This is a genomic window from Natrinema salinisoli (assembly GCF_020405205.1).
GTDB lineage: Archaea > Halobacteriota > Halobacteria > Halobacteriales > Natrialbaceae > Natrinema > Natrinema salinisoli.
Genome location: NZ_CP084469.1, coordinates 1,524,089 through 2,425,936, shown reverse-complemented (window position 1 = coordinate 2,425,936; position 901,848 = coordinate 1,524,089). Strand labels below are relative to the sequence as shown.

Genomic DNA, 901,848 nt, shown 5'->3' with positions numbered 1-901,848 from the left:
CAGGCGGGCCGCCAGCCGGACGTGGCACTCGTGGACGGCCGGACCAAACGCAGCGCCGTCGACGAGGAGATCCGCGAGGCGGTCACCGCCGGGGCGAGCATCGAGGTACGGAACCCGCCCGCGGAGCTATCCGCACCGGTTGTCCGTGCACTTCGGCGCGCGCTCGCGACCGACGAGCCGACGACGATCATGGTCGACGGCGAGGAAGATCTCGTCGCGCTGCCGGCGATCGTCGCCGCGCCCGAGGGCGCAAGCGTCGTCTACGGCCAGCCCGATGAAGGGATGGTTCACGTGAGAGTCACCGACGACCACCGAACGGAGATGCGAGCGTTGCTCGAGCGCTTCGAGGGCGACACCGAGCGGTTCTGGAATCTCTTGGAAGCGTAGGTGGCCGGCTTAGACTTCGTTACGGCCGGTCAGTCCGTTTTGACTGTCGTTTCGAGCACCCACGTACGGTCGGAGGCGGTCGTTGTGTCCACGATTGGGTTTGGATAGTCCGGCGCGGGTTTCTCTCGGGCGGTAGTTGTAGTAACCACTGACAGTCACTACACACCGGATCACATGACCGTTTGGGAGTCATGTGTAACTCGTTTCAGTGGCTACTATAGAAACGACGACGACGCACGTTCGGTCGAATACGACCCGACGACGGCCGGTTCGATGACTCGAGCCGATGCCGTTGCCAATCCTTATTTAAACTCTGAGCTATAGACGGAATAATACTTTTATGCACGGTCGATGAGTCAGTATCTGTGACAGAACAGACCGGACGGAGGCGAGTACGCTGGGACGCTCACGTCGAGTCGTAGCGTGGGATCGACACGGGCCAGTTCGTCTACGCGACTCGCAGCGAGTGTCGCTCTCGAGACCCGAGATACCCGTCGGCAGACGGACCAGTCGAGATTCATGATCGACGAAATGACACCGAATTCCAGTCAGAAACGTACTCCCGAGACAGTTCGGTGCAACACGAACGGTACTGCAGCGATAGTACTGATAGCTCCGGACCCGACTCCGAGACTCGACGAGAGGGAATGGTCGGGATCCCGAGACCGTAGTTGGGTCGAACGATGAGGTACGTCCGACTCGAGCTAACGCCACCGACCGGTGCCGTCCATCCCGCCGGGCAGCGACTGGCAGCCGAACCCGATCTCGAACGATCGGAAATCGTCTACGTCGATTCGTTCCCGGATGGGACCGGAATCTTGCTGTATCGACTCCGTGGAGGCAGTGAGGCCCTCGAATCGCAGATCGGGGATCATCCGCTCGTCCTCGATTGGGATCTCTTCGAGGGTGCGGGTGCCGACCTCTACTGTTATCTGTACGTCGACTCCGGCGAACCGGCCTCGAAACTCATGTCGCTCGTCGGTCAGGACGGGCTCATCGTCGAAACGCCGATTGAGTTCACTGACGACGGCTCGCTTCGACTCACCGTCGCGGGAACGGACGAGATGATCCAGGACGCGTATCGGGCGATCCCCGAGGGATTCGACTACGAGATCATCAAGACCGGAGAGTACGATCCGACGTCCAAGTGGTCGATCTTCGACCTGACGACGCGACAGCAGGAGGTGCTCCGAACGGCGGTGGAAATCGGCTACTACGACGTTCCGAAGCAGGCGACCCATCAAGATATCGCGAACGAACTCGACTGTGCGACGAGTACCGTCGACGAACACCTTCGAAAGGCCGAATCCGCGGTCTTTTTATCGCTCTTGGGATAGGGAGTCGACGACCCCGCGACAGCGCGACCGCAGTCTGCTCAGAACGGACTCGGTTTCCGGCGACGGATCGTCGGCCGCGGCGTCGTCGGGGACCCACGCGATACAGAGTGAGCCGCCCACCATCCCGAGAACCGTTCCGAGTCCGAACCCGCCGAGTGCGCCGAATATCGAGACGACTGCGAACAGGATGCCGACCGCGCCGAGATAGTCGGCACGATCCGGCCGGCGGAGCGAGAAGATGCCGGCCAACGACACGAACCCGGCGGACGATAGTCCGACGAGGACGTAAGGACTCGTTCCCATCCCGAACCGGAATGCGAGAGTTAGCGGAACGATGGCGATAACGATCCCGGCGACCGTCAGTATCGTTCCACCCCAGAACGGCCGATCGTCCCGCCACTCGCTGACTCGGACCAGACGTTCGTCGTTCATCGTCCGTTATCTGCGACGGAATTCCTCACGGACCTGTTATCTGCGGAAGTATTACCCACGGCACTGCTATTTGTGGCGCTATTTCCGTCAGAGCTGTCACTATCAGACTCGTTACCGTCGGAAGTGCTACCGTCAGATTCGTTACCGTCGGAACTGTTACCAGTAGACTCGTTACCACCGGAACTCCCCTCCGAGAGACACTCGATATCCGGTGCGTCGACGCCCGCATCGTCTGGATTCGTCTCCACGTCGACGTCCAGCTCGTCCAACGAAAGGTAGGTGATATACTGGTTCTCGGTCTGAATCGCACTGTCCTCGATGGTGATGTTCCGGGCCGAAATCCGCATTCGATCCCGATCGTCGTCGTATTCGACGACTTGCTCCCCGTCGAACGAGAGATTCCCTTCGAGATACGTAAAGCGCTGGGTGAGTCCCTCGAACTCCATGCTATCCGCTCGTATCGACACTCTGACCGTGTCGTTCGCGACGGGCATCTCGAGGTCCTTGAACAGGTGGAGCCCCTCGATCGTTCCGTTGTCGATGCGCGTCTCGCTGACGGGGTACTGCTCACAGACCCCGTTGTCCTCCATCGTCGAGTACTGCTCGAACCCGTTGCCCTCGAGTTCGTCGAACGCGACGGTGAACCCACCGGTATCGCTCATCGGGACGGCGACACTGGTCCCGGTGGACGCGAAGCCCCCGACGACGGTAATCAACAGGATGTTCGCGCCGAGGAAGGCGACGATGAATTTCTTGCGATCGGTTGGCACAGGTGCTCGGACGTTTCATACATGAATAATTATAATTTTGTACGTATATGGCCGGACGTATAAATAGCCGGATACCGCCACCTCGGCGTGCGATCGGTGCTGGCGGTGTGTCGGACGGTCGGATCGGCTACTGAACTTCGCCGGGAGATGGCTGTCCCGGCGCGGTCGGTAGCAATCGGTGACCGACAACCGTCCGCTATCGAGGTTGCACGATCGCCGCCCCCTCGGACGGCTCGCCCGCCAAGTCGGTCGGGTCGACGACCGACTCGGTCCCGGTCTCGTTCGCTCCGGTCGAATCCTCACCCTCTCCGCTGGTATCGTCCGTCGTATTTCCGCTTCCGCCGTCCGAATCAGTCGCGTTCTCCGTGGAATCGTCCGGATCGGTCACGTTCTCATTGTTCTCGCCCGAATCAGTCGTGTTCCCTCTGACGTCGTCCGAATCAGCCTCAGTTTCGGTAGAATCGTTTGATTGATTCGTCGGACCATCAGCTCCAGTCCCCTCCGCCGACGTTTCGGCGGTGCCGTTCGAAGACAGGTCGTACTCTTCTTCGAAGAATTCGATGAACCCCTCACTGACACCCATTTGCCGCAACACGTCCAGGAATTCGTTCCCCGGAAGCAAGATCGTGACCACGTCCGCCTCGCCCTGTCCGAACACGATATTGGTCCACGGGCCGCGGACCGAGGTGTTCTCGAATTGAACGCCCTTGAGCTGCAGCATCATCGTCTGCTTCTCCGTCGATACCCTGTCGAAACACGTCTGCTCGCCGTTGATGAACTCGGACTCGATCTCCACGAACCCCTCTCTGGCAGTGGTTCCGTTCCCGGTCGGCGACACGTTCGCCGACTGCGTCCGGAGGTTCGACGTATTCTGCTCGTAGGCGTTCATCGAGACGTTTTCGGCCGGTGCCGTATTGAGACACTGGTAGCGATAGGAATCGTCCTGTACGAGAGACGTTGGTGATTCCGGCCCCGAACTCGACAGGGTTGCGTACGCCCCGGCGGGAAGGCTCACGACGATAACGATACCCAGACAGACGGCCGCGAGGGCGGATCGACTGATCATATCCGAGTACGGTGTTCTCTAACGAAATGTCACTCACTCCGATATGTATTGCCGGGGCTATTTCCGGGCGTTTATCTGTGGCTTCGATCCGGCCAGCAGCGGACTCGAGGCCGGACTCGCCACCTCTCCGTGCGACGCTGAACCGTCAGGCGACGACCGTGTGTTCGAGGACGCCGATCCCCTTGACCTCGAGTGCGACGGTATCCCCGTCCTCGAGCCACTGCCCTAATTCGAGGCCACAGCCCTCGCCGACGGTGCCGCTCCCGATGACGTCGCCGGGGTGGAGCGTCTCGGACTGCGAGACGTGTTCGATGATCTCGGCGAACGAGTGGTACATCTCGTCGACGGTGCCCTCCGACCAGACCTCGCCGTCTATCCGGGCGGTCATCGGGGCCTCGAGCACGTCGATGTCGTCGCGGGGGACGACGTACGGCCCCAACCCGTTCGCGAAGTCCTTGCCTTTGGCCGGCCCGAGCCGCCCCTCCATTTCCTTGCCCTGGATGTCGCGAGCGCTGAAGTCGTTGAAGATCGTGTAGCCGGCGATGTGCTCGTCGGCTTCCTCGGCCGGAATGTCTCGACCGCGTTTCCCGATCACGGCCGCGATCTCGAGTTCGTAGTCCATGATCTCGGAGTAGTCGGGCCACTGAATCGTCTCCCCGGGCGCGACCACGCTGTCCGCGTTGCCCTTGTAGTAGACCGGCAGGTCGTACCAGACGTCCGCGATTTCGCCCTCCATGCTGTTCTGAACGTGCTCCTCGATCGCCATGCAGTCCCGCAGCGAGTTGGGCCGCGGAAGCGGCGCGAGCAGCCGGTACTCGCCGGGCTCGTATCGGATCTTCGCGCCGCCGGGGCCGCGATCGGCGTTCGTTTCCGCCGCGTATTCGAGCGCCTCTCTCGCGTCCGCGATCGCCCGATCGCCGCGCTCGAGGAAGGCGATCATCTCCGGCGGGACGTGGGTCCGGGCGAGGTCCGCGGGCGCGGGTTCGCCCTCGGTCGCGAGCGCCGCGCCGTAGGCCGCGGTGAGATCCACGAGCGTCGCTTCGCCGGCGGTAGTGTCGTCGGACGCGCTCGATTCGTCGACGGCGCCGATGCGTTCGACGGGGCCGACGGGGGTGTCGACCTCGAAGGTGGCGAGTTTCACGCGTCCTCACCTCCCGTTTCGTCGTCCTCGAGAAGGGCTACCGGACGGACCCACCCCGCGCTACCGTCTTCGATTTTGATGGGGAACGCGACGACCGGGATATCCGTCTTGCGTGGCAACCGGTCGAGGTTGGCCATCTTCTCGATCTGGCAGTACTCGACGTCTCGGCCCGCAAGGTGGGCCGGCCACAGTTCGCCGTCATCGCCCGACTCGACGTAGCGCTCGCCCATCGTCGCGAACGGTTTGTCGAAGCCGTAGGCGTCCGTCCCGATCACTTTCACGCCCTGCTCGACGAGGAACTTCGTTCCCTCGGCGCTCATGCCGGGGAACTCGGTCAGATACTCGGGCTGGCCCCACAGTTCGTCGGCGCCCGTCTGGATCAGGACGATCTCGCCCGGCGAGAGGTCGTGATCGAGGTCGGCCAGGGCGTCCTCGAGATCGGACGCGGAGATCTCGCTCCCCGGCTCCATCCACCGGAAATCGAGCACGACCGCATTTCCGCGACACCACTCGAGGGGGATCTCCTCGATCGTCTTCGCCGGCTCGCCGTCGACCTCGGGCCCGTAGTGCCACGGCGCGTCGAGGTGGGTTCCGGCGTGCGGGATGACCTCGAGGTCCTCCCAGGCCAGCCCCATCCCGTCGGGGAAGTCCCCGGCGTCGACGTCGTACCCCTGTTCCCGGAGGGTTTCGGCGAGCCGTTCCGCGCCCGCCTCGTGGTCGAACGCGTCGATGCTCGGCGGCGTCGGTTCGCTCGCGACGCCGTCCTCGAGGCCGATACTCAAGTCGATCAGCGTGGTTTCGTCGGCTGTCACCAGGCCGCACATAGCCGTCACGACTATCGGATCCCATATAGTTGTGCCTCCGGGACAGTCTCGAGAAACTATTTACCGAGCGGTGTGAACGTGACGACCATGTACGATTTCGTCGTCGTGGGCGTCGGGCCGCCGGGCGCTCGCTTCGCCCGTCGAGCCGCCGAAGAGGGGTACGACGTGCTCGCCCTCGAGAAGGGGCAGATCGGCGAGCCCCTGGCCTGTTCGGGCCACGTCAGTACCGACGTCTGGGAGTTCACGGGCGAGGGCGCTCGCGAGGAGCTGTTCCAGAACGAGATCTACGGCGCGCGGTTCCACGTCGGCGGGCCACACAGCGACGCGTACCCGTTCTACAAACGCGAGGTCGCCTCGAACGTCATCGATCGAGTGGGGCTGGATCGCCACCTTGCGGATCTCGCTCGTGATGCGGGAGCAGACGTTCGAGAGGAACACACGGTCACGGGCGTCACCGAACACCGCGACCGCGTCGAAATCGTCGCCAGCGGCCCCGAGGGAACCGTCGAGTTCGAGGCGAAGATGGTCGCGGGCTGCGACGGCCCGCGCTCGAGGGTTCGGGAGGAACTCGACCTTCCCGAGCCCGAGGAGTTTCTCCACGGCGTGCTCGCCTTCTCGGACGAAGCGGACCACGAGGATTTCGTCGACGTTCACCTCACGCCGCCGACGTTCTTCGCGTGGCGGATCCCGCGCGGCGAGGCCGGCGTCGAGTACGGGCTGGCGGCCCCGCCGGGCGTGCAGGTGACCAAACACTTCGAGGAACTGATCGACGGCTACGAGATCGACGTCGCCCACCGCTGTTCGGGTGCGATCCCGATCGGTCCGCCGGATCGGGTGACGACTCGCCGCGCGTTCCTCCTCGGCGACGCGGCCGCCCAGACCAAGCCGTTCACGGGGGGCGGCATCCTCTATAGCATGACCAGCGCCGATCACGCCGCCCGCGAGATCGACCCCGATCGGCCGACCACGCTCGCGGCGTACGAACGCGCGTGGCGCGACGACTTGGAGCGCGAGCAGCAACTCGGCCGCTGGATTCGACGGGCCTACTCCTTCCCCGAGCCAGTTCAGCGAATCGGGCTGGGCGCGCTGTCTGGCGAGATCGGCGTTCACATGGACCGGCCGACGTCGCTGGTCTCGATGGACCACCTCAAAGCGTTGCTCTCACGGGCGTGAGTCGTGTTACTCTATGGAACCTATGATGATCACTCCCAACCCGATACTACTGATTACGAACCCGGCTATCGATCCGAGGACGGGAACCGCACCGACGAGCGCCGAGACGACGATCGCGACGCCCAGTGCGAGGGGCCAACTGTCGCTCGCGAGTCGGCCGACGGCGAGATAGCCGTACTCTCCGGCGACCACTGCTACAAGAGCGAAGATCAGCAGCAACGGAATCGCGAGAACGATCCCGATTCCCGTGATCGCCAACACGAAAGCGATTCCGATCACGGCGATCAAACTGCCGACGCCGTAGACGAACGCGGCCCCGGGTTGCTCGAGCGCGCGATCGGTCTGTCGGCGCGTTCCGTCCGGAGCGATCGCGATTAGGAGTCCACCGATAACGAGCGTAATCAGTGCTGCAGTGATCGACTGGACGTACCACGGCGTGCTGGCTGCCGTTCCGGTACCGATACCCGCGGGGTCCCGCTGGGCGAGCACCGCCGACGATTCGGCAAGCAGGAATTCTACCGTTGCAAGTACCGTCGTCGGGAGGCGAAGCGAGGCGAGTGCTGACACGTTTTCAATCTGTATATTTCGTGTATAAATTTTGCTGATCGCTTCTCTCGGGACTGCTACGGTCTATCGAACGACAGATCGAAGGGGGTGGTCCCGAAACGAGCGGTCGATGACGAGTTGGCAGGCGGCTGCGATCGCGTTCGTCGCGGGACTCCTCGAGCGCTGCGGGATCGTCGACGCCGACCGGTTCCCACCGATCGCCGAGCTGGCGTGGCCCCGGATCGTCACCGGCTTCGCGATCATGTCCAAGCAGACGGCCGATCTCGCGATGGTCGGGATCGCCGTCGGGACGGCGGGCACTGCGGGGCTGGCGTTCGCGCTCGGCTACTGGCAGATCGTGACGCTGCTGGGACTCGGCCTCGCGGGCGGTACCGTCACGCTCGTCTCGCAGAATTACGGCGGCGAGGAAACCGGCCGCGCGTCGCTGGCCGTCACCCAGAGCGTCGTGCTCGCGACCGCGATTTCGCTTCCGGTCGCAGGGATCTTTCTCGCCGTCCCCGACCGTCTGATCGGGCTGCTCGGCGCGGATCCCGATGCCCTTCGTCACGGCAGCGTCTACCTCGTCTACGTCGCGCCGGCGGTCGTCTTCGAACTCCTCAATCTCATCGCCAGCCGGACGTACACCGGCGTCGGCGACACGTTCACCGAGATGGTGGCCCGGGCCGGCGGCGCGGTGCTCAACGTTCTCCTCAGCGGGCTGCTGATATTCGGGCTCGGTCTGGGTGCTGCCGGTGCCGCGATCGGGACGACCCTCGCGAGCGGGTTCGTGACGGTCGTCCTCGCGTGGGGCATGCTCGGCCGGTCGTACGGTCGCCTCGGCATGGAGCCCAGTCCCGTCCCGATCACGCGAGGCGGGCCGTGGATCGAGCCGACGCTGCTCCGCCAGTTGATCGAAATCTCGCTGCCGGAAGTCGGTCGGCGGCTCGCACAGGGTATCGTCGTCTTTCCCCTCCTCTGGATCGCCGCCTCGTTCGGGCCGGTCGTCGTCACGGCCCTCGAGGTCGGCCGCCGGGTACGAGCCCTGATCAACAGCGTCAACTGGGGCCTGTCGCTGGCCTCGAGTTCGCTCGTCGGACAGCACCTCGGTGCGAACGAAGAGGAAGTAGCCGTGGGCTACGGCGCGGATATCATCCGGCTCTCGACGGTGATTTACACCGGAATCGCGGTTCTCGTCGTGCTCTTCGCCCGGCCGATCGCGGGGGTGTTCGTCACCGGTCCGGCGGAGGCCGCGCAGGCCGCCGCGTTCGTCGTCGTCGGAGCGATCAGTTCGATCGGATACGGTATCGACGGCGCCGCTGCGGGGGCGCTGCTCGGTGCCGGCGACACTCGCTGGCCGTTCGTCGCCTCCCTGCTCGGTCGCTACGCCTTCGCCCTCCCGGCGGCCGCGCTGGGACTGGTCACGCCGCTCGGCGTCGGCGGACTCTACCTCGCGCTCTTCCTCGAGACGACCGTCCCGGGCGGGATCAACTACTGGCTGTTCCGAACCGGTCGGTGGAAGGCGGTGAGCCGTCGGTATCGGCCGTCGTCGGAGCCCAGCTAACTCGCGACAGCGGACGGGAAACGAGGCCGTCGAGCAAGCATACCCCCGGCCAAGGACTATGCACTTCGTCGGTGTCCGTTGGCGCGTATCATGAGCGAAACCGCCAAAGTCATCAAGCTGGTCGGTAACTCGACCGAATCCTGGGAAGACGCCGCACAGAGCGCGCTCGAGGACGCCGACGAGACGCTCGAGGAGATCACGGGAATCAAGATCGAATCCCAGACGGCGGACGTCGAGGACGGTCAGATCGAATCGTACACGACGACGATTCACGTCTCGTTCGGCCTCCAACGGTAGGGTCCTCGAGGCGAGACGACTCGCATCCGCTTGGTTCCTCCAATCGGCAGCTCGCAGCAGCTACTCTCGGCTACCCATGGTCGAACGCGAGAACGATCCGACTGCCCCGGGTGAGAACGACGTCGACGACTCTCCTATCGGCAGTGGCGTCGCCATCGGGATCTCAGTGGGCGTCCTCCTCGGCGTTGCAACGGAAAATCTCGCGCTGTGGCTCCCGATCGGCGTTGCGATCGGTGCCGGCCTCGAAGCGGCACTGCGCTAACGACCGGACCTCACGGCCCATTCGCGGATCGAACGGTCGCCTGCTGGTTTCCGTCGCTCCCTCGCTCTTGGGCGACGACGTACTGAACCTCGACGACGACTCCCTCGTCGGTGTGCGGGCTGATCTCCTCGTACAGTCGGTCGGCGAGTCCCGGTACCGGGCCGGGTTCGCGGCTTGAAACCGTGACGACGACCCGCTCGACCGACTGGATCGGGTACTCGCCGTCGAGTTCGACCGCTACTTCTTCGCTCTCGAGGCCCTCGTACTGCTGTCGGGCGAGCACCGCGTCGACCTCGTCCTCGGCCGCCGACTGGAGTTCGGTGGTGTGGAAGTCCAGCAGCGTAACGCCGGCGAGCGGCGCGGCGAGCACCAACAACCCGACTCCGAAGATCGCCGCGTAGGTGTACGTCGGCGTCCGGGTGGGCGACACCTCGAACAGTCCCTGCGGCCGGTAGCCGGCGATCCACAGCGTCGCCAGCGCGGCGAGGTTGATCGACAGGAGGTTCACGATCACGAGGACGGCGGCCCCGATCGCCGCACCGGACATCCCCCAGGCGACCGTGATCCCGACCGCGGCCGAGGGCGGGATGAGCGCCGCGGCGATCATGACGCCGACGATGGCCTCGGAAAACCCTCGCGTGAGGCTCAGGATGCCGGCGATTCCGGCACCGAGGGCGACCGCGAGCGAGAACAGGTTCGGCGCGACCCGCTCCTCGAGTTCGGTGGCGACGACGATGTCAACCCCCGCGGGCTCGAGGCCGGCCAGTCGAGCCAGCGTGGCGAGGGCGATGGAGGCGACGACGACTATCGCCACGCCGATGACCTGATAGGTGAAGCCGGTCCGCTTGAGTCGATTGTCTCCAGTTACGATACCGACGTTGGCCGCGAGCGCGGGGCCCAGAAGCGGCGCGATGACCATCGCCCCGATCACGACCGCCGGCGAGTCGGCCAGCAACCCGGCGGTGGCGACGACGGCGCTGATGAGCAACATGATCGCGTAGATCGTAAACGGAGGCGTGAGTTCGTCCGCTTTCGTCCGCAACACCTGTCGCGACGTGCGAGCACCCAGCTGGCCGCCGCGGCTGTAGCGGTCTCGAAGCCTCGTGAATCCCCCCGAAATGACAGTTTCGGCGTTGATCACGACGACGCTGGCTTCCTCACTGATTCCGGCCCGCTTCAGGCGGTCGAGGAGCGGTTCGACGGCCCGAGTCGGAACCGGGAACCGGACGACTGCGGCGTACCCCCTGCCGCTGGTTTCGTCGCTGACGACGTACTCAATCTCTTCCGACTCGAGGATATCGAGAACGGCCCGCCGCTTCCCCTCCGGCACCGTAATCTCCAGATAGCGCATACTGTGGCCACACTCGAGTCGCGGATAGTAGTCGGGTCGGCAGTGGACGGGTTTCAGTCCCGCTCAGTCGTCCGTCCCGACGATTCCGCAGGCGATCGCTTCGGGTTCGACCAGCTCCTCCCCCTCGACGGCGTCGGGATGCAACAGGAGGACCGTATCGTCGGGCATCTCGTTTTCGACCCGAACCCGCCGACCCAGGACCTCCTCGAGGTCGTCGACGTCGTCGATGTCGAACTCCCGCTCGACGAGGCGTTCGGCGTTGGCCCGCGAGAGGATGAAAACGAGTTCCCCCGGTTCGAGGTGTTCGCTCTCGGCGGCCTCGAGCAGGGTCGCGAGCGCGTCCGAGGAGACGCGCTCGAGCGATCGGATCGTCACCCGTTCCGTGTCCGACCCCGGCGCTTGCTGTGACTGCGTGCGGATGCGAGCGGTCAGTTCCTCGAAGTCGGTCTCGGCGTCGATACGCGAGTTCATACTGCGTGCTCGGTGAGTGTCGCCCTTGACGGTGTGGCCGGCCAGTTCCGGTCGTCGACCGGTCCGATCGACGGCTCGGCGCTCGAGCCCGGTGATCGGTATCACCGATCCCGACAGTCAGGTCCGTCGCAATAGCGGTTTTTACGCGTCGATGGTGTACGAAGCCCGATGTCGACGATAGCCGATCTCCGGCTTCCGGCGGCCGACTCCGTGCTGGCGTCCACGTTCGAGCGCGCGCCGGAGGCAACGTTCGAACTCGAGTCCTCGGTATCGAAGACGCGTCCCTCCCTGTGGGTTTCCGGCGTCGATTGCGAGACAGCCACTGCTGCCTTCGAGGCGGACCCCTCGGTCGAAGAGGCGGAACTCCTCGTCGAAACGGGATCGCGGCTGTTGTACGACGTCACCTTCACCGAGGGGACGGGCACGACCCGCCTCTGGGACGACCTGCTCGCGAACGGCGGCTCGCTACTCGAAGCGCGGGCGAGCGACGGCTGGTGGCAGGTGACGGTTCGCTACCGCGACCGCGATGCGTTGTGTGACGCGTACGATCGGCTGGTCGATCGGGGGATCAACGCCGACCTCCGGCGCGTGACCGACGTGACCGACGTCGACGACCACGAGACGCGCTTGACGCCCGAACAGCAGGAAGCCCTCGAGGCGGCCCTCGAGTACGGCTACTTCGAAATCCCCCGCGGCGTTTCGATGGAGGAACTGGCCGAGGAACTGGGGATCTCCCATCAGGCGCTCTCGGAGCGGTTTCGACGGGCCTACGAGACGTTGGTGGATGCCGAACTCCAGCCCGCGGGGGAGCGATCGCGACTCGAGTGACCGCGGATTGCCGTCCGAGCGATCACTGAGTGCCGTGATAGGACGGGAACGCGGCACAATGGTTATTTGATTGGATTGCGTTCGCCCCCACATGGCTGACCGACTTTCCGACGCGGAGATCGACGAACATCTCCCTGACAACTGGGAACAGGACGACGACGAGATCGTGCGAGTGTACGAGTTCGACGACTACCTTCGCGGCGTCAACTTCGCACAGATGGTCGGCGAAATCGCCGAGGCGCAGTTCCATCACCCCGAGATCATCATCCGATACTCCGGCGTCGAGATCCGGCTGACCTCCCACGAGGACGGCGGCGTCACCGACAAGGATATCGAAATGGCGGAACTGATCGAGTCCGAACGCAACGCCTGAGACCGAAATCGGTCGGTTCAAAGGCTTTCAACCGACGTCACGACCGACGATAGCGGCGTCTCCGGGCCGCCTCGAGTGGACGCTTTCGGTTGCCCGCGTCGATGGACTTCTGCGTATCGACCACACCGCGACCGAAGGGTGTGGATTGATAACACGCTCCCCTCCATATTTATATGCTCACCTGTGGCCGGCTTCTATGATGTTTACGAGCGACCAACGGCTATCCGTTCCGGACGAACTCGCAACCTCACAGGCGAAACTCGTGTATCCGTCCCTTCTCGCCGGCGGCGACGCGAGGGTGACCGATCTACAGCGGACGCTCGGACTATCCAAACTCACGCTCTTTGCCGTTCTCGAATCCCTCGCGGCGACGGACCTCGTCGAGCGCACGGAGGGAGGCTATGTCTGCACGTGAACCCGGCGTGTCGCTGCTCGTCGATTCCGATTCCCGGGGGCACGTTCACATCGACTGCTACGTGCGATCGGCTATCCCGACCGGCGTCTCCGAACAGATCACGACGCTCGTCGAACGCCTCCGAACGCTCCGGGAATGTGGCTGCGTCGACGAGGTGGACGTCTCCCGATGGCCATCGAAGCGTTCCATCGCGGCGGAGACGGAACCGACGTGCGACGAACTCGTCGCCGAGTTCGAACGGTGGGCCGACCGACACGGCTATTCGCTCGAGCCCGGGTTCCGTCGGCGGACGATCCCGCCGTCACCGCTCGGCGTCGACGCCGAGGCGCGCGAGCGGGTGCGAGTGCCGCTCGTGGCGCTGGCGCTCTACGAGGAGGACGCCGACGCCGAGATCCTTCGCGGCGTCGTTCCGTGTACGGAACTATCGTATACGGACGACGAGCATACGTATACCGTCGACGAGTGGCTCGCGACTGTCGAAACGCGGGCCCTCGACGAGCCCGTCCGTAGCTCTCAGATCGATCGGAAACCGCTGCTGGAGGGGCAGTGACGGAAACACCGATCCGAAGATACCGGTACGACGGCCGTTTTCCGGCGGATCGCACGTGAACGGTCGTTCGCGAGTCCAGCGGGCCGCCGGCTCAGCGCTCACCGGCTGCGTTCGCTCTATCTGGATCGTCGACACCGCTCGAGTCCGCCTCCTCGACGACGTCGTGCGCGAGCAGCGATCGCGTTCGGTCGCCCTCGGGGGCCTCGTAGGTGACGATCTCGAGGAGATTTCCGTCGGGATCGAGGACGTAGAACCCCTCGAACTCGCCCCAGTCGTAGGGCCCCTGGTTCGGAAACTGTCCCTCGAGGGCGTCGATCAGTGAGTCGTAGGTCTGGCGGTCGGTCTCGAACGCGAGATGGGCCTTGTCGAGGGGGTGGTCGAGCCCTCGCTCGTCCCAGTTCTCGGCGCGACCCGTTTCGGCCAGCGTCACGACGGTCTCGCCGGCTCGAAACATCGCGTGGTCCCCCTCGAAATCCGCGGGCGGTCTGACCAGATCGAGTTCGAGGGTCTCCCGGTAAAATTCGTAACACGGCTCGAGGCTGTCGACATCGACGTTGATGTGGTCGACGGCGTCCATACGTCTCGATACCACGCGGATGTTCAATATACTGATCGTGGCCCTCTCCGGCGGGCGGTGGTTCCCGCGGGGCTCTCACCCCTGATCGACCGCCGACGCCGTCCGTCGCCAGTCGGGCTCTTCTCGCGGCGGTGCGAGGACGCCGATGCCGACCGCGTCGTCAGTACTCCGGTTTTCCGCACCGTGTTGCTCGTTACTCGAGAACATGTAGGCGTCGCCGGCCGCGAGCGTGTACTCCTCGCCCTCGACGATCGCGACGAGTTCGCCGTCGGTGACGAAGCCGATCTGCTCGTTCGAATGGGAATGTGACGGCAACGTCGCCCCCGGTTCGATCCGCCAGTAGATCATCCCCGCCCGTTCCCCCGCTGGAAGGGGCGCGAGGTGGACCCCGTCGGCGACCTCCTCGAACTCCGCGCGGGCTGTCGATAGCTGTTCCATGGGAACGGGGGTCACTCTCAACGGAATCACAAATAAACGTATCGTGAAAACGTTTTAAGCATCTCAACGGTGTGGCGTGTCCTATGCTAGCAGACCGTGCTGTCAGGGTGTTTCACCTCCCGTTCTCGTTCGTGTTACCACAGAAGGTAGCGATCGAACGAGGCTACTTCCGCGAAGAGGGGCTCGCGGTCGACCTGGTCGAACGAGACAGACGGGACGTGTCCGTCAAGTACATTCCCGCGGAGGAGACGCTGACGGGCGAGTACGACGTGGATCTCTACCCCATCTGCAAGTGGGAGAGCATCCGCCGGACGTGGACTATGGGCGACGGCCGGGTCGTCGCGAACGGGACCTTCGCCAGCCTTCCCTACACGGTGTTCACGCGCCCCGACACCGACATCGAGACGCCGACCGACCTCGCCGACGTACCGGTCGGCGTCAACCGCCGGACCGGTCAGGAGTACACCGCGCGCAAAGCCCTCGAGGACTACGTCTCCCCGGCGGAGATCGACCTCGTCGGCTGCGGAATGCCGACGGACAGACTGCAGGCGCTCTCCGAGGGCCGCGTCGATGCGGTAACGCTCATCGATCCCCACAGCACCCTCGCCGACCACCTCGGCTTCCGGCGACTCCTCGAGTACGACAACCACATGGGAATCGTCGGCAGCGACGACGTCGATCGGGACGTACTCGAGGCGTTCCTCCGCGCCTACGGCCGCGCGGTCGACGAGATCAACGCCGAGCCCGACGCGTTCCGCGGCACGTATCTGGAACTGCTCGAAGCCGATGCGGCGGTCGCACCCGAGCTGTTCGACGACGTCGACGTCGACGCGGTCCGCCAGGAGCTCACCGTGCCGCGGTACGAGGTTCCCGACCCCGTCGACCGCGAGGAACTCGACGACCACCTCGACTGGATGCAGTCCCGCGGGTTGATCGACGAGAGCGCGGCGATCGACGACATCGTCGCGCCGCTGTAACTGCGTTTCGAGACGCCAGCACGCATCCCACCAGACTCCAGCCATGACAACCATCGACATCAGTTCCCAGCAGGCCGCGATCGACGAGTTCCAGGGCGACCCGGGCGATCGACCCGTCCTGCGTGCACGATTCGAACACAACGGCAGCCCGCGGTATATGCTGTACACGATCAAGCGGTTCGGCTACGACCACGACCACGGCTTCCACCTCGATCTGCAGCTCGTCTCCGACGAACTCGACGAGGGCCGCGAGACCGTCGAGGCGAAACTCCAGGAGGGCGACGCCGATCTGATCGACATCGATTACATCTCGACGGCCCGCGAGCGCGCGGCGGGCGCGCCGATCGTGGCCTTCCACCCCTGCGGCCAGACGGTCAGCGGGCTGGTCGCGCCGACCGACTCGCCGATCGAGGGACTCGAGGATCTCTCCAGGCACCGAATAGGCGTCGTCAGACGCCTCGACAAGAACTGGATCCTCGTCCGGGCGGCCTGTCGGGAGTTTCACGGCTTCGACCCCGACGAAACCGCCACGCCGGTCGAAGCCGGATCGAAGGTCGAACTCACCCGGCTGCTCGAGGACGGAGAGGTCGACGCGATCCTGCAGTTCTGGCAGATCGTCCCGGAGATCGTCGAGACCGGTCCCTACCGCGAGGTGCTGCGGATGTCGCGGCTCGTGGACCGCCTCGCCGACGCCGGGACCGAGGCCGACGCCGATCGGCCGATCCCCGTCTCGACGTTCCTGACGAGCGAGGCGTATCTCGACGCGCATCCGGATGCAGTCCGTGGGTTTCAAGGTGCCTATCGGGACGCCGTCGAACGGCTGCAGCGGGACGACGAGCTCTGGGATGAGATCGGCGAGCAACTCATGTACGAGAGCGACCCCGCGGTCGTCCGCGCCGTCCGCGACCGGTGGCGCGAGATGGTCGTTCCGGACTGGGACGAGACCACCGTCGAGGGGATGGAGCGCCTGTTCGACCACCTCGGATCCGTCGCGGGCGCGGACGCGCTCGGCATCGACGACCTCCCCGACGGACTGTTCCGGACCGACCTCGAGGTGGAGGCGTGACCGTTCCCGAACCGGTCTCGTTCCAGCTCAACTGGGAGCCGAACGGCTTCCAGTCGCCGTACTTCCTCGCCCGCGAGGAGGGGTTCTACCGCGAGGAGGGCCTCGAGATCCAGTTCGTCGAGGGCCACGGCTCGCCGTACGCGGCCGAACGCGCCGCCCGCGGCGACGCGGATATCGCCCTCGCCGGTGCGAGCGCCGTGCTGGCAAAACAGAGCGAGGGGTTCGCCCCGCTCGCGGTCGCCGCGGTGACCCAGAAGACGCCGGCGGCCGTCTACACCCTCCGGGACGTCTTCGGCGAACCGCTCTCCGAACCCGAGCAACTCGCCGGTCGGACCGTCGCGCCCTCCGCGACGAAAACGCGAATCCTCACCGCCCAGTTGCTCGAGAACGCGGGCATCCGGGACGAGGTCGACCTTCTCGACGTCGATCCGCATACGCACCACCGCGTCCAGCATAAGGTGATCGACGGGACGGTCGACGCCGCGGTCGGCGTGGTCACCAACGGGATCGAAATCGGCCGGGAACGCGATCGGACGCCCGACGAACTCCCGATCGGCGAGTATCTGGATATCTACGGGATGACGCTCGTCACCGGTCCCGAATTCGCGGCCGAACGATCGAAGACGGTTCGATCCTTCCTGCGGGCGACCGCCCGGGGCTGGGCCGCCGCGACTCGGGACCCGGAGCGTGCGATCGACGTGCTGGTCGACCGAAACGCGACGCTCGAGCGCAATAGGGACATCGAGCGCCTCAAGTTCGAAACCGCCGCACACCAGTTACAGTTCACGCTGCACGTCCGAACGCACGGGTGGGGCGCGCAGGATCCGGACCGCTGGTATCGACTCGGCGAGACGCTTTCCGAAACGGCCCTGCTCGACGGCGATATCGATCCGAATGCGGCGTGGACCGACTCGCTCCGGCCCGACGACCCGGTCGTGACCGAGTACGCCGATCGAGTTCGATCGACGACGGAGTAACGGCTCCGGGAATTGGTATACGGGCGAAATGGGTCAAGCGCCTCGGGGCCGTCCGAGAATCAACGATTCTCTGGATGACGTGAGATCGTCGGTTTCTCTAAGTACTTGGCCTTGAGGCGGTTCACCGGTCGTACGACGATGCGGCTTCCAACTCGTCGCTCTCGCGTCCGTCGTCCGTCTCGGCACACGGGTCGAGTGCGGCACACGTTTCGAGAAGGGGTTCGATGCGTGTCGGCGGACAGTCGAGACACAGATCGCCGCGTCGCTGATCGTAGGAAATAACGTCCGCATCCTCCAACATCGGGATGTCGACGTGGACGAGCGAGAGCTTGATGTCGTCGTATCTGACCTCATCACGATCGTCGGGGACCGTTCGTTCCAACCGGGTCGCGACGCGTTTCGCGAGCGTCTCTACGTCTCGATGGTCCGCGGCATCCAGACAGTAGAGAATACACCGGCGGCGGTGATGACTCAGTATCCGTAACAGTTCGTCGAGATCGGCCGCTCCGCCATCGCCCATCTTCGACCCGATGACGGTTTCATCCTCGAGGCCGCTGTGCCGGTGATCACCGCTGGAATCCGAATCCGTCTCGACCATGCCAGTAGGAGGGCGTACTATCCGGTTATATATTCGGGGTGGTATCCGATGGGTTATTTATACGAATTCGCTTCACCTCGATAGTACTCGGGACGGGGGTAGGTCCGGCTGAGCCGGTAGCCGATCCGTACACGGGGGCTGGCTCTCCACTTCGCCCGCTGAACGGCGATAAACATTTACTCGAGAACCGCATAGACTTTCCTCCGATGGACCTCGAGCGTGAGTACGACTTCTGGCTGCTCGACCTCGACGGGACGCTCGTCGACGTCGAGTGGTCCTACACTCGCGACGTGTTCGACCGGGTCGGCGACCGGCTCGGCCGCAAGTTCACCGACCGGGAGGCCGATATCCTCTGGAACGGCCTGACCGGCTCTCGGGACCGGCAACTCGAGGAGTGGGGCGTCGACCCCGGATCCTTCTGGGAGGCGTTCCACGACGAGGAGGATCCGCTGGTGCGAGCCGAACAGACCTATCTCCACGAGGACGCCGCGTTCGTCGCGGAGCTCGACGCTCCGGTCGGATTGGTCACGCACTGTCAGGAGTTCCTCTGCGAGCCGGTCCTCGACAACCTCGGAATCCGCGACTGGTTCGACGCGCGGCTGTGTTGCACCGAGGAGACGGGCTGGAAGCCCGATCCGGGACCCGTCCAGCGGGTGATGACCGACCTCGGTGTCGCTCACAACGGCCACCTGGGCGTCCTCGCCGGTGACGGGGCGAACGACGTCGGCGCGGCCTGGAACGCCGGCCTCGATGCGATCCACGTCGAACGGGTCGGTCACGAACGGCGGGGTCAGTGCGTGCTGGGCGACTACCGCGTCCGCTCGTTCGACGAACTGTATTGAACGGCTCACGGGCGGGTAATCAACGCGTTTTTCGAACGGCGTACTCGAGGAACGGGACGAAAGCAGCGGTTCTGCGACCGCGGCAACTGCGAATAGCCTCGCCTTTCCAGCCGATTTCTCCTCACGGGTGCGTTGCACCCGTCTGTTCACGGGCCGTGCGCGGCGTCCGCAGGCGTGGGTTCCACGTCTGCTGTGGGCGAGAATCGCTCTGCGATTTTCGACCGCTACGCGTCCCGAATTCGAGGCGGGCGCGAACCCTGCAGTTCCGCGCTCCCGCTCGGTCGCTCGCACCGGATCGATAGCGACGGCGGGACCGAAAGGGCTTCGGGAGCCCGGTGGGTGAGGAACGCACGATGAAGTACTGTCTCGACTGTGACTGGAGTACGTCCGCCGCCGACGAGCCGTCTCGGAGCGACCGCTCTCGTGCGGCCATCGCCCACCACGTGGACACGGGTCACACGATCGACTCGAGCGAGTCGATCCGCCCTCCGACGACGCCTGCCGTCCCGAGCGAGATCCTCCTCCGCGATCTGGTCCCGTCCCGCGACTGAGCGATCGCGTCGCGCGCTTCGAACCCGCGGAACCGACGCTCGCTACCCGTAGTGTTCCTCGAGGTAGTCGACGATTTCGTCGCTCTCGTAGAGGGATTCTTCGCGGTCGGTGTCGACGAGAAACGGAATCGCGTCTTCGCCGCCGAGGTCAATCATCGCCTCGTGGGTCCAGTCGTTGCGTACGTCGCCACCCTCGTTGCCGGGCCGTCGAGGGTTGTGAATTACGTACGAGACGCCGAGATCGGTCAGTTTTTGCCGGACGTCCGCGCTGTGAGGACAGCTCTCCGCCTGGTAGAGTTCGAGCATTCGATAGTCCCGACTACACTACCGATCCTAAACGTTGGCCCGGCAACTCCCGTTGTCGGCTAGTAGTAGCTCAGTCGCCATAGTCACGCTTTCTTACCGTTTTTTCGACAAGAAAGCTTATGCCGGGATGTTCGGCTTATCGAAGCATGGCACGCGACACATCGGTCGAGAACCGAACTGACGCGGCTGCAACGGATAGTACGCTTCCCAACCTCGTGACGATCGTCGGACGCGGCGTTCCATCGAACTACGAGATCGCTGTCGACGGCGACCTCGAGATGCTCGCCGACGATCCCGTCGCCGAGGGAACGGTCGTCGCCGGCGGCGTCGCCGAGGGTTCGATCGACGTTGGCGTTCAGCGATTCCGCTTCTCCGGCCAGATGGCGAACGTCCGCCTCGTCGACTGGAACGGGACCGAAGCACCCGACTCCTCGAGCGTCCCGACGGTCCACGTCGAGTACGGCGCACCGAATCGATAACGCGGCTTCGACGCGGCTGACTCTGCAGTGAGAGCGGCGGATCTGGGACGGTCTATTCTGCCGTGCGGAGTAACTGCAGAACCCGATACCGAACGGTACACTGACTATCGAGTCGAATCGTCCGAAAATCTATAGTAGTCGTTGAAACGAGTTACTCACCGCTCGAGCGTCGCGCTCCGATCAATCGTCGTCAGTCGCGCCGATCCCCGCCTCGCCGTTCGCGCCGGTGACGGCTGTGGGTGGTGCGAACGCGCCGTCGTCCGCGTCGAACTCCGGATTGAACAGCTGGAGCGCGGTATGGATCGTACTCCAGTCGTCCTCGGCGGCCGCCTCCCGTAGACTCTTCGTCGGCGGAGCGAGCAACTGGTTGACCAGCGAGTCGGCCATCGATTCGACGACCTCGCGCTGGTCCTCGGTAACCTCGCCGTCGAAGTGTGACAGCGCGGTGTCGACCTCCCGTTCCTTGATCCGCTCCGCCGATTCGTACATCGCCGCGATCGCCTCGTCGGCGCGGGCCCGCTTGTACTGCTCGCAGAGCAGGTCGAATTCGCGGTCGATAATCGCCTCAACCTCGCGAGCGGCGTCGGCTCGCTGCTCGCGGGTCTCGTCGGTGATCGACTCGAGGTCGTCCAGGTCGAAGACGCACACCGAGGGTAGCGCGGTCGCCGCCGGGGCGACGTCGCGGGGCTGCCCGAGGTCGACGACCACCTGCTCCGGTTCGGCCCCGGTCGCGTCGCCGTCCGCGAAATGGCGACGCTCGAGTACCGGTTCCTCGCTACCGGTTGCCGCCACGACGACGTCGGCACGGGTCGCGACGGTATCGAGTGCCTCGAGCGGTGCGGCCGTCGCCGTGACGTCGGTCTCGTCCGTAATGTCGTCGATGAGGTGTTCCGCGTGGGCGACCGTTCGGTTGGCGACGACGAGTTCGTCGACGCCGGCCGCGGCCAGACTGCGCGCGGCGAGCTGTCCCATCTCGCCGGCCCCGACGACCAGTGAGAACGCACCCTCGAGATCGATCTCCTTTGCAACGCGTCGCGTCGCGGCCGAACCCAGCGACACGACGCCTTCGTTGATTTCGGTCTCGGTACGGGCCCGTTCGCCGACGTGAATCGCCTTCGTGACGGCGGATTCGAGCATCGAGCCGATGCCGTCGGCGTCGCGGGCGTCCTCGTAGGCGGTCCGGACCTGGCCGATGATCTGATCCTCGCCGAGGATCACGGACTCGAGCCCGGCGGCCACCCGAAGCAGATGCCGGAGACTCTCGTCGTGGTCGGTCGTCACGATGGCCTCGTCGTCGATACCGGCGAAAAATTCCTCGAGGGCGGCGCGGCCGACGGCGTGGTCCGAGCCGACGACGTACGCCTCGACCCGATTGCACGTCGAGAGGACGTACGCCTCTTCGATGTCGGGAACGGTCAGGAGTGCCGCGACTGCGGCGTCCTGACTCTCGGGGCTGACGGCAGCCAGTTGGTCGACGTTTCCACTCCTGTGGGTTACCCGCCCGGCAGTCACGACCCCGGTCGACATCACGGCCGATCCCCCTCGGTTGCTAGCTCCTCGCCGAGCACGTCCTCGATCACTTGCGGACAGTTGGAAGTACCCGTACGTAAAGCTGTCCAAACATCCGGAGAATTGACGACATCCGTAACGATCTCCCGCCGTCGGTCGACGGCCACGTCGCGCGCCTTGAGCTCCTCGCGCAATCCCGCACAGACCCGTGCCATCTCGCCGGCTCCGTCGAGCGTCCCCTCGAGTTCCTGCCGGAGATACTTGCTCAGTGCGGGTGCCGTCCCGCCGGTCGCGACCGCGACGGTCACCGGATCCTCGCGTACGGTCGCGGGAACGACGACGCTGTCAACCTCGCGCTCTCCCGACCGATCCGCCCGGTTGACGAGCACGCCTCGCTCGCGGGCCGCATCGGCGACGGCCTCGTTGATCGCCTCGTCGTCCGTCGCGGCGACGACCAGCGCGGGCGTCGTTCGCTCGAGCCACGCCGGGATCTCGTCGGCGGTCGGTGCGGCACGAATCAGTTCGGCCTCGTCGAAGTCCCGATCCGCGAAGGCGGGGCTGACGACGACCACCTGCGCCTCGCGGGCGAACCGTCGCGCTTTCCGGGCCCCGACCGGACCGCCGCCGACGACGAGCACCGTCGCGTCCGTGAAATCGTGCAGTAGTGGTATCATTGTGGTCGATCGAGTCGAACTACCCGGCGTTACCGCTCCCTCGTGTTCGCATCGGCGCGCGCTGCCATCCGAATGCCGGTCTTCTTCAATATTTGCGTCGAAAACAGCGAATCCCAGTCCCCGTCGGCCACGTCCCAGTGCTCGCTCATGGTATCGCGAACCTGTTCGATGCGTCGCTGGCTCTCTTCTTCGCTGCGGCCGTGGGTCATCGCGAAGAAGTTGTACGGCCAGACCCCCTCGTGGCGCGGCCGCCGGTAACAGTGCGTCACGAACGGCAGCGAGGCGACGTCGGGGCCGACTTGGGGAACGACCTCGTCCGGGACGTTCCAGACCGTCATTCCGTTCTCCGTGTAGCCCAGCGCGTAGTGGTTCGGTACGACGCCGATCCGTCGGATCTTCCCCTCGCGATCGAATCGCGCGATCGTCTCGAGCACCCACTGGACGTCCTGGCCGATCGCCTCCGCTATGTCCGCGTACGGCGTTTCGGTCAGGGGGAAGCCGTCCTGGATCTCGAGGACGAGGTCCCGTTCGGCCGGTGAGAGCGCGGACTCGTCGGTCGGCGTGACATCCGGTCCGAGTTCGGTGCAGTCGATTCCGGCGGCGTCGACGTCCCCGTCGCCGTCGAACGGCCCGTCGACGTAGAACTTGGCCTCGACGCGGAACTCCTGCCGTTTGGGCAGGTTGTACGTTTCCTGTCCCGTTTCGGCTTCGATTTCGGCCAGCACCTCCTCGACGCGGTCCTCCTCGGCGACGCTCACGACGAACCAGACGTTCAGGTGCGGATGTTCGCGCTCGTAGTTGTGGGCCACCTCGCGGTGGTCGTTGACCTGATCGACGATCTCGTCGAACCGGTCGTCGGGGGCGTGCATGGCGACGAGGGTCGCCGCGCCGCCGATCTCCTGGGCGTTGACGAGCGACCCGAATCGGGAGAGGACGCCCCGCTCGTCGAGGTCGCGAACGATCTCGAGCAGTTCCGACGCGTCGATGTCGACCCCGCGGTCGCGCATGGCTGTCGCGGCCGGCTCGAAGGGCCGTTCCACGACGGGAAATCCGCCCTGAAAGGCGTTGACGACCGCCCGCTCGCGTTCCGTGAGGTCGACGTCCGTGCTCATACGGGGCTCTCGGGACTGCCACAGTATAAGCAGACCGGAGACGGTTCCCTTACGCCGTCTCGTGACCGCTCGATATCCCTCCGGCGGACTCGGTCGAAACCCGTCGACGATAGTCTACCCACCGATCCACGCAGTGACAGCGTTTCTCGTCCAGGCGGTACCGACGAGGCGAGGACGGAGCGACAGGCCTCGTCGCGTCCGAATTAGTCCTCCCCTTCGACGCCCGTCACGTCGAAGCCCAGTTCCCGAATGTCCTCGAGGATCGCCTCGTGGTCCGCGCTCGCTTCGTAGTAGATGACGATGTCGAAGCTGCCCTCACGGAGCAGTTGCTGGCACTCCCAGACGAATTCCTCGTCCTCGAGGGTCAGCCCCTGATGCTGGTTCGAGGAGAAATCGGGGTCGTCGTTGCCCGAGTAGACGTAGCAATCGGTCGGGTCGTGCCCGGAGTGTTCGGCGATAACGTCGCCGACGTCGATCGTCGCCTGCATCATCTTGACGTCTTCCTGCCCGTCGTAGTCGGTGTGGACGACCGCCCCGTTGAGGGCGATGTCGCCGGGCTCGAGCAGTGCCTTGGTGCGCTGGTAGAGATCTTCGTCGAGCGCGTCGGAGTTCGTGTCTGCCATTGTCAGATCCGAGCATCGCCGGACTCATAGCCGTCACGATTCCGGGATCCCGAATAACCCGTCGTTCGACGGGAACTGATGGGTTCACAGCACCGTGATCGGTACGAGCATCGCACGTTCTCGATGCCACCCCCTCACACACAAGACACATAGTCGCCGCTGACTTTAATTCGAGTAATGAAGCGGTGGCTCCGTCAGCGCGTCGACGCGGCATACGAGCGCCTGCTCTCCAGGGAGATCTCCGGCGCACCGACCCACGTCGCGGTGATTCAGGACGGTAACCGACGGTACGCCCGGAGACAGGGTGATGACGCCCACGACGGGCACCGTGCCGGTGCCCAGACGACCGAGCGCGTGCTCGAGTGGTGTCAGGACATCGGCGTCGAGGAACTGACGCTGTACGCGTTCTCGACGGAGAACTTCGAGCGCCCGGAGGAAGAAAACGAGGCCCTGTTCGATCTCCTCTGCGAGAAACTCCGCGAGTTCGCGGAGGCCGATCGCGTCCACGAGAACGAGGTCTGTATTCGCGCGATCGGCGAGACCGACATGCTCCCGGAGCGAGTCCAGGATGCGGTCGACTACGCTGAGCGGCAGACTCGAGGCTACGATCGATTCGTCCTGAACATCGCGCTCGCGTACGGCGGCCGGTCGCGGCTCCTCAACGCCACCCGCAGCGTCGCCGACGGGGTCGCTGACGGCGATCTCGAGCCCGACGACATCGGCGTCGAGGAGATCGAACGGCGACTGTACGACCAGCCGGTGCGGGACGTCGACCTGATCATCCGGACCGGTGGCGACGAACGGACCTCGAACTTCCTTCCCTGGCACGCGAACGGCAACGAAGCCGCCGTCTTCTTCTGTACGCCCTACTGGCCGGAGTTCTCCAAGGCGGACTTTCTCCGGGGGATCCGCACGTACGAATACCGCGAGGAATCCTGGCGTCGGACCCGCGCACGGCGCGCGCTGGCCCTGCTGGGCGCCATCAGCGAACCGGAGCTCGCCGAAGCCCGCTCGGTCGTCGACCGCTTTCGCGACTCGCTTCCCACGGCCGAACGACCCGACGCCGAAGAGCTCGAGACGGGCGACTCGAGCGGCCGGGCTGCGGACTAATTACAAACCGCTCACGACAACACTTTAATCGGTACGGTGCACTGTGCGAGACATGCGCCGCATTGCCTTCTGTACCCTGCTCGGAATACTATTGCTCTGCGGGGTCGCGACGGGGTCCGCCGTCGGCACGGCCAGCCATTCCGATTCTGACGACGGCAACGTGACAATGTACCGGGCACACGACAGCACCGACCTCGAGAGCGCAGCGGACGTGCGATCGGGAATCGAAAACGGGACGATCGAGAACGTCTCGGAATTGGTGGTGAACGAGACGCTGGTGGTCGAAATCGAGTCCGATCGATTGGCCGCCGAACTCGAGGCCGAAAACGCCTCTCCGACGGACGCCTTCTTCGGCTCGAGCGAGGTCGGTGCCACCGATCGAGACCTTACTCTCTCAGGAACTCCGAGTGCACCGGGAGCAGCAGGAATTGAGGTTCCACTCGGATCCGAGAATACGACCGTTCACCGAAACGGAAACGTGACCTACGTGCTCGTCGATAGCGGTTCTGTCACCTCAGAACATCGTTCTCTTTCCGACGACTTCTATTCCTATTCGTTACGAGTTGAGACTGAATCGGTGACCCGAAACGTGAACGAACCCGAGGTTCGGTTTCACCGATCAGAAGTCGAGGTGTCGTATTTGGACGACGGCGAACCGCTTCCGGCTGAACGAATTCGGCGACACCTCGACGTCAATATCGGCACGACCGACGACTTCGAGGTCCGTCTCGAACTCGAGGACGGCGAGACACGGACTCCCGCTATCGAACCGGACGAAGGGTATGGCGAGGAGGGCACGTTCTCGTTCGATCTCGCGGATGTCGACCACGGAACGGCCTACACGCTCGAGTTCCGTCGCGACGGCCGGCCTGTTCGGACGATGACGGGATCCGTGCTGGAACCGCACGCCAGACTCGAGGTGCAGGACGCGAACGCGACGGCGAACGGATCTCACAGAACCGTTTCGAAGGCCATCACGGTAGCGGTCGAACTCTCTCACGGCGGTGAGATCCGGGTGACGGATCCGTCCGGTGATTCTACCCTCGAGGTCGAACACGTCGATCCGGGTGAGAAACGAAACCTGACGCTTCCGTTGTACAACGTCTCGCCGTCCGCGAACGAATCGGTCCACGTTCGTCTCGAGCGCGAATCACCTGCAGTCGACGCGTCCTATCCGAACGGGTCGCCGGCGGCGGTCATCCACGAGAACGGATCGGTGACCCACCGCACGCCGGGCTTCGAAGCGTCGACTGCAGCTATCGTCGGCGATCCATCGGCGTCCGAGAGTTCGACGAGCGACGACGGCTCCGCCGACGAGCCGCCGGCAGAAGACGGGATCCCCGGCTTCACTGCACCCCTGGCCGTGATCGCCGTTCTCGTCTTCGTGCGCCGTCTCGGCCACCGTCCATGACTCGCTTCGGCACGAGATGTCCACCGACAAGTTCTCCGGTAATTCCACCGACTAGCGACCGTACCGTCGCGATCGATTGCAGTACTCCCGGACCGCCCGCAGGAAGTCCCGTTTGCGGAAGTCCCGCCAGTTCACGTCGGTGAAGTACAGTTCCGAGTAGACCGACTGCCAGATCATGAAATCCGAGAGGCGTTCCGCGCCGGTCTTGATCACCAGATCCGGCTCCGACGGGAAGACGAGGTGATCTTCGACGTGCTCGTCGTCGATCTCGTCCGGGTCGAGGTCGCCCGCATCGACGCGCTCGGCGAGGGTCCGGACCGCACTGGTGAACTCGTGTTTGCCGCCGAGGCCGATCCCGATCCGGATCGGTGCGTCGGCTCGTGCCTTGTCCTCCGGTCCGCGAACGGCGACCGGTCGCGGCGCGTCGATCGTCTCGAGTTCGCGCTGGAGGGGTGGCACCGCCGCTGCATCGAGCACGCTCACGTACACCGTGATCTGTGAGGCGTACTCGACGGCCCACCCGAAGAACCGGGTGAGCGTCTCGTAGGCGCCCTGTTCCAACAGGTCGCGCTCGGTAATCACGAGTGCGACGTGATCGGGCGGGTCGGCCTCGTGACGGCGGATTCGGAGGGCCAGATACCGTTCGTACAGTCCCACGCTCGTGACTTTCCCGGCCGACAGTATACCGGTTACGGGTCGAACCGCGCGATACTCTTGCGGACCATAAAACACCGCTTCACTCCCCTGACGGTAGTGAAAATCGGCGTCGAGGTTGGTTCACGAAGCTTCAAGTAAACGCCACAGAAAGGCATCGATAATCGTGACTGCACCCGTTCGGCGAGCCGGCGTGTTCGCGGTCCTCTGTACGCTCTCGCTCGCCGTTCCGCTCTTCGGTCCGCGGGTGGGTGCCGCGCTCGCCGGTGTCGTCCTGCTGGGAGCCTACGTCGTCACCGACGGCCCCGTCTTCGACCTCCTCGCGTACCCCGGCGATTACGAAGACTCGCGGCTATACGGCCTCATCACGTTCGTCCTCGCGGGGGTCGCGCTCGGTCTCATGGCGACCGCGGCCTCGATGCCGGTCGCCGTCTTCGTGGGGACGATACTGCTCGTCGGCTACGGCAACTTCGGTGAGCAGCTCCTCCGACTGCGAACGGACGATTCGGTCGTCCGCGTCGCCGGGTTCTGTCTCGCGGCGATGGCGGCCGCCGTCGTCGGACAGGTACTCACCCACTCGCTCGTCGGGAACGCTATCGCGTCGGTACTGCCGACGCTCGTCTTTCTGGCCGCCAGCGGTGCACTTCTCGCCGCACTCCTCCGCGACGTGCTGTTGCGGTCGGACGATCCGATCGTCGTGCTCTCGGTCGGCCTCCTGCTCTGGCTGCTCGCAGAACTCGAGCCGGCCACCGGTGCGGCCGAGGTCGGCCTCGCACTCGCGATCACGGTCGGGTTCGGGTACGCGTCGTACGCCCTCGAGACGGCCTCCGTCGCAGGGATGCTCACTGGGGTGTTGCTGGGGCTGCTGACCATCGTCCTCGGAGGCTACAGCTGGTTCGTCGTCCTGCTCTCGTTTTTCGCCATCGGCGGCCTCTCGACGAAGTTCCGCTACGACCGCAAGCAGGCCCTCGGCGTCGCGGAGGACAACAACGGCGCGCGCGGGAGCGGCAACGTCCTCGGGAACGCCGCCGTCGCGCTCGTTGCAGTACTCGGCTACGCCGCCAGCGATGCCGGACTGCTTCCCCGCGAGCCCGAACTGTTCCTCTTCGCCTTCGCCGGCTCGATCGCGACCGCGATGAGCGACACCCTCTCGAGCGAGATCGGGAGCGTGTTCGATCAACCCCGACTGATCACGACGCTCGAGCCGGTCGATCCCGGGACCGACGGCGGCGTCACCTGGCAGGGCGAACTCGTCGGCATCGCCGGTGCGAGCGTCGTCGCCGTCATCGCGTACGGGCTCTTTCCAGAGGTCGGCCTCGTCGGTGCGGCGATCATCGCCACCGCCGGCGTCGTCGGAATGACCGTCGATAGTCTCCTCGGCGCGACGCTCGAGGGCTCGCTCCTGGGGAATCAGGGTGTGAATTTCCTCGCCACGCTGTCGGGTGCGCTCGCCTGCGCGATACTGGTGCTGTCGGTTACCATGCTGGGCTGAGCAGCGAGTCCTCCGACACGCATCCCGAATCCACCCCGATTCTGCCGCCGTCGTCGCCACTTTCCGAACCAGAAAACGCCGACCCGGTTTTTATTCGGCCGACCGCGACGGAATCATATGGTATCGAGACGATCGATCGTTCGAACGATCACGGGAGCGGTCGCCGGAAGCATTGCGCTCGCCGGTCGGTCGCTCGCGGAGACTGTCACTCCAGCCGGCCAGAAACGAGCACGGCCCCCAAGGACCGTCTCTGCCCCGACGACACTCACCGTCAGGGCAAACCGGTCCGCGATCGGCGCCGCAGGGGTTCCCGGTAGGCTCGAACCCTCCGTCAGGCTGCTCGAGAAGCGACTCGGTGCCGTCTCGCTCGCTGATATCGGCGCCGTCTCGGGAACCGGCAGGATCGCCGGTGATCGGCTCGTCGGCGGGACGGTCGTTGCGATCGGTTCGTTGGATCCCGATGCGATCCGGTACGAACTGCGCCGGCGGTCGTTTACGGCCGCCGGTTCGCGTGCGAATTTCGAGCGGTTCGTCTCCAGAGACGGACGAATCGCGGTCGGACACCGAGGGTCGACTATCGTTCTCGGGTACGGCCCCGGAACCGCCCTGGATACCGTCGACGCCCGTCTCGGCGTTCGCGAGGCGACCGCGACGAGCCGCACCCACCGCCGCACTCCACCTGCTGGCATCCGACAGCTCGAGCGAGTGCTCGACGGCGACGCGATCACCGCGGTCGCCCTCGGTCCAACGAGCAGCGACGTCCTGTCGACGGTCCTCGCGGAGGAATCGAGTCCGTTCGCGTCCCTCGTCGGCGCCGTCGATGCGATCGGAGCTGGGGCGACGGTTCGTGAGGGGAGCGGCCGAACTGCCCTTCAATACGGTTTCGTCGGCGATCCGGATCGACTCTCCACCGATCGCGTCCGTGCCGCGCTCGACGACGCCGACACCAGCGTCGACACCGTCCGCACCGGTTCACTCGAACGCGACGGCCGGACGATCGTCGTCAACGCCGACTGTTCGACGGACCGGCTCGTCGACGCAAATCTGAACGCGTTACGGATCGATCCGTCGACGGTCGATCGACGCCGTCGGACCGACTGAGCGCGGTGTCGTCCGCTCAGTCGTCCGCGGCGGAGAAGGATCCCGTCGAGGAATCAGTGGTCGATTGGTCGTCCGATCGATCGCGTTGCGGTTCGGGGACGGCGATCTCGAGGTCGTCGTCGGCTCGCGACTGCGTGGCGGTAACCGTAGTCGTCGCCCAGAGGGTCAGCAGTGCCCAGCCACCGAGTAGCACGAGCGCAGCCGTTGGCGGTGGAGTCATTACGAATCGCTCAGCACCGAACGTATATCAACGACCCGGACCGGTACCAGCCGCTGGGAATCGGTCGGCGTTCAGCCCCCGTTCGGCGGTCGCTCGGCGATATCGTCGACCGCGTGGATCTGAACGCCGGTCGGCCGTTTGGTGAACTGCCCGAGTGACCGGGCGATGATCCGGTCGACGCCGCGATCGGCCGCCAGATCGAGCAGCCGCTGGCCGAGAATATCGTCCAGGACGACCGTCGTCGGGACCGTCTCCAGGGACTCGAGGGCGGCGTAGGCGTCGGACGCGACGCTTTCGTCGATCGGTTCCGTTTCGGCATCGAGGAACCGAACGCGGTCGGTACCGTCTCTGATAATGGCGTTTGCGTGACCGTAGACGGTTTCGGGACCACGATCGGCGTCTCCCGCGGAGTCGGACTGTCGCTTCGACGCGGTGTCGTCGGGTTCGGCCGAGTTCCCTTCGAACTCGTCGGCGGAGCGGGACGGCGACTGTGTGTCGGTCGCGTCCGCTCGTTCGGTCTTCGCTTTCGCCGTGTGTCCGCCGCCGGGCTCGGCTGCCGTGGCCGTACTACCCGATTCAGTCGCCGTCCGCTCCGTCCTCGAGTCGGCGGCCGATGCCTCCGCACCCGTCGAATCCGAGTCGGACTGTTCGGGTTCCTCGTCGATCGTCTTGGGGGAGGCGGCTCTGGGATCGGACGGTGGCGGTGCCGGCGTCGTACTGCCGTCCGTCGCGGCGACGGCCTCGCGCGGTTCGTTCAGCTCCGAGACGGTCTCGTAGGGGACCTTGTTGCGAAGCGCGGCGAACAGCTCGTGGTGGTCCAGATCCTCTACGGAGTTGTCGGCGGGGGCGAAGGCGACGTAATCGATATCGCCGACCTGGGCGAGCTCCTCGAGGATGAGGTCGCCGCCGCGGTCGCCGTCGAGGAAGGCGGTCACCGTCCGGTGACGGGTCAGTTCGGCGACCGCGTCGGGGACGTTCGTCCCTTCGACGGCGATCGCGTTCTTGATGCCGTACTTGAGCATGGTGAGGACGTCGGACCGGCCCTCGACGACGATGATGGCGTCGCTGTCCGTGACGCGGGGGCCGGCCGGCAGTCCCTCGTACTCGGTGATGTCCTCGACGCGGACGTGCTGGCGGACCTCCGCGAGGATTTCTTCGGAGGACATGATCGTGTCGTCGAACCCCGTTCGGAGCAGTTCCTTGGCGCGGTCGACGACTTCCTTTCGCTTCGCCGCCCGGACGTCCTCGATCTCGTCCACCTCGAGGTCGGCCCGACAGGGGCCGATCCGGGTGATCGTCTCGAGGGAGGCGGCGAGGGTGGCGGTTTCGACTTTGTCGAGGCTGGTCGCGATGGTGACCTGTCCGTGCGACTGGCCGCCGGTGCTTGCGATTTCGACGTCGATACGGCCGACTTTTCCGGACTGGCGGAGATCGCGGAGATCGAGGTCGTCGCCGAGCAGGCCTTCGGTCTGGCCGAAGATCGCGCCGACGACGTCGCTCCGCTCGACGACCCCGTCAGCCGTAACGGTTGCGTGAATGAGGTATTTCGAAGTGTCTTCCATGGGAGATCTGTCCCCGAGAGGGGGCGGTGACGCGGGAGCCGCGTACAGAGACCGGTTTATATACGATTTCGTTCGTGGGGGGCAAATAGCTGTTGACCGCCGCGGGTGTTGCTCGCGGTCCGAATCCGGGACCGTGAGCGCCTGTCTGCGTCGTAGATGTATTTGTTGTATACTGTCTGAATCGGCACGAATTTATCGCGTCGCATCGACCGCGTACTCGTGAACGAAGCGATTCCCTATCGGATCTCGTCCATCGTTTGCGGTGGTGTTCTCGCCTATCAGGGATTTCGATCCGCAGGACTGGGACTGCGGTTGGTTGTCGACGAGTTCGAGACGCTCGTCTGTCCCGTCGACGACGGCGCGTACTCCCAGATCACGTTCACTATATTGGTTGCAGCTGTTCGCTGGGTAGGCTACGCGGTCGGACTCGAACCCGCGCCACCCTCGTCATCGACGTCGAGTACGGCAGGCGTCGGGACGGAATGACGGCAGACAGCGAGACGATATTACTCGCCTCGAGTCCCATCCTTGATACGTGGACGGCGTCCGACTCGGCCTGGAACGAATTTTGGTCGAATGCCACACGTTCCGAAACCGCGAGATTACTCCCGTCCGTACGAGCGACGGTCGGCTAAAAGCCCTCGAACGGACTGACTGCATTACGAGTAGACCGGATTCTGGTTCCCACCCGTCCCGTTCTCGAACGCCAGCCTACAGAGCCGACGACAGCGGAGAACTGGTCTCGGTGCCCCCGAACGATTTATATTTAAATATAATGAAGTATAATCAAATAACGTAAAATTCGATAATTATATCTACTAATAGTTCAATCTTCTATAGTGTATGCCGTCGCAAAAACCCTCCAGGCGAAGCGTATTGAAGACGATTGGCGGCACCGCGGCCGTCGCAAGTGCTGCTGGGCTCGGTAGCGCGGAGACCAGACAGGCCACGACGGAGACACCCTCAGAGCCGCCGTACGACTTCGAGTACAGAACGGTGGGAGACGATGTCCGGGATGCTGTCGGCCACCTGTGGTGGTTGCTGTCCGTCGACCGCGACAGAATCGACGAGTTGTTGGAGAAATCGCCCGCGAGCACGAAAGCAACTCGGCGGAAACAGGAAGCAGTCGACGAGCTACGTTCGACCTACGAGGTGGAGATAGAACGGGACGAACGAAACGAGCGAGAACTCACGTACCACCTCGTTGACCCCACAGTCCGTCCACTACATGAGACGGAAACCGGACTGGACACGATGGCGATGGACGAATCAAACAGCGGAAAAGACGCCGCCGAAAGCGTTGCCGAAAGTGTGAGTGTTGGCTTGCAGCAGGAGGCTGAGCCGAGGATCCAACCGATGCACTCCGGGACGATCCACAGGAAAATGGCAGCCGCTGCGGTCCAGGGTACCGACCACGAGAGTGCGACTGACACCCTGAAAGACGAATCAGTACGACCCGACCAGTGGGATCAAAAATGTCAAGTCTGTTCCAGCGATTGGCTGTCTCTGGGCGACAGATTCGATTTGGTCAACGTCTCCCCCGATGCGGTTGAGGAGGAGGTCCGGAAAGCGATTCGAGACATTGACGATTCTGCGAGCCCCCATCACATGTACGTTCCGGGTGGTGAGGAGTTCCAAGTCGACGGACTCCTCTCCGTAGTCTTGCCGCCGGGTATCTCTCTACTTCAGGTAGAAGTCACGGGGGCGGCACCACAGGATGCTCAGGCGCACTGGGAAGATGCAACGTCCCAGTACTACACTGATTATTACGAGCTTGGGCGTGCCTTCCACTTCCTGCAGGATATGTCCCAACCTCTACACACCGGTGCGATCGGTCCGCAAGTGCTGAACACCCAGGGCACGATCCATCACGCGTACAAGCGGTTCATAGATGACAACTGGGAAAATGCGGACGATACGTCTATAGATCTCGTCGAAGAGTTCAACAGAGGAACAGAGAGCCCACAGTGGGAAGGTTCGATGGAAGAAACTTGCGAGACGTTAGCAGATTGGACGTCGGCTTATTCCGAACAGGTCTACGAGACGATCGTCGACAACGGACCCAACAACCGTAACGACTGGGACGACTATGTGAAAGACACGGCGTACGGTTGCATGTGGTACATTGGGTCCTTCTCTCGTGGAGCGATCAACCAACTGTAGCCACGACTGGAGTGTCCATAACTGATAGTGACTGCTCTCACTATGCACCGGTGATCGCTTTGACTTGTCAAAACGATCACTGATAGAAGCCGACAACAGTCACTATGAGGCCGCTACTACAGTCGTCCGTGCCTAGTACACCGGTCGTCGTTGATATAGAATCGGCGACGGTCGGAACGTCCCGGCGGACGACCCGATGCAGCGACGTTTTGGATCGCCTGACGATCACCATCTCGGACGAAAATTACAAAATCATTACTATGGTTCCAGATATGAACCGAAGGACGTTCCTGTCGACAGCGGTCATTGGCGCGAGTACACTCTCGGGTTGTCTATCGATGTTTTCGTCGTCACACTCGGATACGCCTCTGCCTGACGTTCCCACAGGAGCGTGGACACAGTACGGAGCAGACGAAGCGAACACGTTCGCAACGGACGTATCCGCTCCATCACGGGGGAACCTGGCGTGGACGTCGGAGGCCTACACATCCTGGCAGCCTGTGGTTTCCGACGGAACAGTGTACATGACGAATTTCGACCCCAGCAACGACGGGAGTGCGATCGCGCTCGACGCACAGGACGGCACTGAACAGTGGCGAACCACCCTCAACGCCAGCGGACAACACGGGACTGTCGTCGTCGACGATCGATTTATCGTGGCCTACGACACGGAACTCGTTGCGCTCGATCCCCAAACTGGCGAGCAGATCTGGACGAAAACGACGAACGGAGTCGGCTCTTCGGAACTGCTCGTCGCAGACGAAAGCACCGGGACCGTACTGGTTGCTTCCGGCGGCGGCATTGAAGCGTTCAGGGCAGCGAACGGGGAGAAACTGTGGGAAACCGACACGGTACGCCAACTTGCCCGTTCGCCTGCAGTGTACGACGGGCGCGTGTTCGCCGTAGGGAAGGTGGATGGAGCGCCGTCTCTCGTTGCCGTCTCGCTGGAGGACGGTACAGAGCGCTGGCAGAGCGAACTCACGTCCGCACCCGAGTCCGCCGCGCCCGTCGCGGTCCAGGACGGAGTGATCGTCTCCGACGACCGTACGCTCGTCGTCCACGACAGGGAAACCGGTGATCGGCGCCGCGAACTCTACTCGTTCGGCGAGCCCGAAGATGTAACTCCCCAGTCGGTTGCCGCCGACGACGGTACCGTGTTCGTTATCGGCTCGCCCGGCGCCGTCGCAGTCGACAGCGAAACCGGAACGGAACGATGGCGCCGCGACGCTCGAGTGCCCCACTCAGCGGAGATCTGTGTTGGAACCGAAACGGTCGTGTTTCCGATTGACGAGCCTGAATTCGCACCCGAAAAGAAGACGATCAGCGCGTTCGATCGCGAATCGGGAGAGATGCGCTGGCACTACGCGTTCGATCCGGGCTTTCATCACAGCGTGACATCACCACCGGTACTGGTCGACGGAGCCGTGTTCTTTACAGCTACCAATATCGACGGTCTCGGGGCTCTCGGTGACGTACCCGCACAGGATAGCTAGTTCCCAGCGCCGTCCGTCCGCTCCGTGCGAGAAAGTTAATTGGGAATATTTTCACTGAAATCTAGATTTGAGAAGCCCACGACCGCGATGTATTGGTGTCGTGGAGCTCCTGGCACTGCCCGTTCTCCAGGCCGATGGGACCGCTCCATGATCTCGATTACGGAGGGTATGCGACCCACTCGTTCATTTCGGTGGCGAGTGATCCCGTCGTCCGGCCGGTGACCATCGATGGGATACTCGCGCTCGTCGGTACGGGGCTGCAGCTGCTCGGATAGCGGCCGATTTCGATGGGCGAAGTCCGCTGGCGCTACGATTCGAACCGACCGCAGTGTCAGGCGTCCGCCCGATCAGCGGTACGCCGGCCGGTACCAGTACCAGTAGCAGATCACCGCGAGCAGGACGGCCAGCCCCCCGAGGAAGAACAGCAGTCCCGGCGGGACCGTCTCGAGCACCGCCTCCGCGGCCTCCGCGCCCCCGTCGCTGGCGTTCTGGACGCCCTCGTTGCCCCCGTCTCCGGCCTGATCGGTCGCGAGTGCATCCCCGCTGCCCCCATCGTCGTCGCTCGTCGTATCGTTTTCACCGACATCGGTGACCGTGTAGTCGTCTGCCTCCTCCGTCGTTTCGGTCGTCGACCCGTCGCTGGATCCGCTGCCGTCCCCGTCTCCCGCACCGTCGGGCTGTGCGCCGCCGTCCGTCGACAGCGACCCGTTCGAGCCGAGCCACCGCGTGAGGGTATACTGGACCAGCAGACTCCCGCCCGCCAGCGCGCCGATCCCCCCGATCAACCGCGAGAGCGCCTCCTTCAACCGCGTCGCCCGGGACTCGTCGCTCGTCACAATCAGCGGTCCGTCGGTCGTCGAATAGACGCTCATCTCGTTGCCCCGGGAGGAGTACCAGGTGTCGACGACCTCGACGAGCCCCGCGTCCTCGAGCTTCTCGAGGTGGTAGCGGACGTTCTGGATCGAGGAGTCGATCGCGTCGGCGACGTCGCTGGGGGTTCCGGGTTCGTCGTCGAGCCGCGAGTAGATCTGTCGGGCCGTCGTCGACGAGAGCGCGCCGAACACCGCGTCGGCGTCCTCGCCTTCGAGGTCGACGACGCGCGGCTGGCCCTCTTCGACGGCCGTCTCGGAGCGAAAGGGGAAGAGACGAGCCATAGTGGGTTCGATTCATATTCGCTGACAAACACATATACGCTTTTTCCTCGGTGAAAGAACGACTTTAGCTATCGAAACCGCTCCACGGAAGCGCGACGCCGTATCGATGAATATATCTCTTCGATATCGACTTTCGAATAGTAAGAATTACCCACCTCGGGACGAAGGATCGGACATGCGCCGGAACGAACTGGGGCTGTGGGCCGCGGTCGGAGTCGTCCTCGCCGGACTCGCGATCCCGTGGTTCCTGTGGGGGTCGGCAACCGTCGTCGCCGGACTACCGGTCTGGCTCTGGTGGCACATTGGCTGGATGGGGATCGTGTCGGTCGTGTTCTGGGTCTTCACGCAGCGCGCCTGGGGAATCGGCATCGAACGCGACGGAAACGGTGACGCATCCTCGAGTCCGGACGGCGCCGAGCCGACTCGAGGGACGCGACCGGAGGGTGATTCGCCGTGAGCGTCGCGCTCCAGCTGGGTATCATCGTCGGCTACCTCGTGATCGCGCTCGCGGTCGGACTGGTCGCCTATCGGCTGACCGACCGCACGGCCGAGGACTTCTACCTCGCGAGCCGAACGCTCGGAACGGTCGTCCTGCTCTTTACCACCTTCGCGACGCTGCTGTCAGCATTTACGTTCTTCGCCGGCCCGAACATCGCCTACGCGCAGGGTCCCGAGTGGATTCTCGTCATGGGCCTGATGGACGGCATCATCTTCGCCGTCCTCTGGTACGTCGTCGGATACAAGCAGTGGCTGCTCGGTCAGCAGTACGGCTACGTCACGCTCGGCGAGATGCTCGGCGACCGCTTCGGCTCCCGGTGGCTCCGCGGGATCGTCGCCGGCGTCAGTCTGCTGTGGCTGTTTCCCTACGTCATGCTCCAGCAGGTCGGGGCCGGCACCGCGCTCGAAGCGCTGACCGACGGCGCGGTTTCCTACGCTGCCGGGGCCGGGCTGATCACCGCGTTCATGATCCTCTACGTCGTCGTCGCGGGGATGCGCGGGATCGCCTGGACCGATACGCTTCAGGGCGCGTTCATGCTCGTGACCACCTGGGTCGCGCTCCTGTGGGTGCTCGCGGCCGTCGGCGGTCCCGGCGCTGCGACCGAGGCGCTAGCGTCGAACCCCGACACCGGCGGTTTCCTCTCGCTCGGAAGCGGCTACTACACGCCCCAGTGGATGCTTTCGACGGCGATCGTGATCGGCTTCGGCGTCGCGATGTTCCCGCAAGTCAACCAGCGCTTTTTCGCCGCAGGATCCGAAACCGTCCTCAAGCGTTCCTTCGTCCTCTGGCCGATCCTCTGTGTGCTCCTCTTCGTCCCCTCGTTCATGCTCGGCGCGTGGGCCGCCGGCCTCGAGGTCGCGGTTCCGGAGGGTGCGAACGTCCTGCCACTGGTCCTCGCGGAATTCACGCCGACCTGGTTCGCGGCGCTCGTCATCGCCGGCGCGATGGCCGCGATGATGTCGTCTTCGGACTCGATGCTGCTGTCGGGCTCGTCGTACTTCACACGGGACCTCTACCGGCCGTTCGTCGAGCGGGACCTCTCCGACCGGCGGGAAGACCTGCTGGCACGCGGCGGGGTCGTGATCTTCGCGAGCGCGGCGTTCGTCGCCAGCCTGCAGCGACCGGCGACGCTGTTCGAACTCGGCGACGCCGCCTTCAGCGGCTTCGCACAGCTCGCACTACCGGTCGTGCTCGCACTCTACTGGCGCAAGATTACGCGTGCCGGCATTACCACCGGGGTTCTCGTCAGTCAGCTGTTCTATATCTCGAGTCTCTTCGTCGCCACCGTTCCGGGCTCGTACCTCGGCTGGTCCGCCGGCCTCGTCGGCATGGGCCTCGGGCTCGTCGTCACCGTCGTCGTCTCACTGCTGACCTCGCCGGCTGCCGCCGAGCGCCGCGCGATCTACTTCGACCGGCTGGGTGCGGACTGACCGGTCGACGAACCGCCACGCTGAACGGCCCCGACCGCATACGCGCTGCCAATGGCTATCGAGCTGCCGCCCGCGCTCGCCGACGACTGGCATCGCCACGGCGGCCGAACGGACGAGCGCAGCCTCTCTCTGGCGACGATCACCGCCGAGACGACCGTCTTCGAACATCGACCGACTGCCGACGCGCTCGAGCGGCTCCGCGACGACGGCGAGATTCCGGCACGGTCGCTGTTCACCGTCGATCTGCAACTCGCCCCGCCGCTGTCCGTTATCGGGCTATCGGCGGCTGACGCACTCGAGATGGCGGCCCCGAACGCTCGCGAGGGGTTCGTCGAGACGCTCGAAGCGGACGGTATCGTAGTCGGCGACGAACGCGCGAGCGAATTCATCGATCGGCCGGACGGTTCTATCGGTCATCTCACCGTGTTCGAGGTCGCGTATCCGACTGATTCGGGGGTAGCGGCCGACGGCGGGACTGATACCGACACCGACCCCACGGCGATCGCCGCCGAGGCCCACGTCGCCGTCTGGCCCGCCGGCGACGCCTACGTGATGGCCGGTGGCGTGTTGCCGCTCGAGGCCCCCGACGGCGCGGAGGTGCTCGCGGCCGCACTCGACGTCGACCCGGCCCGCGACCGCGAGGCGATCGTCGACCTGTTCCGCGGACTCGAACTCGAGGCTCGGGACGGGCCCACGGAGCCGGAGTGATTTCGTACTGCGTCGTCCGGACTGACAGCGGATCGACCCGTTGGCCACCCGCTGCTGCCGTGCAGTCGACCGCAACCGGTCCAGTTCGTTCTCTCCACTAGATGTTCGAAATAACACATTACCGGTGTGTTTATACCGGGGTGATTGTTGGGTATGCCATGGGCAAGCACTGGCGTTGGAACGAACCCGATCCGATCACAGATGGGGGCGACGTGATCGGCGGGCCGGGGCCGAACTCGACGGCCGGCGGCGGAGCGTACGAACTCGATTCGCAGTATCGATTCGTCGCCGTCGACGACACAGTGACCGAGCTGACCGGCTACGAGCGAGACGCCTTGCTCGGCGAGTACGTTTCGATGGTGTTCGACGAGGACACCGCTGACAGCGTCGAGGAGGTAGTTCGAACGCTATCGTCGATCGGTCCCGAATCGACCGATACCGACTCCGAAACGGGAGAGCTGGCAGTGCCTCCGGCCGAGGCCGCCGTTACGCTCGAGGCCCCGCTCGCGACGTCCGGCGGCGAATCGCTCCCGTGTACGCACCAGTTTCGACGGCTCGAGGAGCCTGCGGAACCGGATCGGATCGCTGGAACCGTTCGAACGGCTGCCAGTTCCTCGACCGAATCGGCTCCCGCTCCTGGCTGCGAACCCGCCGACTGCGCCCCGACTGCCGATGCGGCGCCGGACCGATCGACCGACCAGTCGACGACTCTGACGCCTCCGGCACGCGAGCTACTGACGCGACACGCAGGCGGGTTCTACACCCTCGATACCGACTGCCAGTATACGTTCGTGAACGACCGCGCCGCCGAGTTGCTGGGCACCGACCGCGACCGGTCACATCCAGTCGAACCGACCGAATCCGAAGACGCTGAATCCGTGCCCTCGCTCGCGTCGCCGTTCGATGCAGCCCACGAACGTGCACTCTCGCTCCAGCGCCCGATCACCGTCGAGGAGTACCACGAACCGACGTCGTCCTGGCTCGAGGCGCGCCTGTTCCCCACCGAGACGGGACTTGCCGTCCACCTGTCCGACGTCTCCCACCGGAAGGCGTACGAACGGGACCTCGAGGCTGAGAATCGACGACTGAAACGGGAACTCGAGTGCCAGCGCGAACGACGGACCACCCTCGAAGGGATCACCGACGTCGTTCACGAGATCACCGCCGCCGTCGTCGAGGGATCGACCCGCGAGGAACTCGAACGGGTAACCTGCGAAACGCTCGCCGGGTTTTCGGAGTACGAGTTCGCGTTCGTGGCCGCAGTCGATGCGAAGACCGGCAATATTCGGAACCGCGTCGAAGCGGGTGTCGACGGATACGTCGAGGCGATTCCGCTCTCGACAGACCCGGACGACCCGGCGGGCCGGGGTCCGTTCGGTCGGGCGATCCGGACCCAGTCGATGCAGGTCTCGACCGACGTCTTCGCCGATCCGGACTTCGAGCCGTGGCGGGACGACGCCCGCGAACACGACTATCGGTCCGCCGCTGCGATTCCCATCACCCACGAGGGAACGCTGTACGGCGCTCTCGGGCTAACGAGTGCGAATCCGGCGGCCTTCGAGGGAGACACCCGCGACGTCATCGGCCAGGTCGGCGAGATCCTCGGCCACGCCATCGCCGCTCGCGACCGCAAGCGCGCGCTCGTCAGCGACGATCTGATCGAACTCGACTACGAGATTCGAAACGCGTTCGAGCTCTTCGACGCCGCGCCGACCGACGAACGAATTCGCTTCGATCGAGTCGTCCGAATCGACGAGGACCGGTTTCTCGAGTACGGAACGACGACGACCGCGGCGCTGCCGGCCTTCGAGCAGCTCGTCGAACGTGTGCCACACTGGGACGAGGTGACCGTCCTCGACGAGTCCGACGACACCGTCGCCTTCGAACTCGAGATCACGTCGCCGCCGATGTTCTCGGTCGTCGCCGACCACGGCGGGTACGTCGAACAGGCCGTCCTCGAGGACGGCGATTACACGATGACGGTTCACCTCCCGCGGCGGACGGACGTCCGCGCCGTGACCGCGGCGATCAAGCAGGTGTATCCCGGCGCCGAAAACGTCGCCCGGCGACAGATCACTCCCGCTACCGAGTCCATCGATCGGATTCAGGACCACCTCTCGCAGGCGCTGACCGATCGACAGCGAACGGTGCTCGAGACGGCCTACTACGCCGGCTTCTTCGAGTGGCCCAGAGTGAGCACCGGCGAGGAGATCGCCGACCGGCTGGAGATCTCTCCCGCGACGTTCCACGAACACCTCCGCGCTGCCCAGCGGAAACTCGTCGTGACGGTGGTCGACAGTCCGGGATCGATCCTGCGAGACACGGCAGACGAGTGAGCGCCGACTGGACCAGTTCGCCTCAGCCCTCGCCGCTCCGATCATCGGACCCGGCCGACGATTCGAGGGGTTTTGTAACGGCCCCGCCTAACTGTCCCCCATGCAAACCCACATCGTCCCGGTCGGCTTCGACTACGACCGGCTGATCGCGCCGCTGGTGCGCGATCAGATCGACGTCGACAGCGTCATTCTGCTCGAGGGAGCCGTCGGCAGCGAGGCCAACGTCGAGTACTCGCGTCATCTCTCGAAGAAACTCGAGACGGACTTCAAGAACCTGCTAGGTGCCCAGACGGAGCGGTTCGTCCTCGAGGACGTCTACGATTACGACGACGCCTTCGAGCAAGCCTACGACCTCATCACTGCAGAGCTCGACTCGGGCAACGAGGTCTGGGTCAACGTCGCCGCGATGCCCCGGACCGTGAGCTTCGCCTTCGCCAACGCCGCCCACTCGCTGATGGTCGAACGCCAGGAGGACCGCGAGGGGATTCACACCTACTACACCGCCCCCGAGAAGTACCTCGAGACGGAACTCGCCGAGGAACTGCGCGAACAGATCGCGCTGCTCGAGGACCTTCGCACGGGCGAGGCCGGACGCGAGGACGACCGGATCGAGAGTCGCCTCGAGAGCGCTCGCGACCTCCTGGACGAGTTCGACGAGCGAGGGACGACTATCGGTGCGAAGGAGATCGACGGCAAGCACATCGTCGAGCTGCCGGTCGCGTCGTTCTCGAACGTCAAGCCCTTCGAGGAACTCATCCTGTACAAACTCGGTGAGGACGGCGAGTTCGATTCCGTCTCGGAGCTCGCGGAGTCGCTGGCCCGGGAGCTGAACGAGGAGTACACCGACAGCTTCCGGTCGAAAGTCATCTACAACGTCGATCGGCTGGGTCCGGGGGGCAAGGGGTACATCGAGCGCGAGGAACACGGCAAGTCCTATCGGACCCGTCTCTCCCGGATCGGCGAACTGTGGGTGCGAGCCCACTCCGACGACACTGCGAACTGATTCGGAGACGGGTTTTCCGCTCGAGTCGCGCGGCTCTCTTCGTCAGGGTACCACTGTTCCATCGTCGGTGACCCCGATCTCGCAGTCGCCGCAGAGCCACCAGCCCATCAACGGATCGCGTTCGACCAGCATCGCGTCACACTCTGGGCACCGTTTCGGACTCTCGTCTCGATGCCCGGTCATGCGTTTTCGACCACATTCGGGAAGAGGAGTCCAGGTCCCCGAAGAAACTCGAGGAAAGCGGCTACGTGCGAGTCTCGAAGTCCCACATCTCTCGACGACTTCGAAAACTCGCGGAGCACGGGTTATTCACCCATCTCGGAAATGGAGTCTACGTGATCACAGAGCATGGAGAAGCGTATCTCGAGGGTGAACTGGATACGAGCGAAGACGCACTGGAATCTTCGACCGATAGTACAACCGGGAACGGAAACGGGAAACTGCGAACACAACTTCGGAATAAGTGCACACAATAATTGAAAAATTCAAGCGCAGGATATATCGTACTGATATCGAAACGGTGACTCGTCGCCCTATGAAAAACACGGAAATCTATCAGGCGCTGACACTCTGGTTCGTGGCTGCAATATTTTTGCAAACGAACGGCACTTCGGACAGCGGCCCGCTCGGAATACTGCTCGGAGTGAGTGCCGTCGCGATTTTGTATTTGATACCGGTCTATCTCTTCGGGAGCGTTCTCACGTCGACACTCGATGCGGAACGCTCGATCGAAAAATAACGGGTCGTGTACATCCACTCTCCCGGAGATCGCGTATCCGTACTTGATGCTGTGATTTATACGGTTTCCGGACGACGGTAGCTGTCGCTCGAGAGTATTAGAGAGACGGGGTAGGTCCGTCAACGGTAACACACGTGGAAACCACGTGAGCTGAAAGGTGTTGCCAGACCGTGCCGTCTACCAGTTACTCGCTGCTATCGCTACAAAAGGCCTCCGGTACGCAGGGACGCACGTATCGAATCGGTACGAGGGGGTACCGATCCCGAGCGGCGTGGTTCCGAAACGGCTGTCACTCACGGCCGGGCTCGAGCGTATAGTCCGAAAATCGCTCGGACGACGAAACGACGACGAAAGTGCTATCACGGACGCCGAGCCAAATGTCGGATATGCCAGTCTCCGTTGCAGCCGGGTTCGTCCGCTATGACGCCCCGTCTGGCACCGTTTTCGTAGGGGCGCTGTAGCCCCACATCTCCACCCCGTTTCGACGGATGTATTGACGCCGACCAGTATTCACCGAACAACGACCGCTCTATGGACGATACGCAACTCCACTTCCGGACGACGACGCACCGATCACGCCCGCGACGGGCGGTGACAGCATGAGCATGGACGCGCCCGAGCACGAAGAAGAGCCCAGCCTCGAGGGCGGCTACGACCCAGAAACGGTCGAATCCCGCTGGCAGCAGCGCTGGATCGACGCGGACGTCTACGCCTACGACGGCGACGAGAAACGGGACCCGAACACCGTCTACTCGATCGACACGCCGCCGCCGACGGTTTCGGGCAGCCTGCACATGGGTCACCTCTACGGCTCCACGCTGCAGGACTTCGCCGCGCGCTTCCAGCGGATGCACGACGGGGACGTACTCTTTCCCTTCGGCTACGACGACAACGGGATCGCGAGCGAGCGGTTGACCGAGTCCGAACTGGACATCCGCCATCAGGACTACGAGCGCCGGGAGTTCCAGGAACTCTGCCGCGAGGTCTGTGCGGAGTACGAGGCCGAGTTCACGGAGAAGATGCAGGATCTCGGCACCTCGATCGACTGGAACAATACTTACAAGACGATCGAACCCCGCGTCCAGCGGATCTCGCAGCTGTCCTTCCTCGACCTTCACGAGAAGGGGCGGGAGTACCGCAAGAAAGCGCCGGCGATCTGGTGTCCCGACTGCGAGACGGCCATCTCGCAGGTCGAGATGGAAGACGACGAGCGCGGCTCGCACTTCAACGACATCGCGTTCGAACTCGTCGGCGAGGATGCCCCTCGAGACGAGTTCGTCATCTCCACGACGCGACCGGAACTCATCCCGGCCTGCGTCTCCGTCTTCGTCCACCCCGACGACGAGGACAATCGGGATCTCGTCGGCGAGACCGCTCGCATCCCGCTTTTCGGCCACGAGGTGCCGATCATCGAGGACGAGCGCGTCGACATGGAGAAGGGCAGCGGCGTCGTGATGTGCTGTACCTTCGGCGACCAGAACGACATCGAGTGGTACCAGGCCCACGACCTGCCGCTGCGGGTGGCCATCGACGAATCCGCGACGATGACCGACCTCGCCGGCGACTACGAGGGCATGTCCACCGAGGAGGCCCGCGAGGCGATCGTCGAGGATCTCGACGACGAGGGCTCCCTGCGCGACCGCTGGGAGATCACCCACGCCGTGCAGGTCCACGAACGCTGCGACACCGCCGTCGAGTACCGCGTCTCCAAGCAGTGGTACGTCGAAATCCTGGATCACAAGGAGGAGTACCTCGAGGCCGGCCGGGAGATGGACTGGTACCCCGAGAAGATGTTCTCCCGCTACGAGCACTGGATCGAGGGCCTCGAGTGGGACTGGCTCATCTCGCGCCAGCGCGACTCGGGGATTCCGTTCCCGGTCTGGTACTGTGGGGACTGCGACGAGCCGATCATGGCCGAACGGGAGGAGTTACCGGTCGACCCCCTGAGCGACGAACCGCCGGTGGAGAGTTGTCCCGAGTGTGGCCACGACGAGTTCGAGGCCGAGGAGGACGTCTTCGACACGTGGGCGACTTCCTCGCTGACGCCGCTGATCAACGCCGGCTGGGACTGGGACGCGGACTCGGAGGCGTTCACGATGGACAACCCCGAGCTCTATCCTTTCGACCTGCGCCCGCAGGGCCACGACATCATCTCGTTCTGGCTGTTCCACACCATCGTCAAGTGCTACGAGCACACGGGCGAGGTGCCCTTCGACGCGACGATGATCAACGGCCACGTCTTAGACGAGAACCGCGAGAAGATGTCCAAGTCTCGCGGTAACGTCGTCGAACCCGATACGGTGCTGTCCGAGTATCCCGTCGACGCCGTCCGGTTCTGGGCCGCCAGCGCCGCCGTCGGCGACGACTTCCCCTACCAGGAGAAGGACCTGACTGCCGGCGAGAAACTCCTGCGCAAGCTCTGGAACGCCTCGAAGCTCGTCGACACGCTTGCACCCGCCCATCCCGACGAGCCCGACGATCTCGAGGCGATCGACCGCTGGCTCCTCGCGGAACTCGACGATGCCGTCGCGGACCTGACCGCACACCTCGAGGAGTACGAGTTCGCGAAGGCACGCGACCGCCTGCGGACGTTCTTCTGGAACACGTTCTGCGACGACTACCTCGAGATCGCCAAGACTCGCGAGGACAACCCCTCGACGCAGTACGCGCTGCGGACGGCTCACCGAACCTTCCTCGAACTCTGGGCACCGTTCCTGCCCCACGCGACGGAGGAGATTTGGCAAGCGGTCTACGTGGATGGTGACGACCTCGCAAACACCAGCATCCACGTCCGCGACTGGCCCGCCCCGCAGGGGTACGAGGCCGACCTCGAGGCCGGCGAGACCGCCATGGAGGTCATCTCGGCGCTGCGACGCTACAAGAGCGAGAACCAGTTGCCGCTGAACGCCGACCTCGAGTCGGTGGCCGTCTACGGCCCCATCGAGGGCTTCGAGGACGCCATCCAGAACGTGATGCACGTACAGGAGCTCAGGATACTCGAAGAACCGCCGGAGATCACGACCGAGATCGCCGAGATCGACCTCGATTACTCGACGCTCGGGCCCAAGTTCGGGTCGAAAGTCGGCGAGATCGACGCCGGCATCGAGAGCGGCGAGTACGAGATCGATGAAGACGAGGGCGTGCTTCGGGTCGCCGGCGAGGAACTCGAGGACGACCTCTTCGACGTCGAACTCGAGCGCACCTACTCGGGCGAGGGCGAGATGATCGAGACCGAGTCGGCGGTCGTCATCCTCGAGTAGGATACACACCCTCTTTCGAGGGTACGACTCGGTCCGTCGCGTTAGTTCGGTCGGATATCGCTGACTGTCGCGGGCTGTTGAAGAAATCCGCGGGGAGTAACTGAACGGTTATAACGGCCTCGTCCAATCGTGACCCGTACTCTGCTGAAGTCGATGAGAGCCGATGCGTCGGTCGCCGCCGTGTAAGCCGAGTACAGCGCACCATGACGACAGATATCTCGGACGCAAAATCAATGGAAACCGACGGGTTTCTTTCCTCGAACACGATCTTCGAGCTCTTGTGCGACGATCATCGCCGGTACGCGTTGTACTACCTCTCTCGGAGAGTGGGGGCGATCAGTCTCGAGGACCTCGTCGATCGGATTGCCGATCGAGAGGATGTCGATCGCGACGGAATCGACCGGATCGCCGTCGCGTTCCACCACAATCACCTGCGAAAGCTGATCGACTCGGAGGTCCTGCGCTACGACCCGGACGCCGGGACGGTCGAACGTCGGAGCGCAGCCCGCTCGCTGGACCCGTACCTCGAGCTCGCGTACGTCGACGACCTGTAGGACAGACGCGGCACTGCTTGAGCCGGCATCTACGGCCGGTTTCGGGCGGATTCGAATTTTTTGACTCGAGTCGCGAGCGCGAGAAACAGCGCCAGCAGGACGAAGCTGACTTCGCCCGCGGCGATCACGCCGAGCGCGTCGGCCTCGAGGAACATAGCTGTGTCCCGCGAAACGGGGATGATCGTGTGGTGTGGGTCCCCGACGACGGGGACGAAGTAGTCGACGATCAGGTTGCTCCAGTACCAGACCGCGGCCACGCCGACGGCCCACACCGGGAAGTCGCTGATTCGATGGAGGACGAAGGCCTGGACGACCATCGCGAGGTGGCTCCAGAAGAGGAAGTGGTACATCGCGGGGTGGAGGTACGCGTAGGAATCCGCGAACGCGAGCAGCGTGTACGGCGTCCAGAGGCCGAGCACGATGTTACCGAAAAAGGCCAGGGCGGTGAGCCACGGCTGTTCGCGCCCGAGTTTCCAGGCCCCGATCGCCAGCGCGACGAACAGCGTCGCGAGCGGGCTGTCCGGTACCCAGGGCCACAGCGCGGGTGCAGTTCGGGAGAACTGGGCCGAGTAGTACCAGAACCCGAAGGCCGTCCCAACGAGGTTGATCGCGACGACGAGCCACGCGAACCGCAACCCCAGGTCCTCGAGTGTCGTCGGTAACGGGGCGAGGTACGACGGGAGCGAGTCGTCAGCGGCCTGCTCGCGGTCTGCCATTTGAGACGACGCGGTCATTGTCCGGCGCGACGGACGGAATCCGCAAAACAGTAGCGGTTATCGATGCGAGCCACGTTTCCTCGGCCTACCGTTCGTCTTCGCCGCGCCAGCGATGACTGGTTCGGGGACTTCGCCGGACAAGTTCGACTCTCCCGGCCGAACCGTCCCCAAAGAACACGCGTAAGTGCGGCGACTCCTAAGCGCGCAGTATGGCCGACAATACCGATCTCGAGGAACTGCGACGCGGGACCGATCTCGTCAAGCGCGGGTTCGCCCGCATGCAGAAAGGCGGGGTCATCATGGACGTCGTCGACGAGGAACAGGCTCGCATCGCGGAGGAAGCGGGCGCGGTCGCGGTAATGGCGCTCGAGGCCGTCCCGGCGGACATCCGCAAGCGCGGCGGCGTCGCCCGGATGGCCGACCCCGCCGACGTCGAGGAAATCGTCGACTCGGTCTCGATCCCCGTCATGGGGAAATCCCGTATCGGCCACACGAAGGAGGCCCAGATCCTCGAGGCCGTCGGCGTCGACATGATCGACGAGAGCGAAGTGCTCACCCCCGCGGACGACGCCTACCACATCGACAAGCGCGAGTTCACCGCGCCGTTCGTCTGTGGCGCGCGCGACCTCGGCGAGGCGCTCCGTCGGATCGACGAGGGTGCGGCGATGATCCGAACGAAAGGCGAAGCCGGTACCGGCGACGTGAATCAGGCCGTCCACCACCAGCGGACGATCAAGGGCGCGATCCGCAAGTTGGAGGGCATGAGCCACGAGGAACGGGAGGCCTTCGCGCGCGAGATCGAAGCCCCCGCGGAGCTCGTCCACGAGACTGCCGAGATGGGCCGGCTCCCCGTCGTCAACTTCGCGGCGGGCGGCATCGCGACGCCCGCCGACGCCGCGCTCATGATGCACCACGAGTGCGACGGCATCTTCGTCGGCAGCGGCATCTTCGGCGCGGAAAACCCGCCCGAGATGGCCGACGCGATCGTGCAGGCGACGAACAACTGGGACGATCCCGAGACGCTCGCGGAGATCTCGAAGAACCTCGGCAAGGGGATGAAAGGCGACGCGAACGCCGACCTCCCCGAGGACGAGAAGATGCAAGGTCGCGGCGTCTGACTGCTGCCGTCTGAATCCGTTCACGCCTGCCGACGGTCCGGACCGACACCCGATCGGCAAGCGCGCCCGTTTTCTCCCTCTCCGACGTACTGACTACATGAGTCAGGCATATTCTCCGACCAGCGTCGAGCAACTCGCCGACCGAATCACGGCGGGAACCGAGCGACTGCTCCGGGAAACCGCAGCCGGCGGATTGCCGATCGAACGGTCATCGATAGCGACGCCGACGGACTGAAGGCGTAATTCGGATTTCCGGGCGAACCAGCGCACCGGTGGCTCCGAGTCAGTCGTCGAATTCGACGTCGGAGACCGCGATCGAAGCGTACGGAACGTGTGGCCCGGCTCCGGGAATCAGATCGAGGTTCGTGAGGCTGCCGTCGTGGCGAATCTCGACGGCGACGTCGTCGATCTCGATTTCGTCGCCGACGATGCTCCCGACGATCGTCGGCGTCCCACTGATCTCGACGGTCGAGTCCGGTGCGTAGACCAGCGCTCTGATCTCGGGAGTGCCGCGTACCGTCTGTACGGTGGACTCCGAGGAAAAAACGAGGCGCGTCTGCGAGGGATCGGATTCGTTTCCGATCTCGGTGTTCCCCTTGACCTCGAGGTCCGTGTCGGCGTAGATCGTGAGGTCGTTGTCACCCTCGACGTCTATGTCGCCGTTCCCGGACGACAGATCGAACGAGTCCCGGACCACGACGTCTATGTCACCGTTGGACGTGTCGAAGTCGTGCCCGCCGTCGATCTCGTCGACACAGTAAACCCCGGGCTCGGTGATGTCCTCGTCCAGCGTCTCGAACCCGTCGCACGCCTCGAGCGCATCGTCAATGCTCTCGTCAGCCGAGGGGTAGTCGTAGTTCTCGTCGGATACCGTTCCGTTGACCATCCACTCGTCGATGGTCCCAGCGTTCGCGTCCCCGTCGATCGGGCGCGCACCCGTGCTCTCATCGAAGCCGGCGGTGACTGTTTCGCCGATAACGGCGCTGTCGAGGGCTCTGTTGTTCCCGGTCGGGTCGATCAATCGGATCCGAACGCGTCGTGGCTTCCCCTCTTTACACCGCTCTGTCACGCTCCCCGTGACCGATTCCTCGAGTTCCCGCTCCCACGCATCGCAGTACTCGCTCTCGATGCCGATCCGAACCGCGACGCTCTCCCGATCTCGATTCCGTCGTTCGCCGAGATCGATCCGTTTCGGGGTGCCCCCCTGTCGGACGGTTCCGTCGACGGTATCCCCGCCGACTCGGTCACCGTCGAGGTGGACGATCGGGAACGTTAGCGTTCCTTCGCGGTACTCGATGCCGGGTGCGGAGACCATCGTCGACCCGGTGCCGTCAGTCCGCCAGACGCCGCCTCCTTGATAGGCGATCTCCGTGTCGTCGTTGGAGTATATCACCGATCCGAACGGCTCGTCGTACAGCACCTCCGTTTCTCCCGAATCGTCGATATACGTCACGTTCACACGACCGGTATCGTTCCGCATTTCTATGCGGCCGCGGTCGAACGGTCCGAGCGAAACGTCAGATGGACTGCGATCAGTGGTGACGGTCGTCGTACTGTGTGCGAACTCGAGCATCGATTGCTCGGCGTATTCGGTTTCGATGGTCGTCTGCTGCGTGTGGAGACCGGTCGAACCGAAAACGAGGATACCGACGCTCGCAGTGGTAACAGCCCCGATGAGGAGGATCAACCCGAGTACGTGTGCCTGTCCCCGGTCGCTGGTACTCCCCGTCGTCAGGTACGACCCGTCTTCCGCCGAGTCGTTGTCTCGTCTCTCACCTCTCCCGCCGCATCGAAACTGGTCCCCCATTTGTAAGCGGAGACCTGAAATTCATCAATAGTTATAGGTCGAATACGCTAGGTATCTGCTGTATAACGGTCTGGTAGATAGTGTCTACTCCGTTTGGCTCTCCGAAATTTCGGGGCGGTCACGGTCAGCTATCGAGTTCCAACCGCGCACTCGCAACGACCGCGAGGACGACGAGATACGCTCCCAGCGCACCGATCCCCGCCGAGAGGATACGTGACGGCAAGACGACAATTCCGACGCCGACGATTGCGAACGCGCCCGCGAGAGTGACTGCTTGAACGACCGGTCGCTCCCAGTACTGACGGACCGTCTCGCTGTGGCTGAACGCGACAGCTTCGAAGGCGAGGGTTCCGAGGCCGCCGACGGCGAGAAACGTGATCGATACCGGCGCGCCCGCGACGGCGAGACCACCGGTGAACGCTCCCAGCGCGATGACAGCGAGGATGCCGTCAGTCGTCAGACCCATGGACTCAGCGATACAGCGTCGCGCCCTGCCCGATAGCGGTCTGATACGCCCGACTCTCGACGCCGACCGCGTCGAATGCGTCGACCATGGCCGAGGCGATCGCTCGCCGGTCACGCCGGTGACAAACCGCGAGGATCCCCGGCCCGGCACCGCTGACCGTCACGCCCGTCGCGCCCGCCTCGAGGGCGGCCTCGCGAACGCCCTCGTAGCCGTCGATGAGCTTGGTTCGCTCGGGCGTGACGATCTCGTCGGTCATCCCTTTGCCGACGAGTTCGGGATCGTCTCGCGTCATGCCCACGGTTAGCGTTGCTGCGTTGCCAACCGTAGAGACGACTTCGTCCATGGTGGCCGAGTCGGGGACGATGCCGCGTGCGTCGCGCGTCGACACGGAGATCTCAGGGAGACAGGCGACGACGGGAACCGACGCGTCGACCTGCGTGACGTTGTCGTCGGTGACGACGGTGAAGCCGCCGAGGAGGGAAGGCGCGACGTTGTCCGCGTGTGCTTCTCCGGAGACGAGCGCCTCGCCCTCCGCGGCGACGGGGACGAGTTCCTCGCGGGAGCGGCCGCGGTCGTAGAGGGCGTTCAGTGCGACGGCGGCGGCGGCCGCGCTCGCGGCCGAGGATCCCAGTCCCGAGGACGGCCGCACGCCCTTGTCGATCCGGATGCGTGCCGGGGCGTCGAGCGCCTCCGCGACCGCGCCGACGGTGTTCTTCTTCGGGTCTTCCGGGATGTACTCGCTGCCAGCGCCGGTCACCGTAATCGTCGTCTCCGGGGCGCGTTCGACCCGGACGACGTCGGCGGGCGTTCCGAGAGCGAGGCCGAAGACGTCGAAGCCACTCCCGAGGTTCGCACTCGTCGCAGGTGCCCGCACGGTAAGCATGCCAAATCCTTCCCAGACGGCAGGCAAAAAGGTAGCGAACGACACCGACGATATCGCACAGGGAACGGCCGTCGCCGGTCCGACGCGATCAGAACCGACAGCGGGCAGTCTCCCTGGAATCGCCGGTCCAGCTACTCGTCGTTCGTCGTTCCGAACGTGAACACGTCGTCGCTGTCGGTCCCGTCGTCGCTGTCGGTCCCGTCGTCACTGGCGGTTCCGTCGTCGTCATCGCTGTCGGTTCCATCGTCATCCACGTCGGCTTCGTCCTCGTCGTCGACCGGTCCGAGCGGTTGAGCGGCCGGTTCGTCGTCCGCATCGTCAGTGCCGTCTTCGTCGCCATCGACCGGCCCGAGCGGCTCGGCGGCCGAGTCGTCGTCCGCGTCGGCTTCGTCCTCGTCGCCGACCGGCCCGAGCGGTTGAGCGGCCGGTTCGTCGTCCGTGTCGGCTTCGTTCCCGTCGTCGACCGGTCCGAGCGGTTGGGCCGCCGAGTCGTCGGTTTCCTCGGCCTCCGCGATCACGTCGGTCGTGTCGGTTTCGGCGTCCTCGATCGACGCTGCCGCACCGGAAGCGTCGTCCTCGCTTTCCTCGATGCCGAGGATCTCTTCCGCACCGATCTCGTCGTCCTGACTGTCGGTCACCGAATCACCGGCCGGTTGGCTTTCGACGGCGGTATCCGCGGCCGAACTATCCTCGCCTTCGAGCGCGTCATCGTCCGGTTCATCCTCGAACGTGAGCGTGTCCGCCGAGTCATCCTGATCGGTGTCGGCGTCCGCGTCGAAGGTGATTCCGCCATCCTGATCGGCCGCGTCGGCGTCCGAATCGATTTCGAACTGTGACCCGGTCGCCTCCACGTCCGCGTCGAACGTCTCCTCGAGCTGGATGTCCGCCTGGTCGATGTCGGTGTCGAACCGGTCGAGCGCCTCCGACAGCTGTGACGCCTGTTCGGAGAGGCTCGAGGCGGACTTCGTGACCTCGGTCAGCGCGGTGGTCTGCTCTTCGGCGGCGGCGGCGACGTTCTCGGCTTCCGAGGTCGTCTCCTCGGAGATCGTCGCCGCGTCGTCGACCATCGCGACGACCTCCTGCGTGGAGGCCGCCTGCTCTTCGGTCGCCGCGGAGATCTCCTGGACGCCCACGTTCGTCTCCTGGGCGAGTTCGGCGATCTGCTCGAGTGCGTTCACCGCGTCCTGGACCTGCTCGCTCGCGTTCTCGATGTCGGTACTCGTTCCCTCGACCTCGGCGGCGGACTGCTCGGTTCGTTCGCGGATCGCCTCGAGCCGGTCTTCGGCCTCGTCGGCTGCGTCGGCGACGTCCTCGGAGAGCGCCTTGACCTCCTTCGCGACGACGGAGAACCCTTCGTCCTCACTGCCGCCCGCGGAGCGGGAGGCCTCGATGTTGGCGTTCAGCGCCAGCATGTTGGTCTGGCGGGCGATCTCGGAAATCGTGTTGATCAGTTCGTCGATCTGCTGGACCTCCTCTTCGAGCCGGCGCATCTCGGTGACGGCGTCGCCGGCTTCGTCTTCGATCTCGTCCATCGCGGTGATCGCCGCCTGGGCTGCTTCCTGCCCTTCCTTCCCGGTATCGACGGTCCGTTCGGCGATGTCGGCAACCTCGTTCGAGGACGCGGCGATCTCTTCCGTCGTCGTCGAGAGCCCGCTCATCTCCTGGTTGACCGACTGGAGCGACTCGTTCTGTCGGTCCGCGCCGTCGGAAATCTCCTGAATCGACTCCGTGACCTGCTGCGAGGCAGATCGGACCTCCTCGCTCGAGGCGGTCACCTGCTCGGAGGCGGTCGCGACGTCGGTCGCGAACCGGTTGAGTTCGGCGATGGTCTGCTCGATCTCGTCGAGCATCTCGTTGAAGTCCTCGCCGATCTGTTGCATCTGCTCGTTGTCGCTCTCGACGTTCGCGCGGGCGGTGAGGTCGCCGTCCGCGGCGTCGCCCATGACCGCGCAGTACTCGGCGGCCTTCTCCTGGAGGTGATCGTTGATTTCCTGCACGCGCTCGCGTTCGCGTTCGGCCTCCTCGCGGGCGGCTTCGGCCTCTTCGATCTGTTCACGGAGTGCGACGCGCATCGAGTCGAACCCGTCGTAGAGCCGGCCGATGTTGTCGATCCGCTTGGTCTCGAGGTCGACGTCGAGGTTCCCCTCCTCCATCTGGCTGGCCTTGTCGGTGAGTCGGTCGATCGAGACGGCGGTGTTTCGACCGAGGACGGCACCGACCGCGCCGATCATGAGAATGCCGAGGATCGTCGCGTAAATCCCGTACTGCTGGATACCCTGGACGTACCCGAGCGCCTGGCTCGAGGGTTCGTGGCTGACGACGACCCAGTCGGTACCCAGGACGCGCGCCGAACTCGCGACGTAGTCGTCGTGCTCGCCGCTCTGGAAGTTGTACGGGTCGTCTCCGAACGCGAGCGACGAGGCCGAGACCTGTCGCGTGGTCGCGCCTTCGGTACGGGCGTCTTGCAGGAGCCCGTTAGTGTCTTCGTAGGCGAGGCCGAGCGTGGTGTGCTCGTGACCGTCACTCCCGTCCTGATGTCCGTCGCCGTGATGCCCCTCTCCGCCATAGCCGGCGTTGTCGAGCATGATCTCGTCGTCGCCGTCGACGACCATCGTCGTGACGCCCTCGTCGTCTTGCAGCTGGTTCGCGTACGCCTCGAGATTGGCCGTGTACACGATCGCTCGGTCCTCGTTTTCGGGCGAGAGCTGAACGTAGGTGATCACGGTCGTGTCCTGACCGAATTCGCCGTCCGCGAGGTACGCGTCCGAAACCCAGGGGACGTTCGTCGACGCGCCCGAGTAGGCGTCGGTCGGCACGTTCTCGAGGTCGCTGGTCGAGGCGTCGCGGAACTCCTCGTTCGTGCTCGCCGTCACGGTCTCGTTCTCGACGTCAACGTAGGAGATATCGAACGTGTCAGCGTCCAGGTGTTCCTTCCAGTCGAGGAAGCGGTTCTGGATCGCCGCCGGATCGTCGCTGGCGACGACGTCCGATCTGGCGATCGTCCCGATCGTGTGTTCGTTCTGTTCGTTCCACATCTGCAGACTCTGGGCTTCCTGGCCCGCTGCAGCCGCGTGATCGTTCTGAACGCGATCCTCCACCTGATTCGAGATTGCCCCCGTAGCACCGTATCCGATCAGGCCGACCGATAACCCGAGTATGAGCAACGCGATCCCGAACTTGACCGCGTACCTGCGTCGGATGGCTGTCGGCACCAATCGTCGAACGAAATCCATGGATAAGAGACGCGTGAGTTCGTTGCTACATAAATTGTCATCCTCGGTTATCGGGGCTGATAATCGGCTTCGAGTGCCGTATCTGAGCCCGGACAGCAATTTTCGCGAACAAGATCACGTAATCTGTGATTCTCAGGTAAATCTGACTGTATTATACTTGTCCCAGTGTAGATGAACAACTTTCGGACTCTGAAGAATACTCGTTACGAATGTTAACCCCGCCGTGATATTCTTCGCAACCGTTAAGAAAGTTAGATCGAAATCATTGCTCAATATGGACGATGCCGATCACGGATACGGCGGCAGCGAAACCCCTTCAACGGTCGATCGACGGGGGCTCGATCGACGCCAGATACTCAAAACCACCGCGGGTAGTGCCGCCGGTCTCTCGGTGGCGGGGTGTCTCGGAACCGCCGGATCGATCGTCGACGGCGACGACGTCGATCCGGTGACGATCGGCGTTCTCGCACCGAACCCGGACAGCAATTCGACCGGTCGCTCGATCGTGCGGGGTGCTCAACTCGCCGTCGACCAGCTCAACGAGAGGGACGGCCGCGTCCGGGGCCGGGACGTCGAACTGGTCGTCGGGGACACGAACGGGAGTCCCCTCGAGGCGCGACGCCAGTATCAGCGGCTCATCCTCGAGGAGGGTGCCGACGTCACCGTCGGCGTTTCCACGAGCGAGGCGCTCGTGGCGCTGATGGACGACATTGCCGAACAGGAGACGGTTCATCTCACGGTCGGCTCGGCGACGACGACGGCGAGTCAGATGGTCCAGGAGTCCTACGACGACTACAAGTATCATTTCCGGGCCGGTCCGGTCAACGGTGCGAACCTCGCGCAGGCACAGATCGACTTCCTGACCGAGAAGGGTGCGGATATCGGCTGGGACTCCATCGCCGTCCTCGCCGAGGACTACGCCTGGACCGACGGGCTGTGGCAGTTCTACCAGGCGAATCTTCCCGACACCGAGATCGACGTCGAGCTGTGGCAGCGGTATCCACCGGCGACCGACGACTTCTCCGATCTCTACACCGAGGTCGAGGACTCGAACGCCGACGCGGCGTTCATTTCGACCGCGCACACCGGAACCGCCGCGCTACAGGATTGGGGGCCGGCCGAGCGGAATTTCGAGTTCGGAGGCATTCACGTTCCGATGCAGCTCCCGTCGTATTACGGACTGACCGACGGTGCTTGCGAGTACGCCGTCGGCTACGCCAGCGCGACGCCGACCGCGGATCTGACGCCCAAAACGTCGGAGTTCGTCTCGACGTATCGCGAGGAGAACGGCGGATCCAGCCCGGTCTACACCGGGTACATCGCCTTCGACGCGGTCAACGTGTTCGCCGACGCGGTCGAGCGCGGGCAGACCCTCGACTCCGAGGACTTGATCGAGCCGCTCGAGGCGACCGAGTTCACCGGCACCACCGGGAACATCCAGTTCCATGATCGAGAGCACGACCACGCCCACGACGTCATCTACGGCGAGGACCACGTCCACCCGGTATACTTCCAGTGGCAGGAAAACGACGCGGGCGAAGGGGTCCAGGAAGTCATCTGGCCCGACAAACACGCAGCTGACGACGCCGAGTATCTGACTCCGGACTGGTTGTAGGCCGTTTTGCCGACGGCCCGGTTTCGACGGTCTCTTCCGACCGGAATCGCCCGCTCGTTGCGGTGAGATATCGACCGTCGATCGACGAACAGCTGCTGTTTCCCCTTCTGTTACCGCGTTGCGGTCTACCGACCGGAATCGCCTGCGATCCGATGTGGCCGCCCGGTAATTCCCACTGATTCTCCGTTGCGGTCCCGAATGCGACACTTGCATACCGGCCGGTGAGCGTTCGCGGCCGGTCGTACCCGGTCGGTGTTACCTTGGCGACACGGTCGGCTGGAGGTGTTCGGATCGTCATCCGGTCTTCTTGTAATTTTGTCTATGAATATGTCGTATTTCATCGACTATTGTTCCATGTTATCTGCCCACAACTGTTATGAAGTCTAGGCATAGAGTACGGTATAGAATGACTGAACGTGGGTCTCATAGCGGGAATCCGAATTCGGCGTCGGTTTCCGACGGACGACCGAATGCGGTGAATCGGCGCGCGATTCTCAAAACGGGGGTCGGGGGAGCGACCGCGATTTCGTTCGCGGGCTGTCTCGGGGCTTCCGGATCGATTGTTGGGTCCAACGACGGTGACCCGCCGATCACGGTCGGAGCGCTGGCTCCCGATCCCGCCAGCGACTTCATCGGCCGGTCGATGATACGCGGGGCGCAGGTCGCAGTCCAGGAACTCAATGAACAGGGCGGAATCGACGGCAGAGATGTCGAACTGGTCGTCGGGGACACGAACGGGAGTCCCCTCGAGGCCCGTCGCCAATACCAGCGGCTCATCCTCGAGGAAGGGGCCGACGTCACGGTGGGCGTCTTCGCCAGCGAGGCGCTCATGAACATCATGGACGACATCGCCGAACAGGAGACGATCCATCTCACGTCCGGCGCGGCGACGACGGCGGCGAGCCGACTGGTGAAAGAGCAGTACGAGGACTACAAGTACCACTTCCGTGCGGGGCCGAACAACGACTACGACCTCGGTCGGATGCAGGTGGACTTCGTGGACGATATGGCCGCCGACATGGGCTGGAACTCTATTGCCGTCCTCGCGGAGGACTACGAGTGGACCGAACAACCGTGGAACGTGTACCAGAGTCAGCTCGCTGATACGGGGATCGATATCGCCGTGGAACGGCGATATCCGCCGGCAACGGACGATTTTTCGACGATTTACGACGAAGTCGAGGAGCAGGGAGCGGATGCGGCCTTTATCACGACTGCCCACACCGGGACGGCCGCGCTGCTGGACTGGGTTACCCCCGAGCCGCGGCCGTTCGCCTTCGGCGGGATCCACGTCCCGATGCAGCTCCCGTCGTACTACGAGGCGACGAACGGCGCCTGCCGGTACGGAATCACTCAGAGCAGCGCGACGGCACAGAGTACGCGTACTGAGAAGACTCAACAGTTCGTGCAGAGATATCAAGACACCTTCAACGGATCGAATCCCGTCTACACGGGCTATCACTCGTACGATGCGGTCGCCATGTTCGCCGAGGCCGTCAGAACCACTGGCACGCTCGATTCCGAGGAACTCGTCGGGGCCCTCGAGGGCATGAGCTTCACCGGTAGTTCCGGAACAGTCGAGTTCTACGGCCGGGACCACGACTATCCCCATGACCTCGTGTACAACCGTGACGATCCCGACGTCGTCTACTTGCAGTGGCAGGAAAACGAAGACGGCGAGGGAGTACAGGAGATCATCTGGCCCGAATCGCAGGCGACGGCGGAGTACGCCAAACCGCCCTGGATCTGAGGAAATCGCCCGCGTTCCCACCGAGTCACCACGTATTGCTTCGGAGGATTCCGGGACCGACCGTCAGTCGTCGGCTACGGCCTCGAGCGCATCTTCCGCCGTGACGAACCGACCGCTGCCAGCGAGCAGTCCTTCTACGACGGCGACGTCGACGATCGCTCCCGCCCTCGTCAGTCGGAGTCGGCCGATTCGCGACCACCGACCACGAGCTCGCCGTCGTCCGTTTCGACGTAGACGTCGTCGGCGAAGCCGCCCTCCGCGTGGGGATGGTCGGGATCCTCGAGTTTTTCGGGAGTCGAGGGTGCCTCGGGAAGCCCTTCCGGCGGCGCGAACTGGCCGAGCGGGTCGGCGATCGTGACGTCCCAGCGGTCGAAGAACTCGCCGTAGCGGTCGTAGTGCTCCTCGAGTTCGTCCGCCGGGAACTCCATCATCTCGGTCCAGCCGTGGTTGTAGAAGTCGAAGTTGGCCTGAATGTGCGTGATCTCGCGGGCCTCGGCCTCGGAGTAGCCTTCCTGAAGCGCCCGCAGGTAGGCGTCCATCGTCGCGTCGAAGAGCCCGTCGAGATGGGCTTTGCGGTCGTCGGCGTGGGCCGGATCGGCCTTGCCGGTGAAGATCTTGGTGTGCAGTCGCACGAGTCCCGACTTGGCGACCGAGCGGATGCCCGGCGTCTCGAGGGACTTCCGATAGGCGAAGTGTTTCGCGTTCTGACGGAGTTTCATGTCTCCGCCTTGGGAGCAGACACTGAAGAACGGTTCGGACAACGATGGTAGTCAGCACGTCTTCCGGTCCCATATACCGTGAAATGGGGTTGGTACCCGCCCTCGAGACCCGGTGTCGGAGATGGAAGCAAACGTTGCTCTTTCGAGAAACGGTGCCGATATATCCGGATACAGTACACATCGATGAACATATTCGGTGTTTAGTTTACGATCGTTGTGCTGTAGCAGCCGGTCCGGCAAGATAGACGAGATAGCAACCCACTTTAACCCGCATTACGAACGATCCGGATATGACTCAGTACGTCATCATCGGTGACGGGATCTCGGGTAGTTCGGCAGCCGAGACCCTCCGGGAGGAAGACCCGGATGCGAAGATTACCGTCATCACCGATGAGGGGGAGCCACTGTATAATCGGATTCTCATCAAGGAACACGCGAAGGGAAAACTGCCCGAAGCACCGATATCGATCCACGACGAGGACTGGTACGCGGACCGAGATATCGAACTCTCGCTGAACACCTACGTAACGAGCGTCGACACCGACGGGAAGGTCGTACACACACACGAAAGCGGCGAAATACCCTACGACAAACTGCTCGTCGCGACCGGCGGGACGCCGACACAGTTGCCGGTCGACAACAGCGATGCTGACGGTATTCACCACTTCTGGACGTTCGAAGACGCCCGCGGAATTCGCGAGCACGCGGAACGCGCGGACAAGGGGGTCATCGTCGGTGCCGGTCTGCTCGGCATCGACTTCGCGGCCGTCTGTGGCGCACAGGGTATCGAAGCCGACTACCTGATGCGTGGCGACCGATGGTGGCGATACGCGCTCTCGAAGGACGGTGCGGAGATCATGCACGAGGGTATGCGGGAGGTCGGCGTCGAGCCCGTCTTCGACAGCGGCGTCGATCACTTCGAGGTCGACGACGATAATCACGTTACCGCCGCGGTCGATCCCAACGGCGATCGCTACGAGTGTGACTTCGTCGGAGCCGCCATCGGTCTCACCTTCAACACCGAGTTCCTCCGTGGAGCCGGTATCGAGCAGGACAACGGGATCGTCGTCGACGAGTACATGCAGACGAACGTCGAGGACGTCTACGCGGCGGGCGATCTCACCCAGTTCTACGACGTCCTGCTCGGCGAACAGGGCCAGAACGGCTCGTGGGGCTCGGCCAAGGAACAGGGCCGCGTCGCCGCAGTCAACATGGCGGCCGACGAGGAAGCCGAAGGGTTCCAGTGGGTCTCTTCCTACTCCATTACTCACTTCGACTTCCCTTTCCTCTCCTTCGGTCATCCGACCCTCGGCGACGAACACGCCGAGCGCCGCTACAGCGACACCGAGTGGCGACGCATCGCGTTCAAGGACGGCAAGATCGTCGGCGGCGTTCTCATCGGCGATCTCTCGCCCCAGAGCAAGTTCAAACAGCTGATGCGCGAACAGCGCGTCGTCGCCGATCAGGCCGACGTCCTGCTCGAACAGTCCGTCGACCTGGACGAACTCGCACCGCCCCAGGAACAGTAGTTCGGTAGCGCTCCTTCGTTCGAACGGTCCCGTTCTCTCCCGCTATGTCACTATCACCGCTGTCCCACAGCGGCCAGCACTGCGTATCCGTCTCGAGTCCCGTCGAGGCCGTGCTATCGTCCGAATCCGACGACTGATTCCCGATTGCGACCGGCCAGTCCCAACGGCGGAACTATTAAGACGGTGTGAGACATTCGGTAACAATGAACATGGCAGCGAGCGAACTCCGCCGCCGGTCGCTGGCGCTCGAGCGCGTCGATTCGATTCCGGCGAACACGACCGTTCGGCACGTCGACCAACTCGATTCGGAGACGTTTGGAGCGTTCTACGACGCCGTCACGGGCGATCACCGCATAGCGGATCCGACGCCCGATCTCGAACCGGGCGAAGTCATCGTCTTCACGGACTACTACCGCGTCGAACGGGAGTGAGACGGTCGGCTCCCGCTGCCTGCCGAGCGCTGCCCGTATCGAAGTCGTTTTCCCGCCTGCACGCGTTCGACGACGTATGAACGGCGACAGCGACATGACGCTGGCGTTCGAACTCGAGGCGCTCAAAGAGGTCGCCTCGCCCGAGCGCGTGTTCGAGGACGCCAGAGGCTGGACCGAGTACATCGGCGTCGTCTCCGAGAAACCGACCTACGTCGTGACGAACTTCACGCGGAAGAACCGCATCCGACAGGATTTCTTCTCCGGCCCGCGCGGAAAAGCGGAGAGCCTCGAAGGCGTCAAAGACCAGTTCGACACCGGCCGCTACGTCTACATCGGGGCCAGCGAGGAGGACGAACAACTGGCCGACGAGGTCGGGTGGGAGTATCTCGCCGTCGAGGACGCTGCCGAGGCGGCCGACTGGATCCTGGCGACCCACGCCGACGAGGACGAGGACGACGCGGAGCAGGTTCGCGACGACTGGCCGTAAGCCACAGCGGCTCGTTCTCTAGCCACGATTCTCGTCGTCCAGAAGCTTCCCCGTGTTGGAGACTGGGCTTCCTCTTCTCCCTTCGGTACCCATAGAATCGCTGATCGGGGCAGCGACGCGAATATCCATCGCGATAGATAACTACATAGCAACTTTTATTCGTACATTCTCATCTGTAAAGATATGTATAAAATACCGAAAGAAATGCTGTATCCAATCATCGGTATCCCCCTACTGGCGTTTGCAGCGCGGTTCCTTCTGGTGTCTGGCCTGGCTGGCGGGCTGGGCGGTCTCCTCGCGCTCGCGGGCCTCGTTCTCATCGGCCAGATGGCACTTTTCGGTGACGATACGACTTCACCCGTTCGGAGGAACTGTTCCGAGTGTGGTACGCGGAACGAACCCGATCGCGAACGTTGTAAGCACTGCAACGTGCCGATCGATGCCGATAGCGATACCTGACTCCCAATCGGCTGCCGAGCGGACGCATCACAGGTCGGTTTCCCCGAGTCGTCGCCCTTATGCCCGGCCCAATCGAATTACTGGCAATGGTAGAACCCACCGCCCCGGGTTCCGGCGACGGTGATCGACTCGAGCTTCCCTGTGGGGAGCCCGTCGATCCCCACGAGATCGATCTGGGGATGCGCGAGTATTCCTGTCCCTGCGGCGACACCCACGCGGTCGTGACGGACGTCCACCCGCCCTCGCGCTTTTTCCCGGAATCGCTCGTCGCCATCCTGCAGGAGACGATCGACACCGACGACGAGTTCGAACAGTTCGGGACGCCCCACCTGATGGGGGTCGTCCTCGAGGAGTTCCCCGAGGACGTCGTCGTCCACGACGCGAGCGACGACGGTGCGGTCGGCTACACGCTGTTGTGGATGACCGAGTTCGATGCCAGACGGCTCCACGAGATCGTCGTCGAACTCGTCGTCGAACTCATGGAGCACGCGATCAGTCACGCCGACGACGACACCGCCGTCTCGGAGTTCGAGTCGCAGATGCTCGAGTTCGACGTCGCGGAGTTCGTCGAGCAGTACCGACGAGAACGAGAGTTCGAGAGCGAGCACGACCAGCCGATCTAGCGGCTCGATTTGGTCTGCTCTCGATAGTGTGGCTGAGCGGATTTTTATGAGATCCCCGCCACCACCTGCTGGTCGCGTCATCGCTGAATCGCACGGAACTGCTTGAAAACCGGGCATTCCAGCGCTTCGCGGTCGAGGCGCTCCTGCTCATGCTCGTGGTGATCGCCTGATTCAGGGAGGTGATCGCGCCGCACCTGCAGTCGCTGTATCCCGCCGTCTTTCCGCAGGCGGTGGCCCGGACGACCGGCAAGGGGCTCCCGAAGACTCGGCTCGGATGGACCCGGCTCGCCACGCTGTTGGTCGTCTCCGGGCCGTTCATCTACTACCGGCTCTTCCATACCGAACTCGGCCGAACGCTCACCGCTCTCTTCGAGCCTGAGACGGGAGATCGTTGAGAAGAGCCACGGTACCGCTATCTTGCGTTACTGTCCGTCCTGAACTGGGGTCGTCGCGACGCTCGAGCCGTGCTCGTCCGCCGTCGAGATATCGAATCGGAGCCCGCCCGCGTCGCTCTCGCTGACGGTGATCGCCCAGCCGTGGGCGTCGACGACTTCGGAGACGATCGCGAGGCCGAAGCCGGTACCGTCGGGGGACGTGCTGTACCCCGACTTGAGGATCGCCTCCCGCTTGCTCGCCGGGACGCCCGGGCCGTCGTCGGCGATCGCGAACCCGTCGTCGGTCGCCTCGATCGTGATCGTGACGTCGGTCCCGACGTGCTCGAGGGCATTCCGGAACAGGTTCTCGAAGAGGACGAGCAGGCGGTCCTCGTCGGCCTCAACCGTCGGCAACGGGTCCGTCCGGACGAGATCGAGGGTCGGGTCGACGGTCCGGTGGGCGTGGTCGACGACGTCGTCGAGCTCGATCCGTGCCGTGTCGGTCAGCCGTTGCCCGCTCCGCGCGAGCGCGAGGACGTTCTCGATGAGGTCGTCCATCCGATCGAGCGCCCACCCGATCTCCTCGCGGTATCGCTCACCCTCGCCGTCGACGTGGGCCTCGAGGTTCTCGAGGTGACCCGCGGCGAGCGTAAGCGGGTTCCGGAGGTCGTGGGAGACGGTACTCGCGAAGGCGTCCAGTCGATCGTTCTGGCGCTCGAGTTCGGCGGTACGAGTGGCGAGTTCGTCCTCGCGGCGGGCGCGCTCGAGCGCGGCTTCGACGTTGGCCGCGAGGATCCGCGCGAGCGTGATCGTCTCCGGGTCGAAGTCGTTCGGCGTCGTCGAACTGACGATGAAGATCCCTTCCTCGCCGAGCGGGATGTGGGCCTCGCTGCGGATCGGCGTCTCGGGATTGCGGACGTTCCCCGCGCGGCGGACGTCGCCGTGAACGATCGTTTCGCCGGCTTCGAAGGCGTCCCAGGCGATGCTATTGCCGGGCTCGATCGTCGGGATCGTACCGAGCAGCGCCTCCGTTTCGTCAGTCATCGCGACCGGAGTGAGAACGCCGCGTTGCTGTGATGAGTCGTTGCTCGGATCGGTCGCGACGCTCTCCTCGCCCTCCGGGACGGGACGAGAGGCGGACTCTTCGTACAGGTGGATGCCGTTGATCTCGAGCGACAGCGCGTCGTGGGCGATCTCGGTCGCGACGCGGGCGACCTCTTCGGCGCTTTCCGCGGCCATGAGTCGTCTGGTCCCCTCGTGGAGACGTCGGATCCGTCGCTCGCGCTCCGTGCGGTCGCTGATATCGCGGATGGCACCGACGCTGCCGGTGAACGTGCCGTCCTCGAGCAGCGGTGCGACGTTGTTCTCGACGAGAAACGCGTCGCCGTCGAGCGGGTCGAACTCCATCTCGAAGGTTCCCCACGTCCGATCCTCGTCGGCGAGAATCCGGGACAGCGTTTCCTTCGCCCGTTGGACGTCCTCGGCCGACATGTAGTTCGAGGGCCGGGTGCCGACGAGATCGGTGCGAGTCGTCCCGAGGGCGTCCGCCATCGCGTCGTTGGCCATCTCGATCCGCCCGTCGTCGTCGAGGATGTACATCGGGTCGCCGACCGTATCCACGAGAGTTCGGTAGCGCTCGAGTTCGCGTTCCCGGCGTTTCTGCTCGCTGATGTCGGTGTAGATCACGTACTCGTAAATCTCGCCGTCGATCTCGATGGCGAACCCTCGCAGGAAGAAATCCCGTCGTCCGTCGGCGGTCAATCGCTCGACGGCGGCCGTCACAACCGTCTCGAGTCCGACGCTCTCGGTGATACACACCGGTTCGTCGTCGTCCGGGACGAGCAGGTCGTCGATCGATTCGCTGGCGATGTCCGTCCGATCGTACCCGAACGTCGCCTCGAATTCGGGGTTGACGTCGACGATCCGGTCGGTTTCGGCTGCCCTGACCAGGAGCGTCGGATCGGGGCTGTGTTCGAAGAGCGCGGCGTACTGGTCGCGTTCGGCCTGGAGCGCCCGTCGTTCTGCTGTCGGCCGTAATTGGTCGACGTCCGCTTCCCCCTCGGCCGCCCGCTCCGGATCGTCGGTTGCCATCCGAACCTGGGCGAGTAGCCGATCGATCGAGTCCTCGAGCCCCTTCGGAACGTATCCCGACAGACCGGCCGTGAGGGCGTCGCTGGCGAGTCGTTCGTCGCCGGTAGCAGTGTAGAGCAGGAACGGAAGGTTCGCGGTATCGTCGGTCCGAAGGCGTTCGTAGAGTGCGAGCGCGTCGGTCTGTGGAAACTGATATTCGATGACGACACATGCGCGTTCGTCCACGTCCGCGAGCGCGTCGCGGAGCTCGCCCGGCGTCGCAACTGGATCGACCGTGAGGCCGTCGGCGGCCGACTCGAGTCCGTCGACGGTTCGGCGGCGGTCTTCCGTGTCCGGGTCGGCGTAGATGACGGTAGTGGGCCGCTGGAAACGGATAGATCCGGACGCAGTCATCTAGGTTATCCGAAGAGACGGAACGAGCCGACATAAGATGTGTGGCCACGGACCGCGGTTATATCCGACCCCAACGTCGGATTCCTCCGTTCCCACGCCGTGGGTGCAATTCACAACCAACCGAAGGGAGCGGCGGCTATCCGGGGAATCGGAGTGATCCTGCGTATCCCCTGACGCGGAGAGTTCGAATTTCGAAAAGCCGTTTCGAGATTCGTACTGTATCGTGGGGCTTATTACGATGTGCGAACTCCGATTCGACAAGACAAATGAGCACGGACACTGCCACAGACGCCGAGACGGGCGACGGGCGCACGATCCTGTTGATCGGGAGCGGCCCGATCCAGATCGGACAGGCCGCCGAATTCGACTATTCGGGCGCGCAGGCCTGCCGAGCCCTTCAGGAGGAAGGCGCTCGCGTCGTCCTCGTGAACTCGAACCCGGCGACGATCATGACGGATCCGGAGATGGCCGACGAGGTCTACATCGAGCCGATCACGACCGATGCCATCGCCGAGATCATCCGCAAAGAAAACCCCGACGGGGTCATCGCCGGACTGGGCGGCCAGACCGGCCTGAACGTCACCGCCGAACTCGCCGAGGAGGGGGTCTTAGAGGAGTACGACGTCGACATCATGGGCACGCCGCTGGATACCATCTACGCGACCGAGGACCGCGACCTCTTCCGCCAGCGCATGGAGAAGATCGGGCAGCCGGTCCCCGCGTCGACCACCATCTCGCTCGAGGAGGGCGAGTCGGTCGCCGACATGACCGAAGAGGGCCTGAAAGAGCGCGTACAAGCCGCCGTCGACGAGGTCGGCGGGCTACCGGTCATCGCCCGGACGACCTACACGCTGGGCGGTTCCGGCTCCGGCGTCGTCCACGAGATGGACGAACTCCTCCGTCGCGTCCGCAAGGGACTGCGCCTCTCCCGCAACAGCGAGGTGCTCATCACCGAGTCGATCGCCGGCTGGGTCGAGTACGAGTACGAAGTGATGCGCGACGCCGACGACTCGTGTATCATCATCTGCAACATGGAGAATATCGACCCGATGGGGATCCACACGGGCGAGTCGACGGTCGTCACGCCCTCCCAGATCGTCCCCGACGAGGGGCACCAGGAGATGCGAACCGCCGCGCTCGACGTCATCCGCGAACTCGGTATCCAAGGTGGGTGTAACATCCAGTTCGCCTGGCGCGACGACGGCACCCCCGGCGGCGAGTACCGCGTCGTCGAGGTCAACCCGCGGGTTTCCCGCTCCTCCGCGCTGGCCTCCAAGGCGACGGGGTACCCGATCGCCCGCGTGACCGCGAAGGTCGCGCTCGGCAAGCGCCTCCACGAGATCACGAACGAAATCACGGGCGAGACGACCGCCGCCTTCGAGCCCGCAATCGACTACGTAGTGACGAAGGTGCCCCGCTGGCCCATCGACAAGTTCGACGACGTCGACTTCGAGCTGACGACGGCGATGAAATCGACCGGCGAAGCGATGGCCATCGGCCGCACCTTCGAGGAATCCCTCCTCAAGGCGCTTCGCTCGAGCGAGTACGAACCCGACGTCGACTGGGCCGAACTCAGCGACGCGGAACTCGAGGAGCACTATCTCGTGCGCCCGTCGCCCGACCGTCCCTACGCGATGTTCGAGGCCTTCGAGCGCGGCTACACCGTCGACGAGGTTCAGGAGCTAACCGGAATCTTCGAGTGGTACACCGAGCGGTACAAGCGCATCGCGGACTCGACGCTCGCCGCCCAGGAGGGCGACTTCACCGAGGCCGCGATCGCCGGCCACACCAACGCGACGATCGCGTCCGCCGCCGGCGCCGACGTCGACACCGTCGAGACGGACGTTCCCGGCCGCACCTACAAGCAGGTCGACACCTGTGCGGGCGAGTTCGAGGCCGAGACGCCGTACTACTACTCCTCGCGCAAGTCCGAGTTCGAGTCCGGCCCGCTGCTGGGCGACGCCGCCGCGGGCGAACTCGAGGTCGACCGCGACATCGAGAGCGTGATCGTCGTCGGCGGCGGCCCGATCCGCATCGGGCAGGGCGTCGAGTTCGACTACTGTTCGGTCCACGCGGTCCGCGCGCTGCGCGACCTCGGCATCGACGCCTACGTCGTGAACAACAACCCCGAGACTGTCTCGACGGACTACGACACCTCCGACGGACTCTTCTTCGAGCCCATCACCGCGGAGGAGGTCGCCGACGTCGCCGAGGCGACCGGTGCCGACGGCGTGATGGTCCAGTTCGGCGGCCAGACCTCCGTCAACATCGGCGAACCGCTCGAAGACGAACTCAAACGCCGCGGCCTCGACTGCGAGGTCATGGGCACGTCCGTCGAGGCGATGGACCTCGCCGAGGACCGTGACCGCTTCAACGCCCTTATGGACGAGCTGGGTATCGCCCAACCGGAGGGCGGCACCGCCTTCTCCGAGGAGGAAGCCCTCGAGCTCGCCCACGACATCGGCTACCCCGTCCTCGTCCGCCCCTCCTACGTGCTGGGCGGCCGCGCGATGGACGTCGTCTACAACGACGAGGAACTGCAGACCTACATCGAGGAAGCGGTCCGCGTCGCCCCAGACAAACCGATCCTCGTGGACGACTTCCTCGAGGACGCGGTCGAACTCGACGTCGACGCGGTCTCCGACGGCCGCACGGTGCTCATCGGCGGTATCATGGAACACGTCGAGAGCGCGGGCGTCCACTCCGGCGACTCGGCCTGCATGATCCCGCCGCGCTCGCTCGACGAGGACACGCTCGAGCGCGTCCGCGAGGTCACGGAAGACATCGCGTCGGCGCTGAAGACCAAGGGCCTGCTGAACGTCCAGCTGGCCGTTCGCGACGGCGAAGTGTACGTGCTCGAGGCGAACCCCCGCTCCTCGCGTACCGTCCCGTTCGTCTCCAAGGCGACGGGCGTTCCGATCGCCAAGCTCGCCGCGAAGGTCATGGCCGGCGAGACCCTCGCGAGCCTCGAGACCGACGAGCAGATCCCCGAACACACCTCGATCAAGGAGGTCGTCCTGCCGTTCGATCGCCTGCCGGGCTCGGACCCGCGCCTCGGCCCGGAGATGAAGTCCACGGGCGAGGTCATGGGCACGGCCAGCGAGTTCGGCACGGCCTACTGGAAGGCCCAGCAGGCCGCCGACAACGCCGTCAGCGAGGGCACCGCCGTGGTCGACCTCGACGTCGACGGCTTCGAGAACCACTTCGAGGTCGCCGAGTTCGACGACGTCCCGCAGGCGATCCGCGAGAACGAGGTCGACTTCGTCGTCAGCCGCGACCGCGACAGCCTCGAGATGGCCGTCGAGGAGGAGATTCCCTACCTGTCGACCGTCGCCAGCGCCGAGGCCTACGTCGAAGCCCTCGATAGCTTCGACGGGGAACTCGAGGTCCAATCGATCTCCTCTCGCCCGAAGCACGCCGCCGAGTGGGGCACGTCCGAGTAGATCGCGGCGTCGGATCGAGATCGATTTCCTCGATTGCGGATCGTCGGCTCTGTTGAAACCTTCACGCGTGGATATGTTTCGGACCCTGTGCTGAATAGAGTGCGCGAATGTGGTACAGACTGGGAACCGATATACGAAGGGTAGTGATCGCCCGGTACAGGTGAAGGATATACCGATACGGATTGTAACCTACTGAGTCCGTATCAAGAACGGCATGTGGAACACAGCAGGTGGATTCAGACGGTACTCAGATTTAATCAATAGCGATCATTTGATTTTCTCCTCTGAGATGACGGGAGTACCCGTATTTTTGATTGTTCGAAACTGTGTTGATCCACATTGACAGCCAGGCCTCCCGATCGGTTGAATTGTCCCGTCGCTCCATTTTCGAGCCGCATAAACGGAATCGCAGGTGTGACATGCAGCGATTGTTCGTTCACTCTCTCCGTTGGGCATAGTAGAATTGACGTCTCGAATACGGATTAACACTACAGATTTTCACACCACTCCGGTTTTTGATTAAGTGCGAGACAGCTTGTGGCAGCCGCTCAGTAAGCGGGTCTACTGAGCAGAAAGTACACCTAATTCGGCGCGAAATAAATGGAGTCGCTGTGCTAAACTCATCCTCTGTATTCAGCCGCACATTCCTCTCAGAATCTCGAATAATCGCCCGGAGGAGGCGTGACTTCGGAAGGGAATCCATCCTGTCTCGGACTATTCATCCGTTATATTTGCCAGCAAGAGTTTCAACAAGACCGGATCGCCCTATTTTTGAACCGCTTCCGCCGTTTCGCCGGTACACGCGAGTATCAACTGCGTCGCCTCCTCGGGAGCGTCCCAGTGTGGGTAGTGTCCGGCGTCCTCGAACCAGTACAATCTCGCATCGGGGAACCGTTCTACGGCGCGTTTCGCCTGCCGTGGGAGGGTAACTCGATCCTTGCGGCCCCAGCCGAGCACGACCGGCCCCGGAGTGGAATCCGTGCCCTCCTGACCGGGACCGAAGGCCAATCGACGCAGCAGTTCGTCGAACGACGGCGAGTCCGCGAAGGTTCGCATCTCCTCGAGCGCGACGTCAGCGGGCAGGTCCCAGGGACGCGCGGAGAGCTGGGCCAGGAGCAGCGTGCGACCGACGGCGCTACTCATGAGCCGCCCCATCACGGGCTGGAGCAGGCGAACGAGGCGGATCGACGGGGCGAGCGTCGCGTAGAAGAAGTACCGCTCCCACCCTTTCCAGAACCCGCCGGGATCGAGCGCCACGGTCGCACCGACGTCGCCCCGCCGTGCGAGCTCGAGCACGAGCCGCCCGCCCATCGAGTTCCCGACGACGTCGACCTCTTCGAGATCGTTCGCCGTCAGAAACGAGGCGACGTCGTCGGCCAGGCTGTCGACAGACGCCTCGCCGGATGACGGCGGCGTTCCACCGTGACCGGGCAGGTCCACGGCGATCACCTCTCGCTCGGCGGCCAGCGACTCGAGTACGGGTCGCCACGTCCGCCAGCTGCCGCCCAGTCCGTGAACGAGGAGTAACGGCTCTCCAGAACCTCGGCGCACGTGATTCAGTTCCATAGTCGATACACGGTAGCGGAGCGTGTAGACCCTCTGCATCGATGTTGACACGTTCGCTGTTCATCGAAAGACATCCTCAGCAGTGGACTGCTAGAAGGCGTACGAGACGGCTGAACTATCCAAATTAGACGCTATATCCGACTACAATATCTTATGGGCTTTTATTCGCTCGAGCGGTACCCCGGCTGTCGAGTACCCATGACTCAACGAACCCGACGCGACGTCCTTCGGCTCGCGACCGCATCGACTGCTGCCGGCGTCCTCACGGTCGGTTCGGCGGCGACTGCACAATCGAACGACACCGAGTGGCAACAGGTCGAGTCGCCGACCGGAAAGTCGCTCAACGACGCGGTCGACACCGCCGCCGGGCCGTTCGCGGCCGGTGCGAACGGCAACGTCGTCGCTCGAGTCGGGGGCGACTGGCAGAAAGTCGTCGACTACGGCCCGCAGGCCCGGAGTCGTCGCCTGACCGGAATCGATGCCACCGACGACGGCAGAGCGGTCTGGTTCGTCGGCGGGAGCGGCGTCATCGGCGAGTACGACGTCGAAACGCGAACGCTGACCAACTACTCCGCGCCGGGCGGCAAGACGAGCACCTGGGAGGACTGCGCGGTCCGCGGATCGGCCGGCGAGAACGAGCGCGTCTACTTCGTCAACGGTTCCGGCGAACTCCTCGCCGGGGTCCGCCAGGACAGCGGTGCGATGCAGTACAACGAGGTCGTCAAACCCGGCGGGGGGTCGACGATCCCCGGCATCGATTTCTACGATCGCGAGGCGGGGCACGTCTCCACGACGAGCCAGTTCGTCGGCGAGACGGCCGACGGCGGGGAGACGTGGGACCAGATCGGCATCGGCTTCGCCGGCGGCGCGTTCTTCGATCTCGCGAGCCAGGGCGAGCGAGACGTTAACGTCGCGGCCGGCTCCGGGATCATCTACCGCTACGACGGCTTTCGCTGGACGCCCCACGTCGTCGACGACAACCGACGGGCCATCCGCGCCGTCGACCGCGACGGCGAGGGCGGGCTGGCGGCCGGTGACGGCGGTGCGATCTACGAGCGGCAGTCGGCGGGCCAGTGGAAGTCCTACGAAACCGATCTCGAATCGAAACTGTCGGGCGTCGCGAGCGGATCGGCGTACGACGTCGCGGTCGGCGACGGGGGGACGATCCTCGAGCGAACGGTCGGGGCTCCCGACTCCGGCGATGGCGACGGCAACAGCACCGATACCGGCGACGGAAACCGCTCGAATTCGACGAACGCGACCACGACCGTTTCGATGGACGCGTTTTCGGTCGAATCGCTCTCGGCCGAGAACTACGCGAACGGGGAGTGGATCGCCCCTTCAGAACAGTAGGATCGTCGCGGGCAGTCGCGAAGCGCGATCGACTCACCTCAGATCGTCTCGAACGAACTGTGATCTACTCCCCGTCGTAGGTCAGCGCGTCCCGATCCGTGGTGGTATCGGACTCCCAGTCGATAGCGCTGCCGGCGGCCGGCGGCGTCTCGCTCTCGGCGACCGACTGGACGCCGCTCGCCGCGTCCAACTTCCGGAGGGTTTCCGGGCGGCCGATCGCAAACAGCTGCTCGCCCGCCTGGATGATCCGGTCGCGCTTCGGAATCGTGTCCACGTCGCCGCCGGACGATCGAATCGCGATGATCGTGGCGTCGAGGGCAGCGACGGAGACGCCGACGAGCACGCTCTCGGCGGAGACGTCGAATACGCTCATCGTCTCGTCCCCGCGGCGAAGCATCGCCGCGAACTCCCGATCGGCGTGTGAATCCGCCGCCAGCGTCATCAGGCGGTAATCGACGGCCGGATCGACTTTTTTCGCGACCGCCTCGTCGGTGGCGACCGTCGTCACGTCGTCGACGCTCGCCCGGAGCTCGGCAGTCCCGAGACGCGCTTGCGCCCCGTCGCTATCGGTCCGCCAGAGCTGGACGGTGTCGCCGGCCGTCGCACTGAACGGCGGATCCGCTCGAACGGCGACCGCCGCGGAGTTCGGCGGGAGCGTCGGCCCGATGCCGGCGGCGCGCTGTCCCACCGCGAGGAACTCGACGGTGCCGTCGGCAGCGAGGTCCACGTCGACGTAGCCGACGTCGTGGTCCTCCTTGAGTCGAGCCGTAAGCTGCGATTGCAGGTCCCCGACCGTCAGTCCTCGCGGAAACTCGAGCGTCTCTCCCGCGATCGCTCGCTTCGTCTCGTCCCGGACGGGATCGTAGCCGTCGATGTCGTCGATCTCCTCGGGGAGCGTCACGGTGATAAAGCGGCCGACGGCACGGACGATCGGGTTGAAATCCGGCTGGAACATCCCCCAGTTGAGCCGTTTCGACGTGCCGATGCTGTCGCCGGCGTACCGACCCCCGTATGATGCGATCCCGGCCGTGACGAACACGGAAATGTTGAGCAGCGCCTCGCTGACCGTCAGTGCGTCCCCGGTGTTGCCGATGAACTGGATGAAGATGAGCCGCGTGTTGAGGTAGATCGCGACGGCTCCCAGCCCGAGAATTAGCGTCGGTCCTTCCGGGAACTGCGTCCGCGCTCTGACGCGATAGACGAAGGCCGAAATCGCCGTCACGACGCCCGCGAGAAGCGCCAGCCCGCCGATGTGAACGACCGCTTCGACGACCGGATGCCCGAACAGCGACGCGGCGAGGCTCACGCCGCCACCTCCTCGAACGCCTCGAGTTGGGCGCGCTTCCCGACGACGATCAACGAGTCGCCGGCGTTCAGTTCGGTCACGCCGCGCGGCGCGACGATGCGCTCCGAGAGGCGTCGAATCGCCAGGACGGCGACGCCGTAGTTATCCCGGATCCGCGCCGCGCCGATTGTGTCGCCGACGAGCGAGCTCCCCTCACCGACCGTCACCTTTCGGAACCTGTTTCCGTCCTGTTTGAGCACGCCGATGGCTTCGTACTCCCGCTGTTTGCCCCGCGAGTGGACGGTGATCTTGGCGAATTCGGTCGCGATGACGCGCCGCGCCTCGTCGAAGGGTAACGCCACCGTCACCCGCCCCTCTCCGCCCGTCGTTGTGGGTGCTTTCAACGTCGGTGCTGGCGCGTCAACGTCGGCGGGTATCTCGTCGCCTTCCTCGTCTTCTGCCGGTTCGTTCGACTCTTCGACGCCGACCGTGTGCGCACCCACGACCGGGCCGGTAACGTCGCCGTCCGGCAGCTCGATCGTTACGATGTCCCCGCGTGCGATACCGGTCGGGAGGAGCGTCCGAATCGAGACGGCCCGTTTCCCGGCCGGAACGCGACGCGAGAGGCCGGCCGCACTCGGCGCGGCGGCGATCTGGGCTCGTCCCTTCCGATCGATCGTGACGGAGACGTCGGCTAGTTCGTAGTCGGTGATCAGCCGCTCCTCGAGGCGGGCTTCCAGCTCCGCGAGCGGGAGGTCGGCCGGGAACCGCCACGACCCGGTGTAGATCTCCTCGCGCAGGTCGTCCGGAAGGAGCGGGTAGCCCTCGATGTCGTGGACGTCCCCGACCGGGCGGATGCGGATCTGACCGTACGAATCCACCCGTTCGGCCAGGTCCGTCGAGAGTTTGCTCTCGCGGAGCGACTTGAGCGTGAGTTTCCGCGGCGTCGCCGTTCCGAGCTTGTCGCCCTGGCTGTGCGCCCAGAGACACGCCATCAGGACGACCAGCACGGCGACGATGCCGGTCCAACTCTCGGCCAACGCGGGATCCATCAACCCCATTAGCCCCCCGGAGATGCCGGCTAACCCGGCGCCGAGGACGACGACCCCGAGCCCGGGGACCGTGACGTTTGTAAAGTATTTGAACCCGAAGCCGATGGAGAACGCGATGAACGCCGGAAATATGCCCGCGAGGAGGCCGAGATACACCCCGACGAGGATCTCCGAGACGGGTATCGAAGTCATGACGAATAGTCTGTGATCCCGGCTGTATAGAAATACGGGTTTCGAGCGTCCCGCTGGGGTAGCCGCGGCTCTCGCGTCTGCATGTCTATCGCCGGTCGGAACGCGACTTCTGGGCGGTGGCGATGGTCACCTCCCTCGTCGACTCATTCGAGTGCGTACCAGTCGAACCGCTCGATGGCGTAGCGATAGGAGACGTACGGGGCACCGAGCCCGCCGATCAGGACGGTCCACGCGCCGACGGCGATCGCACGGGCGGAGACCGTCACCTCGGGTGCCGGCGTCCACGCCGAAACCGTCGCGATCAGTCCGGCGATCGCCTCTGGGGCCTCGAGGTACAGGACGGCTGCGGCGACTGCGGGGAGGAGGATCGCGAGCGAGTAGACGAGGAACGCGGTCTTGCTCGGCATCACCGCCTCGCGGTTGTTGGTCACGTTGACGCTGCCGAACCGCGGAAACAGCGAGCCGATCCCGGACGCGAGCGCCGGCGCGAGGATCGTTCCGACGAGGGTTCCGGCCACGAGGGCGGCGGTCCGCTCGAGGGAAAGCGGGCTGACGAGCCCCATGACGAGCGGGAGGACGAGTGCGAACGGGAGGCTGATCAGCGCGCCGGCGAGTAGTCGACCGCGAATCGCCTGTCGCCCGGTGATCGAGGACGTCACGACGGCGGGGAGGGCCGGTCCGAGATCGCCGAGCGGGTTGAGGGTGAACAATGCACCGGCCGCCCAGACGATGTACAGGGAGAACATCGCGGCCATGAACGGGGGTATCGTCCCTAACTCGATGATCTGCTGGACGAATCCGAGCGCGCCGAACAGCGGGTAGCCGACGTACGCGAGCCGAATCGGGGCGCGTTTGCTTCGGCGAATCGCCGTTACCGTTACCGTCCGGACCGGCCGCGAGACCGTCCCCGAGAGGAGTCCGCTGAGTCGATCGGACGAGGTCTCATCGTCGAGTTCCTCGTCATGGGTCCGTGCTGGGTCCGCGAACCAGTGGCGTCGTGCCGACGGGATTCCGACTGCCATCGCGAGCCCGGTGACGAGCGCCGAGCCGATGACCGCACCCGCGATTCCGGTCGGCGACGGATCGATACCGGGAACCCCGAGCAACAGCAGATAGCCGGGCCATCCGAGCGGGCTTGCCTGCAACGCGGTAAACAGCGTCCCCATGATCGCGTTGAGCCGTCCGGTCGCGATCGCACCGAAGTACGCGAGCCAGAACGCGGCGAACAGTACCGTTCGATACCGGGCGATCGGCTCGTAGACGGTGATCAGGTGGCGGATCCAGACGCCGACGGTGAATCCCACGGGGACGGCGGTAGACAGGACCAGCCCGATCAGCAGTGGTGCGACGATCACGGGGAGCACCGTCCCCGCACCGTACGCGAACGCAGCGGCGACGAGTACCGTCGGCACCGCGAGCCAGACGGCGAAGAACGCGATTTCCGCGACGACGACGCCCACGACGGTGTTCCGAACCGACGTGGACAACAGGATGAAGGCGGGTTCGTCCACGTTCGCGACCGCCGTTACCGTCCGCATGACTGCCATGAGGACGAGAAACAGCCAAAAGAGTGCGATACCGCCAGTGGCGACCTCCGTTACCGTCGCCGCCACGTCCGGAGCGAGCACGCCTGCGGCGGCCCGTTCACCCAGTTCCGGAACGAAGAGCAGACCGACCGCGGTGACCGGGCCGAGCATGAACAGCCCGGCTACCGTCATCAGGAGGAGCTTGGTTCGGTTACCGGCGACGGCTCGAGCCGTCCGTCGAACCTCCGTTCCGGCGATGCCGGCAGCGATTGGAACGCGTGTCACTACCGATCACCGCCGATCGGTTGCGAGATGTCGTGGAGGGCAGGGTTCATAATCGGATCCGCGGTACGCTGGCAGTAAACTGTTTGGATGTCTGTCATTCTTCCCGCTCCGCTCGGTGCTCCGATGGCGACCGGCACATCGGGGCGGACGGCGAACCGGGAGTCCGAAATGGCGTACTTTTACGTGTAATCTATCGAAGGTGAATACATGAGCCCTGTCGACGCCCCCGCCATCGAAACCGACGGACTGACCAAACGCTACGGCGAGACGACCGCCGTCTCGGACCTGACGATGGCCGTCGAGCGCGGCACGGTCTACGGGTTCCTCGGGCCGAACGGCGCGGGGAAGACGACCACGATGCGAATGTTGACGACGCTTACGAGGCCGACTGCCGGGACTGCCCGCGTCGCGGGTCACTCGATATCGGACCGCGAGTCGGTCACCCCTCACATCGGGTACCTGCCCGAGGACCCGCCGGTCTACGACGAGCTCTCCGGTCGGGAACAGCTCGAGTACGCCGCCGGTCTGCGGGACATGCCCGACGATGCGGCCGGCGAGCGCATCGACTCGTTGCTCGAGCGCTTCGACCTGCTCGAAGACGCGAACAAGCGCATCGAGGACTACTCGAAGGGCATGCGCCAGAAGGTCGGCGTCATTCAGGCGGTCCTGCACGAACCCGACGTGGCCTTCCTCGACGAACCCACGAGCGGACTCGATCCCCGCGCCGCCCGGACGATGCGCGACACCATCGCCGACCTCGCCGATCGGGAGATGACGATCTTCCTCTCGACGCACATCCTCCCCGTCGTCGACGAACTGGCCGACGAGATCGGCGTCCTCCACGACGGCGAACTCGTCGCCGAGGGCGACCCCGAGACGCTCAAATCCCGCGCCGAAACCGGCGACGCCCGCAGCTTAGAGGACGCCTTCCTCGAGATTACCGGCGAACCCGGCGAGGACGGGTTGGCGACGGAACGCACCGCGGAGTGAGAGCGCTCCGTCGAGTCCCACTGGTCGATCGAACCGGTTCCGAACGCCACGGACGAGATCGAGGACCACGAGGCCGTGTTCGATAAAACCGTCTGAAAATGCTCGAACGGAACGTAGCTCTCTTCTGTGGCGCTCGATTCCACTATATTTTAGTGGATCGCGATCATACGCACTTCCCGAGGTGAGAATCGATGATCCGGAGAGATATCACTGAAATCGAGACGGTTGCGCGAGTCGCCGATCGCCTGTCGACGATCGACCGATACGATCTCCTGCTCGGCCTGATTCCGGCGGCCTTCGCCGTCGCCTGGCTCGCCGGTTATTTCCTCGATCTCTCCGCCCAGACGACGCTTCTCGGCGGTGTCGCCATCGCAGCTATCGCCTTGTTCGACGGGCTGTACTTCCGGCCACCGAGCGGACTGCAGGGCGCGTGATATTCGTCGATTGCGTCCTCGAGTCCCCCAGAAACCGGTGTGGCCGTTTCGGATAGACGGCGTGTCGGTTTTGCAGTCTGTTAGCTATCGACGGGTGGTCACGTGCTGGACGGCGAGTGCCGATATTGTTCTCGAGGGCCGGACGACCGACGACACGGACGCGATCGATAGCCGACTCAGGGATCGAAGACGCCGCGCTCGAGCCCGTCCCGAACCGGTTCGTGTTCGGCGTCGGTCGGCGGCGGACTGGTCGTGAGCAGGGCCTCGAGTCGACTCTCTTCGTCGGCCCGAATCCCCCGGTCGACGCCGGCTTCGACGACGACGACGTCGTCGGGACCGACGACGTGTTCCGTCTCGCCCTCGCGAACGACGCCGGTGCCGGAACGGACGCAGATCGCGACGTCGCTGTCGGGTGCGTGGACCGGGATGAACTGGCCCGGCTCGAAGTAGCCGAGGACGACTTTCATCCGGTCGCTCCGAAAGACGGGCTGTGTGCTGAATCGATCCTCGTCGTATTCTCGGTCGGTGTCGAAATCGGTTGCTGGCATGGATAGTCTCCGCCAGGCGATTTAGGCCCGCCTAAAGGCGTAGTCGAACCGACGCGCTCCGACGTGGTCGGTGTTCTCCCGAACATATGGGGCACCGCCGACGTCCATCGGCGGTACACGACCGGGTCGAGCGAGGAAAACGGAACGGAATACTCTAAAACGATCGGCCACTCTGATTCCCATATGGAGTATCACGAGGCGGCGGACTTCCTTTTCGATCTGCGGCGGTTCCGCCCGAAGCCGGGCACCGAGGCGACGGCCCGGCTGCTGGCCCACCTCGAGGACCCTCACGAGGACGTCGATTTCGTCCAGATCGCCGGCTCCAACGGCAAGGGGAGCACGGCTCGAATGCTCGAGCGGACTCTGCGGGAGGCCGGCTACTCCGTCGGCCTCTACACCTCGCCGCATCTCGACGACCTCCGCGAGCGGATTCGCGTCGACGGCCGGAAGATTCCGCGATCGGCGGTCTGCGAGTACGTCGCGGCCGCTCGGGAGTACGTGACGGAGCGCGGTGCCGACGGGGAGTCGCCGACCTTTTTCGAGACGATGACCGGGATGGCGCTGTGGCAGTTCGGCCGCGAGGACGTCGACGTCGCCGTCCTCGAGGTCGGTATCGGCGGCAAGTACGACGCCACGAGCGTCGTCGATCCGGTCGCCAGCGCAGTGACGAGCGTGACCCTCGAGCACACGGGGATCCTCGGCGATACGGTCGAGGAAATCGCTCACGACAAGGCCCACGTCGCCCCCGCCGACGCACCGCTCGTGACGGGCGTCACCGGGAGCCCGCTCGAGGCGATCCGCGACGTCGCTGGTGACGTGGTGACCGTCGGAAAACGGACGGACCGGACGGACGCCGACGGTTCCCAGCCGGCGGTACGAGTCGCCTACGACGGGCGGACGAACCACACCGAGGCCGCCGTCTCGATCGAGGCCGACGGCTGGGACCTCGAGACGCGAATTCCGCTGCTGGGCGAACATCAGGCCGAAAACGCCGGCATCGCGGCCGTCCTCGCCCGGCAGGTCGGCGACGTCTCGGACGCGGACCTCGCACGCGGCTTGCGGAGCGCTCACTGGCCGGGCCGGTTCGAGGTGTTCGACACCGAGCCGCTGGTCGTGTTAGACGGCGCGCACAATCCGGGTGCCTGCGAGGGCCTCGCCGAGACGCTCGGCACGTACGAGTACGACGACCTCCACCTCGTCATCGGCGCGATGCACGACAAGGACCACCGCGAGATGGCGGCAATGTTGCCGACCCCTGACACCGTCGTCGCGACCGAACCGACCCTCGACCGCGCCGAGGATCGGGGCGTCCTCGCCGAGGTCTTTACCGACGCCGGTGCCGGAACGGTCCGCACCGAGGCCGCGGTACAGGACGCCCTCGCCACCGCCCTCGCAGACGCGGGGAGCGACGATTGCGTGCTCGTCACCGGATCGCTGTACGCGGTCGCAGAAGCCCGATCGCGGTGGACTCGCACTGACGTCCCGAAGCACATCCGCGACCTCTCGGACGCCCGCGACGCGCTCGAGGAAGCCAACGTCGCCGCGGACGACGTCGAGCGACTGGACGGCGACGCCGTCCATCGGGTCGTCAGGACGGCGCTTCGAGACCCGCAGGCGACCGTGGTGAAGGAGGAGCTGCTGCGCCTCGGCGGGGAGTGTGCTCTCTCCGGCCTCGAGCGCGACGAGGAGACGGTCGACGTCGTTCTGATGGGAACCCGGGCCCAGTTCGACGCGCTCGTCGAGGCTCTCGAGGACCGATCCCGACCCGACGGTCTCGCGGACGTCGCTCGGGCGTTGCGGGACACGCTCGCGCTCGATACCGACGACGGGGAAGCCGTCGGCGACGAAGCGACCGTCGACGGCGACGGAACGGACGTGACGACGGACGCGAACGATCGATCCGCCGGTCCGTCCGCAGCTCCCGGCTGGACGCCCGCCGACTCGAGCGGCCCGGACTACCCCTGGACCGACCGGACGGCCGTGATGGGGATTCTGAACGTCACCCCGGACAGCTTCCACGACGGCGGCGAGTACGACGCCCTCGAGGACGCGGTGGCCCGGGCGGAGGCGATGGTCGAGGCGGACGCGGACGTGATCGACGTCGGCGGGGAATCCACGCGGCCCGGGGCAGACCCCGTCTCGATCGACGAGGAACTGGACCGGGTCGTCCCCGTGATCGAACGGATCGCCGACCTCGACGCGCTGATTTCGGTCGACACGCGCAGAGCCGCCGTCGCCGACGCCGCGCTCGCGGCCGGGGCGGACATCGTCAACGACGTTTCGGGGCTCGAGGACCCCGAGATGCGGTTCGTCGCCGCCGAGCACGACGCCGGGCTGGTGGTGATGCACAGCATCGACGCGCCGGTCGTCCCGGACCGCGATATCGAGTACGACGACGTCGTCGCGGACGTGATCGACCAGCTCTCCGAACGCATCCTGCTGGCCGAGAAAGCCGGACTCGACCGGAGTCAGATCATCGTCGATCCCGGGATCGGCTTCGGCAAGTCCGCCAGCGAGAACTTCGAGCTCCTCGACCGGATCGACGAGCTCCACGCGCTGGGCTGTCCGGTCCTCTTCGGCCACTCCCACAAGTCCATGTTCGCACGGGTCGGCCGCGAGGGCGGCGACCGACTCGAGGCGACCGTCGCGGCGAGCGCCCTCGCGGTCGACCGCGGGGCGGATCTCGTCCGCGTCCACGACGTTCCCGAGAACGTCGCCGCGGTTCGGACGGCGCTGGCGGCGCGCGATCCGGACCGGTTCGAGTGGGAGTCGTAGGTCTCGTCCGAGTCTCGGTTTTGCACCCGTCTCGCTCGTTGTTCGTCACCTCCCGGTCTGACTCCGCCTGTAAACAGTAGAACGTCTCCTCTTCGTCTCCCCCGAGTTCGGATCTCCCTCAGTCGTCACCCGTCGCGTCGCCCTCGAGCGGGTAGTCTCCCGGTCCACACCCGAGCGATCGATGCGGACAGTACTCGCAGTGGTCGCCCGGCGTCGTTTCCGCGAACGACGGCTCGTCGACCGCCGCGAGCGTCTCGAGCACCGAGTCCCACGCCGGGAGCTCGTCCGGCTCGAGTAGGTCGACGCGAGGGCCGTCGACGTCGCCGACGTAGACGTAGCCGACGGCCGCGATCGGCTCCTCGAACCGGTCCTCGCAGGCTCGCAGATAGAGCGACAGCTGGACCGCATCCTGGGGGTCGATCCGCTCTGCGGTTGCCTTGTAGTCGAGGACCGCGAGCCCGCCGTCCGGGTGCCGCCTGATCGAGTCCACGTAGCCGACGACGTCTCCCGTCACGCCGGCCACGTCCGAGAGGGAGAACGGCAACTCCGCGGCGACGGCGTCCCACTCGGCGACCGGCCGGTCGACCCCGGGTGCGCTCGCCTCGAAGTAGCGGTCGATGCAGGCGAGGACGCCCTCGCTGTGTGCGAGCAAGTCGCGTGCGGTGAGCTGGCGCAGGGCGGCCTCGCGCCACGCCTCCCGGCTCCCGTACTCGCGGTGGAAGGCCTCCTCGGCGACGTCGTGGAAGACCGTGCCGACGATTCGCGAGGCCGATTCGTCGTCTGTCGACGCGCCCGTCCTGCCTGTCCCGCCCGTCCCGTCCGCCTCGATCGATTCGAGCGGATCGTCGATCGCTCGAACGACGTGATCGAGGTAGTGTTTCCGGGCGCAGGTGTCGTGGGTGTTCATCGCGGAGTAACTGTGGCGCATCGCGACGGGCAGTTCGGTCGCGGTCGCGAGCGTCTCGACGGGGAACCGGACCGTCTCGGTCGTCAGCGCGGTGGATCGACGGCCGCTGGGTATCCGTGTCGCTGCCCCCGCTCGACCGTCGGATCCATCTTCGGGAACCCCTGCGCTCGCGGCATCGGCGGCCGGCAACAGCGTGTCGCTCCGAAGCAGCCGGCCCAGACGATGGACCGTCTCGATCGCCTCGCGCGTCTCGAGCGGCTCGACGGGCCGATCCTCGTAGTCGGCGTAGTAGGTGATCGTGCCCGGACTCTCGCCGGCCGAGGCGGCGATCTCGTCCGTCCGATCGACCACCGTTTCGGGATACGTCTCCCTGACGTACTCGAAACTCTCTGTCAGCGACGACCAGAGGTCCATCCGCTGGCCGGTCACCGACCACTCGATGTCGCCCGCGAGGCAGGCCTCGGCCGTCGACGCCGCGAGTTCATCGTCCCCGTCGTACTCGTATTCCGATCCGAACAGGAACAGGTGGTTCTCGGCTCGCGTGAGCGCCACGTGGAGCACCCGCCACTCCTCGCCGACCCGTTCGGCGGCGAGGTCGGCGAGCAACGGCGACTCGATCTCGTCGTCGAGCGTCGCGGCCAGCAGCCGGTACCTGGCTCGTTCGACGTAATCGCCGTCGACGCACCACTCCTCGTCCGAGAGGTAGGGGACGAGAACCGTGTCGAACTCGAGGCCCTTCGCCTGGTGGACCGTCATGATATCGACGCTGTCCGCGGATCGGGTCCCCCGTGTCCGGTCGCTCCCCCCGCTCCGCAGGGTCTGTTCCAACGCCTCGACGAACTCGGCCGACAGCGACTGGACGACGCCATCGGAGTTGTACGCCTCGACGAACCGCTCGAGCCGGTCGAACTGGTCGCGCTCCTCGCTCGCGCAGAACCACTCGATCCGGGTGAGTTCCCTGAACCTGCGAATAAAGCCCGAGAGCGGGTAGACGTCGCGGACGCGTTCGAGTTCCGCGAGGTGATTCCGGACCGTCTCGACCCGACTGGGCTGTTCGAGCTCGAGCGCAGCCGGATCGGCGTCCATCACGGCGTCGTACAGCGACCCGTCGAGCCGCTGGAGCGTCGCGAGATCGCCCTCGGTGAGCCGGTAGCGATAGAGCAACACGCGTCGGAGGTGGGCGTCCGCGTCCGGGTCGACGAGTACTCGGAGATACGATAGTACCGTCCGAATTCCCGGTGAAATCTCGCCGCGAGGCGAGCCGGATATTTCGTAGGGGATCTGCAGGTCCCGCAGGTCCGCCGCGACCGCCTGTGCGTGGCGGTTGGTCCGGACGATGACCGCGATGTCGCCCAGCGATCGCTGGGGAACGTTCGCGGCCTCGCCGTTGAGCAGCCGCGAGACCGTCGTCGCGACCTGTTCGGACGTCGACTGAGGAACGTCCTCGCTCTCGACTTTGACGACGCGATCCGGCGGCTCGTCTTCGTCGTAGGTACCGGCCGTCCGGCCGTCCTCTCGCAACGTCTTCGACGACTGCGGCCCGTAGTCGCAGGCGTTGGTCAGGTCCAGAATCTCCTGTCGCGAGCGGAAGTTGAGATCGAGCTCGATCCCCTCGTGGTCGTCGTACGCGTCTGCCAGCCGGTCTAACCCCTCGCGATCGGTCCCGCGCCAGCCGTAGATCGCCTGATCCTTGTCGCCGATCGCGAGCAGGTCCGGGCGGTCGGGGCCGTCCGTGAGTTCGGTGAGCAGCGAAAACTGGGTCGCGTCGGTGTCCTGGAACTCGTCGCAGTAGACCTGCGTCCACTGATCGGTAATCTCTCCGGCGATCCCGTCGTCATCTAGTAGACTCGTCGCTGTCCGCACCAGCTCGTCGAAGTCCATCGTCCGCTCGGCCTCGAGGTGATCGTGATAGTCGGCGTAGACGTCGGCGTAGTGGCGAGCCAGTCGGAGGAACTCGACGTAGTGTTTCAGCCGACCGAACGGCGTCTGTTCGATCCGGCTCGTGGCGGTACCCCAGATTTCGTTGCCGAACAGCGCCCGCGGCAGGTGCTTCGTCGTGCGGTCGTCCAGCGAGAGCGCCTCGATCGTGTTCGTCACGCACCCCTGGAGCACCCGGAGGTAGCGATCGATATCCCGGACTAGATCGTCCTCGCGGAACGCGTCCGGTGCCTCCGCGATCTTCTCCCGGCAGTAGGAGACGAGCTTCCCGTAGTCGACCAGCGATTCCCGGGCCGTCTCGAGGTACGACTCCCGGTTGAAGTACCGCAGCGCCTCGTTGTCGAAGGACAGGTCCTCGCGGGCCGTGCGTTCGAGCCAGAGGACGAACTCGTTGCACAGCTCGAGGGTGCGAACCGGCGGCAGCCCCGACTGCAGGTCGTCGGGCGTAATGTCCTCCTGGCCCATCGCCTGAACGAACCGATCGACCGCGTCGACGAGATCGGTCGGCGAGCCGTCGTTTCGGGCCGACGCGGCCGCGAAGTCGTAGTCGTTCTCGGCGAGCAGGCGGCCGATGATCCGCCGTCGGTCCCGTTCGGTCACGACGTCGAACTCGGGCGAGTAGCCGAGGTAGTAGGCGTACTCGCGGACGAGCCGGTAACAGAAGGAGTGGTAGGTGTAGACGTCGATCGCCGCCGCCGCGTCGGGATCGAGCCGCTCTGCGACCGCCGTCCGGATGCTCGCGGCGGCTTCGTTCGCGAACGTCAACACGAGCACGTCCTCGGGATCGACCTCGCCCCGCTCGATGGCGCGCTCGATCCGGACGAGCATCGTCGTCGTCTTCCCGGTGCCGGCACCCGCGTCGACGGACGTACAGGCCGCGCGGCTGTCGATGACCGCCTTCTGGTTTCCTTTCGGCTCGATTTCGTCAGCCGACGCGAGACCGGCGGTCGCTGCCGTGTCGAACGCGTCCTCGTCCGGATCGGCTCCCGGCTCGAGATCCCGTCCGCCGTTGCCGTCCCGCCGCGGTTCGTCACCCATCGAACCGCACCTCCCCTGCGATGTAGTCCTGGCAGCAAACGGTATAGTCACAGGTCGGACAGGCGTGTTCCGCGATCCGGTCCCATCGGTCGGACGGGTCGAACGGTCCGGAGATCAGGCCCGAAGCGACCCGTGCGAGCCGGTCGTCGACGGTTTCGTTTCGGTGATCGTGTGTCATGCCGTAGGTGTGGTGATCGACGTAGACGTCGGTGAGATCGACGACCTCGAGGCTCGTCTCGACGGTGTCGCGGACCCAGTTCACCGACGTCCCCGACCGATCGGCCAGCGGAATCTGGACGTAGCGACAGGTCCGGTCGCCGAGCTCGAGGCGGTCCCGCAGGTCGCGGAGCCCGTCGAGGATGACGGCAGTTTCGAAGAGCGAGCCGATCGGATCCGGCTCGAACGTGTCCGAATCGCGGTCGAAGTGGTCTGTGAAGAGATCGGCGACGTCGCCTTCCCACTCCGATCGGTACCGTACGCGGCCGAGCGGCGCGAGCGTCGGGACGAACCGGACGCCGACGATCGACGAGCCGTCGCCGTAGACGTAGTCGACCGTCGCGTCGATCGTCACCGCCTCCGCCTCTGTCTCTGCCTCGAGTGCGGGCTCGGCTCCCTCGTTCCTCTCCGGGAGCTCGATCGTGCTCGAGACCGGTAGCTCCGGCCCGATCAGTTCGCCGCCGACCGCATCGGCGTCGAGTCGCTCGATCCCCGCGGCGTGGTCGGTGCCGACTCGATCGAGGTACGCGCCCAGCGTCGCCTCGAGGACGCGTCGCTCGTGGCGGCGCTGGGCGACGGAGTGGAACGGCTCGTCGTAGTCGTTCCACAGCGTCGCGAGTCGGTCACGCGCAGCGTCGCCGAGCGACTCGCGGTCCGTCTCGCCGCTCCGGAGCGCGTCGCAGATAGCGCTCCGCAGGAGGGCGACGCGGTCCTCGACGGCGCTGTCGTCGTCGCCTCCGTCGAGCCCGTGGACGTGGGCGAACTCGTACCGCCGCGGACAGTGGAGCGCCGTTCGAAGGACATCGACGGCGAGGCGTGCTGTCGCCGCGCCGTCACTCATCGCGAACCACCTCGCCCGCGGCGAGCTCGAACTGCGAGCGGACCGCGTCGGCGAGTTCGTCGTCGATATCGCCTTCTTCGAGCACGACCGCAATCTCCTCGAACAGGGCCTCGGTTTCGCCGAGGTCGGCCTCGCCGCCGGTGCTGGCCTCTCGAAGCACCCGCTCGAGTTCGCCGCGGGGCTGGGCCAGCAGCGCCTCGAGCGCGTTCGTCTCGCCGTGGATCGCCGCGCCGGCGGTGGCGTCGACGTCGTCGAGGCCTAATCCGGGCGTCGATTCGACGAGCTTCAGGTAGCGTGATTCGTCGTAGGTCCTGCGCAGGCCGCCTGAACCTCGTTCGTACGAACAACAGTAGAGGGCGCGCTCGGCCGCTCGAGCAGCGAGCGCGAGGCGTCGGCGGGACCGCTGGGCGTGATACGTCTCGAAGGGGTCACCGATGGCAGTCGCGTCGACCGTCTCGAACGTCTCCGTGATATCCGCAATCGACGGATCGGTGACCGCGGGATACGCCGCCATCTCGCGGAGCCACGCGCTCGGAAAGAGTTGCGTGAGGAACTGCTCGCCCGGGTAGGTCTCGTCGATCAGGTCCAGCAGGAAGACGGCGTTGCGGGAGTCGTACTTCAGGTCGTCGACGGCGCAGACGGTGACGCCGCCGGTCGGGGGCTGCGTTTCGACTGCGTGGACGTACGGCGCGTCGTACTGGACCGTCCGCCGAAGCATCCGGCGCAGGCCCTGCCAGTCCGGTCCCACGAGGTCCGTCTCCTCGACGAATCGCGCGATCTCGAGGACGCGCCGAACGCCCGCGTACTGTTCGCGAGCGTCGATCCAGTCCTCCTCGCCGGCGATTCGTCCCTTCAGGTTCGTCCGTCGGATCCAGCGCTCGAGCGAGCGCCGGACGCTCGGACCGTCGGTTTCGGCCAGCAGGTCGGGCGAGAAGTCCGGAACGCGGGCCCGAAGTCGGTTCAGCGAGACGTCTCGCGGATCGCTCGACGCTCGGTGGCCTCGAGTGGTATCGGCGGCGTCGATCCGCGTGAGGGCGTCGGCGTCGCGCTCGCGTTCGCACTGGATGGTCACGACAGCGTAGAGCTCGTTCACTGCCGGATCCTCCGCCAGCGAGGGGGTGCCGATCGTCGCCGTGGGGACGCCGGCGTCGCGGAGTCGTCGTCTGGTCTCGGGAACGCGTTCGATTCGCGGCACGGCGACGGCGAACTCGTCGTAGGACCAGTCGTGGCGGTCGGACAGCGACTGGATTTCGGTCGCGACCGCTCGGACCTGTTCGCGGGCGGTTTCGGCGCGAATGCGGCGGGCGGAGCCCGTCGGATCGGTGTTCGCTGCGTCGTCGGCGTCTCTGCGGTCGTCGGTCCGGTCCGGCGACTCGCCCGTGGCGAGGAATCGCGTGATCGCCCGGTGTGGCGGCGTTTCCGCGGTGTCGTCGCCGGATGCGGGATCGAGGGATTCGACTTCGAGACCCGCGTCAATCGCCACCTCCTCGACCGGACCCGGCTCGACGCGCGTCCGCTCGACGCTCGCGTGGCGTTCGCCGAGACAGACGAGGGCGGCGTCGTCCGTGAGCGCCGCGAGGTACCGACGGTCGAGTTCGCGGTACTCCTCGAACTCGACGGCGAGGACGGCGTCGAAGGAGGCGGTCACGCGGGTTCGAACGCCGTCCGCGTCCGCCTCGAGCAGGTCGACCGCTCGCGGGATCACGTCCGCCCGTTCGACGTAGCCGCGATCGTCGATTTCGTCGTGAAACCGGTCGTTCATCGCGTACAGGAAGGCCAGACAGTCGTGGATCTCGTCGGCCGCGAGGTCGTCGAGGCGAATCCGTTGTCGGGTCGCCTCGAGCAGCAGTTGGCCGACGTCCCGCGAGAAACTCTCGTGGTCGCCGGCGCGCTCGAGGTAGTCCGGTATCGACCGGCTCGCGCCGTCGATCACCAGCGAGATGAGCTCGATCCGTTCCTCGTACTCGAGGCGGTCCAGCGTCGGATCGAACTCCTCGATGGTCTTCGAGGCGTGTTCCGGAACCGACTCGATCCGGGGCGAGCTGGGGCCGCCGTCCGCCTGCTCGACGTCGGCGTCGGCCAGGGCCTCGGTCAGCGACTCGAGCCCCGCCGGATGCCGTTTCAGGACGAGCACGTTCCGCGGGCCGTGTTCCGCGGCGAGGGTGGCGTACTCGGCGGCGACGGTCGCGAAGACGTCGGTGCTGGGCGCGGGAGCGGAGAGGAGCTTGCAGCGTCCGTCGAGCGCGGGCGAGGGAGACGCCATCGGTTGTACGTCACCGAGTATGACGCAATTGCTATTTAAATGTGGGCACAGCGTGCGACCGATCCGTCACTTCGCTCGACACCGAGAACATGTAATCTTGATTACTTTTTGGGGCGCGTGCTATCAATCGTGTAACCGTCGCGTACGACCGCTATCGAAACCGCTTTTCGGACGGTGCCCGAACCATCCGTAAGTGAACTGGTCGTACAGGAATACGGTTCTCGTTCTCTGTACCTGCGCGTTCTTCGTGACGGTGACCGCCCGACTGGTGATCAGCCCGGTCGTTCCCGACATCGGCGAGACGTTTTCGGTCAGTACCGGTGCGATCGGGCTGGCGCTGACGGGTATGTGGGCCGCCTACGCGCTCTCGCAGTTTCCGAGCGGGCTGCTCGGCGATCGGTTCGGCGAACGGACGATCATCCTGACCGCGATCGGCGGGACGGCCGTCGCGAGCGCCTTACTCGCGGCGTCCCCCACCTACGTCGCGTTCTTGCTCTTCGCGATCGTCCTCGGCGGGGCGGCCGGGCTTCACTACAGCGTCGCGACGACACTGCTCACCCGCCTGTTCGACCAAACGGGACGTGCGATCGGGATTCACGTCTCCGGCGCGCCGATCGCCGGCCTCGTCGCGCCGATACTCGCGGCCCTCGCCGCGGACCGGTACGGCTGGCGCGCGGCTATCGCCGTCGGGACGGCGGTCGGGGTTCCGATCGTCGTCGTCTTTTTCCTCCGAACCCGACCGACGGAGCCCCGCTACCCCGACCGGCGGATGCGAGACCAGATCGAACCCTCCCTCCTCTCCCAACTGCTGACCCGTCCCAGCGTGACCTACACGACCGCGCTCTGTGCGATGGGTGCGTTCACCTGGCAGGCGACGGCGTCGTTTCTCCCGACCTTCCTCGAGGTCGGCTACGAACTCCCGGGAACGACGGCCGGGCTCCTGTTCTCGCTGTACTTCCTCGTCAACGGGGGCGTCCAGCCGCTGATCGGCGCGCTGTCCGACCGCTACTCGCGCGACGCCGCCGCCGCGATCACGATGTCGTCGGGAGTGATCGGCTTCGCGGTGCTGGTCGGCGGTGAGGAGCTCCCGGCCGCCGTCGCCGGCGTCGTCTGCGTCGGCATCGCGATGACCTGGGGTGCACCGCTGCAGTCGCGGTTCATGGACGTCCTCTCCGACTCCGAGCGCGGCCTCGGCTTCGGGCTCGTCCGAACCGTCTACATGACCCTCGGCGCGACCGGCAGCGTCGCCGTCGGCTCGGCCGCCGATCTCTTCGGCTGGGCCGTTGCCTTCGGGCTGCTCTCGGGGATCATGGCGCTCTCGCTTGTGATCATCGTCACGAACACCGTCCTCTCGCTGGGTTACTGACTGCTGCGTTGGAACCGAATCCACGCTATCAAACTGCTCTCGCGATGATCGGCTTCGACGCCCAGTTCCGACCGGCGTCGTTCGATCGGGGAGCCGTCGTGTTCGCGGGTCCGACGCCCCGGTTGGTATCTCGAACGGAGCAAGTTCGATAATCATTATAATGTCTCCCGAGTACGGTGATGTATGGAAGACATTTTCGTGGCTCGAGTCATGTCCACGTCGCTGCACACGGTGGCGCCGGACACGCTCGTCGAGACGGCAGGACAGGTAATGCTCGACAACGAGATCGGCTCGGTCGTCGTCACCGACGACGACAACCAGCTGCAGGGAATCCTGACGACGACGGACTTCGTCCGGATCGTCGCCGAACAGAAGCCGAAAGACCAGACGCCGGTTTCGAAGTACATGAGCGCCGACGTCGTGACGGCCTCGGCACAGGACAGCATTCGCGACGTCGCGGACCTGATGGTCGAGCGCGGCTTCCATCACGTTCCGGTCGTCGACGAGGACGAAGGCGTCATCGGGATGGTGACGACGTCCGATCTGGCGTCGTACCTCTCGAACGAGGAGACGCCGTCACCGGAGTAATTCTCGCGGATCGGACCTGATAGGCACCGTCGAAATCGAGTGGGTCGCGGTGCACTGTTTCCGTTGGACCAATCGACAGCGGTGACGCGCGTATTTCCGTGACCGTCTCCGATCGCCTCGTCGGACACTGCGCATCGATGACGAATACTCGGTTACTTTAGCTCGAGTCGCGGTCGGCGTCGGGGTCGAACTCCTCGTCTTCGGTCATCCACCGAACCGTCTCGTCGAGTTGATCTCGTAACGCTCGGACCTCCGTCGGCGTCAGCTCGACGTCCGCGTGGCCCGTCCCGTGGTCGCCCGCCATCGCGTCGATGCTCAGCACGAGCCGGTGGCCGTCCGCCGACTCGGGTCGAACGGAAACGTCGGCGCGATCGGGATAGTCCCGCGGCGGACCCAGCTCGATGCCGATTTCCCCGCGGCTGACGCCGATCCGGACGCGCTCGGCGTGCTCGAGGTCGAACGAGTCGGTCCGCGCCTCCTCGATCGGCGTCGGCTCCTCGGATCGACTGTCGTGTTCTCCCATACCACATAGTTACCCGGCGGTCCCCTTGGGTGTGTTCCCGGCTCGTTCTTCCGGTGCTCGATGACCGGGATGGCGCCAGTGAGGGCCGTCACTCGCTCGAGGCCCGCGGGACGAACGGGCCGAAATCCGCCGTTCGCGCGGCGATCGTCGCGATCCGGAGCGCGTAGCTCAGCAGAACCATGAACGGGAGGAAGACGAGCACGACGCCGGCGGCGGCGATCGCCAGGAGGAGCCAGTCGTTCGCGACCGCGGCGGCGATCCGTCCGTACGAGACGAGCAGCAGACCGCCGCCGACCAGCGTGGGGAACCCGACGTACAGGAGCATCCGCGAGAGAACGGCGAGTTCGTGCTGGACGTACAGCGTCTTGAACGTCTGCCGGGCGATCGCGAGGAAGCCGAGCAGTTCGATCAGTTCCTCGAGGGGCTCCGTCTCGTCGAAAGCGTCCGCCCGCTCGTCCCGGAACGTCCGCACCGCGTGATAGTAGTTGCCTTGATGGTGGCCCAGAACGGCCGACAGCGCCTCGAACGTGCCGAACTCGGCGTCCTCGAGCGCGGCCGAAACCGTCTCCCCGTCCGATTCGAAGCTCTCGATGAACCGCTCGAGTTCCGCCCGCGTCTCGGGGTCGGCGTCGTCCGCGAGCGCGTCGGGGAGTCGGCGAGCGCGGTCGACCGTCGCCGTGACGAGTAGGTTCAGGAACGCGGCCGGCGACGCCGGACTGACGCCCGACCCGGTCAGCGCTTCGACGTCCCGCTGGAAGTCGGTCATCCCCTCGAACCGGCTCCTGAGATCAGGCGTCCAGCCCAGTTCCTGCGAGAGCACGAGCTGGTTGATCGCCAGTACGATCGTGATGAACGGCAGCGTCCCGCCGACGAGCGAGCCGTAGAGCGTGACCACGGCTCCAGCGTCGGTCACGGGGAACAGCCCGGCGACGTACAGCGCGACGACGGCGGCGTACAGGAGGGCGGTCAGCAGTCCGGCGATCACCAGCCGGTGGCCGTCGAGCATCAGCCAGCGCCTGATCGGCGACTCGGTTATCGTCTGATAGGTCAACTGGCTCCCCTCGCCGTCCGCGGTCGTGGACAGGTCCCGATCGTGCGCGCTCATGTCCGTCCGGACGACGTCGACGCTGAAAAGGTCGGGCGCGACGCCGCTCCCGCTGAGAACGGGGACGACCGGTTCGGTGACGCCTCACTCCACGGCGAACATCTCCTCGTCCAACCAGCGACCGCCGGCCCAGCACTCGAGGGCGAACCACGCGACGTACCCGAGCCCGAAGAGCGTGACCGCGACGGCGAGCAGCCACGGGCCGCTCGCGGTCTCGAGAGTGCGGAGCTGCGAGACCCCGAATCCGGCCGCGCCGATCCCGAGCACGGCGATCCCGCCGGCGGCCACGCGGGGCCAGCCGACGGTCCGACCGGCGACGGTGACTCGCTCGCGGGTCCCCGCGAGAAGCAGTGCGAATCCGACGACCGCGAGCCACCCAGCGAGGATCGGCATCACCGGCTCCGTCGGATCGCCGGCGAAGACGAACAATCCCGCCAACAGGAGGGTAGCGATGCCGCCGCCGACGAACCCGTGACGGAGCACGGTCTTCAGTCCGCTCATCGTTCGAGCGGTTCGCCCGAATCGCAGTTAGTCGTTCTCATTCGTGGCGGAACACGGGTCGGTCGTTACCGTCACTCGAGCGAGACCGTCGCTCGGTCGAGCGAGTCCTGGCTGTTCTCGATCCCGCAGCAGAACCCGATCCACCACAGTCGTACGAACGAGCGGTGGAACACCTCGATCAGTCAGTTCCGACCGCTGACGGAGACCCGAACTGGACTGGTGACGTTGCGCTCCTCGGGATGGCACTCGAGCGAACGGACGCGATTGTCGTGACTGACGACAAACCGCTTCGGGACACCTGCAAAGCGCTCTCGATTCCGGTGTCGGGCTCGATCGCGATACTCGTCCGGGCGGTCGAACGCGATGCCGTCACTGTCGACGACGCGAACGACACGCTGCTCGCGATGGACGAAGTCGGTGCGCGACTGAGCGCGAGTTTGCTTCGGCGAGCCGAACGATTGCTCGAGGACGCCGCGTCCGAGTAGCGCCGCGGTTCCTCAGTCGTCGTCCATCGGTGCCGTCACGGGCTCGACCCGCTCGCCGCGTGGCCCCTCGAGGTCGATCTTCGGCAACAGATCCCGAAGGTAGCGTCCGGTGTGTGAGTCCTCGAGCCGGGCGACGTCTTCGGGGGTGCCCGTCGCGACGATTTCGCCGCCGTTCTCGCCGCCTTCGGGGCCGAGGTCGATGATGTGGTCGGCGTTCTTCACGAGGTCGAGCTCGTGTTCGATGACGGCGACGGTGTTGCCGTTGTCGGTCAGCCGGTGGAGGACGTCGATGAGCTTGCGCTCGTCTTCGCTGTGCAGGCCAGTCGTCGGTTCGTCGAGCAGGTACAGCGTCTCGCCGGAGTCTTTCTTGCCCAGTTCCTCGGCGAGCTTGACCCGCTGGGCCTCCCCGCCCGAGAGCGTCGTCGAGGGCTGGCCGAGCTTCATGTAGTCGAGGCCGACGTCTTTCAGCAACTCGAGTCGCCGGCGGATCTGGCTCGAGGACTCGAAGAAGTCGTAGGCCTCCTCGACGGACATCTCGAGGACGTCGGCGATGGTCTTGCCCTTGTAGGTAACGTCGAGCGTGGCGTCGTTGTAGCGCGCGCCGTCGCACTCCTCGCAGGGGACGTACACGTCGCTCAGGAAGTTCATCTCGATCTTGACGGTGCCCTGGCCGCCGCACTCCTCGCAGCGGCCGCCCTTGACGTTGAAGGAGAACCGCCCCTTCTCGTAGCCGCGCTGTTTCGCGAGCTTCGTCGACGCGAACAGCTCACGGATGTAGTCGAAGACGTTAGTGTACGTCGCGGGGTTCGACCGGGGCGTCCGGCCGATCGGCGACTGGTCGATCAGTCGAACGGTCTCGATCTGGTCGAGTCCCTCGAGGGCATCGTGGTCGCCCGGGATCACGCTCGTGTTGTCGTTCATCTGGCGAGCGAGGCCCTTGTAGAACACCTCGTGCATGAGGGTGGACTTCCCGGAGCCGGAGACGCCCGTGATGGCGGTGAAACAGCCGATCGGGATGTCGACGTCCAGATCTTTCAGGTTGTGCTGGCGCGCCCCGCGGATCGTCAGCGCGCCCTCTGGATCGCGCCGCTCGTCTGGTACCGGAATCTGGCGCTGGCCCGAGAGGTAGTCGCCGGTGACGGACCCCTCGGTGTCCATGACCTCCTCGACGGAGCCGTTGGCGACGACCTCGCCGCCGCGCTTGCCGGGACCTGGCCCCATGTCGATGACGTTGTCCGCGCGGCGCATCGTCTCCTCGTCGTGTTCGACGACGAGCAGCGTGTTGCCCAAATCGCGGAGTTCCTCTAAGGTGTCCAGCAGCCGGTCGTTGTCCCGCTGGTGGAGGCCGATCGAGGGCTCGTCGAGCACGTAGAGGACGCCGACGAGTCCGGAGCCGATCTGCGTGGCGAGTCGGATGCGCTGGCTCTCGCCCCCGGAGAGCGTCGAGGCCTCGCGGTCGAGCGTGATGTAGTCGAGGCCCACCTCGCACATGAAGCCGAGCCGGGCACGGATCTCCTTGAGGATCTCCTCGGCGATGACCTTCTCGCGCTCGGTGAGGTCGGCCTCCATCGATTCGAAGTGATCGCGGGCGTCGCCGATGCTCATCGCGTTGATCTCGGTGATCGAACTGTCGTCGACCAGTACCGCGCGACTGGCGGGTTTCAGGCGGGTCCCGTCACAGGCCGGACACTCCGTGACCGACATGTAGTCCTCGATGTGTTCGCGGGTCGAGTCGGAGTCGGTCTCGATGTAGCGGCGCTCGAGGTTCGGAATGACCCCCTCGAAGCGCTTCTGTTTCCGGCGAGTGCCGTTCTTGGTGCTTCGCTTGAACACCACTTCGCCGTCGGTGCCGTAGAGGAACGCCTGCTGGACGTCCTCGTCGAGCTCCTCGAAGGGGGTCGACAGCGAGACGCCGAAGTGTTCCGCGACGGCGTCCAGCCGGGTCTGGTAGTACGAGCGGTTGTAGCTCCAGGGTTCGAAGACGTGTTTGAGCGGCTTCGACTCGTCCTGCAGGACGAGGGCCTCGTCGACCTCCTTGGTCTCGCCCAGCCCCTCACACTCGGGACAGGCACCGTGGGGCGAGTTGAACGAAAAGGAGCGGGTCTCGATCTCGGGGATGTCGATTCCGCAGTGCGTGCAGGCGAGATCCTTCGAGAACTCGACGACGAACCGGTCGTTCTCCTCGGTCTCCTCGCCCAGCGCGCCGGTCCGGCGGGCTTCCTCGCCGAGGCCCGCGGCGACTTCCTCGGAGGCGTCCGGCAGGATGACCTTCAGGACGCCCTCGGCCTCGTCGAGCGCCGTCTCGACGCTGTCGATGATGCGGGGCCGGTCCTCCGCGCTGACCTTCACGCGGTCGACGATCACGTCGACGGTGTGGTCGAAGTTCTCGTCGAGGTCGGGATCGTCCATCGTGAGGTCGTACTCCTCGCCGTCGATCTCGACGCGAGCGTAGCCCTCCGAGACGAGTTCTTCGAAGAGGTCCTCGAAGGCACCCTTCTGGTCGCGGACCACGGGTGCCGCGAGTTTGGCCTTGGTTCCCTCCGGGAGCTCGAGGATCCGTTCGACCATGTTCTGTGCACTCTGCTCGCCGACTTCGCGGCCGCAGTCGGGACAGTGAGGTGTGCCGACGCGGGCGTAGAGAAGTCGCAGATAGTCGTGCAGTTCGGTGACCGTCCCGACGGTCGACCGCGGGTTGTTCGCGGCGTTCTTCTGGTCGATCGAGATCGCCGGCGAGAGTCCCTCGACGGTCTCGACCTGGGGCTTGTCCATCTGGCCCAGGAAGTTCCGTGCGTACGCGGAGAGGCTCTCGATGTAGCGGCGCTGGCCTTCGGCGTAGACCGTCTCGAACGCCAGGGAGGACTTCCCCGAGCCCGAGAGGCCGGTCACGACGGTAAACGCCTCTCGCGGGATCGTGACGTCGATGTCCTTGAGGTTGTGCTCCTCCGCACCGCGGACTTCGATGTAGTCCTTGCTCATCGTTCGATCGGGGATAGGGACTGTCTCTCCTGTCGATACGCTTTCGGATTCATTGTATCTGAGTCAGTGGCCGGAAGGACTTAACGAGTCTGAAAGGCCAATGGCGTGGTACCCGTTGACAACCTTCGTCGGACCGCGTCCGGGGAGTCGTCGATGGCTCGAGCGCGGGCTTCGCTCGAATCCGTACCGAATTACACATCCGGGAAACACTCACACAGCGTCGAATCACTGGCTGTTCCGTAGCTGTCTCCTATCGTTCGCGTGGCTCGGAGAAGCGATCAGCAGCCGACCGCACCACCGATGGGGTCGCTACCGTCGCCTGTTTTTATAGGTATCGGGTCAGAAGGGTGCGTATGGACGACATCGACCTCGAGGAACTCGTGGCATCGTTGACGCTCCGTGAGGAAAATCAGGCGATCAAGAGCTACCAGAACACGGTCGCAGTGTCCTGCCCGGCCTGTGACGCGCGGTTCGACGACCTCATCGTGTGCAAGGAGAACCCGACGAGTCTCAACCTCTCGAAACAACTGGACCTGTGCGTGGGGTCGGCGGACGGTCAAGCGGTTATCTTCACGCACAAGAAGTGACGCCCCGGCACCGTCGAGTCGCTTTCACTCGACTATCGGAACGGTGAACACGGCTATCCGATTCCCGTACGTGCCGAGCGATACGGGCGGTCCCTGTGCCGTCTACTCTCGAGACGAGGGGTCACTCCGTCTTCACGAACTTCGCGGTACCGTCTTGTTCGACCGTGATCCGATACGTTTCGTAGCTGAATTCGACCACCATCTGTGATTCCGGAGCAGGTGGGTTAGAAAAGAGTTCATCGAGCATGCCGTCCACGCAATCGTACATCGTCGGTAACTCGGTCGTGTCCGTATCCTCGATATCAGCGATAGCGTTTATCAGGGATATAATTGGATTTTCGGCGGCCGTGTCCAGTTCTCGATGAACGATTTTCCGCTCGGTGTGATCTGACACAGTATCACCCTATCACGAACCACCGGTATAGTGACTGGTGTACGAAATAGTGAATGACCGTCCGTAATATGGCGTCAGGCATAGACTCGAGCGCTGTATTCCACCGAATGGCTCCGCGGTATCGGATAGATCGACGGCTTCCTCGATACTTGCTTTCGCTGTACTGGGCGAGACGACCGTCGGATCGAGACCGCCTGCGCGACCCCGATCTCCGTAATCGGACCAAAGTGACTTCGGCCGGCAGTCCCAAGGACATCCATGAGCGAGGACGCCGCGGAAACACTCGCGGTCGACGACGTCGTCGAATACTGCCGCACGCAGGCGGGACTGCTCTCGGGGAGCGTCGAGACGATGGGCGAGGAGGCCGACGAACTCCTCGACGAGATCGACCAGGAGATGGCCGAGATCCGATCGCGCCTCGAGACGCTCCCGGAGGACGTCCCCGGGACCGAAACGCCGTCGACCGCGGACGTCCCCGACGCGAGCGAGATCGACGTCGCAGCGATCGAGGAACTGCAGGAGGAACTCGAGGAGAAACAGCTGCTCGTGGAGGCCAAACAGGCGCGGATGCAGGCTTTTCAGGACCTGGCGGCCGACTACACCGAGCTCGCCGAGGAGCTCGCGTCGGACGTGGCCGACGAAGCGGAGGCGCTGACCCGCGTCGTCGAGTTCGAGGCCGACGCCGACGCCCCGGCGTACTTCGACGACGAACGCCGGACGATGGTCGAGATGGCGGCCGAGTCGGCCGATTCCGGGGCGGAATAACGGAACCGATCGGACGGGAAACGGAGAGCTGTGGCCGACGGGTCGGTCGTCGCTCGCCTCGCTAGTGATACTCACCCGAACCTTCATTGTGGAGAGTGTTGTCGGGCTAACACATGGCGATCGACTACGGCAACCGCGAGAAGTCCTACGAGCTCTACCGAAAGGGCAAGCGAGAGGGAACGTGGGACCCGGACGACTACGACCTCGAGGGTGACCGGGAGGACTGGGCGCAGTTCTCCGAGGCCGAACAACAGCGGTTCCTCGTGACGTGTTCGGGGTTTTACGACGGTGAGGAAGACGTCACGCGAACGCTCGCACCGTACATGATGGCGCTGGACGCCCTGCCGAACGAGGAGATGCCGTTCGACACGGTCCAGGAGGAGATGTACCTGGCCCAGCAGGTCTACGAGGAGGCCAAGCACACCGACTTCTTCAGCCGGTACTTCGAGGAGGTCTTCGGTACCCAGGACACGGCCCCGTACCGCGAAGGTGGCTATCAGGAGCAGGGGTACAGCACGGACGACCTCTACGATACCGCGGACGACCTCATGGCCGCGATCGACGGCGGCGACCGGACCGAACTCGTCTACGCGCTGGGTGAGGCCTACCTCAACTACATGGGCATCGTCGAGGCCCAGCTCGCCCGCGGCGGCTACCTCAGCTTCGACCAGATGATCGAACTGAAAGCCGAGGAGATGGGACGGGACGTCGTTCTCGAGTCGTTCCAGGCGGCGATCGGCAACGTACGTCAGGACGAGACGCGCCACATCGAGAACGGCCGCTGGATCCTGCAGCAACTGGCCGAGGCCGAACCCGACATCGTCGCGGACGTCTACGAACCGCGCATCGAGGAGTACGTCGAGAACCGACTGCTGGCGGATCCGCCCTTCGACGACCAGCCGTTCGACGGCTACGAGCGGAAACCGATCGCCAAACAGATCACGCAGTACTTGCAGGACACCGTCGACTACATCGGTGCCGACCGGTTCGAACGGTACGGTGACGTCAGGGCGACCCTCGAGGAGCGGATGGCCGCCGACTGACGCGTCCGATCCGGCCGGAGTTCGCTTTCGAAGCCGCTACAGCGCCTCGAGCAGCGCGTCCACGTCGTGCCGGTCGTTGAACGCGTGGATCGACGCGCGGACCGCGTCCGGTGTCGGCAGCGGCCGAACGACGATCCCCTGCTCGGCGAGTCGCTCAACGGTCTCCTCGGGGTCGTCGGCGGCGATCGTCACCAGCCCGGACTCGTACCCCCGCGGACTCAACAGTCGCTCGTCCGAAATCCCGTCTTTGAGCCGGTCGGTGAGGGCCTCTATTCGCCGTCGAATCGCGTCGATCCCGATCTCTTCGAGCACGCCGATCGCCTCCGTCAGCCCTGCGTAGGGGGCGGGGCTCGCGGTAGCGACCTCGAACCGCCGCGCGCCGGCCGCGTAGCGGTAGTCGCTGGCGTTTTCGTCTTCCACGCTCCGGTAGCCGATCGCGGCGGGGACGAGGTCCGCTTCGACGCCGTCGCGGACGTACAGGAACCCGCTACCGAATGGGCCGAGCAGCCACTTGTGGCCCGCTCCGACGACGAAATCGGCACTCCACTCGTGGACGTCGACCGGCACCTGGCCGGGCGCTTGTACGGCGTCGACGAGCACTGCTGCCCCGGCATCGTGGGCGATCTCGACGACGTCCGCGATCGGCAGTCGCGTCCCGTGCGTCCAGGTGAGCGAACTCACGCAGAACAGGGTCGCAGCGTCTGCCGCGGCTTTCACGTCTGCGAGATCGAGCCGCCCGCCCTCGGTCTCGAGGACTCGCACCTCGACGCCGTGCTCGCGCTCGAGTCGCTGCCAGGGCAGGATGCCCGCGGAGTGCTCGAGGTCGGTCCGGAGGACGACGTCGTCCTCGTCCCAGTCGAACGCGCCCGCGACCCGGTTGATCCCGTCGGTCGTGCTCTGTGTCAGCGCGATCTCGCTCGGCGCGGCCCCGAGCAGGTCGGCGACGGCTTCCCGCGTCTCGTCGTAGACGTCGAACGCTGCGGGATACATCCCCTCCGCCGTGGGGGACTCGTACGCGTGGTGCTCGAGCGTCGATTCCGCCGCCTCGACGACCCGACGCGGACTCGGCCCGCCGGCGCCCCAGTTACAGTAGACGCCGGACTCGAGGGCCGGTATCGTCTCTCGGAGTTCGCTCGGTTCCATGCGCAGTCGTTCGTTCGGTCCCGTGTTCGTTCTGGCGGTTGCCCAATTATCGAGCGGTTGCTCTCGTATCGGGAACTCGAGAATTCGATATCAGTCGGCGCTTTCGCCCTCGCATCGATCCGTCTCAGAGCCGCTATTTCGGCCGAAAAAGTGCAGTATTCGACACAATATTTAAACACCCACGATATATGGGGAATGATCAGCTCGCTTACCACTATCCGGGAATCGTCGACACGCCTGAACGTATGTTCCCCGTACCACCGAGTGAGGAGAAGACCAATGACCCAATCCAACCTCACCCGACGACGGGCGATGCAGGCGATCGGGGCGACCGGCGCGCTGGCGGTGGCCGGTTGTCTCGGTGGCGACACGCAGGGGAACAGCGAGGAAGCCGACCAGTCGGCGGCTGAGGACGAGGGGCTGCCGGCGGCGAAAGACGTCGACGTCGATCGGATCGCGCGGGACCCGACCGATATTCCCGCGCCGGTCGACTGGGACGAGCCGCGCGAACACGACATCACGATCGAGACGGTTCGGCAGACGGCCGAGATCGAACCCGGGGTCACGTTCGAGTACATGACCTTCGAGGGGCAGGTTCCCGGCCCGATGGTCCGCGTGCGCCGCGGCGATCGGGTGAACCTCACGTTCGATGTCCCGGAAGATCTGAACGAGGCGGCGCACAACATGGACTTCCACGCGGTCTACGGGCCCGGCGGCGGGGCCGACGCGACCACGATCGCGCCCGGCGACGACCCGACCCAGATCAGCTTCACGGCCGACTACGCGGGGGTGTTCATCTACCACTGTGCGATCCCGAACATGGACCAGCACATCAGCAGCGGCATGTTCGGTTCGATCCTCGTCGAGCCCGAAGAGGGCCTCCCCGAGGTCGACCACGAGTACTACCTCGGCCAGCACGAGATCTACACCGACGGCGACGTCGGTGAAAAGGGCCACCACAGCTTCGACTTCGACGCCATGCTCGAGGAATCGCCGACCTACGTCGTGTTCAACGGCCAGGCCTACGGCTTCGCCCCCGACGGCGGCCAGCCGATGCAGGCCAACACCGGCGAAACTGCGCGGGTGTACTTCGCCAACGGCGGGCCGAACCTGCTGAGCTCGCTCCACCCCATCGGGAACGTCTGGAGCCGCTACTACCGCGACGGCGACCTCCTGAGCGAACCCGACCTGAACATCGAGACCGCGCCCGTCGCCCCCGGGACGACCACCGCGGCCGAAATGGAGTTCCCCGTCCCCGGCCCGGTCAAGATCGTCGACCACGCGCTGACGCGCGCCGCCCGCCGGGGCGCACTCGGCGTCGTCAACGTCGAGGGCGAACCGACCGAAGACCTCTACGACGAGGATCCGTGAGCGGGATCGGCCCGCCCCTGATTCGCCGTTTCCAGTTCTCACTCTTTCCCGTTCTCACTTCCGTCGAGCGACTCGAATCGACGCGTTTCGTCTCGCCACCGTACCCCCTCGAGACCGGCTGTTTCTGGGGACCGTCGTCTTCGCAAGCGAGCAACTCGCACCAACCGCCGGTATCGCTCGGCGGCGACCGAACGGCCTCGCTCGAGTCCTTCCCGACCGACAGTAACAGGGGTGTATATTTTTACCAGTTCGGCCGCCAGTGTCACCCGATGGTGTTCGCACCGATTTCGTCGATTACGTTCGATGCCAGTGATCCGGCCACGACGGTCGCGATCGGGCGGCTGTTCGCGTATCTCGCGATGGGCATCGCGGCGGTCGTGTTGCTCTACTACGCGCGGATCTACGTTCGCGAGGTGCTCGCCGTCGACGCGGGGACCGAGCAGTGGTATCTCCTGATCGGGATCGGTGCGGCTATCGTCTACGCCGTCGCCGGCGTCGGCTCGTTGCTGCTCGAGCCCGACTGGATCCGCCGGTTTGTCGACGGCGCGGTCCTCTTTTTCATTCTCTTCCTCGCGCTGGCGATTCGCGCGATGTACCACGATCAGCCGGCCGGGGGGAATCGGTCTCGGCTGTTGCCCGCGTGGGCCGACTACGTCGTCATCGCCGGCTTCGTCGCCGCCTGGTGGGGGACCTTCCTGGTCGAGACCTCCTCGACCAGGTTGGTAGTCGCGGTCGGCTGGGTCGTCACCTCCGCGTGGGCGGTGCTCTACGGCGTTCGCGCCGTCCGCGTCCACGAAGGGACGACGTTCGCCGCGCTGACCCGACACCTGCTACCGGCGATCGTCTGCGTCACCGCAGTCATCTTCGTCGATCTGGTGACGAGCTACGCGGCCGGCTACGGTGCGCTGGCCGACGCCGCCTGGCTCGTCGGAACGACGCTCGTGGCCGCCTTCCTGTTCAACACCGCCGTGGCGATCCGCCAGCAGGGCGGCGAACTCGAGCGGCTCTACGACTGGACGACCTGGCGAGAACAGTCGCTGGATTGAGTCGATTCAGAGCTCGCCCCGCAGGACGACCTCGGTGTCGACCCGCTCGAGCATGTCTTCGGTGACGACGTAGTCCTCCTCGTCTTCGCCCTCCCAGCCGACGGACGCGAGTACCTGTTCGGTCATACTGGGGTTCGGATCGACGTGGGCCGTTCTGCCGTCGACGTTCGCGACGATACCGAGTTCCTTCCCTGCGGCGTCGACGACCGTCTTGCCGACGTCGTCGTCGGTCAGTGGCGCTGTCATCGACGATCCCTACGACGACGGGCGGGGTAAGCGAACGGCCGTCTCGTGCCGGTCCCGTCGGATCGGGTCCCGTCGCTGCAACCCAGTTACCGATCGATCGTGGCTGCACACTCGTCCCGTGACTATTTGGCGCTGGCTCCCGACGATACAGCCGACGCGTACCGATCGCGCTCCGAGGTTCACCCATGACACAGACACTCGAAATCAGCGACGACCTGATGGACCGACTCGACAGCCACTGCGAGGAGGGCCAATCGCCCGAGGAACTCGTCGAGGAACTGGTCTCGATGTACGAAACCGAAGGGGCGTTCCTCCAGGAAGGCTACTCCGAGTGACTTCTCCCACGACTAAAGTCGTGGGCTTCCCTCACAGAGGGTTAGGCCCACGTCGTCTGGGGAGTTCGCAGATTCCATCTCACCGCTGGTTCCCTTGAGTACGACCTGCGTTTCGGGCTGAGCCACAGCAGCCCCCACCGTCGATAGCGGGCTCGTGATGTCCTTACCGATGGCTCGTTTACCGATGTTCGTCGCGCCATTCTTGTCGCCGTTGTCGTCCAGCCCACAGTCGTGACACTCGACACGCCCCTGCACCTCACGACTTATGTTCTGTGACCCGCACCGCCAGCACGTCCGCGAGGTGTCGTACTCCTTGACCGGAACGCACTCTCGCCCGTCGAGGTGGGCCTTGTACGTGAGGATGTTCGCCATCTTCGCATACGGCATCTTGTGGGTCTTGTCGTTCACGTATCGTCCCTTGTCGTTGTCGAAGCGCAACCCGGTCATATCACCGAACACGATGACTGCGTTGCGTTCTCGGGCGCGAGCGACGAGTTCATTCGCTACCTGATGCAACTCGTGTTCAACCGTCCGTGATTCCCTGTCACCGAGACGCTCGATGACCTGCGCTCCTGAACGAACCTTCGCCTTCCCGATACTCTTGCGGAGTTGCTTGTAGTGTTCGCGGACGCGCCGGACTTCTGCGCCGTGGAACTGTGTGTCTCGGTCGGAGAGGAACGTGCTGACGGCGATCCACTTCGCGCCCATATCGACGGCGAGAACATCATCGTACTCGTCTGCGACGGCCACAGACCGCTTGCAGACGAGGTGGACGTACCACTCGCCGTCCCGGTGAACGAGTTCTGAGTCGCGGATGCACTCGTCGGTGAGCAGGTGTGCGTCCTTCTCGGGGACGTGGACGGGTACCCAGATGCTATCTCCTCGGCCTCGTTCAGGATTGTAGAGTGGGAGTTTGAACCACCATGACGAGAGAACGGTATCCTCGTCGTGTTCGATGGTGATACAGTCGTTGCGGAGGACGACGGGTTGTTCGGTGTCCGCTCGCGGATTCTTGTTCGACCAGACTTTGCCCGCCTGTTGCTTGGTGGCGGAGTAGAGGTTTGCATCGTCGTCACCGTGAACGGCATCTTGGAACGCGCCGTACTCGCGTTCGATGAGGCGGGCTTTCCGCTCGGTGAGCGAGTGGAGTTTGACACGTACTGTGGTAGTGACTCCTCGACGCATTATTATTGTCCGGTCTGTGCTTCGATGTACTCCTCGATGGTCTGACTCGACACTTCGCCTGCTGAGGAGACGAAGTACGAGCGTGTCCACAGCGAGGGGAGGCCGAAGTCGAACTCCTCACGGAGGTTCCGCGAGGTGTAGCCCTTGACCTGTTGAACGATTTTGTTCGGGGCGAGTTTCGGGTTGCCCGTGATGAACAGGTGAACGTGGTCGGGCTGGATTGCCAGTCGGAGGATGTCGAGGCCGAGTTCGTCGGCTTTCTCCTCGATGAGTTGTTTGAGGCGGTCGGCAACCTCGTCCGTCAGCACCGGTTTACGGTACTTCGGACACCACACGAAGTGGTAGTGGAGGTTGTGAACCGACGTCCGCTCTTGACTATACCCCCGTGGCATACTGTTAGATAAAAGACAGTCTATATTAGGTGTATTGATTTCATCAACCCTCGGTCGGCTATCGAGGATGGGTTGTGTCGTGTGTGGTCGGATTCATCCCACGGCTGAAGTCGTGGGCTTTCTCCTCGATTCTGTGTAGCGCGGATGGGGCTCGCATCCCTTCTTTCCGGTCACTCTTGAGGCGTACGAGGGAACGAACGGCACCCGCGGGCTCGCGTCCGCGGAGGCGATTGAGCGGTTGCGAATACGAGAGTCGACACGGTCTCGGTCACCTCCCGGAAAGTGCGGCGTCGGTTACGGCCATGTTCACGGAAAACGAAAGGGCAACGTCCGTGATCGACTGTCGCGTGCGATCCCGAGACGACTGCAGTCGAAAACTGTGATAGAGGATGACACTCAAGTAGTAGCTCACCGTACCGGTCGGTATGCACTTGCTGGTCGCGCTCGACGACTCGGAGCCGGGGTGGGCGGCGTTCGAGTTCGCGTGTACAGAGCATCCCGACGACGAGGTCGCGGTCGTCCACGCCGTCGATCCGACCAACAGCAGCTACGGTGAGGTGGCACATCTCGGACCGGATGTGTTGCTCGAGCGCCAGCGGGAGACAGCCGAGGAACTGCTCGCGGCGGCCGAAGATCGCGGGGCGGCATACGGCTGTGAATTCGAGACGGAGACGATCGTCGGCCAGCCGTCCGATGCGATCGTCGACTACGCCGCGAGCAACGACGTCGATCGGATCGTCGTCGGGAGCCACGGTCGGACGGGGTTCTCGAGGGTGTTGCTCGGCAGCGTCGCGGAGCGGATCGCTCGGCACGCTCCCGTTCCGGTGACGATCGTTCGGTAGCGGCCGGTTCGAACCGCCTTCTCGATAGTCTCGAGTTTGCCGGGGCCGCCGAACACGGCGAGGGGACGGACGGGTACGTCCGTTCCGGTATTCCTGTCTCGAAGACGAATTTCAGGCAGTACCGACCGTCTGAATGCGATACGAAGTCTCGTCCGTTCCGGCCCGGAATTCAATACGCTCCGGCCCGTCCGCTCGAACGTAACTGGACAAACTAATTAAGGTCCACCACAGTCTCGATTACATGAACGACCGCTACGACGTAGTCATCGCCGGCGCCGGTCCCGCCGGCGCACAGTGTGCCCGCGATCTCGCCGCCAGGGGGTACGACGTCGTCGTCCTCGAGACCGAGGCCGAGGACGAGTTCCCACGGCAGAGTAACAAGTCCACTGCGGGGACGTTCCACTCCATGATGGCTGCCTTCGGCATCCCCGACGATGTCGTGATGCAGTACACCGACAGCGTCGTCCTCGAGTCGCCGACCGAACACTTCGTTCGCGACCAGACCGGCGCGGTCCTGGAGTTCGCGGACTTCAAACGCTATCTGGTGAAAGACGGCCGCGACGACGGTGCCGAGTACCGGTTCGACGCTCGCGTCACCGCGCCGATCATGGAGAGCGGCGAGATCATCGGCGTCACCTACAACGGCGACGAGGAGGTCTACGGCGACATCGTCATCGACGCGACGGGCCCGAGCGCACCCATCGCGAAGAAACTCGGCATCGTCGACCTCAAGCGCGAGAACCACGCCATCGGCATCGAGTACGAGTTCGAGGGGATCGACATCGATCGCCCCGGCTTCGCGGACCTGCGCGACGCCATGATGTTGCGACTGGACCACGAGATCGCTCCCGGCGGCTACTCTTGGATCTTCCACACGGGCGAGGACACCGCCAAGGTCGGCCTCTGTTACATCCAGAACGGCAGCCACGACCGGTACAGCCGCGACGATTTCACCATCGACGACTACCTCTCTCACTGGCTCGAGACGGACCCGCGGTTCCAGAACGCCGAACCGATCGAGGGCAAACAGCACCGCGGCTCGGCCCACATTCAGGAGCCGACCGACCTCCACACCGACCGGTTCATGGCCATCGGCGACACCGTGCCAACCCTCGACCCGCTCTGGGGCGAGGGGATCAACAAGTGCATGCAGTCCGGTCGCGCGGCTGCCGCTACCGCCGATAGCGTCCTCAAACACGACGGCATCGAGCCGACCGCCGAGAACCTCGCGGTCTACGACACCCTCTGGCACCGCGACGTCGCGCCAAACGCGAAAACGCGGCTGCTGATGACGCAGCTCCTCTATCTCGCGCCGAACGACCGCTACGACAGGCTTATGCGGGACCTCCAGCGGCTCGACGACGACACGCTGGCCGAGGCGAACAAGGGCAACGTCCGGGCCATCACGCAGCTGCTCGAGCTCGGAGACGCGCCGTTGGTCGCCCGGCTCGCGAAACAGCAGCTGGATCTCGATCTCGGCTCTCTGATATAATCCACTCGGTGAACGCGGCACCGAGTCCCTGGCCGGGAACTCTGCGCCGACGAATCGAACCCCGTGAGAAACGGGCACTGACGCCGCCTTCGCCGTCGATTTATACGCTCGGTCCTCACCTCCGATAGATGGCACTCCTCGAGAACCTCCTCTTAGTGTTCGTCGCCGGCCTGGTCACGGCGCTGGCGACGGGCATCGGCGCGCTCCCGTTTTTCTTCTTCGAAGGGATCAGCGACCGGCGAAACGTGATTCTCTGGGGCCTCTCCTCGGGAATCATGATTTCGGCGTCGACCTTCGGTCTCATCGACGAGGGGCTGGCCGAGGGGACGGCCCTCGAGATCGCGATCGGCATGGCGGCCGGCGTCGCGCTCGTCGTCGTCGCTCACGACGTGCTGATGGACACCGACATCGATCCACAACAGTACGAAGCAGCCGATTTCAAGAAGCTCGTCCTCATCCTCGGCATCCTGACCGTCCACAGCTTCCCCGAGGGCGTGGCGATCGGCGTCTCCTTCGCGGACCTCGGGCTCGAGGGCGGGACCCAGTTCCTCGGCTTTACCGTCCCGGTGCTGGCGATCTTCATGACGATCGCCATCTCGATCCACAACATTCCGGAGGGGACCGCGATCTCGATTCCCCTGCGCTCGATGGACGTCGCCAACTGGAAGCTGGTCTGGTGGGCCGTCTTCTCGAGCCTGCCCCAGCCGATCGGGGCCGTCCTCGCGTTCGGCTTCGTCCGCTACGCACGGGAGTTCCTGCCCTACGGCTTCGGCTTCGCCGCCGGCGCGATGATCTACCTCGTCCTCACGGAGTTCGTCCCCGAGGCGCTGGATATCGGTGAGCGCTTACCGAACGGTGGCAAGCCCGAGCTCGCGGGCGGTATCGTCGTCGGGATTCTCGTTATGGTGCCGTTGACGTTCGTCTAGGCGATCCTCAGGGTTTACTTCCCTGCTGCGCACGATCGAGAGGCTGCCCGCGACCGCGGTGATTCGCACCCCTACTCGAGCACCCGCCCGTGCTCGTCGATCTCTCCCTTCACGATCCGCGTCGAGGAGATTCGCTCGCCGTCGTCGGCGTAGACGTAGGGGGCGACGATCCCGGACAACGGTTCGAACCCCCGTTCGCGCCGCCGGTCGTTGACCGCCTCGAGTTCGGGGGCCGTCTCGGGGGAGACGACCAGCGCGTCGATCGACGGCTCGTCGGTCGCGATGCCGTACTCGGTCTCGAGGGTGCGGAGTTCGACGTCGCGATCCCACTCGTCGAGCTCCGTGATCGCGTCCGTCACGGCCTGCATCCGCTCCTCGAGCGACGGGATCGGGCGCGGCTCGTGTCGCGTCTCGACTGCCAGGTCGTCGGCCGTCAGCGCGACGACGACGCCGTCCTCGCCGAACCGAAGGGCGTGTTCGACCAGGGTGCGATGCCCGTCGTGGAGCGGCCCGAACGTGCCGGCGACTGCGATTCGCATACGCGACTCGAAGGGGAGAACCCTGTTAAGAGTGATGTGCGATTCCGTGCTCGGCACTCCGTTTCGTACGTGCCACGTACTACCAGTCGTCGGGAATCGAGCAAAAACTCGTAATCACGCCCAGTCGTGGTTCTCGAGGCCTTCGTAGTGCTTCAGGCGACTGCCGATCTCCCAACCCTCCCAGCCACAGTCGTAGTAGAGGACGTCGGCGAGTTTGTCGAAGTTGCTCTTGTCGAGTTCGATACCGCGGTTTCCGCGGTACGTGATATACGGCTCGCTGCGAAGGTCGGCGTAGACTTCACGCGCAGTGGGGTAGTCGCCGTTGATCGGTGAAAGATCGAGGAGCGCTTCCTCCGTGATCGGTGTGCCCCACTTGTGTTTCGCTACCATCGTCGCCAGAAGGGAACATTTCACCGACGGCTTCTCCATAATCGAAGGATGCATCTTACCGCATATAAATACTGTTAATGGTCGTTAACGGTAGTGGAAATACTTATACACGCACAGCTTGTTATTCTCCGTATGAGCAGCATAGACCACGCGGCTGACCGCGAGGAGAAGAAGGAACTCCGCAGGGAGCACCCCAGTGGATGGCTTTACCTCACGCAGCACGACGCCATCCCGATCCTCGTCGATGCGTTACTCGATCTTCCGCCGAACCGCGAGTTCAACAAAACTGAACTCGCAGAGCACGCCGGCGTCACACGCCAGACTGTCGGCAACTACACCGACCTTCTGCTCGAGGTCGAACTCATTGAGGAGGTTCCGAACACGTCTCCACGTCGGTACCGGGTCGCAGACAGTAACGTCGTTCGAGAACTCTTCGAGTTGAACAGCGCGCTCAACAACGTCGGCAACGAGTAGCAGTTGGCGGAGTCGATAGGGGAAATCTACGTCGCGCTGCGGCTTGAGAGCTCGTGGCCGCGGCCCGTTACATCCGCTCGGGCAACCAGCCGCCGTCGACCTCGATATTCTGCACCCACCTTTTTACTGCGTCGGGGCCCCTCGCGGTGCGTCGCGCACCGCTCGGGACCCGCTCCTTGCAAAAATCTGGACCAAAAACGTCCCGCGGCGCGTCGCGCCGCGGCCAGCAGACCGTAGCGGAGCCGCCTATACTCGCTCGGGCAACCAGCCGCCGTCGACCTCGATATTCTCGCCGCTGATGTACTCGCTGTCCGGGTCGACGAAGAAATACAGCGGCGCGATCAGGTCGTCGAAGCTCGCCGGCCGACCCCGGGGCAACTCCGCGGGGAACTCGTCGGAGTTCTCGACGACGTACGGCGAGATCGCGTTGACGGTAATCCCGTCGTCCTGCGTATCCGCCGCGAGCATGCGCGTGAACATCAACACGCCCGCCTTCGCGACGAAGTAGGGGAAGTTCTTCGGGCTCACGAGTCCCTGCTCGCTCGAGGCGTACCCGATATTCACGATCCGGCCGTATTCGGTTTCCCGCATCGCCGGCAGTGCCCGCTTCGAACAGAGGGCCGTCCCGTTGAGGTTGGTCTCGAGGACCCGATTCCAGGTGTCGAACTCGATATCGGTCCAGTGGGCGGGCGCGAAGTCGCCGACGTTGTTGACCAGGACGTCGACTGACCCGAGTTCGGCTTCGATGGCCGCGAAGAGGCCGTCGACGCTCTCGGGGTCGGTGACGTCACCCTGTACCGTCATCGTCGCTTCAGCACCGCGCTCGCGGGCGTCCTCGGCCACGTCGCGGGCGGCGTCGGCGCTCGTGTGGTAGTGAACCGCCGTCCGCGCGCCGCAGTCGGCCGTCGCCAGCAGGAGTTCGCGACCGACGCCCTTCGCACTCCCCGTGACGAGCACCGTCCGACCCGAGAGATCTGGTTCCTCCATGCGTCTCTTCTGGACGACTATGAGGAAAAAACACCTGAAACTGAAACACCGTTGTCTGTTTCGAAGACGTGGATTTACAGGATCCCGAGTCAATAGTTCCGCTATGACATTGAAAACTGTCCTGCTCGCCGTCGGACCGGGCGATGCCGATCGAAGCGAACAACTGGCCGAAGCGGTCCTCGAGGTAGCGAAACCCGCCGATGCGACCGTCGTTCTCGCACACGTCTTCACCGACGACGAGTACGACGAGGTGCTCGACCGACTCGAGTTCGACAGAACGGTCGACGAGATCGATCCGGACGCGGTCGCGGGCCGGCACTCGACGATTCAGGACCTGCAGGCGATCCTCGACGAGCACGACGTCGACTACGAGGTTCGTGGTGCCGTCGGCGAACACGGGTCGTCGATCGTCGATCTGGCGACGAGCACCGGCGCGGACCGGGTCGTCGTCGGTGGCCGCCGCCGGTCGCCGACCGGCAAGGCCGTCTTCGGCTCGACGGCCCAGGAAGTGCTGCTGTCTGCCCCCTGTCCGGTCACGTTCGTCCGCCACGACTGACTGACCGACTCGTCCGATACTGTTACCAGACGGACATTCGGGCAGCCCCTTCGCTGCGATGGCGGCCACACCGCGGCGACCGCCGGGCGTTTCCGCAATACTGCAACGACGAGAATACTTAAGCGGATGGCCCCACCACTGTGACGGTATGACAATCGATACGGTACTTCTCGCAGTCGGACCGATGGACTCAGTGCGCGCACCGGAACTCGCCGAGACCGTTCTCGAAATCGCCGACCCTCTCGGTGCCACCGTCGTGATCGGACACGCCTTCACCGAAGACGAGTACGAGGACGTCCACGACGACCTCGGCTTCGACGCGCGCGTCGACGACGTCGATCCCGACGAAGTCGCAGCCAAACGCGCACCAGTCCCGGAACTCGCCGAGCGCTTCGAGGAGGCCGGCGTCGAGTACGAGATCAAGGGCGCGCTCGGCGAGGTCAGCACCAAAGTCGTCGACATGGCCATCGACGTCGGCGCGGATCGCATGGTCGTCGGCGGCCGCCGGCGCTCGCCGGCGGAAAAAGCGGTCCTCGGCTCGGTCTCGCAGGAGATCATCCTGCAGGCCCCCTGTCCGGTCACGTACTTCCGCGACCTCGACGTGATGGAGTAGCGAAGGCCACCCGACGCGACCCTCTGCTCCCGCTTTTACCCCACTCTCTCTCCGTCTCCGATCGTCCCCCTTCAGGATTCGTCAGCGCGCCGCTTCCACTCCCGTTCCTGCCGTCGCTCGCGGACGTGGCGCTCGCCGTCGGCCAGTTCGCGTCGAACGCGTCGCTCGAGGGACCGCGTTTCGGCCAATAGGCCGCCCTGAAAGTTCTCGAGGACGTCGTAGGACCAGCGGTCCTCGTCGACGACCCCCTGGGGGAGGAGTTCGGTTCGAATCGCGTCCGCGAGGTCGTCGTGGCCGGTCGCCCTGAGCAGCTCTTCGGCGCGGTAGAGGTGGTCCATCCCGTGACCGGTCGCGTGGTGAAACTCGAGCAGGCTTCCCTGAGCCCGCTGGACCCACTCGAGGCCCAGTTCGACTTCGTGGAGCGCCTCGCACTCCGTGTCGGACAGCGCCGGCGCTGACTCCGACTCGCCGTCGGGATCGGGAGACGTGTCGTCGATGGCCATGCGTTGAACTATGCTATCGAGTGGCATACGTGTGTCGCCGAGTCCGCCGGTCGTCGCGCCCGTGATTTATCGATATTGCTACTCGGCTGCGAGTATAATCTGGGTAGTTAAGTACGACGACGGTCGTCCCTAGGATAGCAATGGCTTACTACGCGGGCGTCGATCTCGGCGCGACCAACGTTCGGGCCATCGTCGCCGAGGCCGACGGGACGGCGATCGGTGTGAGTCGCCGATCCACGCCGCGCGGGCCGACGGGTATCCACGTGACGGAAGGGGTGCTCCGAACGCTCCGCGAAGCGTGTGGCGACGCCGGAATCGATCCGAAGCGAATCACCGCCGCGGGAATCGGCTCGATCGGGCCGTTCGATCTCGCCGAAGGAACCGTGATCGATCCAGCGAATCTCCCCGACTCGATCGATCGGATCCCGCTGACCGGCCCCGTCTCGAAACTGATCGGCAGCGACGACGTCTACCTCCACAACGATACGATCGCCGGCGTGATCGGCGAGCGCTTTCACGCCGATCGGAACCCCGACGACATGGTCTACATCACCATCTCCTCGGGGATCGGTGCCGGCGTCTGCTGTGACGGCGAAATAATGCACGGCTGGGACGGCAACGCCGGCGAGGTCGGCCACTGCGTCGTCGATCCCCGCGGGCGGCTGACCTGCGGCTGCGGCCGCGAGGGCCACTGGGAGGCGTACTGCTCCGGCAACGCCATCCCCGACTACGTCCGACTGCTCGCCGAGGACGACCCGACGATCTCGACGGACCTCCCGCTCGAGGGGCCCGATTTCACGGCGAAAGACGTCTTCGACCTCGCGGGCGAGGACGAACTGGCGGATTACGCGATCGAACAGCTCGCTCACTGGAACGCGATCGGCGTGACCAACGTGATTCACTCGTTCGCACCGATCGTCGTCTCCTTCGGCGGCGCCGTCGCGCTTCACAACGAGGAGCTCGTCGTCGACCCCGTTCGCGAGCGGGTCGCGGAGATGGTGATGACGAACGTCCCCGAGATCCGCGTCACCGACCTCGGCGACGACGTCGTCGTCGAAGGCGCACTGGCGAGCGCCCTGACCGACGGGACCGGAGATCGACGGCGGCTGCGGAGCTGAGCCGCTCGCCAGTCCGGCATCGAACAGGGCGCTAATCGCCGGACAGGAACCTCGTGTCCGCGTTCCGATTCCGGTCGCGTGTCCCGAGGCGAGTGACTACCTCTATGTACCTGCACGACTCCTGCTGTATCTATGGAGCGGAGAGCGTTCCTTCGAGCGAGTGGTGCCGCTGGCCTCGCCCTGTCGCTGCCGGGTCCGACCGCGGCGTCCGGAGCTACTACCGCCGTCGCCCAGGGAACGTACGAACCGCTCGGGCAAGTCCCGATCACCGGTGCAGCGGAAGCCGTCGTCGGCGACGAGGGCCGGACCGCCTACGTCGCGGCGACCACCGGATTCGTGTCCGTCGACGTGAGCGACCCCACCGAGCCGACGCTGCTCGCCGAGGAACGCGACATCGAACTCGAGGACGACGTTCTCTCCGAGATCCTCGACGCGACCGTCGACGGGGACCGACTGGTCGTTGCGGGGCCGGCCAACCCCGGCGTCGGAGCGATGGGGTTTCACTGCTACGACGTCAGCGATCCCGCAGACCCCGTCTCGATCGGTGCGTACGAGACCGGCTACCACATCCACAACTGCTATCTCGACGGCGAGTCGCTGTACGTCGCCGCGAACTCGCCGGAAGAAAGCTCGCTCGTCATTTACGACGTCGGCGGCGACGAGATCACGCGGGTCGGCGACTGGTCGCTGCTCGAGTTCGAACCCGGCTGGGGCGATCTCGACATGCTCGTTCGCTACCTCCACGACGTCTACGTGCAAGACGACGTTGCGTACCTTCCTCACTGGAACGCCGGGACCTATCTGATCGACGTCAGCGACCCGACCGCCCCGGAATACGTCTCCCACGTCGCGGAAACCACGCTCGAGGAACAGCGCGGTATCGACGACTGGGAGGCGGCCGTCTACGGGTTGCCGGGTAACGATCACTACGCGGCGGTCGACGACACCGGCGACCTCATGGCGGTCGGACGGGAGGCCTGGGCGGTCGACGGGGAAGACCCCGACCGGCCGGGCGGGATCGACCTCTACGATGTGAGTGATCCCGAAGACCCGGTTCGACGGGGATCGATCGACCCGCCGCGGACGACCGACGAGACTCACGGCAGCGGGGCGTGGACGACGTCGCACAACTTCGAGCTTCGCGACGGGCGACTCTACTCGTCGTGGTACCGTGCGGGCGTGAAGATCCACGACGTCTCCGACCCTACCTCCCCCGAGCGGATCGCCTGGTGGCGCGATCCCGAAGAGACCGGATTCTGGACGGCACGGGTCGCCGAACCCGGCGAAACGTTCGTCGCGAGCAGCACCGAGGCGATTCCGAACACCTCGCTCGAGGGGGCGCTCTACACCTTCCCGATCGAAGCGGGCGAGCAGGCCGACCCGCCGTCGCTTCAGGACCCCGGTAGCTGGACGACGGACGGAAACGAGACCGACGGTGGCAACGAATCCACCGACGGCGACGAACCCGACGACGGCAACGACACCGGCGGAAACGAAACCGCAGGGGACGGATCCAGTAGCGACGAGGATTCGATCCCCGGATTCACCGGTCTCGCAGGGGTCGTCGGCGGCGGGGTCGCACTCGAGTGGCTGCGCCGACGCCGCGGAAACGTTCAGGATTAATTCGACGGTTTTCGGCCGTGCGACCGAACTTATTCACCGTTCGAGTTCCTAGCACGACCCATGACTGACTCCGAGGGCGAGCCGTCCCTGAAGGAACGCGTCGAGCAGTTCATGACACGCGAGATGCCAATCATCCAGATGCACGGCGGGACCAGCGCGGTACGGTCGGCCGATCCCGAGACCGGCGAGGTCATCATCGAACTCGGCGGCGGCTGCAAGGGCTGTTCGGTCAGCGACGTGACGACCGGCAACATCGAGGCCGAACTCATCACGTGGCCCGAGATCGACGAGGTCACCGTCCGCGTCCCAGACGCACGCGACAGCCTCGGCGGCCCCGATCAGCCCGAATCGATCATGGGCGTCGACCGAACCGAAGGCGGCCGCGGCGACTGGGGATCGTCGAATCCGGGGAAGGACCATCTCTAAGCTCGCGTGGCTGCCGCCGAGTCGGCCGGTCCGCGGAGTTTGGCCTTCGTTGACAGGGTCGGAGAGTTTTGGGAAGTCCTATATCCTTTTAGGCGCCCACTACGGACATCGCATATCATGACGACGAGTAGACGCCTGCAGGCAGGAGGTGCCGGCGATGGGTGACGCGCCCGACTCCGGCGACGAGGACGAGCCCGACGCCGAGACCGACGGCGGCCTCCGGGCCTACACCGTCCGACTCGAGCTCGTCGACGAACCCGGAGAGTTGCTACGCGCGCTCGCCCCGATCGCCGACAACGGCGGCAATCTGTTGAGTATCCACCACGAACGCGGGAACATTACGCCGCGCGGCCACATTCCCGTCGAGGTCGACCTGGAGTGTCCACCCGACCGGTTCGACGACGTCGTCGAGGGCCTCCGCGGTGCCGGCGTGAACGTCATTCAGGCCGGTGCGGAGCACTACGGCGAGGAGATCAACGTCGTTCTGATCGGTCACCTCGTCGATACCGACCTCTCGAACACCCTCTCGCGGATCGAGGACGAGGCCGACGCGGTCGTGCTGGACCTCTCGCTCGCCGCGCCCGAGGGGACCGGTGGGATCTCGAGCGCCCGCGCCCGACTCGCGATCGACTCCGGCCGGTCCGAGGAGGCGCTCGCCGCGATCCGCTCGATCGGAACGGACAAGGAACTGACCGTCGTCGAACCGCTGCTCGGAGGTGATGCCTGATGAAACTCGCAATTCTCGGCGCCGGTGACGTCGGCCGCTCGGTGGCCGACCTCGCCGCCGAATACGGCCACGACGTCGTCGCACTCGCCGACTCGACCGGCGCTTCGGTCGATTCGACCGGAATCGCCGTGGAATCGGTTCTCGAACGCAAGGCCGGCGGCGAAGCCGTCGGTTCCAGCGACCCCGAGGACGTCTTCGAGACAGAGTACGACGTTCTGGTCGAAGCGACGCCGACGACGCTCGGCGACGCCGAACCCGGCTTCACGCACGTGAAACGTGCGCTCGAGGCCGACCGCCACGTCGTGCTGGCGAACAAGGGACCGGTCGCCGAACGCTACGAGGAACTGCGCGCGCTCGAGGACGAGCACGCGGGCTCGATCCGATTCGAAGCGACGGTCGGCGGCGCGATCCCGGTGCTCTCGACGGTCGAGGACTGCACGCCACAGGCGGTCACCGCGGTGCGAGGCGTGCTCAACGGGACCGCGAACTTCATCCTCACCCGGATGGCCGCCGAAGGACTCGACTACGAGCACGTGCTCGCGGAGGCGCAGGACCTCGGCGTCGCCGAGGCCGATCCGACGTTCGACGTGGACGGCACGGACGCCGCGCTCAAGTTCGTCATCCTCGCGAACGTGCTGGCCGACGGCGGCTTCGCGCTCGAGGACGCGACGGTCGAGGGTATTCAGGACGTTCCGGGCAGCGCCCTCGATCTCGCTGCCGAAGACGGCCGCACGATCCGGCTCATCGGCGAGGCGACCCGCGACGGGGTCCGCGTCGGACCGCGGCTCGTCCCGGAGAACGGTGCCCTCGCCGTGACCGGGACCCGCAATATCGTCCAGATCGAGACGCGAAACGCCGGCTCGCTCCACTCGAGCGGCCGCGGTGCCGGCGGTCCGGAGACGGCGACGGCAGTCCTCTCCGACGTCGGTCGACTGCCACCACTGTAACCCGACTCGGCTCCGTCCGCTGGAGGCCGTTCGGCTCGTTTTGTGTCCTTGTCATCGTCTATTCGAGTACTGTCGAACGAGTGGACCGCCATCACCGATGCCATCTCGAATCGCGTGTCGCCCGAGAAATCGGCCGCTCGAGTTCGGATGAAACGTCTCTCAAGCCCCTTCCGAGCGCCTTCCCAGTACTGCCTCACCCGGTCGATCGAACGACCGTGCCGTGGTAATCCTAGCCAAACCGCAAGCAGGCGTCGGGATCGGCTGAATACGCTTTCGAAATGGTTTTAACCGCAACGAGCCAAAGGGACCGATATAAGCGCCTCAGCGCGTGAGCTACAACAATGAGCGACCAACACCAGAACCTGGCCATCATCGGTCACGTTGACCACGGCAAGAGTACGCTCGTGGGACGACTCCTCTACGAAACGGGGAGCGTACCCGAGCACGTCATCGAACAGCACCGCGAAGAAGCAGAAGAGAAGGGCAAGGGCGGCTTCGAGTTCGCCTACGTCATGGACAACCTCGCCGAAGAGCGAGAGCGCGGTGTCACCATCGACATCGCTCACCAGGAGTTCTCGACGGACGAGTACGACTTCACCATCGTCGACTGTCCCGGCCACCGAGACTTCGTGAAGAACATGATCACGGGCGCATCCCAGGCGGACAACGCCGTCCTCGTCGTCGCCGCCGACGACGGTGTCGCGCCCCAGACCCAGGAGCACGTTTTCCTGGCTCGAACCCTCGGTATCGACGAGCTCATCATCGGCATCAACAAGATGGACATCGTCGACTACAAGGAGTCGACGTACGACGAGGTCGTCGAGGAAGTCAACAAGCTGCTCCAGCAGGTCCAGTTCAACACCGACGACGCCTCGTTCATCCCGATCTCGGCGTTCGAAGGCGACAACATCGCCGAGGAGTCCGACAACACGCCGTGGTACGACGGCGAAATCCTGCTCGAGGCCCTCAACAACCTGCCCGAGCCGGAGCCACCGACGGACGCACCGCTCCGACTCCCGATTCAGGACGTCTACACCATCTCCGGTATCGGTACCGTCCCCGTCGGACGTATCGAAACCGGCCTCCTGAACACCGGCGACAACGTCTCCTTCCAGCCCAGCGACGTGGGCGGCGAGGTCAAGACGATCGAGATGCACCACGAAGAGGTGCCCAAAGCGGAGCCCGGTGACAACGTCGGATTCAACGTCCGCGGCATCGGCAAGGACGACATCCGACGCGGTGACGTCTGTGGCCCCGCCGACGACCCGCCGAGCGTCGCCGAGACGTTCCAGGCCCAGATCGTCGTCATGCAGCACCCCAGCGTGATCACGGCCGGTTACACGCCGGTCTTCCACGCCCACACCGCACAGGTCGCCTGTACGATCGAGTCCATCGACAAGAAGATGGACCCCTCGAGCGGCGAGGTCGCCGAGGAGAACCCCGACTTCATCCAGTCGGGCGACGCTGCCGTGGTCACCATCCGACCACAAAAGCCCCTCAGCATCGAGCCGTCGAGCGAGATCCCCGAACTCGGGAGCTTCGCCATCCGCGACATGGGTCAGACCATCGCCGCCGGAAAGGTCCTCGAAGTTCACGAGAAACAATAAATGCAGCAGGCACGCGTTCGACTCGCGGGCACGAGTCCAGACGACCTCGACGACATCTGCGACGACGTCCGCGAGATCGCGAACAACACCGGCGTCAACCTGAGCGGTCCGATCCCGCTGCCGACGAAGACCCTCGAGGTCCCGACCCGGAAGTCGCCTGACGGCGAGGGCACTGCGACGTGGGAGCACTGGGAGATGCGCGTCCACAAGCGCCTGATCGATCTGGACGCCGACGAACGCGCACTCCGCCAGCTCATGCGCATCCAGGTGCCAAACGACGTCTCGATCGAGATCGTCCTCGAAGACTAAGCGCTCATCGAGGCCGTCTCGACCGCGACCGGTATCCGAGCTACTGATCGTTTTTGCAGTCTTCGAGTCCCGTTCCCCAGCGATAGCCGTGGCGCTCGAGGCGCAACCGAGACTCCGGAGTCGCGTCTCCGATCCTCTACCAGTCTACTTTTCGGCAACTTCCCACCGGCTCCAGACGGTGCCGGGACTTTTGACCCTCGCCGTCCCAGATACCCGTATGTCACGGCGTTCGCGGTCGCAACCGGAAACCTACCTTCGATCCGATTCCGGGCGGGACGACGGGTCGGACCCCGGCTCGAGCAGTCCGATTCTCGAGCTGCTCGTCGTCTTCGCCGTCGTGTTCGTCGTGCAGGGACTGACGATGTTCGCGGGCGTGATGGGCACGTTATTCGTCCTCGCGCCACCGCTGACGAGCGACCCGTGGACGATCGTCACGAGCGTCTACGCCCACGACGGACTGGGGCACCTCGTCTCGAACACCCTCGCGCTGATCGTGTTCGGCTGGCCGGTCGCGCGAGCCACGACCCGGCTCCGGTTTCACGCCTTCTTCGCGCTCACCGGTGCGATCGCGGGGATCGCCCAGATCGTCCTCACCGGCGTGCTCGCGGCGATCCCGATGGTCCCCGTCGCGCCGACGCCGGGCGTCCTCGGTGCCAGCGGCGCCGTCTTCGCCCTGCTGGGCTATCTCGTCGCGTCGAATCGGCTCTCGAGCGGGCTCGCCTCGATCGTCGACGTCCCCGACTGGCTGTCGATCCTCCTCTTCGTCGGCCTCGCGATCGCGGTCACGTTCGCGACCGCCTCGCCCGGCGTCGCGCTGATCGCCCACTTCACCGGGTTCCTGGTCGGGACGGTTGCGGGGCGGGCTCGAGTGCTCGCCGTCCGTTCCGAATCGGACCCCAGCAGGTCTGCACGTTGAATCCGGTGTGGTGAGAGTGGTTCGGCTCGAGCCCACACCGTGGTGCGGTGTCCCGATCCGTCCCCGAAACACAAGCTACAAATAGAAACCGGGGTTAGGAACGTGCGAGGGCTCGTAGATCAGTGGTAGATCGCTTCCTTCGCAAGGAAGAGGCCCCGGGTTCAAATCCCGGCGAGTCCATTCGACTGTTGTCACGTTTCGAATTAACCGGTTAGTCACCAGCTTCGCGACTGATACCGAATTATACACTGATACTGAATCCGTACAAACCCCCTCAGAAAATCGAGGGACGAACGATGGCGAATTCGGGTCCGTGCAGCCCGGTGATTTCTGCGAAGGAAATCCGGGGTGGTCGGCGTGAGTACTACATTCTCGAGACAGGTAACTCATTCTACCTGTCTCCATTGTGGCACTCATGTGACGGACCGGTTCCGTCGGGTTTTCGGCGACGATGATGATCGGGCCCACCGCTGTGGCGATTGCGATACCTACGCGCGACTGAGCCGCGGTTCTGCAGCTGGCGTCGACGTGTCGGTTCCCGATCCAGAGACATCGCCCGGCCGGCACGGAGGTGGGGCCGATGTGTAGCGAGTTCGTCCGGGCGAGCGAACTGTACGATGTCGAGAGTCGAACGCCCATCGCTCATCCGGCCCATCAAGCGACCGATACCGACGTTCAGCGGGCGCTCGGGGATCGCGAAGTTCGGGCCGACGGCGGGCGATTCTCGACCGATAGTGCTCGTAAAAAGAACGATGAAATTTGGCCGGATCAGAGCGGGAGCGACCATTCGTGGTCGCAGGTTGTACAGACGAAGTTCGCGACGGCCTCTCCCTCGGAAACGTATTTTGCGACCCGCTCTCCCAGCCCATCATCACAGTTGGGGCAGCGAGCTATCATTCGGCAACTGGTCACTAGCCATCACGGGGAAATCAGTCTGCGGCCCCAATATATTGGATGGGGGAATGTTGACAGTTGCTTATTCTGCGTCGCCACGTTCCGAGAGAAGGGGAAGAATAGCTGTCAGAGGGTCACTTCGGTTAGAAAAAGGATAGCCGAATTAGTTGGAAACGGAGCGATTCACCTCAGCGCTCGGAAGTTGCTCGACCCACAGGAACAGGCCGCTGTCCCAATGGGTCGGATGCTTCCGTTCAGGAGTTCTTTCGCTGCGTATGCCGACTCGCAACGAACGCACACGGCCACAACTCGGTTGTGGTCGCGCAAGGCGATCACCCCATGCCGCTGTGAGCAGGGAGCCATATTCAATTCCTGTGAAAAATATCGCGTAATTTGTCACAGAGAGATATTCGCTCCCGCTTGTACGCACTCAACGAGAGCTAACTACGAGGACGGTGGTTCTCGATGAGCCGCGTCGTCGAGGCCGACAAGTGCAAACGCTGCGGTGACCGCGTCGACGCATTTCGCCGCCTCTGTCCAGACTGTACGCGCGCAGTTCGTAACGCGCGGGAGGGTCCGCTATGAGCGTCGACGCCGATCGGGACGATCGTGACCTTAAGGCTGAGCTGGCAAGCTCGGCGGCCGGTCGATTCGGCATTCCTGTCGACGCGGTCTGCGTGGGCTGTGGGCAGACTCGAGTCAAACGGGCGTGCCTCGAGGAGATGGACCAGCAGCCCGACGGCGACCTGACCACTCTTGAGGCGACGGACTGCACGTCGTTCAAGCACGTCTGTTACCAGTGTCAGGGTGCGACCTACTGGAATCCCGTCGCGGTACTCATCGGCTTGCTCGAGAGCGAGCGGGACCGGGGTGAGTAAGCGTGTCGCAGGTCCAGACGACGCCTCACGAGATCGAGGGTCGCTGGAAGTGGCCCGACTGGGGCCGTGGTCCGTACGACGCGCTGTCGTCGGTGATGCTCGGGCCACCCTTCGAGGGGTACCTCGAGATCACGACCGAGATCGACGGCGAGCCTTGGCTCCTCGAAGCGAGCTACAGTAAATCGGGATTCGCGCCGCGGCTGTCGGACGGGATCAACGCCGAGCGGCTCTACGAGTGGGATATCAAGGGTCGCGGGCGTGGTGAACGGAAGGCATCGTACAATATCGGCCCGCGGTTCCCGAACATGCGCCACTGGGAGAGCGGTGAGCGGTTGCAACTTCCGTGGGAGAATCAGGTCGGCGAGGTTGACGGCGTCGACGTCGAGTTCCACACGAGTAACATCGAACCCGAGCGCGGCCTCGAGCTGCTGCCGGAGTTCTTCGCGGCGATCTTCGATCATGCCAACGAGCGGGTTCATCCCGAGTACTTTCGAACCGAGCCGCACGAAGCGAGTCGAATGTGGGCATACGAGCGGTACGTCCGGATTCGTCGCGAGTGGGCGGAAAAGCTCTCGTCGGCCGGTGTACTGCAGAAGGTCGCGCACTATCTGTCCGACCTCGAGGGCGTGAAAGCCGAGCTCCACATCGACAATCAGGAGATCATCAACCATCAGAACCGGCTGTTTCTGAACCCCACGTCGGCCAGCGAACTCCTACCGGGTCACACGTACGGGCGGAAGTTCGAGATCTACCAGCTGAAGGACCCCAACGCGGTCTCGAAAGATCACCCGTCGTACCATCCGAAGGTGGAAGTCCTGGTAAACAAGTCGATGAACGATAACGAGGCATGGGCGTGGGCCGACCGCCACGAAGTGACCGAGCAGATAGAGGAGACGCTATTGAACGCTCTCCACTGGGAAGACATTCCGCTCGGTCCCGACGGAAATGGCGTCTACATAGCCGATGATCACTTCGACGCGGTTGCTCGAGACCAGCCGGTCGAACTCTACGAAGACCCGACGCCGCGCCTCGAGGCGAAGTCTGACCACCTGTTGATGACGACGCTTCGAGATATGGGCGAGACTGCCCGTGATGTATCCGAAACGGTTGCGACCGACGGCGGTGCGACCGTCGACGGTCTCGCCGACCAGCTGGGGAAGCATCCCGCGACGATCTACCGGGCGATCAACGACCTCGGTGAGATTCTTGAACTCGACCAAGGCGATGTCTCGTTCCGGGCTCGGAAGTACCGGGAGGAACTGCGAGCGCTCGTCGAGTCGGCAGAGTACGCGATCGAGAGCTACGCCGATCGGATGCAGCACCTCATGGGCTTGGCCGATCACGTCGCCGAGTCATCGCCCTTCCAGGAGTGGCTCGCGAAGAACGGCGCCGACCTCGAGTTCGACGAACACGGCGAACCTCGGCAGATGCGGATCGATACGATCCTCTCCCGCCTGAAGTCGGACAGTTTCGAGAACGTCGCGACGATCGCCAGCGAAGCCCTCGAGAAGTGGTCTCGATCAGGGAATGATCCGACCGAACTCCGTGGCGTCGAGTTCACCTGGAAGACTCCCGGCGGCGGTACTGAAACCGGATTCGTCGGCGCTGTTGCCGACCGCTGAACCGACCCGCATAGTGGCAACACTATCGAATTCCCCCTTTTCTACAAGTTCGCTTGAATGACAGCCTTGCTTAGACAAATCTGGTTGTAGCCAGCGCCTCGAGGACGGGGTCGGCACGGCGATCGCACCGCGACAGCTGCGGGGTCGTTTCGCGCTTCGCGCGAAAGCCCCCTTGGCGGGTGTCCCCAAGGGGACAGCGCCAAAAAATTACAGCGCCCTGCTCCGCCTCCGCACGCAGATCTCCAGTTGAAGCACATGAAACGGAGGTATGTGAGGACGTTCCTTTTTCGCTCACTAGAGATGCGAATGGTCTACCAGAGACGTGAGCTGTGAGAATTCCTTAGGTAAGGAACGGGATACCTTACAGCCGAGATAATGACTGAAGCTGAGTAGGATAACTACTGGATATTGAGTCCTAGTGATTGAAGTACCCTAACTACAATCTCAACTATAGAGACAGTCGTGGACGCGAACACGAAGGGGTATCGATGGTAGGCGATCCACTAGTAGCGCATCCTGAAGGGCGAAACCACAAGACTCTCCATATACCTGGGTATCGACAAGCCCAGGATGCGCCAGAATGCATTTGCTATTCTCTCTGGATGTGTATGCACTATGTCGCGAACGAATACCCTGACGACGAAATTCGCGCAAAAACAAACCCGCCAAAATTGGATACAATAAAGGAATATATCGAAATTGGTGCACTGGGATGGGAAAACCCTGGGCAGGAACCGTTAACACAACTCGCTTCTGAAGTCGCGACCCTTGACTTCAACCTTGAGTACCGATACAACGGTCTACCACAGGATATAGATGAATTCGCCGGTGATGGGTTAGATCAACTTCTACCAACAATCATCTGGATAGATCAAGTACTACTCAAAACCGGCGAACGAGGAGAAGGCCCGATGCATGCTGTTGTCGTTTGTGGGATTGGAAATTCACACATTACTATTGAAGACCCCTTGGTAGAAGGTACATCAACGCTAGAGATAGGAAAGCTAGAAGAAGCTTGGGACCCAGAATATAACACAGCAATAGAAGTAAGACTGAAGAACGGTCTGGAACCCACACGGAGGGAGGAACTATGAGTACCGAAGAAAATACGGCAGTGAGCATGGATGAAGCACGCCGTTTGGCAATGGAAGCGGTGCGCTTCGAGCTCGGTACATACCTCCGCCTGAAAACCGGTGATTTCGACGAAGAGGAGTTCCAATACACGTTCCCTATCGTTCTTCGGTCACCAAAACTCATCCTCGATGAAGACAGGGAGAATGCAGTCGATCTGCGGTTCTTGGACCCATTAGATGTTGGTGAAGTCACAGTAGACGCGAGTTCGAAGCAAGTCAGTCATCCAACGTCAAAGCAGGTCAAAGAGGAACTGGAAACCTACGAAAAGGAATTAAACCAAGCAGTCCAGAAGGCACTGGTCCGTGCATCAGGAGGCAATCTCTCACATCTCCCCTTCCCTGAGAACCAGTATGCACCTGTCCAGGATATCCTCTCTGAGGTAATTCTCAACAGTGAAATCAGACTCGATCAAATCGAGATGATGGACAGGTACGATAATTCTGAGAAGTACCAGAAGTATATCGACAGCCTGGTTGAGTTAGATCTCCTAAAACGTAAAGGATCGGTTCTCCGAAGTGGAGATGTTCTCAACACGATCCAAGACAAGGATCAGTTTGAGGGACATGAAGTGAAGACTCACCAGCAAGAATTGAATGCGGCTCTTGGCCGTTACTTCGAGCACAATGTGGGTGAGTTTGAGATGATCAAGCGGACACTCGGCCCATATCTCGCCTTAGCTGGATACTATTACCGACGTGCGCTTGAGCTGGATGAACTTCCCGTTATCAAGGAGGAAGACCTGGCAGATGGCATCAAGATAGAGTATGAGGGACGAAAGCAGCAAAAGAAGCTGTTCAAGATGTCTCGATACCTCGTTCAACTGGAAGATGTGGGTGTCCTGAAACCAGTATATCACAATGGGGAGCGATACTGGGTTGGTAATGACAACACGTTCTCCCGTTTGAAGGCAAGCACGGACCAGCTTGGACCGGTTACAGAGTTGTTCAGTCCATCGTTGACTGATCAGCAAACGCTTGGAAGCCTGTCTGACTAGTTGATGTTAGGGCTTCTGGCGTGGCTCGGGATAGGGATCTTCTCTGTAGCACTTGCGTACGATTTTTACACTGAATGGTTTGCGCCACGGTTACTATCTCAATCTTGGTTCCCTGGCGAGCCTGATTTACCGCCTGTCGCAGGAGATGTTGATGACCCTGGTCCCGAAGAATACAGGCGAGTAATATTAGCTGCTTATCTCACTGGTGCTGCGATTCTGTTTATTGGCCTACTTGATGCTGCTCCGGTTAGCCCAATGTGTTTGCCATACACTAACTTCATTAACGAATATATAGTTGGAATACTGGCGTTAGTAACTGGATTTATGTGGTATTCTGATGGGCAGGGTGTAGTAATCCCATATCATTCTGAAATCAGATATACGATTGGAGTTTTGACTGTGGTTGCACCATTGTATATGAGTGCGTGTGGATCAGGCATACTATAGAAGGTTTGATGCAACTTTCCCCCATCGGTTGCACGTCGACGAATCTGGTTTCCCGAATATGCACACGAGCTGCGAAACCTCGTGTGCATATTGAGTGACGATCGCCCTGATCGAGTCCACAACGAGTCGGATTGACTGACAAGACACCCCCATTTCGTGGGCTGTGGGCCGCTCGAGATAGACGAAAAAACTAGGATATAGGGGTTCGTGTGTACGAGTATGCGAATCCGAACCGACGATGACTACGCGTACCGGAACGACGCGATCGAACGTGCAGCTGATTTCTACGACTGCAACAAGACGAAAGCAGTGGTCAGTGCGTGCGACGACGTTCCGATGTTTGTCCAGGCTATCCGTCAGTTGCTCGAGCGGGACGATCTCACGCTCGAGCAGCGCCAGGAGATCGCCGAGACACTCTCCACTCGTGCAGTAACGTTCGAAGTCGACACAGAGATTGTCGTTACTACCGATTGAGTGGGTCATAGAGTAGTTTGAATACCACCCTGTGTTTGTCCGATGAACGGTAAGTAGTGTACAGGACAGGCCAGAACTGTACTACCTTATACAAAAAAGAAGGCTCGTTATGATCCCATATTTGCATATTCTTTATTAGGTTTCGTGTGTTAAAGCGCCCCATGGATTTCGCTGGGTGCTATCCGGATAAGGCGCCGATGATAGACCGACTTATGGATACGCTGGGTAATAGTGTCCGGCGAGAGACGATCCACTATTTCGAGAATCACAATAGCGGAAAGACCAGTACGGTCGATGAAGTGGTCACTCACATAGAGACGCGAGTTCCAGACAAAGATCACGAGGAACTCTCACTTTTGCTTCAACATAAGCATCTACCAAAACTGCAATCGAGAGAGTGGCTGGAATTCGAGAAGCGAAGTGACACCATCCGATATTACGGGAATGAATCAGCCCAGCAGTGGCTGGAAGATGTAGTAGAGGTATTTGACGAATAGAGTCAGTCTCTGGACTCCTCAGAGAGGATCACACGATTGTTTTGTTGGTTCCACCGTCGATACCTGATGTCTGATGTCTACGTCTCCTGTACTATCTACAGTTACCGTATAGCCTTTGTATTCGAATTCGACTTCAGGAGATCTCCTATCAGAGATAGTTGATTGATAGAGCGAGTCGAGTGCGTCCGTATCAATAACGGAGTGGAGCGGTGGTCGGAGTTCCTCCGGTGATACCTGTTCGCGTTTGGCGACTTTTTCAACAATCTTGAGGCTGACCGATTGAGTGTTGTTCACACCTATCGCTGCCTGATTCCTACATATAAAACCAGATGGTCCTCTAATGACGTGCGTCAGACAATCGGATATGAACGGTTTTCATGGGTACTCTGCCATTTAGAGAAATCTGATATTGAGGACGATGAGAACACTTATTCAGAAAACGGCATCAATCGGAATTTTCGCTTGCTCGGTTCCGCGGTGATCGCCGCCGCCGTGCCACCGGAGCAACGGGAGATCACCTGATCGGACCATCTTATCATGAAGGATCGTGCAGCCAGAGCGTCCATGCGGCCGGTAGACGACGAAACAGTACCACCCGTCGTGACTCCGCAGCTTGTCGTGGTAGGTTTTGTAGACCTTGAAATTCCCCGGCTGGCCGTCACTGTGCTCGAGCATGGTCGACTTGATTTCGACCGGCGTTCCGTTCCCGAATCTCGCATCGTGCCAGCTGGCGCGCTTGAGGGAGAACCGGCGTTTCTTCGCCATCCGTTTCTCACAAGCGGTCCCGAAGTGGTTCGCTCGGTTACTCCGATTCATGTCTCTCGGTTTCGATGGGCTGGGCCTCTGCCCCGATCGCGACAGAAGCCGTCATCTCTCGAATCTGTTCAACTGCGGTCGCAACGTCTGTTCCCGAGTAGTACAGGAGTTGCGACGACCACATGACGGCGATACAGTACCAGACCCACAGCGGGAACTCGAGTACACCGACCAGCGCGAGCGGAAGGGCGAACACGTTCAGTTTGAGCGCGAGCATGATCGCCGGTAGTTCTCCCAGCCCGGAGACGATCGCAAGCAAGAGCCCGATTACGACATCCGCCGAGTGTCGTGAGAGTCGTCGACGGAGGTCCATTATACCACCCTCCGGACGGTTCTCTCACGCGCTCGTCGCGCGCCGATATATATTATCTCCGCGACGTATCCGAACAGCCCATCGGTCGCTTCGCTCCCTCGGAGCGGAGCGCGTGATGGGCCTCCCCGTGTACTAAAGGGGAGTCGGTATCTGTATCCAGCTATCCAACCCCACGCAGTCATGCGATTACCTCGTTCACTTTGGATACGGTCTCTGCGTGCTTTCCTTCTTGTTTGTATTCGCGCCAGCGTGAACCGACCCATCCGTGGCTGTACGGCACGAAGTCAGCGGTTTCACGGTTCGTCATGCCTTCCTCTTTGCACCGAATGACGGTCCAAATCGCCGTCTGCCGAACCGCCTCGTCTGGCTCCATATCATCCGTTTCGTCGCCGTAGGACGACCACGACCAATCGCTTGCTTCCTTCGTATTGTATCGGAAGTCCGTCGGTGGGACTCCCTCAACCTCGCCCTCGATGTCTGCCAGTTGGGCGTTGCGAATCGAGTCGGCGATGATCGCTTTCTTCTGCGAGACCTTCTTGACGATCGTCCCGACGCGCCACAGCATCGGATGAATCGAGCGCTCGCCGTGGGCGATGTAGATGAGCGCGCCCCCGTACTTCCGGATCTTGTACACCAGCGGGGCCATCTTCTGCCGAGTTTCGTACCCCTGCTTCCCGCTCCCGCTCGCCGCGCTCGAGAACTCGTCACCGATGAAAAGCTTGTCGCGCTGGCTGTGCTCGAGCGGGTCGCCGTCCTGTTCGACCCACTCCATGAGCGTCCCGTAGTCGGGAATCCAGCCGTCTTGTACGTCGCCGTCGTCGTCGACCCAGCGATTCTTTTCCTCGAGCGACTGGATGTTGGTACCGAGTAGGGAGTTCTCCTGGTGGAGCGCTCGCCACCGCTGTGCGAGCAAGCAGGCGAAGTCGGTCTTGCCCGCGCCCATCTCACCAAGGACGACGATCACCGGGGCGGGCCCGTTGATCAGCCCGTCTATCTTGCCGATCGCCTTCAGCCCAGAGACGTCTGCCCGTTGGCTGGTGTCGCCAACCATGTGCTTGATAGTCGGCATATCACCGTTCTCCATCGCTTTCCGGAAGGTTTCAGTTCCCTCCATCATCCGGATTTGCTCGTGTTTCTCGAGGTCCTTCACCCGGCCGGGCATCTTGTCGGGCCGATCGGCCGCCGTTGGATCGTAGTGGATCGATCGGACGGCCAGCGCGCGAGAGACCTGCTCGTCGCGCACAATGCCACCGTGGTCGGCTATCTCCCGGTTCTCTCGATCACTGTACCCTTCTTGATGCTCGCGCGCTGCTGCGGTCGTGTAGAGTGCTTGCTGGTCGGCTTGTCCGTCGTCGCTCATTCGTTGATCCCTCCGTCGGTCGCGGCGGCCTGCTGGCCGCCCTGGTCGATCGTGATTCCCTGTTCGGCTGCGGCCGGATCGAAGTCGTGCTCGTAGTCTCCGAGGTCGCTGATCTCGTCGGTCGACCACTCCTCAGATTCGTCCTCGGCTGCCTCGAATCGCTCTTTGACGCTCGTCTTCGCGCCCATAAGCCCACGCTCGTCGGCCTCGGCCTGGAAGTTGATCGTGTCGCGTTCGATCTCGACGCCCATTCGCGAGATTCGAGCGCGGAGCTTGTTGTAGGCGATCGCCGTTTCGATCAGCTCACCGTGGATGTCCTCGAGCATGGCCTTCACGGTGATCAGCTTCGAGTCGGCCATCTGGCTGAAGTAGCAGCCGGTGACGATGAGCGTCCCGTTCTCTCCCTGGTCCGGGTGCCAGTCGAACTCCCGAACCTCGAACGATCCGTTGTCGTTGCAGCGGTACGGAGAGGGCCCCTCGACGGTCTTGTTCTCCCATACGCCAGGCTCGACGTAGAGCTTCCGGCGGGTGTCAGTGACGCCGTTGATGTGGTAGACTTCGACCATATTCCGGTTGCGGAGCTTCCGGGCCCCAGTGATGAACAGCCCCAGTAGCGGCGGCCCGAGTAGCATGAGCGCAGCAATCCATCCGTGAACGATCGGCGGGATGCCCGGCAGTTCGGGCCGGAACCACAGCAACAGGATGGCGATCGACATCGCAGCGCCGGCGACGAGCAGCTGGGCCTCGGCCAGCACGTAGGTCACACGGTCACGCCAGCTTCCGAAGGTGGTGCTCGTCTCGCTCATGCTTCGATCACTCCGGTATCTTCCGAGCGGACGACGTAGGCCGCTCCGAGCGCCGCCAGCGAGACCGACAGTGCGACGCCGGAGAACAGTCCGGTCTCTCCGCCGAAGTTGCTGAACGGGTTTTTCTGAACCTGACCGACTGAGACGAAGGCACCACTCCCTTGCTCGAGGCTGGCTCTGGTCGCGATCGCGACGCCGGCCCCCTGCCGATCGGTGACCGGCATCGTCACAGTATTCGTTCCCTCCTGGAGGCCAGCTTCCTTGTAGTTGAACGAGCCGGTGCCTGCCTCGAAGTCGCCAGCTTCCGTCATCGAAATTTTCGTCGCTGAATCGGCTTCGAACGTGATTGTGAACATTCCCGGCCGGTAGTCCCAATCGACGATTCGCGTCTCGTTGTCGATTTCTTGCTCGTAATCGTCATCCGGCGAAACCGCTTCTTCGCCGGCTTCCGTGGCGTTCTCTGCCGGGTTCTCCTGAGCGGCGACCGCGCCCATGCCCATAGCCAGAGCGAGCGCTACCACCGTTGCAAAAATGAAAATCCGTCTCATCGTTATTTACCTACCAGCGGAATCTTGTCGATCGCCGCGCTCACCATGCCCATGACGACGAGTGCGACGATAGCGAGGCCCGCGAGTGCGCCACCATTTTGATCTGAGAATATCCCGCCGAACAGCGGGTCATCACTGTCGCTGGTGCTGCTACTACTCTCCTCCTCGGCCTCGAGCATTTCGCGATACGACTCGAGGTTGTTCTTCATGTATTCGACGAACTGGGAGTTGTCAACAGTGTCGTACTGCTGGTTTTCGTAGTCAGGTTGGTCCGTCGAGATCTGGTCACGCTGATCGAGCGCGCCGTAGTTCTCGAGGATGTCGTCGACGTGCTTTCGGTACTTGATGTCGTCGACGCTATCGAACTGTCCCATTTCCGAAACGACAGTATCAATACTGTCGGGTGTGGCCTCCAGCGCCTCGATGTCAGCGATCGTTTGATCGGTGACATGGGTGAGCGAGACACCCTCGCGGTCAGTCATGTCGTCGATGGTGATCGTACCGTTTCGGAGGATCACCTCGCTCGAGGATTCATCGTCAGTCGTCATCGAGACGCCAGCAACGCCGCCAAATTCGATCCGAGGCATGACGAGCTTCATGAGGTCGTCGGGAGCACCCGAATAGAACTGGGTGCCGTTGCCGGACGAGTCGACCTGATAGATGGAGCCAGCACACCCGATAAACGCGTCGTCGAAGCCGGGTGCCGTTAGCGCGGAGTGTGCCGTATCCTCTGTGGGATTGAACTGGCCGTTTTCCGTGCCGTCAGTGATGTCGATGCAGTAGACGATCCCGCCGTAGCTGGGAGCGTAGACTGCAGAATCGTCGGCCGCAACATCCGGCGTGGTTGCGGTCGGGGTGTTGAACGACCACTTTTCGGACTGGTCGGCAGTGTTGACGGCGACGACATTCCCGCCAGACGAGCCGCAGGCAACGGTTTCTTCGTCCGGCGAAAGTGCGATACCCTCGAGCGTGAGACCGCTGGAGTAGGTCCAGTTTTCGGACCCATCGTTGGTCGGGTCTACCGAGGCGATCGTGCCGTTGGCGACGGCAACGAAAGCCTCGTCGTTACTGGATGAGTACATGCAGTCGTTGACGTATCCGCCAAACGAGTGAGACCATTTCTCAGTCCCATCGGACGGGTCCAGCCCGTACAGGCTGTTACCGTCCTGATCGCCTGCGATAACTGTCGAGCCGTCCGGTGAGATATCCACCGACGTGGCGTTGCCAGAGAGGCCAGAGAACGCCCATAGCTGTTCGCCAGTCGTCGTGTCGAAAGCGAGGACAGACGGGTCGCCAGTTGCGGCGTACAGCGTCGTCTGATCAGGCGAGACGGCGAGGTCTAAGCAACGGTTGTGGCCGGTGTTGTGTTGGAAATCGCCAGAAAACGGCTCGATCGCCTCAACACCCCCGCCGTTGGTCGAACCGTACAGTGTGGGTCCGACAGTGTACGTTTCGCCGGTTTGGAATCCGCCAGAAGGCGCTTGCTCGGAGAACACCATGCCGGTGTACTGGCTGCCGTCGACGAACTCATCCGGGTAGAGGTGCCGATCGCTGAGATTCGGGTCAGTGTCAACACGAGTTCCAGTCGCGCCAGACCAGCTGACCGTCATTTCCGCGACGCGGCTCATGTCCGGGCGCACCATGTCCAGTTGCTGGAACATAGCGAGCCTGAACTGTTGGTTCGCCTGATCTTCGGTTCCGCTCAGGAACCGGGCAACACCCTCCGGGGATCGGACCTCCGAGGGAGTGATGTTGCCAGCATCGAGATCGGCAAACAGGTCGTCGACGGTCGACTGATCGTAGCGAGACGTGACCGTATCCGACTTCGAGACGATCTGGTCGAAGCGGTGGAACGTTTCAGCTACATCCCATACCTTCTGAGATTCGGAGTCCCCAGTGCTGGAGACAACGAAATCAGATTCGAGCGTACAGGTCGTGCCGTCGACATCGTAGGTGAGCGTTTCGGCGTCGGGGTCCCACGAGTCGACGACGGACTGCTCGAGGACGGGCGTCGTCCCGAGGTCCGTCCCGTTGGTCGTGTCACGGACGTGCAGCATCGGCGTCTTAAGCGTGGTCGCGCCGTTCTCTCGCGCCACCTCGTCGGCCTCGTCAGGATCGACATTCGAGATCGACGTGCCGTCGTGTAACGTCAGGTCGATCTCTGTCGGATTGGCTCGGAATCGGAACTGTACCGTGTTCCCAGAGCCGTCCGTGCCAGTGGCGGCTACGAAGGCGTCGAGGCCGTTGTCAGTAGCCGCAGCGCCAGCGTAGCCGAACTGGAGCAGAGACTTGTTTACAGCGTGGTAGTCGTTGAACTCCAGCAGTTCGTAATACTGGCGGATTCGACCCATTGCGTTGGTGTAGCCGGTCGTGTTCGACTCGCCGTTCTCCCACGCGAGCATGGCACCGTGTCGCGCCTCGAGCGAGGCGATCGGCGCAGAGTCCGTGATGCGATTCAACATCAGGACCTCGTGGTTGTTCAGCGATTGGGCTTCGGAAACGGCCACGTTGTGTAGTATCGCCTCGTCAGCCGACAGTTCGGACTCAACGCCGCCGTATAGCGAATCAAGTGCGAGCGCGCCGAAGACAGCAGTCGCACCTACCGGGTTCCCGGCAGCGAGCAGCGTTGCGGCCTTTTCGGTAGTCGACGCTCCGGGAATCGCAGATACCACGCCGTCGACGAGGCCGTCCGCCGCTTGAGCCGAGTCGGTGCCGAAAGTTACCCCCGTAGCTGTGGCACCGGCCGCGACTCCGAACGATTGGAGCGCCCGTCGTCGAGTCAGTTTACACTCGGTCGCGATCTCTTGGGCCGTGGGCTGTGGGCTGCTTTCCGACATCTACGACCCTCCAGTCTTTCGGCGAGCGACCGCGCCGGCCGCCGCGATCGCCGCGATCGCGACGCCGACACCGAAGCCGGGCGTGCCGTCGGAACTCCCTCCGAACAGGCCGCCGATCGAGCCGTCGTCGACGGTGACGGAATCGGCTTCCGTGTCGTCGGCCGAGACGATCACTCGGTAGCTCGTCCCGTCGACGAGGCCGTCGGACTCGGTGTAGGTCGCGTTCGTTTCGTTGCCGGGATCGGCGGTGAACGAATCGCTCACCACGTCGTCGGCCATGACTGTGGCCGAGAGGATCGTGTCGTCGGCGGTGATCGAGTCGGACGTGTGCGCGGACAGGTCAACGGTGCCGTCGGTCTCGTTGATGTCCGAGGCCGGGACGGTCACCGTCGTCGCGCTCGAGTCGAGCTCGACATCGTAGCTGGTGCCGTCCGTCACGTTGGCTGTGTCGAACTCGGCGGTCGTTCCGCTCAGGGTCGTACTGTTCAGGTGCGAGTCGGTCACCGTGTCGTTGTCGATCTGGTAGGCCGACTCGTGCTGCACCGTCACGTCGGCGGTCGCGTCGGAGGCCGCCGACTCGTTCCAGTCGACGCCGACCGTCAGGTTCGACTCGTTGTCGAACTGCACTTGTTCGTTCGCCATGTCCGTCACCGCCGCCATCCCGATCGCCGCCATCGCCGCGAGAGAGACCGTCAGGAAGGCGATTCCGATAACCGTCTTGGTGTGATTTGAAAAACTCATGATGGAACTCCGTTAGTAGTAGCTGATGAGGTAGTAGCCAGCGCCGTTGACCATCAGCAGCAGGACGCCGACGTACCAGTACGTCGCCAGTGCCGCCGCGACGGCCGGCACGATCGCCGAGAACAGGTTCAGGAGAACCATCCCGGCGACGAGCGCAGCTTGCTCTTGCGAAAAGTCCGACCAGTCGCGCGCTTCGTTCGAGAACCACGCGACCAGGAGCGTAACCATCGTGAAGATGAATGCCCAGGTGATCTCCGTCCCGGCCGCGCTGTAAAGCACGTCACCGAGATAGAAGCTGATCGGGTTGTCGAGGCCGATGGTTCCGAGGCCGGACATTGAGAGCGTCGCGGCCACGAACAGCGGTGCGAGGATGGCGTCGATCAGGTCGACGCCCTCCTGATTCTTCATTCCGCTCAGGTAAGCAGTTGCCATAATACAACGCACACCCGTCGAACCCGCCCTCCCGAAAGGGTCCGGAATACCTCGGGAAAACAGATTGTAACCAAGTTTTATGAGAAGGGGGGTTGCCCGCCGAATATGGCACTGAACAAGATTCGCCAGTTAGATCGCGACTCGGTCGGAATCACGCTTCCGAAAGACGACATGCGCGTCGAGGGGCTGCTTGACGAGAACGGCGAACTCGAGGGAGATCACCACATCCACATTCGTCACGTTGGTGAGGGTGAATGGACGCTCGAGCTTGTTGAGGAAATTGACTAGGGGCTGGAGTAACCAAACTTGACCGAACGGAGAGCTAGATCAACCGAGAAAAATTGTTCCTTCGAATGACCAAATCGATTTGGTCAATTAAAACGAAGAAGGTTGAATATTATTCGTAGGTTGCGACAACGGTGTCTTCGCCTTGGTAGGTTGCAGTGACCGTTATTGAGGAGTCGTCACTCCAACTGGTCACATCACACGATTGCCCAACGCTGCTGATACCACTACAACTACTGGCGTCGGCATTCTGTGCGCTGATATCATACACATTGCCATCATCAACGCGATCTTCTGAAATCACGGTAAGTGTGACAGTGCTACCACTTTCATCGAATTGTACACCGGCTGAAGCACTTGCACTCTGACTTTGGCCAAGATCAAGCACGAACGCAGCGATCACAGCCGCGAGAATGACAGTGATCGCAACCATCAGGATCACTCCAATAACGGGTGACACTGCTCTGTCGTTAGAACTATCCGATTCGCGTTTTGCTGCAATTTTAGATTCCATTTTCATATATTCTAACCTTGATATTATCCGGAGTACTGAGCAACGACACCGGTTTCGCCTTGGTACGTTGCTGTGATGGTCACACTTTCACCAGAGGACCAGCTGCTGATTTCAGAGCTATCGCCAACGTCGGTAATGCCACTACTGAAACTATGGCCACTACTCGTGACCTGGTAGTTCGGACTGTCGTCAACCCGGTCCTCTGATATCAGTGTGACTGATAGCGTACCCGAATTTTCCTCGAACTGGAATCCAGCAGATGGACTCGCACTCTGGCTTTGTCCAAGATCGAGCACGAATGCGGCGATCACGGCCGCGAGAATGACAGTGATTGCAACCATCAGAATCACGCCAATAACTGGCGATACTGCTCGTTCGTCGTCGTTTCCAATCAGCTTCGATCTGTGTTGTTTCAAATCCATATTACCACAGCACCGTCTGAACGGTCGGAAAGGTTATACGAGGTGGTCTGGAACCACCGAATCGCGCGTAGGGGGGATTGGCTAATCCACAACCAACCCGACGCGCCTTCTCGCCGTTCTGCATGGTGCTTGTAGTCACGACGCAACTGCTACCATATATAGTTAAAGGATAGTGATGTTCTCATGAGTTGATAACGATTTCAGAGATGATAATCAGTGATCGCTATCCGAACTACAGCAAGGCCTTGAAGCGGTCTCTTCTTGCGGTTTTGTAGCTACATTATTGAGACGATACGGATTTACCCTTACACTATTACCTCTGTCTATGAACTGGGATGAACCAATAATCGACGAACGCGATGTTGCACGGACATATAACGGGGGTGCGTACGAAGACCCATGGACTGCCGTCTTAGACTACCAGACAGTAATGCGGTACGCAAGTGAGCACTCAAATAAGGGTTCGAGTGCGATCGCAAGCACGCTGGAGATTCCGCGCGGACGGATTCGACCATGGCTCGACAGCGGGAGCAAGCCGGACCCCGTACGTGGTATCGAACGTGCGCGTAATCTCGGGTGGCTCGATGCAGCGTACCTCGATCCGGAGTTTCAGGCACTGAACACGCTCGTTGCCAACATCTTTTCCGGCGGTTCTATCGCGCACCAGCATTTCCAGCCATCGTTCGCACTCAACCATCATGACGAGCGCTCGCACGTGATCGACGCGCTCGAGGCGGCAGGACTGGAATACGAGTTTCATCACGAAGACGATTCCGATCGTGCAACCGAAGTTCGACCGACGGACGACGCGACTATCTTGGGTCGGACGCTGGCCGTCCTCGGCGCGCCGATCGGGCCGAAAGTCGAAATCGACGATCTGACGCTGCCTTGGTATCTCGAGGATGCACCCTTCGAGACGCGGGAGCTATTCGTACTGTCCTATCTCGCGAACCGGGCGATTCACCATCGCGACAAGGATACGGTCCACATTCAGGAAGACCGTCCCCAGTCCTACCGTGACGAGCTGGCCGAATTCATCGAAGACATTGCGAAGGAACCGGTGACCTCAAGCGAGGGAATGGTGACGATCTCGGCGGACGCGGCTCGGTCTCTCGGACTTCAACCTCGGTATCGGATTCCGTCTGAAGAACCGGAATGATCTGTCGTTCCGAACCTATTCCTCTAAGTCCTCAGTGTCCAATTCTCCCTCGAGATACGCACGTCCTCGATCGGTGATCTGGTAAAGGCCTTCGTCGACGCGATCGACGAGGCCGGCATCGCGAAGCGTACCGAGCCGTGTACTCAGATAGTGTCGCGAATAGTCGATATTAGCCGAGAGGACACGCGGTGAGAGAATCAAATTGCTATCCGCGAGGGTCTCGAGGATGCGATCGTCGGCTTGTGTCATCCACGACACCCTCGGTCTTCGCATACAGTCACGTCCCGTACTGGCATTTTATCAATACTGATTGAATCCGTTGACAGCAACATATGGTTCACTACAGATTAACGAACGGTCGGTTAAGTATAAGTGGATGGGATGTTTCGATTGCTGCCAACGGAGGCCAGACGGACCCGCCGCTGCCCGGTCGGGTCCTCGAGAGAAACGCGGACCCGGTGTTGGGGCACCGGCCCGCCTGGCTTCCGTATCCAGACTACGGAAGCATGCAACCACACGACGCTACGGGGAATAAAGCCCCTGATAGACCGCATCGATCGACCCACGGCCCACAGCCCACGGCCGGCTCGAGTATCGGTTTCGGAACCGATTTCCGATCTTTCGGAAAGCCGACGAAACACGACTCGATACTGACGAGAGCGTGTCAATCACGAAATCCGACTCTTTTCGGAACTATCGGAAACCGCATTCCGACGACTAAGAGGGAGAGGGACAGAGGATATAATCAGCCGACGGACGGCAGCCGCGCGCGCCACCAGGTCCAACCAACGGCGCGCGCGGTTCGTCCGCGGTCCCACAACAGTGAGACCATGACCGAACTGGCACGCTACCACGGTAAGAGTACCGGATACTGTAACTACAGCGATATGCACGAGGTGGGTCGATGAGCGCCACCGAGCACGACGTTCCACCTTGCGACGGGTGCGGTCTGACGGTGGGCCGCGTTCGCGAGGTCGAAGTGGAGAATCCCGACGGACGGATCACCGTCTGTGACAGCTGCGAAGACGGGCTTCGATCAACGATCACGGAGGCCGTTCACATCTATGAGTGACGAGTTCCTCGCACTCGAGGCGCAACTGGAGGTTCTCGAACGCCAGGCCGACGCGGTCGAGCGACAGACCGAGGCGCTCGAGGCGATCGCGACGGAGATGCGATATCAGAACGCGGTCCTCGTCGAGATGGTCTCTTGTCTCGACGACCTCTCGGCTCGCGTCGACGAGCATCACTGTCCGGATTCTCCGCCGCATGATCGGTCCGGGCCCGCGCTGCAGACGTGGATTCAGGATCGGCTTTTCGAGCGTGACCAGCTCGAGGACGATCGCCCCGAATTCCGCTGGGGTAGCCCGGAGAATTGGAGCGGTGGTGATCGGGATGGACGATAGGTCCTCGAGCGGTACCGAACGCGACTTAGATTGTCTCGTGTTCGAGGACCCGTTCGAGTATTTCCAGTGGATCGGAGTCAGTGAACGTCTCGAGATCGTGTTTAATTTCATCAGGCAAGCGACCCTGGGAATCGAACTCCTCGAGAGCTACAACGGCCTGTTCAATATCTGCTTGGCGGTCTCCATCGCACATAATGATAACCAAGACCAATTGGCTATAAATCTATCGGGAAGTGCTAATAGAACGTCAAGAGCGGCGAACACTCTACTTGAAATGTCTATTAATACATTAAATCATAGTCGCAGGTTCACCTACGTCGATCCGGTGGAGGGATCGACATGAGTGACGGGCTGCAACCGTTGTCCCCGGAGAATGGGGTCGATCGGTTCCTCCGTCATCACCGACCCGGTGTCCGCGAGACATCGTTTCGGAACGCGAAACACCGCCTGTCGGTCTTCCTCGAGTGGTGTGACGAGCGTGATATCGAGAACCTGAACGACCTCGATGGGCGCGAGCTTGCCGATTTCGTCGACTGGCGACGAGCCGATGTCGCGCCGATCACCCTCCAGAAACAGCTGAGTAGCGTTCGGCAGGCGCTTCGGTGGTGGGCCGATATCGAGGCCGTCGAGGAAGGTCTCGCGGAGAAGCTCCACTCGCCGGACCTTCCCGACGGGGCACAGTCCAAGGACGTCTTTTTGGAACCCCAGCGAGCAAAGGCGGCGCTCGAGTACTTCGACCGGCATCACTACGGTTCGCGGGACCACGCGCTGATCGCACTGCTCTGGCGGACGGGGATGCGCCGAAGCGCTGCGCAGTCGATCGACGTGGACGACCTCGAGCCGGACGATCACGCTGTTCGTGTAGAACATCGGCCCGACACCGGGACGACGCTAAAGAATGGCGATGACGGGAACCGCTGGGTCTATCTCGGGCCGAAGTGGTTCGCCGTTCTCACCGCGTATCGAGATAATCCGGATCGGCCGAGAGTAACCGACGATCACGGTCGTCAGCCGCTGTTTACGAGCCAACAGGGGACGCGACCGACGAGCGATACCATCTACAAGTGGGTCGTCCGGGCGCTGCATCCCTGCACATACCAAGAGTGTCCGCACGACGAGACGCCGCGCTCGTGCGACGCTCGAGGGAGCGACGGGCACCCAGCACAGTGCCCGTCGGCGCGATCACCCCATGCTATCCGTCGGGGAGCGATCACACATCACCTCAATCAGGAGACGACGCCGGAGATCGTCAGCGAGCGCATGGACGTGTCGCTCGAGGTCCTGTACGAACACTACGACGCCCGAACCGAACGCGAGAAGATGGAAGTCCGACGCGAGAACCTGCCGTAACCTATCACAATCATGAGAGAGACAAGCAAAACCGCACGACTCGATCGGTATTCTACATCCCGGCGAGTCCATGATTCTACGCCGCGAGCAAATTCGCGAGCGGCGCAAATCGTCGTCGACGCCCGGATTTGAAGCCCTGTGAGTCGTGGTTCGGAAGACGCCTTTGGCGTCTTTCGTCATCACGAGAAAGCTTTGCTTTCTCGAACGACAGCGCCGAACGGAGTGGGGCGACCGTCTCACAATGAGTTCAAATCCCGGACTTCACTTCTCTCGCTTTGCTCGAGTCGTTCAGTGGACTCGCCGTAGTCACACTCGCTTCGCTCGCGTGACTCCCGAGATCGTCGTTGATACGGACTAGAAGTGTTCGTGTCTTTGAGCAAAAGTGTGGGCTGGCACGTAGGTGGTGGTGGTGGTGGTGGTTTATTGCCAGCTCCATTTTGATCTTCGTTCTTCTCTCCTATAAATCTCACACTTTTCGGTAGAATATGTGGAAGTTGTATTCCACCATGCGTACCGAGAAATCCGATATATCTGTGACCGACGCACTAGGAGATGGGAACTGCAGAGTTCGGTATACGATTCGATCTAAAGTGAGAGACTGATTTTCTCACTGTGAACACGTTGAGGTTGCTTTACGGTATTTACCCCACTATCGGTTAGTAAAGTGATCGTGGATGGAAGAAGCCACTCAAGAAGAAGTCGAAGAAGCGATTTCGAATCTCGAACAGAATCAAAACTCTGGCGAAATCGTTATCGTAGATCGATAACTACTCTACTGGCTAGCAACAGACCGATAGAAACGCCTCTAACGGGTTTGGCTTCTCGAGAACGCTGGCGGATGGCCAGCGTTAGACGTCCCATCCTCAGAGGTGGTATGTCACGAGGGTGGGTCTGAGACCAGAGTGGTCGGCAATATGGCGATTGACTTCACGCTGGAACGATCTCAGTTGTGGCGAGGATCTGAATGTCTCGGGTCGGATGGATCCTTTCAGTAGTGGCTGAATCCGTTCTCCCCCGCCACGTGTGCTTTCGAACCGTGATCAAATAAGCACACTACCTAACGGACCCTATACAAATAGTTAATATTATTTCTAGAAAATAACCAAAATTCCATATCGAAAAAGAGAGCCAGTTGGAATCGTTGCCTGTTTAGTCTCGCGGTGATCGTCACCGCCGTGCCAGCGCAGCAGCGGTATATCCGCGGCTTTGCACATTTTGTCTCCCACCGATGGCGAAGACATGGTTGAGCCCAGCGACAAGGCGTCGCCTACGTAGTCCCTCGCTTCTTTTGTTTCGTTGAATTTCTTACGGGCGTCCGATTCAGGACCCAAAACAGTCGTCTCTACACTCCTTACTCGTCGAGTATCTGATTCGCCCGTACGATACTGTATATCAGAACGATTCCAGAGCCGACTGCGATGATAAATTGACTCGCGAGCACGTACACAAAATCGAGCCCAACGGTCAACCCTAACAGATCGCCAAATACGGCCCGAAATAGGAGTGGGACCAGGGCAACCAGAACAATAGCTCCAATAAGTCTCGCAAGGGGGATCGCTTCTTTGATAATCTGACCCGTATCGAGCTCGCCGGAATCGGATTCGATGAACGGTCTGGAGGGCGACATCTTCTCAACGTGTCTACCTCTCAATACTGTATCTTGCGGATTCTTTGTCAGAATTCATAATGAAATTCACACACTATCTTATCAAGTGGTGTCCTGATGATCCTCGGATAGAACGAAGCAGAACGGTTACTCGAGTCAGCAGAGGGCAAGATCACCGATACGATGAGCCCACCGGTAACCATCTGTCGCCGTTTTCTTCGCGATGGCGTCGTCCCTCGTCAGTAATCCACCAGATCAAAACTTTGCTACCAGACTCGATCCGATCCTGCACGTACTCGAGAGACACGGCCTCCTAGAAAAAGAACCGCTCGTGGCCCAGCGCTACGAGTATCCGCTCACCGACGACGGCCGCGTGCTGCTGGTGTGACGTATCGGACTCGTCGCGGACGCCTGCGGACTCGCGGTCGCCGCGACCGAGCCCGCCGGGGCGAAAACGGACCACCCTCGAGGGGCCGACGCTGAGATCGAGACGAGGGGGCGAGGCCGTGTCCCGACTGCGACGCGATGCTGGTCGAACGCGACCCGCTGATGGGCTGGTGGCTCTGTGACGACTGCCAGCTCGCGGTCGGCCACGACGGGACGCGGATTACGTGACTCGGCGGTCCGGGACCGCCGGACGTCTCGCGCTCGAGCCGGTCGATACTCACTTCCCGCTGTCACGAATCATTCACCCCTGGCTTCCACGGCAAACAGCCGGTTAGATGCCGTTATCGACCCGGTACCGGGTCAGAATGGGCGGACTACCAAATAGGCCCCTGCTGTTATCCCTTGGCAATGGCACAAAAGACGGGCGGCTCCGGTCGCTCGAGCGTCCATCGGATCGGGTCGCTGTTCTCGAATCGGATCGGTCGATCCGTGAGAAACGGGGGGTCGAATCTCGAGGTGGACGTGGTCGATTCGATTCAGGACCTGCGGAAGGATCGATGGAACGGTATCGTCGAGCGCTCGAGTCGCGGTAGCGTGTTCCACCGCTACGAGTGGCTCGAGGCGATCGAGACGGGGCTCGGCTATACCCCGAAACACCTCGTGGTGACCAAGGACGGGAACGCGATCGGGGGGATGCCGAACTTCGTGGTGGAGATCGAGAAGACGCCGTTCGATCGCCTCTCGTCGCTCTATCCCGGTTTCGGGGGGCCGGTGCTTCCGACGGACACGACCGACGCGATCGAACGTGTTATTCGAGCCGTCCCGACGCTCTGCCGGGGGAGGACGATCGTCCACCAGATCCGCGGGCTGGATACCAGCTACCTCCGGTACAACGATTTCCTCCAGTCGCGCGGGTACGAGCCGTATCGGCGGGAGTGTCGGTTCCGCCTCGATCTCACTGCGGGCCACGATGAGATCCTGGCGAACATGAGCCGGACACGACGGCGCGGGATCGAACGCGGGCGGGACGGCGATTACGAAATCGTCGAGGAGGAGATCACCCGAGAGAACCTCAAGCGATTTCATCGAACCTACGAACGCGTCATGGACCGCGTTGGCGGGGAGGTGTATCCGTTCTCGTTCTTCGAGGCGCTGCAACCGATGGCGTCGCGGCTCCTCTTGCTGACGATTCGTATCGACGGCGAGTACGCGGGTGGGATGCTCGAGCTACTCGACGAGGAGCGCGATTCGGTCCACGGGTTCTTCGCAGCCATCCCGCAGGAGTACTTCGACGATCACGCGTCGGAGCTCCTCTACGACCACGTCTTCCAGTGGGGGATCGACCACGGCTACGAGACGTACGACTTCGGCAGTACGACCACGGACTTCGAGGACGGCGTCTACCGATTCAAGGAGGGGTTCGGCGGTCGGGCCGTGCCGGTCCTCGTCTGGGAACGGGGATGCAGTCCCCTCTGGCCGCTGGTAAAGGCCGGACGGGCAATGTACTGGCCCTACTACACATGATTCGGGTCGAACCGGGGCCGCCGAACTCGTCTCGGTTACTGCGGGTGCAGCGTCCGCGTTGCTAATGGCTGCTTCAAACAGCGGATACTAATACCCTCTTTGACATTTTCCCAGTGGTAGTGAATTAGAATAAAATCTTTCTATCGATTTCTAATTTCTCGAATTCAGTTAACGCTGTTATTTACTCTGCAATGAACAGTCACAACTGTTATCTTGCAAAAGCATGCAATTTAGGCGCATGCGATGTGTGACATATACTCTCACACCGACGCGGGGATACTTCGACCGGGGTGCAGAACGCCTCCGTGAGCGCGGCGTGACGTTCGAGTCGATCCTGGACATCGATCGGCTCGAGGACGGAACGATCATCACGCAAAAGGTCGTCCGCGGGGACCGATCGCCCGTTCGAGAGGCGCTCGAGGAGACGGGAGATGCGGTGGTCGACTACCAGCTCACTGACACCGACGGAACGACCATCCTCCAATTACATTATCGTCCGAGCGAGCTCGTCGACGAGTTGCTCGGGATCCACCATCGACACGCGGTATTGCTCGACTATCCGCTCGCGTATATCGGACCGGAAAACCGCAGCCTTCGCGTCGCAGAGATCGGCCGCGAGACGGCGTTACGCCGCGTTCTCGAGGAAACGCGGGCGCTCGTCGACGTCGAAATCGAGCGGCTCGGTAACTACGACCCGTCCGAAGAACGGGCCTTCGCGGATCTGACGGAACGCCAGCGCGAGGTGTTACGCGTCGCAGTCGAGGAAGGGTACTACGAGGAGCCACGACAGGTGACGTACGAGGACATCGCCAGTCAACTCGACTGTTCGACGGGGACCGTCGGTCAACACCTCCGTCGGATCGAGGCTCGGCTCATGTCGACGCTCGTCGCCGGCGACGAGCGGTGTTCGGAGACGGACCGCGATCGAGACCCGGCCCCCAGTCGATCGGTTCGATAACCGTCGGTTCTTCCAGTCTGAACTCCAGCTCGAGTCGACACGACTCACTGCGTCGGCACCGATGTGGGCTCCCTCTTCGTGTCCGTCACGTCCGGGAACGACAGCCGAACGGTCGTCCCGCCCCAGTCGGACTCGGGTCGCGGCGGTGTCGTCGCGGCCGTTCCCATCAGTGGCCACGTCGGTACCGGAACTCGACGCGTTCGCGGTGTTGTGCTCGATCGCGTTGTCGACGAGTTCGTCGAGGGCGTCGACCACGACGTCCTCGATGGACAGCATCGTCGACCCGCGTCCCGGGTTCTCGATCTGTGAGACGATACGAGCGTCCGGATACGCTGCACGCGCCCGATCCGTGACTCGCCGAACTGCCTCGCTGGCGTCGATCAACTCGGCGTCACCGTGTCGGTCGAGCGTTCGTTCGACGCCGCGGGCCTTGTCCGCCGTCGTGAGCAGATCGTCGATCTCCGCGCGGATCGGGGTGATGTGTCGCTGCTCGAGTTCGGGATTCCGGTCGCCGATCAGGTTCGCGTGGCCTCGGATGACGGTAAACGCGTTTCGAAGATTGTGTCGGAGTACCCGGTTGAGGACCTGAATACGTTGCTCACGATCCCGCTGATCGGTGACGTCGCGGACGACGACGACGTATCCGTCCGCGAGCGCGCTCACCGTCACGCTCTGGGGAAACGTGGTGCCATCGGTTCGCGTGCCGGTTAGCGTGCCCCGCCAGTAGCTTCGATCGGACAGTGCGGGGACGACCTCCCGTTCGATTCGTCGTCGCGATTCGTTCGTATACACCGTCCACCACTGCCGCCCTTCGAGCGTCGCCGCGTCCTGATGCCCGTACAGCGAGGCATACGCCTCGTTGACGTACACGTGGCGGCCGTCGACGACGACTGCGATTCCATCCATCGAGGCGTCGACGGCCCGCGAGAGCCGCTCGTTCTCTCGGGAGTGCGTCGAGAACTCGACGTACACGTGTCCGAGAACGGCTCCGAAGCCCAGCCCGACGCTCAACGCGTTTATCGCCGGCTGAGCGAGCCCGCCGGAAAACCCCATCCGTAGCGAGAGGAGATAGATACTACTCAGGCAGAAGAGCGCTCCCAGCGCCCCACAGCTACAGGACGTGACCGTGACGATCGTCGCGCGTTCGGTCCCCGACTCGTCGTCGTGGCTCCGAAGCCCGTACCAGACGAGCCCGACGCCGATCGTCGTCGGGACGACCGCCTCGAGTACCAACAGCAGGGAGGGACCGCCAAACGTCAACCCGTACGATCCGACGATGGCGAGCAGCCCGATCCCGACCAGTGAAACGGTCCGTGTTCGAGCACGGCCGACCGCTCGGCGAATGGAACCCCCCATCGAACTACTCGTTGATCTATCCACCTCTCACATTAATGAATTGGCACCGAAATTGACACGATCGGCCGCGAGTCGGAAACTGTCAGACGTGAGGATGGGGACAGACTGACTCGCACGGCGACGTCCGTCCCCGACCGATTCGGCGGTCGCAGTCGATGGATCGGATTCAGGTCGATCCGTCGCGGCCGACCATATATTTACTCGCCGCCCGAACGTCCCGTATGGCGACGGTGATCATCGCACTCGGCGACTGCCTGCTCGTCTGCACGGGCGACAGGCCCGTGTCCGACGGGTGGACGACTGCGACACGACTCGAGGAGACGGATCCCGTCTGCATCGCAGCAGCCCCAGACGCGCCGTCTCGGTACGTCGTCGGAACCGTCGACGACGGCCTGTTCCGGAGCACCGACGGCGGCGACACGTTCGTCCGACTCGAAGCTGAGTTCGCGGCCGAGGAACGGTCGACGACGCGAGACGACGGGACCGAAGACTCCGCTGAGCGCGATCGCGTGACGGCTGTCACGATCAGCCCGCACGATCCGTCGGTCGTCTACGCCGGCACCGAACCCAGCCGAATCTACCGCTCGCGCGACGGCGGCGACTCCTGGACCCAGCTCGAGGGACTGGTCGACGTACCCTCCGAAGACGAGTGGTACTTCCCGCCGCGTCCGGACACCCACCACGTTCGGTGGCTCGAAGTCGATCCGTTCGATCCCGAGCGGCTCTACGTCGGGATCGAGGCGGGCGCGTTCGTGTACACCTCCGACGGTGGCGAAACCTGGCGCGAGCGGCCGCCGGGATCGCGCCGGGACAACCACAGTCTGGCGACGCACTCGGAGCGAGCGGGTCGACTCTACGCCGCGGCCGGCGACGGCTACGCCGAGAGCGACGACGGCGGCGAATCGTGGCGGCGACCGCAGGACGGCCTCGAGCACGCGTACTGCTGGAGCGTCGTCGCAGATCCCGGCGACCCGGAGCGGGTGCTCGTCTCGAGTGCGAGCGGCGCATATACGGCTCACACCGCGAGCCGCGCGGCGTCGTACGTCTACCGCCGCGACGGGGCCGACTCGTGGGAACGGCTCGAGGATCGCGGGTTGCCGACCGGCGAGGGCGTCGTCAGAACGGTGTTCGCGACCACGGGGGAGCCGGGTGTCGTCTACGCGGTGAACAATCGCGGGTGCTTCGGAACCCGGGACTTCGGCGACTCGTGGGTGCGGGTGGGGATCGACTGGGGCGAGGGACTCGAGACGCGGACGCCGCGGGGACTGGTCGCGTCGTCCGCCGTTCTCGATGAGTAGTCCGTTCAGGTGGGCGGCTTCGAAATCCTTTTAGGCGCTACACGGGGATAGTAAGGTAACTGAGTGATATCATGGACGTCGACATCATCTCCGAAACGGAGAACCCCATGTTGCATCGAACTGACGTGACCTTCGAACTCGTCCACGAGGACGCCACGCCCTCCCGGCTGCAGGTTCGCGACAGCCTCGCGGCGAAGCTGAACAAGGACGCCGACGAGGTCGTCATCCGCAAACTCGACACCAAGTTCGGGATGCGCAAGACCGTCGGTCAGGCGAAGGTCTACGACACGGCCGACTCCGCTCGCGACGTCGAGCAAGACCACATGCTCGAGCGCAACAAGATCGGCGCGGACGAAGAGGCCGAGGCCGACGCGGAACCCGAAGCGGAGGAAGCATAAATGGCACGACACGAGCTCTACGGCGACGACGGCAGCACCGAAGGGGAACTCTGTCCCCGCTGCGGTGACGTCTTCCTCGCCGACCACGGCGACCGCAAGCACTGCGGGAAGTGCAGCTACACCGAGTGGGAGTAACTCCCGATCGATGGGCGACGTGCCGACCACGGACGTGGCACGTCGAACGCCGCTAACACCCGTTTTCAGCCGTGACTGATACCGTTCGCATCCTCGGAATCGAGGGCACCGCCTGGGCCGCCAGCGCAGCGGTCTTCGACGCCGAGCGCGACGACGTCTTCATCGAAAGCGACGCCTACCAACCCGAGAGCGGCGGCATTCACCCTCGCGAAGCCGCCGAACACATGCACGACGCGATCCCCCGCGTCGTCGAGCGGGCCCTCGAGCACGCCCGCGAGACCCACGACGGCCCGGCGACGGACCCCCCGATAGACGCGGTCGCGTTCTCCCGCGGCCCGGGGCTCGGCCCATGCCTACGCGTCGTGGGCACCGCCGCTCGAGCGCTGAGCCAGGCCCTCGACGTGCCGCTCGTCGGCGTGAATCACATGGTCGCCCACCTCGAAATCGGGCGGCACAGCTCCGGCTTCGACTCGCCGGTCTGTCTGAACGCCAGCGGAGCGAACGCGCACCTGCTGGCCTACCGCAACGGACGCTATCGGGTGCTCGGGGAGACGATGGACACCGGCGTCGGCAACGCGATCGACAAGTTCACCCGTCACGTCGGCTGGTCCCACCCCGGCGGGCCGAAAGTCGAGGCGGCCGCCGAGGACGGCGAGTACGTCGACCTTCCCTACGTCGTCAAGGGGATGGACTTCTCATTTTCGGGAATCATGAGCGCTGCGAAGCAGGCGTACGACGACGGTGTCCCGGTCGAGGACATCTGCTACTCCCTGCAGGAGAACGTCTTCGGCATGTTGACCGAAGTTTCGGAACGCGCCCTGTCGCTGACCGGCAGCGACGAACTCGTCCTCGGCGGCGGCGTCGGACAGAACGCCCGCCTGCGCGAAATGCTCGAGGAAATGTGCGCCCAGCGCGGGGCCGAGTTCCACGCCCCGGAGCCGCGTTTCTTGCGGGACAACGCGGGCATGATCGCCGTGCTCGGTGCGAAGATGTACGCGGCCGGCGACACCCTCGCGCTCGAGGACTCGCGCGTCGATCCCGACTTTCGACCCGACCAGGTTCCCGTCACGTGGCGATCCGATGAACCGGAACTCGCAGCCGGTCGCGGCCAGGGGACCGAGGCGGAGAGTCAGGTTCGCGGTGCCGAAGCGCTGGTCGACCTCGAGCCCGACGCCGGCCGCGTCACGAAGCGCCGCGAGTCGAAAACGTACCGCCATCCCGAACTCGACGACCGACTCCGCCGCGAGCGGACGACCCTCGAGGCCCGGCTGACAAGTCTGGCCCGCCGCGAGGGGGTTCCGACGCCCGTCCTCTCGGACGTCGATCCCCGCGAGGCGCGCCTGGAACTCGAGTACGTCGGCGACCGCGACCTGCGGGACGGGCTGTCGGTCGAGCGAGTCCGCGACGTCGGTCGTCACCTCGCGGCGCTCCACCGGGCCGGGTTCGTCCACGGCGATCCGACGACCCGAAACGTCCGAGTCGGGCGGCGCGACGCGCCGCCGAACGAGCGAGCGGCTGACGGCCGTGAGGGGGCCGGCGATCGAACCTATCTCATCGACTTCGGCCTCGGCTACCACACCGATCACGTCGAGGACTACGCGATGGACCTGCACGTCTTCGATCAGAGCCTCGTCGGCACCGCCGACGACCCCGCCCCGCTTCGCGAGGCGGTCCGGGAGGGATATCGCGAGGTCGGCGAGGAACGCGTCCTCGAGCGACTGCGGGACGTCGAAGGACGCGGCCGGTACCAGTCGTAACGCTCTCGAGTCCGTCGTTCCCACGACGGCAGTCGGCTGATTGCAGCCGTCGTCGTAGCACACAATTACTTTATCAGGGGAGGACGTATCACCTGCCATGGCAGACAAGCCGACTTCCGGTGAGATTCTCGGGGTACCGTACAACTTCGAACGGCCGAGCATCGGTCGCATGCTCTCGTCGTACTGGCAGCCCGGCGAGGGGATGCTCGTCGAGAAACCCTTCGGCGTCGGCTACACCCTGAACCTCGCCAACTGGCGGTCGTGGATCGTCGTCGCCGTCGCCGGTGCACTGCTGTGGCACCAGGAGCAGGGTGCGACGGAGGGGAGCGAGGACGCTGCGGACGAACCCGTCGAAGTCATCGTCGACGACGGGGAATCGGACGACTGAGCGGTTCCGATCGATCGCTTTCTCGCGGGCGTTGGGGGAACCGCCAGCCCGTCGATCAGCGGTCGACTTCGCCCATGATGCAGTCGAGACTGCCGATCGACGCGACGAGATCGGCCACGTATTCGCCGCGCGCGAGCTCGGGTAACGCGGAGAGATTCGAGAAACAGGGGCTGCGGATCTTGAACCGAGCCGGCGTCTCGGTCCCGTCCGCGCGGATGTAGATCCCGAGTTCGCCTTTCGCCCCCTCGACGGCGCGATACGTCTCCGCCCCGGCCTCGGGTTTGAGCGTCCGGGGCACGTTGCTCTGTATCTCGCGCTCGTCGTCCGGCCAGTCTTCGAGCAGATCGAGACACTGCTCGACGATCTTCGCGGACTCCTCGATCTCCCGCAGTCGGACGAGCAGCCGGGAGTAGTTGTCGCCGTCCGGTTCGGTCACGACGCTCCACTCGAGGTTCGGATAGTAGCCGTAGGGATCGTCCCGGCGGAGGTCGTAGTCGATGCCGGAACCGCGAGCGACCGGGCCGGTACAGCCGTACTGTTTGGCCACGTCGGGCTCGAGAACGCCCGTGTCGACGCACCGTCGCTGAAAAACCTCGTTGGTGATCAGCAGGTCGTGATACTCTTCGATCTTGGTGGGGAAGCTCTCGAGGACGTCACGGACGCCGGCGATGAACTCCTCGCGGGGCTCCGGCAGGTCCCAGGCGACCCCGCCCAGCCGGAAGTAGTTGAACATCATGCGCTGGCCGGTCAAGTCCTCGAGGACGTCGAGGACGAGTTCGCGGTCGCGGATGCCGTACTGGAAGGCGGCGCAGAACTCCCCGACGATGTCCAGCGCGTAGGTCGCGATCGCGATGAAGTGCGATGCCAGCCGCGAGAGTTCGGCCCCCATCGTTCGGACGACCTGGGCGTACTCGGGGACCTCGATATCCGCGAGGTCCTCGGCGGCGCGAGCGTAGGCCCACTCGTTCAACAGTCCTGACGAGACCCAGTCCCAGCGATCGGGATAGGGCATGATCTGGTGGCGGTACGTGCTCCGCTGGCACATTTGTTCTTCGCAACGGTGGATGTAGCCGATGTCGGGTTTGACGTCGACCACCGTCTCGCCGTCCAGCACTGCCTTCACGTGCAGGACGCCGTGGGTCGACGGGTGGTGTGGCCCGATGTTGAGGAACATCGTCTCCGACGCGGCGTCGTGCTCGTCGCCCGCGATGGGGTTTTCGTGTTCCGAGAGGGTGACGACTTGGGGCTGTTCCTGATCGTACCCTCGCGAGAGCGGATGTCCCTGCCACGTTTCGGGCAGGAGAATCCGCCGGAGGTCGGGATGGCCCTCGTACTCGATCCCGACGAGGTCGTAGGCCTCGCGCTCGTGCCAGTCCGCCGTCCGGAAGACGGGTTCGGCGCTCCCACTGACCGGGTCGTCGATCGGCGTCGGCACGACGACGCTCACCTTTCGAGTCGGATCGGCGTAGGACTTCAGGTGGTAGATCGTCTCGAATCGGTCAGGATACTGCTGGGCGGTCACGCACGAGCAGTGGTCGAACCCCGCGTCGTCGCGGAGGGTTTCGAGGACCGATTGCACGTCGTCCGGACGGATCACGACCGCCGGCGCGTTCTCGTGGTCGTCGCGATCGAGAACTGCGTCGCCGAGAAGCGCCTCGAGATCGCGCTGCCCGCTCGGATCGGCGTTCTCGCTCGGCCACGACTCGAGCGTCGAGTTCGGTGGCATACCCGATCGTTCGCACACGGGAGGCGAGTCGATTCTGCGACAGCCACTAGGCTATTTATATACTCGCAACCGAACGTCCGGCCGTGAAGACGGTTCGGCTCACGCTTCGATACGACGCGGAGACGATCCATCCGATGCACCGGTTCGTCGCCGACAGCGACGCCTTCGACGCCTACCGGATGGTCCACGGGAACTTCGCGGGAACCGACGACAACGCCTTCATCTTCCACGTCGTCGGTGATCCGGACGTCTACGAAGCCGCCCTCGAGGAGACCGGTCGGGTGAGCGACTACGAACTCACGCGGACCGACGACCGGACGTTCACCGTCTACGTCCGCGACGCGCCCGAGGAGGTCGACGAACGGCTCCTCGCTCTCTTTACGGAGGGGAGCCTCGTCGTGTTACCGCCGATCGAGTACCGGTCCGACTGGACGGTTCGATTCTCGGTCGTCGGCGAATCGGCCGATCTCCGGCGGGCGCTCGAGGGCGTCCCCGCGGGCATCGAGACGGCCGTCGACCGGGTCGGCCAATACGACGGGAGCGATGCCGCCGTCGGCGCGTTGACTGGACGACAGCGCGAGGCGCTCCGAGTCGCTCGCGAACTGGGCTACTTCGAGGTCCCCCGGTCGACGAGCGTCGAGGACGTCGCCGGGGAACTCGGCTGTGCGCCCGGAACGGCCGCCGAACACCTCCGGAAGGCGGAGGAAGCCGTGATGGACGCCCTCGAGCTGTAGGATCCGCATCCGTTCGACTCTCTATTCGGTCCTGTCCCCCTCGAACGGCGGCGCGAACGCGACGACGACGCGACACGGCTCGCGGACCGACAGCGGCCAACCGACGCCTATTTTCCGCCCGCGAACCCCGCCTCGTACATGGCCATTCGATTCGTCACCGGCAACGAGGGGAAGGTCCGCGAGGCGCGGGACTACCTCGACGGAGTCGAATCCGTCGAACAGATCGAGTACGACTACACCGAGATTCAGAGCGACTCCCTCGGGGAGATCGCGGCCCACGGCGCCCGCGAGGCCTTCGAGGAGTTAGGGAATGACGAGCCGGTGCTGGTCGACGACGCGGGGCTGTTCGTCGACGCGCTGGGTGGGTTTCCGGGCCCCTATTCGGCGTACGTCGAGGACACCGTGGGAGTCGAACGGCTCTGGCGGCTCGCGGAGGCCGAGGAGAACCGACGCGCGAAGTTTCGAACTGTACTCGCCTACGCCGATGAGACCGCTACCGAGACGTTCGCGGGCTCGGTGTCCGGCACCCTCGTCGCACCTCGCGGCGAGGGCGGGTTCGGCTACGACCCGATCTTCGAGTACAACGGGCAGACGATGGCCGAGATGAGCACGGAGGAGAAGAACGCGATTTCCCACCGCGGACGCGCGCTGGGGGAGTTCGCGGAGTGGCTCGCCGGACGCGACGAGTAGTCGGATCGGGCGACCGTCAGTCGTCGCTTTCGGCGGTCGTGCTCGCCGTTTCGTCGTCCGCCGCCAGCTGAGATTCGGTGACCGTCTTCGCTTCGGTGTCGACGCTGACACCCTCCCAGTCCTGATCCGCGTGGTACCCCTCCCGCTCCTTCGCGCTGGGTGCGACGCGAATGAATTCGGCCTTGTCGCGGGCGTCGGGGATCGTCCGCCCACCACAGTAGGAGAGGCCCGACTGAATGCCGGCGCAGAACTCCTCGACGACGTCGGCCACCGGCCCCTTGTACGGGGTCAGCGCCTCGACGCCCTCGTCGGCGCGGACGTCGGCATCCTTGTCATCGCGCTTTTTCGCGGACGTCGTCGTCGCCATTCCCCGCGAGCGCTTGTACCGTGCGCCATCGACTTCGACGACGGTCCCCGGCGCTTCCTCGGTTCCGGCGAAGAGGCTCCCGAGCATCACCGTGTCAGCCCCAGCCATCAGCGCCTTCACCGCGTCGCCGGAGGTACGAATACCGCCGTCGGCACAGATGGTGACGTCCAGCTCCTCGGCCGCGGTCGCACAGTCGTCGACCGCGGTCAGCTGCGGGACGCCCGCGCCGGCCACCTTTCGAGTGGTGCAGTGGGAACCGGGGCCGATACCGACTTTCACGCAGTCGGCTCCGGCGGCCGCGAGGTCCTCGACGCCGGCGGGCGTCGCGACGTTGCCGGCGACGAGGTCAGTTTCCGGGAACTCCGCCCGGAGGCGTTCGACGGCCTCGAGCGTTCGCTCGAGGTGGCCGTGAGCGACGTCAACGACGAGCACGTCGACGCCGGCCTCGACCAGTTTCCGACAGCGCCCGACGTAGTCTTCGTCGATCCCGACGGCAGCACCGACCCGTTCGTCGGCGGCGGTTACCTGTGCGACCTGTTCGGCCTGTTCGTCCGGCGTGAGGAACCGGTGCAGGACGCCGAACCCGCCGACCCGCGAGAGTTCGATCGCCAGTTCGGCCTCCGTGACGGTGTCCATCGCGGCGGAGACCAGCGGCGTGTCCAACTCGACGTCCGGCGTCAGACTCGTCGAGAGGTCGACGGTACTGCGGCTATCGACCGGTGATCGGTTCGGAACGAGGAGCACGTCCCCGTAGCTCAATCCGGTACGTAGATCGTTCATTTCCCGTACGATAGAGGACCCTCCGGCCCATAAGATTCACGCCTGACCACACGGACCACAAATAGACACAGTAAGGGCCTCGTATCGCTGTCACGGTCAGCGTTGGTCACGGGACCTCCCTTACGCTCGCGGATCCCGATCCGGCCCCGGATACTCGCCACCTTCGACGGCGTCGTACAGGCTCGCGGGATCGAACAGGCGAGCGAACGCGTCCGGCGGGCGGACGCTGACGGACACGCGGGGCTGGAGCGTGAGTCCGGCTCTGGCCGATCGAAGCCGCTCGTCGTAGGATAGCAGGTGTGCCGCTCCGCCCTGATAGGCCGACGCCAGCGCCGGATGATCGCCCTCAGGTTGGTCGACCGCGACGCACTCGGCCTCGAGTCGCTCGCGGTGGTCGGCGGCCAGCTCCGCGTCGGCCAGTCGCGCGACGAGTCGCTCCGTCTCCTCGAGCAGCGGGTCGCTCGCGATCAGGTCGACCCACGAGTGGCGTCGGACGTGATCCAGCGCCTCGCGCGCCTCGCCGCCGACGAGCAGGTCGGCCGCGAGCACGTCGGCGTCCGCGACGACGCGGGCGGGATCCGGATCGTCAGGCATCGTCCGTCCCCTCCGCGTCCTCCCGGATCGCCGCGAGTTCGCTTCGGACATGATCGAGATCGCCGTCGTACGCCGCCCCGCGGTCGAACAGGTCGGCCCAGCTCGTAGCCATCGGTGGCGGTTGGTACTACGGCATCAAAGGTCGTCCGACTCGAGTCCGCCGGCGAAGCGTCCGGCGTTCACGACCGCCGCGAGAGCAACCAGAACGCGATCGTTCCGAGTACGAACGCGACGCCGACGTTACCCACCAGTCCGAGGATCCCGACGCCGAGAACGACCGCCAGCGCCCGTCTGCCGGCGATCGGTTCGAACGCCGCTCGAGCCAATTCGAGCGCAACGACGACGAGCAAGACGCCGAGAACGGCCATCGGAAACGCGGCCAGCAGGGCACCGGTGGCGACCAGTGCGAGCGCGAGGTAGCCGATTCCAAGCAGTACGTTCGCCCCGCCGGTTCGCGCGCCGAAGGCGTACTTGCCGGCGAGACCGCCGCTCCCGTGGCACATCGGCACGCCACCGAGCGGGATCGCCGCGAGACAGGTCACGCCCATACTCGTCGAGAGGTCGTCTGCCGAGACGTCGCGATCGTAGAGATCGCCACAGAGCAGGGCCGTCGCGATCGCGGCGTTGCCCACCGTCATGCCGAGCTGGGCGACGGTCCCCTCGAGCGCAGCCGCGGTGATCGACGGCGAACCGGCCGGAAAGACCGCGAGCTCGGGGATCGCCGGCGTCGGAACGCCGGCCGTCGCGACGGCCGCGACCCCGCCGAGCCCGAGTACGACCAGGACGCTCGCCTGGCGGTAGCCGAGGAGTGCCAGCAGACCGACGACCGCTATGCCGCCCGCCGCAACGGGGATGTTCCCCAGCGAGAGGTCGACCGCCGCCTCGAGCAGGAGCAGCCCCACGGCGAGTTGTACGCCGCGGATGACCGGTTCGCCGACGACCCGCTGGAGCCGACCGACGAGTCCGAGCCGGCCGACTGTGAGGAGGATACCGCCGGCGACCAGTCCGGCAGCGGCGAGTTCGGCGTACGAGAGGGTGCCGACGATCGCCAGTCCGATCAGCGCCTTCATCGGTTCGACCGAGAGCGGCATCCCGTAGTACAGCCCCCAGACGATCTGAAAGACGCCGAACCCGATCAGGACGTGCGGGAGCGAGACGCTCGTCGTCGCCCCCAGCGCCACGACCAGCGGCAACACCGTAACCGAATCACCTAGCGCACCCGTGAGCTCGCTCGCGGAGAACTCGAGGTCGGTATCGGTCCGCGACTGGAACGAGTACGCCATCTATCTCCGATAACTCGGGGAAAAACTTGACTCTTGGCAGTAACTGCGGACGGTTTCTCCCGCCGCTATTCGATGCCACTTTCGGTTACGTCGACGGACTCGGATCCGTGTCACCCGTCGCCTCGAGCGCGTCCGCGAGTACCGACTCGATGTCTCCTCGAGCGGTCTCCGCGAGCGGCTGGAGCGGTCGCCGGAGCGAGCCGACCGGCTGTTCGCGCGTAGCCAGCGCAGCCTTGATACCCGGAACGCCGTAGCGCGTCGTCACGGCGCGGTTGAGTTCGACGAGATCGGCATTCAGGGCTCGCGCGGCGTCTCCCCGACCGGCGTCGTGCAGTCGGTAGATCTCCTTGGCCCGCTCGGGAACGACGTTCGCCAGTGCCAGCACGCCGCCGTCGGCACCCGCCGTGAGGCCCGCCGCATAGAAGCTCCCGCTGCCGACCAGCACCGCGAACTCCTCGTCTGCGGTGAGGCGGACGAGTCGCTGGAGGGCCTCGAGGCTCCCGCTCGAGTCCTTGATGCCGGCGACGTTCTCGTGGGCGGCCAGCGAGGCGACCGTTTCCGGTGCGAGCGCGTGATCGGTGAATTTCGGAACGCTATAGAGGTAGATCGGGATCGGCGAGTCGTCCGCGAGGTCGCGGTAGTAGGCGGCCAGCGCCTCGTCGTCCGAGCCGTAGTACGACGGCGTGACGACGAGCGCGGCGTCCGCATCGGCCGCGGCGGCGCGTTCGGTCGTCTCGAGGGTCGGTTCGAACCCTTCGTGACCGGTGCCCGCGAGCACCGGGAGGTCGGTCGCCTCGGCGACGGTTTCGACGACGCGAATCCGTTCGTCGGTCGTTAGCAGCGGGGCCTCGCCCGACGATCCGCAGGGAACGAGAAAGTCAACGTCGCGGTCCTCGAGCCATGCGACGAGTGCTCGAAGCCGGTCGCGGTCGACGGTGCCGGAATCGTCGAACGGTGTCACGAGCGGGACGCCAGTACCGTGCATGAACGGGCGATTGGCGGCACGGGTCAAAATACTGGGCGTTTACGAGACCGATCTCCCCGTAGTCGAGTCGACCGGGACGCCCCTACCGGGTTTCGCTCCCGCCGCTTCCGTCGCCGATCGTCTCCGGCGTCGACGTCGCGGTCGAGACCGCATCCGGATCCACGTCGTCGGCGGTTCGGGCCTCGGGGAGGTCGTAGCCGCCTTCGGTGACGTAGCGCTCGAGTTGCGCGTTCAACTCGCCGGCCTGTTCGGTGAGCACCGTCGCGCTCCGGGCGACGTGGGAGAGGGCGTCGGCCTGAGCGGATGCTCGGCGGGCGGCCCTCGCAGACGTCGTTGCCGTCTTCTCGCTGGTTTCGGCGGCGGATTCGACCAGCACGACGACTTCTTCGGTCGCCGAGGCCTGTTCCTCGGTCGCAGCGGAAATCTCCTGGACGCCGTCGTTCGTGTCGCCCGCGAGCTCGGCGATCCGCTCGAGGGCGTTCGCGGCCTCCTCGACGTCGGCGACGCTGTCCTCGATGCGACCGCGGCTGGTTCGCACCTCGTCGGCCGCCGACATCGCCCGGTCCCTGAGGCCCTCGAGGCGCTCCTCGACGGCCTGGACGGAGTCGTAGACCTGTTCGGAGAGGTTCTGGATCTCGTCGGCGACCGCGCCGAACCCTTCGCTGCCGCCGTCGTCGGTCCGGGTCGCCTCGATGTTCGCGTTGAGCGCGAGCATGTTCGTCTGCTCCGCGATGTCGCTGATCGACTCGACGAGGTCGTCGATCTGCTCGGCCTCCGCCTCGAGCCCTTCGATCTCCTCGAGCGTGCGTTCGGTCTCCGCGTCGATCACGTCCATCCCCTCGATCGCATTGCCGGCGGCCTCGCTCCCTTGCTGGCCGACTCTGGCGGTCCTGTCGGCGGTGTCGGCGACCTCGGAGGCCGTCGCGGCGATCTCTTCGATCGTCGTCGAGAACGATTCCATCTCGGTCGCGACGGTCTGGAGCTGGTCGTTCTGGTCCCTGTTGTCCGCGACGACCTCGGTGAGCGCCTCGCTCGTGCGCTCGCCTTCCGCCTGCACCGTCTCCATGCTCGTTTTGAGCTCGCGACTGTAGGTGACGGTCTCGCCGGAGAACGACTTCAGCGTCCCGAAGGTGCCCTCGATCTCCGCGAGCATCGCGTTGGAGTTGCCGGCCAACTCGTCGATCGCGTCGTGGGTCCCGCGTTGCTCGAACCGTCGGATGAGGTCGCCCGCGGCGACCGCTCGCGTCGTCTCGGCGTGTGCTTCGACCGTGCTCTCGAGTTCGTCCAGCGATCGGTCAGTCTGCTCGCCCGCCGCGAGTTGGTTCCGGATCCCGGCGAGCGCGTCCTCGAGCGCGCCGAACTCGTCGTCCCGACCCGTCGCGAATGAAACGTCGTACTCCTCGTTCTCGAGACGGGCGGTCCGGTCGGTCACGTCGGCGATTCTCTGGCGGAGCTCGTCGCGCTGACGCGGTGCGGATCGGGCGTCCGAGACGGCAGCGATCGCGGCTGCGCTCGCGCCCGTCGCGACGACGCCGGCGATTCCGACGCCGAGGGGTGTGGTCGTCAGTCCGCCGAGTGCGACTGCGGTACCGACGACGGCGAGCAGTCCCGCCAGCGCGACCGCGACGCCGAACCCGATCGGCGCGTCGGACTGAATCGCCGTCGGGAGCGCCGACGTATTGTCGGTGGCCGCCGTCGACTCAGTCATTCGTTCCCCCGCTGGGAGCGTCGGTCGGTGGTTCGGACTCGAACTCGAACCCCGTTTTCGATTCGGCTTCGGTATCCGACTGCGATTTTCGTTCGCTTTCGGCGTCCCTGGGCACGTTCCGCCGGATATCGAACTGGCACTCCTCGGCCCCCTCGTGCATACAGGTTCGCTCCTCCGCGATCAGTTCCTCGTCGAAGCGCTCGGCGACGCCCTGGATCGCGCCGCGAGCGACGTCACACAGCTTTCGGTCCGAGTCGTAGGTGATCCGAACCCGGTTCTCGTCGATCCGTTCCGATCGAATTCGGGGCGTCGTCAGCGTCGTCATGTCCCGCGTCCGCAGCGACGTGTGGAACTGCTGGATGTTCGCGATGAGTTCCAGGCCTTCCCACTCGTCGTCGATGTGGAGATCGTAGGTCTCGAGCAGCGCCGGGACGACCCACTCTCCGTACTGGGTCAGGATCGTCCGCGGACTCTGGTCGGTGAGTTCGCCGGCGGTCCGCGCGATCTCGTAGACGTCGCCGTCCGGATAGACGGTGACGGGCACGTAGACTTTCTCCTCGATGTCGGCCTCCTCTTGCACTGCGAGCCAGGCGTCCTCGCCGTAGGTATCGACGACGAACGCCTGCAGCGTCTTCAGAATTATACCGTGCATGGCGCCTCTCTGTCTCCCCTTTCTCCACCCGAAATCGGGGCGAATATATCAAATTTCACGACTGTCAAAATAATTAGTGACTATTGAAGGTTAGTCGCTGTCCCTGCATTGTTGGGTAGTAACCGATCATGTAAGGCAAACTCATGACGCCAGTGATGAGTTTATAATCATATATATCCGTTCAATTATGTATGTCGTGTCGTGATTCTACCGGCGAATCATTACGGATAAGGTACCCGACCGGGATCGATCGAACGTGAGCGATCTCGGAAAAATCGATCGGGCGTTCTTCGAACGCCACATCGCACCGAATCTGGGTGCCGACCGCGACGACGTCGCCCTCGGTCCCACCCACGGCGTCGACTTCGGCGTCCTCGATATCGGCGGGCGGGCGCTGGTCACCGCCACGGATCCGGTTTCGATCCTTCCCGCACTGGGCCTCGAGCGGGCGGCCCGCTTCGCGCTCGACCTCATCCTCGCGGACGTGGCCGTCAGCGGCGTGGCCCCGTCGCATCTCTCGATCTGTTTTACCCTCCCCGAAGGGCTGACCGACGACGAGTTTGCGACGATCTGGGAGACGATCCACGCCGAGTGTGCGGATCTCGGAGTCTCGATCGTCACGGGGCATACGGCCCGCTACGGGGACGTCTCTCACCCGTGGGTCGGCGCGGCCACCGCGATGGGGGTCGGCGACCACGACGAGATCGTCCGTCCCGACGGCGCCTGTCCCGGCGACCGACTCCTCCTGACGAACGGCCCCGCAGTCGAGTCCGTCGGCCTGCTGAGTACGCTCTACGGCGACCAACTCGAGTTGCCAAGCGACGTGCTCGCAGACGCACAGGAGCGCCTCGAGGAGGTCTTCGCCGTCCGCGACGCACTCACGGCGGCCGCCGCGGGGCCGGTGCGGGCGATGCACGACGTGACCGAAGGCGGTCTCGCCGGTGCATTGAACGAGATGGCCGACGGCGCGGGCGTCCGGTTCGAGATCGATCGCGACGCCGTTCCGATGCGCCCCGGCGTCCGCGAGGTCTGCGACGCCCTCGCGTACGACCCCTGGGCAGCGACCAGCTGTGGCTCGCTCGTGATCGCGGTCGATCCCGACGGCGTGGACGACGTACGCGGCGCGCTCGAGGACCGGAACACGCCGGTCGCCGAAATCGGCCGCGTCGAAGCGGCGGGAGACGAGGGCGGGGCGGTATTCGTTGATGGGGACCGGCTCGAGCACCCGGCCGTCGATCCGTCGTGGGCGGCGTACGCGGAACTGGCGACTAGGGCGGCCGACGACGCCGATTCGTAACTGATCGAATGAACCGGTGTCGACGGACTCGAGCTGTTTCAGTCCGTCCGGCCGGTATGCGATGGCGCGTGCGGAGTCGCGATGAGCGAACGCCGGAGGCGTGAGCGTTAGCGCGGGACCTTCGGTCCCGCGAACCATACGAACGGACGCTTCGCGTCCGTGAGTAGAAATCGGCTGGGGAGGGCGTGGCTCTCCGTGTTCCCAGCAGGAGTGGCGGGCCATAACCGGCCGTGGCTTTCCCACTGACGTGGCTTCAATGGGTACCACTCCCTCCCCAGCCGATTCGCTCGTTCACCGTGTTCACTCGCTCATCCCTCGCGTGGGTTTGAGCCGCAGTTCGTTATCCACTCACTGCGGCTCCGCACGCGCCACCGCAGGTAGCAAGCGTCGGACTCTCAGCGTCGCTGACCATCACCGCTTAGTATAACCCGAGAATACCCTTTCGTATGAGAACACCAGCACCCGACAGCCGGCCGGTCGCGCTGACGATCGCGGGCAGCGACTCCGGCGGCGGCGCAGGGATCCAGGCCGACCTCGCCACGATGGCCGCCCACGGCGTCTTCGGAACCTCGGCGATCACCGCCGTCACCGCCCAGAACACCCGCGGCGTCCAGTCCTCGCACGTCTTGCCCGTCGAAGAGATCGAAGCCCAACTCGAGGCCGTCACCGACGACTTCGCGGTCGGCGGGGCGAAGACCGGGATGCTCGCGACGACCGAGGTCATCGAAACCGTGGCAGACCGCGCCCGCGGGTTCGACTTCCCGCTCGTCGTGGACCCCGTCATGGTCGCGACCTCGGGCGACCGGTTGCTCGAACCCGAGGCCGAACGCGCCTACGAGGACCTGCTCGGCGAGGCGACGCTGGCGACGCCGAACGTCGACGAGGCCGAAGTACTGACCGACGTCGCGGTGACTGACGAGGAACGCGCCCGGGAGGCCGGCGAGGCGATCCTCGAGACGGGCGTCGATGCGGTTCTCGTGAAGGGAGGCCACGTCCCGGGAGAGACAGTCACAGACGTGCTCGTCACTGGCGACACCGTTCGGGCGTTCGAACACCCCCGCATCGGGACGGACGCGACCCACGGCTCCGGCTGTGCCCTCGCCGCCGCGATCACGGCCCGCCTCGCGACGGGCGAACCGCTCGAGACCGCGGTCGAGGGCGCGACCGACTTCCTCGCTCGCGCGGTGCGCTACTACTACGACGTCGGCGAGGGCCACGGCGCGGTCAACCACATGGTCACGCTGCGAAACGAGGCCGCTCGAGAGCCGACCGCCGAAGAAGTCCAGGCGGTCGTCGATCGGTTCGTCGACGCCGACGTCTCTGCGCTCGTTCCCGAGGTCGGGATGAACGTGGTCGGGGCGACTCCCTACGCCGAATCCGTCGCCGAAACCGCCGCCGTCGAAGGTCGGATCACGCGGACGCTCTCGGGCGTCCAGCCGAACCGCGGCGTTCGCTTCGGGGCCTCGAGCCACGTCGCCAGATTCCTCCTGTCGGCGCGGGAGTTCGTCCCCGACCTACGGTTCGCGGTCAACTGCCGGTTCGACGCGGACGTCGAGGCGGCGCTCGAGGCGCTCGAGTGGCCGGTCGCCGAGTACGACCGCAGCGAACAACCCGACGAGATCAGGGAAACCGAGGGGAGCACGATGGGCTGGGGAGCCCGGCAGGCCTTCGCCGACCGCGATGAGCCGCCGGTCGCAGTCGTCGATCGCGGCGAGGTCGGCAAGGAGTCGCTCGTGAAACTCGTCGCCGCCGATCCGGAGACGCTCGCGGATCGAACGCTGGCGCTGGAGACCGAGGTAGCGAAATGACTGTCACCGACCTCGACGTCGGAATCGTCCTCCCGCAGTACGGGACCGACGTCGAGACGGTTCGGGACACCGCACTCGAGGCCGAAGCGCTCGGTTACGACGCGGTCTGGCTCGAGGACCACTTCCAGTCGTGGATCGGTGATCCGCGTCGGGCGACACAGGAGTGCTGGACGACCCTGAGTGCGGTCGCCGAAGCGACCGACCGCGTGCGACTCGGCACGCTCGTCACCAGCCAGTCGTACCGCCATCCGGCGCTGCTCGCGAAGATGGCCGCGACGGTCGATCGGCTGAGCGACGGGCGGCTCGAGCTGGGACTCGGCGGCGGCTGGTACGCCGACGAGTACGACCGCTTCGGCTACGAGTTCCGGGAACCGCCGGCCGAACGGCTCCGCCGCCTCGCCGAGACGATCGAGATCGTACGGGGGCTCTGGACCGAGGAGACGTACAGCCACGAGGGCGAACACCTCGACGTCGACCTCGAGGAGGCGTTCTGTGAACCCCAGCCCGTCCAAGAGCCCCATCCGCCGATCTGGATCGGCGGCGGCGGCGAGGACTTCACTCTACGTTACACCGCCGAGCTCGCGGACGGCTGGAATTACGGGACGCTCGAGCCGGACGGGTTTGCGGAGAAACTCGACGTCCTCCGGGAACACTGCGAGAGCGAGGAGCGCTACGACGAGATCCGGAAGTCCGCCGAGCTGTTCGTCTTCGTCGGCGAGACGACCGCGGCGGCCGAGGAAAAGCGCGAGGCGTTCCGGTCCGAGTTCCTGCCTGACGGCCCTGCCGAACCGCGGGAGTTCTTCCTCTCGGGATACCTCGAGACGGCACCGACGGGAACGCCCGACGAAGTTCGCGACTGCCTCGCGGAGTACGTCGATGTCGGGATCGAGGAAGTAATGCTCGCGGTTCCGAACGCGGCCGACGACGAGGACGAGAGCCTGACGCTGCTGGCCGCGGACCGAATCGAATAGCTCGCTCGAGGCCGTTCGGCAGTTTCGGTATCGTCTCGATGACAATCAGTCGAACGTGAAGTAGTACTAACACGCTGGCCCGAGTCGTGGTATCGTATGGAAAGCGGGCCGTCGGCGGCGGCTGGCGCCAACATCGAGGGGGAGTCCCCGCAGGTCGAACCGACGGTCGAGACGGACGACGCGACGATCACCGACGGCGCCGAACTCGAGCGGACGCTCGGGCTTACCGGCGGGCTCGCCATCGGAATCGGAACGATGATCGGTGCGGGTATTTTCGTCTTCCCGGGGCTGGCGGCCGGTCGTGCCGGACCGGCCGCGGCGGCGTCGTTCGGCATCGGTGCGATCGTGGCGCTGTTGGTCGCGCTCCCGACCGCCGAACTCGCGACGGCGATGCCGAAAAGCGGCGGCGGCTATTATTTCATCTCTCGCGGCTTAGGCGCGCTCGCCGGCGCGGTCGTCGGGCTATCGCTGTGGTTCGGACTGGTGTTCGCGACGGCGTTTTATCTCGTCGGCTTCGGCTACTACGCCGTCGATACGCTCGCCGAAGTCGGGATCGCGGTCGGCAACGGTCTCGTCATTCCGCTGGCGCTGTTGTTCGGCGCCGGCTTTACCGTACTCAACGCGACGGGAACGGAAAACGCGGCGAAGCTCCAGAACGGGATCGTCGTCTTGTTGCTCTCGATCCTGATCTTCTTTCTCGGGTATGGCGGCCTCGATGCGGTGGGACTGATCGGCGACCCGGCGGCTCCCGAGCGGTTCGCACCGTTCGGCACGATGCCCATATTGACGACGGCGGCGCTCGTGTTCACGTCGTATCTCGGCTTCGCGCAGATCGCGACCGTCGCCGGGGAAATGAAAGATCCCGGTCGGAACCTGCCGCTGTCGATCGTCGGCTCGGTGCTCATCGTCGGCGTCCTCTACGTGGTGACCATCTTCGTCGCGACGAGCGCGTTCGGGAGCGACCAGCTCGCCGAGTTCGGCGAGACGGCGATGGTCGACGTCGGCCGCCACTACCTCGGCCCGATCGGCGCGTTCGCGATCGTCTTCGGCGGGCTGCTCGCGACGATGTCCAGCGCCAACGCGTCAGTTCTCAGCACGTCCCGCGCCATCTACGCCGTCTCTCGCGACGCCCTGTTACCGCGGTGGGCAAGCCGCATCAACCTCCGATACGGCACGCCACACGTCGCGCTTGGGCTGGCCGGCGGGCCGATCCTCGTCCTGGTCGCGACCGGCCGCGTGGAACTCCTCGCGGAGGTCGCCTCGTTCCTCCACCTCATCATGTACGGACTGATCTGCGTGGCGCTGCTCGCGCTGCGCCGAGACGAGCCGGAGTGGTACGAGCCCGATTTCCGGGTGCCGGGCTACCCGGCCGTTCCGGCGATCGGTGCGATCGCCAGTTTCGCCCTGATCGGGTTCATGCAGCCCGTCTCACAGCTCACCGGAATCGCGATCATGGTCGCGGCCGCCGGCTGGTACGCCTATTACGCTCGCGACGTGAAACTGAAGGGGGCACTCTGATGACGCGCGTCCTCGTTCCGCTGGCGATACTCGAGGGAGAATCGGTTGCGACCGGGCTGACGACGCTGCTCGCACCGATGGACGTGACCGTACTGGGGTACCACGTCCTCCCCGAGCAGACGCCGCCGGACCAGGCGCGACTCCAGTACGAGGAGCGGGCGACCGACGCCCTCGTCGACCTCACGGCGGAGTTCGAGACGGCCGGCGGACGCGCCGACCACCGTCTCGTGTTCACCCACGACCGAGAACAGTCGATCGATCGCGTCGCCGCGGAGACGGGGGCCGACGCCTACGCCATCACGGGCGTGACCGGGCCGGTTGATCGCCTCCTCGTGACGCTGACGGGTGACGTCGCCGTCGATCGGCTCTGCTCGTTCGCCGCCGAACTCGTCGCCGACCGCGATATCGGCGTCACGCTCTTTCTCGCGACCGACGACGAAGCCGAAGGTCGGGACGTACTCGAGGCGGCCGCCCGGACCCTCTCCGAGCGCGGTATCGACGTGGGCATCGAACTCGCGGGCGACGACCCCGCGTTCGAGTCGCTCGTCGAAGCCGCGGTCGACCACGACGCGATCGTCATGGGCGAACAGGCGCCGTCCCTCCGCTCGCTCGTCTTCGGAGAGGAAACCGAACGGGTCGCCGCGGAATCGGTCGGGCCGGTGCTCGTCGTTCGGAGGCTCGAGGAACCCGAGGATGCGGTCGAGCGTCGCGACTGATCGTCCGGCCGTTCGCTATTCGTCGCCCTCGCCGTCGACCGCTTCCTCGTGGCCGTCGTCCGACTCGAGGTACTCCCCGCGAACCACGAGCACCGGATCGACCGTCCGGCGGGCCAGCCGTTCGGCGCGATCGCGGAAGACGAAGCGACGGATCGACGGGCGGCTCTCGCCCGCGACGAGGAGGTCGTGGTCGGCCGCGGCCTCGAGAATGGCGTCCGTCGGCGAGTCGTCGACGACGACCGTGGTGTCGATTCGATCCGCATCGACGCCGGCAGCGACCAGTTCCGAGCGCGCCGTTTCGAGCAGTTCCGTCCCCGCATCGCGGCCCTCCTCGTCCGATGCGGCGTGGAGGAGGGTCAGCTCGAGGGCCGTCCCGGAGAGGATCGTGTGGAGCAGTCGAGCGATGTGCCGGACGTTGACGTCGCTTCGGATCGCGACGAGCACCGTCTCGAGGACGGGTGCCGGGTTGAGCAACAGGACGGCGTCGCACGATTCGTCGACGGCGACGCGTTCGAACGTCTTCAGGCGATCGTGGGTGAACGCGACTCGCGTCGTGACGTCACAGCCGGCGTCTTCGAACACCGCCCGGAGCTCGTCGACTTCGGCCCGCACGCGGTCGCCGTACTGCTCGCGCGCCTGATCGGTTCCGGTCTGATCCGGGAGTTCGCGATAGGCGAGCAGGACGACCGGGATCGAAGCGAACGCGTCGACGATGGTCGCCGGCACGGTCTGGCCCTCGAGGACGTCGACCGGGATCAGCACACGATGATCGCGAGGATCTGACATGGCTGGAGTCGGTGGCTCCTACCACGGCGCGCATCATATACCCCTGCCGGACCCGCCGACTCGGGAACCGACACCTAATTTTCGGTGCGGGAATATCGGGGCACATGGTCGAGAGTCCGTTCGACGTGGAGATCGAGGTCGGCGAAGTGATCGAGGCCGAATCGTTCCCGGAAGCGGAGAAGCCGAAGATGACCAAGCTGTGGATCGACCTCGGCGACGAGGAGATCCAGTCCGCCGGCCAGCTGGATCACCACTACGACGCCGCCGATCTCGTCGGTCGACAGGTACTCTGTGCGACGAACCTCGGATCGGTGCGGATCGCCGGCTTCAAATCCGAGGCGCTGACCATCGGCGTCCCGAGCGACGAGGGGTATCCCGTGCTCGTGTCGCCGGACGACGACGTGTCGGTGCCCCTCGGCGGAACGCTGTACTAGGTCCGGCGGCCGGCGACCGGTCGAACCCGGACGCGGTCGTCCACAGCGGTCGAGCGGCTGCTGTCGTTGCGCAACGACCAGTGCCGACGCGGTCGTCGGTGAGCGACCACCGCCGTAGCCACCGCTCGACTCTTCCGAGGTCGATCCTCGAGTCGGTCTCGTCGCTCCACCGCCCGACCCGATCGTCACCGACCACTTTCACCGCGGATCCCGCAGGGTTTTTGCGGTGGACGGACAGTCACCGAGTATGACCGAGGCGACCGGTATCGTCGGAGAGTTCTTCTCCCTGAAAGAGGGAACCGACGCCGACCTGTTGGCGATGCAGTGTGGCGATTTCTACGAGTTCTTCGGCGAGGACGCCGAACGGGTCAGCGACGAACTCGATCTCAAAGTCTCCCAGAAGTCCTCCCACGGCTCCTCCTACCCCATGGCCGGCGTGCCGCTCGACGACCTGACGCCCTACCTGAAGGCCCTCGTCGAACGGGGGTACCGCGTCGCCGTCGCCGACCAGTACGAGACGGAGTCCGGCCACGCTCGCGAGATCGTCCGCGTCGTGACGCCCGGGACCCTCCTCGAAACCAGCGACGCCGACGCCCAGTACCTCGCGGCGGTCGTCGACGGTGGCGGGAGCGCCGGCGGCTCGAGCGGGGACGGACCCGAGTACGGCCTCGCGTTCGCCGACGTGACGACCGGCCGGTTCCTCGTCGCGGACGCCGCCGACGCCGACGACGCGCTGACTGAACTGTACCGGTTCGATCCGGTCGAAGTGCTGCCGGGACCCGACGTGCGATCCGACGACGAACTGCTGACCAAGATCAGAGAGCGAGTCGACGCGACGCTCACGCTTCACGAGACGGAATCGTTCGCGCCGAAGCGAGCGGATCACGGGGTCCGAGACCACTTCGGCACCGAGACCGTCGACCGGCTGTCGGTCGGTGATCCCACCATCGCAGCGGCCGGTGCGATCCTCTCCTACGTCGAGGAAACCGGCGCTGGCGTACTCGCCTCGATGACCCGAATTCAGGCCCACCACGGCGACGATCACGTCACGCTGGACGCGACCACCCAGCGCAACCTCGAGCTCACCGAGACAATGCAAGGCGAGCGCGACGGGTCGCTGTTCGACACCATCGATCATACCGAAACCAGCGCCGGCGGCCGCCTGTTGAAAGAGTGGCTCCAGCGACCGCGGCGCTCGCTCGCAACTCTCGAGGAGCGCCAGGAGAGCGTCGCCGCGCTCTCGACGGCGGCGCTCGCCCGCGACGAGCTTCAGGACGCGCTCGACGAGGCGTACGATCTGGCGCGACTCGCGTCGAAGGCGACCCACGGCAGCGCGGACGCGCGGGATCTGCTCGCCGTGCAGGAGACGCTGGCGGTCCTGCCCGCCGTAGCCGATATCGTCGCGTCGAATCCGGAGCTCGCCGACTCGCCGCTCTCGGGGATCGTTGACCGGCCGGATCGAGATCTCGCACGGGAGTTGCGGGAGACGCTCGCGGCGGCCATCGCCGAGGAGCCGCCGTCGACGGTGACGCAGGGGGAACTCCTCCAGTACGGCTACGACGACGACCTCGACGAGGTGATCGATCGCCACGAGGAGATCAAATCGTGGCTCGATACGCTCGCCGAGCGGGAGAAATCACAGTACGGCCTGAGCCACGTGACCGTCGACCGGAACAAGACCGACGGCTACTACATCCAGGTCGGCAAGTCCGCCGCCGACGGCGTCCCGGACCACTACGAGGAGCTCAAGACGCTGAAGAACTCGAAGCGCTTCACGACCGACGAACTCGAGGAGAAAGAACGCGAGATCCTGCGCCTCGAGGAGCGACGCGGTGACCTCGAGTACGAACTCTTCGAGGAGCTTCGTGACGAGGTTGCTTCGCGGGCCGAGCTGCTGCAGAACGTCGGACGGGCGCTGGCGACGGTCGACGCGCTGGCGAGTCTGGCGACCCACGCGGCCGAGAACCGCTGGGTTCAGCCGGAACTGCATCGAGGCGACCAGCTCGAAATCGAACAGGGCCGGCACCCGGTCGTCGAACAGACGACGGAGTTCGTCCCGAACGATGTTCGTATGGACGAAGATCGCGGCTTCCTCGTCGTCACTGGACCCAACATGTCCGGGAAGTCCACCTATATGCGACAGGTCGCCTGTATCGTCCTGTTGGCCCAGATCGGGAGCTTCGTTCCGGCGAAAGAGGCCGAGATCGGGGTGGTCGACGGCATCTTCACCCGCGTCGGCGCGCTGGACGAACTCGCGCAGGGCCGCTCGACGTTCATGGTCGAGATGAGCGAACTCTCGAACATCCTCCACACCGCGACCGAGGAGTCGCTTGTCATCCTCGACGAAGTGGGACGTGGGACTGCGACCTACGACGGCATCTCGATCGCCTGGGCCGCGACGGAGTACCTCCACAACGAAGTGAAGGCGAAGACGCTCTTCGCGACGCACTACCACGAACTGACCGGGCTCGCGGAGAACCTCCCCCGCGTCGCCAACGTCCACGTCGCGGCGGACGAACGGGACGGAGAGGTGACCTTCCTCCGGACGGTCCGCGACGGTCCCACGGATCGGAGCTACGGCATCCACGTCGCCGATCTTGCCGGCGTTCCGGACCCCGTCGTCGACCGTTCGAGAGACGTCCTCGAGCGCCTGCGCGAGGAGAAGGCCATCGAGGCGAAGGGCGGTTCCTCGAGCGAGCCCGTCCAGGCGGTGTTCGATCTGGGGAGCGGGACGATGCAGACGCAGGCGCAGGCCGAGGGGCAGCCACAGGAGCAGGCGGCGTCGACCGACGGGGGGCCGATGGAACCCGACGCCGAGGGCGAATCGATCGATCCCGACGCCCAGGCAGTCCTCGCGGACCTCGAGTCGCTCGACGTCAACACGACGCCGCCGATCGAACTCGTCTCGAAAGTCCAGGAGCTCCAGGAGCGACTCGAGGAGTAGCGGCCGCCGAGACGGGACGTTCGATGACATCGACTCGAGGTCAGACCGGCCCGAAGGTTCTTTCCATCCGATACGAAACATGGGATGATTCGATGACAGTCGAGAACGAGGACGGCGACCGGCAGCGGGATCACCGCCACCACGAGGCGGTCCTCGACCTCATGCGAGACGAGACTGTCGTCGACGGGGACTTCGACGACGCGGTGCGTTCGATTACGGAAACGGCCGCCCGAACGGTCGGCTGCACGTTCGCCAGTATCTGGCTCTTCGACGACGACGGCGATCACGTCCGCTGCGTCGATCGGTACGACAGTCGGACGGACGACCACACTGCCGGGACGGAGCTCCACGCCGCCGAGTATCCGACGTATTTCGAGGCGCTCCGAACGCATCGATCGATCAGCGCCGTCGACGCGTGTTCGGATCCGCGAACGGAGGAACTGGAGTCCGACTACCTCGAGCCCGCGGGGATCGATTCGCTCCTGGACGCGACGCTCCGAGCCGACGGCGACGTGATCGGAATGGTCTGTCACGAACAGCTCGGAGAGTGCCGCGAGTGGACCGACGCCGAAATCCAGTTCGCCGGCGACGTCGCGGACGTCGTTCACCGGGCCTTGCGGAATCACCGCCGCGCCGAACGGCGGCGGGAACTCGAGTTCAGACAGTCGCTGCTCGAGGCCCAGCAGGAAGCGATGCCGGAGGGGGTCCTCGTCGTCGGCGACGACGGGGACGTGCTCTCGTGGAACTCGAAGTTCCGCGACCTGTGGGACCTCCCGCGAGACGCTCTCGAGGGGTCCTGTGACGGGGAGGTGTTCGAGCACATCCGCCCGCAGCTCTCGGAGCCGGAAACGGTGCTCACGCCGGACGGGAACCTGGTCGATCACGCCGCGGAAACCAGTCACGACGAGGTCGTCCTCGAGGACGGTCGGGTGTTCGAGGTGTATTCGACGCCGGTTCGGGGCGACGACGACGAACAGTACGGCCGGCTCTGGATCGTTCGCGACGTCACCGACCGAACGGAGCGTCAGGAGGAACTCGAGTTAAAGAACCGAGCGATCGACGAGGCCCCGATCGGGATCACCCTCAGTGCGCCCGACGACGACAATCCCCTCATCTACGCGAACGAACAGTTCGAACAGCTAACGGGCTATGCGCGCGAAGACGTCCTCGGTCGAAACTGTCGGTTTCTCCAGGGGGACCGAACCGAACCCGAACCGGTCGACGAGCTGCGTGCGGCGATCGAGGCCGAACGGCCGAGCACGGTCGAACTCCGCAACTACCGGAGTGACGGGAGCGAATTCTGGAATCGCGTCACGATCGCGCCGGTCGCGAACGACGACGGCGACGTGACGAATTTCGTCGGCTTCCAGCAGGACGTCACCGAACGAAAGGAAGCGACCCGGCAACTCCGGGTGTTACATCGGGTTCTGCGTCACAACCTGTCCAACCAGATGAGTATCATCCGGGGGACCGCCGAGCAACTCCTCGAGGAGCCGAGTGCCACCGAAGCTGCCGCGGAGACGATCATCGAGGAGGCGGACCAACTCCTCGGATTCACGGATAAACACCGAGCGATCGTTCGCCTGTTGAGCGAGCGTCCCTCCACCAAACCGATCGAGATCGAGCCGCTCTGCCGCCGATTGATTCGAACCGTCGGGACGGACTTCCCCGACGCCGAGGTCACGCTCGAGGGAGAGTCGAGGGCGACGGTTTCGGCGATTCCCGACATCGAAACGGCGATCCGGGAACTCGTCGAGAACGGACTCGCCTACAGCGATCGATCGCCGGCGACGGTCGCGGTTCGGGTGGACCGTGGGCCCGATACCGTCCGGATACGGATCATCGACGACGGCCCCGGCATCCCCGAGGAGGAGGCGCGGATTCTCACCGGCGATCAGTCCGTCGAGCCCCTCTATCACGGCCTCGGAATGGGACTCTGGCTCGTCTACTGGATCGTGACCCTCTCGCGGGGCACGGTCACCGTCGAGGAAACCGGGTCGGACGGAACTACGGTCCGCCTCGAGCTACCCCGAACCGACGACCGCGGGTGAGCGTGACCGTCGAACGGGTGTCGAGCGTCGATCTTTCGAGCGACGGCTACCGATCCGACGGGGTCCGTGATCGGCCGAGGGCGGACGTGTCGGATCGATACAACTATGGTTCGGTAGGCGACCAGTTAACACGATGCACGAACCGGACTTCGACGTTTCCGACAGGACCGCTATCGTAACGGGTGCGAGTCAGGGAATCGGCCAGGCGATCGCGGAGACGCTCGCGGCGAGCGGTGCGAACGTCGCGATCTGTTCCCGTTCGATGGACCGCGTGGGGCCGGTCGCCGACGGGATCAACGAGGACGACGACGCGGGCGAGGCGCTCGCCGTTGAGTGTAACGTCCGCGAGCGCGATCAGGTTCAGAACCTCGTCGACGAGACGGTCGACGAGTTCGGCGACGTCGACATCCTCGTGAACAACGCCGGCGGGGAGTTCGTCGCGCCGTTCGAGGACATCTCGGCCAACGGCTGGCAGACCATCGTCGACCTCAACCTCAACAGCACCGTCCACTGCACGCAACTCGCCGGCGAAGTCATGCGCGAGGGCGACGGCGGCGTCATCATCAACCTCTCGAGCGTCAACGGCCAGCACGCCGCGCCCGGCGAGAGCCACTACGGCGCGTCGAAGGCGGCGATCATCCGCCTCACCGAGACGCTCGCCGTCGAGTGGGCCGAGGACGGAATCCGCGTCAACTGTATCGCCCCGGGACTCATCCAGACGCCCGGCGTCGCGGAGACGCTCGGCATCGACAGCGAGGACATGCCGTCCCGCGAGGAGACCGACCGCCGGATCGGTCACGCCGCGGAGATCGCGGATCTCGCTCAGTTCCTCGCCAGTCCCGCCGCCTCCTTCATGAACGGCGAGACGGTGACCGCCAAGGGCGTCCCGCGGGCCGGCAACTCGATGTCGCAGGATCTCGGCCTCGAGGACTGAGCGATCGACTATCGCCCCATCGCTTTTGTGACGGTCGACGTCGCTATCCGGGACGTAAGACCTAACCAGCCGCCATCGCTACAGGGACGTAGCACATCAGGCGCGTCGGGGCGGGTTCTCGTGCCGACGCCATCCCACTATGAGTGACGAGAGTACCCCATCCCAGCACGACACCGACATCCACCAGTTAGACGAGGACACCGTCGCCCGCATCGCCGCCGGCGAGGTCGTCGAGCGACCCGCCAGCGCGGTGAAGGAACTCGTCGAGAACAGTCTCGACGCCGATGCCTCGAGCGTCGACGTCACCGTCGAGGCGGGCGGCACGGAGCTGATTCGCGTCGCCGACGACGGTGAGGGGATGTCCGAGGCCGACGTCCGAGCGGCCGTCCGCGAGCACACGACGAGCAAGATCGACGGGCTCGCGGACCTCGAGTCGGGCGTCGCGACGCTCGGATTCCGGGGCGAAGCGTTGCACACCATCGGCTCGGTGTCGAAACTGACGATTCGCTCGCGGCCCCGCGGGGCGGACGGTGCGGGGACGGAACTCGTCTACGAGGGCGGTGACGTCGTCTCCGTCGAGCCGACGGGCTGTCCGGAGGGGACGACCGTCGAGATCGAGGACCTCTTCTACAACACGCCGGCCCGCCGGAAGTTCCTCAAGACGACGGCGACGGAGTTCGCCCACGTCAACCGCGTCGTCACGCGCTACGCGCTCGCGAACCCCGACGTCGCGGTCACGCTGACCCACGACGGCCGCGAGGTCTTTTCGACGACGGGGCAAGGTGACCTCCAGGCCGCCGTCCTGTCAGTCTACGGCCGCGAGGTCGCAGCCGCCATGATATCCGTCGACGCGGACGGCGACGAACTCCCGCCGGGCCCCCTCGAGTCCGTCTCCGGACTCGTCTCCCATCCCGAGACCAACCGCTCGAGTCGGGACTACCTCGCAACGTACGTCAACGGCCGGGCCGTGACCGCCGACGCCGTCCGCGAGGGGATCATGGGCGCGTACGGGACCCAACTCGGCGGCGACCGCTACCCCTTCGTCACCCTCTTCCTCGAGGTCCCCGGCGACGCGGTCGACGTGAACGTCCACCCGCGCAAGCGGGAGGTGCGGTTCGACGACGACGACGCGGTCCGCCGGCAGGTCGACGCCGCGGTCGAGCACGCCTTACTCGAGCACGGCCTGCTCCGATCGCGAGCGCCTCGCGGTCGGTCGGCACCGGGCGAGGCTCGAGTGGATCCCGGCGATACTCGGGGAACCGAGCGGGAGTCCGATTCGGTCGACGTGGAATCGACTACGCTCGAGCGCAGTACCGAGTCCGCGTCACCGGCCGACGAATCGGCCGACGACGGGAGCACGGCTGTCGATTCGCAGCCGGACCGCGGGACCGACGACGCGCCGCCGACCGGCGATCCCGCGAGTGCGAGCGCGGAAGGCGGGGTCGATTCGAGCGGCCCTGACACCGCTGGGACCGACCGCACCTCGAGTGCGCAGTCGTCCTCGGGTAGCCCGGACGAGACGGCGACGAACGCGACGGAGAGGGGACCGGACTTGGGCCAGCGTGAGACGACTCGAACCGATTCAGGCCGGACCCGCGCCGCGAGTGCGGATCGTGACTCCGACCGCGACGCCACGCGGAAGTTCGACGCCGCGTCCGAACAGCGGACGCTGACCGGCGAGGCCGCCACGGGCGAGCAATCGGAGTTCGACTCGTTGCCCTCGCTCCGAGTACTCGGCCAGCTACACGACACCTATCTGGTCTGCGAGACGCCCGACGGGCTCGTCCTGATCGACCAGCACGCCGCCGACGAGCGGGTCAACTACGAGCGCCTGCAGGAGGCCTTCGCCGACGATCCGACCGCACAGGCGCTCGCGGAGCCCGTCGAACTCGAGCTGACCGCAGCCGAAGCCGAAGCCTTCGACCACTACAGCGAGGCGCTCTCGCGGCTGGGCTTCTACGCCGATCGGGTCGACGACCGCACCGTCTCCGTGACGACCGTCCCCGCGGTCCTCGAGGAAACTCTCGAGCCCGACCGGCTACGGGACGTCCTCGCGTCGTTCGTCGCCGGCGATCGCGAGGCGGGTGCCGAGACGGTCGACGCGATGGCGGACGAGTTCCTCGGGGATCTGGCCTGCTATCCGTCGATCACCGGGAACACGTCGCTGACCGAGGGATCGGTCGTCGACCTGCTCGAGGCGCTCGATGACTGCGAAAATCCCTACTCCTGCCCGCACGGGCGCCCGGTGATCGTCCGGTTCGACGAACGCGAGATCGAGGACCGGTTCGAGCGGGATTACCCCGGACACGGCGGGTAGAACCCCTCGAGAGCCCGTCGGGCTCGCGGACAGGTGGTCGGTGGCGGTCGTTACTCGCCGCTTACTCCGTCGAGACTCGCTCCGTCCGACTCCGTAGTCGCCGCGCCCTCGTGTCGATAGAGCCAGAGCGTACAGACGAACGCGATCACGCCGGCGACGGTGGCGAGCCCGAACGCGATCCGATACCCGGTCTCCGTGTACACCCGGACGCCGCCGACGAGGTCGCCGGTCCAGTAAGTGTCGAGGATCCAGCCCATCACCGTCGGGAAGATCGCTGCACCCAGGAAGGCCGCACCGTTGGCCGTCCCCGTCGAGATACCGCTCGCGCTACTCGGATGGCGTTCCTTGACGACCGAGTAACCCAGCACGAACGTTCCCAGCATCACGCCGGCGAGCAGGAACACGGCGCCGACGACCGGCAGTGGCGGGTTCCCGACGACCGCGATGATGCCGAGACAGACGGTGTAACACGCGCCGCCGGCGACCATCAACCCGACGCGGCTCTCGAGGCGGTCCGACAGCCAGCCGATCGCGGGCGGGCCGACCATCAGGCCGACGCCGCCCAGCAGGGTCAGCGTGGAGGCGGTGGTCACCGAGACGTCGTAGGTCTGGACGACGTAGGGCACGCCCCACAGTCCGAACAGGGTGAGGTTCACGCCGGTCGTACAGAACAGCATGACGCTGACGACCCAGATCCAGCGATCGCGGAGGACGTCCGCGAGGTGCCCCCTGAGCTGTGCGTTCGTGAGCGTTTCCTGTCCGGGGACGCCCTCGATGCGCTCGAATCCGGCGTCGACCGGCGAGTCGCGGACGAGCGCGAACACGAGGGCGGCCATCACGAGGCCGACGACGCCGATCCAGCCGACGGTCGCCCGCCAGCCGAACGCGTCGACACCGAGTGCGAGCGGCGTCGTCGCGAAGACGCCGCCGAAGCCGGCAACGGCGAACGTCGCGCCGCTCATCGTCGCGAACTCGTCGGCGCGATACCAGTTGGCACAGAAGCGGAGGATACAGACGAAGATCACGCTCCCGCCGAGCCCGACGAGCCCGCGAGCGAGCGTCGCCGTGAGGTAACTCTCCGCGAGCGCGAACCAGATGACGCCGAGGTTCATCACCACTGCGCCGGTCGCGGCGGTCACTCGAGGCCCGACCCGATCGGCGAGGACGCCCGTCGGAATCTGCATGACGGCGTACACCCAGAAGAAGACGGCGTGGAGCGTCCCGAGTTGCGCGCCGGTCGTCCCGAACGCCGCCATGAGGTTCTCGGAGAGGACGGCGGTGGAGAGTCGGTTGACGTTCACGAGCAGGAAGAGGGTCCCCATCGTCGCCCAGAGGAGCCATCGTCGCCGGAGCGGATCGCGCCAGAGTCGCATGTCCGTCGTACTCCCCAATCGAACACCGAAAAGGTTCACGAAGCGGAAACCGCGGTGCTCCGACCGGCAATCGAGACGGACGACTCGTGGCGGGTCTCGACGCCCTCGCGGACGTCGATCCGGGTCAAAACATCTGTCCGATGGACGGACGTGTCAGTCGTCGTCGGACGCGGAATCCGACAGGTGGGGGATGGTACTGGCGTGATCTACGACTTCCAGCAGCGGGAACGGCTTTTGCCGATCGAACGAGGCGAAGATACCCTCGTATCGGGAGGACGGAAACAGGAAGACGATCGTCTCGTCGTAGAGCAGCAGTTGGCACTCGAGGTCGCCGATCTCGACGGCTCGTTTGAAGTCGTCCGCCGAGACCTGATTCGCGACGAGGTCTCTGTACGCACGATCGAACTCCCCCCCGTCGTACATTCGTTCGATGTCGTCCCGTATGAATTCGATCTCGTAGTCCAGCGATCCGAGCGTGGCGACGACCCGCAACTCCGCGCCCTCTATCCCTTGAAATACTGTAACGAGATCTGCCATTGATTCCGTTGTTCGTCTTCGAATACACATAAAATGTGGGACGCGGATGATTTGCTCGCGGGCGAACCGGCGCTCGTTTCCAGGGAAACCCGACTCGACGCGATCCGTCGTCGGCACTGGTAGGTGACTCGAGGCGCTACCCCTCCCCATGACGACGCCTCGCGACCTCGACGGCTCGAGTGCCGGCGGCCAGTTCCTCCGAACCGCGCTCGCGCTGTCGGTCTTCGAAACCGAGCCCGTTCGCCTCACGAACGTCCGCGGCGATCGATCGACGCCCGGCGTACGCCATCAACATCTCGCAGTACTGGAAACCATGGCCGAACTGTGCGACGCCGAGGTCTCGGGGGCCGAACTCGGGTCGGAGACGATCGTGTTCGAACCGGGACTCGTCGACGACGGAACTGGTCGCGGGCAACTCGCGGGCGGCAGTTACGACATCGACATCGGGACCGCCGGCAGCGTGACGCTGCTGTGCAACGCCCTGTTGCCGCTGGCGTCGATTCTCGAGTCCCCGCTGTCGGTGACTGTCAGCGGCGGGACGGACGTCGCGTGGTCGCCGCCGCTGGACTACCTGCGGCACGTCACACTCCCGCTGATTCGTCGCTTCGGGATCCAGGCCGCCTGCGAGGTCGATCGCCGCGGGTTCTACCCCGACGGCGGCGGCACCGTGACGCTTCGGCTCGCCCCCTCGAGCCTCAAGCGGATCGACCTCCTCGAGCGGGGCTCGCTCGAGGGGCTCCGGCTCTACTCGACCGAATCGGAGTCGCTCGCTGATCGCGACGTCGCCTATCGGCAGGCTGAGGGGGCACTCGAGCGACTGGACGGGGATTCCGATTTCGAACTGACGGAGCGCTGCGAGTCGACTGCAAACAGTCCCTCGCCCGGTTCCGCACTGGTGCTCCGCGTCGACCACGGGACCGGGATCGCCGGCTTCAGCGCCCTCGGCGAGCGCGGGAAACCGGCCGAGCGCGTCGGCGAAGACGCCGCGGACGCCGCGAACCGGTTTCTCGAGGGGACTGCCCCGGTCGATCGGCACATGGGCGATCAGCTGCTCGCGTTCCTCGCGATTTCGGGCGGCCGGGTGCGCGTGCCGAGTGTGACGGATCACGTGAAAACGCGGTGTGAACTGCTCGAGGCCTTTGGGGTGGGGGTCGAGCTCGAGCGGGACGGCGAGACCGCGGTCGTCTCGGTCACGTCGCCGCTCGGTTGCGGGGAGTGACCCGGCGAGACGCCGACCTCGAGCGCGAACCGATTCCGCCTGACCGCTGGACGGAGCATCGACTCGTCGATTGCTGGGGTGCACTCGACGCAACGATCTCGAGGATCGAAAAGCGACAGGGTCGACGATGGGGAGGGGGAGCCCATCGTCGGAATCCACGGTAGGGCGCTGATAGGTGGGTGATTGGATCGCGGTCCGTCGCGCACAGCGGGTTGCGCGACAGCTAACACGTTCGGGACGATCACTATCAACCTCTACCCGATTCCCAGTCGTTCGAAATCGTCCCGTCGTACGAAGGGGTGTCTCCCTCGCGGCCGCGACGGCGGTAATCCGTCAGTCGTTTCTCCCGTTTCCGCGTCAGTCGAGACTCCATCGCTCGTTTATTCCTCAAAAATAGCAGTAGTTATAAGTACTAACGTATTGACAAGCAGAATGGAAGCCCGGCTCCAAACGCGCGAGCGGAGGGGGTGTGCCCGAAACGCCCCGGGTGGTGATGACACCCGAGACTGGCTTCCAAGCCGGAAGGCTTCGAAAGCCATGACCGCGTACATCCTACCGGGATATAAACGTCCCGAACGACGGTGGAATCAACTCCGACGACTAGCGACGGCTCCCGGTCGAGCCCGCACTCATGAGCCACGCGGAGGCCACGATGAGTGACGAACCGAGCAGTGACTCGAGCGGAGACGACCGGTCCGACCCCGGCGAGACGGGCGAGGCACCCGAGCCCTGGGTACTCTCCCTCCCCGATTGTCCCGTGTGTGACCAGCCCGTAACGAACGTGACCGTCACCGGCCCACGCAGCGGGACCGCCGAACCCTGTGGCTGTTCGGTGCTGCCGACCCTCGATCGGACCTCGCGTCACTGACGCGGCCTCGAGGGATCGGTTTCTCTCGCCTCCGCTCTCGAGTCGCGGCGGCCAGCCGGACAGTCGACAGCGATCGGTCGGGATCGCGATGCTCGAGATTGGATGGCTCGAGCGGACACACCACTCGCGACGATCACTCCGTCGGCAGCGCGCTGTCGGGAGTCCGGTCTGTAAACGCGACTCGAGGGGGCCGATACTGGCGAACGGCCAGCGAGTTCTCGAGATGAACCGACCAGATCAGGAAAGCGATTTGCTCACACTGGCAACACGGAGAGCCACGCCCTCCCCAACCGATTTCTCCTCACGGGTGCTTTGCACCCGTTCGGATGGTTCGCGGAACCTACGGTTCCGCGCTAACGCTCACTCCGCTCACGGTTCCCCATGGTCACCGTTCGCTTTTCGAGGCACTCACTCCGTTCGCGCCTCGCACCGCTCGCTCATCCCTCGCACGACTTCGTGCCGCGGTTCGCTATCAGCGAACCGCGGCCCAGCGCGCGCCACCGCAGGTTGTATTCCAATCGGGAGTACTACCACACACACAGTTTCTCCTCGCTCGTGCGTTCGCCGCGGATCAAAAACCGATTCTGTGACCGAATCGAGTTCTGTCGGCGGGATCGATCGACCGCGCCTGAGCATCGTCAACCGCCATAACTTATATTATCGCCGACCGTTGGCCCGCGTATGACCGACGGAGAGACTGCCGTTCGCTGTCGATCGATTCGGGGGGTCGAGCCGTGAGCGAAAGCGACATCGTCACGTTCGGTGAGACGATGCTTCGGCTGTCGCCGCCGAATCACGAGCGCCTCGAGAACGCCGACGAGTTCGAGGTGCGCGCCGCCGGCGCGGAGAGTAATGTCGCGATCGCCGCGAATCGGCTGGGCGCCTCCGCGACGTGGATCTCGAAGGTCCCCGAAACCGCGCTCGGACGGCGCGTCGTCGGCGAGCTTCGGGGCCACGGCATCGACGCCGACGTCGTCTGGAGCCACCGCGGTCGGCAGGGGACCTACTACCTCGAGCACGCGGGCAAGCCCCGGGGAACGAACGTGATCTACGACCGGGAGAACACGGCCATCGCGACGGCGGAAGCCCGCGAGTTCGACATCGACCGGATCCAGGACGCGAAGGTCTTCTTCACGACCGGGATCACGCCCGCGCTCTCCTCGACGTTGCGGGATACGACGCTCAATCTGCTTAAGGCGGCCCGGAAGGGCGGGACGACGACCGCGTTCGACTTCAACTATCGGCGCAAGCTCTGGTCGCCCGACGAGGCCAAGAAGACGCTCACCAAGCTGTTCCCGGGCATCGACGTACTCGTGATCGCCGCCCGCGACGCGCGGACCGTCCTCGGCTTCGAGGGCGATCCACGACAGCTCGCCCACAAACTCGGATCCCAGTACGACTTCACGACGGTCGTCGTCACCCGCGGCTCCGAGGGTGCGGTCGGCTGGCACGACAGCGTCGTCCACGACCACGACGCCTACGAAACCGACACCCTCGACCCGATCGGCACCGGCGACGCCTTCACCGGCGCGTTCATCGCCCGCCGGCTCGACGGCGACGACGTCCCGACCGCCCTCGAGTACGCCGCGGCGACGGCGTCGCTCAAGCGGACGATCCCCGGCGACGTCGCGCTCGTGACCGCCGACGAAGTCGAGGAAGTCGTCAAAGACCAGGGCGAAGACATCTCGCGGTAGTCCGTCGTTCTGTCGCGAAGAGCCGTTTCTCGAGTGCAACTCGGCAGTCGTTCAGCGGCGGCGGTGGGACGATCGTCTCCAGATGCCGTGTGTGGGACTCTCAGGGACGATTGGACGGATCTGCCAGAAGGACCTTTATGCATCACTGTCACCGAACGAGTGCAAATGAATCGAATCACAGCCGTTGCACTCGCCGTCCTCGTCGCGACGGCGGCCCTCCCGGCCGCCGCTGTCGGCGCGGGTGCGAGCGCAGCATCGCCCTCCCAACAGAGCGACGGTAGCGCCTACGCGGGTACGCACGTCGAATTCGACACCTCGAGCAACGCGGTCACCGATTACCGCGTCGACGGTGAGACGGTCTTCGAGAACGTGACCGTCGCATCGCAGAGCGACCACGACAGTCGAACCAGTCTCGACGCGAGCGTCGGGCTCGACGCCGTGGCGAACCTCTCCGGAATCGGACTCGATATCGCCGCACAGTCCAGCACGCGCGCCGAGATCGCGACCGAAGGGTCCGCCTCGATGGCGGCCCACGATAGCGAGCGCGGGATCCTGACCGTCGACGCCGGCGACGAGGCGCAGTACGTCGAAGCCGAACTCGGAGCCGACGCGACGGCCGAGGCCGAGAGCGACGACCGCGTCGTCGTCGACAGCGGCGAGCGCACCGGTGCGTTCGTCGTGGTCGGCGACGGTGAGGTGGCCGTCAACGAGAACGACGACGTGACGGCGGACCTGCAGAGCGATTCGAAGCTGGTCTTCCGCTCGTACGCGGACGGCGAACGCGACGAAAACGCGAAAGCACAGGAACGGATGATCGCCAACGGGACGGCGACCGCCGAAGTCTACGCCGAGGAACGCGACGGCGAGCGCGTCGCCGACGTCGCGACCTACGGCCAGGACATCGCGGTCGAGACGTCGAACGAGAGCCAGGATCGACTCGAGATGACCGTCGAACGCTCCCAGAGCGAGGGGACCGTCGTCATCACGAGCGTCTCCGAAGCCGCCATCGACGGCGTCGAAAGCGCCGAGGACCTCTCGGTGACCGTCGACGGTGAGGCCGCCGCGCAGGCGTCCTCGCGCAGCGACCTCGAGGGCGCGATCGGGAGCGACCAGTCCCGATACATGGTGACCCAGTCGAGCGACGCGTCGGCGAGCGCCGACGTGCTCGTGGCGGTCAACCACTTCTCGGAACGACAGCTGTCGATTCAGGACAGCGACGACGGTGGAGATAGCACCGACGACGGCGGAGACAGCACCAACGAGAGCACCGACGGGAGCGACAGTAGCGGCGACAGCATCCCCGGCTTCGGTGCCGGTGCGGCGCTGATCGCCCTGCTGAGCGGTGTCGCCGCTCGAATCCGCCAGTAAGGCACCCTGTCAGCCCTCTCGACCCCTGTCGAACGGCACGCTGACCGACCTTCGTTTTGCGCCGCTGACGAGCCCCCAGTAGACGCCGGTCACCGATCCGACCGATCACAGCGTCGGCTTCATCGCGAACCGAACGTAACGGATCGATAGCGGTCGGGCATCGCTTTTTACCGGCTGCTGTGATACCGTTTTACGTGACTCGAGTCGTCCGACGAGCGACGGTCGACGACGTCTGGGGCATCCACGAAATCGCCCGCGAGAGCTGGCACGCCGCCTACGACGACGTCCTCGGATGCGAGCGGGTCGACGAGGTAGTCGACGACTGGTACGCGCTCGGCGACCTCGAGTCGTCGATTACGGACACGAGCGGGCGCGACGACGCCGCGTTTCTCGTCGCGACGGACCCGGCGACGCCCGAGTCCGGGGACGAGACGGACTATTGCGGCTTCGCTCACGCAGTCCCCTGGCCCGAAGATTCGTCCGTGGCGTTCCTCGCACGCCTCTACGTCCAGCCCGACAGCTGGAACGACGGAATCGGCACTGCGCTGCTCGAGGCCCTCGAGACCGAACTCTCGGCGGGATTCGAGCGGCTCCGGCTGGCCGTCCTCGCCGCCAACGATATCGGGATCTCGTTCTACGAATCGCGCGGGTTCGACCACGTCGGGACGCGATCGTCCGATCTGGGCACGGGGTTCGAGGAGCACGTCTACGAAAAACCGCTCTCCGACGCGAACGGGTGAGCGGCCGCTCGAGCGACACCGCTACGACGGCGCGATGCTGCGTTTCAGAGGCCGGATGCGACCAAACAGTTACGTATCGATATCCGTATTGTCACTTCATGCCATCCGGAGCGACGTTCGATTCCGACGGCGTTCGGCTCGCCTACGACGATCTGCGCCCCGACGGCGACGACGGGACGGCCGCCCCGATCGTCCTCGTCCACGGCTTCGCCTCGAGTCGGCACGACAACTGGTACGACTGGGACTGGGACGAGGCCCTGCTCGGGGCCGGTCGTCGCGTGATCGCGCTAGATTGCCGAGGGCACGGCGAGAGCGAGAAGCCCCACGCGCCCGAGGCCTACGACACCGCCACTATGGCTGCCGACGTAATCCGCTTGCTCGACCACCTCGGGATCGATCAAGCTGATCTCTTGGGGTACTCGATGGGCGGTCGAATCGGGCTGGAAGCGCTGTACACCTACCCGGAGCGGTTCAACGCCGGTGTACTGGCCGGCATCGGATCTGCGACGCTCGAGGCGAGCGATGCCGGCGAACGGATCGCGGACGGTCTCCTGACCGACGACCCGGACGAACTCTCGGATCCGGTCGGGAAGCGATTTCGCACCTTCGCGGAAACGACGGACAACGACCTCGAGGCGCTCGCTGCGTGCGCTCGGTCGCGAACGCCGCCCGCGGATTGGGAGCAGCTGAGCGACGTCGAACGGCCGGTGCTGATCGTCGCTGGTGAAGACGACGACGTCGCGGGCGATCCCCGAGAACTCGCGGCTCGCTTTCCCGACGGCGAGGCCGTCGTCGTTTCCGATGCCGATCACCTGACGACCGTCCCCAACGAGCGCTTTACCGACGCCGCGGTGACGTTCCTCGAGGAAGTGGCTCTCCAGTAAGACCGAGTCCGCCTACAGCGTCTTCTCGGCTTCGCTCTCGTCGACGACTTCGATCCCGCGGTTGTTGACCGCGTCCGGATCGAGGCCGACCTCCTGGAGGAAGGTCTTGTACTCGCGTTCGCACTGCTCGGCGTCTTTCTGCTTGTCGCTGGCCCGGTCACAGAGTTCGATCAGGTTCTCCGGGACGTCGTTCTGGTAGACGATCCAGTGGTTGATCAGGTCCGAGAGCCGCCGGATGGGGCTCGTGAAGTGACCGTAGATCTCGAAGTTCAGCGCGTGGTGGCCGCCGAACGGGTCGTTCATGTACCGCGCCCGGGGCATGACCTTCATCACCGCCCACTGGATCTTGTCCAGCTGGCGGCCGGGTGCCTCCTCGAGCGTCGCGTTGACGGCCTTCCGCGGGTCGTCCCAGGTACTGCCGGGGATCGAGACGCCGTCGAGGTCCTGAATCTCCCGGAGGGCTTCCGACCACTCGTCGGGGCTGGGCTGCGGGTGGACCCGGTACATGGCCTCGACGCCGCGATTCCACATGAGTTCGTGCGTGACGCCCTTGTTGGCCTTCAGCATGCACTCCTCGATGATCGTGTGGGCGCGATCGCGGCTCGGGTTCAGGACGAGCGAGCCGTCCTCCTTGCGCTGTTCGTGCATCTGCTCGGCGAGGTCGTAGACCAGCGCGTTCTCCTCGTGGAGGGGTGCGTCGGGGTCCTCGAGGCGGTCTTCGGCCTGCGTGTAGGTGAGTCGCTCGTCGGACTCGATGACCGACTTGTAGATCTCGATGTTCTCGTAGGAGAGGTTCTCCTTGTCGAGGTGCATCTCGACGGTGTGGGCCAGCCGGTCCTCGTTGGGAACCAGGGAGCAGACCGTCTCGGCCAGCACCGGCGGCAGCATGTGGACGGTGTACCCGGGCAGATAGACCGTGTTCCCGCGCTCGACGGCCTCGTCCCACATCGCCGTATCGGGGTTGACGTAGTGGGTCACGTCGGCGATGTGGACCCAGAGGACGTACTCGTCGTCGCGCTCCTCGATCGAGATCGCGTCGTCGAAGTCCTGGGCGTCGACCGGGTCGGTCGTCCACGTCGTCAGATCGCGCAGATCCTTCCGCTCGTCGATTTCGTCCTGAATCTCTTCCGTCACGCCCTCCGTTCGGGCTTCGGCCTCTTCGAGAACCTCGGGCGGAAACTCGTCGCGGAGCTCGAACTTCTCGAACAGCTCCTCGCGCTTGTTCTCGAGATGGCGCGCGAGCTCCTCCGAGACTTCGACTGGGCCTTGGCCTTCTATCGTACCGGCGTCGGCCTGTGCGTCGTCACTCATGGCGTTGACTACGGACGTAAGGGTGAAAGTCGTGTCGGGATGCGAATCGAATCGGCTCGAGGCACTGGCGACCGGGTTCCGGCCGGACGGCCGGACCGTGTGACTTATATGTCGGTTTCGTATTGCGAAACGCAAGCCGGTTTCGGGCGTGTTGATGGCCGAAATCAGTATACGCTCGGGTCGGAATATCCAGATGACTCTCACCCTGACATGACCTGGCAGTACACCCCCGAAATCCTCCCGTACGTCGGTCTGCTCTTCCTGTCGATGCTCCTCGCGGGAGGGCTGGCCGTCTATACCGTCGTCGCGTGGACGGACGGCACGGAGGAGCCGACCGTCCGTGCGTTCGTCGGCCTGAACGTCGGCTGTGCGCTCTGGTCCGGTGCGTACGCCATGCAGTTGTTGAGCGCGGCCGTCCCGACCAAACTGTCGTGGCTGGCGGTGTCGTTCGTCGGCGCCGTGCTGGTGTCGCTCTCGTGTTTCTCGTTCGCCGTCGCCTACTCCGGCAACGAGGGATTGCTGTCTCGACGAACCCTTCTCTTGCTCGTGGTCGAGCCGGTGGTCGCCTTCGTCCTGTTCACGACGCAGTATGGGAACCTCTACACGCGGCGCATCGACACCGTCGTCGTTTCGGATCTCGTCATGATCGACCGGACGTTCGGCGTCATGGGGTACGTTCACATCCTGTACCTCTACGGCCTCCTCGCGCTCAGCGCCGGGTTTCTGCTCAGAACGATCTACCGGTCGAACCGCGTCTACAGGGTGCAGGCCGGCGCGGTGTTGCTCGGCATCTTCGTTCCGCTGGTGGCGAACGTCGTCTGGTTCCTCCGGCTGGGACCGATGGGGAACCTCGATTTCACCCCGGTCGCGTTCGTCGTCTCCGGACTCGTGTACGCCGTCGCGATCTCCCGCCACCACCTCCTGGATATCGTTCCGGTCGCCCGCACTGCGGTCGTCGAGAACATGCGCGACGGGTTCCTCGTCATCGACGAAACGGACCGCGTTCGAGACGTCAACGCCGCCGTTCGACGGCACGTCTCCGACGACGATCCCGAGTCGATCGTCGGCCGCGACATCGGAGCCGTGTTCCCCGAAGTCACGTCCGTCATCCGTGACGAATCGCGGCCCGCGCATACCGAAATCGCCGTCGATACCGACGACCAGCGCCGCCTGTTCGACGTTCAGGTCCAGCGGCTCTCGAACGACCACCGGTTTCGACTGCTCCTCCTTCGGGACGTGACGGACCAACACGCCGTCGAGCAGCGATACCAGGCGCTCATCGAGAACGCGTCCGACCTCATCACCGTTATCGACGACGAGAACGTCATTCGGTACCAGAGCCCGTCGATCGCGAACGTACTGGGGTACGACCCGTCGGCGCTCGAGGGCCGATCCTACGACGAGTTCGTCCATCCCGAGGACCGCGCTCGAATCGTGGACGCGTTTCACGACGACCTCGAGGAACCGGCCGCGACCGGCCGGACGGAGTACCGAATCAGGGACGCCGACGGCGAGTGGCGAGACGTGGAGACGGTCGGCCGCAACCTGCTCGACGATCCGTTCGTCGACGGCATCGTGCTGAACACCCGCGACGTCACCGAGCGCAAGAAGCGCGAGCGCGAAATCCGTCGAAAGAACGACCAGCTGGGGGAGTTCGCGGGCGTCGTCAGCCACGACCTCCGGAACCCGCTCACGGTCGCACAGGGGTATCTCGAGGCGGCCAGAGAAGACGTCGACTGCGAGTATCACGACGACATCGAACTCGCACACGACCGCATCGAAACGATCATCGAGGACGTGCTCCTCCTGGCCCGCGAGGGACAGGCGATCGGCGAGACGGATCGCGTCGACTTCGAGCGAGTCGTCGATCGGGCGTGGACGCACGTCGATACCGGCTCCGCGTCGCTGACGGTCGCGAGCGATCGGCCGATCGTCGCCGACGAGGATCGGATACTCCAGTTGCTCGAGAACCTCTTCCGAAACAGTGTCGAGCACGGCGGCGGGGACGTCCACGTGCGGGTCGGAACGGTCGCGGACGGGTTTTTCGTCGAAGACGACGGCCCCGGGATTCCCGTCGACGAGCGTCAGGACGTCCTCGAGTACGGCCATACCACGGCCGACAGCGGAACCGGGTTCGGTCTCGCGATCGTCAGTCGGATCGCCGAGGGCCACGGCTGGGCCGTTCGCGTCACCGAGGGGACTAACGGCGGTGCCCGGTTCGAATTTACGATGGACGACTCGCCAGTGACACCTACGCTCGACGGGAACGCGCCCGCCGACGGCTAGTCGCGGCGGACGCGAACGGGGATCGATTGCTCGTCCGACGCCGCCGATACCGCCGGTCGGTCCGCTCGAGACTCCGAGACGCGTGGCTCCGTTCAGGACTCTTCCTCGAGCGTCCCGTACCGCTCCTCGACCGTCGAGAGATAGCTCGCGAGGAACGCGTCCCGGTCCCGCCGGCCGGCCTCGAGGTCGACCAGCAGTTCCTCGAGTTCGCCCCGCGGGTGGTGACAGAGGTCGCTGTGACAGGACTTACAGAGGTGTTCGAAGGTCTTGTCGTCGCGATCCCAGCGGTCGCCGTGCTTGTCGTACTCGCGGGCCTCGTCGCGCGGGCGCTCGGTGCCACAGGCGAGACAGGTGACCGTTTCCGTTCGGGTCCGGGATGGCCACATACGCGGGCAGACGGCGTGGGGAAACTTAGCGATTGGCACACCCTCTCCCGACGCTGACGGTCAGGGCGACCGACTCGCTGAGATCGGTCGCCGGAACGGGCCTTTTATTTCCGGACCGCTCGTTCTCCCGGGCATGCAGGTCAAATCTCGCCATCATCTCCGTAGCGACGCGGTATCCGAGCTGGAGGATACCCTCGAGGAACAGCTCGGCGTCTCGCCGGAGGGCGACGCGTACGAACGCGTCGAGTTCGAGGAGACGGACTGGGAGGTCGTCCTCATCGACGGCGAACCGCAGGTCGCGTACTTCGACGAGGAACCGTTCCTGACGGTCCGCGGGGCCAACGCCTACGACCCCGAGAAGCGACTGGTCACGGTCGACGCGGGGGCCGTCTCGTTCGTCAGCGACGGCGCGGACGTGATGCGGCCCGGCATTACCGAGGCGACCGACGACATCTCGCCGGACGATCTGGTCGTCATCGCGGAGGAGTCCCACGGGAAGGTGCTCGCGGTCGGCCGCGCTCGCGTCGACGGCGCGGACATGGTCGGCAGTGAGGGGAAGGTCGTCGACTCGCTGCACCACGTCGGCGACGAACTCTACGAGTTCGCCGGGTAGGTTTCGAACCGACCGCGGAGGGACGACCGCAGTCAGCTACTCGCGATGCTCTCTCATTCGATCCGCTCGCCGTCGTCGGTGACCGCGAGCACACAGTCGTCACAGAGCCACCAGCCGATCAGCGGATCGCGGTGCGGGAGCACCGCGCCACAGTCGGGACAGCGCTTCGATCCCTCGGGTCGAGACCCGGTCATTCGGCCCCCGACCCCAGTCCGCGGTCCTCGTGGTCGGTCGTGAGCAGGACCGGATTCACCGCGCAGCCACAGGGGTGGGCGGTGCCCCGGTACAGCCTGCTCGAGGTCACGATGCTGACGGGGTCGCCGCAATTCGGACAGTCGGGCTGGGACGACGGGCGGTCCTCGAGGGGGTCGCTGTCGTCAGGCATGGGGATCGCGCCTCGAGGCGGGTTTCGCTGCCGAGCTTGGTCGTGTCTGGCGATTCGGCTGTCGTGCGGGACGTTTATATCCCGGTAGAATGTACGGAATCATGCTTCCGAAATCCCTTGGTCGGGATTGGAAGCCAGTCTCGGGTGTGCCAGCACCCGGGGCGTTTACGCAAGCCCTCTATTGGAGACGTGACCTCCGGGTTATTCGTCATCGCGTTGTTACTTATAACTATTGTTTTCGGTAGTGGATTTATTTCTCTGGCTCGATCGAGAGGCGGTACCGAACCCGTTCGACAGCTATCGGGAGGCGATGGTTCTCTCGAGACGGCGGAGATCGGAGGGATCGGGTGACTGGCTCCATTGAAATCGGAGTTCCGAAGCGTGATCGTGTGCGACGCGCGTTCACGACAGCTGTGCATCGACCGTCTGGTCCGGAGGGTGAGTTGAATAGATGGCTCTCGTCTTCGCTGGTCAGAGCGACCACGATTACAGCTCTACAGGCGATTCGAGATCAGGATCTGCGTCTATGATCGCCGAGATCTGTGGCTGCACCTGCTCGAACCGCTCGGTCGGCTCTACCAGCCCCCGCTCCTGATCGTGGTCGACGAGTCCAGCCGCGTCAATCTTCGGGAGGTGCACGTGGTGAAGCGAGAGTCGTATCTCCGAGAGGTTTCCCTCGGACATCTCCGTCACGGGTTCGTGGTGGTTGTATTTGACGATGGCCTTCGTGAGATCGTTCACCGTCAGGGAGCGCTGCTCGTTTGCGAGTGTTGCGAGAGCGATGCGACGGTGTTCATCTCCACATAGCTCGAGCACAGTGTCGAACGCGATGAGATTTCCGCCCATTACATCATCTTCAGACGATTTGCCCGAATAGCCTCTACTTTTTAGCATCCAAGACGCTTTTACGTCCTCTGTCGAGAGGAAGCCGATATGTCGGATACTGTCTCTCCAAGGATGTGCTTGATTCCGCGCCGGAGTCTGGATGCGACGGCCTGTTGCGTGATATCGAGTTCGTCGCCGATTTCTTCCATCGTCGTCTCGCGCGGGGATTCGAAGTAGCCGCGCTCGTAGGCCAGTACCAGCGCCTCTTGCTGGGTGTCGGTCAGCGCCGCCTCGGTACCCGTCTCGACCGGCGTGAGCGCGTGCAGTTCCGTGAGCGTGATCGAGATATTCAATTCCTGACAACGAGATTGGAAATCAGCAATATCGCTATGGGCGTCACCACGAATATCGAACGTCCACTGCTCGTCCGTCCCGACAGCTGAGATGAGCGCGACCTGCGTCTCCGTCAGCGTGGTTAGCACGTCGTCGTAATCCACCGCCCACTCGACGCGCAACAGATGCTCGTCTTCGACGGAGTCGACGAACTGAATTCGCTTCACGCCGGGATGCTCCGAGAACGCATCTTCGACGTCGTCGACTCTGGTTCCCCGAACCCAGAAGTAGGGAATCACCACGTCTTGAGCGGGGATGATCCGCTCCAGTTCGACCGACACATCCGGCAGTCGTTCGAACACTGTCCCCAGCGGGAACTCGTCCGATGGAACCGTAAAGGAAGCCTCCGTAGCCATTATCCGATCCGTTGTTCCCTGTGCGTAATACCTCTACGGGACCACTCAACTAAATCACGAACGAATCTCGCGGTTCGTGTTCGGCACCGACTCGATATGTTGGTATCCTGTACTAACGGAGACTGGCGTGCTAGTGATCCCGAGCAGGTCGGTAGCGACCTCACTGGCGACTGATCGTCAACTCTTCACCGTCGATCCGCACCCGATAGTCGTCGACCGGGAACGACAGGGTAACACCCCCTTCGCTATCGGCAAGCGCGTCCAGCGCTTCGGGCTCGACGAAATCGTACAGCGTAGCGCCGAAAACGTCGGAGAACTCCGTCGGATCGACCGCTTCGAGGGTTGCAAGGGCAGCGACTATAGCCGTACTCGCTGCCGTGGCTGACCAATCGTACGTTCGCCGGAATAGTACCTCGCGCGAGTTAGTGGATCGCCCGCCCCCGTCCCGATCTCGTTCCCCTCCCATACTCTTCGCATAGCGTCTACGGAGATAAGCATAGTGTGATTTCCCGGGTGAATATCTGGGTCGCCTTACGACGGCTGGTTCCCGTCGAGTCGCCAGGTGAAAATCGCCCGTAGGACGACGACGAGACTGTTTCGCTCGCCGGCACCCCAGATCGCCGTCTCCTCGATCCCTTCGGTAGTTGCGGTGTCGTCCACGAGCGCGCTCACGAGCGCCGTCTCTTCGTCCGTGATCAGGAGGCTTCCGGCGGGCGTCTCCTCCCACTCCCAGAGGGTCTCGAACAGTTCGGCTTCCGGTACCGATTCCTGAATACGTTCCTGGACGTCTTCGGAAATCCCCGCCAAGTGAATCTCGACACCACGCTCTGCGGCAGCCTGAAGCCCGTCGAGTTGTTCGTCAGTGAGCAAGTCGTCGATAGTCATGTAGACGATCTGCTCATCAGCGTCGGCGATGAACTCCTCGACGCGGGATGACACCGCGTCCCGTCCGGTGACCGTCCAGACGCCGAACTGTTCGCGTTGTGGCTGGGCGGGGCCGATCTCCTCCAGACACTCCGCGAGTTCGGTAATCGTGTTCTCGCGCTGGAGGTTGAGCAGTCGGATGATCGTCTCCTCGGAGATCACGGTGAACTTTCGCGGCGTCGTGTGCTGGATGTCGATTAATCCCAACTCGTGGAGTTGCTCCGCCGATTCGTACACCCGAGTCCGGGGCACACCGCCGATTTGCGTGACGTCCTGTGCGGTTCCCGTCCCGAGGCGGAGGAGATTGATGAGCGTTTGAGCTTCGTACGTGGACAGCCCGAGGTCCTGCAACCGGTCGAGCGCTTTGGCTTCGGCCTGCTCCTCCTCAAAACTCACCATGGTAACAATTGGCTTGCTGAGGACAAAAAGGCCTGCCCGTTTCGGACTCGCTATTCGAGCTCTTCGGTGACGAATCGGAGCACTCGCTCGAGGCGCTCGTCCGGGGTATACCGGATCGTTTTCGCACGCGGGTCGTACTCGATCACGTTGGCAGCCGCCAGTTTCGGGAGATGGATGTGATGGACGTCGATAAGAAGGGAAGTAGCGTGAGCTCCAGTGGCCTCCGGAGGGGGATTTTCGGGAGCGATGCGATCGACGAGGGTCTTCATCGGAACCACGACCTCCTCGCTGTCGATCAACTGGGAGAGAATCGATCGCCGACACGGATCTGCCACTACCCGTAATGCCGTTTCGGCCGAGACTGATTGGGTTTCCTCGGACATTGATGGACCTCGTAGCAAAAACAAGGGGCTCGCGATTAACCCCCTCGTTTACTCGAAAGATCACATTTGGAGAGGCAGGATCGAAGTACTGACGCCGAGACGAACGGATGAGACACCCGTCTCCGCTACTGACCGTTCGTCGACCGATTACCCGACAGCGACCGCGACCGATTCTCCGACGCTCCCGCCTCGAGCGGGCTACCGATCCGCGGATTCCGCCAGCGAGTCGGCTTCGTACGCGCCCTCGTACTGCGCGAGCGTGTCCCGATACCCCCGCGTCGCGAGCTCGTAGGTCTCCCGCAGATCAGCGATCGGCGTCTCGGTCGCGTCGATCCGCAGGTCGTTGTACGGCGGTTCCACGACGTGAGACTCCGTCGTCTCGACCACCACCGCCGCGCTCTGGACCGACAACTCCTCGCGTTTGTCCCCGCCCTCGAGGTCGCCGGCCGCCAGCGCGTCGATCAGGCGCTTCGCGAGCGGATCGGTGTCTGTGTCCTCCGTCACGGCCTTCGGTCCGGTCGACGGATCGACGGTGTCGTGGACGGCGTTCGCCGCGTAGGCGTCGTCGGTCGCCTCGAGCACGCCCTCACCGGTCAGCATGTTCCCCGCGACGGTGTAGTGGTCGCCCTCGCGGTGGCCGTACCACTCGACGCACTCGTCGCCGGAGAAGGCGAAGGTCGTCTCGCTATCGACCCCGTGGAGCTGCCGCTGAGGCGAGCCGTCGTCGGCGGTGAGCAGCGCCTCGAGGGCGTCGTCCACGGCCAGTCCGTCGTCGAGGTAGGCGATCCCGCGCTCGCCGAGGTCGACGTTGACGAGGCTCTGGGTCGCGACGGCACCGTGTTCGCTGACGAACGGACAGAGCGTCCCGACGCCCGGCAGCCGCGTCGTGACCGCGACGCCGAACCGACGGTGCTGGTCGCCGGCCTCGGTCTCGTAGTCTTCGCGAACACAGATGCTGAACGTCATCGCTCGCTCGTAGGTCTCACGAAATCAAAAGTCTACGGACGACGGGTGTGGCTCGGCGATCGACGACCCGCTGTCGCGCGTCCCGAGCGACCGGTTCGATCGCGGCCGCGACCCCTCGACGTTCCGGAGGGTATCGGGGACGGGACTGTGTCTGACGTAAGAACTATACTGGCGGCGGCGGTGGATACCGCCAATGGGACTCATGAGCAAAATTCTCGGCGGGAACCAGTCCAGATCGGTCGAGGATTACGCCGAACTGAACATCGATGACGTCTCGACGGCCTCCGCCGAGGCAGCGATGCAGGTACACATCGCGGAAGTCAGCGGTCAGGCCGACGCGATCGATATCAAAGACGCCGTCTACGACGGCGACATCGTCGTCGCGGACATCACGCGGTTGCGAACCGAGGACAGCACCGTCGAACACATCGTCGACGAACTCCGACAGGTCGCTCGAGAGGTCGACGGCGACATCGTCCGAAAGGGAGACGATCAGATCCTGATCGTCCCGACCGGCGTCCGTATCAGCCGCGAAAAACTCGGCCAGAAGCTCTAGATCGGCCCTCCGTCTCCGTCGTGGTCTACTTCCGAGCGCCGCGTGCCGCTTCGGCGGCCGGAGACCGCTCGTCGTCGAGCATCCGTCGAATTCTGCAAGACACTCACGGTAGCGGTGACTGACGAGACGAGTCGCTGTCGCTGGTGTGAGCGTACTGTGTCGATAAAAACTGTGAGTCGAGCGTCGCTAGAAGCGACGAACTGACGTCGAACTTACTGTCGGACGACGTTCGTTGCGCGCGGACCCTTGGGGGCCTGCTCGATGTCGAATTCGATGTCTGTGCCTTCTTCGAGGTCCGGACCGCCAACATCTTCCATGTGGAAGAAAACGTCGTCGTCCGCGTCGTCCGTCGAAATGAAACCGTAGCCGCCTGTGTCGTTGAAGAAATCAACGTTACCTTCTGCCATTACAAACAAACGTAAGGTCGATTCGGGGATAAGGCTTCCGAGGGTCGTGGTACCACGACCGTCGGCGTTGCTTCCGGTTCGCCGTTTCTCCGGAATTTGTTGCCGTATTCCCCGACGATCCCCGTCAGCAGCTGTTCTCCCGTCAGGACCTCCCAGCGGTTCGTTCCGTCTCGAGCGACGAATAAAGGCGGTCCATACGAAGGGTAAATAGATTGTCACCAACGCCGACGGCCGCCTGCCGTCGTTCGGGAGCTACGGTACTGCTTACCCGTACGCGTAGCTGAAAGGGGTCTCGGTCACTATCGCCAGCTACGATATGACCGAGACAGTATCGGATATCCGACAGAGTAGCGGGAGTCGGGTTCCGCTCGAGCCGCGATTGGACTGGGATACCGACCATCACGACGCGGGTGATCGCCCGTGAGTACCGAGCTCGACATCGTCTCGCCGTCGTGGCTCGAGGCCCACTGCGACGCGGAGTCCGTGGTCGTCGTCGACGTCCGCGAGGAACGCGACTACGAAGAACTGGGACACCTTCCGGGTGCGGTCAACGTCCCGGCCGATCGGTTTCGGGATCCGAGCAGCGTCGCCGACGGCAAACTTCCGACCGCCGACGACTTCGCGGCCCTCCTGTCCGCGGCCGGCATCGAGCGCGACGACACCGTGGTCGCCTACGGCGATGACGGCGGCGCGCTCGCGGCTCGGTTTCTGCTGACCGCCCTCGTCTACGGCCACGAGGGCCGCCTCTCGCTGCTCGATGGCGGCCTCGAGGCGTGGCGCGACGGCGAGGACGGATCGCTCAGCACGGACCGTCCGTCTCCCGATCCGACTCCCTATGAAGCGAAGCTACGAGCGGACGCCCCGATCGCCGACCGCGAGACGGTCGAAGCCGCCGTCGAGGGCGACGCCGTCGTGGTCGACACCCGTACCGCCGCCGAGTACGAGCAGTCGCGGGTTCCGGGTGCCGTCCACCTCGACTGGGAGGACCTGCTCGAGGAGGGCCGACTCAGAGACGAAGCGACGCTCGAGGAACTGCTCGCCGAGCGCGGGCTCACGCCCGACGAACGGATCGTCCTCTACTGCAACACGGCGCGACGGCTCAGTCACACGTTCGTCACCCTCCGACACCTGGGTTACGAGGACGTCTCGTTCTACGAGGGGAGCCTGACCGACTGGGTGCGCGCCGAAGCGCCCGAGTGGGACCCCGTCGAATTGCAGGCGCAGGTCCGCCACTACGCGGACAACGGCGGCTTCGAGGCGATGGTCGACGACCTGGGGGAGGACGTGCTCGGTCGGCTGAAGCTGATCGGGCTCTACCACCAGAAGCAGCGGGGATACTTCATGCTACGGACCCGCGCTCCCGGCGGTATCCTCACTGCCGAACAGGCTCGTACCATCGGCGAGGTGGCCGACGACTTCGCCCGCGCTCCGGAGGCGTACGGCGGACCCGACCAGAACCCCGTCTTCGGCGACGGCTACCTCGACGTGACGACGCGCCAGGACGTCCAGATGCACTGGATCGAAATCGAGGACATCGCCGAAATCTGGGACCGCTACGACGCGGTCGGGCTCTCGACGATGCAGGCCTGCGGGAACTCGGTGCGCAACGTGGTGGGCTGCCCGGCCGCCGGACTGGATCCCGACGAAACCGTCGATATCCAACCCGTCGTCGAACGGGTGAGTCAGCGATTCCTCGGCGATCGACACTACGCGAACCTCCCCCGGAAGTTCAAGGTCAGCGTGACGGGCTGTCACGAGGACTGCGCCCGCTCGGGCATCCAGGATCTCGGACTGACGCCCGCCCGGAAAGACGGCCGCGAGGGGTTCGTCGCGCGAGTCGGTGGCGGGCTCTCCGACGGTCCCCGCGTCGCGAGCGACATCGATCTGTTCGTCGAACCCGATCAGGTCGACGACCTCGTTGCCGCGATGGCCGACCTGTTCGTGGACCACGGCAGCTACCTCGACACCGCGGTCAACCGCCTGCGCTTCCTCGTCGCCGAGTTCGGCCCCGAGGGGTTCCGCGAGGAACTCGAGTCCTACGCCGACTTCGCGTTCGTCGAACCCGACGAGACCCTGACGATGGACTACCGGGGCGACCACGTCGGCGTCCACGAGCAAGCCGACGGCCGCTCGTACGTGGGTCTGAACGTCCCGACGGGCCGAATGGGCGGTGACGAGTTCGCCGCCCTCGCCGGCCTGAGCGACGACTTCGGCGACGGCGAACTGCGCCTGACGCCGAACCAGAACGTCCTCGTGCCGCATCTGACCGACGACGGCCTCGAAGCGATTCTCGAGGACCCGCTCCTCGAGCGGTACAGCCCCGATCCGGGGCCGTTCACGCGCGGGATCGTCACCTGCACGGGGCGGGAGTTCTGTAACTACGGGATCATCGAGACGAAGAACCGGGCGATCAGGTGGGCCCGCGAGTTGGACGACTGGGCCGAGGCGGCCGGGATCGCCGACGATCACGAGGCGATCCGGATCCACATGTCGGGCTGTTCGGCGTCCTGTGCGCAACCGCAGCTGGGCGATTTCGGCCTGCGGGGGGAGGTCTACCGCGACGATTACGACGCCGGGCGCGCGGCCGACCTCGGTCTGGGCGGCGACCTCGGGAACGACGAGTTCATCGACTGGCTCGTCGGGAAGATCCCGATCGACGACGTCCCTGGGGTCGTCAAAGCGACGATGCGCGCCTACGACGCCGACAGCGAGCCCGGCGAGTCGTTCACCGAGTGGACTCGCCGCACGTCGAACGCGGATCTCCGGGAGATCGTCACGGACCGGCCGGCGCGCGACCCGCCCGCGATCGGCACGGAGGTGAGCTGAATGAGCGGTACACACAAGCCGGGCGTCCCTCAGCAGGGCGTCAAGGGCGTCGGTAACGATCCGCGCGAGCAGGACCGCGACGTCGCCGAAGCCCCCGGCAAGATCTGGTTCCGCGATCTGGACGAGGCCGTCATCGAGGCCGACCGCTGTATCCAGTGTGCCTCCTGTGTCGCCGCCTGTCCCTCCGACTCGATCGGCATCGACGAGGACGAGGGGCGACCCACCCTCGTCAAGATGTGTACCGGTTGCTCGCGCTGCTGGGACTTCTGTCCCCGCAGCGGGCTTCGATACGAGCGTCACCTCGAGCTCGCGCGGGAGGAACGCGGGCTCGAGGAGCCGGCCACCTACGCCGCGCGGGCGGACGAGGAAGCCGCGGCTACCGGTCAGGACGGCGGCGTCGTGACCGCGCTTCTCGCGGAACTGATCGAGGCCGGCGAGCTGGACGGGGCGATCGTCGCCCGAGAGCGCGAGGACGAACCGCTCCGCGGCGAGGCGTTCCTGGCGACCTCCCGCGAGGACCTGCTCGCGGCCGGCGGCAGCATCTACAATCAGACGATGGGGCTGGGCCAGATCGAGACGCTGCTCGCGGAGGGCGATATCGAGTCCGACGATCCGGACCTCGCGCTGGTCGGTACTCCGTGTATGATCCAGGGAGCCACCGCGCTCGACCGCTACGACCACGAGCCGGCCGACCCCATCGCGCTCACGCTCGCCCTGATGTGTACCCGTAGCTTCGAGCACAGCCGCCTGCTCTCGCGCCTCGAGTCGTTCGACGTCGATCCCGCGGCCGTCGAGACGCTCGACATCAGCGAAGGACGGCTCCGTGCGGTCGACGACACCGGCGAGACGCTCCTCGAGGCGGACGTCGACACGTTCGACGCGGCGGGACTGCGCGGCTGCGACGAGTGCGCGGACTTCGTCGGCGACGCGGCCGACATCAGCGTCGGCAACGTCGGCAGCGAGGACGGGTATACGACCGCGATCGTCCGCACTGAGACCGGCGACGCCGCGTGGACGCAGGCCGCGACCGAGCTCGAGACGACGGCGATCGATCGCCCGGCGGCCCTCGAGAAGCTGGCTGACTGGAACCGCCGACACGCGGAATCGATCCTCCCGCGGAAGTTCGACCCCGAGGAGCCCGTTGGGATCTCGTACGAGGAGCACCGCGAGGCGTACGACGGGACGGATCGCGAGCCAGAACCGCTGAACCCGGCCCGCGTCCACCAGTACGAGGAGTGGTGTTGAGGGACCGGCGGAGGCCTGTCGTACCGCTCCCGTCGGCGGTCCGCTGATCGGTGCGCCACCCGTGTGAAGAATTTTCATCCGGCGGGAATTCTCGCCCCCTGTTATGCTGCGTGTCATCGTACGGACCGATATGACGGACTTTCGTGCAACGGTCGTCGTCGACGAACCGGGGGACTGTCCGGTGGCCGACGTCTCCGCGCGTGCCGACGAACCGGTCGACTCCGTCTCTCGGTCGTCGCAGACGACGGCGGACGGAACGGTCGTCGAGGAGTTCGGCGTCTCCGCCGACGCCTCGATCGAGGGGGAGTACGACGTCGAGTTGACGCCGGTCCAGTCCAACGACCGGGAGTCGATCTACCGATTCGAACGCGATGGCACGGCCGACTGCGCCTGCGAAATCATCGAGCGAACGGGAACCCCGCTCTCGTCGGTCCGTGCCCAGAACGGCTCGCTGCTCCTCTCCTTTCGCACGCTCGAGCTGGCCGAAATCGCCGAGATCGTCGACGAACTGCGCGCGTACTTCGACGGCGTCATCGTCGAGGAACTCTCACAGGATCACGAGGATAGCTCGGCCGATCCGGTCGTCGTCGACAGGGACGAACTCACGAGCAGACAACGGGAGATCCTCGAGACGGCCCACGAGATGGGCTACTTCGACTATCCCAAGGGTGCGAACGCGACGGACGTCGCCGACGAACTCGGCGTCGCCAGGTCGACGTTCACCGAACATCTGGCGGCCGCCCAGACGAAGCTGATGGACGCGATTCTCGAAGACGACCGACGCCAGTAGCGAGCCGCGCCGTCGCGACGACACCGGACCGAACGAGCCCCTTCGAATCGCACTCTCCTCGAGCCGTGCCAGTAGCCCTTTGACGGCCGGCGTTCTTTACAGGCCATGGACGTCATTCACACGGCCCTGTGGGTATCGGACCTCGAGCGGACGCGCGAGTTCTACATCGACGCGCTCGGACTGGACGAAAACTGGTCGTTCACCGCCGACGACGGCGTCGAAAACGTGTACATCGGCGGGGAACACGGCGAGTTCCAGTTCAAGTACGACCCCGAGGGCGGGCCGGAAATCGATTCGGGATCGATGGCTCACGTCGCGGTCGGCGTCGACAGTACCGACGAGACCTTCGAGCGGCTGGTCGAACGGGAGGATCCGGCGGTCCACACCGAGCCGACGACGATGGCCGACCTCGGGGTTCGCGTCGCGTTCGTCGAGGATCCGGACGGCTACGTCGTCGAACTGGTCGAAGAACTCGAGTAACGCACCGAAGACGCGGCGGGAGTTACCGCTGCGATCGTTACGTTTCGGTTTCGGCTGCGGCGGGGTCTGCGACGGTCGGCTGCGTCCGAACGACCTGGATCAGGAGGCCGGCCGCGATCGTCACGACGGCGGCCAGGAAGAGCCAGGAGCCGCGGTAGCCGACCGTATCGGCGAGGTAGCCGAACGTCGGCGGGGCGACGAGTGCGCCGCTGGTGAGCGCGAGCTGGCCGCCTGCGGTGGCACCGCCCATCTCGTCGGCCCGGACGAGCGTCGCCATGACGGAGTAGTAGACGCCGGTGTAGCCGAGGACGAAGAAGCCGAGGGCCGAGAACGCGATCGCGGCACCGAGTTCGGTGGTCGTCGAGGCGACGACGACGAACATGACGGCGCTGCCCAGCGACTGCGCGACGAGCAGTAACCCGATTCTGACGCGGGGTTCGCCGGGCAGGACGTCGCTCAGCCAGCCGGTCAGTACGCGGCCGACGCTGCCGAACAGTTGGACGAGCGCGAGGACGACGCCGGCGAACCCGACGGACGCCCCGATCGACTCCTCGACGTACAGCACGGTGTACCCGGTCGTCGTGAACAGGGCTGCGCCGAGAAAAAGTCCGGCGGTCGCCAACACGACGTACGGCCGGTTCGAGAGCAGCGCTCGGAAATCGGGGTAGTCGGCGGCGTCACCGTCGCTGTCGCTCGCATAGAGCAGGTAGAAGCCAATGGCGACGGTGATACCGACGCCGGCGGCGACGAGAAAACCGGCCTGCCAGAAGAGGAGCCCCGCGAGGCCGGTGACCAGGAGCGCGCTGATACCGCTTCCGCCGGTCACCCCGACCTGCTTGATCCCCATCGCGAAGTTCTGGCGGCCCGGGTCGATGGCATCGAAGACCGCCTTGTTCGTCCCGGGGATCGCAGTTCCGTACATGGACCCCAGGACGAACACTGCTGCGAGCAACAGCGCGTACGTCGGCGCTCCCGCGACGAGGAGCGTCCCCGTCGCGAGGCCGACGAGACCGAGCGTCAGCGTCAGTCGTTCGCCGAATCGGTCGGTCAACGCCCCGAACGGTAGCAGAAAGAGCGCGTAGCCGAGGGTGAGCGTGGTGACCACGAGTCCGACCGAAAACCGGGAGAGTCCGAACGCGTCGCGAAAGAACGGCGTCGCGGCGAAGACCGCGTAATAACAGATGCTCGCGGAGATCTGCCACGTCGTGACGAGCGACACCGTTCGCCAGTAGGACCGATCCATCACCCGGTCGCTCTTGGCGAAGTGGTTCAAAAAGAGTGGCGGCGGACGGCGCGAGTGCGGCCAGCACGGAGTCCGCCGCACCGTTTTCCTCGCCGGCGTTTTCTCGGGTTTCAATACGAGGCGCTCGCAGCGTCCGTTCGGTCTTCCAACCGGATACCGTATCCGAGTGAATCTCAACGAAAAACGATTACAGTAACTGGCCCGGGTATCGACTGACTATGTGTTCGTTTGAACGGCAAAATACCACCCGTACGTGTTCGAGATAGCGGCAAAACAAACACATCTAATGTGCCGACCGGCGGCACCGGCCAAACGATAATACTTTTCCATTGGCGTCCGAAATCCACGACTATGTCTGACGACCTCAAGAAAGGGCTCGAGGGCGTGTTGGTTGCCGAATCGGAGCTCAGCTCGATCGACGGTGACGCCGGTCGACTGATCTACCGCGGCTACACGATCGAGGATCTGGCTCGCGGGGCGAGCTACGAGGAAGTGCTGTACCTGCTCTGGCACGGTCACCTCCCGACCGAGGACGAGCTCGAGCCGTTTACCGACGCGCTCATGGACGAGCGCGAGGTCGACGCCGACGTGCTCGAGACGATGGAGAAACTCGCCGACGCCGACGAGCGGCCGATGGCTGCCCTCCGGACTGCCGTCTCGATGTTCTCGGCCTACGAACCCGAAGACGACGCCGATCCCGAGGATCTCGACGCGACGCTCCGGAAGGGGCGTCGCATCACGGCCAAGATCCCGACCGCGCTCGCGGCCTTCGAGCGCTACCGACTCGGCGAGGAGCCGGTCGATCCCAACCCCGATCTCGGTCTCGCTGCCAACTTCCTCTACATGCTGACCGGCGAGGAGCCCGACGACATCGCCGCCGAAACCTTCGATCAGGCCCTGATCCTGCACGCCGACCACGGGCTGAACGCGTCGACGTTCACCTCGATGGTCATCGGCTCGACGATGGCCGACATCTACAGCGCCGTGACCGGCGGCATCAGCGCCCTCTCGGGGCCGCTCCACGGCGGCGCGAATCAGGACGTCATGGAGGTCCTCATCGAGATCGACGAGAGCGGGCTGGACCACCGCGAGTGGGTCGAGCAGGCGACCGCCGAAGGCCGGCGCATCCCCGGCTTCGGCCACCGCGTCTACAACGTCAAAGACCCCCGCGCGGCGATCCTCCAGGAGCGCAGCAAGGAACTCGCCGAGAACGGCGAGGACAAGTGGTACAACTACACGACCACCATCGAACAGTTCCTCACCGAGGAGAAGGGCTTAGTCGAGAAGGGGATCGCCCCGAACGTCGACTTCTACTCCGGCTCGGTCTACTACCAGCTCGGCATCCCGATCGACATGTACACGCCCATCTTCGCCATGAGCCGCGTCGGCGGCTGGATCGCTCACGTCCTCGAGTACCAGGAGGACAACCGCCTGATCCGCCCGCGAGCCCGCTACACCGGCCCGCAGGATCAGGAGTTCGTCCCGCTGGAAGACCGGTAACTGCCCTCCATCCGCGTCCCTCGTCCGTTTTTTCGTCACTCGTCGGCAGAAGCCGTCCGCGACTCGAGCGACGGCGATCGAACCGCAGTGGGATGGAGCCTCGCGACGGTCAGTCGCCCTGGCCGCTCAGCTCTCGGACCAGCAGCGACACGCCGATCAGGGACGTCAGCAGGACCGCGAGGTTGAACGCGGCGCGGATGATCGGCTGGTACTTTGGATCGACCCAGAGGTCGATGGTCGCGCCGACGCTTCCGTAAAACTGGATCAGCGCGAAGACGGCCAGCAGCGAGCAGATACCGAGTCCGCCCCAGGCGAGATAGCGGCGAATCGTCTCGGAGCGGGGATCGATCCCAGCGGTGACGTTCGACCCGGTTGGTGTCGATGTCGTCTCCTCTTCCTCCTGCTGGTCCGGCTGGTCGGTCGTCCATCCGTCCTCGATGTCGGTCGTCGTCTCGGTCTCCGTCGGTGTCGATGTGGGTGTATCAGTCATTGGTACCTCCGTGCGAGCGCGAGTGTCGCGAGCAGTGCAGCGACGGCGACGCCGACGCCGAAGCCGGGTGTTCCGTCGGCGCTCGAGGCCCCGCTATCTTCGGAATCGTCACCTGCCGCGCCGTCGTCCGCCCGCCGATCCGAACCGCCCTCGAAGTCGCTCACCTCGAGTCCGCCGTCGCTGGCCGTTTCGTCGACGGACAGCGAACCCGGCCCGAGGTTGGCGACCGCGCGGTTCGTGCCGACGATGGTGCCGTCCCGCCAGAGCACCGCGTCCAGGTAGTAGTCGTACTCCTGGGGAACCTCGAGTTCGACCGTCGGCAACGCGGTCTTCCCGGGCTCGATCGCCGAGAGGTCGACGGTCGCGGTGTCGGCGACGACGTTCGAACCCGACTGGCGAGCGCTCACCTCGAGTTCGAGATCGGATTCGGTGTCGTCGCCCGTATTCGTGAGGTAGCTGTCGACCTCCAGCGTCGCCGTGTCGTCGGTCGTCGACGCGATGGAGTAGCCGATCGCCGGGACGTCGGCGAGACTCCCGCCGGCGCTGCCTCCGAAGCGGTGGAACTCGACGTCAGTATCGGCATAAGCGGGCGTCAGCGCATCGACGCCGTCGACGGAGCGGCTGGCCGACTCGGTCCGCGTTCCGTCCCGATAGACGAACGTCTCGATCTCGTAACTGCTCTCCCGGGGGATCGAGAGCCGATCCGAGACGACGACCTCGGCGTCGTCGTCCATCGTCTGGACCGCGCGTTTCGTGGTGTTCTCCACGAGGCCGGTCTTCGTGTCGGTCGCCCGGTGGACGACGGTCACGTTCTCGGCGGGGTCGCCGCGGTGCGCGAGGTGCGTATCGACGGCGAGTGTGGCGGTACCACCGGTAACCTCGTCGGCACTGATCGTGATCTCCGTCAGCGACACGTGACCGGTGGGCTCGACGTCGGCCGCCGTCTCGGAGTCGGCGGGGTCGGACACGGCCCCGGCGAGGGCGAGGGTCGTGACCGCACCGATCACGACCACGAGCGTCGCAACGGCCAGGAGGGACTCGCGGTTCATGAAAGATTCCTCTAATGTTCCCTATAAGTGCTTTGTGTAATTCGCGCGGAACGATCGGCCGACAGCGCGATCGAAGCACCACGAGCAAGGGGCCGGACGGAAAACGGGCTAGCGTGTTCGTCTTCGTCTACGGCACCCTGACTGAGCCGGAACGGGTCTCCTCCGTCCTCGAGACGACGCGATCGACCGCAGCGGACGCGTTCGTCGGTCCTGCGACGCTCGAGGGACTGCACCGGGTCGACGGTCGGTATCCGACGCTCGCGCCCGGCGGCAGCGTCGACGGGCGACTGCTCACGGTCGACGAGACGGCTCTCGCTCGACTCGATCGCTACGAGGGGGTCGATAGGGGGCTCTACGTCCGAATCGAGGTCCCGGCCGCGACCGAAATAACGGGTGAACCCTGCTGGATCTACGTCGGTGATCCGGACGAACTCGAGGTCGACGTGACGTGGCCGGGAGACGGTCAGCTTCGGGACCGCGTTCGGAGATTCGTTTCACAGGACGTTACTGTCGGACAAACGCTCGAATGACGCCCGTCTTCCCTCCGTCAGACACCGGCGTCACCCCGTCGCAGTCTTGCGGTTTCACTTCCGCCGCGGGTGCATGAGATTTATATAGTCCCGGTACCCTTCTCCAGTTGCACGTCACACGCCGTGCATTCCCTGTATTCCCTGTCGTGCTGTCCAGGTTTGACAGCACATCGCTGTCGGGGTCGGGTGGGGCCAGCCGATGGCCCTTCCCAGTCTCCGACAGTAATCCTTACACTGTCCGGTGAGTAGACGGCAATATGCTCGAACTCGCCGATATTCTCGAGGCGCGCGAGCGGGTCCGGGAGACGTCCCGACACACGCCGCTCGAGCACTCGCACACCTATTCGTCGATGACCGGTGCCGATATTCGCCTGAAACTGGAGAACTTCCAGCGGACGGGCGCGTTCAAGATCCGGGGCGCGACGAACAGGATCGCGACGCTCTCGGAGGCCCAGAAGGACGCGGGCGTCGTCACCGCGAGCGCGGGCAACCACGCCCAGGGCGTCGCGCTCGCGGCCACCCGGTCCGGCGTCGACTCGAAGATCGTCATGCCCGAACACGCGCCGATCTCGAAGGTCAAGGCGACCAAGAGCTACGGCGCGGAGGTCGTCCTCTCCGGGCGGGACTACAACGAGGCCGCCGAGCGCGCCCACGAGATCGAACGCGAGGAAGGCCGCACCTACGTCCACGCGTTCGACGACGAATATATTATGGCCGGACAGGGCACGATCGGCCTCGAGATCCTCGACGACTGTCCCGACGTGGAAACCGTCGTCGTCCCGATCGGCGGCGGCGGCCTCATCAGTGGCATCGCGACCGCTATCAAGGAGCAGAAACCCGAGGCGCGCGTCATCGGCGTCCAGGCCGAGGGAGCCTCGAGTGCCGCGGCGTCCCTCGAAAAGGGCGAACGGGTCTCCCTCGACGGCGTCGATACCATCGCGGACGGCATCGCGACCCGCAGCGTCGGCGAGCAGACCTTCCCCTACATTCAGGAGTACGTCGACGAAGTCGTCACCGTCTCCGACCCCGAAATCGCCGTCGCTCTGGTCTACCTGCTCGAGCGCTCGAAGACCCTCGTCGAGGGCGCGGGTGCAGTCGCGCTCGCCGCCGTCCTCTTCGAGCACTTCGACTACGAGGAGGACGAGGTCATCGTCCCGGCGCTCTGCGGCGGTAACATCGACCTCAACACGCTCACCAACGTCATCGTCCGCGGCCTCGTCGAGACCGGCCGGTACCTGAAGATCAGGACCGTGCTGAAGGATCGACCGGGCGCGCTCGAGGACCTGCTGGACATCTTCACCGCTCACCGCGCGAACATCTACGCGATTCACCACGACCGGACCTCCCGCGAGGTCGAGATGAGCGACACCGAAGTCGAGATCGAACTCGAGATGCGCGGCCCGGACCACGTCGACGCCTTCCTCTCGGATCTCCGCGAAGCGGGGTACGAGGTCGACGTGCTCGCCTGATCTCGGGTACGTCGGGAAGCGTGAGTAGGAGGTTACAGCCGGTTGCTCCGCGATGCGACCACGTCGAGGCCCGGACTGTAGTAGTACACCGGGTCCGCGTCCGGTCGGTCGAACCCGTGTGCCGACCACAGGGTGTTCGTCTCGATTTCCGCGGCGGCCGGATACAGTGTCCAGGGGTCGTGATCGACGTCCGTGTACCGAATCGATCCGTCCTGTGCCTCCGTGTAAAACCGATAGCGCTCGACGAGGAAGTTCCCGAACGGATCTTCGGGTGCCGAGAACGGCTCGCCGGTCGGCCAGTACGTCGCCTCGTAGTGAGCCGGCCGCGAACCCGGATGGCGACGGCGACTCCTGAACCTGACCCGTCCGTCCTCCCACGCCAGCGAGATGCGCGCGTAGTAGTAGGGCAGGTGGTGGAAAACCCGTGCGCCGAGCACGCTCGCGATACCCTGTGCGTCGAGGCTGAAGAAGTAGACGCTGGGGACCCCGTCGCGAGTGACGTACGTTCTGACGTTGAGCTCGGGGAGCCGGATACCGAGCGATTCGGGGAGTCTCTTCGGTCGAACGGCGACGTTGGTGAACGGAACGATCGAGAGCCACGCCGAGCCGTCGTACTCGTCGGGCTCCAGCCCCTCGGGAAGGTGGGCGTCCATCACGGCCGGATCAACCGGCCAGTTCTCGAACAACAGCTGCCGCCACCCCATCTCGAGCGGAAGGACCATACGAACACGTAGGATTGCGTCCGAATATCTGTTTGGACCCGGCCGCTTTTCGAATCGCGAATACGCAGAGGGGCAGAGCTGGCGTCGATCTCGTTCGGAACGCCGTGTGGCTGATCGGGACGCGATCGTCACTCGGTACGATCGCGTTCCGCAGGTAACGTAAACGAAAACGTCGCTCCGTCTTCGAGGTCGGATTCGACCCAGATCTCGCCGCCGTGGCGTTCGACGATGCGCTTACACAGCGCGAGACCGATCCCCGTCCCGGCGTGTTCCTCCTGGCTGTGGAGGCGCTGGAACATCTCGAATACCTGATCCGCGTCCGCCGGGTCGATCCCGATCCCCTCGTCGCTGACCGAGACGACCCACTCCTCCCCCTCGAGCGTCGCGGAAATCCGCACTCGAGGCGCCCCTTCGCCGCTGTACTCGATGGCGTTGTCCAGCAGGTTCTGAAAGACGTGCCGGAGTTGGCCGGCATCGCCCGTGACGGTCGGCAGCGATTCGCTGGTGATGTCGGCGTCGGCGGTCTCGATCCGCAAACCGAGATCCGTCAGGACGTCGTCCAGCACGGCTTCGAGATCGACCGCCTCGTCCGGGTCGTCCTGGGTTTCGATCCGCGAGTACTCGAGCAGGCCGTCGATCATCTCCCGCATCCGTTCGGCCCCGTCGACGGCGAACTCGACGAACTCCGCGGCGTCCTCGTCGAAGTCGTCGCCGTAGTTGTGCTCGAGCAGTTGCAGGTAGCTCGTGACCATGCGCAACGGCTCCTGCAGGTCGTGGGAAACCGCGTACGCGAACTGCTCGAGCCGCTCGTTGGACCGTTCCAGCCGACGCTGGTACTCGTGTCGGTCGGTGATATCGAAATGTGCGACGGCGACGTACCGTCGGTCGCCGGCGGTAAACGGTGCCGCTCGCATGAGGAACCACCGTCGCTCGTCGGGGGAGTGACACGGATATTCGAGCTCGAACAGGTCCCGTTCGCCCGCGATGATCTCGGACAACCCGACGGCGGCGGCCCGTCCGGGTTCGGTTTCTGCTTGCTCGGTGATCTCGAGGTAGTTGGTGCCGATGAAATCCGGTCGAGGTTCGACGGCGTTCGCTTCGCCGAACTGCTGCCACGCCTGGTTCGTGTGCAGGATCGTCCCCTCCTCGTCGAGGATCGCGAAGTTGATCGGGAGCGTATCGACCGCTGCGGGGACGAACGCCTCAGGATCCGGGGAGTCCATGACACCTCCATGCTGACGGGGGTGTTTTCGACGGGACGAATTCCAGCAGGCCGTCGGGACTCGTTCGGACGCGACGGTCGGACATGGTGGATATCATGGATTTGATTCTGTGATCGGCCGCTGACCGTCCCACGACACGTCTCTCCTTCCCTCGGCAGACGGGAGACAGACTGTGCAAAACCGCTCGGATACCGGTTCGGGCTGAACGCGTATAAGCAGTACATTCACCCAGATCGTTACACGAAAAGGCGCGAATGATGGTTATTCCGTGACTCGCTCGCCGTTCTCGTCGATTCCGAGTTCGCAATCGTCACAGAGCCACCAGCCGACGATCGGATCGCGGAGCGGGAGCACTGCACCGCAGTCGGGACAGCGCTTCGGTTCATCGGCTCGAGGACCGGTCATCAGTTCCCCGTCCCCAGCCCGCGGTCCTCGTGGTCGGTCGTGAGCAGTACCGGATCCACCGCACAGCCACAGGGGTAGGCGGTGCCCCTGTGCGGGCTGCTGGCGGTCACGATGCTGACGGGCTCGCCGCAGGTGGGACAGTCCGGCTGGGACGACGGGCGGTCCTCGAGCGGGTCGGACTCGTCAGCCATCGTGATCGCGCCTCAAGCCAGTGCTCGGCATCGGGATTAGTCGCGTCTGGCGATTCGGCTGTCGTGCGGGACGTTTATATCCCGGTAGAATGTACGGAATCATGCTTCCGGAAACCCGTGTGTTGGGTTTGGAAGCCAGTCTCGGGTGTCATCAGCACCCGGGGCGTTTACGCACGCCCCCTATCGGAGACGTGGCCTCCGGATTAATCGTCACCTCGTTATCACTTATAACTATTGTTTTCGGTGGTGGATTTATTCCGCTGGCTCCAGGGAAATCCGGTGCAGGTCCGTGTTTGAAATCTGCTCGATGGGCTTGGTGAACAGGAGAAGTCTGATGGATCGATCTGATTGAGACGAATATTCTGCTCACACTGGCTGCAAGGAATCGCCACGCCCTCCCCAACCGATTCGCTCACGCCTACCGGCGTTCGCTCATCCCTCGCGCAGGTTCGTTCTGCGGTTCGCCGTTGGCGAACCGCGACACAGCGCGCGCCACCGCACGCCGATTAATCGGTCTAGAAAGAGACGTAGTCCGTAAACCGTCGTCGAACCGTTCGGGGAGATCGAACGCGAACGGACGGCCTTCGAGGAGGCTGCGGATCTTGATACGACCGAAAGCTTCCGGAGGTGAAGATTCGGACAGGCAGTACTACTTCGTCAACTTTCGAGCCCGGAATCGGACCCGGTTTCGAGGTCGAACCCACCACCGATCCCACCGGCACCGGACTCGAGCACCACGGTCTCCCCAGCGGTCATCGAGTCGCCCGTTTCGACCGCGATATCCTCGAGATCCACAGCGGGCGGGAAGAGCAGGTCGACGCGGCTGCCGAAGGCGATGTGGCCGATGCGCTCGCCGCGCTCGAGGTCGTCGCCGCGTTCGGCGTAGGGGTGGATGCGGCGGGCGAACGCGCCGGCGATCAGCGTGACTTCGGCGTCGGAGTCCGGTTCGTCGGGGTGGGCGGTCGGGCCGTCCTCCGCGGTCAGCTCGTCGCGGTCCGCGGTTGGTTCGTCACCGTCCGCGATCGGTTCCTCGCTGTCGTCCGCACTCGTCACCGCCTCGTCGTCGGCGGACGGCAGGTTCGGCGACTCGGTCTCGAGGCGGACGTGGACGCGCTCGTTCCGATCGGACTCCTTCGAGAAGGCGGGGCGATTCGCGCCGGAGACGTGCTCGACGTCGGTGACGCGACCCTCGAAGGGCGCGCGGACGACGTGGACGTGCCAGACGTTCATGAAGACGCCCAGCCGGACGCGGTCGCCCTCCTCCCGGAGGACGGAGACGGTCCCGTCGGCCGGCGAGACGACGCCGGTCGGCGGCGGGGTGCGCTCGGGGTCGCGGAAGAAGGCGAGGGTTCCGACGCCGGCCGCGAGCGCGATGAGGCTCGCTGTGACGCTGATGATCAGTGCGAACGGGGCTGCGAGCAACGGAATGACGGCGTACTTCCAGGCCCCCGGCGCGAAGTTCATAGGGGCAGTAACGAGAGCGAATCGTATGGCCGTTACGGATCACTTGCGGTGAGCGAACGGCGTTCCGACAGTATGAGTCTCGGTGAGTAACAGAGGTCACCGTCCCCGTGGGGCGTCGTGAACCGCCTCGGGGTCAAGCCCCGAGGCACTCGGCCTGCTCCGCCTGTAGATCGGGATCGCTGTCCACGGCGGGCCCCAATGACCCCGGCTCCGCGCTGTGGACCTCGCTCATCGGGAATCGAGGAGACGACATCGGCCGCGCTATCGCGAACCAGCGGCCGGAATCGTGAACGTGAACGTCGTGCCCTCCCCGGGTTCGGAGTCGACCCGGATGCGGCCGCCGTGGCGCTCGACGATGCGCCGACAGATCGCGAGCCCGATTCCGGTCCCGTCGTACTCCTCGCGGCTGTGCAGTCGCTGAAACACCTGGAAAACGCGATCCTGATCGTCGGGGTCGATGCCGATGCCGTCGTCCGCGACCGAAATCTCCCACTCCCCGCCCGTCCGCTCGGCGGCGACGCGGACCCGCGGCGACCCGTCGCCGCTGTACTCGATCGCGTTGGAGAGCAGGTTCTGGAACAGCTGGCGCAGTTGGCTCGCGTCGCCCCGAATCTCGGGCAACGGATCCACCGCGATCTCGGCGTCAGATTGATCGATCATCATCTGAAGATCCGTCAGGACGTCCTCGAGGACGGCGTCGAGGTCCACGGGTTCGAAGGGATCGCCCTGCGAGTCGATCCGGGAGAACTCGAGCAGGCCGTCGATCATCTCGCGCATCCGCTGGGCTCCGTCGACGGCGTAGTCGATGAACTCGCGGCCGTCCGCGTCGAGGTCCTCGGCGTAGCGGTCCTCGATCAGTCGCAGGTAGCTCGAAACCATCCGCAGCGGCTCCTGGAGGTCGTGAGAGGCGGCGTAGGCGAACTGCTCGAGCCGTTCGTTCGAGGCCTCGAGCTCCGCGACCGTTTCGTTGAGCCGGCGCTCGTATCCCTGCCGTTCGATCGCCGTCGCGAGGATCGTCGCGACGCTCTCGAGGAAGTCGACGTCGTGGTCGGCGAACTCCCGCGTCCGGGTGTCGTAGACGTCGAGGACGCCCCACGGATCCGTCGCCGGTCCGATAGTGACGGTGATGCCGCTCCGGACGTCGCGATCGTCGGACAGCGACGGTCCGTCGAACCGCTCGTCGGATTCGAAATCCTCGATCACGACGGGGCCTTCGCCCGCCAGCGTAGCGGCGGCGATCGAGTCCGTCACGGACGCGGTCGCGCCGTCCGGGGTTTCGAATCCGGCACCGGCTCGAAGCCGGAGCGCCTCCCCGTCGGGAGCCGCCCCCTCGTGTTCGAAGACGGCCGCGTACTGCGCGTCGAGCGCGGCCGCGACGAGATCGGACGCCTTCCCCAGCAAGTCGTCGATGTCGGTGCTCTCGAGGGCGTGGCGGCCGAGGTAGGAGACCGATTCGAGCTGCACGACCTTCTCCGTGAGGGTGCGTTCGGCCTCCTTCCGCGGGGAGATGTCCCGGAAGAGGCCGACGAAATAGCGGTCGCCGTCGTACGTGAAATCGTTCAGCGAGACGCCGAGCGGAACCTCGTGCCCGTCGGTGTGCTGGCCCGGGAGTTCGACGTAGGTCCAGTTGATGTGTCGCTCGCCGGTCTCGAGGTACCGCTGGAGCGCCGAGAGGTGGGTCTGGCGCAGGCGCTCCGGAATGATCTTGACCTTGCTCGAACCGACGAGTTCGTCCGGGTCGTAGCCGAGGATGCGTTCGACGGCGGGGTTGGCGTACTGGACGTCGCTGTTCGTATCGAGGACGATGATGCCGTCCGGGAGCGCGTCGGCGAGCGCCTCGAACGTTCGGCCGTACGTGAGGTCCGACTCGGACCCCACCGCCGACCGGGCCGTGACGTCTCGACGGCGGACGATACCGGTGATCGACGGCTCACCGTCGGTGTCGTCCCGGGATCGTCGCTCGAGGTGGACCGTACAGGGGACCCTGTCCGTCTTCGTCCGGATCGAGACCGGTTCCGACGTCGGCGAGTCGCACTCGGCGTTCGCGAGGAGCGATTCGAGGGTCGCGTCGTCGAACAGCGCGTCGAGCGACCGCTCGCGGAGGTCAGTCGGCGTGTACCCCGTCAATCGGGTGAACGCGTCGTTGGCCGCGACGATCGACCCGGCCGCCGTCGCTCGGAACCACGCGACGTCGGCCGCCTCGAGCAGTCCTCGCGTCCGGCCGGGGACCGAACCGGAGGAGTCCCCGTCCTCGGTGGCGGACGGGTCGGTTGGCGGACCTCGTTCCATCGTCGTGGCTTCGGTGGTAGCGTAGATAAGGGCTGTGACTGCCCGAGAAGTCCGTTTTCTTTCAATTAGCGACTCGAAAGGGTTGGGATCGGGTCGGAGCATCGCCGCCGTTCGGCGACCGCCTCCCGTCGGTCAGTCCCAGAACGATTGCGTCCGCGCGTACTCGCGTTCTTTCGAGAGGATGTCCCGGTAGAACTCGTCTTCGTCCTCTCGGAGCTTGTTGATGATCTGTGCGGCGTTGTGCGGACCGACGCCGCGGGCGGCCATCGCGATCACGGCCTGCTTCCCGTGGCTCTGGACGAGGCTCGCGGCCCGGAAAGCGCGTTCGGTCATCTCCCGTTGCTCGTCGTCTTTCTCCTGAGCCCTGACGGCCCGGACGACCTCGTCGGCCCACGGGTTCAGCGACGCGATCCGAGTCGAGCCGCACTCCGGACACTCCGGCTGGTCGCGGACCCGCTTGACCTTCGTCTTCACCTTCCAGTCCGTGCAGTGGGTACAGAGCAGGATGACCCGATCGTTCTGAATCCGCTCCCGAACCGTCTTGATGACGCTCGCGTCGGCGTTCTCGGGCGCGAGCAGCTCCTTCCCGCCCGACGATCGCCCACCGAGCCCGATCGGCGTCCGCCCGCGGTGGGTCACCAACTCGAGCGCGCCCGACTGAATCCCCTCGAGCACCGAACTCGCGCGGTCGACGTCCAGATCCTCGTGGAACACCTCCCGGATCGCCTCCTCGTACATCGGCGTGTCCTCGAGCGCCGACAGCAACCGGTCGTTCGAGATGCGGCCCGATCCCTGGTTCTGCCACCGCTTGAGCGCGCCGAACTTCGCGGAGACCTGGGCGAGGCGGAACGCCAGGGCGTCGGAGCGCTTGAGCCCGAGTTCGACGATGGCCTCGACGTGGTCGGGATCGGTCTCCTCGAGCACCTCGACCACCTCGCTGGTCGCGATCGAGTTCGGCACCTCGAGTTCGATCCGGTAGGGATCGGTCTCGAGCCCGACCGACGACCCCGCGCGCTGACCCAGCAGTGCGGAGAGTATCCGACCGAGCGTCTCGTTCGCCGTGTGACCGAAGGGTGCGTTGAGCACGATCGTTCGCCCCTGTCGCTCGAGCACGAGTCGATCGGCCGTCGGCATCGGCGACTCGCTGTCGATCTGGTCCTCGAGTTGCGTGCAGGCTTCCGTGAGCGTGTACTCGTCGGACGGGTACCGGTGTGCGAGTTCCCGACCCACTGCAGCGGCGTCGGCTCCCGTCTCGAGTTGCGGTTCCGCAACGGCCCGGATCTCGCCGACCTCACCCGCGACCGCGGCGGGGACGGGGATCTCCTGGCCGATCCACGACGGCACCTCGCCGGCGGGGTCCTCGATCGGGCTGACTTTGACCCGGGCCTCCTCGTCGTCGATCTCGGCGATCCGCCACATCTCGCCGCGCTGGATGAACACTTCCCCGGGCTGGGCGAAATTCACGACGAACCGCTCGTCCAGCGTCCCGATCTGCCCCCCCGAGGCGATGTCGTGGACCTCGTAGGTCTCCTCGTCGGGGATCATCGAGAGGTTGGCGTAGACGTACTGCCAGGTACCGCCGGTGGTCTCGATGCGATCCTCGCTCTCGTCGAACCACAGGATCCGATTCCGATCCAGTTCGGAGATGATCTCGCGGATCGTTCCCTCCGGAACGTTGCGGAACGGGTACGACCGCGTCACGGTCTCGACGGCCTCTTCGACGTACGTGTCCCCGCGGCTCTGGACGATCGCCGGCAACTGATTCGCGACCACGTCCAGACTCCCCTCGTGGATCGCCGCCGGCTCGACCTCGCCGTCGCGGGCCCGACGAGCGATCGCCAGCGCCTCGAACGTATCGTCGGGACGGGTCGTCACGATCGTGCCGCTCGAAACCTCGTCCTGTCGGTGACCCGCGCGACCGATCCGCTGGAGCAGCCGAGTGACCTGCCGCGGGCTCTTGTACTGGATCACGTGATCGACCTGCCCCACGTCGATCCCGAGCTCCATCGAGGACGTACACAACAGACCGTCTATCTCGCCGGCCTTGAACCGGTCCTCGACGTCGATCCGGGCCTCCTTCGAGAGCGAGCCGTGGTGCACGCCGATCGGGAGGCCGAGTTCCTTGAACCGCGATCCCAGCGCCTCCGCCGTCTGCCGCGTATTGACGAAGATCAGCGTCGACTCGTGTTCTTCGACCAGATCTCGGATCTGCCGGACGTGGCTCGCCGTGTCGGCTTCGGTCATGAGCTCGCCCGCCAATCGCTCGTCTTCCGTCGTGATTTCAGGCTCGCGGACCGTCACGTCGACGTTGCTCCCCACGTCGATCTCCCGGATCTCGCAGGGCCGGCCGCCCGTGAGAAACTGCCCCACTTCTCCGGGATCGCCCACGGTTGCCGAGAGCCCGATCCGCTGGAACCGCCCGGCGAGGTCGTGGAGTCGCTCGAGGCCGATCGCCAGTTGCGCGCCTCGCTTCGACGCCGCGAGTTCGTGAACTTCGTCGATCACGACGTGGGAGACGTCTTCGAGCGCCTCGCGGAGCCGCTCGCCCGTGAGCATCGCCTGGAGGGTTTCGGGCGTCGTGACCAGCACGTCCGGGGGGTCCTCGGCCTGCTTCCCGCGCTGGTACTGGGTCGTGTCGCCGTGGCGGACGTCGACCTCGAGATCGAGATAGTCGCCCCACCACTCGAGGCGCTCGCGCATGTCGCGGTTGAGCGCTCGCAGCGGGGTGACGTAGAGCGCGCCGAAGCCCTCCGGGGGGCCGTCACCTGCCACGAGGTGATCGAAGACGGGCAACATCGCCGTCTCGGTCTTGCCGCTCCCGGTGGGCGCGATCACGAGCGTGTTTTCGCCTGCCGACAGCGGCGGAATCGCCAGTCGCTGCGGTGCCGTCGGCTGGGAGAACCCGCGTTCGGAGAGCGCGCCTCGAACCGTCGAGCCGAGGTGCGTAAACGCCGCGACGTCCCCGTCAGTCATCGGAACGCGCTAGGGACGAACGGCGGATAAGGGCCACGTTTCCGCTGTCTTCGGCGCGGGGGCTCGGCTCACTCCTCGGACTCGGTGTCGGTCTCGTCGTCGGATTCGTCCATCGTCTCGGTATCGGCGTCAGTGAGGTCCTCCGGGAGGTCTTCGTCGACCGTCATCTCCCCCGGTGCTGGCGGTTCCTCTCGAACGTCGGGCTCGGTGCGCTCTGCGATCTCGTGGTCCGATCGGTCGTCGGCGTAGTCGGCGTTGGGTGCCGCCTCGTCGAGTGCAGTACTCTCGCTTTCGTCGTTGCCCTCGATCGCGTCGGTGAGGTCCGTGATATCGGTCGGGACGGCACCACCGGTTCGATTCCGAATCGTATCGATCGATCGATCGTCGGGAACGGCGTCCGCAGCCAGCCTCTGAACGTCGTCGGGAACGATGTCTCCCATTTCGGCTCGAACCTCGTCGACGGACTGGATGGGGACGTCGTCCCGCGGACCGAGTACTCGCATAACGAGGTAGGTAACCACGAGAACCCCGACTGCTCCGAGGATGTGTCTGACGAGATGCCACCCGGACGAACCGTCGGCCGCGGATCCCGTTTCGGACGCCGAGCGCGCTCGATCGCCGGCCGGTGTTCGAACTCTCATTAGTAGCCGTACGCGTTCAGATGGGAAGTGGGTTCGGGGTGCTCAGGCCGGCACGAATCGACCGAAACGGTGCCGGAATACGACTCGGTCCGTCTCTCGAGCGACGGCGACGCCCGCCGGTCGCGCGCTAGATCTCGAGGTGCTCGATACGGGCGTAGCGGCCGGCTCGCCACCCGGCGACGAGCGCGACGGCGGTCCCGACGACGAGCGCGAGCGCGAATCCGCCGAGATAGACCGCTGGCGTCGTCCGGAGCAGCCGCTCGAAGCCGAGGACGGACGCCGCGAACCCGTTGAGGGCGAACACGATCGCGGGCGTCGCCGCGAGGCCGACGAGGCCGCCGAGCAGGCCGATGGCGAGGCCCTGCGACCCGATCGTCCCGGCGAGGAGCGGCCGAGAGAGGCCGATCGCCCGGAGTGCCGCGAGTTGCTCGCGCTGTTGGCGGGCCACGAGCGCGAACAGGTTCGCGGTCAGGACGACGCCGCCGACGACGGCGAGGCCGACCAGCGTGGCACCGCTGGCGAGGACGATCGTTCGCTCCTCGATCATCGACGAGACCTGTTCGTCGCTGGTTCTGACGTCGTATTCGGGATACTCCTCGCGCAACTCGCTCGCGACGACGGCTCGATCGACGTCGTCCGTCACGTCGGCGGTGATGAACGTCGCCCGGTCGGTGCCCGACGTGCCGGCGACGGCCTGTAGGTCCCCGAGAGGTACCGTCACCGTCGGCGACCCGAGATATTGCGAGTAGTAGCTGGAGATCCCGACGACGGTGAACTCGTGTGTCAGTGCCGTTTGCCTGCTGGTTCCGACGTGTATCGTGTCGCCGACCGAGACGTTCAGCGCGTCGGCGACTCGCGGATCGATTACGATTTCGCCCATCTCCGGCTCCTCTGGCGGTGGACTGGCGGCGGTCTCCGCGTCGACCTGGAATCCCCGTCCCTCCTGAAAGTCGAACCCGTCGTGGGTCTCCTGAACGCCGACTGCGGGCCTGCGTTCCAGCGCCGATCCGTTCGGGCCGACGTAAACGTCGTACATCGCGATCGGAGAGGCGCTCTGAATGTCGTCCCGGGCAGTAATCGCCGTGGACTTGCTGTGGGCACCCACGATGGGGTTTTCGGTTCCGCTCGCGGCCGGATCGACCGGGTCGCTCGAGATCCAGATGTCCCGGTCGGCACTGTCTAATCCCTGCTCTCCCTTCTCGACGACGCCGACGCCGAGACTCGCGAGCACCGTCACCGAGAGCACGGCCAGCGCGACCGCGAGGACGGTCAGCGCGGTTCGACCGGGCGACTGCCGGAGCTGTGCGACGGCGATTCCGACGACCGCCCGCGTTCGGATCGCCAGCCCGCGTCCCGTCATCGGTTCACCTCCTCGAGGACGGACGTTCGCGCGGCGACGGCAAGCGGGTACGGAACGGCGACCAGTCCCGAGAGGAGCGCGACGGCGATCGCGTACGGCACGAACAGCGGATGGAAGTGGGCGACCGCCCCCGGCGCGACGGTCCCGCCGGCGATCGTATTGATCCCGACGATTCCGATCATCCCGACACCGATTCCGACGATCGACCCTCCCAACGTCGTGATTCCCGTCGACACTGCGACGACGGCGAGGCGGCTGTAGGTCGGAAAGCCGACCGACTCGAGGACGGCGAGCATTTGCCGGTCCTCGTCGACGGTCATCCCCATGGTCGTCGCGACGAACGACGCACAGATCGTCACGCTGACCAGCAGGGCGATCACGCTCGTCGCGAACGCCAGCCCGTCGTCGAACAGCGACGACGGATCGGTTCCCCCAGCGACCTCGACTGCGGCGGCCGGATACGCGTCGGTAGCCGCCGACTGGGCCGCCCGGGGTTCGCCCCAGACGAGCACCCGATCGGCGAGTTGCCCGTCGTCGGCACCCGACACGGACTGGAGTTCGCTCAGGTGAACCAGTGCGATCGGCGCGTCGGATCCGCTCGCCCCCTCGTCCGCGACGGCCGTCACCCGCACCGAGGGAGCGGCACTACTCGTCCGCCCGCCCGGACCCGTCGAAACCGCGAGCTCGTCGCCCGGAGACGCATCGAGCCGCTCCGCCGCGGTCGAAGAGAGTACGATTTCACCGGTCCGTGGACCGCTGTACGACCCGTTCGCGTAGTGGGGATCACCCGACTCGAGATCGGCCGTCGACAGGCCGGCGATGGTCCGCGGCTCGTCGTCCGGAACGACACCGACCAGACGGACGGTTCGGGGGTCGCCGTCCGAGGACTCGAGCTGTCCCGTCTCGAGCAACACCGGCGATGCGTGCTCGACGCCGTCGTGTGACCGAATCGTCGCGGCCCGGTCGTTGGTCGCGCCGAGGCGCGGTCCTTCGACTCCGTCGACGGACGAGAGCGTACCGCCCTCTTCGGGCGTAATACGGACGTCGGCGTCGTCCTGGTTCGCTACGCCACCGTCGGCGAGCGCCAGTGCGATCCCCGTCACGACGACCAGCAGCGCGATCGTCAGCGCGACGGCGGCGATCGTCGATGCGATTCGGCTCACCGTCGTTCGCGTCGCTCGCTGCCACCATCTGGAGAGCGTCAATCCGACGATGCCCCGCCAGCGCGCCCGGCGGCCCGAACCGACGTCGTCGGGCAGTTCGTCGCCCTCATCTGACATCGTCCACCCGTCCGTCACACAGCGTGATCACGCGATCCGCGACGTCGAGCGTCGCCTCGTCGTGCGACGCGACCACCACCGCCCGATCGCGTCCGATGTCGGTCAACAACTCGAGGACCGCCGTTCCGGTCGCCGTGTCGAGCTCGCCCGTCGGCTCGTCGGCCACGATCACGTCCGGGTCCGTGGCCAGCGCTCGTGCGATCGCGACTCGCTGTCGTTCGCCGCCGCTGAGCTCGCCGGGACGGTGCGTAATGCGATCACCGAGACCGACGTCGTGCAGCAGGTTCGTCGCGCGCTCTCGCCGGTCCGATCGCGGGAGGCCGGACTGGACGAGGGGCAACGCGACGTTCGCGCGCGCGGACAGCGACGGCAGGAGGTGGAACCGCTGGAACACGATTCCGATGTGGTGTCGCCGCACTCGCGTCCGTTCCGCGTCCGACAGCGCCGCGATGTCGGTCCCCCGCAGTTCCACCCTGCCTGCCGTCGGGACGAGCAGCCCCGCGACCGCGTGTAACACCGTCGACTTCCCGCTTCCGCTCGGCCCCTCGAGCCCGATCGTCGTCCCCATCGGGACCTCGATCGAGACGTCGCGAAGCGCAGTCACCGTCCGCTCGTCACTCGAGCGGAGTCGGCCGCCGCTCGCTCCGTATTCGTGGGTTACCCCGTCGAGCCGAACGGCCGTCGTCGATTCGCGTTCACCCGCCCGATCCCGCACCGGCGATCGCGAACCGCGTACTGTGTAGTTGAACATCCCCAACGGTCTCACTCCGATCGAACGCCACACTGACTCATTGTTTCGACCCGGTTACCCCACTCAGACGACTGCTAACCGGTTTCCTGCGATCACGAGCGGATCACAGCCGACAGCGATAGTGTGGAGTCAGCGACTGTCCCTCCCGTCGAACCGCATTCGAGCGCTCGAGGGGGCACCGCTACGGTAGGGACGCGTTGCGTGCTGAACCGGCGCTGAAACGAGCGCGTACACGTTAGCGACCGATCACGTCGACTCGCCACCGTATCCGATTCGGCGAGACGGTTGCCGGCTCAGACTCGAGACGAAGACGCTGCTGGGGACCAGCAGTCCTGAAATGCAGCCGTTACTGACCCAAACGATTTCCACGGGCACGTCGAAGACGAGCAATGAGATGGTGGCACACACGACCTCGATCGAGCGGACCGAACGGAGGCCGATATCCCCGTCTCCAGAACCGGACCCGCCAGCGGCCGACGCCGCCCCGATTTCCCGTCCATGAATCCACGCTACGTCGACGCTGCCATCGACCTCGCGTACGGGGTGTTGATCTTCGTCTCTATCGTCCTGATCGTGTACGCCGGGACCGAGATCGGCCTCGCGTTCGGGTTCGGCGTCTTGGTCTCCTACGCGCTCCACGTCGTCTGGAAGATGGCTCGGTTCGATCCGGACTGGATGACGACGGCCGTCGAGGAAACGGTCGAAGAGACGGTCGAGCAGACGATCGAGGAAACCGTCAGAAAGCAGGTGGAACCGGTACAGGAGCACGTGGAAACGGTCGAACAACGGGTCGACCGACGGCCGCGCGAAGACGAGATCGAGGAACTCATCGAGGAAACCGCTGACAGCGACGCGCCCGGTCGGTCCGATACCTGAGCCGACGTCGCTAGGTCGTGCACGCGTCACGATCAACATTCGCACCGAACATCCGCTGTCGTATTTGCCCCGAAAGCCGCTACCGGTTCGTGGAAGCGCCACGAGCGGTTCTCACGACGATCCGGGAGGCACAATCTTATGGGCCTCACCATCGTACGTCAGCGAGTAGATAGTATGGTCACGGTGCTGCTTTTCGTCGGCGTCTTCGTCGCGATCTTCGTCGGGTACAACATCGGCGGCGCTACCACGGGACCGGCGTTCGGCCCGGCGGTCGGCGCCGACGCAATATCCAAGTCGGGCGCTGCGGCACTGATGACCGTCTTCTTCTTCGTCGGCGCGTGGACGATCGGCCGCCGCGTCGTCGACACGCTCGGGCGCGATCTGGTCACCGATCCCGGCATCTTCACGCTGGAAGCCAGTATCGGCGTCCTCTTTTTCATCGGGCTGGCGCTGTTCGTCGGCAACTTCTTCGGGGTCCCGGCCTCGACGTCGATGACGGCCGTCGGTGCGATCGCGGGGCTCGCGTTCGCGGGCGGGGAACTCAACCTTACCGTTATGGGCGAAATCGCCATCTGGTGGATCGTCGCCCCCTTCATCGGCTTCTGGGTCTCGCTGATCATCGGCCGGTACTTCTACGCGTTCCTCAACCGGCGGGTCGCGATGGTGCGGAGCGAGGGCCCCCTGCTCGAGCTCGATCGCTCCAGAATCGTCCCACTGCCCGTTCCGAGTCAGACCACGACCCGGCGCGAACTCGGCGGCGTGACGACCGTCATCGTGATCGGCTGTGTGATGGCGTTCAGTTCCGGCACCTCGAACATCGCGAACGCGATCGCCCCGCTGGTCGGCAGCGGTGCAATCGAGATGAACCCCGCAATCATCATCGGCTGTCTCGCCGTCGGTATCGGGACGTTCACCATCGCCCGACGCACCCTCGAGACGATGGGAAACGACCTCACCGAGCTCCCGCTGACGGCCGCCATCGTCGTCGCGACCGTGAGCGCCACGCTCGTCACGTTCCTGTCGTTTATCGGCATTCCTGCGAGCTTCGTCATCATCGCGACGATGTCCATCATCGGCCTCGGATGGGGTCGCGCGACCCGCCCGGTCACGGTTTCGGAAGCCGTGCGCGGCGAGGAACGGACACCGGTTTCGGTCGGCGCACTGACCGCCGACGAGGAGGGCGAGTCGATTCCGCCGATCGGCGAAGAGACCCCCGCCGACATCCCAAGCGCAGCGGATCTGTTCAATCCGGCGACGACCGCTCGAGTCGTCCTGATGCAGAACGTCGTCCCGGTGATCGCGACGGGGGGTGCGTACCTGACCTTCCGGTTCGTTCCCGTCTTCGGCATCTGACCACGAAGATGAGCGTTAGCAGTCTCTGCAACTATTCACTCACTGACCGCACAGTTGTCGTGCGATCGGGTGGGCATTGCCCTGCAGTGATTACCATACGACACACTGCTCGAGATCGGTGCGTGAATGCGACGATCCCACGTCCGCTGGACCCTCGTGCCCGCAAGATACTCGCGGTAAGTGCGTGTCCGAATGGCCGAGAATGGTGGTTGTAACTCGGATTTCGGAAGGGTTATCCCGCATCCGGATCTACATTCGTTTGTAATGGCACACGGTAAAGTTGATTTCTTCAACGACACAGGCGGCTACGGTTTCATTTCGACTGACGACGGCGATCTCGACGACGACGAGGACGTCTTCTTCCACATGGAGGACGTCGGCGGCGAGGATCTGACAGAAGGGACGGAGGTCGAGTTCGATATCGAGTCCTCACCCAAGGGACCCCGCGCGGCGAACGTCGTTCGCCAAGAGTAACACACCCGTCGCTCACAGCGACGACTACCGACTTCGGTTTTTTTAAACGACCACACCTCCAGCCGTGCTGTTCGTAGACCCTGCACTCGCTATTTCGACCCGAGAGTCTCCCTGCGAAGCTCCGAATCCGAACCGACGAGGTGATCGCCGCTCGAACGAGGTCGCCGGGGTCTATACAGTCACTCGCCCCTGCTACTACGGGGACCATTGCCCGCATGATCGACGAGAACGGGAATGCGAGGTGACCAAATACGGATATCGTAGCAAGTGCCCTTCGAGCGTCAGTCCCCATTCAATCCGGAGAAGAGCCATCACCCATTTCCTGACCGAGGACGTGCCCAAGAAGGTCGTCTCCGACTAGATAGATGTGGGGCAGGAGGTTCTCGATAAGCACTATGACTGACGGACAGAGGAGGTGAAGGTCGAGCAACGGCGAGGCTACCTCGACGGAATCTAAGCTGACTCTTCTCGCAGCTTTCAGCGTAAGAAATATGATGTTATAGTGAGGAGAAATAGCATATCACATGGAAATTACACTCACTCTCGATTACGGACCTCTCGACGCCGAATTCACGGGTGAGAACCGAGAAGAGCTTCAAGACGAATTAATCGAGTTCGTTGAGTTCATCGGAGAAGAGAAGGAAACTCTCTCGAATCTTCCGACGCCAGAAGCGAATACTGTATCCGAAGATGGAGGAACACAGGCACCTCTAAGCGGCTGGGAAGACTCAAAGCCGTCACCACCATCGCAGGAGTCTAAGGACGTCAGTACTGAATTTGCCTCTCTCTCTACCAAAACGGGTGTGATGAAGGAACACTCGAGCAGTTCTTTGAATTACCAGATGATGAAGAAGGCGTACCCAGTCTGAATATGTACCACTTCGAGGATGGGGTTCTTACCCTTGGTAGCGCCAGAAATCAGAGACAAGCGCAGGCATCATCCCTCCTTCTATACGTATGGGAGGAGTGCCTCGATGAGAAGAGAATTGACTACGAGAGGCTAAATCAGGCTCTTGTTTCTTCGGATGTTGAAACCGAAAGAAGGGATGCGATGGGTCAAGCTTTCTCAAATGATGCGAGTGATTGGTTCGAATCCGATGGTTCGAACATCTACTTAGTAGGGAAAGGTAAGAATCACGCTCGGGACCTCATTCAGGAGCTGGATGAAAAGCTGGACGGATAAGCAATGGACGTTGACTACCTTATCGACCATTTTGACGATGATGCCGGACAGAAGGAGGAAGTCGCCCTCCTCATCTACTATCTTGAGAACACAGAAGAGGGGACGACTGGAGGCGTAACCCAAGCAGAGGTGAAGGAGGTTATCCGGAACTCTCGCTCTGCCGTCAGTACGAGTGGTGTATCTTCCTATTTCTCGCGTCTCAAGGGAGATTGGATATCTGAATCAAACGGGAACAGTTATATCCTGACCCATGACGGTAAGGACGGCGTTGAGGAGTTATTAGAAGATGGCGCTCTCGACACTCCTCGGAACGAAGATGAGCGGTTCATCGACTCTAATATCTTTGAGGAGCATCGCTATGAGAAGTTGATCGAGGACATTAACGAATCATACCGCTATCACATCTACGACGGAGCGATGGTTCTCACTCGAAAATTCTTCGAGAATCTGGTCTTTGAGATCCTTAGAGGGGAATATTCGGGAGAAAACACCCAAATGTTCTTTGACCAAGAGAACCAGCGACACTACAGCTTTGATGAACTTCTTAACAATCTCAAAATCGGAGTTCCGGATCTTAAGCGATTCACTAAGGAGGGTTTGGACCGAGAGATGGTGGAGGACATCCGTGACCTGAAAGAGAAGGGGAACAAGGGAGCGCACTCTATTCGGGTCGATTTTGAGGAAGGAGAAGTAGAGGCGCTATCTGACGACGCTACTCACTTGGCCGAGGTCATCTACGAGGTCTGGAAAGGAGTCCAGAACTCGAATAACTCCTCAGATTGATCTATTGCCCTTCTCGCTCCTCCTCGCCACTTAGAGCCCATACTCTCCCGCTGGCAACAGGGAATCTTCGAATCTCCATGAGTACCGCTAAGGATGGCGCTGAGGAAGTATTAGAAGCACAACCTCTTTTTTGGATTCAATTACGGACGGTTTCCGTCGCCCTGAACCACTCTTCAGAGGTCTCCATTACCCCTCTGCATTTTTCTTCCAGTCATCTTACGAGTTCTCTGGTTCCTCATCAAGATAGTAGAGGTATCCACCAACGCCATCCGAGCTCTTTTTCACCAATCGAAGATGTCTTTCACTTCAAATTCCTCCTCAATCTGTTCTCGGTTATCTATCAAAACGTGGCCATCAATAAACTTATCAGATTCACTTCAATGAGTTACTGTATGGCTGCTAGGCGACAATCAGGACCAGAATCATTAGGAGAGTTATTTGAGGGTTTCTTCTTTGAGGTACCGGAATACCAGCGATACTACTCATGGGACAGAGAACAATTAGAAGACCTCTGGACTGATTTACAAACGCTTCCTCCTGAGAAGGACCACTATTTTGGTACTATTATCCTTCAAGAGACATCGGAAGCCGCAAATAAAACACCTGAACGGGTGATGGCGGAGGAACAGGAGAAGCATCACATAATCGACGGCCAGCAACGGATCACAACTATATCGATCCTTCTCCAAATCATGTTGGAAGAACTTGGCGTAGCCGTCGAATGTCTAGATGAACCTGAAGAGTGGAGGAAGTCAATAACGGAGATCGAGCAAAAGTGGCTCGTGGATGAGGGTTTGTACCGGCTTCATTTACAGAAAGGAGATGGGGGTTTCTTCCATGAATATGTAGTTGAGAAGAAGGAGTATATCGACCCAGATACCCCCTCTGAGAGGAAATTAGCCCAAGCCAAGGATTTCTTTCGGGAACAATTCAGGGTTCTCCGTGAAGAAACAACATCAGAGGGCTTTGTCGAGGAATGCCAGAAAATTCGAAAGCAGATATCTAGCTTGGAATTGATGATCCACTACGTGGGAGCGGAGGACAAGGAGAAGGCGACACGGATCTTCGAATCCGAAAACGACCGGGGAAAGAGCCTCTCTATGCTGGAGCGCACGAAGAGCTTCCTTATGTATATGACCTATCGCTCTGCTGAGGAAGATGACGGATCCTACAAGAGGACCATCAACCAGGTCCAGTCCTCCTTTGCTCGAATCTACCAGCATATGCAGTCTATTGAGGATGCTAAACGAGATAATCTATCGGAAGACGGGATACAACGGTATCACTACATTACCTATGCCGATTGGGGGACGCGAGACGAATACCAAGGCGAGTCTCTACTGGACAATTTGAAGAGTCAAATTCGGCAAACCCACCAGGAAGATAGGGATCAGTGCATAGCACTTATCAAGGATTACATCAACTCACTAGAACTTGCTTTCCAGAATTTAGATCGTCTTCTCAATCACACCGATGAAGATGTGGTTCATGATCGCCTACGGCGGATATACACACTTGGCAACGTAGCAAGATTCTATCCTCTCCTAATCCTAGCCTGGGAAGGCTACGAAGAAGAGCCGAATTCGATCAAAAGTCTACTTGAGATCATTGAAACCGCAATCATTCGCCTGTACGCAATTGGTGGCCATCCGAGTCATGCTAAACGCCCAAGATTCCATAGAATCGCTCGGGACACTACTTCAGAGGCCTCCATACAAACTTGGCGAGAGAAGATTTCGGAGGCAGTTGCTGATTTCGAAGATGATGACTCCTTCCGACGTGTTCTGAAGAGTCAAGACTTCTACAGCGACCAGCAGAGCAAGCAAATCCGGTATCTACTGTACTTCTACGAAAAACACCTATGCGAAGAAGATGGTGAGCCAGATGTTCCTGACTTTGGTGCAGTCATGGGGGATAACTACGAGGTTGAGCATATTTGGCCCCAAACGCCGGTGCGGTATCCAATTGATGAGGAGGATTACGACTCACTGATTCACCGCCTTGGGAACCTTACCTTTGTTAGCGACGAGTACAACAAAGAGGATCTACAGAACAAGCTGTTCGACGAAAAACAACCAGAGTTTGCGAACTCGAGTTATCGGCTAAATAGGGATAAAGTAGCTGATAGAGATGAATGGGGAGAAGAAGCCATTACACGGCGTGAGGACGGGGATTTAGTTCCATTTATCCTGGACAGGTGGTCTCTCGCATAGCTTGGGAATTGGATGCCTGGGGAGAGTATGAGTCTGATTCCGAATAAGGAACTATTCTAAGCGCGCTATTCGCCGCTAGGAAGCGATTCAATAGTAGAAAACATCGTCTACTCGATAGTTCTAAAATCGCCTGAAAGGAGTGAAGAGGAGCGAGAGAAATATCTAATTGACAAGTTGCTATTCTTGATTTGAAAAATTCTTCACACGCTCTTTATCGATTTCCTTGAGATGAATATCATCTCTTTTCTCCAAGATTTGACGACCAGACTCCCTAAAGTCAAAACCGACTACGTAGAGGTCCGCCTGAGGGTCAAATGAATCCTTTAGTATTTTTGTAATTTCTTCAGCAGTTCGTCGGTCAACTCGGGTTTTTGCCTCTACCCCGACTTGTGTCCCGTCTTTCTGAGTCACGATGAAATCAACTCCCCTACCACCAATCTCCTGAGATTCAACGACTCTATCAAAATCGGGGACTATCTCGTCAAAGTGATGGGATATCCAGTTTTCCAACGCCTCGCCTAAGACCATCTGGCGAAGTTTGCTCTGGTTCTCTTCTTTTTCCCCACCGAATGATGCACCTTCTAAAACGTGCTCAATCTGTCTCTCGTCCATCACTTTCCAGAAGTCATCTTGGGCTTCATCGGACTGCCACTTCGCATATCTGTATGACCGAAAAGTAGAGTGGATTCCCATGACCCAACCCATACAGACCGCGATTATTATCGCCACGAGAGAGTGTGCTAAAGCTGACGGGAAAATAGGGGTAAATGAAATCAGCAAGCCAACACCGATATAGATAGGAGCCAGAGCGATACAAGCCATACTGCTGGTAATCCAAAACCGGCCCTTTTCGAGTGGCTCTCGATTGATATCGCTCCACAGCGAATAGCCAGCGAGAAGTTCCTTTCTGGTTGCACTCTCTCCCTCATTCTCAAAGAGTCGACGGATATCTCGACCACTTGGTCCAAATCGAATGGGAGCCGCTGTATATGCCATAGCAGAGAAAATCGCGGCACCACCTATCGCGAAAAGGGCTCCGGTAAAATAGACAGCTGCTCCGTTGTCCGGGATTTGCGTTAATGACTGCTGGGAATTCTGAGTCCAGCGGATACCAATAGATAGAGCGGTGAGAATCACACCAACAGTAAGCATTGTGACTCGGAGAATCCGCCCGGCGCGGGATTCTATGGTCTCAGTTCTGGAGAGTTGCTTGTCGACTACCCCTTTGGCTTCCTCGTGGAGTAGACCAACATTATCTCCGTCTTCGTCACCCATATGTTAGTCTCTGATTCGGTCCTCTCTATCAGGAAACCTATTCCTTTGGGAAATCGCTGAGTCTCATGGAGTCAAGACTCATTCAACACGACTCATCTACTACGCTAAGGTCTAAGCGCGCTCCCCTCTTCGGCCACGATGAACTACCAGATGGCTACGACCGGACTTGATGACCAAGTGAACCCCGAGGCGTTTTCGGAGCAGTATAGCGCCGAATCGGGCGCTATCCTGTGAATCTGGATAGCAAGGGTAGGAAGTCCGCCCTCCCCGATTTGAACGGGGGGCAAGTCGATCTACAGTCGACTGCTCTACCAGTCTGAGCTAAGGGCGGGCACTCAAACGTAGCCGCCGTGGTGCACATAAGGGTTATTATTCGGGACGACACTGACGTGTCAAGAACTACGAACGGCAGAATGATTGATAAAGGAGGCGTGATAATACGGGGGTAACTCGCCTATGAGCAAGATCACGTTCCGTGCCGACGACGACCTCGTCGAGCAACTCGAGGAGCTCGAGATCTCCAAGAGCGAAGCGATGCGGGAGGCGCTTCGCTCCTATCTCGAGGACGGGGGTGCGGTCCAGAGCAGTGCGTCGGGGTCGGATACGGAGCGTGACGACGAGGGCGTGATCGACGAACTGGTTCGCGAACGGGTCGACGAGCGGATCGCGACCCGGCTTCGGGAGCTCGGACTCGACGGTGCGCGCTCGCGTGCGCACGATTCGGGCCCAGCGCGCGATCCACAGGACGTCAACGTCACGATCTCGCTCGAGGGGGCGACGACCCAATCGGAGGAACAGGTTCGGGTCGACAGCGGCCACGCGCGTGAGACGAGTGACGGACATCAGGGGTCGAGACAGTCGGACGGACCAGCGGACGCAGCGGGCGAGGGCGGCGTGCAGTGCAACCAGTGTGGCGATCACATGAACGGAAATCACGTCTACTGTCCCAACTGCGGTGAGAAGGCGTCGCGACGCCTGTTCTGTGACTGCGGCGACGAAATCCGCTCGGACTGGTCGTTCTGTCCAGGCTGTGGTCGTCGGACGCCCGCGGCGGATGTCCTCGAGTCGAACGGTACCCAGTACTGACCAGTGTAAGACGAAGAAAGTCACGTCCGACGAAAGCTTTATTATCTAGGGAGGACATCCCACTATTCGCGTAAGACGGATTGTCTTACACCCGTCGACGAGACGGAGAATCGCCCGATGTCGGGCGGTTTCGTCGTAAGACACGCCGCGTCTGACAGGGGCGCGCCACCGTCTTACCCAACGGGGAATACAAACCATGGAGCGTGTGACACTGCGAATCCCGAAACAGCAGATCGAAGAAGTAGAGCAACTGGTCGACTCGGGCGAGTTTCCGAACCGGAGCGAAGCGATCCGGTCGGCCGTCCGTGAGATGATCAACGAACAACAGGACGCGCCGAACGAGCAGTCCGGCAAACGCAACTGGGCCAAGGTGTAACAATGCAGGATATCGTTCAGGACGCCTTAGAGAACGCGGAGGAAGAGTCCCGAGACATGGGCGACGTCTCGATGGACGACGACGAGTTCGGCGAACCCCGAATCGTTATCGTCGGTTGCGGCGGTGCCGGAAACAACACGATCAATCGGTTGTACAACATCGGCGTCGACGGTGCTGACACCGTTGCGATCAACACGGACAAGCAGCACCTCAAGATGATCGAGGCCGACACGAAGATCCTCGTCGGCAAATCCCTCACCAACGGGCTCGGTGCCGGCGGCGACCCCTCGATGGGCGAGCGCGCGACCGAAATGGCCCAGGGAACGATCAAGGAGGTCCTCGGCGACGCGGACCTCGTCTTCGTGACCGCCGGGATGGGCGGTGGCACCGGCACGGGTGCCGCCCCCGTCGTCTCGGAGATCGCGAAAGAGCAGGGTGCGATCGTCGTCGGAATGGTCTCGACGCCGTTCAACGTCGAGCGCGCCCGCACGGTGAAAGCCGAGGAAGGGCTCGAGAAGCTGCGCGAGCAGGCCGACTCGATCATCGTGCTGGACAACAACCGACTGCTCGATTACGTCCCGAATCTGCCGATCGGGAAGGCGTTCTCGGTGATGGACCAGATCATCGCCGAGACCGTCAAGGGGATCTCGGAGACGATCACCCAGCCGTCGCTGATCAACCTGGACTACGCGGACATGTCCACGATCATGAATCAGGGCGGCGTCGCAGTGATGCTCGTCGGCGAAACGCAGGACACGAACAAGACCGACGAGGTCGTCAAGGACGCGATGAATCACCCGCTACTCGACGTCGACTACCGCGGTGCGTCGGGCGGACTCGTCCACATCACCGGCGGCCCCGACCTCACGCTCAAAGAGGCCGAGGGCATCGCCGACAACATCACCGAGCGCCTCGAGGCCTCGGCGAACGTCATCTGGGGCGCCCGAATCCAGGAGAGCTACAAGGGCAAGGTGCGGGTCATGGCGATCATGACCGGCGTCCAGAGCGCGCAGGTGCTCGGACCGACGACCCAGAAGCAGGCCGACAAGTCCCGCCAGAGCATTGAGGGAGTGAACGACGCGGAGTTCGACGCGAGCAAGAACGTCGAAAACGCGACCCCCGAGTACGGCGCACAGAGCGACGGTGGCCACAACGAAGTCGATAAACAGAACGGCGTCGACGTGATCCGGTAATCGGATCGCGGCGGCGATCGATCGTCGCACGGACACACCGCTGGCGTTTCGGTCGGTATCCGTCTGCCGGTCCCGCTTTTCATCGATTCGCGTCGCAACTACCGATAGCCGCCACGCTCTACTCGCGTCGGACCGCCGGAAACCGAGACGTCGAGACGCGCTGCGTCTCAGCGACGTTTACGACTGTATACGGCAGACAAACGGCCCAGAACAGCGTGATGAAGTGAGGGATTGGACAGCACCGAGTCAGACGAGCGACTCGAGCAGCGAGCACTTTCGACAGACCTCTCGAGTGGTCGTCGACCCGCACTCGACGCACTCCCGGAGGTCGGCGCCGTCGTCGCCGGCGTACTTCTCGGCCGCGATGTTTGCCAGTTCCTCGTACCCCGAGAGGATCGAGTGGCGAGTCCCGGGGTGGTTCTCCTCGAGGTCGTAGATGAGCTGCTGGATCTCGCCGCGGTAGGCTTCGCTCGCGTGGGGGCACTCGGTGATGTGTGCGGGGAGGTCGTCGATGTGTGCGTAGAGGGCCACCTCCTTCTCGGGAACGTCCCGTAACGGTTTCGCCCGGGGGACGAACTCGTCTTGCTCCTCGCGCTCGGAAATCGGGCCGAGGCTGGCGTCGAAGTGTTTCGCCATCTGCTCGACGTCGCCTTCGAGGATATTCATCAGCGCGGTCTGGGCCTCGTCGTCGAGGTTGTGGCCCGTCAGGAGGAGGTCCGCCTCGAGTTCCTCGGCGTACTTCGAGAGGAGATCGCGACGGAACACGCCGCAGTAGGCGCAGGCGGCCATGTTTTCGGGATCGTCTTCGACGACGTCGTCCATTCGGACACCGAATTCGTCCTCGTAGCTGACGAGTTCGTGGCGGATTCCGAGGTCCTCGGTCAGGTCGACGCAGGCCTCGACGGACTTGTCGCGGTAGCCCTCGATCCCCTCGTGAATCGTCAGTCCGACGAGTTCGATGCGGGGATCGTCGTCGAACGTGTCGTGGAGGATCTGCGTGAGGACGACGCTGTCCTTGCCGCCGGAGAGCCCGATCACCCAGGTCTGTGGGTTCTCGGGCGTCGCGTCGTGAGGGACGAGATCGTCCCGTCGGACTCGGCGGCGCACCCGCTTCTCGACCGACTCGCGGAAGTGATCGTCACAGAGGTGTGCCCCGGAGTAGGCGGCGTGCATGACCGCCTCCTCGTTGCACCGGTTACAGTCCATTAGCGGATGGATTGCCGTCGGACGCGTATGTCCGTTTCGTCTCCACGGCAGTTCCGCCCCCCGAGACCCCGGTACCCGACTCGAGTTCGATCGCTCGAGACTGAGAGGAACTCGTGTCAGTCGAAACGTCTTACGGCCGTCCGCGAGATGTCGACGCATGGTAATCTACGAGCGAACGTCGTCGACGGGTTACCGGCGCATCGACGAGTTCGACGGCGGGGTCGGCTGGCTCGCCCATCCCGACGAAGCCGGGCTACGGGCGAGTCACGCACTCCGCGGCGACGAGGGCGGCGTCTGGCTGTTCGATCCGCTCGAGGCGCCCGGAATCGACGACGAGATCGAATCCCTCGGCGAGGTCGCCGGCGTCGTCGTCTGTTCGGCCTACCACGCTCGCGACGCCGATCGGTTCGCTCGCCGGTTCGACGTTCCCGTCTTCGTTCCGGCGTGGCTCGAACGGGTGTCCGGGCGGATCGACGCACCGCTCGAGCGGTTCGAGGGCGGACTCGCGGACTCGGGGGTTCGGGTCCGCGAGGTGAGCCCGGTCCCGGGCTGGTCCGAGGCGATCGCGTACCGACGGTCCGATAGCACGCTGTACGTCCCCGATCTCCTCGGAACCGCGCCGCCGTATCTCGCCGGCGACGAACGGCTCGCCGTGTACCTGTTGCTTCGGCCGGTCGTGCCGACGGGCGTCTTCGAGGGAATCGCGCCCGAACGGATACTCCTCGGCCACGGAACCGGCGTCTTCACCGATGCCGCGACAGTCCTCGGCGAGGCGCTCGCGACAGCACGACCCGGGTTCCCGCGTGCTCTGCTCGAGGGCGGCTCCCAACTACGCGCGCTGGTCGACGCGCTCTGAACGGGTCGCCGTCGATGCGACGGCGAACGGAGTCAGGCGGGGATCGGTTTTCGCTCCTCGACGGCGTCGGACCCGTCCTCGAGTGCGGCGAGCAAAAGGTCGACGTAGCGGTCGCGTCCGGGAGCGGAGAACAGTTCGTGGCCGCCGTTGTAGAGGACGACGTGTTCGGCGGGGACTCGCTCGCCGATCGGCCGCAGGCTGACGACGGGATCGCGAAGCGAGCAGAAGACGACCGCGTCGTGGTCGATCGTCAGTAGTTCTGACTGGGCGCGGCGGGTTTCCCGGACGAACGCCGGCGAGATCCACGACGGCGTCGTCTCGATCTGGTGGTCGGTCGCCCGCTCGCCGAGGGCCTCGCGATCGAGGTCGCCGACCGGGAGACACGGGAACGTGGTCGGGAGTTTCGACACCGCCTCGAGAACCGGCTCCGGGAAGCCCTCGCCGTAGCCCCACCACGGACTCAGGTAGACGTGGTTGTCCGCACCGTCGAGGGCCTGGGCGACGAGCGACCCCGCGCTGTGGCCCAGCAGCTGGTATTCCTCGAGGTCGCGGACGTACTCGGCGACCGGCTCGAGCCAGTCGGCCTTGAAATCGTCGATGTTCGTGGGGAGTTCGAACGCGTGGACGCGGTAGCCGGCCTCGGTCAACTGCCCGATGAGCCAGCTCACGTTTTCGTGGGTCCAGCGGTTGCCCCAACCCATGACGAAGACGAGCTCCTCGTCACCGTCCTCGTTGAAGATCCGGTGTCGCATAGGATTCCGTTCACCGCGAACTACTAAAAAACCTGATCTCTAAACACGGCGATCGAGACGATCGGGGCTACGAGAGAGCGGGTCGCACATCCGGATCGGTCGCTCCACGCTGGGCTGCTGTCGGAACCGACACGCAATACAACTGAAAACGATTTGCACGTCGACGTCCAACGGCGACCAATGAGTGGATTTGACCGCAGTGACGCGGTCGACCGCCTCGAGGAGATCGTCGACACCGTCGCGAACAAGCGGATGCCGGTGCCCGTCCGCGAGGTCTGGGCCTTCGGCGACGTCGCGCTCGGACTCGACCCCGTCGAGCGACTGGACGTCTACGTGACGAAGGATATCCTCATGCGAGACGACAGCGAGCCCTCGTCCGCGAACACCGCTCCTGGCGAATCGGAACCAGTGGACCCCGAAACCGAATTCCGCGAGTCGCACGGGATCGAGGGCGTCGGGAAATCCGTTCGAGCGGATTGGGCCCGTGACCATCCCGACTACCTCCGGGCCAACGCGAACGGCCACGCCGCGCCCGAGCAGTGTCTCGCTGCCCACCTCCTCGCGGACGACGAACCGGTCCACCTCGAGGTCTGTAACGCGCCGTTCGAGGATAACGTCACCCAGCGGTTGCGCGGCGCACAACTGCGGGACGACTACACCCAGTTGCTCGATCCGCGCGGCGTCTGCCTCTGGGCCGAAGGCACCAGAAGCGACGAGGCGTTCCGGAAGCTCCGCGAGGGCGAACTGGCCCTGCCGACCCTGTCCGCCGCGCTCGAGATGCTCGGCATGGACGACGACGAGGCCGAGACGGCGGCCCGGGAACTCCACGCGTGGCGAGAACAGCAAGACGGTGCGACGGTTCGCGGGGACGTGGTCTGATCCGGTCGGTCCCTCACCGATCGACCTTCGCGTCTCGTAAGTCCGCGACCGCCGCACGAACCCGCTCGAGTCGCTCCGCGATCGTCGAGCGATCGACGCGAACGGTCCCGTTTCGACGATCGTACTCGACCATACCGGCCCCGTCCAGTTTCGGCAGGTGGACGTGGCGGAGCTTCGTCGCGGTCGTCTGCTTATCGAGGTCGTCCGCAGCCGTCTCCGGCGCTCGATCGACGACGTAGTCGACGAGTTCCTCGCACGCGACGGCGTCCGTTTCCGTCCGCATCGCGTACCGACAGAGCGAGCGACGATACGGATCGCTCAACACGTCGAACGACGTGTCAATCGGATCGGGTACCTCGCCGTCCGCTATGTGCCAGTCTCCCATTATCGGTTAATCGGCGGGTTCGTCGGATAGCTACGATGCGTAAGTATTCACGTCCTTTATGTAACAGAGTGGTCGTAGTACTTGCTCAAGCCGAAACGGGAAAACCCCATTGAGCCCTATCACCGACGAATCGTCACTATGCTCCTCACTACGTTCTGGGTCGATTACCCCGTTCTACGCGAGACGCTATCGCACGCCCCCGACATCGAGATCACGTGGAAACGGTCGGATCTGACGGAGGACGGCGACCACCGGATGCTCTTCTGGGTCAACGGCGACGAGATCGACGCGTTCGACGCCGGTCTCGAGACCGATCCGACCATCACCGCTTCCTCACGAGTGACCGACGTCGAGGGCCGCCGCCTCTACCATGTCGAACTGACGCCCGAAGGGCATCAAGCGAGCGTCTATCCGAACGTGATCGAAGAAGGAGGCATCCCACAGGAGGTGACCGCGACTCACGAGGGGTGGTACTTCCGCATCGCGTTCCCCAGCAACGAGGCGGTCGAGCGGTTTCATTCCTTCTTCGTGGAGAACGATCTGAACGTCGAGCTCCGACGGTTGTACGATAAATCCGGGACCGGCGGCTCGGGATCGAACACTCAGTACAGGGTGACCGACCGGCAGCTCGAGGCGCTCGTTACCGCCGTCGACGCCGGCTATCTCGACATTCCGCGGGCCTGTTCTCTGGCCGAACTCGGCGAGCGACTCGGCATCTCCCAGAACGCGGCGTCGGAGCGGTTCCGTCGCGGCGTCAGAACGCTCATCGAGAACACGGTATATCCGGACGATCGGTCGCTCTAGGTCCGGCAGCCCGTGAGCCGGCACGGTCGCCCGCCGCGCTCACTCCTCGGGTGCGGTGCCGGGAATCGAGATCGGCTCTGGGGGCTTGGTAACGAGCCACGCCGGGACGACTCGAGTGAGGACGACCATGCCGGTCAGTTCCACGAGGGTCTGCGTGACGACGACCGCCGGTGCGAGTTCGTAGCCCGCCGGCAGTGCGAGCGCCAGCGGGAGCACGACCAGCGAGTTCCGCGTAACGGACGTAAAGACGAGCGCGCGGCTTTCACCGACGTCCATCCGGAGGAGTCCGGCCGCAACGCGCCCGAGAAGCGGCATGACGACGAGAAACGCGACGTACACCGGGACGACCGCTGCGATCTGCCCGATCGAACCCTGGACGCGCGGGAACTGCGAGGCGATCACGACCAGCAGGGTCGCGGCCATCGTGGGGACCGGCAGCCACCCCATCGCCGACTGCCATCGGCGGGCGGTCCCCGACCGCGTCGCACCCAGTTCGGTGAGCCACGCGAGCGTCAGCGGCAGGACGATGAGGGTGAGGAACGCCTCGAGGAACGGCTCGGGGTCGACGACGGAAGCGATCTGACTCCCCATGAACAGCCAGAGGTAGACCGGCAGGAGGAGGAACTGCAGGATCAGGAGCGCCGGCGTCGCGGCAGTGATCTGCTCGGCGTCCCCGTCAGCGAGGTCGGTAAACGGGATCACGTAGTCGATACAGGGCGTCAGCAACACCATGAACGCGCCGACGAGAAGCACCGGCTCCCGCGGGAGGAAGCGGGTGAGTGCGTAGACGACGACCGGGACGACGAGGAAGTTCATCCCGAGTGCGCCGGCCATGAACCGACCGTTCGTGAACGCCTCGCGAAATCGGATGAACGGGATCTCGAGGAAGGTCACGTACAGCAGTACCGCCAGGACGGGAGTGATGAGTCGCTCGAAGAGCGGTGCCGTCGCCGGTTTCCCCCCGCCGATTCCGACGGCGAGGGCAACCGCGACCGCGTACATAGCGATCTGGTGGCGTTGTATCCACTCCGTCGAACGCATTATCCGAGTATCGGGACGTGATCGTAAATCAGCCGCGGTCCTACACGGATTCGAACGATGGCGCAGACGACGCGTGGCGGAGGGCCTCGGCCGACCGTTCGCTGCCGGAGTCGCGAGCGACGGTCCCGGGGACAGGGTCAACGGATCAGGAGATGTCGATCCGCCGAAACCAGAACTGGGCTGCGACGAGGAAGCCGACGGTCATGGCGAGGAGGATTCCCGCGCCGGCGAGGTCGTAGCTCCCGTCGATGAGGACCGCGTTGGGATCGTAGTAGCGCATCGGTGCGATCGCGCCGATCGCCTCGGCGTCGGTCCCGGTGAGCAACGATTCGGAGAGGAACAGTGCAAACGTGACGCCCAGCGCAACGCGCTGGGCGATCGCCGCCCGATCGAAAACCACCGACGCGAGCAGGCCGATCCCGGCGCAGGCGAACAGATAGGGGATCGAAAGCAGGTGGACCGCGAGCACGTCCGCGGCGGCGATGGGGTGGTCGATCAGGCGAGCGCCGACGTAGACGACGATCGGCGGCAGGAGGTTCGCCCCGACGATCGGGACCGCCATCGCGGCGAATCGCTCGCCGACCACTCGCGATCGGGAGATCGGCATCGCGAGCAGCACGTCCATCCGCCCGCGATCGACGTCGTCGGCGATCGTTCCCGCCGTGGCGTAGGCCAGATAGAGCCCGAGCAGGATGATCCAGCCGAACGTGTAGAGTTCGAACGAGAGGAATCCGCCGAGGCTCGCCATCGTCCGGACGCCCATCACCTGCAAGATTGGCTCCGGATAGGCCGCGAGCAACTGGTCGAGATCGACCTCCGCCTCGAACGAGGGATAGACCCAGATGACCATCGCGGCGAGCAGAGACAGGCCGATCGAGAGATAGACGCTGCCGCGAATCCGGCGGCTGCCGTCGTACCGAGTCAGTTCAAGCATCGCTCTCACCGCTCGCGTCGGTACCGGCGGCCCCGCGATCGGCCCCGACCGATCCATCGTCGCCCCCGTCGTCGACGTCATCACCGTCGTCGCCGTAAAACCGCATGAATACCTCCTCGAGCGGCGCTTCCTCGATCGAGAGATCCAGTAATCGATACTCTCGGAGCCGGTCGAGCAGGACGTTGACGTCGCCGGTGAACGTAAACGCGCGTTCGCTCCCCCGAGAGACGTCGTCCGTCTCCGGGTCCGCACCGGCGTCCGTCTCGAGGTCGTGAACGCCGTCGATCGCGAGGGCCGCCGGCGGGATCGGCTCCGCGGTGCGCAGGCGAACGAGCTTGCCGCTCCTGTCCAGCAGCGATTCGACGGGTTCGACCGTGACCAGCCGTCCGTTCCGGATGATGCCGACCCGATCGCAGAGTCGACGCACCTCGCTCAGGATGTGCGAGGAGAAAAACACCGTCAGCCCCCGCTCCCGTTCGGCCCGGACGAACTCGTTGAACCGCTGTTGCAACAGCGGATCGAGTCCGCTGGTCGGCTCGTCCAGGATCACCAGGTCGGGATCGTGCATAAACGTCGTCACGAGCCCCAGCTTCTGGACGTTTCCCCGCGAATACTCGCGGATCTCGCGATCCAGCGGCGGATCGAACAGCTCGAGCAACTCCGCGCTGCGTTCGTCGCCCTTGATCGACGCGTGCAGATCGAGGATCTCTCGTCCGGTTGCCGTCTCGTCGAACGCCGGGCTGTCGGGGAGGTAGCCGAGCCGGCGCTTGACCGAAAGGAGTTCCTCGCCGTCGGTGACGTCGTGGCCCAGCAGCCGCGCCGTTCCGGCAGTCGGCGAGAGCAATCCCAGCAGCGTTCGGATCGTCGTCGTCTTCCCCGCCCCGTTTGGCCCGAGATACCCGAAGATCTCCCCGCGCTCGACGTCGAACGTGACGTCATCGTTGGCAAGCACCTCGCCGTAATCCTTCGTCAGTCCCTCGAGTTCGATCGCGGCCATACCTCCCATTGGCGGCGTGACACCATTGCTGTGGTGGTCGCGAGCGGCCGCGACCGAACTCGATGGAGGGACGTCAGAGCGCGTCGAGACCGAGCAGTTCGTTCTGGATCCGTTCGCCGACCCGGATCTCGCTGTCCGCTCGCGGGTACGAACAACACAGCAGGACGTAGCCGTCAGCCGCCTGGTCGGCGGAGAGCGCCGTCCCCTCGCTGCCGTCGAGTTCACCGTCGAGCAACTCCCCGGCACACGACGTGCACATCCCGTTTCGACAGGAGTGCGGCAGGTCGAGACCGGCGCGCTCGGCGGCCTCGAGGACGTACTCGTCCGGATCGATGTCGACTGTTTCCGTCCCGCTCTCGAAATGAAATGTTACCTCGTACATCTACAGTCGCTGGCGGAGTTTGTACAGTTCCAGCGCCTCCAGACGCGGGTCGCCCGTACCGACCGCGTCGTGCTCGAGGCTGGCACCGCTGACGCTCTCGTTGAACGACGTACTGACGCCGTCGTCGTCGAACGTCGAGTCCATGATGTAGGCGACGTTCTCCCGGACCTCCTCGAAACTCTGCTCGAGTTCGTCGGCGGCGTCTTCGATCGCCTCGATCACCTCGTCCTCCGAGGCGGTAAACGCCGCACCCCGGGACAGTTCGTTCAGATCGGGATCGTCAGTCACGGTCCCCACCTCCGTCGGCGGCGACACCGCGTGTGCGCTCGTAGCGCTCCCGGTACTCCCGAAGCTCCGCGTCGATGTCCGTCTCGAGACACTCCCGATGGCGGTCGGCGACGATGCCGATGATCCTGTGGTGGTCGACGTCGAGGTCGAGCGCCTCGTTGAACTGTCCGTCGATGAGACGCCCGACCCGCATCAGGAGGTCGTCGAACTCGATCTCGAGGGGGTCGTCGACGGCGTCGGTGAACATATATCCGAAGTCCGCCACCGATCCCACGTTCTCGTAGAGGACGTCGACGATGGCCTGACTGACGCCCTGGAACTCCGGTTCGCCGGCGCGTTCCTTCGCGATCAGTTCGCTCAGCGCCTCGACGCCGTGCGTGATGTGACGTCCTTCGTCGGTGCTGATGAACTTGAAGCCGTGATTCAACAGCGGCAGCGGCGCGTTCCGCGACAGTTTGTTGATCGAGTAAAAGCCGCCCCGGGCGAGGAGCCCTTCCACGATCATGTGATACACCGTCAGCGCCTTCGCGATGTCGACGGGATCCTGCGAGTGGGCCGCCCTGGCGGTCAGCTGGCCCTGCCGATCGTACACCTCGCCTAATCCGGTCGCCTGCACGATCGGAATCCGGGCACCGCCGCGTTTCGGATTCTGTTCGGCGAACGTGTCCTGTTCGCCCATCACCTCGTGCATGTAGACGTCGAGGAACTGCGTGTGCTTGTGCTCGGTCAGCGTAAACATCGTCATGTACATCTCCATCTCCTCGTTGTCGTCGAAACACGGAGCTCCCATGATGCGCTGGAGATGATGACTCGCGTCCTCGCCGACCGCGAACTCCCCGTCGAGAAAGCCCGAGAGCAGATATCGGAGCTGTGTCCGTTCGCCGGGCTCGAGCGACGCCCAGATCTCGCGATCCTCCTCGAAGCCGACCTCCTCGAACAGCTTCTCGACGTTCCAGGTGCCGAGTTCGACCCCCTTCTGGAAGAGGTCGTACCACTTGCTCGTCGTGTCGATCCGTTCCGCCTGAAATCCGTCCGTCATGATACCTCGTGAGATACCAGTGGTTTGGGTGTGTTGACAATGAGCGTACCTTCTCGGATAACCGGCTCTTGAAGTCGACCGCTCACAGTCACGGTATGATTTGGCCGGTCAGGGTTTGGAGGCCTTCCATTTCGTGAGATCGTTGCAACCGACTCACCATCGGAGGAGCCCCTCATGAACACCCCCGTATAACCGGCGAAATCACAACAGTCGTTCACACAGACCAGTGTCGTATATCGGGTGCCGACGCCCGACCATCACACATGAGCACGCAACGACTGCGACCGATCGAACAGTACTTTCCGACACAGCCGTGGCTCGAGGCGTACCGGAATGCGATCAACGCGGACGACGAATACGCGGCGGAGTCCGCCGGATGGGGGATAGAGTTCGACGGCTCGTTCGTTTTCCAGATCGAGAACGTTCCGCTCGAGACCAATACCGTCGGCGATCTGCCGCCGGAGATCGTCGCAGCGGTCGAGGAGATGCTCGCCGAGCGCTCCGAGGCGGAAATCGAATCCCTCCTCGCGGACGCACCGACGGACGTCCGCGAGAGCGTCGACTCCCGCAACGGGTCGCTGGAAGAGCGGGTCACCGACGAGATTCTGGCGACGGCGATGGCGGACCTCCCGGATCGGCTGTGGCCGGAACTCCGGGCGGAACTGCCTGACCTCCTCGCAGCACTGATCGCGCAACTCGAGGAGAACGTCGCCGACGGCGACACGGTCTACGCGTATCTGGATCTCCACGACGGCGAGTGTCGGGGCGTCGAAACGGTCACGGAGAGAGACGAGCTGGAGTACGGATTCCGACTCGTCGGGGACTACGAGCGGTGGAAGACGCTCGTCCGCGGCGAGGGTGATGTCATCGACATGCTGATGGCCGGCGACTTCGAGATCGATGGCTACATGCAGAAGATCCTCCAGTACTCCGACGCGGCGGCCCGTCTCGGCGAGATCTCCGGGAACGTCGACTCGCGGTTTCTCTTCTGATTACCGCCGGCAACCGGGCTATCAGCCACCAGTCGTCGGTAGTGAGCCGGCGGGGATATCGCTCGAGATTGCGTTTCCGTGGGTCCGGGACCGTCCTCGACCACGAACAGCAACGGCAGTCTCGGATGGTCTCACTGGTCGAGAACGAGCCCGTACACCAGCCCGAGCGTGCCACCGTAAACCGTCCACGTGATGACTTCGACGAGTACCGCGGCCGGGTGGGTGGGAACGGCCGATGGGACACTCGTCGTGACCGCCAACCAGATCGGTAGCGCGAAGAGGGAAACGACCACACCCACCGCGGCCCCGTACACGTTGCCGAGCCCGACCATCGTCGTCGTAAACGCGGACCGTCGAAGCAACGGCACGAGGGGCTTCCGGAGAATTTCGTGACGACTCGAGAGGGTCAGCACCCTCGAGACGAACGCGTCGGTCGAGCTCGAGGCGAGGACGTGAAACGGCAGTGCGACCAGCGCACCGAGGGCGAACATCACGAGCCAGCCGCCGTCCAGAGTGGATGTGCCGACGGCCGCACCGACCCGCCTGATCGCGTCGGTGTCGTACAACTGGATCAGTAGCGCCGCCTGAAATCCCCCGGCGAGTCCGCCCGCGATGGCGGCTTCGAACCCTCGGCCGTCGATCGAGTCGATCGTCTCGAAGAGCGGCGCCAGCGCGACCCGATAGGGTGGTTCGTCGGGATCTCCGTCGGAACCGGCATCGGTGTCCGTGCTGGCGTCGGGATCTGGCATCTGATGCCGACGTGTTCTGTGGTGGCATGCCTCAATATTGTTCCGCGTATCCGAGGTGATTTATAAAGCGGACCGCCGACTGGCCGACTCCGAAGCCGGGAGATGCGGGTTTCCCACGGCTCGACTGCGATCCCGATCGAATCGACCGCTCAGTAGGCGCTCAACCCGGTCAGTTCCTTGCCAACGATGAGCTTCTGGATCTCGGTGGTGCCGTCCGGAATCGTCATCACGCGAGCGTCGCGATAGTAGCGCTCCATGCGGTTTTCGGGGTCGAGCCCCGCAGCGCCGAGGACCTGCAGCGCGTCGCCGGTCGCCTCGATCGAGCGCTCGCAGGCGTATCCCTTCGCGAGCGAGGAGAGCAATCGAGCGTCGGGATCCCCGTCGACCAGGGCTTCGGCGGCACTGCGAGCGAGACCGCGGGAGGCCTCGATCGCCGCCCGGACGTCGTAGAGTTTCTCCTGGACGAGCTGGTGTTTGCCGATCGGGTCCCCGAAAGTCTCCCGGTCCCGTGCGTACTCCAGCGCGTCCTCGAACGCCGCCCGCATGATCCCGACGGCCATGAACGCCATCCCCGTCCGCATGAACGAGAACGTGACGTTGAGCGGCGTGTGCTCGAGGAACAGCTGGCTGACGCCCTCGGGGAAGGGAACGATCTCGTGGACGTCGTACCCCTCGGCGATGGCCTCGCTGAAGATGGTCGAGAACCGGTTCTCGACCGGGATCCGGACGTCGTCGAGTATGACTCGACCGTTCGGGACGCCCTTCCACCCGAGCGTGTCCATCGCCTCGGTCTCGTACGTGGCGTTCTCGCGATCGACCAGGAACAGGTCTCGAGCGTCCGCGGATTCGTCGCGTGCGACGACGAGCGCGACGTCGGCGATCCCCGCGTTCCCCACCCAGACCTTCTCGCCGTCGAGGACGAACTCGTCGCCGTCCCGTCTCGCGACGGTGTTGGGACGGGCCGTATCGGAGCCGCCGTCGGGTTCGGTCACCGCGAGACAGCCGATACAGCGGTTGTTCTCGAGTTTCGGCAGCAGCGCCCGACGCGTCTCGTCGGCCGCAAACCGGACGAACAGCGAAGGAGAGGACATCTGGAGGGCGACGTTCAGGCTCGGCCACACGCGGCTGATCTCCTCCGAGGCGATCGCGAACCGCCGGACGTCGCCGAAGTACCGATCGACGGTGTCGGGCGCGAAGCCGATCCCGAGGGAAGCCAGATCGTCGAGATAGCCCTCCAGCTCGTCGCGCACCATCGGTCCGTTCCGATCCAGCTCGTCGACGACCGGGTCGATCTCGTCCTCGAGGTACGCCCGGAGGTCGTCGCGAAACGCCCGTTGATCGTCCGTCAGGCGCATCCTAGGACTCCGCGGGGACCTGCTCCGACAGCGAGGTCATGATCGGGGCGAGGCGGGTCCCCTTGTGAACCGGCCCGTCCATCTCGTAGCGCTGCTGGATGTAGCCCTGAATCGGATCGACGCTCCCGACGATGAGGCCGACGAGCGTCTCCGCCGGGCCTGTAATCTCGAGCATCGCGTCGTCCAGCCGACCCGCACCGCCGCGGATCGTCCGCTCGTCCGCGTCGACCTCGAGGTGACCCACCATCGGGCAGTCTTCGGCCTCGAAGGTGACGGTGATGTCGTCGTCGATTTCTTCCCGGACCTCGGGCGAGGTCTCGACGAGGACGTTCATGCCGGCCCAGAGCAACTCCTGAAACTGGTCGGCGGTGTCGGGATTCGCGGCGACGAACGACGCGATGTCCATCGTCTCCATTCGATCGGTCACCCGACCGAACGTCTCCGGATACACCCGGACGAGGTCATCGGTTCGGCCGGCCATTTCGTCGAGCAAGTCCGGCAGGTCGGCTTCGAGTTCCGCGTCGGGTTTCTCGAGCGATGCGTCGATCCGCCGTACGAGTTGGTCGTCGGTCATAGCTCTCGACTCGGGCTCACGATGGTGAGTCCCGTCGTGAGTGACGACGAGAAGCGCGTCGAACAGTTTGATCCGTGGAATGCGCGGAGGTTTATAATGTGTGCCGTGGCTGGCGGCGGATCGGTACCGTCTCGATACACGAGGAGCGTCGATCCCGAAAATTGCGAGTGTGATTTCGCTGCTACTTCAGCAGAAACTGACAGCCAACGGACTCGTGCTACTGTGGAGGTACTGATTACAACCGTAGAGTCCGAATAGCGTAGCTACCGTCGAGAAGACGACTGAACGCCCATCCGATGAGTAGACCGACAACGTGATATCCGTGCCCCAAACCGGGAAAGCTGAACTCGGTTACCTCTCGCCAGATATCGAATCCGACACCGAACAGACTCACCAACAGTAACACAACGAAGTACGTCGAGTTCCGTATACGAAGACGCCTGATACCGCGAATCGGAACCCGATACGATCGATACCGTTCCAGAATCATCCCCAGCAGAACGAACAGCCCCATGCTCGAGCCCATACCGGACGCGGAAACAGCAGTGAGGAACGGACTCCGAACCATACCCACGAAAACGGTTCCGAGGACGGCCGTCATCGCACCACCGAGTACAAAGCCTACGCCCGTCGTTTTGAATCCGAACGTTCGCTCGGACTCCGGAATAATATAGAGTGCGAGCAGACTGTTGACGAGGAGATGGACGACGTTCACGTGGCCGAACGGGGCTGTGAACCACGTCCAGACGTACTCCAGATTCGTGTACTGCACGACGAATACGGACGAGGCGACCCCGTGTCCAACCCGCGACTCCACGAGTAGCCGGATCCCGTACAGCGACCAGACGAGCGTGAGAAAGCCGATCGTCGCTGGAGACTCACGAAGCGGTTTGGTCATTCCGGTCGTCTCGTTCAACGGAGTGCCTCGAGTAATAGTTTTATATTGTTGTTATTAGTATATAGAAATCATATATGCAGTCGAATTAAAGGGTAATAAGATGCTACGTCACCGTTTTCCCCGGCCGACTGAAAGCGAGTGAATAGAGTGGCTTCCTTCACGCGTCTTTGGTCGCCATCACGCGCTTTCGCAACACCTCCTTGTCCGTCTTTTTCATATCAGTCAGAGGAATCGACTCCAGGAAGGTCACCTCGGCCGGCATCGCGTGCTCCGGGACCGCCCCCTCGAGGTGGTCGACGACGTCGGCGGCGGTAAGGTCGGCGTCGGGTTCCGGTTCGATGACGACGTGGACCCGTTCGCTCCCGGGCCGCTCCGGGTCTGGGACGCCGATCGTCGCGGGTCGTCTGACGCCCTCGAGACCGTACAGGACCTCGTCGACTGTCTCGGAATACACCTTCAATCCGGAGACGTTGATCATGTGCTTGACGCGGTCGACGACGTAGAACCGTCCTGACGAATCGACTTTCGCGACGTCGCCGGTGGCGACGTAGCCTTCTTCGTCGAACGGCTCCGAATCGGCGTCGAGATACCCCTTCATCCGCTGCGGACCGGTTACCAGCAGCTCGCCCTCGAGTTCTTTCGCTGCAGCCCGCTCGAGGGGGATCTCCGCACCCGAGTCCACGTCGCGGAGCTGGACGTCCGTGTCCGGAACGGGAACGCCGACGGACGGATGGTCGAGACCGCTCTCGTCCGACGAGCTCGTCAGAAGGCCGTAAACGCCGTGGACGTCGAAGTGAGTGAGCGGGGACATCTCGGAGAGGCCGTACCCCTGAGAGATGCCGCCGGCCTCGCGCTCGAAGGCTGATTTCGTTTCGTTCGCCAGAGGTGCGGAGCCGGCGATGCCGAACACGCCCGCCGGCAGCTCCTCGTCGACGAGGTCCGTGAACTGGGTCGGAACGCCGAACACGACCAGCGGCTCGTGGGTCTCGATCAGGTCGCCCATCAGCGCCGTATTCCGCGCGTCGGGGACGAGCAACACGTCGAGGGCGAGCTCGAGCAGACAGTTCGTGATCGAGTAGCCGTAGGCGTGATACATCGGCAGCGCCATCACCGCCGCCTCGCTGCCGCGGAGTATCTCCGCGAGCTGGGACTGCACGGCGACAGCCTGCAAGGCGTTGGCCACCAGGTTTCGGTGCGTCAGGAGACACCCTTTCGGCCGGCCGGTCGTGCCGCCGGTGAAGAGCAACGTGTGGACGTCGTTCTCGACGTCGAAATCGACGTCCGGGGGCGCTCGTTCGGTTCCCTCGAGGACCGACGGTAGCCACTCGGCTCCGTCGACGGTCTCGTGGTCGGCCGGCGGATCCGCCGAGTAATCAGCCAGCGACGTGAGGATGACGTCACCGATATCGAGGTCCTCCGCGAGCGAACAAACGAGTTCGCGGTGTTCGCCGCGGCTGATCAATACGTCTGGGTCGCTTCGCTCGAGCCGGTCGCGGAGGTCCGCTTCGGCGTCGAGGAAATCGTTCGGGACGTGGACGCCGCCGGCCCGCGAGACGGCGTTCGAGGCGACGACGAACTGGACGGACGTCGGCAGGATCGTCGCGACGCGACGCCCCTTCTCGACGCCGCGCTCGCGCAGTGCCGTCGCCAGTCGGTCGACGTCCGCCAGCACCTCGGGATAGCGGTACCGCTCGCCGAACTGGACGAGACCCTGCTCTGTGTATTCGCTCGCGGCGTCCTCGAGGAAGCAGTGGACCGGCTGGTCGGGATAGGGCTCGAGCGTCTCGGAAATCCCGAACCGGTCGTAGGTCTCCGACCAGAGTGGTTCGTCTCGAGACATTGGTTCTCGTACCCCCCGATCCCGGTAAAACGTACTCGCTGGCATACTGGGTCGTTGACAAACGGGATCACCGATTCGTCCGGTGTGGCGAGGTCCTTTTCGCGACGTTCGAGCCCCGTGCGGTGAGAACTGCCCCTCACGGAACGATCTGTGAGAGCAGCGTCGACTCGATTTTCCGCAGGTGGCCGCCGACCGTCCCCCCGGTACAGCCGAGTTCGTCACCGATATCGTCGTGCGTCACCGCCCGCGGCACGTCGTAGTAGCCCATATCGACGGCGGTCTGCAGAATCTCCTGTTGGCGGTCGGTGAGCTGAGAGAACAGTCGATCCGTATTCGGTTCGTAACTCCCGGTTTTGAGCAGTTTGAGTCGAATCCCATCAGGAACGTCGGGAATCGCCTTCTGAAAGCTTTGGACGTCGCCGATCACCGTGACACGTAATCCCCCGCGCCGCGTGAACTCCATCGGCGTATCGAATATGAACTCGAACTTCTTGAGCATGCTCAACAGGCTGACGAGCCTGTCGTCGGCCTCGACGTGCATGTAGGCGTGTATGGCGTCGTCTACTCCCGAGAGCTGGTACTTGTGTACCATCGGTGATTCCTCCAGGATCGACTCGAGGGCACCCCTGTCGCCCGAGAATTGGTAAATCGTGACGATCGATTCGTCGGCGAGGAGATTGACGTTGTGCAGAAGGTCACGGCTGATATCCGGGTGGTTCGCGATCCGCCGATCGACGGGATGGAGTCCCGCATCATCAGGAATAATGATGCACTTCGCGTATCTCATCGTACGACGACCTCCACAGTGTGAACGTGCTTTTTCGTATCGTCCATAATTAATGTTATAAATATACGATAGCATATTAAAATAGAGCCGGATACAGACGGCTAATTTCGATACGATTGCTGTTCGAAAGCGTGAGTAAGACTGTCGTCGGAACGGTCTATTCGGGAAGGTCGGCAGTAAAGTCGCCGTGGACGGCGATACCCCGTTCGATGATTTCGTACTGATAGTAGAGCGTGACGCCCTGCTCGACCGACGAGTCGTTCTTGAGACCGGTTGCGGACGCGATCCTGAGTAGGGGTGTCACGGCACGCGAGAGCCACCGCTGGCGTCGCGACGACGGAATGATTCGCTCGTAGTGATCCTCGAACGTCACGTTCGCGAATCCGAGGTCCTCGAGCATCGCCCGAAACTCGCTGACGTGCGCGAGATGGGGGACGATGTCGATGCCGTGAACCTCGGCGCCGTATTCGGCCGCGACGCGGGTCGGAAATCCGCCGCGTCCGGTCCCGATATCCAACACCGTCGCCGTCTCGTCGACCTCGAGTTTGTCGGCATACACGCTGTTGGAGTTCTCCATGGCTCTCTGATGGGACGTGGAGTCGTCGTCGTAGAACCCGTAGTGGAGATTCGAATCGCTCCAGAGGACGCGATATTCCCACGCGGTATCGTTGTAGAAGGCGACGATCTCGTCGGTATCGAACCGTCGTGTATGCATGATCCGACAGGTGCGGCATCCGCCAATAGTACTTTTCCCGCGTTTCCACGCGGCTTTATTGACGAACGGTTCGCTCGGTTTGCGATCAGGTCCGTTGAGAGACGCCGAGTCGGAACAGTATCCCTGAGACGATTATTGCGGTCAGCCTTCGTATAAATGCCCCCGCATACGAGGAGCTAAAATGATTGGAAACCGTGTTGGGTGTGTTTCTGTGACACGCATGATACGACACCGCTTGCGCCGATTCGAAACGAATACTGGGCAGCGTCCGGGGAAACGATCAGAGACCGGAGAACGACGCACTGAGAGAAAATAACAGATGTACGATACGAAACGGTTAGCGGGTGGGACCGGTGTGTCACTTTTCGTCGTCGCGTTAGTCGGGGCCGTTATTCTGTCGTCGGGAACGGCGTACGCCGCACCACTTGCAAGCGGCAACGGATTTACCGTCGAGGCCGACGAGATCAGATCCGACGAATTCCGCTTTTACCCGAGTGCCGGAGAGAACGATGCGGGCTCGACTCCAGTGATGGTCGCCGAACAGCGCGGCGTCGAGATCGACGGACTCCGATTAACGAGAGAACAGGCGGTACCGATGATGGAGGGCACGATGGAGATTTCGTTTACCGCCGACGAGACGGTCGAGGCTGATCAACAGTATATCAAACTCACCGGCCTGCACGCGGAGAACGCGAAGTTCAACGGCCAGGTCATTAACGCTCAACCACACGAGAATCCCGAACGACAGTTCGTCCAGACCGCCGGCGAGAACGCAGATCCCGAAGACGGCTATCTCACCGATATCGAAGGAGAGAGCCCCGGCATGGTGCAGGAAGACGTCGAGATCGAGATGGTCTATCTCGCTTCGAACGAGATCAGCCTCCCCGGTCTCAGCGTCGATCTGGACTACAACCCCGACGGGTGACTACCGATGGCCACACAAAACGGCCAGGACGACGCTGGAAATCAACCGACCCGATTCGAGAGCCAGTGGGATCAGCTCACCACCGGCTTCGGTACCCGATGGAACCGATTCAACGTCTGGCGCTCCCAGCGTCCGTTTCTGGGCGGCGTCTTGCTCTGTCTGGCCGGCATACTCATCGCCTGGGTACCGATGCAGATCCTCCCCGATCTCCTCTTTATCGGCGGAGGGATGACGGGCTTTCTCGTGATTGGAACAACCTTCGGCGTGTTCGTCTTCCTCTCCGGAGTATACGCGCTGTACAAGCCCGAACACTCCCGGGAAGCCGGCGTCGTCGGCGTGGTTCTGTCGATTCTCTCGCTGTTCGGGTCGCTCGGCGGGCTGTTGTTCGGCATGCTGTTCGGCATCATCGGCGGCAACCTCTGTTTCGCGTGGAAGCCGGCCGGCGACCGCGACGACGAAGACGACGCGTCGGAACCGGGCAAAGTGGAGACCGCCCGTAGCCGTCTGCTCGAGCAGTTGCGTGACGTCGCCGGGGCGGTCAGTAGCCGTCTTCGAACCAGCGTCGAGGCCATTACCGGAAGGGAATCCGACGAGTGACACCGAACCAACCGACCCCGAACGAACGGTCTAAGACATGATACGAGTCCGTCGGCTCGCTCGCACCGTCGATATCCGCGGTCGACGCACGTCGGACAGCGATGCGTCTCGTGTATCCGTGATCGAACGCCACTCCCTCGAGTGCGTTCTCGGGTCCGAACCCGGCGACGAACGCTGTGAACTGCCTCCCACCGGTGTTCGTCCAAAACCGTACGGAGAGGGACCGAGGCCACCCAGTAGTGGAGACCCCGGCCATCGACACGGGAGGTCGGTGACCGACCGAACACAGCCATGAGCGACTACGAGGTGATCGATGTCGACGCGGGGACGCTGTCGGCTGATGCGATCGACACGTGGATCGTTCTCGGAGCCACTGTCGCCGGGGTCCTCGTGAATCTCAACGCGCTGATGGTCCCGCTGCTCACTCGCATCGGCGGCGGCGTCGTCGCCGGGTTTATCGGCGCGTACGCCGCCAGACGGATCACGTCCGGCATCGTTCACGCCGTGATCGCGAGTGCGCTCGTCGGCGCGGTCGCAGGGACGATAACGGCCTTCCTCGGCGCCCTGCTCGGCCTGTACAACGAACCGCCGCTGCTGGTGTTTTCCTCCATCGGCCCGATCAGTCCGATGCTGTCGGGACTCGGATTGCCGAGTGTCCTCCTGATCGTACTTGCCTTCTCGCTGTTGACCGCCGTCGACGGCCTCGTCGGCGGAGTCGTCGGCAGCGTATTGCGTGCCCTCCGTCCGTGGTGACGGAGCGTCTCCGACCGTTCATCTCCGTCGAATCGACGGCGGATCAGTCGACTCGACCGACGGTAACGAAAAACGGGACCGCTTCCTCGCGGCGGTACTCCCGCGTTTCCATCTGGTCGACGACGGTCCGTCCCATCTCCCGCCACGAACTCCGGAGCTCGTCGTACTCCGTCTCGGTCAGCCCGCCCGAGAGCAGCGTCTCCCGATCGTCAGTCAGCCCCGCACCGGTCGCTTTGCGGCGGGCCGCGACCAGTGCGAGTTTGCCGTACGGCGGTTCGATCGTCCGAACGTGGTCGTACCGGCGGGTTTGGATCACTTCGAGCCCGGCGGTCTCGAAGGCGTCGCCGGCGTCGGCACCGAGCGCAACGTCGGTATTCACGCCGTCGAGGTAGGCCCGGCGCGCCCGACGCTCGAGGGCCCGTTCCGCGTCGACGCTCGAGTCGATCTCGACGGCGGCGTTGTTCGGTTCGACGGCCGCGACGAGGTCCCTCGAGACGCGAGCGAACTCGGTGAGCGCGGCCGCCGGCTCGGGCAGGTTGATCAGCAGCGCCTGACAGACGACGAGATCGAAGGTGTCGTCGGGGAAGGGGAGTTGAAAGGCATCTCCGGCGACGACCGGGACGTGTTCGCCGGCGGCTCCGAGCAGGTCGGTATCGGCGTCGCAGCCGATCACCTCGCCCGGCGACTCCGCCGCGAGGACGCGGCTCAGTTCGCCGGTCCCACAGCCCACGTCGAGAATTCGGTCGCGGGACTCGAGTGCCAGCGGCTCGAGCGCGTCGCGGGAGTCGGCCCACATCCCCTCGCGGGTCCGACTGAGGTAGGATTCGGAGAACTCGCGCACGGGGCTCAGTAGCGGCGTCTCGAGTAAAAACGGGTCGGTTTCTCGAGACGAGATCTCCGCACCGTTACTCGTCGTCTCGCAGTTCCCTGACTTTCTCGATGTTCCACGCGAAGCCGCGACCGTCCTCCGTGGGCGTCTCGAGGGCGAAGGGCAGGTCACGCAGATCGGGATGGTTGACGATCGCCTTCATGCCGTCCTCGCCGATGTAGCCCTCGCCGATGTGGGCGTGTTCGTCCTTGTGAGTGCCGACGTCGTGTTTCGAATCGTTGAGGTGGATGTACTCGAGGTACTCCAGCCCGACCTCGTCGTCGAAGCGGCCGACGGTCTCGTCGACCGCCTCGGGCGTCGTGAGATCGTTGCCGGCGACCAGCGTGTGGGCGGTGTCGATACAGATGCCGATGTCCGTATCCGTTCGGTCGATGATCCCCGCGAGGTGTTCGAACTCGCCGCCCAGTTTCGTCCCGCTGCCCGCGTCAGACTCGATGAGGATCCGCACGTCGTCGGGAACCTCGAGTTCGTCGACGAGGCTCGCGGCGTTGTCGAGGCCGCCGTCGACGCCGGCGCCGGTATGGGCGCCGAGGTGGACGTTTACGTACGGAATCCCGAGCCGGTCCGCGGCGTCGAGTTCCGCTTGCATGCTCTCTTTGGACTTCCGCCGGAGGTCGTCCTTGGGCGTACAGAGGTTCACGAGGTAGGAAGAGTGGATCACCCACGGCCCCTCGAGTCGCTCGTCGGTCTCTTCTCGAAAGCCCTCGGCCGCCTCGTCGCTGATCTCGGGCTGTGCCCAGACCTGCGGCGAGGTGGTAAACACCTGTCCGCAGTTCCCGCCGAACGCGAGCTGGCGGTGGACCGCGTTACGGATGTCGTCGTACGGCGGTGTTTCCTCGTCGGACGAGACGCGCGAACCGGAGATCGAAACGTGTGCGCCGACCTTCATGGCCACTCGTCAGTACCGGTTCGTGATAGGTATGTCGGAGCGACGTGCATCCGGCCGGTATCTCCATCGAATAGCCGTACAGTGGCGCGCGCTGTGCTGCGGTGAACGGCGAGTGAACCGCAGCGCGAATTCGTGCGAGGGGCGAGTGAGCGACCGCGGGGAGCGAGTCGGCTGGGGAGGAAGTGGCTACTCCCCGTTGCCAGCAAGAACGGAGCCGACCGTATCCGTCAAACCGTCAGCGAGACAATCGGGACATCTACTTTTGACAACGAGTAAAACCACGCCCTCCCCAACCGACTCGGTCGCTTCGCTCCCTCGTCCCTCGCGCGCGTTCGAGCGACGGTCCGTCGTCGACGAACCGTCACTCAGCACGCGCCACCGCAGCGGACACTCGAAGGGGTATGAGCCGGCGGGAATCGTTCGACCGAGTCACTGCTCGCCAGTCTCGAGCACCTCCCGATCCCGAACCCACGCGTCGGCGCCGAACTTCCGGTCGGCGAGCTCGCGAGCGGCCTCGAGTTCGTCGCCCTTCCAGCTCGATTCGTCCGCGTCACACCACTCCCGCAGCGCCCCCGCGATCGTCTCCACCGCGTCGGCGCGGTCGATCCCCGCTTCGTCGCGGATGCTCGTCACTCGATCGACGAACGTCGATTCGTCGATAGCCGCGTCGAAGACCCCGACGTGCGCCCGCGGCTCGAGGGCGTAACTGATCGAACCGTGCTGGATGACGACGTCGCGCTGGCGATACTGCGCGTTGCCGCTGATCTTCTCGGCTTCCCCGTCCGCATCCGACGGACCGACGATGTCGTGAGCCGGGTTGATGTCCCGCAGATAGCAGGAAGGCTGGTAGATAGCCTCCTGTTCGGCCGACGCGAAGGCGGCGTCGACGCCCAGCCGGTCGAACGCCTCGAGGATCGGTTCGCAGAACAGTTCGTAACAATCCATCAGGTTCCCCGGGACCTCGTCGGCCGGGGCGACGATGGTGTAGGAAATGTCGGCGTAGCGGTCGTGATAGATCCCGCCGCCGCCGGTCTGCCGCCGGGTAACGTCGATCCCCTCCCGTTCGCAAAACTCCCAGTCGACGGTATCGGCGTCCTGTCGATACCCCAGCGAGAGCGTGCTCGGCTCCCACGAGTACGTACGGACGGTTCGAACGTCGTCCTCGAGCACCGTTCGCGCGGCGACTTCCTCGAGTGCCATCTGCGTCGCTCCGTCGCGAGGCTCGTCCCGGATCAGCCGCCAGTCCCGGTCCGTCAGTGCTGTCATATGCGAGTCCATGCGGACGAGGCTGAAAGTGATTCCGTCGCTGTGCCGCGGACGGCCGTTCGGAGGGGTACCTGACTACACAGGATCGATCGTCTAGGCGGATAGCACTGACGGATCCGCTAAGATGTCATCGAGGCAGTTGTCAGGGACAAGTGCTCGCGGCGTGGGCCACTCCGATATCGGGGCTCGATTCTTCGATCGATACGCTCCCACAACCCATTCGGACGGCATCACCGATTACAGCCGTTGCTCTGCAGGGTCAGGGAGTGACTCGACGCGACGAAAAACGGACAATGCGAAGCTTACGAACAGATAGAGGAGAGCAGCAAGAAAGAGGGCCGCCGGTAACGGGTTAGAACCTTCTCCATAATATCCCGAGAAGTCCTGAAGCTGAAACAGTATCGACACGAGAACGATCACGAGAATCGCTGTACAACGCCGTATCGTTCGGCGAAGGGCTGAATGAGGCACGTTCATCCAAGGTTTCTACTGAACCAAAACCGATTCGAAATAAATGGCGGTCTGTTACTGTCTGCTCAGAGCTCCTGCAAATTTGCTGCGAGTCGTCCGTAGTGGGCGCGAGGGACTCCCCTTCGAAGAAGTGTGCTGCAACCCCACCTTCGATATAGTAGTATATGATTTATTAGTGCGTTTCGATCACGTTGGTCTGCCTCGAGTCGACAACAAAACGAGACAGGGGTCCCCCGGGAGGTCTATGAGTCGCGGCAACCTCCACAGCGCGGTTTCGCCGCCGCCCGTCACGCCGTTTTTACGTACTCACCGGCTACCCACGCCTATGGTGCGAAACGTCGCCGGGTTGCTCCCGGAACTCGACGAGGAAGACTTCTATCTCCTCTCGGGGGTCGAACAGGGAATGCGGTTCTCCGAATGGGTCCAGCGCGAGAAGCTCCCGAAGTTCGCCAACATGACTGCGGAGGAGGTCGACTATCGGCTCGAGCGCTGTCTCAAGCGCGGGTTAGTCGAGAAGAAGACGATCCAGTACGAGGGGTACACCCTCCAGTTCGAGGGGTACGACGTCCTAGCCCTACGAGCGCTCGTCGAACAGGACACGATCTCCGAGTTCGGCTCCCCGCTGGGCGTCGGCAAGGAAAGCGACGTCTACGAGGTCAAATCGTACAAACCGCTGGCACTGAAGTATCACCGCGAAGGGTATACGAACTTCCGGAAGGTCCACAAGGAACGGGATTACACCGCCGAGAACGATCACGTCTCCTGGATGTACACCGCGCGGAAGGCCGCCGAGCGCGAACACGACATTCTCGAGGAGCTCTACCCCGACGTCGCGGTGCCCCAGCCGATCGGCCAGAACCGCCACGCCATCGTCATGGAGAAGATGGACGGCGTCGAGCTCTCCCAGACCCGACTCGAGGACGAACAGGTGCTGGGCGTCCTCGAACTGCTGATCTCCGAGATGGCGCGCGCGTACGCGAAGGGGTACGTCCACGCGGACATGAGCGAGTACAACGTCTTCGTCAACGAGGAGGGAGTGAAGATCTTCGACTGGCCCCAGGCCGTGCCGACGGATCACGAGAACGCGAGCGAGTTCCTCCGGCGCGACCTGACGAACATCGTGGGCTACTTCCGTCGGAAGTACCCCCAGCACGTCCCCGACGAACTCGAGAGCGACGAGCTCGCTCGCGTTATCGAGGACGAATCGTTCGAATCGCTCGGGGCCCACGTTTGAGGTCTTTGTCTCGAGAGACCGCATAGGAGCACATCGATTCCGGCAGAATTGCATCGACAGCGGTCTTCTCTGTTTCGTTCGTTGAGCGATAGCGTCGACATTTCGAACTGTCTTGAAAAGGCCCCGTTTCGTGTCACCCGCTTTCACGTCCCCTAGCTGCTCCGTATGCGCAGAGATTCCAGTTCTACGACCACCTCGGTCACGGATCGAGCGTGTCGAGAGTCAGCAGTCGTATTCACTCGCTTCGGCGGGAACAGGCGACAATCGATATCATAAATTACATAACGATATACCAATTCGGGCGTTGTTCCGCGAAGAGCGGAGACTGCTCGAACGGATGGCAGATACGACGGTAGACCTATCGGCCCGCTCTACTCTCACTGAAAATTGCCAATGGTAGGACTGATGACAGTCGAAGTCGTACCCACCCATATGAGTGGTACTGACATGCATAGTCTCGACAGCGTCGGTGTCTGGGGAGGCGGCGTCACCGGTGGACTGGTCGCCGGAATCGCCATGGGACTCGTCCTTCACTTCGGCGGGAACCAGATCGAGCTGCTCGGCGGGCTCGCGACGGAACCCGGCACGGCGGTCGGCGTCGGCTGGACCATCCACCTCATGCTGAGTATCGGGTTCGGTCTGCTGTTCGCCGCCATCGCCTCGAGGAACGCGGTCCAACAGCTGATGGACGATTTCAGCGACTACGTCATCGCGGGGCTCGTTTTCGGTGCGATCCTCGGGCTCTTCGCCGGCGGCGTCCTGTTCCCGCTGGCGATGGAGCGGGCCGGCGTCGCGGCGTTACCGGTGCCGTTCCTGCCGATCGCGGGAACCACGGCGGAACTGTTCAGCGCGCTCCTGTTCGGCTTCGGGCACCTCGTCTACGGGCTGGTGCTGGGTGGCGTCTTCGCGACGGTGAACGGAATCACGCCGAGCGGCGTCCGCGAACGCGCACCGGTGCGATAGCGAGCCACGCGAGTCGGTCGGCCGATCACCCAAAGCGGACCTCTCGTATCGACACATCCCCGAAGTTCGAAGCCCTTATACTCGAGAGTTGGGAAGAGTGAGTAGACTCGCTGGTTCGCGGGCATCAGCGGGCACCTGTACGACAGCCGGTCACAGGTCGGGATGTGATCCGCGGGGCACGTGCCCCGGTCGGGATTGAACCAGCAAACGCCCGCGGGTGAATACAATGGCAAAAAGCTTCTATTCCCACATCAAGGACGCATGGAAGGACCCCGACGACGGCAAGCTCGGGGAGCTGCAGTGGCAGCGCAAGCAGGAGTGGCGCGACCAGGGTGCGATCGAACGGATCGATCGCCCGACGCGCCTCGACAAGGCACGCGAACTCGGCTACAAGGCCAAACAGGGCATCATCGTGACCCGGGTTTCGGTCCGGAAAGGGACCGCCCGGAAGCAGCGACACAAAGCCGGTCGGCGCTCGAAGCGCCAGGGTGTCAACCGCATCGGGCGCCGCAAGAACATCCAGCGCATCGGCGAAGAGCGCGTCTCCCGGAAGTACCCCAACATGCGCGTGCTCAACAGCTACTGGGTCGGGGAAGACGGCAGCCAGAAGTGGTTCGAAATGATCCTCGTCGATCCGAACCACCCCGCGATCGAGAACGACGACGACCTCAACTGGATCTGTAGCGACGATCACACGAACCGCGCGTTCCGTGGCCTCACTAACGCCGGCAAGGCGAACCGTGGGCTCAACACCCGCGGCAAGGGTGCGGAGAAGGTCCGACCGTCCAACAACGGCGGTCAGGGTCGCGCGAAGTAACGCGGGCAGTCGACGCAACGATTTCACGCCGATTTTTCTGTACCCGTTACGAGCCGAGAGCCGCCGTGCCGTGACCCGATAGCGGATCGACCGGCCGTCGCCGCCTCTGACCCGCGATAGCCGCGGGCGGCACTAAGTGTACGAGCGTGGTACCAGCCGTATGCCACGTTCCACGGTCGCTACCTTCTCGATCGACCGCGTCGAGATACTCGATCAGGACGGCCGCGTCGACGAATCGCTCGAGCCAGAGATCGCCGACGAGCGCCTGCTCGAATGGTATCGCACGATGAAGCGGTCGCGGCGACTCGACGGCCGAATAATCGCCCTCCAGCGACGGGGCGAACTCGGGACGTTCGCACCTGCCACGGGCCAGGAGGCGGCGCAGGTCGGGAGCACCGCCGCGCTGAGCGAAGACGACTGGACAGTGCCCGCCTTCCGCGAGCATCCGTCGGCGCTGGCCCGCGGCGGGTCCGCACGGGAGATCATCGAGTACGCGATGGGGCTCGAGGAGGGCGGCGAACCGCCCGACGACGTTCCGATGATGCCGCCCTCCATCGCCGTCGGGACGCAGCCGCTGCACGCCGCGGGGATCGGCTGGGCGGAAGCGATGAAGGAGACCGATTCGGTGGCGCTCACCTACTTCGGTGACGGTGCCACGAGCGAGGGCGAGGTCTACGAGGCGATGAACCTGGCCGGAGTATACGAGGCCCAGACGGTCTTCTTCTGCCAGAACAACCAGTACGCGATCTCGACGCCGCTATCGAAACAAACCCGGGCCGCGACCCTCGCACAGAAGGCCGTCGCTGCAGGCATCGAGCCGATTCAGGTCGACGGCAACGATATCCTTGCCGTCTATACCGTTACGAGGGACGCACTCGAGCGCGCCCGTCGCGGCGTGCCGACGCTGATCGAGGCGACGACGTACCGGCGGGAGATGCACACCACGGCGGACGACCCCTCCGTCTATCGAACCACCGAGGAAGAAGCGTCGTGGGAGCCGCTGGATCCGATCTTGCGGTTCGAACGGTACCTGCGTGAGCGCGGGATCCTCGACGACGAGACGGTCGACTCGATCGAAGCCGAGATCGAAACCGATCTCGAGGAGTCGTTGGAGGCGGCCAGAGAGACGAAAGCGAACGCCGATCAGGTGGATCTATTCGATTACGCGTACGAGGAGCGGCCGCCGTACCTCGAGCGCCAGCGCGACGCCTTCGTCGCGGACGAGGGCTATACCGTGGCTCGCGTCGAGGGAAGCCGCGGCGACGGCGGTTCGTCCGCAGTCGAGGGGAGTAGCGAGGACGCGGTCGATGGCGGCGAGGAGACCGCAGATCGATTGAACATGGTCGAGGCGATCCGGGGAACGCTCCGTGCCGAGCTGGAGCGGGACGACGACGTGCTCGTCTACGGGCAAGACGTCGGCGTCGACGGCGGCGTTTTCCGGGCGACGCAAGGACTCCTCGATTCGTTTCCCGACCGAGTTCACGACGCGCCGGTAGCCGAAGCCGGTATCGTCGGCCTCGGCGTCGGCCTCGCGGCGGCGGGCTATCGGCCGGTGGCCGAGATTCAGTTCGCTGGCTTTAGCTTCCAGGCGTTCGCTCAGATCCAGCAACACCTCTCGCGGATCCGTCATCGGTCCCGTGGAAAGATCACGTGTCCGATGGTCGTCCGGGCGCCGTACGGGCTCGGAGTGAAAGCCCTCGAGCACCATTCAGAGAGCTACGAGGCGGGGTACGCTCACATTCCCGGTCTGAAAGTCGCGATTCCGTCGACTGCACGGGACGCGGCCGGCCTGTTGCGGTCGGCGATCCGCAGTTCCGATCCGGTGCTCTTCTTCGAACCAATGCCGCTGTACCGGGCCGCTCGGCGGCCAGTCCCCGACGAGACGCTCGTGCCACTGGGTGAGGCGCGCACGGTCGAGCAGGGGACCGATGCGACGGTCATCGCGTGGGGCGCGATGGTCCAGGCGGTCGACGACGCCGTCGACGATCTCGACGCCGATATCGAGGTGATCGACCTGCGAACGATCAGTCCGATGGACACCGACACGGTGCTCGAGTCGGTTCGCAAGACCGGTCGCTGCGTCGTCGTCCACGAAGCCCCGCGGACGGGCGGGTTCGCCGGCGAAATCGCCGCACGGATCGCCGACGAGGCCGTTTGGCACCTCGAGGCACCGATCGAGCGGGTGACGGGCTACGACGTTCCCGTTCCCCTTCCGGCCCGCGAGGAATCCTATCGGCCCGGCCCGGACAGAATTCGAGCGGCGATCGAACGAGTGCTCGCCGCGTAAGCTCCCGTCCCGTCGGAACGGGAGGTGGACTTATTTCGGCGGCCGGCGTATCGGTACCCATGGCAAAACACGTTCTCGTCGCGGTCGACGATTCGACGCAGTCGACTGAAGCCCTCGAGTTCGCCTGCACGGAGTATCCGGAGGCGACGATCACCGCGCTCTACGTCCTCGATCCGGGGGACTTCTACGCGGTCAGCGGCATCGAGGGGACCGCGATGGCGAACTACGACGAGATACAGGGCCACCACGAGGACCGGGCCGAAGGGATTCTCGAGACGGCACGGGAGCAGGCTGCCGAACACGGCGTCGAGATCGAAACGGAACACGTCGTCGGTGGCGTCTCACGGTCGATCGTCGACTACGCCGCCGAACACGACGTCGACCACATCGTCGTCGGGAGCCACGGCCGGACGGGCGCGAGTCGGATTCTCCTCGGGAGCGTCGCGGAGACGGTCGCCCGCCGATCGCCGGTTCCGGTGACGATCGTTCGATAACCGGAGAGCCGACGCTGGCGGGCTGAACTCCCTCGGGGAGTACTGCCTTGAACAGCGATTTTACTGAGAAGAATCCTGCAGGGAGAGACGCGCTGCGAGAATAACGCCGAGCGGCGGCGCGAATCAGGCCGAAACGGTCTGGCCTTCCTGTTCGCTCTCGGTCGAGCGCATGTCCAGGTCGGCCTTCAGGGCCTCGATGGCATCCTCGGGATCGGTCTCGGAGTCGAAGACCCGATCGAATCCCAGCTTGCGGAAGAACGACCGCGTCTCCTCGAAATCGTCCTGCCCGACGGCGAGGTTGCCGCCGATGTAGGTCGTGACGTCGAGGTCGGCCTCGGCGATCCGCTGGTGGAAGCCCTCGCAGTCCTGTTTGGCGTGGCCGTAGAGCGACGAGACGAGTACAGCCTCGGCGTCGTTGGCGGACGCGGCGTCGACGAACTCTTCCTGCGAGCTCTGGACCCCCAGATTGATGACGTCGAATCCGGCTGCCTCCAGCGCCTGTTCCAGGATGGTAATCCCGACGACGTGAGCGTCGGACCCGATCACGCCGAGGATGACTGTCTTCGTCATGTGCGTACCACCACAAACTGGGGGGACCACCATAAACCTAATGATTAATAATGTGCTAATGATTCGCACGGTCCGCGTCGTGCGATTTTTCGGCACGTTTTGGCGGACGAACTGGTTGACGGGTCATTCGTCCACTCTCGAGAGAGATCCCTACTCGATCGTCCCGCAAACGATCGAGCCGCGAGTCGGTCGGTCAGACGCTGACGAGCGAGCCGATCGGTGCGTCGGTACGTTCGCGGGCCCGCTTGATCCCGTCCTCGCCGGCCGCGATGAGCGCGAAGACGCCGGCGACGTCGGCCTCGGCGGTGTGGACGATGTCCAACAGGAGTTCCTGCGTCTCGCCGGACCGGATGAGATCGTCGACGACGAGGACTGACTCGCCGGGATCGATGGCCGAGGCGGGCAAATAGTAGGTGAGTTCGATCCCGGACTGTAGCCGCTGGCGGGCCTCGATGAAATCCTCGACGGCGGTCTCCTTTCGCTTTTTCGCGTAGGCACAGCGAACCCCGTAGTAACTCGCGAGCGCGGCCGCGAGCGTGATGCCGTCGGTCGCGGCGGTGAGGATGACGTCCGGCCGATCGAAATCGAATCCGTTGGCCACGACCGGGGCGGCCAGGTCGAGGAACGGCTGGTCGAAGACGCTTGCGGAGTTGTCGACGTACCCCTCGTCGTCGACGCTGATACGGGCATCGAGTTCCTCCGCGAGCGCCTCGCGACCGAGTTCGTCGACAACTTCGCGCGCGCGGTCGGCTCCGGGAAGGACGTGCCCGTTGACGTATCGGTTGAGATCGCCCGCCGGAAGCCCCGTCGTCTCGGCGAGTTCGTCGTAGGTCCGCGTTTCCTTCAACATCCGCAACACGTCGACCGCTCGCAACTGGAGGGCTGCCTTCTCGGCTCTGTTCATAAGGGAATATCCACAGATACACAATTATGAATACATCGATGTTCCCTCTGCGTGAGATGGTCACATCCGTGAACTACACGATCGAAGGCAATTTATTACATTAAAATAAATATATGAATAAATTGCTGTCAGCCGCTTTCCCGGCGTTGAATTGCTCGATCTGCGGGACTCCAGCGGGAGTGCAGTGGTCGCCTTAGTCGCTGCCAACCTCGTTCCCCTAGCCGGTGTGGCGCTGCTGGGCTGGAACGCCGGTGCTCTCCTACTGCTGTACTGGCTCGAAAACGGTGTGATCGGCGCCTGGAACGCGCCCAAAATGCTCCTCGTTCAAGTCGAAGAGAAGCCCGAGAGCTTGCTACGGGAGTACGTGGGGCGCCTGGCGCTCATCCTGTTCTTCGCGGCCCACTACGGGATATTCTGGGCCGGTCACGGCGGATTCGTACTCTCGCTGTTCGTGACGCCGGATCCGGCGGCCATCGAGGCGGTCACCAGCCGGTGGTACCTCGTCGGCGCCGTCGGCCTCGTCGCCAGTCACGGCGTGTCGTTCGCGCAGAACTTCATCGGTCGCGGCGAGTACCGGACTGTCACGGTGGACGAACTTCTCTGGCAGCCGTATCGGCGTGTGCTCGCCCTTCACGTCACCCTCCTCTTCGGCGTTCTGATCGTCGAGGTGCTCGGATCGCCCGTGCTGGGACTCCTATTGCTGGTCATGTGCAAGACGGGAATCGACCTAAGGGCGCACCTGAAGGAACACCACCGCGTCAGCGAGGGCGAGTGATGTGATACGATCGGTGACCCGGGGCTCGCGAATCACGCGACGGACGGGCGGCCGACGTCGCCCGCGAGCGTCGCGTTGACGATGACGCCGGTCAGGAGCACAACTGCCGCGAGATAGAGACTCGTGAGGATGACGATAACCCCGCTGAGGGCGCCGTAGATGGCGTATCGGCCGGCGTTGAGGATATAGAACTGCACCGAATAGTGGATGATCGTCCACCCGGCACCGACGGTGACGGCGCCGGGAAGTGCCCCGATCGGCGAGTCCAGGACGCGCGAGGGGACGTATAGCAGCGGCAAGAACGCGCCGGTGAGCACGACAGGCAAGACCAGGAAGCCGAGAAGCGTCCCCACCCAGAACGGCAGCTGGGCGGACACCGCGCTGACGAGCACGATCGAACTGATCGCGAGCACGAGCGAGCCGAGGACGGCCACTGCATCGCGCATCTGGTCGCGGAGCGGTCGATCGGGAACGTCCTCGACCCGCTCGACGACGGTCAGGACCGTGACGACGACGTTCGCCCCGCTCCAGCCGATCACGCCGACGGCGAGCAGGGCCGCGCCGGTTCGGCCGGACGCTTCCGTCATCGCCTCGTAGACGAGTACCTGGGCTTCGAGCGTGAGAAAGCGCGGCGTCACGGCGTGGACGCGCCCGGCGAACCGTTCGCCGACGAGCGCGAACACGAGCAGTAACACGGGGATGAACGAGACGAACGCGTAGTAGGCGAGCGCGGCGGCCGGATACTTCACGTCGTTCTCGTCGACCACGCGGGCGACGGCGGTCGCGAGATCGAAGAGGTCGCCCAGGCGCCCCATAGAGGGCTTACGGGCGGAACGGACAAAGTGGCCAGGGCGGCCGACGCCGTCGGACGGCAATCGCGGCGCTGCGCGGTCGCGCGATCAGTTCGCGAGGAAGTCCGGCTCCGTCCGCTGTTCCTCGCGCTCGGCCTCGAGGTGACTACGGAATTCCTCGATCTCGACGTCGTACTCCTGGTCCTCGAAGCGGTCGCGAACCGAGATGTTGCCGTCTTCCTCCTCGTTGTCGCCGACGATGATCTGGTAGGGGACCCGATCGTCGTGGGCCGCACGGATCTTCCGTTCGAGCGTACTGTCGCGGCCGTCGACCTCGACGCGGAAGTCGTCGAACTCGTTCGCGACGCGGTGGGCGTAGCCGAGGTTGTCGTCGGAGATCGGCAGCACGCGGACCTGTTCGGGGGCGAGCCACAGCGGGAACCGACCCTCGTAGTGCTCGATGAGCATCATGAAGAACCGTTCGTAGCTGCCGTAGAGCGCCCGGTGGATCATGACCGGCCGGTGTTCCTCGTTGTCCTCGCCGACGTAGTTCAGGTCGAACCGCTCGGGCATGTTGAAGTCGAGTTGGACCGTCGGCCCGTCCCACGATCGACCGATGGCGTCCTCGAAGGCGAAGTCGATCTTCGGACCGTAGAAGGCGCCGTCACCCTCCTCGATTTCGTACTCGTGGCCGTGGGAGTCGAGGACGCTCTCGAGTTGCTCCTCCGCGCGGTCCCAGATCTCGTCGCTGCCGACGGACTTCTCGGGGCGCGTGGCGAGGGCCATCTCGTAGTCGAGATCGAACGTGTCGAGCACCTCGGTGATCATGTCCATGATCTCCTCGACCTCGCTCTTGATCTGCTCGGGGCGGACGAACAGGTGCCCGTCGTCGATCGTGAACGCCCAGACCCGCGAGAGCCCGGAGAGTTCCCCGCGCTGTTCCTTGCGATAGACCTTGCCGTTCTCCGCGTAGCGAATCGGCAGGTCGCGGTAGCTCCAGGAGTGATCCTGGAAGATGGCGGCGTGGCCGGGACAGTTCATCGGCTTCAGGCCGAACTCGTCGTCGCCCACGTCGAAGATGAACATGTCGTCCTGATAGTTCTCGTAGTGGCCCGACCGGTGCCAGAGGTCCGTCTTGAAGACGTGTGGCGTCTCGACGTAGTCGTAGCCCGCATCTTCGTTCAGCTCCTTGACGAACTCCTCGAGCTCCGAGAGGACGGTCTTTCCGGCGGGGTGATACAGCGGCAGCCCCGGCCCCGTCACGTCCTGAATCGAGAAGAGGTTCATCTCGTTGCCGATCCGGCGGTGATCGCGCTTCTCGGCTTCCTGTTTCCGCTCGAGGAAGTCCTCGAGATCGCTCTCGTCTTCGAAGGCGGTGCCGTAGATGCGCGTCTGCATCGTATTCTCTTCATCCCCGCGCCAGTAGGCGCCGGCGATCTCGAGGAGTTCGATCGCACCGATCTCTCCCGTCGAGTCGACGTGGGGACCGGCACAGAGGTCCTCCCACTCGCCCTGTTTGTAGAAGCTCACGGTGTCGTTCTCGTCGGCGAACTCCTCGAGCAGCTCGAGCTTGTAGGGTTCGTCGGCCAGCCGCTGCTCGGCCTCCTCGATCGAGACGTCTTCGCGCTCGATGTCGTAGTCCTCGGCGATGATCGCTTCCATCTCGGCCTCGAGGTTGTCGAGATCCTCCTCGTCGATATCGAGGTTATCGAAGTCGTAGTAGAAGCCCTCGTCCGTCGGCGGCCCGATGGCGAGGTCGACGTCGTCGTAGTGGCGCTCGACGGCCTGGGCGAGACAGTGAGATGCGGAGTGGCGCATGACCTCGAGGTACTCCTCGCTGCCGTCGGTGACGATCTCGAGTTCGGCGCCGTCGTAGACCGGCGCCTCCTTGGCGACGAGCTCGCCGTCGAGTTTGCCGGCGACCGTGTCGCTGCCGAGACCGGGGCCGATCTCGTAGGCGCAGTCCTCGACCGTCGCGTCGGCGTCGACCGCGAGTTCGGATCCGTCGGGCAGTACGACCGTTAGCTGCTCCTGTGAGTCTGATTCTGACATGGCTGTGGCTGTGGTGAAAATCCGGTGGCGTGTCCGCATCCGCGTTCCGCACACTGGCCGACTCGTGCCGACACAATACGCGGTAGGTGGGAATTAGAAACGGGCAAACGCCCCTGTAAAGCGGACACCTACCATCGTGGCTACGGCTACTCTCGAGTCGGATAAAAGCGTTGTGATGGGGGCCGATGGGCGGCGGAGTCACCGCCTCTCGAGCGATCGAACGCCGACGGATCCGACGACCGGTTTCGGAGACGCCTCCCGAGAGCGAATTCAGTGGCCGGAAGAGAGCCCCTCCGCAGCGGAGATCTGCCGTGGTGTGTCGTCCTCAGTACTCATCGAGGAGATATCTCGATCTCTTCGAGGTGCTGTTCGTTCTGCTGGCCCTCCAAGAATTCGAGAACGGGCCGTACGTCGTCGAACCGTGGCCCTCTCGTGACCACGTGCTCGTCTCGGTCCCACTCGACGAAGCCGTACTCGGCCAGCTTGGGGAGGTGAATCTGGTGTTTCAGGAGGAGTTCCTCGTCCGCCTGTGAAACGAGTCCCTCATTTGACAGGCATTTGCGAAGGAGTTCCTCGTCCGCTTCGGCGAGGTCCCGGGAAACGCCGGTTAATTTCGAAACGTACCGTCGATCACCGTCCAGTAATTCGATAAGCAACCGTCGTCGATGCCTGTCCGCCAACGCGTCGAATATATCGTCAATCGCGGTCCCGTCGTCGGGAACGATCGTGTTATTGCCACTGATCATAGTTAGCCCCTCGATTTCCGTTTACGACGCCAGACGTCTTAAAAACGTGATGTTTTCACGATCTCCTATTGTTTTGAATAACTGAGTGACAACGGGCGGGCTCGATAGCACGCACGTCGACCGGTCGATTCGGACGCGGTGTTGGATCGTAGACATATCGACGCGCCGCTTCGTCGCTTCCGCTCGAGTCCGATCCTACTGACTCTCGAGCAACTCGCTGGCAGTCACCAGCGACTCCATCTCGACGCCGGCGTCCTCGACGTTCTCGCGGCCGCCCTCCTCGCGGTCGACGACGACCAGTGCGCGCTCGACGGTCGCGCCCGCCTCCCGGAGCGCCTCGACGGCCTCGACGAGGCTCGTTCCAGTCGTGACGATGTCCTCGACGACGACGACCTCCTCTCCCTCCTCGAGTTGCCCTTCGATCAGGTTGCCGGTACCGTACTCCTTGCGCTGCTTGCGCGCGATGACGTAGGGAACGCCCGCCGCGACGCTGGTCGCAGCCGCCAGCGGGACGCCGCCCAGTGCGACGCCGCCGAGTTTGTCGTCCGTCGCGAGTCGCTCGGCGAAGGCCTCGGCGATCAACTCGAGGCAGCCGGGATCGGTTTCGAAGAGGTACTTGTCGACGTAGTACTCGCTCGTGCCACCGTGGGAGAGTTCGAACTCGCCGAACTGGACGGCGTCGGCCGCGCGAAGGGCGTCGATGAGGTCCTGATTCGTCATTGTTCGACAGCGCGCACCGAACCGAAATAAGCGGTGTGGAACGCGCTGCCGACTGGGAGTTACCGACTGCGGATCGGACAGGCAGTTGATCGGGTCTCCCACGTCGAGTGAGAACCGGACCGTACCGCCGGCTACGGTTCCCGTGCAGGTATCTTTTTGTCTTCACGGGCAAATGTACCGTCCGATGACACCAGACAGAGCGGACGAACCACACCCCGACGTGCAGGCGTTTCTCGAGCTCTACAACTCCCTCGACACCCCGTCGTTCGACGAGGTGTCGGCCCAGGAGGCTCGGCGGATGTTCGAGGAGATGCAGGTTACCGACGAGCCCGCCATCGAACTCGAGTCCGTCGAAGACCGGACCATCGACGGCCCGCACGGCGACCTGCCGATTCGGATCTACGATCCCGACACCGACGGCGAGGACCGGCCGCTGATTCTGTACATTCACGGCGGCGGCTGGGTCATCGGCAGTGTCGACACCCACGACGACACCTGCCGAAAGCTCGCCGCCGAATCGGGGTATCCCGTCGTCAGCGTCGACTACGGCCTCGCGCCCGAACACCCCTTCCCGGAAGGACTGCAGGACTGTTACGCCGCCCTCGAGTGGGTGGCCGACGCGACCGACGAGCTGAACGCGGATCCCGACCGGATCGTCGTGGCGGGGGACAGCGCCGGAGCCAACCTCACGGCGGGACTGAGTTTACTCGTCCGGGATCAGGGCGGCCCGGAGATCGCCTATCAGTTGCTGGTCTACCCCAGTACGGGCAAGGTGACGGAGACTGACGCCTACGAGGAGAACGGCGAGGGATACATGCTCACGAAAGACGACATGGAGTGGTTCCGCGACCACCGCTTCGAGCGCGAGATCGATCTGGGGAACATCTACGCGACGCCCCAACTGGCCCACGATCTCTCGGATCTGCCGCCGGCGACGGTCATTACGGCCGGCTTCGACCCGTTGCGCGACGACGGAGCGAGTCTGGTCGAGCGGCTCGAGGACGACGGCGTCCCCGTCGAGTACCACCACTACGACGACGTGATCCACGGCTTCTTCGGCATGATTTCCGAGCCGGTGGACCTGGATCGTGCCCACGAGGCCCACGACGACGCGGTGTCGGATCTCGAAGCGGCGCTCGAGTGAGGACTATTTGCGTCGCCGTGAACCGAAGATTCTCGCGAGACGATCGATCGGAGCGCTCGTTCGAAACGCACCTACCACGGCTCGTTCTTCAGTCCCAGTTTGTACGCGATCATGTTCGTCGTCACGTGGAGGATCGGCGTGAGCACCACGACGACGAGGAGGACCTCGAGCGTGAACCACTCGCGGAACCACTCGAGGTCCAGCAGCGCGACCAGCGGCAGCGAGACGACGACGAAATCCAGCTGGTCGAGGCCGGGGAACATCGCACCGCGCTGGCGGCCGGTTCGGCGTTTGAGAAAGGACGCGAGGATGTCGCCGAGCATCGCACCGCCGGCGAGTCCGAGCGCGGCGAGGGGCGTGAACGCGGGGACGGCGAAGCCGAGGGCGTCGCTGACACTCGGCTCGAGGACGGTGAGGACGGCCGCGAGCGCGAGCCCCGCAGCGACGCCCATCGCCGTGCCGCGCCAGGTCTTGCCGTCGCCCAGCACTCGCTTCTCCCCCCACGTCCGGCCGCCGTCGATCGGTCGCCCGCCGCCGGCCAGCACCGCGGCGTTGTTGGGAACGTAGGCGGGCAACATCGCCCAGAACGCGATCACGAAAGTCTCGAGGATTGCCATATCGCTCGGGACGAACCGACGTGTCTTAATCGCCGGTGGTTCGGGGGAGCAGATTCGTGGGACTGGAGTCGGCGCGCTCGCGGCTGCCGCCCGATACGCGCCGGTCGCTCTCGAGACGGTCGCGTATTGTAAACAATATCTGTATCTAGTATACACGAAAAACTTTTAGTACTCCTGCTGGACTCCCATGTAGAGGCCCTGTTATCATGCCACGAGAGCATATTTTCGACGAATCCGAGTACGAGCGGCGGGTCGCTCGAACGAAAGAGCGACTGCGCGAGGAGGAGCTCGACGCGATCGTCGTCGCCGATCCGGCGAACATGAACTACCTGACGGGGTACGACGGCTGGTCGTTCTACGTCCACCAGGCCGTCGTGGTCACGCCCGACCGCGCGGAACCCGTCTGGATCGGCCGCGACATGGACGGCGGCGGGGCACGCGCGACGACCCACCTCGCCGACGAGAGCATCCGCGCGTACAGCGACGACCACGTTCACTCGCCGTACGACCTCCACCCGATGGACTACGTCGCGGGCGTCCTCGAGGAACTGGGCGTCGACGACGGTCGGATCGGGCTCGAGATGGACGCCGCCTACTTCACCGCGAAGTCCTACACCCGATTGCAACAGAACCTCCCCGAGGCCGAGTTCGAGGACGCGACGCTGCTGGTCGGCTGGGTCCGGATCAAGAAATCGGAGCAGGAACTCGAGTACATGCGCGAGGCCGCCCGCATCTCGGAGAACGCGATGCAGGCGGGGCTCGACGTCATCGAGGAGGGCGTCCCGGAGTACGAGGCCGCGGCCGCGATCTACGAACAACTGATCACCGGGACCGAGGAGTACGGCGGAGACTACCCCTCGATCGTCCCGCTGATGCCCTCGGGCGACCACACCGGCACGCCGCATCTGACCTGGACCGACCGCGAGTTCGAGGACGGCGATCCGGTCATCATCGAACTCTCCGGCTGTCGCCACCGGTATCACTCCCCGCTGGCCCGCACGACGTTCGTCGGCGACCCGCCCGCCGAACTCGAGGAGACCGCCGAGATCGTCGTCGAGGGACTCGAGGCCGCGCTCGACGCCGCCGAACCCGGCGTCACCTGCGAATCGGTCGAGAAAGCGTGGCGCGACACCATCGCGAAGTACGGCCTCGAGAAGGAGGACCGCATCGGCTACTCGATGGGGCTGGGCTACCCGCCGGACTGGGGCGAGCACACCGCGAGCATCCGCCCCGGCGACGAGACGGTGCTCGAGGAGGACATGACGTTCCACATGATCCCCGGCATCTGGACCGACGAGATCGGCATGGAGATCAGCGAGACGTTCCACGTTACCAGCGACGGTGCGGAGACGCTGGCCGAGTTCCCGCGGCAACTGTTCACGACGTAGCGCAGTCCATACCGGCCATACAACCGCCGCAATACATCCGACTACGACACCACTACCACATCGATGACAACACCATCGCCCGAAACCGAGAGCAACTCCGGTGACGAACTCGATTCGGCGCTCGTCACCGCCCGCCGCCAGTTGGAACGAGCTGCGACGCACGTCGACGTTGATCCCGGCGTCGTCGAGCGCCTGAAACACCCGACGCGGGTCCAGCAGGTATCGGTGCCGCTCGAGCGCGATGACGGCTCCGTCGACGTTTTCACCGGCTACCGCGCCCAGCACGACGACGTCCGCGGTCCCTACAAAGGCGGGCTCCGATATCATCCCGAGGTCAGCGCCGAGGAGTGTACCGGCCTCTCGATGTGGATGACCTGGAAGTGTGCGGTGATGGACCTCCCATTCGGCGGCGGGAAGGGCGGCATCGCCGTCGATCCCAAGTCGCTGAGCGAAGACGAGACCGAGCGGCTCACCCGCCGGTTCGCAGAAGAGTTGCGCGACGCCGTCGGGCCGACGAAGGACGTCCCCGCGCCGGACATGGGCACCGACGCCCAGACGATGGCCTGGTTCATGGACGCCTACTCGATGCAACAGGGCGAGACGATCCCCGGCGTCGTTACGGGCAAACCACCCGTCATCGGAGGCTCGTACGGCCGCGAGGAGGCACCCGGCCGCTCGACAGCGATCGCCGCACGCGAAGCCATCCAGTACTACGACCGCGAGGTCTCCGGCACGACGGTCGCCGTCCAGGGGTTCGGCAGCGTCGGTGCCAACGCGGCCCGCCTGCTCGAGGACTGGGGCGCGACCGTCGTCGCCGTCAGCGACGTCAACGGCGCGATCTACGATCCCGACGGGTTCGACACGCACGCGATTCCGACCCACGAAGAAGCGCCCGGCGCGGTGCTCGAACAGGACGCCCCGGAGACGCTGGACAACGAGGACATCCTCGAACTCGACGTCGATGTGGTGATCCCGGCCGCCGTCGGCAACGTCATCACGGCGGACAACGCCGACGCGATCGAGGCCGACATCGTCGTCGAAGGCGCGAACGGCCCGACGACCTTCGCCGCCGACACCATCCTCGAGGAGCGCGGCGTCCCGGTGATCCCCGACATCCTCGCGAACGCGGGCGGCGTGACGGTCAGTTACTTCGAGTGGCTCCAGGACATCAACCGTCGCCAGTGGACCCTCGATCGGGTCAACGAGGAACTCGAGGAGCACATGCTCGAGGCCTGGGACGACGTCCGCGAGGAAGTCGACGCGGCGGGGCTGACGTGGCGCGACGCCGCCTACGTGGTCGCGCTCTCCCGAATCGCCGAGGCGAAGGAGACGCGCGGACTCTGGCCGTAGTCGGTCAGAGCCACGGACAGGACGAACCGGCGGTCGCTATCGGTTCCGCGAGCGGGCACGGAGAAGGGAAGGGCTCATGTCCCGCCGGTCACATGCTCCGATAATGGCGTCGTGGAAACGGGTATTCGCGAGCGGACTGATCCTTCTCGGACCGATACTCGTCACGCTGTACGTCGTCTACCGGGCCTACGTGCTCGCGCTCGGGTTCACGCCGGCGGTCCTGTTCGACCCGGACATGCTGAGCGGGGTCATCGGCAACGAGCTGACTCGCGTGTTCGTCATCCGCGTCCTCCAAATCAGCGTCTCGCTGACCTTCCTTTTCGTGATGGCAGTGGCGATCGGCGTCCTGACCCGGACGACGATCGGCGATATCTTCGCGCGGAGCATCGACGGCGTCGCGAACCGCGTTCCGGGGCTGCGGGTCCTCTACAACGCATCAAAAATCGCCGCCGAAACGACGATCGGGGAGGAACAGGCGCTGCAGGAACCGGTGAAGGTGCGGAGCTGGGACGGCACGCACATGCCGGCGTTCAAGACCGGACACACCACCAGCGACGGGCGAGTCGTGCTCTTCATTCCGACGGCACCGAACGTCTCCTCGGGATTCGTGGTCGAAGCCGAGGCCGATCGCGTCATCGAAACCGACGAATCCGTCGAGGAGGTGCTCGCACGGGTTCTGAGTGGGGGGTTCGGCGACTCCGAACGCCCGCAGGATCGAACGCGAACCGTCCCGTTCGATACGTCCGGCGATGGATCGACGGACAAGGAATGACGAAATAACGCGGACTACCGCGAGAGCGCCGCCGCGACTTTCTCCACCGGATGCGGCGGATCGTCACAGCCGTCGTATTCCGAGAGCTGGGTCCGGCAGGACGCACCCGGCGCGACGACCGCCTCGCCGTCGCTCCCGTCGATCTGATCGAAGAGGATCCGCCCGATCGACTGACTCAACGAGTAGTGCTCGGCCTCGTAGCCGAAGGAGCCGGCCATCCCGCAGCAGCCCGAATCCAGCGCGTCGACCTCGTAGCCGACCGCCCGCAGGACGGTCGCCGCGTGGCCGTCCTTCTTCGTCGCTTTCTGGTGGCAGTGGCCGTGGTAAGTCACCCGCTCGTCGGGGTCGGCGACCGGCAGCCCGTCCGCCAGTTCGAACCGATCGAGGTACTCCATGATTCCGTAGGTGTTCGCCGCGACCCGCTCGGCATCGCGTCCGTCGAGGAGGTCCAGATAGTCCGACTGGAGCATGACCGCGTCCGACGGCTCGACCAGCACGATCTCCCAGCCGTCCTCGATTCGGGGGGCCAGCGCCTCGACGTTCGTTCGGGCGCGCTCGCGCGAGACGTCCAGAAAGCCCTTCGAGTGGGCCGGCCGGCCGGTCGACGTGACGCGTTCGGGTACGGCCACGTGGACGCCCGCCGTCTCGAGCACCTGCACGGCAGCTTTCCCCGCCCGCGGATGGTTGTAATTGGTGTACGTGTCGGGGAAGAGGAGCACCTTTCGGGACGCTTCCTCGAGCGGGATTCGAGAACCGCCGCGCGCCTCGAACCAGTCTTCGAAACTCTCGCTGGCGAACGTCGGGAGATCGCGCTCGCGTGCAATGCCGACGGTCTTTTCGGCGATCGTATCGGCGCCGGGCAGCGACGCGGCCCAGTTCGAGACGGGCGCGAGCGCGGAGCCGACGGCGTTGAGCCGGTCGACATTGGCGAAGAGCCGATCGCGGAGGGTCGCACCGTTTTCCTGGTGGTTCGCGTGTTCGACCTCGGCCTTGAGCTTCGCCATGTCGACCTCGCTCGGACAGTCCCGCGCACAGCCCTTGCAGCCGACACAGAGGTCCATCACTTCGGCCAGGAACTCGGGATCGGTCGACTCCGCGTCGAGTTCGCCGTTCATCGCGCCGCGGAGCATGTTCGCGCGCCCGCGGGTGCTGAGACTCTCCTCCTCCGCCGCGCGATACGTCGGACACATCACGCCGCCGGTCGTCTCCTGCGAACCGCGACAGCCGGCACAGCCGTGACAGAGCTCGACCATCCCCTGCATGCCGTTGTCGACGTCCCACTCGAGGGCAGGCTCGAAGCCGGCGTCGAACTCGTAGTCGGGGGAGAACCGCAGGTGCTCGGTCATGTCGTGATCGCCGCAGACGTTTCCGGGATTGAGTAGCCAGTCCGGGTCGAACGCCGTTTTCAGGTCGCGGAAGAGTGACCAGACGTCGTCGCCGTAGAGTTTCCGGTTCCACTGGGTTCGGGCGCGGCCGTCGCCGTGTTCGCCCGAGACGGAGCCGCCGTACTCGACGACGAGGTCGGTCACGGCGTCCGAGATCGCCTCGAACTGGTTCAGCCCGGCCGGGCTCTTGGTGTCGACCAGCGGTCGCATGTGCATACAGCCCGGGCCGGCGTGGGCGTAGAAGCTCGCGAACGTGTCCCGTTCCTCGAGTACCTCCTGGAAGTCGGCCACGTAGTCCGCGAGGTTTTCGGTCGGGACGGCCGTGTCCTCGATGAAGGAGATGTGCTTGGCGTCGGAGGTCCGAGAGAGCAAGATCGGTGCCGCGCTCTTGCGGAGCTTCCAGAGTTCGGCCCGGTCGGCGGGCTCGTAGGCCTCGAGGGCGTCGAACGCGCGGACGGGGTCGCCACCGGTTTCCGGCTCCTGAGCGGTCGTTCCGCCGTTCGGTGTCGGGGCCTGCGAATCCGGCAGTCGATCGGACAGCATCTCGGCGACTTTTCCTCGCGCGTCGTCCTCGCTGTCGGCGTAGAACTCGACGAGCAGCGCCGTCTCTGTTCCTTCGGGGAGGTTCCCCGCGACGTCGGCGAACTCCTCGGTGTCGCGAGCGAGCTCGAGCAAGACGTCGTCGATCGCCTCGATCGCCGCCGGATCGAAGTTGCGGACGATGGTGTCGACGTCGGCCATCGCTTCGAGCAGGTCCGTGTACGTCAACAGGACGACGCCGGTCGTCTCGGGGACGGGCTCGAGCGAGACGGTCGCCTCCGTGACCACGCCGAGCGTTCCCTCGCTGCCGGCGAAGACGCGGGCCAGGTTGACCGTCGCGTCGGAGTCGGGTTCGCCGTCGATGTCGACCGTCTCGTCCGTGTTCTCGTCGAACGCCTCTGGGTCACCGTAGGCTTCCGCGACGAGCCGGTCGAGGTTGTAGCCGGAGACGTTCCGCTTGAGCTGTGGGAACACCTCGCTGATCGCCGCGGCTTCCTCGTCGACGACGCGGCGCAGCGCCTCGTAAATTCGCTCGAGGGAGTCGCCGTCCGGATCGGCGCGCTCGCGGAGTTGAGCGACCGTCACTTCGCCGAAGCGTTCGACGGAGCCGTCGGCGAGGACGACTTCCACGTCCTCGACGTAGGCGTCGGTCTTGCCGTACTGCAGGGAGTGTGCACCGGTGGAGTTGTTGCCGATCGCGCCGCCGATCGTGCTGCGGTTTCCGGCCGCCGGGTCGGGCGCGAACTTCAGCTCGTGGGGCTCGAGCGCCCTGTTCAGGTCCGCGAGGACGGTCCCCGCCTGCACCGTCGCTTGGCGATCGTCGGCCGACAGCTCGAGCAGGCCGTCCATGTGGGTCGTCAGATCGAGGACGACGGCCTCGTTGACCGCCTGTCCGGCGAGGCTGGTGCCGCCGCCGCGCGGGAGGACCGGAATCCCGTTGTCGGCGCAGTAGTCGACGACCGCGGCGACGTCCTCGGTCGTGCGCGGGAGGACGACGCCGACGGGCGTCACCTCGTAGGCGCTCGCGTCGGTCGCGTAGAGCCGCCGGCTGTACTCGTCGAACCGGATCTCGCCGTCGATCCGCTCGTCGAGCGCCGCGACGAGTTCGGGGCGGTCGATATCCCCGCCGACGTAGTCGTACTCGGCGCGCGGGTCCGCCGCGGGATCGCTCGCCTGCGAGCCCGCCGCCGGATCAGCGCTGCCGGTGTCGTCGGCTCGTGAAGAGTCGTGCGTCGCCATCGTTACTCTCGAGTCGCGTCCGGCCGATAGACGGCGTTTTCGAGCTCGCCGCCCGACTCGAGCGCGTCGACGTTGCCCGCGACGATGTCGGCCAGTCGGTCCCAGTGTTTGGGCGTGTGACCGCCGGTGTGGGGCGTGATGAGGCAGTTCTCGAGGTCCCAGAGCGGGTGGTCGGCGGGGAGCGGTTCGGGATCGGTGACGTCGAGGGCGGCCCCGCGGATTCCCTCGAACTGCAGCGCCGAGACGAGCGCGTCGGTGTCGACGATGCCGCCGCGGGCCGCGTTGACGACGACCGCGTTCGGCGGAAGGGTCGCCAGTTCGTCCTCGCCCACGAGCCCGCGGGTCAGGTCGTTGAGCGGGCACGCGAGGACGACGTAGTCGCTCCGGGAGAATGCCTCGTGGACGTCGTCCTCGTCGAACCCGAGCACTTCGTCGGTCGGGCCGCCCTTGGAGGGCGTATAGCGGATACCGATCGTCTCGACCTCGAATCCCTCGAGGCGTTGGACGACCGCCTGCCCGATCGAGCCGAGGCCGACAATCGTGACGGTGCTGTCGGTAAACTCGTGCGACTGGAAGTGACGCCACTCGCTGTTCTCCTTGCGCCGCCAGCCCTCGTGAAGTCGCCGCGCAAAGACGAGCATGTTGCCGATCGTCTGCTCGGCGATGCCGGGGGCGTGAATGCCGCCGGCGTTCGTCACGGCCACGCCGTGGTCGGCCAGCGCGTCCATCGGGACGTGATCGGTGCCGGCGAACGTACACGCGAACAGTTCGAGTCGGTCGGCGCGCTCGAGAAGGGACTCCTCGATCGTAATGCCGGTCACGACCCGCGCTTTCGGCACGAGCTCGCGCTCTTCCTTTGGCGTCCGCGCGAGTGCGACGGTGTGCTCGGGCAGTCGCTCGCGCAGGGTTTCGGCGTACGACTCCATCGACAGTCCTTCCGTTCCCTCTCGGAGAACGACGATATCTGGATCCGTGCTCATGGAAGCTTCTGCGTTGCCCTACGATTGTCACGGCCTCTCTTATCTTTTTGTGTATCCATCGTAAACACTGATTGTGTATAATTAAGTTGCTGGGTCGCGTCAGCAACTCGCATGACCGAGCCAGTACGGGACCGACTCGTCAGCCTCCGTCGCAGCTTCCACCGCCACCCCGAACCCGCGTGGCGCGAATTCCTCACGACGGCCAGACTCGTCGAAGAGATCCGAGACATCGGCGTCGACGAACTGGCCGTCGGCCCGGACGCCTACGACCCCGCCGATCGGATGGCCGTCACCGACGACGACCTCGAGCCGTGGGTCGAACGCGCTCGCGAGCGCGGCGCGGACGAGGCTGTCCTCGAGCGGATGACCGGCGGCAACACCGGGGCCGTCGCGGTCCTCGAGCGCGGCGAGGGGCCGGCGATCGGGCTGCGCGTCGACATCGACGGGCTGTTCATCGAGGAATCGAGGGACGAAGACCACGATCCCGTCGACGAAGGCTTCCGCTCGGAGATCGACGGGACGATGCACGCCTGCGGCCACGACGTCCACATGACCTGGGGGCTGGCCGTCCTCGAGACCATCGCGGAGAGCGACTTTTCCGGACGGTTAGTAGTTTTCTTCCAGCCCGCCGAGGAGACGGGCGGCGGCGGCTGCCCGATGGCGAAAAGCGAGTTCGCCGACGACCTGGATTACCTGCTGGCGGTCCACGTCGGCCTCGACCACCCCACGGGCGAGGTCGTCGCCGGGATCGAGAAGCCGCTGGCGATGTGTCACGTCGACGCGACGGTTACGGGAACCTCCGCGCACGCGGGTAAGGCACCCAACGAGGGGGCCAACGCGATGCACGCGATGGGGACGGCGATCGTGAACGCCTACGGCATCCCCCGGCACAGCGACGGGATGACGCGGGTGAACATCGGCAAGGCCGAGGCGGGGACCGCGAGCAACGTCATCGCCGAGCGCGCCGAGATGGAGGCCGAAGCGCGGGGCGAAACGACCGAACTGATGGAGTTCATGGAGCGGCGACTCGAGCGCACGATCAAGTCGGCGGCGAAGATGCACGGCTGCCGGGCGGACGTCGACGTCGTGAGCAAGTCGCCGCGGGCCGACAGCGATCCCGAACTGCAGGCGCTGGTGAGCGAGATCGCCGGTGGCGTCGAGGGGATCGAGCACGTCCTCCCGGCCGCCGACTTCGGCGCGAGCGAGGACGCGACGTTTCTGATGGAACGCGTCCAACAGGACGGCGGCCTGGCGACGTACATGATCGTCGGGACCGACCACCCGACGAGCCACCACACGCCGACGTTCGACGTCGACGAGGCGAGCCTGCAACACGGCGTCGACGTGCTGGTCGGGACGATTCGGGAACTCGAGCACCGCCATCCCGTTCCGCAGGTCGACGAGATGGAGGCCGTCGAACGCCCGGAGGCCGGGGAATGAGCAGGAGCCGCGTAACCCACGAGGAGATCGAGGCGGCTCGGGAGCGCATCGCCGACGTCGTCCACCGGACGCCGCTGGACACCTCGCGGACGTTCGCCGAGCTGAGCGGCGCGGCCTCGGTCGGACTCAAACTCGAGAACGTCCAGCGGACGGGCTCGTTCAAGATCCGCGGGGCGTACAACACGATGGCGCAGTTGTCCTCCGCGGAGCGCGAGGCCGGGGTCATCGCCTCGAGCGCGGGCAATCACGCGCAGGGCGTGGCGCTGGCCGGCGACCTCCTCGACATCGAGACGACGATCGTCGTCCCCGAGGTCACTCCCGCGGCGAAGATCGAAGCCACTCGCGGGTACGGTGCCGAGGTCGTCGTCGAGGGCGACATCTACGAGCGGTCCTACGAGTTCGCCCTCGAACGCGCCGAAGAGACTGGAGAGACGTTCGTCCATCCCTTCGACGACGAGGCCATCGTCGCGGGTCAGGGGACGATCGGGCTCGAGTTGCTCGAGCAGTACTCGGAGATCGACACCGTGCTGGTCGCCATCGGCGGCGGCGGGCTCATCTCCGGTATCGGGACCGTCCTGAAAGCCGCCGAGCGCGACGTGCGCGTCATCGGCGTGCAACCCGAGGGCGCGGCGCACGCGAAGCCGTCGCTCGAGGCCGGCGAGATCCGCCAGCTGTCGAACATCGACACCGTCGCGGAGGGGATCGCCGACACCCGAATGCTCGAGACGACGTTCGAGATCGCTCGCGAGGTCGTCGACGACGTGGTGAGCGTGAGCGACCGGGAGATCGCGGCTGCGGTCACCCTGCTCGCTGAGCGCGCGAAAACCGTGGCCGAGAGCGCCGGTGCCGCGCCGCTCGCTGCGGCCCTCTCGGACGAGGTAGATCTCGAGGGCGAACACGTCGGGATCGTGATCTCCGGCGGAAACGTGAACCTCACCGACCACGCCGAACTGACCCGAACCGGCCTGCACGAACTCGAGCGCTACGCGGACGCGAGGCTCGCGCTCGAGGGGTGGCCGACCGCAGTGAGCGACGTGGTCGAGACCGTCGCGGCCGAGGGTGCCGAACTGGACGTCCTCGAGCGCGCCCGTCGGACGTCGGTGGATCACCCGAACCGGACGCCAGTGACGATCGGCCTCGAGGGGAGTGGCCCCGAGCATCTCGAGGGGGTGCTCGAGTCGCTGTCGGAACTCGAGGGGGTTTCGGTCGTCGAACGGACAGCACCGAACGTCGATCGGGGCTGACCGTCGTTCGAGCGTATCGACAGTATATTTTTGCGTGATCGAGCCGTATTGGACGACGAACGATGGCCGAGCACGACACTCGACGGATCACTCACGAACGTTTGAGTGAACCGCATATCCGCGGCCGGCGTATCAGCGTTCGGCAGGTATATTCCCTCGTCGAAGAACGAGGGGAAGACCCCGAAGCAGTCGCCGACCGCTACGATCTCGACGTGGCCGACGTCTATCACGCACTGGCGTACTATCACGACCATCCGCGAGAAATGCGTGATGTAGAGCGTGAGCGAGCGGACGCCATGACGGACATTCGCGAAGCGATCGATCGGCCCGAGGGAATACATCCGGATACTGACGACCGATGAGCGGCTGGCGATTTCTCCTCGACGAGAATATCGACCCGAAGACGGCGACGTATCTCCGAAAAGAGGGCGTTCACGTCGAACACGTCCGTGATGCACTCTGGCAAGGAGCAGACGACGAAGACGACGTATTGCCGTACGCTCGAGAGTACGACCTCGTCGTCGTCACGAGCGACGTAACGGACTTCGGTGATCTCCCTCCGGACGCCCACGAGGGTATCGTGATACTCTATGACGATACGATGCCCGCGTATCGCGTTGCATCCGGTCTCTTGGAAATGATCGACGCCTACCCCAGCCGGGACGTCTTACCCGAGCGCGAAGAACTCGATCCGTGGGTGTGAGACGGGAGCCAGTCGACGGCGTCTCGGCCGTCAACACGGTCCGATCACGATTCGTTTATCGAACCGTCGACCGGCGATCGAGAAACGCCGCCGGCTCGAGTACAGAAACGAAAAATCGATGCCCGAAAACTCGGGACCGGATCAGGCCACTTTCGCGCTCGGGCCGACCGCCTCGATCGCCTCGAGGAAGATGCCGATCCCCAGTTCGATCTCGCGTTCGGTCGAGTCCAGCGGCGGGAGCAGTCGGATGGTCTTCTTCCCGCAACCGAGGGTCAGCAGGCCGCGCTCGAGGGCGGCCTGGACCACCGCCGACCGGCGCTCGGCCGTATCGAACTCGACGGCGAGCATCAGGCCCTTGCCGCGGACGTCCTCGACGTGGTCGGGTGCGTCGTCGCGGAGGAGTTCTTTCGCCTGCTCGCCCCGGCGGGTCGCGTTGTCCAACAGGTCGTGTTCCCGGATGGCCTCGAGGGTGAACGCGCCCATCATCGAGCCCAGGATGTCGCCGCCGCCGAAGGTGGAGCCTAAGCGATTCTTCTCGCTGGGGAAGACCTCAGAGCGGGAGATCGTCGCGCCGACGCGCAGCGCTTTCGCGCTGGCGATGACGTCGGGTTCGATGGGGTAGTGATCGGACGCCCAGATCTCGCCGGTGCGGCCGACGCCGGACTGGATCTCGTCGACGACCAACGGGATGTCGTACTCGTCCGTGACGGCCGCGACCTCCTCCATGAACGCCTCGCTGGGGAAGCGGTAGCCGCCGACCCCCTGGATCGGTTCGAGGGTGAGGAAGGCTATCTCGTCGGGGTTGACGTGGCCGCCTTCGGGCGCGAGCATGTTTCGGAGCTGCGAGCCGCCCGCGAAGAAGCCGCAGTCGCAACTGTCGGCGTCGCAACCGCGGTCGGCGCAGAAGGGGACGGTCTCGATCCCGCTGATCTCGGGGTAGTGACGCGTGTAGACCTCCTTGGACTTCGTCAGCGACAGGGTCCCGAGCGTGCGCCCGTGGAAGCTGCCGCCGAAGGCCACGCCGTACTTCGCGGGCGCTCGATAGTCGTGGGTGATCTTCATCGCGTTCTCCATCGCCTCGGCCCCGGAATTCGAGAGGAAGACCGTGTCCATGCCGTACTGACTCGAGACATCGGTCAGTTTCTGCATGAGATGACTCGAACCGGGGAAGTCGGCCTCATCGGGGCTCGGACCGGAACCGAAGTACATGTCCTGGCCCGCGATCTTCATCGGCTCGACGAGATCGAACTCGCGGAGCTTCCCGAGCACCTTCTCGTTGTTGTACCCCAGCGGAGCAGCGCCGATGTGACAGGTGAAATCGAGGAGAACGTTCCCGTCGACGTCCGTGACGAAGGGGCCGTCGGCGTCCCGCGTCACGTCCCAGACGAATTCGTGGGAGTACTCGCTCGGGGCGGAGTACTCCTGGTGGAAGTCGACCCATTGCTGCGCGTTCGGACCCGGAAGCGCGGCCGCGTCGGGTTCCGCCGTGTCCCTATCCATACACAGTTTATGTGTATCTCGTACATTAAAACTTGTTATAGATTGGCGAGGATGTTAGCGACGAACGGCTGCGGAGAGTCGCTCTCCGCGCGAGAAAACGGACAGCATGACGGCCGACGCGGTTCGTCGGCCACGAGGTGGAGGGCGTCGACGCGATCAGTCGTCGTCCGATTCGACCGGGCCGCCGGAACCGGGCGGCGACTCGGTTTCGGCTTTCCGACTCGAGCCGACGAGGACGGTTTCGTCCTGGAGTAACACCCGGCCGTAGCTCGAACCGAAGTCCTTGATCAGCGAGAGCATCGCGGCGAAGCAGACGAAGGCGAACGGCGCACCGGTGATGATGACCGCGTCCTGAAGCGCGCTCGTCCCGCCCTCGCCGCCGAGGATCATGAGGATCGCGGCGGTCAAACCGAGGACGACCCCCCAGAAGACTCGGTTAATAGTCGAGGGCCTCGCCTTCCCACCGGTCGTCATCATGGAGACGGCGAGCGTCGACGAGTCCGCCGACGTGATGAAGAACGTCGTGACGAGGATCATGAACGCGATCATGAACACCGTCCCGAGCGGGAAGGCGTCGAAGAGGATGAAGCCCGATATCTCCGGCGTGAAGTTGTTGATAACGGGACTGAAGTCCGCAACGCCGGTGTGGTGGTACTGCAGCGCGGTTCCGCCGACGACGGTGAACCACGGAATGGTCGCCGCCGAGGTCGCGCCGATACCCGTGAACGCGACTTCGCGGACGGTTCGGCCCTTGGAAATGCGGGCGATGAACAGTCCGGCGAACGGGGACCACGAGAGCGCCCACGCCCAGTAGAAGACCGTCCACGAGTTCATCCACCCCGTCCCGCCGTCGGAACCGGTGCCGGTGTAGAGGCTCATGGACGTGAAGTCGGCGATCATGCCGCCCATCGCCTGCGAACCCAGCAAGAGCAAGAACAGGGTCGGACCCAGGATGAACGTCGCCACCATGAGGATGACGAACAGGATCATGTTGAAGTTCGACAGTCGGCGAATTCCCCTGTCGACGCCGAGCACCATCGAGATGGTAAACAGAAGCGTCATCGTGGTCACCACGAGGAGGATCCCGACGTTCCCGAGGTCGATCCCCCACTGGTAATTGAGACCGGCGATGAACTGACTGCCGATGAAGCCAAGCGACGTCGCCACGCCGCCGATCGTCGCGAAGACGGCGAGGATGTCGACGACTTTCGCGGCTGGACCGTCGAGGTTCTCCTTCCCGAGGATCGGCGTCAGCGCCGACGAGACCCGGAGCGGGACGCCCTCGTAGTTGTACGCGAAGTAGGAGATCGCGAGCCCCATAATCGTGAACACCGCCAACTGGGGAAGCGCCCAGTGGAACAGCGTCTGCTGGATCGCGTACGGAACCGCCTCGCTCGTCCCGCCTTCGATCCCGAACAGCGGCGAGGGGTTATCGTAGTAGAACAGCGCCTCCGTCGGCCCCCAGAACACGACGCCCGCCGCGAATCCGGCGGAGTACAACATCGCGAAGTACGACAGGAAGCTGTACTCCGGGTCCGAGTCGCCCATCTTGATCTTCCCCCACGGACCGACGATCAGGAACAACAGGAAGAGGACGATCAGGAACACGATCACCAACAGCGCCCAGTTCAGGTACGTGACCACCCATTCGTAGAGGGTCCCGATCGTCTCCGTGACGAGCGCCTGATTGACGAAGAAGCCCACGATCACGCCGGCGGTCAGCAACGCGCCGAACGCGAAGACGATCGGATCGATCTCCTCGAGGAACTCCTCGACCATCCCCTGCTCCGCGTCACTCATTCGGCCTCACCCCCGAAACCGGGTGACGGCGCACTGATTGACCGCCTCTCCACCTACCGTTCGCCATGCTGCGTGATGGCATACCGCCATCATTGACAGCGTATACAATAAGTGTTTCTCACTCTGCGAGACTATCCACGGATTGCGTTTATTTGATGTTCGGTCGAGTATAACGCAGCTATCGCTAATATGAGCGCTATCTGTCCACAATAACCCATATAATCGAACAAAAGACAACAATCTACCACAACTCGTAGTAACTAACAACATCCGTGATCATTCGATATCCGCTTACAGCGGGCCGAAACGAGGCGGCTCATCGATCGGTCCGGTGGCGTGCCGGCTCCGGACGGGCGCGAGTCGTAATCGAAAATCGATAGGGCGGGTCAGTTCGTCAGTTCCTCGAGCGTCTGCTCCCGGGAATCGGCGCTCTCGGCTACCTGCTCGGAGAACTCGTCGACGCGGTCTTTGATTTCCTCGCGGGCCGCTTCCGGCGAGAAGCCCTCGGACATCGTCAGGAGTCGGACGAACGCGCGGAGTTCTTCGTCCGTGAGCTGGGCGAACTCCTCGTTCTCGAGCTTCGCGACGACCTCGTCGACGTCGATCTGTCCGACCGGTTCGACGTTGAACTCGACGTTGACCATCCGGTAGTTCGAGCCGGCGAGTCGTTGCTCGGCCTTGCCGACGCCCTCGGAGAGCATGTCCTTGAACGGCGTGTGATACCCCATCGTTCCGAGGTGGAGGAACGCGAGCATGTCGGTGATTCCCTGCGTGTAGGCGTCGCGGTCCTCGTCGTCGGGGTCGAAGACCGTTTCCCGATCGCGTTGTTCCATGTACTCGAAGAGAATGCTGAAATCGAGGATCGCGTTGCGAACCCGTCGTCGAATCCGGTTTCGCTTCTGTTTCTTCGAGTGGTCCGTGTAGTCGGTCTTCCGACCGAGCAGAAAGTCGCGGTCGGAGGGCGTGAGAATCCCGCGCGGCCGGTCCGAGTCCGCCGCCGCCCGTAGCGACTCCGGCACGTCGTCCTGGCTCATACGTCACACATACGGCGAGCGCGAATTAACGTTTCCGTTCTCCCGAACGTGATCGTTGTCGAATACCTTCGGTCCTCAGGCATCGAGTTTACGCCGAAACGGAACGCGTTCGGCGGGGTATAGTCACCCACATCGCCCCCTCTCAGACCGGCCGCTGAGAGAGTTCGATTGCCGTCTCGGAGAGCAGGGACGTCCCGATCTCGAGGCTCGATTCGTCGATATCGAACGTCGGCGTGTGGTGACTCGTCGGGTGGTCGGTGCCGACGAGGACGTACGAGGCGAAGCCGCCGTCGTCCTGGACGCGCTCCATCAGGTACGTCACGTCCTCGCTCACGCCGAACTCCTCGCTGGAAATTACTCGTTCGACGCCGTCGACGTCCCACGCGACGTTCCCGACGAGATCGCGGAGTGCGGGGTGGCTGTCGACGCTCGGTGACTCGCTGATCACTCGCGGCGTCACGTCGCAGTCGTGCATCTCGGCAGCGGCGTAGCAGACCCGCTCGAGTTCCGTTCGCGTGTACTCCATCAGCGCGGTCGTCTCGCCGCGTACTTCGGCCTCGATCGTGACCTCCTCGGCGATGACGTTGCTCGCGGTTCCGCCCTCGATCTGCCCGACGTTCACCCGCGTCAATCCGTCGCTGTGCCGGGGGATGCCGTAGGCGTTCTGGATCGCGGTCGCCGCCGCCTGCATGGCGTTGGCCCCCTCGTTGGGTGCCTTGCCCGCGTGGGCGCTCGCGCCTTCGAACGTCGCGGTGAGGTGGGCCATCGCCAGGGGCTTCTCGATCCCCGCGACGATCTCACCCGTCGGGTGATCGAGCCCGATGTGCAACGCGAGGAGGTGGTCGACGTCGTCGAGGTACCCGCTCTCGGCCATCGCCTTTCCGCCGCCGGAGATCTCCTCGGCGGGCTGGAAGAACACCTTCAGCGTCCCCTGGAACTCGCTGTCCGCGACCGTCTCGAGCGTGCCCAGCGCCATCGCAACGTGGGCGTCGTGGCCGCAGGCGTGCATGTAGCCGTCGTGCTCGGATCGAAACCCGTCCGCCGCCGGCCGGTGGTCGCTCTCCGACGACTCCCGCATCGAGATCGCGTCGAGATCGACGCGGATCCCGATACAGGGACCGGGTCCCCGTTCGAGGACCGCGATGACGCCCGTGTGGCCGCCGGCCGTGCGCTCGAGGATGTCCGAGCGCACCCCCGCCTCCCGCGCTCGCTCGAGCCACGGCTCGAGTTCCGACTCGGGGGGGACGGCCATGCGCTCGTCGGTCGCTAACGCGTCGCGACCGACGGCGATCTCGTCGACGCCGATCCGTTCGAGCTCCTCGACGACGCGCGCGGTCGTCCGGAACTCTCGCCACCCTGGTTCCGGATGGCGGTGAAACGCCCGCCGGAGATCGCTCAGTCGGGACCCCACGTCGTAGGACATTCTTGCCGGCTCTACGCCTGCGAGATACTTAACCGTAGTCAATATTCGTATACTGGTTAGTCGCGATCGATGTAATTCCGCGCTACCGGACGGGTCCCGATGTCTCGGAACGCTGCCGGGGACGCTTCGGACGGACGACCGTCGTCCCGCCGCAGACCGGGACGGCGCTGACCACCACCGCGTGCAATCCGTCCGACTCGATGCGAGACGGACGGCCGAGACTGGAGAGCCAGTACACAGCACGATAAGTGGCTTCGAACCGCTCGAGGACGGCTACCCGAGGTACGCGGTCGCGTCCAGTTCCACCCGGACGTCCTCGGGGAGCCGCGAGACCTCGACGCAGACTCGAGCCGGCGGGTCCGCGCCGAATCGCGCGCCGTAGGCCTCGTTGACGCGCTCGTAGTCCTCGAGGTCCGTCAGGTAGACGGTCACTTTGACGACGTCCGCGAGGCCGTCCCCGCCGGCTTCGTCGACGACGGCGGCGATGTTGTCGAGCACCTGGTCGGTCTGTGCTTCGATATCGCCGTCGACTGGCGCACCCGTCTCGGGATCGACGGGGCCGTACCCGGAGACGTAGAGCGTATCGCCGGCGCGAACGCCCTGCGAGTAGGGGTTGTCGGTGTTCGGTGCGTCGTCGGTCTCGATGGGATCGGTGTCGGACATGGGCCTCGTATCGCCGCAGTCTCAGGCGGTTCGTTTCGCTTCGGCGGTCACGTCCTCGATCGCTTCGACGACGACGTCGAGCGCCGTCTCGGCCAGCTCGTGGGTGAGCACGAGCGGCGGCAGGAACCGGAGCACGTTGCCGTGACGACCGGCGGTCCAGATCAGGACCCCACGCTCGAAGCAGTACTGCTGGATCGCGTCGACGATATCGCCGTCCGGGTTCCCGTCGGCGTCGACGAATTCCGCGCCGATGAACAGGCCCTTGCCGCGGATGTCGGCGAGGTGCTCGTTCCCGTCGCCGGCCTCGCGGAGGCGACCCTGGATGTACTCGCCCAGGTCGCGAGCGTGCGCGAGCAGGTCGTGGTCCTGCATGTACTCGATGGCGCGAGTCCCGGCTCGCATGCCGACGACGTGGCCGCGGTAGGTGCCGGCGTGGTCGCCCGAGCCCCACGTGTCGAGATCCTCGTGGTACATCGTCGCCGAGAGCGGGAATCCGACGCCGCCCAGCGCCTTCGCGCTCGTCATCGCGTCGGGGGTGACGCCCTCCCAGTCGCTGGCCCACCACTGACCGGTGCGGCCGAGACCGCTCTGAATCTCGTCGAAGACCAGCGTGACGTCGTTGTCGTCCGCGATGTCGCGAAGCCCCTGCAGGAAGCCCTCCGGGGGCGTGACGATGCCGCCCTCGCCCTGAATCGGTTCGACGATGATCCCGGCCGGGTTCGCCAGCCCGCCGTAGGGATCCTCGACCATGGCCTGGACCTCCTCGAGCGCGTGATCGACCGCTTCCTCCGGCGTCTTGTCCTGCCGGAACGGGTGCGGATAGGGCGCGTGGACGACGTCCGAGAGAAGCGGCGTGTAGTGTTCTTTGAACTTCTTGTTCGACGTGACGCTCATCGCGCCGGTCGTCGCGCCGTGGTAGCCGCCGCGGAACGCGATCAGCCCGTCGCCGCCGGTGTTGTACTTGGAGAGTTTGATCGAGGCTTCGATCGCGTCGCTCCCCGTCGGGCCGCCGAAGACGACCTTGTTCTGGCCCTGCAGGCCGTCAGGGGCGATCTCGTCGAGTTTCTCGATCAGCTCGAGGCGCGCTTCGGTCGGGAAGTCGACCGTGTGCACGAACTTGTCCGCCTGCTCGTGGACTGCCTCGAGCACGTAGGGATTCGAGTGCCCGACGTTGAGCACGCCGATCCCCGCGAAGAGGTCGATGTAGGTGTTGCCGTCTGCGTCCCGTACCGTCGCGCCCTTGCCCTCCTCGAACGCGATCGGGATGTCGTCGGGGTAGGCAACCGCGCTACTGTCGATCTCGCGCTGTTTCTCGAGCAGCGCTCGGGTGTTCGGGCCGGGAACGGAGTCGACGGTCGGTGCGTCCTCGAAGTGGAGTTCGTCTATCGGCGGTCCTGCCGTCATGCGTAGGAGCAGGTGGAACACTCATAAATAACTTGTCCACAGTATTCATGAGTACTGTATACAGTTACTGAATACAAACAGGGTGTCGAACCCGAATACGGGAGAGCGAAACTCACTCGTTTCGGTCCCGTTGGCGCCCGGAACGGCTCGCTCGAGGGTTCGAGAACGGCGAATCCGCAGGGAGGTCGTTCGCCGTCCCAGACAGTGATTCCGCCGGCCGTCCGACGGTGACTCAGGATCCGAACAATGGACGCCGCCTATTCTTTGCGATCGCCAATATAATTTCACGAAAATAATGATCCAGCAATTCAATCAGGGAGTTTATCACCGTCTCCGACTCAAATCAGAATCAATGAACGCCCGATATCGCGCCCGCGGTCCGCCACGGTCTTCGGTACCGAACGCGATTGACAGACAGGAACACCGAGCGAGGCGGCGCTACGGGGGCAAATTCTCGTTCTCACTCGGTTCCGTCGAGACGATATCAACTCCCCGCGTCGGCGACATCGGAGACGACGGAGGGACGGCCGCATGAGCGCCGACGAGGAACTCGCGAAGGACCTCGGACTGTTCTCCGCGATCGCGATCGGCATCGGCACGATGATCGGGGCCGGCATCTTCGTGTTACCGGGCACCGCGGTCGCCCGAGCGGGACCGCTAGCCGCGCTGACGTTCGTCATCGGCGGGGTCACCGCACTGTTCACGGCGCTGTCGGCCTCGGAACTGGGGACGGCGATGCCGAAATCGGGCGGTGCCTACTTCTACATCAATCGCGCGCTCGGCCCGCTGTTCGGGTCGATAAGCGGCTGGGCCAACTGGCTGGGGCTGGCCTTCGCGTCCGCGTTCTACATGTACGGGTTCGGCGAGTACGTCAATCAGCTCGTGGGCGCCCCCGCCCTCGGGCTCGGTCCGGTGACGATATCCGCGGCCCAGACGATCGGGCTCGCGGGCGCGGTGCTGTTCATCGCGATCAACTACATGGGTGCCAAGGAGACCGGCGGACTGCAGATCGGGATCGTGTTCACGCTGCTCGCCATCCTCGGGGCCTTCACTGTCGTCGGACTCCTGAACGCCGATATGGAGTCGCTGCGACCGTTCGCGCCGCCGGGAACGACCGGCGAGGTGCTCCCGGTGACCGCCATCGTCTTCGTCTCCTATCTCGGCTTCGTCCAGATCACATCGGTCGCCGAAGAGATCAAAGACCCCGGCCGTAACCTCCCGCTGGCGGTCATCGGCTCGGTCGTCATCGTCACCGTCGTCTACGCCCTGTTCCTCCTCGTCTTGCTGGCGGCGGTTCCCAACGAACTGGTGGCGAACAACGACACGGCGGTCGTCAAGGCCGCTCAATTACTCTTCGGCCAGTACAGCCTCTTCGAATTCAGTCTGGGCACGCTCGGCTGGGGACTGTTGCTGCTCGGCGGGCTCCTGGCGACGGCCTCGAGCGCGAACGCGTCGATCCTCTCGTCGTCGCGGATCAACTTCGCGATGGGCCGGGAGAAGATCATCTCGCCGTCGGTCAACGACATCCATCCCCGGTTCGGCACGCCCTACAAGTCGATTCTGATCACCGGTTCGCTCATCATCGCCTTCCTCCTCTTTGGCAACCTCGAGATCCTGTCGACGGCCGGGTCCGTGCTCCACTTGATCGTCTACGGCCTGTTGAACATCGCGCTGATCGTCATGCGGGAAGCCGAACCCGCCGAGTACGACCCCGACTTCGAGGTGCCACTGTATCCGTTCGTTCCGATCATCGGAACGGTCTCGTCGTTCGCGCTGATCGCGTACATCGAGCCGTTCGTCATCTTCCTCTCCGCGGGGCTCGTCGTCTTCGCGGCCGTCTGGTACCTGCTGTACGCCCGCCAGCGCGTCGAGAGCGCCGGGGTCTTCGCCGGCTGGATCCTCGACCGCTCCGACGAGATGCCCGACGCCGCAGTGGCCGCGGCGGACTCGGTCCGTCCCGATGCCGCCAAAACGCCCACTGCGGGGACGAACGGCGGCGACTTCCGCGTCATGGTGCCGCTGTCGAACCCCCGAACCGAGAAGGACCTCATTACGCTCGGCGGCGCCATCGCGAAGCAGCGCGGCGGCACGGTCCACGCCGTCCACATCGTGCAGGTGCCCGACCAGACGCCGCTCAAACGCGCCGAACAAAACGAACGGATCGACGCCGAATCCCAGAAGTTACTCGAGCAGGCCCGGACCGACGCCGAGACCTTCGGCGCACCCGTCGAGACGCACACGGTGCTCTCACACCGCTCGTTCGAGGAGGTCTTCGACGCCGCCCGGACCTTCGACGCCGATCAGGTCGTCATGGGCTGGGGGCCGACCTCCCATGGCCGCGCCGAGTCGCGAATCGACGAACTGACCCACGATCTCCCGTGTGACTTCCTGGTGCTGAAAGAGCGAGGGTTCGACCCGTCGCACATCCTGTTGCCGACCGCCGGCGGTCCCGACTCGGTACTGGGTGCGGACGTCGTCCGGCTGCTCCGCGAGGAGTTCGATTCCCGGGTCACGCTCTTGCACGCCCTCTCCGAGGACGAATCCGCCGACGAGGGCGAGCAGTTCCTCGAGGAATGGGCGGCCGAGCACGGACTGGCCGACGCCGAACTGATCGTCGACGACCGAGACGTCGAAACCGCGATCGAAGCTGCGGCCGCGAACGCCACGCTGGTCGTGATCGGTGCGACCGGGAAGGGCCTGCTCTCGCGGATCGTCCGCGGCTCGCTCGTCTTGGACGTCCTCGAGGACATCGACTGTTCGGTGCTGCTCGCGGAGACGGCCCGCAAGCGAACCGTCCGTGAACGCCTGTTCGGTCACAACGATGACTGACGTGCGCAACTAACCCCGTCGGACATCGGCTCGATACCGTTGCAATCGCCCTCACTCGTTTCCGTTGCAACCCCTCCCCACCCGTTTACCGACGGCGAGGCCCGTTCGAAAAACGGAGTAATATCCTTAGGGGGTGGCGACATATATTGCAACTATGATCTCGCCAATCGCAAACCAATTCGTCGCGGGGGAATCACCGGCGGTCGCGCTCGAGCACGTCCGCCAATTGAACGACCGCAACGTCGACGCGATCCTCAATTTGCTGGGCGAACACTACGACGAGCGCGGTCCCGTCGCCGACGATACCGCCGAATACCGACGGCTCGTCGCCGACATTTCGGGATCCGGCCTCGGGGCCTGTATCTCGGTGAAGCCCTCCCAGCTGGGACTCGACCTCGGCGAGGACGTCTTCCGGACGGAACTGGAGACGATCGTCGACACCGCCGACGAGCACGACGTGTTCGTCTGGATCGATATGGAAGACCACACGACCACCGACGCGACCCTGGACGCGTTCGAAGACCTCGCTCGGGCGCACGGGGGCGGCCTCGGGCTCTGCGTACAGGCGAACCTCAAACGGACGCAGGAGGACGTCGAACGCCTCGCCGACGTCCCCGGCAAGGTCCGGTTCGTCAAGGGCGCGTACGATCCGCCGGCTGATATCGGATACTCGGACGGGGCGCGGGTCGATCAGGAGTATCGGTCGCTGCTCGAGTACGCGTTCGAACACTACGACGGCGGGATCGGGGTCGGGAGCCACGATCCGGCGATGATCGACCACGCGAAAGCGCTCCACGAGCGCTACGGAACGGACTTCGAGATCCAGATGCTCATGGGCGTGCGCGAGGACGCCCAGTACGAGTTGGCCGAGGAGTACGACGTCTATCAGTACGTCCCCTACGGCGACCGCTGGAAGTCCTACTTCTACCGGCGGGTCATGGAACGGCGGGAGAACCTCCGGTTCGCGCTTCGTGCCGTGCTCAATCGGTGAGGAGGACTCTGTGGAAATCCGCAATCGGTGATAGCTTCAGGAGTCATGCTGAATACAAGACGCGTATGTGGCATGGACTGAGGAGCAGTCGACACGGAAGGTCGAACGCTTAGTACAGGCAGCGTGGACTGCTCTGTTCAAATAATAGTTTATCCACATTCCGAGAGAAACCATACACAGTGTATGCGAAGAATACACGCACCAGATACATTAGATTCCATAAATAAACAGTAATATATGTCGCTTCGTGCGATGATCAGAAAAGACGTTCGGGATTCCGTCCGCTCGGGAGTTCTACTCAGCATCACACTGCTGTTCGTCCTCGTCGCCGGGTTCTGGGCGGCGATTCAACACGTCCCCCCAATGTATGGCGAGAGCGACATCCCGACGAGTACGCTGGCATTGTTGAATAGCATGGGCCAACCGATGGCCTTCTTCGTGCCGCTGCTCGGATTGGGTATTTCGTACAACTCGGTCGTGGGTGAGCGCGAGAGTGGAAGCATCAAACTCGCACTCGGCTTGCCGAACTCACGACGTGACATCGTATTCGGGAAGTTCATCGGGAGGAGCGTCGTCTTGACCGTGGCGATACTCACTGCTTATCTAGTCGTCGCCGTCATCGCGTTGCTGACTTACGAATCGTTCGCGGCCATTGAGTTCATACTGTACACCGTGATGACGGTCTTTTACGGGGTGGTGTACGTCGCAATCGGCATTGGCTTCTCGTCAATAATGAACACCCGGTCTATGGCACTTGCCGGTGCGACGGGCCTCTACACCCTTTTTCAGTTGGGGTGGGACACCGTCACGGCTATTCTACAGATAGTGACGGTCGGATGGGTACCGCCAGAATCCGGACCCCCGGACTGGGTCGTGTTGGTCTATGTGCTCAACCCGACGGCAGCAAATGGATACGCGACACGGGCGATAATCCCTGAATTAAACGCAATCACGGCGCATCCGGTGTCGGACGCGTTCTACCTTCAGGAGTGGGTCGGGTTCCCGATCCTCGCAGCCTGGCTCCTCCTGTCGCTCGGATTCGGCTATCGACGTTTCGCACGAACGGAGATACGGTAAGGAGGAAACACCAGTTAACCGTACAGGAAGTGGGAGATCACGGAGAATCCGGGTCCCACGATAGACGAGCGACCGATGTCTTTCCAGTTCGAGAGTGGTGACGAACTGGCCGACCTCGAGACGTTGCGACCGCTAGATCGAGGGGTAAATCCTGACCAGACTTGGAGGGCGTCTGCCGCGATCCGGACGACCTGCATCAGGTATCGGTTCCGACCGGACGAGGGAAACGGACCGATCCCCGCACCTCGAATCGAGTGCCCGCTGCTCGAGATCAAAGGATAGTATAAAGGCGAACGGGTTCATCGTGAGGGACATGACGACGACGCTCGGAACGGCGAGCGCGGGGCCCGGGGAGATCGATACGGGCCGTCTCGAGGTCGGGGAGACCCGGGATGGGAGTCCCGTTGGACTGCCCGTTGCCGTGGTGAACGGCAGCGATTCGGGGAAGACCCTCTACATGCAGGCGGCCAGTGACGGCGACGAACTCAACGGCGTCGGTGTTATCCAGCGCGTCGTGCCGCAACTCGATCCGGCCGAGATCTCAGGAACGATCCTCATCGTGGGGATCGTCAACTACCACGCGTTTCAGGTCGCCGAACACCGCAATCCGATCGACGACACGAAGATGAATCGCGCGTATCCCGGCAACGAGAGCGGGACCTCGACCGAACGGATCGCGGCCGCGACCTTCGACGCCGCGACCCGTGCCGACCTGATCCTCGACCTCCATCAAGGGTCGACCAGCCGCATGTTAGACGAGGTCCGCGTCCGCTGTGGGAAGCGCCACCGGCTCCACGACCAGTGTCTCGAGCTGGCGAAGGCCTTCGGCTGTGGCTACGTACTCGATCAGAAGGGACCGGACGGGCAGCTCGCCCGGGCAGCCCCCGACGACGGCATCCCGACCGTCGATCCGGAACTCGGCGGCGCCGTCGGTTGGGACGAGGCGAGCATTCGGACGGGCGTCGAGGGCGTGTGGAACGTGCTCAGATACTACAACTTCCTCGAGGGCGACCAGCCGCTCGAGACCCAGACCCGCGCCAGAGGGTTCGAGCAGTACGGCGCACCCGGGGGCGGGCTCGTGACGCTACGGAAGGAGCTCGGCGACCGGGTACAACCCGGCGAGCCGCTGTTCGAGGTAACGACTCCCTTCGGCGAACGGAAGGCCGAGGTGACCGCCGACAGTGACGGGATCCTCTGGCGGGCACGCCGGCTTCCCCAGGTCGCGACGGGCGAATACGTCTGCTCGGTCGGGACCGACGTGGGTGAGTACTGAGATGGCGTCCGATCTCACCTGTCCCGACTGCGGGGCCGTCTACGACGCCGGGCCGGACGAACCGTGGTGCTGTGCCTGCGGCCACGCGCTGGAATTCACCGCACGCCCCCACCCGAACGGAGATCCGCTCCCGCTGCACAGTCTCGACACCAGCGAGGGTCTGTGGACGTTCTTCGAGTTCCTCCCGATCGAGCAGCACGTCACCTTCTACGAGGGTTTTACGCCGATGGTCGACGCGCCGGACTGGGACGCGGAGTTCAAACTCGAGTACGTCTTTCCGACGGGCTCGTTCAAGGACCGCGGGGCGACGACGACCCTCTCTCGAGCCGTCGAACTGGGCGTCGACAAGGTCATCGAAGACTCCTCTGGAAACGCGGGCGCGTCGATCGCGACCTACGCGGCCCGGGCGGGGATCGACGCGGACATCTACGTCCCCGCGGACGTCAAACAGTCCAAACTGATGGCGATCCAGCGGGCCGACGCCCGTCCCGTCCGCGTCGAGGGCACCCGAGGAGACGTCACGGCGGCCTGCCTCGAGGCCGTCGAAGGCCGCTCGAGCAGCGGTGACGGCGGACCCGACGCCGGCGAGGCACCGAGACAGACCGGCGACGGTTGGTACGCCAGCCACGCCTGGAACCCCGCGTTCTACGCCGGGACGATGACGTTCGCGTTCGAGGTCGCCGCCCAGCAGGGGTGGTCCGTCCCCGACGCCGTCGTGCTTCCGATCGGACACGGGACGCTGTTCCTCGGCGCGTACCGGGGCTTTTCCCTGCTCAACGAGGCCGGTATCGTCGACGGAATGCCCCGCCTACTCGGCGCACAGGCGGCCGGGTACGCGCCGATCGTCGGCGCACTCGGCGGCGACACCACCGACGAGGAGGGCGAAGGAACGTCGATCGCCGACGGGATCCGGATCACCGAACCCGCCCGCGGCACCGAGATCCTCGAGGCGATCGAGGAAACCGACGGCGACGCGATCGCGCTCGGATCGGACCCGATCGAAACCGCGCTCGATCGACTCCACCGCAACGGGTTCTACGTCGAACCGACCTGTGCGGTCGCCCCGGCGGCGCTCGAGCAGTACCGCGAGGACGGCGTGCTCGACGCCGACGACGACGTCGTGGTCCCGCTGACCGGAAGCGGATTCAAAACGCTTTGAACCCTCCACGACAGTGATCGAATAGATGGTCAGCCGACCGCCGACGTTCTGTCCCGATTGTGCCACCCGCCTCGAGTCGATCACGTTCGACGACCGCGAGCGCAGGCGCTGTCCGAACTGCGAGACGATCGTCTGGCACAACCCGGTCCCCTGTGCCGGCGTCGCGGTGGTCGACCGATCGGGACGGGACCCCGCCGTGCTCTGCGTCGAGCGCGGCGTCCCGCCGGGGGTCGGGGAGTGGACGATTCCCGGCGGCCACATGGAGATCGGCGAAGAGCCGGCGGCGGCGGCCGCACGCGAACTGGAAGAGGAGACCGGCGTCGCGGTCAACCCGGCGGACCTCGAGATCCTGAGCGCGTCGGCGATGCCGCCCCGAGAGGGGAAACACGTCGTGACGGTCCACTACGTCGCCGCTCGAGCGGACACCGCGGGCGAGCCGGTCGCCGACAGCGACGCCACGGACGCCCGGTTCTGGACGCCGGCCGAGTTCGACGCCTCGGCGGAGACGTTCCGACCCGTTCACGAGCGGCGGTTCCGGGAGGCCGCCGCGCTGTTCGAGTGAGCGCCGCGGCTCGCCGAAGGGGACGGGCCTGCGACGCGGGATCAGGGGATTCATTAGCGGCCCAATCCAGATTCGGACGATGAGCACACCGTCGTTCGCCATCGGGATCGCCGGCGGCACGGGAGCCGGGAAGACGACGGTCGCGCGCACGGTCGCGGACACCGTCGGCGAGGCCGTTACCCGAATCCCGCTCGACAACTACTACGAGGACCTCTCGCATCTGGCGTTCGAAGAGCGCGAGGAGATCAACTACGACCACCCCGACGCGTTCGAGTGGGACCTGCTCCGGGAGCAACTCGAGACCCTGCTCTCGGGACGTTCGATCGAGATGCCCCAGTACGACTTCGAGGTACACAACCGCACGGACGAGCGCGTCACCGTCGAGCCGTCCGACATCATCGTCCTCGAGGGGATCCTCGCCCTCCACGACGAGGCGATCCGCGAGCTGCTCGATCTCAGGGTGTACGTGATGACCGACGCCGACGTCCGCATTCTGCGCCGGATCGAACGGGACGTCATCGAGCGCGGGCGCGATCTCGAGGGGGTCATCGAGCAGTACCTCGAGACGGTCAAACCGATGCATGAGCGGTTCGTGGCCCCGACGAAGAAGCAGGCCGACGTGATCATTCCCGAGGGCGCGAATCGCATGGCGCTCGATCTGCTGATCGAGAAGGTCCAATCCGAGCTGCCGGACGACTCGCCCCGATCCGACGCCCCCGACCGGGAACTGTCCTTCACCGACCAGTCGTTGGACTGAGGGCCGTCGCGTCGGAGCGGCGGTCCCGACGGCGGCGAGACGAAACCCGACATTCCTTTACTCGAGCCCTGAATACGGGCGGGTATGTTCCTCTCCCTGCGCGCGGAGGTCGAGGACGCCCTCGAGGGGGCGCTCTCGACGCTGGACTTTCCGACGGACGATCTTGGAATCGAAGAACCGCCGGAGGACGTCGCGAGCGTCCTGGCCTCGAGCGTCGCCTTTCGCCTTGCGGGCGAGGCAGGCGCGCCCCCGCCGCAGGTCGCGGGACAGCTCGCCGACGAGATCGACGCCGACGAGCTGACCTACGTCTCCGCGGTACAAACGCAGGGCCCGTATCTGAACTTCCTGCCGAGCGATGCCTATCTCGCCGACACGCTCGCGAACGCGACCGACGGCAGCTACGGTAGCCTGCCGGACCGAGAGGAGTCGGTCGTGGTCGAACACACGAGCGCGAACCCGACGGGGCCGGTCCACGTCGGCCGCGCCCGAAACCCGATCATCGGCGACGCGGTCGCCAATCTGCTGGATTTTGCCGGGTACGACGTCGATCGGCACTACTACGTCAACGACGCCGGGCGACAGATGGCCGTCTTCACCTGGGCCTACGAGACGTTCGACGAGGACGACCTGGACGAGCCGCCCGAGCGCGACCGCATCGAGTACGATCTCGTGCGCTACTACCGCAAGGGCAACGCCTACCTCGAGAACGCGCCCGAAGCCGAGGTCGAGGCGGCCGAGGCCGAGATCGAATCGATCATGCAGGGGCTGGAGAAGGGCGACGACGAGGCCTACGAACGGGTCAGCGAGGTCGTCGACCAGGTTCTCGGCGGGATGACGGAGTGTCTCGCGCGCCTGCCAGCCGAGTTCGACGAGTTCGTCAAGGAAACCCGGTTCATGCGAAACGGCGCGACCGACGACCTCGTCGATCGCCTCACGGAACTCGACGAATCGGTCTACGAGGAAGACGCCTGGCAGCTCGAGCTCGAGGATCACGGCATCGACAAGAACCTCGTCTTCCTGCGCTCGGACGGCACGTCGCTGTACGCGACCCGCGACCTGGCCCACCACGAGTGGAAGTTCGACAACTACGACCGTGCGGTGACGGTGCTGGGCGAGGACCACAAGCTGCAGGCCAAGCAGGTCCGGACGACCCTCGAGCTGCTGGGCAACGAGACGGACCAGCTCCGACAGGTCCTCTACTCCTACGTCAACCTTCCGGAGGGGAAGATGAGCACCCGCCGGGGAACCGGCGTCGACCTCGACGATCTGCTCGACGAGGCGATCGACCGCGCCCGCGAGGAAGTCGAGGACCGGCTGGACGACCGCATCCGCGACGACGAACTGGACGACGCGGACATCGAACGCATCGCCCACCAGGTCGGAATCGGCGCGGTCCGCTACGACATCGTCTCGAAACAGCCGACGAAGGCGATCACCTTCGAGTGGGAGCGCGCACTGGACTTCGAGGCCCAGTCGGCTCCCTACGTCCAGTACGTCCACGCGCGCTGCTGTGGCATCCTCGAGGAAGCCGGGATCGATCCCGAAACGGGAATGGGCGACGTCGAGACCGCCGTCGACGCCGACCTCCTCGAGACCGAGGCCGAGCGGGATCTGCTCGAGACGATCGCGCGGTTCCCGGCGGTCGTCGACGAGGCCGCCGACGACCTCGAGCCCCATCAGATCGCGACGTACACGCGCGAGTTCGCCGATCGGTTCAACGGCTTCTACCGGGAGTGTCCGGTGCTGGCCGACGACGTCGACCCCGAGGTCCGCGAGGCGCGGCTGGCGCTGGTCGCGGCCTCGAAGCACGCGGTCGCGAACGCCCTCTCGATTCTGGGCGTCGCCCCGCCGCGATCGATGTAAGCCCGGCGACCCGGGGCTCTCCGTCACTCTGATCGAAAGAACAGGCCGTCTGTACTACCGCTGCGGTACTTACTCCTTCTCGTCGGCGGTATCGAGGACGGTTTCGATGAACTCGTCCTCGCTCATCTCGTCGTTGATGTACTTGAGCGCCCACTGGACGTCGACGTAGAACGACATCACCTGCGTGCCGTCCTGCTCGAGTACCCACGTGACACTGTTGATTTCGGCCTTGAACTTCTCGGCGTCGGTGATCGCCGCGGCGATGGTCTCCGCGAGCGAGTGCAGTTCCTTCTTCAGCGTGTCGGGGTCGGTCGTGGTCGTCGTCGCGACGACGTCGACCTCCTTGCCGTTCTTGTTGACGTCTTTGACCGACATCTTGTCGCTGTCCAGTTTCAGCTTGTCACGGTCGAGCCCCGGAACGTCCGTTTCGCCGTCAGTCTCGTTGGTATCGTCGTTGTTGTTGTCATCGTTGTTGTTGTCGTCGTTGAGCGATTCGTCGGAATCGTCGCCGTTCGGTCCCGACTCGTCGCCGGTCTCGTCACTGGAACAACCCGCGAGCACGGTTGCGAGCGCTGCACCACTGCCGAGGAGGATCTTTCGTCGCTCCATGGATCACCCATCGAGAACAGTCATGATTAGTAATCAGTTCGTTATCGTTTCTGTCCCCGAGATCGACCGTTTCGTACGACGAACGACGACAAAACCGGGTCGGAAGGGTTCGACAAACGGGTCGAAAACGGCCCCATTCCGAGACGAAACGGTCCCGAGACCGGACGGACGGTCAGCCCGTGCTGACAGTCTCTAACTGGCGGTAATCACCGCATTCGAAACGACGGAGTCGATCGGGGTGCGAACCGACGGGAGAAGGTACCACTTACCGTCACGTTTCGGGCCCGGTCGCGTCGACGCGGACCCGACTCAGGAATCCGACTCGGCTTCCGTGATCGCACTCGAAACGTCGTCGTGTGCCGCTTCTCGTTCGGTCGCGTCGTCGTTCCCGCCGGCCGGATCAGTCCCAGCGTCGGCGCCCGCCCCTGTCGAGCCGGCGGACGCAGTTCCGTCGTCCGCCGGGATCGACGTTTCGACGCCGGTCAAGTCCGCTGCGAGCCGACGGTACGCGGTCGCGGCGGGCCCCTCGGGCTCGAAGACGACCAGCGGCGTTCCGGCGTAGACGCTATCGCGGGCGGCGGGGTCTTCGGGAACCGTTCCGAGCAGGGGGACCTCGAGGCGGTCGGCGATCTCCTCGTGGGAGACGTCGCCGTCCGGACGAGTCCTGGTGAGGACGAGGCCGGCGACCTCGCCGCCGGATCGGTCCGTCAGCTCGATCGTCTTCTTGGTGTCGTGGACGGCAGCGGGTTCGGGCGTCGAGACGAGGACGACGGCGTCGGCGAGCCCCAGCGGGAGGACGGTCTCGTGACTGATGCCGGCGCCGACGTCGAGAAAGACGTAGTCGAACTGCGATCGCAGCTCCTCGACGACGTCGCGCAGTCCCTCCGGGGAGGTCTTGGCGTACTCGTCGAGGCTCGTGCCGCTCGGGACGGCGACGATGTTGTCCGCCAATCGATAGGTGGCGTCGTCGATCGATGCATCTCCGGCTAATACGTCGTATAGAGTAGTCGAGTCGGGGGAGAGGCTGACGAACCCGGCGAGGTTCGCCATGCCGAGGTCGGCGTCGACGATCGCGACGCGCTCCCCGGCCTCTGCGAGGGCCGTGCCGAGGTTTACCGTCGTCGTCGTCTTGCCGACGCCGCCCTTCCCGCTCGAAATAGCATAGACCGTCTCGTGGGACATACTCAGGTACTGTCCGAACAGTGGAACGGGAACACCTTAAATCGTCACCACACGGTCCGTGTCGACCGGACGACAGATGTCTGACCAGCGTCGAACGTGTTCCCGTCGGTATGCCGGCCTGGTCGACTCGGTCTCACGTCCACAGGTGTGTCAAAGGATTCTTACCCACAGCCCCGTTTTATACGGCTAATGAGCCAGGAGGGCGCGCAGGAGCAATCAGACCGGAAAAAGTACGAGTTCCGGAAGGTCATCGAAGACCTGAAGGACTACGACGGCTCCGGGACGCAGCTCGTGACGATCTACATTCCCGACGACAGACAGATCAGTGACGTCGTCCAGCACGTCACCCAGGAACACAGCGAAGCGGCCAACATCAAATCGAAGCAGACCCGAACGGCCGTCCAGGACGCGCTGACGAGTATCAAAGACCGGCTGCGATACTACGACACCTACCCGCCGGACAACGGCATCGTGCTCTTCTCCGGTGCCGTCGACTCCGGCGGCGGCCGCACCGACATGGTCACGAAGGTCCTCGAGAGCCCGCCCCAGCCCATCGAGTCCTTCCGCTATCACTGCGACTCCGACTTCTTGACCGAGCCCCTCGAGGAGATGCTCGCCGACAAGGGCCTCTACGGGCTGATCGTCCTCGACCGCCGCGAGGCCAACGTGGGTTGGCTGAAAGGGAAACGCATCGAGCCGGTCAAGTCCGCCTCCTCGCTGGTTCCCGGCAAGCAGCGCAAAGGGGGCCAGTCCGCCCAGCGATTCGCTCGGCTGCGACTCGAGGCCATCGACAACTTCTACCAGGAGGTCGCGGGGATGGCCAACGACCTGTTCGTCCCGCAGCGCCACGAGATAGACGGCATTCTCGTGGGCGGTCCGTCGCCGACAAAAGACGAGTTCCTGGACGGGGACTACCTCCACCACGAACTCCAAGACGAGGTGCTGGGCAAGTTCGACGTCGCCTACACCGACGAGTCCGGGCTGAAGGACCTCGTCGACAACGCGGAAGACGCGCTGGCCGACGCCGAGGTGATGAAGGACAAGAAGGTGATGGAGGAGTTCTTCGAGGAACTCAACGCCGGCGACCTCGCGACCTACGGGTTCGAGCAGACTCGCCGGAACCTGATGATGGGGTCGGTCGACCGCCTCCTCATCAGCGAGGACCTTCGGAAGGACGTCATTACCTACGAGTGTCCCGAGTGCGACACCACCGAGCGCGAGGTCGTCGACCGCCGCAAGTCGACGCCGACCCACACCTGTACCGAGTGCGGGACCGACGTCGAGGGGAGCGAAGAAGCTCGCGAGGACGCGATCGACCACCTCATCGACATCGCCGAACAGCGCGGCACCGAGACCAAGTTCATTTCGACGGACTTCGAGAAGGGCGAACAACTGCTGAACGCCTTCGGCGGGTTTGCAGGCCTCCTTCGGTACTCGACCGGCGTCTAACGACGAATACTCTATCTTCCAACCGCCATCCGGCGGGTTGCGTGGCGCTACTCGCTCAGGGCACCCATCTATGCATGACCAGAAACAATAGTTATAAGTAACAACGAGTGGAGTATTAAGGCGGAGGCTACGTCTCCAGCGGGGGCGTACGCAAACGCCCCGGGTGCTGAAGACACCCGAGACTAGCTTCCAAATCCCCTCCAGAGGGATTCCGGAAGCATGATTCCGTACATTCTACCGGGATATAAACATCCCGCACGACAGCCGAATCGCCAGCCGCAACCAGCTTCGACGCCGATACCGGCCACGAGGCGCGATCGCCATGTGTGACGACCGTGACGGGAGGTGTGACGGTCCTGACACCAGCGAGGACCCGGGCGCGACGGACGGCCGCGACTCGTCGCCACCCGAGTGTCCCACCTGCGGCGGCCCCGTACACGTCGTCACCGCCAGCAGCCCCTACTCAGGGACCGCCTACCCCTGTGGCTGCTCGGTCAATCCAGTTCTGGTCACGTGCGACCCCGCCGACCGGGGGCTGGGGACGGGCGAGTGATGAGCGGGCCTCGAGCTGATAACCCGAAGCGCTGCCCCGACTGCGGTGCAGTACTCCCGCTCCGCGATCCGATCGTGGGCTGGTGGCTCTGTGACGACTGCGAACTCGGGGTCGACGAGAACGGCGAACGCGTCACGGACCAGTAACCGCTAGCACGGGTACGGTTTGACCCACCCAGAACGGTATTCGACGACGCCAGACGAGGACACATTAATTACGCTGCCGCTCGAGTGTTTAGCTAGAATCCATGGCAACCGATCGCCACAATCCCCATGCCGATCACACTGAGGAGCTCGCGACCACGATCGGGCTCTACGTGCTCGGTGAAATCTCCCTCGGGAAGGCTGCAGAGCGGGCTGACGTCACCCGATGGGAGATGAAAGAGATTCTCACTGAGGCCGGTGTTGAGGTTCGCCTCGGCCCACAGACCATGGACGACCTTGAGGACGAGGTCGAGACAGCACTCGACATCGAATGAGCGAGTCGTTTTCGCCGCCGGTTGTTCTCGATGCAACAGTGTTGAGTAACTTCGCGAGCAGTGAGTCGGTAACGTGGCTCACGTCGGTACTCGAGAATCTAACGACTGCCCCTGCCGTTGAACGGGAACTCCAACGCGGTGCCGAGAACGGGTATACGTATCTCGAGAACGCACTCGAGGCCATCGAGACTGGACAAATTTCTCTTGATAAGAGTGCACCCGAGCAACTCGAGCAGGCGTATCCAACGATTCGAGACCGGCTCGACCCGGGTGAGGCAGAGGCATTCGTTGTTGCCGATCGAACTGGTGGCACACTCGTGACCGATGACGGTGCAGCCCGAGACCTTGCTTCTACATACGAGATCGACCTTACAGGTTCTATCGGAATACTCGTTCGTGGTGTTGTTCGAAAGAAGCTCAGTGTCGAAACAGCAGACAGTTGGCTCACAACCTGGGTCGATGAGTGCAGTTACTACGCACCAGTTGAGAGTGTCAGTGATGTTCTTTCTGACGAGTATACCCCGGACTAGTTTCTCTTGCTGTGGAGGATCAAGCGAATGCGAGCCAGAAACTGCTCGAGATATGTTACTCGGCGGATCGAGACGGAGACGATCGAGCACCCGTGGGAGTTTCTGAGGAATGGTTGAAGCGATCGAATCAGTCGGATTTGTCTTCACGGCGGATTGTCCGCGGTGTTGAGATGAGCCACCGATCCGGTCTCGTACGCCCGACGCCAGAGTTTTAGCACCGCCAGTGCTACCAGCCGCGGCTCTTCGACGGTGATACAGGAGGGCTCCGCAGCGTGGGATTTCGCGTCCGGAGGTGCGTGAAAGTGCTTTTCGGGCGAATGCGGATTGGGATGGCGATCGAAGCGCCAGTTAACGCCCGCCGAATCCGTGTAGTGAAACGAATACGCCCCGGACGCGTACCAGATGACGTCGATGCGGGCCCCGTCCGCGTCACCAATCCCGTCGTCCAACACCAATCCGACCTCGCGAGGACTCAGGACGGAATCGAACCCGGCCTCCGCCACGAGCGGTTCCTCCCGTAGAAAGACGTCGCGGACGACCTCCATGTCACCGACATCCGGCGCACCGACGTCGGCGGACAACTCCTCGTCACGAATTCCCCTCATTCAAACGGATGCGTCGAGCGTGCCATCGGCGAACGATCCGCGATCGGTCGAATCGCCGTCTCCCCCCGTTCCGGTCCCGGCGTCCGGATCGAAGTCGTACAGCGAGAGCGCAGCTTTCGCAACCTCGAGGTCGGTTTCCGCAGCCCGCCAGGCCGAGACGGCGTTCCATCCCTCGTCGGCGTCGGATTCGAGCTGGTACGCGAGGTCGTCGGGATCCGACGCATCGTACTCCTCCTGATACTCCCTGATTCGGGCACGGAGGTCCTTGATGCCCGCCGTCAGCTCCTCCCGAGAGAGCTCTCGGTGGATGTCGACGATCCGCTGCATCGCGACCGTCTGTCTGGACCGTTTGTACCGCTTCCCGCGACCAGTGGCGACGGTTTCCGCGAACCCCGCCGCCGCGAGCGTCTCGAGGTGTTTTCGGGCAGTCGGTTCGCTCACGCGGGCCCGCTCGGCGATCTCCTTCGCGTACTGCGGCGTCGTCGTGGAGAGTACCACCTCGCGGACGCGCTCGAACTTGGCGGTGGACTCGAGCCACTCCTCGAGGACTGCCTCGTTGACGTCACCGTCCCAATGGGCTGGATCGTCCTCGGTCATGACTCGATCGTTCGGACTCCAGCCATAAAATCGTTTCTTCGGAAAAACCATTCTTTGTTATCTGACGGCCTCACGAATCGACCTCGAGGAGCGAGTCGTTCCGCGATGTCCGGACCGGACGGGTCACTATGGCCGGCCCGAATCATACTCGAGTCGACGTCGCTGAACAAGTTCATCGGTAGGGTTCTTTCCGACCCACATTAAATGACGGCCCGATTCATTAGAATAGATTGCTGGCAGTCGGAGCCGGAAAACCGCCTGCGTCTGGATTGTAACCGGTTCTATCTGCATTCCACTGAAACTGGTAAGCGTGTGCGGCAGTCGGAATCGAGAAGGTCCGAACAACGAACCTGGCGAAACACAACAGGATTAACACCGCCCCAGTGAACCTTCGACCATGTCCATCTCGAGCCGACACGTACTCGTCACGGGCGGTGCCGGTTTCATCGGGTCGCACCTGACCGAACGCCTGCTCGCGGACGGCGCGGCCGTAACGATCGTCGACGACCTGTCAAACGGTGACCGCGACCGCGTACCCGAAGAAGCCGACTTCCTCGAGGCAGACCTCACCGACCCCGACGCCCTCGAGGGCCAGCTCGACGATATCGACCTCGTCTTCCACCTCGCGGCGTCGAAACACGTCGACACGGATCGACCGCACGGTCAGTTCGACGACAACACGCGGATGACGCGCAACATTCTCGAGGCGATGGCCGACGCCGGCGTGACCGAGATCGCCTACACGTCCTCCTCGACGGTCTACGGCGAGGCTCCGCGGCCGACGCCGGAGGATTACGCGCCGCTCGAGCCGATCAGCGCCTACGGGGCGAGCAAGCTGGCCGACGAAGGGTTGCTCTCCGCGCGAGCGCACAGCCACGATCTCACGGTCTGGAACTTCCGATTCGCGAACGTGGTCGGGCCGCGTCTCCGCGGGGCAGTGATCCCGGATTTCATCGAGAAGCTGCGGGACGACCCCGAGCACCTGACGATTCTCGGCGACGGCCGACAGGAGAAGTCCTACCTGCACCTCGAGGACTGTCTCGATGCAATATTGCACGTCGTCGAACACGCCGACGACGCGATGAACACCTACAACCTCGGCACGCGGACGACGACCTCGGTCGACCGGATCGCGGCCATCGTCGCCGACGAGTTGGGCGTCGACCCCGACCACGAGTACACCGGCGGCGACCGCGGCTGGACCGGCGACGTCCCGAAGATGCGCCTCTCGATCGAGAAGCTCTCGGCGCTGGGCTGGGAGCCCCGCCTCTCGAGCGACGAGGCGGTCCGCCGGTCGACCCGGGAGATCATCGACGAACTCCGCTGAGCGCGGACAGATCGTTTCTTTTCGCTGCGGAAATGCCCTCGAGAGCGACCATCGAGCCGGGTCCGGCGCGTTTTAGGTGGGCTTAAATATCTGGGATCGAGAGGATTCGAGCATGAACGACGGGGGCGAGGACTCGAGCTCGCAGGACGCCGACCGGGGGTCGGGATCGGGGAGCGACGGATCGGCGAGCGGCGGGCTCGCCGGCGCGGTCACTCGTCGCCGACTGACGATTGCGGGGACGGGACTCGTGGTGCTCGGACTGGTCGTCGCCCTTCGGGAGATCGATATCAGGACCGTCGGGGCCGAGATGGCGAACGCCGATCCACTGCTCCTCGGCGCTGCAGTCGTCGTCTACGCTCTCTCGTGGCCGCTCCGGGGACGTCGGTACGGCGACGTACTGGCCGCGATGGGACAGCGTGGCGGGATGGTCCTCCCGACGCTGGCCGTCTTCGTCAGCCAGACCGCGAACCTCGCGATTCCGGCGCGAGCGGGCGACGCGGTCCGCGCGTACGTGATGAACGACCGCCGAGGCGTTCCCTACACCACCGGCTTCGCGTCGCTGGCCGTCGAACGGGTGTTCGATCTGGCGACCATCGCCGCGCTCGCGGGCGTCGCGACGGTGTGGCTCACGCTGGGCGGGGCCGGCCCGCTCGAGATCGTCGCGGAAGCCGGCGGTGCCCGGACCGCGCTGGTCGCCGCCGCGGCCGTGAGCACGGCGACCGTCGGCGTCGGATTCGTCGTCGTCACCTCCGCTCGGGCTAATCACGGACTGGGTGGGCGACTTCGGGCGCGGGTCGCCGGCCGGCCGCGCCTCGAGTCGGCTCTCGAGGCTGCGCTTCGCTTCGCGGGTGACGTCCAGGTCGTCGCTCGCCAGCCGAAAGCGGTGGCGACCATCGGCGCGGGGAGTCTACTGATATGGGCGCTGGACGTGCTCACCGCGGTCCTCGTCCTCGCAGCGCTGGGCAGCGGGCTCGGCGTCGCCACGTTGTTGGCGGTGGGAACGCTGGCCGTCAGCGTCGGGAACCTCGCGAAGGTATTGCCGTTGTCCCAGGGCGGCGTGGGCCTCTACGAGGCCGCGTTCACCGCGCTCGTCGTCGGGCTGACGCCCCTCGGCGCGAGCACGGCGCTGGCCGCGGCGATCGTCGATCACGCGCTGAAAAACGGCGTCACGCTGGTCGGCGGAGCGGGTTCGGTCGCCTCGTTGGGGATTTCGCTTTCGGACGCGGCGGACTCGAGCCAAGACGCGACGCGGGAGACCGACACGTTTTTAGGTGAGCCTAAAAGATAGCGGAGCAATGAGTCAGGATATCTGTGTCGTCGTCCCGACGATCCGAGAGTACGAGTGCATGCGGTCGTACTTCGCGAACGCGCGCGATCACGGCTTCGACCTCTCGCGGCTGCACGTCGTGCTCGTCACCGAGGACTTCTGTGACACCGACGAGATGGAAGCGATGCTCGAGGACGAGGGCGTTTCGGGCGAGGTCTTCGACGGCAGCCGTCGCGAGGAGTGGTACGCGGACCACGACGTCGCCGAGTACGGCCACATCGTCCCGGCGGCGAGCCACGCCGAGACGAGCTTCGGCCTGCTCTACATGTGGGCCCACGACGAGTTCGACTACGGCTTCTTCATCGACGACGACACGCTTCCCCACGAGGATCAGGACTTCTTCGGGACGCACATGGAGAACATCGCCTTCGAGGGCGAGATCGAAGAGGTCTCCTCCGACGAGCAGTGGGTCAACGTCCTCTACCAGAACGCCGACGAACACGGCCTCTACCCGCGCGGCTACCCCTACTCGGCGATGAACGAATCCGTCGAAACCGGGACGACCGAGATCGCCGGGGGCGAGGTCGTCGCTTCGCAGGGCCTGTGGACCAACGTCCCCGACCTGGACGCCGTTCGCATCCTCATGGACGGCGACCTCGAGGGACAGGCCCAGACCCGAACCTCGAGCGACGACTTCGGCGACGACTTCGTCGCCGCGCGGCGCAACTACCTCACCGTCTGCTCGATGAACCTCGCCTTCCGGCGCGAGGTGATCCCGGCGTTCTACCAGCTCCCGATGGACGACAACGAGTGGGAGGTCGGCCGCTTCGACGACATCTGGTCGGGCGTCTTCCTCAAGCGCGCCTGCGACGTCCTCGGCAAACGCATCTACAACGGAGCGCCCCTCTGTGAGCACAACAAGGCCCCCCGGAGCACGTTCGACGACCTCAACAACGAGGTTCCGGGCCTCGAGCTGAACGAACACCTCTGGCGCATCGTCGACGAGGTCGGCTCGGACGCGGACGATTACGAGGAGGTCTTCGAAGACATGGCCGACGAACTCGCCGAGGGCGACTGGGAGGAGTACAACAACGGCGCGTTCTTCAACTACGTCGGCGAGCACATGCGCGACTGGCTCGAGTGTCTCTCGGCGCTCGAGCGCACCGCTCCGGTTGTGGAGAATCGACGCCTATAAGTATATTTAGGGTAGCCTAAAACACATGACGAAGCAATACGATTCCACGGGACGGCGAGCGTTTCTCGCCGGCTCGGCTGCGATCGGCACGGCCGGGCTGGCCGGCTGTACGGGTCTAATCGGAAGCGAGGAGGAGGACGAAGACGGCGGCAACGTCTTCAACCAGATCGGTTCCGGGCGGGCCGGTCGGGGCACGCCCGGCGGGACGCCGATGGCGGAGCTCCCCGACCTCGAGGGCGAACTGCACATCTACTCCGGTCGAAACGAGTTCCTCGTCGGAACGCTCATCAGCAGCCTCGTAGACGAGTACGACGATTTCGAGGTCGTCGGACCGCGCTACGGCGGCTCCGCCGATCTCGCGAACCAGATGGTCGAAGCGGGCTCGGGGACGGACGCGGACGTCTTCTTCACCGTCGACTCCGCCGCACTCGGCGAGGTCGCGAGCGAGGGACTCGCCCGGTCGCTGTCGGACGACGTCCTCGAGATGGTCCCCAGCGAGTTCCGGACCGATCAGTGGATCGGTACCTCCGGTCGCATTCGGACGATCCCGTATAATACGGAGGAATACTCCGAGAGCGACCTGCCGACGAGCATCGACGCTTACGCCGACTTCGAGGGCGACCTCGGCTGGGCCCCCTCCTACGGCTCCTGCCAGTCGTTCGTCACCGCGATGCGCATCCTCCAGGGCGAAGAGGAAACCCGCGAGTGGCTCCAGAGCGTCGTCGACAACGGAATCCAGTCCTATCCCGACGAACTGGCCGTCTGTCAGGCCGTCGCGGACGGCGAGATCGACGCCGGCTTCACGAACCACTACTACATCCAGCGGGTGCTCGAGGGATCGCCGGACGCGCCGATCGCCACGACGTTCACCGAGGGCGACGCGGGTGCGACCTTCGACGTCGCGGGCGCGACCGTGATCGACAGCACGGACGTCCCCGATCTGGCCGAGAACTTCATCCGCCACCTGCTCTCGGCGGAGGCCCAGGAGTTCTTCGCCGTGGAAACGTTCGAGTATCCGCTGATCCCCGAGGCCGAACCGGTCGGCGATCTGCCGTCGATCGACGAGCTGAACGTCCCGGAAGACATCGACCTGACCGAACTGTCCGACCTTCAGCCGACGATAGACCTGATGCGAAGCATCGACGGGATCAGCATCTAAGCAGTCCCCACTCTCCTCGTGATCCGCGATTCGCTTCGCTGGGTTCGGTCGTCGGAATACGGTCCCGACCGAGTCCGTCGCGTCCACCTCGCCGCACTCGCCGTCGTCTGTCTCGCCGGCCTCGCAGTGGCAATACTCGCGACCGAGCTCTTCCCCTATCACTCGAGCAACGACGACGAGGGCGTCTACCTCCTGCAGGCCGCGTTGCTACTCGAGGGGCAACTCGAGATGCACGCCGGCGAGCTCGCCGACGCGTTCCGGCCGTGGTTTTTCGTTCAGGACGGCGGCCGACTCTATTCGAAGTACTCGCCGGTCATCCCCGCGATGTACGCCGTCTCGATGGCGCTGTTCGGCGAGCCGCGGGTGACGCTCGTCGCCGTTGCGGTGGGCAACACTGCGCTCGTCTACCTCCTCGGGTCGATGGTGTTCGACCGATGGGTCGGCGTCGTCGCTGCGGCCGTCTTCGCTGCCGCCCCCATGACGCTACTCACGTCGTCGGTGTTTCTGCCGTACGCGCCGACCACGTTTCTGAATCTCCTCTTTGCGGTGTGGTACCTCCGCGGCGTCCGCACGGGGCGACTCCGCAATGCCGTCTCGGCGGGAGCCGCGATCGGGATCGCCTTCTTCGCGCGGCCGTACACCGCCGTCCTGTTCGCACTCCCCTTCATCTGTCACGCGGGCTGGTCGGTGCTGCGATCGGTTCGCGGCCGCTGGTGGCAGCGGGGATTCCGACCGCTTCCGGACCCCGTTCGACGGAACGTCGCGACCGCCGCGATCGGGCTGGCTCTCGTCGGATTGACGCTCGCGTACAACGCTCGCGTCACGGGGTCACCCCTCACCTTCCCGTACGCCGCGTTCGCCCCGCTCGATGGGCCCGGGTTCGGCCACCGCGAACTCCTCGATCACTCGCTCGAGTACACGCCGGCCGTCGCCCTGGAGGCGAACGGTGCTGCACTCTGGTACTTCGCCACCCGGTGGTTCACCGCGGGGCTGCTCGGAACGGGCACCGCGCTGCTGGGGACGGCAGTCGCGCTGTGGCGCTGGCTCCCAGGTCGCGACGCCGACGGCGAGCGCGAGCGTCAGAGCGATCGAACTGCGGGCCTGCTGGTGGCCGCGCTCTTCGGCTCCGTCACGCTCGGTAACGTCGCGTTCTGGGGCAACTACAACGTTCACGCCGGGATCGCCGATCCGACCACCGGGCTGCTCTCGAAATTCGGCCCGTTCTATCACTTCGACCTGCTCGTTCCTCTCTCGATCTTCGCCGGGTTCGCCGTCGCCGTCGGGTTCCGGCGGTGTCGCGACGCCGCGCTCCGGAGCCGGATCGCCGCCGTCGCGTCGCCCCGGACGGCCCGCGCCCTCGTCCTCTCCGCCCTGCTCGTGAGCGTCCTCGTCGCCGGCGCGGCCAACGCCGCCCTCCTCTCGGCCCCGGTCGAGCGCAACGCCGCCCACACCGAGCGGTTCGAGTCGGCCTACGAGCCGTTCGAGGACCGCGACCTCGAGAACGCGCTGGTCTTCCTGCCGGCGCCCTACGGCCAGTGGCAGAACCACCCGTTCCAGGCCCTTCGGAACGACGGCGGCCTCGACGGAGAGGTGGTCTACGCGCTCGAGGGCTCTCCGGAACGCGATTTCGCCGTCCTCGACGCCTATCCGAACCGCGACTATTACCGGTACACGTACCAGGGCGCATGGACGGCCACGCCCGACGACGAGATCGTCGCCCAGATCGAACCGCTCTCGGTCCGGTCGGGCGAGCGCCTCGAGGGGACCACCACCGTCGGAATCGCCAGTCGCGTCGATCGGGTCCGCGTTCGCCTCGAGAACGACGGCGAGGTCGCGGGCTACACCGTCGCCAACCCCGACAGCGAACTGTCAATCGGGTGGTCCCTCGAGCGCGACGCGGCGGGCGGCCGCAACGGCGGAAAGAACGCTACTGACGCCCGCGGCAGCGTCGCGCTGAACCGATCGCCGAACGAGACGGTATCGTTCGACGGGGCCGACGAGATCGTGCTGACGATCACCCAGGTTCAGCCGGGAGGGGCGACGTACACCTACCGACAGGAGGTGACCGTCCGGCCGACCGAGGACGGCGTCGAGGCGATCTGGCCGCCCGAGCGGACGGGCTGTCGGCTCGCTACCGACTGCGGCACCGAAGGAACCTATCTCCCCGACCGGCCGGAGACCCACAGCCAGTGGGAGACGTTCGAAACGCGACTCGAGGAGTGAGACCCGGTATCGGAGACGCATTCCGACCGTCGGCGACTCGGGAAGTGGCTGGCCGGGTCAATTCAGGCACCACCATTAGGGATCGACTGCTCGGCAGAAGGAGTATGACCGAACCGCGCTGCGGTCACGTCACGAGCACTAGCGGAGTCGATCGCGCAGGGGCGATCTGTTGCTGGCGGCCGACGTGGGAGGACACCGATCGGTGTATCTGGCACGCCGAGACTGCCGTTCCGATGGCGGCGTACGAACGGGAGTCGCCGGAGACGGGCGAGCGGCTCGACGGGGCGAACTTTCGGGGAGCGACGCTAAGCGGCACGTCGTTTCTCGCGGGTCGGTCCCTCGTCGGCGCGGACTTCACGGATGCGGTCCTCGACGGTGCCGACCTCTCGAAGACGGACCTCCGCCGGGCGACGTTTCGGGACGTCGATGCACACGGAACGTCGTTCCGGAAGGCGAACCTCCACGACGCGGTGTTCGTCTTCGTCGATCTCCGCGACGCGGACTTTCGAGACGCGAGGCTCTATCGTGCGGGCCTGACCGACGTTCGGATCAATCTCGAAACCGCGTTCGGCGAGCGGACGGTGTACGAGGACGGGATCGTTGAGGCGTCGGACAGCGTGCTCGCGGATCGAGTCGACTCCGCACAGTGGGTCTACCGGGAGCTCCAGCGGCTGTACGACGAGAACGCGTTTCCCGAACTGGTCCACACCTACTACCTGCGCGAGATGGACTTCCGCCGACGGCAGGCCTGGCGGGTCGGAAACTACCTCCAGGCGCTCAAGCTCGCCGGCTCGCGCTGGGTCATGCAGTACGGGACGAGCCCGTGGCGGGTCGTGGCGACGTCGCTGCTCTTGATACTCGTCTGCGCGGGGCTCTATCCGCTGACCGGCGGCATTCGAGAGGTCGGGACCGACAGTGCGGTCACGTATCAGATCGACGACCCCACCGATGCACCGAGGTGGCTCCTCGTTCGGGCGTTCCTCAAGAGCCTCTACTTCAGCGTCATTACCTTCGCGACGCTCGGCTACGGCGACATCCAGCCGGTCGGCGGGTGGGCTCGTGCCATCGCCGGTGTCGAAACCCTGCTCGGATCCCTCCTGATGGCACTGCTGGTCTTCGTCCTCACGCGAAGCGTCCACTACTAAACCGACCGGGATCGAAAAGCGTCCACCACTCGATCGACAGCGATCCCGTTCCGAATCGGTCCTCGAGGCCGCCGCTCGAGCGTCGAATCCGGATGCGATACGCGACTCGTCGACTTGCGGAATCGCTACTGCGACGGTCGATGTGGCAGCTCTCGGAGGCGCTCCTCGAGCGAGACTTTGACGATCGATCTGGCGATTTCCATACCGCCTTTCAGCGGATCGAGCTTTGTCTGGCCGGCGCGCTCGCGGTACTCGATGGGATGCTCGCGCACGTCGTAGCCGCGCATCAGCGGGCGTATCAGGAGTTCGGCCGAGAGCCCGGTGTTCTCGGTCCACTCGATCGATTCGACCACGTCGCGGCGGTAGGCCCGCATGCCGGTCGTCGTGTCGTGGACGCGGGTGCCCATCAGGACGCTCGCGACCGCCGCGAAGACCTGATTGCCGAAGCGGTTGAATCCGGGCATCGCGTCGGCACCGTGGTAGAGCCGATCGCCGCTGACGACGTCGTGGCCGTCGTTGATCAGCGCGAGGAATTCGGGCAGTTGCTCCATCGGGTAGGTGTCGTCGCAGTCGGTCGTGACGACGATCGGGCGATCGGGCTCGAGGATCGCCGCGCGCACGGCGACGCCGTACCCCTGTGGCTCCTGTTCGATGACTGTGGCACCGTGCTCGCGAGCGATCTCGGGCGTGCGGTCCGAGGAGCCGTCGACGCAGACGACCTCCGCCTTCCCGTCGGTGACGTCCTCGATGTCCGAGAGCACTTTCCCGATCGCTTCCTCCTCGTTGTAGGTTCCCATGACGACGCTGAGATCGTCGAAGGTGTACTCCTCCCCGTCGCGTTCGTCCGTCGTCTCGGTCTGCTCTCCGCTACTCATTGGCGGTACTCTCTGCCCGCCGTATTTATATTTTTAGGTTCGCCTAAATCAAAGGGGTTCGGTAGCTACGCCGACTCGAGCACGTGATCCGCGGCCTTCAGCGCGAGCGCCGCGATCGTCAGCGTCGGGTTCATCGCCCCGCCGGTCGGGAAGACGCTGCTCGAGGCGATCCAGCAGTTCTCGAGGTCGTGCGTTCGCAGGTCGGGGCCGACGACGCTCTCGGCGGGGTCGTTCCCCATGCGGGTCGTTCCCATATGGTGATTGGTCGGAATGGTGTTTTCGGGACCCTCCTGCCACTCGATCTCGGCACCCAGCTCCTCGAAGACGTCTCGCTGGATCTCGTTCGCCCGCTCCATCGTCCGGCGTGCTCGATCGCCGACGGTCCAGTGGACGTCGGGGACGGGGTTGCCGCGGTCGTCGGTCCGCTCGGGATCGAGCCCGACGTAGCTGTCCTCCTGGGGGAGCTGTTCGATCAGCGCTCCCATGGCGATGTGGGTGCCGTAGTCGCCGCGGATCCGCTCGAGCAGGTCGTCGCCCCAGTCGTCGCCGGTCAGCGCCATGCCGACCGGCGAGGGGCCGGCGAAGTTGAAGAACTCGAGTTTGAATGGCGCGTACTCTGCGTCGGCGTCGTCGTAGAACTGGTGGGACTCGCTGGTCAGGAAGCCGACGTGGTTCTGCCGGGTCGGCTCGTCGAGGACGCCGAACGTGCCCGCAAACGAGTGTTCCATGAAGTACCGACCGACGAGGCCGCTCGAGTTGGCCAGTCCGTCGGGGTAGTGACTCGACTCCGAGAGGAGCAGCAGGCGGGGCGTCTCGACGCCGCCGCAGGCCACGACGAAGGCGTCGGCCTCCTGCCGGTGGCGCTCGTCGTCGGGCGTGGCGTAGACGGCCGCCGAAATCGAGTCGGCGTCGTGTTCGAGGCGCTGGACCGGCGCGCGATCGATCACTGTCGCGCCCTTGCGCTCGGCGCGTTCGACGTGGACGCTCGCGTCGTATTTCGCACCGGAGGGACAGACCGGTCGACAGGTGCCGTAGCCGACGCAGGCGCTTCGGTCGTCGTAGCTCTCGGAGTTGCGCGCGTTCGGCACGGAGTGCATCGCGATCTCGAGTTCGTCACAGGCTTCGGCGAACAGCGAATCGCTATAGGAGGGCGGGAACGCCGGCATCGGATGTGGCTCCTCGCGGGGCGGCGCGAAGGGGTTGTCGGCGGCCCCGGCGACCCCCAGTTCCCGCTCGGCCCGGGCGTAGTACGGTCGGAGGTCCTCGTAGTCGATCGGCCAGTCCGCGCCGACCCCGCGGACGCTCCGAGAGTTGAAATCGGCCTCGTGAAGGCGCATGACCATCCCCTGCCAGTGAAGCGTCGAGCCGCCGACGCCCCTGGAACGGGTGCGGTTCAGTGGGTAGTGTCGGTCGCCCGACGCGGAGTACGCGTCGCGTTCGGGGTCGCCGTCCCAGACGTCCTGGCGATCGTACGACGGCCTGATCGCCCGTTCCTGTCTGGCGAGCCTGTCGGCCGGATCGAACCGCGGTCCGGCCTCCATGATCACGACCTCGCGACCCGCCTCGGCAAGTCGATCCGCGACGATTCCCCCCGCCGGACCCGCGCCGATCACGCAGACGTCGGCGTTCTCGACCGGCGTGCGATCGGCGTCCGCATCGGTGACAGGCCCCGCGGATTCGGCGGGCGGACGAGTCCCGCTCACGCGTCCGGCCCCCGCTGGTAGCTCTCGAGGCCGCCGGGATGGCCCTGCGGGTTCTCGAGGCCGACCAGCTCCCCGCCCGTCGGCGACGTGTACAGTGCCAGTAGGAGGTCGTTAACCACGTAGTATCGGATCCGTTCGCGAGTACTCCCGTCGGGGTTTTCCGCGGCGGTGTCCGCGCCGACTTCCCGCAGGAACCGATCACGATCGTCCGGAGCAAGCGTCGGGAATGGGCCGCCGTACCAGCTCTCACCGAGGTCGTTCAGTTCCGCGACCGTCTCGTCGAGGGCCACCGCGTGCGAGGGGTCCTCGAGTCGTCCCTCGAGGAACGTTTCGACGAACGACGTTGTCCCGGAGACTGCGCTTGGATAGACGACCTCGGCAGCCGCCACCATCGTTTCCTGGATCCGTTCGGTGTCGATATCGACCGCCGGATCACCGTCGTTCCCGGGGGCCGACCCAGGTGGGGCCACGCAGCCCGACAGGGTCCCACCGGTACCGAGTGCGGCCAGCGCGGCGATCGCGTCTCGCCTGGTCAGCTCCATGCGAGCGGATTAGGTAAACCTAAACCTTATACTCGTTGGAACGGGACGATTCGATATCGAGGCGTAGTACCGGTCGAACGCGAACGGGAGCCGTCCATCACGGCGAATCCGGACGCCCGGAGCAGAATCGCCAACTATTCCGTCGCGTCCGACCGACTGTCGAACACGCGCCACCGATTGCGCATCCGGCACCACTACCGCTGACTCACCTATGAGATCTCTCCGCTCACGACGACGCGAAACGACCGACGGACCGCCGCTCGGGCTGTTGCTCCTGTCCGGTGCCATCGCCGTGGGTATGTTGTTCCCGCTTACGTATCTCGTCTTCACGGCGACGACCGTCGAGACGGCCCGGCTCTGGGAGATGCTCATCCGCCCACAGACCGCGACAGTCATTACGAACAGTCTCCTGCTAATGGCCGGCGTCACGGTGTTCTCGGCCCTCATCGGTGTCCCGCTGGCGTGGCTCACCGTCCAGACTGACATCCCCTTCCGCCGGTTCTGGGCCGTCGTCGCCGCCCTCCCGCTGGTCGTCCCGAGCTATATCGGTGCGTTCACCTTCGTCTCCGCCTTCGGCCCGCAAGGCGAGTTCCAGTCCGTTCTCGAACCGCTCGGCATTCAGACGCTCCCGGAGATTTACGGCCTGCCCGGTGCGACGCTGGTCATCACGCTCTACACCTACCCGTACGTCTACCTGACGACGCGTGCAGCCCTGCTCTCGTTCGACACGACGCTCCTCGACGCCGCCCGAACCCTGAACCACGATACGTGGTCGGCCTTTCGCCGCGTGACGCTCCCGCAGGTCCGGCCAGCCGTCGTCGCCGGCAGCCTGCTCGCGGCGCTCTACGCCGTCTCGGACTTCGGCACGCCGGCGATCATGCGCCTGCCGGTCTTCACCCAGCAGATCTACGTCGAATACAACAGCTTCGGCGTGGACTACGCGGCCTTCCTCTCCCTCCAGTTACTCGCCATCGTCGTCGTCGTCCTCGTCCTCGAGTGGTACGTCCGACCGAACCGAACGGTTCAGGGCGACGGCTCCGAGGGCTCGAACGACCCGGTCGTCGAGCTCGGTCGGTGGCGGTGGCCGGCGATGCTGCTTCCCGCGAGCGTGACGGGAATCGCGCTGCTGGTCCCGCTGTGGATCCTCGGGCTCTGGCTCGTGACGGCCGATCCGGACGCGCGGCCCTCGCTGGCCTTCGAACTCGAGTACGCCCTCAACTCCGTGCTCGTCGCCGGTGGGGCGGCACTCGTCGCCGTGCTCGTCGCCGTGCCCGTCGCGTACGTGGCTGCCAGACACGAGTCGCCGCTGTCAACGATCTTCGAGCGGGCAACGTACGTCGGCTTCGCGGTGCCCGGCATCGTCCTCGGCCTCGCGCTCGTCTCGTTTGCGACGAGCTACGACGCCCTTCTCGATCAGTATAGCCTCACCATACTGCCGGAACTCCATCAGACGATTCCACTGTTAGTGTTCGCCTACGTCGTGCGATTCATGCCGCAGGCGGTCGGGTCGATTCGAACCACGACGCTGCAGGTCGACACGAAACTGGTCGAGGCCGCACAGACGCTCGGCGAGACGCCGCTTCGCACGTTCCGCAAGGTGACACTGCCGCTCATCGCGCCGGGCGTAACCGCCGGCGCGGCTCTCGTCTTCCTGACGACGATGAAGGAGCTCCCCGCGACCCTGCTCCTCCGGCCGACCGGGTTCGAAACCCTCGTGACGATCATCTGGAAGGCACAGGGCGAGGCGTTCTTCCAGTACGCGGTCATCCCCGCGTTGCTGTTGCTCGCCGTCTCCGGACTCTCGCTCCTCGTCCTCCTCTCCCAGGGCGGCAGGGAAGGGCTCTGAATCGCGTTCCAGCGGCCGATCTCCGTTCCGACAATCTACCTACGCACTCTCGAGCGGCTCGATCAGCGACGGATCGTCCGTCGCCGGATCGTTCACCGCCGTCGAGACGGGATACGCGCGCATCCCGTCGGCGGAATGGGGCTCGAGTAGCTCCCCCGGATCGTCGCCCGACAGCCACCGTCGCTCGGAATCCGGGTCGAGAATCACGGCCATCCGATGATGGAGATCCGACACGAGGTCGTTCGGTTCGGTCGTAACGATGGTAAACGTCTCGAGCGGCCCGCTCTCGGAATTGCCATCGACACCGCCACCGAAGGCGTCGAGGCCGGTCTGGGTCGTCGTCGGTTCCCAGCGCTCCCAGAGGCCGGCCATCGCGAACACGCTCTCGTCCTCGAAGCACACTCGATACGGCTGTTTCCCGTCCACAGTCTCGACCCACTCGTAGAACCCGTCCGCGGGAACGAGGCACCGCCGTCGCTCGTACGCCTCCCGAAAACTCGGTTTCTCGTCGACGGACTCCGCCCGCGCGTTGACCAGCCCGCCGCTGTCGTCGTCGGCCCACGACGGGACCAGCCCCCACTCGAGGTGCCGGAACGTCTCCGGCTCCTCGTTCGTGATTACCGGTAGCTCCTGTCCGGGAGCCACGTTGTAGCGAGGGGCGAACGCCGCGTCCCGAAACCGGGCGTCGAAGCGCGACTCGAGATCGTCCTGCTCGACGACGAGCGTATAGCGACCGCACATGGTTGTTCCACGCGCTGCCGGAGCAAAGGGTTATCCGATCGCGATCGGGCGCGACAGCGCAAAATACCAGTTCCGACCACCTCCGATTACAGTAGTATGATGTTTTTACGTCGATCCGAGCGATCGGTATGCGCCCCGTTACGATATCCGATCCCGGACGAGTCGATAGCGGGGTCATCATGAACGACCGATACGAAATGGTGGTGTGTCAAAGCGGCAGTCTCGAACTCAGAGATCCGGATGACCCCCGCTGCTGGATCTCGACTGACTCCCCGGTCGAACTCGAGCGCTGACACGCTCCTCCCCCTACCCTTCCCCTTCCCCGTTGACGTCACCTCCGGCCAGCGGCGGCATCGAGAGTCGTCTCTCCGGGACGCCCCGATCCGAAAAACGCGGACTGGAATTCGAACCGCTCGAAGACGGTCTCGCTCGCCTCGCTCGGCTATCCGGGCTGCGACTTCTCTCCTCCAAATCCTCTCGTTTACGTTTCGTCGAAATCGCGACTCGCTCAGCTACGCATCGCTCGTCGGTCGATATCGACAGAATATACCGTCAACTGTAACGGTTACACGCATTCGCCGCGCAATTGTGGCGAATGCGTTCACTGACTTACAGTGACGGTATACGCCAGAACAGGGATTTGAACAGATGCGAGACGGTCGGCCTCACTCCGTTCGGCCGCATGCGACTCGCGTGTTCACATCCTGTCTGTGTCGTTTCGTGATTTTGGATTACTCGCGCCGCTACGCGTCGCTCGTCGCAAGTAAAATCACGAAAACGCCAGGACAGGGATTTGAACCCTGAATCCCAAAGGGAACACGCTTTCCAGGCGTGCGCCTTACCGTTCGGCCATCCTGGCTCAGGTCATCCTAACCGCGTCCGTCGTTTAACTGTTACGAGATACGCCTATCTCTCCCCGCGATCGGCCGCCCGCGCAGCGAGTCGGGGCTCGAGCAGGTACGCGCCTGCTCCGGCACTCATGCCGACCAGCAGCGCGAGCGCTAGCGCCTGGGTGATCGTCACGAGCGGCTCGGCGAGCAGCGCGTAGCCCTGCACGAGCACCAGGAACGACAGGAGTCCGACGAGGCCCCACAGGAAGGCGGATTTGGCTCGCGGGTCGATCCCCATCCGCCCGGACGGGTAGCCGCTCACGCGTCCCTCACTCGTCCTGATCGACGCTCGCGATGGCTTCGATCTCGACGCCGACGCCCTTCGGGAGCGCGGCGACCTCGACGGCGCTGCGGGCCGGCGGCTGGTCGTCGAAGTAGTCCGCGTAGGCCTCGTTCATCGCGTCGAAGTCGTCGATGTCCTCCAGGAAGACGGTCACCTTGAGGACGTCCGCGTAGCTCGCGCCGGCCTCGTCGAGGACGGCGTCGAGGTTGTAGAGGGCCTGGTTCGTCTGGTTCTCGATCGGCTCGTCGTCGAGCAGGTCGCCGTCGGCCGTCATGGGGATCTGGCCGGCGGTGAACACGAGCGAGCCGTTGCTGGTCGCCTGACTGTAGGCACCGACCGCGGCGGGCGCGTCGTCCGTTTCGATGATTTTCTTCATACCCAACACCTCGCACCGAGGCGGCTTAAATGCGGGCGAAGTCGGGTTCGCAATGTGACGATTCAGGCCGTCCGATCCCGCCACACAGTCAGTAATGCCAATCCGAAGAACGCCATACAACAAATCCAGAGCAGAATCGCGGTTGACGACCCGATCAGGTAAGGAATGGAAACGAGCGTTCCGCTATACAGGCCGATGACGAGATCGAAGCCGAACCAGGAGAGAAACGCTGCGACGAAGTAATACCAACTCCTGTGCGGATCGAACCGCCATTTGATCACGAGAAACAGGACGAGACCGAACAGGGGAATCGAAATATCCAGCGCTCTCGTGCCACCCCCAATCCACTCTAGCATCGGTTCGAAATGATACCCACCTCTTCATTACTCTTGTTATCTCACTAACTAGTTAGTGGCCTCGTCGAGCGAGTGTGTGATAGTTTCCGTTCGCATACGGACCTGCTGCGAATGCCGTATTGAGAAACTTGCTCCTCGAGACAGCGAATCAGCGGTCTGTACGAGGGTTGCCGTATCGGCCAAGTCGCCGTACGGTGGCGCGCGCTGTGGCGCGGTTCGCCGTTGCCGAACCGCGAGACAAAATTGCGCGTGGTCTTCGTGAATAGCGAGGGACCAGCGGTCCCTCGGACCGTTCGCGCGGCAACGCCGCGCGAAGACGCAGTGAACGAAGTCGTTCGAGACGGCAACGCCGTCCCGCCAGACTTCGCGAGGTCCGCGAAACCGGAGGTTTCGCTTGATGCCAAAAATCGGGATTTTTGAGCAGCTTGTCAGAGCGTGCTCTGACAGTGGATGAACGAGTGAAACGAGCGTTAGCGCGGAACCTGCGATTCCGCGAACCATACGAACGGACGCTTCGCGTCCGTGAGTAGAAATCGGCTGGGGAGGGCGTGGTGATTCCGTGTTGCCAGTCTGAGCAGAACACTCATCGCCGTGGTCCCTCCGCCCGTTCACTCGTTCTATTCACCGGCGCACTTCCTGTGGGTGCTGTACCCATGAATCTCGTCCTCGAGTCCAGTTGGTCATCGGTACGTACAGACCAACTACTCAGCACAGGTCTGACAGCCGCAAAAGGTGAAAATCACGTCGGAATTGGTGGGAGCCGTGCCTGCTCAACCCAAAACGTCTCAAAACGATCTACAAGAGAAATGAACTCGGCAGGATCTGTTGGCTTGGTCAGATAGGCATTAGCACGGGCATCATAGCACCGCGCAACATCTTCGTCAGCCTCTGAGCTCGTGAGCATAAGCACAGGCAGCGGTTTGAGCCGGGGATCATCCCGAATAATTTCAAGGACCTCACATCCATCTCGACCGGGCAGTTCGTTGTCCGAAGACTCCTGTAAGAACCTCACAGCGTCATCACCATTAGTGACTGTCTGTAGTGTTATCTCTTGTTTGGACGACTTGAATGCCTCTCGAGTGAGCCGAATGTCACCGGGGTTATCTTCGACAAGCAAGATGTCGATCTTATCGTCGCTAGAGGACTGGTTAGCAGGAGTGTCGAGCATGTAGATGGCCGAGAATCAACTCTTGATGGGCCTGTGACCGGTATACTGCTTCTCGACGGCCACGTACCCGTCAGAGAACACGCTGATCTCGCAACCGTTATAGTTGAATATCACTTTTCCAACGGTCAGGGCATCGTCAAAAATTCGGTCCAAGGCCTCGGGATCAATGACGTCGTACAGTGGGGGCCTGAGTTCTACAGGGCGCACACCTTCTGCTTCAGCAACTGCTTCAATCACAGTCTGACTAACACCCCTCTCCTCGGGTATTTCGGTCTGGATTTTGTTCACACCCTCTGTAGACCAACGAGGTTCTTAAACCTATAGCTTGATTGATATTTTCCAGAGGGACTTAAACTAGTCTGGAAATTAGCCATCGGTCTTCTCGTCTGCGAACTCCTTCCCGAAGTGATTGTATGGATTGGCTCGTTCTTGTTTCATGATCTCCATCCGTTCGATGTGCACACCGAGCCTGTCCAGGTCTTCGAGGCTCTCCTCGAGTTCTTCTTGGGTGTGAGCGACCAACTCCAATGACAAGTTCTCCTTATTCGTTAACAACTCACGGATGCTTACGACTCCGGAGATTTCCATAATATCGTCTAACAGTTCCTCTCGTTCCGTAAGCGGGACCGTCGCACTCACGAGCAGGTGATGGCCTAGCCCGGCTTCTCTATACTTGACGATGGGATGGTAGCCGAGGATGACATCGCGTTCTTCGAGGCGATTGATTCGGTTAGCGACCGTACTGGAGGAAACACCGACTCTCTCGCCGATCTCGGTAACCGTGTTTCCGCGGGCATCCTGTTGGAGCAGGTAGAGGATTCCCTTATCGACGTTATCAATTTCTTTACCGACCACACTCAGCGTAACGGATGTACCAGTATGTGTGTTCTGCCGGAGCCAGCAGACACCGACTCAATGCATTGAGTTCACAGTTTGTATTATGTGTCAAACGGTATGATAAAATAGTTAGAACGGAACGAAACCGATTGTCCACTTCTTCGACGGAATGAATCTGAAGACGTAGTTACTTGTGGATGGAGACTCCATGAAAATAGGATAGTCGAACTCGAGTCAACAGGAAGTACAGACGATTAACAGAACATTTGTTTTTAAACGTTCTTATGAGTTGATTCATCTCACTGCTACACGTCTACGTCTTCGATAACAGTCCTGTCGTCGCTCATAATACGAAGTTCGGCATTTCTACATGAGCAAGCTGGCCCCCTTCTAGTCCACATTATCCGTATTTCGCCGTCAGGGTCGAAATGTACTGCAAGCGCAGTTCCACAGGTATCACACACTGCTACTGCCTTCTGTATTTCAGTAGTACTAGCCATCTCTACTGAAGCGTAGGAGACAACGGCTCTTATGTCCCTGACATTTTCACCAACTCACTGTGTTTTGATTAACTGGGAGAATCAATCCGCGTTTAGTTTGCACATTTAGTGAGTCGGTATTTCGTGGGCATCTGGCCCGATGACAAGTCCAACTGATCCCTTTCCTAACTACTTTAGATCCAGCATCTCGAGACGGTTCTCCCTCTTTGCGACCGCTACCGCTCGCCTCGGGATGCAGATCCGAATTGGATCCCGCTCGCGCCACGTCGATAAATCCATCACCGAAAACAATAGGTATAAGTAACAACACGGTGACGATTAGATCGGAGGCTGCGTCTCCAGAACGGGGGCAGCGTACAAATGCCCCGGGTGTAGCAGCACCCGAGACGCGGCTTCCAAACCCATCGAGGTTTCGGAAGCATGATTCCGTACATTCTACCGGGATATAAACGTCCCGCACGACAGCCGAATCGCCCGATACGAGTAGCGTCGACGCCAACCACGGCCGCGAGGCGCGATCGCCATGTGTGACGACACCGATGGCAGCGACGACCGCGATTCGTCGCCGCCCGAGTGTCCTACCTGCGGCGGACCCGTACACGTCGTCACCGCCAGCAGCCCGTACTCGGGGACCGTCTACCCCTGTGGCTGCTCGGTGAATTCAGTTCTGGTCACGACCGACCCCGCCGACCGCGGACTGGGGACGGGTAACTGATGGGCGAACCTCGAGTCGATGAACCGAAGCGCTGCCCCGACTGCGGCGCAGTGCTCCCGCTCCGCGATCCGATCGTCGGCTGGTGGCTCTGTGACGACTGCAAACTCGGGGTCGACGAGAACGGCGAGCGGATCGCGTAACTGAGCCGCTGCGGTTGCTATGGGTGGGGGACAGGCTCGAGCGCCTCCGTCAATCGGCGGCGCTCGGCGACTGCGGTCGGAATGGGTGGACCCGGAGCAGTCGCTCACGGTAGAAATGGGTGGGGTCGGGGGCTACTATCGTTGCCCGGTGTACTCCCGTATTTAATAGTACAGATCCGCGATCCGATCCGCCGTCCGGAGCGCGAGCGCCTGCCCGGAATTCGTCGGGTTCGGCCCGCCGACGCCGTTGGCCAGCGCGGAGTGATCGGCGACGAACAGCCGGTTGACGTTCTTCGCCTCCGCGTTGGCGTCGAGGACCTTGCCCATGCGCATCGAGGACTGCATGTGGAGCAAGAGGGGCGGCCACTCGCATCGGTGGACGTGTTCGGCACCCGCTTCTTTGTGGATCCGGGCCGCGATTCGAGACAGCTCGTCGCGCTTGGCGTCGTCGTCCGGGTGTGGCTCCCACTTGATTTCGGGAACGGCACCGTGCTCGTCGCTGAACGAATCGTTCAGGGAGACGCCGTTTTCCTTTCGCGGGAGGTCGTCGGTCAGGATCAGTAGCGCCTTCGTCTGCTTGTAGTTGGACATGCGGCGCTTCAGTTCCTTGCCGACGACGTAGCCGCGGGTGTCCCACGGCTCGTCGGGATCGACCGGCGTGTCGAAGCTGTACCCCGCCTCGGTGAACAGGTAATCCGCGTAGGAGACGAGACCCGGGGACATCCCGATGTCCTCCATCCCGCCGACGCCGGGCTTGTCGAAGCGCGCCGCGGAGTTCTGCCCGATGTACGGGTCCATGTGCTCCGCCTCGGGGTTGATCTCCGCGACCGTCTCGTCGTCGTAGACGCCGACGACCCAGTCGAACCAGTGAGTGGTGAGGCCCTTCCCCACCCAGCCGTCGTCCGGGAGATCGCTGTTGAGCCAGAGCCGGGGCGACTCGATGCAGCCCGCGGCGAGGACGACCGTGTCCGCCTCGATCGTCTCGGTGTCGCCCGACCAGGTGTCCCGAACGTCGACGCCGGTCGCCTCGATGGTGCCGATGCCGTCGTTGGTGTTGATATTCGTAACGAACGTGTTCGGTCGAAGCGCGACGTTCCCCATTTCGGGGTCCTTGGTGGCGTCTAGTGCGCGCGGAACCCACCCGACGTTACTGGATTTCCGCGCCTTGTCGCGGACCGGCGCGTCGACCGGAGTCGACGACCCCTGGAAGTGATCGCCGACGAGCGTGTCGCCGCGGAAGCCGTCGTCGTAACTGAACGAGCCCTCGTAGTCGGCGTCGAGCGGCTCGCCGTTCGACGTTTCGCGGCCGGGTTCTTCGATCGCGTTCGGCTGCGGCCGCCACCCCGTGTCGGTGACGTTCAACGAATCGAGTTTGTCGAATCCCGCGTTCTCCGCGCCCTCGATGAACACCTCTTCGGCCGCGGTCATCGGGGCCTGCTGGGTACTCGTCACCTCCTCGTTGAGCTGGTAGTACGGGACGAGGTCCTCGTAACTGATCTCGTCCGGCCAGTGCTCCTGTTCGTCGATGGCGTGCGGATAGGCTCGGGGATGGTTCCCGAAGTAGTGGGCGGTGGTTCCGCCGACGGCCGACACCTGCCAGATGAACGCGTTCTGGTGGAGGTTCCGGAACCACGGCGCTCGAGAGTGATCTGCCGGACCCACGCGGAGGTAGCCCCAGGTCGGATCGTTGGCGTCGGCCTCTCGGTGGGTATACTGCTCGTCCATCAGCTTGCCATCGAGATCGTCGGGATCCGTACTGACCGTCCCACCGGCGTCGGCGTGCGGTTTCGGCCACTTGGAGTTCCCGTGCCACGGGCCGGCCTCGAGCACGAGCACGTCCAGGCCGTGCTCGCGAGCGAGCCGGGCGGCGGTAACCGGACCGTCGGCACCGGCACCGATGACGACGACGTCGGGGTCCTCCATCACGCATCACCCCCGGCGACGACGTCGTCGCCAGTGAGGTCGTCGGAGAGCTCGAGTTCGTCCGCGTCCGGATCATCGAAGCCTCCCTCGATCGCGTGTCGCCAGTCGGCGGCGTAGCCGTCGGCGGGCCCGGGGTAGTTCGTCTGCTGGCGGCTCTGGACCTCGCCTTCGTCGACCTCGAGCTCGCGATCGTTCGGCGTGTCCGTCTTCGTGCTGCCGTAGCCGGACCACTCGGTGTAGTAACCGAAGCCGTGGAGTCCGTTGACGGCCATCACGACGAACTTCAGGATGCCGACGTCGGGAATCAGCGGCTCGATCAGGTCGTCGAGTCGATCGACGGCTCCTCCGTCGACGATGGTCCAGAGGCAGCGGAGCCGGTCTTCGCGCGAGAGTCGCGTGAACGTGCCGCCTCCCGGGAAGTCGTAATCACCCGGCTCGTCGTGGTTGTTCCCTTTCGCGAGGAATTCCGCGGCGACCAGGTCGAACACCAGCGGAAACGCCGGCGCGTACGGGTAGTTCCCGAGGACCCGCTGGTACTGCTCGTCGTCCGTCTCGACGGTGACTTCGAACTCGGCGGGACCCTCCGTGTCGGTGTCGAGGTCCTTGAAGACCGACTTGTACCGGTTGACGGGCCCGAAGGTGAGGCGCTCGGACAGCGCCCGCTCGTTGAGGTCGTCGTCGAGCACGTCGAGATCCGCGAGGTCCATCAGGGCGTCGAGCGCGTCGTCGAAGTCGTCCAGATCGAGCGTCACTTCGAACCTGTCTCTCGACATCCCGTCGTCGAGCAGATCGAGGCCGTCGGAGACCAACTCCGAGCGAATCTCTTGGAAGTGGTTGAAGTCCCAGATGAGGAACTTCTCGAGTTCGACGTCGAGTCCACCCGGCACGTGCTCCGGACCGAGTTCGTCCTCGAGCTCGGGCGTGCGGGGGATGATCGCGTCGACGATCGCGCGGTACGTATCGGCCGTATGCGGATCGCTCGAAAGGGGATCGTCTAGCGCCGCCTGTGCGTTTGCGAAGGTCGCGTTGGACATCGAGAGCGCGGCGAGGCCGCCGATGCCTTTGACGACTCCACGTCGCGTCGCGGATGGATTGTCATTCTCAGTCATGAGTGGTTCTGACTTGCACCAGATCGGGGGATGTTACCCGTTTACATAAAGTTGCTGTTAGTTATAGAATAGTATACACTTCGGAACTATGTAGGAAACCAAAGTAGTTGTTAGAAGCTCTGAAAAAGGCACTAATGCGCATTAATGCGTAGTGTACTTGTGAGATTATACACCAGTTGGTGGGAGGAAATAAACAGTGCTAAAACATTCTTGTCATATAATATATTTGTTATAATAGGTCTATTGACTACTACTCGTCGAGCGAATCGTCCGGCATTACCAAACGATTTGAACTCGAGGATGAATGGACACGCATGACGAGCTACCCAGTGAAAGCGATCAAGGTCTCACACGATGTCATCGAGACACTCGTCGATCGAGGGACGATCGGCGTGACCGAGGTCGCGACCGCCCTCGACATCCCGAAGAGTACGGCCTACGACCACCTTCGAACGCTCGAGCAGGTCGGATACGTCGTCAACGACGACGGAACGTACCGGCTGAGTACGCAGTTTCTCCACATCGGTGAGGTCGCGCGGAACAACCACGAGCTGTTCGTTCGAGGCCGTGACGAAGCGCTCGAACTGGTCGAGGCGACTGACGAAAGAGCGCACGTACAGCTGGTCACCGAAGAGAGCAGACGCTGTGCCGTGTTGATCGCAACGCGCTGGCAGCGGGCGAACCTTCAGCCGCAGGCGACACAGACCTATCCCACGCGCATACAGCTACACACGAATGCACCTGGGAAAGCAATTCTCGCCCACAAGGACGACGAGACGGTCGAACGCATCCTCCGCGAGGACGACCTTCAGGAACGGACGCCGAATACGATTACGGACGAAGCCGAGTTGTGTGCGGACCTCGATCGCATCCGTGAGGACGGATACGCGGTCGACGACGGGGAACTGATCGCGGGAATGGCCGGTATCGCCGCGCCGATCGTAACCGAGGACGAAGTCCGCGGATCTATCGCCATTTACTGTGCCAGCGACCGATTAGATACCGATCTTCGAGAGTCGGAGTTCGTGGATATGGTTCGAGAAACTGCGAGGGAGATACGAGCCAATTTCATCTTCACGTGACGTGTCTTCCGACAGAGAAGTGATCCAGAGGTAGCTCGCACACGGTGCGTGCGATATCACCGGACGGTTCTCCCCGTCGAATGTATGCGTAACGACAGTTCTGCCACCGCCCGAAACATTAGCTCAAAAACACATCAATAATTGGTTAGAAAGTGACTTGCCAGCACATATCAAAGCCGGTGACGATGAACTTCGCCAATCACGTCGACGTCGCGGCGCGGAACCAGCCGGCGGCCGTGGCGATCAGCGATTCGGATTCGTCGCTCACCTTCGAACGGCTGGCCGAACGGTCGAATCGCATCGCAGACGCGCTGGAGCGAGGCGGCGTCGGCGTCGGCGATCACGTGGCGATTCACATCCCGAACAGCGTGGCGTTCGTCTGTACCTACCTCGGTGCGATGAAACGCGGTGCCGTACCGGTCCCCATCAACACGCGCTTTACCGACCGGCAGATCCAGTATATACTGTCCGACAGTAACGCTATCGCCGTCGTCACGAGCAGCCATCACGAGACTCCCCCTGAGACGGACGACCGAGCGCTTCGACACTATACTGACCTGGTCGACTACGGCGAACCGAACTACGACGTGACGCCTCGTCGATCCAGTTCGATGGCCGAACTCCTGTATACCAGCGGGACGACAGGCGCCCCGAAGGGCGTCTATCACACCCACGGCAACCTCGAGGCGAACGCGAACGGCTTCGTCGCGTACAACGACTGGGCTCGAGACGACGTCGCACTGACGGTCTGTCAGTGCTTTCACGTAACCGGCCTCAACGTCACTACGACCCCGTTTCTCCATCTGGAGGCGCGAAATCACTTGTTAGCGGAGTGGGACGTCGATGCGGTACTCGCGGCGATCGAGCGCCACGACGTGACGTACACCTTCCTCATTCCGACGATGGTCGTCGAGCTGCTGGATCACGACGGTGTCGAGGACTACGACATTTCGACCCTCCAGGCGATCGGTGTCGGCGGTTCGCCGATGCCGAGAAAGCGTATCGACGAAGCCGAACGAACGCTCGGCTGTACCCTGCTCGAGGGGTACGGAATGACCGAGACGACGCCGCTGGCCACGCTCAATCTGCCGACCAGCGAGGGGCGCAAAGCGGGCAGCGTCGGCCGCCCGGCCGAGGAGGCCGTCGAGATTCGGATCGAAGACCTCCAAACTCGCGACCCGGTCGAACGCGGCGAACGCGGGGAGATCCTCTGGCGCGGAGATACAGTTACGCCTCGGTACAACAGGGCCCAACTCACCGAGAACAAGTTCGTCGAACGGCAGGGGAAACGGTGGCTCACGTCGGGCGATATCGGATGGCGGGACGGGGACGGCTTCCTGTTCGTCGTCGACCGGATCGAAGACATGTTTACGACCGGTTGTGGAGAGATCTATCCGCGCGAGATCGAGGAGGTAATCTACGAAATCGACCCGGTTCAGAAGGTCGCGATCATCGACACGAAAGACGACGTCCGCGGCGCGACGGTGACGGCGATCGTCGAACGGCGAAGCGAGGGAACGGTGTCGGCGGCGGACATCGAACGAACGTGTCACCGCGAACTGGAAAGTCACGAGGTCCCGGACCGGATCGAGTTCGTCGGCGACTTTCCCCGTACCGCGACCGGAAAGATCGATCGGGTTTCGCTTCGAGAGCAGTTCGAGTAGCGCACTACTGTGACGCGTTTTTCGTGATCGATACGTTACGGTCGACGCCCAAGTGATCGTTATCCCGTATAAATCGATCGTTCAATGGTTCTATTCCACTGAATTCGACGGAATCGGCCGAAACGGTCGGGCCGGTATTTGGACTACTCCGGCGAAGTACCGGACTCCCAGTGTGTGTTCGATGGCGAGGCCTCCCTCCCTCCCCGACCAGCGATCCGCCGACTCGAGCCCCTCGAGCGACCGCCCCGACGACGAGCACGGCGTCCTCGAGCGCACGGCACCGGGACTCGCGACTCCGATCCGTGCGGCGGGGTTCTGGACGGCGATTGCGCTCCCGATCCTGTACCCCCCGCTGCTCGCGACGGGGCTGTCCTCTTCGCTCGAGGCATCCGCGTTCGTCGTCCTGATCGTCGGCCACCTCCTCGCGTTGTACGTCGGGCACGGACACCGCCAGTGAGGCTCAGTCGCTCGAACTCCGCGACCGGACGTACCCGAACTCCCGTCGGATCGCCCGGCGCTTCACGAGGAGGAAGCCGACGGCGATGAGGGCGAAGCCCGCCAGCGTCGCCGTATCGACGGCTTCGCGGAGGTAGAGCCAGCCGACCACCGCGGTGACGATCGGTGCGACGTACGACACCATGTTGATCTCGACGGCCCCCAGCCGATCGAGCAGGTCGAAGTAGATGAGGAACCCGACGGCGCTCGCGCCGACCGACAGGTAGGCGAGCGCGCCGATCGCCTCGGGGGTAGTCCACGCGGCCGGCTCGAGCGGCTCGCCGAGCGCGATGCTCACGAGGTGCATCACGAGCGCGCCGCCGAGCATCGACCAGGCTTCCATCGTCTCGATCGGGAGCGAGGCATCGAGTCGGCGCGTGAGGACGCTCCCCAGCGCGAACGCTGCCGTCGCACAGAAGACGAATCCCTTCGCGACGGCGTCGGTAGTCAGCAGGTTCGAGGGGTCGGGTTGGACGATGACGGCGACGCCGAGGAGCCCGACGAGGACGCCGACGACGCCGACCGGCGAGAGCGCGTCGGAGGGGACCAGCAGCCGCGCGAACCCGCTGCTCAACACGGGCGAGAGGCTGACCAGAATCGCCGCTGCCGCCGCCGTCGTGTGTTGTTGTCCGACGAACAGGAAGGCGTGGTAGGCCGCGATTAAGAGCACGGCACCGACGGCGACCTGCGTCCATTCGGCCTGCCCGCGGGGCCGCCAGTGATCGACGGCGTAGACCGCGTAGCCGAGCATCAGGACGCCGGCAATATCGTAGCGCAGGGCTGCGAACAGAACCGGCGGGATGTGGGACAGTCCGGCGCTAATCGCGACGAACGCCGAGCCCCACAGCGTTGCGAGCGTCAGGAAGAGGGCGAGATTCCGATAGCGGGTCACAGTGGCTGTCCACCGAGGGATCCCGTATGAATTTCGATTCGAAACGGAGTCGCGCTCCGAGGGTCGGGTATCGGGTCGTCGATCCCGTCGGAGCGTCCGCAGTCGAAAAGTCGATCGCCAGGGGTCGGTTCCGATTTCGCTCGTCCGGACGTCTCAGAGAGGGGGTCGCTCGCGGATCTCGGGTTTTTCTTCGGTCTGTCTGAACTGCTCGAGGAGCGGTCTGATGTCCTCGAACCCGTCGGCGAGGACGATATCACCGCTGCGCAGGTCGTACTCGATGATGTCGTAATCGGCGAGCCGGGGCAAGTGGTTGTGGACCAGCGACACGTACACGCGCTGTCTGACCTCCTTGTCGATCGTCTCGGCACGGGTGTCGAGCTCCCAGGCTGCGACCTGGGCGATCAGGTCCTCGAGGTTCGCGGTCTGGTCGTCCGCGAGCTGGTAGAGCAGAAAGCGTCGTTCGGACTCGGCGAGAAGGGAACAGGCTGCTTCCATCCGACCGGCGTTCGTCTGGTTCATACTTTCTGCAAGCACCCGGTGGTATTACACCTGCTGCCAACACAGATTGGGTCCCGTTTCCCCTCGGTTCGAGAGCGATTTCGAGCACCTCGTCGACGGGGCCCGAGACAGCCCGATTCTGCCGATTTCGGCATTTATATGGCATTTCGAGACTGTTTCGGACATCGACATGCTGACGTCGTTGCCGCGAATCAGGGTGACCGTCCGCTCGCCTCACGGATCGCTCCGCTCCCCGTTTGGCTATCCGATTCGCGTCGCGCATCGCGCAGCTCGCCGTCGGAGTGACCGGCCACCGAGTGCCTTTTGCCGGCGGGTTCAGTTGCCCGTTCGCAGACGGTCTCGAGTAGCAAGCGAGAGTAGCTGCCGGAGTTCCAGAACCCTGAGAACCGTGGCTCACACCACGTGATTTCGCCCGTAAGTTTAAGTTCCTTTCATCACGTACTCCCTTCCATGGCCGCTCACGGCCGGCCCGCACTGCGGGATTTGTTCGACGAGTCGCCCACGCCGCACATCGCCCATCCCCCGCGGACCCATCATCGTGATTTCTACGTCGCTACCGACGGGTCCTTCCGGGGACCGGGCGGTGGCCTGGGCGCCGTCATCGAAACGCGCGACGGCACCCGCGTCGCACGCGTCGCGACCGCGGACACGCCGCCGGACAACAACGTCGCCGAGTATCGGGCACTCCACCTCGGACTGGACGTCCTCGCCGCGCGAGCGCCGCGAGACGCCTCGGTCGGCGTCCTCATCGACCACGACGCGCTCGCCAGCAACGTCAACAGTGCCATCCTCGCGACGCGCCATCCCGACGGGAAGTCGCCGCGCCCCGTCTCCATCCCGACCGCGACGCGGTATCACTGGCGCGGGATTCGGGCCCGTCTCAACGGGTTCGACGAGGTGCGGGCCGCCCGGATCGACAGCGATCAAAACCCCGCCCACCCGCTCGCGAACGCGCCGGACCAGTACCGCCACGTCAACCGCGAACCCGACCGCTGTGTCCTCCCCGAGACGCCGGAGCCCAGCGCCGCCGAGTTCCCACCGCCGTCCCGAGCCGATCGAAACGGCGACGGCGGCGGTCGCGCCTCCGACTGATCGCCGACCGGCCCGGGTTCCGTCCCGACAGCACCGTCCGGAACCGCCATCGTTTTTTCACCGCTCGAGGAAGTCGTCTCCGATGAGCCTTCGCGTCGCGGTCGCCGCCCCGTTCATCCAGAACGGGACCCGCCACCTCAAGGAAAACGAGTTCGTCGTCGCCCTCTCGCTCGACCGGGACTGGTTCTCCCCCGACCAGGCCAAACGGCTGATCGACATCGCCACGCAAGAGGGGCTCCTCGAGCGCGAGGACGACGGGCTCGCGGTCACGTTCGACCCCTCGGAGGTGACGGTGCCCGAGGAGTTCGTCCCCGACGAGGACCTCCTGCAGGAACGGTCCGCCTTCGAACGGGTCCTCGATTCGCTGGTCGCCGAGGGAATGGAGAAACACGAGGCCGTCGGCGCGATCAACACGCTCCAGCAGGAACTCGGCCTGACCATCGAGGCCGCTGCAGTGGTCTACGCCCGGCGGCGGGGAGTCGACGTCGACGACCTCGTTCCCATCGCCCGCTCGGCCGTGCTCGACACCGAAGACGGTTCTAGTAGTCGTTGAAACGATTTACGCACCGCTCGCACTCGAGCGGCCAGCACCGTTCGTGTTGGCCGCTGATTCGCGACCGGGAGTGCAATGACTTTCAACGACTACTATAGTCTCGCACCCCGACCACCGAGCATGGTCGAGGACCGGATCACCGATGGCCGCCGGATCGCCGAACTCCTCTCGAGCGAGATCGACGGCCGCGAGGACGGCGAACTCACGCATTTCGCCGTGACGAACGCCGATCGCGACGTCGAACCGACGGCCGACGGCGCTCGCGCCTACGACGTGACTCGCCACGACGAGCGGATCGCCCGCGTCTTCGTTCACGAAGAGCGGGCACACCTCGAGTTCGAGACGGGCCAGGACGCGGCGGCCGAGGCGGCATCGGACACGGATCTCCGAATGCGACCGAAGGCGACAGCGCCCCCGAAGACGCTCGTTTTCGTCGAAAGCGGCGCCGAGGTCAAGCAGGCGACGGACGTGGTACAGCAGGTGAGTCGGCGGCTCGAGGACGCTGACTCGTAAGCACGGACCGTCCTCGAAATAGCGATCCACGTGCGGTGGCGCGCGTTGTACCGCGGTTCGCCGACGGCGAACCGCGACACGAACCCGCGCGAGGCCTTCGTGAACGAAGTCGTTCGAGACGGCGCAGCCGTCTCGTGACTGAGCGAAGCTCCCGCGAGGTCAGCGGGACTCCGTCCCGCCAGACTTCGCGAGGTCCGCGAAACCTCCGGTTTCGCTTGATGCGAAAAATCTCCGATTTTTCAGGCGTGGAAGACGCGAAGCGTCTTCCTGTGGATGAGTGAGTGAGTGAGCGCAGCGAACGAGCGGTAGCGCGGAACCGCAGGGTCCGCGAACCGTGCGAACGGACGCTGCGCGCCCGTGAGCAGAAATCGGCTGGGGAGGGTGTGGTTCTCTTAGCAGCCAGTAGCAGTAGGACGGTCGTCTTCGCTTCGACCCTTCTCTCGACCGTCACCTCCATCGGACGGCTGTAGTACTCTCGAGATCATGCCGACGCGACGACGGTCACTCGAGGTCGCCCAGAATATCTGGAAGCACGGTCGCGATTTCCGTCTGCTCGACGTGGGCGACGGCCCGCGGATCCGGATCGGGGCCGTCCTCGAGCAGTACCTGAATCGCCCGCAGTCCGGTCTCCGTCGCACCGCGGACGTCGGCCTCGACTTCGTCACCAACGTAGACCGCATCGGCGGGATCGACGCCGAGTTCGCCGGTGATCGCCTCGAACGCGCGCGGGTCCGGTTTCCCGGCCTCGAGCTCGCCGGTCACCAGCGCGGCGTCGAAGGCGTCCTCCCAGCCCAGCGTCTCGAGTTTGTCCCGCTGGGCGCGAACGGGACCGTTGGTGAGCAGACCGACCCGATACTCCCCCCGCAGGTCCGCGAGCATGGCTTCGACCCCCGGGAGCGGCTCGAGCGCGTCCGAAATCGTCTCGCGGTAGGCCGTCGCGACGGCGGCCGGATCGGCGTCGCTCTCCGTTCCCTCGAGGAGGTCCGCGAAGATCGGCTCGCGCGTCTCGCTGGTCAGGTTCCGGCGGTGGGCCTCGAGATAGGCGTCGCGGGTGAGCGAGGGGGCATCCGTCGCGGCCGCGGCTTCCTCGAGAATCGTCGTCCGATCCCGTCGCGGAACGGCGAGCGTGTAATCGAGATCGAAGACGACCGCCCGTAGCATAGGCGTGACAGGGGGCTCGAGCGGGTTGAAGCTATCCCTTCGGGCCGAGACGGCGGCAGAAACGGACGCGGTGGTTCACACCCCACTTCACGGGGGTGATCGATACCGATCGAGCGGTGGTCGAATCGACGGCAGTCGAGGACTACTCCGCTAACCCTTCGATGAGGAACTCCGCGGAGGCGAGGTTCGTCGCGAGCGCCGTATCGTGAACGTCACAGATGCGCAACAGCGCCGAGATATCGGGCTCGTGGGGCTGGGCTCGGAGCGGATCCCGGAGGAAGACGACCCCGTCGAGTTTCCCCTCCGCGACCTCCGACCCGATCATCATGTCCCCGCCGAGCGGTCCCGATTCCTTTCGCTCGACCTCGAGGCCGATCTCGTCGATCAGCCGCTTTCCCGTCGTTCCGGTCGCGATCAGTTCGTACGCCCGTAGTTGGTCTTCGTGCGCTCGAGCGAAGTCGATGAGGTCCGGCTTCTTCTCGTCGTGGGCGATCAACGCGACGCGTGTCATATCGACGCATCGACGCCCTGGGGGAATAAGCCCTCGTTTGGCGACGAACGGCCTCGGCTCTGCTCGACGCGTTCCGAACGCACTGGAAGACTTCGGACGACGGTCAGAACTCCTCGACGTGAGGTCGAACGTCGAGTTCGAGGGTCCACGCGGATCGATCCTGCGTCACGAGGTGCCAGTAGGAGTCGGCGATGGCGTCCGGGTCGAGGAACTCCGCCTCGTCGCGGTCGGGCTGGGACTCGCGAACCCGCGGCGTCTCGATCTGGCCGTCGATCACCACGTGAGCGACGTGGATTCCCTCGGGACCGAGCTCTCGAGCCATGGATTCGGCCATTCCACGAACCCCGAACTTGGCCGCGCTGAAGCCGATTGCGCCGCCCCGCCCGCGAACAGCGGAGGTCGCGCCGGTGAAGATGATCGTCCCGCCGTCCGCGGCGAGCATATCTTCGACGGCTTCCTGCGAGCACAGGAGCGCGCCGTGGGCCGAGACCTCCCACGCCTGCTCGAACTCCGCCGGAGAGATGTCCCGGACGCCTTTCCAGGAGCCACCGCTCGCGTGATTGACGAGGATATCTACGGGACCGAAGGCGTCGCGAACCTCTCGAAAGCCCGCCTCGACCGCGTCCGGATCCGTGATGTCCGTCGGAACGGCGAGCGCGTCGTCGCCGAGGTCGGCCGCCAGGTCCTCGAGGTAGTCCGCCGACCGAGCGAACAGCCCGACTTGACAGCCCTCGTCGACGAATTTGCGGGCGAGCGATGCGCCGAGGCCGGGACCGACGCCGCCGATAACTGCGGTTCGTGCCATACCACGGGACACGGGGCCGTGTCACAAAACTGTGGCTCTGGGACCGTTTCAGTCGCTGTCGGGGCCGATGAGGAGTCGGGCGGAGCTATCTGTTTTTGTGTGTGGCCACCGACGACCGGTTATGGAGGATCCGACCGAGGGAAGCGATCGATCCGCGAGACACGTCTGGTCGGCCGGGCGGTATCCCGCGATGGCCCCGAACATGCTGCCCGCCATCGCGCGGCTGGTCAACGTCGCCGGCATCGATCCGGGCAATCGCGTCCTCGACGTCGGCTGCGGGACGGGCAACGCCGCGCTGACCGCTCGACGTGCGGGTGCGGCGGTCGTCGGCCTCGACCTGGCCCACGACATGCTCGAGCTCGCTCGGGAAAACGCGACGCTCGCCGGGTACGACGACATCGGCTGGCTCATCGGCGACGCCGAAACCCTCCCGGCTCCCGACGACGCGTTCGACGTCGTGCTCTCGAACTTCGGCCACGTGTTCGCCCCCGATTCGACCCGTGCCGGGGCGGAACTCCGCCGCGTGACGACGTCGGGCGGACGGGTCTGTTTCACCGCGTGGTCGCCCAACGGCGTCGTCGGCGACCTCACGACGGTCCTGACCGACCACGTGACGGAATCGCCGAGCGATCCCTGGTCGCACCTGCAGTGGGGCGACCCCGACTTCGTTCGGGACCAGTTCGCCGGCGTCGCCGACCTGTCCTTCCAGCGCCGCCTCCTCGAGTTCCGATACGCCACGCCGCAGCACTTCTGGCGGGAGTTCGCCGAAGAGTCGGGACCGCTTTCGCCCGTCCTCCGGCGGATGGACGACGACGAGGCGCGGGCCGGGCTGCGCCGAGACGCGGTGGCCGCGCTCGAGGACTGGTTCGGCGACAACGCGATCCGCGTCGAATATCTGCAGGTGCGGGCCGTGATCGAGTGACGCGAGTTCGAGCCAGTAAGACGTGTCGATCGGCTCCCGTTTCTCGACGTGATAGTCACGGGTCGATCACCGTTTCACTCGCTGTGACGGACGTTTTTGGCGCTTACTCCTGTGGGGTTACCCATGGGCGTTTTCGACAATTGGGACGGAAAGCGCGTCGCCTGGGTCGTGCTCGGACTTGTCCTCGCGGTCCTGATCGGGCTCGCCCTCTTCCGGTACATCGGTCCGTTCCTCTTCGCGATATTCCTGTACTATGCGACGCGCCCGCTCTACCGCCAGCTCGATCGGGTCGTCGACCACCCGAACGTGACGGCGACGGCCACGATCCTGTTCGTCATCCTCCCGATGCTCGCCGTCGTCGCCTACGCGGTCGTCGTCGCGCTCAGGGAGCTCGATCAGTTCCTCGCCGCGAGCGATCTCGAGGCGTATCGATCGCTCTTCCAGCCGTATCTGCGATTGGTCAGGGAGGGGAACATCGATAGGCTACGGGACGCGATCACGTCCGGGTCCGGCGGCTCGATCACGAGCGTGCTCCGTCAGCGGTTGTCGGGCGTCGTCGGGCGGCTCCAGGGGATCCTCGCGATTATCTTCTCGATTCTGGCCAAATTCTTTCTCATGATCACGTTCCTCTTCTACCTCCTGCGCGACGATTGGAAGTTGCGCCAGTGGTTCTACGAGAGCATCGATCACGAGGCCGATATCGTCTCGTACACCCAGGCGGTCGACGACGATCTCGAGACGATCTTCCTCAGCAATCTGGCAGTGATCGTGGTCGCAGCCGGCGCCGCCGCCGTCATCTACTACGGCCTCAACGCCCTCTCTTCGGGCGGCCCCGTCGTCTGGACGCCGGCGTTACTCTCCCTGCTCATCGGGATCGGGACGTTGATCCCCGCGGTCGGAATGAAAATCGTCTACGTTCCCTACGGGTTGCTCCTCCTCGGAGCCGCGCTGACGACTCCGAAACCCCTCTGGCACCCGATCGCCTTCTTCGCCCTCACGCTCGTCGTCGTCGACACCATCCCCGACTTCTTCGCCCGGTCGTTCCTCTCCGCGCGCAGCGGCGTTCACATGGGACTCGTCCTGCTCGGCTATTTCCTCGGCACGCTCGCCTTCGGCTGGTGGGGACTGTTCCTCGGCCCGATCGTCGTCGTCCTCGCCGTCCACTTCGGGGAGACGGTCCTCCCCGGTCTCGCGACCGATTTCCTCCGGGAGTGACCGGCTCACGGCGACGCTCCACTCCGCACGTGCTTCCACAGGTAGCCCACAGACATACCCCACTGTAGACCATCTTTCGTGTATGGGATTAGAAGGCGACCAAGCGCCAGACTTCACGCTTCCGAGCACCGCTGGCGGGGACGTATCGCTCTCGGACCGACTCGAGGAGGGACCGGCCATCGTCATCATCAACCGCGGCCACTGGTGTAGCTTCTGTGCGGAACAGCTCCAGACGTTCAGCGAGGTCTCCTACGACCTCTGGTTCAACGAAAACGTCGACGTCCTACCCGTAGTGACCGATCCTCTGTCGCGGGTCACGGAGATGCGCGACCGCTACGACCTCGAGATTCAGCTCCAGGCGGATCCGGACGGCGAGGTCGCCGACCAGTACAGCGGCACCGAGGAGACCAGTCACGGCCTCACCGGCATCTCGGGCGTGTACGTCATCGACGAAAACGGCACGATCCGCTTCGAGCAGGTCGCGGACCACCCCGCCGACCGTACCTACGGCAACTGGGTCCGGTACTTCATCCGCAACGACTACGAGGACCCGTTCGGCGAGTAGCCGTCGTTCGATCGATTCGGTCGTCCTCTTTTCACGAGCTACTGCGCTCTCGCCAGACTGGTATCTCGTTCCGTGCTTACATCTGCATTCCTTGATGATAGTCCGCGATTCCTCGAGACGATCGCCCGAGAACTATTGCGACTCGCCCTGTCGTTCCAGCCGAATGCCATTCGACCCCGACCGCGTCACGACGGTCACGTTCGACTCCTACAGCACCATCGTCGACGTCGATGCGGCCGCGCAGGCCCTCGCGGATCGCGTCGACGACCCCGAGCCGGTGTCGACGCTGTGGCGGCTCCGATCGCTCGAGTACACGCTCGTCGCGAATCACATCGACTCCTACCAGCCGTTCTACGAGATGAATCGGGACGCGCTCCAGTACGCGCTGGACGCCTTCGACGTCGACATCACCGCGGACGAGCGCGACGAAATTCTGGCGGTCTACCACGAACTCGAGGTCTTCGACGACGTCCGGGACGGGATCGAACGGCTCCGCGAGGGCGGCTACGACTGTTACGTCGTCTCGAACGGGGATCCCGACATGCTCTCCTCGATGATCGCCCACGCCGACGTCGGCGACCTCCTCGCGGATTCGATCAGCGCCGACGAGGTGGAGACGTTCAAACCCGCCGCCGAGCTGTACCGCCACGCGGCCGCCAGAACCGGAACGCCGATCGACGAAATCGTCCACGCCACCGCCGGCTGGTACGACGTCATGGGTGCCAAACACGCCGGCATGCAGGGCGCGTGGGTCGACCGGAAGGGGCGGCCGTGGGAGTCGATCGCCGGTCAGCCGGACCTGACCGTCGAGTCGATTCACGAGCTCGCGGACGCACTCGGCGTCTAGATACGCCGCTCAAAATGTCGAGACGACTACGGTTTTAAGCCGCGCTCGACCGCGGCTGTGCGGGACCCGTGCATTGCCGAGAGTCATTCAAGCCGATCCGTGGCGAGAGAATCGATACATGAGTGATCAGGTCGTTCTCACCGCGGATACAGCCCCGGACGCCGTCGACGACACGCCGCCGAGCGCCAAACTCGTGCTGACGGTCCTCGCACACGAGGGCAGGCTCACGCAGTCCCAGCTCGCGACGGAAACCATGCTTCCCACCCGAACGGTCCGCTACGCGCTGAAGCAACTCGAGGAACACGATCTCGTCGACTCGCAGATCTCGTTTTCGGACGCCAGACAGCACATCTATTCGCTCAACGACGAGCTGTTTGCGAGCGCGGAGACTCAGACGCGCGGTCGTGATCCTGCCGACGATTGACGGCGGAATTCCGACGTCGAACCGGCTCCGAATCCCGTCACGAGGTCCTTTGAGCGGCAGCGATCGGCTGCCGCGAACACGTCCGAGCACTGACGGACGCCAACCTCTATTGACATCGACGTGGCAGCGCGACACGGCATGGAGTACGAAACCTGGTCCGACGGTCAGGAGAAGACGACCGTTACCGTGGACGACCACGACCTCGAGGTAGCCTACTACGACGACGGCGACGGCGAGCCGGTGGTGTTCTGCCACGGCATTCCGACGTCGTCGTTCCTCTTTCGCGAGGTCGCACCGCCGCTTTCGGACGAGTACAGGGTCATCGCGCCGGACATGATCGGCTACGGGAACTCGGCAATGCACGACGGCTTCGACCGCTCGATCCGTGCCCAGGAGGCCATGATCGACGGCCTGCTCGAGGAACTGGGGCTCGAGACGATCACCTTCGTCGGACACGACCTCGGCGGTGGCGTGGCACTCCGGTACGCCGCTCACAATCCGGATGCGGTCGAGACGCTCGTGCTTTCGAACGGCGTCTGTTACGACTCGTGGCCGATCCAGACGATCGTCGACCTCGGACTGCCCTCGACGATCGAGGGGATGAGTCCCGACGATCTTCAGGAGATGCTCGAAGGGCTCTTCCGGGATACGCTGGCCGGCGAGGCCGACGACGCGTTCGTCGAGGGGATGCTCGCCCCCTGGGACTCCGAGGAAGCGGTCGTCTCGGTTTCGCGAAACGCAATCGGGACGAACACGAGTCACACGACCGAGATCGACCCGAGCGAGATTACGGCGCGGACGCTCCTGCTGTGGGGTGCCGACGACGAGTTCCAGCCGATCTCCTACGCCGAGCGGCTGGACGAGGACATCGCCGACACGAAACTCGTCGGGCTGGACGACGCGAACCACTGGGTCATGGCCGATCGACCGGACGCCTACGGCGACCACCTTCGCGAGTTCCTCGAGGGGGACTGACCCGCGTTCGAGTCGTCGGCTGCGGGTCCGGCCCCGGGATTATTCCGATCGAAATACGTACGTCCTCGTATGCCAGCAGCCATTCCCGGCATCCACCACGTGACCGCCATCGGCAGCGATCCCCGTCGCAACCTCGAGTTCTACACCGAGACGCTCGGCCTTCGGCTCGTAAAGCGAAGCGTCAATCAGGACGACGTCTCGGTCTATCACCTGTTCTACGGCGACCACGGCGGGAGCCCCGGAACCAGTATGACGTTCTTCCCCTACCCCGACGCCCGACAGGGGCAGGTCGGCACGGGACAGGCGAGCGCGGTCGCCTTCCTGATCCCGGAAGGCGCGGTCGAGTTCTGGACCGAGCGCCTAACGGACGCCGGCGTCGACGCCGAACGACACGAGCGGTTCGGAGACACCGTCGTTTCCTTCGAAGATCCCGACGGGCTTCCGCTCGAGCTCGTCGCCAGGGCCGATGCGCCCGCCGGCGATCCGCCCGAGGGGTCGGTTCCGGACGAGCACGCGATTCGAGGCTTCTTCGGCGTGACGCTGTCGCTGGCGACGGCTGGGCCGACCGAGGAAGTTTTGAGGGCGATGGGGTACAGCCGGACGGACGAGGGCGGCAGCCGCCGACGATACGAGAGCAGCGGCGACCTCGGATACGTCGTGGATATCCTCGAGGAACCGCAGGCACCCCGCGGTCAACCCGGTGCCGGGACCGTCCATCACGTGGCGTTCCAGACGACTGCGGACGAGCAGTCCGAGTGGCGCGACGTCCTCTCCGGACAGGGACTCCGACCGACCGAGATCATCGACCGAAAGTGGTTCGAGTCGGTGTACGTCCGCGAACACGGCGGCGTGCTCTTCGAGTTCGCGACCGAGGAGCCGGGGTACACGGTCGACGAGGAGCTCGAGGAACTCGGCGAGCGTCTCGTCCTCCCCGAGTGGTTGGAAGATCGACGCGGCGAGATCGAAGCGGGACTGCCGGACCTCTCGACTGAATTTAATAGTCGTTGAAAGTCATTGTACTCCCGCTCAGGGGCGAGTGGTGAGTAAATCGTTTCAACGACTACTATAGCTCGCGAACGAGGAGCGAACCGACCGCCGCTGAAATCGGTCCGATCGATCGCTATCGGCACCGAGTGCCGGGACATCGACGGGTCGAACCGGGTAGTCACTCTCGGCGTCTCACCGGCGAAAAATGGGCGAAGCGATCCGACGCGGCTACATTTCGTCTTCGTGTTCCTCCTCAGCGTGATCGTGCAGTTCTTCTTCGGTGTCGAACGACTGTCCGCAGAGGTCACATTCGTGTTCGTCTGCCATGAGTACGGGATACGCTGACACGGATCAGCGGTAAATAATCACAGCCGTCGATTACAGGCGAAACACCGACGCACAGCGACTCGCTGTCGTTGCACTGTAATCGAACGCGAACGTGATTGCCGGTCGCGGTAACCGACCGGCAGACGGAAGCGTTTTTCCCGCCCGCTCGTACCACCCGACAATGGCAGACCTCAGCGCACATCACGTCGGTATCACCGTCTCGGACCTCGAGGAGACGCTCGCGTTCTACCGAAACGTCCTCGACCTCCCCGTTAGTAATCGCTTCAGCGTCGGCGGCGAGGCCTTCGCCGAGGCCGTCGACGTCGAGGGTGCGAGCGCGGACTTCGCACACCTCGAGGCCGACGGAACCCGAATCGAACTCGTCGAGTACGAGCCCGAAGCGAGGGGATCTCCCGCGGCGGGACTCAACCAACCGGGCGCGACGCACGTCGGGCTCTCGGTCGCCGATCTCGAGGCGTTCTCCGAGTCCCTTCCCGAGGACGTCCCGACGATCAGCGAGCCGCGGACGACCGAGAGCGGGACGACGATCATGTTCCTCCGCGATCCCGAGGGGAACCTGATCGAGGTCCTCGAGTCGTCCGAGTAAGCAACCGTTTCGGAGACGGTTGTACCGACGGTCGGGAGTAGCGGGTTACCGGTCGTTACACGTCAGGGTCGACCGAACTTGGTCTACTTCAGTCTCACAGTGGGGGCAAACGTGCTTCTCGGTGGCGATATAGACGGCACTACACCGAGAGCAGTGAAAGAGGTTGCCGCTCGATTCGACCGTGGTACCCGAGTCGTCCTCGGGGTCCGTTCGGTCTTCCCGTCCGTCTCCGGAGTCCCTGACCGCCGACCGGACCTGTTCGCGGAGCCGACGCGAAAACGACACCGCGTCCTGTCGAATTCCCATGCGGTACCCGATTACGATACGAATGAAGTAGTTGCCGTCTAAAGAATTTGGAACGACCACTGTTCGCAACCCTCACGATCGATGATAGACGGGCGGACCGTCCCAGCGGCGAATCGTCTCGGCAGTCGGTATAGCAACCTTTTCGACCGTCGGGAAGCCACTCCCGCCATGAACTTCTTCGACCGCTTGCACGACCGTATCCGAACGGTCGACAGCGTCGTCTCGGTCGGCCTCGATCCCGACCCGTCGCGTCTCCCCGAGCACCTCCAGGAGTACGACCTCCCGCGGTGGGCATTCAACCGCCGGATCATCGACGCGACCCACGAACACGCCGCCGTTTTCAAGCCCAACGCGGCGTTCTACGAGGACCCCGACGGCTGGCGCGCTCTCGAAGAAACGATCGCCTACGCCCACGGCAAGGACGTACCGGTCCTCCTGGACGCCAAACGCGCCGACATTGGCAACACGACCCGGCAATACGCGCAGCTGCTCGAAAAAGTCGACGCGATCACGGTCAACCCCTACATGGGTCGGGACTCCCTGCAGCCGTTTCTGGCGGACGAGGAGTCCGGCGTCTTCGTTCTCTGTCGGACATCGAACCCGGGCGGGGCCGACATTCAGGACCTCGAACTCGAGACGGGGGAACCCGTCTACGAGCGAGTCGCGGCGCTGGCGGACCTCTGGAACGAGAACGACAACGTCGGGCTCGTCGTCGGGGCGACCCAGCCCGAGGAGCTCGAGGAACTCCGCGAACAGGTGCCCGATCTCCCCTTCCTCGTTCCCGGTATCGGAGCGCAGGGCGGTGACGCCGAGGCGGCCGTGGAGTATGGACTGGCCGACGGCGTCGGCCTGGTCAACTCCTCGCGCGGCATTATTTTTGCTGGTGAAGACGATGGCGAGGAGTTCGCGAGCGCGAGCGGACAGGCCGCGAAGCGACTCAAAAAGCGGCTCAATCGGTACCGACGCTAGCGGTCCGACGCGCTATCGTCGGAGTCCACCGCGCGAGTCGGATCGGTGTCGACCACTCGCCCCGCGATCCGGTCATCGACCACTCGGTCGATGATTTCGACCGTAACCGGCTCCGCCGGCGGTCGCTCCTCGAGTCGGTCCAGCCCCTCGACGACGACGATATCCATCGGACTGGTGTCGCTCGGATGGTCGGCGACGAGCCGCCCGTCTCGTTCCTCGAGTCGGAGTCGATACCTCTCGCCGACGCCGAGCGATTCGCCGAGCAGGTCGCGAATAGAGGTCACGGGTGCGGATGCGTTCGTCGGTCGTCGAACCGGGTCAGAACCGGTTGATCTCGACGTCGTCGTTCCCCGGCCCCGGCTGTGCCTGCGAGGCGCAATCGGCACAGAGATCCATGGTTTCCTCGAAGTGGACCTCACACGCGAACGTCCCGCAGTTCGAACACTGCTCCTGAGCCGGACGGGATTCACAGATCTGACAGAGGCCACTGACGCTCATACCTCGGGGTACGGACTCGAAGGGCTTGAAAGCGAGCCCGGCGCGCTCGGGTCGACGATTGGACCCGAACTCGAGACTGGCACGGGGGACCGTCACGACGAACCTCTTCACTCGCGATCACGAGAGAGCGGGCTACGGCGTAGTTTTCCGCGAAACGAGAGGCGAATCGTGACACGTGCTATCAATATACGGGAAGGCTTTTGCCATGCGCCCAACTACCAGCGCGTATGAGCCGTGACCGGGCTCTCCTCGAGCGAGCCCTGGACCGTGGCGAACAGGACGGTGGCAACGTCGAATTCAAAGAGCGATTGTCACGAGACGTCCACCTCGAGGGTGGACGGCGGGAGAGCCTGGCCGCGCAACTCCGACATCGACTCCTCTCGGGCGACGGCGAGGCGACGTACGTCGTCGGCGTCACCGACGACGGCGGTCTCGCCGGCGTCGATGCCGACACCTTCTCCGAGACGATGGACGTTCTCTCCTTGCTGGCAGAGGAGGCCGACGCACACATCGAAGACGTCCAGACGTGGGGAATCAACGAGGGAATCGTCGGCGTCGCGCAGGTCCGCGAGGGTGGCGTCCTCGAGACGGACGACGAACACGTCGTCGTCGGGACGGCGGGCCACGTCGACCACGGGAAGAGTACGCTCGTCGGGTCGCTCGTCACGGGCAAGCCCGACGACGGGGACGGTGCGACTCGCGCGTTCCTCGACGTCCAGCCCCACGAGGTCGAGCGGGGGCTCTCCGCCGATCTGTCCTACGCGGTCTACGGCTTCGACGACGAGGGGCCGGTCCGGGTCCGGAACCCGAATCGCAAGGCCGACCGCGCGGAAGTCGTGCAGGAAGCCGATCGGCTCGTCTCGTTCGTCGACACCGTCGGCCACGAGCCGTGGCTCCGGACGACGATCCGCGGGCTGGTCGGACAGAAACTCGACTACGGGCTGCTGGTCGTCGCCGCCGACGACGGGCCGACGCGAACGACGAGAGAACACCTCGGCGTCTTGCTCGCCACCGACCTCCCGACGATCGTCGCGATCACGAAGACCGATGCCGTCGACGAAGAGCGCGTCGAGGAGGTCGAACGCGAGGTCGAACGGCTCCTCCGCGACGTCGACAAATCGCCGCTGCGGGTCGCCCGACACGGCGTCGACGCCGCGATCGAGGAGGTCAGCGAGCGGGTGGTCCCCATCGTCGAAACCAGCGCGATTACGATGGACGGCCTCGAGACGCTGGACGAACTGTTCGATCGGCTGCCCAAGACCTCCCAGGACACCGGCGAGTTCCGGATGTACGTCGATCGGAGCTACTCGGTGACCGGCGTCGGCGCGGTCGCGTCGGGGACCGTGATGGCCGGTGAGGTCGAGGCCGGCGACGAACTCCTGATCGGCCCGATGTCCGACGGGCGCTTCCAGGAGGTCGAGGTCCGCTCGATCGAGATGCACTACCACCGGGTCGACACGGCCCAGGCGGGCCGGATCGTCGGCATCGCGTTGAAAGGGATTCAGGAGAGCGCGATCGAGCGCGGGATGGTCCTGCTCCCTCGCGACGCCGACCCCGAACCCGTCCGCGAGTTCGAGGCCGAAGTCATGGTGCTCAACCACCCGACCCGAATCGGAGAGGGATACGAGCCGGTCGTCCACCTCGAGACGATCGGCGAGGCCGCCGCGTTCTACCCCGAAGACGGTCGGCTGCTGCCGGGCGACACCGGCAAGACCACCGTCGAGTTCAAGTTCCGTCCGTACCTCGTCGAGGAAGGCCAGAAGTTCGTCTTCCGCGAGGGACGCAGCAAGGGCGTGGGGACGGTGACCGACGTCTCCCCGATGGAGTGACTGGTGACCGGGAACGCGATTCGTCTCGAGTCCCTCTCCCCGAGGCGGCCGCCGATTCGATAGCGGTCAACTCGAGCGCCCCGCGATCGGGGGACGGCTCGAACGCGATTCCGAACCGGCACGCCAACTCGACCAACCGTCCGTCGTTCGACGTCCTCATCGGTCATACATCCGTAGTTTGGCCCGTGACACCCATCCAGTAGACGAAAACACATAAACATTAGACGCGGCTAAACCTCGACGTGACCGGTGATATCGCTGTGCGACAGCATCCCTGCAGCACCTTTCACGGATGACTGGCTGGCTCGAGATCCTCGTCGCCGCGTTCGTCCTGCAGCTGTCGGTGCTCCCCGGCGAGAAGGTGCAGTTCATCATCGCGGGGCTGGCGACACGATACGATCCCCGGATCGTGGTCGCGGCCGCGGCGAGCGCCTTTGCCGGCTGGACGATCGTCGAGATCTTCTTCGGGGCGGCGATCCAGGGCGTGTTACCACCCGTTTACCTCGACGCGGTCACGGCGGGGTTGTTCCTCCTCTTTGCGGCGTTGCTCGTCAGGTCGGCCCCCGAGACGAGCGAGCGACCGGTGGCGACCAACGGCGGCGCGGCGACGGCCGACGCGATCGATATCTCGATCTTCGGCCGCGACGTACCGCCGTACCTCCGCGGGTTCGTCCCGATCTTCGCTCTGATGGCCGTCGGGGAGTTCGGTGACAAAACACAGCTCGTCACGATCGGGCTCGCAATGCAGTACGGAGCCCACCCCGCGATCTGGGCCGGCGAGATGCTCGCGATCGTTCCCGTGAGCGCGGCCAACGCCTACTTTTTCCACCGGTTCTCTCACCGTTTCGACGCCAGACTGGCCCACCTCGCCGGCGCGGGGCTCTTCCTCTTTTTCGGGCTCGATACCGTGTTGCAGATCCTGACGGGGATTTCGGTCTGGGAGACGATCGTCGAGGCGATCTCCTCGGTACTTCTCGGATTCCACTGAGTGTGACTGCGGGGATCGAAACCAAAGTTGGTATGTCTCCCTCGGTTCCTCACCCTAGACAAGATGGTACAGACGAGCGTTATCGGTTGTGGCAACATGGGGAGCGCCCTGATCAAGGGCCTCTGGCGGTCCGGGAACCATACGGTGATCGCGTGCGACCTCGATCCCGACGCACTCGAGGGTGTCGCCGACTACGTCGACCGCACGACGTCGGACGTATCGGACGCGTCCGACGCCGACGTGGTCATCGTCGCGGTGAAACCGGATATCGTCGGCGCAGTCCTCGAGGATCTCGATCTCTCGCCCGAGCAGACGCTGCTCACTATCGCTGCGGGCGTCTCTACCGACTACGTCGAGGCGCGGACCGACGCGAACGTCGTCCGGATCATGCCGAACCTCGCCGCCGAGACCGGCGACATGGCTGCGGCCGTGACTACGGACGGCATCACCGACGAGGTGCGAGCGCTGCTCGACGACGCCGGCGAGTTCGCCGAGATCGACGAGGAGAAGATGGACATCGCGACCGCGGTCAACGGGAGCGGTCCGGCCTTCGTCTTCTATCTCATTCAGGCCATGGCGGACGCGGGCGTCGAGGGCGGCCTCGAGCCCGACGACGCCGAAACGCTGGCCGCACAGACGTTCAAAGGGGCGGCCGAGACCGTCCTCCGATCGGACCGGAGCGTCGACGAGTTGATCGACGCCGTCTGCTCGCCCAACGGGACGACGATCGAAGGGATGGAGGTCCTCTGGGAGAGCGACGCCGACGCGGAGGTCAGAGAGGCAGTGAAGGCGGCCGAGGAACGATCGGCGGAACTCGCGGCAGAATTCAACGATGAGTAAGGGGCTCGAGGAGGCGGCCGTCACGGAGGCGAGGCGGCTCGCCGCCGACGCGGATCGCGTGATCGTCAAGGCCGGAACGAACTCCCTGACCGACGAGGAGTCGAACCTCGACGACGCGAAACTCGACAAGCTGGTCGACGACATCGAGGACCTCCTCTCGCGGGGCAAGGAGGTTATCCTCGTCTCGTCGGGCGCAGTCGGGGCCGGGATGGGGCGGATCGGGCAGGCCAACGAGACGCTCGAGGACTCCCAGGCGCTCTCGACCGTCGGCCAGAGCACCCTCATGCACCGGTACACCGAGAGCTTCGACCGGTACGACCGGGAAGTGGCCCAGCTCCTCCTCACCCAGCACGACCTCGAGAACCCCGAACGGTTCACGAACTTCCGGAACACCGTCGAGACGCTGCTGGACTGGGGCGTCGTCCCGATCATCAACGAAAACGACGCCGTTGCGACCGAGGAACTCCGGATCGGCGACAACGACATGCTCTCGGCGGCGGCGACGATGGGCGTCGACGCCGACCTGCTCGTCACGCTGACCGACGTCAGCGGCGTCTACACCGACAATCCGAAGGAGAACCCCGACGCCGAACGCATCGAAGCCGTCGGCCGCAACTACGACACGGTCCAGCAGATAACTTCCGAAAGCACGACCAACGGGTTCGGCGGCATCCAGACGAAAGTCGAAGGCGCACGCGACGTCAGCGAGCACGGGGTACCGGCCGTCATCGCGAAGTCGACCGAGCCCGACGTGCTCGCGAAAATCGCTACTGCCAAACCCGTGGGGACCATATTCGTCCCCATCAACGGTGTGAGCGATGACTGAGACCGATATCGAACGAGACGTCGACGAGGCACAGACCGCGGCCCTCGAGCTCGCGAAACTGTCCGACGAGGACCGGAGCGCGGCGCTTCACGAGATCGCCGACGCGATCGAAGTGCGGTCCGACGAGATCCTCGCGGAAAACGAGAAAGACGTCGCGGAGGGCGAACGGCTGCTCGAGGAGGGCGAGTACACGCAGGCGCTCGTCGATCGCCTGAAGCTCTCCGAATCGAAGATCGAGAGCATCGCCGAAATGGTCCGAAGCGTCGCCGGACAGGACGACCCGCTGGGGAAGACGCTCTCGGCGCGCGAGCTCGACGAGGACCTCGAGCTCTACAAGGTCGCCGTCCCGATCGGTGTGGTCGGAACCGTCTTCGAGTCCCGACCCGACGCGCTCGTCCAGATCGCCGCGCTCGGCTTGAAGTCGGGGAACGCGGTGATCCTCAAAGGCGGCAGCGAGGCGCTCCACTCCAACAGAATCCTCTTCGAGATCATCGAAGACGCCGCGGCCGATGCCGGCGTCCCCGACGGCTGGGCCCAGCACATCGAGGCCCGCGAGGACGTCGACGCCTTGCTCGAGATGGACGACGCCATCGACCTCCTCATGCCCCGGGGCAGCTCCGAGTTCGTGAGCTACATTCAGGACAACACGAGCATTCCCGTCCTCGGCCACACGGAGGGTATCTGCCACGTCTACGTCGACGACGAGGCCGACCTCTCGATGGCCGAAGACATCGCGTACGACGCCAAAGTCCAGTATCCCGCGGTCTGCAACGCCGTCGAAACCCTGCTGGTCCACGAGGACGTCGCCGCGGAGTTCCTGCCCGCGATCGCGGACCGCTACGAAACCGCCGATGTCGAGATCCGCGGCGACGAGGCCACCCGCGAGATCGTCGACGTCGACGCGGCGACCGACGCCGACTGGGACACCGAGTACGGCGATCTCATCGTCTCGATCCGGGTCGTCGACTCGCTCGAGACCGCGATCGATCACGTCACCACCCACGGCTCGAAACACACCGAGTCGATCGTGACCGAGGACGCCGACCGCGCGAGCACCTTCATGCGCAGCATCGACTCGGCGAGCGTCTTCCACAACGCCTCGACCCGGTTCGCCGACGGCTACCGGTTCGGTCTCGGTGCGGAAGTCGGCATCAGCACTGGAAAAATCCACGCCCGCGGCCCCGTCGGCCTCGAGGGGCTGACGACCTACAAGTACCACCTCGAGGGCGACGGCCAGCTCGTCGCCACCTACGCCGGCGAGGACGCCAAGCCGTTCACTCACGAGGCGTTCGACGGCGACTGGTCTCCCGGTCACCTGTCGAACGAGTAGCGCCGGTCGATTTTCAACTACTCGCGCGCGAGCGCGATTCTGTAACGGTCTTCGTCTCGTTCTCCGTTTCGTTCGGCCAGATCGAGCAGAACCGCCCATTCGAGGAGCCGTTCGACCCGTTCGCGCTGCGTTTCGGCCGAACGGGTCGGCCGTCGCTCGCGTGCGCCGGACCGTTGTCGTTCGCTACGGATCGCTTCTGCGACCTCGTCGGCAGTCAGTGGGCCGTCGGCTCGCTCGAGGACGCCGATTGCGGCGTCGGCTCCGTAGACGCGCGCTCGGAACGCCCGACGGAGCCGGTCGGAATCGAGTGCTGATTCGGACCCTGTATCGCGGCGGCGAAAGCCCGCCGGTTCTTCGGTCGCGAGCTCGAGCGCACGGAGAAAGGTGAGCCACGTCGCCGCCTCGTCTCGCGTTTCGAGGGCCGTTTCCTCGAGCAGCAGTCGGCAGCAGTCGTCGACGTCACCGGCGGTTGCGGGGAGTGCTCGCTGAATCGTTGCGAGAACGGAGAGTTCCACGGGCGGTTCGGGAACCGGTTTGAACTGCACGACTACAGGTCGAAGGAGTCGACGAGCAGTTCCTCGTCCGTCTCCCCGTGGACGTACGTCGGGCCGCCGATCACGTCGATCGTCACCGTTGCGGGGGCGAAGAGGTCCGAGGGAACCTCCGAGAAGTCCCAATCGAGATCGTCGAAGACGTCGCCGAACGGCCGGCCGTGATCTTCGGCCGCGGTCGACGGCACCGAGTCGAAGACATCGGCGTCCTCTCGCACGGTGAGATGCGCCCGCCCGCCGTACGCGATCGCGTCGTTCGTCCGCGCGATGGCCGTCCGTTCGTCGCCTGCGACGGGTGCGACCGGTGCGCGCCCCGTCGCGGAGACGATATCGAGCGGGTCGTAGCCGAGTTCGGAGAGTCGAAACGTCGCGAGTTCTGCGGCGCGCGCGGCGTTCGTAATGCTCCCCACGAGGCTCGCGGTCGGATAGGCCAGCAGGAAGACGCTGCTCGTCTCGACCTCCGCGCGCTCGGCGACGTGCTCGGCCACCGATTCGGTCGGATCCATCTCCGTTTCGATGGCCAGTGCCGTCAGGTCGAAGGCGTCGGTGTACCCGATGCGGCGGAACTCCTCCTCTTCGGCGACCAGCGCCCGGGCGGGACCGCTTCCCAGCCCTTCGAAGTCCTCGGTCAGTACCTCCCAGCCCGCTTTCTGAGAGCACAGCAGCGAGAGCGCCGGCTGATCCGTCGAGAGCTCGACGTAGGGAATCGACGCGTCGCCCAGCTCGCCCAGTTCGTAGTTCGGCGTCGCCATCCCGGCCGTCTGGATCTCGGTCAGCAACAGCGCGGCCTCGATACCGCCGTCGAACTCGAGCCCGAAGTCCAGTACCGTCGCTTCGTTCTCGAGGTCGTACCCGCCGATATTCAACTCCTCGGCGTAGTCGAGGGCCTCGTCGACCAGCTCGATCGCCATTCGGTTGAGACTTTCCATGCGACGGGATTCAGTCCCCGGGGTAAAACCGTTTGTCCGTTGGCGTCTGACCGACGTCTGACAGCTATGACCGTTACGACTCCCGATTCGTCGCCGGTCGACCGAGGTGCTCTTCGACGACGTCGACCTTCTCGGACGCGTCGACGTCTCGCGTCCGTTTGTCGTCGATTTTCAGAACCGTACTCACCCGATCGGCATCGACGGCGTCGTGGGCCGCCTGCGCGGCCGCGAAGAGTTCGTCGGTCGTCTCCGCTTCGATCACCGTTCCCATCGGGTTCGTCTCGTAGGTGACGTCGTACGCCTCGAGCGCATCGACAGCCTTCGCGACCTCGCCGGCCATACTGTCCTCGATCACCGGTGCGACGCTCAGTAGTGCGACTACCGTCATAGCGGCCCTGACGTTCGGCGGGAACCTAAATCCGTGCCATACGAACCCGTTGGGTGGAGCACTCCGGGCGACTCGAGTCGTCTCCGGCCGCGACGCTGGCGGCGTGGAGGTGTGCGCGGGAGAAAAACGATCAGTGAGTGACGACGGGAGACGGACTGCCCGCGCTCAGTTCGTGGCCGGCGCCCGGGGCGTCTCCGCGGGCGGGTAGATGATGACGTCGCCGTTCGCGTAGACGTACACCTCGTGTTCTAGGGCCGTAAAGGCGATGTGACCACCGGTTCGGTCGGAGCCGTCCGCCTTCTGGCCGAAGATACGGTCGAGCGCGTCCGGATCGACGCTATCGTACAGGGAGAACTCCCCCTGCGAGACGTCGGTGTCCGCGATCGACGCGAGGGCGTGGACGATCGTCGTGGTGATCGTCGCCGTTCCGTCGGCGTCGTGGTGGAACACGTAGCGGTCGTTTGGCTGGTCGTACTGGAGGTCGTTCGTGCCGTCTGCGGGTGAGAGTTCCGTCTGCATTGCTAGATCTGATCGTTCAATCGTGTATTAGCACGTAGTTACTCACGGTATAAAAGCCGCTCGCAACCACTAAGAGTACACGTACGTGAAATTCATCGCGGAGCTAGATACGTTTCTCAAATACTCGCTGCGCGGTCGCTTCCGGGTGCTCGTCCGCTCGTCGATCTCTCCACGTCGTGGACACTCACGACAACACGGACTTTGTGAAATCAATACTCGATTGTTAGCCGCTCCTCGCGTGTCCGCAGCAGCCCGGTATCTGCGAGCGTGATTGGAGCGGACTGTAGGCAACCGTCCGGACGCTTGCCACGGCCGCCCGCGGGCTTATCCACGCGCGTGACTATAGCAGAATCATGGCTACTGGCTCAGGAGACGATCTCAGTTCGGAACTCGAGGCCCTCGAGGACCTCCCTGCCGCCGTCGACGAAGCGGCGATCAAACGCATGCATACGGTCGCACACGCCCTCGACGAGGGGATTCGAGTCCCGGGGACGGATTTCAAAATGGGGCTCGATCCGATCGTCGGGATCCTTCCGGGGGCCGGCGACACCGCTGCGGCAGTCGTCTCGCTGTACCTCGTCGTCGAGTCCGCTCGACAGGGCGTTTCCCAGTCGACGCTGCTCCGCATGCTCGCGAACATCGGCGTCGACGCCGTCATCGGCTCCGTCCCCGTCCTCGGCGTGATCTTCGACGCCTTCTGGAAGGCCAACAAGTGGAACCTGCAGCTCGCGCTCGAGGACCTCGCCGACGAGGGCGGGCAGTCGGACAGTGAGCCGGAAGTCGTCACAATCGACTAACCTGATCGCTCGGCGGCTCTCGAGAAGCGATTCGCTCCGACCACGGGTCGATCGTTCGCTGGTCCGTGCCTCGTAGCGTCACCCTACCCTCTCGGTATCGAAAACGTGCTGGCTGGGATTTGAACACCGCGAAGACGGTCCTGTTCGCTCACTTCGTTCGCTCGAGGCTGCGACTTCTCTCGTTCAAATCCAGAACGATTCCTGTCGTTCACGGTTTTGTTCGCGACAGAAATGCGCTGGCTGGGATTTGAACCCAGGTTGTGACCATGGCAAGGTCACGTGATACCACTACACTACCAGCGCCCTGCTGCACTCATACCTACTGCCGGACGGATGTATAAGGGTTGCGAATCGGTCCGGCATCGGCATGCTGCAGCATGGCGATTTTCGAGTGCTCGAGGCGACACGTCACGCCGATTTTCACCCCTTCACGCCACTCGTTCTCGCGAGATCCTGTGACAAGTTACCGTGATTGAGTGTGTGTCTGTTCGGCACGAATTCGGGAGTGTGAGCCGTTGACAGCCGGGATCGAATCCGCTATTCTTTTAAGACCCTCTCCGCAATACATCGCTACAGTCTAGTGACGCGGCGCCGAAGCGTCTCGGCATGACTGTCAGCGTACTCGTGCCGTCGTCGATCAGTCGGGAAGCCGAAGACAAACGCGAGGCAACCCGCAAGCTCGGATACGTCGCCCGCGCGGCGACGATCTTCCGGGCGGATCGCCTGGTCGTCTATCCCGATCGGGAGGGCGAAACCGGGCAGTTCGACGGCGGGTTCGTCAGCACCGTGTTGCGGTACGCCGCAACGCCCCCGTACCTCCGCAACGAGGCGTGGGGGATGCGAGACGAACTGGAGTACGCGGGCATCCTGCCGCCGCTCCGCGCCATGTCACAGACCGGCTCCGAATCTACCGGTTCGGGGTCGTCAAGACAAGGAATCGTGACCGAGGTCGGACCTGAAGGGCGCGTCCGGGTCAATTGCGGACTGCAACACCCGATCTCCCTCAACGTACCGCCGAACATGGCGGTCGAGGAGGGAGAGCGCGTGACCGTCAGGATCTCTTCGCGACGACCGGTCCGGGCGAAGCTCGTCGACGAACCCCTTCCGGGGCTTTCGATCGAGCAGACGGACCTGCGGGCAGCACTCGGCCGTGAGGACGCCGGCGTTCGCATCGCGGCCTCCCGATTCGGTGAAGAACTCACCGTCGGGCGGCTCGAGACGCTGGCCGGACGCGTCCAGCGCGACGGGATGACCGTCGCCTTCGGCGCGCCCGAGAGAGGGCTGCCGGCTATCCTCGGAATCGAGGCATCGGCCGTCGAAGCGTCGTCCGATCGGGACGACGCAGCCGATGACGAAGTCGAACCCACTGCCGATCCGGGGTTCGACCTCTGGCTGAATACGGTTCCGGATCAGGGAAGCGAGGTCGTTCGAACGGAGGAGGCTCTGTTCGCGACCCTCGCTCCCCTCTCACTGAGAGAGTGATAGAATGCCACAAGCAAATACACCACGCAAAGGCTCACTCGGGTTCGGCCCACGAAAGCGTGCGACCAGCGAGGTCCCACGCTTCAACTCGTGGCCGGACGACGACGGACAGCCGACGCTTCAGGGCTTCGCGGGCTACAAGGCCGGCATGACCCACGTCGTCATGGTCGACGATAAAGCGGATTCGCCGACCGAGGGGATGGAAGAGACCGTCCCCGTGACGATCGTGGAGACGCCGCCGATGCGCGCCGTCGCGCTGCGAGCGTACGAAGACACGCCGTATGGTATGAAGCCGATAACCGAGGTCTGGACCGATGAGTTCGTTCCCGAACTCGATCGCGTTCTCGACCTTCCCGGTGACGGGTACGACACCGACGCCGCCACGGACGAGCTCCGTGGCCTCCACGAGGAGGGCCGCGTCGACGACGTCCGCGTCATCACCCACACGGTTCCGGGGGACGTTCCCTCGGTGCCCAAGAAGAAACCGGACGTGATGGAAACGCGCGTCGGCGGCGGCTCCGTCGACGACCGCGTCGACTTCGCCCTCGAGATCATCGAGGACGGCGGCGAACACGTCATGAACGACGTGTTCCGCGCCGGCGAGTACGTCGACGCGAGCGGCGTCACGAAAGGGAAAGGGACGCAGGGCCCCGTCAAGCGATGGGGCGTCCAGAAACGCAAGGGCAAACACGCCCGGCAGGGCTGGCGTCGCCGCATCGGCAACCTCGGCCCCTGGAACCCGTCCCGCGTCCGCTCGACTGTCCCGCAGCAGGGCCAGATGGGCTACCATCAGCGAACGGAACTGAACAAGCGCCTCGTCGACATCGGCGACGGCGCAGACGCGACGGTCGACGGCGGCTTCGTCAACTACGGCGAAGTCGACGGACCGCACGCGTTGATCAAGGGCTCGCTCCCCGGGCCACAACAGCGTCTCGTACGCTTCCGCCCGGCGATCCGACCCGGAGACCAGCCGCGCCTCGATCCCGAGGTGCGCTACGTCTCCACCGCATCCAACCAGGGATAACACATGGACGCAACAGTACGAAACCTGGACGGCTCGGACGCGGGCACGGTCGAGCTCCCGGCGGTCTTCGAGACCACCTACCGCCCGGACTTGATCGGCCGCGCCGTGCGCGCCGCGCAGGCAAACCGAAAACAGGACTACGGTGCCGACGAGTTCGCCGGCCTTCGAACGCCGGCCGAATCGTTCGGTAGCGGCCGCGGGATGGCCCACGTTCCACGACAGGAGGGTCGCGCTCGACGCGTTCCCCAGGCCGTCAAGGGACGCAAGGCACACCCGCCGAAAGCCGAGAAAGACCAGTCCGAATCGATCAACACGAAAGCAAAGAAACTGGCCGTCCGCAGCGCGATCGCTGCGACGACCGACGCCGAACTCGTCGCCGAGCGCGGCCACGAGTTCGACGAGGACGTCGAGACTCCCGTCGTCGTCGACGACGAGTTCGAGGACCTCCACAAGACGCAGGACGTCGTCGACTTCCTCGAGGCAGCCGGCCTCGCGGACGACATCGAACGCGCCGACGAGGGTCGCAGCGTCCGTTCCGGTCAGGGGAAAGCCCGTGGCCGCAAGTACAAGACGCCGACGTCGATCCTCTTCGTCACCTCCAGCGAGGCCGGCCCGTCCCGTGCGGCCCGGAACCTCGCCGGTGCCGACGTAACGACGGCAGCTGAGGTCAACGCGGAGGATCTCGCGCCCGGCGCACAGCCGGGACGGCTGACGGTCTGGACCGAAAGCGCACTCGAGGAGGTGGCCGACCGATGAGCTCGGCCATCGAACACCCGCTCGTCACGGAGAAGGCGATGAACGACATGGACTTCGAGAACAAGCTCCAGTTCGTCGTCAACCCGGACGCGACCAAGCCCGAAATTCGGGACGAGGTCGAGGAGCGGTTCGAGATCTCGGTCCAGAACATCAACACGCAGGTAACGATGAAGGGCAAAAAGAAAGCGATCGTCCGCCTCTCCGAGGAGGACGACGCACAGGAAGTCGCTTCGCGAATCGGGGTGTTCTGAGAATGGGACGACGCATTCAAGGACAACGACGCGGTCGCGGGACCTCCACGTTCCGCGCCCCGTCGCACCGGTACAAGGCGGACCTCGAGCACAAGAAAGAGCAAGACGACGAGACCATCAGCGGGACGGTCGTCGACATCGAACACGACCCGGCCCGATCCGCACCGATCGCGGCCGTCGAGTTCGAGGACGGCGATCAGCGTCTCATCCTCGTGCCCGAGGGCATCACCGTCGGCGAGGAGCTCCAAGTCGGCGTCTCCGCGGAGATCAAGCCGGGCAACACGCTCCCGCTCGCGGAGATTCCCGAAGGGGTTCCGGTCTGTAACGTCGAGGCGAATCAGGGCGACGGCGGTCGCTTCGCCCGCGCCTCGGGGACGAACGCCGACCTGATCACCCACGACCGCAACGCGGCGGTCATCGAGCTTCCGAGCGGCGAGGTCAAGCGCCTCGATCCCGAGTGTCGCGCCACGATCGGCGTCGTCGCCGGTGGCGGCCGCACCGAGAAGCCGATGGTCAAGGCCGGCAACAAGTATCACAAGATGAAGTCCCGGGGCACCAAGTGGCCTCGCGTCCGCGGTGTCGCGATGAACGCCGTCGACCACCCGTTCGGTGGCGGCGGCCGACAGCACCCCGGCAAACCCAAGTCCGTCTCGCGGGACGCCCCGCCGGGACGGAAGGTCGGTGACATCGCGTCCCGGAGCACCGGTCGAGGTGGCAACAAATGAGTCAGGAGTACCGAACCGGCCGCGAAGGTGAGTTCACCTACCGCGGCTACACGCTCGAGGAGCTGCAGGAGATGGAGCTCGACGAGGTTGTGGAACTGCTACCCGCACGACAGCGGCGAAGTATCGAACGCGGCCTCTCCGTCGAGAAGGAGAAGCTTCGCGAGGAGGCCAGCGAGAAGGGCGAGGAAGAAACGGCGAACGACCCGATTCGAACGCACCTGCGGGATATGCCGATCCTGCCGGAGTTCGTTGGCAAGACCTTCGAGGTCTACAACGGGCAGGCGTTCGAACGCGTTCGCGTCGAACCCGAAATGATCGGCCACTACCTCGGCGAGTTCCAGCTGACGCGGACCTCCGTCGAGCACGGACAGGCCGGTATCGGCGCGACTCGATCGTCGAAGTTCGTCCCACTGAAGTGATCCACGTATGGGAATCAACTACTCAGTCGACGTCGATCCCGACGCCACGGCGAAAGCCATGCTTCGGGAGCGTCATATGAGCAACAAGCACAGCAAGGAGGTCGCACGTCAACTCAAGGGCCAGACCGTCGGCGAGGCTCAGGCGTACCTCCAGGACGTCATCGACGAGAACCAATCCGTGCCGTTCAAGTCCCACAACGCCGGTGCCGGACACCGCTCCGACATCGACGGCTGGGACGCCGGCAAGTACCCGGAGAAGGTCTCCAAGGAGTTCCTCGATCTGCTCGAGAACGTCGAGGCCAACGCGGATCATCAGGGCTTCGACGGCGAATCCATGGAGATCGTCCACGTCGCCGCCCACAAGGTCGGCGAGTCCGTGGGCCGCAAGCCCCGCGCGATGGGGCGTGCGTCTTCCTGGAACACGCCGCAGGTCGACGTCGAGATCATCGTCGAAGAAGTCGACGAGGACGAAGCAGGTGATAGCTAATGGCTGACGAACACCAATTCATCGAGAACGGCCTGCAGCGGTCCCAGATCGACGAGTTCTTCCAGGAAGAGCTCGGCCGCGCGGGCTACGGTGGTATGGACGTCGCCAAGACGCCGATGGGAACCCAGATCGTCCTCAAGGCGGAGAAGCCCGGGATGGTCATCGGCAAAGGCGGCGAGAACATCCGGAAGGTCACGACGGCTCTCGAGGAGCGGTTCAACCTCGAGGACCCCCAGATCGACGTGCAGGAGGTCGAAGAACCCGACCTCAACGCACGGATCGTCGCGGACCGACTGGCCAACGCGCTCGAGCGTGGCTGGTACTTCCGGAAGGCCGGTCACACGACGATCGACCGGATCATGGAAGCGGGCGCGCTCGGCGCGGAGATCGTCCTGTCGGGGAAGGTCACCGGCGCGCGATCGCGCGTCGAGAAGTTCAACCGCGGCTACATCAAGCACAACGGCGAGCCCGCCGAAGAGGTCGTCGACCACGGCCAGGGCGTCGCGGTCATGAAACTCGGCACCATCGGTGTCGACGTGAAGATCATCCCGCCGGGTGCCGAACTGCCCGACGATTTCGAGGTCAACGAGGACATGGATCCGGAAGAAGTCGTTCCGGAGGCCGTCGAAGTCAACGAGGCCGAGGGCGTCGAGGAGCTCCTCGAGGGCGAACCCGAGGACACTGACGCCGACGCTGACGAGGCCGACGCCGACGCTGCGGCTGCGGAAGCCGCGGACGCCGACGCCGAGGCAGACCTCGACGAAGACGTCGTCGAGGAGGTCATCGAAGAAGAGGTCGAGGCCGACGCCGACGAGGAGTTCGAAGAAGTCGAAGTCCCCGGTGGCGACGACGACGTCGAGGAAGAGCTCGAAGAGCTCGAGGAAGACGTCGAAGCGGAAGCCGAAGACCTCGTCGAAGAGATGGAAGCGGAAGAGGAAGCCGACGCGGACGACGCAGACGAGGGAGGTGACGCCTGATGGCGATCCTCCACGTCGAAGAGATCCGCGACATGACTCCCGCCGAGCGAGAGGAAGAACTCGAGGAACTCGAGACGGAGCTGCTGAACCAGAAGTCCGTCCTCGCCGCCGGTGGCGCCCCGGAGAACCCGGGACGCATCGGCGAACTGGGTCGCACCGTCGCGCGGATCAAGACGATCCAGCGCGAAGAGGGTGACCTCGAAGACGACACTGACGACGAATAACACGACAATGGCACTGACACCCGAGACCCTGCCGCGACACGAACTCAACGGACTCCCCGTCCGAGTCGTCGAGAGCGACGACTCCTCGCGGGTGGGTCTGGAGGGGCGCGTCGTCATCGAGACGACGAAGACGCTCTCGGTAGAGGTTCGTACGGACGGCGAGTCTCGGGTCGTGATGGTGCCGAAGTCGGGCTCGACGTTCGAGTTCGCGATCACAGATGACGCCGCCGACCTCGCGAAGGGGTCGGGGACTGCGTCCAAACTGGCCGACACTCAACCTGCAGCGGGGGACGATTCGTCCGCCGCTACAGACCGAGCCGGCGGCGATGCCGCCGACTATCGTGGCGATGATCCCTCACGGGATCACCGCCACGCTGCTGGCGAGGATGTAGCCTACGTTACGGTCGATGGATCGCGGCTGCTCTCACGGCCCGCCCGACGCACGGAAACGAATGGTGACTCACCATGGCAATAGGACTAGACGTTGAAACCCCTCCGGAACCCGACAACCCGGAGGAATACGACTACGAGAAATGTCCGTTCTACGGCGAACTCTCCGTTCGAGGGCAGATCCTCGAAGGGACGGTCGTCTCGACGGACATGGACAAGACCGTAGTCGTCGAGCGAGAGTACGATGTGGCGGTCCCGAAGTACGACCGACACATGAAACGACGCTCGCGCATCCCGGCACACGTACCGGGCGTGCTCGAGCCGCTCTCGGTCGGTGACACGGTCAAGATCGCAGAGACCCGACCACTGTCGAAGACGAAATCGCACGTGGTCGTCGAAGTAACCCAAGAAGCGACTGCCGAGGACGTCGCCGAGCTCACGAGTCAGGCCGAGCCTGAGCCGGAGCTCTCCGACGAAGACCTCGCCGCGGCTGCAGACGAGGGTGATCAGTGATGGAGGCAATGAAAGCCGACGTCACGCAGGGCCTGAAGAAGGGCTCGCTGGTCACGTGTGCCGACAACACCGGCGCGCGTGAACTGAAGGTCATCAGCGTCGCGGGCTACCACGGCACCAAGAACCGCCAGCCGAAGGCGGGGATCGGTGACAAGGTGACCGTCTCGGTCACCAAGGGTACCCCGGAGATGCGCCGACAGGTCCTCGAGGCCGTCGTCGTCCGCCAGCGGAAGTCGATCCGCCGGCCCGACGGCACGCGGCTGAAGTTCGAGGACAACGCGGCGGTCATCATCGACGAGAACGAGGAGCCCCGCGGCACGGAGATCAAGGGGCCGATCGCCCGCGAAGTCGCAGAGCGCTTCGGAGCAATCGCCAGTACGGCGACGATGATCGTATAGATATGACTGAACAACCACACAAACAGCGAACGCAGACGCGAAACGCGCCGCTGCACGAGCGACAGAAGCAGCTGCACGCGACGCTGTCCGACGAGCTCCGCGAGGAGTACGACACCCGTCGAACCCGCGTCAACGCGGGCGACACGGTCGAGGTCATGCGCGGCGACCACGCCGGCGAGGAAGGCGAGGTCATGCGTGCGATCCTCGAGGATGGAACCATCCACGTCGAAGAGGTCACCGTCGAGACGGCCGACGGCGAGGAAGTGCCGCGGCCGCTCGACCCGTCGAACGTCCGCATCACGGACCTCGACCTCGAGGACGAGCGTCGCGAGGCGCGTCTCGAAGGTGATAGCGAATGACGAAACACCAGAAACGACTATCCGTACCGAAGTCCTGGCCGGTCGAGCGAAAGACCGAGACCTTCACGGTCAAGGCCGACGCCGGTCCCCACGGCGAAGACGGCGTGCCGCTCGTCGTCCTCCTGCGGGACGTGCTCGGCTACGTGGACTCGCGGAAGGAAGCACGGTACGCCCTGAGCGAGGACGCGATCCTCATCAACGGCGACGCGATCAACGACGAACAGCGCCCGATCGGCATGTTCGACATCGTCGCGTTCCCCGGCCGCGGGGAGTACTACCGCGTCTTCCCCGACGAGGGCGGTCGGCTCGCGCTGACCGAGATCGACGAGGAATCGGCCGAGAGCCGCCTCGGCAAGATCGTGAACAAACAGCAAGTGCCGGGTGGCGACACCCAGCTGACGCTGCACGACGGCACGAACGTCATCACCGATGGCGACTACGACCCGAAGGATTCGATCGTCGTCGACAACGACGACAAATCCATCGTCGCGCACTTCCCCTACGAGGAAGGTGCACTCGTGACGGCCGTCCGTGGCAACCACGGCGGCAAGGTCGGCGAGATCGACGCGATCGACGTCACGCCGGGCAGCGGTTCGAACAGCGTCGGCGTCTCGACGGACGACGACGGCTTCGAAACCGTCGAAGAGTACGTCGTCGTCATCGACGAGAACTTCACGGGTGATGACGATGAGTAGCGAAAGCGAATCCAGCGCCGACTTCCACGAGATGCGCGAACCGCGCGTCGAAAAGGTCGTCGTCCACATGGGCGTCGGCCAGGGTGGTCGCGAACTCGGCAAGGCCGAGGACATCATCGAGGAGATTACGGGTCAGGAGAGCGTCCGTACGCAGGCGAAACGGACCAAACCCGACTTCGGAATCCGTCAGGGCGACCCGATCGGCGCGAAGGTGACCCTTCGCGACGAGGACGCCTACGAGTTCCTCGAGACGGCCCTGCCGCTCGCGAACATCTCTCGACGGCAGTTCGACGACACGGGGAACGTCAGCTTCGGTGTCGCGGAACACACCGACTTCCCGAGCCAGGAGTACGACCCGAGCATCGGGATCTTCGGACTGGACGTCACCGTCAACCTGGTGCGTCCGGGCTACCGCATCGCCAAGCGCGACAAGGCCACCCGATCGATCCCGTCGACGCATCGACTGACTCCCGAGGACGCCATCGGCTTCCTCGAGGCGAACTTCGACGTGAGCGTGGAGGGCGCAGACGATGAGTGAAAGCGAAACAGACGAAAACGACCGTACGGGCGAGCACGCGGCGAAGCGAACGGGGCAGGTCGAGTCCTGCCAGCGCTGTGGCCGCGAGCAGGGACTTGTCGGAAAGTACGACATCAATCTCTGCCGGCAGTGCTTCCGCGAGATCGCCCGCGAAATGGGATTCAGGAAGTACCGATAACATGACCGGAAACGATCCACTCAGTAACGCGCTCTCGGGGCTCGACAACGCCGAGAGTGTGGGTCATCTCACCCACGAGGTAACGCCCGCCTCGAACGAAATCGGCAGCGTACTCGAGGTCTTCTACGACCGCGGGTACATCGACGGCTTCGAGTACGTCGACGACGGTAAAGCCGGTCAGTTCGAGGTCGAATTGAAAGGAGCGATCAACGAGTGCGGCCCCATCAAGCCCCGCTACGCCGTTGGCGCCGAAGACTTCGAGAAGTGGGAGAAGCGCTATCTCCCCGCTCGAGACTTCGGAGCCCTCGTCGTCACGACGAGCAGTGGCATCATGAGCCACTACGAGGCGCGCGACCAGGGTATTGGGGGCCAGGTGATCGCATACGTCTACTAATCATGCGAGTCGAACTGGAAATCCCCGAGAACGTATCCGTCGAGGTCGACCGTTTCGACGTCACCGTCGAGGGCCCGGAAGGCAGCGTTACGCGCCGCCTCTGGTACCCCGACGTGACCGTCGAGACCGACGACGACCAGGTGGTAATCGAGAGCGGTGCCGAGGACGCGAAGACGAATTCGACCGTCGGCACCTTCGAGAGCCACATCACCAACGCCATCCACGGCGTGACCGAGGGTTGGGAGTACGAGATGGAAGTCTTCTACTCTCACTTCCCGATGCAGGTCCGCGTGGAGGGCGACGAGGTCGTCATCGAGAACTTCCTCGGCGAAAAGGCACCGCGACGAACGACTATCCACGGTGAAACCGACGTGACCGTCGACGACGAGCAGCTCGTCCTGTCCGGCCCCAGCAAGGAGGACGTCGGACAGACGGCGGCCGACATCGAGCAGCTGACGAAGGTCAGCGGCAAGGACACCCGCGTCTTCCAGGACGGGGTCTACATCACCGCCAAACCCGCCAAAGGAGGTGCCTGATAGATGGCAGACGACCAATCCAACGACGAACCACAGGATCTCGAAGACATCAGCGGCGTCGGCGCGAGCAAGGCAGACGCGCTCCGTGACGCCGGCTTCGAGTCCATCCAGGACGTCAAGGAAGCCGATCAGGGCGACCTCGCCGAAGCCGAGGGCGTCGGGAACGCACTCGCCGCCCGTATCAAGGCCGACGTCGGTGACCTCGAGGTCACCGAGGAGACCGAGGCCGAGATCGAAGACGAAGGCGTCGAGGAGGAAGCAGAGCCCGACGAAGACGTCGAGACCGAACTGCAGCCCCGCGGGCTGACCGAGAAGACGCCCGACCTCTCCGACAAGGAGGAACGACTCCTCAACCGTCGGCGGAGCGAAGGGAAACCGCAGTTCAACCGACAGGACTACCACAAGAAAAAGCGGACGCCGGAATCCTGGCGTCGACCCCGCGGCCAGCTGTCCAAGCAGCGCCGCGGCGTCAAGGGCAAGGGCCCGAAAGTCCAGGCCGGCTACCGCACGCCGAAAGAAGTCCGGGGCAAACACCCGAGCGGCTTCGAAGAGGTCTACGTCGAGAACACGGACGACCTCGAGGGCGTCGACGGTGACACGGAGGCGGTTCGGATCGCCTCCGCCGTCGGTGCGCGCAAGCGAGAGCGTATCGAAGAGCTCGCAGAGGAGCAGGGCGTTCGCGTCCTGAATCCGACCTACGAGGAAGTCGAGGTGGAATCAAATGACTGATCTGAGCGCACAGAAGCGACTCGCCGCCGACGTCATGGACGTCGGAAAGAACCGCGTCTGGTTCGATCCGGAGGCTCAGGGGGACATCGCCGAAGCGATCACACGCGACGAGATCCGCGAACTCGTCGACGAGGGTCGCATTCAGGCCGACGACCCCTCGGGCAACTCCCGAGGCCGTGCTCGCGAGCGCAACGCGAAGCGCTCCTACGGCCACCAGAACGGGCAGGGCAAGCGCCGCGGCAAGAAGGGCGCACGCCAGAACGAGAAAGACGAATGGCAGAACAAGATTCGCGCACAGCGCCGGAAGCTCCGCGAACTCCGCGACAAGGGCGAGCTAACGCCCACGCAGTACCGCCAGCTCTACAAGAAGGCCGGCGGCGGGGAGTTCCGCAGCGTTCGGTACCTGCTGAACTACATCGACGAAACCTACGGTGACCAATAATGGCGACAGGACCACGATACAAAGTGCCGATGCGGCGTCGCCGTGAGGTCCGGACGGACTACCACCAGAGGTTGCGCCTGCTGAAGTCGGGTAAGCCCCGCCTCGTCGCTCGAAAGAGCAACAAGCACACCACGGCGCAGCTGGTTACTCCCGGACCTCAGGGAGACGAGACGCTCGCGAGCGCACACTCGAGCGATCTGGCGGAGTACGGCTGGGACGCACCCACGAGCAACATTTCCGCGGCGTACCTGACCGGCCTGCTGGCCGGCCAGCGAGCCGTCGAGGCGGGTCTCGAGGAAGCGGTCCTCGACATCGGTCTCAACACGGCCACGCCCGGCAACAAGGTGTTCGCGGTACAGGAGGGCGCGATCGACGCCGGCCTCGAGATCCCGCACAACGACAGCGTGCTGGCAGACTGGTCGCGAACTCGCGGCGAGCACATCGCCGAGTACGCCGAACAGCTCGAGGAGCCGCTCTACAGCGGTGACTTCGACGCGACTGACCTTCCCGAACACTTCGACGACGTACGAGAGGCGATTCTCGAATGAGCAACTACAACGATAGCGGATGGGAACCCGTTACCCGTCTCGGCCGGAAGGTCCAGGAGGGCGACATCGAGACGATGGAAGCTGCCCTCAACTCTGGCCTCCCGCTGAAGGAACCCGAACTCGTCGACCAGCTCCTCCCCGGACTGGAAGACGAAGTGCTGGACATCAATATGGTTCAGCGGATGACCGACTCCGGACGACGCGTGAAGTTCCGCTGTGTCGTCGCGGTCGGCAATCGCGACGGGTTCATCGGCTACGCGGAAGGCCGAGACGACCAGGTCGGCTCTGCCATCCAGAAGGCGATCGGTATCGCGAAGCTGAACATGATCCAGGTGCCCCGCGGCTCGGGCTCCTGGGAGGACCGCTCGGACCGGCCACACTCGCTGACCCGACGGACCACCGGCAAGGCCGGCTCCGTCGAGGTCGAGCTCATCCCCGCCCCCGAAGGGCTGGGGCTGGCCGCCAGCGACACCGTCCGTCACGTCCTCGAGCTGGCCGGCATCGAGAACGCCTGGACGAAGAGTCACGGCAACACTCGAACGACGGTCAACCTCGCGAAGGCGACGTACAACGCACTCGAGAACGCCTCCCAGTCGCGCCATCCGCGACGACGGCCAGACCGAGAGCGAGCTGAGGTGAGCGAGTGATGAAGGCGATCGTTCAAATTCGCGGCGAAGTGAATCGACAGGAAGACGTGCAGGACACCCTGTCGATGCTCAACATCCACAACGTCAACCACTGTACGCTCGTCCCCGAGACGGACGCGTACGAAGGGATGATCGCGAAGGTCAACGACTACGTTGCCGTCGGAGAGCCCGATGCCGACGTGCTCGAGACCCTGCTCGCGAAGCGAGCGGAGCCCCTCGAGGGCGACCAGTCGGACGTCGACGAGGAGTGGCTCGCGGACAACACGGAGTACGACGACTTCGGCGGGCTCGCCGAGGCGCTCCTGTCGGAGGAGACCACGCTTCGTGACGAGGGACTGTCACCGACGCTTCGACTCCACCCACCGCGGGGGGGTCACGACGGTATCAAAAAGCCGACCGTCGAGGGCGGCCAACTCGGAAAGCATACAACAGGGGAGATTAACGACCTCCTAGAATCGATGCGATAATCATGACGAGTAAAAAACGACGCCAGCGCGGATCGCGAACCCACAGCGGCGGTTCCCACAAGAACCGCCGCGGTGCGGGCCACCGTGGTGGCCGCGGCCGTGCGGGGCGCAGCAAACACGAGTTCCACAACTACGAACCGAAGGGCAAACACGGCTTCAAGCGACCCCACGACATCCGAGAGGATGTCGCGGAGATCGACGTCCAGAAGCTCGACGAGGACGCGATCCTCTACGTCGCTGAGGACCTCGCCGAGGAGACCGACGACGGCTACCGACTCGACGCACGCGACGTCGTCGAGGACGGACACGAAGTCGACGTCGTCAAAGTTCTCGGCTCCGGTCAGGTCCGGAACACGCTCGAGATCACGGCGGACGCCTTCTCGGATGCGGCCGAGGAGAAGCTCGAGGCTGCCGGCGGCGAGGCAGTCGTCTCGGAGCGAGGTCAGGAAGACGACGAGGCTGACGCCGAACCCGAACAGAACGAGGAATAACATATGGGATGGAAGGAAGCCGCTGAACCGGTCCTAACGCGGATGCCAGCAGTGCGCCGTCCGGAGGGGCACGTGCCCTTCAAGCGCAAGCTAATGTGGACGGCCGGTATCCTCATGTTGTATTTCTTCCTGACGAACATCAGTCTGTTCGGCGTCGAGGCCGGCCAGGCAAACGACCTCTTCGGTCAGTTCCGTGCGATCCTCGCCGGCTCTCAGGGGTCCATCTTGCAGGTCGGTATCGGACCGATCGTCACCGCGAGCATCGTCTTGCAACTGCTTGGCGGTGCGAACCTGCTCGGACTCGACACGGACGATCCGCGGGACCAGGTCCTCTATCAGGGCCTCCAGAAGCTGCTGGTCGTCCTGATGACGATACTGACCGGGCTCCCGATGGTGTTCGCCGGCGGCTTCCTGCCAGCCCAGCAGTCGCTACAGCTCGGGGGATTCACCCTCGGACAGACGCAGATCCAGAGCCTGATGTTCGTTCAGGTGTTCATCGGCGGAATCCTCATCCTCTACATGGACGAGGTCGTCAGCAAGTGGGGCGTCGGTAGCGGGATCGGCCTGTTCATCATCGCTGGCGTGAGCCAGCGACTGGTGACCGGGTTCATCCAGCCCGCTCAGGGCGGGTTCTTCTTCGACTGGTACCGCATCCTGACGGGACAGGTCGACGTCGGGTCGATCGCCTCGGGTGCCGGTCTCCAGACGCTCCTGATCGGTGAGGGTCACGTCATCGCCCTGCTGACGACGATCCTGATCTTCGGGATCGTCGTCTATGCGGAATCGGTCCGCGTGGAGATTCCGTTGAGCCACGCCAGGGTCAAGGGTGCTCGCGGTCGCTTCCCCGTGAAGCTCATCTACGCGAGCGTCCTGCCGATGATCCTCGTTCGCGCAGTGCAGGCGAACGTCCAGTTCCTGGGGCAGATCCTGAACAGCCAGTGGGCCAGCATGCCCGGCTGGCTCGGTACCTACACGAGTCAGGGCCAGCCCAGTAGCGGGTTCTTCTACTACGTGGCTCCGATTTACTCACCCCAGGATTGGATGTGGTGGACGGCGAGCGTGTCCCAGGAGTGGTGGCAGGTGTTGATCCGGATCAGTATCGACCTCACCTTCATGGTGATCGGCGGTGCGATCTTCGCCATCTTCTGGGTCGAGACGACGGACATGGGTCCGGAATCGACGGCGAAGCAGATCCAGAACTCCGGGATGCAGATTCCCGGCTTCCGACAGAACGTCGGCGTCATCGAGAAGGTCATGGAACGGTACATCCCGCAAGTGACCGTCATCGGCGGCGCGCTGGTCGGCCTGCTGGCCGTCTGGGCCAACATGCTCGGTACCATCGGCGGTGTGAGCGGAACCGGCCTGCTGCTGGCCGTCTCCATCACGTACAAGCTCTACGAGGAGATCGCCGAGGAGCAGATGATGGAGATGCATCCGATGATGCGCGATATGTTCGGCAAGGAATAGCGACGGTCGCTATCGCTTCCCGTTCTTCGACTCCATCGACCACTCCCGTTTCTTGCTGTTTTCCGACGGTGCGTACTCATCCGTCAGCGACGCGCCCGACCAATCGTCGACCAGCCGCGGTTCTCGGCGTCCTCGACCAGTCGTCGCGATGATTCGGTCCGGGAATTCGTTACTCCGATCGCAAGTCGTGCTGGCAACCACACGATCGCCACACTCGGACTGTCGGTTCTCCATCGATCCGCCGCTTCCGGATCGCGTCCCGCCGGTCCGTGCGTGTTCGTTTGGATACTCCCCTTTTCCAGTGACGGCTAGGTGTGTCCGCTCGTGACGCACCCCGAAACCGGTGGGAGAGATGACGGTCGAGGCCGGACCGATCGCTGTCAACGCTACTCTTCGACGCTCTCGAGGCTCACGGAAGGATCGGCAACGTGCTATGGCGGCACGGATCCACAGCATCGTACTGAACACCGAACGGCCACCGACAATCGTGTTCGAGGACGGACACAGGGAGTACGAACCCCACGGTGGGGGCTGCTCGAACTCCTATTGGCCTGCGGAACATCGAGGAAAACAGCGGAGAAACGGATCGACCTCCGTGCGAAATCGGAAAACGGCAGAACGGCTTACTGGATCGAGTATCCTGCTGCGAGGGTGAGCAGGAACACCATGAACGCCGCGGTGAGCATCAGGTAGGTGATCGACCGGGGCTCGTCTTTCAGGTGCTGGAAGTAGCCAGCGATCAGGGATACCTTGATCGCCGCGAGAATCATCGTCCCGCCGACTGCCAGCTGGTAGCTGAAAATTTCCGGGAAGTGGAAGAAGACGAACTTCCCCGTCGCTAGCACCATCAGTGCCACGTAAATGAGGGCGTAGGTCCGAATGCTCGCCATTAGTGGGGAATGTGGGTGACGGATACTTATACCTTCCTCATGCGATCGTTCCGCGACAGGGTGCCGTCGAAGCGACACGTAGATGGATCACGAGTCCGAATCTCCGGCAATGAGTGAACGGTCGGCTTTCGCTCGCCGGACCGGTATCGTAGTGGCCCTCGCAGTAGCGGTTCTCGGGGCGAGTGTGAGCATCGTCGCCGCGAGTAACGTCGCCGCCGGCCTCACCGGTGGCACCGACGTGAGCGTCCCGACGTGGCTCTATCTCGCGACGGGCGGCGGTGCCGTCGGAGCCTCGGCGCTGCTGACGATGCTGGTGACCGACCGGGACGTGATCGGCTCCTACCACGACCGCGCGCTCGAGACTCCCCTCGACCGATTGCTGTCCGCCGGCTCGCTCTTCCTCGGCGTAATGGGCGTTCTCGGGCTCGCGGTGCTCTTCATCGCTGGCGTTTTCGGACCCAACATCGGACTGGTCAGTGCGACGGTCCTGCTGACGTTCGTCGGCGGTCGGTCGTTGTTGACGATCGCGGCGTACACCGTCGGGAACCCGTGGCCGGCGCTCAACCCCTGGCGGCGGATCGCATCGGCGCTGCCGAACGGCTACGAACGCTACCCGCCGGCCTTCGGTTCCTGGCCCGCCGTTGTCGCGCTGTTGACGTTCGTCTGGCTCGAGGTCATCGCCCCCCTGACCTCGTCGCCGCGGGCGCTGGTGGCAGTGCTCGCGCTGTACTCGGTGTTCACGATCTCGAGCGCGGTCGTGTATTCGCCCGAGGTCTGGTTCCGTCGTGGTGATCCCCTTTCGCTGTGGTTCCGGCTCTACGGTGCCGTCGCACCGATTCAGCGGACCGAAGACGGGTTCGAGCTGCGGTTCCCGGGGTCGCGGTTGAGCGAGGCCGATCTCGTCACTGACAACTCCCTCGTGGCCTTCGTGCTCGCACTGGTCTGGGAGCTGACCTACAGCGGGTTCATCGTCACGCCGATCGGCGTCCGAACGATCGAAGCGCTGGTCGGAATCGGGGTGCCGCCAGCGCTCGTTTATCTGGGGCTGCTCGTCGGCGGCTTCGGCCTGTTCTGGAAGGTCTACTGGGTCGCCATCGATCGCACCCGCGAGCGAGCCGAGACCTACCTCTCGCGGCAGTACCTTGGGCTCAGACTCGCCGCACCGCTGCTCGCCATCGCGGCCGGCTACCACCTGGCACACTATCTCGGGTTCGGACTCTCGCTATGGCCGTCACTGATCGATAGCCTGGCGATGCCGCTGAACCCGCCGCCGAATCCGACTCGATACGCCTTGCCGGGCTGGTTCGGCTACGTCGAGATCGCCGCCATCCTGCTGGGCCACGTCCTCGCGGTGTGGGTCGCACACACCGTCTCCTTCGATCTGTTTCCCGGCAAGCTACAGGCGATCAGGAGTCAGTACCCGCTCATCGTCGTCATGATCTTTTTCACGATGGTGAGCCTCTATCTCGTCTCGCAAGGGACGATGAGTCCGCCGTACGTTCCGGGTTGAGACTTCAGTCGCCCAGTCCTCGTCAGTCCGACGGGTCCGGACGACCGATTTCCGCCCCGCCCGCGAGGTACTGAACCGGCAAACACTTCCTCGCGCCGCCACAACGACCGACCGAATGGCGACTGAACGAGCGCTCGAGCGAGAGTATCAGGTGCCCGCGGACGAAGCGCCCGGCGCGACCTGTCCGTACTGTGGCCGGCCGTTCCGAGCCGAGCGATACGCCACGTTTCACATCGGCGTCGACCACGCCGAGGAGTGTTCGGAGGCCGAACGAGACGCGTTCGAGGACGAACGCGACGACGAAGAGTACGACCTCTTCACGTTCCACTTCAAGGCGGCTATCTCGGTATTTCTGGTTTACTTCCTGTTTACGTTCATCTATGCGCTGGTCTGGGCGGGACAGTGAGCCGATCGGGACTGCTGACCGACGTCGGGTCTAGATTTATCGAACGTCTGCCTCGCTAGAGCCACGACTCGTCTCGGAGCAGCGGTACTCGATCGGTTCGCACTCCAGAATCTCTTTGTTCGGTGACTCCTCAGTACCGGTATCATGGGCACCGGTCGCTCCAGTACGGTACTCTTCTCCGTCTTCGCCGTCGTCGCCTGTCTGGTGGTCGCATCCGTTTTCAGTCCGGTCGCACTCGGAGCGACCGTCTCTACTGACGCTGCTCCCGAACCCGCTGACGATTCGATCGTCATCGACGACGATCTCCCCACCAACGGGACGACCGTCGAGGTCGTCGTTCGGCTCGCGGAAGCGACCGTCCCCGAGACGGCGAGCGAGGCCGCGACGGAGCGCCGACTCGAGGATCACGCCGACTCGACGCAGGACTCGCTGCTCGAGTACGTACGGGGGAGAGAGGGATTGCAGGCCGAGGAGACGTTCTGGTTGACCAACGCCGTCCTGATCGAAGTCGATACGGACGCCGTCGAGTACAATGTCTTCGAGCGGTTCGGCGCGGTCGAGGCCGTCCACGAGAACTTCGCAGTGTCCGTTCCCGAACCGCCGGCCCGCGTCAACGCGACGGCATCGGGGTCAGCCGCTCCGGCAGCAAACGCCCGCCGAACGACGAGGGGACTCGCCCAGGTGAACGCGCCCGCCGTCTGGGACGCCTACGATACGCAGGGTGAAGGCGTCCGCGTCGCAGTGCTCGACACTGGCGTCGACGCGAGCCATCCGGACATCGAGCTGGCGACCGACGATCCGTCGGACCCGACCTATCCCGGCGGCTGGGCGGAGTTCGATGCGACCGGCGGCCGCGTCGCGGGATCGACGCCTCACGATACGGGCTCTCACGGGACGCACGTCAGCGGGACGGTCGCGGGCGGGGCGACGACCGGCACCGCGATCGGAGTCGCGCCCGAAGCGGAGCTGCTCCACGGACTCGTCTTGAGCGATACGAGCGGATCGTTCGCCCAAGTCGTCGCCGGCATGGAGTGGGCTGTTCAGGAGGATGCCGACGTGATCAGCATGAGCCTCGGTGCACCCGGAACACTCGCACCGTTCATTGACCCGGTTCGAAACGCACAGCAGAGCGGCGCAATCGTCGTCGGGGCGATCGGTAACGAGGGTCCGGAAACCTCCGGTTCTCCCGGGAACGTCTACGAGACGATCAGCGTCGGCGCGGTCGACGAAAACGGGGCCGTTCCCTCGTTCTCCGGGGGACAGCGGCTCGACCAGCCGGAGTGGGTCGGGGCACCGGACGACTGGAACGCACCGCAATCGTACATCGTCCCCGACGTCGTCGCACCCGGTGTCGCAGTCGTCAGCGCCGTTCCGGGCGGGTACATGGCGATGCCGGGAACCTCGATGGCCACGCCGCACGTCTCTGGTACGGTCGCGCTTCTCCTGTCCATCGAACCCGATGCGACACCCGAGGAGATCGAGCTCGCGCTTACCGAGACGGCTCGTGTGCCGGAGGGCTACGTCCCCGACAGTAACACCACAGTCGACGAGACCGATGGTACGACGATCGATAGCCGGTACGGGCACGGTATCGTCGAAGCCAAAGCCACCGCCGACGCGCTCGTCGAGGCTCGCGGCGGCGTCGAGTCGACGATGGCCAACGACTCGAACACGACTACCGACCGGACCGACGGATCCGGGTTCCGTTTTCAACCCGTGTTCGCCGCCGTTGTCCTCGTCCTCAGCGTCTTCCTCACTGCCATTGTACGTCGTCGAACCGGCCGCCGGTGACGTCTCGAGACCGCTCCGCGAGGTCAACGCCGTCGATACGCATCGACGAACGGCCGACGACTACCCGATCATCGAAGGCTTACGGTGACTCGGGTGGTCCGTCGAGCACACGATCGGGTAGAGTCCCAGTCGTTACTCGCGCGACCGTCCGGGAGCCGACGACCACAGAGACTGTCAGTATCGTGTCCCCTCCCGTCGCAGTCGGACTGGGGTGCCAGCGACGGATCTTTTCTAGTAGTTACTGCAACTGTTCACACACTGATCCCACAGCTGTCGGTCGATCAGGTGTACATTGACTTGCAGTGACCACTATCGTCTCTCGGTTGGTATCGAGTCGAGAATCGAGAACGCGAATCGAACGCGGCCGTTAGACGCCGAAACCCGTGTAGCGGCGATCCGCTACATCAGGTAGAACAGCGGGAACAGGAAGACCCACACGATGTCGACGAAGTGCCAGTAGAGGCCGAAGTACTCCACCGGCATGTGGTCCTCGAGGTAGGCGTCGATGCTCACGACCCGGTAGATCATGAACAGGGCGACGAGCAGACCGAGGATGACGTGGAGCGCGTGCAGGCCGGTCGTCACGAAGTACAGCGAGTACTCGATCCCGCTGAACCAGTAGTCACCGTGGGAGAACTTGGTGTTGTACTCGAAGGCCTTGACGCCCATGAACACGAGTCCGAGCAGGACGGTCGTGCTGAGCATCGCGAGCAGTCCCTTCTTGTTCCCGCGTTCGGCCATCACGTGTGCGAGAATGACCGTGAAACTCGACGTGATCAGGACGTAGGTGTTGAACAGGCCGGCCTGGGTGATGGTATCGAGATGCCAGTCACCCCAGCCCATGTGGATCCGCATGAACACGTACGCGCCGATCGCGGCACCGAAGACGACGACGTCGGAGGCCAGGAACAGCCAGACCCCCATCTTCTCGTTGTTGACGCCGCCGAACGGCCACTGTTCGGCCACGAGCATCTCGGGTGCATCGAACTGTTCGCGGCCGAACTGGAACAGCGTGATCCCGAGGAGGCCGATCCCGACTGCCAACAGGATCGGATAGATGATACTCTGTTCGGGCGCCGAGTCCAGCGTGACGAAGGTCCCGACGTCGCTCGCGATGTTCGACTCGACGAACGAGAAGACGTACGGCGTGATGCCGCTCAGTCCGAGGAAGAACGTGAATGCCGCGACGCCGATGCCGAACGGCCAGATACTGGCGTGGTCGGCGTGTTCCTCCTCGTGACTCGCGGCCGCCGTGCCGGTGGCTTCCTGTGCGACGCCGCCGTCGGTCGCGGTCGCGGCGTCGTTGACGAACTCGAGTTTGCCGCTGGCGTAGCTCGGTCGGTCCGGCCAGTTCTCGAGCGGCGGCGGCGAGGGGATCGCCCACTCGGCCGTTCGCGAGTACGTCCACGGGTTGTCGGGTGCGTCGGGGCCCGAGAGTAGACTCTTCCCGAGCGTGAAGAACGTGATCAGGAAGGAGGCACCGAAGACGAATGCCCCGACCGTCGCTAGCTGGTGGTAGATCTGTGCGCTCTCGGCGAAGTGGAAGACGCGCCGCGGCGTCTCCCAGGCCATGAACATCGGGAAGTACAGCAGATTGAACCCGACGAAGTAGACCGCGAAGTTGAGCTTGCCGAGTCGTTCGGAGTACATCTTCCCGGTGATTTTCGGCCACCAGTAGTAGATGCCTCCGACCAGCGCGGTGACCCCCGAAACCATGACGTAGTGGAAGTGGGCGACGACCCAGTAGGTGCCACGGAACTCGTAGTCGAGGACGACCGCACCGAGGAAGACGCCGGTGATCCCGCCGATGATGAACAGCACCAGCGCACCGAGCGAGAACAGGAACGGCGTCGTAAACCGGACGCGGCCCTTGACCATCGTGTAGATCAGCGCGAATACCATCAGGTCGAAGGGCAACGAGATCCCGATCGTCGTCGCCATGAACAGCGTTTTGATCGGGAGGTTGATCGTCGACAGGAACATGTGGTGCATCCAGACGAGGAACGACTGGACTGCCACCAGGACCATCGCGATGATGACCCACTTCCGGCCGACGAGTCGCCGGCCACAGAAGGTCTGGAACGTCTCGAACATGATCCCCAGTGCAGGGAAGAAGACGATGTAGACCTCCGGATGGCCGAAGAACCAGAAGATGTGCGCCCACAGCAGGCTCGAGCCCTGGTCGGTTGCGAAGTACTGCGTGAGGAACAGTCGGTCGACCGCGAGCAGGAGGAGTGCTGCCAGCAGCGCCGCGAAGGCGAACAGCATCATCCAGACGGTCAGGAGCCACGACCAGGAGAACATCGGCAGGTTCCACAGGCCGAGTCCCTCCGCGCGGGAGCGGTGCATCGTCGTCAGGAAGTTTATCGTCCCGATCGTAATCGAGATGGTGAACAGGGTCAACGCGAGGATTGTCGCGTTACCACCTGTCGTCGCCTGCATCGCGGGCGTATACGTTGGAACATTCAGCGGGGCGTACATCGTCCAGCCGCCGGAGAACGATCCACCCTGGAAGAACGAGATTCCGAGCAGGATGCCCGAGAACAGGTAGAACCAGTAACTCAAGGCGTTTAGTCGGGGGAACGCGAGATCCTTCGCGCCGATCTGGAGCGGGACGAAGTAGTTCGCGAACCCGGTTGCGATCGGTGAGAGGAACCAGAACACCATTATCAGGCCGTGGGTACTGACGGACTGGTAGTACTGATCGTTCGTCAGCAGTCCCGTGCCGCCGGCTTCCCACAGGTGAGCGCGGAACAGCAGGGCGAGGACGCCGCCGAAGACCAGGAAGAACATCGCAGTCACCATGTAGAGAATGCCGACGTCCTTGTGGTTAGTCGTGACCAGCCAGCGCTTGACCGAATCCATCGGCGGGAGGTCACTCATCAGTTCCCACCTCCGTCGTTGGTTTCGCTTGCATTAGTATCGCTTTCCGCTGCATTCATTTCGAGCGTGTAGGTTTCGTCGACCGGACCGGTCATATCGATCTGCTCCTCGATCGGCTCGAACTGGCCGTCGGTCGGCTCGATCGTGACGTTGTAGACGCCGGCTTGCTCGATGTCGTTGATTTCGATCGTGCCGTTCTCGAAGTCGTCGGCCGTGTAGGTCCGGTCCTCGACGCTGTCGTTCTCCTGATGCTCGAGGGTCAGTTCGTAGCCCTCAGTGACGCGGGACTCGTTTTGGTCCTGCATCGTGAACGACATCGTCAGCTGCTCGTCCATCCACGTGTCGAACTCGTCGGGATCCATGATCTGAAGGGTACCGACCATCGAGGTGTGGTACTCGCCACAGAGTTCGAAGCACTGGATCTCCTGTTGTTCGCCGGCTTCGGACGCGTCAGTCTCGAACCACGTTTCGTCGTACTCGCCCGGAATCGCGTCGGCTTTCACCCGTTGTTCGGGTATGCCGAACGCGTGCCAGACGTCGCCCCCCGTCGCCTGTATCCAGACCCGCTCGCCGGCGGGGACACGGAGGGTCGCCGTCGATTCGATTCCGTTCTCGTACTCGTAGAACCAGGCGAAGTTCTCGCCGATCACGTCGACGTTGAGTGCGTCCTGTTGCTCGTCGTTGCCGTCGGCTGGGTCTTCGACGTACAGGAGCATCCCGTACGTCCAGATCACCAGCGAAATGACGATGACGGCGCTGATGCCGAACGAGAGGAACAGTTTCTTTCCGCCCTTTCCGCCTGTCGGTAACTCCCCGACGGATGGCAGATCTTCGTCATCCGCTGGCTCGCCGGTATCACGGTACTTGTACGCGTTGTACAAGACGTACGCGATCACGACGATACCGACGAGCGTACCCAGTCCGAGGAAGACCAGGAAGATCTGCTCGAACACGTCGACACGTGTTCCCTGCATCGGGGTTGTCAGTAGATTGATGATTGTGTTCACCTCTTTTGAACTCCAGTTATATGTCGGAGGATGATGGCTGGGGGCACTTATCTATTTGGAAACCGCCCGACTGATGCCGTCTACCGGTCACCAATACGTCGGCCAGTTGACCCGGTTTTCGGCCCGAATCGGTTCGTCCGTTACGATTCATCACTGTTCGGTTGGGCCCGACACCCTTTTTTCTGTCGCTGTTGCACGTCGCTCGAGTCTCCGCGTGAACACGTCGGCCCACTGTATCGGTTTTGTGACGAACGTGTTCGCCTTGAGTACCATCTATCGGGCGGGTGTCGTTCATCCGGTACGCGTTCGCGCTGCGAAGACGATATTTTCGGCGTGGGAACTGGCGCGCGCTGAACCGATTGACCGTTTCGGCGGAGAAACAGCGTAGTGTCACGAAAATACTCAGCAGCGGTCGGTGGTCTCGACGTCTATCGCGTGGTCGTCTCTGTCAGAGTAGTCACGGCCGATTGCCGGACTCGACCACCAGGAACGATTGTTCGTGCTCCCAGGGGACACGCGCCTCTGAAAAAGCCGAGCGTCCGTCGCGTACGGTTCCGATCGTGCGTTTGGACCGAGCGTTCCCCGACGGGTCACACCTCGACGGCCCAGACGCGAAACGCCGACGGGAGGTCGTACACCTCGAGAAAGACGTCGTCGACGAACTGGGCGATTCGATTCGGATCCGCCTTCGCGCTGATCCGGACGTTCACGCCGTCGACGTCTTCCGGCCGAATCAACTCGTCGATCTTGAACGCCGGGAACTCGCCGAGGAGCGTTTTCAGTGTATCAAGTTCGTCGTCCGTACAGTCGAGATTGATCGTTCCGTCACCGAACTGAACCCACGGGATCCCCAGTTCGGCGGCCGTCTCGTCCGATTCGTCGTCCGAACTGTCTCGGGATGCTACGTCTTCGCCGTCGTCCGGGTCGACGCCGAGGGCCGTTTCGTCGGCCTCGAGCGTAAGGAATCCGCTATCGCGGTTGCGATGGGCGGTGATCGCGTCGACGTACAGCTTTCGTCGCTCGACCGGGTCGGCGGCCTCGAAGCGAGTCATACCCGGATGCACGTGCCCGATTCTTTAAGCCTTTATGTGGTGCCCCTGAACGGTGGCGTATGGCACAGCCACGAATCCTGATCCTGGGTGCTCCCGGGGCGGGCAAGGGGACCCAAAGTGCAAAGATCACGGAGGAGTTCGACGTCGATCACATCACGACCGGCGACGCGCTCCGAAACAACAAGGAAATGGACATCTCCGACATGGACACGGAGTACGACACCCCGGGTGAGTACATGGACCGGGGCGAACTCGTTCCCGACGACGTCGTCAACGCTATCGTCGACGAAGCGCTCTCACAGGCGGACGGCTTCGTTCTCGACGGCTACCCTCGGAACCTGGAGCAGGCCGAGGAGCTCGAGGACATGACCGAACTCGACGTCGTGTTGTACCTCGACGTCAGCGAGGAGGAGCTCGTTCACCGACTCACGGGCCGGCGCATGGATCCCGAAACGGGCGATATCTACCACGTCGAGTACAACCCGCCGGAGGACCCCGAGGTCGAAGACCGACTCGTCCAGCGCGACGACGACACCGAAGAGACCGTCAAAGAACGACTCTCGGTCTTCCAGGAGAACACCCAACCGGTTATCGAGCACTACGAAGCGCAAGGGGATCTCGAGCGCGTTGACGGCGAGCAGGCACCCGACGAGGTCTGGGCGGACGTGAAATCGACGATCGAACAGATCGCATAGCGCCGTTGTTGGGGTTACCAATACCTATGCAATTATTATGGCCGTTGTTCAGGCACATCCGACGACTTGATTTCCTCGGTCAGCAATCGAACCCGCTAAACGGATAACTCGAAACCGGAGATGATTGGGGCGGTGATTATCCGTTTTTAACGTCTAGTTCGTGTACGGCGACGTTCAGATACGTGATTTGCGGCGGTAGTGAGTAATCCTCAGGGTATGGATCGATTTCGGCAGTTGAAAGATCATCATCGTAATCGAATTCGATAGCCCCTGATTGGGAGCAAACCGAGTATGCAACCATCGACCCATTGAAATCAGTCTGGCCCGCTTGCATATGGATTTGGTGTCTATCTCTGCAAGATCCACCACCATTATTGGAGCTTTCCCACCACTCGTCCGACTTTTCTTCGGATGACGCCACGTAGAGTATTCCTTCGAAGGTTCCTTTACTATTCGGCCCTATATCGACACCCATCGTCGAGGGACCGTAAAACTGGATGATTTCGGCTCTCTGTTCACACCCGCCACCAGTATCAACGCATATTCGGCCGTCTAAATCAAGCTTATTGCCTCCCGAATAGATCCGCAACACGTGATCATCGTCTCTCTCAACAACGGTGATCGACCCATCAATATTCACGTCATCCTCAACGATCAGCGTCGCATTGCCATCTGATAAATCGAATTCGTAGTCTTCGCCGTCATCAATTTCCTCGATAAAATATTTGCCATCATCTAGCGTGCCAGTAGGTGGGTTTTCGGAAAGGTTTCTGTCGACATCCCCGGCCTTTGCATCGGTAATCATTTCGTCAATGACTGAATCCATTTCTGGCAGCGGAGTCCCCGTCCTGTAATCATCGCCGATCTGATCTTGTTTATCACGGAAGTGCTCGTTCTGGTCCGATCCAACGGTCGCGCCCTCATCGAATGCCCCATCGAGCTCCGCGTATCCGAGTAACACGTGCACAGTCCGATTCTCGTGATAAACGTTCTGAACGGACGCGCCACTGGCCTCTTCTCGGAAGTATCGCTCCCACCCTCGGTAGTAATCGCTTTGAATCGTGATGGTGACGGAATCGTTTTCAACGAAACTCACGTTTCCAATCGGATCCGTCTTGTTGTGCTCGATCGAGACGTCTCCGGAATCCAGTGATTGACTTCCGCTGAGGGTCGTAATTGGGAACCACAGCGTTTCGTCCTCCGAATCGTAATCGATGTTCGGCGCGGAGAGCATCCGCGTCTTGTTCCCCGTTTCTCGCCAGACGCCACCCGACTGATAGGCGACGATCGTTCCGTCGTCACCCACGTACTCGACGGCACCGATCGATCGATTGATATCGACGTCTCCACCCTCGATGTGGATCCAGCCCGCTTTCGTCTTCGTTACTGCCCCTGAATCACCTGCCTCGAACGAAACCGTCCTCGAAGAGTCGTCGCTGACCGACACGGTCGACATCTCGTGACCGAGCTCGACGAATCCCTGTTCGACTCGCTGGTTTTGCGATTGTTGTTCGGCGCCGTTCATGACGTCGCCGGCGACGAGAAGAACCCCGACGCTGACCGTTGCAGCCATGCCGATCAGCAGGATGACCCCGATCAGTGCTGATTGCCCCCGCTCCGATAATAAAAACGATTCACTCCCTCGTCCCGAAATCATTGGTTTTGTGATAGTCAGTTCATTGTATAAGTCATTCGTCTGGTCAAACCTTTCAGAATAGTTTATAACGGCTCTAATTCTGTGTTAGTAACCCGATAACGTCATCTTCTGGCCTTCTTATCCGTGTTCTGTTCGTGCCGGAAAAACAATCATATTTCAAACTATAGGTTGGTGCAACTATTTATGTGTTTTTCAGATGCCACTATCTTTTGCAAACCGTTATTATACGTATTTTATTTATCGGGGTGGATCGGACACTCGTCTTCTCCCCACCGAAGAAAAACACTTGTATACCGGACGACGCCTAGCACAACCAGATGACGCGCACAGCCGAGAAGATCGACGCCCTCGTCCGTGAGGACTCCTCGATGGCAGACGCCCTCGAGGCCATCCGCGAGAAAGCCGACAGAAACGGCGGCGAGGTCCAGTGGGCCGACGTCAGCGACGAGTTGACGAGCGGCCAGTGGGGGCGGCTAATCGAGAAAGGAGTACTAATTGACGGCGACAAAGGGTTCGAGATCGCCGATCGCGAGGCCTTCGATCGGGCCCTCGACGGTGACGCCGATAGCACCGGTGGCGGTGCCAGCGCCGACGTCGATGTCGACGACGAAGACTCGAGCTGGTCGCAGTGGGACAAGCTCGCCGGCGTCGGGGCGCTCCTGTTGATGCCCGGCTACTGGTTCGATTCGATCCGGTCCGTCGTCGGCAGTACGATCGACGTCGTTCTCGGTCCGCTCGACGCGGCGTTACCGTTCTATGCGGTGATCCTGTCTGTCGCCCTGATTACCGGCCTCTACTCGTCACTGCTTCAGGCGAACCTGATGGACACCGAGGTCATGGGGAAGTACCAGGAGCAGATGAAGGCCGTCCAGGAAGAACAAAAAGAGATCCGTCAGGAGAAGAAAGAAGCGGAGGAACGCGGCGCGAGCGAGGAGGAAATCGAACGTCTCGAGGACGAACTGGAGCGCGCCCGCGAGGAGCAGATGGAGGCCATGGCGGACAACCTCGGAATGTTCAAAGAGCAGTTCCGTCCGATGGTCTGGATCATGCTGTTAACGATCCCGCTGTTCCTCTGGATGTACTGGAAGATCCAGACCGTTGGCATCGACGGCGCGGAAGCGACTGCCGTCATGCCGCTCGTCGGTACGGTCGAATGGAATTCGGGACTAGTGGGCCCGATGCCGGCGTGGATCGTCTGGTACTTCCTGTGTTCGATGGGCTTCTCCCAGCTGCTTCGGAAGTCGCTGAACATCGACATGTCTCCCTCGGGCGCCTGAGCCGACTCGGATCGCGGTCGCAGCTTCGCTGCTCCCTGCTCCAATTTCCCGCCTCACGTCACAGCGGTCGCTCCGCTCCCTCGTTCGTTGCGTCGTGAAAATGGGACCGCCGTCGACGCCGTTATGTAGTTCGTTTCCGACCGTGTTCGCAGAGACGACCATCGGTCGTGCTCGATGATTCAAAACCCATTTTACGTGCCCCCTCGCAGAGTGAGTATGTTACTTACCGTCTCCGGCCCGCCGGGAAGCGGGAAGAGCACGACCGCCGAGTTGCTGGCCGAGGCCTTCGATCTCGACCACGTCAGCGGCGGCGACATCTTCCGGGAACTGGCCGACGAACGCGGCTATACGCCCCTCGAGTTCAACAAGCTCGCCGAGGAAAACGACGAGATCGATCGCGACCTCGATCGACGACTGCGCGAAATCGCCGTCGAGGAAGACGATCTCGTTCTCGAGTCCAGACTCGCCGGCTGGCTCGCCGGCGAACAGGCGGATTTCCGCTTCTGGCTGGACGCGCCACCACGGGTTCGCGGCGAGCGGATCGCTGAGCGCGAGGACAAAGATCCCGCGCGTGCGACCGAGGAAACCCAGGCTCGCGAGGCCAGCGAGGCCCAGCGCTACGAGGAGTACTACGGCATCGACATACGAGATCTCACTATCTACGATCTGTCGGTCAACACGGCCCGCTGGGAACCCGACGCCGTCCTCGACATGCTCGTCACTGCCGTCGAACGCTACACCGCTGACGGTGACGAAGGGAAGGCACACGTGACCGGTATCGAGTACGACTTCTGATGACCCTTCGTGGCCCCCCAACCGAGCGGTCGCCCGCCGAGTTACTCACCTTCGGCGTCGTCAATCTCGACAAGCCGCCCGGCCCCTCTTCGCACCAGGTCAGCGGCTGGCTTCGGGACGCCGTCGTCGAGACGCTCGCCGAGCGCGGCGTCGAGTCGACGATCGATCGCGCCGCTCACGCCGGGACGCTCGATCCGAAAGTGACCGGCTGTCTCCCGGTCATGCTCGGCGATGCGACCCGGCTCGCACAGGTCTTTCTCGAAGGCGGCAAGGAATACGTCGCCGTCCTCGAGTGCCACGGACCGGTTCCCGCCGACGCGGCGTCCGTCGTCGCCGAGTTCGAGGGGCCGATCTACCAGAAACCGCCGCGCAAAAGCGCGGTCTCCCGTCGCCTCCGCGTGCGGGAACTCTACGATCTCGAGGTCCTCGAGGCCGAGGAGCGACGACTCCTCCTGCGGATTCGCTGTGAGAGCGGCACCTACGTTCGGAAACTGTGCCACGACCTGGGACTGGCGCTCGGCACCGGCGGCCACATGGGTCACCTGCGTCGCACCGCGACGGATCCGTTCGACGATCGCACCCTTCACAGCGCTCAAGACTTCCTCGACGCGCTGGGGTTCTGGATCGAAGACGACGATCCAGAGCCGCTGTACGACGTCGTCGACCCCGCCGAACGGATTCTCGAGGAGATCCCGACCGTCGTCATCGCGGAGAACGCGGCCCGCGAAGTGGCCGAGGGTGCACCCGTTTACGCACCGGGCGTCCTCGAGGTTGACGACGACATCGAGCAGGGAGCACTGGTCGCCTGTTACACGCCGAATGGCGCGGCCGTCTGTCTCGGGGAACTGGCCGGTGACGCGGAGACCGATGCGGGTGTCGTGGTCGACCTCGAGCGGGTACTCGTCTGAGTGGTATCGCCGTCGGTGGGCACGGAACCGAGTGACGTACCGGTCACGAAACGACACGCTTAAACGGCAGACACCCATCCGATCACGTGCGGGACCGTGGGGTAGTGGTATCCTCTGCGGATGGGGTCCGTAGGACCCGAGTTCAATTCTCGGCGGTCCCACTCGAAATTATCTAAGTGTTCAACTCTTAGCGGCTCATACCCTCGAGCCGGCCGAAAATCCAATTCTCGGTTTCGGTATATTACCACGTAGCCGACAGGCCGTCAGGAGGTGGTCAGCGTGACGGTCGCTCCCTGGCCGTCGGTTGACCACTCGACGTGCCAGCACTGCGGGGCCCACGTCACGGACCGGTTCCGTCGTGTCTTCGGCGACGACGAGGACCGGGCTCACCGCTGTGGTGACTGCGATACGTACGCGCGACTGAGCCGCGGTTCCGCTGCTGGTATCGACGTGGCGGTCCCTGATCCGGAAACCTCCGAGGGTCGCCACGGGGGTGAGGTCGATGCGTAGCGGGTTCGTCCGGGCGAGTGAACTATACGATGTCGACAGCCGGACGCCCATCGCCCATCCGATCCACCAAGCGACTGACGCCGACGTTCGCCGCGCGCTCGAGGACCGAGAGATCTGTACCGACGGCGGACAGCCCTCGAGCGGCACCGATCACTCGAGCGGTCGGAACCTCTTGCTTCCACAGGAACACTGGTCTCGTCCAATTGGACGAACTCGTCCCGACGAGAGTACTTTTGCAGCATATACTGATCCGCAGCACTCACAGATACCGACGACGCGCTTGTTCTGTGTCATACTGTTCACCCAGTTCGTCAATGCAATCTCGAATACCGGCAATACCATTATCGGTTTCTGTTTACGTAAGAGTGGCCTTGGTTACCTGTACCAGTCACTACACACGGGTACTGATCGCTCACCTTCAGATTCTGAGAACTCTACGCGAAACGGAGGGGCTGACCAATGAGCCGGCTCCTCGAGGCCGACGAGTGCGAACGCTGTGGTGATCGCGTCGATGCGCTTCGCCGGCTCTGTCCCGAATGTACGCGCGCGGTTCGGAACGCGCGGGAGGGTCCGCTATGAGTTCTCGAGCGTCGGAACTCGAGAGCCCGAAGGCCAGCGGTGACGCCCTGGAAGGTACGATCGTCCAGACTGTCGACGCTCTCGAGTACGTGAGCGATCACACCGCCACGTGGCACGACGCACGGACGACCGCGGTCCTGGAGGCGAGTCGATCGCTGCCGTTCTACGGGATCGTCCTCGTCGAGCCGAACGTTCCGGTCGAGATCAAAGGCTGTCAGATAGAGACGAGTAACGGCAGCCGATCGACCCGCGGTCGGTTCTACGTCAAGCGAGCGGCCCACGAGCAACTGCTCGAGGCGGCCGGGATGTATCTGCTCGTCGTCTACCTTCCGCGACCGGGACTGCCGCAGGTGGCCCGGGCGATCGTGCCGGCGACGCTCATCGACGAGTTGCTCGCTGGCCGGTGGTACGAGGTCGGCGGGTCGCGCTCTGAACAGGAGGTCGCGAAACTCGCGTGGTCGCACGTGATCGATCCGGCGGGCGTCGATCCGGCAGCAGCTGAGGAGGGATCACGATGAGCCGCGTAGACGACCTCGAGATCCGCAACGGGCGTGCCGTCATTCGTGATGTCAACGGCGACTACCAGCGCGCCGACCGGATTCGAGACTGCCGATTCTGTCGTGATCGGATGTATACGATCGCAGACGGTACTCGCCACGACTGTTTCAGTGGAGGGGATTCGACGTGAGCGTCGACGCCGATCGGGACGACCGTGACCTCGAGGCCGAGCTAGCGAGCCCGGCAGCCGGTCAGTTCGGGGTTCCCGTCGACGCCGTTTGCGTGGGCTGTGGGCGAACTCGCGTCAAGCGAGCGAGCCTTGAGGAGATGGACCAGCATCCACAGGTTGATCCAACGACTCTCGAGGCGAGCGACTGCACGTCGTTCAAGCACGTCTGCTATCCCTGTCAGGGTGCGATGTGGTGGAATCCCGTCGCGATCCTCACCGGTTTGCTCGAGAGTGAGCGAGACCGGGGTGAGTAAGCGTGTCGCAAGTCGAGACAACGCCTCACGAGGTCGAGAATCGCTGGAAGTGGCCCGACTGGGGCCGCGGTCCGTACGACGCGCTGTCGTCGGTGATGCTCGGGCCGCCCTTCGAGGGATACCTCGAGATCACCACCGAAATCGACGGCGAGCCCTGGCTCCTCGAAGTGAGCTACAGCAAATCGGGATTCGCGCCGCGGCTGTCGGACGGAATCAACGCCGAGCGGCTCTACGAGTGGGATATCGTGGGCCGTGGGCGAGGCGAGCGAAAGGCATCGTACAACATGGGCCCGCGGTTTCCGAACATGCGCCACTGGGAGAGCGGCGAGAAGTTGCAACTTCCGTGGGAGAATCAGGTCGGCGAGGTCGACGGCGTCGACGTCGAGTTCCACACGAGTAACATCGAACCCGAGCGCGGCCTCGAGCTGCTGCCGGAGTTTTTCGCGGCGATCTTCGATCATGCCAACGAGCGCGTTCATCCCGAGTACTTTCGAACTGAACCGCACGAAGCGAGTCGGATGTGGGCGTACGAGCGGTACGTTCGGATTCGTCGCGAGTGGGCTGAAAAGCTCTCGTCAGCCGGTGTTCTGCAGAAGGTCGCGCACTACCTGTCCGACCTGGAGGGCGTGAAAGCCGAGCTCCACATCGACAATCAGGAGATCATCAATCACCAGAATCGGCTGTTTCTGAACCCCACGTCAGCCAGTGAACTACTACCGGGCCATACCTACGGACGGAAATTCGAGATCTACCAGCTGAAAGATCCGGACGCGGTCTCGAAAGATCACCCGTCGTACCATCCGAAGGTGGAGGTCCTGGTCAACAAGTCGATGAACGACAACGAGGCATGGGCGTGGGCTGATCGCCACGAAGTGACCGAGCAGATAGAGGAGACGCTGTTGAACGCACTCCACTGGGAAGACATCCCACTCGGTCCAGACGGAAATGGCGTCTACATAGCCGACGATCACTTCGATGCGGTCGCTCGAGACCAGCCGGTCGAACTCTACGAAGACCCGACACCGCGTCTCGAGGCGAAATCTGACCACCTGTTGATGACGACGCTTCGAGACATGGGTGACACTGCCCGCGACGTATCTGAGACGGTCGCGACCGACGGCGGTGCGACCGTCGACGGTCTCGCCGATCAGCTGGGGAAGCATCCCGCGACGATCTACCGGGCGATCAACGACCTCGGCGAGATCCTCGAGCTTGACCAGGGCGATGTCTCGTTCCGTGCCCGAAAGTATCAGGAGGAACTTCGTGCGCTCGTCGAGTCAGCGGAGTACGCGATCGAGAGCTACGCCGATCGGATGCAGCATCTCATGGGCTTGGCTGATCACGTTGCCGAGTCATCGCCCTTCCAGGAGTGGCTCGCGAAGAACGGTGCCGACCTCGAGTTCGACGAACACGGCGAGCCCCGGCAGATGCGGATCGATACGATCCTCTCTCGGCTGAAGTCGGACAGCTTCGGGAACGTCGCGACGATCGCCAGCGAGGCTCTCAAGAAGTGGTCCCGATCGGGGAACGATCCGACGAAACTTCGTGGCGTCGAGTTCACCTGGAAGACTCCCGGCGGTGGTACTGAAACTGGATTCGTCGGCGCTGTCGCGGACCGCTGAACCGGTCTGGTTAGTGGCAACACTATCGTTACCGCTCTTTTCTACAAGTTTGCTTGAATAACAGCCCTGCTTAGACAAATCTGGTGGTAGTCTTCACCTCGAAGGCGGGGTCGGCGGGGCGATCGCACCGCGACAGCTGCGGGGTCGTTTCGCGCTTCGCGCGAAAGCCCCCTTGGCGGGTGTCCCCAAGGGGACAGCGCCAAAAAATTACAGCGCCCCCACCCCGCCTCCGTGCGCAGATCTCCAGTTGATGCACTCGAAACACCCCTTTGTGAGGTGTTTAACTCGATTGATTGATTTTAGCTGTCTCAGGATATGTCCCGAATGCTAATATTATTGGAAAAGAATTAATTCCGATATGAACTCAATTGATTCGTACCCTGATGAACTTGAGCACCTAATGTCGAGGATGGAGATACTTGCTGATGAGGCTTTCAAGATTCTCCGTTTTAACCTTGTCATAGCAGGCCTATTTGTCTCCGCAGTTGCTGGATTATCCAACTACCCGGGTCAGGAAGTTGGCGATATACTTTCTAGTATTTGGATATTGATTTCAATAGCAACTTGGCTAATGTCTATATCTATCGTACTGATTGTGTATAATGATGCTCGGCGACTTTCCGTAGCCACATTATATGAAAATAGAGACAAATTAGATGACATGGTGAATTATGAACAGATGAGTTTCAATACAAGATATTCTGTCGTCATGTCCACTTCTTCAGTTATATTCTTTGCTTTCGGAGTTTGGGACTCCTTCATCCCAGTGGATATTGAACTCGGATTCGTAGTGAATGTTCTACTCCTTATATTTTCTCTGTCTGTGATCCCGATAATTCTCTGGAAAGTTGGGTATCAGGCAATTCAATTCACGAAATCTTCGTTATCGAACTTGTCGAACACTATTCGATCTCTATATTCATAGTATATCCGTCTCAAGGGACTGCTCGACGAACCAATAATCAATAAGCATGTCCTGTTGTCAGCTTATTCGAAGTCGTCTATCTGAATGAAAGAGGAGAGAGATTGGGTGGTATAACCATCGCAATCCAAAACTAAAGAATCCGTAATATCACTGATGCGCTTGAGTCACGTTCGCAAATTCTTTTTCCTTCAATTGCTTACACCCTATTATCCGTGGGCCATTTCAACTTCGATTTTGACCCTGACGATTTCCGTATTGACCCTGATGTCTTCCGTTTCAACCCTGACGATTTCCGTATTGACCCTGACGTCTTCCGTTTCAACCCTGACGCATTCCGTATCGATCCTAGCGTCTTCCGTTTCGACCCCGACGATTTCCGTATTGACCCTGATGTCTTCCGTTTCGACCCCGACGATTTCCGTATTGACCCTGATGTCTTCCGTATCGATTCTGATGCCTTCTTTCTCAACTTTGATCCTACTAATTTTCAGTTTGAATTCGATTCTACTGAGTTTCTCCGTAGCTTTGATCCATCTAGGTCCATAATCATGTCTATAATACCAAATATCGGTGACATGTTGGAGAATGTAAAAATAGATCAAATCCAATCCAATCAATCGAGACACAATTTAGATAATTATTGGAGAAATAATTTTAATGAGGAACTATTTGATAAAACTGTAGACCCATATGGATGCGTGAGATATGATGCATATCGTGTTCGCTTTTTCTTTACAGCCAGGGTTTTTGCGTCGGTTCTAAATAGTGGTCCAATCTCCGAAGAGATGACGGAACTGGATAAAAAGCACATTCGTTTGGCCTTAGCATTAGCTATCGGGATAGCATTAAGCGTCCCAGCATCTTTGATCGCTGCTTGGCTTCTTGGTCAAACCGCTGGAGTAATATCAGGGCTATCGCTATGCTTCGGTGCATCTAATTTCATATCATCGCAGTTGGAAGACATCTATTCAATCAAGAAACGCCAAGACCCCTCCAAGTAAGCGTGTAACTGTTTCATTTATTTCGCTATCTTCTCAACCCTGGGGTTGTACGTCGACAGAATTCGATTCCCGAATATGCACACGAAACTCGAATTCTCGTGTGCATATCGTGAGCCAGACCCTGGTTTGAGATCGCTTCACCTCTGAATAGTCGACGATCTCACCAATTTTGGGCCGAAATAGGCCACTTAGTGAGTCGAAAAAAACTAGGATTTCGGGGGTCGTGTGTACGAGTATGCGGATCAGAACTGGCGACGACTACGCATACCGACGAGACGCTATCGAACGCGCAGCTGACTTCTATGACTGTAATATGACGAAAGCAGTGGTGAGTGTGTGCGACGACATTCCGAAGCTCGTTCAGGCTGTTCGCGAGGTCCTCGAGCGGGACGATCTCACGCTCGAGCAGCGACGGGAAATAGCTGAGACGTTGAGCACTCGAGCCGTCAGCTTTGATGTTGATACCTCGGTGACCGTCGAAAGGAAAGGCGACGAATAATTTATTTCATATCTTCCAAATTTACAACCATGGATCGACGACGGTATCTCGCTCTCAGTGCAGTGATATCTGGAACTACCGCTGGTTGTACGTCCGTCGGAGGCAAGACCTCACTCTCATCTAACACGGAAACCAACGATTCGCACGGGCTACTTCGGTTTCGAAAGGACAACGAGACTGGTGAAGAGATCGCTAGGGTCCAGATAGTGAAGTTATCTATAAACGATGAAGAACGCGATCACTATCCGTTCCGGATCTCTACGTGGCAACAAGAGGGTATTCGCCTGTCCTCGCTACGGTTAAAATTCCGTTCTCCACCTTATGAACCCGGCTTCTCGCCACCAGGTATCTACCTTCGAGAGGGTCATCATGCCGAAAAAGCAGATCTCTATCGAGATGAAGACGATTCTTCGACGACGGTCGTAGATCTACCTGACACTTCCGATATCGGCGATGGAAGTATCTCTCTTCAGTTTCTTCTCACCGGAGATCAGACACAAGATCCTCAACAACTATTCGTGGGTGCTGAGGCTTCTCTGTCAACTGACGACATCATCGAGACAGGCTATAGTGCTACTGGAGATATAACGATCGAGTTTCCCTAATCCAGCCACAGATTCCGATTTCTGTTCAGTAGGGAGCACGGTTCCACTCTCTCGATCTATTCATTACGCTGCCTTCCCCCGTTTCTCAAAAGATATCCGAAACCGCTATTTTCGACTGTTCGGTTCCGCGATGATCGCCACCGCCGTGCCAGCGGAGTAGTGGCAGGTCGCTCGAACGGACCATCTTGTCTCGAAGGACCGTACAGCCTGATCTCCCATGTGGCCGGTAGACGACGAAACAGTACCAGCCATTGTGCCGACAGAGTTCCTCGTGATACTCGCGGTAGATCTTCCAGTTACCGGGCTGGCCATCTGAATGCTCGTGCATCGTCGATTTGATCTCGACGGGTGTTCCGTTCCCGAACCGGGCGCCGTGCCAGCTGGCCCGATCGAGATCGAAGCGACGCTTTTGGCCATCCGTTTCTCGATAGCGGTCCCGAAGTGATTGGCGCGCTTCGAGCGGTTCACGCGGACCACGCGCGTCGCACGCTGTTATATATACACCTCCGCCGGGCCCGCACCGCGCGCCCATCGATCGCGTCGCTCCCGGGAGGGAGCGTGCGCGGTGGGCTGTGGGCTGCAGCTATCTTAAAGGGGGTTGGTGGAAGTTTGAACGTTGGAATCCCGATGTCGTCATGCGATCACCTGTTCGACGCTTTCAACCCACTTGCGCTTCTCACGGTCGCCGTCGTTGTAATCCTCCAACCAGTTGTAGACCGTCGTGTTGCTGAACGGGACGTATGTCGACGCCTGATTCGGCGTCATGCCCTCGTCGACGCAGGTTTTGATGGTCCACATCGCCACCTGCTTCACGTCGTCCTTCTCGAGGGCGTCCTCGTCAACATCTTCACCGTCGGGTGCAGTCCACGACCAGTCGCTCGCTTCCTCGGTAGCCATTGACCAGTCAGTCGGTGGGATACCCTCGAGCGGTCGGGGATCGACGTCGACGAGCTTGCCGCCGGAGACTCGATCGGCGACGACGGCCTTCTTTTTCGACTGCTTCTTGATGATCGTGCCGACGCGCCAGAGCATGGGGTGAATCGACGATTCGTCGTGACCGATGTAGATCAACGCGCCGCCGTACTTGCGGATCTTGAACACGAGCGGTCCCATCAGTTTCCGGACGAGGTGGCCGTTCTCACCTGTTCCACTGGCAGCACTCGAGAACTCGTCCCCAACGAAGAGCTTCGGACGCTGGGGATTCTCGACTGGATCACCGTCCTGAGCGACCCACTCCTCGAGGAGCGGGTAGCGCGGAATCCAGCCGTCTTCGACGGTACCGTCGTCGCGAACCCAATCGTCGTTTCGACCCAGCGTACGGATATTCGAGCCGACGAGGAGATCGCCGTCAACCCACCGCTCGCGGAGCTGCCCCAGGAGTCCAGCGAAGTCGGACTTCCCAGCCCCCATCTCGCCGAGGATGACGATCACGGGCGCGGGGCCGGCGACGATCTCCTGGAGGCGAGTGACGGCTTTGATCCCGGCCAGATCGGCCTGCTGGCTCGGATCCCCGATGTAGTGCTTGAGCGTGACCGTGTCGCCGTTCTTGAGAGCCTGCCGCGCTGTATGCCCGCCCTCGGTTTTGAGGATATCTCGATTCTTTTGGACCGAGAGGTAGTCTGCGGCGGGCTTGGAATCCCATCGGTCGGGATCGTGGTGGATCGCTCGCATGGCGAGCTGGCGATCGATCTGTTCGTCGCGAACGAACCCCGAGTGCGGGAACGTTTCGTCGGGATCGCGTTCGTGATTGCCGTCCTGGTACTCGCGGAAGCCGCCGACCGTGTAGTTGTCTTGCTCGTCGCTCATCGGTCAGTTCCTCCGTCAGTAGCTGCCTGATTTGCTGTCGATTCATCGACCTCGACGGGCGTCCTCGAGCCGTGGCGCTCGGTGTAGTCGTCGACGTATTGAGTGATGTCCTTGATCTCGTCGACGTCTCGAGCTTCGGCGTCATCTTTGGCTGCCTCGAACCGATCTTTGACGGTCGTCCGTGGGTTCATCAACCCGCGTTCGTCAGCCTCGGCTTCTTCGTTGACTACGTCACGCTGGATCTCGAGGCCCATCTTCGAGATTCTGCCTCGAAGCCGGTTGTACTCGAGGAAGGCGTCGACGAGATCGCCGTGAACGTCCTCGAGCATGGCTTTGATCGTAACGAGTTTGGAGTCGGCGAGCTGGCTGAAGTAGCAGCCGCGAACGACGAGTTGGCCGGTGTCCTCGTGGTAGGTAAACTCGCGGACTTCGAAGGCATTGCCGTCGTTGCACTTGTACGGTGACGGCCCCTCGACGGTCTTCTCCGCCCACACTTCGGGGGCGACGTAGAGCTTCCGGCGGGTATCGTCGACGCCGTTGATGTGGTAGACTGTCTCCATATTCCGGTTTCGGAGTTTGCGCGCACCACTAACGAACAGTCCGAGGAGCGGCGGTCCCAGGAGCAACAGCGCCGCGAAGATACCTTTCGCGACGGGTGGAACGCCGGGGACCGACGGTCGAAGCCAGAGCAAGAGGATGCCGAGCGAGACCGCGAACCCGGCGACGAGGAGCTGTGCCTCGGCGACGACGTAGGTCAGTCGATCGGCCCAGCCGCCGAAGGTGTTGCTCGTCTTCTCGCTCATGCTTCGATCACCCCGCTTTCCTCCGAGCGAACGACCCAGCCTGCACCGAGTGCGGCGAGCCTGACTGTCATGCCGACACCAGTAAATAGCCCGCTTTCACCGCCGAAGGTAGCGAACGGGTCGGCCTCGTCGCTGGACTCCTCCAGCTCGGTTGAGAGCCGTACAGTCGCACCGTCGACGGTCACGCCAACTGCCGAGCCACCGCGGACGGTCTCAACGGGGAAGGTGATCACGTGGACGCCGCGCTCGAGGTCTTGGGTCGTCTCGGGAACCTGTACGGCCCCCTCTTGGCCGACGCCAGCGAGCGCATCGGAGATCGTGACGGTGGCGCTGATGTTCGTCGCGACGGCTACCTGAACACGGTCGTCGTCGAACTCCCAGCCGACGATGCGGGTTGCATCGCTGTATCGGATCGTCTCGCTATTCTCGAGGGTGTCCGCGGCTGTGAGATCACCACCGAGTTCGTCGCTCTGTAGTGTTGCGTTGGTTTGGTTCTTCGTCTGTGATGCCGCGCCCATACTGCCCATAAGCCCAAGGCTTAGGACAACGATCGCCAGAATTGCGAAAACACGTGTCATGGATAGATTAGGGGCGGATGACGACAGCGACGATCACGATGAGACCAGCACCGATGATCACCAGGCCGACGATCGCACCACCGGCCTCGACATCTCCGAATAGGTCGTCCGGCAGGATGGAGATCCCCTCGCCGCGACCCTCGTCGTACTGCTCGAGAATTTCGTTTTGCTGGGCCGTGACGTTCTCGAGAGTGGCGATATACTCCGCACTGTCGTAGGTGGTGTAGTTGGGCTGGGACCAGTCGAATTGGTTCACTTGGTTGCCGTTCTGGTCGTACATCGACTTGACAGTCAGTTCTCCCTCATAGAGGTGAATCGTCTCGTTCTGGGCGACGATCTTCGCCCGGGGGGTATCGGTGTTGTTGCCATCGCCGATCGAGAACGTGTCTCCCTCGGAGATCGAGCCGGTCGGGAGATCCGCGAATAGCAGGCCCTCTGCCGTCGCGTTTTCGTAGTCTCCGTACTGGTGAACGACTTTGCCGGTCGTCTCGTTGACGCTCGTGTCACGAGTCGTCGCCGCGTTGTAGTCGATGACCATTGTGGCGTTGAGTGCCGGTCGGTTGAGTTCGAGAAGGCTGGTAGTGGCGAGGTAGAACCGTTGGCTCGTCACTTCGGAATCACCGCTCAGGTATCGTGCCATGCCCTCTGAACCACGGAACTCGTCGGGAGAGATCTCACCAGAGTCGAACGAGTCGTAGATATCAGCGGCGAATCCGGGCGGGTAGTTCCCCTGGGCAACCGCTCCCTGGGACTCGAGCTCGTCCCAGATGGTTCGCCATTCCTTGTACTGGAAGACGGCCCGATCAGACAGGTTTCCAACTTGGTATTCGCCCTGGAGGCGATAAGTGCCGCTCGTCAGGATATCTTCATCGTCGTTATATGAGTTCCCACTGCCATCGTAGGCTGTCACGTCCTCAGTCGGCACGAGAATACGTTCTGCGCCGTTCTTGTCCTGTTGATAGTCGGCATCGAGAGGCAGAGAGAAGTGAGCCTCAATATTGGTGTCAACCGAATCTTCGGCGTACTCTGTCGCGAGTACAGCCGCCGTATAGTTGTGAGTCGTTCCGTTCAGCAGTTCGATTTCGCGGGTTTCCGTCTTGCCAGTCAGCCACGTTCCGCTATGCCAGTTCGGATACTCAGCTGAATCGCTCGCATGAACGTGCGAGTAGGCCCAGTTTTTCGAGATATCGGGATGGTTCTGCGTGTAGTTTCCGATATGGGCCATCTGGGCTTGCTGTTTCGAGTAATACTCGAGGAAGTTGATCTGCTTTTGAGCGTAGTAGTCGTTGATCGCTTTGGTCGCGTTCGCGTCAGCCTGCGTCGGCGACACACCGTTTTCGTAGCTCGTTGCGATGGCATGTTTCGCCTCGAGGGAGGCGATGGTGGGCGTATCGGAGAGATAATTGTTGAACAGCGTGTGATAGGACTGCGCTGATTCATACTCGCTATCTCCCTCGACGATCAGCTGCGTTTTTGCACCAGCTTCCGTCAGCGTGGGATCGATTTCAGTGACATCACCCATCAACTCCTGGCAGCCGACACCAGCAACCCAGAACGGAGAACCGACACCGTTCCACGATTCTGCCGTCTCGCAGACCCTGTTGATGTCCTGGTCAGTCTCAGACTGCGCTGCCGCTGGTTGCGCTGCGAACGCCGGCGCGACGATCGAGCCGACGAGCAGCATCGCGAGCAGGACAGTGAACCCGCGATGGGCGATGGGCCGTGGGCTATGGGCCGCCATTCAGACCACCCCCGCGACGATCGCCGCGACCAGGACGACCGTCGCCGTCGACGCAGCGATGATGGTTCTCGTAATCAGAGTTCCGTACCACTCGGCCGTTTTGCCGTCGGAAACGTTGAAATTCATGTGAGCGACCCTCCGTTACTTGTAGGCGATCAGGTAGAACGCGTCGCCGTTGAGGAACACCGTGAACTAGCCGACATACCACAGCGACTCGAGGGCGACTGAGACAGCTGGCACGAGCGCGCCGAAGACGTTCAGCAGGACGGCAAGCAAGAGCACGACCGTCTCGATGTCGGTATAGTCCTCCGGCGTCGCCTCGTTGGTAAGCCAGCCGATCACCAGGACACCCATCGAGATCACGAACGCGTACGTGATCTCGGTCCCGTGGGCGCTGTAGAGCGCGTCGGTCAGGGCGAAATTCAGTGGCTCGCCGAACTCGAGGGAGCCGACCGCGCCGATCGAGAACGACGCGAGCACGAAGATCGGCGCGAGGATACTGTCTGTCAGGTCGATTCCGTTTTCCCGACGTACGGTGTCGGGAACGTACTTCTGGGGTAGGCTAAGCGCCATACGGTCGGTGGCATCCGCTCGCGCCGAAAAAGTCAGCAAAACCTAGGGTCACCAACCTTTATGCAACGGCGGGTTGCCCGCCGGATATGGCGCTGAACAAACTCAGACAATTGGATCAGAACTCTGCTGGTGTGACGCTTCCGAAAGACGACCTCCGTCTCGAAGGGCTGCTCAACGAGAACGGCGAGATCGACGGAGAGCATCACGTCCACATTCGGCACGTCGATGACGGGGAATGGACGCTCGAGCTTGTCGACGGGCTCGAGACGTAATTGAGCCGCTGACCGTTGAATTCCCAGAGAGCGAACGTGTACCTCCTGATGATAAGTACAAACGAAGGCATTACTGTCGCAACCTTCTTTCCTAAGTAGCGGTCAGACATAATAGTGAATGTAGAGGGTGTAGTCAGCCCGATGTCTGCAAATCTTCTACGCCAGAGTATGGATCACCTACGTAGTAAACCTGCGAGTCGACAACCTCGTTATTATCATCGTTAACATTGGGGGAATTTATATTCAATTAATTATAACGTGGAGGAAATGCGATCAAACAATAGGAGACCAGGCGTCACTGAAGAGAACGGAACCGGTGCGACTACCCCACCTTCATTTACAACGGAGCGATATACGACCCGTCGTTGCGTGCTGCTGTCCGTAGGTGCTGGCATCGCGTCGACTGCCGGCGTCCACTTGACGCAGGCAATACAGACCACCGGTGGCGACGAGCTGTGGCACTTCGAAACTAATTTCCGGATTTGGTCATCGCCGACAGTAGTTGACGGCACCGTTTTTGCCGGAAGTTGGAACTACCAGCTGTACGCATTGAATGCCAAAACGGGTGAGGGACAGTGGGTTTTCGGAACTAGGGACCGGATTCACTCGTCGCCGCAGGTAGTCGACGGGACTGTTTTCGTCGGGTGTAACGATGGGAGCCTGTACGCAGTGGACGGTGAGACGGGTGAGGAGCAGTGGCGCTTCAAGACTGGTATCCAAATCTGGTCATCGCCGACGGTAGCCGACGACACCGTCTTCGTCGGGAGTTCGGATGATAATTTGTACGCAGTAGACGCTGAGACGGGTAAGAAGCAGTGGCGTTTCAAAACTAATGGTTATGTCACATCGTCACCGACAGTAGTTGACGGTACCGTCTTCGTTGGGAGTCGGGACCATAACCTGTACGCAGTGGACGCTGAGACGGGCGAGGAGCAGTGGCGCTTCAAAACTGATGGCTATGTCGATTCGTCGCCGACGGTAGTCAACGGCACCGTGTTCGTTGGATGTGACTTCTCTGGGAGTAAACTGTACGCGGTGGATGCCAAAACGGGCGGCGAACAGTGGCACTTCGAAACCAGTGACGGAATTCGTTCGTCGCCAACGGTAGACGACGGGACTGTCTTCGTCGGGAGCGACGACGAGCGTCTGTACGCAGTGGACGCTGGGACGGGTGAGAAAGAGTGGAGCTTCAAAACCGATGGCTATGTCGATTCGTCGCCGACAGTGGCTGACGGGATCGTTTTCGTTGGGAGTTTTTATAATAACCTATACGCAGTCGACGCCGAGACGGGCGACAAAGTGTGGCGCTTCGAAACCAATGACCGGGTCCGCTCGTCGCCAACGGTAGTCGACGGCACCGTTTTCATCGGGAGTCATGATGGCCTTTATGCAGTAGATGCAGGAGTTGCTGGCTCGAGTACGGGCTCGCGCGTTCGCCTCGGAACGCTTGGGCATTACGACGCTGCGAGTTCTAACAATAGTTCTCCGAGTTCTGGCGACAGTGCTTCGAGCTCTGACAACAGTACTCCGAGTTCTGATGACAGTGCTTTGAGCCCTGATGATGAGCAACCGGGCTTCGGTGCTCCAGTCGCAATTACCGGCCTCGGCAGCGCAGCCTACTTGCTGAACCGGCGGCATACCAACGAATGAACGAACGCACGGTACTTTGAATCCATAGAGTGCAGCGACAAAGGAGACAGTCTGTCCCACACCTGTATAGAACAATACACCCTCTGAGTGGGCAACGATCCATACAGGCTGCCCGTGTACTAGCCGGTCTGGTCACGGAGAAGGATGCTATCCACCAATATTCCATGTCGACTGGTACTCGAGGGACATCTCGTCGACGTCGAGAACCTCCGCGATCTCCGCCGCGGTGAGTGATCCCTCCTGGTCGGCACGGCGGATCAGTTCGGGTACGCACCCCTTGGGCTGCGCAGTCGTGTCCCCGCGCATTTTGAGGTAGTAGTCTGTAGCCGCGTCGAGCGCGCCCGAAACCGTACTCTCACCGGTCGCTTCTTTCAGGTACTTCCACTTCCGCTCTCGAGCGTCGGTCTTCTGGATTCGCATTGCAATTTGCACAACCCCCTCGAAATCCTAGGATTTTCCGGTGACTGAAATCTCGAGCTTATATAAAGAGCGGCCGATCGGGACCGGTGGTCGGCGTGATCGTCGCGACGATCACCCTGGCTTACGGTCGATCTTGCACACCTCGGCTCGAGATCGATGTGCAAAATTGGGGATCGGATTTTGTCGACGTGCGACCCCCCGGTTTTGGGTTCTGGACTGATATGTGGATGGGAGTTTAGCCGTGGTTGTGAATTACACTGATCGATAACATTTGTCAATACATCAAAATTAGTTATAATATTTTAGAACTATTCCAAGGACGTAGTCTCCGAGCATACTTCGGCTTCTAATTAGATAACCCATGAAAATTAGGAGGAGAGCGGTACCGAACCAGAGATATTGTTGACGGCCGGTTATTCCAACCCCCTGTGCAATAAAGACAAGAGCAATTGGGATTACTATCTCATATGCTGACTTCGTTAGAACACCGACCGAATCCCGATATACGCGAACTGGTTGACAAGTTCCGTTACTGCCGTTCTTCCCTCTACCTCCCAAATCTAGATCTTTGCGGGTCTCTGAGTCAAGATATATTTCAGGAATGTCCACCTTTGGCTTCCGTAAACGCTCTAACTTTAATTCCTTCCAACAATCTATGTAGTGTTCAGACTGTTCTTCCTTCTGCATCTGCTTTTTCTCTTCAATATCGCTATCAATGGCAAAAGCCTTGACACCTCGAACGATATCGTCCGACGATTCGATGCAAATGTAGTCGCCCTCCTCAATACCAATGAGCTGCATCGTGTTTTCGGGGAGTCTGCAGACTTTATCTTCTAGGTCCGGTAGAACGCCCATTCGGACACGACAGACTTGCGGGCGGGCACCAATTATTTTATTTAGCTTTCGTCGAAGCCATATCTCTTCCCTATTCCTTACTGGTTCTAACTCTACTGTCTCAACGCGGTTCGCACTACTGCAATTTGTACCAGTTTCCGCTGAATCTCGATTGTCAGGATCAGTATTAGTTTCTCCAGAAGCACCAAGACCTGTATCGGCTTCCGCTGGAATACCAAGAGCATAACGGAGAGTGAAATCAAGGCCAATTTCATCGGTTCCAATATTGACCGACTGTATGTTTTCTTGGTCTATGTCCTGATACCGAACGTGGATCTCCGGATTGGCTGGTAAGTCAGTGTTACGGACAATGAGAAAGCCGCTGTCTTCAAAATCAACATTCGAATACAATTCGTCAATGAGCTCACGCCGCACTTGGACGATATATTCCCTTTTGTGACCTCTTTTCCGGGTGTGAACAACTCTCGTTTTAATCGGAAGGTCGTTATTTGATTTGGACTCGGCAGACTCGTTCTCAGGCTCAGACATCTGTGAAGAATGGATCGGAAGCTGAATAATCCGATATCATTGACGTATCGACCTGTATGTCTCCTTTATTTTGCCTGATATAGTCAATGAATGGGGATCCGTCTTCTAATCCTGTGGTGTGAATGAAGTCTTCCAGAAAGCTGTTGTCAGACTCAGTCTCAGCCGACATTTCGAGTTGTCGGGACCACCATTCCGCACCTTCGAGACACCTATTTACGTAACTGTGGAGTGGTTCAATATCAGATTCCACACGGTCACCAATTGGGATCTCAATCCAGTCGATATTGTTGAGAGCTGATTGATGAGCTGATATATACGGGTGCAACTGTTCTACAGCAACTTGCTCGAAATGGTACCCCTCTTCTCTCTCCTCATAATTCTCGGGCCGTGTTGCGTCCTGAAACACGATGAGAATAACGTTACACCACGCTTCCGGGTCCTTTTGAACATTTAAAACGGCTTTCTCTGGATCCCGCCATGATGATCTCTGGTTAAAAATACGCTTGTATCCCTCAAGTCGAAATGGGATTGATACGGGATTGAGGTCTTCAAACTCTGCAGTTATCTCTTCAGGATGTATGAGACTTCCATATCCAATTACAGATCCCTTTTCTCGCCTCTTCTCAAGCGAGTCAAGGTCGTCGGCGACAAGGGCCTCCATTATCTTAGTCGATGGATGCTCGTAGATATAGAACTTTTGGAGGGGTAAAACCCCACAGAAAACCGCATGAAAACTCTATGTTTGATGATTCATTGAATGCATCGGCGGTGAATATCTCTTCAAATCGATTGGTCTGAATTGCTCTTCCATTGTTTGAGATCCCGTCGGATCGCTGCCGAGGTTTCCCGATTGAATCTGTTCTCGTTTTCTGCTACCTTGTTTGCTACCGCTGTCTCGAGATCGATGTCAAACTCGGCTGCCATACTAAGGTTCTCGGTGAGCCGTCTTGTCGAGGGCGATCGATCGCGACTCACGCTGTGAACGGACACCCATCAGCGAGAATGCTTCCAGTTCTGACCATAGAATCGCATATCTCACGGGACGAGCCGGGAGAGACCTGCTCCATGCCGTCTTGCATTCAACAGGGTAAGTGCATGTCCTCAGCAAGTAGACGATCTCATATACTGATCTTCTGGAATAGAGTCCGTGACTGTATCGTTCTTGATTCGAAGAGTAACCCAAACGGTGTTATCGCCGTCGCACGTCTCGTCAACCGTGCCTTCTGCATTTGTCGTGGCTTGAAGCGTGTATTCTCCGTCAGGGAGATCGTCAATCACAAGATATTGACCGGGTAGAGATGCTGAATATACGTCCGCCCACCCAGCACTAATCCCTTGGTACTCACAATCGAAACGTGCATTGCTACTGGCATTTGGGCGGATCTGAACGTTATCTCGAAGACAAAATGCCTGTTTCTTCTTTACCACTACCTCTTCTCCTGACTCATTAAATAACGTATAATTATTAAACTCTCTCAGATGTGGGTGATCGTGGGAGTCCGAGTATTCGTAGACATCCGGGCGGCTCTCTGGTCGGCCCAATTCGGAATCTTCGTCCCCCAGATTATAAATGATCATATCAAATCGGAGGAGCTTATGCTCTCCTGGGGTTACAAATCCGTCTGCAACGTCAGGGCTGGACTCGTTGAACACCTCTGTTGAAATACTGAAGTTCCCGACACCCGGAACGAAGTTGGCCCCTGACCTGTCGTCAATTTGCTCGTCCGACGGTTCAGGGTTGGACTCAGTTGTCGTATTTGCCGTCGTCAAATTCTCCTCGTCTGCTGGGATGGCCCCCTCGTCCGCGGTGCCCTCGCTTCCGTCGGTCGTGGAACTGTCCGTGGTGTCGCTCTCTGTGAACGGGTTGTCTGCTGTGATGCCCCCGAGCACGATCACGCCTACACCTGCTACTACGATGAGAAGACCGATCAGTATCGTCGTGCCCTTGGTACCTTTTGTCCACTGTTTATCCATTATTATTATACATTCCAAACCTAATCGAGATGAGCCATAGTTATAAGTACACTAGTGGAACTGTAGATGGTAGGTGCCACCCTCAATAGGAAATTACCAACGGAACGTTCCCTCACACTTCTCTGTTATCTACATTCCTGGGGAAGCCATCTCTCTTTCCCAGCCCTGCTCAAACCGATCGCGCCTGCCTCGAGGAATTGTTGAACCGGGGTGACGATGTCTGCCACGCGCTCGAATATCGAACGATTCGGGCCGACAGGGTATCAGTCGGTCCGCGAGCGATAGTGATCAGTCGTTTTCACTGGTCCAACTGGTCTCATCGTAGTCGAGAGCGGCTTCCGAATCGATCTCCTCGAATACTGTTCCGCCACACGAACAGCCGGTACGACTACCGATGGGGAGTAGCGCTCCATCAGAATTCTCGCGGACGGCGTACGCTGCCCCGCAGTCAACACAGAGCCCTATTCCTCGCTTTTTCCGATCTTCGACGCTCATGTGTAGTGATTGGGTCGGTAGTAAGCATAAGCAACGTGTTGCTCGTCAGAGATTGTCACGAAATTGGTCACTACAGGCGACTGCTGATCAGTCCTCCGGAGACTCCGAGAACGCTGCGCGAAGCAGCGGGGTGGACGATGAGTCGAATTGACCGTGCTAACGAATGCAACCGATGTGGTGGGTGCGTCTCGTCGGTTGAGTAATCTGATCACGTCCATGCACAACGAGAGACGAGGTATTTTGGTCGCAAGTCGAACCGTTTCTGTGGTCGGTAATTTCCGATTACGGTTCGGTCTTTGTCCGATAGCCGCTCTCTCACGGTCTGTTATCGGGTCGCCGTTCGGCCGATCGATATCCGATTTATCGGGAACGCACACGTCAGAACCCGCTGTATGTGATAGTTATAACTATCTAATAAGACCCTTCTCTCAGCTCGTGGTTGCTACGATTCCACAGCAGACGGATCCGTCGATACGCACCCCCTCTTCTCCCCTAAACGGCGTTCTTACAGGCTGCTATCGACGTTTTGTGACGGTAGCACACTCCTTCTCAGCGATAAAGAGTTGATAACAAAGACTGTGTTTCGGATAATCAGATTCGCGTCGCAAAGATTCAGAAACGAAAGACCATCACGCTACAAATCACGCGATCAATGACAACCAATACGACGAGATGATCACAAGCTACGACACTCCTTATGGCCTGTATGGTTGCCCTGTCGATGCTGGCAGCCGGCGTTCCGGCAGCCACTGCAGGCGAAGAACCCGTCCAGAACGAAACCGTACACGCGCTCGAGAACGGCGAAGAGCTGTATCTGGTCTTCGGTGCCGACCTCGGCGAGCAGTCGCTCGAGGAATACGTCGACCAGCACGCGGGTGACACGGCCGACTCCGCGGCCGAAGTCATCCAGTACCAGGACGTCGATCAGGTCAACATCAACGAGCAAGGCTCCGCCGTGTCGATCGCGATCGACGGCGGAGAGGCGACCGCCGTTCAGGAGGCGAATCAGTACAACGACAACGAACAGCGCGGATCCGCCACCGCCGGGAGCCGCCTCCAGAGCGCGGAAACGCAGTTCGAGAACGTCGGTGAGGTCAACATCATTATCGGCAACGGCGGCGACCAGCAGTTCGACGGATGGGGGGTCAAAGACGAGAAGGGTGACGACGAGACGGTCACCCAGGAGGCCCTCGCATCCGTGAACCAGTCACAGGAGGTCGGGCAGGTCAACTACAACAACCAGAGTACCGCGTTCGCCCTCGCTGTCGACGACAGCGACGCGACCGCGGTCCAGCAATCCTACCAGCGCAACGAGAACCTGCAGGAGGGCGTCGCCAACGCGTCCAACGTCTACCTCGGTGACGGCGAATTCGGTCACTGGAAGGACAAAAGTGGTGACAGCGGTTCGAGCGTCGATCAAAGCGCCGACGCGCTAGTCACGCAGGAACAAGACGTGGATCAGGCGAATCTCAACGAACAGCGCGGCGCCGTCGCCATCGCTGTCGGCGATAACAGCACCGCGACGGCGATCCAGTTCACCGACCAGAGCAACCTCAACTCGCAGATCGGCAGCGCCGACGCCACGAACCTGCTGGCGTCGACGGCCGGGATGAACGTCGCGACCGCGGGCAACGTGAGCGACGACGTCCTCTCGACCCAGACCGAGACGCACAAGCCCGAAAAGAAAGACAGCGACGACGGTGCCGAGCAGACGGCGACCGCCGGCGTGGCTCAGGAGCAGGGCGTCCAACAGCAGAACATCAACCTGCAAAACAACGCGATGGCCATCGCTCAGAACGGGAGCGAGGCCGTCGCCATCCAACTGGCGTACCAGCAGAACTACAACGCCCAGATCGGCTACGCGGACGCGCTGAACGTCTACGCGAGCCCGGGCTACGTCACCGACGAAGTCGTCCGAACCTCGAGTACGACGGTCACCCTCGACGGCAATTCGGGTAGCTCCAACCCCGGTATGTCGTACGATTACGCCGGCAGCGCCTCGCAGACGAACGACGTCGACCAAACTGCGAGCGCGGCGATCGAACAGCACCAGTTCGTCGCCCAGGAGAACCTGAACGAGCAGCACACCTCCGTCGCGGTCGCGGAAGACGGTGGCAGTGCCGGCAGCTCACAGGTCACCATGCAGGAGAACGAGAACGTCCAGCTCACGTCCGTCGCTTCGACGAACGTCTGGGCCGGCGCACAATCGTAGTCCGTCACACGGTCGATTTTCGACCGCGGTGACTGACAGTTTCGTTTCTTTTCAGTCGACTCCTCGAGCGTGTCGCTACGGGCTCGAGAATTCGAGTTCGACGGCTACACGCGATTTTCCGGCGTCAACGACTGGGTTCGGTTCGCCGGTGCCAGTACCGCAGTATCGGGGTCGGAACGCGAACGCAGTTCGATACGAACCCGGCTACTGATCGTCCGAATCGTCTGCATCAGTCGACTCGGCCGCTGAGTCGCTTCCTTCTCCCCGATGCTCGGACAGCGCTTCGTCGACGGTCAACTCGCCCGCGGCGACCCGACGGGCGAGTACCTCGTCGATCGCCCGGTTGTGCTCGCTCCGTTCGCGCGAGCGGTCCTTGATGACCTGAATCTCGCCCTCGGTCGGCTCGATATCGCGGCCGTCGACGACCTCTCCCTCGAGCCGGGCGATATTGACCGCTGCGAGCACGTCGCCCATTCCGCGGGAGCCCGTGCCGAGATACGGGGTCGTCCCCGTCTCGTCGACCAGTTCGACCTGAACGGTATCGAGCTCGTTGACGAGCTTCGCGCTCTCGAGGCGGGAGCCGTCGCCGATTCGAACGACCGGTGACGGTGCCTCGGCGGCCTCGCGTTGAATGACGTCGACGGCGTCGCCGAGCGGTACCTGGAAGGCGGCGACGACCGTCTCACCGGTGAGAACGGCGATACCGGGTCGTCGGCCCGGATCGACGCCGATGATCGTCCGGCCGCCGTCGCCCCGAACTGCGGCCAGCGCCTGATCGACCGCGCGCCGAGGATCGTCCGGATCGGCGACGATCGTCGTCACGCCGGTGAAGGCGTCGGCCTGGTCGTCTCCGGTGACGACGACGGTGGCCCGATCCGGCAGCTCCTCGTCGGGCTCGATGGTCGTAAACACCGTGCCGCGGTCGCGAAGCTCGTTGACGACGCCGTGGTATACCTCGAAGTCTGCCGTGGCGACGACGATCACGGGCTGTCCTTCGCACCGACGGTGAATAAACGTACGCGAACTCCGCTTCGATCGCTGAGAGAGGATCGGTTCGTGTCTGCAACAGCCGGACAGCGATCCGGAAATCGATCGGTTCGGGTTCGACGGCGGTTCCGCTCACCGCTATTCGGTGACCCACTCGAGGACGTCCTCTCGACAGTCGAGTAACGTCCCGAGGTGGTCGCTTTCTTCCGTTATCAGTGTTCCGTGTGTCTCCTCGAGAATCGTCTCGACGGGAGAGAGCGGCGTGTTCTCGTCTTGGACCCCGTGCCACGCGCGGATCGGAACGTCGGATCGAACCGAATCGAACGAACTCTCGGCGAACATCCGAATCTCGCGCACGACCGCGTCTCCCCCCTGTCGGACCCCCTCGTGAAAATCGTCTGCGACGGCAGTTCGCACAGGTTCGGCCACCGACCGGTCGGTGTATTGCTGGACGACGGCGTCCGGGCCACGGACGCGAGCGACCGATTTGGAGAGGCGAAAGAGGAGACGCAGTGCGAACGGGACCCTCGAGAGCGCAGTGAGTGTGTTCTCGGCGGGTGGCACGACGGTACTGACCAGTCCGATTCGGCTCGTTCGGTCGGCCGTCGCTGCTGCGAGCGTGAATGGGCCCCCACCGGAGAAGCCGACGAACGGGGCCCGATCGATCGATTCGGTGTCGAGCAGTTCGTTCAGGTCGTTCTGCCAGTCGTCCCAGGTCCAGTCACGCGGTGGCGGGGTCGATTTCCCGTATCCGGGACGATCCGGGACGACGAGCCGGACCCCGTTTCGAGCAGCGGCGCGGGAACAGATTCCTGCGAATAACCGAGAGCCGGGAGTGCCGTGATGAACGATGATCGGCTTCCCCTGTGGGTCACCGCCGATAGCGTAGGTGAGCGTTCGCCCATCCGAGAGGGTACATTCAGCGGTCGACAGATCCGATTCCTCACTGGTACTCGGCATCGGTGATTGAAGATCACGTCTATATTGTAACTGTATTCCGATATAGACATACCCGACAAAGTCGACCGAGCCGCCATCTAGGACTGACCGATCGTGCGATGATCTCCACGGGCAGGTCGTCCCGGGGCGGCCGGGTGAACGAACGACTCGTCCGTTTCCGGATTCCGGTCCGCCGATCTAGCCGATCGCAAGCGGCCCGCTCGAGGAACCACCGCTCACCGGCACGTGCTCGATCGATGGCGACTCGAGCCGCTGTGTCGTCGACGCTGCGCCGTCCTCGCGGATCACGATGACAGCGATATCCCGCTGCGTGTGATCGGTGATACGGTCCCGAAGCGCTACCGCCGTGTCCTGTGAGCCGCCGATGATACGGACGGTGACCGCCGTGGGATGGCGGAGAAAGAGGTCGGTTCGATAGGCGAATTCGATCGAGAGGACGTGCGCGTCGCTCTCGCTCGCGATATCGGCAACGGTTCGCTCGAATTCGGCGTTCTCCGAGACGTTGATCGTCGTCACTGCGAGCGCCGACGAGAGGACGAGCACGGCGACGACGAGTAGCGCCGCCCGGCGGATGACGGCACGCCGGGCGCTCTGCTCGGCGAACCAGTGCTCGGGTCGGTATCCCTGCACCCAGAGCGTGCCGAGGCTCGCGACGTTAATCGAGAGGACGTTAATAAAGACGAGAATACCGGCGCTCACGGCGGCTGTAACGTCGCCGTAGGCGATCCCGAGTCCGACGGTCGCAGCCGGGGGAATGAGCGCCACGGCGATCGCAACGCCGACGAGTGCGACGCTCGTCGTCGACGTCAGCGACACCGTCCCGGCCACGCCGGCACCGAGCGCGACGACCAGGGCGAGCGCACCGGGGTTGATCCGCTCGCCGACCTGTTCGATGAGCTGGATCTGGAGATCCGGCAGGAACGTCAACCGGACGAGACCGGCGAAGACGGCAGCGCTCCCGATCGCAACGCCCAATCCGAGAAACTGTGCCTTGACGCTCGTGCGGAACAGTTCGTCGTCGTCGAGAATGCTGCCGACGCTGGCCGCGATGGCCGGCCCGATGAGGGGCGCGATCACCATCGATCCGACGACCACCGCCGCGCTGTTCATCAGCAGCCCGGCCGTCGCGATAACGGTGCTGACGACGGTGAATAGGACGTAGTTGGGGGTGGCCGGTGCGACTTCGGCGGCCCGAGCGCGGAGTTCTTCGCGCGCGATCCGGTGGCCCGTCTCCTCGTCGTCCGAATCGGGTGTCGGCTCGTCACGCTGTTGTCGCTCGAACCGATCGGACAGGACGGCCTCGAGCTTGCTGATCGTCACGTACCCCTCTTCTTGAACCCCGATCTCCCGGAGTTCGTCCACGAGGGCTTCGACGTCCTCGGGCCCGGTCGGAACGAACACGAGCGCACTGTACTCCCGCCGCGACGTTTCGTCGGTGAGAAAGTACTCGACGTCGGACGCCTCGAGCATCGTTTCGACGGCGTCTCGCTTGCCGACGGGGACGGCGATCTGCAACAGGCGCATCTGTCGGCGTCCTTGGAGCCACGTCACTAAACTGTTGACAACCAGCGGCGGGACCGTGGATCGCCGACGGACGAGTCCATCGTCGCCGACAGTCATTTTCCAGCAACGGAGTGGTCGCGTATGGACCACCGCGCTGCTGGACGCGAGTGATATTCGGGAGGCGATGGAACTGCACGCTCGAGACCCCGCTTCCGAGCCGACCGGTCGATGGGTGGTGTCGACGGACTCGGTGGTGTGGTGATCGCGACCGCAGGTGTCGACCGGCCGGCTGATCGTCGGGGTGCGAGCGCGAGCCCCGGTCAGTCGTCGCGCTCGAGCAGGCCGGGCGGCATCGAGCAGCCGCAGGGGTTAACGATCCCCGTGTGGGGTCCGGTGACGGTCAGGAACGAGACGGGGTCCCCGCAGGTGGGGCAGGTGGGGAGCAGCGACAATCGGTCGTCGCTATCGCCACCGGGGTCGGTATCGCTAGTCATCGCGATCATCACCCGGTGTCCGGATCGCAGTCGAGACTGTTTGCGTCGTGCGGTTCGACCGTCGTGCGGGACGTTTATATCCCGGTAGAATGTACGGAATCATGCTTCCGAAACCGTGCGTGGTTTGGAAGCCAGTCTCGGGTGTTCCAGCACCCGGGGCGTTTGCGTACGCCCCCGTTCTCGGAGACGTGGCCTCCGATTGAATCGTTGACTTGTTATAACTTATAACTACTGGTATATTGTGTGAATTTAGTGCGAGATTTCCCCCTCGACGTCGCTCGTACCCCTACCGCAACACAGTCCGCGCCACCGTCGATCGGACCCCCTCATCGCGAGTCAGATGAGGATCGGCCCCTCATGGCGTCGGAGAACGGAGAGCAACTCTTCGAGCGCGGCGCCGAACCCTCGAGCGTTCGATACCTCGGAACGATCGAGCGCGGGTCCGTTCCGGGGGCTTTTTGCGCTCACCCGGTAATCTCGAACCGTGACTGACGAGGCGATTCCAACCGGCTGTGGCCCGGTCGACGAGTTGCTCGGTGGTGGGTTCGAGCGCGGCACGGTGACGCAGTTGTACGGCCCGCCGGCCGCCGGAAAGACGAATCTCGCGCTGTCGGCCGCCGTCGAGACGGCCGTCGACGGCGGGACCGCGGTCTACATCGACACCGAGGGGGTTTCGGTCGACCGCTTCCAGCAACTGCTCGAGGCCGCCGTCGACGGCCAGCCGCCGGGAGACGGCGGCGGGGACGACGTCGAAGCCGTCGCTTCGCGGATCGTCATCGAGGACGCGCTGGACTTCGAGGAGCAGGCCGAGGCCGTCCGCGACGCCGAGGAGTTCGCCGAGCGCGCGGAGTTGATCGTCCTCGACAGCGCGACCGGGTTCTACCGGCTCGAGCGCACGGCAGACGGCGACGAGGGCGAGGCGCTCCGGAGCGTCACCAGACAGGTGACGCACCTGCTCTCGCTGGCCCGGAAGTACGATCTGGCGGTCGTCCTGACGAATCAGGTCTTCGCCGATCCCGACTCCGACCGGACCCGCGGGCTGGGCGGCAACACTCTGGAACACTGGACCGGAACCGTGCTCCGCCTCGAGCGATTCCGCGGCGGGAAGCGACGGGCGACGCTGGAGAAACACCGCTCGAAACCCGCCGGCGAGTCCGTCCAGTTCCGGATCACGGATACGGGACTCGAGGGCGGTGAAGCGTCCGCGCCGCGTTGATCCGGGACCCGACGACGACCCCAAACGCTTACTGACGGCCGTCCGGATCAGATCGTATGAACGATACTTCTCAGCGCGTCGACTTCCTCCTCGACGCGTTGACTCGCGAGGAGAAACTGCGCCTCGTTAGCGGGCGGACCGACCCCGACGGTACCGCGACGGGGTACCTGCCGGGCGTCGACCGGCTCGGGGTTCCGGAGTTCCGGCTGGTCGATGGCCCGCTCGGCGTTCGCGCGGAGGGAAAGCGCGCGACGGCGTTTCCGGCGTCGATCGCCGTCGCGGCCGCCTTCGGTCCCGAACTCGCTCGCGAGATGGGCGCGGCGATGGCCCGCGAGGCTCGCGCACTCGATCAGGACGCGTTGCTCGCCCCCGGGACGAACCTGATCCGGGTGCCCCACTGCGGGCGCAACTTCGAGTACTACTCCGAGGATCCCGTTCTCGCCTCCCGGACGACCGCCGGTGCCGTCGCGGGAATTCACGACGAGGACGTGATCGCGACGGTCAAACACTACGTCGCGAACAACCAGGAGACGGACCGGGTCCGCGTCAGTAGCGAGGTCGACGAGCGAACGCTTCGCGAACTGTACCTGCGCCCCTTCCGGGCGGCCGTCGAGGCGGACGTCGGCTCCGTAATGACCGCCTACAACCGGGTCAACGGAACCCATATGAGCGATCACGAGCGACTCGTCGGCGACGTGCTCAAAGGCGAGTGGGGATTCGACGGCTACGTCGTCTCCGACTGGTACGGTACCGAGAGCACCGTCGGTGCCGCGACCGCGGGACTGGACCTCGAGATGCCGGGCGTCCCGGTCGGCACTGAGGATACCGACCCCGAATCCGACTGGGAGTGGCCGGCCGGAGACGACCTCGAGGGCGAAGCCGCCGAAATCATGGGCGGACTTCCGGACGGAACGAAGGCGGGACTGTTCGGCGACCCGCTCGCGGCGGCCATCGACGCCGGCGAGGTCCCGGCCGATCGCCTCGACGACATGGTTCGACGGCTCCTCGGCCAACTGGATCGAATCGGCCGTCTCGAGGACGAGGGAGGAGAAAGCGGGAGCGGCGACGGTAGCAGCAAGTCGGACGGCGAGCTCGACACGCCCCGTCATCGTCGTCTCGCCGAAACAATCGCCGCGCGCGGGACCGTCCTGCTCGAGAACGACGACGCGCTGCCGCTGGGCGAGGAGACGGACATCGCCGTCATCGGACCGAACGTTCACGAGGCGAGACTCGGCGGGGGCGGCTCCTCGGAGACGACGCCATTCCGATCGACGAGTCCCGTCGCGGGGCTCCGAGCGCGGGCCGCCGGCGAGGTCGCGGTCGCTCGCGGCGTCGATTCGGTTCCCGACCTCTCGCTGTTCGACGTGTTGCCGTTCGTCGGCGAAGGCGAGGGCGAGCAGCTAGCCGACGAACCGACCACCGAATCGGTCGGCATCGATGCGTCCGATCCCAGCATCGACGCGGCGGTCGAGGCCGCTCGAGACGCGGCCGCGGCCGTCGTCTTCGTTCGCGACAGGACGACTGAGGCGAAAGACCGCGACTCGCTCCGATTGCCCGGCGAGCAGGACGAACTGGTCGCGGCCGTCGCCGGCGCGGCCGACGAAACGGTCGTCGTGGTCAACTCGAGCGGGCCCGTCGAACTCCCGTGGCGCGAGGACGTCGATGCGATCCTCGAGGCGTGGTATCCGGGACAGGCCGACGGGGCCGCGATCGCCGAAGTGCTGTACGGGGACCGCGATCCGGGGGGTCGGTTACCCGTGACCTTCGCACCCGAGGGAGCCTATCCCGCGAGCAACGAGCGCCGCTATCCGGGCGTCGACGGGAGGGCCCATTACGAAGAGGGGGTCTTCGTCGGCTACCGTCACTTCGACCGCGACGACGTCGAGGCGGAGCCGACCTATCCGTTCGGACACGGGCACTCCTACGCGGACCTCTCGTATCGAGCGGCGAGCGTCGTCGACGATCGCACGGTTCGCGTGACGATCGAGAACGCGGCCGACCGATCCGGTCGCGAGGTCGTCCAGGCGTATCTCCGGCCGCCGTACTCGTCGCCGGTCGACCGTCCCGTGCGCGAGCTCGCCGGGTTCGAATCGGTCGAACTCGCCGCCGGCGAGACCCGAACGCTAGAGCTCGAACTCGAGTCGCGTGCACTCGGTCGGTACGACGCCGAGGCTGGGTGGACGATCGACCCCGGCACGTACACCGTCGAACTCGCGCGCTCGGCGCGAGACGTCCGGGAGACGGTCAGCCTCGAGGTCGACTCGGAAAACGAGGTGTGAACGCGGACCGCGAGCGGCGCTAGATCTGGTTGAGCTTCCGCAGGAGCTGGCCGCGGTACTCCTCGTCGCTGGTGACGCCCTTGAGTTCTAAGACGTTGCGCTCGAGTTTGTCCAGCGCGACGCGGAACGAGTTCTCCGCGCCGTAGCCCTCGCCGGTGCCGGCGACCTGATCCTTGTTGGTCCGCAGGCGGATCTGGCACTGGACGAGCGGGGTGCCACGGAGCTTCTCGTTGTGCTCGTGAAAGCGCACGTGTGCGTGCATGACCTGCATGTCGGCGTACTTGTCGGCGACGTCCTCGATGCTCTGGACGATCGACTCCCGGGTGATGGTGTCGAGCATCGAGATGTTCGTGATCTGGACGTCCATGTGCTCTTCCTCGGTGAACGTCAGCGCGCGCAGGACGTCCGTCTTGGTGATGACGCCGTTGACGACCCGGTCGTCGTCCTTCGGCGTGACCATCAGCCCCGCGTAATCCTTCTCGAGCATCGTTTCGACGGCTTCCTTGGCCGTCGCGTCGAGCGTCGTCGTCTCGACGGGACTGTTCATGATGTCGTAGACGGGCACGTCGAGCAGGCGCTGGGTGTCGCCGACCCGGTCGCCGGTCGTCGTCGTGTGGTTCTCCCGGATGACGAAGTCGGCGATGTCGTGGGTCGTCACGACGCCGGCGAGGTAGCCGTTCTCGTTGAGGATCGGCAGCCGCGAGATGCCGTGCTCGCGCAGGAGGTTGATCGCCTTGCCGATGCCGTCGTCCTCGGTGAGCGTGACCGGGTCGTCGGTGTAGATGTCCGCGACGGTCAGCGCGTCGAGGTTGTCCAGGACGGCCTCGAGGATGGCGTCGTCGGTGATGACGCCCCAGAGTTCGCCGTTCTCGAAGACCGGCGCGACCTTGGCGTTGCTTTCGACGAGTACGCGCGCGGTTTCCCGGACGTCTTCCTGTCGGTCGACCTTGGGCGACGGCGTGCTCCGGCTCGGTTTGGTGAGCGCCGCGACCTTGGCGTCGTCCTCGACGTGAGATTGGAGGATCTCTCGCTCGCTGATGACGCCCTCGTACTCCCCGTCGTTGGTGACGATGATTCCCTTGGGATTGCCGTTCTCGAACATCGAACGGACCTTCCCCATTCGCGTCCCGACGTCGACTTCGATAAACTCCGTGGTGGCGATATCAGCGATATTCATCCTTCTACGTGGACGTAGAGCCGCCGGGGTATTTAAGATACTGCCCGTTTTGTCCGGGTGGCTCTCACCCGGAGGTTTTTACATCGGCCGTTGAATCGGCGGCCGATGATCGATATCAGCGTCTTCGGTCGCTACACCTACCTCGCGACCGAGCTCGTCTGGGGTATCGTCGCCGCCCTCCTGCTCCGCCGCGCGAACGCGCTCCGAAAGGCAGCAGTCACGATCCTCGCGCTGTACCCCATCGCCTACGTCTGGGACCGGTACACGCTCGCGGTCGGCGTCTTCGACATCAAACTCCGAACCGGGATCGATATCGCCGGCATTCCGCTCGAGGAACACCTCTTCATGGCGGTCGTGCCCGGACTCGTTATCGGGATCCACGAGACGATTTTCGGCGACGGTGGCGGAGCCGACGGGTCGGCGGTAGCGTCCTCGTCTCCCTCCGCGGAGTGAGAACGGTGTCTCACTGCGTGTGAGCGACCGCGACTGTCTTGTGCCGCCAGTCGAACAGTCGAGGTAATGGAGGGGTCGCGACTCGAGATGACTGACGCGGACGGGGGTCCGGACCGCGCGCTGCTCGGCGGACTGATACGGTTCCTCGTCGCCGTCCTCCTCGTCGTTTCGCTCGCGCTCGGGACCGCGCTGTTCGCGCCCCAGCTCCTCGAGGACGTCGGCATCGAGAACCGACCCGCGCCAAGTGCCGATCCGCCGCCGGCCGGCGAGCGAAATCCCGCGGTGACCGATCCCGACGATCCCGGGGTTTCGAGTTACGAGACCGACGTCGAGACGATCACCTCCCCGACGGTCGAGGACTTCGTCCACGCCGAGGTCAACGAGCGCCGGGCCGAGCACGGGCTCGAGCCCCTGGAGTGGGACGGGACGATCGCGTCCGTCTCGCGCGCCCACAGCGACGACATGGCACGGCGGGACTACTTCGCACACACGAACCCGGACGGAGAAGGACCGTACGATCGGTTCCAGGACGTCGACAGCTACTGTCAGGGCTACGGCGAGAACATCGCGAAGACGTGGGTCGACCGCCCCATCAGACGACCCGGCAACGGGGAGACCGTTCGCTACCGGACCGCCGAGGGGCTCGCGACCGGACTGGTAAATCAGTGGATGAACTCCACGCCGCATCGGCAGGCGATCCTCGAAACGGGCGAGACGCCGCCGTGGGATCGAGCGGGCGTCGGCGTCTACATCGCCGACGACGGCTCGGTCTACGCGGGCCAGAACTTCTGCCGGGAGTGGTGACGGGCGTCTCGAGCGATTCCCCTCGTGCAGTCGATCCGTCACGATCGTGCAGTCGACCCGTCACGGGGGAGACGGCTGCGACCGAAACGGGAGATCGAGACGGACACAGGAACTGCGAACGACTTACAGGTTATAGGGACCGACCGTCGTATAGACCGTATGGAGATTCAGGATACGCTCACCGAGATCTATCGAACGGCGAGCGACCGCGATTTGACCTTTCTCGCGGCCGGGTTCGCCTACTACGCGTTCGTCTCGCTGATTCCGCTCGTCTTACTCGCGATCGTGGTCGGGTCGTTGTTGGGCGGCGAGCAAGCGGCCCAGCGGTTGATTACCGCCGCCGGCGACTTCCTCCCGTCATCGGGCGAGCAACTGGTCACCGAGGCGTTGACGACCGAGTCCGGCCGCGCCGAAGCGACCGTGGTCGCACTCCTCGTCGCCGCCTGGGGTGGACTCAAGGTCTTCCGGGGGCTGAGTCTCGCGTTCGATAACGTCTACGACGAGGTCGCCGAGGATTCGCTGGTCGATCAAATACGGGACGGACTCACCGTGATCGTCGCCGGTGCGGGTGCGCTGGTCCTGATGATCGGGATCGGTGCCGCCCTCCGGATCGTCGCGGATACCGTCCCGTTCGCCGGCGTGTTGGGCTGGCTCGCACTCCTCCTCGGGCTCGTTCTCGTTTTTCTCCCGATCTACTACGTCCTTCCACCCGTTCCGGTCGGATTTCGCGAAATCCTTCCCGGCGCGATCTTCGCGGCCGTCGGCTGGACGGTCCTCCAGCTCGGCTTTCAGCTGTACGCGTCGAACGCCGGCCAGTACGAGGCCTACGGAGCCGTCGGTGCCGTCCTCCTGTTCGTCACGTGGCTCTACTTCGCCGGTATCATCATTCTTGTCGGTGCCGTCCTCAACGTCGTCAGAGCGCGGCCGGCCCTCGCCGCGTAACGGTCCCACGAGCGTCGTGTTCGTTTTCTGAATCGGCCTGGCAGGGGAAAGATTATGTCCCACGGACCGACAGATCATCACAATGAGCGACGAGCGATCTCCCCCCGCGGCGACCGACGAAGCGGACGCAGCCGACGATACCGAGTCGGCGGGCAATCCGGAGCCCGGCGGCGGTCCACAGCGCGTCGTCTCCGAGGAGAGCGTCGACGACATCCTCGAGTCGCTGGATTCGACGCCTGCAGGGCCGTCCGGAAGCGCGTCCGCGACGGGTGCTGAAATTCCCGACTCCGGTCCCGAAGCGACCGCCAACGACGGACCGGACGATACCGGGAGTAGTGACCCGTCAACCGGATCTGTCGAATCACTGGACTCCAGCGGTGCCGAATCGGCCGAGACGGCCGCCGACGAAGCGTCCGAAGAATCGGACTCGAGCGGTACGGCCGATTCCGACCCCGCTACGGTCGACTCGGCCGCGGCGTCGCTTCCAAACGACGCCTCGGACGCGTCACCCGAGGATCTCGCCGCCCGCGTCGAGCACGGTGACGTGACCGGCGCGGACGTCCGTGCGGCCGAAGCCGGCGAGGGACGCGAGTCAACCCCCGCAATCGACGCCGTCGAGCTCTCGCTGGACGATCTCGAGACGACACGGACTGGCGGGACGGATACTGAGGAGGACTGGCCCGACGATGCCGGCCCGCTCGCCGGATCGGTAGAGAGTGATACAGGAACCGAAACGAGCGACGGGGAAGACGGTTCTCCCGGGTTGCTCGGTCGGCTCAAGCGGTTCTTCTCGCGGTAGGTGTTGCTACCTAGCTGACCAGCGTTATCAGGACGAACATCGTCACGATGGAGACGAGCGTCGTCACGAAGACGTTCAGCGACGCGAATTCGCTGTCGCCGCCGAGCTCGTTCGCGAAGACGAACGTCGAGACGGCCGTCGGGGTACCGAGCATCACCACGCTGGCGGTGAACGTTGCCGAGTCGACGGCGAGTGCGGAGAAGACGATCCACGCGATGATAGGCATGAGGCCGATCTTGAGCGCGACGACGGCGGCGGTCGCGCCGACGTCGATCGACGGAAGATCGATCTGCAGCGACGCACCGACACAGAGCAGCGCGACCGGAAGTGCGATCGATCCGACCGCATCGAGGCCGTTCGCGACAGTCGACGGAATCGAAATCCCGATCGAGCCGACGGCGAGCCCGGCGAACAGGCTCAGCAACACGGGATTCGTCGCGAGGCCCCGAAGCTCGCGACGGATCGACGCGTCCGCGCCGTTGAGCGCCGATAGGACGATGAGCGTCAGCGGAAGCTGGGCCAACGTCACGACCCCGAGCACGACGCTCGCGATCGCCGTCACTGACGCGTCGAACGTTGCGGCGACCAGCGGCAGTCCGAGATAGCCGAGATTCGAGTGATAGGACTGCACGATCGCGACGCTCCGGCGCGCCCTCGAGTCGCGATGCCGGTGGGCGAGCCAGGCGAGCCCTGCGGTCGAGAACACCACGACGACGAGCCCACCGAGCAGTGCCGGCGTGAGGAGGTCACCGATCGAGCGGGTGTACGTCGAGACGAAGATCAGCGCCGGGAGCGCGACGTAGTAGGCGAGGGCGTTCAGCAGTTCGGTCCGGCGCGTATCGAGGATGCCGGTGGTCCGTAACCCGGTCCCGACCAGCAACACGACGAGCAGCGCCAGTAGCCGACCGACGACGTCCATATCGCCGCCGAATCGATTCGCGGGTTTGTACCGTTCGGTTCCGGGTAGCGGTGTGATGAGGTCGCATACCCGTCTCGTATCCGATCGATGACGACCAATCGACAGTGGCAAATATATCGTAACAGTAACAAAACCTGTCTGAATAGCAGGCGTAATGTCGTCGGAACTGCCATCTGAGCCGACGCGTGCATGGCTCGAGAGACGAAAAACACGAACGTGCTTCTCGGGACGAACACCGTCGTTCTCGCTGCCGGTTTTCTTTCCCTCGGTAACATCAGCTCGCGGGCGATACAGGCGGTGTCCGAGGTCCTCCTTGTTCTCGTCCTGTTGACTGCGATCGGTCTCGTCTCCGCGGGACTGTTCGTTCAGCAGTGAATCCGCATCAGTGCTAGGGGAAGTGAAAACGGCCCCGGATGTTACGAGAACCGAACGCTGTAATACAACGTGAATAGCTCGTTTCAGGAAGATTCATGACGGATCACACATACCGTTACTCATCATGAATATTACCCGTCGCAACGTACTGAAGTTCACTGGCGTCTCGGCCGCAACTGGCCTCGCCGGCTGTCTCGATTCGACTGGTGAGGGAGGGAACGGTGACGGTAGCGAACTCCCGTCGTACCACCGATGGCTCACCGCTGACGACAACGGAGAAGTCGGGTACGTCTACGTCGACTGGTCCGTTTTCGAGGAGACCGATACTGGAAACCAGACAACGAACGACGAATCCGACACGGATGCCGAAGGCGACCCGATGATCGGACTCCCGATCAGCGGCGCAGTAGCGGCGGCGTTCGTCGTCGGGTTCGGACTCAGTGCCTACGGACTCGGCGGGTTGATTACGTACGGACAGTCAGGAAACGAGACGGACGGATCCGAGGACCTGAACTCGAGCGTCGAGGCGATGCTGCTGACGAACCGGGCGGTCGTCATGACCGGCGACATCGACACCGATGCGGTAGACGAGGCGCTGACGGCCGAACCGGAGGGATTCTCGTTCGCCAAGCAGTACGAACAGACGGACGAAATCGGCGACTACGACGCGTACACGCCGGCCAACGAGGAGAGTCGCGATGCGATTGCGGTCGGTGACGGTGCCATCCTCTTCACCCTCGAGCAGGACGTCGACGATCCGATCGCAGCGATCCGAACCCCGATCGAGGCTGCGGCGGGCGACACGACGCGGGCGACCGACGAGATCAACGACTTCGGGTGGCTCGTTTCGAGTGCCGGCCGCGGAGACCTCGTGTTCGGCGGCTACGGCGGGGAGTTCGAGTCCGGTTCGGGAGCGCAAGAAACCGACCGCGGCGACAATTTCACTGACGGCGAAAGCGGGGGTGAAGAAGCGTTCGACATGGAACACACTGAACTCGATGGGCTGGAGGGCGGCGTGTCTTCGCTCAGCTTCGGCGAGAACAGGGAACGGGCAACTGGCAAATTCGCAGCGCTCCTCGGAGACGCGGATGCGGGCACGCTCGAGGCGTCGCTCGCGTCGTCCGCCACCGAGAGTACAGTCGAGATCAAGGATGGTCGCGTGACCGCTTCCGCGACCTGGGAGTCGCTCGAGTGACGTGCTGAACGGGATGGAAAATTGTCGGGACGCGTTCGTCCTGCTCCGTGTAATCCGTATCGGTCGAACCGTCTCGCATGACGATCTCGTTGCCCGTGGATTTCTTCGTAGCAGAAGCAGTGAGCGAGAACGGATTTGAACCAGGTCGAGACGTGCCCGCTACGCTTTGCGTGACTCGTCTGGTTCAAATCTGTTCAACATGACGATACTGTCGCTCGCAAGCCCGACTTGGTTCAGGAAGTAGACGAACTCCGTCCCTCGAATCAATTAATTCACCACCCCACTGGTTATCCAACAGCTATAGAAAATCGTAGCGTCCGATATATTCACGAATATGTGTCTTCGGAATACCAGCTTCTAACAGCCCTTCAATAATCATTCTCACATCTCCCTCGTCATCGGTTTCAGATACCTTGTCCTTAGCAGAAATCAGGGCCTCGAACCGGTCAGAATAGTCAGAGTCCTGCAATGGCTGTGAACTGAATACATCTGGATCGTACTCATCACGAAGCCATTCCAGCTCCCCATCATCTAATCTTACTCGGGCTTCGTATCTGTCCTGACTGGCCATGTGTGATTCGACTTCTCTTCTATACAGTACCTCATCCCGATCAAAATTGATTATCACGGAATCACTTGGATACGATCCCATTGACACAAAGGCCTGATCACGAACTTGGCATAGTCTGTCAGCATAATGGCCTGTGATCACGATCCTCGAATCAAGTTCAAACAACCAGATTCTTCGAGAGGATTCTGCATGTGCTAACACTATATCATAACTTCCCGAAAACTCCTCGCTCAGTTGCCTTGCCGTCCGAAGAGAGTGAGTAGAGGAATACGGCAGTCCCAACACCTTCAAGCCGTCAAACTCAGCGACCACGTGGGAGATTTCTTCCGCATATTCCAAACCTTCAATGTGTCTTTCTATTGTTTCGTAATCGGAGTATTCGTCATGGTTTCCCTGTATGGTGAAAGACATTGTTCCTAATTCCTCTAAATAGTCTAATAATTCGATGAACTCGTCTACATGCTCGTTTTCGTTTCCGCCGTCGTTAATCACGTCTCCGCCGAAAAGCACCAGAGAAGGAGAGGCTTCATCAATTTCGTTTTGGAGTCTGATGAGAGTCTTTTTGACTGCTGGTTCCCATTGGATGTCGCTGATACAGAGGACTTCCATAGAGGTAGTGAGTGACTGTCATTCAAATCACTAACCCTTCCGTGATGGACCGATTCTCTCACCCACATCCCCTCCACCATTTCAAGTGTTCAGACAGATACGTTCACAGTCTTCTCCCTTCCCTTCTTGCTCTCCGCTCTCTTTTCCCCTCGGTTCTGCTGATAGCCTTCTCGACCAACCGTTCTCTGTCACGTTTCCGCTTCCGTGCCGATAGCCGTGATGTGATAACCCTGCCAATAATTGCCGTCCCAATTGCCATCCACAAACGCCCAATATATGCAAGATAAATCGGGATCAACTGAACGAGAAACGCATCAAGCACTCCAATTATCTCTGAATCAACATCAGTGTACAGCCAATAAATTTGCTTAGGGATGCGTGATCTGATATGTCTGTTACCCCAGTTACGCACTTTCAACCGGCAACTTTGAATCCGTAACCGAATCTTCCAGAATGGTCCATCCATTATCCCAGTTATACTGGTATTCCGTCACGAGAACAAAAACAATACTATAATATACTAAACATGATGCTGACACCCACTCCACTATTTCAACTGTCGCTCCGTATTTCGCTGAGAGGATTCCACGACTGGTGCGACAACTACTCATCACGGTCCATGCGCCCGTCCCCCGCGCCAACGGCGCGGGATGACTATACTTATGGGATACAACAAGAGCGACTCATCAGGCAGGCCTAACTGAACCTATATATCGAAGACAAATGTTAAGCGATTGCCCGATCTCCTTAGCTGATAACCACGGACAGTGGCCTGACCGGACATGACCGTTGCCACTCCCAATGAAGTCAAAGCCGAGATCGACACGTTGCTACACGGAAAATCGCAAGAAGGAACCTGAATGTGGATTCCTTGATGCGGAAGCGGAGAAGTAGTGGGTTGGAGCAGATTTGAACTGCCGGCCTCCTCCATGTCAAGGAGGTGTCGTAACCAGACTAGACCACCAACCCTGGTTGCGCTTTCGTCCGTGGCTTCCGTCGCCACGTTGTCTGCAATCATTCGTTGCCCGCCACCACAATTGAAGGTTTCGAATCGACGTCCGTACGGGAGTCGCCCCCACGCATCCGTTCGATACGCTTAAGTCGATGTACTGATTTGGGCATTACAAGACAACTACGTACATTGGTGTTCACTATGCAGGAGTATATCAAACGAGTCACGGACGGGTCGGATCTCACGCAATCGGACGCTCGAGCGGCCTCGACGGCCGTCTTCGAGGGTGCGACGGAGGCACAGATCGGCGCACTGCTGGCGGCACTGCGTGCGAAAGGGGAGACGGAGGCCGAGATCGCGGGCTTCGCCGAAGGAATGCGCGACGCGGCCAGGACGATTTCGCCCGATCGGGAGCCGCTGGTCGACACCTGCGGCACGGGCGGGGACGACTACGACACGATCAACGTCTCGACGACGAGCGCCATCGTCGCCGCCGGAGCCGGCGTCCCGATCGCCAAGCACGGCAACTATTCGGTTTCGTCGTCGTCGGGCAGCGCGGACGTGCTCGAGGAAGTCGGCGTGAACGTCGAGGCCGAACCGCCGGCCGTCGAGGAAGCCATCGAGGACGACGGTATCGGCTTCATGCTCGCGCCGGTGTTCCACCCGGCGATGAAGGCCGTCATCGGGCCGCGGAAGGAACTCGAGATGCGGACGATCTTCAACGTGCTCGGACCGCTGACGAACCCCGCCGGAGCGGACGCGCAGGTCGTCGGCGTCTACGATCCCGACCTCGTGCCCGTGCTCGCGGACGCGCTGTCCCGGATGGACGTCGATCGCGCGCTGGTCGTCCACGGCGCGGGGACCGACGAGATCGCCATCCATGGGGAAACGGTCGTTGCCGAAGTCGACGGCGACTCGGTCGAGGAGTACACCCTCGAACCGGCCGATCTCGGCCTCACGGAACGCGACATCGAGGACATTTCCGGCGGCTCGCCCGAGGAGAACGCGGCCGACATGCGCGGTATCGTCGATGGCGACGTGACCGGTGCGAAGCGAGACGTCATCCTCGCGAACGCCGGCGCGGCGATCTACGTCGCTGGCGAGGCCGAGTCGCTCGAGGCGGGAGCCGACGTCGCGCGCGAAGCGATCGACTCCGGCGAGGCGGCGCGGAAACTCGGGCAGCTCTGCGCCACGACGGCCCGGCCGGAGGGACGATGACGCGCGTCAAGGTCTGTGGCCTGACGAACGAATCCGACCTCGAGGCCGCCGTCGACGCGGGGGCTGACGCGGTCGGCATCATCTGTGACGTGTCGGTCGACACGCCGCGAGAGGTGTCGATCGAGCGGGCCGCGACCCTCGCGGCGGCCACGCCGCCGTTCGTGACGAGCGTGCTCGTGACGATGCCCGCGAGTCCCGAGGAAGCCATCGAACTGATCGAGGCCGTGGAGCCGGACGCGATCCAGATCCACGGCGGCATCCGACCCGGCGATCTGGCGTACCTGCGCGCGAAGCTCGACGTGGAAGTGCTGCTGGCAGTCGACGCAGATGACCCCTCGGTCGCCGAAACCTACGACGACGTCGTCGACGCGCTCCTCGTCGACACACCGGGCGAGGACGGCGGCGGCGGAACCGGCGAAACGCACGACTGGGACCTGACGAGAACGGCCACCGCGGATCTCGAGTCGCCGCTGATCCTCGCGGGCGGGCTCACGCCCGAGAACGTCGGCGATGCGGTCCGCACCGTCGAACCGTTCGCCGTCGACGTGGCGAGCGGCGTCGAGGAACGCGGCGGCGTCAAGGACGTCGACGCGGTCCGATCGTTCGTCGATCGGGCGAAGAACGCCCGCCGACCGGCGGAATCGTAACGGAGCCCACTATGCACGACACCGAATCCGTCGCATCCGAACCGCCGACGTTCGACATCGATCGGGAGACGTTTCGCGAGTACGCAGGGTCGAGCGAGGATCGTCAGGAGCGACCGGCCGTCGTCCACACCGTCGCGACGCTCGAGTGCGAGACGACGCCGCTCGCCGCTTACACTGCGCTCACCGGTCGATCATCGGCGATCGATCGCGAGCGCTCGCCGTACGCGTTCCTGCTCGAGAGCGCGGAGAAAACCGCCTCGAGCGACCCCGACGGTGCGTTTCGCCCGAGTGGGGCAGACGCCGAACGCCACGCACGATACTCCTACGTCGGCTACGACCCCGAAGCCGTCGTGACGGTCGAGTCCGGCACGGCGACCGTCGAGGCGCTGTCCGACGACGCGCCGCTGGACGCGATTCGGACGGATGCGGCGGGCGATACCGTCGACGCGCTCCGGGCGGCGATGCCCGACGTCCGTCTCGAGAACGCCCCCGATCACGACCGCCAGCACCTCGAGGGCGGTCTGGTCGGCTTCCTCGCGTACGACGCCGTCTACGACCTCTGGCTCGAGGAGGTGGGTCTCGAGCGACCCGAGTCGCGGTTCCCGGACGCGCAGTTCCTGCTGACGACGAAGACGCTGGCGTTCGACGAGCGGGACGGGACGGTGTCGCTGGTCTTCACGCCCGTGCTCGAGGCCGACGACGATCCCGACGACGTCTACGATGCGCTTCGGACGGAAGCCGCAGAGGTCGCGGCGACGCTGCGTGAGGCCGAACGGCCCGAAACGGGTGGATTCGTTCGCGATGACGAGGTTGCAGGTCCCAAAGACGAGTACGAAGAGAGCGTTCGACGGGCGAAAGAACACGTTCTCGACGGCGACATTTACCAGGGCGTCATCTCCCGGACGCGAGAGCTGTACGGGGATGTCGACCCCATCGGCTTCTACGAGGCGATGCGCGAGGTCAACCCGTCGCCGTACATGTACCTGCTCGACCACGACGACCTGACCGTCGTCGGGGCCAGCCCCGAGACGCTCGTCTCGGTGCGCGGCCGCGAGGTCATGTCCAATCCGATCGCCGGCACCTGCGACCGTGGCTCGTCCCCCGTCGAGGACCGCCGCCTCGCAGGCGAGATGCTGGCCGATGGGAAAGAACGGGCCGAGCACACGATGCTGGTCGACCTCGCGCGGAACGACGTTCGCCGGGTTTCCGAGCCCGGCTCGGTCCGCGTCGACGAGTTCATGAACGTGCTGAAGTACAGCCACGTCCAGCACATCGAGTCGACGGTGACCGGAACGCTGGCCGCCGACTCGGACGGCTTCGACGCGACGCGAGCCTCGTTCCCCGCCGGAACCCTCTCGGGCGCGCCGAAGATCCGGGCGATGGAGATCATCGACGACCTCGAGTCCGAACCCCGCGGTCTCTACGGCGGCGGCGTCGGCTACTACTCCTGGTCGGGCGACGCGGACTTCGCGATCGTGATTCGGACGGCAACGGTAGAGGACGAGGGAGAACGTGATCGGATCACGGTTCAGGCCGGCGCGGGGCTAGTGGCCGACAGCGACCCCGCCGCAGAGTACGAGGAGACCGAACAGAAGATGGGTGGCGTCCTCGCGGCGCTCGAGGAAATCGAGCTTCCGGGCGACGAATCGGCACCGGACGACGAACCCGATGCGACGGCGGAGGTGAGCCGATGAGCGCGACGGCGACCGACGACGGCGGTCGAGCCGACGGTGACGCGGATCCCGTTACAGTCCTGTTCGTCGACAACTACGACTCTTTCACGTACAACCTCGTCGAGTACGTCAGCCAGCAGGACGGCACCGAGACCGAGGTCCTGAAGAACACCGCCTCGCTCGAGGACGTCCGCGCCGTCGATCCCGACGCGATCGTCATCAGCCCCGGCCCCGGTCATCCGAAGAACGACCGCGACGTCGGCGTCACGATGGACGTGCTTCGCGATCTTTCCCCCGAGATACCGACGCTCGGGGTCTGTCTCGGACTCGAGGCTGCCGTCTACGAATACGGCGGCACCGTCGGCCGCGCGCCGGAGCCGATCCACGGGAAGGCCTCCGCGGTCGACCACGACGGCGAGGGCGTTTTCGACGGCCTCGAGCAAGGTTTCCGAGCCGGTCGATATCATTCACTGATCGCGACGGACGTTCCCGATTGTTTCGAGGTTTCGGCGACCGCAGATCACGGAAGTGAAACGCTCGTCATGGGCGTCCGCCACCGCGAGTACCCCCTCGAATGCGTCCAGTTCCATCCCGAGAGCGTGCTCACGGCGATGGGTCACGACGTGATCGAGAACTTCCTCTCGAGCGTCTAGACCGGGCTACCGACTCGGTATCGAAAGTGAGAGGCGCGAAATCGAACGTCATTTTCAACGGACCGGTTCTCCAGTGGTGGGATTCGCCGTCGTCCGAGCACGTCCCCTCAGACGCCGGGGATCATGTCGAGCCGGCCGACCGCATAGAGGGCCGCGAGGACGACCGCGGCGACGATACCGACTCGAACGGCCAGTTTGATCGCAATTCGAAGCGCGATGACGGCGACCGCGAAGGCGGCGAGCCCGGCCAACACCAGCAGGATGGGTGGTGCCGACGTGAGTGCATCGATCATATCAAACGTCCCGCACCGGAAGGACGTAATCTTTCTGGATGAGTGACTGACCCGCAGCGAAGAGTGACTCGAGCGAGTGATTGTTCGAATCGAGTGGAAGTGTAGCGAAAGAGAAAACCGCCGGATAGCGACGGAATTTCGTCGGATACAGTCACTTTCAGTCCGGTCTGAAAATCGTTAAGACGGTTGGCAACGTAGGCATGAGTGACCGCACAGGCGGCCGTCTCGGCGGCCGCGGACGAACCCGACCCAACAGGTTACAGAGACATCTCTACAACTAAACTTGTAGTAATACAAGAAAAATAGGATCACAACACCACGTTTATGATGGATGCACGATTACCGAACCTTCGTCACGAATGATGAGAGACAGGACCCGGACCCACGCCAGAATCGACACGCGCCAGCGGGGTAGCGACGAGGTGGCCCACGCATGAGCGATGCCGAACTTTCCGCGGCGGATCTCACCCTTCCGATCAAGCGAACCGACGGGGATACCCTCGAGGAGCGTCTGACCGACAACGCCTATCACAACATTCTCCCGGCGCGGTATCTCCGGAAGGACGCCAACGGCGAGCTGATCGAGGAGCAGGAGGACCTCTTCGATCGCGTCAGCAAGAACATCGCGCTCGCGGAAGCCGTCTTCGAGTCCCGCAAACAGGACGCGGAGATCACGGTCACGCCCGAGCAGCTCAAGCCCGACCATCCGCGGCGAGACGAGCTCGCCGAAGAGGTGTTTGGAGCAGGTACGACCGCGGAAGACGACGCCGAGGCTACGCTGTCTATCTACAACGTCAACAAATTCGCCTACGATACCGTCGTCCCCGAGCTCCCCGACGAGATCCGCGACCACGTCGAGGACGTCGCCGACGAGTTCCAGGACATGATGGAGAACCTGGACTTCATGCCGAACTCGCCGACCCTGATGAACGCCGGCGACGAGCTCCAGCAGCTCTCGGCGTGTTTCGTCGACTCCCCCGAGGACGACATCGACGACATCCACCAGACCGCCAAGGAGGCCGCGCAGGTCTTCCAGAGCGGCGGCGGCATGGGCTATGCCTTCTGGCGCCTGCGCCCCTACGGCGACGCGGTCGGCTCGACCGGCGGCATCGCGTCGGGACCGATCACGTTCATGCGCACGTACGACCAGATGTGTGAGACGATCGCTCAGGGCGGCGCTCGCCGCGGCGCGCAGATGGGCGTCATGCGCGTCTCCCACCCCGACGTCATCCAGTTCCTTCACGCCAAAAACAAGGACGTCTCGCTTGCCGAGACGCTGCGCCTGAACGACCCCGACGACTTCACGCACAACTCCTTCCAGGAGGCCCTCGAGGAGTCCCGCGAACTCATCGACGACGAGGGCCGGGTCCCCGAACACCTCCGGAACGCCGTCGAGGGCCACCTCTCTAACTTCAACATCTCCGTGGGCATCACCGACGACTTCATGGAGGCCCTGAAGAACGGCGAGGAGTTCACCTTCACGAACCCGCGCACGGAAGAGCCCCACATCGCCACCGAGGAAACCAAGGAACTGTACGACATGTTCGACCTCGGCGAGTACGTCGACGTCGGCGAGGAGCTGTCGATCCCCGCAGAAGAACTCTGGGACGACATCGTCGAGGGCGCCCACGAGAACGGCGAACCCGGCGTCATCTACCTCGAGCGCGTCAACAAGCAACACTCCTTCGACGTCGAGGAACACCCCGACCACCGCATTCTCGCGACGAACCCCTGCGGAGAACAGCCGCTCGAGGAGTACGAGGCCTGTAACCTCGGGCACATCAACCTCTCGACGCTCGCGGATCTGGACGCTCCCGACTGGCGCGTCTGGAGCGACGAGCACGCCGACGAGTACGATTCCCAGGAAGCGGCCGTCGACGCCTTCCTCGAGGAGGCGATCGACTTCGAGGAGTTCGACCGCCGCATCGAGATGGGGACGCGGTTCCTCGAGAACGTCGTCACGATGTCGGACTTCCCGGTCGACAAGATCGAAGAAAAGGTCCGGGAGATGCGCAAGATCGGCTTGGGCATCATGGGGCTGGCGCAGCTGGACATCCAGCTGGGCATGGAGTACGGTAGCGATGCCTCCAACGAGGTCGCGCGCCAGCTGATGACCCACATCAACCATAACGCGAAGTGGACGTCCCACGAACTCGCCGAGGAACGCGGGAGCTTCGACGAGTGGGACAAGTCCAAGTACGCGAACCCGACCGAGTACCGGGAGTGGTTCGAAAAACAGACCGGTCTGAACGCCGACGACTGGGAAGACGGCTTCCCCATCCGCAACCACAACGTGACGACCATCGCACCGACCGGCACGACCTCGATGGTCGGCAACACGACCGGCGGCTGCGAACCGATCTACAACGTCGCCTACTACAAGAACGTCTCCGACGACGTCCAGGGCGACGAGATGCTCGTCGAGTTCGACGACTACTTCCTGCGCACGCTCGAGGCCAACGGCATCGACGTCGACGCGGTCAAGGAGGAGGCCCAAGAGCAGATGGCGACCAACCAGTTCAACGGCGTCGAGGGTCTCTCGACCGTGCCCGACGCCATCGGCGAGCTGTTCGTCACGACCGGCGCGCTCTCGGCGAAGGACCACGCCGGCGTGCAGGTCGCCTGTCAGGAGGGCGTCGACTCCGCGATCTCGAAGACGGTCAACGCGCCCAACGACTCCACGCTCGAGGACGCCAAGGACGTCTTCGAGTACATCTACGAGCACGGCGGCAAGGGCGTCACCTACTACCGCGACGGCACCCGAAGCAAGCAGGTGCTGACGACCCGCGCGAAGAACACCGACTTCGCCGACGAGACCGAAGCCGCACAGGCGCTCGTCGAACAGATCGACGAGATCTTCGGCGGTCTCGAGCAGTTCCTCGAGAGCGACGAAGTCCGAGACGTCCTCGAGGAGGACGTCGGCGGACTGCTCGGTGACGACGGCCAGCCCGTTCACGTGGACTTCACCGAGAAGCGCGAGCGACCCGACGCCCTGCAGGGCGTCAGCCAGCGCATCGACACCGGCTACGGGAAGATCTACGTGACGATCAACGAGGATCCCGAAACCGGTCAGCCGTTCGAGCTGTTCGCGAACATCGGCCACTCCGGCGGCTTCACGAACTCCTTTACCGAGGCGCTCGCCAAGGTCATCTCGACCTCGCTGCGCTCGGGCGTCGATCCCGAGGAGATCGTCGACGAACTCTGTGGCACCCGCTCGCCGAAGGTCGCCTGGGACAAGGGCGAACAGATCCAGTCCATCCCGGACGCCATCGGCACCGCGATGCGCCGGTATCTCGAGGACGAGATCGACAAGCCGTACCCGAAACAGCAGACGCTCGAGGAGTCGGCCGATGCGGAGCTCGACGCCGAGTACGACGGTCCCAAGACCGACGGCGGCGCGGCCGCCGCACAGGGCGGTGCGTCCGCGGACGCCGACGCCGACACGACCCAGGACCTCATCGACGCCGGCGAGTCGCCGGAGTGTCCCGACTGCGGCTCGATGTCGCTGTACTTCTCCGAAGGCTGCAAGACGTGCGAATCCTGTGGCTGGAGCGAGTGCTGAGGGTTGACTGAGGGCGTCTCAGCTCTATGTCGTCCGGTTTGCGTTATTTTCAGGACCGCCGCAAACACCACACTTAGCATCGACCAGTGAGAACACCGTCGTATGACCGCTGACGGTGTGGAGGAGTCGACGGGTGGTCCCAACGGAGATGGCGCGAGCGATCGAGCAGCGGGTGCGCCACGCTGTCCACACTGCGACGCAGCGATGTACAAGCGCCACTGCAAGTACGTCTGTCCCCAGCACGGGGTCATCATCGACTGTAGCGACCCGTTCCGCTGAGTGTCCGTTTTCGGCCCTGACGACCGACTCAACACCCGACTCGAGCGGTGAGTCGCCCGGTACCACTACAAGACGACGGGCTGTGGGTGCAGTCACTGATCTCTATGTCTGCGCAACCGACGATCCTCGTCGTCGACGACGAACGGGAACTCGCCGACCTCTACGCGATGTGGGTCGGCGAGGATTACGAGGTAGTGACCGCCTACGACGGGACCACCGCGCTCGAGCAAATGAGCGATGCGATCGACGTCGTGTTGCTCGACAGGCACATGCCCGATATTACCGGAGACCAAGTACTTCAGGAGATCCGGGCGTCGGACTACGACTGCTGGGTGATCATGGTGACCGCCGTCGATCCCGGACTCGATATCGTGGAACTGGACCTCGACGACTACGTCACGAAGCCCGTCACGCGAGCGCAGCTGACCCGCATCATCGAGAACCTGCGCGTCCAGTCGCGGTACGGCGACGACGACCGACGCGAACTCGAGTCCATCTCGAACAAGATGGAGACGCTGGAGGACGAACACTCCGTCGAGGAACTGACCGACACCGAGGCCTACCAGCAACTCGAGTCGGAGCTCAAGGAGATGAGCGATTCGCTGGTCGACGATCTCGACAAGTAACCTATTCTCCTCTCACTCGATGTCTACGGACCCGCGCGCCGTGAGAACGCGGTGTTCACATCGGTTTTTCGAACGGCCGACGAGGCTAGCTGTCGGTCGATCGGGCCGTGCTCTCCGTTTGTGGTCCGCTGCTCGTCCACACCGTCCGGTAGATCGGCCCGGCGAGCAACAAGATCGCAGCGATAGCACAGCCGATCGAAAACACCAGACCCAGTTCGCCGAACCCACTCGCGGTGACCGTCGCCGCCGAGGCCCCGACGACGACCGCGGCGACGGTCCACGGGAGCTCGCCGATCAGCGTTCCGAGAACCAGGTGGCGCAGTGAGACGCCGCTGATCGCGGCGGCACACGTCGCGACGTCCGACGGGATCGGTGCCAGCCGCGAGGCGGTGACGCCGCGGAGCGGGCCGGCAGTCTCGTAATAGCGTGCGACCGTGTCGCCGGCCCGCTTGAGAAAGCCCCTGTCGTCGCCGTCGCTCGCAGCGGCGGCTCGAGCGCCGCGGCTCCCCTCGGTGTCATTGGTGATGAGCAGGCGAGCGGCGACGAAGACGGGAAGGACGGTTACGACGACGCCGGCGAGTGCGATCGGGACGCCGACCGCGACGCCGAAGCCGTAGCCGACGACGACTGCGAGGGGCGTCGTCGGCCACGCGAGGAACGGCCGCACGAGATAGAGTCCGGCGACGACGAACCCGAACACGAGCGGGTCCGCGGCGAGCGAGTCGACGGTTCCGATCGCCGTCGATGGCGAGACGAGGACGCCCGCGACGACCATTCCGCTGGCCACGATGATTCCTGCGAGGACGCGCATCCGAGCCGTCGACACCGACATCGGTCGAACCTCTCGCTCGAGTATTGAAACCTTTGTGTCTGTCAGGGTTCGACGGACGATTCGCTGAGGAACAGGTATCGGACGACCGGAGGAGTTCGAACGCTGACAGTACCCGACTCCGTCCACCCGATCCCGCCGTCCACTGGTTCGCGGGGGCTAATCCCGTGGGACCCGGCCGCAGTCGCCGACCCAAAGGAAAGGGCTTTTATAATCACACTGGATACGATTGAGTGCAGACAAAGACCGCGAGCGTGGGTAGCCAAGCCAGGCCAACGGCGCAGCGTTGAGGGCGCTGTCCCGTAGGGGTCCGCCGGTTCAAATCCGGTCCCACGCATCGCACCGGTGGACGATGTCCACCACTACGATGCAGGTGATCTCCCTTCGAGGACATCACCCACGCATAATCCTTTCCGACGCTACATTGATGAGCGAAAGCCTCGTCGATTGGTACGCATTCGATTCTCTGCGATTTCTACCGCTAATCTGTCCTAAACGGACGGTTTACGAGTTGTCGACGGGTATCGTCAGCCGACGGCGATCCGTCTCGAAGCCTCGTTTCTCGTAGAAGGCGATGGCCCGATCGTTGTCGACGTCGACCTCGAGTGCGAGCTCCGTACACGTCGCCTCCTGCGCTCGCTTCGTGGCACGGTCGATCAAGTCATCGGCCAGACCGGTACCGCGGTAGGGTTCGCGAACGTAGATGTCGGTAACGACCAGTCGGTCCGGCCGGTCGAAGACAGGAGGCGACTCGTCGATCTCAGTCGCCACGAAGCCGGCGAGCTCGCCGTCGGCGAGCGGTCGACCGACCGAGTCCCCGTCACAGCTCTCGTCGACGGCGATCCACGTCCGATAGTCGTTCGTCTCGAGGCGCTCAAGTCGGAACTCGACTTCCGCGGCGAGGAGGGCCGCGGTATCGGTGTCCGCGAGCGCATGGCCGTCGACGATCGCCTCGAGTTCGCGGTGATACGGGAGCCAGAGTTCGTCGACGTAGCGACGGACGGCGGCCTCATCAGCCGGAAGGGAGTAAAATTCCATACGATCACGTCTGACGAAAAGTCCTTAGCAGTGGTGGTTATAGAGCGGGTTCGGCGGATCGGTATCGGCAGGCGGTCGGAGACGGTAACCCCTTTCCTACTGGGCTCGAACGAACAGCCATGGAATACGTCCCTCGAGAGCGCGTGCGCCTTCTCACCGGCATCTTGAGCGTCGTCTCGCTGGCGGTCGTCTTCGCGGCCGCAGGCGGCCGCATTCCCTCCTCGAGCGTGCCGGCGGCTCCGGCGTGGGTCATCGAGACGATCCCGCTCGTCAACGCCGTGATCAGCGCGGTCGCGATCGGGACGATCGCGGTCGGCTGGCGGGCGATCCGTCGCGGTCGGATCGAGCGACATCGCGTCGCGATGGTCGCCTCGTTCGGGCTGTTCGTCGCCTTTCTCGCGCTCTACCTCTACCGGCTGACGGTGACCGGCGGTCCGCAGCCGTTCCCCGGTCCCGACGCGATCTACCAGTTCGTCTACCTGCCGCTATTGGCGATTCACATCCTCCTCGCGATGGTCTGTATCCCGCTGCTCTACTACGTCCTCTTGCTCGCGCTCTCCCGTCCAATCGCGGAGCTCCCGCGGACGAGTCACGCTCGCGTGGGCCGAGTCGCGGCGACGCTGTGGCTCGTCTCGTTCTCGCTCGGGATCGTCGTCTTCACGCTGCTGCACGTCGTCTATTGATCGATCGCGACCGGAAACGGTCGCTCGTTCGGTACGGCCGGCCGTTCTCGAAAACGGGTCAGTCCAGAATGTCGCCGATGCGGCGGGGCTCGCCCTGCAGGTTCGGCTGTTCGGCGACGATCTGGAGGACTTCGTGGTCGGTCACGTCGTAGTAGGACTTCTCCGTGGCTTCCTCGATGAGCTCCTGCTCGAGGCGGAACTCGGTGCCTTCGTAGACGACGTCGACGCCCTTGTCGTCGAATGCGAGCGTAGTCATAGATTGTCGTATGCAGCGGGGGTGTAAAAGCGGGCCGACTGTGATCGACGCTCGAAGCCCGGCGAGGACTCGAGGAGACAGACGGACGTCAGACGGACGACAGACGACGCGCGAGGTTTATTAGGTGGTACCCCCTTTGGATGCGAGTGTGGCCTTCAGTAGGGATCCCCTCGACGAACTCGTCGTTCCCGACGGAACGGAAGCCCAGGAACGCGACCTCGTGACCGACGGGGACGTCCTCGTGGGCGGTCGATCGACCGTCGAGTTCGGGGTCCGCGGCCGAAACGTGCTGGCCGGGGAGTCGGCCGAGTTCGGCGGTGCGATCGAGGCGGACGGCGACTGTCGGCTCGACATGTGGTGTGACGTGGCCGAGAACGTGCTGGTCGGCGAGGACGCCTATATCGGCGAACGCGTCCACATCGGCGGCAGGCTGAAAGTCGCCGGCGATCTCGACATCGGCGACGACGTCGAGATCGAAGAGGGGTTCGAAGCCAACGGCTGGATCGTCATCCGGAACCCGATGCCAACGATCGTCTTCCTGTTCGTCTACCTCAAACACCTCCTCCTGGTCGGCGACGAAGACGCGGCGCAGCGATTGATCTCCGAACTCGTCGACGAAGAGGACAGTGAACCCGACGCGGAACCGCTCGTGATCCCCCGGAACGCGACCGTCGGCGACGACGCCTGGCGCGTCTCGACGCCCGCGACGATCGGCGACGACTGCCGGCTCCACGGCAACGTCCGCGCCGAGACGATCGACGTCGGCGCGGACTGCAACATCTTCGGCAGCCTCCGGGCCCGCGGCGACGTCACCGTCGGTGACGGGACTCGTATCCACGGCGACGTGACCACCCGCGAGGGCGACGTCGTCATCGAGGGCGACGCCCGCGTCCTCGGGGACGTCTCCTGTGGCGACCTCGATCTCGGGCCCGACGCCGAGGTCGACGGGACGATCCGAGCCGACGGCGAGATCACGATGCGGACGACCGAACGCGAGCGCGAGTAACGTCCGTTCGAGTCCGTTTTTGACCGTTCGAGTCGCTCGGCTTCTCTCTCGAGCGTGTCGACCCCGTTCCGTGAGCGCGTACCGATCCCTCCCCGCGATCGTCACGAGACGATCGGTTGTATCGAGTCTCTGCCCTCCGGTTTCAGCGCTCTTGTCACCGCTACCGACAGAATCTGTCGGTGATTTTGACCCCTATTCTTAACACTGATACCATGATACAGTGCCACCGTATGTCAAAAGTAGGCACACTACGTCGACGGAGGGATCCATGCGCTCGATCGTACTGACCAAAGGCGTCCCGGATTTCTCGGAGGGGGCCGTCTCGTTCGACGAGGACGGTCACCTCGAGCGGGGGAAGACGCCGACGGTGATGAACCCGAACGACGAGTTCGCACTGCAGGCGGCGCTTCAGACGAAGATTCGCCACGGCGGCCACGTCACCGGGATGAGCATGGGACCGCCGGGGTACGCCGACGTGTTGCAGGACGCGATGGCGTCGGTCTACACCGACGACAGCTACCTGCTGTCGGATCGCGAACTCGCCGCCTCCGACACGTGGGCGACGGCGATCACGCTCAGCGCGGGCCTCGAGAAGTACGACGAGGAGGTCGCGGACGTCGATATCGTGTTCGCGGGATTCAAAACCGCGGACGGAGAGACCGGGCAGACCGGGCCGCAGACGTGCTGGGCACTGGACTGGCCGATCGTCACCCACGTTATCGCACTCGACATCGATCCCGACGAGCGGATCCTGCGAGCGAAGCGACTCGTGGAGGGCGACGTCGACGAGGTCGAGACGGTCGAAGCGCCCTTGCCCTGTTTCGTCGTCACCGACCCGGAGTTCGAGCCGACCTATCGGACGGCCTCGCATCGGCTGACGCACAAAGAGTTGCGGGCGAAAACCGAGGAGCGGGCCGCCGAGCACGACGACCACCTGACGACGTGGGATCACACCGACCTGAACCTCGATCCCGACTACATCGGGCTCGACGGCTCGCCCACGATCGTCTCCTCGGTCGATCCGATCCCCAAGGCGTCCTCCGACCGGGAGGCGACGATGATCGATCCCGAGGACGGCATGGGCGACGTCCTCGAGGAAATACAACCGTACGCCGCGGAGGCGGGTGAGTGAAATGACGACGAACGACGATTCCGAAACCGACCCGGACGAGGCCGAATCGGACGACGGTGAAATGAACGAGACCGAACCGGACGACGGACTCTCCCATCCCACCCGCGACAAGAAGCACGTCCGGGCGCTCACGGACGGCGACTACGCGGACATGTGGGTCTTCTGTGAGACGCAGGGCGGTGAGTTGCTCGAGGTCTCGAAAGAGATGCTCGGCAAGGCCCGGGAGCTGATGGACGGGTTCGAAGACGACTACGGCGACGAGGAGGACGTCGTCGCCTTCCTGATGGGCGACGACTGCGAGGGCCTCGCCGAGGAGTGTATCGCCTACGGGGCCGACGTCGCCGTCTATCACGACGACGAGCGCCTCGAGCGGTTCCTGCACAAACCCTACACCGAGATCGCGGCCCACATAGCTCGCGGCGAGGGAACTGTCGAAAGCACCGACTGGCGAGAGTACGATAAACCGCGGTACATCCTGTTCCCGGCGACGAACAACGGCCGCGATCTCTCCGCGAAGGTGCAGGCCGAACTCGACTCCGGGCTGGCCTCGGACTGTTCCGACCTCTTCATCGAGGAAAACGAGGTGTCGAACCCCGTCAAGACCGGCGAACCCGGCGTCAAGAAGACCGTCGAGAAAGTCCTGCACATGAAGCGGCCCGACTTCTCGGGGTTCGAGTACTCGACGATCCTCTGTCTCGACAACCCGGACCGGGACTTCCACCCGCAGGGGGCGTCGGTCATTCCGGGGAGCTTCGAACCGCTGGAGCCGGATTACGACCGGGAGGGACTGGTCGTCGAACACGAGATGGATCTCCCCGACGACTGGTTCCGCGTCGAGATCAGCGACTACGACCGGCTCGAGGCAGGGATCGATCTCACCGGGCACGACGTGATCGTCTGTCTCGGTCGCGGGATCGCCGACGATCCGACCGCGGGCATGGAACTGGGCCTCGACCTCGTGGACGCGTTCGAGGACGCCGAACTCGGCATCACGCGCGGAATTGTCACTTCCTCCTACCAGTTCGAGGGTCACGTCGAGGCGTACTCGAAGGAGGAACGCCAGATCGGCGAGACCGGCCAGGTCGTCGCGCCCGATATCTACATCGCGGCCGGCGTCTCGGGTGCCGTCCAGCACAAGGTCGGGATGGACGAGTCTGACACGGTCGTCGCGATCAACACCGATACCGACGCCCGGATCAGGGACTTCAGCGACTATTTCATCGAGGGCGATCTCTTCGAGGTTCTGCCGCGTCTCACGACGGCCGTCGAAGCCGGTGAGACGTCCCTCGAGGCCGAGGCCGTCGCCGACGGGGGTGAGGACGATGACTGACGACTACGAACACTACGAGGCCGTCGTCGTCGGCTGTGGCCCCGGCGGAGCCGCGGCGGCGGCGCGGCTTGCCGATCACGGCGTCGAGACGCTGGTCCTCGAGCGCGGCACCGAAGCGGGCTCGAAGAACGTCTCCGGCGGGCTGCTCTACGCCGAGGACTCCGCCCCGTACACGCTCGAGGACCTCTTCGACGGCGTCCGCGAGGAAGCGACGGAGCGCCCCGTGACGGACTACTACATCCACAACGTGGCCGGAAATTCGGTCAAGACCTACGACCTGGGCGACCTCCACGAGCACGACACCGAGTGGTGTGACGCCGTGCTCCGCCGAGAGATGGACTCGTGGCTCGAGCGGCGAGTCCACGAGAAGACCAGCGAGACTGGCGGCGGGGTGCTGACGAACGTCCGAGTGAACGGCCTGCTCAGAGAGGACGGGGAGATCGTCGGCGTGACCTGCGACGAACTCGACCCTATCACGGCCGACCTGATCGTCGCGGCCGACGGCGTCAACTCCGAGCTCGCTCGCGACGCCGGACTGATGGACTGGGAAGAGCCCGACGAGTGGTTCCAGGGCGTCAAGGCCGTCGTGGACATGGATCCGGACGCGATCGACGACCGGTTCGACATCGACCCGGACGAGGGCGCTGCACACCTGTTCTCGGGCGATCTCTTCGAGGACGTCCGCGGCGGCGGCTTCCTGTATACCAACGAGGACTCGCTCTCGATCGGGACGGTCTTCCACCTCGACAGCCTCGTCGAGCAGGAGGCCGAACCGCACGAACTGCTCGACGCGCTGCTGACCCATCCGCTGCTCGCGGGCTGGTTCAAAAACGAGTACCGCGAGCGCGAGTACGCGGCGAAGCTCGTTCCCGACTCGAAGAAGGTCGCTCATCGCGAACCGTACCGAGACCGGCTCGTCCTCGTCGGCGACGCCGCCGGCCAGATGCAGGCACAGGGGCCGATCATCAAGGGGATGAACCACGCCGTCACCGCCGGCGCGCTCGCGGCCGACGCGTTCGCGGTGACCCGCGGCAACACCGATCCCGAGGCCGCCGGCCGCCGCTACACGAAGCTGCTCGAGGACTCCGGCACGATGGACAAACTCCGTCCTCGTCGATACGAACTCACCCGGACCGTCGGCGAGCACGACGCCGTGACGAACGCGGTCGAGCGGGTCCTCGATTCGCGGCTCGGATCGCTCGCGGTCGGCAACCCGATCGCGGACCGGCTGCTCCAGCGGGCGTACAACTCGCCGTTCCTGGTGTCGATGCTGCCCGACACGAAGACCGGCTACGTCTCCCTGCCGACGTTGATCGCCGAGGAGCACGGGAAGACCGTTTACTGGGAGAACGAGATCGAACCGCCGACCCTCGCGGAGCGCATCGGCGACCTCACGTACGACACCGACGTGGGGAATCCGCACATCGAACTCAGGGACGCGTCCGCCGCCGCGAGCGGGGCGGCCGTCAGTGCGTGCCCGGTCAGTGCGCGGGACTTCGGCGGTGGCTGCTACCGTTCGGAGGCGGTCAAGACCAACGGTACCGAAGAGACGCTCGTCAGCCTCGACACCCAGCCCTGCGTCGAGTGTGGGACCTGTGCGGTCGTCGCCGACACCGAGTGGGAACACCCTCGGGGCGGCAAGGGCGTCGAGTACCGCGAGGGGTGACATGAGCCGGTACAGCCCCCGAATCGCCGCCCTCGCTCGCCGCGCCGAGCGCGAGCGAGCCGCGCTCGAAACCGCCGGCCGGTCGGATGACGAGACGAATGTTCCCGCCACCCCCGACGAGGCGGACGCGTACCTCCGGGACGGGGCGGGCCAGGCCGTGGGGCTCTACGTCGACGCTCGGACCGGCGGTCGCTTGGTTCCGTTTACCGACGCCGAATTCGCCGCCCTCGAGAACGCGATGAATCACTGGCTCGAGTGTTACGCGGTCTGTCACGGCGTCGATATCGAGGCGGAATTCACCGTTCGCGAGGCGGCGGAGCTGTTACTCGAGACGCGAAACATCGTCGACACCGCCCAACTGCTGACGTGTGTCCCCGAGCGCGAATCGGCGACCGCGGCAGTGGACGAGTGACGGCTCGGGCTCCGAAGCTGCCCGGCGACGAGGATCCGGAACTGAATATCGGGATACACGCGACGCAGACCGACCCGTACTTGACTGCCACGCAGGTGACGGGTATGTGGCTATTCCTGTTGGGCACAAAGTCAACCTGATGGCACGAGACGATCGGTTATCCCGACGGAGAATGCTTCAGGTGACAGGTGCCGCGGCATCAACAGCGTTCATCGCAGGCTGCGGTGGTGGCGGTGGTAACGGTGGTAACGGCGGTAACGGCGGTAACGGTGGTAACGGAAACGAGAGCGGTAACGGCGGCGGCAACGGCGACGCTGGCAGTGGCGTCGAAATCGAACCCGGTACGACGATCGAGTTCAGCGGCCAGACCAGCCACTGGGAAGGCCTCGCGCCGTCCGATATCGAGGGGATGGAGAACCCGACGCTCATCCTGCAAGAGGGTGAGGACTACACGATCGGCTGGACGGAAGGCAACGGCCAGCCCCACAACATAGAGATCCGCAACGAGAACGACGAAGTAATCGACGACCTCCAGACTGAAGTGGTCTCCGAGCCCGACGACAGCCAGATGCTGGACATTACGGTGAGCAGCGAAATGGCCGAGTACGTCTGCCAGCCGCACGCGTCCCAGATGCGCGGCGAGTTCCAGGTCGAAGGCGGTAGCGGTGGCGGTGGCAACGAGACCGAGGGTAACGAGACCGGTAACGAAACCGGCAACGAAACTGGCAACGAAACCGGCAACGAGACAGGCAACGAAACCGAGAACGAGAGTGAAAACGAAACGACCGGGTAACTGTCTTTCGCGACTGCCGGTGCACAGCCTTCGAGACGGGACGTATCAGTAGATGAGCTCGTCGTCGTTCTCGACCATGTAGAGCGTCCGCGCAGCGATGTTGACCGTGTGATCGCCGACGCGCTCGAGGTCGCGGATCGTCAACAGGAGCCGCGAGACGTCCTGCAGGATCTGTTCGACCTCGTCGGCCGACTCGAGTTCGCGCTCGATGAGGTCCCGGACGACGATCTCGCTCGCCCGTTCGGCGAACTGGTCGAGTTCGTCGTCGCGGGCAGCTAATTCCCGACAGCTGTCGGTGTTCTCGGTGTCGTAGGCGATCATCGCGTCCTCGAGCATGTCCAGCGTCAGCTCCCCCATCTCCTGGACGTCGACGTCCGGGAACAGGTCGCGTTCGGCGTCGAGCGTGTACTCGCCGAGGTTGGTCGCGAGGTCGGCGATCCGCTCGAGGTCGGTGATGATCTTGAACGACGCCGCGATGAATCGCAGGTCGCTCGCGACCGGCTGCTGGAGGGCGAGCAGATCGATACAGTCCTGCTCGAGGTCGAGATACATTCGGTTGATCTCGCCGTCGCCCTCGATCACTTCGCGGGCGAGTTCGTCGTCTTTCTGCTCGAGTGCGTCGAGTCCCATCCGAAGCCGTTCCATGACGACCTCGCTCATGTAGAGAACGTCCTCACGGACTTCCGTGAGCTTGTCCTGATACGATTGTCTGGCCATACTGTTGAAAGCTCGCTCGTCCCTGATAAAGACTGCGTGCGAACCCCTCTCTCGCCGCCTACGGCGTGAGATGCACCGTCGCGAGTCGATCGACGAGGACGGTTACCGAAACCGCTCGAGTGCGGTTTTCGGAGACCGCGGGTATCCCCGCGGCCCGAAATCGTATTTCATACCGAACAGACCGCCCAGAAGGACGGTTACCGCGAAGATCGACGTCAGCATGTTCAAGAGTAACCAATCGATCGACAGCCCGTACAGGGTGGCGTCGAGAGGGGCGAACAGTCGAACACCACCGCTCAGGAGATCCATCAGGATGTGGGAACCGAACCCGACGGCGGCGGCTCGCCAGGGACCGAATACCGAGAGCAGACCGACCACGACGACGCCAGCCAAAAGCGAGTGTGTCAGCGCCCGGTGACTCCACAGGATGCCCGTTTCGTACCCGAAATCCGCCAGTAGCGGAAACAGTACGATATCGATATCGGGAAAAGCGGCCGCGAGCGCCGTGACGAGGTACGGCTCGGGCCGGTTCGACCGGAACAGTAGCAACACCAGTGCCAGACTGAAAAGAATGTGCACCCCGTCGGCGACCATCGTCTTTCAATACATGATGCGTCGAATAATGAATCATATGGTCGATAAATCATACTATAACACTTTCTGTACCGTCTCTCACGGCTACGCGGTTTAATAGTAGGAAGATATGTACGGCAACCGAACGCGACGGTATATCAATCCGACCGACCAGCAACGCGACGGGACGCGACGATTCGCATCACCCGAACTTGCCGGTAATGTAGTCCTCGACGCGGTCGTGCTCGGGATTCTCGAAGATCTTGTTGGTGTCGTCGAACTCGACGAGTTCCCCGCCGGTCAGGAAGACCGCGGTCTTGTCCGAGATCCGGGCCGCCTGCTGCATGTTGTGCGTGACGATGATGACCGTATACTCCTCGGCGAGGTCCTCGATGAGGTCCTCGATCTTCGAGGTCGCGACCGGGTCCAGCGCGGAGGCCGGCTCGTCCATCAAGATTACGTCCGGATCAGGCGCGATCGCTCGCGCGATACAGAGCCGCTGTTGTTGGCCGCCCGAGAGGTCCAGCCCGCTCGAGTCGAGTTGATCTTTGACTTCGTCCCAGAGCGCGGCTCGACGGAGCGCGTTTTCGACGATTTCGTCGTAATCGCCCTCGGTTCCCTGAACCTCCAGCCCGTAGGTGACGTTGTTGTAGATGCTCTTCGGGAACGGGTTCGGTGCCTGAAACACCATGCCGATCTTTCGTCGGAGGACGACCGGATCGACGTCGTCGTCGTAGACGTTCTTTCCTTCGAAGAGGAGTTCGCCTTCGACCCGCGCGGCGTCGACGAGATCGTTCATCCGATTGATACACCGCAGGAAGGTCGATTTCCCACAGCCGGACGGACCGATAATCGCCGTCACTTTCTCGGCCGGGATTTCGATGTCGATCGATTGTAGCGCCTGTTCGTCGTCGTAGAACACGTCGAGGTCTCGTGATTCGATCACTGCTCGAGTTGCGTCGCCGGACGAACTCGTACGACCGTCGACGTCGATCGACGAATCGACGAGCGGTTCGGTCGTTGGATCGGATCCCTCGAGGTCGTTACTTGCGAGGCTCTCGCGCCCCCCGTCGGTCGCTTGGGTGTCAGTACCGCTGTCCGAGTCGGTCATTGGATCTTGTGTCATGGGTCAGTCCCTGCGTTGATACTTGTTGCGGATGATGATGGCAGCGCCGTTCATCAGGAGGAGGACGACCAGTAACGTCATGACGCCGGCCGCGAGAACGCCGTGTTGGAACGCTGCGTCGATCTCGCTCGACCAGGTGTAGATTTGGCGGGGCATCGCGCTAAATTTGCTGGTGAACGAACTCGGGGCGATCCGAACGACCGCCGGTGCGCCGATGATGAGCAGCGGTGCCGTCTCACCGATCGCCCGTCCCATCGCGAGGATGTTGCCCGTCATGATCCCCGGGAGTGCCTCCGGCAGGACGACGTTGCGAGTCGTCTGCCACTTGGTCGCGCCCATTCCGTACGACGCCTGTCGCATCGAGTCGGGGACGGCGCGGATCGCTTCTTGCGAGGAGATGATGACGATCGGGAGGATAAGCAGTCCGACGGTAAATCCGCCGACGAGCGCGGTTCCGGACCCGAGTCCTCCTTGCCGAATGAACAGCGCGAGTCCGAGTACACCGTAGACGACCGACGGAACGCCGGCGAGATTTCCGATGTTAACTTCAATCAGGTCGACGATCCGGCCCAATCGTCCCCGATCAGGCGCGTACTCCTCGAGGTAGATAGCTGCACCGACGCCGACGGGGAACGCGGAGACGACGATGACCAGCAACATCATCACCGAGCCGACGAGCGGCGGATAGAAGCCTGCGTCTTCGGGCGTTCGCGACGGTGAGCTCGTGAGGAAACTCCAGTCGAGCCACAGATCGGGGCCGGCGAATCCGAACGCGTCTGTGAGGAAGATGCCGGCGGCGATTCCACCGGCGACGAGGACCGGGAACGCGAGTCCACTGGTGCCGGTCCCGCGGCGGACGACGCTCTCGACGTAGAGGGAGACGGGGACGACAGTGACGACGACCAGTAGCATCCAGACGAACGGACTGATGCCGACGACCGGGGCGACCCCCAGCCCGACCGCGGCAGTGAGCAGTGTCAGGGCCGCGGCGATCACTCCGGCACGTTCGTTCTCGCGCCGTCTCCAAACGAACCAACCGACGGCGAGCGCGACCGGCACGACGAACGAACCCAACAATGCGAGCGACTCGGTCGGCAGCATCGGAAATGAGAGGATGAGGTCGGGAATCAGATAGAGCGCGACGGCCGGAACCGCGACCAGAACGACGAGTCGCTCGAGGCTCGCCTCCGTTCGAACGCGGCTGTGAGCGTATACGACCGCGCCGGCGACGGTGAGCGCGACGATGATCGAAAGCCACTGATAGACGCTGACGATGTGTTCGAACGTGATGAATACGCCGCCGGTGAGCAGAAGCGAGACGACGGGTAGTCCGAGTGCGATAGCCGCGGTCTCACCGGCACGCGTATCGCGAGTATAGTAGTAGCTCGTTGCGCCGAGGATCGGAAGCAGGAGCGTCGCGGCGAAGGTGAGCAGCCAGCCGGTGTCGGCTGAGAGCGGTCTGAAAGCGTCGTTCGCGACGTACAGGAGGAGAACGAAGACGGAAAGCAAGGCAAGCAGGGTCGCCCCCAGACAGAGGGACTTGAACGCCTGACCGCGAAGGCGGCTAACCGCTTCGCCCGTTCCGTACCATTCGCTGGTGCGCTGGTCGGTCGCCATTATCGGTACACCTCCGTCGGTTCGTCAGTGGCGGTCATTGGTACTCCTCCTGATATCGTGCTGCGACGAAGTCGCTCGCGAGGTTCATGGCGAACGTGATCACGAACAGCGTCAGACCGAGTGCGAACATGCTCAGATACGTCGCTGAGCCGCCGGTCGCGTCGCTCGTCACGGCGTTTACCATTCCCGCCGTCATCGGCTGTCCCGAACTGAGCAGGTTGTTCAGCGGGTTCGAGAAGTCGAACATCCGCGGCCGTAGCCCGGCCGCCATGACGACGATCATAGTCTCGCCGATCGCCCGCGAGAGCGCGAGGATGAACGACGAGAAGATCCCTGAGACAGCCGCCGGAATCACGATCCCGGTCGACACCTCGTATTTCGTCGCACCCATGCCGTAGCCGGCCTGTCGGAGCGAATCGGGGACGGATGTCATCGCGTCCTCGGACAGCGACGACACCATCGGGATTATCATGATCCCGACCATAATCGACGCGCTCAACAGGTTGAACGTACCGACTGGGATCCCGATCGCCTGCAGTGCAGGGGTCAGATAGACAAGCGCGAGGTAACCGTAGACGACCGTCGGAATGCCCGCGAGAATTTCGAGAGACGGCTTCAGAACCGATCGCATGCGGTCGCTCGCGTACTCGCTGAGGTAGACGGCCGCTGCGACGCCGGTCGGAACGGCCACCATCGCCGAGACGACGGTGATTATCAGCGTTGCAGTCACGAGCGGCCAGACGCCGAAGTTCCCCCCGTCCCCGCGGACGAACCACTCAGTTTCGGTGAAGAACTCCGCAGGCGGGACCATACTGAAGAACGTGAGCGCGTCCCTCGCGAGCGTGTAAATGATCGCGACAGTCACGAAGACCGTCAGCGCGGCACAGGCGAACAGTAGCCACTTGTAAATGCGCTCTTTGACGACTTGACCCGACGATGACCGCGTCAGGTCGATATCTATCGATCGCTCACTCATTGACGGGGGGTAGTTGGGTGACCATCGTGAATGGTTCGGTTCGACCTGATCAGTTCGCCGCGTTCTCTAGCTTCTCGAGATTCTCCTCGACTTGCTCGTCGTTCGCCGGGACGTACCCAACGTCGGTGATGGTATCGGTCGACGACTGCTCGATGTAGAACTCGACGAAGTCGTAGACCGGCTCCCGGTCGAGGGACTCCTCACTGACGTATATGTACAGCGGCCGTGCCATCGGATACGTGCCATCGCTGGCCGCGTCCAGACTCGGCTCGGTACACTCGTCGTCTTCGCTTTCCTTGATCTCGAGCGCCTTCAGTTCGTCCTCGTTCTCTCGGTAGTACGCGTAGCCGAAGTAGCCGATCGCGTTCTCGCTCGAGGATATTCCCTGGACGAGTTCGTTGTCGTTTTCGGTCTTTTCGTACTGGGTGACGTGGCTCCCGCTGTCGCCGATCACGTTGTTCCTGAACCAGTCGAACGTGCCGGACGTCGAGGGTGGGCCGTAGCGTTCGATCTCCTCGTCGGGCCAGTCGGAGTTGACATCGGACCACGTTTCCGCGCCGTCTTCGGACCAGATCTGAGCGAGTTCGTCGTAGGTGACGCAATCGACCGGCGAATCGTTGTGGACGGCCATGGTGACTGCGTCGGCACCGATCTGGAACTCGATCGGTTCGACGCCGTTTTCGTTACAGGTATCAACTTCTTCGTCCTGGATCGGTCGCGATGCACCGTTGATGTCCGAATCGCCGGGACAGAAGTTGTTACTGAATCCGCCACCGGTTCCGGTCGAGTCGGTGGTGACGTTCACGCCGTCGTTCTCGTCCATGAACGCCTCGGCGAGCGTGTCGGAAACCGGGAACACAGTGCTGCTCCCCGTGACGATGACGCGCTCGTTGCCACCGCCGTTGCCACCAGTGTTTTCGGTACAACCGGCCAGCGAGAGAGCGCTCACTGTCCCCGTCGCTGCCAGGAACTTCCGTCGAGAAACTGAGCGAGCCGAGCGGTCCATCTGGGTATCAGTCATCACGTGAAAGTTCGTCCGTATATAGAAATACGATGCTATGTTAGCTATATAGATCTACATACTCGTGGTTGTGGATGTATTCTCATTCAACAATTCTCAAATGAGGTGTATTAGGTCCTATAGGCACTGAAAAGCGGATTTGTACGAAACGAACAGAATCGTCCACTCGGCGCATGGGTGACTGTAGTCGAATGGGACTATAGATTTCCCAGAACTATAGTGGTCTACTCTCGAATTCGAAAGTCGACGCCGGCAGTACAAAGACGTTCCGACATGGGTGCGACGGACCCGCCACACGCAGTCAGGTCGGTGCCGATACGTTCCGAACCCGCGGCAATTCGTGCAGCTTCGAGCGTGCACCACCGTCCAGAGTTCGTTGGGCTCGAGAGCGCGCTCGATCTCGCTCGGTCCGGAGACGACTCGTAACGCTCCGGAACCAGCGATAGACGGATCGTCTCCCGGACGGTAACGGGGAACGACCGAATCCGTACTCGAGCGAGACGATCACTCGCCGCTACCGAACTCGTCGAACAGCGCGACCACTCGCCGTTCGATCTCGTCGCGGATCTCGCGGACGCGCTCGGGGTCGCGACCGTCGGGGTCGTCGAGCCCCCAGTCGCGAACGTCGACGTCGCTCCCGACCTCGCCGACCTCGAGCGTCGAACAGCCCATCGTCGCGACGTAGTCGCACGACCGGAGGTCCTCGAGCGTGATCTCTCGCGGCGTTCGATCGGAGAGATCGAATCCGGCGTCGGCCATGGCGTCGATCACTTCCTCGTGGACGCTGTCGGCCGGATGCGTTCCGCCGGTCAGGAGTTCGACCTCGTCGGCGAGTCCCCGGCGTTCGCGTTCGCGCTCTGCGAACGCCGTAGACATCTGGGAGCGCCCCGCGTTCTGGACGCACATGAAGGCGATGCGAATCGGGTCGGTGGAATCGGTGTCTGTGGTGGACATGGGTTCGTGTATTGATCGATAGGTCGTGTGTGGATTAGTCGTTCGCGTTCGGTTCGCGGGCGGGCGCGCCGGCGTAATCGGTTTCGTCACCGTCCAGTCGTCCCACTAAAGTCAACGGAGCAACTCCTCGCTGCTCTCGAGAGCGTACAGCGTCCGGGCGGCCACGTTCACCGCGTGGTCGCCGACCCGCTCGAGGTCGCGCGCGATCACGAACGTTCGGGAGACGTCCGCGATTAGGTCCGCGACCGGCGGCTCCTCAGTTTTGCGCCGGACTCGCTGTTCTCCGGGCCTCCCGCCCCCGACGTGCAACTCGATAAGGGTCCGGACGACACGTTCCGCGACCTCGGCACAGCGGGCGTCGAGCTCGCCGTCGCGGTCGGCCACCGCGAAACAGGCCTCGGCGTCGTCCGTGACGAACGCCTCGAGCGCGCGCTCGATCTGTTCGAGCGCGAGCGCGGCGATCCGCTCGAAATCGACGTCGGGGAGCGGCGAGGCGGAGCCGGTCGAATCCAGCGTGTACTCGGCCAGGTTCGTCGCGAGATCTCCGATCCGCTCGAGGTCGGTGACGATCTTGAACGCGGCCACGACGAACCGGAGGTCGGCGGCGACCGGCTGGTGTAACGCGATCAGGTCGAGACACTCGCGTTCGATCTCGAGACAGCGGTCGTTGACCGTGACGTCGGTCTCGACGACGTCGCGTGCGAGCGTGCGATCGTCGGTAAAGAGGGCAGTAACGGCATCGTCGAGTTGCCCACAGATGCGATCGCCCATCGCGACGACCGTGTCACGAAGCCGCTCGAGGCGTTTCCGGTAGTCCTCGTGAGGCATTACCCGAACTTGCCGGTAATGTAGTCCTCGACCCGCTGGCTCCGCGGGTTCTCGAACACCTGATCGGTGTCGCCGTACTCGACGAGTTCGCCGCCGGTGAGGAAGACGGCAGTCTGGTCGGAGATACGGGCGGCCTGTTGCATATTGTGCGTGACGATGACCACCGTGTACTCCTCGGCGAGCTCCTCGATGAGGTCCTCGATCTTCGCGGTGGCGATCGGGTCGAGCGCCGAGGCCGGTTCGTCCATCAGAATGACCTCGGGGTCGACGGCGAGACAGCGCGCGATACAGAGCCGCTGTTGCTGGCCGCCCGAGAGCCCGAGCGCATTGTCCTCGAGACGGCCCTCGACCTCACTCCAGAGGGCCGCATCGCGCAAGCACCGCTCTACCAGTTCGTTCTCCTTTTCCGTCTCTTCCCGACCGAGTAGTCTCGGGACGAGGCCACGGTCGAGATCACCGTGCTTCCGCGGGGCGTAGGCGACGTTGTCGCGTATCGATTTCGGGAACGGATTCGGATGCTGGAATACCATGCCGATCCGTTTTCGAAGTTCGACGAGGTTCGTCCCGTCGGCGTAGATATCCTGTCCGTTGAACGCGACGGAGCCCTCGATACGGCAGCTCTTGATTCGGTCGTTCATCCGATTGAGACACCGGAGGAACGTGGATTTGCCACACCCCGAAGGCCCGATAAGCGCCGTGACGCTCTGTTCGGGAATGTCGATCGAGATGTCTTTCAACGCGTGATCGTCGTCGTACCAGACGTTCAGGTCATCGACCGAGAGTACAGGATCGCCGGCGAACGAGTAGTCTCGCCACGCTGCGTTCGTCCGTTCGTGGCTCTCTCCGGTAGTCGTTTCAGTACTCGACATCGCTCCGTCTGAATCGGTTCGGTCCGCTGTCGTGGTGTTCATACTGGATTCCGTCATTGGTGTAATTTCCTCCTGAAGTACCGCCGGCTGGCGATCCCCATCGCGAAGAACGCGAGGACGACCCCCAGCAGGACGAGCGTCGTGCCCCAGCCGAAGGATTCCTCAGCGCCGACACCGGCGGTAATGATCGCGTACAGCTGATAGGGAAGGGCGCTCGCCCGCTCGAGCAGTGCGGGGTTCGAGACCTGAACGAACGGTGGTCGCAGCCCGAAATCGACCGTGAAGCTCGAGAGAACGCCGGGTCCCGAATTCGGGAAGTTCGGTCCGTTGAGAACGAGCAGGAGGGGGGCCGTTTCGCCCGCGATTCGACCGACACCGAGGATAACCCCGGTAATAACGCCGGGCATCGCCGCGGGGATGACGACGCTGCGGATCGTATCCCACTTCGAAACGCCGAGCGCTGCGCTCGCGTCTCGGTAGTCGTCGGGGACGCTCTTCATCGCCTCCCGACTCGTGATGAGGACGAGCGGGAGCAACATGAACCCCAGAACCAACTGGGCCGCGAATATCGAGGGGCTGCCACCGAACCGCGGAACCAGGAAGGCGAGCCCGAAGAGTCCGAAGACGATGCTCGGCGTGCTCCAGAGTCCGTTGGTAGCGACGTCGACTGCCCGAGTGAACGCGCTGTCGTCGGCGTATTCGGTGAGATAGACGGCAGCACCGACGGCCAGGGGGACGGCGAACGCGACGGCACCGAGAACGATCCAGATCGTCCCGAGCATCGCCGGCATCACGCCCTTCTGGATGCCGAGGCCCTGGGACGGGTTCATCACGAACGGCCAGTCGATCGACCCGCTGGCGAGAATGTCGACTGGTCCGAGGACGACGGAATACCCCGTGATCGTGACGTGGAGACAGATACCGAGGAACGCCAACAGTGCGACGGTCACAGTCCGTGACAGCGGTGGCAGCCACGTCGGAACGGTGAGCGTGTCGGACAGGGAAGCGACCCGACTCATCAGGAGTACTCCCACCGCGATTACGCCCATCGAGATGGCGAGTGTCGGGACGATCGCAACGCCCGCGACGGCGAGCTCGGACCACATCGCTACCTCGAGGAACAGGGTTCCAGCCAGCAGTCCAGTGCCGAACCGGAGGCCCCGATTCACTCGTCGACCCGCTTCGGTGTCGGGAGCCCACGTCGCGTCCGACTGTCGGAGAACACCGACAAGGACGATACCGACGACTAGGCCCGGGATCGCACCGATGGAGGTGGTCGGCTCGATCGTGACCGCATAGCCCGAGATGGGCCGATTCACGCCGATCACGTAGGCGAGGGCGCTGCCGACGAGAGCGATGACGATCGCTCCGGCCAGATGGACGAACGCGACGATCTTGTCGGTACCATCCGACGTAGCCGGCCGGACGGTACCGAACCTGACGAGCAGGACGAGCGCCGTTCCGAGGAGCACTAGTGCCGTCCCGGCGTCGATGGTGAGGTTCTCGAGGACGACGGTGATGCCCCGCTCGAACACGAACACGAGGAGGAACACGAGAACTGAGAGGACGAGCAACACGATCAGCGAGATCAAGAGGAACGCACCGTTCTGCCTGCCGCGCGTGCCGAACCTCTCGGAGGCCGACGCGCCGGCCCACCCGGCGAGGAGGCTGCTGAGCATCGTCAGCAACGGGATCACGATCGTCCCGGGAACGCTGGCGTCGAACGCCTCGGGTTCCCAGGTCCATGCCGGCGTAATCAGTCCGACCGAGAGCACGGCACCGACGAGACAGATGAACGCGGCGGCGGGGAGTGTCGCACCGACGTCTTCTCGAGCGCTGATCGTGAGGTAGCCGATAAATGCCCCGACGGGAACGGCGACGAGCCAGCCAATCTCACCGAGCCCGAGCGTGTGACTGGCGAGTAACCCAGCGGTGACCAGCCAGAGTCCCGTCTGGACGACGCCGACCGCGAGTCCCGGCGAGCGGTCGGGCGTCGTCCGCACGCCGCCCCATCGGGAGAGAACGCCCAGCGTTCCGGTCCCAGCGCCCAGCGCGAGCACGCCGCCGGCAATGGCGTTCGCTACCGGTACGTTTCCGACGTGACCGCTGACCGAAATCCAGCCGAACAGCGTTCCCGCCGCGAGAACGAAGGCCGCGAACGCACCGGCGACGACGGTCATCGCGAACCGCTCGTAGGTGGTACCCCCGTCGCTGACGAGCTGTGAGTGATAGGCGCCGCTCATTGTCCCTCCCGTAGCTTGCGGTGCATCCGCTGCTCGATGAGCTGTGAGACGATGCCCAGGCCCGTGACGGTTACCAGCAGGAAGACGCCGGCGGCGAACAGCGCACTCCAGAACAGCTGTCCGGGCGTCACGTGCCCGTAACTGGCAGCGATAAGGGTCGTCAACGTCTCCGTGCTATCACCCACGTTGTACAGTTTTGGTTCGGGTAATCGACGGCTGTGCGAGATCATGACGGTCGCGGCCATGGTTTCGCCGATTGCTCGACCGACTCCGAGGAGGACGGCCGCCGAGATGCTCGAAAACGCCGTCGGAATGGAGACGCTTTTCATCGTCTGCCAGTCCGTCACGCCCATCGCCACCGAGCCGTCCTTCATCGACTCGGGAACGGCTGAGAGGGCGTCCTCGGCCACGGAAACGACCGTCGGCAGCGCCATGAACCCGATGACCAGTCCGATTGCGGCCAACGCACCGGGGCTGACCGAGAAGACGTCGTTGATGTAGGGATTGATGACCGTGAAGCCGATGAATCCGTACACGATCGAGGGGATACCGGCCAAGAGTTCGACTGCCGGCTTGACGATTTCTCGGACCCAATCGGGAGCGATGTCGCTGATGAAGAGCGCGCCCGCGACACCGAACGGCGCCGCCACGAGGATCGCAACCGCCGTCGTGAGGGCGGTGCCCCAGATCATCGGGACGAGTGAGAACTGACCCTGAGAGGTGCTCCATTCGGTCGAACCGAACGGCCAGACGAGCCCGAAACCAGCGTGACGAAATACCGGTATCGACTCCAGGATCAGAAACACGGCGATGAGACCGAGCGTCAACAGTGTCGTCGCCGTCATCAGGAACGTCACCACCTTCGCTGTCAGCGCCTGGCGGGCGACCCAGCCGATGCCCACGACCAGCAGGAAACCGTAGAGGAGTGTTACAGTCCAGTCCGACTGCAGCAGGAAGCCGGCAAACGCCCCAGTGATTAACAGTATCTGCGCCGTCACGATGAGGAGACTCGGCCGATCCAAGTCAGCCACTGTTCGGACCATCGCGGTCGTCCGGCGCCGCAACGACGGGATTGCTTGCTGGATTCTTGTGTGAATATTGAACATGATGGGTGTAGAATCCTCTCGAGCACCCGATTAGCCCGCAAGGCAATCGGATGCTGAGGACAACAGGTTCGAAATTAGGCCTGGTCGGCGAGCTTCGCTCGCTCCTCCTCGAGGCGCTCTTGGGGGAGTTTGAAGTAGTTGTTCGGCGCGACGAACTTCTCCTGGCCGAAATCAGAGAGGATCATGTTGAGGAAGGCACTCTCGCGCTCGTCGGTGTCCTCCCAGGTGTAACAGTGGAGGTCACGGTTGAGCGGGTACTCCTTCGCGCCGAGGTTCTTCCCGTACTCGTAGACCGTCCCGTCCATATTCAGGCGGATGGGCGGCGTAGCACCGTCAGGCTCGACGAATGCCAGGGCGATGTACGCGATGGCGTTGTCGTTCTGTTCGACGATGGTCGCCACCTGCTGGTTCTGTCCCTTGCGGGTGTCGGGTTCGATCGGTGCATCGGGGTCGCCGAAGAGGTTGGCGCGGAACGCGGTGTCCGTCCCGGAGTCCTCCGCACGGCCAACGGCGTAGATCTCCTTGTCCGGGCCGCCGAGCTCGCTCCAGTTGGTGATCTCTTTCATGTAGATATCGCGGAGTTCCTCACCAGTGACCTCCTCGACGCCCGCATCGTAGATCTCGCGGCTCACGACGATAGGCTGCCCGTCGACGCCGACGACGTGGTCGACGATGTTCTCGAGTTCCTCGGCGTCCTCACCGAGGATGGACTCCGCAGTGGAGCTGGCGTCGCCGATATCGACGCGCTCGTTGATGACCCCTTCGACGCCCGTACCGGAGTGGCTGAGCGCGATCTGCGTCTGAAACGGCGGGACGCTGCGCTCCTCGGTGGGTTCGAATCCGTAGAGGCCGGCCCAGTAGTCGGCGAGGTTCCGGTCCGTGTCGATATCGTACTGACCGGGGCCCCAGTACTCTTCGTCGTCCGCCGGCGGGTTCCCGTTCCACAGTGACGAAGCACGGTTCGTAATCGGGTACACCGTCGAGGAGCCGTCGGCAGTCAGCGAAGACGGCTCCGAGCCCCCACTATTGCCGCTCGAGCTCGTATTCGTGTCTTCCGACCCTTGACTCGAACAGCCAGCGAGCGCCGCTGCACCGCTCGCACCCGAAGCCATCATGAATTTCCGCCGTGATACCAGCCCGGACAGACGCTCTGAGTCGTGTGCCATCACCTGAATACCCACGATCGCATACTAAAGCGGTTTATAATAGGGGTACAATCGAGTATGTTGCATCCGTACTGCACGGATCAGTAAATGGTCGTATTGATACGGTGATATAACTATATAGTTCTATACTATACAACCCATATCGACACGTCTGTACCGTGAATGTGGGTCCGAAAACCGACTCAAATCGCATCAATCTGGAGCCCATTCGGAATTATTCGCACTACTCTATAGACGCATCCATATTTATATTCGAGTAGTCGAAACCGGATCACATGGAGACGCGCAAGGTGCAGGTGACGGGTGGGTCGACGTACACCGTCTCGCTGCCGAAGACGTGGGCGACCGAAAACGACGTCAGCGCCGGTACGACCGTCGAATTCTATCCCGAGGACGACACCCTCCTCCTGACGCCCCAGAGCGAGACGAAACGACAGGAGGGCACCCTCGACATCTCGAACCTCGAGGACGAACGGCTGACGCGAGCGGTGATGACGATGTACGTCAGCGGCTTCGACATCATCCGACTCGAGGCGGGCCGGATCACGACCGACCAGCGCCGGGCGATCCGCGACGCGACGCAGGGACTGGTCGGCGTCGAGGTGCTCGAGGAGACGACCGACAGCGTCGTCATTCAGGATCTCCTCGATTCCTCGGAGCTGTCGATCGTCAACGCCGTCACGCGTATGCGGTTGATCGCCCAGTCGATGCTCGAGGACGCCGTCCGGGCGCTGATCGAGGACGACGACGACATCGCTCGCGACGTGATCGAGCGGGACGACGACGTCGACCGGCTCTGGCTGGTCGTCTCCCGGATCTTCCGGGCGACGCTCCGATCGCCCCGCGCCGCCGAAGAGCTCGGCGTCCCTCGGGAGGACTGTTTCGATTTCCACTCGAGCGCCCGGCAACTCGAGCGCGTCGCCGACCACGCGACCAAGATCAGCAACATCGCGCTGAAACTCGAGAAAATTCCCGAGCCCGTCGCCGAGGCGCTCGAGGAACTCCAGGCCGATGCCGCCACCGTCCTCGAGAAGTCGATGGACGCGTTGTTCGCCGAGGAACCGGATAAAGCGAACCGGCTCGGGCACGACGCCCACGAAGCCGTCCTCGAGATCGACGAGCACACGCGCCAGATCGACGATATGCTTCGGGACCTCGAGCCGGTGCAGGCCCAGTCGCTGGGGCTGATCGTCGACTCGCTGTCGCGGAGCGCGGACTACGGCGGCAACATCGCGGAGACGGCGCTGCAGAAGGCCGCACCGCGGCCCTGACTACCGATAGTACTGCCTATTCGTCTTGTTGTGTGAGGCTGGTTCTACTGGGACTGTGTGGGGCTGGTTCTACTGGGACTGTGTGGGGCTGGTTCTACTGGGACTGTGTGGGGCTGGTTCTACTGGGACTGTGTGGGGCGGAGTATCCTGCTATCATGGCAACAGGGAATTTCCACACCCTCCCCAGCCGATTCGCTCGGTCGCTCCGCTCCCTCGCTCATCCCTCGCGCAGTATCGTCGGCTGGCCTCACTCTCGTTCGGCCAGCCGTCAGCGCGCGCCACCGCACGTCGCTTGATCGGTCGGGAGTAATACGGGGGCTCTGCTTCCTGAATTGTGTCTCAAGAGTGTTTGACACGAAAAATCGCGGAATCGTCGACTGTTGGTCCTTCGTCGAGCGGGAGGGTGTCGGCTCTCGACGACGACTCCCTCGATTCGTTCGACCTGTTCACTTCCACCTTCCTCCGGGAACGTTTTTTAAGCCCCACCTCGAAAGGCCGATGATGGAACTCGACGATCATGCCGAGGATCTCGCCTCCGACCTCGGTGTTGACAAAGAGGAGGTCAAATCCGACCTGCAGAATCTGGTGGAGTACAGCGTTCCGGTCGACGAGGCCAAGCAGAGCCTCCGACGGAAGTACGGCGACGACTCCGGGGGCGGTGGCGGCACGCCGTCCGCGAAGGACATCGCCGAGATCACGCCCGACGACGGCAACGTCACCGTGACGGGCGTCGTCCTGACGGCGGGCGAGCGCTCGATCCGGTATCAGGGCTCCGATCACGTCATCGTCGAAGGCCGACTGGCCGACGAAACCGGCGTCATCGACTACACCGCGTGGGAGGACTTCGGCCTCGAGCCCGGCGACGCGATCACCGCGGGCAACGCTGGCGTCCGCGAGTGGGACGGCGAACCCGAGCTCAACCTCGGCGAGAGCACCTCGCTTTCCTTTCAGGACGACTCGCTCGAGGTACCCTACGAAATCGGTGGCGAGGCGCAACTGGCCGACCTCCGGACCGGCGATCGCGCGGTCACCATCGAGGTCACCATCCTCGAGTGCGAGCGCAAGACGATCGACGGTCGCGACGGCGAGACGGACATCCTGAGCGGCGTGTTCGGCGACGAGAGCGGGCGTCTCCCGTTCACGAACTGGGACCCCGCGCCGGAGATCGAGGATGGCGGCACGGTTCGCATAGAGAACGCCTACGTCCAGGAGTTCCGCGGCGTCCCCGAAGTCAACGTCTCCGAGTTCTCGACGGTCACCGCACTCGATCGGGAGATCGACGTCGGGAGCGACACCTCGACGATGAACGTCGGCGAAGCCGTCGGCACCGGCGGGATCTACGACGTCGAGGTCGTGGGGAACCTGCTCGCGGTCCGTGACGGCTCCGGGCTCATCCAGCGCTGTCCCGAGTGTTACCGGGTCATTCAGAAGGGACAGTGCCGGACCCACGGCGACGTCGACGGGATCGACGACCTGCGCGTCAAGGCGATCCTCGACGACGGGACCGGCACCGTCACCGTCGTCCTCGACGACGAACTCACCGAACGGGTCTACGGCGGTACCCTGGACGATGCCCTGGAGCAGGCCCGCGAGGCCATGGACCAGGAGGTCGTCGCGGACCGGATCCGCGAGCGAATCGTCGGTCGTGAATACCGCATCCGCGGTCACCTCTCGGTCGACGAGTACGGCGCGAACCTCGACGCCGAGACCTTCGAAGAGAGCGACGACGATCCGGCCGCCCGTGCGTCGGCCTTCCTCGAGGAGGTGGACGCATGAGCGCGAACGGTACCGGCGACGGCGACGAGGAGGTGCCGGGACGAGAGATCGCCTATCGGCTCTTCGCCGCGGAGTACGACGACGCGACGCTCTCCTACGCCGAAAGCGACGAGGAACGCGCGCCGAACTACGTGATAACGCCGACCGGCGCACGCCTCAACCGCGTCTTCGCCGTCGGCACGCTGACCGAGGTCACGTCGGTCAACGACGAGATGGTCCGCGCCCGCGTCGTCGATCCGACCGGCGCATTCGTGGTCTACGCCGGCCAGTACCAGCCCGACGAACTGGCGTTCCTCGAGCAAACCGAACCACCCGCGTTCGTCGCGGTGACGGGCAAGGCCCGAACGTTCCAGCCCGACGATTCGGACCAGGTCTACACCTCGATTCGCCCGGAGAGCATCGCGACGGTCGACGCCGACACTCGAGACCGCTGGGTCGTCAGCGCGGCCGAACAGACGATCGACCGCATCGGCACCTACGCCGGTGCCGCCGAACTCGACGCGAGCGGCGAGGCGCTGACCGACGCGCTGCTCGAGGCCGGAATCGAGTCGGGACTGGCAGCGGGGATCCCGCTCGCGCAGGACCACTACGGGACCACCCCGTCGTATCTGGCGGCCCTGCGACACTGCGCGCTCGAGGCGTGCGAAGTCGTCGCAGGCGATCGCGATCAGGTGAGCGGGCTCGACGTCGCTCCCGACGGGACGAGCCCCGAGTTCGACGCGACCTTCGACTCGCTTGCCGACCTCGACGGCGTCGATATCGAGGCGCTCGAGGCCGGTGCCGAACCCGAGGCGGACGCACAGCAGGTGGACCCGGTCGCGGCGACGGCCGGCGGAAGCGACGCAGCGGTCGATCCCGAGGACGCGCATTCCGGCTCCGCGGCCGGAACGGCGACGAGTGACGGCTCGGAGTCGGTCGCGGCGACCGAGATCGACGGCGGACCCGAGGCGGAGACGGCTGCGGCCGACCCCGAGACCGACACAGCCGAAGCCGACCTCGACGCGGGCTCGAGCGACGACGAGTCCGAGCCCGAGGGTACCGATACTGACTCCGCTACCGCGGTCACAGCCGAGAACGACGACGCGACGGCTGGGGTCGACGACGAAACCGCCGACGTTTCGGCCGGTGATGAGGCCGACGAGTCCGGTGAGGACGACGAGGGTGACGACCCCGGCGACTTCGATGCCGGCGACGTCGACGACAGCATGTACGAGATGGACGAGGAGGAACGCGAAGAGCTCGAGGAGGAGTTCGGCGCGGAGTTCACCACCGGGAGCGAGGTCGACGACCCCGGCGAGGCCGACATCGACGTCCCCGAGGCCGACGATCTGGAGGCCGATCCGGGAGCGGGCGAGGACGAGGCGGCCGAATCCGCCCCCGCGGAGCCGGACGACGATCTCGGCGCCCCACCCGAATCCGGACTCGAGAGTGCGGATGCAGACGAGTCGGACGACTCACCCGAGGCGGAATCCACGGCGGCGGACGAACCGGAATCAGAGCCGGACGCTGACGAATCATCGACTGCGGACGAACCCGAAGGGGACGACTCCGAAAGTGACGACGAGCCGGCCGACGACGTCGATCTGGCGGACTACGTCGTCGAGACGATGGAGGAACTCGACGACGGCGACGGTGCCGCCCGGACCGACCTGATCGAGACGGTCGCCGCGGACACTGGTGCAGCCACCGACGAGGTGGAAGACGCGATCCAGGACGCCCTGATGGGCGGCCAGTGTTACGAGCCCGACGACGAAACGCTGAAAGCGATCTGATCGAGCGACGATGCGAGACGAGTCCCGCCCTGTTTCCACTTCCGAATCGACGCCCGCTCGCGTCGAACCCGTTCCAGGAGAACCGGCCGCAACTGCAACCATCGGGAGCGAACGCGCCCTGTTCGTCGCCGACTACCACGCCGGTTACGAGGCCGGGCTGCGATACGAGCGCGGCGTCGACGTTCCCAGCCGGGCGCCCGATCGCCGAGACCGATTATTGTCGCTGCTCGAGCGGACCCGTCCCGACAGACTGGTCGTCCTCGGCGACCTCATGCACTCGATCGGCGACCCGGGCGGGGCCGAACGCGGCGAGCTCGAAGTGTTGTTCGAATCGTTCGCGGCCGACCTCGCGGTCACCGTCGTCAAGGGGAACCACGACGGCCGAATCGAAACCTGGCTCGCGGACGGTGATGACATCGAGGCGGTCGTCGACGTTGTCCCCGGCGACGGCATCGCTCTCGGTGACGTCGGTGTCTGTCACGGGCACACGTGGCCCTCCGCGGCCGCCCTCGAAAGTGACGTGCTCTGTCTCGGTCACGAACATCCCTGCGTCCGACTCGAGGACGAAGTCGGCGGCAGCCGCGTCGAACGGGCGTGGCTCCGCGGGCGGCTCGATCCCGCCCCGTTCGGTGATCGGCCCGAATACGACGGAGTGTCGTGGCTCGAAGGGGACGCCGAGTCGCCGCGCGTGGTCGTCTTTCCGGCGTTCAACGACCTCGTCGGCGGGACGTGGATCAACGTGACCGGCCAGTCGTTTCTCTCGCCGTTTCTTCCGGCGGGGCTGGCCGAAGGTGAGGCCTATCTGCTAGACGGGACGCGACTCGGCTCGTACGAGTCGGTGTGATGAGGGTCGGACTCGTCTCTCAGCAGTGAGAGGTCGATGACTGTCGGTTCAGCGACCGGAGGAACGCCACTTGTTCAAGAGGGAACCATATATTTTCACACTTAAATAGTAGAATATTTCAGGCGTCTTTGGCGATATGATTGTATGTCACTTCGGCAACCTTCTGCGCTGTTCTTCGCCGTCGTCGCTGGCGGGTATGTCGGTCTCCTGGCCACGGTCGTGACTGGCCCCGTAATCGGGGTGGGATACCTCACATCGTGGCCCGTCGTGATCGGTGTCGGTGTTGGTTTCGCCATCGCAGTCCAGTGCTATACTCGGAGCGCACTCGCGTCAAAAATCGTTCGCAGCCGCCTGTATTTGCTCCCCCTTGCAGTGCCGCTCAGTCCGTTTTTCGCTGGCCCACTGTTCGCTCTCCTCGGTCGTCACGGCTACGAAACGGTGGTCACAGTCTGGATCTACGAACTGCTCGCCGTCGCGCTCGCAGGGGCCATCTTCTCCATGGTCACGGTAAACCGCCACGTCGTCGTCCTCCACGAACGGGAATCGGTGCTGGCCGAGTGGCGGGCACGCCCGGATTCCCGGTACCGATGGCTCGTTCGGCTCGGCGGATTCGGTGTCGGCTGTAGCTGTTTCGTCGGTGGATTTGTTTTCGCTCTCTTCGTCGATCTGACTCTCAATCCGTTTCCCGTGTTCGGTGGCGTGTTGATCGCACAGGCGCTTACCATCGGTCGATATCGCACGTACACGCTGTTCGAAAGCGGACTGTGCATACAGCAATCGAAGACGTTCAATTACCGGTTCGTGCCCCGAACGCAGCTACGATCGGTCGACCTCGCGGACGACCGGCTCACGATCCGTCGCGAATTTCCGTGGCCGCTTCCGATTCGGTGTGCCACGGCGACGATACTGCGGCCTCGACAGGTTACGGACGCGTTCGAACAGCTACTCGAGTCGAACCAGGCGGTAACGTGGCAGAGCTGATTTGTAGCTGCTGGCCAACAGATGGACCCCGAATCGTCTTTCCCTGTTCTATTTCCGCCTACCGGGCGGTCGAGACGGGCTGACGACGGGGAGTGGGATCTCGACTGATCTCGCTGGACGACTACCGCTCTACCGTTTCGGACCTGATTTCGTCCCCCTCACGCCACTGGTAGTAGTAGTACTCGACGCCGCCGATCTCCGTTACCGAGACGGTCGCGTGCTCGGGCACGCCGTCGGGATACGCGTCCGGGTCCGAATCGTCAGCTTCCGTGTCCTCCACACCCTCGTCTCGCTGTGCTTTCCACGCCGCCAGCGCCTCGAGATAGTCGCTCGCCGACCGGAGCGTCGCCGGCTCTCGGTCGGCGAGTTCGCGGACTGCTTCGCGGCTCGCGGGGTCCAGCTCCGGCGGCACGGTCGGTCGCTCGTCCGCAGTCATGTCTCCCGCTGGGAGCGGGGCGACCGTAAAACGTCGTCTTTTGGGTCGATATCGTCTCGTTCGCGACGGCCTGAGAGGCGTTGACGTCCACCGTATTGAGCCCTAATATCCATTAATATCGTCCGACGTATGGATTTATATACGGAAACGAGGTGGCTATTGCTGACAATGGCTTCACAGAAACACCGCTCAGCATCACGGATCGATCCGGTTCCAGACGACCTCGAGTCGGCGCAGGCGAAACTCGTTTATTTCTATCTCGACGTGGCCGAGGGCGCGACGGTCGACGAACTGGGCGAGATACTGGCGATGAAGAAGATCGATATCCTGAGCGTGCTGAACTCGCTTTCGAGCGCCGGCTACGTCGAACAGGCGGAGTCGGAGTACGTCGTCACGAACTGATCTCGAGACGGGAGAATCGCCGCTGATCCTTCGATCGTAGCCGTGGAAAACGAACGGTGAGCACAGCCAGCCGTGTCGCCGCGGGTGCTGACGGGGGGACCGTCGGGGCAGTTGCCGCGGTAGTCAGCCCGTCAGAACGTCTCGAGGTAGCGGTCGAGTTCCCAGTCGGAGACGTCGACGAGGTAGTCCTGGAACTCCTGGCGCTTGGCTTCGACGAACTTCGGGCCGACGTGGTCGCCGAGCGCGTTGTAGATGACCTCGTCCTCCTCGAGGGCGTCGACGGCTTCGCCGAGGTTCGTCGGGAGCGTATCGATGCCGTACTCCTCGCGCTTCTGTTCGTCGAACTCGTAGATGTTCTCCCGGACCGGGTCGGGGCACTCGAGGTCCTTCTCGATGCCGTCGAGACCCGCGTGGATCATGACGGCGAGGGCGAGGTAGGGATTACAGGACGGGTCCGGCGAGCGCAGTTCGACGCGCGAGGCAGCGGGGACGCGGGCGGCCGGCTTGCGGATCAGGGCCGAGCGGTTGCGGTCGGACCAGGCGACGTACACCGGCGCCTCGTAGCCGGGCACCAGCCGCTTGTAGCTGTTGACCGTCGGGTTCGCGATCGCCGTGATCGCCGGCGCGTGCTCGAGGATGCCGGCGATGAAGGAGTGGGCGGTTTCCGAGAGATCGAACTCGTCGTCCGCGTCGTGGAACGCGTTCTCGCCGTCTTCGAACAGCGAGAGGTGGGTGTGCATCCCGGAGCCGTTGATGCGCGGGATCGGTTTGGGCATGAACGTCGCGTGCTGATCGTGCTGGGCGGCGATCGCGCGCACGACGGTACGGAACGTGCCGACGTTGTCGGCCGTCGCGAGCGCGTCGTCGTACTCGAAGTTGATCTCGTGTTGGCCCTGCGCGACCTCGTGGTGGCTCGCTTCGATCTCGAAGCCCATGTCCTCAAGGCCGTAGATGATGTCGCGGCGGACGTCGCTGGCGAGGTCTTTCGGCGCGAGGTCGAAGTAGCCGCCGTGGTCGCCCGTCTCGGTCGTCGCGCGGCCGTCCTCGTCCTCCTCGAAGAGGAAGAACTCCGGTTCGGGTGCGGCGTTGACCGTGTATCCCAGGTCGTCGGCGCGCTCGAGGGCGTTCTTGAGGACGCGGCGTGGATCGCCCTCGAAGGGTTCGCCCGTCGAGGTATCGATGACGTCACAGATCATGCGGGCCGACGCGCCGTCCTCGCGCTTTTGCCACGGGAGAACCGCGAACGTGTCGGGATCGGGCTTGAGCCGCATGTCCGATTCCTGAATGCGCACGAAGCCTTCGATCGAGGAGCCGTCGAAGTAGATTCCCTCGGTGAACGCCTTCTCGGCCTGTCGTGCCGGCACGGAGACGTTCTTGACGGTTCCCAGGATGTCGGTGAACTGCAGCCGGAGGAAGTCGATGTCCTCGGCCTCGATTTCGTCCAGTACCTCCTCTTCCGCAGCGGTCAGATTTCCGTTCGTCATCTTCTACTCGACTACGACAATGGATTCTACTATTAAAGCTCTACTGTTGTGGGCGAATATACGCAAATCGCTCAGAAAACAAACGAACGTGGTTTATAATATGGCATATTCGAACTGTGGATTACATCGACCGAAAAAGTGCTAGTCGAACTGCATAATCGTGTAGTGGTAGCTCGGATCGCCGGTAGGGTTGACACTCGTTACCGTACGTTCCACACACCGAATCCGGCTCCGCGGATCGCCGATCTCCAGTTCCAGTGAGCTATCTCTCGGTCGTCGGTCGAGTGCCGGTCAGGAGAGCGAGACTCGAGAGGCCGAGCGCCACGCTGGCTCGCCAGATCGTCGCCGATCGACGCAGCGCTCGCGGCCACGCCGCCAGCGGCTTGCCCGTCACTCGAGCGGGCGACGGCTCGTTCCTCGGCCGTTTCGCGAGCGTGGTCTCGCAGATTGGGCAGTTATACGCGACGTATCGCTCCGCCCGCTGCACCGCCCAGTCACCGTCGATCGCACTCGAGTGGTCGCACTCCCAGCAGAACAGCGTCGCTTTCCGCTGCGTCGGCGAACCGTCGTCGCGGTCGAATCTGGGCAGGGTCATCGAGCCGTGGTACAGGCCCCAGCTATAAAATCGCACTCCGAAAACCGTTCGCACAATACCTCACGCTGGTGAATCGTCTCTCCGACAACGTCAGCCGGTCCGAGTATTGGGAGATCGTACCGTGATCCGGTCGGTCGAGTATGCGACCGAACACCGAACCCGACCATTGCGGCGTCACAGGTTTCCGCCGCGAACACCAACTCGTGAGTATGGCCACGACCAGCAAGCCGACCCGACTCGAGACGGGCGACGATCTCGACGACTTCGTGACGAGCCACGACGTGGCGCTCGTGGAGTTCTACACCAGCGGGTGTGCGCTGTGCCAGGCGATGGAACCGGTACTGGGGAACGTCGCTCGAGCGACGGCCGTCGCGATCGGCATGGTCAATCCCGGCGACGATATCGAACTCGTCGATCGGTTCGACATTCGGTCGGTTCCGACCCTGATCCTGTTCGAGGACGGGACCGAGACCGCGCGGCTCGCGGAAGGGTTCCAGGGCGGCGACGCCGTGACCGACTTCCTCGAGGAGCGCGTTCCGACGGCGGTCGATGCCGAACCGACGAGCTAACGCAGGTATCTTCGTCGACGTCGAGCCACCGCCGACGCCGAACCGACCGCGATCGGTCACGGTGAGGCGACGCGTCGCTCGAGCGGCCACGAACCCTTATCACTGCTCGCTCGTACACCCCACCAATGGCCGACGAGGACGGTGCCGAGCTGTTGGCACTCCGGTGTGACGCCGTGTCCGATCTGGGAGAGACGGCGCTACGAGACCTACTGGAGTACTTCGACCCGGACCTCGTCTACGTCGTTCGCGAATCGTCGGACGTCCGCGTCCTGAGCCGACTCCGTCGGTCGTTCGACGGGCCGGTCGTCGCCGCCAGCGGCCCTGCCGACGTTCGGACGGAGACGGTGGCGGGCGTCTCGTTCGTCTTCGCGGGTTCGGCGGCGCTGCTCGCGGACGCTCGGGACGACGCGCCGCCCGCCGACTTCGTCGTCTGCGACGATATCGAGCCGACGACCGACGCCGTCGCGCTGGAGGCGACCCTCGCCGGTAGCGAGTCCATCGCCAGCTACTACGCTCGAGCGAGCGGCTCACCGACCGTCCTCACCGGTGCGCTCGAGGCGAGCTACGATCACGTCTGGGACGTGACCGTCGACGGCCGGCCGGTTCGGCTGCCGGTACGCGGCGTTGCCCCGTTGCGGCGCTCCGGAGCGGCGGAACTCGCTTGCCTCACCTGCGACCGGCACGGCTCGGTCGCGGTCTCGTCCGTGCCAGCGGACCGGTTCGGACTGCGGGCGCTCGCCGGCGTCGGACCGACGACGGCAGCGCGGCTCCGGGAGAACGGATATAACACGCGCGCGGCCGTCGCCGAGGCCGCCGAGGCGGACCTGCGTTCGCTCCCCGGAATCGGTACGGCGACGGCTCGAGAACTGATCCAAAGCGCGGGTGCGCTCGCCGGCTCCGAGGTGATCCGCCGGACGGACGAGCCCGTTCCGCCGGCGTCCGAGACGGCGACGCCGCTGTTCGTCGACATCGAAACCGACGGGCTCCAGCCGACGATCATCTGGCTGGTCGGCGTCTACGATCCCGCTCGCGACGAGTACGTCGACTTCGTCGACACCGATCCGAGCCGCGACGAGCCGGGCGCTGCGACCCGCGAGTTCGTCTCGTGGCTGGCCGCCGAGTACGATGCGCCGTCGCTGGTCGCGTGGAACGGCCACTCGTTCGATTACGAACACCTCGAGCGGTTCGTCGCCAGTCACGTCCCCGAGTACCACGACTTCTGGCGCGAGCACGTCTCGACGTACGACCCCTACGACTGGGCCGTCCGACGGGAGAACGCCGTCCTGCCGGGCCGAACCAACCGACTCGAGGACGTAGCCGAGGCGCTGGGCTGTGACCGAACGGGAGCCGCGGCAGCGCTCGACGGGAAGACGCTGGCGGAGCGAATTCGGCGGTTGCTCGAGAGCTCGAGTTCGCGTCGATCCGACACGGACGATAGTACCGAACCCTCCTCGGAAATCGACTGGGAGGCCGCTCGACGCTACTGCGAAGCCGACGTTCGCGAACTGGCCGCAGTCTACGACGCGATCAGGGCGGCCCCGCCCGAAAGAGCGGAGACGGCAGCGGAGAACGGGGATGGATCGACGACCGATTCGACGACGCAGACCGGTCTCGCAGACTTTTGATCATGCCAACTGACGACACCGATACCGTGACCGACGGGTGGGACGACGCCGGATCGAACGACCTCGCGCTGACCGGGGACGAACTGGTCGAAACGTATCCGTCGAAGCGCTACCACGGACAGGCCCACGAGCGGTTCACCCTGCCCGCGGAGTCGGCCAGCCACGTCTCCGCTCGGGAGGTGCTGCCGGCGGACCTCGCGGCGAAACTCGACGTCGATCCGTGGAGTCACCAGGCCGAGGCCCTCGAGGCCCTCGATGGCGGGGAGAACGTCTGCGTCGCGACCTCGACGTCGTCGGGCAAGACCTACGTCTACGGGCTGGACATCGCGCGACGGTTCCAGGAAAACCCCGACGTGCGCGCGCTCCTCGTCTATCCGACGAAGGCGCTCAGCCGCGATCAGGAGCGCGAACTCAACGATCTCTACGAGGCGCTGGGGCTGGACGTAACTGTCGGCGTCTACGACGGCGACACGAAGCGACAGGAGAAGTCGCGCATCCGCGAGGAGGCGAACGTCGTCATCACGAATTTTGCAGGGTTGAATCAGTACCTCAACGGACACCACCGCTGGGCCGCGTTCCATTCGAACTGCGAACTGGTGGTGATCGACGAGGCCCACGCGTGGACCGGGATCAGCGGGATGCACGCCGCCTGGATCCTCCGGCGGATTCGACGGCTGATCGACTGGTACGGCGGCGACCCCCAGTACGTGCTGACGACCGCGACGATCGGCAACCCGGCCGAACACGCGCAGGCGCTGACCGGCGAGCCGGCAACGGTGATCGACGAGGACGGCTCGCCCAGCGGCCGTCGGCACCTCCTGTTCTGGGACCCGCCGGCGGACGATAGCGGATACGGCGACGGGTCGAATGGAGCCGATTCGGACGACTCCGACACCGGCTGGTCGCCGAGCAAACGCCCCGCGACCGTCGAGGCACCCGAGGTCTGGGCCCACTGCTGTTATCACGGCGTCCCGTCGCTGCTGTTCTGCGACTCGCGAAAGCAGACCGAACTGGTAGTCGGGCGGGCGCGAGAGCACCTCGAAAGCTCGAGCCTTCCCTACCGCGACGCGACCGAACTCGCCGCCTACAACGCGGGCCACGGGAAGAAATCCCGACGCGGAACGGAGAACCGACTCAAGAGCGGCGCGCTCGACGGCGTCGCGACGACGAGCGCGCTCGAGGTCGGGATCGACGTCGGCGGGATCGACGGCACCGTCCTGTTGGGCTATCCGGGCTCGAGACAGTCGTTCTGGCAACGGATCGGCCGCTCGGGGCGCGACGAGCGCGCGGCCCTCTCCGTGTTCGTTCCGAGCTACTCGACGCTCGATCAGTACATCCTCCGCCATCCCGAGTACGTCCTCGAAGAGGAGCCCGAGAGCGCGGTCGTCGACCTCGAGAACAATCCGGTCTATCTGCAGCACCTGCGCTGTGCGGCACAGGAACTGCCGCTGCGCCGCGACGACGCGGACCGATTCGGTGGAATGGACCGCCTCGAGCGGGCCGTCGAGTACGGCCGGCGGACGGGCGACTTCGAGGGGTCGCTCGAGGGCGGGGTGACCTACGCCCATCGAGATCGACCCCAGGACGGGATCGACCTCTACGCCTCCGGCGGGAATTCGTTCGAGGTCCGGCTGGCCAGCGACGAGTCGTTCGATCACGAGCCGATCGGGACGGCGCGCGCGTACAGAGACTACCACGAGGGAGCGACGGTGCTGTATCGAGGCGACCAGTACGAGGTGGTCGAACTCCGCGAGGATCGCCCGCAGCCGTACGTGTCGCTCGAGCGGTGCGACGTCGACTACTACACGCAATCCCAGCGCCAGACGACGATTTACGATACCGAGGTCGAGGAGTCCCGCGATGTCGGCCCGTTCCGCCTCAACTGGGGGTACGGAACCGTCACGGTCCACCACGGTACGTTCATGAAACGGGAGATCGGCTCGGGCGACGTTCGCGCCGTCGGCCTCGAGACCGGCGTTCCGCCGCTGGAGATGCGCACCCAGCTGTGCTGGGCCGAAGTACCGAACGACGTCGAACGCGCCGTGACGACCGCACACAGCGACTATCACAACGACGACTGCGAGGACCTGCCGCCGCGGCTCCACGGCTACCTCGGCGGGATTCACGCCGTCGAGCACGCGATGATCGCCGTCGCACCGCTCGAACTGACGGTCGACGCGGCGGACCTCGGAGGCCTCGCGACCAATCGACTGCCCGACACCCCCGAGAAGAGCGGCTGGTTCATCTACGACGGCGTCGAGGGCGGACTGGGCTTTTCGCGGCGGATTTACGAGGAGTACGAGGCGGTCGCCCGCAGGGCTCGCGATCTCATGGCGGACTGCGCCTGCGGGCGCGACGAAGGGTGTCCGGCCTGCCTCATGAGCGATCGCTGTGGTAACGACAACCGGCCGCTGTACGCACCCGCAGCGACGGACGCGATCGATGCGCTGCTCGGCACTGGCAGTATCACGGACCGAACGACGGCCCTCGAGACGGACGACGACGAACGAGACGAACGCCGACCGCCAGCGTCGATCTCGTGACGATCCTACTCGTCGGGCTCGAGTTCGCTCGGGTCGAGGTCGTCCGCGAGGTATCGCTCTCCCGCATCGGTGACCTCGTAGACGCCGGGCATGAGTCGATCCAGAAGGCCGTACTTGGTCAGCTCGCGACACCGGTAGGCTGCGTACTTCGCCGGACAGATCCCTTCCTCTTCGATCCCCGTCGGTTCGAAGACGTCCTCCGAGTGCATGAACTCGAGGAGTCGCCTGTCGACGGGCTCCATCCAGTCGGCATCGGTTTCCGCCTCGTCATCGGCGGCGGTGTAGACCGGCGTCCCGGCCACGGTGTCGATGACGGTTCCGGTCACTCCATCGTCGCCGGCTCCGACTTCTGTATCGACCTCGACGGCGGGGTGGACCGGCGTCTCGGCGTCACCCTCGCCACCGGTATCGCTGTCGGGATCGGAAGTAGGGTCGTCCATGCGTGGCAGTTCGGGCCCCGCCAAAGAGTATGTTTACTTCTCGATCGGGATCCGCTGACCGAGGTCGACGGGTCGCGGTGTGACTGGAGAACGGCGTCGGGTTACGGCTCGGGCTGTTCGGGCGCGTCGTAATCGACGTGGACGTTCGGGGTGCTCGCGGGATCCAGGCCCGTGATCGAACGGTCGACGAACGTCACGTCGGTCAGATCCCCGCGGAACCGGAACGTTACCGTCCCGTTCTCGACCGTCCCTTCGACCGTCGTTCCCGAGAGGACGGTCACGTCGGCCGCCCACGTCTCGTCGGCCAGCTCGATCTCGCCGTCGACCGTCAGTTCGAAACTCGAGGGGGTCCCCTGACCGATGATCGTCAGCGTGTTCGGGAGATCGGCGTCCGTGCGATCGGTAGCGGATCCCGTCCCGATCGCTGCGATCGTCGCCGTCGCGGTCGTTTCGGTGCCGATCGGAGACGCGTCCTCGATCTCACTATCGGCCACATATCGACTGGTATCGTCGTCAACTGTCGCTTTCTCGGGTGCCATATACTGGACAGAGCCGGGCATGGCAGCATAAACTTTCTCACTGATATAACGGTCGGAAAAACCGAAATACATCTTCTCGAGCGATATACGGCCGTAATCTTGAACAGCCAGGATCGGACTCGATGCCGGTCGCTCGGGACTACTCGATCATCGCTCTGCCAGTTTCAAGAGAGGGTCGCCGACCTCGAGGAGCGAGCGAACCGGGTGGAGCGGAACCCGACGGAGGGCGCTGTCGACACCGGACCGGATTGGTGGACCCGACCGTCCGCTCGCTCGTCGATTGCCGCGAGCCCGAACTGGGGTTTCGAGGGGACTCGGTCGGTCAGTCGGTGTCCTCGAGGAGCCCGAGTTCGGTGGCGACGAGATCCGCGATCCGATCGGCGATATCCGGATCGACCTCGGCGACGTCGTCGCCGTCGTGGAGCTGGTCGTTGTGTCGCTCGATGGCGTCGGCGACGTCCGAGAGCGGAACGCGGGAGGTCGTCTCGCAGTCCGGACAGACGACGGGGACGCGGGGCGTACCCTCGTCCGGCTCGCTTGTGTTCGTCATTTGTCGCGTATCTCGTGGCGACCGTCAAAACCTAATTGGTTCCGACGGCGGCCGGGTCCGGTCGGTATCGGCTGACTGTCGCGACGAGGCGGAGCGATCGAAATCGCAGCTAGGATGTGTAACGTTAACGCATATCACCTGCTCACGGGATTCTCCCGCCCGTTTTCGCCACGGAATTCAGTAGTCAGCCGGTAGTATTATCATGATCCGGTCGGATAACCCGGTAGACGGGGGTACGACAGTCTGCTGGTGGGTGACCCCACTCGATCCGTCCGCCCCGTCACGACGTGCGAGGAACTCCATGGTTCCCGGCTACATCCGTAGCCGTTCCCTGTCTTTCGATCCGACCCGTACATCGACCGGAGTGACGACGCTTTCGGAAACTCGCTCGGCCGGACTAGACGCGTAGAGCGCGGACTGGGAAATCGTCCTGGGGATCACTCAGTCCCGGTAGCGAGCGAGTGTGGCGACCGACAGCGCGAGGAGGGCGACGACGACGCCGAAGCCGGGCATTTCGTCGGTTTCGTCGGTTTCGTCGGGATCGCTCTCGTCAGTTTGCCGGTCAGTCGCGGTCGCCGAACTACTCCCGTTCTGCTCGGAATCCGAGGCGTTCGTACCGTCGGAAGCCACCCGCTCGTCGGCCGGCGCATCGAGCTGGAGGACGACCGTCACCTGGGCGTGGGTCGCGTTCTCGGCCGCGTCGTAGGTCCAGCCGCCACCGGCTTCTTCGTACGGTTCCGCAGCCGCGACCGGATCGATGTCCGTGTCCCAGCCCTCTCCCTCGGGGATCTGTTGGATGTAGCCGGCGACGTCGATCCGGTCGGCGTGCTCGCCGCTGAGCTGCGCTTGGCCGTACTCGACGGTCGCGTCTTCGGAGAAGCCGTGGAACTCGATGCAGTGGGAGTCCATGTAGCCGTCGCCCTGTGCGACGTCCGGGTCGGTCCCGAACTGATCGCCGTCGAGCGGGAACTGGTAGTGTTCGTTCATCGGGAACTCGACGGTCATCGGGTCCGCGTCCGGGTGCCAGCTCGTGGCGTCGTTCGTCGGGATCGTCACGGACGTGTTCGGCACGGATTCACCGATGACGGGCTCTCCGTTTTCGTTGACCAGCGTCACGCAGATTTTCCCGGAACCGTCTCCGAGATAGGGTGTCCGGTACTCGTCACGCGGATTCTCGTAACTGACCCAGCTTCCGTCGTCGGCCGCCGCCTCGAAGTAGGGATCGCCCGGTTCCGGGGCCGGCTCGAGGTACGCTTCCTCCGAAACGGTTCCGTTCGACTCGGGATCGACGGGAGCCGCGGACGCACCCGCAGCACCCGTCGCGACGAGACTCGCGATCACGGCCAGCCCGACCCCGAGCGCGAGAAGTGTCCGGCGCGTACTCGAGGCGGAATTTCGTCTCCCGGCCATGATCACTCACCGAAACCGGTATCGACGGCAACCGACTCGATCGGACGACTCTTTCGTGACGACGACAGTCGTGTGGTGGGACTGATCATCGAACCAAGGTATCGGAGTTACCGTTCTATATATGAGCAGCGTACTCGAGGAGTAGCGGGATGCTGTTCGCGGTAGGCCGTCGTTTGGGTAGCCCCATCCGCTCGAAGGCCGACCGAAACCGACGCTCAGGTTTCCTCTACCGGTCCCGCCCCAGCGGTCGTTTCGGGGGCATCGAAGCCGCACACCGACGCCGACTCCCAATCCAGTGACCAGTCCGGGCGATGCACTCGAGTACGGCGTCGAAGACCCGCTCGCACGACCCGCGCGGACGCCGGCCGGCCCCTTTTCCGATAGCTGGTGGTACGTCCGCTCATGAGCGACGACGAACGGAGCCACGATCGCGTCCAGGATCGTGCCGAGCAACGGAAATCCGCGGTCGCGGACCACACCGAATCGATCCTCGAGGACGTCGAACGCGACCTCGGCGAGCTGGAGTATCCGGTCACCAGCGAGGAGTTGGCGACGGAGTACGCCAATGAACCGATCGATATGCCCAACGAGACGGAATCGCTGGGGAGCGTCTTCGACCGGCTGGTCGACGAAGAGTACGATTCGCCCGAGGAGGTCCGGGAGGCCGCGTACGGTGAGATTACGGGGGAGGCCGGCAGCCCTAACGAGGCCAACGCCGAGCGCGATCTCGACGAACTGGACGACGAGAGGCAGGGGTCGCTCGGCGAGAGCGGGAGCGGGACGGACTGAGCCGGGAGATCGTCGACTGCCGGCGGATCGGCCGATCGCAACGCCCTCGGGGAGAACGTGATAGCAGAACGGATTTACGTTCCCGCCCCCTGTTTTCGCGTATGGATTACGAATCGAGTCTCGACCGAGCGATGGAGGACGTCCCCGACATCGGGGGCGACGAACAGCGACTGCAGATCCCCGATCCGCAACCCCAGAAGGACGGCGCGTTCACGCGAGTGACGAACCTCGACGAGATCGCCGACGTCCTCTCCCGGGACACCGAACATCTCCACCGGTTCATCCAGCGCGAGCTGGGGACCAGCGGCAAACTCGAGGACGGCCGCGGCCGGTACAACGGGACCTTCTCCCAGACGGATCTCGACGCGGCGATCGACGCCTACGTCGACGAGTACGTCCTCTGTTCGGAGTGTGGCCTGCCCGACACGCGACTCGTCCGCGAGGACCGGACGCCGATGCTGCGCTGTGACGCCTGCGGTGCCTTCCGGCCCGTCACCAAGCGCTCGACCAGCAGCCAGCAGCAACAACAGCAAGACGCCGTCGAGGAGGGCAACACCTACACGGTCGAGATCACCGGGACCGGTCGCAAGGGCGACGGTGTCGCGGAGAAGGGCAGCTACACCATCTTCGTCCCCGGCGCGGAGGAGGGCGACGTCGTGGACATCTATATCAAGAACATCTCGGGCAACCTGGCGTTCGCCCGGCTCGACTGAGAAGGCGGTTCGATTCGTTCGGTTTCTCCGGCACCGCGTCTCCGTGACCGACGGGATCCCGTCCCCTCACCGCACCGATTCGGGGAGGGCAGCCGGGAGACAGACGACCTTCTCGCGGCCGACACGGTAGCGTTTGATCGCGTCGCCGTCCTCGAGTTCCGACAGGAGCCGACTGAGAGTGGCGTCCGACCAGCCGTAGCGGTCGGCGAACCGTTGCTGTTTGATCCGGCCGCCGTGTTCGAGCAGGACCGCGCGGACGTACTCCTCGGGCGTGATGCCGTTTTCGAGAATGGCACGCCTGTTCGTGGGGCCGTCGTCGGGGTCGACGATTCCGATCGTAATCGGCCGGTCGTCGTCCGATCCGGAAATCAGCTCCGTCCCGGCGCTTTCGCTTCTCGATCGGTGAGCCGCTCCCGTCGGTCCCGAGTCGCTTCGAGAGCCGCCGCTCGCTTCATCGGCATGCGAATCGGCGCTGATCGCGTCTACGACGCCGATACAGGTGCGGATTGTCCGTTCGACGGCGGTTCCGAGTTCGATGGGGAACGGTGAGTGTCGTCGGTTCATCGTAGTTTCAGATGACAACTACGTAATAAAAGGCGTATGCACAAAACCGTCCAAACAACCGCCCGCCACCGGACCGCGAAGTTAAAGTGAGCTTGTCCTAGTCACACTCCTGTGGGAGTATCGTTCGACCTCTTTGGAACGCTTGTGACCGCCGATCGGCCCGACGACCCGGCTGCGGCCGTCGCAACCGAGTTAGCGAAACGGGACGTCGTCGTCCCCGACGACTGGGCAGAGGCCTATACCGAGGTGCACGTCGATGCACCCGACGGCGCGGAGGTCCCGCTGCCGGCCCACGTCTCGCGCGCGCTGGCGAGCCGCGACGTCGACTACGACCGGAACGCCCCCAGGCGGGCCGTCGTCGCGGCGTTCGATCCGGCCGTCGAGACCAGACCGGGAGCGCTCGAGGCCGTCGACGCCGCTCGAGAGCGAGGCCCGGTCGCGATCTGTTCGAACTGCAGCGTGCCCGAGCTGGTCGGCCGGACGCTCGTCAGGAGCGACTTCGAGCGCGACGACTTCGACGCGATCGTCACGAGCGTCGGCTGTGGCTGGCGCAAGCCCGCGACCGAGATCTTCGAACTGACCGCCGACGAACTCGGCGTCGCCGCGTCCGACCTCGTCCACGTCGGTGACGATCCGCGAACCGACGGCGGTATCGAAGCCGTCGGCGGGACGGCGATGTTGCTCGAGGATCGATCGCTCGAGGGGGTTCCGGAACGGCTGGCAGCGCTGACGGCCGACGAACACAGCAGTCATGACTGAGCGCCGCCGTTGTGTCGACAGCATGGAGGCGAGGACGGAGTGTTGACGACGCTCGCGGTCATCGGCCTGGCGTTCAGCCTCGATCTACTGATCGGCGAACCGCCGACCGCGGCCCATCCGGTCGCCTGGTTCGGCCGGCTCGTCGGAGCGGTCGATCGGCAGTGGAGCGCCGACGAACGCCGCCAGCGGCTGGTCGGCGTCGGAATCGCCGCCCTGACCCCGCTCGTTCCGGCTGTCGTCGCGGCTGGTGCCGTTCTCGCGGCGGCCACGCTGCATCCGATGGGCGGCGGCGTGGCCGCCGCACTCGTTCTCTTCTTGACGACCAGCCTGCGCTCGCTGCTCGAGCTCACCGAGGACGTCGTCGCGGCGACCGACGGCGATCTCGACCGGGCTCGCGAACGGGTCCGTGGGCTCGTCGGCCGAGACACGGCGACGCTCTCGGCCGACGAGCTTCGCAGTGCAGCGGTCGAGAGTGCGGGCGAGAACCTCGCGGACGGATTCGTCGCGACCCTGGTTCCGTTCGCGGTTCTCGCGCCGATCTCGCTGCCGGCCGCCGCGGCGGTCGCCGCGTGGATAAAAGGCGTCAACACGCTGGATTCGATGCTGGGGTACCCCTCGAAGCCGGTCGGTACCGCGAGCGCGCACTTGGACGACTTCGTCATGCACCTGCCGGCCAGACTCGCAGCCGCATCGATCGCCGTCGCTGCGGCCGATCCGTTCGCACTCGCTCGCGCCCGACAGTGGGCGCGGGCACCGCCGTCCCCCAACTCCGGCTGGCCGATGGCGACGCTCGCCTGCGCGCTCCCGGTCCGCCTCGAGAAGGCGGGTGTCTACGTCCTCAATCCCGATTCCGCGCTCCCGACCGTTGCGGACGGGGAGCGGGCCGTCACCCTCGTGGGACGGGCGGCCGTCGTCTCGATCGCCGCCGCTATCGTTTTGGCGGTGATCGTTTCCGGCTCGCCGGCCCTCGAGTCGGTCGGTCGACGAATCGCGGAGGTGGGCCACGGATGACTGTAATCGGCCGCTGGGTCGGTGCCGTCCGCGGCGGCCTCGGATTCCTGACGCGACTCCCGGTTCGACACCGCGAGGGCGATTGGGACGCGTTCCGCTCGACGCCGGCGGTGTTTCCCCTCGTCGGCCTCGTCGCGGGCATGTTGGCGGCGATACCGCTGCTCGCGATCGACCGACTCGGAGCGCCGACCGTCGCAGTAGGGTATCTGCTTTCGGTGTACGCCGTGACCGGTATTCACCACCTCGACGGGATCGGCGACCTGGGCGACGCGCTGGTGGTTCACGGCGACGCGGAGCGCCGTCGTGAGGTACTGAAGGACACGACGACCGGCGTCGGTGCGCTGCTGGCGGTATCGATCACCGTCGCCGCGCTGGCGCTGGGGGGCCTCGGACTGGCCGAACTTCCCCTCTTTGCGGCGGTCGGCGTCGCAATCGGGGCCGAAGTCGGAACGAAGCTCGGAATGGCCGGGATGGCCGCCTACGGGACCGCCGCGTCCGACGGGATGGGCGAGCAGTTCATCGACGGATCGACCCCGGGATCCTTCTTTTTCCCGCTGGTCGTCGCGCTCTCCGCAGCCACGTTCGCCTGGCCACACCCGGGTGCAGTCGCCCTCTGTGGAGCCCTCGCCGGCGGGGGGCTTCCCTGGCACTGGGCGAACCGGAATCTCGGCGGCATCAACGGCGATATCTTCGGTGCCGCCAACGAAGTCGGCCGCGTCGCCGGCGTCCATCTGGGGGTGATCGCGTGGACGCTGTTGTGATGTGCGGCGGAAAGGGAACCCGCCTCGAGAGCCGCCACGAGAAGCCGCTCCACCCGATCGAGGGGACGGCGATGGTCGATCGCGTACTGGCGGCCCTTCGAGAGAGCGAGATCGAGGCGATCTACGCCGCCGTCTCGCCGAACGCGCCGGACACCCGCGCCCATCTCGAGTCGGCCGAGGGTATTGCGACGATCGAAACGGCCGGCGACGGCTACGTCGCCGATCTGATGACTCTGCTCGAGCGGCCCGACCCGTCGCCGCCGCTTCTGACCGTCGCGGCGGATCTGCCGCTGCTCGAGGCCCCCGTCATCGACGGAATACTCGCGGCCCACGGCGAGGGCGACGCCTCGCGGACCGTCTGCGTTCCCGTTGCGCTCAAGCGACGCCTCGGGGTCAGTATCGACTCGCGACTCGAGGCCGACGACCACCTTGCGCCGACCGGGGTCAACGTGGTCGGCAGTACCGACGAATCGACGACTATGACAGACGTATACTACGATCCGCGACTCGCAGTGAACGTGAACCGACTCGAAGACGCCGCCATCGCGGCGGACCGGCTGCAGCGCCGGTCCGCGGAGGGCCGGTAGATGCGACTGCTCCTCCCCGCCGGAACGACCGAGACGGCACTGATCGACGGTATCAGCGCCGCCGGGGCGGCCCCGGAACTGATGGCGCACACGCCCTCGGCCGACGTCGAGATCCTCGAGTACGGCGAGCCGGTCGCGTCGCCGGTGACGCCGGTGAGCCCGAACGGCTGTCCGACGCCCGCCGCCGTGACCCGGGCCGTTCGGGAGGTCGTCGGCTTCGACGTGTCGGTGATCGATGCAGGGCTTAGCCAACCGACGGCCGCATCGACGGTCGATCTCGGCAGCGAGCCCGGATCCGACATTCGAAACGACATCGCCGTGCCGGACGCCCGCGCCGCCTTCGATCGCGCGTACGATTACGGCGCGAGTCTCCCGGACGAGCGGCTCATGATCGGCGAGACGGTCCCCGGCGGGACGACGACCGCACTCGGCGTCCTGACCGCGCTCGGGGAGCCGACGGGCGTCTCCTCGTCCCTGCCGACGAACCCGATCGAACGCAAGCGAGGGGTCGTCGAGGAGGCGCTGGCCGCGAGCGGCCTCGAGCCGAGTGACTGCGAGGGTGCGCCGCTCGAGGCGATCGAAGCGGTCGGTGATCCCGTCCAACCGGTGGTGGCAGGGATCGCCGCCGGCGCGCTAGAGTCCGGCACCGAGGTGACGCTGGCGGGCGGGACCCAGATGGTCGCCGTCGCCGCTGCGGTGCGCCACGCGGGAATCGACGCGCCGCTGTCGACCGCGACCACGTCGTTCGTGGCCGACGAGCAGGGCGACCGGCTTCGCGAAGCCTGCGACCGGTTCGATTGTGAACTCGCTGTCACCGACCCCGGCTTCGACGGACGCGACCACGTCGCGATGCGACGCTACTGCGCCGGCGAGGCCAAGGAGGGCGTCGGCATGGGCGGCGCGCTCTCGCTCGTCCCCGACGGCGAGATGGCGGCCGTCAGGGATCGACTCGAGACGGTCTGCGCTCGGCTCGGAATCGATGACGAGGAGGGTGCTGCCGAGACCGCACCGAGCACCGAACCCGACGCCACCGCGGAGGGAACTCGTGGACCCTGACTCGATCCGAGTCGGGGACCGAGTCCCCCACGGCGGGGAGCCCGACCGCGACCTGCTGGATTTCTCGGCCAACACCAACCCCCGAACGCCTGAGGGCGTCGGCGACGTCTACACCGCTGCACTCGAGGAGTCTCGCCGTTATCCGGACGACGACTACCCGGCGTTCCGGGCCGCGGCCGGCGAGTTCGTCGGCTGCGAGCCGGAGCGAGTGATTCCCACGGCCGGCGGGCTGGCGGCGATCCGGCTCGCGATGGAGTGCGTCCTCGAGCCGGGTGACGAGGCACTCGTTCCCTACCCCAGCTTCGGGGAGTACGCCCGCGAAGTCCAGCTACAGGGGGCGACACCGAGGTTCGTCCGGTACGACGACCTGTTCGAGATCGGATCGACCGTGCTCGATCCGTGTGCCCTCGCGGTGCTCTGTACGCCGAACAATCCGACCGGAGACGCGGTCGATCCGGACGCGCTCGAGTCGTTCGCCGCCCGGTGTGCGGACGCCGGTACGACGCTCCTCGTCGACGAGGCGTTCCTCGGGTTTACCGATCGGTCGTCGGCGGCCGAACTCGAGCGGGAGAACGTCGTCGTCGCTCGCTCGCTCACCAAACTGTTCGGCCTGCCCGGACTCCGCGCCGGCTTCGCCGTCGCAGCTGGCGAGCGACGCGACGCGCTCGCGACGGCTCGCCGCGCGTGGTCGCTCGGGACGCCGGCCGCCAGCGTCGGCGCACACTGCCTGCGACGGGACGAGTTCGTTCGCGACACGCGCGCTCGCGTCGCCGGCGAGCGCGAGCGGATGCGGGAGGCGCTCGAGGACGATTTCGACGTTTACGACTCGGACGCGCCGTTCCTCCTCATCGGCGTCGGCGACCGCGACGTCTCGACGGTGATCGACGATGCGCGAGCCGCCGGCGTCGCCGTTCGCGACGCGACGACGTTCCGCACCCTCGATTCGCACGTCCGGGTCGCGGTCAAGGGCCGAAGGGCAAACGATCGGCTGCTCGCCGCGCTGGGCGTTCGCAGTCACGACGACGTCGACCCCGAAACGGAGTCATGACCGAGCCGGACCTCGACTACGATTCGCTTCGGCGGGACGGCGTGCTTCAGGTCTCTCGATCGAACACTGAATGGCTCTCGACCGGCTGGAACGGCGGCCGCTGTACGGCGGACCGTGCGTACAACGTCTCCGTTCCCGACGGCTGGGACCGGACGGATCTCGAGCGCTACGTCGACGAGCGACTCGAGCGGGCGGGGTTCGGGACGCCCGACGGAGCTTCTGCCGGGCCGGTTCTGTTGACGGGCGTCGACATCGCGGACGCTCGCGGTGCTCGCCGCGGTCCGGTCACGGCCTATGCGACCGCGGGGATCTCGAACCCCGCCGCGTTACCGATGCGCCCGACTCCCGCAGAGGAGGTCGACGCTGTGGGGGAAGGGTCCGAGGAGTCAGCGCTCGAGCAGGGCCGGGGTACCGTCAACGTCATCGTCGGGACCACGCGGGCGCTCGCGCCGGGCGCGCTGGCAAACCTCGTTGCGGTCGCCGCGGAGGCGAAGGCGGCGACGTTGCTCGCCGAAACCGGCTTCCCCGGGACGACGACGGACGCGATCGTCGTCGGCCACGATCCGACGGGGTCGCCGGCCGAGTTTTCGGGAAGCGGAACTATCGTCGGCGCGGCGGCGCGCGCCTGCGTTCGGGACGCCGTTCGGGCATCGCTTCGTGCCCACTACGAAGCCGCCGACTTGAGCTGCCCAGAATCGGTCGAGGCTGCGGCATACGGCGTCTCGACGGACGGGCAGGCCACCGTGTTTCACCCCGCACTCGAGACATCCGAGAGCCGGACGACGAACGAGTGATTGGTGTCACGTGCCCGGGATCCCCGCACGCGAAGCGATGACAGCGGTTTCTCACGTCTCGAGCGGCCGGAGAGTCGTCTCCCGGGCTCCGTCGGCGGCTCCGGACCTGACAGTTAACCCGTCGCGACTCCAATCGTCGGCCGATGGTCGAGGACGACGACCCGTCAGCGATCCGTTCGATCGCACTGTCGCCGGAGGACGCCGTCGACGCCTACGTTTACAGCCGGGAGAACCCGGGGGACGCCGTCCTCCGGGTGACACCGCCGTTTCACGGCCGGATGCGGGCCCGCATCCACGTCTACCGCGTCGACGACACCGAACTGACCGGCGCGATTCACCTTTCGCCCGCCGACGTCATCGCGGACGACGTCGTCACCGACTACCCCGATCTCGAGTCCGCACTCGAGAACGCGGCCGCCGACGACGCCGACCATATCCGGGAGCGACACGCCGAGACCGTCGACGACTGGCGGGAACGGGCTCGCGAGGCGATTGCCGATTCTGTTACGCTCGAAACCGACGACGGATCCCATCGGATCGAGCTCAAACCGCTCGGATAACGAGTGACCGGGACCGGGACGCCGTCTCGCACTTTCACTTTCACTCCGGACGGGTCGGTTTGACGTACTATCTCTCCAATTGAGATGTATGCCACTGATCGTCGAGGAGACTGATACCCGAACCGAACACACCGAGGGCGGTACTCGACGCGAACACCAGTCGACCGACGACCGGGACGCCCGGTCGGCCGACCAGCGACGACGGATCGACGTCTCCGACGTTCATACGACAGAGATCCGGGAATACGTCCGCTCGAACGTCGAGACGGACGCCGTTTCGCTCGAGCACCGGGGCGGCCGAACGTACCTGCTGGTCGAGGAGTGAGGCACCGATCTCGAGACCGGGATGTGGGCGAACGTCCGCTTGCAGACCCTCGAGAGGAATTTTTTGGTGAGTCACTGGGCGTCCTTCGGTAATCGGTACTGTGGGGTCCTCCCTGCCGACTGACAGCGGACGCTCTCACGTCTCGATAAAAAGCTCGGTCGTCGCTCAGAGACGCTGGAGTCGGATTTCGTCGTCGGTTATCGACTCGACGTTGTCGTCGTCGAGCGGGTAAGTCTCCTCGTCGTGGTCTCCCCAGCCGAGTTTGGATTTGACCGTATCGGTCATGCCGGGATCGGGATCGATGTGGGCGGTTCCGCCGCTGACGTTTTTTACCATGCCGATTTCCTCTCCGTTCGCGTTGACGACGCGTTTCCCCTCGTCGTCGTCGGTGAAGCTAGCGCACATGCAGTTCCCGTTCCGTCGGGTGATCGGGTATAGACCGTCCCTGCATCTGCCCCGAGACCGCACCGCGAACTGAGTTACTGATCGGATCGACTCGCAGTCAAACCGGTACCACTAATCCGCCGGCCCAGAGACCGCCGATAATGAAACTCGCGCGGATCGCGACGGACGATGGACCGGTAGCCGGACGATACGAGGACGGCGTCGTTCACGCGGACGACGGCGTCTACGAGGTGGGGACGGACGGCGACTTCCTGCCGCCCTGTGAACCTTCGGCGCTGTACTGCGTCGGCCGGAACTTCGCGGCGACGCTCGATCAGATGGAGTACGAGCGGCCCGACGAACCCGACTTCTTCATCAAACCGCCGGCGTCGCTCGTCGGTCACGGGGACGCGATTCCCTACCCCGACTTCAGCGACGAGGTGACCTACGCCGGCGAACTCGCGGCCGTCATCGACGAACCCTGTCGAAACGTCCCGGAAGACGAGGTGTCCGACGTCGTCCGCGGCTACACGATTTTGAACGATATGGACGCGCTCGATCAGGGCGGCCGAACGGCCCGGAAGGCCTTCGACGCCTCGGGCCCGCTCGGGCCGTGGATCGAGACGGCCGTCGACCCCGGTGGGATCGACATGCACACCGACGTGGCCGGCGAGCGCCGTCAGGAAGCGAATACCGAACTGATGCTCTTCGACCCCGACGAGATCGTCTCGTACCTCTCCCGCCGGTTCACCTTCCGCCCCGGCGACGTGATCTCTTTCGGGAGTCCCGCCAACCCCGGCCTCGTCGAACCCGGCGACACCGTCGAGATCACCTACGAGGGCGTCGGCACGCTCCGCAACACGGTCGTCGACTCGAGCGAACGGGAGAAACTGCCGCTCGAGTCCGAGGGAGTTCGCTCGTAGGTCCGTCCTCGAGATCGATCGCGACGCGGCCGTGGAATGGACGGGTAGAAAGGCACTTGGGTCCGACCCACCTCTCCACGGTCGTGAGCGCTGACCACCGACGCGTCGAGGTGTATCCCGACCGCGAGGTCGTCGTCGAGTTCGATCCCGACCTCACCTTCGAGTGCGTCGACGACTGCACGTGGTGCTGTCACCACGGCGTGCTCCTCTACGACAGGGACCTCCTCGAGTTGGCCCAGCGGGCGAACCTCGCCGAGACGACGACGGAGTTTCGCGGCGAGAAGTTCGTCACCCGCGAGGCGAAAGACCGCGACGACCACGTCGGCGAGGACGGTTCGGCCTGTGCGTTCCTTCGGGAGGACGGACTGTGTTCGCTCCACCTCGAGGAGGACTGGAAACCGACCCGGTGTTCGGTCTTTCCGCTCGGCGTCTGGCTCGAGGACGGCGACCTCCACGTCGACATTCGGGAGTCGGCCCACGAACACTGCGAGGGACTGAACGTCAGCGAGCGCAGCGTTATCGACAACCTCGAGGCCTTCCTGCCGGAACTCCTGTGGGAACTCGAGAATCCGGACTCCGATCGGGAATTGTAGTGACTGGTGTGACAGCGGTTCGTTCGACGTACTGATGCAGTGATTCCTTCGACGAACGGTCACGTTCGTGGAGTCGTTCGCGGGTTACGGTGAACGTATTGACACTATGCTGGCGTACGATAGCACGACTCCCCAACCATTTAAACGTCTACCGCACGTAGTTAAACTGTGACAGAAGACTCCGGGCGACGGAACCTCCGTATGCCCAACAGCGATGAAGTATTCGCCGTCGTAACCGAACACCTCGGTGGCAACCACGTTCGCCTCCGCTGTGAGGACGGCGAGGAGCGACTCGGCCGCATTCCGGGCCGGATGAAATACCGGACCTGGATCGAGCAAGACGACATCGTCGTCGCCGAGCCCTGGGACTGGCAAGACGAGAAGGCCACCATCGAATGGCGCTACACTGGTCAGGACGCAGATCAACTGCGTCGCGAAGGCCACATCGATTGAACCTCGGTTTCGGTTCCGCTCACTACTAGACTTCTCCGCACGATAGTTCGTTCGTAGCGGTTGCGCTCGCTCGTATTCCGCCGCCAGCGAAGCCCAGAGTGCAGGCTCGAGGTCAGCACCCGGTTATCGGGTCGCTTGTTTCCACTCGCGCAATCCGACGATTTCCCCGTCTATCTCGTCCGGCTCCGCCTCGAGCGCCCCCCAGACGAACATCGGCGCGACGGCGTCGGGATCGCGGCCGTTCGCTCCCGAAAGATCCGTCGCGACGATGCCGGGGTCCAGACACCCGACGACGTACTCGGTGTCGGCCGCGAACCCGCGAGCCACCGCCTCCGCGGTCGCCTTGGAGATCGCGTAGGAGCCGTATCCCGAATTCCCGTCTCGAGCGACGGACCCAGTCGGCACGAGCACCCGCGCGCCGTCGTTCAGGTGCGGGAGCGACTCGCGGATCGTCGCGTAGACGCCGCGCCCGTTCGTCCGCCAGTGATCGTCGAACGTCGAATACGACTCGCCGTCCGTCGGCGTGTGTCCGGCCTCGCCGTGGTAGACGCCCGCTGCAGGGACGACGACGTCGATACCGGACGCCGCACCCGTTCGCGAGGCAGTCTCGGTAAGCCACTCCACGTCGTACTCGTCTCGAACGTCGGTCCTGAGGCCCGCTGCGGTCGCACCGGCGGCTTCGAGCGCGTCGACGGTCGTCTCGACGTCGTCGCCGTCTCGGGCGCCCACGACGACGGTGGCTCCCTCGGCCGCGAACGCCTCGGCGACGGCCCGTCCGATGCCACGAGTGCCGCCAGTGACGACGGCTGTCGTTCCGTCCATACTCACTCTACGGGCGCAACCCACAGGAACCCACCGGACGGGTCGGGGCGGACGCCGTCAGCCGGTTCGTCCCCGTCTCCGTACCCGTTCGAATCCCTACTTATGTATGACGCACGTTTAACTTCGATCCGTGAGTCACGTTCGGGTATGCAATCGCTGGCGGACGAGTCGGTGGTCGTGATCGGGAGCGGGATCGGTGGGCTCTCGACGGCCTGTTACCTCGCCGATGCGGGTGCCGACGTCCGCGTCATCGAGAAGAACGAACAGCTGGGTGGCCGAGCGAGCCGCCTCGAGAAGGACGGCTTCACATTCGACATGGGTCCCTCGTGGTATCTGATGCCCGACGTCTTCGAGCGGTTCTTCGCCGATTTCGATCGGACGCCGAGCGACTACTACGAGCTCTCGCATCTCGATCCCCACTACCGAATTTTCTTCAAAGACGGCGATCAGGTGGACATCACGCCGGACCTAGAGCGGACGAAGGACGTCTTCGAAGAGTACGAACCGGGCGCTGGCGACGCGCTCGAGCGGTACCTCGAGAAATCGAAGGAGAACTACGAGGTCGGGATGGAGCACTTCGTCTACGAGGATCGGACCAAGCTGCGGGACTACCTCGACCTCGACGTTGCCCGGCAGGCTCGGGGCCTCTCGCTGCTGGGCTCGATGCAGGGCCACGTCGAGGGCTACTTCGACCACCCAAAGCTCCAGCAGATCATGCAGTACACGCTGGTGTTTCTCGGTGGCTCGCCGACGAACACGCCGGCGCTGTACAACCTGATGAGTCACGTCGATTTCAACCTCGGCGTCTGGTATCCCGACGGCGGGATCGGCGCGGTCATCAACGGGATCGTCGACATGGGCGCGGAACTCGGGGTCGAGTACGACACCGATCGTCCGGCGACTGAGATCAAGGGCCGCACGGGCGGGTTCGAGGTCGAAACGCCGACGGGGCCGGTGCGTGCGGATCTGGTCATCAGCAACGCCGATTACGCCCACACCGAGCAGGAGTTACTCACGCCCGAACGGCGCGGCCACGACGACGACTACTGGGACGAGCGGACCTACGCACCCTCCGCGTTCCTGCTCTATCTGGGCATCGAGGGCGACGTCGACGAACTCGCCCACCACACGCTCGTCTTGCCGACGGAGTGGGAGGACCACTTCGACCAGATCTTCGAGGATCCCCAGTGGCCGGACGATCCCGCCTACTACCTGTGCGTGCCATCCAGAACCGACGACGACGTCGCGCCCGACGGCCACAGCGCCCTGTTCGTCCTCGTCCCGATCGCGCCCGGGCTCGAGGACGCCCCCGAGATTCGCGACCAGTATCGCGACGTCGTCCTCGACGATATCGCCGCGAACACCGGGACGGAGCTGCGGGATCGGATCGTCCTCGAGGAGCGGTTCTCGGTCGACGACTTCGCGAGTCGGTACAACAGCCGCGAGGGAACGGCACTGGGACTGGCCCACACTCTCCGGCAGACGGCCCTCTTCCGACCGCCCCACCGGTCGAGCGAAGTCGATGGACTCTACTTCGTGGGTGGCGATACCACACCCGGCATCGGCGTCCCGATGTGTCTCATCAGCGGCGACCTGACGGCCGAGGCGGTGCTCGAGGACCACGGCATCGAGACCCAGCCGTGATCGACTCGCGACGAACGTATCAGATCGTCCGACTGCCTCCGACGGCGATCCGTCCTGGACGGTGCTCGGAGGCGGTCGGAACAGCCCGCTCCGGGACGGCCGAGACTGCGCGCTCGAGACACCACCCATGAATCCGGAATCCGCGACCCCGAGCGAGGCCAGCGTCGGCGAACAGCTGTCGTACCTGCTGACCCTCTCGCGGCCCCGATTCTGGCTGTATCTGGCCGGCCCGGTCGTCGTCGGCGTCGCCTACGCCGCCGCGTCCGTCGACGACCTGTTTACCCCGACGACGATCGCGCTGTTCGCGTACTTCCTCCTGCCGGCGAACGTCTTCCTCTACGGAATCAACGACATCTACGACCGGGAGATCGACGCGGCGAACCCGAAGAAGGAGACGAAAGAGGCGCGCTATCGGGGACAGCAATACGTTCCCGCGGCCGTCGGGGTCTGTGCGGCCCTCCCGATTCTCTTCGTCCCGCTGGTCGGGACGGCCGCGGTGCCGTGGCTCGTCGCCTTTCTCGTCCTCGGCGCGGCCTACAGCGCCCCGCCGGCCAGGTTCAAGACGACGCCGTTCTTCGATTCGCTCTCGAACGGACTCTACATCGCGCCGGGCGCGGCCGCGTACGCCGCCGTCGCCGGGGGTCAGCCACCGCTGCTCGCGATCGCGGGCGGCTGGCTATGGGCGATGGGAATGCACACGTTTTCGGCGATTCCCGACATCGAACCCGATCGCGAAACCGGCATTCGAACCACCGCGACGGTTCTCGGTGAACGCCGGACCTACGCCTACTGCGGCGCGTGCTGGCTCGCGAGCGCCGCTGCCTTCGGCGCGCTCGACGTTCGGCTGGGCGCACTCATGCTGGTCTACCCGGCGCTCGTGGCCGCGATCGCCACCGCGAGCGTCGCCGTCGATCGCGCCTACTGGTGGTTCCCCGCAATCAACACGGTCGTCGGCGCGATCCTGACGATGGGGGGACTCTGGAGGGTACTCTATGGATAACGGGGGGTCGGACCACCCGCCTTCGCGTCCCGGTTCGGGAGCGGACGACCGGTCAAGTTCGCCGGAGGGGGTCGCCTCGAGTCCGGAGACGGACGTCGAGTCGGGTCCGTCCTCTCGGGAGCATGGCTGTGACGGGAGCGACGGCCATCGCGTCTCCGGTGCTGACACGACGCGAGCGGTCATCCAGCGTCGCCTCGAGGCCCTCGTCCGCGAGAACCGGTTTACCATCGCGGTGGTCTTTCCGGTTATCGGGGCGATAACGCTGGTCGGCAGCGCTATGGAGGTTCTCCCGGAACCGCTGGCGTACAATCCCCTGCTGATCCTGTTCGGCACGCTGGTGATGCGCTCGCCGCTGGTCGTCGCCCTGCTGCCGACGCTCGACCGACGGGCGGTCGGGTTTCTGGGGGTTCTAACGGCCTACACCTACGCGATCGAATTCATCGGCGTCAGAACGGACTGGCCCTACGGCGCGTTCGAGTACGGGATCCAGCTCGGGCCGATGCTGGGCGGCGAGGTGCCCCTCGCCCTACCGCTGTTTTTCGTGCCGCTCGTGCTGAACGCCTACCTGCTCACGCTCCTGGTGCTCCGCGAGCGGGCGGTGCGGGTCCTCCCCCGTCTCCTCGGCGCGATCGCCGCCGTCGTCGCGGTCGATCTGGTACTCGACCCCGCGGCCGTCGCCATCGGGTTCTGGGCGTACGTTCCGCCCGGAGGGTACTACGGCGTCCCCGCGTCGAACTACTGGGGATGGCTCCTCTCGGGGACCGTCGCCGTCGTTCTCGTGGACCTCGCGTTCGATCGGGACGTCTTGCTCGAGCGCGTTCGGACCTGCGAGTTCGCACTGGATGATCTGGTGAGCTTCGTCCTGCTCTGGGGGTCGATCAACGCACTCTACGGTAACTGGTTGGCTGCCGGAGTCGCCGGTCTGTTCTGTCTCGGTCTCCTCCGGACGGATCGCTACGGCCCGGAGATGGTGACCGGGGCGCTCCCCGATCGGCTTCGGGGACGATAGCGACCCCCGACACTCTTTCGGACGACGAGACGAGCGTGCCGGCAGACGGCTTTTGGTCGCGAGTACCCAGTCACCGGTATGGCAACCCGTGAGCCGATCGAGTGTCCGGTCTGTCGCGAGTCGCCGGCCCCCGGCCAGCAGCTCGAGGATCACCTCGTGGCCGAACACCCCAAACGGAAGCTGGCGAAGTTCATCGTGGCGGAAACGACGGCCCTGACTACCGACGATTTCTCCGAATGAGTCGGACGTAGCGACCGCCGTCGCTCGCTCAGACGAACAGGCTCGAGATGGCGTCCCCGAACACGAGCAACAGGACCACGGCGGCGATCGTCAGGGCGAGCCACACGCCGAGACCGATCGCCGTCGTTCGGGCCATCTGTCGTTCCTCGTTGACGATATCCGAGTTCGCTTTCGTGGACATACTCCCGTATTCGACCGCGGGACCTACGAAAGAAGAGCCACTATATTATGGGGTTTGATATGCCGAGGATCACGACCGGGTGGGAACGCCGTCCCCGTGTTCGGAACTCCGGCGCTCGTGTTCGGTCGTCGGCACCGCCGAGACCCGCTGGAACACCGCTTCGGGATCCCGGTTCCAGTGCCAGTGCCAGCGCGTCTTCGCGAGACACCACAGTTTCCGGGCCGTCGACAGCGACGGCTCCCTCGAGAGCACGTCGTAATCCTGCGCGCGAATAATGGTGTGGTGTTCCGCGTAGAGGACCGCAGCCAGCAAGACCGGGAGCTGGCAATCCTTCGGCAGGTACCGGATGCCGGCGACCCCTTCCCGATAGAGGTCCTCCGTGCGCTGGAGTTCGGCGGCCATCGCCGCCCCGAACGACTCGGAGTGCTCGAGGCGTTCGATCTGAGCGGGGTCGACGCCGTGGTCTCGAAGCGTCTCCTGTGGCACGTAGATCCGATCCCGCTCGACGATGTCCTCGCGGACGTCACGGAGGAAGTTCGTCATCTGGAACGCCTCGCCGAGCTTGACGGCATGGGGAATCGCGGCCTCCTCGGCGTCGGATTCCATGATCGCGGTCATCATCACCCCGACCGACGCGGCCGACCCTCGCATGTAGGATTCGAGGTCGCCGTAGGTCTCATACCGGCTGGTTTCGATGTCGGTGGCCATCGCGTCGATGAACGTCTCGACCTCCGCGTCCGCGATCCCGTATTCCGCTTTGAGTTCGACGAACGCCTCGAGGACCGGGTCGTCAGGAGGTTGATCGCCGAGTGCCTGGGCCCGAATGTCCTCGAGTTGAGCCCGCTGGACGTCCGGATCCACGTCGTCGGCGTCGTCGACGACCTCGTCTGCGATTCGGAAGAACGCGTAGAGAACGTGCGTGGCGTGACGCACTCGCTCGGGAAGAAACCGCGTCGCGAGATAGAACGTCTTCCCGGTCCGTTTCTGTATCGCCTTGCCTGCGTCGATGTGTTCCTGTTGCATTCTCTGTCTCGTTGACCTCACCGGGGGTGAACGGATATATACAATACGAGAGATACGTATAAAGTACCAGCCCCTCACTATGTTTAATCGACCCCCGCCGGTGGTCTCACTCGAGGACTTCGTCGAGAAGTTTTCGCTGGGCGGTCCGTAGATGCTGGTGGAACGTCGATCGGGAGATGTCCATCGATTCGGCTAATTCCTCGCCTGACACGTCGCGGGGCCACTCGAAGTAGTTCGCGTAGTAGGCCTTGCGTACCGCCATGAGCTGTCGGTCCGTCAACGAGGATTCGAGTCGCGACGTGACGTCCTGTCGCGTCTGGGCCGGTTCCTCGGTTTCGTGGTAGCTGACGAGTTCGACGCGGCCGTATCGGTCTTCGAGGAGGTCGTACGCCGATCGCGCGGACCGGCCATCCGGCAGTTCGACGGAGAGGTCCGCGACGGTATCAGTGACCGTCAGCTCCCGAATCACGCCACCGTGTTCGCTCAGTGCCGTCACCAGTCCGTCCTCGGCAGCGACCTCGAGGACGGCCCCGTCCTCGGTCTCGGAGAGGATCGTCACGTCGGAGCCGTCCAGAGAGGAGTCTTCGACGCTGTCGGAATCGATCTCGCGATCGGCGTGGAGGAACAGGAGTGGGGTACCGTCCGCGTCGTAGGTCAGTCCCCGATAGCTGATCGCGGCGTCGAGCGTCTCGGACAGCGCCGTGACGAACAGCGACGGGTCCTCGATCGCGACCTCGATCGAGACGACGGTTTCGGTCGTGAGCATCCGCCTGACCTCGAGTGCGTTCATCGCGGTCGCGATCGTTTCGCTCAGCGACTCGAGGACGAGCAATTCCCGCTCGTCGAACGCGTCGGTTTCGTCCGCGAAGACGATCAGCACGCCGTACATGAGGTCGCCGTACGTAAGGGGGAGCGCAGCGACGGAGTGGAAGTGCTCGCTCGCTCCCGTCGGCCACCATCGGTCGGCGTCCTCGAACGCGTCGAGGTCCCGAACCACCTGCGCTTCGCCGTCCGCGAACGCTCGAACGGCCGGATGTGTCTCGTCGGTCCCGATGACGAGTTCGTCGTCTTCCAGCGGGACCGTCTCCTGACTGGCCCACTCTCGCGGTGAGAGCCGCTGATTCGTCACGTCGGCTCGGCCGATCCACGCGAGGACGTACGGATCGGTCTCCGCGAGACACGTACAGACCTCGCGCTCGATCTCCTCCCGCGTCTCCGCACCGACGGCGGCGTCAGTGACGTTCCGAACGAGGCCGTCGACCCGCTCGAGGACGTGTTCGAGTGCCTCCCGTTCCTCGCGGACCTGCCTGGCGTTTTCCTCGGCCGCCAGTTCCGCCAGTTTCCGCTCGGTGATATCGAGGTGGACGAGCGAGACCAACCGGTCCCCGTCCTCGTGAAACGGACTGGCGCGCATCATGAACCACCGTTTTTGATCGGGCGAGTGACACGGATACTCCATCGTGAACGACTCTCGATCGCCGGAGAGGACGGCTTCAATTCCCGTCACCGCTCGGCGAGCGTGTTCGTCGTCCGCAGTCGCCGTAGTCGCGATGTAGTCGGCGCCGACGTGGTCGTCAGTCCCGGAGCCGAACTCGCGCCACGATCGGTTGGTCAGCAGGATTTCGCCCTCGTCGTCGAGGACGGCGACGGTGATCGGGAGCGTGTCAAGCGTCGCTGCAGTGAGTTCGTTCCGAGAGCCCATCACCCCGGGGTACGATCTGATCCGGCTTAATATGATTGGCACGCGTGATCACGATGCGTGTCGGATTCGGAGCGCGCGCCGTCGTGACTTCGCTCGCCGGGCTCGTCGGCGGTCTGCTCGTTCGACACGGCGTATGGCTATCCCGACCGTCTGTCGTACCGGTTCTTCCGACAATACGCCCGGGCAACGCTTTTATGATCGTTTGTGGATAACTCGCATGGAGATCAGGCCTGCCGGACGATCATCAGTTCGACGACGACTCGAGCACCGATGGGATCGATACGCAGGCAACTACGGGCGGTCCACGCGGCGCTCGACGGCGGTGGCGCTTCCGACGAGACGATCTCCGATCGAAACCAGCGGAACCGAATGGGTCGGTCACGGACGACTCGCGTGGCCGTGTCCGGCTCGAACGAATCGCAGTGTCCACGCACACCCTGTCCTGTGGCGTTCCGGCGACCGGTCGTCTCCCGGCGATCGGTCGCGGGACCCGTTGGAACCCGTGACGGTCTCGTCCGGGCGAACAAACGCCTATGTGAGTCTACAGCATAGTCCGAGATATGGGAAGCCAGGTCACGCACGAACTGTCACGGTGTCGGAACTGCGGGTTCGAAGCGCCGGGCGGTGACGACGAGTGGCGGCGGATCGAGGTTCCGAAACTCGGCCGGATGACCCAGTGTCCCGACTGTGAGAGCACGGACGTCATCACGAGTCGGTGACGTCGCTCGAACGAGCGATTCGATGCGGTCGATCCTCTTCGCTCGGCCAGTGATCGCGCTCGGACCGAGGACGCAGACAGACTCTTGAACGTCTCGCCCCAAGAGCGACCATGAGCAACGAGGCCGATCACGGTCCGACGACGGACGACGAGTGGCGCGACCGACTGAGCGAGGAAGAGTATCGAATCCTCCGTGAGGCAGGCACCGAAACCCCGTTCAGTGGAGAGTACGTCGATCACAAGGAGGACGGGTCGTACGCCTGTGCCGGCTGTGGTGCCGAACTGTTCGATTCGGAGACGAAGTTCGACTCCGGCTGCGGCTGGCCGAGCTTCTACGACGTCGACGACGACCGGGTCGAAACCCGAACCGACACGAGCCACGGCATGCGCCGCACCGAGGTCCTGTGTGCCGACTGCGGAGGCCACCTCGGCCACGTCTTCGAGGACGGCCCGGATCCGACGGGCAAGCGCTACTGCATCAATTCCGTCGCGCTCGAGTTCGACGACGAGTAACGCGAGTCGTTCGACCCGGATCGGACGCTTCGGGAGGGGAAGCGAATGCAGGCACCACGCTTTTCGAAATACCCGGCTCACCTCCCCCCATGTCTACCGACCGTCCGACCGCCGACGAGTTGCGACAGGGGATGACCGTGGAGATCGTGCAGGACGACGCGGATCCGCAGTCCGAGGATACGGAGCCGATCATCGGCGAGATCGGAACGATCCACGGCGACGAGCCGGACGGTGCGCACGTGAAATTGAAAAGCGGTGTCGTCGGCCACGTCCGGTCGGTCGTCCCCGACGAGTGACGATTTCCCGTTGCGAAGCCGCCGTTCGAGAATTTCGAATATAAGTTCTGAATGTAAACTAAATAGCCGAAGTTAGATCTATATCCAACTGTTATCTCGGGTTATTTCGGAACATTCATGGTGGTCGTGTGTGAATACCTGAACATGGCACCCGAAGCGACATCGGTCGGACGAGAGGCGGACGGGTCGAGCGACGTCGTCGCGGCGATCGACGAGATCGACGGTCGATCGCACCTCGTCATCGCCGACATCGCTCGAGACGACGCCTGGATCGCCGTATCCGAGCACGAGGCCGTCTCGGTGGACGAGATCCGATAGGGCGCTTCGGACGGTTTTTTCCAGCCGCGGTGCGACGGACTAGGTTAGTCGCGGCTCGCCTCGAGCAGGGATTCGACGGTCGGATACCGGTCGTACAACGTCGCCGCGAGCTCGGGAGCCGCACCGCCGTCGGATCTTCGACGTGTTTTCGACCGAGTCGGATCGCGAAGTCGACCGATCGTTCGTACGGACTCGAGCGGTGAACGGGTATCGGTCCCGGCGAGCGCGGACGGAACGATGCTTTCTATCCGAAGGGGCCCGTACGGGAGACGAATGCCTACCGTACGACCGCGCGATGAGGCCCGACTCCTCGTCGTCGCGCTCCCCGAGCGGGGACTCGATGCGCTCGATAGCACGCTCGAGGACCAGCCGCTGGACGTCACCACGGTGTCGACGGCAGCCGCCGCGCTCGACCACATCGAGACGAATCCCGTCGACTGTCTCCTGACCGCACAGTCCCTTCCGGACGTAGACTCGACCGGACTGGACCTCCTCGAGACGGTTCGCGAGCGCGATCCCGATCTCCCGGTCGTGCTCGCCCCGGACCACGGGAGCGAGTCGCTGGCCAGCGAGGCGATCGCCGCGGGCGTCACCGCGTACGTTTCATCCGGCGGTACCGGCGACCCGACCGAGGAGTATCGGGCGGCGATCGAACGAGCGCTCTCGACGGGCCGTGAACAACGTCGAAAGCGAACGCGTGCGCGCCGGTTCGACGCGATATTCGAGGACCCGGAGACCTATTCGTGGGTGCTCGAGCCGGACGGCACCGTTCGGCGGGCCAACGAGCCGGCGCTCGAGGCGATCGGCGCGGCCGCGAGCGACGTTCGGGGCCGGCCGTTTCAGGACCTCCCCTGGTGGCGGGATACCGCTGACGGTCGGACTGCGCTCCGTGACGCGGTCGAACGGGCGGCGAGCGGCGAGATCACACACCGGGAACTGACTCGAGTCCGCGCTGGCGGTGCCGGTAAGACCGAAAGGGACGACAATTCCGCGAGCGAACCCGCCGATCCGACCGATGCAGACACCTTCGAAGTGACGGTCCGGCCGGTCCGCGACGACTCCGGTACCGTCGTCTCGCTGCTCGCGCGGGCGACCGACGTCACCGAACGCGCCCGACTCGAGCGGGAACTCCGCGAGTCCGAGGAGCTCCACCGGGTGACGCTCAACAACATGACCGACACCGTCCTCATCACGGACGACGACGGCGCGTTCACCTACGTCTGTCCGAACGTCCACTTCATCTTCGGCTATTCGGACGAGGAGATCCACGAGATGGGGACGATCGACGAACTGCTCGGGGCCGGCCTCTTCGATCGCGACGAACTCGAGGCGGCGGGCGTGTTGACCAACATCGAGTGTACGGCGACCGACCGGGCAGGGCGCGAACACACGTTGCTGGTCAACGTCCGCGAGGTCTCGATCCAGGGCGGGACGACCCTCTACAGCTGCCGGGACGTGACGAAGCGAAAGCGCCGCGAGGAGGCGCTGACGGCGCTGCACCGGACCGCCCGGGAACTCCTGTACGCCGAAACCGACCGCGAGATCGCGGACATCGTCGTCTCGGACGCGACGGACGTCCTCGACCTCGAGGCGAGCGCCGCGTACCTGTTCGATACCGACGAGAACGTGTTGCGGGCGGCCGCGTCCGCACCGGGGACGGAGCGGTTACACGGTCCGGTCCGCGATCACCGGGCGACGGACGACAGCATTCCCGGTCGCGTCTTCGTCGACGGCGAGAGCCGATTCTTCGCGGACGTTCACGACTCCCCGTCACTCTCGAGCCCCGGGACCGACCTGCGAAGCGCCGCGTACGTCCCGCTGGGGGATCACGGCGTCTTCGTCGTCGGATCGACGGAGTCGGACGCGTTCGACGACGTCTCCCGCGAGCTGACCGACCTCCTCGCGGCGACCGCGGAAGCCGCGCTCGACCGGGTCGAGCGGGAGCGGACGCTGCGCGAACGGGACCGCGAACTCGAGGCCCGGAACCGACAGCTCACTCGCCTCAACGGAGTCAACGAGATCATCAGGGAGCTCGATCAGGCGCTGGTCAGGGCGGAAACCCGTGAGGAGATCGAACGCGCCGTCTGTGACCGGCTCACCGCCGCCGACCGGTTCTCGTTCGCCTGGATCGGTATCGCCGACGCCGCTCGCGAGCGCCTCGAGTCGCGCGCTCACGGCGGTGCGACGACCGGCCGGGAGTATCTCGATAGCGTGTCGCTCTCGCTGGCGGACGCGAGCGAGCCCGCAGTCAAAACGGCGGCCGATCGCGACGTCACCGTCGTGTCCAACGTCGCCGACGGACTGCGCGACGAACCGTGGCGGTCGACGGCGCTCGCCTGCGAGTTCCAGTCCGTCGTGAGCGTCCCGCTGTCCTACGACGAGTTCACGTACGGCGTCTTGACCGTCTACGCGGACCAGCCCGAGGCGGTCGACGATATGATCCGTGCCGTCCTCGCGGAACTCGGCGAGACGATCGCGTCCGCGATCGCCGCGGTCGAGCGAAAGCGCGCGCTGGTCTCCGGCGCGAGTACGCGACTCGAGTTCGAGGTGGGCGACGACTCGTTCATTTTCGGTCGTCTCGCCCGGCGGACCGACGCCGTGCTCTCGTTCGACGGGGGCGTTCGCCAGGACGAGGACGGGGCGTCGGTGTTCGCGACCGTCGACGGGGCGACGCCGGAGGCGGTCGCGACCGCGGCCGAGGAGCTCGTGAGCGTCGAGCGCGCACAGGTGATCGGTAGTACCGGACAGGGAAGCGGAGAGGCCGGGACTGAGGCGACCACTGGCGACACCGACGCCGACGCCGATGCCGGCGGTGCAGTCCTCCTGCACCTCTCGCGACCGGCGCTGGCCCTCCGACTTGCGGATCACGGGGTGGTGTTACGGGGCATCGAGGCGACCCCCTCGACCGCTCGCGTCGTGGTCGACGTCCCCCGATCCGTCGACGCGAGGGAGAGCGCCGACGTCGTCTCGGCGGCGTTCTCGGACGTCGAACTCCGATCGAAGCGGACCGTCGAGCGAGCGACGCTCCGCGACCTCGACGCGAAACTGCGCGACCGGCTCACGGATCGACAGCTCGAGGTCGTCCAGCTCGCGTACTACGGCGGGTACTTCGAATCGCCCCGCGAAAATTCGGGGGAAGACGTCGCCGATGCGCTCGACATTTCGCCGGCGGCGTTCTACCGGCACATCCGGACCGCCCAGCGGAAACTCTTCGACGTCGTCTTCGACGAGATCGGACTGCCGGCAAACAGTACGCACGGAGTTGAATAGTGAACCCCATTTGTCCGCCGACGCTAGCTATCTGACGGCTATACTGATCCTAATATACCTTGTATTCCTGAATGCGACGATCGTCCGAATCGGACACGCTCGTCGTTGCTATCATGACTTACAAAGACGCCGAACTCGACCCCGAGGCGGAATCGACCTACGAGTGCTTCGATTGCGGAACCGTCGTCCGGACGTCCGAGTCGAACACCTGTCCCGAGTGCGGTGCCGAGATGCGTAATCGACGGACACCGATCGAGTAAGTATGTCCTCTCAGGACCGTTCTTCACCACCGACCCGAGAAGCGACGGCCGGATCGACCGACCCCGAAACCGCCCTCGAGACCGCGCGCCGACAGCTCGAGCGCGTCGCCGCGCAGTTGGACGTCGACGACGCCGCCCTCGAGCGCCTCCAGCATCCCACGGCGGTCCACGAAGTGACGGTTCCGCTCGAGCGCGACGACGGGTCGGTCGAGGTCTTCACCGGCTACCGGGCCCACCACGACAGCGTCCGCGGGCCCTACAAGGGCGGACTGCGCTACCACCCCGACGTGACCCGCGACGAGTGCGTCGGCCTGTCGATGTGGATGACCTGGAAGTGTGCGGTGATGGATCTCCCCTTCGGCGGCGCGAAAGGCGGCATCGTCGTCGACCCCAAGTCGCTGAGCGACGACGAGAAAGAACGACTCACGCGTCGGTTCACGCAGGAGATCCGCGACGTAATCGGCCCGAACACGGACATTCCGGCGCCCGACATGGGCACCGACCCGCAAACGATGGCCTGGCTGATGGACGCCTACAGCATGCAGGAAGGCGAGACCATCCCCGGCGTCGTCACCGGCAAGCCGCCGGTCGTCGGCGGCAGCTACGGCCGCGAAGAAGCGCCCGGCCGGAGCGTCGCCATCGTCACCCGGGAGACCTGCGAGTACTACGAGTACCCGCTGTCCGAGACGACCGTCGCAGTCCAGGGCTTCGGTAGCGTCGGCGCGAACGCCGCCCGCTTGCTCGAGGCGTGGGGCGCGACGATCGTCGCTGTCAGCGACGTCAACGGGGCCGTCTACGACCCGAACGGAATCGACGTCGGGGCGATCCCTTCCCACGACGAGGAGCCGGAAGCCGTCACGCAGTTCGCGGCCACCCTCGATGGGGGACCCGACGGACCGCGCCGGATCTCGAACGAGGAACTTCTCGAGCTCGACGTCGACGTCCTCGTTCCGGCCGCCGTCGGCAACGTCATCACCGCGGACAACGCCGACACCGTGCGGGCCGACATCGTCGTCGAAGGCGCGAACGGGCCGACGACCTTCGCCGCCGACACCATCCTCGAGGAGCGCGGCATCCACGTGATCCCGGACATCCTCGCGAACGCCGGCGGCGTCACGGTCAGCTACTTCGAGTGGCTCCAGGACATCAACCGCCGCGCGTGGTCCCTCGAGCGGGTCAACGAGGAACTCGAGTCCGAAATGGTGACGGCCTGGACCGCGCTGAGAGACGAGGTCGAGCGGCGGGACGTGACGTGGCGCGACGCCGCGTACGCGGTCGCGCTCGATCGAATCGCTGAAGCACACGAGATGCGCGGGCTCTGGCCGTAAGCGAGTAGATGCGTCGAACCGTGATGGAGCACTGTTCCCGTCTCACGGTTACCCCGGCCCGATGAGGGCACCCGGACACGATGTGTCCTGCTACCGTGGCAACGGGGAACGGCCACGCCCTCCCCAGCCGAGTTCTCCTCACGGGCGCTGCGCGCCCGTTCGGATGGTTCGCGGAACCGAAGGTTCCGCGCTAACGCTCAGTCATTCTTCCCTCGCTCATCCCTCGCGCATGATCGACGGCCACCCTCGCTCTCGCTCGGCTGGCCGACAGCGCGTGCCACCGCACGTTGGGGGTTCCGGTTAGCGTGGATTCCCTCGTTCGTCCGGTTCGACTACTGATCCCGCTTCACGACTCTCGAGCGAGGTACTCGAGCGCTTCCTCGTCGCTCACCTGTCCGAACTGGTGGTAGAACTGCCCCACGGCGCGGAATTCGGCGGGCGTCCGAAGGGCGATCACCTCGTCGGCCTCGCGCTCGAGGTCCTCGACGGCTCGCGGCGAGCCGACGGGCACGGCCAGGCCGACCCACTCGGCCCCGGTGTCCCGTACCTGCCGGAGACAGGCGGTCGCCGTCGCACCGGTGGCGACGCCGTCGTCGACGACGAGGACCCGCTTTCCCTGCAGGTCGGGCAGTCCGTCCCCCTCGCGGTATCGATCCGCCTTCTCGCGTGCGTTGTCGGCCTCCTCGGCCCGGACGTCCGCGAGGTAGTCGTCGGAGACGTTCAGCCGGTCGATCAGGTCGTCGTTGTACCAGACGCTGCCGTCGCTGGCGACCGCGCCCAGGGCCACTTCGGGGTTCTGCGGCGCGCCCAGCTTGCGCGCGACGACGACGTCGAGGTGGGCATCGAGGGCGTCGGCAACCGGCCGCGCGACGGGTAGCGCCCCACGAGGGATTCCGAGGACGACGTCGACATCGAGGTCGCGGTCCTCGAGGGCCGCCGCGAGCCGTTCGCCGGCGTCGGTTCGGTCGTCGAACATGGTCTATGCGGGAGTACGACGGCCGCGTACTATGCGTTTACGTCGCACGCGACGGGGCGGCCGCGTCGTCCACACCGGGAGTGGGAATCGGACCGGAACTCGCCTGCCGAACGCCTACCCGACGCCGCTCGGGACGGTGTGTATGGCACGGCTCCAGCAGACGCTCTCCAACGTCTCGGAGGAGAGCGGGAACGAGAACGGCCGCGTCGGGATCGTCGGCGGGAGCGTCGCGTATCCGAACCAGCCGGCGCTCGTCGGCCGAGCGGCGCTTCGGACCGGCTCCGATCACGTCCGAGTGTTCGTCCCCGAACCGATCTACGAGATCGTCGCGAGCCATTCGCCGGACCTGCTCGTCGACCACCACGGAGACGAGGAGTTCGACGGCGGCGCGATCGAACCCACACTCGAGGTGGCCGACTGGGCCGACGCGTTCGTCATCGGTCCCGGCCTCGTCGACGCCGATCCGGACGCGGTCCGCGAGGCGGTCGACCGCATCGAGATTCCCGTCGTCATCGACGCGCTGGCGATAGAACCCGGCCTCGAGGCGGACCTCTCGAACGCCATCCTGACGCCCAGCGGCTCCGAGGACGACCCGATATACGAGGCCTACGGCTCGCTCGAGACGTTCTCCGAGGAGACGGGGGGAGTCATCACTCTGACCGGGGACGTCGACGAGATCGTCGCCGCGGGCGAACGGATCGAAAACGAGACCGGAACGTCGGCGCTGACCGTCGCCGGAACCGGAGATACGATGGCCGGTATCGTGGCGTCCCTGCTCGGGCAGGGAATGGATCGCCGCGAAGCCGCCGAACTCGGGGCGTGGATCCTCGGCAAGACCGGCGAACTCGCCACGGCCGAGTACGGACCCGGCGTCGTCGCGACAGACGTCATCGAACGGATTCCGAACACGATTCGATGACGGAACCCACGGGGCGAGCTACGGCTCGAGCGCCGCCGCAACCGACGTCGGACAGCCATCGGGAACGACGTCTTGCGGATCAGTACCGGTGTTCTTCCCGAAACTCACCGTCCCGCCGTGGTGGTCGGTCCAGCCGCCGTGGAAATCGTCGTCCCACTGCGTGTCGTCGACGTAAATGTCGCTCCCAGTGTCGTTCGCACCGGGGACGAAGGAGTAGTGTTCCCCGTTCATCGCGAACTGACAGTCCCGAACCAGGACCGGACCGGGCGGCCACGCCCAGACGCCCCGTCCCTGCCGGTATTGGCGGTCGTCGGTTACTGCCGCGACGCAGTTGTCGACGATCCCCCAGGCGAGCCGACAGTGGGAGATCCAGCAGTTCGCCGCGTAGCAGTTCCGCAGGGCGACCGTCCCCCCGCCGCCGGCACCCGGCGCCGAACAGTAGAAGGCGTTGTCGCCCATGTTCTGGACGTTCACGCGATCGATCTCGAGGTGGCCGTCGTGGTCCGGCCTGACCCAGATTCCGGTGCCGCCCTTCTCTTCGTAGACCGCCCCGTCGCCGAGCCAGACGTTTTCGATGCGGGAGGTGCCGCCGCCGGTGTCGGCCGCCCCGATCACCGTTTCGTCCCCCATGTCGACCTGGCCCCGAACCGCGACGTTTCGGATGGTCCAGTCCGTACCGTAGGCGACGATCGTCACCGCGGCACCGTCGGCCGTGACGTCGAACAGAACGCGTTCAAACGTCTCGCCGTCGTTCACCCGGACGATCTCGCGCTCGCCCGCGGGAACGGTGACCGTCTCGTACTCCTCGGTCGATGCCGCGACGGCTGGTTCGGGTGCACCGATCGTCCCTGCAACAGTCGTGGCAGCGAGCGCGAGGTACGACCGCCGATCGGTCCGTTGCCAGCGCCGAGTCCCTTTGCGATGCATGGACAGTATCTCGACAACCGACAGCGGATGTATAAGAAATACTGACTGTACTCAGCAGTTGAAAATTGACGGCGACTGGTTCGGTCCAGTCGAGTACCGACGATCGGTAGTCGGCCAGTACCCCCACGAACCCGGCTCTCGAACCAGTACGCGAGAGAACCGTTTCTACCGTCGCCCAGCCCCCTGCAGAACGGCAGGTCACCCGGTCCCGAAGAGAGCGGCCGCGCGCTGGCCGAGCGAAGCGCCTTCGGTCCGCCGTCTGAGCCGCCCGCGAACGATCGGCGTCGCGGGAAACACGCCGAACTCGATGCGTTCGATCTCGAGCGCGTCGAACGCGTCGTGTCCGACGAACCGCTCGACCGTCTCCCGGTTCAACTGGCACCCGCCGGCGGCGCGCTCCCACAACGGATCCAGACGATCCTGTGCCCGGGCCCGCCAGCCGTCCGCGCGAACGTGCTCGAGAAATCGCAGTTCGCCGCCCGGCTTGACTACCCGTGCGACCTCCTCGAGTGCCGCGTCGGGATCGTCGATGGTACAGAAGACCAGCCCCGAGAGCACGGTATCGAACGCATCGTCGACGTACGGCAGCGACTCCGCGCGGTCGCCACGGAGGTGAACCCGCAGGTCGGAGCGTTCGGCCGTGCTGGCCGCACGGCGTCGCATGTGCGGATCCGGTTCGATCGCGTGGTACTCGAGGCCGTCGGCGCCGAGGTCGGCCGCGTAGGGAATCATCGCGCCGTTCCCCGAACCGACGTCGAGGACGCGCCCGGAGAGGCCGTCCGCGAGGTACTCGCGGTGACGACCGATCAGGAACCGGTCCGGCATGCACCGATCGTACAGGGCCGCGAACGTTGGATGTTCGATTCGCCGCTCGCTCACACGACGCTGAGTCTTGCAATCGGTCATGCGCTCTCCAGTGCAACCGACGACGAACTGCGTGATACCGGTTTTCCCGTCGCTCGGAGCACAGTTCCGAGGGCGATCACGGACGTCGGGTCCGTCGATGAGCGACGAAAGGGACGCTCGGTGGCTCCCGTCGTCCGCCACGATTGCGGCATCCGACTGCGATCACTGTTTCGAACACAACCCTCATACCGGCAGTCACCTGAACAACGACAATGATCGATCGGAGCCGTCCCGTCTCCGTCGTCGGCGGACGACGCAGTATCATCGCCCTCGGGATGATCTTCGTCGTGCTCGCTGCAGTCCTGTCCCTCGCGCGAATCACGGCTGGAACACCGCTCGAGAGCGTCCTCATCGATCTGCTGCTCATCGCCGGTCCCGGCGTCGTCCTCATCTACTTCGCGTACCGGTTGCCCGCGTTCGATATCCACGACGGTTTCTACGGCGCTATCGCAACGTGGAGTCTCAGCGGGCTCGGCGTCATGCTCGCCGTCCTCGCATTGTACAGTCTCCAGCCCGGCGAGACCATCGAGGATCCCTCGGCGGTCGTCATTCTGACATCGCTCGCCAGCGTTGCGGGCCTCGCTGCCGGCATCCACAACGCAGCGGCCAAAACGCGAACGCGAGAACTCGAGCAACGCAACCGAGAACTCCAGGACACGCGGTCGGAACTGGAGACCATCGTCGGCCAACTGGAGGAGGCAAACGAGCAACTCGAGCGATCCAACGAGCGCCTCGAGCACTACCGCGCGTACACCGCACAGGTCTTGGACGCCATCCACGATGTCTTCTACGTCGTGGAGGAAGACGGCACGATACAGCGCTGGAACGAGAGCCTCTGTGAGGTGACGGGGTATTCTGACGCGGACGTCGCGTCGATGAGCGCCGCGGATTTCTTCGATCCCGACGAGTACGACCGGATCGCGGACGCGATCGCGGAGGGATTCGACACCGGGAGCGTGCAGCTCGAAGCAGACCTCCGAACGAGGGACGGCGAGCGGATTCCCTACGAATTCGCTGCCACGGCCCTCGAGAGCCCCGACGGCGAGCCCGTGCTTGCGGGCATCGGTCGTGATCTCTCCGAACGCAAAGAGCGAGAGCGGGAGCTCGAGCGGCGGGCACACCAGCAACAGGTCGTGGCGGATCTCGGTCAGCTCGCCCTCGAGACCGACGACCTCGACGAGCTCATGCACGAAGCGTCCAGGCAGGTGGCTACCGTCCTCGACAACGAGTACTGCAAGGTACTCGACCTCGACGAGGTGGCCGTTGAACTCCTGCTCCGGCAGGGCGTCGGCTGGCGCGACGGTCTCGTCGGTGAGGAAACGGTATCGGCCGACGAGTCGGACTCCCAGGCCGCGTACACGCTCGAAAGCGATCAGCCGATCGTGGTCGCCGACCTCGAGACGGAAACCCGTTTTAGCGGCCCCGCGTTGCTGACGAGCCACGACGTCCGCAGCGGTATCAGTACCATCATCGGCCCGGTCGACGACCCGTGGGGGATCCTCGGCACGCACGATACTGACACCGCACGGTTCACCGACGAGGACGTCAATTTCGTCCAGAGCGTCGCCAACGTCCTCGCCGAGGCGATCGAACGCCAGCAGTATCAGGCGGAACTCGAGGAATTGATCGCCGACCTCGAGGAATCGAACGAACGGCTCGAGGGGTTCGCCTACGCGGCGTCCCACGACCTGCAAGAACCGCTGCGAATGGTTTCCAGCTACCTGCAGTTGATCGAGCGCCGGTACGGCGACGAACTCGACGCGGACGGCGAGGAGTTCCTCGCGTTCGCCGTCGACGGGGCCGAGCGCATGCGCGACATGATCGACGGCCTGCTCCAGTATTCGCGAGTCGAGACCCGGGGGAACGAGTTCGAGCCAGTGTCGCTGCAGCGCGTTCTCGAGGACGCCAGCAAGAACCTCGAGGTGAAAATCGAGCGTACCGATGCCGAGATTACCGCGGAGTCGCTCCCGCGCGTGAGGGGTGACGAGCGGCAGTTGCGGCAGGTGTTCCAGAATCTGCTCGCCAACGCGATCGAGTACACCGGGCGGGAACCGCCACGGATACGCGTCTCGGCGGAACGGAACGGAACGAAATGGACGGTGTCCGTCGCCGACGACGGTATCGGCATCGACCCGTCCGATCAGGAGCGAATCTTCGAGGTGTTCCAACGGCTCCACAGTCGCGAGGAACACTCCGGGACGGGAATCGGTCTCGCGCTCTGTGAGCGGATCGTCGAACGACACGGCGGGGAGATCTGGGTCGACTCCGAGCCCGGCGACGGGTCGACGTTCTCGTTCACGCTGCCGACAGCCGACGAGGATAGTAGCCACTGAAACTCACTGCCTACCTAATCGCAGGAATGCGTTGTGATTCGTGTGGAAATCGTTTCAGTGGCTACAACCCGCTGCGTTCCATCGCCGAGGAGCACGATACCGCGGCCTTCGCGCCTCGAGCGATTTATGCACGAACACGCCGGTGGATTCCGTATGACCGACGATCGACTCCGCATGACCCCCGGTCCGACCGAGGTACCGCCGGCGGTCCGCGAACGGATGAGCGAGCCGACGTCGAACCCCGACGTCGAGCCCGAGTTCTTCGAGTTCTACCGGACGCTGACTGACAAACTCGAGGCGATTTACGGCGACGACGACATCGTGATCCTCGGCGGCGAAGGGATCCTCGGGCTCGAGGCGGCGATCGCGTCGCTGGTCGAGCCGGGCGATCGGGTCCTGTGCATCGCGAACGGGCTCTACGGGGAGGGCTTCGCCGACTTCGTCGAGATGTACGACGGCGAGGCGGAGGTCTGTACGACGTCGTGGCAGGACCCGATCGATGTCGAGGCGGTCGAGTCCCACCTCGAGGACGGCTCGTTCGACGTGGCCACGATGGTTCACTGCGAGACGCCGACGGGCGTCCTGAACGATATCGGACCAGTGCTGGACGTACTCGAGGATCACGGCGTCATCAGCGTCGTCGATGCCGTCTCCTCGCTCGGCGGCGTTCCGGTGCCGACCGATCGCATCGACGTCTGTCTGGGTGCCTCGCAAAAGTGTTTCAGCGCACCGCCGGGACTGACCGTCTGCTCGGTCAGCGACCGCGCCTGGGCGAAGATCGAGTCCTTCGAGACGGACGGCCTCTACACGGACCTCGAGCCGTGGCGCGACGCCGCCGCCGAGGAGTGGTTCCCCTACACGCACCTGTCGTCGAACCTGTACGGTCTCGAGACGGCCGTCGATCTCCTGCTCGAGGAGGGGCTGGAGAACGTCTTCGAACGCCACGAGGAGGCCGCGACGCGGTGTCGCCAGCGAGCGACCGATCTCGGGCTGTCGCTCTATCCGGACGACGGGCGGTCGTCGCCGACCGTGACCGCGCTCGCGGTCGACGGCGACGCCGGTCGGCTACAGGAGTCGATGGCGGACGAACACGATATCGTCCTCGCGACCGGGCTCGGTGACCTCGAGGACGACGTGCTTCGAGTCGGTCACATGGGTCACAACGCACGGATCGATCGGGTCGACCGGACGATGGACGCGCTGGAAGCCGTTCTCGACCAGTCCTCTCCCTGATCGATACTCGTCCGTGAGTGTGTTATACGATTTGAGACGCAGACCGGAACAGTGGACGTCTTATATGGATTCGATTCCGATTAGTCAGGAATACACGGATTTTGTTCGTCCCGTCCTCTCCCAGCGGTCGGTGATAGCGTGCACTCATTCGCCCGTCGGAACCCGCCGTCGGCCCGATCACTGTGGACGATTGATCAGTTTTTACGTATGAAAGAAAATCGTCAAAACAGGCGTTGAACACCGCTTCGGAACGGTTTGTCCCTCGATTTCGATGACGTAATTTACCATCCGTGTACGGGATGGGATTAAAAAATACACGCAAAACCACCAATAAAGACAAATAACAATTAAGGTCATTGGGCCCACTCTGTCTGCGTAGACGTAACATGACACAGGTAATCTGGATCATCGCGGCAGTACTGGTGACCTTCACCGTCGGCTACGTGGGGTACTCTCGATACCTCACGCAGTTCGTCGAACTCGACGAGGAGGCAGAAACACCGGCGCACAAATACGAGGACGGACAGGAGTACGTCCCCTCGAAAAAACCGGTTCTGTTGGGCCACCACTACTCGAGCATCGCGGGTGGGGCACCGATCGTGGGACCGATCACGGCCGGTGCTATCTGGGGATGGGTGCCCGCCTTGCTGTGGATCGCACTCGGGAACCCGCTGATGGGTGCCGTTCACGACTTCGTGTCGCTGTCGGGGAGTCTCCGTCACGAAGGGAAGTCGATCGGCTACATGATCGGCGAGTACGTCGGAAAGGGCGGCAAGAACATGCTCTTGTGGTTCGCGTTCCTGACGATCATGCTCGTGGTCGCAGTGTTCGCGCTGGTCGTGGGGATCGTCTTCAACGCGTATCCGCAGGTGGTGACGGCCTCGCTGCTCTACATCGGGCTGGCGCTGGCGTTCGGCGTCTACCTGTACCAGTTCAACGGGCCGTTCATCCCCGGTACGATCGTCTTCGTTGTCGGGGTCTTCGCAGCGGTCTGGGTGGGGCTTCAGTACCCGCTGGCGCTGTTCGCCGGCGACTACCCGGCCGGAACGATCGTCCTGCTCGGCGGTGCCGGTAACTGGGTGCCCGGTGCGGCCGCACTCGGCGGTAACACTGCGGGCTGGATTCCGGTCGTGATGGTCTACGCGGCGATCGCGAGCGCACTGCCCGTCTGGGTGTTGCTCCAACCGCGCGACTACCTGTCGTCGTTCCTGCTGTACACCGGCGTCGGCGGAGCGATCGTCGCGATCATCGTCGGGACGATACTCGGAACGTCGGCCCAGCCACTCGTTATCGACAGTTCCATCGGTGCGTTCGAAGGCTTCTGGGGCGTCGAGGCCGCCGGATTCGCGCCGCTGTTCCCGCTGCTGTTCATCACGATCGCCTGCGGGACGATCAGCGGCTTCCACTCGCTCGTTTCATCCGGGACGACCGCCAAACAGCTCGATAACGAGACCGACGCCCGTCTGATCGGGTACGGCGGAATGCTCGGCGAAGGCCTTCTCGCGGCAGTCGCGCTTTCGACGCTCGCAGTCGCAGGCTTCGCCGATCCCGCGGGCGGGATCGGTGCCGCGCTTCCGAACTTCGCAGAGGGTGGCGGTATCATCCTCACCAGCCTCGGCGTCTCAGAGTCCGTCGGTGCCGTGTTCATGGCGCTGGTCCTCTGTAGCTTCCTGCTGACGTCAACCGACACGGCCGTCCGTCTCGGTCGCTACATGATGGAAGAGATCGTCGGGACGCCGGCAGGGCGGACCGATACGGGACTGAACCTCGATCCGCGGTCGATCGCACGCGGCCGATACACGAACCCGATCGTGCAGATCGTCCCCGCGTACCTGCTCGTCATCTCCGGCCAGTGGGTCGTCCTCTGGCAGCTGTTCGGCGGTGCGAACCAGCTGCTCGCTGCGCTGGCGCTGCTTACCGCGACCGTCTGGCTCGCCAACTGGGACGACAACAAACAGCTCGTCTCCACCGGCGTCCCGATGGCGATCATGGTCACGATCACCGTTCTCGGGCTGTCGATCCTGGTGTTCTACGAGAACCTCTACCTGAACCTGATTCAGGGTGGCGCGGGGACCCTCGGTGCGCAGGCCTCCGCGGTCGTGCAGATGGTTCTCGGACTCGTTCTCATCGGTCTAGCACTCGCACTCGTCAGACTCGGATACAATAACATTCAGTCAGTCCGTCGCGGACCCGAGACCCCCGCAGCCGAACCGAGCGACGACTAACATCGATCGATCGCCGTTCGTTTTCTTTGCGCACCTGGCTGACAGACGGCAGTACCGAACAGCAACGGGAGGGAAATCGACCGCGTTCTGATGGCCGGTTCGAACGCTTCCGGTATGCCGTCGACGAGTTCCGCCTCGGTTCCTGGAAGGGGCCCCGCGATCTGGAGAACATAGCCGAGTTCGTCGCCGACATCCTCGTGAGTCGCTCTCCGCAGGCGGTCGGAGCAGCCCTACTGCCAGAACCGTTTCGCGAACCGCGACAGTATCCCTTCGTCGGGGGTGCTCACGTCCTCCCAGAGGGTAAACGCTTCCAGAACGTCGGCGGCCTCGCTGCCGACGTGGTCGTCGGATTTCGGGGCGACGACGACGAGATTGATCTCGTAGTGGCCGTGGTAGCCGAACTTCAGCAACGTGCGGTCGCGGAAGTCCGCGACGAACTCGCGGACGTCGTCGGCTATCTCGTCGGCGACGAGGACGAACGTGAAGTCCGTCCCGAAATGTTCCTCGTCGGCCACGACGTGCTCGTCGGCGAGGTCGTGGCCGAGCTCGACGAGTCGCTCGAGTTCCGCGACCGTCGGCCGCGACTCGCGCCGGGCGAAGAGGTACTCTTCGGCCTCGTGATCGCCGTAACTCAGCGACGGGTGGAAGAACTGCTTCTGGCTGAGTACGCGCATCTCTCCGTAGAGATCCCACCGCTCGCCGGCGACGCGACGGTCCTTCTCGAGGTCGTAGTTGTACATCAGCCGGTCGGAGACCCGGTCGAGATACTCGTCCTCCCAGTCGGGGACCGCCTCGCGGATCTCGGCCGGGAGTTCCGCCGGCGTCGCCTCGTCATTCATCGCGTGCTTGCGGCCGTGACGGCGTTCGTTCGGGGCTTAGCAGCCGTTCCGTTCGCTTCGATACCATGACCCAATCTCTCATACCACCGGTTACCGTCGGGGTATCAAATATTCGTCGGTGGGTCCGTTCCCGATACGGTCGGCCATTTGTCGTCCCCGTCGACCGGTCGGTAGATTTTAGCCGCCGGAGACGTATTCTCGTGCAAGGGATTCACATGGGAGGCAAAAAGACCGAAAGCTGCGGCCGGTGTTCGATGTCGACGGTCGTCGACGTCGCGTCGTCCGGCGAGGACGACGGCGATGGTGACGGCGAAGGAACCCGCGACCCGTTCGGCGAGTCCGCCATCGAGGTGGAGGACGACGAGCTTCGACGGATATCGCCGGGTGCCTGGGCCGGGCGCGTCAGCGAGCGACTCGACGACTTCGGTCGACGACTGATTTACGGGCGGTAGTCCGATTCCGGCCGACACCGCCTACGACATCGTCACGAGATACGTCATCGCGAACAGGAGTATCGCGGCCGTTGCGACGTTGATGAGCCCGAACTCGACGGCTCCGATGAACGACAGCCCCCAGACGATCGACCACGCGAATAGCGTGGAAAGCACGACGTTCATCGCGATCAGGACGCGGGGGTCACCCTGCGAAGACGACACGCCGGCCTCGAACCCGTCATCATCTCGCTCGGTGTCACCATCGCTCATACAGGGAGAGGTCGTCACCGCCACTTATACTGTTCGCTGTTCTCCCCGTCCGTTCCGTGAACCGGGGCGCTGAATTCGGGCGATCAAAACATGCTATAGCTCTTTGTCCTTCGGCGGACAACGACCAGTATGCACCTGCGAAACCGTCAGGGCTCTCACGTCGATCCCGTGCCCTTCTTCGTGGTTGTCGGGCTCGCCTTCATGGTCCTGCTGTCGTTCGGTCCGCTGTACGGTCAGGCGCTCGGTTTGTCACTCGAGATCGCGATCGGACTCTCCGCGGCGCTGTTCGCCGTCGTCGCGATCGGTGCCTTCTATCGACAGGTGTGGACGTTTTGTCCGGAGACGGCCGGTTGCGTGCCGTCGGCGGTCCGCGCCGAGCGACTGTTCTACCTGATTCCGATCCTCACGGTGATCCTGATCGCGCTCGCAGTGCCGCTCGTCGTTGGATGACCGACTCCGTCACGGCGAACCGATTCCGAACTGGTTGCAAGTACGCGGTCGTGTGTCTCTGACACACAGTAGCACAACGTTATTTCCGCCACAGGTGAACCGTCGACTATGGGACTCATCGAATCGATGAAATCGGCGCTCGCGTCGCCCTCGCCGAAGGGCCGCCCCGACGACGGCTCCGAAGGCGCCTACTGGTGTGACGACTGCGCCGTTCGGATCAGGGACGTCGACCTCGAGGGCGATCCGGTCTGTCCGGATTGCGGAGACGAGATGCGCTTCGAACGCTCGAGCGGTCGCGACTGCGCCTGCTGATCGGTCTCCGTTTTCTCCCCCTCATCCCCAGAAATCGAGCTCCCCGCCTGTCGCTCGAACTCGACCCGTCGTTACGGCTCTCGAACGACCGTTTCCTCGCCCTGTTCGTCCGGGAACGGCCCGTCGAAATCCGTCTCCCACTCGTCGTCAGTGACGAGCGCGTCCTCGAGCGCCGTCCGAAGCGCTCCTTCGTCGTAGTCGGTCCCGATGAAGACGAGTTCGGTCCGGCGGTCGCCGTGCTCGTCGTGCCACTCGAGGTTCGGTCGGTTCGATCGATACATGTCGCGTTCGACCTCGGGGAGGCTGGCGATCCAGGGTCCCTGCGCGGTCGCTCTGATCGACGGGCCGGCCTGGGCGATCGTCACGCGCATCTCGTTGTCGGCGAGCCACGCGGTCCCCTTCGCACGGACGATCGATCGCGGGAGCTCCCGGAGGAACTCGTCGAACCGCTCGGGGTGGAACGGCCGTCGCGACCGATAGACGAACGACGAGACGCCGTATACCTCGTCGGGGTGGTGATGGCCGCCGTGGTCGTCCCCGTCGTGTCCGTGATCGTGCTCGTGCCCGTCGTCCGACTCGAGCGCGCGTTTCCAGCCCGGCAGGTCGTTCACTCGGCCGGCGTCGAACAGGCCGGCGCCGAGTAGTCGGTCCGGATCGACCGCCGAGAACTCCGTGCGGATCGTCTCCGCGTCGGGCTGGAGCGCACCGACGAGTTCCTCGGCCTCGGCGAGTTCCCCCTCGGAGCACAGATCGGCCTTGTTGAGCAGGACGAGGTTCGAGACCTCGACCTGTTCGACGAGCAGGTCCGAGAGCGGCCGGTCGTCCTCGCTCCCCCGACGCTCGGGTCGTTCCTCCCCCGCGAAGGCCTCGAGGAACGCGGGCGTGTCGAGGACGGTCACGAGCGTGTCGACGTCGTAGAGCGCGGCGACGCGGGACTCGGTCGTGAACAGCCGCGCGACGGGTGCGGGCTCGGAGATGCCCGACGATTCGACGACGAGGTGGTCGAACGAGCGGTCGCGGGCCAGCCTGACGACGGCCGTCTCGAGATCGTCCTGGAGTTCACAGCAGATACAGCCGTTCGAGAGCTCCGTCACGCCGTCGTCGAGCTCGAGTTCCGAGCCTTCGGCGACGAGTTCGGCGTCGACGTTGACCTCGCCCATGTCGTTGACGAGGACCGCTAGCGTCCGATCGCCGGCGTTCGAGAGCAGGTGATTGAGAAGCGTCGTCTTCCCGGCACCCAAATTCCCAGAGAGGATCGTGACCGGGATGTCGTCGTCCGTGTTCGTCTCCATGTCCGGACACTGGGATCGGAGCCTCTTGAAAGCGATCCACGAGGGTTTTTAGCGTTCGATACACAGATACTGGCATGGATCTGGCCGACCGGATCGAAGCGTTTCGCGAGACGCTCGACGAGTGGTTACGGGGGCTCTATCACGGAATGATCACACACCCGTCGTACGAGAAGATCGAGAAGGAAGCCGAGGACGCCGAGGACGCGTTCATTCTGGCGTGTTTCCCGGACGCGTTCGGGATTCCGTCGCCGGTTTCCTACTACACCGCGGAACTGCTCCCGTACCTCGAGGACGAGTTCGAATCGTGGGAGCGGCGGCTGTGGGATCGTAGCACGTATCTCGAACGCAAAGGACAGCAGTACCACTTCTGATGGAGCCATTCGTCTTCTTCGGCGGCAAGGGCGGCGTCGGCAAAACGACCGTCTCCTGTGCGTACGCGCTCCGCTGTGCGCGCGACGGCCAGCGGACGCTCGTCGTCTCGACCGACCCGGCCCACTCCGTCACCGACGTGTTCGACCAGCCGTTCGACGACTCGCCGCAATCGGTGGAGGGGATCGACGGCCTCGACGCGATGGAGATCGACCCCGAGGACGAGGTGACCCGCCACCTCGACGAGATCCGACAGGACCTCTCCGAACAGGTGTCGGCCTCGATGGTCAACGAGATCAACCGACAACTCGAGATGGCCCACGGAACCCCCGGCGCCTACGAATCGGCGCTGTTCGATCGGTTCGTCGACGTGATGCGGAACGCGGCGGAGTACGATCGCGTCGTCTTCGACACCTCGCCGACGGGGAGCACGCTCCGGCTCCTCGGACTCCCCGACCTGCTGGAAGGGTGGATCGACCGACTGATGCACAAGCGACGGACGAGCATCGACCTCTTCGAGAAGGCCGCCGTCGGGAGCAACGAACCGCGCCGCGTCATGGAGGGCGACCCCGTCCTCGCGCGGTTGCAGGATCGCAAGGAGTTCTTCGACTTCGCCGGGTCGGCGCTCCAGGACGACGCCGCGTTCTTCCTCGTCCTGAACCCCGACGAACTGTCGTTGAACGAGACCGAGCGCGCGATCGCGAATCTGCAGGAGAAGGACCTCACGGTCCGGGGCCTCGTCGCCAACAAACTCACGCCCTCGCCGGACCCCGACGAGAACGGCCGCGGCGGGCGGTACCTCCGCGAGCGCGTCGAAACGGAAGCGGAGCGCCTCGAGACGGTCCGCTCCGAGTTCGAGCCGCCCCTCGTCGCCGAGATCGGCTGGCGGAGCTCGGAAGTCAAGGGCGACCTCCTGTCGGACGTCGCCGCCGAACTCGACATCGAAACGGCCGCCGAGCCGCCGACCCACGTCTCCTGATTTCGGTATCGTAGTCGTTGAACGTCATTGCACTCCCGGCTCGCACTCGAGCGGTGAGTAAATCGTTTCAACGACTACTATAGCCGCGGCGGATTCGAGCCGATCGGATTTTTCGAACTCGAATGCGTCCCGGCGAGCCGAGCGAGCCCGTTCCCAGCGATCGGCCGAATTTGCCAGGGCGACACATACCACTGCGCTGTCGGACAGAAACCCGTTTAGGCGGCCCGCGCTACGGACGGATAATGAGTACGAGTTACCGGATCGGACTCGTCGGCAAACCATCTGTCGGCAAGTCCTCTTTCTTCAACGCAGCGACCATGAACGACGTGCCCGAAGGGGCCTACCCGTTCACGACGATCGATCCCAGCGTCGGCGAGGCCTACGTCCGCGTCGACTGCGCGGCACCGGAGTTCGACGAGGAATGTACGCCGAACGTCGGCTACTGCGCCGACGGGACGCGGTTCGTCCCGACGAAACTCGTCGACGTGGCCGGGCTGATCCCCGGCGCACACGAGGGCAACGGGCTCGGCAACCAGTTCCTCTCGGATCTCAACGAGACCGACGTGCTCGTCCACGTCGTGGACTTCTCCGGCAAAACGGACGCCGAGGGCGAAGCTACCGAGGGCCACGACCCCCGCGACGACATCGCCTTCCTCGAGGAGGAACTCGATCAGTGGTATCTGGGCGTCCTCGAGAAGGGAATCGAACGCTACGAGACGGGGTATACGACCGAGGACGACGCCATCGAGGAGGAGCTGGCCGAGCAGATGAGCGCGTTCAAGACCAGCGAGGACGAGATCAAGCGGCTCATCCGCCGGACGGACGTCGGCTTCGACCCTGCGGCTTGGGAGGCCGACGATGAACTCAGGCTCGCCCGCGAGATCCGCAAGGAGACCAAGCCGATGGTCATCGCGGCGAACAAGATGGACACCCCCGAGGCGCAGGCAAACTACGAGGAGATCGCGAACGACCCCGAGTACGACCACCTGACGATCGTTCCCTGCAGCGCCCACGCCGAGAAGGCGCTGAAGTCGGCCGACAAGGCCGGCGTCGTCGACTACCGACCCGGCGACGGGGACTTCGAGATCGTCGGCGACGTCTCCGGAGACCAGGAACAGGGACTCGAGCAGATCCGGGGCTTCCTCGACGAGTTCGGCGCGACGGGCGTGCAGGCGGCCCTCGAGACGGCGCTCTTCGACGTCCTCGGCGTCACGCCCGTCTTCCCCGGCGGTGCGAACGGACTGGGCAACGAGCGCGGCGAGGTGTTGCCCGATTGCTACCTGATCCCGCCGAACTCGACCGCGGAGGATTTCGCTTATAGTCTCCACTCAGATATCGGCGACGGCTTCTTGCACGCGATCGACTGCCGGACGAACCGGCAACTGGGAACCGACTACGAGGTCGAGTCCCGCGACGTGATCGAAGTGATCACGACCAACTGACGGTCTCGACGCCCCGGAGCAGCTGACGGTCTCGTAGCTCCGACGAAGCCGCCGTCTTCCCCTAAAACGAGAGCCCCAGTCAATCGAATTCGGCATCGATCGCGTCGAGGAGGTTCCGAAGCTCGCCGCGGCGCTTCCAGCCGGCGATCCGGTCACCCAACGGGAGCGGCGCGGCGAGTTCGACCGCCGACCGGACCGTGACTCGCGTTCGCTCGTCGTCGACCGGCTCGGACTCGAGCCACGTTTCCATCTCCGCGAACGGGCCGCCCTCGCTCTCCTGCGTGTAGTAGATCGTCCCGTCGCGGTCCTCGAATCGCAACGGCAGCTGGAGTCCGGGACCGCTGGCCACGACGACCGTTGCGTCGTCCCCGTCGTAGACGGATTCGACCGCGAAGCTGCCCTCGGCTTCGACGATTCTCGCGGGCCCGAGCCACGACGACAGTTCGGCCGGGGAGACGCCGACGACTCGAGAGACGCTCACTTCGCGCATACCGTTCCGTTCGTTCGAACAGGTATAAAAACCGCCTTCCACTCGTTCCCTTGCCTCTTCGGTCACCCGGCGACGCCGCTCGCGTGCGCCGGTCCCCGTCGTGAGGCGACACCTTCTCGTCGCGGGCCCACTACTGTCCGATAATGAGCATGCGGCAGCTGTCCGACTACCGGCCGACGAAACCCGACGTCGCGGTGTTCGTCTCCGGCGTGACCAGTATGGGCCTGGAGATCCTCGCCGGCCGGATCATCGCCCCCCAGTTCGGAAGCAGCATCTACACGTGGGGGAGCATCATCACCGTCTTCCTCGCGGCGCTGAGCCTCGGGTATTGGCAGGGCGGGAAACAGGCTGGAACTGCGTCGAACCGTCGAATGAGCTGGATCATGCTGGGGACCGCGGGCTACGTCGCGATCGTCGTCTACGCGAGCGACCAGCTGTTACTCTCGGCCTCCGCGATGCCGTTGCCCGCCCGGTACGCCTCGCTCCCGGCCGTCCTCATCCTCTTCGGACCGCCGACCTATCTGCTCGGGTTCATCAGCCCCTACTCGGCGGAACTCTCCCGGAAGGAGGGGATCGGCGAGGCGTCGGGCCACGTCTACGCGCTCGGCACGATCGGCAGCATCGTCGGTGCGGGCGCGACGACCTTCGTCCTGATCCCGGCGCTGGGTATCGACGCGATCGGGCTCCTCTTCGGGTTCATCCTCGTCGGGACCGCGTTCGCGCTCACGCTTCCGTCGCTGACGCCGAAGCCGGCGGCCGCGAGCGTCGGGATCGCACTGTTGCTCGTCGTCGCGGCCGGAGTGGGTCCGGTGGCGTTCGACCACCGCGGCGACGTCGTCTACCAGACGCAGACGGCCTACCAGGAGCTCGAGGTCGTCGACAGCGGGGACGAACGGACCCTGTATCTGGACGGGGCACGCCACAGCGCGATGGACCTCGAGGACCCCGATCGACACGTCTTCGAGTACACGCGGTACTTCCACATTCCGATGCTGATGGTCGACGATCCCGAGGAGGTCGACAACGTCCTGTTCATCGGCGGGGGCGGCTACACCGGGCCGAAGGATTTCGAACGGAAGTACGACGTCAACGTCGACGTCGCCGAACTCGATCCCGAAGTCTCCCAGGCCGCCAAAGACTACTTCCGGCTCGAGGAGAGCGAGAACCTGACGGTCCATACGGAAGACGGCCGACGGTTCCTCCGGAACACTGATCGGACTTACGACGTGATCGTTCTCGACGCCTACCAGAAGGATCAGGTCCCGATCCACCTGACCCAGCTCGGGTTCATGGAACTGGCCGAGGATCGCCTGACCGACGACGGCGTGTTCATGGCGAACGTCATCTCCGCGCCGAGCGGCGCGGGCTCGGACTTCTACCGCGCGCAGTACAAGACGATCGACCGGGCCTTCCCGTCGACGTACAGCTACCGGACGTCGGAGTGGGACTCGGTACAGAACATCGAAATCGTCGCGACGAAAGCCGACACGGACTTCACGGAGGCCGAACTCGCCGAGCGAAACGCGAACCGCGATCTCGGCATCGACCTGAGCAGCGAGGTCAACGCCACGCTGCCAGTGCCCAGGACCGACGACGTCCCGGTGCTGACCGAAGATCACGCACCCGTCGACAGCCTCCAGTCGTCGACGATCGGCCAGGAGTACGTCATCGAACAGACCGGCGAGGAGGAGACGGAACCCGAACCCGCGTCGATCACGGTCGGGCCGGAATTCCCCGATATCGCACGGCCCGCAGACCACGGGTCCGCGTCGACCGATCCGATAGCACCGGAGCCGGGACTCGCGTAACGTCCCGAACCAACGGCTTCTCCCGCCCTCACTCCGAAAACGCGTCGGACTCGAGCGGCGTCGCGGTCCGCCAGTAGTGATCGAGCGAGTCCTCGGCCCACGACCGGACGGCGTCGTCCTCGGTGTCGACGGACGCCTGCAGGATGCCGCTCTCGTCTCGCAAGAGCAGATAGACGAGGTCGTCGACGATCATGATCGCGATCGGGACGCCCTCTTCGCGGACCCTGATCTCGGCGTCGTCGGCGGCGAGCAGGGCCTCGAGTTGCTCCCGGAGCGACGAGTCGTCGGCGAGCGCGTCGATCGCGCTGCGACCGAAGACCCCTCGAAACCGCTGTTCGCCGGCGGTCACGCGCTCCCGGACGACGCGCAGCGTCTGCTCGTTGAACGTGTGCGAGAACGTCCTGACCTCGTCGCCGTCTCGGAGAAAGTCGAGCAACCGCCCGAGCGGCGCGTTGGGCCGCGTGGCGCTGGGAACGGTGATCCTCGCGTCCGAGAGCCGCCGCAGGTCGAAGTCCATCGCGTGGGTCGGCAGGTAGTCGACGATGTCCCGAAGTTTGGCTTCGGTTTCGAGGATCTCCGTGAGGTCGGTAAAGCCCTCCGCGACGAGTCGTCCCGTCGCCGTCGCGACGTACTCGCTTCCGTCGTGTCTGATCCACGACCTGTCCTCGAAGTCTCCGAGAATCCGTCCCAGGGTCGCCTGCGAGGCTCCCGTCGCGGCCGCCAACTCGGTCCGCGTGTGTCGCCCCTCCGCGAGCAGTCCTAGCACTTCGACCCGATTCGACGAGAGTGCGAGGAACTCGATCTCCTCGAGCGCCGATTCCATACGACATCTCGTCGCCGCCCCGGTAAACAGCTTTCGCAGTGTGAAATAATTTCACGGCTTGCAGGGGTGTCGCGGTCTCGGGTTCTTTCCCGCTCCGACGCCTTTTCTTACCGTGAAATATTTTCTGAACGAAACTATATACCCGCAGTTCCTACGGTGTAGTACGATGATTCTCGCTATTCAGGCGTCGGCCGGTTTCGGTTCGACGCGAACGATTTCGACGGGGGTGACGGCGTAGATGGTCTCCAGCCGTATCGCCGTTTTCTTCGCCCTCTCGAGTCTGCTCTTCGGCGGCACCTTCGTCGCCGCGAAGGCCGGGCTCGCGTACTTCCCGCCCCTGCTCTTCGTCGCCTTCCGGTTCGACGTCGCCGCCGTCGTCATGCTGGCGTACGTCGGCCTGACGTCCTCGCGATCGGAACTCCTCCCGCGGACGCGCGGCGACGTCGGGGCCATCCTCGCGACCGGCGTGCTCGCGATCGGCCTGACGAACGCCCTGTTGTTCGTCGGCCAGCAGTACGTCACCAGCGCCGTCGCGTCGATCATCTACAGCCTCAACCCGATCATGACGCCGGTGTTCGCCGCAGCGATACTCTCCGACGAGCGCCTCTCCCCCCGCGGTGCGGCCGGCATGGGGCTCGGCCTGCTCGGCGTCGGACTCGTCGTCAGTCCCGATCCCGCGAACCTGCTGGGCGGTGCCGTCGGCAAGGGGATCCTCTTCGTCGGCGCGGTCGCCGCCGCGCTCGGCGCAGTGCTGATCCGACGGGCCGACAGCGACCTCTCGAGTACGGTCCGCGTCGCCTGGGGGCTGCCCTTCGCCGCGGCGCTCTCTCACCTGCTGTCCTGGTCCGGCGGCGAGTCGATGGCCGCGATCTCGTGGACGACTGAAGCCGTCCTCGCGCTGGTCTACGTCAGCATCTTCGCGGGCGTCGTCGCGTACATCGCCTACTTCGGCCTCATCGACGCGGCCGGCGCGATCCACGCGAACCTGATCTTCTACGTCGTCCCGGTCGTTTCGACGCTGGGCGGCTGGGCGCTGCTCGGGGAGACGATCGACGCCCTCGCGATCGCCGGCTTCCTGACGATCTTCGCCGGCTTCGCGGTGCTCGGCAGCGAATCGATCGACGTTCGCTCGCGGCTCCCGTCCCTCCCGACGACCCCGCCGGTCTCCGACGACGAGTCGGTCGTCAGGGACGAACCGCGCGGCTACCGCTCCGACTAGGAGTCCTCTTGATCTTCGAGTCAACCAGCGCTTCGACGTTCGACCCGCCTAGAACAGCGACAGCTCGCCGGTCACACTATCGACTCGGTCGTCCGCGGCCGGTCCGACGGCGAGTGCGGTGACAGTTCCGGGCTCGAGTTGCGTGTGTCCGGCGTCCCGGATGACGGCGTTGGGAATCCCGTCCCGCTCCGCGATCTCGGAGAGTTCGTGGAGCTGACGCTCGCTTTCGCCTTTCAGAACGACCTTCTTCTGTCCGCCCTGTTTCCACTGGTCTTGTAACTGGCTGTCCGCCTTCTCGTAGGCGGACAGCGATGCGTGGGCGACCTGTGCGGCGAGCTTTCCCTGTCCCATGCCGATGTCCGTCCGAGCGACGATGGCCTGTTTCATGCCCGAAGCGATGATCGGGATACGTTTAGCCGTATCCATCTATCCGACGAGCGTCGCCCATGTCACGTCCGTGTCGGTAGTAATTACGTGCGCTCTCACGCCAGGCTGATGTCGAGGTACAGCATCACGATCACGCCGGCCATCACGCCGAGCGTCGCGACCCGCTCGTAGCCGCGGGTGTGGGTTTCGGGAATGATCTCGTCGGAGATGACGAAAAGCATGGCTCCCGCGGCGAAGCCCATCGCGTAGGGGAGTAACGGCTCGACGACGCTCACTGCCAGCGCGCCCAGTACCGCGAGCGGGATTTCGACGATCCCCGAACGCAAGCCGGCGAAGACCGCGTAGAAGCGCCGGTCCAGCCCCGCGTTGACCGCGGCGACGGAGACGGCGAACCCTTCGGGGATGTTCTGGATGCCGATCGCGAGCATCAGCGGGATCGCGTTCTCGACGTTTCCGGAGCCGAAGCCGACGCCCACGGCCAGCCCCTCGGGCATATTGTGGAGCGTGATCGCCAGGATAAACAGGACGACCGGTGTCACACGCTCGTTATCGAGGGAGAGAGATGTACTCGGGTTAGCCTGGTCCGGTCGTCGTTGTCCGGTCAACAGATAGTGCGCGTGCGGGACGAGTCCGTCGGCTCGATCGAGAAAGAGCGCACCGAGCGCGACGCCCACGAGGGTGGGAATCGGATCCCCGCCCGAGTACTGTTCGATCCCCGGGATGATGAGACTCGTGAAGGCCGCGGCGAGCATCACACCGGCCGCGAATCCGAGCGCGCCGTCGAGCGCGCGCTCGGACGGATCCCGCCAGACGAATATCAGCGACGCACCGAGCAGGTTCAACCCCGCGATGACGATGCCGCCGACGAGCCCCTGAACCACCGGGTCCTCGCCGGCGATCCGAACGAATAGGTCGACTACTGAAACCATGGATTTGATATCAATTGGTTGTCGGCCGTCACCGCCTCCTCCCTCGCGAGGCGCTCTTACGTGGTGTACACTGACAAGGGCATCATTAATTCACCGATCGGGTGTGACCCGCACGACTCCGGGACGTCCGTCGGAGAATCCCTAGCGACGGGTGTGTTTCGATCGGTACGAGAGAGTGAGAGGAACGGAGGGAAACCGATCGATTGCAACCCGTGACGGACTGGATAGTACGCTGAAAATACTCGAGTAGGTGTCGGTTTTGTCGGCGCTAGCGGTCGGATTCTATCGACTCGCGTCCCCCTCGCAGAACTGTCAGTAAGGGGTACTGAAATCTTCATCCAAAAGGACACGTTGTCCCAAAAACGATTACGCCGTCTTTTGCGCCAGTTCTCGCTTGTTCGACCCGGGTACAGCCCACATATGACTGATAACAATTCGACAGACAACGACCTCGGTCGGCGACCAGTCCTCGGCGGACTCGCCGGAGCACTGGCGACCGGCGCGGTCGGGACTGCAGCGGCAGCCGGCGGCGAAGGGACGAACGGTGACCACCACGAGACGGACCAGGAGGTATCGGGTGACACGCCACCCGAGGCCGTCGCCGACGAGTTCGGAACCGACATCGATATACTGAACTACGCCCTCACGCTCGAGTACCTCGAAGCGACGTTCTACACCCGCGGTATCCGCAATATCGACGAAGCGGCGCTCGAGCAGCACTTCGAAGGGATGGGGCCGGTTCAGGACCGGGTCCTCAACCGACTCCGCGTCGTCCGGGATCACGAAATAACCCACGTGGAAGTCCTCAGAGACACGATAGAGACGTTGGGTGGCGACCCGGTCGCCAGTCCAGAGTTCGACTTCGGGACGGCGGTTGAGGACCCGTCGGAGTTCATCGCCACTGCTGCAACTCTCGAGGACGTCGGCGTCTCGGCGTACGCCGGTGCAGCGCCGTACATCGATACGTTCGAACTCGTCGCGCCGGCGCTCAGCATCCACAGCGTCGAAGCGCGCCACGCGTCCTTCCTGCGGGAACTGAACGGCGACATCGGGTTCCCGGCGGCCTTCGACCAGCCCCGATCCCGTTCGGAGGTATTGGAGTTGGCGAGCGGATTCATCGTCGACTAGAATCGACGGCGACCGCTACTCGCGACCCGTTTTTTCCGCTGATCTGAAAGCAACCATCCACCGATCCGAATCCAGTTCTGTCGGTCGACGAGAATCGTCCGACGGCTGTTCACCGAACGACTGGGATCGTCGGCTCCGTCAGTGGACGATTTCGTCACCGGAGAGCAACTCCCGTTCCGTCCGTCTCGCTTCGGGGCCCGCTTCGACGAGCGTCGGCTTCGCCACCGGCTCGGAAAACCGATCGGGGTCCGGGTCGACGGACTCGAGCATCGCCGAGAACACCGATCCGCGACGGCCGCCGGCCGAGACGACACCGCCGTACTTGCGGTCCTCGAAGGAGGTTTCGTCGGGGTTGGGGAACTCGTCGCGGATGATCTGGGCGGTCTCTCGGATGTACTCCGCCGCCTGCTGTTGGGAGTAGAGACAATCGTCGAAGTACGTTTCCGCGTACTCGTCTAGCTCCTCGGAGGAGTGCGCCGGCGACTCGTAGCGGACCGACTTCGAGGTCGTGTAGCCGCTGGTAAACCGGATGTTCATCGTGAAACTGTTGGGATAGCGCAGGAAGAGCGGAAAGAACATCATATCGGTGATCGTCGTCTGCTGCTGAATCCGCCACGCCCCCTCGTGGTAGTACGCGGCAAGCGCGCCGAGCCTGTCGTTGCGATCGCCGCGGTTGTACGCCATCGCGACCGCTTCGTAATCGTCTCCGACGATTCGTCGGAGCCGCCGCTCGTAACTCTCGCCGATGTGTTCCCGTTCCGCCTCGTACGCGTCGAGCACCGAAACCCCGGGATCGGCGAGCAGGTCGGCCTTCCGCTCTCGAGCGGCCGCGATGGTCATCATGTTCTCGTGGAAGACCCGCTCGGCTTCCATATCCGGGAGCGGGATTCGTACCGCTCGTTGATGCAGAACCTTCGTGTCACCGGTAAACCGGTCCTGCGTTCCGTTCATGCATCGGCCTTCGTTATAGGGCATTATAATGGATTAGGCCATCGAAGATAGAATTTCAAACGGGAGACATCACGCTGCTACCGGGACGAATCGGGGAGTCGCTCCGAAACCATCGGTTCGATGATGGGTGGTGGCGCTCGAGCCCCGGCATCCGTCCGCGGTCGTCCCGGCGAACGCGGACCGAGGAATTTAGGGCCCCGTGCTCGCTCCTACTCGATATGATCCTGTCCGATGCGGACATCCTCGAGCGCCTCGAGGCCGGCGACCTCGTCGTCGATCCCCTCGACGACCCGGAGCTGCAGATCCAACCCGCGAGCGTCGACCTCCGGCTTGGTCGGGAGTTCCTCGAGTTCCAGCGGACGAACATCCCCTGCATCCACCCCAACTCCGAGGACGAAGTCGACGACTACGTCACCGAAACGATCGTCGAAGAGGGCGACGACTTCATTCTCCACCCCGGCGACTTCGTGCTGGGAACGACTCACGAACGCGTCGAGATTCCGGACGACCTGATCGCTCACGTCGAGGGTCGGTCTTCGCTGGGTCGGCTCGCCGTCGTCGTCCACGCGACGGCCGGCCTCTGCGACCCCGGCTATCGGGGCCAGATCACCCTCGAGCTCTCGAACCTCGGCTCCGCACCGGTCGCGCTCACGCCCGGCATGCGGATCTCGCAGCTCACCTTTACCGAACTCAAGACGCCGGCGGAGCGCCCTTACGGCAGCGAACGCGGCTCGAAGTATCAAGATCAGGACGGTCCACAGGCCTCCCGAATCCAGAGCGACGACGAGTTCGGCGGCGACCAGCTCGAGCGCGACGATTGAGCCCGCTGGTCGAGGGGATAGGTGATCATGCCGGCGCGCAGTTCATCACCCGACCGCCCGGACTCGTAATTCTCGTCACACCCACGTCTCTCGCACCCTGCGAACCCCACGAGCGACTCGATCGAACGTAAGAGCGGTGGCGGATCGCGACGGACTCGCTATCCGATCATCGACCGGCCGTTGCAGGCACCACCGGCTTGTCTCGAGTCGCGGTACCCCCGAGTATGTGCGCCACGTTTTCGGACGACGACGTCGGCAAGCCCGTCGAGAACGATCTCGGCGAGGACGTCGGCGTCGTGGTCGCAGTCGAGGGAGCCGTCGCCCACGTGCGACCGGATCCGGCGGTCGTGGGGTCGATCAAGTCGTCGCTCGGCTGGGACAAGGCTGCCGAGGAGACCCGAACGCTCGACCGAGCGTCCGTTAGAGAGATCACCGACGGCGCGATCCGACTCGACGGGACGCTTCCGGATCGGACCGATTCGACGGCCGATACGAGTTCCGAACGCGACGAGTTCGTAGACTGAGGGTTGGAAGGTGAGCTCGCCGGCGGGGTCGGCGGGACGAGGAACGCCGGGGACGTGGCCGATACCGACGGCGAGGAGCGGTGATCGTACACCCGAACGCGGATCTCTCGAGAGCGAGACGGCCGCTGTTCCTGTTGCCCCTCGCCCTCCCCGTTCCGTTCGTAGCCGCTTCCGTTCGCAGCTCCTCGAGTTCGGCTTGCGAGCCGAACCCGAGTACTGGTGCCGACCGATTCACGTTGGAAACTGTTCGTGTCGACTCCGAGCCGTGAGACGCCGGGCAGACTTCTAAGACCGTGCTCGTGATACACCACCTGCTATGAACTGGACGGACGAGAGTGGCGGCACCGAGGGCGTCCACGTTACCGGCCCTTCGGACGCACAGTCGATCGTGTTCGTACACGGTGCGATGTTCACGCGGACGATGTGGCTCCCCCAACAGCGCGAGCTTGCGGAGGAGTATCACACCATCGCTCCCGACTTGCCGGGCCACGGGACCCGCGCCGGCAAGCCGTTCCGGATGGAGCCGGCCATCGACGTCCTCGAGGAGGTTTTCGAGACGCACACCGACGGATCGGCGGTACTCGTCGGGCTCTCGCTCGGCGGCTACGCGGCGACGGAGTACGCCTACCGTCATCCCGAGCAGGTCGATGCGCTGGTGCTGTCGGGGAGCAGCGTGAACCCGGTGAATACGCTGCAACTCGGCACGCGGCTGACCGGCGGACTGACGCGGCTCCTGACCAAACCGGATCTCGGGAAACGCGCCGGCGAGAAGCTCGCGACCCGCTGGGTGCGAAACCGGGAGCTCCCGCCGGACATCGAGCGGGAAATCATCGACTCGGGGTTCTACCCCAAGCAGTTCGGCGACGCGGCACCGGACATCGCGGGCGTCGACTTCCGGGCGAAGCTCTCGACCTATCCGGGCTCGACGCTGATCCTCAACGGGGAGAACGACAAACTCATGCGCCGCGGAGAGCAGGCCCACGCCGCCGCGGCGCAGGACGGTCGCGTCGAGGTACTCGCCGGCGTCGGCCACATCTGTAACCTCCACCGGCCGGCGACGTACACGGACCGGGTACGGCGGTTCGTCCGTCGGGCGGTTCCATCACAACCGTAGGTCCACCGCTCCCGCGGCCCGCCGAGCCGCCGATCGGGATCGATTTCTCGGCGACGCCGTCCCGCTTGAGCGACACTGCTGGCATCGATCGTCGGAGTGTGATCCGGGGACGCGTTCGGGAGTCGACGAAAAGGGTCGAGAGCCGACGGACTGATCCGACGAACCGCAGTCGACGCGTTCTCAGGAACGGCGGTCGCCGATCACGTTCCGGACGCGGCCGGGGAGCCCGAGCAGGGAGATCCCGAAGCCGAACAGGACCATCAGGACGTAGACGCCCAGCGTCGAGGTCCAGACGACCAGCATCGAGAGGATCGCGTAGATCCCCTCGAGGAAGTAGAATGCGGCGATCGACATCGCCGTCCCGTACAGCAAGACGAGGTACGGTCCCCAGTCGTGTGCGTGGCCGCGCCGAACCCGTCGTCGAACGTAGCGCTTGAGCTCGCTCTCGAGGGACTCTTTCCTGACCGTGCGGTCCTCGACGTTGTCTTCGAACGCGTCCACGCGGTCGCGCAGCCGCTCGATCTCCTCGCGGAGGGCTGCGGCGTCGCTCGAGCGGTCGCGCGTCCGGGCGCTGGCGCTTCTCGCGGTCGAACGGTCGCTCGCGCGGTCCTCCGCGGCTCCCTCGTCGGCACCCGTTGCGTCGTCGGTCATCGCTTCTGTCGGAATCTGTCGATGTCCGGGACTTTGTAGCTGCCGATCCACTTCACGGTTGGCGAGGACGGCATTGATCACCGCCGCGAAGATGAGGATGATCGCGCCGGCGTACAGCCAGATGAGCACGAGGAAGACGGCTCCGAGCGCGCCGTATACCGCGTATTCCGTGAGCAGACCCGCGTATAGCGAAAACGTCTGGCTCAGCGCGTACCAGCCGACCGCCGCGATGACGGTTCCCGGTGCGGCCTCGCGGAGCCCGACGTCCGCATCGGGGAAGACGACATATAGGGGCAGGAACGTCACGACCAGTCCCAACAGGACGAACAACTGGGCTACGACCGTCACCTCGAGCCAGGGGAGGAGCCGGAACGCGAGCTCGAGGACTCCCACCAGCGTCAGTCCCAGCGCGATGACGATCGAGACGATCGTCGCGTCCCAGATCGTATCGAGGAGCGACTTCTCCCCCACGGTGCCGTAAACCTGTGAGAAGGCCCGATCGAGGCCGCGAAGGACGCGGCTCGAACCCCAGAGCAGGCCGAGAATACCGACGACGGTGGCTCCCCGTCGACCGGTCTGGTCGTTGACCGCCTCCGTGAGTAGTTGCTGGGCCTGTAACGTGAGAACGTCGCTCGCGGCCGCGGTGAGCCGGTCGGCGAGGACCTCGCCGCCGATCGATGCGGCGAGCGCGAGCGCCAGCAACATCAGCGGGACGAGCGAGAGGAATCCGTAGTACGCGACCCCGGCAGAGAGGAGCGTCAGCTGTTGCTCCCTGGCGAGTCGAAAGGCCCGCCCGGTAACCTCGAGTCCTCGTGTATAATCGATCACGCGTGGTCCTTCGACGCGGTCCGGCATATGTAGTTTCGCCTAACAAAAACGCAACAGGTCGTTACGCGAACCCAATATCCCCGACCGATACGGCTGGGAACCCCCTTCGTCGCTGTAGTCGCTCGTTTCGGTCGGTGGCCTTCTTTTGTGGCAGATAGTAACAGGGAACCCGACCGACGGCCGCCGCGAGTCGCGACTCGAATCAGTGGCCTTTTCTGTTAACTCGTTGACTGCATCGCATGGAGCAGCGACGCTGTCCCGACTGCGGCGTATCGATGGAACCGACATCGCTCCGGTCCAACGACGGATTCGGCCTCGTGATCGATACCGGGAAACGTGACGGGATGCTCGGGAAACTCGGTCTCAGCGAGACGGCGAGCGTCGACGGAGTCTGCTGTCCCGAATGCGGCCTCGTCCGCCTGCACGCCGATCTCGACTGAGTCGATCAATCGAGGTTATCTTCGGTCGCCGCCCGAATCTCCCCGACGCTCGCGTCCGTCTTGAACGTCGTCCCTCCGTAGTGAGCACGCGAGGCCGCATAGCCCGCGTCGCGAAGATCTGCCAGAAATTCGTCCATCGCGTTCGCGGGCAGCCCCCAGTTCCGGCAGAGCTTGTGCTGGTCGTAGTGGGTCGGCTCGTCGAGTTCCGCCGCGAGCGTGTCGCAGAGCTCTCGAGCCTCCGGCGCGGTATCGAACGTATAGGGGATCTCGTCGCGAACCGCGTCGACGAACGCCGGGTCCCGAACGGGGCCGAGCCAGACCGGGCCGGCGGTGAGCATCCGATTGCCCTCACAGCGCGGGCACCGCTCGAGCGGCTCCGCGATCAGACCGCCGTCGGCCTCCCGGTAGAGACAGTCTTCGCAGTGGTAGAGCTGGCCTAATTCTTCGATCGAAGCGTCGGAAGCGGTCGGCTTGCGCTCGAGCTCGAGGTAGGTCCGGACGTAGTGGCTGGTGGCGTGGGTCAGGATCGGCTCGATGCCGACGTCGAAGCGGGCGGCGCTTCGGGCGAGCGCGGAGACGAGGACCCGAACGCCCATCTCGGCGTGGTAGTCCGTATTTCGCGGGACCGCCGAGTACGACCGGACGCCGCTGTTGAAGTGTGCGCCGCACAGCGGCGCGGTGTCGGTCGCGGTGACGCAGACGAGGTCGCGACAGTTCGCGAACGCGGCGTCTGCGAAGGGCATCGGCGTCCCGTAGGGATCGAGATCGATCACGTCGAACGGCTCCTCGTGCATGAGGGAATTGACGTTGCGGTGTTCGACCCGCGCGTCGTCGCAGTCGTTTCGCTCGAGGTTCGATCGCGCGAGGTCGACCGCTTCCTCGTCGACGTCACAGCAGGTGACGTCCCAGCCGTCGGCGGCGGCTCGGACGCCCCGGACGCCGCTTGCAGTCATCGCGTCGAGATACGACGTGGCCCGTTCCTCGCGCTCGCGATAGGCCCGCAGCGTCGCGATCGTCAGGTCCCGGTTCAACTCCTGTCGCGGGTTGTAGAAGACCGCCTCCTCGATGCCCTCCGTCTGTTCGCCGGGCACCTCGAGTTCGACTCCGCCCTCGGTGACGCGCATACCACCTCTCGTCGGTAGCGGGCGAAAAACGGTGTGGTCTCGCGCGGCTCAGTGGACGGGACGAACGGGGTAGCGGCTCTCGAGAGCCGTCGGGGAGTACGGGATTCCGTGAATCACCGCGGACTGTCGGTATCGGAGCGACGGACAACCAAACCGATTTTACAGTTCGCTACACAGTTGCAGGTGTGTCGGAGGCCAACCCCGTCGAGCGATGGCAGGCTGCCCTCGAGGAAGCCGGCGAACTCACGCCCGAGATCGTCGGCGACATCTCGAGGATCCACGGCGACCGCGGGGTTCGCGCCATCGAAGCCGTCGGCGAAAACCGCGTGAAGTCCTACCGGGATTTCACGATCGTCGTCGGCTACGAGGACGAGTACATCGTCGAAGACGGCGGCTGTACCTGCAAGGACAGCGAGTACAACCTCGACGCGGACGACCCGACCGAGCGCTGCTGGCACTCGCTGGCCGTTGCGATCGCTCGCCGGATCGGCCACGTCGATTACCACGACATGTGGTACTCGGACGTGCGCGAGTTGCTGTGAGATGAGACGATACGACCCTACGCTCGTAGCTTCAGTGAGGCTGAGTCTCACCGAGAAGGCGGATGGTATTTGAAGTACTTCCTTGGTGGGTGGTAGCACATGAGACGACGACGCTATCTCGCCGCCAGTCTCGGATTGGTGGCTCCGATCGTCGGTTCCGCGGGAACGGTCGCTGGTACCAGCCAGCAGAACAGTTCCGAACAGGAAACGGAACCGGACCCGCTCACGGTCGACGGAACGGGTGCGACCGTAACTAACGAATTCGAACTCGAAGGCGGTGTAACGATCGTCGAAGCCCTGCACGATGGAGATGAGAATTTCATCGTCGAACTCGTACCGACCGACGGTGATCTCGAGACGCTGCTCGTTAACGCAATCGGTGAATACGACGGCGCGACGGGTGCGCTTGCAGAACGGGGAACTCACGTACTGGATATCGATGCGGACGGAAGCTGGGAACTCGAGATACTACAACCGCGTGCGACGGAGGACGAAGCAGAGACGCTGCCGGTCGAAATCGAGGGAGAGGGATCAGCGTGGGACGGTCCGTATCTATTCGATGGGCTCGGACGATCCCATGGAACTCACGAGGGCCGGGGGAACTTTATCGTCGAAATCCTTCCCCAAGATGGTCTCTTTTCGGAACTCGTCTTCAACGAACTCGATCAGTTCGACGGGGAGACGACGTTCAATGTCGACGGGATCGGCTTCGTAACGGTCGAGGCTGCGGGTCCGTGGTCGATCGCGATAGAATAACGGACCCGTTGTTCCGTCGAATGTCCATCTCCGCTCACTCTCGTCGGCCGTTCGCGGTCGTGCTACTCCTCGGCGCAGATCTCGACGAAGTTCCGCAGGATCTGTAGCCCCGTCTCCCCGCTCTTCTCCGGGTGGAATTGCGTGCCGAAGACGGTGCCCTCCTCGTTCGCGACGATCGAGGGGAACTCGCGTTCGTAGTCGGTCGTCGCGACCGTCGCGGTCTCGTCGTCCGGGGCGGCGTAGTAGGAGTGAACGAAGTAGGCGTAGTCCCCGTCGACACCCTCGACGAGCGGGTGATCGCGCTGCACCTCGAGTTCGTTCCAGCCCATGTGCGGAACCTTCTGGCCCTCGGCGAACCGGACGTTGGTTCCGGGGATCAGATCCAGTCCCTGCACGGCCGACTCGCCGTCGGTTTCGCCTTCCTCGCTCGTCGTGAGCAGCATCTGCATCCCGAGGCAGATGCCGAAGAGGGGCGTGCCGCTGTCGGCCACCTCGAGGAGGTCCTCGCGAAGCGGATCGGCGTTCTCGACGCCTTCCCGAAACGCGCCGACGCCGGGCAGGACGACGCCGTCGGCCGCGGCGAAGGCGTCGGGATCGTCGGTGATCTCGACGTCGGCACCCGCACGCTCGAGACCGCGGGTGGCGCTGCGGAGGTTCCCCAGTCCGTAGTCGACGATGACGACGGACGCGAGGGACTCCTCCTGTGGGGACGAAACAGTGCTCATACACGTACTCGGTGCGGCGAGTTGAAGTGAATTGCCATTCGGGCAATCGTCTACGACTCGAGTAGGGGTCGATCGCCCGAGGGTTCGACCGGACCGGGCCCGCTACCGCCGTCGCCGCTGCCGATGTGCTGTCGCCGCCGGTACACGTAGTACCCGATCGCCGGGACCGAGAGTAGATACGGGACCGCCAGCACGGCCCCGGCGAAGTGAACGAGCGCGAGTCCGCCGGCGAACCACGGGTTCGGCGTCCACGCCGGATGGTCTCGAAGCGTGAGCGCGTCCATGAGTAGCGCCACCGCGGCGATAGCGGCGAACAGGTAGGAGAGCCAGCCGCCGAGGAAGACCACGGCGAAGGAGGCCAGTCCCATACCGAGCGACTCGCTGTCAGCAGCCAGTACGAAGAGGCTTAATCCAGTGTAGGAGGCTACCAACGAGAACGGTCCGATCGGGAACGTGTAGATGCCGTATCGCCATGCTGGATCGCGGGGCTCGTGGGAACCGTCGGACGGGGACATAATAATTCCATACAGACAAGTACAGCATAACATTTGTGCTACGGTTGTCCGGACCATCCCGGCGAGTTCACGGCGTCCGGCTTAAAAGCCATCGAGCCGCGACTGTCCGCCCTCGCTGTCGTCGACGCCCGCGAGATCGGCCGCCCGCTGGAGCGCGTTTTCGAACGTCTCCTCCTGACTGCGGTCGTACAGCGTCGCGGCCGGGTGGACGCAGATCAGCAGTCGCCGCGGCGTGCCGTCGATCCGCACCTCCTCGAGGGTGCCCGCCTCCTTGGTCACCGCGACCGATCGCTCGAGGAGGTGCTCGCTCGGCACCTTTCCCAGCGTCACGATCACTTCCGGATCGAGCCGGTCGATCTCCTGCTCGAGGTAGCCCCGACAGTTCGCGAGCTCGTCCTTTTTCGGATCGCGGTTCTCCGGGGGGCGACAGCGGACGCAGTTGCTGATGCGAACGTCGCCCCGCGCGAGGCCGACGTCGCGGAGCCCGTCGTTCAGGACGGTCCCGCTGCGGCCGACGAACGGCTCGCCCTGTTCGTCTTCCTTGGCACCCGGCCCTTCGCCGACGAAGAGGAGGTCGGCGTCCTCGGGTCCGGCTCCGTTGACGATCCGACTGCGAGAGTCGACGAGTGCCGGACAGCGCGTACACTCCGTGACACAGAGGTCTTCCATCTCTCCCATACTGGTTGGCTCAGGCGGTCGCCTCCTACGTCTTTCGGGATGCGGATGCCGGCCGTTACACGAACAGCAGGACATCTGCTCCGTCAAGCCGCGCTCACTCGAACGATCGCGCGTAGGAATCCGCCGCTCGAGCAGCCATTCGCGCGACCCGGATCGGCTCCGGTCGACCGCCTTCGAGCGTGAACGAGCGGACGACGTCGTCCGCCTCGGCGGGCTCGAGACCGACGGCCCTGACGTAAACGGTATCGTCGTCGATCGACAGTTCCCGGCGCTCGGGCAGCGCCCGATAGGTCGCGAGGCGCTCTTCGAGTTCGGCTCCCGAAAACGCATCTCGGAGACCGGTTTCGAGGCCGTCGCTCGCCTCGAACGTCACGGCGAGTACCGGTCGGTCGACCGCCTCGTGAATTCGCGAGAGCTCGAGGAAGTTGTACCACGCCGGAGCGACAGCGCCGAGCAGGACGTACCGGACGTCCGGACGGTCGAGTCCGTCGATCAGGTCGATAACGGTAGCAGTCCCGTCGGTGCCGCCGACGCGACAGGAGTCGTACGCGAGTCCGTCACAGACGCGGTCGGCGCGAACGACGGCACCCGCGAGCGTGCTTCGCCTTCGATCGTCGTCACGGTCGCCGTAATCGTCACGATCGTCGCGGTACGATTCGGCGATACCCAGCGCTCGCGCCCCGGACTTCATCCGTCAGTCGCTCTCGTCTTTGATTTCCTTGAGCCGATCGAGCAACTCGTCGCTGGACGCTCCGTTTTCGAACTCGATGCTTCCGTCGTGACTGTTCTCTCCCGACTTGACCGCATCGTCGTCGTCAAAATCAGCGTCGACTTCCTGTTGCTCGGATTCGTCGTAGCTCCCGAAACCCATACGGTGTTCCCTACGGGATTCCGGTTGAAAAATTCCATGGTTACCAGTTTATTAGGGTTTCCCAAACAGCCATCACGTTGGCTAGACGGTTCAGTGAAGGTGTTTCACCCCTCGAATATAAGAAATCCGCTATATGATGATGAGCGACATCACCGAGACCGGTCGCCCGCTCGATATCGATGGCACCGTTTTTGCCGCCGGCCGACGAGTGTCCGTCTATGGACGTCCATCACGTCACGGCGGCTGCGGAAACGTTCACCTGCAACGCCTATCTGGCCGTCGGCGATCGGACGACGCTCGTCGACGCCGGTGCAATGGACGGCGTCGTCGACGAAATACGCGACCACACCGACGAACTCGATGCCGTCGTCATGACGCACCAACACGGTGACCACGTCGCACAGCTCGAGGCGGTCTGCGACGCGTTCGATCCCGATGTCTACGCGTACGCGGATCACCCGAGGCGGACGGACGAACTCGACGACGGTGACACAGTCGAGATCGGTGACGAGGCGTTCGACGTCGTCTACACGCCCGGCCACGCCGACGATCACGTCTCCCTCGTCTCCGAGACCACGCTGTTCTCCGGCGACGTGGTCGTCCACGACGACGGGGCCTTCGACTACGGCAGCTTCGGCCGCACCGACATGGCCGGCCAGTCGCGTGAGCGACTGATCGAGAGCATCCGAGACCTCCTCGAGCGCATGCCCGAGAGCGTCGAGCACATGTACGCCGGTCACGGCGACGTCTTCCACGGCGACGTCCGCGACGTCGTCACGACGGCGCTCGAGCGGGCGGAGAACCGAGAGCCGAAGTACCCTGACGACTGATTTCGGCTGACGCGGTCGGCTCCGACTTCCTTGCTGGTGCTCTCGACGAGCAGATCGACTGATAGTTGTGCAACGACGCAAACACCACGTCGAAAAGAAGTCGACCGAGCGGTCGATTATGCGGCGCGGGGTTCCTTCGCCTTGGGACGAAGGTTCTTGTAGCCGCACTTCCGGCAGCGCTTGGATCGCTTGGAGTTGCGGGCGTTACAGCGCATGCAGATCATCTTCTCGAGCATCCGTTTCTCAGCGGCGTCGAACTTGGCCATACCCCGCCTTTGCCCGTGGTGCATATAATCGCTGTGATCCGAGCGGCGGGATCAGATGCGGTTGCCCGCCGCCGCTATTCGTCTTCCTCGTCGGCCAGGTAATCCTCTTGGACGGCGACGACGTCGCTCGAGTCCGCACACTCGCTGTACCGGCGCAGCGGCTCCTCGTTGAGCGTCAGAAACGTCTCGCCCCAGCGGAACGGTTCGAGGAGATCCTCGGCCCGGTCCCACTCGTCGGAGATGCAGCACGCGCCGGCGAGGGCTTCGACGGTTGTCAGCCGGAATGGACGGCCGTAGTTGATGGGGTTCGCGGCGACGAGAAACGGCAGCGCCCGGTGGATTCCGCGCATCTGGAACGACGCTTCCTCGGCGGATTCCCACGAGCAATCGAGGGCGACCAGCGTTCCCAGCCCCTCCTCGAGGTCGGCCGGGGAGAGCGCCTGCTCGGCGTGCGGATTGAGAACGACCCCGTAGGGTACCTGCCCCATCGACCGGTAGAGGGTGGCCTTATCGAACTTCTCGAGGCGACGCGCGGTACACTTCTCGGGGTCGTCGTCGCCCTCGTAGTAGACGTGACACTCCACGAAGGGACCTAAGAGCGGCCAAGCAAAAAGGACGCGGAACGCGGAGCCGGGGCCTGGACGGACCGTCTCTCGTGGCGGCCACTGATCGAGCAGCGGGTTCGAATCACGAGCGGACCCCGAACGCGTTGCCGTCAGTGCTGCCGATCGGGAAGCGCCGTCTGCTCCGGACGACTCCCCGCGGAACCGACGACACGGAACACTCGACGACTGAGACGAAGTCGGACACTTTTGATCGTGGCGACGAACGACACTCGTATGGAGTCAGAGCCGAACGCCGCCGACGAGTCGGGGAGCGACGGGGTCGCCTCCGTCCGCCGCTACTACGACGCGCTCGACGAGCACGACTACGACGCACTCGAGGCCCTCCTCCGCCCCGAGTTCGTCCAACGCCGGCCGGATCGAACGTTCGAGAACCGCGAGGCGTTCGTCCGATTCATGGCCGAGGACCGCCCGAGTCCCGATACCAGTCACGAACTGGAGTCGACGGTCGCCGACGGGAATCGGATCGCGGTTCGCGGGCGCGTCGTCGAAGGTGAGCGGACCCTCTTCGAATTCGCGGACTTCTTCGAACTCGAAGGCGGGAAAATTCGCCGCCTCGAGACGTATTCGCGGTGATTGGGTGCGTCCCGTATCGATGGTCATCGTCTCGCGCAGGAGCTGGATCGATTGTTGGTCACGATTTGGTATCGCGGAGCAAGCGATCGGCGGAAGAAATTTCAGGATGAACGACCGGTTTGGAGATATGGTACATTGTCCTGAGTGCGACGCGACGCTCTCTGCGGAATCGGATATCGACTTCGTAGAAACCGAGGCGACGACCGGATTCATCGCGGCCTCCAAACGGTTCTACGTCGCCACCTGTGCCACCTGCGGGGCGACGATCGGTAGCGGCGTGGCAGGCGCGAAAGCAGGCGGCGGTGCCGTGTGAGAGGAAAAGAAATATAATATCCTCATCATAACGAGGCGTATGGTTCACTGTCCCGAGTGCGAGGCGACGCTGTCGGAGAAATCGGACGTCGAATTCGTCGAGATGGACGCAACGACCGGCTTCTTCGCGGCCTCGAAGCGGTTCTATCTGGTCGCGTGCAACGACTGTGGCGCGGCTATCGGCAGCGGCGTCGCCGGCGCGAAAGCGTAACTGCCTACCGCGATTGACGTGAGTCGGGACCCGTCGGCCGATCAGTAATCGAACGAACGTTGCTCAGTCCAAGAGGGTTGATTTAACTAATAAGAACTCTAGGGGCCAATATGAGTCTGTCAGATTACGTCAGTGCCGTCGTCGCCGTCCTTCGTCGTCGGCCGGCTGACATCCTGCCGATGTACGTTCTCGGTGCTGCGATCACCGCGATCGTCCGCGTCGTTCCGTTCGTCGCGATTGCGATCGCCTACGTGCTTCTCGCGACGAGCGGCCGCCTGGACTCGATTCGAGCACAGCTCGCCGAACTAGACCCACCACCGACGGATCCGAACGCCGATCCCGAGGCGTACGACCGATTCCTGAGCGACGTCGAGCCGATTTTCGACCAGATACTGACGACGGAAATCGTCGCCCTCCTCGGCGTGACGGCCGTCGTGAGCGTCCTGCTCTTCGCAGTCCTGTCCGCCGCCGTCGCTGCGGGGCAGCTCGCAGCCTGTTACAGTCGGTTGCGAAACAACCGCGGGCTCGTGGCCGGTCTCGAGGGGGCCCGCCGCTATTGGCTCCGGTTTCTCGGCCTGTTCGTTCTCGAATTGGTGATCTGGAGCGGCACACTACTGCTGGTCGTTTCCGGTGCGGCACTGTTCGCCGGCTCGATCTCGTTTGCACCCGTAACGGCGGTATTGACGCTTCCGGTCGCCCTCCTGGGAGCGCTCGTCCTGTTCGTTCTGCTCGTCATCGTTCGAGCGGTGTTCGCGTTCGCACCGGCCGCAATCGTCGTCGACGATGCCGGCGTCTTCGGAGCGGTACGGAACGCCGCCGGACTCCTCCGCTCACAGCCGGTCGAAGCCCTCTTCTACTATATCGCCGCGTTCGTGGGGGTGGGTGCGGTGGCCGGCATAACCGGTCTGCTCTCGCTCGTCGATGTCGTTACCATCGGCTCACTGCTTTCGATACTGGTCGTGCTTCCCGCCCTGGATCTACTGAAGACGGCCGTCTACTGCGGCTACAGGGATCGACTGGCACCGCCGGAACCGCCGGCGCTGTCGCTTCGTGATCAGTTCCGGGCCGGCCTCCGGCGCGGCTGGACGGAGATGAGCGCGTTCGTCCGCTCGAATCTGGGGTTACACGCGCTCGCGGTCGGCTTCCTCCTCCTCGGATTCTGGATTGGATGGGTAGCCACCGGTCCCCTCGTCGGTGCCGTCGACGCGTCGATCGCGAGCCGACTCGAGGGCTGGCTCCCGCCGGCGATGGCCCTCGAACTGTTCGGCAACAACTGGCTGGTCGCACTCCTGACGGCGTACGCCGGGATCGCACTCGTCCTCCCGGCGATCGTCTCGTTGCTATTCAACGGCGTCTTCCTGGGTGCGACCGCCCGTCTCGAGGTCGATCCCGTCGAACTCGTCGCCTTCGTCGTTCCCCACGGTATCATCGAGATTCCGGCGATCCTGATCGCCAGCGCGCTCGGCATCTCCGTCGGCGTGACCGCCTGGCGGACGTGGGATGGCCGTGCCAGACGAACGGATCTCGCGGACGCGCTCGAGCGGGCCTTCTGGGTGCTCGTCGGGGTCGGCATGCTGCTCGCGATCGCGGCGCTCATCGAGGGGTTCGTCAGTCCGTACTACTACCGGCTGTTCCTGTGACCCTCAGTAGGATGCAACCGGAATTCGGGCTGTAGACGGTACAAACCGCCCGTGAGTGGACCGACGATCGATACGTTTTGACGGATGCCGACAGCCAGCCGCTACTGATAGGCCTCGAACTCCGTCCCGAACAGCAGGAAGTAGGCCGTCCCGACCAGGCCGATGACGGTCGCAACGGTGAACGCCGCGGTCGGATCGCCGGCGAACAGTTCGGTACCGGTCACCGGGTTCGAAAAGCCACCCCACAGGAGCCCGCCGAGCGCGGCGCTCGGGATGACGATCACGTTCCGCAGGAGGTAGTACGCCCCCGTCACCCGGCCACCGGCACCCAGCTCGGCGGGGCCGACGATCAGCGCTTTGTGCGCGGGCAATCCCGCGAACCGCAGCCCCGAAAATGCAAAGAGACCCGCGAGGACGGCGGCATCCTCGGGTGCGTTGATCAACAGAACCGGAAAGACCGCATAGACTGCAAAGCCCAGTGCGACGATCGGCTTGAGACCGATCCGTTCGGCGACTCTGGCAGCTGGAATCATCGTCACCAGCGCAACCAGCATTTCGATCCCCAGCAGGATCCCGAAGTACGACTGCGGGGAGAGGGAGACGGTACCGATTCCTGGAACCGAAAGGGTGAGCCCAACCTCGAGAAACCGGGTGACGACGATGACGAAAAAGACGTAGACCATGCCGTTGGCGAACCGAACGAGCGTGTCGCCGACCAGCAGCGGCCGGAGTTCCGCGGGCATCGCCCGGAGCTCGGCGAACAGCTGCGTGATGCCTTCGAACTCCTTTCCGACGCTGTCCTCGTCCGCCCTGTAGAGAACGTGCTGGACGATCGTTCCGAGGACGCCGAAGGCGATCGCGACGAGCAAGATCAGCTGAAACGCGGTGACGATCGCGCCGTCGCTCGAGCCGAACGGGTAGAAGAGCGCGGCGGCGAGCAGCGGGCCGACGAGAAACGCCGTCCGGCGGAACGTCTCGGTGCTCGCGAAGCCGGCGGCCAGTTGCGAGGGCGGCACCGCTTGCTTGACGATGGCGAAGGTGGCCCCGAGTCCGAACGACTTCCAGGCCTGTGCGAGAATCAGGCCGACGAAGACCGCGACGACGGCCAGCGAGATCGGGCCGACCGCGACGTCCCTGAACGCGGGGGCAACCAGCCAGATCCCGAAGCCGACCGTCGAACAGAGACCGAACGCGGTCAGCGCGTACCGCGAGCCGATCCGGTCCGAGATCGCCCCGCCGGGATAGGGGTAGACTGCGCTGATGACGTTCCCGAACGAGCCGAACAGGCCGATGACAACCGCCGACGCGCCCAGAGCCGACAGATACTCCGCCATGTATCGGTTGGTCATCTGGAACCCGAGACTGAAGGCGAACATCGCCGCCGACAGGACGAGCACGTCGCGCTCGAGCGCCACGAACTGCCGCACCGGGTCGAGCGGATCGGCCGCCTCGTCCGATTCAGCCTGCTCGAGGCTCATAGCTATCGGTGCGTATCGGACGGGCTTGAAATTTGGTCCTCGGGTGACCGCGTCTCGAGTCGAAGATCGAATCGTGTCGAGACTCAGGATATGGGCCCTCAACCGGGCGTCTGCCCGGATCATCGCTACCCAGAACGACACTTCTCTCATCGCTGGATACGACAAAGGGAAGCGCTCATTAGCCAGTAGTGTGAGTTCCGGAACATGGCTTCGTGGAAGCGGGATTTCGCGAGCGGGCTGATCGTCCTGGTCCCGATTCTCATCACGCTCTATGCCGTCTACTGGCTCTACGGACTCGTCGCCGGACTGACACCCGGCCTGATTCTCGACGAGTCGACGCTCGAGCCGCTCTTCCCGGGTGCGGGTCAGCAGACGCGCCAACAACTCGCCCAGTTCTTCCGGGTCATCGTCGCGCTCACCGTTTTTATCGTCCTCACGTTCTCGGTCGGCTATCTCATGCGGACGACCGTCGGCGGCCTGGTCGAACGGCTCGTCGACAACGTCGCCAACCGGGTGCCGGTGATCCGCGTCGTCTACAACGCCTCGAAGATGGCCGCCGAGACGGCCTTCGGGGAGCAGGAATCGCTGCAGAAACCGGTCAAAATCGAGACCTGGGACGGGTTGCGAATGACGGCGTTCAAAACGGGAAAGGTGGCCGACGACGGCCGCGAGGTGCTCTTCTTGCCGACGTCGCCGAACATTACGACCGGCTACGTTATCGAGGTCGAGTCCGAGCGGATCACCGAACTCGACGAGGACGTCGAAGACGCCCTGACGCGCGTGCTGAGTGCCGGATTCGGCGACGCAAATCACCGCGGCATGGACGCCGGCGTCTCGATCGACGTGATCGACGAGGCCACGACCGACGGTACCGATCGGACCGACCAGCAGAAGCGAGCTGACGACGACTAGAACCGAAATTTTACTCTGCGGGCTCGCCTACGGCTCGCCCTCGGTAAAATTTCGATCAAAAGCACTCCTCCTTCCCCTCCACTTCGTTTCGGGTCAGTCGTCGGCCCGCTCGCTCACTTCGTTCGCTCGCGGCAGTACTCGGTAAAGCGCCTGCCCTCCCCCGAGTCGCACGCCTCTCGCGGTGCTCGAGGCGCGCTCCCGGCCACGACAATCGGTTTCGAGAGAAGAGAACGGAAAGACAATCAATTCGCCTGTTTCGAGAGCGATCAGGCGCGTTTGGTGTCGAATTCGGTTCTCAGACGTCGACGTATTCGAACCACTCGTCGTACTCCGCGGGGGCCTGTTCGACGATGTCGAAGAACTGCTGCTGGATCTCTTCGGTGACGGGGCCGCGGGAGCCGTCGCCGATGACGACGTTGTCGACTTTTCGGATCGGGGTGACTTCGGCCGCAGAGCCGGTGAAGAACAGCTCGTCGGCGGTGTTGAGTTCGCCCCGCGAGATGGAGACGTCGTCGTGGACGGTGTAGCCCAGTTCCTCCGCGATCTGAATGACGGAATCGCGGGTGATGCCGTCGAGGATCGACTCCGAGAGCCCGGGCGTGAATATCTCGTCGTCGCGCACGAGGAAGATGTTCTCGCCGGGGCCTTCGGCGACGTTGCCCTCCTTGTTGAGGACGATCGCTTCCGCGTAGCCGTTCCGGCGGGCTTCCTCACCCGCGAGCATGCTGTTGACGTAGAGGCCGGTCGTCTTGGCGTTCGTCGGAATCTGGCTCGAGGCGTGTTTCCGCCACGAGGAGATCATCACGTCGATCCCGTTCTCGAGGGCGTCCTCGCCGAGGTAGGCGCCCCACGGCCAGACCGCGATGGCGGTGCGCGTGGGACAGTCCTTCGGGCTGACGCCGAGCGAGTTGTAGCCGTAGTAGGCGATCGGTCGGACGTAACAGGAGGGAAGTTCCTGGCGCTTGATGAGCTCTTTCGTCGCCTCGGTGAGCTCCGCCTTCGTGAAGTCGATGTCCATCTCGTAGGGCTTTGCGGACTGATAGAGCCGATCGAGGTGTTCTTCCCAGCGGAAGAGCGCCGGCCCGTTTTCGGTATCGTAACAGCGCGCGCCCTCGAAGACGCCCGACCCGTAGTGGAGGCCGTGCGTGAGAACGTGGATTTCCGCGTCGTCCCAGTCGACGAACTCGCCGTCCATCCAGATCGTGTCGACGTCCATCTCGTCGAATCCCATGATCGTGATTGTTGCAAGCCACCGTACTAAGTGTTCGCGGTTCGACCCGAGCGCGGTCCCATCGACGATGCCGCTGCCACCGCCGATTTCTCGGCGTTTAGCGGTTGCTCGTTGTCTTACGGGAACGTCGAGAAAAGAAGAGAATTATCGACAGCGCTCGAGGACCTCGCTCCCCTCGAGATAGGCGAACCCGTGGCGGTCGGCGTAGGCACGAGCGTCCGTCGGGGAGAGCGCCGCGCCGGTTTCGTCGTCGAGCATCTCGCAGACGACGACGGCCGGCGAGAGGTCGGCCGCGTTGGCGAGGGCGAGGCCGAGTTCGGTGTGGCCTTCACGCTGGGCGAGCAGGTCGGGTGCGCCTTTCAGCAGGTGGACGTGGCCGGGAACGCGGAACTCCGCGGCGAAGTCGGTTTCTTCGGGCGTCCCAGCGGCAGCGCCGAGCGCCCGAACCGTCCTCGAGCGGTCGTCGTCGGTGATCCCGGTGTAGGTGTCTCGGTGGTTGACCGTCAGCGAGAACGACGACCGCTCGTCGTAGCCCAGTTCGTGGTCGTCCGTCGCGGGGTGATCGATCGCGTCCGAGTAGAAGGGGAGGTCGAACGCCTCCGCGATCTCGTGGCCGAGCGCGACGCAGACCAGTCCGCCGGCGTCGTTGCGCAGGCGGGCGACGGCCTCGGGCGTCACGGCGTCGGCGTGGTAGATCAGGTCAGTCTCGCCCTCGCGGTCGGCCGCGTCGTGGACGAGGATCGGTTCGCCCGCGCGAAGCGACTCGAGGGCGCGCTCGAACGAATTCGCGGCGGCTGTGGCGTTCGAGTTCGATCCCGTCGTCGTGCCGTCCGCGTTTGACTGCGGCCCGGCGTGGTGGCCCGTCATTCGCGATCACCCACCGAGACGGTGACGTGATCGCCGTCCTCGAGGGCGAGTTCCTCGCGGAGCTTGTCGGGGGCGATGACCTCGAGCTGGTCGTCGTCGTGGTGGGTGCGTTCGGGGGCGATGGTGTAGGCGTCCTCGTAGACGTCTCCATCGGTCGTCTCGATTGTCGCGGGGTAACAAACCGCGGGGCCGTAGGTCCGCTCGTCGGACTCCCAGCCGTCGATGGGGACCGGCTCGAGCGAGGCCATGGCGCTGCGCCGGCGGACGCTGTCCTCGCGGAGATCGACGTTGAGCGTGCCGGGGAAGGGCTCGTAGCCGAGTCGCTCCTCGAACTGGCGTTTGTATCCCGACAGCGAGATGTAGTGGCGACCCTCGCCCATGCCGCTGGTGATGGTCCCCTCGAGTTCGATCTGGGAGTCCGTCTCGAAGATGCGACGGTAGTCCTCGTACTCGGCGTGAAGGGTCCGCTCGCCCGTTTCGGTGATCGCGACCCATTGGCCGTCGCTGACCGTGTCGCGCTCGAGTAAATCGGCACCCTCGAGGCGCTGGAGCCGGCGCGAAGCGGTCTGGTTCGACGCGTCGAGGCGGTCCGCGAGGTGAGAACAGGAGATTTTGACGTCGCCCTCGAGCCCGCCCTCGAGTGCGAGGAGTTTGAGCACGGCGAGTTCGTCGTGCCCGACGGCGGACTCGGCTATTACAGACATACACGCATCTATACGCTACCCCGGTAAAAGCATATCGAATGTGGCATGCGTCACGAAACTGTGACGGCGTTCACGAGCGTTTGTCGCGTGTTCGGAGGTCGGTGAGGGCGTGCAAAAAGCCACCGATTAATGGGTTTTGCTCGAGTGAGCCGGGTCGTCGTTTCGACGGCGATTCTGCCCGGAAGAGATCGGATTCGACGAGGCAAAGTGGTGAGGTAGAGACACGGTGAGACGGAGAGAGTCGGAAGTCAGTGTGAACCGGGCGACGAGCGTCCTGCTATCGTGGCAACGGGGAATCGCCACGTCCTCCCCAACCGATTCGCTCGGTCATTCTTCCCTCGCTCATCCCTCGCGTGCATTCGAGCGACGACTCGCCGATGGCTCGTCGTCGCACCGCACGCGCCACCGCAGCGTTCTCGGATCGACAGCAGCGGTGGTCGGTCGCCGTTTCATTGCCGCGTGGTTCGTCTTGGGCTCGAGGCCGGAGACGACCACTACTTGCACAATGCAAGCCATCTGGCTTTGCAGCGAACCGTTGAGCGTTGAGGCATACTCGCATGAAGCGCCTCCTCGAGGCTCTGTTCGGACTGGTTGCACTGACCGGCCTTCCGTATTTGATCTACCTCGGCGTCTACTACGTCAGCCGCCCTTCGGGAACGCCCGCCCACACGTGGCCCCGAGAGCCGTCGGTGAGTATCGTCCTGCCGACGTATAACGAGGCGGCGATCGTCGAGTCGAAGCTCGAGGAGCTGGTCGAACTCGAGTATCCGATGGACCGGGTCGAGATCGTCGTCGTCGACTCGAGCGACGACGGAACGGCGGACCTGGTCGAGACCTTCTTCGCCGGCCGACCGGAACCGGACCTGACGCTCATCCGGACGGACGACCGTGAGGGGCTCGCGCCGGCGCTGAACGAGGCTTACGCCGTCGCGTCGAACGAGGTCGTCGTCAAAACCGACTGCGACTCGCGGCTCGCGTCGGACGCGGTCCGGCGAGCGGCCGCGAACCTCGCCGATCCCGACGTGGCGGCGGTCACCGGCCGCAACGCCGAGGTTCTCGGTGACAGCGAGGTCGAGCGAGGGTATCGGGACATCCAGACGATGATTCAGATCCTCGAGTCACACATCGACTCGACGCTGATCTTCCACGGGCCGTTCTCGGCGTTCGAGCGCGACGCCATCGTCCCGATCGACGAGGACTCGATCGCCGACGACACCGAACTCGCGCTGAAGATTCGACGCAACGGGGGTCGAGTCGTCTTCGATCCCGAGATCCACTACAAGGAGGCGGCCCACTCCGCGTTCGACAAGCGCCGCCGGCAGAAGGATCGGCGGGCGATGGGGCTCCTGCGACTGCTGTGGCGACAGCGCGACGCGCTCGGCCGTCACGGGGCCTACGGCCGCGTCGTCTTACCGTTCAACTGGTGGTTCATGGTCGTTTCGCCGTGGCTCGTCGCGACGGGAATCGCCGTGGCGACGGTCGGCTCGCTGGCCCTACTCGGCCCCCTCGGACTGGCGACGCCAGCCGGCATCCTCGCCTTCACTGCCCTCGGCTCCCGTGATGCGCTCGGACCCGTCCAGCCGTTGTACTCGCTGTTCGATACCCAGATATCGCTGTTCCGTGCAAGTGTCTCGCTGCTCCGCGCTCGAGCCGCCGAGGACGACGACACCCACGACGGCACGTGGTCGCCCGATCGGGAACTCCGGGAGGTGTTACAGTGACCGACGTGGCGATCCTGCACGATCGGTTCCCCGGAATCGGCGGCGGCGAGGAGTTCGCTATCGAGGCCGCGCGCGTGCTCGACGCACCGATCTACACGGCCTACGTCGCCGAGGGAACATCGATCCCCGACGACGTCGAGGTGATCCCGTTCCAGCAGTCGAAGTACACGTCGCTCCCGTGGCGGCCCTTCCTCGAGTGGAAAAACGAGGGCATGAACCCTCTCGAGACCCTGAACGTGGCACTCGACATGACCGACGCCCACGAGGACCTCGCGGCGTACGACGTGGTCCTCGAGAGCGCGCCGCTGTCGAAGTACTACGTCCCCGAGGTCGGTCAGCGGATCGTCCACTACCCCCACAGCCCGCCGCGGTGGCTGTACGACCTCTATCGGGATCGACTCTCGTCGTTCGATCTCCCGTTCGTCGAAACGGGTCTCAAGGCGTACGCGAAAGCGTGGCGGGCGCTGGACAAGGAGGCCAACGACTACGTCGACTGCTTCGTCGCGAACAGCGAACTGGTTCGCGATCGGATCCGGCGATTCTACGGGCGCGACGCTGCGGTCGTCTATCCGCCGGTGACTGGCGACTGGCGAAACGACGGCGACGACGGCTACTTCCTCACCTGGTCCCGACTCGCTCCCGAGAAGCGCATCGACCTGATCGCGAAAGCGTTCGCCGGACTCGACGAACGGCTCGTGATCGCCGGTGACGGACAACAGCGTGAGCAGCTCGAGGCCTTTGCCGCGAACTACGACAACATCGAGGTGCGGGGGTACGTCTCGGACATCGAGTCGCTCGTCGCGCGGGCCACTGCAGTCGTCTACGCGCCCAAACAGGAGGACTTCGGCCTCGTCGGGGCCGAGACCATGATGGCTGGCAAACCTCTCCTCGGTGTCAACGAGGGGTTTACGCGGTACCAGGTGCAGAGCGGACGGACCGGACTGCTCTTCGAGCCGACCATCGAGTCCCTTCGCGAGGCGGTTCGGCAATTCGATCCCGCAGCCTTCGATCCGAAAGAGATCCGGGCCGAAGCGAGGCGCTACGAGTACGACCGCTTCGCCGACGGGCTCCGCGAGATTGTCGAGCGGACAGCAGTCGGCGACGGCGACGTCCCGGAATCGGAACGAGATCGGCGATCGGCGTGCCCGAGCGACGGAACCCGATTCGAGGGACGACAGCGTGCCGAGGTGGTCTCACGGCTGGGTGACGACGCCGACGACGGCCACGGGCTCGAGGAGGCGAGTGATCAATGACAGCGGGAACGACTACGCACGATCCGGCGGACGCTGACAGCCGGACCGAGACCGAACCGTCGCAGCCGCGAGGACCGACGACGAGCGACCGGTGTCTGCTCTATCAAAACAGCGACGCACACCCCGCACATCGAGTCTTCGCCGACGCCGTGGGCGCCGATCGACGTCACTTCGAGACCGGGGAACGACCGCCCGAACCGGGCGGCAACACCGAGCGGACCGTCGATCGACTCCGAACTGCCGGGACGCTGCCGGCGTACGAAACCGTCATCGCGGAGGGGAGCGCGCCGCTCCAGACCGGGCTCGCGTACAAACTGCGTCGGCCGGGAACGACCCTCGTCTATCTCGCCGCGGACGAGACGTTTTACACCCTCTCCGAGCGGCCGACGCGATACCTCTGGCGCGCGCTCGAGCCGCTCTCGAGCCGGTTACTCGACGGCGTGATCGCGGTCGGCCGCGACGCCTCCCGCTGGGCGCGACCGTACATCGGCGACGTTCCGGTCGCGGTCGTCCGGCCGCCGATCGCCGACGAGAAGTACGAGCGGCTCGCGTCGCTCTCCCCCGGATCGCCATCGGACCCGTTTACGATCCTCTCGGCCGGCGAGGCCAAACCCGCGAACGGCTACGAGCGGCTCGCGTCGGCAGTCGAGCGATTCGCCGGGATTGTCGAGGCCGACGTCCGATTAGTCGTCCTCGGGGACGGCCACGACGAGCAGCCGTACGCGGCCATGCCCCACGTCGTCACGCCCGGGTTCGTCGATCTGGACGCGTTCGCCGACTGGTTCGACCGCGCGAGCGTCTACGTCCAGTCGTCCCGGGGCGACGCGTTTCCCGTCGCCGCGCTCGAGGGGATTCTGTCGGGAACGCCGACGATCGTCACCGAAGCAACCGGCGTCCGGGAGCTCCTCCCGGCTCGGCAGGTCGTCCCGCCGACCGAGGCGGGGCTGTTCGACGGACTTGTAACTCTCTCGGACCTGTCGCCGGCGGAGCGACGATCCCTCGGGAGCGATCAGCGGAGCCTCGTCACCGACCTGACCGAATCGAACCAGCGAGAACGCTTCAGCGCCGCACTCGACGAATTCACATGACCGATGGAGACCGACCGAACGTCGTCGTCCTCTGTCTGGATACCGTCAGGAAAGACGTCTACGACCGGTATGCGCCCCGTCTCCGAGAGCTGGCGGCCGTCCGATTCGACGGAATGCGGGCGCTAGCCGGCTGGAGCGTCCCGAGCCACGCCGGGATGCTGACGGGATCGGTCCCGTCGGAAACGGGCGTCCACGCGCACCAGCGCCAGTTCGATCCGATCGACGTCGACGACACCTGGATCGCGCCCGTCTCGAGGGCGGGGTACGAGTCGGTCTGCGTTACGTCGAACATCTACGCCAGCCCCGTCTTCGGGTTCGACCGCTTCTTCGATCGCACGGTTCCCATCTCGCCGAGTCGCCGGCTTCCCGCGGGGATGGACGTCCAGCAGCACATCTCAGACCGCTCGACCACCGGCCTGGAAGCCTACGCCGATTTCGTCCGTCAGGCCCTCGCACACGACCATCCCCTTCGGTCGCTGTGCAACGGCGTCCTCCTCAAACTGGACGACGTGAGCCGGAAGCTCCCGATCGAGAAGCCGACCGATTTCGGCGGCCGTGCGATCGCTCGAACGCTCGAGCGCGAGGTCACCGAACCCGACGGGCCGGTGCTCGCCTTCGCCAACGTCATGGACGCACACGGTCCGCACACGCCGTTTCGTGGATTAGACGACTCGATTCACGGCGTCTCCGCCGACTTCCACTCGAGTTCGTTTCGTGATTCGGACGTGAACGCCGCGGACGGCCTCGGCGAGTTCGAATCGGACGTCGAGCGCGTTCGCGGGCTGTACGCGGCGACGGTCGACTACCTCGACCGGGTCATCGCAGACCTCGTGACCGCACTGGCGACCGGTGACGACCGCGAGTCGATCCTGATCGTAACGGCGGATCACGGCGAGAACCTCGGCTACGAATCGGACGGCTACCTCATGAACCACATGAGCAGTCTCTCGGAGGGGCTGTTACACGTCCCGTTCGACGTCATCGCGACCGGTGGCGGCGTCCTCGAGTCGGGGACCGAAGGTCCCGTCGATGTGGACGGGCTCAGTTCCCACGCCGATCTCGGGGGCGTGATCCGGTCGCTCGCGGGCGAGGACCCGTTCGACCCGTTCGCCTTCGAGCGGGAGGATGCGCGCGCCGAAATCGTCGGCTCGGGCTCCGGCATCCCGGAGGGCGGCGACGAATCCTACTGGAACCGGGGACAGCGCGTCGTCTATCGGGGCGACCGGAAGTACTACCGCGACCAGCTCGGCACCGAGGCGGTGTACGACGTCTCCGGTCCGCCGTCGAAGCAGATCGAACGCCCCGAGGAGACCGTCCCGGAGGGGCTCTTCGAGTCCGCCTTCGGCGATTGGGTCACTGACGGCGACCACGACGAACGGGCGTTCGCCGAGGACGTCGACGCGGCGAGCCGCGCCCGACTGGAGGATCTGGGATACCTATGACCGAACACACGACGGACACGACCCTGTTAGTCACGGTCGACTCGCTCAGAACCGATCACGTCCAGTACATGCCACACACTCGAGACTTCCTGGACGACACCCACGACGCCGCCTTCGCCACGAGCACGGCGACGCCCGGCAGCTTCCCGGCGATCATCGGCGGAGAGTATCCGGCCGGCAACGGCCTCGAGTCGGCGGCGAGCGTCGCCCACGAGTTCGACGCCCGCTGCGTCGGGATCACGACCAACCACCTGCTGTCCGCGGAGTACGGCTACGCGGCCGGCTTCGACTCGTTCACGTCGCCGAAAGGCGGCGGCGAGTCGCTGAAGGACAAGGGTGCAATCCTGCTCGAGCGCGGCTCGCTTCCCTACAAAATCGCCAGCTGGGGCTACAATCGCTACCAGCAGCTTCGGAGCTACGTCGAGGAGACGAACAAATCGTTCCGACCCGCGGACGAGGTCGTCGACCAGTTCCTGACCGAGATCGACGACCGCGACGAGTGGTTCGGGTGGCTGCATTTCATGGAACCGCACCATCCCTACGATCCGGACGGTGCGGACGTCGACCGGGCGACGGCACAGCGACTCACTCGGCGCGTGCTCTCGGGTCGCGGGTCCGACGAGGACGAGGCCGCCGTCCGCGAGCTCTACCGACAGGAGATCGTCGACCTCGACGACCGCCTCGAGCGCCTGTGGGCCGCGATTCCCGACGGGACGCGCGTCGTCTTCTGTGGCGATCACGGGGAACTACTCGGCGAGGACGGACTGTGGGGCCACCCCGGCGAGATGCGCGCCGAACTGCTGAACGTCCCGTTCGGGACGCGGAACGCCCCCGACCTCGGCGAGGTCGTCTCGCTGGTCGACGTCCCGACGATCCTGACGGGAACTGAACACGGGGTCGGCACGCTCGATCGGGAAATCGCCTTCGCGGCCTACGGGGACCGAAAGGCCGCGATGACCGCCGATCGCATCGCGACGGACGACGGCACGTATCGACTCGAGGACGGCGAGCCAGTGGACGACCCCTCCCTCGAGCGGGAACTCGAGCGGTTCGATCCCGTCTACGTCGTCAAGGAAGACGCCCTGCAGGAGGATCTGGAGGATCTCGGGTACGCATGACGGTCGTCGTCCTCGCGCTCGACGCGCTCGATGCCGGGTTGGTCGATCACTTCGACCTCGACGCCGTCCGTCTCGAGTCGGGCGGCGAGATCGAGACGTTCGCGAACACGCAGGCCGTCCCGTACACGCCGGAAGTCTGGGCGACCGTCGCGACCGGGCTCGAGCCGGCCGAACACGGGATCACCGGCGGCGGCACCAGCGAGTGGGCGAACCCCGCGCTCGACCTCGCGTCGGTTGTCACCGGTCGCCTCGACGAATCCACCCGCGGGACGCTCGGGAAACTCGTTCGATCGCGGACCGGCACGCGCGAGCGCATCGGTGAGACGGACCGCGAGTCGATGTTCGACGCCGACGACGCGGTCGTCCACAACTGGCCGGGCGTCCACGACGGCCGGCCGCTCCAGCGCGCCTGGGACCTGATGAACGCCGTGGCGGAGGGGATGCCCCGCCACGAGTTCGAGCGCGAACTGTTCGGGCTCTGCGCCCAGCAGTTCGGCTGGGCTCGCGAGATGCTCGCCCACCCGGTCTCGATCGCCGGCGTTCACGTCCACACGCTGGACGCGGCGGGCCACGCCTACGCCGACGACGAGGCCGCACTGGGTCGCGCCTACGCCCGCGTCGGCGAGTTCGTCGAGGAGATCGTCGCCGCCCTCGGCGAGGACGACGATCTCCTCGTCGTCAGCGATCACGGCATGCGCGCCGCGTTCTACCCGCCCGACGCGGGCGAGAAGCCGGCGAGCCACTCCTGGCGCGCGTACGCGAGTTCGACGGCCGACACCTGTCCGGACTCGGTCTACGACGTGCGACAATGGGTGGAAGAACGCGCGGTGGACTCGGACACGGGCGCGACCGGCCCCGACGAGGATATCGACATGCCGACCGAACGGTTGCGCGAACTCGGCTATCTCGACTGACAGAGGGATCGCCCCTCGATTCGAAGGTTTCTCGGGTCGATATCGATGCCTTAGCGTCCCGTTCGAACTCGTCTCAGGCGTCGAAACGGGACGATAGCGGGGTGTAGCCCCTCCATAATTATCACCGGTTCCGGTGGAGGGGTCCGCAATGCGAATCCTGCTTCTGCGGACGTGGACGACGAACATCGGGAACGGCTTCATCGACTACGGGGCGAGGGCGATGCTCGAGAAAGCCTTCCCCGACGCGGAGATCGTCGAAACGGGCGGCTATCCCAACCACGCGTCGGACACCGCGGCGCTGTGGGGCGGCACCCGGAAGCTCGCGCGGATGACGGGCTACGATCGATCCACCTACGAATCGCCGACGCACCCGCTTCGACGGAACACGGTGAATATAAGCGAGCTGATCGACGCCGATCTGGCCGTCCTCCCGGGCTGTGTCCTCTCCAGACCGACGTTCCGGAAGTACTTCGACACGCTCCGTCAACTCAGGGAGCGGGACGTTCCGATCGTCGTCGTCGGCGGGGGCGGCGAGAAGTACGACGAGGACGAGCGCCGGTACGTCGAGGCCGTGTTCGACGCGCTCGACATCGACGTCCTGCTCACGCGAGATCGAACCGCCTACGAGGAGTATGGCGACCTCGTCGAATACCTGTACGACGGCATCGACTGCTCGCTGTTTCTGGGCGACCGCCACCAGCCGCCCGAGGCGAATCGGCCGTTCGACGTCCACACGTTCGACAAAGGAGAGGAGCCCGACATCGGGAGCTCGCGGACGGTCATCCGACCCGATCACGCCCCCTTCGACGAACCGTTCCACTTCCCGGTCGGCGAACGGGCGCGGGAACTGGTGGGCCTCGAGACGCCGCTGTTCGAGGCCGAAAACGCCTTCGTCTCCGATCTCGTGACCGATTACCTCTTCCTCTACGCCAACGCGGAGGTGGTGCGGTCAGACCGGATCCACGCCTGTCTCCCGGCCCTGACCTACGGCAACAGGGCGCAGTTCTACTTCGAGACGCCGCGAGCGAACCTGTTCGACCGTGTTCCGATCGACGGCGACGTCACGAGCGAGCCGGTCCGGTTCGATATGGACGCCCTCGAGCGCGAGAAGGACGCACAGGTCGAGGCGCTCGAAGAAGGGATCGCAACGGTGCTGTAAGGATGATCGGGAACCGGCGGTCGATATCGGCCTCGGTGACGCTCCGAGTCGAAACGGTACCCTCGCGGCCGGAACCGACCGACGGTACCGCTATCCGTTCTACTGCCGGGGGCAGGTTCTTTGTGAGGGGTCTGGTAGGATGAGCGGAACCGCGATCATGGGAGACGACCCATCCATCGCCCTCGTCGTGCTCGATACGCTGCGAGCGGATTCGTTTGACGAGCACTTCGACTGGCTACCGGGCGTGCAGTTCACGAACGCGTGGAGCACGAGCCACTGGACGGCACCGGCTCACGCTTCCTTGTTCACCGGCCGCTACGCGAGCGAAGCCGGCGTGACGATCAAATCGCAGGACTTCGACCGACACACGACTCGCCTCCCCGAACTCCTCCGCGACCGCGGCTATCGGACGCGCGCGTTCAGCTGTAACGTTAACATCTCGGAGCGGCTGGGCTGGCACCACGGGTTCGACGAGTTCGACGGCGGCTGGCGGCTCCGCGGCCTCGGCGAGAACGTCTTCGACTGGGACGCCTTCATCGCCGACCAGCAGTCCGCGGGGCCGGAGCGGTACCTCCGGGCCGTCTGGCGGTGTGTCGACGGCGACTGCGACACGACCCAATCGCTGAAACAGGGGGCCCTGATGAAGCTCCGAGATATGGGGCTCAAGGGACGCCACCGCGACGACGGCGCGGCGGAACTGCTCGAGTACGTCCGCGACCGGTCGTGGAACCGCGAGCGCGAGTTCCTCTTTGCGAACCTCATGGAGGCCCACCGGCCGTACGACCCGCCGGACGAGTACCGCACCTATCCAGACGAGGACCCCCCGCATTTCGACGGCGTGAAAGCCACGCTCGAGGAGCCGCCGTACGATCCGGCGCGGATCGCGACCGCGTACGACGACGCCGTGCGGTATCTGTCGGACATCTACCGCGACATCTACGGGGAACTCGCCGCCGAGTTCGACTACGTCGTCACGCTGGCCGATCACGGCGAAGCCCTCGGCGAGTACGGCGCGTGGGAACACGGCAGCGGGCTCTACCCGCCCGTCATGAGGGTCCCGCTCGTCGTCTCCGCACCCGGACCGCGCGCCGACCATCGGACGCCCGATGCGAACGGGGAGCGAGCGACGCGGGACGCCCTCGTGAACCACCTCGACGTCTACGCGACGCTGCTCGACCTCGCCGGTATCGAGACGGACCGTCGTCGCGGCGAATCGTTCCGACCGCTACTCTCGAGGGACCCGCCCGCGCTGGGGCCGCGATCGAACGCGCTCGCGGAGTTTCACGGGATCTCCAGACGGCGGCGGCTCTCGCTCGAGGAGGACGGCTACGAGGTCGCCCCGGTCGATACCGAACGGCACGGGCTCGCGACGGCCGACTGTTACTACTTCGAAGATCTGACCGAGAACCGGACGATCGGCGACTGCGATCCGGCGGCCCTCGAGTCGGAGCTGGATCGACAGGTCGCCGACCTCGAGCGGCGCGAGGGGCTCTCAGAGGCGGATCTCTCCGGGCTCGAATCTCAGCTCGAGGAGCTGGGGTATCTGTGACGGTGGTATCGACCCGAGCGATCGACCGGCCGGCGACGGGTCTGGCCGACCATCGTCGGTGCGGCGGGCTGAACGAGTTCGAACGGATCCCCGGCAGCGATGAGTGATGCGACGTCGGTCAGTCTCGGCGGCGAGACGGTCAAGGCGACGGCCGCGAAGTTCACGATGGCCGCGATCGGGTTCCTCGGAACGATCGTCTTCGCGCGGGCGCTCGGGCCGACCGGGTTCGGCGGCTACTACCTCCTCTTCTCGCTGGTGAAGATCGCGGACCGGGCGGTCAACGGGTGGGGAACGGCGGTCAAAAAACGCTACTCGGAAGCCGACGCCCCGTCGGGAGAGCTGATCGGCAGCCAGGGCCTGTTCACGCTGGTGTGGATGGCACTCGCCGTCGCCGCGGCTGTCGTCGCGTCGAGCCGGCTCGTCTCCTACACGGGGCTCCCCGAAGCGCCGATACTGTTCGTCCTCTTGCTGTTCGCGGTCACGCTCTTCGAACCGCTCGATCTGATCGTCCAGGCGCGCGGCCGCGTCGGGGCCTCGATGTGGACCGACACGCTTCGATCGGTGCTCACCTTCCCGATCCAGCTGGGCCTGATCGTGCTCGGGTTCGGCGCGGCGGGAATGGCGTACGGCCTCGCCGCCGCGACGTTCCTGACGGTTCCGGTCCTCTGGTACTTCATTCGAACGCGGCCGGTCGCTCCGACCCGGGAGACCGTCGCGAACCTCTGGTCGTACGCCAGATACAGCATTCCGAACTCGTTTCTCGGGCAGGCCTACGACCGCTTCGACATCATCCTGCTCGGCTACCTGCTTGCACCCGCCGCCGCCGGCCATTACGAAGTCGCGCTCAAACTCACGGTCCCGGCGACGTTCGTGACGATGGCCGCCTCGAGCGGGCTGATGGCTCGCGTGAGCCGCCGTCACAGCGAGGGCGAGACGCTCGGGACCGACGTCTCGAACACACTCTCGTTTACGAGCATCATCGCGATCCCGATGTTCTTCGGGGCCGTCGCGATGCCGGAACGACTCGTCGTGACGCTCTTCGGGTCGGAGTACGCCGCCGCCGCGACGCTCCTCGTCGGACTCGCGGCGTACCAGATCGCGAAGACCCAGGCCGGCGTGCTCACGAGCGTGCTCTACGGGATCGACCGGCCGGACATCAACACGCGGATCTCGGCGCTCACGCTAGCGATCAACGTCGCCCTCGGCGTCGCGCTGACGCTCGCCTACGGCGCGATCGGCGTCGTCGTCGCGACGGTCGTCGCGGAAACCCTCCGCTACGCTCTCTCCGCCGTCGTTGTCAAACGCGAGCTGTCGACGGTCGTCCTGTTCCCGCGGACGCTCGGCGAACAGCTCGCGGCCGGGCTCGTGATGTTCGCGGTCATCGTCCCGCTGGAGCGCGCTGCCACCATCGACCACTGGTATCAGCTCCTCGCGATCGTCGCGCTGGGTGCGGCGGTGTACGGCCTCACGCTGGCGGCTATCAGCCGAAAACTCCGCGTCACGATCAGGGGCGTCGTCCGCAGTTCGCGACTCGAGCTGTGGTGAGCGGGCTACAGCTCTCGGTCGATATAGTCCCCGATCGCGGCGACGCGGTCGGGATCGTACGTCCAGAAGCCGTCCCAGATGCGCGGTTCGGTCTCGAGGCAGACAAGCGCGATGGGGTCGCTGATCGGGTCCTCGGCGGATGTCGCGGCGTCGTCCGGTTGGTAGACGACGAACCAGCCGTCGCGGTACTCCTCGCTCGTTCCAGTGTGGATCGTGACGTCGAGATCTACCGTCGTGCCGTCGTCGATCCCGTAGACGTGCGTATCGACGTCTGTCTCCGCTATTTCGGCGTAGACCTCTCGAGTCCCGATCTCGTCGCCGATGCGCGAGAGCCGCTGGAACGCCGATCTGAGCGTCCCGCTCCCGGCCGTCCAGGCGCGTTGTTCGATGTACCGCGAGACGAGTATCAGGAGGAGTTTCTCCTTATCCGATAGCGGATAGCCACAGAGTTGCAGTCGCGTCTCGTCGAGGTTCGCGAGGACGTCCGGGAGTTCGATCTCGCCGACGCCGCGTGCGCCGGTGACGAACAGATCGGAGTTGATCGCGAGGATGGAGTCGTACAACTCGAGCATCGGCGAGGCGGCGACCGGTGTGCCGCCCTCGAAGAGGAGAGCGGTATCCCCCTCCGACTCGAGCGCGGCGTCGATTTCGGGATCCAGATCCGAACCGGACGGGATCGTCACGCCCGACTCGACGTCGATCGGCTGGTTCTCGAAGGTATCGACGAGCATCTGCTCGAGGGGCCCCGTCGTATCGTCGTTGACCACGGCGATCCGCCGGTCGTGCGAGCCGACGTCGTCGATGAACGATCGGAGGGTCACCTGAAGAGGTTCTTCGGTTCGGCACGTAAATGTTCTCGCCGACTCACGGCTCGAGTACTCAGTCGCCCGTGACCGGATCGCGCTCCCAGAACTCGCTCCCCTTCTGCAGCTTCGGAACCCACGTGTCGCTGGTCTTCGAGATGAGGGCTACGCGGGAGGCCGGCACGCCCATCACTTCCTCGAACTCGGGCATGTGTTCCCGAACGTCCTCGGCGAACTCAACGACCTCCTCGTGGTCGGGCATCGCGGTCCGATCGAGGCGGCCCCGCGAGTGGCCGACGTGCATGTACGCCTTCAGTTCGATGAAGTCCGGATCCGCCTGCTGGTAGAACCCGGCGTACCAGTCGGGATTCCGCATGTTCTCGCCCTTGACGAGCGTGGTGCGAAGCACGGTGCGAGTGTCCTCTTTCTCGGCGAGGACGTGCATCGTCTCGAGGAGGTTCTCCCAGGCGTCGTCCTCCATCGCGCCGACGACCTCGTCGAAGGTGTGGCGCTCGGGGGCGTCGACGCTGACGTAGAGCTGGGTCGGGTCGCAGTCCCGGAGCATCTCCGGGCGGGTGCCGTTCGAGACGAGGAAGGTAGTGATGTCGCGGTCGTGGAAGGCCTCGATGAGTTCGGGAAGGTAGGGGTACAGCGTCGGCTCGCCGTCCAGCGAGATGGCGACGTGGCGGGGTTCCATGGCCTGTTCGAACACCTCCCGGGGAACCTCCTCGTTGCCGCCGAAGCCCGAGAGGAGCTTCTTCTGGAGTTTGATGGAGGCGTCGACGACCGCTTCGGGGTCGTCCCACTGGACGTCGTCCATCTCGTAGGAGTGGCCCTTGTGATCGCGCCAGCAGAAGACACAGCGCTCGTTACAGCGGACGACCGGCGTCATCTGGATGCAGCGGTGGGACTCGATCCCGTAGAAAATGTTCTTGTAACACTTCCCCTCGCCGCGCATGGCGTTGGCCGTCCAGCCGCAGGTCTGGGCGGCCGTGTGGTTCTCGCTGTGGTAGTCCGGACTCGAGACCTGTGCCGGCCCGCCGCCGTCGTCATCGGCGGCGTCGCCGCTCGCTCCGTCGCGCCCGGGATTCGCGGAGTCGCTCATGTTGCCAGTCGTTGCACGGGCGCAGTCAAAAGGTGTGCGGTGTCCCGACCGGTCACTCGTGTGGTGTCCGGACCGGCTACTCGTCGGGTCGCCCCTCGCTCGAGGACTCGCCACCGGGGCCGTCAGGGAGCGCGTGGGGATCGGCGGGTTCGTCGCCGTGTTTCACGTCGTCGCGTTCGAAGAGGTAGAGGGCCGGGCCCGCGATCACGATCACGAGTAAGCCGGGGATCGGCACGTCCGGGGGGCCCAGATACGTGGCGAGCCCGCTTCCGGAAGTGACGATCACGAACCCGGCCCACAGCGCCGGCCTCGAGACTCCGACGCGAGTCGCGTCCCGATAGACGGCGACGGCACCCCCGAGGACGATCGCGAACCCGACGACGGCGACGGCGATCACCTGCAGCGAAACCATGTATCGAAGTATACTGCCGGCCCCAAGTCAGTGTAGCGGTTCCCGTGTCGGTCGCGGCGACTCACACGACCGGCGACCGCCGACCGATACGGAACGGCAGAACGGCGGAACCGCGTTCGGGACCGGTTTCGACGAGCGCGGCCCCGGTTCGACGCGGATCGAACGCGGCGGTGCCCTCGAGCCGTCTCGTCTTCTCTCGGCCGCTCACTTCCCTACGAAAGCCTCGCCCTCATGCCCGTTCCCGTCCAACCGTCGGGTATGATCGGAGCCTACACCATCGGCAAGAAAGCGGTCACGTTCGGCTACAAACGCTACGGCGTTCCGGGTGCGGTCGCCTCCGGCGGAGCGGCGCTGGCGGGGTACCTGATCGTCCGGCGAGCCCTCAAGTCGTCGGCGAACGACGGGACGGTCGATTCGGCCATCAACGCCGGCGAAATCCAGTCCGCAGTCGAGGAGAAGGGGCTGGGCGCGGTGACCGACAAGGGAACCCTCGATCGAGCGATCGACGAGGAGGAAGTCGGCTCCGCCTTCGACATGGACGACGTCCAGTCGTCGGCCGAGGAGGAAACAGACGAGTTCACCGACAGTACGGGCGAGGGCGACTCGAGCGCCGGGAACTAATCGCACCGTCTATTCGACCGTCCAACCACTACTCGTATGACTCAAAAAGAGACGACTGAAACTGATGCTGCGGCCGGTGTCGGGACCGAACAACATGAACCGAGGACCGGACCCGAGTACGTCTCGCGGACGATACGATACGTCCGCGGCGTCGTCGAATCCGGTATCCCGGCCGGCACCGTCGGCGGTGTGAGCTTCTTCCAGGGCGTCCGAGCGTTCCGCCGGGGCGATCCCGAGCGTGCCTTCGGGCACGTTTCACTGGGCGGTGTACTCGTTGCGATCGCACTCGCCCAGCGGCGGTCGTCAGGGACCCGCGGGGATGATCGGACTGCCGTCGACCAGACGGACGTCGTCAGTACCGGCCCGGACCTCGACGACATCGAGGAGCGAGACAGCCGCAGTCAGGGCGCGAGCGGTGAGGAGGCACAGCGGGTCGCCGGACGCTCGATCGACATCGAGGACGCCGGCTCGAGTCCCGAACCCGACAGCGACGTCGATGCGACGGCGATCGACCCGTCGGACGTCGTGGCGAGCGGCCTCGACGAGGAGTCCCTCGGCGCTTCGAGCGAGCCCGAGGAGGCCGAACCCGAACCCGAACCCTACGAGCGGCTGGGGGCGGCGGCGTTCGACGAACACAGCAGCGAAGTCCCGGTCCCACAGCGTGCCTTCAATCGGAATATCCTGTCGCTCAATTCGGAGGCGTTCTGGGGGATTCGCGACGGTGACGACGCCGTCTTCGCCTCGCAGGAATTCGATCTGATGCGGGATGGCGACGAAATGCAATACGTCGCCAGCAGCGAGATCGACGGCGATCGAACGCTGACCATCCCCGACGCCGTGTTGGACCACTGGGATATCGTCGCCGGAGGCGGGATGGCGGTCGCCGGCGGCGACGACATCGTGTTCGTCACGTCGGACTCGCTGCAGGCGGACGGACAGGTGCGACTGGTCCCCGAGCAATGGGCCGACGACGTCCTCGAGAGCGGCGAGTAGCGAGACAGTGTCGTCCAGTTACGCCCCACCGTTTCGGACCCGCTCGAGCACGGCGAGCGTCCCGTCGGCGTGGACCTCCTCGAGCACTTCGTCGGCGGCCGCTTTCGCGGCCTCGTCGGCGTTGGCGACGGCGAAGCTCCGACCGACGGCCTCGAACGTCGAGACGTCGTTGATCGAGTCGCCGACGGCGACGCAGTCCGCGAGGTCGACGTCGACGTGGTCGGCGATCGTCTCGATTCCCTCGCCCTTGTTCGGGTCCGCGTCTTTGACGTGGTAGGCGTAGCCGGTGTCGATCACCTCGAGGCCGTGGGTCGCTGCGATCTCGCGCAGCGGATCGATCGGTTGCTCGAGGTTGACGGCGATCTCGGTTTCGCGCCAGCGATTGACCGTGTCCTCGGGGCCCCAACCGAGGTCGTAGCCGGCGGCGCGGTACTCCTCGGTGACGGCCCGAGCGGCCTCCCGATCGGCGGTGAAGAAGACGTCGTCGCCGGTGTAGACGACGCCGCCGTTTTCGGCGACGACGAGTTCGGGAATCCCGACGAAGTGACAGAGGGCGACCGGATAGGGGAACGCCTTCCCAGTGGCGACCACGACGGGTGCCTCCCACTCGCGGAGGGGGTCGAAGACGCGGGGATCGATACCCCAGCCCTGCGGGCGGGTCAGCGTGCCGTCGATGTCGAGGACGAGCGGCGGATCGGCGGTCATAGCCGCAGGTGGGTGGTCCGTGACCTAAAACGGTTGGATCGCCCGACCGACGCCCGTCGGTACGACTGACTGGGTTTCGTCAATCAGGACCGCTTCTTCTTCGGTTTCGTCGCCTTGAGCACGACGGGATTGACCGGCCCGCCCGTGGCCCGCTCGACGTGCAGCGGTGCCGAGGTCAGGAGGAAGTCGTAGATCCCGTCGTCGGCACACTGTGTCGCGAGCTCCTCGAGCCACAGGATCTCGTTGAGCGACACACCCAGATCCCGCAGGAGCGCGCCGTGCAGCGGGAGTACGAACGTGTGGTCGCCGACGGACTGGGTCACCTTCTCGACGGCGACGTTGTCCGCGCCGATCATCGGGATCTCCATGTCGTGGACCCAGCGGATCAGGTCCTCGCTGAAGACCAGTCCGGGCTCGTTCAGCGGATCCCACTCCGTGTCGGGGTCGGTGACACGTTCGATCGATCCGGTCCGGAGGAGGATGATATCTCGCTCCCGGAGTTCGACTCCCTGGGCCTTCGCCGTTGCTCTGAGATCCTCGAGCGTCACTTCCGCGCCGAGCGGGAGCCGGTCGCAGTCGTCGCCGCGCGCGCGGCCGACGTCGAGCAACACGCCGCGACCCGCGACGCCGGCGTCGGCCAGCGGGGAGATGTCGATGGCCGAGTGGCCGTGGGTCTCGTTCACCTCGCCGGCTTCCCCGTCTACGCAGCCGGGGACCGCGTGGTCGAACTCCTTCGAGGCCGCCGTGACCGACTCGTCGCGGCCGTTGTACACCTCGTCGCCGTACCAGCCGTGACCGAGGGCGTCCATGTGGGTCGTCCCGTGGAGGAAGAACTCCGTGACGAACCGGTCGTCGGAGAACTGCATGCCGCCCGGATACGGTTCGGCGGTCCGCGCGTCCGCAGCGTTGTCGCGACGGGCCGGCGTCCGGCCCGGGAACATCGGATCGCCGGTGTCCGTCGTCGGCGCGTCGCCCTCCCCCACGAGGGCGTCGATCGCCTCGCCGGTCATCGGGGTCTGGAGGGTAAACCGCTCGATCCCCGTCGGACCGCGCTGCATCGCCGCTTTCATTCCCGCGAACGCCTCCTCGCTGCCCAGCAGGTTGAGCGCGCCGAGTTCGTCGTCCTCGCCCCATCGATCCCAGTTGTCCGGCAGATCGTCGAGGAGCGCGTCGAGATCCGCCTCCGTCGCAGCGACGGAGTCGACGCCCAGTCCGGCCACGGCCATCGCCGCGGCCGCTCCGCAACCTCGCATGAAGTTTCGTCGGTCGGCGCTCGACTCGTCGCTCGGATCGGTCCCGTGATCGTGGTCGTGTCCAGACATCGTGTGATACGATAACACTAGTTTGAGTAGTGGGGGATAAACGGTCCCATCAGTTTCACGAGATGAATTGCTACCGTGCGTTTTTATCGGTCTCATACTCGAGTTCGTCGATAACGGCCGACAGAACCGTCAGTGATGCCGGTTACTCGATCGAGCAGGCTCGCACTGTCGTACACGATCTCAGGATCGTATTCGTCGAGAAAAAGTATATCCGGTGAAACAATAGCCGAACTGAATCGGGTTCCCTCTCAGAGTCCGAGGTAGCCGGCGTTCGGCAGGAGTCCGGCCAGATAGAGGAGACCGAGGATGAACATGAACAGCGCGATCGCCATCGCCGGCGGGTCCACGTGCGTCCCGGAGTGGGAGTAGAACAGCCGCTGGGTCACCTCACCGAAGAGGCCGCTGATCGCGCCGAACGCGCCGGCGACGAGCAGTGCGGCCGGTTCGCTTCCGATGGCGGGCATCGCGATCACCGCACCCACAGCACCCAGGAGTGTGATGTGGTGCGTGACCGGGATCTTCTCGACGCCGAGATTGAGGAACAGCAGGCTCATCGCGGAAATCGCGTAGCCCAGGAAGATGCTCCCCGTCTCGAGCCAGATGAAGCCGCCGAGGATGCCGCCCACGATGCCGATCGCGGTCACGCCGGACCACTTGTACTGGTGGGGGAGCCACGGTTCGGTCGCCAGCCGGCCGGTCTCGGTGCCGCCGTCGGCTGCGACGCGTTTCTCCTCGCGCTCGAAGGGCGTCATGTCGAGGATGCTCGAGCCGCCGACCTTGCCGACGAGCGGGTAGCCGAAGACGATTCGGGCCAGGAAGGCCGTCGCGACGACCGAGAGCGCGATGTTGTCCGTCGGGAAGCCGATGCCACCCATGATCCGAGTGATGAGCATCCCGACGACGCCGAAGATCGCACCGACCGCGAGGATGTCGGGTTTGGTCCCGAACGCGTACAGGATGTTCTTCCCGAAGTGGTAGTCCCAGTCGTCGGGCTCCATTTCGGGATACTTCCGGCCGGCGTAGGCCGTCGCGGCGACGCCGCCGGCGAAGGCGATGTGCGGACCGGTGACCGCGCCGAAACCGATCGTGCCGGTGACACCGGTCGCGATATCTCCCGGCCCGATCGAGCCGAGCTCGCTCCCGATCTCGTTCTGGAGGATCGCGATCCCTTCGCCGAGGAAGACGACGAAGCCCGTGAAGACGAACGAGGGCAGCGCGCCGAGCGCTGCACCGAACGCGCCGCCGGCGAGCGCGGCGATGAACAGGACGGCGAACGCCTCGAACTCCATACCGATGACCGGAACCTGGAGGAGTACCTGCACCATGGATTATTCCTCCGTGTCCTGCGCCCAGTCGCGCGATCGCTCGACGGCGTCGCTCCAGCGGTCGTAGCGCCGGTCGGCCTTCCCGGGATCCATCTTCGGCTCGAACTCCGCGTCGACCTGCCAGTTGCTCCGCAGCTCGTCTGGGTTGCTCCAGTAGCCGACGGCGAGGCCGGCCGCGTAGGCCGATCCCAGCGCCGTCGTCTCGTCGACGACCGGGCGGACGATGTCCGACCCGATGATGTCGGACTGGAGCTGACAGAGGAAGTTGTTCTTGACCGCCCCGCCGTCGACCTTCAGCGATCGCATCTCGATTCCCGAGTCCGCCTCCATCGCCTCCGCGACGTCGCGCGTCTGGTAGGCGATCGACTCGAGGGTCGCGCGAACAACGTGTTCCTTCCGCGTGCCGCGAGTCATCCCGACGATGGTCCCGCGTGCGCGCTGATCCCAGTGGGGCGCACCCAGTCCGGTGAAGGCGGGGACGACGTAGACGCCGTCCGTCGAGTCGACGCTGCGGGCCAGTTCCGCCGTCTGGGCGGGATCGTCGATCAGCGTCATGTCCTCGAGCCACTCGATCGCCGCGCCGGTGATGAAGATCGACCCCTCGAGCGCGTACTGCACGTCTTCGCCCGAGCGCTGGAAGCCGATCGTCGTCAGCAGCCCGTGGTCGCTCTCGACGGCCTCGTTCCCGGTGTTCATCAGGAAGAAGGAGCCGGTGCCGTAGGTGTTCTTCGCGTCGCCGGCGTCGAAACAGGTCTGGCCGAACAGGGCCGCCTGCTGGTCGCCCAGCGCGCCTGCGACCGGAACTTCGCTCTCGAGGAAGCCGTCGGGATCGGTCGAGCCGTACGTCGCGTCGTCGCTGGACGGGCGAACCTCGGGCAACATCTCCCTGGGGATGTCGAACTCCGCGAGGAGCTCGTCGTCCCATGCGAGGTCGTGGATGTTGTACAGCATCGTCCGCGAGGCGTTCGTGACCTCGGTGATGTGGTTGCCCGTGAGGTTGTAGATCAGCCACGTGTCGATGGTGCCGAAGAGGACTTCGCCCTTCTCCGCGCGGTCGCGGATGTCCTCGGGCCGGGAGCGTTCCAGCTTGATCGGGTCGGCGTTGTCGAGCAGCCATTCCGCTTTCGTCGCCGAGAAGTAGGCGTCGGCCTCGAGCCCGGTCTTGTCGCGAATCGTCTCGACGAGATCGTCCGCCTCGAGTTGCTCGACGCGGTCTGTCGTCCGCCGGTCCTGCCAGACGATGGCGTTGTGGACCGGGCGGCCCGAATCGGCGTCCCAGAGCAGCGTAGTCTCTCGCTGGTTGGTTACGCCGATGGCCTCGAGCTGGTCGGGGCTAACGCCCGCCTGTCCGAGCGCCTGCTGAATGACGTCTTTGGTGTTCTCCCAGATCTCCATCGGGTCGTGCTCGACCCAGCCCGGTTCCGGGTAGATCTGTTCGTGTTTCTCGTAGGCGTTCGCGACGACCTGCCCCTCGTGATCGAACACGATGAAGCGGGTCCCCGTCGTTCCCTGGTCGACCGCACCGACGTAGGTATTGTCTGTCATAGGTGGTCACCCGTACTCCCACGCGCCGTCTTTACCGCCGGCAGCGTGCTACTGGTAAACAATACCTACGATCATTATAAATGTTTTCAAAACCATAATTCGGATTTCATAAGAAAGACAGAGCACGTGGCATTTCGGGCGCTGTAGCCGACGATATCGCCATAGAACTGGAACGCCATCCGGCGATTACAGTGCGAACCGCCAGTACAGTTCTCCGAATCCGTCGATTGTTATGGCCGTTGTTTGACCGCCGATAAAATAAAGGTGGGGCTGTCCGTAGGGTCCAACGACAGAATGGTACGCGATACCGAGGTCCTCGTTCTCGGCGGCGGCTCGACCGGCTGTGGCATCGCCCGGGATCTGGCGATGCGCGGCCTCGAGGTCACGCTCGTCGAACGAGGGAACCTCACGGACGGAACGACCGGTCGGATGCACGGCCTGTTGCACAGCGGCGGGCGATACGCCGTCTCCGACCAGGCCAGCGCGACGGAGTGTATCGAGGAAAACGAGGTCCTTCGGGATATCGCCGGTCACTGCGTCGAGGAGACCGGCGGGCTGTTCGTCCAGCGACCCGAGGACTCGGACGAGTACTTTCGGGAGAAACTCGAGGGCTGTCGGGAGTGTGGGATCCCCGCCCGCGTGCTCTCGGGGGCGGAAGCGCGCGAGGTCGAACCGTACCTCGCGGAGGACGTGAAGCGAGCGATCGAGGTGCCCGACGGCGCGGTCGACCCGTTCCGGCTCTGCGTCGCGAACGCGCTCGACGCCGAGAACCACGGTGCGCGGGTCGAAACCCACGCCGAAGTGATCGACCTCTTGCGCGACGGCGACGACATCTACGGGGTCGAGGTCCGCCACGAGTCCGGCCCGGGAAAGCGCACCCACGCGACGCCGGGCACGACGGAGGAGATCACCGCCGAGTACGTCGTCAACGCGACCGGCGCGTGGGCCGGCCGGATCGGTGCGATGGCCGACCTCGAGGTGGAGGTCCGACCCTCGAAGGGCGTGATGACGATCATGAACGTCCGGCAGGTCGACACCGTGATCAACCGCTGCCGGCCGAAAGGCGACGCCGACATCGTCGTCCCCCACGAGACGACCGCCATCCTCGGGACGACCGACGAGGAAGTGTCGGATCCGGACGACTACCCCGAGGAAGGGTGGGAGGTCGACCAGATGATCGACACCCTCTCGGAACTGGTGCCGATCCTCGAGGAGGCCCGGACGATCCGGTCGTTCTGGGGCGTCCGTCCCCTCTACGAGCCGCCGGGGACGGGGACGCAGGATCCGACCGACATCACGCGGGACTTCTTCCTGCTCGATCACGCCGACCGCGACGGTGTGTCCGGCATGTCCAGCATCGTCGGCGGCAAGTTCACTACCTACCGCGCGATGGCCGAGGAAATTTCGGATCATGTCTGCGAGAAGCTGGGCGTAAACGCCGCCTGTGCGACCGCGGACGAACCCCTGCCCGGGAGCGAGAATATGGAGACGCTCGAGGAAGGGATGGACGACTTCGGGCTTCGCTCACCGGTGGCGCGCCGGAGCAAGCAACGGCTGGGAAGCCGAGCGAGCGAGGTGCTCGAGACGGACGAGGCGAACCCCGTGATCTGCCAGTGCGAGGGCGTAACGCGGGCGGAGATTCGAGACGCCGTCTCCCAGTCCGGATCGGACCTGAATGCGGTCCGGATCCGGACGCGGGCGTCGATGGGAAACTGTCAGGGCGGCTTCTGTTGCCAGAACATGGCCAACGAGCTGCATCCGACCTACGACGAGGAGACGGTCCGTGCGTCCCTCGACGAACTCTTTCAGGAGCGCTGGAAGGGCGAGCGCCACGCCCTGTGGGGCGAACAGCTCTCGCAGGCGATGCTCAACTACGCGCTGCACGCGACGACGATGAACCGCGATCGAGATCCCGCGAGTACGGAGGCGGCGGTCGATTTCGCGGCCTTCGACGGAGGGGGGCGGTAGATGGCCATCGAGGACGACGTCCTCGTCATCGGCGGCGGACTCGCCGGCGCGACCGCCGCGCTCGCCGCGGCGGAGGAAGGCGCACAGGTCCGGCTGGTTTCCTACAAGCAGAGCACGCTCCGGCACGCGAGCGGATTGATCGACGTCCTCGGATACACGCCGGCGGGCGAGGGACCGCTCGTCGATCCGTTCGACGCGCTCGAGGGGCTCCCCGACGGCCACCCCTACGAGCGGGTGGGAAGCGAGGCGGTCCGCGAAGCGCTCGAGTTCTTCGACGACATCGCGGGTGACGCCTACGACGGGGCACACACCGACGCGAACGCGCTCGTCCCGACCCACGGCGGCACCGTCAAGCCGACCGCGCGGTATCCCGCCTCGACGGCCGAGGGACTCGCGAGCGACGACCGCGACACGCTGCTGGTCGGCTTCGAGACGCTCCCGGACTTCGAGGCGCCGCTGGCAGCGGCCCACCTCGAGGCGGCGGGCGCACCCTTCGCGGCTCGCGGGGTCACGGTCCGCTTCCCCGGGCTCGTCCGGGACGACGCGAAGGTGACGCGGTACGCACACCTGCTCGACCACGACGAAGCCGTGACGACGGCCGCGGGCGAGACGACGGCTCGCGACGCTTTGGCTGAAACTGTGAGGGGCCACCTCGAGGACGAGACCCGCGTCGGGTTCCCCGCGATCCTCGGCGACGACCACGCAGCCGAGGTCAGGGCCGACCTCGGTGATCGACTCGGCGTCGACGTCTTCGAGGTCCCGATGGGGCCGCCGAGCCTGCCCGGGATGCGACTCGAGGACCTGCTCTACGACGCGCTCCAGGAGGCGGGTGTGCGGGTGACGACGGGGGTCCCCGTAGTCGACTACGAGACCGACGGTGACGCTACTCGGATCGACCGCGTCGTCGTCGACCGCCACGGAGCCGAGGTCCCCCACCGAGCCGATCAGTACGTGCTCGCGACGGGCGGGCTGGTCGGCAAGGGCGTCGAGTCCGAGCGCGAACGGGTGTTCGAACCGATCTTCGACTGCCACGTCCCTCACGCCTCCGACCGCTACGAGTGGTTCGTCGACGACGTCTTCGGCGACCAACCGTACGCCCGGTTCGGGCTGCCGGTCGACCGGGAGCTCAGACCCCTCGACGCCGGCGACGAGCCCGAATTCTCGAACCTTCGCGCGGCGGGCGCGGTGCTGGGCGGCTACGACTTCGCCGCGGAGAAGTCCGGGAGCGGCGTCTCGCTCGCGACGGGCTACGTCGCCGGCCGGCGCGCCGGCGCGGAGGGCGGCGAATGAGAGACGACGGCAGCGACTCGAGCGGCCGAACCGATCAGTTTCAGCCGCGGGAACGACGTCGAACGGGCGATGCAACCACCAGCGACCGACCGAACTATTTCAATGAGTGATGCAGAACAGCCGACCGACGATGGGGTACCGGGCGACGACGAATTCGAGCCGATTCAGGTCTTTCCGGAGGCCGAAGACATGGACCTCCGGCCGGGCGCGGACGACTGCTACAAGTGCTCGACCTGCGACACCAACTGTCCCGTCGCCGAGGTCGACGACGAGTTCCCCGGCCCGAAGTTCCAGGGGCCGGAGCAGTGGCGGCTCAAGCGCCAGGACGATCAGGACATCGACGACTCGGTGATGAAGTGCTCGAACTGCATGCGCTGTGACAGCGCCTGCCCCTCCGACGTGCCCCTCTCACAGATGCACAACACGGCTCGAGGAGAGTACGTCGAGGAGCAGATGGACAAGTTCTCGCGGGAGTACGTTCGCAACCGGATCCTCGCGAACTACCGCCGACTCGCGCCGCTGGGATCGATGTTCCCGCGGACGACGAACTTCGTGATGGGGCTCTCCGCGACGCAGTGGCTCGGCGAGAAGGTCCTCGGCATTACGGGGGAGCGGGAGTTTCCCGAATTTGCGACGGAGACGTTCCGTGAGTGGTGGACGAAGCGAGGTGGCGCGCAAGTCCAAAACGAGGACAAGCGCATCGCCTACTTCCACGGCTGTTACTCGAACTACAACACGCCCGAGGTGGGGAAAGCACTGGTCCGCGTCTACGAGGAGCTCGGCTACGAGATCATGGTCCCCGACCAGCACTGCTCGGGGACGCCGATGTTCGCCAACGGCATGCTCGAGGACGCGCGCCGGTCGGCAGAGACGAACGTCCGAGAACTCGGTGCGGCCATCGAGGACGGCGCGGACATCGTCGCCTCCTGTAGCTCCTGTTCGATGTCGCTCCGCCAGGAGTACCCCGAACTGTTCGACTTCGAGGGGACCGAGGCGGTCGCCGCGAACACCTGGGACGCCGTCGAGTACCTGCGCGTCCACGAGGACCTCGAGGGCGAACTCGAGGGGACCTCCGTCGGGGACGAGTTCGAGAACTTCGCGTACCACGCGCCGTGTCACGCGCGGAATCAGGGGCTCGACGGCCAGACGATGGAAGTGCTGGCTCCCATCGACGGGGTCGAAGCTCGGGACGTCGGCGACTCCTGTTCGGGGATTTCCGGCACGTATGGCTGGAAAGCGGAGAACTACGAGACGTCCATGAAAATCGGAGACGAAATGTTCGACCACATGGAGGAAGCGGACGCCGAAACGGGTCTCACGGAGTGTCCGACCTGCTCGATGCAGATGGAACACGGCACCGGCTACGAGATCACCCACACCCTCGAGGTGCTCGAGGCGGCACTCGTCGGGTCGACGGAGGCAGACTCCCAGTAATGGACTTACAGGAGCGCATCGCTCGCCGCCGATCGGCGCGGCAAGGTCGGACCGTCGTCGTCGACCGCGACCATCTCAGTCCGGTCGTTCACCGACCGGAACCGGTCGGTCGCGGCCCCGTACTGGAACAACTCCTCGACACGCTCGAACCGGTCTTCGGCGGCGAGTTGCCGCCACCGGTCGCGGTCGTGGGACCGGCCGGATCGGGGACGTCCGCCGTCGTGACCGCGCTGTTCGATGCGTTGAACGAGCAGTTCGGCGGCTCGAATCGGACTATCGCCACGACGACGCGGGGCGGGAGCACTGACCCGGTAACGTGGTTCGTGGCCGTCGACGGCCGACAGGTCGAGAGTCCGTTCTCCCTCTATCGGGCACTCCTGTCGAGTATCTCGACCGACCGAGTGCCGGAAAGCGGCGTCGGCACCGACGACTTGCGCAGCCGTCTGACCGAGCAGCTCGGTCGGCCCGATCGACGCGCGATCGTCGCGATCGACCATCACGACGAGCCCGAAACGCTCGACGTCGCCCGGGTCCGTGACTTGCTCGAACCGGTCGGGGACCGCATCGCTACCGTCGCGGTCGGCCAGCGAGAACCCGACGGCCACGAGGGCCCCACGGTCACCGTTCCGGCCTACCGCGATCACGAACTCGTCGACGTCGTGACCGACCGCGCCTCGACGGGACTGGCAGCGGGCGTGCTCGACCACGGCCTCGTTCGCGACCTGGCCGATTGGGCGGACGGGAACGCACACGACGCGCTCGCAGCCCTGTTCGGTGCGGCCGTCCTCGCGACGGAGGACGACGCCGATCGGATCGAGCCCCGCCACCTCGAGACCGCACGGGACGACGTCCCCGACGACGGTGTTCACGTGAGCCGCGCGCTGGCACTGTCAGAAACCCGCCAACGAGTGCTTCTGGCACTCGTCGAGATCGGTGCTGGCGATCGACCGATTCGAGAGATCGCGGCCGCTATCGCCGAACGGTCGTCGTTGACCGCCGGAACCGTCAAGCGGTTCCTGTACGAAATCGCCGATCGAGGGATCATCGAACGGGTCCCGCTGCCGACCACCGATACCGGCAGCGGTCGCCAACCGAGTACGGTCGAACCGCGATTCCCGACGATCGCGTTTCGATCGCTGACGTCGACCGGAACGCAGTCGCTGTGATCACGGGCAGTTCCCGGATGGGCAATCTATTTTGTCGGCCCCGGCCTACGGTAGTCTAACCCGGTATGACGATCGAGTTCACAGCAATGGCGGACGCGGCGGGTCTCGAGGTATACGACTCGATCGAACACCGTCGCCTCCAGATCGAAACACCTGGGACGTTCTCCTTCGACGCCAGCGGGGCGGAGAGTTTCGGCTTTCCGGTCGATTCGACCTGTCGACTCGAGACCGATACGGTCACCGTCACGCAACCGTACTCCGTGACCGTCCACGACGAGACCGGGCGAACCGAAGGAAAGTTCGACGCCGGTGAAACGGCTCGACTCGAGGATCGGACCCAGTTCGTCGGATTGAGCGGGCCGATCAAACTCTACTGTCGGATCGATGCGCCCGGAACGATCGACATCGGCGTCACCTCGATTACGATAACGACCGATCGGGAGACGAGAATCGAACTCGGCGCGCGATCACCACACGACCGACCCGTTGGAACGATTACGACGCCGCCCGACGTCGAATCGATGATGCGTGCCGTCTCCGCGTTCCCGTCCGCACTGCAGACGACCTCACCCGAGCGGACGTGGCCGACCTTGCGCGGCCATCCGCCGCTGATCGAACTCGGCGATCGTCTCGAGGTTCCCGACGCCGTCGACGAACCGGAGAGCGACAGCACGCTCACCGTGCCGCCGGACTACGCGTCGCTGTATCAGGCCGCTCCGCTCGCGTTCTTTCTGGGAGCCACGATTCGACCGGGCGACAGACCGATGCTCGAGACGCCGCGATTCGAGCATCCGCTGGGGACCGAGCGCGCGCTCGAGGACGAAATCGCAACCCTCCTGAAGCGGTTTTTCTTCCTCGACTGCCTGACTCGAACGGAGGGGGTCTTCCAGTACGACCTCCTCGAACGATCGGCACTCGAGGACGACCTCCCGTTCGACCTCGCCGACACGTACGACTGCCCGCTTCCCCAGCGTCTGGAACGGTATCTCGAGGTTCCGTTCGAACTGATCGAGCCACACGTCCCGCGGTGGCCGCTGACCGCACACGTTCCGTCCGATCCGGAGAGCGCCACGTTGTTGCCGTTCGTCGTCAACGAACTCGGAATCGTCCGCGAATCTCACGGGCGGACGCCCGAGTCGGTTCCGCAACCGGACCCGAGTTCGGGGCTCGTCCGTTCCGCGACGACCTACCGCTCTTCGTCTCCGGTTGCGGAAAGCGCGCCGTTCGTCGTTCCGTCGGTCACGGACGAGGCCGTCGAACACGCCTGGTTCGGCGACGGTATTCCACAGCAGGCGTCGAAGGCGACCATCGAGGCGTATCGAAATCAGCTCGACCACGACGAACGGAGCGAATCGATCGAGATCCTGCTCGTCTGTAACGACGTCCGCATGATCGACGAGCACGATCTCCTCGACGGGGCCTACGGCAACCGGGAAGACCTCCCGTTCGAGATCCACTCGGAGTTCGGCGTCGACTGCGATCGGCTCGCCGAACTGCTCACCGACGGTGGCTACGATTTCTTCCACTACATCGGCCACGCGGTCGAGGACGGTATCCGCTGTTCCGACGGCGATCTCGACGTTCGAACCCTCGAGTCGGTCGACGTCGGCGTCTTCTTCCTGAACGCCTGTCGCTCCTACGAGCAGGGCCTCGCGCTCACCCGACAGGGAGCGTTCGGCGGCGTCAGCACGTACGCCGACGTGATCAACGAAAACGCCGTCGAAGCCGGTGAGACGATGGCTCGCCTGCTCAACCGCGGCTTCCCGCTCCGGGGGGCACTCGAGATCGCGAGAACGAACGCGGGGCTCGGTGATCAGTATCTCATCGTCGGCGATGGATCGGCGGACATCGCTCAGTCCGACGGAGGTGCGCCGATGCTCGTGGAGTTCGAGTCCCGTACCGGAGAGCAGTTCGACTTTTCGGTCCAGTCGTACTCAACCAAGGAGTTCAAATTAGGGACGGCAACTACTTCGACTCTCGATGCTGTTGCGGATCGACATCTCACACCGGGTCGGACTCCAGTTTCTCGGGTGATGGAGGAGCCGCTTCGGCAGTATTTCACGTGGACCGAGTTGCCGGTACTGTCCGAAGGAACGCTCCACTGGAACGACGGGATCGGGACGCAGTTACTCGACTGACAGCCTCCCGCGGCGAACGCCGTGGGGTTCCCCCACTGGGGGTTGAACCTATGGGTACGGAGAGGGTCGCAGATTCGTCGTCACGGTAGACGATGGCCTGCGTTTCGGGCTGCTTCAGTAACGGATATCCGACGGCAGTCAATTCTCACCGAGTAGTATACCAGCTTTGTCGTGAATAAAAGAGCGGTCGCGTCTCCGTATCTGACTCAGGGGCCGATCTGTGACGAACTCCCCGCTGCGACTGATCCGGCCTGACTGAGCAGGACGAACAGGGTGAACAGGGCGCCGATCATTCGAGGATGCTGTGCGAGGTAGTCCTTCATGCTGTCTTTCGCGGACATTACATTCCAATGGATGGCTCCGATGGTAATAAATCTATCTTATACTTACGTATAGGAATTATTATGGCTTAACGAAGATTCAAACCGGTCCTGAACTCGCTCGGAGTGATACCACGATCACTGGTCCGACGATTCGTACTCGAGGTCAGCAGTGTACCGATCGACTAGCAAGACGGCACCGGCACCGACGAGTCCGGTCCCGACGGCAACCGCTGGGCGTCCTGCCGGTGACGACCCGAGATTGCTCGTCACCTCGACCACGGGGAGGCGAAGCGCACCGACCATCAAACTCACCAGAAAGGCAAGCGTCGTGGCCCGATAGCGCTCGAGGGCACGTCTGACGGTGTGTGCCATCGTGAACAGTCCGACGGTCGCGCCGACCGCGAAGAGTGCAACTGTCGTTCCGGGCTCGAGAAGCGGAGCGAGCCCGTCGCCGCGGAGCGCCCCGACCAAGGCGTCGACGAACGCGCTGACCGTCCCCGTCATGTACTCGTACTGACCGAGGATCAACAGAAAGAACGCGCCCGAGACGCCAGGGAGTATCATCGCACAGACCGCCACTCCCCCCGCCAGAACGATCATCGCCGGTCCGTGCGACGTCCCGGCTTGCGTCACGCCCGTTACTGCGGCAGCGAGGACGATTCCGACGATCGAGACGGCGATTCGTCGCACGCTCCACCGTTCGATGTCGCCGTACAGTACGATCGCCGATGCACCGATCAGCCCGAAAAAGAAGCCGTAGGTCGGAACCGGATACTCGCTCACCGCAGTGTGCATCACGGACGACAGCGCGACGATAGCGGTCCCGATTCCCAGTCCGAGCGCCAGCAGAAACGTCGCGTCGATCCGATCGAGCTCTGCCCGGACCGCCGCTCTGCTTTCCGGTTCGTGAATACGGACTGCCGGTCGGAACGCGCGCGGATCGATCGCCGTGATCGCGCGAACTAATCGATCGTAGACACCCACGATCAGTGCGATCGTCGCCCCGGAGACCCCGGGGACGACGTCGGCCGATCCCATCGAGAACCCCTTCAGATAGACGGCGAGAAACTCCCGCATTGCTAACAGCGTCGTCCGGATACTATCAAAAGCCTTCGCTACATCCTGAGTGTCGCGGTGATCGAAACACGCCCGAGCGACGATAGACGGCTCTGGCCTCAGTGAGCCGGCTCGACCGCGACTGGCGCGACCGATTCCGTGGTTTCGTTGTCGGTCGTTCCGTCGTCCGTCGATCCGGAGTCGCCCGACTCCGTGCCGCTCTCGTTGCCGGCGGTCTCGTTGGCCGTCGGCTCCTCGACTTCCTCGAGCGGAACGTCGTCGACCGTTTCTCCCTCGACGACCGCCGTTTCGCTGACGGCCGTCTGTCCGCTGTACTGTGCGACGGGGAAGCCCTGCTGACCGGGTGCGAAGACGGTGACGTCGTACTCTCCGGTCGCCTCGACGCTGCTGTTCGTGTACCCGTCGTCGACACCGAGATCGTCGTTCGTCGCGTACGGGACCGTTAGCTCGTAGCTCCCGTCCTCCGAGACGTTGGACCGCTGGGTGTAGTTGAACGTCCGACCCGAATCGGTCTCGAGCTCGACCGTCGCCGCGACCGTCGCGTTATCGGTGTCGGAGACGGTCGTGTCCTCGAGGGACCCGGCGATCGTCGCACCGTCGACGCGTTCGTAGGTTTTGACTGCGGCCGCCTGTCGCTGCTCGAAAACCTCGACGTCGTATTCCTGGCGTTGCTGGATCCGCTGGAGTTGGATCTGTGTCCGCCGGTCGAATTGCCGGTTGATTCCGACCTGCGGCTGGCCGTTCTCACTCATGAGGACCTGATCCGTCTGCGCGTCGACGATCGCGTAACTGATGTACGTCGCCGTTCGCTGGTCGTCTTCGTGGACGAGTCGGTAGTGTTCCATCCCGGCAGCGTCGTCGAAGTATAACGACGACATCATCGTATCGTCGTAGGGAACGTCACCGAAGGTCTGGCGGATTTCGTCCCGCGGGATCTGCTGACCCGGCTCGTAGTCTTCCGGGGTGACGTAGTGTTGATACCCCGGCCCCGTCCACCGCGTGATCGCGCCGAACTTCCCGCCGGCCATCTGGTTGTCGATCATCACGTACCGCATCTCCTCGTCGGTTTCGTTCCCCTCGACGGTCGCCTGCAGTTCATCGTTGGATCGATCCGCGACGGGCTCACCTGCCGCGATCGAATCGAGGATCAGTTCACCGCGCTGCTCGGATTCAGCGGTCAGGAACGCCGCCGACGATTTGGCGTTTTGCTGGAACGGATTCGAGTGTGGGATCCGCTCGGCCTGGGTCGTTATCAGGTGGCCGTAGTCCCACCAGGATATCACGCCATATGCGCCGTCTGGATACTCGTAGTCGCTATCCGCGGGATTGTAGCTCCCGTAATAATCGAGTTGGTCGGCGTTGTTCGCGTCACCGTAGTTCCCCGGCGCGGGCGTGTTCCCCTGCAGCCACTCGTTTGACTCTTCCCACGTCGTCGCAGAGGAATGCGGAGCGGTCTGTTCGCCCCGTTCCACCGCAGTCGCCGTCGCTAGTGGCGGGAGCAACGGTGCGAACAGGAGCAAGACGACGAGGATGACCACGATAACCTGGTAGGTCTCTATCTGCCGGAGTGATCGAAGACTGCCAGTCAGGTCGAGGTCGAAGAGTTGCACGAGCTCCGCGACGAACGCGGCGTTGACGACCGCGACCGCGAGCAGGAGGTAATACATGAACCGAACCTGCGTCGCGGCCATACTAATGAGCATCAGCGACCAGACGATGACGAGAGTGTGTTCCGCGCGGAACTTCCGGCCGAACAGCGGTCGGATCGCCAGGAAGGCGAGCCCCGCGAGCATCGTATAGAACGCACTGCCGAATTCGGTGAACGCCCGGTCGAAGAAGTCGTCTGGCGGCTGCGCTTCGACAATCGTGAGGTCGGTCGTCGCTTCACCGAACGGCAACATGCGACGCGTCGCGTTACCCACGATCGTATCGAACAGGCTCGGGAGGGCGATCCACATTACGAGGAAGGTCGCGGTGATGAGCCCGCCGATCGCGAGGGGATAATATCGGCGCTCGAGGTCACGGTCGTTCCACTGCCGGGCGAACCAGGCCATGAAGACACAGCCGGCGGCCACGAGGAAGGCGGCCAGTGGCTGGAGGACTCCGAAACTCGTCGAACCCGTACTACTCGGTCGCTCCATTAGCAGTAGGGTCAGGAGCGCCGTCACACCGAGACTCACCGCGCCGACGAAGGCGATGTGGTCCGGTGAGATCCCACGAACGTAGTCGAGGCAGAGCTGGACGGTAAAGAAGATCGCGAAAATACCGACCAGGAGGACCGCCGACGGCCAGACCCAGATGTAGAGCGTGAGGGCGATTCCGGCGAGGGCGCTGTAGATCGCAGCCGTCCGGAGGGCGTCCCAGTCCTTGGCAGCGATCAGTTCGTAGACTGGCTTCTCGCGTTCGCCCACGGTGACGGCGACCAACATCGCGAGGACCGCGATCGCCATGAACAGGACCTCGCCGACGTGGTGGTCGAGCTGGCCGACCGTCGACCGGGAGAGGAACTGTCCCTTCGCGAGCGCAAGGATGAGTACGGAAACGATTCCGCCGATCGTCCCGCCGAGCCGACGGCCCGCATAGAAGACGGGAATCGCGACGAGCGCGGCCATAACCGGAATAGACAGGAGTGAGACCGCATACAGTGTCTCTTCGGAGGGTGAACCGAGGCCGACGATCATCGCCGCAGTGACGATGAGCTGGTCGAACAACGTGCCGAACTGGCCGACATAACTTCCGCTCGGGAACCCCGTCCAGACCTCGTAGGGCATCGTGTGCGGATAGTTCTCGGCCGTCCAGTTGATCGTCCGCCACTGATACCACGAGTCGATTCCCGCCAGCGCGGGCGATCCATCGTCAGTGACGAACCGGTCGTACGACTGGGTTCGCAACCAGACCATAAACAGCATCACGGCCCCGAGAACCGGGAGGTGATACCATTCCCGCCACGCCTCGAGGACGGACGTATCGGTTCCGTCCTCGACGTGCTCTGTGTCGGTACTCATTAGGTTGCACCAGACCGATGCCAAGAATAAGTCTTGTTATATACTCGTGGTCATTTGATATCCGGTCACGGAATAGGGCCGGCGGCGAGACTATCTCTTATACGTGAACGTCGTCTTACCGACCCCACGTGAACGAAAAAGCTTATTCAGCCTTCACCGAAATCCGTCTCCAATGAAGGTCTCCGTCGTCGTCTGTACCTATGCGATGGATCGCTACGACGTCTTTTCCGACTGTGTCGAGAGCGTGCTGGCACAGACGTACGATCCGCTCGAGATCGTCCTCGTCGTCGACGGCAACGAAGCGGTCTTCGAGCGCGTGCAGGAAGACTACGGCGATCTCGAGGACGTCGTCCTCCACTGCAACGACGAGAACCAGGGGATCTCGTACAGCCGAACTCGCGGAGCCGAAATCGCGACCGGGGACGTCGTCGCGTTCATCGACGACGACGCCGTCGCCGAGGACGACTGGGTCGCGGAACTCGCTCGCGTGTACGACGAGACCGACGCGATCGCCGTTGGCGGCCACGTCGCACCGGATTGGGTGACGACGAAACCCGATTTCTTCCCCGAGGAGTTCTACTGGCTCGTCGGGTGTGACGAACGCGGAATGGGCGAGCACATGGAGGAGTTGCGGAACACGTACGGCTCCAACATCTCGTTCCGGCGGGACGTGTTCTTGAACGTCGGCGGCTACGACGAGAACACGGGCCGACACGGGGATCGCCACATTCAGGCCCACGAAGCGCCGGTCTGCATCCGAATGGCAAACGAGTACGGCAAGGGCGTGATTTACAACACCGATGCGGTTGTCCACCACAAGCTGTTCGATTACCGGGGGGAGTTTCGATGGCTCGTCTTCCGGTCGTTCTGGCAAGGGTACTCGAAGCGAATCATGGATCTACTGTTACCCGAATCGAAAGGTGACAAGAACGAGTATCTGGGCCAGCTCTTGCTCGAGTTCGTTCCGGACCGGCTATCGGCTCTCGTTGGGAAGCCATCGATGCCGAAAGTAAAACAGCTTGTGACTATCTTCGTCTTTACCGCTGCGGTCGGTTTCGGCTACCTGTACGGATTGATTGAGGTGAATCAGACGGACCTGACCGTTGATAACGACGCTGTGAGAAGCACGTGACGTTGGCTTTTTGTCCGCTTGGTTTTGACAGTGTCGATATCTTGAACGAAAGGCACCCCACTTATAAATAAGATCTCGGTTTGCGGTCACTTCTATTCATTCCGCCTGATCGACAACCATCCTATGATCTGACTCACTCACCTGATTCGTATTGTTCGTACCAAGCCGGAGTAACGTCGGCATTCGAAACGGCAGTATCGACTGAGGTTTGCATCCCATCATGGAACGCATCTACGGAGAACCGTTCGGCAAAGGCGGCGATCTCCGACGCTGACCATTCGACTCCGTTCGTCTCAAACTGTCGAACGGTCTCCGTGAGACTTGGTCCGGATTCGTCCGTTCGAGTGTATCTGTAGCCGTTTTTGCCGTCGACAACCTGAAACTGTGTCATTCCTTCTTTGACGCCGAGAAGTGGTGTTCCGGCCGCCAGTGCTTCGACGGGGGCAATCCCGAAATCCTCGTCTCGCCCGTTGAACACGAAAGCCTTCGCACCTGAAAGCAATCGGGACTTTTCGGCCTCATCAACGTATCCCCGGAATTCAATGTTGTCGTCGGCCATACGCTCGAGACGTTCTCGCTCGGGCCCGTCACCGGCGACGACCAGTCTTTGATCGAGCTCGTTAAACGCCGTGACGATCCCGTCGATATCTTTGTGCCAATCCAATCGGGAAAGGGTCATGTAGTACTCCCCTGTCTCCTCGTCAGTGGGGTCGTACTCGTGAGTGTCGACAGGCGGATACACGACGCGGATTTTATCGCTCGGAACCCCCCAGTACCGCTCGACGCGACGCTTTACGAGTTCGGAATTAACGACATAGAGGTCCGGTCTGTGGGTATTGTGATCGAACAGGACGCGGATCGCGTAATGAAACAACAACTGAAATTGTGCGAATCGGGTAGATTCGATCTCGGTGATCTGATCTGATTGTCTGCGGTTCGTGTGATGGATATATGCGACCCACGTCTGATCGTCCGGAGCAACGTAGAAGAGCGGCTCGTTCCCGCTAGTGACCACAACATCATACTCTCGAAGTGGTGAGGCGATTTGCCACCCAATGAGATGAGCAATCTGTCGTGCGAGTCCGCCCCGCTCTAGACCGCGGTTCAGCAGCATGCCCTGAATGAGCTGCTCGGACTCGACGTCGGGCGGTTCGATCGATTCGTCGCGCCAACCGACATAGAAGGGTGCATCTTCGAAGATCCGTGTGAGTTCCCAGGCAAGGCGATCACCCCCACCGTTGGCGTGTTCGCCCCAATGAGCGATCGCCAGACTTCGATCAGACTCAGACGATCCGAAATCAGTCATTACATCGTTTTATAAATCAATACCCATATCATTCACGGGTTGAACTCAGCAGATTACAGTACCGAATATCCCTGTTCGGTGTCAGCATCCGCTGGAAATAAGTCTAAATGGCCGTTCGTGTATATATAAGGGACAAAGAGTAATAAATGACCACTCAGTCCGTTTTTGGACCAATATTAGTTGTCGAGTATTCGCTCGTAGATCTCATGGAACTGTGGAACGACGACATCTGGATGATACCGATCTTCGACGAGCCGTTGGTTCTCACGGCCGATTCGGTCCTGGTTCGCGGCAGCGTACTCGATACCCTCGCTCAGACTCGACAAGTCGCTGGGTTCGACCAGAAGTTCCGGCTGTGGGATGGTTTCCGAAGGGCCGCCGATATCCGTCGCAACGACCGGTAGTCCAGCTTGCATCGCCTCCAGGATCGTCCGGCCGAACGGCTCCGGCCAGACGCCCGGGTGGACGAACACATCCGCGTCTGCATACGCTCGCGTGACCTCCTCGTAGGGGACGGAGCCGGTGAATTCGATCCGGTCGGACGCGGCGGTTCCTGCGGCGCGGTCCGTCAGTGCGTCCCACTCCGGGCCGTCGCCGACGATCGTCAGCTCGATCCCTTCCGGGACGTGATCCATTGCATCGACGAGATACTGTACTCCCTTTGAGTCCCGGAGGTAACCGACGTACAGCAACTCCACTTGGTCGGTCTCCTCGGTTTCCACCTCAGGAACCTCGAACGACGGATCGAGCATGTTTGGGATCACCTCGTAGTCGGCAGTTCCGAGCCCGTGAGTCCGGTAGACTTGCTCGACCGCGCCGCTGAGTGGCAGGAACATGTCGATGTTCGTCATGTGCTCTAGCAGCCGAGGCCGCTCGACGCGTAACAGCGTCTGTTCGTACAGCTTTCGCTTGATCGAGGGAGATACGTTCACGTCGCTCCAATCGATAAGCGGGTACGCGTTCAACGTCGCAATCGAGGGAATTTCGAGGGCGTCGGAGAGCCGTCCGACGGCGGGATGCAGGTGCATATTGTACGCGTGAATCACGTCGCAGTCCAGCCCGACAGCTGCAAGTTTCCGGTAAGCGATCTCATTGGGAAGAGTGTAGGGATACTGAGGAACGTCCGCGAGGCGGACGACTGGGACGTCCCCGACTGTCTCCGTGGACTTGCCGTCGAACGAGTAGACGACGACCTGATCGATAACGTCTCGAGTGTGGAGCTGCTCGGCAAGCAACCGTGCGCTGATTTCACCGCCACCGGCGTGGGTGGGTGGGTATCGTGGGGTGACGAGGGCGAGTTTCATCGCAACTACTGTGGTTCCGAACAGGCCTTAGATATTTGTTTTCCGACTCGTGTACGGGATCGCTTGTCGAGTTCGGTCGAGCAGAGGACTTGGACAGTTCGATCATCTGAATTTCTGCGGGTCACAGACTTTGTCTGATCGAACGTTCTACTATTGTATTCATAGGCTCTTAAACATTTAATAGGGGAACAAATGTTCAGTCCGTGTCTGTGGCTACGTTATGCTCATCTTCAGTACCACCGGTCGACGTAGGCAATCGATTACATCCGGTATCCGAGCGCTTCGAGCTGATCTTCGACGGACTCGTCGGGCGTCTCGGGTCCAGAATCCACTGGGGAAGCTATCGACGGCGAGTAGCCTCCCGTATCCGTGGCCGACGTTTCGACCCACGGGACGGTCCGAACGGTTGGATTGAGGCTCCCTGTCTTGTGACCGTACTCCCAGTACTCACCGAAGGACTCACCGTGGTCGGCAGAGATGGCGACCATCTCGGCGTCAACGTTCTCCAGTAACAATTCCACTTCGTCGAGGACGAATCGCAATTCGTCCAGATACGTGTTCCAGATCGTCTCGAAATCGCCGGTCTCACCGAGAAACCCCCACCAGTCGTGCTCGTGTTGGTCAAGATCCCGGCCCTCGCGGAGCGCGTTCGCAAAATATGGTGGATGCGGCTGAAGATAGTGGAGAATAATTCGATCGTAATCGTAATTGCGATTCACCGCGATTCCGCGATCGGTCACGTACCGTGGCGGTGTTCCGCCCTCCTTGTGTCCCCGCGGTCCGTCTTCACCGACCGGTTCGTACTGGTAGAGGTACTCGAACCGACCGATCGTGTCGACGTCTACCGTCGGCAATCTTTCTAGAAGCCTGTAACTTAGCGTGTTGTCGCTCAATGAGGCCGATTCGTGATGGCGATCCGCCAGTATCTGTTTTGAAAAGACGTTCGCGGAGAGATAGGCCGTGTTCCGTATCGTCTCTTCGTACCGTTCTTCGAATGTCTTTGCAATCCACTCGGGGGATCGACCCCCAACGGACCGGATGGACCCGACGTCGGACAGGAAGTCGTACTCGGGAGCCACCGCTTCGAGCGCATCAACCCGACACGTATCGAGCAGGATCAGGATATCCCAGTCCCGAGAAAAGACGTTGGTCCCGATGGTCGTCTTCGTGTTGAGATACGTCGACGGAGTGCGAACGAGAGCCTCTATCAACGTATCGTCGATAGCCTGTCGCGGGTATTTAATGGCCTTCTGCATATTGCTCCAGTTGATATCATGCCTAAACATCGGTGAAAGGCCGCTAAAAACGCCGAAGTCGGCTCAGATTATTAAATTTGTGATTAGGAAACGAGATGCGAAACAGAGTGTGTCTCCGCTTTCGAACCGGATCCGACCGAACAACGACCGCTTCGATCACGTCGAATCAGAGCGTTATTATTCCAGACCTGATTCAGACATACTATGCGTCACCATCTCCGCAAAGCTATGGAGAACTACTCGAGCGGAGGGCTGATACAGACGACAAAAAGTGCAATCAGATACCTGCCAATCGAGTGTAACAATCTCATCTTCCGGTCGAGGTACGGGCCGGGAACGAACGTGATAGACGAGGATTGGGATAACATACTCATCCTAGACGCCTGCAGGTACGATATGTTCGCTGATCGCGTATCGTTTGACGGGAGGCTCGAATCACGAATCTCGCTCGGTTCCAGCAGTGAGGAGTTTCTCGAACGGAATTTTCATTCCAAAACATGCCATGATACGGTGTACGTCAACGCGAACCCTTTCATTCCCCGTCTCGACCTCGATCAAGGGACGTTCCACGCCGTAGTAGACTGTCTGTCGGAATGGGATCACGAGCTACAGACGGTTCGACCTGATACGGTTGCGAACGCAGCTCGAGACGCGGCATCGAAGTTTCCGAGCAAGCGGCTCATCATACATTTTATGCAGCCACACACGCCATTCATTGGCGAACTCGGTCGTAACATGGCCGGCGGCGGGTGGACAATGGACCACGACGTTAAGGAGGAACCGGGGATCTGGGCCCAGCTTCGCGATGGCACCGCCGATGTGGACCTAGAGACGGTCTGGGAGGCGTACACGGAGAACCTCGACGTCGTGCTTGCCGAGGTCACAGACCTGCTCGAAACGCTCGATGGGAAGTCGGTGATCACGGCCGATCATGGCAACCTCGTCGGGGAACGGCTGTCACCGATACCGAGTCGTCGGAAGTACGGCCATCCCTACGGCGTCCACGCCGAGGAACTGGTCAAGGTCCCTTGGTTCGTCGTCGACGGCGACACCCGCAGAGAAGTGCGACCGGAGCCGCCGGTCGATCAAGAGAGCGTCTCCGAGGAAACTGTCGACGAGCGGCTCGAGGCGCTGGGGTATCGATGAGAGGATGCCTCGCCCAGAGCCGACGTCGATTGTCGCCGCTAGGACCGGCAGTGGACTCGCTTATAAGAACATGATATCGACAGAATTCGCCTCTCGAAAGCTAAAACGGAAGCTCGCGGCCGACGGGATCAAGGAATCGATCGTCGCTGCCGGCGACCTGCTGACGCGGAAACGACTCGGTCGGCCGGTCCTCGATCCGCTCGTCGAGCGCGGTTTCGTCCGGTCCGTCTCCCGGGACGCCCTCAAGTCGATCGCGAGCGAAACCATCACGGTTCCGGGAGCCACCGAAGAAGGGGACGTTCCCTTCGTCTCCCTCCTGGACGGCGGGCGTATCCTCTCGGAAACCGGACTGGCACTGACTTCGCGATTCGAGATACTTGAGGAAAGCGCTGCCGCGCCGGACCGAGCCCAGCAAGCGATGATGGCGATGCTCTCCAGACAGCTCTTCTACGGTGATGCCCAGCTCCGTGGTCTGCTGTGGGGCTCACCTCAAGGCGGTTCTCGGAGGAGTGTGGGGTCCCTACAGAGTGCTGCACCACTTATTCCTCGATATCCGAATTATTATCACTGGATCGTCGAGACGGTCCCGAAGGTCCGCTACGTCCGGGCGTTTGAGGACGCGACTGATGAGCGCGTAACGCTCCTCGTGCCGCGGGACGCGCCGCCGTTTGTCGACGAGACGCTTGAGTTGCTCGAGTGGCCCCAGTCGCGGATCGAACACGCGACAAAGTCAGCATACGATGTTTGCCAGCTCGTCCTCCCCTCGTTCCCGGAGCCACGGGCCACGGACTTCGAGTGGCTCCGCCGCGAGGTGCTTGAACATGTGCCTGAAACGACGCCGGAAAGCGGCGACAACGTTTACGTTTCGCGGGCTAACGCTGTCGAACGCCGTGTAGTAAATGAGGACGAAGTAATGAACGCATTGTCCCGGTTTGGGTTCTCGTGCTATCGGTTGGAGGAGCGGACCCTCGAGCAGAACGCTCGGTTGTTCGCTGACGCCGATATCATCGTCGGACCGCACGGGGCCGGCCTTACCGACATTCTCTTCGCTACCGACTGTACCCTCGTGGAGCTGTTCGGTGACAAGATCAAACAGCCCTACCGGAAGTTGGCAGCGACGCTCGGCGTGTCGTATGAGCCGATGTACTGTCAGGCGGAGTCGACTGACATCGTCGTCGATACTGCGGCACTAGCGGAGACGATTCAGGAGATACACGATCAGTAACGTCGTGCGACCGACTGGTAGCCACAAGCCGATGACGACGGAAGGACGAAAGTATCTTGATTGGGAGGGCGTTCTACCTATATACCTGTAGATACGTACCAGTAGTATGAATAATCACTACACACTGGAGAATTTGAAACGGGCGGTACGAAACCCGGTTCTGATCGGTCGAGAGGCACTTCGATTAGCTAGTTGGCCAGTGCATAAGGGATACGGGAGATACACTGATCGAAAATACGAGGGGGGGCTCGATGTGATGGACGAAGACTGGGACAATCTCGTCATTCTCGATGCGTGTCGGTACGACTATTTTGACCGTCTAAACACGATCGATGGGGATCTTTATAAAGCATCTTCCAAGGGGAAGAAAAGCTGGGATTTCATGCGGGAAAACTTCGCTACCGAGGAGTTTCACGATACGGTTTACGTGACGGCGAACCCGTTTTCGACCGACCTCGATGAGGATACGTTCTATCATATCGACCACCTGCACGCCAACCGATGGGATGAGGACATCGGAACGGTCCAGCCAGATGATATTGTCAGCGCAGCGATCGAGGCCCACGAGCAGTATCCCGACAAGCGACTCATCGTTCACTTCATGCAGCCCCATCGTCCCTACCTCGGGGAGACGGCGGACGAATTACGGCGTCGACTGGATCTACAAGGGTACGGTCAACATGAGGATGGTATTCAGATCTGGGGCGCAGTCAAACAGCGAGACGTGACGTTTCAAGAGATACGTGACGCATACGCTGAGAGTCTCGAGATAGTGCTAGACCACACCGAAGAACTACTCGGCGAGGTTTCCGGAAAGTCCGTCGTAACCGCGGATCACGGGGAGATGCTCGGTGAACGCGTCTTCCCGTTCACGAGCCGGGTATGGGGCCACATGGAAGGATTCAGTACGCCGACGCTCCGTGAAGTCCCATGGTTGGTCGTTGATTCGGACGAACGCCGAAAGATCCGCAGTTCGGAGCCGATCGAATCGGAAAACACTCTTGACGACGACGAGATCACGGATCGACTCGAAGCGCTGGGATACGCGGACTAAGTGAGTGGATCGACAGCCGTCGCCACACGACGAAATGACGAGAGAGACGACGCACCGAAGGATCAAGCCTAGCGCGCTCGGCGTCCGGACTCGTTCCGAACAGGTGATTGGAACCCCAGCGTTTTCGGCACGAACCGATGGAACGAAGAATCTATACTCAGATAGGTCGAATTGACGTCCCCTCTCAGTGACTTACACATGCGTCTCGGCCAAACCTCTATCATATACTTTTTATCGAAGCTCTTCGCGTCGGCACTTGGCTTTCTGGCGACCATCTACATCGCTCGAATGCTCGGTCCGGGCCCGCTCGGCGTTTATCACGTCGTCCTCGGGCTTGTCTCGTGGCTGGCCATCGTAGGGAAAGTCGGCCTTTCGGGCGCGATATCCAAGCGGATTTCCGAAGGGGAAGAACGGGGCGCGTACGCTCTCGCCGGAGCGACGATCATCCTCGGTCTGTTCATCCTGATAACTTGTGGGCTCCTGTTATTTCGATCCTATATCACGGCCTACGTCGGCTATCCCGCCACGGGATACATCGTGGTGATCCTGCTAATCGTCCTCCTCAAGAGTCTCGTCAACGCCCTCCTCGTCGGATTACATCTGGTCCACGTAAGCGGCGTTCTGTCGCCCGTACGGACCGGTACCCGAGCGCTGTTTCAGATCGCGCTGGTCGCCGCCAGCGCGGGTACGGCCGGGCTGTTCGTGGGCCACATCGTGGGGTTCGGCCTCGTAGTCGTCATCGGTGGCTACTTTATCGCGCGAAACCTGCCTGATCTTTCCCGGCCCGAACGACGGCACTTCCAGCGACTCGTTGACTTCGCGAAGTTCTCCTGGCTCGGGAGTCTCCAATCCCAGATGTTTAGCTACACCGACATTATCGTCCTCGGGGTGTTCGTCTCCTCGGGGTTGATTGGCGTCTACGCGGCAGCGTGGAACATCGCGGAGTTTCTCATTCTCTTCAGCGGCGCGCTCAGTTCGACCCTGTTTCCCGAGATGAGTTCTCTCTCGGCCGAGAAAGACTCGCAGGCAGTCGCACGAATCGTCGAGCAGTCCCTCTCGTTCGGCGGGCTCTTTCTGATCCCCGGGCTGTTCGGCGGGGCGCTGCTCGGCGAGCGCATCCTCCGGATCTACGGCCCGGAGTTTCCGAAGGGGGCAACCGTCCTGACAGTGCTAATCGTCGCGAACCTCCTCATGGGCTACCAGAACCAGTTATTGAACACGCTCAACGCAATCGACCGTCCCGACCTCGCCTTTCAGGTCAATCTTGTCTTTGTCGGTACAAACATCGCACTCAACATCGCGTTGATCTATCTGTACGGATGGATTGGCGCTGCGGTGGCGACGGCGGCCTCGGTCGCGGCCAGTCTCGTGCTAGCGTACTACCAAGTGGACGCAATTATCGACTTCGAGGTTCCAACGAGAGAAATCGCTAAACAGTGGTTCGCCGCCGTCCTCATGGGTGGCGTGGTATATACCGGATTGCGGGCGGAATCTACCTATGGACTGCTCAATCACAACGTCGCAACGGTTGGGATACTCGTCATACTCGGCGCCGGCGTCTACTTTGCTGTGCTATTGGCAATCTCGATGGAGTTCCGGACAGCCGTCGACCAGAATATGCCGTTCGACCTCCCGCTCCTCTCGAGCGCGTGATTGAATTGATAACTGAGTCTGGTATCAGTTCAGCTACTGAAACTTATCGCTCGACTCCACATCATATATAGGGTAGCGACACTCGATAGTCGTTGAACGCTGAGTCTAGTGCAGCCGAACGCAGCCACCGCCGTCACCCAAAGTATTTGTCCCGCTCGTTCGACTGGCTGTCTATGCAAGCAGTAGTTTTAGCAGCGGGGAAGGGAACCCGCCTCCGGCCGCTCACCGAAGACAAGCCGAAGGTCCTCGTCGAAGTCGACGGCAAACCGCTCATCGAGGACGTCATGGATAACCTCATCGAGATCGGTGCGACCGAGTTCGTTCTCGTCGTCGGCTACATGAAAGAGAAGATCATCGAACGCTACGGGGACGAGTACGAGGGCGTCCCGATCACCTACGCTCATCAGCGCGAACAACTCGGGCTCGCTCACGCCATCCTCCAGGCGGAGCCACACATCGACGACGACTTCATGCTCATGCTGGGCGACAACGTCTTCCGGGCGAACCTCGGCGACGTGATCAACCGCCAGCGAGAAGAGCGCGCCGACGCCGCATTTCTCGTCGAAGAAGTTCCCTACGATGAAGCCTCGAGGTACGGCGTTCTCGACACCAACGAGTACGGCGAGATCGTCGAAGTGATGGAGAAACCGGAGGATCCACCGTCGAACCTCGTTATGACCGGGTTCTATACGTTCACGCCCGAGATTTTCCACGCCTGTCACCTCGTTCAGCCGTCGGAGCGCGGCGAGTACGAACTGCCGGACGCGATCGATCTGCTCATTCAGTCGGGCCGCACCATTGACGCGATCCGGATGGACGGCTGGCGTATCGACGTCGGCTACCCCGAGGACAGGGACCGCGCCGAGGAGCGACTCACCGAGAAAGAGCCCGAGCCGGTCGAACAGTAGCGACTATCCCTCGATCGACGGGCCGGTTCTCGAACTGGCCACTGACTCGACGGAAACCCAAAAGGGACTAATCACCACCCTCCCTTGCAAATTCTATGAACGTCTCCATCGTCGGCAGCGGCTACGTCGGCACCACCGTCGCCGCCTGTCTCGCGGATATCGGCCACAACGTGATCAACATCGAAATCGACGAGGACATCGTCGAGGCGATAAACGCCGGCGAGGCTCCGATCCACGAGTCGGGTCTCGCGGAACGAATCGCCGACCACGCCGGCTCGAATCTCCGTGCGACGACGGACTACGACGCCGTTCGCGAGACGGACGTCACTTTCCTCTGTCTGCCGACGCCTCAATCCGAGGACGGCAGCCTCGACCTCGCGATCATGCAGGCCGGCGCGGAATCGCTCGGCCGCGCGCTCGCCGACAAGGACGGCGAGCACCTCGTGGTCGTCAAGAGTACGGTCCTGCCCGGCACGACCGAGGACGTCGTCGGCCCGATCCTCGAGGCGGAATCCGGAACCGCGATCGGCGACGGGCTCGAGATCGCGATGAATCCGGAATTCCTCCGGATGGGGACCGCGGTCGATGATTTCCTCGGGCCGGACAAGATCGTCCTCGGAACGTCGAGCGACGGGGCGGCCGAGACGCTCCGCGAACTGTACGCGCCGATCCTGGATCGCGAGGAAACGGATCTCGTCGAGACCGACGTTCGCGAGGCCGAACTCATCAAATACGCGAACAACGCCTTCCTCGCGTCGAAAGTCTCGCTGGTCAACGAACTGGGCAACATCGCGAAGGAGTACGACGCGGACGCGTACGAGGTACTCGAGGCGGTCGGTCTCGACGATCGGATCTCGGAGCGATTCATGCGGTCGGGCCTCGGATGGGGGGGCTCGTGTTTCCCCAAAGACGTCAACGCCCTGCGGGCCGGGGCTCGCGATCAAGAGTACGAACCGGCACTCCTCGACGCGGCGGTTACCGTCAACGACGCCCAGCCACGACGGCTCGTCGACCTGCTCGAGGACCACGTCACCCTCGAGGGGGCCCGAATCGCGGTCCTCGGACTGTCGTTCAAGCCCGGCACCGACGACGTCCGCAAGTCGCGCGCGCTCGACGTGATCGATCACCTGACGGATCGCGGTGCGGACGTCGTCGCCTTCGATCCGGTCGCGATCGAGAACGTGCGGCCCGACTATCCCGACATCGAGTACGCCGACTCCGCCGAGGCCGCGCTCGAGGGCGCGGACGGCGCAGTCGTCGCGACCGACTGGCCGGAGTTCAACGAGCTCTCGTTCGACGGCATGGCCCGTCGGGTCCTGGTCGACGGTCGACGGATCGATGTCGACGAGGACGCCCTCGAGGTCTACGAGGGACTGACCTGGTAGCGATCGACCGACTCACGGTGGACGGACCGGTGTCGCAAACTCCCACCACCGGTCAATCAGTAGCCTTTTGCAGTTCGGTGGGGGAGTAGTGCCCGATGGAAGACGATGCGGTTCGCACGGCCTCGAGCGGTCTCTCGGATGGCGGAGAGACGATCGCCGTCTCGGAGGAGACCGACGAAATCTCGCCCGACGACGTCTGCGTTCTCATCCCGACGCTCAACGAGGCGGCCACGATCGCCGACGTGATCGAGGGCTTCTACGACGAGGGATACACGAACGTCGTCGTCGTCGACGGTGATTCGACCGACGGGACCCGTGAGATCGCTCGCGACCACGGCGCGGACGTGCTGGTCCAGTCCGGTGACGGCAAGGGCCAGGCGGTCCGGGAAGCGCTCGAGTACATCACCGTCCCGTACGTCTTGATGCTCGACGGCGACGGAACCTACGATCCCGCAGACGCCGACACGATGCTCGAACCGCTCTCTCGCGGGTACGAACACGTGATCGGCAATCGATTCGCCGAGATGGACGACGATGCGATGCGAGCCCTGAACGGCTTCGGGAACCGGATGATAAATCGCGCGTTCGGGTTCGTTCACGGGGCGAATTACGAGGACATTCTGTCGGGCTACCGGGCGTTTACCGTGGAGTCGTTCAAACGGCTCTCGCTCGACTCGGACGGGTTCACGATCGAAACCGAACTCGCAGTCGAATGCGTCAAACACGGCGTCGAAACCACGGTCGTCCCGGTCAGTTACAGCGCGCGACCCGACGAGTCGGAGACGAACCTCCACCCGGTCAAAGACGGCGGAACGATCCTGCTCGCGCTGTACTCGCTGGCAAAGACGAACAATCCCCTCTTTTATTTCGGCAGTCTCGGCGTGACCGGCATCCTCTCGGGGAGTCTCATCGCAATGTACGTCCTCTGGGAGTGGGTTCAGTACCATCAGAGTCACGAAGTCATGGCTCTCGCCTCGGCGGCTTCGATCCTGCTGGGCGTCCAACTGCTCATGTTCGGCGTCCTCTCGGATATGCTCGTCACGTTACACCGCGAGCAGCGTCGCCGCCTCGAGCGGATCGCTCGAGACGACCGAAACGAGTGACATCGCTCGCGCGCGGCTCGAGAACCCGCTGATGCGAGCCTGGTCGAACGAGTCGGAAACGGGTATCGACTGGACCGAACAGCGGACAGTCGCCAGAAGTCGACTTCAGAAGGGTAACAGTGCGCGAACCTGCGCGACGACGCCGTTCGAGTTGTTCCGACGGTACTCCTCGAAAGGCTGGTGGAGTGCGTTCAACAGTTCCTGCCGAGAATCGAACTGCTCGGTCGGGACTTCGGCGAGCATCTCGCCCAGCGGGACCTCGTTTCCGTGGACGTCGTACGGGATGCGTTCGTGGCCGATCTCGGCCCTGACGTCGTCTTTCGTGGCCGGAAAGGAGAGGTCGGACTTCTTGAGATGGGCGTCGACGGCAGCGATACCGAACTCGATGCTGTCGGGTTCCTCGTCGTCTCCGCTCGATGGTGGCCGGACTCCCATACCTCTCGCTACGGAGCCGGATATAAAAATGGCTGTGGAGGCGGACGAGTATTCACGATCGTTGCACGGATCGATCGGCAACGTGTGGTGACCGCTGGGAACACGGACGTTTTGTCCGCTGAGACTACGGCCGTGTATCGAACACCGGACTCGAGCACGTTATCGAACGCGGGGGCGAGCCGTCGCCCCGTCGACACTCCTTTGAGGACCGCGACGGAGTGTGGCATATGACCGAGTACACCACCGTATCGATCCCGAAGGACCTCGCGGATCGCGTCGACGAAACCATCGAGGGGACGAGCTTCCAGAGCACGAGCGACCTCGTCCGATTTCTGCTCCGGAGCATCGTCATCCAGCACCAGAAGGAAGGGGAACTCACCGAAGCGGAGTTCGAAGAGATCACCGAACAGCTCCGCGGCCTGGGCTACCTCGAGTAGGTGACCCGTCGCCCGCCTCGATATCGGTCGGTTCAGTCCGACAGCGACTGGCCCGGCGGCGACGCGTCGACGATCTCGAGCGGCTGGCGCTCGCCGCTTCGATCGAACGCGGCGAAGGTGTCCTCTCCGACCGTCCACGGCGGGACCGCGACGAACACGACCTGTGCCAGATCGTCCCGCCGCGTCACTTCGAGTTCGCCGACGGGGTGAGAGACGAACCGTCCCTGCGTCTGCCCGGCCGGCGTGGACAGATCGACGCCGAAGACCGCGTTGACGGAGTTGCCCGGATCGGGGAGAAAGAAGTCGGTAAAGACCGGTGTTTCAGGGGGGAGGCCATCCGCACCCTCGAGTTCGCTCGCGGGAGTGACGGAGACGCCGGTCGTCACGTCGCTCGGGTCGGCATCGCTGGCCAGGTCCAGTAGGACGTCGACGAGTCCGCGGGTTACGTAGACCACAGGAGTGGTTTGGGGTGGCTAGCAGTTAGATGTATGCCCACTGTAGTCGGATCCGAATCGAGGCGGTCGTCTCGTCAGACCGGGAGCAGGCCCCGGGCCATCTCCGCGTACAGTCGCGGGGTTCGCTTGCGGGAGCCGGCGAGTGCGTCCTCGAGTGCTCGCGATGCATCTGCCATGACACCTGGTCCGTGACCGACGAGCACCCGTTCCGGAGCGACGCCGCGGAGCGGTTTTCGGGGCGGATTCAGCCGCAACATTGGATGGACGCCGAGCGTCTCGCCGCCGGCCAAGAAGTAGTCGACCGCGCCGACGGTTTCGGGGACGATGAGCGTTCCGTCGGCGGGGTTGTAGAGCGCGACTTCCTGCCAGAAGCGGTTGTCGATCACGGGAAACGCCTGAAGTCCGGTGTCGGAGAGCTCGTCGCTGAAGCGGGCGACCGCCGCGTCGAGGTCCTCGCTGACTCCCTCGAAGAACTCGGGGATGTACACCGGAACGTCGTGGCGATCCGCGATGGCGGCGGCGTCGCGCTTGTGTCGATCGAGCATGACGACGACGCCGGCGACGTCGCCGAACTCCGCGAAGAGCTCGTCGATTCCCGCTGCATCCACGGGATCGAACACCCAGACGTCGCCGTCGATCTCGAGGGCGTGACTGGCGCGTCGCATCGTCTCGTCCGGATAGGCGATCCAGCCGACGCCGCCGTCGAATCGGTCGATCTCCTCGAAATCACTTGGCCGCTCGTCGGCACGTGAACTCATACAGACGGTTACGTAATGTAACCCCATAAGCGTGGGTGAACGGCGCGTCGGTGGTTGGGCGTTGTAGCGGACCGGCGCATGGACTATCGACCGCTGTGCGATCAATTCCTCCGGCGGCGTCCTCGGCGACGCTTCTATGCACCCGCTTCGCGTACGTTCCCATATGCTAACCGGGTTAGCCTGGCTCGCGCTCGAGGCCAAGTACCTCGAGCCGGCGCGGGAGTTCTACGAGGAGCGGCTGGGACTGACCGTCCGCGAACGCGGGGCCGACGAACTCGCTTTCGAGGCCGGCGAGACTGACCTCCTGCTCCGCCGCCCCGACGGCTTTCCGCGCGGGGGATTGCATACTCATTACGCGTTTTCGATTCCCGAATCCGAGTACGAGGACTGGTGGGACCGACTCAGTCGCGAGTACGATCTCGAGGAAGCGCAGTTCGGTCCCGCGCGATCGCTGTACCTGTACGACCCCGACGGGAACTGCGTCGAACTCGGCCAGCAGGACGTCGCCGGCCCGGGAATCGATGGGATCTTCGAAGTCGTTCTCGAGGTCGAAGACCTCGACCGTGCACGGGAGTTCTACGAGGATCTGGGTTTCGAGACGGTCGACGAGGGTAATAGCCGCAAGCGGATTCGGCTCCACGGACCGATGGCCCTCGAGCTCTGGGAACCACATCTGGGCATCGCCGACGCCCGCGGCGGCGTCCACGTCGACCTGGGATTCGAGACGGCCGATCCCGGAGCGGCGCTTGAAGCGGTGCGCGATCGGGTCCGATCACTCGAGCGGGAGAGTGACGAGGAAGTCGTCGTTCGCGATCCGGACGGTCACTTTCTGACGTTCACCGAGGGATGAATTCGCCGGTATGAGTGCCACGTCGGACAGGGACGAGAGTGGAGAAGGAAGCCCGAATTCGTGGACCGAACCGCACGGCGGTACGTGAATTACACCAGACGGGTCGCCTCGGGAGACGGACGGTCGAAATCAGTAACCCAGATACTCGTTCAGCGTTTCGACCTCTCCGCCGGAGAGCACTATTTCGGTAGCCACTCCGTCGAGCCGTTCGAGATCGTCGACGATCCGGCCGGGATCGTCTTCCGGTTCGACGACCGTCTTTCCGTTCTCCTCGCGGATTTCGACTTCGGTTCCCGGCGCGATCCCGAGGCGATTCCGTACCTCTTTCGGGAGAACGACTCGCCCTTTCGAATCGACCGTGACCATGATCCCACGTTTAGTGGGAAAAACACAACCGCTTCGACGGCACCGAGCGGGTACCGCGTCACCGCCGAACCGCGTTACTCGCTTTCCGTCCGTCGTCACAGCCGGTCCGTATTCACGTCTACGCCCGGCGGCGTCACGAGCAGAAAGCCCCGGAAGTGGACGAGGTTTCCGTCCGCTTCCCTGACATCCCGTGCGAATCCGGCAGCCAGCTCGTTGACATCGCCCTCAACACAAAGTACCAGCACGTTCCCCTTCGAGATCGCTTCGAGCCACTCGTCGGCCGGTGTTTCTCCGTCCAATACGCCGAGGATGATGCTCCCTTCGAGCTCGAGTTCGTCGTCGATGTGTTCCTCGACGGCCCGAAGGTCGAGGTCGAAGTCGCTCATACCGGGTGGGTCGAACCGGGACGAGAAAAACGTTCGGCATCAACCTTTTGCGCTGTCGTTCGAGAGAGCTCCGCTCTCTCGTGATGACGAGACGCCAAAGGCGTCTCGAACCACGTGCGGTCGCTTCGCGACCGCACTCGGCAAAAGGTTGATCAAAAGCACTCTTCCCTCCGTTTCAGGCGCTCTCCGAGCGCCTTCCACATCGGTCGTCGGCCCGCTCGCTCACTCCGTTCGCTCGCGGATGCTATTCCTTGACCCGCCTGCTAACAGACTCGCGGCTCGAAGCGCCGCGCATTCGTTCGCTCGCGGAAACTGCGAATTCAGACTACTCAGTCCATCGGGAACTCCTTCTGGAACCCGCGGAACTCGGTCCGGTGAGCCTCCTCGTCCGCGAGGATCGTCACCGCCACGTCCTCCGTGACGGGATCGTTCGCCTCGGTCGCGGCCTCGATCAGCGACCGGTAGGTCTCGATGGCGTCCTCTTCGGCCTCGAGGACCCCCTCGATGACCGACTGGACGTCGGTCGTGTCTTCGGGCGGCTGGAGGCTGTGCTGGTTGGCCTCGAAGGACTCCGAGCCCGGCGGCGATTCGTCGAGTTGCTTCAGGCGCTCGCCGAGCATCCGCGCGTGGTCGAGTTCCTCCTGGATGTCCTCCTCGAGGCTCGTTTTGACCTCCTCGGCGTGGATTCCGTCGAGGACGATCGCGTTGGTCTGGTAGTTCATCACGGTCTCGAGTTCGTCGATGTACGCGCCGGTCAGCAGGTCTGTGATCTCGTCGGTCGTCATGCGCACCGTCGTACCACGACCGCGTATAAAATGCTGACACACGTACTCGCATCGTCCGATCGGCTTCCACCCGGTCGACCGACTGAGCGCTCGTCGTGACTATCGTGAGTCGCGGCAGTGTCGATATCGTCGACTCCGTTCCGCCCTCGCGTCGGTCCGTGCGATCCAACCGCGAGCAATGGACGCGTATCCAATAAATTCGCGATACCAAGCGAATATCGAATTTCGATCGCTCGAGAGCCGTCCGCAGTGACCGAACGTCGATCGACGACCGCGCGCCAGCGCTCGAGCGAGCCGATGGGGACCGAATCGCCGGTTCTTCGCGTCGGATCGTCGATCATCGAACCGATCGCTCGACGAATCCTAGACAATATTAGGATATACTGTCGAATAATATGCCGTTGCTGTCTTGCGGTTTTCTATCGATACGACCAATCGTGACAGTAGCAAACGATGAACAGTACCGCCCACAGCGATAGGTTTATATATAACGTCGCACCTCGGGTTCAGATACAATGTCTTCACAAGACAGCCCATCCTCTGACAACAGTCAGGGGGGTCGAGTTCTTCCAGGGCACGTTAGATTCCACTGACGAAATAGAGTCAGCACGTGTCTTCGATACGACCCTCCGGGACGGCGAACAGTCGCCCGGCACATCGTTTTCCTACGACGACAAACGGCAGATCGCGTCCGTTCTGGACGAGATGGGAACCCACGTCATCGAGGCCGGGTTCCCCGTCAACTCCGACGCGGAGTTCGAGGCCGTTCGTGATATCGCTTCGTCCACCAGTTCGACGACCTGCGGGTTAGCCCGCGTCGTCGACGGTGACATCGAGGCGGCCCTCGATTCCGGCGTCGAGATGGTTCACACGTTCGTCAGCACCAGCGACGTCCAGATCGAGGATTCGATGCACGCCACCCGGGAGGAAGTCGTACAGCGCGCAGTCGAGTCGGTCGAGCGCATCAAAGACGCCGGCGTGACCTGTATGTTCTCGCCGATGGATGCGACGCGAACCGACGAGGCGTTCCTGATCGACGTGATCGAAGCGGTCACCGAGGCGGGAACCGACTGGATCAACATTCCCGACACCTGCGGCGTCGCGACGCCGACCCGATTCCGGGCCATGATCGAGAAGGTCTGTGCCCACACCGACGCGCGGGTCGACGTCCACACCCACGACGACTTCGGGCTGGCCACCGCCAACGCGCTGGCCGGCGTCGAAGCGGGCGCAGCGCAGGCGCAGGTGTCGGTCAACTCGATCGGCGAGCGCGCCGGCAACGCCGCCTACGAGGAGTACGTGATGGCCATCGAGTCGCTCTACCAGTGCGATACCGGTATCGACACGACGCGCATCACCGAGCTCTCGAACCTCGTCGAGGAGAAAAGCGGCATGGACACGCCGGGCAACAAGCCCGTCGTCGGTGCCAACGCCTTCTCACACGAGAGCGGCATCCACGCCGCCGGCGTCATCGAGAACTCCGACACCTTCGAACCCGGCGTCATGACTCCCGAGATGGTCGGTGCCGAACGCCGACTGGTCATGGGGAAACACACCGGAACGCACTCGGTCCGCGAGCGACTCGTCGAGCGCGGCTTCGAGCCAACGGACGACCAGGTCCGGGCAGTCACCCGCCGCGTCAAAGACTACGGGGCCGAGAAGCGCCGGGTCACGGTCGACGACCTCGAGCGTTTCGCCGAGGAAGCTGATATCGAGCGTCAGCACGAGGAGGAGGAGGTGCGGATCTGAGGGATGTCCTCCCCGTTTGCTCCCGTCCGCGAGCACCGCCTATCGCACTCGGGCGCTCGGGACCGCGCGACTCGTAAGGATTATGATCCTCGAGGGAGCTACACTACCAATAATGACGGTCCGCGCTCCACTGTCGGCTCGCGTTCGCACGGTCGGCAACAGCGCGCTCGCTCCGATTCGTATTGTAGGGGCGTTCTAGCCCCACTCTCAGTACTTCGTAGCCGTCGGACCCGAATTGCATCGTTCTTCGAGCGATCACCGATCCACCAGATGACACACTACCGTACACCACTCGATCGCCAGCAAACGGCGGGAGATAGCCAATGAGCGAACGCGCAGCGAAGGTTCCGCCAGCGGAAGAGGAACAGGACGACGACCAAATTACCGACAGCGCCGCGCCCGACGCGGCCACCGAGGACGCCGCGGAGACCGAGTCCGAGGGACCGGAACCCGTCACTTCGGGTGCCGAGTCGGTCGTCCGAGCACTCGAGAACGCGGGCGTCGAGTACGCTTTCGGCGTGCAGGGCGGAGCGATCATGCCCGTCTACGACGCGCTGTACGACTCGGACATCCGCCACGTGACGATGGCCCACGAACAGGGCGCGGCCCACGCGGCCGACGCCTACGGCATCGTTTCCGGCGAGCCGGGCGTCTGCCTCGCGACGTCGGGGCCGGGCGCGACCAACCTGGTCACCGGCATCGCGGACGCAGACATGGACTCGGATCCGATGGTCGCGCTGACCGGCCAGGTCCCGACGGAGTTCGTCGGGAACGACGCCTTCCAGGAGACCGACACCACCGGCGTCACGACGCCGATCACGAAGGACAACACGTTCGCGAGCGACTCGGACACCGTCGGCAGCGACGTCAGCGAGGCGTTCGCGCTCGCCGGCGAGGGCCGACCGGGGCCGACCCTGGTCGATCTGCCGAAAGACATCACCAAGGGCGAGACGGACCGAGAGCCTGACGCTCCGAAGGTGCCCGACACCTACGAGGTGCAGGAACGGGCCGACCCGGAGATCGTCGATGCCGCGGCCGAGCGAATCGAAAACGCCGCCCGGCCGGTGTTGATGCTCGGCGGCGGCGTTATCAAGGGCGAGGCCAGCGAGGCCTGCCGCGAGTTCGCCATCGAACACGAGATCCCGGTCATCACGACGATGCCCGGGCTCGGCTCGTTCCCCGAGGATCACGAGCTGTCCCTCGAGATGGCGGGGATGCACGGCACCGGGTACGCCAACATGGCAATCACCCACTGTGACACCCTGATCGGGATCGGAACGCGATTCGACGACCGCCTCACCGGCGGCATCGAGACCTTCGCGCCCGACGCGGAGGTCATCCACGTCGACATCGACCCCGCGGAGATCTCGAAGAACATCCACGCTGACTACCCGCTGGTCGGGGACGCCGAAACCGTCGTCGAGCAGCTGAGCGAGGCCGTCGACACCTCGCCCGAAGCGAAGAAGTGGCGCGCGCAGTGCCAGCAGTGGAAATCCGACTACTCGATGGCCTACGACGCGCCCGAGGACGAGCCGGTTCAACCCGAATTCGTCGTCGAGGCGCTCGACGAAGCCACGAGCGACCGCGCGATCGTCACGACCGGCGTCGGCCAACACCAGATGTGGGCCTGCCAGTACTGGACCTACACCGAGCCTCGCACCTGGGTCTCGAGTCACGGCCTCGGCGCGATGGGCTACGGACTGCCCTCGGCGATCGGCGCGCGGCTCGCGGCCGACGACGATCAGGAAGTCATCTGCGTCGACGGCGACGGCTCGTTCCTGATGACGCTCCAGGGCCTGTCGGTCGCCGTTCGCGAGAATCTCGACATCACCGTCGCCGTGCTCAACAACGAGTACATCGGCATGGTCCGACAGTGGCAGGACGCCTTCTTCGACGGCCGTCACTCCGCGTCGGACTACGACTGGATGCCCGAGTTCGACAAGCTCGCCGAGGCCTTCGGCGCGCGCGGGTTCCGGATCGACGACTACGACGAGGTCGCCGACACGATCGAGGAAGCCGTCGCGTACGACGGCCCCTCTGTGATCGACGTCCACATCGATCCCGACGCGAACGTCTACCCGATGGTGCCGAGCGGCGGCGACAACGGCCAGTTCGCGCTGGCGGAGGATCAATTATGACCGTTGGACAAACCGCGTCCGACTGCAACCGAAACACCGAGACGGCTTCGCCGTCTCGAGCTTCGCTTCACTACGTTCAGCGAACCACGAGGTGTTTCGCATGAAGCGCGGACTCGATGGCCCCGAACCCGAGGAGCGACCGACCCCCGCGGGACGGCGCAACAAGCAGGGCATTCGCATCGACCCCGAGGTCGAAGCGACCCACGAGCCCCGACGCACCGTCATCTCGGCGCTGGTCGAACACGAACCCGGCGTGCTCTCGGACGTCTCGGGACTGTTCTCGCGGCGACAGTTCAACATCGAGAGCCTGACCGTCGGCCCCACGGAAGACGAGGATCGCGCGCGAATCACGATCGTCGTCGAGGAACCCGATCCGGGGATCGATCAGGTCGAGAAACAACTCCGAAAGCTCGTGGCGGTCATCTCCGTGCGCGAGCTCGAGCCCGACGCGATGCGCCGGGAACTCGCGCTGATCAAGGTCAACGCCGAGCGCCCCGATCAGGTCGCCGCCGTCGCGGACATGTACGACGGCAAGACCGTCGACTCGAGTCCGGAGACGGCGACGATCGAAGTGACCGGCGCGCGCCAGAAGATCGAGGCCGCGATCGACACCTTCAGCCAGTTCGGCGTTCGGGAGATCTCCCGGACGGGGACGACGGCGCTGGCCCGCGGGACCGACCAGACCGCGGCCAGTTCGACGGCACAGTCCGCCGACGAGGCGAACCACGAGCGACACCACTCACAGGTTGCTGACGATGACTGACGAATTCACCACCGACATTTATTACGACGACGATGCGGACGTATCGACGCTCGACGACGACACCGTGGCCGTCCTCGGCTACGGGAGCCAGGGCCACGCCCACGCGCTGAACCTCCACGAGAGCGGGGTCGACGTGGTCGTCGGCCTTCGCGAGGGATCGTCCTCGCGATCGGCCGCCGAAGCGGACGGGCTGACGGTCACGACGCCGGCCGACGCGGTTTCCCAGGCGTCCTACGTCTCCGTGCTCGTGCCCGACACCGTGCAGGCGGACGTCTACGAGAACGCCATCGAGCCCAACCTCGAGGCCGGCGACACGCTGCAGTTCGCCCACGGGCTGAACATCCACTACGCCCAGATCGAGCCCCCGGAGGACGTCGACGTGACGATGGTCGCGCCCAAGAGTCCGGGCCACCTCGTCCGCCGGAACTACGAGAACGACGAGGGGACGCCGGGTCTGCTGGCCGTCTACCAGGACACGACGGGCGACGCGGACGAACGCGCCCTCGCGTACGCGAAGGGAATCGGCTGTACCCGTGCGGGCGTCATCGAGACGACCTTCCAGGAGGAGGTCGAGTCCGACCTCTTCGGCGAGCAGGCCGTCCTCTGTGGCGGCGTCACCTCGCTGGTCAAGCACGGCTACGAGACGCTCGTCGACGCCGGCTACTCGCCGGAGATCGCCTACTTCGAGTGTCTCAACGAGCTCAAGCTGATCGTCGATCTGATGTACGAAGGCGGCCACGCCGAGATGTGGGACTCCGTCTCCGACACCGCCGAATACGGCGGGCTGAGCCGGGGCGACCGCATCGTCGACGAGAACGTCCGGGAGAACATGGAGGAGACGCTCGAGGAGATTCAGAACGGCGAGTTCACGCGCGAGTGGATCCTCGAGAACCAGGCGGGTCGCCCGAGCTACAACCAGCTTCGGCAGGCCGAGAAGAACCACGAGATCGAGGAGGTCGGCGAACGACTGCGCGACCTGTTCGCGTGGGCCGAGGAGGACGAGACGGAAGACGAAAGCGAATCCGTCGAAGTGCAAGCGGACGACTGAGGACGAACCCATGACAGAAAACGACAACACAGACACGATGGCTGACGTCAGCCACACCAATCCCTACACCGGGGAAACGGCCGGCCGGCTGTTCAATCGCGGACCGATCGTCGCCGCCGACGGGGGCGAACCGGAGGCGACCGCGGCCGACGAGACCGAGAGCACCGATACCGAAGGGACGATGCGCGACGTCGATCACACGCCGCCGAAGGAAGCCGACGACGCGAACCGCGTCTTCGAGCGGGGAACCGAACACGGACGACGCTCCGATAGCGACACGGTAGTAGAGGAATGAGCACGGGCACACTGTACGACAAGGTCTGGGATCGACACAAAGTCACCACGCTGCCGACCGGACAGGACCAGCTGTTCGTCGGCCTCCACCTCATCCACGAGGTGACCAGCCCGCAGGCCTTCGGCATGCTCCGCGAGCGCGACCTCGAGGTCGCCTTCCCGAAGCTGACCCACGCGACGGTCGACCACATCGTCCCGACGGCCGATCAGTCCCGTCCCTACAAAGAGGACGCGGCCGAGGAGATGATGGCCGAACTCGAGGAGAACGTCCGCGAGGCGGGCATCGACTTCTCGGACCCGACGACGGGCGATCAGGGGATCGTCCACGTCATCGGACCGGAGCAGGGGATCACCCAGCCCGGCAAGACGATCGTCTGCGGGGACTCCCACACCTCGACCCACGGTGCCTTCGGCGCGCTCGCCTTCGGCATCGGGACCTCCCAGATCCGCGACGTGCTCGCGACGGGCACCGTCGCCATGGAGAAACAGAAGGTCCGCAAGATCCAGGTCGACGGCGAACTCGGCGACGGCGTCGAAGCGAAGGACGTCATCCTCGAGATCATCCGCCGGCTCGGAACGGAAGGCGGCGTCGGCTACGTCTACGAGTACGCCGGCGAGGCCATCGAGGACCTCGGCATGGAAGGGCGGATGTCGATCTGTAACATGTCCATCGAGGGCGGCGCTCGCGCGGGCTACGTCAACCCCGACGAGACTACCTACGAGTGGATGAAGGAGACGGACTACTTCCAGGAGAACCCGGAGAAGTTCGACGAACTCAAGCCGTACTGGGAGTCCATTCGCTCCGACGCGGACGCCGAATACGACGACGTCGTCCACATCGACGCGAACGAGCTCGAGCCGGTCGTCACCTGGGGGACCACGCCCGGGCAGGGGATCGGCATCTCCGATCCGATCCCGGAGCCGGAGTCCCTTCCGAAAGAGAAGCAGGACACCGCTCGACGCGCACAGGAACACATGCGCGTCGAGCCCGGCGAGACGATGGAGGGCTACGATATCGACGTGGCCTTCCTCGGCTCCTGTACGAACGCCCGCCTGCCGGATCTGCGACGCGCCGCCCGGATCGTCGAGGGACGGGAAGTCGACGACGACGTCCGCGCGATGGTCGTCCCCGGTAGCCAGCGCGTCCAGAAAGCCGCCGAGGAGGAAGGCCTCAAGGACACCTTCGAGGAGGCCGGCTTCGAGTGGCGCAACGCCGGCTGTTCGATGTGTCTCGGCATGAACGAGGACCAGCTCGAGGGCGACGAGGCCTGTGCCTCCTCTTCGAACCGGAACTTCGTCGGCCGGCAGGGATCGAAGGATGGGCGGACCGTGCTGATGAGCCCCCGAATGGTCGCGGCCGCAGCGATTACCGGCGAAGTCTCTGACGTGCGCGACCTGAAGGAGGTGAACCTCGCGTGACGGACGAAGTCGAGATTCCGGAAGTCAACTACGTCGCCGGCTCGGGCGTCCCGATCCGCGGCAACGACATCGACACCGACCAGATCATCCCGGCGCGGTTCATGAAGGTCGTCACCTTCGACGGACTGGGCGAGTTCGCGTTCTTCGATCTGCGGTTCGACGACGACGATAACCAGAAGGAGCACCCCTTCAACGAGGAACGCTATCAGGACTCCTCGGTACTGGTCGTCAACTCGAACTTCGGCTGTGGCTCCTCCCGCGAGCACGCGCCCCAGGCGCTGATGCGTTGGGGAATCGACGCGATCATCGGCGAGAGCTTCGCCGAGATCTTCGCGGGCAACTGTCTGGCGCTCGGCATCCCGACCGTCACGGCCGACAGCGAGACGATCGAGGCCCTGCAAGACTGGGTCGACGAGAACCCCGACGGCGAGATCGACATCGACGTCGAGGCCGAAGAAGTGACCTACGGCGACACGACGATCGACGTCACCGTCGACGACGCCCAGCGCAAGGCCCTCGTCGACGGCGTCTGGGACACGACGGCGCTGATGAAGTCCAACGCCGGCGCGGTCCGCGACAAGGCTCGAGAACTGCCCTACGTCGACGACGCGGCGATTCCCGACGCCGAATAGCCTGATTCTTCGACCCGCTCGAGTGCGGTTTTTGATCGATACGCATTCTAGTCGACTCGAGTGGACTAGGATCGTCTTTTCTCGGGGTGGCTCGAGCGAAGTAGCCACCGTGACGTCGACAGCGACGATCTGAACACGGTCGAATCGTGTTCGTGATGAGATACGAGACCTCGAGTTTCGTAATCTGGGACTCCGTGTGGATGTATTCTTACGTTCTAGAGTGCTATGGAGAGGAAATCTGTGAATTTCCTCGGTGATCTCATCTGCGAAGTGAGCACCGGAATTTCTATCACCTTCAGATGATGTCTGGGGAGTTGTGCTGAATACAGGGCGCGAATGTGGCACGAGCTGAGAAGCAATCAATATGGAAGAGTGAATGGTCAATGCATAGCGTGTTCTGCTCACTAATTGGCCAACCAGCGGTACGTCGGTCCCCCGTTCAGACCGGACAGTCTTCTACCAAGTGAACACACGCGTTTGTCTCTCGTATGCGCTCTATACCTTCTATCATTCCCTACATACTGTTTGGAGAATAACAATCCAGCCGCCATTTTTTCGACTTGCTGGTGCTGGCCGAAGTCTACTGTCTGTAGGTGCCAGTGATATTACTTGATGTCAAATAAGCCAGACATGACCCCTCCATACGGGGGAATGACCGGACACGAAGAGGGAAGCAGGAGCGAGGAGGAAATGGCGACCAGCGATGAGGAGAAAAAGACTACTGAGAAGGGGAAATCTAGTCCCCGTCTAATCGAAGTAGTCACACTTATCGGCCTTGGTTACGTGCTCCGAGATTGGTTTGATTCGGTAAGCGAAAAGCTCAATTCTGACGGGGATGGCTCCTCAAAGCAGGGTTACGGAGTCGCTAACACGATCAAAAGTCGTACGTGGGGGATGACCCACGGTGCGGCTGATCAAGTCCAAAAGGGCGGTCAAAAAGTAGCAGAAAAGACGGAGGGGACGACGGAGAATGTGGCCAACCGAATTAGAGAGTCCAGCGAGGGGCTCGGCGATCAGATCGAAGAGGGAAGTAAACAGATCGGTGAGATGGTTGAAGAAGCGGGTGAGGAGACCGGCGAGATGGTCGAAGAAAGAGGTGAAGAGGCGGGTGAGATGGTCGAAGAGGTGGGTGAGGAGACCGGCGAGATGGTCGAAGAAAGAGGTGAAGAGGCAGGAGAGATGCTTGAAGAGCGTGGTGAGGAGACAGCTGAGATGGTCGAAAAAGGCGGCGATGAAGTAGACGGGACACGCCGAGAAGGCGATGAGGAGACTGGCGAAATGCGCGAAGAAGGGGAAGACGATGGTGGGGACACGAGAGAAAAGATGGGGGACGGCGGGAAAGAAATAGTCGAAATGACTGATGAGGAAAGAATAGTAGAACTCATCCGTCAGACTCTATCAAAATAGGAAACTCCCGAGATGTCGATATCGAATGTTCGCAGTAAGTAGGTGAGCAGTTGTCCTCGTCGTTGACGCGAAACAATCGAAGCCTCTGTGTTGAACGCATCTTCTACGTTCAGCACGGTGTTCCTGTTAGACTGTAGTTAGTTCACTGGCTGGTCGTTATCTGAGTCCCCTGTTCACCGGACAGTCTTCTACCAAATGAACGCGCGTTTATCTCTCGTATGCACTCCATATCTTCTATTATCACCACATACTATTTAAAGAATAATAACAATTCAGCCGGAATTTTTCAACTTGCTGGTGCTGGCCGAAGCTTACTCTCTGTAGGGAGCAATTATATTAATTGATGTCAAGTAAGCCAGACACGACCCCTCTACACGGGCGAACGACCAGACACGAAGAGCAAAGGAGGATCGAGGAGGAAGTGGCGACCAGCGATGAAGAGAGAATGACTACTGAGAAGGCGAGATCTCGTTCCCGTCTAATTCAGGTACCACTCTCATCGGCCTTGGTTACGTACTCCGAGATTGGTTTGATTCAGTAAGCGAAAAGGTCCGTTCTGAGAGAGATACCTCCTCAAAGCAGAGTCATGGAGTCACTGACACGATCAAAAGTCGTACGTGGGGAATGACCCACGGTGCGGCTGATCAAGCCCAGAAGGGTGGTCAAAAAGTAGCAGAAAAGACGGAGGGGACGACGGAGAACGTCGCCAATCAAATTAGAAAGTCCAGCGAGGGAGTCAGCGATCAGATCGAAGGGGGAAGTAAACAGATCGGTGAGATGGTCGAAGAAAGTGGTGAAGAGGCAGCTGAGATGCTCAAAGGGGCGGGTGAAATTCTCGAAGAGGCGGGCAAGAAGCTCGAAGAAGGTAGTGAGGAAGCCGGCGAGATGGTCGAAGAAAGTGGTGAGGAGACAGCTGAAGCTGTCGAAGAAGGTGGCGATGAAGTAGGCGGGACGCTACGAGACGACGATGAGGAGACTGGTGAAATGATCGAAGAAGAAGAAGAGGATGGTGGGGACGCGAGAGAAAAGATGGGGAAAAGGGGAAGAAACAGTCGAAATAACTGATGAGGAAACAATAGTAGAAAGTGTCCATCAGACTATATTACAACAGGAAACTCCCGAGATGTCGATATTGAATGTGCGCAGTAAGCAGGTTTACTGATCGGCTGGTTCATTGGCTTCAGCGCGAAACAAACGAAGCCGTATTGCTGAACTCATTCTCTGTAGTCAGCATGTGACTTCTAACAGAATCTGGGTAGGTTTCTGCGAGCGTGCTGCATACACAGCGCGAATGCAGCACGGCTAATAGAGATGGAATCGTGGTTCATCAGGAATCCGTAAACTGTCTGATGACGTTAGTTACGATCTATCGTGTTTAATAGCAGACAGCGGGTTTAAACCTACAGAATGCGTATTGTTACCAGTGAACACGTTAGATACTGTTTTCGATCTCCTCAGTGATGAACGACGGAGATACGTCCTCTACTATCTACACGAACAAAGCGGCCCAGTGTCGGTAGATAAACTTGCTGAAACTATTCGAACTTGGGAAGACGATCCACCAACACAGAATGTTCTGGAGGGAGTTGATGCCCTGAAGGTCGAGCTCCAGCACCGCCACCTACCAAAAACGGCTGAAGTTGAATTCGTTCAGTACCAGCCCGAACAGGGAGTTATTCAAGTAGAAGGCACCTCCCCAGAGATTGACGCACTCGTTACGATCGCCAGAGTCATCGAGCAACCAGAAGATAGCTAATTACTCCGATTTTGCTTGCCAAGATACGGTTTCGTAGTGACTTCCCCGAGATGCGTTGATTACCTCACTCGACCAGCAATGATGGTGGTACGTATTGGACATAGCTGTTGGGTCGGTACCAAAAGGCAGAACTCATCGGACATCCCATGCTAAATCCATCCTCTATATTCAGCAAGTCAATGTTGACAATTCACGGAGATATTGAGGTATGTTCCCATAACTGCTCGCCCTGTACGTATCGCTCAAGCATCGTCTCGTTCGTTCCCTCCTATACAGACTCGAGAAAATGGAATATCGATAGTTCAGGGATGGATATCCTCTGTAGGCACATTGCGCATTCCGCTCGTAGAAACTCACATCCCCGGAACGACGATTCTGGCCCAACAAGTCAATATCCTAACGTTCTTTAGGGTTGGTTCCGTAACGCACAGATGCGCACGAAAGTGCGCCGAGCCGGAGTGATCAGCATCACCCAAACACTCCGGCTCAACTACCGCCCCCGCGTAGCGGGAGCAATCCACCATTGACATCGGCGAAATAAAGATGTGCCGACGTCCCGCCAACTAATCGCAGCTGCGACTGGCGCGCTCGTTGGATTGTGTTTCGCTGTGTCGGGGCCTGCAACCGAACAACACATGGTCTCGAGAATTACCATCCACTGCGACTGTGGTACCGACATCCGTATCGCGACAACGGACGACCCGGCTACGTGTCCGGACTGTGGAACGGCGTTCGCGACGACGGTCTTCGAACTCCCTATCGATCACCATGCATCCAGCACTCGCCACGGCACTGAGACGTATCGCGGCCCGTGAGGGCTGCGATCGATCGGCCTTGCCGCCGCTGTACGACGCCGTCGATCCCGAGGCGCTGACCGCCGTCCTCGAGTCGAACGGGAACGTCTCTGTTCGCTTCGCGTACGGCGACTACCGCATCGAACTCGGCCCCGATCCCGACGAGGTGACGGTGATCAACGGGGCTCAGTAACGGGTCTGTCTGAATCGCCGGACGACTACCCGTTTCCCTCGAGTCGGGTTTACACAGTGTCAGAGCCCCATCCGAGGCAGTGATTTTTCGGGCACAGTGACCGTCGTCCGTGTCCGCGATAGTGGCGTCTCGGCTGGGGTCGTCCGCTCCCATGCAGTACCGGCGGGCCGCCTCGAAATCGCGAGATACTTCGGAAACACACCCCAAGTACGGGTATGTCTCGATACCTCGATGCGGGGCTCTTCCTGCTGCTCGCCGTCCTGTGGGGGTTCTCGTTCCCCGCGATTTCGGTCGGTCTCGAGCACCTCCCCCCGCTGCTCTTCGCGGCCGCCCGGTACGACATCGCGGCGGTCCTGTTGCTGACCGCGGCGGCCCTCACGGTCGACGACTGGCGGCCGACCGCGCGAAACGATCTGGCGGCTATCGCGGGCGGCGGCGTATTCCTCATCGCCGGCAACGGCCTCCTCTTTCTCGGCCAGCAGACGGTCCCGAGCGGCGTCGCTGCCATCTTGCAGGGGCTGGTCCCGATCGTCACCGCGCTGTGGGCGATCCCGCTGCTGGGCGAGCGGCTCTCTCCGCTGGGGGCCGTCGGCGCGGCGATCGGCTTTCTGGGCGTCGGCCTCGTGATCCAGCCCGATCCCGGGAACCTCCTCGCCGGCGGGACCGGCGCTCGATTGCTCATCGTCGGACAGGTTTGCAGCGTCGCCCTCGGCGGCGTTCTGATCCAGCGGGCCGGCCCGACCATCGACCGGCTGCCGCTGGTCGGCTGGTCGATGCTCGTCGGCGGGCTCGTCTTGCACACCGTCAGCCTCGGAACCAACGAGTTGCCGACCGCCGATATGATCGGTCCCGTCTCGATCGGCGCCCTGCTCTACCTCGGAGTCTTCGCGACCGCCATCGCGTTCCTGATCTACTTCCGGGTGCTCGAGGAACACGGCGCGTTCGAGGCGGCGCTGATCGGCTACCTGGTGCCGATCGTGGCGACGGTCGCGAGTGTCTTCCTGCTCGACGAGACGATCGGGCTGCTCACCGTCGCCGGCTTCGGGCTGGTCGCCGTCGGCTTCGCCTTGCTCAAGCGGCGCGCGATCGCCGATGCGGTTGGGTTCTCCACGGGCGTCGGAAGTCCCTGATCCCCGGCCGGCGCGGCGTACCCCGACTCGAGACCGATAGCTGACGGTCGAGTCACCCCACCAGCGACAGACCTCTCAGCGCCGGTATCGATACCCTCTTTTCACCCCCACGTCGATGTACGGGCATGACTCACGAAATCGCCGTTATTCCGGGCGACGGGATCGGGCAGGAAGTGACACCCGCTGCGGTCGACGTTCTCGAGGCCCTCGACATCGACTTCGAGTTCGTCGAGGCGGACGCCGGCGATGCGGTCAAAGCGGAGACCGGCGAGGCGCTGCCCCAGGATACCTACGACCTGGCAGCATCGGCGGACGCGACGCTGTTCGGTGCGGCCGGCGAGACGGCCGCGGACGTCATCCTGCCGCTGCGGACGGCGGTCGATTCGTTCGTCAACGTTCGTCCGGCGAAGGCGTATCCGGGCGTCGACGCCGTCCGACCCGAGACGGATCTGATCTTCCTCCGGGAGAACACGGAAGGCGTCTACGCGGGCCACGAGGACCGACTGACGCAGGACGTCTCGACGCTGACCCGCGTCGTCACGGAGTCGGCCTCCGAACGGCTCGCCGACTTCGCCTGCGACTACGTCGCCGGCGACGAACACGACGGTTTCTCGATCGTTCACAAAGCCAACGTGATGCGCGAGACGGACGGCCTCTTCCGTGATACGGTCAAGCGGGTCGCCGACGACAACGGCGTCGAGACCGACGAAGTGCTGATGGACGCCTTCGCGACGCGGGTCTGTCTCGACCCCGAGCAGTTCGACGTGATCGTCTGCCCCAATCTCGCTGGCGACGTGCTCTCGGACCTCGCGGCCGGCCTCGTCGGCGGGCTGGGCCTGCTCCCGTCCGCGAATATCGGTCCCGACCGCGCTCTGTTCGAACCCGTTCACGGCACCGCGCCCGACATCGCCGGCCAGGGGGTCGCGAACCCCGCCGCGACGATCATCTCCGCCGCGATGCTACTCGAGTACCTGGGCTACGACGAGGCGAGCGAGGACGTTCACGAGGCCGTCGAGGCGACGCTCGAGGACGGCCCGCGCACGCCGGATCTGGGCGGGGACGCGTCCACCGAAGACGTGACGAACGCGATCATCGATCGGCTGTAGGCGATACCGCGCTCGAGTCTGTACCCCGACGGTTCGGGAATTGAGACAGCTGTTGTCCCGTAAACGTGCTGAACTGACCATGGACCGCAACGACAGAGCCGTAACGGCGTTCGCCATGCTCGGCCACGCGATGTTCCACACCTACGAGCTGGTGATCCCAATTTTCGTCGTCAGCTGGCTCGAGGCGTTCTCGACGACGACCGCGTTTCTCGGAGCCGTGGTGGGCGCGAGCTACGCACTGATCGGCGTCGGCGCGCTCCCGAGCGGGCTACTCGCCGACCGGTACAGTTCCAAGCGACTCATTCTCGTCTGTCTGCTCGGTATGGGCGCAGCCTTCGCGGTCGTCGCAGGTGCCCCGAACGTCGCCGTCCTGACGATCGGATTGGTGCTGTGGGGGGCGGCGGCGAGCCTCTATCATCCCGCTGGGCTGGCCCTGCTCAGCCGCGGAACGAAAGAACGGGGCACCGCGTTCGCGTACCACGGCGCTGCGGGCAACGTCGGGGTCGCGACCGGTCCGCTGCTCGCGGCGGTGCTGTTGGCGTTCGTCGGTTGGCGAGCCGTCGCCGCCGCGCTCCTGGTGCCGGTTCTCCTCGCGGTGGTCGTCGGGGCGCGACTCGAGTTCGACGAGACCGCGGGGAGTTCGGCTCGCGGTGCGGACGTCGCCGCCACCGATCGGGAGGGACCGCGCAGTCTCGCGACGTTTCTCACCAGTTCGCGGCGGCTGTTCACCGTCGGTTTCGGTCTCGTCTTCGCGATCGGCATCCTCTACGGCGTCTACTACCGGGCGACGTTCACCTTCCTGCCGGACATCCTGGCCGACCTGCCGCTGTTCGATCCCGTCCCGCTCGCCGGCCGCTCGTTCGAGCCCAGCCAGTACGTCTACTCGGGACTCCTGCTCGTCGGCGGGATCGGCCAGTACGTGGGTGGCAAGCTCGTCGATCGCGCACGACTCGAGACCGTGCTGGTGGGCGGCTACGCCGCACTGGTCGTCGTCGCGCTCGCGTTCGTTCCGTCGACGAACGCGGGCCTCGCCCCGCTGTTGGTCGTCGCGGGAATCCTCGGATTCCTCGTTTTCATGATCGCGCCGATCAATCAGGAGGCGATTTCGACCTACGCGCCGGCCGACGCCAGGGGACTCTCCTTCGGCTACACGTACACGGCGATCTTCGGCGTCGGTGCGATCGGATCGTCGCTGGCCGGTCTCATCCTGACGCGATCGACCCCCGCGGCGCTGTTCGCCGTCGTCGCTGCCTGTGCCGCGGTCGCCGCTCTCGTCGGCGGGGCGCTCCGTCGCCATTCCGGACGTCGGCCCCGGGACGGCGTCACGGCGGACGACTGACGGGTGACCGTCGTCGTTTCGTCCGAGCTGCTCGGAGATCAGGTACCGGCCCGAGAGTTATCACGGGAGCCGTCGTACCGGCGGCCATGACCCGAGACGACACCCTCGCCGGGGTCGACTCGCGAACCGTCGACACCGACCGCCTCGAGACCCACTACCTCGAGTCGGGCGGAAGCGGTCGGGCCGACGAGGACGGTCGGACGATCGTTTTCCTCCACGGCAACGTCTCTTCCTCGCGGTTCTTCGAGGACGTGCTGGCCGAGTTGCCGGCTCGTCACCGCGCGATCGCGCCCGACCTCCGGGGGTACGGGGATTCGGAGACGAAATCGGTCGACGCCACGAACGGGCTCGGCGATTTCGAGGCCGATATTCACAAACTGGTGACGGAGCTCGACCTCGAGACGCCGCTCGTTCTCGTGGGCTGGTCGAACGGCGGCGGGGTCGCGATGCGGTACGCGATCGATCACCCAGGAGACGTGGCCGATCTGGTGCTCGTCAACCCGCTCTCGCCGTACGGCTTCGGCGGAACGAAAGACACGGAGGGAACGGCCTGTTTCGACGACTACGCTGGCTCCGGCGGCGGGATCGGCAACGACGCGTTCGTCGCGGGCCTCGCGGATCACGACCGGAGCGAGGAGGGCGAGACGTCGCCGCGGAAGGTGCTCCGAACCTACTACGTCGATCCGACCCACGAGTTCGACGACGACCGCGAGGAGTCGTATCTGACGGGGATGATCGATACGGCGACCGGCGAGGGGAACTACCCGGGTTCCTCGAAACCCAGCGACAACTGGCCCGGCGTCGCCCCGGGCGAACGCGGAGTGAACAACGCGATCTCGCCGAAATACTGCGACCTCGCGACGATCACCGACATCGATCCCGACGACAAACCGCCCGTGTTGTGGATCCGCGGCGATTCGGACCAGATCGTCTCGAACGCCTCGCTGTTCGATCTCGGAACGCTCGGTCGCATGGGCGAACTCCCGGACTGGCCCGGCGAAGATGTCTTCCCGCCCCAGCCGATGGTCGACCAGACCCGCGCAGTCCTCGAGACCTACGCCGACCGCGGCGGCGAGTTCGTGGAAGTCGTCTTCGGGAACACGGGGCACACACCGCATCTCGAGGTGCCTGGCGATTTTCTGGATCGGCTCGAGTCCGTCCTGCGCGGCTGAAGACCCCGCGGTGATATCGCCGCGTTCCGAGGGTTCCGTTAGGAGTTCGCGTTTCGAATCGAAGCCGCGTCGTCCCGCTCCTCCTCCATCTCGTCGGTCGTACCTTCGCTGCGCATCGCCCGAAGCGTCGACAGCCCGCGTTTCCGGGTCACGCCCTTCGAGATCCTGACGCCGTCGAACGTGCCCTCCCAGTGCTCGTCGCTCGCTCCGAGGTGATCCATGTAGTATGCGAAGCCGCCGAGCCATGTCAGTACGATCGAGAGGACGAGAAAGGCGGCAACCGAGACTGACATCGATGGGCTGAGCACACCGATGCCGATCCCGGCGACGACGTAGACGAAGGCGGCGATCACCATGAGGACGGTAACCGTCGCGAACATGTCGTTGACGGCCGTCACCCGCGCGTTGTACTCGATCCACTCTCCGTAGCTCCGTAGCAGTCGCACCTCGAACCGGTCCCCGTCGGCCGCGGGGTCGGCTCGAGCCGTCGCGAGCGCGACGTCGACCGCATCGCCGTCGATACCCCCTCTGAGGTTCGAAGCCGTGTACGTCACCCCGGCGAGCCCCGTCGAAACCAACAGGAGGAGCGCGCTGATGACGGTAAAGAGATTGACGAAGGGGACGACGTCGAGTTCGGTCTGAACGACGATCGAACCGCCGGTGACGACGAGGCCGATCAACAGGAGGTTCGCCTTCAGGATCTCGATCGCCTTCTCGTCTATCTCCTGAATTCGAGCGACCTGATACTCGAACGTCGTCCGCAGCTCCTCGCGGGCCAGCTCGATGGTCTCCCGGTCGAGATCGGTTTCACCGCTCGCCGTCTCCGAACCGTCCGGGTCGGTCGACCCGTCAGTGACCTCCCGACCGCTCATAGGCCACTGTTTCCCACTCGGATCGTAAATATGCCGGCCCCTTGTTCCGATCGAAGTGTGCTCCTCCACGGTCAAACGTCGCAAGTGGAGGTCGGGAAGCGGTCCGTCGGCCGTTCAGCGAGGAATCGCCCTCGATCGACGGTATCGAGCTCGCAACAGATCTCGTTCGGTGTCAATCAATATCGAGCGCGTCACGATCCGCCCCAGCCAACTCGACGAGTGCGTCGGCCTCGAGCAGGTGACACTCGCCCGGAACGACGAGCAGGTGGAGCGGGTCGCCAAAGTCCCGGTCTGCCAGTTCCGACATCGTCCCAGCCTCAACGAGCGGGTCTGGACTGCCCGCGCGGGCGACGACGACGCCCACGAGATCGGGATACTCCTCGGCGAGCAACTCGGCACCGACGTCGGCGGTCATGTACTCCTCGCGGTCGGCTTTGATATCCAGGTAGACGACCGTGTGTAGCCCGTCGGCGCGGTTGTCGTCGATCGTCTCGGTCACGCTCGCGGGGAGGCCGTCGGCGCCGGTGGCGTAGGGGAACGGTAGTGTCGTCGCTTTTCCGAACCGGTAGTTCTGCAACCCGGTCAGCGCGCTGGTGGCCGTCTGGGCGGTGACGCCGTGGATCACGCGCGTCTCGATCCCGCGGTCGTGGGCCCGCAGCCGGAGGTCGACGTGCGTCGTCGAGATCATCGTATCACCCGCCGTCAGGAAGACCACGTCCTCCGTCTCGGCAGCCTCGAGCATATCCTCGGGATGTTGTTCGACGCCCGCACGGTCACGGACTTCGATCTCGGAACCGTGGAAGGACTCGAGGTCGTCGATCGTCGTCCCGATCAGCTTGCTGGTGTAGAACTCGGCGTAGACGCGGTCGGCCGCCCGGAGCGCCTCCTGGCCCTCGACGGTGATCGAGCGCTCGTCGTAGAGACCGAGGCCGATGAAGGTGAGCATAGGCGGTCGTACTGCCAGCACTCGGAATACCCTTTCGAGACGATTCACGCCCCCGGCGTTCGGACCCGTTTGCTAGTCGTCGACGATTGCGACCGCCTCGACCTCGACCAGGTGCTCGGGATCGATCAACCGCTGTACCTCGACCATGCTACACGCCGGGCGAACGTCCGCGAAGAACTCGCCGTGGGCCTCCCCGACCGCTTCCCAGTCCTCGATGTCGGTTACGTAGATACGCGTTCGGACGACGTCAGCGAGCGTCGCTCCCGCCTCCTCGAGCGCGTCCTCGATTATCTCGAGCGCTCGAACGGCCTGTGCGTACGGATCTCCGGGCGCGACGACAGACCCGTCCTCGTCGGTCGCCGTCGTTCCCGAGACGTGTACCTGCGAGCCAGCGCGGATAGCGCGGGAGTAGCCGACGTTCGGTTCCCACTCGGTCCCGCTCGAGACGGTCTGTCTGTCCATGTGGTGATCCCGAAGTGAACCGTAAAAATACCTCGTCAGACACCGTGGCTGCAGTCGTCCTCGGTCGAGAGCGGGCCCGATCAGAAGCCGATATGCGACGTCGACGAGGGACCGTCGTCGTCCTCATCGTTCCCGTCGTCGATCCCGCCCGCGTGGGCGAAAGTCGCGTCGTCGTCGGTCAGGTAGACGACGCCGTCCTCGACGCTGATCTCGACGGACGGCAGCGTCGTATCGGCTGCCTCGCCGTTGTCACAGTAGCCCGAGCAGGCGTCGAACATCGATCCGTGTTTCGGGCAGATGAGCTGGTCGTCCCGCATCGCGACCCCGCGTCCCGTATCGAACCGCTGCGCCTCGTGGGTACAGCGATTGATCCACGCTTCGACGCTATCCTCACAGGGAACGAGAACTACCTCGTCGGGTTCGCCGTACTCATCTCGAATCGTGAACAGCCACGACCGATCTTCGTGAACCGTTTCGACGGTTGTGAGACGGGTTCGCGTACTCATCTCGACGGGCGGTACGGGCGTCGGATTAAAAATGGTCCCGACGGCGACGCTCCTCGACGGTTCTCGCAGCTCACGGTGGCCGCGGATGCGGCGATCTCTTAGATGGTGAACGCGAGCGGGAGAGTCGGCTGGACCACCAGCACTAGCAGACCGGAAACGAGCGAGACGAGACCCGTCCCAACGGCGAGTTCCTCGCCCCAGGGCGGCAGGCGTTCTATCGTAACGACGCCTGTCAGTGCGACCATCCAGACGAGGTTCATCTCGCCGACGAAGATCATCACCAGGAAGAAGATCCCGAAAGAGGTCAGGACACAGCGGACCCCGTGATACAGTCCTTCCCTTACTCCGCGAAGAACCCCGTCCAGATGCGGCGGGACCGTAGCACAACACGTCCGCAAGAGCGACCGTTTGAACCCCGAAAGCTGGTAGAGCCCGGTGAGAACGAGGGCTCCACCGATGACGAGATTGGTGTATTCACGGGTCACACCGTAGATACCGCCCGGGAGAACCGCTTCGTACAGGAGCGGGATACAGGCCGAGGCCATCCAGACGGCGTAGTACCCGACGAGGAACGATGCCAGCGCCCGTGCCGCACCGACGGCCGATCCCCGATAGGCCGTGGCGTACTCCCGGGTGAACCGAGTCATCGCCGGTTGCATCATCGCCCACATCATCACGCCCCACATGACGGTGTAACCGACGATCGCCTCGAGCGTTCCGACGTGGAACGTGGCTCGTTCCATCGCCCCGGGTACTGCCATCGGGATGGCAGCGTCCATCAGCAGCCACTGCATTCCGGGCATCGGGACGGACCCGTCGTACAGTACCAGCCACCAGATTGCGTCGAGCCCGAGCATCGCTGTGACGACCGCAGTCGTTCGATCGACGGTATTCGGAGCGAGAGCAGCGGTTCGTTCGATCGCTGACCTGAGCGAAGTACTCATTCGATGCTCACTCGCTCGAGAGCGCGACGGAGTACCGACAGCGGTCGAGTGTTCGGTCGGTTCGGTGATGTCTCTCGACGGATAGCCGAGTCGGAGTCGACCCTCATTAGTCGCGGACGTCGTACCCGGCCTTCTCGATAGCGGCTCGCACTCGACGTTTCGCCGACGGATCTCCGTGAATCGTCACGCGACCGGTCGACGAATCGGCGTCGACCGTGCCGACGCCGGGAATAACAGTCACTGCACCGGAAATAACTATTTCACACCCCTCACACGTCATATCTGGAACCTCGAGCGTATATTCGTCCATTCTGCATTCGATCAACGCGTCGAAGGGGGATAAATTGATGAAATTCTGATATTTTCTGTAGTACGTAGTACGGAAGACTATACCGGGGATCGACTCTCGCTCGAGGGGGCCCCTTCGAGTACTGCCGCTCGTGTCGGCCCGTAATGGGGAGGAAGCGACTCTCCCTCCCTCTCGCGTGGCGAATAACCGGGGCCGTCGGTGTGGCGAACTGGCCAACCAGAGCGACGACTGACAGTGGAACCACCGCCTCGAAGTACTCGGCAGCCGTGCCCTGGGGTGCAGAAATCGATCCTGACTTGGTGGTGCCCCATTCGCATCACGACGACGGCACTCTTTGCTGTCGGTCGTTCGAATTGGCGGACCCGTTCCACGGAGACTCCACTCGATCTTCGATCAGTCGTGTTCGGAACGGCGCATTTGGTATAGCACTAATTAGTTTATAACTGGAATCGGCCACGAACACGATCGACGAAACGTCAGCGTTACGGCGATTCGCCGGCCAGTTCGGATATGGAAGTGCCGTGCGTCCGCGTCGCGCCGGAACAGGGCGAAGCGACGCGTTCCACGCTCGCCGACGCGGATCTGATCGACGACGGGTACGAGATTTCCGTCGAGGACAACTGGCTCTACATCCCAGTCACCGCTCCCGAGGCCGCCCGTGAGGCCTTCGATGGCAACGTCGACATCGTCTCTCGAACGGTTCCCGAACGCGAAAGACAGACGATGCCCGCAGATCTGCTCGCGTTCGACCCCACGTACGAGCGGCTCGGCAAGGCCGCCCTCATCGACGAGGACGACCCCGAGCGCGCGCGAGCGATCACGGATGCGATTCTCGAGTCGGATCTTCCCGTGGAGACGGTGCTGAACAAGGCCTCGAAGGTCAAAGGTGAGACGCGAGTCCGCGACTGGGAGCTGCTCGCGGGAGAGGACACGGAGGTCGTCCACCGCGAGTACGGTTGCGAGTTCCTGCTGGACCTCGCGGAAGTCTACTTCTCGCCGCGGCTCGCGACCGAGCGCCATCGGGTGGCCCAACAGGTCGGAAGCGAGGCGCAGTGCGCCTCGGAAACGGCGAACGGGCAGGGCCCGAGAGCCGGTGGCGAGCACGCCTTCGACATGTTCGCCGGCGTCGGACCCTTCGTGATTCCCTTTGCGAAACGCGGTGCGGAGTGTGTCGGGGTGGACATCAATCCCGACGCGATCGAGTATCTCCGCGAGAACGCGCGCCGAAACGGGGTCGAAGACCGGGTAACCGCGATCAACGACGACGTCCGCGACGTCGCGATCGACTACGAGGACTGGGCCGACCGGATCGTGATGAACCTCCCCCACAGCGCCGACGAGTTCCTCGAGTCGGCCGTCACCCTGGCCGGCGACGACTGCACCCTCCACTACTACGATATTCAGCACGAAGACGACCCCTTCGGCCCTGGTGAACGGGCAATCCGGGCGGTCGCGGAGTCCGAGTACGACGTCACGGTGAACACCCGGCACACGGTCCGCTCGTACGCGCCCCACGAGCTGAACGTCTGTCTGGACGTGCGACTCGAGAGGTAATTGCGCGGTCGTCGCGCAACGTCTTCACACGACCGGATCGATTCGCAACCCTTATGGACGATATCGGCCCTAGGAATGAATGCGCGCGCCGGTGTTGAGACGACGGACGTCGTCGATGCACGGGACGCGAGTGAAACGAGCGTGCCGGTGTAGCTCAGACTGGCAGAGCGAATCCTTCGTAAGGATTAGGTCGAGGGTTCAAATCCCTCCACCGGCTTGCTTTTGCGACGAACATCACGTGAGGAGCGAAGCAAGCCGGAGAGGATTTGAATCAGGGAGCAGCTTTGCTGCGACCGTGGTTCAAATCCCTCCACCGGCTCTTTCTGTGCCGTCGTCACGAACGGAGTGAGCAACGGCTCGAAGCGGCTTACCGCTTCGGTGAACGGACGTGAGGTGTGAACGAGCGACTGGCGTATTTGGATTGGGAAGCTGCTTCGCTGCGACCGTGATTCAAATCCTTTCACTGTCTCTTCTGCGGTTTCGTCACGAGCGAAGCCAACTGCGACTGAAGACTTCCCTTCGGTGAACGGCTATGTAGTGAAAGAACAGTGGGATCAGTAACGACGGGATGGCCCAGTGTTGGACAGAAACACAGGGGTGAATTTGTTAATCGTATATACAATCCACTCAGAGGCGGGGTCGACGTCCTAATTATAGAATACGGGTTCGTGAAATTCATATTAGAATGCTTACTATATTGGATATTATTGTATAGTTTGAGTACAGAAATTATGAGGGACACGTGCCGCTGTACTGCGATTATCGGAACTCGGACGAATGTGGTCCTATTGAATGAGATAAAATTCTTTACCTCAGACTATAGTACTGGAGGGTGAAACCGGTCGAGCGTCCTCATAGAATCGACCTCGCCTCTTCCCCCTTGAAAAATTGCCAATAAATTGACTCCGAACACGATATCCATTTCGCGGAAGGGATGTCTCCGTCTCATGGCCCTGTGGATGAAGCATCAAAACCGCAATCACCGATGCTCTCTGAGATGGTGAATTCGTCAAGAAATAGTGAGAGTCGAATTCCGCTTCACCATCTCTGTACTGGCAAGTAGAATGTCGGGTCGGGGGATTGTTCGGGAACGAACCGGAGGCGAGGATCGGCTGATTACCGCCTCGACCCCCCGGTTCGACGGCCACTCATCGGGTGGCAACTTCCCCTGGGACGTACCGAGCGAGGGGATTGCTACGGCGATGGTTCGAATCATATTGTTTTACAGAGATCGCAGGGAGAAAGCCCACAGCTTCAGCCGTGGATGCATTTCGTAAGCGTGCGTGATATCTGTCCGTAACGTGAGATACCGAGTCTCGGGCAACTCTCCAAAGCCGCGGTCCGAGTCGGGGGCCGCTGGTTCGGCTTGAATCCCGGACATCCGACCGGGGACACCGTGGGATGCCAATCTGTGACGAGCGCTGGTCTGTCACCATCAGAAACCCACGACTGTACTCGTGGCAGGAATCAGCACTCGTCTTCGATCCGCGATGGGACGTTGGGTAGCCGATACTTCGCCCGTGATACCGTTTTCTACCGGTTCGTAATCGCCACGCCGAGGTTCCGACAGCTGACCCTGCTTCAGTACACCCACGAACCGCTCGAGTCCGATCCGCCTTCACTCCGCGTGTCCCAAACCCATCTAATAAATCAATAACCGCGATATAGAATTGGGCGACTTACCGCTCGAGTCGATCCGGACCTGACTCTCTCGAGCAGCCGAAAGCGCCTATTTCGGATCGGACGGGAGTGAGTGATCCCGGGAACGAACGGCTCGTAGATCGCAGCCTGCCGAGCGACACCTGACAGGTTCTTCTCTGGAGGGGGTGTGGACCCACGGATATCCCTCGGAGCGGACCTGCAGTATGACAGGTGCTCGGACGGACCTCGTTTCTCAAGACGGTTTCGACGCAGTTCTACGCGGGTAATTCTAGGGATGCCAACTGTTTTGACCCGTCGGACGTATCCGACTGCCATGACGGACAGGGAGCTGGTGGTAACCGTCGAGGACGTGTCGGCGTCGTACGACCACGCTGGACGACTCGAGGCCGTCGAGCTTCGACTCTCCTACGAGACGACGCACGAGACCAGCGTCGGGAAGAAACAGGTCACCTACGGTGCGCCGTGGTTCCGGTTCGACGTCGACGGGGACGGCGTCGCCCGGCTCGAGCGGATGGAGAGCCGCAGTCACGATCGGTCACACGCGGAGTTCGACGGGGCACGCATGACGGATTTCCGGGCGATTCCGGCCGCAGTCGAGATCGTCGGGGAGATCGGGGACGTCGAGCGCGTCGAGTCAGTCGCGACGTCGGTCGAAGAACGTATCGGGGAGATCGAGACGGTCGAGTTCGAAACCGAGTAAGGCGCTCGAACGCGGTTGGCGGCTAGTAGAAGGCGGAGAGCGCTAGTCCGATGGCGAGGACGAGCGCGGGGTAATCCATACGAGAGAACCGAAGCGGTGGAAGCGTGGGATTCCACGCGAAGCACCGCGCCTGGAGTGCGAGCGAGAGCCGATCGGCGCGGTCGAACGCGCGCGTCATGCCGAGCGTTCCGATCGTGCTGGCGCGATCGATCGCGCTGCGTTCGGTCCCCAGACGGGCGGCCATCGCCTCGCGGATCGTCCGGAGATCGCTCTGCAGCACGGGAAGGAATCGAAAGACGAGCGCGATACCCGTGCCGAGTATCTGTCCCGGTTTTCCGGGAATCGTCCGCTGGATCGCCGCTCGAGACGCACGCACCGGGGTCGATCTGACGTAGGCCGCGCTGACGAGCAGGATGAGCAGGACGCGGTAGCTCGCCAGCCCCGACGTGACGGCGGCCGGTCGATCGAACCAGGGCGGGCCGAGGGTGAGACCCGACAGTATCGGTGCGAGAACGAGGATGACCAGCGCGAAGCGGTAGGCGACGAGCGTGCGACGGAGCGACACGCTCGCTGCCGCCAGCAGGAGTCCCGTCAGGACGGAGAGAACGATCAGCGCTCGCGGCGTCGGGTGTGCGAGGGCGGTCGCGGCGAACCCGATCTGGACCGCCAGCTTGCTCCGGGGGTCGAGTCGGTGTGCGAGCGTCTCGTCGGGCTCGAACGTCAGCACTCTTTCCCTCCCACGTGCCCTAGTAGCGGTAGTCGCGAAACCATCCAGATCACGGCTCCGGAACGCGGATCTCGAGCCCGTCGAGTTCGATCAATGCGTGCTCAGGCGGTCCGTCGACGGTGACGCGCCCGTCTCGCATGGCGATCACGCGATCTGCGAGATCGGTTACGTCACGTAGGTCGTGGGTCGCGAGGAGGATCCCGGTTCCGTCGGCCGAGAGGGACTCGAGTCGCTCGAGGACCGAGCGGCGCGCGGGTTCGTCGAGCCCGGTGAAGGGTTCGTCGAGGACGAGATGCGTGGGTTCCATCGCGAGCGCGCCCGCGATCGCTACGCGGGACTGCTCGCCCCCCGAGAGGGTGTCGATTCGGTCGTCCTCCCGACCGGCCATGTTCACCGCCTCGAGCGCCGCGTCGACGCGGCGCTCGATCTCCTCGCGCGCCAGCCCGAGGTTTTCGGGACCGAAGGCGACGTCCGCACCGACAGTTGCGGCGACGAACTGGTCGCGCGGGTGCTGGAACACCATCCCGACGCTCGAGCGGGCGGCGATCAGGTCGTCCGCGACGAGTGTGCCGTCGACGAGCACGTCGCCGGAATCGGGGGTCAACAGCCCGTTGCAGTGGCGCAACAGCGTCGTCTTCCCGCTACCGTTGGCCCCCGCGAGCAGGACGAACTCGCCGTCCTCGAGTGATAGCGAAACGTCCTCGAGGACGGCGACGTCGTCGAAGGCGTGGGAGACCGACTGGAACTCGATCATCGTCTCGGTGGCGTTAGGATCGAACCGGGGTGAGTCCGCTGGATCTGACGATGACGATTGCGGCGAGCATCTTGAGAATCTCCCCGGGAATGAACGGGAACGCACCGAGGTTGAGGGCTTCCCAGGCACCCAGCTCGAGCAGCCAGGCCATGTACGCCGTCCCCATGCCGTAGATGACGATCGTCCCTGCGATGAGTGCACCGACGATGACCGGGAGCCAAACCGCAGTGAGATCCCGGAGTTCCGTGCCGCGGTGGACGATGAAGCCGATCAGGGCCGCGGCGATCGGATACGACCAGAGATAGCCGCCCGAATTCCCGAGGAGAACCCCGAAACCTCCCCTCAAGCCGGCGAACACCGGGACGCCGACGGCCCCCGCGGCGAGGTAGAGCACGAGCGAAACGAACCCCCAGACCGGGCCGAGGACGAGTCCGGCGAGGAAGATGAACAGTACCTGTAACGTGATCGGTGCCGGCGAAAACGGTATGGGAATCGACACCGCTGCCGTCGCGCCGATCAGTGCCGCGAGCAGTGCGGCTCGAGCGAACTGCCGAACGACGGTATCGTCGACGGGATCGACGGAATTTTGCTCTGTTGCCATAGACCCTGTCGTTCGTAAACCGGAATGAAGACTTCGGTTTCCGAGATATACATCACTGCTATTGACATGTTTTCCGAAGTGGGATCGCTCGCGTCGACACTCTCGAGTTCGGGACGAAACAGTGTGATTCCTTCCAGCGTCGAGGACAGTCTCGACACCGGTCTGATTGTTGGTAATCGTACTTTCGGGGCTTCTTCAGGTCGTCTACGGTTGCACCTCGTCGAACGGGCGGAGTAAGGACGTATTGTCTCGGATCGGTAACTGAAACGACCGGCGATCTTATAGACCGATTCCGCCCCGTGTGGGAAAATGCGATTCCGTAGTGTGAAGGGTGGCAGTTCGAGGTACAACGAGGCGAAATCAGGGCTCCGGGGAGGAGACCGGCGGTGGGTATCCGGAGAGTGGGTGCGTGACGGACGAAGTGTTCGGAAACGGTCTGGTATGGCAACCGGAGCGACGGATTCGACGGGTACAGAGGCGGGAGGCATCGTCCGATGAGACCGAGTCGTACTACGATCGTCGTGCTGGTCGCGGCCGCGATGGTCGGAAGTATCGTCGCGCTACCGGTACTCGGCAGCAATCCCGAGACGGTCACAGAACCCGATAACGGAGATGTCGACGCGTCAATCGAATCGCAACTCGGTGGCGGGGGAGCGGCCACACTCCAGGGAGACGATTCTCAGGTGGACACGGAACCGACGGCTGCCTCGCAATTCGACCCGGTGGAGGTGGGGCCGCCCGCAGCGGACGTCGGTACTACCACGCAAACGACGGTCAGCCAGGAGCAGACGGAGGCCGTCGAGACGGGCGTCGACCAGGGAATCGCGCTCGTTCAATCCCAGGGTATCGAGGTGACTCAGGAACAGCGGACGGCGGCGCTCGAGGGCGCTCGAGAGTCGGTGTCGCAGTCCCAGACCGTCGAGGCCGAGCAGGTCCAAGCGGCGACGAAGGGTGCCGTCCACGGGACGCTGATTCAGGAACAGTCAGTGAACGTGACGCAGCTCCAGGCCGCAGTCGGCGGCGCGACGGCCGGCGGACTCTCGCAGTCCCAGTCGGTAAACGCCACCCAGTTACAGAGCGCGACCTGGGGAGGGGCACACGGTGCGGTCGCCCAGAGTCAGCGCGTGAGTGCCGAACAGATACAGGTCGCGAGTGCGGGTGCGGCCGCGGGTGCCGCGAGCGAGGCGGGCGCGAAAGACGTCGGCAAAGTCTCGAAGATCCAGGAAGCCGCGCAGGGGTCGGCCTACGGAGCCCTGACGCAATATCAGTCGATATCGATCGAACAGCGGCAGCAGGTAACTCTCGAACACGTACAGCACGCGGCGATCGGTGCGGCCGCCGGCTCGCTCGAGGGGAGCACGCGGGCTGCGCTCGAACAGGAGCAACGGGTGGACGTCCGACAGGAACAGCGCGTCGAAACCGAGCAGCGCCAGCGAGCCACGATCAAACAGATTCAGAAAGCCGCGGCCGGGGCGGCGAAGGGTGCGCTCGTGCAGGAACAGGAGGTCTCGGTCGAGCAGACGCAGGCCGCGGCTCGCGGTGCGAGTCGGGGATCGGTGAAGCAGGTGCAATCCGTCACCATCGTGCAGATCCAGCGAATCTCGATCACGCAGGTACAGGAAGCCTCCTTCGGTGCGGCGAAAGGTGCTATTTCGCAGAGTCAAGCGGCGACCGTCGAGCAAATTCAGGCCGCCGCTGACGGGGCCGCGGGCGGTGCGCTCGTCCAGCGACAGACGGTGTCGGTCACGCAGATTCAGTCCGCAGCGACCGGTGCCGCGGAGGGCGCGGTTACCAGTGCGCTCCAGCGACAGGAGGTCACCGTCGAACAGGTTCAGGCGGCCGCGTTCGGTGCCGGTGACGGCGCGGTGACCCAGATGCAGATCGTCGACGTAACGCAGGTCCAGCGCCTCGCGTCCGGGGCTGCGAGTGGCGCGCTCGTCCAGTCTCAGGAAGCGACGGTGACGCAGGTCCAGATCGCGGCACGTACTGCCGCGACGGAGACCGCTCAGGTAGTCCAGACCCAGCGGATCGGTATCATCCAACTTCAGACGCTGACCCAAGAGACTGCGGCCGATGCGACCGCGTTCGCGATCGAAGCCGATACCGACGACGTGACGGTGATCACCCAACACGTCGAGGTGGAAGTCGTCCAGCGGATCGAGACGATCGATCGGGTCGAGGGGACAGCCTCGATCGACTTCCGAGAACAGGAGGGGAACGGCGAGGAGGTCACGATCGACGAGGTTTCGCTCTCCGAAGGCGGTTTCGTGGCCGTCTACGAGGGGGTCGCCGTCGACGCCGATCCCGACGACGTCCGAGGCGTCTCGAGCTATCTCGAGGCCGGCGAGCACGAGAACGTCACGATCGAACTCGACGAGCCGCTGAACGAGAGCGGCGTACTCGTGGCGGTCGTCCACCACGACACGAACGACGACGAGACGTTCCAGTACGCCGAGTCTGACGGGGATCAGGACGTGCCGTACGCCAGTCAGAGCGGCGCACCGGTTCTCGACGGCGCGTTCGTGACGGTCACGGACGAACCGGCGGAGCCGACCGGAACGCTGTCCGTCGACGATCAGGAGGGTGACGGCGAGACGCTGATCGTCGACGAGGCGAACGCGTCCGTCCCCTACACCGTGACCGCCGAGTACGACAACGAAACCGTCGAGAGCGACGCGTTCGCGGCCGACGAAGCGGTGACGAACCTCTCGCTCGACCTCGAGCCGCCGCTTGAAGAGAACGCCTCGGTCAATGTTTCGGTCGTCGGTGAAGACGGTACTGCCCTCGCGAGCGAAACGATCGAGTACACCATCGCGGATGAACCCGTCGAGCCCGAGGCGACCCTCTCGCTCGACGATCAGGAGAGCGAGGGCGAGACCCTCGAGATCGAAGCGGCGAGCGCCACCGTGCCGTACGTCATTACGGCCGAATACGACGGCGAGCGCGTCGACAGTGATCCGTTCGAGGCCAACGAGACGGTCGCAGAGCAGACCCTCGACCTCGAGCCGCCACTCGAAGACAACGCGACCGTCGACGTGTCCGTTCGCGCCGCGGCGGACGACGCGGTACTCGCGAACGACTCGATCGAGTACGCGGTCGTGGAACCCGATCCGGAAGAACCGACGGCGAACCTCACGGTGGCCGATCAGACGGGTGATGGCGAGACGATCACCGTCACGTCGGCCAACGCGTCGGTGGAGTACGCGATCACCGTCACCGACGAAAACGGCACCCAGCTCGCGGTCAGCGAGACGTTCGCGGCCAACGAAACGATCGGGCCGACGGAGTTCGACCTCGAGCCGCCGCTCGCGGAGAACGCGACGCTCGAGGTCGCGGTCGTCGCGGCCGAAGACGGGACGTCCCTCGAAACGGATAGCGTCGCGTACGCGGTCGACGGCGACGTCGAGGACTTCGACGTCGAATTCACGAGCTGCTCGCGCGCGGTCGTCACCGCGTCGCTCGAGGAAGGGGACCAGGTCGCGGCGAGCACCGGGTTCTACGATCAGGCCGGGTTCGGGAACACCATCATCGAAGATTTCGTCACCGCTGGCGACGACGTTGAGGCACCGTTTACCGGTACGATCGTCTTCGAAATCGGCGACGAGCGGAACGTGACGACCGAGGATGACGAGGTATTCGTCGAGGTGCCCGACTACGGCACATTCGGCACGTACATCTCCGGGATCAGTTCGCCGGAAGCGATTCCCTTCGCTGGAATCGACTACGGCAACCCCTCGGCGCAGGCGTGCGACGATGCGGCCCGACCGGACCTGCCGTCGCTTTCGGTCGTGGAAACGACGCCAACCGAGGACGGCATCGACGTGACGTTCGGGTACGAGAACCCGAACAATGCGACGATGGCCGGAAACAGTCAGTTCGTCGACGGGACGACGACGGACGGGCCCCCGAACGAACTCGAGCCGGGCGAAAACACGTTCACCGTCGAGTGGACGCCCGAAAGCGACGCCGAACGGCTGGTCTGGCAGGTCGAATTCGCGAACTACGGCTACGATGACCCGGTGACCGCGGCGACGCCGCCGGCCGGCGAGATCGAGCCGTCCGAGCCTGCTGCGTTCGGCGTTTCGATCACCGAGGTCACCAGTCCGGTAGAACGGGGAGACCAGCTCGAGGTCGCGACGGAAGTCCAGAACCTCGGCGGCGAGGCGGGAACCCAGACCGTCGCGCTCGCGATCGGCGACGAAACCGTCGGCTCGGAATCGGTCACGCTCGAGGCCGGCGAGACCCAGACCGTTTCGTTCGCGTTCGAAACTGCCGCTCTCGAGCCCGGCGACTACCCGCTCGAGGTGGCGACCGAAACCGAGACGGTCGAGACGACCGTCACGATCGAGGAAAGCGGGGAGCCCGCCGAGTTCGCGGTTACTGATGTCTCGGCTCCCGAATCCGGGGTAGCCGGCGAGGAGGTTCCGGTGACCGCGATCGTCGAGAATCAGGGGGATCTCGAGGGAACGCAGACGGTGACCTACAGCGTCGACGAGCAGGCCGTCGCCCAGTCCACCGTATCGCTCGCGGGCGGGCAATCGGCTGAGATCCCGTTTTCGTCGACATTGCCGGAGGGCACGTCGACGCATACGGTCGCGACTGACGACGATCAGGCCACGGTGACGGTCGAGGCGACACCAGCGGAAGCGACAGGGAGCGATGGCAACGCCGGTCCGGAACCGTCACTCGAAGATCCAGACCAGCCGGAACAACCTGAGGAACCTGAACAGCCCGAACAGCCCGAACAACCTGAACAACCAGAGGGAACCGAACAGCCTGAACAGCCCGAACAGCCCGAACAGCCTAATCAGTCAGGTGCGGCCGACGAAAACGGCGAATCGCCACCAGTTGAGACGCCCGGTGGCGCTGGTGAATAACCGGTACCGATGCACTGAGGGTGCCGGTCGCTCGCCGGTTCGCGTTCCGTGCTCTCGCTCGGTGGATCGGCGACGAAAAATTCTGGCCGTATCGGTGCGCCGCGGTCGTCAGTGCTGGTGGCCGGTCGCTTCGCCGAACGTGACGCCGAAGCGCTCCTCGAAGAGATCCATCACTTGCTCTTCCTGAGCCTCGAGTTCCTCGTCGGCGTCCTCGCCGTGGTGGACGATGTGGTGTGCGCGGCTGGCAAAGGACAGCAGCATGACGTCGCCGACCGTTTCGGCGTCGGTCTGGTCGCCCTCGGCGACGAGGTCGACGAGGCCGGAGGGAATCGTGATGTCGTCGGTCGCGCCGTCTTCGGAGCTGATCGAGAACGTCGTCGTCTGGACTTCGTCGGACATACTCCTACGGTCGGGAACCGTCCGTAAAGATGCTGTGGCTTGCACCGGGTGAGCGCTCGCCGCCGGATCACGTCGGGACGAACCCCCCGTGGTGCTTTTGCTGATCGGCGACGTACTATCAAGTATGCCATCCGTCGAACTCGAGGAAGCAACGATCGAGCGGCTGGATGCACTGCGCGTCGAGGACGAATCCTACGACGAGCTCGTCACCGAGCTCATCAACATCTACGAAACGAGCGAGTACACGCTCTTTCACGCCGGCGACTGAATCCTCTCAGTCGTCGCCAGCGGTCCGCCGGACCGTCTCCCACTTCCCCTTCGACTCGAGGTGAGACTGGAGTTCGTCCGCGTACTCCTGCGTGAGCCGTTCGGCCGCCTCGCGCTGGTCTTTCTCGGAGGGGCCGCTGCTTCCGCCCATGCCGAGTGCCCCCATGATCGAGTCGAAAACCCCGCCGCCCGAGGAGTTCGAGCCGCCGCCCCCTCCCTGTCCGGCCATCGCTCCCATGCCGGCGTCCACGTTCTCGAGTTCGGGGATGATCCCGTCGATCTTGTCCGTGTTGGCGACGATCCGCGCCCGGTCGGGGTCGTCGGGATGTTCGATCTCGAACTCCGTGGCGGTCATGATCAGACTCCACTGCTGGTTGGAAAATTCCGATCCCTCGATTCGCGTCGCGAACTCCTGATCGACGGTCATTCGCTCCCCGACGATCCGGTCCGTCCACGGGTTGTCGCTCATGGCCGCCGGTTGGGCCGGTGGCTGTATCAGCGTTTCCCCTCTCCGTCCCGGAACTCGGCAGCTCTGACTCTCCGTCTCGACGGGCTGGTGCCAGTGGATCGCCCCGGGAAACCGTCATTCCGATTGACGGTCTCTCGCGTCTGGAAAACGCTCATATAGCTGTTCGATGTATGGTAACACGTATCGCAATGTACGACTGCATCCTCGTCCCGACCGACGGCTCGCGGGAAGTCGAACGCGCACTCGAATACGCCTTCGATCTTGCGCGCATGCACAACGCGACGATCCGTGCGCTCTACGTGGTCAACGCCGCCGGCTACGGCGGGCTCCCGATGGAGGCCGCGCTGGAAGGCGTCGGCGATGCGCTTCGCGAGGAGGGTCGATCGGCGGTCGCCCGGGTCGAGGAGCTCGCACCGGACGATGTGACGGTCGATACGGAGGTCCTCGAGGGGTCGCCGAGTCAGGTCATCGTCGAGGAGGCCGATCCGACCGAGTGCGATCTGATCGTAATGGGAACGCACGGCCGCGGCGGGATCGATCGGCTGTTGCTCGGCAGCGTCACGGAGCGAGTCGTTCGACGGGCCTCGGTGCCCGTGCTGACGGTCCAAGTCGATCCCGACGAGGTCGACGACCGGTCCGACGAACGACAGCTCGCGGCCGAGTGACGGAATCGAGTTCGGCTGTTAGAGAAGCGGTAGGAAGCTGTTGCTACCGGAGTCTACGCGTCGGGTTCCCGGGTAGTACGTGCCGAGAACATGCAATCGCGGGATATCGGTCCGATCGACTCGGCGGAGAGACGACCGGTCGCGACACGGTGGGCGGATCGGCCGTTGACACCTACCTGTCGCCCTGCATCGCTTCGGGAAGGAACGGGGCGACGTGGTCGTGGACGAACTCGACGTAATCGTCGTCGAGGCGTCTGCAGAACAATCGGAAGTCACCGTCCGACCGGATGGACTCGACTTTCGACTGGCCGGATCCGGGGTCGTAGTAGGCGGGAACGAGGACGGCCGTCTCGCTGTCCGGATCCGTCTCGACGACAAGGAGGTAGATCATGCTGGCCGTCTCCGCGCGGAACACGTCTACGTCCGTGAATGCACAGTCTTCGGTCAGCGATTCGAGGTCCTCGTACTCGGGCCCTGGGAGGACCACGTCGAGGCCCGTGCGCGTCTCGGAGTCCACGAGTACGGAGTCTCCGGGGTGGAGTTCGAGAGCCGTCCAGCCGCGCTCGCGGTACTCGTCGGCAGTCGCCGCCATGTCGTCGATGACGGACTGCCATCCAGACTGCGCCGGATCACCGCTCGATGTGCCGTCTGGTGGATTCTCGCTCATGTCACCACCCCGTGCACCGCCGGAGATAAATGTTCTCAAGTCACGTAAGGTATTTTATGACTGCGGCGAGAACTGTCGCCGGTGACCGACTTCCTGTCCCTCTCCGGGCTCCGCACGCAGTTCGACACGACCCGCGGTGCAGTGAAAGCCGTCGACGGTATCGACCTCACTATCGAGGAGGGCGAGACCGTCGGTCTGGTCGGCGAGTCCGGGTCCGGCAAGAGCGTGACCGCACTCTCAGCAATGGACCTCGTGGACGACCCCGGCGACATCGTCGACGGGCGCGTGTCCGTACGAAGCGCAGAGCTCGCCGCGGATCTCGCGGCCGAATTCGACGGTGCCGTCGCTTCATACCCATTCGAACTCGTGGACGCAATTCAGGAGGTCACCGCGGACCTCCGCGCTGGCGACGGGGTCGGCTCGGCCACGACCGAGTTACGGGGCATGGCCGCCGACCTCGCCGATCACGACGATCCCGCAGCCCTCGAGTCGGCGCTCCGGGACGCGGCCGACCGACTCGACGACGGAGTAACCCCGCTCGTGGTCGCGGACGCGTTGGCGGACGCACTGGCAGACGCCGACGACGGGTTCGTCTATCTCGACGAGGCCGCGCGAGAGCGATTCGAGGGCGAGTGGGACGTCGAATCGATCGCCATCGAAAACGGCGTCGTGGACCTGACGGCCGCACCGGAAGAAGCGATGCGGAAGGTCCGCGGCAGCGAGATGGGGATGATCTTTCAGGATCCGATGACGTCCCTGAACCCGGCCGTGACCGTCGGCGAGCAGGTCGCAGAATCCCTCCGACTCCACCGGTACGGCGAACGGAAACGGGACACGTGGCTGAACGCCGTCCGGGAAATCCTCCCGAAAATCGGCGGCCGCGAGCACGACGAGGAAGTCGTGGAAGACGTCGTCGAGATCCTCACGGAGGTCGGAATTCCGGAGGCGACCACGCGGCTCGAGGAGTATCCCCACGAGTTCTCCGGCGGCATGCGCCAGCGCGTGCTCATCGCCATCGCGCTCGCCTGTCGGCCGAGCCTCCTCATCGCCGACGAGCCGACGACCGCCCTCGACGTGACTATTCAGGCCCAGATACTCGACCTCATCGACGACCTCCAGGAGGAGTTCGGGATGTCGGTGCTGATGATCACCCACGACCTCGGCGTGGTCGCGGAAACCTGCGATCGGGTCGCGGTGATGTACGCCGGAGAAATCGTCGAGGAGGGTCCCGTGGAGGAGATCTTCGACAATCCGAGCCATCCCTACACGTACACGCTCCTCGAGTCCATTCCGACGGAGGAGAAAGACCGACTGACGCCCATCGAGGGCAACGTCCCCGACCTCATCGACATGCCGGACGGGTGCCACTTCGCGGACCGGTGTCCGTGGGCCCGGTCCGAGTGTCGCGACGGCGAGATTCAGTTCCGCCAGCACGGGCCGGAGGACGTCAATCACCGATCGAAATGCGTCCTCGAGTCCTTCGACGAGGCGGAGTACGGCAGCGAGGGCGTGGCGGTCGACCGGGAGCACGAGGTCGGCGACCCGATCGTCGAGATCGACGGGATGCGGAAGTACTACGAACAGGAGGACGGGATTCTCGACCGATTCGTCGGCGAGCAGCCGAGCGTGAAGGCCGTCGACGGCGTGAGTTTCGACGTTCACGAGGGCGAGACGCTCGGGCTGGTCGGCGAGTCCGGCTGCGGCAAGTCGACTGCCGGTCGCGCCATCCTCCATCTCAACCCGCCGACGGACGGCACGGTGGTCTTCGCCGGTGAGGACCTCGGGGAGCTCTCGAAGACGGAACTCCGAGAAAAGCGCAAGGACATGCAGATGGTGTTTCAGGACCCGATGTCGAGTCTCGATCCCCGGATGACCGTCGGGCAGACCATCATGGAGCCGCTGAAGATTCACGACCTCGCGCAGGGGAACCACCGGCAGCGGGTTCTCGAGCTCCTCGAGGAGGTCGGCCTCGACGAGAGCCAGTACGGCCGCTACCCCCACGAACTCTCCGGCGGGCAGCGCCAGCGCGTCGGCATCGCCCGCGCCCTCGCGGTGGACCCGGACTTCATCGTCGCGGACGAGCCGGTGTCGGCCCTTGACGTCTCCGTGCAGGCCCAAATCATCAACCTCATGGAGGACCTCCAAGACGAGTTCGGGCTGACGTACCTGTTCATCGCCCACGACCTCTCGGTCGTTCGCCATATCTCGGATCGCGTCGCAGTGATGTACCTCGGCGAAATCGTCGAGGTCGCGGACACCGACGAACTGTTTGCGGATCCGAAACACCCCTATACGAACGCGTTACTGTCGGCGATTCCCGAGCCGGACCCCTTCGCGGACACCGCCGACCGAACCATCCTGAAGGGTGACGTGCCATCCCCGATCGATCCGCCCTCGGGCTGTCACTTCCGGACGCGGTGCCCGTCGATTATCCCGCCCGAAGAGCTGGACATCGATCAGGAGCGCTACCGCGAGGTCATGTTCTACCGACAGCGCGTGGAATCCCGCGACATCGATCTCGAGGCGGTCAGAGAGGAGGCCACCGGCGACGCGACGGAAGCTCGCGCGGTCGCGGACGGCGGCAGCGACCTCGCCGCCGGGCTCGACGCGCAGTTCTTCGACGGACCGCTGTCGGGTCGCGCTCGCGAGGCCGTCGATGAGTCCTACCGCCACCTCGAGGACGGCGACTGGGACGCCGCCGAGGAGGTCCTCGCGGACGCGTTCGAGAGCGTCTGCGAGCGAACGGACCCGTCACTCGGTGACGGCGATCACCCGTCCGCCTGCCACATCACCACGAACGCCGAGTAGGCGGACGAGCGCGCGACGGCGCATCGATCGACCGGACGCCAGTGAGTCAGGAATGCCGGCAAATCAGCGCAGGCCGCCGTCGGTGTGAATCGACGCCGTTTCCGGTCGCGTTTCCGAAGGTTTCAGCACCATTCCGCCCCGAGACGATGTGATCGGAACCATACTGCCCGGTCAACTGCCGTCCTTCTCAATATCTCGTCCGATAGTATTATTTATGTTGGCGAAAGCGATAGTCCTATGAACGATAATGACAGTGCGGTTTCCAGGCGCAGTTTCCTGAAATCCGCTGGCAGTGCCACCGTCGTCGCAACGGCAGCCAGTTCCGTTTCCGGATGCCTCGGCGGTAGCGGTGGCGGCGGCAGCACGCTCCGGTACGGTCGCAGCTCGCACTCGGACACGCTCGACCCGCAGAACACGACCAGCGGCGAAGTCGCGAAGGTCACGAACCAGATTTACGACGGCCTCATCGACTTCCAGCCCGGCGAGGCGACCATCACCGAGAGCCTCGCGACCGACTGGTCGATGGACGGCGAAGAGGTCACGCTCGAGCTCCGCGAGGACGCGCAGTTCGACGACGGCACCGACTTCACCGCGGACGACTTCGTCGCGACCTACCGGCGGTTCGTCGACGAGGAGTACGAGTACTACTTCGAGGACGCGTCCGCGTACGGGCCGTTCACGCTCGGTAACTGGATCGACTCCGTCTCGGCCGACGGCGACTACACGCTGAACGTCACGCTCACGCAGCCGTACGCGCCGTTCCTTCGCAACCTCGCGATGTTCGCCGCCGTCGTCCTTCCGCAGGACGGCATCGAGGGCGATCTCGACTTCAATTCGGATGCCAACGGCACTGGCCCGTTCCAGCTCGAAGAACTCGACGACTCGAACGGCCGCATCCTGCTCACTCCCAACGACAACTACTGGGGCGACGGCCCGAACGTGGACGAGCTCCTGTTCATCGAGCGCGGACAGAACTCCACGCGCACGCAGGCCCTCGTCGAAGGAGAACTCGAAATCATCGACAACCTCGCACCGACCAATATCGATTCCGTCGAGGAGGAAGACGGCGTCGCAATCGAATCCGGACAGGGTATCAACATCGGGTATATGTCGTTCAACATGTCCCGCGTGGAGGCGTTCCGTGACGCCCGGGTCCGGCAAGCGATCAGTCACGCCATCGATACCGAATCGATCGTCAACGAGGTCTACTCCGGTATCGCGGAGCAGGCCGACCAGCCGTGTCCGCCGGCTCTCTTCGGACACAACGACGATCTCAGTCCGTACGCTTACGACCCGGAGGAGGCCCAGTCTCTGCTGGACGAAACCGAATACAGTGACGGCTTCTCGTTCGAACTGACGACCTTCCAGAACGCCCGTGGCTACAACCCAGCGCCGCTTCCGACGGCGGAGACCATCCGGACGAACCTCGAGGAGATCGGCATCGATGTCACCATCGACGAGCGGCAGTTCTCGGACTACCTCACCTACACCTCCGAGGGGAAACACGACGCGTCCCTGGCCGGCTGGTACACGGACAACGCCGACCCGGACAACTTCTACTACGTCCTCCTCCACCCGCAGGTGGAGTCTCCCGACGGACAGGATTGGGTCGACTGGGGCACGGACGGCTTCAATACGTCCAACCGAAGCGCGTGGGCCAACCAGGAGTACATGGACCTCGTTGAGGAGGCCCAGCGGACGGCAGATGAGGACGAACGTGCCAGTATCTATGCCGAGGCGGCACAGATCGCCCACGACGAGGCACCGTGGGTCTACATCGACTACGCCGACGAGATCCGCGGCGTCCACAACAGGGTTAGCAACTACACCGTCTCCGCCATCGGTGGCCCGCACCTCCACCTGGTCGACGTCGAGTAACGTCTCGAAAAGATAGAACGGTATTTGGATCTCGAATTTCCACCTTCGAATAATGATATCAAAGCGGTTCGTGGCCAAACGCCTGCTGTTGCTCGGCCCGGTGCTGTTCGGAGTGGCGACAGTGGTCTTCGCTATCCTCCACCTCTCGCCGGGCGACCCTGCGATAGCCATCGCGGGCGACCGCGCGAGTCAGGAGTTCATCGATCAGGTTCGACGCGACCTCGGCCTCGACGACCCGTTGTGGCAACAGTACGTCCGATTCCTCCGGGACACTGCGACGCTCGAGTTCGGGGAGTCCTATCAGGTCCGGCGCGGGACCGACGTCAGCGCGATCCTCGCCGACCGACTCCCCATCACGATCGAACTCGCCATTCTCGGGCAGATCGCGGGCCTGCTGTTCGGGCTCCCGCTCGGCATCCTGAGTGCCGTCAAGAAGGATACGCTAACCGATCACTTCTCCCGAATCGGGGCGCTCACTGGCATCAGCATCCCGATCTACTGGAGCGGGCCGCTCCTCATACTGCTGTTCGCACAGATCCTGGGCGTCCTCCCGACGAGCGGTCGGATCGGCTCCTCACACTTCATCGACTCGAGGACCGGATTCATCCTCGTCGACACCCTGCTCGCCGGAGACATGGCGGCGTTTCAGTCCGCGGTTCGACACCTGTTCATGCCCGTCGTCGTGCTCGGCGTCTACTCGATGGCCTTCATCTCCCGGATGATGCGATCGTCGATGCTGGAAGTCGTCAGACAGGACTACATGCGGACGGCCCGCGCGAAAGGGCAGGGCGCGAAGACGACGATCATGAAACACGGACTCCGAAACGCGTTCATTCCCGTTATTACGATCATCGGGATTCAGTTCGGTTCGATGCTCGGCGGCACCGTGCTGACCGAGACCGTCTTCGAGATCAACGGGATCGGGACGCTGCTCGTCTCCGCCATCAACCAGAGCGACTACCCGGTCGTGCAGGCGACCGTCCTCGTCTTCGCGTTCATGTACACGTTAGTGAACCTCTTCGTCGACATTACGTACTCCATCCTCGATCCACGGATCGAACAATGAGCACGAAAACGAAATCTACGGACGTCGAGCGCAGCATCGCCGAACGCATCCGCGCCAGCCCGTTCCTCACGGAGCTGCTGTCGAACCGCATCGCCGTCATCGGGCTCAGTATCATCGCCGGAATGGTTCTCGTCGCCGTCTACGCTCGAGTCGCGTACGATCTCGGCGCCATCGTCGCCACCCAGTTCGGGTCCAACCCGACCGAGGCGGGACCGAGCGCCGCGTTCTGGTTCGGGACGGACGGACAGGCCCGCGACATCTTCCCGCGCGTCCTGTACGGCGCGTGGTACGCACTGAAGTTCGGGACCGCGACGGTCCTCGCGTCCACGGTCCTCGGCATCGCCGCCGGTATCGTCGCGGCGTACTACGGCGACCTCACGGACAACGTGATCATGCGGACGATGGACGTGCTCCTCTCGTTCCCGTCGCTGTTGCTGGCGCTCGCGCTCGTCACCGTCTTCCCCGAGTCGCTCGGACTGTGGCGCGCGGTCGCCGCGCTCACCCTCGTCTACACGCCGCGGTTCGCCCGGGTCGTCCGCGGCGCGGCGCTGAAAGTGCTCGAGGACGAGTACATCGAAGCGACGCGCGCGCTCGGCGCGACCGATCCGCGGCTGTTGATTCGCCACGTCCTGCCGAACTGTCTGGCACCGATCACCGTCCAGTCGACGCTGAACTACGGGCTGGCGATCATCGACATCGCGGCGCTGTCGTTCCTCGGGTTCGGTGCGAGCCCCGGCGACCCGTCGTGGGGAATGATGCTCGCCGAGGGGGTCGAGCGCGGCCTGTTCTCGGGGTCGTGGTGGTGGTCGTTCTTCCCTGGCCTGTTCCTCGCACTCACCGTCCTCGGATTCAACCTCCTCGGCGACGGGATGCGAGACGCCCTCGATCCACGTATGCGAGATGCCGTCGACTGATCGCACCGTCGCCGTCTCGACGACCTGGCTCGAGCGAATCAGTCGACTCGTGACCGCCGCCACTCGTTGGGTTGCCGTCGGAGCCGTGCTCGGGGCGGCCGTCTCGCTGGGGCTTCTGACGGTCTGGTCGGCGCGAGGCGCGACCGACACGGCGTTCGCGCTCGGGGCGCTCGTCCTCGGGTTCGGCGTCACCGCGTGGTCGACGGCGGTCGGCCTCGGACGGACCATCGAGGGGATGCAGGACCGCCTCGACGTGAGCGCCGGGTGGACGGAAGCCAGCGCTCGCGAGGCGTTTTTCGTGGTGTCCTGGACGGGCGCGGGGTGGGTCGTCGCCGCGGCCGCCGCCTCGATCCTGCTCGGCGTCTGAGAGCGGCGCTCCGCCATCGCTACGCCAGCAGGGTCTCGCAGTCGTGATCGGTGACGCGCTCGTCGTCTCGGACACCCGGGATACGGCGTATCGTCGCCGTGAGGAACGGCCCTGCGGATCACGGGCCGCCCGCGAATTCGGAAAAACGGTTTTCGATCAGACCGGAGGCGATACCAGTCAGACGGGACGCAGGTGCTCGCAGTCGCCCGCCGAAACGGTCACCCGGCCGTCGTCGGTTTCGACCACGAGGGCACCAGACTCCGTGACGTCGATCGCTTCGCCGACGATCTCGCCCGCGGGACGATCGACGCGCACGCGCTGTCCGAGCGTCAGCGCCAGTTCGCGCCACGCGGGGACGACCGACTCGAGGTCGGTTCGGTAGCGATCGAACTCCTCGAGGAGCCGCTGGACGAAGTGGCGACGGTCGACGTCGCCGGCCTCGTCGCGGACGCTGGTCGCACCCTCGGGGAGCCCGTCGGAATCGAGGTTCGCGTTGACGCCGATACCGGCGACGAGCCAGTCCACTCGATCGGTCTGGCCCTCCATCTCGGTGAGGATCCCGGCGAGTTTTCGGTACGCTCCGTCGTCGCCGACCGGGACGACCACGTCGTTCGGCCACTTGATCCGGGCGTCGACGCCGGCTTCTCGCGCGGCCGTCGCCGCGGCGACCGAAGCTGCGAGCGTGTACAGCGGTGCCTCCGCGGGTGTGATCGTCGGTCGCGTTACGATGCTCACCCAGACGCCGCCCGCGGGTGCGGACCACTCGCGCTCGAGGCGGCCGCGACCGCCTGTCTGTTCGTCCGCGACGACGGCGACGTCCGTCGCTCCGTCGGTCGCGAGCTCGCGCGCTCGGTCGTTCGTACTCCCTACGGAGTCGTGGTACTCGATCGAAAACGGGGCCTCGAGTCCGAACTCGATCGCGGGGGCGTTGTACGCGTCGACGCCGGCGAGTTCGTAGCCGCTCGACCCGCTCTCGATCTCGAAGTCGGCCTCCCGAAGCCCGTCGATGTGCTTCCAGACCGCCGCTCGCGAGATATCGAGCTCGTCGGCCAGCGCCGGCCCCGAGACCGGTCCCTCGGCGAGTGCCTCGAGGATCGCCCGTCGTGTTTCGTTCATGGCCCCGTAAGGAGTCCGCTCGTACTTCAATCGGCCGGATCCGCCGCTTTCGACCCCGTATATCACGACCGTGACGTATCGGCTCGACTGCCGGTCCCTAGGCTTTTGCTGGTGGTACTCGGACGTTCGTACGGGGTGAAAACCGTTAGCACAACCCATGAAAATCGGCGACCGCTGTCCGGTCTGCGAAACGCGCATCGGCGAGGGGGAGATCCGGTACTGCGAGACGTGTGGTCGGGGAGTCCACGAACCGTGTGAGGAGTACGAGACGACCTTCGAGTGTCGCCATTGCGGGGACGAGACGTGGATCGGGGCGGTCGAGTTCTGACCGGGTCGGCCGTATTTCGACGCGACTAGAGCAACCGATCGGCGATGATGTTTTTCTGGATCTCGCTCGTGCCGTCGTAGATCTTCGTGATCCGGGCGTCCCGGTAGAAGCGCTCGACCGGGTGATCCGAGACGTATCCCGCGCCTCCGTGAATCTGTAGCGCCTCGTCGGTGACGTCGACGGCCCGCTCGCTCGCGAACAGCTTCGCCATCGAGGCGAGTCTCGTGGCGCGGTCGTCCTCGCCCGACTCGAGCGCGGCCCCCGCCCGATAGGCGAGCGAACGCGCCGCCTCGACGTTAGTCGCCATCTCGGCGATCTTGTGTCGAATCGCCTGAAACTCCGAAATCTTCTGATCGAACTGTTCGCGCTCGTTCGCGTAGGCGATGGCTTCCTCGAGCGCGGCCTGTGCCACGCCAGTCGCCTGCGCGGCGACGTCGGCGCGAGCGGGGGCGAAAAAGCCCATGAGCTGGTAGAACCCCTCGTCGACCTCGCCGACGACGTTCTCCTCGGGGACGCGGAGGTCGTCGAGGACGATCTCGGCGGTGTCCTGTGCCTCGATCCCGAGCTTGTTCGTGATCGCCGTGGCCTCGTAGCCGTCGACGTCCGTCGGGGTGAGGAACGCGGTGATCCCGTTGTGGCCCTTCTCTGGCGACGTTTTCGCCATAACGATCGCGACATCGGCGACGGTGCCGTTGGTGATCCACATCTTCTGACCGTTGATTACCCACTCGTTCCCATCTTTCTCCGCATGCGTCTCCATTCCTGCAACGTTTGACCCGTGTGCGGGTTCGGAGATCCCGGTCGCAATCGGCGTCTCGCCCGCAGTGACCCGCGGCAGCCACTCCTCGCACATCCACTCGTCGCCGTACTCGACGAGCATTCCCGTTCCGAAGTCCGCCGCGGAAATCGACCCGCCGACGCCGGGATCGGCGCGCCACAGTTCCTCGGTGACGATGATCGTCGAAATCGGATCCATCCCCGCGCCGCCGTACTCCTCGGGAACGTGCGGCGCCACGAGGTCCAGATCTGCCGCTGCCGCGAGTAGTTCGGACGGATAGCGGTGTTCGGCTTCGTACTCCGCGGCGACCGGACGGATCTCGGCATCGCCGAACTCCCGGACCGCGTCCCGGATCGCCTGCTGCTCCGCAGTGAGCTGAAACGACATACCACGACCTCGGGCGGACGGACCGTCAATCCATCGGCAAGCGCCGGTGAAACGGTGTCCATGACGGAGCCGAGACGCGGTCTCACCGTTCGTAGGAGCGAGATGTCGTGTTCGAATACTGCGTGTCTCCCGTGCCATCCGCTGGAAAACGGACCAGTACTGTGTTGGCAATAGTACCGCGGCGGAACGCGCCCGTCGGGTGAAAAACGCCGTCGATTACATGTCTTCGAGTCGTTCACAGCGATTCTCGACGGTTATCCGATGATGAATTCGGGCCTGAAGACGGACGCAGCGAGGAGACACAGCAATACGAGGACCGCTGCTAGACGGAATAGGCCGGCTGTCAGTCGGCGGTTCTTCGGAAGGGACTCGGCAATGCCAGCCAACGCGGATCCGATCACCATTATGAGCAACCAACTGCTCGAGCCAGCGTTGCCAACAGTCCTGGAGTAGACGTACAGTCCCAGGAAGATGAGTGATCCAGCGAACTGGAGTATTGCAGTGGAACGGCCGGACGGCTTACTGAATACGACTTCGCTGATGGTGGAGGGCATCGAGGATATATTCTCACTCGAAGCCCAAATACTGTCTGTAGTCCTACAGCTCGGCGGGACGTCCGTCACCGATACCGAACAGAGTCCAGGCCAGTCCGAAGTGTTCGCTGACACGCTACCGAAACGGATTCAGCATCCTCCCCGACGACGAACCCGTCTTCGTCCGTGTCGCGAGCGTCGCGTAGACCGACCGGTTAGCCTCGGATCTCGCGCAGCTTCTCGCGACCCGGTGCGATCAGTTCGTCGAGGTAGGTCGCGAGCGTTCCCTTCGCGTCGGCGGGGTGGAGTTCGCCCGAATCGAGGTCCTCGGCGAGGTCCTCGTAGTCCTCGTAGGCCAGATCGCCGCCGTACTTGTCGGGCCGTTCGACCACGACCTCGTCGAACCGCGGGAAGACGTGGTACTCGAACAATTCGAGGACGGGGTTCTCGAGGTCGTCCTCCGGCTCCCGCGTCGGCGGACAGAACGCCGAGTTGACCTTCTCCTCGAGCTCCTCGGTCGAGTCCTCCATCGAGATGCTGATCCCCTCGCTCGAGGACATCTTGCCCTCGCCGCTGGTGAGGTCGGCGACGATCGGCGTGTGGATCGCCGGCCGGACGTCGTAGTCGAGTTCGGGCAGCTTCTCGCGGGCGAGCATGTGGACCTTGCGTTGGTCTAACCCGCCGACCGCGAGGTCCAGGTCGAGGTACTCGATGTCCAGCGTCTGCATCAGCGGGTAGACGAGGTGGCTCACCTTGGCCGTCTCGTCGCCCTGAATCTCGGCCATCGCGCGCTGGGCGCGGTTCATCGTCGTTTCGCGCTCGAGGTGGTGCAGGTCGAGGGTGTACTCCTCTTCGAGCTGGAACTCGGAGCCGTAGACGAACTCCGTTTGCTCCTCGTCGAGTCCGTAGGCGAGGAACTGGGCTTTCATCTGCTCGGCGGTGTCCCGGATCTCTTCGAACGTCCCCTTCTCGTTGAGGTAGGCGTGGACGTCCGCGAGCAGGACGACGACCTCCATGCCCGCGTCCTGGAGGTCGATGAGCTTGTTCGCGGTCAGGAGGTGGCCGAGGTGGAGCACGCCCGAGGGCTCGTAGCCGACGTAGGCGCGTTTCCCCGCCGGATCCTCGGCGAGGTCGCGGACCTCCTCGTCGGTGACGACCTCCTCGGCGTTGCGCGTCAGCAGCTCGTAGGCGTCCATGTGGGAGGGAAACCGGAGGAGGAATTTATACCTCCTGAAAAGCGCTCGCTCCGACTCGAGCGAGCCGCCGATCGGGGACGGTCAGAACGGCTTCAGGACGCGTTCGACGCGATCGCGCGCCGTGCCGGCCAGATAGCCGGTGGCCGCACCGACGCCGGCTCCGACGGCACCGCCCGCCGGTCCGGCGACGCCGCCGACTTTGCCGCCGAGTTTCGCTCCCTCGGCGGCGCCGCGGGAGGCGTGTTCCGATCGCAGACACGGTGGCTCGAGCGATGGCATGGGTCGACGGTTCGAACCAGTGACAGAAAATAGTTGGCCCAACAGTACCGGCAGCGATGAGACCCCGTTTCGGAGCGAAGCCGTTACGTGGAGAGGTCGCAGACGGTCGTTCTGCCGTCCTGTTTTAGATGGATCCGGTATCCCTGATAGGAAAAGGCGAGCGTCGCATCGCCGCGAGACGGCGGTTGCGAGCCGAAGAAGTTGGAAACGAGACTATCGATATCGCGATAGATCGGCGAGATTTCCGTCGGCTCGACGTCGTCGATATCGGCGATGAGTTCGACGAGTTGAACCATCTGATTGCCCTGATCGGCGTCCAATTGCCGTTGTAACACGACATCCTCGCCCGTGGCATCGATCGGCTCCCTCATCACTACCGGAGACATCGGACGCAGGGTGCATAACGATTGTACTGGCCCATGCGTGCCACGCGCCCGCATGGGAAAGCGAGGCGGACACTGTCAGTCAGAGATCGCCCGATCGAATCCGTTCCTCGGCCGCCTCGAGCGCCTGCTCTCGGTCGAAGTCGTCGATAATCGCCCGGAGCTCGTCGTCGTCCGCGTCGGCCAGTTCCCGCGCGTGCTCGGTGATGGTCGGCACGGCGCGAATGATGTTGTCGACGATCGGCACGTCGGCCACCTGCGGCGATCGGGACAGCGGGTTGAGGTCGATCACGATCTCGGTTTTCCCCATCTCGTCTAAGGCCTCGGCCCGGTCACCGTCCTCGAGCGGGACGAGCACCACGTCGGCCTCGTAGATCCCGTCGGCGTCGACTTTCGCCCGCTTGTGGTCCAGGTTCGGGATCCGCGCGTCGGCCTCGAGTCCCTTCACGTCGTCAGCGCCGTGTTCGCGGAGGTGATCGGCGATAGCCGTGAGTCGCTCCGGCGTGCGATTGAAGAGGTTGACCTCGAGGTCGGCACCCGTGGCATCGGCGAGGTCGACCATCTCGGCGGGGACCAGCGCCGCGACGTTGCCGTTGATCGAGAGGACGGGGCGGTCGGCGAGCAGGAGATGGGCCGCGGCCGCCCGTTCCGCGTCGTTCGCGCTCGGAATCGTTTCCTCACCGAGCAGGTAGTCGAACGCGCTGCCTCGTCCCTCGGCGTGCATCCCCTGGAGGTGCGTGATTCCCTTCTCGACGCCCTTCTCGATCCGATGGCGGGTGATCAAGTCCTGGTATCTGGGATGCTCCTCCGGAATCTCCTCCTCGTGCTCGACGTCGGCGGAGACGCTGTCGTAATCGCTCACGATCGGTCACTCGATTGGGTCGATAAAAAGCGGCCCGATCGGTCGCGGAGAGACCGCTCGGCCGACCGATCGATCGACCGGGGCCCGCTGGCCTGGCGACTCCGTCGACCACGAGCTGCCGAACTCGGTCGCGACCGATACTATATAAACGCCCGATAGATTTCGGGAATAGTGGCTCGGTCGAGTCGCTCCACGTCTTGATATGGCCACGGAACAGCAGGACAAGGCGGTGACCGAGACGTCTCGTTCGGACGGCGGGTACGAGGCGCACCTCGAGCGCAGTCGGACGGTCTGGGATCGGTGGAGCAACTATTACGGACAGAGCGAGAAGGATTTCGAGCCGATTCGCGAGGCGGCCATCGATCGACTGGCCCTCGAACCGGGCGATCGCGTGCTCGAGATGGGATGCGGCCCGGGCGTCAACTTCGAGCGGATCCGCGAGGAGATCGGCGAGGAAGGCGAACTCGTCGCCGTCGATTACAGCCCGGAGATGGTAGCGAACGCGCGCGAGCGCATCGAGGCCCGCGGCTGGGAGAACGTCAGCGTACAGCGAGCCGACGCGACGACGGTCGCGTTCGACGACCCCTTCGACGCGGCGCTCGCGTCGCTTTCCCTGTCCGTCATGCCTGACGTCCGACGCGCCGTGGAGAACGTCTCCCGCTCGCTCGTTCCCGGCGCGCGCCTCGCAATCGTCGACGTTCGGCCGGCTCCGAGCGGCCCCCTTCGAGTACTGAATCCCCTCATCTGGCGGTTCTTCCGCTGGTACGCGAACTGGAATCCCGACGGCGACGTCGTGGGGTCGCTCGAGGCCGTCTTCGATACGTGCGAAATCGCGGACACGCACTTCGCTGGCACGGCGTTCACGGCGCTCTGCACGAAACGAGCGGCTGACTGATCGGAGCCTACGGTCCCTCATCGAGCACGCGGTCGACCGCGTTGGCCTCGCCGCGTCGGAGGAGTTCCGACGCCGTCGAGACGGCGCACTCGAGTTCGTCGGCGACCGCTTCGATTCCGGCCGTCCGTGGAATTTCGTAGTAGCCCACGTCGCGGGCCGCGCGGAGCGCTACCAGTTGGCGATCGGTCACGGACGGTTCGGTGACCGTCACGTCCTCGCTCACCCAGCGAACGTCCAGTGTCAGTCTTTCTGGGACCTCGTCGACTACGGCCGACAGCGCCGACGAATGACCGACGATCGTCAGTCGAATCGTCCGATCGGATCGGACCTCGATCGGGGGCACGACCACGACGGTCTCCTGTGAAAGCGCGTTCAACAGCGAGACTCCCTCGGAGTCGAGCTCTCGGCGGAGATAACAGAAGAACCCGTCGTCCGCCGGCGTGATGTCGTACTCCAATACGTTCTCCAGGTCGGCCAGTCGCGGCTCGTAGGCGTCAGCATCGCCGTAGACGAACGACGTGATCGTCTCGACGCCGTCGACTGCCTGCCCACCCACGATTACCTCTCGCTCGATGCGGGGCGACTCGCAGATCGCCTCGTGGAGCGACGGAATCGCCTCCGAGGTGTATTCCAGTTCGATGCGCATCGATTTCATGGCTCGAGTATATCGACCGAAGCAAATAAATCCCGATAGCTATCGGGAATATTTCCGTGTTTCGTCGGCGCCGGCATCGGTATGTGCCGGAATTCCGTCCGACGATAGCTTCGGTGTGGGCCGGTCGTCGGGATCCGAGTCGTCCCGCATCGAGCGGGGAACGGACCGAAGAAACCGGCGAAAAAGCGGTCAGTCAGTGAGCGATTCGAACCGCCGTCGCGACTACTCCGTGAACGTGATCCAGCCGTCGGGGGCCTGCGCTTTCACGTCGTTCATCGCTTCGCGGGCAGCGGTCCGCGTCTCGTAGGTCTGCGTGCTCTCGGCCATCGTCGTCCCGTACTCGTCGATGAGCTGCCAGACCCAGCCGTCCTCCGCGATGTGCAGTTCGAAGGACACGCTGTCGATCTCGAGGATGCTCGCAGCTTCGATGAGGTCGCGAACGTCCTCGAGGGCCTCGCGGGCGTCTTCGGTCGTTTCGTAGGTCTCGGAGCCGGTCGCGACGGTCCGTCCGTCCTCGTCGATGAGCCGCCAGTGCCAGCGGTCGTCCTCGTTGGCGACGAGTTCGAAGGACGCGACGTCGAAGTCGACGCGGCCCGCTTTCGGCGCGAGCTGACGGACTTTGTCGACGTCGTCCATGAGATCGTCTTTGGTCTCGGCGGTGCCGACCCCGTTGGCCAGCACGTCGCGCTCGCGGTCGACGAGGTCCCAGGACCAGCCGTCCTCCTCGTTGAGCCGGATTGCGCCCTCTTCGATCGCGAAGATCGGTGCGTCGGTCGCGTGTTGCTGAAGGTCCTCGACGCCGGCCGTCGCCGCGTCGCGGTCGGCGTAGGACACGTCCGAGTCGGCGATCTCTTCGCGGTCGCGGTCGAGCAGGCGGAAGCGCCACTCGCCGTTTCCGTAGAGCTGGACGGACACGTTGCCGATCGTGTACTGACGGGCCGATGCGGCAGCCTCGCGCACGTCGTCGAGGCCGTCGACCAACTCGTCGCGGGTCGGATGGGCCTCGTCGCCGAGCGCGACGGTTTCGCCGTCCGGCATGACGAATCGCCAGTGCCAGTCCTCGGTCGCATACGTCTGGAAGATCGCGTTGTCCATCGTCCGCACGTCGGACTCGAGGTGCTCGAGCAGTCGGTTCATCGCCTCGCGAGCGGCGTCGCGGGTCGGGTGGGTGTTCGGGTCCTCGGCGACGAGCTTCCCGCCCTCGTCGATGAGCCGCCAGCCCCACTCGTCGTCCTCGTTGACGAAGAGCTCGAACGCCGCGGTCTCGATCTCGAGCAGTTCGGCCTCGGGAGCCTGCTCTTTCAGCGTCATCATCGCCTGGGACGCCTCGTTACGGGACGTGTGCTCCGCGCCGCTGTCCGCGAGGACGTTGCCGTCCTCGTCGATGAGCCGCCAGCGCCACTCGCCGGAGTCGGCCTCGTAGACCTGGAACGCCGCGTTCTCGAACTCGATGAGGTCGGCTTCGCTGGCCTGCTGACGGACCCGCTCGATCGCTTCCGTCGCCGAGTCGGCGTCGGCGTGTGGTTCGGTACTCGCGGCGATGATATCGCGGTCGTCCGTCACGAGCCGCCAGTGCCACGGGTTCTCGTCTCCCGCCGGCACGTCGCCGGTCGTCGTCCCGCCGTCGGCCGCCGGCTCGGGCTCGTCGATCGTTTCGGCGAGCGTGCCGTCCGAGGTCGAGGCTGCGCTTCCGGCGGCGCTCTCGTCGTCGGCCTGGAAGACCTCGTACTCCGCGGGTTCGATCTCGACGACGTCCGCCTCGGCGGCGTTGTCACCGAACTGCTGGGCCCACTGTTCGGAGCTCCCCTTGTCGGCGGTTCCGTCGGGACCGCGCGCGATGACGTGTTCGGCTTCGTCGACGAGTCTGTAGTGCCACTCCTCGTCCGATTCGTAGAGTTCGTAGGTCGGTTCGCCGGAGACGGTAATCGACGCCGACTCGAGGTCGGGCAGGAGCGATTCGGCGGCTTCCTCGGCCGAGCGCCGGGAGCTGAACTCGTGCGTGCTGGTCGCGAGGACGTCGTCGGCCGCGTCGACGAACCGCCAGGTCCAGCCGTTTGCCTGCTCGCAGAGTTCCACGCCGATGGTGTCGATGTCGAGGACCCGCGCCTGATCGAACGTTTCGGCGAACTCCCGAGCGTCCTCCTCGGCTGTTTCCTGGGTCGAATGGCCGGATTCGCTCGCGGCGAGCGGGGTCCGATCGTCGTCGACCAGCTGCCAGTGCCACTGATCGCGTCGCTCCTCGTAGGTGAACGCTGCCCCTTCGATCTCGATCACGTCCGCGTCGGGACCGCGGTCTTTCAGGAAGCTCACCGATTCCTCGGCACCGTCGCGCTGGTCGAACTCGCCGGCACAGGAGCCGACGATGGAACCGTCGTCGCGGGCGAGCGTCCACTGCCAGGTGCCGTCGCGGTCCTCGTAGAGTCGGAACGCCGACGTCGTCAGCTCCATCAGCCCCGCGGAGCTGATCTGGGATTTGACGCGTTCGATCCCTTCAGAGGCGTCCGGGCGCGTCACGGCGCTCTCGTTGCTCTGGGCCAGCGCCTCGAGGTGGAGGACGTGCCACTTCCAGTCGCCGTTCTCGTCGCGGAAGACGGCGAACTGAGCGCCTTCCATCGCGTCTCCCGTCATGATCGGCGGATCTTCGCTCGTCCCTTCCTCTTCGACGAACATCCCCTTTCGTCCCGTCAGGATGGGAACGAGGGCGGTTACCCCCGCGATGATCCCGATACCGACCGTGTAAACGGTAATCACTTGAACGCTGTAGTCGACGCCGAGTTCCCGCCAGTTGTTCGGATACGCCCACCCGAAGAAACCGACACCCCCCAGCGCGACGAGGAGTCCGACGACACTGGCCTGAATCCCGCGTCGCCGTACCGGTAGCATGAGCACGATACCGAACAGACAGAAGGCGAGTCCCGTCGCGGCCGTCACCCCCGCGATCCTGATCACCGTATAGTTGTACCCCTCACCCGCGTATCCGATTACGAACGTTGCCACCCCGGCAGCGCCGATAATGTAACCGACGATAAACAGCCAGTAGCCGTAAACGTCCTTGCTCGAGTCGGGTTCGCCGACGTACCGTTCGTACAGCCGAAACAGTCTGTGGTGTATGTCAGTGCGTGAAGCCATTGCCAAACTTGAACGGATAACTTGAACGAATCATAATAAAGTTCTGGCTTCCTATAGTCTTACTGTCACATATAATCGGCAATATTTTCAGACTCTTTTCCTATAAAATGATTCTCAGGGGACAAGAACCGATCCGTAACTCCCTCGACCGAGAACGGTGATCGATAGAACGGCTCCACAGGTCAAACTGACGAGTGAGCGTCAGCGATGACGGACGGATGGCGTTTTCGTCAGCGGAGCAGCCGTCGAATCACCGTTTATCCCCCCACCGTCTGGTGATTTAGTACTGAAATATCTTCTAATCGCCTATATCTCGAACGAATACGATTATTTGAGCACCGCGCCCGCAGGATGTGTCGTACAGACGGACGGCTCGTAGCCGGCGTCGGAAAGGCCGGTTCCGAGCGCAAAGACGGTTTCGCCCAGCATGGCCATCGACGCCTGTCCCTCCGCGGCCGAGACGTCAGCGATGGTTTCGATGACCCGTTCAGTGAGCAACTCGGCGTCGCGCGCGAACAACCGCGAGGCGTACATGAACGACAGAAGGGTCGGCTCTTCGACGACCCTGGAGAGTGCCTCCTTGCCGGCCGCCGTCAGCTGGTCGGTGTCGCCCGAAAGCACGTCGGCGGTCGAGAGCTCGCCGAAAGAAATGTACTCGACACGCGCACGCGCCGGAATTGCGTCGAGCGTGTTGTCCTGTGGCCCGCCCGGCTCGAGGCGAATCGGAACGCCCCCGTGGGCCTGCGCCACTACGTCACCGAGCCCAGTGCCGGCCTGTACCTCGGCACCGTGGGCGATGGTGACCAGTTCGTTCATCGAGAGCTTGCGTTCGAACACGCGGTTCACCGCGAGCGCTGTACCCAGTGTTAGTGCCCCCGAAACACCGAAGCCAGCGCCGATCGGGAGATCGGAATCGGCCTCGACGCGGGCGCTCGCGTCGAGCGTCTCGAGCACGGTCGTCACCGGATCGACCTCGATTTCCTCCCCGTCGAGTACGATAGTTGACTCCGTCGCCGGTTCGATCGTTACTTCGACACCGTCCGTGAGCGTCAGTCCCGCGCCCCGTGAGCCGGCTTTCGTCGGATCCTCGTCCGGGTGAGTGCTGAAAAAACCCGTAACATGTCCGGGAACGAACGCCGTCGCCTCCTCGCGCATTACCACCCCGATTTTGGCCCGAGCGATATAATCTTGAAGGTTCCGTTCCGATCCGTCGGCGGCTCGAGCGCGGTTCCGGTTCGGGCCGGTGATGCGTTTCTCGGGACAGGTGGCGAAGGCGATGGCGGTAGCAATCACGAAAGGGGGTCGATCTGGTTCGCGGTTGAATATCTGCCGAGGATACGGAGGCGGTCTCCCGTTCGCGTTGAGAATCGTGCTGCTCGCTTCGTTCAATTTTATATATACTTCGTATGGAGAAAGAAACGTCAATGATTGGTACGTGCATGCATAGTTTGCAGTATGACAACTAACGACATGCCCGGCGACGGGCTGGCAACGGACGAATCGACGACGAACCGACGAACGCTCCTGAAAGCGACGGGGACGGCGATCGTCGGCGGGACGGGACTGGCGGCAGCGTCCACCTCGGCGTCAGCACAGTGGGGCGGACCCGACGTGATCTCGGTCGACGACGGCTGGTTCGGCTGGAGCGCCGACGGCAGCCTTCCGGTCACGGACGAACTGCTCGTCTTCATCCACGGCTGGTTCGGCGATAGCACCGTCTCGAGCCAGGCCACCGACGTGCTCGACTCGCTCGAGGCGGGCGGCTACTCGCCGGATGCGACCGCCGCGATCGAGTGGCCGGCGACGAACTTCAACTACCTCGGTGCCGAGAGCGACACCGAAGACGTCGGGGAGGTCGTTGCCGGCCTCGTCGAGGACTTCTCCGACAGCGGGGGCGGTAACGTTCGTCTCGTCGGCCACTCGCTCGGCGGTCGATGCGTCCTGTGGACGGCGACGAAACTGAGCTCTGGGTACGAGATCGAGACCGTCGCGCCCCTGGGCGCGGCCGCCGACGGGTCGGAAGTCTGTGGCGATCCGTGGAACCCCGGCCTCAGCAACGCCTGTGAGGTCCGCAACTACCACTCACAGAACGACTCGACGGTCGGCTCGGCCTACGGTGGCTTCGGCGATACCGCCCTCGGGACCGAGGGCGCGGGTTGTAACCCGGCCGCGAACTACACTGACGTCGACGTGACCGGCAGTGTCGGCGGCCACCTCGAGTACCTCGGTGACGGAGCGGTCGGCGCGGACCTCGCCGCGGCGATCAACACCGGTAGCTGCGACTGATCGCCCGCGACGTCAGCCGTGGATGTTCGCCCGATTTCCGTGACATACCACCACTACGGGTATCTTTCTGAGTATCGACGGCGAATCGAAATATCGGATCCGGAATCAAGAGATACAATTTTCACGCCAAGATGAATAACTGATACCCGTACAACGTTTCAGTTACGTTCTACACATCAATCATCAGGACCCAATGATTTTTATACATATAATGGTTCGAGTGGATATACTATGGGGAATCCGGTCACTACATTGGGGGAACGAATTCGGAGTAGCTATGCACTGAAGCTTCTTCTCGCACTGTTCGTCGTCGTCGCCGCAGTTGCTGCTATCGGGGCCCTGATTTACGTACAGACGGGGACGAGTCTCGCGGACGAGACAGAGTCGACGATGGTTCAGTCCACCGAACTGCAGTCGGAGTCCGTCGCGGAATGGGTCGACCACCGGCGGGGACAAACGAGATTCCTGGCGTCCTCGGATGCAGTGCGGAGCGGCGAGACGGATCGCATCCGATCGACGTTCGACGCGGAATACGAGCGAATGGATCCCGCCGTTACGGGCGTTCACTACGTCGACGCGGCCGACTACGAAGTGCTCGCGAGCACGCAGGGAGACGCCGAGGGCAGCAGTCTCGCAGATACACCGTGGGCGAGCAGCGACATCGGCGGCAGGGAACCGACGCTCTTCGGTCCATACGAGTCGGAAACCGCCGAGGGACCCGTTGCCGGATTCGTCACCAAAGCTGCCGGCGACAGCGATCGCCTCGTCGTCCTCGAGTTCGACCTGGTGACGGTTTCGAACTCCCTCGAGCAGCCGGCGAACGTGAGCGGGTCGTTCACCCACGTGGTCGACTCGAACGGGATCGTCGCGTTGAGCCACCACAACGACCGTGTCGGGGAGCCAAACGTCGACTCGTCCGGCGAACCCGAATCGATGGCTGTCAAGCGAGGCCTCGACGGCGAGGTCGACTACGTCGAAATGGAGATGGGCGGCCAAACGATGTCGATGGGCTTCGCCCCGGTCGAGGGGACCGACTGGGTCATCATGACGCACATTCCGACCACCGAGGCGTTCGCGCTGCAACAGGAGATCACGCAGTCGGTGATCGCGCTCGTACTCGTCTCGCTGGTCGGGCTCGGCGTCATTGGCATCGTCGTCGGTCGATCGACGAGTAACTCGCTCGGCACGCTCGCGGAGAAGGCGGGTGAACTCGAGCGGGGGAACCTCGACACCGAACTCGAGAGTGATCGACGCGACGAGATCGGGCGACTCTACGACGCCTTCGCGGAGATGCGCGATTCGGTCCGGGAGAACCTCCGGAAGTCCGAGGAGGCACGGAATCGAGCCGAGCAGAAGGGTCGGGAACTGGCGGCGCTCGCGGACCACCTCGAGACGAAAGCGACCGAGTTCCGCGACGTGATGGAGCAGGCCGCTGACGGCGATCTGACGCGCCGGATGGACGCGGACAGCCAGAACGAGGCGATGAGCGATATCGCAACCGAGTACAACGAGATGATGGCCGAACTCGAGCGAACGACCGACGGCGTCAAACGGTTCGCAGACGAGGTCGCGGGACACGGCCAGCAAGTCACGGCCAGCGCCGAAGAGGTCCAGCAGGCAGGTGGCGAAGTCAGTCAGGCCGTCCAGCGTATCTCCGACAGCACCGAGCGCCAACACGAGACGTTCCGCGCCGTCGCCGACGGAATGGAGGAGATTTCGGCGTCGACCGAGGAGATCTCGTCGCTGTCCACCGAGGTGACGACGATCGCCGAGCGGACGGCGGAAGCCGGACAGGAGGGGACGACCGCAGCGACCGCAGCGATCGAGGCGATGGACGAGATCGACGAGGACGCGGAAGCCGCCGTCGACGAGATCGAACAGCTCCAGGCACAGGTCGACCGCGTCGACGAGATCACGGAGTTCATCCAGAAGGTCGCCGAGCAAACGAACATGCTGGCGATGAACGCCAACATCGAGGCCTCCCGTAACGGATCGGACATGGAGGGGTTCACGGCCGTCGCGACCGAGGTCAAGGAGCTTGCAGCCGAGACGAAGGCGTCGGCCGACGAGATCGACCAGCTCGTCGACGACATCACGTCACAGACGGACACGACCGCGACCGAAGTTCGGAAGACCCGTCAGGGGATCGCCTCGAGCGCCAAGACGGTCGAACAAGCGGTCGATGCGCTCGACGAGATCGCCGGCTACGCCAAACAGACGTACGACGGGACGAAGGAGATCAAGAACGCCAGCCAGCAACAGGCCGCATCGACGCAGGAAATCGTCACGATGGTCGACGAGGCCGAGTCCCTCAGCGAGCACGTCGCGAAGGAGGCGAGTACCGCCGCCGCGGCCGCCGAAGAACAGACGTCCGCACTCGCGGAAGTGACCGAGAGCGCGACGCAACTGGCCGAACGAGCCAACAACCTGCAGCGGCACCTCGACGAGTTCGAAACCAGTGGATCATCGAGGACGGCGCAGTCTGCAGACGACTGATCGGTCGGACGGCCGCCACGACGCGGATTCCTCTTCGAACCGATTCGCCGTGATTTCTGACCCGCAGGACGTTCTGACTGCGTTCCACCGGCTCGAGGACGGGCCGAATTCTGTTCAGCTAGCACCGATGCTGTTCGTTCGATGCGAAAAAGTCAACATGAATCCCGTTTCCGGGTCGCGAAGAGTCCTATGGACTCAGTCGCTGCCGGTCTCGCGGGAACAGCACCGCTTCTCGGATGTTGTCGAGTCCGAGGATCGTCATGATCAGGCGCTCGCCGCCGAGGCCGAAGCCGGCGTGGGGCGGCATGCCGTACTTGAACATCTTCGTGTAGTACTCGAACTGGTCGGGGTCGAGGCCCTGCTGTTCGAAGCCCTCGATGAGCTTCTCGTGGCGGTGTTCGCGCTGGCCGCCCGAGACCAGTTCCATGCGCGGGTGCATCAGGTCGAAGCCGGTCGACAGCTCCGGATCGTCGTCGTGATCCTTGATGTAGAACGGCTTGATCTCGCTTGGCCAATCGGTGATGAAGTAATGGCCCCCGACGTCCTGACCGAGGGCTTCCTCGGCCGGCGTCGAGAGATCGTCGCCCCAGACGAGTTGCTCGTCGAGTTCGCCCGTCGCGTTGATGCGTTCGATGGCCTCCTCGTAGCTGATACGGGGGAAATCACCCTCTGGAACCTCGAAGTCCTCGGCGAGGTCGAGCGCCTCGAGTTCGTCGCCGAAGTTCTCCTGCACTGCCTCGTAGGACGCTTTGACGATGCCTTCGGCGACGTCCATGGCGTCGGTGTGATCACAGAATGCGCCCTCGAAGTCGATCGAGGTGGCCTCGTTCAGGTGTCGGGGCGTGTTGTGTTCCTCGGCGCGGAAGATCGGACCGATCTCGAAGACGCGCTCGACGTTCGAGCCCGCGATCAGCTGCTTGAACAACTGCGGCGACTGGTTCATGAAGGCCTCCTCGCCGAAGTAGGTGATCGGGAAGAGTTCGGTACCGCCCTCCGTCCCGGTGGCGACGATTTTCGGCGTGTTGATCTCCGTACAGTCGAACTCGCGGAACTGGTCGCGGACGGCCCGCAGCACGTCCGAGCGAATCTCGAAAATCGTCTGAACGTCGTCCTTTCGGAGGTCGAGTGTGCGGTTGTCCAGTCGCGTTGAAAGGTCGGCGTCGACCTTCTCCGAGGGATCGAGCGGCAGTTCGGGATCGGCGGGCGCGATGACCTCGACGGCGTCGGGCGTGACTTCGACGCCCGTCGGCGCGCGCGGCTCCTCCTCGACCGCGCCGGAGACCTTGACGACGCTCTCGCGGGAGGCGTCGAGCCCCGTTTCGACGAGCTCGTCGTCCATCTCGTCCTTTTCGAACTTGATCTGGATCTTCCCGGAAGTGTCCCGGAGAATCAGGAATGCGATGCCCCCGAGATCGCGGATCTCGTGGACCCAGCCGGCGACCGTCACGTGGTCACCCGGCTCGGCGTCGGCAGTGTAGGTTCTATCCTGCATACCACCTGATTCACGCAGGCGGAACTTAAGCGCAGTCGTTCGGAGTCGCGCTCGTCTCGCCGATCGGATTCACTCGATCTCCTCGAGCGCTCCCGCAGTCCGTTCGAATTCCCCGTCGACGGAGCGACGGAACTGCTGCGCTCGCTCTCGGCATTTCACGACACGCTCGTCGTCGAGTAGTCCGACGAGCTCGACCAGTGGATCCCGATCGGTCATCGGTGGAAGAAACGTCCTCGTCCTTCGTATTTTTGTCGCCCGACACACTGCTGGGCTGTATGAGCGATCTCGAGCGACTCGCCGACGACGTCCGAAGCGCGGACACGGTCGTGGCCTTCACCGGGGCCGGTATCTCGGCACCATCGGGCGTGCCGACGTTCCGCGGCGACGACGGCGTCTGGGACAAATTCGACGAGGGACAGTTCGCCTACGGCCGGTTCCAGCGCGATCCCGAAGGGTTCTGGACCGACCGCGTCGAGCTCCAGCGGGAGATGTTCGACGGCGACTTCGAGCCGAACGCGGCCCACGAAGCGCTGGCCGCGATGGGGCGAGACGGCGATCTCGAGGCGATCTTGACCCAGAACACGGACGGGTTACACGGCGAGGCGGCGGCGGCCAGTAACGAAACGGGCGGCGCGGAAACTGACGAAGAGGCGACCATCCTCGAACTCCACGGCAACTCCCAGCGGGTTCGCTGTACCGAGTGCGGAAAGCGCAGGGACGGCGATCCGATCTTCGAGCGCGCGGCCGACGGCGAGCTGCCACCGACCTGTGACTGCGGGGGCGTCTTCAAACCGGACGTCGTCCTCTTCGGCGAACAGCTGCCGGGGGCCGTCATCCAGCGTGCGCGGTCGCTCGCCCGCGACAGCGACGTCTTCCTCGCGATCGGGTCGTCGCTCGTCGTGGAGCCCGCCGCCTCGCTGCCCCGACTCGCCGCGTCGACCGGCGCGACGGTCGGGATCGTCAATCTCGAGTCGACCCCGTGTGACGGTATCGCGGACATCGTCTATCGGGAAGACGTGACGGACGCCCTTCCTCGGTTACGGGACCTCGTTCTCGAGTAACAGGGAGTCGGACAGCCGGTTAGGTACCGACGGTGACGACGAGATTCGTGTACTCCCGTACACAACGGATCGACAAACCAGTTGAGATCCGTTGAGGCGAGTGGTATGGTATCCAGTCGGACGGCCACTGAAACGGTCCGCGCGTCAGACGTCGTTGGCCGCCTCGACTGTTTCCCGAACCGCATCGATACCCTCGTCGTGCGCGAGGTCCCCGACGACGATGACGTCGGCGTACTGGGCCATCGCGTACGCCGAGTCGTAGTCGTGGATCCCGCCGCCGTAGAACAGCGTCGACTCGTCGGTGGCCTCGGCGGCGGCTTCGACGACCCCTTCGTCGCCGAGCATGCCGGAGTACTCGACGTACACGATCTCCTGCCCGAACATGTGTTCGGCGACCGTCGCGTAGGCACCGACGTCGTCGGCGTCGAGGTCGCAGTTCGCCTCCGTCAGCGTCGCGACGTCGGCCTCGGGGTTCATCACGATGTACGCCTCGGTCGTCGTTCGCTCCCAGTCGAGATCGCCCTCGAGTCGGACCCACTCCTTGTGCGCTTCGGTGATCCAGAACGGCGAGCCGGCGTTGAAGACGGTCGGGATGAGGTAGCCGTCCAGCGCGTCGTCCTCGAGGACGACGTCGGGATTCGACGGTTCCTGATAGAGGGCGACGTCGTGTTCGGCGCAGGCGTCGATGACGGCGCTCATGTTCTCCTCGGTGATGCCCATCGTCCCGCCGACCTCGATCGCGTCGGTACCCGTGGCGCAGAGGTCACCGTAGGTAACGCCCTCGGGTAACTCCTTGTCCGGGTCGATCTTGAGAATGTGGTTCCAGTCGTCCCAGGGGGTAGTCATACCGCGTCGTTTCCCGACAACCAGCAAAAGCGCTACGGAACGGCCCCGCCTCGAGAATTACAGGTTCCGACGGGTATCAGTCGTTATCTGCCGATTCGCTCGAGTGTCGACGATGGTCGCGGACGTACTCGGTCGCGACCACCGGCGCACCTGCGACGGTACACCGGCGGCCTCCAGGGGAGTGTTCGACGAGCTCGGCCGAGCTACAGTTGCTCGGCGCTGACGGCTCGCATGGAGCTGTCGTTTTCGACCTCCCAGATCCGTAGCACGAGGTGTGCTTTGCAGTAGTATTCGGCAGTCTCGAGACCAGTCTGCCCGTTCTCGAGGACGAGCTGGCACGAGACCCCGTTCGAACACTCTGGTGAATGTTCACACATTGATGCTCACTCCGTCTACTCGTCTCCCGAACAAGGCTCTGTCGGTGAAAGAGTTCGGGTTCGTCGGTGGCCTAGTCCCTGCTGCCGGTTCGTATGGCTTCACTCGTTTCCGCCTCGAGGTGCTCTACTCTGCGATATTCCCTGGTACTACACGAGTCGAGACGGAACCGACGCTAGACTCCCTGACTCATCAGGTGGCTGCGCAACACGTCGGCCTCCTTGTTGCCGGAGCCGGTGTTGACGATGACGACCGTCTCGTCGCCGTCGAACGTTCCGCGCTCTGCGAGCTTCCACGCGCCGCTCGCGGCCGCCGCTGCGCTTGGAATGAGTTCGAGTCCCGTCGTCTGAGCCACCTGCACGGCAGACTCGAGAATGTCCGGGTCTTCGGTCGCGACCGCGCCGCCGTCGGTCTCCCGGATCGCCTCGAGGACTCGCCGGCCGGCCGCGGGATCCGGAATCTCGAGCTCGCCACAGATGGTGTCGGGATGCTCGACGGGATCGTGGTCGTCGCGGCCGTCGTCGAACGCCTCGACGATGGGGGCACAGCCCGACGCCTGGGCAGCGTAGAGGGCGGGCAGATCGTCGATCAGCCCGAGTTTTCGGTACTCCGTCGCGGCCTTGCCGAGTCCGACGAGACCGGTTCCCGCCCCCGTGGGATAACAGATCGCGTCGGGAACGGTCCACTCGAGTTGCTCGACGAGTTCGTAGAACAGCGTCTTCGCGCCCTCGTGGCGATAGGGGGTGTCGAACGACCGCAGCGAGTACCAGTCGTCGTGTTCCTCGAGTCCTTCCTCGAACGCGCCGACGGCATCGCCGAACCGGCCGCCGACGACGTTCATATCGCCGCCGTGGACGTTGACCATGGCCTTGTTCGTGAAGCCGGATCGCGAGGGGAGATACGCGTGCGACTCGAGTCCCGCGCGGCCGGCGTAGGCCGCGACGGCCTGTCCGCCGTTGCCCGTCGAGGGGAGCGCGACGTCGGTCGCGCCGTGGTGGACCGCCGCGGTGACGGCGACGGACGCACCGCGGTCCTTGCTCGTTCCCGTCGGATTCCGGCCCTCGTCTTTGATGAGCACCCGTTCGACGCCGAGTTCGGCCGCCAGATCGGGACAGTCGACCAGCGGCGTCGCCCCCTCGTTCGTCGTGACCGCCGACTCGCGGGCGAACGGTAACAGTTCGTCGTAGCGCCACTGCGAGTCCAGCGGCCGCGATGCGAGGGTCTCCCGGTCGAGATCGATCGCGTCGTACTCGTAGGTCGGGTCGAGCGACCCGCCGCAGTCCGGACAGCGGTGGGTCTCGGTCGCGCCGACGGTGGCTCCGCAGTCGACACACTCGAGGCCGGCGAAGGCGTCTGTCGTCTCCATACGACTCCCTTCGGGGCTCGGAACTAAGGGTTGTTCATCGGCCACCCATCGGCACCGATATTCGACTAGAGACGGTCGTGACTGTGCGGTAACTCGAGAACGCTGAAGAATCGGAGGGGGAGAACGGAGAGATCAGTTGTCGCCGGATTTCGACTGCCACTCGTATCCGCGGCGTTTGGCGGATTTGCCAAAGCCACAGGACGAGCACTCCTTCTTCTTCGTGTGATACGATTTCTCTCCGCAGCGACGACACTTCGTGTGGGTCGTCTTGTTCTTCTTTCCTTGGCTCGGGGTTCCTGCACCAGTCATGGAGTGATCGAAACGACGTTATCGCCGCGTATAATGGTTGTGTCTTCGACCGGCGCCTCCTCCTCGAGCCCGTCGGGTCCGGGAATCGCCACGTCGTCGAGGACGAGGTTCATGTGTTGGTCGTAGCCAGCGAGGTCACCGACGTACTCGTCGCCACTCTTGAGTCGCACTGTCACGCGGTCGCCGAGTGACGCCTCGAGGACGTCCAGCGGTCGTCCACTCATACGCAACACCGCAGGTGATGGACACTTAATCGTACCGGTCCGGAGTCCGATTACCGTCGGACGAGCGAGTGGTTCACGAAGCACGATCACTGGTGGCAAGCAACAGTATATCGGCCGATGGAGGTCCGGACTGTCGATCCGACCGGAGCGGGACGACTGCCGTCCGCCGTCGTTCCATCTGACATCAATAAGGTGGACCTAACCAAACGGCTAAGTGAACTCTCGTTGACCGTCCACGCATGAGTGACAAGAAATTCACCCTCATCGAGTTGCACTTCGACGGCGAACCACAGTTCGGGCTGGGATCGATCGGCAAAGCGCTGCCGATCGGTGGTATCGAGTCGACGTCGGAGACCGAATCCGAACCCGCGGCCGAGACCGACGAGGACGGGTCGACCGACGAGGAGTCCGGTGGTGCGGGCAAGAGCGCCGTCGGCGCGGTCGTCGCGCTCGTCGTCCTCGTCGCCATCGCCGCCGCCGCGAAGAAGTTCCGCGGCGGTGACGAGGAACCGGACCTCGAGACCGAAGAGGAACCCGACGTCATCGTCAACTGATCGGCTGCCGGCGGTCCGCTCGCCGCCCTCGGACCGAGCCGAACGCTTTTGCGCGTCCTCGCCGTACGGACAGTCGTGAATCTCTATCGTAGCGCCCGGGCGGTTGCCGGGGCGTCCGGTGACGACGCGATCGACTGGCGGTCGGCCGCCGACGCCGCCAAAGCGGCGACGGATCCCGGATCGATCGATCTCGAGCCCGGGGAGAGCGAGGCCTACGCTCGCGACGTCCGGGATGCTCGAGCAGCCGTGCGGACGGTCTCCGGCGTCGAGTTCGACGTGCCGGAGACCGTCGAAATCCAGAACCGCCACCACTGGATCGACGCCAACGTCGCCACCTTCGAGCGCGTCATGAGCACGCTCGAGACGCATACGGGCGCGTTCCCCGCGGTCGCGCGGACGATCAATACGGGGACGATGACCGTCCTGCTCTCCTTCCTCGGCCGGAACGTCCTCGGCCAGTACGATCCCCTCCTGCTGGCTGACGCGCCGACGGACGAGCACGCGCTGTACTTCGTCCGACCGAACATCCTCAACGCAGCCGCGAAAATCGACGTCGACGCCGATCGGTTCCGCCGCTGGATCGCCTTCCACGAGGTGACCCACGCCGCCGAGTTCGGGGCCGCGCCGTGGCTCTCAGACCACCTCGAGACTCGGATGGAAGACGGGATCGCGAAGCTCTCGGAAGGTTCGTTCGATCGAGACGCGTTCCGGGACCTCGACGCGGCGATGACCGTCGTCGAGGGGTACGCCGAACTCCTGATGGACCACGCCTTCGACGAGGAGTACGAGGACCTGCGGCGCAAGCTCGACGAGCGCCGGCAGGGGCGGGGCCCCCTCCAGAAGCTCTTCCGTCGCCTGCTCGGCCTCGGGCTCAAGGAACGCCAGTACAGACGCGGCAAGAACTTCTTCGAGCACGTCGTCGCCGTCCGCGACCTCGAGACGGCGAGCCTGGTCTGGGAGGGGCCGGAGTACCTCCCCAGCCACGACGAACTCGACGCGCCGGGGACGTGGATCCAGCGCGTCGATCGCTGAGAGGCACCGGTCTCGATTCGAATCACGTCGTAATCCAGATCAGATACCAGAGCAACGCGCCGCCCGCGACGATGCCCCCGAGTATCGCCGCGCCGATCACGGGCAACGAGGCGTCGCTCTGGACGGCGATCAGGCCGCCGGAGAGGCCGACAAGCAGGACGAAGGCAGCTTTGAGCTGGCCGGCAGCGTCCGTCACGGTGCTCGAGCGCGAGGGACCACGATCCCGGCTCATAGTTCGTGGGGCGCGCTGACGTGCATCGTGACGAACTGCCAGTCGCTTGCGCTCGAGTCATCATCTGATACTTCGACTAACGTGCCGCTCCAGCGGCTGTCGAACCGGTGTCGTTCTCCGGTCGTCACGTCGGTCCAGGCCATCGTCACCTCGTCGGCGACCGTCGCGAACCCGTTCCGTTCGGTCACGACGAGGTTCCGGCTCTGGACGTGCCACTCTGCGGTCGTCTCCCTCTGTTCCGCGAGAGCCGCAGCGACGTCGTCGCCGCCGAAGAGCGACTCGCTGATACCGAACTTGACGGTCGACTCGTCCGCGAGAAAGTACGGGGCCAGAGGCTCGTTATCGCGGAGCGCGTCGTAATAGTCGCGGACGACGGCCTCGGGGCTCGCGCTCGGTGGCATGGGTCTACGGTCGAAGTCCGATCCCAAAGAGTCACCGGACGCAGACGCAGGCGGCGGCCGTGTGTGTTGCTATCGTTTCCGACGAGTTACATGAAGCCCCGATCGACCTCGTCCGTTTCGATCAGGTCTTCTAGTTCCGAGTTCAGCAGTTCGTCGGCTTCTTCGAATCGGTCGGCGAGGTCCTCGAGTTCGTCGGGCCGAGCGTACTGGTCGTACTCCATCGGCCCGAACGCGGGGCTCTCGAGGGCCTCCATGACGTCGTCGAAGAGGTCCTGCGGTCGGGTCGGCGCGTCCGCGTGGGTCTCGAGGACCGTCTCGAGACGCTTCCCCACCGTCTCGGCCTGGTCCTCGTCTTCCGGCGGCGACTGGACCGCAAAGCGGCCGCCAGAGTCCTGTTCGGGCATGAACGCCCCGATCTCGTCGTCGAGGCTGCGGGCGACCTGCGTGCCGACGCCGCGGACCTCGTACGGGTTCTTCGCGTACGTCTTCAGGAAGAAGACGCCGGCACGGGGATGCGCGAGGTACATGTCTTCGCCGACGCCGCCGGCACGGTCACCGGCGACCGCTCGCCAGTCCTCCGGATCGACGCTTCGATCGGTGACGTCCTCGAGTACGTCCTGCCACTCGCGAATCCGCATACGTGATCGTTGGGCCGCCGGCAGAATGAACGTATCGGTTGCACCGAAAGACGCCACGAGACGACTGTCGGTCCTCGAAACGTCCGATTCGGTCCGCCCGAACCAAAAGGAATACGACGGCTCCCCCCACAGGGACGGTAACCGACGCTTTCCCTATGTCCGGTCGCCACTCACTCTCGCTCGTCGAACTGTTTCGCGCCACGCCCATCAAGAGCGCGCTGTTGACGCTCGCACCGCTCGCGCTGGCGCTCGGTCAGGTATTCAATAGTTACGTTAACGGCGTTTCCCCGGCCGTCTCGGTTACCTTCGCCGTCGTCATGATCGGGTTTTCGGTCGTCGCGATGGGCCACCACGCCGCCGAACACCGCGTCGCTCGGCTCGAGACGGAGTACGGCCCGGAGCGGGCCTAAGCGTCCACTCCGGAGTCGGTCGCGACCGCCCGCGCCTCGCGGGCCTCGTAGGCGTTGTATCCTGCCACTCCAGCGATCAGGAGTCCGGTCGCGAGGGTGCTCCAGAAGAGGACACCGGTCATCTCGAGCAGCGCGGCCGAGACGATCAGCCAGATACCGAGGACGGCGACCAGAGTCGCGATACCGGTACTGAGCGGGACGTCGTTGGTCACCCGGTAGTAGTTGTAGCCGGCGGCGACGGCGACGACGAGTCCGACGAGGACATCGTTCCACAGCGGGGCCGCTTCGGTATCGAAGATGAGCACCGAGAGGGCGACCCACGCACCGAGGACGGCGACGAGCAGGCTCAGGACTGAGGTCTTGCGCCGTCGCTCCTCGTTCGCGACTCGTGTCGACTCGTCGCGCGGATCGCGTCCCCCGGAGCGCTCGCCGTCTCCGATCCCGGTGCCGGAGTCGATATCGGCCGCCGCCGTTTCACGTCGGTCGGTCGGTCCGTCGGTCCCGCTATCGGCTCCGGTTTCGGACTCGTCGCTCGTCCGGTGGTCGTCGCCGTTCGGGTCACTCATGGCATCGAGCGTACGGTTTCGGATTGCAAAAGCGCCCCGTCCGTTCCACTGGCAGCGGCGATCCAACGAGTCCGAGACGGTCGGTAACTCGATTTTACCGGGACGGGAGCCGGAACGGAACGATTCTCCCGGCGGACGAAACGGGCCGAAACGAACGTGGCACCGTCCGCTCCGCGCCGACCGATAGCGTTTTTGATCGCTCGACCGTTGACGATAGCTGTGCACGTACGCGGAACCGTCGCGGGCGAGGTCGACGTGCGGTCGGTATCGACGAGCTACGGCGAGAGCGATCTCGCGGAAGTGCCGCTTCGGCCGGCCGACGACGCCCCGAACGGCGATGCAGCAGCGGCTCGAGGCGACGGCGGAACGGCGACGATCGCGGACGGCCGCGAGACGACGACGGTGACCCTGTGGAACAAGTGGACCGAGTCGGCGGCGCTGCTCGAGCCGGGAATGGAGTTGCTCGTGACGAACGCGAAAGAAGAGGAGTACCAGGGCGAGACGCAGTACGCGACGACGGGGGAGTCCTACGTCGTCGTCGAGCCGTCCTTCCTCGTGAGCGTGACGTCGATCCGCAACTGGGTCGAGTGTCCCCGGCTGTACTACCTGAACAAGCTCTCGGGGGTGCCGCTGAACTACCCCGTCGTGAAGGGGACGCTCGTCCACGAGGTCTTCGGCGACCTGCTGCGCGGCCGCGACCTCGAGGAATCGATCGACGCTCGCGTCGAAGAACGAGGCCTCCAGCTGGGACTGCTCGGCGAGACGGCCGACGCCGTCGCCGAGGACGTTCGAGAGAACGCCACGGCGATCGAGGGCTGGCTTCAGCAGGGGCGGTTGGACGAGGCGGAGGACGTCTGGCGCTCGGAACAGTTGCTCATCAGCGAGACGTTCGGCATCCGCGGGCGGGCCGACGCCGTCCGCCGCGGGGCACCGGTCGAACTCAAGACCGGGAAGAACCTGAAAAAGGAGCCGCGATTCAAGGACAAGGTGCAGGCGGCGTGCTACGCCCTCCTGCTCGAGGAACACGGCGGCGACGTCGATATCGGAACCCTGCTCTATACGAAGAATTCGGTGTTGGATCGCAACGAGGAGACCGGCGATCTCGATCCGGCGAAGGAGTTCACGATGGGCGAGGGGCTACTGAAGTACGTCGTCCGACTGCGAAACGAGATCGCGGCGAAAGAGATGTCGGGCGACATCCCGACGGGCTACGAGGCCGACGCGAAGTGCGAGTACTGCTTCGAGCAGGACACCTGCATGGTCGTCTCCGGGCGACTGGATCAGGAGTCGAAAGCCGGACAGATCGGGAAACCGTTACCCGACGAGGAACTCGAGTACTTCGACCGCTTCTACCGGGCCATCGAGGAGGAGCGCCGGGAGGTCCACCGCGAGTACGCCAAGCTCTGGGAGCAGACGGCCGAGGAGCGGGCCGACGACGACCGCGCGCTGATCGACCTCGAGTTCGTCGAGAAACGGCCGCTCGACGAGGGTCGCTGGGAACTCAGGGCGCGCAACACGGGCGGTGCGAACTCGAAGCTCCGGGAAGGGGATCTGGTGCTGGCGAGCGACGGGGACCCGGTTCGTGGCGACTCCGAACTCGCTCGGATCGAACGTCTGGACGACGAAATCGTGATCACGGCGGACGAACCGGTCGAGGTCACGCGACTCGACGTGTATCCCTCCGAACTGACGACCGATCGGCTGCTCGTCGCGATGCACGACGCGCTCCTGAAGGGAAACGAGCGGCGCAAGGACGTCCTGTTCGGCCGCGCAGATCCCGAATTCAAGGAGATCGATGAGACGTTCATCGACAACAACGAGAAACAGAACGAGGCCGTCACGAAGGCCGTCGGTGCGGCGGACTGCGCGCTGATCCACGGGCCGCCGGGCACCGGGAAGACCTACACCATCGCCCGCGCGATCCGCGCGATGGTCGAACGCGGCGAGCGGGTCCTGCTCTCCGCCTTTACCAACCGCGCCGTGGACAACGCGCTCGAGGCCCTGCTCGAACAGTTGGACGACGTGATCGACGAGGGTCGGGTCGTTCGCGTGGGGTCGGAGAGCGGCATCCGCGACGACATGGAACCGTACCGGCTCGAGCGGGCGGGCGATCCCGAAGACCGCGTCGCGAAGTTACAGAACGCGCAGGTCGTGGCGGCGACGACGTCGACCTGCGGCTCGCGGGTGATGAAAGAGCAGGCGTTCGACGTGGCGCTGGTCGACGAGGCGGCCCAGCTCACCGAACCCGGAACCTGCGCGGCGATCAACCTGGCTGAACGGTTCGTCCTGGTCGGCGATCACGAACAGCTTCCGCCCGTCGTCCGGGCCGAAAACGACCTCACCGAGTCGCTGTTCGAACGGCTCGTCGACCTTCACCCCGAGGCCGGCGTGATGCTCGACCGCCAGTATCGGATGAACCAGCGCATCCAGGTCTTCGCCTCGAACGAGTTCTACGACGGGCGACTCCGGCCCGCGACGTCCGAGGTCGCCGCCCGGAATCTGGACGATCTCGAGGGCGTCTCCCGGGACGAGCTTCCCGAGCACCTGCGGGATCCGGTCTCGTTCGTCGACGTCGAGGGCGACCGAAGCCAGTACACCGACAGCGAGGAGGCCGCGCGGATCGCGGAGCTCATCGAGCGCTACGAGGCCGCGGGACTCGATCGCACCGACATCGGCGTCATCGCACCCTTCCGAGCCCAGGTCTCGGAAATCTCGAACCACGTCCCCGACGATGTCGCCGTCGACACCGTGGATCGCTTCCAGGGCTCGAGTCAGGAGGTCATCGTCGTCTCCTTCACCGCGACCGGCTCGCTCGAGGGGCCGATCTTCGAGGACTATCGCCGGATCAACGTGGCACTGACGCGACCGAAACGCGCGCTGGTGCTGGTCGGCGACTCGCAAGCGCTCGCGTCCGATCCCGTTTACGAGCGAATGCTCGAGTGGGCGCGGCAGTAAGCCGAATCCGTGACCGGTATCGTACCGACTGCATCTATTACACACTGATCGCACAGCTCTCGTGCGATCAGGTATGCAGTGGCTACGATAGCTGCGCGGCCGACCACCGGCTCGCCATCGAGTGTGGATCAGTGTGCGGTCATTCGAGCCCAGCCCTCGAGTTGTAGGGATGCAAGCTATACCAGTAGCTAGTCTCAGGTTCACACGTTGCGAGGGTGATTTTGTGACACGAAAAGACACGACGTCGGGCGCGGGTTCGCCAGCCGACGATCCCGAGGGCGAGGTGTACACTGCGCGGCACGATTGGACCGCGACCGACGTGCCGACGCCGGCTATCGTTCGAGGGGTCGCGGCAGTGACGGGGACGGACCCGATGGAGATGCGACCCCTGTACGACGTCCTCGACCCGGAGGCCGTGAATCGGTTCGTCACCCATGCGGGTGCTCGCGAAGGACCGACTCGACTCTCGTTTCAGTTCGAGGACTGTGCCGTCGACGTCCACGGGGACGGCCGGGTCGTCGTCGCTCCGTGCAAATGAACCCGGACTCTCACGGCCGCCGAATCGCTGGTTTCCAGCGCTTCGTCACGTCCCGTTTCGGTTCCGCGATTCCTCGAACACCATCGTGAGGAGTTTGCGCTCGGCGGCGTGAATGTGTTCCGAAAACGTGGGCGAGCTGATTCCGAGTTCGGCCGCGACCGCCTCGCCCGAACACTCGCGGGGCCACTCGTAGTAGCCGGCCTCGAACGCTGCCTCGAGCACTTCGCGTTGTCGCTCCGTCAGTCTCGAGCGCAATTCCCGCCGAAATCCGGTTCGACTGAACGGCGTCGTGAGCGAGTCCGTCTCGCGCTTCGCGCTGAATTCCGCTTCCGGAACGCGGTCGAGAAACGAGTCGGTGATCGCGACGGCATCGTACTGAGGCGGAACTTCGGCAACGATGCGGCCGGTTCCGCCCTCGGCCCGAACGACCTGCGGAAGCGCCCCGAGTTCGGCGAGGGTTACTGCGGGGCACTCGTCGGAAACGTGAAATTCGAAGAGGGCACTGTTTTCGCCCCCGCTGAGAAGCCGAGTGTCGACGCTCTCGTGGGCTCGGGCCAGGTCGTCGACCTGCGCTGGCTCACCGTCGGTGACCGTGAAAAACTCGGCGTACTCTCCGTCACCGCGCGGAAGCATCTCCGCGAGCTCGATCCGGCAGTCGAGTCGGTTCGACGCGGAGACGAACGGATACGCCGATTCGTCGATCTCGAACTCGATCTCTCGTACCGGAGACGCTCGCTCGCCGCGTTGCGTATCTGTCATTGGAGGATCCGTGTGACCGTCCTGTTCATGTGAACCGGTTTCTCAAAATCGTTCCCCAAAAAACCATCTCGAATGCCCGTCAATAAAGTCGGTCGACAGTGATCGAGCGGACGGTATTACGGCCATCGACGCCGGTCACTCGTCGCTGTCGGCCTGCGCCCAGAGCGGATAGAGGTCGTCCTCGATCGGCTCGGTGATCGACTCACCGTCGAGAACCAGTTCGGGTGCATCGCCATCGAGGGCACGTACAGTCCCGATTTCGGTACCTTCCAGACCGGCGTCCTCGAGCGCGGCGAGACACTCCTCGACCTCCTCGTCGAGAACGGTCGCGAGTAACGCCCCGGAGCCGAAGATCCGCAGCGGATCGACGCCGACGGCCTCACACAGCGTCGCGGTCTCCTCGCGGATGGGGACGGCGTCGCGCTCCACCTCGAGTCGGACGCCGGATGCGCGCGCGACCTCGAGCAACCCGGCCGCGACGCCGCCCTCCGTCGGGTCGTGCATCGCCGTCGCGTACTCGCGGACGATCCGGGCGTCCGGGACGACGCTGATCTCGTCGAGGAACCCCTCGGCGCGTTCGCGAACGTCGGGGTCGATATCGAGCTCGTCGCCAAAGTCGGCAGCGAGGATGGCCGTTCCCTCGATCCCAGCCGCTTTGGTGAGGACCACTGCATCGCCGGGTTCCGCGCCGCCGGTCGGGACGAACCGGTCGGTCGCGCCCATCGCTGTCAGGGAGAGGATCGGGCGCTCGAGTTGATCCACGTACTCGGAGTGGCCGCCGACGATCGACGCGCCGATCTCGCGGGCTGCCGCGTCGAGGTCGTGGGAAATCTCCTCGATGAGCGACCCGTCGGCGGTGTCGTCGCCGTCTGCGTCGCCGGGGAGCAAGACGACGGCCGTCAGCCAGCGCGGGTCCGCGCCCGAGACGGCGACGTCGTTCGACGCGACGTACACGCCGAGTTCGCCGACCTGCGAGGCCGCCAGCGAGATGGGGTCGGAGCTCACTACGAGCGTCCCGTCGCCGTCGGGCCAGTCGATCGCCGCGGCATCCTCGCCGTCCGCGGGGCCCTGTACTATCGTCTCGTCCGTCGCGGCCGCCCCCGTCCGCTCGAAGACGAACGCGAGGAGATCGTCGGGACTCACCTTGCCGGGCATACCACGAACTGGGTGGATGGACGGTTTGTAGCTGTCGAAGGATTCATTCTTCGGAGGAAATCGTGCTTACGTCGCCTCGCACCGTGAGCGGCGTCGCCCCTTCCATTCCCTCCCGAACGTGGTTTGGTGGGGTTGGTTCCGCTACCCGAACCCGAACCGCTCGTCACCGACAGAAAACGACTCGCTCGAGATCCCGTCAGGCGTCGGGCGCGACCGCGTCCATCGTCTGTCGGACCTGCTCCTCGCTGGCACCGCGCGGGAAGCTGACCGCGATGGCGTCGAGGTCCTCGACGGCTTCGTAGCGCTCGAGTTGCTCGCGAGCCGTTTCGGCGTCACCCACTGCACAGAGGTCGTCGAGGATGTTTTCCTCGACCAGCTCGAGGGCGTGCTCGCGGTCGCCGTCCTGCCAGGAATCGTAGATCTCGGTGGCCTCGTCGTACCCCTGTCGCTCGAGGGCATCGCGGTAGAACGTTCCCATGCCGCCGATGTAGAAGCCGATGTGTTGGCGGGTGAGTCGGCGGGCTTCCTCGGGATCGTCGAGCACGCAGCAGGTGACGCCGGTCGTGACCTGTATTTTGTCGGGGTCGCGGTCGCCGAGTTCGGCACCGCGTTCGATGTCTTCGATGCGCTCGTCCATCCCGTCGGGCGTGAGCATGATGCCGTGCCAGCCGTCGGCGAAGCGGCCCGCGAGTTCGACCGCCTTCGGACCCATGCCGGTGACTTCGATCGGCGGCGGCGTCTCCGGCGGGTCACAGCGCAGCCGGAAGCCCGACAGTTCGAAGTCGTCGCCGTCGTAGTCGACGGTCTCCCCCGATAGCACCTGCCGGACGATTTCGACCGTCTCCCGGGTTCGCTTGAGCGGGTTGCCGTACTCGACGCCGTGCCAGTTCTCGATCACGACCGGACCGCTCGGACCGAGTCCGAGCCGGAACCGGCCGTCGGAGAGCTCCTGGAGGGTCGCCGCCGTCTGGCCCAGCACGGCCGGCGTCCGCGAGTAGGTGTTGAGAATACTCGAGCCGACGTCGATCGTCTCGGTTCGTTCGGCCATCGCGGTCAGCACGGTGACGCCGTCCCGGCCCCAGGTTTCGGGGAGCCAGGCGCAGTCGTAGCCGCCGTCCTCGGCGGTCTGTGCGTAGTCGACGATCGAGTCGATCGTCGGCTGTGCGGCGACGGGAAGGTGGACATCTCTGTCAGTCATCGTCAGACACAGACGAAGCGGGGCCTTTTGGGTGTATGGGAACCGGTGGCGCGAGGTGGACCGTTTATGCTCGACCCTGACTACGGACGGATTCGCGCCGTCGAAGGGTCACTGCCCGTCGAACCTTCACGCCCGGTATCGAAGACGACAGTAAATATCCGAACCGTGGTATCAGATACCAGTGTGATAGTTTCATTTATGCCTGCGGCGTGAGGGAACGTGGGTTTCCCATCGGTCTCTCGGCAGTCGCAACTGTGCCGAACACCGAACGGGGGATCCACAGGGGGATCAAAATGGTATCGACTGATACGAAAGCGGAGATGGAGGAGTATCTCGGACTGGTTCCGAGCTGGATCGACGCGCTCCCGGAGCCGGCCGCGGACCACAGCTGGCGGATCATCCGCGATCTCGAGTTAGGCGAGACCGAACTCGAGCAGCGCGAGAAGGCGCTCATCGGCCTCGGAGCGGCGGCGGCGCTCCAGTGTCCGTACTGCGTCCGCTTCCACAAGGCGGAAGCGGAACTCGAGGAGGCGACGGACGAGCAGCTATCGGAGGCGGTCGGCATCGCGAGCGGCGTGCGATACTTCTCGACGGTGCTCCACGGAGCCGAGATCGATCACGACGAGTTCGCCGCCGAGACCGCGGACATCGTCGACCACGTCAGAAATCAGCAAGCGGCGCCGTCGGACGACGACTGAATGACCGGGCACCCGGTCGTCCTATTTCTTTTGACGGCGCCCTGGGGGTGCCACCATCCATACGTAGGCCACGTCGACCGCACGCGAACACACCGCAAATTCCCGTCCGAGAAGGCGCGTAACGGGGACTCGAAACCGCGGACGGTGATCGAGGGCCCCGAACGTCGCGGTCGAGCCGACCGCAGGAACCGCGCTCAGACCTCGTGTTCTTCGTCGATCTGCGGGACGCCCTGCGCCGTGATGGTCTCACCGACCAGGTACGAGGAGGCGGGGCTGGCGAGGAATTGGGTCACGTCGGCGATCTCCTCGACGGTGCCGATCCGGCGGGCGACGTCGTCGCGATCGATGTTGTCGGCCGACACGCCCATCTGACTCTCGACGCCCGGCGTCGCGACGAAGCCCGGCGCGATGCAGTTGACCCGGACGTCGTCGTGGGCCCACTCGTAGGAGAGCGTCGTCGTCAGGTTGATCACCGCAGCCTTGGCCGCACCGTAGGGGCTCATCAGCGGCGACCCGCGCTGGCCCGCGACGCTGGCGAGGTTGATCACCGAGCCGCCGCCGTCTTTCAGGTACTCTGCGGCGGCGTGGGTGCAGTGATAGGTCCCGTTGATGTTGATATCGATGATGGTCTTCCAGCCGTTCGGCGAGATATCGTCGAAATCGGCCATGAAGGACGCGCCGGCGTTGTTCACCAGCACGTCGAGCCCGCCGAACTCCTCGACGGTCGCCTCGACGAGCGCGTCGACGGCGTCGCGATCGGTGACGTCACACTCGACCGCCAGCGCTCGTCCGGGACTATCGCTCTCGTTGATCGCTTCGGCGACCGGATCGACGTTGTCCTGCTCGCGCGAGCAGACGACCACGTCGACGCCGTCCTCCGCGAAGCGCTCCGCGATCGACTTCCCGATTCCGCTCGAGGAGCCCGTAACGATGGCTGTCTCACCGTCGACGCTGAACTGGTCGGTACTCACGTGCGATCACTCGCCACTGCAACGCCACGTTGTTCTGTTACCATTGTTAGATCCACTCGACCATTTGCAGCAACTGTTAATAAATATGGGGATGGATACCGTACCGTTAAGTGAACGGCAATCCCTGTCACAGACATTCACACGACGGCAGCGGCTCCGCCGTTATCGACACACCACTCATGACACCGGACACCCCCGACTACGGACCGGATCGACAGGCCGAGGTCTATCTCAGCGGGATGCTCGAGGACGAACCTCCCGAGTTTCCCGTCTCCTACGAGGACCTCGAAGAACGCGCCCGCGAGGAACTGAGCGACGAGGCGTTCGCGTACGTCGCGGGCGGTGCGGGCTCGGAATCGACGGTCGAGTCGAACGACCGCGCGTTCGATCGGTGGCAGATCGTTCCCCGGATCATGCGGGACGTCTCCGACCGCGATCTCTCGGTCGAACTCTTCGACCGGGAGTACCCGTCCCCCGTCCTGCTCGCGCCCGTCGGCGTCCAGTCGATCCTCCACGAGGAGGCCGAACTGGCCGTCGCCCGCGCGGCGCGCGACCTCGACGTCCCCATGATCTGTAGCTCCGTTTCCTCGTACTCGATCGAGGAGGTCAGCGACGAACTCGGCGACAGCCCCGGCTGGTTCCAGCTCTACTGGAGTTCCGATCGGTCGGTCGCAGCGAGCTTCCTCGAGCGCGCCGAGGATGCGGGCTACGAGGCCGTCGTCGTCACGCTCGACACGCCCAAAATGGGGTGGCGCGAGCGCGACATCGAACTCGGCTACCTGCCCTTCCTCGAGGCTCAGGGCGTGAAGAACTACTTCGAGGATCCGGCCTTCCGCGAGCGGCTCGACGGAGCCGACCCGTGGGAGAATCAGGAGGATGCGATTGCGTCCTGGCAGGCGTGTTTCGGCGACGCCTCGCTGACCTGGGACGACCTCGAGTGGCTCCGGGACCAGACCGACCTCCCGGTCGTCATCAAAGGCGTGCTCCATCCAGACGACGCCCGCGAGGCGGTCGAGCGCGGCGTCGACGGCATGGTCGTCTCGAACCACGGCGGCCGACAGGTCGACGGTGCCATTCCAGCGCTGGACGCGCTGCCCGAGGTCGTCGACGCGGTCGACGACGCGACCGACGCCGACCACGACGTTCCCGTCCTCTTCGACAGCGGCATCCGGCGAGGGAGCGACGTCGTCCGGGCGGTCGCGCTCGGTGCTGACGCCGTTCTGCTGGGTCGCCCCTACGCGTACGGCCTCGGCATCGGCGGCGAAGACGGCGTCAGCGCCGTTCTCGAGAACCTGCTCGCCGATCTCGATCTGACGGTCGGGCTCTCGGGGTGTGCGAGCATCGACGACGTCGACCGATCGACGATCCGGAGGGCCGACCGATGAGCGGCGACGGGGCGACCGGCGACAGTCCCGACGAGTGGGAGGCCGTCTTCTGGGACATCGGCGGCGTCATCCTCGCGCTCGACTCGGTGCAGGGAGCACACGCCGAGTTCGTCGCGGACCTCATCGAGCGCCACGACGTCGAGATGACGGTCGAGGAGGCCATCGACACGTGGCGGACGACCGTCGGGGACTACTTCCGCGAGCGCGACGGTACCGAGTTCCGGTCCGCGCGCGACGGCTACCACCTGGGCGTCGAAGCGATCGTCGGCGAGGAGATCCCGCGCGAGGAGTGGCAACCCCGATTCGACGAGATCGTCCGCGACTCGGTCGAGCCGATCTCGGGCGCTCCCCAGACGATCGAACGCCTCGCCGACAGGAACCTCCACGTCGGCGTCATCAGCGACGTCGACGACGCGGAGGGCCGGGAGATGCTCGAGGGGTTCGGCGTCCGCGAGCACTTCGACTCGATCACCACCTCCGAGGAAGTCGGGCGCACCAAGCCCGATCCGGCGATGTTCGAAACGGCGCTCGAGAAGGCCGGCGTCGCGCCCGAGCGGTCCCTGATGATCGGCGACCGCTATGATCACGACGTCAGGGGGGCCGCCGATATGGGGATGCACGGCGTCGCGTTCGGTGCCGACGACGGCCCCGCAGTGGCCTATCGGATCGAATCGCCAGAAGAGGTACTCGAGATCGTCGACGGGACGCGAGACGAGTAGCGACGCCGAACCGAGACGGGAACTCGACTGCTCGAGTATCAGGGGGCCTCGGGGCGAGTTCGGGACGTTCGATAACTTGCAACACCCAAACATTGTAAAAGAGAGTTCGCGGCGTAACTATTTTCGTTAAGGGGGAGAGATAGTAGCACACGACAATGCCCACCGAGAACCGAATTACGAGAGACGACACCGTACCGGCCCTCGACGCCGGAATTACCGCTTCCCACCTCCCATGAGCGAGAACTACTACGAGCGCCTCGTCGACGAGGACGCACTGGTCGCGTATCTGGAAGACCACCTCGGCGGCGTCGACGACTACGACATCGAACGCCACCAGGAGGGCCACTCGAACGAAACGCTGTTCGTCACCTGGGGCGACCGCGAACTCGTCATTCGACGGCCGCCGCCGGGCGAAACGGCCGACACGGCACACGACGTCCTCCGTGAGTACCGCGTGACGAACGCGGTGGCCGACACCGACGTCCCGGTGCCGAAACCGATCCTCGCCTGCGAGGACCACGACGTCATCGGCAGCGACTTCTACGTGATGGACCAGCTCGAGGGCGACGTCCTGCGAGAGGGCGAACCCGAGCGGTTCGCGGACCCCGACCACCGCCGTCGGATCGGCGAGGAACTCGTCGACAATCTGGCGAAGATCCACGATCTCGACTACGAGGCGATCGGGCTCGGCGAGTTCGGCCGCCCCGCGGGCTACACGCAACGGCAGGTCGACCGCTGGGGGAAACAGCTCTCGTGGGCGTTCGAGGTCACCGAGGACGAACGGGAGATTCCGGACCTCCACGAGGTCGGCGACTGGCTTCGAGACAACGTCCCCGAGGAGCATCCGCACACCCTCGTCCACGGGGACTACAAGCTCGACAACGTCATGTTCGGTCCCGGGACGCCGCCGGAACTCGTCGGCGTCTTCGACTGGGAGATGGCCACCCTCGGCGACCCGCGTGCGGACCTGGGCTGGATGCTCTCCTACTGGCGCGATTCGAAGGACCCCGATCCGGAGATCCCTGAACTGGTCACCCGCTTCATGGAACAAGAGGGGTATCCGACTCGCCGCGAACTGGTCGACCGCTGGGAGGACCGAACCGGCTACGAGTTCGAACACGAGCGGTTCTACCGCGCGCTCGCCGTCTACAAACTCGCCGGCCTCGGCGAAATGTTCTTCCGGCGCTACCTCGAGGGCAACAGCGACGACCCGATGTACCCGAAGATGGAAGACCGCGTGCCGGCGCTGGCCGCGCGAGCGAAGCGCATCATCGACGGCGACGAACCGCTGTAGCGGGACTCGAGTCGCGATTTCGGTTTCCGTCCGGGGTCAACCTCTGTCCAGCGACGACACCGAATACTGCTGGCGCGCTGAACCGCGACAAAGTCGCGGTTCGACTATCGCGAGGGATGAGCGAAGGAACGGAGTGACTGAGCGTTAGCGCGGAACCGTAGGTTCCGTGAACCATCCGAACGGGTGCTTCGCACCCGTGAGGAGAAATCGGCTGGGGAGGACGTGGCGATTCCGTGCTGCCAGCACGAGCGGGATGTTCCCTCTCTACAGTCATCACGCCCCAGAGCAACCGAGAGCTCCTGCGTAGTTCCGGAACGGCCGCGTCATCCACCGGTGCATTCTGGAGAACTCGAGCACCAGGGGCAAAACCGACGGGGACACGGATCACGTTCCGTCGGAACCGGCCTGCAGCAGTCGAGACGGTCACACGAACACTCGAGTCACTATTACCGCCGTTCATTCCACGTCCGAATCCGTGTACGCGCTGTCCAACGGCGAACAACTGGCTTAACATTGCTAATCTGGTTCGGTGGTATTAAGATGTCCCCGATAGACAACACGACCATGTCACTCGAAACCATTGACCGCGTTGCGGTTCTCGGCGCGGGAAACATGGGGCACGGTATCACCGAAGTAACGGCCATGGCCGGCTACGACGTCACGATGCGGGACATCAAAGACGAGTTCGTCGACGACGGCTACGAGTCGATCGAATGGAGTCTGCAGAAACTCGAGGAGAAGGAGATGATCGACGAATCGGCCGACGATATCCTCTCCCGGATCGACACGACGACGGATCTCGAGGAGGCCGTCGCCGACGCCGACCTCGTTATCGAGGCCGCACCCGAGGACCTCGACCTGAAACACGAGATCTTCAGCGACCTCGAGGAGTACACCAGCGGCGACACGCTGTTGGCGACGAACACCTCGAGCCTGCCGATCTCGGACATCGCGGAGGCCGTCGACACCCCCGAGCGCGTGCTCGGCCTGCACTTCTTCAACCCGCCGGTGAAGATGGACCTCGTCGAGGTCATCTACGGCGAGGACACGAGCGACGGGGCCGCCGAGGCCGGCTACGAGTGGGTCGAGTCGATCGGCAAGACGCCGATCTACGTCCGCAAGGACGTCCGCGGCTTCGTCGTCAACACCATCGTCGGCCCATTCGGTGGCGAACCCGCGTTCATGGTCTCGAACGACGAGGCGACGATCCGCGAGGCCGACGCGACGATGGCCCACGAGCGGGGCTACCCGATGGGCCCGTTCGAACTCGGCGACCTCACCGGCATCGACGTCGGCTACCACGTCCGCAAGGAGGGCGACAGCCCGATCCCGCCGATCACCGAAGAGAAAGTCGAGGCCGGCGACCTCGGCCAGAAGACCGGCAAGGGCTTCTACGACTACGAGGACGGCGACGGCGCCGACTACGAGCCCGAGGACGCGGGCGACTTCGACTGGCTCCGCGTCGAGGCCCGCATGATCAACCGCGCGGCCTTCCTCGTCGGCGAGGACGTCGCGACCCCCGAAGAGGTCGACACCGGCGTCCAGCTCGGGCTCGGCTTCCCGGAGGGAATCTGCCGACGCGCCGACAAGATCGGCCTCGATACGGTCCTCGAGAAGCTCGAGACCCTATACGAGGAGACCGGATCCGACCGATTCGAACCGCACCCGTACCTCGAGCAACTCGTCGCGGAGGGCAAGACCGGCGAGGAGGCCGGTGCCGGCTTCTACGACTACGGTGACGACGAGCTCGGCCCCTACCACGACCTGAACTACGAGCTCGAGAACGGCGTTCTCGCGGTCGAGCTCGATCGGCCGTCCCGGATGAACGCGCTCTCGGAGGACCTGCTGGGGGAGATCGACGACCTGTTCTCCTCGGTCGACACCGACGACGTTCGGGTTGCGACGATCGAGGGATCGGGCGACCGCGCGTTCAGCGCCGGTGCGGACATCTCCGGCTTCGCCGACACGGCCCCGACCGATATGATGGACGTTACGCCCGGGTTCGAGACGGTCAACGACTTCCCGCGGCCCGTCGTCGCGAAGATCGACGGCTTCTGTCTCGGCGGCGGGCTCGAGCTCGCGCTGGCCGCGGACCTGCGGATCGCGACCGAGCGCTCGTCGTTCGGCGCGCCCGAAATCGGCCTCGGCCTGATCCCCGGCGGCGGCGGCACCCAGCGACTCACCCGCATCCTCGGTGAGACTCGCGCGAAGGAACTGGTCTTCCGGGGCAACCACATCGACGCCGACCGCGCCGAGGACTGGGGCCTGATCAACCGTTCGGTCGAGCGAGAGGACTTCGACGACACCGTCGAGGAGTTCCTCGACGATCTCCGCAACGGCCCGCCGATCGGTCTCAAGGTCGCCAAGAAGGTCATGAACCAGGGGCAGGACGCCAGCCTCGACGCCGCACTCGCCATGGAGAGCCAGGGCTTCGGCCTCCTCTCGAGCACGGACGACGTGCTGGAAGGCACCGCCGCGTTCGCGGAGGACCGCGAGCCCGAGTTCGAGGGCAAGTGAGATGAGCGACGGACCGGTCGACGCGTCGGGATGGCCGGAGTGGGAGTCCTTCGTCCAGCGCCACGGCTACCTCTCGTGGCTCGACGTCGAGGTCGACCACCTCGAGGACGGACGCGCGGTCCTGGTGATCGAGCGCAACGAGGACTTCGAGAACCCGGTCGGCAACGACGGCCACGATCCGGTCCACGGCGGCATCGTCGCGACGCTGATCGACACCTCGAGCGCGTTCGCGCTGCGGACGACGTTCGAAAAGCCCAGCGAGGCCTTCCTGACGACGACCGATCTCAACGTCTCGTATCTGCGACCGGCGACCGGGGACCTACGAGCCGAAGCAGAGGTACTCCGGGCGGGCGGTTCGACCGGCGTTACCGAGGTATCCGTCACGGGTGCCGACGGCGAGGCCGCTGTCGGTCGGACCACCTATCGATTGTTCCGCGATGGCATGGGGGGCGAGTAACCGTGTCGCTCCGATTCGAGGACCTCGAGGTCGGTCACGAAGTGATCACCCACTCGCGGACGATCACCGAGGCGGACGTGCGCAACTTCGCGGGCGTCAGCGGCGACTTCAACCCGCTACACCTGAGCGAGGAACACACCGCGGACACCGATTTCGGCGAGCCGATCGCTCACGGGGCCTTGCTGTTCGCGGTCACCTCGGGGCTGCTCTGGCAGTACCGCCACGAGCGCCCCGACGTGGTCGCGTTCTACGGCGTCGACTCCCTCCGGTTTACGAGGCCCGTCACGATGGGGACCTCGGTCCACGCGGAGTCGACGCTGGTCGAGAAGACGGCGAAAGACCATCCCGTTGGAAACGGCGTCGTCCGCTACGAAACTCGACTCCTGACGGACGACGACGAGGTCGCGCTCTCGTGTGAGATGCTGACGTTAGTCGAATAGAACCGCTCCCGCGGGCGGTTACCGCTCGTTGCGTTCGTCGGCGAGTTCCTCGAAGATTCGCGGATCCGTCTGGAACTTGAGGACGTTGTGGACCGCCGAGTTTCGAATGTTCGCGATGACCTCCCCGTAGTCCCGATAGCAGTCGTGGATCCACTGCGAGATCTCCTGTCGGTCGCGGAACATCATCACCGTTTTCCACTGGTACTCCCCGTCCGAGAGGAAGAAAAACAGGGTGTGTTTGTCGGCCTTGATGTACTCCATCGCCTCGCGCCAGTGGTCCGCGAAGTGTTCGGGATTGAATTTGAACTCGAACAGCGCGAAGATGTAGTACTCCTCGTTCGGGATGATCGCCTCGCGGAAGACCCCTTCGTCGCGCATCCGCCGAATCGACTCGCTGACGGTGACGTGCGAGACGTCGATGCCGTACTCGCGTTCGAGCACCTGCGTCAGCTCCCGGGAAGACAGCTGGGGATCGTTCGAGAGCTCGCTGAGGATCGCGATGTCGCGATCCTTGAACTCCCAGTTCGGTGGTTCGTCACTCATAGTATCACGGCAGTCGTGACTGTCATACTGTTACGCCTGTGCTCCGGCGATGAACTCGCGGAGACGGTCGGCGTACGCATCCGATCGGTCCTCGGGAACCCAGTGGTAGGCGTCCGATAGCGGCGCGAGTTCGGCATCCGCGATGTCCTCGGCCAGTTGTTCGGCGTAGTCGTACGGCTGCATGACGTCGTCTTCGCCCCACAGCAGGAGCGTCTCCGCAGTGATCGCGCCGTAATCGATTTCCGTCGTGTGGTTCGTGTTCGTCGAGACGGCGTTGCGAACGAGCGACAGGTGACCCTCGTCGGTCAGCCACGGGGCTTTCATTCCGTCGACGAACTCGGGGTCGGCCTCGCCGTAGGCACCCTCGACGAACGCCGCGTCGAGGCGCCCTTCGAGTTCCTCCCGCTCGAGGTCGGCGGTCGACGGAAGGCCGAGGTTCGAGACGAACTCGACCGGCCAGGAATCGTAACAGACGGCGTTCGAGAGGACGAGCTGGTCAACCATCTCGGGGTTGTGCGCCGCGAAACGCAACGCGACGCCGCCGCCGATGTCGTGGGCGACCAGTGCGATTTCCTCGACGTCGAGGTCGTCGAGCAGGGCCGCGAGCATCTCTTCCTGAGCGCGGATCGATCGGTCGAAGCCGTCGTGCATCGCGGAGTTGCCGTAGCCGACCATATCGGGCGCGATAGTGCGTCGATCCGCAGCGACTGCGGGAACGATGTCCCGCCAGAGGAACGACCACGTGGGGATGCCGTGGACGAAGACGACCGGCGGCTCGTCGCTCTCGTCGGGGCCGTCCTCGTGATAGGCGACCTCGAGGTCGTGTCCGTCGACCGAGACGGTCGTCGACGCCTGCCCGTCGCTCCAGGTTTCGTGATCGACCATTCAGTACCCCCCGTCTACCGACGCCGCTGTTGAGACCCGGTTCGTGTCGTCGATTCGTCGAGACTGGCTCGCACGGCCAGACGATGTGAATTGCTCTCGCACCATAATTGGTGACACACCGCCAATTCAGTTTCCAACATAAAGTCAGTTTGGGAGAGGACTACCGCTGTTAACCGACACCGATGTCTCGAAACCGGGATGATGATCGACCGAGGCAGCCACAACGGCCGAACTGCTCCCCGAAACGACACTCGCGGTGTGCTACTCGGGTTCCGAACTCGTCGTCAGCCCGTCGAGCGACTCGTCGCCGATCTCCTCGAGGACGCGCTCGTGGAACGACTGGAGCGCGGCGCTCTCGTCCTCGGCGAGCACCACGTCGCTGGCCGACAGCGTCGCGAGTCCGAACGCCCGCGGCGTCGGCGAATCGAGGAGTCGCCGTGACACGTCGAGGTCCCCCGAATCGATCGCATTCACGATGGCCTCGATCTCGGCTACGTTCAGCTTGTCCTCGAGGATCTCCCGGTACGTCTCCTCGATCACCGCGAAGTCCTCGAGGTCTTCGGCGAAGCCGAGCAGCATCTCGCTGGAGACCTGCTGTTCGCTCGCGGACTTCTCGTAGCCCTTGTAGCGCTTGAGGATCATCAGCGAGCGGGTCGCGTTGATCCGGAAGTAGCGCTGGAGCAGGTCGGTGCCCGAGAGCGACGCGCGGAGGTCGTCGCGAACCTGCTCGCCCTCGAGATTCGCGATGATCCCGTCGATGTCCACTTTCCGGTTCAGCGGCATCGAGAGGACGAACCCGTTGTCCGCGACGGCTACGCGGACGTTCGCCGTCGCCTCCTGGGCACAGCGGTAGGCGAGCAGCCGCGAGAGCCCGTCGTTGACCTTGCGGCCGTACGTCGAGTGGACGTAGTAGTGGCGTTCGTACTCGTCGCGATCGCGGACGACTTCGATCGCCAGCCGATCGGTCGTGCTCACGCTCTCCGTCCCGGCGTACTGGATCTGGTGGTCGAACAGGCGGGCGATCGCCCGCACGCTGTCGTCGTCCAGCGGGAACTCCCGGAGCCAAGCGCGGACCCGCGGCGGGCCGCCGGCCTCGTAGCGCTCGAGGAGGTCACCCTGAAACGCGAGGATCTCGCAGCCGAGGTCGTACGACAGCGGGAGCCGTTCGGAGTACCACGAGGGGACGGTGGGACGGGCGCTCGTGCGGTCGACGTACACCTTCGAGCCGCGCCGGTAGCGGTACTCGAAGTGGTCGCCGCCGAGGACGAAGACGTCACCCTTCTCGAGGGTGTCGAGGTACTCCTCGTCTAGCTGGCCGACCCAGTCGTCGCTCGCGCGCGTGTAGACGTCGCAGGTGAAGGAGTCCGGGATCGTCCCGATGTTGGTCATGTAGATCACCCGCGCGAGCCGACCGCGCTTGCCGATCAGCGGCTCGCCGACCGGGAACGCCTCGTGGTGGTGTTGCCCGTCGGGCGGGTCGTTCTCGTCGCGCCAGACCTTCGCGTAGACGTTCTTCTCCTCGAGTCCGGCGTACTCGGCGGTGAGATACCGCATGAGGGACTCGTACTCGTCGTCGCCGTAGTTGCGGTAGGGGTAGGCCCGGCGGAGGATCGCCTTCAGGTCGGCCTCCGGACGAATCTCAGCGATCGGCATGCCGTAGACGTGCTGGGCCGCCACGTCCTGAGCGTTCTCGGGGATCGACACCGAGTCGACGAACCCCTCGGTGGCCTTCTTCAGCATGACCGCACACTCGAGGAGTTCGTCCCTGTCGAGCGCGATCACCCGCCCCGTGACGGTCTGACCGACGCGGTGGCCCGCGCGCCCGATCCGCTGGAGTAAGGCCGCGACGGATTTCGGCGAGCCGACCTGCACGACGAGGTCGACGTGGGGCATGTCGATCCCCAGCTCGAGGCTCGTCGAGGTGGTGACCACGTCGAGATCGCCCTCTTTCAGCCGGCCCTCGATGTCCTGTCTGACCTCCTTCGAGAGGCTCCCGTGGTGACAGCCCGAGTTGGCCTCGTCGTAGGCGTCGAAGCGCTCCCGGAGGTTGTGGAGGACCCGCTCCGCGCCCGACCGCGTGTTCGTGAACACCAGCGTGTTCGTGTGGTCCTGGATGTGATCGTGGAGCATCCGATAAAATCGCTCCTGAACGACCTCCCTCGGCGTGTTGATCAGGTCGTCCGTCGGACACTCGAGTCGCATATCGAACTCCCGGGCGAAGCGCGCGTCGACGATCTCGTAGTCGCGGGGACCGCTATCGGGTTCCTCGCAATCTCGCGGGTCGCTCTGCTCCCCGTCTGCTCGCGGATCTCCGATCCGCTCGCATGGTTCGAGGGACGCGTCTCGTCCCTCGCTACTCGATTCTTCCGAGACGCGTGGCGTCTCGCACCCGACGAGGAACTCCGCCACGCGGGACAGCGGCTCGATCGTCGCGGAACAACCGATTCGCGTGATGTCGCCCTCGGCCATCGCCTCGAGCCGTTCGAGGCTGACCGCGAGGTGCGTCCCGCGCTTGCCCGCCGCCAGCGAGTGGATCTCGTCGACGATGACGTACTCGACGGTGCGGAGCTTCTCGCGGAACTTGGGCGAGTTGAGCAGGATCGCGAGGGTCTCGGGCGTGGTGTTGAGAATGTGGGGCGTCTCCTCGAGCATCTTCTGCCGGTCGCTCGAGGAGGTGTCGCCGTGGCGGATCGCGTGGCGGATCTCTCCCATCGACTCCTCGCCGTCGCGCTCGGCGACGATCTCCTCGATCCCCTCGAGGGGTACCTCGAGATTCCGGTGAATGTCGTTCGCGAGGGATTTCAGCGGCGAGACGTAGAGGCAGTAGACGGAGTTCTCGAGGCCGTCCTCCAGGTCTCGTTCGAGTTCGTACAGGTAGTTGATGATCGAGAGAAACGAGGACATCGTCTTGCCGCTCCCGGTCGGCGCACAGACCAGCGTGTTCGTCCCGTCGTGTATCTTCGGGATCGCACCCCGCTGTGGCGGCGTAAAGAAGCCGTCGTTCTCGGGGACGAACTCGCCGAACTCCTCGAGCCACCACTCCTGAACCGCGGGCTCGAGCAACTCGAAGACGTCGCCGTCCTCGACCGTCGCGGCAGCCGGATCGAAGGGGAGGGCATCGTCTGCGACCGGCAACTCGAGGCCCTCGATCCCGTGCATTATCCCCGTTTCGGGGGCCGGCGTGTAAGAGGGTTTGGACAGCGGAGCGGAAGTGAAACGGTCGGGAAGCGGGGCGGTTCCGGCCGGGAGTCCGTCGTTCGAGTTCGGGGTGGCTCTACCGGTCGTCTGCGGGGCCACAATACAGTTATCCCCCCGTTCGAGACTCTCAGGAAATGCTACCGTCGCGGGTCACCGGTATTCTCGTTGTAGTTCTCGTCGCCGGTCTCGTAACGGGCGGGATCGTCGGCGGAACGACCGTTCTCGATCCCGATTCCGACGGCGTCCCGCCGCTGGTCGAACTCCGCGATGGGACCGCGGTCTTCGATGCGGATACGGACGACGACGGGCTCGAGGACGGTGCAGAAAAGCGATACGGAACCGACCCGACCGCCGCCGATACCGACGACGATGGCCTCGCGGACGGGCGAGAGGTGGCCGAACACGGGACGGATCCGCTCGAGGCGGATACCGACGGGGACGGGCTCGACGACGGTTCGGAAATACACGAGTACGATACTGACCCGCTCGCTGCGGACTCGGACGGCGACGGCCTTTCCGATCCCGACGAACTCGAGGAGTACGACACCGACCCCACGAGTGCGGATACCGACGGGGACGGGCTCGATGATGGCCCGGAGTTGCTCGAGCACGGAAGCGATCCAAACGTGGCTGATACGGACGATGACGGGCTCGACGACGGCCCGGAGGTCACCGAATACGGGACCGATCCGACGGACTCCGATAGCGACGGCGACGGATTGTCCGACGGTGCGGAGGTGCACCGGCAGGATCTCTTTCCCGATGCCGATCCGCTCAGGACCGATATCTACGTCGAGGTCGACACGATGGAGCGGACTCATTTCGAGGAGCGCGAACGCGAGCGGATCGTCGCCGAATTCGACGCAGCTCCGCTCGGAAACCCCGACGGGTCGACCGGGATGGCACTTCACCTGATCGATGGTGGGGCGGTGCCGTGGGAATCGTCGACTACGATCGGCGATCTGAACGGAGACAGATCGCAGCACTTCGATCGGAGAGGCATGGGCTATCACTATCTGGTTATCGTCGAAGATGTCGGCGGTGACACGGGCCGAACCAACGTCATCGGGAGAGCTAGGCCCGGAACGATGATGGTCGAATCCCTGCCGGGTCGCGACCGAACGGGATCAGTCGTGATGCACGAATTGGGCCACTCGCTCGGACTCTCGAGCGCCGATTTCGAGGGGATCGACACTGATCGATACTCCTTCAGCAGTTACCCGAGCGTGATGAATTACAATGCACCGGGAGAGTACTACGGATTCTCCGCTGGCGACGGCAGTGACGACTTCGACGACTGGAGCACCCTCGACGAGCAGCTGTTTACGCCGTCGACGTCGTCCGTCAGCGTCGCCGACTGATTGCGTAGCTAAATGCTCACGGAACAACCTCGGCGGCTCTGATCGTCACGATGTCGTCGTTTTCCGGCCACCGTCGAACCGTCACGGTTTCCGGCCGTGACCGTCACCTCGGTAGGTCCGAATCGTCGACGCACACGTTGGTTCCGCGGTACGCGAACTCGACCGTCGCGTTCGAGTCGTTCGAAGACTGAACCAGCGCGTCGAGTGCGTCCGTCTCGATCACTTCGTGCAGCGGCGATCCGAGTCCGGACGGATCGAGTCCGTCGTCCGGTGGTACTCCCCGAATCGCTCACGGACTCGTGCCCCGAACTCGCGACCCGGGGAATTAAAATCCACAACACGTTTATAGCCGTTTGTTTAAATATTAAATGCCTGTGATCGGCCGTGGTATCGGACGGCGGCCGCACGGCCGCAGGCTGTCAGAGGCATTCCACCCACCTGTTGGACGGTAGTTCGCCGTCGACACTGAACACCGGCAATCCGAGCACTCTCGAGCTTTTTTGTAGCATCATTGTTACGTCCCGTTCCGAACCCGTCTCTCGAGGTTTTCGTCACATTCGGTGGTGGCGGAACACCGGTATCCACCATCGACAGGGCGACCGTACAGGCCGGAATGAGTGTCGTAGCTCGTGAGCGTCTCATTGTACTGTTTCCTATTGATTGTGTGATTTGAACTGTTATCACATTATGTACCTATATAATTAAAACCGTCTTGTTTGAGTGAATTATTTTGCTATCGAAGGGTGGTTTCGGAGATGAATCGGCCTCTGGGTCGAAAAGTGACTATCTACTGGGAAATCGATGATTTCGAGGGCCATTGCGTAACTGAGTACCCCGGTTGAAACAATCAAATATAAAATTATTTTGAAATCTTATAAACAACTGCTAGTATAGTATATCCAATCAAGTAAGAGTCGTTTGATGGTTGGGTTCTGTAGCTAGAGGAATAAATTAATTATTCGTATTTAGTTTATTTCTGATCTATCCTCGGGGGTTAAGTCCCGGGATAATTGTCTATATGATGTGATAAAAAATCGGGCCCGTCGGTCGAAAACCGACCGTGTGGCGGAACGGGATTACGCGCTAGCCCAAACGTTCGTCGCGGCGACGGACGTGAATTGGATGTTCTCGTTCTCCTGAAGACTTACCTGTGCAGCGTTCGCACTGCCGTTGTCCTCAGCGATCGCCACGGAAGAGTGTTCGTGGAGGTTTGCTTGGGTGACAAACTGTTGCTGTTCGATGGCAACAGTTGCCCCCTGTTTAATATCGTTTTTGTGACTCGAATTGGTGTCGTAGTCATACGAGACGCCGGGGTCTGCCGCGATATCATTGCCACCGACAGTCACCGTCGAGGTCTTGGTTCGGGTAGCGCTGTCAGTTGCATACCCTGGACTGGCGTAGACATTGAGTGCTTCGGCGTACCCGACCTGAGCGTTTAAGTTCTTTTGATCGGCGATCTGGAAGGCCGTCGCTTCACTGCCGTTGAGCGCGATAGCCATTGCAGTGTTGTTCAGATTGACGTTCAGTTGCTCGACAGACTGTGCCTGCGCTACCGTCGCGGTAGCCGTTTGCTCACCGTCGCTCTCGCCTTTCTTTGAGATTTCGTCATCGCTCTTCTTCGGGCTGTGAGTGCTAACTGATTCGCTCTCACCGATATTCGCAACGTTCATCCCGGACATCGATGAGAGAATGTTCGTGGCTTCCGCGGACCCCAGTTGTTGGTTAAAGTTAGACTGATCCGTCAGCTGGATCGCCGTGGCGGAACTGTCCTCGCCGACAGCGATCGCGACTGCGGCCACCCCTTGATTGACGTTATTCTGAGATGTGTTCTGTCCCTGTGCAACAAAGGCAGACGCAGCCTGCGTCTCGTCGTCATCTTTCTTGCTCTTCTTGTGCTTGTCGTAATCTCCGAACTCACCATCTCCGAGATAGACGTTGGATGCGTTGGCAACGCCTTGCTGCAGGTTCTGGTTCGCCTGTGTGGTCTGCTGGAAGGCGGTCGCCTGACTGTCATTCATCGCGAGCGCGAAGGCAGTGCTCTCTTCGTTGTAGTTGAGCTGGGCCACCTCTTGAGCCTGGGCTACTGCCGCGGTCGCGGTCTGGCTGGCCGTCGTTTCGCCTTCCTCGTCGGCGATTCCCCAGCCACTGAACTGCTGGCCGCCACCGCTGCCGTTAGCCATGACGATGTGGACATCGCCGACGTTCTCGAAGTCAGTCGTTCTGGAATCGAACGCCCGATTCTCGGCGGATGCCTCGCCCTGCTGGACGTTCATGTTCTGCTGATCTACATCTTGAACGGCCGTAGCCGTTCCGTTATCGATTCCGATGGAGACGGCGGCACCCTCCTCCTGAATGTTCACCTGCTTAACGTTCTGGTACGTAATGACATCGGCGATGGCTTCCTGCTCTTCGGCGGCTTTCGGACCGCTAGCGATGTTCTCATCGATGAACTCTCCAAGGCTCTGTTCACCGAGATCAGCGCCAAAGACCAAATAAAGATCTTCGCCGTTCTCGAGGGTGTATACTGGTTGGTCCTGTGCGTGTTGGTCGCCGCCGGCAGCCACCGGGCCGGCCGCTCCGACCATCGAGATGGTGACCATAACGGCAACGAAAATCGTCGTAATTCGTGATCGTTCGGACATTTTGTTGATCGTGGTTCGTGTCAAATGACCCGTGAGGGTCTTTCGTTGTTGAATCTCTGCGACGCGAACCAATCTCTCTCGGATATAGTCTTTGTTATCAATGCTTTAGAGGGCAGAAGGTAGGTGCTACCTTTGGAGGGGGACGTGCCTACCAGTGATAAGAAAGCCTTGAGAGGAAATGTCGTATTTATTGACCGTTTCATCCCGTATCAGGCGCCAAAACCGCTAAAATATCGGAACAGAGAAAATAATCGTCGGTATAATAACTCCATATGGGTTTCTCTCGGAACGCATATTGTCTTGAACATTATATTATGAATTGGTGACTATTCTCTAGATACTATTTCGGGGACAGCGCCGGGTCAATATGGTTATCAATCCAGTCGTATAAGTTGGATTATAGTAATTATGGTGTCAATTGGGGCCTGAAATCTTCCAGCTGTTGCTCCAAAGACAGCTGCTACGTATGTCTACGGGCCTCTATTTCGATTCTAATCTCGCATAGCCCGTGAAACCGTGATTCGGGTTAATACGTGATATCAGCAACAGGGTCACCTGGGCAACGCGCCGTGGCATCCGCTCGGATCGGTCAGACAAGCTGTGACGGAATCGTGTCGCCGGCCGATAGACGAGACAGTTCCGGCGGTCCGCGCGTGTATGCTCAAACAACAACAAACCATGAAACGCTCACTTACAGCTATGATCACGGTCGCAGTGGCTTTCGGAATGCTGCTCACGATGGGAGCAGGAGCAGCAGCAGCCACTGGGGGATCGAGCGGAGATGTTACACAGGTCAACGCAGCCGACGCGACATCGATTGCCGATGGTTCCGGCGGCGATGTCGTTGTCGTGGGCGGTTCCGGCGGTGACGGCGGTACCGCTGGCGATGCAATTGCCATTGGCGGTAGCGGCGGTGATGCTGACGCTGACACTGGCGATGGCGGTGACGGCGGTACCGCTGGTGATGGTGGTGACGCATCGGCCGATAGCACCGATAGCTTTGTCCCGCCGGGCCAGCAAGACAATGCCGAAGCTTCGACATTAAGCATACCGCCGGGTCTGCAAGATGGCTCTGGCGCTGAAGGCGGCGAAGGCGGTGACGCCGAAGGCGGTGACGGCGGCGACATCGAAGATGAGGTCGAAGGCGGTGACGGCGGCGACATCGAAGACGAGGTCGAAGGCGGCGACGCCGAAGGCGGTGACGGTGGAGATGCCTACAACTTCGGCGGTGACGGCGGTGACGGCGGTAGTGCCTTTAGCTTCAACGACATCTCGCAGAATAACTACAACTGGTAATCCACCCAGAACTAATTGTAGTTCAGACACCTAATCACTCATTTTTGTCAAGTGTAGGCGGCACACTAGTTAGTCGGCTGGAATAAATCACTTTGCTTCTAAGGCGACCGTACACTCAGTTCGCTGTACCACATTCCGAATTGGCAGTCCCGTTTCTCGAGCCACTTCCTTTGCATCATCGTACTCCGCACTCACGTCGTAGACCTCTCCGTCGGCGTCGCTCGCGATCTTCACAGTGACCGCGTACTCCTCGCCGTCGATCTCGAGACTCACCGTCTCGAACTCCCGATTCGCGATCCATCGATGGGTCACGCCCGCATCACGGACACCCAGTGTTCCCGTCTCTTCGGCCAGTGCTCGAGCCACCCGTTCCCGGTCCTCTGGCTTGCAGATCACCTTCACGAGATGACCGGGGCGGGACTTCTTCATCGTCGCAGGGAGAATCGAAACGTCTCTCGCGCCCGCGTCCGCGAGCGTCTCTTGCAATCCGCCCAGCACTTCGGGCGTCGCGTCGTCGAGGTTCGTCTCGAGGACCGCGATATCGTCTTTCACCAGTTCACTGCCGTCCTCGCCGGTCCCGACCAGCATCCGAAGCACGTTCGGATGGGGATCGAGATCGTAGCCGCCCGCGCCGTAGCCCGAGGCCTCGACCTCGAGCGCGGGCAGCGAGTCGACGCCGTCGGCGACGTGACCCAGAATCGCCGCTCCGGTCGGGGTGAGCAGTTCCGCGTCGACTGGCCCGCCGCGCAGCGACCAGTCGGCCCGCTGGGCGATTTCGACGACCGCCGGCGTCGGGACCGGATACTCGCCGTGGCTCATCGACACCGTTCCGCCGCCGGTCGCGAGCGGCGTCGTCACGACCCGCTCGGGCTCGAGGTCGTGAAGCAACGCGACCGCACCGACCACGTCCGCGATCGCGTCGTCGGCCCCGACCTCGTGGAAGTGGATCTCTTCGAGGGCCTCTCCGTGAACGCTCGCTTCCGCCTCGCCAAGTAGCTCGAATATCGCGAGCGCGTCGCGCTCGACCGCTGGCTCGAGGCCCATGTCGGCGACGATTTCGCGGACCTCGAGATAGCTGCGATGGGGGCCGTGACCTTCGGCGCGAACGCCGTCGTGGTCGTCGTGATCGTGATTCGCGTCGCCGTGCTCGTGGTCGTGTCCGCCGTCGGATTCGTCGTGGCCGTGTGATCGAGTCCCGTTCGCATTCTCATCCGTCAGGAGCACGTCCACCGTCGTCGCGGCGATGCCGCTCTTTTCGGCCTCGTCGATCCGGTATTCGACGTCGAGGGCGTCGGTGACGGGCTCGAGGGCGTCGGGGTCGGCACCGGCGTCGAGGAGGGCCGCGAGGAGCATGTCACCGCTGGCTCCCATGCGGCCGTCGAAGGCGAGGATTCGCATGTGACCACTCCGGGGCGGAAGACGCAAAAAGTCACCTCTCTGCACCGTACAGACGCGGTGTCGATAGGGCCAAAACCAACCGAGGCCGGTACATCTTTGTAGCGTCCAGTCGTATCATTGTATGTTAGCCACTAGCACAGGAAATGATTCGACCTAGCAAAAAACCTATCCGGTCACGAATCGGAGTCATTGACATCGCCGTCCCTAAATCATGAACGAAGTCCAACTGGAGGTTGCGAAGGCATACCCGAACGACTCGGGTCGTGGTATCGCCCGGCTCGACCCGGACACGCTGTTGCATCTGAAGCTCAGCCCGGGCGACATCATCGAAATCGAGGGTGCAGATACGACTGCCGCGAAAGTCTGGCGGGCAGACCGGCAGGACTGGAACACGGATACCGTCCGTATCGACGGGTTCACCCGACAGAACGCCGACGTCGGCATCGGCGAACGGGTGACGATCCGCAAGGCGGAAGCGACGAAAGCCGACAAACTGGTACTCGCACCGCCGGAGGAAGCGTCGGTCCAGTTCGGCTCGGACGCCGCCGGGATGGTGAAACGACAGATCCTGAAGCGCCCGGTAGTCGGCCGCGACATCGTCCCGGTCATGAGCTCGACGAATCATCCGTTCATGCGATCGCCGGGCCAGGCGATCCCACTCATAGCCGTCGAGACCGAACCGGAGGGCGTCGTCCTCATCACCGAGGACACCGACGTCGAACTCCGCGAGGAACCCATCTCGGGATTCGAGAAGACCGGGGGCGGGATCACCTACGAGGACATCGGCGGCCTCCAAAACGAGATCCAGCGGGTCCGGGAGATGGTCGAACTCCCGATGAAGCACCCGCAGATCTTCAAGAAGCTCGGGATCGAGCCGCCACAGGGCGTCCTCCTGCACGGCCCGCCGGGGACCGGGAAGACCCTGCTCGCGAAAGCCGTCGCCAACGAGACCTCCGCCAGCTTCTTCTCTATCGCTGGCCCGGAGATCATCTCGAAGTACTACGGCGAGTCCGAACAGCAACTCAGGGAGATCTTCGAGGACGCCACCGAGGAGTCGCCGTCGATCATCTTCATCGACGAACTCGACTCCATCGCACCCAAGCGCGAGGACGTCACCGGCGAGGTCGAACGCCGCGTCGTCGCCCAGCTGCTGACGATGATGGACGGTCTCGAGTCCCGGGGCCAAGTCATCGTCATCGCGGCGACCAACCGCGTCGACAGCGTCGATCCGGCGCTGCGCCGACCGGGGCGGTTCGACCGCGAGATCGAGATCGGCGTCCCCGACGAGACGGGCCGGGAGGAGATCCTGCAGATCCACACCCGCGGGATGCCCCTCTCGGACGACGTCACCCTCGGTCATCTCGCCGACGAGACGCACGGCTTCGTCGGGGCCGACATCGAGAGCCTCACCAAGGAAGCGGCGATGAAGGCGCTCCGCCGATACCTCCCCGAGATCGACCTGGACGAGGAGGACATCCCGCCGAGCCTGATCGATCGGATGATCGTCAAGCGCGAGGACTTCCGCGGCGCACTGAACGAGGTCGAGCCGTCGGCGATGCGGGAGGTCCTCGTCGAACTCCCGAAGATCTCCTGGGACGACGTCGGCGGCCTCCACGACGCCAAAGAGCAGGTACAGGAGTCCGTCGAGTGGCCGCTCTCGAACCCCGAGCGGTTCGACCGGCTCGGCGTCGACCCGCCGGCCGGCGTCCTGCTGTACGGCCCGCCCGGCACCGGGAAGACGCTGATGGCGAAGGCCGTCGCCAACGAGACCAACGCGAACTTCATCTCGGTGCGCGGCCCGCAACTCCTCTCGAAGTGGGTCGGTGAATCCGAAAAGGCCATCCGCCAGACCTTCCGCAAGGCCCGCCAGGTTTCGCCGACGGTCATCTTCTTCGACGAGCTCGACGCACTCGCACCGGGTCGGGGCGGTGAAACCGGATCGAACGTCTCCGAACGCGTCGTCAACCAGCTCCTGACCGAACTCGACGGGTTAGAGGAGATGGGCAACGTCATGGTCATCGGCGCGACCAACCGGCCGGACATGATCGACCCCGCACTGCTGCGCTCGGGTCGGTTCGACCGGCTGGTCATGATCGGCGAACCCGACGTCGACGGCCGCGAGAAGATTCTCGAGATCCACACCGAAAATACGCCGCTGGCCGCGGACGTCACGCTCCGGGAGATCGCCGAGATCACGGACGGCTACGTCGGTAGCGACCTCGAGTCGATCGCCCGCGAGGCGGCCATCGAGGCGCTCCGCGAGGACGAGGAGGCGGACATCGTCGAGATGCGCCACTTCCGACAGGCCATGGAGAACGTCCGGCCGACGATCACCGACGACATCCTCGACTACTACGAGCAGATCGAAGAGGAGTTCCAGGGCGGCACGAGCGGCCCCGACCCGTCGGGTCGTCGCGGCAGCCGCATCGGCTTCCAGTAGCGCCGGCCGCTCTCGAATCCGTTTCGAGTCTTCTGTTCTCGTCGGTTTATGCATTCGACCGAGAGGAGAGCTATCGCGTATCGAGCAGTGTCGATCGAGCGCTGAAACGGTAGCGGACGATCGATCCACATACCACTATTCCCTTCGCAGTCGAACGGTGAGACGTGAACCACGAGACCTGGTCCGAGTCGCAAACGGAGACGACCGTCACCGTCGACGGCCACGACCTGTCGCTCGCGTACCGCGACGCGGGAGCGGGCACGCCGGTCCTGTTCCTTCACGGCATCCCGACGTGGTCGTTCCTCTGGCGACGGATCGCACCCTCGCTCGAGGGGCAGTTCCGAACGATCGTTCCGGACTTCGTCGGCTACGGGAACAGCGACCGACGCGACGGCTTCGATCGCTCGATCCGCGCCCAGGAAGCGGCTATCGCCGACCTCGTCGACCAGCTCGGGCTCGAGGAGTTCCACGTCGTCGGCCACGACATCGGGGGCGGCGTCGCCCTCCGATACGCAGCCCACACGGACGATCGAGTCGATAAACTCGTCCTCTCGAACGCGACGGCGTACGGCTCCTGGCCGGTCGAGTACATCACCTCGCTCGGGCTCCCGCGCACGCTCGAGATGGACGCCGACGCGTTCCGCGAGCGGCTGGATCGCGCGTTCGTCGACGGGCTCGAGCGAGCCGACCCGAGTCCCGAGTGGATCGACGGAATGACCGAGCCCTGGCTCCGATCCGACGGTCGGCGGGCGTTCGCCCGCGCCGCCGTCGCGACGAACACGAACCACACGACGGAAATCGACTACGACGCCATCGACGCCGACCTGCTGTGCCTCTGGGGAGCGGCGGACGCGGAACAACCCGTCGACGACGGGCGGCAACTTGCGGCGGACATCGGCGGCGAGGTCGTCGCGCTCGAGGACGCGGGTCACTGGGTCACGGAGGACCGGCCGGACGCGTACCGCGACCGTCTCGAGTCGTTTCTCACCGGAGAGTAGTAAGCGGGGCGACCGTATCCGGCCGTCCGCTGTGACCGAGAGCCGGTGGGCAGCGGAGACGCTATCTTCGGTCCGCCTGTCGGTCGTTCGGTCCCCGAGCGCCGAGCCGAACGCGTTCGGACCGATTCACTGGACGTCGGTTTCCTCGCGCGCGGCCTCGAGGTGACGGCGCTCGACCCGCACCTCCGATGCCTTCTCGTTGGCCGTCTCGGGACCGTACTCGTCGGCGACCTCGCGAATCGCCCGCATCGAGGCGTCTCTGACCAGTGCCTCGAGGTCGGCCCCGGTGTAGCCTTCGAGTTCGGCCGCGAGTTCGGCGACGTCGACGTCGTCGGCGAGGGGTTTCCCCTCCGTGTGGACCGCGAGGATCTTTTCTCGAGCGTCCAGGTCGGGTTCGCCGACGAAGACGTGCGTGTCGAGTCGACCGGGCCGGAGCAGTGCGGGGTCGATCTGGTCCTTGCGGTTGGTCGCGGCCAGCACGACGAGGTTGGGGTTCTCCCGCATCCCGTCGAGTTCGGTCAGGAGCTGTGAGACGATGCGTTCGGTCACCTCGTGACCCTCGCCGCGGGCGGCGGTGATGGCGTCGATCTCGTCGAAGAAGACGATCGACGGGGCCGACTGGCGAGCGCGCTCGAACACCTCGCGGATCGCCTTCTCGCTCTCGCCGACGTAGCGATCGACGATCTCGGGGCCGTCGACGCGGACGAAGTTGACGTCGGTTTCGCCCGCCAGCGCCCGGGCGAGCAGCGTCTTTCCGGTCCCCGGGGGACCGTACAGCAGGACGCCCGATGGCGGATTCGTGTCGGTCTCCTCGAAGAGGCGATCGTACGTCAGCGGCCACTCGACCGACTCGCGAAGCGTCTGTTTCGCCGCTTCGAGGCCGCCGACGTCCGAGAAGTCGGTATTCGGCGATTCTGCGACGTACTCGCGCATCGCGGAGGGCTCGACGGACGCGAGCGCGGAATCGAAGTGCGTTTTTCGGACCGTCGGATTTCGGTTCCACTCGTCGAGTTCGTCCGTCTCGGTCGGCCGATCGCGAATGGCGGCCATAGCCGCCTCGCTCGCGACGGCGTCCAGGTCCGCCCCGACGAAGCCGTGCGTTCGCCGTGCGATGGCATCGACGTCCACGTCGTCGGCGAGCGGCATCCCGCGCGTGTGGACCTCGAGGATCTCCCGGCGGCCTTCCTCGTCGGGGACGCCGATCTGGATCTCGCGGTCGAACCGGCCGCCCCTGCGGAGCGCGGGATCGATCGTGTCCACGCGGTTTGTCGCGCCGATGACGATCACCTCGCCGCGGGCGTCGAGGCCGTCCATCAGGGTCAACAGCTGGCCGACGATTCGGTTTTCGGCGTCCCCCTCGTCGTCGCGCGTGCCGGCGATCGAGTCGATCTCGTCGAAGAAGACGATCGTCGGCGCGTTCGCCTCGGCCGTTTCGAACACCTCCCGGAGTCGCTCCTCGCTCTCGCCCTTGTACTTCGACATGATCTCCGGCCCCGAGATCGTCTCGAAGTTTGCGTCGACCTCGTTGGCCACGGCGCGGGCGATCAGCGTCTTCCCGGTGCCCGGCGGGCCGTAGAGCAGGACGCCAGAGGGGGGCTCGACGCCGAGCCGGCGGAACAGCTCCGGTTCCGACAGCGGGAGTTCGATCATCTCCCGGACGAGCTCGAGTTCCTCGTCGAGCCCGCCGATGTCCTCGTAGGTGACGCCGGAGTTCGGGCTGACTCCGTCGACGTCCGCCTCGGAACCGGAGTCGATCGTGGCTGGTGTACCGGCCGAACTGCTGGACGTGCGGTCAGGGTCGGTGGCTCCGGAACCGGCGGAAGTCGCAGTGTCCCGCGATCCTCCATCGCCGTCGACGATCCGGATCGTCGTCCCGTTCGTGATTCGAACGTCACCCCTCGGGTCCGTGTCGGTAACGCGGAACGGCTGCTGATCGATCCCCTCGATACGCACCTGTTCGCCGGCTCGTACCGGCCGATTTCGCAGTTTCTCCGCGGCCTCGCTCTCGGCGGCCCGGCGCTGGCGCTCGGGCAGTCCCGGGGGTGCGATCAGGGTGACTCTCTCGGCGTCGGTGATGGTCGATTTGTCCTTCGCCCGGACGGACACCGTATCGCCCACGTGAACGCCGGCGTTCGCACGCGTGTCGCCGTCGATCTGGACGGCGTTGTCCGGGACCGACTGATCGGCAGGCCACATCTTGGCGACGGTCGTCTCGTCGCCCTCGATCACGACGGTATCGCCGCTGAGAACCCCGAGCTGTCGCCGCGCCGCCTCGGGAATCCGGGCGACGCCCCGACCCGCGTCTCCTTTCTCTGCGGCGCGAACGGACAGGGTCACGCCGTCCGGTTCCGACGAACTCATACCCGTTCCTTTCGTGCCGGTCGCCTTGAGAATTGTCCCATCAGGCGAGCGACGCCGATCACAGCCAAACGGGGTCCGTGACCGATCGGCTCGGATCACAGCGCGTTCTCGAGGAGCCGATCGATCCCCCGTCGCAGCCGCTCGGAGGCCGACGGTGCCGAAACCCCCAGTCGGTCGCCGATCTCTTCCGTCGAGGCCTCTCGTGGCACCGCGAAGTAGCCCGCCTCGTGGGCCGCGACCAGCGCCTCGTACTGTTCGTCGGTGAGGCCGAACGGTGGGTCATCCGTCGAGGACTCTCGAGTCAATCGCTCGAGTTTGAACGTCCCGCCACGCTCCGTACAGAACGCGCGGTACTCCGCGAGCGCCTCTCGGTCGGGAAACCGTGCTCGTCCCCACCAGCCGTCGACGGTTACGATCCCGCCCAGCGGGGTCGTCCCCAGTTCGACGTACTTCCGATAGATCGGGAGCGGGGGATCTCGCAATCTGATTCGATACATCGCGCCGCCGTTCGTCCCGTCCATCGTCGTGTACGCCTCGACCGTCGGATCGCACGTCAGCGCCTCGGAAAAGTCGTCGATCGCCCCGACGGCTCGACAGAGGACGACCGGCCGATCGGGATCGACGACGAGGATCCGTTCGATGTAGAGCGTGATATCCGAGACGGCCGCGACGGCGTCTGTCAACGGTAGATCCGGCGAATCGAGCTGGAACTCCGCGATGAGACCCATACGACCGGCTCAGTCCGGCTATACTTAAATACCCTAATACATGAGATACAGGCTGATCGGACGGCGACGCATATGTTCGGGTACGAATGGCTACCAGCGACCATCCTGCGATGCAACTGAATACGGGGACGCGATCGCACAACTACTACCGAAACGCAGTCGAGAAACACTGGGATCCACACGAGATCGATCTGTCGGCCGACCTCGAGGGAGCCGCGGAACTCCCCGAGCCGGCCTTCACCGGTCTCAAGCAGTCGCTCGCGCTGTTCGGCGCTGGCGAGGAGTCGGTGACGGAAGATCTCGCGCCGCTCGCGGTCGTCCTCGAGGACATCGAGGACCAGCTGTTCATCACCACGCAGCTCTACGAGGAGTCCAAACACACCGACTTCTTCGATCGCTACTGGCGCGAAGTGATCCACGCGGAAGAGGAGCGGCGCGGACAGGAGCTTTCGTCGCCGACCGACGCGAAGTGGTTCAACGAACCCTACGACGAGCTGTTCGAGCGCAACGAGCGGGCCATGGCGCGACTGCTCGAGGAGGACACGCCGGAAACCCGCGCGAAGGCCCACTGCCACTACCATCTGACGATCGAGGGGATTCTGGCCCAGACCGGCTACTACGGACTCACCCTCGCGTACGGTGAGAACGAGCCCGAACTGCCCGATCTGCCGGGGCTCGTCGAGGGGCTCAAACTGGTTCGAAGCGACGAGGGACGCCACGTCGGCTTCGGGATGGCGAAACTCAAGTCGCTCGTGGCCGACGGCGAGGTCGAACCCGACCTCCTCCGGGAGACGGTCGACGAACTGGTTCCGCTAGTTCAGGACAGTCTGAGCGGCGACGAAGGAGCGAGTTCCGAAGACGGTCCCGGCCCGAGCCCCTCCGATCTGGCCGAGTACGCGTACACGAAACACGAACAGCGCATGCAACAGATCACCTCCGCGAGCGAGAAGATTCCGGACGTCGACGAGCTGACCCAGCTCGAGGCGTAGCGACGACGGTCCGCGGAACGCCCGTCTTTCGTCGGGTTCGGGGACAGCAACCGGAGAAACGCCTTTTGCCGTTCGTGTTCGATGAACAACTATGGTCGTCCAGACCGAGCGCGACGACGCCACCTGGTACGAGTGCGAAACTTGCGGCCTCCTCTTCGAGGAGCAGTCGGACGCGGCGGAACACGAGAAGCGGTGTGACGGGTCCGAGCCGACCTACATCCAGTAGTTCACTCGAGCCGTTCGCGGTGGTCGGCTGCGAGTTCGCGCGCCTGATCGAGGGTGTGGGTTTCCGTCCAGCGCACGCGGTCGCCGTCTCCGTACGCCAGCGCGGTCTTGAGTTCGTCCCGGAGGACGCCGTGGTCGACCGCAAGCACCGTTCCCGACCCGTCGCCGAGCTCGTAGACGCCGGGTCGGTCCGGTGCGCCGGCAACGGTTTCCCGCTCGAGGTCGCGCCAGGGCTTCTGCAGCGGCATCAGTCGGCCTCCTCGACGAGTTCGTAGGCGTGTTCGCTCATTTCGTCCTCCGCGAAGACGAATACCCGGCCGTCGACGAGCGAGAGATCCGCTTCGACGCGGATCGAGTACGCTTCCGTCGCGACGGTGACGCCCGGAAACAGTTCCTCCTCGTCGTCGCGATCGAGCATCACGCGACCGACGCCGGTCGTCTCGAGGATGTCGTCGTGGGTGTTCCGGTCGTTGACGTAGGTCATGACGCCCTCGACGCCGTCGGGATCGGTGACGAGGACGTGTACCTCCTTGCCCGGCGGAGTCGTCAGCGGTCCCTCGACGGGTTCGGGAGGCCCGTGGTAGAATACCTCTCGGCCATCGTGGTACTCGACGACCACACCACCGTCGACGAGATCGACACCGATCGTGCTGGGGGCGACGTTGTTGCGCGCGCTCATTGTCGCGTCTTGGATCGGACGGGGCAAAAGCGGTGTGCTCCGTCGCTCGTGACGGGACGATCAGTACCGCCCGGACCGACCGAGCCGCGATTTCCGCGGATCGTCAGCCGTAAGTACGCCCTCTGAGAGTGTCCGTGTATGGATGGTCGTGCTGTCGCACCCGCTGCCGGGACGGTGCTCAACGCGCTCGCGACCGGGACCGGCTCGGCGTTCGCGATCGACCTCGAGACGACGGCGACCGTCGAACTCACGGGCGACGGCGACGTCGTCGGTGAAATCGCCGGGCGACCCGAGGCCGACGTGACGCTCGTCGAGCGCTGTGCCGCGTTGACGATCGCCGAGTACGCCGAGCAGGCCGGGCTGGACGAGTCGACCGTCGGTGCTCGCGTCCGGACCGAAAGCGAGGTGCCGATGGCGTCCGGGCTGAAGAGCTCCAGCGCGGCGGCCAACGCGACGGTACTCGCGACGCTGGACGCCCTCGAGGTCGTCGATTCGGTCGACCGGATCGACGCCTGTCGCCTCGGCGTTCGAGCTGCTCGCGATGCCGGCGTGACCGTCACCGGCGCGTTCGACGACGCCAGCGCGAGCATGCTCGGCGGCGTGACGGTCACCGACAACACGGCCGATGCGTTGCTCGCCCGCGAGGAAGTCGACTGGCACGCGCTGGTCTACACGCCGCCCGAACAGTCTTACAGCGCCGACGCCGACGTCTCGGCCTGCGAACGCGTCGCCCCGATGGCCCGGCTGGTCGAAGAACTCGCGCTCGACGGCCGCTACGGCGAGGCGATGACCGTCAACGGCTTCGCCTTCGCGGCCGCCCTCGAGTTCTCGACCGGGCCGATGATCGACGCCTTGCCCGACGTCGCCGGTGTTTCCCTGTCCGGCACGGGGCCAAGCTACGTCGCCGTCGGGGATCGCGACTCGCTCGAGGCGGTCCAGACCCGGTGGACCGAGCGCGACGGAACGACACGATTACTGGGGACGCGAACGGACGGAACACGAACGACATGACTCGAGAGCCAACGGACACGGAGACGGACGGCGGAATCGACGACGAGGATCGCACGCCCGAGGAGATGGACCTCGACGAACTGCGCGAGGAGATTCGGACGATCGATCAGGAGATCGTCGAACTGATCGCGCAGCGAACGTACGTCGCGGACACGATCGCGGCGGTCAAAGACGAACAGGGCCTGCCGACGACCGACGAGAAACAGGAACAGCAGGTCATGGAGCGAGCGGGCGATAACGCCGAACAGTTCGATGTCGACGCGAACCTCGTCAAGGCGATCTTTCGGCTGTTGATCGAACTGAACAAGGTCGAGCAGCGGGAGAGCAGGTAGCCGAAATCGGCTGTTTCGGGCCTCTGTTGCTGTTCGGGTGGCTGAGTCTTCTTCCGTCAGTTGCTCTTTCGTTCGTCGATCGATAACACAGAAATCGTTCAGCAGACAGGCGTTGCGTACAGCGTACGGGAACTGTATCGTTCACTCTGTTCTACTCGTTCACAGAAAGCAGCAGTCAAAATAGGTTAGATATCAGGTTGGACTTGGAGCCGTTATCGTTACCTCGAGATCGATACCCAGGTCGTGCCCAGAGATCGGCCCGTTGTCGATGATGTGCTGCGGTTCCATGTCTGGGTGGCCGATGTTCCCGTCTAGTCCCGTCCCGAGGAGTGCACCGGTCATCGGAAGCGGCGGACGGCCAGGAGCCCGCACGACACCACCCGGATCGTCACCGACGACGATTCGCATGCCCATCCCACCCCATTCATGTGGGGCACAGAACAGGTCATACACGCCTTCTTTCTCGAAGCGATAGAGCCAGAACCCGTGGTGCTCGTTGACCGTCGATGAGAACGCCGGAACGCCGTCGGGGACGCGTTGCTGACGTTCTTGACCCGGATGGTACGCCGTCGCCGTGTGCTCCGGAGTGTTGAATACGAATTCGACGATTGCCCCCGGCTCCACGTGAAGCCCCACGGGGTCGAAGTGGAACGCACCGAACTCGACCGTCAGGGCCGGGAGATTCGAATCGTCGATTTTGTCCTCGTCGACGTGGAGGTCGATGGTCTCGTCCGGCTCCAACCGGTTTGGAATCTCGTCGTCACTCGTCCCTGAATAGCCGAAGTGGGAGTGGATAATCGGTGGGCTGGCAGTATCGGCTTCATCCCGCTCGTTTGGCGGTTCAGAAGCGTTCTCTTTCGCCGTAGCAACGTCTCCGAGTATCGGGAGCGCCGCGCCGAGTCCGGTAGCTCTGAGAACGGTTCTGCGTCGGCTGGTCGGTTGACTGGTCGACGCATCCGGTTTTTCCATTCGATGATCTGGTGATCGGGTCATTGTCGATTTCGAATCGTATTACTGGAAGTCACTGGTGTTATCTGGGGTGTCAGTTAGTCAGGCACACGGTACCCCAACACACGGCCGAGGACAGTCAGGGTCTTGAAGACCCAATGCGGCGGGCTCACCGCGTAGATGTCTTCCTCGTGTTCCGTCGTCAGCATCGCTAACAGCAGGATGTCGTTGAATCCCTCCGGAGGCAACGACACACCCCGCTCCGTGACGAGCTGATGGAACCGCCGGAAGAACGCCTCGTGCTGTAGGGCGGGCTCGTGGACGTTTACGATCTCGACGGGGGTGGCGTTCCTGAACGTATGGGCCGTGCCTGGAGGGACGGTGTGTTGCTCACCAGCCGTTACCTCGATCCAGTCCCCGTCTACGTACACTTCCAGCACACCTGAAACCACTTCGTAGCGCTCCTCGGCGTGTGGATGGGTGTGGACGAACGGGCCTTCTTCCGGGACGGTTTCGATCTCGAATCGCATCTCCAACAGTTCGCCGTCCGTGTCCGCTGTCGAACGCGTGATCTCCCAGCGGCCAGGGAAACCGCCCCAATCGAGGACGCGATCCTGCTTGCCGCGATCTACTGCGGTCATGGAGTTACCCCCGTGGTACACTCGCTGTTCGGCATCGATTTGCTTATCATGGTCATTCATCACCTCCTGTGCCGTCCGTTCCGCCGCTTGTGTCGCCTCGGGGCACCTCCGCGTAACGGACGTCACACTGCCGGATCGTGTTCTGATCCGAGCAGCTAGTGCTAGCGTTGAGATCGAACTTATGTGTTAGGAGAATAATATTTCTCCAACAGGGGCAGACGTGTCCGGATTACGAAACAACGGTGTCAGTCCGCGGCTCCCGGTCGAATTCGACCATGTTCATCTCGTCGTCCAACGTGAGAGTGAACACCGTCGTGTCGACCTCGATAGAAAGCGATACGCGGAGAGGGTTCGTCGAGACATCGGTCTCCACGCTGTTCTGAAGCAGTTCGATGGCCTCGTCGACCGCCGGTGAGTCGATGTCCAACTCGGGATTGCCGGTCAGTTCGGTTGCCAAGACGAGACCAGTCGCGAACATCTCGACTGGCAACCGCTTGGCGAACCCACAGGTATCACACTTCATGTCTGCCCAAACCGGGAACGGTGTTCCACAGGTGTCGCAGGGCTGATCGTTTTGCACTTCGTGCACGTCACAGACCGTCACCGACGACGAGATCTGTCCTGCACACTCACGACAGATTCCATACATCAGATAGGTTATGTCGAGAGCACACCGATAGAGTCCGGTTGCGAGTGCTTGCTCAGAGTCACGGGTCGTCAGACCTGCCGCTGGATAGTTCGTAAGGAAGAGCGTCCCAACCGGTGCCTGATCCCCGAACAATCCGTAGCACTCGGTACACCTGACTCGGAGCCATTGATCCTCGTAGGTGACCGCAACGGCTGCCCCGCATAACGGACAACTCTCGTCGAGCTCTCGAGAGAAGTCGAGGCGCCCCGCTCCGGATACGGCTATCACCGTTCTGGCGATCTGCTTCCCCGCACTGCTCAGCCGGTATCCGTCGTCAGTTCGTCGGACGAAATGGGGAGCGAGTTTCGAGAGGTGGTAGTTGAACTTCCCGTTATCGTCGATATCAATCACGGTTTGTAACTCAGAATACGGCACTGGCTCGACGGCGTCAGAGCCGTCGTCGTATTCGTAGGTGGCACCTGCCCGCCAGAGTACGCGGATGATGTCTAGCCGTATTTCGTTGCCCAACGTGGCGAAGGCCTCGTCCGGGGAAAGCTCGTCAAGTTCGAGATCGGGTGTGAATCGAGTATGGTCCATGATAACTATACGCATTCCAAATTCATAAAACGCACCTGCAGACAGTCCGCGGAAGACTGAGAAAACGGCTACCTGAACAAGGTCGAGCAACGCGAGAGCAGGTGGCCGAAATCGGCCGTTTCCGAGCATCTATTGCTGGTCGGGTGGTCGAATCTTCTTCCGGCAGTTGTGCTTCCTCTCGTCGTTGGATTAGTAACGTCTCAGTTGAGCCTGCGTCATGAGAAAGACGGGGCTCTGGGTACGACGCATTCGGAGTTCATGGCGCAGAGGCACGTACACGTCCGGTGGCAGCAAGTACTACCGTAGCACTCACTGCGATCGCCGCGCCAAAAATGAGAACTATACTTGCCGTGTGAAGCGCTGCAACGCCGAGTAGCGCACTCAGCGTTTTCAGAGTCACAGCGAGGCTCCCTGCGAGCAGCACTGCTGCGAAGTATTCCCTGATCTCGTCCTCGTGGACGAGCGCGGATGCTACGGCACCGATGCGAGCACCGAACGCGCTTCCCACGAGTAGCGAACCAACGACGGGGAGGGAAACCGCGCCGGTACGTGCGTAGACGAACGTGCCGAACGCACCTGACACGGTGATTTGAAGGATGTCAGTTCCGACGGCGATTCCAGCGGGAACGCCGAGTCCATACATCATCGCGGGCAGTAGCAGGAATCCACCACCGACACCGAGGAATCCCGAGAGCGTTCCGACGACCCCACCGATAGCCAGGATAACCCAGACCGACACCCTGACGTCACCAGTTACCGACACCATCGGCGGACAGTCAAGCGTTTGAACACGATCGGTGAGATCAGCACCGAGATAACCGTCGTCCTCATGGCGCGCATCGTGCAGGGTGAACAATCCGACGAGGGCGAGAAGGCCGATGTACGCGACGGCGATCACGAGGTCGGCCGACCCGAACCCGTCCAGTACCACGACCGCTCGTTTCCCGACTTCGATCCCGGCGGTCATAGCCACCGTCAGCGACGCGACGAGCTTGTAGTCGATCTGACCGTGAGTGCGGTGACTGAGCGCGCCCACGACACTGGTCCCGAATACGAAGCCGAGTCCGCTCCCGACTGCCACTGTCGTCGGGTAGCCGAGGACGAGCAGCGCTGGCGTGACGAGGAACGACCCACCCATCCCGAAGAACCCGAACAGAACACCGACTAGCAACCCGAATCCGACGAAGACGGCGATCGATACGAGGCTCAATCCGAGGAGTTCCATGCGGAGTCTCCATCGAGTAACTCTCGAATCGGCGGCTCGACGAATGCTACGAGAGCACCGTAACCGACGTGCAACACGATAGCCTCGGCGAGAACGACGCCAACGACGGTCATTGCCTGTACAGTTCCACTCTGTACTGGGAGCGTATCGCGCGTGAGGGGAATCGCAGCTGCGACCAGTAGAACGCCGACCGAAACCCAGAGTGAACTCACGAACACGACGCGGGCGGTCGACGGTCGCCGGGGGGCTCCTATCGTTTCGCGCTCGAGTTCACTCATCGGTGCTATCCCCACCGTCGGTTTGCACGGCCCCGGACGGCGTTATGTTCTGATTCCGGCTGAAGAGATTCGTCGGATCGTACCTGTCCTTCAGTGCGACCAGTCGGTCGTATTTCGACCCGAACGTGGTCCGCATCATGTCCTCACCCCCTTCGAGGAATCCCGGGAAGTTCAGGTAGACCGAACCGTCCGAGAACTGGCGCATGTCCTCGAGACAGTCACGCACCCACTCGACGTTGGCATCGTCGTTCTCCGGCCGCTCCCAGTTAGCTTCGACGCCCAGCAGGAAGGGAGCGTGCCGGCCCACGAACGCACTGTCCTCGGCGTCGACCTGCTCGATCGCGCCACCTAACTGCCAAACGTCGACCGTCGACAGCGGCGAGGGAGCCACACCGGTCCAGTAGGTGATGCGATCGATGGCGGACTCCGACAGGCCGTCGAGATACAGCGACTTCCAGTAGTAGCGCATGCCGTCGGGGTAGTCCTCGTCGAAGAGTCGCTGCAATTCCACGTACGGCATTGTCCCGCTGAAATCGGCGATCGGCTCGCCGAACTCCCGAAGGGGCATCAGCGCACGCTCGCCGTCCGCTATCGATCCCGCATAACAGCCCGCGATTGCGATCTTGGTTTCGTCGACCGCATCCGCTGGGAAGAGTTCCGCGTCGGGCATCACGCCCGACAAGGTGAGCGTGCTGACTTCCTCGGGTGCGGATGCGACGTATTCGCGGTAGGCTCGTAGACGCTCGGCCATTCGATCTCCCGAATAGAACACCAAACACATCGCCACCTCGGGTCCGACGGTGTGGAGGTCGAACTCGAAGCCGGTGACGACGCCGAAGTTGCCGCCACCACCGCGCAACCCCCAGAAGAGCTCCTCGCGCTCGTCCTCGCTGGCGGTCAGGTAGTCGCCGTCGGCCGTGACCAGGTCTACGGATACGAGGTTGTCACAGGTCAAGCCGTACTTGCAGCGGAAGTGACTGAGCCCGCCACCGAGCGTCAGTCCTGCGACACCCGTCTCCGAGACGAGGCCGCCGGGCGTCGCCAGCCCGAACGCCTGGGTTTCGTGGTCCACGTCCGCCCACGTGGCACCCGCCTGGACCCACGCAGTAGGTGTGTCAGGGTCCACGCGCACGCTCCGCATCTCGGAGAGGTCGATAACGAGTCCGTCGTCGCAGACGGCGGTCCCGGCAACGTTGTGGCCGCCACCGCGTACCGCGACTCCGAGTTCGTTTTCGCGCGCGAAGTTCACCGCGGTGATGACGTCAGCGACGCCTCGACACCGAGCGATCAGGGCCGGACGCTTGTCGACCATCCCGTTCCATATCGCGCGGGCGCCGTCGTAGTCGGCGTCGCCTGCACGAATCAAGTCGCCGTGGAATCCCGCGTCGAACCGTTCGATCTTTTCGCCGGGAATGGTGTGTCGTTCCATACCAAACTGAACGACGGCACGGCTGTTGGCCTCACCTATCGAGCAGCGTTCGATGGAGAAAGTCCCGCTTCAGGCGGTGAGACGGGTTTCAAATCGTGTGCGAGATAGACTTACTATCTGCGATACCCTCTGTATAGTGAGTGAGTGCCATGGTGCCTGACCGAGACGACCAACTGCATGACGACGGCCGTCCGCCACCTGGGTCGCCAGTCCTCGAGGCGATCCTGGAAAACGAGCGGAATCGCCGCTATCTCGGCGAGCGGCTGGAAGCTGCGGGCGACCGCGTCGACACGGAGCTCCTCGGCGACATCGTCCGGCACGGCCCCGTCCTCGAAGCGCTCCTGCAGGAATCGCTCGACCGCAGAGAGATCGAAGAACGACTCGCCATCTCACGAGCGACGAGCCACCGCTACATACAGTGGCTCGGCGAGCAGGAATTCGTCGAGAAGGTCGACGGGAGATTTCAGCTGACCTGGCGCGGCACGGTCATCGCAGAGGAGATACTCCGGTTCGAGGCGAACGTACGGACCGCACATAGACTAACGCCCCTCCTCGATGCAATCTGTGACGATCATCGGGACTTCGTCCTCGAACCGTTCATAGACTCGACGATCACCGTCGCGGAACCGGACGACCCCTACCGTCCCGTCGAGCGGTTCATGGCACTCGTCCGGAAGTCGGAGACGTTTCGAGGATTCAACACGACCCACATGGCACCGCTCGCCCTGGGCGAGTTCCACAGACAATTGTTCGAGGACACCGACACGGAAATCATCTACTTACCCAGTAGCGCCGAGAAGCTCTTCGAGATGTACCCCGAGCGTGCCCAGAAGGCGATCGAGGATGGACATCTCGCGCTCCGAACGCTCGGCACTCTCCCGTATGGGCTCGCAATTTTTGATGACCACGTCGGGATCGGAGGGTACGACGAGGCGACGGGGCTCATGCAGGTGTTCGTCGATACTGACGAACCGATCGCACGCGAGTGGGCCGAACGTGTGTACGCCTCCGTCAGGGTCGATTCGGATCCGCTCGACGAACGAGCCGATTCGCCACGGTAACGGGACCCGTCACATCCGTCTACCAGAACGGGGTAGAACGACGGAAGAACACGTAATTAGACAACTGATTGGCCGAGACAGTCTACCGTCTTCCAGTCAGAGACCGAGCAGCCGCCCGCCACCGAACGTCACCGATCGGACCGAACCGCCGCTCGAGGCGATCCCAGACGACGATCGTCGACGGGAGCAGGAGGATCGACGTGAGGTAGGCGTAGAAGACCCCCAGCGCGAGCAGGAGTCCGAACTCCATGATCAGCGGGATCAAGGCGAGGTACAACACGCCGAGTCCGCAGACGGTCGTGAGCATACTGCCGGTCAGGGCACCGCCGGTTCCGCGAACCGTGACCGCCAGCGCCTGGTGCACGTCGGCCCCCGACTCGTACTCGTCGACGAACCGGTGCATGAAGTGCACCGTGTAGTCGACGCCGAGGCCGATCGAGACCGACAGGATGGGGGCGTTGAACGGCGAGAGCGGCACGTCGAAGAGGCGCATCGACGCGGCGAGCATCGCGACGGTGACGAGGACCGGAACGAGGTTGATCACGCCGTAGATCATCCGCCCCTCGAGCCACCAGTAAGAGAGCATCAGGAAGATCGCGGTGAGAACGAAGGCGACGATCAGGCTCCTGATCGCCGACTCGCTGATGCGGTCGATGACGGCCTGGTTGACCACCAGACTACCCGTCGCCGTCGCGTCCATGTTCATCCCCTCGGCGACCTCCTCGGCGGCGTTCGTCGCCTCGGTCTGGTCGGCGTCGACGTCGACCTGATACACGATCCGGGTCGCGCTCCGATCGCTCGTGACGTACTGCCGCGCGTTGTCCTCCTCGAGCAGCTCGTCGTAGACCCGATCGACGTCTCGATCCGGCAAGCCGTCGTTGTTCGAGTCGGTTCGCGTGACCGTCGCCGCGAACTCGGGGTCGGTTTCCTCGCGTCGCTCCATGACGCTGATGATGCTGTCGGCGTCCGCACGCCGGTCGCTCTGGACGAACGCGTCGGGGGGATTCGTGATCGCGCGGTCGACCTCGCGGAAGGCGGCGTCCGATCGCACGTCGGGATCGTCGACGTAGACCGTCACCGACCCCACGAATCCCTGATCGAAGTCTTCCTCGAGGTACTCGAGCACGGTCATGAACGTGTACTCGCTGGGTGCGAACGGTTCGGGGAGGCGTTCGTACTGGGCGATCCGATCTTCATCCGGGAAGAACGCCTCCTGGGAGAACTCCGTGTCGACGCCGGTTCCGTAGCCGGCCGCTGCGGCGCCGAAGACGAGCGCGCTCACGAGGACGATTACCGGAGCGATCCGTGCGGCTTTCGTTCCTACGGGCAGGATCCGACCGAGTATCGAATCCTCGTTTCCGAGCGGGCTCGTGCCGAAGTTCGGAATTCGAGTCCCCGCCCGTAATCGATCCAGTCCGACCTTCCCGGCGGGCAGGAACACGCCGAAGATGAGGAACGTGAAGATGATGCCGACGGCGGCGACGATACCGAAGTCCCGGAGTTGCGACAGCGAGCTCGTCAGGTTCGCGGCGAACCCGATGACGGTCGTTATCGTGACGATCAGGAACGCCCCCGAGAGCTGTCTCGTCGTGATGCCCATCGCGTCGCCGATCGCCGCTCCTGCCGCTCGTTCCTCGCGATACCGATTGATGATGTGGATGCCGAAGTCGATTCCGACGGCGAGCAACAGCGGGAACACCGTAATCAGCGAATCCGAGAACGGAATCCCCGCGTAGCCCATGAACCCGAACGTCCAGATCATCGTCATCACCAGCGCGATCAGCCCCAACGTGAGGTCGATCGGGTCCCGATATGCGACCAGCAAGAAGAACATGATTAACACGAGCGCGGCCGGGAAGACGACGATCGCAGTGTCTCCAAGCAGTTGGAGCGTCTCCTGCTCGATGATCGCGTCGCCGAACACCTCGACGTTCTCGCCCGTCTCGTAGCCGTCGATCTCGTCGGCCAGCTCGGCCGTTCCAGTCTGCAATTCGGCCCTGTCGTCCGTATCAGCGTTCGGTGGCGTATCGTAGGTAACCGCGATCTGAGCGACGTCCGCCTGTGCCGATTCCCGGGTGAAGTCCGTGCTCACCGGCAATCCTGCAGTCTCGTCGGCATCCGCGATCGCTGATTCTAACTGTCGTTGCGAGGTCCGCTCGAGAACGCGCCGCTGCTCCTCGGGCGTTTCCGCCTCCGGATCGAGTTGCTGGGCGACCAGTGACGCCGGGCTCGTCGACGACGTGACTCTGAGCCCGTCTTCGGTTTCGGCACGCTCCTGAAACTCGAGCATCCGGAGGAGGCTCTCCTTCGACAGGGTGTTTCGCTCGTCGGTGATGAACAGGTTCGCGGTCGAGCCGCCGCCGTCGCGACCCTGCCGCTGGAAGTCGTCCTGCATGTCCTCGAGGGCCTCCTGTTCCTCGAGCCCGTCGGTGAACTGGTCGGTACCGGCCTGCTGTCCGCCGCCACCTCCCATGCCGCCGATCATCAACACGGTGATCACGGCGAACGCGAGGACGATCCGCCAGGGATGGTCGGTAATAACGGCATTGAGGCGGCTGTTGAGGGATGACTCGGTTTCCGCCGAGGCGTCACGGTCCCAGATCTCGTCGAGGTCGGGCATCGGTTAGCGTTGTCGCACCCAGAGGCCGATGCCGATTCCACTCACTGCGAGCGCACCGAGTATCCCGACGATGATTGACGAGAACCCGCCACCGTCGTCCTCGCCGGCTTCGACCTCGATCGGGTGCTGATAGACATCCGAGAGGACCGTCTCTCCGCGTTCGGTGTCGTACTCGAAGTCCAGCTCGACCGGATGCGTCTCGACGCTCGCGTCCGATCCGGCCGTAATCTCGAACGGAATCTCGGCCGATTCGCCCGGCTTGAGTTCCTTGACGAACGCCTCGTCGTCGGGGGCGTCGAGCGCCCCTTCGGTGTACAGTCTGGCATCGATGTTCGACAGCGTCTCCGGGCGTTCGTTCGTGATCTCGAGCACGAGGTCGCTGGTTTCGCCCTGCCTGACCGACGCGCCGTCGTCGCTGACCGAGAACTCGTCGGTCCGGGCGTCGACGACGACTCGCTCGGAGATCGGACCGTCTTGGAGCGTCGCATCGCCGTTGCCGGTGTATTCGACGGTAAAGCGCAGCTGGCGCGCTCCCGCGTCGGCCTGTCCGCTCACGTCGGTCGGGTACCGGAAGTCGGCGGCTTCGCCCTGTTTCAGTTCGGGGAGGGCGTACCGGGTGTCCTCGACGAACAGCGAATCGCTCATCGGTTCGACGACGAGCACCGCATCGTCGATCGGACCCGGCCCGTCGTTGACGACTTCGCCCGTCACGTCTCCCTCGTATCCGACGGCGAGGGTGTCCTCGAGGTTTCGAATCGAGAACGATTGGGCTGCCGTCAGTGACATCGTCGTTCGAACGGGGTCGGTCGTCCGATCGATACCGGCTTTGTCCGCGTACGTGAACGATACCTCGAGGGGCTTGTCCGTCGCACTGGTCGACTCGGCGATCGCCGCCTCGACGGTGGTCGTCGTCGATTCGTTGGGTTCGAGGTCGCCAATGGAGATCTGGCTCGTTGCGCCGTCGATCGTCACGCCTCCGAACCCGGTCGCGGACGCGCGCGTATGATTTGCCGGTTTTCCTCCCGTGTTCTCGATCTCCATCGTCACGTCGCCGCTCTCGCCGGGAGCGACGTCGGTCGTGACATCCGAGACGTCGAACCGGGGCTCGTCGGGAACCGTTACACGGAAATCGAGGGTCTGAGTCTTCGTAAGTCGCTGTTGTGAGCTCGAGGCGTCCGAGACTCGGTTGGTGTAGTCGTACTCGACGTCGACCTGGACATCGTAAGTACCAGGCTCGACGTCTTCCGGTACTTCGATCGAAAGTGGGGCCGTCCCGATTGCTCCGTCCTGAATTGGACCGACCGCGACTTCACCGGACGCCGATTCGAACGGATCGGCGTCGGAAATCTCGGCGGTCACACCGCGAGCCGTGAGTACCCGGTCAGCCTGTGCACCGGTATGCAGATCGCCGTTGTTTTTGAGGGTCACCTCGAGAGTCGTCTCCGTCCCTGGGGTGACATCCGGGTTCGAGTCGACGAGCTCGAGGTCCGGTTCGCCACGCGTCAACTCGCCGCCTTGCTGTGCCAGCGTCGCCGTTACGGTGAGGGGAGCGAGGACTCCGACGATAGTCACGACGGCGAGTGTGAGGGCGACACCGCGGCGCTGATTCACCAAATCCACCCCGCGTTCGACTCGAACGTCGCTGTTGACGTTGCTGTCGCCCATATTCCTTGGGAAACATGTTCGAGAAACTGACCGTCACTCATTGCAATACAAGCGGGACGCCACCGGTATAACTTCTTTGAATGAACGTTCAATCAAATCGATTATGCCACCGTAGCGTGATGTATCGCTGAATGAACCCGTACGACTCAGTAGTGGCGTTCGCGACCGATTCACGCCTCCCGTGGTCCGACTCGGTAGCGAAGATGAGGCGAGAGGTGGACGACAGTGCCCAGTGACGTCTTCGACGATCCGACGGACACCTGCGAAAAGATTCTGGCGGCGACTTACCGGAGTCTCAACGAGCACGGCTACGCGGACTTGACGATGCAGACGATCGGTGATGAACTCGAGCAGAGTCCATCGCTCGTCTATCATCACTACGAGAACAAGGACGCGCTGGTACTCGCGTGTCTCGAATACCTGCTCGAGCAGTTCGAATCCGAGTTCGGGAACGACGCTGTCGACGACCCGAAAGGGCGACTCGAGGAGATTCTCGAGTGGTGGTTCGCGACCGACGTCGACGACGAGTGGCACGGATTTCTGACGACGATTCTCGAGCTGCGGGCCCGTGCGGTCCACGATTCGGAGTATCGGGAGCACTTCACCAGAAGCGACCGAATTTTCAAAGAGTCACTCGCAACGGTTCTCCGGGCGGGAATCAATAGCGGTGCGTTCCTCGAGTGCGATCCGGACGCCGTCGCCGAGACGCTTCAGACGGTGTTTATTGGGACGGTGCTGCGGCGCTCGAGTACTGACGACGACGAATGGCTCGCGAATATCCATACCGAACTCATTAATTATCTTGACTCGGCCGTGCGCACGAGAGAAGACGCGCGGTAGTGCTCTCCTGTTAGAATACATTTAATTTCTTATTATAATTTTATTAATTCAATAGTTTATATCTCAGGTAATACTATCTCACCTCGAACTCGGATATCGGATCGCCGAAACGGTCCGACTATCGGAGATAATTAAAGTAATATTGTAGTAATAATATCGACGATCCAGTCGACTAGCAGTTGTTCTCTTGATACTTATGCCAGTACATTATTGAGGCAGAAAGAGGTATCAGGGCCCCGATTAATAGACTTTTACCGAATAATATCAGCGTACTATGTTTCCAGAAAGCTTATTACTCAAAGCTTAAAAAGAATGGAACACCCCTACCCGGTGTGAGTCCCGAAGTCGGAACCGATGCGTTGCCGACGATGACTCGCACTCCCGGTGAATCGATCGCTAACTAATCGAAATACAACGATAATACAACATAAATGACAAACGAAACGACATATCGCAAAAAGGGTCGTGCAGTGATCCTGGCCGCGCTCATGGTACTCTCCGTAGTGTCCATGGCCGGTGCAGCAGCTGCATATCCCAACGACGCTGACGGCAACGGCACCGGTGCGAACGTTGCCAGCAGTGTAACCGACCTCTCTGGTAACGTTTACCAGGGACAGATTGCCGTCTACGACCTCGGAGGTAACGGCAATTCTGAAGTTGACCTGTACAAGAACGTCTCTGATGCCAGCGACGACTGGCAGCGCGGACTGACAGTCTACGATGACCCCAGCGTCGCTGCAGACGACTTTGGCGTCGATGAGACAGAGATCTCAAGTCAAGTTACGACTGGACCAAACTTCGTCGTCGTTGACTCGACCAACCTCGAAAGTGGTGCTCACTACCTTGAGGTAGGCAACAGCGAAGAAGGCGACTTCAGCGTTCGCGTCCAGAACATTGACGCGAGCTTCGACGACGCATCGGTGACTAACATCAACGGTGCGACCTCCGCCAACACGACCCTCGCGATCGACTCGGGTCGTCCGACGTTCCAGGCGAACGTGAGCGCGGACGGTCTCGACCACGATGATCTCGTTCAGATCTTCGCGACCGACGGACAGAACGTCGTGGGGAGTGACGCAGAGGAAGACGTCATCGGCCTGCAGGCCCGTGGCGACTTCGTCGCGAACTTCTCGGGCATCGACGCTGGTGAATACAACTTCACCGTCGAGTCCGTCGACACGACTGCCGAAGACACCGCAACGGTCGAAGTCCGTGACGACAGTGTCGAAACGGCCTTCACCGAAGGCAGCTACGTTGGCGAGCGCGGTGACGTCGTCAACGTTACCGTCGACCTCGAAGAGACCGATCGCGGTGCCGTGAAGATCGGCGACCGCGAAGAGGTTAACTACGAATCGGTCGTCCAGTTCGAGGACGAGTCCGACGATGGATACGACCAGATTACGCTCCAGTTCAACACCGTCATTGCCGGTAGCAACGGTGAAACTGGGGACGAAGATGCATGGAGCGTCCACGAAGACGATGTCTCCATCGAAAATACGTATATCAACTACACGCCAAACACTGATCCCATAACGACCCCACTCGGTGCCGGTGACTACGAACTACTCGTCGGCCAGAGCTGGGACACTACTGATCGAGAGATCGTCAACGAGGGCGACAGCGCCTTCCTGACGCTCTCCGAAAAGAGCCAGTCCGGTGCACCGACGCTCAACACTGCACCTGGTGCAGATGACGTTGTCGGCATTGAGGACTACGAAGAAGCAACGGTTACCGAGACCGACCTCATCGCCGAAGAAGATCACGCGATCGTGACCATCGAGGACTTCGGCTCTGAGGGCTGGTTCGATAACCTCAACTCCAACGGCGTAAGCGACGGCGACAACATGAGTAGCATACTCAATGCGTCGGGCATCAACATCGAGATCGAGCAGGCAGATCCCGGTGCGAACGCTGAGGCACACACCTGGAACACCAGTACCGCGAGTGGAGAGGACAACCTCACCGTCAACATCCTCAACATCAATGAGTACGACGGCGACCTCCGACTCGAGATCAGCACGGTTGAAGACCACTACGGTCAGAACCTGACTGCTGATGACTACGACATGACGTTCACGGTAGACGACCGGAACGCCTTCGTCGAAGACGAGGATGACGAAGTGGAAGTCGAATCCAGCTTCACCGTGGAAGAGCGCGACCTCGAATGGGACGACAACGTTGAGAGCGTCCCGGCCACGAACGCTACCCTGACGGGAGATACCAACCTCGCGCCCGGTACGGAGATCTCCACGCGAGCCCGATCCTCCGGTAACTTCGTCCTGAACGACGGCGTCGATACCGAGAGCGACCGATCGTTCTCGACCACGTTCGACTTCAGTGACTACGAGGCAGGCACCGAGTTCACCCTCCGTGCCTCCGCCTCTGGTGTCGACAACGCTGAGGTCGACTCCGTGCTGACCGAAGGCGACGAACCGCAGGACTTCAGCTACGACGTCTCCACCGACCCGGCCGAACCCGTGGTTGGTGACGACGTCACCGGTACGATCTCCGCCGAGAACGTCAACGACTTCAGTGCCTCCGAAGACGTCGAATTCGTCTTCGACGGTGAGACGCTGTACAACGACACCCTCGAACTTGAGGGCGGCGCAAGCGACACGATCGTCGACGGTGCAACCCTCCTCGAAGGCGCTGAGAAAGGCGACTACGAGTGGGAACTGATCGTTGACGGCGAAACCGAAAAGTCCGGTACGCTGACCGTCTCCACTGAGGATACCTCCGACGATGGTACCTCCGACGACGGCAGCTCCGACGACGGCAGCTCCGACGACGGCAGCTCCGACGACGGCAGCTCCGACGACGGCAGCTCCGACGACGGCAGCTCCGACGGAACGCCCGGCTTCGGTGTCGGCGTCGCACTCGTCGCGCTGCTCGGCGCAGCAATGCTGGCACTCCGCCGCCAGAACTAAGCTGTAGAACCACCGGCTCACGCCGGCCCTAATTTCCGCGGTTTCTTTTATTGGGCGCTACACCACCCAGCGACAGCGTCGCGTCGCTCAGTCACGAGGCATAGCCGACCCGACGACATCGTATCAGCGACCGAGTTGGTCTGATGGGTGACGTGGGATCACTACCGTACTCGGCAGCCAAAACGGAGGGTAGGAGACTAAGCGTCCGACAAACTCGAAAAGGTACCTTGTTTTGAGACTATCCAGTACACCACACTGCAGCCGAATGCTCTCGGGCAACTTGCCACGATCGAACGGCAGTCGTGAGTTGTAGCTAACCGACGATACCCAGCAGCCGTATCGACTGGATCGTCACATTTCTCCTCGAGCACGCGTTCTTATTCTCGGCTGTAGCTCGGTGGTGCTCTCGGTATAGATACCGGTGCGATCGTGTACTCCGGATTACCGAATCACCGATCGATTCCACAGCGAAATCGCTGGTGACATGTGGTGGGCTGGAGAGCCGTCGAATCACAACCGACTTCTGGAAAACGAGGTCTTACGACGAGACGTAACTATCGGATACGCTCGGAACGACAGCTCTCGTCCGCTGTCGCAATCGTCGTCAGTCGTCTGCCGCCGCTGGCTCCGCTTCCTCCGCACTCGAGTCGGCTCGCTCGAGGTCCTCGAGGTATTCGTCGGCATCGAGTGCAGCCTTCGAGCCCATTCCGGCAGCGGTCACGGCCTGCTGGTAGTGGTAGTCGACGACGTCGCCGGCGCCGAAGATGCCGGGGACGTCGGTTTCGGTCTGGTCGCCGCCGTCGCCGCCTTTGGTCCGGAGGTAGCCTTCGTCGTCCGTTTCGACGCCGGTGTCCTCGAGGTAGCCCGTGTTGGGGGTGTGGCCGATCGCGAAGAAGACGGCCCCGACGTCGAAGTCGAACTCCTCGGTTTCGGGGTCGTCGAGACGGTCGGTAGGGTGGCCCTGCTCGTTTTCGACGAGGGTGACGTGGTCGACGCCCTCCGCCTGGGAGCCGTGAATCTCGATCAGTTCGGTGTTCGTCATGATTTCGATCTCGCCGTCCTCGACCTTCTCCTGGACGCGGTCGACCCAGTAGTCCTCTGCGCGGAATTCCTCGCGGCGGTGGGCGATGTAGACGGTGTCGGCGAACTTCGTGAGGAAGGTAGCTTCCTCCATGGCGGCGTCGCCGCCGCCGACGACGAGCATGTCCTCGCCACGGAAGAACGCGCCGTCACAGGTCGCACAGGTCGAGAGGCCGTAGCCCATGAGCTCGTCCTCGCCGGGGATGCCGAGGGTTCGGGCGCTAGCACCCGAAGCGGCGATGACGGCGTCGGCAGTGTAGACGTCGCCGTTCGTGAGTTCGACGCGGAACGGTCGACTCGAGTCGTCGACGGACTCGATGATGCCGTTTTTCAGTTCGGCGCCGAACTGTGTGGCCTGCTCTTTCATGTTGTTGACCAGCTCCGGGCCGCCGATCCCGTCGGGGAAGCCGGGGTAGTTCGCGACGTCGGTGGTCAGGGTGAGCTGGCCGCCGGGTTCGTCGCCCTCGATGACGAGCGGCTCGTTGTTCGAGCGGCCGGCGTAGATCGCGGCGGTCAGCCCGGCGATTCCGGTGCCGGCGATGATGAGTTTCCGGTGCTCGAGGATCTCGTCGGTGTCCTCGGTGGCGATCCCGAGTTTCTCGTCGAGTTCGCCCGTCTCGTTGAGTGCGCTGGTGTCGTCCCAGCCGCCGATCAGTTCGTCGTCGATGAACACTTCGGGGGCGGTCTGACGGCCGTCCGCGCGCTCGACCATCTCCTCGAAGAGGTCGTCGTCGCCGGTGACGTTGTACGTCTCGTACTCGATATCTTTGCTGTCGAAAAGGTCCTTGGCCTTCTCACAATAGGGACAGTCCGTTTTGGTATATATCTCGACGCGTGGCTGGTCGCTCATGTATCAGGTGTAGGGTAGAGTACCCTAAACCCCTTGCGCTCTCAGCAAGTGATCCCTGTTGCGACGACGGCCCTGTGCTCCGTTCTGCCCGATAGAGAGGGCACACTCGAGCGGACAGCACTGGGATCACACTCGAGCGGGACGTTCTCAATTCGAGCACGTGGCGGTTCCAAACGACACGGGGGCGGCCGGTCCTCAGTGGCCGCCGATCCAGCGGGCTCTGGACCAAGTAAAAAGCGTCCCGTCCGTCGATTGCGGTTATGATTCCCCATACGTGATAGTTTAAGACAGTCGAGTGAGTTGCCCCGGGTAATGGAGGCGGCACTGTGGTACGTGCTGACCGGCACTCGCGGCGGCACGAACCGCGTCCGCATCCTCAACGCGCTCGACGAACAACCGCGAAACGCCAACCAACTCGCGGAGGCGCTCGAGCTCGATTACAAGACGATTCGTCACCATCTCGACGTGCTCCTCGAGAACGACATCGTGACGAAGAGCGGCGACGATTACGGTGCGATTTACCTGCCGACGGATCGCACGCGCCATCATTGGGAAACAGTCGAGCAGATAATCGAGCAGGTGGAGTAAGTATGGACGAATTTGGGAAAGAGTATATCGCATATCGTTGCCAACGGAGGAACAGATGAGCCTCTGGATCGCCGCTGCGAAGGTCGCAACTGCCCTCAACGTCGTGTTACTGCTGGGGTTAGGCTACATTTGGGGCCGTAACTACCTGACGTTCAAGTCGAAGCATACGCTCGGCCTCCTCGTCTTCGCAGTGTTCCTGTTGCTCGAGAACGCGCTCGTTCTCTACTACTACCTGATCGATCCGGACCTCTCGGCGTGGTGGCACAACGAGTCCCTGGTTCCGATGATCGTCTGGCAGACCCAGATGGCGATCAACATCGCGCAGACGGCCGGTCTAAGCTTTCTGCTGTGGATCACCCTCGACTGAGGGTGTCTCCGTTTTCCTGCCGATTTCGTTCTCCACGATAGTTCGGAATCCGATACCGACGGTTCGGCGTCGGTCCGTACGCTATCATTGATTACTGCGACAGCAGTGATTACACATTGCTGTGCCTGCGCGGTTCGTTTCGCGGGAGGCCGTCGACTCCGAACGGACGTTTTGGGTCGAATTTGGGTCCGAGTCCGGTCGGAGTCCCACGGGAGTGCGGTCCGAGTTCGGAAAATCCTTTTTTAAGTACTCCGGGCAGTGAGGGTCATGCGCCAATACAGCGCAGTACTGATGGGAGCCGTCGTTTTGGTCAGCGCGATGCTGGCCGGGACGGCGGGTGCGGTCGGCGCGACAGACGCGTCGACTGCGATAGCACAGGACGACCAGGCGGCAGTGACCTTCGACGCACAGACGTCGGGCGGATCAACTGTCGTCGTCGACGAAGTGACGCTCCCCGAGGGCGGCTTCGTGACGATCCACGACAGCTCGCTGGGTGACGGTGAGACGCTCGGTAGCGTCGTCGGCTCGAGCGCGTATCTCGAGTCCGGCACGCACGAGAACGTCACCGTCCACCTCGAGAAACAGATCTCGGCGGACGACACGCTGTTCGCGATGCCACACACCGATAGCGACGACGACCGAGTGTACTCGTTCGTCTCGAGCAACGGCGAGGCGGACGGTCCCTACACCGTCGACGGTGACATCGTGATGGCAGACGCCGAGGTAACCGTCTCGGCCGACCTCGAGATGAGCGAGCAGCCGACGACCGGCGACAGCGTCGTCGTCGATCGCGTCGAGCTCGCGGAGGGCGGCTTCGTGACGGTCCACGACAGTTCGATCGCGGACGGCGCGGTCTTCGAGAGCATCCGCGGCACGAGCGACTACCTCGAGGCCGGCGTTCACGAGAACGTCCGCGTAACGCTCGACGAGCCCCTCGAGGGCGACGAGACGGTGTACCCGATGGCACACCGGGATTCGAACGACAACGAGACGTACGACTTCGCGACGAGCGAGGGAGCCGACGACGGGCCGTACGCGAACGCGAACGGCGACCCGGTGATGGCACCGACTGACGTGACAGTGAGCGACGACGCGACCGTTTCGTTCGCGAACCAGTCCTCCGGCGGCAGCTCCGTGGTCGTGGACGAAGTCTACGTCCCCGAAGGCGGCTTCGTCACGATGCACGACAGCACCATCGCGGACGGCGCGGTGTTCGAGAGCATCCGCGGCACGAGCGAGTACCTCGAGCCGGGACTGCACCGCGACGTCGTGATCCGCCTCGACGACGAACTCGAGGAGGACGGCGCGCTGTTCGGAATGGCGCACCAGGACACGAACGACAACAACAAATACGACTTCCCCGCCAGCGAGGGCGAGGAGGACGGCCCGTACACGACTGACGGCGACATCGTGATGGACGACGGTGACGTGACGGTTTCGGCCGCCGTGTCCGCCTCGGCACAGTCGTCGGACGGCACGACGATGACGATCGATCGGGTCGATCTCTCCGAGGGCGGCTTCGTGACGGTTCACGACGCCAGCCTGTTCGGCGGAAACGTCTTCGGGAGCGTCGTCGGCACGAGCGAGTACCTCGAGGCCGGCACGCACGAGGACGTCGAGATCACGTTCGACGAGCGCCTGACGGACAGCCAGACGGTCGTGCCGATGGCGCATCAGGATACGAACGACAACGAGGCATACGACTTCGCCGCGAGCGAGGGTGAGGACGACGGTCCGTACACTGCGAACGGTGAGGCCGTCGTGGACACGGCCAAGCTGACCGTTCCGGCGACGGTCGATGCGATGGATCAGGAGGGTGACGGCGAGACGATCACCGTCGAATCGGTGACGCTCCACGACGGCGGGTTCGTGACGGTTCACGACAGCACGCTCGCCGACGGCGCGGTCTTCGACAGCGTTCGCGGCACGAGCGCGTACCTCGGACCCGGCACGCACGAGGACGTCGAGATCACGTTGGACGATCCGGTGACGGCTGACGCCGACGTCTTCGCGATGGCGCATCAGGATACCGACGCCGACGAGGAGTACGATTTCCTCGAGAGCGAGGGTGGAGCCGACGGTCCCTACGCGGCTGCTGGGGGACCGGTCATGGCGTCCGCCAGCGTCACGGTCGAGGGTGACGATACGGACGGCATGGACGACGGCGACTCGATGGACGGTGAAGACGGAAGTAACGAAATGAGCGACCAGGATGGCGACGGCGAGATGGCCGAGGAGTCGGGCGATAGCGTGCCCGGCTTCGGTATCACCGCAGCACTCGTCGCCCTGCTCGCCGCAGCAGCGATCGCCCGACGCGTCGACTAAGACGCGATCGGTCGATCGAAATTCGACCGGTGACCCGCTCCGCTCGCAGTGACGAATCAGCTGCGCAGCTGAGACGACGCACTTACGGACTCGAGCGACGAGGACCGACCATGGCCGCCGATCTCGAGGAGAAGACGAACCGCTACGGAGAACTGCTCACCGAGGCGCTCGAGGCGGCGACGATCGCCCCGCCCGAGGGGACGCCGATGGCGGACGCGGCCGCGGACTGCTACGAGATGGCGGCGTCCTACCTGGAGGACGGCAATCACTTCCAAGAACAGGGTGACCTCGTCAACGCACTCGCGTCGTTTTCGTACGGGCACGCGTGGCTCGACGCCGGTGCTCGAGTCGGGCTATTCGACGTCCCGCAGGACGGTCATCTCTTCACCGTCGAGTGAACGTCGCTGCGTATCGAGGCGGCTCCGAACTCCGCCAAGTCGTAAACGATTAATGAATATATAACCGGAACCTATATAATAGCAAATCCAGTTAGTTTATAAAGTAGGCGAAACCTTTATATGGCTTTCGGCCTTACCCTATGTTAGCTGAGGCGACCGGGTTTCTTCTGGATTACCCCACCCGGGAGCCCCGAGTAACCCACCCGATACACCATGACAGATACAAGCATCCGAACATATACGAACGAGAAGGAGACAGAGACGGAAGACGAAAGCACGGCAGTATCGTCCGAACAGGAACACTGCCCGGAGTGTGGCGGTCGACTGATCTCGGACGACGAGCACGCCGAAACGGTCTGTACGGACTGTGGACTGGTCGTCGAGGAAGACGAGATCGACCGCGGCCCCGAATGGCGTGCCTTCGACTCCGCCGAGAAGGACGAGAAGTCCCGCGTCGGTGCACCCACGACCAACATGATGCACGACCAGGGACTCTCGACGAACATCGGCTGGCAGGACAAGGACGCCTACGGCCGCTCGCTCTCGAGCCGCCAGCGCCAGAAGATGCAGCGCCTGCGCACCTGGAACGAGCGCTTCCGCACCCGCGACTCCAAAGAGCGCAACCTCAAGCAGGCGCTCGGTGAGATCGACCGGATGGCTTCCGCGCTTGGCCTCCCAGAGAACGTCCGAGAAACTGCGTCGGTCATCTACCGCCGCGCGCTCGAGGAAGACCTGCTGCCGGGCCGCTCCATCGAGGGCGTCGCGACGTCCTCGCTGTACGCCGCCGCCCGACAGGCCGGCACGCCGCGAAGCCTCGACGAGATTTCGGCCGTCTCCCGCGTCGAGAAGATGGAACTGACCCGCACGTACCGCTACATCATCCGGGAGCTCGGCCTCGAGGTCAAGCCGGCCGACCCCGAACATTACGTGCCGCGGTTCGTCAGCGACCTCGACCTCTCCGACGAGACCGAGCGAATGGCCCGCGAACTGCTCGAGTCGGCCCGTCAGGAAGGCGTCCACAGCGGCAAGTCGCCGGTCGGCCTCGCCGCGGCAGCGGTGTACGCCGCCGCGCTCTTGACCAACGAGAAGGTCACCCAGAACGAAGTCAGCGAAGTCGCCAGCATCTCCGAAGTGACTATCCGAAACCGGTACAAGGAGCTGCTCGAGGCCTCGGATACGGCTGCCCCCGCATAACGGGGTTCGACGGCTGTCATCTGTCGCGTCGCGCTGACGCGGGTGGTCTTTTTGGGTCTGTAGAACTGCGACAACGTTTATCAATACTCATGTGAAAGAGTATGCCATGGACAGAACGACCGTCCAACTGCTGTGTCCAGAATGTACGAAAGACTGGCAGACTTCTCCGGACGAACTTCCTGCGGCCGCCAAGATGTTCCACTGTCCGAACTGCCACGCATCCCGTCGGACGGCCGAGTTCATGCGGACGGATCGCGATCTGCAGACGTTGAAACAGCTCGGATAGGACGGCGTTGACTATAATGTCACTCAAACATAATAACACCGGCCGTACAACTGTCTTTCCGGCAGTAGTCACGGTTTAACTCTCCGAACACAACGTACCCGAAACTTGATCGAAAGGAGTTATTACTCTAACTAACTGGGTCCTACCCCGACGGAGGCATTCGATTTCAATCACGTAGGGACTCCATTCGAACCCCCTCGTTCCGTGATAATCCGTACGGTCAACACGGGCTGTGTGTTAACGCGACTCAAGATAATAATATAACCCTGCGGTGGGTAGGACCGGATGGTTATGAAGAAACAGGAGCTCATTCACCTTCACGGTCTTCTCGCGGAGGTATCGAATCAGTGCGCAGAGTGGGACAATTGTCAGATCGACCTCGGTGAATACGAATCGCTCGGGATTCGGCCGACATCGATTCACAAGTCGAAAACCGACCACAAGGCCGCTGTTTTTGCGATCGCTGAGGGAATCACGACGAACATGCGGGAAGGGGAGCAGGAAGCAGTCGCCGCAACCGCAGACTGAGAATCTCGTCGCGTCCTCAGATCACCCAGTCACCGACTGGCAAGACCGTTCACTGATACATATAGATTGAACGCTACAGACCTAATTAGTCAGTCGATCGCAGGCTTGCAGATCGTTGTCTCAGAATAATCGTTCGTTGAGATGGAAACGCACCGTCGCTTTCGGCTTCGGTCTTCGTCCCGCACAGCTACTCGGCGTTTCGAATCGGACGATCGGAATCGAACGACCGATCCGATCGCGAGATCTCCCGACTGGTCCGTGTCCTATTCGACGAGGTCCTCGAACTCGGGAAGGATCTCCTCGTCGTCCGCGTCGCCAGTTTCGTCGGCCGCCGAAGCGCTGGTCGTCTCGGTTTGATCCGTCTGCTCGCTGTCGGACGATTCGCCGTCGGTTTCGGTCGACTCCTCGCCGTCCTCATCTTCGAGGACGTCGACCTGTATGACCTCGAGCGGGATGTTCTCGAGAAGCTGTCCGATCTCCTTCCGTGCGATCCGCGAGGCGTGTTCCTCGCGCTCGACGTTGAAGACGGTCATCTCCAGTTCGAGCGCGACGAGCGCTTCGTCGGCCGCGATGAACGCGGGGGGGAGCTCTTCTCCCGATGGGGAGGTACGCTCGCCCATGTTGATCTCGACGTAATTGAGGTCAGGGTTCAACATCTCGCCCGTCTTCGAGATGGCGATACGGATCGCCTCGTCTTCCGTTTCAACGTCGAATACCGGCACGGCAGCTTCGACGACGACCCTGCAATCCATACGTAGCTGTTGTATCGCCTCCAGTAAGAAGGTTCGCCTCACTGCGGGTGGTCAACGACTGTGCGGGCTGGCCACTGGTCGATGGCACAGGGCGTGGCACATCGCCCACCGGTCCGAAAGGCAGATAGCCGAGCCCTCAAAGGCTCGAACGAATGGAGACGGGGACCATCCCAATCGACGACCTCGCCGGCGGACTCGACCTGTATCGTACTCTCGAAAGCGGTCAGAGCTACCTCTGGCGTCGCGAGGACGGCGAGATGTACGGCGGCGCGCCGGCTCCCGACGCCTGGTATTCGACGTTCGTCGAGAGAGATGTGATCCGGGTTCGAACCCGCGACGGCGTTCTCGAGTGGGAATCGACGACCGACGCCGAACCGGTCGTCCGACAACTGTTACGCCTGGACGACGACCTCGAGGCGATAGTCGCAGCCGGGCCGGACGATCAGCTGCTCCGGGAAGCCTACGAGGCCCACCGCGGGATGCGGCTCGTGCAGGATCCACCCTTCGGGACGCTGATCTCGTTCATCTGCTCGGCCCAGATGCGTGTCAGTCGCATCCACACCATGGTCTCGACGCTGGCCCGCGAGTACGGAGACGAGTTCACGTTCGAGGACGAGACCTACCACGCGTTCCCGACGCCGGCGCAACTCGCAACCGCGACAGAAGCCGAACTCCGCGAGCTCGGGCTGGGATACCGCGCGCCCTACGTCGTTCGAACCGCCGAGATGGTCGCCGGCGGCGAGGCTCACCCGGAGGAAGCGCGTGATCTCGAGTACGAGACGGCGCGGGAGTACCTGACGCAGTTCGTCGGCGTCGGCGACAAAGTGGCTGACTGCGTCCTCCTCTTCTCGCTGGGCTTCGACGAGGCAGTCCCGCTCGACACGTGGATCAAATCGGCGATCGAGGAGCACTATCCGGACTGCGATCGCGGCTCGTACGCCGACACCTCTCGAGCGATTCGCGAACGACTCGGCGGGGAGTATGCGGGGTACGCTCAGACATACATCTTTCACCACCTGCGAACCGGCGATTGAGGGTCCCGTTCGCCGGCCGCTCCGAGTCGCTCGGAACAGCTTTGTGAATAGGTTGTCACGTATTTCGTATGGCAAGCGGCTCAGTCATCTCGCTGATCGGGGCTGCAGCCTTCGTCGGAGCGCTCGGTGTCCTAATAAAGTATTTCGGGATGGTTCGATTGATTGCGGGCTATGACTCGGACCGGGTCGCCGACGAAGAGGGACTGGCTGATTTTATCGGAACGAATACGCTGTACGTCGCGGTGCTCATCTTGGTCGTCGCACTGATCGAGTACACGAGCGTCTTCGACGGCGCCGACGCCATGTGGGTCGTGTTCATCGTGGGAGTCGTTGGACTCACTGCCCGAATGATCCTCGGCGCTCGCCGCTACGAAGAATCAGCGTGAGTGCGGGCCGGACGTCGATGCCCTCTCGAGCGTGAGAACTGCTTCTCGAGCCCGTGAACCGATTCCAACCGGGAGGTGACCGTATCATCGCTCGTAATCCTCGCGACCGGTCACGGCCCAGTAGGCTTGCGAGAGGAGCGTGATGCCGAAGACGACGACGAGGGCCGCGGCGATCCAGAGTGCGATCCACCGGCCGAGCAGGTAATAGGCCAGTGCGCTCGCGCCGAGGACGAACAACACCGCTCCGACGAACAACTCGAGGAGCTCCCGTACCGACGCGCGCTCGCTCGAGACGGCCAGGTATTCCTCTTCGAAGCGGTCGATGATGCCCATTAGCGGAATTCCTCGAGCGTAGTCTGGTTTCGCTTCAGGGGCTGTGCCCGATAGCCGTGCTCCGTCGCGAGGACGTCCGCGAACGCCTCGTCGAACCCGTGGGTCGTGTAGACGATCTCGGGGTCGATGGCGCGGACCGTCTCGAGCAGTTCGTCGAAATCACAGTGATCCGTGAGCGGGAACGTGACGTCGTAGCCGCCCCGATAGCGGAAGGAATCGTCGACGGCCCAGCCCGAAAAGCCCGCCTTCAGTCCGTCCTCGCGCTCTACGGCCGTCTCGACCCAGTCCGCCCGGGCCTGATTCGACGGGAGGACCACGATCTCGTCGGTCAGCCGGCGAAGCGAGTCGTAGCGCTCGCCCGGGAACTGGAGGTCGGTCGCCGCTTCGATGGCTCGGTTGACGTCGCGAATCGACTCGGAAACCAGGATCTCGCGACCGCTCGTCGCCTCGCCAGCAAGCCACTGGAGTTTCTGGGAGCGACCCAGCGAGTAGCCGAACAGAAAGAGCGGCCGGTCGTCGTTGTTGCACAGCCAGTCGGAAATCGCGGCCTCGAGCTCGTCCTGTGCGGAAAGTCGGTACTTCGGCAAGCCGTACGTCGTCTCCATGATCAGCGCGTCCGCGTCGACCGCGTGAGGATCGAACCCCTCGAGGTAGCACCGATCCCGAATGGAGAAGTCACCGGTGTAGCAGTAGTGGCCTGAGAGTGACCCCTCGGTCGCGTCTGCGAGGTCGATGATCGCCGCCCGCGAGCCGACGACGTGGCCGGCGGGGACGAGTTCGATGCCGGGAGCCCGTTCCGCGTACTCGAAGCCGGATCCCGTTCGGGCCTTGGCAATCGCAGCCGTTTCGGGCGAGCAGACGACGGTTTCCGGCGTCGCGCGAAACGTGTGATCCGCGTGGGCGTGGCTCACCACGTTGACCGTACCGGCAGCGCTCCGGGCGTCGGCGACCACCCGTGGTTCGCCGGTCTGATCTTCGAAATGGATTCCGTCTCGATGCCGTACCGTCACTGGAACGACGTACGGGCTCGAGGTACCTCGGCTTGTCGCTTTCCGCCGGAATTCGAAGGAGTCGGTCTCGAAACCATCCCGCTCGAGATCGAACTGTACCGATCGCCGTCGGGCCGACGGAGCCGGATTTTTGTCCGTTGCCGTCGAGTGCTCGCACATGGCAGACCGAACCCGCGCACACGTCTCCGTCTCGGGCACGGTACAGGGCGTCTACTATCGCGCAACTACCCGCGATACGGCCCGAGAGAAGGGCGTCGACGGCTGGGTGAAGAACCTCGAGGACGGTCGCGTCGAAGCGGTCTTCGAAGGGCCCGAGGACGTTGTCGAGTCAATGGTCGAGTGGTGTCACACGGGCAGTCCCGCGGCCCAGGTCGACGACGTCGAAGCGGAGTACGGGGAACCACAGGGCGAGGACGGGTTCGAGATCCGGTATTGAGACGATCGCGTCCGGAATCGAGACGTCGAGTCGAGCGCACCGGCTCGAGACAGCGATATCGGGTCGACTCGGACGAAGTGGCCCGCTTCAGTTCGGTACTCGAAAGGTAGGGAGTCCTCGCGCTCACCGTTCAGCGGTGACGCGCTACGAAGACAGTCATCGGACTGTGAAGACGGCTATCGAAACAGTACGTGGGCGGCCACCTCGATGTATTCCAGGAACGACCGGGTCGGCGTCCCGGGCATGTATACCTCAACGTCGGGCTGTCGGATCGGATCGGCCTCGAAAAACTCGCTGTGTTCGCTCCGTTGCATGTACCGTCTCGGGACCGAGCGGATTTATATATTCGTAAATATAGTTTTGGAATTAGAAATCAATAATCGTTATCGTGGTGGGTTCGCACGACGCGAACTATCCGCGGAGACCTCGGGGACGGACACTTGAGCCGGCCATCCCGGCGAGATAAGCGATTTCGAATCGGTCCCTTCAGTCGAGTGCGGCCAGTCGGGCCTCGAGCCACGGCGGTTCTTCCGTATGGTTCCACTCCGCCCAGTCGGCTTTCTCCCCGGCGTAGTACGCCCGATACGCGGTAACCGGGTCGTCGGGTCGTTTGTACTCGTCGGGCATCGCCTGCGGGCGCGGCGTCGGTTCCTCGGACGGGAACGCGATGCGATCGGGATCGATGCGGTCGATAACCGTCCAGCTCGCGTGATCGTCCGCTTTGTCGTAGCGGCCCACGAACTCCGCGTTGAGGGCGTCGGCGTGGTCCCGAAGCCGGAGCCAGTTGGCACGCGATTCCGTCGCCCACTTGGTCACGGGGTGGTTGACGTGGGTCGATCCGTAGAGAAAGTCCGCCTCGTAGCCGTTCTCTCGGGCCGCGGTACACAGCACTTGCGCGGCCTCGAGCAACAGCTTGTTCACGTGCTGGTCGCAGTGATAGCGCGCGGCGAGCCGCGGATCCTCGTCGAGCCAGAAGACGTTCATGGCGGCAGTTAGGGCTACGACGGATTGAGCGTATCGTCCGCAATCTTCAACGGTCGGCCGGTCGAACCCTCGCGCATGATTACAGGCGAGCGAATGGCCGCCGTCGACGAAAACGCCGCGGCGCTGGGCGTACCGCGAAAGCAGTTGATGGAGTCGAGCGGGCACGCAGTCGCCCGCGAGATCCGAGCAATCGCCGACCCGGGCGCTCGCGTCGTCGTCGTCGCCGGCCGCGGCAACAACGGCGGCGACGCCTTCGTGGCCGCTCGCTTCCTGGACGAGTACGACGTCACGACCCTGTTGCTCGGCCGCGCGGAGCTGATCGGGACCGAGATCGCCCGCGAGAACTGGAAGGCCCTCGAGAAAGCCGACTACGACACGCGAGCGGTGACCGACTCGAGCGGGTTCGATCTCCCGGAGGCGGACGTCGTCGTCGACGCGATGCTCGGGACCGGAATCAGCGGCGAGCTTCGGGAGCCTGCAGCGACCGCGTCCGCAGCGATCAACGAGACCGACGCGACGGTCGTCGCGGTCGACGTCCCGTCAGGTTTCGACGCCGACGCGGGCGACCACGCGGACAACGGCGTCGAAGCCGATCACGTGGTCACGTTCCACGACGCGAAGCCGGGGCTCGAGGCCCTCGACGCCGCGGTTACCGTCGCGGACATCGGCATCCCGGCCGCGGCGGAGCGGTTCGTCGGCCCCGGCGACGTTCGCCTCGCTCGCCCCGACAACCGCGAGGGACGGCCCTACATCATCGGCGGCGGACCCTACACCGGTGCGCCGGCGCTCGCTGCCCAGGCCGCGCTGCGGGCCGGCGCGGAGCTCTCCTTCGTCGCGGCGCCCGACTCCGTCGCCGGCGAGATTCAGGGCTACAGCGAGGACCTCATCGTCCAGTCCTACGACAGCGAACTGCTCACACCCGAGGTAGCCGACGACCTGCTCGAGACGGCCGAGCGATACGACAACGTCGTCGTTATCGGTCCCGGTATCGGCACCGCCGACGAGACGCTCGAGGCCGTCCAGCAGTTCTTCGAGTCCTATACCGGCCGGGCGGTCGTCGACGCGGACGCGCTCGAGGTCGTGCCGGAACTCGAGACGGACGCGACGCTGGTCTGTACGCCCAACCGAGGCGAACTAGCGAGGATGGGCGGTCCGGACACGGACGACCTGGCCGCGGCGGCCGACGAAATCGAGGCGTTCGCGGCCGAGTTAGGACACGTCGTCCTCGCGAAGGGTGCCGCCGACGTCGTCACTGACGGCGAGCGAACCCGAATCAGCCGATCCGGCACCGTCGGGATGAAAGTCGGCGGGACCGGCGACACGCTCGCGGGCCTCGTTGCCGCGTTGCTCGAGAGTGCCGAGCCGCTCGACGCGGCCGCCGCGGCCGCACACGTCAACGGCCTCGCGGGCGAGCGGCTGGCCGAGGGGGACGAGCACGGCTTCCTCGCGTCCGATATGTTGGACGAACTCCCCGCGGCCCTGTGGGGTGATTCGGATGAGTGAGGACGACGACGCGTCGGGAGCAGACGACCTCACGCACACGACGGACGAGGGCGACGTCCAGATGGTCGACGTCGGCGACAAGCCCGACAGCGAACGCCGCGCGGTCGCGGCCGGGGAGATCCGCCTCCAGCCGTCGACGATCGCAGCGATTCGAGACGACGAAGTCGGCAAGGGCGACGTGCTCGCGACCGCCCGCGTCGGCGCGATTCAGGCCGTCAAGCACACCTGGGAGACGATCCCGATGTGTCACCAGATCCCGATCACGAACGTCGACACCGACTTTTCGCTCGGTGACGCTCGGATCGAGCTACAGGTCGCGGTCGAAACCACCGGCAAGACGGGATGTGAAATGGAGGCCCTCGAGGGCGTCACCACCGGCCTGAACGTCGTCTGGGACATGGTCAAGGCGATCGAAAAGGACGACGAGGGGCAGTATCCCGACACCGGAATCGAGAACGTGCGGGTGCTTACGAAGGAGAAGCACCGGGCATGAGCGAGAGCGGAGAACCGGCGCTACAGACGCCGCTCTGTTCGACCCTCGAGATCGAGTACCCGATCGTTCAGGCGCCGATCGGGAGGCAGACTGCTCGCGGATCTCGTCGCGAAACACGGACCGCGGTTTCGAGCGCGTCGGGGTCGCCACACCGAGACGATCGACGGGAAGCCCGAGACGGTTGACTGAACGGGATAGGGAACGGTGTAATAGCGCTTTTATTACACATTCTCGGCATGTTTTGTTTACCGCCAAGCAGCCCTTGCGAGGCGGTAACAGGCGATACTCCGAGCCACAAAACTAATAATAGTTGGTTACTGTCACTCCAACTATGCCTATTCGTTCTGCGGTGGTTCTCGCGGCGGGTGAGGGTGCCCGTCTGCGGCCGCTGACGAAGCATCGGCCCAAGCCGATGCTTCCCGCGGCCACCAAACCCATTCTCGAGCACGTTTTCGATGCGCTCGTCGACGCCGGAATCACGGAGATCACCGTCGTCGTCGGCTACGGTCGGACCCATGTCCAGTCTCATTTCGGATCGACGTATCGCGACGCCGCCCTCGAGTACGTCGTGCAGGAGAAACAACTCGGGAGCGGTCACGCCCTGCTGGCGGCCGAACCGGACGTCTCGGAGCCGCGACTCGTTCTCAACGGTGATCAGCTCGTGGCCCAGCGGATCGTCGAGGACGTGCTCGCTGCCTACGACGACGGCGACGACGCGATCGCGACGCTCGGGCTCATTCGCCACGAGGACGTCGACGAGTACGGCGGCGTAATCTGTGACGACGACGGTTACGTCACGGAGATCGTCGAACACCCCAGCGACGACCGCACCTACCAGCTCAACGCGGGCGTCTACGTGTTCGAGCCGGAGCTGTTCGAGTATCTCCGGGTGCCGGACCCACAGCTGAACGAGTACTCGCTCACCGACGGGATCGCGAACGCGATCGCCGCCGGGGAAACCGTCCGGGGCGTTACGTCCGACGGCGTCTGGATCGATGCGACCTATCCGTGGGACCTGCTCACCGTCTCAGCGGCGCTTCTCGAGCGAGTCGACGGCGTCGAGAGTACGGTGTCGCCGGACGCTCGAATTCACGAGTCGGCGACGATCGTCGAACCGGTCGTGATTTCGGCCGATTGCGTCGTCGGTCCCGGATCCGTCGTCGGACCGAACGCCGTACTCGGTGACAACGTGACGGTCGGGGCGAACGCGATCGTCGAACACAGCGTCATCGACGCCGACACGCGCGTCGGTTCGGGGGCGACGCTCGTCGACTGTGTCACCGGGCGCAACGTCCGGGTCGGCACCGGCTCGACCGTCGTCGGCGGACCGGGTGACGTTCGCGTCGGTAATCGCGTTCACGAGAACGAGCGACTGGGCGCGTTGCTCGCGGATCGCGTCCGCGACGGCGGTGGCGTCACCTACGCGCCGGGCACGATCGTCGGCTCCGATGCCGTCCTCCACGCGGGGGCGACCGTTCGCGGGACGATCGACCACGAAACGGAGGTGCAGTAACAGTGTGTGGAATCATCGGCTACGTCGGTTCTGCTGGCGGGGACGACGCCGTCGACGTCGTCCTCGACGGGCTGTCGGCACTCGAGTACCGCGGCTACGACTCCGCCGGCCTGGCCGTCCCGACGCCGTCGATGACGGTCTCCAAGGCCGCTGGCGAGCTGTCGGCCCTCGAGGCAGTCGTCTCACGCCGGGAGCTCGCGGGCGAAACGACCGGGATCGGCCACACGCGCTGGAGCACGCACGGCGCGCCGTCCGACGCCAACGCCCACCCTCACTGCGACGAACGGGAGCGGGTCGCCGTCGTTCACAACGGAATTATCGAGAACTACCAGCGGCTACGCGACGATCTCGCTGACGCCGGTGTCGAGTTTCGAAGCGAGACCGACACCGAGGTCGTCCCGCACCTGATCGGCCGTTATCTCGACCGCGGTGCGGACCAGGAAGAGGCGTTTCAGCTGGCGATCGACCAGCTCGAGGGCAGTTACGCGATCGCAGCGGTCTTCGAGGGGTCGGAGACGGTGTACGCTGCGCGGCAGGACTCGCCGCTGGTCGTCGGCCTCGGTGAGACCGGCACGTATCTCGCGAGCGACGTCCCCGCGTTCGTCGAGCACACGGATCGGGTCTGCTACCTCGAGGACGGCGACTTCGCTCGGCTCTCTTCCGACGGCGTAGCGGTCACCGACGCCGATGGACATCCCGTCGATCGGCCGACGGAAACGGTCGCGTGGGATCCCGAAGACGCGGAGAAGAGCGGCTACGACCACTACATGCTCAAGGAGATCCACGAGCAGCCAACCTCCCTGCGTCAGTGTCTCCGCGGCCGGATCGACGAACTCGAGGGGACGGTTCGACTCGAGGAACTCGACGACCTCGACCACACGGGGCCGATCCAGTTCGTCGCCTGTGGTACGTCGTACCACGCGGCGATGTTCGGCGCGGAGCGGCTCCGGACGGCCGGCGTGAGCGCACAGGCGTTCCTCGCCAGCGAGTACGCGAGCGATCGCGTCCCCGTCGACGAGTCCACGCTCGTGATCGGCGTTACCCAGAGCGGCGAGACCGCCGACACGTTGCGCGCCCTGCGCGAGGCCGACCGCGCCGGAGCGACGACGCTCGCGGTGACCAACACGGTCGGCAGTTCGGCCGCGCGGGAGTGCGACCACGTCCTCTACATCAGGGCCGGCCCCGAGATCGGGGTCGCCGCGACGAAGACGTTCGCGAGTCAGCAACTCGCGCTCGCCCTGCTCGCCTTCGACCTCGGCGCCGACCCGACGCGGGCGGAGCTCGAGGCCCTCCGGGACATCCCCGGCCAGGTCCAGACGGTCCTCGAGACGACGAACGCTCGGTCGGTGGCCGAAGCGTTCGTCGACGCGGACGCCTACTTCTTCATCGGCCGAGGGTACCACTATCCGGTCGCGCTCGAGGGAGCGCTGAAAATGAAGGAGATTACCTACCGCCACGCGGAGGGGTTCGCTGCCGGCGAACTGAAACACGGCCCGCTCGCGCTCGTGACCGAGAACACGCTGGTGTTCGCGATCGCTACCGGCGACGGCGAAACCGCGCGGAAGACGATCGGAAACGTCAAAGAGGTCGAAGCACGTGACGCCCCCGTCGTGGCGATCACCGACGGGGAATCCGACGCGACGCGATACGCCGATCACGTCCTCGAGATCCCCGCGATCGACGATCTCGGGGCGTCAGTACTCGCGAACGTCCAGTTGCAGCTGGTCGCTTACTGGGTCGCCAACCTGCTGGGCCGATCGATCGACAAGCCGCGGAACCTCGCCAAGAGCGTGACTGTCGAATGACCGGTCCGTCGCCCCGTTGGAACACCCTACGATCGGTTCAAATCGCGCGTATTTAAGTGGTCGTGCTCGTCCACTATCACCAGTGACCCGCGCGGAATTCGTCGTCGCGATACTCGCCGGAATCGTCCAGGGGATCGTCGAATGGTTGCCCGTCTCGAGTCAGGGCAATCTGGCGCTGTTCCTGACGGTCGTCGGTACCGACCCCGCAGTCGCGGTGCAACTGGCGCTGTTCTTGCAGGTCGGCACGACGCTCTCGGCGGCGGTCTACTTCCGCGACGACATTACCACGGCCCTTCGCGCGGTGCCCGGCTGGCGACCCGCCAGCGCGTACGCCGGTGAGAACGCGATCGCGTCGTACGTCGTCGTCGCCTCGACGATGACCGGCCTCGTGGGGATCCCGCTGTACGTATACGCGGTCGACCTCGCCGGGCAGCTCACCGGCGGCGTCTTCATCGCGGCCATCGGCGTCCTGCTGGTCCTGACGGGAGTCCTCCAGCTCGCCTCCGAGTCGGTCTCGATGGCGTTTCGCGAGGCGCCGACCCTGCTAGACTCGGTTCTGGTCGGTGCCGTACAGGGCGTCGCGATCTTGCCCGGAATCTCCCGGTCGGGAGTGACGACGAGCGCGCTGCTGTTTCGCAGCTACGACCCGCCCGCGGCCTTTCGGCTTTCCTTCCTGCTGTCGATCCCGGCGAGTCTCGGTGCGGCCGCGCTCACCGTCGCAGGTGCCGGCGGTCTCCCCGGGATTGATCCTGGCCCCGCGGTGGTGGCACTGAGTTTCAGCGCTATCGTCGGCTACCTCACCATCGACGCCCTCATGCGCGTCGTGGATCGCGTCCCGTTCTGGGTCGTCTGTTTCGGTCTCGGCGGACTCGCGATCGTCGGTGGGGGAATCGTTTCTCTCCTTGTGTGATAGACAGAAGGACTCACCGTTGGCTGTGAACATACCGTCTCTGTTGGGCCAGTGCCACTCACCATGTGCAGTAGGCCATAGTGAAAATCATAGATCGGATTACCAGTCACAGCACTCACGGATCCGTTCTTGTTTCGGTACAGACGATCATAATCACCTCTAACCTCCGCAAGGTGATGTTGTGCGGCAATAGCTGGAAATCCTAGGAACAGAGAAAGAAGGATTTGGAATCATCCTACAACTCGAGTAGGCTTCCTGAAACGGGTCTAGTGAAGCGAAGCGGGCATACCAGAAGCGTATTCGCGCCAGCAAAAGAGACCGAAACGAGGTGGCTGAACCCTCCATAATCGGACCTCGTTTATCGGTTTTGAACAGTCGATTTCGACCAACTACTCGAGAACGTAGTGGAATTTCCCTCCACCCATAGCTCCGATTCCGTCATCAAGACAGAGAACGCTCGAGGGTAATTCGAACGGAGGATATCGAAGAGGGGGCCTTCTCAGGCGAGTTCATGCGATGAGGATGTACAGTTACTACCCCGTCTCGCGACCGCGACTCGAGCAAGCGGGATCGAGTTTGGCAGACAGGGATGCAATAGCAGATCGGTCGGCCCACCTAGTTCGTCCTCGAGAAACTGCCCACAGCAGTCCTTGCGGATGATTTGGTCGATTATGAACAGTGGAGGGCCAGATCTGTGATGCATACGTGGTGTCTCAAGCGCAGAACAGACGCGAAACGCCGTATGGGCCTGTAATGGAACTCGAGTTCGGATAGAGAGACGCTGTAGAAGGGAAAACCACGCACTCGTGTGAGTTACGGCTCTGGTGAGTGATCCCGGAGCCACTCTGCAGGATAGACCGCCGTCATCCCTGGCGTGTCGATCCGGAACTGTTGGGGTGGTGTGGTCTTTGCATACGTTTTCTCGACCCGTGGGTCACCCTCGAGTGGGTCGTTGAGCGCCGAGAGCAGTCTGTGTCCATCGGCCTGTTTCATAACGACCCAGATTGCGGCCTCGGGGTCACAGGCAGCCATTTTATCGAAGTCGTCGGGCACCGCACGTCCGATATCGTGGTTGATCCGTTCGACCTCGGCTGTCACGATAATCTCACCATCATCACTCACACCCGCGAGGTCGAGTCGGTGTTGATCGTCGAGTTCGTAATAGGGAATAACCTCGGTGACGTCCGATTGTGGATTCGCCGCATACGCCTCTTCGAGATACTGCCGAGTGACCTCAATCCCGAAGACGTGTTCACTGGACTCGTCGAGATCACCGACTCCGTGGCCGTAATCGACACCTTTGCGATAGCTTTCACCGATTGCAGATCGGCCTTCCGAAGAGACTGAGTATAGCCGATGTGGGTGATCCGTATCGTGTCTGAGGAGGTCGGCGTCAAGTAGTGGAGCAATCTCGTCGGTTTCAATCCCGACGTACTCCTGGAGTCTGATCATCGAGTCCTGAAGGAGAGCGTACTCGAGAGGATCATATCGAAGCTGCTGAGCGTTGTACACCGTCTGTAAGAAGAGTAGTTGGCGATCGCTCCACTCAGAGACGTCGCGCTCTTCGGGCGTAAGTTTGAGATTGACATCACAGACGGGGATATCGTCCGAATCGACATCCGTGAGTGTATGACAGCACTCGATCGCCCGTTTCATGCCTTCGATAGTCGGGTCATAACGATTTTCACACGATCCACAGCAGAGGGCATGGACCGATTCGTCGTAGCTCACGCAATCGGGGAGTCGCCTCGTGTGTGGCAGTAGGGAATCTACTCGAAGTATCTCCTCACGAGGGTCGTCATCGACGTCATCTGCTCCGTTCTCACCGCCCGCTGTGTCGCTTCTGGAAGGATGGATTTCATGACTGAGTCCAAATTCTTTCCACGTCTCGAGTGCAGTGAGTTCGAATACGGTTTCGAAAGCCTGTGATCGCTCATCATCGAGAGGAGTCTCACTCACTGGGTGACCGTCAGGTGCGGGCAGTGATCGTCCGAGAAACGGCCGTGGAACGGGTGAGCCGAACTCCGCAGCAGGGCGGACGAGCCACTCGCCGTGGCGAATGGCTGCGAGGCGTCTGGCGACGTGCTTCGGCGGAATGGTATCGGTCGCGAGCGCCTTTGCGAGATCGTCTTCGATGCTAACGTTGCCGACGATGAACGTCCCAATCTCGTTGAGGGCTTCCTCATACGTGTGATTCGACGGATCCGGTGAATCGAGCTGGCTCGGAAACTGAACGCCAAGCATGAGGGAGAGGCCGAACGATCGCCCCTGCGAGAGGAGCGTATCGACCAGTTGCGTTGCGACGACGTCTTTCGCTTCCTCGAGATATAAATTGACTAAGAGAGGGTTTTCGGCCATTTCCGGGCTCTTTGATCGCGCTTTCAGTGCCGTCCACAGATTCGAGAGGAGGACGAGCGTCAGCGCGCGTTTGATTCGCTCTTCCATCCCGCCAAAATCGAAGATGATGACCACATCATCGTTGATGGCATCGATGAAATCGAAGTGCGGAGACGAATCCTCGAGAGTCTCGTGGTCACCATTTTCGTTGCGGTCGTCTGATTCTGGGAGTGTATGGACGTGATCGAATAACGGTGCCAGCCGATCGTCGGTCGCGATGATCTCGACTCGAGCCACGGCACCGCCGAGGACCTTGTTGAAGACGTCTCGGTCGCGCTCGAGCAATCCGGCGAAGTATTCGGTGAGTCGGTCATCCGAGGTCGGCGGTGGCGTTCGATCACTCAGCGTGCGCTGAAGCGCTCGATAGAGGTCTTTGTGCGAGACGGTCTCAGAGCCGTGAATCGGATCGAACAATGCCCGAAGGTGGTTTCGGATCGCCTTCGTCGATTCCGTCGCCCCGTAGTACTGTTCTTCGCCCATCAATCCCGCGAGGATTTCCTCGTAGTGACCCGCAATCCTCGATCGCGCTTCCTCGCGTGAGAGGCCGGCGTCGAGTAGTGACCTGATATCGAAGATCGAGAGTGCGGGCAATAGTTTCGTGAGGTCGAAGTAGCGGACGTTCTCGAGGTCGCCGTGTTCTGCGTAGTGTGCTCGGAGGTATTCTTCGGCTGTCCCACCACCCTTGTAATCGAAGAGGATCTCCGGACCGTCCGTCGCCTCGAGGTTCGAAAGCATTGCTCCCGCCGTGAGGACGGATTTCCCCGAACCCGTATCGCCGACGACGAAGAGATGTCTGTCCTGAAGCGATGGCGGAAGGACGAACGAGTTCTCGTATGGTTGGCGGTCATCAGTGAGGGGCATACAGAGCGCTTGACCAGTCCCCGTATATCGCTCGAGATCGGTCGGTGATGGCAGTGGAAGCCCGGTTCGTTCGGATTGTCGAGCGCCGAGTGCTCGTTGCCCGGTCGGCGTCAGACCGACGCCATCGATCAGACAGAATCCGGGAAGTTCCTCGGGCGAGACGACGATACCAGCACTCTCGTGTGTCTTCCACGGAAGGCGGGTTTCGAGGGAGTCGTACGTCGGTTCGGGACAGGTTCGCTCACGGATCGCTACGAAGAGTCGGCTCCCAGGTGGAAGCGTGCCCGTGTGGAGGTTGCTGTCCGTGGTGACGTGCCCTCGAACGGTATGAAACGGCCCGCTCAGATGTCCGAATACGCTCGCGAGACTGTGAACGATCGCGTCAGCGTGCTCCCGATCGCGCTCATCTGCGAACGCCACCGCTCGAGCGGAGAGACAGAACGTCCGTCGGAGGTCTCGCGTCTCGAGATCGGCGAGGCGGTCTCGGTAGGAGGGGGAGAGATGTCTCGGATCGGGTTTCTCGTCCGCTTTCGGGAAAACGAACTCGAAGAAACGATCAGCGGGCGTGACGAGGCTGCGCTCGAGGTCGTATCGGTACTGTTCCGCATCTGCCCGCTGATCGCCGATCGGGCAACAGACGACCTGATACACGATGGGGACGGCCGAATCGCAGAGCGTTTCGACGAGCGTTGCGATCGGGACGCGACGTGATTTCGACTCGTCTTCGTCCGACCGTCGCTGTGAGGAACGATCAGTGATCTCGTCGAACGTTGCGAGCGAAGTCTGCCAGTCCCGGCGGACTTCGGCAGTAGCGCGATACTCGACACCGGTGACGTACGGTTGCTCTCGGCACGTCCGTGTCTCGCAATCGCCGACAGTCGATGACGACGAACGCTCGTTTTCCGTGGGTATCGAACGCGAGGCTTCGATTTGACGCGGATGCCACTCGACTCGCCGCAATTCGTACGTGTCCGGAAACCACGTCCGAAGGATCGCCTCGAGCTCGCTGAGAAATGGGTCGTGTGTCGTCCCGACGAGATATCGAATGCTGGCGTCTGAGTGACCGTCAGCAACGAGTAGCCACTCGACGATCGGTTTTTGGGTTCTGGTTCGCAGTGTCGACCAGACACTTGAGTGTGAGAGTTCTCGCAGACTCTCGTACAGCAGTGACGTTGCCTGTGAAACGGCCGTGGCGTTGAGGGGGTTCGTCGACGGTCGAATTTCGATGTACGTCCGTAACTCGTGGGATTGTGAGTCCGTGAGAACTCCAGTCGTGTCGTCATTGATCTGTGGACTCGAGTCACTGCTGGTCTCGTCTCTAGCAGTAGTCGAACTCGAGTTCTCGAGAGATGCAGTCGTCGGTTCCTCAGGTATCGGCGTCGCGTCTTTCTCTGTCGGCATTGGTTAAGCGAAGTCTGCCACAGACAGTGCTCATGCCGACGGTAGCGTGAGCGCTTCTGGGGTCGTGACTTTCAATACCGCTATTATAATAGCAAATCTAATAAATAGATGTCGGGAATAGATGACCGATTGTTCCGGTCGGCTACCAGAGTGCTCTGCGACGAGCGATAACGGTGACTTGTTCACTGGTATTTTTCCTCGAGTTCTCCTCTATCTATCTTATTTAGATTCTCAATCGTCCTAACCGTCTCGGTGATTCAGATGTCTGAGCACACCAAACTACAGAAGTCATTATCGCAGTAATCATTAGGCAAAGTATGACCTTCTATGACCGCAGCGACGAGTGGGAGTCATTACAGACCGCTTTTAGCTTTCGGTGACAATCGGTGTTCCTTCTTCATCAAGTTCACCAGCGTCCTCCTTGGCGGCAAGGATCTGCATCAATTCGCGGTCGAGCTTGCCGAGAGCCTTTGCGGCCTCGTTGTCCGTGTTGATTCGGTACATCGTACTGTTACCGACCATCCGTGACTTTTCGACGATCCCGTAGGCAAGCAATGGGTCAAGGTGCGAGTAGACCGTTTTTCGCTCGAGGCCGGCCAGCCGTGCGATGTCCGTGATATTGATGTCGTTTGGCGCTTCGGAGAGTAGCACAGTCAGAATCTTGGCTCGTGGGTGGTCCCCGAGGATATCTGTGATTGTAGTGTCGTCAGCGTATGCTTTTGCGTCCTCCGTCTGTGCCATACTCGAACACTAGCTTCATATCTTAATAAGTGTTACTCTGTGACCCCATCTCTGTTTATCAGAATAAACATCATTAAGTAGAATGGTCTGTTAGGATTAGATGCCGATGGCGAGGAAGTCAAACTCGGAACTGAAAGCGGACATCGTCGAAAAGATGGTCCGTGAAAAAGTTACCGGGGCGAGTAAGCGACAAGTCGATACAGTGAAGAACTGGTCCGCGTCATCGGACCAAGGTCGGGTCGATGATCTAATTCGCGACCTTGGCCGCGATCCATCAGCCCCCGCAGAATACTACGGGGGCGGCGGACGGGATAACGTTCGACTGACATCCATCTCAGACGCTGTTGATTGGCTCGACGCTAATCACGACCGAGATCTCTGGTGGGCTTAAACCCCACCGAGGTTCGTCAGTATACAGTCTATATCCTCGGAAGCTTCGACTGAGGCATCAAGTCGCCCTAGGCACTGATATACTGGCCGTGTTATTCCTTCGTAAAAAGGTGATCGACGGGTGTTACAGAAAATCCGAAGCGAAATCCTCGCCCTTCAGGGAGGGGTGAAACTTCCAAGGAAGAACTTGGCAAATATCCGAGCGGGATCGCAGAGACGAGTGAACATCGTCTGACGAACAGCTCTTGTTGAATTGGTCTGTATCGTATTCCACGTATCGAGGCCTTCGAACGAATCTCTCACGTTCCAACCCCCTCGCACAGTCGACTCCCGCGACTCGCTGCGCGCCTCGCTTCGTTGTCGTACGAAAGACGCAAAGCGTCTTTCGTGATCACGAGAGAGCTCCGCTCTCTCGAACGACGGTGCTTTCGTCGTCGGGGTTCGTCGACTGCACTCGCCCGTTGGACCCCACCCATGCCGGGTGTTCAGTCAGTTCTAGTTTCTGTTCTATTCTCCTCGTGAATCGTGCGCACAACTCGCCGCTTCTGCCCTCCGCTCGCACACGCTCTTCGGATACCAGTATTAAGCGCGCTTTCGGTCTTCGCTCGCGCTCAGACGCGAAAACGGCTTAAAACTGGACACTCGCTTCGGTGGAATCGACGCGTGGTGCTGGTTGATTCGGACATCGGCGCGTCTCGCTCGCGCCCTGACGGGCGCTTGCGAAGGCGCGAGCGAGACGCGTATGATGGAACGTTGGAGTGCGACGAGAGCTAAGGCTGGAGAGTCGTGGTGTCGGAAAAGACGCCGAGTGAGCGCCTTTGGAAGTTAGAATTCCAATGTCTAGTAGGAAGTCGGTTAGCAAGGTCGTTTCGGTCGATGAACAAGCGTACGAACAAGATGGCGTTCGAGAAGAGCATCTGAATATCGTCGATGAGACTCCAGAGTTCCGGGCCACAGTGGAGATGGAGATTCAGGCAAAGGTAGATGCGAACCACCCAGACGGAATCGTCGATACGAGCGACGATCGGATCTATGGAGCGACTCTGGCCCAGGAAGAACGCATTCGAGCCAGAGAGGAGGAACTCGAGCGGATCAGTGTCCAGGCGGCAGTCGGTCGACAGGAGGGACGGGTGGAACGAACGAGAGCAGTAGTTGAACAGGAACGTCGCGACCAGCGGACGAACAAGCGAGCCGATCCTCGTGAGGAACTCGAGCGAACGGAGGTAGGAGAAATCAATCGGCAGGCACAGCGGTTAGCCGAAGACGTCACCGGTGGCTACACACGAGCGGTAATCGCGAAACGGATCGCAAGTCGAGTCCTCGAGGACGCAGAGCTGTTCGAGGCGGTGATGGCGACGAAAGAGGAAATGCAACACGAAGCAGGGACGATCGTGCCGATTGGGAGACTCGAGGAGATCAGCCGAGGAGAGGTCAGCGTGGACGGGCGCGTAATTGAGCTGTGGGAACCCTCGAGTACGGCTATCCAACAGGTGGGATTGATCGAAGACGAAACGGGACGAACGAAGTTTACGATCTGGTCGAAGAGTCGGCAGACGATGGTCTGTAAGGGCGAGCGGGTGCGGTTCAGGGCGGCCGCAAAGAACTGGTACAACGGACGATGTTCGATCGCACTGACTCGGTGGTCGACCATTGTATTCCCAGAGCGCAGTCAGTGGTGGGAGTAGGTACTCTACTCTCTTTTTCCTAGGTCCCGATCACCCACTACCCGCCACCCCACCCACCTCCACGGTCCGGGCAGCTCACGGCGAGAGCCGTTCGCTGCCGGGCTTTCGCCTACTCTGTTCGCGATGAATTCGTCCCGCGTCGGATCGGTTCTGACTGCCTGCCAGTTTTTTTGAGACCCGCTGACGGACAGCGGTCTTCTCGAGATAGGTTCGAGATAGCCGTTCAATCATGACTATGACTAGTTGTACCCGGGAAACGTTCGACGATTCGAACACCAGGAACGACGAGATGCACAGTACGATCGAAACATGGCTCGAGGAACTCGTTGGCGAGGTTGACGACGCCGTCTCGAGCGAGCAGTTCAAGGAGTGGCTCGACGTCCAGAGTGAGTTCCACGACTATTCTCCTCGGAACACGCTGTTGATCAAACTCCAGTGTCCGCATGCGACTCGTATCGCCGGCTACCGAACGTGGGAAAACGAGTTCGATCGGCACGTGACGGAAGGCGAGAAAGCGATCTGGATCTGGGCACCGATCATCGCGAGCAAATGCCCCGAGTGTGGAAACTCGGCATCGTATCACGACCGGAGCGAGTGTGAGTACGACGAGACCGATCCTAGCGAATGGAAGAAGGGACTCGTCGGCTTTCGGCCAGCACCAGTGTTCGATATCTCGCAGACGGAAGGGGAGTCACTCCCCGAACTCGAGACCGAGGCAATCGGAGAGGGCGACGAGGTGGCCACACACCTCCTCGAGGCAGCACTGTTGCTCGAGGTAGACGCCGTGGTCGTTCCCCCCGAGGAATGGCCTCACGGTAACGCCAAGGGCGTCTGTCAGTATCGCTCTTCTGCGGAACGACCGCTGGTGGAGGTCCATGACCGAGAGAACAGTGCCGACCTCGCTGTGACGCTCATCCACGAGTACGCCCACGCACTGTTGCACAGTGATCGTGGGGACGAGACTGACCGTTCAAAACGAGAACTCGAGTCCGAAGCGGTCGGCTACATTGTTGGACGGTACTTCGGGCTCGATACGAGCGGCTCTGCGTTCTATCTCGCTGCGTGGCAAGGCGACGAGCCGGAGGCCATCTTCGAACGTCTCAATCGGATCAGTTCGACAGCGGAGAGGATTATCGACGTTGTCGGTGAGGTGAGTGAGGATGAGTGATCGAAGTCTCCTCCTCGAGATCGTCGACGTGCTCGAAGAGCAAGGACTCGACCATGACGCGTACCAACTGCACCGAGTGATCGATATCGAAGCGCTCAAGCAACTCGTCGACTCGGCGAGCGATGACCTCGAGGTCAGATTCTCAGTCGGAGAGTTTCGCGTCCTCGCCACGAAGTCCGAAGTGCGAGTCGCTGGGCCTGGCAATACCTTTTGAGAATATATGGCAGTCTTCGGGAGGGGTCCCCATCTGGATTGCGCCCAACTGGGCAGCGGACAGATGCCCTTAATGGTCCTTGTCTAGTGTCGCTTCAATCTTCGAGGGCTACGTGACTACTCCCACGACGTCAGTCGTAGGATTTCTGTGAAATAATGATGTTGAACTTATATCGACTCGTCTTATTATGATTGGAGCAACACTAGTTGAGCTAGTTTGAGAAATAAACTGTTCAGCGAGTGAATTGGTTAGAATGCTACGTCCGATCGGGATCGACAGAACTCACTTTGCAATTGTTTCATCGAGTTTCTTGGGCAATCGATGGAGACATGCCTCTAAAAAGCTCAATGGTGCTTCGGCCTCAAGATTTCCCGGTTCGTGGACTAATTCATTCTCAGTATCAATTTGGAAATGAGTTGTTCCAAGATCTTCATGATCGCCATCTTTGTGCCATCCGAGACTGACCTCGTCATCCGCCCACTGAACACGCTGGACATCGATACCGGCCCGTGGCCGCCACATCACTTCGAAGGTAGCCTCTTTTCGGGGAAATGATTCTCCGAGAAACATATCTGGGTCAACGTTAGCAGTGATGGATCGAGGACGAAGCCGAGATGGTCGGTACTGGACATCTGAGAACCCAGGTTCCTTTTCGAGGCGTTCTTTGAGACGACGAAGTCCTTCGCGCCGGGTGAAACCCCGGCCGCCTGCAAGAAATATCACCATGCGTTCGTCTTAGCCTTCTTGCGGGAGCGTTCCCGAGTTGAGATGTTCGATCCGTGAATCTGTATCGAGCTTCGTGAGTGAACTTTGGAGACTGATTGCGAGCTGAAGCGCTTCGCGAATCTGAACGTTGTACTCCCACTCCTCGATTATATCGAGGCGTTCACTTCGATCGTCGGGTGAGAGATCGTTGCTTCCAATGCTCTGGCGAAGTTCTTCGAGCGACTCAACATTGTAGGTCGATTTCCACGAATCGATTTCGTTACCGATCGCCTGCAGTTCCGCAGTAAGATCGTTTACCGACTCTTCTTCGGCAAGTGTCCGGACTTCACGAAGAAACTGAGTGACGTCGTCTGGTTTGTAACACGTTCCGTCAGCTGTTTCTACGACCACAAGTTCGCCTTGGTCGGCCATCCGTTCAAGATATTTGACAGCAGTGTCTCTTGAAACACCTGCTTCCTCAGCAATCCAGCCTGCGTTCCGTGGTGTAGTTCGGGTTACTGCCACGTGCCTCACGCGATCTGCAGCATTCATCTCGTCGGACCACATTGATGGCCGGTCGCTCATTGGAAACCCTTGGTCGCCGCTACACTAATAATTTGGCATTCAAACGAATTATATGGTACCCAATCGCTGAAAAAGTCTCTCAGTCCCATCATTTCCCTAACTGTTCCTTCGCCGCAACTAATCAGACTTTACACGTGTGTCTGTCGGTTGGTGTTGTAGGCAATCAGCATAGACTACACTCGCTCAGACGACAATCCGACACGTGAGCATCAATGCGACTACGAGTCAATTCCGATATCCTGATAGAAGAGACCTCCCAGTAGGTCAATGTTCTTCTTGGAGAATGAATTAACCAACATCATTCTATTTGGACAGATTGTTGGTTAACACGAAAGAGATACCGCTTCTGAGAATTGATTGAGCTCTGTATTCCGCATTGGTGTTTGAAAGTCACTCGATAACTTATGAAAAGCTAAGAGTAGATGATTTCACTTAATTTCGGATCTAACTGACGAGTATGACGACAGCAGTGGAGGTGGATGAGAGGACGAAATCACGCCTCGAGGAACTTCAAGCCGAAATCCGACTCCGGACGGGGACGAACATCACAGAACAAGAATTACTCACACAGCTCATTAACAATGCGTACGAATCACATGACGAGGTGATTGACTCGTTCCGAGATACGACGGTTCCGCTCTCGGAGGCGGAGAAAGAGGCGATGGGTCGAAACCGGTTCAGTTCTGGTGTCGAAACCGACGAAGACGATATCGACGAGATCCTCTACGGATGACGGTCCTCGTGGATACGGGAGTCCTTTCTGCAGATCATCTTTAGACAGCGAGACGTCCCCAGCCTGAACAGTAGTTGCCGAATCAGATCGACGATTAGGTCGAGACTGGTCGATTTTCATGTTCAGTGACTTCTTCCCCACCCTACTCGCTCACCGCTGACGCGGTTCGCTCCTTGAGGGTAGGGCTTCCTGTTTCCACAACGCGCTTTGCAGTAAGTGGAACAGTTTCACCGAGAATATCGACGACGAGATTCTCAGAAGAAAGTCGCTAATCTGACTATATGAGGTTCAATCACTTCTAACGGAAGCACAGCAAGCGTTCACCGAAGAACTCTGCTGTGTCACACTAGCAAGCGCCCGTTTTTATGTGCCCCTGCAGGGCGCGGGGCCACTCAGGCCTCGCGTGAAAATTGAATGTCGACAAACCCACTCTCAAAACTCGAGTTTACACGCCGGACGGCGAAACGAGCACAGTACGAAGCGTTCGAATACACGCTCACATCGACGGGCGTTCTCGTCAAAAACGGCAGTCACGCAAAACCAGACGAACACGAGTACGTTGTTACCGTCACGAACGGGATTCCAACAGCGTGTGAGTGTCCTGCAGACGAACACTACGAGGGAGCATGCAAACACCGAGTAGCAGTTGCGATTCGCCGGCCAATTGTCCAGGCGGTCACTCACCAGCAACTCGCTACCGACGGTGGACAGACAATCGAATCCCGCGGGAAGACGGATCACTCCGATCCGCAAACGGACTCCGAAAACGTGGCGTCGGGAGAAGACTGTGATTGCCCCGAGACCGGAGACTCGTTTCCCTGCTGGAACTGTGTTCGAACTGGTCGCCGAGGGCTCGAATGACGCTGAACGTTCTCGAATGGCTCTACGACCGTCCCAGACGAGCCACTACAACAATCTTCGAGTGTCGAAACTGTGGGACGACGCTCGAAAGCGACCGAGATCGGTGCCCGTATTGCCGTGTGAACGATGTGGTTGTCCTAGATATCGATTGAGAGTGTGGTGTTTGGACACGTATTAGACTCCTATATGCATCCGATATTTTCACACTCCTTTTCTATATTTCCTAGTATAATATATACGAAATTTATATAGTTGGCAACGGGGGACTGAGTTTGACGATCGAAAAAGTTCCTGTGAATCTATACGGTAGATTCCCTGAAAGACGTCTTTCGATCGAAAAGCATACCAATGTATTCGAAACCCGCGATTTCAATCCACTCAGAAGAGACGGGCGAATCACCCAAACTATTCCCTCGAGTCGTACGCACTGGTCTTGGGGCCCTTGCACTATTGACAGTTATCGCTGTCGACCCGGTCGTCGCACAGGACAACGTCGTTTGCGACGCTGAAGGGTTACCCGGAATGATCTCCGGCTTCTTTCAGATCACGACCGCGATCGGCCTCATGGGTCTGGTCGTCGTCTGGCAAGTCGACTCGCTCGTCGAAATGTTCACGATGAACCTCGAGCAGAAGAAGGATCTAAAGATGCACAAGCGGACAGCGATGAAATCCGCGGTCATCTTGCTGGTCCTCGGACCGCTGTATACGGTTGCCGGCTCTACGATGGGGCTTCCGTTAGCCGAGTGCGTCAACTTCATTCCATGGTGATGCTGCTCCGCGAAAGTGTCTTCTCGAGTCGGAGGCCCTGATGCGATTCGAGGGACGGCTACTCGGAGGGACACACCTCCTTGCGGCCGTCGGAATCGTCGTTGCCCTCAGCGGTACCGGAATCGTTAGCGCCGACGCTTCGGTCCAGATGGACACCGACGAACACGGATTGGGCGAAAACGAGACAGCAACGCTGTGGTCGAACGCACCGAATGCGTGCATAAGTAACGCCGAGTACGAGGAGCGATACGGCGAAGAGCGGACCGTGATGCAGGAACTCGGCAACTGTACGGACATCACGTTCAAAACGCCCCCTGACACGGCCGAGCGGTGGACAGCATCCGACTACGAATCGCTCGATGGAGGCAATGCGAGAACCTCCATTTATCCTGAGCACGCGACGATCACGGATTCTACACTCATCGCCGACGCCCACGTGACGACGTTTGCGATTCATCCGTCGACGAGAGCGCATCTGGACGCGACTGAGACGGTTCACTACATCGCACCAGAAGGCGAACTCCGTGGACTCGTCGATTATCGCATCCGCCTCGAAAACAACTCGTCGATCCAAACCCACGGAATCGACGAAATCCGACTCCTGCGCGATGGTGATGTCGTCGACACCATCGGGGGGACACAGACACCGACCTTCGACTACGAGTTCGACCGAGGTGGGTCGGCGACGCTAACGCTCGAGGCGGACATCAGTGCTCGAGTCAAGAGCAGGGTTGGCAACGAGACGGAGGTGAGTACCGACCGAGTGACCGTCTCCCAGGACCTCGAAGTCGAAATCTATGAGCTGCGGACATCGATCTATCATGCGTCGTATCCCAACGGCGACAGCGGCGTTGCGATCTATCAAGCCCAGCCGTGGCACGGATACACGCTGTCGGACGATGGCGAAGCGAAGGTCCGTGGCGTGTGGCGATATTACACCGCTCGAGAGACTGACTGGGACGAACTCACCCACGCAACACAGAGGGGCCGAGAGACTGTTGACTCCGATGCACTGCCGGTATACGTCCATGCGTATCCATCTGAGTTGGGGCCGCGCACAGAGCCCATCCGGGATGGCCCGGAGATTCTCGAGGTCTGGGGAACTGAGAGTACGTCCCCGGAGCCATCGATCCACGAGAACGTCGACGTCGATGTGGTCTCCGATACATACACGCGATCGTACGGACTCGCCCTTCGCCACGATATCATCGATCCGGATGCCGTCACTGTCGAGGGAATCGTTCGTGGCGTCTCCGCAGATATCGTCGAACCCGACGGGGGATCAGAGCGCGAGATCCGTGAGAGTAACCTCTCCGTCGAGATCGTCGATTCGAACGCGACCGCGGTGACGGTCGCGATCACGCTTCGCGATGCCGAAACGGGATCGCCAATCATGCTCGAGAGTCCGTTCGATGATCCTCGATTCTCAGTGATCGGCCATGATTCCCGCGAGGGATACATTACGATCGATGATCAGCGAGTACGGACCAATGCGGACGGCGTTGCGGAGATCACAATCGACCAACCGGGAATCTACACGGCAGAGTACCACCCGGGCTCGTGGCGATCGCATAGCCCGGCGTATGTCGGTGATACAGCGACCGAAACGTGGCACCCACTAGCGACCCCGACGGGCTGGTTTACGCTTCTGGTCGATTTCGTTCGATATGCAATTCCCTTCGCAGTCGCACTGAACGCTGCGAAGCGGATCGGATCCTTCTTGAAAATCAGAGAAACACTATGACAGATACGCAATATACCCCACACAGACGCATCGTCCTCGGAAGCCTTCTTACTGGAATCAGCACCAGCCTCGCCGGTTGTTCAACGGTGAGTAATTCTGGAGAGACCGAGCCAACAGCTGACTCCGGTGGGGAGATCATCCATAGCAGTGAAATGGTCGATCTCGATCTGGTGATCGAACTCGAGCGAGACGCGGTTGATCAGTTGAACGTAGTTGCCCCCTCCGGCGAACTGTTCGCTCGCCGAACGATTGGATCGGGGGTGTCCCGCACGATGGTCAAGGTCGGGACGGACTATCCACCTGGCGAGTACGAACTCATTGGACTCTCCGACGGACAGACGGTCGAGACGACGTCGATTACGCTCGAGCCAGAACTCGAGATTTCGGAACTCAGGTTGGGGCGAGACCACCCCGAAGCAATGTATGATGGAGCAAGTGATTCCGAAACGGAAGCAGAGGCGATCCTTTCTGTGGCGAACCGGGGAACTGGCCCAACTGCGGCTACCGCGTTACGATTTGAAGGAGATGTTCCCTTTCCGACGCACGAAAGCTATGATGAAGTCGGGAAGAGTGGGATCTACGATCCGGAGGATGAGTTTGAAGCGAATGCTGAATTAATACCGATCCCTGCTGGCGAGACTGTTCTCCTCTATAGCAGTACAAGACCCTTCTCACCAGCAAGTACGCGATCGAAGTGCAACTCGGTTGGACGAAACGGACGGTTCACTGTCCGTCTCTTCGCGGCCCACGATGAAGAGAATCTCGCTCTCGAGTATATGATCCACTATCTTGAGACAGACTCTGATGATTGTGATGTCGAAATCGAGGAGTTATCATAATGTTGACGTGGTCATTCTCCGATATCGGGAGCAAGTGGTTCGAAGACGCAATTGACAAGATCATTGGTTGGTTTCAGGACGGGTTGGTAGATGGATATGACACGATCACAGCTCAAATTTTTGGGACACCAACCCCGGAAACGAATGGTGCATTCGTGTTCGGACAGCCATCGAACGTGCCATGGGAGCAGATCCATAGCAGTCTCGTTGCTGGCGATATCATGCTTGTTGCGTTGTTACTACTTGTGACCTGTATTCAGGGACGGCACACGATTCGAATATTCAATATCGGCAGTATATACGAGACTCGAAAAGCGAAACGCAGCGCTTGGACAGGTGCGTTTCTAATTGTAACCTGGTACTGGCTCGCCGTTCTGGTTCTTTACATAGTTGATGGATTCACGATTGCGCTCCTGCCAGATATATCAACAGTTACTGACGATATGGCTGACTTGCTTCTGACAACCATTCCGAATCCACTCCTTGCGCTTTTCCTTACGGGAGTTGGTGCCACGGCGATGTGGATCCTTCAAGCCCTCTTTTTCCTTCGCGATATCATGTTGTATATCCTGATTTACGCGATGCCGATAGGGCTGGCTTTGGCATATGGCAATCTTCCCGTCGTTTCGCGGATCTCGAGAACGGTCTGTATGAAGTTCGTGCCGCTTGCGATCATGCCGATTCCGGTGGCGCTACTGTTCAAGGGCTATGAGCTCCTGTTCAGGGAGGGAACGGACTCCGCACTTATTCCGGACAGCTCGTTCCTGAGCTACCTTCTCGCGGTAACATTGCCACTGCTTTCGATCGTCATCGTCTGGAAGTCGTTTGCGTATGCGAGTCCGATGACGGCAAGCATAATCGGCGCAACGACAAGGGTCGGAGTGACTGCAGGTGCTGCAGTCGGCGCTGGAGTCGTTGCTGGTCCGGCTGCTGCAGCGACAACCGCGACGTGGGGACCGAAAGCGGCTGTCGGCTATTCTGCTGTCTCGAAGATGCGTCAGAGTAGCGGCTCATCCCAATCAGAGGACTCGAGCGGCAGTACTGGAGGACGAACCGACCACGATAACGTTGCGACAGACGCGTATGGCCAGGACGGTATCCCGGTGTACCGTCGAACTGAGAACGATCCGGGGTACTACTGAATGTCACACAAAAGAGATGCAGCTGGCCGTCGAATCATGGATGAACTGGGCGAAGAAAATCGAATCTCGCTACTCAATATCGAGGAAGGCGACGTCTATGTCCTGCTTGGATTTCCGATAGCAGGTCTCCTCGTTGGTGGGTTCACTGGGCTCGATGGTGCAATCGTACCGTTTGTTCTCTTGGGAGTCATCGCCGGTGGTGCAATCGTCTACTCGTCGCCGAGTCATCTGCCAGCCTCGACGTGGCTGGGAGATATCTATCGCTACTACTGCAAACGTCCCCGATTCACGTACAGTACAGCGGCGACGACTGAGTCCACTGAGTCGAGTACCGATGGTGGGCTCGTGAATTATACGCCGTTCAAACCGGACGAGCGAACGCAGGATCTCACGAATATCAGGCGTGCGTGGCCCGGTACGGGTGCGATCGAACGTTCGGATGGCACGATGGAAGCGTACCTCGAGATCGATCCCGGAAACATGGACTTCGCGATGTCCGGTGACTGGGCACAGATACAGCGTCTCGGGGAGGAGTTCGCGAACAAAGAACTCGATTTCACTCTCACGTTCCACGCGACGACTCGCCCGTTTCCGGTCGCAAAGCTGATCGATCGAATTGACGGACGGCTCACCGACAGTGATGTCAAGCAGAATCCGGTTTTCAGGGAGTTGCTCGAGGAATATCGCGAACAACGTCCTCGAGAGCTCGAGGGAACTCAGCAGATCCGATACTTCATCGGTGTTCAAGTCGATCCGTTCGAAGTCTACGACCGCTATCAGGACGAACAATCTCCTGCAGAGAAGCTCACCTCGTTTCCGGTGGTCGGTTTTCTCGTCAATCCGTTCGTGACTCGTCGGAACGATATGGCCGACGCAGAGATCCGTGCGGCCATGTTCGAGAAACTCGAGAACCGATGTCGGAGCCTTCAGACGGAGTTCGTCCAGAAGGTACCGGGGTGGTCCGCACATCGACTCACGACGGTCGAACTGTTCGTCCTCTCGATGGACTTCTGGAACAGCGAGAAACACGAATACGACAACGGTGAGGATGCGATTCGCGATCATCCGACGATCGATCATCAGCGGAGGGCCGATCAATGACCGCGATGCATATGCTTTCGATCGTCGATCAACTGCAGAGTTCGCTTCCTGATTCGGGAACCCAGGCCGGACTTGCGTTCTATATTGGGGGAACGGCACTGGTCACACTTCTTGTAGCGTTTGCATGGGACTACTGGCGATCCGAGGATCCTGAGGAGGTCGAGCTCGCGGATCTCCTCGAGGAGACGGCCCTAAAGAACGGGAGTAAGGAAGGTGAGGTCCTCGACGAGATCGCGGAGCATCACCAGCACGTTATCGCACCGGCAGCGATCGAGTGGGATACGCGGACCGCTCGTGTTGGCGATCAGTGGACCTCCACACTCTACATCGCCGATTATCCCGACTATCCGAAGGATGGCTATCTAACCGACCTCTTCGAGCTCACGGACATCGAGTTCGATCTGACGGTTCACGTCACACCGAAGAGCCAACAGCAAGCTCGAGACGAACTCCAGCGAGTTGCCGACGATCTTCAGGCCGATGCAGATCTCGAGCGAACTGTTCGTGGGAGCTATCTCCAAGAGCGAGCCAACGAGGCGCTGTCGACGTACAAAAGCGTCGAGAACGGGAGTCGCGTGTTCGATCAGGGGATGTTCATTACGGTGCGCGCGGATTCACGTGAGGTGTTGCGCGAGGACGTTCGCGTCATTCGCAGTCGGCTTCGTGAACAGCCAGCTGGGCTCTCGCCGAAAACGGCGATTTGCAAGCAGGATCTGGCAATTCAGGCTGCAGCCCCGATCGGCGCGAATCCGTTCGGTCGGGAGGCCACTGCGTTGGGTGGGGCAGTTGGTGCACTGCTTGCGTCGCCGCACAACGCGACGATTCTCGAGGACGGTGGCGTCGAATTCGGTGCTCACTGGAAGAATCAGAGCCCGGTCGCGATCGATCCGTTCGCTCGAGAGAACGGCTATGCGATGTTCACGATCGGCGATCCGGGTTCTGGCAAATCGTTCGGCTCGAAACAGAACTTCATCCGGTCGATCGAGCAAAGCGAGGACCGAATCGGGATCATCCTCGAGCCGTTGAACAACTGGGCCGGTGTCGCCGAAGCGCTCGGTGGTGAACGAGTGACGATCGGCGGGGATATGGGACTGAACCCGCTCGAAATCAAATCCACGCCCGAACGCGTCCAGCAGGCGATGGGTGAGGACGCGAGTCCGTATCGGGAAAAGCTCGATAGCGTGATGAGTTTCCTGTCGAACTACTTCGCGCTCCGTGGGATTTCACTCGGGGATCGGCGGACTACGCTGGAGACGGCGATCGAGAAGTCGTATGCGAGGAATGGTATCACCGACGATATCGCGACTCATCACAAGGAGAGTCCGACGATGCGAGACGTCCTCGATATCCTCGAAGAGATGGTCGAGACACCGACCGAATACGTCGTCCGGACGGACGAGGAGGCGACGAAGATTCGAGACGATGCGACGTGGCTTATCGACCAGTTACGGCCGTTCGCAGAAGACGGGCGCTACGAGAACCTGGGCCGTGAGACAGCGTTCGATATTCGCGACGAGAAGGTGATTTATCTCGATCTCGCCCAGCAAGAGGGGAGTCTCGGTGGAAGCACGAGCTTGATTATGCAGTTGCTGATATCGCTGGTCTACGAGCGCGCAAAGGAGACGGACAAAGAGGTCGTCTTCGTCATCGACGAGGCTCGCTATATCATGCAGGACGCAGCGAGTCTCGAGTACCTCGAGATTGTCTTTCGGCACCACCGTCATCACGACCTCTCGATTCGACTTGTGACGCAGACCGTCGACGAGTTCTTCCAGCACCCAGAATCAGAGGCGATTATCGATCAATGTGCGATCAAGCAGTTCCACCATCTCGATGGCATGGATCGCGAGTGGGCCGACGAGTTCGGACTCAATTCCGCACAGATGCGCTTCATCCAGGAGGCTGTGCCTGGCAACGATCGGACAGGCTACTCAGAAGCGCTCGTCGGCGTCGACGGTGAATGGCGCGGGATCGAAGTCCGAGCGATGGAAGACGAGACGGCAGTGATCGACTTCGAGCCCAAGTCACAGTCTGGATCGGAGTTGCCCGGCCAGTCTGAGGATAGTGGTGATGTTTCTGACCGCACGACGGGTGGCGGTCAGCGTTCCCTCGGGCACTCTGACTGAGAGCTATGATTGATGAAATAACTGTCCCGGAGATGTTGCGTACTCGAGACCAGTGGATCTGCTGGAAAGAAACCAAGCGCAACGGCGAGACGACGAAGGTACCGATCGATCCCCAGACAGCGGGGTTCGCATCGACAACGGATGAGGGAACGTGGAGTGATTTCGAGGGTGCTCTCGAGTATGTGGAGTCGGGTTCGACGCCAGTCGATGGGGTTGGGTTTGTGTTTACGACGTCTGATCCACTTGTCGGAGTGGACTTGGACGACTGTCGTGACCCGGATACTGGACGGCCAACGGAGCAAGCAAAAACGATAGTCGGTCAGTTAGACTCGTATACGGAAGTCTCGCCATCAGGGACTGGCTATCACGTTCTGGTACGTGGTGAGCTTCCCGAAGGTCGCAATCGATGTGGCCACGTCGAGATGTACGACCACGCCCGATATTTTACAGTTACCGGCGATCTCGTCTCGGGAACACCAACGCAAATCGAATATCGGCAACGCGAACTCGAGGAGGTTCATTCAATGTACGTTCGGGAGAGCGATGACGGCGTTCCTGAGGAGTCTCCGCCAGAGTCAGGTTCGGCACCTTCCCTCTCGGACGACGAACTACTCGAGAAAGCACGAAACGCATCGAACGGCGATAAATTCGACCGTCTCTGGAACGGGTCGACTGTCGGATATACGAGTCAGTCGGAGGCGGATATGGCGTTGTGTTGTTTGCTCGCGTTCTGGACAGGTGGCCATGCCGTCCAGATGGATCGATTGTTTCGACGATCCAAATTGGACCGTCCGAAATGGGGAGAGGTACACTTTGCGGATGGGTCGACGTATGGTGAGAAGACGATCACTCGAGCGATTGAGCACACCTCTGAGTTCTACGAGCCGTCTAAGACGGGACAGAGTGAAGTGACGGCTCAAGGTGTAGAGTCCGCGCGAGATCGTGAGCAGGTCTACCTCAAAGAGCGAGTTTCGCTGCTTCGAAAGCAGACGATGGCCCTCGAAACACAACTGGCCGAAAAGACCGCGCGTATCGAACAACTCGAGCGCCGCCTCGAGACATATGAAGGTCGGTCTACGGCTCGAGAGCAGTCGTCTGATCTTTCGAGAGAGACACAACAGGGATCTCTTCTTCGGCGGTTGCAGGGAATTCTCAGACTATAGCAGAGGAGGGGTTGTGAGTGACCAACTCGTTTTTACTTGCACCGGTAGTAGTGTGACATATGACAACAGTGCTCGAGCGCATTCGACGGCGCTACGAAACGACGGACAAGAAGTGTCCAGACTGCGGGTATGTGGACGAGAAGGGCAACTGGGAGAGCCGAACGGACGGCAAGCAGCTCGTGTATCGGCACGTCTGTCCCAGTTGCGATGCGACTCGAGAGCATACGTTCAACCTGAAATGATGAGTGGATTGCAGCGGCAGTCGACGAAACCGCGTCCAGACACTGGTTCTGCTCGAATGGCATTTCTGTCGCGCTAGATAGTGAGGTACTCGATGCACGGCCGAAATATACAGGACGAGTCTCCTCCTTGGTGTCAGTATGGCACAGACTGTGGATGACCTTCGGAACGAGATTCGGCTGGCCGTGGGGAGATACGAACGCCAAGAATCCACTGCCTTCACCAAGGAAGCTCTCGCTGCGATCTGTGACGCCGTGGACTACGAGATTGATACAAACCGTCTTCCTCCCAAGTCACAGATGCGGGCGGGAATTCTCTGGAAGATAGGCGTGTTAGATGAAGATAATCCAGACAAAGCAGAGGCCCTCTTCCGCAAGAACGAGCTCAAATCTATCGCAGACTCGCTTCAGAACGAGTAATGATCGTCTTTCTCTTGGGAATTCTGGTAATCTGATTAGTGGGTGTGATAGAGCCGAATTAGCTACTCGTAGCGGCGACAAACAAGAGAAGGAGCAGTGCCACGCTCAGTGCGACAAGATGCGGGGAAGCCGTATTTGTGAGGTTAGTTCGGGTACGTAACTCTGTGGCAATCATGAATGTCGTGACGGCGCCGAAAAATCCCAGGATCGATCCGAAGACGCTCGCGTCATACTGTGCGCGGACGGCTGGCCGATCGAGTGTGTAGTGAAAGGCGAAGAGATCGACCCAGGGTGAGCCGTGCAACGCGCGCAATTCGGTCTCATAGATGGGCGCGATATGGTGGAAATCGGGCCCTAGTCCCCAGATTCCACCGAGCGCGACGAGCCCCAACGGTATCCACGGTGCCAATCGATATCGGAGCGCGATGGGCGTTATGAGCAACAACAGGAGCGATGCGCCGACGAGATAGTGAGCGATTGCTGGTGCCATCGGTGTGTGGCCGGTCGAATGGATGGATTCGACGATCGTGGGCTTCAGTAAGGGCCCTGTAACGGCCGGGGTGAGTGACGGTTAGTAATCTCGAGGGCGATATTCAGTACAGTCCGTGGACAGCTGTCGTCTCCGGTATGGATGCTCGAGATCGTATTCGGAAGTGACCACCAAGGACCACTCGAGAGACCCACCGACAGCTACCTAACCTACTAACCAACCGTCTGCGTGATGTGTGGGTGTTGTGTGGTGAGAGATTTACGCTCTCTCGAGGGTGGGTTCTACCCAGTGTCTACGGTTACCTGTGGACGCCAGCTGTCTCCGGATTTTGTTCTGGTTTGCTCGAGTCCGGGGTCTCACCCGGGATTGCTGCATCAGTGGGAAGGACGAGCCGACGTTCGGTGTACTCGAGCCCGTTCTTTCGTTCAGTCCGTTTGCGAACCGCAACACGATGATTCGAGAGATCGAGCACGGCATCGATCGTTCGGGAGACGAGCTTCTTTGCGTACGTCTCGCTCGTTCCGGGCTCCTGTCGGCGGATCCAGTGTTTCAGGTCACTCGCCTTGACGTATTCTTTGATCCCCTTGCAGCCGGACTCCCACAGGTTATCACCGACGCTCGAGTCAGTACGCGCTTTCCACAGCTTTGCAGCTAAGCGCGTTGGCAACGCATTCGCCGTCGAGCAAAGCATCTCCTCGTCCATTCGGGAGAGTTGCTGGATTGGCAGCAAGTCACCGTGGGCAAGTGCGACGTTCCCACCGCGGTCGAGTGGATCGTCCGATTGGGGGAGTCGATAGTAGGTTCGGTCGTTGGCTTTCGTGATCCGTTCGAGGTGATCACCGTCGATATCGATCTCATGATGATCGACGGTCTCTGCGAGGAGATGTGCACCCTTTTCGAGTTCGCGCGCTTGGAGTTCCTCGATACGCTGTTTGTTCATTCCCGATCGCTTGCGCGTAGCGTCTGTGAGTGCGTCAAGCCGTGTGGTTTCCTGTTCGCAGTCCTTGAGACGGGCACGGAGGCGTTCGTTTGTCTCCTGGAGGTCTGCTTTCTCAGCTTCGAGCCCCTCGAGTTTGTCTTGGGTCTGTTCGAGGTCACTTTCGAGAGTATCGACGCGCTCGGTGAGTCGCTCGTTTTGTTCCTGGAGATGATCGATCGCCTGCACGAGTGTATCGATGTCGACCTCACCGGGGGTAGGAACGCTACTCATCGGTGTCGCCTCCGTCCAGATGAGGGTGGGATGGCGCAGTCTCTTCTCCGTGGTCACTGACGAATGAGACTTCCTCGAGGTACTCGATACCCACTTCTCGCCACTGTGACTCGCATAGTTCGAACTCGATGCGAGCCCACGAGTATTCGCCCTCGGATTGGGGTTCGAAGACGAGCTTTCGCATTGGACCATGGGCGGGCGTCCACTGAAGGGCGAATTCCCTTTTCATTGGTCCACCTGCTCGAGAATTTCGCAGTAGGCGCGTTCAAGATCTCCAGGGGTGATTGGGTGCTCAAGTTCGAGTGTGACCGTGACTCGGTGTTCGTTGGTCATCGCTGATCTCCCTCGTGCATCTCAGCGAAGATTTCCGTGACGTCGAGGTGGATCGGACGGTCTATCCAACCTCGGACCGAGTCGACGTACGCGATCCACCTTTCGCGGTCCTCCTTTTGCTCGAGTTTTTCTCTATGAACGAGTTCGCCGCGAACGCGAAACCAGTACAGTCCCGCATTGTCGGGAAGGAATTGCTCAGCGCGATCTGGTGTCACGTAGACGGTGTTCGTGGCCCCATCGACGTGATGGTGATATCCCTCGCCGTCTTTTCCGAGGTATCCGTAGTAGCTTCCTGATTGCTCAAGGACGATGTCGTCCTGTTGTGCATCCGAAATCGTTTCGTGTGTAGTAGTCGTAGTTGACATTGCTGGTTGCTCCAGCACGGGGTCGGTGCCTGAAACACCGGCCTCAAATTCTCTGAGATGCCCCGTACTTGTTACCTGATAAGAGTTCTTCTACCTTAGCTTTTGTGCAATTTGCACATGCATATATAGTGTGCACAGGAACAGCTCTAAATGCGTACTAGTGGGATATATGCGCATGGCGGCTGCACAAAACAGCAAATCGATGGATCCTGACGACCTCAGACCAGCTGACGAGGCAATCCTCGACGAATTAAAAGACGGCCGGGTAACAAAGGGTGCGTTAGTCGACTGGACTGGCTACTCAAGAAATACCGTCTACAATCGACTTGAAGTTCTTGAGGCTGCTAGCCATATTGAATGCGTTCATGAGGGAACTCGGTTATTCGAGCTTGTCAATGACCCTCGAAAAGATAATAGATAATCTATGTACTTAGAACTCTAACTATGTAGAGAGATTCTATCTTCTGGAGATTATGTTCGAAGTTGTGAATGTAACGGCTTCGTTTCTGCAGATCGATCTGAAGTGACTGCGATCGTCAGAAAGAGATCAGGTCTATATTCCATTCTCACAAAAAGACTATAACCTAATCATGATTTTGTGCCACCGAGATGCAACTAACGGACGACTCTGTCGTTGACCATCCCGTCCTTGCAGCCCTCAAAGGGAGAACCTGTGCGTTTTGCGAGGAGGGGGAGTTGCTGCGGGGCAGCTTCAAGGGAAACGACGCGGTGATCTGTGACGATTGTGGGACGCCGGGCGCGCAAGTGTGGTAACGTTGCGATCCGGTCGGTTCCCCTTCGGAACGAAAAAATGATGCCGTCGTACACTCACCGGACAGACAATGTCTACTGACGGCGATCCGGACGACGTTTCGGACGCCACGGCGTCGTTTCTCGCCGACCACGACGACGGCGATCGCGTACTCGAGACCGTCCTTGCTGTCGATGTCGATCACGAGACGTGGACCTTCGACGATGTCGATCTCGATTCGGGAACGTTCGGAGAACTCGTCTCGCGTGGCATCGTCACGAAGGTCGACGGCGCGTATCAGATCGCGGAGCCAGCGGTCATCGAATCGGTGCTGACGGGTGAGGACCTTGAAGCGCGTGTGAACGATACCGGACCCGCAGTCGATCTTGAGCGGTTCTGGACCAGCATCGATCTCCGTGCACTGGCAGCACTGTTCGGAGCGCTGCTGGTTGTCGCTGGCGCCAGGATGACGGCGTATCGGTCGGTGTTTCAGCAGGGGTACGTCGTCTCACCGGGGAACGATCCCTACTACTTCCGGTACTGGATGAAAGACCTGCTCACGAAATCGTCGGGACCGACGGACGTCGGTGTTCTCACGGAGTCGTCGGGTAGTCTCTTCGGGACCCGACCGCTCGCACACGCGACCAACTGGTTCCTCGCCGAACTGCTCGGGGGCGGGCAGGGGGCCGCTGATACGGTCGCGGCGTGGCTCCCCGTCGTCGCCTCGATCGCGCTTGGAGTTGTCGTCTACAAGTGTACGGTTTTGCTCACTCGAGACGTTCGGGTCGGAATCGCGTCCGTCCTCGTCTTCGCAGTGACCCCCATTCATGCGGTCTATACGGGACTCGGGTTTATTGACCATCAACTCCACCAGTACCTCTGGTTCGGGGTCACGCTCCTGACGCTGACGTGGTTCGCCGTCGATTTACAGCGTCGACTCGAGGGCGGGACGAGCGAGTCCGGGGCGGTTCGGGAACACCTCCAATCGCCTGCGACGTGGGCAGTCGCCGTCGTCTTCGGCCTCTCGGTCGCGGCCGGGATACACAGCTGGGGCGGTTCGCCGTTGCTATTGATCCCGCTTGCGGCGTACGTCGCGCTCCGCGTTGCGGTGGACGCTCGAGCCGACGTCTCGCCGGCACGTGCGAACCTGCCGCTGCTCGCTGGATTGGTGCTCGGGAGTGCGCTCTCGCTGGCCCTCCACCACCGCTGGGGCTGGCACGCGGAGTTCGTTTCGACCATGCCGGCGCTGGTGCTCGGCGGATCGATCGCCGTGGTCGGCCTTGGCGAACTGTGGCGGCGGCTCGACGCTCATCTCGGCGGGTTGCTCGCGCTCGAGGCCCTCGTCGGGGCCGGCGGCCTCTACGGGTTCCGGCGGTTGCAACCCGAGGACTGGGCCGAGGCGATGGCGCGCGTCGACGACCTCTTCTTCCGCGAGGGGGCGACCGAGACGGCCTCGCTGTTCGCTACGGAGTACGCCGTCTTCTTCGGCCCGATGTACCAGCTCGGGATGGGATTTTATCTCGCGCTCGTAGTACTCGGCTGGGTCGCGTGGGTCGTGTTCCGTCGGTACGAACCCGGCTGGTTGCTCGTCGGGACGTATGCTGGGTATCTGCTCGTCCTGGCCGGCATTCAGGTTCGCTTCGCCGGTCAACTCGCGATCCCGCTGGCCGTACTCACCGGACTCGGGCTGGTGCAGTTGTTCGCGGTCGTCGATCTGGCGCGAACGCCGGTTCCGTTCCGTGACGCGGAAACTGACGCTCGAGGTGATGCTTCGGTAGCCGCTGACGGTGGTAGTTCCTCCAGGCCGACGATCTCGATTCCCGACGGTCGAAAGCTCGGGTACGTCATCGGTATCGGCGTGCTCGTGTTCGGGTTGAGCCTCATCTACGTGCCCGGGCTGACGGCTAACGTCACCTACAGCGACTCCCAGATCGAAGCAGTCGGTGCAATCGATGACCACGCCGACGGCGCGAACCGAACGTACCCCGAGAACTTCGTGCTGAGCGAGTGGGGCGACAACCGGATGTACAACCACTTTGTGAACGGTGAATCCCAGGGTTACGGGTATGCGCAGAGTAATTACGCTGAATTCCAGTCGACAACCGACCCCGACGACTGGTACGAGCAGTCCAATGGACGTGTCGGCTACGTCGTTCTCACTGACCACGACGGGGAGGTGGCCCCCGAAACGGCACAGGCTCAGTTGCTCGAGAACCGAGGAGCCGGTTGGAACGGAACCACCGCTCTCGCCCACTATCAGGCGATCTTCGTCGCTGAGGATGCTGCAGCGTTCGCACTAGTTCCTGGGGCGACGCTCGAAGTACGTGGATCGGCTGGAGAGAACGTCACCGTCACCACCGAGGTGTCCGTTTCGGACGAATCGTTCGCGTACGAGCGGGAGGTAGCAGTCGGTGAGAACGGCAGAGCTTCAGTTACGGTCCCCTACGCGGGTGAATACACCCTCGGCGATCGGACAGCGACCGTGACAGAGGCGGACGTGCTGAACGGGCAGTCGGTGGCGCTCGAGGAGTAAAGATCCACGAACGTATTGTTCTGATACCAACCGTCCCGGATCTGAGAGCGTATGACGGGACGCCGATATCAGACAGAGCTCGTCGCGGACGCCTCTTCGATGAGGGCATTCGCTTCTTCGCGGAGCTCGGCGGTCATGTGAAGTCCGTGTTCGTCGACACGACGCACGACCGCTTTCGCTTCGTCTTCAGCTAAGCCGGCTTCGACCGCACTCACGATGACGCCGATCGTTCCGGTGACGCATGCGCCGAGTCCGTCAGCGACGGTTCGCAATCGTCTGTCGTCCGAGACAATTGCCACCCGTTTGTCGGCCTCGAGATCAGCGAGTACCGCTGCAACGATGCGGACGTCTCCGTTCACCGTGGACTCTCCGAGGATATCCATCGCTCGTTCGTCGTCTAAGTCGACCTCAGGTTTTGTTGTCTTTATTTCGCCGTCATTGCATAGCTCCTCAAGGTTCGTCCTGGCCGGTTCGGTCGTCACTTCGTCTCGAATCGATGGCAAGACGACGAGCGTCCCCTCAAACGAGTGCAGTAGCGACAGTTCGCCGACCGTTCCGAGTGCGATGAGCGTCGTCGCATCTACGTAGATGCGCGTCATAGCTCCCGCGCGGTCTCGGCATCGGTAGCGAGATCGTCGGGAGAGAGCTGACTCGTGAGATTGTGTTCACGGGCAATTTCAAGCCACTGGGCGACGCTCACGCCGGCGACTCGAGCGGCCTGATTCGTCGAGATTTCGCCGGACTGGTACTGCTGCACCGCGAGTCGGATTCGGAGATCCGACAGTCCTTCGCGGAGCGCCTTTCGAATCACCGTACTCTTGTCTTCGCCCAGTAACTCCGCTACTTCCTCGAGCCTTCCCTCGTCCTCGTCTGGAATGCGAGCACTGATCGACGGCATTGTATACGATGTAGCACATTGTGCTACAAATACCCTCCGGCGGGGCTTCGATTCCGTTCTCGCCCAGTTCCATGTCTCAGAACACAACGGCGTATCACGTCCGAAGGGGATGCGTCGCGCGTCACGCAGCGGGAGGGGTGTTTCATTCGCCGGCCAATGATGCGGCTGTACCGCGACTCGCTCGAGTCTCCACAGTATCTCCGTGGACAGCCGTCGTCGTCGGGTGGTTCCGTGTGGCCGTCTCCAGTGTGGACTGCCGAGGACTGCTCGAGCGACGGACCGACGACTACCGACCTCGCTCCGAGCCGCCTACGCGATGTCGTTCGGTTGTGATCAGAGAGACGATAGCTCTCTCGAGAGGGTAGTTCTGATACTGTCCGCGGTCAGCCGCGGACGTCAGCTGTCTCCGGAGCTTGCTGGTTTGCGGTGGGTCGGGCTGTCGGTTCGCCTGGGATCTCCACGTCCGTCGGGATAACCAGCCGGCGTTCGGTGTACTCGAGGCCGTTCTTCCGCTCGGTCCGCTTGCGGACGGCGAGCCGGTGACTCGAGAGCTCGAGGATCGCGTCGATCGCCCGCGAGACGAGCTTTGTGGCGTAGGTCTCGCTGATACCGTTTTCTTGGCGTCGGATCCAGTGTTTCAGGTCGCTCGCCTTGACGGAGGCCTCGACTCCCTTACACCCCGTCCCCCAGGGATCGTCGCCGACACTCGAGTCGGCTCTGGCCTTCCATAGGTTCGCGGCCAATCGGGTCGGTAACGCGTTCGCCGTCGACCGGAGCGCCTACTCGTCCATCCGCGCGAGCTGCTGGATCGGGAGCAAGTCCCCGTAGGCCAGTGAGACGGTACCGTCGTCGAGGGGGTCGGCACTCTCGGGGAGTCGGAAATACGTCCGGCCGTCGTCCCTGGTGACCCGCTCGAGTCGGTTGCCGCGTATCTCGAGGTCGTGTTGATCGACGGTGTCGGTTCTGAGGTGTGGCCCTTCTCGAGTTCTCGCGCCTGTAGTTCCTCAATTCGGTCTTTGTTCGTTCCGGCTTTGTTCAACGCCGCATCGACGGCGTTTTCCTGTTTCGTTTGTGTGCGTTCGCACTCTTCGAGTCGGTCCTCGAGGGTTGCAGTGGTCTCCTCGAGCCGATCGCGGTCGCGCTCGATCTCGTCGATCCGGTCGTCTTTCGTCTCTAATTTTGTCTCGAGCTCGGCGATTCTTTTTCTGAGGTTCTCGAGTTCAGTTTTGAGGGCCGCGGGTTCTTCGTGTGGGGAATTGGTGCTCTAGTGCTCACTCATCGCCCTCACCTCCCGTCTCGTCCGGCTGGGTCCCGTCCTCGGGCGTGTCCTCGGTTTCGAAGGCTCCGCGGCGTGCCGCCTCGAGCACTGCCTCGAAGGGGCCACTGGCGGTCGTGATGCTTCCCTCCCACCTGCCACTTGTCTGGCGGTTCCATTCGTCCGTTCCGGGGAGGTGCCGTCGCAGACAGTCGAGTTCCGCGCGTAGCTCGCGGCAGTGTCGTTTAGCTGCGCGAGTGGTGTCTTGCTCGAGGGTTTCATCAGTGTTGATTTCCTGGAGCAAATTGCTGGCGTGGACGTCGATCGCCTCGATCAGCTGGCGATAGACGGTAGTTGATTGCCGCGATTCGTCCTGTCGGTCGGGGCATTCATTACCCCGTGTCTCGTCATCTGTCATGCTTCCGTAGGGCTGTTACGGGAGCTTCTCGCGGACTGGTGCCGCTAACACCGGTCCGCTACTTCCGAACTCGCGAGTTGCAAATTCGTACTCTCGCTTCCGTATAGTTCACTAACAGTTTCTTCGTATTTATATATTAGCTCATTTGCGCTATTAATGGACACTATATGGGCTTTCATATTCAGAAACCAAATCAAGTTAATGCCTGCCAGTGGGACAATAGCGTCGAATGCGACCTCGCCCGGAGTGGATGTCCTTGAAAGACGGTCTTATTCTCGAGTTTCTCGAGGACCACGACCTCGAACTCCCTGCAAAGCCACTCTATCGGAATTTGAATCGGCACGGGCACGAGATCGGATACTCGACGGTGAGACAGCGTCTTCGTGAACTCGAGGCCAATGGACTAGTGGAAAAAGTCGATGAAGCGGGCTACTATCAGGTGAGTTCGAAAGGGAGCGCCTATCTCGACGGCGAGCTCGAGGCTAATGAACTCAAAGAGAATTAATAGTTCTGTTTCCTTAGAGCGTGTTGAGAGATTCAAGACCGGCACTACGTATGTGCAGTATCTCTTTCATTCCACATTGTTCTTCCATTCCTCATAATCATCTAAATACGTTTGTACGTTCTCGTGGAATCCAGAGAATGGGGCGTTGAAAACGTGGAACGATGAATGCTGACTGTCTGTCATGATCACGTCGCTCCCTAGTTCAACGACATAGGCGATTGGGATGTAATGTTTACTCACCCCCTCAAATTCCGAGGTCTCATATCGATGTTCGTAAACGCCGAGCTGCGTTCGAATTGTGACTGGATTACCGAGTTCCTCTCTAGCGATACGGTGGACTGCCTCGTTCAGTGATTCTCCTTTGTTAACGACGCCGCCAGGAACGAACCACTCACCTTTTGCTGGACGGTTCTCGCGCTGGCCTAACACTATTCCTCCTGCCTGCTCAACGATGAGGTCAACAGACACTAGTGGTGAATATTCAACGATATCTTGCCAGATTTCGTCTGGAACGCGGTTAGCCATGAGTATCGTCTCTGTCCGTATATCGGAAGTATTGTTCGATGAGGAGCAACGAATTACAGTCGCCTAATCATGCTCTTATCTGATCCCCGAAGTGCATGATGACTGCATAGAACCCTATAAATTCGCTCGAAGAGGTGAGTTCGTCTAATCCATACAGAAATTCGAGCTTTGGTAGCTACGATATATGTTCTATCTTATGGTCGCGTATGGCTGTAGACAATACGTAATCACTTGTAAATGAAAGGGAACTGAAAAGCCAAAGACTGATACTATGCTAGTGGTAACCCAATTTTACTGATGGACCTTCAGTCAGATCTTGAGAGTCGCCCGGTATTCGTTACTGGTGCGGATGGTTTTGTCGGATCGCACCTTGTGGATAAATTGGTTGAGCTCGGTGCGGATGTTCATGCGTTTGTCCGTGCGACCTCGAGTGGCGAGCTGAATAACATCCGCCAACACAGCGAGGAAATCACTGTTCACCGTGGTGATCTCCGTGACAAACATTCTGTTGATCAGGCGCTTCAGTCGCTCAAAGGACACAGTGACACGTTAGTCTTTCACCTTGGAGCCCAGGCCCACGTCGGTGAATCGTGGGACCGCCCCTATGAAACAGTCGACACGAATATAAAGGGAACTTTAAATCTTCTTCAGTCGATTGTTGACCTTGACCTCGATATCGCTAAATTCGACACTGCCGGTACCAGTGAAGAGTATGGGAATGTCAAAGAAGAGATGGTCGAGAAACACGAATTTGATGAAAACGATCGGGTCCTTCTCAGCGAACGTTCACCGGTCAACCCGACAAGCGTCTATGCAACATCGAAACTGGCTGCTGATTTCCTCACAATGAACTACTACGACGCGTACGGGCTTCCGACTGTGACAACGCGGATGTTCAATAACTATGGCCCACGCCAGAATCCGCGATATATTACGGGTACGATCATTACACAGGCACTCGAGCGTGATATCGTTGAACTCGGGAACCTGACCCCAAAGCGTGATATGTGTTATGTTTCTGACGGCGTTCGTGGCCATCTTCACGTCGCGCTAGAGGGCACCCCTGGCGAACAGTACGTATACGGGTATGGCAAAAACATCTCGATGCAAGAGTGGACTGATACCATCCTCGAGGTCGGCTCCGAGCATGGCTACTGGGATCTCCCCGAAATCGTCCAAGACGATGAGCGATTTCGCCCCGGCGATAGCGACGTGGAGGAATTACTCGTCGGCTACGAGAAACTCCACGAGGAAACTGGCTGGGAGCCTAACGTCTCGTGGCGTGACGGTATCGAACAGACCATCGATTGGTATGCCAACAACCGTGATGCTTGGTATGGACGGGTCGATTGGCGATGACTGAAGAGAAACGCGGATACTGGGAAAGTAAGACAGTAATGGTGACCGGGGGTTCTGGTTTCCTCGGGAGTCACTTGGTTGAGGACCTTCGGTCCCGATCGAGTTCTGTCGATATTTTCGTACCACGAAGTGATGAGTACGATCTCCGAGAAAAGAAAGATATTGAGCGAGCCTTTGAAGATTCTGGAGCAGATATCGTTATTCATCTAGCAGCGTCAGTGGGCGGCATCGGGGCTAATCGCGAGAATCCAGGGCGTTACTTTTATGATAATGCTATCATGGGGATCGAACTCCTCGAACAGGCGCGGCAGTTCGGCGTCGAGAAATTCACCATTCTTGGGACAATTTGCGCGTATCCAAAGCACACTCCAGTCCCGTTCCAAGAAAAAAACCTCTGGGATGGCTACCCGGAAGAGACCAACGCGCCGTACGGTATCGCTAAGAAAGCGCTTTTAACTCAATCAAAGGCCTATCGCAAACAGTGGGGGTTCAATAGTATCTATCTGCTTCCTGTGAATCTCTATGGGCCGCGGGACGACTTTGATCTCAAGACTTCTCATGTAATTCCAGCGATTATCCGGAAGTGTATCGAAGCGCGTGATCGCGGTGACAAGTCGATTACGGCATGGGGGACTGGTGAGCCAACCCGGGAGTTTTTGTATGTCAAGGATGCGGCTGAAGGGATTCTTGATGCAACTGAAAAGTACGATCGTCCGGAACCAGTAAACCTTGGTAGTGGGAAAGAGATCTTGATCCGGGATTTGGTTGAGTTGATTGCAGACGAAACGGGCTTTGATGGCGATATTGAGTGGGATACCACGAAGCCAGATGGCCAGCCCCGTCGCAAATTGAATACGTCCCGAGCGAGAAATCGGTTTAATTGGGAGGCATCTACACCGTTACGCGATGGATTGCGAGAGACGGTACAGTGGTATGAGAGCACCTCAGAAACTTTTGAATAGATGCTTAGAGGCGACGACAAATCGTCCTTGCAACTCGGTCGGGAAACGATATGTTCTCCCAGTCACGCTCGGAGAACTACGGATGCCTGACGACACCTCGCAGCGATATCGGTCCATGGTCTTTTCATAGTTGATATCACGATATTGTTAGTCTCAAGATGCTCTGTGGATGTCCCAACTGAAAGTGCGCAGGCACAGGTGCTCGCGTAGTACAGTGCTGGCAGGAACGGGAGAGATTGGCTGGGCTATCACCAATCGATCTTCATCAACGAGGAGGTCCAGCGTTCGCAGTGGTGTCGGGGACGACGCTCACGGTCCGGGGAGCGGGGAGCGAATCTGTTTGTTGGAAACGTCGTCGGTGTGGGTTTAAACGAGACACCGAGAACTACGATACGGGTCTCCTTGGAATCTAGTGATTAGTGAATAACTCGAACAGTCTCCCGGGCTGCTGGTTGTTAATTTCGATCACGGCCGTGAGGAGACCGTCGACTTCGGTCTGGCTGAATCAGTCCGTTATATTCCCGCAGTTCTTGTATTGCTGTAGATTCATGGGTGGGTTGCCAGTATCTAGCCAGTCGTCTCCGAACAAAATAGTCATTTCATCGCAAGAGAGTGTAAAATAGCGCCGATTTTCACCCAGTCTGAATTGATTACGTCTAACCCTCCCAGATTCTCGGACGCGTTGATTTAGATGACATTTACTCATTTAGAATGTCTATACCATCTCCTTACAGCGTGAATAACTATTTCAATCTACCCAGAATCGTTAGTCATGGCTACAAAATGCCCTGTCTGTAGTAATCACGTCAACCCAACGGTCAAAGCCGTTGATTGCGCTGTGGCTCTGGTTTGCCCGAAATGCGGTGAGCGAACTGATATCATGAACAGTCTTAACAAATCATAACAGATATCGTCTATATAATCCCGTCGGAACCGACATGAGGGGGTCATTGCATGTGTTCAAAAATATAAAATTATATTTGAATATTAAATGATATGGAGTATATGGACCAAAAGACCAACTGAGTGTGTCATGCCGGTTCCGCATCACCTGTGAGATCTGCGGCAATGAGGTTCCAGTCGTGCGTAAACAGATGGGCGCGATCAATGATTCCCAGACAAACAAGCGGGCGCTCCGTTCTGAGCAGGAGGCGTATTAAAATTTTGCGCACCTACTGGGATACTGTTCAGATTAGCTATTTTCAGCATTATTATGTCTCTGATTCCCTGTTTCGGTAGTTGTCGGGTCGGTTTTCTGAACCAAATCTAAACTGTGAAGCTTGTTGTTTTATCTCTTGAAAGGTGCCAGGTCGCCAGCCCGTGAACCAGATCTTGCGGGAGGATGATAGCTGTGGGGAGGAACGCAATAACCAGTTAATTCACTGCCAGGTTCCACCATTCAACGCTGGGGCCGGGCAAACTGGAAAAACACCGTGAAAGCGTTCTGAACTGGTATAGTACCCTGAAAACTGCGATCGCCACCACAGCTTTTATTTGGATAATGTGCCCTCTAGACAGTTCCAGGTCGGTTAGGAACACGTCCCGGTCGGCAATCGTGGACATACCGCCCGGCGTGATACCCGTTCGGCTTAACAGCAAAATCAGCGGTCCGTTATGAGTCGGCGTGCTTGAACATATTTCAGTCTACGTTCGACGACAAACCAGATGGTTACGAGCAGCGCGCCGAACGTATTCGCGAACAAGTCACCCCAGCCGAAGTACCGGTATGAAAGCGTCCCTTGTGCGAGCTCTATCAGAAGTCCCAATCCGACCGTACCACCAATGACGAGGGTCGCTCGGCGATAGGGCTGGTCCCGCTGGGTTGCCGTCGCGTAGGCGAGCGCGAGTGCGAGACCGGCGTAGGCCGCGAAGTGGAGGTACTTATCCCAGAAGGTTGACGGAGTGGGTGGTTGTGGAGGATCAGTGACAAGCGAAAAATAAACCAGAACTGAGAGGATACCAGCCACACCAAGCCAGCGAACTGGCCTCGAAAAGAGAGGGAGCTGGAGCTGAAACATCGTGTGGGATGATAAACGACCATCAGAGTAATGAGGATTTCGGAGACAACGGACGTAACTATATTTGAAATGGTATCATGTTCTAGGTGGGCTCCAATTCACATGACACATGGTTGTTTTCCAAGCTATGGGGCTTGAGCGCTGTGATTAGTTGTTTTGGGTGAGTAGACTTGCTTGAACCCCTGCATTTTCGAAGTAGTATTTGATATCGCGTACGGAAATACAAGTGTAAATTATTGCGTCCGTGGCGGCTCTTATCGCCTTCGCAAATTGATTTCGCGAAAGAGATACTGCGGTTTTATACTCTATTCCCCCTCACTCCCAATCAAGATTGATCCCACGAACACCAGTGCTCATTCCCAGTTCGACGGTGCTCTACGGTAGTGCAACTGCATGGGGGAAACGGCAGCCATGACAGGTACCGGACCGGTAAAGCAGGCTGAAAAGGAGGTACTGTCATATCTAGGCGGTTACGGCCACACGAGACTTTTCTGGAAAGGCCGCGTTGCGTTCTATGCAATCCTCGAAGCGCTCGACATCGGCGATGGTGACGAGGTTATCGTTCCTGGCTTCACCTGCGTTGCCGTTCCAAATGCAATCCTGTACCGTGGGGCGATTCCGGTGTACGTTGATGTCAATCCTGACACATACACGATTACAGCTGATGCCATCGAAGATGCACTGACTGGAGAGACAGCAGCTGTTCTCGCTCAGAATTCCTTTGGCCTCGCTCCAGATCTCGATGCGATTGCAGACGTGCTTCCAAAAGATATCCCACTTATCGAAGACTGCGCTCATGGATTAGGTGGAGAGTACCGTGGACAACCGAATGGTACCGTAGCCGACGCCGCGTTCTTCTCAACACAGTGGTCAAAACCTATATCAACTGGAATCGGAGGAATTGCGTACACGAGTGACGAGTCCATTGGAAAGCAACTCGACGCAGTATGGCAATCATACAAAGAACCCTCGAGGATTGAGCAGACAATCATTCATAACCAGTTGCTCGTTTACGATACGTTCTTTCGACCGTCTCTTTATTGGCCTCTTGCGAAGGCATATCGTTTTCTCACGCAGAAAACGGGACTCATGGAGGGCTCCTCAACAAGCGAGGAACTGACCACACCTGAGAGACCATCTGGATTTGAAAAACGGATGGGCAGGCCACAGGCAACAAGGTTGCTGTCTGCACTCTCGAATCTGGACCAGCATGTGCAACTACGGCGAGCACACGCCGAGAACTACGACCGATGGGTTTCAGATTTTGGCTTTGGTTCAGCCACCAGAACTGACTATGCGAAACACTCGTTTCTGCGGTATCCGGTCGAAGTCGCGGACAAGGAGGGAGCCATCAAACGAGCCAAGGAGCGTCGCGTGAAACTTGGCACTTGGTTCACGTCACCGATTGATCCGATAGAAAAAAACCTGTCGCAATGGGCGTACCAGCCTGGAAGTTGCCCAGTCGCCGAATCTATTTGTGACCGTATAGTGAACCTGCCGACAGATCATCTGGTTAATCGGGATGACGTTGAATACGTACTCAAGGGGGGATAAATTAGGAATTATCAAAGACTTACGGGAGTGCTCGATAGTGCTGTTCCAACGTTTCGAAATACTCCTGAGGGTCAAATCGATCGAATGCAGATGTACTGGCTGCTTTTCCCATCTGTTTGCGCCGAAGCTCGTCAGTCGCCAATGCGTCAATAGTCGTTGCTATCTCTTCAATGGCGTCCTCTTTAGGAACAAGGACGCCAGTTCCGTTGTCTTGAATCTGTTCTGGTATCCCGCCAGAACGAGAGCCGACGACGGGTTTTCCCGCCATCTGGGCCTCGAGTACGACACCTGGGAAAGGGTCGTTATGTCTCGGGAGATGAACGAAGACGTCGCAGGAGGCGATAGCAGCGATCGCATTCTCGTAGAAGCCGACCAATTGCACGTTTGACCGATTGGCAGCCAGACTTTCCAGTTGTTCTGCATACCCCTCGTGGCCGCTGACCGATCCACCGACGATAGCTATTTGTACGTCTGCATCGATCGCGTCCGCGGCTCGAATCAGCCGATCTTGGCCCTTGTTATGAACGAGTTTCGAGACACTGAGGACAAGTGTCTCGTCTTCGTCGACGTTGATGTCACTTCGGAACGAGAGATGCTGGGGTAACTCGTCAAGCCGCTCAGGCGATGGCAGGCCGTCGTAAATAACAACGATACGGTCGTCATCGATGTCGAAACGTCCAAACATCACTTCCTCTGTCTTCCTCGAGACACAGTAGATCTCGGTGGTAAAGAGTAGGGTGAACCGGGCGAGGGTCTTGGCCACAAACGGAGAGTCAAGATTAACCCGAACGTGACAGACGACAGTTGCCCCTCCGAGCCATCCACCGACTAGCGCGTATGGATACCGAATCTCGTTCACATGGAACACATCAATATTGTTCCTGCGAAGGAGATATCCGAGGTGGAGGGCTGCAAGAAAGGAGCGGAGCAAGAACACGACTTGCCCCAGTGGAGACCGACGCCAACGCAGTGGTTCCGACCACATAATTAAAGTCTCGACATCTGAATCCTCGTATTGTCGAGCGATTCCGGAATCTTCTGGAAGCATCGCTAACGTCTCGTGACCGTACTCTCTCATGCTGTCGGCCATCCGAAACATCCACTGCGAGGCCCCACTGTGAACCTGCGATGTCGACCCGAAGTAGGCGACTTTCATTGGTAGTATTCGTCAATCGAACGGTGGTATTCTTGTCGATCTCTGCTTCCGGGTAAGGGTAACATCAGTAGACACATTAATAACCCGACGGAATGTATATCAAAGCGGATGGTACAACGATTATTGAAAGAAAAGAGGACCCCATTCATTGTACTCGCTCTTACAAGTTTTATTTTAATTTCAGAAATGACATTCGATATTACATATCCCCACTTCCTTTTCGGCAGTCTCACATTGATTGTAATACTCGGCTACCTCATCTACCAGTACGGGCTCGTAAGCGTCCCATCGTTCGTGGGAGTGATATTAATGTACCCCGCATTTGTCCCATTCATAACTCGATACATATATGGGATTGATCATTTCAGTGTCTATTTCGTCAGGGTCGAGAGTGTTGCTCTAGCCAGCAAAATAGTCTCTCTCGTGACCCTAATGTTGATAGCGTACGTCGCTTTTCTTCGTATTTTTCAGTACAACTTCGATCTCGGGAGTGAAAAAAACACGATCCTAACAAAAAATATTATTAAACCAACATTTGTGACATTTACTAGTATCACAGTGTTCAATCTTGTCTGCGTGTTTTTGACTGCACCCGGTCCGACATTGCTCTCCGCCAGTTACAGTGCTTCTGCGTCATACATCCCGTCCTGGGCAATCTGGGCACCCGGTGCGTACATGGGGTCGTGGGTCGTCCTGTTTCTGATGGTAGCAAGAGATGACGTGGCGTCTAGATTCTACTATGCTTTCATACTCGTCACATTCGCTGGGACGTTCTGGTTGCTTCTGCACGGGCGACGGGTCCAAGGAATCGGTATCATAGCACTCTTGTTCGCCCACCTCGTTTGGCATAAACTCAAATTCACTACCAGGGATCTCCTACTGACTTACCGGGGGCAAGGACTTTGTGTTATTTTCGCAATTTATGTGTTCTTACTTTTCGGAATTGGTCGGATACGGAATTGGGCAGGTTTATCCTCTAATGGGGGCGGATCTGGTACATCAGTTACCGAAAAGAGTGGAACCACGGCCGTGGAAACTGGTACAAATTCAACTACGCCCTTAGATACGTTGAATTATGGAGATGGGTTTATCGGAGTCCCGGGCGGTGCCCATGGAGTGTACGGAACCATTCGAGGAACAGTCAGTCTATTCGACACAAAGTACGAATTGCTGTGGGGAGAGACTTTCTTGAATTATATTCCACAGGCAGTTCCAACGCTAGTCAACAAGGCGCTTGGTATCCAGACTCCTTCTCGATACTCTGCGCTTCTCGCAGCGAATTACAACTACAATGGCGGAAATTACTTTTTAAATATATATTATGCGAATTTTGGAGCCGTAGGAGTACTCGTTGCAGCCCTCGTGCTGGCGACTCTCTCAATACTCATGATGCAGCATCTCGAACTCTCGATCCCGGATGGCTCAATCACAGCTGGAATCGCAGCAACTGTCTTCATTAGTTTCGTCCGTATCGCTTGGTACTCTCAACTGACTGGGATCGACATCCTGCAAGGCTTCATCATGTCACTAATATTATATGTGGTTGTTGATCAGATACATGGCCAGGTCAACCTTGGGTAGTATTTCACCAACAACCTCTAATATTGGTCACTCTGAAGCAGGAGTACATGCTCAAAACCCTCTCTACTGACGACGTGCGGAACGTCTTCATTTACGTCGGAGATGCTGTTCGGTGGGACTATCGGCCACAATCGGTGACGGGACGGGGACTATCTATCAAAACGGTAGCAGCATCGATACACAGTCCGACTTCGTTCGCCTCGTTGGCGACCGGCGTGTATCCACCAATCCACGGTGTGACGTCGTTCAACCACCAGATATCGAATTGCCGCAGTATCTTTGAAGTCCCAGGATACGACTCTGCATTTGTCAACTCTATCGGAGAGAATGCTTCCGCCGACGATCCAATCTTCTCGGTTCTTAATGCGGACGATTTTAAACGGGGTCACCCCTTCAAAGAACAGACTGAGCCGTTCCTCGTGATGGAGCGGGGTCCCGGAGGTCACGCCCCGTACGGAAGCTACGACGGAACCGCAGCTGAGTACTTCAAAGACCGTTCTGGAGCCTCTATAGAGCAAATTAGGCAAGAGTACGAAATGACCGTCGAACGCGATGCAGAGCTCTTCGAACGCCGTCTTAATTGGCTACGAGACGAAGGAATACTTGATGAGACGTTAGTCATCTATACATCAGATCACGGAGAACTGCTTGGGGAGGGAGGTTTACTCGGCCACAACGGACGTATGCGCCCCGAATTGGTGTACGTCCCTACGGTGTTCGTACATCCCTCGATCACTGATGAAGAGTGGACAAATAGCATCAATCACGTTGACATTCTCCCGACGGCTCTCGACGTACTTGACAACGATTGGCGCCCCGATAATTTCGACGGCCGGAGTTTGCTAGAGACGACAGAAACTGGCCCCGGAATGAGCTTCTACCGGAACCATGCTCTACCATTCTCACTCCCGTTTGTCTCAGGGGAGCTCACGTACGAGGGTGTGTTTGATGGTGATGGCGGATTCGTGTTCGCGGAGTCTGCTCTACGAAATCGTCTCGCCGTTCTCGCCGGAAAGGTCGCAAAGAGTCCAAAACGGGGTTACCTTTGTCGACATCTCCAGGGTGCACTGGGGTCATTCCACGAAGGGGACAGCGTGTATGGTAATCCTGGATTCGACAAGAATCTCGCCCAAGATCTTCTTACGAGTGTCAAAGACCGTGGTCAAAAAGTGAGACATGTGGATATTTCTGAAGATGCAGAAGACCACCTACGGGACCTTGGCTACATGTGATCGGTAAGGAGGTGGGCCGCAAAACCCCCACCAGGTTGCATCTCGACATCTAGGGTATCGCCTCGATGTACCTTCATTCGAGTTGATTCCGACGCTATCTGGTTGTGTCGGTAGTGTGCGTTGTCACCGTCTTGGTATAACCTCGCCTTGTACCGTCGGTTTGGTTCCAGAAAGTCGAGTTCGATACGTTGCTCACGAGCATTTTCGTTGGTCAATGCGCCAACGAACCATTCCTGGCCCGAACGTCTGGCGATACAGACGTGTTCCCCGATTTCCCCATCACATACCAGCGATTGATCCCAACCAACCGGAGGTAAGTTTTTTAGAAAGTCAAATAAGATCGGGTGAGACTCGTATACGTCAGGATGGTCGGGGAAATGAGAGATTCCTGTATGGACAACTACACATCGTGCTAACTGTCCAACAATAGTGGATTGTATTGCGCCACCGATAGTGTCCCGTTCAGTTGCGTTGTGTAGGTCGAAGAACCCCGGTGTAGCATCCAGTGGGCCACCAATCATGTTCACGAACGGGACCATTGTGAAGTAACCCGGCGGTGCGTGACTGTTCGCTGGGCCGTCACCGAGGGACTGGACGTACTCGCGGCTGAGGAGGTGCGGGTAAGTTCGTCTGACCCCTGTAGGTTTATATGCCTCGTGTGGTACGTACAGGAGTTCGTGTTGGGCTGTCGCGTCAAGCAACTCGTGAACAAAATCGACTGTCTCTCGCGAGTCACCGTCCACGAAGCCATGCTTGACACCGGCGATATCCCAGTCAACCAGCGTCTCAAGGATCGGCTCAATACCGTAGGTACGGAAGGCAAGATCATTGAGGTACGCAATGAGGCGTACATCCCTGTCCCGAGCGTACTCAACGAGCGAAGGTAAGTCAATTTCAAGATCAGGCCCGCGTGGATCCGCATCCGGATCCCGCTCGTTGCCGTACCAACCTGCGTCGACAGTGACGTACTCGATTCCGTGTCGGTTTGCTGCGTCGATTAGCGACCGCAATGAGTCAGCGCTCAGTGAGAACCTCTCGTCGTCGGCAACATACCCCCGACAACGCCAGTCCCAGAAAGCTCGACCCGGAGAGACCCATGAGAAATCATCTTTCGGGACGTCGTTCAGACTCAATAGGAAATCAGAGTCTAGTAGGTCACCTGGCTCCGAACCAAAGAGTAGAACGCGCCATGGAGTAGGGAGTGTTTGCTGGGATTCCACAGGATGAATTAAAGACACTGTAGTATCGTTGACTCCTTCGGCTCTGAAACAGCCGGCATTCACAAGTCTTGCCTCATGAAGCGTGAGAAAGAGTGACTTGTTCTCTTGGCCGAGGGCAACAGTTAGCGGCGTTGATGCTGCCTCGATCTCAGAGAGATCGCTCTGATTCTTTATCCTCGTCCCCAGCCTGTTTGGATACCACGCCTGTACAGGATCAGCAAGTCTCAAACTCGTTTGTTCTTTCGCAACGACACGGTTATCGGTATCAGATAAGGACAAGTATCTGAACCCTACGCCACTCGTAGCTATCCTAAAAACCAATCGGTATGGTTGCCGGTCGGCGTCTACGGTGAGGTCCACCTCAGTCGAAGTTATATTGTGGTTTCGATTAGCACCCCAAATTGACTCCCAGTTATCCGTCACTCTCCGAATCCTATTCACCCTCAAATCGCCGCCTCCGACCGTACCAGATGAGCGGAGTCCAATCAATCCATCCTCTACCACGGTGTGGCCTTCGTAATCAACGGTACAACTAACACCAGAGTCAGTGGCTGCCAAGGAAATAGTCACCTTTCCGTCTGGTGAAGAGAAAAAAAGACGCCCGGCCATGTTGTCATTCTCCCCAGGCCTTCGGGAACGGTCTAGAGCCCAAAAACTGACCGCTGCACTGCCGAGAACACCGCTCCCTGCAAGTAACCGGCGGCGATTCACCTGAGGTGTATCATCAATCATATTCTTCTCCCTGCATGGTACGGCAAGAGGGGTAACAAATCATGTGGCCTCAGGGCCGACTCGGGCCTCAATTCGATGTCGAAGTGACTGATCTAGAATGAGAACGAGACTAGCGTAGGTAACTGCACCAGTCCCGATAATACCACTGATACCGAGAATCGAGTTTGAATCTACAATTAATGCCATAATATAAACAACGAACCCCATCAGCGTCGCACTGAGTATCTGAACTCGTATTGATCGAGGAAATAGATTGACCGACGGAAGTTCGGCAGTAACAGTTCGTGCTAACCAAACGTACCTAATGGTTTCAGCCAGTAGCGTTGCACCAACGACGCCGACAGGCCCAATCTGGATGACAAGAACTACCCCAAGAAGCACATTGATAATCGTCGCAAGGAGCGTGACTTGAGTAACGACGTTCGGCCGGTTGAGTCCATAGGTGGTCTGGAGCAGCGGTGCAGTCTGAGCCCGTATAGTCTGGTGAAGTGCTAGTCCGGCTAACAGTGTGGTCGCAGGTCGGTAGGCTGACCCGTACGTGAGAATCACGAGTTCGGAACCAACGACAAGAGCTCCAGCGAGGATTGGCAAGCTAAAAAAGGAAGAATATCCGATTGTCTGTTCAACGGTGGTACTTGGATCGTTCTCTCGACCCAGCGCTCCACTAACCTTGACGACGAGGCCGCTCGCCGCCGCAGTGGCAACAAACATTCCCGGCATTGTCAGCACCCATGCCGCCTCGTAGTACCCGGCTGCAGTCGTCGACAAGAGAACAGACAGGAGGAACACGTCGAGACTGGTGTAGGTCGTTCCGATAAGAGCATTCGGAACAGCGTAGCGAGCGAATTCCCACCCACGTCGGAGTTCAGTCGAGGACGGGAGCGTAGGCCAAACATTCATTATATGGGCCGCAACTGGCAAAGTTATCAATGTACCTGCAGCGAACCCACCGACGAAACCAGCAGGCCCGTAGTTAGCGATCACCAATCCAACCTGCAACGGGAATGCCAGAACGTAGCGTGATGCTTTGAATCCGGAGCCGACTCCTAAACGGCCGTTTGCCTCGAAGTACTTTTCAATAGCGACACTCGCCGACTCAACCACAACGAATGTCGCAAGGAAGATGGATGCGTACTTTAGGCCGGTCAGATGTTCGAGTGGACCACTGGCAGTTACCGTAACACACACAACGAGAACTGACCACAGACCTGCTACTGACAAAAGTTCGCCTGCTACAGTCTCTTTCCCAATATCGCCGGACGCAAAGCGCGTCTTGACACCATCGGCCCAGCCGATTACGATATTGCTCGCGACCGTCCCCATCCGGAGCAGCAAGTAGACGGCACCGAACAGGGCGGGATCTAAGAGTCTAGCGACGACGATTGCCGTACCAAAACGGGCGACAGCCATGCCCGCGCGAGAAAGTGCAGACTTTAATGTTTCGAGCGGGAGATCAAAATCGACCATTCTGATACTCGCTTTCTCATTTCGGAGCCACCATTACAACCGTTCGCTTTTCCGATAACCTCGCCAATAATGCTTCCGGGTCAAGGACTCCGCATCACATCTTCTGATATCGAAATCTCTTGCTGTAGCCGTCATGGACCTCCTTCAACTCGACGTGTCGCTTCGACTGTTACCAGTATAATAGTAGACAATAATCCGATAGCAGAGACAATAAAACCACAATATTGATACCCGGAACCGGGTATACGTTTATCCATGTCTGACAGACCCAGTGTCTTCATTCTCTCTATCGATTCCCTTCGACGTGACAGGTTTGAGGATGCGATGGCTGATATCGCAAATTCCATCGACCCTGTCGTCTTCCCGAACACGGTCTCCTCGGCCTCGCAAACCATCTCGGCGATGCCCGGGCTCAGTGCGAGCCTCTACCACGATTCGTTCCCGACGTGGGGGTTTCCCAATGATGGCTCGCGAACAAACATGGCCGAGGTCCTCCAGAACGAGGGGTACGAAACCGCGCTGTTCACCGATAACTACCTGTTCGGTGTCCAGTACAACCACGATCGTGGCTTCACGTCCGGCAACCTCGGTCGCCCGACACTCAAGAAACGCCTCGCGGTCAAACTCAAGGAGCGTGACACGACGAAACCGTTGTTCAAGCTGGGCGAGTGGACGTACTTTAACCTCTTCAAGCCGGTTCGTGACGCAATGCCCGGCGACGAGACATTCTATCGCTCGGCCGAAGACCTGAACGCGAACGCGATGCGGTGGCTCGACAGGGAGCAGCCGGAGACGTTCCTCTGCTGGGTCCATTATATGGACACCCACCACCCGTTCGAGCCACCCCAAGAGTACATGGAGCAGTTCGAATTCAACGAAAAGCGATCGCGCTCCGAACTCGGTGAATTCACGCGGAAAGCCTGTAAATCGAACGGCGAAGGCCTCTTACAGGCCGAACTCGAAGACGTCGACACCGCGTACGACGCTTGCTGTGCATACCTCCACGACGAGATGACGCGGTTCATCGACGAACTCGTCGAGAAGAGTCATTTCGACCCCGACGAGGACATACTTGTGCTCACGTCCGACCACGGCCAGTGTCTCGACCGCGAGAAGGGCGTTCTCGGTCACACCCCACCGGCGTTCTGGGAGGAAATTATGAACGTCCCGCTCGCAATCAGTCGGCCGGATTGGGGGGCAGGAACGGTAGACGGGCAGGTGAACCTTATCGACATGATGCCCACGGTGCTCGACGCCGTCGGTGCACCAATCCCGGACGACATCGACGGCGAGCCGAGTTCTGATCCCAAGGAACTGCCGGTTAGCCATACTACCTTTGTCTCGCAGTGGCTCTCGCCCGGCGATGGAGAGATACAGACCTACCGTGGCGTGCGTTCCGAGGATGGCTGGAAGCTGTTCGGCCGGCAAATCGACGGAGAGGACGAAGTTGTCCTCACGAAGTACGATGTCGACGATCCCGAGAACGAGGAATTAATCTACAAATCAAGGGGCACCACCGGACCGAGGAGCGGTGAAGCGGCCGAACGCTGGGACGACCTACTCGAAGCGGTCGAAGCGCATGGGCCAGCACTCGAAATCGGCGACGACGCGGTCGAAACGTCGACCGAGGTCCGGGAACACCTGAAGAGCCTCGGTTACGTCGAATAGCCGGACAGGATCACGTCGTAACCCGTCGTAATACCGTTGCGTACCTGTCTATTGCCTCTTCCTTCTCGTATCGTTCTTCGAAGACGGAGCGTGCACGCTCGCCCATCGCCCGCATCTCGTCGGGATTATCCAGCCAGTGTTCGATGGCAGAGACGATCTGGCCTGGACGCTTCGGGTCGACCCTAATTCCGCAGTTCACCTCCTCGACGATGCGTGCAATCTCCGTCTCCTCGTTCGCGATAGCCAGTATCGCCTGTCCGCTCGCGATGGCCGTGTAGAACTTCGACGAGACACACAGCCCTTCGACGCCCTCCTGCATCGAGACGAGGGCAATGTCTCCCGATGTAAGCGACTCTGGCAGCTGTTCGACCGGTTGATATGGGAGAAACGAGACCGAGTCAAGATCCCGATCCTTCGTCATCCGCACCAGCGTCACCTTCCGACCACCCTCCCCGATGAACTGGAACTGAAGGTCCTCTTCCCGGGAGTCCTCTAGCGTGGCCGCAGCCTCAACAACGCTCTCTAGGTCGTGATGCATGCCGTGATTTCCCGAGTAAAGTATTGTCGTCGGGTCGACAAGGTCGTGCTTTCTCGAGAACTCGTTGTTCGCCTTCTCCTTCGGCTGGATGACCGAGCCGTCCTCCCAGTTGTGGACGACCGCTGTCTCGCACGGGCCGTACTTTTCCGTCAGCGTCTCCTCCATCGTCTCCCCGATGGTGACTGTCAGGCTGGCCGCTTGGTAGGCTCGTTTGTTCAACTGGTCCCACACGCGGTACACGACCCCGTCTTCGGAGAGGTAATCAAGTTCGACGGCCATGTCCGGGTACAGGTCGAGGACAACCGGGACGTACTCGTATCCACGAACCCGCGAGAGCATCCAGCCCAGGATCGGGAGGAACGGTGGCGCTGTCGGCAGCAGTAGAACTCCCATCTCGTCTCGTTTGAACAGGAGGTGGAGGAACGCAGAGAGGAAGAAAACGACGTCATTCGCCATCCGTTTGACGGTGCTCTCGTTCTTGTCGAACCGGGTCGAGAAGATCCGACGAACAGCGACACCCTTGTACATCTCTCGCCGTGGTTGGTCGTCCCTCCGGTCGTTGGGGGCGTAGGCGGGTTGACCGGTGACGACGGAGACATCGAACCCACGCTCTTCGAGCCCGACTGCGAGCTCCGAGAGGACGTTAGCGTTCGCGGAGGTATCCGGGTAGAAGAACTGAGAAACGAGAGTCAATTTGGTATCTGTTTGTTTTCCACGAGGCATCAACTCCCTATTAGGCGATTCATCATCTAAGTCTTTCTTTCAGAGATTCCTATGTTATAAACGTTAAATAAAAATATTGTAATACCAGATACGAGCTAAAAGCTCGTAATGAGGTTTGATTGTACCTCTGCTCAATAGATCTCTATCCGGAATAGTAATCGTTTAATGCTCGACGTAGCCTTTTCATATCATGAGTGATTCGACGGTCCTTGTGACCGGTGGAGGCGGATACCTCGGCTCGATTCTCACTAAACAGCTTCTCGACGACGGACACGATGTCATCGTTCTGGACCGCTTTCTCTTCTGTGACGACGCGCTCGCTGATGTGCGCGACGATGACGAGCTGACCGTCATCGAGGGCGACATTCGCGACGACGGGCTACTCGAAGACACCGTCGCCCGTGCGGACGATATCGTCCATATGGCTGCCATTGTCGGCGATCCGGCCTGTTCGGAGGCCGTTGACGAAGCCATCGAGGTCAACCTCGACGCGACGGTCCGAATGAAGCGCCTAGCCGCCGAACACGACGTCTCGCGGTTCGTCTTCGTTTCGACGTGCAGTGTCTACGGCAATTCCGAAACCGGTTCGATGCTCAACGAAACGTCACCGGTCAACCCCGTTTCCGTCTACGCCCAAACAAAACAGCTCGCGGAGACATCACTGTTGGAGGAGCCGATGGGGCTAGATGTGACGGCACTCCGGTTGGCGACTGTCTACGGGCTGTCGCCGCGGCCGCGGTTCGACCTGGTCGTGAATTTACTCACAAAGATGGCGGTTCAGGAGGGCACGGGGACCATCTTTGGTGGCGACCAGTGGCGGCCGTTCATCCACACACGCGATGTAGCTCGTGGCATTCGGGCAGCCCTCGACGCTTCGGCCGAGGATGTCGCGGGTGAGGTGTTCAACGTTGGACGAGACGACGAGAACTACACGATGGCAGAGGTCGGCGAAATGATCGACAACGCCGTCCCCGAAGCGGAGGTGAAGGTCGACGAGACAGTGAGCGACGACCGGACGTACCGTGTCACGTTTGAGAAATTCCGCGATGCAACCGGTTTCGTCCCGCAGATCAGGCTCCCCGAAGGGATAAAAGAGATACGCGACGCACTCGAGAATGGGACCCTTGAGGATCCTGACTTGCCGCGTCACCAGAATCACGCCTCGGGCGGGAAAGAGGTCGAGTAATGACAGGCAACAAACTCGCAATCGAGGGAGGCGAACCGGTCCGTGAGGATCCGCTCGACTTCGCGACCCCTATCCTTGGTGACGACGAGGTCGAGAACGTCGCGGACGCACTCCGCTCCGGCTGGTTGACCACCGGCGGCCGCGTCGAGGAGTTCGAATCTCGTATCAGCGACCGAGTGGGTGCGACCCACGCGATCGGCACCACCAACTGTACGAGTGCGTTGTACCTCGCGTACCGGGCGCTTGACGTCGAGGGCGAAGTCATCACGACACCACTGACGTTCGCGACTACGGTCTCCAGTGCGATGCAAGCGGGGGCAACACCGGTTCTCGCCGACGTTCGTCCCGACACGCTCACTCTCGACCCTGAATCGGTGAAGGAGGCGATAACCGACGAAACAGAGGCCATCGTCCCGGTTCATTATGCAGGTCAGGCAACCGATATGGACGAGTACCGCGACCTTGCCGCGGACCACGACCTCAAACTCGTCGAGGACGCCGCACACGGATTCGGTGGCTCCTTCGACGGCGAGGCGCTCGGCACCCTCGGCGACGCCGGCTGTTACTCCTTTTATGCAACAAAGTCAATCACCACGAGTGAGGGCGGGATGCTCGTGACGGACAATGACACCCTCTCGGAGACTGCACGCCGACTCCGCCTCGCCGGCGTCAACAAGGACGCTTGGGAACGCGAGGACACCAACAGACCGAGCTGGCACTACGACGTGCAGGCGGTCTCGGGTAAGTACAATATGACGGACGTACAAGCATCCATTGGCCTAGCACAGCTCGGCCGTCTCGAAGGATTTATCGAGCGCCGCCGCGAGATCGCCGACGAGCTCGACGCACAGTTGGCGGACATCTCCGGCGTCCAGCCACTCGCTGTCCGTCACCCGGAGGAACACGCGCGTCACCTCTATCCGATCACGATCGAGCCCGACCTGATCGGGAGAGACCGCGACGCCTTTGATCGAGCACTCGTCGCCGAAGGCTTTGGCACGAGCGTCCACTACATTCCCATCCACCACCACACCGTGTTCGCCGACGTGGACAGAACCAACCTCTCGACGGCCGACGACGCCGCGGCGCGACTACTCTGTCTCCCGTTGCATCCGGGGATGACCGACAAGGACGTGACCGACATAGTGACAGCGGTTCGAAAGGTCTCCCGGAACTAGTCGCCGCCAAGTTTCTGGAAAAGCTTCCTCAACTGCATCCCGACGAGCTTACAGTCCAACCAGAGCGACCACTCGCTCATGTACCAGTCGTCTGCCTCGAGATTGTCGGCGGCGTACCGGCCTTCCTCGAACGACTCGAAATCGACCTGTGCAAATCCAGTGAGGCCGGGTTTGACGTGCCATCGACGCGACCACGCCGCCACGTCCTCTATCCATTCTTCGTCGAGCTCCGGACGCTCTGGCCGCGGACCGACGACACTCATCCGCCCGAAGAGGATTGAGACGAGTTGTGGAATCTCGTCCATGTACGTCGCCCGGAGATACTGACCAACGGCAGTGATGCGTGAGTCGTTGTTATCGTCCATGATGACCGCGCCGGTCTCTGACTCGGCGTTCTCGACCATCGTGCGGAACTTCGGGAGCACGAAGATATCGCCGAACCGCTCGGTGCGTATCTGTCGATAGATGACCGGTCCTGGACTGTCGAGACGAACCGCTATGGCGATAAACGGGACGAGTGGTCCGACAGCAGCGAGTCCGACGATGGCGAAAACGACGTCGAATATTCGTTTTATAAGCTCTTGCCGCTGGGTGAGCGGTGAGGTCCGGACTTCGACGAATCCGTCATCAGTCGACGAGCCGGCGAGTAGCCGAGAATCGGCAGGTTCAGACGTCACTACTGGAATATCATACTTATGGCATTCCTCGAGCACGGCGAAGGCACTCCCCCGGGTTACTTCCGAGAACGCCAAGACGACCCGAGACGGCTTGGCGACAGCCAGTATGGTGTCGAGGCGGGCACCCCCTTCTGTAAGTTCGTCCGCATCTGGGCTGCGGGCCAGTTGGCAGGTGTCACCCGTACTGTCGGCGATGCGGAATAGACTTTCTGTGGTTCTTGGCACGAGGCGGACATAGCCAGTTACCGGCCCGTTGACCGAATCGACCGTGGCGGCGATTATTTCTGGATTGTCACCGACAACAATAGCCCCCTTTCGGTTCTGTTTGACCCGTGACTGGCATACGAGAGCGATACTCGGGACGAAAACCGAGAGCAGAACGATGATTACTCCGACCCCAAGTATGCCGGGCGTGAACGAGGAGGCGACACCGTGGACGGTGACCAGCAAGACTGCGGCCATGATCGTCTGCTGAAGTCCTATACCGACAACGGCGGTCAGTCGCCGTCCAACCGGCTTTGTCAGTGGATACAGCGCTACTGCAGCGGCAAGTGACGAGACGAGAGCGTATCCGATAACAGTCCGACCTGTGTCTTGGAGGACAAGTGTGAGAGCAGCGGCGACGGCACCGATGAGGATGGACGCAAGTAGGTACAGAAGGTACTGCGAGCGCCTGTGTTCCATCGGTTCAATCAGACCTTTTGATGCGAATAAATACTTCGGTTCACCACCCAGCAAGCGTCCCCTATTTCGATATTCGGTATCCGAAACGACTGTCACTGCCCGCGACGATCGACCGGTTCCCTCCACCCGCCGGGATATTCTCGGGAGATATCACACTCTGGTACGCCCAGACTTCGTCGATTATGAGCGAGGCGTGCTGGCTCCTAGGTTGGCTGGCGAAAGTCAGTTGACCGGTCGTCCGGATCGCTCTGAGCGTACAGTATCTCGGGCCGAGACTGGCGTCCCGTTCTGGCATGACGAAGTATCCTCGGCGTCGCAATCAAGACGGAAGTGATCCAGTTCCATCCCTCAAACCCGGTCTCGTTGATTCGACCGTAGTGGATCGCATACGTGGCTCGAATTCACTGTTCCATACCCTCTTCATATTGTGAACAGCACAGATTCGCATACTGATCCGCGCACGCACGTAATATGGAGAGGAGTGCATCTATGGCGAGAACGTTTCTATGCGTAACTGGTGCTCACCCTTGAATATGCACTCAAAGACCACATGCAGGTTCTCGTCGGAATGGCTGTGCTGGTGTGCACCGCTACGGTCGGCTATGGCACGACCATGGGGTTTTGACAACTCTTCCGCCCCGACCATGTCGCGTCACTGACCGACGCCGCGAGCAATAGCTTTGGAGCGATCGCCGCACTCGTGCTTTCCGACCTAACTCGCTGCTACGCCTATGTAACGAATTTCTCGATACAGATCAAATAGTTGTCTGATTCTCGAGAACGGTTCGCTCGTATCGGTACGGTAAAATTTTACCGTGTGAGATGAACGACGAATACGTTCCGCACATAGAATCGTCATCGCCCCCGCGCTACTCGTTTTCTCGGCGGGCCTTGATTTCATTACGGCGCTGTGTACAACGCCAACTGCCCCCATCCGACCGGCGACCAGCTATAGGAGGGGCCACACGAGCCGTTCGCCGCCGAGCGGGTACTATTGTTTGGCGAGGTCCGAACCGTCACTGCGGACGGGGTCACCAGCCAAGTCGTGGACGGCGGCGATGCGATCGAGTCGAACGGAGTATTGGTTTGCTGGACAGCCCGTCGACCTCGATATAGGCATTTTATGTTTGACGGTCGCGACGATGCTAAATCCGTCAAAATCGTCCGATCCATGGCAGGACCGAGTGGAGGCCGAAACAGACGAACGATGGAACGGGAATCGCCGACGGCCCGGACCGATATCGGGAGACTCGAACCGGTTCTACAGGTCCATGCCGCCGTTGACGTCGATCACTTCGCCCGTCACGTACGACGAATCTTTGCTCGCGAGGAAGCGAACGACGGCGGCGACGTCCTCGACCTCGGCCAGCCGCTCGAGGGGAATCCCCGCGATAATTCTGTCGAGCACCTCTTCGGGGACGCTCGCGAGCATGTCGGTGGCGGTAAAGCCGGGCGCGACGCAGTTGGCCGTCGAGCCGCCTTTGGCGAGCTCGAGGGCGATCGTCCGCGTGAACCCGAACATACCGCTTTTGGCGGTCGCGTAGTTGGCCTGCCCGAAGTTGCCCTGTTTCCCGACGACGCTCGAGATATTGATCAAGCGCCCCTCGTCGGCGTTCCAGATGTCGTCGTAGAACAGCTGGGTGCAGTTGAACATCCCACCAAGATTGACGTCCATCACGCGGTCCCACTCTTCGCGGGACATCTCGGTGAACTGCTTGTCGGCGGTGATACCGGCGTTGTTCACCAGGACGTCGCAGGAGCCGAACGCCTCGTGACAGACCTCCCGCATGTGCTCGACCTCCGCGCGGTCGGCGACGTCGGCTCTGGCCGCGACGGCGGAACCCCCCGACGATTCGATGGCCTCGACGGCCTCGTGTGCCGCCCCCTCCGACGAGCGGTAGTTGATAACCACGTTCGCTCCCTCCGCACCGAGGTATTCGGCGATCCCGCGACCGATTCCTTTTGCCGAGCCCGTGATTACACAGGTGCGACCATCCATGGACATAAGTGTTACATTCAACGTCCGATGGTAAATAACGACCTGTTAGTTATCAATCACTGTTGATCGATAATAACCCCACGGAGCGAGGAGACAGTGTCGCCCCCTTCGAGCTGATCTCGAGGTGACTGCCGGAGCGGAACTCGAACGAACTAGAGGTCGCGGGCCTGTTCGATCCAGTCTTCGAGCCGGCTCGGCGAGATACCCGTCTCGGTGGCGAGTTCGGCCACGTCGGCCTCGGCGAGTTGATCGAACGTTTCGATTCCGGCTGCGGTGAGATCTTCGGCGTACGCCTGTCCCACGCCGGTGAGATCGGTGAGGTCGTCTTCCTCGGACTCGATTTCGGACGCGGCGTCCTCGCCGGCGACTTCCTCGACGACGTCTTCGTCGACGGTCATTTCGCCCGGCTCCGCGGGCGCTTCCTGGACGTCGTCGTCACCCCGCTCGACGATCTCTTCGTCCGAGCGGTCCTCGCCGTGTAGCTCGCTCGTCTCGGCGTCGAGGTCGGTACTCGAGCCCGTCTCGACGCTCGAGCCGCCGTTCGCGAGGTCCGCAGCGCCCGACTCGTCGCCGGCGACGTCCTCGGCGAGGGCGGCGTCCGCCGCCTCGGGTTCGGACGGTTCCGGTTCCGATTCGACCTCGGTGCCGTTCGAGCGCTCCTCGAACCACTCACAGACCTCCGGCCAGAGTTCATCGTGACTCCGCGAGGAGACGGACATCCCGATGTGGCCCGTCGCGAACTCGAGGATCTCGGTGTCCTCGGAACTGATCACGTCGTTGAACGGCTTGGACGCCTCCGGCGGGATGAGGTGGTCGTACTCGGCGACGATCTGGAGGACGGGCATGTCGATGTTGGTGATATCGACGCGCTCGCCGTCGACCTCGAGCTCGTTCTCGTAGAGTTGGTTCTCCTGATAGATGTCGCTGACGAACTCGTCGAAGGCGGTGCCCGCCATGTCGATGCCCTCGTCGAGCCAGCGCTCCATGCGGGCGAAGTTCTCGACGAAGTCCTCGTCTTCCATGTTGTCGTAGAAGCGGACGTACTTCGTCACGTTGTTCGCGACGGGGTCCATCAACGCGAAGCCGACGTCTAAGAACGCTGCGGGAACGTTTTCGTAGGCGTCCGTGACCGCTTCGGGGTCGAAGTACTCTTCGTCACCCCAGAGCTCGAGGACGCCGCCGTCGCCGTCGAAGCAGAGGCCGGCGGCCATCAACGCCAGGTTCTCTATTTTCTCGGGGTACAGCGACGCGTACATGGCCGACTTCGTGCCGCCCATGCAGTAGCCGAGCATGTTGATCGAGTCCTGCCCGGAGCGCTCGCGGACGACGTCGACGCAGTTGTCGATGTACCGGTTGACGTAGTCGCTGATCGAAAGCGAGCGATCCAGCTTCGAGGGCTCGTTCCAATCGATCAGGTAGACGTCGAAGCCGGCCTCGAGCAGCGTCTGCACGACCGAGCGGTCGGGCTGGAGATCGAGGATGTAGGGCTTGTTGATCAGCGCGTAGACGATGAGGATGGGAATGTCGTGTTGCTCCTCCGTCATCGGCTCGTAGTGGAGGAGCTCGAGTTTGTTCTCCTCGTAGACGACTGTGCTGGGCGTCTGCCCGACGTCGATGTTCTCGACGGTTTCGGTGCGCTCGGGCGCGACCTGAGTCTTCTCGGCCAGGTCGGCGGTCGCCTCCCAGGCCTGGCGTTGCATGTTCAGTGCGGTTGCGAAGGGGTTGTTCATTGCTCGTCTAGGTGATCGAGGACGCGGTCGAGTTTGGTCTCGACGGCGTGCTGGCGGCGTTCGAGTTCGACGAGGCGGTCACCGATCTCGAGGACGTCGTCTTTGGTCGCGAAGCCGAGGGTTCGCAGCGTCTCCTGGGACGCCTCGTCGGCCTGTTCCTGGAGTTCGAGGATGTCGCCGACGGTCTCGCCGGTCATCTTGGCGAACGCGGTCGTCGACATGACGTCTTTGAACGCCTCGTTGGCCGTGTTGAGCCAGATGTCGCGGAACTCCTCGACGTCGACGTCCTCGCCCTCGAGCTGGTCGTTCATCCGGTCGACCATCTGCTGGGAGGCGTTCATCCACGTCTCGTATGCGCGGGCGTACCCCTCGACCCCGTCGGAGAGTTCGCTGTCGTCGCTAGCCTCGCCGACGGTTTCCGACCAGCTCTCGACGAACTGTGCCTGTGCTTCCATATTGTCCTCGAGGGCCTCGAGGAACTGTTCGTTCCACTCCTCGGCGAACGCGTTCCAGTCTTGCATTGGGGGTTGTGAGTCTGCCATGGGTGAAAATTGACGGTCTACTGTAAAAAATTGGGGCCGGATTTACGCCGAGACGTCGAACTCGTCGGCGGCCTCTTCGACGTTTTCGGCGACTGCGCCGACGTTCTCCTCGACCTGTTCGTGGGCTTCGAGGGCGGCGTCGAACGACGTGTCGACGACCTCGGAGTAGCTGCGGGCGAACTCCTCGTAGGCGACTTCGGACTCCTCGAGCGCTTCGAGGTAGGCGTCGATCGACTGCGACTGGGCCTCGGTGGCCGAGTCGAAGCCTTCGTCGACGAGCTCGCGGAGCTCGGCGAAGTCGGCGGCTTCCTCGGGCAGCGACGCCTCGAGGGCGTCGAAGTAGGCGTGGATTGCGCCCTTGGTCAGTTCGGCGTTGGATTCCACGAGCGAGCTCGAGGTCTCGACGGCGTCAGCGAAGGCGCTGATCGAGGTCTGCTGGGCCTCGAGGGCGTCGTGGGTCAGGGTCTGGCTCTGTTCGATTGCGGTACGCTGTGCGTCGAATACTGCGGTGAATGGGTTCTGTGTCATGATTGATCTTCTCGGTTGCGTTTGACGGGGACGACGATCGTCTGGACGATATCGCCCTCCTCGATGTCGAGGGCCTCCCGTTCGGGTCCGGGAATGCTGATCCGACCGCCGCTCTGAACGCGGGCCTTGAACGTCGCCGTACCCATATTCATGGGCCCGAAGGCGGACGTGTTCTCGAGCGGGTTCGCCGACGTGGCCTGCAGCAACTGCTTCATCATCTCCTGCTGGGATTCGGCGACCTGCTCGCCCGCTTCCTGCATCTGTTCCGTGAACATCGCAGGCGGGAACCAGCTCGATCGGTCGGAGTCGTCCGTCATCAACAGTACATAGAACCGCGGCCATAATAAGCCTTTCCACTAGATACCATCTGATACCATGAGTTGGTTTCGTCTGGATCATAACACCGGGGGCCGGAGTACGATGAACGGCGGTTCCGACTGAACCGTGATCGTGACAGTTCAATTTGAACGGCGAAATCGGTCGGAAGAGACCGTCCTAAGGAAGTATTACTACATGATCGAATCGGTAAAACCGTCTTGGGTAAGCCAAAGAAGTCATATGCACCCCACACCTATCCGAAGTAGATGTCCCACCAGAACGCTGGCGAAGATAACCTCGCGGCCATGACGAACGCGTGGTCGGCGATGACACGAGGATTTCTTCGAACCGCGACCGCCGCGAACCGTGCGGCAGTTTCCGCGATGATCCCGTCCGTGGACGCCGATAACGGCACGGACAGCGGTCGAATCGCGCCGCCGATTCCGTCGGTCGAGTACTCCGACCTCGACTGGCAGTTCGATCGCACCGTCGACGATCCGGACCACATCAGCGTCGGCGATACCGTCACCTTCGAGAAGGCGCTGACCGACGAGGACGTCCGGGCGTTCGCCGCAGTCAGCGGCGACACGAACCGCCTCCACCTCGACGAGGACTTTGCGTCCGACACCCGTTTCGGCGAACGGATCGTCCACGGAACGCTCGTCTCCGGACTCATCAGTTCCGCGCTGGCTCGGCTTCCCGGACTCACCATCTATCTCTCCCAGGACCTCGAGTTCAGCGGCCCGGTCGGTATCGGCGACCGCGTGTCGGCTCGCGTCGAAGTCGTCGAAGACCTCGGGAACAACCAGTACCGTCTCGAGACGGTCGTCCGCGACGAGGAGGACGATGCGACCGTGATCGACGGCGAAGCCGTCGTCCTGATCGACGACATACCTGCTGAGTAACTGTTTTCGTCGACTCGAGGCGTCCGCTCGCCGGTGTATCGAGTTCCAACGGTGGCGATCATCCCACTCTACTTGCTCGCGGAGAACGGAAGACTCGCACCTCGATTCAACTAAGTGGCTCCTCCCGGAATCGGCGCGTATGACTCTCTTTGGAACCGCAGGAATCCGCGGGCCGGTCGAAGACGTCTCACCGTCGCTGGCGCTCGCCGTCGGCCAGGCGGCCGGCGAAGCCGGAGAAACGTTCGTCGTCGGTCGGGACGGTCGGGAGACCGGCCCGGCTCTCGCAGCGGCGATGGAAGCCGGCCTCGAGAGCGCTGGTGCCGACGTCCGGCGTCTCGGACAGGTACCGACGCCCGCACTCGCGTTCGCCTCGCGCGGACGGCGAGGCGTGATGCTCACCGCGAGCCACAACCCGCCCGAGGACAACGGCATCAAGCTCTTCGCGGACGGCGTCGAGTACGACGGCGACGCCGAAGGAACCATCGACGATCGAGTCGCGAGCGACGAGTCCCGGCTCGCCCGCTGGGACGAGTGGGGCGAGTCCGAACAGCTCGCGGTGCTCGACGGGTACCGATCAGCCGTCGAAGGCTACGTTCGCAAGCAGTTCGGCGATCGGAGCCGGGACGGGGAGTCGGCTTCGAGCGACCCACTTTCGGGCCTTCGGATCGCCGTCGACTGCGGGAACGGCGTCGGCGCGCTCGCGACGCCGCAGGTCCTCGAGCGACTCGGCGCGACCGTCGTCGCCGTCAACGCGTCCGTCGACGGCCACTTCCCCGGCCGCGAGAGCAAACCCACGCCGGAGACGCTCTCGGAGTTCACCGAGTTCCTGCTGGACGGTGAGTTCGACCTCGGACTCGCCCACGACGGCGATGCCGACCGGCTCGTCGTCCTCGGACCCGACGGCGACGTGATCCACGAGGACACGGTCCTCGCCGCCGTCGCGGCTCACTACACGGCGGCGAGCGATGCAAACGATCCCGTCGTCGTCACCACGCCCAACGCGTCCGCCCGCATCGACGAACAGGTCCGCGCGGCCGGCGGCCGCGTCGAACGCGTCCGGCTTGGTTCGCTTCACGAGGGAATCGCGCGCGAACGTGCACAGGGGGCCGAGGGGACCGAAATCGTCTTCGCCGCGGAGCCGTGGAAGCACATCCACACCGCGTTTGGCGGCTGGATCGACGGCGTCGTCAGTGCGGCAGTCGTCGCCGCACTCGTCGTCGACGCCGGCGACACCGAGGCGCTCCGCGAACCCATTACCGAACGGCCCTACCGAAAGGTCAGCGTCGAGTGCCCGGACGACGCGAAAGCGGGCGTTATGGCCGCCCTCGAGACCGCACTCCCCGACGCGTTTCCCGAGGCGAACGTCGGGACCGACTACGGCGTGCGCCTCGAATTCCCGGATGCCGCCTGGATTCTCGTCCGGCCCAGCGGAACGGAGCCGTACGTGCGTCTCTACGCCGAGAGCGACGATGTCGAGACGCTCGTCGCGACCGCGCGCGAAGTCATCGAATCGACAGTCGCCGAGGAGGCTTAGCTCCGGCCGGCGAATCGAAGACAAGTTTCGTACATCGAGTTGTGCGGCGATTTTATCCTCTACCGTTAACGGTTTCGACGACTATATACCGGATGTTTACGCTAGTCGGCCCTATGGTACGAGACCGACGACGATTTCTTCAGGGTACGGCTGCAGCTGGACTCGCCGGCATCGCCGGCTGCGTTGGTGGGTTCGGCGACGAAGGGAGCTCGAACGTACAGGTCGGGATGGTGTACGCGACCGGCGGCCTCGGCGACGACTCGTTCAACGACATGGCCAAACAGGGGGTCGTCAACGCGCGCGAAGACTTCGACCTCTCGTTCGACGAGATCGAACCGGGTAGCGCAAGCGAGTTCGACGGGGCACAGCGTGACTACGCCGAATCCGGCGACTACGATCTGATCACCTGCGTCGGGTTCGCGCAAGCCGACGCCCTCTCGGGGAACGCGCCCGAGTATCCCGAGCAGAACTTCATGATCATCGACTCGGTCGTCGAGGAAGACAACGTCCGGAGCTACGTGTTCGGGGAACCCGAGGGCTCGTTCCAGGTCGGCCACCTCGCGGGCCTGTTGACGGACCAGGAGTTCGCGGCCGGTGCCGGTGAGACGAATCCCGACGAGAGCGTCGTCGGCTTCGTCGGCGGCGTCGAATCGCCGCTGATCGAATCGTTCCAGGCCGGTTTCGAGGCCGGCGTCGAGTACGCAAACGAGGACGCCGAGGTCGTCTCGTCGTACGTCGGCGGCTTCAACGACACTGCGGGCGGCCAGTCGGCCGCTCGATCGATGTACCAGGACCAGAACGCCGACATCGTCTTCCACGCGGCCGGCCGAACCGGTATCGGCGTCTTCCAGGCGGCACAGGACGAAGGCCGGTTCGCGATCGGCGTCGACGACGACCAGTCGGTTTCGAACCCGGACTTCGCCGACGTCATCCTCGCGAGCATGGTCAAGCGCGTCGACACCGCGGTCTACTCCGCGATCGAGTCCGTCGTCAACGACAACTTCGCCGGCGGCGAGACCGAAGTCCTCGGCCTCGAGGAGGAAGGTGTCGCCAACGTCTACGGCGACGAACTCGGCGACGAGATCCCCCAGGACGTGAAGGATCAGGTCGCGGAGTCCCGACAGGCGATCATCGACGGCGAGATCGACGTCCCAAGCGAACTGTAATCGCATGAGCGAGTCCGGAGCGGGAACGACCGACGGGACGGGACCGAGTACGGGGGTGGATTCGGGAACTGCTGATCGAAAAAGTACGGGTAGCGACCTCGCAGTCCACCTCGATGGCATCACCAAGCGGTTCCCCGGAGTCGTCGCGAACGACGACGTCGACCTCCGCGTCGAACGGGGAACCGTCCACGCCCTGCTCGGCGAGAACGGTGCCGGTAAAACGACGCTGATGAACGTCCTCTACGGGCTCTACGAGCCCGAGGAGGGCCGCGTCGTCGTCGACGGCGAGAATTGTTCGTTCGACTCGCCTCGAGACGCCATCGACGCCGGCATCGGGATGATCCACCAGCACTTCATGCTGGTCGATCCCATGACGGTCGCCGAGAACATCGCGCTGGGAAACGAACCCACGAAGTGGTTCGGCATGGCGGTCGATCACGAACGTATCGACCGCGAGATTCGAGACCTCTGTGATAGGTACGGCTTCGACGTCGATCCCGACGCCACTGTCGAAGACGTAAGCGTCGGCGTCCAGCAGCGCGTCGAGATCCTCAAGGCGCTGTTCCGTGGTGCCGAGGTGCTCATCCTCGACGAGCCGACCGCCGTCCTCACGCCGCAGGAAGTCGAGGGCCTCTACGAGGTCCTCGAGGAACTCACCGACCAGGGGAAGACGATCATTTTCATCACGCACAAACTCGAGGAAGCGACCCACGCCGCCGACGCGATCACCGTCCTCCGGGACGGGAAATCCGTCGGGACTGTCGATCCGGACGGCACGAGCCGAAAAGAGCTGGCCGAGCGCATGGTCGGTCGGGAAGTCCTCCTCGAGGCCGAATCCGAGCCGGTCGAGGCCGGCGACGTCGTCCTCTCGGCGGACGACGTCACCGTCACGGACGCCCGCGATATCGAGGTCGTTTCGGGGATCGACCTCGACGTGCGCGCGGGCGAAATTCTCGGTATTGCAGGCGTCGACGGCAACGGTCAGGCCGAGCTGATCGAAGCGATCACCGGTCTCGAGACGCCCGACGAGGGCACTATCGCCTACGACGGAACGGACATCACGGAGTGGTCTCGCCGCCAGCGGATCGAGAACGGGATGGCCTACATTCCGGAGGACCGCCACGAGCGCGGACTCGTCATGCCGTTCGACCTCGTCGAGAACGGCGTCCTCGGCAGCCAGCGCTCACCGCGGTTCGCCAACGGTGGCCGGATCGATTGGCCCGGGGTTCGCGATCACACTGAAGAGATCATCGAAACCTACGACGTCCGACCGCCGGACGCCGATTCCGACGCGCGCTCTCTCTCGGGCGGGAATCAGCAGAAGTTCATCGTCGGCCGCGAGTTCGAACGCGACCCGTCGCTCGTCGTCGCGACCCACCCCACTCGCGGGGTCGACATCGGCTCGACCGAGTTCATCCACGAGCGCCTGCTCGACCTTCGGCGGGAGGGCGTCGCGATACTGCTCGTCTCCTCGAACCTCGAGGAAGTACAGGCCCTCTCCGACAGGTTAGCAGTGATCTACGAGGGCGAATTCATCGACGTCACGACCCCCGACGACGTGACCGAAGAGGAACTCGGCTTGCTCATGGCCGGCCAACCGCCGGGCCAGCGCGACGCGGCCGGATCCGTCGGAGGTGACGGCCGATGAGGGAGCGACTCGAGGAAGTCCTCGATCGCCTCGTCGGAGCGTCGGCCCTCGAACGGGTCCTCATCAGCGTCGCGGCGCTGTTCGCAGCCGTCCTCGTCGGCGGGGTGCTCGTGTTCGTGTCCGGCGGCTTCGCCACCTGCCGGACCGGCCTCGACCTGGGCGGCTGGACGTTCTGTTACAACCCGATGCAGGTCTACTACGAGCTGTTCCTCGGCGCGCTCGGCCACCCGCTCGAGGGGGGCTGGCAGCTCACCAACTTCGGCCTCGCGACGACCCTCCAGCGGACGACGCTGCTGATCTTCGCGGGGCTGTCAGTCGCGGTGGCGTTCCGCGCCGGCCTGCTCAACATCGGAACGCAGGGACAGCTGGTCGTCGGCGGGTTGGCCACGGCGGTCACCGTCGTCTACGCGGCGGCGATCGTCCCCGGCGGGTTCATCGGAACGGTCGTCCTCATCCCGCTGGGCGTGTTCGCAGGGGCAGTCGTCGGCGGGTTCTACGGCGCCATTCCGGGGGTACTGAAGGCGTACGGCGACGCCAACGAGGTCATCACGACGATCATGCTCAATTTCGTCGCGACCGGCGTCACGGCGACGGTGCTGTCCTGGCAGTTCCAGGACCCGAACAGTAACAACCCCCAGACGGAACCCGTCCCCGAGTACGCGGAGATTCCGAACCTTCCGCTGATCGGATTCAGCGGTCGGATGGACTTCTCGCTGCTCGCGCTGGCCTTCGCCGTCGCGCTCATGTTCGGAATCGCCTGGCTGTTCGCTCGAACCTCGTTCGGCTACGAACTACGGACGAGCGGCCTCCAGCCCGAGGCCGCCGCCTATGGCGGGGTCGACGACCGACGCATGACCGTCGCGAGCATGACCCTCTCGGGCGCGCTCGGCGGCATCGGCGGCGCGTTCTGGGTGCTCATGGTCCACGGGCGCTGGCTCGAGAACGTGCCCTCGCTGGGCTTCGACGGGATCGCCGTCTCGGTGCTGGCCGGCAACAGTCCGGTCGGCGTCGGCGCGGCGGCGTTCCTGTTCGGCGTGCTCCAGAGCGGCTCGCGCTCGATCGGGACGGGAACGGACGTGCCGCCGGAGCTGGTCGGCATCCTGACGGGACTCATCATCCTCTTCGTCGCGATGCCGGAGTTCTTCCGGATGGTCGGACGGCGGTTCCGTCCCACGGGGACCCCGAAGCCGACTCGTGCGGACGGCGGTGAGGGGGGTGACGTCGATGAGTGACCTTGTCTCGAAGCGAACGGCTGGGGCAGCCGCGGCTCTCACTGTCGTCTGGATCGTCGTCGGACTGCTCGCGCCCAATTCGTGGCCCGGGGTTTTGCTCTCGATCGCCGCCAGTCCGAACACGCACACGGCGACGCTCCGGCTCGCCGTCCCGATCGCGCTCGCCGCGATCGGCGGCATCTTCGCCGAGAAGAGCGGCGTCATCAACATCGGGATCGAAGGCCTGCTCATCGTCTCGGGGTTCAGCTCGATCGTCGCGACCTACTGGCTCGGTTCCGGGAGCACGACGCTGGGGCTGTCGAACCACTGGTGGGGACTCGTCGTCGGCGTCCTCGTCAGCGTCCTGTTCGCGCTGATCTTCGCGATCGTTTGCATCGAGTTCAAGGCCGATCAGATCATCGCCGGGCTCGCGGTCTGGCTCATCGCCCTGGGACTCGCACCGTTCGTCTCCCGAATCGTCTTCGGGAGTCCGAACGCCACCACCATGGGGACGTTCAAAGCCGTCACGATTCCGGTGCTGTCGGAGATTCCGATACTGGGCTACCTGCTGTTCGATACGCCACCGCAGGTGTATCTCATGCTGTTCGGGGCGGTGGCAGGCTGGTACCTGCTCTCTCGGACGAGCTTCGGCCGCTGGGTCGTCGCCAGCGGCGAGAATCCGAAAGCGCTCGACACGGCCGGCGTCGACGTCCGAAAGGTCCGCTACGCCGCGGTCCTCCTCTCGGGCGTCTTCGCCGGCCTCGGCGGCGCGGGCTTCGCGCTCGGCCAGCTCGGAACCTTCGCCGGCGGCGGCCAGACCGACATCGCCGGCCGCGGGTTCATCGCGATCGCCACCTACCTGCTCGCGAACTACCACCCGATCGGTGCCTTGCTCGGATCCTTCCTCTTCGCGGGACTCAACTCGATGCAGAACGGGCTGCAGGCCGCCGGGTACGCCATCCCGACGGAACTCATCCGAACGATCCCTTACGCGACGGTGATCGTCGTCCTCGTGTTCGTCGGCCGCACCCGACTGCCCGAGGCCGCCGGTGAGGACTACGAGTCCGGTGAGGACTAAGCCGCTTCGTCGCTCTGCGCGATTTCGTCCGGTCGATGCCTTCTTGCGTCCGCTCGAGCTATCTCCTGCCGTGACAGACAACGCTCTCATCGACGCCGCTCGCGACGTTCAGGACGAGGCCCACGTGCCCTATTCCGAGTATCGAGTCGGCGCGGCACTCGAGACCGAGGACGGCGAGGTCTTCGTCGGCTGCAACCTCGAGAACGCCAATTTCAGCAACAGCCTCCACGCCGAGGAGGTCGCCGTCGCTGAGGCAGTCAAGAACGGCCACCGCAAATTCTCGCGCCTCGCCGTCAGTTCCGACCGCCGGGACGGCGTTACGCCCTGCGGGATGTGCCGGCAGACGCTCACCGAGTTCTGCGACGACGGTCTCGTCGTGCTCTGTGACGAAGGCGAGGGGGAGGAGCCGACCGAGTACACGCTCGGGGAACTCCTACCCAATACGATTACGCAGGAGACGCTCGAGTAACGATCCTTCGTATTTCGCTCGAGCGCTACGGTGAACGCTTTTTCGAGAGCGCGGTGAGCTACGACTCCACGTCCTCGAGTCGCTCCCGCAAAATCGTCCGGTGGCACCGCTTCTTCTCGGTATTTTCGTAACAGACCAGCGCCAGCGACTCGCCGGACGCCAGCCGGTCTTTCAGCGCCGCGAGCGCCGCCTGTGCCTCATCGGACTCCGCGAGGTGCTCCCGATACGCCTCGTCGAACCCGACCTGATCCCACGCGGCGTTGTGGGCCCCCTCCTCGCAGAGCCCCTGCATCTTCATGTCCTCCGCGGCGTCGCGCATCGACTCGAGGAGGTCGGCGGGCGGGCCGAGTTCGGGGTAGTTCTCGTCGACGGTCGCGTGAAACCACGACGTCGGCTGCCGGACGACGCCGACGCGCGTCGTGTCCGACGGTAACTCGGCGAGGTCGTGCTGGATCGCCGCGACGTAGGTGTCCGCGAGCGTTCCCCGTGCCATACGCTCGCTACGGGCGCCCTGCATTTATATACCGCGTCGACGCGAAGCACCGGTATTCGATGTCCCGCGACAGCGAAGACCCGAACGCCGACGTACAGTACCACCTCGAGGTCGGACCGAACGACGTGGCCGACACCGTGCTTCTGCCCGGTAATCCCGAGCGCCTCGAGAAGATCGTCGACTTCTGGGACGATCACGAGATCCGGGCCCACCACCGCGAGTACCGGACGGCGACGGGAACGTACGACGAGACGCCGATCTCGGTCACCTCGACGGGAATCGGCAGCCCGTCGACGGCGATCGCCGTGGAGGAACTGGCTCGAGTGGGCGTGGACACGTTCATCCGGGTCGGCTCGTGCGGGGCGATCCAGCCCGAAATGGACGTCGGGGATCTGGTGATCACGACCGGTGGGGTCCGTCAGGAGGGGACGAGCGACGAGTACGTCCGCGAGGACTACCCGGCCGCGGCGGATCACGAGGTCGTCTCGGCGCTGATCGCCGCCGCCGAGCGACTCGGCTACGACTACCATACCGGCGTCACGATGAGTTCCGATTCGTTCTACGCCGGGCAGGGTCGCCCCGGCTTCGACGGCTTCGAAGCCGCCGGTGCCGACGAACTGGTCGACGAACTCAAAGCGGCGAACGTCAAGAACATCGAGATGGAGGCCAGCGCCATTCTGACGATCGCGAACCTGTACGGCCTCCGCGCCGGTGCCGTCTGTACCGTCTACGCCAACCGCGAAACCGGCGAGTTCAGAACAGAAGGGGAATCCCGCGCCGCCGAAACCGCGTCGCTCGCGACGCACCTCCTGGCGCGGATGGACGCCGTCAAACGCGAGGCCGGCGTCGACCGCTGGCACGCCGGGTTGTCGCTCGAGTAGCGTTGACCTCCTCCCGCGCCTAAAGACGCGGGAATCCCATCACGGGATTTCAGGCCAAGCGTGGCCCTATGGTTTCAAGACGCATACGTTCCAAGCGTCTCCTGCGTGGTAGCATCGGCTTGGCTGTCTTGTGGGGCGGTCAAACACCCCCCATCCTCAGCCGAGTCATCGCCATCCGTGTGTTCTCTTGAATGGCTCTCTCCGCTGAGGTAGCGGTCTGCGATATTTATCGCGCCGTTCACGTCCGCTTGGTACTCGCTCATCCAGCAAGCGTCGTTCGTACATTTGAACGTCGCCTGTTGCGGGCGGTATCCTACCTTACCGCAAGCGTGGCACTCCTTCGACGTGTTGCGCGGGTTCACCGTTTCGACAGGGATACCCTTCTCGACTGCCTTGTAGCATATCTGTGCGTGGAGTTTGGCGAACCCCCATCCGTGGAGACGCCGGTTCATGAAGTCGCCGTAGTCCATCGACTCCCGTATGTACGTCAGGTCTTCCAGAACAAGAACGGGATTCTCGACGGACTCGGCGTACTCCACGACCTCGCGGGTGACGCGGTGGAACACGTCGTCTATCTGTCTCCACACGTCGTCCCCGAAGGATTCCGCGATACGCTTACTCTCTCGCGTCTGGAGTCGGCGCTTGGCGGTGAAGTAGGTCTTGCGGAGCCGACGAACAGTCTTTCCTTCGTCGGCCCACAGTTCGGGCGCGGTCGGAGAACCGTGGTTGTCGCGGTGACACACCGTGACGAGTGACGCTTCTCCAATATCGACTCCAATGGGTGTCCGTTCTTCGGCGGACACCTCGGAACTATCCTCAACGTCACGGGTAGCGGTGACGTGGAGATACCATGTTCCGTCCCGCTCGAACAGCCGACTCTCGCCCATCGTAGCGTCTCCCGCGTTCAACGCTTCCAACCAGTCCCGTTGTTCGGGATTCGGTTGTGCTGGCATCCAGAGGTGGTAGTCCTCATGGTGCGGAATTTTGACGTACCACTCGATAGCGTTCTCAGGCTTGTGGCCGAGTCGAAGCCCCTCGTTGGTGAAGCGGACGGGGTGGTCGTCGTGAAGTTTGCTTGCGTTGTAGGTCGTCGTGAGTTGCGGGACGTACTTCTTGAGCGCGTTCTTCGCATACCCGCTCAGGTCGTAGTTGACCACTACGTCGTTCGCTTCGGTCTGTGTGGTACATCGAGCGTTGAAGGCATCGTGGAGCGCCTGCTGGTATACCTCGCGTGTCTCTCGGAGTTTCCTTCGCTTGTGGGCGTTCGGGTCCACAAGTTTGAGTTCGAGCGTCTTCGTGAGTTCGGTCACGAATCGCCCTCCTTGTGTTGTTGGATGTAGTTCACGATAGTCTTGCTCGAAACGTGCCCGGCAGACCCTGCGTAGTACCCTCGCGCCCATCCGATTTTCTCGCCGTCGTGGTCAGCGTATCGGTGATTGTATTTGCGCGAGGAGATGCCCTTGAACCAGTTGGCGAGTAGCGCTGGTTCGTTCTTGGGCGGGCTACTGACGAACAGGTGAACGTGGTCGGGCTGTACTGTGAGGTCGAGTATCTCAACGCCTTTATCGTCGGCAATTTCGTGGAGGATGGACCGTACACGGCTGGCGACCTCGTTGACGAGTACCGACTGGCGGTACTTCGGCAACCACACTATGTGGTAGTTGAGGTTGTAGGTCGCGTGCCGTGTGGTCTTCATCCGTGTTGCACACTATAGTCCGATAAATACTTAATACTATCTATAAAACAATGAGAAATTTATTCGTGGAATCGTTGGTAGAAGTGTAGGCTATTGTCCGCTTGACCCCCGCCTAAAGACGGGGGTATGCGCTCGTAACTTTATCAATTCCGTCGTCGCCGTCGAAACCGACCTGCTTCTCAGTCTCGGATTCGGACGATGCCGTGCTCGAAGACCTTCCGGTTCGGGACGATGTACTCCTCGGAGTCGTCCTCGATTTTAGTGACGAACAGGTCGACCTCCTGGACGATGCCGGTCTGGTCGCCGATCCGGATCTCGTCGCCGATCCCGTAGGGCTGGTTGAGCAGCAGGTAGATCCCGGCCGCGCTCGAGACGAGGAAGTCCTTGAACGCGACGGCGCCGACGGCGACGATGCCGACGGCGTACACCGTCAGCAGGATCAGGAGAGCCGTGACGTGAACGCCGACCTGGCCCAGGGCAATGAGGAACGTAACGTACAGCACGGAGTACTTGACCAGCTTCGGGATGACCGAGACCTCGGGGAGTTTGACGCCCCGGAGATACTCGCTGACGATCAGTTCCGACTTGTCCGCGACGACGAAGCCGAGAATGAGGACGAGAACGGCGATAAACAGCTGCGGGATGAACTCCGTAACGCGAAGCCAGAAGGCGTCCGTGTCGAGTAACTGTGCGATGTGGATCGCGGTGAGCACCGCGATCCCGTAGATGAACCACGAACTCAGCCGGGCGACGATCTCGACAGTCGACGTCCCGATCGACTGTGCGGTCCGCTCGAACGGCGTCCCTTCGACGGCGTCCGGAACGCCCGAGGCGGACAGCAACTCCTCGTTGAGCCGACCGACGAGGTAGCCGACGACGAGGCCGAGCACCAGCACCGCCGCCGCTATGACGGCCGGTTCGTTGACGAACGACTGCCACTGTACCATATCAGTACGCCTCCGGATCGACCTCCAGAATCAGTTCACCGGCCTTGAACGCCCGCACGAGTCCGTCGCTCTCCGACAGCACGATCGTAATCGCGTTGGTGTCTCGCGTGATCGCACCGCCGGCCATGTGCCGCGCCCCGAGCCCCTTCGGGATGTCGACGCCCTCCGCCGACGGCTCGAGGTAGCGGTACGCGGAGACGATCTTGCCCGCGTCCGAAATGATGAACGCGCCGTCGAGCCGGGAGAACTCCTTCAGCATGACGTTCACGATCGGGTCGCCCACGTGGACGTGAGACTTCTCGAAGGGGTTGTACGAAAGCGGCCGGGACTTGTTCATCACTTTCCCGGCGTCACCGACGACGAACAGCGCGCCGACCGGCTTCCCTTTCTGCCCCTTCTTGCCCAATTCGATCGCCAATTCGAGGACCGACTTGACCACCTCCGGGTCCGCCCGGGACTTGACGAACAGGTCGTAAATTCCCGTCTGCGTCTCCGCATCCGCACGGACGCGCGAAACCGTATCGATACCGTCGCCGAAGACGCTCGTCGCACAGGCGAGGTCGTCGCCGTCCTCGATCACGCCCTGTTCGAGGGCCCCCTCGAGGCCGAACCGGATTCGGTCGGTGATGTCCTCGAACTCGAGGGGCAACTCGACGAACGTCTCCGCACCCACGGCGTTTTCCGTGCCGACGACGACCACGTCGAGGTCTTCGACGGCGGTGAATCGTTCGTAGTACGAACCACTGGGCGAAAAGAGCACAACGGCATCGACACTCGCGAAGATGTCCCCGAACACGTCGTCTAACCCGGCCATTGATACTACAACTCGGTCCTGCGCGAATAAGCGTTATGGGACGTCTGACGCGCGTCTTTCGATTTCTTCGATTCGACCGGACGAGCGTCGCAGCCACCGTCGGTCGTCCGATTCGATGAGGAGGCGACTAGCTTGTCCGCGAACCGGCACGCAGCCGCCGACCGGGGGTACTTCCCTGCCGACGGCCGTAATACGCCATGACCGATTCAATTACCCTCGAAACGACGAAAGCGATCATCGGTGCGGCCGAGAAGCGAGCGGAGACGATCGACAATCCGATGGTGATCGCGGTCGCCAACCCCGAGGGAAATCTCATCGCCCAGCACAGGATGGACGGGTCGTGGCTCGCCTCGGTCGAGATCTCGCGGAACAAGGCGTACACGGCGGCCGCACTGGAAACGCCGACCCACGAACTGGCCGAACCGTCGGCCCCCGGTGAATCGCTGTACGGACTGCAGACGACTGATCAGGGCCGAATCGTGATCTTCGGCGGCGGCTACCCGCTCCGGCGGGACGGCGAGATCGTCGGCACGATCGGGGTCAGCGGCGGTGCCGTCGAACAGGATATGGACGTCGCTCAGACCGGCGTGGACGAGTTCGGCGAACTCGTGTCGTAGCTCGCCACCGCCACTTCCGACACGCATCGACCACTCACCGGTCGAGTCGATTCGGCCCGCCCCCTCGAGTCGACGACTCGATCGACGAACGAGTTCGCTTTCGCCGAGACGATGGCGTCAATAGATCACGACGAACTCTGCCGTCTCGGACTCGTAGCAGTTAGTTCGGCTTCCCTATCGACGAAGTACTCCGTGCACCTGGTCGCGCCCCGAATCAAATGGAAATTGAGATTTCGGGGATCTGCGTTTTTCCTGGGAAAACGTATCGGAGAATCAACCACGCCTTTCCATTTATGAGGCAGACTCGATTCAAGAGACATCGAGTTAAGCCTCGAGGCATGTTCTGCTCCACAGCACACTCAATCCAAAACAGCCATTACCGGCTTCTACCTACCTCCAGAAATGTCCGGTCGTATCCACAGTCTCGATGCAATGCGAATTGTTGCAATCGTATTCGTCGTGCTGATACACACAGACCCATTCCAAGGCATTAACACTTATGGAAATGCAATAAATTTCGGAACGAAGACGATCTCGCGGTTCGCCGTCCCCTTCTTTTTTATCACGTCGGGGTACTTTTTTGCGCTCAAGACGTCCCATCGCGGTTCTGCCACCTACCTCACCAAGCGGGCTATCAAACTCATATCCCTCTACCTCTTCGGGCTCGTGCTCGCCGTTCCGACGTTCTTCGGTGGGCAACTGGCCAGAGCGGAGCTTTCCGGTCGGTCGCTTCAAGCCACCGCTGTCAGTAGCGTTATCGAGTACCTCGACCCAGTCGAATTAGTATACTACGGCACGTCGGTTTCCGAGATCCTCTGGTTCCTTCCCGCTCTGCTCTTCTCGCTGCTCTTTGTTTACCTCGTCGTTGTAATCGGAAACCCAAGTTACGTGCTGCCAATTGCGGTGTGCTTTCACCTCGTGGGACTCCTCGGATCGACCTACACGATGTTTGTTGACGTCCCGTTCGAGACCCGAGACGCCCTTTTCTTCGGTTTCCTTTACACAGGGCTGGGATACACAATTTGTACGCGAGGCTGGGAGCCATCTAAGGAGAAAAGCCGACTCCTCTTCGGTACCGTTGTGATGTTCGTCGTGTCGCAATTCATCGAGTTCTATCTCCTCGGCTATCTCCTTCGTGGTGAACCGTTCGGATCCTACGTCTACGCCCCGAGCTATGGGATTTCCACGGCACTGTTGAGCATTTCGCTATTCCTGTTTCTCCTCTCACGGCCGACGCTTTTCGCCGATACGCCACTTCCCGAGTGGGGAACCTACGCGGTGGGGATCTACGTTACCCATCCGACTGTGTTTGCGATCCTGCGCGCCTTCCGCGATACGCTGGAGTCGATGGGTTATACAATCGATTCAATGATCGTCTGGCATCTCATGTCGACACCCGCGACCATCGTCGGCGCACTCGTACTTTATGTGTTCGCTCACAAGCTCCGACTGATCGAGATCGGCGGCAGTCACCTTCCCGGTGAGCCGTGGCTCAGGACCCGAAGATCGAATTAACGGGATGATCAGTGCCTGAGTTTCACAGGATCGGAAAGATTTCGTTCCGATCGGGGGGAGTGATGTATGGCGACCTCGTTCCACAGATGAGCGAGCGAGTGCCTCGGGGTCGTTCGAAAATCTCCGATTTTCGTGATGACGAGAGACCGAAGGTCTCTCGAACCACTTGACCCCGAGGCGATTCACAGGGCTGAGAGTGTTTCAGAGAGGTCGAATAGACGGACATCGTCTCGGCCGTCGGCGACGCGTTCGAGATCGTCGGTGTACCCGGACCGGCTGAACAGGACGTACAGCGTCTTCGCGTCTGCTGGTCCCTCCGACCACCGAACTTCCGCCGTGGTGCGTTCGAGGTCTGCGAGGACGCCTTCACTCACGGGTTGAGAGGTGAATTTGCACTCGCCGGCGACGAGTCCGTCGTTGGTTAGCCCGAGGACGTCGAGTTCGTGTTCCTTGAACCACCACTGCCCGACGGCACCGAACCGTCGGTCAACGAAGCCCGGAAGCGCTCGCTGACAGAGCCGCTCGAACAACGGGCTCACGTAATCCGTGAGTTCGGGCGCAACGAGTTCGTCGTACGCGTCCTCGCCGAGCATGCGCAGTCGATCCTGGTTCCCATACACGAACCGGAACCAGAACCGGAACAGCGGCGCGGCGATCCGATATCGGCCACGTTTCGAGGCCGTCGGCGATTCCGTCACGGGGATGTGTCGTTCGACGAGTCGGAGACGACGAAGCTTCTGGAGATACGTGCTGAGCGAGCCTGACTCCACCCCGGCCATCCCCGCAATCTCGTTCGGGGTGCGACGTCCGTGGGCGAGCGCACGGAGGATACTGAAGTAGGTGTTCGGCTGGCGGAGTTCGGTACGGAGCAGGAACTCCGGCTCGGAGTATAGGAGCCCGCGCTCTGAGAGGACAGACTGCTGGATGTTCGTTCCCAAGTCTTCGTCGGGATCGATTGTCTGAAGGTAGTACGGCGTACCGCCGTAAACCGACCACGCGGTGATTGCCGTTTCGGGATCGTATTCCGGGAAGAATTGGCGGGCATCAGCTGCGGAGAGAGGCTTGAGATCGATAGCCGCCGTTCGGCGGCCGTACAGCGGTGCGCTTCCGGAGAGCACCTTGTCCTCCATGACGCTGATCGACGAACCGACGAGCACGAGCGTCATCTCGGTATCTTGCAACTCCATGTCCCACACGCGCTGAATGCGTGAGGGTAGCGACTCGTCCTCCTCAATAAGGAATGGGAACTCGTCGATAACGACGACGGCGTCTTCTTCACCCAGCGCTTCGAGAAGTGCCTCCCAATCACGACGGACATTCCGTAGTGAGGGGAACTGTGCCGTCGCGGCGTCAACGAACTGTTCGAGCTGGTTCTGTGCGGTAGATTCGACCGCCTGATAGTAGACTGCGTCGTCTCGATCCCTGATAGACTGCCGGACGAGTTCGCTCTTACCAAGACGGCGACGTCCATAGATCACGACAAACTCTGCCGTCTCGGACTCGTAACAGTCCGTAAGTTGATTGAGGTCGGCTTCCCGATCGACGAAGTGCTCCATGCATCTTGTAGTATCTCGGATAAAATAGAATTTTCGATTTCAGAAACCATGATTTCTGAAATCGTGATTTCTTTCTATCGGCCAATACAGAAGCCTGTCAAGAGACAGATCACCCCCGACAATCAGTGCGGGGGACCGGATTCGAACAACGTCAAGACGTGCTTGCTTCGCTGCGCGCGTCTTCTCTCGTTCGACTCCGCAGACCACATTCTCCGCTCACGAAGTTGTTCGCGGAGAATGCGCGGGACCGGATTCGAACCGGAGGAAACCTCACTTCGTTCGGTTTCCAGGGCTCGAATCGGTCGACGATTGCTGTCGCTTGCGAACTTGCTCGCGACAGCAATGCGCGGGACCGGATTCGAACCGGCGGACCCCTACGGGACAGCGTCCTAAGCGCTGCGCCTGCGAGCGGGGTCCTGCGGTCAAATACCGTGCTCGCCCCGCGGTCTTCCGCGCGGCGGCGCGTTGCCTGTGTGCGCCGGTCTCTGGGCGTCTGGCGGACCCTGACCGTGCTCGCGGTCGTGCTTGTATCGCCATCGACTCCCCCTCGAACTATAAAAGTGGCGCGCGGCACAGCGTTCTGCGATACATCGACTCGCGGGCCGCTGTCCCGTAGGAGTCCACCGGTTCAAATCCGGTCACGCGGGACTGCGAGTCGCGGTTCTCTCGACTCACAGCATGGTCGCCGTACTCTCACGATATGCCTGCCGGTACCGGGGAGTAGAAGGCTTGTACTGCCCGTTGAACTACACGCAACTACAGAAATTCGAAAGCGCCGATTACCACGCGGTGAGACCGGTCTGTTCGGACTCGACTCGGTCGAATCCTTCCCCGCGTCGGAACGCTATCGTCCACGACTTCGGAAGGTACTCGACGTCGTCCATGCCGTCCTGCGTGGCGGTCCACGCGTCGTCTGAGTAGTCTTCGACTCGGCACACGTGCAGCTGGTCGTCGCCTTCGATGGTTTCGAGATCCTTGTCGCGGATGAACTCGGGGAGCCACACGACCGCGTAATCGTCGCCGGGGAGACCGGCGTTCAATCGTTCCTTCACGAGTTGCTTCTGCCGCTCGGTGATGCGGCCGGTGACGTCATCGATGTCTCGCCATTCGGTGACGTCGATGCGTGCGCCGGGAGTGCCGGTGTCTCCTGGCATTGTTACCGTGCTTCCTCCGTTGCGACGGTGACGGTGCTCTGCAGGTCGTCGGTGCCTTCCAGGTGTTCCTCGTCGTTCTGCAGGATCTCGTGCGCCACCCAGTCAGATATGATTTCGACGTTCGCTTCAACGACTGGTCCGTTCGGGAGTGCCTGCACGACTTCCGCGGCGGATGCGTCGAATGCCTCGTACAGCAACGCGACTCGCACGGGTGAGCGCGGGAGTCCGTACTGGGTGACGAATTTGTCTGTGGGTTTCTCGATTTCGGTGTACTTGACGGCGTCCTTGATGTCGGCCGGGTCGTCGGGTTGAATCGTTGCTCCGGGGATGGTTTTCTCACCGGTGACGTGGTCGTCCCAGTTCACGGGGGCGGTGAGGTCCACGATTACAGGGTTGAACCCTTCACGGTCGTCGTGGTATGCTCGTGCGAGGATTGCGGTGTGGTCGTTCGCGTTGATTTCGAGTCCGAGTTCGATGCGTTCTACGTGCGGTAACCGTTCGTCCTTGTCGGGTTTTGCTACCATTACGTGTCGGACTATCGCCACCGCTCGTAAATACCCTTGTAGGGGGGTAACGGGGGTTCTGCCGGGTGAATTGGCACTGCGATGCGGTTATCTGCACGTGCTGTGAGCACGCGAACTCGACTATCAGTATATGCCTACCGTTCACGGGTGGTACAGGGCTTGTACTGCCTGTTCAACTACACACCAACTACAGGTTTCAGAAAGGTTCTACGCTGCGTGTTTCATTCCCGGGTTCATCGATGCTAATCGGTTTGGTAGCTCGCGGTGCCCGTAGGTGGTGCGGCGGTCGTCACGTGCGACTCGACGTCGTCGCTCGTCGCTGGTCCGTCGCCACCGAGCCACTCGACCTTGTTCCGCTCCCGGGCGAGTGCGTCCGGGCTGAACTCGCCGAGATAGTGTTTCCTGAACGTTTCCCAGTCGTCCCACCCGCCGTGCCACATGACTACGGAGGGGAGGACACCGGCTTCAAGCATCCGAGTGCCCCACGTCCGGCGGAGGTCGTGGTACGTGACTCGAAGCCATCCTTCGTCGCCGGTTTCCGCGGCGAGTTCCTCGCCTGCACGCTTCACCCACCGGTTGAGCGTCTTACCCGTCACGTCCAGTGTCGCGTCGTCCACGTCCAGGTCGGTGAACTCGGGAACCATCCTGATTTGGTCTGCGAGGTCTCTCGGGATCGGCGTCTCGCGGTACTTGTCGCGCTTCGCCTGGTCCTCCCATACGCGGAGTACAGTATCGTCGTGACTCTCGACGACGTCCACCGGTCGTGACTGCGACGCTTCGTCGCGCCGGAGACCGCAGTGCACGCCGTACCGGCCGGCGATTCGGTGCGTGGTGCCGCCTCGGTCGTGCATTGTTTCGATGAGTTGTTCGACTTCGTCGTCGCTTAGCCATACTCGGTACCCGGGGTCTTCCGGGTGCGGTTTCATTCTCATTCTCGTGTTCCCTCGCGTTCGTCGTCTGCCTCGGTTGATTCGTTGAATGTCATCGCCGCTCGGGCTCGTTTCATGATGTCTACGTCGTCGCCGGTCGCTCTCGTCACTTCTTCGGGTGTCGGTGCGTGTCTCATACTGCGTACTCGTCTAACGTGGTTTGCATTTCTGGCGCGTCAGTCCATACCGGCGCGCCGATGAGCTCCGGGAGTATCGCGTCGTACGTGTCCCTGACTTCCTGGTAGGATTCAGGGAATCGACCGGCGACTTCACGGAACTCGCGTCGGTGTTTCCCGGAGTGGTTCGGGAGGCCGAGTTTCCCTATCATTCGCCCGCACACGGTGCATTCGACTCTCGTCATCGCCTCACACCCGGGGTTCGTGCCCGTACTCGCGTCGAATCTGCGTTTCGAGCGCGCCCGTGGCGACTCGCCGGGCTCGCGGGGTCACCGTCTCGTTCATGTCGCTCGCGGTTTGGTTGATGAGGAGCTGGGCGTCGCTCGGGTACGCATTGATGGGCAGTCGCTGCAGTGCGATGCAGAACGCGTCGTACGCGACGTCCATGTCGGTCTGGTCGTCTTCGTCGAACAGTCGGGGGAGGTCGGCGTCCCGTGTCATCACTCGGTCCTCCGCATCGACTTTTTGCACGTGGCGCATCGGACGCCCATCGAAGTTTGACCTACCGGCGCGCGGTGGTGGTCTTCATCTAATTCCGCGGTACTACCGCAGTCGTCGCATTCGTACGTGTAAGTCGTGTCCGGGCTCGTGAGACCTTCCACCTTGTCGATGATTGGTTCGGCGAGTTCTTCGAACCTCTCATAATCCCACTCGTCGTCGTTGGTGTTTCGTGTCATCTACACTCGAACGTCGGGGTAATGCTCGTAAATAGGGGGTTCCCGGGGTGTCCGTTAACCTCACTTACCGCCCAAAAACACCGAGAATTAGCGTGATTTCACCGTCACTCACGCCCGAATCGGTGCGAAACTGGGCGGTAATGCGGGGTTCTCGGACACCGCTACCCGTCGCCGAGCTCGTCGTGGATCGTCTCGACTACCTCGATTGTATCCTTCTCGCCGTACCTGATGAGCGCTAACATGACGTACTGTACTAGCTCATCGTCGTTAGAATCTTGGACGATGAGCCGTGCAGTCTTCGGCGAGTCGTGACCGTGTAAATCGACCCAATGGCTGACGCCGCGTTCCGGATGGTCTATATCCGTCACTGGTCTTCACCGTCCTCGTCACGCTCAACCGCGACAAGCTCACTCCCTTCGATGATACCACCCTCGCCGATTGGTTCCTTCCCCTGCATCGCCCGCCTGACGTTGACTCTAAACCACTTCGATGCATCGCCGTACCCTTCCCTGTACCCGAGAACCCACCCGAATACAGTACAGGCTACACCCGTCGCTGCAAATACGAGGGAATCAACCGGTATCATCGGTCCTCACCGTCCTCACACGGCCACCCGGTGACGTTCCCATCGCACTCTGGGCACTCGAACCGGAATCCGCACTGCAGGTCACTCGCGGTCGCTCGCACCGAGAACTCGCAGTTCGCGCACTCCCACTCGGCGACCTGCAGGCGGTCATCGACTTCGAACATGCGCCGACGGTGGGCTGGTACGCCCGTCATCGGTCGTCACCGCCTGGGACGTACCACGGTGTCCCGTACTCCTCAACCAGTACATCGTCGCTGTACTGCCGCCACTTCCAATACGCGACGTTACACACGGTCACCGCCACTACACCGGTGAGCGCCGCGGCGTGCACGTTCTCAGTCACGAGCGCGACCGGGAGTGCAGCGATAACGATGAGTATCATCGTGACTGCAGCTTCGGACGGCGTCGCCCAGTTCATCGGTCCTCACCGCACACCGGGCAAACCGGCCTGTTTTCGCTGACTGAGTGGTCGCACCCGGTCTCGTGCCCACAGTGAGTGCAGTACCGGAGCGCAGGGTACACGGCTTCGTCGCACTCCTCACACCGTTCGCGTTCCCCGAGTACCTTCACGAGCACACCTGCCGCGCCGCCGGCGAAGCTCGCGTACGCGAGTGCTTCGGTTCCTGGTGCGAGTACCATGTGAGCGACCATGCCTGCAGCTGCGACGGCGAGCACTGCGAGACCGCGTCGCGGTGTTGACCAGTCTTCGATGCGTCTTAGGATGCTACTCGTCATGTTCGACACTCCGGGTGATGCTCGTAAATACCGGGTTCCCGGGGCCTCACCACCGAAAATACTACAGCGTAAGCATCAATCGTGGAACGTATGAGCGGAATTGATAATCATAATGACGACACTGTCAGCTCGGACGATGACGAGTTCGACTTAGCCGAGTTCATCGACGAAAGATCATCGTTATTCGCCGTGATGGGCGTGTTCGTCGCCGTCGCCGCGTACCTCTCACGCGCCCGACCCGGACCGATAACGGACGCTGAAATGATGCTGAAAATCGGGTACACGGCTTCGCTCGGGCTCGCGTTGCTCATGTGCTTCCTCATCTACCGGTCGATGCGGAACGAATTCGGGACGTGGGCCGACCTTCGCCGCGCGCACCTGCAACGTGATAACTGGGCGTTAACCGGTTTCACCGTTCTCATCGGGCTTGTCATCCTCTCAGTGATGCACATGATCACGTTGAACGACCCGGTGGTGTTCTTGCTCCTCCTCACTGGAACGTCTGTATTCACCCTCATCGCGTTCCTGAACGTCGTGTACGGTGTCGGTCGGCGTGTTCCTCGCTCCCCGTTGTGGCGGATATCGACGATGTTTGTCGTTTGCTCGTTCGTGTTGGCCGCGTCGTTCTACGTGCGAACTCGATACTTAGCCGGGATTGAGATAACCACGATTCAAGAGTTAACGTTCGCTGACCCGGTCACGATAGTGTTGATGCTTACAATCGTGTTCGTCGCCACGGTTCAATCGCTCGCCGCGGTCGGTCTCATCGCTACACTTGTCGGGATCCCGGTCGTGGCTATCGACAAGATTCGTGGTGTGAGCCCGTACGACCGCACTGGGTGAGCGCGAATTCCAAATGAAAAACACGGCGACTCGTCTACGGTGTGGTGGTCGTCTGGCGCGGAACCGATGGGCGAGCGGGTGTAATGCGATGGAACAACGACTGATGTGTTGCGGGTGGTAGCAGTCCCGCGGTGCTCGTCCCGTCGTCCCGCGCAAGTAATACTCGGGGAGATGCTCGTAAATACCCGGCACCCGGCGTCGCGTTCACGTTCCCCCCGGAACGATGTGCAGGCAAGGAACTCGCCACCAACACGACCACGTCACTCACAGCATATGACCCTCGTAAAACAGCAGTACACGCCCTGCACCGCCATTGCAACCACAACCACAAACTACAAAAATTTTTGAAGGGTGTTACCCGGCCATTTCCTCGCGCCCGTACTCCTCGATTTTCACGATCGAGCGCAAGAAGTGAACGATATCACCCCACTCGACCGTTTGCAACACGAACACAGTATGCCCCTCACCGACCGTGTCGCCCGGATTAACGGTTTTGACGTGCTCAACGTGAAAATCGAACGCTGTGAAAATCTGTTGAATATTCTCATGCTCCCATACCTCGCCCGGGACGTGCGCATTCGCATACGTCAACGTCACGCGAGTTTCACCGGAGATTCGACCGGTCACGAACTTCACCACCCAGTACACCGGTCCGGAGCGTTCCTTCACCAGTACATCGTCAACACGCAACCCCCACGAGTCGGACGGAACCGTCCGGTCTTCTAACCGCTGCTTGATTTTCTGCTCGCGTTCATGCTCGGTGACGAGACCGCCCGTCCGTGCTTTGTACGCGGAATACACGGCTAACACGGTCGTGATGCCCGCTACAATCGTCGCTGCAGTTAGGGTGAATGGCATACTCTTGGTCGGTCGCTATCGAATTTAAACGTCCGGGCGTCCCGGTGCGCGAATACCAAACGAAAAACGCGCGTCAGTCGTCGGCTTCCACCGCTTCAGCCGCATCCACGTTCAACGTCACGTCGGTCTTCCGTTCCGGCGCGGGCGGTTTCCCGTCCGGGTACAGTTCCTGCATCTTCTTATGATACGCACCGAGCCCCATCTGCGAATTAATGTACACGAGGTCACTCGGGTCGAGACCGTACAGCCCCATCAGCAACCGGTCGATTTTCCAGTCCGTTGTATCACCGAGCGTACCGTCATCGAGCATCGTATCAACCGCGTCAGCGATTTCCTGAGCGGTCTCCTGCCCGTCATCGGTGGAGAGTTTCGCCACCGGAACCGGGAGCTCCCTGATGTCACCCTGCCGCATATTAGCGAACGCTTCCGCGGCGTCAATCTCACCGGACCGCTTGAACATGTAGTAATGCAGGACTCGGGAGTTCATCAACCCGAGCAGGAACTTGTGGTACGTCGTCGTATCGAGACCAGCCGGGACGTCACCCGGGTCCGCCCACTTCCCCTCGTACTCCTCATCATCGTCGTCACGGTCGATATCCACGTACCAGTCCAGCATTTCATCCTGGTCGTCACGAATCTTGTACACGTACACCGACCGCGGGCAATACACCGTGTCACCGTGGAAAGCCACTGACAATCCAACGCCGGCTTCTCGGATGAACAGCTTATCACCGTCGTACACGGACTGGTCTTTGTAATTGACACCGTCGTACCCTAAGTCGAGACCCATCACATCCAGGTCATCGTACCGTGCATCGAACGAGTCGCCGTCCATGTACGCGACATCACCGTCTGCCGGGTCGTCGCTAATCAGGTACTCTTCACCGACTCGTTCCTGGTATTCGAATTCGACGTCGCAGTAATTGCACGTCTTCTCCTCACCGGTTTCCTTCTTCCGTGGCGGTGAAATCCACTTCCCGCACGCCGGGCATTTGATGACGTGCCCGGCTTTGTTCAACTCGACACCGCGGTGTGATTCGCAGAACGCGCCGACCGGTATCGAGTTCTCTTCCATCGTGCCGATTAACTCGTCGTCCTCGACGTATCGGAACGGTTCAATCTCACCGGACTCGATGCACCGGTCCTGCGGGATATCGAACGCGTACGCGGACTCCAGCTGCGATAAACTCAACTCGCCTTCGATGGCTTTCCGCCGGTCTTCATCGACGAGTGTCATCGACCGGAACGTGTTATCGTCCGCCGGGTCGGTGTTCTTGAGCTGCACCGTCACGGTGCTCATCCGGATTTCGCTCCCGAACCAGTCCGCGCCCATGATGTGGAATCGTTCGAACTCGTAGTTATCGAGGAGGTGTTCCCGGATTTCCTGTTTCTCGGACCGTAACAGTGTTTTCGGGAGCACGTACGCTAACCGGCCGTCGTCGTCTAAGTACTTCAACGCGACAAGAATGAACAGCTCGTACGTGTCCATGTTATCGACATCGAACTCGTCACCGAATTCATCGGTCACCCACTCGGCCGCGTCCGGGCTTACCTGCCCGCCCCACGGTGGATTCCCGATAATCAAATCGAATTCACCGAACCCGGCGGTTTCGTCCATGTCCTCGAATTGAATTTCACCGGTGAGTGCGTCCTGTGACGCGAAATTCCCGGTCAGCATACCGAGTGACGTGTTCTTCCGCGCGGACCGGAGCCACACGGACAGTTTCGAGATCTCGATTGCCTCCTGCAGTAAGTCGTTCCCGTGAATGACTTCGTCGAGAATCTCGATTTCCGTCTGCGAGAATGACCGGAGTGAGATTTGCCCGGACTGCGCGGAAATCATTTTCTCGTGCACCCGGCGTGCCTCCCGGCTCAAGTGGTTGAAGCAACTGACGAGGAACGCCCCGGACCCGCACGCGATATCGGCGATTCGAATGTTAATGATTTCCTGCAGGTACGCTTCAAGGAACTCTTTGTCCGGGTTCTCCATCTCCATCTCACCGTTATCCAGGTCTAACTCGTCACGGATTTTCGCGCGCTTGTCCTGCAGTAAGTCCTGAATCACGTGCTGTGCGACGTACTCGGTCAACCCTTCCCTGGTGAAGTACAACCCGTAGTCACCGCGGTCACCGCTGAACGGGTTCGTGTCGCCTTCTGCGAGGTTCGCACGCACCTGCTCGATGTCACCGACGGACTCTTCGAAAATCCTGCCGAGCACGTGCTCGTTCAAATCGCTGTGGAAGTCGTACGCGTAGAACCCGTACACGCCTTCGATTTCCGTGTCACCGACTTCGTACGTGTCCGTGAACAAGTCATCCGGGAGTGTCACGGACTGCAGCACGTCATCCTCTTCGAACAACCCGCCGTCGTACCCGAAAACATCGTACGGGTACTGTTCCGGGCTGCCCGTGTCGATAACTCGGAACAAGTCCTGCACGAGCGGGTAGATTTTCCGGTCATCGAGCGACGGGAGTGTCTTCCCCGTCTCGACGACGTCTTCCAGTAAGTCATCCGGCAGCAACCCTGACGGGTGGTCGCTGAAGAAACAAATCACGAGACCACGGTGAATCAGGGTTTGAGCGGCTTGAATCGCGTCGAGCTGCCCTTGACTGGTTTCGAGTAACTCCGGGTCTTCTTCCACGATCGCGTCGTACACGTCCTCGACTGCCTCGCGGTAGAATTGGTAGAAATCCTCTGTGAGTTCGAGGCGTTCGGTAAGGTTCTGCGCCATGAGCCCCTCGATGTCTGAGTCCGCATAGTCGCCGATGAGGAACCGGCGGTGCATGATGAAATAGAACTCCCAGAACGTCTCTGTGAGGTCGTCGTCGTCATCGAGAAAGTCTTCGATTGCCCATTCCTCGTAATGGTCGATTGACCCGTGGTGGTACAGCCTGACGACTTCCATGTTCGATGCGACCACCCATCGAACGCTGAGTCCGTTCGTGATTGCGTATTCGAACGCTTGCTCGATTGGTGATTTCAATCGGGACGGGTCAACTTTATCGAGGTCAGTGCCCGGGTCTTTCAGTTCACCGACGACCTTCCGCACGTCCTCGGTTAGCTCACCGTCATCTTGTTCGAAGTGCCCGAGTAGAACGTCCGGGAACCCGTCGCCGCCTTCGCTGAGTGACTCGGGGAGGAGTTGGAATTCACCGGCGCTGCCGCGTGGTCGTTTGTACCCGAGTACATCGCTGAAAATGTCGCTGACGAACGATTGCTGCAGGTTCCGTTCGGTCAACGATGTGCTGGTTCCGGTCCACCCTTCGACCGCGTCCACGATATCGTCCGTGTCGGCCGGGCGTTCGACGTCTTGCTGTTGTAGGTACTCATCGACGAGGTCCGCGTCAAAGAGAGAGTGTTGATTTGAAGGCAAGGATACTCGAACCGTTGCGCCACGGTCTACTTTGTTCTATCCCTCCAGTGCTGTTACTGGTCGTCGCGTTGGTAGTTCACGCGTCCGGGTGATTCGATGCGAGTGTCTCCGGGTCTCCTTGAGTGCCTGCATATTGTGCCGGTCGTGAGCGGTAACACCGTGCGGTCACTGTGAGCGATAGCACTCCGCGGTCACAGTGAGCGGTAACATCGAGTGAGCGCACTTCACGGGGGAAGTGAGCGGGCGCACCGTGCGGGCGCTGTGGGCGGTCACGTGCAGCGTGACCGGTTCCTGCAGGTGCTGGGTGCGTGTACTCGATGGTCACCGTTGATGGTCGCACGAGGACACCAGAAGGGCTACACGCACTGACCGGCGTAAGGTGAATCGGACGCACACCACTGCGTCCCGCGACGCACCCGGTCCACCACGACCGGGCGCGCTGCGAGGGGACCCGGCACACCACTGCCGGGACACTCTCTCTTCACTGGGGGCCGGAACGCCACGCGCGCCCGGCAGTTTGTCGACACTCTGCTCACCCCTTCAAAACTTGTATTCTCACCCGTCACCGGGCGGGTCGATGGGTGACGCGCAAACGACGCACCATAATGAGCGTCCCTGTACTTTCGATGCCGGGGTGCCGCACGTCGCGCATCGTGGTTCGGTTTCCTCGTCGTACTCTACTGGCGTTGCGGGGGTCTTAGCGTCTGTTACTGACATACTCGACACTCCGGGGTGTGCTCGTAAGTAAGGGGTTCCCAGTGCGCGGCGTACTCGCAGTATCCTCACAACACGGGACCGCGCTCTCACAGCATCGACTCGGTTGAAAGTCGTGTTAACCGGTGTTAGAAGGTGTTACACGGCAGTGCGACTACAACGACAAACTACAAATTTTGAGAGGGGGTCACCCGAAGATTTGACTGACTTTGAATCGAGCTTCACGGTCATCGTTCCTACCCGGGTGCCCGCTTTCGTGGAATGTGAAGTACGGGAGCTTCGATGCGTGCACTCGCTTCGTTTTCAACACGTTCACACCGTTCCCTCGGAACTCGTACAGTACGAACCAGTAGTACCCGTCGTTCCGCCGGAGCCACTGGTGTGGTGACTCGAAGATATAGAACTCACCTTCTTTCGTCCCGCCTCGACCGTCGGACTTGCGGCGCACGGCGGCTTTAATCTCGACTGTCGTGCCGTTCTTGTACCGAGCGTCCGCTCGACCGGAGTGGTCAGCGATGAGGTTGAACTTCTTGCACACGTGCCGTTCGCACGCTGTTCCAGCTGCTTTCCGCCGGTCGGCGTTCCCTGACGTCTGATTCCCGCTCATTCTCGCGCCTCACGGGTGGGGTTCGCGTCCGCGTCACGCGTTCCTCGGGACTTGACGACGTCCGATTCGACTTCGATTTCAGTTTCGAGCTCTTGACGGCCTTTCTTGAACTCGCCCATCGATTCACCAACACTGCGTGCGAGTCTCGGGATCTTGTTCGCGCCGAATAGGAGCACGGCGATGAGTAGGATGACGAGCATCTCAGGTCCGCCCGGAATCCCGGCGAATAGTGGTGCGATTCCCATGCTCGACACTCCCTGATGTGCTCGTAAGTAGGGGGTTCCCGGTGTCACGCGTCTCGTACGCGTGCGTGTCGTGCGGGATATATACCTACTCCTCTGTATTCACGCAGTACACGCGCTGCAACGACACATTATACATTTACGTTCCTCACTGCGTTCGGTACGGTAAATCTATACTAATGTGGGGGGTGGGTAGTGGTGGACAGTCGCCAATCACCGCGTCGTCACTCGATTTCTGACTCGACCCTGTCCACTAACTCTCGATGCTTCCCGTGCTCATCGAACTCATTCCACCGGTTATTCACCCATGACTTGCTGTACGGCACGAATTCGGCAGTATCGCGGTCGGACAGTCCCTGTTGTTTCCCTCGAATCGCCTGGTACACGTGCGCGTCCCAAGCCGTCGGACCGTCCGTATGGTCCACGTCCGCGTCATCGTCCGTGCGGTAGTCTTCCCAGCTCCAGTCAGTGGCTTCCTCGTCGTTGAAGTCCCACCGCGTGTCCGGGATCCCGGTGACTTCCTGAATCAAGCCTTCCGGGTTCCGATTGTTAATCGACCGGTAGAACGACGCATCCTTCGTCCCTTCCTTGTGCACAATCGTCGCTAACTCACGTACGAGCGGGGTGACGTCCTTCCCGTCGTGCCCGACGATAATCATGTTCCCGGACCACTTCCGGATTTTGTAAATCATCGGACCGAGCTTCGTCTTCGCTTCGTGCCCGTCCTTCCCGTGCCCGCCGGCGTGACTGTTCGCTTCGTCGAACAGGAACAGTTTCGGCGTGTTCGGGTTCTCTCGAAGCCACTGGTCGAGTGTACCGTACGAGTCAATCCAGTCGTCTTTCGCATCGAATTTCCTGATGTTCGACCCGATGATGCCGTTCGGATTGAATCGCAGCCACCGTTCAGCTGCGAACATAGCGAGCGAGCTCTTCCCGGCACCCATGAACCCGTACACGTACCACAGTAGAACGCTCACGTCGATGAGGTCATCCAGGTCATCGATTGCACGGACACCCGAGATATCCGCGCGTTGCGTCGTGTCGCCCATGAGGTACCGCATCGTCGGGATGTCACCGGTGGCGACGGCTTCCGTGATTGCTTCGGTTCCGTGCGCTGCGAGGGTTTGCTGCACGATTTCTAACCCGCCCGGGTGCTCCGGCATGAGGTCCGGTCGCTCGCACTCGTACGGGTCGTAGAAATTCGCTATCAACGTGAGTGCGTGCCGGACCTTCGGGTCCGTAATCACGCCAGCGTGCAACAGCGCTTCGAGATTCTCACGGTGCCCGTGCCCTTCCATCCACTCCCGTAACTGCGACGGGACGTACACTTCATTATCGCTCGCTCCTGAATCTGACATGGTTACAGTTCACCTCCGTTCTGACCGCCTGCACCGTCTTCTGCAGGGCTTTCACCCGGGGTATCCGTGCCCGTGTTCGTCTTCTCCCACCTGTTCAAGTCCTGTTCTAAGTGGTCGTGCGTGAGACCCGGGATCTCTTCATCGACCATGTCATCGACATCGCTTTCGGCACGTTCCCACGCATCGGCTATCGAGTTATCGCCCGGGTGCACACCGCGTTCGAGGGACTCGGTGAGCGTGTTCACCGTGTCCTTCTTCACGTCAATACCCATCTGACTGATGCGGTTTCGGACATCGCTGTACCGCGCGTACGCGTCCTCAAGGTAGTCGTGGATGTCCTCGGCGTACGACCGGGACGTGGCGAGCTTCGAATCCATCGTACCCTCGTACCGAGCGCCTTCCACGCGCACCTCGTCGATGTTATCGAGGTGCTCGAACTCGCGGACTTCGAAGTCCTGCCCGTCGTTCACCCGTCGCGGCGGCGCGCCTTCCACGCGCTTGTTCTCCTGCAAGTACTCGGACTCGACAAAGTACAACTCTCGCTCATCGGTCGCGGCGTTCGTATGCCAGAACTTCTCGTACGAATTCGGGTCGTAACGTCGCCCGGTACCGTACCCGAGAACGTACGCCGGGATACCAATCAACAGGTACGCGACGACAACCGCTAAGACCCACGTCGGAACGGTGACGTCGAACCCGCCGAACGCAACTACGATGCCGACTGCCACGATCGTCGCTGCGACGATGAGCTTGTGCTCACCGAGTAGGTACACCGCCCAGTCCTTCTTCGAGTTGAATGTCGGTGCGTTGCGTGTCATGGTTTTGCCCTTCTGACCGCGCCTTTCCCGCGACGGATTGCTCTCCACGCACCGTACCCTGCGGACGTGAGACCGACGAGTGCACCGAGCACAAGCGCGCTCATCGGTGCGAGGTTATCGACAGGTGTCCCGCCGTCAATGTGAACTGTGATTGGGACTCGAAGGTCGTTCGCGTACACCCACACGGTTTGGTGACCGGCTTCAGACTCGGGGAGTTCGACGACGACCGTGTTCTCACCGCGCGACAGTCGAGTTTCTTCAAGAATCGCGGGTTCGACGTCACCCACACCCTCGGAATCGATGCTCTCGTACGGTTTGTCGATTTGCACGGGCCGTGGTTCTTCGGCGTTCATGTGGATTGCGACGGCGTCGCCGTCGTCACGCATCTCGTACCCGGTGATGGTCACGTCGCCGAGTTGTGCGAGGATTTCACTCGTTTCGTTCCCGTCACTTTCACTGCCGTTTTCACCGTCTGCACTGGTGTTGTCACGGTCGTCGCCCCACGGGTTCGCGTCGGTCTCGCTCGTGTTCGCGGGTGTGCTCGTCGTGTTATTCGCGTCTTGCGCAGCTACACTACCGACTGGTGCGGCGAGTGTCACGGTAATGAGTGCGAGAACGGCAAGTGCCGCAGTGACAGTCGAGCGCGTTACCATGACGGCGTCACCGTGTCTTTAATCCAGTTGATGACCGGGTCGATGACGGTCGAGTCGAACCAGTTCATCGCCGGGTCGATGACTGGGATACCCAGCGTTTCCAGAACGATTGCTGCGGCTCCCATGAGGATGCCAGCGGCGAGTAAATCGCCTATCCACCCTGACGGGAGTACCGCGAGTAACGGTTTGATTAGGAACCAGATTGGCATTGTTACGTGCGCAGCTTTCGAATATGCTCGTAAATACCGGGTTCCCGGGGGTGCAGGGCACTACACGGCACACGAGGAAGTGTCGACACACCCTCTTCTCAGGATCTCGGCGCGCCACTGCCAGTCACCACGCAGACTCACAACACGAACCGAGACACTCACGGCACGATTCAAACTGAAACCCTCGCACAACACGGCCTCAACGCCTCTACCCGGCGTTCAACTACACGCAACCACAAAAAATAAGGAACGCGTTCTAAGACGGGGTTAGTCGCCGCCTCGCAGCCTGCTGATGGCGTACGCCACTGCACCGCCACCGACAATCGCACCGACCGCTGCGAGCGACCCGGCGGAACCGTCACCGGACCCGCCACCGCCAGTCGGGTCGTCCGTCACTTCCTCAGTCTTCTTCTGCAACTCAATCGACCGGCGAGTCTCTTCCTCAACTCGCGTCACGTCCAACGTGTGACGATTCGTATCGCCAAGCACGACACCGTCGAGCTCGTTCCCATCGACATCCGTCGCGGACTCGATGTTGAACACGTCACCAGCGTCAACGTCAACCCAGTCACCGGTGGTCGTGGCGATGACGATTTCGTCGTCCTCGCCCTTGTTCGATGTGTCGTACCACTTCTCGACCATGAAGTCGTACTCGGGGATTTCGACGTTCTCGACACTGAGCTCGGCATCGACGGTGCCGGCGGTCGCCGTGTACGCAGTCGAGTCGCTCGGGTCAGTGTACTCGACTTCGACCGTGTCGATGGTGAACGTCTCACCGGCAGCTGCGAAGTCCGTGTGAGGGACTGTTGCGAAGCCTTCACCGTCCACGGTCGATGTGACCGAGTCACCGCCGACAGTGGTGATTGTCACGGCGTCCACGTTCGTGATTGTCCCGGTGACTTGCGCCTGGATGGACCGGTCCGATGGGACAGTGTACGTGTCCGGAGCGGAGTCGTTCACTGTCGGTGAGCCGTCGTGCGCGAACCCGATTTCAGCGGTGAGCGTGTCCGGACCCGACGTGTTCGACAGCGTCACGCCTTCGAACACGAACCCTTGCATCGCTGCCTCGCTCCAGTTCTCCGGGACACCGCCGTGCGGCCGCCAGTTCGTCGCTAATGCGGCGTCGGCGTACGTCCACCCGACATCTGGTGAGTCGAGCTCGATCCCGACTCCAGCGGCAGTCACGACCGAGTCAGTCGTCGTGCTCGTCTCACCGGTTTCCGAGTCGGTCGTCGAGTACGTCACGTCAATCGCATCGATTGTGACGGACCCGTCACCGCCCGCATCGAGGTCGTCGTACCATGCTTGACCGCCTGCAACGGTCCCGTCCACGTCCGACATCTCGGACACTGCGACGGTCACGGTGTCGCCCGCAGCGGTCGTGAGTTCAACGTCACTCACCGCGTACGCCGGTGCGCTCGGGTCATCGGTGAACGGTGATACGCGGAGGTTGAGCGTCCCGCCCGCGGCGGGAACGTGCATCGTCCCGTCCGTGTCGGTCGCTCCGCCCGGGTCGAGTGTCACGGTCACGTCCGCGGACGCATTACTGAGCGTCGTGGTGAAGTCCGCGGTCGCACCGATAGAACCGTAGTCCAGCGTCGTCGCCGGGTTATCCGTCGGTGAGACAGTGACGGTCATCGACGTTTCGAGGTCCGTGTCCACACCGAGGTTCGCCAGGAGCGCGCGGGAGTAACCCGTGTCACCGGTCGTCGCCCAGTCACGCGCGAGTTCCTCTGCGAAAATCGCGGGTGTGATGAGCTCATCGACACTGATTTGCCCGGCTGAGACGGCGTTGTACACTTCCGCTGCGTACGTCTCCATCTCACCGATGAGCGTATCGATGAGACCGTACAGATTCCAGTACAGTCCACTGAATGAGTCCGCGGTTCCGTCACCGAGGTCGTACTCGATTCCGGCGTCCCCGATGTTCGACGGTCGGATGACGTTCCCGTCGTAGTGCACGCCGGTCTGAGTCGAGAGGGCCGATGCGAGGATGGTGTTCCCGTTCTCGTCGGTCTCACCGGTGTACTCACCTGCGCGGGAGGTATCATCGGGTAACGGGGCAAGTTCCTGCACCGCGTACCCCGCGAACCCGGTGTCAGGGGCTTGTGCAGGGTACGTGAAGTGTTCGTGCACCAGTTCATTGTCGTAACTGTCGTCAGGTGAACCCTGATACAGACCCCACGCTTCGACCGTGTCACCGTTCAGGAGATCTAAGTGCAGCGGTTTCACGCCTTTTACGTTCTCGCCGCTGTCAACGTGCCCACGTTTGGTCGCGCGGTTCGCCAGGTCGATGTTAGCGACTTCCTCACGCGCGTTGAACGACGCGAGTCGCAAGTTCACGGATGACTCAATAGCTAACGCGCTTTTGAGCGCCGGCATCGAAGCCTCGATGACACCGTTCACGGCAGCGTCGATGACTTGCTGCTCCTCTTCCGCTGTCGTGTCCGTGGAATCCTCGACACCGAGCTCATTCAGTTTCTGAATAGCGTCGAATTGCGCTTGCGCTATCCAGTTGTTCTGAGCGAGCTCCATCCGGTTATCGAATTGTTTGGCGTTCCAGATGAGCTCGTTTTGAACGGTTTCGGCGTGCGAGTACAGGTCTGCCTGGAGTTGCGTGTCGATACGGTCCTCGTACGACCCGTACATCCAATCACCTACGACTTCGTACTCGTTCTCGACCGTCCCGGCGGCGTACCCGAGACCGGCACCGGCGACCGCGCCTGCAGGTCCAGCGACGAGCGCTCCGCCGACTGCTGCACCAGCTGCGATTCGCGCCGGGTCCACGTCCGCGTGGTCACCGTTCGTTGAGTCACCGTCGCCGGTCACGTCGATGGGGTCGTTCGCGCCGTGGTCCGCGGCGACGGTCCCGGTGCCGAGTGCCGTCGCGGCTCCGCCTGCAGCTAAGCCTTGCAGTACGCGTCGCCGGGACATCGACATGCGTGGCCCGTTCGGGCCGACTCCCGACCCGTGTTCATACACGTCACCCTCTACTGGAGGGCCCGTGTTCGCCTGTTCCTCGTCGTCTACTGTTGAAGTGTTTCGTGTCATGAGTAGTGTTCACCTCGAAAGATGAGTGAATCGAGAACGCCGATTACTCGGTGTAAGCGACCCACACCGACCCGACGGTCGCAATGAGCCACACCGCAACCGTCACCAGCTCGTACGTCATGATGGCCGTCCCGACTGCCGGGATGAGCATCACGCCGAGCGGGAACAGGAACACTGCGAGGATTGCACCGTACTCCCAGGTTTCGTAATCGCTCCCGTCGATTTCGTTCGTTGCGACGATTGCTCCGCCTGACGCGAGTGCGAGCGCGCCTGCGAGTGTCACTTCGATGCCGCTCCCGGAGTACAGGACCTGATTGAGGTCGAAGCCTCCGAAGATACTGACACTGAACTCGAAAATCGCCAGCATGATGCCGACGAAAACCGGGTACAGTGCGACCGGTACGTAGTCGATGACGTCTAGTTCGTTTCGTGCCATTTGTTGTAGCCAGCGCTCGATTTCTTGCGAACGCCTTACCGCCCGCTCGGGGCAATGCTCGTAAATAAGGGGTTCCCGGGGTTCACGGGGTCACGCGCACGGGAGTGCAACGAGACTACAAATTTTTGAGAGAGCCGGGAACCCGGTACTTCCGAGCGTTCACAGTAGAATCGAGTATGAACACGGACCGCGTCGCCACGATCGCCGCACTCGCCGTTCTCTGCACTGTCCTCGCCGCGCTCACCGTCATCGCCGCCCACCCGGACTTTCGGACCGCCACGGGCGATTCGATGGAACCAACGATGAACGCACCCATCGTCGCTCACTGCACCGACGTCCACCCTGACGATATCGCAGTCGATGACATCGTCTCCGTGAATATCGATGGGGAAGACATCATGCATCGAGTGAAAACGCTGAACGGTGACCGGCTACAAACAGCTGGCGACGGGCGGGAATCGAGCGATAAGTGGTCGCACGTCGATGATGTTAACTGCCGCGTCGATGCGTGGTGGTCACTCGACCCAACCGAGTACATCGACTGACGACAGGATGGTCGCGTACTGTGAGCACGACCGTACCGCTTCACAGTACACGGCCGGCTGAAACCCTTAGAAACACGGCGTAGAAGCCTTGTACGCCGCCCGCGACTACAACGACAAACTACAAATTTTTCCGAGTTCGAAAGGGTGCTCGAAGGGTTACGCGTACACGTTCCCGGTCGGCCGACGGAATCGGCCGACCCACTCAGTCACTGTGAACGCGTCCACGTCACCCGGCACCGCGCCAGCGTCGCCGGTCACGGTGAACGCATCGAGACCCGCCTGCCCCGCATCCTGCGCGGCGGTATCGTGCTTCGGCGACGGATTCCTCTTGTACGCCCCGATGACCCGCGGGTCTTCCTGCACTGCGACCGCTCGCACATCCGCGGTCGCATCAGACCCGTCCAACGCCGCCTGCCGGCGTTCACCGCCCGAGTCGGGCGGTGACCCGGACCCGTCAGTCAACGTCCGTGACTCGCCCGTGACGGCCGTCTCAACCGGGAGCCGCGACTGACCCGCGCCGCCGTTCGCACCGACTTCGATGCCCCACATATCATCGAGGTACTCCGCGAGTCGCTCGGTCGTCTCGTACACACCGTCATCGACCTTCCGTAACAACGGCTTCACGGCGTACGCATCCTTCTTCGACACCTTAGCATCGTCACCGTCACCGTAATCATCGACGACGTCACCCCACCGCCACCTGACGCCCGGCGCGGGGAGCCGGTGCAGTGTCGAACGGTTGTGCCGGATTTTCGCCATTCGGTCGAACGTCACTCCTGGCATTTAGACCACCCTCAACAGGTTTTTCGACGGTTCGTACACGTCGCCCGTGTGCCGGAGTTTCTCCAACTTGTGCTCGACTTCACCGCGGTCGAGACCGGCGTCGTGCATTGCGAGCTCGATGACTTTATCGACCGGCGCACCGTCATCGTGCGCGTCTTCCACGTTGCTGACGATGTCCTTCACCGTCACCCTGTCATCGGCTTCGTCGCCGTCACCGTCACGGTACGCGGGTTCCTCAACCGTTCCTGAGTCTTCACTGTCGTCTGCGTATCCGGGCGAGTCACCAGTCTCCGGGTCTTCCACTGCGGCGTCCTGCTCGTCATCCCGCTCCTCGATGCGGAACACGTCAGTCATCCCGTCGATGAGTTGCATCTTCAGGTCCGCTTCGTCCTTCGCTACGATGACGTCACGGAGCACGTACACCTCGCCTTCATCGAGCGAGATCCCAGACTGCACCTCGTACCGGAGCGAGTGACTGTCATCCATCAGGACACCCTGGTCGTGCAGCCACGGTGCCGGTTCATCTTCCACTGACGCGACCGTGACTTTCACCGCGTCGTACCGACCGGGGTCAGTGATTTCACCGAGTTCCACGCCTTCGAACTCGTCGTCCTCGACGTCGTCCTGGTCCGTGTACTCGCCCCAGTACGCCGAATCAGGGACACAGTGCTCCAGCGCGGCGTCGGTGAACCCGATGCCTTCGTAAACCGTGTGCTTCTCCTTATCTTCAGCGAAGGTCCGCGTGCGGTCCTTGGTGACTGGGATGTCCGTCATTTCCTGCATGACGTTCCAGATTTGCTGCATCTTCTTCCCGTCGTGCCCAGCCATATCCATGTACGCACCGAGCGTCCTTTCAAGGTCACCGGACTCGATGACACCGTCACTGCACGGCTGCACGCACTCGCGTACCGAGTCGCGGATGGGGTCGGCGAACGACTCGTACTTCTCCAAGCGCTCGTTCTCGGTGAGCTCGCTCGTGAAATCACCCTCACGGAGTATTCGCACGAGCCCTTCCACGGCACGCATCAACGCGGCTTTGAGTCGCGCGTCCGCCTGCAACTCGTCCTGCACCTTGCCTTTCGGTCGTGACTGGAGTTCGAGCGGATTGTCGGGGTCCGGGTCGCTCTTGTAGATGCACGGGAACTCGACCGGGTACACCCGGCGACCAACCGCGCGGTTCGACTGCGGGAACGCCGGCGGGGAATCTGACGCGAACATCATCGTCGCGTCGTTAAGCGCGTCGAATGCCGCGGTTCCCTTCCCCTCGACACTCACTTCCTCACCAGCACTGAACGTCTTGAGCGTCCCGATACTCGGCATTTTCGTGCCTTCTAACTCGGTGTTGATGTTCGCGCGCTTATCGACAACTCGCCGACCGGCGAACCGCTCGGTTTGAATCGATTGCATCGTCTCAACCGCGACGTTCGAACCGCCGAGCATCGCTTTAATCACTTCGAGCGTCTGTGACTTACCCGACCCGCCGCGCCCGTTGAACACGGTGAACCCGTCCGCTGGGTACCTTGGGTGCGCCGAGTGCCCGGCGAACTCCCAGATTAACCGTCGTTCTTCGTCGGTGCGAGTAATGGTTTCGAGCCATTCATCGAGTCCGTCCAGGTCCGCGTTCTCGGGATCCCAGTCAGTTTCAACTCTGTACAGGAACCGGTGTTCCGAGTCCATGTCCTGCACGGTGACGGTGTCCCAGTCGATTGTCATCGTCGCCGGGTCGTACTCGATGTCGTCTACGTTGATGACACCATTCCCGACCGGGATGAACGTTTCATCGAGGTGCCGGGCGTTCGTTTCCTCCTGCTCGACGTAATTCACGGTCGCCAACTGCGCGACGATGTGACCGACTTCCGTGTCCGATGCGATTGCACCGAGCTCGGTCCGCATCTGCGTTTCAACGTGCGTGTACCCGTCTTCTTGCCACCCGTCGCCGGTGAGATGCCACAAGTCGTACTTCCCGGGTTCCGACCGTTCAACGATACTCATCCACTCGCATTCACTTTCGAGCACGGCGACGACTCGGTCACGAGCGTCGTTCCGAGTGACCGGTGACGCTTGTACGCGAGCGTTCGCGTACGCGTCGCGGACGTCGCCCCACGTTATCTCATCGTCATCGACAGCACCACCGTCGTCGTCATCGTCGGTCGTGCCGATATCTAAGTCACTCCAGTCTTCCGCATCGTCTGTTTCGTCCGGGGTGACTGGTGGTTCCGCGGTGACGACACTGCCGTCAGCTTCGACTCCCATCACGTCGGTCACGTGCCCGTAATCACTGAGACTACCCTGCAGGTCGTCGTACGCTCCGTGAAGGTTCTGCGGGCGGTCAGCGATGATTATGTACACGGACCCTATCTTCGCATCCTGTGACCCGTGCGGCATTGCCTCGATGACATCGAGAACGTCACCGGTATCCACGCCGTTCTCGACCGCAACGACGACGTCCGTGAACCGCGAGTGCGTGTGCTTCGCCGCGCGAAGCGTCACGCCGTCCACGTCCGGCACGTCACCGTAGTCGTGGTCGCTCGGGTCCGATGCGAGTCCGGCTTCCCGAATACGCTCATCGATGTACTCGTTCGCAACTTCGACGATGTCCACGTCCACTGACGCGGAACTCGCGCCCGTGTCAACGTCGTCGTCGGGGTCGTGGTTCGGGTGTGATTTCCCGAAGTGAACCTTCGCCGCGTGCTCGCTTCCGGACCGAGCGTCACACTCGATGCACGCGTACTTCCCTGATTCAGGGTCTGCGAGCGCTTCAAGACCGACCGGGTGGGCGACGACCGTCCCGTCACTGTTCACCACCGGGTCTAACTCGTTCACGTCACCGGCGTCCATGTCAACACCCAGGTCAACGTCGTCGTTGGAGTCGATGCTGTCCGCGGTCGTCACACCGTCCAGCGCGTCGTCCGCGTTCATGTCCGGTAACTGCTCCTCGTCATCGCCACGATCGTGCCGCTCGTCTCGTGGCATTAGTGCCACCTCCCAGTCGCGTGGTTGTACCGCTCTACCTCTTCGTCATCATCACGCGTTCCAAGGTCCGGCTCACTGTCCCAGTACTCGTCCTTGCACTCGTCCGAGCACCACAACCCGTCGTCAACGGGGTCACCGCACTCGGAACAGAAACGCTGACCGTTGTCGGTGTACCGACCAACTCGCTGACCGCCGTCCGCCACGAGTCGAGGTTCCTCATCGTCAGTACCGATACCGAGCGCCGCTTTACCGCGGTCTGACCGTGCGTACGCTGGTTTATCGCTGCACAGCGGGACCGTCACGTCAATCCCGCCGGTCCGGGATTCGATGTACAGGTGCAGCAACCGGTTGTTCGCGCTCGTAATGTGGTGCTGCGCTTCGATTTGGTTACCGTTCAATACTACAGACACTGGCTTCGCGTTGAAGCCAGCGGTTTTATCAGCCGTCGTACCGTTAGATTCTCGTGTCATTGGAGTGACTCCCCCGGTGACACGCAAGGGCGGCGCGTTGTGGCGCGCCGCAACCGATTTTCATTTGGTCTAGCATCCAGGGATTGAGCGGATGCGGTTGTTAGCGGGCGGTTGCTACCGAGTTACATTATCATATCGACGGTAGACGTATAAAGGCTGGTAGGCAGGGGGTCCAGGATGTCACTACACGATTGGCACTCCAACCACCGAGTGAACCGCCTAAACCCAGAGTAGAAGTCTCTTAACGCTCGTTTAGGTTCCGATGTGCGTCTGCGTGTTTCGTGCACGAAACATAACCCGGAGAGCACCACTCGCCTACCTTTAAGTCAAGGACAATCGAGGCCACTTCAACATACCGGAGAATCGCGCGTGAACAACCGCAACGAGACTACAAATTTTTAGAAGGGGCGCGCGCCGTGCAGCGATTCCCGAAAAACCATTGCATCGACGACACCAACGACGCGCGCTCACCCGCACACCAACAGGACTCGGCTCCCTCCGGTCGCCTCACACAGGCAACCGCTCCGCAACAGGGTCGATACTCATTGACCGGTGAGCGCATCCTGTCACGGATTGCATCGATAGTCTGTTCCGGACAGGGGTGGACACCCCGGACACACCCTGTCTCAAACCCTTGTCCGGGCTTACAGCACGGTACAAGTCTTCTACGTGCAGAATTCAGGGGGTGGACAAGCGGACAAGGGTTATCGGCCAATTCAGTAAGAAACGGTGAACACTTCTCTGCAGTAGTATACATCGGCGCAATAAAGTGTATACTGGTGTTGAGAGTGTAGAGTAAGGGGGTAATGGGGCCAAACCCTTGTCCGGCCTGTCCGCCCCTTGATATCACACGCATCAAGCCTTCTCGCACCTGCTCAGGCCGGACAGGGGTTTAGCGGGGGGTGTGTCCGGGGTGACCGGAGCGGTTCGCGGTGCCTGTGCCGGTCGCGGTGACCGGGAGTCATCGACTCTCGCCTCGCCGTTAGTCGAGTCGGTAGAGTTCGGGGCGGTCGAGCGCGTTCCCGACGGTTTTGCGCGCGCATCCGAGTCGGTTCGATGCTTCGGTTTGCGATAGTTCATCGTCTCGTACGCGTTGCAACACTCTACACACGTCGTCGTAGTTGTCGGCGGGTGCGAGTCGCGCGCCGTCCGACGTGCAACCCAAGGGTGGTCTCCCGCCGTTCCACGAGATCCCGGCGAGCAACGCGTCGGCATGGTCGGCTGTGCCGGCCAGCACCTCCAGCGCTCGTCGCGTTGATGGGGGAAGGTCGTCGCGGTCGCGGGTGACTGGGTGAACGGTGAGTGCGTGCGTGGCGTCGTGCACGCGTACGCGGTCTTGCGTGACTATCCGGGCGACGGCGTCGATGTTGATGCCTGCGAGGGAATCGACGATGAGGTTCGCTGCGGCCGCGCTCGATGCTTTGTTGATTGCGGCGGCGGCGGGGTCGTCCGGGCCTTGCCGGTCGCGGGCGGTCTCGTCGCCGGGAACGATGAATAGGTACTCGTCGTCGCGGTTCGCTGTGGCGGTCGTGGCGTTCGACTCGGTCCACTCGTACAGGTCGGTGATGGTGTCTGGGTGGATGCCGGCGTTATGTTCGCGTGCCCAGCTGCGGATTGTGTCGATGCTGCGTTCGCGTTCCCCGGGCGTGGTGCCTCGTGCGAGGAGGATTGTGCTTGTCATTGTTACACTCGTACGTCGGGGTGCCGCTCGGAAATACCGGGTTGGGTAATTACGCGACGGGTTTCTCACGTGGGTGTTTACTGGGTGTGTAGATACCCGGGTGCGTGCCGCGGTAGCTGCGACGTCGATAAAGTTTTTCGCGTCGTCTCGTCGCTTCGTTTGGGGTAAGTCACTGGGTAAATACACGTCGTTTCATCCGAAGAGGGTGTTTGGTGTGTAAGGCGTTTCGTGGGGATTTACCCGGAGCCATTGTGGGGCTCTCATGCGCCGTGCTGGGCTTCGTGTCGGGGTGGTCGTGTGGGTCGTGTTGGGTGTGAGGGTTGGCTCACGCGCCGCTCGCGGCTCGTGTTGGTGCGTGCACGGGAAGGGTCGGTTTTGCAACGAGACTACAAATTTTTAGAGAAGGGTGACGGGGGGTGTCCGGAACTCTCGATACTCTCGCATCGGGTCTACGGTCCACCCGTCGCACCAGTCACTGACTACATGTTGTCTAGCGCGTCGCGGCGGTCCTCGGCAGGTACCTGGTCGTACTTCATCGTCGTTTTCGCCGACTTGTGACGGAGCTGGTCCTTCGCCGCTTTGAGATCTCGCTCTGCGGTCATGTACGTCCCTAAGCTGTGACGGATTGCGTACCACGTCATTGACCTGCCGCCGGTGTCGATGCCTGCGTCGTCGCACAGTCGCCGCAGTAACCGTGCGAGTGACCGTGACCCGTACGGCGTCGCTTCCCTCGTCAACCACAGTTCGTCACGATCGCCGTATTTGTCGATGGTCTCGCGCTCAGTTAACCAGTGTTCGAGCGCGGTCGCGGTCCTGGATGTCAGTGAGACTCGCCAGTTCTCCGTGTTCTTGCTGGACTCTTCTTTCGGGATTTGCATCAGCATGTTCTGCACATCGACCCACGCCGGGCGGGCTCGCGCGACTTCGACCGGGCGGAGACCGGTATCGAGTGACGTGAGCACAAGAGATGCGACGCGCCACCCGTCACCGGTGTCTAACGCTGTCTCGCGCACCAGGCGTCGCTCACGGCGGGTTAGGTAGTCCCTCGGGGCATCGTTCCCTCCGGACCGGAATCGTTGCTCTCGGTCCCATGGGGGCGTGTGAGACGTCGTCTCTGCCCAGCGGTAGTACCGCATCAAGGCTTCCTCCGTTTTGCCTTTCGTTGCGTTCGTGACGTCACGGTATGCGACGACGTCGTCTATGTACTCGGTCGCGCGGTCAGGTGTTGGCGGGACCGTGTATCGGTCCTCTTCACCCCATACCCACCGGTCGAACCGCGCGGTCTTGTACGTCGTCTCGTAAGTTGTGTAATCGCTGTAGCCTTCGCGCTTCTCCGGAGTCTTCCCCTTCTCCCGAAGCCACTCGATGAATCCCCATCGGTGCTCGCGGTAATCGACGAGTTGCTTTTCGTTCAACTGTTCTTCGTTCGGTTCAGGTACGATTTTGATGCTGCGACCGCTCTCGATTTGAATGTCGCAGCGTTCGTTTTGTCTCGCGGTCATGGTTGCTGGCGCAAGCAGAACCGCGAGACTGCGTAAGGGTTGGAGTGCGCGGGACCGGATTTGAACCGGCGGACTCCTACGAGACAGCGTCCTAAGCGCTGCGCCGTTGGCCTAGCTTGGCTACCCGCGCTCATACTCGAGTTTTCACGAATCGAGTAAGTACCTGTCGGTCCGGGCGAGCGTCGTCCCCGGGTCGAATTCCCGCCGGACCGCCACCGAGAGGTTCGACCCGGTAGCCGACGTCCCAGTGGGAACTAACAGCGCTTTACCGGCTCCTCCGGTGACCAGTCCGGCGGGACGATGAACGTCACGTGCTCCGGATCGCGAAGTTGGTGGAGCTCTGCGGCCTGTTCGGCCAGTGACCGCTCTCGGTACGGCATCTCGAGCCCGCAGCCGGTACAGACGAGTTTGCACGTTGGTTCTTTCATAGCGAGGGTCGGACCGCCCCACCGACGGCTGTCTCCGTGCTTCGGTCGGCGACCAGTTTAGTAGTTGTCACCTAGTGAAGACGAGGGAGAACGGCCGATTTTCCGACGTATTCGTATCTGTACGTTGCGTTCCGTAGTATCGTATTGGTGATCGGATCGGGCACAGTCCCGCCGGCACCGCACGGCGTCCGGACCGTACGTTTATGTCGACCGGTCCGATATCCGCACGTATGCACAGCGCCCGGGATCGAGTCGAGTACGAACCGTGGCTCGAGACCCTCGAGAGCGTGGCCGATCGGCTGGAACTCTGCGCCGAGGCGCGGTCGTGTGCGATGGACCTCTTTCTCGCAGACGTTCCCGATTCCGATCGATCGAAACAGGCGGTTCTGGCGGCGAGCATCTACGCCGGCTCGCTCGTCGCCGGTGACGGCCGCACGCAGGGCGCGGTCGCCGACGCCGCGGACGTCTCTCGGCTCTCGATCCAGTCCCGGTGGAAGGAGTTACTTGAGGCGGCGGGGCTCGAGCCGCCGCGCTGGTAACAGTGTCGTACATCGACCGTTCACGGGGCCAGTGGCGGATTGCGCCCCGATAAGAGACGGACACGAGACCGAACTCGAGGGCCTGTTCGACAGCCGATTCGCGGGCAGCACCCGTCGTCGGATTCATCGAAGGATCCTCTGCCGTTCGTGTCGACCCCGCTCGGGCGATCGAGGCGTCGGACTCCGCCGGTATCACTCGCCGTCCAGAACGGTTCCGTGCTCGTCGATCTCGCCCATGACGATCCGCGTACTCGAGATTATCTCGCCGTCGTCCGCGCGGACGTGGGGCACGACCACGACCTCGAGCGGATCGTGACCGTTCTCGCCACGGATCTCGTTGATTCGCTCGCCGCCGTCGCGCGTTTCGGGGGAGACGACGAGATAGTCGTACTGCGGTTCTGTCGCGATCCCCGTCGGTGATTCGAGCATCCGAACCTCGAACTCGCGGTCGTAGTCGGCCGCGATCGATTCCAGCTCGGACTCGAGTGCTGCCTTCCGTTCGGCGTACGACCGAACCCGTCGGTCGACGTCTCGCGTTTTCGGCGCGAGTTCGTCGCTGGTCAAGCCGACCGTCACGTCTCCGAGTTCGAACGCCCGTTCGAACAGCCGTCGGTGACCGTCGTGAACGGGGTCGAAGGTCCCACCAAGCGCGACGTCCATACCGCAGTTCAGTTGCGCGGTGCGTATAAAACGGTCGAATCAACATATTTTTTCACGGTGGTTCAGGGCATCCGTTGCGGACGACTGTTCGACAGTCGACGAAACTCCCCTTCGCATTGTTTTTAGTAGTCCCCTGCAGTGTCCCCGATATGGGATTAGACGAGGACGCACTGGAGTATCACCGAACCGATCCACCGGGGAAAATAGAGATATCGACCACGAAACCGACGAATACGCAGCGTGACCTCTCGCTCGCGTACTCGCCGGGCGTCGCCGCGCCGTGTCTCGAGATCGACGAGAACGAAACCGAGGCCTACAGCTACACGGCGAAGGGGAACCTCGTCGGCGTCGTCTCGAACGGCTCGGCCGTGCTCGGCCTCGGCGACATCGGCGCGCAGGCGTCGAAACCCGTCATGGAGGGGAAAGGCGTTCTGTTCAAGCGCTTCGCCGACATCGACGTCTTCGACATCGAGCTCGACGAGGAGGACCCCGACAAGCTCGTCGAGGCGGTCAAGATGATGGAGCCGACCTTCGGCGGGGTCAACCTCGAGGACATCAAAGCCCCCGAGTGTTTCACCGTCGAGGAACGGCTCCGAGAGGAGATCGACATTCCGGTCTTCCACGACGACCAGCACGGGACCGCCATCATCTCCGGTGCCGCGCTCATCAACGCCGCAAACGTCGCGGGGAAATCGCTCGAGGAACTCGAGATCGCGTTCTCGGGAGCGGGCGCGAGCGCCATCGCGACGGCGCGGTTCTACGTCTCGCTGGGCTGCAAGAAGGAGAACATCACGATGTGTGACTCCTCGGGAATCATCACCGAGGAACGCGCCGAGGCCGAAGACGTCAACGAGTACAAACAGCAGTTCGCACGCGACGTCCCCGAGGGCGGGCTCGCGGACGCGATGGAGGGCGCCGACGTCTTCGTCGGGCTCTCGATCGGCGGGATCGTCTCCCAGGAGATGATTCAGTCCATGGCCGAGGATCCGATCGTCTTCGCGATGGCCAACCCCGATCCGGAGATCGGCTACGAGGAGGCCAAGGAAGCGCGTGACGATACCGTCATCATGGCGACCGGTCGCTCGGACTACCCCAATCAGGTCAACAACGTCCTCGGGTTCCCCTTCATCTTCCGCGGCGCGCTCGACGTGCGCGCCACCGAGATCAACGAGGACATGAAGGTCGCCTGCGCCGAGGCGCTGGCCGAACTCGCCCGTCAGGACGTCCCAGACGCGGTCGTCAAGGCGTACGGCGACGAGCCGATTCAGTACGGCCCCGACTACATCATTCCGAAGCCCGTCGACCCGCGCGTGCTCTTCCGCGTCGCGCCGGCGATCGCCGAGGCCGCGATGGAGTCCGGTGCCGCTCGCACCGAGATCGACCTCGAAGCGTACGAGGAGGAACTCGAGGCCCGGCTGGGCAAGTCCCGCGAGATGATGCGCGTCGTCCTCAACAAGGCCAAAAGCGACCCCAAGACAGTCGCGCTGGCGGAGGGCGAGAACGAGAAGATGATCCGGGCCGCCTATCAGATTCAGGAGCAGGGGATCGCCCTGCCGATCCTGATCGGCGACGAGGACGAGATCAGGGGGACGGCGGCGAACCTCGGACTCGACTTCGATCCGACCGTCGCCGATCCCTCCGTCGGCGACTACGAGGAGTACGCCGAGCGACTCCACGAGCTCCGCGCCCGCAAGGGGATCACGCGCAGCGAGGCCAGCGAGCTCGTCGAGCGCGACTCGAACTACTTCGGCAGCGTGATGGTCGAACAGGGCGACGCCGACGCCTTGCTGACCGGGCTCTCTCACCACTATCCGTCCGCACTCCGACCACCGCTGCAGGTGATCGGTACCGACGACGACGTCGACTACGCCGCGGGCGTCTACATGCTGACGTTCAAGAACCGCGTGATCTTCGTGGCCGACGCGACGGTCAACCAGGCCCCCGACGAGGAGGTCCTCGCCGAGGTCACCAGACAGACGGGCAAGCTCGCACGCCGGTTCAACATCGAACCGCGCGCCGCCTTGCTTTCCTACTCGAACTTCGGCAGCGTCGACAACGAGGGAACGCGGAAACCGCGCAAGGCGGCCTCGATGCTCCAGGACGATCCCGAAGTCGACTTCCCCGTCGACGGCGAGATGCAGGCCGACACCGCCGTCGTCGAAGACATCCTGCAGGGAACGTACGGCTTCTCCGACCTCGAGGAACCCGCCAACGTGCTGGTCTTCCCGAACCTCGAGTCGGGCAACATCGGCTACAAGCTGCTCCAGCGACTGGGCGGCGCGGACGCCATCGGCCCGATGCTGGTCGGGATGGACGAGCCGGTCCACGTCCTCCAGCGGGGCGACGAGGTCAAGGACATCGTGAACCTGGCTGGCGTGGCGGTCGTCGACGCGCAGCAGGAGTGAACGCGTGACCGAGCGAACCGCCGATCCTCGGGCCGTCGAGTTCGATCGCGACGCCGAGACAGCCGGCGGTACTCGAGTCACCAGACGACAGCTGCTCTGTACCGCGGGGGCCGCGGGAACGATCGGGCTGGCCGGCTGTGCCGGGCGACAGTACCGGTCACCACCGGACTGTTCGCCCGTCGCGGCCGCCGCGGAATCCGCAGGGGAGTACACGCCGCTCCCGGCGGACGACGGAATCTCCATGTTTCGTCGCGGACTGCGCCGGTACGGCTACTACCCCGAGGAGACCGTTCCCGCCGCCGTTCGCGTCGACTGGTCGGTCCCGACCAACGAGATCGGCCATACTGCCGCCAAGTCGACGCCCCGACCGACGCCGGACGGCGAGACGATCCTGGTCGCGAGCGACACCGGGCGGATAGACGCGTATACGCCGACCGGCGAGCAGCGCTGGGGTATCGAGACGGGAGCCTCGCGGAGCCTCGGCTTTCACGGAACGCCGGCGATCGTCGACGAAACCGCCTACATCGGCGGCTACGACGGCGATTGCTACGCGATCGACGTCGACACCGGTGACGTCCGCTGGCGAACGGGAGCCCGCGAGTTCGGCGGCGCGATCGCGATCGGCTCGAGCCCCGCCTACGTCGACGGCAACCTGTACCTCCTCGCGGAGTACAAGAACCCGGACAGCGGTGCGCTCTGGGAGCTCGACGCCGAAACGGGGACGCCGACCTGGAGCGACGACCGCCTCTGGGGGATGCCCCATCCCTCGCCCGCGATCGACTGCGAGACCGGGCGGCTCGTCACCGGTTCGAACGACGGCGTGGTCTACTGCTGGGAGTTCCCCTCCCTCGAGTTCGCGTGGTCGTTCCAGGCCGGCGGCGAGGGCGGACCCGACGGCAAGTCGAAGGCGGATGGCCGATTCAATCTCGGTGCGCAGATCAAGGGCACGATCCCGACCTACGACGGGGCGGCGTTCGTCGGCTCCTGGGACGGCCGATTCTACCGGCTCGACCTCGCGGACGGCACCGAGGAGTGGTCGTTCGAGACCGGTCGGGTCATCATGTCGAACCCGGCGATCGATCCCGAGGAGGGAGTCGTCTACGTGGGGAGCGACGACCACTTCGTCTACGCACTCGACGCCGAAACGGGCGACGAACTGTGGTCGACGAACGTCAACGGTCGCGTCATCGGCTCGATCACGGCGACCGCCGAATCGATCCTCGTCGGCTCCTACGACGGGCACCTGTACGCCCTCGACAGGGCGACCGGCGAGCGACGCTGGCGGGTCCAAAACCGCGGGCACGTGACCAGCGGCGCGATCCCGCGAGGCGACCGGATCTACTACGCCGAACGAGGCGTCTTCTCGAACTACTACGACGACGAGGAAGAGACGGTGCTCGAGGAAACCGGTCACGCCTACTGTCTGGTGCCTGACGACTGACCGACCGGTATCGCGACTCGAGCGGGCCTCTCGCTCACCGACGTCGCGACCGGTCGGCTCTCGAACGGGGCGCGTCTCGTTGCATATAAATATGCGCCGGGACTGGTTGCGTGTATGCAAGATCAGGGACGCTCTACGCGCAAGCGAACCGGTGGCCGACTGAAGAACGTTCGAAACCGCCGCAAGGACGAACTCGGTCGATCGCCGACGGAGACGGAGGTCGGCGAACCGCGATTCCGGACCATCGACGTCCGCGGAAACGGCACGAAGACGCGAGCGCTGGCGACGGACGTCGCGAGCGTCAACAAGGGCGACGAAACGGTGTCCGCGGAGATCGAAGACGTCGTCGAGAACGACGCCAACCCGAACTACATTCGCCGGAACATCATCACGAAGGGTGCCGTCATCGACACGAGCGAGGGCCAGGCCCGCGTCACCTCCCGACCCGGCCAGACCGGTCAGGTCAACGCCGTTCTCATCGACTAACGCGACATCCGTTTCAGTTCGTCGCGGCCCGTGCAGCGCCATTCAGGAGCGCGTAGTATCCCTCATCGTGGTTGGCACCGCACCAGTTCCACGACTACACGTCGCCGATATCGGGGTTCCAGACCGGCGTGATCGGCTCTTCTAACCGCTCGAGTTCGCCGTCGCTGAGGTCGACCTCGAGTGCGCCGACGTGGTCCTCGAGGTGCTCGATCGTTCGCGGACCCACGATCGGTGCGTCGACGGTCTCCTTGTGGAGCAACCAGGCGAGTGCCACCTGCGTCGGCGTGGCGTCGTGGGCGTCGGCGATCTCGCGGACTCGCTCGAGGACGGTCCAGTTCTCCTCGGTGAACCGTTTCTCCATGAACTCGTCCGTCGCGGCCCGGCCGGAGTCGCGGTCTCCGTCCCGTTCGTACTTCCCGGTGAGGAAGCCGCCGGCCAGCGGCGACCAGGGGATGACGCCGATCTCCTGATCGGCACAGAGGGGCAACACGTTCGCCTCCTCGTGTCGGTCGACGAGGTTGTACTCGCACTGCATCGAGACGAAGCGCTCGTAGTTGTCGACGTCGGCTTTCGAGAGCGCTTTCATGAACTTCCAGGCCGGCATCGTGCTCGCACCGACGTAGCGGACTTTGCCCGCGTCGACGAGGGCGTCGAGCGCCGAGAGTGTCTCCTCGATCGGGGTGTCGTCGTCCCAGCGGTGGATCTGGTAGAGGTCGATGTAGTCGGTCCCGAGGCGGTCGAGGCTCGCCTCGGCCTGATCGAGGACGTGCTTGCGAGAGAGTCCCCCTCCGTTCGGCCCCTCGTGCATCGGGCCGAAGACCTTCGTCGCGACGACGAGTTCAGATCGGTCGCGGTCGGCGTCGGCGAGGGCGTCGCCGAGGATCTCCTCGCTTTCGCCTCGTGAATAGACGTTCGCCGTGTCGAAGAAGTTGATCCCGAGATCGAGCGCGCGGTCGATCACTTCGCGGGACTGCTCGCGGTCGTGGACCATCCAGGGCTGGCCGGTTCCGAAGTTCATACAGCCGAGACAGAGACGGGAGACCTCGAGTCCCCTCCCACCGAGTCGCGTGTACTCCATGTCGTTGCCTTCCGTCTCGATCCGAATTAAAGCTGCTCCGATGCCTTCGAGTGTTGATACGAAAAAAGGAGCGCGCGGATCCGTCGAATTCCAGTCCCAGGTCAGGGACGCGGTGCCGCCTTCTGTAATGCCGTTTCGGCGATGTTCCCGCCGTAGTCGGCGCTTCTGGACAGCGAGTCGACGATCAGCCCCAGCGACTGCGCCTGCGCGGGCTCGAGGTCGCGGAGCATGTCGTCTATCCGTCTGGTGTGTTCGTCGATCTCGAGGACGGCTTCGATCGCGTCGTGACCGAGCCGGGTCGCCTCCTCGGGGTCCTCGGCGAGCAGGGCGTCCATCGACCCCTCGAAGACCGTCGCGGCCTCGCCGTGGAGCCCGTGGAGGGCGTCGGCGACGTCAGCTGGCAATTCGTCCAGTTTGAGGGCGATGTTACTGATCTTGACGGCGTGGTCGGCGATCCGCTCGAGCTGTCGGGCGCTGGAGTGGTAGTCGAAGCAGTCCTCGCGGGAGACGCCGAGCTCCTCGACCGCGCGAGGCGACCGCAGCGTTGCGCGGAAGATGCGCGAGACGACCAGCCAGAGCCGGTCGACGTCGTCGTCGCGCTCGACCACGTCGTGAGCGATCGCGTCGTCGTTCTCGATCAGCGCGGTGACCGCGTCCTCGAGCATCGATCGGGCGATCAGGCGCATCCGCGTGACCGCGTTGACGATCGACAGCTCCGAGGAGTCCAGCAGGTCCTGAATGACGACGCTGTCGCCCGTCTCCTCGAGCACTTCGACGCCGACGAGTCGCTGGGTGGCGTCCCGGATCGCGCTCCGCTGCTCGGTCGTGATGCGGCCCGCCTCGAGCGAAATGACGTCGAAGCCGCTGACGTACATCGTCATGACCGCCCGCATCAGTTCCTCATCCTCGAGTCCGGAGACGTCCAGGGTCCCTTCCTGACGTCGGCTTTCGCGCTCGGGCGTCAGAAGGAGTTCGTCCCCGTCGGGATAGAATTCGACCGTGGTGCCGCTGCTGACGTCGTTGTCGATCGCCCAGGTCTTCGGCAACGAGACGGTGAACGTGGACCCACCAGTGACCTGCACTTTTCGCGTCTCCATACGAACCGATTTTGACCGCAACAATATAAATACACTAGTCTATAGAGTGTCGAGAATTAGCGCTTTCATCCGCCTATGAGGTGATTTTGCGGTATTTGAGCTACCAATGTCTTGGTATCTATACGTCGATAACGGTTGCACTATATAGTAATATATTGAGTCTGGTAGGAGGTTAGCTAAGCATGAGTGGTCCCATCGAGAGAGTCTGTTTGGCGAGCGTCGCGAGCCGCAGGATGTAGGATGTGAACAGGAGAAATGGCAGCGCTGAGATGGCGAACGCGGCGCTAACAACCCAGAGAATGCTCTCGATGCCGAGGAACGTACCGGGGAACGACGTCGGGTCGACGAAGACGACCATCCCGCCAGCGACGGTGAGCGCAATCACTGCGGCGTACAGGATGGCTCGTGAGAGCTTCACCAGCGCCCACTGGATGTAGAGGTCCTTGACGTACTCGCGGACCACCCCGTACATCGTGAGTGCCTCGAGCAAATTTCTGAACGCGCTTCGTTCCTCGTCGGTGAGGGAGTCTTCGTACGCCATCCCGAGCCGGCGAACGTCGTGCATCTTCCGATCGTAGTTGTAATCGAGCGCGGGCGATAAGACGCCGAAGGTGCCGAAATCCGTGTCTTCGAGGTGGTTACGTGCGTTGTCGGCGTTCTCCAACAGATCGGTTACGTACTCGTCCACTTTCTCGTAGACCTCCTGGTTTTCAGTCTCGGAGAGCGTGTCTCGCAGTGTCTTTGCTCGCTGTTCGCTCGTTTCGATAAGCGCATGGAGGTAGGCCGCTGGGTCGCCGGGCGTCGTCATCCCGAGGAGACTGTCGGTGTTCTGGCGGAAATCCATCGTCACGTCCATCCGACTACGCTGGTTCCCGAGCGAGCCGATTTCCTGGGAGAGGACGAGCTGATTGATCGTGACGACGAGCGTCGTTCCGGTGATGATCGCGCCGACGAGACCGGCGAATACCGTTTCGACCATGTCGCTCGAGTGCATGGCTGAGCGCAGCGACACCGGCTTCATCACGCCCCAGATCATGAACACGAGGAAGATCAGGAAAGCGAGGCCGACGGCGACGACCCACCGGTTGGCGTCGAGGAGCAACCAGAACCAGTACTTGTTAACGTCCGTGCGCTCACGGAGCGTGTTGTCCGTCGAGAGGTCACTCATGAGTGACTGGGCGCTTGAACAGCAGTAGTTTCGTGCCGCCACCGTCGTAGCTGATCGTCTCTGCGAGTTCCCAGCCCTCCGCACCGAGGCGGTTGAGTTCGTCCGTTGGATCGACCGTCTCTCGCTTGGTCAACCCCTTTGGCGGTTCGAGCGTCTTGTATTCCCATTGCTGGTGCATTTCGGTACCCGTGAGTTGATATCGACACTCACGGTGTTGATTCTGCTGCCAGGCTGAATACCGAACACGCCTGACACCGAGACACGGGGATTTCTTTACCAGCGCCACGAGAGCACGGGTATGCACGTCGTCGTCAACGCCGCGATGAGCGGGGACGGGAAGCTCTCGTCGCACCGCCGCGAACAGATCGCGATCAGCGGCGAAGCGGACTTCGCGCGCGTCGATCGACTTCGGGCGGCCAGCGACGCCGTCGTGGTCGGCGTCGGAACCGTCCTCGCGGACGATCCGCATCTGACGGTCAAGGACGACGATCTGCAGGACCAGCGTCGTGCGGACGGCCGGTCCGCGAACCCCGCACGGGTCGTCGTCGACTCGAGCGGGCGGACGCCGACGGACGCGGCGATCCTCGACGACGCGGCGACGACCTACGTCTGTCTGAGCGAGGCCGCGCCCGTCGACCGACGGATGGCGCTCGCCGATCACGCCGAGTTGGTTACCGCGGGCGACGACAGGGTCGACCTCCTGCGCGCGTTCGCGGCGCTGCAGGACGCGGGCCTCGAGCGACTCATGGTCGAGGGCGGAGGCGAACTCATCTTCTCGCTGTTCGAGGCCGGACTGGTCGACGAGCTACGGGTCTTCGTCGGTCCGAAAATCATCGGCGGTCGTGACGCCCCGACGCTCGCCGACGGCGAGGGGTTCCTCGCGGATTTTCCGCGGCTCGAACTCGAGGACGTCGACCGCCTCGACGACGGCGTCTTGCTCACGTGGGCCGTCGACGAGCGGTAGCCGGGACGCAACTCGCTACCCGCGTTACTCGAACTCCGGCTCTCGGTCCTCGACGAACGCTTCCATCCCCTCGCGCTGGTCGTGCGTCCCGAAGAGGCTCGCGAAGGCGCGTTTCTCGTACGCGAGACCGCTCTCCTGCGATCCGGCGTGTCCCTGGTTGATCGCCTGCTTCGCGGTCTGCATCGCGAAGGCCGGCTTCGCGGCCAGCCGATCGGCCAGCTCGGTGACGACGTCCTCGAGGTCGTCGTCGGGGACGACCTCGCCGAACAGGCCCGCCTCCGCGGCGGAATCGGCGTCGAGGCGCTCGCCGAGGAAGATCATCCTGCGGGCGGTCTCGTCGCCAACCAGTCGCGGCAGCCGCTGGGTGGCACCCCAGCCGGGAATGATTCCGAGATCGATCTCGGTGTTACCGATCAGGGCCGACTCGCTCGCGACGCGAAGGTCGCAGGCTATCGCCATCTCGCAGCCGCCGCCGAAGGCGTAGCCGTTGACCGCCGCGATCGTCGGCGAGGGGAACGCCTCGAGCGCGTCGGCCACGTCGTGGCCGAGTTCGCCCCACGCCTGAGCGTCTTCGGGGGAGAGATCCTGCATGTACTTGATGTCCGCGCCGGCGATGAACGCGTCGCCGGCCCCCGTCAGGACGAGCGTGCGAGCCTCCTCCTCGGCGGCTTCCTCGATGGCTTCGCCCATCGCTTCCAGCGTCTCGACGTTCAACGCGTTGAGCGCGTCCGGTCGGTCGACGGTCAGCGTTGCAACGTCGTCGTCCCACTCGAGTCGGACTGTGTCCCAGGACATGCACCGGCGTTTGTCAGCCATCGCCATATCGTTTCGCACGGGATTCGGCCCTCTGGGCGAGGTCGCCGACCGCGAGCACCCGTCACACCTTTCCTCGGTCGCATCCTACAGAGGGGTATGGAACGAGCCACGTTCGGCGGCGGTTGTTTCTGGTGTACGGAAGCGGCGATGAAGGAACTCGAGGGCGTGGCGTCGGTGACCTCCGGCTACGCCGGCGGGCACACCGAGGACCCCTCCTACCGCGAAGTCTGCTCCGGGAGCACCGGCCACGCGGAGGTCGTGCAGGTCGAGTACGACCCGGACGCGATCGGGTACGACGAACTGCTCGAGGTGTTCTTCGCGACTCACGATCCGACCCAGCTGAACAGACAGGGACCCGACGTCGGCACGCAGTATCGCTCTATCGTGCTGTACCACGACGACGAGCAACGAACACAGGCCGAGGCCTACATCGAAGCTCTCGACAGCGAGTACGACGACGACGTGGTGACCGAACTGGAGGCCCTCGAGACGTTCTATCGCGCCGAGGAGAAGCATCAGGACTACTTCGAGAAGAACCCCAACGACGCGTACTGCACCATGCACGCGGCCCCGAAAGTCGAGAAGGTCCGTGAGAAGTTCGGCGAGATCGTCGCGGCGAAGCAGTAGGTAGCAAGTCAGTCATCGCGATCACCGGTTTCAGATCGTTCGATGGGACGCCCCGCGACGAAGCGGCGCGGACCACCACGCCGAGGGAGAGCTTCGACGGACGAGATCGATCCCGTCGAGCACACTCGAGCGCGATTCTCGCCAGCAGCAGCCCGCCCCCGTTTTATATGTGGCTCTCCCGCCGCATTCTAGCGTGGGAATGCCGTTCACGAAGTACTCGCTGGAGAGCGTTCGAAACGGGATCCGGGATCCAGGGCTCGTCTGGACGGAAATCTGCAAGTACCTCTGGTCGGCCCACCGCGAGGTCTTCGAGTTGCGCCACGGTAGCGGCATCGACGTCATGGACGAGGAGTGGGACACGCTCGTCGTGCTCGACGCCTGTCGATACGATTTCTTCGCCGATATGAACTGGATCGACGGGACGCTCGAGTCCCGGCTGTCCGCCGGCTCGAGCAGCCCGGGGTGGATCGACGCGAACTTCGCGGGGAGAGAACACCACGACACCGTCTACGTCAGCGGGAACGCCTTCACGGCCGATATCGGCGACGACGTGTTTCACGCGATCTATCCGGTGCCGCCGGAGCCGGTCGCGGAGTCGGCGGCCGTCGACGCGGACGACATCCTGGATCCCAGTCTCCTGGAAGACAGCTACGTGATCGATCCGGAGACCGTCGTCGAGACGGCACTCGAGGCCCACGAGCGACACCCGCACAAGCGGCTGATCGTCCACTTCCTGCAACCCCACGTTCCGCTCGTGGGAGAGACCGGGCTCGAAATTTACCAGCGAATCGCAACTCGGAGCGATCTCTCGTCGCTTTCGCGCGGCGGCCGGGGCGATCGCTTCGGCGCGCTGAACGTACAGCTCTACGAAATCGTCGAGGACGACGCGTTCGATATCGATGTCACCGATCTGCGACAGGCCTACGCGGAGAACCTCGAGGTCGTCCTCCCCTACGCCGATCGGTTGATCCGGGAACTGGACGGAAGATCTGTTATCTCCGCCGATCACGGGGAATTACTCGGCGAGCGACTGCTGCCGTACACGAGCCGAAAGTACGGACACTTCGAGTATCTGGCGACGGAGTCGTTGCGACGGGTTCCCTGGCACGTCGTCGATTCGAGCGATCGACGACGGATCGTCGAAGACGCGCCGATCGAGTCGGTTCGAATGGACGAGGAGGAGGTGACCGAGAAGCTCCGCGTCCTGGGATATCGGTAGCGTCCAGCCCGACACCTCGCTGGTCGTCCCCGTGTGGTGAAAGGTACGTCCGTCCGGACTCCGTATTTCGACTATGGACAGCCGAACGGACGTCCTCGTGATCGGCGGCGGTGCGACCGGGACGGGAATCGCCAGGGACCTCGCGCTCAGGGGCGTCGACGTCACGCTCGCCGAACGAGACGGACTCTCCGCCGGGACGTCAGGCCGCTCGCACGGGCTCCTCCACAGCGGCGCGCGGTACGCCGAAGCCGACGGCCCGGAGGCGCGAGCCTGTCTCGAGGAGAACCGAATCCTGCGCCGAATCGGGGGTGCCTGCATCCGAGAGACGGGAGGACTGTTCGTCCAACTGACCGACGACGATCCGGCTTACTTCGAGGCGAAGCGCGACGCCTGTGAGGAGGTGGGAATTCCGACCGAGGCCGTCGACGGGGAGACGGCTCGTGAGACGGTTCCGGACCTCGCCGCCGACGTCGACCGCGCGATGCGAGTCCCGGACGGCGTACTCGTTCCGTCCCGACTCGTCGCGGCCAATGCGGCCGACGCCCTGGATCACGGATCGCGAATACTGACCCACGCGCCCGTCACGTCGATGACCGTCGATAGCGGACGGGTTGCGTCGGTCGCGCTCGGTGGCGACGTCGACGACACCGTTCGGCCGGAGTTCGTCGTGAACGCGACCGGTCCGCACGCCGGACGGATCGGCGACATGACGGGCGTTTCCGTCGAGATGCGGCCGACCCGCGGCGTCATGGTGTCGGTCGAATACGACGACCTCGAGCCGGTCTTGAACCGATGTCGCGACCCCGACGACGGCGATATCATCGTGCCACACGACGGCGAGGTCGTCCTCGGGACGACGAGCGTGGCGGTCGACGACCCGGACGACTACGAGCGGGCCGACTGGGAGATCGAGAAGACGATTCGAGAGTGTGCGGCGATGCTCCCGGCGGTGGCCGACGCCGAGCGCGCTCGGACGTGGTGGGGCGTCCGCCCGCTGTACGAACCCGACGAAGCGACCCGCGGCGGGCGGGGGATCTCGAGGGGATTCCACCTGCTCGATCACGCCGACGAGGGCGTCGCGAACTGCTGTAGCATCGTCGGCGGCAAGTTGACGACCTACCGCCGGATGGCCGAGGCGACCGCGGATCTCGTCTGCGACCGACTCGGAGTGGAGGTCGAGTGTTCCACTGCTGACGAGCGACTACCGGGCGCGTCTGAACCAACGCGACTCGACGAGTTCGTCCGGCGCTTCGACGGACAGGGACCCACCGATACCGATCTCGTCGGCCGCTAGTCCCCGGCGTGCGGTTCGGTGCGAGCGCGCTGCCCGAGCGACGGCTGTCGAAGGATGGTGGACGCGAAGCGAGCGGAACTCGCAGCTCGACTCGTCGGCCTCGAGCCGAACGGCCGATACCGAGTCGGTCCAGCGACCTCGCTAGCGATCCGACCAGATACCGTGTCCCCTCGCGCGGTCGATATCGGCGCGCAACTCGTTGTCGCCGTCGAGCGCGATCGAGATCCGACCGAGAGTGGCGACGTATCGCGATTTCTGGTGGCGACCCTCGCGAACCCCGACGGCTTCCTCCACGAGTCCGGCGTCGGTCAGGCAGTCGAGTTTGCGATAGGTGGTCGAGAGCGGACGGTCCGTGGCCTCGGCGACCGCCTCGACCGTCATCGGCTCCTCGAGAACGGCGACGATTTCCCGGCAGGCCTCGTCGTCGAGCGCGCCGACGACGCGCTTGACGGAGAGAGTATCGTCGGACGAGGAGAACTCGAGGGACATTGGGTGCAGCCACGTTAGGAGCGAGGCCTCAAGACACGTTTGGTTAAGAGTGTCACTGACCGAACACGGACGGATGGGGCAGTTACATGTGCGATCGGTCCGACGGCACGCGTATGAGCGACGATCGGACGCCCGAGTCCACGGTCGAGAACACGCCCGGGCAGGGACGGACGCCCGAAGCCGAACGGATCGAACCCGCCGCTCCCGAGGAATTCGGCCTCGTACAGGTCTGGTGGGGCGACGGAAAGGGGAAGACGACGGCCGCCCTCGGGATGGGGATGCGCGCCGCCGGCCACGGCTACCGCGTCCACATGCTCCAGTTCATGAAGGGCGGTGCCTCGAGCGTCGACGCCGTTCGCGGCGAGTACAACGCCATCGCCGCGCTGCCGGGAATCAGCTACGAGAACCTCGGCCACTACGGCTGGCACGGGATGGAAGACGGCAGCGAGGAGGCCGACCACGAGGCCGAAGCCCAGGCCGGCCTCGAGCGCGCCCGCGAGTTGCTCGAGGCGGCGGACGAAGCCGACCTCGCTGAGCCGATCGATCTCGACGCGGAGCCCGAGGCGGGAATGCACATGTTGATCCTCGACGAGATACTGTACGCCGCGGATCGCGACCTGCTCTCGGAGGGGGACGTCCACGATCTCATCGACGCGAAGCCGGACGACCTCGAGCTGGTGCTGTCGGGGAGTCACACCGAACCCGCGTATCTCGAGGACCGGGCCGACCTGATCACGAACGTCCGCAAAATGAAACATCCGATCGACGACGGCCAGCGGGCGCGGCGCGGGACCGAGTTCTGAGGTGGCGGCGCGACCGGCGTCCGTCTCGAGCGATCGATCGATCTGTCACTATTTCCCTACCAACACAGTTATTATCAAATCCTGAGAACGATTCGATATTCAATGGGAGCGATTCAGGTAGACGGACTGCGAAAGTCGTACGGATCCGTCGACGCCGTGGACGGAATGGAATTCTCCGTCGATCGGGGTGAGCTGTACGGCTTTCTCGGGCCGAACGGCGCCGGCAAGACGACGACGATTCGCGTGTTGACCGGCCAGATCGAGCCGGACGCGGGCGACGTGAGCGTCCTCGAGACCGATCCGGTCGCCGACCCGATCGAGACGCGACGACGGGTCGGCATCCTGCCCGAACAAGAATCGCCGCCGAGCTTTCTCACCCCCCGTGAATACCTCGAGTTCGTCGGCGAAGTGCGGGACCTCGAGCCGGAGCGGGTCGCCGAGCAGACGGCAGCGTGGGCCGACCGGCTCGGGTTCGAGAGCAAGCTTGATACGCTCCACACCGATCTCTCGCGGGGGCAACAGCAGAAGGTGATGATCGCGCAGGCGTTCGTCCACGAACCCGACGTGGTCTTCATCGACGAGCCGCTGGCGAACCTCGACCCGCTCGTCCAGGAGCAGGTCAAGCGGTTCCTCGTCTCCTACGCGGCCGGGGACAACGCCGTCTTCGTCTCGACGCACAACATCGACGTCGCCGAGGAGATCTGCACCCGCGTCGGCATCGTCGCCGACGGCCGGCTCGTCACCGAACGGTCGCTCGAGGACGGCGGTGACGACGAGTCGCTGCTCGAGGTGTTCCTCGATCGCGTCGAGCGCGAGGAGACGCGAGACACGCCGACGCTCGAGCGGATGGGGACATGACCCGGGCGGGTCCCACTGACGGAGCGAATACGACTGAGACAGGGACCGCGGACGGAGCGAACGCGGCGGACGCGACCCGATCGGGCTCCGGGCTCTCGACCCGCCGGCTGCTCGCAGTGCTCTTCCGCGAGGAGTGGCGGCTCCACACGCAGCTCTTCGGCGGCTGGCGGTTCGCGCTCTTTCCGTTCGTCATCGCCTTGCTGAGCGTGAGCGGGACGGTCGCGCTCGTCGAAACCGGCACCGCACCGGCGACGGTCGCCGGCGGGTTGCACGTCCTCGCGTTCGGCTTCGGGCTCTACAGCGGCACTGCGGGTTTTGCGGGGTCGGACATGCTCGAGAACGTGTTCGGACGGCTGTCCCTGCTGCTGTCCTCGTCGACGACGTTACCGCTCTCGCGGCGGCGCTTGCTGGGCGCGTTCTTACTGAAAGACGGCCTGTTCTACGCGGTCGCGTTCGTGTTGCCGATGGCGCTGGGAAGCGTCGCGGTCGACGGCCTGTCGGCCACGACGCCGGCCTCGGTCGGCCTGTTCTGGCTCTCGCTCTGTCTCGTCTTCGGGTTCGGAATGGCGGTCACCGTCGCGCTGATCGCCGTCCGCACGCGCGGCACGCCGCCGTGGGCCATCGGGCTGGCGGTCGGACTCGCTATCGTCGGCGGCTGGGCGACCGGGAGCCTCGAGCCGCTCCAGCGAGTCCTCGTGCCGATCAGCGGGTCCGTGATTACCGTCAGCGGGCTGGCAGTCGGGACCCTCGTCGTCGCAGGGGGGTCGCTCCTGCTGTACGATCCGACGTACGGACGACCCTCGCGGACCGCAACCGATCGGTTCGCTCGGATCAGTGACGCGCTTCCCATCGACGACGCTCCCCTCGTCACGAAGTCCTTACTCGACCTCGCTCGCTCCTCGGGGGGCGTCTGGAAGCCGTTCGTCTCGGTCAGCATCCTCCTCGTGCTCGTGGCCGCACTCGTCGGCGTCGTCGACACGATCACCGGCATCGCGCCAGCGCCGGGGATCTTCTTCGGCGGCATCCTCGGCCTCTCCGCGTTTACGACCTATAACTGGTTAACCCAGTTCGACTCGCTCGAGGCCTATCTCACGTACCCCGTCTCGATCGAGGACGTCTTCCGGGCCAAGCGGATCGCGTTCGTGCTGGTCGGCGCGCCGACGGTCGCCGTGCCCTACCTCGCGGCCGTGCTCTGGTTCGAGGCGACGCTCGTCGACGCCGCCGTCGGGGCCGTCCTGCTGGCCGGCTACGGGCTGTACTACTACGGCCTCACGGTCTACATCGCCGGCTTCGATCCCAACGAATTCCTCTTCGACGCCGTCCGATTCGCGACGTTTACCCTCGGCGTGGCCGTCGCGCTCGTCCCGACGCTGGTCGCCGGCTTCGTCGTCGTCCCACCGTCGGCGGAGCTCGCCGTCGGACTCGGACTCGCCGGGATTGGGCTCGGTCTCGTAGGGCTCGTCCTCTCGAGTCGTGCGGGGCCCCGATGGGACGCGCGATATCGGACAGAATAACCGGTCTCGAGGTGCTGCGATCTCGGTTCGACCCTATCGGTCGGGTCGCGGCGCGGTCTCGTACCGTTCGATTTCGTCGGTCTTCTCCACTCGTGCGTAGATTTCACGGAGCGTCTCTTTCGCTCGCAGGAGGTCGTGTGCCTCGAGGAACTGGCGTCCGTCGTCGCTGATGCCGTAGAACTTGTACGGCAGATCGTTCCGGCGGCGACCCGTCGGGAGCGTTACTTCCTCGACGATCCCCGCATCGATGAGTTGCTGGAGGTGCTGTCGGATCGTCGTCCGACTCTTGCTGGGATTGACGTAATCCAGTTCCTTCAGCGTCGGCAGTCCCTCGGGATGTCCGAGGAGGTCCTGCACGAGAGCGAACCGCGTCTCCTGGGTGACGACGTTCAAGCGCTCGCGGACGGTTTCGAGGTCGGTCGGCGTCCGATCCGGCGTGCTCATATTCGTCAATTCGACCGATACGCTCAAAAGCGTTTCGCTCAAATACGAATCGGTCGTGCACGATCTCTTCGGGGATCCAGTCGGTAAATTGAAGGGGCGAAGCTGCGTCCGCTCGGCTGATGACCGAGGAGCCGGTGACCGTCGACGAGCTCGCCGACAAAGCCGAATCGTATCTCCACGAGTCGTCGTTGACGCCGGAGGAGTACGAGGCACTCAAACATAGCGTCGCGGAACTATCGCCGCTTCTCACGACCGACAGGACGTACTTTGTTCTCGGCAGCTACGGACGCCCGGAGATCCACCGCCTCCAACTCGTCAAGGACCGACTCAATCGTCGGGCGGATAGCTATGCGTTTCTGATGGTCGATATCCGAAGCGAGTGGACGAACACCTACCTCAAGTTCCGTCTCCTCGCTGATTACGCCGTTTTCATCGTCGGAGTGACCGAACACGACGGCGGCGGATTCCTTGTCGAGCAGGGCTATTTCACTGCCATCGAGGAGTACTTCGAGAAGACGCACGTCTTCAAGCGGACATATGAGAACCTGGCGCCGGCGGACGTCGACACGGGCGTCGACCTCGAGAACCCGTACAGCGGGATGCAGACGGCGATTTTTGACATGCTATCGGATGCAGACCGGCTCTGCGACTGGGAAACTGAGACGGAATTGCACGAGTGTGCGAACTCCCTCCCGTAACCATCGGATCGCTTCGGACGGATTTAAACAGCCTCGAGTCCCGCCGAAACCCGAGTACGACCGGAACCGATAGGACGATACTCCCGGCCTCACGACTACCCCCAACGCGGATGACAAGAACCCTTCTCGTCGCCGGAACTGCGAGTCACGTCGGCAAGTCGACGGTCGCGGCTGGGCTCTGTCGGCTCCTGTCGGATCGAGGCGTCTCGGTCGCGCCGTTCAAGGGCCAGAACATGAGCAACAACGCTCGCGTCGTCGTTCGGCCGGACGCGGACGACCGGCAGGATGGCGACCCGGGAGGAGACGACGCCGACGAGGACGTCGGCACCGACGACCAGTGGGGCGAGATCGGCGTCTCCCAGTTCGTGCAGGCTCGAGCCGCTCGAACCACCCCGACGACGGACTGCAACCCGGTCCTGCTCAAGCCCCGGGGCGACGGTGAGAGCCAACTCGTGCTACAGGGGGACGCCAACGATCACGTGCCCGCCGGCACCTACTACGATGAGTACTGGGAGCGAGCGCTCGAGGCCGCCGAGGAGTCCTACCGCAGACTGGCGGCCGACAACGACGTGATCGTCGCCGAGGGCGCGGGCAGTATCGGCGAGATCAATCTGCACGACCGGGACCTCGCGAACGTCGAAACCGCTGGATTTGCGGACGCCGACATCCTCCTCCTGGTCGATATCGAACGTGGCGGGGCCTTCGCCAGCCTCTACGGCACCATCGAGCTCGTCCCCGACGAGATCCGCGATCGCATCGTGGGTGCAGTGATCACGAAGTTCCGCGGCGATCCGTCGCTGCTCGAGCCCGGCATCGAAGAGATCGAATCCCGGACGGAGGTCCCAATTCTGGGCGTCCTCCCCTACGACGATCCCGGCCTTCCGGAGGAGGACAGCGTCGGGCTTCCCGGGACCGAGGAGCGGGGCATCGTCGGCGACGACGACGGCGTCGCGGCCGATCGTCGAATTCGGATCGCCGTGCCGCGGCTCCCGCGGCTCTCGAACGCGACGGACCTCGAGGCGCTGGCGGACGAACCCGGCGTCTCGGTTGTCTACGTCCCGATCGACGGCGATGGGACGATCGACCCGCTCGACGGCGTCGACGCGGATGCGGTCGTCATCCCGGGCACGAAGAACACCGTCGACGATCTCCTGGCGCTTCACGAGGCCGGCTTCGCCGACGCGCTCGCGGCCTTCGACGGACCGGTCGTCGGCGTCTGCGGCGGCTATCAGATGCTCGGCGAGCGCATCACTAACGCCGCGCTCGAGGGGACCGGCGAGGACGACGTCGTCGACGGGCTCGGTCTGTTACCGGTCGAGACCCGCTTCGAGGGGACCAAACGACTCGAGCAAACGACGGTTCCCGTCGACGAAACCGCATCGGCGCTGCTTTCGGGTGCCGACGGTCCGGCGTCGGGATACGAGATCCACGCGGGCCGAACGACGACGCTCGAGGACATCGGTCGGCCGCTCGGGGACTCGAGTGCGGCCCGCGGAGCGATACTGGGCACGTACCTCCACGGCCTGTTCGACAACGAATCGGTCCGCACGGCGTTTCTCGATCACGTCGCGGCGACGGCGGGCGTCGACCGACCGACGGACGAGGGTGCGTCGTCGTCACAGTCGACAGAAACAGGTGGTACTGGCCCGACGCCGTACGACCGGGCGGCGCGGCTCGTCGAGGAGAACGTCGATCTGGCAGCGCTCGGCGAACCGTTCGTATCGGACTAGGAAGTCGGCGTGAAATTCTGGGGTGCGAACGCGCGGTCGTCTCCTCTGGGCGAGAGTGCTGGTGACTCGCGATTACGCCGATTCGCTGCGGTAGGTTCCGAGCAGTTCCTCGAGGATGATACACTCCTGGTCGGTCTCGTCGTAGTGAGTGTCGATGAATCGTTCGGCGGCCTCGTAGTTGCCGCGCAACCCGTATTTGCGGACGTTGATCACGGCGTCGAGGAAGAACGTACCGCCGTCGGCCCCGAGCGCTTTCGCGTGATCCTCCTCGCTGATATCGAGTTCCGATTTGATCTCGTCGAAGTTGAACGTCTTCACGTCGTGGTCCGGGTCGACCAGCGTGAGTACGTACTCCGCGGAGAACCGGTAGAACTCGGATTTGCTCTCGAACATACCGTCTTCGACGAGCGTGTCGATCTCTTCGACCACGTCGTCGGGATACCTGACGGTATCTTTCGCCATGTAGGGACAGTGCTTGCTACTGACTCATTATTGTTTCTACTGTTTCCACACCGATCCGTCGGAAGAGAAGACCAACGATGACTCGAGCCCGACCGGCGGAATCGGTTCGGAGCGTCGAATCGAGTCTCGAAACGGAACGAACGTTAAAGGGGTCGGACTGGGTTCACTCGGACGTGTGGGTGTAATCGACGTGTATCCCGGCGTGCTCTTCAGTTCCCTCCCGTGGTGGGTCGCGGCCCCCCTGATTCAGCTTGCAGTGCTGGTGTTCGGGATGGCGCTCGACGAGACCTACGTCAACCGAACGACGGTGTTGACCGGGGCGATCGCGGTCCACATCCACGGATTCGTCGCCGGAGACGTCGGGCTGCTGGTCGGCCTCTACGCTGATATCGGTCTGTTCGTCGGTGCGTACGGCCTGTACTCCTACGTGATCGACGGCTACGTCGGGAACGCCTTTCGGCTCGTCGCGTTCTTCGTCTACTCGCCGCTGTCGGTCTTTCTGGTCATCCTGACGGCCGGCCCGACGCTGTTCGGAATCGAGCCGCTGTTCGTTCCCGCGCTCGCGCTGGCCGGCTACGCGAACGTGCAGCTACAGGCGTACCTGGCCCCCAGCGATCCCTATTACTTTGGCCCCGAGTCGGAAGCCGCGTTCGAGTCCGCCGTCGAGGCCGAGGCGCGCTCCGAGACGGCCGCAGAAGAGACATCGAATTCGAGCACCACTGCGACCACAGCAACTGACTCCACTCCCACAGCCACCAGCCCCGACTCCGAAGACGAGGCCGTCAGTGGTTCGGATCCCGACACGTTTGACGGGCCCCGAGACGACGGGGAGGTCGAACATCCCGGCGCGGAGCCGGCCGCAGCCGGCGACTCGAGCGAACGGGGCATTCTTCCCGAGTTCATGCGGCGGCTCTAGGCGGCCGGAGCTCGTCGAATCCCCTCGTCCAGCACCGTCAGTCCGGCCGTTCGGTCAGACGGACGTCCGTTTGCCCGCTAGTTCCGATCACAGCGACGTACTCCTGCTCGTCTTCACCACGATCCGCGCGGCTACCGGAACCACCTGCGGATTTATTATTCATGGTCAGGAATCGTGAGACGTAATGACTGATGAAGCCGAACTCCGAGCGCAACTGATCGACGCCTTCGAAGGCGCTGACTATCCGGTTTCCGGGCCGATGGAGCTCATCCCGGCGCTTCCAAACGGGCCCAGTACGACGTTCGAGTCCGGCGATTTCTCGATGACTGCGATGGAACTGAACACGAAGACGTCCGGCGGTGATTTCCCCTACGAAGACGTCGAATCGCTCGTCGACGACCTGCTCGAGGAGCTTCGGGACCGCGGCGAACTCTAACCAGTTCATCCAGGGGAGCGATCGCTCCCGGAACACATCTGATTTCTGACCAGCAAGCTTTTATTCCACAACCGATCTTGATAGAACGGTGTCTGGTCGCGTATGAATCCGGCTGCAGTCACTCGAAACAGAGAGAGATAGGGATGAACGATACACATCGATCGAGACCGATTACCGTCGTGACCGACGGTCGAGACCAGGAGAGCGACCTCCAAGCACGACTCGAGAACGCGACCGAGCACGATGTCCGAATGGTTCCGGTTACGGGCGATCTCGAGTCACTGCTCGACGCGGCGGACACGAACAGCGGCGGTGACACCGAAGACGCCACCGACGGGGATCGGAACGGTGATGAGACGCATCCGGCGGGGAACGGTGATTCCAGATCGACCGGCGCAGCGGAGTCGGCACCTGCCACCACGGACGCCCCGGCTTCCCCGATTGCCGTCGTTCTCGAACTCGACTGTCCCGGCGACATACAGTCCGTCCTCCAGCGCGTCCACGCCGCGGCGCCGGCCGTTCCGACGATCGTCGCGCCCCGAACGGGAACCGAACGGCTTGCGACGGTCGCGCTCCGGGCCGACGCGACGGAATACGTACCGACGAACCGCGACGAGGACCCGATCGACCGGATCATCACGACGGTTCGATCGCAGCCGAGGGAACCGTCGGATGACGCCGACAGTCGAAACGAACGGATCCTCGGCGACGAACTCCCGGACGAGGCGTTCGTCATCGGCGAAGACGGTACCTATCTCGAGGCGAAGGTTCGACCCGATTCGGCCGAACTGTACTCGATGGCCCCCGACGACCTTCCGGGAACCAAACTCCAGGACGCGTTCCCCGATGCGGTCGCCGCGAAGCTACAGGACTGCATCGACCAGGCGATCAGGACCGACGGCGTTCGGTCCGTCGAGTACGACGCCGAGACGACCGAGGGAAGCCGACGATTCGAAGCGCGCGTCGTGCCGCTCGATCAGCGAATCCAGGGTCGACGCGCCGTCGTCTGGCTGGCTCGAGACATCACCGAACGGGTCCAACGCGAGCGGGAACTCCGATCGAGACAGGATCAGCTCGAGACGCTCAATCGAATCAACGCGGTCGTCCGACAGGTGATCGAGACCCTCGTCGAGGCACCGGCCCGGGACGCTATCGAACACGAGGTCTGCGAGCAGCTCGTCGACTCCGAGCTGTACTGTGGCTCGTGGATCGCCGAACGAACCGGTGACGGACAACTCTCCTACCGAACCGGCGCTGGCGAGGCCGAAACCTATCTCGAGTGCGTCCGCGAGTCTATCGATCACGACGGGCCGGTCACGCAGGCGATACGGACCGGTGAAATTCGGACGACGAACCGACTGCTGGACGACGAAGCGGTTCCCGAGCCGTTGCAGGCAGCCGCAAGCGAAGACGACGTCAGATCCGCGATCCGCCGCCCCGATCACTCACGAGGACGCGACCTACGGTGTACTCACCGTTCTCGCGAGCCGAGACGACGCGTTCAGTGAACGCGAACGGGCCGGATTCAGACTGCTCGGCGAGACGATCGGGTTCACCATCATGGCAGTGAAAAATCGGCAGCTGCTCTTCGCTGATACCGTCGTCGAACTCGAGTTCCGGATCGACGGCGGCGATACGTTCTCGTTCGATCTCTCCGAGGAGTACGACTGTACCTGCTCGCTCGAGTGGGCCGGTACCACGGCGAACGGACGAACGTTTCAGTACGTGACGATCGACGGACTGGGCGGTGACACGGTTCTGGAGGCCGCGAGAGCACACGACTCTATCGAGGAGTGTCGGCTCATCCACGACGGCGACGAGAGTTGTACGATCGAGATTCGTCTCGCGCAGTCGGGGGTTCGAACGCTCGAGAATCACGGCGCGACGATTCGGGACGTCACGGTCGACAGCGGTGTCGGGACCTGTCTGGTCGAAGTGTCGCAGAACGCTGCCGTCCGGGAAATCGCGGAGGCGTTGACCGTCATCTACGAGAACACCGAACTCGTGGCTAGACGGGAAGTCGATCGGCCGGTTCGGACGGCGGCCCAGCGCCGAAATCGGATCCTCGATCAACTCACCGATCGCCAACTGACGACGCTTCGACTCGCCTACTACGGCGGATTCTTCGACTGGCCACGGGAGAGCACCGGCGAGGAGATCGCTGAAGCGATGGATATCTCGCCGCCGACGATGCATCAACACCTTCGAAAGGGTCTCAGGGCGATCCTCGAGGAGTTCTTCGAGGGAAGCGGACACAATTGATTCCCGCCAAGGGTGAACGGAGTGGGATCGTGCCTGACTCACGCCACTACAAGGAGCGCTCGCACCGAAGATAGTGACAGTACCCCTTGACTGTTGAACCACTGTGGTCGATTTCCAGCGGTCGTTCACGATACCGTGACTCTCCTTCTTTCTTAACTGAACGCTATATGAATCCCAGCGACAATACGCTCGAAAACTGACCGGTCAGGTAGGAATGACGAGCAGACGGAGACCACAGTACGTCACCGAACCGCAGGTGGGGACATCGTGGTAACGCCGCCGTTCGAAGCGATCTTCCACGGCGCGGATGATCGGTACTATACTGAGTGGCAGATCGAGCGCCGGCTTCGGACCGGCGCGTGGACGCTCTGTCTGCGACAGCGCGGGCCGGACAGATGGCTGGTCGAAACCGAGGACGACGCGCTGCTCTTGCTCGTGCCGGTCGAGCCGCATCAGTTGCCAGCCGGGATCGAGATCCGCGCTTTCGAGAGTCACGCTCGGATCGTCGACAGGCGGGGGAACTCGATGAGAGCGGGGCCGACTGTCTCGAGAACCGGCGCCGCTCGGAGCGAACCGGGATCGCCTCCAGGGTAATACGTGTCCATGTTCACCCGCAGGAACTGGGTCCCCGCCACACCAGGTAGCCCATGAGACGTCGCGCGTTTCTCGGGGCGGTCGGGTCGGTCGCCTCGCTCAGTATGCTCGCGTACGCGACACGCGGGTCCGCTGAGACGCTCGCCGTTCGAATTTGGTTCTCGGAGGCGGCTGCTACCTACGATGGGGTCGCCGACCGTATTTTCGAGTACCTCGAGGAGATGCTCGCGCTCGGGTACTGGACGCTCGACCTCTCCGTCGGTGGGACGGTCTCGGTCTCGACCGAGGACGCCGCTCGGCTGACGAGTCGCGGAGAGTGGCCGATGGCCGTCGCTGCGGGTGAACTCGGCCGGCGAGAGCTCGAGCCGGTATCGGACGTCAACCTGCTGGTTACGGACGGCGGGATGGAGGAGGCACCGACCGGATACGGCATCCCTCACGTTGCATCCGTCGGCGGCGCTCGGCACATCGCGTCCCTCGATGCGTTCGACGAACTGGTTTCCGGTACCCGGTGGATCGTGCCGAACACGCCGCCAGCACGGACGATACAGGTTCTCGTCCACGAAATCGGTCACGCGCTCGGGTTGGATCACGGTCACGGCGTCGCGTTCCACCACGGCGGAGCCGTGATCGCAACGCCGATGCTGAGTAGCTACGCCTGGGATCCAGCGTACGATGCGGACAGCTCTCGCTGCGGGACGACGCTTCCGACGTCGGAGGACCGGGACCGTAAACTCAGTCTCGCCTTTTCCTCGTGTGCGCGCCGCGCGCTCGAAGCGTACGACGGCGGACTCCTGCGATACTGAGACCGCTCGCCGCCGAGCGGCGGGTGGTCGCTTCGCGGTCACACTGATGGCTCTAGGAAGAGAGCTACAGTAGTCACTACCAGACGGCCACAGCTGCGGCCGAACGGCGGTCGACGGTGGCTCGTCTCGCGTCTGTCGAGACGAGGTGGTCGACGCGCGTCGTTACTCGTCGTCTTCGTCGTCGTTCTCGCCGCGGGCGAAACTGGTCTGGGCGTCGCCCTCCTGCTCCGCAGCCGCGTTCGGTCCTTCGATCAGCGCCTCGAAGTCGTCGACCTCGTCGTACTGATCTTGGTACACCAGCGCTGCCTTCCCCGTGGAGGAGATCTCGTAGAGGCCGGACCGTTCGGCGGGCCCGATCTTGTTAACGAGACCGTAGTCCTCGAGTACCGGCAGTCTGGTATTGATGTTCTTCCGGCTCTTTCCGGTGTGTGCAGCCAGGTTCGTTGCGACGTTTCGGCCCTTGTCCTCGAGCGCCTCGAGGATCAGGAAGTCAGTTGGTTGTCGGAGTTTCACTCTCGTTCACTCTCGTACCGGACTATATTTCCAGTGGTAACTAATACTTTCGGCTCGAGACAGGATGTTTGTTATGGTTATTGCTATTATCTGTATATCGTGTCAACTGACCAAGCACTGGTGGCGCGAACGAGTACCTGTCGCCGTATTCGGCTCGTCCCTGCTGGATCGAGCCGGTACGGCCGTTCGTATTCCGTCACTCACGGGCTCGCTACGATCTGAGGACTCATTCGACCAGTCCGGTACCGGTGGCTCCGAGCCACGAGAGGAAGGCTGCAACGTCTGCGGGTGCCTGTACCCGGTAGGAGGCGCTCGAGGGGTCGTCGTTACCGACTCGGACGCCGATTCCATCCGGTTCGACGGCTCGAAACGCGGACTCGTCGGTGACGTCGTCACCGATATAGACGACGACGGTTTCGGGTGACACATCGGCAGCGATCAGCTCGACCGCCTGTCCCTTTCCCCAGGGGACGTCCGGCCCGATCTCGAGGATTCGTTTCCCGGGCGAAATCTCGAGGGCGTCGCCACCGAACCGATCGACAGCCTCGCGCGTCAGACGGCGGACAGTCTGTTCGTCGGCTGGCGGAACCGATCTCACGTGGACCGTCCCCGTCAGGCGCTTGTTCTCGATCCGACAGTTCGGGATGGATGCGAGGGAGTCCTCGAGGACCGAACAGACTCGGTCGACTCGAGCCGCGCGTTTGCGCGCGATCGGATGGACCGCGACTGTCCCCCTCCGAGCGAGTTCGAGCCCGTGATTGCCGGCATAGATCGACGGGCCGTCGATGCGCTCGCGGACGTCGGTCAACGCGCGGCCGCTAACGACCGCCGTCGTCACCGACGGTGCGGCCGCGAGCGAAGCCACTGCCTCCCGGTTGCGCTCGGTCGGCACCGCCGCGTTCGGATCGTCGACGATCGGGGCGAGCGTGCCGTCGAAGTCCAGGCAGAGGAGCAGGCCGTCGGCATCCTCGAGCGTCGCCCGGAGCTGTGGCAATCCGTCGTCGAGCGGCCGCGGCGGTGACTGTGTAACCGTCATCGACTACACCGGCGGTGTCGGTTCTCGCGAGTCGGAGTCGGAATCCGTGTTCGTGTCCTTGCTCTCGGAGCCGTCGTGAACGCGTCGGATCCAGTCGAACTGCGTGGCCATCCAGGACTCGAGATCGCCGTCGAAGACGCGCTGCCGAAGCGTGTTCATCCGCCGTCGCCGTTCGTACGGCGACATCGATACCGCGTACCCGAGCTGGGCCGCGACCCCGTCGGAGTCGGTCGGATCGATCGTCAGGGCGTGGGAGCCGAGTCGCTCGTGTGCGCCAGTTCGATCGCTCAATAGTAACACACTGTTGCCGTCGACGCTCGCGGCCACGTACTCCTGTGCGACCAGATTCATCCCGTCGACGAGCGGGCTTACGACCATCACGTCCGCGCGGCGATAGAGTGCACAGATGTCCGCTCGAGGGAGCACGTCCTCCGTGTACACGATCGGCTGCCAGTCTCCCGTCCCGAAGCGACGGTTGATCCGCTCGACTTCGCTCCGGACGAGTTCGCCGTACTGCTGGTAGGTTTCGATCTCCGTCCGCGAGGGGGTTGCCTTCTGGAGGAACGTAAACTCGCCGCGCCAGCCCGGATTTTGCTCGAAGAACCGCTCGAGTGCCGCCAGCCGTTCGGGAATCCCCTTCGAGTAATCGAGTCGGTCGAGGCCCAGGCCGAGAGTCGTTTCCTGCGCGATCCCGTACTCCTCGAACAGTGCGGAGAGCCGACCCGGATCGGCCGACCGCGCGTCTCGGTCGTACGACTCGGCGTCGACGCCCATCGGCGTCGCGACGACACGAATCGTTCGTCCGTCGTAGCGGATCGTTCGACGAGCCCGGTTGACGGTCGCGTCCGGGAGGAACCGATCGACGCACTCGAGGAATCGATCCGCGTACCGGCCCACGTGGAATCCGACCAGATCGTTGCCGAGCAGCCCCTCGAGAATCTGATCGCCGACCGGACAGTGCCGGAAGGTTCCCGGCGTCGGCCACGGGATGTGCCAGAAGTGGGCGACGGTCGCGCCGGTGGGGACCGACTGACGGATTATCCGGGGCGCGAGCGCGAGGTGGTAATCCTGAATCCAGATCACGGAGTCGGCCGTGGCGTGATCGGCGACTGCCTCGGCGAACTGTTCGTTGACCGTTCGGTACCACTCGAAGTCGTTCGATCGGTTCTCGATCAGGTCGGGGAAACCGTGGCAGAGCGGCCAGAGGACGCGGTTGCTGAACCCGTAATAGTAAGAGTCGACCGCCTCGTCGGAGAGCTCAAGCCGGCGAAGGGTGTACGCCTCCTCGTCGGGCGGGACGGCGACGCAATTCCGGTCGTCCGTGACGTCGAAGTCCGCGTCGCCGTCGCCCCAAGCGATCCAGGTGCCGTCAGTTCGCTGGACGACGGGATCGAGACCCGCGGTCAACCCGCCGGTCGGCTCGTCGACCGTGATGGATCGTCCCTCGGTCATCGAACGGGAGCCGCCGTCCGTTCCTGTCGGTGGACTCCCATCGGGGCCCGCTGAGCCGGCCGCCGGCTCCGGAGCCTCGTCTTCGTACTCGTGACGATACGGTTCCCGGTTCGAGACGACAATCAACGAACCGGGACAGCTGGGACCGTCGGACGCGGATCCGTCGGCCGTTCGTCCGCGGCCGTCAGCCCGTCGCTGTCGATCACGGACAGTCGTCGACGACAACCGCTCGGTAACTCGCATTCGCTGAGAAACCACAGCGTCCCCACGGGTTGCTTCGCCGCTTGCGATCGCCGGGGCGTTAATAGGTTCCCACCATCAGTCACGAAATCGTGACTATTCGATTGCTGGGACAGTCGCCGCCTGATAGGGACGCATTCGGACGACTCGGCTGCTCATTGCGCGCCGTATCGTGCTGATTGGGCGATGTATCGCAGCGAGGGATGGGGCGCGACCGAGGCGATACCTGCAACCAAACGTTGATTTCTCGTTCGATCGAACCTGGTCGTATGAAATCGCCGTTCGAACGCCGGATCGCCGCCTGCCAGCGACGACTCGCGGACGGGAACGCGGACCTGCTCGTCTGCTTTCCGAGTCCGAATCTGACCTATCTGACCGGCTTCGAGGAGTCCCCGTCCGAACGACACCTGTTGCTGTTCGTTCCCAAACAGGGCGATCCCGCGCTCGTCGCGCCGACGATGTACGAGGACCAATTGGCCGCGCTTCCGGTCCCGTCCCTGCAATTGCACCCGTGGAACGACGCCGACGATCCGATCGAGGCTGTCGAAAGCGTGCTCGAGGAGTACTCGATCGGTAGGCCGAATTCCGAATCAGCGACCGTCCTCGTCGACGATCGTCTGTGGGCGACGTTCACGCAGGACCTCCGGGAACTACTCCCCGACGCCGACTTCGGGCTCGCGAGTACCGTCCTCGAGCCGCTCCGGGTTCGAAAGGACGACGTCGAACTCGAGGCGCTCCGGCGGGCGGGCGCGGTCGCGGATCGCGTCTCGCTCGCGATTCGCGAGCGCGGGGACGGGCTCATCGGCAAGACCGAGTCGGAACTGGCGACCGAAATCGAACGGTCGCTCGCCGCGGAGGGCGGCGAGGAACCGGCGTTCGAAACGATCGTCGCCGCCGGCCCGAACGGGGCGCGGCCACACCACCACAGCGGCTCGCGAGCGATCACCGCCGGCGACCCGATCGTGCTGGACTTCGGCGCGTTCGTCCCGGCCGCGCTCGAGTCGGGGACGGGCCAATATCCGGGCGATCAGACGCGGACGATCGTCGTCGGCGAGCCGCCCGCCGAGTACGAGCGGGTCCACGAGACGGTCATGGAGGCACAGCAGGCGGCGGTCGACGCCGTCGAACCGGGCGTCACGGCCGGCTCGATCGATCGCGCCGCCCGCTCGGTCATCGAGGAAGCCGGCTACGGCGATGCGTTCGTCCACCGAACCGGACACGGGGTCGGCCTCGAGGTCCACGAGCCGCCGTACATCGTCGCGGGCAACGACCGCGAACTCGAACCGGGAATGGTCTTCAGCGTCGAACCGGGAATCTACCTCGAGGGCGAGTTCGGCGTCAGGATCGAGGATCTCGTCGTCGTGACCGAGAACGGGGCCGAGCGACTGAACGAGACGCCGCGCGGGTGGGAGACTGGTATCGAGTGAGGCGGATCGAATCACCACGAGCAGGGAGTCGACCGATGCGTCGGAACAGGTGGTGTGACGGCGGTATCGTCAGGCTGGTATTGTCTGGACAGTGTCGTCAGAACAGCAGTATCTGGATAGTATCGTCAGAAGAGCGGGGGACGGGGACACCGGGTTTCCGGTGAAATGTCGTCTCGTTGCCCGTTGAAGCGGCAGAATTGACACGTTGGGTGAGTGACGGTGTTGGAACTGTCTCGGTGCTTGACGGCTACGCGCCGTCCGTTTCGACGAGAACCTTCCGCACGACGTCCGGGTCCTCGAGCAACTGGTGTTCGGTGTAACTCCCCTCCGCACTCCCGCCGCTCCGGCGGGCCTGCTCGAGGATATCGAGGAACGCGTGTTCTTTCAGCAGATCCCGCACCCGTCGCAGGGAGAGGGGCTCGGACCGCTCCTGTCGACAGATCTCCTCGTAGACGTCGTAAATTTTCGTCGTCCGGAACCCGTCCTCGTCGGCGCTGTTGAGCGAGAGGACCGCCAGCGCCTGCAGGACGTGCCTGGAATGGGGCGTCGAGCCGCGGATGAGCTCCCGAAAGCGATCGGTTTCGGCGCGTTCGCGAGCCTGGACGACGAATTCCTCTCGAACGGTATCGCTCCCCTTCGACTGGGCGATCTCGCCGGCGTACCGGAGGATGTCGATCGCCTTCCGCGCATCGCCGTGCTCACGGGCGGCCAGCGCCGCGGCTCGAGGGATGACCGACGGCTCGAGCACGCCGTCCTTGAACGCGTCGCTGCGGGCTTCCATGATGGTTCGGAGCTGGTTTGCGTCGTACGGCGGGAAGACGAACTCGCGCTCACAGAGGCTGGACTTGACCCGCTCGTCCAGCCGGTCCTTGTACTTGATCTTGTTACTGATCCCGATCACGCCGATCTTGCACGACTCGAGCTTGCCGGCCTCGCCCGCGCGCGAGAGTTGCATCAGGATGTCGTCGTCGTCGAGCTTGTCGACCTCGTCCAGGATGACGAGGACGACGTCGTACTGGGAATCCAGTACCGTCCAGAGACGCTTGTAGTACGTCGAGGTGCTGAGCCCCTTGTCCGGGATTCGGACGTCGGTGACCGCCGGTTCGTTCAACGAGTGGGCGATGGTCTGGACGGCCTGCGTTTCCGTGTTATCCTGAGCGCAGTCGACGTAGGCGAAAGCCGACGTGACGTCTTCGTCCCCCGCAACGCGGACGGCCCGTTCCGAGATGTACTTCGCACAGAGGGACTTTCCCGTTCCCGTCTTGCCGTAAATGAGGAGGTTGCTCGGACTCTGTCCGAAGATCGCCGGATTGACCGCGTTCGCGAGCTCCGAAATCTCGTCGTCCCGACCGACGATTCGCCCTTCCGCGGGCAGGTGGTTGATCTCGAGGAGTTCCTTGTTCTCGAAGATCGGGTCGTCGCGAGTGAACAGATCGTCGCCGGAACTGGACATGCTCGAACACCGTGTTTCCGGTGAAATAGTGTTTCCGTTTGGGCCTGGGGATTCGGTCCTGAAACGGAGAGGACCGTTATTGACGGTACAAATGGGAATTCCGCGCAGTACCCGTCCCGATACAGTCACGGACTGTTTTCCTCGGTGGGCCGTTTCGGGAAACGATCGGGGGCGAACACACACACCGTGTTTCCGGTGAAATAGAGAATGGAGGGTGTGAGAGGGGAGAGAAATTGGAGCGATTCACCGGAAATACGGTGTGCGGGGTGCTCTCCCTCGTCAGTTGGCGACGATCAGAACGAACGACGTCGGAACGAGCGGGTGAGGTAAACGGCCCCGTTTCGATCCGCAAGCGAATCGAGTCCGATTCACTTGGCGAACTTTACTCACAATACCTATTTATATATTTCTATAACATACAGAGATCTGTCCGGAATACGGAGACACGTTTCGGCCGATGCTTTACTCTCTCGAAGCGAGGAGTGGTGGTTGCTACATTCTCTCGAGGCGAGATGGTTGCTGCACTCTGTCGAGGCGATGGTGTATCGATCACGGCAGCAAGTGATACAGACCAATAGCGCATACCCCCGTCTTCAGGCGGAGGTCAAGCGAGAGGATCGGCCGACTAACCGCAGTCGATGGCCGGGCTAGATACCTATTGTCGGTACGTTTAAGCGATTGTACTGCGTATTCACATCTGCTACTCCAGCGGAGAGAGTCGCGTCAGAAAACACACGCGTGCCGATGACTCGGCTGGAGATGGGGCCTGTTTGACCGGGCCACAGCCCTCCCGAGGGAGTCAAACCGAGAGGTTCCTCCAGTATGCTGCTGGTTCCCTTGGAAGTGCGGGCTGAAACCTCGAAGGCCACACCCGGCCGATATCCCATGGTGGGATTCCATGTCCTTCAGGGCGTGGAGGAGGTCAATGCTTCTTTCACCGGAAACCCGGTGTGTGTAACTTAAGCAGTCGCCTCGAGCACGCTGTACGCGGTGGGTTCTCGGGTTCTACTGCGAACCTTCGCTACTCGTCGTCACGCCCGCTAGCTCCCGACAGAGCATCTGAATCGAGAGAACGTTGCGTCTCTGTAAACCCTACTGTCTGTCGACTCCGCTCGGTAGTGTGCAGTACGCAACCCATTCGATTGCAGTGTACGACCCTCTCGATGTCATTTCACCGGAAACACGGTGTGTGTGAGATCGATCACGATTCCTTCTTTCGATCGATTCGGTCGATATATTCTCTCGGTTCGAAAAATTCTATAGTGAATCGTCGAGTGGCAATTTCACCGGAAACCCGGTGTCCACGACACTTGGCCGTCGGGTCGGTCCCCTGTGTGCTATCCCGTTCACCGGAAATCCGGTGTGTCACACGATCGTGATCTCTCCGGAACGGCTCCGCTGCTCCGAACGTGATTCACCGGAAACACGGTGTGCGTGGTTCGGTCCTGGACGATACTCGAGGACGCGTACATCGTTGTTTGGGAACGAAAGCCAACCGATCGACGGCAGTAGCGCTTTTCAGACCGATCGAGACGGTACGTTCAGTTATCTCTGGTTACCTCACCGATAATAGAACGGGCAGAGTCATAATGGCAGTCGATCCGATCGGAGTCAGTAGTAGTAGAGCTCGAGTTCGTGACCGCAGTTTCGACACTGGGTTTCCTTTCCCAGTAGTCGGTTCGAGTCGCTCTCCGCGTGGATCCCCGGTCCGGGGGGAACGGAGGTTGTGACGGTCGTGTCACACTCCGGGCAGCCGATATGCATATCCGCGAAACCTGTCCGAGACATCACTCGAACGTGATCGTCGGTCCCTGATAGTTATCGAAGTCATACGGAACTGCTGGCAATCGTTTCGGTCCGTTCGCTCGGTATAGAGTCGGATTTACGCCGGAAACGGCCGGTCCGAACGACGGGTTCCATCGGCCCGAGCCTGTGACTGACGCAGGCGACGTTTCGAGCGGGCCGGCCTCGCTGCTCGAGTCGGTCTCTCCGAGGCGGCTGCGATCTCCCCTCTCATACAGTGTACGTCAGCGCTTCGAACTCGAAAAAGGCCGTCTCGTAGCCGTCGTGACGTGATACCTGCGGCGGCGAGTCGATCAAAACCGTCACGCGATCACCGTCGGTGAGCTCGTCGACCTCGAGCCCGTAGTGATGGCCGAACTCGCCGTCCAGCGTTTCGGTGAGTGAACCCTTGCGGAGGGTCGAACCGTCGCGTTCGACGCTCGCGGAGAGGGACGTAAATGGAAGGATAATGTCGTTGTACGGCGTTCTGGGAGAGACGGCCAGATAGGTGCCGTCGTCGGTGAATCGATCGGCGTCGGTCGCGATCAGGGGGATCTTCGCGTCGCCGCTCCGTTCGGTCCCGAGGTGGTCGCCGGGAAGGTTCTCGATCTTCGGTGCCTGTCCCGTCGGTACGTGACCGGAGCCACCGTCACCGTTCCCGGACTCGTTTCCGCTGTGCCCTCCCTCGCCGTGGTTCATCAGCGGGAGCGCATCGGGGCTTCCTCGCCGGTCCGGTTCGATCGAGTCGAACGAGAGGCCGTTGATGTCCGATCGGACGTACTCGAAGTCGATCGCGAGCGAGGCCGCGGAATCCAATCGGTCTTCGAACGCGCCGACCCGATCGAGCGTAACCGGGCCGGCTCGAACGTGGATGGTGTACTCGCCTTCCCCGGGGAGCCGGACGTTGTCGCCGTAGTGAAAGCCCATCCGCTGGGAAATCATGGGCCAGGGTGAGAGGGTCCCGCCGTCGATCGGCGATCCGTCCTGGCGGATCTCGATTCGCATGTCCACCGGAAGGACGGTGCCCGTTTCCCGATCCCAGAGGGTGGCCATGAGATGGAGGCTGTCGTCGGCCTCGACCTCGACGAGCTGTTTCCCGTCGCTGGTGGCCTCGACGGTCCAGAACCGGTGGGGAAAGGTATACGAGAGCGCGACGGCGTAGTCGCCGTCGGTCGCCGAGCCGTACATCCCCATCTCCTCGCTCGAGGCCGGGAGGTAGACGGCATCTGGGCGGTTTTCGACGAGCGGCGGGTTCGCCAATGCGGACTCCTCTTCGAACCCGAGTCGTTCGAGACAGCCGGCGATACCGGCGGTCCCGACGGCTCCGATCGCTGCTGTCCCGCGGAGGAAACGCCGGCGATTCATTGGACAGCGGTTGGGGTCCGGCGACAAAACACCTGTTGGTTCGTCGATCGAACGCCCGCCGTATCTCCGAGTGAACGCCCCCTCATCCACGAGTGAACGATGGCCGTATCCGCGAGCGAACGATAGTCTCCCCTCGAGACCAATGGCCCTGTTCGAGTCGAGTAGCCACCCCTTCGAGAACTGCGGCGACGCGTCCGCGAGAAGCGTCCGTCCGTTCGGTCGGTCCCGTCGCATACGCGTCTCGACCTCACCGCTCTTCGTGAACCGAACCAATGAACCTTTGATCCGGCGTTCCCACGGTTCGTATATGGACCGGCGGACATATCTCGGCACAGTCGGAATCGCAGGACTCTCGAGTGGTGCCGGCTGTCTCGGTGGGGCCCTCACGGGGAACACGGGCAACCCCGATACCGTGCTCGGACCTCCGGAGCAAGACCTGAGTGAGGCGACCCATCCGAGTTACGGCGAGGAGTTCCCCGCGATCAGTCTACCCGATCCCTTGACCGGTGAAACGGTCTCGACTGATCAGTTCGAAGGGGATCGGACCGTTCTGATGACCCTCTTCTACACGATGTGCCCGGATGGCGTCTGTCCGCAGTTGATTCTCCGATTACGGCGCGCACAGGCGGTGGCGGCCGAAGAGGGGTACGGCGACGACGCCGCATTCCTCGCGATGACGTTCGATCCGGAGCGGGACGGTGAAGACGAACTGCGAACGTTCGCCGATCAACAGGGAGTCGATCTCGATGCCGGGAACTGGCACTTTCTGCGACCGACGGAGTACGAGACGGGGAAAGAGATCGTCAGCGAAGATTTGGGCCTTCCGTTCAAGAAAGAGTTCGGCAACGAGTACGAGGAACTCGAGTACACCTTCCCGCACTTCCCCTATATCTTCCTCGTAAACGAGGGGGGGTTCGTCGAGCGAACGTACCCGAAGGGATCGACCATGGAGATTTCACGGCTGGTCGACGACTTCGAAACGGTGGTGACGGGATAGATGCGCAGGCGGGACGTGCTCGCTGGAATCGGAAGCCTAGGTATCATCGGAGGCGCGGGAGCCCTGGCGATACACGGCCCGCCGTCGTTTGACGACGGTGCCGAGGAGGCGAACCCGACCGCCGACCCGCTCGTGATCGAGACGGTCGACGCACCGGGAAGCGAGGCCGGGGAAGTCCGAATCCCGGCTTCCGACCGGGCGACGTTCATCGATTTCTTCGGAACGTGGTGTGGTCCCTGTATCGAACAGATGCCCGCGCTCGCCGAGGCGAACGACCGACTCGGTGACGAGGTGCGTTTCATCTCGGTTACGAACGAAGCGGTCGGACGCTCGGTGACGAGGGAGGAACTCGCCGACTGGTGGCGAAAACACGACGGAGACTGGCTCTTGGGGATCGATCCGACCGCGGAACTGAGCGCCGAGTACTCCATCGGCGGGGTTCCCTACGCCGTGGCGATCGACTCGTCGGGGCGCGTTCAGTGGTCGGAAGCGGGCAGGAAGTCCGCGGACGAACTCGTCGCCGGCATCGAACGCGCCCTCGAGACCGATACCGGCGAAAGCGGGGACCAGTAGGATGGTCGACGCGGGGCTCGCCGCGACGATCACCTTCGGACTCCTCTCGGGAGTAGGGACCTTCTTTTCGCCGTGTTCGTACCCACTTCTGCCGGGCTACGTCGGCTTTTACGTCAGTCAGACCGACGGCGATCAGGCGTCGCTCGGCGGCGCACTGAGCCGCGGACTCGTCGCGGGTATCGGGGCGCTCGTCACCCTCGCCGCCTTGCTCGGGGCGACGTTCTGGGTCGGCAACGAGACGCTGTCACGTATCACGTTGTTCGAAGTGGTTGCCGGCGTCCTGTTGATCGTCTTCGGCCTCTTGATCGTCTTCGACCGTGCCCCGTCTCCGTCGGTCGCCCTCCCCAAACGACGCTCGAGCGTGCTCGGATTCGCCATCTTCGGCGTCGGCTACGCGCTGGCGGCGGCGGGCTGTGTCGCGGCGATATTCTTCGGCGTGGTCGCCCGTGCGCTCTCGCTACCGACGACATCGGCGGCGATCCTCCTCGGAACGTACGTCGGAAGTTTCGTCGTCCTCATGGTCTCGTTGACCGTCGCGACGGGAATGGGCCTCGTCGCGAACGCTGGGCGATTCAGCGCGTACTCCGGGACCCTGAAGCGGCTCGCAGGTGCGGTCATGATCGTCGCCGGTGTCGGCCAGCTGTACCTCGCAATCGTCGTTCTCGACGTGCTGTAAGACTGGCCTGCGATCCCTCCGTTGCTCCCTCTCTCCTGACCTGCCTGCGGACGTCCCCTGAACGACATATATTCCTAATACTAATTAGTTTCAATCCAAATTGTTGTGGGGTAAGTTTTATCGACGAGAGCGTGTTGCTTCCGTATCGTGAGCCGACACCAGTGTCCGAACTGCCTCGAGGAGTCGGCAGCGGAGATCGATCGATCGGTGACTGATGCCGGGTTACGGCGACGGTTCGAGTGTCGGGACTGCGGGCACGAGTGGGACGTGATCTTTTGACGGCGACCGATTCGACGGCTTCTGGCAGGCAACGGCAGGTCCGGGATGTATCCCGCCGTCTCTCGAATGGGAAGTCACGCAATGTACCAGGACTTGCTGCTCGCGACAGACGGGAGCGACGCCGCCCACCGCGCGACCGAGCACGGAATCGAACTCGCGAGGGGGCTCGAGGCTGACCTGCACGTCCTGTCGGTATCGGAGGACGGTCCGCAGGCCGCGGAGAAACAGGACAGATTACGATCGGATCCGGAGGACGAGGCCGTGGCGGCGGCAGAACACGCCAAAGAGTCGGCGGATCGCGAGGGAGTCGAGGCGACGACCGACGTCCGCCACGGAGTCCCGCAGGAGCAGATCGTCGACTACGCGGAGACCAACGACGTCGATATGATCATCGTCGGGACTGCCGGCCGATCCGGCCTCGACCACCTGATCTCGGGCAGCGTCGCCGAGGAAATCGTCCGAAACGCACCGGTTCCAGTGCTCACGGTCCGGGACGATTCCTGATGGGCTCCCGTTTCAGTAGCACGGACTCCTGAGACAGTGGTCCGGACTCTCCCTTTGGTAGCCTGGACCTATACGTCCGTACGACGGTGGATTCATCCCGCCGTGCGACCTCGAATCCCGACCTCCCTGCGACGCGCGAGTACGAGACTGATACCTATAGTTCAGGGCGGTGATCCGACTCCTATCGTGGTCGGTCGTCTCGGTCGCGCATTCGTCGGGGTTGCAACCGATCCGGAGGAGGATGGTCCGGCGGACCGGTATCCGTTCCGAGTAGCACCGGCCGAACGCACGTCTCCCCTCGGAACATCCGACCGATGAGCGACGTCACCCAAACCGTCGTCGGCGATTCCATCTGCGTGCTGGTCGTCGGCGATTCCGAGCCCGCGGACGAGGCGATGAGCGCACTCGCCGCTCGCCTCGAGGGCGTTTTGTTGCTCAGGGAACGGACCCTCGAGGGCGCACGTGAGCGACTCCTCGACCGCGACGTTCACTGTCTCGTCTGTCCGTTCGCCGTCGGCGACGGGGCGACGCCGGAGCAGACGTTCGATCGACTTGCGGAGGGAGCCGACGAACGGCCGATCATCGCGCTCACGGACGACGAACACGCTTCGCGGGCGCTCGAGGCCGGTGCGAGCGATATCGTCGATCCGGACGACTCCCCCGACCTGCTGACCGCTCGCATCAGGAACGCTGCCGAGCGGGAGCGGTACCGACTGGCCGCCGAGAAATCGGACCGACGGTACCGATCGATCCTCGAACACGCCGCGGCGGTCGTCTGGGTCCTCGATCCGACCGGGGAAATCGAGTACGCGAGTCCCGCAGTCGAATCGCGGATGGGGTACACGCCGACCGAACTCGAGCGAACGGGACTCTCCAGGCTCGTCCATCCGGACGATCGCGCGGCCGCCCGAGACACGCTCGCAGCCGTCGCCGCAGCCCCGGTCGGAACGACGGAGCGAGTCTCCCTCCGGCTCGGCCACGCCGACGGCACGTGGCACGTCGCGGAACTGACCGTCGTGAACCGGCTCGAGGATCCGACCGTCGACGGGATCGTCGTTACCCGGACGGACGCGGGAGCGCCGACCGGCGCGGCCGCAGACGCCGCCCGAACGGGGATCGACCGGCTCACGGATCCGTTTTTCACGCTCGGTCCGCAGGGCGAAATCCGGTACGCCAATCGGGCAGCAAGACGGTTCTTCGCAGCCATCAGCGGCCGAGAGGTCGGCGACGAGATCCCGACGGGAACGATCGTCTGGGAGTTGTTCCCCGACGACATCGGCGCGACGGTAGCCGACCGGATCCGCGAGGCCGAGACGACGGAGTCGCTCGTCGAGTTCGAAACGCCCGTTCCCCCTCTCGAGACGCGGCTCGACGTCGCCGTGTATCCCGGCGACGATGGCGTTTCCGTCTACGCGAAAGATCGCTCACCCGCGACCGGGACGTCCGCAACCGCCGCGGACCGCGACCGGATCGAGCTCCTCGAGGCGGTCGTCGACGGGCTGGACGACGGCATCGCCGTCCTCGAGGGATCGACGGTCGAGCTGGCGAACCGTGCCCTGTTGGAACTCGCCGAGACGGACGCGCTGGTCGGCCGGCCCCTCGAGGAGTTGTTCGACGACGAGCTCGCGGAGACGGTTCGAGAGCGAGCCGAATCGCCGGTCGTCAGGTGGATGGATCCCTGTACGGGCGAGCTCGCGACCGACGCGAGCCGGCCGCGCCCGGTCGACGTTTTCGTCGCGCCGCTCCCCGATCCGGACCGAACGCTCTGTATTGTCCGCGACAGGCGAGGCTCTCGCGGCGCCGCGCTATCGACGATCCAGCGGACCGCAATCGACCTCCGTAACGCGGAGACGCCGTCCGGCGTCAGGGAGTCGATCACCGGTGCGATCCGCGAGTACGCCGACGCCGACGTCGCGATCTGGTACCGGGTCGACGACCGCCTCCGTCCGGCGGCAGTGACGACGGCGGCGCCGGTCTCCGGTAGCGATCAGTCGGGAATCGAACCGCCGTCGCTCCGTCCGGACGCGATTCCGCTGGCCGATCTCCTCGACGGCGAGGAGCCGAGCGTCCACGATCGTCCGAGCTTCGACGACGCCCTCGAGCGGATCGGCCTCCGGGCCGAACGGGTTCTGGCGGTGCCGATCGCGGATCGCGGGATCGTCCTCGCGACCAGTACGGAGCCGATGGCGTTCGACGGGGTCGATACGGGACCGCTCGAAACGCTCTCCGCGACCGCCGTCGTGGCACTCGAGCGGCTCGAATACGCCGACGGCCTTCGAACCTGTCGGCACGATCGGGATCGATTGCAGACCACTGTGACCGGAGTCGAACAGGTGTGGGACGCAGCACGATCGATGCTGGACGCCGACACGCGCGAGGCCGTCGAACGGCAGCTTTGCGAGGCGATCGTCTCGCTGCCCCCGTTCGAGTCGGCCGATGGGATCGAACTCGCCTGGGTCGGCCGCCTGGATTCGGCTCGAGAGACGGTCGTCCCGGAGACGTGGGCCGGTCGCGACGGCGAGTTCCTCGAGGAGACGCCGCTCTCGCTGGATTCGTCCGCGGAGTCGCCGACGGCCACCGCGGCGGCCACCCGCGAATCGGTCCTACGCGAGGATCTCGAAACCGGTGTTGCCAGTCGGGGAGACGACGGAGAGGGGGAGCAATGGCGGCAGCACCTCCTCGAACGCGGCTTTCGGTCGTCACTGAGTCTCCCGCTCGAGTCCGGCGAGTTCTGCTACGGAACGTGTACTGCGTACGCGACCGGCTCGGCGGCGTTCGACGACACCACTCGACGGGCCTGCGAACACCTCACGACGATCGCGGGCGCAGTGATCGGCGCGATCGAGACGAAGCGCGCGCTACTTGCAGATCGGATCACGGAACTCGAGGTCGCCCTCCGGGACGACTCGGACGCGCTATCGTCGATCGCGCACCGTATCGACCGACGGATCGACGTGCAGGCCGTGATTCCGCGATCCTCGGGCGGATCGACGGTGTTCTGTTCCGTCGAAGACGCCGATTCGGGTGCGATTCGGGACGCGATCGAATCGCTGCCGGCCGTCGATCGGATCTCGGTCGCCGAGGGCAGGAACGGAGAGACGGTTCTCGAGATCGGACTGAGCGAATCCGCCGACCCGCACATCGCCCGGTCGGTTGCGGAGAACGGTGGCGTTCTTCGGTCGCTCACGCCGGTCGACGACCGAACCAGGCTCACGATCGAACTGGGACAGTCGGTCGGCGTCCGGCCGTTCCTTCGAGCGCTCGAGCAGTCCCATCCGGACCCGGAGTTGGTCGCGCGCCGGGAGCGCGATCGATCACCGCGTTCGGTCCGGCCGTTCGATACGCTGGCCGAGCACCTGTCCGAGCGACAACGGCGGACGCTCGAGGCGGCCTACTACAGCGGCTTCTTCGACTGGCCCCGCGAGCACACCGGCGAGGAAGTCGCCGAATCCCTCGGGATCTCACAGCCCACGTTCAGCCGTCACCTCAGGATCGCCCAGCGGAAACTGTTCGCGCTGTTGTTCGACGAGTCCCGCGACGAGTGACCCGGGACCACCGGTCGTTCGGTTTCTTCGACCGCTCGCGCTGGTCCATTCGGTCGGTAGTACCGTATTACTCGGCCGTTCTCGGCAGGTAATTCGATCTTTCCGCCCCGAGAAGGACGATCCGACTGTTCGGGAAAATATAATTAGACTGATAACATGTGAATCAGTATTGAGTGCGAAACGGAATCGGATTTGGTGTATAGCGTCTACGATCATGTAGCCGGCTCCTAATGGGACAGTTAATGAGTGCGTTCGAGGTAAGTTACGATTACGGCGGTCATCCCTCCGGATGGCGGATCGGTCTGTGAGCATCGATATCGCCGATACCGAGGACGCGGTCGAAACCGAGGGTACGAGGACTGCCGAAACCGGCGACGATCGGACCTCGGTCCGATCGCAGGCCGAGGGCGGAATCGTCGCTCAGCTTCGACTCGATCATTCGGACCTGTTCATGCGATCGACGCTTCGACGCGCGTCGACCGTCACCGTCGAACCGGAGTACTGGACCACCGTCGAACCGGGGCGGACGCTCGTGTTCGTCACCGTCTACGGGGACGAGTTCGACGGGTTCGAAACCGCTCTCGAGTCGGACTCGACGGTCGCCGACCCGGTGCTCGTCGATCGCTACCCTGACAGGCGGGTCTATCGCGTCACCCGTACCGACCGTGCGATTACCTTCACCGCCAAGACTGCCGACCTCGGCGGCCGCCTGCTCGAGCTCTCGAGCTCTCGGGACGGGTGGCTCGTCCAGCTTCGGTTCCCCGATCGCGACCGACTCGTCGCGTTCAACGAGTACTGTCGCGACCTGGATATTTCAGTCACGGTCGATCACCTCCGCGTGTCCGACGACGAGAACGACGGGGTCGTCGCGCTGACCGACAAACAACAGGAGTTGCTCACCGTCGCCCACGACGAAGGGTACTTCGACGTCCCCCGCGGGATCACCCAGAACGAACTCGCGGATCGACTCGGCGTCTCGAAGTCGGCCGTTTCCCAGCGATTACGACGGGCGATCGGTGAACTCTGCGACGCGACCCTTTCCTGAACCCGCGATTCAGTCAGTACTTCCGTTCTCCAAGCGACGATACGCAATCTCCCGTCGGCCGAGCTGGGCGAAAAATCGATGTCGCGACCGGGTCGGAATCGGACCGTTTCGGGGCACTGGCGCTCGAGTGCGGGGACTCGTATCGACCCCGATTGGCGGCTTACTCCTCGGAATCGTCGTCGTCTTTCATCGAGCCGAGCTGGTCGACCAGTTCGTCCGTCGACACGTCGGACTCGAACGACATCTCCCCGTGATGGTCGTTTTCGTGAACGTTGACGGCATCTACCTCTTCCTCGTCGGTCGTCTGCTCTTTTTGTTCGGATTCGTCGTAGCTACCAAAGCCCATACGTAACCCTTCGTCGCCACCGCAAAAGGTGTGCCGGTTCGGTCTATTTCGACTCGGTCGGTGCGTCGTGAGCAGACGGCGAACTGGACGATCGCCGCTCCGGTCCCCACCGCCGCGATCGGTGTCCGCTGTTTCCTGTCCCTACCGATAGTTGGGGGTTCGTACCGACCGTTCGGGACACCGTTCCCGAACGCTGATCGGCCGTTCGTTTATCGTACTTTTCAAATGAACGCCTCGATCACTGGAAACGACCCAAAAGAGCGGCGCTAATCCAACGACTGTCGAACACAGCGGTGTGATACGCCGTCCGTCGTCGGACTCGAAAGCGTCACCACCGCGAATCAGCGGCGGAGTACCTGGTGACTACGGGATTCAGTAGTCCGTCTATAGTAATGGGTTCGCATCGTTTGAATTCCGCTTATGGTTGCGTACCGTCTCCCCGTTCGACGACCGGCCACCGATCAGCACGACACCTCACGCTGTCTCTCGACCACCCCGGGACACGGTCGATTCGACGACGTACCGTCCGCGAAAATCGATACGATCCCCGGGCGAAACGACCGTCTCGACCGCACCGGCGGTCGGTGATCAGCCGATGTGTGGAATCATCGGACGTGTCGGCGACGGCAACGCGATCGAGCCGTTGCTGACCGGACTGGAAAATCTCGAGTACCGCGGGTACGATTCGGCCGGTATCGCCGTCCAGAACGGATCCGGAATCAACGTCGAAAAACGCTCCGGCAAGGTCCAAGAGCTGAAAGAATCGATCCGCGACCCCCTCCAGGGCGAGGTCGGTATCGGTCACACCCGCTGGAGCACCCACGGGCCGCCGACCGACGCGAACGCTCATCCGCATACCGACGAGAGCGAGGACGTCGCGGTCGTCCACAACGGGATCATCGAGAACTACGCCGAACTGCGGGAGCGACTGGCGGCGACCGGCTACGAGTTCACGAGCGACACCGACACCGAAGTCATCCCGCATCTCGTCCAGTACTACCTCGATGCCGGATTCGACAGCGAAACGGCCTTCCGGCAGGCGATCGACGAACTCGAGGGCAGCTACGCCGTCACCGTGATGGTCTCGGGCGAGCACGTCCTCTACGGAGCCCGGCAGGGGTCGCCGCTCGTGGTCGGGATGGAAGACGGCGAGTACTTCCTCGCGAGCGACGTGCCGGCCTTCCTCGAGTACACCGACAACGTGGTCTACCTCGAGGACGGCGACGTCGTCATCGTCGACGAGGACGGCGTCGAGTTCACCGACTGCGAGGGGAACCCGATCACGCGCACGCCCGAGACGGTCGAGTGGGACCCCGAGCAAGCGGGGAAAGGGGAGTACGATCACTTCATGCTCAAGGAGATCACCGAGCAGCCGACGTCGCTGGCCCAGGCGCTCGAGGGGCGGATCGATCCGACGAACGGCCGAATCGCCCTGGCCGATTTCGAGTCGGGAACGTTCGCCGACGTGGATAGCGTCCAGTTCGTCGCCTGTGGCACGTCCTATCACGCGGCGCTGTACGGCTCGCTCGTGTTGAATCAAGCGGGCATCCGGTCGACCGCCCTGTTGGCGAACGAGTACAGCGTCTCGGCCCCGCCGGTCGACGACGACACCCTCGTGATCGCGGTCAGCCAGAGCGGGGAAACCGCCGACACGCTCGCCGCGCTCCGGCAGGCCACGGCCGCGGGCGCGGACACCCTGACGGTGACGAACGTCGTCGGGTCGACGGCCGCTCGCGAGGCCGACGACGCGCTCTTCATCCGCGCCGGACCGGAGATCGGCGTCGCCGCGACGAAGACGTTCTCCTCCCAGGCCGTCATGCTCACGCTGCTCGCCCAGCGCATCGCCGCGGACCGACTGGGCGATCCACCAGCCGATCTCGAGGCCCACCTCGCGGAACTCGAAGCGATGCCCGGTCGAATCGAGCGATTGCTCGACGAGTCGACCGCTCGAAAAATCGCCGAGCGGTACAGTGACAGCGAGTCGTACTTCTTCATCGGCCGCGGCCTCGGTTTCCCGGTGGCACTCGAGGGCGCGTTGAAGTTCAAGGAGATCACGTACGAACACGCCGAGGGCTTCGCCTCCGGCGAGCTCAAACACGGCCCGCTGGCGCTCGTCACGCCCGAGACACCGGTGTTCGCGATATTCACCGGTCAGGAAGACGAGAAGACGCTGAAAAACGCCGAGGAAGCACAGACTCGCGGCGCACCCGTGATCGCGGTCTGTCCCGACGGGCATCCGGCCGTCGACGCCGCCGACGAGCACCTCGCGATTCCCGAGACCGTTCCGGATCTCGCCGGATTGCTCGCGAACGTCCAGCTCCAGCTCGTCTCCTACTACGCTGCGGACCTCCTCGGTCGGCCGATCGACAAGCCGCGAAACCTCGCGAAGAGCGTTACCGTCGAGTGAGGAACAGAGGCTACCGGTGACGGACCGGCCGTGAGGGATTTCGTATTTCAGCGGAAATCACTGCGACGGTCGGACCGGAGAGCCGAACGCGTTCCGAGGTCGATCGTGGAGTCGGCCGAACGGATTTCCGGTCACAAAATACTGTATTACTCCGCCGAAATATCCCATTTCTTCCGAATGAGCCGCTGAAAGTCCCGATACCCGGACTGTCTTCCATGCCAATTGCTATCGCCTGAAATATCGGACTAACGCGGGGCTCGTCTATTATGCTGTCTATAGTAAATACCGTTCTATCGCTATGGCCTGTTGATGTCGACGGACCCATCCGCGAAGTGGACGCCAATGACGTCCGAACAGCACACGACTGCGCCGCGCTGTGTCAACTGTGGCAACCAGGTGACGCGCCAGTTCGCCCGCGTGTTCGGCGACAATCGCGACGTCGTCCACGCCTGCCCCGACTGCGCGACGTACCGTGAAATGAAGACGTCCGATTTCATCCCCGAGGAAGCCAGATAACCCGATCGCACCGACCGACGGCCGTTCCGTGCGCACCGCCGTGACCCGTATTCTACGCGAAACCGGTCCGATGGTATCAGTTTCGCCTCTCTCTTTCTCTCAGGTTTCCATCGTAGCAGCCCCCGCCACGACGTCCCGTGCAGTCTCGAAGAGAGTCTCGGCGTCGGACGGCGATCGCGCCTCCGCGGTGACCCGGATCAGCGGCTGCGTGCCGCTCGCGCGAAGCAGGAACCAGCCGTCTTCGGTCTCGACGCGAACGCCGTCGAGCGTATCGACGGTCTCGTACCGGCTACACACTAGTTCGCTGACGTCGCCCATCACTGCCGCCTTGTCCGCGACCTCGATCGACGTCCGCCGAATCGGATACGCCTCGATTTCGTCGACCAGTTCGGACAGTGATCCCTGCTCCGCGACCAGTTCGACCAGCTTGCATGCGGCCAGCGGGCCGTCCGGACAACGGGTTTCCTCCGGCCAGATCCAGGCACCGCTTGGTTCGCCGCCGAAGACGACGTCGGGTTCGGTCGTCCGTTCCGCGACGTAGACGTCCCCGACCTGGGTCCGGGTTAGCGACGCGCCGACGCCGGCCAGCGTGTCGTCGACGGCGAGACTGGTATCGACCGGTGCGGCCACGCGATCACCCTCCGCTGCCGCCTCTCGAGCGAACAGGGCGAGCAACGCGTCTTTCGGGACGAACGTCCCGGTCTCGTCGACGGCCACCATCCGATCGGCGTCGCCGTCGTGTGCGACGCCGAGTTCCGCATCGGTTTCCGCGACCAGCGTCGAGAGGGTTTCGAGCGTCTCCGCGGTCGGTTCGCTCGGTCGACCGGGGAAGGAGCCGTCTTCCTGTCCGTTGAGGGTACGGACGCGACAGCCCAGCTCGTCGAGTACCGACGCCGTCACTCCGCCGGCTCCGTTCCCGAGATCGACGACGATGCTGGGGGACCGCTCGAGGGCGACGGCCTTCCGGAGCGCGTCGGCGTGGTGTTCCCGGACGCCCTCGCGGTGGGTTCGGTGGCCGACGCCGTCCCACGTTGCCAGGTCGTAGCCGTCCTCGGATACTCGTCGCTCGATCGCCGCCCGCTGGTCGGGACCGAACGCCTTCCCCGAGGGGTTCCAGAGCTTGATACCGTTGTCTTCGGGCGGGTTGTGCGAGGCCGTCACCACGATCCCCGCGTCGGCATCGAGGTGGGCGATCGCTCGGGCGATCGTCGGCGTGGCTTCGACGCCGACCGTCACGACGTCCGCGCCGCACTCGCACAGACCCGCGGTGATCGCGTCGACGAGCATCGACCCGCTTTCGCGGACGTCGCGGCCGACGACGACCCGCTCGTACCCCTCCGAGGCGACTGCTCGGCCGACGGACAGCGCCAGCGCTGCCGTCACCTCGTCGCCCACCCGCCCGCGAATGCCGCTGGTTCCGAACATATCATCCTCTCAGTGTGGCGATCGCCTTACTATGCACGGGTTACTGCGGTCGCCCGATGCGGTCGGCTATCGTTCACGGGATCGCCACTGTGGCGCGGATCGAGCCCCGATGGTCGACGACCGCTCCGGACGGCACACGGCATCGAACGGGCGTCCGATGTGGCTCTCAGCCGCGCCGACCGACCGTTAGTTCCTCCCTGTCGTTCTGAACTGTCGGTGCCGTATATACGTCTCACGCCGGTACGCTCGAGCGAGTATGGTACCGACGCATCCTGCCACCTCTCGGCGGCCCCCAGCGGTCGACGGAACGACGAGACGGGCCCGGCCGCCCGGCGCGACGAGTACCGACGGATCGCCACCTCGAGTACTGCCGTCCGGACCACCCCGGATCGACCGGACCGATCACCGCCTATGAGCGCGACCGGACCGAATACTGATGTCGACGAAGCTGCCGAATCCGACGAGAACGGCGCTGATGGGACTCCCGACGGCTCGGTCTCTGAACTCCCGCCCAGCGCGAAACTGGTCTACAAAGTCCTCGAGTACGAGGCTCCGCTAACCCAGGAGGGGATCGCGGCCGAATCCCGGCTCTGTCCCCGGACCGTCCGGTACGCGCTCGGGAAGCTCGAGGACCAGGGGCTCGTGACCAGTCGCGCGTGTCTCGAAGACGCTCGCCAGTCGAAGTACCGGATCGCGGAGTGAACCGCCTCTGGGTTAAGCCTCGAGGCTTCCCGTGGATTAGTTGGACACTCCCACGACACCATCGGTCTGATAACCTCGAACGGTATCGTGGGTCACGGTCGGGGCGTCCACGACCCCCGATGCCTGCCGTCGCACCTTCCGTACCTGTGGGAGGCTGTTGAGAGCAGGCACATTCCAGTTGAGTTTCTTTGCCCCCTTCTTGGCAACATTCACGCTGGCGTTTCTGTCCGCGTGGTCTTGATGCCCGCACGAGCGACACTTGAACCGCTTCTTGTGGCGGTTCGCCCGTTCGGTATGCTCACAGTCGGTGAGCGCACACGCTTGGCTCGTGTATTCGGGATTTATCCACGCGGTCGGAATCCCCTCGAACGACGCCTTGTATGACGTGTAGTATTGGAGGGTGCGGAACGGGAGGTGGTGCAAGCGTCGATTCATCCGCGTGCCGTAGTCGATACTGTCGCGCATCTCTTTGAGATCTTCAAAGACGATGCACGGCTTCTCGAACTGACGACTCCACTCCATGATGTGACGGCTCACCTTGTGGAGTCGGTCGCGGACGAACCGTTCTTCGCGCCCTTCGAGTGTGTCGTGGATGCTATCCTTCCCCGCGTTTTGCACGCGCTTCCGCATCGTGAAGTAGCGGTGACGCTCGAACTTGATTTCGGGGAAGTCGATAACCAACGAGTCCTCAACGCCATCCTCTGAGAGCGCAGTCAGAGCCACGTTGTCCTCGTTCACATCCACACCGACGACCGTCCGCGAGTCCTGCTTGTCTCGAACGGTCTGCTCGGTGTTGGTGACGTTGACGTGCAACTCAGGGTTGTCGTTGTGGAACAAGGCTTCCGCCGTCCCAATCTTCCACTCGTCGCTCGTGAGCGCCGTCTTGAGAATATCGAGGTGGGTGTCGTCACCTTTGAGGACGCCTTTGATGTGCTTGTAGGGTTTCGCGCTGATGCGGAAGGTCACGTCGCCGTCGTCGGTGAGCGACAGGTTGTACCCTTCCTCGTAGTTCGAACGAAGTGGGTACGCGCCGTCCTTGATGTGGCTCGGCTGGCCGAAGTCGTCATACTCGTAGTAGTTCTCCATCGCCCCGAGTGCTTTGGCGACGACACGTTGTGTCGTGTTCTTCACGAGGGTGGCGTCGTCGGCCACGCGGTCAGGAATCGCGCCCCAGTCCACGCCTTCTTTGGCGAGTCGGATGGTTTCGTTGTACGCCGACCGTGCTTCGAGGCAGGCGTCGTGCAGCAGGCTCTTGTTGTCACTCCGGATGTCGAGTTGGAAGTCGAGAGTCTTGACGAGAGCCTGTGAGTCGGTCATCCTTCGTCTGGTTCGGTGGGCTCTGATGTTCGGACGACTTTCACGTCGGCTCCACGCCACCGTTTCGGGACGGTGACGTGGGCACTGTTCCCGAATGGTTTGACCTCACCGTCGAGAACTTCTTCGCCGTCGATTTCAAAGCGATCCGCCATACCTGTGTATATCCTTTGGATATACTTAAGCGTATTGGTTGATAGCGTGTCCGAGGAGTGGGTTGTTCAGCAGGGCTTACGGCCTTCACCCTCGGGGTCAAGCCCCGAGGCACTCGACCTGTTCCGCCTGTAGAACGGCCGAAACCTGGACCGCGGTTCCGGGAGTCCACCACGAGGCGGCTCCGGGTTCCCGCGTCGGTACTCGAGTGTCCCGTGTAAAACTACAGCCGGGAACACGACAGTGTTGCCTTCGAGAAACTAATCATTCAAATCTTTCACTAGATATAAGTTCACACCTGTAGAATTTTTATCCGGAAGGCAGTTCCAACGAAGCGGCGGGCATGCAGTGAAATGCCCCGGGTGATGGGACACCCGAGAGCTGGCTTCCAAACGTGAGCCGTTTGCAAGCCATGTTCCACTTACCTCCACCGAAATATAAACTCCTCGAACGACGACAGAATCACATTCGAATACCGGTCACGCTCGAGTCCCGACTCCGACGACTGCGGCACAACGTCGGGAGGGACCGATGAGTGACGAACCCGAGGAAACCGGCGACCTGAGCGCCGACGCCTCCTCGACCCCTGCGAGGAACTCACCGGCGGGGCGCGTACCACCTCGGTGTCCCCGCTGTGACACACCGATCGCGCTGGTCGTCAGTTACGGTCCGATCACCCACGAGGCCGCTCCCTGTGGCTGTCCGGTCTCCGCTGCCGTCCTCGAGGGGATCGAAGACGGCGACGACTAGGGGGAAGATCGGGGTACGACGGTGGCCGCCGTATTCGACCTCACCACCGACCGAATTCGCTGGATAACCGATTCCGGAGCACCGCGAAGTTTTTGCGCCATCCGGCGAACTAGTCCGCGTGGCAGCATTCGATGCCGTTCTCTTCGACCTCGACGGAACGCTGTGCCATCCCGACCGGGATACCGAGGCGCTGTACGCCGCCGCGTTCGAGCGCGCCGGCGTGGAGCCGTTCGGCGATCCCCCGTCGCTCTGGGCGGCGCTCGAGGGCCCGCCGGACCACGACGACTGGCCCGGCTATATCGGCGCCGGGTTCGCCCGGCTGGCCGCCCAATACGGTCGGACGGACGTCGATCCGATCGCGCTCGCCGAAGCGCTCGAGGCGGGCGTCGACGATACGGCGGTATCGCTGGCCGCCGGTGCGGCGCGTGCCCTCGACAGCGCGGCCGACCTCGGACCGGTCGGGCTCGTCACGAACGGCCCGGAAACGCGCCAGCGGGCGAAACTCGAGGCGCTCGACGTTGCACACCGGTTCGACGCCGTCGTCTACGCCGCGGACCTCCCACGAAAGAAGCCCCACGCAGCGCCGTTCGAGCGCGCGCTCACTGATCTCGACACCTCACCCGAGCGAGCCCTGTACGTCGGGAATTCGCCCAAATACGACGTCGCGGGCGCACAGAACGCGGGCCTCCCGGTCGCGTGGCTTCGCGGGCCGGACGGCGATCCCGGACCCTACGATCCGGAGTACGTGATCGACTCGTTGGCCGACCTCCCCGACATCCTGGTGGAGCGCTGATGACCGGCGAGCCGTGGGGAGAGGCGTTCGACGACGACGAACTGCGGGCCGGCGCTGCGGTCGCACTCGAGTGCATCGACGATCGACCCCGAGCAGTAGAACCGATACGCCGCGGCAACCGAAAGGAGACGGCGGTCGTCTGGTTCCGCGAGCGCCCCCCGGTCGTAGTGCAGGTGTGCGACGAGCAGGTGCGGTTGCGAACCGAAGCGACGCTGGTGACCGAAATCTCGGAACGAACCGACGTTCCGGTCCCACCCGTGCTCGCATTCGGCCGTCACGACGACGTCGCGTATCTGCTCACGGAGTACGTCCCGGGCGAGAATCTCCACGAGCGCTTCCCCGAACTGACGTCGGAGACGAGACGGACGGTCGTCGAGTCGTTCGGCTCGTCTCTCGCCCGGCTCCACGAGGCCTTCCAGTTCGCGGGCTGCGGCGCGCTCGTTCCGACGGGCGACACGCTCACCGCTGATCGAGAGGAGTGGGATGCATGGTTCGGTGACTATGCGGATCGGGCCGTCGGGCGACTGCCGCAGCCCTTCGACCCGATTCGAACCGCGTTGCGGGAACTGGTTACTGACCCCCCACGGAAATCCGCGCCCCCAACCCGGCTCTACCCGTGGGATTTCCGGCCCGGAAACGCGCTCGTCGCTGACGGGAACGTGACCGCACTGCTGGACTGGGAGGCACCGCTAGCCGCCCCGGCGTCGCTGGCCGTTGCGAAAGCCGAGTACCTCGTGGCGGACTGGTACGTTTCGGACCCGGATCCCCTCCGGGATGCCTTTCGAGCCGGCTACACGCGGGTCAGACGGTACCCGACAGTGTCGAGTGCAGAGCGCGCAGCCGCGATCGCCGACAGCGCCGTCGATTCGACCGGCGACGTGACCAACCCGCGGTATCCGGAACTCGCGGTCGACGATTCGATCGCGTTCCACCGACGGGCGCTCGAGGAGTGTCTCTAGAGAGGGGCAGCGTATAGCCTACGGACGAACGACGACACGACACCACGGAGCGGCTCGCTACCGGTGTTTCTGATACCGGTCGACCAGGAGGTCGATCCCGAACGCGCCGGCCGTGATCTCGTACGTCGTCACCAGCCGCGGGTTGAACTTCGCCTTGTACCGGTTGATGCTGGGCACCCCGGCACCGACCAGGTCGTACTCGTCGATCCCCTCGCTGAGCCCGTCGCGCATGACGTGCCAGTCCAGCAGGTCGTTGATCGCGACGTCGACGTCGGCGTCCGGTTTGACGCCCCCCTGCCAGCGGTAGCGCGTCCGGTCGGACTCGACGACCAGGATGCCCCCGAGGAACTCGCCGTCGACGCGACAGACGTAGGGCCGAATCGACCCGTCAGGGAGCGTTTCGTACAGGGATCGCGCGAAATCAGTACTCAGACCGAACGGCTGCCCCTGGCTCTCGTAGCGTTCCCTGACCCGTTCGACGATGCGCTCGACGTCGTCGGCGTCGCTTTCCTCGATCACGTACCGGTCGTCGTCCGCGTTCCGGATGTTGCTCCGCGCGTCGCTGCTGAACCCGTCCAGTAGCTCGTCCTCGGTGCCGTCGAGGTCGACGACGTAGGTGTAGCCGGGTTCGATGTCGTACCCGTTCCAGACGAACGGCCGGACGTCGTCGAACTCGCCCGTGACGAATTTGCTGTACAGCGGCGATATCTCCTCGCCGATCCACTCGAGACAGCCCTCGAGGAAGCGTTTGATCCGACGATCGGCCTTACGCTGTTTGAGTTTGTCGACGTTCAGGAGCGCGGGCCCGAGGTACGCCGTCCACGAGTGGGGGGCCGGAGAAAAGGCCCCGGTGACGGGACCCCTGGCGTACTCGAAGACGGGAAAGAGTCCGACCGGTTCCTGTCCCTTGAATCCGGCGAGTAGGTGCGGCGTCGACCCGGTATCCTCCGCCTGCAATTCGAGCGCCTCGGCCCGGAAAAACGGGTTCGTCCCGTCGGAGCGGTCGACGTAGCGGTTCCACTCGTCCCCGTCGGCTCGCGGGTCACAGACGCGTATCTCGACGCTCATAGGTACCCCAATTCGGACAGCCGTTCTTCGACGGCCCTGCCGTCGGTCGTTCGACGCGGGGCCGGATCGTACGCCGGGTACGGTTGTTCCGCACTCCCCTCGATGATCGGAAGCGATTCGCCGTCCATCGCCGCGTCGACCGGGACGTCGAAGAGCGAACAGATCGTCGGCGTGATATCGAAGATCGTCGCCCCCTCGAGCGAGGCGGACTCGTCGAACGTCGAGCCGGCGGCCGCGACGATACCGGTTCGCTTGTGATTCCACGGTTCCATCGGCTCGCCGAACTGCCCTTTCCCGAGGTCGGCTGCGATTGCGGTATCGAATCCGCGCGGAACCGTTACGATGTCAGGTGCCGCCTCGACGTGTGGTCCGTCGAAATGGGTTTCCCTCGGTTCGACGGCGTCGAACATCGGCTCGCCATCGGGCGTTCGAACTGCCGACAGCGCCTCGATGAGATCCTCGCGGACGGCTTCGTACGCCGACTCGGGAACCCGGCCGTTCGGCTCGCGACCGGCGAGGTTGATCCGGACGCCGAGTTCGCTCTTCGAACGGACGTACGCTTCCGACTCGGGGAAATCGACCTGTTCGCTCGCCGCCCGAATCGCGTCGTTGGGCACCCGCGTACCGACCGCTTCCTTGAGCCCCACTCGGTCGAGTGCGCTCGCGACGCGCTGGGTCGTCAGTCCGACCGTCGCCGCGACGTTCATCGCCCGCTCGAGCGGCGTCGGTTCGCGATCACTGGCCTCCGACCCCTCGAGCAGGTCGTTCTCCCACGACTTTGACCAGTTGGGCATGCCACCGCCGTCGCTCCGAACACTCACGTACCCGCGGTCTCGAAGGAACTCGTTGACCCGGAACTCGTCGCCGGTCACTCGGCCCATGCCGTGGTCGCTGACGACCAGCACGTTCTCGGGGTCGGTTCGCTCGAGCGTCTCCGCGAGCTGTCGGTCGACCTCGCGGTAGACCGCCTCGATCGCTCGTTTGTCGCCGGGTCGCTCGTGAAACACCGAGTCGGTCTGTTGGAACTGAAGGAAGCCGAAGTCGGGGTCGAACCGCCGGGCGAGGTATCGAAACGCCTTCCCTCTGAGTTCGATCGCGCGTTCGTACCCCTCGATCGATCGGTCCGGGTGTGGCCCGCTCTGCGGGTAGAGCCAGTACTCGCCGCCACACGCCAGCTTAACGTCTTCGAGGATCCCCTCCGGGTGGCAGTCCGGATCCTCGGGAGCGGTCAGTCCCGGAATCAACGCGCCGTCGAACGGACGAGCGGGATGGGTCACGGGGACGTTGACGACGACGCTCGAGAGCCCGTGGTCGCTCAGCAGTTCCCAGATCGGCCGCGCCCTGACGTGGGTCGCGTTGACGACGTCCCAGTCGTAACCGTCGAAGGAAAGGAAGTCGTAGACGCCGTGCTTGCCCGGATTCTTCCCGGTGTACAGTGACGGCCAGGCGCTCGCGGTCCACGGCGGAATCTGGGACTCGAGCGGTCCCGACGTTCCGCGCTCGAAGAGTCCCCGGAGGGTCGGAAGGTCTCCCGACTCGAAAAGGGGTTCGAGTATTGGTCGACAACCGGCGTCCAACCCGACGACGAGCAGACGAAGGTCCTCTTCGTCCGTCGAACCTGCCATAGCGGGGATATCCGTTCGCCGGTGCTTTGTTATGCAATGTGCTGGGGTGTTGTAGGCTCGTACTGGTGACTGTACGCTCGGAATACCAGTTCAGACGCCGAGACTGTCGATCGCGGCCGAGACGAGTAAGTAGCTCTTGTCCCTGCGTCCCCGGCCTGTATCGACCCTATCACTAAGGGCACGGTCAGTACTGTATTACGTCGATGATTCGCTCTACTGGTGCCCCGACGCACCGTTTCTCCATATGATCCGCGCAACTCCTTCGGTGTTCGACGCGTCGCGTTCGAAATCAGGGGACGGAATCGGCTCGTTCGTCGAGCGGCACGCTCCGGACAGCACGTACACGTACTACGGCTCGGGCAAAATCGCGCTCCGCGACGGTCTCGCCGGCCTCGTCGACCCCGGTGAGAACGTCCTCGTACCGGCGTACCTCTCGCCTGCGGTCGTCGAACCGTTCCACGAACTCGGCCTCGAGTCCCGGTTTTACGCTATCCGGGAGACGTTCGCACCGGATTTCGCCGATCTCGAGGCGCGGATCGACGACGATACCGCCGCCGTCATGTCGGTCAACTACTTCGGCTTCCCGCAGCCGGGGCTCGAGCGGATCGCCGCGCTGACCGACGAGCACGACTGTTATCACATTGACGACAACGCACACGCCCCGATCAGCGTCCACGACGGGACGCTGCTGGGAACCCACGGCGACTTCGGCGTCACGACGCTGCGAAAACTGCTTCCGGTTCCCGACGGAGCGGTGCTCTACCGTACCGGAGACGAGGTTCGGGCACAGTTCGAGCCGTCGTCGTTGGCCGGCAGGTCGGACCGAGTGGGGACCGCGGACTGCCAGTTCGTGGCGACGTCAGTCGCGAGGAGGCTCCTCGAAACCGTTCCGTCGCTTCAACGGTCGGTCGACATCGTCCTCTCCGATGACGTCGATCCGTCGTCGGTTGACCCTCGCAGTCGGTACGATGACGCCAAGATACCCATGTCGAGGATTTCGGGGGCCGTCGCCAGCGTCGCCGATCCGGATCCGATCCGGGCCGCGCGTCGTGAGAACTTCCGCGCGTGGCAGCGAGTGCTGGACGGACGCGACGACGTAACCCCGCTCTACGACGCCCTTCCAGCGGGTATCAGTCCCTACGAGTTCGCGGTCCGAGCCAGTGACCAGGTAGCGTTCCTCGACGAACTGAACGACGCCGGCGTCGTGGGCGCTCACTCCTGGCCGATCCTCCGTCGGTCCGTCCGCGAAGACGAGACCTACGAAACGTCGATCCGACTCGCGAACGAACTCGTCGCACTCCCCGTCCACCAGGGGATCGACCCGTCGACGATCGACGCGGTCGGCGATCGACTCCGGCGGTGACTTCGACCGCGTGCTCGTGACTGCCGATACGTCAGAATCCAGCTACTCGGTGTTCGCGGTCGCCGCCGGCAATTCCTCGCGGACGTCGTCGCACAGCTCGTAGGTCCGTTCCCCAGATCGCTCGAGCAATCCCTCCGTCCGAAGCTCCGAGACCAGACTCTGGACCGCGACTCGCGATCGATCCACGTGATCTGCGACGCGCTTCGCCTCGAGCGGGCCGTTCCGTGCGAACACGCCCAGAATCTCCTCGGCCGTGTCGGTCGAACACTGCGACCCCTCGCAGGCCCGCGTCACTCGATCGCCGATCCAGGGGACCTCGAGCAACTCCGACAGTTCGCGTTTCTCGTCCGCGACGACGAACTCCCGTTCCTCGCTCCCGTCCGGGTCCGACTCCGCGTCGGACTCCTCCGGGCCGGGAGTGTACCCGTACTCGTGGTCCTCGCCGCCGGCGTGGACGATCGACGAGCCCTCATCCTCCGGGCTCTCCTCGGTACCCGTGTCCTCGGCATCGGTACCGTCCGACCCGTAGCTCTCCTCGTAGCTGAGGTCGCGGACGACGCTCCGCAACTCCCTGTTCTCGCTCCGGAGACGGTCGATCTCGTCCGCTCGAGTCGCGAGTTCGGTCTCGAGTTCCTCGATCCGATCCTCGCGTGTCGCGAGCGTCTCCTGCAGTTCGTCGCGTTCGCTCTCGAGTTCGGTGACCTCCTCGTGAAGCCGGCGCAGATCCCCGTCAGTTCCCGGAAGCTCCGACTGGATGGTGTCCGTGTTCTGCAGGGCGTCGGCCATCTGTCTGGCCGCGCTCGAGACGTCCCGCGCGGAGGAGAGCTCGTCTTCGAGAGTCTCGATCCGTTTCTCCTTCTTTTCGAGTTCGTTCTCGAGTTCGTTGATCCGGTCCTGTTCGCGGTCCTTGCGCTCGGAGATCTCCTGGAGGTCGCCGACCAGCGCGTCCGAGACGGACTTGAGTTCGGGCCGTTCGAAGTCGTCGAGGCCGGGCGTTGCCCCGGCGTCGAACGTTCGCTTTCGTCGGAACTGGACCTTCCGGACGTCGATCTCGGTCCAGTCGGTCTGGACGAACGCCTGTCCGTCGTCGAGATCGGACACGAGTTCCTTGTACTCCGTGTCGATGATCCGACCGACGACTTTCGTGTCGTTGTCCCAGGTCAGGCGGTGCCAGACGAGCCAGTTCGCCTGCGTGATGAAGTCCTTCTTGACGTCGGCCGGCCGCTGGCTGATGCCGACGATACCCAGCCCGTGTTTGCGCCCGCGCTTGCTGATCTTGATCAGCAGGTTCCCGGTTTCGCCGACGCCGCCGCCCTCCGGGATGTACTCGTGGACCTCCTCGACGACCAGCAGGAACGGCTTCTTGAGCTTCTTCTCCTTGACGAACAGGTTGCGGGCGACCTCCCTGAGCAGTTCGTCGGCCACGTCCTCGTCGAGGTAGCCCGAGACGTCGAGGATGACCGGGACGTTCTCCTCGAGCGCGAGCGTGGCCATCTGCTCGGCGTGTTCCGGCCCGATCTGGATGTCACACTCCTCGTCGGCCCCGGCGTGGAGCATCTCGTACTCCTCCTTCAGTCCGTAGTACTCCCCGTCCGTGTCGACGATCAACAGGGGGTAGCCGGCCTCGAGCAGTTCCTCGGCGATGACCGACGCGGTGTTCGACTTCCCCGATCCCGACTTGCCGGTGACGAACCCGCGACCCGTGAGCAGTTCGACCACGGGTAACTTCAGGTCCACACCGTCGGCCGTCTCGCCGACGAGAATCTGGCGTTGCTGGGCGCCGTCGCTCACCGACGTCCCACCCCGATCGTGCGCGACTCGTTCATACTATCAGTACAGTCCGAACACGTGACCTTCAATATTGGCCTCGCCACGACCGGTGAGCCGACGGCTATTTCGGTCACGCGTCGGTGCTACTGCCGGTCCGGTCTCCGTGACCAGTGCCTCTCTCGATTCCGATTCGCTCGCGGAGACGGGACGAACCGTGTTGTGTGTGAACACACGCTGAAAAGGATTATATTACTGTCGTTAGATGCTGTGATCGTTCGCCGATCGATGATCCCATCCATCCCACCGATCCGCATCCCTGACCAGCGTCCGTCGGGGATGCGGATCGCAACGGCCGAACCCCCATACGAATACGGGGGCGGAACCGGGCACGGCGGTGATGGACGGAATCCTAGCCGGTCATCGCGACCGGAATCGGTCGGCACTGGCTCCGTCCGCGCCGCGTAAATCGGTGCTCGGCCGGAGCCGACTGGATCTGGTTTTTCGGGGCCCGTTCGGTCCGTCTGCCAGGCGAGCTCGGCGGTCGGTCAGCATTGATCGCGACGGCGCGGGGATCGCTTTCCCCCGTGTTGTACCGGGAACACGCGGGCAACGGGCCCGAACGTCGAGTTCGACTCTCGACGGGGGAGTATGAACCGACCAGCAAAACCAGTCGTGGCGACGCTGACCGTGCGCGTCCCGCTCGGCGCGACCGGCAGCCTCGCCGACGGCGCAGTTCGAATCGTGAACCGAATCGATGCCGTCGATGCGATCGAAGATGCTGACGTTCGCCAGGTTTCGCCCGGACTCAACGACACGAGCGTCGAACTCCGCGTCCGCGTCGATTTCGATTCGGCCGCGGACGGCGACCTCGACGCGGTCGCGAGACGCGAACTCGAGGCCGGCGTCGGCGTCAGCGTCGAAACCGTCGAATCCGTCGAACCGGACCCGCCGCCGAGAGCGGAGGTCGAGAGCCACTGAACCGATTTCAGCGGTCCCCGTCGTCCTCGCGATCGACCGTCTGCTCACGGATCGTCATGCCCTTCCGACCGAGGTGCCGGAGCTGCTTCCGGGCGAAGTCCTCCTCGCGCGTTCCCCGCGTCGCGAGGACGTAGACGAGCGCACCACCGGCGGGCCGCATCGTCCGCCCGGCGCGCTGGGTTCCCTGTCGGCGGGAGCCGCCGAGGCCGGAGGCGACGATGGCGAGATCGGCCGTCGGCAGGTCGATCCCCTCGTCGCCGACTCGGGAGACGAGCAGCAGATCCCGCTCGTTCCGCCGAAATTCCTCGAGCAGTCGCCGCCGCTCGTGGTGTGGCGTCTCGCCGCTGAGGAAGGGCACGTCGAGCGCCTCGGCGAGCTCGCGGCCCTGCTCGAGGTAGTCGACGAAGACGAGCGCCTTCGAGTCGGGGTGGGCCGACAGCAGGTAGCGGACCTCGTCGATCTTCCCCCGGTTCCGCGCGGCGATTCGGTATTTCTCCTGGCCCTCGGCCGAGCCGTAGGCGTTCGCTTGCTCGTCGTCGCCCCACGGAACGTACCTGATCTCGAGTTCGGGTTCGGCGACGTGGCCCGCGTCGAACAGCGCCTCCCAGTCGGTGCCGATCGGCGGGCCGACGAGGGTGAAGATCTCCTTCTGACGGTCGTCCTCCCGAATGGGCGACGCTGACAGGCCGAGTCGGTGCTTCGATTGTAGGTGCGTACTCCGTCGGTAGACGTCCGAGGGAACGTGCTGGCACTCGTCGAAGATCACCAGTCCCCACTCGCGATCGTCGAACAGTGAGCGGTGGCGATCCATCCCCGCGATCTGGTAGGTGGCGATCGTCACCGGCCGGACCTCCTTCCGGCCGCCGTGGTACTGGCCGATCTGGTGGGGCTCGAGCGAGGTGTACTCCACGATCGTGTCGGCCCACTGCTGTGCGAGGTCGCGACTCGGGACGAGGACGAGCGTCTCGCCGTCGACGTGGGCCATCGCGCCCATCGCGGCCACCGTCTTGCCGCTCCCCGGCGGGCCGACGAAGACGCCCTCGCCGGCCTCCGTGAACCGATCGACCCAGGTCTGCTGGTAGTCCCGCAGCCGAACCTCGAGATCGATCGGGAGTTCCTCGCCGGACTCGAGTTCGCGGTGATCCTGCACCGGATAGCCGGCCTCGTAGAGGATCCGCTTGATCGCGGCCTCCGACCCCTCCTGCACCCAGTCTTCGGTCTCGGAGATCGGCGCGTGGACGTGTTCCTCGTCGAGTTTCTGCCGGGCGACGTTGCCCATGATCTCGGGGCTCTGGGCCTCGAGCACGGTGTAGCCGTCCTCGTGAGTCACGAGTCGGAACTGGTGGGCGCGATCCCATTGGCTCTCGACCCAGTCCTCGAGGTCCGCGGAGCGCTGGCTCAGCGCCTGCCGCATCGTCCGCGCGAGGTCGTCGAACGAGTCGTGTGGCGTCCCCCAGACGTCCTCCGGGCGGACGACGTAGCGGTAGCCCTGCTCGCCGTTCGCATCGGCGAGGTGAGCGAACTGGGAGAGCTGTGCGCGGGTGAACTGGTCGGGTCGATCGACGATGATCTCCCGGCGCTTCGGGAAGACGACCACCCGCTCCCTGTCGGTCAGATCCTCGAGTTCGCTGGGATACCAGACCACCGGGTCCGTCGAGACGGCGTGGCGTTCGAGGGCGCCGTTCTCGGCGAGGGCCTCGAGTCGGTCGTTGGCGTTTTCTTGTGAAATCTCGAGGGCACGGGAGACGGCTGCGGCGGTGAGGACCGGCCGTCCCTCCTGCTGGCTGGCGTCGTGGAAATCGGCGATCGTGAAGTCGTCTTTCGGGTCGTTCTCGTCGCCCGTGGCGTTCTCCTCGCCCGCATCGGTCGGCTCCGCACTACCCGGTGCCGTGGACTCGCTTCGCTCGTCGTCGGTTGGCTCCGAAGAACGTTCGTCGGTCACTGGCGAGTCGTAACGGCGGTGCGGGTAAACCGATTTCGTTCGGCGGTCTCCGGCGACGCTCCCGCGAGGCGAGTCTGTCTCCCGTTTCCGGATAGCTATATTTGACTGCACGACATCGAATCCCAATATGTACCGTGCAATCCTCCCCGAAGGACAGATCGAGTGCGAACGGTACGATCACACCGAGAACGGCGTCGAACTCTACGGCGACGACGACGCGTTCATCGCGTTCGTCCCCTACGAGAACCTCCACGCGCTTGCCGACGAAGCCCTCTACACCGAGGGCGGCGGCGAGGACGAGCGGTCGATCATGTAGCCGGCTGCTGGTCGATCGCCTCGAGCTGCTCGCGATACCGGTTCCGGACGGTGACGACGGTCGTCTGGGCGGTGTCGGCGACCGCTCGCTGCGGGATGGTTTCGTCACAGAGGAGGCCGGCGGCGTAGATGGCCGCGGCGGCGAACCCGGTCGGTGACTTGCCCGAGTGGAGCCCCTTCTCGGTCGTGCGATCGATGATCTCGATGGCCTTGGTCTCGACGTCCTTGTCGACATCCAGTTCCGAGCAAAAGCGCGGCACGAACTGTCGGGGGTTCGTCGGCTCGAGATTGATGTCCAGTTCGTCCGCAATGTACCGATACGTCCGCCCGATCTCCCGCTGGTCGACCCGTGAAACCGACGTTACTTCCTCGAGGCTGCGGGGAATGTCCTCTTTCCGACACGCAGTATAGAGCGCGCTGGTCGCGACGCCTTCGATCGAGCGGCCGCGGATGAGGTCCTGCTCGAGTGCCTGCCGGTAAATGACGCTTGCAGTCTCCTTGACCGGCTTGGGAACGCCTAACGCGCTAACCATCCGGTCGATCTCGGAGAGGGCGTACTTGAGGTTGCGTTCGCCCGCGTTTTTCGTGCGAATTCGTTCCTGCCAGACGCGAAGCCGATGGAGCTGGCCGTGTTTGTCGGCCGACATCGAGTGGCCGTTGGCGTCCTTGTTCCGCCAATCAATGGTGGTCGTTAACCCGCGGTCGTGCATCGACTGGGTCAACGGTGCACCGACGCGGGAGAGTTCGTCGTGTTCCTGTGCGTTGAACGCCCGCCACTCCGGCCCGTAATCGATGGGATCCTCGGTGAGGACGAGCCCACACTCCTTACAGACTTGCTCACCGCGGTCCGGATCGTGGACGATCGTGTCTGTCTCGCAGTCGGGACACAATCCAGTCTCGACCTCCTCGGACTGTGATTCGCTGCTGTGTTGATCAATGATAGACCGCGTCATCACTACCGGGGGAAACCGGGCCGGCACTGTAAGGGGTTCACATGGTTTCGCGGGAAACAGCGACTTACTACATTGCGGCTGTCAGTCACTGCGACGATCCGCCGAATCAATGGCGGGGAATCACGTGACCAGTTCCGAGCGACGGAATGCAGTCCCAAACGAGTCCGTCTTCGCCATCGAAAGAGAGAACGGAAGATAGACCATGCGACCGTCATCCGCCCCGAGCGACCGGTGTGACGGTCGCGTCGAGACCGTGTCCCATCGGTCCTGTCCGGGTGAAGCGACCGTCGTCCGTTCGCTTCGACCCAGTGTGTGCAATGAACACATGCAACATGAAACGTGGTACTCGTTTCGTCGAATAGCTAACGTAAACCTCCGATTCACGGTGTAAATCCGTTGTTCGTGCGTGAACTGTTGGTTGACTTTATATTGGTTGCTTCGGACTTTCGGAATTAGCACCGTGTTGGTAACCAGCCCTCCACCCCGTGCCAGCGTCCGGTCTTCATCCGGAGATATCTCCCGTACGAGGTCGATATACGGGCGCAATCGCCGAGTACCGTTCGGCTTCTGGGAGAGCCGAAACCGCCCGTCACGACGGTCCTCGGGCGTTGCGATACTCCCCTCGAGAAGTCGCCGCGTACCCCCTTTGCAGACGGTGCGAAACGTGGCCGTGTTTAAGAGTATCTCTGTTGGTGTACAACCTGGTGTGTCAAACGTGATCCCGACTCGCCGTTCGAACGTACAGCGGTCACCGTCAAGCCGACGCTTCGGTGACGTCGAGCACCGTGCCCAGGGGGCGTCGTGCTCGAATGGAACCGATACGACAGGAGGGTCCTCATAATGTCCTCGATCGATACGTCCTTGCCCGACGAAATCGCATCCGTCGCCGACGCCGACGGAGACGAACGCCTTTCGAAGGACGTTATTTTCGAACTTTTGAAAAACAGACGCCGACGCGAGGTTCTCGCATACTTGCTGGAAGCCGACGAAACGGTGACGCTCGGTGAACTCGCGGAACAGATTGCCGCGTGGGAAAACGAAACCGAGGTGGACGCGCTCAGCTCGGATCAGCGCAAGCGCGTCTACGTCGCGCTCTATCAGACCCATTTGCCGAAGATGGACGACGCCGGAATCGTCGAGTACGATCAGGATCGCGGGCTGATTTCGCTGGCCGATAACGCCGACCTGTTAATGATGTACCTCGATACGGACACGCATCGACAGGACCGGTGGGACCGGTGGTACGCCGGTCTCAGCGTGATCGGCGCTGCCTTTCTCGGCGCGGCGGTTCTCGGCGTGCCGGTGCTGTCGTCCCTCCCGCTGACCGCCCTCGCCGGCGTCGTCGTCGGTGCCTTTTTCTGTCTCTCGGTCGCCCACGTCGTCCGGAACCGCTCCCGCGAACGCAACGTCGACGGCAAACTGTCCCGTATCGAGTAACCCTTAATCGCGACGGTTGCGATCGTGTGGCGACCGGACCCCGATAGTACTGTCCGCTGACGTCCGTTCGAGCGGCGTTCGCTGCCGGTTGTCGGTTTCTTAAGCACTGATTTGATCGTCTTCGCGAACACCGAGTACGGTCCCGTCGCGTGACCCCCGTATCCGATCACCGCGGCGTCCCCTCGTGACCGCAAAGAAGCTTTTTAGCATCCGCTTACGTAGAGTCGAACGGCTCCCGACGACCGTCATCCACTACCGGAACAGTCGCGTGCCAGCAGCTGTTCTCGGCGCGGGAGCCGTTTTCTCGACCAGTACCAGTACTCTACCCGTGGCGTCCACGCCCGCCTCGATTCGCGACTCCCTCGAGAAGGACATCGGTCCGGAAGCCGCCAGTCCCGTCCCACCGCCCGCCGTGGTGTAGGTCCGTCGGGATGGATGGATGTCACGCCCGGTAAGCGGTATCGTATACGGACAGTACGCCGAGAGATAGTTAGCCACAGTGAAGTAACCGGATTAAAACTAATGACGGGTGAGGTGACGGTCCGCACATGGTCGTGCGAACCGCAGTTGTCGGCGCGGGAACGGTCTCGCGGGCGCATCTCGCCGGTGCCCGGGACAACCCCGATATGGAACTGGTCGCGGTCTGTGATATCGACGCGGAACTGGCCAGGAAGCGGGCTCGGGAATTCGGGACGATGGCAGTGACGGATTTCACCGATCTCCTCGACGAACTCGACTGCCTCCACGTGTGCACGCCGGTACAGACACACTTCGATATCGCGCGGCAGGCGATCGAAGCCGGCGTCGCCGTCATTATCGAGAAGCCGGCGACCGTCACCGTCGAGGAGGCCGAGGAACTCATCGCCCTCTCGAAGGAATACGAAACGCCAGCGACGGTCATTCACAATCACCTGTTCTATCCGGCACCCCGGAAGGCTCGCGAGCTGATCGACGCCGGCGAACTCGGGCGGATCAGGTCCGTGGACGTCCTCTACGCGGGACTGACGCCACCGGATCAGGTCAACCGCGGCTCGTGGGTGTTCGAGCTGCCCGGCGGCGAGTTCGAAGAGGGGCTTCCCCATCCGATCTACTCGATCCTGGGCGTCGGCGGCTGGCCGGAACGCGGCGACGATATTTCCGCACAGACCGTCCTCTCGACGGACTACGAGGACGGCTTCGAGTACGATCAGGCACAGGCACAGTACGTCTCCGAGGCGGGCGCGCTCTGTAACGTGACGATGATCTCGGGATCGCTGCCCCAGCGCCTCCACGTGATCACCGGGACCGAGAAGTCGCTGATCGTCGACGAGATCAACCAGTCGCTCTACGAAGTCAACGAGGACTACACGTCATCGGTCCTCGCTCGCTCGAAGAAGAGCCTCGACGTGTCGCTGGCACAGGTCACCAGTACGCTCGAGAACGCGAAATCAGTCGCGGTGTCTCGCTTCGACGACAGCTGGGAGGCGGAAACCGAGACGAATTCCCACTGTGCGATATTCGACGGGTTCGTTGACGCAATCGAGGGTGGGTCCGACGTGCCGGTCCCGCTCGAGCAGTCGAAGTGGACGATCCGCATTATGGAAGCGATTCGGGAGTCCGCTCGCCCGCAGGACGGGGCCGATCTGCCGGAGGTGGCGGACGCGGGGGAACGGTCGGAGACGCGAGACGACGAGTCGTCGGTCTCCGCCGACCTCTAATCGGGCGGCGATAGCCCCCACTCACTGCTCACGATGTCTCTCTCACAGCGTATCGTCCGCGGAGTCACGGCCACGTTCGGCGCGCAGCTGCTCCGACTCGGGGCACAGGGGGCCATCATCCTGTTGCTCACGCGGGTGTTCCTCTCACCCGACGAATACGGGCTCATCTTCCTCGCCATCGCTGTCTTCTCGATCGCGACGCTGTTCGGAACCCTCGGGATCCCGAAATCGATGGCGAAATTCGTCACCGAGTACCGGGAGACCGACGAGTCCCAGATCCCGCACATCGTCCGTTCGTCGGTCGCGTTCAACGTGGGTACTGTCACACTGGTCTGTCTTCTCTTCGTCCTCTCTCGCGACTGGATCGCCACCGTGTACGGCGAACCCCGGTTGGAGCCGTTGCTCGCGCTCGGCGTCGTCTACATCGTCGTCAAAGTCGCCCACGGCTACCTGCTGATCGCGTTCCAGGGCTTCGGGAGGGTCACACTGACCGCGGCGACCAGTACGGTCTCGAGCGTCGGTCGGCTCGGGTTCATCGTGCTCTTCCTGGTCGCCGGCTTCGGTGCGTACGGCGCGCTGGCCGGCTTCGTCGTCGGCTATCTGCTCGCCGTCGTCGTCGGCGGAGTCCTCCTCTACCGGATCGTGTCGTCGTATCCGACCGCCGACTCGAGCGAGCCCGGCCTGTCGACGCGGATCGCCAGGTACAGTCTCCCGCTGACGGCGTCACAGGGTGCGAACGTATTGTACAAGCGCGTTGACACGCTGATGGTCGGCTTCTTCCTGACGCCGGTTGCCGTCGGCTTTTACGAACTCGCCAAACAGGTCTCGACTTTCGTGATCGCGCCCGCTGACTCGCTGGGCTTCACCCTTGCACCGACGTTCGGTGAACACAAATCCGCCGATCACCTCGACCGAGCCGCTCGCGTGTACGAACAGTCGCTCGAGTACGTCCTCCTCGTCTACCTGCCGGCCGTTGCCGGGATCGTGCTCCTGGCTGACCCGGGAATTCGGTTCGTCTTCGGCGACGCATACGCCGGTGCTGCGCCCGTCTTGCAGGTTTTCAGCGTCTTCGTCCTGTTTCAGGCGATCGACAAGATCACCAACGATAGCCTCGATTATCTGGGTCGGGCGACGGAACGGGCGATCGGGAAAGGAGTCACCGGTGCGCTGAACTTCGGGCTGAACCTCGTGTTGATCCCGGCGATCGGCGTCGTCGGCGCGGCGATGTCGACGGCGCTCTGCTACGGCCTCATGGTCTGTTACAACGTGGTTCTCATCGACCGAGAACTCGACCTCCACTGGCGCAGTCTCGCGTCGTCGATCGCGGCCGCCGGCGGCGTGACCGTCGCGATGACCGTTGCCGTCGTCGCGTTGCAGCCGTTCGTCACCGGGGTCGCCACCTTGCTCGCCGTCGTTGCTGCCGGCGTAACGGTGTGGGCAGTGCTGTCTGTCGCGAGCGGTCTCGTCGATATCTCCGAGATCGGGACGCGCATCTAGCGCTTCAACGGCTGCCGGACGCGAGGGACCAGACATCGACCGACGTGCGTTCGATTCGGCAACTCGTTTTGGCAGCTCGGAGCTGGACGGACTATCCCGATCTCTACCGTCAAACGGCTCTGGACTGTCCGTTGTCCGTTTTTCGCGATGAGTTGCCGAGCCAATTTCGTCGTCGTGTTCGATCGCCGTCGGTTACTACGATCCCTCTCGCGTCGAGTACTGGTCCTCCCGTCCCGTTGAACCGTATCGTCATGGAGAGGGTCCGAATTCCCGGGCGGAACAGCGGTAATACGGTATTACCCAGTCGCCGCCCGGCGGGTTCAATATAAAACATACGTATTAAAATACTATAAAATAATAGAATATATTATCTAAATCTCTGAAAGTCTGTTTATTTTATACAGAATTAAGGGGAAAGTTTATGAGCGCATGTTGGTATTACCCGACCGCATGGCACGCGACAATTCGGTAGCGGATGACGACTCTTCATCGGGTAGCGGCCCCGAAAGCGGTGAGAATGGCGGTAATAGTGAATTACTTGATCGACGCTCGTACCTGAAGCTGACGGGTGCGGCCTCCGTCGTCGGTGGCGGGTTGGCGACGGGGAGTGCGACCGCCGCCGAGGAGTACGAGGTTATCGAAGCCTCCAACGAGTGGTACACCATCGACGACGGCGAGGTTTTCGAAAACAAGCTAATCGATTTTTCGAACGGGAACTGGTTCGGACTCTACGCTCGAGAGTCGACGAACTGGACGATCCGGAACGTCGGGTTCGTCGGAACCCACCGCTACGACAACCACGCGATCGCGGTGGCCGACGTCGGCGGCAATACGTCGACGATCGAGAACGTCTACATGGGCGACGGCTGTGTACGCCCGAGTAGTTACAGTTCACACGGGCAATGTGGAATCTGGGTCGCACCTGAGCACAGCGGCCACATCGACATTCGACACTGCAACGTACAGGACTGGCCGAACAACGGGATCTACGCGTCCGCACCCGGATACAACGGGAACGGTGGAACCGTCCACATCGACAGTTGCTACGCGGCGAACAATTACGTCTCGAGCTTCCGGCTGAGCTCCAACGGGTCGAAGTGTACGAACTCCGTCGCGTACAACGACAGTAACGGCCGATATAACGGGCGGTGTTTCTGGGGCTGGAACCCGGGACGGATGGTCGTGTCCGGCTGCGACTTCAGCTCCGGGTCCTACAACGACGCCATCCACCTCGGTCGAAACGGTGAGACGACGCGCGTCACGATCGAGGACACGCAATTCGACGGGATCAGCCAGCGCGGAGACGTTCGGCTCTCTCGCGAAGGCGGGCTCGGATCGGACCCCGACCTCTCGATGCCCGAAGGTGTGCCGACATCCGCGGAAGAGGCCGCGAGCGGCGGATCGTCGCCGTCTCCATCGAGTAGCGAATCGAACGAAGAGACCGGCGACTCGTCGCTGGCGAACACGATCGTCTTCGACGGGAACGGCACGACCGACACCACGAGCTACGAATTCGTGGTCAGCGACGCGGTCGAGCCGAGCACCGACGAGAACGCGACGATCGACGAGGCGGCAACCGTCGACGGCACCACTGCGAGCGGTACCGTCGCCGACTACCTCGACGCCTTCCGTTTCGACGGCCAGATCGAGCGCCTGTCGGTCGACGGCGATGCGACCGTCCGGGTCAACGGCGTCGAGATCGACCCCGCCGATATCGACGATGTCCTGCAAAACGTCGTCCTGATCGACGGCAGCGCCGAGGACGTCACCCGCTACGAATTCACCGTCAGCGGCGAGGCCGAACGGAGCGGGTACGACGGCGCCTCGATCGACGACGAGGATACCATCGAGGACGGTACCGTCTACGGGACCGTCGCCGACTGGAAGGACGCATTCCGCTACAGCGGGGACATCGAACAACTGACCGTCGACGGTCCGGGGACCGTCTCCGTCAACGGCGAACAGGTCGATCCGTCCGAGTTTGGTTCCGACCTCCCGCACGTTCTCGAGGTACAGGGGCCCGGAAAACCGGTCGGCTTCGAGATCACGGTCGACGGCGACATCGAATTCGCGGGCGACGGCGATCCGGAAGACGAGGCGACGACGATCTCGGGCTCGACGGTACAGAGCACCGTCACCGACGACAGTCTTCGCTTCCGGTTCTCCGGAACGGTGACCGACGTGTCGCTGACTAACGGGACGCCCACGATCACGGTCGACGGCGAGGAGATCGACCTCGAGGAGTACGGCGACCCCGAACTCCTCCCTCACGCGGTCGTCTTCGACGGGACCGAAACGTCCGAGCCGAGCACGTATTCGTTCCGCGTCGACGGCAGGGTCATCCAGGCTGAGTACCGCGACGCGTCGGTAAACGATGACGACGTCGTCGAAGATACGACGGTTCGCGGCGGCGTCGGCAACTGGCTCGACGCCTACTGGTTCGACGGCGACATCGAGGACTTCACGATCCTCGGTGACGCGACGGTCGACGTTCAGTACAACGCGCGGGAGCAGTAACTCACGATTGGGTTCGCCGAGCGCACCGTCTCGCCAACAGTTTGCCGAAGTCCGACTCTTTCTCCCGGTTCCCGGCGCTCGAGAACCTGGTACGTCACGTTTCTTGACCGAACTCGTTCGTTTCAGCCCAGTTCACGCTGCGGTCGTCGTCGCTTTTCCCGGAGAGAGTCGTCGACCGGCTGCGGAGACAGTTCCGTGAGTCACGTCTGCGAGGATACTTCACACAGGGTAACGGACCCCTCCCGCTCGAGCCACCGGAGTGAGCTCGCGCTCGTGGGGACCACCCGATCGATACCCGGTCCTCTCGGGGATCGATGGCACTACGTCCCGTCATCTCCGCCGACTGCACCGGTCTCTGGAAGTCGACTATCCGCGGCCCGATACCGATCACGAAGCGCAACAGCCTGCGACGCCATCTCCGGGCACGAACGGAAACACCGTGCGCTGACTCGACAACTCTGCCTTTGGTATCCGGTGGCCCGGCGCTATCGGTATCGAAGCAGGTTCTCGCGGTGACCATCGGTTGCCGAAGCTGGCCGATCGAAAACTGAGAAAATAACAGCGAACGCGTACGATGGCGGATGGAGGGATCCGATCGCCCGATAGTAGATCGCGTCAGCGGGGCGTCGGAGGGTCTGCGTCAGCGGTGCGTCGGAAAGCCTGCGTCAGCGGGGCGTCGTTCAGGGTCGGCTCAGTTCTGGGAGCCGGATGCCGCTTCTTCGGGGCTCGTCGGCACGCCCTCGGGGATGACTGCTTCGGGATCGGTGCCGACGCCGTCGCCGAGCTGGACGCTCGAGCCGGCCTCTTCGGAAATCCCGGCCTGGTCGTCGTAATCGGAGTCCGTGACGGTGACCTCCGTCGGGTTTCCGTTCGCACCGGCGACGATGGCGTTGTTCTGCCCGTTCATCTCGATCTGGCAGCCCTCGACTTCGACCGTGCCGGGGGCCCACGCCCAGATGCCGCGGCCGACGTACCCCTCGCTACTGTCGACGTAGACGCTCGAGTTCGTGACCTTGCTCCCTTCGGTGCCCAGTCGGAAGTGGGAGACGTAACAGTTCGCGGCGAAGCTACTGTCGATGTGGATCGTCCCGCCGCCCTTATTGCCGGGTGCGGAACCGTAGATCGCGTTGTCCGCGAAGTTCTGGATGTTGACGTTTTTGAAATCGATGTGGCCGTTGTGATCGGGTGCGACCCAGAACGCGGTCTGGCCGTGCCCGTTCGGATTCCCGTTCCCGGAGCTCGAGCCGTCACCGAGGTAGACGTTCTCGACGGTACAGGTACCGCCGCTCGTATCGGAGATGCCGAAGGTTGCGCTACCGGTTCCGGACGTGTTCTCGCCCTTGAAGCCGATGTTTCGGATCGTCCAGTCGCTGCTGTGAGCAGTGACGACGATGTCCTGGCCGGTCGTCATGTCGATGAGCTTGTTCTCCCAGGTCTGACCGGCGTCGATGGTGATCGTCTGCCCCTGGGCCTCGATGACCTCGTAGTCGTCCTGTGCCGCAGCGGTGCCGGCCCCGCCAATCGCGGTCGCCGCGGTCGCCACCGCGGCGATCGAGCGAACGTAGTTACGGCGGGTTAATTCGCTGTTACGGCCTGCAGTCGGAGTAGATTCCGTCTCGGACGTACGGGAGTTCTGCGCCATACACTTGCGTAACTCCGCCTTACACTCATAAACTTTTTCTTGCGCTCATGGCTTAAATTTACAGAATATTTTTCTAACGCTGGTTATTAGGCCACAATCTACCGATGGAACTCCACGAAATTACGAACGAATTCGTGACGAATTTCGATCTCGTAATCGCGTCTTTGCCGCGGAAATAGGATATTGATGCCTCGAGAGCCCCCATACGGCCCCGGATCCGGCGGTCGGCGGTGTCGGCAGTGATCCGTGGCGCACTATCGTTTCGACTCTGCAGTTACGTATTTCCAGGCCCGTAATAGTCTATTACTCGGTGTTTCACCGATCGTCGACGGCGACAGGCCGTCAGCGAGAACGGTTTCGCTCGAGCAGGTCATCGAGAGCGACCTCGCACGAGAGCGACCTCGTACGAGCACGTCCAGAGCGGTGCGGGTGCAGTGGTGTGTTTGGAGACTGGTCTCGCGCGTGCGTACGAACACATCCGGTGGCCACTCTTCCACGGTGGGAGACTACCGGCGCGTCCCGCGTACTGGTTGGTGGACTGAAAGCGGGGCCACATACTACGTCGTTCGATCGGTACGATGATGAGCCCCACTGGGGAGCGAATAGCGTTTCACGTCACTACGGCTCGCTGTCGATGGCGTACATTTCGAACTCGTCGTTCGAGACGACTTTGTTCGCGTTCGGTTCGGTATCGAGTCCCTCGTATGCGGCCTCGTGGTAGTTGAGTTCGTCGTAGACGTCGAATTCTTTCGTCCTGTCCCACTCCGTGACGGTGAAGTAGTACTCGTCGGTGGGGTAGGCCCCGGTGTAGTTACCCGCCGAGAACACGCTGGCGTTGACGGTTCCGGTGGTTGCTGACCCACCACCGATATTGCCACCGCCGCCGGGGATCCCGTTGATTCCGTGGTCGTATCGGTAGGGATCGTACCCCATGCCAGCGTAGGGAACGTCCTCGGCACCGTGATCCAGACCGTCCTCGTAGCCGCTCATCATCTCGGGAGTCACGTGCTGGCCCGGATTGTAGATCATCGGGGAGACGAACACGGTCATCAATCCGAGCACCAGACAGGCGCCGAGTACCAGCGCCGTAACCGCGTTCGCACCGGGTCTCGTGATCACGCTCGAGAGGCCGCCCACGAGCTGTGCCAGCGCGACACCGGCGAGTATCGTCAAGATCACGTAGATGAAACCGACCTGTCGAAACGCCATCGTCGGCGTCCCGACGAAGTACACTGCGAACATGGCGCCGAGCGGAACGAGCGCGAGCGCGAGGTAGTTGACGAACGATCTGGTCTCGGCGTCGAGGCTCGAGCGACCGAGCCAGACGGCCAGCACGAACAGACCCACGATGAGTCCGACGATCGCCGCGTCGAGGAACATCTTCACGAAGAGTTCGGTGAGGCTACTGCCGATATCGGTCAGCGACGACCCTCGCTGACCGACTTCGGCTCCGGCACCGATGTCCTGCGCGAGCAGCCCGGAGACGAGTCCGGCCGCGGCGTTTCGAAACCGTTCGTTGCTCAGCGCCCAGAGGCCGAACAACCCACCGAGCCCGATCGTGTGCGCGTACGTCGTCGGGTGCTCGAGCATCGGATGGTCGTCGAACCGCCAGCGTGCGAGGAACTGCACCCCGCTGACTGCGGCGACGAGGATGAAGACGTTGAACATCTGTTGTGGGTGAACCAGCAAGATCACGAGACCGGTCAGGTAGACGAGAACGGTGAACGGGGAGAGTCCGAGCGGGAGTCGCTCGCGAGTTGACCGCCGTCGGAGGTAGGCGACGAGCGCGAAGACCACGGCGGGAACCAGAAAGAGCGCGTTCGAGTTCGTGTGGACGCCCATGAACGTCGCGATGTTGTTGACCGGTAACACCATCCAGGAGGTGATCGCGGCGAGGCCGACGGCCAATTCACCGGTCCCCATCGCCCGGACGGCGAGTGGGACGAAGACGAGGAACGGGACGAAGAGGACGACCATGCCGATTAACAGCCCGCGCTCGATCGAGACGCCGCCGACGAAGTGAAGCACTGTCGCGATGGTGTGCAGCCCGGGATAGAACAGTTCGTGGGGTGGGGTCCCGCCGGTGACGATGTCCCGCGTCCAGCCCAGATGGGTCAGCGCATCGCCCATCCCGGCGAAGCGGTAGTTCCGGATCACGGGGAGGCTCACGATCGCGGTCACCGTCGTCGCGCCGAGCCCGATTCCGAGTCCCTGCCGTCGGCCGCGACAGGAAAGCGTCGTCGCGACCGCGATCGCGAGCGCGAGCGCGAACAGGGCCCACGTGATCGGCGGCGATCCGGTGTAGACCGACGACTCGTAGGCAGTTGCCGGGTTCGCTCTCGCCGCGAGAACACCCAGCGCGATCGCGAGAAAGCCGATCGTGAGCGTCACGTCGAGCGTCGATCGTCTCATGCCGTCTCACCGCGTTCGACCGAATCACTCTCGAAACGCATGTGTTGCCCGACCCGTCGTCACTGCCGCGGTTTGTTATCCGTTTCCTACCTTGGAGACCAGCAGTAAGTGTCGATAACGGGTTCTTGAACCGCTGTATCGGGCTATCACGGCCCCGATCGCCCGTCTCACACGAACGAGCGACGTCCCCGCAGTAACGGGCGATCGACCGCTGCAATCATCGACACAGCGGTATGGTGCTCCTATCGGCACCGGACGGTCGGCTACGGGTCGACTTCTCGAGCGCCGATCGATCAACGGTTCCGGTGGTTTTTGTAGTCGATCGTGATCACCTCGTCCGAGAACGAAACGACCTCCATCTATGTCATCGATTATCATCGACCGGCTCACTGCCAACGACGGAACGCTCGAGTGTTCGGTTCGCGCTTCGGCCGACCTGGAGCGGTTCGTGACCGACGAACCGTTCCGAACCAGTTACGACGTTTCGATCGCGGACGTCCCCGACGGCGTGCTCGCGATTCCCGTCCTCGCGCAGGTCTGTCCGGTCGCGTGGGCCAACGGGGCCGACGTCTACGTCGACGAGGTCGACGCGACGTTCGCCCGCGCGCTCGAGGACGTCGCGGAGTCGCTGTCTGCCATGTACGAGTTCATCGACGGTGGGACGCTCTATGCCCGCAGCACGATCGATCCGGACCCCGAGGGGACCGACGAGACCGGCCTGCTCTTTACCGGCGGTGTCGACTCGACGTATTCGTACGTCCGCCACCGCGAGGAGTCGCCGACCCTGATCAGCATCCGGGGCTGGACGATCACCCCGGACGCCGGCGACGACGAGAAGTGGGACGCCCTCCGGTCGCGCGTCTCGAGCTTTGCCCACGAGCACGACTGCGAGACGGCGTTCGTCCAGTCGAACATGCTGTCGTTCCTCGACCACCCGATGTTGCTGGCCCACTACAAGCGCCACGTCGACGGCGGCTGGTACAGCTCCGTCGGCCACGGCCTGGGGCTGCTCGGACTCTGTGCGCCGCTGGCCTACGCGCGCGGGATGACGGATCTCTACGTCGCCGCGACTCACTGGGACGGAATCGATCTCGAATGGGGCTCTCGTCCCGACATCGACGACCACGTCCGGTGGGCCGGGACGCAGTGTCACCACGACGGCTACGATCTCACTCGTCAGGAACGACTCGATCGGATCGCCGACTACGTCCGGACCGAATCGCCGACGCTGCAGCTCCAGACCTGCAACGATCGAATGGACGGTAACTGCGGTGTGTGCGAGAAGTGTTACCGAACCGCAGTTGGCCTCCGCCTTTCGGGCCTCGAGCCCGACGATCACGGCTATCCCTTCGACGACGGCGACTACCACCGCCTCCGTCGCTCCCTCGAGCGCGGCGAGTGGGTCCTCGGGCGGGACGAACGGCACATGTGGGCAGACATCCGCGAGCGTGTCCGCGACACGGAGCCCGCGACGCCCGCCGAACGAACCTTTTTCGAGTGGCTCGAGACCGTCGATCTGGACGACCTGATCTCGGCGTCGGAGCCGCCGCTCTCCCATCGGCTCCTCCGGGCGGGCGCGCGAAACGCACCGAACACGGTCTACAACACTGCGTATCCGGCCTGGACGGCGGCGAAAGCGGGCCTACGTCTCGTCCGGTCGGAAAAATAAGGATCGCCACTGATCGATCTCGCTGACTCGAGACGCGCTTTTTAGTAATATCGCGACTGTGCGAGCGGCCCCGCGGTTATCCGACGAGTAACAATGGCTGGCGTACTCGAGCAACCGACAACTGACAAGGATAATGAAGGTCATCTCACATCTGTTCGCGGCCGTTCGACGGCGGAGCAAGCGTCTCGTCACCGGGGTTCCGACCGATCTGGTCGGTGTCGCCGGTTTCGTCGCCATCGCGATCGTCGTACTGACCGTTGTCGACGTGTCGTCGCCGCTGCTACGGGCAACGATCGGACTACCGCTGTTGGTTTTCGCACCGGGATACGTGACCGTTTCGGCGCTCTTTCCGCGGTCATCGTCCGCTCAGGAGGTGGCCGCCGAGGATCGCCTGCTGATACGACAGGCGGTGTCGGTGACGGACAGCGAGCGCGTGGCGCTTTCGTTCGGAGTAAGTCTCGCGCTGTTGCCGCTGCTGGCCCTGCTCATCGCCGCGACGCCCTGGGGGTATACCGGACCGGTCGTCATTACTACCGTGGGCTGTTTCACCCTCTTCGGCGCCGGATTTGCTGCTATTCGACGGTCGGTCGTTCCCCCCGCTGATCGCTACGGAATCGCGCTCGGTCGACGACTCGAAGGGGTTCACGCGGCGATCTTCGGCGTCGAATCGTCGCTTCACGTCGCCGTCAACGTTGCGCTCGTTCTCGCCGTCGTGCTCTCACTGGCGACCGCCGGGTACGCGTTCGTCTCGCCACAGCAGGGGGAACAGTACACGAACCTGCAGTTGCTCACCGAAACCGACTCGGACGAACTCGTCGCCTCGGGCTACCCGTCCGAGATCGAACCGGGTGAGTCGATCCCGTTCGTGATCGCCGTCGACAACCGGGAAGATCGAGATATGAACTACACCGTCGTCGTTCAGGAACAGCGTCTCGAGGACGGTGACGTAGTCGACCGCACGGAGTTACGACGGATGGATCGGCAGGTCAGTGAGAACGCGACCGGCCACTACGAACAGAACGTCACACCGACGGCTGACGAGGGGACCGTTCGAGTCTCCGTGATGCTGTTTCGCGACGGGGTTCCGGAGACGCCGACCCACGAGAACGCCTATCGACACGCGTTCTTCTGGACGACCGTCACTGAGGCGGACGGTTCCCCTTCTGAGGCGGATGATCCTGGTGACGATTCGGAACCGGGCGATAGCGGGAGCGATTCCGAATCGAGCGATTCCGAGGGCAATTCGTCCGATGATGACGACGGCCTGTTCGGCGACGACGACGACGAGAGCGAATCCGACGATGAAACCGACGACGGCAACGAAACGATCGACGGCGGCAACGAAACGACCGACGACGGAAGCGGCGCGGGCGCGAACGAAACTGACGGATAAGCGGATCCCTCCTGCAGCGAATCGTCCCATTGGGTCTCTCGCTCTTCCCTCGGAAACGGGGAGCCGTGAGGGAATCGTCCTCGTCGCCGATTGGTGTGGCGTTCCGCGCTCTTTCGAAGGGTTCGTGTTCCATGATCTCCCGCTCGAGCGCGGCGGTCCCCGCGCTTCGGTCGGTCGGTAGGTCGTTCGAAGACACCCATCGGTCAGTCGCAGTCGCGATCAGTGATCGGCGACGAAACAGTCACGATTCTTGATTAATTGCCTGCATAACAATACCAGATCCCGTTACCAGTTCGAATAGCAGATACTCCGGTAACTCGGAAAGACGAGACAACCATGACATTACGCGACAATATTTCCGTAATCGGGACGTGTTCGGTTCTCGCCGCAATTGCAGCAGTCACCGCGCTCGCGTTCGGAACGGCGGTCGGTGTCGGTACCGTCGCGGGTCAATCCGCACCGTCGGACGCCGACGAGTACGCGGTCGTGCAAGGTGATGAGTGTTACACTATCGAACCGCTCGGCGACGGCTCGCAGTCCGTCGAGGAGTTTTACGACTATCGAACGCCGAATACGACCCCGAGTTCGTACGACTATAGCTCGTTTGGCACCACCCACCTTCAGGAGGACGACACGAGCTCGCTCTTCCTGTACGAGGGGAGTGACGGTGTCAGTCTCGTTGTGCTTCACGATCAGTACAACGGTAGCTCGGCGGGTGGTGCGGTGACGATGCAGTTCGACGGGCTTCCCGAAGACGGCGAGTGGGCCGTCGAGGACGACAGTTACGACGGTCGCTACGACGAGTTCGATCACAGCGGGGACTCGAGTCGAATCACCTGGGCCTACACTGACGGCCGAAACGACGGGGCCGCCTTCCGCGGCGGTCTGGAAGACGACGTGGATCTCACGATCGAGCCGGCATTTAACGATGCGGCCGACTTCCGCGTGTACGAGGGCGAGATAACCGACTGGCAGGTGCTTTCGGCGACCGAGGACGGTCACGAACGGACGTCACTGGACATGTCCGAACCGATCGATCTCCGATCCGGCGGCTGCACCTCGTACGCGATCTCCGAATTGGAGACGGACGGAACGGTGACGGCGGGCGACCCCGTCGATATTACGGCGACCGTCACGAACGACGGTGAGCGGACGATATCGACGGAAATTCCGTTTGTTATCGACGGTGAGACGGTCGACGAGCAGGAAGTGACGCTCGAGCCCGGTGAGACCGCTACCCTGTCGACGACGACAACGGTCGACGAGGCGGGGACGTACGCCGTCGAGGTTGGCGACCGAACGACGGAAATGACTGTCACCGATAGCGGCGATCGAATGCCCGGGTTCGGCGTCGGTGCCGTGATACTGATGGCAGCTCTCGGCGTACTGTTCGTTCGGTATCGAGGGTAAACGGATTGTTGACTGCTGTTCTATCGGCGTCCTGTTTTGAATTCGGATTTCATGGCGAAGACACTCGGAATGATGCCGCCGACCACGCGGACGGAACGCAGCTCGACTCGCGACACTTGATGCGGCTGGTCGGTCGCCTCCGGAGCTCGCGGCTCGGACAGTAACGCACGCCGCGGACCGGCGATCTATCTGTACGATCGTGATCGGCCTCGAAAGCGGAAGTGACGGAAGTCACCGCATGAAATGGGGGTTACAATCTACTGCCTGCCTGCGGGAAGTCGTCGTCGGAGATGCCACAAACACTGCGTTACGAGATTAGAAACGATGACATAACAATTCGTGTGAACGGTCTCGACGGATCCAGGACGAATAATGACACGACGAAACAGTACCACGAATACTGTAACGTATTCGATTCTCGCCACGATTGCAGTAGTGGTCGCGCTCGCCGTCAGTGCGACGGCAGTGGCCGGCGCAACGACTGCTCCCCCCGATCCGGACGAGTACGCCGTGGCACAGGGAGACGACTGTGTGACCGTCGAACCGATCGGTGACGGCGCCCGGACCATCGAGGAATTCTACGACTACCGCACGCCGAACACCACCCCGAGCTCGTACTCCTACAGCTCCCACGGGACGACTCACCTCCAGGAAGACGATACGAGTTCCGTCTTCCTGTACGAGGGGAGTGACGGGCTCAGTCTCGTACTGCTTCACGACCGATACGATGGCGACTCGCCTGGCGGCGCGGCGACGATGACGTTCAGCGGCTTGCCCGAAGACGGCGAGTGGGTCGTCGAGGACGACGGGTACGACGGCGCCGACGACGAGTTCGATCACAGCGGGGACTCGAGTCGCATCACGTGGGTCTGGTCCGAGAACCGGAGCGACGGTGCCGCGTTCAACGGCGGGCTGGACGACGAGTTCTCGATCACGATCGAGCCGCGGTTCAACGACGACGCTGCCAAGCAGTTGTACGACGGCCGAGTCCGCGACTGGGAAGTGATTTCGGGGACCGACACCGGTCGCGAGCGGACCTCGCTCGACATGAACGAACCGGTCGTGATCACGTCTGGGGAGTGCACCTCGCATTCGGTTACCGACCTGAACGTGACCGAGTCGGTGAGGCCGGGTGATTCCGTGTCCGTCGAGGCCACGGTCGAAAACGACGGCGCGACCCCCGGAAACGTTACCGTTCCGTTCACCGTCGACGGCGAGACCGTCGACGAGCAGACGGTGTCGCTCGAGCCCGGCGAAACGACCACGCTGTCGACGAACGCCACGTTCGACGAAGCCGGCACGTACACGGTCGGGGCAGCGAACGCGACGACGGAGGTGACCGTCAACGAGGGCGACGACGAGATGCCCGGCTTCGGCGTTACTGCCGCGGTTCTGGCGGCACTGGTTGCAACACTGATCGGACGTCGTCAACTGTAGTCCGTCGTCTCGCTGCCGTCGGTCGGTCCGTCAGGGAACGCCGCCGACTGTCACGACGGTTCCACGGAATACAGTCATCTCCCGTTTCGAGTACACCGGCGTAGCGGGCGACCGATACGGCGGGACCACGTTACCGGTCCGTTCGGGAACGCTGCGGGAGTGCTCGCTAACGGGTGAGACGCTGCGACGTGTCCACCCGATACCGGAATCAGCCCGTCGAGCGCCGTTCGACCGCTCGCTCGTAAACGCTGAGAATCCGCTCACCCATTCGTTCGAGTCGGAGGTTCCACACTTCCTCCCGACCGTTCTCGCATCCGTCCCCCGTGAGTGCACGACGGACCAGCGTCGCTAACTCGTCGACCGAGTCGCCAGTGCCGCTCGCGTCGACGTCCGATACCCGCTCGGGAACGTCACCGACGGGGGTTCCCACGACGGGGGTGTTACACGCGAGCGCCTCTTTGACGGTGACCGGAGACCCCTCGCGACGGGAGGTGAGTAAGAGTACGTCCGCGGCGTTCATGTAGTAGGGCATCTCCGAGTAATCGTTTCCGGTGATCACCTTCAACTCGATGTCTTCGCCGAGCTCTGACGACGCGGCGTCGACGACGCGTTCGGCCTTCGGATAATCCTTCACGGCTCGATCGGGACTGTACGGGAATAATACGCAATAGCCGTCGGTCTCCCAGCCGACCGCGTTCCGGGCGGTCGCGCGCTCCATCGGATGGAAGAGATCGAAATCGATTCCGTAGGGGATCACGGTCGCGTCCGTGGACAGCAGTTCGGCCATTTCCGGACTGACGACGATGACCTCGTCACAGAACCGAGCGAACGACTTCGTAACGACGCCGAATCGGCCCATGAGATCGCTCCCGACCAGACTCGTCACGACGGGAACCCCGGTCTGGGTCAGTGCAGCCGGGATGGTCAGCCCGAAGTTCGCGTGGACGAGGTCGTACTCCGACGACAGATGGTTCCGAACGAGCGGACAGAACCGGAGGTAATCGACCGGGCTCCGTCCGTCCGATTCGGAGCGATCGGGGACCTCGAGGACGTCGCTCTCGACGCCGAGTTCGCGAAGTGCTTCGACCTGGTTCGTGATGTAGGTCGCCTCCGCGTTCGTCGTTAGCTGTAACACGTTCATCCGTGAGTGACGACCGTTCGTCCGGACGGGCGGAAGCGGAACGACCCCTCCCTCGTCACGCTTGCCACCACTTGTACAGCTTGAGAAGCGGTGCCGTGCTCGCGCTCGTTCGTTCGAGGATGTAATACGTAGCCAGTTCGGGGTTGAATTTCGCTTTGTAATCCCAGAGCCGCTCGATGTTCGCGCCGGACAGTTCGGCGGTGTCACATTCCAGTTCGCGCGCGCGACGGATCGAGCGCCAGTTGAGGAGATCGTTGATCGGGACGTCGACGTCGACCGACGGTTTCGGGACGCCCTGCCAGTACGTCAGCCAACCGCCGTAGAAGAGCGAGATTCGACCCGAAACCGGCTGCCCGTCGCTCCGGAACTGATAGACGTCGATCGTCTCGTCCGGAAGATCGGTGTAAATGGTCCTGAGGAACGAGGCCGAGAGCGGGAAGGCTTCGCCCTGTTCGTCGAACCGTTGTTCGAGCCGATCGGCGAGGTACTCGATCTCCGCTTCGCCGCCGTTCTCGATCGTGTATTCGGGATCGGTCTCGTCCTCGAGGAGTCGCTGTCCGCCGTCTGCGATCGCGTACTCGGGGTTGTAGTTGTCCTGAATCGAGCTGCGCGCGTCCCGCGAGAACGATCGGAGGAGGTCGGATTCCCCGCGATCGATGTCCAGTTCGTACGTGAACCGCGGCGTGACGTCGAACCCGAGCCAGCGGAACGGGCGAACTTCCCCGAATTCGGTATTGGTGA

The 901,848-nt window shown here is 63.2% G+C and carries 893 protein-coding genes, 10 tRNA genes and 4 pseudogenes (2 of these 907 only partly in view); 497 read left to right on the top strand and 410 right to left on the bottom strand.

Annotated features, from left to right (window positions below; genetic code table 11):
• Both LDB05_RS12045 and LDB05_RS12040 read left to right on the top strand, forming a co-directional pair.
• Positions 1-387, top strand: partial view of a GTP-dependent dephospho-CoA kinase family protein gene (locus LDB05_RS12045; RefSeq protein WP_226004234.1) — the 3' portion only. The gene continues 183 nt to the left of window position 1, outside the view; the window shows 387 of its 570 coding nt (coding positions 184-570); its start codon lies off the left edge, out of view; the stop codon is at positions 385-387.
• A 683-nt stretch (positions 388-1,070) separates the two neighbouring features.
• The gene (locus LDB05_RS12040; RefSeq protein WP_226004233.1) at positions 1,071-1,724 is read left to right on the top strand and encodes a helix-turn-helix domain-containing protein; all 654 of its coding nucleotides are present in this window, start codon (positions 1,071-1,073) and stop codon (positions 1,722-1,724) included.
• Here LDB05_RS12040 and LDB05_RS12035 read toward each other — a convergent pair.
• The 5 genes from LDB05_RS12035 to LDB05_RS12015 all read right to left on the bottom strand — a co-directional run bounded on the left by LDB05_RS12035 (position 1,707) and on the right by LDB05_RS12015 (position 5,957).
• Positions 1,707-2,156: a DUF6114 domain-containing protein gene (locus LDB05_RS12035; RefSeq protein WP_226004232.1), complete on the bottom strand. Its 450-nt coding sequence runs from the start codon at positions 2,154-2,156 to the stop codon at positions 1,707-1,709. The two genes, LDB05_RS12040 and LDB05_RS12035, sit on opposite strands and share 18 nt — an antisense overlap.
• Complete coding sequence (locus LDB05_RS12030) at positions 2,153-2,926, bottom strand: hypothetical protein (RefSeq protein ID WP_226004231.1); 774 nt, start codon at positions 2,924-2,926, stop codon at positions 2,153-2,155. The genes LDB05_RS12035 and LDB05_RS12030 overlap by 4 nt, the downstream gene beginning before the upstream one ends.
• Positions 2,927-3,122: 196 nt before the next feature.
• Positions 3,123-3,992 carry an MSCRAMM family adhesin SdrC gene (locus LDB05_RS12025; protein WP_226004230.1) on the bottom strand — a complete coding sequence of 290 codons (870 nt, stop codon included), beginning with the start codon at positions 3,990-3,992 and terminating at the stop codon, positions 3,123-3,125.
• A 145-nt stretch (positions 3,993-4,137) separates the two neighbouring features.
• Positions 4,138-5,133 (bottom strand): fumarylacetoacetate hydrolase family protein, encoded by a 996-nt coding sequence (locus LDB05_RS12020; protein ID WP_226004229.1) that lies wholly within the window; start codon positions 5,131-5,133, stop codon positions 4,138-4,140.
• Positions 5,130-5,957: a cyclase family protein gene (locus LDB05_RS12015; protein ID WP_226004228.1), complete on the bottom strand. Its 828-nt coding sequence runs from the start codon at positions 5,955-5,957 to the stop codon at positions 5,130-5,132. Before LDB05_RS12015 ends, LDB05_RS12020 begins: the two co-directional genes overlap by 4 nt.
• 87 nt (positions 5,958-6,044) lie before the next feature.
• Between LDB05_RS12015 and LDB05_RS12010 the strand changes: the two genes are divergently transcribed.
• Positions 6,045-7,130, top strand: a complete 1,086-nt coding sequence (locus LDB05_RS12010; RefSeq protein WP_226004227.1) for a geranylgeranyl reductase family protein — start codon at positions 6,045-6,047, stop codon at positions 7,128-7,130.
• Positions 7,131-7,136: 6 nt separating this feature from the next.
• Here the strand turns inward: LDB05_RS12010 and LDB05_RS12005 are convergent, their stop codons facing one another.
• Positions 7,137-7,697, bottom strand: a complete 561-nt coding sequence (locus tag LDB05_RS12005; protein WP_226004226.1) for a DUF8173 domain-containing protein — start codon at positions 7,695-7,697, stop codon at positions 7,137-7,139.
• A 109-nt stretch (positions 7,698-7,806) separates the two neighbouring features.
• On the opposite strand from LDB05_RS12005, the gene LDB05_RS12000 reads away from it, so the two are divergent.
• The 3 genes from LDB05_RS12000 (at position 7,807) to LDB05_RS11990 (ending at position 9,796) form a co-directional block, all read left to right on the top strand.
• Positions 7,807-9,237: an MATE family efflux transporter gene (locus tag LDB05_RS12000; RefSeq protein WP_226004225.1), complete on the top strand. Its 1,431-nt coding sequence runs from the start codon at positions 7,807-7,809 to the stop codon at positions 9,235-9,237.
• 90 nt (positions 9,238-9,327) lie between these two features.
• Entirely contained in the window at positions 9,328-9,534 is a 207-nt protein-coding gene (locus tag LDB05_RS11995; protein ID WP_226004224.1) for a dodecin family protein, read from the top strand.
• Between the two features lie 76 nt (positions 9,535-9,610).
• Positions 9,611-9,796, top strand: a complete 186-nt coding sequence (locus tag LDB05_RS11990) for a glycine zipper domain-containing protein (protein WP_226004223.1) — start codon at positions 9,611-9,613, stop codon at positions 9,794-9,796.
• Between the two features lie 10 nt (positions 9,797-9,806).
• On the opposite strand, the gene LDB05_RS11985 is transcribed toward LDB05_RS11990, so the two are convergent.
• A complete protein-coding gene (locus tag LDB05_RS11985) occupies positions 9,807-11,147 on the bottom strand; it encodes a TIGR00341 family protein (RefSeq protein ID WP_226004222.1) in 1,341 nt (446 codons plus the stop codon).
• A gap of 63 nt (positions 11,148-11,210) precedes the next feature.
• The gene (locus LDB05_RS11980) at positions 11,211-11,618 is read right to left on the bottom strand and encodes a hypothetical protein (protein ID WP_226007905.1); all 408 of its coding nucleotides are present in this window, start codon (positions 11,616-11,618) and stop codon (positions 11,211-11,213) included.
• A 168-nt stretch (positions 11,619-11,786) separates the two neighbouring features.
• Here LDB05_RS11980 and LDB05_RS11975 point away from each other — a divergent pair, with 168 nt between their 5' ends.
• The 4 genes from LDB05_RS11975 to LDB05_RS11960 all read left to right on the top strand — a co-directional run bounded on the left by LDB05_RS11975 (position 11,787) and on the right by LDB05_RS11960 (position 13,784).
• Positions 11,787-12,446, top strand: coding sequence for a helix-turn-helix domain-containing protein (locus LDB05_RS11975; protein ID WP_226004221.1), 660 nt, complete (start codon positions 11,787-11,789; stop codon positions 12,444-12,446).
• Between the two features lie 91 nt (positions 12,447-12,537).
• Entirely contained in the window at positions 12,538-12,819 is a 282-nt protein-coding gene (locus tag LDB05_RS11970) for a 4a-hydroxytetrahydrobiopterin dehydratase (RefSeq protein ID WP_226004220.1), read from the top strand.
• Between the two features lie 199 nt (positions 12,820-13,018).
• On the top strand, positions 13,019-13,234 hold the full coding sequence (locus tag LDB05_RS11965; RefSeq protein ID WP_226004219.1) for a helix-turn-helix domain-containing protein: 216 nt from the start codon (positions 13,019-13,021) through the stop codon (positions 13,232-13,234).
• Positions 13,221-13,784 carry an HTH domain-containing protein gene (locus LDB05_RS11960; protein WP_226004218.1) on the top strand — a complete coding sequence of 188 codons (564 nt, stop codon included), beginning with the start codon at positions 13,221-13,223 and terminating at the stop codon, positions 13,782-13,784. The genes LDB05_RS11965 and LDB05_RS11960 overlap by 14 nt, the downstream gene beginning before the upstream one ends.
• Before the next feature lie 91 nt (positions 13,785-13,875).
• Here the strand turns inward: LDB05_RS11960 and LDB05_RS11955 are convergent, their stop codons facing one another.
• Complete coding sequence (locus LDB05_RS11955) at positions 13,876-14,361, bottom strand: VOC family protein (RefSeq protein WP_226004217.1); 486 nt, start codon at positions 14,359-14,361, stop codon at positions 13,876-13,878.
• A 75-nt stretch (positions 14,362-14,436) separates the two neighbouring features.
• Entirely contained in the window at positions 14,437-14,799 is a 363-nt protein-coding gene (locus LDB05_RS11950) for a cupin domain-containing protein (protein WP_226007904.1), read from the bottom strand.
• A gap of 83 nt (positions 14,800-14,882) precedes the next feature.
• Here LDB05_RS11950 and LDB05_RS11945 point away from each other — a divergent pair, with 83 nt between their 5' ends.
• Genes LDB05_RS11945 through LDB05_RS11935 form a run of 3 tightly spaced genes read left to right on the top strand, consistent with a single transcriptional unit; the run spans position 14,883 to position 17,819 of the window.
• Positions 14,883-15,776, top strand: coding sequence for an ABC transporter substrate-binding protein (locus tag LDB05_RS11945; RefSeq protein WP_226004216.1), 894 nt, complete (start codon positions 14,883-14,885; stop codon positions 15,774-15,776).
• Between the two features lie 43 nt (positions 15,777-15,819).
• Positions 15,820-16,842 (top strand): ABC transporter substrate-binding protein, encoded by a 1,023-nt coding sequence (locus LDB05_RS11940; protein ID WP_226004215.1) that lies wholly within the window; start codon positions 15,820-15,822, stop codon positions 16,840-16,842.
• The gene (locus LDB05_RS11935) at positions 16,839-17,819 is read left to right on the top strand and encodes an ABC transporter substrate-binding protein (protein ID WP_226004214.1); all 981 of its coding nucleotides are present in this window, start codon (positions 16,839-16,841) and stop codon (positions 17,817-17,819) included. The genes LDB05_RS11940 and LDB05_RS11935 overlap by 4 nt, the downstream gene beginning before the upstream one ends.
• Positions 17,820-17,940: 121 nt before the next feature.
• Here LDB05_RS11935 and LDB05_RS11930 read toward each other — a convergent pair whose 3' ends face one another.
• Entirely contained in the window at positions 17,941-18,417 is a 477-nt protein-coding gene (locus LDB05_RS11930; RefSeq protein WP_226004213.1) for a DUF7344 domain-containing protein, read from the bottom strand.
• A gap of 206 nt (positions 18,418-18,623) precedes the next feature.
• Between LDB05_RS11930 and LDB05_RS11925 the strand changes: the two genes are divergently transcribed.
• Both LDB05_RS11925 and LDB05_RS11920 read left to right on the top strand, forming a co-directional pair.
• Entirely contained in the window at positions 18,624-19,259 is a 636-nt protein-coding gene (locus LDB05_RS11925; RefSeq protein WP_226004212.1) for an HAD family hydrolase, read from the top strand.
• Positions 19,260-19,612: 353 nt separating this feature from the next.
• A complete protein-coding gene (locus tag LDB05_RS11920) occupies positions 19,613-19,810 on the top strand; it encodes a hypothetical protein (protein ID WP_226004211.1) in 198 nt (65 codons plus the stop codon).
• 42 nt (positions 19,811-19,852) lie between these two features.
• On the opposite strand, the gene LDB05_RS11915 is transcribed toward LDB05_RS11920, so the two are convergent.
• Positions 19,853-20,116, bottom strand: coding sequence for a glutathione S-transferase N-terminal domain-containing protein (locus LDB05_RS11915; protein WP_226004210.1), 264 nt, complete (start codon positions 20,114-20,116; stop codon positions 19,853-19,855).
• A 146-nt stretch (positions 20,117-20,262) separates the two neighbouring features.
• Here LDB05_RS11915 and LDB05_RS11910 point away from each other — a divergent pair, with 146 nt between their 5' ends.
• Positions 20,263-20,595, top strand: coding sequence for a hypothetical protein (locus LDB05_RS11910; protein WP_226004209.1), 333 nt, complete (start codon positions 20,263-20,265; stop codon positions 20,593-20,595).
• 180 nt (positions 20,596-20,775) lie between these two features.
• On the opposite strand, the gene hemA is transcribed toward LDB05_RS11910, so the two are convergent.
• From hemA to LDB05_RS11890, 4 genes are all read right to left on the bottom strand, one after another.
• Entirely contained in the window at positions 20,776-22,122 is a 1,347-nt protein-coding gene (hemA, locus tag LDB05_RS11905; RefSeq protein ID WP_226004208.1) for a glutamyl-tRNA reductase, read from the bottom strand.
• Entirely contained in the window at positions 22,122-22,778 is a 657-nt protein-coding gene (locus tag LDB05_RS11900) for a precorrin-2 dehydrogenase/sirohydrochlorin ferrochelatase family protein (RefSeq protein WP_226004207.1), read from the bottom strand. Before LDB05_RS11900 ends, hemA begins: the two co-directional genes overlap by 1 nt.
• A gap of 29 nt (positions 22,779-22,807) precedes the next feature.
• Positions 22,808-23,890, bottom strand: coding sequence for a siroheme decarboxylase subunit beta (ahbB, locus tag LDB05_RS11895; RefSeq protein WP_226004206.1), 1,083 nt, complete (start codon positions 23,888-23,890; stop codon positions 22,808-22,810).
• 203 nt (positions 23,891-24,093) lie between these two features.
• The gene (locus LDB05_RS11890) at positions 24,094-24,513 is read right to left on the bottom strand and encodes a DUF5778 family protein (protein ID WP_226004205.1); all 420 of its coding nucleotides are present in this window, start codon (positions 24,511-24,513) and stop codon (positions 24,094-24,096) included.
• 177 nt (positions 24,514-24,690) lie between these two features.
• On the opposite strand from LDB05_RS11890, the gene uppS reads away from it, so the two are divergent.
• Positions 24,691-25,623 (top strand): polyprenyl diphosphate synthase, encoded by a 933-nt coding sequence (gene uppS / locus LDB05_RS11885; protein ID WP_226004204.1) that lies wholly within the window; start codon positions 24,691-24,693, stop codon positions 25,621-25,623.
• Positions 25,624-25,675: 52 nt separating this feature from the next.
• Positions 25,676-27,034 carry a hypothetical protein gene (locus tag LDB05_RS11880; RefSeq protein ID WP_226004203.1) on the top strand — a complete coding sequence of 453 codons (1,359 nt, stop codon included), beginning with the start codon at positions 25,676-25,678 and terminating at the stop codon, positions 27,032-27,034.
• A gap of 51 nt (positions 27,035-27,085) precedes the next feature.
• On the opposite strand, the gene LDB05_RS11875 is transcribed toward LDB05_RS11880, so the two are convergent.
• Complete coding sequence (locus LDB05_RS11875) at positions 27,086-27,691, bottom strand: undecaprenyl diphosphate synthase family protein (RefSeq protein ID WP_226004202.1); 606 nt, start codon at positions 27,689-27,691, stop codon at positions 27,086-27,088.
• Between the two features lie 163 nt (positions 27,692-27,854).
• Here LDB05_RS11875 and LDB05_RS11870 point away from each other — a divergent pair, with 163 nt between their 5' ends.
• On the top strand, positions 27,855-29,180 hold the full coding sequence (locus LDB05_RS11870) for a DUF92 domain-containing protein (RefSeq protein ID WP_226004201.1): 1,326 nt from the start codon (positions 27,855-27,857) through the stop codon (positions 29,178-29,180).
• 117 nt (positions 29,181-29,297) lie between these two features.
• Entirely contained in the window at positions 29,298-30,281 is a 984-nt protein-coding gene (locus LDB05_RS11865; protein ID WP_226004200.1) for a hypothetical protein, read from the top strand.
• A gap of 16 nt (positions 30,282-30,297) precedes the next feature.
• On the opposite strand, the gene LDB05_RS11860 is transcribed toward LDB05_RS11865, so the two are convergent.
• Together LDB05_RS11860 and dnaG are read right to left on the bottom strand one after the other, a co-directional pair.
• Complete coding sequence (locus LDB05_RS11860; RefSeq protein ID WP_226004199.1) at positions 30,298-30,501, bottom strand: hypothetical protein; 204 nt, start codon at positions 30,499-30,501, stop codon at positions 30,298-30,300.
• Positions 30,502-30,572: 71 nt separating this feature from the next.
• Entirely contained in the window at positions 30,573-32,063 is a 1,491-nt protein-coding gene (dnaG, locus tag LDB05_RS11855; protein ID WP_226004198.1) for a DNA primase DnaG, read from the bottom strand.
• A gap of 219 nt (positions 32,064-32,282) precedes the next feature.
• Here dnaG and LDB05_RS11850 point away from each other — a divergent pair, with 219 nt between their 5' ends.
• The 3 genes from LDB05_RS11850 to LDB05_RS11840 all read left to right on the top strand — a co-directional run bounded on the left by LDB05_RS11850 (position 32,283) and on the right by LDB05_RS11840 (position 35,719).
• Positions 32,283-32,549, top strand: coding sequence for a hypothetical protein (locus LDB05_RS11850; protein WP_226004197.1), 267 nt, complete (start codon positions 32,283-32,285; stop codon positions 32,547-32,549).
• A gap of 357 nt (positions 32,550-32,906) precedes the next feature.
• Positions 32,907-34,226, top strand: coding sequence for a hypothetical protein (locus tag LDB05_RS11845; RefSeq protein ID WP_226004196.1), 1,320 nt, complete (start codon positions 32,907-32,909; stop codon positions 34,224-34,226).
• Positions 34,227-34,564: 338 nt separating this feature from the next.
• A complete protein-coding gene (locus LDB05_RS11840; RefSeq protein ID WP_343232847.1) occupies positions 34,565-35,719 on the top strand; it encodes an outer membrane protein assembly factor BamB family protein in 1,155 nt (384 codons plus the stop codon).
• Positions 35,720-36,066: 347 nt separating this feature from the next.
• Here LDB05_RS11840 and LDB05_RS11835 read toward each other — a convergent pair whose 3' ends face one another.
• Positions 36,067-36,873: an ArsR/SmtB family transcription factor gene (locus tag LDB05_RS11835; RefSeq protein ID WP_226004194.1), complete on the bottom strand. Its 807-nt coding sequence runs from the start codon at positions 36,871-36,873 to the stop codon at positions 36,067-36,069.
• A gap of 175 nt (positions 36,874-37,048) precedes the next feature.
• Between LDB05_RS11835 and LDB05_RS11830 the strand changes: the two genes are divergently transcribed.
• From LDB05_RS11830 to LDB05_RS11810, 5 genes are all read left to right on the top strand, one after another.
• Positions 37,049-37,330, top strand: a complete 282-nt coding sequence (locus tag LDB05_RS11830; RefSeq protein WP_226004193.1) for a DUF3311 domain-containing protein — start codon at positions 37,049-37,051, stop codon at positions 37,328-37,330.
• Positions 37,327-38,802 (top strand): sodium:solute symporter family protein, encoded by a 1,476-nt coding sequence (locus LDB05_RS11825; RefSeq protein ID WP_226004192.1) that lies wholly within the window; start codon positions 37,327-37,329, stop codon positions 38,800-38,802. Before LDB05_RS11830 ends, LDB05_RS11825 begins: the two co-directional genes overlap by 4 nt.
• A gap of 51 nt (positions 38,803-38,853) precedes the next feature.
• A complete protein-coding gene (locus LDB05_RS11820) occupies positions 38,854-39,510 on the top strand; it encodes a DUF6517 family protein (protein WP_226004191.1) in 657 nt (218 codons plus the stop codon).
• A 158-nt stretch (positions 39,511-39,668) separates the two neighbouring features.
• A complete protein-coding gene (locus LDB05_RS11815) occupies positions 39,669-41,846 on the top strand; it encodes a bacterio-opsin activator domain-containing protein (RefSeq protein ID WP_226004190.1) in 2,178 nt (725 codons plus the stop codon).
• Between the two features lie 100 nt (positions 41,847-41,946).
• On the top strand, positions 41,947-42,849 hold the full coding sequence (locus LDB05_RS11810) for an HFX_2341 family transcriptional regulator (RefSeq protein WP_226004189.1): 903 nt from the start codon (positions 41,947-41,949) through the stop codon (positions 42,847-42,849).
• 42 nt (positions 42,850-42,891) lie between these two features.
• Here the strand turns inward: LDB05_RS11810 and LDB05_RS11805 are convergent, their stop codons facing one another.
• A complete protein-coding gene (locus LDB05_RS11805; RefSeq protein ID WP_226004188.1) occupies positions 42,892-43,032 on the bottom strand; it encodes a hypothetical protein in 141 nt (46 codons plus the stop codon).
• Positions 43,033-43,384: 352 nt separating this feature from the next.
• Between LDB05_RS11805 and LDB05_RS11800 the strand changes: the two genes are divergently transcribed.
• From LDB05_RS11800 to LDB05_RS11790, 3 genes are all read left to right on the top strand, one after another.
• Positions 43,385-43,588, top strand: coding sequence for a hypothetical protein (locus LDB05_RS11800; protein ID WP_226004187.1), 204 nt, complete (start codon positions 43,385-43,387; stop codon positions 43,586-43,588).
• 599 nt (positions 43,589-44,187) lie between these two features.
• Positions 44,188-46,848 carry a valine--tRNA ligase gene (locus LDB05_RS11795; RefSeq protein WP_425498564.1) on the top strand — a complete coding sequence of 887 codons (2,661 nt, stop codon included), beginning with the start codon at positions 44,188-44,190 and terminating at the stop codon, positions 46,846-46,848.
• Positions 46,849-47,051: 203 nt separating this feature from the next.
• Complete coding sequence (locus tag LDB05_RS11790; protein WP_226004186.1) at positions 47,052-47,402, top strand: DUF7344 domain-containing protein; 351 nt, start codon at positions 47,052-47,054, stop codon at positions 47,400-47,402.
• A 29-nt stretch (positions 47,403-47,431) separates the two neighbouring features.
• On the opposite strand, the gene LDB05_RS11785 is transcribed toward LDB05_RS11790, so the two are convergent.
• The gene (locus tag LDB05_RS11785) at positions 47,432-48,136 is read right to left on the bottom strand and encodes a DUF1405 domain-containing protein (protein ID WP_226004185.1); all 705 of its coding nucleotides are present in this window, start codon (positions 48,134-48,136) and stop codon (positions 47,432-47,434) included.
• A gap of 191 nt (positions 48,137-48,327) precedes the next feature.
• Here LDB05_RS11785 and pdxS point away from each other — a divergent pair, with 191 nt between their 5' ends.
• Positions 48,328-49,236 (top strand): pyridoxal 5'-phosphate synthase lyase subunit PdxS, encoded by a 909-nt coding sequence (gene pdxS / locus LDB05_RS11780; RefSeq protein ID WP_226004184.1) that lies wholly within the window; start codon positions 48,328-48,330, stop codon positions 49,234-49,236.
• Positions 49,237-49,333: 97 nt separating this feature from the next.
• Complete coding sequence (locus tag LDB05_RS11775) at positions 49,334-49,471, top strand: hypothetical protein (RefSeq protein ID WP_226004183.1); 138 nt, start codon at positions 49,334-49,336, stop codon at positions 49,469-49,471.
• Between the two features lie 48 nt (positions 49,472-49,519).
• Here LDB05_RS11775 and LDB05_RS11770 read toward each other — a convergent pair whose 3' ends face one another.
• The 4 genes from LDB05_RS11770 to LDB05_RS11755 form a co-directional block, all read right to left on the bottom strand.
• Positions 49,520-51,043 (bottom strand): DUF7289 family protein, encoded by a 1,524-nt coding sequence (locus LDB05_RS11770; protein WP_226004182.1) that lies wholly within the window; start codon positions 51,041-51,043, stop codon positions 49,520-49,522.
• 124 nt (positions 51,044-51,167) lie between these two features.
• Positions 51,168-51,509 (bottom strand): hypothetical protein, encoded by a 342-nt coding sequence (locus LDB05_RS11765; RefSeq protein WP_226004181.1) that lies wholly within the window; start codon positions 51,507-51,509, stop codon positions 51,168-51,170.
• Positions 51,510-51,513: 4 nt separating this feature from the next.
• Positions 51,514-52,392 carry a homoserine kinase gene (locus LDB05_RS11760; RefSeq protein ID WP_226004180.1) on the bottom strand — a complete coding sequence of 293 codons (879 nt, stop codon included), beginning with the start codon at positions 52,390-52,392 and terminating at the stop codon, positions 51,514-51,516.
• A 131-nt stretch (positions 52,393-52,523) separates the two neighbouring features.
• Positions 52,524-55,625, bottom strand: coding sequence for a methyl-accepting chemotaxis protein (locus LDB05_RS11755; protein WP_226004179.1), 3,102 nt, complete (start codon positions 55,623-55,625; stop codon positions 52,524-52,526).
• 274 nt (positions 55,626-55,899) lie between these two features.
• Between LDB05_RS11755 and LDB05_RS11750 the strand changes: the two genes are divergently transcribed.
• Both LDB05_RS11750 and LDB05_RS11745 read left to right on the top strand, forming a co-directional pair.
• A complete protein-coding gene (locus tag LDB05_RS11750) occupies positions 55,900-57,240 on the top strand; it encodes an ABC transporter substrate-binding protein (protein ID WP_226004178.1) in 1,341 nt (446 codons plus the stop codon).
• A gap of 406 nt (positions 57,241-57,646) precedes the next feature.
• Positions 57,647-58,990 (top strand): ABC transporter substrate-binding protein, encoded by a 1,344-nt coding sequence (locus tag LDB05_RS11745; RefSeq protein ID WP_425498563.1) that lies wholly within the window; start codon positions 57,647-57,649, stop codon positions 58,988-58,990.
• A gap of 170 nt (positions 58,991-59,160) precedes the next feature.
• On the opposite strand, the gene LDB05_RS11740 is transcribed toward LDB05_RS11745, so the two are convergent.
• Positions 59,161-59,709 carry a DUF6149 family protein gene (locus LDB05_RS11740; RefSeq protein WP_226004176.1) on the bottom strand — a complete coding sequence of 183 codons (549 nt, stop codon included), beginning with the start codon at positions 59,707-59,709 and terminating at the stop codon, positions 59,161-59,163.
• Between the two features lie 290 nt (positions 59,710-59,999).
• On the opposite strand from LDB05_RS11740, the gene LDB05_RS11735 reads away from it, so the two are divergent.
• The 6 genes from LDB05_RS11735 (at position 60,000) to LDB05_RS11710 (ending at position 63,633) form a co-directional block, all read left to right on the top strand.
• Complete coding sequence (locus LDB05_RS11735) at positions 60,000-61,238, top strand: NAD(P)/FAD-dependent oxidoreductase (RefSeq protein WP_226004175.1); 1,239 nt, start codon at positions 60,000-60,002, stop codon at positions 61,236-61,238.
• A gap of 203 nt (positions 61,239-61,441) precedes the next feature.
• The gene (locus tag LDB05_RS11730) at positions 61,442-61,669 is read left to right on the top strand and encodes a DUF7979 domain-containing protein (protein WP_226004174.1); all 228 of its coding nucleotides are present in this window, start codon (positions 61,442-61,444) and stop codon (positions 61,667-61,669) included.
• A gap of 76 nt (positions 61,670-61,745) precedes the next feature.
• Positions 61,746-62,156: a DUF7124 domain-containing protein gene (locus LDB05_RS11725; protein ID WP_226004173.1), complete on the top strand. Its 411-nt coding sequence runs from the start codon at positions 61,746-61,748 to the stop codon at positions 62,154-62,156.
• Positions 62,157-62,339: 183 nt separating this feature from the next.
• On the top strand, positions 62,340-62,615 hold the full coding sequence (locus LDB05_RS11720) for a hypothetical protein (protein ID WP_226004172.1): 276 nt from the start codon (positions 62,340-62,342) through the stop codon (positions 62,613-62,615).
• A gap of 86 nt (positions 62,616-62,701) precedes the next feature.
• Positions 62,702-63,238: a DUF5815 family protein gene (locus LDB05_RS11715; RefSeq protein ID WP_226004171.1), complete on the top strand. Its 537-nt coding sequence runs from the start codon at positions 62,702-62,704 to the stop codon at positions 63,236-63,238.
• Positions 63,239-63,417: 179 nt separating this feature from the next.
• The gene (locus LDB05_RS11710; RefSeq protein ID WP_226004170.1) at positions 63,418-63,633 is read left to right on the top strand and encodes a hypothetical protein; all 216 of its coding nucleotides are present in this window, start codon (positions 63,418-63,420) and stop codon (positions 63,631-63,633) included.
• Positions 63,634-63,660: 27 nt separating this feature from the next.
• On the opposite strand, the gene LDB05_RS11705 is transcribed toward LDB05_RS11710, so the two are convergent.
• Entirely contained in the window at positions 63,661-66,096 is a 2,436-nt protein-coding gene (locus tag LDB05_RS11705) for a hybrid sensor histidine kinase/response regulator (RefSeq protein ID WP_226004169.1), read from the bottom strand.
• A 266-nt stretch (positions 66,097-66,362) separates the two neighbouring features.
• Here LDB05_RS11705 and carB point away from each other — a divergent pair, with 266 nt between their 5' ends.
• Positions 66,363-69,539 carry a carbamoyl-phosphate synthase large subunit gene (carB, locus tag LDB05_RS11700; RefSeq protein WP_226004168.1) on the top strand — a complete coding sequence of 1,059 codons (3,177 nt, stop codon included), beginning with the start codon at positions 66,363-66,365 and terminating at the stop codon, positions 69,537-69,539.
• Between the two features lie 765 nt (positions 69,540-70,304).
• On the opposite strand, the gene LDB05_RS11690 is transcribed toward carB, so the two are convergent.
• Complete coding sequence (locus LDB05_RS11690; protein WP_226004166.1) at positions 70,305-71,105, bottom strand: alpha/beta fold hydrolase; 801 nt, start codon at positions 71,103-71,105, stop codon at positions 70,305-70,307.
• 198 nt (positions 71,106-71,303) lie between these two features.
• Here LDB05_RS11690 and LDB05_RS11685 point away from each other — a divergent pair, with 198 nt between their 5' ends.
• Positions 71,304-72,458, top strand: a complete 1,155-nt coding sequence (locus LDB05_RS11685; RefSeq protein ID WP_226004165.1) for a hypothetical protein — start codon at positions 71,304-71,306, stop codon at positions 72,456-72,458.
• Positions 72,459-72,522: 64 nt separating this feature from the next.
• Here the strand turns inward: LDB05_RS11685 and LDB05_RS11680 are convergent, their stop codons facing one another.
• The 3 genes from LDB05_RS11680 to LDB05_RS11670 all read right to left on the bottom strand — a co-directional run bounded on the left by LDB05_RS11680 (position 72,523) and on the right by LDB05_RS11670 (position 76,798).
• Entirely contained in the window at positions 72,523-73,764 is a 1,242-nt protein-coding gene (locus LDB05_RS11680) for a TrkA C-terminal domain-containing protein (protein WP_226004164.1), read from the bottom strand.
• Complete coding sequence (locus LDB05_RS11675; RefSeq protein ID WP_226004163.1) at positions 73,761-74,987, bottom strand: potassium channel family protein; 1,227 nt, start codon at positions 74,985-74,987, stop codon at positions 73,761-73,763. The genes LDB05_RS11680 and LDB05_RS11675 overlap by 4 nt, the downstream gene beginning before the upstream one ends.
• Before the next feature lie 143 nt (positions 74,988-75,130).
• The gene (locus LDB05_RS11670) at positions 75,131-76,798 is read right to left on the bottom strand and encodes a hypothetical protein (protein WP_226004162.1); all 1,668 of its coding nucleotides are present in this window, start codon (positions 76,796-76,798) and stop codon (positions 75,131-75,133) included.
• Between the two features lie 207 nt (positions 76,799-77,005).
• Here LDB05_RS11670 and LDB05_RS11665 point away from each other — a divergent pair, with 207 nt between their 5' ends.
• A complete protein-coding gene (locus tag LDB05_RS11665; protein ID WP_226004161.1) occupies positions 77,006-77,788 on the top strand; it encodes an ABC transporter ATP-binding protein in 783 nt (260 codons plus the stop codon).
• A gap of 191 nt (positions 77,789-77,979) precedes the next feature.
• The gene (locus tag LDB05_RS11660) at positions 77,980-78,222 is read left to right on the top strand and encodes a DUF8015 family protein (RefSeq protein ID WP_226004160.1); all 243 of its coding nucleotides are present in this window, start codon (positions 77,980-77,982) and stop codon (positions 78,220-78,222) included.
• A 176-nt stretch (positions 78,223-78,398) separates the two neighbouring features.
• Here LDB05_RS11660 and LDB05_RS11655 read toward each other — a convergent pair whose 3' ends face one another.
• Positions 78,399-78,770 (bottom strand): cupin domain-containing protein, encoded by a 372-nt coding sequence (locus LDB05_RS11655; protein ID WP_226004159.1) that lies wholly within the window; start codon positions 78,768-78,770, stop codon positions 78,399-78,401.
• 183 nt (positions 78,771-78,953) lie between these two features.
• Here LDB05_RS11655 and folP point away from each other — a divergent pair, with 183 nt between their 5' ends.
• Positions 78,954-81,545, top strand: coding sequence for a dihydropteroate synthase (gene folP, locus LDB05_RS11650; RefSeq protein WP_226004158.1), 2,592 nt, complete (start codon positions 78,954-78,956; stop codon positions 81,543-81,545).
• Positions 81,546-81,663: 118 nt separating this feature from the next.
• Here folP and LDB05_RS11645 read toward each other — a convergent pair whose 3' ends face one another.
• From LDB05_RS11645 to LDB05_RS11635, 3 genes are read right to left on the bottom strand one after another with little or no spacing between them, the layout of a single operon-like run.
• Positions 81,664-85,428: a UvrD-helicase domain-containing protein gene (locus tag LDB05_RS11645; RefSeq protein WP_226004157.1), complete on the bottom strand. Its 3,765-nt coding sequence runs from the start codon at positions 85,426-85,428 to the stop codon at positions 81,664-81,666.
• Complete coding sequence (locus LDB05_RS11640) at positions 85,421-86,485, bottom strand: hypothetical protein (RefSeq protein WP_226004156.1); 1,065 nt, start codon at positions 86,483-86,485, stop codon at positions 85,421-85,423. Before LDB05_RS11640 ends, LDB05_RS11645 begins: the two co-directional genes overlap by 8 nt.
• Positions 86,478-88,748: a PD-(D/E)XK nuclease family protein gene (locus LDB05_RS11635; RefSeq protein ID WP_226004155.1), complete on the bottom strand. Its 2,271-nt coding sequence runs from the start codon at positions 88,746-88,748 to the stop codon at positions 86,478-86,480. The genes LDB05_RS11640 and LDB05_RS11635 overlap by 8 nt, the downstream gene beginning before the upstream one ends.
• Positions 88,749-88,941: 193 nt before the next feature.
• On the opposite strand from LDB05_RS11635, the gene LDB05_RS11630 reads away from it, so the two are divergent.
• Together LDB05_RS11630 and LDB05_RS11625 are read left to right on the top strand one after the other, a co-directional pair.
• Entirely contained in the window at positions 88,942-90,114 is a 1,173-nt protein-coding gene (locus LDB05_RS11630) for an MFS transporter (protein WP_226004154.1), read from the top strand.
• 183 nt (positions 90,115-90,297) lie between these two features.
• Complete coding sequence (locus LDB05_RS11625) at positions 90,298-90,702, top strand: CBS domain-containing protein (protein WP_226004153.1); 405 nt, start codon at positions 90,298-90,300, stop codon at positions 90,700-90,702.
• A 157-nt stretch (positions 90,703-90,859) separates the two neighbouring features.
• On the opposite strand, the gene LDB05_RS11620 is transcribed toward LDB05_RS11625, so the two are convergent.
• The 3 genes from LDB05_RS11620 to LDB05_RS11610 form a co-directional block, all read right to left on the bottom strand.
• The gene (locus LDB05_RS11620; RefSeq protein WP_226004152.1) at positions 90,860-91,225 is read right to left on the bottom strand and encodes a hypothetical protein; all 366 of its coding nucleotides are present in this window, start codon (positions 91,223-91,225) and stop codon (positions 90,860-90,862) included.
• An 88-nt stretch (positions 91,226-91,313) separates the two neighbouring features.
• The gene (locus LDB05_RS11615; RefSeq protein ID WP_226004151.1) at positions 91,314-92,330 is read right to left on the bottom strand and encodes a DUF7972 family membrane protein; all 1,017 of its coding nucleotides are present in this window, start codon (positions 92,328-92,330) and stop codon (positions 91,314-91,316) included.
• Positions 92,331-92,414: 84 nt separating this feature from the next.
• Positions 92,415-92,831, bottom strand: a complete 417-nt coding sequence (locus tag LDB05_RS11610) for a DUF7994 family protein (protein ID WP_226004150.1) — start codon at positions 92,829-92,831, stop codon at positions 92,415-92,417.
• A 164-nt stretch (positions 92,832-92,995) separates the two neighbouring features.
• Here LDB05_RS11610 and LDB05_RS11605 point away from each other — a divergent pair, with 164 nt between their 5' ends.
• Positions 92,996-93,316 carry a PIN domain-containing protein gene (locus tag LDB05_RS11605; protein ID WP_226004149.1) on the top strand — a complete coding sequence of 107 codons (321 nt, stop codon included), beginning with the start codon at positions 92,996-92,998 and terminating at the stop codon, positions 93,314-93,316.
• A 12-nt stretch (positions 93,317-93,328) separates the two neighbouring features.
• On the opposite strand, the gene uvrA is transcribed toward LDB05_RS11605, so the two are convergent.
• Complete coding sequence (gene uvrA, locus LDB05_RS11600) at positions 93,329-96,292, bottom strand: excinuclease ABC subunit UvrA (protein WP_226004148.1); 2,964 nt, start codon at positions 96,290-96,292, stop codon at positions 93,329-93,331.
• Positions 96,293-96,645: 353 nt separating this feature from the next.
• On the opposite strand from uvrA, the gene LDB05_RS11595 reads away from it, so the two are divergent.
• The gene (locus LDB05_RS11595; RefSeq protein ID WP_226004147.1) at positions 96,646-96,879 is read left to right on the top strand and encodes a DUF7385 family protein; all 234 of its coding nucleotides are present in this window, start codon (positions 96,646-96,648) and stop codon (positions 96,877-96,879) included.
• Positions 96,880-97,000: 121 nt separating this feature from the next.
• On the opposite strand, the gene LDB05_RS11590 is transcribed toward LDB05_RS11595, so the two are convergent.
• Positions 97,001-97,273, bottom strand: coding sequence for a HalOD1 output domain-containing protein (locus LDB05_RS11590; protein ID WP_226004146.1), 273 nt, complete (start codon positions 97,271-97,273; stop codon positions 97,001-97,003).
• 258 nt (positions 97,274-97,531) lie between these two features.
• On the opposite strand from LDB05_RS11590, the gene LDB05_RS11585 reads away from it, so the two are divergent.
• Together LDB05_RS11585 and LDB05_RS11580 are read left to right on the top strand one after the other, a co-directional pair.
• Positions 97,532-98,038, top strand: coding sequence for a hypothetical protein (locus LDB05_RS11585; RefSeq protein ID WP_226004145.1), 507 nt, complete (start codon positions 97,532-97,534; stop codon positions 98,036-98,038).
• A gap of 113 nt (positions 98,039-98,151) precedes the next feature.
• Complete coding sequence (locus LDB05_RS11580) at positions 98,152-99,081, top strand: ferritin family protein (RefSeq protein ID WP_226004144.1); 930 nt, start codon at positions 98,152-98,154, stop codon at positions 99,079-99,081.
• A 36-nt stretch (positions 99,082-99,117) separates the two neighbouring features.
• Here the strand turns inward: LDB05_RS11580 and LDB05_RS11575 are convergent, their stop codons facing one another.
• Complete coding sequence (locus tag LDB05_RS11575) at positions 99,118-100,224, bottom strand: aminotransferase class V-fold PLP-dependent enzyme (RefSeq protein WP_226004143.1); 1,107 nt, start codon at positions 100,222-100,224, stop codon at positions 99,118-99,120.
• 279 nt (positions 100,225-100,503) lie between these two features.
• Between LDB05_RS11575 and nirK the strand changes: the two genes are divergently transcribed.
• Together nirK and LDB05_RS11565 are read left to right on the top strand one after the other, a co-directional pair.
• A complete protein-coding gene (gene nirK / locus LDB05_RS11570) occupies positions 100,504-101,595 on the top strand; it encodes a copper-containing nitrite reductase (protein ID WP_425498562.1) in 1,092 nt (363 codons plus the stop codon).
• A gap of 269 nt (positions 101,596-101,864) precedes the next feature.
• Positions 101,865-102,641, top strand: coding sequence for a hypothetical protein (locus LDB05_RS11565; RefSeq protein ID WP_226004142.1), 777 nt, complete (start codon positions 101,865-101,867; stop codon positions 102,639-102,641).
• Positions 102,642-102,647: 6 nt separating this feature from the next.
• On the opposite strand, the gene LDB05_RS11560 is transcribed toward LDB05_RS11565, so the two are convergent.
• A complete protein-coding gene (locus LDB05_RS11560) occupies positions 102,648-102,887 on the bottom strand; it encodes a hypothetical protein (RefSeq protein ID WP_226004141.1) in 240 nt (79 codons plus the stop codon).
• A gap of 185 nt (positions 102,888-103,072) precedes the next feature.
• Between LDB05_RS11560 and LDB05_RS11555 the strand changes: the two genes are divergently transcribed.
• Positions 103,073-103,222 carry a DUF7557 family protein gene (locus LDB05_RS11555; RefSeq protein WP_226004140.1) on the top strand — a complete coding sequence of 50 codons (150 nt, stop codon included), beginning with the start codon at positions 103,073-103,075 and terminating at the stop codon, positions 103,220-103,222.
• Positions 103,223-103,234: 12 nt separating this feature from the next.
• Here the strand turns inward: LDB05_RS11555 and LDB05_RS11550 are convergent, their stop codons facing one another.
• On the bottom strand, positions 103,235-104,407 hold the full coding sequence (locus LDB05_RS11550; protein WP_226004139.1) for an RNA-guided endonuclease InsQ/TnpB family protein: 1,173 nt from the start codon (positions 104,405-104,407) through the stop codon (positions 103,235-103,237).
• Positions 104,408-104,409: 2 nt separating this feature from the next.
• On the bottom strand, positions 104,410-104,799 hold the full coding sequence (gene tnpA / locus LDB05_RS11545) for an IS200/IS605 family transposase (protein WP_226004138.1): 390 nt from the start codon (positions 104,797-104,799) through the stop codon (positions 104,410-104,412).
• A gap of 425 nt (positions 104,800-105,224) precedes the next feature.
• On the opposite strand from tnpA (LDB05_RS11545), the gene LDB05_RS11540 reads away from it, so the two are divergent.
• From LDB05_RS11540 to LDB05_RS11530, 3 genes are all read left to right on the top strand, one after another.
• Positions 105,225-105,641 carry a universal stress protein gene (locus tag LDB05_RS11540; RefSeq protein WP_226004137.1) on the top strand — a complete coding sequence of 139 codons (417 nt, stop codon included), beginning with the start codon at positions 105,225-105,227 and terminating at the stop codon, positions 105,639-105,641.
• 241 nt (positions 105,642-105,882) lie between these two features.
• Positions 105,883-107,133: a digeranylgeranylglycerophospholipid reductase gene (locus LDB05_RS11535; RefSeq protein WP_226004136.1), complete on the top strand. Its 1,251-nt coding sequence runs from the start codon at positions 105,883-105,885 to the stop codon at positions 107,131-107,133.
• A gap of 128 nt (positions 107,134-107,261) precedes the next feature.
• Positions 107,262-108,059, top strand: a complete 798-nt coding sequence (locus tag LDB05_RS11530; RefSeq protein ID WP_226004135.1) for a ZIP family metal transporter — start codon at positions 107,262-107,264, stop codon at positions 108,057-108,059.
• A 71-nt stretch (positions 108,060-108,130) separates the two neighbouring features.
• Here the strand turns inward: LDB05_RS11530 and LDB05_RS11525 are convergent, their stop codons facing one another.
• Positions 108,131-108,598 carry a phosphopantetheine adenylyltransferase gene (locus LDB05_RS11525; RefSeq protein ID WP_226004134.1) on the bottom strand — a complete coding sequence of 156 codons (468 nt, stop codon included), beginning with the start codon at positions 108,596-108,598 and terminating at the stop codon, positions 108,131-108,133.
• Between the two features lie 114 nt (positions 108,599-108,712).
• Complete coding sequence (locus LDB05_RS11520; RefSeq protein WP_226004133.1) at positions 108,713-109,027, bottom strand: hypothetical protein; 315 nt, start codon at positions 109,025-109,027, stop codon at positions 108,713-108,715.
• A gap of 93 nt (positions 109,028-109,120) precedes the next feature.
• Here LDB05_RS11520 and LDB05_RS11515 point away from each other — a divergent pair, with 93 nt between their 5' ends.
• Positions 109,121-109,462 (top strand): hypothetical protein, encoded by a 342-nt coding sequence (locus tag LDB05_RS11515; protein ID WP_226004132.1) that lies wholly within the window; start codon positions 109,121-109,123, stop codon positions 109,460-109,462.
• 246 nt (positions 109,463-109,708) lie between these two features.
• Here the strand turns inward: LDB05_RS11515 and LDB05_RS11510 are convergent, their stop codons facing one another.
• Entirely contained in the window at positions 109,709-110,449 is a 741-nt protein-coding gene (locus tag LDB05_RS11510) for an SDR family NAD(P)-dependent oxidoreductase (protein ID WP_226004131.1), read from the bottom strand.
• A 103-nt stretch (positions 110,450-110,552) separates the two neighbouring features.
• On the opposite strand from LDB05_RS11510, the gene LDB05_RS11505 reads away from it, so the two are divergent.
• Together LDB05_RS11505 and LDB05_RS11500 are read left to right on the top strand one after the other, a co-directional pair.
• On the top strand, positions 110,553-111,005 hold the full coding sequence (locus LDB05_RS11505; RefSeq protein ID WP_226004130.1) for a universal stress protein: 453 nt from the start codon (positions 110,553-110,555) through the stop codon (positions 111,003-111,005).
• A gap of 148 nt (positions 111,006-111,153) precedes the next feature.
• The gene (locus LDB05_RS11500; protein ID WP_226004129.1) at positions 111,154-111,618 is read left to right on the top strand and encodes a universal stress protein; all 465 of its coding nucleotides are present in this window, start codon (positions 111,154-111,156) and stop codon (positions 111,616-111,618) included.
• A 71-nt stretch (positions 111,619-111,689) separates the two neighbouring features.
• Here the strand turns inward: LDB05_RS11500 and LDB05_RS11495 are convergent, their stop codons facing one another.
• The gene (locus LDB05_RS11495) at positions 111,690-112,121 is read right to left on the bottom strand and encodes a hypothetical protein (protein ID WP_226004128.1); all 432 of its coding nucleotides are present in this window, start codon (positions 112,119-112,121) and stop codon (positions 111,690-111,692) included.
• A gap of 140 nt (positions 112,122-112,261) precedes the next feature.
• On the opposite strand from LDB05_RS11495, the gene LDB05_RS11490 reads away from it, so the two are divergent.
• The 17 genes from LDB05_RS11490 to LDB05_RS23595 all read left to right on the top strand — a co-directional run bounded on the left by LDB05_RS11490 (position 112,262) and on the right by LDB05_RS23595 (position 126,734).
• Positions 112,262-113,239, top strand: coding sequence for an ROK family protein (locus tag LDB05_RS11490; protein WP_226004127.1), 978 nt, complete (start codon positions 112,262-112,264; stop codon positions 113,237-113,239).
• A gap of 132 nt (positions 113,240-113,371) precedes the next feature.
• On the top strand, positions 113,372-114,862 hold the full coding sequence (locus LDB05_RS11485; protein WP_226004126.1) for a hypothetical protein: 1,491 nt from the start codon (positions 113,372-113,374) through the stop codon (positions 114,860-114,862).
• A gap of 60 nt (positions 114,863-114,922) precedes the next feature.
• Entirely contained in the window at positions 114,923-115,288 is a 366-nt protein-coding gene (locus tag LDB05_RS11480; RefSeq protein ID WP_226004125.1) for a NifU family protein, read from the top strand.
• 157 nt (positions 115,289-115,445) lie between these two features.
• On the top strand, positions 115,446-116,015 hold the full coding sequence (locus LDB05_RS11475; RefSeq protein ID WP_226004124.1) for an amino acid-binding protein: 570 nt from the start codon (positions 115,446-115,448) through the stop codon (positions 116,013-116,015).
• Positions 116,015-116,962, top strand: a complete 948-nt coding sequence (locus LDB05_RS11470; RefSeq protein WP_226004123.1) for a homoserine dehydrogenase — start codon at positions 116,015-116,017, stop codon at positions 116,960-116,962. Before LDB05_RS11475 ends, LDB05_RS11470 begins: the two co-directional genes overlap by 1 nt.
• A gap of 341 nt (positions 116,963-117,303) precedes the next feature.
• Positions 117,304-118,569 (top strand): translation elongation factor EF-1 subunit alpha, encoded by a 1,266-nt coding sequence (gene tuf / locus LDB05_RS11465; protein ID WP_226004122.1) that lies wholly within the window; start codon positions 117,304-117,306, stop codon positions 118,567-118,569.
• Positions 118,570-118,878 carry a 30S ribosomal protein S10 gene (gene rpsJ / locus LDB05_RS11460; RefSeq protein WP_004215311.1) on the top strand — a complete coding sequence of 103 codons (309 nt, stop codon included), beginning with the start codon at positions 118,570-118,572 and terminating at the stop codon, positions 118,876-118,878.
• Between the two features lie 217 nt (positions 118,879-119,095).
• Complete coding sequence (locus tag LDB05_RS11455) at positions 119,096-119,794, top strand: rhomboid family intramembrane serine protease (protein ID WP_226004121.1); 699 nt, start codon at positions 119,096-119,098, stop codon at positions 119,792-119,794.
• 108 nt (positions 119,795-119,902) lie between these two features.
• A tRNA-Ala gene (locus LDB05_RS11450) sits at positions 119,903-119,974 on the top strand.
• Positions 119,975-120,151: 177 nt separating this feature from the next.
• Positions 120,152-120,382 (top strand): DUF7563 family protein, encoded by a 231-nt coding sequence (locus tag LDB05_RS11445; protein ID WP_226004120.1) that lies wholly within the window; start codon positions 120,152-120,154, stop codon positions 120,380-120,382.
• Between the two features lie 887 nt (positions 120,383-121,269).
• Positions 121,270-121,566, top strand: coding sequence for a hypothetical protein (locus LDB05_RS11440; RefSeq protein ID WP_226004119.1), 297 nt, complete (start codon positions 121,270-121,272; stop codon positions 121,564-121,566).
• A gap of 2 nt (positions 121,567-121,568) precedes the next feature.
• Positions 121,569-123,188, top strand: coding sequence for a DUF7845 domain-containing protein (locus LDB05_RS11435; protein ID WP_226004118.1), 1,620 nt, complete (start codon positions 121,569-121,571; stop codon positions 123,186-123,188).
• 608 nt (positions 123,189-123,796) lie between these two features.
• Positions 123,797-124,282 (top strand): hypothetical protein, encoded by a 486-nt coding sequence (locus LDB05_RS11430; protein ID WP_226004117.1) that lies wholly within the window; start codon positions 123,797-123,799, stop codon positions 124,280-124,282.
• Entirely contained in the window at positions 124,279-125,316 is a 1,038-nt protein-coding gene (locus LDB05_RS11425) for a hypothetical protein (RefSeq protein ID WP_226004116.1), read from the top strand. The genes LDB05_RS11430 and LDB05_RS11425 overlap by 4 nt, the downstream gene beginning before the upstream one ends.
• A gap of 3 nt (positions 125,317-125,319) precedes the next feature.
• Complete coding sequence (locus LDB05_RS11420) at positions 125,320-125,763, top strand: hypothetical protein (protein ID WP_226004115.1); 444 nt, start codon at positions 125,320-125,322, stop codon at positions 125,761-125,763.
• Positions 125,764-125,982: 219 nt separating this feature from the next.
• Entirely contained in the window at positions 125,983-126,237 is a 255-nt protein-coding gene (locus tag LDB05_RS11415) for a DUF7692 domain-containing protein (protein WP_226004114.1), read from the top strand.
• Between the two features lie 161 nt (positions 126,238-126,398).
• A complete protein-coding gene (locus LDB05_RS23595) occupies positions 126,399-126,734 on the top strand; it encodes a DUF7344 domain-containing protein (protein ID WP_425498561.1) in 336 nt (111 codons plus the stop codon).
• 18 nt (positions 126,735-126,752) lie between these two features.
• Here the strand turns inward: LDB05_RS23595 and ddfA are convergent, their stop codons facing one another.
• The 9 genes from ddfA to LDB05_RS11370 form a co-directional block, all read right to left on the bottom strand.
• Positions 126,753-127,028: a DdfA family disk-determining factor gene (gene ddfA / locus LDB05_RS11410; RefSeq protein ID WP_226004113.1), complete on the bottom strand. Its 276-nt coding sequence runs from the start codon at positions 127,026-127,028 to the stop codon at positions 126,753-126,755.
• Between the two features lie 138 nt (positions 127,029-127,166).
• Positions 127,167-127,550, bottom strand: a complete 384-nt coding sequence (locus tag LDB05_RS11405; protein ID WP_226004112.1) for a PD-(D/E)XK family putative nuclease — start codon at positions 127,548-127,550, stop codon at positions 127,167-127,169.
• Positions 127,537-127,863: a hypothetical protein gene (locus LDB05_RS11400; protein ID WP_226004111.1), complete on the bottom strand. Its 327-nt coding sequence runs from the start codon at positions 127,861-127,863 to the stop codon at positions 127,537-127,539. The genes LDB05_RS11405 and LDB05_RS11400 overlap by 14 nt, the downstream gene beginning before the upstream one ends.
• Positions 127,864-128,041: 178 nt before the next feature.
• The gene (locus LDB05_RS11395; RefSeq protein WP_226004110.1) at positions 128,042-129,223 is read right to left on the bottom strand and encodes a hypothetical protein; all 1,182 of its coding nucleotides are present in this window, start codon (positions 129,221-129,223) and stop codon (positions 128,042-128,044) included.
• Positions 129,220-130,029 carry a hypothetical protein gene (locus LDB05_RS11390; protein WP_226004109.1) on the bottom strand — a complete coding sequence of 270 codons (810 nt, stop codon included), beginning with the start codon at positions 130,027-130,029 and terminating at the stop codon, positions 129,220-129,222. Before LDB05_RS11390 ends, LDB05_RS11395 begins: the two co-directional genes overlap by 4 nt.
• Positions 130,026-130,577: a DUF8063 family protein gene (locus LDB05_RS11385; RefSeq protein ID WP_226004108.1), complete on the bottom strand. Its 552-nt coding sequence runs from the start codon at positions 130,575-130,577 to the stop codon at positions 130,026-130,028. Before LDB05_RS11385 ends, LDB05_RS11390 begins: the two co-directional genes overlap by 4 nt.
• 2 nt (positions 130,578-130,579) lie before the next feature.
• Entirely contained in the window at positions 130,580-133,414 is a 2,835-nt protein-coding gene (locus LDB05_RS11380) for an Env/VP5 family phage fusion protein (RefSeq protein ID WP_226004107.1), read from the bottom strand.
• Complete coding sequence (locus LDB05_RS11375; RefSeq protein WP_226004106.1) at positions 133,415-134,155, bottom strand: PGF-CTERM sorting domain-containing protein; 741 nt, start codon at positions 134,153-134,155, stop codon at positions 133,415-133,417.
• Positions 134,156-134,167: 12 nt separating this feature from the next.
• On the bottom strand, positions 134,168-134,587 hold the full coding sequence (locus LDB05_RS11370; protein ID WP_226004105.1) for a DUF8023 family protein: 420 nt from the start codon (positions 134,585-134,587) through the stop codon (positions 134,168-134,170).
• 105 nt (positions 134,588-134,692) lie between these two features.
• On the opposite strand from LDB05_RS11370, the gene LDB05_RS11365 reads away from it, so the two are divergent.
• On the top strand, positions 134,693-134,875 hold the full coding sequence (locus LDB05_RS11365) for a DUF8053 family protein (RefSeq protein ID WP_226004104.1): 183 nt from the start codon (positions 134,693-134,695) through the stop codon (positions 134,873-134,875).
• A gap of 109 nt (positions 134,876-134,984) precedes the next feature.
• Here LDB05_RS11365 and LDB05_RS11360 read toward each other — a convergent pair whose 3' ends face one another.
• Both LDB05_RS11360 and LDB05_RS11355 read right to left on the bottom strand, forming a co-directional pair.
• Positions 134,985-135,392, bottom strand: coding sequence for a type IV pilin domain-containing protein (locus LDB05_RS11360; RefSeq protein ID WP_425498560.1), 408 nt, complete (start codon positions 135,390-135,392; stop codon positions 134,985-134,987).
• Between the two features lie 17 nt (positions 135,393-135,409).
• The gene (locus LDB05_RS11355; protein ID WP_226004103.1) at positions 135,410-135,808 is read right to left on the bottom strand and encodes a type IV pilin domain-containing protein; all 399 of its coding nucleotides are present in this window, start codon (positions 135,806-135,808) and stop codon (positions 135,410-135,412) included.
• A 325-nt stretch (positions 135,809-136,133) separates the two neighbouring features.
• Between LDB05_RS11355 and LDB05_RS11350 the strand changes: the two genes are divergently transcribed.
• On the top strand, positions 136,134-136,967 hold the full coding sequence (locus LDB05_RS11350) for a hypothetical protein (protein ID WP_226004102.1): 834 nt from the start codon (positions 136,134-136,136) through the stop codon (positions 136,965-136,967).
• Positions 136,968-136,982: 15 nt separating this feature from the next.
• Here the strand turns inward: LDB05_RS11350 and LDB05_RS11345 are convergent, their stop codons facing one another.
• Entirely contained in the window at positions 136,983-137,216 is a 234-nt protein-coding gene (locus tag LDB05_RS11345) for a winged helix-turn-helix domain-containing protein (RefSeq protein ID WP_226004101.1), read from the bottom strand.
• 655 nt (positions 137,217-137,871) lie between these two features.
• On the opposite strand from LDB05_RS11345, the gene LDB05_RS11340 reads away from it, so the two are divergent.
• Entirely contained in the window at positions 137,872-138,039 is a 168-nt protein-coding gene (locus LDB05_RS11340) for a hypothetical protein (RefSeq protein ID WP_226004100.1), read from the top strand.
• The gene (locus LDB05_RS11335; protein ID WP_226004099.1) at positions 138,032-138,370 is read left to right on the top strand and encodes a hypothetical protein; all 339 of its coding nucleotides are present in this window, start codon (positions 138,032-138,034) and stop codon (positions 138,368-138,370) included. Before LDB05_RS11340 ends, LDB05_RS11335 begins: the two co-directional genes overlap by 8 nt.
• A 25-nt stretch (positions 138,371-138,395) precedes the next feature.
• On the opposite strand, the gene LDB05_RS11330 is transcribed toward LDB05_RS11335, so the two are convergent.
• Positions 138,396-138,563, bottom strand: a complete 168-nt coding sequence (locus LDB05_RS11330; protein ID WP_226004098.1) for a hypothetical protein — start codon at positions 138,561-138,563, stop codon at positions 138,396-138,398.
• Between the two features lie 146 nt (positions 138,564-138,709).
• Here LDB05_RS11330 and LDB05_RS11325 point away from each other — a divergent pair, with 146 nt between their 5' ends.
• On the top strand, positions 138,710-139,720 hold the full coding sequence (locus LDB05_RS11325; protein WP_226004097.1) for a tyrosine-type recombinase/integrase: 1,011 nt from the start codon (positions 138,710-138,712) through the stop codon (positions 139,718-139,720).
• 1,919 nt (positions 139,721-141,639) lie between these two features.
• Here LDB05_RS11325 and LDB05_RS11320 read toward each other — a convergent pair.
• On the bottom strand, positions 141,640-141,789 hold the full coding sequence (locus tag LDB05_RS11320) for a hypothetical protein (protein WP_226004096.1): 150 nt from the start codon (positions 141,787-141,789) through the stop codon (positions 141,640-141,642).
• 332 nt (positions 141,790-142,121) lie between these two features.
• Here LDB05_RS11320 and LDB05_RS11315 point away from each other — a divergent pair, with 332 nt between their 5' ends.
• Both LDB05_RS11315 and LDB05_RS11310 read left to right on the top strand, forming a co-directional pair.
• Positions 142,122-143,237 carry a lipid II:glycine glycyltransferase FemX gene (locus tag LDB05_RS11315; protein WP_226004095.1) on the top strand — a complete coding sequence of 372 codons (1,116 nt, stop codon included), beginning with the start codon at positions 142,122-142,124 and terminating at the stop codon, positions 143,235-143,237.
• Positions 143,238-143,475: 238 nt separating this feature from the next.
• Positions 143,476-144,195 carry a helix-turn-helix domain-containing protein gene (locus LDB05_RS11310; protein WP_226004094.1) on the top strand — a complete coding sequence of 240 codons (720 nt, stop codon included), beginning with the start codon at positions 143,476-143,478 and terminating at the stop codon, positions 144,193-144,195.
• A gap of 603 nt (positions 144,196-144,798) precedes the next feature.
• On the opposite strand, the pseudogene LDB05_RS23415 reads toward LDB05_RS11310, so the two are convergent.
• Positions 144,799-145,248: pseudogene (locus LDB05_RS23415) on the bottom strand (PAS domain-containing protein); the annotation flags it as partial.
• A 524-nt stretch (positions 145,249-145,772) separates the two neighbouring features.
• Between LDB05_RS23415 and LDB05_RS11300 the strand changes: the two are divergent.
• The 5 genes from LDB05_RS11300 (at position 145,773) to LDB05_RS11280 (ending at position 149,527) form a co-directional block, all read left to right on the top strand.
• Positions 145,773-146,849 carry a WD40/YVTN/BNR-like repeat-containing protein gene (locus tag LDB05_RS11300; protein WP_226004093.1) on the top strand — a complete coding sequence of 359 codons (1,077 nt, stop codon included), beginning with the start codon at positions 145,773-145,775 and terminating at the stop codon, positions 146,847-146,849.
• Positions 146,850-146,920: 71 nt separating this feature from the next.
• Complete coding sequence (locus LDB05_RS11295; protein ID WP_226004092.1) at positions 146,921-147,247, top strand: 30S ribosomal protein S24e; 327 nt, start codon at positions 146,921-146,923, stop codon at positions 147,245-147,247.
• Positions 147,248-147,382 carry a 30S ribosomal protein S27ae gene (locus LDB05_RS11290; RefSeq protein WP_222917139.1) on the top strand — a complete coding sequence of 45 codons (135 nt, stop codon included), beginning with the start codon at positions 147,248-147,250 and terminating at the stop codon, positions 147,380-147,382. It begins immediately after the preceding gene.
• 71 nt (positions 147,383-147,453) lie between these two features.
• Positions 147,454-149,139, top strand: coding sequence for a bifunctional N(6)-L-threonylcarbamoyladenine synthase/serine/threonine protein kinase (locus LDB05_RS11285; RefSeq protein WP_226004091.1), 1,686 nt, complete (start codon positions 147,454-147,456; stop codon positions 149,137-149,139).
• A 97-nt stretch (positions 149,140-149,236) separates the two neighbouring features.
• Positions 149,237-149,527: a DUF5808 domain-containing protein gene (locus tag LDB05_RS11280; protein ID WP_226004090.1), complete on the top strand. Its 291-nt coding sequence runs from the start codon at positions 149,237-149,239 to the stop codon at positions 149,525-149,527.
• Between the two features lie 55 nt (positions 149,528-149,582).
• Here the strand turns inward: LDB05_RS11280 and LDB05_RS11275 are convergent, their stop codons facing one another.
• A complete protein-coding gene (locus LDB05_RS11275; protein ID WP_226004089.1) occupies positions 149,583-151,253 on the bottom strand; it encodes an NADH-quinone oxidoreductase subunit D in 1,671 nt (556 codons plus the stop codon).
• Between the two features lie 83 nt (positions 151,254-151,336).
• Between LDB05_RS11275 and LDB05_RS11270 the strand changes: the two genes are divergently transcribed.
• Entirely contained in the window at positions 151,337-151,987 is a 651-nt protein-coding gene (locus LDB05_RS11270) for a helix-turn-helix domain-containing protein (RefSeq protein ID WP_226004088.1), read from the top strand.
• Between the two features lie 138 nt (positions 151,988-152,125).
• Entirely contained in the window at positions 152,126-152,677 is a 552-nt protein-coding gene (locus LDB05_RS11265; RefSeq protein ID WP_226004087.1) for an XTP/dITP diphosphatase, read from the top strand.
• Positions 152,678-152,693: 16 nt separating this feature from the next.
• On the opposite strand, the gene LDB05_RS11260 is transcribed toward LDB05_RS11265, so the two are convergent.
• The 6 genes from LDB05_RS11260 to LDB05_RS11235 form a co-directional block, all read right to left on the bottom strand.
• Positions 152,694-153,824, bottom strand: coding sequence for a guanosine monophosphate reductase (locus tag LDB05_RS11260; protein WP_226004086.1), 1,131 nt, complete (start codon positions 153,822-153,824; stop codon positions 152,694-152,696).
• A gap of 120 nt (positions 153,825-153,944) precedes the next feature.
• Positions 153,945-154,418 carry a DUF7384 family protein gene (locus LDB05_RS11255; RefSeq protein ID WP_226004085.1) on the bottom strand — a complete coding sequence of 158 codons (474 nt, stop codon included), beginning with the start codon at positions 154,416-154,418 and terminating at the stop codon, positions 153,945-153,947.
• A gap of 179 nt (positions 154,419-154,597) precedes the next feature.
• A complete protein-coding gene (locus LDB05_RS11250; protein ID WP_226004084.1) occupies positions 154,598-155,701 on the bottom strand; it encodes a putative sulfate/molybdate transporter in 1,104 nt (367 codons plus the stop codon).
• Between the two features lie 85 nt (positions 155,702-155,786).
• Positions 155,787-156,686 (bottom strand): dihydrodipicolinate synthase family protein, encoded by a 900-nt coding sequence (locus tag LDB05_RS11245; protein ID WP_226004083.1) that lies wholly within the window; start codon positions 156,684-156,686, stop codon positions 155,787-155,789.
• Positions 156,687-156,768: 82 nt separating this feature from the next.
• Entirely contained in the window at positions 156,769-158,394 is a 1,626-nt protein-coding gene (locus tag LDB05_RS11240) for a methyl-accepting chemotaxis protein (RefSeq protein ID WP_226004082.1), read from the bottom strand.
• Positions 158,387-159,046, bottom strand: a complete 660-nt coding sequence (locus LDB05_RS11235) for a heme NO-binding domain-containing protein (RefSeq protein WP_226004081.1) — start codon at positions 159,044-159,046, stop codon at positions 158,387-158,389. Before LDB05_RS11235 ends, LDB05_RS11240 begins: the two co-directional genes overlap by 8 nt.
• 256 nt (positions 159,047-159,302) lie before the next feature.
• On the opposite strand from LDB05_RS11235, the gene LDB05_RS11230 reads away from it, so the two are divergent.
• From LDB05_RS11230 to LDB05_RS11210, 5 genes are all read left to right on the top strand, one after another.
• Positions 159,303-160,343, top strand: coding sequence for a HypE family hydrogenase expression/formation protein (locus LDB05_RS11230; protein ID WP_226004080.1), 1,041 nt, complete (start codon positions 159,303-159,305; stop codon positions 160,341-160,343).
• A 446-nt stretch (positions 160,344-160,789) separates the two neighbouring features.
• On the top strand, positions 160,790-162,151 hold the full coding sequence (gene thiD / locus LDB05_RS11225; RefSeq protein ID WP_226004079.1) for a bifunctional hydroxymethylpyrimidine kinase/phosphomethylpyrimidine kinase: 1,362 nt from the start codon (positions 160,790-160,792) through the stop codon (positions 162,149-162,151).
• A complete protein-coding gene (locus LDB05_RS11220; RefSeq protein ID WP_226004078.1) occupies positions 162,148-163,122 on the top strand; it encodes a TIGR03560 family F420-dependent LLM class oxidoreductase in 975 nt (324 codons plus the stop codon). Before thiD ends, LDB05_RS11220 begins: the two co-directional genes overlap by 4 nt.
• Positions 163,123-163,218: 96 nt before the next feature.
• Positions 163,219-164,640: an APC family permease gene (locus tag LDB05_RS11215; RefSeq protein WP_226004077.1), complete on the top strand. Its 1,422-nt coding sequence runs from the start codon at positions 163,219-163,221 to the stop codon at positions 164,638-164,640.
• Positions 164,640-165,356: a universal stress protein gene (locus LDB05_RS11210; protein WP_226004076.1), complete on the top strand. Its 717-nt coding sequence runs from the start codon at positions 164,640-164,642 to the stop codon at positions 165,354-165,356. Before LDB05_RS11215 ends, LDB05_RS11210 begins: the two co-directional genes overlap by 1 nt.
• Positions 165,357-165,371: 15 nt before the next feature.
• Here the strand turns inward: LDB05_RS11210 and LDB05_RS11205 are convergent, their stop codons facing one another.
• Complete coding sequence (locus tag LDB05_RS11205) at positions 165,372-166,142, bottom strand: universal stress protein (RefSeq protein WP_226004075.1); 771 nt, start codon at positions 166,140-166,142, stop codon at positions 165,372-165,374.
• Positions 166,143-166,246: 104 nt separating this feature from the next.
• On the opposite strand from LDB05_RS11205, the gene LDB05_RS11200 reads away from it, so the two are divergent.
• The 5 genes from LDB05_RS11200 (at position 166,247) to mutL (ending at position 174,822) form a co-directional block, all read left to right on the top strand.
• Positions 166,247-166,576: a tRNA-binding protein gene (locus tag LDB05_RS11200; RefSeq protein WP_226004074.1), complete on the top strand. Its 330-nt coding sequence runs from the start codon at positions 166,247-166,249 to the stop codon at positions 166,574-166,576.
• Positions 166,577-166,823: 247 nt separating this feature from the next.
• Positions 166,824-169,520 carry a DNA mismatch repair protein MutS gene (gene mutS, locus LDB05_RS11195; protein ID WP_226004073.1) on the top strand — a complete coding sequence of 899 codons (2,697 nt, stop codon included), beginning with the start codon at positions 166,824-166,826 and terminating at the stop codon, positions 169,518-169,520.
• 92 nt (positions 169,521-169,612) lie between these two features.
• Positions 169,613-171,571, top strand: coding sequence for a PAS domain-containing protein (locus LDB05_RS11190; RefSeq protein ID WP_226004072.1), 1,959 nt, complete (start codon positions 169,613-169,615; stop codon positions 171,569-171,571).
• A gap of 133 nt (positions 171,572-171,704) precedes the next feature.
• Complete coding sequence (locus LDB05_RS11185; protein ID WP_226004071.1) at positions 171,705-172,505, top strand: SDR family NAD(P)-dependent oxidoreductase; 801 nt, start codon at positions 171,705-171,707, stop codon at positions 172,503-172,505.
• A 139-nt stretch (positions 172,506-172,644) separates the two neighbouring features.
• The gene (gene mutL, locus LDB05_RS11180; protein WP_226004070.1) at positions 172,645-174,822 is read left to right on the top strand and encodes a DNA mismatch repair endonuclease MutL; all 2,178 of its coding nucleotides are present in this window, start codon (positions 172,645-172,647) and stop codon (positions 174,820-174,822) included.
• 50 nt (positions 174,823-174,872) lie between these two features.
• Here mutL and LDB05_RS11175 read toward each other — a convergent pair whose 3' ends face one another.
• Positions 174,873-176,195 (bottom strand): MFS transporter, encoded by a 1,323-nt coding sequence (locus LDB05_RS11175; RefSeq protein WP_226004069.1) that lies wholly within the window; start codon positions 176,193-176,195, stop codon positions 174,873-174,875.
• A 153-nt stretch (positions 176,196-176,348) separates the two neighbouring features.
• Positions 176,349-176,732 carry a DUF7522 family protein gene (locus LDB05_RS11170; RefSeq protein WP_226004068.1) on the bottom strand — a complete coding sequence of 128 codons (384 nt, stop codon included), beginning with the start codon at positions 176,730-176,732 and terminating at the stop codon, positions 176,349-176,351.
• A 148-nt stretch (positions 176,733-176,880) separates the two neighbouring features.
• Here LDB05_RS11170 and rtcA point away from each other — a divergent pair, with 148 nt between their 5' ends.
• The 6 genes from rtcA to LDB05_RS11140 all read left to right on the top strand — a co-directional run bounded on the left by rtcA (position 176,881) and on the right by LDB05_RS11140 (position 183,505).
• A complete protein-coding gene (rtcA, locus tag LDB05_RS11165) occupies positions 176,881-177,951 on the top strand; it encodes an RNA 3'-terminal phosphate cyclase (protein ID WP_226004067.1) in 1,071 nt (356 codons plus the stop codon).
• A 652-nt stretch (positions 177,952-178,603) separates the two neighbouring features.
• Positions 178,604-178,819: a hypothetical protein gene (locus LDB05_RS11160; protein WP_226004066.1), complete on the top strand. Its 216-nt coding sequence runs from the start codon at positions 178,604-178,606 to the stop codon at positions 178,817-178,819.
• 734 nt (positions 178,820-179,553) lie between these two features.
• On the top strand, positions 179,554-180,513 hold the full coding sequence (gene kdgK1 / locus LDB05_RS11155) for a bifunctional 2-dehydro-3-deoxygluconokinase/2-dehydro-3-deoxygalactonokinase (protein ID WP_226004065.1): 960 nt from the start codon (positions 179,554-179,556) through the stop codon (positions 180,511-180,513).
• Positions 180,514-180,678: 165 nt separating this feature from the next.
• On the top strand, positions 180,679-181,881 hold the full coding sequence (locus LDB05_RS11150; protein ID WP_226004064.1) for a PGF-CTERM sorting domain-containing protein: 1,203 nt from the start codon (positions 180,679-180,681) through the stop codon (positions 181,879-181,881).
• A 194-nt stretch (positions 181,882-182,075) separates the two neighbouring features.
• Positions 182,076-182,621: a GNAT family N-acetyltransferase gene (locus LDB05_RS11145; RefSeq protein ID WP_226004063.1), complete on the top strand. Its 546-nt coding sequence runs from the start codon at positions 182,076-182,078 to the stop codon at positions 182,619-182,621.
• Positions 182,622-182,719: 98 nt separating this feature from the next.
• Entirely contained in the window at positions 182,720-183,505 is a 786-nt protein-coding gene (locus tag LDB05_RS11140; RefSeq protein WP_226004062.1) for an alpha/beta fold hydrolase, read from the top strand.
• A gap of 12 nt (positions 183,506-183,517) precedes the next feature.
• Here LDB05_RS11140 and LDB05_RS11135 read toward each other — a convergent pair whose 3' ends face one another.
• A complete protein-coding gene (locus LDB05_RS11135; RefSeq protein ID WP_226004061.1) occupies positions 183,518-184,816 on the bottom strand; it encodes an RNB domain-containing ribonuclease in 1,299 nt (432 codons plus the stop codon).
• Positions 184,817-185,026: 210 nt separating this feature from the next.
• Between LDB05_RS11135 and LDB05_RS11130 the strand changes: the two genes are divergently transcribed.
• Positions 185,027-187,102 (top strand): sensor histidine kinase, encoded by a 2,076-nt coding sequence (locus tag LDB05_RS11130; RefSeq protein WP_226004060.1) that lies wholly within the window; start codon positions 185,027-185,029, stop codon positions 187,100-187,102.
• Between the two features lie 92 nt (positions 187,103-187,194).
• Here the strand turns inward: LDB05_RS11130 and LDB05_RS11125 are convergent, their stop codons facing one another.
• On the bottom strand, positions 187,195-187,488 hold the full coding sequence (locus LDB05_RS11125) for a DUF7562 family protein (protein WP_226004059.1): 294 nt from the start codon (positions 187,486-187,488) through the stop codon (positions 187,195-187,197).
• Positions 187,489-187,621: 133 nt separating this feature from the next.
• Between LDB05_RS11125 and LDB05_RS11120 the strand changes: the two genes are divergently transcribed.
• The gene (locus LDB05_RS11120; protein ID WP_226004058.1) at positions 187,622-188,101 is read left to right on the top strand and encodes an RNA-binding protein; all 480 of its coding nucleotides are present in this window, start codon (positions 187,622-187,624) and stop codon (positions 188,099-188,101) included.
• A 53-nt stretch (positions 188,102-188,154) separates the two neighbouring features.
• Here the strand turns inward: LDB05_RS11120 and LDB05_RS11115 are convergent, their stop codons facing one another.
• The 8 genes from LDB05_RS11115 to LDB05_RS11080 all read right to left on the bottom strand — a co-directional run bounded on the left by LDB05_RS11115 (position 188,155) and on the right by LDB05_RS11080 (position 192,732).
• Positions 188,155-188,295, bottom strand: a complete 141-nt coding sequence (locus LDB05_RS11115; protein ID WP_226004057.1) for a hypothetical protein — start codon at positions 188,293-188,295, stop codon at positions 188,155-188,157.
• Positions 188,292-188,486: a hypothetical protein gene (locus LDB05_RS11110; protein ID WP_226004056.1), complete on the bottom strand. Its 195-nt coding sequence runs from the start codon at positions 188,484-188,486 to the stop codon at positions 188,292-188,294. Before LDB05_RS11110 ends, LDB05_RS11115 begins: the two co-directional genes overlap by 4 nt.
• 486 nt (positions 188,487-188,972) lie before the next feature.
• On the bottom strand, positions 188,973-189,332 hold the full coding sequence (locus LDB05_RS11105; protein ID WP_226004055.1) for a DUF7344 domain-containing protein: 360 nt from the start codon (positions 189,330-189,332) through the stop codon (positions 188,973-188,975).
• A 59-nt stretch (positions 189,333-189,391) separates the two neighbouring features.
• Positions 189,392-190,060 carry a helix-turn-helix domain-containing protein gene (locus LDB05_RS11100; RefSeq protein ID WP_226004054.1) on the bottom strand — a complete coding sequence of 223 codons (669 nt, stop codon included), beginning with the start codon at positions 190,058-190,060 and terminating at the stop codon, positions 189,392-189,394.
• A gap of 160 nt (positions 190,061-190,220) precedes the next feature.
• Positions 190,221-190,526 carry a HalOD1 output domain-containing protein gene (locus LDB05_RS11095; protein ID WP_226004053.1) on the bottom strand — a complete coding sequence of 102 codons (306 nt, stop codon included), beginning with the start codon at positions 190,524-190,526 and terminating at the stop codon, positions 190,221-190,223.
• Positions 190,527-190,591: 65 nt separating this feature from the next.
• Complete coding sequence (locus tag LDB05_RS11090; protein WP_226004052.1) at positions 190,592-191,383, bottom strand: TrmB family transcriptional regulator; 792 nt, start codon at positions 191,381-191,383, stop codon at positions 190,592-190,594.
• A gap of 50 nt (positions 191,384-191,433) precedes the next feature.
• On the bottom strand, positions 191,434-191,766 hold the full coding sequence (locus tag LDB05_RS11085) for a DUF7344 domain-containing protein (protein WP_226004051.1): 333 nt from the start codon (positions 191,764-191,766) through the stop codon (positions 191,434-191,436).
• 198 nt (positions 191,767-191,964) lie between these two features.
• Complete coding sequence (locus tag LDB05_RS11080; protein ID WP_226004050.1) at positions 191,965-192,732, bottom strand: DUF1028 domain-containing protein; 768 nt, start codon at positions 192,730-192,732, stop codon at positions 191,965-191,967.
• Positions 192,733-192,925: 193 nt separating this feature from the next.
• On the opposite strand from LDB05_RS11080, the gene LDB05_RS11075 reads away from it, so the two are divergent.
• On the top strand, positions 192,926-193,288 hold the full coding sequence (locus LDB05_RS11075; protein ID WP_226004049.1) for a cell division protein SepF: 363 nt from the start codon (positions 192,926-192,928) through the stop codon (positions 193,286-193,288).
• A gap of 212 nt (positions 193,289-193,500) precedes the next feature.
• Here the strand turns inward: LDB05_RS11075 and LDB05_RS11070 are convergent, their stop codons facing one another.
• Positions 193,501-193,695 (bottom strand): cold-shock protein, encoded by a 195-nt coding sequence (locus tag LDB05_RS11070; RefSeq protein ID WP_226004048.1) that lies wholly within the window; start codon positions 193,693-193,695, stop codon positions 193,501-193,503.
• 438 nt (positions 193,696-194,133) lie between these two features.
• On the opposite strand from LDB05_RS11070, the gene LDB05_RS11065 reads away from it, so the two are divergent.
• The 4 genes from LDB05_RS11065 (at position 194,134) to LDB05_RS11050 (ending at position 199,036) form a co-directional block, all read left to right on the top strand.
• Positions 194,134-196,521: a rhodanese-like domain-containing protein gene (locus LDB05_RS11065; RefSeq protein WP_226007900.1), complete on the top strand. Its 2,388-nt coding sequence runs from the start codon at positions 194,134-194,136 to the stop codon at positions 196,519-196,521.
• Positions 196,522-197,766 (top strand): Coenzyme F420 hydrogenase/dehydrogenase, beta subunit C-terminal domain, encoded by a 1,245-nt coding sequence (locus LDB05_RS11060; protein ID WP_226004047.1) that lies wholly within the window; start codon positions 196,522-196,524, stop codon positions 197,764-197,766.
• Between the two features lie 130 nt (positions 197,767-197,896).
• A complete protein-coding gene (locus LDB05_RS11055) occupies positions 197,897-198,556 on the top strand; it encodes a helix-turn-helix domain-containing protein (protein ID WP_226004046.1) in 660 nt (219 codons plus the stop codon).
• A 105-nt stretch (positions 198,557-198,661) separates the two neighbouring features.
• Positions 198,662-199,036, top strand: coding sequence for a VOC family protein (locus LDB05_RS11050; protein WP_226004045.1), 375 nt, complete (start codon positions 198,662-198,664; stop codon positions 199,034-199,036).
• Between the two features lie 37 nt (positions 199,037-199,073).
• Here LDB05_RS11050 and LDB05_RS11045 read toward each other — a convergent pair whose 3' ends face one another.
• A complete protein-coding gene (locus tag LDB05_RS11045; protein WP_226004044.1) occupies positions 199,074-200,279 on the bottom strand; it encodes an MFS transporter in 1,206 nt (401 codons plus the stop codon).
• Between the two features lie 351 nt (positions 200,280-200,630).
• Between LDB05_RS11045 and citZ the strand changes: the two genes are divergently transcribed.
• Positions 200,631-201,779, top strand: a complete 1,149-nt coding sequence (gene citZ, locus LDB05_RS11040; protein ID WP_226004043.1) for a citrate synthase — start codon at positions 200,631-200,633, stop codon at positions 201,777-201,779.
• A 109-nt stretch (positions 201,780-201,888) separates the two neighbouring features.
• Here the strand turns inward: citZ and LDB05_RS11035 are convergent, their stop codons facing one another.
• On the bottom strand, positions 201,889-202,269 hold the full coding sequence (locus LDB05_RS11035; protein WP_226004042.1) for a DUF8060 family membrane protein: 381 nt from the start codon (positions 202,267-202,269) through the stop codon (positions 201,889-201,891).
• Positions 202,266-203,318 carry a DUF7490 domain-containing protein gene (locus LDB05_RS11030; RefSeq protein ID WP_226004041.1) on the bottom strand — a complete coding sequence of 351 codons (1,053 nt, stop codon included), beginning with the start codon at positions 203,316-203,318 and terminating at the stop codon, positions 202,266-202,268. Before LDB05_RS11030 ends, LDB05_RS11035 begins: the two co-directional genes overlap by 4 nt.
• A gap of 113 nt (positions 203,319-203,431) precedes the next feature.
• Here LDB05_RS11030 and LDB05_RS11025 point away from each other — a divergent pair, with 113 nt between their 5' ends.
• Together LDB05_RS11025 and ilvA (LDB05_RS11020) are read left to right on the top strand one after the other, a co-directional pair.
• Positions 203,432-203,848 (top strand): gamma-glutamylcyclotransferase family protein, encoded by a 417-nt coding sequence (locus LDB05_RS11025; RefSeq protein WP_226007899.1) that lies wholly within the window; start codon positions 203,432-203,434, stop codon positions 203,846-203,848.
• A 257-nt stretch (positions 203,849-204,105) separates the two neighbouring features.
• A complete protein-coding gene (gene ilvA / locus LDB05_RS11020; RefSeq protein WP_226004040.1) occupies positions 204,106-205,317 on the top strand; it encodes a threonine ammonia-lyase in 1,212 nt (403 codons plus the stop codon).
• A gap of 32 nt (positions 205,318-205,349) precedes the next feature.
• Here ilvA (LDB05_RS11020) and LDB05_RS11015 read toward each other — a convergent pair whose 3' ends face one another.
• The 11 genes from LDB05_RS11015 to LDB05_RS10965 all read right to left on the bottom strand — a co-directional run bounded on the left by LDB05_RS11015 (position 205,350) and on the right by LDB05_RS10965 (position 218,616).
• Positions 205,350-206,039, bottom strand: coding sequence for a YqjF family protein (locus tag LDB05_RS11015; protein WP_226004039.1), 690 nt, complete (start codon positions 206,037-206,039; stop codon positions 205,350-205,352).
• A gap of 128 nt (positions 206,040-206,167) precedes the next feature.
• A complete protein-coding gene (locus LDB05_RS11010; protein WP_226004038.1) occupies positions 206,168-207,262 on the bottom strand; it encodes a PAS domain-containing sensor histidine kinase in 1,095 nt (364 codons plus the stop codon).
• Positions 207,263-207,523: 261 nt separating this feature from the next.
• A complete protein-coding gene (locus LDB05_RS11005; protein ID WP_226004037.1) occupies positions 207,524-207,667 on the bottom strand; it encodes a hypothetical protein in 144 nt (47 codons plus the stop codon).
• Positions 207,667-207,858 carry a hypothetical protein gene (locus LDB05_RS11000; protein WP_226004036.1) on the bottom strand — a complete coding sequence of 64 codons (192 nt, stop codon included), beginning with the start codon at positions 207,856-207,858 and terminating at the stop codon, positions 207,667-207,669. The genes LDB05_RS11005 and LDB05_RS11000 overlap by 1 nt, the downstream gene beginning before the upstream one ends.
• Before the next feature lie 657 nt (positions 207,859-208,515).
• Positions 208,516-209,322 carry a protein sorting system archaetidylserine decarboxylase gene (locus LDB05_RS10995; RefSeq protein ID WP_226004035.1) on the bottom strand — a complete coding sequence of 269 codons (807 nt, stop codon included), beginning with the start codon at positions 209,320-209,322 and terminating at the stop codon, positions 208,516-208,518.
• Positions 209,323-209,583: 261 nt separating this feature from the next.
• On the bottom strand, positions 209,584-211,611 hold the full coding sequence (locus LDB05_RS10990; protein ID WP_226004034.1) for a PAS domain-containing sensor histidine kinase: 2,028 nt from the start codon (positions 211,609-211,611) through the stop codon (positions 209,584-209,586).
• A 132-nt stretch (positions 211,612-211,743) separates the two neighbouring features.
• Entirely contained in the window at positions 211,744-214,584 is a 2,841-nt protein-coding gene (locus LDB05_RS10985; RefSeq protein ID WP_226004033.1) for a DEAD/DEAH box helicase, read from the bottom strand.
• A 68-nt stretch (positions 214,585-214,652) separates the two neighbouring features.
• On the bottom strand, positions 214,653-215,225 hold the full coding sequence (locus tag LDB05_RS10980; RefSeq protein WP_226004032.1) for a hypothetical protein: 573 nt from the start codon (positions 215,223-215,225) through the stop codon (positions 214,653-214,655).
• Between the two features lie 127 nt (positions 215,226-215,352).
• The gene (locus tag LDB05_RS10975; RefSeq protein ID WP_226004031.1) at positions 215,353-216,585 is read right to left on the bottom strand and encodes an ABC transporter permease; all 1,233 of its coding nucleotides are present in this window, start codon (positions 216,583-216,585) and stop codon (positions 215,353-215,355) included.
• Positions 216,582-217,865, bottom strand: coding sequence for an ABC transporter permease (locus tag LDB05_RS10970; protein ID WP_226004030.1), 1,284 nt, complete (start codon positions 217,863-217,865; stop codon positions 216,582-216,584). Before LDB05_RS10970 ends, LDB05_RS10975 begins: the two co-directional genes overlap by 4 nt.
• On the bottom strand, positions 217,855-218,616 hold the full coding sequence (locus tag LDB05_RS10965; protein ID WP_226004029.1) for an ABC transporter ATP-binding protein: 762 nt from the start codon (positions 218,614-218,616) through the stop codon (positions 217,855-217,857). Before LDB05_RS10965 ends, LDB05_RS10970 begins: the two co-directional genes overlap by 11 nt.
• Before the next feature lie 498 nt (positions 218,617-219,114).
• On the opposite strand from LDB05_RS10965, the gene LDB05_RS10960 reads away from it, so the two are divergent.
• The 7 genes from LDB05_RS10960 (at position 219,115) to LDB05_RS10930 (ending at position 225,498) form a co-directional block, all read left to right on the top strand.
• On the top strand, positions 219,115-219,492 hold the full coding sequence (locus LDB05_RS10960) for a hypothetical protein (protein WP_226004028.1): 378 nt from the start codon (positions 219,115-219,117) through the stop codon (positions 219,490-219,492).
• 174 nt (positions 219,493-219,666) lie between these two features.
• Positions 219,667-220,845, top strand: coding sequence for an inorganic phosphate transporter (locus LDB05_RS10955; protein WP_226004027.1), 1,179 nt, complete (start codon positions 219,667-219,669; stop codon positions 220,843-220,845).
• A 264-nt stretch (positions 220,846-221,109) separates the two neighbouring features.
• A complete protein-coding gene (locus LDB05_RS10950; protein WP_226004026.1) occupies positions 221,110-221,319 on the top strand; it encodes a cold-shock protein in 210 nt (69 codons plus the stop codon).
• A 524-nt stretch (positions 221,320-221,843) separates the two neighbouring features.
• Entirely contained in the window at positions 221,844-222,188 is a 345-nt protein-coding gene (locus LDB05_RS10945; protein ID WP_226004025.1) for a hypothetical protein, read from the top strand.
• Between the two features lie 2 nt (positions 222,189-222,190).
• Positions 222,191-222,502, top strand: coding sequence for a hypothetical protein (locus LDB05_RS10940; RefSeq protein WP_226004024.1), 312 nt, complete (start codon positions 222,191-222,193; stop codon positions 222,500-222,502).
• Between the two features lie 3 nt (positions 222,503-222,505).
• Complete coding sequence (locus LDB05_RS10935) at positions 222,506-223,285, top strand: hypothetical protein (protein WP_226004023.1); 780 nt, start codon at positions 222,506-222,508, stop codon at positions 223,283-223,285.
• 392 nt (positions 223,286-223,677) lie between these two features.
• Positions 223,678-225,498 carry a DUF262 domain-containing protein gene (locus tag LDB05_RS10930; protein WP_226004022.1) on the top strand — a complete coding sequence of 607 codons (1,821 nt, stop codon included), beginning with the start codon at positions 223,678-223,680 and terminating at the stop codon, positions 225,496-225,498.
• A gap of 177 nt (positions 225,499-225,675) precedes the next feature.
• Here LDB05_RS10930 and LDB05_RS10925 read toward each other — a convergent pair whose 3' ends face one another.
• Positions 225,676-226,773, bottom strand: coding sequence for a hypothetical protein (locus tag LDB05_RS10925; protein WP_226004021.1), 1,098 nt, complete (start codon positions 226,771-226,773; stop codon positions 225,676-225,678).
• A 257-nt stretch (positions 226,774-227,030) separates the two neighbouring features.
• Positions 227,031-227,104 (bottom strand) — tRNA-Tyr (locus tag LDB05_RS10920).
• 125 nt (positions 227,105-227,229) lie between these two features.
• Here LDB05_RS10920 and LDB05_RS10915 point away from each other — a divergent pair.
• The 3 genes from LDB05_RS10915 to ftsZ all read left to right on the top strand — a co-directional run bounded on the left by LDB05_RS10915 (position 227,230) and on the right by ftsZ (position 229,428).
• Complete coding sequence (locus LDB05_RS10915) at positions 227,230-227,859, top strand: ribbon-helix-helix protein, CopG family (protein WP_226004020.1); 630 nt, start codon at positions 227,230-227,232, stop codon at positions 227,857-227,859.
• 196 nt (positions 227,860-228,055) lie between these two features.
• Complete coding sequence (locus LDB05_RS10910) at positions 228,056-228,235, top strand: ribbon-helix-helix domain-containing protein (protein WP_226004019.1); 180 nt, start codon at positions 228,056-228,058, stop codon at positions 228,233-228,235.
• A gap of 2 nt (positions 228,236-228,237) precedes the next feature.
• Positions 228,238-229,428, top strand: a complete 1,191-nt coding sequence (ftsZ, locus tag LDB05_RS10905; RefSeq protein ID WP_226004018.1) for a cell division protein FtsZ — start codon at positions 228,238-228,240, stop codon at positions 229,426-229,428.
• A 246-nt stretch (positions 229,429-229,674) separates the two neighbouring features.
• On the opposite strand, the gene ncsA is transcribed toward ftsZ, so the two are convergent.
• The gene (gene ncsA / locus LDB05_RS10900) at positions 229,675-230,634 is read right to left on the bottom strand and encodes a tRNA 2-thiolation protein NcsA (protein WP_226004017.1); all 960 of its coding nucleotides are present in this window, start codon (positions 230,632-230,634) and stop codon (positions 229,675-229,677) included.
• Positions 230,635-230,791: 157 nt separating this feature from the next.
• Here ncsA and LDB05_RS10895 point away from each other — a divergent pair, with 157 nt between their 5' ends.
• Positions 230,792-231,490, top strand: a complete 699-nt coding sequence (locus LDB05_RS10895; RefSeq protein WP_226004016.1) for a hypothetical protein — start codon at positions 230,792-230,794, stop codon at positions 231,488-231,490.
• Positions 231,491-231,522: 32 nt separating this feature from the next.
• Here the strand turns inward: LDB05_RS10895 and LDB05_RS10890 are convergent, their stop codons facing one another.
• Positions 231,523-232,242, bottom strand: a complete 720-nt coding sequence (locus tag LDB05_RS10890) for an alpha/beta fold hydrolase (protein ID WP_226004015.1) — start codon at positions 232,240-232,242, stop codon at positions 231,523-231,525.
• A gap of 180 nt (positions 232,243-232,422) precedes the next feature.
• Between LDB05_RS10890 and LDB05_RS10885 the strand changes: the two genes are divergently transcribed.
• On the top strand, positions 232,423-233,121 hold the full coding sequence (locus tag LDB05_RS10885) for a DUF7095 family protein (protein ID WP_226004014.1): 699 nt from the start codon (positions 232,423-232,425) through the stop codon (positions 233,119-233,121).
• Between the two features lie 13 nt (positions 233,122-233,134).
• On the opposite strand, the gene LDB05_RS10880 is transcribed toward LDB05_RS10885, so the two are convergent.
• Positions 233,135-233,506: a DUF7344 domain-containing protein gene (locus LDB05_RS10880; RefSeq protein WP_226004013.1), complete on the bottom strand. Its 372-nt coding sequence runs from the start codon at positions 233,504-233,506 to the stop codon at positions 233,135-233,137.
• 138 nt (positions 233,507-233,644) lie between these two features.
• On the opposite strand from LDB05_RS10880, the gene LDB05_RS10875 reads away from it, so the two are divergent.
• The gene (locus LDB05_RS10875; RefSeq protein WP_226004012.1) at positions 233,645-234,310 is read left to right on the top strand and encodes a helix-turn-helix domain-containing protein; all 666 of its coding nucleotides are present in this window, start codon (positions 233,645-233,647) and stop codon (positions 234,308-234,310) included.
• A gap of 39 nt (positions 234,311-234,349) precedes the next feature.
• On the opposite strand, the gene LDB05_RS10870 is transcribed toward LDB05_RS10875, so the two are convergent.
• The 6 genes from LDB05_RS10870 to LDB05_RS10845 all read right to left on the bottom strand — a co-directional run bounded on the left by LDB05_RS10870 (position 234,350) and on the right by LDB05_RS10845 (position 238,991).
• Positions 234,350-235,351 (bottom strand): arsenic resistance protein, encoded by a 1,002-nt coding sequence (locus LDB05_RS10870; protein WP_226004011.1) that lies wholly within the window; start codon positions 235,349-235,351, stop codon positions 234,350-234,352.
• Between the two features lie 145 nt (positions 235,352-235,496).
• Positions 235,497-236,285 (bottom strand): ABC transporter permease, encoded by a 789-nt coding sequence (locus LDB05_RS10865; RefSeq protein ID WP_226004010.1) that lies wholly within the window; start codon positions 236,283-236,285, stop codon positions 235,497-235,499.
• Complete coding sequence (locus LDB05_RS10860) at positions 236,278-237,282, bottom strand: ABC transporter ATP-binding protein (protein ID WP_226007898.1); 1,005 nt, start codon at positions 237,280-237,282, stop codon at positions 236,278-236,280. Before LDB05_RS10860 ends, LDB05_RS10865 begins: the two co-directional genes overlap by 8 nt.
• 73 nt (positions 237,283-237,355) lie before the next feature.
• Complete coding sequence (locus tag LDB05_RS10855) at positions 237,356-237,664, bottom strand: 2Fe-2S iron-sulfur cluster-binding protein (RefSeq protein WP_226004009.1); 309 nt, start codon at positions 237,662-237,664, stop codon at positions 237,356-237,358.
• A complete protein-coding gene (locus tag LDB05_RS10850) occupies positions 237,665-237,952 on the bottom strand; it encodes a hypothetical protein (protein ID WP_226004008.1) in 288 nt (95 codons plus the stop codon). It lies immediately after the preceding gene.
• A complete protein-coding gene (locus tag LDB05_RS10845) occupies positions 237,945-238,991 on the bottom strand; it encodes a ribonucleotide-diphosphate reductase subunit beta (protein WP_226004007.1) in 1,047 nt (348 codons plus the stop codon). The genes LDB05_RS10850 and LDB05_RS10845 overlap by 8 nt, the downstream gene beginning before the upstream one ends.
• A 263-nt stretch (positions 238,992-239,254) precedes the next feature.
• Here LDB05_RS10845 and LDB05_RS10840 point away from each other — a divergent pair, with 263 nt between their 5' ends.
• Complete coding sequence (locus LDB05_RS10840) at positions 239,255-239,983, top strand: SCP2 sterol-binding domain-containing protein (RefSeq protein ID WP_226004006.1); 729 nt, start codon at positions 239,255-239,257, stop codon at positions 239,981-239,983.
• Positions 239,984-240,114: 131 nt separating this feature from the next.
• Here LDB05_RS10840 and LDB05_RS10835 read toward each other — a convergent pair whose 3' ends face one another.
• The 7 genes from LDB05_RS10835 to LDB05_RS10805 all read right to left on the bottom strand — a co-directional run bounded on the left by LDB05_RS10835 (position 240,115) and on the right by LDB05_RS10805 (position 246,901).
• Positions 240,115-240,732: a hypothetical protein gene (locus tag LDB05_RS10835; RefSeq protein WP_226004005.1), complete on the bottom strand. Its 618-nt coding sequence runs from the start codon at positions 240,730-240,732 to the stop codon at positions 240,115-240,117.
• A 149-nt stretch (positions 240,733-240,881) separates the two neighbouring features.
• Positions 240,882-242,087, bottom strand: coding sequence for an acyl-CoA dehydrogenase family protein (locus LDB05_RS10830; protein ID WP_226004004.1), 1,206 nt, complete (start codon positions 242,085-242,087; stop codon positions 240,882-240,884).
• A 1-nt stretch (position 242,088) separates the two neighbouring features.
• The gene (locus tag LDB05_RS10825; RefSeq protein ID WP_226004003.1) at positions 242,089-242,661 is read right to left on the bottom strand and encodes a hypothetical protein; all 573 of its coding nucleotides are present in this window, start codon (positions 242,659-242,661) and stop codon (positions 242,089-242,091) included.
• 235 nt (positions 242,662-242,896) lie between these two features.
• Positions 242,897-243,559 carry a rhomboid family intramembrane serine protease gene (locus LDB05_RS10820; RefSeq protein WP_226007897.1) on the bottom strand — a complete coding sequence of 221 codons (663 nt, stop codon included), beginning with the start codon at positions 243,557-243,559 and terminating at the stop codon, positions 242,897-242,899.
• Positions 243,560-243,716: 157 nt separating this feature from the next.
• Positions 243,717-245,399 carry an AMP-binding protein gene (locus LDB05_RS10815; RefSeq protein ID WP_226004002.1) on the bottom strand — a complete coding sequence of 561 codons (1,683 nt, stop codon included), beginning with the start codon at positions 245,397-245,399 and terminating at the stop codon, positions 243,717-243,719.
• A 136-nt stretch (positions 245,400-245,535) separates the two neighbouring features.
• On the bottom strand, positions 245,536-246,186 hold the full coding sequence (locus LDB05_RS10810) for a helix-turn-helix domain-containing protein (protein WP_226004001.1): 651 nt from the start codon (positions 246,184-246,186) through the stop codon (positions 245,536-245,538).
• A 157-nt stretch (positions 246,187-246,343) separates the two neighbouring features.
• Positions 246,344-246,901, bottom strand: a complete 558-nt coding sequence (locus tag LDB05_RS10805; protein WP_226004000.1) for an SAM-dependent methyltransferase — start codon at positions 246,899-246,901, stop codon at positions 246,344-246,346.
• Between the two features lie 355 nt (positions 246,902-247,256).
• On the opposite strand from LDB05_RS10805, the gene LDB05_RS10800 reads away from it, so the two are divergent.
• From LDB05_RS10800 to LDB05_RS10790, 3 genes are all read left to right on the top strand, one after another.
• Entirely contained in the window at positions 247,257-247,826 is a 570-nt protein-coding gene (locus LDB05_RS10800) for a DUF6230 family protein (RefSeq protein ID WP_226003999.1), read from the top strand.
• A 6-nt stretch (positions 247,827-247,832) separates the two neighbouring features.
• Positions 247,833-248,423: a DUF6114 domain-containing protein gene (locus LDB05_RS10795; protein WP_226003998.1), complete on the top strand. Its 591-nt coding sequence runs from the start codon at positions 247,833-247,835 to the stop codon at positions 248,421-248,423.
• A gap of 291 nt (positions 248,424-248,714) precedes the next feature.
• Positions 248,715-249,176, top strand: a complete 462-nt coding sequence (locus tag LDB05_RS10790; RefSeq protein ID WP_226003997.1) for a hypothetical protein — start codon at positions 248,715-248,717, stop codon at positions 249,174-249,176.
• A gap of 43 nt (positions 249,177-249,219) precedes the next feature.
• Here LDB05_RS10790 and LDB05_RS10785 read toward each other — a convergent pair whose 3' ends face one another.
• The 3 genes from LDB05_RS10785 to LDB05_RS10775 form a co-directional block, all read right to left on the bottom strand.
• Positions 249,220-250,017: a class I SAM-dependent methyltransferase gene (locus LDB05_RS10785; protein ID WP_226003996.1), complete on the bottom strand. Its 798-nt coding sequence runs from the start codon at positions 250,015-250,017 to the stop codon at positions 249,220-249,222.
• Between the two features lie 64 nt (positions 250,018-250,081).
• Positions 250,082-250,954 carry a deoxyribonuclease IV gene (locus LDB05_RS10780; protein WP_226003995.1) on the bottom strand — a complete coding sequence of 291 codons (873 nt, stop codon included), beginning with the start codon at positions 250,952-250,954 and terminating at the stop codon, positions 250,082-250,084.
• A 429-nt stretch (positions 250,955-251,383) separates the two neighbouring features.
• The gene (locus tag LDB05_RS10775; RefSeq protein WP_226003994.1) at positions 251,384-252,220 is read right to left on the bottom strand and encodes a lipoate--protein ligase family protein; all 837 of its coding nucleotides are present in this window, start codon (positions 252,218-252,220) and stop codon (positions 251,384-251,386) included.
• A gap of 796 nt (positions 252,221-253,016) precedes the next feature.
• On the opposite strand from LDB05_RS10775, the gene LDB05_RS10770 reads away from it, so the two are divergent.
• From LDB05_RS10770 to LDB05_RS10745, 5 genes are all read left to right on the top strand, one after another.
• Complete coding sequence (locus LDB05_RS10770; RefSeq protein ID WP_226003993.1) at positions 253,017-253,925, top strand: serine/threonine-protein kinase RIO2; 909 nt, start codon at positions 253,017-253,019, stop codon at positions 253,923-253,925.
• A gap of 432 nt (positions 253,926-254,357) precedes the next feature.
• Entirely contained in the window at positions 254,358-254,888 is a 531-nt protein-coding gene (locus tag LDB05_RS10765; RefSeq protein WP_226003992.1) for a hypothetical protein, read from the top strand.
• Positions 254,889-255,114: 226 nt separating this feature from the next.
• Positions 255,115-255,705 carry a 50S ribosomal protein L15e gene (locus LDB05_RS10760; RefSeq protein WP_226003991.1) on the top strand — a complete coding sequence of 197 codons (591 nt, stop codon included), beginning with the start codon at positions 255,115-255,117 and terminating at the stop codon, positions 255,703-255,705.
• A gap of 160 nt (positions 255,706-255,865) precedes the next feature.
• Positions 255,866-257,992, top strand: coding sequence for a pyruvate dehydrogenase (acetyl-transferring) E1 component subunit alpha (pdhA, locus tag LDB05_RS23490; RefSeq protein WP_343232844.1), 2,127 nt, complete (start codon positions 255,866-255,868; stop codon positions 257,990-257,992).
• A gap of 59 nt (positions 257,993-258,051) precedes the next feature.
• Complete coding sequence (locus tag LDB05_RS10745) at positions 258,052-258,486, top strand: universal stress protein (RefSeq protein ID WP_226003990.1); 435 nt, start codon at positions 258,052-258,054, stop codon at positions 258,484-258,486.
• A gap of 123 nt (positions 258,487-258,609) precedes the next feature.
• Here the strand turns inward: LDB05_RS10745 and glmS (LDB05_RS10740) are convergent, their stop codons facing one another.
• The gene (gene glmS, locus LDB05_RS10740) at positions 258,610-259,056 is read right to left on the bottom strand and encodes a methylaspartate mutase subunit S (RefSeq protein ID WP_226003989.1); all 447 of its coding nucleotides are present in this window, start codon (positions 259,054-259,056) and stop codon (positions 258,610-258,612) included.
• Between the two features lie 193 nt (positions 259,057-259,249).
• On the bottom strand, positions 259,250-259,960 hold the full coding sequence (locus LDB05_RS10735; protein ID WP_226003988.1) for a phosphoribosyltransferase family protein: 711 nt from the start codon (positions 259,958-259,960) through the stop codon (positions 259,250-259,252).
• A 151-nt stretch (positions 259,961-260,111) separates the two neighbouring features.
• On the opposite strand from LDB05_RS10735, the gene LDB05_RS10730 reads away from it, so the two are divergent.
• Positions 260,112-260,735 carry a DUF6498-containing protein gene (locus LDB05_RS10730; protein ID WP_226003987.1) on the top strand — a complete coding sequence of 208 codons (624 nt, stop codon included), beginning with the start codon at positions 260,112-260,114 and terminating at the stop codon, positions 260,733-260,735.
• A gap of 32 nt (positions 260,736-260,767) precedes the next feature.
• Here the strand turns inward: LDB05_RS10730 and LDB05_RS10725 are convergent, their stop codons facing one another.
• The 4 genes from LDB05_RS10725 to pyrE form a co-directional block, all read right to left on the bottom strand.
• Complete coding sequence (locus LDB05_RS10725) at positions 260,768-261,550, bottom strand: YihY/virulence factor BrkB family protein (RefSeq protein WP_226003986.1); 783 nt, start codon at positions 261,548-261,550, stop codon at positions 260,768-260,770.
• A gap of 84 nt (positions 261,551-261,634) precedes the next feature.
• The gene (gene thrS, locus LDB05_RS10720; protein WP_226003985.1) at positions 261,635-263,578 is read right to left on the bottom strand and encodes a threonine--tRNA ligase; all 1,944 of its coding nucleotides are present in this window, start codon (positions 263,576-263,578) and stop codon (positions 261,635-261,637) included.
• A gap of 332 nt (positions 263,579-263,910) precedes the next feature.
• The gene (locus LDB05_RS10715) at positions 263,911-264,324 is read right to left on the bottom strand and encodes a DUF7344 domain-containing protein (protein ID WP_226003984.1); all 414 of its coding nucleotides are present in this window, start codon (positions 264,322-264,324) and stop codon (positions 263,911-263,913) included.
• Between the two features lie 195 nt (positions 264,325-264,519).
• On the bottom strand, positions 264,520-265,044 hold the full coding sequence (gene pyrE, locus LDB05_RS10710; protein ID WP_226003983.1) for an orotate phosphoribosyltransferase: 525 nt from the start codon (positions 265,042-265,044) through the stop codon (positions 264,520-264,522).
• Between the two features lie 184 nt (positions 265,045-265,228).
• Between pyrE and LDB05_RS10705 the strand changes: the two genes are divergently transcribed.
• Positions 265,229-266,188, top strand: a complete 960-nt coding sequence (locus tag LDB05_RS10705) for an alpha/beta hydrolase (protein ID WP_226003982.1) — start codon at positions 265,229-265,231, stop codon at positions 266,186-266,188.
• 71 nt (positions 266,189-266,259) lie between these two features.
• Here LDB05_RS10705 and LDB05_RS10700 read toward each other — a convergent pair whose 3' ends face one another.
• Positions 266,260-266,805, bottom strand: a complete 546-nt coding sequence (locus tag LDB05_RS10700) for a CDP-2,3-bis-(O-geranylgeranyl)-sn-glycerol synthase (protein WP_226003981.1) — start codon at positions 266,803-266,805, stop codon at positions 266,260-266,262.
• A 206-nt stretch (positions 266,806-267,011) separates the two neighbouring features.
• On the opposite strand from LDB05_RS10700, the gene LDB05_RS10695 reads away from it, so the two are divergent.
• From LDB05_RS10695 to LDB05_RS10685, 3 genes are all read left to right on the top strand, one after another.
• Complete coding sequence (locus tag LDB05_RS10695; RefSeq protein ID WP_226003980.1) at positions 267,012-268,193, top strand: M24 family metallopeptidase; 1,182 nt, start codon at positions 267,012-267,014, stop codon at positions 268,191-268,193.
• A 63-nt stretch (positions 268,194-268,256) separates the two neighbouring features.
• Positions 268,257-269,543, top strand: a complete 1,287-nt coding sequence (gene gdhB / locus LDB05_RS10690; RefSeq protein ID WP_226003979.1) for a glutamate dehydrogenase GdhB — start codon at positions 268,257-268,259, stop codon at positions 269,541-269,543.
• Between the two features lie 103 nt (positions 269,544-269,646).
• Positions 269,647-270,315 carry a DUF502 domain-containing protein gene (locus tag LDB05_RS10685; RefSeq protein WP_226003978.1) on the top strand — a complete coding sequence of 223 codons (669 nt, stop codon included), beginning with the start codon at positions 269,647-269,649 and terminating at the stop codon, positions 270,313-270,315.
• Positions 270,316-270,329: 14 nt separating this feature from the next.
• Here the strand turns inward: LDB05_RS10685 and LDB05_RS10680 are convergent, their stop codons facing one another.
• Positions 270,330-273,479, bottom strand: a complete 3,150-nt coding sequence (locus tag LDB05_RS10680) for an FAD-binding and (Fe-S)-binding domain-containing protein (RefSeq protein WP_226003977.1) — start codon at positions 273,477-273,479, stop codon at positions 270,330-270,332.
• 2 nt (positions 273,480-273,481) lie between these two features.
• Positions 273,482-274,459: an NAD(P)-dependent oxidoreductase gene (locus LDB05_RS10675; protein WP_226003976.1), complete on the bottom strand. Its 978-nt coding sequence runs from the start codon at positions 274,457-274,459 to the stop codon at positions 273,482-273,484.
• 111 nt (positions 274,460-274,570) lie between these two features.
• Between LDB05_RS10675 and LDB05_RS10670 the strand changes: the two genes are divergently transcribed.
• The 4 genes from LDB05_RS10670 to LDB05_RS10655 all read left to right on the top strand — a co-directional run bounded on the left by LDB05_RS10670 (position 274,571) and on the right by LDB05_RS10655 (position 277,846).
• Positions 274,571-275,899 carry an amidohydrolase gene (locus LDB05_RS10670; RefSeq protein WP_226003975.1) on the top strand — a complete coding sequence of 443 codons (1,329 nt, stop codon included), beginning with the start codon at positions 274,571-274,573 and terminating at the stop codon, positions 275,897-275,899.
• Positions 275,896-277,143 (top strand): threonine ammonia-lyase, encoded by a 1,248-nt coding sequence (ilvA, locus tag LDB05_RS10665; RefSeq protein ID WP_226003974.1) that lies wholly within the window; start codon positions 275,896-275,898, stop codon positions 277,141-277,143. The genes LDB05_RS10670 and ilvA (LDB05_RS10665) overlap by 4 nt, the downstream gene beginning before the upstream one ends.
• A 62-nt stretch (positions 277,144-277,205) precedes the next feature.
• Positions 277,206-277,505 (top strand): DUF433 domain-containing protein, encoded by a 300-nt coding sequence (locus tag LDB05_RS10660; RefSeq protein WP_425498559.1) that lies wholly within the window; start codon positions 277,206-277,208, stop codon positions 277,503-277,505.
• Complete coding sequence (locus LDB05_RS10655) at positions 277,502-277,846, top strand: DUF5615 family PIN-like protein (RefSeq protein ID WP_226003972.1); 345 nt, start codon at positions 277,502-277,504, stop codon at positions 277,844-277,846. The genes LDB05_RS10660 and LDB05_RS10655 overlap by 4 nt, the downstream gene beginning before the upstream one ends.
• 141 nt (positions 277,847-277,987) lie before the next feature.
• On the opposite strand, the gene LDB05_RS10650 is transcribed toward LDB05_RS10655, so the two are convergent.
• The 6 genes from LDB05_RS10650 to LDB05_RS10625 form a co-directional block, all read right to left on the bottom strand.
• Positions 277,988-279,346 carry an aminotransferase class III-fold pyridoxal phosphate-dependent enzyme gene (locus LDB05_RS10650; protein ID WP_226003971.1) on the bottom strand — a complete coding sequence of 453 codons (1,359 nt, stop codon included), beginning with the start codon at positions 279,344-279,346 and terminating at the stop codon, positions 277,988-277,990.
• A gap of 156 nt (positions 279,347-279,502) precedes the next feature.
• Entirely contained in the window at positions 279,503-281,146 is a 1,644-nt protein-coding gene (locus tag LDB05_RS10645) for a BCCT family transporter (protein WP_226003970.1), read from the bottom strand.
• 386 nt (positions 281,147-281,532) lie between these two features.
• Complete coding sequence (locus tag LDB05_RS10640) at positions 281,533-282,180, bottom strand: DUF8102 family protein (RefSeq protein WP_226003969.1); 648 nt, start codon at positions 282,178-282,180, stop codon at positions 281,533-281,535.
• A gap of 142 nt (positions 282,181-282,322) precedes the next feature.
• Positions 282,323-283,603: an amidohydrolase gene (locus LDB05_RS10635; RefSeq protein WP_226003968.1), complete on the bottom strand. Its 1,281-nt coding sequence runs from the start codon at positions 283,601-283,603 to the stop codon at positions 282,323-282,325.
• A gap of 273 nt (positions 283,604-283,876) precedes the next feature.
• Positions 283,877-284,266 (bottom strand): Rid family detoxifying hydrolase, encoded by a 390-nt coding sequence (locus LDB05_RS10630; RefSeq protein ID WP_226003967.1) that lies wholly within the window; start codon positions 284,264-284,266, stop codon positions 283,877-283,879.
• Positions 284,267-284,287: 21 nt separating this feature from the next.
• Positions 284,288-285,670 (bottom strand): aspartate aminotransferase family protein, encoded by a 1,383-nt coding sequence (locus LDB05_RS10625; RefSeq protein WP_226003966.1) that lies wholly within the window; start codon positions 285,668-285,670, stop codon positions 284,288-284,290.
• Between the two features lie 531 nt (positions 285,671-286,201).
• On the opposite strand from LDB05_RS10625, the gene LDB05_RS10620 reads away from it, so the two are divergent.
• The 8 genes from LDB05_RS10620 (at position 286,202) to argS (ending at position 296,181) form a co-directional block, all read left to right on the top strand.
• Positions 286,202-288,499, top strand: coding sequence for an amino acid permease (locus LDB05_RS10620; RefSeq protein WP_226003965.1), 2,298 nt, complete (start codon positions 286,202-286,204; stop codon positions 288,497-288,499).
• A gap of 154 nt (positions 288,500-288,653) precedes the next feature.
• The gene (locus LDB05_RS10615; protein ID WP_226003964.1) at positions 288,654-289,490 is read left to right on the top strand and encodes a proline dehydrogenase family protein; all 837 of its coding nucleotides are present in this window, start codon (positions 288,654-288,656) and stop codon (positions 289,488-289,490) included.
• Between the two features lie 252 nt (positions 289,491-289,742).
• Entirely contained in the window at positions 289,743-290,567 is an 825-nt protein-coding gene (locus tag LDB05_RS10610; RefSeq protein ID WP_250160924.1) for an ABC transporter permease subunit, read from the top strand.
• Positions 290,568-290,880: 313 nt separating this feature from the next.
• Positions 290,881-291,840 (top strand): succinylglutamate desuccinylase/aspartoacylase family protein, encoded by a 960-nt coding sequence (locus LDB05_RS10605; RefSeq protein WP_226003962.1) that lies wholly within the window; start codon positions 290,881-290,883, stop codon positions 291,838-291,840.
• A 1-nt stretch (position 291,841) separates the two neighbouring features.
• The gene (locus tag LDB05_RS10600; protein ID WP_226003961.1) at positions 291,842-292,999 is read left to right on the top strand and encodes a pyridoxal-phosphate dependent enzyme; all 1,158 of its coding nucleotides are present in this window, start codon (positions 291,842-291,844) and stop codon (positions 292,997-292,999) included.
• 25 nt (positions 293,000-293,024) lie between these two features.
• The gene (locus LDB05_RS10595; protein ID WP_226003960.1) at positions 293,025-293,561 is read left to right on the top strand and encodes an NUDIX domain-containing protein; all 537 of its coding nucleotides are present in this window, start codon (positions 293,025-293,027) and stop codon (positions 293,559-293,561) included.
• A gap of 79 nt (positions 293,562-293,640) precedes the next feature.
• Positions 293,641-294,318, top strand: a complete 678-nt coding sequence (udk, locus tag LDB05_RS10590; protein WP_226003959.1) for a uridine kinase — start codon at positions 293,641-293,643, stop codon at positions 294,316-294,318.
• Between the two features lie 84 nt (positions 294,319-294,402).
• The gene (gene argS, locus LDB05_RS10585; protein ID WP_226003958.1) at positions 294,403-296,181 is read left to right on the top strand and encodes an arginine--tRNA ligase; all 1,779 of its coding nucleotides are present in this window, start codon (positions 294,403-294,405) and stop codon (positions 296,179-296,181) included.
• Between the two features lie 69 nt (positions 296,182-296,250).
• Here argS and LDB05_RS10580 read toward each other — a convergent pair whose 3' ends face one another.
• Together LDB05_RS10580 and minD are read right to left on the bottom strand one after the other, a co-directional pair.
• Positions 296,251-296,790, bottom strand: a complete 540-nt coding sequence (locus LDB05_RS10580) for a DUF8159 domain-containing protein (RefSeq protein WP_226003957.1) — start codon at positions 296,788-296,790, stop codon at positions 296,251-296,253.
• A 309-nt stretch (positions 296,791-297,099) separates the two neighbouring features.
• Positions 297,100-297,972 (bottom strand): cell division ATPase MinD, encoded by an 873-nt coding sequence (minD, locus tag LDB05_RS10575; protein ID WP_226003956.1) that lies wholly within the window; start codon positions 297,970-297,972, stop codon positions 297,100-297,102.
• Between the two features lie 189 nt (positions 297,973-298,161).
• Here minD and prf1 point away from each other — a divergent pair, with 189 nt between their 5' ends.
• From prf1 to LDB05_RS10550, 5 genes are all read left to right on the top strand, one after another.
• Positions 298,162-299,421 (top strand): peptide chain release factor aRF-1, encoded by a 1,260-nt coding sequence (gene prf1, locus LDB05_RS10570; protein ID WP_226003955.1) that lies wholly within the window; start codon positions 298,162-298,164, stop codon positions 299,419-299,421.
• Positions 299,422-299,743: 322 nt separating this feature from the next.
• Entirely contained in the window at positions 299,744-299,974 is a 231-nt protein-coding gene (locus LDB05_RS10565) for a DUF3268 family zinc-finger domain-containing protein (RefSeq protein ID WP_226003954.1), read from the top strand.
• A complete protein-coding gene (locus LDB05_RS10560; RefSeq protein WP_226003953.1) occupies positions 299,974-300,120 on the top strand; it encodes a hypothetical protein in 147 nt (48 codons plus the stop codon). The genes LDB05_RS10565 and LDB05_RS10560 overlap by 1 nt, the downstream gene beginning before the upstream one ends.
• 101 nt (positions 300,121-300,221) lie before the next feature.
• Complete coding sequence (locus LDB05_RS10555; protein WP_226003952.1) at positions 300,222-300,452, top strand: DUF7317 family protein; 231 nt, start codon at positions 300,222-300,224, stop codon at positions 300,450-300,452.
• On the top strand, positions 300,449-300,982 hold the full coding sequence (locus LDB05_RS10550; RefSeq protein ID WP_226003951.1) for a PIN domain-containing protein: 534 nt from the start codon (positions 300,449-300,451) through the stop codon (positions 300,980-300,982). The genes LDB05_RS10555 and LDB05_RS10550 overlap by 4 nt, the downstream gene beginning before the upstream one ends.
• A 143-nt stretch (positions 300,983-301,125) precedes the next feature.
• On the opposite strand, the gene LDB05_RS10545 is transcribed toward LDB05_RS10550, so the two are convergent.
• Together LDB05_RS10545 and LDB05_RS10540 are read right to left on the bottom strand one after the other, a co-directional pair.
• Positions 301,126-301,587 carry a toxin-antitoxin system TumE family protein gene (locus tag LDB05_RS10545; protein ID WP_226003950.1) on the bottom strand — a complete coding sequence of 154 codons (462 nt, stop codon included), beginning with the start codon at positions 301,585-301,587 and terminating at the stop codon, positions 301,126-301,128.
• Positions 301,588-302,184: a winged helix-turn-helix domain-containing protein gene (locus tag LDB05_RS10540; protein WP_226003949.1), complete on the bottom strand. Its 597-nt coding sequence runs from the start codon at positions 302,182-302,184 to the stop codon at positions 301,588-301,590.
• Between the two features lie 397 nt (positions 302,185-302,581).
• Here LDB05_RS10540 and LDB05_RS10535 point away from each other — a divergent pair, with 397 nt between their 5' ends.
• The 6 genes from LDB05_RS10535 (at position 302,582) to LDB05_RS10510 (ending at position 310,500) form a co-directional block, all read left to right on the top strand.
• On the top strand, positions 302,582-303,511 hold the full coding sequence (locus LDB05_RS10535; RefSeq protein WP_226003948.1) for an NAD-dependent epimerase/dehydratase family protein: 930 nt from the start codon (positions 302,582-302,584) through the stop codon (positions 303,509-303,511).
• A gap of 112 nt (positions 303,512-303,623) precedes the next feature.
• Positions 303,624-304,799, top strand: a complete 1,176-nt coding sequence (locus LDB05_RS10530) for a lysylphosphatidylglycerol synthase transmembrane domain-containing protein (RefSeq protein WP_226003947.1) — start codon at positions 303,624-303,626, stop codon at positions 304,797-304,799.
• A gap of 7 nt (positions 304,800-304,806) precedes the next feature.
• Entirely contained in the window at positions 304,807-305,973 is a 1,167-nt protein-coding gene (locus tag LDB05_RS10525) for an alpha-1 4-glucan-protein synthase (protein WP_226003946.1), read from the top strand.
• 25 nt (positions 305,974-305,998) lie between these two features.
• Positions 305,999-307,132 (top strand): extracellular solute-binding protein, encoded by a 1,134-nt coding sequence (locus LDB05_RS10520; RefSeq protein ID WP_226003945.1) that lies wholly within the window; start codon positions 305,999-306,001, stop codon positions 307,130-307,132.
• 18 nt (positions 307,133-307,150) lie between these two features.
• Positions 307,151-309,355, top strand: a complete 2,205-nt coding sequence (locus LDB05_RS10515; RefSeq protein WP_226003944.1) for a DUF7846 domain-containing protein — start codon at positions 307,151-307,153, stop codon at positions 309,353-309,355.
• Positions 309,356-309,459: 104 nt separating this feature from the next.
• The gene (locus tag LDB05_RS10510; protein ID WP_226003943.1) at positions 309,460-310,500 is read left to right on the top strand and encodes a pentapeptide repeat-containing protein; all 1,041 of its coding nucleotides are present in this window, start codon (positions 309,460-309,462) and stop codon (positions 310,498-310,500) included.
• Between the two features lie 125 nt (positions 310,501-310,625).
• Here LDB05_RS10510 and LDB05_RS10505 read toward each other — a convergent pair whose 3' ends face one another.
• From LDB05_RS10505 to LDB05_RS10495, 3 genes are all read right to left on the bottom strand, one after another.
• Entirely contained in the window at positions 310,626-311,375 is a 750-nt protein-coding gene (locus tag LDB05_RS10505; RefSeq protein WP_226003942.1) for a dolichyl-phosphate hexose transferase, read from the bottom strand.
• A gap of 65 nt (positions 311,376-311,440) precedes the next feature.
• Positions 311,441-313,078 (bottom strand): GMC family oxidoreductase, encoded by a 1,638-nt coding sequence (locus LDB05_RS10500; protein WP_226003941.1) that lies wholly within the window; start codon positions 313,076-313,078, stop codon positions 311,441-311,443.
• Positions 313,075-313,620, bottom strand: coding sequence for a gluconate 2-dehydrogenase subunit 3 family protein (locus LDB05_RS10495; RefSeq protein WP_226003940.1), 546 nt, complete (start codon positions 313,618-313,620; stop codon positions 313,075-313,077). The genes LDB05_RS10500 and LDB05_RS10495 overlap by 4 nt, the downstream gene beginning before the upstream one ends.
• 211 nt (positions 313,621-313,831) lie before the next feature.
• Between LDB05_RS10495 and LDB05_RS10490 the strand changes: the two genes are divergently transcribed.
• Entirely contained in the window at positions 313,832-315,466 is a 1,635-nt protein-coding gene (locus tag LDB05_RS10490; RefSeq protein ID WP_226003939.1) for an ABC transporter permease, read from the top strand.
• A 39-nt stretch (positions 315,467-315,505) separates the two neighbouring features.
• Here the strand turns inward: LDB05_RS10490 and LDB05_RS10485 are convergent, their stop codons facing one another.
• The 8 genes from LDB05_RS10485 to LDB05_RS10450 form a co-directional block, all read right to left on the bottom strand.
• A complete protein-coding gene (locus LDB05_RS10485; protein ID WP_226003938.1) occupies positions 315,506-316,207 on the bottom strand; it encodes an SOS response-associated peptidase in 702 nt (233 codons plus the stop codon).
• A 778-nt stretch (positions 316,208-316,985) separates the two neighbouring features.
• Positions 316,986-317,066, bottom strand: a tRNA-Ser gene (locus LDB05_RS10480).
• A gap of 47 nt (positions 317,067-317,113) precedes the next feature.
• On the bottom strand, positions 317,114-317,359 hold the full coding sequence (locus LDB05_RS10475) for a DUF7981 family protein (RefSeq protein ID WP_226003937.1): 246 nt from the start codon (positions 317,357-317,359) through the stop codon (positions 317,114-317,116).
• 7 nt (positions 317,360-317,366) lie between these two features.
• Positions 317,367-317,756, bottom strand: coding sequence for a Rid family detoxifying hydrolase (locus tag LDB05_RS10470; protein ID WP_226003936.1), 390 nt, complete (start codon positions 317,754-317,756; stop codon positions 317,367-317,369).
• Positions 317,757-317,818: 62 nt separating this feature from the next.
• Positions 317,819-318,112, bottom strand: a complete 294-nt coding sequence (locus LDB05_RS10465; RefSeq protein ID WP_226003935.1) for a hypothetical protein — start codon at positions 318,110-318,112, stop codon at positions 317,819-317,821.
• A 739-nt stretch (positions 318,113-318,851) separates the two neighbouring features.
• On the bottom strand, positions 318,852-319,280 hold the full coding sequence (locus tag LDB05_RS10460; protein WP_226003934.1) for a response regulator: 429 nt from the start codon (positions 319,278-319,280) through the stop codon (positions 318,852-318,854).
• Between the two features lie 15 nt (positions 319,281-319,295).
• Entirely contained in the window at positions 319,296-319,568 is a 273-nt protein-coding gene (locus LDB05_RS10455) for a HalOD1 output domain-containing protein (RefSeq protein ID WP_226003933.1), read from the bottom strand.
• Positions 319,569-319,646: 78 nt separating this feature from the next.
• On the bottom strand, positions 319,647-320,135 hold the full coding sequence (locus LDB05_RS10450) for an Lrp/AsnC family transcriptional regulator (RefSeq protein ID WP_226003932.1): 489 nt from the start codon (positions 320,133-320,135) through the stop codon (positions 319,647-319,649).
• A 1,005-nt stretch (positions 320,136-321,140) separates the two neighbouring features.
• Here LDB05_RS10450 and LDB05_RS10445 point away from each other — a divergent pair.
• Together LDB05_RS10445 and LDB05_RS10440 are read left to right on the top strand one after the other, a co-directional pair.
• Entirely contained in the window at positions 321,141-321,332 is a 192-nt protein-coding gene (locus LDB05_RS10445; protein WP_226003931.1) for a hypothetical protein, read from the top strand.
• Positions 321,332-321,472, top strand: coding sequence for a hypothetical protein (locus tag LDB05_RS10440; protein WP_226003930.1), 141 nt, complete (start codon positions 321,332-321,334; stop codon positions 321,470-321,472). The genes LDB05_RS10445 and LDB05_RS10440 overlap by 1 nt, the downstream gene beginning before the upstream one ends.
• Positions 321,473-321,634: 162 nt before the next feature.
• Here the strand turns inward: LDB05_RS10440 and LDB05_RS10435 are convergent, their stop codons facing one another.
• Together LDB05_RS10435 and LDB05_RS10430 are read right to left on the bottom strand one after the other, a co-directional pair.
• Complete coding sequence (locus LDB05_RS10435; protein ID WP_226003929.1) at positions 321,635-323,395, bottom strand: GMC family oxidoreductase N-terminal domain-containing protein; 1,761 nt, start codon at positions 323,393-323,395, stop codon at positions 321,635-321,637.
• The gene (locus LDB05_RS10430) at positions 323,395-324,504 is read right to left on the bottom strand and encodes a hypothetical protein (RefSeq protein ID WP_226003928.1); all 1,110 of its coding nucleotides are present in this window, start codon (positions 324,502-324,504) and stop codon (positions 323,395-323,397) included. The genes LDB05_RS10435 and LDB05_RS10430 overlap by 1 nt, the downstream gene beginning before the upstream one ends.
• Before the next feature lie 314 nt (positions 324,505-324,818).
• On the opposite strand from LDB05_RS10430, the gene LDB05_RS10425 reads away from it, so the two are divergent.
• The 3 genes from LDB05_RS10425 (at position 324,819) to LDB05_RS10415 (ending at position 327,707) form a co-directional block, all read left to right on the top strand.
• Complete coding sequence (locus LDB05_RS10425) at positions 324,819-325,586, top strand: IclR family transcriptional regulator (protein WP_226003927.1); 768 nt, start codon at positions 324,819-324,821, stop codon at positions 325,584-325,586.
• Between the two features lie 185 nt (positions 325,587-325,771).
• A complete protein-coding gene (locus LDB05_RS10420; RefSeq protein WP_226003926.1) occupies positions 325,772-327,250 on the top strand; it encodes a class I adenylate-forming enzyme family protein in 1,479 nt (492 codons plus the stop codon).
• A 181-nt stretch (positions 327,251-327,431) separates the two neighbouring features.
• Positions 327,432-327,707 (top strand): DUF8028 family protein, encoded by a 276-nt coding sequence (locus LDB05_RS10415; RefSeq protein ID WP_226003925.1) that lies wholly within the window; start codon positions 327,432-327,434, stop codon positions 327,705-327,707.
• Positions 327,708-327,710: 3 nt separating this feature from the next.
• On the opposite strand, the gene LDB05_RS10410 is transcribed toward LDB05_RS10415, so the two are convergent.
• Both LDB05_RS10410 and LDB05_RS10405 read right to left on the bottom strand, forming a co-directional pair.
• Complete coding sequence (locus LDB05_RS10410) at positions 327,711-328,637, bottom strand: DMT family transporter (protein ID WP_226003924.1); 927 nt, start codon at positions 328,635-328,637, stop codon at positions 327,711-327,713.
• Between the two features lie 153 nt (positions 328,638-328,790).
• Positions 328,791-329,156 carry a DUF7344 domain-containing protein gene (locus LDB05_RS10405; RefSeq protein ID WP_226003923.1) on the bottom strand — a complete coding sequence of 122 codons (366 nt, stop codon included), beginning with the start codon at positions 329,154-329,156 and terminating at the stop codon, positions 328,791-328,793.
• A 450-nt stretch (positions 329,157-329,606) separates the two neighbouring features.
• Here LDB05_RS10405 and LDB05_RS10400 point away from each other — a divergent pair, with 450 nt between their 5' ends.
• The 3 genes from LDB05_RS10400 to LDB05_RS10390 all read left to right on the top strand — a co-directional run bounded on the left by LDB05_RS10400 (position 329,607) and on the right by LDB05_RS10390 (position 331,314).
• The gene (locus LDB05_RS10400) at positions 329,607-330,248 is read left to right on the top strand and encodes a ribonuclease H family protein (protein WP_226003922.1); all 642 of its coding nucleotides are present in this window, start codon (positions 329,607-329,609) and stop codon (positions 330,246-330,248) included.
• An 82-nt stretch (positions 330,249-330,330) separates the two neighbouring features.
• Positions 330,331-330,801: a DUF2240 family protein gene (locus tag LDB05_RS10395; protein ID WP_226007849.1), complete on the top strand. Its 471-nt coding sequence runs from the start codon at positions 330,331-330,333 to the stop codon at positions 330,799-330,801.
• 120 nt (positions 330,802-330,921) lie between these two features.
• On the top strand, positions 330,922-331,314 hold the full coding sequence (locus LDB05_RS10390) for a DUF7993 family protein (RefSeq protein WP_226007895.1): 393 nt from the start codon (positions 330,922-330,924) through the stop codon (positions 331,312-331,314).
• Positions 331,315-331,815: 501 nt separating this feature from the next.
• Here the strand turns inward: LDB05_RS10390 and LDB05_RS10385 are convergent.
• The 3 genes from LDB05_RS10385 to LDB05_RS10375 form a co-directional block, all read right to left on the bottom strand.
• Complete coding sequence (locus tag LDB05_RS10385; protein WP_226007848.1) at positions 331,816-332,475, bottom strand: HAD family hydrolase; 660 nt, start codon at positions 332,473-332,475, stop codon at positions 331,816-331,818.
• Between the two features lie 142 nt (positions 332,476-332,617).
• Positions 332,618-332,986 carry a methylglyoxal synthase gene (locus LDB05_RS10380; protein ID WP_226007847.1) on the bottom strand — a complete coding sequence of 123 codons (369 nt, stop codon included), beginning with the start codon at positions 332,984-332,986 and terminating at the stop codon, positions 332,618-332,620.
• Positions 332,987-333,089: 103 nt separating this feature from the next.
• Positions 333,090-333,791: an SDR family NAD(P)-dependent oxidoreductase gene (locus LDB05_RS10375; RefSeq protein WP_226007846.1), complete on the bottom strand. Its 702-nt coding sequence runs from the start codon at positions 333,789-333,791 to the stop codon at positions 333,090-333,092.
• A gap of 121 nt (positions 333,792-333,912) precedes the next feature.
• Here LDB05_RS10375 and LDB05_RS10370 point away from each other — a divergent pair, with 121 nt between their 5' ends.
• The 7 genes from LDB05_RS10370 to LDB05_RS10340 all read left to right on the top strand — a co-directional run bounded on the left by LDB05_RS10370 (position 333,913) and on the right by LDB05_RS10340 (position 339,747).
• Complete coding sequence (locus tag LDB05_RS10370; RefSeq protein ID WP_226007845.1) at positions 333,913-334,713, top strand: class I SAM-dependent methyltransferase; 801 nt, start codon at positions 333,913-333,915, stop codon at positions 334,711-334,713.
• 123 nt (positions 334,714-334,836) lie between these two features.
• Positions 334,837-335,928 carry an AI-2E family transporter gene (locus LDB05_RS10365; protein ID WP_226007844.1) on the top strand — a complete coding sequence of 364 codons (1,092 nt, stop codon included), beginning with the start codon at positions 334,837-334,839 and terminating at the stop codon, positions 335,926-335,928.
• Positions 335,929-336,010: 82 nt separating this feature from the next.
• Complete coding sequence (locus LDB05_RS10360; RefSeq protein ID WP_226007843.1) at positions 336,011-336,493, top strand: peroxiredoxin family protein; 483 nt, start codon at positions 336,011-336,013, stop codon at positions 336,491-336,493.
• Between the two features lie 163 nt (positions 336,494-336,656).
• Positions 336,657-337,340: a haloacid dehalogenase type II gene (locus LDB05_RS10355; protein WP_226007842.1), complete on the top strand. Its 684-nt coding sequence runs from the start codon at positions 336,657-336,659 to the stop codon at positions 337,338-337,340.
• A gap of 118 nt (positions 337,341-337,458) precedes the next feature.
• Entirely contained in the window at positions 337,459-337,764 is a 306-nt protein-coding gene (locus tag LDB05_RS10350; protein ID WP_226007841.1) for a MarR family transcriptional regulator, read from the top strand.
• A 138-nt stretch (positions 337,765-337,902) separates the two neighbouring features.
• A complete protein-coding gene (locus LDB05_RS10345; protein ID WP_226007840.1) occupies positions 337,903-338,739 on the top strand; it encodes an alpha/beta fold hydrolase in 837 nt (278 codons plus the stop codon).
• 69 nt (positions 338,740-338,808) lie between these two features.
• A complete protein-coding gene (locus LDB05_RS10340) occupies positions 338,809-339,747 on the top strand; it encodes a VOC family protein (RefSeq protein ID WP_226007839.1) in 939 nt (312 codons plus the stop codon).
• Between the two features lie 207 nt (positions 339,748-339,954).
• On the opposite strand, the gene LDB05_RS23590 is transcribed toward LDB05_RS10340, so the two are convergent.
• Positions 339,955-340,053, bottom strand: coding sequence for a C2H2-type zinc finger protein (locus LDB05_RS23590; RefSeq protein ID WP_425498599.1), 99 nt, complete (start codon positions 340,051-340,053; stop codon positions 339,955-339,957).
• 181 nt (positions 340,054-340,234) lie between these two features.
• On the opposite strand from LDB05_RS23590, the gene LDB05_RS10335 reads away from it, so the two are divergent.
• Both LDB05_RS10335 and pyrF read left to right on the top strand, forming a co-directional pair.
• Positions 340,235-340,660, top strand: a complete 426-nt coding sequence (locus tag LDB05_RS10335) for a VOC family protein (protein ID WP_226007838.1) — start codon at positions 340,235-340,237, stop codon at positions 340,658-340,660.
• A gap of 474 nt (positions 340,661-341,134) precedes the next feature.
• Complete coding sequence (gene pyrF, locus LDB05_RS10330; RefSeq protein ID WP_226007837.1) at positions 341,135-341,935, top strand: orotidine-5'-phosphate decarboxylase; 801 nt, start codon at positions 341,135-341,137, stop codon at positions 341,933-341,935.
• On the opposite strand, the gene LDB05_RS10325 is transcribed toward pyrF, so the two are convergent.
• Both LDB05_RS10325 and LDB05_RS10320 read right to left on the bottom strand, forming a co-directional pair.
• The gene (locus tag LDB05_RS10325; protein ID WP_226007836.1) at positions 341,932-342,219 is read right to left on the bottom strand and encodes a hypothetical protein; all 288 of its coding nucleotides are present in this window, start codon (positions 342,217-342,219) and stop codon (positions 341,932-341,934) included. The two genes, pyrF and LDB05_RS10325, sit on opposite strands and share 4 nt — an antisense overlap.
• A 34-nt stretch (positions 342,220-342,253) precedes the next feature.
• On the bottom strand, positions 342,254-342,433 hold the full coding sequence (locus LDB05_RS10320) for a hypothetical protein (RefSeq protein WP_226007835.1): 180 nt from the start codon (positions 342,431-342,433) through the stop codon (positions 342,254-342,256).
• 227 nt (positions 342,434-342,660) lie between these two features.
• Here LDB05_RS10320 and LDB05_RS10315 point away from each other — a divergent pair, with 227 nt between their 5' ends.
• From LDB05_RS10315 to LDB05_RS10295, 5 genes are all read left to right on the top strand, one after another.
• Positions 342,661-344,262 (top strand): GTPBP1 family GTP-binding protein, encoded by a 1,602-nt coding sequence (locus LDB05_RS10315; RefSeq protein WP_226007834.1) that lies wholly within the window; start codon positions 342,661-342,663, stop codon positions 344,260-344,262.
• Positions 344,263-344,554: 292 nt separating this feature from the next.
• Positions 344,555-345,250: a TMEM165/GDT1 family protein gene (locus LDB05_RS10310; protein ID WP_226007833.1), complete on the top strand. Its 696-nt coding sequence runs from the start codon at positions 344,555-344,557 to the stop codon at positions 345,248-345,250.
• A gap of 63 nt (positions 345,251-345,313) precedes the next feature.
• Positions 345,314-346,090 carry a pyrroline-5-carboxylate reductase gene (gene proC / locus LDB05_RS10305; RefSeq protein WP_226007832.1) on the top strand — a complete coding sequence of 259 codons (777 nt, stop codon included), beginning with the start codon at positions 345,314-345,316 and terminating at the stop codon, positions 346,088-346,090.
• Positions 346,083-346,916 carry a glutamate 5-kinase gene (gene proB / locus LDB05_RS10300; protein ID WP_226007831.1) on the top strand — a complete coding sequence of 278 codons (834 nt, stop codon included), beginning with the start codon at positions 346,083-346,085 and terminating at the stop codon, positions 346,914-346,916. The genes proC and proB overlap by 8 nt, the downstream gene beginning before the upstream one ends.
• Positions 346,909-348,246 carry a glutamate-5-semialdehyde dehydrogenase gene (locus LDB05_RS10295; RefSeq protein ID WP_226007830.1) on the top strand — a complete coding sequence of 446 codons (1,338 nt, stop codon included), beginning with the start codon at positions 346,909-346,911 and terminating at the stop codon, positions 348,244-348,246. Before proB ends, LDB05_RS10295 begins: the two co-directional genes overlap by 8 nt.
• A gap of 17 nt (positions 348,247-348,263) precedes the next feature.
• Here the strand turns inward: LDB05_RS10295 and LDB05_RS10290 are convergent, their stop codons facing one another.
• The 4 genes from LDB05_RS10290 to LDB05_RS10275 form a co-directional block, all read right to left on the bottom strand.
• Positions 348,264-348,791: a double winged helix-containing putative transcriptional regulator gene (locus LDB05_RS10290; RefSeq protein WP_226007829.1), complete on the bottom strand. Its 528-nt coding sequence runs from the start codon at positions 348,789-348,791 to the stop codon at positions 348,264-348,266.
• A gap of 2 nt (positions 348,792-348,793) precedes the next feature.
• A complete protein-coding gene (gene mch / locus LDB05_RS10285; RefSeq protein WP_226007828.1) occupies positions 348,794-349,726 on the bottom strand; it encodes a methenyltetrahydromethanopterin cyclohydrolase in 933 nt (310 codons plus the stop codon).
• A 73-nt stretch (positions 349,727-349,799) separates the two neighbouring features.
• Positions 349,800-350,114 carry an MTH1187 family thiamine-binding protein gene (locus tag LDB05_RS10280; RefSeq protein WP_226007827.1) on the bottom strand — a complete coding sequence of 105 codons (315 nt, stop codon included), beginning with the start codon at positions 350,112-350,114 and terminating at the stop codon, positions 349,800-349,802.
• A gap of 165 nt (positions 350,115-350,279) precedes the next feature.
• Positions 350,280-350,633, bottom strand: a complete 354-nt coding sequence (locus tag LDB05_RS10275; RefSeq protein WP_226007826.1) for a HalOD1 output domain-containing protein — start codon at positions 350,631-350,633, stop codon at positions 350,280-350,282.
• Between the two features lie 353 nt (positions 350,634-350,986).
• Between LDB05_RS10275 and LDB05_RS10270 the strand changes: the two genes are divergently transcribed.
• Complete coding sequence (locus tag LDB05_RS10270; RefSeq protein WP_226007825.1) at positions 350,987-351,430, top strand: DUF4112 domain-containing protein; 444 nt, start codon at positions 350,987-350,989, stop codon at positions 351,428-351,430.
• A gap of 232 nt (positions 351,431-351,662) precedes the next feature.
• On the opposite strand, the gene LDB05_RS10265 is transcribed toward LDB05_RS10270, so the two are convergent.
• A tRNA-Gly gene (locus tag LDB05_RS10265) sits at positions 351,663-351,733 on the bottom strand.
• 303 nt (positions 351,734-352,036) lie between these two features.
• On the opposite strand from LDB05_RS10265, the gene LDB05_RS10260 reads away from it, so the two are divergent.
• The 25 genes from LDB05_RS10260 to secY are packed head-to-tail and all read left to right on the top strand — an operon-like array spanning position 352,037 to position 366,567.
• Complete coding sequence (locus tag LDB05_RS10260; protein ID WP_226007824.1) at positions 352,037-352,912, top strand: RNA methyltransferase; 876 nt, start codon at positions 352,037-352,039, stop codon at positions 352,910-352,912.
• Positions 352,913-352,916: 4 nt separating this feature from the next.
• Complete coding sequence (locus tag LDB05_RS10255; protein ID WP_226007823.1) at positions 352,917-353,936, top strand: 50S ribosomal protein L3; 1,020 nt, start codon at positions 352,917-352,919, stop codon at positions 353,934-353,936.
• A gap of 3 nt (positions 353,937-353,939) precedes the next feature.
• Positions 353,940-354,692 (top strand): 50S ribosomal protein L4, encoded by a 753-nt coding sequence (rpl4p, locus tag LDB05_RS10250; RefSeq protein ID WP_226007822.1) that lies wholly within the window; start codon positions 353,940-353,942, stop codon positions 354,690-354,692.
• A complete protein-coding gene (locus tag LDB05_RS10245; RefSeq protein ID WP_226007821.1) occupies positions 354,689-354,943 on the top strand; it encodes a 50S ribosomal protein L23 in 255 nt (84 codons plus the stop codon). The genes rpl4p and LDB05_RS10245 overlap by 4 nt, the downstream gene beginning before the upstream one ends.
• 2 nt (positions 354,944-354,945) lie before the next feature.
• A complete protein-coding gene (locus LDB05_RS10240) occupies positions 354,946-355,668 on the top strand; it encodes a 50S ribosomal protein L2 (protein WP_226007820.1) in 723 nt (240 codons plus the stop codon).
• Positions 355,665-356,087 (top strand): 30S ribosomal protein S19, encoded by a 423-nt coding sequence (locus tag LDB05_RS10235; RefSeq protein ID WP_226007819.1) that lies wholly within the window; start codon positions 355,665-355,667, stop codon positions 356,085-356,087. The genes LDB05_RS10240 and LDB05_RS10235 overlap by 4 nt, the downstream gene beginning before the upstream one ends.
• 7 nt (positions 356,088-356,094) lie before the next feature.
• Positions 356,095-356,574 carry a 50S ribosomal protein L22 gene (locus tag LDB05_RS10230; RefSeq protein ID WP_226007818.1) on the top strand — a complete coding sequence of 160 codons (480 nt, stop codon included), beginning with the start codon at positions 356,095-356,097 and terminating at the stop codon, positions 356,572-356,574.
• On the top strand, positions 356,574-357,551 hold the full coding sequence (locus tag LDB05_RS10225; protein WP_226007817.1) for a 30S ribosomal protein S3: 978 nt from the start codon (positions 356,574-356,576) through the stop codon (positions 357,549-357,551). Before LDB05_RS10230 ends, LDB05_RS10225 begins: the two co-directional genes overlap by 1 nt.
• A complete protein-coding gene (rpmC, locus tag LDB05_RS10220) occupies positions 357,551-357,775 on the top strand; it encodes a 50S ribosomal protein L29 (protein ID WP_226007816.1) in 225 nt (74 codons plus the stop codon). Before LDB05_RS10225 ends, rpmC begins: the two co-directional genes overlap by 1 nt.
• Positions 357,776-357,782: 7 nt before the next feature.
• Entirely contained in the window at positions 357,783-358,250 is a 468-nt protein-coding gene (locus LDB05_RS10215) for a ribonuclease P protein component 1 (RefSeq protein ID WP_226007815.1), read from the top strand.
• Positions 358,241-358,678 (top strand): 30S ribosomal protein S17, encoded by a 438-nt coding sequence (locus tag LDB05_RS10210; RefSeq protein ID WP_226007814.1) that lies wholly within the window; start codon positions 358,241-358,243, stop codon positions 358,676-358,678. Before LDB05_RS10215 ends, LDB05_RS10210 begins: the two co-directional genes overlap by 10 nt.
• On the top strand, positions 358,678-359,076 hold the full coding sequence (locus LDB05_RS10205) for a 50S ribosomal protein L14 (protein WP_006180012.1): 399 nt from the start codon (positions 358,678-358,680) through the stop codon (positions 359,074-359,076). The genes LDB05_RS10210 and LDB05_RS10205 overlap by 1 nt, the downstream gene beginning before the upstream one ends.
• A gap of 2 nt (positions 359,077-359,078) precedes the next feature.
• Positions 359,079-359,435 (top strand): 50S ribosomal protein L24, encoded by a 357-nt coding sequence (rplX, locus tag LDB05_RS10200; RefSeq protein WP_226007813.1) that lies wholly within the window; start codon positions 359,079-359,081, stop codon positions 359,433-359,435.
• On the top strand, positions 359,432-360,130 hold the full coding sequence (locus LDB05_RS10195; protein ID WP_226007812.1) for a 30S ribosomal protein S4e: 699 nt from the start codon (positions 359,432-359,434) through the stop codon (positions 360,128-360,130). The genes rplX and LDB05_RS10195 overlap by 4 nt, the downstream gene beginning before the upstream one ends.
• Entirely contained in the window at positions 360,123-360,668 is a 546-nt protein-coding gene (locus LDB05_RS10190; RefSeq protein ID WP_226007811.1) for a 50S ribosomal protein L5, read from the top strand. The genes LDB05_RS10195 and LDB05_RS10190 overlap by 8 nt, the downstream gene beginning before the upstream one ends.
• Positions 360,661-360,846, top strand: coding sequence for a 30S ribosomal protein S14 (locus LDB05_RS10185; protein ID WP_226007810.1), 186 nt, complete (start codon positions 360,661-360,663; stop codon positions 360,844-360,846). Before LDB05_RS10190 ends, LDB05_RS10185 begins: the two co-directional genes overlap by 8 nt.
• Position 360,847: 1 nt before the next feature.
• Positions 360,848-361,240 (top strand): 30S ribosomal protein S8, encoded by a 393-nt coding sequence (locus LDB05_RS10180; RefSeq protein ID WP_226007809.1) that lies wholly within the window; start codon positions 360,848-360,850, stop codon positions 361,238-361,240.
• Positions 361,241-361,242: 2 nt separating this feature from the next.
• Entirely contained in the window at positions 361,243-361,776 is a 534-nt protein-coding gene (locus tag LDB05_RS10175; RefSeq protein ID WP_226007808.1) for a 50S ribosomal protein L6, read from the top strand.
• Positions 361,777-361,779: 3 nt separating this feature from the next.
• On the top strand, positions 361,780-362,505 hold the full coding sequence (locus LDB05_RS10170; protein WP_226007807.1) for a 50S ribosomal protein L32e: 726 nt from the start codon (positions 361,780-361,782) through the stop codon (positions 362,503-362,505).
• Positions 362,498-362,947, top strand: coding sequence for a 50S ribosomal protein L19e (locus LDB05_RS10165; protein ID WP_226007806.1), 450 nt, complete (start codon positions 362,498-362,500; stop codon positions 362,945-362,947). Before LDB05_RS10170 ends, LDB05_RS10165 begins: the two co-directional genes overlap by 8 nt.
• Positions 362,947-363,495 (top strand): 50S ribosomal protein L18, encoded by a 549-nt coding sequence (locus tag LDB05_RS10160; RefSeq protein ID WP_226007805.1) that lies wholly within the window; start codon positions 362,947-362,949, stop codon positions 363,493-363,495. The genes LDB05_RS10165 and LDB05_RS10160 overlap by 1 nt, the downstream gene beginning before the upstream one ends.
• Positions 363,492-364,142 (top strand): 30S ribosomal protein S5, encoded by a 651-nt coding sequence (locus tag LDB05_RS10155; RefSeq protein ID WP_226007804.1) that lies wholly within the window; start codon positions 363,492-363,494, stop codon positions 364,140-364,142. Before LDB05_RS10160 ends, LDB05_RS10155 begins: the two co-directional genes overlap by 4 nt.
• Positions 364,142-364,609 carry a 50S ribosomal protein L30 gene (locus tag LDB05_RS10150; RefSeq protein ID WP_226007803.1) on the top strand — a complete coding sequence of 156 codons (468 nt, stop codon included), beginning with the start codon at positions 364,142-364,144 and terminating at the stop codon, positions 364,607-364,609. The genes LDB05_RS10155 and LDB05_RS10150 overlap by 1 nt, the downstream gene beginning before the upstream one ends.
• Before the next feature lie 2 nt (positions 364,610-364,611).
• A complete protein-coding gene (locus LDB05_RS10145) occupies positions 364,612-365,100 on the top strand; it encodes an uL15m family ribosomal protein (protein WP_226007802.1) in 489 nt (162 codons plus the stop codon).
• Between the two features lie 3 nt (positions 365,101-365,103).
• Complete coding sequence (gene secY / locus LDB05_RS10140) at positions 365,104-366,567, top strand: preprotein translocase subunit SecY (RefSeq protein ID WP_226007801.1); 1,464 nt, start codon at positions 365,104-365,106, stop codon at positions 366,565-366,567.
• A 623-nt stretch (positions 366,568-367,190) separates the two neighbouring features.
• Here the strand turns inward: secY and LDB05_RS10135 are convergent.
• On the bottom strand, positions 367,191-367,457 hold the full coding sequence (locus tag LDB05_RS10135; protein WP_226007800.1) for a cytochrome C oxidase subunit IV family protein: 267 nt from the start codon (positions 367,455-367,457) through the stop codon (positions 367,191-367,193).
• Positions 367,458-367,539: 82 nt separating this feature from the next.
• Between LDB05_RS10135 and LDB05_RS10130 the strand changes: the two genes are divergently transcribed.
• The 3 genes from LDB05_RS10130 (at position 367,540) to LDB05_RS10120 (ending at position 371,164) form a co-directional block, all read left to right on the top strand.
• On the top strand, positions 367,540-368,967 hold the full coding sequence (locus LDB05_RS10130) for a hypothetical protein (protein ID WP_226007799.1): 1,428 nt from the start codon (positions 367,540-367,542) through the stop codon (positions 368,965-368,967).
• Between the two features lie 115 nt (positions 368,968-369,082).
• Positions 369,083-369,373 carry a DUF7410 domain-containing protein gene (locus LDB05_RS10125; protein WP_226007798.1) on the top strand — a complete coding sequence of 97 codons (291 nt, stop codon included), beginning with the start codon at positions 369,083-369,085 and terminating at the stop codon, positions 369,371-369,373.
• 144 nt (positions 369,374-369,517) lie between these two features.
• Positions 369,518-371,164 carry a S8 family serine peptidase gene (locus LDB05_RS10120; RefSeq protein ID WP_226007797.1) on the top strand — a complete coding sequence of 549 codons (1,647 nt, stop codon included), beginning with the start codon at positions 369,518-369,520 and terminating at the stop codon, positions 371,162-371,164.
• A gap of 399 nt (positions 371,165-371,563) precedes the next feature.
• Here the strand turns inward: LDB05_RS10120 and LDB05_RS10115 are convergent, their stop codons facing one another.
• The 3 genes from LDB05_RS10115 to LDB05_RS10105 form a co-directional block, all read right to left on the bottom strand.
• Positions 371,564-374,047, bottom strand: coding sequence for a cbb3-type cytochrome c oxidase subunit I (locus LDB05_RS10115; protein WP_226007796.1), 2,484 nt, complete (start codon positions 374,045-374,047; stop codon positions 371,564-371,566).
• Positions 374,047-375,021, bottom strand: coding sequence for a cytochrome c oxidase subunit II (coxB, locus tag LDB05_RS10110; protein ID WP_226007894.1), 975 nt, complete (start codon positions 375,019-375,021; stop codon positions 374,047-374,049). Before coxB ends, LDB05_RS10115 begins: the two co-directional genes overlap by 1 nt.
• A 623-nt stretch (positions 375,022-375,644) precedes the next feature.
• Positions 375,645-376,106, bottom strand: coding sequence for a DUF7975 family protein (locus LDB05_RS10105; RefSeq protein ID WP_226007795.1), 462 nt, complete (start codon positions 376,104-376,106; stop codon positions 375,645-375,647).
• Positions 376,107-376,165: 59 nt separating this feature from the next.
• On the opposite strand from LDB05_RS10105, the gene LDB05_RS10100 reads away from it, so the two are divergent.
• Positions 376,166-376,801 carry an adenylate kinase gene (locus LDB05_RS10100; RefSeq protein WP_226007794.1) on the top strand — a complete coding sequence of 212 codons (636 nt, stop codon included), beginning with the start codon at positions 376,166-376,168 and terminating at the stop codon, positions 376,799-376,801.
• Positions 376,802-376,937: 136 nt separating this feature from the next.
• Here LDB05_RS10100 and LDB05_RS10095 read toward each other — a convergent pair whose 3' ends face one another.
• Entirely contained in the window at positions 376,938-378,458 is a 1,521-nt protein-coding gene (locus tag LDB05_RS10095) for a DUF7289 family protein (protein WP_226007793.1), read from the bottom strand.
• A gap of 317 nt (positions 378,459-378,775) precedes the next feature.
• Here LDB05_RS10095 and LDB05_RS10090 point away from each other — a divergent pair, with 317 nt between their 5' ends.
• The 5 genes from LDB05_RS10090 (at position 378,776) to LDB05_RS10070 (ending at position 381,948) form a co-directional block, all read left to right on the top strand.
• Positions 378,776-379,735: a DUF106 domain-containing protein gene (locus LDB05_RS10090; protein WP_226007792.1), complete on the top strand. Its 960-nt coding sequence runs from the start codon at positions 378,776-378,778 to the stop codon at positions 379,733-379,735.
• Positions 379,736-379,951: 216 nt separating this feature from the next.
• A complete protein-coding gene (gene cmk, locus LDB05_RS10085; protein WP_226007791.1) occupies positions 379,952-380,530 on the top strand; it encodes a (d)CMP kinase in 579 nt (192 codons plus the stop codon).
• The gene (locus LDB05_RS10080; RefSeq protein ID WP_226007790.1) at positions 380,530-381,438 is read left to right on the top strand and encodes an RNA-guided pseudouridylation complex pseudouridine synthase subunit Cbf5; all 909 of its coding nucleotides are present in this window, start codon (positions 380,530-380,532) and stop codon (positions 381,436-381,438) included. The genes cmk and LDB05_RS10080 overlap by 1 nt, the downstream gene beginning before the upstream one ends.
• 90 nt (positions 381,439-381,528) lie before the next feature.
• Positions 381,529-381,599 (top strand) — tRNA-Pro (locus tag LDB05_RS10075).
• Positions 381,600-381,708: 109 nt separating this feature from the next.
• Positions 381,709-381,948 (top strand): DUF7563 family protein, encoded by a 240-nt coding sequence (locus LDB05_RS10070; RefSeq protein ID WP_226007789.1) that lies wholly within the window; start codon positions 381,709-381,711, stop codon positions 381,946-381,948.
• 22 nt (positions 381,949-381,970) lie between these two features.
• Here the strand turns inward: LDB05_RS10070 and LDB05_RS10065 are convergent, their stop codons facing one another.
• A complete protein-coding gene (locus LDB05_RS10065) occupies positions 381,971-382,138 on the bottom strand; it encodes a hypothetical protein (RefSeq protein WP_226007788.1) in 168 nt (55 codons plus the stop codon).
• A 385-nt stretch (positions 382,139-382,523) separates the two neighbouring features.
• Between LDB05_RS10065 and LDB05_RS10060 the strand changes: the two genes are divergently transcribed.
• From LDB05_RS10060 to LDB05_RS10025, 8 genes are all read left to right on the top strand, one after another.
• Positions 382,524-383,045, top strand: a complete 522-nt coding sequence (locus tag LDB05_RS10060; protein WP_226007787.1) for a PD-(D/E)XK family putative nuclease — start codon at positions 382,524-382,526, stop codon at positions 383,043-383,045.
• Entirely contained in the window at positions 383,042-383,215 is a 174-nt protein-coding gene (locus tag LDB05_RS10055) for a hypothetical protein (RefSeq protein WP_226007786.1), read from the top strand. The genes LDB05_RS10060 and LDB05_RS10055 overlap by 4 nt, the downstream gene beginning before the upstream one ends.
• Positions 383,212-383,508 (top strand): hypothetical protein, encoded by a 297-nt coding sequence (locus LDB05_RS10050; RefSeq protein WP_226007785.1) that lies wholly within the window; start codon positions 383,212-383,214, stop codon positions 383,506-383,508. Before LDB05_RS10055 ends, LDB05_RS10050 begins: the two co-directional genes overlap by 4 nt.
• A gap of 2 nt (positions 383,509-383,510) precedes the next feature.
• On the top strand, positions 383,511-385,130 hold the full coding sequence (locus tag LDB05_RS10045) for a DUF7845 domain-containing protein (protein WP_226007784.1): 1,620 nt from the start codon (positions 383,511-383,513) through the stop codon (positions 385,128-385,130).
• Between the two features lie 358 nt (positions 385,131-385,488).
• Positions 385,489-386,055, top strand: a complete 567-nt coding sequence (locus LDB05_RS10040) for a hypothetical protein (protein WP_226007783.1) — start codon at positions 385,489-385,491, stop codon at positions 386,053-386,055.
• Between the two features lie 212 nt (positions 386,056-386,267).
• Positions 386,268-387,056, top strand: a complete 789-nt coding sequence (locus tag LDB05_RS10035) for a hypothetical protein (protein WP_226007782.1) — start codon at positions 386,268-386,270, stop codon at positions 387,054-387,056.
• 235 nt (positions 387,057-387,291) lie between these two features.
• Entirely contained in the window at positions 387,292-387,555 is a 264-nt protein-coding gene (locus LDB05_RS10030; RefSeq protein ID WP_226007781.1) for a DUF7692 domain-containing protein, read from the top strand.
• Positions 387,556-387,584: 29 nt separating this feature from the next.
• Complete coding sequence (locus LDB05_RS10025) at positions 387,585-388,160, top strand: DUF8121 family protein (protein WP_226007780.1); 576 nt, start codon at positions 387,585-387,587, stop codon at positions 388,158-388,160.
• 85 nt (positions 388,161-388,245) lie between these two features.
• Here LDB05_RS10025 and LDB05_RS10020 read toward each other — a convergent pair.
• The 7 genes and pseudogenes from LDB05_RS10020 to LDB05_RS09995 form a co-directional block, all read right to left on the bottom strand.
• Positions 388,246-388,628: pseudogene (locus tag LDB05_RS10020) on the bottom strand (PD-(D/E)XK family putative nuclease).
• Positions 388,629-388,793: 165 nt separating this feature from the next.
• On the bottom strand, positions 388,794-389,966 hold the full coding sequence (locus LDB05_RS10015; protein WP_226007779.1) for a P-loop NTPase family protein: 1,173 nt from the start codon (positions 389,964-389,966) through the stop codon (positions 388,794-388,796).
• The gene (locus tag LDB05_RS10010; RefSeq protein WP_226007778.1) at positions 389,963-390,769 is read right to left on the bottom strand and encodes a hypothetical protein; all 807 of its coding nucleotides are present in this window, start codon (positions 390,767-390,769) and stop codon (positions 389,963-389,965) included. The genes LDB05_RS10015 and LDB05_RS10010 overlap by 4 nt, the downstream gene beginning before the upstream one ends.
• Positions 390,766-391,287 carry a DUF8063 family protein gene (locus tag LDB05_RS10005; protein WP_226007777.1) on the bottom strand — a complete coding sequence of 174 codons (522 nt, stop codon included), beginning with the start codon at positions 391,285-391,287 and terminating at the stop codon, positions 390,766-390,768. The genes LDB05_RS10010 and LDB05_RS10005 overlap by 4 nt, the downstream gene beginning before the upstream one ends.
• A 67-nt stretch (positions 391,288-391,354) precedes the next feature.
• Positions 391,355-393,088, bottom strand: a complete 1,734-nt coding sequence (locus LDB05_RS10000; protein WP_226007776.1) for an Env/VP5 family phage fusion protein — start codon at positions 393,086-393,088, stop codon at positions 391,355-391,357.
• On the bottom strand, positions 393,089-393,214 hold the full coding sequence (locus LDB05_RS23410; protein ID WP_284145794.1) for a hypothetical protein: 126 nt from the start codon (positions 393,212-393,214) through the stop codon (positions 393,089-393,091).
• A 66-nt stretch (positions 393,215-393,280) separates the two neighbouring features.
• Positions 393,281-393,661 carry a DUF8023 family protein gene (locus LDB05_RS09995; RefSeq protein ID WP_226007775.1) on the bottom strand — a complete coding sequence of 127 codons (381 nt, stop codon included), beginning with the start codon at positions 393,659-393,661 and terminating at the stop codon, positions 393,281-393,283.
• Between the two features lie 86 nt (positions 393,662-393,747).
• Here LDB05_RS09995 and LDB05_RS09990 point away from each other — a divergent pair, with 86 nt between their 5' ends.
• Positions 393,748-393,933 carry a DUF8053 family protein gene (locus tag LDB05_RS09990; protein WP_226007774.1) on the top strand — a complete coding sequence of 62 codons (186 nt, stop codon included), beginning with the start codon at positions 393,748-393,750 and terminating at the stop codon, positions 393,931-393,933.
• A 369-nt stretch (positions 393,934-394,302) separates the two neighbouring features.
• Positions 394,303-395,583, top strand: a complete 1,281-nt coding sequence (locus LDB05_RS09985) for an outer membrane protein assembly factor BamB family protein (RefSeq protein WP_226007773.1) — start codon at positions 394,303-394,305, stop codon at positions 395,581-395,583.
• 147 nt (positions 395,584-395,730) lie between these two features.
• Here LDB05_RS09985 and LDB05_RS09980 read toward each other — a convergent pair whose 3' ends face one another.
• The 4 genes from LDB05_RS09980 to LDB05_RS09965 all read right to left on the bottom strand — a co-directional run bounded on the left by LDB05_RS09980 (position 395,731) and on the right by LDB05_RS09965 (position 399,360).
• Positions 395,731-396,003 carry a hypothetical protein gene (locus LDB05_RS09980; RefSeq protein ID WP_226007772.1) on the bottom strand — a complete coding sequence of 91 codons (273 nt, stop codon included), beginning with the start codon at positions 396,001-396,003 and terminating at the stop codon, positions 395,731-395,733.
• A gap of 288 nt (positions 396,004-396,291) precedes the next feature.
• Positions 396,292-397,386, bottom strand: coding sequence for a hypothetical protein (locus LDB05_RS09975; protein ID WP_226007771.1), 1,095 nt, complete (start codon positions 397,384-397,386; stop codon positions 396,292-396,294).
• Positions 397,379-398,047, bottom strand: coding sequence for a gamma-glutamylcyclotransferase family protein (locus tag LDB05_RS09970; RefSeq protein ID WP_226007770.1), 669 nt, complete (start codon positions 398,045-398,047; stop codon positions 397,379-397,381). The genes LDB05_RS09975 and LDB05_RS09970 overlap by 8 nt, the downstream gene beginning before the upstream one ends.
• A 440-nt stretch (positions 398,048-398,487) precedes the next feature.
• A complete protein-coding gene (locus LDB05_RS09965; RefSeq protein WP_226007769.1) occupies positions 398,488-399,360 on the bottom strand; it encodes a lysyl oxidase family protein in 873 nt (290 codons plus the stop codon).
• A gap of 1,201 nt (positions 399,361-400,561) precedes the next feature.
• Here LDB05_RS09965 and LDB05_RS09960 point away from each other — a divergent pair.
• A complete protein-coding gene (locus LDB05_RS09960) occupies positions 400,562-402,067 on the top strand; it encodes a hypothetical protein (RefSeq protein ID WP_226007768.1) in 1,506 nt (501 codons plus the stop codon).
• A 204-nt stretch (positions 402,068-402,271) separates the two neighbouring features.
• On the opposite strand, the gene LDB05_RS09955 is transcribed toward LDB05_RS09960, so the two are convergent.
• The 5 genes from LDB05_RS09955 to LDB05_RS23405 form a co-directional block, all read right to left on the bottom strand.
• Positions 402,272-403,051, bottom strand: a complete 780-nt coding sequence (locus tag LDB05_RS09955) for a hypothetical protein (protein ID WP_226007767.1) — start codon at positions 403,049-403,051, stop codon at positions 402,272-402,274.
• 141 nt (positions 403,052-403,192) lie between these two features.
• Positions 403,193-404,014, bottom strand: a complete 822-nt coding sequence (locus LDB05_RS09950; RefSeq protein WP_226007766.1) for an alpha/beta fold hydrolase — start codon at positions 404,012-404,014, stop codon at positions 403,193-403,195.
• Positions 404,015-404,191: 177 nt separating this feature from the next.
• A complete protein-coding gene (locus tag LDB05_RS09945) occupies positions 404,192-405,538 on the bottom strand; it encodes a TIGR00341 family protein (protein WP_226007765.1) in 1,347 nt (448 codons plus the stop codon).
• 299 nt (positions 405,539-405,837) lie between these two features.
• The gene (locus LDB05_RS09940; RefSeq protein ID WP_226007764.1) at positions 405,838-406,011 is read right to left on the bottom strand and encodes a hypothetical protein; all 174 of its coding nucleotides are present in this window, start codon (positions 406,009-406,011) and stop codon (positions 405,838-405,840) included.
• A gap of 336 nt (positions 406,012-406,347) precedes the next feature.
• The gene (locus LDB05_RS23405; protein ID WP_284145793.1) at positions 406,348-406,479 is read right to left on the bottom strand and encodes a hypothetical protein; all 132 of its coding nucleotides are present in this window, start codon (positions 406,477-406,479) and stop codon (positions 406,348-406,350) included.
• Positions 406,480-406,495: 16 nt separating this feature from the next.
• On the opposite strand from LDB05_RS23405, the gene radB reads away from it, so the two are divergent.
• Both radB and LDB05_RS09930 read left to right on the top strand, forming a co-directional pair.
• On the top strand, positions 406,496-407,227 hold the full coding sequence (radB, locus tag LDB05_RS09935; RefSeq protein WP_226007763.1) for a DNA repair and recombination protein RadB: 732 nt from the start codon (positions 406,496-406,498) through the stop codon (positions 407,225-407,227).
• 56 nt (positions 407,228-407,283) lie between these two features.
• The gene (locus LDB05_RS09930) at positions 407,284-409,506 is read left to right on the top strand and encodes a beta-glucosidase family protein (RefSeq protein WP_226007762.1); all 2,223 of its coding nucleotides are present in this window, start codon (positions 407,284-407,286) and stop codon (positions 409,504-409,506) included.
• Between the two features lie 19 nt (positions 409,507-409,525).
• Here LDB05_RS09930 and LDB05_RS09925 read toward each other — a convergent pair whose 3' ends face one another.
• A complete protein-coding gene (locus tag LDB05_RS09925; protein ID WP_226007761.1) occupies positions 409,526-410,683 on the bottom strand; it encodes a CBS domain-containing protein in 1,158 nt (385 codons plus the stop codon).
• A gap of 105 nt (positions 410,684-410,788) precedes the next feature.
• Here LDB05_RS09925 and LDB05_RS09920 point away from each other — a divergent pair, with 105 nt between their 5' ends.
• The 4 genes from LDB05_RS09920 (at position 410,789) to LDB05_RS09905 (ending at position 413,681) form a co-directional block, all read left to right on the top strand.
• Positions 410,789-411,136 (top strand): lycopene cyclase domain-containing protein, encoded by a 348-nt coding sequence (locus tag LDB05_RS09920; protein ID WP_226007760.1) that lies wholly within the window; start codon positions 410,789-410,791, stop codon positions 411,134-411,136.
• A gap of 66 nt (positions 411,137-411,202) precedes the next feature.
• On the top strand, positions 411,203-411,940 hold the full coding sequence (locus LDB05_RS09915) for a CAP domain-containing protein (RefSeq protein WP_226007759.1): 738 nt from the start codon (positions 411,203-411,205) through the stop codon (positions 411,938-411,940).
• A gap of 159 nt (positions 411,941-412,099) precedes the next feature.
• Positions 412,100-412,882 (top strand): YihY/virulence factor BrkB family protein, encoded by a 783-nt coding sequence (locus tag LDB05_RS09910; RefSeq protein WP_226007758.1) that lies wholly within the window; start codon positions 412,100-412,102, stop codon positions 412,880-412,882.
• An 82-nt stretch (positions 412,883-412,964) separates the two neighbouring features.
• Entirely contained in the window at positions 412,965-413,681 is a 717-nt protein-coding gene (locus LDB05_RS09905) for a hypothetical protein (protein ID WP_226007757.1), read from the top strand.
• A 10-nt stretch (positions 413,682-413,691) separates the two neighbouring features.
• On the opposite strand, the gene LDB05_RS09900 is transcribed toward LDB05_RS09905, so the two are convergent.
• On the bottom strand, positions 413,692-414,600 hold the full coding sequence (locus LDB05_RS09900) for an AEC family transporter (RefSeq protein WP_226007756.1): 909 nt from the start codon (positions 414,598-414,600) through the stop codon (positions 413,692-413,694).
• A 189-nt stretch (positions 414,601-414,789) separates the two neighbouring features.
• Between LDB05_RS09900 and LDB05_RS09895 the strand changes: the two genes are divergently transcribed.
• The gene (locus LDB05_RS09895; protein ID WP_226007755.1) at positions 414,790-414,975 is read left to right on the top strand and encodes a hypothetical protein; all 186 of its coding nucleotides are present in this window, start codon (positions 414,790-414,792) and stop codon (positions 414,973-414,975) included.
• Between the two features lie 124 nt (positions 414,976-415,099).
• Positions 415,100-416,170: a hypothetical protein gene (locus LDB05_RS09890; protein ID WP_226007754.1), complete on the top strand. Its 1,071-nt coding sequence runs from the start codon at positions 415,100-415,102 to the stop codon at positions 416,168-416,170.
• A gap of 298 nt (positions 416,171-416,468) precedes the next feature.
• Here LDB05_RS09890 and LDB05_RS09885 read toward each other — a convergent pair whose 3' ends face one another.
• Positions 416,469-417,350 carry a metallophosphoesterase family protein gene (locus tag LDB05_RS09885; protein ID WP_226007753.1) on the bottom strand — a complete coding sequence of 294 codons (882 nt, stop codon included), beginning with the start codon at positions 417,348-417,350 and terminating at the stop codon, positions 416,469-416,471.
• Positions 417,351-418,244: 894 nt separating this feature from the next.
• Positions 418,245-418,319 (bottom strand) — tRNA-Val (locus LDB05_RS09880).
• A 184-nt stretch (positions 418,320-418,503) separates the two neighbouring features.
• Between LDB05_RS09880 and trpD the strand changes: the two genes are divergently transcribed.
• Genes trpD through trpG form a run of 4 tightly spaced genes read left to right on the top strand, consistent with a single transcriptional unit; the run spans position 418,504 to position 422,493 of the window.
• Positions 418,504-419,520, top strand: coding sequence for an anthranilate phosphoribosyltransferase (gene trpD / locus LDB05_RS09875; RefSeq protein WP_226007752.1), 1,017 nt, complete (start codon positions 418,504-418,506; stop codon positions 419,518-419,520).
• Positions 419,517-420,167, top strand: coding sequence for a phosphoribosylanthranilate isomerase (locus LDB05_RS09870; RefSeq protein ID WP_226007751.1), 651 nt, complete (start codon positions 419,517-419,519; stop codon positions 420,165-420,167). Before trpD ends, LDB05_RS09870 begins: the two co-directional genes overlap by 4 nt.
• 11 nt (positions 420,168-420,178) lie before the next feature.
• A complete protein-coding gene (trpE, locus tag LDB05_RS09865; protein ID WP_226007750.1) occupies positions 420,179-421,861 on the top strand; it encodes an anthranilate synthase component I in 1,683 nt (560 codons plus the stop codon).
• Positions 421,858-422,493, top strand: coding sequence for an anthranilate synthase component II (gene trpG, locus LDB05_RS09860; RefSeq protein ID WP_226007749.1), 636 nt, complete (start codon positions 421,858-421,860; stop codon positions 422,491-422,493). Before trpE ends, trpG begins: the two co-directional genes overlap by 4 nt.
• Positions 422,494-422,600: 107 nt before the next feature.
• Here trpG and LDB05_RS09855 read toward each other — a convergent pair whose 3' ends face one another.
• Entirely contained in the window at positions 422,601-422,786 is a 186-nt protein-coding gene (locus LDB05_RS09855) for a DUF8029 family protein (protein ID WP_226007748.1), read from the bottom strand.
• Between the two features lie 433 nt (positions 422,787-423,219).
• Between LDB05_RS09855 and LDB05_RS09850 the strand changes: the two genes are divergently transcribed.
• From LDB05_RS09850 to LDB05_RS09840, 3 genes are all read left to right on the top strand, one after another.
• On the top strand, positions 423,220-426,348 hold the full coding sequence (locus LDB05_RS09850; protein ID WP_226007747.1) for an adenosylcobalamin-dependent ribonucleoside-diphosphate reductase: 3,129 nt from the start codon (positions 423,220-423,222) through the stop codon (positions 426,346-426,348).
• 102 nt (positions 426,349-426,450) lie between these two features.
• Complete coding sequence (locus LDB05_RS09845) at positions 426,451-426,627, top strand: HVO_2523 family zinc finger protein (protein ID WP_226007746.1); 177 nt, start codon at positions 426,451-426,453, stop codon at positions 426,625-426,627.
• Between the two features lie 104 nt (positions 426,628-426,731).
• Positions 426,732-427,253, top strand: a complete 522-nt coding sequence (locus tag LDB05_RS09840; protein ID WP_226007745.1) for a response regulator — start codon at positions 426,732-426,734, stop codon at positions 427,251-427,253.
• Between the two features lie 85 nt (positions 427,254-427,338).
• Here the strand turns inward: LDB05_RS09840 and LDB05_RS09835 are convergent, their stop codons facing one another.
• A complete protein-coding gene (locus tag LDB05_RS09835) occupies positions 427,339-428,085 on the bottom strand; it encodes a VTT domain-containing protein (RefSeq protein WP_226007744.1) in 747 nt (248 codons plus the stop codon).
• Positions 428,086-428,334: 249 nt separating this feature from the next.
• Here LDB05_RS09835 and LDB05_RS09830 point away from each other — a divergent pair.
• Positions 428,335-428,419 (top strand) — tRNA-Leu (locus tag LDB05_RS09830).
• A gap of 167 nt (positions 428,420-428,586) precedes the next feature.
• Here LDB05_RS09830 and LDB05_RS09825 read toward each other — a convergent pair.
• Positions 428,587-429,120 carry a GNAT family N-acetyltransferase gene (locus LDB05_RS09825; RefSeq protein ID WP_226007743.1) on the bottom strand — a complete coding sequence of 178 codons (534 nt, stop codon included), beginning with the start codon at positions 429,118-429,120 and terminating at the stop codon, positions 428,587-428,589.
• A 119-nt stretch (positions 429,121-429,239) separates the two neighbouring features.
• On the opposite strand from LDB05_RS09825, the gene LDB05_RS09820 reads away from it, so the two are divergent.
• Complete coding sequence (locus tag LDB05_RS09820; protein WP_226007742.1) at positions 429,240-429,803, top strand: DUF420 domain-containing protein; 564 nt, start codon at positions 429,240-429,242, stop codon at positions 429,801-429,803.
• 58 nt (positions 429,804-429,861) lie between these two features.
• Here LDB05_RS09820 and LDB05_RS09815 read toward each other — a convergent pair whose 3' ends face one another.
• Entirely contained in the window at positions 429,862-430,059 is a 198-nt protein-coding gene (locus LDB05_RS09815) for a DUF5800 family protein (RefSeq protein WP_006431251.1), read from the bottom strand.
• A 148-nt stretch (positions 430,060-430,207) separates the two neighbouring features.
• On the opposite strand from LDB05_RS09815, the gene LDB05_RS09810 reads away from it, so the two are divergent.
• From LDB05_RS09810 to LDB05_RS09785, 6 genes are all read left to right on the top strand, one after another.
• A complete protein-coding gene (locus LDB05_RS09810) occupies positions 430,208-431,065 on the top strand; it encodes a polymer-forming cytoskeletal protein (RefSeq protein ID WP_226007741.1) in 858 nt (285 codons plus the stop codon).
• Between the two features lie 268 nt (positions 431,066-431,333).
• Entirely contained in the window at positions 431,334-432,197 is an 864-nt protein-coding gene (locus tag LDB05_RS09805; protein ID WP_226007740.1) for an electron transfer flavoprotein subunit beta/FixA family protein, read from the top strand.
• 1 nt (position 432,198) lies between these two features.
• Positions 432,199-433,527: an electron transfer flavoprotein subunit alpha/FixB family protein gene (locus tag LDB05_RS09800; protein WP_226007739.1), complete on the top strand. Its 1,329-nt coding sequence runs from the start codon at positions 432,199-432,201 to the stop codon at positions 433,525-433,527.
• A complete protein-coding gene (locus LDB05_RS09795) occupies positions 433,520-435,193 on the top strand; it encodes an FAD-dependent monooxygenase (protein ID WP_226007738.1) in 1,674 nt (557 codons plus the stop codon). The genes LDB05_RS09800 and LDB05_RS09795 overlap by 8 nt, the downstream gene beginning before the upstream one ends.
• A 1-nt stretch (position 435,194) precedes the next feature.
• Positions 435,195-435,605, top strand: coding sequence for a DUF8055 family protein (locus LDB05_RS09790; RefSeq protein WP_226007737.1), 411 nt, complete (start codon positions 435,195-435,197; stop codon positions 435,603-435,605).
• Positions 435,606-435,777: 172 nt separating this feature from the next.
• Positions 435,778-436,398 (top strand): plastocyanin/azurin family copper-binding protein, encoded by a 621-nt coding sequence (locus tag LDB05_RS09785; protein ID WP_226007736.1) that lies wholly within the window; start codon positions 435,778-435,780, stop codon positions 436,396-436,398.
• Between the two features lie 45 nt (positions 436,399-436,443).
• On the opposite strand, the gene phoU (LDB05_RS09780) is transcribed toward LDB05_RS09785, so the two are convergent.
• The 12 genes from phoU (LDB05_RS09780) to LDB05_RS09725 all read right to left on the bottom strand — a co-directional run bounded on the left by phoU (LDB05_RS09780) (position 436,444) and on the right by LDB05_RS09725 (position 449,594).
• Positions 436,444-437,115, bottom strand: a complete 672-nt coding sequence (phoU, locus tag LDB05_RS09780) for a phosphate signaling complex protein PhoU (protein WP_226007735.1) — start codon at positions 437,113-437,115, stop codon at positions 436,444-436,446.
• 102 nt (positions 437,116-437,217) lie between these two features.
• A complete protein-coding gene (locus LDB05_RS09775; RefSeq protein WP_226007734.1) occupies positions 437,218-437,709 on the bottom strand; it encodes a metal-dependent hydrolase in 492 nt (163 codons plus the stop codon).
• A 181-nt stretch (positions 437,710-437,890) separates the two neighbouring features.
• Complete coding sequence (pstB, locus tag LDB05_RS09770) at positions 437,891-438,814, bottom strand: phosphate ABC transporter ATP-binding protein PstB (RefSeq protein ID WP_226007733.1); 924 nt, start codon at positions 438,812-438,814, stop codon at positions 437,891-437,893.
• 3 nt (positions 438,815-438,817) lie between these two features.
• On the bottom strand, positions 438,818-440,431 hold the full coding sequence (pstA, locus tag LDB05_RS09765; protein WP_226007732.1) for a phosphate ABC transporter permease PstA: 1,614 nt from the start codon (positions 440,429-440,431) through the stop codon (positions 438,818-438,820).
• A gap of 34 nt (positions 440,432-440,465) precedes the next feature.
• The gene (gene pstC / locus LDB05_RS09760; protein WP_226007731.1) at positions 440,466-441,407 is read right to left on the bottom strand and encodes a phosphate ABC transporter permease subunit PstC; all 942 of its coding nucleotides are present in this window, start codon (positions 441,405-441,407) and stop codon (positions 440,466-440,468) included.
• Between the two features lie 49 nt (positions 441,408-441,456).
• Positions 441,457-442,428: a phosphate ABC transporter substrate-binding protein PstS family protein gene (locus tag LDB05_RS09755; RefSeq protein WP_226007730.1), complete on the bottom strand. Its 972-nt coding sequence runs from the start codon at positions 442,426-442,428 to the stop codon at positions 441,457-441,459.
• A gap of 504 nt (positions 442,429-442,932) precedes the next feature.
• The gene (locus LDB05_RS09750; protein WP_226007729.1) at positions 442,933-443,382 is read right to left on the bottom strand and encodes a low molecular weight phosphatase family protein; all 450 of its coding nucleotides are present in this window, start codon (positions 443,380-443,382) and stop codon (positions 442,933-442,935) included.
• A 111-nt stretch (positions 443,383-443,493) separates the two neighbouring features.
• A complete protein-coding gene (gene phoU / locus LDB05_RS09745; RefSeq protein WP_226007728.1) occupies positions 443,494-444,210 on the bottom strand; it encodes a phosphate signaling complex protein PhoU in 717 nt (238 codons plus the stop codon).
• On the bottom strand, positions 444,210-445,121 hold the full coding sequence (gene pstB / locus LDB05_RS09740; RefSeq protein ID WP_226007893.1) for a phosphate ABC transporter ATP-binding protein PstB: 912 nt from the start codon (positions 445,119-445,121) through the stop codon (positions 444,210-444,212). Before pstB (LDB05_RS09740) ends, phoU (LDB05_RS09745) begins: the two co-directional genes overlap by 1 nt.
• Positions 445,122-445,132: 11 nt before the next feature.
• The gene (gene pstA, locus LDB05_RS09735; protein WP_226007727.1) at positions 445,133-447,322 is read right to left on the bottom strand and encodes a phosphate ABC transporter permease PstA; all 2,190 of its coding nucleotides are present in this window, start codon (positions 447,320-447,322) and stop codon (positions 445,133-445,135) included.
• Entirely contained in the window at positions 447,319-448,365 is a 1,047-nt protein-coding gene (gene pstC / locus LDB05_RS09730; RefSeq protein ID WP_226007726.1) for a phosphate ABC transporter permease subunit PstC, read from the bottom strand. The genes pstA (LDB05_RS09735) and pstC (LDB05_RS09730) overlap by 4 nt, the downstream gene beginning before the upstream one ends.
• A 137-nt stretch (positions 448,366-448,502) precedes the next feature.
• A complete protein-coding gene (locus tag LDB05_RS09725; protein WP_226007725.1) occupies positions 448,503-449,594 on the bottom strand; it encodes a PstS family phosphate ABC transporter substrate-binding protein in 1,092 nt (363 codons plus the stop codon).
• 275 nt (positions 449,595-449,869) lie between these two features.
• Between LDB05_RS09725 and LDB05_RS09720 the strand changes: the two genes are divergently transcribed.
• From LDB05_RS09720 to LDB05_RS09700, 5 genes are all read left to right on the top strand, one after another.
• On the top strand, positions 449,870-450,865 hold the full coding sequence (locus LDB05_RS09720; RefSeq protein ID WP_226007724.1) for a phosphate signaling complex PhoU family protein: 996 nt from the start codon (positions 449,870-449,872) through the stop codon (positions 450,863-450,865).
• 501 nt (positions 450,866-451,366) lie between these two features.
• Positions 451,367-452,641, top strand: coding sequence for a Single-stranded DNA binding protein (locus LDB05_RS09715; RefSeq protein ID WP_226007723.1), 1,275 nt, complete (start codon positions 451,367-451,369; stop codon positions 452,639-452,641).
• Positions 452,638-454,413 (top strand): hypothetical protein, encoded by a 1,776-nt coding sequence (locus LDB05_RS09710; RefSeq protein WP_226007722.1) that lies wholly within the window; start codon positions 452,638-452,640, stop codon positions 454,411-454,413. The genes LDB05_RS09715 and LDB05_RS09710 overlap by 4 nt, the downstream gene beginning before the upstream one ends.
• A gap of 10 nt (positions 454,414-454,423) precedes the next feature.
• Positions 454,424-455,257: a metallophosphoesterase gene (locus LDB05_RS09705; RefSeq protein ID WP_226007721.1), complete on the top strand. Its 834-nt coding sequence runs from the start codon at positions 454,424-454,426 to the stop codon at positions 455,255-455,257.
• 144 nt (positions 455,258-455,401) lie between these two features.
• Complete coding sequence (locus LDB05_RS09700; RefSeq protein ID WP_226007720.1) at positions 455,402-456,238, top strand: hypothetical protein; 837 nt, start codon at positions 455,402-455,404, stop codon at positions 456,236-456,238.
• Positions 456,239-456,359: 121 nt separating this feature from the next.
• Here the strand turns inward: LDB05_RS09700 and LDB05_RS09695 are convergent, their stop codons facing one another.
• On the bottom strand, positions 456,360-456,674 hold the full coding sequence (locus tag LDB05_RS09695) for a hypothetical protein (protein WP_226007719.1): 315 nt from the start codon (positions 456,672-456,674) through the stop codon (positions 456,360-456,362).
• Between the two features lie 168 nt (positions 456,675-456,842).
• Between LDB05_RS09695 and LDB05_RS09690 the strand changes: the two genes are divergently transcribed.
• On the top strand, positions 456,843-457,076 hold the full coding sequence (locus tag LDB05_RS09690; RefSeq protein ID WP_226007718.1) for a helix-turn-helix domain-containing protein: 234 nt from the start codon (positions 456,843-456,845) through the stop codon (positions 457,074-457,076).
• A gap of 131 nt (positions 457,077-457,207) precedes the next feature.
• Here the strand turns inward: LDB05_RS09690 and glnA are convergent, their stop codons facing one another.
• Positions 457,208-458,560 carry a type I glutamate--ammonia ligase gene (gene glnA / locus LDB05_RS09685; RefSeq protein WP_226007717.1) on the bottom strand — a complete coding sequence of 451 codons (1,353 nt, stop codon included), beginning with the start codon at positions 458,558-458,560 and terminating at the stop codon, positions 457,208-457,210.
• A 262-nt stretch (positions 458,561-458,822) separates the two neighbouring features.
• A complete protein-coding gene (locus LDB05_RS09680; protein ID WP_226007716.1) occupies positions 458,823-459,155 on the bottom strand; it encodes a DUF8106 domain-containing protein in 333 nt (110 codons plus the stop codon).
• 209 nt (positions 459,156-459,364) lie between these two features.
• Here LDB05_RS09680 and LDB05_RS09675 point away from each other — a divergent pair, with 209 nt between their 5' ends.
• The 3 genes from LDB05_RS09675 to LDB05_RS09665 all read left to right on the top strand — a co-directional run bounded on the left by LDB05_RS09675 (position 459,365) and on the right by LDB05_RS09665 (position 463,892).
• Positions 459,365-459,724, top strand: a complete 360-nt coding sequence (locus LDB05_RS09675) for a thioredoxin family protein (protein WP_226007715.1) — start codon at positions 459,365-459,367, stop codon at positions 459,722-459,724.
• Positions 459,725-459,849: 125 nt separating this feature from the next.
• The gene (locus LDB05_RS09670) at positions 459,850-461,349 is read left to right on the top strand and encodes a ribonuclease H-like domain-containing protein (RefSeq protein ID WP_226007714.1); all 1,500 of its coding nucleotides are present in this window, start codon (positions 459,850-459,852) and stop codon (positions 461,347-461,349) included.
• Positions 461,350-461,351: 2 nt separating this feature from the next.
• Positions 461,352-463,892 carry a DEAD/DEAH box helicase gene (locus tag LDB05_RS09665; protein ID WP_226007713.1) on the top strand — a complete coding sequence of 847 codons (2,541 nt, stop codon included), beginning with the start codon at positions 461,352-461,354 and terminating at the stop codon, positions 463,890-463,892.
• 5 nt (positions 463,893-463,897) lie between these two features.
• Here the strand turns inward: LDB05_RS09665 and LDB05_RS09660 are convergent, their stop codons facing one another.
• From LDB05_RS09660 to LDB05_RS09645, 4 genes are all read right to left on the bottom strand, one after another.
• Positions 463,898-464,332, bottom strand: a complete 435-nt coding sequence (locus LDB05_RS09660; protein WP_226007712.1) for a hypothetical protein — start codon at positions 464,330-464,332, stop codon at positions 463,898-463,900.
• Positions 464,333-464,433: 101 nt separating this feature from the next.
• Positions 464,434-464,871 (bottom strand): hypothetical protein, encoded by a 438-nt coding sequence (locus LDB05_RS09655; RefSeq protein ID WP_226007711.1) that lies wholly within the window; start codon positions 464,869-464,871, stop codon positions 464,434-464,436.
• Positions 464,872-465,193: 322 nt separating this feature from the next.
• Positions 465,194-465,421, bottom strand: coding sequence for a DUF8149 family protein (locus tag LDB05_RS09650; protein ID WP_226007710.1), 228 nt, complete (start codon positions 465,419-465,421; stop codon positions 465,194-465,196).
• Between the two features lie 441 nt (positions 465,422-465,862).
• A complete protein-coding gene (locus tag LDB05_RS09645; protein ID WP_226007709.1) occupies positions 465,863-466,831 on the bottom strand; it encodes a PGF-CTERM sorting domain-containing protein in 969 nt (322 codons plus the stop codon).
• Between the two features lie 402 nt (positions 466,832-467,233).
• On the opposite strand from LDB05_RS09645, the gene LDB05_RS09640 reads away from it, so the two are divergent.
• Both LDB05_RS09640 and LDB05_RS09635 read left to right on the top strand, forming a co-directional pair.
• Entirely contained in the window at positions 467,234-467,620 is a 387-nt protein-coding gene (locus tag LDB05_RS09640; protein ID WP_226007708.1) for a DUF5789 family protein, read from the top strand.
• Positions 467,621-467,721: 101 nt separating this feature from the next.
• The gene (locus LDB05_RS09635; protein WP_226007707.1) at positions 467,722-468,333 is read left to right on the top strand and encodes a translation initiation factor IF-2 subunit beta; all 612 of its coding nucleotides are present in this window, start codon (positions 467,722-467,724) and stop codon (positions 468,331-468,333) included.
• 66 nt (positions 468,334-468,399) lie between these two features.
• Here the strand turns inward: LDB05_RS09635 and LDB05_RS09630 are convergent, their stop codons facing one another.
• Entirely contained in the window at positions 468,400-468,897 is a 498-nt protein-coding gene (locus tag LDB05_RS09630; RefSeq protein ID WP_226007706.1) for a helix-turn-helix transcriptional regulator, read from the bottom strand.
• A 111-nt stretch (positions 468,898-469,008) separates the two neighbouring features.
• Between LDB05_RS09630 and LDB05_RS09625 the strand changes: the two genes are divergently transcribed.
• From LDB05_RS09625 to LDB05_RS09585, 9 genes are all read left to right on the top strand, one after another.
• Positions 469,009-469,656 (top strand): HAD family hydrolase, encoded by a 648-nt coding sequence (locus LDB05_RS09625; protein ID WP_226007705.1) that lies wholly within the window; start codon positions 469,009-469,011, stop codon positions 469,654-469,656.
• Between the two features lie 39 nt (positions 469,657-469,695).
• Complete coding sequence (gene cbiB, locus LDB05_RS09620) at positions 469,696-470,667, top strand: adenosylcobinamide-phosphate synthase CbiB (RefSeq protein ID WP_226007704.1); 972 nt, start codon at positions 469,696-469,698, stop codon at positions 470,665-470,667.
• Positions 470,664-471,428, top strand: a complete 765-nt coding sequence (cobS, locus tag LDB05_RS09615; protein ID WP_226007703.1) for an adenosylcobinamide-GDP ribazoletransferase — start codon at positions 470,664-470,666, stop codon at positions 471,426-471,428. Before cbiB ends, cobS begins: the two co-directional genes overlap by 4 nt.
• Positions 471,428-472,015: an NTP transferase domain-containing protein gene (locus tag LDB05_RS09610; protein WP_226007702.1), complete on the top strand. Its 588-nt coding sequence runs from the start codon at positions 471,428-471,430 to the stop codon at positions 472,013-472,015. The genes cobS and LDB05_RS09610 overlap by 1 nt, the downstream gene beginning before the upstream one ends.
• Entirely contained in the window at positions 472,016-473,071 is a 1,056-nt protein-coding gene (gene cobT, locus LDB05_RS09605; protein WP_226007701.1) for a nicotinate mononucleotide-dependent phosphoribosyltransferase CobT, read from the top strand. It begins immediately after the preceding gene.
• Positions 473,061-474,119 (top strand): pyridoxal phosphate-dependent aminotransferase, encoded by a 1,059-nt coding sequence (locus tag LDB05_RS09600; protein WP_226007700.1) that lies wholly within the window; start codon positions 473,061-473,063, stop codon positions 474,117-474,119. The genes cobT and LDB05_RS09600 overlap by 11 nt, the downstream gene beginning before the upstream one ends.
• A complete protein-coding gene (locus tag LDB05_RS09595) occupies positions 474,116-474,913 on the top strand; it encodes an adenosylcobinamide amidohydrolase (RefSeq protein ID WP_226007699.1) in 798 nt (265 codons plus the stop codon). Before LDB05_RS09600 ends, LDB05_RS09595 begins: the two co-directional genes overlap by 4 nt.
• Before the next feature lie 143 nt (positions 474,914-475,056).
• The gene (locus LDB05_RS09590; protein WP_226007698.1) at positions 475,057-475,473 is read left to right on the top strand and encodes a DUF8009 family protein; all 417 of its coding nucleotides are present in this window, start codon (positions 475,057-475,059) and stop codon (positions 475,471-475,473) included.
• A gap of 88 nt (positions 475,474-475,561) precedes the next feature.
• Positions 475,562-475,798: a hypothetical protein gene (locus LDB05_RS09585; protein ID WP_226007697.1), complete on the top strand. Its 237-nt coding sequence runs from the start codon at positions 475,562-475,564 to the stop codon at positions 475,796-475,798.
• A gap of 165 nt (positions 475,799-475,963) precedes the next feature.
• Here the strand turns inward: LDB05_RS09585 and LDB05_RS09580 are convergent, their stop codons facing one another.
• Entirely contained in the window at positions 475,964-476,203 is a 240-nt protein-coding gene (locus LDB05_RS09580; RefSeq protein WP_226007696.1) for a PRC-barrel domain-containing protein, read from the bottom strand.
• A 140-nt stretch (positions 476,204-476,343) separates the two neighbouring features.
• On the opposite strand from LDB05_RS09580, the gene LDB05_RS09575 reads away from it, so the two are divergent.
• From LDB05_RS09575 to LDB05_RS09565, 3 genes are all read left to right on the top strand, one after another.
• A complete protein-coding gene (locus tag LDB05_RS09575) occupies positions 476,344-477,105 on the top strand; it encodes a fumarylacetoacetate hydrolase family protein (protein WP_226007695.1) in 762 nt (253 codons plus the stop codon).
• An 83-nt stretch (positions 477,106-477,188) separates the two neighbouring features.
• Complete coding sequence (locus tag LDB05_RS09570; RefSeq protein ID WP_226007694.1) at positions 477,189-477,698, top strand: YkgJ family cysteine cluster protein; 510 nt, start codon at positions 477,189-477,191, stop codon at positions 477,696-477,698.
• Between the two features lie 168 nt (positions 477,699-477,866).
• The gene (locus tag LDB05_RS09565; protein ID WP_081603348.1) at positions 477,867-478,151 is read left to right on the top strand and encodes a translation initiation factor eIF-1A; all 285 of its coding nucleotides are present in this window, start codon (positions 477,867-477,869) and stop codon (positions 478,149-478,151) included.
• 123 nt (positions 478,152-478,274) lie between these two features.
• Here LDB05_RS09565 and LDB05_RS09560 read toward each other — a convergent pair whose 3' ends face one another.
• Positions 478,275-478,973: an SDR family NAD(P)-dependent oxidoreductase gene (locus LDB05_RS09560; protein ID WP_226007693.1), complete on the bottom strand. Its 699-nt coding sequence runs from the start codon at positions 478,971-478,973 to the stop codon at positions 478,275-478,277.
• 147 nt (positions 478,974-479,120) lie between these two features.
• Here LDB05_RS09560 and LDB05_RS09555 point away from each other — a divergent pair, with 147 nt between their 5' ends.
• The 4 genes from LDB05_RS09555 (at position 479,121) to LDB05_RS09540 (ending at position 482,866) form a co-directional block, all read left to right on the top strand.
• A complete protein-coding gene (locus tag LDB05_RS09555; RefSeq protein WP_226007692.1) occupies positions 479,121-480,617 on the top strand; it encodes a phytoene desaturase family protein in 1,497 nt (498 codons plus the stop codon).
• Between the two features lie 127 nt (positions 480,618-480,744).
• Positions 480,745-481,617 carry a prenyltransferase gene (locus LDB05_RS09550; protein ID WP_226007691.1) on the top strand — a complete coding sequence of 291 codons (873 nt, stop codon included), beginning with the start codon at positions 480,745-480,747 and terminating at the stop codon, positions 481,615-481,617.
• The gene (gene cruF, locus LDB05_RS09545; protein ID WP_226007690.1) at positions 481,610-482,626 is read left to right on the top strand and encodes a bisanhydrobacterioruberin hydratase; all 1,017 of its coding nucleotides are present in this window, start codon (positions 481,610-481,612) and stop codon (positions 482,624-482,626) included. Before LDB05_RS09550 ends, cruF begins: the two co-directional genes overlap by 8 nt.
• A 78-nt stretch (positions 482,627-482,704) precedes the next feature.
• On the top strand, positions 482,705-482,866 hold the full coding sequence (locus tag LDB05_RS09540) for a hypothetical protein (RefSeq protein ID WP_226007689.1): 162 nt from the start codon (positions 482,705-482,707) through the stop codon (positions 482,864-482,866).
• A 28-nt stretch (positions 482,867-482,894) separates the two neighbouring features.
• On the opposite strand, the gene LDB05_RS09535 is transcribed toward LDB05_RS09540, so the two are convergent.
• From LDB05_RS09535 to LDB05_RS09525, 3 genes are all read right to left on the bottom strand, one after another.
• Complete coding sequence (locus LDB05_RS09535; RefSeq protein ID WP_226007688.1) at positions 482,895-483,047, bottom strand: hypothetical protein; 153 nt, start codon at positions 483,045-483,047, stop codon at positions 482,895-482,897.
• A gap of 69 nt (positions 483,048-483,116) precedes the next feature.
• The gene (locus LDB05_RS09530; protein ID WP_226007687.1) at positions 483,117-484,070 is read right to left on the bottom strand and encodes a phytoene/squalene synthase family protein; all 954 of its coding nucleotides are present in this window, start codon (positions 484,068-484,070) and stop codon (positions 483,117-483,119) included.
• Positions 484,071-484,176: 106 nt separating this feature from the next.
• Positions 484,177-485,772, bottom strand: a complete 1,596-nt coding sequence (locus tag LDB05_RS09525) for a bacterio-opsin activator domain-containing protein (RefSeq protein ID WP_226007686.1) — start codon at positions 485,770-485,772, stop codon at positions 484,177-484,179.
• Positions 485,773-486,332: 560 nt separating this feature from the next.
• Here LDB05_RS09525 and LDB05_RS09520 point away from each other — a divergent pair.
• The 7 genes from LDB05_RS09520 (at position 486,333) to gdhB (LDB05_RS09490) (ending at position 492,475) form a co-directional block, all read left to right on the top strand.
• Positions 486,333-486,491 (top strand): anaerobic ribonucleoside-triphosphate reductase, encoded by a 159-nt coding sequence (locus LDB05_RS09520; protein ID WP_226007685.1) that lies wholly within the window; start codon positions 486,333-486,335, stop codon positions 486,489-486,491.
• Between the two features lie 110 nt (positions 486,492-486,601).
• Positions 486,602-487,003, top strand: coding sequence for a peptide-methionine (R)-S-oxide reductase MsrB (msrB, locus tag LDB05_RS09515; protein ID WP_226007684.1), 402 nt, complete (start codon positions 486,602-486,604; stop codon positions 487,001-487,003).
• An 89-nt stretch (positions 487,004-487,092) separates the two neighbouring features.
• Positions 487,093-487,299, top strand: coding sequence for a DUF2196 domain-containing protein (locus LDB05_RS09510; protein WP_226007683.1), 207 nt, complete (start codon positions 487,093-487,095; stop codon positions 487,297-487,299).
• A 144-nt stretch (positions 487,300-487,443) separates the two neighbouring features.
• A complete protein-coding gene (locus LDB05_RS09505) occupies positions 487,444-487,617 on the top strand; it encodes a DUF7556 family protein (protein ID WP_226007682.1) in 174 nt (57 codons plus the stop codon).
• Positions 487,618-487,890: 273 nt separating this feature from the next.
• Positions 487,891-490,887: a bacterio-opsin activator domain-containing protein gene (locus LDB05_RS09500; protein ID WP_226007681.1), complete on the top strand. Its 2,997-nt coding sequence runs from the start codon at positions 487,891-487,893 to the stop codon at positions 490,885-490,887.
• Between the two features lie 113 nt (positions 490,888-491,000).
• Entirely contained in the window at positions 491,001-491,147 is a 147-nt protein-coding gene (locus LDB05_RS09495; RefSeq protein ID WP_226007680.1) for a rubrerythrin-like domain-containing protein, read from the top strand.
• A gap of 2 nt (positions 491,148-491,149) precedes the next feature.
• Positions 491,150-492,475 carry a glutamate dehydrogenase GdhB gene (gene gdhB, locus LDB05_RS09490; protein WP_226007679.1) on the top strand — a complete coding sequence of 442 codons (1,326 nt, stop codon included), beginning with the start codon at positions 491,150-491,152 and terminating at the stop codon, positions 492,473-492,475.
• Between the two features lie 346 nt (positions 492,476-492,821).
• Here the strand turns inward: gdhB (LDB05_RS09490) and LDB05_RS09485 are convergent, their stop codons facing one another.
• Positions 492,822-493,451, bottom strand: coding sequence for a phosphoribosyltransferase (locus tag LDB05_RS09485; RefSeq protein WP_226007678.1), 630 nt, complete (start codon positions 493,449-493,451; stop codon positions 492,822-492,824).
• Between the two features lie 142 nt (positions 493,452-493,593).
• Here LDB05_RS09485 and LDB05_RS09480 point away from each other — a divergent pair, with 142 nt between their 5' ends.
• Positions 493,594-494,370, top strand: coding sequence for an NAD(P)H-hydrate dehydratase (locus LDB05_RS09480; protein WP_226007892.1), 777 nt, complete (start codon positions 493,594-493,596; stop codon positions 494,368-494,370).
• 18 nt (positions 494,371-494,388) lie between these two features.
• Here the strand turns inward: LDB05_RS09480 and LDB05_RS09475 are convergent, their stop codons facing one another.
• Together LDB05_RS09475 and LDB05_RS09470 are read right to left on the bottom strand one after the other, a co-directional pair.
• A complete protein-coding gene (locus tag LDB05_RS09475) occupies positions 494,389-495,297 on the bottom strand; it encodes a hypothetical protein (protein WP_226007677.1) in 909 nt (302 codons plus the stop codon).
• A gap of 198 nt (positions 495,298-495,495) precedes the next feature.
• The gene (locus tag LDB05_RS09470) at positions 495,496-496,203 is read right to left on the bottom strand and encodes a class I SAM-dependent methyltransferase (RefSeq protein ID WP_425498597.1); all 708 of its coding nucleotides are present in this window, start codon (positions 496,201-496,203) and stop codon (positions 495,496-495,498) included.
• 212 nt (positions 496,204-496,415) lie between these two features.
• Here LDB05_RS09470 and LDB05_RS09465 point away from each other — a divergent pair, with 212 nt between their 5' ends.
• The 3 genes from LDB05_RS09465 (at position 496,416) to LDB05_RS09455 (ending at position 501,994) form a co-directional block, all read left to right on the top strand.
• Positions 496,416-498,536, top strand: coding sequence for an ATP-binding protein (locus LDB05_RS09465; RefSeq protein WP_226007676.1), 2,121 nt, complete (start codon positions 496,416-496,418; stop codon positions 498,534-498,536).
• 153 nt (positions 498,537-498,689) lie between these two features.
• Positions 498,690-499,769: a pyridoxal-phosphate-dependent aminotransferase family protein gene (locus LDB05_RS09460; protein WP_226007675.1), complete on the top strand. Its 1,080-nt coding sequence runs from the start codon at positions 498,690-498,692 to the stop codon at positions 499,767-499,769.
• Positions 499,770-500,155: 386 nt separating this feature from the next.
• A complete protein-coding gene (locus tag LDB05_RS09455; protein ID WP_226007674.1) occupies positions 500,156-501,994 on the top strand; it encodes a carbon starvation CstA family protein in 1,839 nt (612 codons plus the stop codon).
• A 230-nt stretch (positions 501,995-502,224) separates the two neighbouring features.
• On the opposite strand, the gene LDB05_RS09450 is transcribed toward LDB05_RS09455, so the two are convergent.
• Positions 502,225-502,833, bottom strand: a complete 609-nt coding sequence (locus LDB05_RS09450; RefSeq protein ID WP_226007673.1) for a DUF8052 family protein — start codon at positions 502,831-502,833, stop codon at positions 502,225-502,227.
• Between the two features lie 215 nt (positions 502,834-503,048).
• Here LDB05_RS09450 and LDB05_RS09445 point away from each other — a divergent pair, with 215 nt between their 5' ends.
• The gene (locus LDB05_RS09445; protein ID WP_226007672.1) at positions 503,049-503,285 is read left to right on the top strand and encodes a DUF8007 family protein; all 237 of its coding nucleotides are present in this window, start codon (positions 503,049-503,051) and stop codon (positions 503,283-503,285) included.
• 21 nt (positions 503,286-503,306) lie between these two features.
• Here LDB05_RS09445 and LDB05_RS09440 read toward each other — a convergent pair whose 3' ends face one another.
• The gene (locus LDB05_RS09440) at positions 503,307-503,537 is read right to left on the bottom strand and encodes a DUF8107 family protein (RefSeq protein ID WP_226007671.1); all 231 of its coding nucleotides are present in this window, start codon (positions 503,535-503,537) and stop codon (positions 503,307-503,309) included.
• 129 nt (positions 503,538-503,666) lie between these two features.
• On the opposite strand from LDB05_RS09440, the gene LDB05_RS09435 reads away from it, so the two are divergent.
• Both LDB05_RS09435 and LDB05_RS09430 read left to right on the top strand, forming a co-directional pair.
• Positions 503,667-503,987: a hypothetical protein gene (locus LDB05_RS09435; RefSeq protein ID WP_226007670.1), complete on the top strand. Its 321-nt coding sequence runs from the start codon at positions 503,667-503,669 to the stop codon at positions 503,985-503,987.
• Positions 503,988-504,095: 108 nt separating this feature from the next.
• Positions 504,096-504,299, top strand: coding sequence for a hypothetical protein (locus tag LDB05_RS09430; protein ID WP_226007669.1), 204 nt, complete (start codon positions 504,096-504,098; stop codon positions 504,297-504,299).
• A gap of 71 nt (positions 504,300-504,370) precedes the next feature.
• Here the strand turns inward: LDB05_RS09430 and LDB05_RS09425 are convergent, their stop codons facing one another.
• Entirely contained in the window at positions 504,371-505,591 is a 1,221-nt protein-coding gene (locus tag LDB05_RS09425; protein ID WP_226007668.1) for a CobW family GTP-binding protein, read from the bottom strand.
• Between the two features lie 74 nt (positions 505,592-505,665).
• Between LDB05_RS09425 and LDB05_RS09420 the strand changes: the two genes are divergently transcribed.
• The 3 genes from LDB05_RS09420 (at position 505,666) to LDB05_RS09410 (ending at position 508,381) form a co-directional block, all read left to right on the top strand.
• Complete coding sequence (locus LDB05_RS09420; RefSeq protein ID WP_226007667.1) at positions 505,666-505,962, top strand: DUF7990 family protein; 297 nt, start codon at positions 505,666-505,668, stop codon at positions 505,960-505,962.
• Positions 505,962-506,939 carry an ArsA family ATPase gene (locus tag LDB05_RS09415; protein ID WP_226007666.1) on the top strand — a complete coding sequence of 326 codons (978 nt, stop codon included), beginning with the start codon at positions 505,962-505,964 and terminating at the stop codon, positions 506,937-506,939. The genes LDB05_RS09420 and LDB05_RS09415 overlap by 1 nt, the downstream gene beginning before the upstream one ends.
• A 242-nt stretch (positions 506,940-507,181) precedes the next feature.
• A complete protein-coding gene (locus LDB05_RS09410; protein ID WP_226007665.1) occupies positions 507,182-508,381 on the top strand; it encodes a redox-regulated ATPase YchF in 1,200 nt (399 codons plus the stop codon).
• A 79-nt stretch (positions 508,382-508,460) separates the two neighbouring features.
• Here LDB05_RS09410 and LDB05_RS09405 read toward each other — a convergent pair whose 3' ends face one another.
• Entirely contained in the window at positions 508,461-508,871 is a 411-nt protein-coding gene (locus LDB05_RS09405; RefSeq protein ID WP_226007664.1) for an SRPBCC family protein, read from the bottom strand.
• Between the two features lie 143 nt (positions 508,872-509,014).
• Here LDB05_RS09405 and LDB05_RS09400 point away from each other — a divergent pair, with 143 nt between their 5' ends.
• On the top strand, positions 509,015-510,679 hold the full coding sequence (locus tag LDB05_RS09400; RefSeq protein ID WP_226007663.1) for a spermidine synthase: 1,665 nt from the start codon (positions 509,015-509,017) through the stop codon (positions 510,677-510,679).
• Positions 510,680-510,707: 28 nt separating this feature from the next.
• Here LDB05_RS09400 and LDB05_RS09395 read toward each other — a convergent pair whose 3' ends face one another.
• Positions 510,708-511,502, bottom strand: a complete 795-nt coding sequence (locus LDB05_RS09395) for a helix-turn-helix transcriptional regulator (protein WP_226007662.1) — start codon at positions 511,500-511,502, stop codon at positions 510,708-510,710.
• Positions 511,503-511,740: 238 nt separating this feature from the next.
• Here LDB05_RS09395 and LDB05_RS09390 point away from each other — a divergent pair, with 238 nt between their 5' ends.
• On the top strand, positions 511,741-512,721 hold the full coding sequence (locus LDB05_RS09390; RefSeq protein WP_226007661.1) for a DMT family transporter: 981 nt from the start codon (positions 511,741-511,743) through the stop codon (positions 512,719-512,721).
• A gap of 48 nt (positions 512,722-512,769) precedes the next feature.
• Here LDB05_RS09390 and pth2 read toward each other — a convergent pair whose 3' ends face one another.
• Both pth2 and LDB05_RS09380 read right to left on the bottom strand, forming a co-directional pair.
• Entirely contained in the window at positions 512,770-513,108 is a 339-nt protein-coding gene (gene pth2, locus LDB05_RS09385) for a peptidyl-tRNA hydrolase Pth2 (protein WP_226007660.1), read from the bottom strand.
• 95 nt (positions 513,109-513,203) lie between these two features.
• Positions 513,204-514,037: a ZIP family metal transporter gene (locus LDB05_RS09380; protein WP_226007659.1), complete on the bottom strand. Its 834-nt coding sequence runs from the start codon at positions 514,035-514,037 to the stop codon at positions 513,204-513,206.
• Positions 514,038-514,457: 420 nt separating this feature from the next.
• Between LDB05_RS09380 and LDB05_RS09375 the strand changes: the two genes are divergently transcribed.
• The gene (locus LDB05_RS09375; protein WP_226007658.1) at positions 514,458-515,165 is read left to right on the top strand and encodes a ferritin-like domain-containing protein; all 708 of its coding nucleotides are present in this window, start codon (positions 514,458-514,460) and stop codon (positions 515,163-515,165) included.
• Between the two features lie 138 nt (positions 515,166-515,303).
• Here the strand turns inward: LDB05_RS09375 and LDB05_RS09370 are convergent, their stop codons facing one another.
• The gene (locus LDB05_RS09370; protein ID WP_226007657.1) at positions 515,304-516,116 is read right to left on the bottom strand and encodes a hypothetical protein; all 813 of its coding nucleotides are present in this window, start codon (positions 516,114-516,116) and stop codon (positions 515,304-515,306) included.
• Between the two features lie 218 nt (positions 516,117-516,334).
• Here LDB05_RS09370 and dcd point away from each other — a divergent pair, with 218 nt between their 5' ends.
• The 3 genes from dcd to LDB05_RS09355 all read left to right on the top strand — a co-directional run bounded on the left by dcd (position 516,335) and on the right by LDB05_RS09355 (position 518,575).
• The gene (gene dcd / locus LDB05_RS09365) at positions 516,335-516,937 is read left to right on the top strand and encodes a dCTP deaminase (protein WP_226007656.1); all 603 of its coding nucleotides are present in this window, start codon (positions 516,335-516,337) and stop codon (positions 516,935-516,937) included.
• Between the two features lie 224 nt (positions 516,938-517,161).
• Positions 517,162-517,461: a hypothetical protein gene (locus LDB05_RS09360; protein WP_226007655.1), complete on the top strand. Its 300-nt coding sequence runs from the start codon at positions 517,162-517,164 to the stop codon at positions 517,459-517,461.
• A 316-nt stretch (positions 517,462-517,777) separates the two neighbouring features.
• The gene (locus LDB05_RS09355; RefSeq protein WP_226007654.1) at positions 517,778-518,575 is read left to right on the top strand and encodes an alpha/beta fold hydrolase; all 798 of its coding nucleotides are present in this window, start codon (positions 517,778-517,780) and stop codon (positions 518,573-518,575) included.
• Positions 518,576-518,755: 180 nt separating this feature from the next.
• Here LDB05_RS09355 and LDB05_RS09350 read toward each other — a convergent pair whose 3' ends face one another.
• Positions 518,756-520,081: a YihY/virulence factor BrkB family protein gene (locus tag LDB05_RS09350; protein WP_226007653.1), complete on the bottom strand. Its 1,326-nt coding sequence runs from the start codon at positions 520,079-520,081 to the stop codon at positions 518,756-518,758.
• A gap of 212 nt (positions 520,082-520,293) precedes the next feature.
• Between LDB05_RS09350 and LDB05_RS09345 the strand changes: the two genes are divergently transcribed.
• Positions 520,294-520,494 (top strand): hypothetical protein, encoded by a 201-nt coding sequence (locus LDB05_RS09345; RefSeq protein ID WP_226007652.1) that lies wholly within the window; start codon positions 520,294-520,296, stop codon positions 520,492-520,494.
• 5 nt (positions 520,495-520,499) lie between these two features.
• Here the strand turns inward: LDB05_RS09345 and LDB05_RS09340 are convergent, their stop codons facing one another.
• Positions 520,500-521,618 (bottom strand): tRNA (guanine(26)-N(2))-dimethyltransferase, encoded by a 1,119-nt coding sequence (locus LDB05_RS09340; protein ID WP_226007651.1) that lies wholly within the window; start codon positions 521,616-521,618, stop codon positions 520,500-520,502.
• A gap of 185 nt (positions 521,619-521,803) precedes the next feature.
• Between LDB05_RS09340 and LDB05_RS09335 the strand changes: the two genes are divergently transcribed.
• A complete protein-coding gene (locus tag LDB05_RS09335; protein WP_226007650.1) occupies positions 521,804-522,160 on the top strand; it encodes a hypothetical protein in 357 nt (118 codons plus the stop codon).
• 99 nt (positions 522,161-522,259) lie between these two features.
• Complete coding sequence (locus LDB05_RS09330; RefSeq protein ID WP_226007649.1) at positions 522,260-522,916, top strand: hypothetical protein; 657 nt, start codon at positions 522,260-522,262, stop codon at positions 522,914-522,916.
• A gap of 62 nt (positions 522,917-522,978) precedes the next feature.
• On the opposite strand, the gene hisH is transcribed toward LDB05_RS09330, so the two are convergent.
• The 5 genes from hisH to LDB05_RS09305 form a co-directional block, all read right to left on the bottom strand.
• Entirely contained in the window at positions 522,979-523,641 is a 663-nt protein-coding gene (gene hisH, locus LDB05_RS09325; RefSeq protein WP_226007648.1) for an imidazole glycerol phosphate synthase subunit HisH, read from the bottom strand.
• A gap of 50 nt (positions 523,642-523,691) precedes the next feature.
• A complete protein-coding gene (locus LDB05_RS09320) occupies positions 523,692-524,156 on the bottom strand; it encodes a hypothetical protein (RefSeq protein WP_226007647.1) in 465 nt (154 codons plus the stop codon).
• An 81-nt stretch (positions 524,157-524,237) separates the two neighbouring features.
• Positions 524,238-524,834 (bottom strand): uracil-DNA glycosylase, encoded by a 597-nt coding sequence (locus LDB05_RS09315; protein ID WP_226007646.1) that lies wholly within the window; start codon positions 524,832-524,834, stop codon positions 524,238-524,240.
• A gap of 94 nt (positions 524,835-524,928) precedes the next feature.
• A complete protein-coding gene (locus LDB05_RS09310; RefSeq protein ID WP_226007645.1) occupies positions 524,929-525,525 on the bottom strand; it encodes an endonuclease dU in 597 nt (198 codons plus the stop codon).
• A gap of 3 nt (positions 525,526-525,528) precedes the next feature.
• The gene (locus tag LDB05_RS09305) at positions 525,529-525,705 is read right to left on the bottom strand and encodes a DUF5786 family protein (protein ID WP_226007644.1); all 177 of its coding nucleotides are present in this window, start codon (positions 525,703-525,705) and stop codon (positions 525,529-525,531) included.
• A gap of 218 nt (positions 525,706-525,923) precedes the next feature.
• On the opposite strand from LDB05_RS09305, the gene LDB05_RS09300 reads away from it, so the two are divergent.
• Positions 525,924-526,535: an MBL fold metallo-hydrolase gene (locus tag LDB05_RS09300; RefSeq protein WP_226007643.1), complete on the top strand. Its 612-nt coding sequence runs from the start codon at positions 525,924-525,926 to the stop codon at positions 526,533-526,535.
• A 116-nt stretch (positions 526,536-526,651) separates the two neighbouring features.
• Here LDB05_RS09300 and LDB05_RS09295 read toward each other — a convergent pair whose 3' ends face one another.
• Positions 526,652-526,801, bottom strand: a complete 150-nt coding sequence (locus LDB05_RS09295; protein ID WP_226007642.1) for a 50S ribosomal protein L40e — start codon at positions 526,799-526,801, stop codon at positions 526,652-526,654.
• 74 nt (positions 526,802-526,875) lie between these two features.
• Entirely contained in the window at positions 526,876-527,385 is a 510-nt protein-coding gene (locus LDB05_RS09290; protein WP_226007641.1) for a DUF367 family protein, read from the bottom strand.
• Positions 527,386-527,640: 255 nt separating this feature from the next.
• On the opposite strand from LDB05_RS09290, the gene LDB05_RS09285 reads away from it, so the two are divergent.
• The 4 genes from LDB05_RS09285 (at position 527,641) to LDB05_RS09270 (ending at position 530,163) form a co-directional block, all read left to right on the top strand.
• Positions 527,641-528,000 (top strand): nuclear transport factor 2 family protein, encoded by a 360-nt coding sequence (locus LDB05_RS09285; protein WP_226007640.1) that lies wholly within the window; start codon positions 527,641-527,643, stop codon positions 527,998-528,000.
• A gap of 127 nt (positions 528,001-528,127) precedes the next feature.
• Complete coding sequence (locus LDB05_RS09280; protein WP_226007639.1) at positions 528,128-528,313, top strand: hypothetical protein; 186 nt, start codon at positions 528,128-528,130, stop codon at positions 528,311-528,313.
• Between the two features lie 39 nt (positions 528,314-528,352).
• On the top strand, positions 528,353-528,523 hold the full coding sequence (locus tag LDB05_RS09275) for a hypothetical protein (RefSeq protein WP_226007638.1): 171 nt from the start codon (positions 528,353-528,355) through the stop codon (positions 528,521-528,523).
• Between the two features lie 110 nt (positions 528,524-528,633).
• Positions 528,634-530,163 (top strand): stage II sporulation protein M, encoded by a 1,530-nt coding sequence (locus LDB05_RS09270; RefSeq protein ID WP_226007637.1) that lies wholly within the window; start codon positions 528,634-528,636, stop codon positions 530,161-530,163.
• Positions 530,164-530,264: 101 nt separating this feature from the next.
• Here the strand turns inward: LDB05_RS09270 and LDB05_RS09265 are convergent, their stop codons facing one another.
• The gene (locus LDB05_RS09265; protein ID WP_226007636.1) at positions 530,265-531,641 is read right to left on the bottom strand and encodes an MFS transporter; all 1,377 of its coding nucleotides are present in this window, start codon (positions 531,639-531,641) and stop codon (positions 530,265-530,267) included.
• A gap of 204 nt (positions 531,642-531,845) precedes the next feature.
• On the opposite strand from LDB05_RS09265, the gene LDB05_RS09260 reads away from it, so the two are divergent.
• Positions 531,846-532,553: a DUF502 domain-containing protein gene (locus LDB05_RS09260; RefSeq protein ID WP_226007635.1), complete on the top strand. Its 708-nt coding sequence runs from the start codon at positions 531,846-531,848 to the stop codon at positions 532,551-532,553.
• Positions 532,554-532,848: 295 nt separating this feature from the next.
• Here LDB05_RS09260 and LDB05_RS09255 read toward each other — a convergent pair whose 3' ends face one another.
• The 3 genes from LDB05_RS09255 to LDB05_RS09245 form a co-directional block, all read right to left on the bottom strand.
• Positions 532,849-533,784 (bottom strand): branched-chain amino acid transaminase, encoded by a 936-nt coding sequence (locus LDB05_RS09255; RefSeq protein ID WP_226007634.1) that lies wholly within the window; start codon positions 533,782-533,784, stop codon positions 532,849-532,851.
• 144 nt (positions 533,785-533,928) lie between these two features.
• Positions 533,929-534,651 (bottom strand): 3,4-dihydroxy-2-butanone-4-phosphate synthase, encoded by a 723-nt coding sequence (gene ribB, locus LDB05_RS09250; RefSeq protein WP_226007633.1) that lies wholly within the window; start codon positions 534,649-534,651, stop codon positions 533,929-533,931.
• A complete protein-coding gene (locus tag LDB05_RS09245; protein ID WP_226007632.1) occupies positions 534,648-535,355 on the bottom strand; it encodes a CTP-dependent riboflavin kinase in 708 nt (235 codons plus the stop codon). The genes ribB and LDB05_RS09245 overlap by 4 nt, the downstream gene beginning before the upstream one ends.
• A 557-nt stretch (positions 535,356-535,912) precedes the next feature.
• On the opposite strand from LDB05_RS09245, the gene LDB05_RS09240 reads away from it, so the two are divergent.
• The 9 genes from LDB05_RS09240 (at position 535,913) to LDB05_RS09200 (ending at position 547,144) form a co-directional block, all read left to right on the top strand.
• Positions 535,913-537,076, top strand: coding sequence for a glycosyltransferase (locus LDB05_RS09240; RefSeq protein WP_226007631.1), 1,164 nt, complete (start codon positions 535,913-535,915; stop codon positions 537,074-537,076).
• The gene (locus LDB05_RS09235; RefSeq protein WP_226007630.1) at positions 537,073-538,329 is read left to right on the top strand and encodes a glycosyltransferase; all 1,257 of its coding nucleotides are present in this window, start codon (positions 537,073-537,075) and stop codon (positions 538,327-538,329) included. Before LDB05_RS09240 ends, LDB05_RS09235 begins: the two co-directional genes overlap by 4 nt.
• The gene (locus tag LDB05_RS09230) at positions 538,326-539,417 is read left to right on the top strand and encodes a glycosyltransferase family 4 protein (protein ID WP_226007629.1); all 1,092 of its coding nucleotides are present in this window, start codon (positions 538,326-538,328) and stop codon (positions 539,415-539,417) included. The genes LDB05_RS09235 and LDB05_RS09230 overlap by 4 nt, the downstream gene beginning before the upstream one ends.
• The gene (locus LDB05_RS09225; RefSeq protein ID WP_226007628.1) at positions 539,414-540,859 is read left to right on the top strand and encodes a sulfatase-like hydrolase/transferase; all 1,446 of its coding nucleotides are present in this window, start codon (positions 539,414-539,416) and stop codon (positions 540,857-540,859) included. The genes LDB05_RS09230 and LDB05_RS09225 overlap by 4 nt, the downstream gene beginning before the upstream one ends.
• On the top strand, positions 540,856-541,977 hold the full coding sequence (locus LDB05_RS09220; protein WP_226007627.1) for a sulfatase-like hydrolase/transferase: 1,122 nt from the start codon (positions 540,856-540,858) through the stop codon (positions 541,975-541,977). The genes LDB05_RS09225 and LDB05_RS09220 overlap by 4 nt, the downstream gene beginning before the upstream one ends.
• Complete coding sequence (locus tag LDB05_RS09215; protein ID WP_226007626.1) at positions 541,974-542,891, top strand: alkaline phosphatase family protein; 918 nt, start codon at positions 541,974-541,976, stop codon at positions 542,889-542,891. The genes LDB05_RS09220 and LDB05_RS09215 overlap by 4 nt, the downstream gene beginning before the upstream one ends.
• 148 nt (positions 542,892-543,039) lie before the next feature.
• Positions 543,040-544,050 (top strand): polysaccharide pyruvyl transferase family protein, encoded by a 1,011-nt coding sequence (locus tag LDB05_RS09210; protein WP_226007625.1) that lies wholly within the window; start codon positions 543,040-543,042, stop codon positions 544,048-544,050.
• Positions 544,051-544,189: 139 nt separating this feature from the next.
• A complete protein-coding gene (locus LDB05_RS09205) occupies positions 544,190-545,599 on the top strand; it encodes a sulfatase-like hydrolase/transferase (RefSeq protein WP_226007624.1) in 1,410 nt (469 codons plus the stop codon).
• 99 nt (positions 545,600-545,698) lie between these two features.
• Positions 545,699-547,144, top strand: coding sequence for an oligosaccharide flippase family protein (locus tag LDB05_RS09200; protein WP_226007623.1), 1,446 nt, complete (start codon positions 545,699-545,701; stop codon positions 547,142-547,144).
• A 5-nt stretch (positions 547,145-547,149) separates the two neighbouring features.
• On the opposite strand, the gene LDB05_RS09195 is transcribed toward LDB05_RS09200, so the two are convergent.
• The 4 genes from LDB05_RS09195 to LDB05_RS09180 all read right to left on the bottom strand — a co-directional run bounded on the left by LDB05_RS09195 (position 547,150) and on the right by LDB05_RS09180 (position 549,672).
• Positions 547,150-547,965: a DICT sensory domain-containing protein gene (locus LDB05_RS09195; RefSeq protein WP_226007622.1), complete on the bottom strand. Its 816-nt coding sequence runs from the start codon at positions 547,963-547,965 to the stop codon at positions 547,150-547,152.
• A 58-nt stretch (positions 547,966-548,023) separates the two neighbouring features.
• Positions 548,024-549,052: a 4-demethylwyosine synthase TYW1 gene (gene twy1, locus LDB05_RS09190; protein ID WP_226007621.1), complete on the bottom strand. Its 1,029-nt coding sequence runs from the start codon at positions 549,050-549,052 to the stop codon at positions 548,024-548,026.
• Positions 549,053-549,128: 76 nt separating this feature from the next.
• The gene (locus tag LDB05_RS09185) at positions 549,129-549,464 is read right to left on the bottom strand and encodes a hypothetical protein (RefSeq protein ID WP_226007620.1); all 336 of its coding nucleotides are present in this window, start codon (positions 549,462-549,464) and stop codon (positions 549,129-549,131) included.
• A gap of 61 nt (positions 549,465-549,525) precedes the next feature.
• A complete protein-coding gene (locus LDB05_RS09180) occupies positions 549,526-549,672 on the bottom strand; it encodes a hypothetical protein (protein ID WP_226007619.1) in 147 nt (48 codons plus the stop codon).
• A gap of 50 nt (positions 549,673-549,722) precedes the next feature.
• On the opposite strand from LDB05_RS09180, the gene LDB05_RS09175 reads away from it, so the two are divergent.
• Positions 549,723-550,085, top strand: coding sequence for a hypothetical protein (locus LDB05_RS09175; RefSeq protein ID WP_226007618.1), 363 nt, complete (start codon positions 549,723-549,725; stop codon positions 550,083-550,085).
• Between the two features lie 36 nt (positions 550,086-550,121).
• Positions 550,122-551,078, top strand: coding sequence for a hypothetical protein (locus tag LDB05_RS09170; RefSeq protein ID WP_226007617.1), 957 nt, complete (start codon positions 550,122-550,124; stop codon positions 551,076-551,078).
• Positions 551,079-551,096: 18 nt separating this feature from the next.
• Here the strand turns inward: LDB05_RS09170 and LDB05_RS09165 are convergent, their stop codons facing one another.
• The 4 genes from LDB05_RS09165 to glpK form a co-directional block, all read right to left on the bottom strand.
• Positions 551,097-551,783, bottom strand: a complete 687-nt coding sequence (locus tag LDB05_RS09165; protein ID WP_226007616.1) for an HAD-IIB family hydrolase — start codon at positions 551,781-551,783, stop codon at positions 551,097-551,099.
• Between the two features lie 83 nt (positions 551,784-551,866).
• A complete protein-coding gene (locus LDB05_RS09160; protein WP_226007615.1) occupies positions 551,867-553,105 on the bottom strand; it encodes a cyclase family protein in 1,239 nt (412 codons plus the stop codon).
• A gap of 248 nt (positions 553,106-553,353) precedes the next feature.
• Positions 553,354-554,430 (bottom strand): DUF7973 family transport facilitator, encoded by a 1,077-nt coding sequence (locus tag LDB05_RS09155; protein ID WP_226007614.1) that lies wholly within the window; start codon positions 554,428-554,430, stop codon positions 553,354-553,356.
• A gap of 3 nt (positions 554,431-554,433) precedes the next feature.
• Positions 554,434-555,975: a glycerol kinase GlpK gene (gene glpK, locus LDB05_RS09150; protein ID WP_226007613.1), complete on the bottom strand. Its 1,542-nt coding sequence runs from the start codon at positions 555,973-555,975 to the stop codon at positions 554,434-554,436.
• A 294-nt stretch (positions 555,976-556,269) separates the two neighbouring features.
• Here glpK and glpA point away from each other — a divergent pair, with 294 nt between their 5' ends.
• From glpA to LDB05_RS09125, 5 genes are all read left to right on the top strand, one after another.
• Positions 556,270-557,943, top strand: coding sequence for an anaerobic glycerol-3-phosphate dehydrogenase subunit GlpA (glpA, locus tag LDB05_RS09145; protein WP_226007612.1), 1,674 nt, complete (start codon positions 556,270-556,272; stop codon positions 557,941-557,943).
• Positions 557,944-559,233 carry a glycerol-3-phosphate dehydrogenase subunit GlpB gene (glpB, locus tag LDB05_RS09140; RefSeq protein ID WP_226007611.1) on the top strand — a complete coding sequence of 430 codons (1,290 nt, stop codon included), beginning with the start codon at positions 557,944-557,946 and terminating at the stop codon, positions 559,231-559,233.
• Positions 559,234-559,335: 102 nt separating this feature from the next.
• Positions 559,336-560,667 (top strand): anaerobic glycerol-3-phosphate dehydrogenase subunit C, encoded by a 1,332-nt coding sequence (locus LDB05_RS09135; RefSeq protein ID WP_226007610.1) that lies wholly within the window; start codon positions 559,336-559,338, stop codon positions 560,665-560,667.
• On the top strand, positions 560,667-561,833 hold the full coding sequence (locus LDB05_RS09130; RefSeq protein ID WP_226007609.1) for a Cdc6/Cdc18 family protein: 1,167 nt from the start codon (positions 560,667-560,669) through the stop codon (positions 561,831-561,833). Before LDB05_RS09135 ends, LDB05_RS09130 begins: the two co-directional genes overlap by 1 nt.
• 65 nt (positions 561,834-561,898) lie before the next feature.
• Entirely contained in the window at positions 561,899-563,971 is a 2,073-nt protein-coding gene (locus LDB05_RS09125; protein ID WP_226007608.1) for a hypothetical protein, read from the top strand.
• 206 nt (positions 563,972-564,177) lie between these two features.
• Here the strand turns inward: LDB05_RS09125 and LDB05_RS23400 are convergent, their stop codons facing one another.
• From LDB05_RS23400 to LDB05_RS09115, 3 genes are all read right to left on the bottom strand, one after another.
• Positions 564,178-564,312 (bottom strand): DUF7503 family protein, encoded by a 135-nt coding sequence (locus LDB05_RS23400; RefSeq protein ID WP_284145792.1) that lies wholly within the window; start codon positions 564,310-564,312, stop codon positions 564,178-564,180.
• 117 nt (positions 564,313-564,429) lie between these two features.
• Positions 564,430-565,371 carry a DUF368 domain-containing protein gene (locus LDB05_RS09120; RefSeq protein ID WP_226007607.1) on the bottom strand — a complete coding sequence of 314 codons (942 nt, stop codon included), beginning with the start codon at positions 565,369-565,371 and terminating at the stop codon, positions 564,430-564,432.
• A gap of 98 nt (positions 565,372-565,469) precedes the next feature.
• Positions 565,470-568,376, bottom strand: coding sequence for an oligosaccharyl transferase, archaeosortase A system-associated (locus LDB05_RS09115; RefSeq protein ID WP_226007606.1), 2,907 nt, complete (start codon positions 568,374-568,376; stop codon positions 565,470-565,472).
• A gap of 172 nt (positions 568,377-568,548) precedes the next feature.
• Here LDB05_RS09115 and aglG point away from each other — a divergent pair, with 172 nt between their 5' ends.
• Positions 568,549-569,508 carry a glucosyl-dolichyl phosphate glucuronosyltransferase gene (aglG, locus tag LDB05_RS09110; RefSeq protein ID WP_226007605.1) on the top strand — a complete coding sequence of 320 codons (960 nt, stop codon included), beginning with the start codon at positions 568,549-568,551 and terminating at the stop codon, positions 569,506-569,508.
• A 133-nt stretch (positions 569,509-569,641) separates the two neighbouring features.
• Here aglG and LDB05_RS09105 read toward each other — a convergent pair whose 3' ends face one another.
• From LDB05_RS09105 to LDB05_RS09095, 3 genes are all read right to left on the bottom strand, one after another.
• A complete protein-coding gene (locus tag LDB05_RS09105) occupies positions 569,642-570,814 on the bottom strand; it encodes a glycosyltransferase (RefSeq protein ID WP_226007604.1) in 1,173 nt (390 codons plus the stop codon).
• Between the two features lie 176 nt (positions 570,815-570,990).
• Entirely contained in the window at positions 570,991-572,118 is a 1,128-nt protein-coding gene (locus LDB05_RS09100) for a glycosyltransferase family 4 protein (protein ID WP_226007603.1), read from the bottom strand.
• A gap of 260 nt (positions 572,119-572,378) precedes the next feature.
• Positions 572,379-573,374 carry an alkaline phosphatase family protein gene (locus tag LDB05_RS09095; RefSeq protein WP_226007602.1) on the bottom strand — a complete coding sequence of 332 codons (996 nt, stop codon included), beginning with the start codon at positions 573,372-573,374 and terminating at the stop codon, positions 572,379-572,381.
• 228 nt (positions 573,375-573,602) lie between these two features.
• Between LDB05_RS09095 and LDB05_RS09090 the strand changes: the two genes are divergently transcribed.
• From LDB05_RS09090 to aglJ, 7 genes are all read left to right on the top strand, one after another.
• On the top strand, positions 573,603-574,520 hold the full coding sequence (locus LDB05_RS09090) for a hypothetical protein (RefSeq protein ID WP_226007601.1): 918 nt from the start codon (positions 573,603-573,605) through the stop codon (positions 574,518-574,520).
• 70 nt (positions 574,521-574,590) lie between these two features.
• Entirely contained in the window at positions 574,591-575,745 is a 1,155-nt protein-coding gene (locus tag LDB05_RS09085) for a glycosyltransferase family 61 protein (RefSeq protein ID WP_226007600.1), read from the top strand.
• Between the two features lie 256 nt (positions 575,746-576,001).
• The gene (locus tag LDB05_RS09080) at positions 576,002-576,799 is read left to right on the top strand and encodes an alkaline phosphatase family protein (protein ID WP_226007599.1); all 798 of its coding nucleotides are present in this window, start codon (positions 576,002-576,004) and stop codon (positions 576,797-576,799) included.
• Positions 576,800-576,997: 198 nt separating this feature from the next.
• Positions 576,998-578,452 (top strand): oligosaccharide flippase family protein, encoded by a 1,455-nt coding sequence (locus LDB05_RS09075; protein ID WP_226007598.1) that lies wholly within the window; start codon positions 576,998-577,000, stop codon positions 578,450-578,452.
• Between the two features lie 173 nt (positions 578,453-578,625).
• A complete protein-coding gene (gene aglF, locus LDB05_RS09070; protein WP_226007597.1) occupies positions 578,626-579,360 on the top strand; it encodes a UTP--glucose-1-phosphate uridylyltransferase AglF in 735 nt (244 codons plus the stop codon).
• Positions 579,361-579,455: 95 nt separating this feature from the next.
• Positions 579,456-580,745, top strand: coding sequence for a UDP-glucose 6-dehydrogenase AglM (gene aglM / locus LDB05_RS09065; RefSeq protein ID WP_226007596.1), 1,290 nt, complete (start codon positions 579,456-579,458; stop codon positions 580,743-580,745).
• Positions 580,746-580,840: 95 nt separating this feature from the next.
• Positions 580,841-581,848 (top strand): S-layer glycoprotein N-glycosyltransferase AglJ, encoded by a 1,008-nt coding sequence (gene aglJ, locus LDB05_RS09060; protein WP_226007595.1) that lies wholly within the window; start codon positions 580,841-580,843, stop codon positions 581,846-581,848.
• 105 nt (positions 581,849-581,953) lie between these two features.
• Here the strand turns inward: aglJ and LDB05_RS09055 are convergent, their stop codons facing one another.
• Positions 581,954-582,283, bottom strand: coding sequence for a DUF5789 family protein (locus tag LDB05_RS09055; protein WP_226007594.1), 330 nt, complete (start codon positions 582,281-582,283; stop codon positions 581,954-581,956).
• 227 nt (positions 582,284-582,510) lie between these two features.
• Between LDB05_RS09055 and LDB05_RS09050 the strand changes: the two genes are divergently transcribed.
• Positions 582,511-582,720 carry a ribbon-helix-helix domain-containing protein gene (locus tag LDB05_RS09050; protein ID WP_207289379.1) on the top strand — a complete coding sequence of 70 codons (210 nt, stop codon included), beginning with the start codon at positions 582,511-582,513 and terminating at the stop codon, positions 582,718-582,720.
• 32 nt (positions 582,721-582,752) lie between these two features.
• Here LDB05_RS09050 and LDB05_RS09045 read toward each other — a convergent pair whose 3' ends face one another.
• Together LDB05_RS09045 and LDB05_RS09040 are read right to left on the bottom strand one after the other, a co-directional pair.
• Positions 582,753-583,175, bottom strand: a complete 423-nt coding sequence (locus LDB05_RS09045) for a JAB/MPN domain protein-containing protein (protein WP_226007593.1) — start codon at positions 583,173-583,175, stop codon at positions 582,753-582,755.
• Positions 583,176-583,249: 74 nt separating this feature from the next.
• Positions 583,250-583,933: a hypothetical protein gene (locus LDB05_RS09040; protein WP_226007592.1), complete on the bottom strand. Its 684-nt coding sequence runs from the start codon at positions 583,931-583,933 to the stop codon at positions 583,250-583,252.
• 163 nt (positions 583,934-584,096) lie between these two features.
• Here LDB05_RS09040 and LDB05_RS09035 point away from each other — a divergent pair, with 163 nt between their 5' ends.
• Positions 584,097-584,783, top strand: a complete 687-nt coding sequence (locus tag LDB05_RS09035) for a VOC family protein (protein WP_226007591.1) — start codon at positions 584,097-584,099, stop codon at positions 584,781-584,783.
• Positions 584,784-584,912: 129 nt separating this feature from the next.
• Here LDB05_RS09035 and LDB05_RS09030 read toward each other — a convergent pair whose 3' ends face one another.
• From LDB05_RS09030 to LDB05_RS09020, 3 genes are all read right to left on the bottom strand, one after another.
• Positions 584,913-585,149, bottom strand: a complete 237-nt coding sequence (locus LDB05_RS09030) for an AbrB/MazE/SpoVT family DNA-binding domain-containing protein (RefSeq protein WP_226007590.1) — start codon at positions 585,147-585,149, stop codon at positions 584,913-584,915.
• 95 nt (positions 585,150-585,244) lie between these two features.
• Positions 585,245-585,535 carry a DUF5779 family protein gene (locus LDB05_RS09025; protein WP_226007589.1) on the bottom strand — a complete coding sequence of 97 codons (291 nt, stop codon included), beginning with the start codon at positions 585,533-585,535 and terminating at the stop codon, positions 585,245-585,247.
• A gap of 329 nt (positions 585,536-585,864) precedes the next feature.
• Positions 585,865-586,320: a ferritin-like domain-containing protein gene (locus LDB05_RS09020; RefSeq protein ID WP_226007588.1), complete on the bottom strand. Its 456-nt coding sequence runs from the start codon at positions 586,318-586,320 to the stop codon at positions 585,865-585,867.
• A gap of 453 nt (positions 586,321-586,773) precedes the next feature.
• Between LDB05_RS09020 and LDB05_RS09015 the strand changes: the two genes are divergently transcribed.
• The 15 genes from LDB05_RS09015 (at position 586,774) to LDB05_RS08945 (ending at position 603,260) form a co-directional block, all read left to right on the top strand.
• Complete coding sequence (locus LDB05_RS09015; protein WP_226007587.1) at positions 586,774-588,069, top strand: LeuA family protein; 1,296 nt, start codon at positions 586,774-586,776, stop codon at positions 588,067-588,069.
• A 323-nt stretch (positions 588,070-588,392) separates the two neighbouring features.
• On the top strand, positions 588,393-590,207 hold the full coding sequence (gene ilvB / locus LDB05_RS09010) for a biosynthetic-type acetolactate synthase large subunit (RefSeq protein WP_226007586.1): 1,815 nt from the start codon (positions 588,393-588,395) through the stop codon (positions 590,205-590,207).
• Positions 590,208-590,307: 100 nt separating this feature from the next.
• Positions 590,308-590,970 (top strand): acetolactate synthase small subunit, encoded by a 663-nt coding sequence (ilvN, locus tag LDB05_RS09005; protein ID WP_226007585.1) that lies wholly within the window; start codon positions 590,308-590,310, stop codon positions 590,968-590,970.
• Complete coding sequence (ilvC, locus tag LDB05_RS09000; protein WP_226007584.1) at positions 590,963-592,018, top strand: ketol-acid reductoisomerase; 1,056 nt, start codon at positions 590,963-590,965, stop codon at positions 592,016-592,018. Before ilvN ends, ilvC begins: the two co-directional genes overlap by 8 nt.
• A 10-nt stretch (positions 592,019-592,028) precedes the next feature.
• Complete coding sequence (locus LDB05_RS08995) at positions 592,029-592,313, top strand: DUF7989 family protein (protein WP_226007583.1); 285 nt, start codon at positions 592,029-592,031, stop codon at positions 592,311-592,313.
• Positions 592,310-593,731 carry a 3-isopropylmalate dehydratase large subunit gene (gene leuC / locus LDB05_RS08990; RefSeq protein WP_226007582.1) on the top strand — a complete coding sequence of 474 codons (1,422 nt, stop codon included), beginning with the start codon at positions 592,310-592,312 and terminating at the stop codon, positions 593,729-593,731. Before LDB05_RS08995 ends, leuC begins: the two co-directional genes overlap by 4 nt.
• The gene (leuD, locus tag LDB05_RS08985; protein WP_226007581.1) at positions 593,728-594,363 is read left to right on the top strand and encodes a 3-isopropylmalate dehydratase small subunit; all 636 of its coding nucleotides are present in this window, start codon (positions 593,728-593,730) and stop codon (positions 594,361-594,363) included. The genes leuC and leuD overlap by 4 nt, the downstream gene beginning before the upstream one ends.
• A gap of 612 nt (positions 594,364-594,975) precedes the next feature.
• The gene (locus LDB05_RS08980) at positions 594,976-595,770 is read left to right on the top strand and encodes a hypothetical protein (RefSeq protein WP_226007580.1); all 795 of its coding nucleotides are present in this window, start codon (positions 594,976-594,978) and stop codon (positions 595,768-595,770) included.
• A gap of 624 nt (positions 595,771-596,394) precedes the next feature.
• Complete coding sequence (locus tag LDB05_RS08975) at positions 596,395-596,835, top strand: retinitis pigmentosa GTPase regulator-like protein (RefSeq protein ID WP_226007579.1); 441 nt, start codon at positions 596,395-596,397, stop codon at positions 596,833-596,835.
• Between the two features lie 358 nt (positions 596,836-597,193).
• On the top strand, positions 597,194-597,526 hold the full coding sequence (locus LDB05_RS08970) for a DUF7344 domain-containing protein (protein WP_226007578.1): 333 nt from the start codon (positions 597,194-597,196) through the stop codon (positions 597,524-597,526).
• Positions 597,527-598,294: 768 nt separating this feature from the next.
• Positions 598,295-598,513 carry a HalOD1 output domain-containing protein gene (locus LDB05_RS08965; protein ID WP_226007577.1) on the top strand — a complete coding sequence of 73 codons (219 nt, stop codon included), beginning with the start codon at positions 598,295-598,297 and terminating at the stop codon, positions 598,511-598,513.
• Between the two features lie 215 nt (positions 598,514-598,728).
• Positions 598,729-599,643, top strand: a complete 915-nt coding sequence (locus tag LDB05_RS08960) for a DMT family transporter (RefSeq protein ID WP_226007576.1) — start codon at positions 598,729-598,731, stop codon at positions 599,641-599,643.
• 125 nt (positions 599,644-599,768) lie between these two features.
• A complete protein-coding gene (leuB, locus tag LDB05_RS08955) occupies positions 599,769-600,749 on the top strand; it encodes a 3-isopropylmalate dehydrogenase (protein ID WP_226007575.1) in 981 nt (326 codons plus the stop codon).
• Between the two features lie 79 nt (positions 600,750-600,828).
• Positions 600,829-602,088 carry an MFS transporter gene (locus LDB05_RS08950; protein ID WP_226007574.1) on the top strand — a complete coding sequence of 420 codons (1,260 nt, stop codon included), beginning with the start codon at positions 600,829-600,831 and terminating at the stop codon, positions 602,086-602,088.
• Between the two features lie 86 nt (positions 602,089-602,174).
• Positions 602,175-603,260, top strand: a complete 1,086-nt coding sequence (locus tag LDB05_RS08945; RefSeq protein WP_226007573.1) for an alpha/beta fold hydrolase — start codon at positions 602,175-602,177, stop codon at positions 603,258-603,260.
• A 38-nt stretch (positions 603,261-603,298) separates the two neighbouring features.
• On the opposite strand, the gene LDB05_RS08940 is transcribed toward LDB05_RS08945, so the two are convergent.
• The 6 genes from LDB05_RS08940 to LDB05_RS08915 all read right to left on the bottom strand — a co-directional run bounded on the left by LDB05_RS08940 (position 603,299) and on the right by LDB05_RS08915 (position 607,300).
• Positions 603,299-604,132, bottom strand: coding sequence for a hypothetical protein (locus tag LDB05_RS08940; RefSeq protein WP_226007572.1), 834 nt, complete (start codon positions 604,130-604,132; stop codon positions 603,299-603,301).
• A gap of 172 nt (positions 604,133-604,304) precedes the next feature.
• Positions 604,305-605,078 (bottom strand): diphthine synthase, encoded by a 774-nt coding sequence (dph5, locus tag LDB05_RS08935; protein ID WP_226007571.1) that lies wholly within the window; start codon positions 605,076-605,078, stop codon positions 604,305-604,307.
• 72 nt (positions 605,079-605,150) lie between these two features.
• On the bottom strand, positions 605,151-605,540 hold the full coding sequence (locus tag LDB05_RS08930) for a RidA family protein (RefSeq protein ID WP_226007570.1): 390 nt from the start codon (positions 605,538-605,540) through the stop codon (positions 605,151-605,153).
• A gap of 80 nt (positions 605,541-605,620) precedes the next feature.
• Entirely contained in the window at positions 605,621-606,046 is a 426-nt protein-coding gene (locus LDB05_RS08925; RefSeq protein ID WP_226007569.1) for a Rieske (2Fe-2S) protein, read from the bottom strand.
• Positions 606,047-606,144: 98 nt separating this feature from the next.
• Positions 606,145-606,990: a DUF2182 domain-containing protein gene (locus LDB05_RS08920; RefSeq protein ID WP_226007568.1), complete on the bottom strand. Its 846-nt coding sequence runs from the start codon at positions 606,988-606,990 to the stop codon at positions 606,145-606,147.
• A gap of 106 nt (positions 606,991-607,096) precedes the next feature.
• Complete coding sequence (locus LDB05_RS08915; RefSeq protein WP_226007567.1) at positions 607,097-607,300, bottom strand: heavy-metal-associated domain-containing protein; 204 nt, start codon at positions 607,298-607,300, stop codon at positions 607,097-607,099.
• A gap of 510 nt (positions 607,301-607,810) precedes the next feature.
• On the opposite strand from LDB05_RS08915, the gene LDB05_RS08910 reads away from it, so the two are divergent.
• From LDB05_RS08910 to LDB05_RS08900, 3 genes are all read left to right on the top strand, one after another.
• Positions 607,811-608,854: a class I SAM-dependent methyltransferase gene (locus LDB05_RS08910; RefSeq protein WP_226007566.1), complete on the top strand. Its 1,044-nt coding sequence runs from the start codon at positions 607,811-607,813 to the stop codon at positions 608,852-608,854.
• 143 nt (positions 608,855-608,997) lie between these two features.
• Positions 608,998-609,071, top strand: a tRNA-Thr gene (locus LDB05_RS08905).
• 1,758 nt (positions 609,072-610,829) lie between these two features.
• Complete coding sequence (locus LDB05_RS08900) at positions 610,830-611,216, top strand: hypothetical protein (protein ID WP_226007565.1); 387 nt, start codon at positions 610,830-610,832, stop codon at positions 611,214-611,216.
• A gap of 22 nt (positions 611,217-611,238) precedes the next feature.
• Here LDB05_RS08900 and LDB05_RS08895 read toward each other — a convergent pair whose 3' ends face one another.
• Genes LDB05_RS08895 through LDB05_RS08885 form a run of 3 tightly spaced genes read right to left on the bottom strand, consistent with a single transcriptional unit; the run spans position 611,239 to position 613,298 of the window.
• Positions 611,239-611,943, bottom strand: a complete 705-nt coding sequence (locus LDB05_RS08895; protein WP_226007564.1) for an energy-coupling factor transporter transmembrane component T family protein — start codon at positions 611,941-611,943, stop codon at positions 611,239-611,241.
• 49 nt (positions 611,944-611,992) lie between these two features.
• The gene (locus tag LDB05_RS08890; RefSeq protein WP_226007563.1) at positions 611,993-612,697 is read right to left on the bottom strand and encodes an energy-coupling factor ABC transporter ATP-binding protein; all 705 of its coding nucleotides are present in this window, start codon (positions 612,695-612,697) and stop codon (positions 611,993-611,995) included.
• 13 nt (positions 612,698-612,710) lie between these two features.
• A complete protein-coding gene (locus LDB05_RS08885; RefSeq protein WP_226007562.1) occupies positions 612,711-613,298 on the bottom strand; it encodes a biotin transporter BioY in 588 nt (195 codons plus the stop codon).
• Between the two features lie 494 nt (positions 613,299-613,792).
• On the opposite strand from LDB05_RS08885, the gene LDB05_RS08880 reads away from it, so the two are divergent.
• Positions 613,793-618,175, top strand: a complete 4,383-nt coding sequence (locus tag LDB05_RS08880) for a DUF7282 domain-containing protein (protein ID WP_226007561.1) — start codon at positions 613,793-613,795, stop codon at positions 618,173-618,175.
• A gap of 108 nt (positions 618,176-618,283) precedes the next feature.
• Here LDB05_RS08880 and LDB05_RS08875 read toward each other — a convergent pair whose 3' ends face one another.
• On the bottom strand, positions 618,284-618,574 hold the full coding sequence (locus LDB05_RS08875; protein ID WP_226007560.1) for a DUF7545 family protein: 291 nt from the start codon (positions 618,572-618,574) through the stop codon (positions 618,284-618,286).
• A 124-nt stretch (positions 618,575-618,698) separates the two neighbouring features.
• Between LDB05_RS08875 and LDB05_RS08870 the strand changes: the two genes are divergently transcribed.
• On the top strand, positions 618,699-618,842 hold the full coding sequence (locus LDB05_RS08870; RefSeq protein ID WP_226007559.1) for a DUF7557 family protein: 144 nt from the start codon (positions 618,699-618,701) through the stop codon (positions 618,840-618,842).
• A 6-nt stretch (positions 618,843-618,848) separates the two neighbouring features.
• On the opposite strand, the gene LDB05_RS08865 is transcribed toward LDB05_RS08870, so the two are convergent.
• The gene (locus tag LDB05_RS08865) at positions 618,849-619,310 is read right to left on the bottom strand and encodes a DUF5799 family protein (protein ID WP_226007558.1); all 462 of its coding nucleotides are present in this window, start codon (positions 619,308-619,310) and stop codon (positions 618,849-618,851) included.
• Between the two features lie 188 nt (positions 619,311-619,498).
• Between LDB05_RS08865 and LDB05_RS08860 the strand changes: the two genes are divergently transcribed.
• A complete protein-coding gene (locus tag LDB05_RS08860; protein ID WP_226007890.1) occupies positions 619,499-619,975 on the top strand; it encodes a universal stress protein in 477 nt (158 codons plus the stop codon).
• 172 nt (positions 619,976-620,147) lie between these two features.
• Here LDB05_RS08860 and LDB05_RS08855 read toward each other — a convergent pair whose 3' ends face one another.
• The gene (locus LDB05_RS08855) at positions 620,148-620,642 is read right to left on the bottom strand and encodes a DUF7529 family protein (protein WP_226007557.1); all 495 of its coding nucleotides are present in this window, start codon (positions 620,640-620,642) and stop codon (positions 620,148-620,150) included.
• 81 nt (positions 620,643-620,723) lie between these two features.
• Between LDB05_RS08855 and LDB05_RS23395 the strand changes: the two genes are divergently transcribed.
• From LDB05_RS23395 to LDB05_RS08820, 5 genes are all read left to right on the top strand, one after another.
• Positions 620,724-623,450, top strand: a complete 2,727-nt coding sequence (locus LDB05_RS23395; RefSeq protein ID WP_425498596.1) for an ABC transporter ATP-binding protein — start codon at positions 620,724-620,726, stop codon at positions 623,448-623,450.
• A 237-nt stretch (positions 623,451-623,687) separates the two neighbouring features.
• Positions 623,688-625,328 (top strand): ABC transporter substrate-binding protein, encoded by a 1,641-nt coding sequence (locus LDB05_RS08835; protein ID WP_226007556.1) that lies wholly within the window; start codon positions 623,688-623,690, stop codon positions 625,326-625,328.
• Between the two features lie 52 nt (positions 625,329-625,380).
• Entirely contained in the window at positions 625,381-626,394 is a 1,014-nt protein-coding gene (locus LDB05_RS08830; RefSeq protein WP_226007555.1) for an ABC transporter permease, read from the top strand.
• Entirely contained in the window at positions 626,391-627,308 is a 918-nt protein-coding gene (locus tag LDB05_RS08825; protein ID WP_226007554.1) for an ABC transporter permease, read from the top strand. The genes LDB05_RS08830 and LDB05_RS08825 overlap by 4 nt, the downstream gene beginning before the upstream one ends.
• Entirely contained in the window at positions 627,295-627,675 is a 381-nt protein-coding gene (locus LDB05_RS08820) for a DUF7268 family protein (RefSeq protein ID WP_226007553.1), read from the top strand. Before LDB05_RS08825 ends, LDB05_RS08820 begins: the two co-directional genes overlap by 14 nt.
• A gap of 177 nt (positions 627,676-627,852) precedes the next feature.
• Here LDB05_RS08820 and LDB05_RS08815 read toward each other — a convergent pair whose 3' ends face one another.
• Entirely contained in the window at positions 627,853-628,791 is a 939-nt protein-coding gene (locus tag LDB05_RS08815) for a biotin--[acetyl-CoA-carboxylase] ligase (protein ID WP_226007552.1), read from the bottom strand.
• A 157-nt stretch (positions 628,792-628,948) separates the two neighbouring features.
• On the opposite strand from LDB05_RS08815, the gene LDB05_RS08810 reads away from it, so the two are divergent.
• The gene (locus LDB05_RS08810; RefSeq protein WP_226007551.1) at positions 628,949-629,119 is read left to right on the top strand and encodes a hypothetical protein; all 171 of its coding nucleotides are present in this window, start codon (positions 628,949-628,951) and stop codon (positions 629,117-629,119) included.
• A gap of 25 nt (positions 629,120-629,144) precedes the next feature.
• On the opposite strand, the gene LDB05_RS08805 is transcribed toward LDB05_RS08810, so the two are convergent.
• The 6 genes from LDB05_RS08805 to LDB05_RS08780 form a co-directional block, all read right to left on the bottom strand.
• Entirely contained in the window at positions 629,145-630,284 is a 1,140-nt protein-coding gene (locus tag LDB05_RS08805) for an acyl-CoA dehydrogenase family protein (RefSeq protein ID WP_226007550.1), read from the bottom strand.
• Positions 630,285-630,538: 254 nt separating this feature from the next.
• On the bottom strand, positions 630,539-630,838 hold the full coding sequence (locus tag LDB05_RS08800) for a DUF8011 family protein (protein ID WP_226007549.1): 300 nt from the start codon (positions 630,836-630,838) through the stop codon (positions 630,539-630,541).
• A gap of 194 nt (positions 630,839-631,032) precedes the next feature.
• The gene (locus LDB05_RS08795; RefSeq protein ID WP_226007548.1) at positions 631,033-632,013 is read right to left on the bottom strand and encodes a tyrosine--tRNA ligase; all 981 of its coding nucleotides are present in this window, start codon (positions 632,011-632,013) and stop codon (positions 631,033-631,035) included.
• Positions 632,014-632,094: 81 nt separating this feature from the next.
• Positions 632,095-632,292, bottom strand: a complete 198-nt coding sequence (locus LDB05_RS08790; RefSeq protein ID WP_226007547.1) for a hypothetical protein — start codon at positions 632,290-632,292, stop codon at positions 632,095-632,097.
• An 83-nt stretch (positions 632,293-632,375) separates the two neighbouring features.
• Positions 632,376-632,663 (bottom strand): HalOD1 output domain-containing protein, encoded by a 288-nt coding sequence (locus LDB05_RS08785; RefSeq protein WP_226007546.1) that lies wholly within the window; start codon positions 632,661-632,663, stop codon positions 632,376-632,378.
• 94 nt (positions 632,664-632,757) lie between these two features.
• Positions 632,758-633,537: a 4-phosphopantoate--beta-alanine ligase gene (locus LDB05_RS08780; protein WP_226007545.1), complete on the bottom strand. Its 780-nt coding sequence runs from the start codon at positions 633,535-633,537 to the stop codon at positions 632,758-632,760.
• Positions 633,538-633,739: 202 nt separating this feature from the next.
• On the opposite strand from LDB05_RS08780, the gene LDB05_RS08775 reads away from it, so the two are divergent.
• On the top strand, positions 633,740-634,432 hold the full coding sequence (locus tag LDB05_RS08775; RefSeq protein WP_226007544.1) for a class I SAM-dependent methyltransferase: 693 nt from the start codon (positions 633,740-633,742) through the stop codon (positions 634,430-634,432).
• Between the two features lie 7 nt (positions 634,433-634,439).
• Here the strand turns inward: LDB05_RS08775 and LDB05_RS08770 are convergent, their stop codons facing one another.
• The 3 genes from LDB05_RS08770 to LDB05_RS08760 all read right to left on the bottom strand — a co-directional run bounded on the left by LDB05_RS08770 (position 634,440) and on the right by LDB05_RS08760 (position 639,371).
• Complete coding sequence (locus LDB05_RS08770) at positions 634,440-635,087, bottom strand: helix-turn-helix domain-containing protein (protein ID WP_226007543.1); 648 nt, start codon at positions 635,085-635,087, stop codon at positions 634,440-634,442.
• 222 nt (positions 635,088-635,309) lie between these two features.
• Positions 635,310-638,216, bottom strand: a complete 2,907-nt coding sequence (locus tag LDB05_RS08765; RefSeq protein WP_226007542.1) for a DUF1508 domain-containing protein — start codon at positions 638,214-638,216, stop codon at positions 635,310-635,312.
• Between the two features lie 327 nt (positions 638,217-638,543).
• A complete protein-coding gene (locus LDB05_RS08760; RefSeq protein WP_226007888.1) occupies positions 638,544-639,371 on the bottom strand; it encodes a pantoate kinase in 828 nt (275 codons plus the stop codon).
• A gap of 300 nt (positions 639,372-639,671) precedes the next feature.
• Here LDB05_RS08760 and LDB05_RS08755 point away from each other — a divergent pair, with 300 nt between their 5' ends.
• Together LDB05_RS08755 and LDB05_RS08750 are read left to right on the top strand one after the other, a co-directional pair.
• Entirely contained in the window at positions 639,672-640,502 is an 831-nt protein-coding gene (locus LDB05_RS08755; RefSeq protein ID WP_226007541.1) for an esterase/lipase family protein, read from the top strand.
• A gap of 252 nt (positions 640,503-640,754) precedes the next feature.
• Positions 640,755-642,998 carry a methyl-accepting chemotaxis protein gene (locus tag LDB05_RS08750; RefSeq protein WP_226007540.1) on the top strand — a complete coding sequence of 748 codons (2,244 nt, stop codon included), beginning with the start codon at positions 640,755-640,757 and terminating at the stop codon, positions 642,996-642,998.
• Between the two features lie 187 nt (positions 642,999-643,185).
• Here the strand turns inward: LDB05_RS08750 and aspS are convergent, their stop codons facing one another.
• Both aspS and LDB05_RS08740 read right to left on the bottom strand, forming a co-directional pair.
• Positions 643,186-644,490: an aspartate--tRNA(Asn) ligase gene (aspS, locus tag LDB05_RS08745; RefSeq protein WP_226007539.1), complete on the bottom strand. Its 1,305-nt coding sequence runs from the start codon at positions 644,488-644,490 to the stop codon at positions 643,186-643,188.
• 69 nt (positions 644,491-644,559) lie between these two features.
• A complete protein-coding gene (locus tag LDB05_RS08740) occupies positions 644,560-644,706 on the bottom strand; it encodes a hypothetical protein (protein ID WP_226007538.1) in 147 nt (48 codons plus the stop codon).
• A gap of 59 nt (positions 644,707-644,765) precedes the next feature.
• On the opposite strand from LDB05_RS08740, the gene LDB05_RS08735 reads away from it, so the two are divergent.
• A complete protein-coding gene (locus tag LDB05_RS08735; protein ID WP_226007537.1) occupies positions 644,766-645,551 on the top strand; it encodes an SIR2 family NAD-dependent protein deacylase in 786 nt (261 codons plus the stop codon).
• 144 nt (positions 645,552-645,695) lie between these two features.
• On the opposite strand, the gene LDB05_RS08730 is transcribed toward LDB05_RS08735, so the two are convergent.
• The 5 genes from LDB05_RS08730 to LDB05_RS08710 all read right to left on the bottom strand — a co-directional run bounded on the left by LDB05_RS08730 (position 645,696) and on the right by LDB05_RS08710 (position 648,671).
• Positions 645,696-646,397, bottom strand: coding sequence for a phosphoglycerol geranylgeranyltransferase (locus LDB05_RS08730; protein WP_226007536.1), 702 nt, complete (start codon positions 646,395-646,397; stop codon positions 645,696-645,698).
• Positions 646,398-646,600: 203 nt separating this feature from the next.
• Positions 646,601-646,774, bottom strand: a complete 174-nt coding sequence (locus LDB05_RS08725) for a hypothetical protein (RefSeq protein WP_226007535.1) — start codon at positions 646,772-646,774, stop codon at positions 646,601-646,603.
• A 173-nt stretch (positions 646,775-646,947) separates the two neighbouring features.
• On the bottom strand, positions 646,948-648,138 hold the full coding sequence (locus LDB05_RS08720; protein WP_226007534.1) for a threonine synthase: 1,191 nt from the start codon (positions 648,136-648,138) through the stop codon (positions 646,948-646,950).
• Between the two features lie 132 nt (positions 648,139-648,270).
• Positions 648,271-648,447: a 50S ribosomal protein L37e gene (locus LDB05_RS08715; RefSeq protein WP_006179941.1), complete on the bottom strand. Its 177-nt coding sequence runs from the start codon at positions 648,445-648,447 to the stop codon at positions 648,271-648,273.
• The gene (locus tag LDB05_RS08710) at positions 648,444-648,671 is read right to left on the bottom strand and encodes an LSM domain-containing protein (RefSeq protein WP_226007533.1); all 228 of its coding nucleotides are present in this window, start codon (positions 648,669-648,671) and stop codon (positions 648,444-648,446) included. Before LDB05_RS08710 ends, LDB05_RS08715 begins: the two co-directional genes overlap by 4 nt.
• Positions 648,672-648,910: 239 nt before the next feature.
• Here LDB05_RS08710 and LDB05_RS08705 point away from each other — a divergent pair, with 239 nt between their 5' ends.
• Together LDB05_RS08705 and LDB05_RS08700 are read left to right on the top strand one after the other, a co-directional pair.
• Positions 648,911-649,225 (top strand): hypothetical protein, encoded by a 315-nt coding sequence (locus LDB05_RS08705; RefSeq protein ID WP_226007532.1) that lies wholly within the window; start codon positions 648,911-648,913, stop codon positions 649,223-649,225.
• Positions 649,226-649,300: 75 nt separating this feature from the next.
• Entirely contained in the window at positions 649,301-650,257 is a 957-nt protein-coding gene (locus tag LDB05_RS08700; protein ID WP_226007531.1) for a zinc-dependent metalloprotease, read from the top strand.
• Between the two features lie 22 nt (positions 650,258-650,279).
• On the opposite strand, the gene LDB05_RS08695 is transcribed toward LDB05_RS08700, so the two are convergent.
• The 3 genes from LDB05_RS08695 to LDB05_RS08685 all read right to left on the bottom strand — a co-directional run bounded on the left by LDB05_RS08695 (position 650,280) and on the right by LDB05_RS08685 (position 651,528).
• Positions 650,280-650,489: a hypothetical protein gene (locus LDB05_RS08695; protein ID WP_226007530.1), complete on the bottom strand. Its 210-nt coding sequence runs from the start codon at positions 650,487-650,489 to the stop codon at positions 650,280-650,282.
• Complete coding sequence (locus LDB05_RS08690) at positions 650,486-650,890, bottom strand: nuclear transport factor 2 family protein (RefSeq protein ID WP_226007529.1); 405 nt, start codon at positions 650,888-650,890, stop codon at positions 650,486-650,488. Before LDB05_RS08690 ends, LDB05_RS08695 begins: the two co-directional genes overlap by 4 nt.
• An 86-nt stretch (positions 650,891-650,976) precedes the next feature.
• Positions 650,977-651,528, bottom strand: a complete 552-nt coding sequence (locus LDB05_RS08685; protein ID WP_226007528.1) for a hypothetical protein — start codon at positions 651,526-651,528, stop codon at positions 650,977-650,979.
• Positions 651,529-651,683: 155 nt separating this feature from the next.
• Between LDB05_RS08685 and LDB05_RS08680 the strand changes: the two genes are divergently transcribed.
• On the top strand, positions 651,684-651,938 hold the full coding sequence (locus LDB05_RS08680) for a hypothetical protein (protein WP_226007527.1): 255 nt from the start codon (positions 651,684-651,686) through the stop codon (positions 651,936-651,938).
• Here LDB05_RS08680 and LDB05_RS08675 read toward each other — a convergent pair.
• The gene (locus tag LDB05_RS08675; RefSeq protein ID WP_226007526.1) at positions 651,935-652,504 is read right to left on the bottom strand and encodes an SPW repeat domain-containing protein; all 570 of its coding nucleotides are present in this window, start codon (positions 652,502-652,504) and stop codon (positions 651,935-651,937) included. The genes LDB05_RS08680 and LDB05_RS08675 overlap by 4 nt on opposite strands.
• Before the next feature lie 219 nt (positions 652,505-652,723).
• On the opposite strand from LDB05_RS08675, the gene LDB05_RS08670 reads away from it, so the two are divergent.
• On the top strand, positions 652,724-655,459 hold the full coding sequence (locus tag LDB05_RS08670; RefSeq protein ID WP_226007525.1) for an AAA domain-containing protein: 2,736 nt from the start codon (positions 652,724-652,726) through the stop codon (positions 655,457-655,459).
• A gap of 223 nt (positions 655,460-655,682) precedes the next feature.
• Positions 655,683-655,997 carry a HalOD1 output domain-containing protein gene (locus tag LDB05_RS08665; protein WP_226007524.1) on the top strand — a complete coding sequence of 105 codons (315 nt, stop codon included), beginning with the start codon at positions 655,683-655,685 and terminating at the stop codon, positions 655,995-655,997.
• 45 nt (positions 655,998-656,042) lie between these two features.
• Here the strand turns inward: LDB05_RS08665 and LDB05_RS08660 are convergent, their stop codons facing one another.
• From LDB05_RS08660 to LDB05_RS08650, 3 genes are all read right to left on the bottom strand, one after another.
• A complete protein-coding gene (locus tag LDB05_RS08660; protein ID WP_226007523.1) occupies positions 656,043-656,756 on the bottom strand; it encodes a helix-turn-helix domain-containing protein in 714 nt (237 codons plus the stop codon).
• A gap of 135 nt (positions 656,757-656,891) precedes the next feature.
• Positions 656,892-657,911, bottom strand: coding sequence for an AIR synthase family protein (locus LDB05_RS08655; protein WP_226007522.1), 1,020 nt, complete (start codon positions 657,909-657,911; stop codon positions 656,892-656,894).
• A gap of 196 nt (positions 657,912-658,107) precedes the next feature.
• The gene (locus LDB05_RS08650) at positions 658,108-659,109 is read right to left on the bottom strand and encodes a TIGR04024 family LLM class F420-dependent oxidoreductase (RefSeq protein WP_226007521.1); all 1,002 of its coding nucleotides are present in this window, start codon (positions 659,107-659,109) and stop codon (positions 658,108-658,110) included.
• A 293-nt stretch (positions 659,110-659,402) separates the two neighbouring features.
• On the opposite strand from LDB05_RS08650, the gene LDB05_RS08645 reads away from it, so the two are divergent.
• Positions 659,403-659,807, top strand: coding sequence for a carboxymuconolactone decarboxylase family protein (locus tag LDB05_RS08645; protein ID WP_226007520.1), 405 nt, complete (start codon positions 659,403-659,405; stop codon positions 659,805-659,807).
• Between the two features lie 194 nt (positions 659,808-660,001).
• On the opposite strand, the gene LDB05_RS08640 is transcribed toward LDB05_RS08645, so the two are convergent.
• A complete protein-coding gene (locus LDB05_RS08640) occupies positions 660,002-660,778 on the bottom strand; it encodes an SDR family NAD(P)-dependent oxidoreductase (RefSeq protein WP_226007519.1) in 777 nt (258 codons plus the stop codon).
• 179 nt (positions 660,779-660,957) lie between these two features.
• Between LDB05_RS08640 and LDB05_RS08635 the strand changes: the two genes are divergently transcribed.
• From LDB05_RS08635 to LDB05_RS08610, 6 genes are all read left to right on the top strand, one after another.
• Positions 660,958-662,163, top strand: a complete 1,206-nt coding sequence (locus LDB05_RS08635) for an alpha-hydroxy-acid oxidizing protein (RefSeq protein WP_226007518.1) — start codon at positions 660,958-660,960, stop codon at positions 662,161-662,163.
• Positions 662,160-662,882: an HAD family hydrolase gene (locus tag LDB05_RS08630; protein WP_226007517.1), complete on the top strand. Its 723-nt coding sequence runs from the start codon at positions 662,160-662,162 to the stop codon at positions 662,880-662,882. Before LDB05_RS08635 ends, LDB05_RS08630 begins: the two co-directional genes overlap by 4 nt.
• A gap of 232 nt (positions 662,883-663,114) precedes the next feature.
• Complete coding sequence (locus LDB05_RS08625) at positions 663,115-664,176, top strand: phosphotransferase family protein (RefSeq protein ID WP_226007516.1); 1,062 nt, start codon at positions 663,115-663,117, stop codon at positions 664,174-664,176.
• A gap of 564 nt (positions 664,177-664,740) precedes the next feature.
• Complete coding sequence (locus LDB05_RS08620; protein WP_226007515.1) at positions 664,741-666,693, top strand: 3-hydroxyacyl-CoA dehydrogenase/enoyl-CoA hydratase family protein; 1,953 nt, start codon at positions 664,741-664,743, stop codon at positions 666,691-666,693.
• 1 nt (position 666,694) lies between these two features.
• A complete protein-coding gene (locus LDB05_RS08615) occupies positions 666,695-667,150 on the top strand; it encodes a PaaI family thioesterase (protein WP_226007514.1) in 456 nt (151 codons plus the stop codon).
• Between the two features lie 2 nt (positions 667,151-667,152).
• Positions 667,153-667,590, top strand: coding sequence for a MaoC/PaaZ C-terminal domain-containing protein (locus tag LDB05_RS08610; protein WP_226007513.1), 438 nt, complete (start codon positions 667,153-667,155; stop codon positions 667,588-667,590).
• An 18-nt stretch (positions 667,591-667,608) separates the two neighbouring features.
• Here LDB05_RS08610 and LDB05_RS08605 read toward each other — a convergent pair whose 3' ends face one another.
• From LDB05_RS08605 to LDB05_RS08595, 3 genes are all read right to left on the bottom strand, one after another.
• On the bottom strand, positions 667,609-668,133 hold the full coding sequence (locus LDB05_RS08605; protein WP_226007512.1) for an Lrp/AsnC family transcriptional regulator: 525 nt from the start codon (positions 668,131-668,133) through the stop codon (positions 667,609-667,611).
• A gap of 30 nt (positions 668,134-668,163) precedes the next feature.
• Positions 668,164-669,018, bottom strand: coding sequence for an alpha/beta fold hydrolase (locus tag LDB05_RS08600; RefSeq protein WP_226007511.1), 855 nt, complete (start codon positions 669,016-669,018; stop codon positions 668,164-668,166).
• Between the two features lie 261 nt (positions 669,019-669,279).
• A complete protein-coding gene (locus tag LDB05_RS08595; protein WP_226007510.1) occupies positions 669,280-672,177 on the bottom strand; it encodes an ATP-dependent helicase in 2,898 nt (965 codons plus the stop codon).
• A 173-nt stretch (positions 672,178-672,350) separates the two neighbouring features.
• Here LDB05_RS08595 and LDB05_RS08590 point away from each other — a divergent pair, with 173 nt between their 5' ends.
• Positions 672,351-673,577 (top strand): zinc metalloprotease, encoded by a 1,227-nt coding sequence (locus tag LDB05_RS08590; RefSeq protein ID WP_226007509.1) that lies wholly within the window; start codon positions 672,351-672,353, stop codon positions 673,575-673,577.
• Positions 673,578-673,680: 103 nt separating this feature from the next.
• Here LDB05_RS08590 and LDB05_RS23585 read toward each other — a convergent pair whose 3' ends face one another.
• Together LDB05_RS23585 and LDB05_RS08580 are read right to left on the bottom strand one after the other, a co-directional pair.
• Positions 673,681-673,863: a HalOD1 output domain-containing protein gene (locus LDB05_RS23585; RefSeq protein ID WP_226007887.1), complete on the bottom strand. Its 183-nt coding sequence runs from the start codon at positions 673,861-673,863 to the stop codon at positions 673,681-673,683.
• A 790-nt stretch (positions 673,864-674,653) separates the two neighbouring features.
• A complete protein-coding gene (locus LDB05_RS08580; protein WP_226007508.1) occupies positions 674,654-676,219 on the bottom strand; it encodes a hypothetical protein in 1,566 nt (521 codons plus the stop codon).
• Positions 676,220-676,876: 657 nt separating this feature from the next.
• Between LDB05_RS08580 and LDB05_RS08575 the strand changes: the two genes are divergently transcribed.
• Positions 676,877-677,515: a hypothetical protein gene (locus LDB05_RS08575; RefSeq protein ID WP_226007507.1), complete on the top strand. Its 639-nt coding sequence runs from the start codon at positions 676,877-676,879 to the stop codon at positions 677,513-677,515.
• An 87-nt stretch (positions 677,516-677,602) separates the two neighbouring features.
• On the opposite strand, the gene larC is transcribed toward LDB05_RS08575, so the two are convergent.
• Positions 677,603-678,913: a nickel pincer cofactor biosynthesis protein LarC gene (gene larC / locus LDB05_RS08570; RefSeq protein ID WP_226007506.1), complete on the bottom strand. Its 1,311-nt coding sequence runs from the start codon at positions 678,911-678,913 to the stop codon at positions 677,603-677,605.
• Positions 678,914-679,124: 211 nt separating this feature from the next.
• On the opposite strand from larC, the gene LDB05_RS08565 reads away from it, so the two are divergent.
• A complete protein-coding gene (locus tag LDB05_RS08565; RefSeq protein ID WP_226007505.1) occupies positions 679,125-681,353 on the top strand; it encodes a CDC48 family AAA ATPase in 2,229 nt (742 codons plus the stop codon).
• Positions 681,354-681,517: 164 nt separating this feature from the next.
• On the top strand, positions 681,518-682,351 hold the full coding sequence (locus LDB05_RS08560; RefSeq protein WP_226007504.1) for an alpha/beta fold hydrolase: 834 nt from the start codon (positions 681,518-681,520) through the stop codon (positions 682,349-682,351).
• A 126-nt stretch (positions 682,352-682,477) separates the two neighbouring features.
• On the opposite strand, the gene LDB05_RS08555 is transcribed toward LDB05_RS08560, so the two are convergent.
• Positions 682,478-684,712, bottom strand: coding sequence for an AAA family ATPase (locus tag LDB05_RS08555; RefSeq protein ID WP_226007503.1), 2,235 nt, complete (start codon positions 684,710-684,712; stop codon positions 682,478-682,480).
• 95 nt (positions 684,713-684,807) lie between these two features.
• Positions 684,808-685,440, bottom strand: a complete 633-nt coding sequence (locus LDB05_RS08550; RefSeq protein ID WP_226007502.1) for a helix-turn-helix domain-containing protein — start codon at positions 685,438-685,440, stop codon at positions 684,808-684,810.
• An 86-nt stretch (positions 685,441-685,526) separates the two neighbouring features.
• Between LDB05_RS08550 and LDB05_RS08545 the strand changes: the two genes are divergently transcribed.
• A complete protein-coding gene (locus LDB05_RS08545; RefSeq protein WP_226007501.1) occupies positions 685,527-686,429 on the top strand; it encodes a ribonucleotide-diphosphate reductase subunit beta in 903 nt (300 codons plus the stop codon).
• A 91-nt stretch (positions 686,430-686,520) separates the two neighbouring features.
• On the top strand, positions 686,521-686,655 hold the full coding sequence (locus LDB05_RS23390) for a DUF7128 family protein (protein WP_284145791.1): 135 nt from the start codon (positions 686,521-686,523) through the stop codon (positions 686,653-686,655).
• A 1-nt stretch (position 686,656) separates the two neighbouring features.
• On the opposite strand, the gene LDB05_RS08540 is transcribed toward LDB05_RS23390, so the two are convergent.
• Complete coding sequence (locus LDB05_RS08540) at positions 686,657-686,902, bottom strand: DUF7508 domain-containing protein (protein ID WP_226007500.1); 246 nt, start codon at positions 686,900-686,902, stop codon at positions 686,657-686,659.
• Positions 686,902-687,333 carry a DUF5796 family protein gene (locus LDB05_RS08535; RefSeq protein ID WP_226007499.1) on the bottom strand — a complete coding sequence of 144 codons (432 nt, stop codon included), beginning with the start codon at positions 687,331-687,333 and terminating at the stop codon, positions 686,902-686,904. Before LDB05_RS08535 ends, LDB05_RS08540 begins: the two co-directional genes overlap by 1 nt.
• 138 nt (positions 687,334-687,471) lie before the next feature.
• On the opposite strand from LDB05_RS08535, the gene LDB05_RS08530 reads away from it, so the two are divergent.
• Both LDB05_RS08530 and LDB05_RS08525 read left to right on the top strand, forming a co-directional pair.
• Entirely contained in the window at positions 687,472-688,344 is an 873-nt protein-coding gene (locus LDB05_RS08530) for a shikimate kinase (protein WP_226007498.1), read from the top strand.
• Positions 688,341-688,676, top strand: coding sequence for a chorismate mutase (locus LDB05_RS08525; RefSeq protein WP_226007497.1), 336 nt, complete (start codon positions 688,341-688,343; stop codon positions 688,674-688,676). The genes LDB05_RS08530 and LDB05_RS08525 overlap by 4 nt, the downstream gene beginning before the upstream one ends.
• A 192-nt stretch (positions 688,677-688,868) precedes the next feature.
• On the opposite strand, the gene LDB05_RS08520 is transcribed toward LDB05_RS08525, so the two are convergent.
• The 6 genes from LDB05_RS08520 to LDB05_RS08495 all read right to left on the bottom strand — a co-directional run bounded on the left by LDB05_RS08520 (position 688,869) and on the right by LDB05_RS08495 (position 694,422).
• A complete protein-coding gene (locus LDB05_RS08520; protein ID WP_226007496.1) occupies positions 688,869-689,645 on the bottom strand; it encodes a cupredoxin domain-containing protein in 777 nt (258 codons plus the stop codon).
• Between the two features lie 77 nt (positions 689,646-689,722).
• Positions 689,723-690,265, bottom strand: a complete 543-nt coding sequence (locus LDB05_RS08515; protein ID WP_226007495.1) for a cupin domain-containing protein — start codon at positions 690,263-690,265, stop codon at positions 689,723-689,725.
• A 229-nt stretch (positions 690,266-690,494) separates the two neighbouring features.
• On the bottom strand, positions 690,495-691,490 hold the full coding sequence (locus tag LDB05_RS08510) for a DUF7351 domain-containing protein (protein WP_226007494.1): 996 nt from the start codon (positions 691,488-691,490) through the stop codon (positions 690,495-690,497).
• Positions 691,491-691,746: 256 nt separating this feature from the next.
• Positions 691,747-692,715, bottom strand: a complete 969-nt coding sequence (locus LDB05_RS08505) for a sulfite exporter TauE/SafE family protein (RefSeq protein ID WP_226007493.1) — start codon at positions 692,713-692,715, stop codon at positions 691,747-691,749.
• The gene (locus LDB05_RS08500; RefSeq protein WP_226007492.1) at positions 692,697-692,993 is read right to left on the bottom strand and encodes a DUF7512 family protein; all 297 of its coding nucleotides are present in this window, start codon (positions 692,991-692,993) and stop codon (positions 692,697-692,699) included. The genes LDB05_RS08505 and LDB05_RS08500 overlap by 19 nt, the downstream gene beginning before the upstream one ends.
• The gene (locus LDB05_RS08495; protein ID WP_226007491.1) at positions 692,986-694,422 is read right to left on the bottom strand and encodes an FAD-binding oxidoreductase; all 1,437 of its coding nucleotides are present in this window, start codon (positions 694,420-694,422) and stop codon (positions 692,986-692,988) included. The genes LDB05_RS08500 and LDB05_RS08495 overlap by 8 nt, the downstream gene beginning before the upstream one ends.
• Before the next feature lie 149 nt (positions 694,423-694,571).
• Here LDB05_RS08495 and LDB05_RS08490 point away from each other — a divergent pair, with 149 nt between their 5' ends.
• The gene (locus LDB05_RS08490; protein WP_226007490.1) at positions 694,572-695,483 is read left to right on the top strand and encodes a helix-turn-helix transcriptional regulator; all 912 of its coding nucleotides are present in this window, start codon (positions 694,572-694,574) and stop codon (positions 695,481-695,483) included.
• Between the two features lie 82 nt (positions 695,484-695,565).
• Here the strand turns inward: LDB05_RS08490 and LDB05_RS08485 are convergent, their stop codons facing one another.
• Positions 695,566-698,103, bottom strand: a complete 2,538-nt coding sequence (locus LDB05_RS08485; RefSeq protein WP_226007489.1) for an efflux RND transporter permease subunit — start codon at positions 698,101-698,103, stop codon at positions 695,566-695,568.
• 3 nt (positions 698,104-698,106) lie between these two features.
• Positions 698,107-699,768: a COG1361 S-layer family protein gene (locus LDB05_RS08480; RefSeq protein ID WP_226007488.1), complete on the bottom strand. Its 1,662-nt coding sequence runs from the start codon at positions 699,766-699,768 to the stop codon at positions 698,107-698,109.
• Positions 699,769-699,993: 225 nt separating this feature from the next.
• Between LDB05_RS08480 and LDB05_RS08475 the strand changes: the two genes are divergently transcribed.
• Both LDB05_RS08475 and LDB05_RS08470 read left to right on the top strand, forming a co-directional pair.
• A complete protein-coding gene (locus tag LDB05_RS08475) occupies positions 699,994-700,608 on the top strand; it encodes a TetR/AcrR family transcriptional regulator (protein WP_226007487.1) in 615 nt (204 codons plus the stop codon).
• Positions 700,609-701,039: 431 nt separating this feature from the next.
• Positions 701,040-703,535 (top strand): BGTF surface domain-containing protein, encoded by a 2,496-nt coding sequence (locus LDB05_RS08470; protein ID WP_226007486.1) that lies wholly within the window; start codon positions 701,040-701,042, stop codon positions 703,533-703,535.
• A 604-nt stretch (positions 703,536-704,139) separates the two neighbouring features.
• Here the strand turns inward: LDB05_RS08470 and LDB05_RS08465 are convergent.
• Entirely contained in the window at positions 704,140-705,465 is a 1,326-nt protein-coding gene (locus LDB05_RS08465) for an FAD-dependent oxidoreductase (RefSeq protein ID WP_226007485.1), read from the bottom strand.
• A 312-nt stretch (positions 705,466-705,777) separates the two neighbouring features.
• Between LDB05_RS08465 and LDB05_RS08460 the strand changes: the two genes are divergently transcribed.
• The 7 genes from LDB05_RS08460 to LDB05_RS08430 all read left to right on the top strand — a co-directional run bounded on the left by LDB05_RS08460 (position 705,778) and on the right by LDB05_RS08430 (position 711,151).
• The gene (locus LDB05_RS08460) at positions 705,778-706,053 is read left to right on the top strand and encodes an ArsR/SmtB family transcription factor (RefSeq protein WP_226007484.1); all 276 of its coding nucleotides are present in this window, start codon (positions 705,778-705,780) and stop codon (positions 706,051-706,053) included.
• Positions 706,054-706,108: 55 nt separating this feature from the next.
• A complete protein-coding gene (locus LDB05_RS08455; protein ID WP_226007483.1) occupies positions 706,109-706,420 on the top strand; it encodes a DUF8036 family membrane protein in 312 nt (103 codons plus the stop codon).
• Positions 706,421-706,738: 318 nt separating this feature from the next.
• Complete coding sequence (locus LDB05_RS08450; protein ID WP_425498604.1) at positions 706,739-708,745, top strand: DUF7282 domain-containing protein; 2,007 nt, start codon at positions 706,739-706,741, stop codon at positions 708,743-708,745.
• A 110-nt stretch (positions 708,746-708,855) separates the two neighbouring features.
• The gene (locus LDB05_RS08445) at positions 708,856-709,143 is read left to right on the top strand and encodes a DUF357 domain-containing protein (RefSeq protein WP_226007481.1); all 288 of its coding nucleotides are present in this window, start codon (positions 708,856-708,858) and stop codon (positions 709,141-709,143) included.
• A gap of 213 nt (positions 709,144-709,356) precedes the next feature.
• Positions 709,357-710,337, top strand: a complete 981-nt coding sequence (locus tag LDB05_RS08440) for a transcription initiation factor IIB (protein WP_226007480.1) — start codon at positions 709,357-709,359, stop codon at positions 710,335-710,337.
• 106 nt (positions 710,338-710,443) lie between these two features.
• A complete protein-coding gene (locus tag LDB05_RS08435) occupies positions 710,444-710,623 on the top strand; it encodes a DUF7836 family putative zinc-binding protein (protein WP_226007479.1) in 180 nt (59 codons plus the stop codon).
• Positions 710,624-710,914: 291 nt separating this feature from the next.
• Positions 710,915-711,151 carry a UPF0058 family protein gene (locus tag LDB05_RS08430; protein WP_226007478.1) on the top strand — a complete coding sequence of 79 codons (237 nt, stop codon included), beginning with the start codon at positions 710,915-710,917 and terminating at the stop codon, positions 711,149-711,151.
• A gap of 263 nt (positions 711,152-711,414) precedes the next feature.
• Here the strand turns inward: LDB05_RS08430 and LDB05_RS08425 are convergent, their stop codons facing one another.
• The gene (locus LDB05_RS08425) at positions 711,415-711,903 is read right to left on the bottom strand and encodes a DUF555 domain-containing protein (protein WP_226007477.1); all 489 of its coding nucleotides are present in this window, start codon (positions 711,901-711,903) and stop codon (positions 711,415-711,417) included.
• A 152-nt stretch (positions 711,904-712,055) separates the two neighbouring features.
• On the opposite strand from LDB05_RS08425, the gene LDB05_RS08420 reads away from it, so the two are divergent.
• Both LDB05_RS08420 and LDB05_RS08415 read left to right on the top strand, forming a co-directional pair.
• Positions 712,056-712,937 carry a DNA-3-methyladenine glycosylase family protein gene (locus LDB05_RS08420; RefSeq protein ID WP_226007476.1) on the top strand — a complete coding sequence of 294 codons (882 nt, stop codon included), beginning with the start codon at positions 712,056-712,058 and terminating at the stop codon, positions 712,935-712,937.
• 68 nt (positions 712,938-713,005) lie between these two features.
• Complete coding sequence (locus LDB05_RS08415) at positions 713,006-713,323, top strand: DUF3784 domain-containing protein (RefSeq protein ID WP_226007475.1); 318 nt, start codon at positions 713,006-713,008, stop codon at positions 713,321-713,323.
• Between the two features lie 84 nt (positions 713,324-713,407).
• Here the strand turns inward: LDB05_RS08415 and LDB05_RS08410 are convergent, their stop codons facing one another.
• Positions 713,408-713,656, bottom strand: coding sequence for a hypothetical protein (locus LDB05_RS08410; protein ID WP_226007474.1), 249 nt, complete (start codon positions 713,654-713,656; stop codon positions 713,408-713,410).
• Positions 713,656-714,666 (bottom strand): MBL fold metallo-hydrolase, encoded by a 1,011-nt coding sequence (locus LDB05_RS08405; RefSeq protein WP_226007473.1) that lies wholly within the window; start codon positions 714,664-714,666, stop codon positions 713,656-713,658. The genes LDB05_RS08410 and LDB05_RS08405 overlap by 1 nt, the downstream gene beginning before the upstream one ends.
• A 157-nt stretch (positions 714,667-714,823) precedes the next feature.
• Between LDB05_RS08405 and LDB05_RS08400 the strand changes: the two genes are divergently transcribed.
• Positions 714,824-715,102 (top strand): acylphosphatase, encoded by a 279-nt coding sequence (locus LDB05_RS08400; RefSeq protein ID WP_226007472.1) that lies wholly within the window; start codon positions 714,824-714,826, stop codon positions 715,100-715,102.
• Between the two features lie 176 nt (positions 715,103-715,278).
• Here LDB05_RS08400 and LDB05_RS08395 read toward each other — a convergent pair whose 3' ends face one another.
• Positions 715,279-715,416 carry a hypothetical protein gene (locus LDB05_RS08395; RefSeq protein WP_226007471.1) on the bottom strand — a complete coding sequence of 46 codons (138 nt, stop codon included), beginning with the start codon at positions 715,414-715,416 and terminating at the stop codon, positions 715,279-715,281.
• Positions 715,417-715,588: 172 nt separating this feature from the next.
• The gene (locus tag LDB05_RS08390) at positions 715,589-716,086 is read right to left on the bottom strand and encodes a hypothetical protein (RefSeq protein WP_226007470.1); all 498 of its coding nucleotides are present in this window, start codon (positions 716,084-716,086) and stop codon (positions 715,589-715,591) included.
• 75 nt (positions 716,087-716,161) lie between these two features.
• Here LDB05_RS08390 and LDB05_RS08385 point away from each other — a divergent pair, with 75 nt between their 5' ends.
• From LDB05_RS08385 to LDB05_RS08360, 6 genes are all read left to right on the top strand, one after another.
• Entirely contained in the window at positions 716,162-717,589 is a 1,428-nt protein-coding gene (locus tag LDB05_RS08385) for an NAD(P)H-hydrate dehydratase (RefSeq protein ID WP_226007469.1), read from the top strand.
• Positions 717,582-718,082 carry a cyclic pyranopterin monophosphate synthase MoaC gene (gene moaC, locus LDB05_RS08380; RefSeq protein ID WP_226007468.1) on the top strand — a complete coding sequence of 167 codons (501 nt, stop codon included), beginning with the start codon at positions 717,582-717,584 and terminating at the stop codon, positions 718,080-718,082. Before LDB05_RS08385 ends, moaC begins: the two co-directional genes overlap by 8 nt.
• On the top strand, positions 718,079-718,267 hold the full coding sequence (locus LDB05_RS08375; protein WP_226007467.1) for a hypothetical protein: 189 nt from the start codon (positions 718,079-718,081) through the stop codon (positions 718,265-718,267). Before moaC ends, LDB05_RS08375 begins: the two co-directional genes overlap by 4 nt.
• Before the next feature lie 146 nt (positions 718,268-718,413).
• The gene (locus LDB05_RS08370; protein WP_226007466.1) at positions 718,414-719,595 is read left to right on the top strand and encodes a sugar phosphate nucleotidyltransferase; all 1,182 of its coding nucleotides are present in this window, start codon (positions 718,414-718,416) and stop codon (positions 719,593-719,595) included.
• A 2-nt stretch (positions 719,596-719,597) separates the two neighbouring features.
• Positions 719,598-721,400, top strand: coding sequence for a glutamine--fructose-6-phosphate transaminase (isomerizing) (gene glmS, locus LDB05_RS08365; RefSeq protein WP_226007465.1), 1,803 nt, complete (start codon positions 719,598-719,600; stop codon positions 721,398-721,400).
• A gap of 82 nt (positions 721,401-721,482) precedes the next feature.
• The gene (locus tag LDB05_RS08360; protein WP_226007464.1) at positions 721,483-722,310 is read left to right on the top strand and encodes an undecaprenyl-diphosphate phosphatase; all 828 of its coding nucleotides are present in this window, start codon (positions 721,483-721,485) and stop codon (positions 722,308-722,310) included.
• 813 nt (positions 722,311-723,123) lie between these two features.
• On the opposite strand, the gene LDB05_RS08355 is transcribed toward LDB05_RS08360, so the two are convergent.
• Together LDB05_RS08355 and LDB05_RS08350 are read right to left on the bottom strand one after the other, a co-directional pair.
• Positions 723,124-726,969, bottom strand: coding sequence for an ATP-binding protein (locus tag LDB05_RS08355; RefSeq protein ID WP_226007463.1), 3,846 nt, complete (start codon positions 726,967-726,969; stop codon positions 723,124-723,126).
• Positions 726,970-727,335: 366 nt separating this feature from the next.
• Positions 727,336-727,710, bottom strand: coding sequence for a winged helix-turn-helix domain-containing protein (locus LDB05_RS08350; RefSeq protein WP_226007462.1), 375 nt, complete (start codon positions 727,708-727,710; stop codon positions 727,336-727,338).
• A gap of 1,226 nt (positions 727,711-728,936) precedes the next feature.
• On the opposite strand from LDB05_RS08350, the gene LDB05_RS08345 reads away from it, so the two are divergent.
• From LDB05_RS08345 to LDB05_RS08335, 3 genes are all read left to right on the top strand, one after another.
• Positions 728,937-729,785 carry a DNA-binding protein gene (locus tag LDB05_RS08345; protein WP_226007461.1) on the top strand — a complete coding sequence of 283 codons (849 nt, stop codon included), beginning with the start codon at positions 728,937-728,939 and terminating at the stop codon, positions 729,783-729,785.
• A gap of 229 nt (positions 729,786-730,014) precedes the next feature.
• Positions 730,015-730,953, top strand: coding sequence for an ArdC-like ssDNA-binding domain-containing protein (locus LDB05_RS08340; RefSeq protein WP_226007460.1), 939 nt, complete (start codon positions 730,015-730,017; stop codon positions 730,951-730,953).
• Entirely contained in the window at positions 730,946-731,167 is a 222-nt protein-coding gene (locus tag LDB05_RS08335; protein ID WP_226007459.1) for a HalOD1 output domain-containing protein, read from the top strand. Before LDB05_RS08340 ends, LDB05_RS08335 begins: the two co-directional genes overlap by 8 nt.
• Positions 731,168-731,449: 282 nt before the next feature.
• Here LDB05_RS08335 and LDB05_RS08330 read toward each other — a convergent pair whose 3' ends face one another.
• Both LDB05_RS08330 and LDB05_RS08325 read right to left on the bottom strand, forming a co-directional pair.
• On the bottom strand, positions 731,450-731,689 hold the full coding sequence (locus tag LDB05_RS08330; RefSeq protein ID WP_226007458.1) for a hypothetical protein: 240 nt from the start codon (positions 731,687-731,689) through the stop codon (positions 731,450-731,452).
• Positions 731,690-731,902: 213 nt separating this feature from the next.
• Positions 731,903-732,457 (bottom strand): DUF7342 family protein, encoded by a 555-nt coding sequence (locus LDB05_RS08325; RefSeq protein WP_226007457.1) that lies wholly within the window; start codon positions 732,455-732,457, stop codon positions 731,903-731,905.
• Positions 732,458-732,914: 457 nt separating this feature from the next.
• Here LDB05_RS08325 and LDB05_RS08320 point away from each other — a divergent pair, with 457 nt between their 5' ends.
• The 11 genes from LDB05_RS08320 to LDB05_RS08270 all read left to right on the top strand — a co-directional run bounded on the left by LDB05_RS08320 (position 732,915) and on the right by LDB05_RS08270 (position 743,593).
• Positions 732,915-733,190 carry a hypothetical protein gene (locus LDB05_RS08320; RefSeq protein WP_226007456.1) on the top strand — a complete coding sequence of 92 codons (276 nt, stop codon included), beginning with the start codon at positions 732,915-732,917 and terminating at the stop codon, positions 733,188-733,190.
• Between the two features lie 414 nt (positions 733,191-733,604).
• Positions 733,605-734,051, top strand: a complete 447-nt coding sequence (locus LDB05_RS08315; protein ID WP_226007455.1) for an SWIM zinc finger family protein — start codon at positions 733,605-733,607, stop codon at positions 734,049-734,051.
• Positions 734,052-734,399: 348 nt separating this feature from the next.
• Entirely contained in the window at positions 734,400-734,819 is a 420-nt protein-coding gene (locus tag LDB05_RS08310) for a DUF7985 family protein (protein ID WP_226007454.1), read from the top strand.
• Positions 734,820-734,859: 40 nt separating this feature from the next.
• On the top strand, positions 734,860-736,563 hold the full coding sequence (locus LDB05_RS08305) for a DUF8186 domain-containing protein (protein WP_226007453.1): 1,704 nt from the start codon (positions 734,860-734,862) through the stop codon (positions 736,561-736,563).
• Entirely contained in the window at positions 736,560-737,402 is an 843-nt protein-coding gene (locus LDB05_RS08300; protein WP_226007452.1) for a hypothetical protein, read from the top strand. The genes LDB05_RS08305 and LDB05_RS08300 overlap by 4 nt, the downstream gene beginning before the upstream one ends.
• Positions 737,403-737,404: 2 nt before the next feature.
• Positions 737,405-738,544 carry a TrbL/VirB6 family protein gene (locus tag LDB05_RS08295; protein WP_226007886.1) on the top strand — a complete coding sequence of 380 codons (1,140 nt, stop codon included), beginning with the start codon at positions 737,405-737,407 and terminating at the stop codon, positions 738,542-738,544.
• Positions 738,545-739,645 carry a TraC-like domain-containing protein gene (locus LDB05_RS08290; protein WP_226007451.1) on the top strand — a complete coding sequence of 367 codons (1,101 nt, stop codon included), beginning with the start codon at positions 738,545-738,547 and terminating at the stop codon, positions 739,643-739,645. It abuts the gene before it with no gap.
• Positions 739,642-741,771 (top strand): VirB4 family type IV secretion system protein, encoded by a 2,130-nt coding sequence (locus LDB05_RS08285; RefSeq protein WP_226007450.1) that lies wholly within the window; start codon positions 739,642-739,644, stop codon positions 741,769-741,771. Before LDB05_RS08290 ends, LDB05_RS08285 begins: the two co-directional genes overlap by 4 nt.
• Positions 741,772-741,776: 5 nt before the next feature.
• Positions 741,777-742,934 carry a phage NrS-1 polymerase family protein gene (locus LDB05_RS08280; protein WP_226007449.1) on the top strand — a complete coding sequence of 386 codons (1,158 nt, stop codon included), beginning with the start codon at positions 741,777-741,779 and terminating at the stop codon, positions 742,932-742,934.
• A 59-nt stretch (positions 742,935-742,993) separates the two neighbouring features.
• A complete protein-coding gene (locus tag LDB05_RS08275) occupies positions 742,994-743,176 on the top strand; it encodes an HVO_0649 family zinc finger protein (protein WP_226007448.1) in 183 nt (60 codons plus the stop codon).
• A 138-nt stretch (positions 743,177-743,314) separates the two neighbouring features.
• The gene (locus LDB05_RS08270; RefSeq protein WP_226007447.1) at positions 743,315-743,593 is read left to right on the top strand and encodes a hypothetical protein; all 279 of its coding nucleotides are present in this window, start codon (positions 743,315-743,317) and stop codon (positions 743,591-743,593) included.
• A gap of 58 nt (positions 743,594-743,651) precedes the next feature.
• Here the strand turns inward: LDB05_RS08270 and LDB05_RS08265 are convergent, their stop codons facing one another.
• The 3 genes from LDB05_RS08265 to LDB05_RS08255 form a co-directional block, all read right to left on the bottom strand.
• Complete coding sequence (locus tag LDB05_RS08265; protein ID WP_226007446.1) at positions 743,652-744,083, bottom strand: hypothetical protein; 432 nt, start codon at positions 744,081-744,083, stop codon at positions 743,652-743,654.
• 298 nt (positions 744,084-744,381) lie between these two features.
• Positions 744,382-745,293, bottom strand: coding sequence for a DUF8008 family protein (locus tag LDB05_RS08260; RefSeq protein ID WP_226007445.1), 912 nt, complete (start codon positions 745,291-745,293; stop codon positions 744,382-744,384).
• 329 nt (positions 745,294-745,622) lie between these two features.
• Positions 745,623-745,991, bottom strand: coding sequence for a hypothetical protein (locus LDB05_RS08255; protein WP_226007444.1), 369 nt, complete (start codon positions 745,989-745,991; stop codon positions 745,623-745,625).
• A 175-nt stretch (positions 745,992-746,166) separates the two neighbouring features.
• Between LDB05_RS08255 and LDB05_RS08250 the strand changes: the two genes are divergently transcribed.
• From LDB05_RS08250 to LDB05_RS08245, 3 genes are all read left to right on the top strand, one after another.
• Positions 746,167-746,412 carry a helix-turn-helix transcriptional regulator gene (locus LDB05_RS08250; protein WP_226007443.1) on the top strand — a complete coding sequence of 82 codons (246 nt, stop codon included), beginning with the start codon at positions 746,167-746,169 and terminating at the stop codon, positions 746,410-746,412.
• A gap of 188 nt (positions 746,413-746,600) precedes the next feature.
• Positions 746,601-746,765, top strand: coding sequence for an HVO_A0556 family zinc finger protein (locus LDB05_RS23485; protein WP_343232913.1), 165 nt, complete (start codon positions 746,601-746,603; stop codon positions 746,763-746,765).
• Between the two features lie 68 nt (positions 746,766-746,833).
• The gene (locus LDB05_RS08245; protein ID WP_226007442.1) at positions 746,834-749,275 is read left to right on the top strand and encodes an MFS transporter; all 2,442 of its coding nucleotides are present in this window, start codon (positions 746,834-746,836) and stop codon (positions 749,273-749,275) included.
• Positions 749,276-749,343: 68 nt separating this feature from the next.
• On the opposite strand, the gene LDB05_RS08240 is transcribed toward LDB05_RS08245, so the two are convergent.
• The 4 genes and pseudogenes from LDB05_RS08240 to LDB05_RS08225 all read right to left on the bottom strand — a co-directional run bounded on the left by LDB05_RS08240 (position 749,344) and on the right by LDB05_RS08225 (position 751,846).
• A complete protein-coding gene (locus LDB05_RS08240) occupies positions 749,344-749,874 on the bottom strand; it encodes a PIN domain-containing protein (protein WP_226007441.1) in 531 nt (176 codons plus the stop codon).
• Positions 749,871-750,173 carry a UPF0175 family protein gene (locus tag LDB05_RS08235; protein WP_226007440.1) on the bottom strand — a complete coding sequence of 101 codons (303 nt, stop codon included), beginning with the start codon at positions 750,171-750,173 and terminating at the stop codon, positions 749,871-749,873. The genes LDB05_RS08240 and LDB05_RS08235 overlap by 4 nt, the downstream gene beginning before the upstream one ends.
• Positions 750,174-750,556: 383 nt before the next feature.
• A pseudogene (locus tag LDB05_RS08230) lies at positions 750,557-751,371 on the bottom strand (DUF8008 family protein).
• 73 nt (positions 751,372-751,444) lie between these two features.
• Positions 751,445-751,846 carry a hypothetical protein gene (locus tag LDB05_RS08225; RefSeq protein ID WP_226007439.1) on the bottom strand — a complete coding sequence of 134 codons (402 nt, stop codon included), beginning with the start codon at positions 751,844-751,846 and terminating at the stop codon, positions 751,445-751,447.
• Positions 751,847-752,096: 250 nt separating this feature from the next.
• Here LDB05_RS08225 and LDB05_RS08220 point away from each other — a divergent pair, with 250 nt between their 5' ends.
• A complete protein-coding gene (locus tag LDB05_RS08220) occupies positions 752,097-752,351 on the top strand; it encodes a winged-helix domain-containing protein (RefSeq protein ID WP_226007438.1) in 255 nt (84 codons plus the stop codon).
• Between the two features lie 66 nt (positions 752,352-752,417).
• Here LDB05_RS08220 and LDB05_RS08215 read toward each other — a convergent pair whose 3' ends face one another.
• On the bottom strand, positions 752,418-752,876 hold the full coding sequence (locus tag LDB05_RS08215) for an NUDIX domain-containing protein (RefSeq protein ID WP_226007437.1): 459 nt from the start codon (positions 752,874-752,876) through the stop codon (positions 752,418-752,420).
• 297 nt (positions 752,877-753,173) lie between these two features.
• On the opposite strand from LDB05_RS08215, the gene LDB05_RS08210 reads away from it, so the two are divergent.
• Together LDB05_RS08210 and LDB05_RS08205 are read left to right on the top strand one after the other, a co-directional pair.
• Positions 753,174-754,235, top strand: coding sequence for a GDP-mannose 4,6-dehydratase (locus tag LDB05_RS08210; protein WP_226007436.1), 1,062 nt, complete (start codon positions 753,174-753,176; stop codon positions 754,233-754,235).
• A complete protein-coding gene (locus LDB05_RS08205; protein ID WP_226007435.1) occupies positions 754,232-755,197 on the top strand; it encodes a GDP-L-fucose synthase family protein in 966 nt (321 codons plus the stop codon). Before LDB05_RS08210 ends, LDB05_RS08205 begins: the two co-directional genes overlap by 4 nt.
• A gap of 1,601 nt (positions 755,198-756,798) precedes the next feature.
• Here LDB05_RS08205 and LDB05_RS08200 read toward each other — a convergent pair.
• Complete coding sequence (locus LDB05_RS08200; RefSeq protein WP_226007434.1) at positions 756,799-757,215, bottom strand: VanZ family protein; 417 nt, start codon at positions 757,213-757,215, stop codon at positions 756,799-756,801.
• Positions 757,216-757,626: 411 nt separating this feature from the next.
• On the opposite strand from LDB05_RS08200, the gene LDB05_RS08195 reads away from it, so the two are divergent.
• Positions 757,627-758,769, top strand: coding sequence for a DegT/DnrJ/EryC1/StrS family aminotransferase (locus tag LDB05_RS08195; protein WP_226007433.1), 1,143 nt, complete (start codon positions 757,627-757,629; stop codon positions 758,767-758,769).
• A 19-nt stretch (positions 758,770-758,788) separates the two neighbouring features.
• Here the strand turns inward: LDB05_RS08195 and LDB05_RS08190 are convergent, their stop codons facing one another.
• Positions 758,789-759,925, bottom strand: coding sequence for a glycosyltransferase family 4 protein (locus LDB05_RS08190; RefSeq protein WP_226007432.1), 1,137 nt, complete (start codon positions 759,923-759,925; stop codon positions 758,789-758,791).
• Positions 759,926-760,033: 108 nt separating this feature from the next.
• Between LDB05_RS08190 and LDB05_RS08185 the strand changes: the two genes are divergently transcribed.
• Positions 760,034-761,506 (top strand): hypothetical protein, encoded by a 1,473-nt coding sequence (locus tag LDB05_RS08185; RefSeq protein ID WP_226007431.1) that lies wholly within the window; start codon positions 760,034-760,036, stop codon positions 761,504-761,506.
• A 47-nt stretch (positions 761,507-761,553) separates the two neighbouring features.
• A complete protein-coding gene (locus LDB05_RS08180; RefSeq protein WP_226007430.1) occupies positions 761,554-762,738 on the top strand; it encodes a sulfatase-like hydrolase/transferase in 1,185 nt (394 codons plus the stop codon).
• Here the strand turns inward: LDB05_RS08180 and LDB05_RS08175 are convergent.
• Positions 762,729-764,690: a glycoside hydrolase family 97 protein gene (locus tag LDB05_RS08175; protein WP_226007429.1), complete on the bottom strand. Its 1,962-nt coding sequence runs from the start codon at positions 764,688-764,690 to the stop codon at positions 762,729-762,731. The genes LDB05_RS08180 and LDB05_RS08175 overlap by 10 nt on opposite strands.
• A 39-nt stretch (positions 764,691-764,729) precedes the next feature.
• Complete coding sequence (locus LDB05_RS08170; protein ID WP_226007428.1) at positions 764,730-766,157, bottom strand: oligosaccharide flippase family protein; 1,428 nt, start codon at positions 766,155-766,157, stop codon at positions 764,730-764,732.
• Between the two features lie 324 nt (positions 766,158-766,481).
• Between LDB05_RS08170 and LDB05_RS08165 the strand changes: the two genes are divergently transcribed.
• Positions 766,482-767,825, top strand: coding sequence for a sulfatase-like hydrolase/transferase (locus LDB05_RS08165; RefSeq protein WP_226007427.1), 1,344 nt, complete (start codon positions 766,482-766,484; stop codon positions 767,823-767,825).
• A 10-nt stretch (positions 767,826-767,835) separates the two neighbouring features.
• Here LDB05_RS08165 and LDB05_RS08160 read toward each other — a convergent pair whose 3' ends face one another.
• Positions 767,836-769,086, bottom strand: coding sequence for a glycosyltransferase family 4 protein (locus tag LDB05_RS08160; protein ID WP_226007426.1), 1,251 nt, complete (start codon positions 769,084-769,086; stop codon positions 767,836-767,838).
• A 190-nt stretch (positions 769,087-769,276) separates the two neighbouring features.
• Between LDB05_RS08160 and LDB05_RS08155 the strand changes: the two genes are divergently transcribed.
• Positions 769,277-770,272, top strand: a complete 996-nt coding sequence (locus tag LDB05_RS08155; RefSeq protein ID WP_226007425.1) for an NAD-dependent epimerase/dehydratase family protein — start codon at positions 769,277-769,279, stop codon at positions 770,270-770,272.
• Positions 770,272-771,450, top strand: a complete 1,179-nt coding sequence (locus LDB05_RS08150) for a DegT/DnrJ/EryC1/StrS family aminotransferase (RefSeq protein WP_226007424.1) — start codon at positions 770,272-770,274, stop codon at positions 771,448-771,450. Before LDB05_RS08155 ends, LDB05_RS08150 begins: the two co-directional genes overlap by 1 nt.
• Here the strand turns inward: LDB05_RS08150 and LDB05_RS08145 are convergent.
• The 6 genes from LDB05_RS08145 to LDB05_RS08120 all read right to left on the bottom strand — a co-directional run bounded on the left by LDB05_RS08145 (position 771,447) and on the right by LDB05_RS08120 (position 777,927).
• Complete coding sequence (locus LDB05_RS08145) at positions 771,447-772,811, bottom strand: sugar transferase (RefSeq protein ID WP_226007423.1); 1,365 nt, start codon at positions 772,809-772,811, stop codon at positions 771,447-771,449. The genes LDB05_RS08150 and LDB05_RS08145 overlap by 4 nt on opposite strands.
• A gap of 1,261 nt (positions 772,812-774,072) precedes the next feature.
• Positions 774,073-774,816: a 3-oxoacyl-ACP reductase FabG gene (gene fabG, locus LDB05_RS08140; RefSeq protein WP_226007422.1), complete on the bottom strand. Its 744-nt coding sequence runs from the start codon at positions 774,814-774,816 to the stop codon at positions 774,073-774,075.
• Positions 774,817-774,962: 146 nt separating this feature from the next.
• Positions 774,963-776,540 (bottom strand): class III poly(R)-hydroxyalkanoic acid synthase subunit PhaC, encoded by a 1,578-nt coding sequence (phaC, locus tag LDB05_RS08135; protein WP_226007421.1) that lies wholly within the window; start codon positions 776,538-776,540, stop codon positions 774,963-774,965.
• Complete coding sequence (locus LDB05_RS08130) at positions 776,537-777,082, bottom strand: poly(R)-hydroxyalkanoic acid synthase subunit PhaE (protein ID WP_226007420.1); 546 nt, start codon at positions 777,080-777,082, stop codon at positions 776,537-776,539. The genes phaC and LDB05_RS08130 overlap by 4 nt, the downstream gene beginning before the upstream one ends.
• 42 nt (positions 777,083-777,124) lie before the next feature.
• Entirely contained in the window at positions 777,125-777,610 is a 486-nt protein-coding gene (locus LDB05_RS08125; RefSeq protein ID WP_226007419.1) for a hypothetical protein, read from the bottom strand.
• Positions 777,607-777,927 (bottom strand): AbrB/MazE/SpoVT family DNA-binding domain-containing protein, encoded by a 321-nt coding sequence (locus tag LDB05_RS08120; RefSeq protein WP_226007418.1) that lies wholly within the window; start codon positions 777,925-777,927, stop codon positions 777,607-777,609. The genes LDB05_RS08125 and LDB05_RS08120 overlap by 4 nt, the downstream gene beginning before the upstream one ends.
• Before the next feature lie 267 nt (positions 777,928-778,194).
• On the opposite strand from LDB05_RS08120, the gene LDB05_RS08115 reads away from it, so the two are divergent.
• The 7 genes from LDB05_RS08115 (at position 778,195) to cdd (ending at position 785,939) form a co-directional block, all read left to right on the top strand.
• A complete protein-coding gene (locus tag LDB05_RS08115) occupies positions 778,195-778,833 on the top strand; it encodes a MaoC family dehydratase (RefSeq protein WP_226007417.1) in 639 nt (212 codons plus the stop codon).
• A gap of 139 nt (positions 778,834-778,972) precedes the next feature.
• Entirely contained in the window at positions 778,973-780,367 is a 1,395-nt protein-coding gene (locus tag LDB05_RS08110; RefSeq protein ID WP_226007416.1) for a phosphohexomutase domain-containing protein, read from the top strand.
• A 113-nt stretch (positions 780,368-780,480) separates the two neighbouring features.
• Positions 780,481-781,533, top strand: coding sequence for a BMP family lipoprotein (locus tag LDB05_RS08105; RefSeq protein ID WP_226007415.1), 1,053 nt, complete (start codon positions 780,481-780,483; stop codon positions 781,531-781,533).
• 4 nt (positions 781,534-781,537) lie between these two features.
• Entirely contained in the window at positions 781,538-783,181 is a 1,644-nt protein-coding gene (locus LDB05_RS08100; RefSeq protein WP_226007414.1) for an ABC transporter ATP-binding protein, read from the top strand.
• On the top strand, positions 783,178-784,413 hold the full coding sequence (locus tag LDB05_RS08095; protein WP_226007413.1) for an ABC transporter permease: 1,236 nt from the start codon (positions 783,178-783,180) through the stop codon (positions 784,411-784,413). Before LDB05_RS08100 ends, LDB05_RS08095 begins: the two co-directional genes overlap by 4 nt.
• Complete coding sequence (locus LDB05_RS08090; RefSeq protein ID WP_226007412.1) at positions 784,406-785,470, top strand: ABC transporter permease; 1,065 nt, start codon at positions 784,406-784,408, stop codon at positions 785,468-785,470. The genes LDB05_RS08095 and LDB05_RS08090 overlap by 8 nt, the downstream gene beginning before the upstream one ends.
• A 70-nt stretch (positions 785,471-785,540) precedes the next feature.
• Positions 785,541-785,939, top strand: coding sequence for a cytidine deaminase (gene cdd, locus LDB05_RS08085; RefSeq protein ID WP_226007411.1), 399 nt, complete (start codon positions 785,541-785,543; stop codon positions 785,937-785,939).
• Between the two features lie 58 nt (positions 785,940-785,997).
• Here the strand turns inward: cdd and LDB05_RS08080 are convergent, their stop codons facing one another.
• Positions 785,998-786,432, bottom strand: coding sequence for a DUF488 domain-containing protein (locus LDB05_RS08080; protein WP_226007410.1), 435 nt, complete (start codon positions 786,430-786,432; stop codon positions 785,998-786,000).
• 59 nt (positions 786,433-786,491) lie between these two features.
• Here LDB05_RS08080 and LDB05_RS08075 point away from each other — a divergent pair, with 59 nt between their 5' ends.
• Complete coding sequence (locus tag LDB05_RS08075) at positions 786,492-787,313, top strand: nucleoside phosphorylase (protein ID WP_226007409.1); 822 nt, start codon at positions 786,492-786,494, stop codon at positions 787,311-787,313.
• A 74-nt stretch (positions 787,314-787,387) separates the two neighbouring features.
• Here LDB05_RS08075 and LDB05_RS08070 read toward each other — a convergent pair whose 3' ends face one another.
• The 4 genes from LDB05_RS08070 to dacZ form a co-directional block, all read right to left on the bottom strand.
• A complete protein-coding gene (locus LDB05_RS08070; protein ID WP_226007408.1) occupies positions 787,388-788,623 on the bottom strand; it encodes an RNA-guided endonuclease InsQ/TnpB family protein in 1,236 nt (411 codons plus the stop codon).
• Positions 788,620-789,009 carry an IS200/IS605 family transposase gene (gene tnpA, locus LDB05_RS08065; protein ID WP_226007407.1) on the bottom strand — a complete coding sequence of 130 codons (390 nt, stop codon included), beginning with the start codon at positions 789,007-789,009 and terminating at the stop codon, positions 788,620-788,622. Before tnpA (LDB05_RS08065) ends, LDB05_RS08070 begins: the two co-directional genes overlap by 4 nt.
• Positions 789,010-789,188: 179 nt before the next feature.
• Positions 789,189-789,956 carry a mechanosensitive ion channel family protein gene (locus tag LDB05_RS08060; RefSeq protein ID WP_226007406.1) on the bottom strand — a complete coding sequence of 256 codons (768 nt, stop codon included), beginning with the start codon at positions 789,954-789,956 and terminating at the stop codon, positions 789,189-789,191.
• Between the two features lies 1 nt (position 789,957).
• Positions 789,958-790,770, bottom strand: coding sequence for a diadenylate cyclase DacZ (gene dacZ / locus LDB05_RS08055; protein WP_226007405.1), 813 nt, complete (start codon positions 790,768-790,770; stop codon positions 789,958-789,960).
• Positions 790,771-790,967: 197 nt separating this feature from the next.
• On the opposite strand from dacZ, the gene LDB05_RS08050 reads away from it, so the two are divergent.
• Together LDB05_RS08050 and LDB05_RS08045 are read left to right on the top strand one after the other, a co-directional pair.
• On the top strand, positions 790,968-791,387 hold the full coding sequence (locus tag LDB05_RS08050; RefSeq protein ID WP_226007404.1) for a GlcG/HbpS family heme-binding protein: 420 nt from the start codon (positions 790,968-790,970) through the stop codon (positions 791,385-791,387).
• 402 nt (positions 791,388-791,789) lie between these two features.
• Positions 791,790-792,902, top strand: coding sequence for an acyltransferase family protein (locus LDB05_RS08045; protein WP_226007403.1), 1,113 nt, complete (start codon positions 791,790-791,792; stop codon positions 792,900-792,902).
• Between the two features lie 182 nt (positions 792,903-793,084).
• Here the strand turns inward: LDB05_RS08045 and LDB05_RS08040 are convergent, their stop codons facing one another.
• From LDB05_RS08040 to LDB05_RS07975, 14 genes are all read right to left on the bottom strand, one after another.
• Positions 793,085-794,458 (bottom strand): ATP-binding protein, encoded by a 1,374-nt coding sequence (locus LDB05_RS08040; protein ID WP_226007402.1) that lies wholly within the window; start codon positions 794,456-794,458, stop codon positions 793,085-793,087.
• A gap of 343 nt (positions 794,459-794,801) precedes the next feature.
• Positions 794,802-794,902: transfer RNA gene (locus LDB05_RS08035), tRNA-Leu, on the bottom strand.
• 335 nt (positions 794,903-795,237) lie between these two features.
• The gene (locus LDB05_RS08030) at positions 795,238-795,612 is read right to left on the bottom strand and encodes a hypothetical protein (protein ID WP_226007401.1); all 375 of its coding nucleotides are present in this window, start codon (positions 795,610-795,612) and stop codon (positions 795,238-795,240) included.
• A gap of 2 nt (positions 795,613-795,614) precedes the next feature.
• Positions 795,615-796,136 carry a hypothetical protein gene (locus tag LDB05_RS08025; RefSeq protein ID WP_226007400.1) on the bottom strand — a complete coding sequence of 174 codons (522 nt, stop codon included), beginning with the start codon at positions 796,134-796,136 and terminating at the stop codon, positions 795,615-795,617.
• Positions 796,137-796,378: 242 nt separating this feature from the next.
• Positions 796,379-797,068, bottom strand: a complete 690-nt coding sequence (locus tag LDB05_RS08020) for a site-specific integrase (RefSeq protein WP_226007399.1) — start codon at positions 797,066-797,068, stop codon at positions 796,379-796,381.
• Positions 797,065-797,202 carry a hypothetical protein gene (locus LDB05_RS08015; protein ID WP_226007398.1) on the bottom strand — a complete coding sequence of 46 codons (138 nt, stop codon included), beginning with the start codon at positions 797,200-797,202 and terminating at the stop codon, positions 797,065-797,067. The genes LDB05_RS08020 and LDB05_RS08015 overlap by 4 nt, the downstream gene beginning before the upstream one ends.
• Positions 797,199-797,393 carry a hypothetical protein gene (locus tag LDB05_RS08010; protein WP_226007397.1) on the bottom strand — a complete coding sequence of 65 codons (195 nt, stop codon included), beginning with the start codon at positions 797,391-797,393 and terminating at the stop codon, positions 797,199-797,201. The genes LDB05_RS08015 and LDB05_RS08010 overlap by 4 nt, the downstream gene beginning before the upstream one ends.
• A 37-nt stretch (positions 797,394-797,430) precedes the next feature.
• Positions 797,431-797,682, bottom strand: a complete 252-nt coding sequence (locus tag LDB05_RS08005; protein WP_226007396.1) for a hypothetical protein — start codon at positions 797,680-797,682, stop codon at positions 797,431-797,433.
• The gene (locus LDB05_RS08000; RefSeq protein ID WP_226007395.1) at positions 797,682-797,918 is read right to left on the bottom strand and encodes a hypothetical protein; all 237 of its coding nucleotides are present in this window, start codon (positions 797,916-797,918) and stop codon (positions 797,682-797,684) included. The genes LDB05_RS08005 and LDB05_RS08000 overlap by 1 nt, the downstream gene beginning before the upstream one ends.
• Positions 797,919-798,079: 161 nt before the next feature.
• Complete coding sequence (locus LDB05_RS07995; RefSeq protein ID WP_226007394.1) at positions 798,080-798,286, bottom strand: hypothetical protein; 207 nt, start codon at positions 798,284-798,286, stop codon at positions 798,080-798,082.
• Positions 798,283-798,504, bottom strand: a complete 222-nt coding sequence (locus LDB05_RS07990) for a hypothetical protein (RefSeq protein ID WP_226007393.1) — start codon at positions 798,502-798,504, stop codon at positions 798,283-798,285. The genes LDB05_RS07995 and LDB05_RS07990 overlap by 4 nt, the downstream gene beginning before the upstream one ends.
• A complete protein-coding gene (locus LDB05_RS07985; protein ID WP_226007392.1) occupies positions 798,501-798,698 on the bottom strand; it encodes a hypothetical protein in 198 nt (65 codons plus the stop codon). Before LDB05_RS07985 ends, LDB05_RS07990 begins: the two co-directional genes overlap by 4 nt.
• Positions 798,695-798,922: a hypothetical protein gene (locus LDB05_RS07980; protein WP_226007391.1), complete on the bottom strand. Its 228-nt coding sequence runs from the start codon at positions 798,920-798,922 to the stop codon at positions 798,695-798,697. Before LDB05_RS07980 ends, LDB05_RS07985 begins: the two co-directional genes overlap by 4 nt.
• Entirely contained in the window at positions 798,919-799,239 is a 321-nt protein-coding gene (locus LDB05_RS07975) for a hypothetical protein (protein ID WP_226007390.1), read from the bottom strand. The genes LDB05_RS07980 and LDB05_RS07975 overlap by 4 nt, the downstream gene beginning before the upstream one ends.
• A gap of 90 nt (positions 799,240-799,329) precedes the next feature.
• On the opposite strand from LDB05_RS07975, the gene LDB05_RS07970 reads away from it, so the two are divergent.
• Complete coding sequence (locus tag LDB05_RS07970) at positions 799,330-800,082, top strand: hypothetical protein (RefSeq protein WP_226007389.1); 753 nt, start codon at positions 799,330-799,332, stop codon at positions 800,080-800,082.
• 354 nt (positions 800,083-800,436) lie between these two features.
• On the opposite strand, the gene LDB05_RS07965 is transcribed toward LDB05_RS07970, so the two are convergent.
• The 10 genes from LDB05_RS07965 to LDB05_RS07925 form a co-directional block, all read right to left on the bottom strand.
• A complete protein-coding gene (locus LDB05_RS07965; protein WP_226007388.1) occupies positions 800,437-800,940 on the bottom strand; it encodes a hypothetical protein in 504 nt (167 codons plus the stop codon).
• 73 nt (positions 800,941-801,013) lie between these two features.
• On the bottom strand, positions 801,014-804,313 hold the full coding sequence (locus LDB05_RS07960; RefSeq protein ID WP_226007387.1) for an HsdM family class I SAM-dependent methyltransferase: 3,300 nt from the start codon (positions 804,311-804,313) through the stop codon (positions 801,014-801,016).
• A 901-nt stretch (positions 804,314-805,214) separates the two neighbouring features.
• Positions 805,215-805,634 (bottom strand): PD-(D/E)XK family putative nuclease, encoded by a 420-nt coding sequence (locus LDB05_RS23725; protein ID WP_484549598.1) that lies wholly within the window; start codon positions 805,632-805,634, stop codon positions 805,215-805,217.
• Positions 805,631-805,879 (bottom strand): twin-arginine translocase TatA/TatE family subunit, encoded by a 249-nt coding sequence (gene tatA, locus LDB05_RS07955; protein WP_226007386.1) that lies wholly within the window; start codon positions 805,877-805,879, stop codon positions 805,631-805,633. The genes LDB05_RS23725 and tatA overlap by 4 nt, the downstream gene beginning before the upstream one ends.
• Positions 805,880-806,100: 221 nt before the next feature.
• The gene (locus LDB05_RS07950; protein WP_226007385.1) at positions 806,101-807,234 is read right to left on the bottom strand and encodes a hypothetical protein; all 1,134 of its coding nucleotides are present in this window, start codon (positions 807,232-807,234) and stop codon (positions 806,101-806,103) included.
• A 2-nt stretch (positions 807,235-807,236) separates the two neighbouring features.
• Positions 807,237-808,100, bottom strand: a complete 864-nt coding sequence (locus LDB05_RS07945) for a hypothetical protein (protein WP_226007384.1) — start codon at positions 808,098-808,100, stop codon at positions 807,237-807,239.
• Positions 808,049-808,705, bottom strand: coding sequence for a DUF8063 family protein (locus LDB05_RS07940; RefSeq protein WP_226007383.1), 657 nt, complete (start codon positions 808,703-808,705; stop codon positions 808,049-808,051). Before LDB05_RS07940 ends, LDB05_RS07945 begins: the two co-directional genes overlap by 52 nt.
• Positions 808,699-808,914, bottom strand: coding sequence for a hypothetical protein (locus LDB05_RS07935; protein WP_226007382.1), 216 nt, complete (start codon positions 808,912-808,914; stop codon positions 808,699-808,701). The genes LDB05_RS07940 and LDB05_RS07935 overlap by 7 nt, the downstream gene beginning before the upstream one ends.
• 267 nt (positions 808,915-809,181) lie before the next feature.
• Positions 809,182-811,965 (bottom strand): Env/VP5 family phage fusion protein, encoded by a 2,784-nt coding sequence (locus LDB05_RS07930; RefSeq protein ID WP_226007381.1) that lies wholly within the window; start codon positions 811,963-811,965, stop codon positions 809,182-809,184.
• 43 nt (positions 811,966-812,008) lie between these two features.
• A complete protein-coding gene (locus LDB05_RS07925; protein ID WP_226007380.1) occupies positions 812,009-812,401 on the bottom strand; it encodes a DUF8023 family protein in 393 nt (130 codons plus the stop codon).
• Between the two features lie 176 nt (positions 812,402-812,577).
• Between LDB05_RS07925 and LDB05_RS07920 the strand changes: the two genes are divergently transcribed.
• Positions 812,578-812,946 carry a S24/S26 family peptidase gene (locus LDB05_RS07920; RefSeq protein WP_226007379.1) on the top strand — a complete coding sequence of 123 codons (369 nt, stop codon included), beginning with the start codon at positions 812,578-812,580 and terminating at the stop codon, positions 812,944-812,946.
• A gap of 156 nt (positions 812,947-813,102) precedes the next feature.
• On the opposite strand, the gene LDB05_RS07915 is transcribed toward LDB05_RS07920, so the two are convergent.
• Positions 813,103-813,729, bottom strand: coding sequence for a hypothetical protein (locus LDB05_RS07915; RefSeq protein ID WP_226007378.1), 627 nt, complete (start codon positions 813,727-813,729; stop codon positions 813,103-813,105).
• Positions 813,730-816,702, bottom strand: coding sequence for a DUF5906 domain-containing protein (locus LDB05_RS07910; protein ID WP_226007377.1), 2,973 nt, complete (start codon positions 816,700-816,702; stop codon positions 813,730-813,732).
• A 20-nt stretch (positions 816,703-816,722) separates the two neighbouring features.
• Here LDB05_RS07910 and LDB05_RS07905 point away from each other — a divergent pair, with 20 nt between their 5' ends.
• The gene (locus LDB05_RS07905) at positions 816,723-816,962 is read left to right on the top strand and encodes a hypothetical protein (RefSeq protein WP_226007376.1); all 240 of its coding nucleotides are present in this window, start codon (positions 816,723-816,725) and stop codon (positions 816,960-816,962) included.
• Positions 816,963-818,154: 1,192 nt separating this feature from the next.
• Here LDB05_RS07905 and LDB05_RS07900 read toward each other — a convergent pair.
• From LDB05_RS07900 to LDB05_RS07885, 4 genes are all read right to left on the bottom strand, one after another.
• Positions 818,155-818,853, bottom strand: coding sequence for a hypothetical protein (locus tag LDB05_RS07900; RefSeq protein WP_226007375.1), 699 nt, complete (start codon positions 818,851-818,853; stop codon positions 818,155-818,157).
• Between the two features lie 479 nt (positions 818,854-819,332).
• Positions 819,333-820,355 carry a tyrosine-type recombinase/integrase gene (locus LDB05_RS07895; protein WP_226007374.1) on the bottom strand — a complete coding sequence of 341 codons (1,023 nt, stop codon included), beginning with the start codon at positions 820,353-820,355 and terminating at the stop codon, positions 819,333-819,335.
• Positions 820,356-820,400: 45 nt separating this feature from the next.
• Positions 820,401-820,485 (bottom strand) — tRNA-Leu (locus LDB05_RS07890).
• 124 nt (positions 820,486-820,609) lie between these two features.
• A complete protein-coding gene (locus LDB05_RS07885) occupies positions 820,610-820,783 on the bottom strand; it encodes a hypothetical protein (RefSeq protein ID WP_226007373.1) in 174 nt (57 codons plus the stop codon).
• A 230-nt stretch (positions 820,784-821,013) separates the two neighbouring features.
• On the opposite strand from LDB05_RS07885, the gene LDB05_RS07880 reads away from it, so the two are divergent.
• Entirely contained in the window at positions 821,014-821,322 is a 309-nt protein-coding gene (locus LDB05_RS07880; RefSeq protein ID WP_226007372.1) for a transcription initiation factor IIB family protein, read from the top strand.
• 192 nt (positions 821,323-821,514) lie between these two features.
• On the opposite strand, the gene LDB05_RS07875 is transcribed toward LDB05_RS07880, so the two are convergent.
• Positions 821,515-821,982, bottom strand: a complete 468-nt coding sequence (locus LDB05_RS07875) for a phosphopantetheine adenylyltransferase (RefSeq protein ID WP_226007371.1) — start codon at positions 821,980-821,982, stop codon at positions 821,515-821,517.
• A gap of 149 nt (positions 821,983-822,131) precedes the next feature.
• Between LDB05_RS07875 and LDB05_RS07870 the strand changes: the two genes are divergently transcribed.
• The 3 genes from LDB05_RS07870 to LDB05_RS07860 all read left to right on the top strand — a co-directional run bounded on the left by LDB05_RS07870 (position 822,132) and on the right by LDB05_RS07860 (position 826,314).
• A complete protein-coding gene (locus tag LDB05_RS07870) occupies positions 822,132-824,387 on the top strand; it encodes an NADP-dependent malic enzyme (protein WP_226007370.1) in 2,256 nt (751 codons plus the stop codon).
• 4 nt (positions 824,388-824,391) lie between these two features.
• Positions 824,392-825,828, top strand: coding sequence for an outer membrane protein assembly factor BamB (locus LDB05_RS07865; RefSeq protein WP_226007369.1), 1,437 nt, complete (start codon positions 824,392-824,394; stop codon positions 825,826-825,828).
• A 114-nt stretch (positions 825,829-825,942) separates the two neighbouring features.
• The gene (locus tag LDB05_RS07860; protein ID WP_226007368.1) at positions 825,943-826,314 is read left to right on the top strand and encodes a 30S ribosomal protein S8e; all 372 of its coding nucleotides are present in this window, start codon (positions 825,943-825,945) and stop codon (positions 826,312-826,314) included.
• Positions 826,315-826,408: 94 nt separating this feature from the next.
• Here the strand turns inward: LDB05_RS07860 and LDB05_RS07855 are convergent, their stop codons facing one another.
• From LDB05_RS07855 to sp36, 4 genes are all read right to left on the bottom strand, one after another.
• Positions 826,409-827,392: an aldo/keto reductase gene (locus LDB05_RS07855; protein ID WP_226007367.1), complete on the bottom strand. Its 984-nt coding sequence runs from the start codon at positions 827,390-827,392 to the stop codon at positions 826,409-826,411.
• A gap of 101 nt (positions 827,393-827,493) precedes the next feature.
• A complete protein-coding gene (locus tag LDB05_RS07850; protein ID WP_226007366.1) occupies positions 827,494-828,489 on the bottom strand; it encodes a phosphate uptake regulator PhoU in 996 nt (331 codons plus the stop codon).
• Positions 828,490-828,661: 172 nt separating this feature from the next.
• Positions 828,662-829,657, bottom strand: a complete 996-nt coding sequence (locus tag LDB05_RS07845; RefSeq protein WP_226007365.1) for a DUF7972 family membrane protein — start codon at positions 829,655-829,657, stop codon at positions 828,662-828,664.
• Complete coding sequence (sp36, locus tag LDB05_RS07840) at positions 829,650-829,835, bottom strand: Sp36 family protein (protein WP_226007364.1); 186 nt, start codon at positions 829,833-829,835, stop codon at positions 829,650-829,652. Before sp36 ends, LDB05_RS07845 begins: the two co-directional genes overlap by 8 nt.
• Positions 829,836-829,955: 120 nt before the next feature.
• On the opposite strand from sp36, the gene LDB05_RS07835 reads away from it, so the two are divergent.
• Complete coding sequence (locus LDB05_RS07835; protein ID WP_226007363.1) at positions 829,956-830,621, top strand: 2,5-diamino-6-(ribosylamino)-4(3H)-pyrimidinone 5'-phosphate reductase; 666 nt, start codon at positions 829,956-829,958, stop codon at positions 830,619-830,621.
• A gap of 24 nt (positions 830,622-830,645) precedes the next feature.
• On the opposite strand, the gene LDB05_RS07830 is transcribed toward LDB05_RS07835, so the two are convergent.
• Positions 830,646-831,416 (bottom strand): enoyl-CoA hydratase/isomerase family protein, encoded by a 771-nt coding sequence (locus LDB05_RS07830; protein ID WP_226007362.1) that lies wholly within the window; start codon positions 831,414-831,416, stop codon positions 830,646-830,648.
• Between the two features lie 117 nt (positions 831,417-831,533).
• On the opposite strand from LDB05_RS07830, the gene msrA reads away from it, so the two are divergent.
• The 3 genes from msrA (at position 831,534) to LDB05_RS07815 (ending at position 834,577) form a co-directional block, all read left to right on the top strand.
• Positions 831,534-832,064, top strand: a complete 531-nt coding sequence (gene msrA / locus LDB05_RS07825) for a peptide-methionine (S)-S-oxide reductase MsrA (protein ID WP_226007361.1) — start codon at positions 831,534-831,536, stop codon at positions 832,062-832,064.
• Positions 832,065-832,263: 199 nt separating this feature from the next.
• Positions 832,264-833,283: a hypothetical protein gene (locus LDB05_RS07820; protein WP_226007885.1), complete on the top strand. Its 1,020-nt coding sequence runs from the start codon at positions 832,264-832,266 to the stop codon at positions 833,281-833,283.
• A 73-nt stretch (positions 833,284-833,356) separates the two neighbouring features.
• The gene (locus tag LDB05_RS07815) at positions 833,357-834,577 is read left to right on the top strand and encodes an FAD-dependent oxidoreductase (protein WP_226007360.1); all 1,221 of its coding nucleotides are present in this window, start codon (positions 833,357-833,359) and stop codon (positions 834,575-834,577) included.
• A gap of 141 nt (positions 834,578-834,718) precedes the next feature.
• Here LDB05_RS07815 and LDB05_RS07810 read toward each other — a convergent pair whose 3' ends face one another.
• On the bottom strand, positions 834,719-835,066 hold the full coding sequence (locus LDB05_RS07810; protein ID WP_226007359.1) for a winged helix-turn-helix domain-containing protein: 348 nt from the start codon (positions 835,064-835,066) through the stop codon (positions 834,719-834,721).
• 113 nt (positions 835,067-835,179) lie between these two features.
• Here LDB05_RS07810 and LDB05_RS07805 point away from each other — a divergent pair, with 113 nt between their 5' ends.
• The 3 genes from LDB05_RS07805 (at position 835,180) to LDB05_RS07795 (ending at position 838,241) form a co-directional block, all read left to right on the top strand.
• Complete coding sequence (locus tag LDB05_RS07805) at positions 835,180-835,869, top strand: cob(I)yrinic acid a,c-diamide adenosyltransferase (RefSeq protein WP_226007358.1); 690 nt, start codon at positions 835,180-835,182, stop codon at positions 835,867-835,869.
• 102 nt (positions 835,870-835,971) lie between these two features.
• Complete coding sequence (locus LDB05_RS07800) at positions 835,972-836,727, top strand: ABC transporter ATP-binding protein (protein WP_226007357.1); 756 nt, start codon at positions 835,972-835,974, stop codon at positions 836,725-836,727.
• A complete protein-coding gene (locus LDB05_RS07795; protein WP_226007356.1) occupies positions 836,724-838,241 on the top strand; it encodes a hypothetical protein in 1,518 nt (505 codons plus the stop codon). Before LDB05_RS07800 ends, LDB05_RS07795 begins: the two co-directional genes overlap by 4 nt.
• Positions 838,242-838,274: 33 nt before the next feature.
• Here LDB05_RS07795 and LDB05_RS07790 read toward each other — a convergent pair whose 3' ends face one another.
• On the bottom strand, positions 838,275-838,685 hold the full coding sequence (locus LDB05_RS07790) for a helix-turn-helix domain-containing protein (protein WP_226007355.1): 411 nt from the start codon (positions 838,683-838,685) through the stop codon (positions 838,275-838,277).
• A gap of 119 nt (positions 838,686-838,804) precedes the next feature.
• Here LDB05_RS07790 and LDB05_RS07785 point away from each other — a divergent pair, with 119 nt between their 5' ends.
• Both LDB05_RS07785 and LDB05_RS07780 read left to right on the top strand, forming a co-directional pair.
• Positions 838,805-839,383, top strand: a complete 579-nt coding sequence (locus LDB05_RS07785; RefSeq protein WP_226007354.1) for a DUF8170 family protein — start codon at positions 838,805-838,807, stop codon at positions 839,381-839,383.
• Between the two features lie 110 nt (positions 839,384-839,493).
• Positions 839,494-841,113, top strand: coding sequence for a cobyric acid synthase (locus tag LDB05_RS07780; protein WP_226007353.1), 1,620 nt, complete (start codon positions 839,494-839,496; stop codon positions 841,111-841,113).
• A 72-nt stretch (positions 841,114-841,185) separates the two neighbouring features.
• On the opposite strand, the gene LDB05_RS07775 is transcribed toward LDB05_RS07780, so the two are convergent.
• Complete coding sequence (locus tag LDB05_RS07775) at positions 841,186-841,575, bottom strand: ribbon-helix-helix domain-containing protein (protein WP_226007352.1); 390 nt, start codon at positions 841,573-841,575, stop codon at positions 841,186-841,188.
• Positions 841,576-841,750: 175 nt separating this feature from the next.
• Here LDB05_RS07775 and LDB05_RS07770 point away from each other — a divergent pair, with 175 nt between their 5' ends.
• The 5 genes and pseudogenes from LDB05_RS07770 to LDB05_RS07750 all read left to right on the top strand — a co-directional run bounded on the left by LDB05_RS07770 (position 841,751) and on the right by LDB05_RS07750 (position 846,589).
• Positions 841,751-842,491, top strand: coding sequence for an ICP22 family protein (locus LDB05_RS07770; RefSeq protein ID WP_226007351.1), 741 nt, complete (start codon positions 841,751-841,753; stop codon positions 842,489-842,491).
• Positions 842,492-842,675: 184 nt separating this feature from the next.
• Positions 842,676-842,927, top strand: a complete 252-nt coding sequence (locus tag LDB05_RS07765) for an MTH865 family protein (protein ID WP_226007350.1) — start codon at positions 842,676-842,678, stop codon at positions 842,925-842,927.
• A 143-nt stretch (positions 842,928-843,070) separates the two neighbouring features.
• A pseudogene (locus LDB05_RS07760) lies at positions 843,071-845,189 on the top strand (bacterio-opsin activator domain-containing protein).
• A 267-nt stretch (positions 845,190-845,456) separates the two neighbouring features.
• The gene (locus tag LDB05_RS07755) at positions 845,457-845,783 is read left to right on the top strand and encodes a hypothetical protein (RefSeq protein ID WP_226007349.1); all 327 of its coding nucleotides are present in this window, start codon (positions 845,457-845,459) and stop codon (positions 845,781-845,783) included.
• A 53-nt stretch (positions 845,784-845,836) separates the two neighbouring features.
• A complete protein-coding gene (locus LDB05_RS07750; RefSeq protein ID WP_226007348.1) occupies positions 845,837-846,589 on the top strand; it encodes a peptidase M10A and M12B matrixin and adamalysin in 753 nt (250 codons plus the stop codon).
• Between the two features lie 162 nt (positions 846,590-846,751).
• Here the strand turns inward: LDB05_RS07750 and LDB05_RS07745 are convergent, their stop codons facing one another.
• The 3 genes from LDB05_RS07745 to LDB05_RS07735 all read right to left on the bottom strand — a co-directional run bounded on the left by LDB05_RS07745 (position 846,752) and on the right by LDB05_RS07735 (position 849,833).
• A complete protein-coding gene (locus tag LDB05_RS07745; protein ID WP_226007347.1) occupies positions 846,752-847,102 on the bottom strand; it encodes a winged helix-turn-helix domain-containing protein in 351 nt (116 codons plus the stop codon).
• A gap of 226 nt (positions 847,103-847,328) precedes the next feature.
• The gene (gene otsB, locus LDB05_RS07740; RefSeq protein ID WP_226007346.1) at positions 847,329-848,138 is read right to left on the bottom strand and encodes a trehalose-phosphatase; all 810 of its coding nucleotides are present in this window, start codon (positions 848,136-848,138) and stop codon (positions 847,329-847,331) included.
• A gap of 3 nt (positions 848,139-848,141) precedes the next feature.
• Complete coding sequence (locus LDB05_RS07735; protein ID WP_226007884.1) at positions 848,142-849,833, bottom strand: alpha,alpha-trehalose-phosphate synthase (UDP-forming); 1,692 nt, start codon at positions 849,831-849,833, stop codon at positions 848,142-848,144.
• A gap of 266 nt (positions 849,834-850,099) precedes the next feature.
• Between LDB05_RS07735 and LDB05_RS07730 the strand changes: the two genes are divergently transcribed.
• On the top strand, positions 850,100-851,257 hold the full coding sequence (locus tag LDB05_RS07730; protein ID WP_226007345.1) for a M24 family metallopeptidase: 1,158 nt from the start codon (positions 850,100-850,102) through the stop codon (positions 851,255-851,257).
• A gap of 247 nt (positions 851,258-851,504) precedes the next feature.
• On the opposite strand, the gene LDB05_RS07725 is transcribed toward LDB05_RS07730, so the two are convergent.
• The gene (locus LDB05_RS07725) at positions 851,505-852,710 is read right to left on the bottom strand and encodes a Cdc6/Cdc18 family protein (RefSeq protein WP_226007344.1); all 1,206 of its coding nucleotides are present in this window, start codon (positions 852,708-852,710) and stop codon (positions 851,505-851,507) included.
• A 2,013-nt stretch (positions 852,711-854,723) separates the two neighbouring features.
• Positions 854,724-855,857, bottom strand: coding sequence for an iron transporter (locus tag LDB05_RS07720; protein ID WP_226007343.1), 1,134 nt, complete (start codon positions 855,855-855,857; stop codon positions 854,724-854,726).
• Positions 855,858-856,164: 307 nt separating this feature from the next.
• On the opposite strand from LDB05_RS07720, the gene LDB05_RS07715 reads away from it, so the two are divergent.
• The 7 genes from LDB05_RS07715 (at position 856,165) to LDB05_RS07685 (ending at position 863,476) form a co-directional block, all read left to right on the top strand.
• Positions 856,165-856,854, top strand: coding sequence for an SCO family protein (locus LDB05_RS07715; RefSeq protein WP_226007342.1), 690 nt, complete (start codon positions 856,165-856,167; stop codon positions 856,852-856,854).
• Positions 856,855-857,427 (top strand): TlpA family protein disulfide reductase, encoded by a 573-nt coding sequence (locus LDB05_RS07710; protein WP_226007341.1) that lies wholly within the window; start codon positions 856,855-856,857, stop codon positions 857,425-857,427.
• A 1-nt stretch (position 857,428) separates the two neighbouring features.
• Positions 857,429-858,103 carry a cytochrome c biogenesis protein CcdA gene (locus tag LDB05_RS07705; RefSeq protein WP_226007340.1) on the top strand — a complete coding sequence of 225 codons (675 nt, stop codon included), beginning with the start codon at positions 857,429-857,431 and terminating at the stop codon, positions 858,101-858,103.
• Between the two features lie 147 nt (positions 858,104-858,250).
• The gene (locus LDB05_RS07700; RefSeq protein WP_226007339.1) at positions 858,251-858,382 is read left to right on the top strand and encodes a transposase; all 132 of its coding nucleotides are present in this window, start codon (positions 858,251-858,253) and stop codon (positions 858,380-858,382) included.
• 81 nt (positions 858,383-858,463) lie between these two features.
• A complete protein-coding gene (locus tag LDB05_RS07695; protein ID WP_226007338.1) occupies positions 858,464-858,886 on the top strand; it encodes a universal stress protein in 423 nt (140 codons plus the stop codon).
• 314 nt (positions 858,887-859,200) lie between these two features.
• Positions 859,201-862,431, top strand: a complete 3,231-nt coding sequence (locus tag LDB05_RS07690; protein ID WP_226007337.1) for a bacterio-opsin activator domain-containing protein — start codon at positions 859,201-859,203, stop codon at positions 862,429-862,431.
• A 289-nt stretch (positions 862,432-862,720) separates the two neighbouring features.
• Positions 862,721-863,476 carry a helix-turn-helix domain-containing protein gene (locus tag LDB05_RS07685; protein WP_425498595.1) on the top strand — a complete coding sequence of 252 codons (756 nt, stop codon included), beginning with the start codon at positions 862,721-862,723 and terminating at the stop codon, positions 863,474-863,476.
• Positions 863,477-863,636: 160 nt separating this feature from the next.
• Here the strand turns inward: LDB05_RS07685 and LDB05_RS07680 are convergent, their stop codons facing one another.
• Positions 863,637-863,822, bottom strand: coding sequence for a DUF5786 family protein (locus LDB05_RS07680; RefSeq protein ID WP_226007335.1), 186 nt, complete (start codon positions 863,820-863,822; stop codon positions 863,637-863,639).
• Positions 863,823-864,417: 595 nt separating this feature from the next.
• Between LDB05_RS07680 and glmS (LDB05_RS07675) the strand changes: the two genes are divergently transcribed.
• Both glmS (LDB05_RS07675) and LDB05_RS07670 read left to right on the top strand, forming a co-directional pair.
• Complete coding sequence (glmS, locus tag LDB05_RS07675) at positions 864,418-866,229, top strand: glutamine--fructose-6-phosphate transaminase (isomerizing) (protein ID WP_226007334.1); 1,812 nt, start codon at positions 864,418-864,420, stop codon at positions 866,227-866,229.
• Between the two features lie 309 nt (positions 866,230-866,538).
• Entirely contained in the window at positions 866,539-866,745 is a 207-nt protein-coding gene (locus LDB05_RS07670) for a DUF7563 family protein (RefSeq protein ID WP_226007333.1), read from the top strand.
• Between the two features lie 99 nt (positions 866,746-866,844).
• Here LDB05_RS07670 and glmM read toward each other — a convergent pair whose 3' ends face one another.
• Positions 866,845-868,170, bottom strand: a complete 1,326-nt coding sequence (gene glmM / locus LDB05_RS07665; RefSeq protein ID WP_226007332.1) for a phosphoglucosamine mutase — start codon at positions 868,168-868,170, stop codon at positions 866,845-866,847.
• A gap of 411 nt (positions 868,171-868,581) precedes the next feature.
• On the opposite strand from glmM, the gene LDB05_RS07660 reads away from it, so the two are divergent.
• Complete coding sequence (locus LDB05_RS07660) at positions 868,582-868,872, top strand: MarR family transcriptional regulator (RefSeq protein ID WP_226007883.1); 291 nt, start codon at positions 868,582-868,584, stop codon at positions 868,870-868,872.
• 36 nt (positions 868,873-868,908) lie between these two features.
• Here LDB05_RS07660 and LDB05_RS07655 read toward each other — a convergent pair whose 3' ends face one another.
• Together LDB05_RS07655 and LDB05_RS07650 are read right to left on the bottom strand one after the other, a co-directional pair.
• Entirely contained in the window at positions 868,909-870,189 is a 1,281-nt protein-coding gene (locus tag LDB05_RS07655; protein WP_226007331.1) for a transposase, read from the bottom strand.
• Complete coding sequence (locus LDB05_RS07650; RefSeq protein ID WP_226007330.1) at positions 870,186-870,341, bottom strand: DUF2080 family transposase-associated protein; 156 nt, start codon at positions 870,339-870,341, stop codon at positions 870,186-870,188. Before LDB05_RS07650 ends, LDB05_RS07655 begins: the two co-directional genes overlap by 4 nt.
• Before the next feature lie 529 nt (positions 870,342-870,870).
• On the opposite strand from LDB05_RS07650, the gene LDB05_RS07645 reads away from it, so the two are divergent.
• The 3 genes from LDB05_RS07645 to LDB05_RS07635 all read left to right on the top strand — a co-directional run bounded on the left by LDB05_RS07645 (position 870,871) and on the right by LDB05_RS07635 (position 872,841).
• The gene (locus LDB05_RS07645; protein WP_226007329.1) at positions 870,871-871,089 is read left to right on the top strand and encodes a hypothetical protein; all 219 of its coding nucleotides are present in this window, start codon (positions 870,871-870,873) and stop codon (positions 871,087-871,089) included.
• Between the two features lie 118 nt (positions 871,090-871,207).
• Positions 871,208-871,882 carry an HAD family hydrolase gene (locus LDB05_RS07640; protein ID WP_226007328.1) on the top strand — a complete coding sequence of 225 codons (675 nt, stop codon included), beginning with the start codon at positions 871,208-871,210 and terminating at the stop codon, positions 871,880-871,882.
• Positions 871,882-872,841, top strand: coding sequence for a phosphotransferase family protein (locus LDB05_RS07635; protein ID WP_226007327.1), 960 nt, complete (start codon positions 871,882-871,884; stop codon positions 872,839-872,841). The genes LDB05_RS07640 and LDB05_RS07635 overlap by 1 nt, the downstream gene beginning before the upstream one ends.
• A 57-nt stretch (positions 872,842-872,898) precedes the next feature.
• On the opposite strand, the gene LDB05_RS07630 is transcribed toward LDB05_RS07635, so the two are convergent.
• Both LDB05_RS07630 and LDB05_RS07625 read right to left on the bottom strand, forming a co-directional pair.
• Positions 872,899-873,909, bottom strand: a complete 1,011-nt coding sequence (locus LDB05_RS07630; RefSeq protein ID WP_226007326.1) for a lipid II:glycine glycyltransferase FemX — start codon at positions 873,907-873,909, stop codon at positions 872,899-872,901.
• Positions 873,906-875,534 (bottom strand): alkaline phosphatase family protein, encoded by a 1,629-nt coding sequence (locus LDB05_RS07625; RefSeq protein ID WP_226007325.1) that lies wholly within the window; start codon positions 875,532-875,534, stop codon positions 873,906-873,908. The genes LDB05_RS07630 and LDB05_RS07625 overlap by 4 nt, the downstream gene beginning before the upstream one ends.
• A 244-nt stretch (positions 875,535-875,778) precedes the next feature.
• Between LDB05_RS07625 and LDB05_RS07620 the strand changes: the two genes are divergently transcribed.
• Complete coding sequence (locus LDB05_RS07620) at positions 875,779-876,897, top strand: DegT/DnrJ/EryC1/StrS family aminotransferase (RefSeq protein WP_226007324.1); 1,119 nt, start codon at positions 875,779-875,781, stop codon at positions 876,895-876,897.
• Positions 876,898-876,939: 42 nt separating this feature from the next.
• Here LDB05_RS07620 and LDB05_RS07615 read toward each other — a convergent pair whose 3' ends face one another.
• Positions 876,940-878,688, bottom strand: coding sequence for a helicase HerA domain-containing protein (locus tag LDB05_RS07615; protein ID WP_226007323.1), 1,749 nt, complete (start codon positions 878,686-878,688; stop codon positions 876,940-876,942).
• Between the two features lie 627 nt (positions 878,689-879,315).
• Here LDB05_RS07615 and LDB05_RS07610 point away from each other — a divergent pair.
• Positions 879,316-879,645, top strand: coding sequence for a hypothetical protein (locus LDB05_RS07610; RefSeq protein WP_226007322.1), 330 nt, complete (start codon positions 879,316-879,318; stop codon positions 879,643-879,645).
• A 7-nt stretch (positions 879,646-879,652) separates the two neighbouring features.
• Here LDB05_RS07610 and LDB05_RS07605 read toward each other — a convergent pair whose 3' ends face one another.
• Positions 879,653-881,587, bottom strand: coding sequence for a DEAD/DEAH box helicase (locus LDB05_RS07605; protein ID WP_226007321.1), 1,935 nt, complete (start codon positions 881,585-881,587; stop codon positions 879,653-879,655).
• A gap of 127 nt (positions 881,588-881,714) precedes the next feature.
• Here LDB05_RS07605 and LDB05_RS07600 point away from each other — a divergent pair, with 127 nt between their 5' ends.
• Positions 881,715-881,903: a hypothetical protein gene (locus LDB05_RS07600; protein WP_226007320.1), complete on the top strand. Its 189-nt coding sequence runs from the start codon at positions 881,715-881,717 to the stop codon at positions 881,901-881,903.
• Here the strand turns inward: LDB05_RS07600 and LDB05_RS07595 are convergent.
• Positions 881,896-882,855, bottom strand: coding sequence for a transcription initiation factor IIB (locus tag LDB05_RS07595; protein ID WP_226007319.1), 960 nt, complete (start codon positions 882,853-882,855; stop codon positions 881,896-881,898). The genes LDB05_RS07600 and LDB05_RS07595 overlap by 8 nt on opposite strands.
• Positions 882,856-883,695: 840 nt before the next feature.
• Here LDB05_RS07595 and LDB05_RS07590 point away from each other — a divergent pair.
• The 4 genes from LDB05_RS07590 to LDB05_RS07575 all read left to right on the top strand — a co-directional run bounded on the left by LDB05_RS07590 (position 883,696) and on the right by LDB05_RS07575 (position 890,003).
• Positions 883,696-884,292, top strand: coding sequence for a DUF7344 domain-containing protein (locus LDB05_RS07590; RefSeq protein ID WP_226007318.1), 597 nt, complete (start codon positions 883,696-883,698; stop codon positions 884,290-884,292).
• 548 nt (positions 884,293-884,840) lie between these two features.
• Positions 884,841-885,989 (top strand): Gfo/Idh/MocA family protein, encoded by a 1,149-nt coding sequence (locus LDB05_RS07585; protein ID WP_226007317.1) that lies wholly within the window; start codon positions 884,841-884,843, stop codon positions 885,987-885,989.
• 33 nt (positions 885,990-886,022) lie between these two features.
• Positions 886,023-887,486 carry an oligosaccharide flippase family protein gene (locus LDB05_RS07580; RefSeq protein ID WP_226007316.1) on the top strand — a complete coding sequence of 488 codons (1,464 nt, stop codon included), beginning with the start codon at positions 886,023-886,025 and terminating at the stop codon, positions 887,484-887,486.
• Between the two features lie 450 nt (positions 887,487-887,936).
• Positions 887,937-890,003, top strand: a complete 2,067-nt coding sequence (locus tag LDB05_RS07575) for a right-handed parallel beta-helix repeat-containing protein (RefSeq protein ID WP_226007315.1) — start codon at positions 887,937-887,939, stop codon at positions 890,001-890,003.
• A 691-nt stretch (positions 890,004-890,694) separates the two neighbouring features.
• On the opposite strand, the gene LDB05_RS07570 is transcribed toward LDB05_RS07575, so the two are convergent.
• Positions 890,695-891,645 (bottom strand): hypothetical protein, encoded by a 951-nt coding sequence (locus LDB05_RS07570; RefSeq protein ID WP_226007314.1) that lies wholly within the window; start codon positions 891,643-891,645, stop codon positions 890,695-890,697.
• Positions 891,646-892,263: 618 nt separating this feature from the next.
• On the bottom strand, positions 892,264-894,057 hold the full coding sequence (locus LDB05_RS07565) for a hypothetical protein (RefSeq protein WP_226007313.1): 1,794 nt from the start codon (positions 894,055-894,057) through the stop codon (positions 892,264-892,266).
• 361 nt (positions 894,058-894,418) lie between these two features.
• Here LDB05_RS07565 and LDB05_RS07560 point away from each other — a divergent pair, with 361 nt between their 5' ends.
• The 4 genes from LDB05_RS07560 to LDB05_RS07545 all read left to right on the top strand — a co-directional run bounded on the left by LDB05_RS07560 (position 894,419) and on the right by LDB05_RS07545 (position 899,966).
• Positions 894,419-895,726, top strand: coding sequence for a hypothetical protein (locus LDB05_RS07560; protein ID WP_226007312.1), 1,308 nt, complete (start codon positions 894,419-894,421; stop codon positions 895,724-895,726).
• A 133-nt stretch (positions 895,727-895,859) separates the two neighbouring features.
• Positions 895,860-897,119, top strand: a complete 1,260-nt coding sequence (locus LDB05_RS07555) for a DUF1616 domain-containing protein (protein ID WP_226007311.1) — start codon at positions 895,860-895,862, stop codon at positions 897,117-897,119.
• A gap of 336 nt (positions 897,120-897,455) precedes the next feature.
• On the top strand, positions 897,456-898,529 hold the full coding sequence (locus LDB05_RS07550; protein ID WP_226007310.1) for a CARDB domain-containing protein: 1,074 nt from the start codon (positions 897,456-897,458) through the stop codon (positions 898,527-898,529).
• Between the two features lie 372 nt (positions 898,530-898,901).
• Positions 898,902-899,966, top strand: a complete 1,065-nt coding sequence (locus tag LDB05_RS07545) for a CARDB domain-containing protein (RefSeq protein WP_226007309.1) — start codon at positions 898,902-898,904, stop codon at positions 899,964-899,966.
• A gap of 208 nt (positions 899,967-900,174) precedes the next feature.
• Here the strand turns inward: LDB05_RS07545 and LDB05_RS07540 are convergent, their stop codons facing one another.
• Together LDB05_RS07540 and LDB05_RS07535 are read right to left on the bottom strand one after the other, a co-directional pair.
• Complete coding sequence (locus LDB05_RS07540) at positions 900,175-901,107, bottom strand: glycosyltransferase family 4 protein (protein WP_226007308.1); 933 nt, start codon at positions 901,105-901,107, stop codon at positions 900,175-900,177.
• Between the two features lie 55 nt (positions 901,108-901,162).
• Positions 901,163-901,848, bottom strand: partial view of a GNAT family N-acetyltransferase gene (locus LDB05_RS07535; protein WP_226007307.1) — the 3' portion only. 373 nt of this gene lie beyond the right edge of the window; only the last 686 of its 1,059 coding nucleotides appear in the window; its start codon lies off the right edge, out of view — the gene reads right to left on this strand; it ends in the stop codon at positions 901,163-901,165.

What these genes read in the sequence shown, in the direction of transcription:
- LDB05_RS11820 (WP_226004191.1), top strand. Translation starts at nt 38,854, where the DNA reads ATGGCTATCGAGCTGCCGCCCGCGCTCGCCGACGACTGGCATCGCCAC.
- LDB05_RS08940 (WP_226007572.1), bottom strand. Translation starts at nt 604,132, where the DNA reads ATGAGCGGTCGGGAGGTCACTGACGGGTCGACCGACCCGGACGGTTCG.
- LDB05_RS10695 (WP_226003980.1), top strand. Translation starts at nt 267,012, where the DNA reads ATGCCACGAGAGCATATTTTCGACGAATCCGAGTACGAGCGGCGGGTC.
- proB (WP_226007831.1), top strand. Translation starts at nt 346,083, where the DNA reads ATGAGTAAGGGGCTCGAGGAGGCGGCCGTCACGGAGGCGAGGCGGCTC.
- LDB05_RS11265 (WP_226004087.1), top strand. Translation starts at nt 152,126, where the DNA reads ATGGCCATTCGATTCGTCACCGGCAACGAGGGGAAGGTCCGCGAGGCG.
- tnpA (WP_226004138.1), bottom strand. Translation starts at nt 104,799, where the DNA reads ATGCCACGGGGGTATAGTCAAGAGCGGACGTCGGTTCACAACCTCCAC.
- LDB05_RS08975 (WP_226007579.1), top strand. Translation starts at nt 596,395, where the DNA reads ATGACCCACGGTGCGGCTGATCAAGCCCAGAAGGGTGGTCAAAAAGTA.
- ilvB (WP_226007586.1), top strand. Translation starts at nt 588,393, where the DNA reads ATGAGCGAACGCGCAGCGAAGGTTCCGCCAGCGGAAGAGGAACAGGAC.
- otsB (WP_226007346.1), bottom strand. Translation starts at nt 848,138, where the DNA reads ATGACGGTTACACAGTCACCGCCGCGGCCGCTCGACGACGGATTGCCA.
- LDB05_RS11015 (WP_226004039.1), bottom strand. Translation starts at nt 206,039, where the DNA reads ATGGTCCTTCCGCTCGAGATGGGGTGGCGGCAGCTGTTGTTCGAGAAC.
- LDB05_RS09655 (WP_226007711.1), bottom strand. Translation starts at nt 464,871, where the DNA reads ATGGCACCCGAGAAAGCGACAGTTGACGACGATACCAGTCGATATGTG.
- LDB05_RS08810 (WP_226007551.1), top strand. Translation starts at nt 628,949, where the DNA reads ATGAAAATCGGCGACCGCTGTCCGGTCTGCGAAACGCGCATCGGCGAG.
- LDB05_RS09660 (WP_226007712.1), bottom strand. Translation starts at nt 464,332, where the DNA reads ATGGACGACCCTACTTCCGATCCCGACAGCGATACCGGTGGCGAGGGT.
- gdhB (WP_226003979.1), top strand. Translation starts at nt 268,257, where the DNA reads ATGACAACACCATCGCCCGAAACCGAGAGCAACTCCGGTGACGAACTC.
- LDB05_RS08505 (WP_226007493.1), bottom strand. Translation starts at nt 692,715, where the DNA reads ATGGAACTCCTCGGATTGAGCCTCGTATCGATCGCCGTCTTCGTCGGA.
- LDB05_RS11800 (WP_226004187.1), top strand. Translation starts at nt 43,385, where the DNA reads ATGAAAAACACGGAAATCTATCAGGCGCTGACACTCTGGTTCGTGGCT.
- LDB05_RS11425 (WP_226004116.1), top strand. Translation starts at nt 124,279, where the DNA reads ATGAGTACCGAAGAAAATACGGCAGTGAGCATGGATGAAGCACGCCGT.
- aglF (WP_226007597.1), top strand. Translation starts at nt 578,626, where the DNA reads ATGCAAGCAGTAGTTTTAGCAGCGGGGAAGGGAACCCGCCTCCGGCCG.
- argS (WP_226003958.1), top strand. Translation starts at nt 294,403, where the DNA reads ATGTTCCTCTCCCTGCGCGCGGAGGTCGAGGACGCCCTCGAGGGGGCG.
- LDB05_RS10240 (WP_226007820.1), top strand. Translation starts at nt 354,946, where the DNA reads ATGGGACGACGCATTCAAGGACAACGACGCGGTCGCGGGACCTCCACG.
- LDB05_RS11575 (WP_226004143.1), bottom strand. Translation starts at nt 100,224, where the DNA reads ATGGAACCGAGCGAACTCCGAGAGACGATACCGGCCCTCGAGTCCGGC.
- LDB05_RS10470 (WP_226003936.1), bottom strand. Translation starts at nt 317,756, where the DNA reads ATGAAGAAAATCATCGAAACGGACGACGCGCCCGCCGCGGTCGGTGCC.
- LDB05_RS09030 (WP_226007590.1), bottom strand. Translation starts at nt 585,149, where the DNA reads ATGGTCACGGTCGATTCGAAAGGGCGAGTCGTTCTCCCGAAAGAGGTA.
- LDB05_RS10060 (WP_226007787.1), top strand. Translation starts at nt 382,524, where the DNA reads ATGAGTTCTCGAGCGTCGGAACTCGAGAGCCCGAAGGCCAGCGGTGAC.
- LDB05_RS11795 (WP_425498564.1), top strand. Translation starts at nt 44,188, where the DNA reads ATGAGCATGGACGCGCCCGAGCACGAAGAAGAGCCCAGCCTCGAGGGC.
- LDB05_RS07775 (WP_226007352.1), bottom strand. Translation starts at nt 841,575, where the DNA reads ATGGCGAAAGATACCGTCAGGTATCCCGACGACGTGGTCGAAGAGATC.
- LDB05_RS11440 (WP_226004119.1), top strand. Translation starts at nt 121,270, where the DNA reads ATGAGCGTCGACGCCGATCGGGACGATCGTGACCTTAAGGCTGAGCTG.
- LDB05_RS08740 (WP_226007538.1), bottom strand. Translation starts at nt 644,706, where the DNA reads ATGACCGATCGGGATCCACTGGTCGAGCTCGTCGGACTACTCGACGAC.
- LDB05_RS10080 (WP_226007790.1), top strand. Translation starts at nt 380,530, where the DNA reads ATGACCCTTCGTGGCCCCCCAACCGAGCGGTCGCCCGCCGAGTTACTC.
- LDB05_RS11520 (WP_226004133.1), bottom strand. Translation starts at nt 109,027, where the DNA reads ATGGAGAAGCCGTCGGTGAAATGTTCCCTTCTGGCGACGATGGTAGCG.
- LDB05_RS10760 (WP_226003991.1), top strand. Translation starts at nt 255,115, where the DNA reads ATGGCAAAAAGCTTCTATTCCCACATCAAGGACGCATGGAAGGACCCC.
- LDB05_RS11385 (WP_226004108.1), bottom strand. Translation starts at nt 130,577, where the DNA reads ATGAGACGGATTTTCATTTTTGCAACGGTGGTAGCGCTCGCTCTGGCT.
- LDB05_RS11620 (WP_226004152.1), bottom strand. Translation starts at nt 91,225, where the DNA reads ATGGGAGAACACGACAGTCGATCCGAGGAGCCGACGCCGATCGAGGAG.
- LDB05_RS08120 (WP_226007418.1), bottom strand. Translation starts at nt 777,927, where the DNA reads ATGACGGACGACTCCGACCGATCGAGCTGGTTCCCGCCTGCGATGTTC.
- LDB05_RS09285 (WP_226007640.1), top strand. Translation starts at nt 527,641, where the DNA reads ATGGAGTCAGAGCCGAACGCCGCCGACGAGTCGGGGAGCGACGGGGTC.
- LDB05_RS08605 (WP_226007512.1), bottom strand. Translation starts at nt 668,133, where the DNA reads ATGAGTGACGAACCACCGAACTGGGAGTTCAAGGATCGCGACATCGCG.
- LDB05_RS08030 (WP_226007401.1), bottom strand. Translation starts at nt 795,612, where the DNA reads ATGCCAGGAGACACCGGCACTCCCGGCGCACGCATCGACGTCACCGAA.
- LDB05_RS11715 (WP_226004171.1), top strand. Translation starts at nt 62,702, where the DNA reads ATGGTAGAACCCACCGCCCCGGGTTCCGGCGACGGTGATCGACTCGAG.
- LDB05_RS11555 (WP_226004140.1), top strand. Translation starts at nt 103,073, where the DNA reads ATGACACAGACACTCGAAATCAGCGACGACCTGATGGACCGACTCGAC.
- LDB05_RS11625 (WP_226004153.1), top strand. Translation starts at nt 90,298, where the DNA reads ATGGAAGACATTTTCGTGGCTCGAGTCATGTCCACGTCGCTGCACACG.
- LDB05_RS10395 (WP_226007849.1), top strand. Translation starts at nt 330,331, where the DNA reads ATGAGCCTTCGCGTCGCGGTCGCCGCCCCGTTCATCCAGAACGGGACC.
- LDB05_RS08110 (WP_226007416.1), top strand. Translation starts at nt 778,973, where the DNA reads ATGACTCTCTTTGGAACCGCAGGAATCCGCGGGCCGGTCGAAGACGTC.
- LDB05_RS09775 (WP_226007734.1), bottom strand. Translation starts at nt 437,709, where the DNA reads ATGGTCGCCGACGGGGTGCACATTCTTTTCAGTCTGGCACTGGTGTTG.
- LDB05_RS10830 (WP_226004004.1), bottom strand. Translation starts at nt 242,087, where the DNA reads ATGCGCCTGACGGACGATCAACGGGCGTTTCGCGACGACCTCCGGGCG.
- ilvA (WP_226004040.1), top strand. Translation starts at nt 204,106, where the DNA reads ATGCTCGAACTCGCCGATATTCTCGAGGCGCGCGAGCGGGTCCGGGAG.
- LDB05_RS10745 (WP_226003990.1), top strand. Translation starts at nt 258,052, where the DNA reads ATGGCAAAACACGTTCTCGTCGCGGTCGACGATTCGACGCAGTCGACT.
- LDB05_RS11925 (WP_226004212.1), top strand. Translation starts at nt 18,624, where the DNA reads ATGGACCTCGAGCGTGAGTACGACTTCTGGCTGCTCGACCTCGACGGG.
- coxB (WP_226007894.1), bottom strand. Translation starts at nt 375,021, where the DNA reads ATGCAGGGAACACGTGTCGACGTGTTCGAGCAGATCTTCCTGGTCTTC.
- LDB05_RS08130 (WP_226007420.1), bottom strand. Translation starts at nt 777,082, where the DNA reads ATGGCAGACTCACAACCCCCAATGCAAGACTGGAACGCGTTCGCCGAG.
- LDB05_RS11190 (WP_226004072.1), top strand. Translation starts at nt 169,613, where the DNA reads ATGACAGTCGAGAACGAGGACGGCGACCGGCAGCGGGATCACCGCCAC.
- LDB05_RS10415 (WP_226003925.1), top strand. Translation starts at nt 327,432, where the DNA reads ATGGCGAGGCCTCCCTCCCTCCCCGACCAGCGATCCGCCGACTCGAGC.
- LDB05_RS09020 (WP_226007588.1), bottom strand. Translation starts at nt 586,320, where the DNA reads ATGACGACCGACGAGATCACAGACCTGCTGACCGGCGCGTACATCGAC.
- LDB05_RS09485 (WP_226007678.1), bottom strand. Translation starts at nt 493,451, where the DNA reads ATGTTCGACGACCGAACCGACGCCGGCGAACGGCTCGCGGCGGCCCTC.
- LDB05_RS09575 (WP_226007695.1), top strand. Translation starts at nt 476,344, where the DNA reads ATGAAACTCGCGCGGATCGCGACGGACGATGGACCGGTAGCCGGACGA.
- LDB05_RS08545 (WP_226007501.1), top strand. Translation starts at nt 685,527, where the DNA reads ATGGCTACCAGCGACCATCCTGCGATGCAACTGAATACGGGGACGCGA.
- LDB05_RS07680 (WP_226007335.1), bottom strand. Translation starts at nt 863,822, where the DNA reads ATGGGCTTTGGTAGCTACGACGAATCCGAACAAAAAGAGCAGACGACC.
- LDB05_RS07715 (WP_226007342.1), top strand. Translation starts at nt 856,165, where the DNA reads ATGGACCGGCGGACATATCTCGGCACAGTCGGAATCGCAGGACTCTCG.
- LDB05_RS09435 (WP_226007670.1), top strand. Translation starts at nt 503,667, where the DNA reads ATGCACCTGCGAAACCGTCAGGGCTCTCACGTCGATCCCGTGCCCTTC.
- dacZ (WP_226007405.1), bottom strand. Translation starts at nt 790,770, where the DNA reads ATGGCCGGGTTAGACGACGTGTTCGGGGACATCTTCGCGAGTGTCGAT.
- LDB05_RS11345 (WP_226004101.1), bottom strand. Translation starts at nt 137,216, where the DNA reads ATGACACAAGCCGACGATCGCATCCTCGAGACCCTCGCGGATAGCAAT.
- LDB05_RS10345 (WP_226007840.1), top strand. Translation starts at nt 337,903, where the DNA reads ATGGAGTACGAAACCTGGTCCGACGGTCAGGAGAAGACGACCGTTACC.
- LDB05_RS11400 (WP_226004111.1), bottom strand. Translation starts at nt 127,863, where the DNA reads ATGGACCTCCGTCGACGACTCTCACGACACTCGGCGGATGTCGTAATC.
- LDB05_RS23390 (WP_284145791.1), top strand. Translation starts at nt 686,521, where the DNA reads ATGGTCGTCCAGACCGAGCGCGACGACGCCACCTGGTACGAGTGCGAA.
- LDB05_RS09825 (WP_226007743.1), bottom strand. Translation starts at nt 429,120, where the DNA reads ATGGAATTTTACTCCCTTCCGGCTGATGAGGCCGCCGTCCGTCGCTAC.
- LDB05_RS11130 (WP_226004060.1), top strand. Translation starts at nt 185,027, where the DNA reads ATGACCTGGCAGTACACCCCCGAAATCCTCCCGTACGTCGGTCTGCTC.
- LDB05_RS10160 (WP_226007805.1), top strand. Translation starts at nt 362,947, where the DNA reads ATGGCGACAGGACCACGATACAAAGTGCCGATGCGGCGTCGCCGTGAG.
- LDB05_RS11540 (WP_226004137.1), top strand. Translation starts at nt 105,225, where the DNA reads ATGCACTTGCTGGTCGCGCTCGACGACTCGGAGCCGGGGTGGGCGGCG.
- LDB05_RS08240 (WP_226007441.1), bottom strand. Translation starts at nt 749,874, where the DNA reads ATGACGCGCATCTACGTAGATGCGACGACGCTCATCGCACTCGGAACG.
- LDB05_RS08635 (WP_226007518.1), top strand. Translation starts at nt 660,958, where the DNA reads ATGACACCGGACACCCCCGACTACGGACCGGATCGACAGGCCGAGGTC.
- LDB05_RS07925 (WP_226007380.1), bottom strand. Translation starts at nt 812,401, where the DNA reads ATGGCACGAAACGAACTAGACGTCATCGACTACGTACCGGTCGCACTG.
- LDB05_RS09610 (WP_226007702.1), top strand. Translation starts at nt 471,428, where the DNA reads ATGTGCGGCGGAAAGGGAACCCGCCTCGAGAGCCGCCACGAGAAGCCG.
- LDB05_RS10845 (WP_226004007.1), bottom strand. Translation starts at nt 238,991, where the DNA reads ATGACGGACGGATTTCAGGCGGAACGGATCGACACGACGAGCAAGTGG.
- LDB05_RS11565 (WP_226004142.1), top strand. Translation starts at nt 101,865, where the DNA reads ATGGTGTTCGCACCGATTTCGTCGATTACGTTCGATGCCAGTGATCCG.
- LDB05_RS09390 (WP_226007661.1), top strand. Translation starts at nt 511,741, where the DNA reads ATGGTCTCCAGCCGTATCGCCGTTTTCTTCGCCCTCTCGAGTCTGCTC.
- LDB05_RS09035 (WP_226007591.1), top strand. Translation starts at nt 584,097, where the DNA reads ATGCTAACCGGGTTAGCCTGGCTCGCGCTCGAGGCCAAGTACCTCGAG.
- LDB05_RS09270 (WP_226007637.1), top strand. Translation starts at nt 528,634, where the DNA reads ATGAGTCTGTCAGATTACGTCAGTGCCGTCGTCGCCGTCCTTCGTCGT.
- LDB05_RS08100 (WP_226007414.1), top strand. Translation starts at nt 781,538, where the DNA reads ATGAGCGAGTCCGGAGCGGGAACGACCGACGGGACGGGACCGAGTACG.
- LDB05_RS08860 (WP_226007890.1), top strand. Translation starts at nt 619,499, where the DNA reads ATGTACGACTGCATCCTCGTCCCGACCGACGGCTCGCGGGAAGTCGAA.
- LDB05_RS08370 (WP_226007466.1), top strand. Translation starts at nt 718,414, where the DNA reads ATGCCTATTCGTTCTGCGGTGGTTCTCGCGGCGGGTGAGGGTGCCCGT.
- LDB05_RS10625 (WP_226003966.1), bottom strand. Translation starts at nt 285,670, where the DNA reads ATGACGGCAGGACCGCCGATAGACGAACTCCACTTCGAGGACGCACCG.
- mch (WP_226007828.1), bottom strand. Translation starts at nt 349,726, where the DNA reads ATGGAAAGTCTCAACCGAATGGCGATCGAGCTGGTCGACGAGGCCCTC.
- LDB05_RS08710 (WP_226007533.1), bottom strand. Translation starts at nt 648,671, where the DNA reads ATGAGTGGACGACCGCTGGACGTCCTCGAGGCGTCACTCGGCGACCGC.
- LDB05_RS09960 (WP_226007768.1), top strand. Translation starts at nt 400,562, where the DNA reads ATGGTTGCCCTGTCGATGCTGGCAGCCGGCGTTCCGGCAGCCACTGCA.
- LDB05_RS09155 (WP_226007614.1), bottom strand. Translation starts at nt 554,430, where the DNA reads ATGGTGCAGGTACTCCTCCAGGTTCCGGTCATCGGTATGGAGTTCGAG.
- cruF (WP_226007690.1), top strand. Translation starts at nt 481,610, where the DNA reads ATGGATAACGGGGGGTCGGACCACCCGCCTTCGCGTCCCGGTTCGGGA.
- LDB05_RS08615 (WP_226007514.1), top strand. Translation starts at nt 666,695, where the DNA reads ATGAGCGACGGACCGGTCGACGCGTCGGGATGGCCGGAGTGGGAGTCC.
- LDB05_RS09920 (WP_226007760.1), top strand. Translation starts at nt 410,789, where the DNA reads ATGATCGATATCAGCGTCTTCGGTCGCTACACCTACCTCGCGACCGAG.
- LDB05_RS10645 (WP_226003970.1), bottom strand. Translation starts at nt 281,146, where the DNA reads ATGAGTGACGCGGAGCAGGGGATGGTCGAGGAGTTCCTCGAGGAGATC.
- LDB05_RS08825 (WP_226007554.1), top strand. Translation starts at nt 626,391, where the DNA reads ATGAGCACGAAAACGAAATCTACGGACGTCGAGCGCAGCATCGCCGAA.
- LDB05_RS10375 (WP_226007846.1), bottom strand. Translation starts at nt 333,791, where the DNA reads ATGGCACGAACCGCAGTTATCGGCGGCGTCGGTCCCGGCCTCGGCGCA.
- LDB05_RS09085 (WP_226007600.1), top strand. Translation starts at nt 574,591, where the DNA reads ATGATATCGACAGAATTCGCCTCTCGAAAGCTAAAACGGAAGCTCGCG.
- LDB05_RS11660 (WP_226004160.1), top strand. Translation starts at nt 77,980, where the DNA reads ATGATCCGGAGAGATATCACTGAAATCGAGACGGTTGCGCGAGTCGCC.
- LDB05_RS08165 (WP_226007427.1), top strand. Translation starts at nt 766,482, where the DNA reads ATGGCTGATATCGCAAATTCCATCGACCCTGTCGTCTTCCCGAACACG.
- LDB05_RS09560 (WP_226007693.1), bottom strand. Translation starts at nt 478,973, where the DNA reads ATGGACGGAACGACAGCCGTCGTCACTGGCGGCACTCGTGGCATCGGA.
- LDB05_RS11220 (WP_226004078.1), top strand. Translation starts at nt 162,148, where the DNA reads ATGACTGTCACCGACCTCGACGTCGGAATCGTCCTCCCGCAGTACGGG.
- LDB05_RS10095 (WP_226007793.1), bottom strand. Translation starts at nt 378,458, where the DNA reads ATGATTTCGGGACGAGGGAGTGAATCGTTTTTATTATCGGAGCGGGGG.
- LDB05_RS09675 (WP_226007715.1), top strand. Translation starts at nt 459,365, where the DNA reads ATGGCCACGACCAGCAAGCCGACCCGACTCGAGACGGGCGACGATCTC.
- LDB05_RS10855 (WP_226004009.1), bottom strand. Translation starts at nt 237,664, where the DNA reads ATGTACGAGGTAACATTTCATTTCGAGAGCGGGACGGAAACAGTCGAC.
- LDB05_RS08020 (WP_226007399.1), bottom strand. Translation starts at nt 797,068, where the DNA reads ATGAGAATGAAACCGCACCCGGAAGACCCCGGGTACCGAGTATGGCTA.
- LDB05_RS11240 (WP_226004082.1), bottom strand. Translation starts at nt 158,394, where the DNA reads ATGACTGAGTCGACGGCGGCCACCGACAATACGTCGGCGCTCCCGACG.
- LDB05_RS10780 (WP_226003995.1), bottom strand. Translation starts at nt 250,954, where the DNA reads ATGAAGGTCGGCGCACACGTTTCGATCTCCGGTTCGCGCGTCTCGTCC.
- LDB05_RS23725 (WP_484549598.1), bottom strand. Translation starts at nt 805,634, where the DNA reads ATGAGCGGGAATCAGACGTCAGGGAACGCCGACCGGCGGAAAGCAGCT.
- LDB05_RS08090 (WP_226007412.1), top strand. Translation starts at nt 784,406, where the DNA reads ATGAGTGACCTTGTCTCGAAGCGAACGGCTGGGGCAGCCGCGGCTCTC.
- LDB05_RS11550 (WP_226004139.1), bottom strand. Translation starts at nt 104,407, where the DNA reads ATGCGTCGAGGAGTCACTACCACAGTACGTGTCAAACTCCACTCGCTC.
- LDB05_RS07650 (WP_226007330.1), bottom strand. Translation starts at nt 870,341, where the DNA reads ATGGCGGATCGCTTTGAAATCGACGGCGAAGAAGTTCTCGACGGTGAG.
- LDB05_RS08050 (WP_226007404.1), top strand. Translation starts at nt 790,968, where the DNA reads ATGACCGATTCAATTACCCTCGAAACGACGAAAGCGATCATCGGTGCG.
- LDB05_RS11295 (WP_226004092.1), top strand. Translation starts at nt 146,921, where the DNA reads ATGGACGTCGACATCATCTCCGAAACGGAGAACCCCATGTTGCATCGA.
- LDB05_RS12015 (WP_226004228.1), bottom strand. Translation starts at nt 5,957, where the DNA reads ATGTGCGGCCTGGTGACAGCCGACGAAACCACGCTGATCGACTTGAGT.
- LDB05_RS11765 (WP_226004181.1), bottom strand. Translation starts at nt 51,509, where the DNA reads ATGGGTCTGACGACTGACGGCATCCTCGCTGTCATCGCGCTGGGAGCG.
- LDB05_RS09160 (WP_226007615.1), bottom strand. Translation starts at nt 553,105, where the DNA reads ATGTCTGGACACGACCACGATCACGGGACCGATCCGAGCGACGAGTCG.
- LDB05_RS08515 (WP_226007495.1), bottom strand. Translation starts at nt 690,265, where the DNA reads ATGACCGCAGTAGATCGCGGCAAGCAGGATCGCGTCCTCGATTGGGGC.
- LDB05_RS11095 (WP_226004053.1), bottom strand. Translation starts at nt 190,526, where the DNA reads ATGGGAGGGGAACGAGATCGGGACGGGGGCGGGCGATCCACTAACTCG.
- LDB05_RS10955 (WP_226004027.1), top strand. Translation starts at nt 219,667, where the DNA reads ATGGTCACGGTGCTGCTTTTCGTCGGCGTCTTCGTCGCGATCTTCGTC.
- LDB05_RS09165 (WP_226007616.1), bottom strand. Translation starts at nt 551,783, where the DNA reads ATGACCGCCGATCCGCCGCTCGTCCTCGACATCGACGGCACGCTGACC.
- LDB05_RS11805 (WP_226004188.1), bottom strand. Translation starts at nt 43,032, where the DNA reads ATGACCGGGCATCGAGACGAGAGTCCGAAACGGTGCCCAGAGTGTGAC.
- LDB05_RS11355 (WP_226004103.1), bottom strand. Translation starts at nt 135,808, where the DNA reads ATGGATTTGAAACAACACAGATCGAAGCTGATTGGAAACGACGACGAA.
- LDB05_RS08465 (WP_226007485.1), bottom strand. Translation starts at nt 705,465, where the DNA reads ATGAGCGACCAGCCACGCGTCGAGATATATACCAAAACGGACTGTCCC.
- LDB05_RS23410 (WP_284145794.1), bottom strand. Translation starts at nt 393,214, where the DNA reads ATGAATTTCAACGTTTCCGACGGCAAAACGGCCGAGTGGTACGGAACT.
- LDB05_RS09650 (WP_226007710.1), bottom strand. Translation starts at nt 465,421, where the DNA reads ATGACGAACACAAGCGAGCCGGACGAGGGTACGCCCCGCGTCCCCGTC.
- LDB05_RS08690 (WP_226007529.1), bottom strand. Translation starts at nt 650,890, where the DNA reads ATGCCACCGAGCGCGAGCCCCGAGGCCGTCGTCCGCGACTATTACGAC.
- LDB05_RS08835 (WP_226007556.1), top strand. Translation starts at nt 623,688, where the DNA reads ATGAACGATAATGACAGTGCGGTTTCCAGGCGCAGTTTCCTGAAATCC.
- LDB05_RS08795 (WP_226007548.1), bottom strand. Translation starts at nt 632,013, where the DNA reads ATGGACGCCTACGAGCTGCTGACGCGCAACGCCGAGGAGGTCGTCACC.
- LDB05_RS09090 (WP_226007601.1), top strand. Translation starts at nt 573,603, where the DNA reads ATGGAGAACTACTCGAGCGGAGGGCTGATACAGACGACAAAAAGTGCA.
- leuC (WP_226007582.1), top strand. Translation starts at nt 592,310, where the DNA reads ATGAGCACGGGCACACTGTACGACAAGGTCTGGGATCGACACAAAGTC.
- LDB05_RS12000 (WP_226004225.1), top strand. Translation starts at nt 7,807, where the DNA reads ATGACGAGTTGGCAGGCGGCTGCGATCGCGTTCGTCGCGGGACTCCTC.
- LDB05_RS08600 (WP_226007511.1), bottom strand. Translation starts at nt 669,018, where the DNA reads ATGGTCGATCACGAAACCTGGAGCGACGGGCAGGCGTCGACGACCGTC.
- LDB05_RS10120 (WP_226007797.1), top strand. Translation starts at nt 369,518, where the DNA reads ATGGGCACCGGTCGCTCCAGTACGGTACTCTTCTCCGTCTTCGCCGTC.
- LDB05_RS10180 (WP_226007809.1), top strand. Translation starts at nt 360,848, where the DNA reads ATGACCGGAAACGATCCACTCAGTAACGCGCTCTCGGGGCTCGACAAC.
- LDB05_RS08950 (WP_226007574.1), top strand. Translation starts at nt 600,829, where the DNA reads ATGGACCGCAACGACAGAGCCGTAACGGCGTTCGCCATGCTCGGCCAC.
- LDB05_RS10215 (WP_226007815.1), top strand. Translation starts at nt 357,783, where the DNA reads ATGGCACTGACACCCGAGACCCTGCCGCGACACGAACTCAACGGACTC.
- LDB05_RS09205 (WP_226007624.1), top strand. Translation starts at nt 544,190, where the DNA reads ATGAGCGGAACCGCGATCATGGGAGACGACCCATCCATCGCCCTCGTC.
- pyrE (WP_226003983.1), bottom strand. Translation starts at nt 265,044, where the DNA reads ATGACGAATCAGGACCTCATCGACGCCCTTCGCGCGGCCGACGCCGTC.
- LDB05_RS09585 (WP_226007697.1), top strand. Translation starts at nt 475,562, where the DNA reads ATGCCACTGATCGTCGAGGAGACTGATACCCGAACCGAACACACCGAG.
- LDB05_RS08195 (WP_226007433.1), top strand. Translation starts at nt 757,627, where the DNA reads ATGACAGGTACCGGACCGGTAAAGCAGGCTGAAAAGGAGGTACTGTCA.
- uppS (WP_226004204.1), top strand. Translation starts at nt 24,691, where the DNA reads ATGAAGCGGTGGCTCCGTCAGCGCGTCGACGCGGCATACGAGCGCCTG.
- LDB05_RS09260 (WP_226007635.1), top strand. Translation starts at nt 531,846, where the DNA reads ATGGCTTCGTGGAAGCGGGATTTCGCGAGCGGGCTGATCGTCCTGGTC.
- LDB05_RS09405 (WP_226007664.1), bottom strand. Translation starts at nt 508,871, where the DNA reads ATGCGCGAAGTGAGCGTCTCTCGAGTCGTCGGCGTCTCCCCGGCCGAA.
- LDB05_RS08245 (WP_226007442.1), top strand. Translation starts at nt 746,834, where the DNA reads ATGTCTACTGACGGCGATCCGGACGACGTTTCGGACGCCACGGCGTCG.
- LDB05_RS08255 (WP_226007444.1), bottom strand. Translation starts at nt 745,991, where the DNA reads ATGTCAACTACGACTACTACACACGAAACGATTTCGGATGCACAACAG.
- LDB05_RS10595 (WP_226003960.1), top strand. Translation starts at nt 293,025, where the DNA reads ATGGTCAGCCGACCGCCGACGTTCTGTCCCGATTGTGCCACCCGCCTC.
- LDB05_RS07620 (WP_226007324.1), top strand. Translation starts at nt 875,779, where the DNA reads ATGATCCGCGCAACTCCTTCGGTGTTCGACGCGTCGCGTTCGAAATCA.
- LDB05_RS11260 (WP_226004086.1), bottom strand. Translation starts at nt 153,824, where the DNA reads ATGAACGATCTACGTACCGGATTGAGCTACGGGGACGTGCTCCTCGTT.
- LDB05_RS08325 (WP_226007457.1), bottom strand. Translation starts at nt 732,457, where the DNA reads ATGAGCGACCGGCCATCAATGTGGTCCGACGAGATGAATGCTGCAGAT.
- LDB05_RS11250 (WP_226004084.1), bottom strand. Translation starts at nt 155,701, where the DNA reads ATGGCGTACTCGTTCCAGTCGCGGACCGATACCGACCTCGAGTTCTCC.
- LDB05_RS07660 (WP_226007883.1), top strand. Translation starts at nt 868,582, where the DNA reads ATGAGCGCGACCGGACCGAATACTGATGTCGACGAAGCTGCCGAATCC.
- LDB05_RS10275 (WP_226007826.1), bottom strand. Translation starts at nt 350,633, where the DNA reads ATGCAGACGGAACTCTCACCCGCAGACGGCACGAACGACCTCCAGTAC.
- LDB05_RS10640 (WP_226003969.1), bottom strand. Translation starts at nt 282,180, where the DNA reads ATGAGCCAGGACGACGTGCCGGAGTCGCTACGGGCGGCGGCGGACTCG.
- LDB05_RS08645 (WP_226007520.1), top strand. Translation starts at nt 659,403, where the DNA reads ATGGTATCGACTGATACGAAAGCGGAGATGGAGGAGTATCTCGGACTG.
- LDB05_RS08650 (WP_226007521.1), bottom strand. Translation starts at nt 659,109, where the DNA reads ATGACTGACAGAGATGTCCACCTTCCCGTCGCCGCACAGCCGACGATC.
- LDB05_RS10545 (WP_226003950.1), bottom strand. Translation starts at nt 301,587, where the DNA reads ATGAGGGGAATTCGTGACGAGGAGTTGTCCGCCGACGTCGGTGCGCCG.
- LDB05_RS11615 (WP_226004151.1), bottom strand. Translation starts at nt 92,330, where the DNA reads ATGAGCGCGCACGATCGGGACCTGTCCACGACCGCGGACGGCGAGGGG.
- LDB05_RS07815 (WP_226007360.1), top strand. Translation starts at nt 833,357, where the DNA reads ATGGACAGCCGAACGGACGTCCTCGTGATCGGCGGCGGTGCGACCGGG.
- LDB05_RS10605 (WP_226003962.1), top strand. Translation starts at nt 290,881, where the DNA reads ATGACGACGACGCTCGGAACGGCGAGCGCGGGGCCCGGGGAGATCGAT.
- LDB05_RS11790 (WP_226004186.1), top strand. Translation starts at nt 47,052, where the DNA reads ATGACGACAGATATCTCGGACGCAAAATCAATGGAAACCGACGGGTTT.
- LDB05_RS09465 (WP_226007676.1), top strand. Translation starts at nt 496,416, where the DNA reads ATGATCGATCGGAGCCGTCCCGTCTCCGTCGTCGGCGGACGACGCAGT.
- LDB05_RS08385 (WP_226007469.1), top strand. Translation starts at nt 716,162, where the DNA reads ATGATTACAGGCGAGCGAATGGCCGCCGTCGACGAAAACGCCGCGGCG.
- LDB05_RS11245 (WP_226004083.1), bottom strand. Translation starts at nt 156,686, where the DNA reads ATGCACGGTACTGGCGTCCCGCTCGTGACACCGTTCGACGATTCCGGC.
- LDB05_RS10355 (WP_226007842.1), top strand. Translation starts at nt 336,657, where the DNA reads ATGCCATTCGACCCCGACCGCGTCACGACGGTCACGTTCGACTCCTAC.
- LDB05_RS10465 (WP_226003935.1), bottom strand. Translation starts at nt 318,112, where the DNA reads ATGCTAGAGTGGATTGGGGGTGGCACGAGAGCGCTGGATATTTCGATT.
- LDB05_RS07730 (WP_226007345.1), top strand. Translation starts at nt 850,100, where the DNA reads ATGAAATCGCCGTTCGAACGCCGGATCGCCGCCTGCCAGCGACGACTC.
- LDB05_RS08945 (WP_226007573.1), top strand. Translation starts at nt 602,175, where the DNA reads ATGACCCGAGACGACACCCTCGCCGGGGTCGACTCGCGAACCGTCGAC.
- LDB05_RS09115 (WP_226007606.1), bottom strand. Translation starts at nt 568,376, where the DNA reads ATGAGTACCGACACAGAGCACGTCGAGGACGGAACCGATACGTCCGTC.
- LDB05_RS08185 (WP_226007431.1), top strand. Translation starts at nt 760,034, where the DNA reads ATGGTACAACGATTATTGAAAGAAAAGAGGACCCCATTCATTGTACTC.
- dnaG (WP_226004198.1), bottom strand. Translation starts at nt 32,063, where the DNA reads ATGGAAGACACTTCGAAATACCTCATTCACGCAACCGTTACGGCTGAC.
- LDB05_RS11880 (WP_226004203.1), top strand. Translation starts at nt 25,676, where the DNA reads ATGCGCCGCATTGCCTTCTGTACCCTGCTCGGAATACTATTGCTCTGC.
- LDB05_RS07550 (WP_226007310.1), top strand. Translation starts at nt 897,456, where the DNA reads ATGACATTACGCGACAATATTTCCGTAATCGGGACGTGTTCGGTTCTC.
- LDB05_RS10360 (WP_226007843.1), top strand. Translation starts at nt 336,011, where the DNA reads ATGGGATTAGAAGGCGACCAAGCGCCAGACTTCACGCTTCCGAGCACC.
- LDB05_RS10505 (WP_226003942.1), bottom strand. Translation starts at nt 311,375, where the DNA reads ATGAGTAGCGGAGAGCAGACCGAGACGACGGACGAACGCGACGGGGAG.
- LDB05_RS09815 (WP_006431251.1), bottom strand. Translation starts at nt 430,059, where the DNA reads ATGACTACGCTCGCATTCGACGACAAGGGCGTCGACGTCGTCTACGAA.
- LDB05_RS08760 (WP_226007888.1), bottom strand. Translation starts at nt 639,371, where the DNA reads ATGCGCGAGGAGGCGACGGCGTTCGTTCCCGGACATGTTACGGGTTTT.
- LDB05_RS10340 (WP_226007839.1), top strand. Translation starts at nt 338,809, where the DNA reads ATGCCAGCAGCCATTCCCGGCATCCACCACGTGACCGCCATCGGCAGC.
- LDB05_RS10775 (WP_226003994.1), bottom strand. Translation starts at nt 252,220, where the DNA reads ATGACAGCACTGACGGACCGGGACTGGCGGCTGATCCGGGACGAGCCT.
- LDB05_RS11775 (WP_226004183.1), top strand. Translation starts at nt 49,334, where the DNA reads ATGAGTCAGGCATATTCTCCGACCAGCGTCGAGCAACTCGCCGACCGA.
- LDB05_RS08220 (WP_226007438.1), top strand. Translation starts at nt 752,097, where the DNA reads ATGTCCTTGAAAGACGGTCTTATTCTCGAGTTTCTCGAGGACCACGAC.
- LDB05_RS11910 (WP_226004209.1), top strand. Translation starts at nt 20,263, where the DNA reads ATGGCACGCGACACATCGGTCGAGAACCGAACTGACGCGGCTGCAACG.
- larC (WP_226007506.1), bottom strand. Translation starts at nt 678,913, where the DNA reads ATGCGAATCCTCGCCTTCGACGGCCGCATGGGAGCCAGCGGTGACATG.
- LDB05_RS09375 (WP_226007658.1), top strand. Translation starts at nt 514,458, where the DNA reads ATGACTGATAACAATTCGACAGACAACGACCTCGGTCGGCGACCAGTC.
- carB (WP_226004168.1), top strand. Translation starts at nt 66,363, where the DNA reads ATGAGCACGGACACTGCCACAGACGCCGAGACGGGCGACGGGCGCACG.
- LDB05_RS11475 (WP_226004124.1), top strand. Translation starts at nt 115,446, where the DNA reads ATGGGTGACGCGCCCGACTCCGGCGACGAGGACGAGCCCGACGCCGAG.
- LDB05_RS10705 (WP_226003982.1), top strand. Translation starts at nt 265,229, where the DNA reads ATGACACCAGACAGAGCGGACGAACCACACCCCGACGTGCAGGCGTTT.
- LDB05_RS10960 (WP_226004028.1), top strand. Translation starts at nt 219,115, where the DNA reads ATGAATCCACGCTACGTCGACGCTGCCATCGACCTCGCGTACGGGGTG.
- LDB05_RS10795 (WP_226003998.1), top strand. Translation starts at nt 247,833, where the DNA reads ATGGCCACACAAAACGGCCAGGACGACGCTGGAAATCAACCGACCCGA.
- LDB05_RS09695 (WP_226007719.1), bottom strand. Translation starts at nt 456,674, where the DNA reads ATGACTGCGGACGAGCGACCGACCGTGCCGCCGGAGCTGGACCCCGCG.
- LDB05_RS08425 (WP_226007477.1), bottom strand. Translation starts at nt 711,903, where the DNA reads ATGGATTGCAGGGTCGTCGTCGAAGCTGCCGTGCCGGTATTCGACGTT.
- LDB05_RS10825 (WP_226004003.1), bottom strand. Translation starts at nt 242,661, where the DNA reads ATGACCGACGACCAACTCGTACGGCGGATCGACGCATCGCTCGAGAAA.
- LDB05_RS09790 (WP_226007737.1), top strand. Translation starts at nt 435,195, where the DNA reads ATGAGCCGGTACAGCCCCCGAATCGCCGCCCTCGCTCGCCGCGCCGAG.
- LDB05_RS09360 (WP_226007655.1), top strand. Translation starts at nt 517,162, where the DNA reads ATGTGCGCCACGTTTTCGGACGACGACGTCGGCAAGCCCGTCGAGAAC.
- LDB05_RS08930 (WP_226007570.1), bottom strand. Translation starts at nt 605,540, where the DNA reads ATGGACAGACAGACCGTCTCGAGCGGGACCGAGTGGGAACCGAACGTC.
- LDB05_RS10435 (WP_226003929.1), bottom strand. Translation starts at nt 323,395, where the DNA reads ATGGAGGACCCCGACGTCGTCGTCATCGGTGCCGGTGCCGACGGTCCG.
- aspS (WP_226007539.1), bottom strand. Translation starts at nt 644,490, where the DNA reads ATGCAGGATAGAACCTACACTGCCGACGCCGAGCCGGGTGACCACGTG.
- pstB (WP_226007893.1), bottom strand. Translation starts at nt 445,121, where the DNA reads ATGAACACCACGACAGCGGACCGAACCGATTCAGACGGAGCGATGTCG.
- ilvC (WP_226007584.1), top strand. Translation starts at nt 590,963, where the DNA reads ATGACTGACGAATTCACCACCGACATTTATTACGACGACGATGCGGAC.
- LDB05_RS10565 (WP_226003954.1), top strand. Translation starts at nt 299,744, where the DNA reads ATGTGTGACGACCGTGACGGGAGGTGTGACGGTCCTGACACCAGCGAG.
- LDB05_RS07885 (WP_226007373.1), bottom strand. Translation starts at nt 820,783, where the DNA reads ATGAAAGAACCAACGTGCAAACTCGTCTGTACCGGCTGCGGGCTCGAG.
- LDB05_RS09025 (WP_226007589.1), bottom strand. Translation starts at nt 585,535, where the DNA reads ATGAGCGACTTCGACCTCGACCTTCGGGCCGTCGAGGAACACATCGAC.
- LDB05_RS09930 (WP_226007762.1), top strand. Translation starts at nt 407,284, where the DNA reads ATGAACGATACTTCTCAGCGCGTCGACTTCCTCCTCGACGCGTTGACT.
- LDB05_RS10715 (WP_226003984.1), bottom strand. Translation starts at nt 264,324, where the DNA reads ATGATCAGTGGCAATAACACGATCGTTCCCGACGACGGGACCGCGATT.
- LDB05_RS08965 (WP_226007577.1), top strand. Translation starts at nt 598,295, where the DNA reads ATGCATCCAGCACTCGCCACGGCACTGAGACGTATCGCGGCCCGTGAG.
- LDB05_RS09630 (WP_226007706.1), bottom strand. Translation starts at nt 468,897, where the DNA reads ATGAACCGACGACACTCACCGTTCCCCATCGAACTCGGAACCGCCGTC.
- glpB (WP_226007611.1), top strand. Translation starts at nt 557,944, where the DNA reads ATGGCCATCGAGGACGACGTCCTCGTCATCGGCGGCGGACTCGCCGGC.
- pyrF (WP_226007837.1), top strand. Translation starts at nt 341,135, where the DNA reads ATGAACTTCTTCGACCGCTTGCACGACCGTATCCGAACGGTCGACAGC.
- LDB05_RS08575 (WP_226007507.1), top strand. Translation starts at nt 676,877, where the DNA reads ATGCTCAAACAACAACAAACCATGAAACGCTCACTTACAGCTATGATC.
- LDB05_RS09900 (WP_226007756.1), bottom strand. Translation starts at nt 414,600, where the DNA reads ATGGACGTCGTCGGTCGGCTACTGGCGCTGCTCGTCGTGTTGCTGGTC.
- LDB05_RS10115 (WP_226007796.1), bottom strand. Translation starts at nt 374,047, where the DNA reads ATGAGTGACCTCCCGCCGATGGATTCGGTCAAGCGCTGGCTGGTCACG.
- LDB05_RS11955 (WP_226004217.1), bottom strand. Translation starts at nt 14,361, where the DNA reads ATGGACGCCGTCGACCACATCAACGTCGATGTCGACAGCCTCGAGCCG.
- LDB05_RS11890 (WP_226004205.1), bottom strand. Translation starts at nt 24,513, where the DNA reads ATGGCAGACACGAACTCCGACGCGCTCGACGAAGATCTCTACCAGCGC.
- LDB05_RS07850 (WP_226007366.1), bottom strand. Translation starts at nt 828,489, where the DNA reads ATGGAGACGCGAAAAGTGCAGGTCACTGGTGGGTCCACGTTCACCGTC.
- LDB05_RS11335 (WP_226004099.1), top strand. Translation starts at nt 138,032, where the DNA reads ATGAGTGACGAGTTCCTCGCACTCGAGGCGCAACTGGAGGTTCTCGAA.
- LDB05_RS07920 (WP_226007379.1), top strand. Translation starts at nt 812,578, where the DNA reads ATGAACACGGACCGCGTCGCCACGATCGCCGCACTCGCCGTTCTCTGC.
- LDB05_RS07580 (WP_226007316.1), top strand. Translation starts at nt 886,023, where the DNA reads ATGTCTCTCTCACAGCGTATCGTCCGCGGAGTCACGGCCACGTTCGGC.
- LDB05_RS09750 (WP_226007729.1), bottom strand. Translation starts at nt 443,382, where the DNA reads ATGTCCACCACAGACACCGATTCCACCGACCCGATTCGCATCGCCTTC.
- LDB05_RS11080 (WP_226004050.1), bottom strand. Translation starts at nt 192,732, where the DNA reads ATGACGTTCAGCATCTGTGTTCGCGAAGACTACGAGACCGAGGCCGGC.
- LDB05_RS10260 (WP_226007824.1), top strand. Translation starts at nt 352,037, where the DNA reads ATGACTGTCAGCGTACTCGTGCCGTCGTCGATCAGTCGGGAAGCCGAA.
- LDB05_RS10245 (WP_226007821.1), top strand. Translation starts at nt 354,689, where the DNA reads ATGAGCTCGGCCATCGAACACCCGCTCGTCACGGAGAAGGCGATGAAC.
- LDB05_RS08180 (WP_226007430.1), top strand. Translation starts at nt 761,554, where the DNA reads ATGCTCAAAACCCTCTCTACTGACGACGTGCGGAACGTCTTCATTTAC.
- LDB05_RS07565 (WP_226007313.1), bottom strand. Translation starts at nt 894,057, where the DNA reads ATGAGACGATCGACGCTCGACGTGACGCTCACGATCGGCTTTCTCGCG.
- hemA (WP_226004208.1), bottom strand. Translation starts at nt 22,122, where the DNA reads ATGTCGACCGGGGTCGTGACTGCCGGGCGGGTAACCCACAGGAGTGGA.
- LDB05_RS09910 (WP_226007758.1), top strand. Translation starts at nt 412,100, where the DNA reads ATGGAGATTCAGGATACGCTCACCGAGATCTATCGAACGGCGAGCGAC.
- phaC (WP_226007421.1), bottom strand. Translation starts at nt 776,540, where the DNA reads ATGAACAACCCCTTCGCAACCGCACTGAACATGCAACGCCAGGCCTGG.
- pth2 (WP_226007660.1), bottom strand. Translation starts at nt 513,108, where the DNA reads ATGAAACAGGCCATCGTCGCTCGGACGGACATCGGCATGGGACAGGGA.
- LDB05_RS08490 (WP_226007490.1), top strand. Translation starts at nt 694,572, where the DNA reads ATGGTGCCTGACCGAGACGACCAACTGCATGACGACGGCCGTCCGCCA.
- LDB05_RS10600 (WP_226003961.1), top strand. Translation starts at nt 291,842, where the DNA reads ATGGCGTCCGATCTCACCTGTCCCGACTGCGGGGCCGTCTACGACGCC.
- LDB05_RS10935 (WP_226004023.1), top strand. Translation starts at nt 222,506, where the DNA reads ATGGACGTTGACTACCTTATCGACCATTTTGACGATGATGCCGGACAG.
- LDB05_RS11645 (WP_226004157.1), bottom strand. Translation starts at nt 85,428, where the DNA reads ATGGGTGACGAACCGCGGCGGGACGGCAACGGCGGACGGGATCTCGAG.
- LDB05_RS09710 (WP_226007722.1), top strand. Translation starts at nt 452,638, where the DNA reads ATGAGCGCGAACGGTACCGGCGACGGCGACGAGGAGGTGCCGGGACGA.
- LDB05_RS08770 (WP_226007543.1), bottom strand. Translation starts at nt 635,087, where the DNA reads ATGAAATCGATGCGCATCGAACTGGAATACACCTCGGAGGCGATTCCG.
- LDB05_RS08125 (WP_226007419.1), bottom strand. Translation starts at nt 777,610, where the DNA reads ATGACACAGAACCCATTCACCGCAGTATTCGACGCACAGCGTACCGCA.
- LDB05_RS11290 (WP_222917139.1), top strand. Translation starts at nt 147,248, where the DNA reads ATGGCACGACACGAGCTCTACGGCGACGACGGCAGCACCGAAGGGGAA.
- LDB05_RS11100 (WP_226004054.1), bottom strand. Translation starts at nt 190,060, where the DNA reads ATGGCTACGGAGGCTTCCTTTACGGTTCCATCGGACGAGTTCCCGCTG.
- LDB05_RS10890 (WP_226004015.1), bottom strand. Translation starts at nt 232,242, where the DNA reads ATGCGACACCGGATCTTCAACGAGGACGGTGACGAGGAGCTCGTCTTC.
- LDB05_RS10335 (WP_226007838.1), top strand. Translation starts at nt 340,235, where the DNA reads ATGGCAGACCTCAGCGCACATCACGTCGGTATCACCGTCTCGGACCTC.
- LDB05_RS09410 (WP_226007665.1), top strand. Translation starts at nt 507,182, where the DNA reads ATGAGTACGAGTTACCGGATCGGACTCGTCGGCAAACCATCTGTCGGC.
- LDB05_RS08435 (WP_226007479.1), top strand. Translation starts at nt 710,444, where the DNA reads ATGGACAGAACGACCGTCCAACTGCTGTGTCCAGAATGTACGAAAGAC.
- LDB05_RS11415 (WP_226004114.1), top strand. Translation starts at nt 125,983, where the DNA reads ATGCGAATCCGAACCGACGATGACTACGCGTACCGGAACGACGCGATC.
- LDB05_RS11060 (WP_226004047.1), top strand. Translation starts at nt 196,522, where the DNA reads ATGAGCGGTACACACAAGCCGGGCGTCCCTCAGCAGGGCGTCAAGGGC.
- LDB05_RS11960 (WP_226004218.1), top strand. Translation starts at nt 13,221, where the DNA reads ATGTCTGCACGTGAACCCGGCGTGTCGCTGCTCGTCGATTCCGATTCC.
- LDB05_RS08725 (WP_226007535.1), bottom strand. Translation starts at nt 646,774, where the DNA reads ATGTGTGAACATTCACCAGAGTGTTCGAACGGGGTCTCGTGCCAGCTC.
- LDB05_RS09170 (WP_226007617.1), top strand. Translation starts at nt 550,122, where the DNA reads ATGACTCAAAAAGAGACGACTGAAACTGATGCTGCGGCCGGTGTCGGG.
- LDB05_RS07965 (WP_226007388.1), bottom strand. Translation starts at nt 800,940, where the DNA reads ATGCCATTCACCCTAACTGCAGCGACGATTGTAGCGGGCATCACGACC.
- LDB05_RS08660 (WP_226007523.1), bottom strand. Translation starts at nt 656,756, where the DNA reads ATGACAGATACGCAACGCGGCGAGCGAGCGTCTCCGGTACGAGAGATC.
- LDB05_RS09705 (WP_226007721.1), top strand. Translation starts at nt 454,424, where the DNA reads ATGCGAGACGAGTCCCGCCCTGTTTCCACTTCCGAATCGACGCCCGCT.
- fabG (WP_226007422.1), bottom strand. Translation starts at nt 774,816, where the DNA reads ATGTCCATGGATGGTCGCACCTGTGTAATCACGGGCTCGGCAAAAGGA.
- LDB05_RS10105 (WP_226007795.1), bottom strand. Translation starts at nt 376,106, where the DNA reads ATGACTCGCTTCGAGGCCGCCGACCCGGTCGAGCGACGAAAGCTGTAC.
- LDB05_RS09925 (WP_226007761.1), bottom strand. Translation starts at nt 410,683, where the DNA reads ATGAATATCGCTGATATCGCCACCACGGAGTTTATCGAAGTCGACGTC.
- glnA (WP_226007717.1), bottom strand. Translation starts at nt 458,560, where the DNA reads ATGACGAACGGAAATCTGACCGCTGCGGAAGAGGAGGTACTGGACGAA.
- LDB05_RS08170 (WP_226007428.1), bottom strand. Translation starts at nt 766,157, where the DNA reads ATGGTCGATTTTGATCTCCCGCTCGAAACATTAAAGTCTGCACTTTCT.
- pstA (WP_226007732.1), bottom strand. Translation starts at nt 440,431, where the DNA reads ATGGCGACCGACCAGCGCACCAGCGAATGGTACGGAACGGGCGAAGCG.
- LDB05_RS07735 (WP_226007884.1), bottom strand. Translation starts at nt 849,833, where the DNA reads ATGCGAGTTACCGAGCGGTTGTCGTCGACGACTGTCCGTGATCGACAG.
- LDB05_RS08210 (WP_226007436.1), top strand. Translation starts at nt 753,174, where the DNA reads ATGGACCTTCAGTCAGATCTTGAGAGTCGCCCGGTATTCGTTACTGGT.
- LDB05_RS10965 (WP_226004029.1), bottom strand. Translation starts at nt 218,616, where the DNA reads ATGTTCAACTACACAGTACGCGGTTCGCGATCGCCGGTGCGGGATCGG.
- LDB05_RS09980 (WP_226007772.1), bottom strand. Translation starts at nt 396,003, where the DNA reads ATGCGAATCCAGAAGACCGACGCTCGAGAGCGGAAGTGGAAGTACCTG.
- LDB05_RS08350 (WP_226007462.1), bottom strand. Translation starts at nt 727,710, where the DNA reads ATGGCACAGACGGAGGACGCAAAAGCATACGCTGACGACACTACAATC.
- LDB05_RS11200 (WP_226004074.1), top strand. Translation starts at nt 166,247, where the DNA reads ATGGTCGAGAGTCCGTTCGACGTGGAGATCGAGGTCGGCGAAGTGATC.
- LDB05_RS09820 (WP_226007742.1), top strand. Translation starts at nt 429,240, where the DNA reads ATGGAATACGTCCCTCGAGAGCGCGTGCGCCTTCTCACCGGCATCTTG.
- LDB05_RS08275 (WP_226007448.1), top strand. Translation starts at nt 742,994, where the DNA reads ATGACAACAGTGCTCGAGCGCATTCGACGGCGCTACGAAACGACGGAC.
- LDB05_RS08335 (WP_226007459.1), top strand. Translation starts at nt 730,946, where the DNA reads ATGAGTGATCGAAGTCTCCTCCTCGAGATCGTCGACGTGCTCGAAGAG.
- LDB05_RS10895 (WP_226004016.1), top strand. Translation starts at nt 230,792, where the DNA reads ATGGTAATCTACGAGCGAACGTCGTCGACGGGTTACCGGCGCATCGAC.
- LDB05_RS10175 (WP_226007808.1), top strand. Translation starts at nt 361,243, where the DNA reads ATGCGAGTCGAACTGGAAATCCCCGAGAACGTATCCGTCGAGGTCGAC.
- LDB05_RS08550 (WP_226007502.1), bottom strand. Translation starts at nt 685,440, where the DNA reads ATGGGTCTCATCGCGGAGTTCCAGCTCGATTCGCCGGATCTACCGTTG.
- LDB05_RS09690 (WP_226007718.1), top strand. Translation starts at nt 456,843, where the DNA reads ATGGCTTCACAGAAACACCGCTCAGCATCACGGATCGATCCGGTTCCA.
- LDB05_RS11485 (WP_226004126.1), top strand. Translation starts at nt 113,372, where the DNA reads ATGGAGCGGAGAGCGTTCCTTCGAGCGAGTGGTGCCGCTGGCCTCGCC.
- LDB05_RS10055 (WP_226007786.1), top strand. Translation starts at nt 383,042, where the DNA reads ATGAGCCGCGTAGACGACCTCGAGATCCGCAACGGGCGTGCCGTCATT.
- trpG (WP_226007749.1), top strand. Translation starts at nt 421,858, where the DNA reads ATGAGCGCGACGGCGACCGACGACGGCGGTCGAGCCGACGGTGACGCG.
- LDB05_RS09225 (WP_226007628.1), top strand. Translation starts at nt 539,414, where the DNA reads ATGACCGATGGAGACCGACCGAACGTCGTCGTCCTCTGTCTGGATACC.
- glmS (WP_226007334.1), top strand. Translation starts at nt 864,418, where the DNA reads ATGTGTGGAATCATCGGACGTGTCGGCGACGGCAACGCGATCGAGCCG.
- LDB05_RS10010 (WP_226007778.1), bottom strand. Translation starts at nt 390,769, where the DNA reads ATGAGCGAGAAGACGAGCAACACCTTCGGCGGCTGGGCCGATCGACTG.
- LDB05_RS07595 (WP_226007319.1), bottom strand. Translation starts at nt 882,855, where the DNA reads ATGACGCGGTCTATCATTGATCAACACAGCAGCGAATCACAGTCCGAG.
- LDB05_RS11980 (WP_226007905.1), bottom strand. Translation starts at nt 11,618, where the DNA reads ATGAACTCGCGTATCGACGCCGAGACCGACTTCGAGGAACTGACCGCT.
- LDB05_RS11835 (WP_226004194.1), bottom strand. Translation starts at nt 36,873, where the DNA reads ATGGCTCGTCTCTTCCCCTTTCGCTCCGAGACGGCCGTCGAAGAGGGC.
- trpD (WP_226007752.1), top strand. Translation starts at nt 418,504, where the DNA reads ATGCAGGAGTATATCAAACGAGTCACGGACGGGTCGGATCTCACGCAA.
- LDB05_RS07915 (WP_226007378.1), bottom strand. Translation starts at nt 813,729, where the DNA reads ATGCCAGGAGTGACGTTCGACCGAATGGCGAAAATCCGGCACAACCGT.
- LDB05_RS11785 (WP_226004185.1), bottom strand. Translation starts at nt 48,136, where the DNA reads ATGACCGCGTCGTCTCAAATGGCAGACCGCGAGCAGGCCGCTGACGAC.
- LDB05_RS23595 (WP_425498561.1), top strand. Translation starts at nt 126,399, where the DNA reads ATGGATTTCGCTGGGTGCTATCCGGATAAGGCGCCGATGATAGACCGA.
- LDB05_RS12035 (WP_226004232.1), bottom strand. Translation starts at nt 2,156, where the DNA reads ATGAACGACGAACGTCTGGTCCGAGTCAGCGAGTGGCGGGACGATCGG.
- LDB05_RS09380 (WP_226007659.1), bottom strand. Translation starts at nt 514,037, where the DNA reads ATGGTTTCAGTAGTCGACCTATTCGTTCGGATCGCCGGCGAGGACCCG.
- LDB05_RS10630 (WP_226003967.1), bottom strand. Translation starts at nt 284,266, where the DNA reads ATGTCCGACACCGATCCCATCGAGACCGACGACGCACCGAACACCGAC.
- LDB05_RS08680 (WP_226007527.1), top strand. Translation starts at nt 651,684, where the DNA reads ATGTCCGGTCGCCACTCACTCTCGCTCGTCGAACTGTTTCGCGCCACG.
- uvrA (WP_226004148.1), bottom strand. Translation starts at nt 96,292, where the DNA reads ATGAGCAAGGACTACATCGAAGTCCGCGGTGCGGAGGAGCACAACCTC.
- LDB05_RS11610 (WP_226004150.1), bottom strand. Translation starts at nt 92,831, where the DNA reads ATGAGCGGACTGAAGACCGTGCTCCGTCACGGGTTCGTCGGCGGCGGC.
- LDB05_RS09280 (WP_226007639.1), top strand. Translation starts at nt 528,128, where the DNA reads ATGGTACATTGTCCTGAGTGCGACGCGACGCTCTCTGCGGAATCGGAT.
- LDB05_RS11050 (WP_226004045.1), top strand. Translation starts at nt 198,662, where the DNA reads ATGGACGTCATTCACACGGCCCTGTGGGTATCGGACCTCGAGCGGACG.
- LDB05_RS11640 (WP_226004156.1), bottom strand. Translation starts at nt 86,485, where the DNA reads ATGAGTGACGGCGCGGCGACAGCACGCCTCGCCGTCGATGTCCTTCGA.
- LDB05_RS07695 (WP_226007338.1), top strand. Translation starts at nt 858,464, where the DNA reads ATGTACCAGGACTTGCTGCTCGCGACAGACGGGAGCGACGCCGCCCAC.
- LDB05_RS08390 (WP_226007470.1), bottom strand. Translation starts at nt 716,086, where the DNA reads ATGAACGTCTTCTGGCTCGACGAGGATCCGCGGCTCGCCGCGCGCTAT.
- LDB05_RS11985 (WP_226004222.1), bottom strand. Translation starts at nt 11,147, where the DNA reads ATGCGCTATCTGGAGATTACGGTGCCGGAGGGGAAGCGGCGGGCCGTT.
- LDB05_RS11045 (WP_226004044.1), bottom strand. Translation starts at nt 200,279, where the DNA reads ATGGATCGGTCCTACTGGCGAACGGTGTCGCTCGTCACGACGTGGCAG.
- LDB05_RS11975 (WP_226004221.1), top strand. Translation starts at nt 11,787, where the DNA reads ATGTCGACGATAGCCGATCTCCGGCTTCCGGCGGCCGACTCCGTGCTG.
- LDB05_RS08865 (WP_226007558.1), bottom strand. Translation starts at nt 619,310, where the DNA reads ATGAGCGACAACCCGTGGACGGACCGGATCGTCGGGGAGCGAATGACC.
- LDB05_RS11730 (WP_226004174.1), top strand. Translation starts at nt 61,442, where the DNA reads ATGAACATGGCAGCGAGCGAACTCCGCCGCCGGTCGCTGGCGCTCGAG.
- LDB05_RS10615 (WP_226003964.1), top strand. Translation starts at nt 288,654, where the DNA reads ATGATCTCGCCAATCGCAAACCAATTCGTCGCGGGGGAATCACCGGCG.
- LDB05_RS11010 (WP_226004038.1), bottom strand. Translation starts at nt 207,262, where the DNA reads ATGGACTCCCCGGATCCTGAGGCGTTCGTCCCCGCAGCGGTCGATACG.
- LDB05_RS08920 (WP_226007568.1), bottom strand. Translation starts at nt 606,990, where the DNA reads ATGAGTACTTCGCTCAGGTCAGCGATCGAACGAACCGCTGCTCTCGCT.
- LDB05_RS10390 (WP_226007895.1), top strand. Translation starts at nt 330,922, where the DNA reads ATGGTCGAGGACCGGATCACCGATGGCCGCCGGATCGCCGAACTCCTC.
- LDB05_RS07820 (WP_226007885.1), top strand. Translation starts at nt 832,264, where the DNA reads ATGCCGTTCACGAAGTACTCGCTGGAGAGCGTTCGAAACGGGATCCGG.
- LDB05_RS11535 (WP_226004136.1), top strand. Translation starts at nt 105,883, where the DNA reads ATGAACGACCGCTACGACGTAGTCATCGCCGGCGCCGGTCCCGCCGGC.
- pstC (WP_226007726.1), bottom strand. Translation starts at nt 448,365, where the DNA reads ATGGTCCGAACAGTGGCTGACTTGGATCGGCCGAGTCTCCTCATCGTG.
- trpE (WP_226007750.1), top strand. Translation starts at nt 420,179, where the DNA reads ATGCACGACACCGAATCCGTCGCATCCGAACCGCCGACGTTCGACATC.
- LDB05_RS11865 (WP_226004200.1), top strand. Translation starts at nt 29,298, where the DNA reads ATGGTATCGAGACGATCGATCGTTCGAACGATCACGGGAGCGGTCGCC.
- LDB05_RS10790 (WP_226003997.1), top strand. Translation starts at nt 248,715, where the DNA reads ATGAGCGACTACGAGGTGATCGATGTCGACGCGGGGACGCTGTCGGCT.
- LDB05_RS10125 (WP_226007798.1), top strand. Translation starts at nt 369,083, where the DNA reads ATGGCGACTGAACGAGCGCTCGAGCGAGAGTATCAGGTGCCCGCGGAC.
- LDB05_RS08875 (WP_226007560.1), bottom strand. Translation starts at nt 618,574, where the DNA reads ATGTCCGACGAAGTCCAGACGACGACGTTCTCGATCAGCTCCGAAGAC.
- dph5 (WP_226007571.1), bottom strand. Translation starts at nt 605,078, where the DNA reads ATGCTCACCTTCATCGGCCTCGGTCTCTACGACGAGCGCTCGATCACC.
- LDB05_RS09330 (WP_226007649.1), top strand. Translation starts at nt 522,260, where the DNA reads ATGAGACGACGACGCTATCTCGCCGCCAGTCTCGGATTGGTGGCTCCG.
- LDB05_RS10205 (WP_006180012.1), top strand. Translation starts at nt 358,678, where the DNA reads ATGGAGGCAATGAAAGCCGACGTCACGCAGGGCCTGAAGAAGGGCTCG.
- LDB05_RS10930 (WP_226004022.1), top strand. Translation starts at nt 223,678, where the DNA reads ATGGCTGCTAGGCGACAATCAGGACCAGAATCATTAGGAGAGTTATTT.
- LDB05_RS08155 (WP_226007425.1), top strand. Translation starts at nt 769,277, where the DNA reads ATGAGTGATTCGACGGTCCTTGTGACCGGTGGAGGCGGATACCTCGGC.
- LDB05_RS09670 (WP_226007714.1), top strand. Translation starts at nt 459,850, where the DNA reads ATGGCCGACGAGGACGGTGCCGAGCTGTTGGCACTCCGGTGTGACGCC.
- LDB05_RS07780 (WP_226007353.1), top strand. Translation starts at nt 839,494, where the DNA reads ATGACAAGAACCCTTCTCGTCGCCGGAACTGCGAGTCACGTCGGCAAG.
- LDB05_RS11635 (WP_226004155.1), bottom strand. Translation starts at nt 88,748, where the DNA reads ATGGCGTCTCCCTCGCCCGCGCTCGACGGACGCTGCAAGCTCCTCTCC.
- LDB05_RS08785 (WP_226007546.1), bottom strand. Translation starts at nt 632,663, where the DNA reads ATGAGGGAGCCGATCGATGCCACGGGCGAGGATGTCGTGTTACAACGG.
- LDB05_RS10650 (WP_226003971.1), bottom strand. Translation starts at nt 279,346, where the DNA reads ATGGATAGGGACACGGCGGAACCCGACGCGGCCGCGCTTCCGGGTCCG.
- LDB05_RS09425 (WP_226007668.1), bottom strand. Translation starts at nt 505,591, where the DNA reads ATGGAGACGAACACGGACGACGACATCCCGGTCACGATCCTCTCTGGG.
- LDB05_RS10460 (WP_226003934.1), bottom strand. Translation starts at nt 319,280, where the DNA reads ATGCTCGACACTCCTGCTAACCAGTCCTCTAGCGACGATAAGATCGAC.
- LDB05_RS07980 (WP_226007391.1), bottom strand. Translation starts at nt 798,922, where the DNA reads ATGAACTGGGCGACGCCGTCCGAAGCTGCAGTCACGATGATACTCATC.
- LDB05_RS10090 (WP_226007792.1), top strand. Translation starts at nt 378,776, where the DNA reads ATGACGCGCACAGCCGAGAAGATCGACGCCCTCGTCCGTGAGGACTCC.
- LDB05_RS10190 (WP_226007811.1), top strand. Translation starts at nt 360,123, where the DNA reads ATGAGTAGCGAAAGCGAATCCAGCGCCGACTTCCACGAGATGCGCGAA.
- LDB05_RS10380 (WP_226007847.1), bottom strand. Translation starts at nt 332,986, where the DNA reads ATGACACGCGTCGCGTTGATCGCCCACGACGAGAAGAAGCCGGACCTC.
- LDB05_RS10685 (WP_226003978.1), top strand. Translation starts at nt 269,647, where the DNA reads ATGGCGTCGTGGAAACGGGTATTCGCGAGCGGACTGATCCTTCTCGGA.
- LDB05_RS08355 (WP_226007463.1), bottom strand. Translation starts at nt 726,969, where the DNA reads ATGCCGACAGAGAAAGACGCGACGCCGATACCTGAGGAACCGACGACT.
- LDB05_RS11510 (WP_226004131.1), bottom strand. Translation starts at nt 110,449, where the DNA reads ATGGAGGAACCAGATCTCTCGGGTCGGACGGTGCTCGTCACGGGGAGT.
- LDB05_RS09105 (WP_226007604.1), bottom strand. Translation starts at nt 570,814, where the DNA reads ATGACTGATTTCGGATCGTCTGAGTCTGATCGAAGTCTGGCGATCGCT.
- LDB05_RS09940 (WP_226007764.1), bottom strand. Translation starts at nt 406,011, where the DNA reads ATGACTAGCGATACCGACCCCGGTGGCGATAGCGACGACCGATTGTCG.
- LDB05_RS10225 (WP_226007817.1), top strand. Translation starts at nt 356,574, where the DNA reads ATGGCTGACGAACACCAATTCATCGAGAACGGCCTGCAGCGGTCCCAG.
- LDB05_RS11915 (WP_226004210.1), bottom strand. Translation starts at nt 20,116, where the DNA reads ATGCTCGAACTCTACCAGGCGGAGAGCTGTCCTCACAGCGCGGACGTC.
- LDB05_RS08160 (WP_226007426.1), bottom strand. Translation starts at nt 769,086, where the DNA reads ATGCCTCGTGGAAAACAAACAGATACCAAATTGACTCTCGTTTCTCAG.
- LDB05_RS09950 (WP_226007766.1), bottom strand. Translation starts at nt 404,014, where the DNA reads ATGCCGAGTACCAGTGAGGAATCGGATCTGTCGACCGCTGAATGTACC.
- LDB05_RS07610 (WP_226007322.1), top strand. Translation starts at nt 879,316, where the DNA reads ATGAACCGACCAGCAAAACCAGTCGTGGCGACGCTGACCGTGCGCGTC.
- LDB05_RS09300 (WP_226007643.1), top strand. Translation starts at nt 525,924, where the DNA reads ATGGACGTCCATCACGTCACGGCGGCTGCGGAAACGTTCACCTGCAAC.
- LDB05_RS09455 (WP_226007674.1), top strand. Translation starts at nt 500,156, where the DNA reads ATGACACAGGTAATCTGGATCATCGCGGCAGTACTGGTGACCTTCACC.
- ncsA (WP_226004017.1), bottom strand. Translation starts at nt 230,634, where the DNA reads ATGGACTGTAACCGGTGCAACGAGGAGGCGGTCATGCACGCCGCCTAC.
- LDB05_RS08540 (WP_226007500.1), bottom strand. Translation starts at nt 686,902, where the DNA reads ATGCCGCTGCAGAAGCCCTGGCGCGACCTCGAGCGGGAAACCGTTGCC.
- LDB05_RS12040 (WP_226004233.1), top strand. Translation starts at nt 1,071, where the DNA reads ATGAGGTACGTCCGACTCGAGCTAACGCCACCGACCGGTGCCGTCCAT.
- LDB05_RS11525 (WP_226004134.1), bottom strand. Translation starts at nt 108,598, where the DNA reads ATGCGAATCGCAGTCGCCGGCACGTTCGGGCCGCTCCACGACGGGCAT.
- LDB05_RS11275 (WP_226004089.1), bottom strand. Translation starts at nt 151,253, where the DNA reads ATGCCACCGAACTCGACGCTCGAGTCGTGGCCGAGCGAGAACGCCGAT.
- LDB05_RS10135 (WP_226007800.1), bottom strand. Translation starts at nt 367,457, where the DNA reads ATGGCGAGCATTCGGACCTACGCCCTCATTTACGTGGCACTGATGGTG.
- udk (WP_226003959.1), top strand. Translation starts at nt 293,641, where the DNA reads ATGAGCACACCGTCGTTCGCCATCGGGATCGCCGGCGGCACGGGAGCC.
- LDB05_RS09945 (WP_226007765.1), bottom strand. Translation starts at nt 405,538, where the DNA reads ATGCGCCTGTTGCAGATCGCCGTCCCCGTCGGCAAGCGAGACGCCGTC.
- LDB05_RS11900 (WP_226004207.1), bottom strand. Translation starts at nt 22,778, where the DNA reads ATGATACCACTACTGCACGATTTCACGGACGCGACGGTGCTCGTCGTC.
- LDB05_RS09075 (WP_226007598.1), top strand. Translation starts at nt 576,998, where the DNA reads ATGCGTCTCGGCCAAACCTCTATCATATACTTTTTATCGAAGCTCTTC.
- LDB05_RS11175 (WP_226004069.1), bottom strand. Translation starts at nt 176,195, where the DNA reads ATGCGACTCTGGCGCGATCCGCTCCGGCGACGATGGCTCCTCTGGGCG.
- LDB05_RS10520 (WP_226003945.1), top strand. Translation starts at nt 305,999, where the DNA reads ATGACGAAGCAATACGATTCCACGGGACGGCGAGCGTTTCTCGCCGGC.
- LDB05_RS11280 (WP_226004090.1), top strand. Translation starts at nt 149,237, where the DNA reads ATGGCAGACAAGCCGACTTCCGGTGAGATTCTCGGGGTACCGTACAAC.
- LDB05_RS09135 (WP_226007610.1), top strand. Translation starts at nt 559,336, where the DNA reads ATGAGTGATGCAGAACAGCCGACCGACGATGGGGTACCGGGCGACGAC.
- LDB05_RS07625 (WP_226007325.1), bottom strand. Translation starts at nt 875,534, where the DNA reads ATGGCAGGTTCGACGGACGAAGAGGACCTTCGTCTGCTCGTCGTCGGG.
- LDB05_RS11315 (WP_226004095.1), top strand. Translation starts at nt 142,122, where the DNA reads ATGGCACAAAAGACGGGCGGCTCCGGTCGCTCGAGCGTCCATCGGATC.
- LDB05_RS08410 (WP_226007474.1), bottom strand. Translation starts at nt 713,656, where the DNA reads ATGGGCATCATCGACCGCTTCGAAGAGGAATACCTGGCCGTCTCGAGC.
- LDB05_RS09990 (WP_226007774.1), top strand. Translation starts at nt 393,748, where the DNA reads ATGGCGCTGAACAAACTCAGACAATTGGATCAGAACTCTGCTGGTGTG.
- LDB05_RS08145 (WP_226007423.1), bottom strand. Translation starts at nt 772,811, where the DNA reads ATGGAACACAGGCGCTCGCAGTACCTTCTGTACCTACTTGCGTCCATC.
- sp36 (WP_226007364.1), bottom strand. Translation starts at nt 829,835, where the DNA reads ATGCACCAGCAATGGGAATACAAGACGCTCGAACCGCCAAAGGGGTTG.
- LDB05_RS09995 (WP_226007775.1), bottom strand. Translation starts at nt 393,661, where the DNA reads ATGGCGCTTAGCCTACCCCAGAAGTACGTTCCCGACACCGTACGTCGG.
- mutS (WP_226004073.1), top strand. Translation starts at nt 166,824, where the DNA reads ATGACCGAGGCGACCGGTATCGTCGGAGAGTTCTTCTCCCTGAAAGAG.
- LDB05_RS11655 (WP_226004159.1), bottom strand. Translation starts at nt 78,770, where the DNA reads ATGCCAGCAACCGATTTCGACACCGACCGAGAATACGACGAGGATCGA.
- LDB05_RS08520 (WP_226007496.1), bottom strand. Translation starts at nt 689,645, where the DNA reads ATGGAAAAACCGGATGCGTCGACCAGTCAACCGACCAGCCGACGCAGA.
- LDB05_RS11210 (WP_226004076.1), top strand. Translation starts at nt 164,640, where the DNA reads ATGACGCGCGTCCTCGTTCCGCTGGCGATACTCGAGGGAGAATCGGTT.
- LDB05_RS10655 (WP_226003972.1), top strand. Translation starts at nt 277,502, where the DNA reads ATGAGCGGCTGGCGATTTCTCCTCGACGAGAATATCGACCCGAAGACG.
- LDB05_RS11105 (WP_226004055.1), bottom strand. Translation starts at nt 189,332, where the DNA reads ATGGGCGGAAATCTCATCGCGTTCGACACTGTGCTCGAGCTATGTGGA.
- LDB05_RS10130 (WP_226007799.1), top strand. Translation starts at nt 367,540, where the DNA reads ATGGATCACGAGTCCGAATCTCCGGCAATGAGTGAACGGTCGGCTTTC.
- leuB (WP_226007575.1), top strand. Translation starts at nt 599,769, where the DNA reads ATGACTCACGAAATCGCCGTTATTCCGGGCGACGGGATCGGGCAGGAA.
- LDB05_RS08500 (WP_226007492.1), bottom strand. Translation starts at nt 692,993, where the DNA reads ATGAGTGAACTCGAGCGCGAAACGATAGGAGCCCCCCGGCGACCGTCG.
- LDB05_RS11365 (WP_226004104.1), top strand. Translation starts at nt 134,693, where the DNA reads ATGGCACTGAACAAGATTCGCCAGTTAGATCGCGACTCGGTCGGAATC.
- LDB05_RS09895 (WP_226007755.1), top strand. Translation starts at nt 414,790, where the DNA reads ATGGCTCGAGAGACGAAAAACACGAACGTGCTTCTCGGGACGAACACC.
- LDB05_RS07785 (WP_226007354.1), top strand. Translation starts at nt 838,805, where the DNA reads ATGACCGAGGAGCCGGTGACCGTCGACGAGCTCGCCGACAAAGCCGAA.
- phoU (WP_226007728.1), bottom strand. Translation starts at nt 444,210, where the DNA reads ATGCCTCACGAGGACTACCGGAAACGCCTCGAGCGGCTTCGTGACACG.
- LDB05_RS08265 (WP_226007446.1), bottom strand. Translation starts at nt 744,083, where the DNA reads ATGGCACCAGCAATCGCTCACTATCTCGTCGGCGCATCGCTCCTGTTG.
- LDB05_RS08105 (WP_226007415.1), top strand. Translation starts at nt 780,481, where the DNA reads ATGGTACGAGACCGACGACGATTTCTTCAGGGTACGGCTGCAGCTGGA.
- LDB05_RS08805 (WP_226007550.1), bottom strand. Translation starts at nt 630,284, where the DNA reads ATGTCGTTTCAGCTCACTGCGGAGCAGCAGGCGATCCGGGACGCGGTC.
- LDB05_RS11580 (WP_226004144.1), top strand. Translation starts at nt 98,152, where the DNA reads ATGGCGATCGACTACGGCAACCGCGAGAAGTCCTACGAGCTCTACCGA.
- pstB (WP_226007733.1), bottom strand. Translation starts at nt 438,814, where the DNA reads ATGACACAAGATCCAATGACCGACTCGGACAGCGGTACTGACACCCAA.
- LDB05_RS08455 (WP_226007483.1), top strand. Translation starts at nt 706,109, where the DNA reads ATGAGCCTCTGGATCGCCGCTGCGAAGGTCGCAACTGCCCTCAACGTC.
- LDB05_RS10210 (WP_226007814.1), top strand. Translation starts at nt 358,241, where the DNA reads ATGGCAATAGGACTAGACGTTGAAACCCCTCCGGAACCCGACAACCCG.
- LDB05_RS07935 (WP_226007382.1), bottom strand. Translation starts at nt 808,914, where the DNA reads ATGCCAATCTGGTTCCTAATCAAACCGTTACTCGCGGTACTCCCGTCA.
- LDB05_RS11705 (WP_226004169.1), bottom strand. Translation starts at nt 66,096, where the DNA reads ATGACTGCGTCCGGATCTATCCGTTTCCAGCGGCCCACTACCGTCATC.
- LDB05_RS10735 (WP_226003988.1), bottom strand. Translation starts at nt 259,960, where the DNA reads ATGAACAGAGCCGAGAAGGCAGCCCTCCAGTTGCGAGCGGTCGACGTG.
- LDB05_RS08565 (WP_226007505.1), top strand. Translation starts at nt 679,125, where the DNA reads ATGAACGAAGTCCAACTGGAGGTTGCGAAGGCATACCCGAACGACTCG.
- LDB05_RS09080 (WP_226007599.1), top strand. Translation starts at nt 576,002, where the DNA reads ATGGACGAAGACTGGGACAATCTCGTCATTCTCGATGCGTGTCGGTAC.
- moaC (WP_226007468.1), top strand. Translation starts at nt 717,582, where the DNA reads ATGAGTGAGGACGACGACGCGTCGGGAGCAGACGACCTCACGCACACG.
- LDB05_RS08685 (WP_226007528.1), bottom strand. Translation starts at nt 651,528, where the DNA reads ATGCGGATTCGCGAGTGGCAGGACGTACTCGAGGACGTCACCGATCGA.
- LDB05_RS09450 (WP_226007673.1), bottom strand. Translation starts at nt 502,833, where the DNA reads ATGAATGACGAGGCGACGCCGGCGGAACTCCCGGCCGAGATCCGCGAG.
- LDB05_RS11150 (WP_226004064.1), top strand. Translation starts at nt 180,679, where the DNA reads ATGAATCGAATCACAGCCGTTGCACTCGCCGTCCTCGTCGCGACGGCG.
- LDB05_RS11085 (WP_226004051.1), bottom strand. Translation starts at nt 191,766, where the DNA reads ATGTCCGAGGAAACCCAATCAGTCTCGGCCGAAACGGCATTACGGGTA.
- LDB05_RS08480 (WP_226007488.1), bottom strand. Translation starts at nt 699,768, where the DNA reads ATGGGCGACAGCAACGTCAACAGCGACGTTCGAGTCGAACGCGGGGTG.
- LDB05_RS08340 (WP_226007460.1), top strand. Translation starts at nt 730,015, where the DNA reads ATGACTATGACTAGTTGTACCCGGGAAACGTTCGACGATTCGAACACC.
- LDB05_RS11920 (WP_226004211.1), top strand. Translation starts at nt 19,613, where the DNA reads ATGAAGTACTGTCTCGACTGTGACTGGAGTACGTCCGCCGCCGACGAG.
- LDB05_RS07670 (WP_226007333.1), top strand. Translation starts at nt 866,539, where the DNA reads ATGTCGACGGACCCATCCGCGAAGTGGACGCCAATGACGTCCGAACAG.
- LDB05_RS10525 (WP_226003946.1), top strand. Translation starts at nt 304,807, where the DNA reads ATGAGTCAGGATATCTGTGTCGTCGTCCCGACGATCCGAGAGTACGAG.
- LDB05_RS11830 (WP_226004193.1), top strand. Translation starts at nt 37,049, where the DNA reads ATGCGCCGGAACGAACTGGGGCTGTGGGCCGCGGTCGGAGTCGTCCTC.
- LDB05_RS07990 (WP_226007393.1), bottom strand. Translation starts at nt 798,504, where the DNA reads ATGATACCGGTTGATTCCCTCGTATTTGCAGCGACGGGTGTAGCCTGT.
- LDB05_RS07540 (WP_226007308.1), bottom strand. Translation starts at nt 901,107, where the DNA reads ATGAACGTGTTACAGCTAACGACGAACGCGGAGGCGACCTACATCACG.
- phoU (WP_226007735.1), bottom strand. Translation starts at nt 437,115, where the DNA reads ATGGCCAGACAATCGTATCAGGACAAGCTCACGGAAGTCCGTGAGGAC.
- LDB05_RS11330 (WP_226004098.1), bottom strand. Translation starts at nt 138,563, where the DNA reads ATGTGCGATGGAGACCGCCAAGCAGATATTGAACAGGCCGTTGTAGCT.
- LDB05_RS08025 (WP_226007400.1), bottom strand. Translation starts at nt 796,136, where the DNA reads ATGGTAGCAAAACCCGACAAGGACGAACGGTTACCGCACGTAGAACGC.
- minD (WP_226003956.1), bottom strand. Translation starts at nt 297,972, where the DNA reads ATGTCCCACGAGACGGTCTATGCTATTTCGAGCGGGAAGGGCGGCGTC.
- LDB05_RS08535 (WP_226007499.1), bottom strand. Translation starts at nt 687,333, where the DNA reads ATGAGCGCGCGCAACAACGTCGCCCCCAGCACGATCGGTGTCGATCTC.
- LDB05_RS09870 (WP_226007751.1), top strand. Translation starts at nt 419,517, where the DNA reads ATGACGCGCGTCAAGGTCTGTGGCCTGACGAACGAATCCGACCTCGAG.
- LDB05_RS11480 (WP_226004125.1), top strand. Translation starts at nt 114,923, where the DNA reads ATGACTGACTCCGAGGGCGAGCCGTCCCTGAAGGAACGCGTCGAGCAG.
- LDB05_RS07900 (WP_226007375.1), bottom strand. Translation starts at nt 818,853, where the DNA reads ATGACAAGCACAATCCTCCTCGCACGAGGCACCACGCCCGGGGAACGC.
- LDB05_RS08415 (WP_226007475.1), top strand. Translation starts at nt 713,006, where the DNA reads ATGGCAAGCGGCTCAGTCATCTCGCTGATCGGGGCTGCAGCCTTCGTC.
- LDB05_RS07845 (WP_226007365.1), bottom strand. Translation starts at nt 829,657, where the DNA reads ATGAGTGACCTCTCGACGGACAACACGCTCCGTGAGCGCACGGACGTT.
- LDB05_RS07635 (WP_226007327.1), top strand. Translation starts at nt 871,882, where the DNA reads ATGACCGGCGAGCCGTGGGGAGAGGCGTTCGACGACGACGAACTGCGG.
- LDB05_RS10975 (WP_226004031.1), bottom strand. Translation starts at nt 216,585, where the DNA reads ATGACGGGACGCGGGCTGGCGATCCGAACGCGGGCGGTCGTCGGAATC.
- LDB05_RS09245 (WP_226007632.1), bottom strand. Translation starts at nt 535,355, where the DNA reads ATGTCTGTAATAGCCGAGTCCGCCGTCGGGCACGACGAACTCGCCGTG.
- LDB05_RS10635 (WP_226003968.1), bottom strand. Translation starts at nt 283,603, where the DNA reads ATGTCCTACGACGTGGGGTCCCGACTGAGCGATCTCCGGCGGGCGTTT.
- LDB05_RS10185 (WP_226007810.1), top strand. Translation starts at nt 360,661, where the DNA reads ATGAGTGAAAGCGAAACAGACGAAAACGACCGTACGGGCGAGCACGCG.
- LDB05_RS08005 (WP_226007396.1), bottom strand. Translation starts at nt 797,682, where the DNA reads ATGACACGGGACGCCGACCTCCCCCGACTGTTCGACGAAGACGACCAG.
- LDB05_RS08470 (WP_226007486.1), top strand. Translation starts at nt 701,040, where the DNA reads ATGACAAACGAAACGACATATCGCAAAAAGGGTCGTGCAGTGATCCTG.
- LDB05_RS11530 (WP_226004135.1), top strand. Translation starts at nt 107,262, where the DNA reads ATGGCACTCCTCGAGAACCTCCTCTTAGTGTTCGTCGCCGGCCTGGTC.
- LDB05_RS11845 (WP_226004196.1), top strand. Translation starts at nt 32,907, where the DNA reads ATGCCGTCGCAAAAACCCTCCAGGCGAAGCGTATTGAAGACGATTGGC.
- LDB05_RS10170 (WP_226007807.1), top strand. Translation starts at nt 361,780, where the DNA reads ATGGCAGACGACCAATCCAACGACGAACCACAGGATCTCGAAGACATC.
- LDB05_RS08225 (WP_226007439.1), bottom strand. Translation starts at nt 751,846, where the DNA reads ATGACAGATGACGAGACACGGGGTAATGAATGCCCCGACCGACAGGAC.
- rtcA (WP_226004067.1), top strand. Translation starts at nt 176,881, where the DNA reads ATGACGACGCCTCGCGACCTCGACGGCTCGAGTGCCGGCGGCCAGTTC.
- LDB05_RS08870 (WP_226007559.1), top strand. Translation starts at nt 618,699, where the DNA reads ATGCCATCCGTCGAACTCGAGGAAGCAACGATCGAGCGGCTGGATGCA.
- LDB05_RS07835 (WP_226007363.1), top strand. Translation starts at nt 829,956, where the DNA reads ATGCACGTCGTCGTCAACGCCGCGATGAGCGGGGACGGGAAGCTCTCG.
- LDB05_RS08590 (WP_226007509.1), top strand. Translation starts at nt 672,351, where the DNA reads ATGCTACCGTCGCGGGTCACCGGTATTCTCGTTGTAGTTCTCGTCGCC.
- LDB05_RS11310 (WP_226004094.1), top strand. Translation starts at nt 143,476, where the DNA reads ATGCGATGTGTGACATATACTCTCACACCGACGCGGGGATACTTCGAC.
- LDB05_RS07860 (WP_226007368.1), top strand. Translation starts at nt 825,943, where the DNA reads ATGCAAGATCAGGGACGCTCTACGCGCAAGCGAACCGGTGGCCGACTG.
- LDB05_RS08915 (WP_226007567.1), bottom strand. Translation starts at nt 607,300, where the DNA reads ATGGACGAATATACGCTCGAGGTTCCAGATATGACGTGTGAGGGGTGT.
- prf1 (WP_226003955.1), top strand. Translation starts at nt 298,162, where the DNA reads ATGAGCCAGGAGGGCGCGCAGGAGCAATCAGACCGGAAAAAGTACGAG.
- LDB05_RS11185 (WP_226004071.1), top strand. Translation starts at nt 171,705, where the DNA reads ATGCACGAACCGGACTTCGACGTTTCCGACAGGACCGCTATCGTAACG.
- LDB05_RS07855 (WP_226007367.1), bottom strand. Translation starts at nt 827,392, where the DNA reads ATGGAGTACACGCGACTCGGTGGGAGGGGACTCGAGGTCTCCCGTCTC.
- LDB05_RS10880 (WP_226004013.1), bottom strand. Translation starts at nt 233,506, where the DNA reads ATGGGAGACTGGCACATAGCGGACGGCGAGGTACCCGATCCGATTGAC.
- aglM (WP_226007596.1), top strand. Translation starts at nt 579,456, where the DNA reads ATGAACGTCTCCATCGTCGGCAGCGGCTACGTCGGCACCACCGTCGCC.
- LDB05_RS08450 (WP_425498604.1), top strand. Translation starts at nt 706,739, where the DNA reads ATGCTGGCCGGGACGGCGGGTGCGGTCGGCGCGACAGACGCGTCGACT.
- LDB05_RS23485 (WP_343232913.1), top strand. Translation starts at nt 746,601, where the DNA reads ATGCAACTAACGGACGACTCTGTCGTTGACCATCCCGTCCTTGCAGCC.
- LDB05_RS08075 (WP_226007409.1), top strand. Translation starts at nt 786,492, where the DNA reads ATGTCCCGCGACAGCGAAGACCCGAACGCCGACGTACAGTACCACCTC.
- LDB05_RS09440 (WP_226007671.1), bottom strand. Translation starts at nt 503,537, where the DNA reads ATGAGCGATGGTGACACCGAGCGAGATGATGACGGGTTCGAGGCCGGC.
- LDB05_RS09295 (WP_226007642.1), bottom strand. Translation starts at nt 526,801, where the DNA reads ATGGCCAAGTTCGACGCCGCTGAGAAACGGATGCTCGAGAAGATGATC.
- LDB05_RS11090 (WP_226004052.1), bottom strand. Translation starts at nt 191,383, where the DNA reads ATGGTGAGTTTTGAGGAGGAGCAGGCCGAAGCCAAAGCGCTCGACCGG.
- LDB05_RS10835 (WP_226004005.1), bottom strand. Translation starts at nt 240,732, where the DNA reads ATGCCAGATCCCGACGCCAGCACGGACACCGATGCCGGTTCCGACGGA.
- LDB05_RS11215 (WP_226004077.1), top strand. Translation starts at nt 163,219, where the DNA reads ATGGAAAGCGGGCCGTCGGCGGCGGCTGGCGCCAACATCGAGGGGGAG.
- LDB05_RS09460 (WP_226007675.1), top strand. Translation starts at nt 498,690, where the DNA reads ATGACCGACGATCGACTCCGCATGACCCCCGGTCCGACCGAGGTACCG.
- LDB05_RS10040 (WP_226007783.1), top strand. Translation starts at nt 385,489, where the DNA reads ATGAACTCAATTGATTCGTACCCTGATGAACTTGAGCACCTAATGTCG.
- msrB (WP_226007684.1), top strand. Translation starts at nt 486,602, where the DNA reads ATGAGCAACGAGGCCGATCACGGTCCGACGACGGACGACGAGTGGCGC.
- LDB05_RS08345 (WP_226007461.1), top strand. Translation starts at nt 728,937, where the DNA reads ATGTCTAGTAGGAAGTCGGTTAGCAAGGTCGTTTCGGTCGATGAACAA.
- LDB05_RS09785 (WP_226007736.1), top strand. Translation starts at nt 435,778, where the DNA reads ATGCTTCAGGTGACAGGTGCCGCGGCATCAACAGCGTTCATCGCAGGC.
- LDB05_RS10230 (WP_226007818.1), top strand. Translation starts at nt 356,095, where the DNA reads ATGGGAATCAACTACTCAGTCGACGTCGATCCCGACGCCACGGCGAAA.
- LDB05_RS10155 (WP_226007804.1), top strand. Translation starts at nt 363,492, where the DNA reads ATGAGCAACTACAACGATAGCGGATGGGAACCCGTTACCCGTCTCGGC.
- pstC (WP_226007731.1), bottom strand. Translation starts at nt 441,407, where the DNA reads ATGAGTGAGCGATCGATAGATATCGACCTGACGCGGTCATCGTCGGGT.
- LDB05_RS08580 (WP_226007508.1), bottom strand. Translation starts at nt 676,219, where the DNA reads ATGTCCGAACGATCACGAATTACGACGATTTTCGTTGCCGTTATGGTC.
- LDB05_RS09965 (WP_226007769.1), bottom strand. Translation starts at nt 399,360, where the DNA reads ATGGATAAACAGTGGACAAAAGGTACCAAGGGCACGACGATACTGATC.
- LDB05_RS11235 (WP_226004081.1), bottom strand. Translation starts at nt 159,046, where the DNA reads ATGCACGGTATAATTCTGAAGACGCTGCAGGCGTTCGTCGTCGATACC.
- LDB05_RS08150 (WP_226007424.1), top strand. Translation starts at nt 770,272, where the DNA reads ATGACAGGCAACAAACTCGCAATCGAGGGAGGCGAACCGGTCCGTGAG.
- LDB05_RS08175 (WP_226007429.1), bottom strand. Translation starts at nt 764,690, where the DNA reads ATGATTGATGATACACCTCAGGTGAATCGCCGCCGGTTACTTGCAGGG.
- LDB05_RS09520 (WP_226007685.1), top strand. Translation starts at nt 486,333, where the DNA reads ATGGGAAGCCAGGTCACGCACGAACTGTCACGGTGTCGGAACTGCGGG.
- secY (WP_226007801.1), top strand. Translation starts at nt 365,104, where the DNA reads ATGGGATGGAAGGAAGCCGCTGAACCGGTCCTAACGCGGATGCCAGCA.
- LDB05_RS23400 (WP_284145792.1), bottom strand. Translation starts at nt 564,312, where the DNA reads ATGTCCGCGAAAGACAGCATGAAGGACTACCTCGCACAGCATCCTCGA.
- LDB05_RS07810 (WP_226007359.1), bottom strand. Translation starts at nt 835,066, where the DNA reads ATGTCCCTCGAGTTCTCCTCGTCCGACGATACTCTCTCCGTCAAGCGC.
- LDB05_RS09420 (WP_226007667.1), top strand. Translation starts at nt 505,666, where the DNA reads ATGGATCTGGCCGACCGGATCGAAGCGTTTCGCGAGACGCTCGACGAG.
- LDB05_RS08960 (WP_226007576.1), top strand. Translation starts at nt 598,729, where the DNA reads ATGTCTCGATACCTCGATGCGGGGCTCTTCCTGCTGCTCGCCGTCCTG.
- LDB05_RS08270 (WP_226007447.1), top strand. Translation starts at nt 743,315, where the DNA reads ATGGCACAGACTGTGGATGACCTTCGGAACGAGATTCGGCTGGCCGTG.
- citZ (WP_226004043.1), top strand. Translation starts at nt 200,631, where the DNA reads ATGTCTGACGACCTCAAGAAAGGGCTCGAGGGCGTGTTGGTTGCCGAA.
- LDB05_RS10915 (WP_226004020.1), top strand. Translation starts at nt 227,230, where the DNA reads ATGAGCAAGATCACGTTCCGTGCCGACGACGACCTCGTCGAGCAACTC.
- LDB05_RS10610 (WP_250160924.1), top strand. Translation starts at nt 289,743, where the DNA reads ATGATCAGAAAAGACGTTCGGGATTCCGTCCGCTCGGGAGTTCTACTC.
- LDB05_RS08855 (WP_226007557.1), bottom strand. Translation starts at nt 620,642, where the DNA reads ATGAGCGAGAATCCACCAGACGGCACATCGAGCGGTGATCCGGCGCAG.
- glmS (WP_226003989.1), bottom strand. Translation starts at nt 259,056, where the DNA reads ATGACGAAGACAGTCATCCTCGGCGTGATCGGGTCCGACGCTCACGTC.
- LDB05_RS09100 (WP_226007603.1), bottom strand. Translation starts at nt 572,118, where the DNA reads ATGAAACTCGCCCTCGTCACCCCACGATACCCACCCACCCACGCCGGT.
- LDB05_RS10490 (WP_226003939.1), top strand. Translation starts at nt 313,832, where the DNA reads ATGAGATCTCTCCGCTCACGACGACGCGAAACGACCGACGGACCGCCG.
- LDB05_RS09240 (WP_226007631.1), top strand. Translation starts at nt 535,913, where the DNA reads ATGAAGCGCCTCCTCGAGGCTCTGTTCGGACTGGTTGCACTGACCGGC.
- nirK (WP_425498562.1), top strand. Translation starts at nt 100,504, where the DNA reads ATGACCCAATCCAACCTCACCCGACGACGGGCGATGCAGGCGATCGGG.
- LDB05_RS09500 (WP_226007681.1), top strand. Translation starts at nt 487,891, where the DNA reads ATGCCTACCGTACGACCGCGCGATGAGGCCCGACTCCTCGTCGTCGCG.
- LDB05_RS09905 (WP_226007757.1), top strand. Translation starts at nt 412,965, where the DNA reads ATGAGCGACGAGCGATCTCCCCCCGCGGCGACCGACGAAGCGGACGCA.
- LDB05_RS08305 (WP_226007453.1), top strand. Translation starts at nt 734,860, where the DNA reads ATGCGATTCGAGGGACGGCTACTCGGAGGGACACACCTCCTTGCGGCC.
- LDB05_RS11490 (WP_226004127.1), top strand. Translation starts at nt 112,262, where the DNA reads ATGGCTTACTACGCGGGCGTCGATCTCGGCGCGACCAACGTTCGGGCC.
- LDB05_RS10430 (WP_226003928.1), bottom strand. Translation starts at nt 324,504, where the DNA reads ATGACTGAGAATGACAATCCATCCGCGACGCGACGTGGAGTCGTCAAA.
- LDB05_RS09495 (WP_226007680.1), top strand. Translation starts at nt 491,001, where the DNA reads ATGACTTACAAAGACGCCGAACTCGACCCCGAGGCGGAATCGACCTAC.
- LDB05_RS08445 (WP_226007481.1), top strand. Translation starts at nt 708,856, where the DNA reads ATGGCCGCCGATCTCGAGGAGAAGACGAACCGCTACGGAGAACTGCTC.
- LDB05_RS08695 (WP_226007530.1), bottom strand. Translation starts at nt 650,489, where the DNA reads ATGAGCCGGGATCGTGGTCCCTCGCGCTCGAGCACCGTGACGGACGCT.
- LDB05_RS11685 (WP_226004165.1), top strand. Translation starts at nt 71,304, where the DNA reads ATGACTCAACGAACCCGACGCGACGTCCTTCGGCTCGCGACCGCATCG.
- LDB05_RS08215 (WP_226007437.1), bottom strand. Translation starts at nt 752,876, where the DNA reads ATGGCTAACCGCGTTCCAGACGAAATCTGGCAAGATATCGTTGAATAT.
- LDB05_RS10405 (WP_226003923.1), bottom strand. Translation starts at nt 329,156, where the DNA reads ATGAACCAGACGAACGCCGGTCGGATGGAAGCAGCCTGTTCCCTTCTC.
- LDB05_RS11455 (WP_226004121.1), top strand. Translation starts at nt 119,096, where the DNA reads ATGTCACGGCGTTCGCGGTCGCAACCGGAAACCTACCTTCGATCCGAT.
- LDB05_RS08530 (WP_226007498.1), top strand. Translation starts at nt 687,472, where the DNA reads ATGGATGGTCGTGCTGTCGCACCCGCTGCCGGGACGGTGCTCAACGCG.
- LDB05_RS08395 (WP_226007471.1), bottom strand. Translation starts at nt 715,416, where the DNA reads ATGCAACGGAGCGAACACAGCGAGTTTTTCGAGGCCGATCCGATCCGA.
- LDB05_RS08285 (WP_226007450.1), top strand. Translation starts at nt 739,642, where the DNA reads ATGACCGCGATGCATATGCTTTCGATCGTCGATCAACTGCAGAGTTCG.
- LDB05_RS10700 (WP_226003981.1), bottom strand. Translation starts at nt 266,805, where the DNA reads ATGGCAATCCTCGAGACTTTCGTGATCGCGTTCTGGGCGATGTTGCCC.
- aglJ (WP_226007595.1), top strand. Translation starts at nt 580,841, where the DNA reads ATGGAAGACGATGCGGTTCGCACGGCCTCGAGCGGTCTCTCGGATGGC.
- LDB05_RS09795 (WP_226007738.1), top strand. Translation starts at nt 433,520, where the DNA reads ATGACTGACGACTACGAACACTACGAGGCCGTCGTCGTCGGCTGTGGC.
- LDB05_RS11990 (WP_226004223.1), top strand. Translation starts at nt 9,611, where the DNA reads ATGGTCGAACGCGAGAACGATCCGACTGCCCCGGGTGAGAACGACGTC.
- LDB05_RS09305 (WP_226007644.1), bottom strand. Translation starts at nt 525,705, where the DNA reads ATGGGTTTCGGGAGCTACGACGAATCCGAGCAACAGGAAGTCGACGCT.
- LDB05_RS10675 (WP_226003976.1), bottom strand. Translation starts at nt 274,459, where the DNA reads ATGAGCACGGATCCAGATATCGTCGTTCTCCGAGAGGGAACGGAAGGA.
- LDB05_RS08315 (WP_226007455.1), top strand. Translation starts at nt 733,605, where the DNA reads ATGTCGACAAACCCACTCTCAAAACTCGAGTTTACACGCCGGACGGCG.
- LDB05_RS11495 (WP_226004128.1), bottom strand. Translation starts at nt 112,121, where the DNA reads ATGGCCATCGACGACACGTCTCCCGATCCCGACGGCGAGTCGGAGTCA.
- LDB05_RS09580 (WP_226007696.1), bottom strand. Translation starts at nt 476,203, where the DNA reads ATGTGCGCTAGCTTCACCGACGACGACGAGGGGAAACGCGTCGTCAAC.
- LDB05_RS10320 (WP_226007835.1), bottom strand. Translation starts at nt 342,433, where the DNA reads ATGAGCGTCAGTGGCCTCTGTCAGATCTGTGAATCCCGTCCGGCTCAG.
- LDB05_RS07630 (WP_226007326.1), bottom strand. Translation starts at nt 873,909, where the DNA reads ATGAGCGTCGAGATACGCGTCTGTGACCCGCGAGCCGACGGGGACGAG.
- LDB05_RS07725 (WP_226007344.1), bottom strand. Translation starts at nt 852,710, where the DNA reads ATGTCCAGTTCCGGCGACGATCTGTTCACTCGCGACGACCCGATCTTC.
- LDB05_RS11370 (WP_226004105.1), bottom strand. Translation starts at nt 134,587, where the DNA reads ATGGCAACTGCTTACCTGAGCGGAATGAAGAATCAGGAGGGCGTCGAC.
- LDB05_RS08715 (WP_006179941.1), bottom strand. Translation starts at nt 648,447, where the DNA reads ATGACTGGTGCAGGAACCCCGAGCCAAGGAAAGAAGAACAAGACGACC.
- LDB05_RS11750 (WP_226004178.1), top strand. Translation starts at nt 55,900, where the DNA reads ATGGACGATGCCGATCACGGATACGGCGGCAGCGAAACCCCTTCAACG.
- LDB05_RS11030 (WP_226004041.1), bottom strand. Translation starts at nt 203,318, where the DNA reads ATGAACCGCGAGTCCCTCCTGGCCGTTGCGACGCTCGTGGTCGTGATC.
- LDB05_RS11725 (WP_226004173.1), top strand. Translation starts at nt 61,746, where the DNA reads ATGAACGGCGACAGCGACATGACGCTGGCGTTCGAACTCGAGGCGCTC.
- LDB05_RS09845 (WP_226007746.1), top strand. Translation starts at nt 426,451, where the DNA reads ATGACCGCTGACGGTGTGGAGGAGTCGACGGGTGGTCCCAACGGAGAT.
- LDB05_RS11840 (WP_343232847.1), top strand. Translation starts at nt 34,565, where the DNA reads ATGTTTTCGTCGTCACACTCGGATACGCCTCTGCCTGACGTTCCCACA.
- glpK (WP_226007613.1), bottom strand. Translation starts at nt 555,975, where the DNA reads ATGACAGACAATACCTACGTCGGTGCGGTCGACCAGGGAACGACGGGG.
- LDB05_RS09595 (WP_226007699.1), top strand. Translation starts at nt 474,116, where the DNA reads ATGACCGAGCCGGACCTCGACTACGATTCGCTTCGGCGGGACGGCGTG.
- LDB05_RS08015 (WP_226007398.1), bottom strand. Translation starts at nt 797,202, where the DNA reads ATGAGACACGCACCGACACCCGAAGAAGTGACGAGAGCGACCGGCGAC.
- LDB05_RS10670 (WP_226003975.1), top strand. Translation starts at nt 274,571, where the DNA reads ATGACCGAGCCAGTACGGGACCGACTCGTCAGCCTCCGTCGCAGCTTC.
- LDB05_RS10985 (WP_226004033.1), bottom strand. Translation starts at nt 214,584, where the DNA reads ATGACTGACGGGGACGTCGCGGCGTTTACGCACCTCGGCTCGACGGTT.
- LDB05_RS08080 (WP_226007410.1), bottom strand. Translation starts at nt 786,432, where the DNA reads ATGGCACGGGGAACGCTCGCGGACACCTACGTCGCGGCGATCCAGCAC.
- msrA (WP_226007361.1), top strand. Translation starts at nt 831,534, where the DNA reads ATGGAACGAGCCACGTTCGGCGGCGGTTGTTTCTGGTGTACGGAAGCG.
- LDB05_RS09645 (WP_226007709.1), bottom strand. Translation starts at nt 466,831, where the DNA reads ATGGCCGGGAGACGAAATTCCGCCTCGAGTACGCGCCGGACACTTCTC.
- LDB05_RS08980 (WP_226007580.1), top strand. Translation starts at nt 594,976, where the DNA reads ATGTCAAATAAGCCAGACATGACCCCTCCATACGGGGGAATGACCGGA.
- LDB05_RS10385 (WP_226007848.1), bottom strand. Translation starts at nt 332,475, where the DNA reads ATGCTACGGGCGGTCGTCTTCGATCTCGATTACACGCTCGCCGTTCCG.
- LDB05_RS08440 (WP_226007480.1), top strand. Translation starts at nt 709,357, where the DNA reads ATGACAGATACAAGCATCCGAACATATACGAACGAGAAGGAGACAGAG.
- LDB05_RS09480 (WP_226007892.1), top strand. Translation starts at nt 493,594, where the DNA reads ATGGCACGGCTCCAGCAGACGCTCTCCAACGTCTCGGAGGAGAGCGGG.
- LDB05_RS10425 (WP_226003927.1), top strand. Translation starts at nt 324,819, where the DNA reads ATGACGAGCTACCCAGTGAAAGCGATCAAGGTCTCACACGATGTCATC.
- LDB05_RS11770 (WP_226004182.1), bottom strand. Translation starts at nt 51,043, where the DNA reads ATGGGGGACCAGTTTCGATGCGGCGGGAGAGGTGAGAGACGAGACAAC.
- gdhB (WP_226007679.1), top strand. Translation starts at nt 491,150, where the DNA reads ATGTCCTCTCAGGACCGTTCTTCACCACCGACCCGAGAAGCGACGGCC.
- LDB05_RS09835 (WP_226007744.1), bottom strand. Translation starts at nt 428,085, where the DNA reads ATGTCGGTGTCGACGGCTCGGATGCGCGTCCTCGCAGGAATCATCGTG.
- LDB05_RS10270 (WP_226007825.1), top strand. Translation starts at nt 350,987, where the DNA reads ATGGCTACTGGCTCAGGAGACGATCTCAGTTCGGAACTCGAGGCCCTC.
- LDB05_RS10280 (WP_226007827.1), bottom strand. Translation starts at nt 350,114, where the DNA reads ATGACGGTAGTCGCACTACTGAGCGTCGCACCGGTGATCGAGGACAGT.
- LDB05_RS09805 (WP_226007740.1), top strand. Translation starts at nt 431,334, where the DNA reads ATGCGCTCGATCGTACTGACCAAAGGCGTCCCGGATTTCTCGGAGGGG.
- aglG (WP_226007605.1), top strand. Translation starts at nt 568,549, where the DNA reads ATGAAGGTCTCCGTCGTCGTCTGTACCTATGCGATGGATCGCTACGAC.
- LDB05_RS10990 (WP_226004034.1), bottom strand. Translation starts at nt 211,611, where the DNA reads ATGGAACGAGGTCCGCCAACCGACCCGTCCGCCACCGAGGACGGGGAC.
- LDB05_RS07970 (WP_226007389.1), top strand. Translation starts at nt 799,330, where the DNA reads ATGAGCGGAATTGATAATCATAATGACGACACTGTCAGCTCGGACGAT.
- LDB05_RS09350 (WP_226007653.1), bottom strand. Translation starts at nt 520,081, where the DNA reads ATGCCGGACCGCGTCGAAGGACCACGCGTGATCGATTATACACGAGGA.
- LDB05_RS08655 (WP_226007522.1), bottom strand. Translation starts at nt 657,911, where the DNA reads ATGCCCGGCAAGGTGAGTCCCGACGATCTCCTCGCGTTCGTCTTCGAG.
- LDB05_RS07895 (WP_226007374.1), bottom strand. Translation starts at nt 820,355, where the DNA reads ATGACCGCGAGACAAAACGAACGCTGCGACATTCAAATCGAGAGCGGT.
- LDB05_RS10495 (WP_226003940.1), bottom strand. Translation starts at nt 313,620, where the DNA reads ATGGAGCTGACCAGGCGAGACGCGATCGCCGCGCTGGCCGCACTCGGT.
- LDB05_RS07985 (WP_226007392.1), bottom strand. Translation starts at nt 798,698, where the DNA reads ATGACGGGCGTACCAGCCCACCGTCGGCGCATGTTCGAAGTCGATGAC.
- LDB05_RS09535 (WP_226007688.1), bottom strand. Translation starts at nt 483,047, where the DNA reads ATGTCCACGAAAGCGAACTCGGATATCGTCAACGAGGAACGACAGATG.
- LDB05_RS07870 (WP_226007370.1), top strand. Translation starts at nt 822,132, where the DNA reads ATGGGATTAGACGAGGACGCACTGGAGTATCACCGAACCGATCCACCG.
- LDB05_RS10485 (WP_226003938.1), bottom strand. Translation starts at nt 316,207, where the DNA reads ATGTGCGGTCGCTATACGCTCGTCGTCGAGCAGGACGATCTCGAGTCG.
- LDB05_RS10940 (WP_226004024.1), top strand. Translation starts at nt 222,191, where the DNA reads ATGTACCACTTCGAGGATGGGGTTCTTACCCTTGGTAGCGCCAGAAAT.
- LDB05_RS07790 (WP_226007355.1), bottom strand. Translation starts at nt 838,685, where the DNA reads ATGAGCACGCCGGATCGGACGCCGACCGACCTCGAAACCGTCCGCGAG.
- LDB05_RS10445 (WP_226003931.1), top strand. Translation starts at nt 321,141, where the DNA reads ATGTGTGACGACACCGATGGCAGCGACGACCGCGATTCGTCGCCGCCC.
- LDB05_RS09555 (WP_226007692.1), top strand. Translation starts at nt 479,121, where the DNA reads ATGCAATCGCTGGCGGACGAGTCGGTGGTCGTGATCGGGAGCGGGATC.
- ilvA (WP_226003974.1), top strand. Translation starts at nt 275,896, where the DNA reads ATGAGCAGGAGCCGCGTAACCCACGAGGAGATCGAGGCGGCTCGGGAG.
- LDB05_RS10805 (WP_226004000.1), bottom strand. Translation starts at nt 246,901, where the DNA reads ATGCATACACGACGGTTCGATACCGACGAGATCGTCGCCTTCTACAAC.
- LDB05_RS11735 (WP_226004175.1), top strand. Translation starts at nt 60,000, where the DNA reads ATGACTCAGTACGTCATCATCGGTGACGGGATCTCGGGTAGTTCGGCA.
- LDB05_RS07690 (WP_226007337.1), top strand. Translation starts at nt 859,201, where the DNA reads ATGAGCGACGTCACCCAAACCGTCGTCGGCGATTCCATCTGCGTGCTG.
- LDB05_RS11745 (WP_425498563.1), top strand. Translation starts at nt 57,647, where the DNA reads ATGACTGAACGTGGGTCTCATAGCGGGAATCCGAATTCGGCGTCGGTT.
- tnpA (WP_226007407.1), bottom strand. Translation starts at nt 789,009, where the DNA reads ATGAAGACCACACGGCACGCGACCTACAACCTCAACTACCACATAGTG.
- LDB05_RS11360 (WP_425498560.1), bottom strand. Translation starts at nt 135,392, where the DNA reads ATGAAAATGGAATCTAAAATTGCAGCAAAACGCGAATCGGATAGTTCT.
- ilvN (WP_226007585.1), top strand. Translation starts at nt 590,308, where the DNA reads ATGAAGCGCGGACTCGATGGCCCCGAACCCGAGGAGCGACCGACCCCC.
- LDB05_RS10770 (WP_226003993.1), top strand. Translation starts at nt 253,017, where the DNA reads ATGGTGCGAAACGTCGCCGGGTTGCTCCCGGAACTCGACGAGGAAGAC.
- LDB05_RS07555 (WP_226007311.1), top strand. Translation starts at nt 895,860, where the DNA reads ATGAAGGTCATCTCACATCTGTTCGCGGCCGTTCGACGGCGGAGCAAG.
- LDB05_RS08320 (WP_226007456.1), top strand. Translation starts at nt 732,915, where the DNA reads ATGACGACAGCAGTGGAGGTGGATGAGAGGACGAAATCACGCCTCGAG.
- LDB05_RS07910 (WP_226007377.1), bottom strand. Translation starts at nt 816,702, where the DNA reads ATGCCACGAGACGAGCGGCACGATCGTGGCGATGACGAGGAGCAGTTA.
- LDB05_RS10145 (WP_226007802.1), top strand. Translation starts at nt 364,612, where the DNA reads ATGACGAGTAAAAAACGACGCCAGCGCGGATCGCGAACCCACAGCGGC.
- thiD (WP_226004079.1), top strand. Translation starts at nt 160,790, where the DNA reads ATGAGAACACCAGCACCCGACAGCCGGCCGGTCGCGCTGACGATCGCG.
- LDB05_RS11430 (WP_226004117.1), top strand. Translation starts at nt 123,797, where the DNA reads ATGCACTATGTCGCGAACGAATACCCTGACGACGAAATTCGCGCAAAA.
- LDB05_RS07545 (WP_226007309.1), top strand. Translation starts at nt 898,902, where the DNA reads ATGACACGACGAAACAGTACCACGAATACTGTAACGTATTCGATTCTC.
- LDB05_RS09540 (WP_226007689.1), top strand. Translation starts at nt 482,705, where the DNA reads ATGGCAACCCGTGAGCCGATCGAGTGTCCGGTCTGTCGCGAGTCGCCG.
- LDB05_RS09640 (WP_226007708.1), top strand. Translation starts at nt 467,234, where the DNA reads ATGAGCGACGACGAACGGAGCCACGATCGCGTCCAGGATCGTGCCGAG.
- LDB05_RS09590 (WP_226007698.1), top strand. Translation starts at nt 475,057, where the DNA reads ATGGTCGAGGACGACGACCCGTCAGCGATCCGTTCGATCGCACTGTCG.
- LDB05_RS09665 (WP_226007713.1), top strand. Translation starts at nt 461,352, where the DNA reads ATGCCAACTGACGACACCGATACCGTGACCGACGGGTGGGACGACGCC.
- LDB05_RS10885 (WP_226004014.1), top strand. Translation starts at nt 232,423, where the DNA reads ATGAGTGGATTTGACCGCAGTGACGCGGTCGACCGCCTCGAGGAGATC.
- LDB05_RS10840 (WP_226004006.1), top strand. Translation starts at nt 239,255, where the DNA reads ATGAGCACGCAACGACTGCGACCGATCGAACAGTACTTTCCGACACAG.
- LDB05_RS11740 (WP_226004176.1), bottom strand. Translation starts at nt 59,709, where the DNA reads ATGAAACTCCGTCAGAACGCGAAACACTTCGCCTATCGGAAGTCCCTC.
- LDB05_RS11860 (WP_226004199.1), bottom strand. Translation starts at nt 30,501, where the DNA reads ATGACTCCACCGCCAACGGCTGCGCTCGTGCTACTCGGTGGCTGGGCA.
- LDB05_RS07750 (WP_226007348.1), top strand. Translation starts at nt 845,837, where the DNA reads ATGAGACGTCGCGCGTTTCTCGGGGCGGTCGGGTCGGTCGCCTCGCTC.
- LDB05_RS09200 (WP_226007623.1), top strand. Translation starts at nt 545,699, where the DNA reads ATGAGTGATGCGACGTCGGTCAGTCTCGGCGGCGAGACGGTCAAGGCG.
- LDB05_RS09040 (WP_226007592.1), bottom strand. Translation starts at nt 583,933, where the DNA reads ATGAGTTCACGTGCCGACGAGCGGCCAAGTGATTTCGAGGAGATCGAC.
- LDB05_RS08885 (WP_226007562.1), bottom strand. Translation starts at nt 613,298, where the DNA reads ATGGCAACAGAGCAAAATTCCGTCGATCCCGTCGACGATACCGTCGTT.
- tatA (WP_226007386.1), bottom strand. Translation starts at nt 805,879, where the DNA reads ATGGGAATCGCACCACTATTCGCCGGGATTCCGGGCGGACCTGAGATG.
- LDB05_RS09120 (WP_226007607.1), bottom strand. Translation starts at nt 565,371, where the DNA reads ATGCGGGAGTTTCTCGCCGTCTATCTGAAGGGGTTCTCGATGGGATCG.
- LDB05_RS09550 (WP_226007691.1), top strand. Translation starts at nt 480,745, where the DNA reads ATGAATCCGGAATCCGCGACCCCGAGCGAGGCCAGCGTCGGCGAACAG.
- LDB05_RS11930 (WP_226004213.1), bottom strand. Translation starts at nt 18,417, where the DNA reads ATGGTCGAGACGGATTCGGATTCCAGCGGTGATCACCGGCACAGCGGC.
- LDB05_RS08925 (WP_226007569.1), bottom strand. Translation starts at nt 606,046, where the DNA reads ATGAGTACGCGAACCCGTCTCACAACCGTCGAAACGGTTCACGAAGAT.
- LDB05_RS08430 (WP_226007478.1), top strand. Translation starts at nt 710,915, where the DNA reads ATGAAGAAACAGGAGCTCATTCACCTTCACGGTCTTCTCGCGGAGGTA.
- LDB05_RS11690 (WP_226004166.1), bottom strand. Translation starts at nt 71,105, where the DNA reads ATGGAACTGAATCACGTGCGCCGAGGTTCTGGAGAGCCGTTACTCCTC.
- LDB05_RS10925 (WP_226004021.1), bottom strand. Translation starts at nt 226,773, where the DNA reads ATGGGTGACGAAGACGGAGATAATGTTGGTCTACTCCACGAGGAAGCC.
- LDB05_RS10620 (WP_226003965.1), top strand. Translation starts at nt 286,202, where the DNA reads ATGAGCGCCGACGAGGAACTCGCGAAGGACCTCGGACTGTTCTCCGCG.
- LDB05_RS09215 (WP_226007626.1), top strand. Translation starts at nt 541,974, where the DNA reads ATGACGGTCGTCGTCCTCGCGCTCGACGCGCTCGATGCCGGGTTGGTC.
- LDB05_RS11160 (WP_226004066.1), top strand. Translation starts at nt 178,604, where the DNA reads ATGAGTGACGAACCGAGCAGTGACTCGAGCGGAGACGACCGGTCCGAC.
- LDB05_RS11585 (WP_226004145.1), top strand. Translation starts at nt 97,532, where the DNA reads ATGAGCGAGGACGCCGCGGAAACACTCGCGGTCGACGACGTCGTCGAA.
- LDB05_RS07645 (WP_226007329.1), top strand. Translation starts at nt 870,871, where the DNA reads ATGAGTGACGAACCCGAGGAAACCGGCGACCTGAGCGCCGACGCCTCC.
- LDB05_RS11755 (WP_226004179.1), bottom strand. Translation starts at nt 55,625, where the DNA reads ATGGATTTCGTTCGACGATTGGTGCCGACAGCCATCCGACGCAGGTAC.
- glpA (WP_226007612.1), top strand. Translation starts at nt 556,270, where the DNA reads ATGGTACGCGATACCGAGGTCCTCGTTCTCGGCGGCGGCTCGACCGGC.
- LDB05_RS10550 (WP_226003951.1), top strand. Translation starts at nt 300,449, where the DNA reads ATGAGCGAGTCGTTTTCGCCGCCGGTTGTTCTCGATGCAACAGTGTTG.
- LDB05_RS09340 (WP_226007651.1), bottom strand. Translation starts at nt 521,618, where the DNA reads ATGCGCGTCACCGAGGGCGGAGTCGAACTCGAGGTGCCCGGCGAACAG.
- LDB05_RS10310 (WP_226007833.1), top strand. Translation starts at nt 344,555, where the DNA reads ATGACTGGCTGGCTCGAGATCCTCGTCGCCGCGTTCGTCCTGCAGCTG.
- LDB05_RS08900 (WP_226007565.1), top strand. Translation starts at nt 610,830, where the DNA reads ATGACGGACAGGGAGCTGGTGGTAACCGTCGAGGACGTGTCGGCGTCG.
- LDB05_RS09220 (WP_226007627.1), top strand. Translation starts at nt 540,856, where the DNA reads ATGACCGAACACACGACGGACACGACCCTGTTAGTCACGGTCGACTCG.
- LDB05_RS09130 (WP_226007609.1), top strand. Translation starts at nt 560,667, where the DNA reads ATGGACTTACAGGAGCGCATCGCTCGCCGCCGATCGGCGCGGCAAGGT.
- LDB05_RS07575 (WP_226007315.1), top strand. Translation starts at nt 887,937, where the DNA reads ATGGCACGCGACAATTCGGTAGCGGATGACGACTCTTCATCGGGTAGC.
- LDB05_RS09885 (WP_226007753.1), bottom strand. Translation starts at nt 417,350, where the DNA reads ATGGAAGTCCTCTGTATCAGCGACATCCAATGGGAACCAGCAGTCAAA.
- LDB05_RS08200 (WP_226007434.1), bottom strand. Translation starts at nt 757,215, where the DNA reads ATGTTTCAGCTCCAGCTCCCTCTCTTTTCGAGGCCAGTTCGCTGGCTT.
- LDB05_RS09530 (WP_226007687.1), bottom strand. Translation starts at nt 484,070, where the DNA reads ATGCAACAGGAACACATCGACGCAGGCAAGGCGATACAGAAACGGACC.
- LDB05_RS09970 (WP_226007770.1), bottom strand. Translation starts at nt 398,047, where the DNA reads ATGGAGGCCCTTGTCGCCGACGACCTTGACTCGCTTGAGAAGAGGCGA.
- LDB05_RS10440 (WP_226003930.1), top strand. Translation starts at nt 321,332, where the DNA reads ATGGGCGAACCTCGAGTCGATGAACCGAAGCGCTGCCCCGACTGCGGC.
- LDB05_RS11120 (WP_226004058.1), top strand. Translation starts at nt 187,622, where the DNA reads ATGCAGGTCAAATCTCGCCATCATCTCCGTAGCGACGCGGTATCCGAG.
- LDB05_RS09755 (WP_226007730.1), bottom strand. Translation starts at nt 442,428, where the DNA reads ATGACTGATACCCAGATGGACCGCTCGGCTCGCTCAGTTTCTCGACGG.
- LDB05_RS11115 (WP_226004057.1), bottom strand. Translation starts at nt 188,295, where the DNA reads ATGACCGGGTCTCGACCCGAGGGATCGAAGCGCTGTCCCGACTGTGGC.
- LDB05_RS10235 (WP_226007819.1), top strand. Translation starts at nt 355,665, where the DNA reads ATGAGTCAGGAGTACCGAACCGGCCGCGAAGGTGAGTTCACCTACCGC.
- LDB05_RS07765 (WP_226007350.1), top strand. Translation starts at nt 842,676, where the DNA reads ATGACTGATGAAGCCGAACTCCGAGCGCAACTGATCGACGCCTTCGAA.
- LDB05_RS09915 (WP_226007759.1), top strand. Translation starts at nt 411,203, where the DNA reads ATGGAGGGGTCGCGACTCGAGATGACTGACGCGGACGGGGGTCCGGAC.
- LDB05_RS10165 (WP_226007806.1), top strand. Translation starts at nt 362,498, where the DNA reads ATGACTGATCTGAGCGCACAGAAGCGACTCGCCGCCGACGTCATGGAC.
- LDB05_RS07590 (WP_226007318.1), top strand. Translation starts at nt 883,696, where the DNA reads ATGTCCTCGATCGATACGTCCTTGCCCGACGAAATCGCATCCGTCGCC.
- LDB05_RS11965 (WP_226004219.1), top strand. Translation starts at nt 13,019, where the DNA reads ATGTTTACGAGCGACCAACGGCTATCCGTTCCGGACGAACTCGCAACC.
- LDB05_RS11995 (WP_226004224.1), top strand. Translation starts at nt 9,328, where the DNA reads ATGAGCGAAACCGCCAAAGTCATCAAGCTGGTCGGTAACTCGACCGAA.
- LDB05_RS09265 (WP_226007636.1), bottom strand. Translation starts at nt 531,641, where the DNA reads ATGAGCCTCGAGCAGGCTGAATCGGACGAGGCGGCCGATCCGCTCGAC.
- LDB05_RS09430 (WP_226007669.1), top strand. Translation starts at nt 504,096, where the DNA reads ATGGGACTCATCGAATCGATGAAATCGGCGCTCGCGTCGCCCTCGCCG.
- LDB05_RS11350 (WP_226004102.1), top strand. Translation starts at nt 136,134, where the DNA reads ATGAACTGGGATGAACCAATAATCGACGAACGCGATGTTGCACGGACA.
- LDB05_RS07720 (WP_226007343.1), bottom strand. Translation starts at nt 855,857, where the DNA reads ATGAATCGCCGGCGTTTCCTCCGCGGGACAGCAGCGATCGGAGCCGTC.
- LDB05_RS09095 (WP_226007602.1), bottom strand. Translation starts at nt 573,374, where the DNA reads ATGCAGAAGGCCATTAAATACCCGCGACAGGCTATCGACGATACGTTG.
- LDB05_RS11380 (WP_226004107.1), bottom strand. Translation starts at nt 133,414, where the DNA reads ATGTCGGAAAGCAGCCCACAGCCCACGGCCCAAGAGATCGCGACCGAG.
- dcd (WP_226007656.1), top strand. Translation starts at nt 516,335, where the DNA reads ATGATCCTGTCCGATGCGGACATCCTCGAGCGCCTCGAGGCCGGCGAC.
- LDB05_RS07705 (WP_226007340.1), top strand. Translation starts at nt 857,429, where the DNA reads ATGGTCGACGCGGGGCTCGCCGCGACGATCACCTTCGGACTCCTCTCG.
- LDB05_RS09210 (WP_226007625.1), top strand. Translation starts at nt 543,040, where the DNA reads ATGCGAATCCTGCTTCTGCGGACGTGGACGACGAACATCGGGAACGGC.
- LDB05_RS09720 (WP_226007724.1), top strand. Translation starts at nt 449,870, where the DNA reads ATGGAGACGCGCAAGGTGCAGGTGACGGGTGGGTCGACGTACACCGTC.
- LDB05_RS08800 (WP_226007549.1), bottom strand. Translation starts at nt 630,838, where the DNA reads ATGCCCTCCACCATCAGCGAAGTCGTATTCAGTAAGCCGTCCGGCCGT.
- LDB05_RS11170 (WP_226004068.1), bottom strand. Translation starts at nt 176,732, where the DNA reads ATGGCAGATCTCGTTACAGTATTTCAAGGGATAGAGGGCGCGGAGTTG.
- LDB05_RS10580 (WP_226003957.1), bottom strand. Translation starts at nt 296,790, where the DNA reads ATGGAGCGACGAAAGATCCTCCTCGGCAGTGGTGCAGCGCTCGCAACC.
- LDB05_RS09470 (WP_425498597.1), bottom strand. Translation starts at nt 496,203, where the DNA reads ATGACCGATTGCAAGACTCAGCGTCGTGTGAGCGAGCGGCGAATCGAA.
- LDB05_RS10530 (WP_226003947.1), top strand. Translation starts at nt 303,624, where the DNA reads ATGAACGACGGGGGCGAGGACTCGAGCTCGCAGGACGCCGACCGGGGG.
- LDB05_RS09475 (WP_226007677.1), bottom strand. Translation starts at nt 495,297, where the DNA reads ATGCATCGCAAAGGGACTCGGCGCTGGCAACGGACCGATCGGCGGTCG.
- LDB05_RS08735 (WP_226007537.1), top strand. Translation starts at nt 644,766, where the DNA reads ATGAGCGATCTCGAGCGACTCGCCGACGACGTCCGAAGCGCGGACACG.
- LDB05_RS08400 (WP_226007472.1), top strand. Translation starts at nt 714,824, where the DNA reads ATGGCAGACCGAACCCGCGCACACGTCTCCGTCTCGGGCACGGTACAG.
- LDB05_RS08000 (WP_226007395.1), bottom strand. Translation starts at nt 797,918, where the DNA reads ATGACACGAAACACCAACGACGACGAGTGGGATTATGAGAGGTTCGAA.
- LDB05_RS08790 (WP_226007547.1), bottom strand. Translation starts at nt 632,292, where the DNA reads ATGCCATCGCTCGAGCCACCGTGTCTGCGATCGGAACACGCCTCCCGC.
- LDB05_RS08310 (WP_226007454.1), top strand. Translation starts at nt 734,400, where the DNA reads ATGTATTCGAAACCCGCGATTTCAATCCACTCAGAAGAGACGGGCGAA.
- LDB05_RS08775 (WP_226007544.1), top strand. Translation starts at nt 633,740, where the DNA reads ATGGCCACGGAACAGCAGGACAAGGCGGTGACCGAGACGTCTCGTTCG.
- LDB05_RS10970 (WP_226004030.1), bottom strand. Translation starts at nt 217,865, where the DNA reads ATGTCAGATGAGGGCGACGAACTGCCCGACGACGTCGGTTCGGGCCGC.
- LDB05_RS10510 (WP_226003943.1), top strand. Translation starts at nt 309,460, where the DNA reads ATGACCGAACCGCGCTGCGGTCACGTCACGAGCACTAGCGGAGTCGAT.
- rplX (WP_226007813.1), top strand. Translation starts at nt 359,079, where the DNA reads ATGACTGAACAACCACACAAACAGCGAACGCAGACGCGAAACGCGCCG.
- LDB05_RS07585 (WP_226007317.1), top strand. Translation starts at nt 884,841, where the DNA reads ATGGTCGTGCGAACCGCAGTTGTCGGCGCGGGAACGGTCTCGCGGGCG.
- hisH (WP_226007648.1), bottom strand. Translation starts at nt 523,641, where the DNA reads ATGAGCACTGTTTCGTCCCCACAGGAGGAGTCCCTCGCGTCCGTCGTC.
- rpl4p (WP_226007822.1), top strand. Translation starts at nt 353,940, where the DNA reads ATGGACGCAACAGTACGAAACCTGGACGGCTCGGACGCGGGCACGGTC.
- LDB05_RS10945 (WP_226004025.1), top strand. Translation starts at nt 221,844, where the DNA reads ATGGAAATTACACTCACTCTCGATTACGGACCTCTCGACGCCGAATTC.
- LDB05_RS11470 (WP_226004123.1), top strand. Translation starts at nt 116,015, where the DNA reads ATGAAACTCGCAATTCTCGGCGCCGGTGACGTCGGCCGCTCGGTGGCC.
- LDB05_RS08525 (WP_226007497.1), top strand. Translation starts at nt 688,341, where the DNA reads ATGACTCGAGAGCCAACGGACACGGAGACGGACGGCGGAATCGACGAC.
- LDB05_RS09050 (WP_207289379.1), top strand. Translation starts at nt 582,511, where the DNA reads ATGACCGAGTACACCACCGTATCGATCCCGAAGGACCTCGCGGATCGC.
- LDB05_RS10865 (WP_226004010.1), bottom strand. Translation starts at nt 236,285, where the DNA reads ATGCTTGAACTGACTCGGTACGACGGCAGCCGCCGGATTCGCGGCAGC.
- LDB05_RS11950 (WP_226007904.1), bottom strand. Translation starts at nt 14,799, where the DNA reads ATGGAACAGCTATCGACAGCCCGCGCGGAGTTCGAGGAGGTCGCCGAC.
- LDB05_RS11505 (WP_226004130.1), top strand. Translation starts at nt 110,553, where the DNA reads ATGACATTGAAAACTGTCCTGCTCGCCGTCGGACCGGGCGATGCCGAT.
- LDB05_RS11035 (WP_226004042.1), bottom strand. Translation starts at nt 202,269, where the DNA reads ATGACTGATACACCCACATCGACACCGACGGAGACCGAGACGACGACC.
- LDB05_RS11110 (WP_226004056.1), bottom strand. Translation starts at nt 188,486, where the DNA reads ATGCCTGACGACAGCGACCCCCTCGAGGACCGCCCGTCGTCCCAGCCC.
- LDB05_RS09725 (WP_226007725.1), bottom strand. Translation starts at nt 449,594, where the DNA reads ATGGCACACGACTCAGAGCGTCTGTCCGGGCTGGTATCACGGCGGAAA.
- LDB05_RS11395 (WP_226004110.1), bottom strand. Translation starts at nt 129,223, where the DNA reads ATGAGCGACGACGGACAAGCCGACCAGCAAGCACTCTACACGACCGCA.
- LDB05_RS09175 (WP_226007618.1), top strand. Translation starts at nt 549,723, where the DNA reads ATGATCGGAGCCTACACCATCGGCAAGAAAGCGGTCACGTTCGGCTAC.
- LDB05_RS09715 (WP_226007723.1), top strand. Translation starts at nt 451,367, where the DNA reads ATGGAACTCGACGATCATGCCGAGGATCTCGCCTCCGACCTCGGTGTT.
- pstA (WP_226007727.1), bottom strand. Translation starts at nt 447,322, where the DNA reads ATGAGCGGCGCCTATCACTCACAGCTCGTCAGCGACGGGGGTACCACC.
- LDB05_RS11405 (WP_226004112.1), bottom strand. Translation starts at nt 127,550, where the DNA reads ATGAATCGGAGTAACCGAGCGAACCACTTCGGGACCGCTTGTGAGAAA.
- LDB05_RS07795 (WP_226007356.1), top strand. Translation starts at nt 836,724, where the DNA reads ATGACCCGGGCGGGTCCCACTGACGGAGCGAATACGACTGAGACAGGG.
- LDB05_RS11940 (WP_226004215.1), top strand. Translation starts at nt 15,820, where the DNA reads ATGACAACCATCGACATCAGTTCCCAGCAGGCCGCGATCGACGAGTTC.
- LDB05_RS10555 (WP_226003952.1), top strand. Translation starts at nt 300,222, where the DNA reads ATGGCAACCGATCGCCACAATCCCCATGCCGATCACACTGAGGAGCTC.
- LDB05_RS11500 (WP_226004129.1), top strand. Translation starts at nt 111,154, where the DNA reads ATGACAATCGATACGGTACTTCTCGCAGTCGGACCGATGGACTCAGTG.
- LDB05_RS07880 (WP_226007372.1), top strand. Translation starts at nt 821,014, where the DNA reads ATGCACAGCGCCCGGGATCGAGTCGAGTACGAACCGTGGCTCGAGACC.
- LDB05_RS11125 (WP_226004059.1), bottom strand. Translation starts at nt 187,488, where the DNA reads ATGTGGCCATCCCGGACCCGAACGGAAACGGTCACCTGTCTCGCCTGT.
- LDB05_RS11005 (WP_226004037.1), bottom strand. Translation starts at nt 207,667, where the DNA reads ATGACCGGTCCTCGAGCCGATGAACCGAAGCGCTGTCCCGACTGCGGT.
- LDB05_RS08890 (WP_226007563.1), bottom strand. Translation starts at nt 612,697, where the DNA reads ATGATCGAGTTCCAGTCGGTCTCCCACGCCTTCGACGACGTCGCCGTC.
- LDB05_RS07570 (WP_226007314.1), bottom strand. Translation starts at nt 891,645, where the DNA reads ATGGCGCAGAACTCCCGTACGTCCGAGACGGAATCTACTCCGACTGCA.
- LDB05_RS08880 (WP_226007561.1), top strand. Translation starts at nt 613,793, where the DNA reads ATGAGACCGAGTCGTACTACGATCGTCGTGCTGGTCGCGGCCGCGATG.
- LDB05_RS10150 (WP_226007803.1), top strand. Translation starts at nt 364,142, where the DNA reads ATGAAGGCGATCGTTCAAATTCGCGGCGAAGTGAATCGACAGGAAGAC.
- LDB05_RS08910 (WP_226007566.1), top strand. Translation starts at nt 607,811, where the DNA reads ATGGAAGTGCCGTGCGTCCGCGTCGCGCCGGAACAGGGCGAAGCGACG.
- LDB05_RS09680 (WP_226007716.1), bottom strand. Translation starts at nt 459,155, where the DNA reads ATGACCCTGCCCAGATTCGACCGCGACGACGGTTCGCCGACGCAGCGG.
- LDB05_RS08010 (WP_226007397.1), bottom strand. Translation starts at nt 797,393, where the DNA reads ATGATAGGGAAACTCGGCCTCCCGAACCACTCCGGGAAACACCGACGC.
- LDB05_RS10660 (WP_425498559.1), top strand. Translation starts at nt 277,206, where the DNA reads ATGGCCGAGCACGACACTCGACGGATCACTCACGAACGTTTGAGTGAA.
- LDB05_RS09975 (WP_226007771.1), bottom strand. Translation starts at nt 397,386, where the DNA reads ATGTCTGAGCCTGAGAACGAGTCTGCCGAGTCCAAATCAAATAACGAC.
- LDB05_RS08675 (WP_226007526.1), bottom strand. Translation starts at nt 652,504, where the DNA reads ATGAGTGACCCGAACGGCGACGACCACCGGACGAGCGACGAGTCCGAA.
- ftsZ (WP_226004018.1), top strand. Translation starts at nt 228,238, where the DNA reads ATGCAGGATATCGTTCAGGACGCCTTAGAGAACGCGGAGGAAGAGTCC.
- ribB (WP_226007633.1), bottom strand. Translation starts at nt 534,651, where the DNA reads ATGACGGGCCACCACGCCGGGCCGCAGTCAAACGCGGACGGCACGACG.
- LDB05_RS10540 (WP_226003949.1), bottom strand. Translation starts at nt 302,184, where the DNA reads ATGACCGAGGACGATCCAGCCCATTGGGACGGTGACGTCAACGAGGCA.
- LDB05_RS09055 (WP_226007594.1), bottom strand. Translation starts at nt 582,283, where the DNA reads ATGGGAGTCCGGCCACCATCGAGCGGAGACGACGAGGAACCCGACAGC.
- LDB05_RS11515 (WP_226004132.1), top strand. Translation starts at nt 109,121, where the DNA reads ATGAGCAGCATAGACCACGCGGCTGACCGCGAGGAGAAGAAGGAACTC.
- LDB05_RS09510 (WP_226007683.1), top strand. Translation starts at nt 487,093, where the DNA reads ATGTCTACCGACCGTCCGACCGCCGACGAGTTGCGACAGGGGATGACC.
- LDB05_RS11720 (WP_226004172.1), top strand. Translation starts at nt 62,340, where the DNA reads ATGTATAAAATACCGAAAGAAATGCTGTATCCAATCATCGGTATCCCC.
- LDB05_RS07685 (WP_425498595.1), top strand. Translation starts at nt 862,721, where the DNA reads ATGGCGGATCGGTCTGTGAGCATCGATATCGCCGATACCGAGGACGCG.
- LDB05_RS10030 (WP_226007781.1), top strand. Translation starts at nt 387,292, where the DNA reads ATGCGGATCAGAACTGGCGACGACTACGCATACCGACGAGACGCTATC.
- LDB05_RS12025 (WP_226004230.1), bottom strand. Translation starts at nt 3,992, where the DNA reads ATGATCAGTCGATCCGCCCTCGCGGCCGTCTGTCTGGGTATCGTTATC.
- LDB05_RS10995 (WP_226004035.1), bottom strand. Translation starts at nt 209,322, where the DNA reads ATGAACTTCGCGCCGGGGGCCTGGAAGTACGCCGTCATTCCGTTGCTC.
- LDB05_RS09275 (WP_226007638.1), top strand. Translation starts at nt 528,353, where the DNA reads ATGGTTCACTGTCCCGAGTGCGAGGCGACGCTGTCGGAGAAATCGGAC.
- LDB05_RS09395 (WP_226007662.1), bottom strand. Translation starts at nt 511,502, where the DNA reads ATGGAATCGGCGCTCGAGGAGATCGAGTTCCTCGCACTCTCGTCGAAT.
- LDB05_RS07940 (WP_226007383.1), bottom strand. Translation starts at nt 808,705, where the DNA reads ATGGTAACGCGCTCGACTGTCACTGCGGCACTTGCCGTTCTCGCACTC.
- rpmC (WP_226007816.1), top strand. Translation starts at nt 357,551, where the DNA reads ATGGCGATCCTCCACGTCGAAGAGATCCGCGACATGACTCCCGCCGAG.
- LDB05_RS10100 (WP_226007794.1), top strand. Translation starts at nt 376,166, where the DNA reads ATGGCACAGCCACGAATCCTGATCCTGGGTGCTCCCGGGGCGGGCAAG.
- LDB05_RS08040 (WP_226007402.1), bottom strand. Translation starts at nt 794,458, where the DNA reads ATGGAGCACTTCGTCGATCGGGAAGCCGACCTCAATCAACTTACGGAC.
- LDB05_RS08510 (WP_226007494.1), bottom strand. Translation starts at nt 691,490, where the DNA reads ATGGACCATACTCGATTCACACCCGATCTCGAACTTGACGAGCTTTCC.
- LDB05_RS10400 (WP_226003922.1), top strand. Translation starts at nt 329,607, where the DNA reads ATGGCCGCTCACGGCCGGCCCGCACTGCGGGATTTGTTCGACGAGTCG.
- LDB05_RS10005 (WP_226007777.1), bottom strand. Translation starts at nt 391,287, where the DNA reads ATGGGCGCGGCATCACAGACGAAGAACCAAACCAACGCAACACTACAG.
- LDB05_RS11300 (WP_226004093.1), top strand. Translation starts at nt 145,773, where the DNA reads ATGGCGACGGTGATCATCGCACTCGGCGACTGCCTGCTCGTCTGCACG.
- LDB05_RS08495 (WP_226007491.1), bottom strand. Translation starts at nt 694,422, where the DNA reads ATGGAACGACACACCATTCCCGGCGAAAAGATCGAACGGTTCGACGCG.
- LDB05_RS09400 (WP_226007663.1), top strand. Translation starts at nt 509,015, where the DNA reads ATGAGCATGCGGCAGCTGTCCGACTACCGGCCGACGAAACCCGACGTC.
- LDB05_RS08595 (WP_226007510.1), bottom strand. Translation starts at nt 672,177, where the DNA reads ATGCACGGGATCGAGGGCCTCGAGTTGCCGGTCGCAGACGATGCCCTC.
- LDB05_RS12010 (WP_226004227.1), top strand. Translation starts at nt 6,045, where the DNA reads ATGTACGATTTCGTCGTCGTGGGCGTCGGGCCGCCGGGCGCTCGCTTC.
- LDB05_RS09635 (WP_226007707.1), top strand. Translation starts at nt 467,722, where the DNA reads ATGGATTACGAATCGAGTCTCGACCGAGCGATGGAGGACGTCCCCGAC.
- LDB05_RS11135 (WP_226004061.1), bottom strand. Translation starts at nt 184,816, where the DNA reads ATGAGTGACGACGCACAGGCCGACGCCGGTACGATAGAAGGCCAAGGC.
- LDB05_RS10820 (WP_226007897.1), bottom strand. Translation starts at nt 243,559, where the DNA reads ATGACCAAACCGCTTCGTGAGTCTCCAGCGACGATCGGCTTTCTCACG.
- LDB05_RS09255 (WP_226007634.1), bottom strand. Translation starts at nt 533,784, where the DNA reads ATGGGATTCGACGAGATGGACGTCGACACGATCTGGATGGACGGCGAG.
- LDB05_RS08190 (WP_226007432.1), bottom strand. Translation starts at nt 759,925, where the DNA reads ATGAAAGTCGCCTACTTCGGGTCGACATCGCAGGTTCACAGTGGGGCC.
- LDB05_RS08235 (WP_226007440.1), bottom strand. Translation starts at nt 750,173, where the DNA reads ATGCCGTCGATCAGTGCTCGCATTCCAGACGAGGACGAGGGAAGGCTC.
- LDB05_RS10870 (WP_226004011.1), bottom strand. Translation starts at nt 235,351, where the DNA reads ATGCGTTCGACGGAGTGGATACAACGCCACCAGATCGCTATGTACGCG.
- LDB05_RS11205 (WP_226004075.1), bottom strand. Translation starts at nt 166,142, where the DNA reads ATGTCAGATCCTCGCGATCATCGTGTGCTGATCCCGGTCGACGTCCTC.
- LDB05_RS10420 (WP_226003926.1), top strand. Translation starts at nt 325,772, where the DNA reads ATGAACTTCGCCAATCACGTCGACGTCGCGGCGCGGAACCAGCCGGCG.
- LDB05_RS08115 (WP_226007417.1), top strand. Translation starts at nt 778,195, where the DNA reads ATGTCCCACCAGAACGCTGGCGAAGATAACCTCGCGGCCATGACGAAC.
- LDB05_RS10000 (WP_226007776.1), bottom strand. Translation starts at nt 393,088, where the DNA reads ATGGCGGCCCATAGCCCACGGCCCATCGCCCATCGCGGGTTCACTGTC.
- LDB05_RS09345 (WP_226007652.1), top strand. Translation starts at nt 520,294, where the DNA reads ATGGAGCAGCGACGCTGTCCCGACTGCGGCGTATCGATGGAACCGACA.
- LDB05_RS11140 (WP_226004062.1), top strand. Translation starts at nt 182,720, where the DNA reads ATGCCATCCGGAGCGACGTTCGATTCCGACGGCGTTCGGCTCGCCTAC.
- LDB05_RS07560 (WP_226007312.1), top strand. Translation starts at nt 894,419, where the DNA reads ATGTCATCGATTATCATCGACCGGCTCACTGCCAACGACGGAACGCTC.
- LDB05_RS08205 (WP_226007435.1), top strand. Translation starts at nt 754,232, where the DNA reads ATGACTGAAGAGAAACGCGGATACTGGGAAAGTAAGACAGTAATGGTG.
- LDB05_RS10295 (WP_226007830.1), top strand. Translation starts at nt 346,909, where the DNA reads ATGACTGAGACCGATATCGAACGAGACGTCGACGAGGCACAGACCGCG.
- LDB05_RS07655 (WP_226007331.1), bottom strand. Translation starts at nt 870,189, where the DNA reads ATGACCGACTCACAGGCTCTCGTCAAGACTCTCGACTTCCAACTCGAC.
- LDB05_RS10195 (WP_226007812.1), top strand. Translation starts at nt 359,432, where the DNA reads ATGACGAAACACCAGAAACGACTATCCGTACCGAAGTCCTGGCCGGTC.
- LDB05_RS10980 (WP_226004032.1), bottom strand. Translation starts at nt 215,225, where the DNA reads ATGAGAGTTCGAACACCGGCCGGCGATCGAGCGCGCTCGGCGTCCGAA.
- glmM (WP_226007332.1), bottom strand. Translation starts at nt 868,170, where the DNA reads ATGTTCGGAACCAGCGGCATTCGCGGGCGGGTGGGCGACGAGGTGACG.
- LDB05_RS09525 (WP_226007686.1), bottom strand. Translation starts at nt 485,772, where the DNA reads ATGGGCTCTCGGAACGAACTCACTGCAGCGACGCTTGACACGCTCCCG.
- LDB05_RS07805 (WP_226007358.1), top strand. Translation starts at nt 835,180, where the DNA reads ATGAGCGACGATCGGACGCCCGAGTCCACGGTCGAGAACACGCCCGGG.
- LDB05_RS10860 (WP_226007898.1), bottom strand. Translation starts at nt 237,282, where the DNA reads ATGGCCGCGATCGAACTCGAGGGACTGACGAAGGATTACGGCGAGGTG.
- LDB05_RS08705 (WP_226007532.1), top strand. Translation starts at nt 648,911, where the DNA reads ATGAGTGACAAGAAATTCACCCTCATCGAGTTGCACTTCGACGGCGAA.
- LDB05_RS07930 (WP_226007381.1), bottom strand. Translation starts at nt 811,965, where the DNA reads ATGACACGAAACACTTCAACAGTAGACGACGAGGAACAGGCGAACACG.
- LDB05_RS07710 (WP_226007341.1), top strand. Translation starts at nt 856,855, where the DNA reads ATGCGCAGGCGGGACGTGCTCGCTGGAATCGGAAGCCTAGGTATCATC.
- cmk (WP_226007791.1), top strand. Translation starts at nt 379,952, where the DNA reads ATGTTACTTACCGTCTCCGGCCCGCCGGGAAGCGGGAAGAGCACGACC.
- LDB05_RS11815 (WP_226004190.1), top strand. Translation starts at nt 39,669, where the DNA reads ATGGGCAAGCACTGGCGTTGGAACGAACCCGATCCGATCACAGATGGG.
- LDB05_RS08300 (WP_226007452.1), top strand. Translation starts at nt 736,560, where the DNA reads ATGACAGATACGCAATATACCCCACACAGACGCATCGTCCTCGGAAGC.
- LDB05_RS08260 (WP_226007445.1), bottom strand. Translation starts at nt 745,293, where the DNA reads ATGAGTAGCGTTCCTACCCCCGGTGAGGTCGACATCGATACACTCGTG.
- LDB05_RS07600 (WP_226007320.1), top strand. Translation starts at nt 881,715, where the DNA reads ATGTACCGTGCAATCCTCCCCGAAGGACAGATCGAGTGCGAACGGTAC.
- LDB05_RS10725 (WP_226003986.1), bottom strand. Translation starts at nt 261,550, where the DNA reads ATGGGGCGCCTGGGCGACCTCTTCGATCTCGCGACCGCCGTCGCCCGC.
- LDB05_RS09855 (WP_226007748.1), bottom strand. Translation starts at nt 422,786, where the DNA reads ATGATCGATGCACTCACGTCGGCACCACCCATCCTGCTGGTGTTGGCC.
- LDB05_RS09370 (WP_226007657.1), bottom strand. Translation starts at nt 516,116, where the DNA reads ATGAACGGAACGCAGGACCGGTTTACCGGTGACACGAAGGTTCTGCAT.
- folP (WP_226004158.1), top strand. Translation starts at nt 78,954, where the DNA reads ATGGAGTATCACGAGGCGGCGGACTTCCTTTTCGATCTGCGGCGGTTC.
- LDB05_RS11560 (WP_226004141.1), bottom strand. Translation starts at nt 102,887, where the DNA reads ATGACAGCGCCACTGACCGACGACGACGTCGGCAAGACGGTCGTCGAC.
- LDB05_RS09800 (WP_226007739.1), top strand. Translation starts at nt 432,199, where the DNA reads ATGACGACGAACGACGATTCCGAAACCGACCCGGACGAGGCCGAATCG.
- LDB05_RS11255 (WP_226004085.1), bottom strand. Translation starts at nt 154,418, where the DNA reads ATGCCTGACGATCCGGATCCCGCCCGCGTCGTCGCGGACGCCGACGTG.
- LDB05_RS11970 (WP_226004220.1), top strand. Translation starts at nt 12,538, where the DNA reads ATGGCTGACCGACTTTCCGACGCGGAGATCGACGAACATCTCCCTGAC.
- LDB05_RS08815 (WP_226007552.1), bottom strand. Translation starts at nt 628,791, where the DNA reads ATGAACGAAACACGACGGGCGATCCTCGAGGCACTCGCCGAGGGACCG.
- LDB05_RS10025 (WP_226007780.1), top strand. Translation starts at nt 387,585, where the DNA reads ATGGATCGACGACGGTATCTCGCTCTCAGTGCAGTGATATCTGGAACT.
- LDB05_RS10810 (WP_226004001.1), bottom strand. Translation starts at nt 246,186, where the DNA reads ATGAGATACGCGAAGTGCATCATTATTCCTGATGATGCGGGACTCCAT.
- LDB05_RS10680 (WP_226003977.1), bottom strand. Translation starts at nt 273,479, where the DNA reads ATGGCGACGCACGACTCTTCACGAGCCGACGACACCGGCAGCGCTGAT.
- LDB05_RS09310 (WP_226007645.1), bottom strand. Translation starts at nt 525,525, where the DNA reads ATGAAGTCCGGGGCGCGAGCGCTGGGTATCGCCGAATCGTACCGCGAC.
- LDB05_RS11055 (WP_226004046.1), top strand. Translation starts at nt 197,897, where the DNA reads ATGACGGACTTTCGTGCAACGGTCGTCGTCGACGAACCGGGGGACTGT.
- LDB05_RS10255 (WP_226007823.1), top strand. Translation starts at nt 352,917, where the DNA reads ATGCCACAAGCAAATACACCACGCAAAGGCTCACTCGGGTTCGGCCCA.
- LDB05_RS08460 (WP_226007484.1), top strand. Translation starts at nt 705,778, where the DNA reads ATGGAGGCGGCACTGTGGTACGTGCTGACCGGCACTCGCGGCGGCACG.
- LDB05_RS08290 (WP_226007451.1), top strand. Translation starts at nt 738,545, where the DNA reads ATGTCACACAAAAGAGATGCAGCTGGCCGTCGAATCATGGATGAACTG.
- LDB05_RS10765 (WP_226003992.1), top strand. Translation starts at nt 254,358, where the DNA reads ATGAGTGGTACTGACATGCATAGTCTCGACAGCGTCGGTGTCTGGGGA.
- LDB05_RS09890 (WP_226007754.1), top strand. Translation starts at nt 415,100, where the DNA reads ATGAATATTACCCGTCGCAACGTACTGAAGTTCACTGGCGTCTCGGCC.
- LDB05_RS09700 (WP_226007720.1), top strand. Translation starts at nt 455,402, where the DNA reads ATGTCACTTCGGCAACCTTCTGCGCTGTTCTTCGCCGTCGTCGCTGGC.
- LDB05_RS09505 (WP_226007682.1), top strand. Translation starts at nt 487,444, where the DNA reads ATGGCACCCGAAGCGACATCGGTCGGACGAGAGGCGGACGGGTCGAGC.
- LDB05_RS11075 (WP_226004049.1), top strand. Translation starts at nt 192,926, where the DNA reads ATGGGACTCATGAGCAAAATTCTCGGCGGGAACCAGTCCAGATCGGTC.
- LDB05_RS09230 (WP_226007629.1), top strand. Translation starts at nt 538,326, where the DNA reads ATGACAGCGGGAACGACTACGCACGATCCGGCGGACGCTGACAGCCGG.
- LDB05_RS10910 (WP_226004019.1), top strand. Translation starts at nt 228,056, where the DNA reads ATGGAGCGTGTGACACTGCGAATCCCGAAACAGCAGATCGAAGAAGTA.
- LDB05_RS11810 (WP_226004189.1), top strand. Translation starts at nt 41,947, where the DNA reads ATGCAAACCCACATCGTCCCGGTCGGCTTCGACTACGACCGGCTGATC.
- LDB05_RS11375 (WP_226004106.1), bottom strand. Translation starts at nt 134,155, where the DNA reads ATGAGTTTTTCAAATCACACCAAGACGGTTATCGGAATCGCCTTCCTG.
- pdxS (WP_226004184.1), top strand. Translation starts at nt 48,328, where the DNA reads ATGGCCGACAATACCGATCTCGAGGAACTGCGACGCGGGACCGATCTC.
- LDB05_RS09315 (WP_226007646.1), bottom strand. Translation starts at nt 524,834, where the DNA reads ATGGGAGAGATGGAAGACCTCTGTGTCACGGAGTGTACGCGCTGTCCG.
- LDB05_RS09185 (WP_226007620.1), bottom strand. Translation starts at nt 549,464, where the DNA reads ATGGTTTCGCTGCAGGTGATCGCCGTCGCCGTCGTCGGGTTCGCGATC.
- LDB05_RS08060 (WP_226007406.1), bottom strand. Translation starts at nt 789,956, where the DNA reads ATGGTACAGTGGCAGTCGTTCGTCAACGAACCGGCCGTCATAGCGGCG.
- LDB05_RS08765 (WP_226007542.1), bottom strand. Translation starts at nt 638,216, where the DNA reads ATGGCTTCACGCACTGACATACACCACAGACTGTTTCGGCTGTACGAA.
- LDB05_RS10350 (WP_226007841.1), top strand. Translation starts at nt 337,459, where the DNA reads ATGAGTGATCAGGTCGTTCTCACCGCGGATACAGCCCCGGACGCCGTC.
- LDB05_RS08330 (WP_226007458.1), bottom strand. Translation starts at nt 731,689, where the DNA reads ATGTGGCGGCCACGGGCCGGTATCGATGTCCAGCGTGTTCAGTGGGCG.
- LDB05_RS09850 (WP_226007747.1), top strand. Translation starts at nt 423,220, where the DNA reads ATGAGCGATGCCGAACTTTCCGCGGCGGATCTCACCCTTCCGATCAAG.
- LDB05_RS08095 (WP_226007413.1), top strand. Translation starts at nt 783,178, where the DNA reads ATGAGGGAGCGACTCGAGGAAGTCCTCGATCGCCTCGTCGGAGCGTCG.
- LDB05_RS08755 (WP_226007541.1), top strand. Translation starts at nt 639,672, where the DNA reads ATGACAACTAACGACATGCCCGGCGACGGGCTGGCAACGGACGAATCG.
- LDB05_RS10370 (WP_226007845.1), top strand. Translation starts at nt 333,913, where the DNA reads ATGGAGGATCCGACCGAGGGAAGCGATCGATCCGCGAGACACGTCTGG.
- cobS (WP_226007703.1), top strand. Translation starts at nt 470,664, where the DNA reads ATGACTGTAATCGGCCGCTGGGTCGGTGCCGTCCGCGGCGGCCTCGGA.
- LDB05_RS07800 (WP_226007357.1), top strand. Translation starts at nt 835,972, where the DNA reads ATGGGAGCGATTCAGGTAGACGGACTGCGAAAGTCGTACGGATCCGTC.
- pdhA (WP_343232844.1), top strand. Translation starts at nt 255,866, where the DNA reads ATGCCACGTTCCACGGTCGCTACCTTCTCGATCGACCGCGTCGAGATA.
- LDB05_RS09125 (WP_226007608.1), top strand. Translation starts at nt 561,899, where the DNA reads ATGACGATCGAGTTCACAGCAATGGCGGACGCGGCGGGTCTCGAGGTA.
- LDB05_RS09415 (WP_226007666.1), top strand. Translation starts at nt 505,962, where the DNA reads ATGGAGCCATTCGTCTTCTTCGGCGGCAAGGGCGGCGTCGGCAAAACG.
- LDB05_RS11665 (WP_226004161.1), top strand. Translation starts at nt 77,006, where the DNA reads ATGAGCCCTGTCGACGCCCCCGCCATCGAAACCGACGGACTGACCAAA.
- LDB05_RS11000 (WP_226004036.1), bottom strand. Translation starts at nt 207,858, where the DNA reads ATGGCTGACGAGTCCGACCCGCTCGAGGACCGCCCGTCGTCCCAGCCG.
- LDB05_RS08995 (WP_226007583.1), top strand. Translation starts at nt 592,029, where the DNA reads ATGACAGAAAACGACAACACAGACACGATGGCTGACGTCAGCCACACC.
- LDB05_RS08625 (WP_226007516.1), top strand. Translation starts at nt 663,115, where the DNA reads ATGAGCGAGAACTACTACGAGCGCCTCGTCGACGAGGACGCACTGGTC.
- LDB05_RS07830 (WP_226007362.1), bottom strand. Translation starts at nt 831,416, where the DNA reads ATGTCCTGGGACACAGTCCGACTCGAGTGGGACGACGACGTTGCAACG.
- LDB05_RS10365 (WP_226007844.1), top strand. Translation starts at nt 334,837, where the DNA reads ATGGGCGTTTTCGACAATTGGGACGGAAAGCGCGTCGCCTGGGTCGTG.
- LDB05_RS08620 (WP_226007515.1), top strand. Translation starts at nt 664,741, where the DNA reads ATGTCACTCGAAACCATTGACCGCGTTGCGGTTCTCGGCGCGGGAAAC.
- LDB05_RS08420 (WP_226007476.1), top strand. Translation starts at nt 712,056, where the DNA reads ATGGAGACGGGGACCATCCCAATCGACGACCTCGCCGGCGGACTCGAC.
- LDB05_RS11945 (WP_226004216.1), top strand. Translation starts at nt 14,883, where the DNA reads ATGCTAGCAGACCGTGCTGTCAGGGTGTTTCACCTCCCGTTCTCGTTC.
- LDB05_RS11340 (WP_226004100.1), top strand. Translation starts at nt 137,872, where the DNA reads ATGAGCGCCACCGAGCACGACGTTCCACCTTGCGACGGGTGCGGTCTG.
- LDB05_RS11070 (WP_226004048.1), bottom strand. Translation starts at nt 193,695, where the DNA reads ATGGCAGAAGGTAACGTTGATTTCTTCAACGACACAGGCGGCTACGGT.
- LDB05_RS08720 (WP_226007534.1), bottom strand. Translation starts at nt 648,138, where the DNA reads ATGGAGACGACAGACGCCTTCGCCGGCCTCGAGTGTGTCGACTGCGGA.
- LDB05_RS11420 (WP_226004115.1), top strand. Translation starts at nt 125,320, where the DNA reads ATGTTAGGGCTTCTGGCGTGGCTCGGGATAGGGATCTTCTCTGTAGCA.
- LDB05_RS11390 (WP_226004109.1), bottom strand. Translation starts at nt 130,029, where the DNA reads ATGAGCGAGACGAGCACCACCTTCGGAAGCTGGCGTGACCGTGTGACC.
- LDB05_RS08485 (WP_226007489.1), bottom strand. Translation starts at nt 698,103, where the DNA reads ATGCCCGACCTCGACGAGATCTGGGACCGTGACGCCTCGGCGGAAACC.
- LDB05_RS08555 (WP_226007503.1), bottom strand. Translation starts at nt 684,712, where the DNA reads ATGAGTTCGTCGGAACCGGACGGCGTGACCCTGTCCGTTCGCGCCGCA.
- LDB05_RS11760 (WP_226004180.1), bottom strand. Translation starts at nt 52,392, where the DNA reads ATGCTTACCGTGCGGGCACCTGCGACGAGTGCGAACCTCGGGAGTGGC.
- LDB05_RS07875 (WP_226007371.1), bottom strand. Translation starts at nt 821,982, where the DNA reads ATGGACGTCGCGCTTGGTGGGACCTTCGACCCCGTTCACGACGGTCAC.
- cobT (WP_226007701.1), top strand. Translation starts at nt 472,016, where the DNA reads ATGCGACTGCTCCTCCCCGCCGGAACGACCGAGACGGCACTGATCGAC.
- LDB05_RS08630 (WP_226007517.1), top strand. Translation starts at nt 662,160, where the DNA reads ATGAGCGGCGACGGGGCGACCGGCGACAGTCCCGACGAGTGGGAGGCC.
- LDB05_RS10015 (WP_226007779.1), bottom strand. Translation starts at nt 389,966, where the DNA reads ATGAGCGACGAGCAAGACAACTACACGGTCGGCGGCTTCCGCGAGTAC.
- LDB05_RS08280 (WP_226007449.1), top strand. Translation starts at nt 741,777, where the DNA reads ATGATTGATGAAATAACTGTCCCGGAGATGTTGCGTACTCGAGACCAG.
- LDB05_RS10875 (WP_226004012.1), top strand. Translation starts at nt 233,645, where the DNA reads ATGCTCCTCACTACGTTCTGGGTCGATTACCCCGTTCTACGCGAGACG.
- mutL (WP_226004070.1), top strand. Translation starts at nt 172,645, where the DNA reads ATGAGTGACGAGAGTACCCCATCCCAGCACGACACCGACATCCACCAG.
- LDB05_RS09355 (WP_226007654.1), top strand. Translation starts at nt 517,778, where the DNA reads ATGAACTGGACGGACGAGAGTGGCGGCACCGAGGGCGTCCACGTTACC.
- LDB05_RS09015 (WP_226007587.1), top strand. Translation starts at nt 586,774, where the DNA reads ATGAACAGTACCGCCCACAGCGATAGGTTTATATATAACGTCGCACCT.
- twy1 (WP_226007621.1), bottom strand. Translation starts at nt 549,052, where the DNA reads ATGAGCGACTCCGCGAATCCCGGGCGCGACGGAGCGAGCGGCGACGCC.
- LDB05_RS08820 (WP_226007553.1), top strand. Translation starts at nt 627,295, where the DNA reads ATGCCGTCGACTGATCGCACCGTCGCCGTCTCGACGACCTGGCTCGAG.
- LDB05_RS09445 (WP_226007672.1), top strand. Translation starts at nt 503,049, where the DNA reads ATGGGAGGCAAAAAGACCGAAAGCTGCGGCCGGTGTTCGATGTCGACG.
- LDB05_RS07950 (WP_226007385.1), bottom strand. Translation starts at nt 807,234, where the DNA reads ATGTCAGATTCAGGAGCGAGCGATAATGAAGTGTACGTCCCGTCGCAG.
- thrS (WP_226003985.1), bottom strand. Translation starts at nt 263,578, where the DNA reads ATGTCAGAATCAGACTCACAGGAGCAGCTAACGGTCGTACTGCCCGAC.
- LDB05_RS07975 (WP_226007390.1), bottom strand. Translation starts at nt 799,239, where the DNA reads ATGACGAGTAGCATCCTAAGACGCATCGAAGACTGGTCAACACCGCGA.
- LDB05_RS08375 (WP_226007467.1), top strand. Translation starts at nt 718,079, where the DNA reads ATGAGCGAGAGCGGAGAACCGGCGCTACAGACGCCGCTCTGTTCGACC.
- ahbB (WP_226004206.1), bottom strand. Translation starts at nt 23,890, where the DNA reads ATGAGCACGGACGTCGACCTCACGGAACGCGAGCGGGCGGTCGTCAAC.
- LDB05_RS10815 (WP_226004002.1), bottom strand. Translation starts at nt 245,399, where the DNA reads ATGTCTCGAGACGAACCACTCTGGTCGGAGACCTACGACCGGTTCGGG.
- LDB05_RS11325 (WP_226004097.1), top strand. Translation starts at nt 138,710, where the DNA reads ATGAGTGACGGGCTGCAACCGTTGTCCCCGGAGAATGGGGTCGATCGG.
- LDB05_RS10560 (WP_226003953.1), top strand. Translation starts at nt 299,974, where the DNA reads ATGAGCGGGCCTCGAGCTGATAACCCGAAGCGCTGCCCCGACTGCGGT.
- LDB05_RS10315 (WP_226007834.1), top strand. Translation starts at nt 342,661, where the DNA reads ATGAGCCGTGACCGGGCTCTCCTCGAGCGAGCCCTGGACCGTGGCGAA.
- proC (WP_226007832.1), top strand. Translation starts at nt 345,314, where the DNA reads ATGGTACAGACGAGCGTTATCGGTTGTGGCAACATGGGGAGCGCCCTG.
- rpsJ (WP_004215311.1), top strand. Translation starts at nt 118,570, where the DNA reads ATGCAGCAGGCACGCGTTCGACTCGCGGGCACGAGTCCAGACGACCTC.
- LDB05_RS11675 (WP_226004163.1), bottom strand. Translation starts at nt 74,987, where the DNA reads ATGACTTCGATACCCGTCTCGGAGATCCTCGTCGGGGTGTATCTCGGC.
- LDB05_RS10535 (WP_226003948.1), top strand. Translation starts at nt 302,582, where the DNA reads ATGTCCATCTCGAGCCGACACGTACTCGTCACGGGCGGTGCCGGTTTC.
- LDB05_RS09840 (WP_226007745.1), top strand. Translation starts at nt 426,732, where the DNA reads ATGTCTGCGCAACCGACGATCCTCGTCGTCGACGACGAACGGGAACTC.
- LDB05_RS09320 (WP_226007647.1), bottom strand. Translation starts at nt 524,156, where the DNA reads ATGTCCCCGTCCGACGGTTCCCACGAGCCCCGCGATCCAGCATGGCGA.
- LDB05_RS08045 (WP_226007403.1), top strand. Translation starts at nt 791,790, where the DNA reads ATGTCCGGTCGTATCCACAGTCTCGATGCAATGCGAATTGTTGCAATC.
- LDB05_RS08830 (WP_226007555.1), top strand. Translation starts at nt 625,381, where the DNA reads ATGATATCAAAGCGGTTCGTGGCCAAACGCCTGCTGTTGCTCGGCCCG.
- LDB05_RS11595 (WP_226004147.1), top strand. Translation starts at nt 96,646, where the DNA reads ATGGACGACATCGACCTCGAGGAACTCGTGGCATCGTTGACGCTCCGT.
- LDB05_RS08250 (WP_226007443.1), top strand. Translation starts at nt 746,167, where the DNA reads ATGGCGGCTGCACAAAACAGCAAATCGATGGATCCTGACGACCTCAGA.
- LDB05_RS23590 (WP_425498599.1), bottom strand. Translation starts at nt 340,053, where the DNA reads ATGGCAGACGAACACGAATGTGACCTCTGCGGACAGTCGTTCGACACC.
- LDB05_RS10950 (WP_226004026.1), top strand. Translation starts at nt 221,110, where the DNA reads ATGGCACACGGTAAAGTTGATTTCTTCAACGACACAGGCGGCTACGGT.
- tuf (WP_226004122.1), top strand. Translation starts at nt 117,304, where the DNA reads ATGAGCGACCAACACCAGAACCTGGCCATCATCGGTCACGTTGACCAC.
- LDB05_RS08730 (WP_226007536.1), bottom strand. Translation starts at nt 646,397, where the DNA reads ATGACTACCCCCTGGGACGACTGGAACCACATTCTCAAGATCGACCCG.